We start from the raw sequence: 922,746 nt of genomic DNA on the forward strand, positions 1-922,746 counted from the left end.
GCGAGATTCGCTGGGAGGGCGAAACGGTCGAGATCAGCAGTCCGGCGGCGGCAAGGAAGCTGGGCATCGGCATGGTGTTCCAGCACTTCTCGCTGTTCGAGACGCTGACGGTGGGCGAAAACATCGCGCTTGCTCTCGACGAAAAGTTCGACCTCAAGACGCTCGGCAAGCGGATTCGCGAGGTATCGGCGGAATACGGGCTCGATGTCGATCCGCAACGCCACGTGCACAGTCTCGCGGTGGGCGAACGCCAGCGCGTGGAGATCGTGCGGTGCCTGCTGCAAAACCCGCGGCTGCTGATCATGGACGAACCCACGTCCGTGCTCACACCGCAAGCGGTTAAAAAGCTCTTTACGGTGCTGAGGAGACTGGCATCGGAGGGATGCAGCATTCTCTATATCAGCCACAAGCTCGATGAAATCCAGGCGCTGTGCCAGACCGCGACCGTCATGCGCGGCGGCCGCGTGACCGGACACGTCGATCCGCGCAAGGAAAGCCACGCATCGCTCGCACAACTGATGGTCGGGCATTCGCTGCCCGATTACACACGCCGCGAACATACGCCAGGTGATGTGAAGCTCGCGGTGAAGAACTTGTCGGTGGCAAGCGCCGATCCGTTTGGTACATCGCTTCAGGACGTTTCGTTCTCGGTGCATGCAGGGGAAATTTTCGGCATCGCGGGGGTATCGGGGAACGGGCAGGCGGAGTTACTGGCTGCGCTATCTGGCGAGATCCGCGATAAACACGTTGCGCCCGATGCCATCACCATCGTCGGCCAGCCGGCCGCGCGCTACAGCGCTGGTGGAAGGCGCACGCTCGGCTTCGCCTTCGTGCCCGAGGAACGCCTCGGGCGCGGAGCAGTGCCGGCCATGTCGCTGGCGGAAAATGCGCTGCTGACCGGGCATCGCGAACGCATGGTGCGTGGCGGCTGGATCAGCACGAAAACCATGCGCGCGTTTGCCGATCGCTGCATCAGCGCATTCGATGTCCGCTGCGGCGGCAACGGCGCGCTCGCGCAAAGCTTGTCGGGCGGGAACTTGCAGAAGTTCATCGTGGGACGCGAGATCTTGCAGGAGCCGAAGGTGCTCGTCGTTGCGCAACCGACCTGGGGCGTCGATGTCGGCGCAGCGGGTTTCATCCGGCAACAACTGCTGGATCTGGCCGCGCGCGGCGTGGCGATCCTCGTGATATCGGAGGAGCTGGAAGAACTCTTCGATATCTGCGACCGCATCGCCGTTCTCGCTCGCGGCAAGCTTTCTCCGGTCCGTGAAACCGGTCTGACTAACGCAGAAGAAATCGGCCTCTTCATGGCCGGTCTCTTCGATGGCAATCGCGCGGACTCCGTCGCCCTCGACACCACGGCCCCCACACAATGAATTTTCCTTATCGACTCGAAGCGCGTCCGACGCCGTCCCGTGCCATGCAGCTTGCCGTGCCGCTGGTCGCGGCGGTGCTGACGCTGATCATCGGCTTCCTGATTTTTACGCTGGTCGGCCAAGATCCGCTGCGTGCGATGCATGGCTTTTTCATCGAACCGTTGTCGAACGTGAACGGCTGGTCCGAGCTCGTGCTGAAGGCCTCGCCGCTATGCCTGATCGCGCTGGGGTTGGCGGTGGGGTATCGGGCGAACGTGTGGAACATCGGCGCTGAAGGGCAGATGCTGCTGGGCGGGATCGTGGCGGGCGGCATAGCGATTCATGTCGGCGACGCCACCGGCTGGTGGATCCTGCCGTTAATGATGATTGGCGGCGTAATAGGCGGCATGGCATGGGCTGCGATTCCCGCGTTGCTCAAGAGCCGTTTCAACACGAACGAAATCCTGACGAGCCTGATGCTCACCTACGTTGCAACGCAGTTGCTGATCTATCTGGTGAGCGGTCCATGGCGTGACCCTGAGGGCATGAACTTCCCGATCTCGGCGATGTTCGGCGATTCGGCGCTATACCCCCGCCTCTACGGCGATTGGGGTTGGGGGTGGCTGAAGGGCACGCGGATCAATGCATCCGTGTTTCTCACCGTGATCGCGATTCCGCTTGTCTGGTTGTTCATGCGCAAGAGCTTCGCGGGGTATCGGATGAACGTGGGTGGCCTGGCGCCGCTGGCAGCCCGCTACGCCGGTTTCTCCGATAAAAAGGCCATCTGGACCTCCTTGCTTCTGAGCGGCGGCCTGGCCGGGCTGGCTGGCATGGGCGAGGTGGCCGGGCCGATCGGACAATTGCAGGCGAGCTGGTCACCCGGGTATGGCTTTACGGCGATCATCGTGGTGTTCGTCGGGCGCTTGCATCCGGTTGGCATCGTGCTCGCGAGCTTGTTGATGGCGTTGCTGTATCTGGGCGGCGAAGCGGTACAGACGTCGCTGCAATTGCCGCAGGCGCTCGCCGGCGTGTTCCAGGGGCTGCTGCTGTTTTGCCTTCTGGGCGCGGACCTGTTCGTCAACTATCGCGTGCGGCGCCGGGTCGCGACGCATGCGCATTCGTAATCAAAGCGGACTAGAAACCTATGGATATCAATCAGGCCAGTTCGCTTTCCTCGAGCGCCGTTGTCGCCGCCATTCCGTTGATGTTCGCCGGTGCGGGGGAGCTCGTCGCGGAGAAATCGGGGGTGTTGAACCTTGGCGTGGAAGGCATGATGCTGATGGGCGCCGTGACCGGTTACGCCGTCACCGCGATCACCGGAAATCCGTGGCTCGGCATTCTGGGCGCGATTGTCGCCGGCGTGCTGATGTCGCTTGTGTTCGCGTTCCTGACCATCACCATGCTTGCGAACCAGGTCGCCACGGGGTTGTCGCTGACTATTTTTGGCATCGGGTTTTCGGCGTATATCGGCAAGCCTTATACGTCGGCGGCGGTGCGTGCGACCATCGACGTGCTTCCCATTCCCGGTCTTACCTCCATTCCCGTGATCGGCCCGGCGTTTTTCACGCTGACGCCGCTCGGTTATCTCGCGTTCATCATGTTCGGCGTGATCAGCTGGTTTTTGTATCGAACTCGCGCGGGGCTGGTGTTGCGCTCGGTGGGCGAATCGCCTTCGGTCGCGCATTCCGTGGGTTTTCCGGTGGTCGGCGTGCGCTACGGCGCGACGCTTTTCGGCGGCGGGATGGCGGGCATTGCGGGCGGTTATTACTCGATCGTCTATCTGCATTTGTGGCAGGAACAGTTGACGTCGGGGCGCGGCTGGATCGCGCTGGCGCTGGTCGTGTTCGCGACGTGGCGGCCGGGGCGGCTGCTGATCGGCGCGCTGCTGTTCGGCGCGGTGATGGCGTTGCAGTTTTACGCGCAGGCCATTGGCGTGCCGATCCCGACGCAGTTCCTGGCGATGCTGCCGTACATCGCGACGATCGTCGTGCTGGTAATCATTTCGCGCAATCCGAACACGATCAAGCTGAACGCGCCTGCGTCGCTCGGCAAGCCGTTTTTTGCGGCGAGCTGATGGTTGGGGCGGGGTGCTCGCTGTGTGGCTTCTTAGCGCGTGGCTGATGCGAATTCCATGTGCTACTCGTCAGGCGTCACTCTTAGGACGCGCGAGCTCTTGCCAGCCTTGGTCATCAATACGATGCACGTTCGTGGCGCATGCTGACGCGCTCGAAAGGCTGACTGAGGTTCCGAACTACGGGCCGGATTTTGGCCAAAAACATTGCCACACGATTTTTACAAACATCATCGAACCATCGACAGGAGAAACACGATGAAGAAAAGCTGGCTGAACACTTTGGGCGCGGCCGGAGCCGTGGGCACGATGCTCGCGCTATCCGCCGCGATGGTTGCCGGACCCGCGCGGGCCGCTGATGCGCCGGGCGTCGCGTTCGTCTACCTCGGCAACCCCGGCGATGCAGGCTGGACCTTTGCCCACGATGCCGGCACGAAAGACGTGGAGGCCAAGTACGGCAGCAAGATCAAGATCACGCGGGTGGAAGACGTGCCCGAATCTGCGGATTCGGAGCGTGTCTTCCGCGATCTGGCTGCGAAAGGCAACAAGGTGATCGTGGGGACCAGTTTCGGTTACCAGGATTTCGAGTTGAAGGTGGCGCGTGACTTTCCGGACATCACGTTCCTGACCGCGACGGGTTACAAGAAGGCGAAAAACTTCGGCGTCTACGATAACCGCATGTACCAGGGCGCGTATCTTGCCGGTGTCGCGGCGGGGTACGTGACGAAAACGAACACGTTGGGGTTTGTTGCATCGGTGCCGATTCCTGAGGTGATCCGCAACATCAACGCGTACACGTTGGGCGCGCGGTCAGTGAATCCGAAGATCCATACGAAGGTGATCTGGATCAATAGCTGGTTCGATCCGGGCAAGGAAAAGCAGGCGGCGGAAACGCTGATCGGTCAGGGTGCGGATGTGTTGTTGCAGAACACCGATTCGAATGCGACGCTGGCGACGGCGGCTGAGAAGAAGGTGTATGCATTCGGATGGGATTCGAACATGCAGAAGTTTGGTCCGAGCGCGCATTTGGGTTCGGTGGTGCAGCATTGGGAGGTGTATTACAACTCGATGATCCAGCAGCTTCTGGATGGCAAGGTCAAGACGGATCCGGTCTGGCTGGGAATGCCGCAAAAGGCGGTGAACCTTGAGGACATCAACACGGCGGTCGTGCCGGCGAAGGCGGTGCAGGCAGTAGAAGCCAAGCGTGAGCAACTGCAGAGCGGCAAGTGGGATGTGTTCATGGGTCCGGTGAAGGACCAGTCGGGTGCGGTCAAGATTGCGGCTGGCCAGAACCTGACGGATCCGGAATTGCAACGGATCAACTGGTACGTGGAAGGCGTTGACGGGTCGTTACCGAAATAAATTAACGACGGCGCAATATGCGATGCCGCTGGAAGCAGTAAGCGGCTTCGCAAAACTTACCTGATGTTTGTCATCGTTTCCGTCATAAGAAAGGCCGCGCTTAGGATAGCGCGGCCTTTATTGTCTGCGTCGTGATTAATCTTAATCGTCGATTCGCAGGCCAACTTTAAGCGTGACTTGCCAGTGAGCGACTTTGCCGTCCTCGACTTGCCCGCGGGTGCCGATGACTTCGAACCAGTGGAGGTTGCGCAGTGTTTTTGAGGCTTTTTCGAGTGCGACGCGGATTGCGTCGTCGCTAGACTGGCTGGACGAGCCGGTGAGTTCGATTTGTTTGTAGACGTGATTGGTCATTGTGTTCTCCTTTGATGGCAGCCTGTTGACATAGCACGTTGGAGTGTTGTCCGTAGGACTGAGCAAATCATGCGCCAAGGGAAAACCGTTCGCACTCAGTTCTTTCACGGGGGCGGGAGACCAGATGCGGACTAACCAGCGCGCGGTTGTTCGCGGATAGCGCGGGGTGCACCTGTGGCAGGTTCAGTCACTGGTGGCGAAGCGTGTGGCTATCGGTGTTCGGAGAAGGAGGGTTTCAAACATCCGTGGCTCTGGCGAGCACCGTACTTTTGGGGTGCCAAAAACGTGGAAACTGCACGCTGGGTCAACTTACGAGCCCGCGTTTTGAAAGCGCTTTCTTTGCTTCGTTTCTTTGTCGCTTTGTGTTTAGACCGGGGACATAGCTGACAGGTGTGCGGGGACATGGTTGACACTTTCGGGCAGTCCAACTGCCTTGAGTGCCCCATGCCGTGGAACCCGCGAGACACCATGAAACTGCGCCAAGAGTTCGTCGAACTTGCCTTACATCAGAGCGTGCCGTTTGCCGAGCTCTGCCGGCGGTTTGGTATTAGCCGCCAGAGCGGCTACAAGTGGCTCAACCGATTCAAAGAACAAGGGCGGGCGGGTCTGGCCGATCAGTCGCGTCGGCCGTTGAGTCAGCCGTCGATTACCTCGCCCGTGATTGAGCAGCACGTGCTTGGGGTGCGTGCGCAAAACCCCGCCTGGGGCGCACGCAAGATCGGTCGATATCTGAGTGATCATGCCCAGGTGTCGCCGCCAGCGCCCAGTACGATTACGTCGATCCTGAATCGGCACGGCAAAATCACGCCTCAGGCATCGGCTGCTGCCACCGCCTGGCAGCGCTTTGAGCGCGAACAACCCAACGAGTTGTGGCAGATGGATTTCAAAGGACACTTTCCCACCGTGGGCGAGGGCCGCTGTCATCCGCTGACTGTGATTGACGACCATTCGCGCTTTAACGTGGCCCTGCAAGCCTGTGCTTTCCAGAATACGGCCACCGTGCAAGCCCACCTGCAACGCGCTTTCGCCACCTACGGACTGCCGCGTCAGATCAACACCGACAACGGTGCGCCGTGGGGAGCGTCCAAGCAACTCGGACAGTTGACGGAGCTGGCCATCTGGCTCATTCGATTGGGCATCCACGTGAGCTACAGCCGTCCCTACCACCCGCAGACCAATGGCAAGAATGAGCGATTTCACCGCTCACTGAAGGCTGAAGTGCTCGCCGGGAGGAGCTTTGTGACACACCGGGAGGTGCAGGCGGAGTTTGAGCGCTGGCGCGCGCTTTATAACAACCAACGACCGCACGAAGGCATCGGCATGAGCACGCCCGTCACGCGCTATCGAGCCAGTGACAGGGCTTTCCCCCAGAGCCTGCCCGAGCCGGAATACGGCCCCGACGACGAGATCGTGCGAGTCGGATGGCACGGCCGATTTACATTCCGGAGTCACCAACTCAAAGTGTCGCGCTCACTGGAGTTGACCGACGTGGCGGCGCGTCCGAATGCGGAAAAAGACGGTTTGATCGATTTTTATTTCTATCACCATCGCGTCATGGAACTTGACCTGAACCAGCCCGTTATTTCATTATGAAATGTGTCAGCTATGTCCTCGCACATGTGTCAACCATGTCCCCGGTCTAAACAGCTTTGGACAAAGAAATGACGCGCCGCCACGCGCAGTGGCTAATAGTGATAAAGAAATTAGCTCACTCATGCAGTCCGCTAAGGCCGAAAGCAGCAACCCGGCATTGACTCAGACCGCGCTAACCCCCAAACCGCCGGCCACCCAAAACCCCGTCCACCGGTGCGAACATCTACCGTAAGGGCCTTGAAGCCGCATCCCCCGCATCCTGCCGCCGCGCGCCGCGCCTGGACCTGGCACTTGCCGAAGCCCCAAACTCGTTCAAAATCTGCGTCCGAGCCCGGCTTGCAAACACAAGAACCCCAAACCCGTTGGCTTCATACCAGTAACCGCCATTCTCAAGCCCGTCGAGCGGTTGCTCCAGCGCGTTCGTAATGCATTCGATGCACCGGCGATGCAACTCCTCCACCGCCGGATACGGTGGTTGCGCGCCACGAACGCTGCAGAGAAGCACATCAAGCCCCGGCAGCACGTGCGCATACAACACCGGTTCATCTTGCGCGCGAGCCCGTGCAATCTTGGTATCCAACTGACCAAACGGCTTGAAATGCCGAAGCACGGCGAGAAAAGACTCGTCGCCCTCGACCTTGGCGCGTCTACGCTTTTTCGGGAAGGACATAAAAATTCGCCTGAAAAAGAATTGCAAAAAACGCAGCGTCCTCATGCGGCCACTCCCGTCTGGCGGGCCGCTCGTTTGTCTGGACACGTCGATCTTTTATAGCACATCGAAGTGGTGGATTCACGGCGATTCAGTTTAGGACACCGCACGCCGGTCATGCTCGGACCGACCTGATGGTGGCGCACGAATCATGCCGATAATCCTGCTGCGGCTCGCATGTTTCTGTCTCAATAATAGACCTACGAAACCTCGCTGCGATGAAAAATCGCCAGAAAATTCAAACGCGTGTCACGAAGGCAACCAACCTCGCGGTTGCGCCCGAAAACGAAAAAGCCCGCGACGGCCGTCACGGGCTTTCTGGATCGCCGCTGTCCCAGAGGCTTACCTCAGAGACTCACGTCAGACCCGCAGGTCAAATGCGCGGCGAAGTCTTCAGCGAATCGCGGATCTCGCGCAGTAACAACACGTCTTCCGGCGTTACAGCAGGCGGCGGTGCGGGCTCCTCCGCCTTGCGCAGCTTGTTGATGAACTTGACCATCAGGAAAATGATGAACGCCAGGATGATGAAGTTGATCAGCACCGTAATGAACGAACCGTAACCGAACACGGCGACACCTGCCGTCTGCAAGTCTTTGTACGAGTCGGGATTGCCCTTGAACGTGGGCGGGATATTACCGAGCTTGATGAACATGTTGGAAAAATCAAGCCCGCCCGTGACTAGCCCCACGATCGGCATGATCAAATCCTTGACGATCGAATTGACGATGGTCGAAAACGCGCCGCCGATAATCACACCGACCGCCAGATCCATCACGTTGCCCTTGAGGGCGAAGCTCTTGAACTCTTCAATCATGCTCATGCGTTGCTTCCTCCATTAAAGATCATAAGAATCGGCAGCAAGGTATGTGCCATTCGACGACGTGCCGCATATTCTCAGCTGCCGTCCCGGCTTTGCTTTCTGTTCAGGCTCTCACCGTTTTTAAACGGATAACGACAATGATAGCCAATCGGTCGCGTGTGCGTTCCGGCTTTTTGACGTCATCGGCGGATCGGATAGGGTTTGGCGGATGGATTCTGCTTGTTTGCCTTTCGTTCGCGCTCATCGCACTGCTATGCTTTTTCGGGCGCCGCCGCTATGACACGGCCCTGCGCGATTGCCTCGACGAACGTGGCGTGGTCAACGACGGTCTGCGCACCATAGCTTTCGGCCCAGCGTGCATAAGCGGCATCCAGACGGTCCGAGTTACCGCAATAACCGGCGATCAGCGCGGCATCGCCCGTGCGGGCATGAGCGCGCGCGAGCAGCAAGCCGAGGCACCAGGCGTAGAAATCGAAGGTCGCGCCGTGCAGCCAGTCGACCGGAATCGAGCCGCGGATGTTCTTCATCTGCCGCACGTAGAAGTCGCGGCCCGAAATGGTCGTCCAGCCGAGCAACGGGTCGGAAGAGCTTTGCAGCAGGCGCTGGCCATGCACCACGCGCCGCCCCTGATGGCTGAACGGTTCAGCGAGCGCCGGTACGAACGGCGCAGCCGCCGGCACAATGCCCTCCTTGACCTGCATGAATAGCGGATCGGCATGAGCCCGTCCGAGCAGCAATAACAAATACGCGCGCGTCCCGACGCTGCCCACGCCCACCACGCGATGCGCGACATCGACGACGTCGTAGCGTTCGAGCATCGTCCGCCACTCGCCCGCGATGGTTTGCAAATACCCGCGCAGCCCCTCGGTAACGTGGTTTTTTTCCGCGGCGTCCAGACGGGTCAGGATCGGCGGCTCGTCGCGAAAACGCCAGCTTTTGCCGCTAGGCTCGGCGACGCGAGCCAGCATCGTCGCGTGACTGCGTTTGGTCGCGCGCTCGACGGCCTTGGCAATGGTCGCTTTCTCGGCAGGATCGAGCGTGACCGGTGCTTCGATATGCAACACGCTCGCATACGAGCGCATTTGCCATAGCTCGTAAGTGGGCACCTGGGCCAGCGTCGACATGGTGGTCCGGTAAGCGGCGCAGGCGAAGCGCACGGCTTGCTCGCGGCCGGCGGCGTCAACGCCGTTTTCGCGCGCCGCCACGTTGATGCTGGCGGTGAGCCGCTTCAGATCCCATTCCCACGGGGCGACCAGCGTTTCATCGAAGTCGTTCAGGTCGAAAACCACGTCCTGCCGGGGCGTGCGGAACAGGCCAAAATTGTTCAGATGGGCATCGCCATCGATCATCACGTGATGGCCAATGGACGGCGTGTGCGCAAGATCCCAGGCCATCACGCTCGCCGCGCCGCGCAGGAACGCAAACGGCGACGCAGCCATGCGCGACATGCGCAGAGGGATCAACCGCTCTTGCCGGCCGGCGTTGTTGGCGAGTACACGCGCCACGGGGTCCGGGCGGCCGGCTTCAGGCTGCCAGGCTGCGTGCGCGTCGAAGGAGACCGAGTCGCGCAGCGAGCGCCCGAGAACACGGCTTTCCTCAGCGGTGCCGATGGACGTACCGGACAAGCTGGCGAGAGGATTTGCGGATAGTGAGGGCTGGGTGGGCAAGACTGCTTTCCTCAGGTTGGTCTATCGAACAAGGCGTGCGCGATTTTGTTGACTGCGCCGCTTTGCGCCGCGTCCGTTGCATGCGACGCAAGACAAGAACCGCGAGAGCACAATGCGCGCCAAGAGCGATTTCGTACAGTCCAGGGGTCCAGAGGCCAGGGCCGGCGGTTTCTTTGCCGCCTTGAAAGGCGAAGCCGTCCCGCCGTATGACTGAGGCAACATAGCACTTGTTGGAAGGTGTCCGAAAACGACGCCCCGCGATAGGCACGAAACCTGCTGTTCCTTCTGACCGTGGGCTCGGGATGAGGTTGCACGCATGGCGCTTAAATCCGCCGTCGCATCCCGGCTAACGACTCGCCATGCGCTCGCGGCGCGGCGGGTTGGAGCACCATCACATATCGATTGAAGCATCCAACACCTGGACACTCGCATACATGGCACACGATATCCGCATTGCCGAAGGCTCGCCGTTTCCCCTCGGCGCGACCTGGGACGGCGAGGGCGTCAACTTCGCCCTGTTCTCCGCGCACGCTACGAAGGTCGAACTGTGCCTCTTCGATCAACTCGGCGAGAAGGAACTCGAACGCATCGAATTGCCGGAATACACCGATGAAGTTTTCCACGTCTATCTGTTCGGTCTGAAACCGGGCGCTGTCTATGGGTATCGTGTACATGGTCCTTACGAGCCGGAGAACGGGCATCGTTTCAATCCGAACAAGCTGTTGCTCGACCCGTACGCGAAGGCGCACGTGGGTGAGCTGAAGTGGGACCCGGCGGTGTTCGGCTACACCCTGAACGCGGACGGCGACGACCTCACGTTCGATGAACGCGACAGCGCACCGTTCGTGCAAAAGTGCCAGGTGGTCGACCAGAGTTTTTCGTGGGTCCATCCGACACGCGTTCGCGTGCCTTGGGAACAGACCATCTTCTACGAGACCCATGTGCGCGGTTACACGAAACGCCACCCGGCCGTACCCGAGCATCTGCGCGGCACGTTCGAGGGATTGGGCACGAAGGAAGTCATCGAGCACATCAAGAGCCTGGGGGTGACATCGGTTGAATTGCTGCCCATTCATGCATTCGTGGACGATAGCCATCTCACCGACAAAGGTCTCACCAACTACTGGGGCTACAACACGATCGGCTTTTTCGCCGCCGATCCGCGCTTCTTTGCGCAAGGCCCGGGCGCGGTCGCGGAACTCAAGCAGATGATCGACCGCTTCCACGAAGCAGGCCTCGAGATCATTCTCGACGTGGTCTACAACCACACCGCCGAAGGCAACGAACGGGGCCCGACGCTGTCGTTCAAGGGTATCGACAACGCGTCGTACTATCGATTGCCAGAAGACAAGCGTTACTACATCAACGATACCGGCACGGGCAACACGCTCAACCTGTCGCATCCGCGCGTCCTGCAGATGGTTACCGACAGCCTGCGCTACTGGGTCACGGAAATGAACGTGGACGGTTTCCGCTTCGATCTCGCGACCATCCTCGGCCGCGAGACCTACGGCTTCGACGAAGGCGGCGGCTTCCTCGACAGCTGCCGCCAGGACCCGATTCTCTCCAGCGTGAAGCTGATCGCCGAGCCTTGGGATTGCGGTCCGGGCGGATATCAGGTCGGTGGTTTTCCGCCGGGCTGGGCGGAGTGGAACGACAAATTCCGCGATACCGTGCGCGAGTTCTGGAAGGGCGAAGAAGGCGTGGCGGCAGAGTTGGCCACGCGTATCACCGGTTCCGGCGATCATTTCAACCACCGCGGCCGCCGTCCGTGGGCGAGCGTGAACTTCATCACCGCGCACGATGGTTTTACGCTGAACGACCTGGTCTCGTACAACGAGAAGCACAACGAGGCAAACGGCGAGGACAACAACGACGGCAGCTCGGACAACCGCTCGTGGAATTGCGGCGCGGAAGGCCCGACCGACGACCCCGAGATCCGCGCGTTGCGTGAACGCCAGAAGCGCAACATGCTGGCCACGCTGCTGTTTTCGCAAGGTACGCCAATGATTTTGGCCGGCGACGAATTCGGCCGCACGCAACAAGGCAACAACAACGCGTATTGCCAGGACGACGACATCAGCTGGGTCAACTGGGACATCGACGACGACGGTCGCGCGCTGAACGATTTCGTGCGCAAGCTCACGACCTTGCGGCACACGCTGCCGGTGCTGCGCCGGGGACGTTTCCTGACGGGCGAATACCACGAAGACTTGCAGCTCTCCGACGTCAAATGGCTGAGCCCATCGGGCGAGGAACTGACGCCGGAACAATGGGACGATCCGTCGATGCGCTGCTTCGGGCTCGTGATTGACGGGCGCGCGCAAGCAACGGGCATTCGCCGTCCGGCATCGGATGCCACGCTGCTGATCGTGGTCAACGCGCATCACGACGTGGTGGACCTGACGCTGCCCGAGATCCCGGGCAGTGACCAGTGGAGTTGCCTGATCGACACGAACGCGCCGATCCGCGAAGAGCTGGAAGACTTCGATTCGGGCGCGATCTATCAGGTGACCGGACGGTCGTTGCTGCTCTTCGCGCTGCATGCGCGCGGCGCGACCAAGCGGATTTTCAAGCGCCTGGAAGAAGCGCTCACCGACGAAGTCGAACCGGAGGGCGGTAACGCGGCGTAAGGGAGCGCGAGGGGAGCGTGATCTACGGCAGTGGTTTGTAACCGCTATCATGCGGGTCATGAACCTTGACCCGCTGTTTCGCTTACCTTGCCGCCCGCCGTTTTCATCCGCATCGCAGCGTATCGTGCAGTGCACCCAGTCGATATGATCTTCGAGGCGCTCATGCGTGTCGCTAACTGGGATCAGCTGGAGCGCATCTGGGAATTTATAGTGGGATTCTTCAAATTCCTCTGGGCGTTGCTGCGTTTTCTCGGGGGCGGATGAAGGCGCGCTTTGCGACTAATTTGCTCTTCCAATAAAAAAGCTCCGGACAAATCGTTTTGGATTCGTCCGGAGCTTTTTTAACATCCAGCGCAGCGGCAGTTGGATCAGGAGTTGTCCCAGTTGCCGGAATCGTTGCTGCCGAGGTCGACGCCGCTGCCGCCGCCATTGTCGCTCCAGTCGTTCGAGCCGTTGCCGAAGTCGAGGCCACCGCCGTTGTTGTCGTTACCGCGACGGCGGCGCAATTCGTCGTCATCGACCGGCACTTCGCGTTCAATCACGCGCTCGCGGTTGCCGCCGGACAGCGCCTCGCCGAGCAACACGCCCGTCAGCAATCCGCCCATGCCGCCACCAAAACCACCGCCTTGCTGCACGATGACCGGCGGCTGCTGTTGCGGATAGGGCGAATAGGGCGGCTGGGGCTGACCTTGCGGATTGCGCCCGAAGCGCTCAGCTTCCTGCGCATAAACCGACTGGCCGTCGGCACTTGCCGGCGCCGCTGCTGCGGCACGCGGATCGGGCCGGCCTTCCGAACGGGCACGCACGCTCTCGATCTGGTTCGACAAATCCTCGATCGCGTAGGGCGGCACGGGATTTTTCGAATTGGACAGCGCTTCGACCATCTGGCGAAGTTGCGTTTCGATGCCTTCGACTTGTTGCAGCATCGCTTCGTGACCCGGTTGTGTCGATAAACGCACGTCCAGCTTCAGCGACCGGACATCGTTGAGCAATTCGGTCGCGCGCTTGAGTTGCGTGCGGCGATCGGCGTCGGCCTGGCCGTCGTCGTTAGAACGCGCGCGTTTCAGACCCCAGCGCAACACGAGCGCAATCCCGGCGAACAGGACCGCAAGCAATACCCACATTCCCATAGAAGGCCCATGTTTTTCAGGCGCAGCCACGGCGCCTTGATTGAACGGATTGCGCGTCACCGAGGCAGACGTCGAGTTAGACGTCGAGTTGGACGTATTAGTCGATGAATTCACCCGGTTCGCATCCGAGCGGATACGCGCTTCCATGGCGTTAAAGCGCGCCGGATCGGTAAATTTAATGGCGGGGTCAAGCGTGCGTGCTTGCTGAACCTGAGCAAGCGCGTCGGAGGAGCGGCCTTCGCGATCCAGCACCTGCGCGTACAAATAATGCGCCTTGGCGTTGTTCGGATGCGCCTGCAGAACTTCGTTCAACTGGGCGTCGGCCTGGCTCCAGTTGCCTTGCGTCATCGACTGCTCGATCTGGCTGGCGCTCGGCACGGCGGCGAAGGCCGTTGCCGAAACCAGCATCAGCGATGCAACTACAGCCATCACATATTTTTTCATCTGCGAACCGGGGCGTTCGCACCCGTCTCCATTCCATGCGACATTTCGATGCAATTGCCCAATGCTGCCCGCAGCGAACCGCGCTAGCGCGCCGTTCGCTGCGCCTTCGACGGCGCGCAGACTTGAGGTTGTCCTCATTACTGGTCCACGCTGTCAGGCGTTCGCCCCGAAGGGCGCAAGCCTTGGTCCCGCTCTTGATCCTGCTTATTCACCGGCCGGCGCAAAGCTTCCGCGCCGGCCTGGGAACCGGCACTTTACTGCGTCGGCGTATTGATCTGCTTCTTGAGGGCTTCCAGGCGGTCCTCGACAGACGGGCCACGCGTGAGCGCAGCAAGTTTGTCTTCAAGCGCCTTGCCGCTCTTCTGATCGGCCGAATTCAGCCGTGCGTCCGAGCGGGCATTCGATAGCTGCACCTTGTCTTCCAGTTTTTGAAAGTCTTCCGACAGGTTCTTGCCACCGATACCACCCAGCGCGGTTGCCGCAACATCTTTGGCCGTCGCGATCTGCTGCTTGGCTTGAAGAATGTTTGAGCGCGAGTTGAGCTCGTTGCGGCGCTGGCGCATGTCGTTGATCTGCTGCTTCAAATGATCCACCGACGGCACCAGCGTCACCAATTCAGCGGCCAGCGCATCGCGTTCTGTTTCTGCGTTTGCCTGCGCGCCCAGCGCTTCACGAGCCAGCGCTTCGTCGCCGCTTTGCAGCGCGCGCTTGGCGCCGTCTTCGTACTTCTTTGCCTTCTCGGCAGCAACGTCGCGCTTGCTTTGTTGCGTGGCGACCTGCGCTTCAATTTCGATCAGCGAGTTCTCGGCCTTTGCAATGCTGTCGTCGAGTTCGCGCACGATCTGGCGAGCGTCCCGCGACGGGTCCTGCACGGTATCGGCGGCGTCGTTCAACAGGCCCTTGACGGTGCGCGAGATGGAGTCCAAAAGCGACATGAGTTTCCCCCTGGAAATGAAGTCGGCTGCCAGGCAGCAACGTTAATGAACATTCTGTGAATATTCGTCAGCGTTTGATTAAGCGCGGCGCCCACGGCGTCGCGCGTCGGGTAAATCGGGTCGGGCGCACGGATTGCAAGCTCGCCGATACACTTTGTTGCGAAGCGGGAATCTGCGCATTGAGGACAGGTTGGGTCGGCAATGCATGGACCTTGTTCCTCAAGCTTACGTGCGCGCCGCGTCCAGATTTTGACCGGGGTATTAAACCATGCAACGGCTTAAACCGGGCTTAACCGTTTTATCTTAACGGTACACCATGCGTATGAATTAGCGAGTACCGCTGGGGAAATTCAAGTTTTTGAATGAATTGAGAACGGATCAGCCATGTCGAAGATGCTTATCGTTGCGTTTGCCGTTACAGCCGTCGTTTTCCTGACCCTCGACGCCATCTGGCTTGGCTTGATTTCTCGGAACTTGTATCAGCGGGAGATCGGCGAATTGTTATTGCCGAAACCCAACCTGGGCGCGGCGGCAGTCTTCTACGCGATCTACATAGTGGGGCTGGTGTATTTCTGTGTCGTGCCGGGCGTCACGGGGCAGAGTGCCTTGCGCGGACTGCTGAACGGAGCGATGTTCGGGATCGTCGCGTATGCCACGTACGACCTCACCAATCTGGCGACGCTGAAAGGCTGGAGCACGGAGCTCGTTTTCATCGATATTGCGTGGGGCGCGGTGGCAAGCGCAGTCGCATCGGCCGTTGCGGTCGCTATTACCACACGTGCGATCCTGTTCGACTGAGCCGGGCCGACTTGCCCGACGACCTTTCAGGCGCGCCCGGAAAACGATGCGTCTTCGTCAGACTCATCAGGCGTACCGAAATCCTCTCCAGAATCGCAGGTTTGCGGCAGGACGTCGTCCGTATCTGGTTCAGGCGCAGTCAATGGCTTCGGCCCTTCGGCGGCCAATGTGCGTTTGCTTGCCACCCTGGCGACCTGTGCCGCGTCCCGCGCCTCGCGTGCGGCTGCCCGTTCGGCGACTTGCCGCAGGGCAACATTCAACGGGTCGGGTGTTTTCGGCGCACGCAACCGGTCTACAAGACTTGCCGCCTTCACCTGTTCACTGGTCGCGTTGAAGCTCAATACGGCGCGTCGCATGAGTTCGCTGACGCTGACGCCAAGGCTGTCGGCAGTGCTGGTGATCGCAAGTTTCTGCGCAGGAGTGACGAAAACGACGATGCGTTCGCTGGGTTTGGTAGTCATAGCGCCTCGCAAGCAGGGCTGGGCAAGTCCGAACGGCCAATATCCGGCACGGGCAACGCCATTTGATGCAATTCGGGCGTTCTCGGCGGTACGGCAAACCACGCAACCAACGCTTCCATCATATCGGTTTGCCAACTTCTCGTGCGCTAAGGCACACTCCGCAAGCCGCGTTTCTGACGCCGCTCCATCGAGCACTTGCAATATTGAGATAGGGGTGCTAGGCCCGTTTCCGCGATAGCGACAGAACGGGCCGCCTCGATCGGCATACTTGCCGCGACGGCCCATTACACGGGATTTACTTACAAAAAAATCCTGTCGCTGCCGGTGCTCGGCACTCGAATTCTTTAAAATGCGCTGTTATTCTGCGCGGGGCCGCCAGTGTTGCAGTTTTTCTTACAATGCGATAACGGCCCATTCGCGGGAGCGCGCAGCCGGTCCGGGGGCAACGGCACGCGACGCAGCGGTCTGGAACAATTTTCATGGACGTGCTCGGTTTGAGCGCTTTCATGTATCGAGCAGGCAGCAGCGCTACACATCGGCTACATGGCGAAGCCCGCCACGGCTTTCGTTCACCCCAACATTTATCGTTACGCGGTTTCATGGCGTTGCGCACCGGGCGCCTCAGGGGCGCGCCGTTCAATCCAACTCATGCCAATCATCAAACGACCAAATTCGTCGAACGCTCCACGCGATGACCGGGATCAGGATGGTCCCAATCGTTACCGTCAACCCACCACCAAGTCTTCAGCCGGACCCTCGATCGCGCTGCGTATCGTGTTGTGGTTCATGGGGCTCTTCGCTGTTGCGGCAATCGTCGGCGCGCTGATCATTGGTTATGCGCTGGTCGTGATGGGGCCGAACCTGCCCTCGCTCGATGCAATCACGGACTATCAGCCGAAAGTGCCGTTGCGGATCTACACCGCGGATCACGTGCTGATCGGCGAGTTTGGCGAGGAGCGGCGGCGCATCGCGCGCTTCGACGAGATTCCCGACCAGATGAAGAAGGCCGTCCTCGCGATCGAGGATTACCGCTTCTACGAGCACGGCGGCGTCGATTTCATCGGTATTGCGCGGGCAGGGTTGAGCGACATCATGCACGGCGGCGCGTCGCAAGGCGCAAGCACGATCACCATGCAAGTCGCGCGCAACTTCTTCCTCTCCAGTGAAAAGACCTACACGCGCAAGATCTACGAAATGCTGCTCGCCTACAAGATCGAGCGTGCGCTGACCAAGGACCAGATTCTCGAGCTGTACATGAACCAGATTTATCTGGGCGAGCGCTCGTATGGGTTTGCATCGGCGGCGCGGGTGTATTTCGGCAAGGACCTCAAGGACCTGACGCTCGCCGAATGCGCGATGCTTGCGGGCTTGCCCAAGGCGCCGTCGGCGTATAACCCGGTCGTCAATCCGAAGCGCGCGAAGATTCGTCAGCAATACATCCTGAAGCGCATGCTCGACCTGAATTTCATCACGCAGGCGCAGTTCGACCAGGCCAGCTCTGAGGAAATACATGCGCGCGTGTCGGGCACGGAATACAGCGTGCACGCGGAGTATGTAGCGGAAATGGTGCGGCAGATGATGTACGCGCAATACCGCGACGACACGTACACGCGTGGTTTCTCAGTGACCACGACCATCGATTCCGCCGATCAGGAAGCGGCGTATAACGCCGTGCGCAAGGGCGTGATGGATTACGAGCGGCGCCATGGGTATCGCGGGCCGGAGGGCTTTGTCAATCTGCCGACGACGAACCAGGACGACCGCGACGAAGCGATCGACGACGCGCTCGCCGATCACCCCGACAACGGCGATCTGATCGCGGGCGTGGTGACGTCGGTGAATGCGAAGCAGGTGGTCGTGACGTTCGTCAATGCCGACCCGGCGACCATTACTGGTGACGGCTTGCGTTTTGCGGCTGCCGGCTTGCGCAGCAATGCATCGGCAGCGGTGCGGCTCAAGCCGGGTTCCATCGTGCGCGTGGTGCAGGACGCGAAGGGTAACTGGAGCATCACGCAGTTGCCGCAAGTCGAGGGTGCACTGGTCTCGCTCGTGCCGCAGGACGGGGCGATTCGCGCGTTGATCGGTGGCTTCGACTACAACAAGAACAAGTTCAACCACGTCACGCAGGCGTGGCGCCAACCGGGGTCGAGTTTCAAGCCGTTCATCTATTCGGCGTCGCTGGAAAAGGGTCTTGGACCGGCCACCATCATCAACGACGCGCCGCTGTATTTCCCGCCGACTACGCCTGGTGGCGATGCATGGGAGCCGAAGGATGACGACCAGCCTGATGGTCCCATGTCCATGCGCACGGCCTTGCAGAAGTCGAAGAACCTCGTGTCGATCCGTATCCTTTCTTACATCGGCACGAAGTACGCACAGGATTACGTCACGCAGAAGTTCGGTTTCGATGTCGACAAGACACCGCCGTACCTGCCGCTTGCGCTGGGCGCCGGTCTTGTCACGCCGCTGCAACTGGCCGGTGGATATTCGGTGTTCGCCAACGGCGGCTCGCGGATCAATCCGTACCTGATTGGCGAAGTCGCCGATGCACACGGTACGGTGATCTCGCGCGCCAATCCGCTGATTGCCGGCAGCAACGCGCCGCAAACGCTCGAACCGCGCAACGCGTACGTCATGAACAGCCTTCTGCATTCGGTCGCGACGGGCGGCACGGGCGCCGGCACCAACGTGCTCAAGCGCAACGACCTGCAGGGCAAGACGGGTACGACCAACGACGCGAAGGACGGCTGGTTCGCGGGTTATCAGCATCAACTCGTGGCTGTCGCGTGGATGGGCTATGACCAGCCGAAGTCGCTTGGCGGCCGTGAATTTGGTGCGCAACTTGCGTTGCCGATCTGGGTGGAGTTCATGCAACGGGCGCTTGCCAAGATCCCGCAGCAGCAAATGGCGATGCCCGATGGTTTGACGACCGTCGACGGCGAGTTGTTCTTCGCCGATAAAACCCCGGGCAATGGTTTTGTTGCCAGCATAGGCGTGGATTCAGCGAATCTGGCTGAAGGCGCAACCGATGCGGTGGGCGGTGTCGGTCCCGGCGGACTGACGCCTCCGAGCGTGCCGCCGCCCACCGTGAAACCGGCCGAGCGCCAGGAGATCATGGATCTCTTCAAAGGGCATTGATCGGGGTGGGTGATCATCGATGGGCTGTGGGGTTAGACGAGAGCCACTACGGACGTGACGCAGCCCGTGACGGCTCCTGCATTCTTGCTAGCGCCGGACTCGTACGACTGAACGTCGCCGCGTTCGAACATCGATCCTGCCGTGCTCCTGCACGCTCGCGTTCGACCGGACAGGCAGGGCGGCCGCAACGGGCTCCGGTTAAAATGCGAAACGCGCGTTCTCTACCCATCGGAGGATATGCACGCCATGACGAAGACGAGTGTCAAGTCCGTTGGCATCGCCGCGGATCACGACAAACCTAACCTGTACAAGGGACAGAAGGCGTTCAATACGCTGATCAAACAGATTGAAAAACGACGCGCCCAGCTGAGTGCGTGGGAAGCTGCCGTGCCCGCTTTCCATCAGAAATATGTCGATGAATTCGCGCCTCTCGAGCAGACCCTCGCTGACTTGCAGGTGAGGATGGTGCATCGTCTCGATCAGGCGTGCGACCAGAAGGGACTGACGAAAACAGAACGCCGCTTGGTGTCGGACCTGATCGCCGAACTGGCGGGTAACCTTGCTGCGCAACGCGACGATGCGCAATTAAAGGCGTTATACAACAAGCACAGCCAGTCCGATTACGACCTTGAGGCCGCCGCCGAACTGGACGACATGAAACTGATGATGGAAAGCATGCTCGGCGTCGAGCTGGGCGACGATTCGGACATGAACTCACCTGAAGACTTATTGCGTCGTGTGCAACAAGAGATGGAGCAGCGTGAGGCGCAGGATTTCGCTGAAAGCCAGGCTGAGGAAGAACGTCGCACCAAGCGGAAAAAGACGGCCAAGCAGATTGCCGCTCAGGCGCGCGAAGAAGCTGAGCAGGCAGAGATCAGCCTGTCTATCCGAGAGGTATTCCGCAAACTGGCAAGTGCCCTGCATCCCGATCGTGAGTCCGATCCGCAGGAGCGCGACCGGAAAACGGCGCTGATGCAGCGCGTGAATAAAGCCTACAGCAACAACAATCTGCTGCAGTTGCTGGAACTGCAGCTGGAACTTGAACACATCGATCAGCACGCGATCAATAACATCAGTGAAGACCGGTTAAAGCACTACAACAAGATTTTGAAGGAACAGATCGGCGAACTGGATCAGGAGATCGCGCACGTCGAAGGCAATTTCAAACATAGCTATGGAATCGAGCCATTCGCTACGGTCTCTCCGGGCACGATCATGCGCAATCTGGTGAGAGACTTGGCCGTTCTCCGGAACAGCGTGCGTACTCTGGAGCGGGATCTGTTTGCGTTTGAAGACATCAAACAGGTCAAGCTTTGGCTGAAGCAAGTGCAGCGTGAAGCGGCAATGAATCCTTTCGACGACATGCCGTATTGATCGTGTGCAAGAAGGCAACAGCCAAAAAAAGCGCGCCGCAATCTGATTGCGGCGCGCTTTTTTGCTGCTTCAAGATTACTTGACTACTTACCCAGCGTAGACGCCGGCTTTACCGCACATGTCGTCTCGATGCTCGACTGATCCGCGAATGTCAGCTTCAACGGGATCGTCGATCCGATCTTCAACGGCTTGGGCGCGTCCTCGAGCATCAGGTGGTAGCCGCTGGGCGCGAACGCGAGCGTGCCGTGCGCGGGGACCTCGGCGGATTCGACCATCGACATGGTCGATGTGCTGCCGTTACTCGTCGACTTATGCAGCATCGCCATGCCGAACGCGGGCGTTTCGGCGCCGATAAGCGTGGCGGGTTTGTCGCTGTTATTCGATACCACGAAGTAGCCCGACGACGGCAGGTTTGCCGGCATCGAACGGATCCAGCAATCGTGTGCTTCGAGCGTCGCGGCTTGCGCGCCGGACGCCGCGAGGGCGCATAAGGACAGCAAACCGGCGTGAATCAGTGTGTTGGTTTTCATGGTCAGCTCACTTTACGTTGAACAGGTAATGGCCTTGCGTACGATGGCCGTCGTCGGCCACGGCCGTCCATTCCACTTGATAGGTGCCCGCCTTGAGGTCGCCGAGCGCGACGCTCATATGTTTCTTGTTGTTCGCATCGACAGCCGATTTCGCGCTGTTGACCTGCTTGCCCGCTGAGTCGATTACGGTCAGCGTGCTGAATTTCGGTTCGAGACCCTCGGTGAAGTCGATGGCCACTTCATGCGGCGCTTCGACGGTTGCATCGGGTGCAGGCGTTTGCTGCGCGGGATGCGCATGTGCAAAAGCGAGTTGAGCTGTGGCGAGAAGCAGGGCGCTAAGACCGCCATGCCTGATTATGTTGATGAGAGACGAGTTCATGCTGATCCTGTTTGATCCCGCTTGATCGTGTTTGATCCGGGTGACGCAAATGATGAGTCCCGGCCATGCAGCCGGCGACAGTGCAACGAGGAATCAGACGAAGACTGGCGGCGCGCGAGGCTGTGCAGCGAAGACCGGCGCATAGGGCGGGAAGGGCTGGGCAAGGGTGTTGCTGGAGAGTGATTCCGGCAAGACACGCGCTTGATACGCGCTTGCGCAAGGTGGGACCGCAGGCGAATGCGCCGCGAGATTGCAGTAACCGCACGCATCCCAATGACCCGCCGCGGAATGCTGCGAAGAGATGGGTTTGTCACTGCGGGTCTGCGCCGCTTGCGATGCTGCCGAGCAGAACGTGCTCAGGAAAATATCGGGTCGCGAGTCTGAGGCCAACGCTTGGGACACCGCCGGTGCGAGCGCGGTCATCAGGATTGCAAGCAATCCGATAAGGCTGCCGAACTTGCGGGCGAGGCGACGGCGCATGAGGCTGACGTTGACTTGCAGAGCGTTGAAGCGATCGATTATGCCATGCGTGCAAGAGGGAATTCATGCGCTTGCGATGCAACGGCTGCGACCTATTGCGGCACCAGACGCAACGCTGTAGTTGCCTCGTAGTTACCCCATAACGCACGCTCAAAACCACTTGCGAGCCTCAAATGAAAAAAGCCCGGAGAACCGGGCTTTTGACTTTGAATCCTTGGTTGCGGGGGTAGGATTTGAACCTACGACCTTCGGGTTATGAGCCCGACGAGCTGCCAGACTGCTCCACCCCGCGAAAAAGATTATAGGGGAACGGTGATTGCAGTGCAACATGTTTGTCATGTTTCATCGCTTTGATGACTTGGTCGAGCACGGCATGGCCTGATGAGGAAGGCCTGCGCTGTTTATGCTAAAGCGCTTTGAGATGCTGTTGCCTAAGCGCACGACATTGCCTCACAAAGGACGAGCCGCTATAAAAACTCGGCCGCAAATCTCATTGGAGGGATTTGCGGCCGAGTGTTTTAACTACGCTTCCAAGCTGCTGAAACGTCGCTTAGAAGTTGCTTAGGGTTCGCTTAGAAGCCAAACGCGAAACCTGCACCGCCCGTGGTTTCTTCACCCGTGGTCGAACCGCCGATCGTCAGGACCATGTTGGTGCCGAAGCGCTTCTGGAAGCCGATCGCGATTGCAGCCTTGTCACGATACACACCCGTGCCTGCCGCGAAGCGGTTGTCCTTGTCGGCGATGGCTGCCGCGCTGCCTGCCATCATCGCCATCGCGCTGCTCATCGCACCGACGCTGTTGATGTGGTTGTTAGCCAGCGAGAGGCCGCTGTTCATGTCGGAGCGAAGCGCGTCCGTATAGCCCTTCGCCGACTTCACTCCCGTGTTCACCGACTGTTGCATCTGGTTCACGTTGACGGCGTCCGTGCCGTCCGTGCCCGCTGCGACGTTCGTGATCTGACGCTGACCGCCTGCCGATGTCGTACCCACCGATACCGCGTTGGCACGATCCGCCACCGAGCCTGCGCCCAATGCGACCGAGTTGTTCGCCGTAGCTGATGTGTTTGCACCAATCGCAACTGCATTCGCGCCGCTAGCCACTGAAGTCGCGCCGGACGCTACTGCGTTGACGCCAGATGCTACTGCGTTCGCACCCGATGCGACGGAATGTATCCCGCTTGACGTAGCGACTTCCGAGTTGCGATCGCCATCTGCTGTGAAGAGCGGGTTGTACGCGCCGTTCGCGAGGTTGGTGACCTGACCCATCATGTCGTTGATCTGGCCCAGGTTGACCGCATCCATCGCGTTCGTGCCCGCCGCGACGTTATGCAGCGCGGTGCCTGCAGCGTTGCCGTTGCCGAGCGTTGCGTTGGCATAGTCCGGCGTGCCGTCGGCGTTAGTGTCGTACTTGATGGCGCTTGCGCTAAGCGACGTGACGCTGCTCGATACCGCGTTGAGCTGACCGACGTTGGCTGCATCGGTTGCAGCCGTGCCTGCTGCCACGTTGGTGACCTGGCGTTCGCTGCCAACCGCGCCGACCGATACGCTGTTGTCCCGATCCGCCACCGAGTTCGATCCGAGTGCGACTGAGTTCTTGCCCGACGACAAAGCCGCGCCGCCGATAGCCACCGAATCCGTACCCGTCGCCGATGAATCGGCGAGCGTGGAATTCGAGTGGAAGTACTTGATGCCGCCACCGTTGTTGATGTTGTTCGTGAAGTCCTGAAGCGCAGCGACGTTCTGATTGGTTGCATACAACTGCGAGCCAGTTACGGCATCGGTGCTGCCGTCCTTCACGTTGCCGTCGAGCAGATTCGTCAGCAACGTGGGTTTCGTTGCTGTTGCACCGCCCAAAGTGATCTTCTCGTAGTTCGGCGTGCCGTCCGCGTTCGTGTCGTACTTGACGGCGAAGCTGTCGAGCGCGTTGAGGTTGTTCGACACGACGGTCAGTTGGCCGACATTGACCGCGTCGGTAGATGCCGTGCCTGCTGCCACATTGGTGACCTGGCGTTCCTTGCCTGCCGCGCCGACCGATACCGAGTTGTCACGGTCTGCGAACGAGTTCGAACCGAGCGCCACCGAGTTTTTCGCCGACGCGGTTGCGGCGCCGCCCACGGCGACGGAGTCCGCACCGGTTGCCGACGAATCAGCAAGTGTCGAGTTCGTGTGGAAGTACTTGATGCCGCCACCGTTGTTGATATTGCCTTCGAACGTTTCGAGCGAACCGACGCGCTGGTTGGTCGAGTAGAGCTGCGAGCCGTTGATTGCGTCGGTGCTTGCCGAGCTCAGGTCACCGATTTTCAGGTTCGTGAGTTTGGTCGGCTTCGTGGCGCCTGCACCGCCGAGCGTCACATTTTGATAGTCCGGCTGACCGGCCAACGTGTCGTACTTGACCGCGAAGCCGTCAAGCTTGGTCAGGGCCTGGGAGACCGATGTGAGCTGAGCGAGGTTGACTGCGTCGGTGGAAGTGGTGCCGGCTGCCACGTTGGTGACCTGGCGTTCCTTGCCTGCTGCGCCGACCGACACGGTGTTCGCGCGGGTTGCAGTCGAATTGGCGCCGATCGCGACCGAATTGTCCGCCGATGCTACCGCCGCGCCGCCGATCGCAACTGCGTCTGCGCCCGTCGCCGATGAATCGGCGAGTTGCGAGTTCGAATGGAAGAACTTGATGCCGCCGCCATTGTTGATGTTGGTGGCGAAGGTCTGCAGAGTCGAGACATTCTGGTTGGTCGAATTCAGTTGCGAACCGTTGACTGCGTCGGTGCTGGTAGACGTAAGCGCACCTGCGGCAACGTTCGAGAGGGTGACGAGTTTGGTCGTGCCCACGCCACCGAGCGTCACGTGTGACTTGTCGGTTGTGTCGTAGGCCACCTTGTTGGTGAGTTCGGAATCGATCTTGGTAATTGCGTCCCCTACGGTGCCAGACGCTACGCCGGCAACGGTGTACACAGGCGCCTGAACCGTGCCGTCGCCATTGATCTTCGCGCCGCCGCCAAGCAGGGTCGTCACGTTCTGGAGCTGGGTCACGTTGACGGCGTCGTTGGCCTGCGTGCCGGCTGCGACGTTGACGATCTGACGCTTGTTCGTGGCGCTGCCGACCGAGACCGTACCGGTACGATCGGCGACGGAGAGCGTACCCAGAGCGACCGAGTTCGAAGCGGATGCGGTCGCGCCTGGACCAACGGCGGTGGCTTTGGTGCCAGCGCGCGTATCCGAGCCAATTGCGAGTGCCGCATCCAGACCGCCTGTGCTGTCGGCAACGGCGTTCCCGCCGATTGCAATACTTCCAACGCCGATCGCCGTGGCGCCGTCTGCGCTATCTGCGGCGGCGTTAGCTGAGAGATATTTGCTGCTGTCCGAGGATGCGTTGCTGCTCAATGCCGTGAGTGCGTCTCCAACGTTGTTGAACGTTGTTCCTTTGACCGTGTACGTCGGTGCCGTGATAGAACCGTCCGCGTTGAATGCGGCCGTGCCGCCGAGCGCGGTCACGAGTGGCTTCAGTTGGCTGACGTTGACTGCATCATTCGCTTGTGTGCCACGTGCGAGTTGAACCAATTGACGCTGAGTGCTTGCATTGCCAATGGATACCGTGTTCGCGCGATCCGCCATAGCGTTCATGCCGATAGCGGTGGAGGCTGTAGCGGACGCCGACGCGTGCGAGCCCAACGCGGTCGACTGCAGGCCCGACGCGTCGGCCCGTGCACCAAACGCTGCAGCGCTGGTTGCAAGCGCGTGAGCGTTTGACCCCACGGCGACGCTGCCCAGCATGCCGCCGTCACCACTCAACGCGCCGCTGGCTACTTTTGCGTCTGCGCCGACTGCAAGATCACCAACTCCTGTCGCGCTGGCTCCAGGACCAGTCGCCACACCGTAATCGGCGTTTGCAACGCTTCCCGAGCCAATCGCAATACCGTTGTCTAGACCGCTTGGTGCGGGAGCGACGTTGCCACCGTCCAGCGAGACCTCGGCGGAAGCACCGCCAACGGCGCCCAATGTCACCGCCGACGCGAGCACGGCCTTCGCCAGCCGCCCGTTGCGCTTACCGCGCGCAGCAGCCGTTTCCGACACCGCGACCCAAGCGCCGATGGATTCATTCCAGACGGATTTATAAACCTTGTTCATTTGCATTCCTGCGTAGAGTTGACTTGGGATCCATGACGCGAACACGCGGTGGGGGAGGTGTGATCCGCGTGTCGAGTCCGCGCCGGTATCGAATCCGAAGGGACCCATCGATGGCTGCGTGGACAAGGCTCGAACTCTACTGAGCGAGGTGAAATGCCTTAATGAGAAAGCTCCTAATTGCTCGGGAAGTGCAATATAAACAACATATTAGTTACCCGAATCATTTGGATTTATAGAATCGGTTGGGACGGTTTAGGAATTATTAAGGCGACGGCTTACCGGTAGATAAATTGACCGAAAAACAGGCGAGTCGCCAAAGAGCATTTAAATGACGCAATGGCGCAAACCCTGCTTCCCCTGTCATGTCACAATTTGTGTTATCGCGTCGTGTGCCGAATAACTTACGATCGTGACGCTATTGTCAATCTTCAGGAAACCCATCGCTTATGAACATTGCCCAAGACCTTCAAACCATCGCGCTTCAGGAAAAGACCCTTGTCTTTCCGCAATTCGATTCAGACCGTGCGTGGCAAATCGGTTCCCAACTCCGTGAGATGGCCGTGGCGCGCGGTTCGGTGGTCGCCATAGAAGTACGCACCTTTGGCCAGCCACTGTTCTTCGCCGCGCTCGATGGCACCACTCCCGACAACGTCCGCTGGGTGCAACGCAAGGCGCGCACGGTCGAGCACTTTCGAGTGAGTTCTTACGCCATAGGCCTGGGGCTGCAGCAAGCAGGCGCCACACTCGCCGATAAATACAGTCTCCCCGCCGCCGAATTCGCCTCGCACGGTGGCGCCTTTCCGCTGACGGTCAAGGGAGCGGGTGTGATCGGCGTGGTGACGGTGTCAGGTTTGCCGCAACGCCGGGACCACGAACTGGTGGTCGAAGCGCTGTGCGCAATCCTTGGCCATGACGCAAGCGCGCTCGCGTTTGCATCGGACAAGGCATAAGCGATGCGTTCATCCGCTTACGTGCTGCTCGCGGTCGCTATCGTTGCCGAGGTCGTGGCGACATCGGCGTTGCGGGCATCGGATGGGTTCTCGCGACTCGTGCCCTCGGTGATCGTCGTGATCGGCTACGGCATCTCGTTCTACTTGCTCTCGCTGACGCTGAAATCCCTGCCCGTGGGCATTGTGTATGCCGTGTGGTCAGGCACTGGCATCGTGTTGATCACGGTGGTCGCAGCGCTTCTGTTCAAGCAGATTCCAGATTTGCCCGCCGTGCTCGGCATGGGCCTGATCGTGGCGGGCGTGGTCGTGCTGAACGTGTTCTCAAAGGTCAGCCCGCATTAGTTTTTTGCAGCGTTCTTCATGCGGCGCCACGGGTGGCAGAACGTCAGTTACAACGCACGACCATCGAACGATTTTTTACATTCGCCGATACCACGTTCGTGATGCTGCCGCCCGAGGGGCCGCCTTCCTCGTTATCCTTCGATACGATCGTATAGCCGCCCGCGCCGCACTTGTCGCCCGCCATGACGTAGCAGCTTGCCCACGTCGTGCTTGCGTCGGCGCCGCTGCAGTTGATGGCGTAGCCGCTCTGGCCGTCGGGGAGGTGGATCAGGGAGGCATCGGTCGACGACGCACATCCGCCGAGACTTAACGCGCCCGCGGCCATCATGCTCAGGCCGGTGGCTTGTAACACACGTACAAGGCGCACAGGGCGCGCGAGACGCAAAAGTGAGTCGATCGGCGAGCGCCGTGCAAATTGCTTCATTGTGTTCCTCTGGTGGCAACCGCCGGACAACGCCGGGCGCAACGCGAACCACGCGTTAAAACCTTCCCGAACGTGTTATCCAAACGCGTTTCGTGCCGTATTTTCCCACACGCAGGTAGGCGCGGTAAAAAGCCGCGCCGCCTGGAGTTGCGTGGCTGGCGCGCGGCTTGCAGCATGAACGTCAGCGCCCCACCTTTCTAACGCAACCGACGCTTCGCCGCCGGAAGAAAATGCAACGGGTTGCAACCGGCGAGAACTATTTGCCGGTCTGCCAACCTTACATAGGACGTACTGCATTCACGGACGTCCACGAAAACATATGAGGAAAACGGCATGGCAGAACGTGTTAGCGGCCCGTATCGCGGGTACTACATCAGTGCAGCGGCGCGTCTTACCCAGTCACCTGACCTGGCTGACAGGGCGCCGAAGCCGCCGATCTACGTGGGCTCCGTCAGCGTCGCGCAAGGCGGCCCGGACAACGTCCACCGGTTCGAAACACTCGTCGATCTCGGCGACCAGCGGCGCTTCGCGAGCGAGGACGAAGCGCTTGGCCAAGTGGAGCAAGCGGCCCGGGTCTATATCGACAGATTGTTGCAAAATAACTGATGCGGACCCTCAATATCCGCCACCCGGCGATGCGTTGCGTTGCCGAGGCGCTGCTCGATTTGTTCCCGAGCGGCGCGGATATCAGCGAGATCGGCACGGACCAGAAGCCGTGCCTGTTCGTGAGTTGGCGCACCAGCGGGATGTCGAGTCATCCGGGCAATATCGCGTGGGGCGTGCATTACAGGTTCGAGGACGGCGCGTTGAGCTTGTTCGACAGCGTGCCGGAGGCGGTGCAGCGCCATTTCTGCGAGCGAGTGAGGGACATGAGCCGGCATCTGAAATTCGACTACGCCGATCGGGACGCGGTGTCGCTGTTGATCGTCGATGTCCCCGCCGAACTTGTCCGGTTGAGCATGAGCGAAGCCGGGTAGACCGTATCCCGGTGCCGCGAGTAGCATCGTTGTTTTCGTTTAAGCGTCGGAGGTGACCATGAACATTCTTTTTCCAGCCGACGCACCCGCGTATCGCGACACGAATCTCACCGTAGTATTCGCTGCGCTGGTCGACGGCGAGCGGGTTCCATGCGCGATCTCGGTGGAAGCGCTGGAGGATCATTTCGGCGTGGAAAGCTATGACAGCACGGGTTGGATAAGAGCATTCGATGCCGCCCGCCCGGCCATTGAAGCGGTTGCCCGGGAACATCTGTTCGTAAGCAACGGCACGCCTGTGCTGTTGAGAAGCGGTCATTTTCCGCCGGGGACGGCGAATTAATCGGGACAATCAATTGGGCGGCTGCGCTAAACACCGTTCAGTTTTGAATTGACTTGACCGGCGTTATCGGGAAAATGCGCTGGATGGCCAGCTCAAAGCAACACCTTTCAAACCAGCCGTTATTGCGCATCCATATCCTCGATGCGGCGCGCGCGATAGTCGTGCGTGAAGGTTTCGACGCGTTGTCGATGCGCAAGCTCGCCGAGATCGTCGGTTATTCGCCGGCGTCGCTTTATCTGCATTTCGCGAGCCGTGATGGCATCGCCCGGGCGCTTTGCGTCGAGGGTCATGCGCAACTGCTCGCGCAGCTGCACGCGTTTGATGACGTGGCAGATCCCGTCGAACGCCTGAAGGCGATGGCGCATGCTTACGTTGGATTCGGACAGGCGCATCCGGAAATTTACCGGCTGATTTTCATGCAAAATCCGGCTTATACCGATGCGGCATTTAAAGACGCGGCATCGGCCGGCGAGACGGTGCTTTCAATGCTGACTCAGACGCTGGCGTTTCTGGACAAACCAGTGGCCATGGCCGAGACCTTGTGGGCCGTGTTGCACGGCATCGTGTCGCTGGGCTTGACGGCCGCGCCGGTTTTCAGCGCGTCGGCCGATACGTTGATCGATGCAACGCTCGGTCTTTATTCGGCCGGCGCCCCCAAGAAAAAACCTGCTCGTCGACGGCCTGCCGCAAGCGCTGTTTGACGTATTTGCCCGTTCCACTCACACGAATACAAACCTGCATTGCACATGACTGAAATCATCGACGAAATCCGTATTGAACAGGCCCAGGGGATCGGTTTTATCGCGCTGAACCGTCCGAAGGCGTTGAACGCGCTGTCCACGCCGATGCTGCATGCCATCCACCGTGCGCTCGACGCCTGGCGCGACGACCCTATGGTGCACGCCGTGGTGGTCTACAGCCCGCATCCGCGCGCGTTCTGCGCGGGCGGTGATATCCGGTTCCTGTATCAGTCGGCGAAGGCGGGGGAGCGCGCGGCTATCGACGAATTCTTCACCGATGAATACCGCCTGAATCACGCTATTTTCACGTATCCGAAGCCGTATATCGCGTTGCTGAACGGCGTGGTGATGGGCGGAGGCATGGGTATTTCGCAAGGCGCGCGGCATACGGGCGGCGTACGCGCGGTCGCCGGCTCGACGAAGATGGCGATGCCCGAGACGCGTATCGGTTTGTTTCCGGATGTGGGCGTGAGCTGGTTTCTCGCGCGTACGCCGGGCGCGATCGGGCGTTATCTCGCCGCGACTGGCGCGACGATCGATGCCGCCGATGCCCTCTACGCCGGTCTCGCCGATACCTGCATGGAAGACGAAGCGCTGGCCGGGTTGGCAGATACGTTGAAGGAAAAGACCTTCGCGACGGGTGCGGACGTCGTGCGGTTTGTCGAGGCGCAAGGTCGGCCGGATGCGGGCAAGGCGAGTGATCTCGAGCGCAATCGGCTGTTTATCGACAAGCATTTTGCTTCGGGCAACGGCGCGGCATGTTTGAAATCGCTCGAGAGCGTCGGGGGCGTGGAGAGCGGGCCGGAAGCCGAATGGGCCGCGCATACGGCCGCCGAGTTACGCGAGCGTTCGCCGTTGTCGATCGATATATCGCTGGAACTCGTCGACCGCGCGAAATCGTCGAGCATGGCGGAGACGTTGCGGCGCGACCTTGGCCTGACGCGCACGACGTTCGATCATGGCGATGTGATGGAAGGCATCCGGGCGCGCATCGTCGATAAAGACAATCAGCCTGTGTGGAAAGTGACGCGCGTGGAAGATGTGGCGCGTAACGAGGTGCTGCGGATGTTCGACAGCCCGTGGAGCGGGCCGGAGCATCCGCTGGCTGCGCTTGCAGATTAGTCCGCGTCGTTGCCGGCGGTGAAGGCGCGCAGGAAGACCAGCGCGCCCCAGCCCCACATCGCATTCGATGCAAATCCGAGCGCGAGGCGCGGCAGCATGTTGCCGCTCGGCCAGATGCCGCGCAGCGGGTCCACCACGAACACGCTCGCGGCCGTCAGCACGACGCCGCCGAAAACCAGCGCGCCGACCCACGGCGCCGCGCGCTCCGGCGAGACGCGCAACAGCCACGCCATCAGGATGCCGAAAATTGCGCTCCATAATGCGTTGACGATGAACTCGGGAATGCCCAGCGGCAGAAACGGAACGGTGGAATAGCCGGCCGGATCGACCACGCCGGCTGCATGCAACAACGCGATGGTCGCTTCACGGAAAAACAGCGCGGCGAGAAAGCCCGCGACGAACGGAAGAATGACTTTTTGCATTTAAAACCACCGCTTGGGCGCGAGCCGTGGCCGCGCCGATATTTTAAGGTGGCGTCATTATAGGGGTGGGCATGCCGCGTTATGGTGCAATCGGTCCGGGCTTTGCGGTAGATGCAACGGGGTGCTGGCCAATGCGCTGGTCAAGTTGCAGTTTCGCGGCTGATACACGCTGTTGAAGCCTGATTTGGCTCGACGGATGCCAATCGGATTGCGCAAATGCATCGCGCCCGCGCAATGCTATTTCGCGATTGCGTCGCTGGCCGGATTGTTGTGCAGCATGCGATTACTGTTGGGCGGCAAAGCGGGGCGCTTTGTCGGCATGTTGTCCGGGTTGTACGCATGCGGGCCGCTCGCGTCCGGTGCGGTGGGTGCGGCCGGGGGCTTGACCATCGACGCAGTATCGGCCGGCGCCACGCTCTGAGCGTGAGCGTTCGTTGCCGTTCCAATGCCGATCGCTCCACTCACGAAGGCAAAGGCGACGACAGCATCGCGGAGCTTTTTGATCGCACGGGAATTCATTGGTTTCTCCGGATCGGCGGCGCATGCATTTCGATGAAATCCGGCAAAGCGCGGCGCGTTAGGTTTTGTGACACCGGAGCGCACGGAAGATTCGTTTTTTTGAGGATCCTTCGCAAAAGAAGCGCCATGACTGGGCGCAAAAATCCAGCTGCGTGAGCGCAATTTCGTGTGCGGGTGCAATCGCGGCTGCAATCTTTTCTTCTCGGCCTTGCGCAGGCGCAATAGGCCGCTTTCCTGTTCCGAATAGGCTGGCAGGTTGATACCGAAATGGGTCGCCATGGCTGCTTGCGTTAGGTGCGAGTGCTCCCGCCATGCCGAACAGGCGATGCTTCGTCAACGTGTGAATCTCCAGAGAAACCGGCATCGACTCCAAGGGGGAGGAGCGCCGGCAGGGATTGCAGTCAAAGCGAGCGGTAATTCGCAAACATAGCAAAAAAGAGATAAACTGATGGTGTGGCATGTTGAGTTGATACCCGAGGCCGAAGCCGAATTGTTGGCGCTACCGCCCGATATGCGTGCCCGTTTCCTGCACATCGCCGAGATGCTGGAGGAGTTTGGTCCGCAGCGCGTCGGAATGCCCCACGTGCGAGCGTTGGACGGAAAGCTGTGGGAAATCCGCATGACCGGGCGGGACGGCATTGCGCGAGCCATATACGTCACACGGACGGGGCAACGCGTGGTTGTGCTGCATGTCTTTGTGAAGAAGACACAGAAGACGCCGTGGCGGGCTATCGAGATTGCTTATACCCGGATGAGGGAGAATTGAACGATGACTGAACTTGCGACGCTGAAGAAGCGCCTGCTGGCTGACCCGCAGACCCACGCCGAGTACGAAGCGCAGGCCCCGGAGTTTGCCATTGCGCACGAGCTTATCGCCGCGCGGGTGCGAGCTGGACTTACGCAGGAGCAGTTGGCCGAGAAGATGCACACGACGCAATCGACCATCGCACGCATGGAAAGCGGGCGCACCTTGCCGTCCATGCGGACGCTGTCCAGATACGCCGAGGCAACCGGAAGCCGTGCCGTGGTGCGTCTTGAGGCTGCATAGAGCATGACCGCTGACTGACGGTAGCAAAAGCACCGCAGACTTCAACTGCGAGCAAGTGGATGCGAAGAGTGAAGTGTCGCGCTGCTTTTCCAGGTACGACAACGTCAAGGAAAGGCCTGAAAAGTGGTTATTGCCACATGCCGTTACTTTGCGAAATCGAGTGCCTCGGTCGAGTGGCGCAACGTCCGAAGTTGATGATGCTTTCCGGTTCATCGACTCGGGTCGCTAGTGGGCGCACGTCATTCGCGGACTTCTACCGATAATATTGATTGGCGCGGATAAGTCCCATATCTCGCCGCTAATCCGTTTCCGGGCCTCCAGCAGTATCCCGCCGGGCGTTACGGTAAAATTACGTATTCGACGCCCAAAACATGCGTCTCATGCTTAAAAGTAGCAACTCCTCATGTCGACAGCTTTAAAACCAAGCCCGCGCCGCGTCAGCGTTGCTCCAATGATGGACTGGACTGACCGCCATTGCCGGTCGTTCCACCGCATCTTGACCAAACAGACGTGGCTCTATACCGAAATGGTCACGACCGGCGCGCTGCTGCACGGCGATGTCGAGCGCCATCTCGCGTTCACGCCGGGCGAAGCGCCCGTTGCATTGCAACTGGGCGGCAGCGAGCCGGCCGATCTTGCCCGCAGCGCGAAGCTGGGCGAGCAATGGGGCTACGACGAAATCAACCTGAATTGCGGCTGCCCGTCCGAGCGCGTGCAGCGCGGCGCTTTTGGCGCGTGCCTGATGAACGAACCGCAACTGGTTGCGGATGGCGTGAAGGCGATGCGCGATGCGGTATCCATTCCCGTCACGGTCAAACATCGGATCGGGGTGGACGCGGTCGAGGACTATGCGTTCGTGCGTGATTTCGTTGGCACTGTCGCCGATGCCGGATGTGAAGTGTTTATCGTCCACGCACGCAATGCGATCCTGAAGGGCTTGAGCCCGAAGGAGAATCGCGAGATTCCGCCGTTGAAGTATGAATATGCGTATCAGTTGAAGCGCGATTTTCCGCATCTGGAGATATCGATCAACGGTGGCATCAAGACGCTCGACGAAGTGGAGGAGCATTTGAAACACGTCGATGGCGTGATGCTTGGACGTGAGGCCTATCACAACCCTTATGTGCTCGCGGCTGTCGATTCACGGTTTTACGGTGCACAGACGCCTGTGCTGTCGCGCGAGGAGGCCGAGGCCGGCTTGATTGACTATGCGCGTGAGGAAGTGGCACGCGGGACCTTCCTCGGTGGCATTACGCGGCATGCGCTCGGTTTGTATCGCGGCGTGGCGGGTGCGCGTGGCTGGCGTCGCGTGCTCTCGGATAGCCGCCGTCTCGCCACGGGCGACATGGCCATTTTCGATGAAGCACGCACTCATCTGCGCGAAGCCGTCGAATTGATCGAATAAGGGACTAGGCAAAGCGAATCTTTGTTCGTATAATCTCGTTTCTCGATTCAGCAAGCCGGTTCTTGGTGAGCTTCGAGAGGCATCAAGAAGTAAGACAGTGGTGGCTGTAGCTCAGTTGGTAGAGTCCAGGATTGTGATTCCTGTTGTCGTGGGTTCGAGCCCCATCAGCCACCCCAAAAGATTTAATGACTTAGCGGGTTTTCAAGCCGCTTTGTTACGGATTTGGAAGATGATTTAAAAAAAGCCCACCTTAGACGTGGGCTTTTTTGTATTGGCCGAGCGATGCACCCCAAAAGTAATTCCACAAGGGGCCTCCTGAACAAAGCGAGTGAGCCGGTTGGCACTGCGCTGCATCCGACATCGACAACTCCTCATCAAGTCCCGAAAGCAGTGGTCATGGGATGTTTCGCTGCCCTCGAGCAACGCACATTTCCCGGGATTGCTTAAGAGAATCGGAAGTCCTCATGCGAGTACCCTCGGTGCGCCAGCGCTAATTCACAAGGCAGAAGACAAGAGGATATGGCAACGCTGCCATGAAAACTTGTTTGTGCTCAGGCGGCACGAGGTGTTACAGCGCTGCGTAGCCGCATTGCTCGATACCTCAAGCGGTTAAAAATCGAGAGGCTTGATTTTCATACGTTTGGCATTGCGACCTAGAACGTCATCGAGTGTTGCCATAGCTCTAACCTTGGCCTCCATGGCGGCAGCAAGGTGCAGCGCGTCGCCGGCACGCAACCCGTTAGCGGCGTCCAGGGTCAGCACGGCAGCGCGGTGAAACGTAGACGGTTCAACCGGCAGTAGTTGCAGATCGCTGGCGCAGAGACGTTCAAACGCCTGCCAGGCGGACGCCCCTTGCTCTGCGGATATTTGGGCCGTCCGTTGCTTGATGCCGAGGGCGCTAGCGAATTCAGTTACACACCATGCAGCGGAGGTCAGTTCTTCCGTACACGCGGCATACCACCGTGCAACAACGGTGCTCATGGGTTCATTTACGCAAAGTGCTACCAGCACAGACGTGTCTACGTAAATCGCCATCAGTAACGCGCTCCTCGCCGTAACTCTTCCATGACAGGCTGGGATATTGGCATCGTCTCACGTGTCATCTCAAGCTCCCGGGCAAAAGCGCCGCGGTCCCATTTAGAGGCGCGAATACTTAGGCCGCCGTCGATAGTCAAGTCAACCTGCACATGGTCGCCTTCCTTCACGCCAATGCGGCGCACGTACTCCGCAGGAATGCGCAACGCAAGGCTATTGCCCCATTTTGTAATTTGCAGATTCATTTTTCGACTCCAATTGATATACGTTGACGTATATACATCATAGCACCCAATCCGGTACGCGGCGGGACTCGATCCTCATCACCACTTTCTCCCATGCCCGCTCACCTGCGCGCCCGCATCGCGATGCAGGCTGAACAGATCCGCGACTCCCAGCAAACCCACCGCGCCCACGATCAGGAACGCGATGCTGAAATCCGCCGGGACAATTGTCTGCGCATCGTGACCATGCATCCACTCCGCCAGCCTCAACGCGATGGCCCCCAGCGCGACGCCGATTCCCATCGTCAACTGGAAGAGCGTACTGGAGAACGCCGACGCGCCGCTCATCTGCGCCTTCGGGACGTCGGCGAAACTGAGCGTGTTCAGCGCCGTGAACTGCAACGAGCGGGACAGCCCGCTCGCAAACAACACGGCGACGATGATCCAGGTCGGCGTCGTCGGCGATATCAAGCTCATTACCGCCAGCGACGCAGCGGCCAGAACCCCGTTCACGATCAGCACCGGACGAAAGCCGAAGCGCCGCATGACCGGCGTGGTGATGAGTTTCATCGATAAATTGCCGGCGAAGACCGACAAGGTCAGCAACCCGGACGCGAACGCATTCAGCCCGAAGCCGACCTGAAACATCAGCGGCAGCAGGAACGGCGCCGCGCTGATGGCGACGCGAAACAGCGAGCCGCCGCCCATCGCCACCCTGAAGGTTTTAATCCGCAATGCGTTGAGATCGAGCACCGGTTCGGCCGCGCGGCGCACATGCCACCACGCGCTTACGCCCGCGAGCACGCCGACCGCAATCAGCCCGTTTGCAAACACCCAGGGCGTGTCGTTGCGGCCGATGAGTTCCATCGCGTAGAGCAGGGTCGTGCACGCAAGCCCGCACAGCACGAAACCGAGAAAATCGAAGCGTCGGCTGGCGTGCTCGCGGGTGTTATCGAGGTAACGAAGCGCGACCATCAAGCCGATCACGCCGAGAGGCAGATTCAGATAGAAAATCCAGCGCCACGACGAATACGTGGTGATAAACCCGCCGAGCGGCGGCCCGATCACGGGCGCGACAAGACCAGGCCAGGTGATGATCGAAATAGCACGCATCAGCCCCTCTTTGGGCGTAGCGCGCAATACCGCAAGCCGTCCGACGGGCACCATCATCGCGCCGCCAATACCCTGCAGCACGCGCGCCGCCGTGAACGTGGGCAGCGTCGACGTCATGCCGCACAACACGGACGCAATCGTGAACACGGCGATCGCGCTGCCGAACACGGTGCGCAGGCCGAAGCGATCCGCGGCCCAGCCGCTGATGGGGATGAACACGGCAAGCGTCAGCAGGTACGACGTAATGCCCAGGCTCAGGTCGACGGGGTGCAGCCCGAACGAGCGCGCCATCTGCGGCAGCGCCGTGGCGATGATCGTACCGTCGAGGTTCTCCATGAAGAAGGTCGCCGCGACGAGCATCACGATGACAGAGGAACCGCGCGGATTCGCCGCGCCGGACGTGGTGCGGGTGAGGTCGGGGGCCTGCATGAAAGGCGTCTCTCTTATATGGATCTGAATGAGCGCAGCGAGATTGAAAAGCTAATGAAAGCCACGGCTCGCTGCATGCCGACAGCTTACCGGGCAAGGCGACGGCTGTGGCGATGCGCATCGCTGCAGCAAGGCCCGCGCTATGGTAGCTTCGGCATTCGGCTAGCGCCTTTAAAACCTGAACACGAACATTGGGGAAGCAAGCGATGGAGTTTCGGAAACTCGGTGGAACGGATGTCAATGTCAGCCTGATCGGACTGGGCACGATGACCTGGGGCGAACAGAACACGCAAGCCGATGCACACGCGCAACTCAACGCCGCGCTCGACGCCGGCATCAACCTGATCGACGCCGCCGAGATGTACCCGGTGCCGCCGCGCCCCGAGACTCAAGGGCGCACGGAGGCGTACATCGGCACGTGGCTGGCAGCGAACCCGGGCGCTCGTGAAAAGATCGTGCTCGCCACCAAGATCGCCGGACCCGCGCGCCAGCCGCACAATCCGCGGCACATTCGCGGTGCAGGTAACCAGTTCGACCGTCAAAACCTGACCGAAGCCGTCAATACCAGCCTCGAACGGCTGCAGACAGACTACGTCGATTTGTACCAGTTGCACTGGCCCGACCGCAGCACCATGACCTTCGGCCGCACGAACTATCCGTGGATCAAGGACGAATATACGGTGCCCATCGAAGAGACGCTGAGCGTGCTCGGCGATCTCGTGAAAGCGGGCAAGATTCGCTACGTCGGGGTATCGAACGAGACGCCCTGGGGTGTCGCGCAGTTCCTGCAAGCCGCCGATAAACTCGGCCTGCCGCGGATCGTGAGCATCCAGAATCCGTACAGCCTGGTGAATCGCACGTTCGAAACCGGGCTCTCAGAATTCACGCACAAGGAAGGCGTCGGCCTGCTGGCGTATTCGCCGCTGGCGTTCGGCTGGCTATCCGGCAAGTACGAGGGCGGCGCGCGTCCGGCAGGCGCCCGCATTACGCTCTTCGAGCGGTTTGCACGCTACAGCAAGCCGCACACGGTCAAGGCCATCAGCGGCTATGTGGAGCTCGCGCGGCGGCATGGACTGAGTCCGGCGCAACTCGCGCTCGCGTTCGTGAACAGCCGGCCGTTCACGACCAGCACGCTGATCGGCGCAACGTCGCTCGCGCAATTGCACGAGAACATCGGAAGCCTGGACGTAAAATTGTCCGATGAGATCCTGGCTGAAATCGATGCGCTTCACGAAGCGCAGCCGAATCCCGCGCCCTGATCGCGTCGGTGAAAACTGTCATACGCTTGCCGTACGCTGGTTCAAAAATAGCGACGATTTTTTACCCATTGCGTTCGTTTTTGCCTGGTTTCAAGCGTAAAGTTGTTGTCTCGTTGATGTCGTAATCGTCTGTCATAAGCCGCGCCGTGCTTGGTTGGCGCGCGCTTCGCTGTTCTTTGGTGACGCGCCAGTTGTCATGGCACTACACTTGCTCGAAGGTCCCGGTTGCCCGCTGTGGCGCCTCTCGTGCCTCAGCGCGCCCTACGCAAAGGAGTCGTCGCTCATGCCGCAAAGTCCCTCGAAGTCCTCTTCCGATCTCGACACCCTCGCCATCAACACCATCCGCACGCTGTCCATGGACGCCGTGCAAAAAGCCAATTCCGGGCATCCGGGTACGCCGATGGCGCTTGCACCGGTCGCTTTCCATCTATGGCAAAACCACCTGCGCTATGACCCGGCCGAGCCGCTGTGGCCGAATCGCGACCGCTTCGTGCTGTCGGTCGGCCATGCATCGATGCTGCTTTATTCCATGCTGCATCTGACCGGCGTGAAAGCCGTCGATCACGCGGGTAAGCCAACCGGTGCGCCGGCTGTGTCGCTCGATGACATCAAGCATTTCCGGCAACTGGATAGCAACACACCGGGCCATCCTGAGTACCGCATGACGACGGGCGTCGAAACCACCACAGGTCCGCTTGGGCAGGGGCTTGGAAACAGCGTGGGCATGGCGATGGCCGGGCGCTGGTACGAGTCGCATTTCAACAAGCCTGATGCGAAGATCTTCGACTATCACGTGTACACGCTGTGCGGCGACGGCGACATGATGGAAGGCATCTCGCATGAAGCCGCGTCCATCGCGGGACATCTGAAGCTGTCGAACCTGACCTGGATCTATGACAGCAACCGCGTGACCATTGAAGGCCACACGGATCTTGCGTACAGCGACGACGTGGAAACGCGTTTCAAGGGCTACCACTGGAACACGCTGCACGTTGACGACGCCAACGACGGCGCCGCGCTCGAAGCCGCGCTGAAGCAAGCCAAGGCCAACACCGACGGACCTACGCTGATCGTGGTGAGGAGCATTATCGGCTGGGGTGCGCCGCATAAGCAGGACAGCTCAGCCGCGCACGGCGAGCCGCTGGGCGTAGACGAAATCAAGCTCGCGAAGAAGTTTTACGGCTGGCCGGAGGACTCGAGTTTCCTCGTGCCGGACGGCGTGTACGAGCATTTCAACGAAGGCATCGGCGCGCACGGCAAGGCGGCGCGCGAAGCGTGGCTAAAGAGTTTGGATGACTACGCGACGAAGTATCCGGACCTGGCTAAGGAGTTTGCGCAGATCGAAGCGCATGGGTTGCCGACGGGTTGGGACGCGGACATTCCTACCTTCGACGCCGACGCAAAGGGCATGGCGTCGCGGGAATCGTCGGGCAAGGTGTTGAACGCCATCGCGAAGAATTTCCCGTGGATGATCGGCGGTTCGGCGGATTTGTCGCCATCCACCAAGACCGATATGAAGTTCGAAGGCGCGGGCAGTTTCGAGCACGACAACTACGCCGGCCGCAACCTGCACTTCGGCATTCGCGAGCACGTGATGGGCGCGATCTGCAACGGGCTTGCGGTGTCGAACCTGCGGCCCTACGGCTCCACGTTCCTGATTTTCAGCGACTACATGAAGCCGCCCATCCGGCTCTCAGCCGTCATGGAAGTGCCCGTGATCTACGTGTTCACGCACGATTCCATCGGCCTGGGCGAAGACGGTCCGACGCATCAGCCGATCGAACAAATGGTGTCGTTGCGTGGTGTTCCGGGTCTCAGCACTTATCGTCCCGGCGATGCGAACGAAGTCGCCGAAACGTGGCGTGCCGCGCTGGCCGAGCCGCAGCGTCCGGCGTGCATCGTGGTGTCGCGCCAGCCGATGCCGACTTTCGACCGATCGAAATATGCATCGGCGAAGGGCGTTCACAAGGGGGCGTATGTGCTCGCCGATGCCGAAGGCGGCAAGAAGCCGGAAGTCATCCTGATGGCGACGGGCACCGAAGTCTCGGTGTGCGTCGACACCTACGAGAAGCTCAAGAGCGAAGGCATCGCTGCGCGAGTCGTCTCCATGCCGTCATGGGACCTGTTCGAACGGCAGGACGACGCCTATAAGGATTCCGTGTTTCCGCCGGACGTCCATGCACGCGTGTGCGTGGAGCAGGCAGGCACGCTTGGCTGGGATCGTTATGTCGGCCGTCTCGGTTCGCAGATCGTGATGCATACGTTCGGGGCATCGGCTCCGATTGCAGACCTGAAGAAGAAATTTGGCTTCACGCCGGAACACGTCTACGCCGAAGCGAAAAAACAAATCGAACGCGTCAAAACCAGCCATAAGGAGTAAGCCATCATGCAGATTGGAATCGTGGGACTAGGCCGTATGGGCGCGAACATTGCACGCCGGCTGATGCGCGGCGGGCAGACGTGCGTGGTGTACGACCACGCGCCCGAAGCGACGCAGGCGGTCGTGGCTGACGGCGCGACCGGATCGAGCGACCTGGGCGATCTCGTGAAGAAGCTTGCCGCGCCGCGCTCGGTCTGGCTGATGTTGCCGGCAGGCAAGATCACCGAAGACACGCTGAACGATCTCTACGAGATCCTGGAAGCGGGCGACACGGTCATCGACGGCGGCAACAGCTTCTACAAGGACGACATCACCCACGCGGCGAAGCTGAAAGAAAAGGGCATCCATTTCGTCGATGTAGGCACGTCCGGCGGCGTGTGGGGATTGGAGCGCGGCTATTGCATGATGATCGGCGGGGAGAAGGACGTAGTGCAGCGGCACGATCCGATTCTGTCGGTGCTGGCGCCCGGACGCGGCGATATTCCCGCCACGCCGAATCGCGAAGGCCGCGACACACGCGTTGAAAACGGCTACATGCACGTGGGACCGGTCGGGGCGGGCCATTTCGTGAAGATGGTGCATAACGGCATCGAGTACGGCTTGATGCAGGCGTACGCGGAAGGGTTCGACATCCTGAAGCACAAGTCGTCCACGGAGTTGCCCGAGGCGCAACGCTACGATCTGGATATAGCCGATGTTGCCGAAGTGTGGCGGCGCGGCAGCGTGGTGTCGTCGTGGCTGCTGGATCTGACCGCGGGTGCGTTGGCCGGTAACAGCACGCTCGATAAATACTCCACTGAGGTTGCCGATAGCGGCGAAGGGCGCTGGACGATCGAGGCGGCGCTCGAGGAAGCGGTGCCGGCGCAAGTCTTGTCGGCGGCGCTGTATGCGCGGTTCCGGTCGCGCGAAGATAATTCGTTCGCGGACCGGATGCTATCGGCAATGCGGTTCGGGTTTGGCGGGCATAAGGAGTTTAGTCCGGGATTGAAGTGAGCTGATTTCGCCGCTGACTTTTCCGCAGCGGCGAACGGATTGGAGCACGTTAAAAAACCCGTTTCAACTCACGTTGAAACGGGTTTTTTTGAGTTCAACGGCGTCGAGTGGTCTTACATTCTCAGTCAACCGCTCAACGCATCATCCGTCGACGGAACAGCACCGCACATATAAAAAACGGCACGATGGCATACGCCGCGAGCACGGCCACATGCAGCACCACATGTTCCGCCGGCCGGTCGAGCATCGCGGGCCGGATCAGCGCGACGGCGTGCGACAACGGCAACAACAGCGAGACGTTTTGCGCCACCGCCGGTAACTGCGTCAGTGGGAAAAACACGCCGGAAAGCAGCAACATGGGCGTGAGCGCGAGCGTCTGATAGAACATAAAGAAGTCGTAACTCGGCGCCACGGCAGTCACGATCATCGCGGTGCTTGCGAACGCCAAACCGGTCAGGACAATCACGGGCAACGCATACAGCATGCTCGGGAAACTGGCGTAGCCGAGCACGCCGGCTACCAGCATGATCGCCACACCCGACAGCACCGATTTGCTCGCCGCCCACACAATTTCCGCGAGCACGATATCGCCCAACGTGAGCGGCGTATGCATGATCGCCTCCCACGTGCGCTGCACATGCATGCGCGAGAAGCCGGAGTACATGGACTCGAAACTCGCCGACATCATCACGCTCGACGCCACCGTCCCCGCCGCGAGAAACGCGATGTACGACACACCGTCCACGTGGCCGACCATCAGGCCGAGCCCAAGACCCAGGCCAAACAGATAGATCATTGGGTCGGCGAGGTTGCCGAACATCGACGCAATGGCAAGCTTTTTCCAGACGAGGTAATTGCGCCGCCAGACCGACATCCAGTTCGATGCGTTCGCCGGCATTGCGCTCAGGAGCGGTTCGCGTTGAGGCCTGCGCGCGGTGCGCATTGTTCGCGCAGCCGACGCAAGGGATTCAGCGGTATTCACATTCGGTTCGCTCGACATCGATCAGTCCACCATCTCGCGCCCGGTCAGGCGCAAAAACACATCTTCAAGATTCGCTGGCCGGTGCAGATAACGCACGCCAGGCCGTCCCTTGACTCGCTGATGCACGGGCGCGGGGTCATCGACGTAACAAAACAGCGTCTCACCGCTGATCTCCATGCGGCCGACGAACGGCAGGAGTTCTTCACGAAGGGCTTGCGGATCGGGACCATAGATCTCGATCACGTCGCAGCCGATGACCCGCTGGATCAGGTCGTCAGGCTTGCCTTCGGCCACCTTGCGTCCTTCCTCGATCACGCACAGCCGGTCGCAAAGCCGTTCGGCCTCCTCCATGAAATGCGTGGTGAGCAGGATTGTCTTGCCGCGCGCGAGCAGCGAGCGCAGCCGTTCCCAGATCAGATGCCGCGCTTGCGGATCGAGTCCGGTGGTGGGTTCGTCCATGACCAGCACGTCGGGATCGTTGACGAGCGCACGCGCCAATGTCAGCCGCCGCTTCATTCCGCCCGACAACTCGCCGACCCGCGCGTTCGCCTTGCTTTCCAGCCGCGCGAATTCGAGCAGCGACGGCACCACGGCTTCAATCTCGCTGCCGCTCATGCCGAAATACCGGCCGAACACGAGCAGGTTTTCGCGGACGGTGAAGTCGGGATCGAGGTTGTCGAATTGCGGCACGACACCGACTCGGCGACGGGCGTAGCGGGCGCGTGACGGAATAGGTTCGTCGACGAGACAGATCGTGCCCGCATCCGGCGCAGTCAGGCCAAGCAGCATTTTGAGCGTGGTCGTTTTACCGGCGCCGTTGGGGCCGAGCAGGCCGAAACACTCGCCGGGTTGGACGTGAAAAGACAGGCCGTTGACGACCGTCTTGTCACCGTAATGCTTTTCGACGTCGATAAATTCGATCGCCGGCTTCGGCCCGACGGCGCTCGTGCGGGTCGTATCGCCGGGTAACACTGCTGCATCTGACATGCGCAAACTCAGGGCTCAGGTATTGGGTCGGTAGCGGGTCTGGAGTCGGGTCTCAAGACAAGCTAACTAGTTTAATCGATTGCACCAACGAGGCGCGTCCCTCTGTTTGAAGTGCACTGCGGCCGCGCACGCGGGCTATTTCGCGGTCGCCGGACTCCTTCGAGAAGTTTGAATCAATGACCGGAAGGCCCGTCCAGCAAGGGATTCACGTACCTGGCACGGTGTCCGCTTGGCGTTTCGCGAGCAAGCCGGCCGCATTAGCGTTTTCCATCGTTGCCACCGTTTCAGCGACGCACCATCATGAAGGCAACGCGGCCCGGGTTTTGTCGCCCGCCCGGCTCACGGGGCAGAATCTGCAAGACTATGACGACCGTTTTTTTGATGCCCTTTGCTGCTTTTGTGCAGCGCGGAGAACCACCATGGCGAGCTATCGAAAAATCCTGTTGTGTTACGACGGCTCTCGCGAAGGGCGCAAGGCGTTACGTGACGGCGCGAATCTGGCGCTCGACCTGAAAGCCGAAACGCATGTGCTCGCCGTTGTCGACATGCGTTCCAGCATCGCCCAAAGCGCCGGGCTTCTCACCGATATGGCGTGCGGCCGTTTCGAAGACGCCGCCCGCGACATCCTGCGTGAAGGCGTGGAATGGCTGACGGAGCGGGGCGTTCCGGCGCAGGGACACTTTGCGTTCGGCCATCCTATCGATGAAATTGCCGGGCTCGCCCAGAGCTTGCAGGTGGATCTGGTGGTGGTGGGGCATCGGTGCCGCACGGGCTTGGCGCGCTGGTGGATGGGCTCGGGCAACACGCCGCTGATGGATCGGGTGTCCTGCAGCATTTTGGTGGCGGTGTCACCGACGGGCACATCGGCGGAGCAGGAAGACGCCGCGCATGCAGCGAAGCCTGTGAAAGCCGAGGCTAGTGTTTGATGCGTGAGGGCGCGCTGAGAGCAGCAGGCGGCCAAGCCGGTGCCGCTCTCAGCCCGCAACAACTCGGTGCACAGGCCCGTGTTGTTGCGGTAGAGCCGATCCCGATCGCCTAGTCGTTATTCAACTCCACTGCGACCAGTTTCCACGAGAACAACCCGTAGCGCCTGAGAATGGCTGAATAGCGCGCATCGCCGGTTCCATGCTGGTAATTCACCGCGAAAGTATCGAAGCTTCGATACCCCGCCGTGGTTTGGGGCGGCGGTTTCGGTGCGGACGGTGAAGCGACGGCAGGCGCAGGCGGCTGCGCCGGCGCGGTTCCGGGAACTGCCACCACAGCGCCGCTCGACTCGGGCGCAACCGGCGGTTTCTCGCCCGGATCACCCTTTGGCGGTATGCCATTGAGAATTGCCGCCACGCCGTCGGGCGTTGCATACGAATCGACCAGCGGGCCGATCAACGCCGCGCCAATCATGGCGCCGATCATTGCTAACGGATTGCCGCTCTTCTGTATATCGATCCTTCGGGTCAGCAACTGCCCGACCTGATCCTTCAGGCTTCCACGCAGCAGAGGAAAATCGACATACTGATTGACGGTTTGAGCGTCACGCGCGTCGGCGGCGCGTTTCAACCGATCGAGCGCGATATACGGCGACGCATAGATCACACCGAGTACCGCGACGATGACAACTACCAACAACGCAATGACAATGGATCTGCTGGTGCGGGACATACGCTAAGGCGCCTTTTAACTGAGAGGTTGATGCGGCTCGAATGCGAGCGTTGAGGTCAAAGACGACTCAACTCTCAGATGGACCGCTACGGCGTCAGAATTATCCCTGCGTTTATCGCTGTAAATCGTTTTTAAACTCAGGCGAGCAATCCGCTTTCTACACCTGCACGCTCGTCGTCGATGCAGCGGTCGATCATGCGCGACACCGCTTCGATATTACCGACCATGATGACCCGCGACTCTCCGCGATAAACCCGAACCGGCGCACGCTGCTCGGCCTGCGTATGCACCGATGCACTCAGCGATACCCGGGCGAACGCCGGCTGCCGCGAGGGCAGGACGGGCAGTTCGTCGAAGAGGTCCGGGGTGTCAGCCGGCTTTTGCGTCTTGCAGGAGATCAGCGAGCGCAGATGCCGCAAACGGCCGAACTCGCGGAATTGCCGAAACGAAAGGGGCGCGCGTGCTGTCGGCGCGAACGATGCAGATAAGAAAGAAGCAGAAAACAGCCGGGCGAATCGTTCCATGATGTTTCTCCGATAACCGATCACTGATGACAATAGGGCGCGCGCCGGTTCATCGCGGATGCGATGTCCGTCACGCTTTATAGGGCAGGAATTCAAGCGCAGCGCGGCTGGGGCGGAATGACAGAAAACTCCCGAAACACCCGCCGCCGCGCTACCAATCAGAAATCAAAACAGAAATCAAAGCTCGCCGGAACGAATCAACCCGACCGCAATACCTTCCAACGCAAAGTCTTCACTGCCTGACGCTACGAAGATGTTCTCGTAATCAGGATTTTCCGCAATCAGTTCAACGCCATCTGGATGACGTTTCCAGCGTTTGACCGTGACGTCGTCACCGAGTCGCGCCACCACGATCTGCCCGTCCTTCGCCTCGTTTTTTTTTTGCACGGCGAGCAAGTCACCGTCGAAGATGCCTGCGTCGCGCATGGAAAGCCCGCGCACTTTCAACAGATAGTCCGGTTTGCTGGAGAACAACGCCGGGTCGCAGGCGTAATGCTGGGAGATGTGTTCCTGCGCGAGGATCGGGCTACCGGCCGCCACGCGCCCGACCAGCGGCAAGGACAGTTGCATGATGCTGGCGTGTGGCAACGTGAACTGATGAGGCGCGTCTTCAAGGCCGCCATTGGTCAGCAGGCGAATGCCGCGCGATGAACCCGCGGCCAGTTCGATCACCCCTTTACGCGCCAGCGCCCGGAGATGCTCTTCGGCGGAGTTGGCGGAGCTAAAACCAAGTTCGGCCGCGATCTCGGCGCGCGTGGGCGGAAACCCCGTGCGTTCGATCGCGCGCTGGATCAGTTCGAAAACTTCTTGCTGCCGCGCAGTCAGTTTGCTCAATTTGGTCACGTGCGGTTGCCCCTTTTATGGCCGGTCGTCCACTGTATGGATGAACAGATGCCTGTAGTTTTATACAGTATTCGGCGCATTTCAAGCTTTACTTTAAGTTCGACGTCGTCAGAACCACACAGCACCCGAAAACAGGGTGCTCCAACGCCCGTTTGATGGCCGCAACGCCGCTTCCAGCCTTCATTAGCACTTTTTGATCTAAAAGAATGAATAACAATTATTTTTAATAATGAAAGCTCGTCGATAGACTCGGCTGCTCAAACACATAAGACGGGGAACGGGGCAATGCTGAGTCGGAATTCGGGGTGGGGCGCACGTGCACGGAAGCTGTTTGCCACGGCGGTGATCGGGGCAGCGTCGGCGACCGGGATGATTGCGGGAACGGTCTCGATGGCGCATGCCGACACGTCGTTCCTGAACGTGTCGTACGACCCGACGCGTGAGTTGTACCAAGACTTCAATCAGGCTTTCGGCAAGAAATGGAAGGCTGAAACGGGTGAAACCGTCACGTTCAAGCAATCGCATGGCGGCTCCGGCGGTCAGGCGCGCTCGGTTCTCGACGGCTTGCAGGCGGATGTGGTGACGCTGGCGCTCGCCTACGACATCGATGCGCTCGCAGCCAAGGGCCTCGTTGCCCAGGACTGGCAGAAGCGCTTGCCGGACAACGCGTCGCCGTACACATCGACGATCGTGTTCCTCGTGCGGAAAGGTAACCCGAAGCAGATCAAGGACTGGCCGGACCTGCTCAAGCCGGGTGTGTCCATCGTGACGCCTAATCCGAAGACGTCGGGCGGCGCGCGCTGGAACTACCTCGCGGCCTGGGCGTATGCAGAACATCTGCCGGGAGGCAACGAGACGACCGCCAAGGACTTCGTGACCAAGCTCTACAAAAACGCCGGCGTGCTGGATTCCGGCGCTCGGGGAGCCACCACCAGCTTTGTGCAGCGCGGGCAGGGCGACGTGCTGATCGCGTGGGAAAACGAGGCGTTCCTGTCGCTGAAGGAATTTGGCTCGGACAAGTTCGAAATCGTGGTGCCGTCGGTGAGCATTTTGGCTGAGCCGCCAGTGGCGGTTGTCGACAAGGTGGTTGATCGTCATGGCACGCGCAAGCTGGCTGAGGCGTACCTCAAGTATCTGTATAGCGAGGAAGGTCAGGAGATCGCGGCGCGTAACTTCTATCGGCCGCGTTCCACGGCAGTTCCCGCTGCGCTGACGAAGCAGTTTCCGAAGATCAAGCTTTACACCATCGATGACTCCTTTGGTGGCTGGACCAAGGCGCAAAAGACGCATTTCGCCGATGGAGGCGTGTTCGATTCGATCTATCAGCCGCAGTAAGCGTGGCGGCTTGAAGGGCAGCATCGCCGGCGCTCACGCGCTCGCGATGCTGTCGTCGTAAAGAAGCTGAAATAACACTACGGCCGCATAGACGGCCTTGAAACCAACCCGATGCTCGACCCCGAAGCGCCGTCCCCGCGGCGCGCCGGAACTGGATGATTCACGCATGACGACCTTCACTTTCCGCAAGCCCAGCGCACTGCCGGGCTTCGGCCTGACGCTCGGCATCACGGTGGCGTATTTGAGCCTCGTGGTGCTGATTCCGCTTGCCGCGACGTTTGCCAAGACGGCCACGCTCGACTGGGCGACGTTCGTGCGCGCGGTCACCTCGCCGCGCGTGATGGCGTCGTATCGGCTGACGTTTACCGCGGCTCTCGGTGGCGCGCTGATCAATGCCGTGTTCGGCTTCCTGGTCGCGTGGGTGCTCGTGCGCTACACCTTCCCGTTCAAGCGCGTGGTGGACGCCGTCGTCGATCTGCCGTTTGCATTGCCGACTTCTGTTGCCGGCATCGCGCTTGCCGCGGTGTATGCGCCCAATGGCTGGATCGGCCAGTTTCTCGCGCCGCTCGGCATCAAGGTGGCGTTCACGCCGTTGGGCGTGCTCGTGGCGCTGACGTTCATCGGCTTGCCGTTCGTGGTGCGTACCGTGCAGCCCGTGCTGGAAGATTTCGAGCGCGAGCAGGAAGAAGCGGCTGCGTGCCTTGGCGCCACGCGCTGGCTGACATTTCGCCGCGTGGTGCTGCCGTCGCTGTTTCCCGCGATCCTGACCGGTTTTGCGCTCGCGTTCGCGCGTGCGTTGGGCGAATACGGCTCCGTCATTTTCATCGCGGGCAATGTGCCGATGAAGTCCGAAATCACGTCGCTGCTGATCATCACGAAGCTCGAACAATACGACTACGCCGGGGCGACTGCGATCGCCGTGGTGATGCTGTGCGTGTCGTTCCTGATGCTGCTGCTGATCAACACGCTGCAGTGGTTCCTGCAACGGCGCACGAGCCGAAGCGGCGCCGGACCCGCGCCCGCTTCGGCCGGCGCACTGCATATTGATGGGGCGAAAGCATGAGCACCGTCAACCAGAAAACGGTAGATGACACCGCTGCCCGTGTGACCGAGCACAGGCTCGATCCGGTTACAGAACCCCGTGCCGTGCGCTGGGTGTTGACGACAATCGCGCTGATTTTCCTGGCGCTGTTTCTCGTCGTGCCGCTCGTTGCCGTGTTTGCGCAGGCGTTCGCCAAGGGCGTCGACTATTACTTCAATTCGCTGCAAGACCCCGACGCGTGGTCGGCCATCAAGCTCACGCTGATCGTCGCCGCCATCGCCGTGCCGTTGAACGTGGTGTTCGGGTTGACGGCGTCCTGGTCGATCGCGAAGTTCGAATTCCGCGGCAAAGCCTTCCTCACGACGCTCATCGATTTACCGTTTTCGGTTTCGCCGGTCGTCTCGGGCCTGATCTATGTGCTGATGTTCGGCGCGCAAGGCTGGTTCGGTCCCTGGCTTATCGACCACAACGTGCAGATCATCTTCGCGGTGCCCGGCATTGTGCTTGCCACCATCTTCGTCACGTTCCCGTTTGTCGCACGCGAACTGATCCCGCTGATGCAGGCGCAAGGCAACGACGAGGAAGAAGCCGCACACGTGCTCGGCGCGTCAGGCTGGCAGATCTTCCGCCGCGTGACCCTGCCGAACGTGAAGTGGGGTTTGCTGTACGGCGTGATTCTCTGCAACGCACGGGCGATGGGCGAGTTCGGTGCGGTATCGGTGGTATCGGGCCATATTCGCGGACAAACCGACACCATGCCGCTGCATGTGGAAATCCTCTACAACGAATACAACTTTTCGGCGGCGTTCGCGGTGGCGTCGCTGCTTGCACTGCTCGCACTCGTCACGCTCGGCCTGAAGCTGCTTGCGGAGCGCCGCATGTCGCAATCGATTGAAGCAGTGCAGGCAAGACCCGCCGATATGCCGGTCGCGTCAATCCAGAACTAGAAGGCGAAAATCACCATGAGCATCATCGTTCGCAATTTGCAGAAGCGCTTCGGCGATTTCGTCGCGCTGGATAACGTCTCGCTCGACTTCCCGTCGGGCGAACTGGTCGCGCTGCTCGGGCCGTCGGGTTGTGGCAAGACCACGCTGCTGCGCGTGATCGCGGGGCTGGAATACGCGGACGCCGGTTCGGTCGTGCTGAACGGCGAGGACGTGGCGGCTGTCGGCGCGCGCGAGCGGCAGGTCGGTTTCGTGTTCCAGCATTACGCGCTGTTCCGTCACATGACCGTGTTCGAGAACGTGGCGTTCGGCCTGCGCGTGAAACCGCGCAAGGAGCGGCCGTCCGAAGCGGTGATCCGGGAGAAAGTGCATGAATTGCTTAAGCTCGTGCAGCTTGACTGGTTGGCACAACGGTTTCCCTCGGAGTTGTCGGGTGGACAACGGCAGCGGATTGCGCTTGCCCGCGCGCTTGCGGTCGAACCCAAGGTGCTGTTGCTCGACGAGCCGTTCGGCGCGCTCGACGCCAAGGTTCGCAAGGAACTCCGTAGCTGGCTGCGGCGTCTGCACGACGATCTGCATATATCGACAATTTTCGTCACGCACGATCAGGAAGAGGCGCTTGAAGTCGCTGACCGGATCGTGGTGTTGAATCGTGGTCATGTGGAGCAGGTCGGCAGTCCGCAAGACGTCTACGACCATCCGCAGACATCGTTTGTGTATGAGTTCCTTGGCGCCGCGAACCGGCTCAAGGGCAGCGTGGATGCGAACGGTTTTGTGGCGCAAGGCGCTGCGCAGCCCATCGCGACCGAGGCGAATTTCGCGGGTCCGGCGTTCGCTTACGTTCGTCCGCACGACTTGACGCTGTTCCCGACGGCATCGGGTCATCGCGATGGCATCGTGGTCGATGTCCGCCGTGTCGTGACGCTGGGCGGTTCGGTGCGAGTGGATCTGGAAGGTGCTGAAGGCAACGTGCTGGAAGCGGAACTGGATCGCGAAACCTGGCGTGGATTGAATCTGAATATCGGCGACGGCGTGACCGCCGTGCCGCGTGTTCTGCGCGTGTTCCCGGCGCATTGAGCGTATTGAGCTTACTAAAAAAGAGAGGCTGACATGAACTTCCAGCAATTGCGTTTCGTACGCGAAGCCGTCCGGCAGAACATGAATCTGACGGAAGTCGCAAACGTGCTTTACACATCGCAGTCGGGTGTGTCGAAGCAGATCAAGGATCTCGAGGACGAACTCGGCGTCGATATCTTCATCCGGCGCGGCAAGCGTCTGACGGGCCTGACCGAGCCGGGCAAAGAGGTGCATCAGGTGATCGAGCGCATGCTGCTCGATGCCGAGAACCTGCGCCGCGTCGCGCGCCAGTTCGCCGATCAGGACAACGGCCACCTGGTGGTGGCGACCACGCACACGCAAGCGCGTTATGCGCTGCCCAAGGTGATCCGCCAGTTCACCGAGGTCTTCCCGAAGGTTCATCTCGCGCTGCGCCAGGGTAGCCCGCAACAGATCGCGCAGATGATCATCAATGGCGAGGCGGATATCGGCATCTCGACGGAAGCGCTCGACCGGTATCCGGATATCGTCACGTTCCCGTGCTACTCATGGCATCACACGGTGGTCGTACCGAAGGGGCATCCGCTGGTTGGCCGCCAGAACATCACGCTCGATGAAATCGCCGAATATCCGATCGTCACGTACGACCACGATTTCACCGGCCGCTCGCATGTTGACCAGGCGTTTGCAAAAGCGGGTGCGCTGCCGGACGTGGTGCTGACCGCTATCGATGCCGACGTCATCAAGACGTATGTGGAACTGGGCATGGGCATTGGGATTGTGGCGGCGATGGCCTTCGACGAAAAACGCGATACCGAACTCGTCGCGCTCGACACGCAGCATCTGTTCGAAGCCAGCACTACGCGCGTGGGTCTGAGGAAGGGTGCTTTCCTGCGGGCGTATGCGTACAGGTTGATCGAGATGTTCGCGCCGCAACTCGACGAAGCGCAGATCGCGGCGCAATTGCGGGAAGCTGCTTAAGTTCTGAAGAGAAGGCTTAAGAATCAGCCCGCCGCCGCTCCGCTACAATGGCGGCCATGAACTCCTCACACACTTCATTGCCGCGGATCACGGTGCTGGCCACCGGCGGGACTATCGCTGGCGAGGCCGGCGATGCCGCCAAAACCTCGGGTTACACGGCCGGCGTAGTCGGCGTCGATAAACTGCTCGGCGCCGTGCCTTCGCTCTCGCAAGTCGCGCAGATTCAGGCCGAGCAGGTTGCGAGCATCGACAGCAAAGACATGACACCGGCGCTGTGGGCCACGCTCTGCGCGAGAGTAAATGCGTTGCTGGCGCAGGATGATGTTGACGGCATCGTCATCACGCACGGAACGGACACGCTTGAGGAAACCGCCTACCTGCTGCATCTCACCGTTAAAAGCGAGAAGCCGGTCGTGCTCACGGCAGCCATGCGGCCGGCGACGGCTTTATCCGCCGATGGTCCGCTGAATCTTCTGAACGCGGTAACGGTCGCGGCAAGCCCGACGTCCTGGAAGCAGGGCGTTCTAGTGGCGTTCAACAACCAGATCCACTGCGCCCGCGACGTGACCAAGACAAGCACCTATGCCGTCGATGCCTTCCGCTCACCCGATAGCGGCGCGCTCGGCTGGGTGCAGGACGGGCAGGTGGAATTCCAGCGTTCAGTGGTGAGGCCGCACACGCTGCATAGCCCGTTTGAGATGTCCGCTGACTTGCCCGCGGTCGAGATCGTGACGAGTTATGCGGGCGCGTCGCGAACTGCTATTGATGCGTTCGTTGCCTCGGGAGTCAAAGGGCTCGTGATTGCAGGGACGGGCAACGGCTCGATTCATTCGACGCTGCAACACGCCCTTGCCGATGCCGTCGAACAAGGCGTAGCGGTGGTTCGGTCGTCGAGGGTGGGAGCGGGGCACGTGATGCGAAACGGCGCTGCGCCCGACGATGCGCTCGGTTTGATCACGGCAGATGCATTGAACCCGTACAAGGCGCGCGTGCTGCTGATGCTGGCGTTGGCGGCGGGCACTGCGTTGGCAGACTTGCAAAGCGTATTCGATACATACTGACGCCGGATCTCCGGCGCAAGCTTTCCATCACCCCAGCATCTTCCGATACTGCACAAATCCCGACCGGTCCGCGATGCGGTCATACAACTGCATCGCATCGGTATTGGTCTCATGAGTTAGCCACCAGACGCGCGAGCACTGCGCTTCAGCAGCCTTGGCATAGACATGCTCGATGAGCTTGCGTCCAATCCCGGCTCCGCGAATATCCGGTTCCACGTATAAATCCTGCAGATAACAATAGTCGCCGGCAGTCCAGCACGACCGATGCATGATCCAGTGGACTATCCCGACCACACGGCCATCCATGACCGCCAACGCGGCGAATACCGGTTCTGTCGGGTCAAGCATTCGCACCCATGTGCGCAGCGTGGTGTCCATGGGGATATCAGTCTTGTAGAACGCCTGATAACCGCGCCATAGCGCCAGCCACGCATCGAAGTCAGCAACGGCCGCCGATCTGATCTCAACAGGGGTTATGGATGCCATGGTCGTGCGTTTCCTGAATGTGATTGGAACATTGCGAAATAGTGTGGGAGATCATAGATCGCTTCAACTAAAGCAAAAAGATCCAGTGGTGCTTGTTTTCCAGGAGCCACGCGACGCAAGCGTCCGGGAGTGAAATTGAGGGGGAAGGCAAACTGTGGGTTCGCGCGTTTCAGATATCGATGCCGAAAGGACATCATGGGCGGTATGTCACACGAGGATTGATGGGTGTTTCAGGAAATGCAATCAAAAGCCGCAAGCGATGGCTTTTTGTTAGATATGCGAACAAATATTTAAGCTTCTGAATTCAATCAACTAAATCATTGCCACGACGACATCTCAATGCACCGACATGGTCGAGAAATTCCCTTTGAGAGTGCGGATTCATGCACTAGACTTGAGCCAGAATTTTCGGTGGTAATCGTTCTTGAGGTCACCCGGAACAGTGAGATGGTTGTCTGACGGAGACACGGATTATGGTTCGTCAGGATTTGATGTTTTTTCCTACTGCTCTTATTTGTTTCGGAATGCTATTTAAGTTTTAGAAATTAAAAAAAGATATCGCCGGTTCGCAACCCAGATGGACGGGATAGATGATGAAACATCCCATGGCTGTGTATTCGCTGCAGGACCTACATCGGTCGCTCGCTCAAGCAACGCCGGGAACGGACAGTCCCGACTCTTCCGCGGGCGGTACTCCACTCAGGCTATTCATCAGGCAACCGTTCACCGAGTCGGGTCAGACGCAGCAGCGCTTGATAGAACAGATACTGCAAATTATCGACACCGCTAATGACTCACGCTGTCCCTTCAACTATCTCACCGGCACCAGCGCTGAAAGTGCGGATACCTTCAGAGAATCGTTTGAGCGTGATCGTCAACTGCCTTTTACGCCGAAGAATTTTCGTGACTATCGGCTCAAACTGCTGGATCAAGCCGATGTCATGATCAATATCAGGGTTGGTATGAGCGAGAGCAGCGCCTTTGAGCTCAGCTATCACATCTTCAAGGGCAGATGCTCCCCGATCCTGTTTCTTGTCTGGAAGCATGCTCCGATCAAAACGACGCTTATTCGGGAGCTCGATGATTTATGTGAGGTCACTTACCTTGAGTTCGAACACGCGGACGAGTTGAGGGCTGGCATACACGCCTTTTTCCAGACGCTGTCTTTCAGGCGCTCGGTCCAGAACGCAACGCTTCGGCAAAGGATCATTCGATAAGGCCACGCGGCGGATCCAGGCCATTCGATCTTGCGGTACAAGTTGACCCGGAAACAATAAACGCGACCGTCGGGTCGCGTTTTTGTTCAAGCGTTCAACTCGTCTTCAAGCCAGCACGGGAATCCGCAGGACCTGTCCCGGGTAGATCTTGTCCGGGCTCTTGAGCATCGGTTTGTTGGCTTCGAAGATCACGTCGTTCTTCGCGCCGTTGCCGTAGTACTTGTCGGCGATCTTCCAGAGGTTGTCGCCGGAAGCCACCGTGTGAAATTGCGAAACGGGAGCCGGGGTCGGTACGGTGAGTTGATCGTCGACCTTGTCCACATGCTGCACATTCCCCGCTGCCACGAGGATCTTTTCCTTCGTCGCCTGATCGGCAGCCTGGCCGCTTACCGTGACGGTATGCGACGTGCCATCGAAACTGACTTGCAGGTTGTCGGCAGTCAAGCCTTGCGTGCGGATGTAGGCCGCGATTGCATCGCCGGCCGTCTTGTTGAGCGCGGCGACATCAACGGGAGGAGTGACGCCTGCGGGCGCTGCTTTAGCGGTGGTTGAAACAGCGCCGAATAACTTTTCGCCAGCGTCCTTGATGAAACTGAGAATGCCCATGTTGCAACTCCTGTAATAACCGGGTGGATCGGCTTGATACAGCCGAGCCATTTAGTCTCCAGAACTAAGCGTTAGTTCTTGGATTCCACCGATGGAGTTGTCATACTTTGTGGATGGGCATTTCTTGAGCACATAAACAAAGAAAGATCCGGCAACGCGGACACCCGGCAATGACGTCTGACCGACCAAGGCTTCCACGTCATCACCAGGCGCCGCTTGACGGACCCTGCTTTATTGCTCTTTCTGCAACCGGCACTGCGTATCGCAATACGTAGGAGTCAGCCGGTTTTCAAGCAGTTCATTCGGTAACCTGATGATTCGACATCAGTTCCAGCGCCTTCACCATTCCTGAGTGGTCCCATTCGCGTCCGCCATTCGCCACGCACACGCTGAACAACTGCTGCGCGCTCGCTGTATGCGGCAAAGCAAGACCGAGTTTCTTCGCACTTTCCAGCGCGAGGTTCAGATCCTTCTGATGCAATTCGATTCGAAAGCCCGGATTGAACGTACGCTTCGTCATGCGTTCACCATGAACTTCCAGGATCCGCGATGCGGCAAAACCGCCCATCAATGCACGCCGCACACGCTCGGGATCCGCGCCGGATTTGGACGCGAACAGCAACGCTTCGGCCACCGCTTCAATGTTCAGCGCCACGATAATCTGGTTCGCGACCTTGCATGTTTGCCCTGCGCCGTTATCGCCGATGAGCGTCACGTTCTTGCCCATGACATCGAAGAGCGGCTTTGCGCGTTCGAACGCCGCTTCCGGACCGCCGACCATGATCGTCAGCGAAGCCTCACGGGCGCCGACTTCGCCACCTGACACCGGCGCATCGAGATAATCGCAACCGAGCGCGTTGATCTTCTTCGCAAACGCTTGTGTTTCGAGCGGCGAGATGGAGCTCATGTCGATAACGAGCTGACCCTTTTCGAGACCTTGCGCCACACCATCGTCGGCGAAAAGGACGTTAGCAACGTCCGGCGTGTCCGGCACCATGACGATGACGATTTCGCTGGCTCGCGCAACGTCGGTCGAGCTGGCGACCACCTTGCCGAGCGAACGCAGGTCGTCCGGCACGGGGTACGCGCCGTTCAGCACCAGCGCATGGCCGGCTTTCTTCAAATTGCGCGCCATGTGCGCGCCCATGATGCCAAGACCGATAAATCCGATTGTTGCCATTACGTGTGTCTCCTCCAGTTATGCCGCTGCTCGCGCAGTCTTCCAGCCAGCGATTTCCTGCAACCAGCCAAGGCCGGCTTCAGTCGTGCCGCGCGGTTTGTATTCGCAACCGATCCAGCCGTCGTAGCCGATAGAGTCCAGCAGCGAGAACAGGAACGGATAGTTGATCTCGCCCGTGCCTGGTTCGTTGCGGCCGGGATTGTCTGCCAGTTGAATATGCGCAATCGACGGCAGGTTGCGTTTGATCGTGGCCGCCAGTTCGCCTTCCATGCGCTGCATGTGGTAGATGTCGTATTGCAGGAACAGGTTGTCCGAACCCACGTCGCGAATCACGTCCAGTCCTTCCTGTGACCGGTTCAGCGCGAAGCCGGGGATATCGAAGTGATTGCACGGCTCGACCAGCAGCCTGATGCCTTCTTTCTTCAACGCGGCCGCCGCGAACGTCAGATTTTCGACAATGGTCGCCCGCGCTTCCTCACGGCTCACCGAAGCCGAAGGAATACCGACGAGACAATTCAGTTGCGGCACGTTCAGCGCCTTCGCGTACTCGATCGCCCGTGTCACACCTTCACGAAATTCCTCCTTCCGGTCCGGCAGGCACGCGATGCCACGCTCGCCGCCTTCCCAATTTCCGGCCGGCAAGTTATGCAGCACGAGCTGGAGATTGTTGGCGTCCAGACGTTGACGCAAATCAGTCGCCGAATACGGATACGGGAACAGGAACTCGACCGCTTCGAAGCCCGCATCGGAGGCCGCCGCAAAGCGGTCGAGGAACGGCACTTCGTTGAACAGCATGGTCAGGTTTGCAGCAAATTTCGGCATGATTTCTGTTCTCTCTCAGGCGTTGTGCGCAATGGCTGTCGGTGCGTCCTGCTCGGTTTCGGCGAGCGGTTCGAATTCGTTGATCGCATCGATCTCCGTGCCCATCGCGATGTTCGTCACACGCTCGAGGATCACTTCAACGATGATCGGCACGCCGAACTCCGCGAGCATTCCCTGGGCCTTGCGAAGAGCGGGCGCGAGGTCTTCCGGATTGAAGACGCGCACTGCCTTGCAGCCCAGACCTTCGGCTACCGCGACGTGATCGACGCCATAACCGTTCAGATCGGGCGCGTTGATGTTCTCGAACGCGAGCTGGACGCAGTAGTCCATCTCGAAGCCGCGTTGCGCCTGACGGATCAGGCCGAGGTACGAGTTATTCACGACCACGTGGATATAAGGCAGCCGGAATTGCGCACCAACAGCGAGCTCTTCGATCATGAACTGGAAGTCGTAATCGCCCGAGAGCGCGACGATTGGCCGTTGCGGGTCCGCAGCACGTACACCGAGCGCCGCCGGAATGGTCCAGCCGAGCGGGCCGGCCTGACCGCAATTGATCCAGTTGCGCGCCTTGTACACATGCAGGAACTGCGCGCCGGCGATCTGCGAAAGACCGATCGTCGAGACGTAGCAGGTGTCGCGGCCGAAGACCTTGTTCATCTCTTCGTAGACGCGTTGCGGCTTCATCGGCACGTTGTCGAAGTGCGTCTTGCGATGCAGCGTGCGCTTGCGTTCTTGGCACTCGCCGACCCACGTGCCGCGATCCTTCAGCTTGCCCGCGGCCTTCCATTCACGCGCCACTTCGACAAACAATTCGAGCGCGAATTTGGCGTCGGAGACAATGCCGAGATCCGGGCCGAACACGCGGCCGATCTGCGTCGGTTCAATGTCGACGTGGACGAACGTGCGGCCCTTCGTATAAACCTCGACACTGCCTGTGTGACGGTTCGCCCAGCGATTGCCAATGCCCAAAACGAAGTCGGATGCGAGCATCGAAGCATTGCCGTAGCGATGCGCCGTTTGCAAACCGCACATGCCAGCCATCAGCGGATGATCGTCGGGGATCGCGCCCCAGCTCATCAGCGTGGGGATCACCGGCACGTTCAGGATTTCTGCGAACTCGACCAGCAGATCTTCAGCCGCCGCGTTCAGCACGCCGCCGCCGGAAACGATCAACGGCCGCTCGGATGCTGTCAGCATCGCCAGCGCTTTCTCGACTTGGCCGCGCGTTGCTTTCGGCTTGTAGACGGGCAGGGGTTCGTAGGTGTCGATATCGAATTCGATTTCCGCGAGTTGCACGTCGATAGGCAGATCCACCAGCACCGGACCCGGACGGCCCGAGCGCATCAGGTGGAACGCCTGCTGGAACACGCGCGGCACGAGCGCCGGTTCACGCACGGTTACCGCCCACTTGGTCACCGGCTTGGCGATCGATTCGATATCGACGGCCTGGAAGTCTTCTTTGTAAAGACGCGCGCGCGGCGCCTGGCCGGTGATCGCGAGAATGGGGATGGAATCGGCCTGAGCGGAATACAAGCCGGTGATCATGTCCGTTCCCGCCGGCCCCGACGTGCCGATGCACACGCCAATATTGCCCGGCGCGGCCCGCGTATAGCCTTCGGCCATATGCGACGCGCCTTCTACGTGGCGCGCCAGCACGTGGCCGATGCTGCCGGCCCGCTGCAAGGCGGAGTAGAACGGGTTGATCGCTGCGCCCGGAACGCCGAACGCCATTTCGATGCCTTCTTTTTCCAGCACCAGAACTGCCGCGTCGACTGCTCGCATTTTTGTCATGACTGTCTCCATCCACATTGTGTTTTGCTGCATCCCGCCATTGCGGAATGTCGTTAGGGGGACTTTATGCGTATGCCGGAGTGTTGATAAGATCAGCCAGAGTCGTTTGATCCGATACAAAAAGTATGGAACGGCCGGGTAAGGGAGGTAGGGAAATGGACCGCTACAGGCAGATTGAGACGTTCGTGAAAGTCGCCGAGGCCGGCAGCCTGGCGGCGGCGGCGCTGGAGGAGGGTGTGTCGCCGGTGATTCTGGGACGGCGTATTGACGCGTTGGAGAAGCGTCTGGGCGTCAAACTGATGTACCGTTCCACGCGCCGTCTAGTGGTAAGCGAGGAGGGCGCGGCGTTTCTGGAGCGCTGCCGCGGACTGCTGGCGGACTGGAATCAGGCCGAAGACGAGCTCGCCGATGGCCAACGCACCGTCGATGGACACCTGATCGTCTCGGCGCCGGCGGCGTTCGGCCGGATGCACGTGGCGCCGCACGCGCCGGCTTTCCTCGTCGATAAACCGGCGCTTCAAATGTCGTTTAACCTGAACGACCGCGTAGCCGACCTGATCCGCGAGGGTTACGACCTGTCGATCCGCATTGGCGGGGCGGTGGACCAGAACTTCGTTGCCGTGAAGCTCGCCGATAACCGCCGGGTGGTCTGCGGCACGCCCGCGTATTTCAAGAAGCACGGCAAACCAAAATCGCTCGATGACCTGCCCCGCCACAACTGTCTCGCGTTCAATTTGCAGGGCGGCCAGAATCGCGGCTGGTATTTCCGTCGCAACGGCAAACTCGCGACGGTGCGGGTCTCGGGCAACCTGGATTGCAACGATGGCGAATTGCTGCACCGGTGGGTATCGGAAGGGCATGGGCTCGGCTGGCGCTCGACCTGGGAAATCCAGCGGCAACTGGCCAATGGCGAACTGGAAACCGTCCTGGACGAGTTCGCGCTGCCCGATTACGACATCCTCGCGGTCTATCCACAGCAGCGCTACGTGCCGGCGAAAGTGCGCTACTTCATTGATTATTTGAAGAAAATCTACGCTCAGCCGGATTATTGGAGCCGGGAAAGGTGATTTTCCGGACCATCAACCACGTACAAACGCTAAGCCATTGAAAACACAGCGGAAGTAATACGCGAAATGCGTAAATCAGTTGTGTGGCCGGCCGTATCTCGCTATAATCGCTGGCTTCTCTCTTGCCGCACCGGTCCGACGCCCGGGTGGCTTTATATCCTCAAGGAGTAACAATGCGTCATTACGAAATCGTATTTATCGTGCATCCGGATCAGAGCGAGCAAGTGCCCGCCATGATCGAACGGTACAAGACCACGATCACAAGCCACGGTGGTTCGATCCATCGCATCGAAGACTGGGGCCGCCGTCAGCTGGCTTACATGATCGAGAAGCTTGCGAAGGCTCACTACGTGTGCATGAACATCGAATGCAGCCAGGAAACGCTCGAAGAACTGGAACACGCGTTCAAGTTCAACGACGCCGTGCTGCGTCACCTCATCGTCAAGCTGAAGAAGGCCGAAACCGGCCCGTCGCCGATGATGAAGGAAGTTCACCGCGAAGAAGCCAAGAAGGCGGCCAGCCAGCCGTCGACTGAAGCTCATGCAGCTCCGGCCGCAAGCTCGCAGGCAAACTAATCGAGTAGGCGACTTTTAAAGTCGTCGCGTCACCAGGAATCAAGTGAACCGGCTGCAACTGACAGCAAGCGTTGTGGAGCGAGAACCGGTGCGGTACACCCCCGCCGGCGTCCCCATAGCGAGTTGCACGTTGCATCACCGTACGGAAGTCGTCGAAGCGGGCATTGCCCGGCAAATCGAACTGACTCTCCCGGCGGTCGCGGCCGGTGCTGCGAGCGGCAAGCTGGAAGGCCTCGTCATGGGCGTAGAAACGCTCTTCACGGGCTTCATGGCGAAGAAAAGCCGCAACGCGCGAACCCTGGTGTTTCACATCACAGAATTGCAGGATATTGGAAAGGACTGAACATGCCCCGCCCGACTGGTAAGAAATTCGACAAACGTCGTCAGCAACAAAACCCGCTCTTCAAGCGCAAGAAGTTCTGCCGTTTCACCGCGGCTAATGTCGAGACCATCGACTACAAGGACACGGAAACGCTGAAGGACTTCGTTGGTGAGAACGGCAAGATCACGCCGGCTCGTCTGACAGGAACGAAGGCTCACTACCAACGTCAGCTCGATACGGCTATCAAGCGCGCTCGTTTTCTCGCGCTGCTGCCGTACACCGACCTGCACAAGGCCTAATCAGACGACGCAATAAGGAAAAAGCCAAATGCAAATCATTCTTTTGGAAAAAGTCGTCAACCTGGGCAACCTGGGCGACATCGTTCGTGTCAAGGACGGTTACGCACGTAACTTCCTGATCCCGGGCAAGAAGGCCCGCCGTGCAACGAAGGACGCAATCGCGGAATTCGAAGTGCGCCGCGCTGACCTGGAAAAGGTTGCTGCTGAAAAGCTGGCAGCCGCTACGGCTCAAGGCGAAAAGCTGAGCGGCGCGACCGTTCAAATCTCGCAAAAGGCTGGCGTCGACGGTCGTTTGTTCGGTTCGGTGACGAACGCGGACATCGCCGAAGCGCTGAAGAAGCAAGGCCTGGCAGAAGTCGAAAAGTCGCAAGTGCGTCTGGCCGACGGCCCGCTGAAGCTGGTTGGCGATCACGCCGTCCAGGTTGCACTGCACACCGACGTGGTTGTCGACGTGACGGTGTCGGTGCTCGGCGAACACGCTTAAGTGTTTCGTCCGCCGGGCTTAAGTCTGGCGTCGATGCAAAAGTAACGCGGTAAAAGAAGGGCGGGAACCCTCAACGGTTCCCGCCTTTTTTGTTTTTCCGTCTCCCTTCGCTCCATCATTTCGCCGATAATTCCTCCCCATGAACGCACCGTCGAAAGATTCCCAACTGGATGCGCTGAAGGTCCCGCCGCATTCCATCGAAGCCGAGCAGTCCGTCATTGGCGGCTTGCTGCTGGATAACGCCGCATGGGACCGCATTGCGGATGTGATGTCGCACGGCGATTTCTACCGCTACGACCATCGGATCATTTATGAGGCGATCGGCAAGCTGATTGCGACTACGCGCCCGGCCGACGTGATCACCGTCTATGAGGCGCTGACGAATACCGGCAAGGCCGAAGAAGTGGGCGGCCTGGCGTACCTGAACGCGCTCGCGCAGAACACGCCGAGCGCTGCGAATATTCGCCGGTATGCGGAAATCGTGCGGGATCGGGCAGTGTTGCGCCGCCTGGTGTCAGTCGCCGATGAAATTTCCGCCGATGCCTTTAATCCACAAGGCAAGGAAGTGCGCCAGTTGCTGGACGAGGCCGAGGCGAAGGTGTTCTCGATCGCGGAAAGCGGCGCGCGCGGCACGCAGGGTTTTCTTGAGATCGGGCCGTTGCTGACGCAGGTGGTTGAGCGTATCGACACGCTGTATCACACCGCGAATCCTAGCGATGTGACCGGCACGCCAACAGGTTTCGTCGATCTGGACCGGATGACGTCGGGCATGCACGGTGGTGAACTGATCATCGTGGCGGGCCGGCCTTCGATGGGTAAAACCGCGTTCTCGATGAATATCGGCGAATACGTGGCTGTGGAATATGGGCTGCCAGTGGCCGTGTTCTCCATGGAAATGCCCGGCACGCAGCTCACCATGCGTATGTTGGGCTCGGTGGGCCGTCTGGATCAGCACAGGATGCGTACCGGTCGTCTCACCGACGAAGACTGGCCAAAGCTCACGCACGCGGTGCAGAAAATGAGCGAGGCGCAAATCTTTATCGATGAAACGGGTGGTCTGAACCCGATGGAACTGCGCTCGCGCTCGCGTCGTTTGGCGCGGCAATGCGGCAAGCTGGGCCTGATCATCGTGGATTATTTGCAGTTGATGTCAGGCTCCGGTTCTGCCGGTGAAAACCGTGCGACGGAAATTTCGGAAATCTCACGCTCGCTCAAGAGTCTCGCCAAGGAACTCGATGTTCCGGTGATGGCGCTTTCGCAGTTGAATCGCGGGCTGGAGCAGCGTCCGAACAAACGCCCGATCATGTCCGATTTGCGTGAATCCGGCGCTATCGAACAGGACGCGGACGTGATTCTTTTCATTTACCGCGACGAAGTCTACAACCCGGACAGCCCGGACAAGGGCACGGCCGAAATCATTATCGGCAAGCAGCGTAATGGTCCTATCGGCCCCATTCGGCTCACGTTCCAAGGTCAATATACAAAGTTCGAGAATTTTGCCGGTGCGCAGAATTTCTACGGCGACTAGAAGCTGAGCGGGAGACTGATTCGCCACTTGTTCTGCGATTCGACCTCGGTGCGGGCGCCGAGAAGCGGGCCTGTCGGCCGAAGCCGCTTTCCCGAATCTCTTACGCGAGGCGAGGCGCGCGGTTCTCGCACTCGGCGACAGATACTATTCCTTCGGTTTCTCACCCGCGGCAACAAGCACCGGCGCCGCCGCCGTGCTCGCCAGCTCTTCGCTTGACCAGCCACCGCCCAGCGCCTTGATCAATTGCACGTTCGCGCTGAGCTGACGTGTCTGGATATCGAGCACGCCCCGCTGGGCGTCGAGCGCGGCCGTCTGCGCCTGCACGACATCCAGATACCCGACTGCGCCTTGCCGATAGCGGTGCAGCGCCAGATCGACGGAATACTGCGCCGAGTTGCTGGCATCGCGTTGTTGTTCGAGCGCCGTGCCAAGGTCCTGCAGCAGTGACAGGTTGTCCTCGATTTGCTGGAACGCCGACAACACGACACCGCGATAACGCGCGCCGGCTTCATCGGTGGCCGCTTTCGCCGAATCGAGTTGCGCGCGGCGCAAGCCGCCATCGAAGACGTATTGCACGAGTTGTGGACCGATAGCCCAGAACAAAGTCGGAGCACTAATCAGGTTCGAGTAAGCGCTGCTCTGAAATCCAGCCTGCGCGCTGAGCGTGATGGAAGGAAAGTAGGCCGCGCGGGCCACGCCAATCTTCGCATTGGCTTCTGCCACTCGGCGCTCGGCCGCGGCAATGTCGGGGCGCCGCTGCAACAGGGTGGAGGGCAAGCCGGCCGGAATCACGGGCAAGGTGATATCGGCCGTTTGCTCTTGCAAACTGAACTCGGACGCAGACGCGCCAACCAGTTCGGCGATGGCATGTTCGATCAACGCGCGTTGTGCGAGGTTCTGCGACAACTGCGATTTCGCCGATGACAACTGTGTCTGTGCACGCGATACATCGAGCCCTGAAACAAGTCCTCCTCCATGCAGCGTTTGCGTGAGTTGCAGCGCGCGCGCAAAGGCCGCGACCGTGTCGTTCAGCAACTTCGTCTGCTGATCAAGGCCGCGCAGGCGGATGAAGCTATCGGCGAGCTGGATCTGCAGGCTCAGTTGCACCGATGCAAGATCGGCTTTCGATGCCTGCGCTTCGTCCTTGCCCGCTACCACGGAGTCCCGCACGCGGCCCCACAGGTCGAGGTCGTAATCGATCTCGCCGCCGAGCGTGGCGGAGTTGTAATCATTAGGGCCACCTACACGCAATGGCCGCCTGTACGACTGCCGGTCGCGTTGCGGAACGGCGTTCGCACTGATCTTCGGAAACAGCCCGGCTGACACCTGATCCACGAACGCCTGCGCCTGCCGATAGTGCGCGAACGCCGCTTCAAGATCCGTGTTGTTCGCGAGCAGGCGCGTTTCGAGATCGTCGAGCTGCGCGTCGTTGTACATCTTCCACCAGCCCGCGCGATCCAGCTGATCGGCGGGCTGTGCGCTGATCCACGGCCCGACAGTGTGATATTGCGCGACGACAGGTGTTGCGGGCACCTTGTAGTCCGGCGCGAGCGAGCAGGCGGCGAGCGCGAAGGTGCCGGCGAGCAGCACCGGGACACGTAACCTAGCCATTGGCGGCCACCTTCTTGTCGGCGCTGGCGGCTTGCACGTGATCGCCGTCAACGAGACCATCCGGCGGGGTATCGATCACGTTATCGCTCGCGACGAGCCCCGAGCCGATCTCGACCGAGTCGCCAAAATCACGATTGATCGTCACCTTCTTGAACACGACCTGGCTGTTCGCACCCAGCGTGGCGACCGTCAGGCCGCGCGCATCGAATACGAGCGCGCTGGCGGGAACCCGGACCGCGTTTGCCTGCACCGGCAGCTTGAATTTCAGGCTGGCAAAACCGCCCGGCAAGAGCTTGCCGTCGGCGTTATCGACCAGCAATTGAACCAGCGTCGTCCCCGACGATGCGCTGACCGAATCCGCCGATGCAATCACGCGCGCCGCGAAACGCTGGCCGGGATATTCCGGCACGGAAAGCGTTGCTGTCGTGCCGCTGCGGACATCGGGGGCGTAGCTCTGCGGCACCTGCACATACACGCGCAACTGCTTCACGTCGGAGACGGTGAACAGTTCCTGTCCGACACCGCCGCTGCCCGCATTGATCAGCGCGCCAACATCCGTGTCACGCGCGGTCACCACGCCGTCAAACGGCGCCACGATGCGCTCGAAGCCCTTGGTGGCGAGCAAACGATCCACGTTGGCCTGCGCGGCCGCAACGGTGGCTTTCTTGGCCGTGTAGTCGCCGGTGCGTTCGTCGACTTCCTGCTGGGCGACGGAATCCGTGCCAAGCAGCGCCTGCCAGCGTTTCGCGGTCGTCCCCGCGAGCGCCGCATTGGCTTGCGCGCTGGCGAGGTCCGCACGGGCTTGCAACAGTTGCTGGTCGAGCTCGGGCGACTCGATCACCGCGAGCAGTTGCCCGGCCTTCACCGGTGCGCCGATATCCACATTCCACGACTTCAGGTAACCGCTAACGCGCGCGAAGATCGGCGCGCGCGAATACGCTTCGAGATGCGAAGGCAGGTCAAGCGTCGGACCATTTGTCGCGCTGACCGGATGGATCACGTTCACGGTTGGGACGACCTGCGCGTTGGTCCAGGTCTTGAGGTTGCGGGCATCGACGGCGCGCAGCGTGACGCCGGCAGCGACCACGAGCACGGCAACCGCGATACCCACCACGCCGATCACGACAAGCCGACGACGCGGCACGGGTTGATTGTTGATAACAGGTTCAGACGACATGAGCAGGACCTCCCGTCACGGGTGTCGGGGCAATCGCGCGGCCAGGGCGCGAGTGAATGATGCAGAAGATCACCGGGACCAGGAGCAGCGACGCGGTGGTAGCGAAAATCAGGCCGCCGATCACGGCGCGGCCAAGCGGTGCGTTCTGTTCGCCGCCTTCGCCCATGGCGAGGGCCATCGGCGCCATGCCGATGATCATCGACAGAGCCGTCATGAGCACCGGTCGGAAACGGGTGAAGCCGGCTTCGAGCGCCGCCTTGAACGGGTCGCCGTGAACGGCAAGGCGCTCGCGGCAGAAGCTGACCACGAGAATGGAGTTGGCGGTCGCCACGCCCATGCACATGATCGCCCCCGTCAGCGCGGGCACGGACAGCGTGGTATGGGTCGCGAACAACATCCAGACGATGCCTGCAAGCGCCGCCGGCAACGCCGTGACGATCACGAACGGATCGGCCCACGACTGGAAGTTGACCACCACGATCAGGTAGATCAACACGACCGCGCCGAGCAGGCCGAACAACATGCCGGCGAACGCGCTGTTCATGGTCTGCACCTGGCCGAGCAGCGCGACAGATGAACCCTTCGGCAGCGCACCGGCATTGTTTTTCACCACGCGCTGGATGTCGGAGGCGACCGCGCCGAGATCGCGATCCTGCGTGGTCGCGAAAATCTCGACCATCGGCTGGATGTTGTATTGGCTGACGACCGCGTTGGTGTTCGTGCGCTGAACCGTCGCGAGGCCGCCAAGAATCTGGCCGCTGCTCTGCAGGCTCGACGTGATCGGCAGGTTCTGCAGCGAGGCAAGTGAATCGAGCGTGTATTGCGGCGTCTGCATCACGATCGGATACGACACGCCGTTCACATTGTTCAGCCAGAACGTCGGCGCAACCTGACTCGAGCCCGCGAGGTTCACGACCAGGCTGTTCGTGACGTCGCGCTCATTGATGCCAAGCAGTTGCGCGCGAGTGCGATCGACATCGACGTTGAACGTTGGTGAGTTTTGCGCTTGCTGGATACGTGCATCGACTACGCCGGGAATCTGGCGGATTTCGCGCAGCAGCCGGTTGGCGTAAGCGAAGTTCGCGGGAAGGTTGTTGCCGCGAACCTGCAAGTCAACAGGCGCCGGCGAGCCGAAGTTCAGGATCTGGCTGATGATGTCCGCCGGCGGGAACGAGAACGTTACGCCCGGATAAAGGCGCGGCAATTTCTCGCGCATCTGCCGCACGTACTCGGCTGTCGGCCGGTGATCTTCGTTCAACGCGATCTGGATGTCGCCGTCCTGCGAGCCGATGGTCCCGGTGTTGTTGTAAGCGAGGTTGATCCCGCTGACCGGCAGGCCGATGTTATCGACCATCGTGGAGAGTTCCGCGGACGGAATGATCTGGTGAATCGATCCTTCAACGTCCGCGAAAATTTGCGCGGTTTTCTCGACCCGCACGCCGACCGGCGCACGTACGTGCAACAGGATTTGCCCGGCGTCGACATCGGGGAAAAAGTTGCGGCCGAGCAAAGGCACGAGCGCAAACGAGATCAGGACGAAGCCGAGAAAGCAACTGACGAACGGCGCACGATGGTTAAGCGCCAGTTCGAGCAAGCCATGATAGCCACTGCGGATCTTTTCGAAGCGTCGTTCGAAGCCTTGCTGAAAACGACCGAGCGGGCCGGGGCGCTTCTTTTCGTGCGCATCTTCATCGAGGTTGTGCGGATGCAGCAGGTATTTCGCCATCGTGGGAACGAGCGTTCGCGACAGGATGAACGATGCGACCATCGCGAATATCACGGCCTCGGCCATTGGCACGAAGAGGAAGCGCGCGACGCCATCGAGGAAAAACATCGGCACGAACACAATGCAGATACAGAGCAGCGCCACGAACGCCGGCGTGACGATCTGCGCGGCGCCATCGAGGATGGCTTCTTCCACCTGCTTGCCTTGCTCCAGATGCCAGTTGATATTTTCGATAGTGACGGTGGCGTCGTCGACCAGGATCCCCACCGCGAGCGCAAGGCCGCCGAGCGTCATGATATTGAGCGTCTCGCCGAGCGCGGACAGGGTCGCTATCGAACCGAGAATGGCGAGTGGAATCGAGGTCGCGATGATGACGGTCGAGCGCCAGCTGCCGAGGAACAAGAGGATCATCAGGCTGGTCAGCGCGGCCGCAATCACGCCTTCGCGGGCCACGCCGCTGATGGCGGCGCGCACGAACAGCGACTGGTCGCCGATGGGCGCAATCTGCAACGCGTCGGGCAATGAAGCCTTTGCGTCGAGCACATGCTGCTTGATGCCGGCGATGATGCCGAGCGTTGACACCGAGCCGTTCTTCAGCACCGACATCAGCACCGAACGCTTGCCGTCCACGTGCACGATATTCGTTTGCGGCGGGCTGCCGTCGCGGACGTTTGCGACATCGTGGATATAAACCGTGGTGCCGTTGACCGCCTTGATCGGCAGGTCGCCTAGCGCTTTAAGCGCGAAAGGCGCGTTGTTCAACTGCAGCGTGTATTCGTGATCGCCGATTTTTTCCGTACCGATTGGCGTCAGCAGGTTCTGCGCGGCGAGCGCATTGGCGACGTCTTGCGCCGACAGGCCGCGCGCCTGCAATGCGGTTGGGTCGATGTCGATCTGTATCTGACGCGACTTGCCGCCGAACGGATAGGGTATCGACGCACCGGCCACAGTCACCAGCGCCGGACGCAACTGGTTCAGTCCAAGGTCACCGAGGTTTTGTTCGGTGAGACCTTTGCCCGACAGGGCGAGCTGGATGATCGGCACCGTCGATGCGTTGTAGTTCAGGATCAGCGGCGGCGTGGTGCCCGGTGGCAATTGACGCAATTGCGTCTGCGAGACGGCGGTCACCTGGGCATTCGCGTTACTGATGTTCACGCCCGGCTGGAAGAAGATCTTGATGATGCCGAAGCCATTAACCGATTCAGCTTCTATGTGCTGGATGTCGTTCACCGTCGTGGTCAGTGAACGCTCGAACGGCGAGGTGATTCGTCCAACCATTTGATCCGGCGGCAAGCCCGTGTATTGCCATACGACGCTGATCACGGGAATGCGGATATCGGGAAAGATATCGGTCGGCGTTCTGATCGCGGAAAGCGGTCCGATGATCAGGATGAGGATCGCCAGGACGACAAACGTATATGGCCGTCTGAGAGCGATACGTACTAGGCCGAGCATGAGAGTTCCAGGACTTGGGGTTTAACTAAACGTTGCCTTGATGCTGCGAGTTTCTGATCCGGTCGGCGTTGCACTGCTGAGTCAAGCTCAAACCCATGAGATCTTTCGAATTACTTTCCAGATCGTCATTAAGAAGTCGACTTGAAATAAAGCATCGAGCCCGCGTGATTTTGTCTGCAACGAAGACAATGCGGCAATGTACACAAAGGAAAACAAAGCTGCAGCGCGCAGGAGCGGTTTGGAATGACGTTTTAGGCCGATGCTGCCAATTTTCAGTAAGACATCACGGACAGCGAATAAGCGCTCGCGCCATAACTTGTAACGGACTCAGGGTTTTCTGCAGGGCAAACACAAGCTTGTTTAGTAAAGGCGAGAGACGCGCGGAATGTTTTTATTACGGCCTTTTACTGTCATTTCTGCCATGTGTCGCGTGACGCCGTATTTGCTTGGGAAGCGTTGGTTGGGACTACGAGTTCGACGCCAACTTCCCTGGATCGCGCAACTCAGTCCTCGACTGTCAAACCGAGATCGAGCACTCGCTACGCCTGGAGGTTGTGGCGGCCTGACACGCCCCGGCGGTGAGCGGACGCTTTTCCGATAGAATCCCACCTGTCACGCGTTTGTCATATCGATGTGCGCCGCCCTTCATTGTGCGTGTTTCGGTAAATAGTTGATTCAACGCAGAAAAATTACTTTTCGGGATTTTCATGTTCGGTCGCTTCATGCCCACCGAGGGCAAATTTTTCGAAATCTTCAATGCGCACGCAAAGTGCATCGTTGACGCCAGTCACGAACTCGAACTGCTGATCGACAACATGGACCAGATGGAAGTCCATAAGCAGAACGTCCAGATGAACGAAAAACGTGCGGACAAGCTCACGCACGAAACCATCGACCTGCTGCACAAAACCTTCATTACGCCGCTGGACCGCGACGAAATCCACAAGCTCATCACGACGATGGACGACATCCTCGATCTGATGGAAGACGTCGCCACCGCCATCTCGCTTTACGACGTGCGCGAATCGACGGCGGAAATGAGCCAGCTCGCCCATATCAGCACGGCCACCTGCGAGCGCGTACAGCATGCCGTCAAGCTGCTCGCCGACATGAAACGCGCGAGCGAAATCCTCAAGATCTGCGAAGAAATCGACCGTCTGGAATCGGATGCCGACCGGGTGCTGCGCTCGGCCATGTCGAAACTCTTCCGCGAAGAAGACAACGTCAAGACGCTGATCAAGCTCAAGGCAATCTACGAGTTGCTCGAGACGATCACCGACAAATGCGAGGATGTTGCGAACATCATCGAAGGCATCGTGCTGGAAAACGCCTGATTTCAGCCGCGCCACTCACTCGATAAACGATGCATTCGATTCAACTCGCCCTCTGGGCTGTCATTACGCTCGTCGTGGTCGCACTCGTGTTCGACTTCATGAACGGCTTCCACGACGCCGCCAACTCCATTGCAACCGTTGTGTCCACGGGCGTGCTGAAACCTCAGCAAGCCGTGGCGTTCGCTGCCGCGTTCAACGTCATTGCGTATTTCGTGTTCCATTTGAAGGTTGCCGCCACGGTCGGCAGAGGGACGATCGATCCGGCTATCGTCGATCAATATGTGATCTTCGGTGCGCTGGTTGGGGCGATCGGCTGGAACATCATCACGTGGCACTACGGCATTCCGTCCAGTTCTTCGCACGCGCTCATCGGCGGGCTGGTCGGCTCGGCGTGGGCGAAGTCGGGCTGGGGCTCGCTGAATATGGACGGCTTGCTCAAGACGGTCTCGTTCATCTTCATTTCGCCGCTGCTCGGTTTCGTGCTCGGGTCGCTGTTCATGCTGATCGTGTCGTGGATGTATTTCCGCACGCCGCCATCCAAGGTGGACCGGCGGTTCAGACGCTGGCAGCTGATATCGGCGGGGTTGTATAGCCTTGGTCACGGCGGTAACGACGCGCAGAAGACCATCGGCATTATCTGGATGCTGCTGATTGCGGCGGGGTATTGGTCAGCAGTTGCCGACGCGCCGCCTATCTGGGTGATCGGCGGATGTTATCTGTCGATGGGGCTCGGTACGCTGTTCGGCGGCTGGCGCATCGTGCGTACCATGGGCCAGAAGATCACGAAGCTCAAGCCGGTCGGCGGGTTTTGCGCGGAGTCGGGTGGGGCGATTACGCTGTTCGTCGCGTCCTTCCTCGGTATTCCCGTATCGACCACGCACACGATCACCGGCGCGATTGTCGGCGTTGGTGCGACCCAGAAGTTCAGCGCAGTGCGTTGGGGCGTGGCGGGGAACATCGTGTGGGCGTGGATATTAACCATACCGGCGTCTGCCGTGATGGCCGCCGCCGCTTGGTGGCTCGGACACCGCTTTCTTCCTTGAACGCAGCGAGCGACTTGCGGGTGACCTGGCCATAAGTCACCCGTGCTTTGTGCTTCGTGCCTTAAATCAACGGCGCACCGACACCGTCCATCGGAATGATCGCGCCCGATACATAACTCGCCCGGCGGCTTGCAAGGAACAGCGCGACGTCTGCAATTTCCTCGGGTTTCGCGTATCGGCCGAGCGGCACTTTTGCCTGGCTTTGCGCCAACGCTTCATCTCGCGTCACCCCCAGTCTTTGCGCTTCGAGCGCCAGCGCTTCCTCAACCCGTTCCGTCAACGTCGCACCCGGATTGATCGCGTTGATACGAATGCCGAGCTTCGCGTAATGATGCGCGAGCCCGACGGTTGCTAGCATCAGCGCCGCATTCGCCGCGCCGCCCGCGATGTGGATATCGCTCGCGATCTTCCCTCCCATCCCGATGATGTTCACCACCGCGCCGGGCTCGGCCTTGGGGTTCGCCTTCAGCCGTTCGGCCATTTGCTTGAGCACGGCTTGCTGAGGGTAGATGCAGGGAAAATATTTCGCTTCCATCGCGGCCTTGTAGGCGGCGGCATCGAGGAGATCGGGATCGTAGCGTTTAGCGGCGCCCGCGCAATTAACGAGAATATCGATCGGGCCGAGCGCGCCCGTCGCTTCTTCGACCACATCTTGCGCGCTGTGCGCTTCGTGAAGATCGGCACGCGCGAGATGCACGTGGAAGCCATCTTTCGCGAGTTCTTCGCGAGCGCGGGCGAGATTGGCCGGGTCGCGTGAAACAATCGCGACGCGCGCGCCTTCCGCTGCAAATGCCCGCGCGCACGCGAAGCCGATACCCTTGCTGCCGCCCGTGATGAGCACGATCTTGCCGGCGAGTCCCAAGTCCATGAGGTTCACTCCTTTCGAGGCCGATGGTCGATGATCGATACGGCGGTCAACTCGACACGCATCGAATCGTTATCGAGACACGATAGCAGACGCTGGGAAGTGTGTGCGGTTCGGAAAACGCGCTGAACCTGGCGGGCGGGTGATGGCTCAGTAGCTGCCGTTGGCGAACTTCGCGATGGGGTCGTCGGCGCCAGCGGGGCGCGTGGGCGTGCGTGGATTCGTGAGTGGATTCGTGGACGCGCGCATCACGTGGGCGGATGGGTCGGCGGCGGGAATTCGGCCGACTGAAGAAGGTTGTTGCTCTTGCACGGAACGCACTTGCTGCGCCGCCAGCCGGGCGGTGGGTGGCGGCGGTTCGAACGCGTCGGCGGCAGTTGCAATGGGGTCGGGTGTATTCGATGCCGCCGCGACCGCATTCGATTCAGCCTGCGGCGCGCGTGGCGGAGGCGTTGCGTTTGCGGCTTGCGATTGACGTTGTGCGGCGGAAAGCGAGGACGGCGGCGGTTCGAACGGATCAGCGCTGGAGCGGGCCGTGGCGATTGCCGGCGGCACAGCGCCCGCCGATTGCGCCTGCTGTCGTGCGGCTGATAACGCGGGCGGCGGTTCGAACTGATCGGCAGCGGTACGATACGAGCCTGTTGGCGGTGCCGTTGTTGCCGTTGTTGCCGTCGTTGGCGCGGCGGCCGGCGGTTCATACCGATCGGCAACAACGGCTGCGTTGACCGTCGCGGCAACTTGCGTCGGCGGACGGCCCGATGACGCGCCGTCTGCCGGAGCAGGCACCGGAACCGGGGAAGCCAGATAGGTCGGGGTATCGAACGGGGCTGGCGCGGCTTTCGGCGGCGCGACGCGCCGGATGCCATCGAAACGCTTCGCCCAATACGGATTGGTGAGGTAATCGAGCCGCACGGTGCCGCCAGTCGACGGCGCGTTCACGAAGCGCAGTTTTCCCACGTAGATGCCGACATGCGAATGCGGCCGGCCCGTCGTGTTGAAGAAAATCAGGTCGCCGGGAGCCACTTCGTCGGGCTCAATCGATTCACCGCGCACGCTCATATCCGCTGTCGTTCGCGGCAGGTTCACCGACGCCGCCCGATCCACCACATAGCGCACCAGCCCGCTGCAATCGAAACCTGCCTCCGGCGTATTCCCTCCCCAGCGATACGGCACGCCCACGAGCGACATCGCCTGGATGGAAATTTCCTCGCGTCCGACGCTGTGATCGACGAAATTCGGGAAGCCGGAGGGTGTGGCGAAGGTGCGATTGGAAGCGGTAGCGTTCGATGCAGCCGGTGCACGCGACACCCGCGTCGGCGCACTCGAGCACGCGGCAACGAGGAGGGTGACGAGGGTGAGAAGCAGCAGTGACCAGAGTCGACGCATTCGTAAGGGCGAGCCGAGGGTGAACATGAGCGCTCGCCGTGATGGCGGTCTCGCGATACTAGCCCGTCAGACGAGGCGCGGGCAAGTTATCTTGATAAGTCACTTGAGGTTTACGCTGTAAGTGTTGCTTCTTGCGCACGCGTTTTCAGGTCCAAAACACGCAGCAAAGACACAAAAAAGCCCGGCAAGCGATGCTTGCCGGGCTTTCAAAGCGTGTCGAAAATCTAAAGAATTTAAAGAATCTCGGACGCGTAATCCGCCAGACGTGAGCGTTCGCCGCGCGCGAGCGTGACGTGACCGCTATGCGTCCAGCCCTTGAAGCGGTCAACTACGTACGTCAGGCCCGAACTGCCTTCCGTCAGATACGGCGTGTCGATCTGCGCGATATTGCCCAGACACACGATCTTCGTGCCCGGACCGGCGCGCGTGACGAGCGTTTTCATCTGCTTCGGCGTCAAATTCTGCGCCTCGTCGATGATCACGTATTTGTCCACGAAGGTCCGGCCGCGCATGAAGTTCATGCTCTTCACCTTCAGGCGCGATCGGATCAGTTCCTGCGTGGCGGCGCGGCCCCATTCGCCGGCGGCGTCGTCGGTCTTTTGCAGGACTTCGAGGTTGTCGTCGAATGCGCCCATCCACGGCTGCATCTTTTCCTCTTCCGTACCCGGCAAGAAGCCGATGTCTTCACCAACCGGCACCGTCGCACGCGTCACGATGATCTCGTTATAGCGCTTGTCGTCGAGCACCTGCGCGAGGCCCGCGGCCAATGCCATCAAGGTCTTGCCGGTACCGGCCTGACCCAGCAGCGTGACGAAATCCACATCCGGGTTCATCAGCAGGTTCAAAGCAAAATTCTGCTCGCGATTGCGCGATGTAATGCCCCACACGTTGTTCTTGTGATGGCTGTAATCGCGCAGCGTTTGCAGCAGCGCAGTCTTGCCGTTCAACTCCCGCACGATGCCGTAGAACGACGGTTCGCCGTTCTGCGGTTCGAAATACACGAACTCGTTGACCAGCATGGACGCGCATTGCGGACCGGTCACGCGGTAATACGTCGTGCCCGTCTTGGTTTCCTGCCAGCTTTCCATGCCCTTCGCGTGCTTAGTCCAGAAGTCGGACGGCAACGCGCGCACGCCGGAATAGAGCAGGTCCTTGTCTTCCAGCACCTGGTCGTTGAAATAATCTTCAGCGGGCAGGCCGAGCGCGTGAGCCTTGATGCGCATGTTGATGTCTTTCGACACCAGCACGACCTGGCGATCCGTGCGCTCCTTCTGCAACGCGCGCACGACGCCGAGAATCTGGTTATCGGCCTTGCCAACCGGCAGGCCTTCGACCGGCTCGATATCGGTCAGCGTGGTCTGGAAGTACAGGCGGCCGGTTGCATCGCGATTGCCCAGCGCGGACAACGGCAAACCCGCCGACATCTCGCCGACGTGCGCCACCAGCGCATCCAGCGTGCGGCTCACCTGACGCGCATTGCGCGCCACTTCCGACATGCCCTTCTTGTGGTTATCGAGTTCCTCGAGCGTCATCATGGGCAGATAGACGTCGTGTTCCTCGAATCGGAACAGCGATGACGGATCGTGCATCAGCACGTTTGTATCGAGCACGAACAGCTTGCCGATCTCGTTTTCCGGCTGGCCGCGCTGACGGCGCTTTTGCTGACCACGCGGCTGCGATGCCGCAGCCACGGGCGCGGCCGGTGCTTCGGCGCGCACCGGCGTACGCGCTTCGACCGGCGTACGAGCAACAACTGGCGTGGTTTCGACCTGTTCGGCCGGCGCAGCAGCAGGTTGCAGCAACGCCGCCGTTTGTTTCGCGCGACGCGTGCGCGCGGCGGGCGCGGCTTCAGAGGCCTCGACAGCTGAGCCTTTGGCTGCGTTTGCCAACGTCTCGCTTGCTATGGCGCGCAACGTATTGGCGGTGTTCGCGGCCGCAGGCCGCGAAGCGCCGACGCTCGCGCCGAAATCGGCTTCGGTTTCAACTGGATCGCCGTCGCTTGCCTGCTTTTTCGATGTTCGGGCAGGCCGGACTTTGGCTTTGTATTCTTCAGACGGCAGGAGGTTGCCGAGCTTGACGGGTGCGGTAGGCAAAGGCATGGTTTTCCTCGATAGGATTCGGATCGTATGTCGTGCGTCGCCTGTCGCATCCTGCGTGAGCCGACGTTCGGTCTTCAGGCCAGAAGTCCTGACGTCGATGCAGTTTGCGCCCGGAGACGCGCTTCGGTTTCGAAAACGCCGGTTCGCCTAGATTTCGATCGGCTCCTTGGAAGTTGCGTCCTGAAGAAAACGGGGATGAAACGCACGGACGGCGCGGGGCGCCCAGGGCGCACACGCTGCGGGTGAGGGAACGTCCGCAAACAAAAAAGCCGCCGTCCCGGACGATGGGACCAGCGGCTCGACAGCGCCTGCTTCAAAGCGCCTTTCAACTTCCGCCACGTCCCTGAATTGCAGACGTGGCGTGTAGCGGAACCCCGTGCCGGTCGCGGGGAAAACCGCGAAACACCGGACGCTACGCAAAGAGAAATGGAGGGAAGGGCACGCGCTCATTGCGAATCAATATAACGTGCCTCAAAGCGCTTGTACAGCTTCCACAATCTGCTCGACGTGGCCTGGAACCTTTACGCCACGGAACTCCTGGCGAAGCACGCCTTTCGCGTCCAGCAGGAAGGTCGAACGCTCGATTCCGCGTACTTCCTTGCCATACATTTTCTTCATTTTGATGACACCGAAGAGCGTGCAAATAGCTTCGTCGGAGTCGGACACCAGCGTGTAGGGCAGTTCCAGCTTCGCCTTGAAGTTGTCGTGCGATTTCACGCTATCACGCGAGATGCCGATCACTTCAGCGCCTGCCTTCTTGAATTGCGCATAGAGATCACGGAACTGCAGGCTTTCCGTGGTACAGCCCGGAGTGTTGTCTTTCGGATAAAAAAACAGCACGACTTTCTTGCCTCGCAGACTGGACAGCGAAAAGTCGCCGCCGGTTGCGGGCGCGGTGAAATCGGGAACGAGTTGATCGACTGCGATCGGCACGAAGTTTCTCCTTTGTTGGCCGGAGTTGGCGTGTCGACCAGAGTTGGCACTTCAGTGCCTTACTCTGGTCCCATGCGCTTACTCCGGTCTCATGAAAGATGTTGCTTTTATAAGTAGACGTGCGGTTTCTGGAGAGCGAGCACGTTGGAACGGTAGTGCGCATTCGGGAAGGACTGGGCACCGTCCGACCGGGCCTGCGACAGATGCCAGTTGCGGAAACGGCCGTAAAAAAGGCCGCCAACCTAGCCCCAAGAACAGGCCCAACCAGCGTCAATCCGGTTGGAGTATCAGCTCGCCCGCGCGACCTGGAATCTCGCCCCACGCGACAGGGTACGTGGGCAACGTCGTACGGTCCAGCGTCGCATGATAGTCGCCCATCGTGCAGAAGCTGTGACCTTGCGCGCTCCAGCCGGCCAGCAGTTGCTCGAACACCGCGGCGAGCTTTTGTCCTTCCAGCTCGGCGTGCAGCGTGAAGACCTGGTCGTGCGCCTGCTTCGACGTGAGACCCAGCAAATGCGCGGCAACATTGCTCACGTCCACGCCATCTACACCGAGGATTTCGTCCAGCGTAGGCAGCGTGGTGGGCATCTGGACGTGATTGAGCGTTCGGCCGTCGAGCACCGGGATGTAGGGTGTGTGACCCCGCCCGTCGGACGCGTATTTCATGCCCCACGCGTCGATCTGTTCGAACGCATAGCCGTTCATCTGCCAGCCCGCCGCGCCGTGCGTAACGGGTGGCGTGCCGAAGATTTCGACGAAACGCGCGTGGCTGCGCTGCATTTGTTTGGCCGTCCACTCACGGTTTCCCGCGCGGACATTGTCCTGCCAGTACACGTGGTCCCACGTGTGGATGCCGCACTCGAAGCCCGCTTCATGAATGGCGCGCATTTCGGCTACTGCACGGCGGCCGATATCCGGTCCCGGCAGAAGCACGCCGTACATGAGCGTCTTGATGCCGTAATGCTCGACCACCGACGTCCGCGACACCTTCTTGAGAAACCCGGGGCGGAATACGCGACGCAACGCCCAGCCGGTGTGATCGGGTCCGAGGCTAAACAGGAACGTGGCGCGGGCGTGATATTTGTCGAGCAGGCGCGCGAGATTCGGCACGCCTTCGCGCGTGCCGCGCAGGGTATCGACGTCGATTTTCAGAACGATGCGAGCCACGCGCCGTCCTTAAGACTGATCTTCGACAAGGCGCCGCGCCGTGCCTACATCGCCGCGATAGGCTTCGAAAATCTTCCGCAACGCGTCGTCCATGGTCGCGACCGGCTTCCAGTCGAGTTCCTGGATCGTGTTGTCGATCTTCGGCACCCGGTTTTGCACGTCCTGATAACCCGCACCGTAGTAGTCGCCAGACGACGTTTCCACAAGCTGAACCGCCTTCGCGCTTTCAGCGTATTCGCTGATCTCGTTGGCGAGCTTCAACATCTTGTGCGCGAGTTCGCGCACCGAGAAGTTGTTGCTCGGATTGCCGATGTTATAGATCTTGCCCGTCGCCACGCCGTTCTTGTTTTCGATGATCTTCATCAACGCGCCGATGCCGTCGTCAATATCCGTGAACGCACGCTTTTGCGCGCCGCCATCGACCAGGCTGATGTTTTCACCGCGCACGATGTGACCGAGGAACTGCGTGACCACGCGCGAGCTGCCTTCCTTCGGCGTATAGATGGAGTCGAGGCCCGGGCCGATCCAGTTGAATGGGCGGAACAGCGTGAAGTTCAGGCCTTCCATGCCGTAGCCCCAGATCACGCGGTCCATCAACTGCTTCGAGCACGCGTAGATCCAGCGCGGCTTGTTGATCGGGCCGTAGCTGAGTTGCGATTCTTCGGGGTCGAATTGCTCGTCGGTGCACATGCCGTACACCTCGGACGTAGACGGAAACACGAGATGCTTGCCGTACTTCACAGCCGAACGCACGATGGGCAGGTTCGCTTCGAAGTCGAGTTCGAACACGCGCAGCGGCTGCTTCACGTAGGTCGCCGGCGTGGCAATGGCCACCAGCGGCAGAATCACATCGCACTTCTTGATGTGATATTCGACCCACTCCTTGTTGATCGTGATGTCGCCTTCGAAGAAGTGCATGCGCTCGTGATTGGCGAGGTCGCCGAGACGGTCGCGTTGCATGTCCATGCCGAAGACTTCCCAGTCGGTCGTCTCGAGAATGCGCTTGGAGAGGTGGTGGCCAATGAAGCCGTTGACACCCAGGATCAGGACTTTTTTCATGAATGAGGAAGTGATTGAGTGAGTCGGCCGAATTCGGCGGGACTGACGACGCGTTCGCCGCCGGCTGGAGTCTGGCTTTCGTCCACGAATGGTTGCCGTAATTCACGGATGGCGACGACGCGGCTGTCGCCGCATACGCCAAACAGCGCATTATCCTTCACGTGCAGCCCAGGGGGCAAATTCGAAACCTCACGCAGGGTCTCGGCGTCGATTCCCGGCAGGCCGTTTTCGGGCACGAGACGAGCCCGCGCGACGATAAACCGCGCCTGCCCGATGTCCGTAAAAGCCCCCGGATACGGCGGCGCAACGGCGCGAATCAAGTTGTAGACCTGCTGCGCAGTATGCGACCAGTCGATGCGGCCATCCTCCGGCTTCCTGCCGCCAAAGTAGCTGCCTTTCGTGAGATCGTTCGGCAAATGCGGCGCCTCGCCCGCGATCAACGCCGGCAAGACACGCCACAAGGTTTGTTCGGCGGCGACAGTGGTTTTGTCGAAGACTTGCGCGGCGGTGTCGTCGGGGAGAATGGGCACGGGCGTCTGGGCAAGGATCGCCCCGGCATCCGGTTTGGCGGCCATCTCGTGCAGCGTCGCGCCCGTTTCCGTTTCTCCGTTCAGCACGGCCCAATTGGTGGGCACGCGGCCTCGATACTTCGGCAACAACGAACCGTGCATGTTGTACGCACCGCGGGCGGCGAGCGCGAGCAGGCCGACCGGCAGCATGTGCCGGTAGTAGAACGAGAAAATGAAGTCCGGCGCGAGTTCGCTGATCGCATCATGCAATTCGGGCGACTTGGGATCGGCGGGCGTGATGACCGTGACGCCATGATCCGCTGCCACCGACTTCACGCTGCCGAACCAGATGTTCTCGTCAGGATTGTCTTCGTGCGTGACAACCAGCGCCACCTCCACGCCGCGTGCTAGCAGGACCTGCAGGCAGCGCACGCCCACGTTGTGATACGCGAACACGACCGCACGAGGCTTCACGCGCGGAGCGGTTGTAGCATTTGCATTGACCGGCGCCGGATTCATAGTGACCTCATAGCGGATCGACTTCCCGGCTGATTGCTGCGACCGCTTCCTGGCGTGGCATGGTTCGCGCAAGCTTGCCGTCGCGCTCTTCCAGGATGGTCTGCACCAGGTAACGGGGCCGCGCGCGCACTTGCTGATAGATCCGGCCGATGTACTCGCCAAGCAGCCCAAGCGCGAAGATGATCACACCGAGCATGAAGAACGTGATAGCGAACAGGGTGAACACACCCTGGACTTCCGCGCCGAACATGAAGCGTCGAACCAACAGCAGCAGGAACAGGCCCGCGGACCCCACGGACAGGATCACGCCAATAAAGGACAACCACTGCAGCGGCACGACCGAAAATCCGGTCACCAGGTCGAAATTGAGGCGGATCAGGCTGTACAACGAATACTTCGATTCCCCGGCGAAGCGCTCTTCATGCGCGACATCGATTTCGATCGGGTTCTGCGCGAACGTATAGGCCAGCGCGGGAATGAAGGTGTTGATTTCGCCGCAGCGGTTGATGGTGTCAATGATGTGCCGGCTGTAACCGCGCAGCATGCAGCCCTGGTCGGTCATCCTGATGCGCGTGATGCGCTCGCGCAGCCGGTTCATCAGGCGCGACGCTTTCTTGCGCCAGAAGCTGTCCTGGCGTTGCTGGCGAATCGTGCCGACGTAGTCGTAACCGTCGCGCATCTTCTCGAGCAGCTTGGCAATTTCCTCGGGGGGATTCTGCAAGTCGGCGTCGAGCGTAATTACACTGTCTCCGCGCGATTGTTCGAAGCCCGCAAGAATGGCCATGTGCTGGCCATAGTTGCCGTTCAGCAGGATCACGCGGGTGGTGTCCGGCCGCGCGCGAAATTGCTGGGCGAGCAATGCCGCCGACTTGTCGCGGCTGCCGTCGTTGATGAAGATCACTTCATACGTTGCGCCGAGCGCGTCAAGCGCGGGATACAGCCGGGAGAAGAGGGCTGCGAGGCCTTCTTCCTCGTTGTACACCGGGACCACGACCGTTAATTCCGGGCCGGTCGGCAGAAAATCCGTTTGACTCATGTTGACGATGGTTCCGCTAGGTATCCGTGGTGAAAAATGTCGTTCTTGTTTTGCTGTGTCAACTGCGTGGCGTGCTGGCCTGCCTGCAGGCGTTACGTCGGTTACTTAGTACCTTAAATGGCGTGCGCCGCGCAGATTTCGTTGACTGCATGCACTACGCGCGTCACGTCGTCCTGGGTCATCTGCGTGAACAGCGGCAGCGTGACCGTTGATGCGCCATATTTTTCCGCGTGCGGGAACATGCCCTCGTGAAATCCGCGGCCGCGATACAGCGTGAACAGGTGCAGCGCCGGGTAGTGCACGCCGGTGCCAATGCCGCGTTCCTTCATCAGGCCCATGAACGCCGAGCGCGTAAGCGACAGTCGTTCGAGCGGCAGCGCGATCTGGAACATGTGCCAGTTGCTGTCAGTGAAATTCGGCACCGGCAGTTGCACGCCCATGCGCACGGCCGCGCCGTTCGCGAAACTTTCAAAGTATGCGCGCGCCAGCTCGCGGCGCTGTTCCGTGAAACGCTCCACATGCTTGAGCTGTCCGAGGCCGACGCGGGCGGCGACATCGGTGAGATTGTATTTGCCGCCGAGGAGATCGCAGTCCATGCCGTCAAAGCCGGTGCGCGTGATGCCTTGCAGCCGGTATTTTTGTGCGAGTACGGCTTCTTCCTCGTTATTCAGGACGAGCGCGCCGCCTTCGATCGACGTGACGTTCTTGTTCGCGTGAAAGCTGAATGAAATAATGTCGCCGAAAGCGCCGATCTTCTGGCCGCGCCAGGACGATCCAAACGCCTGGGCCGCGTCTTCGATCACGCGCAGGCCATGTTCGCGCGCAATGCCGTAGAGCCGGTCCATATCGACGGGAAGGCCAGACAGATACACCGGCAAAATTGCCTTGGTACGCGGCGTAATGGCCTTTTCGAGCTGGTCCAGGTCGATGTTGCGCGTCACCGGGTCAATATCCGCGAACACCGGTGTAGCGCCTGTTTCAATGATCACATTGCTGGTCGAGACCCAGGTCATGGGTGTGGTGATGACTTCGTCGCCTTCGCCCACGCCCGCGATGCGCAAGCCAATCTCCATGGTCGCCGTGCCGGAATTGAACGTGCGCACCGGACGGCCGCCGCAATAGGCGGACAGTTCGGCTTCGAACTGCTGGTTTTGCGGACCGGTCGTGATCCAGCCTGAACGCAGAACGTCGGCGACGCCCTGAATTGTCTCTTCGTCGATCTCGGAGCGTACGAAAGGCAGAAAGGGGAGCGTATTGGAAGGCGCGTTCTGGGTCATGGAAGCTCTGCGAAGGAAAGGAACGGTGAGATCTTTAATGCACATTCTTTTGATGCACAGTCTTTGATAGACAGGTTCAGCCGGGTTCAGGTTCGCTCATGCGCACGCAGGTACGCCCGAGTCCCTCAACCGCGCGTCAATACCACGACGCCGATCAGGATAATGCCGATACCTACCAGTCGCTGCAACGTCAGGACTTCGCCAAATAAATACCATGCTGCGAACGCGTTCACCACGTAGCCGAGCGAGAGCATGGGATAAGCGATGGAAACGTCGACCCGCGACAATCCCACTATCCACACGCCTACGCTGATCACGTAGCATGCCAGCCCGCCGATGATCGGCCACTGCGTCGCGATCTTGAAACCGATCGGTACGATGTTTGCCGGGGTGAATTCGAAATGGCCTACGGCGTTCACGCCCGCTTTCAGCAGCAACTGGGCGCCGGCGTTCAGCATGACGCCGGTGATGATGCAAATGAAGGATATCGGGTTCATCGTTGGCCGTAATAGGGTTTTTTTAGCGGAGCAGCGAAGCGGTAAGGCTTGGCGGCGTCTCTGGCTTTTTGTATCCGCTGGCGGACGGTGCCCGGTTCAAGCCCGGGTCAACACGCGGCGCCATTGTTTCAAGGCTGAGGTTTCTCGACAATCACCCTTCGGTCATCCCGCGCAATGACCTGCATGGGCACGTGCTTCGCCAGCAGCTCGTCATACCGGCCGGGCGGCATCAGCGCCAGACCGTAGCGTTGTGCGTCCCAGCGCTGGATCCACTCGTCGATAGTCGGCACCCACTTCTGCGGTTCCGTCGTGACCCCGAACTTCAGTTCGTCGGGTTCCTGAACCATGATCATGGTGTGGCCGAGATAGAACGGCATGGTGTGATCGAGCTTGGCGACCGAGTAGAACGGCGTGTCGGCAGGCAGTCGGGCCATGGCGGCTTTCACCGCGGGCACGAGTTGCACGCCCGAGCTTTCGCGGCCGAACACATCGTGGCCAGTGCCGGCGATCGTCCCCATTAGCAGCCAGGCCGTTCCCAGCAGCACCACGCCGCCGATCGAACTGCGCCGGTTCAGCCAGATGGCAGCCAGCGTGACCACGAAGGCGACGGCAAGCGCGGCGTACACCCAGACCTGGAAATCCTTGTACAGCACATTGGGCGTGTGGCCACCGCCCATGCGGCCCAGAAAGATCGCGCCAAAAGCCGCCACGACGAGAAACACCGCGTACCCGGTCAAGTGCTTGTGCCATTGGGCGCGCGTGAGCAGCGGCAGATAGATAGCGATCAGCAGCGCAATGGAAGGCGCGATCGGCAGCGTGTACGACAGCAGTTTCGAATGCGACGCGCTGAAGAACAAGAAGATGAACGCCGACCAGACGAGGAGCAGCGTGACCGGCGCGAAGCCGTTCGGCTGGCGCGGCACCTTCAGCGCATGCCGGACGCTCTGGAACACGACCGAGAGCCAGGGCAGGAATCCGACAATCAGCACCGGCACGAAGTAATAAAACGCACCCGGACGGTTCTGTTCGGGGGTCAGGTATCGCTCGAACTGCTGGACGATGAAAAAGAAATTCAGGAACTCGGGGTTCTTGATCTGGACCAGAACGAACCATGGCGCGGCGATGATCAGGAACAGGATCAGCCCGCTGCCAATATAAAGCCGGCGCCACAGCGCCCAATCACGCGCGATCAATGTGTAGAGCACCAGCACCGCACCCGGCAGGATCAGGCCGATCAGCCCCTTCGACAACAGCGCGAGCGCCATCCCTGCCCAGCAAAGCCACATCCAGAGGCGGACCTGGGGTACCGGCAGGTTTGGACGTTGCGCCAGCAGCAAGCTGCAGAGCGTGAGTTGCATCCAGAACGACAGGCCCATGTCGAGGGTGTCGAAATGGCCCATCAGGTTCCAGTACGGCGAAGTCGCGAGCACGACGGCCGCGCAAAACCCCGTCACGCCGTTGAACACCCGCGCGCCCGTGTAGCCGAGCAACAGCACGCCGGCAAAGCCCGTCAACGCCGTATAAAGGCGCGCCTGCCACTCGCCGATGCCGAACCAGGCGAACGTCAGCGCGTTCGCCCAGGTTTGCAGCGGGGGCTTCTCGAAATACTTGTAGCCGTTGTAACGCGGCGTGATCCAGTCGCCGGTCACGAACATTTCGCGTGCCATTTCGGCGTAACGGCCTTCGTCGCTTGGGATGAGATGGCGCAGGCCCAGCGGCGCGAACCAGATCACGGCGAGTGCTGCGATCAGCAGTAAAAGCGAGAGGCGGGTGAGCGGTAGCCGGTAAGGCGTATCGTTCATGGGAGTCGACCTGTCCGATGCCGCTTTAGCGGCGCTAGCAAAATTCATGGGGGCCCGAGTTTGGCGCATTGGGGCTTAAGGCCGGCTTAACGGGCACGTTTTGGGCAGGCTTCGCCGCGTATCAGCACGTATTCAGCGCCCGGCCAGCCCATGCAGGTTCCGCTGCTTTGACGAAGCGCACAAGCCAGCCAAACGGCCAGTCCTTGTACGGTTCCCCGTGCTGCGGGCGGCCGCGGGCCGGTCCTTTATCCTTAGCTGCTCAGAAAACAGGCGTTACCGGTGCCCCGATAGCCGAATCAGCCGTACCGATATCGACGCCGGGCGGCAGTTTATCGCACTGGCGCGTGGAAACCGCGCCGAAGCGTTGCTGCGGCGTTAATGCCGGCGTCCACCGGTGAGCCTGGCTCACGCTTCGATCAGCAGCGCAGCCGCCACCCGGCGGCCTTCCGACATGAGAATGTTGTAAGTACGGCATGCGGCGCCGAAATCCATTGTCTCCACGCCAATGCGCTGCTGGGAGAGCTTGGCGATCAGCCGCGGATGCGGAAAACGCAGGCGCTTGCCGCTGCCGAACACGACGACTTCAGGTGCGATCGCGATGAGCGCGTCGAAATCTTCCTGCGTCAGCGCTTCGAATGACGACACGGGCCACGCGATCACCGGCGTTTCCGGCATCACGATGATGCTGCCTTCATGGCGCTCCAGGTTGATCGCGACGTAATCGGCGCCGTAACTCGTGATGGTATTGAGCGCGCCGCTGGCTTCCTGATGTAATTTCAAATCGGTATTCCGACAGGCAAGTTGATGGCGAAAGGTGACTGCGCAAGAGGCCTGTGACAACGGGACAGCCTGGCGCGCAATGCAGCTTGCAAAGGCTCGCGTGGCGCCGGGATGAGGCCAGATGTGCACGCGTTTTGCCGGTGGCGCATTGCGAAAGTCACGGATAATCCGCTAAATTATAACTTTTCAGCCGTCTGCGGGTTGCGAGCCCGGGCGGCGCGATGCATCGCGTGCCGCCACAAGCTGCTTGCCGACACGCAATAGGGCGTTTTGCCTTGGCCTGATGGCCATAAGCTCACACGATTCCGCCCAAACCTGCCTCTATCCGGCGCATTTTCGCTAGACTGCCTGTTCCGCGTCGATACTTAGGGTTTCTGCGCGGTGTCCGGTCCGTTTTGACGGTTTTCACGCTCCGCGCCTGAAGCGCCGGGCGAGATCGACGGCGTGGCCGGCGCTGCGCCGAGTCCGCGGACCTGACTTTCAACTTTATTTGCCGATTTTCCTGATCCAGAGCCTGATTTCCAGTAACCCAGTGAGCTTTCCCGCCGTGAAACCGATTCTCAAATCCAATAAATTACAGAACGTTTGCTATGACATTCGCGGTCCCGTGCTGGAGCACGCGAAGCGGCTGGAGGACGAGGGCCACCGGATCATCAAGCTCAATATCGGCAATCTGGCGTCGTTCGGTTTCGACGCGCCGGACGAGATCATCCAGGACATGATCCGCAACTTGCCCACATCGTCGGGATATTCGGACTCGAAAGGCGTGTTCGCCGCGCGCAAGGCGATCATGCATTACAGCCAGCAGAAGGGCGTGGCAGGCGTGGAACTGGACGACATTTACATTGGCAATGGTGCGTCCGAGCTGATCGTGATGGCCATGCAGGGGTTGCTGAATGACGGCGACGAAGTGCTGCTGCCGGCGCCGGACTACCCGTTGTGGACGGCTGCGGTGAGCTTGTCGGCCGGTACGCCGGTGCATTATCTCTGTGACGAATCCGCGGACTGGATGCCTGATCTCGACGACCTGCGCTCGAAGATCACGTCGAACACGAAAGCGCTCGTCATCATCAACCCGAACAATCCGACCGGCGCGCTGTACTCCGACGACCTGCTAAAGGACATGATCGAGATCGCGCGCAAGCACGGGCTGATCATTTTTGCGGACGAGGTCTACGACAAGATCGTCTATGACGGCCGCAAGCACACGGCGGTAGCGGCGTTGTCCGATGACGTGCTGACGGTCACGTTCAATAGCTTGTCGAAGAGCTACCGGGCATGTGGGTATCGCGCGGGCTGGATGTTCATCTCCGGCCTGACGGGTGAAAACCGCCGCATCGCCCAGGACTATATGGAAGGGCTCGGCATCCTGGCCTCCATGCGCCTGTGCGCGAACGTGCCGGGGCAGTACGCCATCCAGACGGCGCTTGGCGGTTACCAGAGCATCAACGACCTGATCGTGCCGGGCGGACGGCTTTTCAAGCAGCGCGAACTCGCCTACGACATGCTCACCGCCATTCCCGGCGTGAGCTGCGTGAAGCCGCAGGCGGCGCTGTACATGTTCCCGAAGCTCGACCCGAAGATGTATCCGATCGTCGATGACCAGCAGTTCATCACCGACCTGCTGCTCGAAGAACGCACGCTGCTGGTCCAGGGCACCGGCTTCAACTGGCCGGCGCCGGATCATTTCCGCGTGGTGTTCCTGCCGAACGTGGACGATCTTGCTGACTCCATCAACCGTATCGCGCGCTTTCTCGATGGTTATCGAAAGCGTCATGCTGTCTAAAACCTCTCTTATAAGACTCACGCTGCAATGGAACCGATCAAAGTTGGCCTGCTGGGCTTCGGCACCGTCGGCAGCGGCACCTTCACGGTGCTGCGCCGGAATCAGGAAGAAATCAAACGGCGCGCCGGACGGGGCATCGAAATTACGCGCATCGCCGTGCGCACGCCGTCGAAGGTGCAGGGCGCCGAAGGTATCGACATCACGACCGACTTCAATACGGTCGTCGACGATCCTTCCATCGACATCGTCGCCGAGATGATCGGCGGTACGGGCGTCGCGCGCGAACTGGTGCTGCGCGCCATCGCCAACGGCAAGCACGTGGTGACGGCGAACAAGGCGCTCCTCGCCGTGCATGGCAGCGAGATTTTCGAAGCGGCGAGCAAGAAGGGCGTGATGGTGGCGTTCGAAGCGGCGGTCGCGGGCGGCATTCCAATCATCAAGGCGCTGCGCGAAGGGCTGACGGCCAACCGGATCCAGTACATCGCGGGCATCATCAACGGCACGACGAACTACATTCTCTCGGAGATGCGCGACCGCGGGCTCGACTTCGCGACCGCGCTGAAGGCGGCGCAGGAACTGGGTTATGCAGAAGCCGATCCGACCTTCGATATTGAAGGCGTGGACGCAGCTCACAAGGTCACGATCATGAGCGCGATCGCGTTCGGCGTGCCCGTGCAATTCGACCGGGCTTACGTGGAAGGGATCAGCAAGCTCAACGCCATCGATATCCGCTACGCCGAGGCGCTGGGTTACCGGATCAAGCTGCTGGGTATCGCGCGGCGCACGGACAAGGGCATCGAGTTGCGCACGCATCCCACGCTGATTCCGGCAAAACGCTTGCTGGCGAACGTGGAAGGCGCGATGAACGCGGTGGTCGTGCATGGCGACGCGGTCGGCACCACGCTTTATTACGGCAAGGGTGCGGGCGCTGAGCCGACCGCGTCGGCGGTGGTGGCAGACCTTGTGGATGTCACGCGCCTGCATACGGCCGACCCGGAACATCGCGTGCCGCACCTGGCGTTCCAGCCGGACAAACTGGCCAACACGCCGATCCTGCCGATCGAGGATGTGACGAGCAGTTACTACCTGCGCCTGCGCGTGGCGGATGTCACCGGTGTGCTCGCCAACATCACGCGGATTCTCGCCGACAAGGTCATTTCCATCGACGCGTTGCTGCAGAAGGAATCCGAGCACGTCGACGGCGAGGACAAGGGCGAAACCGACATCATCCTGCTGACGCACGAAACGGTCGAACGGGAAATCAACGCGGCGATCACGCAGATCGAGGCGCTCTCGACCGTGGTCTCGAAGGTGACGAAGCTGCGCATGGAAGGATTGAACTAGGGCCTTGAAATGAACTACATCTCCACGCGCGGCGCCGGTATCGGCGAGCGCCATACTTTCTCCGACATCCTTCTCGGCGGCCTCGCCAAGGACGGCGGCCTGTATTTGCCCGCTGAATATCCGCGCGTCACGGCTCAAGAACTCACTGCGTGGCGCTCGCTTTCGTATGCAGACCTCGCCTACGAAGTCCTGCGCAAATTCAGCGACGACATTCCCGACGAAGATCTGCGCTCGCTCACGCGCCGGACTTACACGGCGAACACATACAGCAACGTCCGTCATCACGAGAGCGCGTCGCAGATCACGCCTCTGAAAACACTGGGCGAGGAAGGCGGCACCACGGTGTCGCTGCTGGAATTGTCGAACGGCCCTACGCTCGCGTTCAAGGACATGGCCATGCAGTTGCTTGGCAACCTGTTCGAGTACACGCTCGCCAAAGAGGGGCAGACGCTGAACATTCTTGGCGCGACATCAGGCGACACCGGCAGCGCGGCGGAATACGCGATGCGCGGCAAGCAGGGCGTACGTGTTTTCATGCTGTCGCCGCATCAGAAGATGAGTGCGTTTCAGACGGCGCAGATGTTTTCGCTTCAAGACCCGAACATCTTCAACCTGGCTGTGGTCGGCAATTTCGATAACTGCCAGGACATCGTCAAGGCGGTCTCCAACGATCACGCGTTCAAAGCGGCCAACAAGATCGGCACGGTCAATTCGATCAACTGGGCACGCGTGGTGGCGCAAGTTGTCTATTATTTCAAGGGCTACTTCGCCGCGACGAAGTCGAACGCCGAGCGGGTGTCGTTCACGGTGCCATCGGGCAATTTTGGCAATGTCTGCGCCGGCCATATCGCGCGCATGATGGGTTTGCCAATCGAGCAACTGGTTGTTGCCACGAACGAAAACGACGTGCTCGATGAATTTTTCCGCACCGGGATTTATCGCGTGCGCACAGCCGCCGAGACGTATCACACGACCAGCCCGAGCATGGATATCTCGAAAGCGTCGAATTTCGAGCGTTTCGTGTTCGATCTGCTCGGCCGCGATCCCGCGCGCGTGCTGCAGTTGTTCCGCGACGTGGAGGAAAAGGGCGGATTTGACCTCGCGGCCAGCGGCGACTTTACGCGCGTGGAGGAATTCGGTTTTGTGTCGGGAAGCAGCAGCCATGCGGACCGGGTGGACACCATTCGCGACGTGTTCGAGCGTTACGGAACGATGATCGACACCCACACGGCTGACGGCCTGAAGGTTGCGCGCGAAAACCTGAAGCCGGGGGTTCCGATGATCGTGCTGGAAACCGCCCAGCCGATCAAATTCGGCGAAACCATCCGCGAAGCGCTCGAGCGTGAGCCGGAGCGGCCGGCGGCGTTTATCGGTATCGAAGAATTGCCACAGAAATTCGATATCTTGGCGGCCGAGGCGGGACTCGTGAAGGCGTATATCGCGGAGCGCATTTAGGCTCGGGACGGGCGGCATCGGCGGATTTGGGTAGATTCGGCCAACCCGGAACGCCCGGCGCGGCGGCATTTGTGACGTCACTCGCGACGCCATTTGCGGACCGCCGGGAGCGAGTCGTACGCGCCCGTGCGTGCAGCTTTGCGCTGCAATGCCGCAATTCGTCCCAAAAACTGCTAAAATTGCAGGTTTTTCGCCGTACACCATTCAAAAGGACGCGCTGTGCTGTCTACTGCCAACATCACCATGCAATTCGGGCCGAAGCCCCTCTTCGAGAACATTTCGGTCAAGTTCGGGGAAGGAAATCGCTACGGCCTGATCGGGGCGAACGGCTGCGGCAAATCCACGCTCATGAAAATCCTGGGCAGCGACCTGGAACCGAGCTCCGGCAACGTGATGCTCGAGCCGAACGTGCGTCTGGGCAAGCTGCGTCAGGATCAGTTCGCGTATGAAGACATGCGCGTGATCGACGTCGTGATGATGGGTCACACGGAAATGTGGAACGCAATGTCCGAGCGCGACGCCATTTACGCGAACCCCGACGCTACTGACGACGACTACATGCATGCCGCCGAGCTCGAAGCGAAGTTCGCCGAATACGACGGCTACACGGCTGAAGCACGCGCTGGCGAATTGCTGCTCGGCATTGGCATTGCGATTGAAGACCATAACGGCCCCATGAGCAACGTCGCCCCGGGCTGGAAGCTGCGCGTGTTGCTCGCCCAGGCGCTGTTTTCGAAGCCCGACGTGCTGCTGCTCGACGAACCGACCAACAACCTGGACATCACCTCCATTCGCTGGCTCGAGGACGTACTGAACCAGTACAACTCGACCATGGTGATCATTTCCCATGATCGACACTTCCTGAACCAGGTCTGCACGCACATGGCGGACATGGATTTCGGCACGTTGAAGGTTTATCCGGGTAATTACGACGACTACATGCTGGCGTCGGCTCAGGCGCGCGAGCGTCAGGCGAATGCAAATCAGAAGGCGAAAGACAAGGTGGCCGACCTGCAGGACTTCGTGCGCCGGTTCTCGGCCAACAAGTCGAAGGCACGCCAGGCGACCAGCCGCGCGAAGCAGATCGAAAAGATCAAGATCGAGGAATTCAAGCCGTCGTCGCGGCAAAACCCGTTTATTCGCTTCGACTTCGAGAAAAAGCTGCACAACATCGCGGTGGTGGCGACCAACATCACGAAGAAATACGACCGCACCATCTTCAACCACTTCAGCCTGAGCGTTCAGCCGGGCGAGCGGATTGCGATCATCGGCGAGAACGGCGCGGGCAAGACCACGTTGCTGCGTGCGCTGAAGGGCGCGATCGAGCTGGACGGCGGCACGGTCAAGTGGGCGGAAAACGCACTGGTCGGTTACATGCCGCAGGACACGTACGAAGAGTTTCCGAAGGACGAGACGCTTACCGATTGGGTCGATCAGTATCGTCAGGACGGTGACGACGACCAGATGGTCCGTGGCACATTGGGCCGTTTGCTGTTCAACGCCGACGACATCAAGAAATCGGTCAAGGTGCTCTCGGGCGGTGAGAAGGGCCGCATGATCTGGGGCAAGCTGATGCTCGGGCGCCCGAACGTGCTGTTGATGGACGAGCCGACCAACCACATGGACATGGAATCGATCGAGTCCTTGCAGATCGCGTTGGAGAAATACGAAGGCACGCTTATCTTCGTGTCGCATGACCGGGAGTTCGTGAACGGTCTGGCGAACCGGGTCATTGAAGTGAAGAGCGACGGTACATTGCGCGACTTCGGCGGCACGTACGAGGAGTTGCTCGCAAGCCAGGGCGTTCAGTAACTGGCGCGCGCGTAACATCCCGCGGAACACAGCAGTCAGGCAATAGAAACAAGCAAAAACAAGCAGAAACACAAACGGCCCGCTTCGTATAGAAGCGGGCCGTTTGTGTTTCTGGAGTCGCAGCACGTTCGGCAAACTGAAATACAGCACAGTCGAACTTGCTTGATAAAACGCAACGTGTGTTTGTCTAACCTCCTGCAAGCTCAAAACTTTGACTCTGGAGATGATCCTTTCATGACCCCTCTTACCCCCCTCACCATTCGTGGCCGCACCTTGCTTCCTGTTGTGCAGGGGGGCATGGGTGTGGGTGTGTCCGCGCACCGGCTGGCTGGCGCCGTAGCCCGGGAGGGTGCAATGGGAACAATCTCGAGCATCGACTTGCGGCATCACCATCCCGACTTGCTTGAGATGTGCAAACAGAATCCGGATCAGGCAACGCTGGAAGCCGCCAACCAGACAGCGTTGCGGCGCGAGATCATTGCAGCGAAGGCCATTAGCGAAGGCCGCGGCATGATCGCCGTCAATGTCATGCGCGCGGTCTCGTCGTATGCGGCAGCGGTACAGACGGCGTGCGAGAGCGGCGCCGACGCTATCGTCATGGGGGCCGGGCTGCCGCTGGACCTGCCGGACCTGACGCAAGGCGTCGATATAGCGCTGATCCCGATCTTGTCTGATAGCCGTGGCATCGCGCTGGTACTGAAGAAGTGGCTCAAGAAGAATCGTTTGCCCGATGCCATCGTGATCGAACATCCGGCGCATGCGGGCGGCCATCTCGGCGTGGCAAGCGTCGCGGACATTCCCAGCGAGCGTTTTGATTTCGCCCGCGTGATCGAGGAAACGATGCTGACTTTCGATAGCCTCGGCATCGGCCGCACTCAGATTCCGCTGATCGTGGCGGGTGGCATCGACGGGCATGCGGCTGTGCGTCGCTGGCTGGCGGCAGGCGCGTCCGGCGTGCAACTTGGCACGGCGTTCGCGGTGACCGAAGAGGGGGACGCGCATCCCGAATTCAAGCGCATTCTCGCTGATGCAACGCCGGAAGACATCGTCGAATTCGTGAGTGTGACCGGCCTGCCGGCTCGTGCGGTGAAAACGCCATGGCTGGATCGCTACATGCGCAACGAGCAACGGATTCGCGACAAGATCGGTTCGCGCGTGCAAAAGTGTCCCACGGGCTTGAATTGCCTGGTGGCGTGTGGCTTGCGCGATGGCATCGAAAAGTTCGGGCACTTTTGTATTGATACCCGTCTCGCCGCGGCCCTGCGTGGAGATCGCGCGAACGGGCTGTTTTTCCGGGGGCGCGAGGCGCTGCCGTTCGGATCGGCCATTCGCAGCGTGCGTGAATTGCTCGACTTGCTGGTCGCAGATATCCGGCCCACGGCGGCAGTTTGAACGGCGCAAGTTCTGCAGATCAGGCCGGAATCCAGGCTACGAGTGTTGACTTGCGACTCGTAGTCAGCCACAAACCGGTCGCGAGTCAGGCGCGACGTGGTAGAGAAACCATGCGTTTCCGGGGGCTTCCCGCGGAGTCAAAAGACTGTCCGCACCTGACCTCACGCGCGACTCACCCGCCGATCAAACCTTGTCGCGCGTGAAGCGCATGGCGGTGCCTTCGCGGGTAATACGTTCCCAGATCGCGAGTTTCTCGGCGTCGCTGAGAAAGACCCAGTTGGAGACTTCTCCGGCCATGCGGCCACAGCCTTTGCAGACGTCGTCGAAGAGGGTCGAGCAGACGCCGATGCACGGGCTGTCGGGCAAATCATGAAGGTTCGATGCCATAAAACGCCTATAGTCGGGCGCGGCATGCAGTGAGCACTGCAGCGCCCGCGCAAAAGACCTAAGTTTAACGCGCGATGCTGTATCCGATCCGCGCGATCCAGTGGTTGCGCTGGTTGTAATCGAGAATATCTTCGCCGTAGCCGTTGAAATACCCGACCCACAAATAGCCGCCCCACGCGCTGCTGATCAGCTTGGCGAGCGGATAGGTGAATTGGGCGTCCACGCTGCCGTAGCCCCCTTTGGTACCCTTGCGCAGCGTCGTGGCGAGTTGCCAGCCGTCGGGACTGCCGTACTTCACGAGCAGATCGACGTAACCCCGATAGTCCTGGATGTCCTCGTTACCGCTCTTCGTGATGTAGTAGTAAATTTTCGGCGAGATCGTCAGGTGGTTCGAATCGATATCGCCGAAATCCCAGCTCGGACGCACGAAAGCGATGTTGATCCCGCGTGAATCCGCGCCTGCCTTGCCGTTCGACTCATGCCCAATACCGGCAGTCACCCCCATGCGCGAAAACAGCGAGCTTTTCCAACCCGTGTTCTCCAGGTAGTAGAACAGTTGCGGCTCGTAACTCGTATCGCGGAAGGGCGCTGACTCAGCCGACAGGTCCCATATCGACGTTTGCGTGTAGGCGAAGTACAGGTTGTCGAGGAAGCTGCGCGAGCGGGGATCGTCGGGCAACAGCAGGCGGTACTTGAAGCTGAACTGGAATTTCGCGAGGTTATCGCCGTTCTGGCCGTCGGCGAAATACATAGGCTCAAAGGTCGACAAACGGCCGCTCAACATACGGTCGCTCGTCGTCGTAGGCACGGCCGATGTGTTCGCCGCAGCCTCTGCGCTCGCCAGTTGCTGCGGTGTCGTGGCCTTTGTCTCAGCCGTCTCCGCCGCCACCACTTGCGTCTGCGATTTACCGCGGTTCAGCGTGATCAGCATGGGCGACGAATCGAAGCCTACCGGATCGACCTTCATCACACCACGGGCCGCGTCGGGCCATGGAGCGGCATATCGAATTTTTCGATATTGGCCGGGGCGCAGCGTCAGCTTGTCGGGAACGTTGGGTTCGCGCTGAAGCGCCAGCGGCCGTGGCGGCAGATCTCCGTTGGTCAGCGTAACGCTGAGCGCTTTGGGGACATCGATGGTGAGCGGCTGCTCGTCGTCGTCGCTATAGAGCAGCGTCAGTTCGAGTGGTTGTTCTGCGGCAGCTTCGCGCACGGGCTGGAGCACTGAAACCGTGGCGTGGGCGACGTTGCTCCATCCGAGGCTGATAGCACACACGAGCATGGCCAGGCGGGAAGCCGTCGCGACATCGCGTTGCCGGAACAGCGTGGGGGAACGGGTGAGAAACGGCAAAAAGCCTCTGGCCATGAATCGATAGTCCTTGTTGCTTGAGTAGCATCGGGCGTGGGTCCGCATCGCAGGAACACTGTCCCTTGCCGTCCCGATTGCGTTGTGCGCGACCGTTTGTTTAGCGACTGACCGAGCGAATAACATCCCGCCCACCCGCGAGCGATATACGCGAAATGCGAAATTGTAAGCGTGCGAGAGAATCACCCTCGAAAAGCTGAGTCGAACGGGCAGGCATAGCAAAAATCGATCCCGGCCAGCATCGATTCACTCATTGCTTGATGAGCGAGGCGGCGGGAGCGAGGGGTTTGTTTGTTCGTTTCGTCAGGCGCGCAATGCGTCGAAACGCACTGGATGCGTGCGCGTGGAGATAGCATCGGGACAGTTTGGAGAGCGGGCGGGGCACAAGCCAGGGTGAGCAAGTTCCCCGGCGCAAGCGGAGATCAGCGGCAGTCCTTCCCGCGCCTGATACCGTCAACTATCGGTGAGCAACTGCCACAACAATGCGCCATTCAATAGCACGATCAGCGCTGCGCACAACCACGCCAGCGAGAGCGGAATGCGCCTGACGCGCTATTGGCCCATGCGCCTGGCATCGGTCGAACGCGCCCTTGTACACTTCACGCGACAAAACTCGCCGATTGTTTTTTGCGAAGCACCCTTTTGATGATAGTTTTCGTTTTTTTAAAGATCGTCTCGATCATGCAGGGGAGTAAAGGGCGAATCGAGACAGGGATACCAACGGTCGGCAAGTCGAAAGGACGGAGAAACTGAAATGACAGAAAAAATGGCGGACCGGTTGTCGAAGCGTTCGGGTGCATCGGGCGCGGCTGCACGGATACCGGCGTGCGTGGTTTCGATAACCATGGCTATCGCGGGCGTGGTGGTTTTATCGGCGCCGCTGGCGGCATCGGCGAAAGACACTCAGCTCAACGTATACAACTGGTCGGACTACATCGCGAAAGACACGATTCCGAACTTCGAGAAGCAGACCGGCGTCAAGGTCAAGTACGACAACTACGACAGCGACGACACCCTGCAAGCCAAGCTGCTCACCGGCAATTCGGGCTATGACATCGTGGTGCCGACGAGCAACTACGCCGGCAAGCAGATCACGGCAGGGATCTTCGCCCCGCTCGACAAATCCAAACTCCCCAACCTCAAATACCTCGACCCTGACCTGATGAAGCTGGTCGCGGGCGCCGATCCGGGCAACCAGTACACGGTGCCGTGGGCGTACGGCACGACCGGCCTTGGCTACAACGTCACGAAGGTCCAGCAGATCCTCGGCAAGAATGTGCCGCTGGATAACTGGGACATCCTGTTCAAGCCGGAAAACATCTCGAAGCTCAAGGCCTGCGGTGTCTCGGTACTCGATGCCCCCGACCAGATGTTCGCCGCCGCGCTGCATTACATCGGTAAGGATCCGATGAGCACGAACCCGGCCGACTACCGCGCCGCGTTGGCGATGCTCAAGAAGATCCGCCCGTACATTACCCAGTTCAACTCGTCGGGGTATATCAACGATCTGGTCGGCGGCGACGTCTGCTTCGCCTACGGCTGGTCGGGCGACGTGGTGATCGCCAAGCATCGCGCGCAAGAGGCGAAGAAGCCGTACAAGGTCGAGTACTACATCCCCAAGGGCGGTGCGCCGGTGTGGTTTGACGTGATGGCGATTCCGAAGGACGCGAAGAACAAGGAAGCCGCGCTCGAGTGGATCAACTACATCGAGACGCCGCAGGTTCACGCCGCGATCACGAACGAGGTGTATTACCCGAGTGCGAACCTGGAAGCGCGGAAATACGTATCGAAGGATGTTGCCGACGATCCGGCCGTGTACCCGCCGCAAGACGTGATCAAGACGCTGTTCCTGCTCAAGCCGTTGCCGCCGGAAATCCAGCGCTTGCAAACGCGGCTCTGGACGGAACTGAAGTCCGGACGCTGATCCTGATTCCGGTAAGCTTGCCAATGTTGCCAACATTGGATTAGGAAGTTGACACACGCGAAGCCCCTGGTTCTCCGGGGGCTTTGTTCGTGGCCGGCGATTTTGCTGGCGTTGTCGTCGAAAGAAGAAAGTTGGAAAAAGCAGCACGAACGCGCTTAGCGCAGGAGCCGGGCAGCAGATCATGAGTGAGCAGCAGTCGAGCGCAGTGCCCGCCGGACCAGGCAATCAAGGTAGTCCGGGCGGTCCCAATGGCCGCAGGCCGGAACCGGGTTTGCGGGCCCCGGACTGGACGGCGGAGAATTTCGTGCGGATCGTCGATGTCGTCAAGAAATTCGACGAAACCGTTGCAGTGAAAGGCGTGAACCTGTCGGTGAAAAAAGGCGAGTTGTTCGCGCTGCTCGGCAGTTCCGGCTGCGGCAAGTCCACCTTGCTGCGCATGCTCGCGGGGCTGGAGTCGGTCACGTCGGGGCAAATCGTGATCGATGGCGAGGATCTCGCGAGCATGCCGCCGTATCGCCGGCCGGTGAACATGATGTTCCAGTCGTATGCGCTGTTTCCGCATATGACGGTGGAATCGAACGTGGCGTTCGGGCTCAAGCAGGAGGGCGTGCGTGGCGCGGAACTCAAGGAGCGCGTGCACGCGACGCTCGAGCTCGTGCAGATGGCGAAGTATGCGCAGCGCAAGCCTCATCAGTTGTCGGGCGGCCAGCAGCAGCGCGTGGCGCTGGCCCGCAGCCTGGTCAAGCGTCCGAAGCTGTTGTTGCTCGATGAACCCATGTCCGCGCTCGACAAACAGATTCGCCAGCGCACGCAGATCGAATTGGTGAATATCCTCGACAAGGTCGGTGTGACCTGCATGATGGTTACGCACGATCAGGAGGAAGCGATGACCATGGCCGGCAGGATCGCGGTCATGAGCGAAGGCGAGATCGTGCAGATCGGCACGCCGCACGAGGTCTACGAATATCCGAACAGCCGCTTCACCGCTGAATTCATCGGTTCGACGAATCTGTTCGACGGCATCGTGGTGGAAGACGAACCAGATCACGTGTTCGTGGAAACGGCGGAGCTGCCGTCGCGGTTGTACGTGAACCACGGCATCACGGGACCGCTCGGCATGCCGGTCACCATCTCGGTCAGGCCCGAGCGGATTGCGTTGACGCGCAAGCCGCCCGACGGTGCGTACAACTGGGGCCACGGCACCATCGCGAACATTGCCTACATGGGCGGCTACACGCTGTATCACGTGAAGCTGGATAGCGGCAAGGTGGTCGTGGCGAACCTGTCGAGCCTCGCGATTGGCCAGATCGATTCGCCCACCTGGGACGACGAAGTCTTCGTGCGCTGGACAGCGTCGGCAGGCGTGGTGCTCACGGCATGAAGACGCTGCCTTTACTCAGTTTTCTCAAGCAACGCTTCGGCCTGTCGGGCAGGACGGCGGTTATCTTCGGGCCGTATTTGTGGCTCGTGTTGCTGTTCCTCGTGCCGTTCCTGCTGGTCGTCAAAATCAGTTTCTCCGATTCGCGTCTCGGCATTCCGCCTTATACGGAATTGACGGCGATGAAAGACGGCGTGCTGAGTATCGCGCTCGATTTCTCGCATTACGCGTTTCTGCTGACCGACAGCCTGTACTTCGCCACCTACATGAATTCGCTGCTGGTGGCGGGCGTGTCCACGCTGCTATGCCTCTTGATCGGTTATCCGATGGCGTATTACATCGCGCGTTCGAATCCGGCGACCCGCAATCTGCTGATGATGGCCGTCATGCTGCCGTTCTGGACGTCGTTCCTGATTCGTGTGTATGCGTGGATCGGGATTCTGAAGAACAACGGTTTGCTGAATAACTTCCTGATGTGGACGGGGATGATTCATTCGCCCATTGAGCTGTATCACACGAATATCGCGGTTTATATCGGCATGGTGTATTCGTATCTGCCGTTTCTCGTGATGCCGCTTTACGCCCATCTGGTGAAGATGGATCTCACGCTGCTCGAAGCTGCCTACGATCTTGGCGCGAAACCGTGGAAGGCGTTTTTGCAGATCACGCTGCCGTTGTCGAAGAACGGGATTATCGCGGGCTGCCTGCTGGTGTTTATTCCAGCGGTGGGCGAATACGTGATCCCGGAATTGCTGGGCGGCGCGGACACCCTGATGATCGGCCGCGTGATGTGGAATGAGTTCTTCGATAACGCCGACTGGCCTATGGCTTCCGCCGTCACCTGTGCAATGGTGTTGTTGCTGCTGGTTCCGATGGCGTTGTTCCAGTACTACCAGGCAAAGCAACTGGAGGAAAAGCGATGATTGAACCCAGTCGCTCGCTCCGGTTCACGTTTCTCGGTCTCGGATTCCTGTTTCTCTATATTCCGATCGTGAGTCTGGTGGTGTATTCGTTCAACGAGTCGCAGCTCGTGACCGTATGGACGCAATTTTCACTGAAGTGGTATGCGGCGTTATTGCACGACGAAGAACTGATCAATGCCGCGTGGTTATCGATTCGAGTTGCCGTGTTCACGGCATGCGCGTCGGTGGTGATCGGGACGTGGGCGGGCTACGTGCTGGCGCGAATGGGGCGGTTTCGCGGCTTCACGCTCTATGCCGGCATGATCAACGCGCCGCTCGTGATACCCGAAGTGATCCAGGGGATTTCGCTGTTGCTGCTGTTTGTGGAAATGGCGAAAGTATTTGGCTGGCCGGCAGGGCGTGGGATTTTCACGATCTGGATCGGCCACGTAATGCTATGTATTTCCTACGTCGCGATCATCGTGGAATCGCGGGTCAGGGAATTGAACCCGTCGCTTGAAGAGGCCGCGCTCGATTTGGGCGCGACGCCATTGCGCGTGTTTTTCGCCATTACGTTGCCGCTGATATCGCAGGCGCTGGTGGCCGGGTGGCTGCTGTCGTTCACGCTGTCGATCGATGATCTCGTGTTATCCGCGTTCTTGTCGGGACCGGGATCGACTACGCTGCCGCTCATCGTGTTTTCGCGCGTCCGGCTCGGCTTGAATCCCGAGATGAACGCGCTCGCGACGTTGTTCATCGCGTTCGTGACGGTGGGTGTGATCGCCGCGAACTACTTCATGCAACGCAGCGAGCGCAAGCGGTTGACGAATGTTTTATAGACCCGGCCAAACTCAGTCGTCTTGAGCCGCCATCGCGAGATGTTTGCCGAGCGTTGTTGCGTCGGTGTTCGTGCCACACAGCAAGACCCCGACGCGTTTTCCCTGCAAGGTCTCGCGTAACGGTCCGAGCAATGCGGCGGTTGCCGCGGCGCACGCCGGTTCGACTGCCAGCTTCAGCTCGTTGAACAAATGCAGCATCGCGTGGCGCAGCTCGGTGTCAGATACGGTCACGAGACGGTCGATATGCCGTCTGCACAGTTCGTAGCTGTAGTCTTCGGTGTGCGGCGCCATCAGGGAATCCGCAATGCTATGCATCGCGCCCATTTTCACGGTGTGATTGGCGGCGAAGCTTTGGCCCATGGCGTCGGCGCCCTCGGGTTCAACGCCATACACGTGGATCGATGGATTCGCGAGCCTGAACGCCAGCGACACTCCCGCCGCCAGTCCACCGCCGCCGATCGGCAGGATCACCGCGTCCAGATCGGGCGCCTGCGAGGTCCATTCGTATCCGAGTGTCGAGGTGCCCACGATCGTCCGATAGCTGTTGAACGGATGCACGAAATAGCGGCCTTCCTCGGCTTCGATGCGGCGCACGATCTCGAACGCTTCCGCGCCGTTTTCCGCCATCACAATCTCCGCGCCGAAACGACGGGCAAGCGCCAGGCGAGCTGAACTGGCAGTCTTGAGCATCACGACTTTTGCGCTGATCCGAAGCCGCATCGCGGCATACGCGACCGCCACCGCGTGATTGCCCGCCGATACGCACGTCACCCCCGCGTCGCGTTCGCTTTCGGTGAGCGCGAGCAGATGCGAAAAGGCGCCGCGCGTCTTGAACGTGCCGCCGACTTGCAGCAGTTCGAACTTGAAGTTGACCGGGGTGCCTTCCAGCGTGGGGAAGTCGTGACGCTCGAAGGTGGGCGTACGCGCGACCCACGGCGAGAGCGTCATGTGCTGGGCGGCGATATCGTCGAGTGTGGGAATCGGCGTGCCGTCGATGGTGTTATCGGAGTGATGGGCGGTGGACATGGGTAGTGGTTGACGGCGTAACGATTGATGACGCGGAGCAACAAATTCGATTCTTATGCAACTGAAGGCGCACACGAGCGCCTTCACTCATACCGGCGCCGCTTCGGCTAGCACGCGCTCCCGAAACCTCGAAGGCAAATCGCCCGGCGTGAGCAAATCGACCGCTACGCCAAGCATGTCTTCCAGTTCCATCTGCAAGCCGCCCAAGTCAAATAGTGTTGCACCGGGCAACGCATCGACCAGCAAGTCCAGGTCGCTGCCGTCCTGATCGGTGCCATGCAAAACCGAGCCGAACACGCGCGGGTTCGCCGCGCGGAAGCGGCCTACCGTTGCGCGAACCGTGTCACGTTTGAGATCAAGAGCGGCTGAAGGTTTCACTCAGTTTTCCTTAAATCAACGCACCTGCGCTTCAACCGACATGCTGTGAATGAACTTGCCCAAAAACGCTTCGCACGCCGCAAGCTGTTCCAGCGACACGTATTCATTCGCCTTATGCGCCTGCTCGATATTCCCCGGCCCGCACACAATACTCGGCACGCCTGCAAGCTGGAACAAACCCGCTTCCGTCCCGTAAGCCACCTTGCGCTTTTCCTGATTAGCGGTCAGCGCGCGCACAAGCTGCGTGATCGCGGCTTGCTCAGACGCATCGAGTCCAGGCGCCGCAGCAATCTTCGAGATCTCGATTGCTGCGTTTGCATGTTCCTTCTGCATCCTCGGCAACAACTCTTCCCGAGCGTATTTCTCAATACGCTGATAAATCGGCTCAGGATCGAGCGTCGGCAAATTGCGGAATTCGAACGCGAAATTGCATTCCGCTGGCACCGTGTTGATCGCGTTGCCGCCACTGATCGTGCTGGTCTGCGCGGTCGTGAAGGGAACGTCGTACTGTTCGTCGAACGGGCCTTGCGCGCGGAATTCATCGGCGACGTCGCGGATGTAGCAGATCAGCCGCGCGGCATATTCGATCGCGTTCAAGCCCTTCGGCGTCAGCGATGAGTGCGCGGCGAACCCGCGCACGCAGCAGTTGTACGCGTTGATGCCCTTATGCGCGATGATCGGCCGCATGCTGGTCGGCTCGCCCACAATGCAGCCATCGGGACGCAGGCCGCGCTTTTGCAGGTCGGTGATCATCAGCGGTGCGCCGGCGCAGCCGACTTCTTCATCGAAGGAAAGCGCAAAGTGGATCGGCCGTGCGAGTTTCGTGGCCTGCATCTTCGGCAGCAAGCTCAGCGATGCGCCGATAAACCCCTTCATGTCGCACGTCCCGCGACCGTACAAAAGGCCATCGCGAATCTCTGGCTTGAACGGATCGCTGTCCCATTTCTGGCCATCGACCGGCACCACGTCCGTATGTCCCGACAGCACAATGCCGCCGTTCGTCGCGCCATCGTGCGCGGGCACGGTCGCGAACAGGTTGGCCCATTTGCCGGAGGGATCGGTGGTAAGCGTGCTTTCCAGCCCGGCGGCGCGCAATTCATCGCGCACGGTTTCGATCAGGCCCATGTTCGGGTTGCGGCTGACGGTATCGAAGGAGACGAGCTTCTTGATCCACGGCAACGACGCCGGCCCCGAATCGGAAGAGGGTGTTTGCGCGACGGAAGCCGTTGATTCAGCGATCTGGGACATGACGCTCTCCTTGGAATTATTACTTTCGATAATACCGAAAAAACCGGCCGCGCACCGCCGGATAAGGCAGTGCGCGGGTTTGTGTATCGACTATCGGGAAGGCACGGGCGCGATGGCAGGTTTCTGCTGCCGCACTGGTGCGCCGAGCGCGCGCAGCGTGTCCTTGACCGTTGAAATCCGCACGGCCAGATCCGGACTGCGCACTTCTATGCGCAGCTTGTCCTGTCCCGCGAGCTTGATGTGCTTGTTCTTCTGCACCATCTCTATGATCTTCATCGCATCGACGGGCGGATTCGGAATGAACTGCAACGCGATTGCATGCTCGGCCGCGTCGATCTTGATGATGCCCAGCGGCTTGGCCGCGAGACGCAGCTTGTGCGTCTCGACCAGCGCGCTCGCCTGGGGCGGCAACTTGCCGAAACGGTCGATCAGCTCTTCGAGAATGCTGTCGATCGCATCGCTCGTTTCGCAGTTCGCCATACGCTTGTACAGCGATAATCGTTCCTGCACGTCGCCGCAATAATCGGCGGGAAGGATGGCCGGCGCGTGCAGGTTGATCTCGGTCGTCGCGGCGAGCGGCGAATTCAGGTCGGGCTCGCGGCCTTCCTTGAGCGCTCGCACCGCGTCGTTGAGCATGTCGGTGTAAAGCTGGAAACCGATCTCGTGGATTTCACCCGATTGCTTGTCGCCGAGCACTTCTCCCGTGCCGCGAATCTCGAGATCGTGCATCGCGAGATAAAAGCCAGAGCCGAGTTCTTCCATCTGCTGGATGGCTTCCAGCCGACGCTGCGCCTGCTTCGTCAACGCGGCCGGATCGTGAACCAGCAAATACGCGTAAGCCTGATGGTGCGAACGCCCGACGCGTCCACGCAACTGATGCAACTGCGCGAGGCCGAATTTATCGGCGCGGTGAATCAGGATCGTGTTGGCGCTCGGCACGTCGATCCCCGTTTCGATAATCGTCGTACACAGCAGCACGTTTGCGCGCTGGCCGACGAAATCGCGCATCACGCGTTCGAGTTCGCGCTCGTGCATCTGCCCGTGCGCGACCGCGATACGCGCTTCAGGCACCAGCGCTTCGAGCATGGCGCGCCGGTTGTCGATCGTCTCGACTTCGTTGTGCAGGAAATAAACCTGGCCGCCGCGCTTGAGTTCGCGCAGCATCGCCTCGCGGATCACGCCGTCTTCTTCGCGTCGAACGAAGGTCTTGATCGCGAGCCGCTTTTGCGGCGCGGTGGCGATGATCGAAAAGTCGCGCAAGCCTTCCAGCGCCATGCCGAGCGTGCGTGGAATTGGCGTGGCGGTGAGCGTCAGCACATCGACTTCCGCGCGCAGCGCTTTCAACGCCTCCTTCTGACGCACGCCGAACCGATGCTCCTCGTCGATGATCACCAGTCCCAGCCGCTTGAACACGACATCGGTGGAGAGCAGCTTGTGCGTGCCGATGACGATATCGATCGTGCCTTCGTTGATTGCCTGTATCGATGCAGACACTTCCTTGGTGCTCTTGAAGCGCGACAGCTCGGCAATCTTCACCGGCCAGTCGGAGAACCGGTCGCTGAACGTGTTCGTGTGCTGTTCGGCGAGCAGCGTGGTCGGTGAAAGAATCGCGACCTGCTTGCCGCCCATCACCGCGATAAACGCCGCCCGCAGCGCCACTTCCGTCTTGCCGAAACCGACGTCGCCGCAAACAAGGCGGTCCATCGGCTTGCCGCTGGTCATGTCGCCGATCACAGCGGTGATCGCCGCCGCCTGATCGGGCGTTTCCTCGAAGCCGAAACTCTCCGCGAACTTCGCGTAATCGCGCGCTTCGAGCGGGAACGAGTGGCCCTCGCGCAGCGCACGGCGCGCGTAAAGATTGAGCAGTTCGGCGGCGGTATCGCGGATCTGCTGCGCGGCTTTGCGCTTCGCTTTATCCCACTGGCCGGAACCCAGCGCGTGCAACGGCGCGCTTTCCGGGTCGGCGCCGCTGTAGCGCGAGATCACGTGCAACTGGGCGACCGGCACGTACAGCTTGCTTTCGTTCTGGTATTCGAGATGCAGGAACTCGGTTTCGCCTTCGCCCAGATCCATGGATACCAGGCCCATATAGCGCCCGATACCATGCTGTGTATGCACGACCGGATCGCCTATTTTCAGCTCGGAGAGGTCGCGGACCATCGAATCGACGTTGCTCGCCTGTTCCTGGCGACGTCGTCCCGCGCGGCGCGTGAGCTGGCCGTACAGCTCGGTCTCCGTGATGATCGAGATGCCTTCGCCGGGCAACGCAAAGCCGTTCGCGAGCGGTGCTACGCCGAGCGAGAATTTGTTGTCGCCGGTGAGCCAATCCTGGAAGGTATCGTCGAGCGTTGCGCGCAGGCCGTTATCGGAGAGAAGTTGCTGGATCGTCTCGCGGCGTCCGGCGGATTCGGTTGCGAACAACACGCGATTCGGCGTCTGCTCCAGATAATGACGCAGCGCGAGCAGCGGCTCTTCGGCATGGCGATCGATGGCCAGACCCGGCAACGGCACCGCCCAGCCACCCTCAGGCGTGGCCGGGAACTTGATCTGCGCGAACGGTTTGGCGAACGAGAAAAAATCGTCGTCGCTGAGAAACAGGCGCTGCGGTTCAAGCAGCGGCCGCTCGCGGTCATGCGACAAAAAGTTGTAGCGCTGCCGCGTGTCGTTCGTGAAGCGCTTGATGGCCGCGTCCATGTCGCCGACGAACGCCAGTTGCGCGTCTTGCGGCAAATAATGGAACAGCGTGGCGGTTTCATCGAAGAAAAGCGGCAGGTAATACTCGATCCCCGCTGCCGGCACGCCATTGCCGATGTCCTTGTAGATAGACGAGCGGCTTGGATCGCCCTCGAACACCTCGCGCCAGCGGCTGCGGAAAGCGGTGCGCGCGGGTTCATCGAAGGGAAATTCGCGGCCGGGGAGCAGGCGCACATCGCGCACCGGGTACAGGCTGCGCTGCGTGTCGGGATCGAAGGCGCGGATTGAATCGACCTGATCGTCGAATAAATCGATCCGGTACGGCAGCGGCGAGCCCATCGGATACAGGTCGAGGAGCGAGCCGCGCACGCAATACTCGCCGGGACGTACAACCTGGCTCACGTGCTCGTAGCCGGCCAGCGTCAACTGGCTCTTCAGTTTCGCCTCGTTCAGCCGCTCGCCCTGCGTGAACGAGAACGTATACGCAGCCAGAAACGATGCCGGCGGCATGCGATACAGCGCGGTCGTCGCGGGCACGAGCAAGATGTCGCAACGGCCTTCGCCCAAGTCGTGCAGCGTGGCCAACCGTGCCGAAACCAAGTCCTGGTGCGGCGAAAACGTGTCATACGGCAGCGTTTCCCAGTCGGGCAAAAGCCTTACCCGCGCGTCCGGCGCGAAGAACGGAATTTCGGCCGCGAGACGTTGCGAATCCACCGCGCTCGCGCACATGACGACCAATAACGGGACTTTTTCGCGAAAAGCCAGGTGGTAGCGTGCCAGGGCGAGGGCGTCGGAGGAACCGGTGGCGCCATCGAAGGCAAAGCGCTGACCGGCTTTGACGAGTGCGATAGGGGACGTTGACTGCAAACTGACGGCTTTTGAAGGCATAAAGTGTGCGGGGAACCGTTCGCGTGCGAAAGTGCACGCGGGACCGGCATGGTCGCGATGGACCTATTATAAAATCCGGGCTTCACTTTTGACTTGGGCGTTTTCAACTCGTGACTTCCCGCCTGTTCGCCCTCATTCCGTGCGCCGGTTCCGGCAGCCGTTCTGGCGCACCGATGCCCAAGCAATACCAGACTATCGGCCGCCATCCGATGCTGCGTTATTCGCTTGCCGCTTTCGACGCCTGTTCCGAATTCGCCCAGACGCTGGTCGTGCTCGCGCCGGGCGATCATCATTTCGATGACCGCCGTTTCGCCGGCTTGCGCTTCGCTGTGCAACGCTGTGGCGGCACAACGCGGCAAGCGTCGGTGTTCAACGGTTTGGCCGCGCTGACCGGTTTCGGGGCGCGCGACGACGACTGGGTACTCGTGCACGACGCCGCGCGCCCCGGACTCACGCCGGAGATGGTCCGCAGGCTGGTGGGCGAGTTGAAGAACGATCCGGTCGGCGGAATTCTCGCGCTGCCGGTGGCTGACACGCTCAAGCGGATCGAGGCTGAAGGCGTGGCACACACGGAAGGGCGCATTGCCCGCACGGAGTCGCGCAACGGCTTGTGGCAGGCACAGACGCCGCAGATGTTCCGCCTGGGCATGTTGCGCGATGCGATCACGCGCGCGCAGCAGGACGGCCACGATCTCACCGACGAAGCCAGCGCCATCGAATGGCTCGGGCATGCGCCGCGGCTGATTCAGGGAAGCCTGCGCAATTTCAAGGTGACGTATCCGGAAGATTTCGCGCTGGCGTCGGCTATGCTCGGCGGGGTTTGAATCAGCGATTTGATTCAGTGGTTTGATGCAGTTGCTCTTTACTTTCCAGGACTATCGATGGACTTCAGAATCGGACAAGGCTACGACGTTCACCAACTGGTCGAAGGCCGGCCGCTCATCATCGGTGGGGTCACTATTCCCTACGAGCGCGGGCTGCTCGGTCATTCAGATGCCGATGTACTGCTGCACGCGATTACGGACGCGCTGTTCGGCGCGGCGGCGATGGGCGATATCGGCAGGCATTTTCCGGATACAGATGCGGACTTCGCCGGTGCGGACAGCAGAGTGTTGCTGCGCGAGGCTTTTTCGAGAGTCTCCGAAGCCGGCTTCGCGATCATGAATGTCGATACGACGGTGATTGCGCAGGCGCCAAAGCTTGCGCCGTTTATCGACGCGATCCGGGCGAATATTGCTGAAGATCTCGAGTTACCGCTGACCCGCGTGAACGTGAAAGCCAAGACGAATGAGAAGCTGGGGTATCTCGGGCGCAAGGAAGGGATTGAGGCGCAGGCTGCCGTGCTGCTGATGCGCACAGGTATCGACGCCTGAACGCCCGGCGCCTGAAACGCAAAACGCCACGTTTGGCTAAACGTGGCGTCGAGTTCATCGCAAGCTTGAACCTGAACCGGCTTAGTTGCCTTCAGCGGTAATCGCCAGTTGAGCGGCGTTGATCACGGCGGCAATTCGCCCGACATCCCGCAATTGCGTCGTGCTCATTCCCTCGCCAACGAGATTCTCGTAGTGCGACTTCACGCAAAAGTGGCACTTTCCAACAATCGATGCGGCGAGCGCATACATCTCGAAGCGCCGCTTATCGACTCCACCGTGCGTTGCGTACGCATTCATCCGCAACGCGGCGGGCTGCGTCTTCAGGTCGGCGTTATCGGCCATTTCCAGGTACGGATACCAGACGTTGTTCATGCCCATCAACGCGGCTGCGGTCAACGCGCCATTCGTTTCCTCGGCCGACAACACGCCCGCCGCGCGAATCAACGCGACAATCTTCGTAGCCTTCGCGGCGTAGGCGGCAGCCAGCGCAACGCCCACCGCGTCATTGCCTTCCAGCGATGAACGCGCGATCGTGCCATCCACGTTCAGGCGAATATCCTTGGCATAATCGGGAATCAGTTCTTTAATCGATGCGAGGAATTCCATAAATTTCTCCTATCTGATCAGCGATAAAAAAGCCCGCCGGCCCGAGCTTGACTCGGAACGCTGACGGGCTAGCGCGAAAGCCATTGGCCCTCGCCAATACAACTTACAGCGTCGAACCGCCGACAGCGCGATTGCACGGGCACAGTTCGTCCGTTTGCAGGCCGTCGAGAATACGCAGGATTTCTTCCGGATTGCGGCCCACGTTCAGGTTGTTCACCGACACGTGCTGGATCACATTGTCCGGATCGATCACGAACGTTGCGCGCAGCGCCACACCCGCTTCCTTGTCACGAATGCCAAGCTGATCGATCAACTCGCCCTTCACGTCGCCGAACGAGTAGTGGTTCAGCTTGCTCAGGTCCTTGTGCTCCCGGCGCCAGGCCAGTTTCACGAATTCGTTGTCTACGCTGCCGCCGAGCAACACTGCATCGCGATCGGCGAAATCGCTGTTCAGCTTGCCGAATTCGACGATTTCCGTCGGGCAAACGAACGTGAAATCCTTCGGGTAGAAGTACAGGATCTTCCACTTGCCAGGGAACGACTGTTCCGTGATGTCTTCGAACGCCGACACGCCATTTTCTTCGTGATGATTGAAACCCGGCTTTGCAGCAGCAACGGTAAACGCTTCAAGCTTATCGCCCACGGTCTTCATATGAATACTCCTGTGTTCGTTGGAAGAGGAAATCAAGACTAGCAAATCGCTGTAACGCTCACATGACGCAGGATCAAACTTGCATGAGAAGCTGATGACTACGTTGAGCGATCTTCACTATAACTCTATTAAATATTTATTTCAATAGTTTTTGACTAATGATGTGGATAGCTTTTTACGAATAGACCGATAGCATTTTTATGAAACGATCGCTTTAGCGGAAAGTGCGTTTTTCCATCGCCGGGAAGTCGATGGTCACCTCGAATCCCGCATGCGGATGGCGGTTGCGCAAGCGCAGCGTGCCGCGCTGCCGGGTGACGAGCCGCTGCACGATCGCCATGCCAAGTCCGGTGCCGTTGGCCTGCGTGCGCGCCGTGTCCACGCGGTAAAATGGCCGCGTAATCAGCGCAACCTGATCTTCGGGAATGCCGCGCCCTTCATCCAGTACCGACAACTCCACGCGGCCGTGATTGACCCGCGTTTGCAGCGTGATCCTGGCGATATCGTCCACCGCGCTGCGCCCGTATTTGCGCGCGTTCTCCAGCAAATTGCCGATCACGCGCCGAACGTCGGTGGGGTCGCCTTCAATGTTCGCGCCCTGGGCCAGGTCGGTCCTCATCAGCACGCCGTCTTCCGCGTAGAAACGCGCGGCCATTTCACCGCCGATCAGAGAGAGATCGACGGTTTCGGCCATGCGCTGCATTGGCCGGGCGTAGTCGAGGAAGCGCCCGATGATCATGTCCATCTGTTCGATGTCGTCGACCATCGCAAGTTTCGTCGCTTCGTCCGACGGGCTCATTTCGGTTTCGAGCCGCAAGCGTGCAAGCGGCGTGCGCAAGTCATGCGAGATGCCGGCGAGCATCAGCGCGCGGTCGGCGTCGAGCTGCTCCAGGTCCTGCACCATCTGGTTGAAACTGCGATTGGTTTCGGCGGCCACGCCCATGCCGCGCTCGGGCAATGGTTCGGGCGATTGCCCCGATCCCACCCTGCGCGCCGCCAGCGCAAGCCGCGCGAACGGCCGGTTCACAAGACTGGTGATGAACGCCGCGCCGAATAGCGACAGCGCGAGCGCAAAGACGCCCCAGCCGGCCCATTGCAGGCCGGTGACGTTATCGAGCTGATCGCGGTCGAGCGCTACCCAGTAATCATCGTCGTCGATCTTGAAGCTGATCCAGACACCCGGGATATCGTTGACCGATTGCGCGATCACCGTGTCGTTGCCGAGCCGGCCGCGCACGTCGCGCTCGATCAGCCGGTTCAACGACTCGTCGGGCTGCAGGCGATATTTATCGCTGGTTTCGCGCGGGTACACGCGCACGCCTTCATTGCTCTCCAGATCCTGCAGCAACGCGCGGCGCAGGTCGGGATCGGAATAAAGGAGGGCGGTACGCGTGAGCTTGACGACCGCGACGAGTTGAAGCGCCACGCGCTGTGCACGCGGTTCGCGTTCGATCACGCGGAAGCTCTGGAACCATGCGGCAATGCTGACCGCGATCAGCAACGCGATCAAGGCGAAGGTCCGCCAGAACAGGCCGCCGAACGCGAGCGTCAGTAGCCGCCTGTCAATCCGCATGGTTCGTTGATGCTTTTCGCTTGTGGCGCGCACACGGCGCGTTTGCCAGTATTCGATCAGAACTCAATCAGGCTGCGCCATCGGGGATGAAGACGTAACCGAGGCCCCACACCGTCTGGATAAAACGCGGGCTGCTCGGGTCCGGCTCGATCAGCTTGCGCAACCTTGAGATCTGCACATCGAGACTGCGGTCGAAGACTTCGTATTCACGGCCGCGCGCCAGTTCCATCAGCTTTTCACGCGACAGCGGCGCACGCGGATGCCGTGCGAATACTTTAAGCACCGAGAATTCGCCGGTCGTCAGCGGAATTTCCTGGCCGTTCTTGGTCAGCGTCCGCGTGGCAAGATTCAAAGCGAACTCGCCGAATTCGAAGACTTCGGTCGTTTCAGACGGCGCACCCGGCAGTTCCGACGGCGACTGGCGACGCAGCACCGCGTGAATCCGCGCGACGAGCTCGCGCGGGTTGAACGGCTTCGGCAAATAATCGTCCGCGCCCATTTCCAGGCCCACGATGCGGTCGACGTCTTCGCCTTTCGCGGTGAGCATGATGATGGGCGTACGGTCGTTGCTGCCTCGCAGACGGCGGCAGATCGAAAGTCCGTCTTCCCCCGGCAACATCAGGTCGAGCACGAGCAGGTCGAAACGTTCTCGAACCCAGAGCTTGTTCATTGACGGCGCATTTTCAGCGACATAGACATTAAAGCCCTGTTCGCCGAGATAACGTCGCAAAAGATCGCGCAAACGGGGATCGTCGTCGACTACGAGTATTTTTGAGGGATTTTTGGTTTCCATGCCCGCATCTTAGCGCGATTAGAAAGAGCTGCTAGTTTGCTCCATTTATAAGGTAACAGATAGTTACAAAATTTACGGCGACTGTGGCACGACATAAAGGTTCTATGCGTACACTCCTTTACCTAAGCCCGTCATTCGGTGGATACTCCATTAGTACAACGATTGCGCGTCAGTATCATGGCGGCATTAACCGTCCATCCTGGCATGACACGCAACCACGCCAAAGAGCCTGAGACTGTCCGGTTGTCGAGCAACGAAGGGAACAACATGAGGGGAGCGCGGCGGCGCATACCTGTGCGCACCAAGCGCATCATCCGACTAACGCTAATCGCTAGCGCGTTTTACGCCGTGTTTGCCGCACGCACCGCTCTTGCGCAAGCATCGCAATCCTCCACTCGCAATTCATCGGCGTTCGATCGCCCTGATTCGTCGTTGTCTTCGTCTTCGTCCTCTTCATCTTCCGCGTCCCGGTATTCGAATCCCGAAGGCGACAGCTCTGATTTCAATTCACAACAGCCCAGAAAACGCTTCGATGGCCGTTTCATGCGCGCTCAACATCGCATGCAGAAGCCGCTCGCCGGTAATCGCGACCAGCAAGCGATGCAGCCCATACCGCCGCCGCCCGATCCGCAACCTCCGGAACGGGTTCCGCGGCACGCTGTGATGACGGCGGATGAACGGCGGCTGCTGCGCCAGCATATCGAGGAAGCAGTCAGGGATCTTTATAAGCGTTGAGACTCGGCGTGGTCGCATGGTTTGCGGCGCGTTTGCGCGGCCTGACGCCTTGGCGTGCTGACGCTAACGGATGGCGAAGTGATATAGGCGGTCAACGGGCGCCGGCAGCGCGCCGTTGATTGACATAGCACGGCCACCGGACTCGCTCCTCGATGCAACCCTCCAGGTTTCATGACGTACGCATTGCTCGCGGTTCGCTGGATCGGCGCGAGCGTGGCGTGAATATCGTTACGCTTGTCATGGCGTTATGTTTGATGCTGACCAGCGCACTGACGGCTCAGGCAGCGCAAAACAACACGCCGCGCCGGATGCGCAGTGTGCATCGAACGGAAGCGGCGGCGGTCGATGCCGATCCGCTCGATGCCACCGATGCCCGCTTCCTGCTGACCCGCACAGGCTTCGAAGCGAACGCGAGGGAGTTTTCGCCGTACATTGGGATGACCCGCGAGCAGGCCGTCGATGCGTTGCTTGCCGGCGCCCGCACTGAAGCCGATGAAGCCAGCACGCCCCCGCCCGCATGGGTCATGGAGCCGATCCCGTCGGTTGAGGTTCGCCGCGCGTGGACGCAGGACGAACGCCGCGACGACCAGCGCGAACAAAGCCGTCGTTACGATGAGTTGCGCGGCTGGTGGGTGCGCGAAATGGTGACCACGCGCTCGCCGCTCACCGAGCGCATGACGCTCTTCTGGCACGATCATTTTCCGTCCGGTGAAGACAAGGTTCACTATCCGCAGTTGATGTTCCGGCAGAACGCGCTATTGCGGCGCGATGCGCTCGGCAATTTCGGCGACTTGCTGCACGCGGTCTCGAAAGATCCGGCGATGCTTCAATACCTCGATGGCGCCGGCAGCCGCAAAGGCCGGCCAAACGAAAATTTTGCGCGCGAGGTCATGGAGCTGTTCACGTTAGGCGAGGGACATTACTCGCAGCGTGACGTGACCGAAGCCGCACGCGCCTACACCGGCTGGACGCTCGATCCGAATACGCTCGCCTATCAATTCAATCCAAAAATCCATGACGACGGCGACAAGACCGTTCTCGGACAGATGGGCGCTTTCGATGGCGATCAGGTGCTCGACATCCTCCTGGCTCAACCGGAAACCGCGACCTTCATCACGACCGAACTGTGGCGGGAGTTCATCTCCGAGACACCGGACCCGGCTCAGGTTGCACCGATCGCCGAGCGTTTTCGGGCGTCGCATTACGACATCAAGACGGCGTTGCGTGGACTGTTTTTATCGGAGGCGTTCTGGGATGAGCGCAACCGGGGAGTGCTGGTCAAGTCGCCCGCGGAATTCGTGGTCGGCGCTGTGCGCCAGTTCGATATCGGTTATGCCGATCAGGATGTAACGCCGCTCGCGGCTCAAGTGCGCAACTTCGGCGAAAATCTTTTTTATCCCCCGAACGTGAAGGGCTGGCCGGGCGGTGAAAACTGGATCAACAGCACGACGCTGCTGGCGCGCAAACAGTTCATCGAACAGTTGTTCCGGGCGACCGAAGCGCATGGCATGCGCCCGGCGGCGAGCAATGCGAAGGCAAGCGCGATGTCAGGTCCAACGCCGATCATGATGACCACCGCCGCCATGAAACCTGCACCGACGCAAAAGCCGCATCCCGGCTTGCGCTTCGATCTCGATGCATGGCTCGCCCGATACAACACGGCGCCTGACGCACGCCCGGACCTGTCGACGCAATTGCAATTGCAGCGCGCCGTGCTGGCGGTCTCTCCCGCCGATGCCATCGAACCCGACGTCACCAGCAGCGCTTATCTGCGGGTCTTGCTGATGGACCCTGCGTACCAGTTGAAATAGGCGGCCCCATGAACCGACGCGACTTCCTTTCGATGACCGGCGCAGCCGGCGCCTTCGCGCTAGCTCCCTCGGCATTTGCCGCGGCAAACCCGCTTCCGGTCGAGATGCGTTCGAGCGGCTACGGTAACGTGCTGATTCTGGTCGAACTGAAGGGCGGCAATGACGGCCTGAACACCGTGATCCCGTTCGCCGACCCGGCTTACGCGGCATTGCGCCCGGGGATTGGCATCAAGCGCGAACAGGTCATCCAGCTTGATGAGCGCACGGGCCTGCATCCCGCCATGCAGCCATTGATGCCGCTCTGGAAAGACCGGCAACTCGCGATAGTGCAGGGCGTCAGTTACCCGCAGCCGAATCTGTCGCATTTTCGATCGATCGAGATCTGGGACACCGGCTCGCGCTCGGATCAATACCTGCATGAAGGCTGGCTCACGCGCACGTTTCGCGCTCAGCCCGTGCCGGCGGGATTTGCGGCTGACGCCGTGGTGATCGGCAGCGCGGAAATGGGACCGCTCGCGAACGGCGCACGCGCCGTCGCGCTCGTGAATCCCGCGCAGTTCGAAAAACAGGCACGGCTTGCGACGCCGGTATCGCTGAAGGAACGCAACCCTGCGCTCGCGCATATCCTGGATGTCGAAAACGAGATCGTGAAGGCGGCCGACCGGCTGCGTCCACGGGCCGGACAGTTCGCGCTCAAGACGCAATTTCCGGGCGGCGCGTTCGGGACATCGATCAAGACGGCCATGCAAGTGCTGGCCGCGACAGATACCCCAGCCGGCGTGCCGCAGACGGGGCAGGGCGTCGCGGTGATCCGCCTGACGCTCAATGGTTTCGATACCCATCAGAACCAGCCGGGTCAGCAGGCGGCGTTGCTCAAGCAGTTATCGGAGGGAATGGTTGCGATGCGCTCGGCGCTGCTCGAATTGGGCCGATGGAACGAGACGCTCATCATGACCTACGCCGAGTTCGGCCGGCGGCCGCGTGAGAACCAGAGCAATGGCACGGATCACGGCACGGTCGCGCCGCATTTCGTGATGGGAGGCCGGGTGAATGGCGGGCTTCATGGCGTGGCGCCGGAATTGGTAAGGCTGGACGGGAACGGCAATCTGCCGGTCGGCGTGGATTTCAGGCAGATGTACGCGACCGTCCTTGGGTCCTGGTGGGGCATGAACTCCACCGCGGTGCTCGGGCAGAAGTTCGAGACGCTGCCTTTGCTTCGCGCCTGAGGCAGGGCGCGTCAAGAAGCCAGACGGCTTTATCGGACGCGCCAACTGATCCACAGTTTGCGTATAGGCGTCAGCGCAATCCGCTGATGCAGCAGCTGGAAGTTTTCGCGTTCTATTTCGTCGAGCAAAGCCAGCGATAAAGCCGCTTGCGCACGCAGCACGCGCTGCGTCGCAAGCTCGTCCGAGGGGATCGCGGCCAGTGACTGCTTGAGCGCTTCGCGTGCGCGTCCGGTCTGGAAGCGCATGAGCTCGGTGAACGCATCGCTGTATTTGCGGTTGATGAGATCGGCGGCGGTGACATTGAAGCGCTGCATCTCGTCGATGGGAATATAGATGCGGCCGTGGCGCGCATCGTCGCCTATGTCCGCGATGCGCTCCGCCAGCGTGAGCGCCGTGCCAAGGGAGTTGGCCCAGCCCGGTGCATCGGCAGGACGGCGTGCGCTCGCGCGGGCGACGATCAACGCAAACGCGCCGCCGACGTTGTCCAGATATCGCCGCAGACCCGGCCAGTCGAGATACCGCGCCTGATCGAGATCCATGCTGAAACCATCGACCAGGTTATTGATTGACTCTTGTCCTTGCTCATCGAGCACCGGGGTGTTCGCCTGATGCGCGGCGATCGCTTTCGTCACGGGATGCGCGGGTTCGCCGCCGAACAGGCTGGCCAGTTCCTTTTGCCACCAGGCGTGTTTGGTGCGGCCGATGGTGGGATCGCTCGTTTCCTTGACGGTGTCTTCCAGCTCGCGGCGTAACGCGTAAAACGCTGTCAGGAGCGGCTGTCTCGCCGTGGGCGCACGGCGCAGGGCGTAGTACGTGCTGGAGCCATCGGGCGCGGCTTTTTGCTGGCAGTAGTCGTCGAAGTTCACGGCAATGGAAGGTTGTGACGGCGTAAGCCGATCGGTCCGGACCAGAAAAAAAGCCATTGAAACTCAATGGCTCGCGCGTGCTCTGGAGACTGGACAGGTAAGGGAGGATGCAGCCTTGTCTTTTTCGGTGCAGGTTGATTCTGGGCCACTGCGCCTGATTCACTGCACGCGATATTCAGGCGGAATTATATCCTCCGGATGAGAATGTGCTGTAAGCCGGGGCGGAACAGGCGCCGCCACGCGGTGGTGCGAGCCTGCTTCGCGCGGCGTGATTTCAGTTAGATATCCGAAGTGAAGGCGCCTATTATTGCCGTTCGCAAACGACATCGAATTTGAGCAGCTTGGTAGGGCCGAAGGTATTGCTGATCGCGACATCGGCGGCGTCGCGGCCTCGCGCCATCAACACGCGGCCCATGCGCGGCACGTTGTTGCGTGCATCGAAGGTCTGCCAGCTTCCGCCGATGAACGCTTCGAACCACGCCGCAAAATCCATGGAGCTGTAGGGCGGCGGCATACCGGCGTCGCTGATATAGCCCGTGCAATAGCGCGCCGGAATGTTCATCGCGCGACACAGCGTGACGGCCAGGTGCGCGAAATCGCGGCATACGCCCTGACGCTCGTTGTACGCTTCCCAGGCGGTCTTGGTCGGCCGTGCGTGGGCGTAATTGAACACAATATGGTTATGCACGAAGTCACAGATTGCCTGTACGCGCGGGCGCCCCAGCGGCGTATTGCCGAACGTTTTCCACGCGAAGTCGGAGAGCAGGTCCGTTTCGCAATAACGGCTGCCGAGCAAAAATACCAGGCATTCGTTGGGAAGGTTTTCAACGGGATGTTGCTCGCCTTGCGCCCCGGGCTGTTCGAATTCATCCGATACCTCGAGCAACGCCGACGTCGACAGCGCTATCTGGCCTTCAGGCGCGACAATCCGGCTGCATAGATTGCCGAAAGCATCGCGATACTGCGAGATCGGCACCGGCGGATTCACGACCAGCAGATCGGCGAGCAAGACCTGGGGAGCGAACGAGAAGTGCGTGTTCAGCATGAGAAGCATGGGTGTCGGCTGCAGACACTCGTAGACCAGCTCGTAACCAACGCGGAGTTTCATGGGAGTGGCCTTTCTATGGAAGAGGATATCAGCGGTTCTCGGTCACCCTGACCTCGACATCGAGGCTGCGAAACGAGCCGGGTTCGCCGTTCCAGGTACCCCATAGCGGGAGGGCCTGATGGTGGTCCCATGCAACCGCGACGCGGATGAGATGCCGGTTGCCGATAATGCTGTTGGTCGGGTCGAAATCGACCCAGCCGGCGCCGGGAAGATAAATTTGCAGCCACGCGTGCGTGGCGCCCCCGCCTCGGGTGGTGGCGGGCTCGGGTTCGGGCCTGGATTCCAGTTTGGGCTCAACCGGGGGCTCAACCGGGGGCTCGACCGCGGGCTCCACCGGGGGCTCCACATCAGGTACGAAGATGTAGCCGCTGACGAACCGCGCGGCCAAACCCAGCGAGCGCACTACGTCCATCATGAACACGGCGAAGTCCCGGCAACTGCCGGTGCGCAGGCGCAAGGTATCGGCGGGACGATTCACGCCTTTTTCCGTGCGGCGGACGTACTTGAAGTCGTCGTTGATCGTCTGGTTGATCTTGCGCAGCAGCGCCATCGTGCCCATGGGCTCACCGGGCGTGACGAAACGTTTTGCCCACGCATCGACATCGCCGTCCGGCTCCGGCCGGTTGCGCGCATTGACCAGGTCCGACGCTTCCTCGTTCGTGTACGCAAACGGAAACGTGGCAGCGTAGCGCTCGAGCGCGTAGTCCGGATGCGGCGTTTCGAAGTGCTCGAGCGTGACTTCGCTTTCGAACGTCAGCTCCGCTGCCTGGCTATCGAACGTGGCGACGGCCACCGAGTTGTCGAAGATATCGTGCAGCCAGCGCAAGCGCGCCGGTTCCGGTGTGATCTTCAACTGCATGGTGACGAGGCGCAGATCGTGGCTGGACTTCGGCCGGAACATCATTCGATGTTCGCCAAAATCCACCGGTTCCGAATACCGGTAGATGCTCGTGTGGCGGACGGTAAAGCGTTGCGGCTCGTTCACTTGACTGCCCCGTGCAAGCGAAAACCAACAGGCAGGAGGCCGCTGGTAAAAATGCTCCGCGACCCTACCGCGTGTGTCGCGGCCTGATTGTTGAAAGCCATGGTGGATCCTTGATCGAGGCGTCTGAACCCTCAGACACCCAGTTTTCAGGATACACGAGACGGTCCGAGCGAAAGAATTCGTTTGCAGCTTGACAGGCGGCCTCGTGCGGGGTTCGCCTGCTGGTGAGCCGTGGCGGCCTTAGGCTGCCACGAGGGAGGATGCGCGTTCGCCGGCGACGGATGCCGGCAAATCGATGCGGCCGATCCGCAGTCGCGCGATCAGCGCGTGCGTCAGCAGCGCTGCTTGCCGTTCGGCAATTGCCGTCGTCGTCGTCATCGTCATCGTCGCCATCGTCATCGCGGAGACCGGAGCGGCCGGTGCAAACTCCGGCAACGGGACCGGTGCAGTGGCAAGCGTCAGCGCGACCAGTGCGCTGACATCCTGACGCGCGATGGCATCGAGTAATGGCTCGATTGCGTCTTCGCCATGCGCTGTATCGGTTGCGTCATTGTTTTTCCGATCGTCACGCACCCGGTCTTTCGCGCGATGCACCATCTGCCGGCAGTGAGCCGCGCTCCGGTTAAGGATCTTCGCGATGCTCGCGTAGTCCGCTTCGAACGCTTCGCGCAGCAGGAACGCCGCGCGTTCTTCCGCCGACAGCCGGTCGAGCACGAGGCGCATTCCGTACGATAAATCCGATGTCTGTTCGGCCAGCGCCTGGGCCGACGGAGCGTGATCGATGGCATCGAAACCATCGAGATTGTCGATACCGCCCGGCATCGGTGCTTCATGTTTCAGGCGCCGCAAGCGGTCGATGGCGGTGCGTTTTGCCACCGTCGCGAGCCACGCGGCGGGCGTGTCCAGCGCATCGCCTCCCGCGATACCTGCGGTCCGGTGATGCAGATGCCATTTCACGAACGTGTCCTGGACGACGTCCTCGGCATCCGCGCGCACGCCGAGGATCCGGTAAGCCAGCGAAAACAGCCGCGCGCGCGACGCCTCGAAGAGAGCGATTAGCGCTGTGTCGCGATCGATATCCGTATCACCAGTCATGCAGGTTCCCCTCAATTGCGTGCTTTTGCCATGTATCCGCCTGACGGCCTGCGCCAAGCGAATGTGACAGCCCCAGGCAAAAATATATCGCGTGAACGGGCGTCACGCATGGACGACCTTGTGCGTCATATCGGCTGAAGGCTTTCACACCGAGCAAAAACAAGGAATCGCAACGAAATGAATCCGCAGAACCTTGGCCTTGTGCCGACCGTCATCGAACACTCCGGGCGCGGCGAGCGTGCTTATGATGTCTATTCGCGGCTGCTGCGCGAACGCATCATCTTCCTGGTCGGACCGGTGACGGACCAGACCGCGAGCTTGATCGTCGCGCAGTTGCTGTTTCTGGAAGCGGACAACCCCGAGAAGGACATCGCGCTGTACATCAATTCGCCGGGCGGTTCGGTCTACGACGGCATGGCGATCTTCGACACCATGCAATTCATCCGGCCAGACGTGTCCACGCTTTGCACCGGATTCGCCGCGAGCATGGGGACGTTCCTGCTGACCGCGGGCGCGAAGGGCAAGCGTTTCGCGCTACCCAACGCGCGCATCATGATCCACCAGCCTTCGGGCGGCTCGCAGGGCACAGCGGCTGACATCGCCATCCAGGCCAAAGAGGTGCTGTATTCGCGCGGACGCCTGAACGAGATCATGGCGCAGCGCACGGGGAAGAGCGTCGAGCAGATTGCAGTTGATACCGACCGCGATAATTTCATGTCGGCGGATCAGGCGCGGGAGTATGGGTTGATCGATGAAGTGCTGACTCAGCGCGCTGCCTGAGAGGGCTTTGGGGGCAGCTTCAGCCCCAGAAACCCGCGGCACAAATGACGAAGCCTCGCAGTTTTCGCTGCGAGGCTTCGTTTTCAGCTTGGTGCGTGAGGTCGGACTCGAACCGACACGACATTGCTGCCGTCAGGACCTAAACCTGGTGCGTCTACCAATTTCGCCACTCACGCGCGTTTGTGCGGCTAGTTTAAAGCGGGTTCGGGAGGCAGGGGAGCGTGTCATCCGTGTCCAACTACCTCGTACTACCTACCGCGCTTATCGACCTCAGGAAAGGAAGCTTCCCGGCGACGCAGGTGCCCGCGTCGCGCCAAGCCCGGCATTCTAACCGAATCGATGCCCAATGTCTCCATGCGCAATATGCACGCGGAGATACCTCCGCGACCGGCGGATAGAACTCGAATCCGCAAGGGGCGTGAGGCCACGCGCATGTGCATTCCGCGAAACCCGCGATGGCGATGAACATGGCCGATCCATCGACGGCCGGCATGAGGATGGACGATCTGCCGTCGCCGCAGAGTGGGCGCTACGCATGTTCCACAGCAGCGCTGATTCGGTCGACGCAACTATTGCGCACGACAAGGTCGTCGCACTCGGGGTGCCAAGCGGGTGTCAAGGATGGCTACGACATCGCGTTGCCGACCACTGCCAAAGGCGTGTACATCGTGTCGCGCTTTCCCGCTGATCCTGAAGCCGAACGTACGTTGCACATCGATCGATACAGCGGCCGGATTCACTCGGGTAGCACGTATCGCGATTACGGGCGTGTTGCGAAGTGGATTACGTACGGCATATCGCTGCACAAGGGCCGCTATTTCGGCGTGGCGAACCAGATTCTCGCGTCGCTGATCTCGCTTGGCCCGGCGGCACCTTGCCAACCTATCTCGAACCGAACTTCAACCGCGTGAGTTGTTCGGCTTCGTTCGCCAGCAGCGTGGCGGCGTCGCGGATCGCGACTTCCAGCGTGATCGGCCCGGGCGCGGGCGAAAAACAGCCGCTGAAATGCTCGGATAAACGCGGCAACGCAGCCGGATCGATAGCGCCTGACAGCAGCGACGCTTCCACGCCATGCGCACGAGCGTGCTGACACGCGATGAACGGCGCCTTGCCGTGCAGTGTCTGGACGTCCGAGCGTCCTTCGCCCGTGATCAGCCAGTTCGCGCCATCGAGAGCCGCATCCAGCCCCACTTCCCGCGCGACCACTTCCGCGCCGGCCTCGAAACTCGCGCCCAGCATATGCAGCGCAAAGCCGAGGCCGCCTGCAGCACCTGCGCCCGGTTTATTCCGCCCGCTAAGTTGCAGCGCCGGTTCGAGCAGATCGGCGAAGTGGCCGAGCGCTGCATCGATTGTGGCGATCTGGTCGGGCGTCACGCCTTTTTGCGGCCCGAAAATCGCCGTCGCGCCGTGCTCGCCGGTGAGCGGATTGTCCACGTCGGACATGCCCGTGAATTCGGCGTCGCGCACGCGTGGATCGAGCCCTGTCGCGTCGATGCGCGCAATTCGCGCGAGCTGCGAAGGCACCGGGTCGAGCGGTTTGCCGTCCGCATCGAAAAGTTTCAGGCCCAGGCCGACCAGAAGCCCCGCACCACCGTCGTTCGTGCTGCTGCCGCCCAGCGCCACATAAAACTTGCGCACTCCGAGATCGAGCAGCGCGCGGATCGCTTCGCCCATGCCGAGCGTGCTGCGCTCGGCGACCGGCACGGCCATGCCGTCCGGGTCCGTGATTCCCACGACCTCCGCCGTTTCCAGGATCGCGCTGCCGTCCGCCAGCAAACCCGTCACGGCGTCGCGGCGCTTCGCGGCCGCGCCGCGCACGTCGATCAGGCGCCGCTCGCCACCCGCCGCGAGCATGGCGTCGAGCGTGCCTTCACCGCCGTCGGCCATTGGCACGATGCGGATGACCGCGTCGCCGCGCGCGCGCCGGATGCCGCTCGCAATGGCCTGCGCGACCTGTTCCGCGCTGAGCGAACCCTTGAACGAATCCGGCGCGATGACTACAACAGGGAGAGGGGGAGAGGCAGAAAAACCGGCAGGCTGGGTGTTCGGCATGATGTCTCGAGTTATGAATTTGCTTGAAATCTAGCGACACGGCCCGAAATAATCAAACCTTATGCGCGTACGGCATGCTTTCGATGCGCACAGGCAATGCAATCCGCGCCGTAACGGAGTGGGAGTGCAGCGGACTGCAACGGAGCGCACGCGCGTTCGGAAATGCGCAGGCCGGGATGGAGCCGCAGCGGCATCACGGTGACAAAGGACCCTGAAACTCGCACCAAAACCGCGAAAATAAGCCGGATTTGCCGGTGAATTTGCCAGTATTTGGCAGGGCAGACCCTGATCCGCCACGACCCTTGCAAATAGTTTGGTAAAATGTTTGGCTCGGTTGACTCAAACCGGCGCGTACGGCTTCCTGTCACGGCTTGGCGGATCTACGGTATTGAGCTTTGGCCGCTTGGCGAAGGCTCAATCAGGCTGCTTGCATTGCTCAGGAACCGTGAGGCGCCGTGCGCCTACCGTGGCGCGAGATCGAACCAGAACTGACCAGACACACGAACCCGAATACTCGATTTACTTTAGGACGATAGAAGCCATGGCTAACGTTGTTGAAAACCTCGGCAAGCTCGAACGCCGTGTGACGATTTCCCTGCCGAAAGATACGGTGCAAAAGGAAGTGGATTCGCGTATCCGTCAGCTGGCGAAAAACGTGCGCATGCCGGGTTTCCGCCCGGGCAAGGTGCCGCTCAAGATGGTGACGCAGCAGTACCAGGGCCAGGTTGAAGCCGAAGTGCTGAGCGACAAGGTAGGCAAGGAATTCTTCGACGTCACGCGCACCGAAAACCTGCGTGTGGCCGGCCAGCCGAGCTTCGCGCCCAAGGGCGGCGAAGTCGCGGACGACTACGCGTTCGACGCAACTTTCGAGGTGTATCCGGAAGTGAAGGTCGGCGACGTGGCGACGGCTGAAATCGAACGTACGGTCACGACCATCTCGGAAGCGGAAATCGACCGCACGCTGGAAATCCTGCGCAAGCAGCGCGTGCATTACCACGCACGCGGCGAAGGCGGCGAGCATGGCGACGGTGGCGCTGATACGGCAGCCAAGGACGGCGACCGCGTGACGATGGACTTCGTCGGCAAGCTCGACGGCGTGCTGTTTGAAGGCGGCAGCGCTGAAGACTTCACGTTCGTGCTGGGCGAAGGCCGCATGTTGCCGGAATTCGAAACGGCGGCGCTTGGCCTGAAGGTTGGCGAGTCGAAGGAATTCGACCTCAAGTTCCCGGACGATTACCACGGCAAGGACGTGGCCGGCAAGACGGCCCAGTTCACCATCACGATGAAGAAGATCGAATGGGCGCACCTGCCGGAAATCGATACCGAATTCGCGAAGTCGCTGGGTGTGGAAGACGGCGACACGACCAAGATGCGCGGTGAGATCAAGGAGAATCTGGAGCGTGAAGCCAAGCGCCGCACGCAACAGATCGTGAAGAACCAGGTCATGGACGCGCTGCTGAAGATCTCCGAACTCGACGTGCCGAAGGCGCTGATCGAACAGGATCAGCAACGTCTGGTCGAAATGGCACGCCAGGATCTGCAACAACGCGGTGTGCCGAACGCAGCGGACGCGCCCATCCCCGCCGAAATGTTCTCGGAACAAGCTGAACGCCGCGTCAAGCTGGGCCTGGTTCTGGCCGAACTGGTCAAGTCCAACGACCTGCAGGCGAAGCCGGAACAGATCCGCGCGGAAGTCGACGAATTCGCGAAAAGCTACGAGGACCCGAAGGAAGTCGTCCGCTGGTATTATTCGAATCAGCAGCGCCTCGCCGAAATGGAAGCGTATGTTGTGGAAAGCAACGTCGTGGACTTCGTGCTCGGCAAGGCCCGAGTGAGCGACAAGGAAGTAAGCTTCGAAGAATTGGCCAGCGCGACGGCGCAAGCGTAAGCAGCGTCGACAAGGCGTGCAGGGCCGTCGAGGTGACGGGCCGGCACGCCTTTTTTGCATTCCGGTTGTGGTGGTCCTGGTTGCCCAGTTGTGCCGTTTTTCGGATGTTCCTTTGTCGTTCAGTATCCCTATTCCGAACAAGGAAATTGCATGACCTTTCGCGCTCAATTGCTGGACACGCTCGCGTCGAACGCACCGCATGACTTCGAAACCAAGGCGCTCGGTCTGGTGCCCATGGTGGTTGAAACGAGCGGCCGCGGCGAACGTGCCTATGACATCTATTCGCGGCTGCTGAAAGAGCGCCTGGTGTTCCTGGTCGGTGAAGTGAACGACCAGTCGGCCAATCTGGTGGTCGCGCAGTTGCTGTTTCTCGAAAGCGAAAACCCCGACAAGGACATCAGCCTGTACATCAACAGCCCGGGTGGCTCGGTGTCTGCTGGCATGGCTATTTACGACACCATGCAGTTCGTGAAGCCGGATGTCGCCACGCTGTGCATGGGACTGGCCGCAAGCATGGGCGCTTTCCTGCTGGCGGCAGGCGCCAAGGGCAAACGCGTTGCATTGCCCAACTCGCGCGTGATGATTCACCAGCCGCTCGGCGGCGCGCGCGGACAGGCGTCGGACATCGAAATTCAGGCTCGGGAAATCCTGTACCTGAAGGAACGTCTGAACCAGTTGCTCGCGCACCATACGGGCCAGCCGGCGGAACGTCTCGCACGTGACACCGACCGCGACAATTTCATGTCCGGCGATGACGCGCAGGCATACGGTATCGTCGATCAGGTTCTTCACAAGCGTCCCTGACCGGCGCGGTGCCGGCCGTTGGGAATAACGGGCCGGCTGTTCCGTTTTTGTCCATACGGGCGTTGCGGTTTCGGGCCAGATCGCCAACGGCGGCGCGGCAAAACCGAGCCGCGCGCCAGGCTGGAGCCAACGCGGAAAACGGCGTCAAAGCACACGCCACACGCGCTTTCAACCTGAGCACAGGCCATTTCTGCGCAGGTGAATTGAGCGGCGTATTATGTAATCGAGTGTCCGGAGGCTCGCACATCCATGGCGGACAAAAAAGGTTCTAACAGCGAAAAGCTGTTGTATTGCTCGTTCTGCGGTAAAAGCCAGCACGAGGTCAAGAAGCTGATTGCAGGTCCTTCCGTGTTCATCTGTGATGAATGCATCGACTTGTGCAATGAAATTATCCGCGACGAAGCTGCCGGCGCGGCGGAAGAGGCTGGCCTGACGAAGTCGGATCTGCCCAGCCCGCAAGAGATCAGCGAGATCCTGAACCAGTACGTGATAGGTCAGGAACGCGCGAAGCGGATTCTTGCAGTGGCGGTATATAACCACTACAAGCGTCTCAAGCATCTCGAGAAGAAAGACGATATCGAGTTGTCGAAGAGCAACATCCTGCTGATCGGACCCACGGGTTCGGGCAAGACCTTGCTTGCGCAAACACTCGCGCGCATGTTGAACGTCCCGTTCGTGATTGCAGACGCAACCACGCTGACGGAAGCCGGTTATGTTGGCGAAGACGTTGAAAACATTATTCAGAAGCTGCTGCAGAACTGTAACTACGAAGTCGATAAAGCCCAGCGCGGCATTGTCTACATCGATGAAATCGACAAGATCAGCCGCAAGTCGGATAACCCGTCCATCACGCGCGACGTGTCGGGCGAGGGTGTCCAGCAAGCACTGCTGAAGCTGGTCGAAGGCACGATGGCTTCGGTGCCCCCGCAAGGCGGCCGCAAGCACCCGAACCAGGACTTCATCCAGGTCGACACCACCAACATCCTGTTCATCTGCGGCGGCGCGTTCGACGGCCTTGAAAAGGTCATCATCGATCGTACGGAAAAGACCGGCATCGGTTTTGGCGCAAGCGTGAAGAGCAAGGTGGATCGCGACGCGGGCGAAGTGCTGCGCGAAGTGGAACCGGAAGATCTGATCAAGTTCGGCCTGATTCCGGAGTTGATCGGCCGTTTGCCCGTTGTGGCGACGCTCGGCAAGCTGGACGAAGACGCGCTGATCAAGATCCTGACCGAGCCGAAGAATGCGCTGGTGAAGCAGTATCACAAGCTGTTCAACATGGAACGCGTTGACCTGGAGATTCGTCCGGGCGCGTTGAAGGCTATTGCGCTGAAGGCAATCCGTCGCAAGACGGGTGCGCGTGGTCTGCGGTCCATTCTCGAACAAGCGTTGCTGGACGTGATGTACGAATTGCCGGCAATGAAGGGTGTAAGCAAGGTTATCGTGGATGACAATACAATCGATGGCGACGGCAAGCCGCTTTTGATCTACGAAGACACGCCGAAGGTAGCAGGTTCTAACTGAGTTGGGCTGTGTGTCGGCGAAAAGCCGTTCATGGCAACGTGAACGGCTTTTTGTTTATTTTTCGGATATCTTGTGGACGTTACTGACACGTTACTGAGGCGAATTTTTTCGATTCACTGATCTTTTCCCACACGCTTAAGGCTTGCAATCCATTTTGACGGCCTTATTTACGACTGAACTGATTCCACTACTGGGGAAATGAAAATGTCAGGAACCCAACTCCTCCCGCAGGAACGTATTACTCTCCCGCTGCTTCCGCTGCGTGACGTAGTCGTTTTCCCGCACATGGTGATTCCGCTTTTTGTCGGACGACCCAAATCGATCAAGGCACTCGAAGCCGCGATGGAAGGTGGCAAGCACATCATGCTTGTCGCCCAGAAGACCGCTGCGAAAGACGAGCCGACCGAAAAAGACATGTACGAAGTGGGATGTATCGCAAACATCCTGCAAATGCTGAAGCTGCCGGACGGTACCGTGAAGGTGCTGGTCGAAGGCTTGCAGCGTGCCAAGACGCTCACGATCGAAGAACAGGAAACGCAGTTCTCCTGCGACGTGATGCCGCTCGAACCCGACCACGCCGACAGCGCTGAAACTGAAGCGTTGCGCCGCGCGATCGTGTCGCAGTTCGATCAGTACGTGAAACTCAACAAGAAGATCCCTCCTGAGATCCTGACGTCGCTGTCGGGTATCGATGAAGCGGGTCGTCTGGCTGACACCATCGCCGCGCATCTGCCGCTGAAGCTCGACCAGAAGCAACACATTCTCGAGATGCTCCCGGTTGTGGAACGTCTTGAGCATCTGCTTGCCCAGCTCGAAGCTGAGATCGACATTCTTCAGGTCGAAAAGCGCATTCGCGGACGCGTAAAGCGTCAGATGGAAAAGAGCCAGCGCGAGTACTACCTGAACGAACAGGTCAAGGCGATCCAGAAGGAATTGGGCGAAGGCGAGGAAGGTGCGGATCTCGAAGAACTCGAGAAGCGCATCACCAACGCACGCATGCCCAAGGAAGCCAAGAAGAAGGCTGATGCCGAGCTGAAGAAGCTCAAGCTGATGTCGCCAATGTCGGCTGAAGCCACCGTCGTGCGTAATTACATCGACACGCTGATCGGCTTGCCGTGGCGCAAGAAGAGCAAGGTCAACAATGACCTCTCGAATGCAGAACGCGTGCTCGATGAAGATCACTTTGGCCTTGAGAAGGTCAAGGAACGGATTCTCGAGTATCTTGCGGTCCAACAACGGGTTGAGAAGGTCAAGGCGCCCATCTTGTGCCTAGTCGGGCCTCCGGGCGTCGGCAAGACCTCGCTGGGCCAGTCGATCGCTCGCGCAACGAACCGCAAGTTCGTGCGTATGGCGCTTGGCGGCGTGCATGACGAGTCCGAGATTCGCGGACACCGTCGCACGTACATTGGGTCGATGCCCGGCAAGATCCTGCAGAGCTTGTCGAAGATCGGTGTTCGCAATCCACTTTTCCTGCTCGACGAAGTCGACAAGATGGGCATGGATTTTCGCGGCGACCCGGCGTCCGCTTTGCTTGAAGTGCTCGATCCGGAACAGAACCATACGTTCGCCGATCACTACATCGAAGTGGACTTCGATCTGTCGGACGTGATGTTCGTGGCGACGTCGAACTCGCTGAACATTCCGCCGCCGTTGCTCGACCGGATGGAAGTGATTCGCCTCTCGGGTTACACCGAGGACGAGAAGATCAACATCGCGCAAAAGTATTTGTTGCCCAAGCAAATCCGCAACAACGGCCTGAAGGCCGGCGAGATGGATCTCACGGAAGAAGCGATCCGCGACATCATTCGCTACTACACGCGTGAAGCTGGCGTGCGGTCGCTTGAGCGCGAAATGTCGAAGATCTGCCGCAAGGTCGTCAAGATGCTTCTGCTGAAGAAGGCGGAAGGCGCGGTCCGGATCGACGGCAGCAACATCGACTCGTTCCTCGGCGTGCGCAAGACCGACTTCGGTCTGGCCGCGAAGGAGAATCAGGTCGGCCAGGTGACGGGTCTCGCGTGGACGGAAGTGGGCGGCGACTTGCTGACCATCGAAGCCGCGGTCATGCCGGGCAAGGGCAGCATCATCCGCACGGGTTCGCTCGGCGACGTGATGAAGGAATCGGTCGAGGCAGCGCGTTCAGTGGTGCGGTCGCGTTCGCGTCGTCTGGGGGTATCGGATGAGGCGTTCGAGAAAAAGGACATCCACATCCACGTGCCTGAAGGCGCGACGCCGAAGGACGGTCCGTCTGCCGGTATCGCCATGACGACAGCGCTCGTGTCTGTTCTGACCGGCATTCCGGTTCGCGCAGACGTGGCAATGACGGGCGAAATCACGTTGCGCGGTGAAGTGTTGCCTATCGGCGGATTGAAGGAGAAGTTGCTGGCGGCGCATCGCGGCGGCATCAAGCTCGTGCTGATCCCGGAAGAGAACACGAAGGATTTGGCCGAAATTCCGGACAACGTGAAGAACTCGATCGAAATCGTTCCGGTTCGCTGGATCGACAAGGTGCTCGAGCTCGCGCTTGAACGTGTTCCAGCAGCACTGCCGGAAGAAGAAGCCAAGCCGGCAACGCCTGCTGTTGCGGAAAAGAAGGACACCCCGGCAGCGGGTGAATTCGTGAAGCATTAATGAGTAAGCAGTAAGCGTCCGGCGAGGCGCGGCCCGAAGCGGTCGCGCCGGAATCGAGCGAACAAAAAACCCGCGTGGTCAGTGTGAACTGACCACGCGGGTTTTTTATTGGTGCGTCCGACGTGCACGTTAGCGCCCCGGAAATCAAGCTGAGGCTCGCGGGTTAGGCTCAATCCGGGTTGACACCGGTCTTTCGGCTACTTCTAATGACCGCCGCACTTGGCGGCTTCCGGGGCCCGTGCTCAAGCAACCTGTCGTGAAACTACTCTTTGCAGCATCGCCCATCCACTAACCATTATTCGGGGGATCACAATGAACAAGACGGACCTGATCGACCATATTGCGCAACAAGCTGATATCTCCAAAGCGGCGGCCAGCCGTGCACTCGAAGCCTTGATCGGCGGGGTCAAGACGACCCTGAAGAAGGGCGGCTCGGTGACGCTCGTCGGCTTCGGCACCTTCGCCGTGGGCAAGCGGACGGCGCGTATCGGACGTAATCCCCGTACCGGCGATGAGATCAAGATCGCAGCCGCGAAGGTTCCGAAATTCCGCCCTGGCAAAGCACTAAAAGATGCGCTAAACTAGCGGACTCGCTGGATAGGGACCGGTTTGAAACGGTTTCAAGTCTGGTAAAGCGGATCACACGCTTTCGTTTAGTCGGTGTGAAGATCGCTTGAAAAGATTGTGAAGCGGGGTGATTAGCTCAGTTGGTAGAGCGGCGCCCTTACAAGGCGTAGGTCGGCGGTTCGAGCCCGTCATCACCCACCACCGTTTCGCAAGCAAGGTCCGAAGTTTTGTGTAAAGAAGTTCGGAACAGCAAAAGGAAACCCGCATAGCTATTGGCTCTGCGGGTTTTTTATTGTCTGCGAAGGATTTAAACAAGGGCGCTTGGCGGTGGCTTTGCCGCGCCGCTTCTGCGCCAGGATGTCGAGTCCGGTGCCATGCTCGCCGACTGCTCGCCATAGCAGATAGGATTTGCGTCACAGAGTGATAATCAGCTAACCGATGGCGTCGGCTGGCAACCGATGACCGTGGCAGAGCGACTCAGACAGTCTCATCACGCTTGCTTCTGCTTGATGGCGTCAAATTCCTTGTCATGCATCACATCGGCGACCGAGCGACCGGCACGCACCGCTTGCACCATGGCATCTTGCCGGCGGGCTATACGCTCGCCAAGCTCGATGACTTCTTCAATCCGTTCGCTTGGGACGAACACTGTTCCGCATCGGTCGGCAATGACGAAATCATCTTGCCGCACGACGACACCGGCAAAGCGGATCGGCCCGGCCGCCGACAGTTGTGCCAACCGGTTGCGCGCGCTGATCATCGTGATCCCACGTCCATAAACCGGATAGCCGATTGACTCGCTGCCTTCGATATCCCGGCTTACGCCATCGATCACCGTGCCACGCACGCGCTTGAACTGCGCAGCGTTAGCGATGATGTCACCCCAGCAGGAGATTCCCTGCGTCCCGCCGGCAATAACCAGCACGCGATCATCGGTGTCAATTCCCGCAATCACCGGCGTGATGATGTGCGCCTTTTGCTGACCGTCAGCCTTGGGTCCCAACTGGATGGTGCTGGCGCGGCCAACGATTTTCGGGCAGTCCCATAGTGGCTGAATGCCGAATGTCGCTCCGGCCAGACCGAGGAAATCCAGCGCGTCTGACACTGTGTTGGTGTCGAGCGCCGCGAGGCGGTCGAGTAACGAACGCTCTGCCATGGCAAGCCTCATGGTGTGGTGAGGAGGCCAGTCTCACATTGACAGTTCGATATGTATATTTCGAATTTCGGAATGGATTGATACGTGGAGGCTATGAGGAAATGGCGCCGCTCATAGTCGATCCTGGACTGAGAGTGACTGTGAATTGCTTGATCAAACAGGCCGTTTTCCAGCCTTTAACAGGGTGACTACCGCGTCCACTAGCGGGTTTTCCCGCGCCGTGCTCCAGGCCATTGCCGTTGTCACCACACTCACTTTCTCCCTCAGCGGCCGGAACACGACGTTCTCAGGTGCGAGCTTCTTAAGTGACGCCGGCACCAGTGCGATGCCCTGGCCGCAGCCTACGAACGCGACCTGAGACGCGACAGAGCGCACCTCGTGAACTATCCGCGGTGAAAACCCATTTGCGCGGCACGACGCCACCAGACTGTCGAAGTACACGGGACTTACCTTGCGCGGAAACATCACGAAATCTTCACCCGCAAGGGAGGCGAGCCGGATGCGTGTAGCAGAGGCCATCGGATGTTCACGTGGCATGGCCACCGCGAGGCGATCCTGCGCCAACGCGAGCGACTGGATCGTCCCTCCCAGGTCGCCCTCCAGCCTGACAAAGGCCAGGTCGATGTCGCCGGTTTCAAGCGCTGGAATGGCTTCGGCGCTGTCGATCTCTTTGACCGATACGGTGAGCTGCGGGTAGTCGGCCTTCAGCCGCTCGATCAGCGGCGGCAGGATATCGAGCATGGCTGACGATATCGCACCGATGGTCAGCACTCCGCTGCGCCCGGCAACGGCCTCGTGAACCGCGAGCTCGAGACGCTCGAGCTGCTCCGCAAACTTGCGTACGGCCGGCAGGATGGCCGCGCCCACCGGGGTGAGGTACGTGCCGCGCCGGGAGCGCTCGAAGAGTTTTACCTTCAATGCCTGTTCCAGCGCCTGGATCTGCTCGGTCAACGGGGGCTGGGACATGTCCAGGCGCTTTGCCGCGCGCCCGAAGTGCTGTTCCTCGGCGACCGCCAGGAAGAGCCACAAATGACGGATAAGCCGGAAATTGATCATGATCGTTTGATAGGTTTGGCGTATCAGATGCTTCAATTATTCGGAATTTACATATCGGACTGTATGCGCGAACTTACGTCATCGCAACCACATCACCGCACTGCCGTGACGCGCGACAAGAAATTCGAAGCCATCCGGGAAGGAATCAAACGATGAATCAAGAAGATCAAGAGTTGGTCGCCCTGTTCGACGGACTGGATACACCCGGCGTCTCGGATGCGATGGACAAGCTGGGTTTGCCTGGCCAGTGCCTCGGCATCGCGCCGCTGGACAACTACCCCGGCGTTATCGTAGGACCTGCATTCACGGCCAAATATGTAACGGCCAGCACACCCGCTGGATCGGTTGGTGATTTCATTGATGACGTCGGCGAAGGCGACGTGCTGGTGATCGACAACAACGGGCGCACCGATTGCACCGTGTGGGGGGACATCATGACCCAGTATGCGGGCGCCCGGAAGATTGCTGGCACGGTCATCGACGGCGTATGCCGCGACGTCGGGAAGGCCTTGAGCGACCGTTACCCCCTGTTCACCAGGGGCCGATTCATGCGCACCGGAAAAGACCGGGTTCAGGTCGAGGGCGTCAATGTACCGGTGTCGATTGGCACGGCCCGTGTTTGCGCGCGCGACATTGTCGTCGCTGACGCCAACGGTGTCGTGGTCGTGCCGCGCGATCGCGTACGCGAAGTGGCGGCGATCGCGCGCCAGATCGAGACGGTCGAGGCGGACATCCGCACACAGATATCCCAGGGCAAGACACTGAAGGAAGCACGCGAAGCGCTGGGCTACCACACACTGCAGCGGAAGGCGTCATGAGCCACGCAACTGCACCCTTGCCATTGCCTGCGGACTTCGAGGCCCGAGCGCGAGCGCTCGGCAGCTCCACGCTCTACGAAGCATCTGGCTTGCCATGCGCTGTCGACCCGCTCGTGCGTGGCATCTGGAACGGCGCATTCATTGCCGCCCCTGCGTATCCACTGGTGTGCTCGCCGGGTGACAACCTGGCCATCCACATCGCCCTGGAGCGGGTGCCGCGCGGCTGCGTACTCGTGGTCGGCACCGGCAACTTCGTGGCCGGCTATTGGGGCGAGGTGCTCACGGTCGCTGCTGAAGCAGCCGGTGTGGTGGGACTCGTCATCGATGGCGGCGTGCGGGATGTAGCGGCCGTGACGGCGCGGCATTTTCCGGTGTTCGCACGCGGCATCTCGGTTCGCGGCACCGTGAAGGCCAGCGCCCCCTCGGTTGGCGAACCTATGATGTTCACCGGCGTGCCGGTCGCCGCAGGCGACCTGGTGGTAGCCGATGACGACGGCGTCATCATCATCCCGGCGGCTGATGCGCAACGCACGCTCGTCGATGGTGAAGCACGTGCGTCGAAGGAAGCCACGATGATGCGGCAACTCACGCAAGGAGCGAGCACGCTTGAATTGCTCGGCCTGACACGCTGGAGAAACGCATGAATAGGGATCATCAAACCCTGAACATCCACCTGGCTCAGGCACAACCTTCTGCCACTTATCGCATGATGGATCGCGTCGCAGCACGCCGTGCTTGCGGCGCCAAGGTCATCTCGCTGAGCGCCGGCGAACCGGATTTCGACACGCCCGTGCACATACGCGAGGCCGCCATCGAGGCGATTCGTGCAGGACACACACGCTATACGCAGGTCGCCGGTATGCGACCGCTTCGCGAAGCGGTCGCGGCGAAGTTCCGCAACGAGAATGGCCTTGAGCTCACCTGGCAGGACACTATCGTCTGCAGCGGCGGCAAACAGGTGATATACAACGCGCTGGCCGTTACCCTCAACGAGGGGGATGAGGTAATCGTGCCGGCACCTTACTGGGTGAGCTATCCGGAGATGGTCCAGCTGTGTGGCGCGCGCGCGGTGATCGTGACCTGCGGGAACGAGAGCGGATTCAAACTCACTCCACGGGCGTTAGCCGATGCAATCGGACCCCGCACGCGCTGGTTGATTCTTAACTCGCCGTCCAACCCTACAGGCGCGGTCTACACACGGGACGAGCTTGCGGCGCTCGCCGAAGTACTGCTTGCCCACCCGCATGTCCTGGTGCTCTCCGATGATATCTACGAGCACCTGATCTTCGACGGCGCCGCCTTCCACACGATCGCCCAGGTCGAGCCGCGTCTGATGTCTCGCACGTTGACGATGAACGGTGTGTCCAAGGCATATGCAATGACGGGCTGGCGCATCGGCTTCGGGACCGGACCGCGTTGGCTGCTCGATGCCATGGAGAAGCTGCAAGGACAGCAGACCTCGGGCGCCAGTTCGATCTCACAACATGCAGCACTCGCGGCGCTCACGGGTCCGCAGCAATTCATCGGCGAAACGTGTTCCGTGTTTGAGCAGCGCCGCGACCTCATGGTGCGATTGCTCAACGAGACGCCAGGATTGTCCTGTCCTACTCCAGGTGGCGCGTTCTACGCGTTTGTGTCGTGCGAGGGCCTGATCGGACGCACGACGGTTGCGGGCACAAAATTAATGACCGACGAGGACGTGGCGAGCGCGCTGCTGGATGAGGCCAACGTGGCCGTCGTGCAGGGCAGTGCGTTTGGGCTTGCTCCGTATATCCGCATTGCGTACGCGCTGGACGACGACGCGTTGATCGAAGCATGCCGGGCGATCAAGCGCTTCTGTCAGTCGTTGTAAGCGGTTTTGTGAACGACCCACCTGGAGCATTCATGCCATCCCCGAACGTTTGTGCCGCGCCCCAGTCGACTAGCGCTCTAATGATGTCATCAAATACAGAACTCACGAAGACAAGCATTGAGCTAGACGTGCTGGGCGTCAGGCTGAAGCTTGCTGTCATGTATCGACCCGGGGAAGGGGCGCCAGTTTTATTTCTGCACGGCTTCGGGTCAACCAAGGAAGACTACGCGGATGTCGTTCTAAATCAGGCGTTTGACGGGCGTCCTATCATCGCTTATGACGCTCCCGGCTGTGGTGAAACCGAATGCGCCGATTTGAACGCAGTGTCTATTTCCTTCCTCGTTGAAACGGCGCGCCATCTGCTCGCGCACTTCGCCGTGGCCGACTTCCATGTGGTCGGACACTCGATGGGTGGACTGACCGCGTTGATGTTGGCAGATGCAGAACCAACCCGCGTTCTAAGCTTTATCAACATTGAAGGTAACGTCGCTCCGGAAGATTGCTTCCTGAGTCGCCAGATCGCGGATTTTCCTACCGAAAACGCAGAGCTATTTTTCGAGAACTTCATTGAAAGGACGTGGCGTTCGCGCTATCACTCCTCAGCGCTTTACGCTGCGAGCCTTCGGCATAAGGTACGGGCAGCAGTTGTGAGGGGCATCTTCACGTCGATGGTCGAGCTATCTGACCACGGAGACCTGATGAGGCGATTCCTGTCGCTCCCGTGTCCGCGAATGTTCATGCATGGAGAGCAAAACGATGGCTTGTCCTACCTGTCCAGCCTCCAGGAGAACGGTGTCCGGGTCGCGAGGGTTCGTTCCTGCGGACACTTCCCGATGTACTCGAATCCGGTTGAGATGTGGAGCCTGATCGCGGATTTCTTCAGGTTTCCTGATGAATAGTATAGGAGGTGAATTTACCACCCTGCTATGGCGGTCAGCGCTGTTTTTTGCTGGCAACTCCTTGAACGAGTCAGGGTGTTGCACTTCATATCCTGGAACTCGGACCGCAACTGGAGAATCGCATGAATATCAACATTCAAAGACTATTGCCGATGAGCGCTGCGGCGATTCTTTTGGGAACGGTCGGAACGGCCGCGGTAGCAGACGAGATCGTCAAGATCGGCCACGTTGCGCCGTTGACCGGCGGCATTGCCCACCTGGGCAAGGACAACGAAAACGGTGCACGCCTCGCAGTTGAGGAAATCAATGCCAAGGGTCTGACGATCGGCGGCCAGAAGATCATTCTTGAACTCGACGCGCAAGACGACGCTGCTGATCCGCGCACGGCGACGCAAGTGGCGCAAAGGCTCGTCGACGATAATATTGTCGCCGTGGTCGGGCACCTGACCTCGGGCACTTCAATACCGGCCTCAAAGATCTATAGCGATGCAGGGATCGTGCAGATCTCACCATCGTCGACCAACCCGGGTTACACGCAGCAAGGCTTCAAGACGACATTCCGTGTGGTGGCGACCGATGCGCAACAAGGTCCGGCGCTCGCCAAATACGCTTCCGAGGACCTGAAGCTGAAGAGCGTCGCGATCGTCGATGACTCGACCGCTTACGGCCAGGGTCTCGCGAACGAATTCGAAAAGACTGCGAAGTCGCTGGGCATGAACGTCATGTCACACGACGCGACCAACGACAGGGCTGTCGACTTCCGCGCTATCCTGACGAAGATCAAGGGAGAAAATCCCGATGCGATCATGTACGGCGGCTCGGATGCCACTGGAGGTCCGTTCGCGAAGCAGGCAAGGCAGCTCGGCCTGCGTGCGAGAGTGCTGGCGGGAGACGGTTTGTGTACTGACAAGCTGTCGGACCTCGCTGGCGATGCTACCGACAACGTGGTCTGTTCGGAAGCAGGGTTGGCGCTAGAGAAGATGGTGGACGGCAAGGCGTTCGAAGCGAAGTACGAGAAACGTTTTGGCCAGCCGATCCAGATTGATGCTCCGTTTGCTTATGACGCCGTGTACATCATCGTTGATGCAATGAAGCGTGCACAATCGGTCAATCCGGCGAAGATCCTCGCGGCCATGCCGAGCACGGATTACAAGGGTGTGATCGGTGAGACGACTTTCGACTCGAAGGGCGACCTGAAGCACGGCGTGATCTCTCTCTATACCTTTAAGGCGGGCAAGAAGACGCTGCTCGACGTGGTGAAGATGTAATTATCGATGGGGTGACGGATGGTAATCTTTCATGCCATCCGATTAGCATTGCGAATCATGGGAGTTCGGTGAGACGCATGATGCGCGCTGCGCGTGCGTTGATTGCGTCGCTTGAGTGAGCGTCTTTGACCCGAATTTGTCGCCGTCGCAAGCTATCACGATCTCACTAATTTCAACTGTGCATATCTGGTTGCATGAACTCGGTCATGTGTATTGCGTTCACGCGACAATATGCATCCGGCCGCATCGAAATCTCATGCGGCACGGTGATTGCTAAATTTCTGGTCAAGCAGGCGGCAACCGTCTGCGTCTACATTCCATTGCTATCAAGGAGGGACGGATCATGAACAAGGCAATCAGCACATTAGTTGCGGCCGTCGCCGCACTTACGTTGTCGGGGGGCGCCTATGCACAGGCGGCCGGAGGTTCGGGCGGCAACGGTTCGGCGGGCAGCACGGCAAGCCCCGCGAACCAGATGAACGGCACGACGCAGATGAACGGCGCCACGAGCGGATACGGCACGCCAGGCATCACGAATTCGGATAGCGGCATGGCCGCCAGGGCGCCAAATTCGGGCCTGCCCAGTAGTACGAACGGCACGCCACCTGCCACCAGTGCTCCAAAGACCAACAACACGCTGGCGACCCCGAGCGTAGTGTCCCCGGGCGCGGGCCAATAACGGCAGTCGAGGATGAAAGCCGGCGTGAGCAGGCGTAAGCGCATCGCCTGCGCATATGGTAGTGGGGCCTAAGTAAGCTTGCCCCCGGGTCGGGTTCGGCCTGCATCAATGGACTAATCCCACGCAGTCTGCAATTCGAAACTTGGGGCCATCAATCGTTATGTGTCGTTTGGAAGACCGCTGCGCGCCTGCACAGCGGTCTTTTGCTTGTCTTGAAGCCTTTTTAACGGCAGCTCGAGTTCGCCAATCCATTGTGTATTCGTTCTTCATTCCCTAATTGAAAATCTTGTCTGCCTTTGGCGTTTTTACAGGGACTAAATCGGGAACATGGGTGCTATATTTTCGCGAGCTTCTTAGCCTCAACGCGGGTTCGAAAATAGCGCTCAAAGCCGTCCAGGAAGTTCGGAGAAGCAAACTGAAACTTGCATTGCTATCTGGCACTGCAGGATTTTTATCGCCCGCGATTTTGTTTGGACAACTGCTTGAGTCCGTTGCAACATAGTGTTTGCACGGCGCCCTGAGTGGCGTGCAGACATCGCATATAGGAGATAAAAAAATGCAGGTCAGCCGCACGATCAGTACCGTCGAAGTCCATACCGCCGGCGAGCCGTTCCGGATCGTCACGTCGGGACTTCCCCGCTTGCAGGGTGACTCGATCGTGGAGCGCCGTGCCTGGGTGCGCGAACATGCGGACAACATTCGCCAGGCCCTGATGTTCGAACCACGCGGACACGCGGACATGTACGGCGGTTATCTCACGTCGCCCGTTTCACCCACGGCGGATTTCGGTGTGATCTTCCTGCACAACGAAGGATATAGCGACCACTGCGGACATGGTGTGATCGCACTGGCAACGGCGGCGGTGGAGCTCGGCTGGGTGCAGCGCGAATCGCCCGAAACGCGTGTCGGCATCGACGCACCGTGCGGCTTTATCGAAGCATTCGTCAAGTGGGACGGCATGCACGCGAATGGTGTGCGATTCATCAACGTGCCATCGTTCATCTACAGGCGCGACGTGAGTGTCGAGACACCGGCCTACGGGACGGTGAGGGGAGATATCGCATTCGGGGGTGCGTTCTATTTCTACACCGACGGCACATCGCATGGCCTCACCATTCGTGAGTCGTCGGTCGACGCCCTCAAGCAATTCGGCGCGCAAGTGAAGATCGCCGCCAATCGGGCGTTTCCGCTCGTGCACCCGCACATCCCGGAAATCAATCATATCTACGGCACGATCATTCACGGCGCGCCAAGACTTCCCGACTCGACACAGGCGAACTGCTGCATTTTCGCAGACCGGGAAGTAGACCGTTCTCCGACGGGTTCGGGCACCGCAGGCCGCGTGGCGCAACTCTATTTGCGTGGCGAGATCGGGCAAGACGATGTACTCGTGAATGAATCGATCATCGGCACGGTGTTTCGTGCGCGTGTTGTCGGTGAAACGCAACTCGGCGAGTTCCCCGCCGTGATCCCCGAGATCGAAGGCTCAGCCCATGTTTGTGGATTCGCGAACTGGATCATCGACGAGCGGGATCCGCTCAAATATGGATTCCTTGTACGTTGAGCGGTGTTCGCTTCGAATGACAATTGCCCGTCGTGATCCGGTCCGGCGCTCCGGTTTCCTGTCATGACGCAGCGTTACCTTGGTCCCGGATCCCCCCGGGAATTGTGAGCATGTCGGCGCTGACAATCTCCCGTCATCGACAGCAGTCCTATTGCTTTGGTCTTGATAGACTTGCGCTTTCAGAAAGAAACCGGGGGAAACGGGTGAGCCTCGACGAATATTACAGGCGACTGGAGCTACCAGAGAGCGCGTCGCCGGCAGACGTCACACGCGCATACCGGCGGCTGAGGGCAAAGTACCACCCGGACCGCAACAAGGGCAGCGAGTCACTAGTCGAGCCGGTGTTCAAGCGCGTGCAGGAAGCGTTCGAGATTCTGATCGGCAAGCGTGAGCCCCGGGTGGCCCGCCCGACGTCGAGATCGACATCGACGTCGGCGCCGGCAGGGAGCCGTGGCAAAGCTTCCCCGTCACGCGAACACCGGGGGCCGCCGGCGCGCGGCGCGAGCTGCCTGATCAGACTCTTTGTGCCGCTCGAAGCCGCGATCCATGGTGGCGAAGTTGATGTGAGCTACCCGGTAAGCGGACCGTGTCAGCAATGTCAGGACAGAGTCTCGCAGTGCACGCGCTGTTACGGCAGCGGCCAGTCGGTCTCGGGTACGCGCTGCGCCGCCTGTGTGGGGACGGGACGCCCGCTGGCGAGTCACTTGTGTCCAGCGTGTCTCGGCGCTGCCGCCATGACCTACCGGAAGTCCGAGACAGTCAAGGTCCCCCCGGGTGCGTGGGACGGTCAGCGTCTCGTCGTCGAAGGCGCGGGCCACCCTGGGCCCAACGGCGGTCCGCCGGGCGACGCCACCTTTTCAGTCGTGATCGCGTGCGGCTCGGCCTTTCGGCGCGACGGGCTGAATCTCGCTTGCGATGTTCAGGTTGATTTCGTCACGGCCACGCTCGGCGGCTGCTTCGAAGCGCACATCCTGGGCCACGCGCTGCGGCTGACGATTTCGCCGAACGCGCATCCGGGCAGCACCATCCGTCTGCTCAGGCACGGGCTTACGGACAGCATTGGTACGCGCGGCGACCTGACACTGCAACTGGTGCTCACCATGCCGGCCGCGGTTTCACATTTGACCGACAACGAGCGACAAGCGTTACACGAGATGTTTGCGAACGCGCAGCGTCGGGCCACGCAGGCAATTCCGCCACGCTCTTGAGACTATTATTTTCGCGGGGTTGACTGCAAGCTTCCGTGCGTTCGCCGTTGCCTGCAGCATCCGATTCGCCCTTATGTTACGGAGCCCTACAGACCCCCCTCAAATTGCGCGAATTCTATCCAGTTCGGGTTCTTGCCGACCGGGTACTGTCTGATCGCCTTGAGCGCACCGGTTTGCTTGTCGATGTGATACACGCTCATCTGCGTCGACAATTGTCCTACCGCCAGCAGATAGTTTCCCGACGGATCGATATTGAATCCACGCGGCTGCTTCTCGGTCGGCCATGTGCCAATTCGCGTGAGCGTGCCCGATTTCTTATCGACGCGAAACGACGCAAGCGTGCTCGATGTGCGTTCCGATGCAAACAGGAAGCGGCCGTCCGGCGTCAGATGAACGTCAGCACCCCAAGGCTTGTCGCCAGAAAAATCCGGCGGCACGATCGAGACGGTTTGCACGGGCTTGGCAGTGTCATTCGCGGCATCGAAAGCAAGCACATGCAGCTTGCCGTCGAGCTCATCGATCAGATAGGCAAACCGATGATCCGGCGAGAAGACGAAGTGACGTGGGCCGGATTTCGGCGGGAGTGTATAGGCGGGCGCCGCATCGGGCGTAAGTTGCCCCGTGAGCGCATCGAACTTCAGCCGCAGCCATGCATCGGAGCCGAGGACAGAGGCGAATACATAGCGGTTATCGGGGGCGTTCCGGATTGCATGGGCCATCGGCCCCGTTGGCACGGACTGCTGCGGATCGCCCGCCAAACCGTTCGCGTCAATGCGATTCACGGCAAGCAGATTGCCGCCGTACGAAGCCGAGAACAAATAGCGGCCCGTGGCGTCGGTGGAGAGGTAGGCCATGCTCTCGGCCAACGGCGAGGTCTTGAGCAGGATCAGGCGGCCGTTGAGCGGGTTGATCGCAAAACTGAGCACGCGATACGGCTTGGAGCGCAACCCGGCATAGAGATGATGGTGGTCGGGCGAAAGAGCCAGCGGCATGACGGTTCCGCCGACCGCAAGCGTCTCGACCTGCGATAGCGCGCCATTCGATTGATCGAGCCGGAGCACTGAGATATCTTCGCTGTCGGCATTCGAAACATAGACGTAGGTTGCTGCTTGCGCCGAGTTCATAAGGATGCCGAAAGTGAGTGCACCAGCAATGACGCGCCAGGTCGTTTTTATTTTCATCGACGAATTAATTGGGTGAGTGGGTTTGTCTAAGCGCGGACGTTGGACAAATCGAAGAACGGACCGCACGTGTGTGAACCTGTTTGATAGCGAGCTCAATTCCAGGCTGCTTACTCGCTCAATTGAAAAGCCGCTACCGCGTCGGCCATTTGCTTCGCTTGCTGCTCGAGCGAACTGGCGGCGGCCGCCGCTTGTTCCACCAACGCTGCATTCTGCTGGGTCACCTGATCCATCTGGCTTACCGCCTTCCCCACTTGAGCGATCCCTTCGCTTTGCTCAAGGCTCGCCGCTGTAATTTCGTTCATCAGGCTGGCGACCTTTTGAACCGCGTCGACAATCTCGGTCATGGTGTTGCCTGCTTGCGCGACCAGGCCATTTCCCAGCTGCACGTCATGCACCGAAGTCCCGATCAGCGTCTTGATCTCTTTAGCCGCGTTCGCGCTGCGTTGCGCGAGGGTGCGTACTTCCGTTGCCACCACGGCAAAACCGCGTCCATGTTCTCCCGCCCGTGCCGACTCCACCGCAGCGTTGAGTGCCAGGATGTTCGTCTGAAACGCGATGCCATCGATCATGCCGGTAATCTCGGCGATCCTGTTGGAGTTCGTGCTGATCGCATTCATCGTGGCAACTGCTCGCCCGACTACTTCGCCTCCGCGTTGCGCCACGTCCGCGGCCGTTGCGGCCAGCGTGCTCGCCTGTTGAGCGTTGTCGGCGTTTTGCTTGACTGTCGAGGTCAGTTCTTCCATGCTCGCAGCCGTTTCTTCGAGTGATGCCGATTGCTCTTCCGTCCGGCTCGATAAATCGATATTCCCCGCGGCGATCTCTCTCGCGCCGGTATTGATCGCGTCGCAATTCGAGCGCACATTCATCACGGTATCTGTCAAGCCGTGCTGCATTCGGCGCATGGCGTCGAACAATTGGCCGATTTCATTCTGACCGCCTTGTGGAATCGCGATCGTGAGGTTGTTCGCAGCAATTTGATCGAGCGAGGCAACGGCGCGTTTCAACGGGTCGATCACGATGCGTCGAAGCGCGAGATGAGTGACCGCGATCAGGCAAAGCGCTCCGATCACACCGATGACCACCAGGGTGATTACCCATCCATGTTCGCGTTCACCCTGCGCCAGCGTGTCTTTCATCAACGAGTTCGAGAGATTCTGAAAGGCCTCCACGTTCGATGAATACTTTGCCCCCGCGCCCGTAATGTCCTTGTCATTGATCGCTGCATAGGCGGTTGTGTCGTCACCGCGCAAGGCGTCGCTGGCTTTCGTTAGCAGTGCCGCCAGGGCGTTCGACGACTCGACAAGCGATCGCTGCAATGCTTCATCCCGTCCGGCGAAGCTTGGCGCGTCGCGAAACGCGGCCGTTTCCGTAGCGGCTCGATCGAGGGTAACCTGCGCGCTTTTCAGGGCTGAGTCGCGCGTGGCGGTGTCGTTACGCTCCTTGAGGGCGGAATAGGCTCGCGTGAGCGCCGAGCGCGTACGCGTCGTGTCCTTATAACCGTCGTTGACCAGGATTTCTTGCTGGGCGATTTGTTGCAAGCGACGGGCGTTGTCATTTGCGCGGCCGAGCATAAGCACACCCAAAATCGCGCCCATGACGATCATTGAGGCGAATACGAAAAGCACCAGTAGCAGGTTGGAGCGGATTGTCACGTTTCGCATGTTTTCAGTTTGGATGGTCGACCTAGCCAGGTTAACGGCGCGCCGTGGTTGAACTTGACCCATGCGCAGCCTTTTCACCTTGATGCAAAGCCGTAAGGGCTGGTAAGACGGTGAAGGGCGGATGGCATTGCGTCAGACGTTGGTTCCGGCCGCTAACGGAGCACGCAGTTGAACGCGCTCGATCTTCCTGACGATGACGAGGTAGCTGGACACGGTGAGAAGCGCGTTGATACCGACGAACACCAATGCGCCGTTGAAGGATCCGGTCGTGGCCACGAGATAGCCGATCACGATCGGCGTCACGATGCCCGCTATATTGCCGAACATGTTGAAGATCGAACCGGACAGGCCAATCGCTTCCTTGGGCGAGGTGTCCGCGACCACCGCCCAGCCGAGCGCGCCAATACCTTTTCCAAAGAAAGCCAGCGACATGAGCGCGACAACCAGCCAGTCCGCCGTGACGTAGTTGCAGCCAATGATGCACACGGATAACAGCATGCCGCCAACGATCGGAACCTTCCGTGCAATCGTCAGGGAATGGCCGCGCCGGATCAGCGCGTCGGAAAAGACCCCGCCGAGCACGCCTCCCGCAAAGCCGCAGATCGCAGGCAACGAGGCAGTGAGTCCGGCTTGCAGGATAGTCATGCCACGGGCCTGGACGAGGTAGATCGGAAACCACGTCAGGAAGAAATAGGTCAGGACGTTGATGCAATACTGGGCCAGGTACACGCCAAGGAGCATGCGGTTCGACATCAGCTGACGCACATAAAACCAGGTTCCGGGGTTGGCTGCATCGGCATAGGCAGTCTTTCTTTGCGTATGAACCAGGCCACCACCGCTCTCTATATGCTCAAGTTCGGCCTTGTTGACGCGCGGATGGTCGCTCGGGCTCTTCATGACTTTGAGCCACGTCAGCGCAAGCGCTATCCCTGCGACACCCATTACCAGGTAAACGTTTTGCCATCCGAACGAGTGGGTGATCCATGCCATGAGCGGCGTGAAGATAACCGCGGCGAAATACTGGGCCGAGTTGAAGATGGCCGAGGCGGTGCCGCGTTCGGCGGTCGGAAACCAGCTTGCCACCACTTTCGCGTTGGCAGGGAAGGCGGGGGCTTCGGCCATGCCCATCGCAAAGCGCAACACGAACAATGCAATGACGGCAGCGCCCGCGCTGCCCGCGAGACCGATCGAACTTTGCAGCAGGGTGAAAAGTGACCATAGGAAAATGCTTGCGGCATACATGCGGCGAGCGCCGAACCGGTCGAGCAACCAGCCGGCCGGAAGCTGCGACAACACATAAGCCCAACTGAATGCGGAGAAGATGTAGCCCATGCGAATCGCGTCGAAACCAAATTCGCTGCGCATGGCTGAGCCGGTGATCGACAGTGTCGCGCGGTCGGCGTAGTTGAGCGTGGTGATGATAAAGATCATCAGCAAGATCAGGTAGCGGACGTTCGTGCGCTTGGCGATGCCGGCAATGCTTGCAGAGCGGCTTGGTTGCATGGTGTGTCTCCGATCGTTCTAGCTGGATAGCACTTGAAATATCGATGCGCGGGACGCTCAGGGACGGCAAGGGTCAAGGGCTGTCCTGCCTGGCGAGCGTGCGGGTCGTTTTGCCCGGATGCCGGAATCGATACATCAGTGCTTCGTTGCTTTTGGGAAAGGTGTCCGGGAGCGAATGCGGTCCCGGCACTTTTCGTTTTTCACTGCATGTCCGCATGGCACACGCAATTGCACTGTTTTGCTGCATTCTTGTTAGTCATCGTACAACATAAACGATATGCCACAGCCGTTCTAGCTGTACATTTTCGCGCTAGCGTAGCATGAACGCTTTGCAAGTCAAAATGGTTGCGATAAGTTGTAGGATGACAGATGTTTTGATGGGCTTGAAGTGATGCACGATTTCGTCCCTTGGCGAGGGAAGCCCTCGCCAAGGGACTCGGGCGACTTCAGGAGGGCGACAGCCGGCTTTAGCTCGCTGGACCGGCTTGAGATACCTTGCGGCTTGCCCTGACGTTCAATGATGTTTTAATCCTTCACGCTTGAATTTCGAAGACGATCGGTCTAATATCCGTTCAATGGATACCCCAATTGTTCCGCGCCGCCGAGGGCGCCCTCCCAAAGAACTCGCTGGCCACAGCGAAACGCGAGATACGCTTCTGCGTGCTGGCGTAGCAGCGCTCACGGAGAAGGGCTTTTCGGCGACCGGCATCGACGAGATTCTTCAGTCCGTAAGCGTTCCGAAGGGCTCGTTCTATCACTATTTCGGTAGCAAGGAGTCGTTCGGAGCGGAGTTGATCGACCTTTACGCCGCCTACTTTGCCAATAAGCTTGATCGAATTCTGACGGATCCAACGCGTACTCCGTTGGATCGTCTGCGGGATTTCGTGGCGGATGCTGAAGCCGGCATGAGGCGCTACCGGTTTCGGCGTGGATGCCTTGTCGGCAATCTGGGTCAGGAAATGAATGCTCTTCCGGAGACCTACAGGAAGAAACTGCGCGGCGTGTTCGACGACTGGCAGGCGCGGACAGAACGGTGTCTGCTGGAGGGACGCGAGAGCGGGCAGATTTCTGCGGCCAAGGACTGCAAGGCGCTAGCCGAATTTTTCTGGATTGGCTGGGAGGGAGCGGTGTTGAGGGCAAAGCTTGACCAGGGTCCCGGTCCGCTTCATGTGTTTGCCGATGGTTTTTTCGCCATGCTCAATAGCTAGTGTTTTTTTACGTTTTAATAGACGATCGGTCTAATTAATCGGAGAACGGATAGGCGCCGCGGTCGCATGGTGCATGCTGACCGGATCTTCACGGGTTGCATCGAATAGAGGATCCGGGGAATACAAGCCCCCGAACAATGTGATGCATTGCTTGCCGTACCCTTCGGATGCAACGTAGTAGTGGTTTAAATCAAGTAATTTGTATAACTAATTAAGTGATCGGATTGAAAGTGCAGCGCGCTGCTGTCCGCGACGATTTCTATCGAAATATGGTTAAGGAGTAGGCATGGTTTGTCATTTCATACGCAACTCTCTGGGCGAACCACCCAATGGTAGTGAACGCCATTCCGGATGGCGCGCAAGCAATTCCGTGTTCAACGTGGGCGGGTGAAAAATGCGCATGCCCACATTTGACTACATCATCATTGGCGCCGGTTCTGCGGGCAGTCTTCTCGCGAATCGTCTTAGTGCCGACAAAAGTAAAAACGTCCTTCTCGTTGAGGCCGGCGGTCCGGATAACTATATTTGGATTCATGTTCCCGTCGGTTACCTCTATTGCATCGACAATCCACGCACAGACTGGAGATTTCGTACCGAGCCTGATAAAGGGCTCAACGGGCGGCAGCTGATCTACCCAAGAGGGAAGACGCTTGGAGGATCTTCGAGCATCAACGGAATGATCTATATGCGCGGGCAAGCGCGTGACTATGATCATTGGGCATCAATGTCGGATGACCCTGAGTGGGCGTGGGAGAGTTCGCTGAAGGACTTCATGGCGCATGAGAGCTACTACAAGCTCGACCCTGAAGTTCGCGAGGCGCTGCGCGGCAAAGCCGATTCGATATCTGCATTGCATGCCAATGGAGGCGAATGGCGGGTCGAAAAGCAGCGCTTGCGATGGGACATTCTTGACGCGTTCGCTCTCGCGGCCCAGCAAACCGGTATCCCGCTTATCGATGATTTCAACACGGGCGACAACCATGGCGTCAGCTATTTTGATGTCAATCAGAAGTCGGGCTGGAGGTGGAATGCGTCGAAGGCGTTCTTGAGACCGATCAAGGATGTTCGATCAAACCTGACGATCTGGACTAACTCGCAGGTGCAGCGCCTGACCATTGCGCGCAATGCCGATGGATCGCACCGCTGCACCGGAGCTGACATTGTGCGCAATGGTGAGCTTGTTTGCGTCGAGGCCACTCGAGAGGTGGTGCTAAGCGCAGGGGCGATCGGGTCTCCCCAGATTCTTCAGCTTTCCGGGATTGGACCTTCATCGCTTCTCCAGAAGGTTGGCGTTGGTGTGGTCCAGCACACGCCTGGCGTAGGGGCCAATCTTCAGGATCATCTGCAGATACGGGCGGTGTACAAAGTATCGGGCGCGCAGACCCTGAATACGCTCGCTTCCAGCGCAATCGGGAAGGCAAGGATTGGGATCGAATACGCGCTGCGCCGGTCCGGGCCAATGAGCATGGCGCCTTCACAGCTTGGCGCGTTCGCGCGAAGCGATCCATCCCGCGCGCACCCGAATCTTCAATACCACGTTCAGCCCTTAAGTCTCGAAGCGTTTGGCCAGCCCTTGCATACGTTCCCGGCGTTCACTGCAAGCGTGGCCAACTTGAACCCGACCAGTCGCGGCACCGTTCAGATAAAGACGTCCAATTTTGAAGATGCTCCGGCCATTTCCCCGAACTACTTAAGCACGCCCGAGGACCAGCGCGTCGCGGTCGACTCGCTCAGGCTCACCAGGAAAATTGTGCAGCAGCCAGCGCTCAGCCCCTATCAACCACAGGAATTCAAGCCCGGTCTGCAATTCGAAAGCGATGAAGAACTCACGAAGCTCGCAGGTGACATTGGAACGACAATTTTCCACCCGGTGGGCACTGTGCAAATGGGCAGCCTCGCCGATCCCATGGTTGTGCTGGATAGTCATCTTCGAGTTCGTGGAGTCGCGGGTTTGCGCGTCGTCGACGCGAGTGTCATGCCCACCATCACCAGCGGAAACACCAGCGCTCCCACCATGATGATCGCCGAGAAAGCCGCGCGATGGATTCGTGCCGGTCTTTGATTTTTCGTTTCGTTGCAAGGAAACAAAAATGAGTGACAGCAAGACAAGCATGCCTAAACGATTGCCTCTGGCGGGCGTTACCGTGCTGGATTTCTCACGCGTACTTTCCGGCCCGTATTGCACGATGATTCTTGCGGATCTCGGAGCCCGGGTCATCAAGGTCGAACGCGTCGGGAGCGGCGACGACACGCGTGCGTTCGGTCCGTTTATTGACAAGGAATCGGCGTATTTCATGTGTTTCAATCGTGGCAAAGAGAGCATCGCGCTCGACTTCAAGATTCCGCGCGACCGGGAAATACTGGATCGTTTGCTCGACAAGGCCGACGTCGTGGTCGAAAACTTCAGGCCGGGAGTCATGGAGCGCCTGGGATATGGTGCGGAGCAACTCGCGCGGTCCCATCCGCATATTGTCTATGCATCCATCTCGGGCTTTGGTCACTCCGGTCCGTTTAGCGATCTGCCGGGATATGACGCTGTCGTTCAAGCGATGGGCGGCGTAATGAGCCTGACGGGGTATCCCGACGGGCCGCCGGCACGGGTGGGCACCAGCATTGGGGACCTCGGGGCTGCGCTATTCGCGACGATCGGGATTCTCGCCGGATTACATAAGCGATCACGCGACGCGCAAGGCACCCATGTCGACATCGGCATGCTGGACTGCCAGGCAGCCTTATTGGAAACAGCGCTGGCCCGATTTGATGTCGAAGGGAAGGTGCCGGAACGCACGGGTGACGCACACCCGTCTCTCGCGCCGTTCGAAACATTCCTGGCTCAAGATGGCCGTTTCGTCATTGCAGCGGGAAACGATACGCTCTTCTTGTTGATGGCCGATGCGCTCGGTGAAGCTCAGCTTGCGTCGGATCCGCGCTTCGTGACCAACGATCTGAGAGTGCGGAACAGGCCCGCGCTTAGGGGCGCGATCGAGGACGTGACGCTCGCGCAGCCGATCAAGCACTGGATAGACAAGTTGAACGAGGTCGGCGTTCCCTGCGCGCCCATTAACTCCATCGACGCGCTCTTCGAGCATCCGCAATTGCTCGCACGAGACATGATCATTCAGGTCGAAGGCGTGGCCGGTCGAAAGATCAGGACTGCTGGTAATCCGATCAAGATGAGCACATCGCCCGATGAGGACGTTTCCGTCGCCCGGAAGTCGCCATCGGTCAGCGAGCATCGCGCTTTAATCCTCGCGGAAGTGATGTCGTCGACAGGGGCCTATTCGTCCCAATCGCCGAGCGTCGATGACTTTAGACCGAATTCGGAAATCGATCCGATCCTGAGCGTGTAAGCCTGGTCAATCTTGAATCGAAGGAACTACCATGACAACCGATGCGAACGCCGTGCGCAATATTGCGGAAAAACAGTCCAAAGCTCCGGCCGCCGAAAGCGATACGAACCAGCCTGCCGCCAAACCGGTTGGCGCTGATGTTCAAGCCAACCCAGCCGGGCCGGGACAATATCAAACAATCAAGGTTGACCGCCGCGAGCGTGTTGGCCTGATAACTTTGTATCGGCCGAAGATGTTGAACGCGATCAGCACGAAGCTGTCACAAGAGGTGCTCGCGGCACTTCAGGAGTTTGACCGGGACGACCGGATCGGCGCTATCGTGATCACCGGCAACGCGCGCGCTTTCGCTGCGGGCGCCGACATCGAAGAGATGGCGGAGAAGACCTTCAACGACTTATATTCGGCCGATATCTTCGCCGAATGGGACAAGGTTCGCACGATCAGCAAGCCGATTGTGGCCGCTGTCGGTGGGTATGCGTTGGGCGGCGGGTGCGAGCTCGCCATGATGTGCGACTTCATCATCGCTTCGGATGACGCACAATTCGGCCAGCCCGAAATCAAGCTTGGCATCCTGCCCGGAATCGGCGGATCGCAGCGGCTGACGCGAGCCGTAGGCAAATCGTTGGCGATGGACCTGATTCTGACCGGCCGTAACCTCAATGCAACCGAGGCCCTGGCGGCAGGGCTGGTAGCGCGCGTTGTGCCAGCAGCGGATCTGCTGCAGGTCGCACTGGAAACAGCCCATACGATCGCCGGCTACAACGCGCCTGCTGTTCGCATGGCTAAAGAGGCTGTCAATCGGGCCTTTGAAGCGACGTTAAGCGAAGGCATCCTGCACGAACGACGGCTTTTCCAGGCGAGCTTCTCAACGGAGGGTCAGAAAGAAGGAATGGTCGCGTTCCTCGCCAAGCGGGCGCCGGTTTTCCGTCACCGCTAGCCGATAGAAAAGGCTGCGCCCCGGACATAGGCGGCTTCCAGGGCGTCACAAAGAAGCGCAGATAGAACGAAATTGACATGCATTCGGAATGCAGCAGAACCGTGTATGGCCGTTGCGATTTTCTGCCGCTCGCTACCAAACCACGATTACGACAAAGCACCACGATAAGCAAATAACGAAGGCGTACCTCCGCTCATGACAAACAGGACATTCTCTCCCTGCCTGAAGCCGCCGCTTCTGATTTCCTGAATCAATCCGGCAAAAGCCTTGCCGCTGTAGACCGGATCAAGAAGCAAGCCCTCGAGAGACGCCATCAGGCCAAGCGCTTCCCTCATGGCCGCTGTCGGCAGCCCATAGCCAGTCCCGAGTTGTTCTCCGTGCAATGTGATGGCATCGTCGGGGACAACGAGACCCAGGTCCAGGAGATCGGTCGTCCTTAGTATCTTTTCAGCAGTCGTTGCACGGGCTTTTTCCAATGGCGCCAGGACGGTGTATCCAACTATAGTGCGAGGGTCCCGGCCCATTGCAATCGCCCCCGAAACGAGGCCGGCATGCATGCCGCTACTTCCATTCGCCACAACGATGTGATCGAAGGCAGTGCCGCGTTCCTCAGCCTGTCCGAATATCTCCGCCGCGCACGCGACGTAGCCCAGACACCCGGTGGGACTTGAACCGCCGAGAGGGCATACGTAGACGTTATGTCCTTCGCGCCGAAGCGCCGCAGCCCTGTCTTCCGCAAAATCGAGTGCGCTCACATTCCCGGGGATATCGTGAATGACCGCGCCGAACAGACCGTCAAGCAGAACATTGCCATTGTCGATGTAGTCGCGGTCCTCGATCGGCACGAGACGCGCAAGCACCAGTTCGCATTTCATGCCCATGCGCGCGGCTGCGGCGGCGGTAAGGCGGGCATGATTGGACTGTCGGCCGCCGACGGTGATGATTGTGTCGGCGCCGGCCGCTTGAGCCTCTCCGAAGAGAAACTCCAGCTTCCTGAGCTTGTTGCCACCGCCGCCCAGACCGTCAAGGTCTTCGCGCTTGACGTAGATATCGGCGCCGCCGAGCTCACGGCTTAGTCTTGGAAGATGCTGGATGGGTGACGGTCCATCACGTAGTGACGTTTGAGGGAATCGGGAAAGGTCCAGCTTTGACTGCGTCATCGGTTTTGTTCCTGTTTCTGGTTTCACACTGCGGCATTCGAGGAAGGCGCTTCAACTGATCCAGCGCTGCTTGAGGAGATCTAGTTGAACTCGCGTCCATTGGGTGTAAGCCGGATTCCCTGCCGCAAGTATTTCCACGGCAAGTCTGCCGGGTCGGCAGCCATCGGTCCCGGCGCCTTTGCGACCAGGATACGCTCGGCTATCGGGCCGAAATCCGCCCGGAAATGGACCGAGCTTTTGTTGACGAGAATCTTCATCTCTTCGGGAATAACGCCTGCCATCCTGAACAGGTTGCGATCGTTCATGGGCGCTTTCGATGTGCTGACAATGACCCGGACGTCGCCAATTCTCAGGCAAGCGGTCGGCCCGACGTCTATTTGCGTTCCCGTCATCATGGGACCTTCAAGAATGCAGCGGCCGTCGGAGAGACATTCCACTTTGAACGTAGCATGAAAGGGGGAATCTCCTGGCACACCCGACTGCCCGCCAAGCGATACGGTCATCTCATTGCCTTGTCCGGCTTCATGCGCCATACGCGCGACTTCGGGGTCCCATATGAGGCCAAGCGCCGCGCCTTCAGCTTCGTTCCTGACGAGCGCACGCAACATGCCCGTGGTGTTCGAATCAGCCCCGCCGTGAGGGTTGTCCTGCGTATCCGCAATCACAACGGGACGGGTGGCGGACCGGGAGATGCGTTTGGCCTCGAGCACCGCATCATCCGGCGTCAGGAATTCCACCGCCCATTCGCTTTCCCTACTGACGATTTGCTCATAGAGCGTCGCGACGGCGGTCTCCGCAGATTGGCGGTTTGTGCCGTAGCACCAAACCTTCGGTCCGCACTCCGGGAAGTCTGCGGCGGGAAAGCCGGGAGTGAAAGACAGCGAAAAGACCTCGTCGCCTTCCAGTGCCGATAACCGGTCATATATACCTCGCGCGGGTTCGAGGAGCGTGCACATGGCATTGACTGGAATCAGGAACGGAATGCTTCGATGCGCAATGGCTACGTCGCCGTGTCTGCCGATCAGCGTCGTAAGCAGCTTGGCGGCTGACCTGCCGGTATCGGCCATGTCGATATGCGGATAAGTGCGATAGGCGACGAGGCCGCTGGCGTTGCGAAGCATTTTTTCCGTCACGTTCGCGTGCAGGTCGAGTGACGCCACCACCGGAAAGGCGGGGCCCACCAGAGCGCGAATACGCGCCAGCAGTTCTCCTTCGCCATCGTCAAGGTGTTCAGCGACCATTGCGCCGTGCAGGTCCAGATAAATCGCGTCGCTGTCTGCCTGCCGGATACCGTCGAGAATCTCGCCGGCAATTCGCTCGAACGCGGATTGAGTGACGTGCGCCGATGGACTCGCTGCCGCCCAGATCACCGGAATGAGGCTGTGGCCTCGTGACTCCATCTCGCTGATAAAGCCGCCTATGGGGATGTTGACATGCCGCAGGCTTAGGACGTCGGCGCCGCGCACCATCGGCGGAAATCCCTCGCCTCGCACAAAGTTTTCATAGTCTGCTTTGGACGGAGCGAAGGTGTTTGTCTCATGCTGGAAGCCAGCGATCAATATTTTCATGGCTTGAGGCGTTAGAGCTTTTGTTGGGGCTTGTTGAGACTCAGGGCTTGGATGGAAAGCGGTTCGCCACAAGCGCAAGCGCTCCGAGCAGAAGTAAGACGACGGTCGGGATAAGCGCGATCTGCATGCTGCCCGTGGCGCTTTTGACCAGACCTATCACGGTCGGACTGATAAAACCTCCGAGCAGCCCAAGGGTGTTAATGAGCGCGATGCCCCCCGCTGCGACGTTCCCTTTGAGGTACTGCGATGGCATTGCCCAGAAGACCGTGTACGCGGCCCACATCATGGCTGTTGCAAGAGTGATACTGATCACGGACGTCCAGAGATGTCCAATCGTGAAAGCCGAAACAGCCAGCGCGCATCCGCCCAAGGCCGCAGGAATAGAGCTATGCCAGCGGCGTTCCTGCCGAAGGTCTGAGCTTCGGCCTACGATGAACATGGCACATATAGCAACAACATAAGGGACGCTGGAAAGCAGCCCGATTGTCATCAAATCCGAAACGCCGCCGGACTTCACAATAGTGGGCAGCCAGAAGCTCACCGCATAAATGCCGCAAATGAGGCAGAAGTAGCCGAACGCCATTGCATACACCCGAGGATCGGCGGCCACGTGCCGGAACCCTCGATGGCTTCCCTCGTGGCCGCCCAATTCTGCTGCGAGCATCGACTTTTCATCGTTCGTGAGCCATCGCGCGGTCTCGATACGATCGTCTAGAAAGAGAAAAACGATCGCGCCAAGCAGTACGCAAGGCAAACCTTCGACCAGGAACATCCATTGCCAACCGGCGAGTCCGGATGATCCGGCCAACGCGGTCATCACCCACGTCGACAAAGGCGCGCCGATGACACCGCCTAGCGGCGCGGCGGCCATGACGATCGCCATCACTCGCGCCATGCGGGCTTGCGGGTACCAGCAAGTCAAATAAAAGACCATGCCGGGGGCAAAGCCAGCCTCGAATACGCCGAGCAGGAAACGCAAGGCATAGAAAATTTTCACGTCGTGCACGAACAGCATCGCGACCGACGTCAAACCCCACAAAACCATGATGCGGCTAAGCGTTTTTCGAGCACCGAGCTTCGGTAATAGCAGGTTGCTCGGGATCTCAAAGAGCATGTAGCCGAGAAAGAAAATGCCGGCGCCAAAGCCGAACGCGGCATCGGACAGTCCAATATCCGTCTGCATTTGCAGCTTGGCAAAGCCGATGTTGATCCGGTCCAGATAGGCGAACAGATAGCAGAGCATCAGCAGCGGCAGGATCCGCCAGCTAATCCTCGTATATATCGCCTCTCTGACGGGCAGGCTTGAGGCCGGCGTTATTGCGGACATACGGGCGCGCTCCTTTTGACGTTTGCCTGACTGCTGCGTGTTTAGTCGATACTTGCCTGAGAAAAATAGTGTTGCAAGCGCAACTGAAGCCCATTAGTGTTGCCCAACGGGCAACGCTTCAGGGACACTAATTGAGAGAAATCAACCAGCGCAGGCTTCGCTATTTCCATGAGGTCCTGTCTCATGGATCGATCCGTGGCGCGGCCGATAGCATCAACACGGCGCCTTCAGTCATCACGCGCCAATTACGGCTGCTCGAGAGTGAGGTGGGAAGCGTCCTGTTCGAGCGCGTGGCAAAAGGCGTGATTCCCACCGAGGCCGCCCATCATCTGCTGGACTACTGGCGAGGCTGTCAGGCTCAGCACGACCATCTCGAGGAAAGGCTCGACGAGCTTCGCGGTCTGCAACGCGGACACCTCCGTGTCGCGGTCAGCGAGGGTTTTGTGGACTGTCTGATGGACGAGGTACTCACTGAGTTCGCCGATCAATATCCAAAGCTGGAGATTGTGGTCAGTGTCGTGTCAGTCAATGACGTGGTGGCGGAAGTCGAGGAAGATCTTGCACACATCGGTATTGCCTATAACCCTCCGCCGACGTCACGCGTCCGTTATCTGGCCAGTGCCGCGCAACCGGTGATATTGCTGACCGGGCCTGATCATCCATTGGCCGCAGATAAAAGGCCGGTTTCAATCGCCGATGCAGTGTCTTATCCTCTGGGTCTGATGCCCGTGTCGTTCGGTCTTGGACAACTGGTGCAGGCGGTGGCATTTGCCGAGAACTTGCAACTGAGCCCTAGCCTGGTCGCAAACTCGCTAGCGGTACTAAAGAAATTCGTGAAATCAGGAAAGGGCGTTACCTTTGGTGCTGCATTCGCAGCACAGGACGAGATCGAAGCCGGCGAACTGGTCGCGAGACCCGTCAAGCATCCCATGTTCGCATCGGTGCAGGCGCGCGTCCTGGTGCGCAATGGGCGCCCACGTTCCAAGGCATCCGATGAATTACTGAAACGCATCCTGGGCAAGTTGACAGTGTTTCAGGGGAGAGCGCCCGTTTCCCGATAGCAGGGCGCAACTACGGCCTGGATGTACTGCGAGAAATCCATCCAGGGTTCACCCTTGTCGGGCCCGTAGCGGCCGATCAGAAACGAGCGACGTCTATGACCGCATCGGCGAACGCTTTCGGCGCTTCCTGCGGCAGGTTATGCCCGATACCACCGCCGATGTTCCGATGCGCATATTTACCCGAGAACTTCTTCGCGTAGGCGGCCGGATCGGGATGCGGCGCACCGTTGGCATCGCCTTCCATGGTGATGGTCGGAACCGAGATCAGCGGCGCCGTCGCCAGACGCTTTTCCAGGTCGTCGTATTGCGGCTCGCCCTTGGCCAGCCCCAGACGCCAGCGGTAGTTGTGGATCACGACCGCAACGTGATCGGGATTATTGAACGACTCGGCGGAGCGCTCGAAGGTGGCATCGTCGAAATTCCATTTCGGTGATGCGGTATGCCAGATCAGCTTGTTGAAGTCGTGGCGATTCGCTTCATAACCTGCATAGCCGCGCTCGGTCGCGAAATAGAACTGATACCACCACGCGAACTCGGCTTTCGGCGGTAGCGGCGCACGGTTGGCTTCCGGACTGCCGATCAGGTAGCCGCTGACGGAGACCATGGCCTTGCATCGTTCGGGCCACAACGCAGCGATGATATTCGCCGTTCGCGCACCCCAGTCGAAGCCGCCGAAGACTGCCTTGTCGATTTTCAACGAGTCCATCAACGCAATGATATCGAGGGCGACGACCGACTGCTGGCCGTTGCGCACGGTATCGGCGGAAAGGAATCGCGTTGAACCATAGCCACGCAGATACGGCACGATGACCCGATAACCCGCCGATACAAGCAATGGTGTCACATCTGCGAAGCTGTAGATATCGTAGGGCCATCCGTGCAGGAGGATCACGACCGGTCCATTCTGCGGGCCCGCTTCCGCGTAGCCGATGTTGAGCGTACCGGCGTTGACCTGGCGAATGTCGTCGAACGAAGCGGGACGTGTCGTTGGCCTGGCGTCGTTCGACTGCGCGTTGGCGGATACGCTCAAGCCAAGTTCCAGCAAACTGATACCGGCAATGGTCGTTCCAAGCAGGCGACGGCGTCGAGTATTGATCGGGTCTGACATGGCTGATTCTCCTTGAAGATGGGCCACGTGCGAGCGGTGCCGGATTCGGCATGCTCCTGATGAATAAAAAAAGCGATAACGCTGCTGCGCTCAGCGGGAAGCGTGCAGAAACGATTTGAACGACTGACCCATCGGGCGCATGCGGATATCCGGAGCAAGATGCTTCCACGGCAGGTCGGCCGGGTCCGCGGCCATGGGACCGGGCGCTTTTGCTACGAGAATGGCCTCGGCAATGCCCTCGAAGTCCGCCCGGAAATGAACCGAACTCTTGTTCACGAGGATCTTCATTTGCTCGGGTTCAATGCCGGCCACGCGGAACAGGTTGCGATCGAACACCTGCATCTTGACGGAGCTCACGGCAATCCTGACGCCTTCGATGCGCAAACAGGCGACTGGTCCCAACTCACCTTGCATGCCGTTGAGCATTGGTCCGTCGAAGCGGAAGCGTCCGTCCGACAAATACTCGACTTCGAACTCGGCCGCGAGCGGCGAGTCGCCTGGCACGCTGGGGCTACCGCCCAGCGACAGCGAAATACGCGCACCCACGCCGGCGCGATGCGCCGCTTCTGCTGCCTGCGCATCCCAGATCACGCCCACGGCCGCACCGGTCGCGCCGTTGCGCAACAGGGCGCGCACCATGCCCATGGTGTTCGAGTCGCCGCCTACGCCCGGGTTGTCCTGCGTGTCCGCGATGATGACGGGCTTGTCAGAACCCGTGCTTAATCGGATCGCCTCGAGCACGGCTTCGTCCGGTGTCAGGAACGGCACTTCCCAACGCGATTCTTCGTTCACGATCTTCGAAAAGAGCGCGTTCGCCGCGTGCTCCGCGGCTTCTTCGCTGAACGAATACGCCCAGATGACCGGACCGCATTCGGGAAAATCGGCAGCCGGAAAACCCGGTGTAAACGATGCGGACACGACCGGCTTTTCTTCAAGGTCTTCCAGCAGCTGATACATCCCGCGTGCAGGTTCGACCAGCGTACACATGCCGTTCACGGGAATAAGGAACGGCACGCGACGAACCGCATAATGCAACGGGCGTCCTTGCGATACCAGTTCTTCGAGAATCAGCGCCGCGCGTTCGCCTGTGTCCGCCATATCGACGTGAGGATAGGTCCGGTATGCCACGAGCGCACTGGCATGCTTGAACATGCGCGCGGTGACGTTGGCATGAAGATCCAGCGAGATGACTACCGGCATGCGATCACCAACGATCCGGCGCACGCGTTCAAGAATCTCGCCTTCGCCGTCATTGTGTTCTTCGGTCACCATCGCGCCGTGCAGGTCGAGATAGATCGCGTCGAAGCCGCCTTCATTGATCGCGGCAATGATCTCACCGCCGATCCGTTCGAATGCGTCCGTGCTCACGTGCGCAGATGCACTGGCGCCGGCCCAGATCACGGGCAACAGCTCGTGCCCGCGCGCCTGTGCCGCCTTGATGAATCCACCGATCGGGACGTTGACATCGCGAAGCCCGAGCACATCGGCGCCTCGCACCATCGGAGGGAAGCCTTCTCCTTGAACGAAGCTCGGATAAGACGCCTTGGTCGGCGCGAAGGTATTGGTTTCATGCTGAAAACCAGCGATCAGTATTTTCATGGGTTTCACCTGTTACTTGAATTGCATTACGCTGCACGTGTAAATGATATGGATACCTACGTTTTATATATCCATGAATAAATCGGGGATACGGCCCTGCGTGAGCTAGTCTTTATCCAGCGTGAGCTTGCCCGTCAGTATCAGGACGCCGGCCACCGCGGCCGTGCAGGCCATGACAAAGAGGCCTGCATGCATGCTTCCCGTCCATGCTTTGGTCCAGCCGACCACCGCGGGTCCCCAGAATCCTCCCGATAACCCGACCGTATTGATCAGCGCAATGCCGCCCGCCGCCGCGGTTCCCTCGACAAGCTCGGAGGGAATGGCCCAGAAGACCGTATAGGCCATCCACAGGCAGGCGGTTCCCAGGGTTAGCGCCAGGAGGGTCATCGGCAGGTTGCCATCGGCGAGAATGACGGCGATCAGGCAGGCCGCCGCACCGAGCGCCGGAATCGCGCAGTGGTAGCGCCGTTCGCCCGTCCGGTCGGAGCGACGTCCGGCGAGGTACATACAGACCGCCGCGGCTACATAAGGAATCGAGGTGTACCAGCCGAGGCGCAGCGTATCGCTCACGCCTTGCTCCTTGAGCAGCGTCGGCAACCAGAAGCTGATGGCATAGATCGGAAAGATGATGCTGAAGTACGCAAACGCGAGCACATAGACCCTCGGGCTCTTCAGCAGCGCCTTGAACGAATCCGCCCGATGCTGGCTCGGCGCTGTTTCGTGCTTCAGCAACTGCTTTTCGTCGTCGTTCAACCAGCGCGCGTCCTCGGGGCGATCAGACAGCACACGCAGCGTGAGGAGGCCGAGCACGATGCATGGCAGGCCTTCGACAAGAAACATCCACTGCCAGCCCGCCAGGCCACCGACACCGGTAAGGCGCGTCATGAGCCATGCCGACAACGGTCCGCCTACTATCCCGCCGAGCGGCCCGGCCACGAACACGAGGGCGATGGCGCGCGCCATGCGCGCCGGGCCGTACCAGCACGAGAGGTAATAGATCATGCCCGGCGCGAAACCCGCCTCGAAGACGCCGAGGAGAAATCGCATCGCGTAAAAGGCGGGCACGTTACGCACGAACAGCATGCAAGCCGATGTGATGCCCCAGAGCACCAGGATGCGGCTGAACGTCCGCCGCGCGCCTACCCTTGGCAACATCAGGTTGCTCGGCAATTCGAACAGCACATACCCTATGAAGAAGATGCCCGCACCGACTCCGTATGCGGCGTCCGAGAAACCGAGGTCCGTCTGCATCTGGAGCTTGGCGAAGCCGACGTTCACGCGATCCAGATACGCAAACATGTAGCAGGTCACGAGAAACGGCAGGAGCCGCCAGTTGAGCTTGCTGTACAGCGCGGCGGCAGGGTCGCCCGAAGGGTCGCCCGCGGTCGAAGGGTGGATTGCTGACATGCGTGTCTCCCGGTTTCCGTTCACTGGACCAGTTGTAAGGGTCGAGTTCATGGTGGCAGGGAGAAAATAGACTAGCAAGAGCAACTAAGTTCACATATCGTTGCTCTACGAACAACACAAGCGGAGCGGTCAAATGCGCGAGATCAACCAGCAGCGTCTTCGGTATTTCCACGAGGTGCTCACTCACGGCACCATCCGCGGCGCCGCTGACCACATCAATACTTCACCGTCGGTCATCACGCGGCAGATCAAGCTGCTCGAGGACGAACTTGGCGCCGCGCTGTTCGAGCGTCAGGCTCGCGGTGTCAAGCCGACGGAAGCCGCATTTCATTTATTGGAGTTCTGGCAGGGCTACCGGTCGCAGCAAGAAAAACTCGAAGACCAGCTGCACGCGTTGAAGGGACTTCAGCAGGGCCGTATCCAGCTCGCCGTGAGCGAGGGGTTTGTCGATACGCTCGTTGACGACGTGCTGGCGCCGTTCTGCGCCCGCTATCCCCGTCTGGAAATCAGCATGACCATGCTGGCGGTGGACGCGCTGCTGGACGAGGTAGCGGAAAGCCGCGCGCATATCGGGCTGGCCTACAATCCGCCGCCGCATCCGCGCATTGAATATCGGGCGAGTTCCAGCCAGCCTGTCGTGCTGTTGCTGCGAAAGGATCACCCGCTCGTTAAACGCAAGGGTCCGGCAAGCATCGAGGATTTGCGCGCTTATCCGCTGGCCCTCATGCCATCCACGTTCGGGATCGGCCATGTCGTATCGATGCTGGAACTCGCGGAGAACATCACGATCCGCCCCACGATAACAACCAATTCCCTCAGCGCATTGAAGCGCTTCGTGACGGCTGAAAATTTCATGACGCTTATCGGCGAATTCGCTGCATACCGGGAGCTTGCGAGCGGTGAACTGACAACGGTGCCGATCGCGCATCCGTTGTTTGAAGGGGCGCAGGCGAGGGCGTTGGTCAAGATCGGCAGGCCGCTCGCCGCAGGTCCGCTCGAACTGCTCAACTGGATTCAGGAACGCATGCCGATGTTTGCCGCGCCTCGCGAGACAGACTCGCGAGGCCGAACGAGCCGCGGCCGGCGCAAGAGATAAGCGGTGGCAAGGCAGTAGCCAAAGACCGCCGATGTTCGCGACCGTGGTTGCGTGGGCGTGAACGATGTGGACAAGACGTCTACTGTCACGCCGCGTGCAATTAGCTACTAAGCAATGCGAACTTTATCGATAGAAGAGGAGAGGGTCTCTGCATTGCTGTCGACAGACGCGTGCTCGCCTGCAGCAATTGACATGGCGGCCAGATATCCGAACGTCAACGCTGGTCCAAGCGTAATCCCGGCGCCAATGTAGCGTCCGCCCACCGGCGAGTTCATATCGTTGCCGCAAGCGTAAAGTCCGGGAATTGGACGGTTATCACGATCAAGAACTTCGCCGTGACTTCCGGTCACAAGACCACGGCTTGTACCGAAATCGCCCGGCATCAGCTTGACTGCGTAAAAAGGCCCTCGCTCAATGGGCCCAAGGCAGGGGTTGGGTGAGTGGGCAGGGTCACCCTTGTAGATGTTGTAGGCGGACGATCCCTTCCCGAAATCCGCATCCACACCCGTGGCTGCAAACTGGTTGTTGCGGGCGACGCTGCGTTCCAGCCCGCTGCGGTCAACGCCGATCTTGCCAGCAAGTTCCGCCAGGGTCCGGCCGCTGAAAAGGTATCCGGACTTCTCATAGCGCCGCAGCGACAAACTGCCGGGAAGGATGACGCCAATGCCGTACTTTTTTACTGTCGCCGCGTCGGCAACAAGGTAGGCCGGAATGGCGCCGGCATTGAACATGCCGAGGGTGAAAGCGTGGTACGACGCCGCCTCGTTGGTGAAGCGGTTCCCGTCCTTGCCCACTGCAATGAAGCCGGGCTTGGGACGGTCAAGCATGAAGTGTCCCCACAACACTTTATCGCCCGTTTCGTTCGACAACACCGACATGGGCACATAGAAACCCGTGTCCTCGGAGTTGTGGTCAAGCCGCCCCCCGGCCGATACACCCAGATGAATACCTTCGCCAACGTTGCCAGGCAGCCCGAGTGTGAGATCGACGGTGGGCTTGCGCGAGTGTTCCTGGCGCATTTCCTGGCTGCCCGGGTATCCCCCGGTCGCAATGACCACACCCCGGCGAGCGCGGATTCGAAGTGTACGGCCGTCCTGAACGACTTCTGTGCCTATGACGGTACCGTTATCGATAATCAGTTTGGTGGCGGACGATCGCAGCCGGACTTCGATTTGCCGATCCAGTATGGTCTTGTACAGGCGCGCGATGAGCGCATTGCCGCCAACCAGCCGGGTGCCCCGGTGATAGCTCAAGCGATCCACGCCATAGCGCAAAAAGCGCTTCATCACGTGGATGAACGACCGGGCTGATTTCGTGAAGGAAAGGAAGTGGAGCAAGTCGACCAAGTCAAGCATCATTCCACCGAACGGCGCAAACGCCGGTAGCGGGGCACGTAGATTCTTGAAGTGGGCGCCAAGCTTGCGAGCGTCGAATTCCAGCGGAGCGTGAGCGCGGCCGAACATGCCTCCCTCCAACTCGGGGTGGTAGTCCGGGTAGTCGACTGCGACGACCTCCAGCGCGGAGTTGCGCAACATATAGTCGAGGGCGGTCCGGCCTTCGCGGATGTACGCTTCCTGCAATGAGCGGTCGACACTAGCACCGACAGTCTCGGCAAAGTATTTCCGCGCCTTTTCAAATGAATCCTTGAAGCCGGCCGCCTGCATTGGCGCGCTGTCAACGAACCACATCATGCCCACCGACCATGCGGACGTTCCGCCGACCTGATCGGTCTTCTCGAGAATGAGCGGTACAAGTCCCTCGTTCTTCGACACGATCGCGGCCGTCATGCCGGCAGCCCCTGCGCCCATGATGATGACGTCGACCTCACGGTCCCAATTCTCCGTCGTTGCGGTGCTCATGGCGTTTGTCCTGTTTTAAGTGTTTCTGACAGATCTGTCCGGAAATCGATGTGCATGTACGCCGCTGAAAAGCGGTCCCATCACAAGAGCGTAGTGCGTATCACGACGCAGTCAAATCATGCGATATAGCATCATGCTTTAAATAATAGATTTATATCGAATGATGCGTTTCGGGATAAAAAATGTCAAGAACTTCAGGAAATTCTCCTGGCGAGTCTTGTCCGGGTTCCGCTTGCTGCAGGTGCACATGTTTCCCCGCCGCAGAGCTCCCAAAATTTCTTGACATCAATCATTCCATGAAAGATGATTCGATATCAATCGAATATGTGTGATTACACGTCGAGATCGACGTCGCACGTTCGTCTGGAATTTCCGTGGGCACCACGCCAAGCCTCAACCTCGCAAAGGTTGCATTTTCAGCAAGAGGAGAAACAATGAGCAAGCTTCAGTTGTCCGTTGCCGTAGGCAACTACGATCGGATCAGGCCCTTGGTCGACGGTGAGATTCAGATCGAAGGCGTGGACCCGGTGTTCATGTTGCAGGATCCCGAGGAGATCTTCTTTCGCGCTTTCAGGCACGCGGACTTCGATATCTGCGAACTCTCGCTCAGCAGCTACTCGGTGAAGACTGCCGCGGGGACCTCGCCCTACATCGCCGTGCCGGTCTTTCCGTCGAGAGCGTTTCGACACACGTCGATTTACGTGCGCACGGACAGGGGCATCAACAGCCCGGAAGATTTGAAGGGCAAGCGCATTGGTGTGCCGGAATATCAGCTGACGGCAAACGTCTGGGTCCGTCTTTTTCTCGAGGAAGAGTACGGTGTGAAGCCTTCCGATGTGACCTGGGTGCGCGGTGGTTATGAAGATCCGGCCAGGGTAGAGAAAATCACGCTGAACTTGCCTCCTGATGTGAAACTGGAGAACGCGCCGGAAGGCAAGACGATCTCGAGCTTGCTTGCGGACGGCGAAATAGATGCCGTCATTGGGCCGCGAGCGCCTTCATGCTTTGACCGTGGGCATCCTCAGGTCAAGTACTTGTTCGACGATCCGCACAAAGCCGCAGCAGATTGGTACACGCGTACGAAGCTGTTTCCGATCATGCACACGCTTGGCGTCAGGAAGACGCTGGCAGAGAGTCATCCCTGGCTACCAGGCGCATTGATGAAGGCATTCGAGAAGTCTAAAGCGCTTGCGTTGGCGCGTCTGAGCGACACGGCGGCTACCAAGATGACCCTGCCGTTCGTCGAGGACCAGCTACGTGCCGCTCGCAAGCTGATGGGTACGGATTTCTGGTCATATGGCTTCGCGGACAATGAGCATCCTATTGACCGCTTTCTCGCGCGCCATTTTGCCGAGGGGCTCTCAGGTCGCCGCCTCGAACCGCGTGAGCTGTTCCATCCGGCAAGCCTCGAAAGCTTCGCAATTTGAAGGGGAGCAGCAGGGACGGGCCGCGACAAATGCCCGCTATCGAAGGGGACCCCGAAGCAAGAAGCGCATTTGACCGCGGCGACACTGGCGCGCCTTGTTTTGACGCGCCGGTGAATCAAACGCGATAAGCGGGTGCGCCCTGCGGGGCGCGGGATGCGCCGCCATCGATAACGATTTCCGCCGCCTGCATGCTGCTTGAGTGGTCCGACGCGAGAAAAAGCGCGGCTCGGGCCACCTCCTCGGCATCGTTGAGACGGCCAATCGGAATACTTCTGATCAGGCTTTTCTCAAGCTCCTGCAAGTCCTTCTCCGTATGGGCGAGGGTGTTCCAGATCGGGGTTCGGGTGGGACCAGGAACCAGCGTGTTGACACGAATGCCTCGAGGCGTAAGTTCGGAGGCCAGTGCACGCGCCATGCCCGATAGTCCGGCTTTGCTGGCAGCATATGCCCCGAATCCTGCGATTCCCATTGTTGCGACAATGGAGCCGATCAGGATAACTGACGATCCGGAGCGAAGGTAGGGGAGCGCGGCTTGCACCGTATAGAAGCTCCCGGCCACGTTGATCCTGAGCACGCGTTCAAAGAGCTCGCTGGACGCATTCTCCAAAGGGGTGGGAGATACCACGCCGGCACTTGCAAACAGGACATCGATACGACCAAACCGGCGATCCACTTCTGCGAAGGCGGCGCCGAGGGCTTCAGTATTCGTGACATCGGCCTCGATCGTCACGACGCTGGCGCCAAGCTGACTGCGAGCGACGCCGAGCGTTTCAGGATTGTTGCTCATGATGACGACATCCGCGCCCGCTTCGAGGAACAGCCGTGCCGAAGCGAATCCGATTCCGCTGTCTCCGCCCGTGATAACCGCCACTTTCTTGTTCAACTCCATGTGCGTGTCTCCTACGATTGTTAGAATGTGGATAACGTTTCAACGCACTTCACGATAACTCAACACAACAGCGTGCCGAGGTTGACGCTCCCAATGCGCTCTCTTGTTGCGATGATTTTTTCATTGCCGTCTTTGCGAACCCGCAGTTCCATTGTCGAGGTTTGCTCAGTCAGACCCGAGAAGCGGAAATCTCCGAAATGATCAGTCGTCGTGGTGCGCTCGGTGGGTTCGTCCCCGCCGGCGGAGTCGCACAGCACGACTTCAACACCCGCCAGGTTTCGCAGACGGCCGTCGCCAGTGGCTTCGCTGACGTTGCCCGCTACCAGGTAGCTTAGAGCGTCATCCAGATTGCGGTAGAAGACGCGAGGCCTGGTGCCGAACTCGGGGTGCATGACCGAGAGGTGCTCCTTCTGCACCATTTCTTCCAGTTCTTTGTCGGGCATGTTTAGCGCGCGAAGCGCCTTCGTCGGGCAGGCTTGTGCGCAACGCGGTTCTTTCCATCCGGCGTCAAGCAGGTGCGCATCAAAATTCCAGTTCTGCGGCACCTGTTCCTGTTCGTTCCATTCAATCATGCCGAAGGGGCAGGTCTTCACCAGATCCAGCCTGCCGCGTGACTTCTCCGGGTCAATGACCACGACGCCGTCCGGGCGTTTATAGATTGCTCCATCGGGCGCTGCCTTGATGCATGGAGCGTTATCGCAGTGATTGCACATCTTCGGAATATAAGTCACGTCCACCAGTGACCCCTCTCCCCGAACATGACGTTCGACACGAATCGTATCGAGCCCCTCGGGAGGGTGCGGTGCGGAATAACCGGGGAACTCGTTTCCGGTGTACTCGTCTTTTGTCGAGAGCACGCAGTTTCTGCAATTGATGCAGAGGGAAACGTCCACTACCATGGCCCAGCTCATGCTGCCTTCTCCAGTGTCGTGTCCCATTTCTCCACCTCCACCCAGCAACTGTTGGGAATAATTCCGTCTGCGGTTGCGCTCATCTTTCGCCCTGGCGTCAGGAGATTGAGACAACCTCCGCGATCGACCAACCCGACCGACGTCTGGACCAGATCGAGTTCACCGCATGATTCGTTTGCGCGCGCAACGCCATCCTTGATGAGTTGCGAAACGTCGATTGCGCAGATGACCGACGCCTGGGCGTTGTAGACACGCACCAGATCGCCCGCCTGCAGGCCGCGCCCCGAAGCATCTATGGGGCTCATGCGCAGGACCCAGTATCGGTAGCCTCCAACGTTCATCCGGTGCTCATTGATCGTGCTGATGTGGCTATTTTTTCCATCGGCCTGGGTGTGGAAGCTGTAGACCGGGTGATTGGTCACGAGTTGTAGCGGAAACTTTTGTTTCACACCGCTCTGACTGTTGATGTACCGGTTGACCGCCGGCCTCGCGGGATCGATCTGCTCGATACGGCGCAGGCTGGACGGAACAAACTCGAACTTGCCTGACTGCGTTGGCAGCCCCTGGCTGAACCCGGTCGAATACACGCCGGGAAGAGGGTTAGCTTCCGGCAAGTCTTTGGTGCGGCCCTCTGCGAACCAGCGCATGTCCACCGGTTGCTTGTCATCGTCCTTGGGAGGCGGCACGACGTGATAGCCTTTCTGCAGGAATTTCTTCCACGTGGTCTGCTTCGGAAGATCCGTGGAGTTGAATATCCGTTCGCACCAGGTCAGTTCCGATCCACCGCCTTCCGAGTACATGCCGCCATAGCCGAGCTTTGTCAGGATCTCCAGGAAGATCTCATAGTCCGACTTGGATTCGCCGAGAGGCTCGATGCATTTGTGCTGCATGATCATCATGCGATGATTGAGCTGGCTCTGCGCATGCTGGATGTAGCCGCCACAGTTTGCCCATTCGGAAATATCGTCACGCTCGAGCGCGGTACATGCTGGCAGGATGATGTCTGCAAACTGCGCTTCGTTTTCCATCCATATAGATTGATTGACGACGAACTCGAGGGATGAATCACGATACGCTTCGATCAGTCTGTTCGAGCCTGGAACCGTGCCGAAAGAAGACGAGCCGTAGCGGTACAGCATGTGAACCCGCGAATGGCCCAGCTTCGGATACGAGTATTGGCCAAATTGTCCTTCAGCCGAGAAGCCGTCCCAGAAGTAACCGTCCGCACGTCCCTGCGTGATGGCCTCGGCAAGCCGTTGACGAGGAATGGACTGCTTCACCGGATTGATCGTGATGATGTGAGGCATGCGGCAATAGTTGTTGGCTGCGCTCGCGGTGTAAGTCAGGTCGCCCGAAATTCCGCCCTCGGCGTAACCGGGAAAGTAGAAGTTCAGGTCCTGGGGAGCACCGATCTGAAGATTGCCGAAGTTGATCCCGGGTTTCCCCCATCCCTGCATGGCCATCATCATGACGAGGCTTCGCGTCCATTGAGCGCCGGCCTCTGTGCGGCATGCTCCGCCAAAGCCTGCGCCAAGGCCTCCTGCAGCGAGGTACGTCTTCCTTGACGCCCACAACGTCGCGAGACTGCGGACGTCTTTCGCGGGAATGCCGGTTTCAGCTTCCTGCCACTCAGGCGTCTTCGGCGTGCCATCCTCTTCACCGAGGACATAGGCACGCCATTCGTCGAAGCCAGTCGTCTTGGATGATACGTATTCCTTATCATAGCTGCCACTGATCATCCATTCATGCATGATGGCGATCGCGAGCGCTGAATCGGTGCCGGGCTTGATCGGTAGCCATTTTCCACCGAGGAACTGGGCTGATTGCGTCAGGTACGGGTCGATGTGAACGAACTGTATCCCGAGCTGTTTCGCCCACAAGCGGCGCTCGGTGCCCTCGAACCCGGCGTACACCCCGCTGGTCGACTCGGGATCGCTCGACCAGAAGACGATCACCTCCGCGTGTTCAAGACAGTCTACGGTGGTGCCATAAAAGCTCGGCGTGCCCAGGCGCAGGCTGTTGCCGTAGTGATGCATGGCGCCCCAATACCAGCCTTCCCAGCTGATCGGGCTCATTTCGATGCGGGTGTATCCAATCAGGTTACCGAAGCGCTGCATGGCGCTCAGGTAGTAGTTCACGTTTCCCCATTGATGGTGCGCACCGGTGGCCATCGCGATAGCACCAGGACCATGCTCCTGCTTCATGCGGCGGATTTCACCGGCGACTACGTTGAGCGCTTCGTCCCAACTGATGCGCTCGTAGCCGGAAATACCGCGGTTCTGAGGATTGCGTTCTCCGTTTGGGTCGAAATCGACCCGCTTCATTGGATAAAGAATTCGCTTGTCGGAATAGACGAGGGATTTGAGTGAGAGCGCGTGGGGGCTGACGGTTGCACGTCGTGCGGGCGAAAACCGGCGGCCCCGCGCGGTGATGGTCCAGCTTGGTCCGTCCTCCTCCGCGAGATCGATGGGAGTCGTCCGGATGATCTTGCCGTCCTTGACGAAGACAAAAACCGGTCCCCCATTTGTGAGCGTGACATAGCGGGTCGTTCCATCCTTCATCGGGGTACCCGTGCGCCAGGACGCCGTCTTCATGGTGTTCACCAGTTGCCCGAACCAGACGAGCGCCTGATCGCTGCCGCCTTGCGTGATCTTGAAGTTCTTGAGCGCATCGATCAGGAACGCATGATCGGTCGTGGGCGCCAGCATCTGGCGTGCTGTGGCGGCATCCATGAAGACAAGTTCGGCATCGGGCCGAGGAGCCACCCCCCAGCGCCCCGACACGGTGCCGTTTTTGAAATGAAGCTGCCTTGCGAGGCTGTTGTCCCGCAGCCGAAGCTGGATCACCCAGTCCCCCGCGACAAGATGTGCACGCACGGACGGAAACCTGCGTGCCGCTATTCTTAGAACAGTCGGCATCAGCCAGAGTATGAGTACGAGGATGTGTCTTTGCATACGAGCCTTCCCTGAGCTGAATGCGCCATCACAAGGCGCGATAACCAATCCCGAACGACGACGCAATGATGTTTGCCAACCAGTTGAACTACCCGTCCCGTCTCATGGTTGTTGTTTGCGGTACCGCACCATAAGAGGCTGCGCAGATTCAGACGAATGCGTCGGCACCTGTTGTATGATCTTCCTCGTGACGGATTATTTGCACAAAGACGATTCCATCTAAGATCGATTTATATCGAATGAGATTAATCGGGACGAATGAAGTCAAGGTTCTTAGGGAATCTCCCGACAACACATGTGTCATCGTCATCTTTTTTGCCGGTCGGCTCCGCGTCCGATTGGCCACCCTTACGTCAAGGAATGAGCGAATGCCCAAGTCAAACTCTGCTGCGGCCAAAGCAACCATGACCGTTGCTGTAGGACCGGGATCGGGAGCGAAAGAATCTTCGGATGTATTTGATGATCGCGGCAGGACTGTGCCGTGGATGGCGCGAACGGTGCACAGGCTCTACGACGCACAAGCGCAGAAGATCCTTGACCGGGAGAACTTGGCTATCGCGTACTGGTACTACCTTCGTGTACTGGCAGAGCGCGGTGAACTAAACCAGCTGGAGCTCAGCAAGCGCGTGGGCATTGCATCCACTACAGCGGTACCCGCCCTGGATAACCTGGAAAAGCGCGGCCTTGTGCAACGAACGCGAGACCCTAACGACAGACGAAAGTACTTTGTCAATCTGCAACCCGAGGGTAAGCGTCTGGTAGACGAAATGCTGCCCGAGTTGACCGACATGATTTCGTCGTCGCTCGATGGGATTACCCAGAGAGATATGCGTACTTTCTGGAAAGTGATGCATCAGATCGAAACAAACCTTATGCAGAAGGCGCAAGACGATACGATCGTGGATTGAACTGGCGATAGTGTCCGAGGCGTCAAGCGGAGGCGTCAAGCGGTGTGCCATTCATTCATGTGCGGGTCCGCGAAAGTGCGAAGGCTTTCCAGTGCCATGGCCACCGCCGCGCGATTGACGTTCTCGGCGTGCCAGTAGAGCGACACTGAGCCGAAGCCCTCGAGTTGAACGGGCAGAATAGAAAGTGCGTTCAATTGTTCGAAGCGAAGCGCGGCCCGATGCGAGGCGACGCCCACCAGTTCCGTGTTATTGAGCAGCGTCAGGTTGAGAATCGACGAATTGGATTCGACGCAATGGGCCGGCAGTGCGCGTCCCTCCGCCGCAAGCGCTGCCTCCAGTGCAGTTCGCACCGGCGTGCGTTGCGGCCAGACGATCCACGAATAGGCGAGGACGTCATCCCAGGTCAGCGATGAGTTCCCGGCGAGCGGGTGCTGCGGTCCCGCGACGAAGTTGATCGGCTCCGTATAGAGCGTCTCGGTCTGCAGCCGAGGATCGTCGTACTGCTGACCCGAGCGGCCGACGACAATATCCAGTTCCCCACGCGCCAGCTGCGGCATGAGCTGGTTCATCGTGCTTTCGACGAGCCGCACCTGGGCGCGCGGCATGCGTTCGAGAAGCCGCGACACGGCGAGCGGCACCGTGTCCGCGGCCGACACTCCCGATGTCCCAATACTAACGAGGCCGCTGCCGCCCGCGCGCAGCGCCTGCATATCATCACGCGCAATGTCGAGATGCGCTTCGATCCGGCGCGCGTGCTCGATCAGCGCCTCGCCGTACGACGTGGGCCTCAGACCCCGCGCATGTCTCTCGAAGAGGGGCAGGCCGACGTCCTCCTCAAGTTCCTTCAGCCATTTCGACAGTGCCGGCTGCGTTGTGTTGAGCGCCGTTGCCGATTGGCTGAGGTTGCCCGTGCTCGCAAGGCTCAGCAGTACCTGTAGATGCCTGAGACGCAGGCGATAGGTCCAGTCCATTGCCCAATCCTCCTTCCAGGCTCCCGCTAAGGCTTGCGAAGCTATATCCGAAAACATATGGATCAGATGTTTTCGCCATTTTACTGAGTATAGCTTTGTCGCATATAAATGATGCATGGGGACTGCGAGACTGACGCGCCCGAATCAAATGAGACTGAACGCAACCAGGTTGCATGGTGCTGGAGTAAGCGCTATGGGGCTGGAGTAAGCGCTAAAGCGCCAACTCCAGCCGACACGCCAACTCTGGTCGACTCGCACAGCATGGGACCAGAGTAAGGCGCTGAAGCGCCAACTCTGGTCGACTCGCACGGCATGGGACCAGAGTAGGGCGCTGAAGCGCCAACTCTGGTCGACATAGGAGACGCGAATGACAAATAACAACCCAGGCGCTTCGCGCGCCGCCTACTACGAGCAAATCGCACGGCAGCGCATGGCCCCGCTGTGGGAATCGCTGCACAACCTCGTGCCGAAAACGCCGCAACCGAAAGCGCAGCCCGCCATCTGGAAGTACGCGCAAGTGCGTGACCTGGTGATGCAGGCAGGGTCCGTGATAAGCGCCGAAGAAGCCGTGCGCCGCGTGCTGGTGCTCGAAAACCCGGGGCTGCCCGGCAAGTCGAGCATGACGCCAAACCTGTACGCCGGACTCCAGCTGATCCTGCCAGGCGAAATTGCGCCCAGCCACCGGCACACGCAGTCGGCGCTTCGGTTCATCGTCGAAGGCGAGGGCGCGTGGACAGCCGTGAATGGTGAGCGCACGACCATGCATCCGGGCGACTTCATCATTACGCCTTCGTGGACATGGCACGACCACGGCAACCCTTCCGTGGAAGAGGGCGGAGAGCCTGTCGTGTGGCTCGATGGCCTCGATATTCCGCTCGTCGCACAAATGGACGCCGGTTTCGCTGAGAACTACCCCGAGATGACGCAGCCGGTGTCGCGCGCCGAGGGCGATAGCTTCGCGCGTTTCGGCCACAACATGGTGCCCGTGCGACATCGCGTGTCCGATCCCACTTCACCAATATTCAGCTATCCATATGAACGTAGCCGGGAAGCGCTCGACGCGCTGTACCGCAACGGCGAACTCGACGAATGGGACGGCGTGAAACTGCGCTACGTGAATCCCGCTACGGGCGGCTGGCCGATGCCGACCATTGCGACCTTCATGCAATACCTGCCTGCGGGTTTCAAGGGCCGCACCTATCGCAGCACCGATGCAACCGTGTATTGCGTCGTCGAAGGCAGCGGCACGGTCAGGATCGGCAACGACGAATTCGCCTTCGAACCGCACGACGTGTTCATCGCGCCGTCGTGGGCGCCCGTGCAACTGGCGGCATCGTCGGAAAGCGTGTTGTTCAGCTATTCGGATCGTCCCGTGCTCGCCGCGCTGAACCTGCTGCGCGAAGAGCGCAGCTAGACGCATCCCCTTTCTTTCTGCGCGCAGTATTGGCGGCGCGTGATTAATCCTCTATCCAACGAGTCGAACTCATCATGGCATTTGTTTTCCCGCCCGAAGCGCCCGTCGCTGTTCCCGTCGCCGGCAGCGACGCTCAATTCGCAGTGCGCCGCGTCTATTGCGTGGGGCGCAACTACGCCGCGCATGCACGCGAAATGGGTTTCGATCCCGATCGCGAGCCGCCGTTCTTTTTTTGCAAGCCGGCCGATGCCGTGGTGCCCGTCGCCTACGGCGAAACGCTCGAACTGGCTTATCCGTCGCAGACGACGAACTACCATTACGAAGCGGAGCTGGTCGCCGTGATTGGCAAGGGCGGCTCGGATATCCCGCTCGAACGCTCGCTCGATCACGTGTGGGGCTACGCCGTCGGCCTCGACATGACGCGCCGCGACTTGCAGATGAAAATGCGTGAGATGGGCCGTCCCTGGGAAATCGGCAAGGCGTTTGACCACTCGGCGCCGATCGGGCCGATTCATCCGGCAAGCGAGGTCGGGCACTTCGATAGCGCCGCCCTGTGGCTGACCGTCAACGACGAGACCAAACAGAAGAGCGACGTGTCGCATCTGATCTGGTCGGTAGCAGAGACGGTTGCGTATCTGTCGAAGTTCTTCCGCCTTGAACCGGGCGACGTGATTTTCACGGGCACGCCCGAAGGCGTGGGAGCGGTGAAGAAGGGCGACACGATGAAGGTCGGCGTCGAGCGTCTTGGCGAAGTAACGGTGCGCGTGGGCTGACGTGAAATACGTGACCTGCATTGATCGGAGACCTACTCGTGCAACTCCATAGCTTCTTCAACAGCTCGACGTCATACCGCGTGCGCATTGCGCTCACGCTCAAGGGGCTCGCGTATGAGACGCTTCCCGTCAACATCCGCGTCGGCGAACATCGCGCCCCGGACTATGTCGCGAACGTGAATCCATCCGCGTCGGTGCCCGCATTGATCGACGGCGATTTCAATCTCGGCCAGTCGCTCGCGATCATCGATTACCTCGACCAGAAGTACCCGGATCCACGCCTGATTCCGGCCGAACCGGTAATGCGTGCGCGCGTGCTCGAATTTGCTTCGCTGATTTCTTGCGACATTCATCCGGTGAATAACCTGCGGGTGTTGCGATACCTGGAGACAGAACTCAAGGTCACGCCCCAGCAGAAGAGCGCCTGGTATCGGCACTGGATTGCGGAAGGCATGGCGGGTGTCGAGCGGATGCTTGTACGCAGCAACCCAGGTCCGTGGTGCTTTGGCGCGCAACCGACGCTCGCCGATGTGTGCCTTGTGCCGCAGATCGCCAACGCGCTGCGCATGGACTGCGACCTGAGCGCGTATCCGCGCAGCCTGGCCGTATATGAACACGCGTTGAAACACGCGGCATTCGACGCCTCGCAGCCGCAGCGGCAGCCCGATTACATCGGATGATTGCAGTATTCAAGTTTGGAGAAAGACATGAGTGAGACAAACAACAAAGGCCGGCGCGTACTCGTGATCGGCGGCGGCATTGGCGGCCTGGCCACCGCGCTGGCGCTCGCGCGTCAAGGCATCCGCGTGCAACTGCTCGAGCAGGCTCCCGAGATCCAGGAAATCGGCGCGGGAATCCAATTGGCCGCAAACGCGTTTAACGCACTCGATGCGCTGGGCGTGGGTGAGGCGGCACGCAGCCGCGCCGTATTCACGGACTACCTGAAGTTAATGGATGCGCTCGACGCAAGGGAAGTGATGCGGATCGACGTCGGCGCCCCATATCGTGCGCGCTTCGGCAATCCGTATGCGGTGATTCATCGGGCCGACATTCACCTGTGCATTCTCGAAGCAGTGAAAGATCATCCGTTGATCCAGTTTCGCACCAACACACAGGTCTGCGAACTGGACCAGAACGCCGACGGCGTGACTGTCGTTGATCAAAACGGCGAGCGGTACCACGCGGATGCCGTGATCGGCTGCGATGGCGTGAAGTCGGCAATACGTAAGGCGTTGATCGGCGACGAACATCGAGTGACGGGACATGTTGTGTATCGCGCCGTCGTCGACGTCGACAACATGCCGGAGGACCTGCAGATCAATGCGCCGGTGGTGTGGGCCGGCCCGCATTGCCACCTCGTGCACTATCCGCTGCGCGGCGGCCGCCAATACAACCTGGTCGTTACGTTCCACAGTCGCGAGAAGGAGGAGTGGGGTGTGCGGGAAGGCAGCAAGCAGGAAGTGCTGTCTTACTTCGAAGGCATTCATCCGCTGCCGCATCAGATGCTCGACCGGCCGACCTCATGGAAGCGCTGGGCCACGGCGGACCGGGACCCGGTCGAGCGATGGAGTTACGGACGCGCAACGGTGCTCGGTGACGCGGCGCATCCTATGACGCAATACCTGGCACAAGGCGCTTGCCAGGCGCTAGAAGATGCCGTCACGCTCGGCGCCGCCGTCGCTGCGACGGATGGCGATTTCGAAGCTGCGTTCAAACTGTACGAGAGCGCACGTATTCCGCGCACGGCGCGCGTGCTGTACTCGGCTCGTGAGATGGGCCGTATCTACCACGCAAAGGGCGTGGAGCGGCAAGTCCGGAATTCGCTTTGGGTCGGCCGCACGCAGGAGCAGTTCTACGACGCGCTGCAATGGCTGCACGGCTGGCGCGCGGAGGACTGCCTGAAGGGCGCATCTGAGGCGTGACGGGGCGGCTGGCAGGTGGTGTAGTCGGATCAAACTGACGCGTCCAATCCAGGCGTTGCGTTAGCCTGGCGGAGACTTGGATCATAGTCGTCGTCGAGACGATGCCGAGCTAAGTAGGCAGCCGATACGACATGAAGCGTTGCCCATCTTCTGTATGGATCTTGTCGATCCACTTTGGCTTGCCGGCGCCACGTCGTGTCGAGGGCGGGTTAGTCATGTCGGGCAAGTGGTACTTTTCATCGGGTTCGCTGCACGCTCAATGGGCGATTCTCGGTTGCGCAGAGCACGACGAGAACGGGGCGTGGGCATCGGCCGCGCGGCGTGAAGTACGTGATCGAGAAGGCGCCTCAACGAGCAATTGCGTACACCTCGTCTACCAAGCAAACCGATTCGACCGTGTTCCAGGTGCAAGTGGCGCAAGCTGCGCTGAAGATCGATAGCGCTCATTTGCGCGCATTCCATGCTGCGGATGAGATCGATGACCTGGCGCGCCGCAATGAAGCGCCGAGCTACATCACGCGGGCGCGGGTCCGGGCTGATACGGGTGTTGTAGCGTCTGATATCACCGATGCTTTGAACACGCTGATCTTTGCTCACGGCGCGGGAAGCTTCGCCGAAGCGAGTCCGATGCAACGCTGGTGGCGTGATTCGAACACGGCGGCCCGTCATGCGATTGTCCTCCCTGCTATTGGAGCCGAGCTCTACGGGAAGGCTCTGCTGGGTGTGGATAACACGGTTACGCCGTTGGTATAGTTCCGAACGACTTGTTGCGCGGCCTTGTCCGTCTACCCGATGTGATGCAAGGTCGCGCAGGACGGGCGGGCAGACATGTGTGTTTGCGTACTCGCGTCCAGCTGCCCAATAACAGCCCGGAATAACAGCCCGGCGACGCGAACCTTGCCAAGATTACGGAAAGGTGGTGTTTCAACGCGACTCTGGGTGATGGCGTACAGGTATCTGTACGCCATCACCCGCAGGTTAGAAGTAGTGCATGATGCCGAAGTAGCCGCCTTGCTGGTTGTGGCCCGGCAGCGGTTGAGAGTCGGCCGTCTCAACCGGGAACGAGGCGTTCTTGCCGTTGAACATCGCCCCGACGGTCAAGTAGAGGAAGGTCCGTTTGGACAGGTTGTAGGTGGTGCCGATAGCCCCGAGATTCCCCGTGCCGCCGCCATGATTCACATTACCGTGATACCAGGCGGCCTGGACGGCGAAAGCAGGGGTCGCCTGATACGAGGCGCCTATCCATTCCTGCTGGCTGCGCGTGGCGGCGAAAGGATTGAACGAAGTGGCGACCGTATCCTGTCCGGACGAGACCAGTTGCTGATAGCCGGTGTAGAACTTCAGCCCGCCCAATGTGTATGTGGCGCCCACCATGTATTCTCGTGACGCGGCATACAGGTCTGAATAATTCCCCTTGGCGTCGTGGACTTCCTCATAGACTCCGTACGCGGCGAAGCTGGCGAGGGTGTACTGGGCGCTTACACTGAACTGACGTCCACCGCGAAAGTTTCCAGCCTCGTTGCCGAATCCGTCCTGCACGCGGAAAGAGAAGCCGGACCATTTGGGTGAGTTGTAAGTGACGACGTTTGATCGCGGCCCCCATGCTCGCCCGTAGGCGAAGTTGCCAACGCCTATCCCTACCTGCTCCCCTAACGGGTCAATGTACCAGCCGGTTTCGTCGGTCAGGCTCATGGCCTCTCCGAACCAGATACTTCCAAATTTCTCGTCGGCCAAACCCACGTACGCGTCGCGGGTAAAGATCGTGTTAGGCGGAGTCTGACCATTTCCGGCGGTAAAAAGGCTTTCGAGTTTAAAGACCGCGTGCACGCCCGCGCCAAGGTCTTCATCGCCTGTCAGGCCGAACCAGCTGTACCCATACTGGTCGCTGCCGAACCTGTAGTTGTTCTTCGACTGCCCGTTTGGCGTTGCGACGTTCGTGACAAAATCCAGACCCGATGCAACGCGTCCGTACAGGGTCACAGTGCTCTGCGCATAAGCGTTGCAGGCGCCGAAAGCCAACAACGATGCGCAATAAATGATCTTTTTCATTTCGTCATCCTTATGATTAAAAAGAGTCTCGGGAAATTGCTTGACGACCTCTGTCGCGTCGGTGAAAGCGGCTTGCATAGTCAGGTTTGCAGCCGGAAATGCTTGTCTTTCGAGTCAATACAACACTTGCCCGGAAGAAATTGGCTCAGACCTCACAGCTACTACCATCCACTACGAGTTTTTACGAAACGCTCTTATTGCTGCGGGTAGATGGCGAATGGTGGTTGCCAGCAGAATTGCGCATGCCTGTACCAGCAGTTGAACTGCTGGCCCCGCGCCAAGTGCCAGCACGAGCTGGCTAAGCTGCGCCATGAACAGCGCCGCGACCGCGCTGGCTATAACGCTGCCTTTGCCGCCGGTGAAAGGCGTGCCGCCCACCACTACAGCCGCAATGGCAGGTAGCAGATAGTCGTTGCCCGACGTCTGCGACGCGCTGCCAATGAATCCGGCCAGGAGCATGCCGGCGGCAGAGAAGCAGACCGCAGATGCGACGTAAGCACCAATCTTGTATTGCAAGACCCTCACCCCGGCGGCTTCTGCCGCGCGCGGATTCACACCCACAGCGACAAACCGGCGTCCGATCGCGGTTTTGCGGGTGATGAACCACGCCGTCACCACGAACGCGAAAGCGAACAGTACGTTAGCGGGCAGACCAATGAACTGGGCGTGCGAGATGGTCTGCATGACGGTCGGGACGTTGACGGGGACCGCGCCGGTCAACGAGCGGACGGCGCCGATGAGCAGCGCGTTGACGGCCAACGTTGCAACCAAAGGTGTTATCGCAAACTGCGAGACCAGTGTTCCATTGATGATTCCGACAATCGCGCCCACGCACACGGTAAAGAGTACGGCGAGGACGATGGAATCCAGACCCAATCCGCTGCGAGCCATTACCACCCCGGCAAGCGAGACCATGCCAATTGCTGACATGTCGAGGCCGCGCTGCTGGATGACCAGGGTCTGTCCGGTTGCGACAATGGCGAGAATGCCTGCGAACGGAAGCATGGCCAGGATCGAACCCCGGGTCATGGTGCCGGGTGCGACCACGAGGCTGACGGCGAACAGAACTATTAATCCGACCCAGATCCACCAGAACTCACTGAATGCCGGAACCCGGACCAGCTTCGAACTCGCGGACGACGTCCGCAAGAGATCTGGCACCGCATCTGCGTGATTGCTCATGAGCTTTCTCATTTTGCCACCGCCATTTCGCGGCTCTTGGAATAAAGGGCGACCGACGCAAGGATCATCCCGCCCAACAGATAGGACTGCCATGAATCACCGATATCCAGAAAGGACGTGACCACATTGACCTGGATGATGAGAAGGGCGCCAAGCAGGGAGCCGACAAAAGACCCGCGTCCGCCAAACAGGCTTGCCCCGCCGATGACGACTGCTGCGATGCTGGCCAGCGTGTAGTTGATGCCTGCACTCGGGTCGCCTGACCCAACCTGCGCCATCATCGGCACGGCGGCTATGCCGGCGAGGAGCGAGCAGCCCACATACGCCGTAAGCAGCGTGAGATGCGAGCGCACGCCCGCCATGCGAGCAGCTTCGATGCGTGAGCCCACGCCACGAAACACGAGACCAAGGCGGGTCTTGAAGAGGGCAAACTCAAGCGTGACGGCGAGAACGACCGCAACAATGGCGATAACGGGTATAAATCCGGCCTGCGCACCAATTGTTTCAACCACCGAATCAGCGATCAGTCCACCTGGAACGGGGCGCAGCAGAAGGGAAACCGCCTGCAAAGCCATGTAGGTCGCCAGCGTTGCGACCATTGGATGCAGCCGGAAGGGGCCGACCAGCACCCAGTTCACCAGCCCGACTGCTATAGCGACCAGAAACACGATGACCCATCCCGACAGCTGATGCCCCGCGGTGGCCCCGTCGTTCAGGAAGAAGGACTGTATGACGACCATCAAGCCCATGAGAGGACCGACAGACAGGTCGATACCTCCGACCAGCATAAGCGCCTGCTGCCCATATGCGACGATGGCTAGCGTCGCCACCAGCGCCAGCATCCCACTCAGGTTTCGCGCGGACAGGTAGGTTTCGTTGACATGCGTTGCGTACAGTCCCAGAGCGCAGACTGCCAGCGCAAGCATCACAAGAGGAGCCCAGTCTCCGGAAGCCCACTTCCAGAGTCCCGCTATGCCGGCCGAAGCTCTCTCACGCTCGGTGGTCGCGGTAAGCACCGCAGACGTGATGTTGTTCTCGCTGACGGCCGCGTCGCGCAGTTCCTTGACGATGTGACCGCGAGAGAAAATCAACACCCGGTCGCACAGGCCCGCCACTTCCGTCGCGTCCGAGGAGACGACGATGACAGCGGTGCCGCCTGCAGCAGCCTGACGAAGCACTTTGTAGATTTCCATCCGGGCTCCAACGTCCACGCCTTGCGTCGGCTCATCGACGAGGAGCAGCTCGGGTTTGCTTGCGAGGACACTCGCCAGGACGAGCTTTTGCTGATTGCCTCCCGACAGGGAGCGGATGGGTGTCTCAACGGACGGCGTCTTGACGGCGAACCCTTCGATTGCCAGTCTGGTGCGCCTGGCTTCACTTCTCTGGCTGATCCAGCCTTTGACGGAGTCGAACGGAAGACTGCGGATCGAGAAGTTCTCGCGCACGGACAGGTCACCGAAGATGCCTTCCCTGTGCCGGTCGCCGGGGAGACACCGAATACCTGAAGCGGCGGCAGCCTGGGAATTGCGAAGTCTTGCCGGCTTCCCGTTCACGGTGACGCTACCGCGGCTTCGGGCCAGACCGGCAAGGGCGCGCATGAACTCGCGTTGTCCATTGCCGTCTATGCCGGCGAGGCCCACGATTTCACCCTCGCGGACCTGAAGCGATACATCGGTGAAGCCTGCACCGCGTAGCGACACGACATCGACGACCATGCCGGCGCGGCTATTTCCTGCCTTGGCGGGGAACTCCCGGTCGAGCGCCCCGCCGACGATGAGTTCGACAATCTGCTGCTCGCTGAGGCCAGCCGCGTCGTAGGTGCCTTGTCCTTGTCCATCGCGTAGCACGGTAAGACGATTGGCGATCTTCTGTACTTCGCGAATGCGGTGCGAGATATAGACGACTGCGCAGCCAGAAGCCGTGACATTACGGATGCGTTCAAAGAGACGATCGACGTCCTCGGTCAGCAGATGTTCGGTCGGCTCATCGAGGACCAGGACCTTGGGTTTGGCGGCAAGTGCCTTCACGATCTCGACAATGAAGCGTTGCTCAGGGTTCAAGCTGGACACGCGCTCGCTCGCGTCAATCGTGACGTCGTCATTCCATTGCCGCAGAAGTTGGTATGCCCATTCGCTCGTTCGCATGAGAGACGGACGTTGCGCCTCGGGTACACCGAGGTAAAGATTCTCGGCGACGCTCAGGTCGGGCATGAGGGCCGGTTCCTGTCGCACGATCGCCAAGCCCAGTCGCCGCGCCTCGTCGGTATCGCCCCTGGTTTCTACGCCATCGATCACGACGCGCCCGTTCTCGGGAACGAGCGCGCCTGACGCAACAGCCATGAGCGTGGACTTGCCGGCGCCGTTCTCGCCGACGAGACCGTGCACTTCTCCGGCGAGCACTGAGAACGTGACGTTATCGAGTGCGCGCACTCCGGGGAAGATCTTGGTGACGCCGTCGATCTGCAGCAGTGTGTTCTGGTCGGTCATGATTTATCTCGAGCTATTACTGCTCAAACACTGCCTTGAGCTTTTCGGAGGGGAGCGCTGAGGAAAGGTCGGCATCAGGCGGTGCGCCGGGGTCGCACTTGGGATCGAGGCCACGGGCGCTGTCGGCGTAGGCGAAAGGAAGGACTGCGGGCGACTCGTTGTCTTTCGTGCCCTGATAGGCCGCCACTCCTTGCCGCACCGCAAAGCGAACATAGGTCGTCGTGCCGTCGAGCGTGTAGTAGGGAAAGGCCGCTCCAGATTTCCTGGCGGACAGGTAATGGCAGTTCAGCTCGTTGTCGCTTGCGATTGTGACAATGGCGGGCACGGGAAGACGTGCCTGTTCGAACGCTTTCGCCGCTGCTAGCGCAGTCACTCCGTAGTCCGTAACAATGGCGTTAATCTGCGGGTACTGCGCAATGAGGCCTGCCGCCGCCTTTTGCGCATCCACCGGATTCCAGTTCGTCACCACAAACTGATCGTTCAGGAGCTTCAGATTAGGGTATTTCTGAAGCCCCGCCCGCAGGCCGTCCATGAAATTTTGCGACGGTGCCGCGCCAGGCGAGCCGCCCATGAACACCACATTGCCTTTCTTGACATTGGCTCCGAGCCAGTCAGCCCAAAGGATGCCGATCTGCTTCGAGTCTCCGACAACGTTGACCACATAGTCGCGGCCCGGAACGCCCGCTATCTGTGCCGAATACGGTACAACCTGCACGCCCGCTTTCATGGCCGATCGCATGGCCGGCAGTTGTACGGCGCCGAAATCCGGGAGCATGATGAGGACGTTGATCCCTTGCGCGACCATGCTGTTGATGTCCGAGTTGGCCTTCTGCGGATCCCCGTTGGCATTGCTGTAGATGACCCGCTTGACGTTCTTGCAACGGCTCAGCTCATCCTTGACCTCGGCCAACCCTGTCTTGCGCCAGGTATTGCCGCCGTATCCGTCGGACACGCCAACAATCATCGGCTTGGTGCCGCAGAGAGGGGTGATGTCCCCCTGGCGGTTCGTGAGGGAATCGTCGGCCGCCTGTGCTGCAGTGCAGATCAGACCGGCCGAAACCAGCAGGCCGATCTTGCGAAGAGAATCCTTGACCACTTTCTTGCACCGGTGGAATCCGCCAGCTCGCACAACGCCGAGTTCTTCGTACTTGTCCTGATCGGTAAGCAACCCGTCGCGCACTACAAACTGGTTCTGCATTTTTGGCGTTGCATCGTGCCAGACTCGGAACTTATCGAACATGACGATCCTCGAATTGAGTGATGGATTTGGAATCAATGCTGGTTGAGACGTAAAGTTGTTTGAAACGATCAACGAAGCGGAAGGAGCTTTTGAGCAGCACTTACGCAGCTGCACGAGCGATTTATTTTCCGTATTAAGTACGTATTCCTTAGTTATTTACGTGATCCGATGAAACATTTCGGAGCCGGCGATCGCAGGACCGGGAAGGTCTTCCGGTTTCATTCCCGCAATTAACTTCATATAAGATGATGCTGTAACAAATCGATTTATATCGAATAATGTGTTTCGGGATGATCAAAGTCAAGGACCCTAGGGAATCTCCCTAGCGATGGGACGCGCCGTGTTGGCGGCAGTCGTGGGAAGACGAAATGCGCAGTTGAACCGTTCCCGGGTGAGTCCCGGCGAGAACGCGTCCACACGATTTGGCACGCGCCTCGATGCAGAATTGGAGCAAACGGCGGTTAGCGCGTCAGAAGCAACTGTCCTGCGGACGGCCACGTTCCGCAAAAGAGGCAAGCCTTGTTGGCCGATTGTTGACGCACTTGCAACGCAGAGTTGGGAAAACTAGTACTTACCCTAGTGATCCATGTCCTTTAGACTTCGGTCGACCGTAGCCGAGAAGTTATTTGTAGCGCTACTAACGACAATCGTTGAGATACATCATCATGAAGTCATTCACCAGGACGGTTTTTATTGCGGGCCTTATTGCCGGCTCTTTTGCAGCACCCGCTGCGTCGTTCGCGCAGTCCAGTCAACCGGTGAGTCGCGCGCAGGTGCGCGCGGAACTGACGCAAGTCGAGAAAGCAGGTTATGACCCGCGCGACTATGTTCACTATCCCGAGAACATCCAGGCTGCTGAAGCAAAGGTCGAGGCACAGAACGCCACCGCCCAGGCTGCCACTTCAGGATACGGTGGTGCATCTAACGGGACGTCGCGTTCCGGTACGGCAAGCGGTCTGTAGTATTGGGTGCTCACGCGCCATTTGAGAAAATTGCGCAAGTTGCGGCTGAGTCTTTCCCACCTGTTCCGGTGGGAAGTCTCAGCCGTTTTGTCATATGCGCGTCCAGTGCAGTCGCAGGTTTCTAATCGACGACTGAGTCTTCACTGGACTTCTCCGAGAGGTTTTGCGCGATCTGATGCAAAACCTTCCAGAAGACGAGCATCTCTTCAGGGTCCACCCCATCGAAGGAGCCGGAGATCATGCGGATGATCTCCGGCATCATCTTGTCCACCAGACGTTTGCCTTCGTCAGTGAGGTTGACGTAGTACTTGCGCCGGTCCTTCGGATCGCGAGTCCTCTTCACCAGACCGCGCTTTTCCATGCTGTCCAGAGCGGGCACGGCGGTTGTCGAGGCGATTCCAACGCGCTTGCTCAATTCGAGTTGATTCAGCTCGCCGCGTTGAGCCAGTACCCGCAGGTAGTACCAATGCGAGATCGACACTTTTTCCTGGTCGAGGACCTTCTGCGCTTGCACGTCATAGAGGCGATTCAACGTTCGGGCCATCCACGGAACTGTCCGGCCCCGATCATCGAAGATCTCGGGCGCTTCCTTTCGCGATGAGCCGCAAGACGGCTCGATGACATCCAGGGTCGTATCGATTTCGGTGAAGTAGGGCTTAGCCATTAGCTCGTTCCTCGACGTGTAGATGGGCGTCCAGACAAGGGTCGCAGTCAAGGCGGCTTCCTAGGGAATTCCCTACTGCGCTTGACTTTATTCATTCCAAGGCAGATCATTCGATCTAAATCGATGTTGCTTGGAATCATCGTAGCACAAATGATCCGCTAGAGTAAACGATAGGCCGGTCTTGTGTTATGGCTCTGTTCCGAGGCCGGGGGCGGGAATCGTGTCGGTTTTGTATTGAAATAGGAATGCTAACTAATAGATGGCGCTGATAGCAGCATGCAAGTGACGACGCCACGCAATGGTCACACTTTTTGCAAGTCTGATTGCCGTTGGTTCGAAACAGTTCGAACCTTTACTTCACTACCTGCGTAGAGGATTATCATGATTGAAAAACTGCCACTTTGGGAAGCCGCCAAGCGTGAAATGGAGGAATACCAGTTCCTCGCCGGACCCGAACTGCAGCCTAAATGGGACGTGTCACCAAAGATCGCCATCAACGCAGCTGTGTCCGGCCGCTTTGAGACGACCACGTCACTCGAGGAATACGTGGACGCGGCGTCCAGCGTGATCGAAGCGGGCGCATGCGGCGTGCACATCGACTTTTCATGGATGACCGACAAACAGGGCCGGCGCCTCGACCGGGACATTCCGCCCGTCGAAGCCTACACCGCTGTCCTGGAACCGCTCAGGGCGCGCTTTGGCAACGACTTCGTCCCGAACCTGAACGTGCTCCACGGCACCACCTTCGATATGTGCATGAGCCCCGCGCGTGCGGGATTGACTGAGGTTGCGCCGTGCGCTCCGGGTCACCCGGAAGCCTTCATGGTGCCCGCGATCGAGGCGCTCGAGGCCACTGGCGTCAAGCCGGAACTCGCCGTGCATAGCTCCGGCGAGATTGAACTTGCCAAGCGAAAGCTCATTGATACGGGCATTCTCAAGAAGCCGTACAACTGGCTGCTTCTGTACGGGCTGCCGTTCAACGTGGGCCGCACCCTGGTGTCGGGCACGTGGGTCAGCGATGCGCAGGACATGGCCCAACATATGTTCCTGATGGTCGACCAGATTCGCAAGATTGATCCGACCTCAGTCATCAGTGTCTGTGCTGCGGGGCGCGCAACGCTGTACATGACGACGCTTGCGACCATGATGGGATTGCACATCCGGATCGGCACGGAAGACACGCCGTGGAAGCACCCGAACAGCGACGTGCATCTCAAGGACAACCTTGAAATGTTCAATATGGCGCGTGACATCGCCGGCCTGCTCGGACGCACTCCGGCAACCGCCAACGAGTATCGGGCGCTGGTTGGAAAGCCGGAACGCTAACGGCACTCAAGGGGGCGCCGCCACTTGCACACCCGGTTATTCGTCCGGCTTTTGCATAAGATAGATCGCAGGGTTGACGAGACTCGTTTGCAGGCAGCGGGTGAGCGGCGCCTCCAGCTTGGCATGAGTGAACGTGCACACGCTCCGGGGAGGCAAGCCTCTTGTGTGTGGTTGACGATTGAAGGAGATTGACAAATGAGTGATCAGACAAATGACGGCGCGCCTCCCGTGCAACTGTGGACCCGGGACGGATTCATGGGCGCGATTTCTGTCGTAACGCGCTCGACATACGGGCCGGACTACCTTTCCGTGGAGGGTCCGCACGCGCCACGGCGAGCCGTGCTTGATCGATTGATCCCTGACGATCACGACGATGCGCAAGCTCTTCCCACAACGGTGGCTACCTCCAAACAGGGCGTCAAGTTGCTTGTGTCCGGTCGGCGCGAGCCAATGCCTTATGTGGTCCGAAATGTCGAAGCGGACGAAATTCATTTCATCCAGTCGGGCAGTGTCAAATTCGAAACTGACGTGGGTTCTCTAACGGCTGAGGAAGGTGACTTCGTTTGTATCCCGCGGGCGATAGCGTACCGATACGCACCGACCGGCGACGCCATGCGCAGCATCATTGTCGAAAGCCCGTCGGCTTTGAAACTCTCGCCTCCGGCGCCGACAGGAATGCTCAACGTCGCGCGTGACCTGAAGCAGGCCAGGGTCGATCCGGAGATTCCCGCCGGCGGACCGACGAAACTGATATTGAAGGCTTCCGACGGCGAGAACACGGTGTTCACCATGCCGCATGACCCGCTGTCTCTTGGTCTGCAACTGTCGGAGTCGGTTCCCGTGTGGAAGCTGAATCTGAACAAGATTCAGGTTCTCACCTATTTGCCCGAAGGCGGGCCTCCAAGTCCGTTTCTATCGTCCGGTACGGGGGACGCGCTGATGTTCAACCTGAGTTCACGAGTGTCGAGCCGCCCCCCGGTTCATATCAACGCGGACTTCGATGAGGTGATCTGTTATGTGCGAGGACCTGGTGTCTGGGGAGGGTGCTCGGAGCCTGGCACGCTGACCTGGGTGCCGAAGGGCGTCATTCACCACGGGCCTGCCGAGAATGTTCCCGAGACCTATCAGGCGTGGTTGCTGGAAACGCGCGCGACGCTTCGCTGGACGCCCAAGGCGATTGCGGCCTCGCAGTTGATGGAGACAGGCGAATACGGACCGCATCCGAGCGCGGGCAAGTAACGCTGGCGTTTGGGCAGGTCCGCATCACCGTTCGCAAAACATACGCAAGTATCTTCCCGCTTTGCATGGGACCAGAGCAAACGCTATGGGACCAGAGTAAGGCGCTAAAGCGCCAACTCTGGTCGACACGTCAAATCTGGTCGACATTGGAGACAACCTTGGAATCGAGACTTCAACAGTTTCTCGACGAGGCAGAGATCAAGCGCGTTCATATCCGCTACTGCCGGGGTATCGACCGCATGGACTGGGATCTCGTGCGCTCGTGTTATCACCCGGATGCGATCGATCGTCACGGGGCTTATAACGGCGGAGTGGAAGGGTTCATTGATTGGGCCGCGCAATTGTTGCCGACCCTTGAATGCACACAGCACTTTACCGGCAACCAGTACGTGGTGGTTCATGGGGATGTGGCGTACGCGGAGCACTACGCGCAGGCATTCCACAGAACGAAGCCTGAGGGCGACAAGCCCGCCATGGACTGGGTCGTGAACATCCGCTACGTCGACCGGATGGAGCGGCGAAACGGTGAGTGGCGTATCGCCGATCGGGTCGTGGTGCTCGATTCTCAGCGGTCGGACCCCGTCCCCGCCGACTTGCCGCTACTCGAGAACTCCAACGTCGGCCGGCGTGATAAGGATGATCCGTCGTACAAATACGGGTTCGTCTGAAGTCCTTACGGTCGTAACGAAGTCACTTTTTGGTTCTGAGGAAGCAATGGAAAAACGTTTTCGTGTGGGCATTGTCGGGCTGAGCGCCGAGCGTGGTTGGGCTACTACAGCCCATATTCCAGCACTGCGCGCCCTGTCGGATGTATTTGAAATCGCGGGCGTGGCAAACACCAGCCTGGCGAGTGCGCAGGCTGCTGCCGCCGCTTTTGACATTCCACACGCCTTTGGGAGCGTCGCGGAACTCGTCGCCTCTCCGGACATTGATGCCGTGGTTGTAACGGTAAAGGTCCCCTACCATAAGGACGTGGTCGCGGCGGCGCTTGCGGCTGGGAAAAATGTCTACTGCGAATGGCCGCTTGGAAATGGGCTTGCCGAAGCCACCGAGCTCGCTGGCCTCGCGAATGAAACGAAGGCGCTGGCGGTCATTGGAACTCAGGCGATTGCGTCGCCCGAAGTGCAATTCGTTCGCAAGCTCGTGGCTGACGGGTACATCGGAGACGTGCTGTCATCGACATACATCAGTGCCGGGGTAAGCTGGGGCGAACAGGTGCCACGCGGTGACGCTTATGCCATGGACTCCAAGAACGGCGCGACGCTGCTGTCAGTTATCGGAGGGCATGCCATTGCGGCGGTGCAAAGCGTACTGGGGCCTATCCGCGAGATTGGCGCCGTATTGTCGCAGCGCCGGCAAACAGTGAGCATTGTTGGCACGGAGGAGAGCATCCCCTTGAAGACGCCCGATCACGTGATGATGAACGCAGTGCTTCAGTCCGGCGCGCCTCTGTCTTTGCAGATTCGGGGCGGTTTGCCGCGCGGAATAAAGTTGCTATGGGAGATCAATGGAACCGAGGGTGACCTGCGCATCACCGCCGCGATCGAACAGGCTCCTGTGGTGAACATCTCGCCGCTGCGTGTGGAAGCGGGTCGCAAAGGCCAGGACGGCTACGCCGAGCTTGAGATACCGAAATCGTACTACTTCGGTCTTGAGGATGCTGCAGCGGCCCGAAACGTAGCAGGAATATACCGGATGATGGCTGACGATCTGCGTCTCGGAACTCACGCGGCTCCCAACTTCGATGACGCGCTCGAGCTTCACAAGGTTCTATCCGCGATTGAGCGGTCCGATCAGACAGGTCGACGGGTGCAACTCGGCTGACCGGCTGGGCGGGCGGTTCTTTGGCGACGGCTTCCAGTAGATATGCTTGCCACGCGCTGAATCGGTTCGGATAACTATGAAATTCTCAGCAACGATGAAATTTCAAAATAGACTGAAACCATCTCGCATGGGACCAGAGTGAGGAGACAAACGATGAAACGGGCTTCGCTCGTTGACGTCCAGGGGTTCATCAATGAGCACCCGTTCGGCCGCTTTCAACGACTCATTTTCTTCATGTGCTTCGTGATTGTCCTGCTCGATGGTTTCGACACCGCGGCAATCGGTTTCATCGCGCCGTCGTTACTGACCGAGTGGCATCTGGCAAAGCCCGATCTCGCGCCCGTCCTGAGTGCCGCGCTGTTTGGCCTCGCGTTTGGTGCGCTCGTGTCCGGGCCTTTGTCCGACCGCGTCGGACGGCGCTCCCTGATGATCGGGTCCGTGTTCCTCTTCGGTGTTGCCTGCGTCGTGTCCGCGTTCTCAACGAGCATCGGTCAACTGACCGTGCTGCGCTTCATGACGGGCATCGGCCTCGGTGCAGCAATGGCTAACGCGGTGACGATGATGGACGAGTTTTGCTCGACCCGGCGCCGGGCCACCGTGACGAGCCTCATGTGCTGCGGATTCCCGCTCGGCGCGGCGCTGGGCGGATTGCTTGCGGCATGGCTGGTTCCCCATGCCGGCTGGCGAAGTGTCCTGATGCTGGGCGGCGTCACGCCGATACTTCACGGTCTCCTGCTGTTGCTCAGGATGCCGGAATCGGTACGCTTCATGGTGTCCAACGGCAAACCCGTGGAGCGCATTCGCGCGGTTCTGGCGCGCATCTCCGATGAAGCAATCAATGCCGGCGGCTTCGTACTGACCGAGAGCGCGCCGGCAACGGGCGGCAACGGCCTCGGCCTCGTGCTGTCGCGTTCATACATCGTCGGTACATTGATGTTGTGGCTCGCAGCCTTCATTGGACTCCTGATTATCTACGCGTTATTCAACTGGATGCCGATTCTGCTGAAGGATGCAGGCCTGAGCCTGAAGAGCGCGACGCTGATCTCCGCGCTGTTCCCGCTTGGTGGTGTGGGCGCGGTGCTGTGCGGCGCGCTGATGGATCGCTTCAATGCAAATCTCGTGATTGCCGCGTGCTACGCGCTCGCCGCGATCAGCCTCTTTTGTATTGGAGCGAGCGCGGGAAACGTAGCCTTGCTCGTGCCGATCGTACTCGTGTCCGGTGTGCTGATGAACACCGCACAGGCCTCGATGAATGCGCTTGCGGCGGGGTTTTATCCGACTGAAGGGCGCGGCACCGGTGTCGCCTGGATGCTCGGCATGGGCCGCTTTGGCGGTATTGCAGGCTCGTTTCTCGTGGCTGAACTCGTACGCTGGCATGTCACGTTCGTCGGTGTCTTTGCGACGATCGCCGTTGCCGGAGGGATATCGTGCATCGCTTTGCTCGTCAAGCAGATCGCACCGCCGCGGGTCTTGAACTCTGCGCCCGACGCAAACCTGATCGCCGAGTCATTGACCGGCCGCTAGGGCCTCTTCAACGTTGCAATCAATCACCATTCGAGGAGGAAACTCGACATGTTCACCGAGGCGCCCACAGCAGCATTCGACTACGCATCGGAAGTGTACGAAGCAGTCGATTCGAAGGACGAGCGGCGCTTGGCGCGCTTCTTGACGGAAAACTGCACGTTTGTTTATGCCAATAGCGAGCCCGTCGTCGGACGCGAAAATATCGCCGAGTCGTCGAAGAACTTCCTGGCGTTGATCGCCGGCATCAAGCACCAACTGCTTGATGTCTGGGCGTTCGACGATGTCATTGTCTCGCGGCTCGAAGTGACCTACACGCGCAAGGACGGATCGACACTGACCGTGCCGGCCGTGACGATCTGGCGGATGCGCAATAAGCAAATCGACGACTACCGTATCTACATCGACGTTGCGCCGCTGTTCGCGCATTGATTGCGGAGAGGCATAGACGCATGGACCGGGTTCTTGAAGGCAAGACGATCATCGTCACGGGCGGTGGTTCAGGTATCGGGCGGGCGGCGGCCATTGCGTGCGCTGCAGCAGGAGCGCGCGTGGTGGTAGCGGACATCGCCGTGGCGCTGGGGGAGGACACCGTATCGGCGATTCAACAGCAGGACGGCGAGGCGATCTTCGTGGCGACCAATGTTGCCGATGAAGCACAAGTCGAAGCGCTCGTGGCGGCAGCGGTAGACAAATTCGGACGGCTCGACGGCGCGTTCAACAACGCCGGCCTCGCCCAGACGAACGTCTTGCTGCACGACCTGAGCGCTACGCAATGGCGCCGTATTCAAAGCGTCAACTATGACGGCGTATTCTTCTGCATGAAACACGAGATACGCGCGATGCTGCAAAGCGGCGGGGGCGCCATCGTCAACACATCGTCCACGCTTGGCCGGGTGGCGGTGCCACTTTCGGCCGACTACTGCGGGTCGAAGGGCGGGGTATTGGGATTGACCAAAGGCGCGGCGCTCGACTATGGCCGCCAGCATATCCGCGTCAACGCCATTCTCCCCGGCGCGGTGGATACGCCGATGGTCCATGCGCTTACGTCGGATCCGCAATTTGCGGACTTGCTCGAGAAGCTCCGGGCATCTCACCCGGTCGGGCGTATCGGCTCACCCGAGGAAATCGCTGCCGCTGCGGTGTGGCTCCTGTCGGATAAGTCGTCCTTCGTGACGGGCGCTGAACTGGCCGTGGACGGCGGCTTTCTCGCTACATGACAAGTCTGGAGGTTTTTTTTGACGCCTACGGAATAGCGGACATGGATTTACATGTAAATTGACAGGCCAAGGCAACACGATCATGTCCGGCCCGTTAATGCGGGCTGGTCAGCCAGTTACCACAAGACTGGCTAATTTCCCCCCGCGGTACCACCGCAGATATAGGAAGGAGGTCGAGAATGTCCAAAGTTCTGGTTCTGTACTATTCCTCGTATGGCCATATCGAAACGATGGCGGAAGCCGTCGCCGAGGGCGCGCGCTCCACGGGTGCCACCGTCGATATCAAGCGAATCCCGGAAACAGCGCCAAAAGAGGTCGCCGAGGCCGCTCACTTCAAGCTGGACCAGAAGGCGCCGGTCGCCGCGATCGCCGAACTCGCCGATTACGACGCCATCATTGTCGGCACGCCGACCCGGTTCGGGCGCATCGCGTCGCAGACGGCTTCATTCCTGGATCAGGGCGGCGGCTTGTGGATGAAGGGCGCGCTGGTCGGCAAAGTGGGCGGCGCCTTCACTTCGACCGGGACCCAGCATGGCGGACAAGAAGTGACGTTGTTCTCGGTGATCACCAACCTTCTGCACTTCGGCATGGTCATTGTCGGCCTGCCGTACAGTTTCGCGGGGCAGATGACCTTGGACGAAGTGGTCGGCGGTTCTCCGTACGGCGCTACGACGATCGCCGGTACACAAGGTCAGCGCCAGCCGAGCGCAATCGATCTCGACGGCGCCCGCTTCCAGGGCGAACTGGTCGCCCGGACGGCAAACAAGCTGTTTGGCTGATCGTCAGCCAGATTCGCACTGTCGACGCGCGAACGAATCGGCCAGGCGGATGCCGCCTGGCCGACATCGGCATCACCATACCGGCCGCCGTTCTAGCGCTGCCGGTTCAGATCCTCGAATCCTGCAACGAGCGCATCGAGCAGGTGACGCACAGCCGGAACCATGCCTCGGCGCGTGGGGAAGATCGCATGGACGAGACCCGGCGTGCTGGCCAGACCTGGCAGCAGATGCTGCAGGCGGCCGGCCTGGATATCGGCCTCAACGAGTTCCCTGGGCAGCATTGCCACGCCGACGCCAGATAGCGCCGCAACCCGAAGGCTGGCGAGGTCGTCGGTCGCGAGACGCGGTTGGTGTGCCCACGACGTCACACGTCCTTCAGTATCGACGAGGTCCCAGACAAATCGCTCGCTGTTGCTGGCCATGGAAAGCGTGGGCCATTCCTTCACCGATTCGATCGAACTGGGCACAACATGGCGCGCGGCCAATGCGGGACTGGCAACCAGAATGCGGACCGACAAGCCCAACTGGCGCACGGCAAGATCGGTGTTCTCCAGTGGCGGAAGTCTGACCCGGATCGCAAAGTCCAGGCCTTCCTCGACCACATCCACGCGGCGATTGGTTGCATCCAGCAGGACCTGGACATCGGGGTTCTCTTGTATGTACCGCGCGATCATCGTGGAGATGCCGGACTCCAGCAAGGCCACGGCGCAGGCGATGCGAACGGTGCCCTGCGGCTTTGAGCGCGTGCGGTCCACGATATCCTTGGCAGCCTTGGCCTCCGCCACCAGCGCGAGGCAATGCTGGTGGAACTGCCGCCCGGTTTCCGTCAAAGACAGGCTTCTGCTGGTGCGATTGAGCAGGCGCACGCCCAGTTCTTCTTCCAGAGCGCGAATGCGCCGGCTGAGTTTCGACGTCTGCAGTCCGAGGCTGCGCGCGGCCGCCGTGTAGCTTCCATGCTCGACCACCTCCGAGAAGAGCCGAAGATCATTGAGGTCAGTGATTGCGTTCATAGGCAGCCTTTGACTCGTTCTTATCGTTCTATCAGCAGCAACGATGCGTTCCAGTTCAGTATCTATACGCCGGTTCATTGCGAATATAGCATTCGTCTCAGCGCTTGTACCAGCATCGAGTTCGGTGGCCGGCACAAGTGAGAAGCGTCGCATTTGCGAAAAGCGGGGAACGGGAAACGGAGACGGACATGCTCACACACAGGCGTTGGGAATCATTGGACAGGGCGGATCTCGGCTGGCTGCGTGCGAAACACCATTTCGTGGTCAGCGCCGATGGAAACCCCGCGCACGCTGCGCTAGGTCCCCTGATCGTCTGGAACGACGACGAGATCGCCAGTGGCAGCGGTTTCCCCATGCACGGGCACCGCGACATGGAGATCATCACCTATGTGCGCCAGGGCCTGCTCGGGCATCGGGACACCCTGGGATCCGAGGGAACCATCCACGCGGGTGACGTGCAGGTCATGAGCGCCGGCACGGGCATACGTCATACCGAGTTCAACCGGGGCGAGGCGCCGCTCAAGCTCTACCAGATCTGGCTTTTACCTCGTGAAGCCGGTGGCAAACCCGCGTGGGGCACCAAGCCTTTCCCCAAAGGGGACCGCTCAGGACGATTCGTAGTCCTTGCCAGCGGGTTTGCCGAGGACGAAGGTGCGCTGCCTGTTCGCGCCGATGCGCGTGTGCTTGGCGCGATGCTGAAGGCAGGTGAAAGCGTTCGACACGAGTTGAGTCCGGCGCGCCGTGCCTATCTGGTCGTGGCCTCGGGACGCATCGAAGTGAACGGCGAGCCCGTCGGGCCGCTGGATGGCGTGGCGATCACGAAGGTCGCTGCAGCGCAGATTTCCGCTCTTGAAGATTCCGAGCTGGTGATGGTGGACGCCGGCTGATTCCCTTTTTCGTTATCCACCTCCGCAAATTTATGTCAGGAGATTGTCATGGAACGTTTTAAATTTCTTCCGCTGTTAGGTCGTATCTTGATCGGTGGGCCGTTTGTCATGAGCGGACTGGGCAAACTCGCAGCGTACAGTGCGACCGTTGGCTATATCGCGGCAATGGGTCTGCCCGTGCCGCCACTCGCGTTTCTTGTGTCCGTGCTGATCGAGCTGGGCGGTGGACTGCTGCTGTTGTCGGGCTACCGGGCTCGCTTTGTGTCGCTGGCGATGGCGGTGTTCTGTGTGGTCACTGCGCTGTTCTTTCACCACAACTTCGCGGATCAAAACCAGATGATTCACTTCCTCAAGAACGTGATGATGGCCGGTGGTCTCCTGCAAATCACCTGGTTCGGCGCCGGCGCGTTCAGCCTGGACGCGCGCTCGGGCCGGATCGTCTTGCGTGCTACGCCTCTGAACGCGGGCTGATCAGACGAATCCGTCGAGGTGTTTCGCTTGCCTGATCCGAGTGAAATCGCCTCGTTCTCTGAAGAAGATGGAGCATTGTCAGCTATGCAAACTATTTCACATACGTCCGATTCATCGCTTCGCGGCGACGCCATAGTCACGCGAACCACTGGGCGGCAACACGGTCCTGTCAATCGGCTGGTCAGCCCGTCCGACCTTGGAGAGTTGCTGAAACCCTTCGTCTTTCTCGACTATTTCGATAGCTCGATGGGACCCGAAATGCGCTTCTCCATGCATCCTCATTCCGGGCTCGCCACGACGACCGTGCTGCTGGAAGGTGAAGTCGACTACGAAGACACGACAGGCGCATCAGGGATCATGCCGGCCGGCGGCGTCGAGTGGATGAATGCGGGCAGGGGCGTGTGGCATGACGGCCGTGCCAGAGGCAACGGACCCGTGCGCGGCTATCAGTTGTGGGTCGCGTTGCCCCCCGAGCTCGAACTGGGCGAGCCTTATAGCCAGTATTTATCTGCGAGCGAAGTGCCTCGCATCGGGCCGGCCCGCGTGATCCTGGGTCGGTATGGAGACGCCGAAAGCCCGATACCCGCACCGCGTGGCATCAACTACCTGCTCGTGCAGCTTTCTGCTGGAGAACAGTGGCAGTACACGCTGCCGGCCGGCTACGACGTCGCCTGGCTAAGTGTTCAACGTGGCGCGCTACACATTGCTGATGAACCGGTCTCGGGTGAGCTCGTCGTGTTGGGCGAATCCGAGGGCGTCTTGACATTCACCGCCGACGAAGATTCGGAGTTCGTCCTGGGCTCCGCGGTCCCGCATCCGCACGATCTCGTGCTTGGCTATTACTCGGTTCATACCTCATCAGAGGCGTTGCGCGTGGGGGAGGCCAAAATCGGCGAGATCGGGACGCAACTGCGTCACCGTGGCCGCATCGGGTAATCCGCCAAAAGCGATATCGGCAGGACGCGAATACGCGAATACTCTACCGGGAACACCTCATGCAAAACGTACATGCTGGTAACGCGGCCATTCCGGCCATCGGCTTCGGCACTTATGGAATGAGTGCCGCCGACGTCTATCGATTGATTCCCGCGGCCCTTGGCGCCGGCTTTCGTCATATCGACACCGCGCAAATCTATCGTAACGAGGGCGAAATAGGCGAGTGCGTGGCCGCGTCCGGCATTCCAAGAAGCGAAATTTTTCTGACGACCAAAGTCTGGGTCAGCAACTACTCGGAGCGGTTGTTCGAAGCATCGGTCAATGAGAGCCTCCGAAAGCTCAAGACCGACTATATCGATCTGCTCTTGCTGCACTGGCCTGGTTCGGACGTGCCGCTGGCCGAGCAGATCGCGGGACTCAATGCGGTCGTACGCGCCGGCAAGGTAAAGCACATTGGCGTCAGCAATTTCAACCGCGCGCTGATGACGGAATCTATCGGCCTCTCTGCTGCTCCTCTCGTGACGAATCAGTTCGAATACCATCCGTATCTGAACCAGTCCCGGCTCATCGAGAGCACGCTACAGGCGGGGCTTACCGTGACAGGATATTGCGGCATGGCGATTGGCCGCGTTTTCTCGGATCCGACGCTCAAGGAGATCGCGGCCCGTTATGACAAAACCATCGCCCAGATCGTCTTGCGGTGGCTTGTTCAACAGCGCGGCGTTGTGGCGCTTTCGAGAACCACCCGGATCGATCGACTGGCGCAGAACCTGGCGGTATTCGACTTTGAACTGGATGGTGCGGACATGGCGGCAATACACTCATTGGCGACGGAGGATAGCCGCATTGTCGATCCGCCCGGACTCGCCCCGCAGTGGGACAGCACGAGTGTTTGACTACGAGTGCCCGGTGGCTAGTGGTGACCAGTGGAGAGCCGATTCCGTTAGTTCATCGACTCTCCGTCGCGTCCGCCCGGACGCCTCTTCCTTCAGGTCCGCAAGCCGAGTATGTCCGTAGGCTCAGGCATTCATTCCGCCATCCACGGTAAGGTTCGTTCCGGTTATGTACGAGGACTCCGGGCCGGCAATGAACGCCACCATGGCGGCGATCTCCTCAACGCGCCCGTACCGGTCGAGCGCCGTGGCGGCCTTCTGCGGCACCGCCCAATCGCCGGAGGCGGGGTTCAGGTCTGTATCAATCGGACCAGGCTGGACATTGTTGACCGTGATGCCCCGGCCTCCTACCTCTCTGGAGAGCGCCTGAGTGAACATTCTGACCGCTGCCTTCGTGGCTGCGTAGGGCACCAGCCCGGGCGCAATGGCACGCTCGCCCACCGCCGAACCGATCATGATGATGCGGCCGCCATCACCCAGGTGCTTCAGCGCAGCCTTCGTCGTGGCAAATACGCCGCGGATGTTGATGTCGATCACTCGATCCATCTCCTCCAGCGTCGTGTCTTCGAATGTTTTCGGAATGGCCGTGCCGGCATTGTTCACCAGCACATCCAGCCGGCCGAATGTCGCGACGGTTTTTTCGACCGCGGCTTCGACGGCTTTGACGTCGGCAGCGTCCGCCTGGATCGCAATCGCCTTTCCGCCATTCAGTTCAATCTCTTTGACCACGCCTGAGGCCGCGCTGGCGTCCTTCGCGTATGTAATAGCCACGCTCGCTCCGTCCGCGGCCAAACGTTTCGCGATTGCTGCGCCGATCCCCCGCGAACCACCGGTAACGAGCGCCACTTTCTGGGTCAACTTGGACATGTGATTTCCTTGAATTTTCGGTGAGTGAATCAATGCGTCACCGATTTAGTTGATGAATCATTGGTTAGTGAACGTCAATTAATCAGGATCGCTAATATTCCGATATGAAGGAAAGCCGCGGGGAGCCAGGAATCTCTGCATATCGTCAAGCCAGACCCGATCTATTCCGTCGACGTCTGCGGGCGGCACAAACTCGTCAGGCCCTACGTATCTCAAGCGCGATTGAACGTAGCGCTTAACTTAACGCTCCACATCGGGCAGGCTCGCTATCGACCGCCTTGTTGATGTAGTGACTATAGGTTTGCGCGGAGCTTGCCGCAAAGACTTTGTAAGCAGGGGGCCATGCCTTTCAGGCATGAAGACGAAGCTGAGGCAGCTTCCAGATAACGCGGGCGGGATGGCGGGAAAGACAACACAAAGCACTGTGCATCGGGGTATTCGCACTTGCCCCGATGCACAGTGCTCCTTCGACACTACGCAGTCTTAGAACGCGTGTTTGACGCCGACAGTGATGGCGACCTGACTGTTGGTCGACGAAGGCGAAAGCGTGTTGATGGTGGCGTTGTTAAGCGCCGAGCCGTCGGCACCGCCACTGACGTGCTGATAGACACCTTCCGCATACAAGTCCGTGCGCTTGCTGAGCGAGTAATCCGTCTGCAGCGTCACTTCATGCCACCTCGGCGATGACGACGTGCCCCCCGTGCTATAGGCGCCGTCGGTGAAGGTGTAGGCGCCTGCCAGGCTCAACGCGGAGGTCAATGCATAACGCGCATTGACCTCGTAGTTGTTCAACCGCAAGCCACCATTCAACGCGACATTTCCTGCACTGCCGGCAAACACGCTAGCCATATTGTCGATCTGCGAATGCGTCCACAACAAACCGACAGTCGCCGGGCCAAACACATAGTTGCCGCCCACGCCCCAGATACGCTGACGCGCTGCGACGAAATCCGCGCTGCCATCGGCTAGTGACACCGCGCCATTGGGATTGGTGTGCCCAACACACCTCCGCCCGCATTGTTCATCTGCAGATAGGCTGCTGCCACGTTGAACGGACCGTGCGCATAGGTCGCGCCAAAACCGTAGGCACGATTGTTCGAGAAACTGTTCGCGTTGTTGCTGAACGAATACGCACCGCCGAACGTGACGCCCGCATAGGACGTGCTCACGTACTTCACCGTGTTGTTCAGGCTCAACGAGTCAGCCGCGAGATTATCGTTGTTGAACGGATGCGCGGAAAGATTGCCGCCATAACCGCTGCCAGCCGCCGATAACGGGCCGAGATAGTCATTCACCGAATCGAACTGCCGCCCGAGCAGCACGGTGCCAAACTGACTGCTTTGCAGGCCCACGTACGCTTGTTCACCGAAGGCGTCGCCGCTGTTGAACTGCGTACCGTTGTTCAGGTTGAAACCGTTCTCGAGCTTGAATACAGCTTGCAGGCCGCCGCCCAGGTCTTCTGCGCCTTTGAGTCCGAAGACGGTGTTTTCGGTTGCCGCACTCGTTTCCTGCCAGGCGCTGTGGCCGCCCTGGTTGTTCGTGTATATAAGGCCGGCATCGATTACCCCATACAGCGTCACACTGCTTTGAGCATGCGCTGAGACAACACAGCCTGCGGATAGGGCGGCTGCCAGGAAAGACGTGTTCAAGGATTTATTCATATTCACAACTCCATGGTGTTACGGCGCTGAGCGCGCTTTGAAACCGCTTGCCGCGGGGTCGAAGTGTCGACCCCGCGCAAACAGACATCGGATACGTGGGAAAGGGGATAGGCCGTGTTCAGGCCATGACGGCGATCTGCCGGGAGCAGGCGTCCAGCGCAATCCGGAGCTGCTCCTTGAGCGTGACCGACGCTTCCATGACGGGTAAGCGCGTCTCGCTTCTGATCACGCTGTCTATCGCCAGTGCCGCCTTTACGCCGGCAGGATTGGGCGCGGCGAACAGGAGCTTGATCACCGGCTTGAGCGCCTCGAAAAACGCAACGGCGTCTTCCGTTCTCGCCGATAAAACCCGTTCGTGGATCTCGGCAAGAATATCGGCGAAAAGATGGGCGCTCGTCAGGATGCCACCCGAGCCGCCTGCGATCAGGCAGTCGACATAGGCATCGTCGTTGCCGCACAGTACGCTGATCGGCAGTTGGCAGAGCTTTTGGAAAGTCGCCGGCACGCACGCCTTGATGGCGACAATATTGGCGCGTTCGACGAGACGCTCGACGGTGCTCGTCTCGATGCAAACGCCGGTGCGATGCGGCACGTCGTACAAAATGATGGGCCGCTCGGTGACGCTCGCCACCTGCTCGAAGTGCCAGCGAATGCCGTTCTGATCGGGGCAGATGTAGGCCGGCGCCGAGACCAGGTATCCGCCGATATCCCAGCGATCCAGTTCGCGGATTTCCTGCACCATGTCGCGTGTATTGATACCACCGACACCCACTACCACCGTCAGGCGTGTCCCGATCACCTCGAACAAGGATCGCAGGACCTTAAGCCGTTCGCTGTGATCGAGCAGCGCCGCTTCGCCTGTCGTTCCTAGCGCGACGAAACCGCTGATCTCCTGGCTCAGATAACGCTCGGCCAGGCGCTGGAGTGCATCGACGTCGACTTGTCCGTCCTTGAACGGCGTGACGATAGGCAACCATATTCCTGACACCATGCTCAACTCCGCTGCGCGCGGCGACCGGCTGCACGCGAAGGATTCAGGTGATTCACAGCGTTTGAAACTGCTGCCGGGCGCGATGCGTGGCCCGCGTGAATGCTCGTTGAGACATCTTCGATCTTCATGATGATTCGCTTCGAATTCCATTCAATTGGATCAAACGAAGCCTATCGGATCGAGCGTAAATGTCCTGTTAAAAAACGCATTTCGTGCGTATAGATTGCGGAGTAGCCTCGTTGACGAACCGATGGATTCGGGCCGTCAGGCGCGTTCCTCCGCAGGGATATCCGCCATGATGGTGGCCAGAATCATCGCTTCAATGTTTCGTGGTGCAGGTTTGACAAGCCTGGGTCGAAAGACGATATCGCCTGTAGCGATGGCCTGGCCACTCAGGGCGCAAATCCCGGCTTTCCTCGCGATACAGCGCCGCCATAACTGTTCACCGTAGCAGCAGGAGGTCGCGTCGCTCCATGCAACCGTTACCGAGGTCTGTCCCTTGCGCTCCAGAACCCGGATGGCGCATTTCCGAAAGTGGACTTCGCCGTATGTCGGGCGGACCTGACTGGACGCAGTGGGCCGGCATACTTCGCCTTCGCCTGAGAGGAGGGCGATCGTCGACAGCCACGTTCTGTCTGCTTCAAAGGGAGCTTGCATGATGTGATTCCTCTCAGCCTCAAAGCTTCATAGCCTCACGCGTTCACGCACCCGTGCGGTCTCGCGCATGAACATCGCAGGCACGATGCCACCGGGCACTACAGACCGGATGCAATCACCAGGCCGTAGTATTCGAATCGAACGGTTCGTCATGCCATGTCATTGATGGTAGGTAGCAGGGCAAAGTACGGCAATTACATGAATCTGGAATCGGCGAGGCCAGGCGCCAGGACGACAGGCCCGCAACGGCCAGCAGGCGGTGGCCGGCCGACCGGACAAAGTCGCATGGGCCAATTACTTGGCGGCCACCTCCTGTTGGGAAACCTGGACGTGCAGGACTGGCAGGACGACGCTGAAGGTTGCTCCATGGCCTTCATTATTGGAGGCGGTAAGGCGGCCCTCATGAGCTTCGATGATGGAGCGCGACACCGCAAGCCCGATGCCCATTCCCTTGCTCTTGGTCGTGACGAATGCGTCGAATATGCTGTCGCCACCAACAATGCCCGAACCGTTATCGATCACCTCGAGCAGCACCGACCAGTCGTCAAGGGGCCTTGCGGTAATGCGAATCTTGGATGTGCGTCCCGAGTTTTCCGTGGCCTCGAGCCCGTTCGAAACAAGGTTGAGAAGGACCTGCTGAATCTGTATCTGGTCGACGAACACCGGAGGCAGGCCATCGGGCAAGTCGAACTCGATGTCGGCGGTACGTTTGGTTTCGTCTTCCCGTAGCAGTCGTACTGATTCGAGCACCATGTCCTTCACATTCCATTCCCTCTTCTGGAATGTTTGCCGCTTGAACAGTGCACGGATGCTCTGCATTGTCTCGTCAGCGGAACGGGCATCCCGAACCACGCTTTCGACCGAAGCCCTGGCCTCCATCAAGTTGGGCGGGGATGCTGCGAGCCACCGTTTGCAAGCCTGTGCATTGGCAATAACGGACGTGAGAGGCTGGTTGAGTTCATGTGCGATGGACGCAGAGAGTTCTGCAACCGTGGCAATCTGGGTTGCCCGGGCGAGTTCGGCCTGAGTCTGTCTGAGCCGGTCCTCTGCACGCTTCGGCTCGTCAATATCAAGGCTGAGTCCGTACCATTGGACAATGTTGCCATCGGAGTCTCTCAGTGCTTCAGCGGTGTGCTGGTACCAACGATAAACCCCGTCCCTGCGACGAAGCCGGGCAACGTGGCAGTACGGTTCGCCAGTCTCGATCGAATGGGCCCACGCTCGACCCACGCTGTCCAGGTCGTCAGGATGGAAAGTCTTCTGATAACCGAGGTCCGCGAGTTGCGACATATCCAAGCCGACAAATTCGGAGGTTTTCCGATTGATGTAGGTGAGCCGCCCTTGCGGGTCATTGCACCAGAGCATGCCCGGGATGGTCTCTATAAGCTCGCGCAGCTGATACTCCCGCTGCTCCAGTACCGCTTGCGTTTGCTTCAGATCGTTGATGTCCGTGCATACGCAGTACCAGTGCAGGATCTGCCCGCTTTCGTCGCGAAACGGTTCACCGCGAGCGAGATACCAGTGCGGTTTCCCATCGGCGCCGGTAACCCGGTACGTGTCCTGGTAGGACACCCCTTCCTGGACAGCTCGCATCCAGCGCGAACGCACACGCGGGCGATCAGCTTCCGGGATGAGGCGAAGTAACATTTCCTTGTCGAATTCTTCTCCGCTCTTTCCCATGAACTTCAGCATTTGCGGATTCCATCTGTCGACATCGCCTTGCGGTGTGGCCCTCCAGATCATCGCGGGCAATGCGTCCACCAGTCTTCGGAGATTAAGCTCTTCCGTGCGAAGGGCCTCCTGGGCTAACTGCCGCTCGTGGATATCCGTTGAAAGACCGTACCAATTCACAATATCGCCGTGAGCATCCCGCGTGGACGTCCCTTTACATTGAAACCAGCGATACGTGTTGTCGGACGCGCGCAGCCGATGAACCCGGTCGTAAGGTCTCCCGCTGTCGAGTGAATCTTGCCAGGCTATAGTGGTGGACGCGGAGTCGTCCGGGTGCACGAGGTGAAGCCATCCGCTCGCTGTCAGCTCCTCGAGCCGTAGTCCGGTGTAGTCTTCGGTGCGCTTGTTCACATATTCAAGGCGCCCACGGGAGTCCATACGCCAGAGCAAACTGGGAAGCGTCTCCGCCAGCCAATTCAGTTGAACTTCACGTTCACGGACGACCTCCTCGGACCTGTAAAGATCATCGATGTCCATGTTCACCGCATACCACTTGTAGACACTTCCGTCCTCGTTGAAATAGGGAACGGAGCGTGAGTGACGCCATCGATAATCGCTGTCACGGTCGGCCCATCGGTAGGTCGTATCGTATGCGCTCTTTTCCCGGACAGAGCGCAGATAACCCGCCTGCACTCTGTCGCGGTCATCGGGGTGAATGAAGCGCAAAAAGCCGAGATTCTGCATGCCGTCGAGCGTCGTTCCGGCTTCCTCAAGAATCTGCCGGTTGACGAAGTCGAAATCGTCCGCGGTCCGTGTAGCGAAGCGGCCCGGCAATCGGTCGAGAAGCTCCCTGGCTTCTCGCTCGCTCGCCGCTAACGCCTGCTGAGCCCTGATGGTTTCTTCAATTTCGATTCCAATGAGATACCAGTTGATGACATCCCCTTTTGAGCAGCGCGATGGCTCGGCCAGAAGATGTTGCCAGCGGTATACGCCATCGTGCTGCAGCATCCTCACGGCAATGTCGACCGGTTTGCGCGCGGCAATGCACGCTTTCCACTGTTGCCGTGCGGCCTGCACGTCATCGGGGTGGATACAGGCCATCCATCGGTCGCCGAGTAGTGCATCCACTGGTCTTCCCAGCGCGGCGACACCGACTCTATTCACGTAGAGAAGCTCGCCGGCGGGATCGCCAACACATATGCATGCGGGCACGCTGTCCACAATGCGCCGATAGGTTTGCTCTTCGGTTCGAAGAAGAAATTCTGCAGTCTTCCGGTCGTGTATGTCCCAGCTCACGACGACCCATCGCAGCAGCCGGCCACTGTCGTTTCTTATGGCCTTGACGCGGCAGAGGAACCATCGGTAGATGCCGTCCGAGCGCCTGAGTCGAAACTCGAGCTCTCCCTGGTCGTTTCCGGACACGACAGCGTCCCAATATCGGTCGTTTGCCTGATGGTCATCCGGGTGGATTGCAGCTCGAAATATGTCGTAGCGATCTACTTCTTTTATGCCCGTGTATTCGCACAGGCTGGGACTGAGGTATTCGATGGAGCCATTGGGCAGTGCAGTCCATGCATGGCCGGGGAAAAGATTGCTGACGCTTTGAAGCGCCTGGTTCCGTTCGCGGAGTTGCTCTTCATCTGTTTTTTGTTTGTGGATGTTCCAGTGCATGCCGTACACGTGCGAGACTTCATTGTTCCGGTCACGTTGCGTATGAAGCACTGCTGCAAACCATTCGTAGGTCCCGGCCCTTGACCTGTAGCGGCACTGGAATTCCTGGGCGTCTCCCGTTTCTTTTGCGCGTTCGAATGCTTGCGCCAGGACCCCTGCGTCGTCCGGATGCGTGAGCGTATTAGGCCAGCGCAGCGCTTCAAACGTTTGGCCCGAATAATCCAGGATTGATTGACTCACATATTCAAGTTCGCCCTCTCCGGTCCGGGACCAGATATTCGGGCTGAGCTGGTCGATCGGCAACTCAAAGGGGTCATCCTTTAATCTGACCGTCGAGCCTCGCTGCCGGGACGGCCGGGACACCAGCTCGGCACAAAGCCATGCCGCGGCGATCGCGATGGCGCAGCGAATGATGGCGTCAGGGGCTGCACGAGGGTGACTGAAAACGAAACTCGAAGCGAACAGTGTTCCGGCGATTCCAAGCGAGGTGAAACCCGCGGCGAGACGCCCGAAGTTGCGGCCGAGAAAGTGCGAGAACAGGACAACCAGAACGAAGCTGAGGCAACCCGTAACAGGTTCGAGTAACCCTGCCGCTCCTGCCACACTTGACACGCCGGCTATGGCAACGCCGAGGGCGGCAACCCGAGGCGAGCGTGGTATCAACACAGTAAGCATGGCAATTTCGGAGGTCGTCGGCGCATTGGCTACTGGTACTCGGCATTCGCCCGCGAATGGCGGGATTTTCAAGCGCAACGTTTCCCTTGCGTGTCAATCGGGCGAGGAGTGTCGACGGTTATTTTGTGTCGTACTTGCGAGGTTTGCCGGCACACACCGCGCTGGCACAAATCGAATACAGGAGCAATGGAGACAGGCCATACCATTGCGGGCAGCTACCTGCGTCCCGGGGAAATTGAAGCCTTTTCGCAGACGCAGTTTTGAAGAAGCGTGTCGAACTATCAAGGAGCACACTGCCGCCGGACTGCCCGTTCGTTTGCAATCCGCGTTGACTGTAACAAGGTCGGTTTGATAGCAATATCACCCGTTCGGGGGATACCGAAAAGGGAACCACTCTCAGGCCGACGAGGAGAAAATCTGAACTTACGCCGCCATATCCGGGTGTGCCATTACATGATCATGTAATGCAAAACACGGCCGCCGGTGGTTCCAGGTGACGATTCCGGCGGCTATAATTTTTTGTCTGCGCGAGCGCTTGAGAAGGACATTCAGCGAGATTGTCGTGGACGAGGGCTTTCACCAGCAATGGAGAGGTGCATGGAACGGCCAAGCGGACTGGTGTATGTGGTCGACGACGACAGACGGGTGCAGGAAGCACTCTCTGCGCTGTTGCGCGCAAACGGAAGAGACGTCCGCGCATTCAACTCGGGCGCGGAATTTCTGGACACGCCGCGTCAGGATGTCGTTGCGTGTCTGATCCTGGATTTGAGAATGCCGGGCATGAGTGGGCTCGAGGTCCAGAAGCTTGTCAGCACGGACTCGCAGATTCCCGTCATTTTCATTACCGGAAGGGGAGATGTGCCATCCACAGTCCTTGCCATGAAGGGCGGGGCTGTTGACTTCCTCACCAAGCCCCTCGATGAAGGTGTGTTGATGCGTGCAATTGACTCGGCCCTCGCACGCGCGCACGTTCTTCGCAAGGAAGCGGAGGATACAGCGGCGCTCCTGGCGCTTTATCAATCGCTGACGCCTCGTGAGCAGGAGCTGTTGCCGTTACTTGCAAGCGGCCTGCTCAACAAGCAGGCTGCGTCGGTACTGGGCATCACCGAATACACGGTGCAGGTACATCGCGGCCACATCATGAGAAAAATGCAAGCCGATTCATTTGCCACGCTGGTCAGGCTGGCGAGCAAATTGCAGCTCGAAACATCGGTGACGACCACGTTCGATGCATGACGCCCGCGCTATTTCTGTGTTGGACTTGATGACCCGGGGAAAAAAATGCCCACGCCTGCGGCGCGAACGGTTGCCGTGATTGATGATGATCGACGCGTTCTGACGTCTCTGGCGAACCTGTTGGCCTCGGGCGGTTACGAAACACGGGCCTACGAATCTGCACAGGATTTTTTTTCCGACGGCGACAAGGGTCTGGTATGTATTATCACTGACCTGGGCATGCGCCCCATTGACGGCATCCAGGTGCTCGACAGAACGGTTCATTCGGACGCAGCCACGCCTGTCATCATTATCACGGGCAAGCCGAGCGAACATACGGAAGACTACTATCTGCAGAAAGGCGCATTAGGCTTCTTCCGAAAGCCTGTCGACGGAGACGCGTTGCTGGACCTGCTGGATAGCATCGCCTGAATGGGTCAATGTTTAAAGTAAGTAAGCCGGCGTTATAAATGCATCGGGGTAGCTGCAAGGTGTGACATTGATTCCAACCGCAGGGACGACTTTGAAACGACAATTCCCCCTCGCAAGAGGCAGATGGCCAAAGAGATGGCCGCAGCGTGCAGTCGAGATAGCCATCGCCATGATGGCCGCCACGGGTCTCGTGTCAGGGTGCACGAATTCGCCTTCCATTGGCGTGCTCGGCGCGTACTTTCCGGACTGGCTGTTCTGTATCATCGCGGGCGTTGTGCTCACGGTCGTCATCTATCTGATCGTCAAGCGTTTGCAAGCCGACCATTTGATGAGACCTTCGGCCGTGGTGTATCCCACGCTGGTCGCTTTGCTGTCACTCGCTGTGTGGTTAGTGCTGTTCCAACATTGAATCTCTACAGGTAAATGAATGGCGACGACAGCCGGCAAGACATCGAAGAGAACATGGCCGGCCATTGTCCTGGTCCTGGTGACGCTGGTGCTGCTCGTCTTCGTCATCCGGCTGTGGGACCGCACGCCTCGCACCGATGACGCCTACGTCTATGCGGATACGATCGATGTCGTGCCCGAGGTCAGCGGGCGCATCGTGGAACTGCCCGTGCGCGACAATCAGGCGGTGAAGCAGGGCGATCTGCTGTTTCGTATCGATCCGCGTCCGTATCAGGATGCGCTGGCGCGAGGCAAGGCGTCCCTCGTCGCGCTCGATCGCCAGATCGAACTGACCCAGCGCTCGGTCAATGCACAGCAATACAACGCGGAGTCGGTGCGTGCGGCCGTCGAGCGCGCGCGAGCTGCAGCCAGCCAGGCGTCCGATACGCTGCATCGCATGGAGCCACTTTTGTCGCACGGTTATGTGGCGGCGGATGATGTCGACCGTGCGCGCACCGCACAACGCGCCACACAGGCGGAATTCAACGCCGCGCAACTGCAGGCGCAGCAGGCGGCAGCGGCGGTGAGCGGCGTCGATGCGCTGGTCGCCCAACGCGCTGTCGTCATTGCGGAGATCGCGACCGCCGAGCTGAACCTCGAATATGCGACCGTGCGCGCTCCGTTCGATGGCCGCATCGTGTCGTTGAAAACATCGACGGGGCAGTTCGCGTCGGCGTTGAAACCCGTCTTCACGCTGATCGACACGCGGCACTGGTACGTGGTCGCGAACTTTCGCGAGACGGAACTCGAGGGTGTCCGCACGGGCACGCCCGCCACGGTGTACCTGATGAGCGATACAGGCCAGCGTTTCCAGGCCGCCGTCGATTCGATCAGCTTCGGCGTCGCGCCCGATGAAGGCGGCCTTGCATTGCCCGGAGGGTTGCCGCGCATTCAACGCACGCTCAACTGGGTCCATGTATCGCAGCGCTTCCCGGTGAAGATCCGGGTCGATAATCCGAATCCGGAGCTGTTCCGCGTCGGCACATCGGCGGTGGCCGTGCTGTACCCCGGACGCGGCAATGATGGCGAGCGGCATTGAGGCGCCCATGACCATCGCCGACTACCTGCCGGTCACGCTATGTGATGCGGGTGCCTTCCTGAAGCGCGAGCTTGCGCCATTTCCCGGGCGGCTCAACGTGATGTTGCGCTGCATGTTGACGAGCGCCATCGTGATCGTTATCTCGATGACGCTTGAAGTGCCGGAGCTCGCGCTGTCGCTGCTGGTGGTGTTTTATGTCACGCAGTCGAACGTCGTGGTCACGCGGCTGGTCGGCTTGATGTTCATGGTCGGGTCGACGCTCGCCATCGGCCTGTCGATCCTGCTGCTGAAGTTTACGTTTGACTATCCGTTGCTACGCATCGTGATTGCGAGCCTGATGTTCTTCTGCAGCGTGTACCTGCTTCGCGTGCTCAAGATCGGCATTGTATTTTTCATCGTGGCGATCGTCGTGATCTACGTGCAGAGTTTCGTGGACCAGACTGACCAGGCCGAACTGCTGATTCGCGCGGTGTTGTGGGTGTGGGTCGCCGTCAACTATCCGATCGCGCTGACGCTCGTGGTGAACATGTTGCTGTTGCCTGCCGAACCTCAATTGCAACTCAAGGCGGAAATCCATCGGCAACTTGCGGCGCTGGAAACGCGCCTGACGCAACTGATCGATGGCGCGACGAGCGTTGCGCCAATCACGCTGGCGGCCGTCCAGCAAGGTGCACTCTCGCTGCAAAAGCTGCTGCGGTTCACAACCATGCGCGATGCCCGCTATCGCGAGCATCAGGCGGCGCAACTGGCGTGCATTGCGACCGTGTCGCGTTTGTATCGCGGTGCGAGTGAACTGCAGCTCAGTTGGCCGGGCGCGTCGGCGGTGCGGCTTGCGATGTTGCGGGAGCTGCGCGCGAACGTCCTGGCGCTCGACGAAGCGGTGATGTCGGACGAGCCGTATCGTTACGTGAACACGGCGACAGCTGATGAGCGCAAAGCCGCCGACACCATTCCCGCTGCCGGCGAATTGCAGAGGGCGCTGCATGCGTACGCGGATCTCGTCGCAAGCGGTGAGGAACCTGGCAAGCCGCCCGCGAGCGAGCCGATGGTCGCGCACGACGCATGGACCAATCCCGCCTATATGCGTTTTTCGCTGAAGACGCTGCTTGCCGTTCTCGTCTGCTACGTGTTCTACAACGCCGCGGATTGGCAAGGCGTGCATACGATCATGCTGACGTGTCTGGTCGTCGCGCTGCCGAGTCTCGGGGCATCGGCGCAACGCGCGTTGCTGCGGTTCTCGGGAGCCGCCATCGGCAGCGCGCTGGCGCTGTTCATGGTCGTGTTCATCATTCCGCATTTCGACGACATCGCCGGCCTGCTGCTGATCGTGTTGCCAGTCGTCGCGTTAGGGGCGTGGATACTGGCGGGTTCGGAGAGGATCGGTTATGCCGGTCTCCAGATAATGTTCACCTTCTCGCTTGCTGTGCTCGGAGAGTTCGGACCCTCCGCGAATTTGACTGAGATCCGCGACCGGCTGGTGGGCATTGGGCTGGGTATCTGCGTGGCGACCTTCGTGCAGATGTCGTTCTGGCGCGAGAGCGAGTGCGACGTGCTGCGGCAGAAACTCGCTACCCTGTTGCGCGCGATTGCCACGCAGTTGGGTGCTCCACGGGCCGGCGTCGACCAACAGGACGAGTTGTCCTCTGTGCAGCGGCAGTTGCAGGCGTGGGCCGTGTTGTCCGAGTGCGAAGCGACGTTGTCGCGCGTCGCGCTCGAGCCCAGTTGGCAGGAAGGGGAGCAGGAGCAACTGACAGTGCACGCGCAAACGGTTCTCGCGCAGGGGCGCGAAATCATGCTTGCCGGCGATGCGTTGCGCAAAGCGGTCGCGGCGCAAGCGGGATCGGTGAGCTCAAGAACGGTCGATGCAGTGCGCGCGGCGCAGGAACGGGCCTGTGCCGAACTCATGCGATACGCCGATGAGCTTGCGGCCAACCCGCCCGATGCGCACGCGCCGCGGCGCAGTGAGATCGCTACGCAGGTTGTTGAACCGAAGTTGGCCGACGGACCGCTCATTGTTGCAGCGGACGAACTGTCGCGGCAGGTCGCAGGGCTGCCGGATTGGCGCGTCGACGCAGCAGTTGCGGTGCCTGTTTCAGAGGCGGTACAGACATGAACGCACGATCGGGAGTGCGCAATTGGCGCTGGCGTGGATGCTTTTTATGCGTCGCATGGATATCGTCCGTGCTGCCGGGCTGCGCGCTGATCCACCACAACGGCACACCCTATACCGAGATCGCGCCTGCGCAGATCAATCTCGCCGACGACATCCATCTTGCGCGCGATGGCTGGCCCGCCGCCCGCTGGTGGACGCGTTATGACGATGCGCAACTCGATGCGCTGATCGATCAGGCGCTCGCCAATGCACCAACGATGGTAATCGCGCGCACGCGGGTCGCGCAGGCAAAGTCGGATGTCGAGCTGGTCACCGCGGGATCGAGCCTTCAGGTGTCCGCGCTGGCGTCGCTGGATCGCGAGCACATCTCGGCGAACGGTTTTCTCGGGCCGTTCGCGCAGAACGTACCGGCTGAGGGGCTGACGGGTCCGTGGTACACCGAAGGCATCGTCGGGCTGGGTGCAAGCCTGAACGTCGACATCTGGGGCAAGCAGCGCGCGCAGATTGCCGCGTCGCTCGGCGTGAGCAATGCGCGGCTTGCCGAAACGTCCGCGGTCGAACTCGAACTCTCGACGGACGTCGCGCAGCTTTACTACGGCATCCAGACGACTTACGCGCTCATCGATCTGCTGAACAAATTGCATGAGATAGCGGTGTTCGCGGTGCAAGCCCACGAAGCGCGAGCGGCACGCGGCCTCGAGGCGCGCACGCTGCTCGAAGAAGCCCGGGCGCAGCAACTGGGCATCGAACAACAGATCGTGTCGGCGCAAGCGCAGATCAGGCAGTATCGCGAATCGATGCGCGCGCTGGTCGGTGCAGGCCCCAACGGCCTGGCCGCGATCGCGCCGGTGGCGCTGCCGCGCTCGCAGGCGGCCTTGCCGGCGACGCTTTCGTACGAACTGCTCGCACGCCGTCCAGATCTTCAGGCGATGCGGTGGTATGTGGAGGCGTCGTTCGACAAGATCGATGCGGCGAAGGCGGCGTTCTATCCGAGCTTCGACATCAAGGCGTTCTTCGGTCTGGACGCATTGCACCTCGCCGACCTCTTCAAGCATGCAAGCCAGCAGATCAACTTCATTCCGGGGCTGTACTTGCCCATCTTCGACGGCGGCAGTCTCAATGCGAACCTGAGCGGAGCACGCGAGGGAAGCAACCTGTTGATCGAGCAGTACAACGAGGCCGTCCTCAACGCGGTGCGAGATGTCGCGCAGACGGGCAGCCGTCTGCAGGCCCTCGATGCCCAGACCGGGTTGCAGAAGCAACGGATCGAATCGGTTGCATTCGCGAGGGACAGTAGTGAAGCATCTTATCAACGGGGACTGACGAGCCAGCTCGCGGCGCTCGAAGCGCGCAAGCCCGTGATCGCGGAACAGGTTGCGCTACTTACGCTCAATGGTCAGACGCTCAGTCAGGAGATTGCATTGACGAAGGCGCTCGGCGGCGGTTATCGCGCCGATCCGCCCGTCGAACTGAAGCCGCGGTGACTGGCGCCGATGGGGTTCAGGACAGGATGCGCGTGAGGCGAGCGAAGAGCCTTGCCACCTTATTTCGCTCGCGCCGAATCCAACCTGATCCGTGAATGACGTGACCCACGGCAATTGGTATTTCCGATTTTCCGAGTTGGCGGCGATCAGTACGCTTTCGGGGGCCTGCCGCCAAACAGTTTGGACTGCAAATCCAAAGAGCGAACGGCGACCTGGTTTTCGGAACCTCCGGATATCAACTACGTGCGAAGGGAGCGCAAACCCGCACGGACCTCCTCGGCGAAAATTTGCGGTTGTTCCCACGCCGCAAAATGCCCGCCTTTTTCAGGCCTGTTGAAATAGATGAGGTTGTGATACGCCCGCTCTGTCCAGCTCCGCGGCGCCTGATAATTTTCACCAGGAAACGCACTCACGGCAGCCGGCACGGAGACGTCGGCGGCGGCGTAAAAGTTGAAGTGCGACTCCCAATAGAAGCGCGCTGCGGAGACCCCGGTGTTCGTGAGCCAGTAGAGCGTGATGTCGTCGAGAACATCGTCTCGTGTCAGCTCGCCCGAGGAGAATCCGTTGACCGTTCGCCCGTACACAGCCGACGTCATCGCCGCCGCCGGCTGGCCGTTGCCGTCGGGGTGATCGAGAAGCCAGCTTGCCAGCGCAATCGGTGAGTCCGACAGACCGTAGAGCGTCTGCGGGCGCGTTCCCTGTTCCAGCGCGTAGGCGCGCCGCTTCGACAAGCCGAGCAGTTGCTCGTATGCGTGCCTTTCTTCGTCCGTGAGGTTGGCCGGAGGCGGACTATTGTCTTGAAGCGCTTTCACGATCTCGGGCGGAAGCGTTGCCGGGAGATTGACGTGGATGCCCAGCAATTCCGGGGGAGCCTGCTTGGCCATCACGTTCGAAACAATCGCACCCAGGTCGCCACCCTGCGACGCAAATTTCTCGTATCCAAGGCGCTTCATCAGCGATACCCAGGCACGCGCGGTGCGTTCGGGACCCCAGCCGGCCGTGGTCGGTTTGCCGGAGAATCCGTAGCCCGGCAAGGACGGAATCACCAGATGAAAAGCGTCCGACGCGCTCGCGCCATATGCCGTGGGGTTGGTCAGCGGACCGATGATCTTGAACTGCTCGATGACCGAGCCGGGCCAGCCGTGCGTGACGATCAGCGGCATCGCGTTTTCATGCTTCGAGCGAACGTGGATGAAGTGAATATCCAGCCCGTCGATCTCGGTCAGGAAATTCGGCAGCGAATTCAGCTTCGCCTCGCACTTGCGCCAGTCGTAGTCGGTCGACCAATGGCGCGCGAGTTCCTGAATCATGGCGAGCGGGACACCTTGCGTGTCATCCGTGACCGTTTCGCGCTCAGGCCATCTCGTCGCCTTGATGCGGCGGCGTAGATCGATGAGTTGCGTTTCAGGCACGTGTACGCGAAGCGCACGAATGGCGCTCTTGTCGCCGCTCGTCGCCGGAGCGGCCTCGGTGATGGCCTGGTTCGTGTCTGCGAAAGCGAGCTGACTCAAAGAGCCCGCGGCAACGGCGGCTGCCGCAGCGCCAATGAAGCGGCGCCGCGACGGAGCCTGGGGAGTGGTGCTGTCTGACATAAGATATCCTGGTTAGCGGTAAAGCAAGCTTTTGTATTCAATGGCCACGTGAGGTGATGAACCATCGATGGCGGTTTTCAATTCGATGTGTGCCTGGCGTTGGCGGATTTGAATGCGAGGAGGTTCATGGTCCGTCGCCTCAAGCCGGGGCGGCAAAAATATCAACCTCCCTGCGTGAACTCCGCGGCATGCCGTTTCACGAATTCGAGCATGGTGACCGGCGTCTTGCCCGTGAGTCTGGACACGTCGTCTGTCATGCGGTCGTATCGGCCCTGCGCGTGAAGTTCGGCCATCACGGCGAGGTGATGGACAATATGTTCTGGCACCCCCAGTTCCCGAAGCTTGCTCGTCCACGCCGATAGCGGCACATTGCGATAGCGGATCGTGCGCCCGAGCGCCTCGGAAAAGACCTGCGCGTAGTGTTCGAGGTCGGCCGACTCGAAGCCGGTAAGGTTGTACACATTGCCGATGTGCGGCGCCGGATTGTCGAGAATCGCAGATACGGTTTGCGCTACATCGACTGCCGAGATGGGCGAAGTCCTGCTGCTGCCCAGCGGCAAAGCCAGTTCGTCGTTTTCACGTACGCCTGCAGCGGCGAGACGCAAAAAGAAACCTTCTAGAAAGACCGTAGGCCGCACCGTGACAACCGGCAGCCCCGACCATGCCAATGCCTGCTCCGCGAGCCAATGCAGCTTGTGCTGGGGGCTCTCGGTACTCTTCGTGATGCTCATCTCCGTCACGGTCATCTGCGACATGTTCACGAAAGCTTCGACGCCATGATGGCGCGCAACCGCGGCGGTGTTGACGGTGGCTTCGAGGTAGCTCGAGGAGATGGACATTCCAAAGTAGACCCGCGAGCAGCCTTCGATTGCCCTATGCATCGAGGTGAGGTCGGTGAGGTCGCCCTGGACGACCTCGGCGCCGAGCCCACGCAGATCTTCTGCGCGTTGATCTTCGCGGCGGACCAATGCGCGCACCTTATGCCCCTTGGCAATCAGCATTGCGCTCACGTTGCGGCCGATAGCACCGATATCGCCGGCCGCCCCGGTGACGAGAATCGGGCGTTCGTTCACTGTGTTAGTGGTCATGTCGTTTCCTTTTTCAATGTGTTCAAAAAGGCGGGAAGATGGATGCCTGCGAGGCCATGTTGGCCTCGCACTCTGACGGCGTATTCGTCTTCATGTACAAGTGCATACATCGATGTCAGTAAGGTCCTCTCAGTCATCACGGGTTATCCCCTTGCAGGAAGTCGTCCATCGTCCTGGTGACGAACCCGGGTTGTTCTTCCTGTATGAAGTGGCCGCTGTTTTCTACCTTCACTGCGGTGAGGTTCGCCGCCTTCTGCGAGACAACCTTCTTCATCCATCCATAGGCCGGGCCACCCATCATGAGTACCGGCATCTCCAGCGTGCCGTAGCTTTTGTTGTCGCTCACGTCCTGCGTGAGGGTCTGATACCAGCCATTGCTTGCGCGAATCGCGTCGGCGCTGTTGTATGCGCGTTCATACACCGCGCGGTCTCGTGCATCCACTGCGTGCTCGTCCACCAGGAAGTATTTGAAAAGCCAGTCCTGCTCCACCCGGATGTGGCCGGCCAGAAGCGCCTCGGGCAGCCCGTTGACCTGGTTGAACGCGAACCACCACAGGTAGGGACGCGACGAGCCCAGCTTGTCGCCGAAGGCGCCTTGCGCGGGCAGTAGCGGGAACGTCAGCAGGCTGTCGTCCGGGTGCGGCAGCTCCATCATCACCAGCTTGCCGGTAGCCTGCGGATAGTTCTCCGCGTACGCGAACGCCACTGCCGAGCCGATGTCGTGCCCTGCGATGGTGGCCTTTTCATAGCCCAGCGACTCGACCAGCGCGTGGATGTCCGCGGCCATGGATTTCTTGTCGTAACCGCTCGCGGGTCGGGACGAGGTGCCCATGCCGCGCAGGTCCACCGCAATGACGGTGTGTTTTTCGGCGAGCGCCGGCATGATCTTGTGGAAGGTCCACCACGTTTCGGGCCAGCCCGGCAGCAACACGAGCGGGTCCCCCTTGCCGCCAACCACGTAGTGCAGGCGTACGCCATTGACCTCGGCGTAGCCGTTCCTGAATCCTGGCAACGACTTCACCAGCGCCGCATCCGATACGTCGGCGGATTTCGCGTTCGCGGTCCTGTGCACGCTGATCGCATCAGCGCGCGATGGAACGCTTGCCTGCGCGTCATTCACGAAAGGTGTCATCAGGAATGTGGCAAAGACGGCTGCAACGGCGGCCCTCACCGCGCCTGTCTTGACGAGCGATTTCAAGATTTATCTCCACAAATATAGATGTTCAACGAAAGGGTTTCAACTCGATCCAAGTGCATTGGAATCAAGCGGACATTCTCATGTAGTTAGGTAACCGTAATGAAAAAATCGTCAGGATATTGCTGGTCGTTCGACTTAGGGTGCTTGGCGTGTATAGCGCGCTCGTGAAAGTTCGCGGCGGGTGTACGGTCGATCATCAAGCTGAGGAGTTCGGGCCGGTTGTAGTGGCCCGCTGAATCCATCAAGAGCTTGCGCCGGTCGATCAGGCTGAAATCGAGGTCGGCGATAACCTCGCCTTCACCCGAGCGCAGCGGTTCGCCGATCAACATGCCGTCCGGGGTCACAATGGTGGTGAAGCAACCGCCCGAGATCGGACCTATTGCGCAGCCTGTGTCCTTCATGATCTGCGCCTGCTGGTCGGCGTCCAGCCAGGCCGTTGCGTTCACGACGAAACAACCGGACTCGAGGGCATGCTGGCGGATATTGATTTCCATGCGTTGGGCAAACCCCTCCCCGAACGCAGAACCTGGATACATGGCCGAGTGGATCTGCTCGCCGTCGGCAATCATCGCGTAGCGCACGAGCGGGTTGTTGTGCTCGAAGCAGGCCAACTGACCAATGCGGCCAACCTTGCTGTCGACGGCGCGCAGGCCGGACCCGTCGCCTTGGCCCCAGACCATGCGCTCGAAATGCGTAGGTGTGACCTTGCGCCGGCGCTGGATCAGGCTGCCGTCCGCATCAAACAGCAACTGCGTGTTGTAGATGGTTCCACCGTCACGCTCGTTCACGCCGATGGACACCACCATCCCCGCTTTGCGGGCGGCCTCGCCAATCGCGTCCGTAGCGGGGGACGGCACCGTCACCGACTGTTCCAGCAGCCTCAGATGCTCGGTTCCCGACAGAAGCTCGATGCCCGTCTGGACTGCGGAGAAGTACGGATAGTAGGGCACCACGGTCTCCGGGAACGTGGCGAACTGCACACCTTTCTGGCCGAGCTCATGGATCTTCTGCACAACCTTTTCGACGGTTGCCTCGCGGCTGTAGAGCACAGGGCTGATCTGGACTGCGGCGGCTTTGACGACTTTCATTGCAAACTCCTTGAATGGTAAGGGCGCGCACGACGCGCCTTTGTTTTGTTGCATTTGCAACATCGATTGAAAAAATCAGGACATACGGTGGGGCAACGCGCCGGCGATATCCATGAGCGCATTGGCGCCGGCCTCACCCAGGAGGGCTTCGGCTTTTGTTTGTGCGACCGACCATCCTGACGCTGCGCTGTGAAGCAATTCCTTGCCTTGCTCGGTAAGCGAGAGGGGACGACTGCGGCCATCATTTCCAACGAAGCCTTCGCCAACCCAGCCCTGCGAAATGAGAGGTTGCAAGTTCCTCGTCAATGTCGACCGGTCATGATGATTTCTGCGCCCAAGATCCGAGCGGCTCAGCGGTCCAAGTTCCATGATGAGTACGAGCAATGTGAACTGGGGGGAGTTGATGCCGAACGGCCGCAACTCTTCATCGTAGATCGCGGTCAAGACTCTGGAGATCTGTCGCGTGCGCGTCAGCAGACAGTTCCGCGCGATCTCGTTGCTCACTCCACGATCGCGGTGCGTTGAACATCCGCGCTCGTACTCGTTCATATGTTGCATATGCAATATCGGCTGGCAGATTTGGGCCATGTCGGCTCACTCCAGTTGATGCGTTGCCGGTTAAATGAATAGGTGCTTAAGCGCAGGCCACCCGCTTTGCTATTTGCCGGGAAACCGCTGCGGCCTGCGCTCAACATCCGATGGACGTATTGGAGCGCCCGCCTGTATCTGGTTTGTGTCCGGACGGAGTGGTTTGTGTAAGCGCCGGTATCAACGCAGCAAGCAGATACATAGCGATACAAAAGAGAACCGCGACCGTGCAAGGGTCCGGCGAAAGTGCCGGCACAGAGGGCGGCAACATGAAGCCACAGCCCGATTGGTCTTACGTAAACATGTGCCTGAACGCTTTGATGTAAATCCTTCGTTCGTCGACTATCCGTGACGATCAGGCAAAAACGAACGGCACGCTTGCAAGCCATGCGCTTCGTGTAAGTTGAAAATGAACTGCCGACGCTATACGCTTTTGAGATGTCGCAGACATGCCTCAATGAATGCCATGCAGCGGGCTACCTTCGCTGTAGATCATGTGGTTCGACGTGCCCTTGTCTGATCATTCAATGGAGAGGAACCTGACATGAACGCCACACAGACGCACGCAGAAGCCGCAACGGCCGGGAAAGGAGCTCAGCCTCTCGACATGAAACTCGAGGTGCTTGTCATCCCCGTTTCGGACGTCGACCGCGCGAAGCAGTTTTATGCGAATTTAGGTTGGAGGCTCGACGTTGATATCGCGAAGGATGAGCAGTTTCGCGTGGTGCATTTCACGCCCCCGGGCTCGCATTGCTCGGTCCTCTTTGGCAAAGGTGTCACGACGCAAGAGCCAGGGTCGGGGCAAGGGTTTCATCTCATCGTGTCTGATCTGAACGCAGTGCGCGCATCGCTGGTCGGTAAGGGCGTTGAAGTGAGTGAAATTTTCCACGACATCGGTGGTCTATTTCATCATGCAGGTACAGAAGGACGCGTGAGTGGCCCGCATCCGGAGGGTCAAAGCTATGGTTCGTTCGCCGCGTTCAGCGATCCGGACGGAAACGGCTGGATCTTCCAGGAAGTCACGACAAGACGTCCCGGAAGAATTAGCGAGAGCGATACTTCGTTTAGCTCATCTTCCGAACTAGCGGGTGCGCTGCGCCGCGCTGCGGCCGCGCACGGCGAGCACGAGAAGCGGATCGGCCACCGCGACGAAAACTGGCCGGACTGGTACGCCGACTATATCGTTCGCGAGCCGAAGGGTGGGCTGCAGTCGACATAGTTAAATGAAAAGCCGCCCCGTTGTCTCGCATACTCGCTTGCAACGGGTCGTAGCCCCGCCGTCGCGATCGAATGCAGGTCCAACCCGACAGTGCATCGAAACGGGTGAGCGGAATGTTCAGTCGAGAGTGTTCTTCGGTGCGCGTGCAAATCGCGTTTGATATTCGCCCGGCGAAAACCCTGTCTTGCGCTTGAACAGCTGCCGAAACGTGCTGATGTCTGAATAGCCGACGCGCTGGCTGACCATATCGAGGTCAATAGGCCTTGATTCCAGCAACTGCCTGGCCACTTCAATACGCAGGTTCTGGAGATACGCCAGGGGCGCCAGGCCGGTTGCCTGCTTGAAATGCCGGTTGAGCGTCCGTTCGCTGACCGCAAGCGAGGCGGCGAGTTCATCGAGCCGGAACCCCTCCTCAAGTGCGGCTTCCATGCGCTGCTGAGCGCGCGCGACGAGCGGATCGGAATGGCCGTGTTCGTCGAGAAGTGTCGCGTAGGATGCCTGGGAAACCCGGTTCATATCGATGAGCAGCGACTTGGCGGTTTTTACAGCAAGCTGCTCGCCTGCGAACATGTCGACGAGCCGCACGGCGATGTTGAGATACGAAGTCACCGAACCGCCGGAAAGAATGCCGTCTCCCCCGGTCAGGATTTCACGCGCCCGTAGCTCGACGAGCGGATACCTCCGCGCGAAGTCGTTGGCCTTGGCCCAGTGCGTCGTCGCGGCCCGGCCATCGAGCAGGCCCGCCTCGGCGAGCAGGTAATTGCCGGTGCAGTAGGTCGCGAGCACTGCCCCGGCCTTGCGTTGGCGCCGTAGCGCAGACGACAGCGCGATCAACTGCGCCCGGCGGCCAATGAACTCGTCCATGTCGGCGAAAAAAGGGGCGGTGAGCAGAATGGCATGCGCGCGTTTGCGCGAATCGATTTTTCCGTCCACCGAAATACTCTGACCCGATGACGCCGTCACAGCTTGCCCGTCCAGCGATTCCACGCGCCATGTGAACAGCGGCGCAGGGACGCGCGAAGGCGGGGACTCGCGCGCAGCCAGATGGTTGGCGGCATTGAAGACGTCGATGGGTCCCGCGACACCGGATGCCATGATGCCGTCGTAGACCCAGATGCGGATAGTGATCATGGTTGGATCGCGTGCGCGATTGTCTGATATTCCTCGAATAATGGCGATACTGCCACTTCCCGGCATCCCCGTAAAGTCCGATCATCGTTGCAACCAAACACCCGATGAAGGAGCAACACCATGCCAATGATCGACGCACTGTGGCCGGAAAACGCCTTGACCCCCGAGGCCGAGGCACGTCTGGTCAAAGAACTGACTGACATCCTGATCGAAGCGGAAGGGTACGATCCGCGCAATCCGGTTGCGCAGGCCGTGACCGTGTTCCATCTCCATCGCCCGGCAGCAATATTCGTCGGCGGCGAACGCGTGAACGTCATGCGCTATCGCATCATTCCTTCGGTGCCAGAGGGGCAATACACCGGCGAGTCGCGCAAAGCCTTGGTCAAGGCAGTCACGCAAGCGGTGGCGCGGGCAGAGAACCGGCCCTTCGAAGAGGTCTCGACGCGCGTCTGGGTGTTCCCAACCGAAATTCCTGATGGCGCCTGGGGAACTCGCGGCGCCATTTGGACGCTCCCCGACATTCATGCACTTCTGGCCGGTGAGCCCGAACGGAGCGTAGGCGTGGAGCGGCTCGCACGCAGACGGCGCGAAAAGGCACGCATCACGCTTGAAGCAGCGCTTGATATCTCGGGCGCTGGGGCCACAAGGTCGTAGCAGAAGTACACCTATCCCACGCCGCGGGGTTCGTGAGATCGCCGCGCGCGTGCTGACAACGGTTAATACAACCGATGGAGAATTCAACATGAAGTTCAACGATACGGCGCCCGTCCTGGCTCCCGCGGGCAGTCCGCCACGCTGGCTGACCACGCTAGCCGACAATGCAACGCTTGAAGCAACCGTCCTGAAGCGTCCGGTCGAGGGGCGCGCCGACATCCTGTCCGTGATCAGGCATGCGGTTTCACTCTACGAGTTCCAGCATCACAGCTACAAGGGCGAGACGGGCAACGGACTCTACATGGAGTCCTATCGTGCGCAGATCCAGGGTGTGCCAATCGAAACCCTGCTTGTGGCTCACTTGAACGAAGCGGGTGAAACGGATTCCGTGGTGATCAACCATCGTCCTCTGAATGCGGCGATGCTGTTTTCCAAACTGATGTGGGAACACGTTGACGAGCGGTTCCGCGAGCTCTATCTGAGCGGACCGGAAGCCGCTGCCATCAACGCAGCTTCTGGCTCGAGTTGATTGTTTGGCCGCCGGCCGTCGATGGTCGAAAACCAAAACAAAGGAGCGGTGACGAATCAACAAGCCAATATCGGCGTCGAGCGAACGGCTTGCCCCCAATTCCAACAGTTCGAGCGGCCGGTGTTCGTTGAAAAGCCGCAATCGGCTACTGGCTAGTTTGCTGCGCTGCCTGTTCGATCAGCGCCGCGACTTCCCGCGGATGGGATTCAAACACCGCATGGCTCGCACCGGCGACCTCGACCGTAGTTGCGTGTGCGCGAGCTGCATACATGCGCTCGAGATCCGGATTGATGATCTTGTCGGCCTTCGCGACCATGTACCAGCTCGGCTTGTTCTTCCATGCCGGATCGGACACCTGGGCGGAGAACTCGGATGCCGCAAGCGGTATCTGTGCATGGGCTTCGAACTCGGCCTGAGCCCGGGGCAGGTCGGGTGCGAACTGCGACGGATAGTCGGCCGGTTTCAGGTAGACAAAATTATCCGGAGTCCCGACGATGGAGATGGGCCCGCCCGGGAACTTCTTGCCGTTGTCCGCCATGGTTTCACCGGCGTCGAGCGCATGCGCGGCGATATAGACGAGCGACTTCACGTGATTGTCGTTCCCGGCTTCACTGATGATCGCGCCGGCGTAGCTGTGGCCGACGAGTACGCAGGGACCATCGAGGCTCGCGAGCACGCGTTTCGTGGCGGTCACGTCATCGTTAAACGATGTCAGCGGTTGTTGCACCAGTGTCACGTGGTAGCCATCTTTCGTCAGGATGTTGTAGACAGGACGCCAGCCTGCGGCATCGGCGAATGCACCGTGAACCACCACGATGTTCTTCACGGGCGCGGCAAAAGCAGGCGCGGCAGCAGAGCTCAGCAGGCACAGTGCAGCGGCGGCTTGCGCCGCGGCAGACCGTAACGCGGGAAAACGCATGGTCAATCCTTGAATAGAGAAAACGGAAAAAATCGATGAGGATTATTGAATGAATGGAAAAGAAGATCGCAATGTCAACGGCGCGAAGCGGCTTGTGGCCGCTGCCCCGGTCATCCGCGATCCTATGCGAGCGGGCAGATCACCGCCATGAGCGGCCACAGTGGACCGGCTCCATGCGTTAGAACTGCGGCGCCAAACCGTCCTTTTCGACAAACAGCACGTGTGCGTCATAAACGCCGCTCGCACCCGGCGTCACCACGATGAACACTTTCTTGCCTGCCGTCAGATCCGCCTTGCTGGCCGGAACCGGCGTCACGACAGGCACGTTTTCCGGTACCGTCACCGTGCTGGTGCCCCCCTTGTACGACAGATTCAGTTCGCGGCCAGTCGTGCCGGTGACAACCGACACCACGTTTGCATTCGTCATCGTGCTCTGGGGACCGAAGTCATAAGCGAAATGCCCTTCGGCCGTACCGCGCGCCGCTTCAGGAAAAACGATCATCGAAGTGGCCGTCAATTTCCCGTCGCTGCCCGTGATCGCCGGCGTGCCCACGTACGAACCGACCTTGGCGTCGGTGAGCTTGGCGGGCTTGAAAGCCGACACTCCGACGTCAGGCTTGACATCGACAGACACGGTGTCGCCGCTGTTGCGGTGCACGGTCAGCACTTCGCCTTTGAACGACACGATATCGCCACGGATCCGTTCCGGTTTGACGTCAGGCGTTTGCGCGAAAGACACGCTGGACAACGCAAGGGCAGCGAACAAAACACCTACTTTGAAATGAATCGACACGAGTTGCTCCATCTACATGAATGCGATTGAATCGGGACGCCAGATGCCGGCGGATGTCACAGTTGCCTGAGATAGTCCTTCGGCGCCAAGCGTTGTGCGCTGCCGGGGCGCGAACCATTCAGGCCAGTTGGTTCTTCATGGCCAGGACGTCGATCGGCTCGATCGACGGGGGGCTTGCCAGCATCTCCTCGGCGCGCGCCATCAGTGCGTTGGCCATGCTGCCGGCCAGGTGTGCCTGGCGATCTTCTTCACTCTTGAAGGCGTCGAAGACGCCGAAGGTCGTCGGAGACAACTTGAGGGCGAACCAGATCGGCGTGGTCGCTTCCCGATTGGTCATCTCAAGGCCGTCAGTAAGAAAGTCTGCTAACGCCTGCTCCTTTCCCGGTTTGGCTTCGAGTCGGACAAAAAAGGCGTGCGTGATCATCTTTGTTCTCCAGTGTCTGCGTGAGGGGTTCACGCGGTGAGCCACACTGTACAAACAGAGTGCATTGACGAATACTGTCTCAATCGACAATCTTGGTATCAATCCAGCCATGCGAATTTTTGTCCTCGCGCTCGAGGGAGTGTTCGACACGGGTCTCACCACCGTGCTCGATAGTTTGACGATGGCCAACAGCCTTGGGCGCGCGACGGGTGTGGCCACAACGGGCTTCGATATCACCGTGGTCGGCATGCGGCCCGAGGTGCATACCGAGCTTGGGCTGCGGGTGCCCGTGCGCGATATGAGCGGCGCTGCCGCGCCGGATTGGGTGGTGATGCCGGCGATCAACCGCATGTCGGGCGAGGCGCTTGTGCCTGCGCTGGGACGCGAAGACGTGGTCGATGCGCTAGGTGCGCTGCGCTCGTGGCGAAGTGGCGGCGCCCGCGTGGCAGCCGCTTGCACGGGTACGTTCGTGCTGGCTGAAAGCGGCTTGCTCGACGGTGGCGAAGCCACGACCACCTGGTGGCTCTCGCCGCTGTTCCGGCAGCGTTACCCGCACGTCCACCTGGATGCGCATCGGATTGTCGTTCCCAGCGGCGGTGCGGTAACGGCAGGGGCGGCGCTGAGCCACCTCGACCTTGCGCTCTGGTTGATCCGCAACAATAGCCCTGAGCTTGCGGCGCTGGTCGCGAAGTACCTCGTATTCGATACGCGGCTGTCGCAATCCGCCTATGCGATCTCCGATCATCTTTCCCATTCGGACCCGCTCGTCGAGCGCTTCGACCGCTGGGTGCGTGAACATCTCGACGCGGCAATCTCGCTCGACGTGGTCGCCGATGCGTTGGCGACCACCACCAGGACATTGACGCGCCGTCTTAACGCGGTGCTTGGCAAGACACCCGTCGAATACATCCAGGATTTGCGGATCGAGCGCGCCGTCCATCTGCTCAAGACGACCAAGCTCACCGTCGACCGCATTGCCGAGCAGGTCGGGTATGCGGACGGCCACACGTTGCGAACGTTGCTGCGGCGGCGCATAGGTAAGGGAGTGCGCGAGTTGCGGGCGCCATGAGGCGTTGTCTGTGGAAACAGCGCGCTAGTAAAGTGAGCGCATTTACTGCTCACATTGCACGTCCTGCTTTCGTACCACGATAATCACCGGGTAAGTCCCGTGCTCGAGTTCCACGCGCGCGACCACGGCCATGGTCGTGCTGTCGATATCGTCATATACGCTGACTTTTTCATGGCTAAGGTTGGTGACGCCAATACAGCCGGACGTGCGGCCTTCGTCAGACACCTTGCATTGAAGCGGGTTGTCCGTCACGTAGCGATATTTGTCTCTGTCAGGGGTCGCAAGGTATTCACTAAAGCTCTGTGCCGACCCGCCGACGCCGGTGACATTCCCAATGGCGCACTCCTGTTTGGGCGTGTCGCTGCCCGCGGATGTCTGGGCTGTCGCGGCCGTGCTTGCGGCCACCATGAACGTCGCGAGTGTCAATGCAAGGAGGTATTTCATGGCCTGAATCACGGTTATCGGATGGAAGTGCTGGATTGTAATGGCACTCGGCCCATGGAGTCTTAAGGCGCAGAACCGTTGCTCTTGCCAGGTCCGGAGCGTGGTTCAGCGGCGGCGACGGAAATCCGGCGCTGCGAAAGGTACAGGCGGCACCTTCTTCGCATCACGGGCACACGGTTTGCGTGGGGCTGGAGAGGAGTGGTAACTAAAAAGAATCTTCATACCATGGAGAATCGGCCACTCAACCTTCTCCCCGATGCGGAAGGGGTTCATATGAAAGCGCAACGTGTTCCGGTTGAAATGGCGCCTCGATGGGTGGCGCACAAGTCTGGCGTTCAACAGCGTATGTGGCCCGGTCAGTGGTCCGGTCGGCGATGCAAGCTTCGAAGGCTTCTGTTCCTGGTCCTGTCATGTTGCCTGAGTTGCTGCCTGAGCACGGCGCTTCTGGCGCAACCGTCGGAATCCGTCGATACCAGCCACGCGAACGCGAAGGCAGCCAACCACGGCCATCTCGACCGCTCCGGCAAAACACGCAAAGGCAAGGCCTCGTACTACGGCCGGAACTTTTACTCGAAGAAGATGGCTGACGGTACGCACATGGATCCGCAATCCAATGTCGCCGCGAGCAAGACTCTGCCGCTTGGCACCAAGGCGAAGGTCACGAATCTGGAAAACGGCAAAACCGCAGAGGTCGAAATCAAGGATCGCGGTCCCTACGTGCAGGGTCGAATTGTCGACGTATCGCCCAAGACCGCCGATAAGCTCGGTTTGAAAGAAAACGGCACCGCTCCCGTGGAAGTGAAGCCGGTGGAAGTTCCGCAGTCCGACGGCAGCGTGAAGCAGGGCACCGGCGCCACGGAAACCTCGCGGTAAAGCGTATTCAGATCTTCAACTCTGCGACGATAAATAGCCGCAAAAGCAGCGCCCACTGCCGGGCGCTGCGCAGTCTTAACGTTGACGTTACTCGGCGAAGTCCGTCGCCTCCGATGAACCTTTCCACGCGTTGATATCGTGTTGGACCGCTGCGGCTTTTTGCGCCGCCAGTTCATTGGCGATCTTGCCGGCGAACAAATGCAACGGCGGTTCGGCAACGTCCACGACTTGCATGATCAGCAAGGCCAGCTTGTCCGGATCGCCGGCCTGATGACCGTGCAACGTGCCCAGGTGCAGATCGAGCGACGCCCGGGCTTCGGTGTAGTCATCGATCTGTCGTTTGGCGACCGCCAGCGCGCCGCTCGACAGAAACTCCGTGCGCACCGGTCCGGGGTACACCACTGTCGCCTTGATGCCGAACTCGGCCACCTCGGCCGCGAGCGACTCGGTCAGGCCCGCGAGCGCAAACTTGCTCGACACATAGCTGCCCCAGCCGGCGTAGCCGCCCTGATAACCGACGATCGAAGCGATGTTGATCACGTGCCCGCCGCGTTGCTCGCGCAGATGCGGGAGTGCGTGCCGAAGTACCGTCAGCGGCGCGAACAGGTTGACTTCGAAGTTTTGCCGGAGCTCCTCGTCCGAGAGGGCTTCGACAGTTCCCTGCTGGGCGTAGCCGGCGTTGTTGGCGATCACATCGATTTTGCCGAAGGTTTCGATGGTTTGCGCGATGGAGGACCGCACGCTCTGGTCGTTGGTGAGGTCCACTTGCAAAGGGAGAAACTGTGCCGAGGCGGGGCCGATCGCTTCGGTTAGCGACGCCACGGTTCGCGATGTCGCGGCGACGCGATCACCACGCGCAAGGAGTTGCCGCACGAGTCGTTGGCCGACGCCTTTGGATGCGCCGGTGATGAACCAGATTTTTGAAGAGCTGTTCATGATAATTTCCTTAGTAATAAGTAATGCGAATTTAAATAGGAAAAGCAATTGAGAGAAATCGGTCGAGGCGCTTACTTGAGCGCCACGCTCATGCCACCGTCAGCCATCACAACCGCACCGACGATATAACTGGCTTTCTCGGACGCCAGGAAAGCGATGACTTCAGCGATTTCCCGTGGATCAGCCGCGCGCTTGATCGGCGCGTTCTTGCCGTGCTCGGCGAGGAAGGCCGGGCCACCCTCGTGGAGGTGGTTCGTGATGTTCGTCACCGCGTCGCCGGACCCGACCGCGTTGACACGAATGCCGTGATCGATCGCCTCCAGCGACATGGCGCGCGTCAACTGGGCGAGAGCGCCTTTCGACGCGGCATAGGCGGCAATCAGCGGAAACGCCTGATAACACGCGTATGAACCCACGTTGACGATTGCGCCGGTCTTCGCCGGCATCATCGCGCGCATGGCCTCGCGCGAAAACAGGAATGCACCGGTGGAATTGACCGCCTGAATGCCGTTCCAATCGTCCAGCGTCATCTCGACGACCGGCTTGTTGATGATGATCGCGGCATTGTTGACCAGGATGTCCAGCTTGCCGAAGCGTTCCATCGCGGTGGACACCGCGCGCACTGCGCTTTGCTCATGCGCGACGTCGGCGATGAGCGGAACGATCCCCGGACGGGCCAACGCTTCGACGTTGGCGCCTCGCCCGACGGCGATCACGCTGGCGCCTTGCGCGTGCAGCAGTTCGGTGGTGGCGAGTCCGATGCCGCTTGCCGCACCGGTGACGATGGCGACCTTGCCGGCGAACGGCTGGTGGGTGGATGCTTGTGAAGCCATGGCGAATCTCCGTAAAGACGAGGATGGTTAGAAAGGGCTTGCAGTCGGGCGCACGACGATTTCGCTGACATCGACATCCGCCGGCTGCTCGATCGCATACGCGACCGCGCGTGCAATGGCGTCGGAGGTCAACGCGATGCGACGGAAATCGCGCATCGTTGCCCGCGCGGTCTCATCCGAGATCGAATCGGCCAGCTCCGACTCCACGACGCCCGGACAGATCACGGTCACGCGAATCCTGTCGGTTTCCTGCCGCAGGCCGTCCGAGATCGCGCGCACGGCGAATTTGGTAGCGCAGTACACAGCGGCCGTCGGCGAGACGGACAGGCCGCCGATCGAGGACATGTTGATGACCTGGCCGAACCCCTGGCGCTCCATGGCCGGCAGGACCGCAGCGATGCCGTGCAGTACGCCGCGGATGTTCACGTCTATCATGCGATTCCACTCGTCGACTTTTATCGCGCTCAAGGGCGACAAAGGCATCACGCCGGCGTTGTTGACGATCACGTCGATGCGGCCGAAGGCGTCCAGTGCGAACTGGGCGAAAGCGTTGACGTCGGTGGCGCAAGTGACGTCGAGTGCCCGGTAACGAATCGCGCCGCCGCTTGCCTCGATTTCTTCGGCCAGCGCTGCGAGCCGTTCCGTGCGCCGCGCGCCGATCACGAGCCGGTGCCCCTGGGTGGCGAGCAGCCGGAGCGTTGCTTCGCCGATACCGCTGCTTGCCCCGGTGATGAGGATGACTTTGGGATGATGGTTTTGCGTTGCCATGTCGCGTTCTCCGTTCCAATAGACTGTGCAGGTTTGCCTTGAGGCAGAGGCCGCGAAGCCTGCGCATGAAGGGGCAAGGCAATCGCGGCGCGCTCTCCCGGGCGCTTCGGTTGCACCGTGCAGCCGATGACCCATCTTATGAGCGGGGCGCCCGCACGCGAATACACGGGACGATCGCGGTGTTGCCTATTCCTATTGAAGTGGATGTTGCCCGTCGATCGTATCCAGTAGAATTCCTGCATCTGATCCGGAGAAAGAGGAGCCCTGGTGACAGTTACCGACAAACCGGTTTCCGCAAGGATGGTGAGCCTGCTTCAGCGTCTGGCGCCCAATGAGGGGTACACCCGGTCCGCTCTGGACGGCGTGCGGTTCATGCGCTCGAACCGGCCGCTTGGGCGCACGCCCGTGCTGTACGAGCCAAGCATCGTGATCGTCTGTCAGGGGCGCAAGCTGGGGTTTCTGGGCGAAGAGGTGTATGTCTACGACGCCCAGCATTATCTGATCTTGTCCGTGCCATTGCCGTTCTCGACTGAAACCGAAGCGAGCGAGTCCGAGCCTATGCTGGCCGTGTCGTTGCGCCTCGACCTGATCGAGCTCGCCGACCTGATACTGGCGATCGATCGCGCCGGAAGTCATCAGCCAGGCATGCCGTTAGGAATCCTTTCAACACCGCTCGAAGGCGATCTCGCCGAAGCGACCTTGCGCCTGCTGCAAGCGCTGAGCTCTCCATTGGACGCGGAGATCCTGGGTCCTGCAATCGTGCGGGAAATCTGCTACCGGGTATTGATCGGGGAACGAGGCGCGGCGATGAGGGCCGCGCTCGCGCATCAGGGCCGCTTCGGCAGGGTGGCGAAAGCGCTGCAGCGCATTCACACCGACTATGCGGAGTCATTGGATGTCAGCCGGCTCGCCGAGGAGGCGGGCATGAGCGTTCCCGCGTTTCATGTCAACTTCAGAACCGTCACGCTGACCTCGCCGATCCAGTACATCAAGTCGACGCGCCTGCATCAGGCGCGCTTGCTGATGATTCGCGATGGCTTGACAGCCGCCAGCGCGTCGGCGCGCGTCGGTTACGAAAGTCCCTCGCAGTTCAGCCGTGAGTTCAAGCGTTTTTTTGGACGCTCACCGGTCGATGAGACGCGAGATATGCGGGCGTCGTTCGCACTCTCTCCCGCTGAGAAGCTCGACGATTTCGCCGCGTCTCATTGACGCGTGGTCTGTACGTCATCGCTGCTTCTCTCCGTATCCCTATTTGCAGCCGCAGGAATTCCTGATCGCGAAAGTCGGCTGCAGCCGGATGGTCTCGGTTTCCTCCGCTGCGAAATCGATTCTTCGCTTGAGCAATGTTGCCGCCATCCGGCCGATCTCATGGCAGGGTTGAACCATGGCGGTGAGGCGAGGCTCGAAGGCATCGGCCCAATCGAAATCGTCGAAACCCGCAACCGCGATATCAGCGGGCACCCGCATGCCGCAATCCTGAGCCGCCAGCATGATGCCGATGGTCGTCAGGTTATTGCCGCCGATCAGGGCCGTGACCGGTTCGGCCGCGGTGAGAAGGCGCGTGGCGGCGTCCCTGGCCGTCGCCAGATCAGTGTGACCGATGGAAATGCGCGCTTCGTCGACGGGAAGTCCGTGGCCGCGCAGTCCGTCGCGAAAGCCGTCTGCGCGCTCCATCGCCGTGGTGAAATTGGACTGGCCGGCGAGGAAGCCGATTCGCGTGTGCCCGTGGCCGATCATGTGAGCCACCATGGTCGCTACCGACTGCCGGTTCTCGACGCCGACACCGTCGAGCGCGACATCGGGAAGACGGTCGACCATCACCGAAGGAATACGCTGCTCGCGCAGGTAGATGAGCGCGCTGTTGTTCGGACCGCAAGAGGGCGCGATGATGATTCCATCGACGCGTCTTTGGTGCAGGGCCGCCACCATGTCTAATTCGCACTCCGGATCGTCCCGGGTATTCGCAAGCAGCACCATCATTCCGAGCTTCGAACATTCTTCCTCGATGGCGTTGATCACATCGGAAAAGTAGCGGTTTTTCGTCGACGATATGGCAAGGCCAATCGTGTTCGTGGTCGAGCGCGCCAAGGCTCGCGCCACCGTGTTGGGCGCATAACCCAGCGCGCGAACGGCCTCCCGAACCGCGCTGGTGGTTTCCGGGCTCACGAACCGCGTGCCATTGAGAACGTGGGAAACGGTTGACGTCGCGACCCCCGCGAGCCGTGCGACATCGGCAATGGTTGCCATCTCGTCCTCCCCAGGTCTGTGAATACGGAATTGCCGCAGAACGTCGCGAAAGGACGATTTGCGGCCCGATATTAAGCGTTCTCTGAATGGCGCGCCATGAGCTTACCTTTGCAGCGATATTCCAGAATATGAGGGTAAACATCGAAAGGCAAGCGCTTGCGCAAGCGCTTGCCTTTGAATAAGCTTGGATCCGAACTAGAACAAGAGAAGTGGAAATCCATCGAGACAGGAGAAGAGATGGTCGTCTTCATTCGGCAAACCGGGTCCGGCGCGTTATGACTGCGCCCCTCCTCGAATTGCGAGGGATCCAGAAACGTTTCGGCGGTGTGCATGCGCTGCGGGGCGTGGATTTTGACCTCGAAGCCGGTGAGGTGCATGTCCTGCTGGGCGAAAACGGCGCAGGGAAATCGACCTTGATGGGTGTGCTTTCGGGCGCAGTGGTGCCTGACGAAGGCGTCATCAGGCTCGACGGCAGCCCGGTGCGTTTTGCCACCCCCCGCGACGCCCATAACGCGGGGATCGCGATGATCCCGCAGGAACTCGACCTGGTTCCGGGCCTCGATATCGCGGCCAATCTGTTTCTCGGCAATGAGATCACCAACAAGGGCGTGCTGGCGGGCGCCGCAATGCGCAGCCAAGCACAGGATCTGCTGGCGCGCGCTGGCGTGTCGCTTGATGCAAGCCTTCCTGTCGCCAGCCTGAGGATGGGCGAGCGGCAGCTCGTGGCCATCGCCAAGGCATTGTCGGCCAAGGCACGCATCCTGATCATGGACGAGCCGACCGCGGCCTTGTCAGCCGTCGAGGCGGACCATCTCTTTACCGTGGTGAAAGAGCTCTCCGCGCGTGGCGTCGGAATCGTCTATATCTCTCACAGGCTCGAGGAAGTGACGCGCATCGCGGATCGCGTGACGGTAATGCGTGATGGCGCCGTGGTCGGAACTACGTCGCCCGATGCACCGCAAGCGACGCTCGTCCAGCTTCTTGTCGGCCGGCCGTTTTCCGATTTGTTTCCGGCACGCTCCGAGAAGATTGGTGCGCCCATCCTGCGGCTCGATCATGCTGCATTCGATCCCGACATCCCGCGCGCCGGCTGGCAGGCTCCCCGCGATGTTTCACTGACCGTGCATGTCGGTGAGATCGTGGGTCTTGCAGGGTTGATGGGGGTTGGCCGGACGGAATTGCTCTCGGCGCTGCATGGCTTCGGCGCAAACGGGCGCTGGCGGGGTCTTGTCGAAATGCATGGCAAACCGGCGGCGCTCGGCACTATTCGCGCGGCGAGGCGTGCAGGCATCGCTTATGTGACGGACGACCGGCGCGGCACGGGGCTGATCCTCAATCACACGGTCGGTCAGAACGCGGTCATGTCGACGCTCAAGCGGGTCACGCCGTTTGGTCTCGTGTCGCGAGCACTCGAGCGACGCCACGTGAAGCGCGCCCTCGAAGACTACGACGTGCGCCCGCGACGTCCCGAAGCCAAGGTCGTCAACCTCTCGGGCGGCAATCAGCAGAAGGTCGTCTTCGCCAAGGAACTCATGAGCGAACCAGGTTTGCTGTTGCTCGACGAGCCGACTCGCGGGGTCGACGTTGGCGCCAAGGCGGAAATCTACCGGCGCTTGCGCGGCCTCGCAAACAAGGGCCTCGGCGTGTTGGTGGCGTCCTCCGAACTGCCGGAACTGATCGGCTTGTGCGACCGGATCATCGTCATGCGTGCCGGCTGCACGATTCACGAATTTGGCGCGGCTCCCAGCGAGGATGCTGTCCGGCGGATCAGCGAGGGTGAGGGCCTGGCAGCATGAGCACAACTCCAACCTCCTCAGCCACGGCGCCGGTTCGCCCGCGTCGCAGCTTGCTTGCATATCTGGTGCGTTTTCAGAGCTTGCTCGGGCTCATTCTGGTGGTGAGCGCCGGCATCCTGTTTTCACCGCGCCGGCATGGGCATATCCTGTTCCTCGCGCCGGACAACATCGCCAATATCATCCGGTCGATTTCCGAAACCGGCATTCTGTCGCTCGGCATGACCTTCGTGATCATCGCAGCCGGCATCGATCTCTCGGTCGGGGCCGTGCTTGGTCTTTGCTCCGTGCTGACCGCAACCCTGTTGGTCAACGAAGGTTGGGGCCTGTGGAGCACGTTGTCGCTGGTGGTGGTGACGGGCGTGGTATTCGGCGCCATCCAGGGTGTGATCTCCACCAAGTTCCGGATTCAGGCTTTCATCGTCACGCTCGCAGGACTTCAGGTGGCGCGCGGACTGTCATTGATCGCGTCCAACAATTCGTTCATCAACATCAACTATGGCGCCGGGCCCGGAAACGCACCGCCGGCCTTCGGGATTCTGGGCGAGCGGATCGGCGGCGTCTTCCCGGTCGCGACCCTGGTGTTCCTCGTGCTCGCGGTGGTGGCAGCCTTCCTGCTCAATAACACGCGCTATGGGCGCTATGTGGTGGCCGTCGGCGGAAACGAAAAGGCGGCCCGGCTTTCCGGCATTCCGGTGAGCGCGATCAAGATTTCGGTCTACGCATTAACCGGCTTTGTGGCTGCGATTGCCGGCATCGTTCACGCCGGACAGTTCTCGTTCGGCAGCCCTAACGATGGCGCCGGATATGAACTTACCGCTATTGCGGCGGTTGTGATCGGCGGCACGGACTTGTTCGGAGGAGCCGGGTCCATGATCGGTACGATCGCGGGCGCCGTCATGCTCGGTGCGCTGGCGAATATTCTGCAGCTCAACGACGTCAGCGCCGCCATGCAACTGCTGGCGACGGGCGCGATCATCGTGATAGCCGCCGCATTGCAAACCTATGTTGTCGGGCGTGGCAGCTCGGCCCGATGAATCGTTGGACGTGGTTTCAAGAGGTAGTGGACGTCGCATTAGGTCAGTCGCATAAAAAACTTTCGACCGGAGACGAAAAAAATGAAAGTAGTTCTAAGGACCACTTTGCTGGTTGCTGGCGCCGCTCTTGCGTCGAGCGCGTGGGCGGCGGGCGGCAAGCCGCTTGCCAAGGAATGCGGGCCGGACAAGGATTACGTCATCGGCTTTAGCCAGGCGAACTTCAAGGAGCCGTACCGCGAGCACGTCAACCACGAGCTCGAGCGCCTCGTGAAGAATTACCCGAAATTCAAGCTCGTTATCGCCGACGGACAGGCGACCGTGAACACCCAGGTGTCGCAGGTCGAAAACTTCATGACGCAACGTGTCGACCTGCTGATGATTTCACCGTTCGAAGCCGCTCCCTTGACACCGTCTGTATCGGCGGTCTACAAGGCGGGCGTGCCGGTGATCGAGCTCGACCGCAAGACGAGTGGTGACAACTACACCGCGTTCGTGGGCGGGGACAACCGGGCGATCGCGAAGGAAGCGGGCGAGTGGGCCGCCAAGACGCTGCTGCCCGATGGAGGCGAGGCGGCCATTCTCGAAGGCTTGCCGAGTTCGTCGCCCGCTATCGAACGTCTTGAGGGATTCAAGGCCGGCATTGCGAGCAATCCCAAGATCAAGCTCGTGGCTGTGCAGCCGGTCGACTGGATGGAAGACCAGGCGGTGACCGTATTTTCGGCCATGCTGCAGTCGCATCCGGACATCAAGCTCGTTTATACGAGCAATGACCTTGCTGCCGCCGGTGCGTACATCGCGGCCAAGCAGGCGGGCAAGGCGGACCAGGTGAAGATCATTGGCACCGATGGTCTGCCAGGTCCGTCCGGTGGCATCCGTGCGGTCGCGGACGGCCAATGGGCTGCAACCTTCACCTACCCGACCGGCGCCGCCCAGGCACTTGAACTCGCCAAGAAGATCCTGATCGACTGCGCGACCGAGGTTCCCCGCAATATCCTGGTGCCCACCCAACGCATCGACCAGGCCAATGCCAAGTCGCTCTACGGCAAAGAGAAGTTCTAGGCTTTCCATGTCCGCATGAAGCGCAATGCCAGGAGAACGCCGCGAGCGGATCTCCTGGCGACATTGGCACAAAAGGCACCCGCGATGAACAAGCCCATTGAGGCAACAATCAACACGAAGCGCCGCGCGGGTCTCGGTACCCGTCTCCTGCGGTCCCGGGAGACGGGCATCATTGGCGCGCTCCTGATCATGATCGTGGCGCTGTCGATCTTCGCGCCCAACTTTGCGAGCGTCGACAATCTCCTCAACGACACGCGCAACCTCTCGTTCGTCGGAATCGTCGTCCTGGGGCAGGCCGCGGTGATGATCACCGGTGGTATCGACCTGTCGGTCGGCAGTGTCTGGGGTTTGTCCGCCGTCGCCTCCGCCGCGATGATGCAAGCGGGCATGGGCGTCGTTCCGGCGTGCGTGCTCACGCTCCTGATCGCGGCGTCAGTGGGCCTGTTCAACGGCTTGTGCGTGACCAAGCTGCGCATGCTGCCCTTCGTGCCGACGCTCGCGACCATGAGCATTGCGCGCGCACTCGCCCTCATCATCACGCGCGGCAAGGCCATCGACGGCTTCCGGCCGGACGGCGATGCGTTCTTCGCGCTCGGTGGCGGCGACATGCTTGGCCTGCCCACGCCGTTCCTGATCTTCGTGGTCTTGTCGATCATTGCCGGCGTGGTGCTCAAGCGCAGCGTCTATGGGCGTCAGTTGTACGCGGTCGGCGGCAACGAGCGTGCCGCCATGCTGACCGGCCTCGATGTGGACCGCCTGAAGATCAGCGTCTATGTGATGTCGTCCGTGCTGGCGGGTCTCGCCGGAATTATTGAGGTTAGCTACCTATCCTCGGCGATCTCCAACCAGGGCTTGGGCAAGGAGCTCAGCGTCATTGCGGCAGCCGTCATCGGCGGCACCGCGCTCAGCGGCGGCGAGGGCACCGTGATCGGCGTCTTCGTCGGCACCGTGATCCTCGAGGTGCTTCGCAACGGCCTCATCCTGCTTGGAACCGATGCCTATTGGCAGGGGGTCTTCGTCGGTTCCGTCATCGTCTTTGCAGTGTTTATCGACCAGCTCAGGAAGGGCGTCTGGCGACGCCGGTGAGTGTTTTACCCATAACAATCTCTTGGAGGAAACAATGACACGCTTATTGCTCGGAGCCGTAGCCGCCGCTGTTCTAGGGCTTGGGATCGCAGGACAAGCCCACGCCGCCGATAAGAAAGTATTCGCCGTGGTGCCTAAAGCGCTCGGCGTACCGTTTTACGCCGATGCCGAAAAAGGCTGCAAGGAAGAGGCCGCGAAGATTGGGGCGGAGTGCCTTTTCACGGGACCGGCTCAACTGGATGACGCTGAGCAGGCTCGCATTGTCCGCGACCTGATCACCAAGAAGGTGGCGGGGATCGCGATTGCGCCGAACAATCCCGATTCGATCAGCAGTGTGATCAGTGCGGCATTGGCCAAGAACATCCCGGTCGTTACCTTCGACTCCGACGCACCGAAGTCCAAGCGCATTGCCTTCATTGGCACCAACAATGAGGCGGGCGGCGTGTCGGCAGGCGAAGCGTTCGCCAAGGCACTGCCCAACGGCGGCAACTACGCGGTGATCACCGGCGGGTTGTCGGCGGCGAACTTGAACGACCGCATCAAGGGCTTCAAGTCGAAGCTTGGCGGCAGCTTCAAGGAGGTATCCGGTTCACCTTTTCCTTGCAACGACGACTCCAGCACGGCTGTGCAGTTGATCCAGGACATCCTTGCCAAGAACCCGAATATCGACGGTATTTTCTTCGCCGGAGGCTGGCCGATGTTCGCACCGGAAGCCTATACGCGAGCGCTGAAAAACAAGGCGGCCGATCTCAAGTCGGGCAAGTTCGTGATCGTGTCGTTCGATACCTTGCCTTCGCAGATCAAGCTCCTGAAGGAAGGGTATGCGACCACGCTGGTCGGTCAGCGGCCGACAAGCATGGGCACGGACTCGATCGATCAACTGGATAAACTGACCAAGGGCGAAAAGGTGCCGCCGGTCACGGACACAGGTGTGGACATTGTCGATTCATCGAACGTCGACAAATTTACGGCCGGTAAGTAAGCGGCTCTGAAGCAATCGTGCGGGACGGCCTTTGCGCGCCGGCCGTCCCGTCTCTCTCAGCGCTAGTGAGTGCCGCCATGACCGTGCTGTTGAGCGTTGAACATATTGCAAAGACTTATCCCGGCGTCAAGGCATTGCAGGATGTGTCCTTTACGGTGGAGGCGGGGACCGTGCACGCGGTCATGGGCGAGAACGGCGCGGGCAAGTCGACCCTGATGCAGATCATTGCCGGCGCCCATCCTCCGACGTCGGGCAAATTGGTGTTCGACGGGCAGGAACTGCAGCTCTCCGGCACGAAGGATGCCGCCGGCAAGGGCATTTCGATCGTTTTCCAGGAGCTGATGCTCGTGCCGAACATGACCGTTGCCGAGAATATTTTTCTCGGCGCGGAGCCCCGCATGGCGCGCGTGCTGGTAGACCGAAGTACTTTGATCGCACAGGCCAGCGCCGCCATGCAACGCCTGGGCATCACACTCGATCCCGACACCCGGCTCGGAGACCTGACGATCGCGCAGCAACAGCTCATCGAGATCTGCAAGGCGCTGATCCACGAACCGCGTCTGCTCATCCTGGACGAGCCTACATCCAGCCTCTCGGAGGCCGACTCCCTGACGCTGTTCAAGGTGGTGCATGACCTGCGTGCCCGAGGCGTGACGATCCTCTACATCTCGCATCGCATGCGCGAGGTGTTCGACAACTGTGACGCCGTTACCGTCTTGCGCGACGGCAAACATGTCCGCACGACGCGGCTCACCGATACGTCTCCGGAAGAGGTGGTGCGTCTGATGGTGGGCCGCGATCTCGCGGAAGTGCGGCGCATCCGGCCCGAGAACGCAGAGAGGCCGATTGTTCTATCGGTGCAGGGTCTCGGCGACGGCAAGCGCTACCAGGATGTTTCCTTCGACTTGCGACGAGGCGAGATAGTTGGCCTGGCAGGGCTGGTTGGCGCCGGCCGCTCGGAGGTGGCGCTGGGCATCTTCGGTGCGCCGCCGCCGACCGCGGGAACCATCACGATCGAGGGTAAGCCCGTCAGCGTCGCGAAGCCGCGCGACGCCATGAAGCTTGGGATCGGACTGGTCCCTGAAGACCGCAAGGACCAGGGTCTCGTACTCGGAATGGGGGTCGGCAGCAACCTGTCCCTTGCGGCCCTGGGTCTCGGCCGGATTTCTAGCGGGGGCTTCATCAAGCCGGGGGAAGAATCCCGAATGATTGGAGGCTATGTAGAGCGGTTCCAGATCAAGACACCGACAGTCGAGCAACTGGTCGGCCTGCTGAGCGGCGGCAACCAGCAGAAGGTGGTCCTGGCGAAATGGCTTGCCTCGAAGCCGCGCGTGCTTATCGTCGATGAACCGACGCGTGGCGTGGACGTGGGGACGAAGGCCGAGATCTATGCGCTCATGCGGGAACTGGCTCGCGATGGCTTGGCCATTCTGGTGATATCGAGCGACTTGCCTGAGGTGCTGACGATCTCGGACCGCATTCTTGTCATGCGGGCGGGCCGTCTGGCGGGAGAAATCAGCTTCGATGACGCCTCCGAGGAGCGCATCATGTCTCTCGCCGCGCTTGAACATGCCGATCCGGCTCATCCCGAAGTCAAGCCAACGGGGTTTGTGTCTTAGGCGTTTGCGGGCGGAGTGCAAGCACCGCGTCACACAACGTCTAGCGCGCAATGACAGACGCAAGCTCCGGCTTCGAACCTCGAAACCGGTCGCGCCGCAGCCTTTTTCATGGATGCCGATGTGCTCGCCAGCGACCGCGCACCGGCCAGACGACTACGTGATCGCCGGGGAGCCGCAAACGCATGAAGCGATCGCGTGCATGCTTCCCAAGGGTGATGCCCCGTTCGAGGCGGTAGTCGATCGAACCATCGCACGGCTCGAAACAAGTGGCCGCGGCCAGTCGCTTTACAACACGTGGTTCATGTCGCCAATTGCTCCCCAGGGCATCACGCTCGGGTTGCCGATGAGCGATTCTCTCAAGGCCATCTTTTTGCATCCGAACGATCACCCGATGGACGATTGAACGACGTCTCGCGCGCTATGCGGGACTGTAATCTGACGCTGCTAGGATTTCGATTCCCCTCCACTTTATATAGTCATATGAAAAAGACCATTCTCGCCGTCATCACCGCCGCGCTCACGCTTGGCGCGTTTTCATCCGCTTTCGCAGAGGATCACCATCACCGCGTATGCCACAAGGTGAAGGTGCATGGCCACTGGCATAACCGCTGTCACTAACTGATGTCATGGGCGGTGACGCCAGCAGCCGCCCAAGACAGCATCCATCCACATCGAATCGCGACGCGTGCTTCAGCTACTCGATCTCCTCAGGTCGAACGACGTAGCGCAGCGCCCCGCCAGTCGCCCCGCTAGTCGCGAAAATCGGCTTTCCACTTCACATCCGCCAAGCGAAGCCGTTCGGATTCGTACGCGAATAATCGCAATACCTACAGCAGCATCCCGATAGCGAGACGATTGAACGCATTCATCAACGCGATGGCCAATGTCAGATCCGAGATTTCCGCATCGGAGAAGAGCGCCTTCAGCGGGGCGTAGCGTTCATCGGGAGCACCTTGTTCGGCGACGTGCGTCAACGTCTCGGCCCACGCGAGCGCGGCGCGTTCCCGTGCATCGAACAGCTCGCTGACACGCCAACCCGCGAGTTGGTCGAGCTTGCGTTGCGCGACACCGGACTCGCGCAGTGACGACGAATGTTTGCTTAAGCAGAATGAGCAACCATTGATCTGCGAGATACGCAGATAGATCAATTCAACCATGGGTTGGCCAAGGCTGCTTTCGGAAAGTGCTTTGCTGGTCGCCACAAGACCTTGGTAAGCGGCGGGAGAGAGTGTCGTAAAAGGAAGGCGAAGTTGGCTCATGATCAGACTCTGAAGGTGTAGAAAAAGGCGGTAGAAAAAGACGGAACGAGGTGAAGCGACAAGTTCATGCTGACTGCATCGACGTGGTCGACTCGGATTTAACGCCGGCAAAGAGTGGCGTTTGTGATAACTGCTGTCGCGCGCTCGAAAATGCGGCGCTCACCGCGTCTTCACTTCCGACCAGTCCCTGCAGATAGATAAAGTGACTATTAGTAATGCCAATCGTCCGCAATGCATGTCGCAAATAGTCAGACAGGAAATCAGGCTGTCGCGCTTGTGGCCCTTGGTGAAAACCACCAGAACTCACGATGATGTAAGTCGGGCGATCGGCCAGGAGACCGACTTTGCCTTCGGGACCTGCCGAAAAAGAGCGTCCAATCCGCAGCACGTGATCGATCCACAACTTAAGCGTTGCCGGCACGGTGAAGTTGTGCATCGGCGTGGCGATCAACAGGTGGCGGCTGCGCTCCAGCTCATTGATCAACAGCTCCGATTGCCGAAACGCGGGGTCATCGAAGGGAGTGCGCTTTGTCAGCGCCGCGCCGTACGCGGTGCTCAGCGGCGGCAGCGGATTCGCCGAGAGGTCGCGTCGATTCACGCTCATTCCAGGATGTCTTTCGCCAAGCGTTTCGAGCAGCGCGTCGGCAAACCGGTAGGCGTGCGAAGCCTGTTGATTCGGGCTCGCGCTCAAGAATAAAAAGTCGTTCATGCCACATCCTGCTGGTGTTGATTCAAAGGCAACGGCTGGACAAAATGCATGCCGCGCGCCAACAAGCCCTGACGGAAGTAGAAGCGCTGCGCCAATGCCATATGAAGGCCGGTATCCAGGACAAGGTGATGACATCCCAGGCGCGCCGCCTCGTTGCGCACCGCTGTGATCAGGAATGCACCGAGACCCTGCTGACGCTCGGCTGCGTCGATGACCAGATCGTCGACATAGACGAAGCGGCCATATATGAGGTTTTCCGTTGCGCGATAACCGATCAGGCCCACGATCCGCTCATCCATATAGGCGCCAAGCAGCCGATATCCGTGCGCGTACTGACGCGCGATCTGTTCGCTGAACGCGGCCTCGTCGCTCAGGTGTGGGCGCAGTTCGCGCATCAGCGCGAAGCCTGCCCGCTGCAGCATGGGGTTGTTCAATTCCTGGAGTTTCATGACCGGCGCCATCGCTCTACCTCTTTGTTTGTCATCGTTGGCGTACTTTATTCGATCGATGTCATACTCTATAGAGCCAAGAAACGAGAATTTGAGTAGGACATGACGAGCAGGACATGACGCTTCCATTCAGCCCCATCAACGCCGCAACAGACGGTCCGATCTACCGCCAGATCTATCTGCGTATTCGCCAATCCATCGCGGACGGGGTGTTGCGTCCGGGAGACCGCGTGCCGTCGGTGCGGGGACTGGCGTCGGAATTGAATCTGGCACGCGGTACTGTTGAATCGGCTTATCAAATCTTGATCAGCGAGGGCTATCTGATCGCCCGTGGGCCGGCCGGTACGGTGGTCTCGCCACAAATCAGATTGCCCGGGTTGGCTGGGCAGGCCGGCGTCGTGCAGGAGACTGCGCCGTGGTCGGAACATACCGGCACCATGCCGCTGCCTCTGCAGATGGGCCTTCCCGCGCTGGATCTTTTCCCAGGCAAGGTCTGGAACCGCCTGGCGGCGCGCGAGATGCGCCAAAGCGGGCTCCAGGATCTGATTTATCCCGATCCGCAGGGGCATGCGCCGCTGCGTGCGGCCATTGCCGGGTATCTGGGCGTATCGCGCGGCGTTGCCTGCTCGCCGGATCAGGTTTTCATATGTGCCGGATATCGCGCCAGCCTGGATCTGATCTGTCGCGCTGTATTGCGCAGTGGCGACGCATGCTGGTTTGAAGACCCCGGCTATCTCATGGCGCGGCGTTTCCTCACCAATGCGGGAATGAAGCTGCTGGCGGTTCCAGTGGATGACGACGGTCTGGATGTCGAGGCCGGTATCAAGATGGACGCGAACGCACGTTTTGCGTTGGTCACCCCCAGTCACCAAAGTCCGCTGGGCGTGTCGTTATCTCTTTCACGCCGATACGCGTTGCTGGATTGGGCAAGAGCGGGCGAGCGCTGGATCATTGAAGACGATTACGACAGTGAATACCGGTATCGAGGGCGGCCGCTTCCCGCGTTGAAGAGTCTCGATACAGGCAGCGCGGGCAGAGTGCTGTACACGGGCACCTTCAGCAAGGTGCTCGCGCCGGGCTTGCGTTTGTCGTATCTGGTGGTGCCGCAAGAGCAGGTGGCGCGGTTCGTTGAAACCGCTGATCGAATGCAGAATCAGTGTCCGCGTTTGCTTCAGGCGACCCTGGCAAGGTTCATCGAAGAGGGCTATTTCGCGCGGCATATCACTAAAATGCGCAGCGTCTACGCGGATCGCCGCGCGATGCTTGGCGGTGCGCTGGGCGCCGCATTGGGTACGCGCGCGCAAATTCGTCTGCAAGCCGGCGGCATGCATCTCCTTGCGATGCTCGAAAGCGGATCCGACGATGCTGCGATTGCGTTGCGTGCAAGAAGCCTTGGATTGTCGGTGCAGGCGCTGTCGACCTGGTATGCCGGCGGGACATCGAACCGGGGGCTGATGACAGGATTCACCAATGTCCGGTCCGCTGAAGAGGCGAGCGCATTGTCTCGAACGCTCGTTAGCGCTTTCTGACCGGAAGCGCAGAGTGCGGCCGGAGCAGACACTGAAAAGCCAGTGCAGCGTTGCGCCGCAATATGTCCACCTATTGTCGGTCAGCACACGGGCAGCAGGCTGATCGTCAGTGTCATTCCTTTCTCGCCCTCGGTTGTTGGGGTTGCTGCTGCCGGTCAGATCCGCGTTGCGTCGGCGACCTCGTACATGCGTCCGGGGGCGTTACATAGGGCGCGACTTCGCAGCAGCATGCGTACACGGGAAACCCGTACGCGTTCGTGCTGATGACGGTCGTTGGCCCGTGCAGCGGGCACACCGCTTTCATGGCGCTCCTCGAACTCATTGGATGACTGCTCCTATCGTACACGCGGCTCGCCAGTTCGGCATGGCCGTGTCCGGACAGTACCTGTAGAGCAAGCCGCCAAGCCCTCTTCTTGGAATACTCGGTAAGGTGGGTTGAGCCATTCGCGGATCGGCCATCGAATTCTTTGTCCCGTAAAATGCTGCCGAGCAACTTGCCCACGGAGAGACCCTTGCCGACAGTCTTCAGCGACGCCGCCCCTAGCAGTGAGACGCTTCTCGCGATCGTGAGGGCGCAGACAGAAATCGCCAAACTGGGACTGGATCTTGGTGGCGTCATGAACTTCGTCACCGAGCGAGTCCAGCAACTGACGCAGGCCGATGGTGCGGTCGTCGAGCTTGCCGAGGGCGATGAAATGGTCTACCGCGCAAGTTCGGGCATTGCCGCCACGTTGCTGGGTTTGCGGCTCAAGCGCACCGGCAGCCTGTCGGGCCTGTGCGTGGAGACTAACGACATCCTTCGATGCGAGGACTCGGAAACCGATCCGCGCGTCGACCGGGAGGCTTGTCGGCGCGTTGGGCTGCGCTCGATGATCGTGACCCCGCTCAGACATGTTGATACAACGGTCGGCGTACTGAAGGTCGTGGGGAGAACGGCCAACGCGTTCACTGACGACAATATTCGCGCGCTGGAACTGATGTCTGAACTGATCGCTGCGGCCATGTTTCACGCTGCCAGGTACGAAACCGGCGAGCTTTATCTTCTGGCTACGCGTGATTCACTAACGGGTTTGCCAAACCGCGCGCTGTTTTACGACCGTCTGCGGCAGGCGATTCACCTGGCCCAGCGGTCTTCGGGAACGCTTGGGATTCTTAATCTTGACCTTAACGACCTGAAACCCATCAATGACCGCTACGGCCACCGTGCGGGCGATGCGGCGATCAGGGAGGCGGCCTTACGTATGAACAGAACGGCACGGTGCTCGGATACGGTGGCGCGCGTGGGGGGCGACGAGTTCGGCGTCATCCTGCCGAGTATCAACTCAAGGGCCGATGCCGAGAGCCTCGGCTTGCGCATTGTGGAGCAAATTCGTCAGCCGTTCGAGTTCGAGGGCCGCTCGCTCGACCTCGATATCAGTGTCGGCGCCGCCGTTCTCCCTGACGATGGCATCGAGATGACAGCCCTCATCGACCGGGCCGATCAGGCCATGTACGAAGCCAAGCGGATGCGAAAGGGGGCGCGTACGGGGGAGCGCACGTGAGGGGAACGGAGCTGGTCGTCGCCGGGCTCAACCCGCGTAAGCGTTGCCTTCACCAGGCGCAGTGATCTCTTGCAGTGCCGAAGCAATGAGCCCACCGCGAGGAATTGAGGGGCGCTGTTCCAAAGAGAAAAAGGGACTTGATATTGTTCCCCAAAAAGAATTTAATTCAACCTACGTTCACCTTACCCTGATTTCCTTCGACAACGAGCACTGCGAACCAACTCCATCTCGTGCGTGGTGGTGATTGCTTGTGCGGCGTGGAAAACGCCAAGGTCGCGGCCAAACACCTGAATCAACCAACTGAGTAGCAGGATTGAGGATTGAGGATTGGCTGTTGAATGGTGTTGGTACGAATTCGAAGGACCAGCCTCCCGGCGGCAAAAGCACCGGTGAGGCCAGACGGGGGACGGGGAAATGTCGAATGTTGCAGGCAAGGCCTATGCAATGAACGTGGTTACGCCCATGCCCCCGCATCGGACATGGATAAACCGCTTCCTGTTCATGATCGCGCGGGCGCTTCCGTCATCGCTGAGTGGACTTCTCGGCCTGTCGATCATCCATTTCGCACGCTGGGTGTTTATTCGGCAGCAGGACTGGCCCGATCTGGGGCAACCCAAGTCCGGCCTCGCCAATGATTACATGCTGTTCGTCAGTAATTTCAATGGGACGTGGGACCAATATATCGATGCCTTTGCGGACGGTATTCCCAGTGGCCTCGACCTGTTCTGGTATGCCAGCACGAAGTATCCGCATTCGATTCCGATCACGCCGTTCAAGGATTACATTCGCGCAAACCAGATCGATACGGACTACTACTATAACGCGACCCCCGGCGCCGCCCAGCGCGACATCAAGGCAGCGCTACGCGTGCGGGCAAAACTGCTCGAATTGACTGGGCAACATGCGCAACTTTCTCCCGCGGCTTTTGCACAAACGTATCGAACCGCACTGGTGACGGTGCAGAACGATCTCGGCACGCACGGGCTGGCGCCCGTGGCATCGAATGACACGGCCAATGCGGACATCAACCGGCAAGCTTTCATCGATCGTGCCTGGCCCTAGCAAGAGGTAGCCTGTCTTGAACCTTGACGGTGGTCACTATTTCCTTACTGTGATGTCGCCGGTGCAGGTCGATCCCTGGAAGGATGCGGCCGGCAGGGTGACGTCCCCCACTTCCTCGCTGCGGGAAGTGCTCGCGACGCTGCCTACTGCAGCGCAAAGCGCCGCGTGCGTTGCCGGGGGGCGTGAAAGCCCCTTCTCGCGCTGCCAGCACACGCACTTCGCCCGCTTCGTGGTGATTGACCAGCCTGCGTTCAATGGCCGCGTTCCGGTCGACTCAATCGTTGATGCAATCAGGAAGACTGACCTTCTCGCGGATCAGCATGTCGATAATGTGTCGACTGCGTGGCTGCTTTGGGCAGTAGATTTCGATCCCGGCACCGATCGGGCCAACGACGCGGATGGCAGCCTGCATGATTACCTCGTCAACCTGTGGAACGTGATGGGCGCCGAGCTGGCCGCGATTTATCGCCATTGCTATGGCTTCGAGGCAGTGAAGAATGGCGAGGATTTTGCGCGATACATCAGGCGCTGCCAGGTCGAGACGACGATGCCTTTCAACGATTATTGGATCACGCCGCCGCCATTGCCGACGATTTCGCTGGCGCGGATCGGGATAGCGATCGGGGTTTTCACGGCTGCAATGACACTTCTTGTCGCGTGCGAGGCGGGGTGGTGGGGTTTGGTTGCTCTTGCGCTATCGCTTGCCCTCTCGGGCTATGTCGCGTATCGCTACATTTTGGCGCGCGGCGCCAGGCCGTTTGCCACCGCCCCCAATTCCGATCTGCGCACGGTACTGAAGTCTCTCTATCTCCAGCAGCAATTTGCGCGCTTCGCCATTGCGCAGCAAGGCGTCGATCCGGCCGACCTTCACGCGGCCTTCGGCCGGTTCGTCGACGAGCACCAGCCCTCTAACGTCGCACAACCGAGCCAGGCGCCAGGAGTGATCCAGTCATGATCGGGAGAAAGCACGCTGTCGCAGATCTCGAGCTTGCCGATATCCAGGGCAACATCCTCACTGCCTATGGCCGTTTAGGTTTTCCGAAGGGGCGCTTCCTGCTGGTCAATGTGCGTGATCCGGCCCGCGGACGCGCCTTTATCGAGTTTCTGCGCCCGCGCGTGACCACGGCGCTGCGATGGCCTTCCCGCAAACGCAGCAGGCCTACCGGCCGGGTGGTCGTGCCGAGGCCCGACGTGACGATCAACGTCGCCTTCACGTTCCGGGGCCTGTTAGCCTTGGGCGTGCCTACGCGCACGCTGCGCGGCTTGCCCGATGAATTCATCGACGGTATGAAGGCCCGGGCATCAATCCTGAGCGACAACGCGAACGGCGCTTCGCATGCGGACTGGGACCCGGTATGGACACGGACAGACCCGGCTGCGTATCCGCATATTCTCGTCATGCTCAATGCCCAGATGCAGCAGGACGGCAGCCCTGTTCTGGCATTGGGCACGGTCGCGCAGGAGATCGTCGAGTGGTGCGAAGCTCCTGGCGCCGGTGTGGTGCTGTGCCGTGGCCATCGCGGCGCGGACGATCGCTGGCAGGATCTTTCCGCCATCACGCAGAAAATCGGTGACACGGTCGTTCCGACGCCCAAGGAGCATTTTGGCTTTACCGACGCGATCAGCGATCCGGCCTTCGACGGGCAGGTGCCGAACGCCCAGGTGGCAGCGAGTGCCATCGGCCAGGGCAAATCCGACGGCTTCGGCAATTGGTCGTTGCTGGCACGCGGGGAATTCCTGTTGGGCTGGCCGGATGAAGCGCAGGAGATTCCGGGTGCCGCCATGCCTCTCGATTTCAGCCGCAATGGAACCTTCTTCGCCTATCGAAAGCTGCATCAGGATGTGGAAGGCTTCCGCAAGTGGATCGATGTCACGGCGACCCAACTGGCCAGCCTGTGGCGCATGGGTACGCACGAGGAGGCGTCTCAGACCTTGATGGCGAAACTGGCGGGCCGGTGGCCGGACGGGGTGCCGCTGATGGCAGCGTCCACCCATACCGCCTGGCAGGCCTTCAACCACGAATATCCGGAGCCTCTCGATGGCTCGATCAACGCGGAGCGGGCACGTCGTCTGGTCGATTTCGGCTATCGCGAAGATCCGGCCGGTGTGGGCTGTCCGGTTGGGGCTCATGCGCGGCGCATGAACACGCGTGACATGCTCGACCCCCATGCCGGCGATGACAACCCGAAGCTTCGTTCCGGCTCCGCGCTCAACAACCGCAGGCGTATCCTGCGCCGCGGTCTTCCGTATGGCGGCGCGAACGACGCCAATGGTGAACATGGCATTGTCATGCTCGCCGTCTGCACCGACTTGTCGCGCCAGTTCGAGTTCGTTCAGCAACAATGGCTGAACTATGGTCTCGATTTCAGCCTCGGCAACGATACCTGCCCGTTGGTCGGAAGTCATGCGAAGGATGCGCGCTTCGTGATCGCGGCCGATCCCGCGCAGGGCAATCCCCCGTTCATCGCCAGCGGCATCCCGCCGTTCGTGACGACGCGCGGCGGCGATTATTTCTTCATGCCCAGCATGACGGCGCTGCGCCTGATCGGCATGGGCGTGACCGATCCTACTTGAAACAGGGTGCACTCATGTCCTTTGCCTTGAACCTGTTCCATGCCACCGAGCTCGAGGCTCACACGCTGGGCGAGGGCGCGTTGCGCGGAGCCGAGCTCGCTTCGATGCTGGCGAGCGGCACGGGTGACATCAAGGAGCGGCTGAAACGCGTGCTGGCCGATCCGGCGGGCCAGCGTGCGCTGTTCGCGTCGCTGCGCGCGTTCGCACCCAATCTGGCCACCGACAAGACGCTGATCACGGCTTATCCTTGCAACGGGACGGTGATTGTCTCGCGCGCTGACGACGTGCGCGAGGTGCTGGATCGGCAAGACGACTTCGAGGTCGTCTACGAGCCCAAGATGCGCAAGATCACGGGCGGTCCCAATTTCTTTCTCGGGATGCAGGATGATGCCGATTACCAGCGTGATACGTCGATCATGCGGCTTGCCGCGCAACGCGGCGATGTGGCTGATATCGTCGTGCCGCAGGCACGCGAAGCGGCTCGGCAGATTATTGCCAATCATGCGAACACTATCGATCTGCCCCAGGTGTTGACGACGGTCGTGCCAGCGCTGATGGTGCAGCGCTATTTCGGAATCGATACCGCCTCGGTTGAAGATCTTCGCGAATGGTCAACCGCCATGTTCTGGTATTTGTTCGTCGACCTGCAGGGTGATCCGGACATCGAGAAGAAAGCGCTGGACTGCGCAGCCAGGTGTCTGGCTGCCATCGACGCGGCCATTGCCAAGGCCGAAGCTAACCCCGGTGGCCCCGTCACCGTGCTCAAACGTGCCATTGCGCTGCGCGATGCCGGTGCCGGGGGATTCGAGGGGTCCGGCATCCGCAACAACATGATCGGACTCGTCATCGGCGCGATCCCGACCATTTCGAAGGCATGCGTGCAGGCGCTGGACGGATTGCTCGATCGCCCGGATGTGCTGGCTCGGACACAAGCGGCTGCGGCGTCTGGCGATGAGCAAGCAGTCGGCTGCGCCGTTTTCGAGGCGTTGCGGTTCAATCCGGTCAATCCGGTGATCTACCGCCGTGCCGCGCGCGACTGCGAAATTGCTTCGGGCACCCCGCGTGCGTGCCGGGTGAAGCAGGACACGATGGTGCTGGCCTCGAACCTGTCGGCGATGTTCGATCCGGCAGTGGTGGACGATCCCGACGCGTTTCGCATCGACCGGCCCTGGAGTGTCTACATGCTTTGGGGTTATGGCCTGCATCGCTGCTTTGGCGATGTGATCAATCGCGCGATTATCCCGGCATTGCTTACGCCGCTTCTTGCCGGCGCGCCACTGGCTCGTGCCGGCGGCGATGCCGGTTACCCGGATAAAGCAACGCCATTCCCGCAGCATTTCACGGTGACGCACTGAACCAGTTTTGCTGCGTTCCGCCGGCCTTTGCATGTCGATACTCTATCCATGCCAACGGTGCAAGAAGTGCTTCGGATTACTGGCGATTTGCCGGAAACCATGAACCGTCAGGATTTGCCAGAATTAAGCTTAGGATAACGATTAATATGATCAGATTGGACATCGCCTGGCCGACCGCTACATGCTGGCGTTTTCAACAGCGCGGCCCTCCGCACGCCAGCGGAGCATACCGCCGGCAAGGTTGGCGACCCGCTCGAAGCCGGCCTGCCGCAGCATGAGCGTGGCCTGTGCCGAGCGTCCGCCGGCCCGGCAGACAGTCACAATCGCGCGTTCCTTCGTGAGTTCAGCGGCGCGCTCGGCAAGCTCACCCAGGGGAATAAGTGTAGCTGAGGGGATGCGCCCCAGCGGCCCGTTGAACTCGCCGGGTTCGCGCACGTCGACGATCTCGACCGCACGCAGATTTTCCTCGAGCCACTGGGCATTGATTTCCCAGATGCCCGCAAAGCTGCATGTCAGCGGCGCCCACTCGGGCTCGGTCATCTGCGCGGGATTGCTGGCCGCCAGGCCGCATTTCAGGTTTGCAGGCACCGCTACGTCGATCTGCTTCGGATGCGGCAGGCGCAGGTTCGTCATGTATCCGGTGAAATCGTCTTCACACAGCTCACCGCCAAGGCGCGGATTGAAGCGCCGCTCCTCGCCCACACTGGTGACCGTCAAACCGCGATAGTCGTGGGCCGGATAAAGCAGGCACGCGGCGGGCAGCGTGAAAATGTGGTTATGGACCGCGCGAAACAGGGCGTGCGCATCACCGCGCTGGAAATCCGTGCGGCCGGTGCCCCTGATCAACAGGCAATCGCCGGTAAATGCCATGGTCTCGTTGTCGAGTACGAGGGTGATGCATCCATCGGTATGGCCCGGTGTCGCGCGAATGGTCAGGTACCTCGCGCCGAACTCGACCTTGTCTCCATGACCCAGATAGCGGTCCGCGCCTTCGGCGCCGCTCGCAGCCGATATCGCAATCCTGCTGCCTGTGCGGCGATTCAGCATCCATGCGCCGGTCACGTGATCGGCGTGAACGTGGGTGTCTATTGTGTAACGCAGATGCAATCCAAGCTCTTCGATCAGCGCAGCGTCCCGGCGCACCTGCTCAAAAACCGGATCGATCAGCACAGCTTCGCGTGTCGTGCTATCCGCCAAAAGATACGTATAGGTAGACGATTGCTGGTCGAATAGCTGGCGGAAGGTCAACACGTTTTTCGCTCCGCGGCCCGCTTTTGCGCGCGCTTCAGGGTGGTGCCCGCGGGGCGTTGACAAGCTGTCCCGCGGGCAATCGAACTTGGGTGCGGTCCGGTCAGAGTGCCGGACACACGAATGCGCCCGGACTCACATCGGGCGCCGGACTTTGCACCGTCTGGCGCTTGCTGCTTCAATCAAGGGGCGCTTACTTCGGTTGCGCAACGTACCGCAGGTAAGGCTTCACGGTTTTGAAACCCTGCGGATATTTTTGCATTGCGGCATCGTTGGAAACGGAGGTTGGAATGATCACGTCTTCACCTGGCTTCCAGTTCACCGGCGTCGCCACCGTGTGTTTGGCGTTGAGCTGCAGCGCGTCGAGCAGGCGCAGCACCTCGTCGAAATTGCGGCCTGCACTCATCGGGTAGACGAGCATCGCCTTGACCTTCTTGTCCGGCCCGATGAGAAACACCGAGCGTACGGTCGCGTTGTCGACAGCCGTGCGCGGGCCGCCTCCGCTCGCCTCGGGATGAATCATGTCGTAGAGCTTCGCGACCTTCAGGTCCGAGTCGCCGATCAGCGGGTAGGCGACCTCGTGGCCCTGCGTCTCCGCGATATCCTTGACCCACTTCTCGTGGTCACTGACGGGATCGACGCTGAGCCCGATAATTTTCGTGTTGCGCTTCTCGAATTCCGGCTTGAGGCCTGCCAGGTATCCGAGTTCCGTGGTGCAAACGGGGGTGAAATCCTTCGGATGCGAAAACAGGATCGCCCACTGGTCGCCGATCCATTCGTGAAAACGGATCGCCCCTTCAGTGGTTTCGGCGGTGAAATCGGGAGCGTCTTCTCCTAGTCGAATTGACATCATCAGTCTCCATTGGACGGTGCATCGAGTTGCCATTGCCGCGCTCGGAGCGACGTCCCCGAGGCTGCATGGGATTTGGTCAGGCGATTGGCCTCATTCGAGATTACCCTCCGGCTGCTGCACCGTGTTGTGCCGGAGGACGATTTGCGGCCGGGGCAGATTCAGAGGCTTCCGCCCCCTGAGCCATGGTGCGGGACGGGCATCGGAACGTGCTGCAAGTCGCACATATAGGGTAGGACAAAAAAGGCATTTTTTGCCGAAAAAATGTAGGGCTGATCCGCCGTTGTGGCGACAAGCTCGTTTGCACACACGAATGCCAGCAGCAAAGGCACCATTTATTCGCTGGTGACGTATCAGCTCGCGGCCCGGTGCGTGCCACGTCGACAGCGCGTCATCTCGGGGAGCAGCCCGGGCGACGTGATCGGCGATGCTCTGCTTCGCATTCTTATCAGCGACGCGCGCTCGACGGATCGCAACATTCGCGTCGGTTATGATAGCTGCCGACGAAATTCCGAGTAAGACGGTATGCCCAAACAACCCATCACCGAAAAAACGTCGGCTCTTGACGGGCAGAACGACGCCGCCGAGAGCACGGAGGATGCCGCCGCCGGCGCGTCCTATCTGGTCCCGGGCCTCGAGCGCGGCCTGCGGATCCTTGCGGAGTTCTCCGCTCGCGAGCCGATCCTCGGTGCGCCTGAATTGTCCAAGCGTATCGGCATCCCGCGCACGACGACGTTCCGATTGCTGCAGACGCTCGAATCGCTGGGTTTCCTGGAGCGCGTCAATGACGATCGGAATTTCAGGCTGGGCGTCGCGGTGCTGCGGCTTGGATTCGAATACCTGAGTTCGCTCGAGCTTACTGACTTCGCGGCGCCGATCCTCGAACGTCTTCGGGACGCTACCGGCCTGAATGCCCACTTGCTTATCCGCGATCAACGCGATGTGGTGTTCGTCGCCAAGGCGCAGAGTCACGACGCCATGTTCAGTTCTGTGAGGGTGCATGTCGGCACGCGGTTTCCCGCGCATGCAACCACGCACGGACACGTGCTCATGAGCGACCTTGGTTTGCCGCAACTGCGCGTGCTTTATCCGGAAAAACGACTCGAGCAGTTCACGGACCGGACGCCGGGCACGGTAAGCGAACTGGAGGAACGGGTGCGTGCGTGTGCATCGCAGGGATACGGCTCGAGCGAAGGGGCGTTCGAGCGCGGAATCTCGGTGGTGACGGCGCCGGTGCGTGAACGCTCGGGCAGCATAGTCGCTGCAGTGACGGTCACGGTGCCGCGTTCGGAATTCGGAACGGCGCGCGAGAAGGACGACCTCGTTACCGCCGTGTGCGGCGCGGCGATCGAACTATCGATGCGAATGGGGTACCGGCCCTATGACGGCGACCCTACCGCTCAACTGGCTGCACGCGGAACCGAAAAAGCGGAGTGAAAGCGCCGCGTCGCGTAGATGCGCGACGCCTGCTGGCAGCTCGCTTTAGAACGCGTGATGAATCCCGGCGAGCACCGCCACCTGATTGCGATTACTCGATACACCCGCCGTGAACAGCGCTGCATTCGCCCCTGAGCTGGCACGCTCGTACAACGCATTCACATACACCTGCGTCATCTTCGACAGCAGATAGATGTCACCCATCTCGAACTGCGTATAGCGCGCGCCGGCGAATGTGGTCGTGGCTGCTCCACCCGCGATCCAGTTGTCCGGCACCATCTTCCACGTCGCGCCCGCATCGTAGCTCTGGAACAGATTGGACACGCCATTCGATTGCAGCTTCACGCGCGTGTACAACGCGTGCGTTACCACGTTGCCGATCGTGTAGGAAACACCCGCGCCGATGTTCTCGACTTTGTCGGCGGTATAGGTGGCGGCCGGCTGGTTCTGAAAAGTCACATAGCCCAGCGTCGAGACGGAGACCGTGCGGTTATGTTCGTTCGAATACGTCGCGGCCGCGGTAAAGGGACCGTTCGCGTAACTCACACCGAAACCATCCGACTTGCCCGTGGAGAAGTTGGTCGTGTTACCCAGCCCCATCATCGCGCCGAAGGTAAGCCCGTGATAATTCGCCGAGGTGAACTTCACTGAGTTGTCGTAGGGAACCACGCCGGTGTCCGCGAGTTCGTCGATATTGCCGGGATGGAACGCGTACCAGCTAGCCGCCTGATACCCCGTGGACAGCGGCCCGAGGTAGTCAAACGAAAACGGCGTTTGATGCCCTAAGGTGACCTTGCCGAACTGGTCGGAGCTGAGGCCCACATAAGCCTGCCGGTTAAACTCGACGCCGCTCTTCGCAAAGGCGCCGGTGTTCGTATAGAAGCCATTCTCCAGCACCACGATCGACTGCAGTCCGCCGCCCAGATCCTCGACCGCGCGAATGCCCCAGCGGTCCGGCTGCATGTTGCCTTGCTCTTCCATCCATTTGGCGTGGCCTCCGCTATTGCTGATGTACGCAATGCCGGCGTCCAGGCTGCCGTACAACGTCACGGAACTTTGCGCCCACGCGCCCGATGCAACGCCGGCTCCGATCAACCCCGCCGCGATGATGTGTTTCACCTTACGTTCTCCTAATTGTTCGATTGATTCGCGGGCCTTGATTTCCCCCGCCACGCATTCCCGTTCCCTCAAGTCGTGTGATCGATTGGTTTGTTCCACCTATGGATCAACGTCTTGCCTATGGAAAGTATATTCAGTTTTCAAGCTGGGAAAAAAATAAATTCGTGCGGTTGGAGATTGTGCGCAACAGATCTGGTGTGCACCAAAAATGGTCTGTAAATGACTGTTTTGAAAGAAAAAGGTCAGGAGGCACGGCAGTCCCGTCAAAGCGATAAATCCGCCAATCTTCAGTCCACTAAGTGTTTTCACTGAGAGCGTCATTTTTCTTTTTGATCAGCGAGAAACCGCTTCTATAATGACCACATGTAAATCAACGTTCCGCATATGGAACAAACAAACCCCGGAGGAAGTGAGCAATGGCTGAGCAATGGCGTTGCGCCGGACATGCCGGTGATCTGTCGGAGGACTCTCCGATCGAATACAAGATCGAGGACGGCGCGGAGGTCGGTATTTATCGCGTGGGCGACGAGTTGTACGCGCTTGAGAACGTGTGTCCGCATGCGTTTGCGCTGCTGACGCAAGGTTTTATCGATGGCGACACGGTCGAATGTCCGTTGCACGAAGCCGTTTTTCATATTCCGACGGGCAAGTGCCTGAAAGAGCCCGGTGGCCGCGACTTGAAGACCTACTCGGTTCGACTCGCCGGCGAAGAAATCCAGATCAAGGTGGAATGACATGGCAACGAATGACGCTCCTCGCGAAGTAACCGTCAATTTCAATCCCTCGCTCAAGCCGTGGCTTGCGCCCCAGCCGAACAACGTGGCCGGCAAGGGCGTGATCGAAAAGCCGGGCGAGACGGAAAACTTCATCTGGCAAACGCGCAAGGCCGAGCCGACGCAATACGAAAACGACTTCGGCGATGCGCTCGAACGCGTGTTCGATGCCGGCGCGGTCGAGCTCGATCAGGTCGTGAACGGCTTGAACGGTATTGGCTTTCGTACGCCCGAGGGCGCTGCGTGGACCGAAGAGCGGCTCGCCGCCGAGTTCCGCACGCTGGCCGATTGAGCGCCGCATCAACCGATATCAGGAGTAGAGCTAAATGACGTCTCCCAATACAGATAACGTGACCGTTGGAATTGAACCGGTTCAGGCGTACCTCGATCGAGGCTTGCGCAATTATTGGTACCCCGTTGCGCCGAGCTGGCAAGTGGCGAATGCGCCCATCGGCCTGACACGGCTGGGCGACCAGATCGTGTTGTGGCGCGACAAGGACGGCCAGATTCATGCGCTTGAAGATCGTTGCCCGCATCGCGGCGCGCGTCTGTCACTCGGATGGAATCTCGGCGGCAGCGTGGCATGTTGGTATCACGGCATCGAGGTGGATGGCAGCGGCACCGTGCAGAAGGTGCCGGCCGTGTCCGCGTGTCCGCTCGAAGGGCAGAAGTGCGTGAAGTCGTATCCGGCACAAGAACATGCGGGCGCAATCTTTCTCTGGTTCGGCGATGACGCGAACAAGGAACCCGCACCGCTGCAATTGCCGGAAGAGCTGGTCGGCGAGGAGTACGCGAGCTTCCTGTGCATGTCGCACTGGAAGTGCAATTACCAGTACGCCATCGACAACGTCATGGACCCGATGCACGGTGCGTACCTGCACGCCACGTCCCATTCCATGGCCGATGGCGACAAGCAGGCCGACATGCGCGTGCGCAAGACGGACACCGGCCTGATGTTCGAAAAGGTCGGCCAGCGCGACGTGAATTTCGACTGGGTCGAGATCGGTGAAACGGGTTGCCTGTGGATGCGCCTGGCGATTCCGTATAAGACGAAGTTCGGTCCGGGCGGCAACTTTGGAATCATCGGATTCGCTGTTCCTGTCGATGAAAACCATTGCCAGGTCTATTTCTGGCGCACCCGAAAGGTCTCGGGCTGGCAGCGTGATGCATGGAAATTCATGTATCGCAACCGTCTCGAAGGATTGCACTGGGCGGTGCTGGAACAGGATCGATACGTACTCGAAAGCATGGCACCGAACGCGCGCGACCACGAGTTTCTATATCAGCACGATGTCGGCATGACGCGTGTGCGGCGCATGTTCAAGCAACGCGCGCAACAGCATCTTGCCGCGCTCGATGCGCTGAAGGCCGAACAGCCGGAGCACGGTCATGCATGACGCGCTCGCGGGACGCCGCATTCTTGTCACCGGTGGTGCGCGCGGATTGGGTGCGGCGTTCGTGACGTCGCTGGCGCAAGCGGGTGCGCGCGTGGCGTTTGGCGACGTGCTGGAAGACGAAGGCCGGGCGCTTGCGAAGACGTTGAACGAAGCGGGTCATCGCGTGGACTTCGTGCCGCTCGATCTGAACGATACGTCGAGCGTTCAGGCGTGCATGGCGACGAGCGCCGAGTTGATGGGCGGTATCGACGGGCTGATCAATAACGCGGCGATCACGAATTCGGGCGGCAAGGCCGCCGACGAACTGAGCACCGCGACATGGGACGCCGTCATGAACGTCAACGTTCGGGGAACCTGGCTCATGAGCATTGCGGCCATGCCACATCTTCGTGATTCAGGGCGAGGCAGTATCGTGAATATTGCCTCCGATACTGCCCTGTGGGGTGCACCAAAACTTCTCGCGTATGTGGCGAGCAAGGGCGCCGTCATTGCGATGACGCGCTCGCTTGCCCGCGAGTTCGGCGCGCATGGCATCACGGTGAACGCCATCGCGCCCGGCCTGACCGAAGTCGAGGCGACCGCGTACGTGCCGGCTGAACGTCACGAGTATTACCTGAAGGGACGCGCACTCAATCGTGCGCAAGTGCCCGATGACGTGAACGGTCCCGTCCTGTTTCTCTTGTCCGATGCAGCGCGCTTCGTCACCGGCCAGTTATTGCCGGTGAACGGCGGCTTCGTCATGAACTGATTCTGCGAATCAAGCAGCAACAAACTCAACGTGTTGAAGGAGCAATCAATGGCCGATACGGATATCGAACGCAAGTCGTGGGAACAGCCGGAAGAAGCGAGCTTTGCCCAATGGATGGACTCGCGCGTCGCGCGTCTTGAAACGCGCAAGTATGACTGGGACGCACTGAAGTTCCAGGCGGATTACGACCCGAAGTATCGCCGGGCGCAGATGCGTTATGTGGGCACGGGCGGCACGGGCGTGGCGAAGGATGTGAACACGGTTCCGGCCGGCGGCTTCACGTTCTCCACCATGGTCATTCCGGCCGGCAACATTGGTCCGAGCCATATTCATATGGACGTCGAAGAAATTTTCTTCGTGATTCGCGGCAAGATGAAAGTAGTGTGCGAGAAGGACGGCGAGTCGTGGGAAACGGTTGTCGGCGAACGCGACCTGATCTCGATTCCACCGGGCGTGTACCGCACGGAGATCAATATTGGCGACGAGGACGCGCTCATGTGCGTGATGCTCGGCGCGGCCAAGCCGATCACGCCGACGTACCCACCCGATTCCCCGCTGGCCCGGCTTAAGCGCTAAGCCAATGACATCGCCCGCTTTCTCACTCACTCACGCTGATGCGCTCGCTCGTTTCCCCGAGCAATGCGTTGATACCGCACGGCGCACGATCGGTTATCGCAAGGCAGGGGGCAAGCACCCGCACACCATGCCGATCGTGATGCTGCATGGTATTGGCTCGGGCGCGGCGTCCTGGGTGCGCCAGATGGAAACACTCGGAGACGCACATCAGGTGCTTGCGTGGGACGCACCGGGGTATGGGAAATCGACGCACGTTGAGCCTGCATCCCCGGTGGCATCGGACTATGCGGACGCGCTGAGCGACTGGCTCGATGCGCTCGGGATCGAACGCTGCGTGCTCGTGGGCCATTCGCTCGGCGCAATCATGGCGGCCTCGTTTGCGAGGCGTCAGGCTGCACGGGTAGCGGGACTGCTGTTGTTGTCGCCAGCGGGCGGATACGGCGCGGCACCGGCGCAGATGCGTGAAGAGAAGCGTGATGCGCGTCTTGCGATGCTCGCTGAACTCGGGCCGCAGGGCCTGGCTGAAAAGCGCAGCGCGAACATGGTGTCGGCCGATGCCGGTGAAGACGCGAGGGAGTGGGTGCGCTGGAACATGGCTCGCATCAACCCGGCCGGGTACGCGCAGGCGACGCATCTTCTCGCCAACGCGGATCTGGCGTCGGACCTGACGCACTTCAAAGGCCGCGTAGCGGTTGCAGTTGGCGCCGAAGACACCATCACGCCGCCCGCTGCGTGCGAACAGATCGCGAGAGCCGCCAACGTCAGCCTGCAAGTGATTCCCGGTGCGGGCCATGCGGGTTACATCGAAGCGCCGCTGCGCTACAGCGCCTTGATCGAGGCGTTCAGCGCGCAGTGCAAGCAGAGTAAGGGAGTGATGCAATGACACCAGGAACCCTCGCCAGGGTGGCCGACGACGCAGACAAGGACGATGGCAATTACATCGTCCCTGGACTCGAACGCGGCTTGAAGATCCTGGCCGAATTCTCTCCGCGCGAGCCGGTGCTCGGTGCGCCGGAATTATCGAAACGCCTGAAGATTCCGCGCACCACTGTGTTCCGGCTATTGCAGACGCTCGAATCGCTCGGCTTCCTGGAGCGTGCCGACAAGGATCGAAACTACAGGCTGGGCGTTGCTGTGTTGCGGCTGGGTTTCGAGTATCTCAGCTCGCTGGAGTTGACTGATCTTGGCTTGCCGATCATCGAAGCCTTGCGCACATCGACCGGGCTCACGAGTCACATCCTGATTCGCGATGGCCGCGACGTCGTGTTCGTCGCGAAGGCCCAGAGCCAGGAGCCGATCTTCAGCTCGGTGAAGGTCAATGTCGGCACGCGGTTGCCTGCCCACGCGACCACCCACGGTCACGTGCTGATGGGAGACCTTTCCCTCGATGAACTGCGCGCGCTGTATCCCGAGCGCGAGCTCGCGCGTTTTACGCGGCTCACGCCGGAGACGGTCGAGGCGCTGTACGAGATGGTTCGCGCCGATGCCGAGCGCGGCTATGCGATCAGCCAGTCATCGTTCGAGCGTGGCATATCGGTTGTCACCGCGCCCGTGCGCAACGATACGGGGCGCATTGTCGCGGTGATCACGACAACGATTCCGCGGCCGGAAATCGATGCAACCCTGCTGGACACCGGCCTGGTCGACAAGGTGCGTCATGCGGCCGCCGAGTTGTCTTCGCGCCTGAACTACCGGCCGGGTGCACAAAGCCAATATCTGAAATCGCTAGGACTGAAATCATGATCCAGATCGACCTCACCGGCCAGGTGGCCGTGATCACGGGCGGATCGTCGGGCATCGGCCTGGCGACAGCGGAACTGTTCCTGCGCGCCGGGGCATCGGTCGCCATTTGCGGACGTGACGCCACGCGGCTCGAAGCCGCAGAAGCGAAATTGAGCAGCCAGTTTGCCGATGCACAATTGCTCGCCGTGCAATGTGATGTATTAAATGCAGAGGATATCGAATCATTCGCGACAAAGGTATCCGAGCGTTTCGGCCGCGCCGACATGTTGCTGAACAACGCGGGTCAAGGCCGTATATCCACTTTCGCCGATACCACCGACGAAGCCTGGCGCGATGAACTCGACCTCAAGTATTTCAGCATCATTCGTCCGACCCGCGCGTTCCTGCCGATGCTGCGCGACGCACCGGCCCCGTCGATCGTCTGCGTGAATTCGCTGCTCGCGCTGCAGCCCGAGGCGCATATGGTCGCGACATCGTCGGCCCGCGCCGGGGTGCTGAGCCTCGTCAAGTCGCTTGCCACCGAACTCGCGCCGCAACGCATTCGCGTCAATTCGATCCTGATCGGCATCGTGGAGTCGGGTCAATGGCGGCGCCGGCATGCGGCACAGGCGCAGGACGGCCAGAGCTGGGAAGCATGGACCGCAGAACTGGCGCGCAAGAAAAACATTCCGCTTGGCCGCTTCGGACGTCCCGAAGAGGCGGCGCAGGCACTCTTTTATCTGGCCACGAACCTGTCGTCCTATACGACGGGAAGCCATATCGATGTTTCCGGAGGATTTGCACGTCATGTCTAACACCACCACCGTTGGCGAAGTGATCGCCGCCTTTCTCGAACAATGCGACGTTCGCACGGCCTTTGGCGTGATCTCGATCCACAACATGCCGATCCTCGACGCCATTGGTACGCGCGGCAAGATCCGCTACGTGGGCGCACGCGGCGAAGCGGGCGCGCTGAACATGGCCGATGGCCTCGCGCGTGTCTCCGGCGGCCTCGGCGTCGCGTTTACATCGACGGGAACAGCCGCCGGCAATGCGGCTGGCGCGATGGTCGAAGCGCTGACAGCGGGCACGGCGCTGCTGCATATCACCGGCCAGATCGAGACGCAGTTTCTCGATCAGGACCTGGCTTACATTCACGAAGCGCCGGACCAGCTTTCCATGCTGGCATCCATTTCCAAGGCGGCATACCGCGTGCGTTCGGTCGACACCGCGCTCGCAATCGTGCGTGAGGCCGTGCGCGTTGCGTTCACCGCGCCAACGGGGCCGGTGAGCGTCGAGATCCCCATCGATATTCAGGCTGCTGAAATTGAATGGCCGGCGGATCTTGCCGCTCCGCACGTGAGCACGCTTACGCATGACGGCGCGCGGGTCGAACAACTGGCGCAGGCGCTGCTGCGCGCGAAGCGTCCGTTGCTGTGGCTCGGCGGCGGCACGCGGCACGCAGGTCCTGCCGTGGACCGGCTCGTGGCGCTGGGGTTTGGCGTGGTGACAAGCGTGCAGGGACGCGGCGTGGTGCCCGAAGATCATCCGGCCACGCTCGGCGCGTTCAACGTTCACCCGGCCGTGGAAAGCTTCTACAAAACCTGCGATGCAATGCTTGTGGTCGGTTCGCGTCTGCGCGGCAATGAGACGCTCAAGTACAAGCTGGCGTTGCCGAGGCCTTTGTATCGGATCGACGCCGATGCATGCGCCGACAACCGCGGCTACAAGAACGACATGTTCGTGCATGGCGATTCGCTGTCCATCCTCGATGAACTCGCAACGCGCCTTGAGGGTCACCTGAAGATCGATCCGTCATTCGCCGGCGATCTCGCTGCCGCACGCGAAACCGCGACTGCGGATGTGGCTAAAGGCCTGGGCCCGTACAAGCGTCTCGTGGAATCGTTGCAACGCGTGATCGGCCGCGACTACAACTGGGTGCGCGACGTCACGATTTCCAATAGCACGTGGGGCAATCGCCTCCTGAAGGTTTTCGAACCGCGCTCAGGCGTGCATGCGCTTGGCGGCGGCATTGGTCAGGGCATGCAGATGGCGATCGGCGCGGCGTTGGCGCATCCGCCGAAGAAGACTGTGTGTCTTGTCGGTGACGGCGGCTTGATGGTGAACGTCGGCGAACTCGTGACGGCCGTGCAGGAAGACGCGAACGTGATGATCGTGCTGATGAACGACCAGTGCTACGGCGTGATCCGCAACATCCAGGACGCGCAATACGGCGGCCGTCGCATGTTCGTGGATCTGCATCAACCCGATTTCGCACAGTTCTGCGCGAGCTTCGGCATGACGCATCACCGCATCAGCTCGCTGGATCGCGCTGAAGAAATCATCCGCCAAGGCTACGAAAAAACCGGCCCGGTGATGATCGAAGTGGACATGGTGTCGGTAGGCTCGTTTGCGACGGCATTCGCAGGTCCGCCGGTCAAGAAGGAAGAGCCGAAGGAGCCCGAATATGCGTGACGCCAACGGCCACACCGTCCCCGTCGATGTCGCGATGATCGGCTTCGGCGCAGTCGGATCGACGGTGTATCGCGCGATGGCGTCCGATCCAATGGTGCGCGTGTCGCATGTGATCGTGCCGTCGCGCTATGCGGACGAGGTGCGTGCGCAAGTGGGCCGGGATGTCGATGTCGTGTCGTCCGTCGATGCGCTCAGCCGCCGGCCGCACTTCGCGCTGGAATGCGCGGGACACGGAGCACTGCTCGATCACGTGGTGCCGCTGCTCAAGGCTGGGACGGATTGCGCGGTGGCGTCGATTGGTGCTTTATCGGACGGACAGTTACTCGATGCATTGTCGAGCGCCGCCGAAGAAGGCGAGTCCGTGTTGACGCTGTTGTCCGGTGCGATAGGTGGCGTTGACGCGCTGGCTGCGGCGCGTGAGGGCGGCCTCGATGAAGTGCTGTACACGGGCCGCAAGCCCCCATCGGGCTGGCTTGGCACGCCGGCAGAGGACTTGTTCGATTTGCTGAGCATGACGGAAGAGCGCGTGATTTTCGAAGGCAGTGCGCGTGATGCGGCGCGTCTCTATCCGAAGAACGCGAATGTTGCCGCGACCATTGCGCTGGCCGGTCTCGGTCTTGACCAGACCAACGTGCGGCTGATTGCCGACCCGAAGGCGGAGCGCAATGTGCATCGAATCGTGGCGCGGGGCGCGTTCGGCGAGATGTCGCTCGAAATGTGCGGCAAGCCGCTTCCCGATAATCCCAAGACGTCCGCCTTGACGGCGTTCAGCGCGATCCGCGCTTTGCGCAACCGTGCAGCGCGCTGCGTGATCTGAATGTTCTGAAGGAAACCTAAATGAACTATCCCGAATCCAGTCTTCTTGTATCGAGCGACATCCTGATCGGCGGCGAATGGCGCCCGGGTCGCGGCGAGGTTTATGCAAGCCTGTACCCGGCTGACCAGTCGATCAACGCCGAGATCAGCGCCGCCAACGCGGACGACGCCCGCGAGGCCGTCGAAGCGGCCGATGCGGCGTGGCGCAAGTCGAACTGGGCGGGGCTGAAACCGCATCAGCGCGCGGCCGTGCTGCATCGCATAGCGGACCTGATCACCGCGCGCCACGAAGCGCTCGCGCAACTGCAACGCCGCGACAATGGCAAGCCGATCACCGAGACGCGTGGACTGGTCACGAGCGCGGCCAACACGTTCCGCTACTTCGCTGCGTGCGTGGAGACGCTTGAAGAGTCGCTCACGCCTTCGCGTGGTGACTTCATGACGATGAGCGTGCATGAACCGCTCGGCGTGGTGGCGGCGATCACGCCATGGAATTCCCCCATCGCGTCCGATGCGCAAAAGCTTGCACCGGCCTTGGCTGCCGGCAACGCAGTCGTTTTGAAGCCCGCTGAGGTGACGCCACTGGCTTCGCTGGCTCTAGCGCGTATCTGTGAAGAAGCGGGCGTGCCGAAGGGCGTGCTGAGCGTTCTGCCGGGCAAGGGATCGATTGTCGGCGACGCTCTGGTACGTCATCCGCTGGTTAAAAAGATCTCGTTCACCGGCGGTACCGAAGTGGGGCGAGGGATCGCGCGACTGGCAGCGGACAAGCTGATGCCGGTATCGCTGGAGTTGGGCGGCAAGTCGCCGACCATTGTTTTCGCCGACGCCGATATCGACCATGCCGTGAATGGCGTGCTGTACGGCATCTTCAGTTCATCGGGCGAGTCGTGCATCGCGGGTTCGCGTCTGTTCGTGCAGCGCTCGATCTACGACACGTTCGTCGCGCGACTGGTGCAAGGCGCGAAACGCCTGCGCGTGGGCGACCCGTCACGCGAGGATACGCAGATGGGACCGCTCATCACGGGGCAGCATCGTGACTCGGTTGAGCGCTACGTGGCGCTCGGACTGGAAGAGGGCGGCAAGCTGTTGTGCGGCGGAGAACGTCCTGCAGGCGACAACCGCGAACAAGGCTTCTTCTACTCGCCCACGATCCTCGACGGTCTGACCAACGAGGCGCGTATCTGCCAGGAAGAGATCTTCGGGCCGGTGCTCGTCGTGTTGCCTTTCGACGATGAAGCGTCGCTCATGCGCGAAGCTAACGACAGCGTCTTCGGACTCGCTGCCGGCATCTGGACGAACGACTACAAGCGCGCCTGGCGAGTGGGCCGTGCGCTGGAAACCGGCACCGTCTGGATCAACACGTACAAGCAATTTTCGATTTCGACGCCATTCGGTGGCTGGAAGGACAGCGGCATGGGACGCGAAAAAGGCCATCTCGGCATTCGTGAATACATGCAGCAGAAGAGCCTTTACTGGGGCATGAATGAAGCTCCGCTGCCGTGGGCCAACTAGGAAACGAGTCATGACTATTCTCGGCATTGAACAGGTCACCTACGGCGTGACCGACCTCGCAACCTGCAGGACCTTCTTCAGCGACTGGGGGCTGAAAGAAGTCGCGCACGACGAAACCCATGCGCGTTTCGAAGCGCAGAACGGCTGCACGATCATGGTCGTCGATGCAAACGATCCAGCGCTTCCGCCCGCTTTCGAAGCGGGTCCGACACTGCGCGAAGTGACATGGGGTGTCGCGACCAGCGCAGAACTCGACGCTTTGCGCGGGAAGTTCGCCGGTCAGCCGGGTCACTTTGAAACCAGCGACGCGGTGGGTTGCATCGACCCGAACGGCATGGCGATTCGCGTTGAAGTCACGCGCAAGCGCACGCTCGATATCAAGGGCTCTCCCTCGAATGTGTGGGGTCAGGATCTGCGCATCAACACGCCGAGTCCGGTGTATGAACGCGCGGAGCCCATCGAAGTGGGTCACGTCGTGTTCTTCACGAATTGCGTGGTTGAACAGGAAAAGTTCTATCACGACCTGCTTGGCTTCGAGACGTCGGATCGCTATCCGGGGCGCGGCGCGTTCATGCGTTGTGCGCCGCATGGCGGTCATCACGACCTGTTCCTGCTGCAACTCCCCGACGGCAAACGCGGCCTGAATCACGTCGCGTTCACCGTGCGCGATATCCATGAAGTTTTCGGCGGCGGCCTGCATATCAGCCGCTGCGGCTGGACAACCCAACTCGGACCCGGCAGGCATCCGGTTTCATCGGCGTACTTCTGGTACTTCCAGAATCCGGCGGGTGGCTTGATCGAGTATTACGCCGACGAAGACGTGCTTACGCCCGAGTGGCAACCGCGCGATTTCGAACCCGGTCCGACCGTGTTCGCGGAATGGGCCGTCGATGGCGGTCTCGACGGCAACACGCGCCGGCAAAAGAACGCGAAGGCGCCGGAAGGGAAGTTCATGACGGAGCGCAAAAATGGCTGACGATCTGGCATTGGGCGAGCCGCATACCCTCGTGGTGATTGGCGGCGGGCAGGCGGCGGGATGGATAGTCAAGACGCTGCGCAAGGACGGTTTCACTGGGCGCCTGGTGATGATCGCGGACGAGATTCACCTGCCGTACGAGCGGCCGCCGCTTTCGAAGGCAGTGCTTTCAGGTGATGCCGATATCGACACGGTCCGACTGGTTTCATCGGATGACTTCGCCGCGCTGAACGTGGAAGCATGGCAGCCGGATCGCGCCGTGGCGATCGATCGCGAACAGCGGATTGTGCGTACATCGCAGGGCCGTGAGGTGCGGTATGACCGGCTGGTGATTGCGACCGGCGGCGCCGCGCGGCGCTTGCCCGAATCGCTCGTGAAGACATCGCACATTGCCTATCTGCGCACGCTCGACGACGCCGTGTCGCTCGGCGCGAGACTGCGCAAGAGTGCACGCGTGCTCGTAATCGGCGGCGGCTGGATTGGCCTCGAGGTAGCGGCGACGGCGCGCAAACTCGGCGTGGAAGCAACGGTCATTGAAGGCGCACCGCGCTTGTGTGGCCGTTCGTTGCCGCAGAGGGTATCGGATTTTCTGCTGGAGTTGCATCGCTCGAATGGGGTCGATGTAAGGCTCGACGCATCGCTTATCTCGTTGGACGATCACGGGCAAGGCGTGCGCGCCACGTTCGCGGACGGCAGCACGCTCGATGCGGATTTCGCCGTCGCAGGGATTGGCCTGACGCCGCACACGTCACTCGCACAGGAGGCAGGACTCGATGTGAACGACGGCATCGTGGTCGATGAATTCGGCGCGACGTCCGACCCGTTCATCTTCGCTTGCGGCGACGTCTCGAATCATCCGAACGCGTGGCTCAAGCGGCGCGTGAGGCTCGAATCATGGGCCAACGCGCAAAACCAGGCTATAGCAACGGCACGTGCGCTGATGGGCACGCGCGAGCCCTACGCGGAAATTCCGTGGTTCTGGTCCGATCAATACGACGTGAACCTGCAGATCCTCGGCGACATTCCCGCCGGCATCGAACCGGTCATACGTGGCGACCTGAATGCACGCCGCGCGAGTCTTTTCTTTCTGGAAGCGGGCGTCATTCGCGGCGTGATTTCGATCAACATGCCGCGCGACCTGAAGCTCGCGCGCAAGTGGATGAGCCAGGGTCGAACGGTCGACGTCGCGACCCTGGCAGATACGGCCAAAGCGCTCGCTTAAACCATGGACGCCATACGAGGACGAGGTACAGACATGAGAACGTTTGGCAATACGCTTGACAGCACGCTTGACGGTACTTCAGGCAATACGATTGCAGCGCCGGGCGGTGCGAGTGCCTCGGGCGCGCTTACCGCGGGTTCGATCATCGCGCGGATCGAGCGTCTGCCGACCAACCCGATGCAGGTGCGCGCGCGTTTCCTGATCGGTGCGGCGACGTTCTTCGATGGCTTCGACGTCATCACCATAGCGACCACGCTGCCGCTGCTGATCCAGAAGTGGGGCCTCACGCCGGGACAGATCGGATTCCTGATTGCTTCGGGTTCGATCGGTCAGTTGATCGGCGCATTCCTCTTTCCGGCGCTCGCCGAACGTTTCGGTCGCGTGCGCTCGATTGCGTGGAGTTCCGGGATCATCGGCGTCACGAGCATTGCCTGCGGATTCGCGCCGACGTTCGCCGTTTTCGTCGCATTGCGGATTGCGCAAGGACTGGGGCTGGGCGGCGAACTGCCGGTCGCGGCAACCTATATCAACGAGATCACGCGGGCTCACGGCCGGGGACGTTTCGTTTTGCTCTATGAAATAGTGTTCCCGATCGGGTTGCTGGCATCGAACGCGCTGGGTGCCTGGATCGTGCCGCGTTTTGGCTGGGAGGCGATGTATATCATTGGCGGTGTGCCTCTGCTGCTGTTCTTCGCGCTGCGCAAGATCGTTCCCGAATCGCCGCGCTGGCTGGCATCGAAAGACCGTATGCACGACGCCGACCACGCGCTGAAGGCGTTCGAAGCCACGGTCAAGGGAACGTTGCCGCCGCTGTCGGCGACGACCGAGTTTGACGCAATGGCGCATCGTCACCCCAAGCGTCGTGCAAGGGACGTTTTCGGGGCGGCTTATATCAAGCGGACGATCGCGGTTGCGCTGCTGTGGATGACCTGCGGCGTCATCCAGTACGGTCTCTCGACCTGGCTGCCGACGATTTACAAGACCGTCTATCACTCGCCGCTGCAACTGGCGTTGAATCTGGCCGTGGCGGCGTCGCTCCTTGGTGTGGTGGGATCTGTGATCTGTGCGCTGATTGTAGACAGGGTGGGCCGCAAGCCGGTCATCAACGTGTCGTTCTTGTTGTGCGCGGTTTCACTGGTGTTGGCTGCTGTGTTTCACAACGAGTCGGTGTACGTGGTTGCGACCTGCTGCGCGTTCGCGATCGGGTTCATGTCGTGCGGATTCATCACCGCATACGTCTATACGCCCGAACTGTATCCGACTAGCATCCGTGCATTCGGTTGCGGCGTAGCCGGCGCATGGTTGAAGCTGGCGGCCATTTTCGCCCCCGCGATGGTTGGCAAAACGCTGGTTGGCGGTCATCTCGACACGGCTTTGTACCTGCTCGCCATCGTGCCGATGCTGGCAGCGGTGGCCGTTCATTTCCTGGGCGTGGAGACGAAAGGGCGAGTGCTCGAACAGCTTGAAGTCTGAGCGATCGACATTTACGATAACCGGTACGATTTGTACCCATTGATGATGTGCTTCCAGGTCACGGCGCGGGCTGAGCATGCAAAAAGACGACAGGCGGTTAAAATGTCGTCTTGCGCCGAAGACCTTGGCTAGACGTGAACGCCTCGCAGCCGGCGAATCACACACTATCGACTCTTCGTGCAGCCTTTGACCGCTCCACATCGATACTGGACACTCATCTCATGAATCAAGCCGCGCTCGTCAAACCAGCCGTTTCCGAAACGGGCGACCCCTTTCTCCTGACCCCTGGACCGTTGACCACCTCGCAGTCAGTCAAGGCATCGATGGTGCACGACTGGGGCTCGCGCGACGCCAGTTTTGTTGCGATCAACAAGGCAGTGCTCGCGCGACTTGCCGAGATCGTGGACGGCAAGGGCGAGGGCGACTATGTAACAGTGCCCATGCAAGGTTCCGGCACCTTTGCCGTCGAAGCCATGCTGACCAGTTTCGTGCCGCCCACGGGCAAGGTCTTGATGCTCATCAACGGTGCTTATGGTCATCGCGCGAAACGCATTCTCGACATCGCCCGGCGCAAGACCGTCACGCATGAAACGGCCGAAGATGCGCCGCCCGACCTGAAAAAGGTCGAGGCAATACTGAAGCGCACACCCTCCATTACGCATATCTTCGTGGTCCATTGCGAGACGACCTCGGGCATTCTCAATCCGATCGCCGAGATCGGCGCGCTCGCGGCCAAGTACAAAAAAGGCTATCTCGTCGATTCAATGAGCGCGTTCGGCGCATTGCCGATCGATGCGCCCGCAATCCACGCAGACGCGGTGTCGGCGTCTTCGAACAAGTGCATCGAGGGCGTGCCGGGGCTTGGATTCGTCGTGTGCCGGCGCGATGCGTTGGTGGCAACCAAGGGCAACGCCACCACGCTGGTTCTGGACCTCTTCGACCAGTGGACGAATTTCGAAAAAACTGGGCAGTACCGGTTCACGCCACCTACGCATGTGATCGTGGCGTTTCACCAGGCGCTCAAGGAATTCGATGCGGAAGGGGGCGTGGTTGGGCGAGGGGGACGGTATAGAAACAACTGTCGCGTGCTGATCGACGGCATGAAGGCGCTCGGCTTCGAGCTCCTGTTGAAGGCTGATTTGCAGGCGCCGATCATCGTGACCTTCAGGATGCCCACGCATCCGGGCTTTGTCTTCGAACGTTTCTACGATGGCCTGAAAACACGCGGTTACGTGATCTATCCCGGCAAGCTGACGATCGCGGAATCGTTTCGTATCGGCTGCATCGGCCGGCTTTACGAAACGCAGATGCACGGTTTGATCGCCGCGGTGCGCGACGTGCTGGATGAAATGGGTGTGAATAGCTTGACCGCCACGGCTGCCGCGTAGAGACGGGGCTTGGCAGCGTGGAGGACGGCTTGATGCGCTTCGCCGGGTGACATGCCCGGGGTAAGCGCATTTGAATTCGATCCTGCGCTTACCTCGGATTGAACCGGGCGGACTCCGCACCACCATCCACCGGTCATTCGATCTTTTCAGCCGCCTGGGAGATCCGCTCCCGCACGACACCAATCGCCTGCTTGAGGGCATAGACGTCCTGGAAATAACGCTGAGGCATCCTGATCTGGCTGGCATTCGCATCGATGCTCTCGATTTCTTCGCGCCATTGCGCAATCTGGTTCGGGGTGGGTTGCGGGCTTCTCCATATCTCGTCTTCCAGCGATTTAATCTCCCGATACCAGACCACGAGCCGGTTTTTAATCCGCGTCTGCGCCATGCGCGGTAAAGCCTGCAGCAAACCTATCAGCAAGGCCATGAAGGGCACCAGAATCAACAAACGCCTTTCGATAAAACTGGCCAGCCAGAACGGAAGGTATCTCTGCAGAAAAGGACGGCCGGATTTGAAGTAGCGCGTGCTTTCATCGGAGATGGGAAATTCATCGGTGTTCAGGTTGGGAAATTCGCCACGCTGCGTGAAGTAATCTTCACCGCCGTGCACGGTTTTGGCGGCCTCCAGCAGCAGGTAAGCGAGCGCGGGGTGCAGGGTGTCCTTGGATACGAGCAAAGCCGTTGCGGCGAGCAAGGTGACATCGGCCTGCGGAAGATCATTGACGATGCTGGTGGACGCACGTGGAAAAATGATCTTGGAGAGCGACGGGAATTTTTGCATCAGCGCATCGGCCTGGGCGAAGCTCATCAGCTTCAGATTGCTGTTCAATAACGTCTGCTGCATTGAGGCGTCGGGCCTGCCGATGAAGAAAGCCGCATCCAGCGTGCCATTTTCGAGGTCTTGATACGCCTTGGCTGCATCCATTTCCAGCAGCGCGGTGTTGTCGCCGGTGACGCCGCTATACGAGAGCAATACCTGGGCTACGTTCAGCAAGCCGCTGCCGGGAATGCCGATAGCAATCCTTTTGCCACGTAGTTGCGCGAGCCGGTTGACGATTGCATCGCCACGATAAAACACCCAGATAGGTTCATATGAAACGGCCGCGATCGTCTGCAGGTCATCCGTCTCTTTCGGGCGGGTGGTGCCTGACTGGATAAAGCCCACTTCGTATTCGCTGTCAGGGTCCTGCAGCCGCTGATAGTTTTCGACAGAGCCTGAAGAACTGCGGATATCAAGCGTAATGCCGTCGCGTTTCAGGAGCGGGGCATACCGATCTGCAAAGCCGCGATAGATCCCATTGTCCGCCCCGGTCGTAATGACGATGGTGCGCTGGATGGCGGGCTTCAGTACGGCGGCCAATGCCCAGCCCAGCGCCGCGATCAGGAGGATTGCGCCGATGATGAGAAGCCGCTTGCGCCCCGGTGTCATGGGGGCTTTCTGACTACGATGAAGCGCTGGGTTGTGCCTGGGCATTGCTTGGCCTTTTCGTCAGGTCTCACGCGCGGGCAGGGCCAAAAGTGCGCGGTTATGCGGCCGCGTTGCGGATAGGCGATGGTGACATTACAAGTCCCGTCACCCGGAGCGTCCGGTTCTTGCCCCTCCAGCGGCGGAAAAACTCGGATAATGCGGCCGTTTGAGCACCTTGTCCAGACTTCGCAATAAAGCTGTCAGGAGCAAATGAAATGTCCGGTGTACATTACAGCACTGCCCGCGACGTCAGGCACGATTCGTACCGGAGCGAGAACAGCACGTATGCCTGTGAAATATCATCAGGACTTCTACGAGAATATTCACCAGCGCCTCCGCCGTGGTGAGCGAGCACGAATTGCTCTCATGCCGCCTGACCCGGAGGCATTGCCCCAACACAGGAAAATATGAAGCGCTCTATTGTCTGATGTATTGGCTTGGCGCAATAAGCACCACGGAGATGGCGAGTGTCATGGTTCCATCGGTTGGTCGGTTATTGATGCGCTGCGACGGTGTACCTTCAGTTTCGCGCAAATCGACCGATAAGCAGTAGTCCAACCGCACGCTCCCGTGGCGGCTTGCAGAATCCGAGAACCATCAATGAAGCTCAGCCTCAAAATCCCCCTTGCCTTTACCGTCGCGCTGCTACTGATGTTCGCCGGTGCGCTGTATGGCATCTTCGCCCTCAACCAGTCGATCAACGCCTACGGAACCACGGTCCAGGACAACGTCGCGAACGAACGGATGGTGTCCGCCACCCTCGTCGCGTTCAAGCTGCAAGTCCAGGAATGGAAAGACACGTTGTTGCGCGGCAAGGACCCGGCCAATCTCGACAAATACTGGTCCGCTTTCCAGACCCGCGAAAAGACCGTCGACGCACTCGCGACGGAACTCAGGACGAAGCTGCCGGAAGGTGAGAGCCGTACGCTGATCGACCGCTTCGCGATCGCGCATGCTTCGATGGGCGAGGGCTATCGCAAGGGCTTCGAGGCGTTCAAATCGGCTGGCTTCGAGCCCTCCGCCGGTGATGGCGCAGTGGCGGGCGTGGACCGCGAACCATCGGCGCTGCTTGAACAGGCCGTCCAGAAAATCGCCGCTGACAGTGCGCAAGTGTCCGCGAAGGCCGCTATCGATGCGCGGCATGCAACCGAGATCAGCGTCACGCTGATGCTGGCGGTGCTCGCACTCGCGATGATTGGCGGCGTCATGTTCAGCCGTACAGTCTCGCTGCCTCTTGGTCATGCGCTGCGTTGCGCACAGGCGGTGGCGACCGGCAACCTGTCGATGGATTTCGACTCCAGCGGCAAGGACGAGATCGCGCAGTTGCTCGCGGCGCTGAAGGACATGCAGTCGAGTTTGTCCCTTGTGGTCGCAAAAGTCCGCCAGAACGCCGAAGGCGTGGCCACCGCCAGCGCCGAGATCGCATCAGGCAACCTGAATCTCTCGTCGCGTACGGAAGAGCAGGCGGCATCGCTTGAAGAGACGGCTGCGAGCATGGAAGAGCTCACCGGCACGGTCCGCCAGAACGCAGAGAACGCGCTACAGGCGTCCACGCTTGCCGATGCTGCATCACACACGGCATCGCGCGGCGGCATGATGATGGGTCAGGTCGTTGAGACCATGCACGGAATTGCCGATAGTTCGGGCAAGGTCGCGGAGATCATCGCCGTGATCGACGCAATCGCGTTCCAGACCAATATTCTTGCGCTCAACGCGGCCGTGGAAGCGGCGCGCGCCGGCGAGGAAGGTCGCGGTTTCGCAGTGGTCGCCTCCGAGGTGCGCACGCTCGCGCAGCGCAGCGCGACGGCGGCGAAGGAAATCAAGGCATTGATTGCCCAGTCTACCGAGCGTGTGAATGCGGGCTCGGTACTCGTCGGCGACGCGGGGCAGATCATCGCGGAGATCGTGGGGTCGGTGCAGCGTGTGACGGATATCGTCGGCGAAATTTCATCGGCGTCACAGGAACAGAGCACGGGTATCGAACAGGTCAATACCGCTGTCACGCAGATGGACGAGGTCACGCAGCAGAACGCCGCGCTTGTTGAGGAAGCGTCCGCGGCGGCGCACGCGCTCGCCGAGCAGGCTAATTCGTTGCGTGATGCGGTGGCGGTGTTCACGTTGCGCGGCGATGCGTCACGGGCTGGTGAAGCGTCCATGCGTTCGCGGGCGCATCGGGCCGGCGAGCGGGTCAAAGTGATGAGTCCGGTTTCGCGCCGCGAGCCGGAGCTTGCTTAAGAGGTGCTGCAAAGGGGCGCGCCGAACTCAAGCCATCGCGCGCGTCGGCAAGCGTCTGCCGAATAAAGTGGATTCGGGCTGAGACGGGAGGGCGGCCGCTGATCGAGACGTTAAGGAGCCACGCCGCAGAGGAGTACCGCAACCGCCCTGAGACACGCGACCAAATTAGGTTCGCCATCAAATTCGGCGTGGCGGAAGTGTTCGTCCTCTTCGCGTTGTCTAATATTTTTGGTTGATGAAGTCAGAAGCGGCCGGCTGGATTCGATGAGTCGGCAACACGCCAAGAATCCGGAAGGAAACGTTGCGCGATAGTTGCCTGTCTTGTTGAGTAATGTATCAATCTTTCAGATGACTAAACTTGTCTTTTGAGATCACGTCTCGACGGCTATACGCCCAAACACCGTTCTCGCGCTTGAGCCAATCGTCATAGACGCAAATGTAGCCATCAATAGTATCGTCTTTTTTCGTGAAGAACTGCAGATAGCACTTTTGGCGAGCACTTTCACCGTCGACCGAAATAATTTCGTTGGTTGTGAGGTGATACATAGTCCCGAACGCTGCGACACCCTTAGCAACAAAAGCCTTCAATTGCTCTGCGCCCTTTGGCTTTTCGCCGTCGATAACACCATTGAAAACTCCGTCGGCTGTGAAGCAACTCGCCCATGCTTCAGCATTGCCTTCGTCCATCGCGAAGTTGTATTTTGCGTTTAATGCCTTGATTTCCTGAATATCGCCAGATGCCATTTTGGTCACCTCTATAAAAGGTATTGAATTCCCATGCTGCAAACAGCTCACATTTATCGCGTCATGTTTGCCTGAATCGAATAGTGATTCATTTGCTTGGAAAGCGGTAGGGAGGGTGGATGACTTTCAGTTATTCTCGCTGCAAATGAATGGCAAGCTCTCGACCCGGCAGTTGTTCGTGCGGGTTGCCCACAGGTCGAGTTTCACCAAAGCCGGCCGCGATTGGGCTTAAGCCAACCGTCGGCATCCAGACGCATTGCGGAGCTGGAGGAGGCTTTGCACGTTGACTTGCGAATGGTTGACGACCGACAGAACCTGATTGTTGAAGGCGTCGATGTGGCGTTCTGGATTGTCATCCGCCACAGCAAAGGGGCGCGGATCAATCTTTGCATCCTCGCGCTATGTGACGGTACCGTAGAGAGGTACTGACACTCATCGTTGAAAAGTTTATTAAGGAGTCTTATTGGTTTGCGCTGTCACCACTGCTACATGAGCGACCCCTGCATGGCCGATCCTGCCCAACACATTCGCGACCGCGCCGAACGTTACCCTCTTATCCGAGTGCAGATTGACCGTGGTCTGCATGTCATGCAACGCGATGTGTCTGAGCACGGGTTCGAGTTGCTCCAACTGAATTTCACTACCGTTGACAAAGATTCTCCCGTTCGCGTCGAGGGTGACCGCCACTGCGTGTGTGTGCGATTCGGACGCGCCCGCCGCCACCGTGGGTAGATCAACGCGGATCGTCCGCGTCAGCAAGGGCGCTATGACCAGAAGGATCACAACCAGTACGAGCATGACGTCGACGAGCGGCGTGACGTTGATTTCGGCAAGCGGCTCATCGTTGTCTGCGCTACCCGAACGGGAAATCATGCCAGCACCTCGCCGACGCGAGATGGCAGGCTGGTCTGCACGCGTGCGTCTGCCGCGAGGGTGATCCGGAATTCGTGGCTCCTGATCAGGTTGGCAACGCCGCAAGCGGCAGTCCAAGTTGAAATTGCGCACTGCGATTAGCTGACAGAAAGCGTCCGTCACAGGTAAATGCGGCAATGCCCTCCATCAACGTACCGAGAAACTCTGCGCGACCATGAAAGCTGACCTGCAAGGTGTCGCGAAAGGTATTGGTAAACAGATGGTTCTCGATCATCTGCGCTGACATCTTCGCGAGTGCCATCGTGTGCTGATGGTAGCTGCGATGATCGCCCGTCACGTCGAGCACGCCGATCAGGTCGCCATAGGGACCGAGGATGGGCACGCTGGAACAGGTCAGAAAACGGTTTGCGGCCAGGTAGTGCTGCGCACCGTGGACGACGGTCGGGCAAAGTTCAGCGATGGCAGTGCCGATCGCATTGGTTCCTTGCCGCTGTTCAGGCCAGTTCGCACCCGGACGTAACGCAACTTTCTCGGCACGCCGAAGAAAATCATCGTCTCCGATCGAATGAAGAATGAGCCCCTCGGCATCGGTCAATACGATCACATTTGATTCACGTTGAATCAATGGCGTAGCGGCGTGATCGATATCATCGCGCATTTGTCTCCTCCTGCTCGTTGGGTTCCAGTCGTCTCGCCGGAACATCGTAGGCACAACTTAAAGAAAATCCTGCGCCAATACGCGAACATTAGAGTTGCCTTGGACAATCCCTGGTCATAGCCGCGAGTTGACCAGGACCAGGACCAGGACCAGGACCAGGACCAGGCACGGCGATTACCTCACCGCGTAGCGTTCAAGCCAATGCGCATACGGTGCGGGCAGCGTCCACGAAGGACGTGCAATGCCGAGCTTCTTCGCGGCGTAGTAGGCCCAATGAGGATCAGCCAGATTTGCGCGGCCGACCATCACGAGATCGAGCTGGCCTTCGCGGATTGCGTTATCCGCGAGCTCCGGTGTATCGATTCCCCAAGCCGATGCAACGGGCAGTTGCGCCTCACGACGCACCCGGTGCGCAATCGGTGCGAGGAACGCGGGCGCCCACGGAATCTTGGCCGTCGGCGTGGAGAAACCCACGCTGACGCTGAGCATGTCCAGTCCCCCGCGCTTGAAATTTTTCGCCAGCTCGATGGACTCCGCGAGCGTTTCCTCATCGCGGCCGTCGTATTCGATCACGCCAAACCGAGCCGTCAGCGGCAGATGTTCGGGCCATACTTCGCGTACCGCGGCCAGCGTCTCAAGCATGAAGCGGCTGCGGTTCTCGAGGCTTCCGCCATAGGGATCGTCGCGTTGATTCGAGTGCGTCGAGAAAAAGCTCTGACCGAGATAGCCGTGAGCGAAGTGCAGTTCCAGCCATTCAAAACCCGCATCGCGCGCCCGTTTTGCGGCATCGACGAAATCCTGGCGCACGCGGGCGATATCGTCGAGGGTCATCGCTTTGGGCACCTTGGGCAGGTTGGCCCCGAAGGCGATAGCCGAGGGCGCGATGGTTGCCCAGCCGCGCGGATCGTCTTCGCCGATATGGTCGTCGCCTTCCCACGGCCGGTTGGCGCTGGCCTTGCGACCCGCGTGGGCGATCTGGATGCCCGGCACCGAGCCTGCTGCCTTGATCGATGCTACGACGGGCACGAACGCCTGCGCTTGCTCATCATTCCAGATGCCAGTGCAGCCCGGAGTAATGCGGCCTTCAGGCGACACGGCCGTCGCCTCGACGATCACCAGAGCGGCGCCACCGCGCGCGAGACCCGCCAGATGCACCCGGTGCCAGTCGTTGATCAGGCCATCGATAGCGGAGTACTGGCACATCGGCGGGATCGCGATGCGGTTGCGCAAAGTAATGTCTTTGAGTTTGAAGGGTTCGAATAATGCGGGCATCGTGCGGGCTCCGTGGAATAATGCAGAATCGGTAGTTCGATAAAAATCGAACTACCGATTATCACAGAAGCCGGTACCATCTGCAGTATGCGCATATTTAACCATCCTGATCCTGAGGGTTTCACCCTCACGCGGCTCTTCAACGCCTTGAGCGATCCGGTGCGTCTCGACATCGTGCGGCATTTGTCGTGCGTCACGGAGGCCACCTGCGGGGAGCTCGACGGCGGCCGCCCGAAATCAAGCATGTCCCATCATTTCCGCATCTTGCGCGAGGCGGGTCTCGTCCAGACCCGCGTGGCCGGCACGGTTCATCAGAACACGTTGCGCCGTGCCGAACTCGACAGCCGGTTTCCAGGCCTCATGGACGCCATCCTCAACCAGACTCCCTGAAGACCTTGCCGGTCACGTGCAGTTTTCGCGCTGGCGGAAGAGGAAAGTTGCTCGCAGCGGCAGCGGCAGCGGCACGGGTCGCGGCCGCGCTTGCGGATTGAAACCCATCACCTAAGAGGAATGATCGATGTCCCGACTGCTTCCCGACGCGCTGAGCGCACTTGCCGTCGACTCGCTGCTCGCCGCGGGCGCATTGCCCGCGACCGCGCAATCGACGGCCCGTGCGCTTGTTTATGCCGACCTGCGCGGGTTGTCGTCACATGGCGTGGCGCGTCTGCCGATGTATTGCGCGCAACTCAGGAACGGCCGCGTCGATCCGTTGGCGCAGCCGGTCATCGTCTCGGATCGTGGTGCGGCAGTGCTGATCGACGGCGCCGATGGACTCGCGTATCCCGCCTGCGATCTCGCGATCAACGCGTTGATCGAACGTGCACGGCAGTTCGGCAGCGCGGTGGCGGGCGTGAGGCGCAGTCATCACTTCGGCGTCGGCGCGGCGCATCTGCAGGCGCTTGGTGCGGCGGGCATGGTCGGCCTCGCGTTCAGCAACTCGCCCGCGGCCATGCCCGCGTGGGGCGGCCGGCGCGCGCTCTTCGGCACCAACCCGATTGCCGCCGTCTTCCCGCGCCGTCAAGGGGAGCCGCTGGTGATCGACCTCGCGCTCTCGGAGATCGCACGCGGCAAGATTGCCATTGCCGCGCGTGACGGCAAGCCGATTCCGCAAGGCTGGGCGACCACCCGTGACGGCCTGCCAACCACCGATGCCCGTGCCGCCCTCGACGGCATGATGCTGCCGTTCGGCGGGGCGAAGGGCGCAATGCTGGCGTTGGTCGTCGAGTTATTGGCGGCGGCGCTGACCGGTGCGAACTTCGGCTATGAAGCCGGTTCGTTCCTGACGGAGGAGGGCGAGCGTTCTCGTATCGGCCATTTATTCTGGGCGATCGATCCGGGCGCACTGGCCGGCGACGAGACCTATCTCTCGCGTGTGGAAATGCTGATTGAAATGATGCTCATGGACGACGATGTCCGGCTTCCAGGCTACCGGAGAGAACGCATTGCCGAAGCTTCAGAACAGGAGGGGATTGATATTCCCGACACGTTGATCGGGCAATTGAAGGGAAGTTGAAATCATCAGCGTGGCGGATAGTTCCTCTCGCAAATAGCGATTTCCCTTGGCGACCCGCGAGGATTAGGATGGTCCGGACCGGATCGGTGCCGTCTGGACATACCGGAAGCCGCGAGGGAGACCCAGCATGGAACATCACGCCCGCACGCAGGACGAGCGGCTCGAGATCAAGACGACCACGTGTTACATGTGCGCTTGTCGCTGCGGTATTCGCGTGCATTTGCGCGAAGGCGAAGTGAGATACATCGATGGCAACCCGGAGCACCCGCTCAACCAGGGCGTGATCTGCGCGAAGGGCGCGTCCGGCATCATGAAGCAATATTCGCCCGCCCGGCTCACTCAGCCATTGATGCGCAAGGCCGGCGCCGAGCGAGGCAGCGCGCAGTTCGAACCGGTGTCGTGGGAAGTCGCCTTCGATACCCTGGAAAAGCGCCTTGCCGGCATCCGCGCCACGGACCCCAAGAAGTTCGCGCTCTTCACAGGCCGCGATCAGATGCAGGCGCTGACGGGTCTCTTCGCCAAACAGTTCGGTACGCCTAACTATGCGGCGCATGGCGGATTTTGTTCGGCGAACATGGCGGCCGGCATGATCTATACGATCGGCGGTTCGTTCTGGGAATTCGGCGGTCCCGATCTCGACCGAGCCAGGCTGTTCTTCATGATCGGCACGGCCGAAGATCATCATTCGAATCCGCTGAAGATTGCGATCTCGAAGTTCAAGCGTGCGGGCGGACGCTTTATCGCGATCAATCCCATCCGCACCGGTTACGCCGCCATTGCCGACGAATGGGTGCCGATCAAACCGGGCACCGACGGCGCGCTGTTCATGGCGTTTCTCCACGAGCTGATAACAGCCGATGCCTGGGACCACGAGTTCGTGCAGCGCTATACGAACGCGGCTGATCTGGTCGATCTCGATGAGCAAAGCGAGAACTTCGGCCTGTTCGTGAGCGACCCGGATACGCCCGCGGGCAATCCGATGTTTCCGCAAAATCACGCGTGGTGGGATGCCGAAGCGGCACGCGCCGTGCCGCATCATTCCCCCGGCGTGACACCCGCGCTCGAGGGCCGCTACACGCTCGCGGACGGCACGCCCGTTGCGCCGTCGTTCACCTTGCTGCGCGAGCGCGTCGCGGCTTGCACGCCCGAGTGGGCGGCGGAAATAACAGGCATTCCCGCTGCCACCATTCGCCGTCTCGCGCAGGAGATGATCCAGACGAGCCGCGATCACCGCATCACGCTGCCTATTCCCTGGACGGACGCGTGGGGCGAGAAGCACGATACCGTCACCGGCAACCCCGTCGCATTTCACGCCATGCGCGGGCTCGCTGCGCATTCCAACGGCTTCCAGTCGATCCGTGCGCTCGCGGTGCTGATGTCGCTGCTGGGCACGATCGACCGCCCCGGCGGCTTTCGGCATAAGTCGCCGTTTCCGCGTGCCGTGCCGCCATCGGCGAAACCGCCGAACAGTCCCGACGCCGTCAAGCCGAACACGCCGCTTGCAACCGGGCCGCTGGGCTGGCCCGCGGCGCCGGAAGATCTGTTCATCGATGAAAACGGCGGCCCCGTTCGCATTGATAAAGCGTTCTCGTGGGAGTACCCGCTTGCCGTGCATGGCTTGATGCACAGCGTGATCACCAACGCGTGGCGAGGCGACCCGTACCCAATCGATACGTTGATGATCTTCATGGCCAACATGGCCTGGAACTCGTCGATGAATACGATGAAAGTGCGCGAGATGCTCGTTGATAAACACGCGAACGGTGACTACAAGATTCCGTTTCTCGTGGTGTGCGACGCGTTCCAGTCGGAGATGACGGCGTTCGCCGATCTCATCCTGCCGGACACGACGTACCTTGAGCGCCACGACGCGATGTCGATGCTTGATCGCCCGATCTCCGAGTTCGACGGTCCAGCCGATTCCGTACGCGTGCCCGTTGTGCCCCCTTCAGGCGAGTGCAAGCCATTCCAGGAAGTGCTGATTGAACTTGCGTCGCGCCTGAAGTTTCCGGCATTCACCACGGCCGAAGGGACGCGGCGCTATCGTGACTATCCGGACTTCGTGGTCAATTTCACTACGACGCCCACTTCCGGGGTGGGATTCCTGATCGGATGGCGCGGCAAGGACGGAGACAAAACGCTGGTCGGCGAGCCGAATCCGAAGCAGTGGGAGCAGTACGCGAAGAACAACTGCGTGTTCCATCACGTGATACCGGAACACTTGCAGTACATGCGCAACTGCAACGGGCCGTATCTGGACTGGGCGGTGAAAAGCGGTTTTCGCAAGTTCCGGGAACCCATCGTCATCCAGCTTTATTCCGATGTCATGCAGAAGTTTCGTCTCGCCGCGCAAGGGCGAACGAAAGGCAGGCAGCCTCCCGATCACCTGCGCGAGCGCGTCGAAAAATACTTCGATCCGCTGCCGTTCTGGTACGCACCGCTTGAAAGCGATTCAACCGATCTCGTGCGCTTTCCGCTCGCCGCCGTCACGCAACGGCCGATGGCGATGTATCACTCATGGGACTCGCAGAATGCGTGGTTGCGTCAGATCCATGGCGAGAATTATCTCTACATGAATCCGTTGATGGCAGCCGAGAACGGCATTGCGGACGGCGGCTGGATTTACGTTGAATCGCAGTGGGGCCGCGTGCGTTGCATGGCGCGCTTCAGTGAAACGGTTGAGCCGGGGACGGTATGGACCTGGAATGCGATCGGCAAGGCGTCGGGCGCATGGAACCTTGGCGCGCACGCCAACGAATCGCAGCGTGGCTTCCTGCTCAATCACCTGATCACCGACGAACTGCCCGGTACGGACCACGCGGCCGATGCCGCCGGACGTGTCTCGAACTCGGACCCGGTGACAGGACAGGCTGCGTGGTACGACGTGCGCGTGCGGGTCTATCCGGCAGAGGCCGACGCGCGGCACACGCTGCCCCAGTTCGATGCCATGAATCCGCTGCCGGGTTCGAACGGTGTGATATCGCGGATCGTGCAGACCTACTTCGCGGGGCAAGGCGAATTCGCGGCACGTTTGCGCGGTGCGGCAGGGCGCAAGTAGCGACTCCAGGAAGCAAGGGGACATGCAATGACTCAGATGGCGCTGGTGATCGACCTGAACGTGTGCGTGGGATGCCACGCTTGCGTAACGAGTTGCAAGGAGTGGAATACATCGGGCGAGTCGGGCAGCCTTGCCGACCTCAATCCCTACGACGCCGATCCGTCCGGCACATTCTTCAATCGGGTCCAGAGCTTCGAGGCGGGCAGTTATCCGAACGCGGAGACTATCCATTTCCCGAAGTCGTGCCTGCACTGCGAGGACCCGCCGTGCGTGCCGGTGTGTCCAACCGGTGCGAGCTATAAGCGCAAGGAAGACGGGCTCGTGCTGGTGGACTTCGATAAATGCATCGGCTGCAAGTACTGTTCGTGGGCGTGTCCCTACGGCGCGCGCGAACTGGACGAAGAGCGCAAGGAGATGACGAAGTGCACGTTGTGCGTGGATCGTATCCATGACGAAAACCTCTCCGATCGCGATCGACAACCGGCGTGTGTGCTCGCCTGTCCGACCTCTGCACGATTGTTCGGGGACATTCACGATCCGGAATCCGTGGTGTCGAAAGCGATCAGGGAGCGAGGGGGTTATCAGTTGATGCCTGAATGGGACACGAAGCCCGCGAACCATTATTTGCCGCGCAAGATGACGCCGGCGTCCGGCTGCGGGGAGGGCGCGTGCTCGTGCAAGCCGGCCTCGGCCGAGGCCATTGCGCAAACCGTGGACGCGCAACTCGAGCGTGGGCAATTGAATCTTGCGTCGGCTGCAAAACGCATCTAAAGGACTCCGCAATGAACCCCGCTTTCTCAGTCGTCTTCCTCACCACGCTAAGCGGTGCCGCGCAGGGGCTTTTGATCGCGCTTGTCGGCGTAGAAATGGCCTCTTATCTGGGCCTTCTCGCAGCACCGCCGAGCGCGTTCTATGTCGCGGGCGCGGCGTTGTCCGTGGTGCTTGGCGGGCTCGGACTCATCGCCTCGTTCTTCCATCTCGGGCATCCTGAACGCGCGTGGCGGGCGGTCGCGATGTGGCGAACCTCGTGGTTATCGCGTGAATGCCTCTGCTTGCCGGCGTTTCTCGCGTGCGCCTTTTTCTACGGCCTGGCGCACTGGTTCGACTCGCCATGGTCGCTCGCGGTGGGGACGCTCGGCCTGATCGCGAGCGCTGCGCTCTTCGTCTGCTCGGCGATGATCTATGCATGCCTGCGTTTTCTCCAGGAGTGGGCCACGCCGCTCACGCTGGCCAACTTCGTCCTGCTTGGCTGCGCGTCCGGATTTACGCTGGTCACCGCATTGAGCGCGTGCTTCGCGCCTGCGCTGACTGCGGGGCTTGCCGCGTGCGCGTGCGCGTTGACGCTTGCTGGTTGCGCGAGCCGGTCGGCATCGCTCGTGCGCAATGCGCGACTGCGGCCCAAGTCCACCGTGCAGAGCGCGACGGGAATCAAGAATGCCAAGGTCGTGCAGGTATCGCGCGGTTTCACGGCCGGCGCATTCAATTTGCGCGAGTTCTTTCACGGCAAATCGGCAGGCACGCTGCGCGGGGTCAAATGGGGCTTCCTTGCTACGGCGTTTGCGGTGCCTGTCGTACTGCTGGCGCTGGGCGCAGGCGTGCATTCGATCGGCATCTCCGTCGTCCTGCTGGTCGCAGCGTGTCTCGTGCAATACGCGGGCCTGGTGGCGGAGCGATGGTTCTTCTTCGCCGAGGCAAAGCATCCGCAAAACCTTTATTACGCGCGAGTGGGATGACGCTTGGGCGGGGAGGTTCGATACAAGACGAAATGCAGCAACATGCACGCGTAAAAAATAACGATTCATGGTCGACCCATACAGCGGAACAGGCCGCTCCCGGAGCAGCAAGTATTCAGTTGCTCCCTTCAAAATCACGCATGCGAAACACCCGGCGCGATGTTGAACCGCCGGGTCATTCTGCGCACTCGCTACACGCGTGAAATATTGCGTAAGGCCTTGAGAAGGTCGCCTCCTTTTCGCACGCTTCATTCGCTCGAAAACTAGGATCATTCCCTTAACGACTCAGCCTTCAGGCATGCGCCCGAGGAACGCTCTCACATAGACGATGGCGAACCGCGCGTGGGCCGCGAGGTATCGGAAACGTTGGCGATGAAACGTGAGTATTTACGTGTCATCAGGCGCGTTTCCAGGAGTCGGCGTGCGGCCGTTCGTTTCAAAGCTACTGCTTGAAAAGCTTAGCGGGGTGAATGGCAGGCATCGTGTTCGATCAGCGCAACTTCAACGATGGATTAACGGGGGCAGGTATGACAAGGTCAGGAAAATTGGAATCGAAGTTGTTCAGCGTGAGGCGTGCTGCCGGGACGGCGACGCTGGCATTATTGTTGTTGGGCGGTGGCTTTTCCGGAACTGCACAGGCGGCGAGCTTCCATTGCGGCAAGAAGGTCTCAAGCTCGGAGAAGCTCGTTTGCAACGATCCCGAATTGTCGTCTCTCGACGACAAGCTGGCGATCGCCTACAAGCGCGCGAAAGACGTTACGCCCGACACAGAGGCTTTTGAGGACGATCGGGTCAAGCAGTGGCAATGGCGTCAGCACAATTGCAAGGACAAGATCTGCGTGGTCAACTGGTACAACCGTCGCATCAGTGAACTCGATGCGGACTTCGACCAGGGTAGCGAGAATCAGGTTACCGTGCTTAAGGCCAGCCTTGCTGAGCAAAAAATAGTGCCGCCGGCTCAAGCGGCCGTGTTGAGGATGAAAGGCGACGCGGGTTCGCTGTCGATGCAATAGCGTGTGGGCGCTGCTTGTCTGACGGGGAAGCTTGGGCAGAGGGCTTCTCAAGATGGCAGCAATCATCCTGGGCGCGATTGCGCTACGACTTGCCGCAGGATGTCGCCAGGCAAGCGACATCCTGATTAGCAGCCTGTCGTTGGTTCATTTGGTCCGTGGCTGCTCAAACGGCGACCGCGGCAAGGGCTCGCCATCTACGAACGCCGTGGCGCTGCGCACAGCAAACTCGAACGCACAGTCACGATTGGCGAACTGTCCGAGATTGCCAAGAGAGGTCGCTTCGCCATCCTCTTCCAGGATGGAAACGCGTGCCAGGAACGTGTTGCCTAGTCTTGTTACCGACGGTTGAATAGCAGCACCATGGTGATAAAAGACCATCGCATCTCCTTTCATTTGATTGTCGATCTCCGATAACTTTAGCCCCGCCATTCACCGATCAAAAATATTATTTTCCACGCCGGAACATAATTAAAAGCAGAAGCCCTGCACCTGGACGATGGGCGGGTACGGCCCTGATCCGCAGCATGCGATCGGGCTGGAGGTGGCGTCGGTGTGGTGAAGTGAGTACATAAAAATGTTCGAATGGGCCGCCTTATGAAAGTACGCGGGTCTGGCGACCATTCTGTGACGCGAATGTTTTTTGCGTTAACGTAAGGATGAAGACCGCCTCGAGGAGAGACGCTGTTGGCTCGGTCGAAGCGCATCGCAGTGTGTTTGACATTATCGTGCGGCAGAATGGGGGTGCGACCGCAACGGGTGAGCGGTTATGCCGAGTGCGAATTTGCCTTGAGTCGCCCCTGCACAGCTATTGGCGATGGCGTAATGACACTGCTTTGAGGATCGTCCAATCGAATGCGTATTTTTCGGCCTTTCATGCTTCAATTCGTGACCGACCACGCGATCGTGCGCTCGGCGCGATCTGATGCCTTCCAATCGAATCTCAATGCCTGGCGGCAAGTTTTCAGGCGGTCCTGGTGACCGGCGCTCACACTCGTAATGTCGCGATCCTGCTCGCCATGCTTGGGGTCGGTCTCTCGATAAGCGTGCCATTTATATTGGGCTCCCACGCGTTGTTTGCGGGCCTTCGAACTGTCCCGGCAGAAGTATTCGCAGTGCTGGCTGCAAGCGCCGCCGTGAGTGCGCTAGCGAAGGCCGGGAAGCTGCAGTTGATGCAAACTACACTTGGCTTGCGCCTTTCTTTCACGCGTACGTTTGCGATCACCCTTGTGACGGACTTAGCCTTTCTCGTGTCGCCGATGGGTGCAGCCGGGTACGGAGTCAATATTGGTCTGCTGCAGCGCGCGGGGGCGTCGTGGGCGACAGCCACTACCGTCGTGGGCGCCGATCAGGCACTTGACCTGACGTTCTTCGGCATCGCAGTTCCGATCGCGCTTTTGTTCTCTATTGGCCCGCTGGCTCATTTGCTTCCGAGCGTAAGTTTATCCACGGTTGCCGCAACGCTCGCAGGCCTCGCAATCTTGATGGGCGTACTTTGGGTGTGCCGCGGCTACGTCGCGCGTGCATTCGACGCAGCGGGCCGTCTTGTTCCATGGCTCAGGGCCCGACGGTCTCGCTGGGACAAGTTCCTCCACAGCGTGCGTCAGCAGTGGCAGCTACTCATCAGCGGGCCTCACGATCGCTTCGTCGCACTGTTGCTGCTGACCACGCTGCAGTGGCTGCTTCGCTATAGCGCCCTATGGTTCATCTTGCTGGAACTCGGGTACCGGTTGCCGCTAGGCTTCGTCCTCGCGGTGCAGGCAGTGGTGTTGCACGCAGCACTTTGGACTGGCGTACCGGCAGGTGGCGGCGGGGGCGACCTGGCGCTTGCAGCGACGTTCGCGGCATGGGTCCCGCGCGCTGCCATGGCGACGGCCCTGGTTCTTTGGCGCTTCGCAACGCTCTATTGCCCACTGTTGCTGGGCGCTATCGGCTTTCTTGCGCTTGCGTGGCGACGCCGTGCGGCCACACCCGCGCCCACTATTGACCAATGACGCATCGACTCAACCTCAAGCCACGTTGTCGCGCGGGTTCCTGATGCGTACGAAAAACGGCGCATGCCCGGCATGATCGACTCGTAACGAAAAGAGATGACATGTCTGTGACAGGAGCGCGAGCGGATAGCTGACTTTCAGCACGTCGGCAATCATGCGCCATTCCGCACGAACGCCGGCCCAGTAGCCCAGCTTTTCAGTCTTGCGCGCCTGCGTTACCTTCGGCCAGTGAGTGACCGCAATCGAGAGCCGACGCTCGATGATCAGGTCATTCATGAATACCTCGATACCAAAGCGCGGCAAGCGATGAATTTCCTTGAGCGCTTCGCTCAACAGTTCTTTCCTGACCACGCGCTCACCCGACACGAAATCCAGGCCGATGGCCCGAAACAGCAGCAGGCTGTTCTGCCGCAGGCTCATGCTGACGTCCGCGGCGCCGCTCAGAACGGGGGCGGCAAGTGCGGTGATGTGTTCGCTCGCGAGCCCCTTGAGGTCTGCATCGAGAAGCATGAGCAGCGCGTTGTGCGCCGCGGCGATACCGACGGCCATCGCCGCGCTCTTACCGCGGTTCACCGGGCATGTAATCAACCTGACAGATGGGAAGCGCCTGACGATATCGGCGGTCCCGTCGGTCGAGCCGTCATCGACCACGATCACTTCGTCCAGCAGCGGATGCACCGTTGCAACGGCCAGCACAGCGCCGATGCGCGGGGCTTCGTTAAATGCGCAAATGATGCATGAAACACGGTGTCGATTGGACGATACGGAAAGGGCGTTCATGCGGGGCGGCAGATGAGCAATGGGAGAGAAGCGGCGCCAGGGTTGCGCGATTGCGTACGGTTTGCGACTGGCATCCTACCGTACGGAGACGCAACGCGCTCTACGCTCCTGGGAAATCGTGGTGAGATGCACGCCTTGTATGCTCCTCAAGCCGCCACTCTCAGCATTACCCTCGATAGAGCGAGCGTTTGTCGAGCCGCAGTCGTGAACCGCCTCACGGCATCTCCCGCAACATATCGACGAAGGCTTTCAACCCTGACGGCACATGGCGGTGCCCCGGGTAATAAAGGAACAATCCGGGGATGGACGGGCACCAGTCGTCCAGAACCGTCACCAGCTTTCCGCTATCGATAAACGGCTGCGCAGTCCGGTCCGGCACGTAGGCAATCCCCATTCCATCCGCGGCCGCCTCGGCCATCATCCCCGGATGATCGAGCGTTAGCGGACCGGGCACATCGACGGTCAACTGCTGGCCGTGCTTCTCGAACTCCCATCGATAAAGCTTGCCGCTTGGCAGGCGCACGCGAATGCAAGCGTGGTCCTTGAGATCGTCCGGTGCGAGCGGCGCGTTGTGCCCGGCGAGATAAGCAGGTGACGCGACCGCAAGAAAGCGCACCTCGCCGCCGAAGCGCACGGCGATCATGTCCTGCGGCAGTGCTTCGCCGAGTCTGACACCGGCATCGAAACCGGCAGCGACAATATCGACCAGCCGGCCCTCCGTGACCAGGTCGACCGACATGTCCGAATATCGCGCAAGGAAGGCAGGGACAACCGATTGCATGAGCAGCCGCGCCGCCGGCTCACTCGCGTTGATACGAAGCGAGCCGCTGGGACGGCTACGCACCGCATCGACTTCTTCCAGCGCAAGGTCGAGCTCCCTCAGGACCGGTTGCAAGCGGGCGACGAGACGTTCGCCGGCCTCCGTCGGGGAGACGCTGCGGGTCGTGCGGTTCAGCAGACGCACGCCCATCTTCAGCTCGAGCGTTCGCATCATGTGACTGAGCGTGGAGGGTGAGACCCCCAGTTCGTCCGCCGCTTTGCGGAAACTGCGATGCGTGACGATCGCGGCCAGTGCCATCAGGTCGCCAAGCGCGGGCCGGTCATTCATGGCTGATTTTCACCAAGGCATCCAATATCGTGCGGATAGTATCAGGAATGGACGAGAGCTAGCATGGTCTTCAAGGTACGCCGCACACCCGTGGCGCGGCTCTTTTTTGAGGACGATTCACATGGCTCAAACATGGTTTATCACCGGCAGTTCTTCCGGATTCGGGCGCGTGCTGGCTGAAAAATTACTGGCGCGCGGCGACCGCGTGGCGGCGACATTGCGCAAGGTGCACGCGCTCGACGACTTAAAGGAGCAATTCGGCGAACGCCTTTGGGTGGCGTCGCTGGATGTGACGGATACAGCGGCCATTCGGCAGGTAACCAGCCGGGCTTTTGCGGAGTTGGGGCGTATCGACGTGGTCGTCAGCAACGCCGGCTACGGACTGGTCGGTGCAGCGGAGGAGCTGAGCGACGAGCAGATCCGGCTGCAGGTCGACACCAACCTGATCGGCTCGATCCAGGTCATACGTGCCGTGTTGCCGTTCTTGCGAAGCCAAGGCGGCGGGCGAATCTTGCAAGTGTCGTCGGAGGGTGGACAGATCACATATCCGGACTTCAGCCTGTATCACGCGACCAAGTGGGGAATTGAAGGCTTCGTCGAAGCGGTCGCCACGGAAGTCGCGTCGTTTGGAATCGAATTTACGATCGTGGAGCCGGGTCCCGCAAAGACGAGCTTCGGCGGGGGCATCGTCAAATCGACGCCCATGGCAATCTACGACAACACCCCGGCCGGCGATGTCCGGCGTGCAATTGAATCCGGTTCGTTCGTGCTGAAAGGCGATCCGGTCAAGATGGTGCAGGCGATGATCGATAGCGTCGAGCGCACGCCCGCGCCGCTGCGGCTGACTCTCGGCAGCGACGCGTTTGACCGGGTTCGCGCCGGGCTGTCGAAACGGCTTGCCGAGCTCGATGCACAGGAAGACATCGCCCGGTCGACCGAGCTTGACCACGCGTGATTCAGTGTTTCCCGTAGACGACGTTGTTGCTCGCCACTATCTGCCGTTCGCGTCGGATCCTGCGTTTTTCCGATACTCGCCGATGCACCACATTTGAAGTATCGACCGGTTCGTCGACCTTCACGGCTGCAGTCTGGTTTGCGCTTGACTGCGTGACGGCACGCAAAAGCATTCCGCGCGCTTCGGAATCGGAGACGTCGCTCGCCAATGCGTCGCCTGCCGATCGCAAGACGCACGGCACGTCGCCTGCCTTCTCGCAGGCACGGGCCAGGCCCAGGGCCCAATCTCTTGCGTGTTCGTGCTGGACCAGTTCGTCGGAGATTCGCCGGACATCTGCCCGTTGAGCCTCACCTGGCGGAAGCATCGCCAGTTGCTGCCGAGCGGTGTTCAGCTCGCCTCGCACCATGGCCGAACGCACCGCATCGATGGTTCCCGTCACACCGATGGAGGCGGGTTTTGCGGTGACCGGGGCGTCGATGCTGCCCGATTGAGCGGCCACAGCCACGGTGTTTTCCGCGAGGGGCACGGTCCCGGGCTTAGCTTCGTGGTTGTCCTGGTTGCTATGACCGGACCCGTTATACAGATACGAAGCGCCCGCGATCAGCGCAATCAGGGCTACAAGGGCGGCCGCGGTAAGTTTGATGCGCCGGCCCGGCCGGCTTTGCGAAGAGAAGGTAGAAGTGGCCGGTTCAGACACACCCGGATAGGGCGAATCCTCATGCGACAGGTCGGACAACACCTCTTCCGGCATTGCTTCGGGCGCAGGTGACGCAGCTACGGGTGTCGATTTGCATCGCGGACACGCCATGTCAGACGGTGCCAGTACGTTGCCGCATACGCGGCAGTCGCTGACGGTTTCTAGGGTACGCACGTTAAGTCGATCATCAAAAGGCTTGGGAAAGCATTATGCACGTCACGATGTCTTCTTACTGTACAGAAGCAGACCGAAACCGAAGCTTTCGCTGCGGGTTCAGCCGGCCTCGCAGCGACTAGCGCCGCAGCGGACTAGCGCTGTTGCCGTCGGGAGGTGGCGCGATCCAGCTCGCAGAATTCACGGTCGGACAAGGTGATTGCGCCAGCCGCCACGTTCTCTTCCAGATGCGTGACCCTGGAGGTCCCCGGTATCGGCAGGATCACCGGGCTGCGCTGCAACAGCCACGCGAGGGCGATCTGCGCGACGCTCGCCTGATGGTTGCGCGCGATGGTGTCGAGTAGCGAACCGGGACGCGTCAGCTCGCCGGCGGCCAGTGGAAACCACGGGATAAAGCCAATCCCATGGGCGGTGCAGTAGTCGAGCACGTCTTCGCTGCCGCGCTCACCCAGGTTGAAGCGGTTTTGCACTGTCGCCACGTTGAAGTATTTCGATGCAGCCTTGATGTCGGCCACCGAGACTTCGCTCAGGCCGGCGTGGCGGACCACGCCGCTGTCGATCAGGTGGCGCACGGCGCCGAACTGCTCATCCCGCGGCACCGAGGGGTCGATGCGATGCAGTTGCCACAAGCCGATCTGTTCGATGCCAAGCCGCTCCATGCTGCTGTGGGCCTGCTGGATCAGGTACTCCGGCCGGCCCCGCGGTATCCACTGGTCGGGGCCTGTGCGTGCCAGTCCCGCCTTGGTCGCGACCAGCATGTCGGCCCCATAGGGATGCAGCGCTTCGCGGATCAACTCTTCGGAAACGTTCGGCCCATACGAGTCTGCCGTGTCGATGAAATTCACATCGAGTCCGGGAAGGCGCCGCAGGACGCGAATGGCTTCGTCACGGTCCGTGGGCGCGCCCCAGATACCCGGGCCGGTGATGCGCATCGCGCCAAATCCGAGCCGTCTGATTTCCGTGTCTCCGCCGATTTTGAAAGTACGGTGTGCGATATTCATGTTCACCCTTACTGCTTATGTGAGGCCGGCGAAGGTAGCTGGGCGCTACCGCCGGGCCAGGGGAAGTGCGTGATGGCTTATGCGGCAGTGACCGCTCCTTTTTGCGCTCGCACCAGGTGCTTGCCGATGCTCGCTGTCAGGATCAGCGCGGCGACTTCGCACGCGGCGGCGGTCCAGCCGAGGTCGATCACCGAGGTAAAACTCAAGGTAAGCGAACCGAGCGCGGCACCGAGCGAAAAGCCGAGATACATGAACGATGCGTTCAGCGAGAGGGCGATGGGCGTGCCGCGCAGGCCGGCGAGATTGATCAGCCCGGCTTGTTGCGCGGGGTAGAAGGACCAGTGCGCCACACCCCAGGCCACCACGCCGATCAGCACCGGGACCAGTGCCCAGGTCTTCGGCAGCCAGTGCGCACTCGCCGACATGAGCGAGAAAGCCAGGATCGATACAGCAAGGCACGGGATGATCACGCGTGCGGGGCCGAGGCGGTCCACTGCCTTGCCGCCCATGAACACACCGACCGCTGCCGCAACGCCCCACGTGAACAGCACATAGCCGATTTGCGCGCCATGCAACAGCGTGGCCCTCGCGACGAACAATGCCAGGTACGTATAGATCGTATAGGCGCCCATGGCCCACAGCGTAGTGACGAGCAAGGTCATCAGGATGACCGGCTGGCGTGCTACCTGAATGCGCTCGCGCAGCGTGGCAACCGGCAATCCTGCGCCTATGTTGCGCGGCAGCCCGAGCAGCAGGCCGACCGTCGCCGCAGCGGACAGCGCGGCTACGCCCGCGAAGGTCATGCGCCAGCCGAGCCTGTCACCAATCAGTGCGCCAAGCGGCACGCCGAAGGCAACCGCAATCGTGATACCGCCATTGACAATGGCAAGCGCGGTGCCGCGCCGCTCTGGACCGGCAATGGCGCCGGCCAGCGCATTGGCGCCGGGAACATAGAGACCGGCGGCCGCGGCAAGCAGGATGCGGGCCGCCATCAATTCCCAATAGTTCTGGGCGGCCCACGCGATGATGTTCGCCGCCGTGAAGGCCGAGAGCGACAGGATCATCAGCCTGCGCCGATGCAGCGAGCCGGTCAGGGCCGTCAGGACCGGCGAACTGAGTGCGTAGGCCAAAGCAAACACCGTGACAAGCTGGCCTGTGGCGACGATGCTGGTATGCAAATCCGTGGCCATGTCGGGCAGCAGGCCGGCGATCATGAAGCTCTCGGTGCCGACTGCGAATGTCCCTAGCGCCAGCCAGTACAACGGCGCGAGGGAAGTAGGCTGGGTAGGGGAATTCATTGTGTGCTCCCGCTTACGCAGCTGCCGTTTCGGTGCTCAGGAACGGATAGTCCGTGTAACCGACATCCGTACCGCCAAAGAAGCTCGGACGGTCATACGGATTCAAGGGCAACTGGAGGCGCAGGCGTTCAGGCAGATCCGGATTGGCGATGAAATCGCGGCCAAATGCGACCAGATCGGCGTCGCCCGCCTGCACGATGGCTTCGGCCGTGTCGCGCTTGAAGCCGCCAGCGGCAATAATCACGCCCTTGTAGTGCTTGCGAATCAATTGCGCAGCAACCGGGTTCTGATCCTTGCTGTCGTCGTCCACATTGCCGAGCACACGCGGCTCGATCAAGTGCAGATACGCCAGATTCAGCTTGGCCAGTTCCCCCGCTACATAAGCGAAGAGGCCTTCCGGATTGCTGTCGGACATATCGCCCCAGGTGCCGCTGGGCCCAAGGCGCACAGCCACGCGTTCGCTGCCCCAGACCGAGATGACGGCTTGCGTCGCTTCGATCAGGAAGCGGGCACGATTTTCGAACGAGCCGCCGTAGATATCGGTGCGCTTGTTGCTGCCGTCCTGCAGGAATTGATCGAACAAGTAGCCGTTGGCGGCGTGCAGTTCAACGCCATCGAAGCCGGCCTGCTTGCCACGAATGGCTGCTGTGCGGAAGCTCTCGGCCAGATCAGCAATCTCGGGGATGGTCAGCGCGCGGCTCGGCGTGTTCGGGACCCATCCTGCTTCTGTGTAGGCGACGCCGCCATGCGGCACGGCGGAAGGCGCTACCGGCTGAGCGCCACCCGGCTGCAATTGACTATTGGACTGGCGGCCTGCGTGATAGAGCTGCAGGAAGATGCGGCCGCCTTTGGCGTGCACAGCTTCGGTCACCTGCTTCCAGCCGGCAATCTGACTGTCGTCGTACAGGCCTGGCGCACCCAGGTAGCCGTTGCCGTTGGGCGCAGCGATGGTCGCTTCACCGATCAGGAAGCCGCCTTCTGAAGCGCGCTGCGCGTAGTACTCGGCCATCAACGGACCGGGCTTCGCGCCCTCTTCGGCACGCATGCGGGTAAGCGGGGCGAGCACCACGCGATGGGCAAATTCATAAGGACCGACTTTGATGCTGGAGTGAAGTTTGGACATGATTTCCTCAAGATTCAGTGGCTGATGAAGTTCGATCAACAGCGGGTTTTTAACCTTGAGGAGAGTGTATGGACCGACCAGCAAAAGAAAAATGGGCTAAGGTTCCGAATATATCGGACACAAATGTCTTTAATTGATCCTGAGATCCGGCAATGGACAGGCTCAGTGGTATTTCGGTTTTTGTGCAGGCGCCCCTGAACGACGAGAGCAGGCAAATCGTTCTCTTCCGACTATCCGGTCGAAGAGATGGACTAGGCCAGTCGATGGTTCAACGCGGCGGAGATCGAACGTGAGAACGCGAAGAGGCTGTTTAAACTCGAAGCATTTGGGTAGCGTGCGCTGATGTTTGGCCGGCGAGCTTCCCGGCGAATGGCTGCAGGAAATGCCGTGGCAGGCCAGCGCTTACTCCGAGTCCCCATGGCGGCCGGCACCGGCGGCGAAGCGGCCCGCACCTGCAAGCCCCTCGGCAAACACCGCAGCATAACCACCGGCGCCTTCGCGGCGCAGTGCATCGGTCAGATTGTCGGCGAGAGCGTTGTCATGGACCGAGCGCCGGTCGGCACGCAGCGCCGCCTGGGGCAGGGCGGCAAGTTCACAGGCAAGCTTTTCAGCCGCCGCACGCGCGCCGCCACGCTCGACCAGCCGGTTGGCAAGTCCGATCGCCAGCGCCTCGCGGGCGTCGACAGCGCGCCCAGTCAGAATCAGGTCCATCGCGCGCGACATCCCGATCAGGCGAGGCAAGCGCAGCGTCCCGCCATCGATTAGCGGCACACCGAAACGCCGGCAGAAAACGCCCAGCACCGCATCTTCTTCGACGACCCGCAAATCGCACCACGCCGCGAGTTCCAGGCCGCCCGCCACCGCGTGCCCCGCGATGGCCGCGATCACAGGTTTGCCGAGCATCAGCCGCGTGGGTCCCATCGGCCCGGGGCCGGTGCCGTCGGCACGAATCTCGTTGCGACGCTCGTCATCGTTCAGCGCAGTGAGGTCCGCTCCCGCGCAGAACGTCCCGCCCGCACCCCACAGCACGGCGACCGACAGCGAGTGGTCGGCATCGAACGTTTCGAAGGCTGCGCGCAGCGCATCGGCGACTGGCCGGTCGACCGCGTTTCGACGCTCCGGCCGGTCGAGTACCACCGTCGCCACACGCGAATCCATCGGATGCAATTCGAGCCGGACGTGATCGCCGAAACGGGTGACTGGCGGCATGGTTTTTCTCCTGGGCAAACGGTATGCGGACAAGCATACGCCGCAGGATTCAGGGGCACGACCGTCAACGATGTTTCAGCGAATAATGGGTGAGCCGTGTCGATTCCCCAACGCGCCGCACGTCATGTGAATAGGGCGGCCGTCTGGCGCTGTGATGCGACCCGATCCTAAACATGTCGCCTCGTACCCCCTATTTATTCGCCACGGAACAACGAAACATGGAAAGGAGAGCGTTCATGACTTACGTAGATGGATTTGTCGTCGCGGTGCCGACGACGGATCGCGAGGCATACAGGACGTTTGCTGAACTGGCGGCAGCCGTCTTCAAGGAGAACGGCGCGTTGAGAGTAGTCGAGTGCTGGGGCGATGACGTGCCGGAAGGGAAATTGACGTCGTTCCCAATGGCGGTCAAACGCAAGGACGACGAGACCGTGGTGTTCTCGTGGGTCGTCTGGCCGTCGCGTCAGGTAAGGGACAAAGGAATGGAAGCGGTGATGGCCGACCCTCGGGTGCAGCCCGACATGAACCCGATGCCTTTCGACGGCAAGCGCATGATCTACGGTGGTTTCGAGGTGATCGTGGACATGTGAGTAGCCGCGGGGCGATGCGATTGCACCGCCCACAACCCCGCGCCCACGCTCACGCTACTTCACAGGCGCATCGCGTCGCGCGGCCATGCCCGGGAGCCGCTTGATGACACCCGTAGCCAACGCCGTCCCGACAAGAATAGTGGCGCACGCCTTGATCATTCCGGGTGAGACGTGCTCCGAGAGAAACAGTGCGCCCCACAAAATGCCGAAGATCGGAATGACGAACGTGACGCTGATCGTCCGCGCGGGGCCGGTGGACGCAATGAGGCTGAAGAACAGCATATAAGCGATGCCGGTACACGCGACGCCCAGCGCGACCGCCGATTCCCAGGACTGCGCGGAGATGGGCGTAGCCGGCCACCAGAACAGGGCGAAGGGCAGCAGCACGACGGTGGCTGCCGTCATCGTGCCGGTGGCCACAACGAGCGAATCGACACCGGTGAGATTGCGCTTGGTGTAACTCGCCGAGATCCCATACAGCAGCGTTGCGCCGAGCGCAGCGGCCGCGGCGAGCGCGGTAGCCGCGGGCGTCACAGGCACCCCTGTGCTCGTTCCTCCGTCCATCTGATTCCAGACCAACGCGACCACGCCGACAAAACCAATCGCGAGCCCGGCGACGCGCAACCCGGTCAGTCGATCCTTCAGCCAGAAGAATGCGACGATCGCGCCCCACAGCGGCGTAGTGGCGTTGATCACCGATGTCACGCCCGCCGACAGCGTGATTTCCGCGTAGGCAAACAGGCAGAACGGCGCGGCCGAGTTCAGGATGCCAACCACGAAAAGCGGCCATGCATGCTTGCGCATGGTCTGCAATGAGCCGCGAGCGGACCCGCGCATGAAGAGTACGGCCAGCAGAAACAATGCGCCGATGCCAACCCGCAGCGCCATCAACGGCGCGACGCCAAAGTCGCTGACGCCGACGCGGATAAAAAGGAACGACCCTCCCCATAAAGCGGCGAGGATGAGCAACTGGACGATATTGACTGGATTCATTTTTTTAGCGTCGAGCGCAGTGGAGTCAGGACGCGGAGCCATCGTAACGGCGCGGTAGCGCGAGATGCTTCAGGCTGGCGTGAAACGACAAAAGACACGTCGTCGCGGTTCGCTGGGTTTGCTGTTTTGGCTGCCATCGTAGGCGCGAGAGGCGAACTAGCCAAACGATCAATTCTCACGCTTATGTGAGAAAAATTACGATCGAGTTGCATAGTCGTCAGGGTTATCTCTAGTATTTCGATAACTTGGAAAATTTGTATGATGACCACATCACCCAACAAATCTGAGGATGCATGTTCGACAAGATTCCTGCGCAAGCCTTAAGCGATACGGTGGCGCAGCAGCTTCAGGTGCAGATCGAAAAGGGCAGCTTCGTCAAAAGCGGCAAGCTGCCGACCGAAGCTGTGCTCGCGCAAGAGTTCGGGGTGAGCCGCACGGTCATCCGCGAGGCGATATCGCGGCTGAAAAACGAAGGCATGGTCGAGCCGCGCCAGGGCAGCGGCGTGTTTATCGTCGAGCGCAAGGGCATCCGGCCGCTGCGGATCGATTACGCGCAAGCGGTCGAGCCGGGCGCGGTCGTGCAGATTCTCGCGCTGCGCCGGGCGATCGAAGCGGAAGTGGCGTCGGAGGCGGCCATGCGCCGGACTGACGCGCAGATGGACGTGATCGAAGCGAAGCTGGCGCAGATCGATGTCGCCGTTGCGCAAGGCGAGGACGGCGTGACTGAAGACGTCGAGTTTCATCGGGCGATTGCCAGCGCCACCGGCAACCCTTATTTCCTGACCACGCTGGCCTTCCTGAACCAGTATCTCGAGGCCGGCACGCTGGTGACGCGCCGCAACGAAGCGCTTCGAGAAGACTTTTCGCGGCAGGTCCGCGAGGAACATGCGCGGATTGCGGCTGCCATTCGCGCAGGCGACCCCATGGCTGCGCGCAACGCCGCGCAGACCCACCTTTACAACGCCGCTCGCCGCCTCGCGGAAGCCGGTATTTGCTGATCAGTTGATTCAAAGGATAACGAAATGTCCAGAAGTGTGGGAGTGATCGGCTTGGGCGCGATGGGCCTGGGCGTTGCGCGTTCGTTGTTGCGCGCGGGCTTCAAGGTTCATGCTTGCGACGTGCGTACGCAGGTGCTCGACGCGTTCGCGGGCGAGGGCGGCATCGCGTGTGCCACGCCGGCCGAGTTGGGCAGCCAGTGCGAGGTCGTGGTGACCGTGGTCGTCAATGCGGCGCAAACGGAGACGGTGCTGTTCGGCTCGGAGACTCAGCCTGGGGCTGTCTCCACGATGAAACCCGGCGGTGTCGTTCTGGCCTGCGCAACGGTGTCTCCCGCATTTGCCATCGCGCTTGGCAAGCGTGTGGAAGCGGCCGGCCTGCATATGCTCGATGCACCGCTGTCCGGTGGCGCGGCACGCGCCGCATCCGGCGAAATGACGATGATGACATCAGGTCCCGAGGCTGCCTTCGAGGCTTGCGAGGACGTGCTCGAAGCGATTGCGGGCAAGGTGTACCGGATGGGCGATGAGCATGGCGCGGGCTCGAAGGTGAAGATCATCAACCAGCTTCTGGCGGGCGTGCACATTGCCGCGGCGGCCGAGGCCATGGCGCTTGGGCTTCGCGAAGGCGTGGACCCGGACGCGCTCTACGACGTCATCACGCATAGCGCAGGCAACTCGTGGATGTTCGAGAACCGCGTCCCGCACATTCTTGCGGGCGACTACACGCCGCTGTCAGCCGTCGATATCTTCGTGAAGGATCTCGGCCTCGTACTCGATACGGCGCGTACGTCGAAGTTTCCGTTGCCGTTGTCGGCCGCGGCGCACCAGATGTTCATGATGGCGTCGACGGCGGGACACGGCGGCGAAGACGACTCGGCGGTGATCAAGATTTTCCCGGGCATCGACATACCCAAGGGGGCGAAATAATGAGCAAAGCGCTGCTAGGCTGCATTGCTGACGACTTCACCGGCGCCACCGATCTCGCCAACATGCTCGTGCGCGGCGGCATGCGCGCGGTGCAGACCATTGGCGTGCCGGCATCGGACGCGAACGCGGAAGCGGACGCGCTGATCGTCGCGTTGAAATCGCGCACCCTTCCCGCGGATGAAGCGGTTGCGCAATCGCTCGCGGCGCTCGAATGGCTGCGCGCGCAAGGCTGCCGGCAGTTCCTGTTCAAGTACTGTTCGACCTTCGATTCCACCGATAACGGCAACATCGGCCCGGTCGCCGATGCACTGCTCGACGCGCTCGGCGAGGACTTTGCCATCGCGTGTCCCGCGTTCCCGGAGAACGGCCGCACGATCTTTCGCGGCAACCTGTTCGTGGGCGATATGCTGCTGAACGAGTCAGGCATGCAGAACCATCCGCTTACGCCGATGAACGATCCGAACCTCGTGCGCGTGCTGCAACGGCAGACGAAATCGAAGGTCGGGTTGATCGCTTATGACGTGATCGCAAAGGGCTCGCAAGCGGTGCGCGACAGGATCGCTTTGTTACGCAACGATGGCGTGCGCCTGGCTATTGCAGACGCAATCTCCGATGCCGATCTTTACGTGCTGGGTGAAGCATGCGGCGATCTCAAGCTGATCACGGGCGGCTCGGGCATCGCGCTCGGCTTGCCGAATAACTTCCGCGCGGCGAACGTGCTGACTGAAGCAGGTCATGCATCAGACCTGCCCAGGATAGAAGGTAAATCGGTCGTGCTGGCGGGTAGCGCGTCGAAGGCGACCAACGAGCAGGTCGCGCAGTGGCGCGCGACGAAACCGAGCTTTCGCATCGATCCGCTCGCGCTTTCGCGCGGCGAACCAGTGGTCGAGCAAGCTCTTCAATTCGCGACGAAACACGCCGATGAAACCGTGTTGATCTACGCCACATCCACGCCCGACGAAGTGAAGGCCGTGCAAAAGGAACTGGGTGTGGAGAAAGCAGGGCATCTGGTCGAACAGGCGTTGGCATCGATTGCAAGCGGGCTCCGCGACGCGGGCGTGCGCAAATTTGTTGTTGCAGGCGGCGAGACTTCCGGCGCGGTCGTGCAGGCGCTTCGCGTGAAGTCGCTGCGCATTGGCGCCCAGATCGATCCGGGCGTGCCGGCAACGCAGTCTATCGGCGAAGAACCGCTGGCGCTTGCATTGAAGTCGGGTAATTTCGGCACGAAGGATTTCTTCGTGAAGGCGTTGAAGTCGCTCGATGGAGCCGCGTGATCATGGCGACTAACGAGAGCCGCATTCGCGAGGAAATCTGCGAGACTGGCGTGAGTCTTTATGAGCGTCGTTATACGGTTGGCACGGCCGGGAACATCAGCGCGCGGCTCGACGACGGCTGGTTGATCACGCCGACCGACGCCTGTCTGGGTCGCCTCGATCCTGCCGATATCGCCAAGGTCGATGCGGCGGGTAATCACGTGTCCGGCGGTAAGCCATCGAAGACGCTGGCGCTGCATCGCAAGATCTACGAGAACAATAGCGACACGCAGGGTGTCGTCCACACGCACTCCACGCATCTGGTCGCTTTGACGCTTGCGGGCATTTGGCGCCGCGACGACGTCTTGCCGCCCATCACGCCGTACTACGTGATGAAGGTTGGACACGTGCCGTTGATTGCTTATCGGCGTCCGGGCGACCCCGTTGTCGCGGAACAAGTTGCGGCGCTGGCGTCGAAGGTGCGCGCCGTGCTGCTGGAAAGACTGGGTCCGGTTGTCTGGGAAAAATCGGTCAGCCATGCGTCGTATGCGCTGGAAGAGCTCGAGGAAACCGCACGGCTCTGGATCCTCGCGCGCTCGACGAATGCGCCGCTTCCTGAACCGCTCGACGAGGCGGCTATAGAGGACTTGCGCAAGACCTTCAACGTGCGCTGGTAAATCTCACCTTTCAAACTACTGAACAAACGATTCAACGAAGACAAAACCACTTCCCGGAGACCACGCATGACCCCTGACCAAGCGGTGCCTGGCGGCCCGCGCACGCCTGCAGCATCTGTGTACGACGACAAAGAACTCACCCGCACCTATTCGAAGGTGTTCTGGCGCATCGTGCCGTTCCTCATGCTGTGCTATGTGGTGGCCTATCTGGATCGCGTGAATGTGGGGTTTGCGAAACTGCAGATGTCGCAGGATCTCGGTTTCAGCGAGACCGTATTCGGTCTTGGGGCAGGCGTATTTTTCCTCGGCTATTTTCTGTTCGAACTGCCAAGCAATATTCTGATGCACAGGATTGGCGCTCGCATCTGGATCGCGCGGATCATGATCACGTGGGGCATTCTCTCTGCGCTCTTCGTGTTCGTGAAGACCCCCACGCAGTTTTATATCCTGCGTTTCCTGCTCGGGCTGGCCGAGGCCGGTTTTTATCCCGGCGTGATTCTTTACCTGACCTACTGGTTCCCATCGCACCGGCGCGCGAAGATTGTGGCTGTATTCATGTCGGCTATTCCTGTGGCGGGCATCTTCGGCAATCCGTTGTCGGGCTGGATCATGCAGACGTTCTCGGACAGCCGGCACTTCGAAGGCTGGCAGTGGATGTTCCTGATCGAAGCGGTCCCGGCGCTGTTGATCGGTATCGCGACCATCCTTTATCTGGACAACAATATCCGCAGCGCAAAATGGCTCAGTGAACGCGAAAAGCGCTTGCTGGAAGATGAAATCAGCGCGCAGCCCCAGCATGCCGGAGACAGCACGAAACATTCGCTGCGCGCGTTGTTCGCCGATAGCCGCATGTGGTGGATGTCGCTGATCTACTTCGCGTTCGTCACCGGCCAATACGGCCTGACGTTCTGGATGCCGACCTTTATCAAGTCGACAGGCGTGAGCGGGGCATTCAATATCGGCTTGCTGAGCGCCATTCCGTTTCTGGTGGCTATCGTGGTGATGAACGTGCTCGGCCACAGCGCGGACAAGCGGCGCGAGCGACGCTGGCACCTGATCGTACCGGCGCTTGCCGCGGCAGTGGGGTTTTCAGTGGCGGCATCGTTCGCGGGCAACACGGTTGTGTCGATCGTCGCGCTTTCGGTTGCCGCTGCCGGCGTGCTGACCTGCGCGCCATTGTTCTGGTCACTGCCGACAGCCTTCATGTCCGGCGCCGCAGCGGCAGCCGGGATCGCGGTGATCAATTCGATCGGCAACCTGGCGGGCTTTGCGAGCCCTTATATGATTGGTTACCTGAAGGACCTGACACACAGCACTGCGACCGGCATGTACGTGCTCGCCGGCATGCTGGTGATCGGCGCCGTTGCCACATGGCTCGTGCCCGCCAAGCTCGTGAATCGCTGAACTCATTCAAGGAGTCGATGTTATGCCCCGTTTTGCCGCCAACCTCACGATGATGTACACCGAACACGCGTTCCTCGACCGTTTCGCCGCTGCGGCGAAGGATGGTTTCAAGGCCGTGGAATTCCTGTTCCCCTATGATTTTGCCGCAGCCGACATCAAAGCACGGCTGGACGAACATGGCCTTACACAAGCCCTGTTCAACGCGCCACCGGGCGACTGGGCGGCGGGCGAACGCGGGATCGCTTCGCTGCCGGGACGCGAGGAAGAATTCGCGCGCGCACTCGATAAGGCGTTGCAATACACCGCCGTGCTCGGCAACAAGACGCTGCATGTGATGGCCGGTCTGATCACGCCGGAACAGTCGCGTGAAAAACATCGCGCGGTGTATCTGAAGAACCTGGAGCTTGCGGCAAACGCCGCTCATGCAGCCGGCATTACGGTCGTTATCGAACCGATCAATACGCGTGACATCCCCGGCTTTTTCCTGAACCGCCAGGACGACGCGCAGGCGATCTGCGAAGAGATCGGCGCACCGAACCTCAAGGTGCAGTTTGATTGTTACCACTGCCAGATCGTGGAGGGCGACCTTGCGATCAAACTCCGGCGCGACATGAAACGCCCGAATGCGGGCATCGGCCACATCCAGATCGCGGGCGTGCCGGAGCGGCATGAACCGGACATCGGCGAGCTGAATTATCCGTACCTGTTCGACCTGATCGATTCGCTTGGCTACGACGGCTGGATCGGCTGCGAATACCGGCCGAAAGCCGCGACGTCCGACGGGCTCGGCTGGATCAAACCTTATCTGCAACGTGCGTGAGGGCGACATGAACATTCTCATTACCGGCGGCGCCGGTTTTCTCGGACAACGGCTCGCGCGCCGTCTTCTCGAACGCGGCACGCTGCTGGGCCAGCCGATTACCGGACTCACGCTGCTGGACGTCGTGCGTGCGCCGGATCTTGGCGACAAGCGCGTGCGAGCCAAAACCGGCGATATTGCGGATCGCAGCGTGCTGGAGCAATTCATCACTGCTGACACTCACGCGATCTTCCATCTGGCGGCAATCGTGAGCGGTCAGGCGGAAGCGGATTTCGACCTGGGCATGCGTATCAACCTGGACGCATCGCGTCTGCTGCTCGATGTGTGCCGTTCGCTCGGCCACGCGCCGCGCGTGTTGTTCACCAGTTCGGTCGCGGTGTACGGCGGTACGCTGCCGGAGGTCGTACGCGACGATACCGCGCTGAATCCGAAGTCATCCTACGGAACGCAAAAGGCGATCGCGGAGTTGCTGCTGTGCGATTACTCGCGACGCGGTTTCGTCGATGGCCGCGTGCTGCGCCTGCCGACCATCAGCGTGCGTCCGGGGCGGCCGAATGCGGCGGCATCGTCGTTTGCCAGCGGCATCATTCGCGAGCCGCTGAATGGCGAACGCGCGGTGTGTCCGGTGGGTGGCGACGTGCGTTTGTGGCTGCTGTCGCCGAAGCAGGCAATTGAATCGCTGATCGCGGGTTGCGAGCTTGAACAGGCCGAGCTCGGCACATGGCCGGTCGTCAACATGCCGGGACTCTCAGTCAGCGTGACGGAAATGGTCGATGCACTGAAGGAAGTGGCTGGGGAAGACGTGGCTGCGCTGATCGATTGGCAACCGGAGCCGAAGATCGAAAAGATTGTCGGGAGCTGGCCGGGCGCCTGGGAGACGAAGCGAGGCGAAAAGTTGGGGCTGGCGGCCGATCGCAACTTCAGCGACGTCATTCGCGCGTTCATTGAAGAGAGCAAGTCCGCAAACGCTTGAACGATCATGATGCGTCCGCTGCACGGCGTCCGCTAAAGTTCCAGCCGATAGCCCACGCCGTAGACCGAAACAATCGGTTCGCTATCCGGACGCACGACCTGCAGTTTGCGGCGCAAGTTCTTGATGTGACTGTCGATGGTGCGGTCGGTCACGACCCGATGATCGTCATAAAGCTGGTTGAGCAAGTAGTCGCGCGGGAAGATCCTGCCGGGCGACTTCATCAGCAATGCCAGCATGCGCAACTCGACCGGCGTGAGCTTCAGCTCTTCGCCGTCGAGCCGAGCGCTATGAAATTGCTGGTCCACCTCAAGGCCCGTTGCAACGGGCGCTGCAGCCGTTGCAGGCGGCGCCGCGCGTCGAAGGATTGCTTTCACCCGAGCGACCACCTCGCGTGGGCTGAAGGGCTTGCAGACGTAGTCATCGGCGCCAATTTCGAGGCCGCGCAGACGATCGGCTTCATCCACGCGCGCGGTCAGGATGATCACCGGGAGCGTCGAGAACTGCCGTAGCTCACGGCATATATCCATGCCGTTGCGCCCGGGCAGCATCAGGTCGAGCAGCATCAGCGAGGGCGGGGTGGTGCGAATGAACGGGATCACTTCGGCGCCGTCGCTGATCGACGTCGTCTCGAATCCTTCGATATGCAGATAGTCCGCCATGACTGCCGCCAGCTTCGGTTCATCCTCGACGATCAGGATTCGAACGCCGCGTCGCTCGGTACTCATGCCACGCCTCCTTCCGGTTCAAAATGTGCGGTTATCCAGACGCCGCCTAGCGGTGACGGCCGGGCTTCGATGGTGCCGCCGTGGGCGGTCACAATCGCCCGGCACAGTGCAAGGCCGAGGCCTGCACCACCGCTCTGGCGGCTGCGCGATTCGTCGACCCGATACAAGCGTTCGAACAAATGCGGCAACGCTTCGACGGGCACGCCCGGCAGGGAATCCTGAATATCGAGTTGCCAGCCGCGCGGGCCGACGCTCACCGAGACGCATACGCTTCCGCCCGGATCGGTATAACGCAACGAGTTGAGCAGCAGGTTTTTAAGCAACTGCACAAAGCGCGCGGGATCGACCTGGAAGATCATGCCGGCGACGCCATTGGCCGACTCTTGCAGCGACGGCCCCGGCTCCGGCAGCGTCAGGCTCAATGCGATTGTCTTTGCCCTGAATGATTCCCGCATCGCCTCGACCGATGCGCGCACCAGCTGTCCGATGTCGGCCGGCACCTTCCGGTAGCTCAACGCGCCGACATCGCTCAACGATAACTCGTACAGGTCTTCGATCAATTTGTTCAGCATCGCGACTTCGTTTTGCAGCGAGGCGAGCGAATGGCGATCGAACGCGTGGACGCCGTCCTCGATCGCTTCCAGTTCGCCGCGCAACACCGCCAGGGGCGTGCGTAGCTCGTGCGAGATATCGGCGATGAAGTCCCGGCGCGAGCGTTCCGCGCGCTGCAGGGAGTCCGCGAGCACATTGAAGTCGCCCGCGAGCCGGTCCAGTTCATCCCGCCGTCCGGCTGCTACCCGCGTGGTGTAGTCGCCACCCGCCAGCCGGTGCGTGGCGATCATCAGGCGCTTGACCGGCGCCAGCACGATCCGCGCGAGCAGCATGGCGACCAGGGCGGCCACGATCACGGCCACGCCGGCGATCTCCCAGGTCGCACGGGCTTGCTGGGCCTGGAACGCGATATCGGCGGCGTCGGAGAGCGTATTGGGCGCGTTGGCCGCGATCCAGCCGACTATCTTGCCGTTGTAGACCACTGGCTTGAGGGCGACGTCGGGCGGCGGCTCGGAGTCGGTCGTGGCGACCAGGTCATGGTTGGCGTCGTAGAGCGTGGCCGGCTGGGGCGCGTCGCGTCCTCCGCGTCCTGTCGGTGGTCGCGGCGGACGCTCGTAGGGTGCTTCGTCGAATGGCCCGTCTCGTCCAACGATGCGGTCGCGGTTTGCCGCCACCCCGGAGTCGGCGAACGGCGGGGCGGGCAGGCGCATGCCCCAGTGCGAACGCTCTTCGTTGCCCGAGAGGGGGCCGAGCATCTGCTGCACGCTGGCGCTGCCGGGGAAGGTGCGCCAGCTTGGCAGCTTGTTCGTCTGCGCTTCGACCATCTCTTGCCTGAGGGCCTGATCATGCGCGGCGTCGAGCAGCGTTATCCATTCTTCGGGATGCTGGCGCAGGAAATTCCAGCTGCCGTGAGCGGCGTATTCGGCCGTCACTTTCGCCATGACGGCGTTCATGCGGCCGGCGTCGCGCGCGCGGACGTAATGCAGGAAGCCGTTCTCGAAACTCAGGCGCAGCGCGTATCCCATGGTGAGGGAAATGGTCAGGCATGCGATCAGCACTGCGAGGAACATCTTCCACGTAATGCCGAAGCGAATCTTGCCCGCCCGCGCGCGGGAGCGGGTTCCAAGTGCTTTCAAAATATTACGCGAGCGGTGCTGCGGCGACTGGCCGGACGGTGGGCCGGCGTTTGCGCCGAGTGGTTCGCTGTGTGTTTCGCTGTGCATCCGCGGATTCTAGTGGAAACGGGGGGGCCGTCTCACGTTTGCGCGACGTTCCTGCGCAACCTCCACGATTTCTCCTTCTTTTGTTCATTGTCAGTGCGTGATGCCTGACTAGTATTCGATCCTGTCAAAGGGGGCATTCAACCCGATCCACTCAACGCTGATTCGTTGTCAATTCTGGAGAGAACACATGCAAACCGCTTCGAGCGTTCAGCACGCTCCGTCGAAGGTCTTCGGGCGCATCGCGTCGCCTTCTCGTGATGGCGGTAGCCGGTCTGCGGGCAGGGCCGTCGAGGTTGCTTCTGCCAGTGCTGCGGAACGGGTCATCAAGCTGCGCGGTGCACGGGTGTCGGAGACGCTGCCGCGGGCGTGGGGCGAGTGCTGCAGGATCGTGGAATGGGTTAATCGCGAAGGGCAATATTCGTGTCTTGCTGTGCCGGGCGATGCCTCGGAAGATGAAATTCGTCATCGGATGCGTTCGCATAGGAATGGTCCGCAGTATCTCGTGACGGATGATCGCGAGTTGCCCGCGAAGGTGGTTTTGCCGAGGGCTTAGGGAGGGGTTTTTGGGGGGGCTAGGTTCTTGCGTTAGCGGTCGGGGTTGTTGCCGGGGTGCCAGGTTCTTGCGTTAGCAGTCTTAGTCATTGCCGGGTTGCTGCTTTTGGGGTTAGTGGTCTGCGTGAGTGAGCTATTTTCTTTATCACTATTAGCCACTGCGCGTGGCGGCGCGTCATTTCTTTGTCCAAAGCGACAAAGAAACGAAGCAAAGAAAGCGCTTTCAAAACGCGGGCTCGTAAGTTGACCCAGCGTGCAGTTTCCATGTTTTTGGCACCCCAAAAGCACGGTGCTCGCAAGAGCGACGGATGTTTGAACCCCTCCTTCTCGCGAATTCTTACACGCACACGCTTCGCCCCGTACGCTCTCGGGCAAGCACACTTGCCAAGACAACCCGCACGGCATCACGCGCTGTTAGTGCCTCATTATTTGATGGGTTAGTTGCTTGATTTGCGCAGCTATTTTTGTGGGTATGGCCTTAAGTACTCTGCGGCTTCATTTCCTGGTGGGTTGGCGACGTGGTTCGGCATGCGTACAAATTCGGTGGATGGTTTTTCGCGGATAGCGCGGGGTGCCCCTTGGGCAGGTTCAGTCACTGGTGGCGAAGCGTGTGGGTATCGGTGTTCGGAGAAAGAGGGTTTCACACATCCGTCGCTCTGGCGAGCACCGTGCTTTTGGGGTGCCAAAAACGCACAAAGTGCACGCTAGGTCAACTTATGAGCCCGCGTTTTGAAAGCGCTTTCTTTGCTTCGTTTCTTTGTCGCTTTGGACAAAGAAATGACGCGCCGCCACGCGCAGTGGCTAATAGTGATGAAGAAATGAGCAAACCTAAGCAGACCACTAACCCTGAAAGCAGCAACCCGGCAACAACTCCGACCGCTACCGCAAGAACCTGGCACCCCGGCATAGACCCCGCCCGCTAACGCAGAAACCTGGCATAGCCCCCGCCCGCCAACCAAAACCCCCAAAAAAACACAACGACCAACCCTCAGGAAACCCAGATGAAAACACGCATCTTTTTTGTCGAGGCCAATCCAACGGTCCACGGAAATCTCCGCGATGTCCTGGAAAGCCGCTACATGGACGTCCATACGCTAAGCAGCGGCCGCGCGTTGATCGGGCGCATGGAGCACGACGTCCCGGCGTTGATCGTGCTACGCGACGGCTTACCCGACATGAGAGCATCAGCCGTCCTGCGCACGCTCCAACTAGCCGGCCATGACACGCCGGTAATCGTGATCGGAGATACCCTCGACTCGGTGGAACTGATCGTATGCCTCGAACTGGGCGCCGATGACTACATCAGGATGCCTTGCAATCCACGAGAGTTGCTCTCGCGGGTCGAGAACGTGCTGCGCCGCGCCCCCCACAAATCCCACGCGTCAGCCAGTGCGACGGGACGATGCGACATCGGCGATTTTGTCCTCGATTTCCGCACCCGCATGCTGACTCGCCAAGGCGTACCCGTGGCGCTCCATTCGAGCACGTTCGCGTTGCTGCGCCTCTTCGCGGAACATCCGCTCGAAGTGCTGTCCCGACGCATCATCGCCGACAAATTGCGCGGCGCCGGCGAAGGGCATTGCGACCGTTCGCTGGACGTGCTGGTCTGCCGGTTGCGGCGGATTGTCGAACCCGACCCGTCAACGCCGCGCCTGATCCAGACCATTCGCGGACGCGGTTATGTCTTCACCCCGGCCGGGACGAGCGCCGCTCGCATGGACTATGAGGAGCTCGATGTCATGCCGCCGGAACCGGCGTGGCAGCGAGCCGCGGTGGTGAACAGCTACGCGTAGCCGTTGCGCTCGTTATTCCTCTAACCACTTCCTCTAACCGTGCGTGCGGGCTGCCTGCCGGGTCAGCCGTGCGAATGCCGCAAGCACGCGGTTGCAGGTCAACGTTTGCCGCCACAGTTTCTCTTTCAGATACGCGGTCGGCACCCACTGCCACGGCAACACCACATCGACAACGCCCCACGCGGGCCGCCAGCGCTCAGCCACCCGGCGACGCCGGAACAGGCTCAGGCTCGGAATGCCGAGATTCGACGCAAGATGCCCAATGCCCGAGTCGTTGCCGATAAACCAGCCCGACTCGTACACGCAGCAGGCAAGCTCGTGCAGGTCCGCAAAATGGGGTGCCGGAATATCCAGCGTCTCGAGATCGCGCCAGCGTTCGCGCTCATGCGGCGCAATCACGAACTGCACGTCGTAACCGCGCTTGCGCAAGCGCTGGGCGAGCCTCACGAAGCGGTGCGAGAACCAGCGCTTGTCCTCAGTGCTGGCTTCGGGATGAATCATTACGCGCTTGCTGTTCCTGCGATGCACGAGGCCCGCAGGCGCTGCTATGCCGTTATCCAGCACCGGCGCACTCAACGCCAGATCGTCCCGGCAGAAGTCTGCGAAGCGCTGCGCCATGCAGCCCGGGCGGTCGCCGAATTCGACGTCATGCAGCGTGACCACGTGAGGATGGACATCGACAAGATCGCGCAGCGGCTGGTTCCATTGCATCTGGAAGACCGTGTCGTACTGAGCGAACCCAGTGGCGAGGTCGTGCTGCGGCAGCGCATGGATAGTGACGCCGGGAAACCATCGCCGCAGCGCATGGGCGGGCGTGCCGTACACGGTGACGTCGATGCCGTTATCGATCAGGTTCCTGACGATCACCATGGACACAAGCGTGTCGCCTATGGCGTTGGACGTGACGAACGCGACCCGGCCGAAGGAGCCGGTCGGAAGTGACGAGGGGCTGGTGCGGTTAGTCATGCGTTCATGCGTTGGCAGTGAGTGCGCGCAGCCGGTCGAATGCCTGAGACACCTTGTTCACCGACAGCATGTATTTCCAGTAGCGCTCTTTGAGCCGCCCGGTCGGCAGATAGGCGCTGCCGATCAGCACCTGGCCCACACCCCAGCCGGGACGCCATGTGCGGGCGGTGCCGCGGCGCATGAAGAGCGATAGCGTGGGGATCTGGAGGCTCGACGCAAGGTGGCCCACACCCGAATCGTTGCCGATGAACCAGCCTGACTCGTAGAGCCATGCGGCGACCTGATCGAGCGGTCCGAGATCGGCGAGCGTGAGCCCGAATTGTTCGATATGCGTCCAGTGCGCGCGCTCCTCGGGCGCCACGACGAATTGCGGATCAAAGCCGCTGTCCCGCAGCTTGATCGCAAGCCCGATGAAGCGCGACGCCAGCCAGCATTTGTCGGTGGTGCTCGCCATGGGGTGGATCGCGACGCGCAGCGAGCGCTGGCGATGCGTCAGGCCGGGCAGCGGCGTGATGCCGTTGCCTTTGTCGACGAGGGCGAGGCGCAGTTCGTCGCGGCAAAAGCGGGTCAGGCGTTCTGCCATCGACTCCGTTGAATTGGCGCTGCACAGGTGAGCCAGAACGATGACTTTGGGATGCAGCCGTTCGAGGTTTACAAACGGCTTGTTGGCGTGGAGCTGGATCACCGTGTCGAAACGGGCGAGCTTCGCCGCGCAGTCGTCCGGTTTCAGTTCGGGTTCAATATCGATGCCGGGAAACCAGCTCCGCATGTTATTGATTTGCTGGCCGAACACAGTGACCGACACACCGTTCAACCTGAGATTGCGTGCAACGGTCATCATCAGCAGCGAGTCGCCGAGCGCCGACGAGAGGATCAGGGCCACATTCGACAGTGGCTGAATTGCGTGCGGCATACATGCTTCCGGCGAGGCACTCCGCTGTCGGGGGAGCGTTTTCCGCTCAGGATGGATCCCCGAGCCGGAGGCAGTCTAAGATCACCCTCCATTACGTGGGTTACAGCATAACTTACCAATGCTTAGGAGGGGAATTCTTCGCGACGAGAACACCCCGTGCCGCGCGGATTTCCCGGATCGATGGCGAGTCGGATCATGCGATATCCACGTGACCGCCGTGTGTCGGATGTGCGTCTGATCGTCGTTTCAGGCGTGGCCGCTGGCGCTTGCAGGGCGGCGCGCGGCCCGACGGCACGCACGCTCGCCGTGTCGGGACCACCAGGAGCAGGCGACCTGAGAGGCCCGCGAAATAGCCTTTCCCCGGGCGAAACCTGGCGGGGACCCGCTCGAAGACTTCCTTGGCACGGGAGCTTGCTGCATCGGGCGGCTATCAAACGACGCCTTTTTTCCTTAGCTCATCGAGTTCATCCCTGTCGATCCCACACAGGGAAACCAGCACATCGTCGGTATGCTGCCCGAGCGTCGGAGGCGCACTTCGATACTCGATTGGCGACGCCGACATCCGGATCGGATTCGCTACGGTGGGCACGCTACCCGAGAGCGGATGAGGCAAATCCACCCGCATACCGCGGTGTTGGACCTGAGGGTGCGCGAACGTTTGCGCGATGTCGTTGATCGGTCCGCAGGGTACGCCGGCGGCCGCGAGCGGCGTCACCCATTGATCAATCGTGCGCGTGACCAGGATTTCCTGAATCATCGGGACGAGCGTTTCGCGGTTCACCACGCGTGCCGCATTCGTCGCAAAACGCAGATCGGTCGCCAGATGGGTGCAATCCGCGACCTCGCAGAATTTGCGGAACTGTCCGTCGTTGCCGACCGCCAGCACCATTTGCCCATCTTTGGCCTTGAACACCTGGTACGGCACGATGTTCGCGTGCGCATTGCCCTCGCGCCTGGGCGTCTTTCCCGATACCAGGTAGTTGAGGTTCATATTCGCCATTGCCGCGACTTGTACATCGAGCAATGCCATGTCGATGTATTGGCCTTCGCCCGTCTCGGTGCGATGCGCCAGTGCGGCCAGGATGCCGACGGTTGCATACATGCCCGTCATCAGGTCGGCGAACGCCACCCCGACCTTTTGTGGACCCCCGCCCGATAGGTCGTCCCGCTCACCCGTGATGCTCATCAATCCGCCCATGGCCTGAACGATGAAGTCGTAACCGGCCAGCTTCGAGAGCGGACCATCTTGCCCGAAGCCGGTTATCGAGCAGTAGATGAGGCGCGGATTGATGGCGCGAAGATCGGCGTACGCCAGCCCGTAGCGCGCCATGTCGCCGACCTTGTAGTTCTCGATGAACACGTCGCTCTGTTGCGCCAGCTTCCGGATGATGGCTTGCCCTTCACGCGTCGCAATGTCCAGCGTGACGGATTTCTTACCGCGGTTGGCAGACAGGAAATAGGCAGACTCGCCGGTGGCATTGCCGTCATGGTCGTGCAGGTAGGGCGGCCCCCAGCCGCGGGTGTCGTCGCCTGTGCCGGGACGTTCGATCTTGATTACTTCAGCGCCCAGATCCGCGAGCGTCTGGCTCGCCCAAGGACCCGCCAGCACGCGGGACAGATCGAGAACGCGAAGGTGTGAAAGTGCGCTGGACACGGAAGTCATCCTGAAGTCAAAGGTGGGCCAAGGGTGTTTCTCTGTCGGTCCGCTATGCGGACCGATGAGATAAAATACAAATCGATACACACAGTAATGGACCCGGTAAAAAATGTAAATATCGGGGAAGTTCGAGTTGAATATGATTTCAATCAGCTGATTAAACGCGATTCAACCGGTGCTTGCACCGCATCGTTCGGCTTGATACGCATCACTGTACGAATACTCAATCGGTCCGCTATGCGGACCGATTTCATAAAATGTTTGACACGGAGTTTTTCACCATGACAGGATTCGGCAAAAGAAAGGATTCGGAAGAGGAGAAACGGAGTGCAGCAATGCCGAAGATGAAGAGCGCAGCGGGGTCCTCGGTCCCGCCTTATGAGCAGCGTGACATTGCGCGTTTCGACGAAGAGGCCGGCACGGATCGGCAGTTCGTGACTGCGTTGGCGAGGGGGCTTGAGGTGCTGCGGTGCTTCGGTCCGGGCGAGCGCTATCTGGGGTTGTCGGAGCTTGCTCGCCGCACGAGCCTGCCGAAAGCAACGGTGGCGCGATTGGCAGGCACGCTTGCGAAGCTGGGTTACCTGCGCTACTCGGAGTCGCTCGGGAAATATAGCCTTGGGACCGGCGTTCTCTCGCTTGGTTATTCGATGCTGTCGAACCTGGACATCCGGGATGTCGCCCGTCCGTTCATGCAGGAACTTGCCGAGTATGCACGCGCATCGGTGGCCGTCGGGGTTCGTGACCGCCTTTCGATCGTCTACATCGAGTGGGTGCGCAGCAGCGCGCCGATTACGGTCATGCGTGGCGTCGGCGTCCGATTGCCCCTCGCGACAACATCGATTGGACGGGCGTACCTTGCTGCGGCGTCCGAGGATGAGCGCAACGAGGTGCTCGAGCAAGTGCGTCTCCAGGACGAATCGGACTGGCCGCGCATCAAGCGCGGCATCGATCAGGCGGTGAAGGACTATGAGGAACACGGCTTTTGCCGCTCGATCGGCGAGTGGGACAAAGATATCGCAAGCGTCGGCGCGCCGTTCACGGCGCCTGATGGCACGCGCATGGCTTTCAACTGCGGCGGCCCCGCATTCGTGATGAGCCGGGATACGCTGGAAAACGACATCGGTCCACGCCTCGTGGGCCTTGTGCAACGCTTGGGCGCCGCCATAGGGCGGCGATGAGGGACAGGGAGCGCTCGAGCAAAGCGTTCCTTTTAAATCAGGAATACAGATGATCCGTGACCAGGAAACGATAAACCTCCTTCTCGACGCAGTCTCGCGCTTTGTGCGCGAGCGGCTCGTCCCTGCTGAGAATGAAGTGGCTGAAACAGACGAAATTCCCGCTGACATAGTTGCCGAGATGCGCGAGCTCGGGCTTTTCGGCCTTTCCATCCCCGAGGAATACGGTGGTCTTGGGCTCACGATGGAAGAGGAAGTGCTTGTGGCGTTCGAAATAGGGAAAACGTCGCCATGCTTTCGCTCGTTATTTGGCACGAATGTGGGTATCGGATCGCAGGGGATCATCATCGACGGAACGGCCGGACAGAAGCAACACTACCTGCCCAAGCTCGCGTCGGGAGAACTCATTGCCTCATTCGCCCTGACCGAGCCGGGTTCCGGTTCGGATGCCGCTTCGCTATCTACGCGGGCCGTGCGCGATGGTGACCACTACGTCATCGACGGCACCAAGCGCTTCATCACGAACGCACCCGAGGCCGGAATCTATACCGTCATGGCCCGCACCAACCCCGATGTCAGGGGCGCGGGCGGCATCTCCGCATTTATCGTCGAAAGAGGCATCCCTGGTGTATCGCTCGGGAAACTCGACAAAAAAATGGGGCAGAAGGGAGCGCACACGTGTGACGTCATCTTCGAAAATTGCCGTGTGCCTGCGCAAAACCTCATCGGCGGGTTGGAGGGAATTGGCTTCAAGACCGCGATGAGAGTGCTGGACAAAGGGCGGCTGCATATTGCGGCTATTTGCGTTGGCGCAGCTGAGCGCATGCTTGACGATGCGCTTCGCTACGCAATGGAACGGCAGCAGTTCGGCAAGGCGATCGGCGAATTCCAGCTTGTCCAGGCCATGCTCGCCGATAGCCGAACGGAGATCTACGCCGCCCGTTCGATGGTTCTCGACGCGGCTCGCCGTCGCGACAATAAGGAGGACGCATCGACGGAGGCATCGTGCTGCAAGCTGTTCGCCTCCGAGATGTGCGGCCGTGTAGCCGATCGCGCTGTGCAGATCCACGGCGGCGCGGGCTATGTCGCGGAATATGCGATCGAACGCTTTTATCGCGATGTGCGCCTGTTCCGAATCTACGAAGGCACGAGCCAGATTCAGCAACTTGTGATCGCGCGAAACATGATGCGCAACGCGAGTATCTAGATAGACGCCGCCGCTGTGTCGAAAGAGCGGAGCGAGCGGTGACGGTCACCGAAAATTGTTTGCCCTAAAAACGCCAGAGAGCGCTTGCCGGCATGTTTGCAGCATGGAGGAGAGACGATGGAAATCAATTCGTTAAGCCAGCAAGGCTTGATCGCGCGCGATCGTGTATGGATCGCGGCGTTTGTGTTTGCTTTTCTCGGCCTGATGGTCGACGGAGCAGACCTGATGTTCCTTTCTTATAGCCTGTCGAGTCTCAAGCACGAATTCGGGCTCTCGAATTTTGAAGCAGGGGCGCTCGGCAGCATCACGCTCGCGGGCATGGCGATCGGCGGCATCTACGGCGGGTGGGCATGTGACCGCTTCGGCCGCGTGCGTACGATGGTCTGGACTATCGCGGTGTTTTCGATTGGTACAGCAGCGCTCGGCTTCACGCACAACTTCTCGCAGTTCGCCGCATTTCGCTTCATTTCGGCGCTTGGGCTCGGCGCACAGTATGTCGCATGCAATACCTTGATGTCCGAATATGCGCCTACCAGGATTCGCACGACGATCCTCGGCACGCTACAGGCAGGATGGTCGGTCGGCTATGTGGTGGCGACCGTTCTGGCCGGCTGGATCCTGCCGGCGTTCGGCTGGCGTTATCTTTTCTTCATCTCGATCGTTCCTGTGGTCCTTGCATTGGTGATGCAACGCATGGTTCCCGAACCGGACAGTTACGTGGCTTCCCGGAACGCACACCCTGGCCGCGACGCCGTCGGAAAAGAACGAGGCCCGAGCGCGATGAAACTCGTCTTTGGCGATCCGGCTCGCTGCCGCATGTTCATGTTGTGGTCGCTGACGGCGGGCCTGCTGCAGTTCGGCTACTACGGCGTCAGCAACTGGATGCCGACGTATCTGGAGAAGGAACTGCATCTGAAGTTTTCGTCGATGACGAGCTATATGGTCGGCACCTATGTCGCCATGATCCTCGGGAAGATCATGGCAGGCTGGCTCGCGGACAAGTTTGGCCGGCGAGCGGTGTTCGCATTCGGCGCATTTGGCGCCGCGGTGTTCTTGCCGGCTATCGTGTTGTGGCACACGCCAGGGAACATTGCGTGGCTGATGACCGTTTTTGGCTTCCTCTACGGGATGCCGTATGGCGTGAACGCGACGTACATGACCGAAAGTTTCGAGGCCCGCATTCGCGGCTCGGCCGTAGGCGGCGCATACAACCTCGGACGAGCGGGTGCGGCGATCGCTCCTGCCGCGATTGGATTTCTCGCCACCAACGGAACGATCGGCCTCGGTTTTCTCGTCATGGGCGCGGCCTACTTTCTTTGCGGTCTCGTGCCCGCGCTTTTCATCAGGGAGAAGCTCTATGATCCGCAGAAAGCGTGACCGTAACAATTGACCGCGAACGGACCGCGGGGAAGCAGTGGCAAATAATGCCGCTGCATCGCAAACGCTGAAAGCCATCGAATGCAATAGTTGCTGAGACAGGCCATTAAACCAGGACTTTGATCGCATGTTTAAACGGCCGGCGCCGCCGTCAGCGCAGCGTTCCGGCAACACGATGAGGGAAAACCTTCGCAGAATCCTGTTGATTGACCTGCGTTCCGAACTATATTTAAAAGAATAAAAAACACGGTCAGGCAGGCGATAAGGTTAAGCAAGGTCTAACTATCGCCCCAACGCGCACCGGAGAGATGGACGAACAGCGAGGCCATGGCGACAATTCATTGATCGCCGTGGCCGCTTGTTCGCCAAAGGCGGTTCCCCGCCACGGCCGGCAACAGACACGTTGCAAATCCGCGGGGACGTCGCACATTCGCCAGTAGGCGAGGAGGTTCCGCCATGGACCCGGTAAGCGCCATTCCCTATGGCCGCAAGACTCAACACGCCCCTGCACTGAAAGAAGTACACATCTTATGGATTACCGCGGGTCTCGGTTGCGACGGCGATTCCGTATCGATTACCGCCGCTACGCAACCCAGCATTGAAGACGTGCTGCTCGGCGCCATTCCCGGACTGCCAAAGGTTCATCTGCACAATCCGGTGCTGGCTTACGAAAACGGTGCGGAATTCATGGCGCCGTTTCATGCTGCAGCGCGGGGTGAGATGGATAACTTCGTGCTGGTCATGGAAGGCTCGATCCCGAACGAGAAGATCAATCGAGAGGGCTACTGGGCTGCCATGGGAACGGATCCCGACACGCATGAGCCCATCACGATTCCGCAATGGCTCGATCGCCTGACGCCCAAAGCGCTGGCCGTCGTCGGCGCGGGCACGTGCGCGACCTACGGCGGCATTCATGCGATGGAAGGCAACCCCACGGGTTGCATGGGCCTCGCGGACTATCTTGGCTGGGACTGGAAATCGAAGGCCGGCCTGCCCATTGTGAACGTCCCGGGTTGCCCGGTTCAACCGGACAACTTCATGGAGACGCTGCTCTACCTGCTATATCAACTGGCGGGCCTCGCACCCATGATTCCGCTCGATGCGGCGCTTCGTCCCAAGTGGCTGTTCCAGCGCACCGTGCACGATGGTTGCGACCGCGCGGGCTCCTACGAACAGGCACTGTTCGCGAAGGAATACGGGAGTCCGAACTGTATCGTCAAGCTTGGATGCTGGGGGCCGGTGGTCAACTGCAACGTCCCCAAGCGCGGCTGGATCAACGGCGTGGGAGGGTGCCCGAACGTCGGCGGAATCTGTATCGGCTGCACGATGCCGGGGTTCCCTGACAAGTTCATGCCGTTCATGGAAGAGCCCCCGGGTGCGGTCCTCTCGTCGAATCTCATCAAGTCTTACGGCGGACTGATCCGCAGCCTGCGCAAGCTGACCAATTCGACCGTCAACCAGGAACCGAAATGGCGGCATAACCGTCCCACGCTGACGACGGGCTATCGTCGCTGAACGGTTGCGCGGAACACATTTGGAAACCGCCGCTGATCGTTGGCATCACCGCGGCTTCCACGAAAGACAGAAGCATCCAGGAGGGGGTCATGGCGGATATTGCGGCACCTGAATTGAAGTCGGGCCAGGCGTCACAGCCTGCCAAACTGGTGGAGATGAACTGGGACCCGATCACGCGGATCGTCGGCAGTCTCGGCATTTATACAAAGATCGATTTCGAGCAGCGCAAGGTTGCGGAGTGCTACAGCACGTCGTCCATTTTTCGCGGCTACAGCATCTTCATGAAGGGCAAGGACCCGCGCGACTCGCACTTCATTACCAGCCGTATCTGCGGTATTTGCGGCGACAACCACGCGACCTGCTCGGTGTATGCGCAGAACATGGCCTATGGCGTGAAACCGCCGAACATCGCGGAATGGATCGTCAATTTGGGCGAAGCGGCCGAGTACATGTTCGATCACAACATCTTCCAGGATAATCTGGTGGGCGTGGATTTCTGCGAGCAGATGGTCAAGGAAACCAACCCCGGGGTGTGGGCCAAAGCGCAGAAAACCGCGGCGCCGCATGCCGAGATTCACGGCTACAAGACGATCGCGGACATCATGACCGCGCTGAACCCGTTCACCGGCGAGTTCTATCGCGAGACGCTGCATGTGAGCCGTTATACGCGGGAGATGTTCTGCCTGATGGAAGGGCGGCACGTGCATCCGTCAACGCTGTATCCCGGTGGCGTGGGGACGGTGCCGACCGTGCAGCTTTTCACCGACTACATCACGCGGCTGATGAAGTATGTGGAGTTCATGAAGAAGGTCGTGCCGCTGCATGACGACCTGTTCGACTTCTTCTATGAAGCGCTGCCGGGTTACGAGGACGTCGGCCGCCGGCGCATCCTGCTGGGCTGCTGGGGCTCGTTCCAGGACCCGGACGTATGCGACTACGACTACAAGACCATGACCGACTGGGGCCGCAGCATGTTCGTCACACCCGGTGTGGTCGTGGACGGCGAGCTGGTCACTACGGATCTGGTCGAGATCAACCTGAACATTCGCATTTTGCTCGGCAGTTCGTTCTACGATGACTGGGATCATGAGGAAACCTTTGTCCGGCAGGACCCGCTTGGCAATCCGATCGATCGCAAGCATCCGTGGAACCAGACCACCTTGCCGCGGCCGCAGAAACGCAAATTCGACGGCAACTATACGTGGGTCATGTCGCCGCGCTGGTACGACAAGCGCACGGGCGATTACCTCGCGCTCGATACCGGCGGCGGTCCGATCGCACGGCTGTGGACGACCGCGCTCGCGGGCCTGGTGGATATCGGCTATGTGAAGTCGACCGGTCACAGCGTGAAGATCTATTTGCCGAAGACGGCGCTTAAACCCGAAGTCGAGTTCGAATGGAAGATCCCGAAGTGGAGCAACGCGATTGAGCGCGACCGCGCGCGCACTTATTTCCAGGCCTATGCGGCCGCGTGTGCGCTGCATTTCGCGGAGAAGGCGCTGGCCGAATTGCATGCTGGCCATACGCGCACGTTCACGCCGTTCGAGGTCCCGGACGAAGCCATCGGCTGCGGTTTTCATGAAGCGGTACGCGGGGTGTTATCGCATCACCTGGTGATCAAGGGCGGCAAGATTGCGAACTACCATCCGTATCCGCCGACCCCGTGGAATGCGAATCCGCGCGATATCTACGGCACGCCCGGGCCCTATGAAGATGCGGTGCAAAACACGCCCATCTTCGAGGAGAACGGACCGGACAAGTTCAAGGGCATCGACATCATGCGGGCCGTGCGCAGCTTCGATCCGTGCCTGCCGTGCGGCGTCCATATGTATGTCGGGGATGGCAAGACCGTCGATGTCGCGCATTCACCGACCTTCGGCGTTGTGCCGGGCATGAAACCGGGAGGGCACTCATGAGCGGCGCGCGCGTGCTTGAGGAACAACAACGGCGCATCGACGAACTGATTGCAGCACTGGCGGCACTGGATGACACGCGTGCGCGCGATATCGCGCAGGCCTTGTTGCAGGTGGTGCTCGAACTGCATGCAAGCGGTCTTGCGCGGCTGGCCGAGATCGTGACCGAGGCGGATGGCGCCGATGGTCCGATCGTCGCCCGGCTGATGCAGGACAAACAGGTCAGCGCATTGTTGTTGCTGCATGGATTGCATCCGCAAGACCTGGCTGGCCGTGTCGAGCATGCGGTCGAAGGACTGCGGGCGCCGCTTGGTGCGCAAGGCGTAAGGATCGAACTGCTCGATGCACGGGAGGACCTGGTACGCGTTCGTCTGGCGGGCGTGCTGACTGGCAAGCACGTCACCCCTGCCGATGTGCAGAACGATATCGAGCGGGCGATTTTTGAACAGGCGCCGGACGTGGCGCGCATTGAAATAGACGGGATGCCGGACGTCAATGTCCACGAGCTGCGGTTTGTCGCAACGCTGCCAACATCATGAACGCACGCGGGGGGGAACAACCCGGGCAACGCGGCTGGGTGGCCGCGCTGCGCACGTTCGCCCGCCCGCCGGTGATGACGCTCTGTGAACTGTGCGGTGAACCGCTTGACGGCACTCATCCTCATCTGCTCGAACTGGAGCAGCACGCGTTACGTTGCTGCTGCCGTGCGTGCGCGTTGCTGTTCGGAAACCAGCAAAACGCGCGCTATAAGCGGGTACCGGGAAGCGTCCGCTGGTTGAGCGAGTTTCGTCTGAGCGACGAACAATGGGACGCATTGGCGATCCCGATCGGCATTGCGTTCTTCTATAGAGACTCGAGCGCGCAGCGCGTGATCGCGATGTACCCGGGCGCTGCCGGCGCGCTGCAGTCGTCGCTCGATCTGAGTGCGTGGGATCGCCTGGTTGCCGACAACCCGATCCTCGATACCCTCGAACCCGATGTCGAAGCGCTATTGGTGAATCGCGTGGAAGGCGCGCGTGAGTATTACCGCGTGCCTATCGACCAGTGTTATGCACTGACCGGCGTGATCCGGGCGCGCTGGCGCGGATTGTCGGGCGGCGTGGACGCATGGCGCGCAATTCACGCTTGTTTTGCGGCGCTGAAAGCAGGCGAGCGTTTGCCGGAGGGAGTGCCGAATGCCTGATCTTGACTTCGTCGTCGAGGGCGCGGAGATTGCGCTGCACTCGGTGTCACCGCTGCTGGTGTTCAAGCTGCGCGTGACGAATAAGAGCGCGGCCAACGGGTCACCTGCCCGGGAGGAAATTGCGAGCCTCGCGCTGCATTGCCAGATCCAGATAGAGGCGACCCGGCGGACCTATGAGCCGGTCGATCAGGCACGGCTTAGCGATTTGTTCGGCGTACCGCAGCGCTGGTCGCAGACGTTGCGGACCCTGCTGTGGACCCACGCGAATGCGGCTGTTCCTGCGTTCACGGATACCTGCGCGATCGATCTTCCGGTGCCATGCACGTTCGACTTCAATGTCGCGGCGGCGAAGTATTTCGATGCGCTCGGAGACGGAGAAATCCCGTTGATGCTGCAATTCAGCGGCACGATTTTTTATCGTGAGAGCGACGGTACGCTGCAGGTCGCGCGTGTTCCGTGGCACAAGGAAACCGCGTTTCGCTTGCCGGTCGCGACGTGGCGCGCAATGCGGGACTACTACTACCCGAACACCGCATGGATGTGCGTGCAGCGCGGCGTGTTCGAGCGGCTGGAGCGGTATCGGGTCGAGCGAGGCTTGACCGGCTCGGACGAAGCACTCACGTCCTTGCTGGATGAGACCCGTAGCGAACAGGCGTGGCCTGCGCAGGGAGGGTTGCAATGAACCCCGTCGACGGGATCGTTCAGGCCGTGCTGTACGAGGGATACATGCTTTACCCGTACAGACCGTCGTCGGTAAAGAACCGGCAGCGCTGGACCTTTGGCAGCGTGTATCCGCGAGCGTGGGCCGATTGGTCCGGCAGCGATGCATCGATGATGCAGACCGAATGCCTGATCGAAGGCGGCGACGAAACGCGTGTAACGGTGCGTCCATGTTTCCTGCACCTGATCGAGCGGGACGTGCGTGAGTTGAACGAGGCTGCGGCTGCATGGACGGGGCTTGATGCGTTGTCTACGCGGTCGGTGGCTTCGCTGGAAGTGGGCGGCCGCCGTTTCGACGCGTGGCAGGAAGCCGGTGAGCAGCACGTCGAGATCCCGGTATTGACGCTTGGCGAACTGTGTATCGAAGGGCTGCGCCTGCCGTTTTCACTGGCGGGCAGCCGCTCTATAGAGCCATTAATGGAAGCGGACGGCCGCGTGCGCGGTGCGCTCGTGCGCACGCGGGCGGCCATAGAAGGCCGTGTGGAATGCTGCGCAACGCGGGTCGATGCACGCACGGTCAGGCTCACCGTGCGCATCGTCAACGTGACGCCGGTTGACGAACCGCAGCGTTTGAATCGCGATGCCGCTTCGTCGTTTGCGCTGTTGTCATGCCATGCGGTGCTGGCTGTGGAGGGCGCGGCGTTCGTCTCCTCGATCGAGCCGCCGGACGAACTCGCTGAGGCGGTCGCGGCTTGCACGAATATCGGTTTATGGCCGGTGCTGGTCGGCTCCGGTGAACGCCACGACACCATGCTCGCGGCGCCGATCATCCTCTACGACTACCCGCAGGTCGCGCCAGAAAGCGCAGGTGATCTCTTCGACGCCACCGAGATCGACGAGATCCTGACGCTGCGCATCCTCACCATGACCGACGCCGAAAAGCGCGAGATGGCCGCAGGCGATGAACGCTCACGCGCGCTGCTCGAACGCACGGAAAGCCTCACCGCCAGCGACTTGCAGCGGCTGCATGGAACCTTGCGCGAAGTGCGCGCCGGTGCGGGCAGTTGGCGGGATGTCTCGGAAGAAACGGGAGAGGCTCCCGAAGATACGGCGCCCTGGGCCGAGCTTGACGCCATGCCTCCTCTTGCCTGCGTCAACGTCGATGGCGTGGCGTTGCAGGTCGGCTCGCGCGTCGTGCTGCATCCCCATGCACGCGCCGATATCTTCGACCTGGCTTTGCGCGATCAGATAGCGACCATCGAGTCGATCGAGCGCGATTTCGAGAATCACGTTCACGTTGCGGTAACGATCGACTGTGATCCCGGACGTGACTTCGGACTTGCGCGCATGCCGGGTCATCGCTTCTTTTTCGCGCCCGACGAGATTGAGCCGCTGCGCGAGGAGCGGCCATCATGACTTCGATGCTGGTAGCGGGAGTGGGCAACATCTTCCTGGGCGACGATGGTTTTGGCGTCGAGGTTGTGCGCCGTCTGCACGAAAGACGGTCCGGCCCATGGCCGCCAGATGTGCGTGTGATCGACTATGGAATCCGGGGGATCGATCTGTATTACGCGCTGCTCGACGGTGTGGATCTGGCTGTCCTTGTCGACGCAACGCATCGCGACGGACCGCCTGGCACGCTGTATGTGATAGAGCCTTCCATACCGAACGCCAATGAAGATTTCACAGGCGATGCCTCGCCGGTCCTGTTGTCTGCGCACGACCTCGATCCGGCGAAAGTCCTTCAGGCCGTGCAGGCGATGGGCGGTGAAGTGGGGCGCATTGTCCTGGTCGGTTGTGAGCCGGAAAGTCTTGGCACGGAGGACGGGCAGGAGGGCCGCATGGGACTGAGCGCACCCGTCGCGGCGGCAGTGGAGGAAGCAGCAGACACCATTGAAACGATGATCGACAGCATGCAGGCGCAGACCAACGTGGCCGACGCCGGGAGCGTGTCGCAGGATCACTGGAGAGCATGATGAAGTTTTTGCTGAAGTACTTGTTATTGTCCGGGCTGATCGTTGGCGTTGCGGCAAACCTGAAGGATATCCGCCGCTATATCCGTATCCGCAACATGTGACGGGCACGGCCATGAGCCTGTGTCCGCCTCCGGTTCGGGACGAACCGCCCGTGATTTCCCGGGCCGGTGAGGTGATTCGTGTGCGCGGACTGGTGCAGGGTGTGGGTTTCAGGCCGGCAGTATGGCGTCTTGCGCACGCTTGCGGTGTAAGCGGCGATGTAAGCAACGACAGCGAAGGCGTGCTGATCCACGCATGGGCTGACATCAGTACGCTCGATGATTTTGTCGAGCGCTTGCGCAGCGAGTGTCCGCCACTTGGGGCGATCGATTCCATCGAACGCCATGCGTTCCACGGGACACCACCTTCTGGCAGCTTCCGGATCGTCGCGAGTGAAAAGGGACGCGCGCACACCGGCGTGGTACCGGACGCGGTCACGTGCTGTGCGTGTATCGATGAAACGTTGGACCCGTCGACCCGTCGATATGGTTATGCGTTCACGAACTGTACGCATTGCGGGCCGCGCTTGTCGATCATTCAGGCAATCCCGTACGACCGCCCGAACACCACGATGGCGGCGTTTCCGTTATGTGAGACCTGTGCGAGTGAATATGACGATCCGAACGACCGGCGCTTCCACGCGCAGCCGATTGCGTGTCCGGCTTGCGGGCCGCGCCTGTGGCTGGAGTTGGCCGACGGTTCAGTGGCGGAAGGCGATGCGCTGGATGCCACGCGCCGCTTGATCGAGCGCGGCAAGATAGTCGCCATCAAAGGACTGGGCGGTTTTCAGCTTGCATGCGCCGCGTCAGATCATTCTGCCATTGCGAAATTACGCGTGCTGAAACATCGCGAGTGCAAGCCGTTTGCGCTGCTGGCGCGCGACGTGGCCATGATCGAACGCTATTGCGTGGTGAGCGGAGCAGACGAGGGCCTGCTTGAAAGCGCCGCAGGACCCATCGTCATCATACCGATGATCGATCGCGGCACGCTTGATCCGTTTCCCGGTGTCGCACCGAGTATCGCGACGCTGGGTTTCATGCTTCCTTCAACCCCGCTGCATCATCTGCTGATGCAATCGCTTGACGGTCCGGTCGTGCTGACCAGCGGCAATCTCGCCGACGAACCTCAATGCATCGATAACGACGAGGCCCGCCAACGCCTCGCCGGCATGGCCGACGCCTGGCTCATGCACGACCGCGACATCGCGCGTCGCGTGGACGATTCCGTCGCGCGGATCATGGGCGGCGTACCGCGCTTGCTACGGCGCTCGCGCGGTTATGCCCCTGCACCGCTGCGATTGCCGCGTGATTTTGGTGCTGCACCACCGGTCCTCGCGATGGGCGCTCAGCAGAAAAACACGTTCTGCTTGCTGCGCGATGGCGAAGCGGTTTTGTCGCATCACATCGGCGAACTGGAGAACGGCGAGACGTATCGCGACTACACGGTGTCGCTCGCGCGTTATCAACATCTGTTCGAGCACGACGCGGGTTTCGTCGCGGTCGACCTGCACCCCGAGTATCTGTCGCGCAAGCTCGGTATCGATATCGCACAGCAGCGGCATTTGCCGCTTGCCGAGATCCAGCACCATCACGCACATCTCGCGGCGTGCCTTGCGGAAAATGATGTCGGCTTGGGTACTGACGTTCTTGGTATCGTGCTTGACGGCCTTGGCATGGGCCTGGACAACGCGCTGTGGGGCGGTGAATTTTTGCTCGGCGGCTACGTCAATTTCAAGCGTCTTGCGAGCTTCACACCGGTCGCGCTGCCGGGAGGCGCGTACGCGGTTTGTGAGCCGTGGCGCAACACGTACGCGCATCTGTCCGCAAGCCTCGGATGGCCGCGTTTCGCTAAGCAATACGCGAAGCTGGACCTCCATCATTTTCTCGCCAATCGTCCGCTGACACTGCTCGATCAGATGATCGACGCAGGCATCAATAGTCCCGTTGCCAGCTCGGCCGGGCGTCTGTTCGATGCAGTCGCCGGAGCGCTGGGCGTGTGCCGCGAACGCGTCCAATACGAAGGGCAGGCCGCGATCGAACTCGAAGCGATGATCGATGCCCGTACGCTCAACGATGAAGACGACGCACGGGCGTATCCGTTCGACATCATGGAAGCCGATAGATCGCTGTTGATCAACCCGAAGCCAATGTGGATCGCGCTGCTCGACGACTTGCTGCGTGCCACGCCCGTGCCGGTCATGGCTACGCGCTTTCACAAGGGGCTTGCGATAGCGATCGTTCAGATGACGGTTCGTTTGTGTGCATCCACGCAGGTCAGCACCGTCGCGCTCTCCGGCGGGGTCATGCAGAACCGCGTGCTGTTCGAACAACTCACCGCACGCCTTGGCGCAGGCGGTTTTAACGTACTGACCCATCGCCAGGTACCGTCCAACGACGGTGGCATTGCGCTGGGGCAAGCTGCCATCACTGCCGCGCGTGCCCTGGCGTCCGCGTTTGTTGAACCACGGAGTACGTCATGTGCTTAGGCATCCCGGGACAGATCGTCGAGATCAGCGATGCGGACAATAATCTCGCATTAGTCGATGTAGGCGGAGTGCGACGGATCATCAACATCGCGTTCATCGTCGATGACGACCGGCCGCCGGCTGCGTGTATCGGCAACTGGGTGCTGGTGCATGTTGGCTTCGCGATGAGCCGTCTCGACGAAGCGGAAGCCTCGCGCACGCTTGCCCTGTTGCGTGAGCTTGGCGAAGCGCAGGCGGAGATGGCCGCGATGATGGAAGGCGGCGGGGGACCTTCGCCTCCTGACCCGTTCAATCACCACGATGGAGCGCGACATGACTGAACATCGTGCGCTGCATGGCCTGTATCCGTTTCTTCACGGCGAGCATCAGGACGCGGCGAAACTCGATGCTGCACTGCTGGAATCGGTCGCGCAGAAGGCGCAGGCCAGCATCGACGCGAAGCGCGCGTTCTTCGCGGTCCATGCCACCGCCGTGGTCGCGGTTGCACATGCGATCGCGGATGTTTATCGCCGTGACGGCAGGCTCTTTTCGATGGGCAACGGCGGCTCGAGTTGCGACGCCGCGCACATCGCAGTGGAGTTCCTGCATCCGGTTACGGCCGGGCGTCCGGCGCTCGCCGCGGTCAACCTAGTCGCCGATACCGCGATGATGACGGCCGTGGGCAACGACGTGGGCTTCGCGCATATCTATGTGCGGCAACTGGTGGCGCAGGCGCGTCGCGGCGACGGCCTGATCGGGGTATCGACAAGCGGCAACTCCGAGAACCTGCTCGCCGCATTTGCGAAAGCGCGCGAGATGGGCGTGGTGACCATCGGCCTCGCCGGGCACGACGGCGGCAAGATGGCAGCTCCCGGTGCGCTCGATCATTGCCTCGTGGTGCCGAGCGACAGCATTCATCGGATCCAGGAAACTCACGTCGCGATTTACCACATCCTGTGGGACCTGGTCCACACGCTGCTCGCCGATGAACGCGGCAGCCTGAATGTGCCCGACACAGCGGCAGCGGAGCGCGCGTCATGAAATACGTCGACGAATTCCGCGATCCCGAGAAGGCCCGTACTCTTACGCTCGCGATCAGCCGGCTGGTCGAGCGGATCGCGCGCGAGCGTGGCGGCCTCAATCGTCCGTTGCAGATCATGGAGGTATGCGGCGGCCATACGCATTCCATCTTCCGGTACGGCATTCACCAGATGCTGCCGCCCGAGGTCGAATTCGTCCACGGCCCGGGTTGCCCCGTTTGCGTATTGCCGATGGGCCGCGTGGACGACTGCGTGGCGCTCGCCGAACGCTCCGAAGTGATCTTCACGACCTTCGGCGACGCGATGCGGGTACCCGGCTCGCGCAAGAGCCTGCTGAAAGCGAAGGCCGATGGAGCCGATGTACGCATGGTCTATTCGCCGCTCGACGCGCTTGCTGTTGCGCGTGCGAATCCGCATCGCGAGGTGATCTTCTTCGGGCTGGGTTTTGAAACCACGATGCCGAGCACCGCGATGACCGTGCTGGAAGCGCACGCCCAACGCATCAATAACTTCTCGCTGTTTTGCAACCACATCACCATCATCCCGACGATCAAGGCCATTCTTGATTCCCCCGACCTGCATCTCGATGGTTTCCTTGGACCCGGACATGTGAGCATGGTGATCGGCACGCGGCCCTATCGTTTCATTGCTGAGCATTACCGGCGGCCGATCACCGTCGCTGGATTCGAACCGCTCGACGTGCTGCAATCGGTGTGGATGGTGCTGCGTCAAATCGCCGAAGGCCGCTGCGAAGTGGAGAACCAGTACGGAAGGATCGTGCCGAAAGATGGCAATGCGCAGGCGCTATCGGCGATCGAGCAAGTGTTCGAGTTGCGCGAATTCTTCGAATGGCGCGGGCTTGGATCGATCGATCACTCGGGCGTGCGGATACGCGAACGCTTCGCCGCTTACGATGCCGAGCGCAAGTTCCCCGTCGCGAACCTGAAGATCGCGGATCCGAAATCCTGCCAGTGCGGGGAAGTGCTCAAGGGGGTGATCAAGCCACAGCAGTGCAAGGTATTCGGCACCGCGTGCACGCCGGAAACGCCGCTCGGATCGTTGATGGTATCGAGCGAAGGCGCGTGCGCGGCGCATTATCGTTATGCCCGCGTAGATACATCGGCGTTGTATAGGCATGACGCTGCGACGGACACGCTCAAGCAGGGAGCGCAGGCATGAACGACCGGACCGGCAGGCTACGCGATGCCACGATCAATCTCGCGCACGGTGGCGGAGGCCGGGCGATGCGCGATCTGATCGAGGACGTATTTGTGCCGGCCTTCGACAACCCCGCGCTCGCCGCGCTCGAAGACCAGGCGGTGTTTCCGCTCGCGAACCTCGCGAGTCTTGGCGACCGGCTCGCGTTCACTACCGATAGCTACGTCGTCGACCCCTTGTTTTTCCCGGGCGGCGACATCGGCACGCTGGCGGTATCGGGCACGGTCAACGACCTCGCCATGTCGGGCGCGAAACCGCTGTTTCTATCGTGCGGGATGGTGATTGAAGAGGGTCTGGCAGTCGATGTCCTGCGTCGCGTGGCGGCAAGCATGCAGCGTGTCGCGATCGAAGCGGGCGTGTCTATTGTTACCGGCGACACCAAGGTGGTCGAGCGCGGTTGCGCCGATAAGTTGTTCATCAACACCGCGGGCGTGGGGGTCGTGCCGCCCGGCGTGAACCTATCGGCGCGACGGGCGCAGCCGGGTGACGCGGTGATCGTGAACGGCTTTCTCGGAGACCACGGCGCGGCGATCCTGGTCGCACGAAAACAGCTTGCATTGCAGTCCGATATAGCAAGCGACTGCGCGCCGCTCGCGTCACTGGTCGATGCAATGCTGAGCGCATGCAAGGACATCCACTGCATGCGCGACGCAACGCGCGGTGGGGTGGCCACGGTGCTGAACGAGTTTGCGGTGTCATCCGGTGTGGCGATCCGCATCCGGGAAAACGCGCTGCCGATCCGCGAGGAAGTGAAGGGCGCTTGCGAGATCCTCGGCCTCGATCCTCTGTATCTGGCGAACGAAGGCAAGCTGGTTGCGATTGTTCCCGCATACGCCGCGTCAAGCGTGCTCGCGGCGATGCATGCGCACCCGGCCGGCACGCGGGCGGCTGTGATCGGCGAGGTAGTTGAAGAACCCGCGGGCATCGTGGTGCTGAATACGGTGTTCGGTGGACAGCGGATCGTGGACATGCTGACGGGCGAGCAACTGCCCCGTATCTGTTAGCGAGGCGTCAGACACAAGGGCAGAGGGGCACGGCGTCATGCATGAACTGAGCATCGCGAATAGTGTCGTCGAGCTGTGCGCCGAACGGGCGATGGGCGCACGCGTGTTGCGCGTGACGCTGGAGATCGGCCGGTTGTCGGCTGTGATGCCGGATGCCATCCGCTTTTGCTTCGATGTCTGCGCGAAAGACACCGTGCTCGAAGGTGCGGCGCTGGAGATTGTAGAGACTCCGGGCCTCGCCCGCTGCCTGGACTGCGGCGGCCGCGTGGACATGACCGACCTGCTCGAACACTGCGCGTGTGGAAGCGTCAATCTCGAGCTGCTGGCCGGCAGCGAGCTGAAGATCAGACAAATGGAGGTGGTTTGATGTGTACCACATGCGGTTGCTCAAAAGGTGCCGGCACGGTGATCACCGACCCTGAGACTGGCGAGCGGATTGAGACGCCGGCAGAAGGGGAAGGCGGCGCGGTGCGCAAACCGGGTTCGTGGCGGCAACTTGCGACTGGGCCGGCTGGCGCGAGTGTGGCCGCGCATCTGCATGCGCGCGCGCATCGGCACGCTCATGAAGCTCACGTTCTTGAACACGACGGGCACGTGCACCCGGGCACCAAACACTCGCCCGTACCTCCGTCCGAAGTGGCGCTTGCCGCCACAACCCACGGCACCACGATCGCGCTCGAACAGGATGTCCTGGCGAAGAACCAGCTGCTTGCCGAACACAACCGTGGCTGGCTGGCGAGCCGCCATATCACCGCACTGAACCTTGTCAGTTCACCGGGAGCGGGCAAGACCACGCTGCTCGAGCGTACTATCCGCGATCTCCAGGCGTTACGCAGCACCCAGTCGATCGAGGTAATCGAAGGCGATCAAGCGACGCTCAACGACGCCGAACGAATTCGCGCGACCGGTTGCCACGTGGTCCAGATCAACACGGGCACGGGTTGTCATCTCGATGCCGGCATGGTGTCGCGTGCCCTGGCGCAACTCGATCCGCCAGCCCGGTCGTGGCTGATGATCGAGAACGTCGGCAATCTTGTATGCCCCGCGCTGTTCGATCTCGGCGAACACGCGAAGGTGGTGATCCTCTCGGTGACCGAAGGCGAAGACAAGCCGCTCAAGTATCCGCACATGTTCCGTGCAAGCCGCCTGATGCTGCTGAACAAGATTGATCTGCTGCCGCACTTGCGCTTCGATGTCGAACGCTGCCTGGCGTATGCGCGGCAGGTTAATCCTGCAATTGAAGTGCTGCAGGTATCGGCGCAAACGGGGGCGGGGATGAAGGCGTGGTACGCGTGGCTGGAAGCGGCGGCGTTGGTGGAAGTTGCGGAGACAGTGCGCTAAGGCACGAGCAACGCAGCGGTCGGATCGAGTTGAAGCTGACGGTACGGGCAAGAATGCGAGGCTCATGATGCTAAAACAAATGTCGCAGCTCTTTAACGACCGTCCAACAGGTCTGCGCCATAAAATCATCGGCATCTACGCGCTCCTCCTCGTCTTCAATGTGCTCGCGTGGGCATGGGCGCTGACTGCCTTCCGCGGGCAGCCGGCACTGCTGGGTACGGCGCTTTTAGCGTACACGTTCGGGCTGCGCCACGCGGTGGATGCGGACCACATTGCCGCTATCGATAACGTCACCCGCAAGCTGCTCCAGGTCGGCCGCAGTCCGCTTGGCGCCGGCTTGTTCTTCTCGCTCGGCCACTCGACGGTGGTCGTCGCGCTCACCGTTGGCGTCGCGTTCGCGGCAACCGCGCTGACAACGCACTTCGATGACCTGAGAGGGTTCGGCGGTCTTATCGGCACCAGTGTTTCGGCGCTGTTCCTGTTCGTCCTGGCCATCGCGAACCTGGTCGTGCTGGCGTCGGTCATCAGGACGTTTCGCGCCGTGCGTCGAGGGGAACCGCTGGTCGAAACCGATCTCGACCTCCTGCTGAACAATCGCGGATTGCTCTCGCGAATGCTCAGGCCATTGTTGAGACTGGTATCGCGCAGCTGGCATCTTTATCCGGTGGGGTTCCTGTTCGGGCTCGGATTCGATACCGCCACCGAGGTGGCGTTGTTCGGCATATCGGCGGCCCAGGCGTCGCATGGACTGTCATTCTGGTCGGTGCTCGTGTTGCCGATCCTGTTCACGGCAGGCATGTCGCTGGTCGATACCACCGACGGCATCCTGATGCTCGGCGCGTATCGATGGGCCTTTGTCCGGCCCATGCGCAAGCTCTACTACAACATCACGATCACGTTCGTTTCGGTGGTGGTCGCTGTGCTGATCGGTGGGATCGAGGTGCTGGGTCTGCTCCAGGACAACTTCGCGCTCAAGGGCGCGTTCTGGGATTCTATCGGCAGTCTCAACGAGCACTTCGGGCTGTTGGGCTACATTGTCATAGGCATATTCATTGTGAGCTGGATCGTGTCCATAGCGATCTACAAGCTCAGGCGTTACGACGATATCACCGTGAAAACGCTGTGACGGTAGTGCCAGACGCTAAAATTCAGGTGCGCGCGACAAGTGCTTACGCGTCCGAATTCCTTACACCGGAAACAGGTAAGCCTGGCTTTGTTCAACCCGGCCCGCCTTGGGAATTTTTTACCGGCGTATAAACAGATACAACATTATCGGAATCAAAGAAGGAACACGCATGCTCAAACTTCATCCGCGACTGCAACTCGATCCGGATGCGGCGTCCGAGCGTCGCTGGCCTGTGACAGGCTACCCCGTCGCACTGAAGCTCACGGCGGCCTGGCATGCGGTGGCGCTGGCGGGCTGCGTCACCGCGCCGGAGATGTGGCCATGGTGGCTGGCAGGCACCGCGATCAACCACGCGAGCGTCACGGCAGCGGGATTGTGGCCGCGCTCAACGCTGCTCGGCGCCAACTGGACTCGCTTGCCCGCCATCCCGCGCAATGCGAACGCCATTGCGCTTACGCTTGACGACGGTCCTGATCCGCTCGTCACGCCCCAGGTTCTGGACCTGCTCGACGCACACAGGGTCCGCGCCACGTTCTTCCTGATCGGCGAACGCGCACGCCGGTATCCCGCGTTGACCCGTGAGATCGTCGCGCGAGGGCATGGCGTGGAGAACCACTCGCAGAGGCATGTGCACACTTTTTCGGTGACGGGCATGGGGGCGCTAAGCCGGGAAATCGATGCGGCGCAACGCACGCTGACGGAACTGACGGGGGAGCGGCCAGCTTTTTTTCGTGCACCGGCGGGCTTGCGCAATGTCCTGCTGGAGCCCGTCCTGCAAAAGCTCGATCTAAGGCTGGCCGCCTGGACGCGTCGCGGCTTCGATACCCGCGAGCGCGATCCGGAAATCGTCACGCGGCGGCTGCTGCGCGATCTGGCGCCGCGAGACATCCTGCTGCTCCACGATGGCGGCGCCGCTATTACCGATGACGGTCAACCTGTTTTGCTCTCGGTCTTACCGCAGATTTTCGATGCTGCAAAAAAGCAAGGGCTGCACTTCGTTACCTTACGGGAAGCCTTCTAATCCTGCTGCCGGACAGATTCGAAGCATGTCCTGTCGCGTCATCGAGTAAGAGACGTTACGCATTGTACGAACCCGCGCGAAGTGTCGATCAAGTCACAGTTACCTGACTTATATTCGGCAGGGACATTTTGAGTGAAATAACGCTCCCGCACTCTTTGCAGAACTCGGGGAAAGCGTTGTTCTCGTTGGGTCTAACGACCATCGCGCGCGTGATCAGAGGCGAGGAAGACGGTAAGACTTAGCCAGTCCCCCCGCCAGAACATACATTCCGTAACTTTTTCGATTAGGACGACGGGGGAACGGTGCCTGGATTTCCGTTATTGTCGTGTGGAGTCCGGTTGAGTTTGTTTGAACATCCATGAGGTTTCGTCGTTTCCGTCGTATATGTGAGACTTATCCATGCGCGAACCGTTTTCTGGCTGATTTAGCAGGAAACTTTCAGTATGATTCGCCCCTCAATGCAGAGCCGATCAAGGTCCAGATAATTCATTTACCCGCTGCACGTACCCTCACGTACTCCATATGGCATTAAACAATCGGCACAAACTGCCGTTAAGTCGGTACAGGCATTGGACTATCCAACTGTCATCTCTTGACAGCCGGTTGAAGATCGTCCGGTTGGAGTGGGCTCATTCATGCGCTGCCCGCACAGGCGAATCCTGGTGAGGTGCTGGTGCCTTTCAAATCGTAAATATCGTATGCACGATCTGCGCTGGACCATGCCCGTTTCCCGATGGTCCGCCACCGCTGCCGCAGCGACCGCCGATATCAGCTTCATCGAGCCGATGGTCCGCCGCCGTCTGAGCAGCCTGTCCCGAAGCGCCCTGAAGGTCGCCCACGACTGCGTGGCCGAACTCGACCGGGTGCGCGTGGTGTTCGCGTCGCGGCATGGTGAACTGCGGCGCACGACCGAGATCCTGCGCGCCATCAGCACGGGCGAGCCGGTTTCTCCCACTGCTTTCAGCCTGTCGGTGCTCAACGCGATGACCGGCATATTCGGCATCGCCCGCGGCGACCGTTCCCCCGCCAACGCGATTTCCGCCGGGGCGGAAACGCTTGGGTTTGCCTTGCTTGAAGCACATGCGCAGTTCGAGGCGGACCCGTCGTCGCCCGTGCTGGTGGTCTATGCTGACGAGCCAGCCGATGCCGCCTACGGCACCATTGAAGACGAGGTGCAAGGCGGTGCGCTCGCGATCCTGCTCGACACCCGTGCGGCTGGGCAGCTCACATGCACGATATCGGGGACTCTTTCGGGGACTCTTTCGGGTGCACCAGAGCCGGCATTGCAAAGTCCCGCCGTGCCTGACTTTTTCCTTACGCAGAGCGAAGCGGTCAGGCGCTGTCTCGACACGCGCTCGCGTGCCACATGGCAAAACGCCGGTAATACCTGGCATTGGAGCTGGCATGAAGGCGCGGCTTAGTCACGGCTGGCGGCTGGCCGCCACAGGCATGAGCTTCGTCGTGTTCGGCGTCTGCGGACTGCTGTTCTCGGTGCTGGTGTTTCCGCTCGCGTGGCTGTGGCCGCATCGCGCGTCGCGTCAGCGTATGGTCACGACCATCATTCACTGGTTTTTCCGGGCGCTGGTGGCCTTCTTGCAGTGGGTCGGCGTGATGGAGCTGGACGTCGCTGGCGCGGCCGCGTTGCGCGACAGCGGCCCCGTCGTGGTCGTGGCCAACCATCCAACCTACCTTGACGTCGTAGTGCTGCTCGCGCTCACGCCTCGTGCATGTTGCGTCGTCAAGAACGCGCACTGGGGTAATCCCTGTTTCTGGGGCATCGTGCGGGCGGCCGAATACGTGAGCAACGCCGACCCGGTCGAACTCGTTGAAGCCAGCGCCCGCCAGATCGCCGCGGGCTATACCATGATCATTTTTCCGGAAGGCACGCGCAGTCCGGCGCCAAACCGGTTGCACGCATTCTCACGCGGTTTTGCGCACATCGCCCTCAAGGCGGCCACGCCGATCCTGCCCGTGCTGATCGATTGCGACCCGCCGGCCTTCACCAAGCAGATGCGCTGGTATGACGTGCCGTCGCGGGCGTTCCGCATCCGCGTGAGCGTGCTCGAGCCCGTCGCGGCCGACCAGCTCATGGGGCACGATGGTTCCCCGGACGCCTCGCATGAAACTCCTTCTCCGGCCCTGGCCGCGCGCACTTTGACCAGCGCTATTGAGGCGCACATTAACCAGCGGCTGTTCGACTATGGATTCTTTGAAACTGGAAATTAAGCAGCTTCTGATCGACGCTCTCGATCTGGAAGACCTGACGCCTGCGGACATCGATGACGATGCGCCGCTGTTCGAAACCGATGGCATCGGCCTCGATTCGATCGACGCACTCGAGATCGGCATTGTGTTGCGCAAACACTATCAATTGACGATTGCGGCGAACGACGAGCGCACGCGAGAGCACTTCCGTTCGATCAGCACGCTCGCAGCGCTGGTCGCCAGCCAGCAGGACGGACTGAGCGCTACGAACGACATCGGCGAAAAGGGGAGTAAATCGTGACCGAGACAGAGATCCTTGAGCGCATCCGCGCCATCTTCAAAGAGAACTTCGCGATCGAGCCCGATCGCGTGACGCCACAAGCGCATCTTTACGAGGACCTCGACCTGGATAGCATCGACGCTGTCGATCTCGCCATCAAGCTGCAGGAAATGACCGGTCGGCGCATCAAGCCCGAAGAGTTCAAGTCGGTTCGCACGGTCGGCGATGTGATCGGTGCAGTGGAATCGCTGCTGGCGGAACAGGGGTGATGCAAGCGGAGCATCCAGGTTCCGGCGGGCAGGGCGCCACGGCGCCCGAAGGCCTGCGAGACAGGCCTCTTGGCTGGCTGCGAGCGGTTCTGCGAGTGGTCCTGCAAATTGCGCTGAAGCTCGCTTACCCGTTGATGATCTTGTGTGCATGGCGCTGGGATGAGCCGCGATACATCGGCGCCGCATTGTTCGCTCTGCTATGGCTGCAACGTTGGGCCGGCACCGGTACGTTCGCGACTTCGCTGCGCCAACTGAGCGCGACCGACTGGTGCGTCGCCGGCCTTCTAAGCTGCGCATCGGCAGCAATCGTGTTGTCCGGCAGTGAATTGCTGCTGCATTTGTATCCCTCGTTTGTGAACCTCGGACTGCTGGTCGCGTTCGGCGCGACGCTTGCGCGCGGTCCATCGATGGTCGAGAAATTCGCGCGCATGGGCAATCCGGCGCTTGGCGCGCATGCGGTGCGGTACACACGCCGGGTCACGCAAATGTGGTGCGTGTTCTTCACGCTGAACGGTGCGTTTTCCGCCTATACCGCGTTGTTCTGGACGCGTGCCGCGTGGTCGCTCTATAACGGCGCGATCGCATATGGATTGATAGGGGTGCTGCTGGTTGGTGAGATCGTATGGCGCTACGTGGCCGTGCTGCCGCGAGCCGCGCGCTCGGAGGCGGCATGATCGCGTTGCACGATCTGTTGCAGGGCCGCCGTGATGCCGCCACGCCCGTTTGCCGCGACGGCGCCGATGTGCTCGATTTCGCCACGTTCGCGGCGCGAGTGCGGGCCATCGCCGCGCGTTTAAGCGAGCAGCCGGCGCGGCGCTATGCATTGTGTATTGATGATCCGTTCAACTTCGCCTGCGCGCTGTTTGCGCTATTCGCGTGCGGCAAGGAACCGGTCATTCCAGCTCATGCAGCGCCCGGTTATCTGGCCGATCTCTCGAATGCCTACGATGCCGTTTTAAGCGATGCCGACATGCCTGCGCTGGTTACGCAGACAGAGTACGCCGGATCTTCATTGCTGATCGACCCGCTCGCGCCGCTCACGCTGTACACCTCCGGCAGCAGCGGCGCGCCGAAGCCGATCCGCAAGACACTCGCGCAATTCAACGCCGAAGTTCATACGCTCGAGACGCAGTGGGGCGCGCTTGCCGGCGATGCAACCGTGCTCGGCAGCGTCCCGCATCATCATATCTACGGGCTGCTGTTTCGCGTGTTCTGGCCGCTTGCGGCCGGGCGTGCATTCGACCGCGCGCTCAGCATGGAGCCGCAACATTTGCAGGCGCGGATTGCGCAATGCGGGTCGGGCGGCTCGGTCGTCGTGTCGACGCCGGCGCAACTGTCGCGCTGGCCTGAACTCGATGGTTTCGCAAGTTTGAGCCCTGCGCCGCGCGTGTTTTTTTCATCGGGCGGGCCGCTTGCGGCAGACGCGGCAAGCAACTATGCCTCGGCCTTCGGCGCGGCGCCGGTCGAGATCTACGGCAGCACGGAGACGGGCGGCATTGCATGGCGCCGGCAGGATCAGACCGATGCGTGGCAAGCATTGAAGGGCATCGAGATCGGTCGCGGTGACGACGGTGCGCTCAACCTGCGTTCACCGCACCTGGGCCACGATGACTGGCATCGTACCGACGACACCATCGCATTTGATCCGGACGGACGCTTTCGCCTGCAAGGCCGCTTGGACCGCGTGATCAAGCTCGATGGCAAGCGCGTGTCGCTGCCCGAACTGGAAGCACGCCTTGGACAGCATCCGTACGTGGCGCAAGCGGCGGCGGTGTCGCTTGAAGGGATGTCGCGCGAGCGTGTCGGCGCGGTGGTGGCGCTGACCGAAGCGGGTAGTGGAGCGCTGCTCGAACGAGGACGTGTCGCGCTCGCCAAGGTCCTGCGCCGCCACCTTGCGGCGTATTTCGATATCGTCGTGCTGCCGCGTTTCTGGCGTTTCCGTTTGGCACTTCCGTTCGATGCCCGGGGGAAGTTGCCGGCCGCGGCTGTTGCAGCGGCGTTCGATGCACGCGCTGACGGCGTCGAAGTGCTCTCCGAAGCGCGCAGGGAGACCGCGTTGCACTACGAACTTCGCGTGCCGTCGACGCTTGTGCATTTCGCCGGCCACTTCCCCGGCTTGCCGATCCTGCCGGGCGTCGTGCAGATCGACTGGGCGATGCGACTGGCGGCCGAGCAAGTGCCGGGCGTGCGCACGCTGGCATCGATCGAGCAGTTGAAGTTCAAGGCCCCAGTGCCGCCGGGCGCGCTGCTCGATCTCACGTTGACGCATGACGTGTCGCGCCACCGCGTGCAATTTGCGTATCGGCTGCGTGGGCGGGATTGCACGTCGGGCGTCATTGTTTATCGGGGTATCGCATGAGCGTCGTCCCGTGCATCGTGATTCCGATCTACAACCACAAGGACGCAATCAGCGCGACCGTCGCGAATCTGAGCGTGCATGGGTTGCCGATTTTTGTCGTCGATGACGGTAGCGATCAGGCGACGCAGGATGTTCTCGCCACGCTTCAGCAACGCTATTCGGACACGCTCACGCTGATCCGCCTGCCGATAAACGGGGGCAAAGGCGCGGCGGTGATGGCGGGCCTGCGGGCCGCGCGCAAGGCGGGTTTCACGCATGGCTTGCAGATTGACGCGGACGGACAGCATGACAGCGCCGATGTCCCGCGCTTCATCGAAGCTGCGCGCGCCGCGCCTCACGCGGTGATTCTCGGGCGCCCCGTCTACGATGAATCCGTGCCGAAGTCGCGTCTCTACGGCCGATACCTCACCCATGTGTGGGTGTGGATCGAAACGCTCTCGTTCACGATCCGCGATTCGATGTGCGGCTTTCGCCTGTATCCGCTTGTCCCGGTGTGCGCGCTGATCGATGACGTGAAGTTGCCGACGCGCATGGATTTCGACATCGAGATACTCGTGCGGCTGTACTGGCGCCGGGCAGCGTTCCGTTCGATCCCGACACGTGTCACTTACGCAAGCGATGGCGTTTCGCACTTCGACGTGCTGTGGGACAACGTGCGCATCAGCCGTACCCACACGCGGCTCGTCATGGGCATGCTGGCGCGGCTGCCCGTGCTGCTCGCACACAAGCTGATGCCGCGCGCGCCGGATGAAGACGAGAAGCACTGGTGGCATATTGCGGAGCGCGGCAGTCATCTCGGCATGTCCTTGCTCGCGCTGAGTTGCCGTCTCTTTGGCACGCGCTTCACTGCGTTGTGGCTGCATCCAATCGTTGCCTATTTCCTGCTGACCGGGAGCCGTGCACGCGCTGCGTCGAGCAGCTACTTCACGCATCTGCAACAAGCCGCGCCGCAGGATGGAACGCCTCGCCCGGGATGGTGGTCCGCGTATAAACACATGCTGGCCTTCGCGCGATCCGGGTTCGATAAACTCGCTGCATGGTCGGGTCGCGTCAATATGGACGACGTGAAGTTCGATGACCCAGCCGCGTTCGAAGCGCTGAGCGCCAGCGGCCGTGGCGCACTCGTGATCGGCGCGCATCTCGGCAATCTCGAGATGACCCGGGCGCTTGCCACGCGCGGCGCGCATGCGAAGGTCACCGCCGTGGTCTATACGGAGCACGCGCGCCGATTCAACAGCGTGCTGGCATCGGCGAATAGCGAGTTCGCGCAACGGCTCGTCGAGGTCAACGACTTCGGCCCCGAAACGGCAATGATGATGCAGGATCGGGTGGACGCCGGCGAACTGCTGGTGATTGTTGGTGACCGTGTGCCCGCGCACGATTCCGGCCGCACGACCGAGGCGCAGTTTCTTGGTTCGACGGCGCCTTTCGCACAAGGCCCTTACGTGCTGGCCCACGCGCTCGGTTGCCCCGTGTACCTGTTTTTCTGCCTGAAGGAAGAGCAGGGGTACAGGCTTTATTTCGAGCCGTTCGCGGAGCGCATCGAGTTGCCGCGCCGGGAACGTACGCAGCATATCGCGGCGTGGGCGCAGCGCTATGCATCGCGTCTCGAACACTATTGCCGCAAGGCGCCTTATCAATGGTTCAATTTCTTCGATTTCTGGGCGCGTCCCAATGGCAATCGTAATGGCACTGGAGGCGCGAGTGGCTGAACATGATGCGAGCGATGAGTTAGTCGAGTTGGCCGGGTTTGCTCATACAACCGAAGAAGCGATCGTTATCGGCGGCAGGCGGCTGACGATTGAAGAGGTGGTATCGATTGCTCATGGGCGAACGCCTGTTGCCTTGAGCGCCGATCCGGCGTGGCGCTCGCGTATTGAACGCGGCGCTGAATTCCTGCGCCGGCATCTGGCCCAGGGCGCCACCGTCTATGGGGTCAACACCGGTTACGGCGACTCGTGCGTGGTCGATGTACCCATGGAACTCGTTGAAGTCCTGCCCCTGCAATTGCTGCGTTATCACGGCTGTGGCATGGGCCAGCATCTCGACGACGCGCAGACGCTCGCCGTCATCGCCGCGCGTCTGAATTCACTGGCATACGGGTTCTCCGGTGTACGTCACGTGCTGCTTGAACGGCTCGCCGACCTGATCAATCATCGCGTGCTGCCGCGCATACCATCGGAGGGATCGGTGGGGGCGAGCGGTGACCTGACGCCGCTGTCCTACGTGGCGGCCGCGCTGGTGGGCGAGCGCGACGTGCGCTTTCGCGACGAGCTATGCGATGCCCGCAGCGCCTGGGCCAAACTTGGCCACACACCGCTCACGCTCGCACCGAAAGAAGGGCTCGCGCTGATGAACGGCACGGCGGTCATGACGGGCCTCGCGTGCCTCGCGTTCGCCCGTGCCGCTCACCTGACGCGGCTCGCGGCACGCCTGACCGCGTTGTCCACGGTCGCGCTCGATGGCCGCGCCGCGCACTTCGACCCGATGCTGTTCGAAGTCAAACCACACGCAGGGCAGGCCGAAGCAGCGGCATGGATACGCGAGGATCTCGCCGGCCGTGAGGACACGCCGGGGCATCGTCTGCAAGATCGCTACTCCATCCGCTGTGCGCCGCACGTGATCGGCGTTGCGCGCGATGCGCTGTCATGGGTGCGTCGCGATATAGAGAACGAGCTGAACAGTGCGAACGACAATCCGCTGATCGATCCCGACGGTGAGCGCGTGCTGCACGGCGGCAACTTCTACGGCGGCCACATCGCGTTCGCGATGGATGCGCTGAAGGTAGCCGTCGCGAATCTCGCCGATTTGATGGACCGCCAAATGGCGCTGCTGGTCGACGATAAATTCAACAACGGCCTGCCGCGCAGCTTGTCGGGCGCGGCGCCTGAGCGGGCATCGATCAATCACGGCTTCAAGGCGGTGCAGATATCGTCGTCGGCATGGACCGCGGAAGCGCTGAAGCTCACCATGCCCGCGAGCGTGTTCTCGCGCTCGACCGAAGCGCATAACCAGGACAAGGTGAGCATGGGCACGATCGCCGCGCGTGATTGCCTGCGGATCCTGGAGCTCACCGAGCAGGTCGCCGCGGCACATACGCTCGCTACGGTGCAAGCTGCGCGCTTGCGTCTGCGCATCAACAATACGACACCCATCCCCCCGCCGTTGCGCAAATTCATGGAGAGCGTGACGGCGCAATCGCCGTTCGTCGATGAAGACCGCGCGCTTGAAAGCGACCTGCGTGCGTTGACTGCAAGGATCGCGGCGTGTGAACTGGTCGCGGGTTATGGCAGCGAGGATCAGCATGAGTGAAGCTGCGGCCCCCAAGGTCCTGACCGCGAGCGCGGCAGTCGAAATACCTTTCCACGACGTCGACGCCATGAACGTCTGCTGGCATGGCCACTACTTGAAGTACTTCGAGATCGGCCGCGCTGCGCTGCTGCGCGTGTTCGACTACGACTATCGCGAGATGCAAGCATCAGGCTATCTCTGGCCCATCGTCGAAGTGCATCTCAAGTACGTTCGCCCGGCTACCTACGGGCAGCAGATCGAGGTACGCACGCAATTGCTGGAATATGAAAACCGCTTGAAGATTGGCTACGAAATTGTCGATGCTGCTTCAGGCGAACGGTTGACCAAGGGCCATACGATCCAGGTTGCTATCGAAGCCGCGACGCAGGAGCTGCAGTTCGTGTCGCCGCCCGTAGTGTTCGAGAAACTGGAGCGCGCATGGGCACGTTGAGTTGGCGTGGAGCCGTTGCGGCTTTGTCGATTGCCTTAGCGCCTCCCGTGTTCGCTGCGCAGCCAGCGCCAGCGAGCGATACGAGTCTCGTCTCGCAAATAGCAGGGCATCTCGCTCAAGCCAAGGGCGTTCGCGCGCAGTTCACGCAAACCCAAACGCTGTCCGCGATGAAACAGCCGCTTGTCAGCACGGGCTCGCTGGTGTTTTTCCGCGAACGCGGCGTGATCTGGCAGATCGATACACCGTACAAAGCGACCTACGTCATCACCGATACCGGCGTGAGCGAAGTGAACGCCAACGGCCAGCGTTTGAGCACGAATAGCGGCAGCGGCGTGCGCGGCGTGGCGCAGGTTTCGCGGATGATGCGCGCGATGCTGGGCGGCGATCTCTCAGCGCTCTACGCACAATTCGATGTACACGCCGACGGCACGCCGGCGCAATGGCGTATGCAGCTGACGCCGAATCAACCGCAACTTGCGCAGTCGATCAAGGGCCTGGAGATGAGCGGTGGGGACTATTTGCAGGCGCTGCGCATTACGCTCGCGAATGGCGACGTCACGCGCATCGACTTTGCGAATAGCGCTGCGTTGAGTGAATTGCCACCGGCCGATCGCACGCTGTTCGGAGCGCCGTAATGCAGGTGCCGCAATCACAAGTCGCAAAACCGGCGTGGGGCATGCGCTTCGCCTGGCTGCTGCTTGCGCTTGCGGCTACGCTCTATTGCGGGTGGCGCTTTGCCGGACCGTCGCCGCTGCAGACGAACCTGCTTGCGTTGTTACCCGCAACGGAAGTGGATCCGGTCGCTGAGCAAGCCGTCGATACCTTGGCAACCGCGCTCGGGGACCGCACGGTTTTCCTCGTGACCAGCAAGGACGCCGCGCATGCCAAGGCCGCGGCAAAACAGCTTGGTGCAAGCTTGTCGGCAAGCAAAGCGTTCGGCTCGGTGACGGCAGAGCTGCCGCCCTTTGATTTATCGACGATTGGCACGCTGTACATGCCGTATCGATTCGGCTTGCTTGCACCGGCCGATCGCACCGCGCTAGCTGACGGTACGTTCTCTTTGCAGGACACGCTCGCGCGACGCCTCTACAGTCCGCTGCACAGCGGCCTCGCGACGCAACTCGCCGACGATCCTTTCGGCTGGCTCGAACACTGGCTTTCAGGGTTGCCGCTGGCGACTTCGAACCTCGAACTGGAAGACGGTTTACTGGTGGCGCATCAAGGCAATGCGACCAGTGTTCTTGTGATGGCAACGTTGCCGGGTTCGGCATACGAATCGAAGGTCCAGCACGCTGTCCACGAAGCTATGGCTCACAGTGAAGGCGCTCTCAAGCAAAGTTTCCCCGACGTCACCCTGGCCCGCACCGGCGCCGTTTTCTACGCGGAGGCGGCGCGCGCTGCTTCCGAACGCGAGGTGCATCTGATCGGTATCGCGTCGCTCTGCGGGATTGCGTTGCTGATGTTGTGGGTGTTCCGTTCGCCGCGGCTGATCCTGCTTGGCTTCGTCTCGACGGCGCTCGGCATCGTGTGTGCGCTCGCCGCCACCATGCTGATATTCGGCAAGCTGCATCTGCTGACGCTCGTGTTCGGCGCGAGCCTGATCGGCGAGGCAGTCGATTATTCGATCCAGTACTTCGTCGTCTATCTCGGCGCAGGACGTGACTGGGATGCACATCGCGGCGTGCGTGCCGTGCGGCCGGCGCTGACGGTCGCATTGACGACAAGCTTGCTCGGCTACGGCATCCTCACGTGGGTGCCGTTTCCTGCGCTCAAGCAGATTGCTTGTTTTGCGATCGTGGGGATCTGTACCGCGTTTGCATCGGTATTGTGGCTGTTGCCGGCGTTGCTGGTCCGTGCGCCCAAGCGCAGCCCGCAACGTGTATTCGCCGCGGCGGCACGTCTGCTTGGCGCGTGGCGTGCAGTGATCGGCGGACGGCGGGCATGGGGAGTAGCCGCTCTTCTGCTGATTGTGGCCGTGCCGGGCTGGCTGCGGCTCACGAGCGACGACGACATCCATCTGCTGATCCAGCGTGACCCTGTGCTCATGGCGCAGGAGCAGAAGGTCCGCGACGCAGTCGGTTTCGATAACAGCACGCAATTCTTCGTCGTGCGTGGCGAGACGCCGGAGATAGTGCTGGAGCGCGCCGAGGCGCTGGGCGCGAAGCTCGACGGTTTGACGGGCGTTGCCAAGCTGAGCAGTTGGCAATCGATAACGTCGTTCGTCCCGTCGGCGAAGCGGCAGGGCGAGGACCGTGCGTTGCTTGGTCAACGCGTATTCAACGATCCGTCCGCGTTACGCGCGACGCTCGTTCAAGCCGGTTTCCGCGATGAAGTCGCCGACGCGTGGCTTGCGGCCTACGCGAAGTCGGACCATGCGGTACTGAGCATCGATAGCTGGCTTGCAGCACCGTGGTCGCAGCCGTTCCGTCATCTGTGGCTCGGCAGAGTCGACCCGGAGTCGGCATCGGGCGGATATGCCGCCGTCGTGATTCCGCAGGGCGTTACGCCGGCTAACCAGCCTGTGTTGATCTCCACCGCACATGCATTGCCGGGTGTCACCTTCGTCGATAAAGCCGCGAGCGTGTCCACGCTGTTCGGTGCTTACCGAGTCGACAGCGGCATCTGGCTCGCGGGCGCGCTGCTGTGCATACTCTTGCTGATGATGGCGCGTTACCGGCCGCTCGGCGGCATCGTCGTGACGCTGCCGGTGTTGCTGGCGGTGGGCGTGACGCTCGCCGTATTTGGTTACGCAGGCGTGCCGCTGAATCTGTTCAACTGGCTGGCGTTGATGCTCGTACTCGGCGTGGGCGCAAACTATGCGGTGTTCCTGCGCGAAGGCGCCGCGCGCGCGAACGCCGATCTTGGCGCGGTGTGGACAGGCGTGCTGCTGTCGGCGGCAACGACCTTGCTTTCCTTCGGCCTGCTTGCCATGAGCGCCATGCCTGCGCTGAGGAGTTTCGGCGCGACGCTTGCGCTTGGTATCGCGGTATCGGTCTTGCTTGCGCCCATCGGCATGCCATCGGAACGAAGGAGGGCCGCATGAACGCGCCACAGGTTTATCTGCATGCGCTGGGGATGATCAATGCGCTCGGCGATAGCATCGACGTAATCGTGCCTGCGCTCGCGGCCGGCGTGTCACCCGGCATGGGAACGATTCATACAGGCATCGGCGATGCGTTCGCCGGCAGCGTGAACGTGCCGCTCGATCTCGCGCCTCCGGACGCCCTCGCGCGTTACGACTGCCGCAACAACCGGCTGCTGCTTGCGGCTCTCGCGCAGATCTCGCCGGCAGTGGAAGCCGCGCGCGAACGTTATGGCGCGCATCGGATTGGCGTGGTGCTTGGCACCAGCACATCGGGCATTGAAGCGGCCGAGGCTGCGTTCGTGTATCAAGCGCAAGCAGGCAAGTTGCCGGTGAACTTCGACTATCGGCAAGTGGAAATTGGTACCGTGGCTCCGTTCGCCGCCGCAGCGCTCGACCTGCATGGGCCCGCATACACGATCTCGACCGCGTGCACATCGAGCGCGAAGGCATTCGTCTCCGCGCGCCGGTTACTCCAGTTGCACCTGTGCGATGCGGTCGTGGTCGGTGGCGTGGATTCACTCTGCGAATTGACCGTGCAGGGCTTCGCGTCGCTCGAATCGACCAGTGCGGTCCGCTCGAATCCGATGAGCCGCAACCGCTGCGGGATCAACGTGGGTGAGGGCGCGGCTGTATTCCTGATGAGCCGTGACGAAGGCCCGGTCGTGCTTGCGGGCGCGGGCGAATCGAGCGATGCGCATCACATTTCCGCGCCCGATCCACACGGCGCGGGCGGCGAAATCGCATTGCGTGCGGCACTGGCGGACGCCGGCCTTGCTCCGGCCGATATTGCCTATGTGAATCTCCATGCAACGGCCACGCGCAAGAACGACGACATGGAAGCGCATCTGATGGCGCGCGTGTTCAAGGACGGCGTCGCGGCCAGCGGCACCAAGCCGTTGACCGGGCATCAGCTTGGCGCAGCGGGCGCGACCGAGCTGGGGTTCGCGTGGCTCACGCTCGCACGCGACAACGTCGCGTTGCCGCGTCATCTGTGGGACGGCGAGGCCGATCCGGCGTTGCCGCTGCTCGATCTGGTCGAAAGCGAGCGCTACCTGCCGCACACGGCAGGCGCGCAGTACGTGATGAGCAATTCGTTTGCGTTCGGCGGCAGCAATGTCAGCCTGATCCTCGGCCGATGATGACCTCCATGAATAACAACAGCTTTGGCTCCATCGAAACAATCTTGCCGCACCGGGGCACGATGCTGCTGCTCGACAGCGTCAGCGACTGCACGGACGAAACCGTGACGGCTTACGCAAGCGTGCATGCGGATGCCTGGTACGCCGATGCCGACGGTGCGATGCCGGCGTGGATCGGCATCGAACTGATGGCGCAGACCATTGCGGCGCATGTCGCTTTGCTCGCGATGCGCGCAGGCGGTCAGGCACGTCCCGGCGTCCTGCTCGGATCGCGCCGCTATGAGGCGCATCTGCCGGCGTTTGCGTGCGGCGCCCGCTTGCGCATCGATGCAAAAGAACTGCTGCGCGGCGAAGAAGGTCACGGTGCGTACGAATGCACGATCCATCATGACAGCGTGTGCTGCGCCGAAGCCGTCATCAAGGTGTATCAACCGGCTGATTTTCAGTCGTTTATTGTTGGGAGTTTGGGATCATGAGCCGGCGTGTTCTTGTAACGGGCGCAAGCCGCGGCATTGGCCGCGCGATAGCGTATCAACTCGCGGCAGACGGCTTCACGGTGTCGGTGCATTGCCGCAGTGGGCGCACTGAGGCCGAAGCGGTCGCGACGGGTATTGCTGCGCAGGGTGGCAGCGCGCGCGTGCTGCAATTCGATGTGCGCGACCGCACCGCATGCCGCGAAGTGCTCGAAGCTGATGTCGCCAGCCATGGCGCGTATTACGGCATCGTTTGTTGCGCGGGCGTGACCCGTGACGCGGCGTTCCCGGCGCTCACCGAAGAGGACTGGGACGTGGTTATCGAAACCGGTCTCGACTCTTTCTATAACGTCGTGCATCCGTTGACCATGCCGCTCGTGCGCGCCAAACAGGGCGGGCGCATCGTGACGATCGCTTCTGTCTCCGGGGTCATGGGCAATCGCGGCCAGGTGAACTACAGCGCGGCGAAGGCCGGCCTTATCGGCGCCACGAAGGCGCTCGCCGTCGAACTGGCGACAAGAAACATTACCGTCAACTGCGTGGCGCCTGGGTTGATCGACACCGGCATGCTCGAGGGTGTTCCGCTTGACCAGGCACTAAAGACGGTGCCGATGAACCGCGTCGGGCAACCGGCCGAAGTCGCGTCCGTGGTGAGCTTCCTGATGTCGGATGCGGCCTCGTACATCACGCGGCAGGTGATTGGCGTCAATGGCGGGATGATCTGATGAAGCGCGTCGTCATTACCGGCATGGGTGGCGTCACGGCGTTCGGCAACGCCTGGGACGAGATCGAAGCCAACTTGAGAAGCGGCCGCAACGCGGTGCGCCGGATGCCCGAATGGGACTACTTCGAACTGCTGCATACGCGGCTCGCGTGTCCCTTGCCTGACTTCACCCCGCCCGCTCATTACCCGCGCAAGAAAACCCGTTCGATGGGACCCGTGTCCCTGTATTCGGTGCGTGCGAGTGAACTGGCGCTGGCCGATGCGGGTCTCGCCGATGACCTCACGATCAAGGACGGCCGCATGGGCGTGGCCTACGGATCATCGTCCGGATCGGTCCAGCCGATTCGCGCATTCGGCAAGATGATCGAAACCGGATCGATGAGCGATGTGACCTCGAACAGCTACGTGCAGATGATGCCGCATACCACGGCCGTCAACGTGAGCCTGTTCTGGGACCTGAAGGGCCGCATTGTGCCAACGTCGTGTGCTTGTGCATCGGGCAGCCAGGCGATCGGTTACGCGTACGAGATGATCGCAGCCGGCAAGCAGACGCTGATGCTCGCAGGCGGCGCGGAAGAATTGTCCGGGCCGGCCGTTGCTGTATTCGACACGCTCTATGCCACCAGCACGCGCAACGACGAGCCGCATCTCACGCCGCGTCCCTTCGATGTCGCCCGTGACGGCCTTGTGGTCGGTGAAGGTGCGGCGACCCTGGTGCTTGAAGAGTATGAACACGCGCTTGCACGCGGGGCGCGCATTCATGCGGAGATCGTAGGCTTCGGATGTAACTCGGACGGCGCGCACATGACGCAGCCATCGGCCGAGACCATGGCCTTCGCCATGCAGCTTGCGCTGCGCGATGCACGGCTTCCGGCCGAAGCCATTGCTTACGTCAACGCGCATGGCACATCGACCGATCGCGGCGATGTAGCGGAAAGCCATGCGACAGCACAGACCTTCGGCGAGCGTTTGCCGATCAGCTCGCTGAAGAGTTACGTCGGCCACACGCTGGGCGCGTGCGGCGCGCTGGAGGCGTGGTGGACCATCGAGATGATGAAGCGCAACTGGTATGCACCGACGCTGAACCTGACGCAGGTCGATCCGGCTTGCGCGCCGCTTGACTACATCATGGATAGCGGACGTACGATCGATGCAGAATATGTGATGAGCAACAACTTCGCGTTCGGCGGTATCAACACGTCGCTGATTTTCAGGCGCGTGACATGAGCGAAGTTATGCCGACGCCTCGTGGCCTGTCACGCGTGGTCGTGACGGGCATGGGCATTGTGTCGTGCCTGGGCAATACGCTCGACGAAGTGTCCGCTGCCTTGCGCACAAGTCGATGCGGCATTACGCGCGTCGATGCGTGGCGTGAACGCGGTCTGGCAAGTCAGGTCGCGGGCGTAGCATCGATTGCAGGTGAGCCGCGGTTCGATCGCAAGCTCGAGCGTTTCATGGGCGACACGGCGCGTTTCGCATGCCATTCAGCGCGCAAGGCAATACACGACGCCGACCTCGATCCCGCCCTGTTGCGTTCGCCGCATGCGGGCGCTGTGATCGGCTCGGGCACCGGTACGATCTCGGCGTACGACGTGGCGATGGCGATCGCCCACGCGAGCGGTATCGAGAAAGTGCCGCCGTATGTGGTCCCTCAGGTGATGGGCAGCACCACATCGGCGAACGTGGCCCAGGTGTTCGGGCTGGAGGGCATGACCTATTCGCCGTCGTCGGCCTGCACGACATCGGCGCTCGCGATCGGACAGGCGATGCAACTGATCCAGACCGGTCGCCAGCAAGTCGTACTCGCGGGCGGCAGCGAAGGTTTGCACGACAACATGACGCTGATGTTCGACGCAATGGGTGCATTGTCGCGTCGTTTTAACGACGCGCCGGAACGGGCCTCGCGCCCCTATGACAGCACGCGTGATGGCTTCGTGATTGCATCGGGCGGTGGCGTGCTGGTGCTCGAGTCGCTGGACCATGCGTTGTCGCGAGGCGCACGCATTCATGCCGAACTGACGGGCTTTGGCCATTGCACGGACGGTGCGGGCATGGTGAGTCCGCATGCGTCGGGCATTGCGCGCGCCATGCGTGGCGCACTCGACGAAGCAGGCACACGTCCGTCGTATATCAACACGCACGCACCTTCCACGCCGCTTGGGGACGTCGAAGAACTGGATGCGCTACGGGATGTATTCGGCGATGACATGCCGTTGTTTTCATCGACGAAGGGATTGTCCGGCCATCCGCTGGGCGCCTGTGGCGTGCACGAAGCAATCTACGCGTTGCTGATGATGCGCGATGGTTTTATCGCCGGGACCGGGCAGATCGAAACGCCCGATCCGCGCGCGAACGGCATGCCACTCGTGCGCACGTCGCGGCCGATGACGATAGACACCGCCATGTCGATTTCATTCGGGTTCGGCGGCAGTTGCGCCAGCCTGGTCTTCGATGCGTGGAAGGGCGCCTGAAATTTTCTGATGACCATGACAAGAACTAACCGGGGAAACAAGATGAAGAGCAAGTATGCGTTTGGCGGGCTGATGGTGGTTGTAGCAGCGTTGTCCGGGTGTGCAACGCAGGTCAAATCGTTACCGCTTGCACCGGTGGTTGCTCAGTCCGCTCAGTCAGTCCCGGGCGCGCAGGTTGCGTTGTATTTCGGTTCGCAGGATCATCCGGCCGTGCAGAGTCAGGTTGGGCAAACTACTGCGTCGGTGCGTATCGCGCGTGAGACCGATGGGCAGGATGCTGCATGCAACCGTGCGCTCGCCGCTGCGCTGGAGAAGTTGCGCACGTACGCCCGGGACCATCACGCGAACGCCGTCATCAACGTTGGGACGAGTTTTCATAGCACCGAATCGGCGTCGGCCACCGAGTTCACCTGTGGCGTGAGCCCAAGCGCGGCGGCCTTGCGGGTGCATGGGGATGTTGTCGTGCTTGGCGCGCAGTAAATCGGGGAGCAGCGCTGAACTTTGAAGCGCAAGCTTCGATCAAGAACGGATTCAACCGCCCTTGATCGCAGCCACATTGACAAGCGTTTCACGACGCTTGCCCGGCAGCGGCCGATGCAACCCAAGCCGTTCAAGGAGTCCGAAGTCTGCGGCACGGCTCCACCACAGGTAAGGCATGGAAATGTTTTTCGAACCGAATGTGAAGCCGGCATGGCGGATCATGTCGAGGTAGGCATCGGCGCTTTTCTGCACGTGCATGGGATGGCGAAACAGCAAGCGGATCACCCAGGACTTGATATATGCATCGGTGGATTCAGCGAACAGCAACACTCCGCCGGGTTTCAGTACGCGGCGAAATTCAGCGAGGGAGCGGCCTTGATCCACGAGATGGTGGAAGGTCTGATGGCAGAACACGATGTCGGTGCTCGCATCGGGCAAGGGCAGTCGCGCGCAGTCGCCTTGCAGCAGTTCGATCGCGGTCTCCCAGCCATCGTCTCGCGAGCAAGCGCGCGCGGCACTCTGTGCTTCCACGAGCGAAGGCTCATGAAAATCGACCCCGATAATCCGGCCAGGTTTGAACGCGTTGCCGAGCAGCCGGAACGATTGACCTTGCCCGCAGCCCACATCGACAATCACAGGAGCTGCGGGCAGGGGAGTAGTGACCAGGCGCTTGAGATCGTTGATGGCGACCCGAAGAACGTGATGCTCCCACGTGGCAGTACGGAGGAACCATAGCCCGAAGGCCGTCTCCGGCACGAAGGCAACGCTGGATATTTCGGATGACGACACGAATCTCTCTCCGGCAACAAAGGATGCGAACAGGGCGCACGTCATTGTACTGGCAAGCATGGCACGCGTAGAAGCACGAGCACGAAAGACGATCAATGTAACGTGGACCGCACCACATTCCACAGACAGCCCCAGGGCCTAAACGAGGCACGCTTGAATATTAATTCTCCGAAACAAGATACGACTGTCGATGTCGCCATCATCGGCGCGGGCCCATCAGGGGCGGTCGCGGCCGCGCTGCTGCGAAAAGCGGGCCGTTCGGTGCTCGTGCTCGAGCGCCAGCATTTCCCGCGCTTTTCAATCGGCGAGAGCCTGTTGCCGCAAAGCATGGCGTACCTGGAAGAAGCCGGCATGCTGCAGGCCGTCGTCGAGGCGGGGTTCCAGTACAAGAACGGCGCGCATTTCATTTACCGGGACCAGTCGTCGTCCTTCGATTTCCGCGATAAACACACGCCGGGATGGGGCACGACGTACCAAGTCGAACGCGCGGTATTCGACGACCTGCTGATCCAATGCGCCGCTAACCAGGGCGCCGAAGTGCGTTTCGGCCACACCGTGCAGGCGATACAAACCGGCACTGCGCCCGTGCTGGACGTGATCGATGAAGCGGGCAGTGCATACCGCGTGCAAGCGCGTTTTGTACTCGATGCAAGCGGCTTTGGCCGCGTATTGCCGCGACTCCTGGATCTCGAAACGCCCACGCGCATGCCCACGCGTGCGGCAATCTTTACGCATGTGCGCGATGGCATTCCTGCCGGCGCCACGGACCGCAACAAGATCTGCGTTGCGACGCATCCGGAGCATCGCAACGTCTGGTTCTGGATGATCCCGCTGGCGGGCGGACGCTCGTCGGTCGGATGCGTAGCCGAAGCGAGTTTTCTGGAGGGACCCGAAAGCGAACGCGATGCAAAGCTGCGCGCGCTGATCCGGCAGGAGCCGACGCTCAACGGGCTTATCGGAGAGGCGCCGTTCCTGATGCCGGTGCGGCATATCGGCGGGTATTCGGCGAACGTCGAGCGGCTGCATGGTCCGGGTTACGCGTTGCTCGGTAACGCGGGCGAGTTCCTCGACCCGGTGTTTTCTTCGGGCGTGACGATCGCGCTGCGCTCCGCGCATCTGGCCGTACAAACGCTTGAGCGGCAGTTCGATGGAGAGGAGCCGGACTGGCAGGCAGAGTACGATGTGCCGCTACGAAAAGGAATTGATGCGTTCCGTGCATTCGTCGAGCGGTGGTACACGGGCGAGTTGCAGGACATCATCTTTTATCCGCATAAAACACCGCAGATCGCGCGTTTTATCAGCGCCGTGCTGGCGGGTTATGCGTGGGATGAATCGAATCCGTATGTGGCTGATCCTGTGCGAAGGCTCAACGCCCTTCATGAGATATGCAAGGGTGCTTGAGGGGGCGTGATCTAGTTGAAAGCTGGACCGCTCCGTGCATTGCGCTTGTTGGATTGGATCGATGCGTCCAGCGAGCGCAATGCGGTAAATAAGGCTCCGACGTTGAACTGGCGGGAGGGCGCCATCGACCGGTTCGCGTCGGGCAGAAGTCGGGTCAGGGCTTACGCGCTACGCCACCTTGCCGTTGCGGCACACGGTTGCGTCGGGGCGGAGTTGCGCCAGATGCCGCAGCAGTTTCGTCACCATCCAGACGACACCGAACGCGAGGATCACGAAGAACACCGCGAGCGGCGTCAGGACCTGCACCGACAGGAAGCCGGCGAGCCCCATCGTCGCTGACGACACGAGCAGCAGTGCACACCCGAGGATCGCGCTTGTCAGGCCCGCGATGTGCGGGAACAGAGAGTTGCCCTTGGCCATCAACGTCGGATACATCGCGCCGGCGCAGAAGCCCATCACGAGCACGGGTGTCGCAAGCGTCCATACGCGCAGGCCGACCGTGAGCGCAAGCAACAGCATCACGATCGATGCGGCCGCCATCACGCGCGCGCCGATATACAGCCGCCGTTCCGGGCTCGGCAGACGCGGACTGTGCACGCGGTTCGACAGGCCGCCCAGGAAATACATCATGCCGATGCCGAGCGCGAGGAAGCCGAAATAGGTCGGCGGCTTGTGCAGCGTGTTCTGCACCATGAACGGTCCGATGATGTTGAATACGAGCAAGATGCTGTAGCACAGGCCCTGAGCGAGGAAGCAGCTCTGGAACACCGGGCTCGAGAGCACCTTGCCCGCGTTTGTCACCAGCGTGCGTGGTTCAAGGCGCACCGGGCGCTGCAACGTTTCGCGGTATCGCCAGATCACCGCCCACATCACAAGCGAATAGACGAGCAGGAAGACGAGGCAGGCTTGCCAGCCAAACCACGTCTGCAGGTGTGCGCCGATCACGGGCGCTACGATCGGCGCGAGCCCCCACGCGATCGCCATGTAGGTGAACGCATGCATCAGCGCCTGCCCGGAGAACGAGTCTGTGATGATCGCCTTCGCGAGCAGGTTAGTGGCGGCGATGCCAAAGCCCTGCAGGCAGCGGGCGAAGAGGAACGTCTCCAGGTTCGGCGCGGCGAGCGACAGCAGGCAGCCGATCGTGAAAACGACGAGGCCGAAAGCGAGCACGGGCTTGCGTCCGTATGCATCGGCTACGGGGCCGAAGATGAGTTGGCCGAGCGCGTAGGCCACCATGTAGCCGGAAACGCTCGACTGGATTGCCTGGGGTGAAGTCGCGAAGAAACGCGCCATCGCGGGGAGCGCCGGCACGTAGATGTCGATCGCGAGCTGCCCGGCGGAAGCGAACAGGCAGATCACGAACAGCAGGAAGCGCGGCGAGTTCGGTATCGGGGCGGGAGGGGCAGAGCGGTCGAGGGTAGTGGGGTTCATGAAGGCATTGGAGAGGCGAATTCGGTGGGGCGGTGCCGGCGCGTTCGCAGATCGAACATGGCGCAGTACGGTGGCGTAGCCGGGTATTGTGCCTGTCGTCTTGAAATTCGACACGATGCCCATTTTCTGTGCATGGTTTGCGAGCTGCGTTGTGCGTCGTTTTGTGGGCGGCTAACGTTCCGCGCGGTTGGGCGTAGTCGGCCTGCAAGAGCCATTTGACCGTCTAATTAGCGGACAGTAACGACCGCGTAACGGTGAGTAATATTCACAACATAAGAATCCCGGCTCGATCGTCAAGGAAGGGGACAGAGCAGCCGTTATAAAGACGGGCATGGTTAAAAAATAACAACCGGGGAAATATTTGAAAACTGGACTGAGAGTTTCCTTCGCATCGATCGCGTGCGCGATGTTCCTTAACGGGTGTGCGACCAACGAGCAAGGCCAGCTCGTGATCGATCCGAACAAGGTGAACGAAGTATTGGCGGGCGCACTGAGTCCGCCGCCGTCCCCACCGCCTGTGGTCGTCGAGGAGGTTTATCAGCCGATGCCCACTGACATCTACGTCTCGAACGTTGTCGACCGCGATGTGGTGTTCGTCGGCGGCAATACGTATATCTGGGTAGTCGGTCCGGACGGCGCGCGGCATCGGCAGTTCTACACGCATGGTGATCATCGGGAAGACGTTTTCCACCGAAGAGACGAACTTCACAGGGTCATGATGAATCACGGCGGCCACCTGCCCGATCACGCCATTGCCGCGCACGGGCCGATGGAACATCCTGGTGGGCCAGGCCATCCGGGCGCGGCTGCACAGAACCATCCGATGCCGGGCGCCGCGCAGGTTCATGCCGCTGTTCAAAACAAGCCTGCTCCTGCGGCCAAGCCGGTGGAGAAGGATCCGAAGAAGTCGTAGATTTGCTTCTTGATAATGGAGGGGGAAGGGCTGAAGAATGGGCTCTTTGCCCTTCGCTGGTGTTCGAACTCATGCGAATGGCTCAACGTGGCCGAGGCCGGGTCGAGGTTGGATCGCGGGAGTATGCCGCTGTTGGTCGGTCTGTGGCGGGCAGCGGTCGAGCCGGAGCCGTCACTTGAATTTCTCGAAAGCGGTCACACGCAAGCGCTCTTCTAAGCAATCACATCGTATAAATCTGTGCACGCCGACACTTGCAGTTTGATCGCTGAAGAGGTCTTCCGCCTAGATTGAATGCCATTTTCCCGATTGATTGAACTCAATGCAGCCTCCCAGATCCCGAATTCGCGGTTTCGCCTGACACGATAGCCCGTGATCACCTCAACTCGTTCACGGGCTATGTGAGCGCCGTTGGGGGGTACCTCGCTTACGTGTTTTGAATCGACCTTGCACGGTGAGGCGTTTCCAACTCGCGTTTCTGGATATTTACTTACGATTCCATCCCAGGTATCAGACCCTAGGCTGCGCCTTGAGCAGCGGCGAGGTAATCTAGGGCTTCCGGTGCCGACATGATTCGAGGAAACGTCGGCATATCCGTCCACAAATATCTGTCCAAGCTCCAGATCCACTCCGTGTAGGGTGAAACAACCGCCCCGTAAATCTCCTTCGCCCAAGAAAAATCGTAATTTTCGCCAAGTCTATTTATCTTGATAAAATCGACCAGCGTGTGAACCTGATCTAACTTCGATTTCAAATCATTGATTCTTGCTTTTATAGTCTTGGGTTTCCCGATCGCAAAGTCAAGGGGGCGCTCAAATGCTCTGCACTCGAAGACATAGAGTGAGTCTTTAATTCTAATAGCCACATCGATTTCTCGTTCACCTCCGCTTGCAGTGATTTTGCGAGACTGCATTATGACATTGAATGACTTTGACTTTGCGTATTCTCCGAATGCGTATTCAAATTCACCCCCTTTTTTGCTATTTGGGTCATAATTTCTAAGGCCAAAAAAAAGATTCTTGAAAATTATGAACCATGATGAATAATCGCAGAAGTAGCTGTCACCAAATTTAATTATTACGTATCTCGGACCATGCGACCAAAGCCCAACCAGAGGCTGCTTTTCCTCGTCGAGTGTTAAAAAATCGACGATGAAGTCGATTTGTTGCTCTGCGTTTGATTCCCGAAGATTGCCTTCAGCTCTCTCTTTTATGATGCTATCTAAAATAGTTTGCTTCAACTCGGTCAAGGTTGCATCATACAGCTTGTACGCGCGTTGAAATCTGGCGTAGTAGAAGACCCCAGGATTTTTAATCGTCGAGCGATCATCAGCGCGAGAAATTAAAATTTTGGAAAGAATGCTGGAAATTTGGCAAAATTCAAGTAGCCCGAAACCGGTTTTCTTTTTGAAGTAATGCGAGAGATAGGCGTGCGCATCATAAAAATCCTCAGCATTGAATCCGAAAGGAAGATAGTTTGGCGAAAAATTTAGGTCTACGCCCGTTATCTTAAGTTGTTCTGCTGTGTATCCGCCGGCATTTAAGGCGGCAGTAAAAATCATTCCACGGAGCTCGATTTTTTTAGAGCGAACAAAAGTTCCTACATTTGTCTCAAATCCTTCTCTTACCGACCTGCGTTCGCTACGCTCGTCAAATGAGCATATGAGCGCATTTTGTTCATTACCGCGTTGCTCCAATAAATCCCCATTTTCTGAAAGTTCTATTTTTACTCCTTTCCCGCACGATCGGAGTCTAGCCGTAACATACCAATATTGATAGGCGAGCCCGTGAACATGGTACATATCCGCGATGTCTATCTCACTGAAATCAGTCAATACAAGTTGACGAGACTTCTTTAAATTATCCTTATACCAAGAAAGTTTTTTATCGCCAAGAAACCTAGAGTAGAGTGCACTGAGCATACCGCCAAGGATTTCGTCGAACTCTACCGTGTTCGAACGCGCAACGCCATCCGTCCTCGTAAGCGATCCAAATTTGAATATGGCTTGCTCGACGTGAGACCGGACTTCTACAAGCGTTGTCGCATCTGTTCTTGCCCCAAGATTGGGGTTTAGCCCGGGTGCGATTCTGCGACAGATGTGAAACCAATAGAATGCGGGACGTCGCGATATGGTTAGCCTCATTTTCTCTTCAAGTTCTGCTAACAAGTCAAGAAGCGAATCGTACTGCTCTTTACCTTCTATCTTCGCTCTCGACTCCTTGGCAAGACGTCGCCGGATCTCAATCGGCTCGGTTACGTATTTTTTAAAAATTAGCTCATGATACAAGTGGTGTATTTGATTAAATGCAGCCTGATAATATTCAGGCATGGTAATCATTTTGCTTTTTTTGCCCGATGAGGTTTCTTTCTTTTTTCTGCTTTTCTTTGATTTTATTTTCATGGAATTCATTTCTATGGGGCAAGATATCACGATGATTTAGAGAATTCGCTAAACCTATTACCTAAATTGGCATCATGCACTGACAGTTGCTAATTCACCAGCCCCTCTCGCAGCGCGACTGATTTGTACGCAACGAGGGGAGCACCGTGGTGCTCGGCGACTCCTGCGAGTTGGGCGTCGCACACAAGCATGGGGTTTCCTCAAACCCTTCGTACCCGTATCAATTGTCAACAATCTAGCGGTCATTTTCCGATGATCGTTTCTGGCCGACTGCTGTCCATCGCAGTCGGCCGGCATTGACCCCACTATGTGCTTCACTGCACCGCCGAATCTTAGGCCACTCGTAAGCTGGAAGGAAACGAGGGGTTACTACTGGTGCATTTGGAGAACCGTGTGCGGAGACGCTCCTCCGAGGACTGCTGCTGCGTGATCGAGGGAGGATGGCCAACCCTGCTATGCTGAAGGCCTTTGTCTGGCAGCTCAACTGCATTCTGCGTAATCGCAAGCGAAAAATGACTAGGCAACGATATGCCCCACTTCTGATTCCCGCGGGCGGAGCGCAGGCGATTCGATTGAGTCGGGTTAGCGGGGATGGCACCGGAGGCGACGCGAGTGAGGCCGATATACAGCGTTACGTTCACGCCCATGCATCATGTCTGCCGATCGCGGAGATTGATCCGATTTTTACCGATCCTATAGCGATCTGTACGGAGCTACCCACTCCGGCCGGACCCATCGATAACTTCATGGTTACGGCCTCAGGGTTACCCGTGCTCGTAGAATGCAAGCTATGGCGCAACCCGGAGGCCCGCCGAGAAGTCGTGGGGCAAATTCTTGACTACGCTAAGGAACTGAGCCGCTGGTCGTCGTCCGACCTGCAACGGGCGGTGCGGCAACGTCTGAAGTGCGGGGGTGACCCTGTATTGGAGAAAGTGCGAGCGGTCGCAGCCGGGACGGACGAAATTCACTTCAACGATTCGCTGACTAGCAACCTCCGGCGCGGCCGCTTCCTGCTTCTGATCGTCGGCGACGGGATTCGCGAGGGCGTGGAGGCCATTGGCGAATATCTGCAAGCCCATGCAGGACTTCACTTTTCGCTCGGCTTGGTTGAAATGCCGATCTTTGCGATGCCTGATGGCGGCCACCTGATCGTGCCGCGGATCCTCGCGCGCACTACAGTAATAACGCGCACTGTGGTCGTCGTCCCAGATGGGTACACTCTCGGTTCGGTAGAAGACGATACTGCGGGTGCCGAGCTCGATCCCGACCGCGTCGCCTTGGCAGATGAGCAGCAGAAGTTCTGGAAGGTGTTTCTTGAAAGGCTTGAACTCGACGATCCAGAGCAACGGGTGCCGAAGCCGGCTCGCCAAGGTTACCTCAACTTTATGCTGCCTGCCCCTGGCGGCAGCTCGTGGCTGAATGTCTACCGGGATCAGCGCCGCAACGAAGTGGGAGTGGCGTTGTCCTCGACCCGGAACAGCGCGGGCGAACACGCGATGCTAGCAATCGCGGACGACTGGAATGACGTGAGTGGCCAACTGGGAGGGACTACAGAAATTTCCGTGAAGGATGGCCGTTCCCGTATCAGTGACAGTCGCACCTTTGAGGGATTGGCAAACTCGGAGGAAGTTCGCGAGCAAGCGTACGCGTGGCTCGCCGAGCGCGTGAACGCCTTCGTGAACACGTTGCGCCCGAGGGTCCGATCTGCGGTTGCGGATTACCAAAATCGCGACGAATAGGGGGTAGCGCCGAAGAGCCCGAACCGACACCTGTCGAACGAATGACAGTTCACGGCGGATACTGGAAGCTAATCTAACGCAATGGCTACGAGCTAATCCGTGGACCAGAACTTCTGCGTGCGACCCGCCTCGGCCATTTCCCCTTAAAGCTCCTCAACGGCAACTTTCACTTTCGAGTTGATCGGCGATCGATATGGGGCGCTGCAATCATATTCTGAGTTCTTCGGCGTTTTCCGCTGTGCGCAGCTGACACAGCGAAAATTGTTCATGTGTGACTGCTTTGCCCACAGTATTGGGTTCAAGGTAAGCGGCTCGTCCCCACCGTCATAGGCGGTTACTGCAATACACTGCAAAGTGATGTCCATCATTTTCGATTTGATGGACACCACTTTGTCAGAGCCTCCAGAGAAGAAGCATGGTAGTCGGGCAGGCCGTCCGAATTACCCACGGGAGCTCCGGGACCGGCTTGCGGTAGCAGCGTGCGAGCCGGGCGTTTCGGTCGCGAGACTGGCCCGTGAGAATGGCATCAACGCGAACATGCTGTACACCTGGCGGCGGCAATATCTTGCCGAGCAGCAAGCTCCGTCTACCAGACTCCTCCCGGTCGTACTGCTGAGTGACACCCCGACGCAGGTCGTTGCGTCATTGTCGGGTGATCCGCAAGCGCCAGATATGAAGCCGGCATCTCGTGGGGGCACGATCGAGATCCGTATCGGCCGTGCGGTGGTTAAGGTAGACGGCCTGGTCGACGCTGACATGCTGCGTACCGTGCTGGGCAGTCTGCGATCATGATCTCTCTGCCGGTTGGTATGCGTATCTGGATTGCTGCGGGCGTGACCGACATGCGATGTGGGTTCCAGGGGCTGGCCGCAAAGGTACAAACGGCGCTTGAAGAGAATCCTCTGGGTGGCAACGTCTACATCTTCCGGGGCCGCCGAGGCGACCTCGTAAAAATCCTCTGGGCAACGGAGGACGGAATCTGGCTGCTCGCGAAGCGGCTTGAGCGGGGCCGATTTATCTGGCCCCAGGCCGACGGCGGGAAGGTCCATTTGAGTTCAGCACAACTGTCGATGCTTCTTGAGGGCATCGATTGGCGACAGCCCCGTCGCACCGCCGCGTTATCGATGTTGTAAACCGCGCGGCAGACTCGTAAACTACGACGTATGTCGAACGGCGCCGATCTTCCTGACGATGTCGAATTGTTGAAGGCCTTGCTGGTCGAGGCCCGTAGTCTGCTTGCTGAACGCGATGTCGAGATCGAGCAGCTTAAGGCGCAGATCGACAAACTTCGGCGCATGCAGTTCGGCCGCAAGTCCGAACAGTTGCAACGGCAGATCGAGACCCTCGAGACCCAACTCGAGGATCTGGCGGCCAGACGGGGCGTTGCAGACGTAGAGCGTGCGCAAGCTCGAGGCGCAAACGCCTCCTCCTCCAATGCAACGACGGACGGAGCGGCTTCGAGGCAAGCGCTACCTGCGCACCTCTCGCGCGAGGATCACGTGCTCGATCCCGAATCGAGTTGCCCGCACTGCGGTCAACAGATGCAGCTGCTCGGCGAGGACTTGTCCGAGCAACTCGCCCGGGTCGCAGCAGCGTTCAAAGTCGTTCGCACGATCCGGCGCAAATTCGTTTGCCCATGCTGCAGCACCATCAGACAGCCGCCGATGCCCGGCCTTCCGATCGAGCGGAGCATTGCCCATCCAAGCTTGCTGGCGGATATCCTCGTTTCGAAATACGCAGACCACCAGCCGTTATATCGGCAATCGGCGATCGCGGCGCGCGACGGCGTGACGCTCGACCGGGCCAGCATGGGTCGCTGGGTCGGCCAATGCGAAGCGTTGTGCGCGCCGCTGATTGAGGCGCTGCGCCGCTATACGGTGTCGGCCGCCAAGCTGCATGCGGACGACACGCCAATCCCGGTGCTCTCGCCGGGCAACAGGAAGACCCGTACCGGTCGGCTATGGGTCTATGTGCGCGACGATCGTCGCTCGGGGTCCGCGCAACCCGCTGCGGTATGGTTCGCATACTCGCCGAACAGGCAAGGCATCCACCCTCAGACTCATCTCGCCGGGTTCAGGGGGACCCTGCAAGCGGACGCTTACGCGGGCTTCGATGAGCTGTTCCTGGGTGGCTCCGTACTGGAAGCGGCATGTCATGCTCACGCGAGGAGAAAGTTCTACGACATCCACGTGCGCACGCCTTCCGACACGACGCAAAAGGCACTTGAATACATCGGCGCGCTATACGACATCGAGGCCTCCATTCGCGGCAAGCCTGCGGCCGAACGGCTACGAATACGGCAGGAGAAAGCCAGGCCACTGCTTGAAATCTATGGAGCGTGGCTTAAGGCCAAGCTCGAAACGTTGTCGTCGAAGTCCGACACTGCCAAGGCTATCAACTACTCCCTTAACCAGTGGCGCGCCCTGACGCTATATTGCGAAGACGGTACGCTCGAGATTGACAACAACATCGCGGAAAACGCGCTGCGTTGTGTAAGCCTGGGCCGGAAAAACTTTTTATTCGCCGGCTCCGACAGCGGTGGTGAACGTGCCGCTGCGATGTACTCATTGATTGGCACTTGTGCCCTCAACGACATTGATCCGCGCGCTTACCTAAACTATGTGTTGACCCGAATCGCTGACCACAAAATCTCTGGCATCGACGAGCTCTTGCCATGGCGTGTGGCTGACAAGTTGCACGCACTAGCCAGCCCACCACATCAAGCTACCTAGCAGTTCCTCGAGGCCATCATGCCGCAGGCACGCGCGCTTGTACTAACGGCCCAGGTGAGCCGCTTACGGTTCAAGCGTCACGCGGTTTTCTTTTGAAGAGCCTGCGTAAAAGCATTGGTGGGATAAAGAGAAGCAGGTTCAGAGGAATCACATAAAACACTAGTCGTAGCCATTCACCCCATGACGAAGGCGGCAGACTAGGCACCACGTCGTTGCCGTTGACCAAGAGATAGAGGGGAACGCCGGTTCGCTGCCAATATTCGGCGAAATCCGACCCCCCGACTTTCGGTGAGCAGAATGTAAACACCGAATGCACGGGTGTCCCTCGGTTATGCAGGATCGCCGCAAGCAGCATTGCCAGCGCGCCACCACGGCTGTGACCGCAGATCACGATTGGTTTATTGACGATCGATAACGTCCAAATGTATGGAAGCACCTCGTGTTGGATGTCACGAAGCGAGCGCATAAAACCAGAGTGGACACCTCCGAAAGGCGTGCGCACCTTCCGCATGTCAAGGTTCGACAGCCAGTCCTTCCAAGTCTGCGAACCGCTGAACGCGATGACAAGGACGCTCGGGCTATCTAAAACTAGCCCGCGTACGATACCGAATTTGAAATGCGATAGCTCACCGCCTCCGAAGCGCTTACCGCTGTGTTCTTCGAGGCTGTAAGCCATCTGCGACATGACCGCCGTGAAGTAGAGATTGTTCCTGTTAGGCGCGTCCCCCAGTGGCGGATGTTCGAGGGAAAGCTGCGGGTCTGCCTTTGTCGCGTTCATGAAGGCGTCCTTTTCTGCGACTGTGCGCGGTCCCGCAAGTTTACTCAAGAAGTTGGGCGCGGCGGGTTCGGGCGTTGCCACAAATTGATGGGACGCGGCGCCAGTCTCTGCATACCAACGGCGCGAGCTTGTCTACCAATTTTCCAGAAACCTGAGGTGTGGAGCAGCGTATTGATGCCGTTCCGCGTCCCCGACGGCTGCAAGCTTTTTGGCCGCCATTTGAGTGTCCGCAGAACGCCGGAAATGCAGCGCCAGAAACGGCGGGACCTGCCAAGAGATGCCCGAAGTCTGCCGAGTCGGCGTGGTCCGAATGGCCCTTGTCAAGGGCCATTTGAACGTCCAGGTGAAGGCGTGGGCAAGCTTCCGTAGTTGGCCGAAGCCCCAAATACCACGCCGAGAAGTTTATTGTTTTTGATCCAATTTTTTGAGGGTTGCTTTGTCGTCAGAGTGAAGCACGTAGGTCCTTTGCTTCGATCCACAATATCCGTTCAGCTTAGTGATGTAGGTCGCAAATGTAACTGCGACCGCGAAATCCGGTCGCACCTCCGAGAAGTGAGCTGTGCGCACATCGACAGCACATCCGTCGCCAATCTCTGTAATCGCTGAAAGGGCAAAGTACGGCCAGCCCGGCGCAGTACCGCGGTCATCGGGAGGCCCGAAAATGGCCAGATATTGGTGTACGTTGTTGCCGCCCGCGAACCCCTCGATGACAAACGTTGCCAGACCAAGCGTACCGAGACCTGGCACGTCTACAAATCGAATCGCTCGCCCGTGCGGAGCCTCGTTAGCGTATTCATCTTTAATAGCACCGGCCAGACGGTCAACCTGAGAGGTTACTTGGCGCGTCGGGTTCGCCTTCGAATTGGAATCAGTGTTAGGAACTTGCGCAAAGCTAACGCGAGAAACTAAGAGGATCAAGAGAATCGAAAGACCAACTGCCTTCATCGATTTGGATTCCAGTGCAATAGAGAAACCATTGTCAGCGATCCGAGCGGCTGCGTCGAACGTCCGTATGCGGCCGGCCCCAGTCCGATACCGAAATACCGCGCTAGACCCATCGCTACATCTACAAAGCCGTGAAACATAAGCTTACTCATGGCTTCGCGTCTTGTCGGGCATGGAGGACTTCAGGAATTCTTTGGCCTGCGAGGGCCGGGTAATCTCCGTCCATTGCAGATGAGCGTAGCGTGGGTCTTCCCGGAGTTTGGCGAACTTGATGCGGTTCTTCGCGAACGTCTTGTATGACCACAGAAGTATCGAGTCGCGGGATAAAAATGCCATACTCAACGACTCACGATTTCCGTGTGAAAGGCGGGTGCGCAGGATTGTGCGACTAACGGTACGGCAGAGCAAACGGGGGAACACGGTGGTGCGACCAAAATTCAGCCAGACGACGTGCGTGGCACGAGACCAGAGCAGATCGCGTACGGCGCTATAGTTGCCGTCTGCCACCCAGCACTCTCCGGCAGTGGATTCCCGGACCGCGTTTTCGAAGCTTGAATGTGGAACGGGCTGCCATTCAGGGCCCCAATAAAGCTGGTCGAGTTCGATGTAAGGACAGGCCATGATCCTTGCCAATGCTTGAGCCAAGGTGGACTTTCCCGCTCCGCTTGTTCCGACAATGACAAAACGCATGGACATCGGGCCTCGCTTTGGGCGGATTATTTAATATCGTGACCTTATTTGATATGCCGCTATTGTTGACGATCTAGCAGCTACCGTCGACGGTCTCTGTGTGGCCGGTTACCGTCCAATACAATCGGCAGACATATCTCGAAACCTGCGCGCCAGCGATCCGCGGATCGCTACCCAATTCACCCGGCCAGCTTTCTACAAACCGGCTATTCGTTCGTCGTGATATGGCGAAAGCCTACCGCCCCAGCGAGAACGAACCCAAGCGGCAAATCGCAATTCCTACGCCAATCGCAGATCCCACAGCACATCGAGTACGTGTTGCGTGGAACGCTCGACGTGCCCCGCACGATGCGCAATGCCGAGCCGACGCCACAACGCCGGGCGCAGCGGACGCATGACAATGCGCCTGTCGGGTAATGGTGTCGTGGCCTCATGGGGCAACAGCGCTGCGCCGTAACCTGCCGCTACCAGACTCTTGATCGCGTCGTTGTAGTTGAGTTGAATGCGCGGCGCGGGATGGTGCCCTCCGGCCGCGAACCACTCCGCAGTCAGTCGCGAGAGACGCGTGGTCGCATCGTTGAGAATGAGAGGTTGTGCGGCGAGCCACGCAGGCGTGATGCGAGCCGGACACCGCCAATGCGCCGGCACAAAGGCCATCACCGGGTCGCGGCGCCACGGCTTTATCACGAGTCCGGCCACCGGAGGCTGAGGCAGTGCGACCAGCCCAACATCCAGCGTTCCATCCGCCAGTCGGGACAGCGTTTCCTGCGACGTGAGTACTGCAATCTGAATGTCGATAGCGGGATGGCGCTGGCGCAGCACCTCGAGCGCTTGCGGCAACAGGTGCGCAATCGCACCAGTCGACGCACCCAGCCGCGCGCGGCCTTCGAGTCCCTGCACCTGACGTTGAATATCGTCTAACGCCTGCTCCGCATCGGTTAGCAGTCGCCGCGCGCGCTCCACCAGCACCTCTCCTATTACCGATGGCCTTACATGCCCGCGCTTGCGTGACAGGAGCGGAGCCCCAACACGGTCTTCGAGTTCGGCAATGTGGAGACTGACCGTTGGCGGCGCCAGGTGCAACGCACGGGCCGCATCGGCAAATGAGCCACGGTCGGCAATGGCGACCAGCGTGCGCAAGCGGTCCAGGCTGATCTCTCGCATGTCGGTGTCCAGATTCAGAAAAACTGAATGTTCACGTTATGAAATTCAACTTTCTCCATTCTAGTGGTACGCGGAAGATAGCGGCTCGTTCTACTTGTCATTACCCAGTCACCGGAGTATTCCGCGCATGAGCTCTCCCCTTGTTTTCATCGATGGCGACCAAGGCACCACCGGGCTGCAAATTCACGAACGCCTTCGCGAGCGGACCGATCTGAAGCTGGTCACGCTTCCCGCGGCGGAACGCAAAGATCCGCGGCGGCGTGCCGAAGCCATCAACGCCTGCGACATCGCCATCCTCTGTCTGCCGGATGCCGCCGCGCGCGAGGCAGTGGACGCCATCGTCAATCCTGCCGTCAGGGTAATCGACGCAAGTTCCGCCCACCGCACACAGCCGGACTGGACATACGGCTTTCCGGAAATGACTCCGGGACAGGCTGAGCGTATTGCAAACGCTCGTCGCGTCACCAATCCGGGTTGCTATCCGACCGGTGCAATTGGCTTGCTGCGTCCCTTGCTGCACGCGGGGCTCATACCAAGCGACTACCCGGTCAGCATTTACGCGGTGTCCGGCTACTCCGGACGCGGTCGTGCCGGCGTGGAGGAACACGAGGGGCAGGGTGCCGTCAACGCGCCTTCATACCAGGTATATGGTCTGGAACTCGCGCACAAGCACACCCCGGAGATCCAGCAGCACGCCGGGCTCGGGCAGCGTCCCATCTTTGTCCCCGCGTATGGTGCGTTCCGCCAGGGCATCGTGCTGACGGTACCCCTGGAGTTGCGGCTGCTGGCGCCCAACGTGGACGGCGCCACGTTACACGCATGCCTCGCACGCCACTATGCCGAGGCGGCCCACGTACATGTCTTGCCGCTGCACGAATCGTGCGTCTTGAAGCACCTGGATCCGCAGGTGCTGAACGGTACGAACGATATGCGCCTGAGCGTATTTGCCAACCTGGAACACGGACACGTCCTGCTATCCGCGGTTTTCGATAATCTCGGCAAAGGCGCATCCGGCGCTGCTGTTCAGAACCTGAACCTGATGCTCACGCAGCAATAGTGACCGATGAATCAAGCTGGCGTTCGACGGCACACCCGTTGCCATCCTGGTCGCGGTCATCGAACGTCTGAAGCCGGTCGCACCGGGTTCCATGACGAACTGCCGTAGTCGACCCGCTTCCGCCGTTCGGACCAGCGTTACCGCAAGGACCGCGTCCAAGACGGTCACTCGTCCTTTCGAGTCGCAAGGCAGCAGCCTCGAACCCGTACTGGAAAACATGTTCACCCATCCCTGAACAAGATCACCACCGGGGCGTGCCCGACGCGGCCACGGTGCAGTCGCCCCACAATCAATGCGACGGCGCTCGCCATGCGCACCCGTCGCGCTGCAATGCGGCCATCGACTCGCGTGCCGCGGTCGAGCATGGAAGAGATGCTGGCTGCGATCGGCAATTCAACGAAAAGAGGCCAGAAAGAAGGCCTGTTCGTGATGCAAACGCACGCACATTAGCCATAGAATTTCGTTACGCACTGTCTCCCGTCCGCTACCTGTCGGATCGCTTTCTTACACACGGATTTCCGGTTAATTCAGCATGACACCGCTTGCAAGGCACTACGTCCCAGAACAACCGCAGCACGTTATCTTGCAGGGGCTCACGGGGCCCGCATTCCTGGACGAAGGAGACTACCTGTACTTCCTCGCTTGCCTGGCAGACGCTGCGCGCGTCGCCGATCTGGCAGTCCACGCGTGGGTGCTCATGCCTGATGCGGTACAGTTCCTCGTCACACCTTCATACGCGTCGAGCGTGGCCATGGCGATGCAGGCGGTCGGCCGTCGCTACGTCGAGACCTTCAATCGCCGCCATGGACGCCGCGGTTCGGTGTGGCGTGGCGCTTACTGGGCAACCGTGATTGAGCCTGAGCGGTATTTCCTGCTCGCGAGCCAGGTCATCGATCATGCGCCGGTGCGCAACCGCCTCGTGGCAGAGCCGGGAAACTACCAGTGGTCGAGCTTCACGCATCACATCGGGCTGCGTGTCGATAGCTTCATCAAGGATCATCCACTCTACCGGACGCTCGGCAATACGCCGTTCGAGCGCCACCAGGCTTATCGCGATTTGGGCGCACAACCTCTTGACGAACTTGAGGTCAATAACCTGATGCAGTCGACGCTCAAGGGCCGGGTGCTCGGCAGCGCCGCGTATTGCGAGTGGGCGGCGCAGACAGCCAACCGGCGCTTGATGCCCCTGCTGCTGCGCGACCGGCCGTCCAAGGTTCGCACGACAGGCGCGTCCGCACACATGGGCTAATCAAAAGAAAACCAGGCAAGGAAACCTTTCTTGTTTCGAGATGCTACGCCAGGTCAAAGCGTTTCAATCCGCTCGACCGGTGTCGCGAACCCTGCCTGCCCATCGCGTTCATCCTCGAACGCGGTGGCCGCACTTCCTGTTTTTTCATTTTCCGTACTACGTTAAGACAAGCTACCGGGCCATCGAACATCGAACTACCGCAGCCGACATAAACCGGCCATTCGAGTGACCACTCCCTCATTCGACCCGATGTCCGGACATGGCCGGGTCCTTCCTAACGCCATTCGGCACCACGCTACTCTCACCAGACCTTCGTCTCACGGACCAACCGGAATCACCGCCTGCTCCAGCGCGATCGCCCGCACAGCAAACGCGAACAGCTCAACTTTCCGCTCCTCCCGCCGATATACCGCCTGAAGACAGCATCGGATTGAACAGGCTCGACACTTGTGGGAGTGGCGAGTCGATCGGGTCAATTTCCGCAGAACGCTGCCCGCCGGGCACGTCTTCATAAAGACCTTTCCAGCTCAAAAAATCTTCGCGGCCCACTAGCCGTGAATGCCAGCACGATAACGAAAGCGACAACGAAAGCGAAGGCCGCCACGGGAGCACACACGAGCTTACCCAGCTATCGACGCCGCGATCGAGGGCGACGCCACCATCCCCAATTCAGTTGCCTTAAAAGGGCGCCTTGAAAATCATGAAACGAATCCATGCCACGTTCTTCGCCGCAGTTCTGAGCGCTACGATTGCGCCCGCGTGCCAGGCGCAGTACACCACCGACTGGCTAGCAAACACCTATGGGACCAACGCCACCCGCGTGGGCAGCGTCGCGCGCTCCATGTGGGTAGCACCCGAGGGCGTCATCTACACGGCTTCACTGTGGGACGAAAACGAGGGAGGAGTCGCGATCTACCAGAACGGCCAGAGCACGGGGTCCATAGGAGGTCACGGCGACTTTCAGGGCGGGGCCATCACGGGTAATGCAACTTCTATCTTCGCTGCATTGGCATTCACTACCGCTTACGGAAGCGGCACAGTGGGGCGGTACAACAGGACCACCCAGACCCGCGATTTGCTTCTCTCCGTCAGCGCGGCAACGACGACGCAGTTGACCGACGTCATCACCGGACTGACGACGTCGGGCTCGCTCCTCTATGCGAGCGACTTCCCGGGAAATCGCGTGCGGGTCTACACGACCGATGGCACCTGGCGACAGGACATCAACGTCCCATGCCCTGGCGCGCTCGCCGTGGACGGCGCAGGAAACATCTGGGTTGCGCAGAAAAGCGGTGCCGCGATCGTCGAATTCAGTCCTGCTGGCGTGCAGCTGAACACCATCCAGTTGCCTGCGGCCGCTCGACCGTCCGCGCTGTATTTCGATTCGTCGACGGGGTATCTCATGATCGGGGACGAGGGTCCCGACATGAACATCAAGATCTACAACATCTCGAGCACGCCATCTCTGGTCAGTACGTTTGGCATCCTGGGCGGATACCTGGACACGACTGCCGGAACAAAAGGCCAGGTCGGCGATAAGCGCTTCACACGCATCACCGGCATCGGCAAGGACGCGGGCGGCAACCTGTACGTCCTCAACAATCCATGGGGCGGAAGCTGGGACCTCGGCCGCGACGGCGGCACCGATATCCACTCCTACAGCAGCACCGGCACCCTGCAATGGAAGCTTCAGTCCCTGAACTTCGAGGGCGTCGCAGCTCCCGACCCGGGTACCGACAGCGCCTACTTCTATAGCGGCACCAACCTCTACCGCGGCACCGCTGGAGGAACCTTCGTCGCAAACACGGTCGATCCGATCGACTATCCTTCTGATCCACGGATCAACCTCAACGATGCCTCACGCGATGAACACTTCGGTCAAGTCGCGGCCGTTGGCGGCAACCGTATCCTTGTAGCGTCCGGCCAGAATCCCGATACCTTCTACTTCTTCCACTTCAACAACGCGAATGGCTACATCGCCATACCGGATGGCTCGATTCCAGGGACATTGTTCAATGCGACCGCACCGGTCAGGGACGGATTCTGCCTTGCCAGCAACGGCGACGTCTGGGCGGGTCTAGACAAGACGAATGCCATCTGGCACTACCCGCTGACCGGCTTCGATAGCACCGGCAAGCCGACATGGGGAGCAGGAATCGCAACGCCCATTCCAGGCACGATCACGCCTTTGTCACGGATCATCTACCTGCCCGAGAGCGACACCATGATCCTGGCCCAGGGTCTGACCGGAGGTTCAGGCTGGACATCGATTGGAACGAGGGTCGAGGTGTATCACGGCTGGCTTGCAGGCAACACTACCGCGCCCAATCCCGTGATCAGCCTCACCAGCGTCAACCCCAAGTCGATCACGGCAACCGGCAACTATCTCTTCGTCGGATATGTGCACACCGTGCCCAACATCGATGCCTTCAACCTGACCACCGGGAACCTGGATACCACGCTCATCAACAGCAGCCCCAGCACGGTGTACGTGGGCAATGACGTGGACTCGATGTACGGCCTCAGATCCTACCTTAGCTCGACCGGACAGTACGTCGTCACGAAGGACAACTACAACGGTAGCAGCGTCGTTGTTTATCGCTGGACGCCTTGATTAACCGGCTCATCGCGGCTCATCGCGGCTCGTCGTGGCTCACGCCCGCGGCGAGCGGCAGCATCGGATGAGCCGCGACCGTCCGGTCTGGCTGCGACCGGTCAGCGAACTTATCTGCCTATCCACGCCAGCGAGGTCTGGCGGACTTCGCTCACGCCATGAATGGCCGCACCCGACATCGGCCGTGCAGACACTCCCATTAAACGAGTAGCATGTCACGACCCGGCAAGAACACATACCTTGTTTGACCGGGCCGATCCTGCGCTTGCTCGCGGCATCGCCAGAGCCTTTAGCCCCGAGCATCGCAGATAAAAAAACGTGCCGTAATGGAGGAGACAAAGCATGCGCAAGATGCGCTGGATGGTGATATTTCTATGTTTCCTGGCGATCGCGATCAACTATGTCGATCGCGCGAACCTTGCAGTCGCAGCCCCACAGATACAGAAGGCGCTCAACATCGGCCCGGCGCAAATGGGCCTGGTAATGAGCGGCTTCTTCTGGACCTATGCGCTGATGCAAATGCCGTTCGGCTGGTTCATCGATAAAGTCGGCGCACGCATTGCGTTGCCGCTTGCAGTCGGCTGGTGGTCCCTGTTCACCGCGCTCACGGCCGCGACCACGAGCGTGGCGGGCATGTTCGGCTGCCGCCTGATGCTCGGCGTGGGCGAGGCGGGCGCTTATCCGGCGTGCGCCAAGCTCGTCTCGCAATGGTTCAAACCGGCGCAGCGCGCGTTCGCCACCAGTATCTTCGATAGCGGCTCGCGGGTCGGCTCCGCACTGTCGATCCCGATTGTCGCGCTGATCATCAGCGGCTTCGGCTGGGAAGCGTCCTTCGTCGCGACAGGCGCGGTGGGTTTGTTATGGGTGCTTGGCTGGTTCCTGATCTACCGCAATCCGTCACGTGGCGATCTGACCGGCGATGAAAACGCAACGCCCGCGCCGCGCGAAAAAGCAGCGGGCCAGAACGTCACGTGGGCCTCGCTCTTCAGGCATCGCACGCTGTGGGGCATGATGCTCGGCTTCTTCTGCCTGAACTTCGTGATCTATTTTTTCATCACGTGGTTTCCGAGCTATCTCGTGCAGACGCGCGGCTTTTCGCTCAAATCGCTCGGCACGCTCGGCATGATCCCCGCGCTCATTTCGATTCCCGGCGGCTGGCTGGGCGGCATCGTGTCGGACGCGCTCTACAAGCGCGGCTGGAGCCTCACGAAGTCGCGCAAGACGTGCATGGTCGGTGGCATGCTGCTTTCATCGATCATCACATTGTCGGCGTTCACGACCAGCATCTATGTGATGCTCGCATCGTTTGGAATCGCCTATGGCAGCCTCGCGTTCGCCGCGGCAAGCATCTGGTCGCTGCCCGGCGACGTGGCGCCGACACCGGATTACGTGGCATCGATCAGCGGCATCCAGAACTTTGCATCGAATCTCGCGGGCATCGTGATCACCACGTTCACCGGCCTTATGCTCGCACTCACCAAAGGGTCGTTCACCATTCCGCTGGTCGTCGCGGGCGGTTTTTGTTTTCTCGGCGCGTTCAGTTACCTGGTGATCGTGGGCAAGATCGAGCCGCTTCATATTCCGGGCGCCCAACCGCTGGACGTAGTTGCGTCGCAGGGAGTGGGGGGACGTTAGCGCGGTGGAGTGTGTGGATTAGCGTCACGGCCCGGGGCAATCCCGCCGGAACGGTCCGGGCTTAAACCCTCCTTTGCTGCGTCGCATGAGAAAATTTCGCATCGTATGATTTTTCGTTGTATACTTCGTCCCCGATTGAGCAAACGGTTGTGGAGCAAGGCTGGCAGGGTGTTGAACAAACCTTCCCGCGCGCCGCTTTCCGGTTCTGCCGGCCGATGGGTTGCTTGCCAGCAACTGAATAAATCGGCTGCGCTGAACGCGTCTGGATCGTTGCAAAAGATGCAAAAATGGAGTGGTAGTTCAGTTGGTTAGAATACCGGCCTGTCACGCCGGGGGTCGCGGGTTCGAGTCCCGTCCACTCCGCCAGCATTCACGAGAAAGGCGAACTCCGGTTCGCCTTTTTTATTGCCCGCTGCTGTAACATCGGGCGTTTCGTATTAGGCAGAATCGTCACGCATGCTCGACTTTTTCCGTAATCACCAACGCCTGATGATGGCCCTGTTGATCCTGATCGTCGTGCCAGGATTGGGAATTGTGGGTATCCAGGGCTTCAGCAGTTTCTTCGACGAAAACGCCAACGTCGCCAGCGTCAACGGCCGCAAGATCACGCGTGTCGAGTTCGATGGCGCAATGCGTCAGCAAGTCGATCGCGCACGTCAAATGCTCGGCGCCCAGTTCGACCCGAAGATGTTCGAAACGCCGGAAATGCGCGCATCGCTGATCGACAGCCTCGTGCAACAGCGCGTACTCGCCGATGAAACCCAGCGTCTCCACCTGACCGCCTCGGACGCCGCCGTGCGTCGTGCATTGCTGGCCGATCCGACTATCGCTTCGCTGCGCAAGCCCGACGGTTCCATCGACGTCGAACAGTACAAGCAATTGCTCGCGATGCAGGGCATGACGCCCGAGCAGTACGACGAGCGCGTACGTTATGGCTTGTCCTCGGACCAGATTCCGGCGAGCATCCAGTCCACGGCGTTCACGTCGAAGACCCTGGCGCAATCGCTGACCGAGATCGCCGAGCAGCGCCGCGACGTTCAAGGCCTGGCGTTCCGCACCGTCGATTACACCGCGAAAATCCAGCCCACCGACGCGCAAGTGAAGTCTTACTACGACGCGCACAGCGCCGAGTTCGCCACGCCCGAGTCCGCGACCATCCAGTACCTGGTGATGTCGCCGGCCACGTTGTCGGCAGCGGTCAAGCCGACCGACGCGGACCTCAAGAAGTACTACGACGACAACATCGCGCGCTTCAAGACGCAGGCACAAGTGCGCGCGAGCCACATCCTGATCACGGCGCCGAAAGACGCAAGCGCTGCTGACAAAGCGAAGGCCAAGCAACAAGCCGAAGCGCTGCTCGCGCAGGTCAAGGCGCATCCGGACCAGTTCGCTGAAATTGCACAGAAGAATTCGCAGGACCCGGGGTCCGCTTCAAAAGGCGGTGACCTTGGCTATTTCAGCCGCGGCATGATCGCTGGCGGTTCGTCATTCGACGACGCTGCGTTCGGACTGAAGAAGGGCGAAATCAGCGGGATCGTGCAGACGGATTTCGGTTATCACATCCTGCAAGCGACTGACGTGAAGCCGTCCGTCACGCAGCCGTTCGACGAAGTGAAGGACGCGATCACGAAGGAAGTTATCGCGCAGCAAGCGGCCAAGAGTCTGGCCGACGATGCGGAAGGTTTCACCTCGACGGTCTACGAAAAATCGAAGTCGCTGCAACCTGCCGCCGACAAATACAAGCTGCAAATCCAGACGGCCACGGTGGGATCGAAACCCGATCCGAAGCTCCCGCCTGACAGCCCGCTGAACAACCCGAAGTTCCTCGCAGCCATATTCGCGGCGGACGCCGTCAAGCAGCACAACAACACGCAGGCTATCGATATCGGCAACAGCACGCTGATCGCGGGCCGTGTGACGGACTACAAGCCTGCAGCCGTGCCCGCACTCGATACCATCAAGGACGCGGTGCGCGCGAAGGTCGTGGCGGAACAAGCAGCCGAGGCCGCACGCAAGGAAGGCGCCGCCAAACTGGCCGAGTTGCTGAAGTCGAACTCGACGACAGGTTTTTCATCGGTATCGAAGGTGTCGCGTAACGACGCGCAGGGCATGCCGCCCGCCGCGCTCGCCGCTATCTTCAAGGCGGATTCGTCGAAGCTGCCGACCTACGTGGGCGTTGATCTTGGTGCGGACGGATACGCTATCTATCGCGTGGACGGTGTCGAAAAGCCTGATCCTGTGACCGCGGACCGTCTGGCCGGCGCGCAACAGCAAGTCGCTCAGGTCTATGCGCAAGCCGAGATGGAGTCGTACCTCGATTCATTGAAGGCGCGCTCGAAGGTGAAGATCACGAACGTGCCCACCACGTCCGATCAGTCGCAATGAACCTGGCGGCCTGATCCGCACGATAAAAAGCCCCGCCGGCAAAAACCAGCGGGGCTTTTTCATATCGGGTTTCTCGCTTCTTCTGAGCGTCTAAGGAGCAGGAGAAAGCGCCCGATGGACGCGTTACAAGACCTGCATCGAGGTTAGAGGCATGCCTGGATGTCGCCCGTGGCATCGCTGCCGGCCGAGCCCGCAGCGCGGAAACCGACCCATGTACCCGGGCCCGAATAGTTGGGACGTACGATAGCCTTCGCGCCGTCCGGCGGTTGCTGACCCGGAACGTAGACGTCGGCGGCCATATCGTTCGCGAGCGTGTCTTGCGAAACTACTTGTTGCTGTGATTTATCGGCCCATTTCTGCGCGATACATTGTGCGACGGCTTTCGGCGGTTGCTGGCTCGTGCCGACCTGGCTGACGCCAGGGGACATGGGAGCGGCGCAAGCCGAAATCGCGACGGTCATGGCGAGAATTGGTAAATATTTCACGTTACCTCCTTTCAATGCGCTCACAGCGGAGCCGGGGTTTTTCAGGGTTACGCGAAAGTCTTGATTACTGAATCGTGGCCGTATTCCGCGCATGGCTAAATGCCAACCAGGCGACGCGCTGACAGGGTTCAAGCGGGTTATATCGATAAATGACTTCACTCAGCCATAACCTCCGGTCATTTCAATGGCGCGCCCAGCAAAGGTCTTAAAACTGGCCAGACGTTGTTTAATAGCAATGGCTGGGCCTGAGGGGTCGGATGAATCTGATCCGCCTGAAACATTTCGGGCTTGTTTTCAATGCCAGCCAATAAGAACGGGACTAGCGGCACGTGTTTTTCTTTGGACAATTGTTCGTAGACGCCGTGAAACTTTTGCGAATAGTCGGGGCCATAGTTAGGCGGAACATACATCCCCACGAGTAAAACTTTCGCGTTGGCGGCCTGTGATTTCTCGATGATGGCCCGCAAGTTCGCCTCCGTGGTCGCGAGCGGCACGCCGCGCAGCGCGTCGTTGGCGCCGAGTTCCACAATCACAATGCTTGGCTTGATGCGGTTGAGCGCAGCGGGCAGGCGGGCGAGGCCTCCGCTGGTGGTGTCGCCGCTGATGCTTGAATTGGCGACGCTATAATCGAAGTGCTCCTGCGGTAGTTTCGTCCGCAATAATGCAACCCACCCTGTATCGCGCGGCAGGCCGTATTCCGCGGAAATGCTGTCGCCAAGGACCACGATCGACGGTTTGGCCGCTGCGGACGACGCAGTGGCCACAACCGCAGTCGCGTCTTGCGCCGCATAAGCGGACGCCGTGTAAGCGGCTGCCGCGCCCATGCATGCGATCAAAGCAACCCATGCCAGCGTGGCGCGCGTTGTCCAGTTCACCTTAAGTCTCTCCATGCAAAACAATATCGAACCAGTCATTGAAGTACGGGGTTTAAGCAAGCGGGTGAAGGACGCGACGGGTGAATTGATCATCCTCGATCAGATCGACCTGTCGATCGAAAAGGGCAGCAGCGTCGCCATTGTGGGTGCATCGGGATCGGGCAAATCCACCTTGCTCGGCCTGCTTGCCGGATTGGACAGCGCGACAGCCGGCTCGGTTCGATTGCTCGGGCGCGACCTGGGCACGCTGAACGAGGACGAACGCGCGGCGTTGCGCAGCGGCTCGGTGGGATTCGTGTTCCAGTCGTTCCAGTTGATGCCGCACCTGACCGCTCTCGAGAACGTGATGTTGCCACTGGAATTGCGCGGCGACGTGCCGCACAAGGAGATTGCGACCCGTGCACGAGACCTGCTCGAACAGGTCGGCCTCGGTCAGCGAACCGCGCATTATCCCAAGCTGTTGTCCGGTGGCGAGCAACAACGGGTCGCGCTTGCGCGCGCGTTTGTCACGCATCCGGCCGTGCTGTTCGCCGATGAACCCACCGGCAGTCTTGATGCGGCAACGGGTTACGCGATCATCGACCTGATGTTCGAGATGAACCGGCGTAATGGCGCAACGTTGATCCTCGTTACGCACGACACCGAACTGGCCGGGCGATGCGATGCCACGGTGACGATAGAAGCTGGGCGCCTGGTGAACGGCTTGAGTGTGTAGGGTTGGGGTCGTTCGCACTCGGGGTTTGGGGGGCTGGGGTTAGCGGTCGGGTTCTTTGCCGGGTTGCTGCTTTCGGCCTTAGCGGCGTGCCTGAGTTGGCTATTTTCTTTACCACTATTAGCCACTGCGCGTGGCGGCGCGTCATTTCTTTGTCCAAAGCGACAAAGAAACGAAGCAAAGAAAGCGCTTTTAAAACGCGGGCCCATAAGTTGACCTAGCGTGCAGTTCCTGCGTTTTTGGCACCCCAAAAGCACGGTGCTCGCTAGAACCGCCGGTGTGTGAAACCCTCCTTCTCCGAACACGGATACCCACACGCTTCGCCACCAGTGACTGAACCTGCCAAAGGGGCACCCCGCGCTATCCGCGAACAACCATCTTCCGAATTTGTACGCACGCCGAACCACGTCGCCAACCCACCACGAAACAAGTTGCTCGGATAGATGAGGCCTTACCAGCAAAAAAAGCCGGGGCCGATCATGCCGACCAAGCAGCTAAACTGCGAAGAGCCGCGGCACCAAACAGACGTAAGGCCGTGCGGATTTTCTTGGCAAGCGTGCTTGCCCGAGAGCGTACGGGGCGAAGCGTGTTCGTGTCAGGATTCGCGAGAAGGAGGGGTTCAAACATCCGTCGCTCTTGCGAGCACCGTGCTTTTGGGGTGCCAAAAACGCACAAACTGCACGCTAGGTCAACTTACGAGCCCTCGTTTTGAAAGCGCTTTCTTTGCTTCGTTTCTTTGTCGCTTTGGACAAAGAAATGACGCGCCGCCACGCGCAGTGGCTAATAGTGCTAAAGAAAATAGCCAACTCAGGCAGGCCGCTAAGGCCGAAAGCAGCAACCCGGCATAGACCCCGACCGCTACCGCAGGAACCTGGCATTGCCCCCGACCACTAACGCAGAAACCCGGCCCCAACCCCAAACCCCAACCCCGAGTGCGAACGAATACCCTTCCGGGTGTCTCGCGTCTTCATCAAAGAAAAACGCGAGACGCCGTTCAAACCAACTCGCTTAAAGCCCCTTCAACGCAGCCTGCGCACGCGCGATCAACGCCGATGTCGACGAATCGTGCTTCGTGGGATCGGCCTTGTCGCTGACGATATCGGCTTCCACCACCTTGCCGAGGATCTTACCCAGCTCCACGCCCCACTGATCGAACGAGTTGATATCCCAGATCGCGCCTTGCACTAGCACCTTGTGCTCGTACAGCGCAATGACCGCACCCAGTGTCTCAGGCGTGAGGGCATCGAGGATGATCGTCGTGGTCGGGCGATTGCCGGGGAAGCTCAGGTGCGTAGCAAGTTCTTCCTTGCCCGGTCCCGCCACCTTTTTCGCTTCTTCCAGCGTGCGCCCGAGCATCAGCGCTTCGCTTTGCGCGAAGCAGTTCGCGAGCAGCTTGGCGTGATGATCGACAAGAGGATGTTCCGGCGTCAGCACCGCGATGAAGTCGATCGGGATCAGCGTGGGACCCTGATGCAGCATCTGGTAGAACGCGTGCTGGCCGTTCGTGCCGGGTTCGCCCCAGATCACGGCGGCGGTCGGGTAATCGACCATGGTGCCGTCAAGCCGCGCTGACTTGCCGTTGCTTTCCATCTCGAGCTGCTGGAGATACGAAGACAGGTAACGCATGGCTTGCGAGTATGGCGCGACCATCACGCTTTGCGACTTGAAGAAGTCGCGATACCAGACGCCGATCGTGCCCATCAGCACGGGCAGGTTGCGTTCGAACGGCGCGGTACGGAAATGCTCGTCCATGGCATGCGCGCCGGCGAGCAGCTTTTCGAAGTTCTCCGGTCCGACCGAGATCACGATCGACAACCCGACGGTCGACCATAGCGAATAACGGCCGCCGACCCAGTCCCACATTTCGAAGACGTTTTCCTTCGCAATGCCGAACTTGACCACTTCCTCAGGATTCGCCGATACCCCCACGAAGTGCTTCGACAGCGCGTCTTCCGGGCAGCCGCTCTTCACGAACCACTCGCGCATGGAGCGCGCATTGGTCATGGTTTCGAGCGTGGTAAACGTCTTCGATACAACGATAGCCAGCGTCTCTTCAGCGTCAATGCCCTTGAGCACGTTGTAGATATCGGCGCCATCGACGTTCGAGACAAAATGCGTGTCCAGACCCGGCTGTGCGAGGTGCTGCAACGCATGCACGACCATCTTCGGCCCGAGATCCGAGCCGCCGATCCCGATGTTCACCACATGGCGAATCCGCTTGCCTGTATAGCCGGTCCACGAGCCGTCGCGAACCTTGTTCGCGAACGCGGCCATCTTGGCTTTTTCAGCGCGGATTTCTTTCTGGAACGGGGAGTTGTCGTCGGTGGAACGCAGGGCCGTATGCAGCACCGCGCGATGTTCCGTGACGTTGACGATATCGCCGGCAAACACGGCGTCGCGCTTGTCAGCGACCTTGGCCTGCTGCGCGAGTTCGACCAGCAGCTTGAGCGTGGCTTCGGTGACACGGTTCTTCGAGAAATCGACGGAGATGCCGCCGCCATCAAAAGTCAGGCGTTCGGCACGGGACGGCGTTGTATCGTTTTGCGGCGCGAACCAGTCGCGCAGGCGTTCGTCACGGATGGCATCGTAATGCGTCTGGAGCGCCGGCCAGGCAGGGAGCGAATTGAGCGTCATAACGGTCCGTTTATCAGAGGGTGACGGGGGAAGTACGGGTCATCGCGCGCAGTCTGATGATGGTCTGCCTCGACGGGCTTTTCGACCACCTCATCGACCACCTTGCGCGCGAGTCAACAAGTATAGCCACGATGGATGAATGATTGCTTGCATGAAACTTAGGGCGCGTCGTGCGCTTCGTGTTTCGTTCGTCAGGGGTAAACGCCGTTTGGCGAACGGCGAGGTCGGTCACGCGGGTGACACATGCGGCGTGACTTAAGCAGCGTAAAACAGCCGGTTGAGCAAACTGCGCACCTTTGGCGCCAGTTCGCCAGCGGTCAGTCCTGCTGGACCTTCGCCTTCGCCGGTCAATTCTTCCGCGGCAAGCCCGTGCAGATACACACCGGCCAGCGCGGCTTCATAAGCCGGCAATCGCTGTGCGAGAAACGCCCCGATCAACCCGCCCAGCACGTCACCAGTCCCACCGCTGGCGAGCGCGGCATTGCCGGTGGGGTTCACGGAAACGCGCCCGTCCGGCGAAGCGACGATCGTGCCCGTGCCTTTCAACACAACCACCGCAGCGAAGCGCGCAGCCAGTTGCCGAGCGGCAGCAAGACGATCCGCTTGCACTTTTTTCACATCCGATCCGAGCAAGCGCGCCGCTTCGAGCGGATGCGGCGTCAACACGCACGGGTCGCCGCGAGCACCCCGTTCGGCGACCTTGGCAGCCAGTTTTTCATCCGATGAAATCAGGTTGAGCGCGTCGGCATCGAAGAGCTTCGCGACATCGAGCGCGAGGACATCGACGAGCACCTTCTTCGCGCGCTCGCTCTGGCCCATGCCGCAGCCGACGGCGAGTGCGTTCATCTTGTCGAGTGAGATCTGGTCGACGTGATGCAGCATCAGTTCCGGATGCGGCGGATCGTAAGGCGGGGAATCGGTGCCGATGAACGCCACGTTGACCTTGCCCGCGCCTGCGTACAACGCCATGCGCGCGGCCAGGATCGGCGCGCCGCACATGCCGGTGTCACCGCCGAGCACGGCCAGCGTGCCGAATGTGCCCTTGTTGGTCGCGTTGTCCCGGGGCGGGAAGTGCGAGCCGAACAGCGATGGCGCGTTCAGCACGACAGAAGGTTCAAGAGGCGGCTTGACGCCCAGATCGGCGATATAAAGCTTGCCCGTCAGGTCGCGGCCATCGCCGGTGAAATGGCCCGGCTTCGCGCCAATGAACGTGATGGTGTGCGTGGCGCGCACGGCCTGCGCACGGCCATCGGCGCTGCGGCTGACCGGTTCGCCGGTGTCGCTCGATAGCCCGCTCGCGATATCCAGCGCGAGCACGCCGCCGCCCGCCTTCGAGCGCCGCGACAAGCGCGCGGCGAGCTCAGCGAACACACCGTCCAGCGGCCGTCCGAGACCGATGCCGAACATGCCGTCGACGAGCCAGCCGAAGTTATCGAAGGAGGGAGGAGGTTCGGCGGTGATTTTCACGCCCGCTTGCCGGGCTTCGGCGAGCGCCCAGCGGGCGTCGTCGGGTTTGACTTCCACCGGCATGCAGACTTCTACGTCTATACCGGCTTGCCGCAAGCGGGTGGCCATCACGAGCGCATCGCCGCCATTGTTGCCCGGTCCAGCCACGATCCAGACCGGCAGCGCGGCAAGCTGCGGCATATGCCCGTTCTGGTTCTGATCGATGACAAATTGCGCCGCGGCAGCTCCGGCGCGTCCCATCAGCGTATTCGCGGGCAGAGACGCCGCTGCGCGGCTTTCAAGGGTGCGGAGTTCGCCAACTGTCAGGAGTGCCAGTGCAGAATCGCGTGGCTCGACGTACGGCGGTGGAGGGGTGTTTGAGACGGAGGAGTCGGTCATGGCGTGAGCGTTGGGGGAATGCGTGAACTCATCGCAATTATTGCGCCCAAATGGGCGCAAACGCCGGCCTGAGATTCGTAAAGTGCATTACGTTCGCGAAAGACGTTTCGTAAGTCCGCTTCGCTGCTCGTCTTTGCTGCTCGCCTTCGCCAACTCTTTTGCCGCCCCCCGGACTCGATCCGGAAACGCACAAACCTTCTTAAAACCGGTTCATCCGCAGCGCGCGCACTGTTTCGATAGGCACGTCGGGCGTGATTCCGGAGACCATTGCAGCCACCACCTTGGCCGCGCCGCAAGCGATACCCCAGCCGGCTGGCCCGTGCGCCGCGTTGATAAACAAACGGGCATGATCGGTCGGGCTAACAACAGGCAACCCATCGGGCGACACCAGCCGGATGCCGTCCCACGCCCGCGCCGCCGATACCTTCGCCGCCCCCGGAATCCAGTCGTGGGTCGCCTGGCCCAACAGCGCCAGGGCGCGCCGCGTCATGCTTTCGGTCATCGGCTTGTGCGCTTTCGCCACGCTCTCCAGCACCGCGCCACCGGTCACCCGCATGCGCTGGTTGATCCGCGTCATCGTGATGCGTTTCACCGAATCGACCACCGTAATGTGCGGCGCGCGCTCCTCGTAAGCAATCGGTGCGGTCAAGGTGTGCAGGCGCAGCGGATGCAACGGCAGCGTGATTCCGAGCGTGGCCAGCAACGCCGGCGTGCCGGTGCCGGCTGCGACCACGATGGCGTCGGCGCCGATCAGTTCCACGTCGCGAGACTTACGGCCCTTGGCGTCCACTTCGCCCGCGCGCGGACCAAGCTCCACGGCGGCACGCTGGGCGTCGGCGCGAATGGCCGTCACTTCGCGACCAAGCTGAAACTGCACGCCGTCGTCTTCCAGCATTTGCTTCAGCAGCTTGGTGAACAGCGGGCAATTGGCGGTGCGGGCGTCGCCCAGCAACACGCCACCGGCAAGCGGCGGATCGTCGGGAATGGAGGGCTCCGCCGCCACGCACTCCGCGGGGGTCAGCATGCGGTGCGGTATCTCGAAGCGTTGCAGCAGGGCGATCGCGGACTGCGTCAGTTCGAGATCGCGTTCATGGCGGAACACGTGCAGCACGCCGGTGCGCTGTTCGTAATCGAGCGAGTAGCGGGCGTCGATATCGGCGATCACGTCGCGCGACAGATCCACCAGCGGGCGCAAAGCAACGTATTGGCCCTTGAAGAGCGCCGGGTCCTGGAATCGCGCGAGTTCCTTCGCGAACTCGCGGGTGTCGGAATTGAAGCCGGGTTTGAACACAATGCCGGTTTTGGCCGCGCGGCGGGTTTGCATGAACGTCGGTCCGAACCAGACGTCGAGCGGCGAGGGCAGCACGGAGCCGCCATGACCGTACGTTGCGCCCTGCGCAACGGTGGCATGGCGCTCGACCACGCAGACGCGGTGGCCGTTTGCACGCAATTGATACGCGGTGGCGATGCCGGCGATTCCGCCGCCGATGACGATGACATCCATGATTCATTCTCGCCCGAAGGCGCAAGACCAGACTGGTTCACGAGCCGGCGCCCGATGCGTCAGGGCGTCCGGGATTCGCCGGGATTCTCGTGAGAGAGGCGAACCGGCGTTTGTGCGACTAAACGCCGGTCGGGGAAAGCGCGCAATGATAGCGTTAAACGCGCGCCGCCGGGACGCCGCGAGCCGCGGCACAGAGGCGCCGGTGAGCGCCCCCGCGGTTGAAAATCCAGGCGCAGCAAGGCTCTTGAAGCGCCCCGCCCGACGTGCCCAAAAACGTTCACGGCATATTTCAGAGATTGAGCCGGCGCCGTCAGGCCGTTTCACGACGTGGCCCGGGGTCCGTTTTCGAGACACTTCCGGGTTATAATCCGGGTCTTCTCACCGCCAATTGCGGCACTGCCGCAATTGACTCCGACGTCTCTCGTCTCGACGTCTGCCTTGGCGTTTTCGACGTCCTTTAAGCATCGCGACAATGGCCCACTTCTCGTGTTTCCCCGGCGCTTCGGCCCTCTCCGATTTCCGTCAAACCCGCCTGCTCGAAACATTGACGCGCATCGACCCGGCAATTGTCGGCGTGCGCGGCCAGTATCTGCATTTCGTGAACTCCGCCGATCCGCTCTCCGATGAAGACAGCAATCGCATCCACGCGCTGATGCACTACGGCACGCCGTTCGAGGCGAGCACCGAGCGCGGCGCGCACGAAACCTTCATGGTCGTGCCGCGTTTTGGCACCGTGTCGCCGTGGGCGAGCAAGGCAACAGATATCGCGCATCACTGCGGCCTGACGCAGGTGCGCCGGATCGAACGGGGGATCGAATATACGGTGATCCTGAAGGGCGGCTTGCTCGGCAGCGGCATTGGCGGCAAGAAGGCGCTCGGCGAGCAGGAGCGCGCGGCGGTCGCCGCTGCGCTGCACGACCGGATGACCGAAAGCGTGGCGCCATCGCGCGATCATGCACTGCATCTCTTCGATGAACTGCCGGCCCAGCCGCTGCAAGCCGTCGATATCCTGGGTCATGGCCGCAGCGCGCTGGAAACGGCGAACGCGGAACTGGGCCTCGCGCTGGCGGACGATGAAATCGACTATCTGGTTGATTCCTTCAAGCAGTTGGAGCGCAATCCGACCGACGTCGAACTGATGATGTTCGCGCAAGCCAACAGCGAACATTGCCGCCACAAGATTTTCAACGGGCAGTGGACCATCGACGGCGAGCCGCAAGACATCTCGCTCTTCAACATGATCCGCAACACCGAGAAGCTGAACCACGCGGGCACGATCGTCGCGTATTCGGACAACTCGGCGATCATGGAAGGCGGCACCGCCGAGCGCTGGTTCCCGCGTGGATCGAATGAGCATTACGGCCGTCACACCGAGTTGACGCACACGTTGATGAAGGTCGAGACGCATAACCACCCGACCGCCATTTCGCCATTCGCAGGCGCGGCAACGGGTTCGGGCGGCGAGATCCGCGATGAAGGTGCGACCGGTCGCGGCGCGCGTCCGAAAGCAGGCTTGGCCGGCTTTACGGTATCGAACCTGGACTTGCCCGATGCACGCCAGCCGTGGGAAAACGCCCGCGACAGCGCCGTGCCGGTGCCGCAGCGCAATCCATCGGATGCGCACGAGCCGTATGGCAAGCCGGAGCGCATTGCTTCGTCGCTGCAGATCATGATCGATGGCCCGATCGGCGCGGCCGCGTTCAACAACGAATTCGGCCGCCCCAATCTGGGCGGCTATTTCCGCGCGTATGAGCAGAACGCTGCCGGACGCGTGCGCGGCTATCACAAGCCGATCATGATCGCGGGCGGGATCGGCAATATCTCGGACCAGCACACGCACAAGATGGATCTGCCGGCGGGGTCGTTGCTGATCCAGATCGGCGGTCCGGGGATGCGGATCGGCATGGGCGGCGGTGCGGCGAGCTCCATGGCGACCGGTGCGAACACCGCGCAACTCGACTTCGATTCCGTCCAGCGTGGCAACCCCGAAATCCAGCGGCGCGCGCAGGAAGTGATCAATGCGTGCTGGCAGTTGGGCGCAGAGAACCCGATCCTGAGCATCCATGACGTGGGCGCGGGCGGGTTGTCGAATGCGTTCCCTGAGCTGGTCGATGGCGCGGACAAGGGCGCGCGTTTCGAACTGCGTCGCGTACAGCTCGAGGAATCGGGTTTGTCGCCGCGGGAAATCTGGTCGAACGAAGCGCAGGAGCGTTACGTCCTCGCGATCGCGCCGGAAAGTTTGCCGGCCTTCGAAGCCATCTGCACGCGTGAACGTTGCCCGGTAGCCGTAGTGGGCGTGGCGACGGAAGAACGCCAGTTGCAGTTGATCGACGACGTGAAGAGCGCGGACCAAGCGCTCGAACCCGTCGATATGCCCATGGAAGTCCTGCTCGGCAAAACGCCGAAGATGCATCGCGATGTGAAGCGCGAGGTCCTGAAGTTCGAACCTGTCGATGTAACCGGCATGGTGTTGTCCGAGATCGCGGTGAACGTGCTCAAGCACCCGACGGTCGCGAGCAAGTCGTTCCTGATTACCATCGGCGACCGCTCGGTGGGCGGCACGACGGCGCGCGACCAGATGGTCGGCCCGTGGCAAGTGCCGGTCGCCGATTGCGCGATCACGACCATGGATTACGCGGGATATCGCGGCGAGGCGATGACCATTGCCGAGCGCACGCCGCTTGCCGTTATCGATGCGCCCGCATCCGGCCGCATGGCGGTGGGCGAAGCGGTGACCAACATTGCGTCTGCGCCGATCGAATCGCTGAACAAGCTGAAGCTGTCCGCTAACTGGATGGCCGCGTGCGGCAGTCCCGGCGAAGACGCGGCGCTGTTCGACACCGTGAAGGCGATTGGCATGGAGTTGTGCCCGGCGCTGGGCATCAGCATTCCTGTGGGCAAGGATTCGCTGTCGATGCGCACAAAATGGCAGGACGTGACGGGTGCGGCGAAGGAAGTCGTGTCGCCGGTGTCGCTGATCATTTCGGCGTTTGCGCCAGTTGAAGATGTGCGCCGCCAGCTTACGCCGCAGTTGCAGCCGGGCACGGACACGGTGCTGATCTCGATCGACCTGGGCCGCGGCAAGAACCGGCTTGGCGGCAGCATCCTGGCGCAGGTGACGCAGCAGATCGGCGATACGGTTCCTGACGTCGACGACGCCGAGGACCTGAAGCGTTTCTTCAACGCGATCCAGTCGCTGAACGCTGCGGGCAAGCTGCTCGCGTACCACGATCGTTCCGATGGCGGCCTTTGGGCGACTGTCTGCGAAATGGCGTTTGCGGGGCACGTGGGTGTGTCGTTGAATGTGGACATGCTGATCCTCGATCCTAACCACGAATCCGATTACGGCGATGCCAAGGACTGGGCGAAGCAGACCAGTGGCCGTCGTGAAGACCGGACCATTCGCGCGTTGTTCACCGAGGAATTGGGCGGCGTGATCCAGGTGCCTCTGGCGGAGCGCGATGCCGTGCTGGCTGTGTTGCGCGAACACGGGCTGTTTGGTTGCAGTGAGGTGATCGGCAAGCCGAACGAGCGTGACGCAATCGAAATTTATCGCGATGCGAAGAAGATCTACGATGCGCCGCGCCATGAATTGCAGCGTGCGTGGAGCGAAGTGAGCTGGCGGATTGCGCGGTTACGCGATAACCCCGCTTGCGCCGATGCCGAATACGACGCGTTGCTCGATCCCGCAGATCCGGGCATTTCGCCGGTTTTGACTTTTGATCCGACGCAGGATGTGTCGGCTCCGTTCATCAACACAGGTGCGCGTCCGCGTGTGGCAATCCTGCGCGAGCAGGGCGTCAATTCGCATCTGGAAACGGCTTACGCGTTCGACCGTTCGAGCTTCGACACGCACGACGTCCACATGAGCGATTTGCTGGAAGGCCGGGTCACGCTGGCGGACTTCGCGGGCGCGGTGGCGTGCGGCGGTTTCTCTTACGGCGACGTGCTCGGCGCGGGCGAGGGCTGGGCGAAGACGATTCGTTTCAATCCGCGTCTGGCCGATATGTTCGAGGCGTTTTTTGGCCGCACGGACACTTTTGCGCTGGGCATTTGCAATGGTTGCCAAATGATGAGCAGTCTCGCTTCGATGATCCCTGGCGCCGATGCGTGGCCGAAGTTCACGCGCAACAAGTCGGAGCAATTCGAAGCCCGGTTTGCATCGGTTGAGATTCAAAGCTCACCGTCGATATTCTTTGCCGGGATGGAAGGTTCGCGGATTCCGGTGGCGGTTGCGCATGGCGAAGGGTTTGCGGATTTCTCGCAGCAGGGCGATTCTGCGAACGCTTTGGTGGCCATGCGTTTTGTCGATAACCAGGGGGTTGCGACTGAGCGTTATCCGTTGAACCCGAATGGCTCGCCGGAAGGGATTACGTCGGTGACGACGCCTGATGGGCGATTTACTGTGCTGATGCCGCACATGGAGCGGGTCCACAGGAACGTGCAGATGAGCTGGACGCCTGCTGACTGGACGGCAGACGCGAGTCCGTGGTTGCGCGTGTTCCAGAACGCACGGCGCTGGTTGGGCTGAGGTTGCGCGGCGCCCCTTTTCACTCAGGAAAAGGGGCGCCGCAACGTCAATCAGAGCCCAATAAAAATGCCCCGCTTGGCGCCAAGCCAAGCGGGGCATTTTCACATCAGCAGAAATCCGTCAATTACTTGATCACAGCCTTCTTCTGCAAACCTTCTTCAAACGCTTGCAGCTTTTCCTGCTGAATTTGCTTCGCAATCTGATCCTTCACTTGCTCGAGCGGCGGCGGGGCGACATCGCGGATATCGTCCAGGCGGATGATGTGCCAGCCGAACTGCGTCTTCACCGGCTCGTCGGTCATCTCACCCTTCTTCAGCTTCTCAGCAGCAGCGCCAAACTCCGGCACATACGCCTGCGGGCTTGACCAGTCCAAGTCGCCGCCATTCTTGCCCGATCCCGGATCCTTCGAAAACTGTTTCGCCAGATCTTCGAAACTAGCACCTGCCTTGATCTTCGCAATCAAGTCCTTAGCCTGGGCTTCGTTGTCGACGAGAATATGGTGCAGGTGATATTCCTTGCCGCCACCGACCTGCTTCACCATGTCGTCGTAACGTGCCTTGATCTCGGCATCGGTCGGCGCATTGTTCTTCACGAAATCTTCAATCAACGCGCGCAAGACCACGGTCTGCTGGGCAACGGCAATTTGCGCCTTCACGTCGGGACGCGTGGCAATACCGCGCCGCATGGCTTCCTGCATCAGGATCTCGCGATTCACCAGCTCTTGACGCACGGCCGCCTGCAATTGCGGCGTGTCCTGCTGACCTTGCTGGACGAGTTGAGCGACAAGCGCATCGACACGAGACTTCGGAATCGGCGTGCCGTTCACCACGGCAATGTTCTGAGCAAACACGGGCGCCGCCGCGAACGCGGCCAGCAACACCCAGATACGGGGATTTTTTAAAATCATCAATGGTTCCTGATCAGAACGAGGGCTGAGATTCTTGGGCGAAACTCTTGGCTGAAAGCAAAGCTGAAATGACGGACAGATCTAAAGGACTGTTATTCGGTCACTCGAACTGGTTCGCAAACTCTTCGGGTGTAAAAGCCTTGATGGCAAGCGCATGAATACCCTGCCGCAGCTCGTCGGCCAGCGCATCATACACCAGCCGGTGCCGCGCCACGCGTGGCTTCCCGGCGAATCGGGCCGCCACAATGGTGACCGTATAGTGACTTCCCGCCGAGGCGCCGGCATGGCCGGCATGCGCCGCGCTGTCATCGTCGATATGCACTGACGACGCTTCCAGTGCCGCATTCAGCCGCGCTTCGAGATAAGCAATCTTGCCCTCGGCGGACGCGTTGACGAAGTTCTCTATAAAACCGGGATCGCTCATTTCCCTTCGTCCTCTTTCATGTACTTCGCGAGCCACAAGCTTTGCGCCACGATAAACACCAGCAAACATCCGGTCGCGCCGAACAGCTTGAAGTTGACCCATTGATTGGTGGTGTAGTTGAACGCGACGAACAGGTTGACCACGCCGAGAATCGCGAAAAACACGGCCCAGGCGAGATTCAACTGGCCCCACACGCGATGCGGCAACACGATCTGCTTGCCCATCATCGCTTCGATGAGGTTCTTGCCGAAGGCGAATTGCGACACGATCAGCGCACCCGCAAAGAGCCAGTAGAGCGCGGTGGGTTTCCACTTGATGAACGTATCGTTGTGCAGCACGAGCGTCGCGCCACCGAATACGACCACCACACCCAGACTCACCCACAGCATGGGATCGACCTTGCGATGCCGGAATGCCACCCAGGCGATCTGCACGAGCGTCGCGACAATGGCCACAGCGGTCGCGGTGTAGATGCCCCAGATCTTGAATGCGACGAAGAAGAGGAGGATCGGAAATAGATCGAACAGAAATTTCATGTTGTAGGGGCGGTAGGGGCGGTAGGGGCGGTAGGGGGCAAAGAGGGCATCGATTTGAAAGCGGACAGCACGCTCGCGCCGCGGTTCGTCGGTTTCGCTACTGGCGGACTATGACGCCTGGCGAGCGAATAGCCGCGGTCAGCCGCATTTGGCGAGATTTGGACTTAAGTCAGCCGTGTTTGAACACACGCGGCGAGACATCTCGCCGGGCCAACGCCGGCTCGCTGGAGCATTGATTTATCGGCCGGCGCCGCCCGACGCGCTTACTTGGGTTCGAATTGTAGCGCAGCCGAGTTGATGCAGTAGCGCAGACCGGTCGGCGCGGGACCGTCCTCGAAAACGTGGCCCAGATGCGCGCCGCAGTTCTTGCACTGCACTTCGATGCGCAGCATGCCGTGCGCATGATCCGTCTTTTCCTTGATGACTTCGCCGTTGATCGGCTTGAAGTAACTCGGCCAGCCGCAACCGGCATCGAATTTCGTAGCCGACTCGAACAGCGGCGTGCCGCAGCACACGCAGTCATAGATGCCGCGCTCCGTGTGATCCCAGTATTCGCCGGCGAAGGGCCGTTCCGTGGCGGCGTGGCGCGTCACCTGGTACTGGATATCGGTCAATTCCTTGCGGTACTCGGCGTCGTCCTTCTGCAGCGGAGCAACGGGGTCGATGCTTGCTTTAGTGATGTCGTCTCGATTCATGGTTCTTTATCTCCAGATCTTTGGCGGAGCCTGACAAGGGATGCGGCTCGCTCGGCTCATCTATTTGGGGGCTGTTTCAGGAAGAGCAACTGACTTCCAGGTCGCTCGCCCAGTCGGGCGGCAAACCGGCATACGCTTCAAACTCGGGTTGTTCATCGAAGGGATGGCGCAGCACTTTCGCCAGCCTCTCAACTTCGGAAAAATCCTTCTCTTTCGCCAGCCGGATGGCATTTTCGGCCAGATGGTTGCGCAAGACGTATTTTGGATTCACGGCGTTCATTGCGCTTGCCCGCGCTTCGTCGCCCTGTGTTTCCTCCGACAAGCGCAGCCGGTAGTCGTTCGCCCAGGCATCGAAAGCGGCGCGATCGAGGAACAGGTCACGCACCGGCGCGTCGCCGGAAGCGTCGGCCTTGCGCATTTTGGCCAGGTTTCGGAAGGTCAGCGTGAAATCGGCGCGATTGGCGTTCATCACTTCGAAGAGGCGGTTCGTGAGTTTGTCGTCGCCTTCGCGAATCTCAAGCAGACCGAGTTTTGCACGCATGCGGCGCTCGAGCGCGGGCGCAAACCGGTCCTTGAAACCCTCCAGCACCCGCTGCGCGTCTTCAATCACCTTGGTGTTGCGAGTGTCGTTGCCGTATTGCGGACCGAACAGCGGCACTAGCGCTTGCGCGAGGCAAAACAGATTCCAGTAGCCAATCTGCGGCTGCATTTTATAAGCGTATCGACCCTGCGAATCAGAGTGATTGCAGATGTGATTCGCGTTGAATCCATCGATGAACCCAAACGGGCCGTAATCGATCGTCAGCCCCAGAATCGACATGTTGTCCGTATTCATCACGCCATGGCAAAACCCGACGGCTTGCCAGTCCGCCATCAGGTCGGCGGTGCGGTCCAGGACTTCTTGCAGGAGCGCCAAAGCGGGATCTTCGGCTTCGCGGCACTGCGGGTAAAACCGGTCGATCACGTGATCGGCGAGCTTTTTCAGTTCATCGACGCGATCATTCGTGTAGAAGTGCTCGAAGTGGCCAAAACGAACGAAACTGGGTGCGACGCGCGTCACGACGGCAGCCGTCTCCATCGTTTCGCGGCGCACTGGCTGATCCGAACCGATGACGCACAACGCCCGCGTGGTCGGAATGCCGAGATGGTGCATCGCTTCGGAGCACAAATATTCGCGTATCGATGACCGCAACACAGCCCGCCCGTCGCCCATGCGCGAATACGGCGTGCGTCCCGCGCCTTTTAGCTGCAACTCGAGGCGCTGGCCGCCGTGTTCGATTTCGCCCAGGCCGATCGCGCGGCCGTCGCCGAGCTGGCCGGCCCACACGCCAAACTGGTGCCCCGAATACACCGACGCATACGGCAACTTCTCCGCCGGCCATTCCCGCGTGGGATTGCCCGCAAAGAGGTCTGCAAACGGCTCTGCAACCGCGGGATCTTGCGCGTCGGCGGCGTTGAAACCGAGTTGCGTGGCGACATCGGCGGAAATGCCCACCAGATAAGGCTCAGGCAACGGGGCGCCGGGAAGGCGGGTGAGAAAGGCGGAACCGAGTGAAACGAATGCATCGGGCCTGTCGGTTTCTATCGATGCGAGCAGCGAATCCACGGGCGCAGGGCTTGCCGGTTCGGCAACCGCTGCGGTGCTGCTTGGGGAAAACGACATATTGAGCACCTCATGATTAACCGATATTGTAAATCCGCCCCCGCGCCGCTGCACGAGCACGCGTCAACCCGCCCCGGCATTGGATCGGGGATCAACTCAGTGTCGAATTGAGGTACTGTCTCAGGTAGTAGACCGGCATCAAAACCCGTGCATCCGGACTTGTGAGGAACTCGCCCATGACGTCGCCGCTTTTCGGCCAGATGATGGATGTACCGCTGCTCGCTTCATCGTTGTTATCCCACGCTGCACGTCATTTCGGCGATACCGAAATTGTCTCGCGCCGCATTGAAGGCGACATCCATCGCTATACCTGGCGCGATTGCGAAAAGCGGGCGAAACAACTCGCGCAAGCGTTGATCGGGTTGGGTGTGAACCCCGGTGAACGTATTGGCACATTGGCGTGGAACGGGTATCGCCATCTGGAGTGTTATTACGGCGTGAGCGGCATGGGCGCCGTCTGCCACACGATCAATCCGCGGCTCTTTCCCGACCAGGTGGCGTTCATCGTCAATCACGCGGACGACGAATACGTCGCGTTCGACATGACGTTCGCCACGCTCGTCGACATCATCGCACCGCAGTGTCCGAACGTAAAAGCCTGGATCGCGCTCGGCGACGAGACCTGCATCGGCACTCATCTCGCCGATATGGCCACGCCCGTCCTCAGCTACGAAACGCTGATTGGACAATGCGACGGCGACTATGCGTGGCCGGTGCTCGACGAACGCACGGCATCGTTTCTTTGCTACACCTCGGGTACGACCGGCAATCCGAAGGGCGCGCTCTATTCACACCGGTCCACCGTGCTGCATGCATACGGCGCGTCGCTGCCGGACGCCATGGGCTGTTCCGCCCGCGATGCCATCCTGCCCGTCGTGCCCATGTTCCACGTCAACGCGTGGGGCATTCCGCACGCGACGCCGCTGGTCGGCGCGAAGCTCGTGCTGCCAGGCAATTGTCTCGATGGCAAATCGCTCTACGAACTCATGGAAGCCGAAGGCGTGACGTTTTCGGCAGGCGTGCCGACGGTCTGGCTCGGCTTGCTGAACTATGTGAAGCAGGCGGGCGTGCGCTTCAACACGCTCAAGCGCACGGTGATTGGCGGCTCGGCGTGTCCGCCGGCCATGCTTCGCAGCTTCGAGGACGACTACGGCGTGGAGGTGATTCACGCGTGGGGCATGACGGAGATGTCGCCGCTCGGCACGCTCGCCAAGCTCACATGGAAGCAGCAGCAGCGCTCACCGGAAGAGCGGCGGCATCTGCGCGAAAAGCAGGGTCACGTGATGTTCGGCGTGGACATGAAGGTCGTCGGCGATGACGGCCAGGAACTTCCATGGGACGGCACGTCGTTTGGTGACCTGCATGTGCGCGGGCCGTGGGTGATCAGCCGGTATTTCCGCAAGGACGATTCGCCGCTGATCGACGGCTGGTTTCCGACCGGCGATGTCGCGACTATCGACGCCGATGGCTTCATGCACATCACCGATCGTAGCAAGGACGTGATCAAGTCGGGCGGCGAATGGATCAGTTCGATCGACGTGGAGAACGTGATGATGTCGCATCCGCAGGTGGCGGAAGCGGCGTGTATTGCGTGTTCGCATCCGAAGTGGACGGAGCGCCCGCTGGTGGTGGTCGTGCGGCGTCCGGGCGCGACGGTTACGCGGGAGGAACTGCTCGCGTTCTACGACGGCAAGGTGGCGAAGTGGTGGAAGCCGGACGATGTGGTTTTCGCCGATGAACTTCCGCATACGGCTACGGGGAAGCTGCAGAAACTGAGGCTGCGCGAGTTGTATCGCGAGTATGTGCTGCCGACGGTTGATGAGAAGGTGGTGTGAGTTTTTGGCTTTCTTGTTTCTCTGACTAAGCCGGGCTGCATGCGTGCGGCCCCGGTTTTATCCAAAGCGCGTTTCTTCCTGTCGCGCAGAAATACAGTCGTCGAAGAAAGCAATGTGCAAGATTTGCACATTACCGGGCCTGAGCCGTACAAGCCCGTTGATCGACGCCTCTCTCCCGCGGCATTCCCTCTCCATCTTCATCCCAAAAACAACGAAATTGAACGATCGTTCTTTTCCGTGTATTCTTCTCGGGTGACTCACAATCCCAGCGACACGGTAATCAGCGCTTTCCGGGAATTCCCCGGAGAATCTGGCTATCGCAGGCATCGAACGGAGGTAGACAAATGGCAGTGGACTACACGACTCGCGACGGCATCGCCGTTATCACGCTGAACAATCCGCCGGTGAACGGCCTTGGGTTTTCCACGCGGCTTGGCATTGTCGAAGGCGTTGAAAAAGCGCAGGCGGACGCGTCCGTCAGCGCGATTGTGATCATCGGCGCGGGCAAGGCGTTTTCCGGCGGCGCCGATATCACCGAATTCAACACGCCCAAGGCAACCCAGGAACCCACGCTGCACACGGTCATCAAGGCCGTAGAAGGCAGCACAAAGCCTGTTGTGGCCGCAATTCACAGCGTGGCCATGGGCGGCGGCCTCGAATTGGCGCTTGGCGCGCATTATCGGGTGGCGTCGGCGGGAGCGCAGATCGCATTGCCCGAAGTCAAGCTCGGCATCCTGCCGGGCGCAGGCGGCACGCAGCGCTTGCCGCGCGCGGTCGGCCTTGAAGCGGCGCTGAACATGATCGTGTCGGGTGCGCCGGTGATGTCGGAGAAACTGGCCGGCACAGGCTTGTTCGATCAAATGGCGCAAGGCGATCTGCTCGACGATGCCGTCAAATTCGCGCAGAAAGTGGGCGCGCAAAGCGGCCCGCATCCGAAGGTTCGCGATCGCAAGATCGAGCACCCGAACGCCGAAGGGTTTATCCAGTTCGCACGCAACGGCGTCACGCCGCTGGCAAAGAACTTCCCCGCGCCGCTCAAGTGTATCGATGCAGTGGAAGCCGGCGTGAAGCTCGGTTTCGATAAAGGCCTCGCCTTCGAACGCGAATGTTTCATGGCGCTGGTGCAAACGCCCGAGAGCCGCGCGCTACGGCACGCGTTCTTCGGCGAACGCGCGGCGAGCAAGATTCCCGATGTGCCTTCGAGCACGCCGGTGCGCAAGATCGAGCGCGTTGGCGTGATCGGTGCAGGGACGATGGGCGGCGGCATCGCGATGAATTTCGTCAACGCGGGCCTGCCGGTGACTCTGCTGGAGACGAAGCAGGAAGCGCTCGATCGCGGCATCGCCACCATTCGCAAGAACTACGAAGGCGCCCTGAAAAAAGGCCGTTTGACGACTGAGAAACTGGAAGAACGCATGGCGCTGATCACGCCTACGCTTGTGTACGAGGACCTCAAGGACGCCGACCTGATCGTCGAAGCGGTGTTCGAAGAACTCGGTGTGAAAGAGCAGGTGTTTTCGAAACTCGATCAGGTCGCGAAGAAGGGTGCGATCCTGGCATCGAATACGTCCACGCTCGATGTCGACAAGATTGCAGCGTTCACCAAGCGTCCCGAAGACGTGGTCGGCATGCACTTCTTCAGTCCGGCCAACGTCATGAAGTTGCTGGAAGTCGTGCGCGGCGCGAAGACGTCGAAGGACGTGCTCGCCACCGTCATGCAACTCGCCAAGAAGATCAAGAAGACGGCCGTGGTGTCGGGCGTTTGCGATGGTTTTATCGGCAACCGGATGATCGAGCAGTATCTGCGCCAGGCGCTTTTCATGCTTGAAGAAGGTGCGTTGCCGGCGCAAGTGGATCGCGCGATCGAAAAATTCGGCTTCGCGATGGGACCGTTCCGCATGAGCGACCTCGCGGGCAATGACATCGGCTGGGCGATTCGCAAACGCCGTTATCAGGAGAAGCCGGATCTGAAGTATTCGAAGATCGCCGACCGTTTGTGCGAGACCGGGCGCTTCGGACAAAAGACCGGCGCGGGCTGGTACGACTACAAGGCAGGGGATCGCACGGCGCATCCGTCGAAGATCGTCGACGAGATGATCGTTGCGTATTCGAACGAGCAAGGCGTCACGCGCCGCAAGATCTCCGATGACGAGATCGTCGAACGGCTGGTGTTCGCGCTCGTCAATGAAGGCGCGCTGATCCTTGAAGAAGGGATTGCGTCGAAGGCGTCGGACATCGACATGGTCTACCTGACCGGTTACGGTTTCCCGCTGTATCGCGGCGGACCGATGTTGTTTGCCGATACGGTCGGCCTGTACAACGTCGAGCGCGCGATGCGCAAGTACGCAGCCCAAGCCAACGGCGAAGCATGGAAGCCTGCGGTGCGCGTGACCGAACTGGCCGCAGAAGGGCGCGGCTTCAATAGTTAAGACACCGGTGAGATTCGCGATGAAAGGCGCTGACGAAGTCCTGCTTGTGGTCGATGTCCAGAATGACTTCATGCCACGCGGCGCGTTGGGGGTCGCTCACGGCGACGAAGTCGTGCCCGTGATCAACCGCTTGGCGCGTGCGTTTTCGCATGTCGTGCTGACGCAGGACTGGCATCCGGCGAAGCACATTTCCTTCGCCGAAAACCACGCTGGGCGCACGCCTTTCGACATGACCACGCTCAGCTACGGCGAGCAGGTCTTATGGCCAACGCATTGCGTCCAGAACACGGACGGCGCGGCGCTGCATCGTGATCTGGACGTGCCCCACGCGCGGCTGGTGATCCGCAAGGGTCATCAGCTGGATGTCGATAGTTATTCGGCGTTCATGGAGGCTGATCGCATCACGCCGACGGGCCTCACGGGTTATCTCCGCGATGTCGGCGTGAAGCGCGTCTATTGCTGCGGGCTGGCGACGGATTATTGCGTCGCGTGGTCGGCGCTCGATGCGCGCAGCGCGGGATTCGAAGTGGTCGTTATCGACGATGCCTGTCGCGCGATCGACCTCGATGGTTCGCTTGCGCGCGCGTGGGAGCAGATGACGGCAGCGGGTGTATCGCGGATCGGATCGACGGACTTGCTGCGCTGAACGGCGGGCTGGACTCGCGAGTTCGGCCCAATGAACCAACCCTATTCGTATTCGAAGTGGAGACAAGCATGACTGACGCGGTAATCGTATCGACGGCACGCACGGGCCTCGCCAAATCCTGGCGCGGCGCATTCAACATGACCCACGGCGCGACGCTCGGCGGGCATGCCACGCAAGCGGCCGTGGCGCGCGCGGGCATCGACCCGGCGCGTGTGGAAGACGTGATCATGGGGTGCGCGAATCCGGAAGGCGCGACCGGCATGAACATCGCGCGGCAGATTGCGCTGCGTGCAGGTCTGCCGGTGAGCGTGCCGGGCATGACGGTGAATCGCTTCTGCTCGTCGGGGTTGCAGACTATCGCGCTGGCGGCGCAACGCGTGATCGCCGGCGAAGGCGATGTCTATGTGGCCGGCGGCGTGGAGTCCATCTCGTGCGTGCAGAACGAGATGAACCAGCACATGCTGCTGGATGGCTGGTTGAAAGAGCACAGGCCCGCCATCTACTGGTCGATGTTGCAGACGGCCGAGAACGTCGCCAAGCGCTACGAGATCTCGAAAGAACGGCAGGACGAGTACGGCGTGCAGTCGCAATTGCGCGCGGCTGCGGCTCAGGCTGCGGGCAAGTTCAATGACGAAATCGTGCCGATTACGGTGCTTGCCGGTGTCGCCGATAAAGCCACGGGCCGCATGTTCACGAAGGAAGTCACGCTGGCCGCCGATGAAGGCATTCGCGCCGATACCACGCTCGAAGGGGTATCGAAGATTCGCACCGCGATGCCCGGCGGCGTGGTCACGGCGGGCAATGCGAGCCAGTTCTCCGATGGCGCGTCGGCGTGTGTTGTGATGAACGCATCGCTTGCGGAGAAGGAAGGGCTCAAGCCGCTAGGGATTTTCCGGGGATTTGCGGTCGCAGGTTGCGAGCCGGATGAAATGGGTATTGGACCGGTGTTCGCCGTGCCTAAGCTGTTGAAGAAAGCCGGCCTTAAAGTCAGCGATATCGACCTGTGGGAACTGAACGAAGCGTTCGCCGTGCAGGTGCTCTATTGCCGCGATACGTTGGGCATTCCGGCCGATCGCCTGAACGTGAACGGCGGCGCGATTGCGGTGGGGCATCCGTATGGGGTGTCGGGCGCGCGGCTCACGGGGCATGCGTTGATCGAAGGCAAACGGCGCGGCGCGAAGTTTGTCGTGGTGACCATGTGCATTGGCGGCGGGCAGGGCGCGGCGGGGTTGTTTGAAGTAGTGTGATTTTTTCGGTCGCCCGAGGTTTTGGATACGCTTGGGCGATCGATGTATCCGGTCGCAAACCTTCTATCTGATAAATCGATTAGAAAGATTCCCTTGGAGAGAAGCGGATCTATTTACAACACCATGAAACGCGTACAGCTCAAGTGGTTGCTGTGATCTGTTCTACGAAGTAAATTCTGAAGATCGCCGCAACTGCGGTTTGCGTCTTTCCAGGAAGCCTTCTTAGAATATGGATTTTTGTCGCCCAAGCTGGTTTTCCCCGGCTCCCAGAATTAAAGAACGATCATGGTTGTAGACGACGCCAGTGCTAGGGCGATCTGCATCGAGGCGTCGAAAAAAACGGCGCTCGAATATGTGATGGTCTATGACATGCGGACAGGCTTGGTGATAGGGCAGCATGCCGGAGAGCCGGACGGCGCCGGCTTTACTCCTGCGATCCGGACTGTCGCGCTTGATTCGCAGTACAAGCTAAAAGTCACGCATACCCATCCGCTGGACGGGGCGTTTTCGCTTAGCCCTGTTGATTTGCTGGTGCTCTGGGACTACGCGGGCATCTACGAAATCGAGGCGGTGACGCTGGATGGCAGTTGGTTTCGCGCACGAGCTATTTCCCAGTCGAGCGCGATGGCCAAGGCGTACATTAACCGGGTGTTTATCGACCTTTACAAGATCTGTTTAACTGTACCCCAGCATGACCCGCTTTCCGTTGAAGAGGTCCGGTACCTGCATGAGGCAAGTACCGATGTTTGCTGTAGGGCGCTTGCCAAACGTGAGATAATAGAGTATGAATCGAACGAGAGCGACCAAGTAGCCAACGGCTGGAAACCGCATGGTGCGTTGCGCGATGAGCTGGTGCGATTGACGGTCGCGCGTTCCAGAATGCCACAACGGTATTGAGGTGCAACATGGCAATCAATGTCCCGAGCGCTCCCTCGATGTTCGAGAGCATACGAGAGTGGGAGCGCTATGTTTCACGGCTTGAAGCGCTGAGCCCGTCGAATGAACAGGCGCGTGCGGCAGTCAATTTCTCGCTCGATATGGCTCGGGAGCTGATCGAAACGAAGAAGCATGAGGCACGCAGCTCGCGATCGCAGCTTGATGATGTTGAAAACGCGAGCGTCCGGAGCGGAAGTTGGACGGCAACTCATCGTATGGGCTGAGCCGGTTTCAATGCATAGACGGGGCCACCAAATCGGTGGCCTTTTTTGTTGGACGCGACAGGGCGTGAATCAGGCTCATCGACGCGCAGTAACCATGGGTTTAACCTCCAGGTAGAAACTGCGGGAATCTGGTAATTTGACGGGTTAATCCGCTGCGCTTAGTTCGCCGATCGCCAGACCGGATCGACGACAACGACGTGTGCGTCAGGTGAAGCGCCGGCGAACACTAACAAACCAAGGTGAGCAAGTTGCTAAGACACATCGTCATGTGGAAGTTGAAGGAAAGCGCCGAAGGCGGCACGCGCGCGGAAAACATTCTCAAGCTGAAGGCCAAACTCGAATCTTGCCGCAGCATTGTTTCAGGCCAGGGCCACTTCGAAGTGGGCGTGGCGCAACCCGGCTTCGAAGCCACGTATGACGTGGTCCTCGTGTCCGATTTCGACAATCCGCAAGCCCTCCAGGCCTATCAGGTCCACCCCAAGCACCTGGCGATCAAGGACTTCGTTGCGGCGGTACGTGAATCGCGTCAATGCATCGATTACGAAGTCTGAAGCCATGACCGACTTTTCCACGCTCCCTGAAAGCCCGTTCATCGATTCACTCGGCGTGCAGCTCGTCACCGCCGAAGACGGCGCAAGCGAAGTGTTGCTGCCGCTGACCAGCACCCATATGAACACCTGGGGCATCGCACACGGCGGCGTGACCATGACGCTCGCCGACTGCGCCCTCGCGATGGCCGCACGCAGTCTCGCCGACGACGGCATTGGCGTGGTCACCGTCGAAATGAAAGTCAACTTCATGCAGCCGGGCCGCGGCGAACTCCGCGCATTTGCCCGCGTGTTGCACCGCTCGACCACCATGGCCTATTGCGAAGGCGAAATTCGCGACAGCGAGGGCCATTTCGTCGCCAAAGCGCTCGGCACCTTCAAATACATGCGGAGACTCGCTGTCGGCCGCGATATTGCGAAGCAACGCCTGCGTTCAGATCCGTCCGCCACACCCGGTCCCAGCGACGCCTGAGGCCGCTGCCAGCGCGCGCCTCGCGCCCTGGCTGATTCCAAGACCGCACAGGAGTATCACGATGTCAGAACACACTTCAATCAATCGCCAGATCCTCCTCGTTTCGCGCCCGCAAGGCGCGGCAAGCGTCGATAACTTCAAGCTCGTCGAAACACCGCTTGAGGCTCTGCCCGACGGGCAAGTGCGCGTACGCAATCACTTTCTCTCGCTCGATCCCTACATGCGCGGCCGCATGGACGAATCGAAGTCGTACGCCGCATCGCAGCCGCTCAACGAGGTGATGATCGGCGGGACCGTGGGTGAAGTCGTGGAATCGAAGAACCCGAAGTTTGCGATCGGCGACAAGGTGGTCGGGACGTACGGCTGGCAGGAATTCGGCACGTCGGATGGCAAGGGCCTGCGTAAAGTCGACGACACCCATATCCCGCTTTCTACGTATCTCGGCCCGGTCGGCATGCCCGGCGTGACGGCATGGCTTGGGCTCAACAAGATCATCGAGCCGAAAGCGGGCGAAACGGTTGTGGTCAGCGCGGCGAGCGGCGCGGTGGGAAGCGTGGTCGGCCAGTTGGCGAAAGCAGCGGGCTGCCGCGCGGTGGGCATCGCGGGCGGGACGGACAAATGCCGCTACGTCACCGAGACCCTCGGTTTCGACGCATGCATCGACTACAAAGCGGGCAACCTCCATGACGACCTCAAGGCCGCATTGCCGAATGGGGCCGACGGTTACTTCGAAAACGTCGGCGGCGAGATACTGGACGCGGTGTTGTCACGCATGAACGCGTTCGGCCGCATTGCGTTGTGCGGGATGATCGCCAGTTACGACGGTTCACCGATGCCGCTCAAAAAGCCCGCTTTGCTCCTCACGCAGCGCCTGAAGGTGCAGGGTTTTATCGTCAGCGAATCGCCGGAAGTGTGGCCCGAGGCGCTCACGCAGCTCGGTGGGTTGGTTGCACAGAAGAAGCTGCAATATCGCGAGACGATTGCGCAGGGCCTGGAAAATGCCCCGGAGGCTTTTCTCGGATTGCTCAAAGGCAAGAACTTCGGCAAGCAGCTCGTCAAGCTGATCTGAATGTTCGGATCTGCAAGAGCGCACAAATAGAAAGGAGACAGCGTGGATCAGTTCGACGGCAAAGTGGCCGTAATCACGGGCGCGGGCAGTGGCTTCGGCCGCGAATTTGCCTTGAAGGGCGCGGCGCTGGGCATGAAGCTCGTGCTGGCCGATGTCGATGCGAAAGGTCTCGCGGAAACGGTCGAGATGGCGCGCGCTTCGGGCGCTGAAGCGCTCGGCGTGCCCACTGACGTTTCCGATGCCGCGCAGGTCGACGCGCTTGCGCGTACGACGATCGATACCTACGGCGCCGTGCATCTGCTCTTCAATAACGCGGGTGTCGGCACGGGCGGTTTCGTCTGGGAAAGCAGCGCGAACGACTGGGCCTGGGTGTTCGGCGTCAACGTGATGGGTGTCGCGAACGGCGTGCGCGCGTTCACGCCGTTGATGCTCGCGCAGCAAGAGCCGGCGCATATTGTCAACACGGCATCGGTGGCGGGCTTGCTGTCGGCGCCGGGCATGGGCGTATATAACGCATCGAAACACGCGGTCGTCGCGTTGACGGAGACGCTGTATCACGACTTGAAAATCATCGGCGGCCAGGTGGATTGTTCGCTGCTGTGTCCGGCGTTCGTGCCGACAGGCATTGCAAACGCCGAGCGGGTGCGGCCCGAGGGCTTGCGCAACGATGAACCACTGACGGCATCGCAGCGCATGGCCGGCAAGCAGCTCACGAAGGCGGTGGAGAGCGGGAAGCTGAGCGCGGCACAGGTGGCGGAACTGACCTTCGACGCGGTGCGCGAACGGCGGTTTTATGTGCTGACGCACCCGAACATTTTGGCATCGGTGCAACTGCGTTTCGATGATGTCACGCAGCGGCGCAATCCGACCGATCCGTTGTCGTTGAAGCCGGAGGTGAAGGGCTAGGGTGCCGACCAAAGCAGCGAATCGCATCGGATTAGCGGTGCTATGTCATCATCCCGAGCTTCCAGGACCCGCCAATTTCCCGCTCCCATGCCGCTGAATCCTGCCGTTGCACAGGTCGTTGAACTCATCGCGAAGGCCAAGCGGCCGCCGATTCACACGCTCTCGGCGTCGGCCGCGCGCGCGTCCTACGAGCGCAGCGCGCTGATTCTCGACATCGCGCCGGCCGCTATGTTCGAGGTCCACGAGCTCACCATCCCCACGCGCGATCACGCGTCCATCCGTGCGCGCCTTTATCACCCGGTCGAGCCGAACTGGGCGGCCCCCACACCCACGCTGGTTTATTTTCATGGCGGTGGTTTTGTGATCGGCAGTATCGATACCCACGATTCGCTCTGTCGACGCCTCGCCGCCGATTCGGGTTGCGCGGTGGCATCGATCGATTACAGGCTTGCGCCCGAGCACAAGTTTCCGACCGCGGTGCACGATGCCTTCGATGCCCTCACGTGGCTTCACACGCAAGCGGAATCGCTGGGGCTCGACAGCACGCGATTCGCGATCGGTGGCGATAGCGCAGGCGGCACACTCGCGACGGTGTGCGCATTGCTCGCTCGCGATGCCGGTATCCCGCTAAGTCTCCAATTGCTGATTTATCCGGGCTTGAGCGCGCGGCAGGACACGCAATCGCATGCGCAATTTGCCGAGGGTTTCGTGTTATCGGCGAAGACGATTCAGTGGTTTTTCGCGCAGTATCTTCGCGACGACAAAGACCGTGACGACTGGCGTTTCGCCCCGCTGGACGCGCGCGGACCGGTACCGGATTTCACGGGTATTGCGCCTGCGTGGATCGCCGCGGCCGATCACGATCCGCTCTTCGACGAAGACGTGGCGTATGCCGCCAAGCTCGAAAGGGCGCATGTGCCGGTTGAACTGGTCCGCTACGAAGGCATGACGCACGAGTTCTTCAAGATGGGCGGTTTTGTGCCTGAGGTAGCGAAAGCGCATGCGGACGCAGCGAATGCGTTGCGTCGATACATGAACGTTACCGAGACGTAAAAGCCAGCGGCAAGAGCATTTCAAAGTGCAACGCGCCTAAGCCGCCCGCACGATGCTGAACGCGTCGCTTCGTTCGAACGCGCCGGGACGCTGGATGGTATGTGAACCATCGTCGTCGCTGAGTTCCTTGATTTGCAGCGTCAAGTCGCCGTCAACTGCCACTACCCGCAACGCCGTAGTGCTGCGCGTGCCATAACCCTCCGACTCGATAAACGCCGCCGACAACACCCGCTCGCGCTCGAGCGAAAGCCCGGTGGACGGCAGCAGATGGTCATCGGCGAGTTGGGGGTTGCGCATGGTCTCGATCAGGCTGTCCAGCGACGGCCGTTCATCGACGTGAAGCAGATCCCGCAGCGCGTCGCGTTGCGCGACGAGCTTGGGCCAGGGTGTGTCGAGCAGACTATTCGATAACCCGTGAATGCCGGGGTCAAGCAGTGAAGGCGGGGCATCGGCACGATTGCCATACCAGGCCAGTTCGCCCCGCGTGAAATCACCGACAACCAGATTGAAGCCGTTGTACCGATGACCGTCGCGGGCCACTGCGTCCAGGTAGGCCATCGGCGCGATCGGTGCGCCGGATAAAAAGTCGCTGACCAGCGTACCGCGAGTCGGCGCATTGGGCCGCACTTCCGCCGGCGCCCGATAGTTCGTCAACGCGGCAAAACGGCCGTCGCGCGTGACGCCGAGCCAGGTTCCGCCGCCCGTCAGATCGCGTCCGGCGAGCACCTGCGGCTCGCTTTCCGAGCTTTCCAGATTTTCCCACCAGTGCAGCGGCTCGGTTTCACGATGGAAAAACTCGTCGCGATTGGCCGCGAGCGTGAGTAGCGGGAACGGGACGGGGCGATCAGCGTCAGACGCTGCCGCGTCCGGTTGCCAATCGAAGACGATCAGGCACATGAGCAAACCGTCCGCAATAAGTCAGACTTCACTTGGCAGCGCATAGGGCAGCGGCGAGAACTTCAACGCAGGACCCTCCGCAGCACCGACGTGCACCGAACCCTGCTCAAGCGCCGCAAGCTTGATTTCCACGAGCGCATCCACGCCGCCGCCCGGCGCGGGCGCCACATTGACCACCAGGCCGCAAGGCTGGCCAGGGTCATCGGAGTGGAACAGTTCGTCGCCGGCCTTGGCGGTATCGGCATGCGCCAGCGATGTGCGGCGCTTGATCGTGCCGCGATACTGACTGCGCGCGACCACTTCCTGCCCCGGATAACAGCCCTTCTTGAAGTTGACGCCGCCGAGCACGTCGAAATTGACCATCTGCGGGACGAATTGCTCGGAAGTCGGCTGCGTGATGCGCGGTTCGCCGGCGTGGATGTCGAGCCAGTCCCATAGCTCGGCTGGCGCGCGCACCAGCTGTTTTTCCATCTCGGCGAGGCGCGCTTCCACTTCAGCCTTCGGGCCGACCCACAGGAAGCGCGGCCGGCCGGCGGCATCGGGGACGCGGATCAGCGAGCCGAGCGGACCGTCCACTTTCACATGCACGCCGTCGGGCATGGCATCGAAGAGATGGGAGAGCGTCTTGCGGACATCGCCGGCAAAACCCACGGCGGCCAGCGCCGGCGTGGCATCGGCGAGCTTCGCTTTCGCGCGCATCACGAACATCGACAAGCGTTTTTGCACCGATGCCTGGATGTCGGCGGAAAGCATCAGGCGCACCGCTTCGCCGCAACGCCACATCAAAAACGACGCCAGCAAGCGGCCCTTCGGCGAGCAATAACCCGCCAGCCGCGCGTTTGACGCGTCGAGATGCTGGACGTCACTCGTCAATTGCGTGTGAAGAAATGCAGCGGCGTCGTCGCCGGTGGTATCGATAATGCCGAACTGCGTCAGCGGCACGAAAACGCCGGCGTGAAGGGCGGCGTCGAAGGAAGATGAAAGCGGTGAGACGGTCGGGGAATTCATGAACTGACTTTGACGGATGCGAACGAAGTTATTATATGGGTCTTACCTAGAGCGTGTTTCGCATGTCCCTTTTGAAGAAATGTTTGATCGCGGCTGTCGTCGTGGTCGCGGTTGGCGGTGCGCTTGGCGGGGGCGTGTTCAAGTGGGCGAACAGCCCGGTCGACCTGGCCTCACCCGAACTCGATATCACCATCAAATCCCACAGCACGTTACGCAGCGTGGCCCTCCAGCTGGACCGCGGCGGTGCGCACGTCCAGCAGCAGCTGTTCGTGCTGATGACGCGCGCGCTCGGTCTTTCTTCGCAGCTCAAGTCCGGCAACTACGCGTTCAAGGAGGGCATCACGCCCTACGAGATGTTGCAGAAAATCGCTCGCGGCGACGTCAACGAGTACGTGGCGACCGTGATCGAAGGCTGGACGTTCCAGAAAATGCGCAATGAACTGGACGGCAATCCGGCGCTTCAGCACGATACGGCCGGCATGACCGATACCGATTTGCTGAAGGCCATCGGCGCGCCGGACGACGTTATTGCGCGGGCGAGCGCGGAAGGGCTGTTTTTCCCCGACACCTATCTCTTCGACAAAGGCACGAGCGACATCGCCGTCTATAAGCGCGCGTACAAGCTGATGCAGCAGCGCCTCGACGAAGCCTGGGCTACCCGCGCGCAGAATCTGCCGTTCAAGACGCCTTACGAGGCGCTGATCATGGCGTCGATCGTCGAAAAGGAAACGGGGCGAGCCGCCGACCGGCCGCTGGTCGCGGCGGTGTTCGCGAACCGGCTGCGTATCGGCATGCCGCTGCAAACCGACCCTTCGGTGATCTATGGCCTGGGATCGGGCTACAGCGGCCGGCTGCGTAAAAAGGACCTGCAAACCGACACTCCGTACAATACCTACATGCGCATGGGCCTTCCGCCCGGACCGATCGCGCTTCCGGGCGTGGCGGCGCTCGCGGCGACGGTCAATCCTGCATCCAGCGCGGCACTGTATTTCGTCTCGCGCGGCGATGGCAGCAGCTTCTTTTCAGACAATCTCGGCGACCACAATCGGGCCGTCGACAAGTACATCCGGGGACAATGATGGTGCGCGGCAGATTCATCACGTTTGAAGGCATCGACGGCGCGGGCAAGACGACGCACCTCGCGTGGTTTCGTCAGCGCCTGGAAGACAAGATCGCAGCCACGGGCCGTTCGGTCGTGATCACGCGGGAACCCGGCGGCACGTCGTTGGGCGAAAGCCTGCGGGACCTGCTGCTCAACCAGCCGATGGACCTCGAAACCGAGGCGCTGCTGATGTTCGCGGCACGCCGGGAACATCTGGCGCAGATTATTGAGCCGGCCCTCGCGCGGGGCGACTGGGTGTTGTCGGATCGTTTCTCCGACGCCACCTTTGCGTATCAGGGCGGCGGCCGCGGTTTGCCGCGTGACAAGCTGGAAGCGCTCGAGCGCTGGGTGCAGGGCGGTTTCCAGCCGGATCTGACCGTGCTCTTCGATGTACCGACGAGCGTGGCCAGCGAACGACGCGGCGCGGTCCGCTCGCCGGATAAGTTCGAGAGCGAATCCGATTCGTTTTTTGGACGCACGCGGGCCGAGTATTTGCGCCGGGCGGAGGAATCGCCGGAACGATTTGTGATAATCGACGCTACCCAGTCAATAGTGGACATCCAGAAACAACTTGAGGTAGTGATCGCAAGCATCTGATTTTTAATGAAAATCAGCAAATAGAATTTACTTTAAAGTCGTGATCCCGGACGGTTTTATCGCTGACTTGACATCCGGTCAAAAGCTCGAAAAAACTTCAATTACTGTCAACAAACGATTGAATCGATTGAATTTTACCGGCAAGCTAAAGTAAATTCGGATTCACAAGATTGCACCGCAAACATTTGATCCAAAAGACTTTTCATGATCTATCCGTGGCAAACCGATGACTGGACCCGCCTTGAGCAACTGCGTGCAAGCTGGCCGCACGCGCTGCTCTTGCATGGTCGCGCGGGCATCGGCAAATTGCAGTTTGCGCAGCATCTTGCTCAAAGCCTGCTCTGCGAAACCCCGACCGACTCGCGCGAACCGTGCGGAAAGTGCGTTGCCTGCTTGTGGTTCAGCCAGGGCAACCATCCCGACTATCGCGCGGTGCTGCCGGAAGCGCTCGCCGGTGAATTGGTCAACGACGACAAGGTCGAAAAGACCGAGAAGGCAGACGCCGAGGACGGCAAGAAAACGAAGGTCCTGAGCAAGGAGATCAAGATCGATCAGGTGCTCGGGCTGATGAATTTTTTCAGCCTCGGCTCGCACCGGGGGGGCTTGCGGGTCGTGTTGCTGTATCCGGCTGAATCGATCAACGTATTCGCCGCAAACGCATTGCTCAAGACGCTGGAAGAGCCGCCCGCGGGCGTGGTGTTCATTCTGGTCACGGCGCGCGTGGACCGATTGCTGCCGACGATCATCAGCCGCTGCCGCCAATGGCCGATGACCCTCCCGGCCACCGAGCCCGCCGTTGCATGGCTGGTGCAGCAGGGCGTGGAGCGTCCCGCAGCCGTGCTGGCGGAAGCCGGGGGGGCTCCGCTGACCGCGCTGGCGCTCGCCTCCGATGAAAACCGTGCGCTGCGTGATTTCGCTCTGGCGCAACTGGCCGCCGGCCCAGCTTGCGACGCATTCGCGTGCGGAGAAAGCCTGCAGAAGCTGCCGATGCCCATGGTGCTCGGCTGGCTGCAGCGCTGGCTTTACGACCTGCTCGCGCAGAAAACGGCGGGGCGTCCGCGCTACTTCCCGGGGGCATCGAAGGCGCTCGAACGCTGCGCCGCGCAGATCGACACCGAGCGTTTCGCCCGCTTTCAAAAAACGGTGACACGGCAGCGTGCGGTGGAAAATCATCCGCTGAACGCGCGGCTGGTGTTCGAAGAACTGTTCCTTGCGTATCGCGACGTGTTCGTTGCCGCCTGAGCGCGTTTGATGACATTCGATTCACTCCATTTGCACACGACCGCACCATGAACCTCGACTTCCGCGACGCCACGCTCGACGATCTTCCCGGCATTGTGGCTATCTATAATTCCACGGTGCCGTCGCGCCTTGTGACCGCCGACCTGGAACCCGTGACGCTCGAAAGCCGGCTCCAGTGGTTTCATGCCCATGGCCCGAAGGCACGCCCGCTTTGGGTGGTCGAAGAAAATGGCGAGGTCATCGCGTGGCTGAGTTTCTCCGATTTTTACGGCCGTCCGGCCTATCTGCGCACGGCGGAAGTCAGCATCTATCTGGCCGAAAGCGCGCGTGGCAAAGGGCTTGGGAAGCAGTTGCTGCAAGTGGCGCTGGAACGTGCGCCGGCGTTGGGTATCGACACACTGCTGGGCTTCATCTTCGGCCACAACGAAGCAAGCCTGCGTCTGTTCCAGCGCTTCGAATTCCAGACATGGGGCACACTGCCGCGCGTCGCGGTGCTGGACGGCGTTGAACGCGACCTCGTGATTCTCGGCCGGCGGCTCGGCTGAGCGGCCAGATGAGCCATCACTTGAGCGCCAACCCCATCCCGCTTTAACGGAATCCCCATGTTCGTCGATTCGCATTGCCACATCAATTTCGAAGGCCTGGCCGATCGTCTGCCCGAAGTGCTCGACAAAATGCGCGAGCTGAAGGTGACGCATGCGCTGTGCGTCTCGGTTGATCTGGAGACGCTGCCTTCGGTGTTGAAGATCGCCGAAGAAAACGAGCATATCTACGCATCGGTCGGTGTGCATCCGGATCACGAGGACGCGCGTGAGCCGAGCGTCGCGGAGCTCGTGGAGCTGGCGCGGCATCCGAAAGTAGTGGCCATTGGCGAAACGGGGCTGGATTATTACCGTCTGGAAGGCCGCAGCATCGCCGATATGGAATGGCAGCGCGAACGCTTTCGCACGCATATCCGCGCGGCGCACGTGACGGCGAAACCGCTGATCATCCATACGCGGTCGTCGTGGGAAGACACGCTGCGGATCATGGCGGAGGAGCGCGCAAGCGTGCCGGGCGGCGTGATGCATTGCTTCACGGAACCGTGGCATGTCGCCGAGGCGGCGCTTGCCCAGGATTTTTACATTTCGCTGTCGGGCATTGTCACGTTCAAGAGCGCGAAAGACGTGCAGGACGTCGCGGGGCGTGTGCCGCTCGAGCGTTTGCTGATTGAAACGGACTCGCCGTACCTGGCGCCGGTGCCGTATCGCGGGAAATCGAATGAACCTGCGTACGTAAGTTATGTCGGACGCTTCATCGCGCAATTGCGCGAGATGCCGGATGAAGCGCTGGCGGCAGCCACCACGCGCAATTTTTTCACGCTGTTCAAGATCCCGCAGGCGTAGCCAGTTGAGCAATGAAGCCCGGTACGGCCACGGTAAGGTCGTTTCGCCGCCGCTCGCCTGAAAGATCCGGTATTTCGTAATTAGAACGTTAAGTAATCCCCAAGGAACACATGCTTACATCTTCGACGGTTTCTTCTTCGCCCCTTCGGCAAGCCTTTCGGCCGGCCCATTCAACACGTAAAACGTGGCGAGCTCTCACGACGGGCGTGCTCCTGATGGCCGCCGCCATTGCGCAACCCGCTTTCGCGACGCCTGCCGACTCCATGATCAAGGCAGTAAAGTTCGACGACGTATCTGCCGTTAAAAAGCTGTTGTCACAGGGCGTGGACCCGAATCTGGTAGATAACACCGGCACGCCGTTGCTCGTGATCGCGGCGAGGGAAAAGTCTGACAAGGTAGGCGCGCTGCTCGCCGATAACCCGAATATCGACCTTGAAAAGCTCGATCCCGCCGGTGAAAACGCAATGATGCTCGCCGCGCTCAACGACGACCTCAACTTCGTGAACATGTTGATCGCGAAGGACGCGGAAGTGAACAAGAAGGGCTGGACGCCGTTGCACTACGCCGCCACCAACGGGCATGACGACGTGGTGAAGGTGCTGCTCGACCATTCGGCTTACATCGACTCGGGGTCGCCCAACGGCACGACGCCGCTGATGATGGCCGCGCGTGGCGGCCATTTGTCGACGGTCAAGCTGCTGCTCGATGAAGGCGCCGATTTGCGCGTGAAGAACCAGATTGGCCTGACGGCGGTGGACTTCGCTAAGCAGTATCACGAGAAAGACGTGGCGGAAGGGCTGGCGGCACGGCTGGCAGCGATGCAAAACCAGGGCGCTGCGGGCGCGTCCGGAGCCCCGCAAAGCGGCGCAAACAGTGCAAAATGACGCTCGCATGGCGAGGAACCTGACCCGGGTTTGACCGGCAACAGGTCCCGACCGCGCGCAACGAGCGACATACGAGAAGCAGCGGGTGGACCCGGAAATGATGAGCCGAGTAAAGGCGCGTCCGGGTGTGTCCGCTGGATAAGACGGGTTTGGGCCTTCAGGACAGGTTGTTTTCACCTGAGCATCCAGGCCGGCCCGCAACTTACAACATAAGAAAGGACCATCATGCAGCGGGTTTTTGTCATGGCCAGTGTGCTCGCGTTTCCGCTTAGCGCGGCCGCGTTCACAGGCAACGATCTGAACATGCTTTGTACCAAGACGGACACCGCCTCGCGCAGCGCATGCGCGGCTTACATAGAAGGCGCCGCTGACGGCATCTACAACACCATCGAAGCGATTGGCGGCACGTCGGGACCGCAGATCGGCCAGTATTTTTGCCTGCCGGTCGATGTCAAACCGCAGGAGCTGACGGACGCGGTACGCAAGTTCATCGCCGACAATCCCACGCGCGGCAACTTCAACGCCACGACCATGGTGTCCCTCGGGCTCGGCAAGGCGTTCCCCTGCAAAGCTGAAAAGTAAGCTGTCATTCGGCGTGATGCGGGCGTCGCGCGGTTCATCCATGCCCCCGGTGGACGCAGCGCATGCTGCCGTGCAATAGAATAGTCACCTCATCACGCGGCTGGCAGGCCAGTCCGGCCGGCCGCTGACGTCACCGACGCCACTGGCGTCACCGCGCTCCATGCGCACTCAGAGACACAATCGGGCTTTGCACAATCCCGTCGTATCCCCCGATATCACCTTCCAAGGCTGATCCCACGACGACGATGACCTCTCTCGACTCCATCAATTTCAGCTCGTTCGATCTCGACTCCTTCGAGCGCATCGCCGCCGCTCCGCTCAATACCTGGCCCGGCACGCTTGTCGTGGCGGCGCTTTCGGTGCTGTTCGCCATTGGCGTGCATCGCGTGGGCGCTCGCATCCTCGCGCGCATTGCGCGGCCGTATCCGTTGATGAGCGTGGTATTGCGCTTTATCAACAAGCCCGCGCTTACGCTGCTGATCATTCTCGGCCTGGGTTTCGTGCTGGTTGAAACCCCCGATGCGCTGCCGTTCGCCGCCGCGCTGCGCGACCTGCTCACCGTGATGCTGATTGTCGCGCTGACGTGGCTCGCCGTGCGCTCGGTGGGCGCGGTGGCCGAGGCGCTGGTGCAGGCCCATCCGCTCGACAGCCAGGACAACCTGCAAGCGCGGCGGATTCACACGCAGGCGCGCGTGCTGGCGCGCTCGGTGATGGTGGTGATCGTGATCATCGGCTTCGGCGGCGCGTTGATGACGTTTCCCGCCGTGCGTCAGGTCGGCGCGAGTTTGCTGGCGTCGGCGGGCGTGGCCGGGCTGGTGGCCGGTATCGCCGCACGGCCGGTGCTGGGCAACCTGATCGCCGGATTGCAGATCGCGTTGTCGCAACCCATCCGGCTCGACGATGTGGTGGTGATCCAGGGCGAATGGGGACGGGTGGAGGAGATCACCGGCACTTATGTGTCGATTCGTATCTGGGACCAGCGGCGCCTGATCGTGCCGCTGCAATGGTTTATCGAGAATCCGTTCACCAACTGGACGCGCAACAGTTCGCAGATCATTGGCACGGTGTTTTTCTTCGTCGATTACCGCATGCCGCTCGCGCCGCTGCGCGAAGAGCTCGAGCGGATTTTGCAGAACGCGCCGGAGTGGGATCAGCGTGTGCAGGTGCTGCAGGTCACCGACGCCACCGAAAAGTCCATGCAGCTTCGCGTGCTCGTCAGCTCCTTCGATTCCGGCTTGAACTGGGATCTTCGATGCCGGGTGCGCGAAGGCCTGCTGGACTTCATGCAGTCGTCGTATCCGCAGTTCCTGCCGCGCACGCGGGCCGATATATCGCCGGAGGGGGAACATGTCGATTTTGTCGCGCCGCTCGGGCGCAGCATGGCGGACGGCACTGATGGCGCTGATGGCGCTGACGCTGCCAAAGTTGCAGCCCGCACGATCAGGCCGCCGGTATCTCGCGGGACTGCCAATACGGAAGCCGATCCGGTAGCGAGCCGGGGAGAGCGGCACGGCCCGGACGCGTCGGCGAACTCGGCGGCGAGCACCGCCCCGAGTGCACCCGGCGGCGGCGCGCCGAAACCCGCTGAGCGGCGCTGAGCAGGCTTGGTGGCATTGAGATTGCGGACAATGTCACCAGGTCACGCGGTCACCCGGTCACACTGCGCAACGGTGAGGGCACCGGCGGCGAGACCAGGAGACCATAGACCACGAAGCACGCCCGGGCATCGAAGAACGCGGCAATGAAATTGAACTGAGGCCCTTGTCCGGAGCCGAACAACGATCATCGACGAAAAATAAACGGCCGCGACCCTGGAACGTCTCTCGCGCATGCGACCGTGAAAAAAATACACACACCCTGAACAGAATCGCAAAAAAGGAAGCCAGTAATGACCCGCTTAGTCGTTGTATCGAACCGAGTAGCCTCTCCGACAGAAACCAAAGGCTCGGCCGGCGGCCTTGCCGTGGGCGTCTTCGGCGCGCTGAAGGACAGCGGCGGCGTCTGGTTCGGCTGGAGCGGCGACGTAGTCAGCGACAGCGTGGCGAACCAGGGACCGAAACTCGAACAGGACGGCGCGGTCACGTTCGCCACCGTCGGCTTGCCGAAGAAGGACTACGACCAGTATTACCGCGGCTTTTCGAACGCGACCTTGTGGCCGGTTTTCCACTATCGCAACGACCTGGCCGTCTACGACCGCGATGAATACGCCGGATACCGTCGCGTCAATTCCTGGCTTGCGCATCGCGCAATCAAGCTGCTGCAACCGGACGACGTCATCTGGGTGCACGACTATCACCTGATCCCGTTTGGCGAAGCGCTGCGTTCCGAGGGCGTGAATAACCGGATGGGCTTCTTCCTGCATATCCCGTTTCCCTCGCCGCAAATCCTGCTCAACATTCCGCCGCATGAGGAACTGGTCAAGTCGCTGTGCTGCTATGACGTAGTGGGTTTCCAGACGCCCGGCGACCAGGCTGCTTTCCACGATTACATCGTGCGTCACGCGCATGGAACAGCCACCGCCGACGGCGAAGTGGAGGCGTTCGGACGCAAGCTAAAAACGGGCGTGTACCGCATCGGCATCTTCCCGGATGAAATCGCCGAGCAAGCCACCCGCGGCGAAGCGCGTCAGGACGTGATGGACCTGAAGCAGAGCCTGGAAGGGCGCAAGCTCATCATGAGCGTGGACCGGCTGGACTATTCAAAGGGCCTGGTCGAACGCTTCAAGGCATTCGAGCATTTCCTCGAAAAATCGCCGGAATGGCGGGGCAATGTCACGCTGGTGCAGATCGCGCCGCCCACGCGCTCGGACGTGGATACGTACCAGCAGATCCGCCATAACCTGGAATACGAAGCAGGACGTATCAATGGCCGTTACTCGGGCCTCGACTACACGCCGATCCGCTACATGAACCAGCGTTATGACCGGTGGAAGCTGATGTCGCTGTTCCGCGAGTCGCAGATCGGTTTGGTCACACCGTTACGAGACGGCATGAACCTGGTCGCAAAGGAGTATGTCGCGGCGCAAAATCCCGACGATCCCGGCGTGCTCGTGCTGTCCCAGTTCGCCGGCGCCGCTGACGAGATGAAGGGCGCGCTGATGGTGAACCCGCACGACATAGTCGGCATGAGCGAGGCCATTGGACGCGCGCTTTCCATGCCGCTCGCCGAACGCCGCGAGCGCTACGAAACCAACATGGTGATGCTGCGCAAATACGACCTGGGCGTCTGGCGCGATTCGTTTCTCGCGGACCTGCGCGGTGTAAAATTGAATAAACAGCCGAATAAACGCCCGGCGAGCAACAAATAACAACACATGAAGCGCTGATTAAAACGAGCCGCGTCAGCGCTTTTTCGCCCTGAAAACCGCAAAAAATCGACGATATTCGAGTGTTTCGCGACTGTAACAGGGTCGTGAAAGTGAAAGTATTGCCAACTTTTGGGCTTCCACGGCCAATAATACGGTGTCGTGCTCGCGCGCTCTCATTAACGTCGCGCGAGGGCGTCCGGCGCTCGTGCCGATCACTATCACCGACTAAACATCACGGCGACGTAAGACCGAGTGGAGACAGCAACAATGAGAATTGCCCAAATAGCCCCGTTGACCGAATCGGTGCCGCCGAAGCTTTATGGCGGCACTGAGCGGGTGGTTTCGTATATCACCGAGGCGCTGGTGGAACTCGGGCACGACGTGACCTTGTTCGCGTCAGGAGATTCGCAAACCAAGGCGAAGCTGGAAGCCGTGTGGCCGCGTGCCTTGCGCCTGGACCCGGCGATCCGCGACCGGATCGCCCCGCATATGCTGCTGATGGAAATGGTGCGGCGCCGCGCCGATGACTTCGACGTGCTGCATTTCCACCTCGATTACTACTCGTTCTCGCTGTTCAAGCGCCAGGACACGCCGTTCGTGACCACGCTGCATGGCCGGCTGGATTTGCCGGAACAACAACCGGTCTTCAATACGTTCAACACCGCGCCGGTCATCTCCATTTCGGACGCGCAGCGTCATCCGTTGCCGCAGGCCAAATGGCTGACGACCGTCTATCACGGGTTGCCGGAAACGCGCTACATGCCGCAGCCGGTCGAGCAGACGTACCTCGCGTTCCTTGGGCGTATATCGCCGGAAAAACGCGTCGATACCGCCATCCGCATTGCCGGCCGGTGCGGCATGAAAATCAAGATCGCGGCGAAGGTGGACTCAGCGGATCGTGAGTACTTTGAACGCGAGATTGCGCCGCTGATGGAGTTGCCGTATGTAGAATTCATCGGTGAGATTGCCGATGACCAGAAGGCCAATTTCCTCTCCGGCGCCCACGCGCTGCTGTTTCCGATCGATTGGCCGGAGCCGTTCGGGCTGGTCATGATCGAGTCGATGGCATGTGGCACACCGGTGATCGCGTTCAATCGCGGTTCGGTACCGGAAGTGCTGGATGAGGGGGTGACGGGGCTTATCGTCGAGGACGAGATTGGCGCCGTGGCGGCCGTGAACCGGCTGCATACGGTGTCGCGAGAGGGCGTGCGCAAGCGCTTTGAAGAGCGCTTCACGTCGCATCGCATGGCGCAGCAATACGTCGATGCTTATCAGGCGGTCATGCGCGCGCAGAAACGTTCGCGCTTCAAGCTCATTGATAGCGCGACCAGCTAAACGGCGCTTCTGCTTCTGAAACGCGCTTCGTCAGCGCGTCAGAGGCCACAAGAAAAGACGCCAAAAGAAAACCGCCGCGCAGCACGACCTTCCGGTCATGCTGCGCGGCGGTTTTAACTTGCGCGCTTGATTCAGGGTTCAAGCCGGCTCAAGCATGGCTCATACCGGCCGAAGGCGCTGATCAGATCTTCAGACGCGATACCTTCGTGCCTTCCAGCGAAAGGTTCGCCATCAGGCCGGCGTTCGTCAGCACGAACACTTCGACCGGCGCCGTGGCGGTATCCGAATCGATATTGCCGTTCGCGCCCATCTTGACCAGTGCGACCGATGCGTCACCGCCGACCGACCAGCCATCCGTATTGCGGAATTTATCGAGCGAGTCCTGCGTCATGAACAGGAAGACGATCGCTTTTGATTGCGCGCCGGCCTGCAGGCCGATCGACGCCGACGTCGTGCTGTAATAGCCGACCGAGCTGCCGCCAACGCGCAACGCGCCCTTGCCGTACTGCGCCCCGACGATGAAACCTGCCGCCAGCACCGACGGGAATACGAGCACGCCGCGCGCCTTGCCGACCAGCTCACGCGAGCCGCGAGCAGTGACGTAGAGGCGTTGCATGGTCGCGTCGATGTCCGCGTCGATCGAACGGCGCGCATCAGCGTCGCCGGCGGTCTGTTGTGCGCCCTGGTTCGAGGTCGTCGTGCAACCGGCTAGCGCCAAGCCACCCATTGCAAGCGCGGCGGTCGATTTGATCATGAAGTTTCGTCTTTGCATCGTTTTCTCCATCGTGGTTTTTGGGAAACCCCATCTACGAGTGTTGCAGCATGGCGTTTTATAACACAGCACGTCCGTGAGCAACATGTCAGGAAATCTCGCGGAGCCTTACCCCGCTTGGCTTACGCCGTGTCAGGCAAATGCAATGTGGTAATTTTGACCTGCCCGATCGAGATACCGTCCACATGAGAAAGCGCTTGTTTGCGCGAAACATTCGTCTCTCAAAATAGACAAAAACCAGAGTCGCAAACGGCGGGCCAGCCCCGTCCGATCGATCGAATTCCGGTCAAAGTTACCCGTCAAAATAAAATGAAAAACTGCGTCAGATAGTGCGAAAACACCTGCAAAAGTGTTGTCCCCGCGCGGCAACGCGATGTTCTTATGGCTTGGCAATCCGGGTGGATTCGTTGGCTTGCTTCGGTTTGTCGTTTTTTGCGGGCGGGCGCCGCAGCGAGCGTCGAATCACGCCGATCACCGCGCCGAGCAAAAACAGCGCGACTCCCGGGACGACCCAGTAACCGACAAACGCGTGCCAAAGATAACCGAACAGCACGCTGCGGCGCGTCGAATACTCCGCCAGGGCGTCCTGGTTCTTGGCAGCATTGGCTGCGATTACGTCAGGCGGACAGCCGGCGGCACGCGCTTCGTCGAGGGAACCGTGACAGCGCGAAACGGCGGGAGAGCCACGTTGCGCGTCGGTGAACGTCCAGGTGGAGAGGGAGTGGTCAAGATCCTGGGCATCGTACGCGAGTTGCTCGCGAAGCTCGTTTGCCGCCACGATCATGACCGGAACCGCCCAAAAAATGATCAAGACCAGCCACCGCCTGAACCAGCGGTTTTTATATCGCCAAACCATCCTTGGGGCCTCCGTCCGTTGCAGTGCTGCAAGCCGGCTAGACTGTGGCGGACCGATGGCACATTCGTTGTTCTAATGGGCCCGCCTGAGCGTCATCTTATGAGATAAAACGCGCGCCGCGTAGCAAGACCGTAGCTGCACTGCAATAAGACGGGAGGGGGTTTTCCCGCGTTCGGGACTTCACCTACGAGCAATCTGTGCGCGGCTTATGTTCAGCCTTTGCACGGCTTTTGCCCTATTCATGCTCGAGAAAACCATGAAAAAAGCCGCGTGTTAAAAGCCACGCGGCTTCACCAGCAATTGAACGTTACCTCGCTGCGCTTCAGCTCTTGTTGCTCAGGCAGTCCTTCATGAAGGCCTTCCGATCGTCGCCTTTCTTGCCCGTCGCCGATTTGTTGCACGCCGTCATTTTCTGCTGCTGGGTCATCGGCGGTGCGGCCGCGGGCGTCGACGAGAGGCAATCTTTCATGAAAGCCTTGCGGTCATCGCCTTTCTTGCCCGTTGCCTGCGCATTGCAGGTGGTCATCTTCGATTGCTGGCTGTTATCGGCAAACGCCGGTGTTGCAGCGAAGCTCACGCTTAAAGCGACGCCCAGTGCGAGCGCTGCCATGGTTGCCCGGATCTTCATGCGTATTCTCCCTTTAAATGGATGACGTGAAACGAGGTGAAGTGCTGCAAGGTCAGGCACGTAAAAATACCGCTGCGGCGTTTGCCTTCGTTTTTGCCGTCATTGCCACCATCAGGCAGCTTGATCAGGCAAAACCGGGCAAGCCATTATGGCAAAAAGCCATACAAATGCCGTACGGTTTCGAACCTAGGAAATCGAAAAGAAAAGTACATGACGTCCGCGCCATTCAAAAAGCGCACGCATCAATCGATGTACACCGATCAAAATCAATTCGACCCGTGCCGGGTTCATCGGTACACGCTTTGTAAGCTTTCTTTGATCGACGGCAACGGTTTTGCGCGGGAGCGCTTACAATTTTCATTTCGCTCGCGCAATTGAACAGCGAATGTCGCCCGATGATTTCGCAGCCAAGAACAACGGGCGCCCAGAGGGCTCCACAGGGAAAAGCCTCCGTTGTAGCATCGCAACATTCGCCTGAACGGTGTCATCGCGTCGACAAAGCGCCTTCACAGTCTCTCCCTACACTTGTGCGTGCGCTGCGTTGCAAAGCCGTGCGATCCTGTCGTTCTAATGCTGAAAGGAGTCGCGTATGTCCCGTCCTTTATCCGATCACTACAAAGGTTTCGAAATCACCGTCCAGGCATTGCGTCGCGGGAAAGAACGCGACGAGGCGGACGACGGCCCCCGTCATTTCGATATCGTCGTCAACATTTCGCGCAGCGCCAGCGGCGAGGGCAGCAGATCGGAAATGTTCGGCGTGCCGGAGCAGGAACCGTTCGAGAGTCCCATTGAAGCCACACGTGCGGGTATTGAGTATGCGCGGGCGATCATCGACAAGAAGGTGGAAGGCGAGTCCGTCGATGAGCTGTGAAAGCGTGTGGACATGGCGGGCGCCGGACAGAACTTGACGTCATGTCGCACACGGAAGTTGATTGGCGGCTTGGGCGCGCGTAGTCGCGGTGCATCGTGGTGCATCGCGATGCGCAAAGATCAGGGCCAACAGCACTTGCGGCGGCCAGCGGAAACGTCCACGCTCATTGGGCTGTGCGAAGCGCGCTCGTCACTCGAGCCGAAGGCACGCAAGCGCGCACGGAGATCTCGCGCGATGTTGAATCCCCTGTCTGACGAATCGTGTCTTGATGTCGGACACGCCCCCGAATTCCGACGGGGGGTAGCCGGAGGCACTCGGCTCGTCCCGAACAGAATTTGCCCGAACCGACATTGCGACATTCCGACGCTTCGACATCCATCCGGTTTCATCCAATAACCAAACATCCGACAACTCAAAACGAACCGAGGAGATTGGCCGCATGAACTCTGATCACAAATCTCTCAAACCCGCGCTGCGCCGCCGTTTCTTGTCTGTCGTGCTGTCGCTGAGCGCGTGCGCCGCATTACCGTTGTCGCTGTATTCCACGGGCGCCGCCGCGCAAGCCGCGCACAAGCCGAAGGTCGCGCTCGTGATGAAATCGCTGGCGAACGAGTTTTTCCTCACCATGGAAACCGGTGCCAAGGACTATCAGAAACATAACGCGAGCCAGTTCGACCTGATCACGAACGGCATCAAGGACGAAACCGATACCGCCAACCAGATCCGCATCGTCGAGCAGATGATCGTCTCGAAGGTCGATGCGCTCGTGATCGCCCCCGCTGATTCCAAAGCGCTCGTTCCGGTCGTCAAGAAGGCCGTGGATGCAGGGATCATCGTGGTGAATATCGATAACCGGCTGGACCCGGATGTGCTCAAGTCGAAAGACCTGAACGTGCCGTTCGTCGGACCGGACAACGCGAAAGGCGCGAAACTGGTGGGGGATTATCTGGCGCAGCGGCTCAAGGCCGGCGATGAAGTCGGCATTATCGAAGGCGTGTCGACCACGACCAACGCGCAGCAGCGCACGGCGGGCTTTAAAGAAGCAATGCAGGCTGGTGGCATGAAGATCGTTGCGCTGCAATCCGGCGACTGGGAAATCGACAAGGGCAACGCGGTGGCCTCGCAGATACTGACCGCGAACCCGAACATCAAGGCGCTGCTGTGCGGCAACGACAACATGGCGCTCGGCGCAGTTGCTGCAGTGCGGGCGGCCGGCAAGGCAGGAAAAGTGTATGTGGTCGGTTACGACAACATCAACGCCATCAAGCCGATGCTCGCCGACGGCCGGGTCTTGGCGACCGCCGATCAATACGCCGCGAAGCAGGCGGTATTTGGTATCGATACGGCTTTGAAGGCGATTTCCGAGCATAAGAAGCAATCGGAATTGTCGGGTGTGGTGGAAACGCCGGTCGTCCTGATCACCAAGAAATAGGTATTACACGCATAGAAAACTGCATTCGTCTGCTTAAAATCTTAAGAAACGGGCGCCGGTGCCGATAAACCAAAGAGTGGGATAACTAACTCGTTTTTTGGTGAACGGCCAGACGGAGCCCGAAATCTTGTATCTGAACTTGGTCGACCGCACAGTAGGCCGGATGAACCTGGATCAGGCTAGTCGAAGCTTCGCGAACCGGCCCGGCTGCAAACGATTGCGCTCGAGCCTGTTCAGGAACTGAAGCTTCGCGACATTCAGGTGCGCAAGATTTGCGAAGTCCGTGACGTCCGGTATTTAGCCGGGCACAGCGAGACAGACGCGCGTTCGAAGAACGCAGCGGCTTTTCGCCGGAGAAGAGGATGGACGACAGAGTGGCAACCGCTCCCGTTCTCACGGTAAGCGGGATAGGCAAGACCTACGTGGAGCCGGTTTTATCCGCTGTCACGCTGGATCTGCACGCGGGCGAAGTGCTCGCGTTGACCGGGGAAAACGGCGCCGGGAAAAGCACGCTGTCCAAGATCGTCGGCGGCCTGGTGAATCCGACCACCGGCACCATGACCCTGGGTGGCGCGCCTTACGCGCCGGCCAGCCGCAAGGAGGCGGAAGCGCTCGGCGTGCGCATGGTGATGCAGGAATTAAATCTCCTGCCGACGTTATCGGTGGCGGAAAACCTGTTCCTGAACCGCTTGCCGCAGCATGAGGGATTCAAATTCGGATTCAAATTCGGCTGGATCGACCGGACGGCGCTGCGCGAGGACGCCCGGCACGCCATGCAGCAAGTTGGGCTTGACGCAATTGACCCGGATACGCTCGTGGGCGAACTGGGGATCGGGCATCAGCAGATGGTGGAAATCGCGCGGAACCTGATTGGCGATTGCCGCGTGCTGATTCTCGACGAACCGACCGCCATGCTGACGGCGCGTGAAGTGGACCTGCTGTTCGAGCAAGTCGAGCGCCTGAAGGAGCGGGGCGTGGCGCTGGTGTATATCTCGCACCGGCTGGAAGAATTAAGGCGGATTGCCGGGCGCGCAGCGGTGCTGCGCGATGGCAAGCTGGTTCATATCGACGCCATGCAGAACCTGACCAGCGATCGGCTCGTCACCCTCATGGTGGGGCGTGATATCGGCGAGCGGATCGATCTGGGCGAGCGGAAGATTCGCGATGTCGCGCTGAAAGTTGCCGGCATGAGCCGCGGCCGCGTGGTCCACGATGTGTCGTTCGAAGTGAAGGCGGGCGAGATCTTCGGCATCAGCGGGTTGATTGGCGCGGGCCGCACGGAACTGATGCGGCTGATCTACGGCGCGGATCGCGCCGATAGCGGCGTGGTTTCGGTAGCACACAACGGCGCGGCGCTCATGCCGGTGAAGATTACGTCGCCGGCCGACGCGGTGAGGAACGGCATTGCGCTGATCACCGAGGATCGCAAGGGCGAGGGTTTGCTGCTGCCGCAGCCGATTGCCGCGAACATTTCGCTGGGCAATATCGGCGCGGTGTCGAGCAACGGTTTTGTCGATGCACGGCGCGAAGAGGCGCTGGCGCAACAGCAGATCGACGCAATGCACATTCGCGCCGCGGGTCCGTTGCAGCCGGTGTCGGAGTTGTCGGGCGGCAACCAGCAAAAGGTGGTGATCGGCCGCTGGCTCGCGCGCGATTCAACGGTGCTGTTGTTCGATGAACCCACGCGCGGCATCGATGTCGGCGCAAAGTTCGATATTTATGCGTTGATGGGCGCGTTGGCGCTGGAAGGGCGGGCGCTGGTGGTGGTGTCGAGCGATCTGCGCGAACTGATGCTGATTTGCGACCGGATCGGGGTGATGTCGGCGGGACGGATGACTGGGGTGTTCGCGCGAGACACATGGTCGCAAGACGCGCTGTTGGCGGCGGCTTTTGCCGGCTACGCGAAACGCGATGAAATCCTCCAGGAACCCACTGTGCCGGACGCCAAGGCGCCGCCGCAGGCACGCAGCGGCGAGTCCGCGGTAAAGCGTTGAACCTGTGCACTGAAAGTATTCACAGCCGTTGAATCACAGCAAAGGGTAACGAAAAACAGTTAAAAGCGGGCGTAAAGCAGCAAGAAAGCTGCGGCGCCCGCCAGGCGGGAAGCCGGCGCGGGGAAAACGCCGGCGGGCGGTCCCGAATTGCGGCAAGCACTGCTGCAAGCAAGGCAACACAGGGTCGCACACAGGCAGGTGCAGTACGGCACGACCAAGCTGGCAACCAGTAGCGCAACGCTAGCGGGCAGCGCAGCAGCAAGCACGCTGGGGGGCCAATCAAGAAGAGCTAGAAGCAAGACCAAGTCAGAGAGAAGGACCAAGTATGGCGACGATCAAAGATGTTGCAGCCATTGCGGGCGTATCGTTCACGACGGTGTCTCATGTCGTGAACAACTCGCGGCCCGTGTCGGCTGAAGTACGGCTGAAGGTGGAGCGCGCGATCCTGGAACTGGATTACGTGCCCTCGGCAGTGGCGCGTTCTCTCAAGGCGCGCAACACGCTCACCATCGGCTTGCTGGTGCCGAACGCAACCAATCCGTACTTCGCGGAACTGGCGCGCGGGGTGGAAGACGGCTGCGCGAAGAACGGCTACTGCATGTTCTTCTGCAATTCGGACGACGACCCTGCCAAGCAGCGCAGCTACTTGCGTGTATTGCAGGAAAAACGCATCGACGGGCTCGTGATTGCGTCGGCGGGTGAAGATGCGGTACTGGCGCAAAGCCTGGCCGGTTCGCGCGAACCGCTGGTGATCCTGGACCGTAATATTGAAGGCGTATCGGCGGACCTGGTGCAGATCGACCACGAGAAGGGCGGCTATCTGGCGACCCGCCACTTGCTGCAGCTCGGCCACTCGCGGGTAGGCTGTATCACGGGCCCGATCGGCACGGCGGTCAGCGCAATGCGCGTCCACGGATTTATCCGTGCAATGGCGGAGCGTGGCATCGAGATCGAGCCGAACGCCATTCAGCAGAGCGCATTTTCGGCCACCGGCGGTTACGAAGCGGCGTCCCAGCTCTTCGATACCCTCAAGCCCACCGGAATTTTTGCGTGCAACGACATGATGGGCGTCGGTGCATTGCGGGCGGCGGCGGAGCGGGGCATCAACGTGCCGCGTGACTGTTCGATCATCGGTTTCGACGATATCGAATTGAGCCGATACACCTATCCGGCGTTGTCGACAGTCGGGCAATCGGTACGCGAACTCGGCGAGCTGGCCGCGCAGACGTTGATTGACCGGATCGCGGGCAAGGTGCCGGCGAGCACGCGGCGGCGCGTCGTGACGCCGCGCATGATCTTGCGTGAATCGACGGCGGTCGTGCCGGAGGTGATGCCGCTGGCGTATCGGAAAGATGCGGCGGCCGGCTCGAATGCCGCAGCAAATGCCGCAGCGAATGCCGTCGCGCTGGGTCAGGGCGATACCGAGAAAGCCTGAAGCCAGGCAACGGGGCGTTTGCATTGGGGGTTTGCCGGCGTGGCGTCGGCAAACCCCGTTTGTTTGTCAGCGCCAGACAACCCGTTCCACCCGAGTTCATGAAGTTGGTGGCGATTTCAACGTGAAGCGTTTACAACAATCGCATTAATGCATTCTTTTGCTGAATAACTCGCATCTAAAGTTCTCAGGGTAAATCATTAGACGAAATAACATTTCATGAATTTCCTCAAGTGCACCGCGCGCACGCCGTAAAAGATGTCCAAGCACGCCAATTTGATCTTGCTCCGAATCGCGATTTCAGAACCCCGCCGTGCCGACATTTTTATACGCAGCTCCAAGGAAAATAATGAACATGAGTTTAACGATCAAGGCACGTCTCGGTCTGACGATGGCCTTTCTGGGGCTGCTGCTGCTCGCGATCGGCGGATTAGGGCTCTACGGGATGACGCAGTCGAACCATTCCTATCGCGACACGTTTGAAAACCAGATGCCGAGCGCCAACGCCGTCAGCAACGCGGAGCTTTATACGGCACGTGAACGGCTCATATTCGATCGGGCGGCGTTTCTGGCCGGTACGCCGGAAGTCGCGGCGACCATTGAGCGCGGAGGCATGATGCGCGGCCTTGCCAACGATTTCTGGAAAAAGTACTCCGATCTGCCGCAAGACGCGAACGAAAAGCAACTCGCCGATACCTCCAACGCCAAACGCCTCGCGCTGCAAAAGGTGATCGACAGCGGCTATGAGGCTGTCAAGGCCAACGACCAGGCGCGCATTGTCGGGGCAGCCAAAGCCATGCAGGTCGCCTACGGCGAACTTTCGACGGCCAACGACGCGCTGCGCAAATTCCAGTTCGATGGCGCGAGGCAAGGCTACGACGCCGCTCAATCGGCGGCGGCGACTTTTCGCACGTTGAGCGTGATCGCGATCGTCGCCGGACTGGCCGCCGCGGTGTTTTCGTGGATTGCGCTGCGCCGCGCGATCGGCCGCCCGCTGGACACCGCGCTCGAGCATTTCGAAGCGATCGCAGCCGGTGATCTGCGCGGCAAGGTCGTCGCCACTTCACGCGACGAAATGGGCCTCTTGATGCAAGGTCTGGCGCGGATGCAGGCAAGCCTTGTGGGGACGGTTCGCAGCGTGCGTTCGGGCACCGAATCCATCGCGACGGCGACCAAGGAGATTGCAGCGGGCAATATCGACTTGTCGTCGCGCACGGAAGAACAGGCGTCCGCGCTGCAGGAAACCGCGTCGAGCATGGACGAACTGACCGGCACCGTGAAGCAGAACGCCGATAACGCGCGGCAAGCCAGTTCGCTGGCGGCGAACGCTTCCGAGATCGCCAACAAGGGCAGCCGCGTGGTGGCTCAGGTGGTCGACACCATGGGCGATATCAACCAGAGCTCGGCGAAAATCGCGGACATTATTACGATCATCGAAGGAATTGCGTTCCAGACCAATATCCTCGCGCTGAATGCAGCCGTGGAAGCCGCGCGGGCGGGTGAGGAAGGGCGCGGTTTCGCGGTCGTCGCGGGCGAAGTGCGCAACCTCGCTCAACGTTCGTCGGCGGCGGCGAAGGAGATCAAGGGTCTTATCGAGACTTCGGTCGAGCGGGTCCAATCGGGGACCTCGCTGGTCGACGAAGCCGGCCGCACGATGAGCGAGATCATCGGCGCGGTGCAACGTGTCACCGACATCATGGGCGAGATCGCGGCAGCATCGCAGGAGCAGAGCAGCGGCATTGAACAGGTGGCGCGCGCGGTCACGCAGATGGACGAAGTGACACAGCAGAACGCTGCGCTGGTTGAGGAAGCAGCGGCGGCTGCGCAATCGCTGGAAGATCAGGCAGCGAAACTGCGCCAGGCCGTGGCCGTATTTCAACTCGACGACGACGGCACAGGTGAAGCGGGTTTCAGCCGCGCTGCTGTGAGGCCCGGATCATCCACGGCCGCGAAGCCGCGCCCGGCCGTACCGGCGAAGCCGCGGCGCACGGCGCCGGCGCCGGCAGTGGCATTGGTTAAAGCGCCGGTTGCAGCACGGCCCGTTGCGGCGGCAGCGACTGGCGATTGGCAAACCTTCTGATCGACTGAGCAGGTCGATTCTTCAGTCAAACGCGCTCCGCGAACCTGGTTTGCGGAGCGTTTTTTATTGACTGCGGGCAGTTTGCTTGCCCCTGCTGCTGAGACCCGAACTCGCGATCCATGTCGACTTCCCCGTACACTGAGCGGAATTCGTTCAACCTTCACGGGATTAGAACGCGTTTCGATCACCACCACAGGACGCTTGCCATGACCGGATCCACCCTTGCCGCGCAACTCGTTCAGGCCCGCCGCCAGCGCACGCTGATAGAAGACCTCGAGTCAGTCGATATCCCCGCCGACGCCGAAGCGGCTTACGCCATCCAGCACGAAGTTCTGACCCTTTCCGGCGCGCGAATCGGCGCATGGAAGGTCGGTGCGCGTGCGCCGGGCGCGCTGGCGAACACGGCGCCCATTGACGCGGAACTTGTCCACACATCGCCGGCGCGCATTGCGCACGCTTCGTTTTTTCGCGCGCTGATTGAACTTGAGATCGCGTTTCGTTTTTCGTACGCACTGCCGCCCCGTGGCGAACCTTACAGCCGCAGCGAAGTGTTCGCGGCACTGGGCAGCATGGCCGTGGCGCTTGAGGTGGTCGATAGCCGCTTCGCTCAATGGCCGAACCTGGCGACACTGGCTCAACTTGCCGACTCGCAGAACAACGGAGCACTGGTCGTCGGCAAGATGGAGCCGTATGACGTGATCGCTCCCGGCTTCGATTTCCTTTCACCGCTGCTCGAACTGTCTGTCGACGGCGTCTCGATCGTGCCGCCGAGCACCGGCAATCCGGCCGGTGATCCGCGGGAACTGCTGGTGTGGTTCGTCAATCACTGCAGCACTCACGGACACACGGTCCAGCCCTTCTGGACCATCACCACAGGCTCGTACACGGGTGCGCGGCGGGTCGACGGGCCAGGGTTGGTAAGCGGCCGGGTAGACCGGATCGGCGACATCGAACTGACGCTGGAATGACATTTTTGCAGCATTCGACGACGTGGTGACAGGGTGTGCGGAAAACATTCATGCGCCCGGGTTACATCAAAAAAGGCACTCACTTGAGTGCTTTTTTTACTTCTAAATCCCTTTCCATCAAGCGGGTATAACGGGGGATTGGGTGGGGTTCAAGCGGGGTTTAAGCGGTCAACGGATGCGGGGGCCTATCGTTTAGTAAGAGAGGCGCACAGCATTTGAGAGCCTGCTATCGAATGACATTGGAGAGACGATGGTCAAAAAGACGCACCATGCGTTGCATCGTTCCGGTGCTATGACGCGTATATGGGATAACCGGTGGATAACCGGTGGATGAGCGGGGGACAACAGAGGGACAACTCCGCATAGGCGCAGCATAGGGACGGGGTAGAAGCAGGATAGGAACAGGATTGAAGCGGGACAGGAGCGGCATATGCGCGACATACATGCTCAATGCATAAATGCGGGCAACGCCGGACCACCGGCAGCAGCAGCCAGGGTGTTCGGCTGCCAGCATGTCGCATGGGTCCGGGGCTTGTACAGCAAGGCTATGCAGCCAATACGGAAAACGTTTCGCGAGTCGGGATGATGATTGTAGGTGAACGAAAATATTCCACCAAGCTAGGAATACTTCGAAGCAAATCAACAACGCATTTGCATGAAAAAAAATTCGAATAGGTTTAGGATGAACTGAAGCGATGTTGTTCTGATTAGGCGCGCCGCGCACACATTGCTTTCTGACTTCGGCGAGGAGGTAGCATGGATATCTACAGCAGTTTCGCGACCCGCTTCGAAAAAACCCGCGAGGAGGAATTCTCGCTCGAAGAGTATCTCGCGCTCTGCAAAGATGATCCTGCAACGTATGCAACAGCGGGCGAACGGATGTTGTCGGCAATCGGGGAACCGGAGTCCGTCGACACACGTACCGACCCGCGCTTATCGCGTGTGTTTGCAAACAAGGTCATCAAGGTGTATCCGGCGTTCCGTGAGTTCTACGGAATGGAGGAAGTGATCGAGCAAGTGGTGTCGTACTTCAGGCACGCTGCTCAGGGTCTTGAAGAGAAGAAACAGATTCTGTATTTGCTCGGGCCGGTAGGCGGTGGCAAGTCATCCATTGCCGAACGTCTGAAGCAACTCGCCGAGCGTGTTCCGTTCTATGCAATCAAGGGTTCGCCCGTCAATGAGTCGCCGCTCGGGCTGTTCGACTACGATGAAGACGGTCCTATCCTCGAAGAGCAATACGGCATCCCGCGCCGCTATCTCAAGAACATCCTGAGTCCGTGGGCAGTGAAGCGGCTTCACGAATTCAATGGCGACATCCGCAAGTTCCGCATCGTTCGCCGTTATCCCTCCATCCTGCGTCAGATCGGTATAGCCAAGACCGAACCGGGCGATGAGAACAATCAGGACATCTCGTCACTCGTCGGCAAGGTCGACATCCGCAAGCTCGAAACCTTTTCGCAAGACGACGCTGACGCGTACAGCTACTCCGGTGGACTGTGTCTCGCGAACCAGGGCTTGCTTGAGTTCGTCGAAATGTTCAAGGCGCCGATCAAGGTGTTGCACCCGCTGCTGACCGCTACCCAGGAAGGCAACTTCAAGGGCACGGAAGGTTTCGGTGCAATCCCGTTCGACGGCGTGGTTCTCGCTCACTCGAACGAGTCGGAATGGAAGACGTTCCGTAATAACAAGAACAACGAAGCACTGCTCGATCGTATCTTCGTGGTCAAGGTGCCGTACTGCCTGCGCTACAGCGAAGAGATGAAGATCTACGAGAAGCTGCTGCGCAATTCTTCGTTGACTAACGCTGTTTGCGCACCAGGCACGTTGAAGATGATGGCGCAAATGGCGGTGCTCACGCGTTTGCATGAGCCGGAAAATTCCAGCCTCTTTTCGAAGATGCAGGTCTACGACGGTGACAACCTCAAGGACACGGACCCGAAGGCGAAATCGTTCCAGGAGTACCGCGATTTTGCGGGCGTCGATGAAGGCATGAACGGCGTCTCAACGCGGTTCGCATTCAAGATTCTCTCCCGGGTATTCAACTTCGATTCCACCGAAGTCGCAGCCAATCCGGTGCACCTGATGTACGTGCTCGAACAGCAGATCGAACGCGAGCAGTTCCCGCCGGAAACGGAGCAGAAGTACCTGTCGTTCATCAAGGACGTGCTGGCGTCGCGGTATGCCGAGTTCATTGGCAAGGAGATTCAGACCGCGTACCTGGAGTCGTATTCGGAGTATGGACAAAACATCTTCGATCGCTACGTCACGTACGCCGATTTCTGGATCCAGGACCAGGAATTCCGCGATCACGATACGGGCGAAAGTTTCGACCGTGCTTCGTTGAATGCGGAACTGGAGAAGATCGAGAAGCCGGCTGGCATCAGCAACCCGAAGGACTTCCGCAACGAGATCGTGAACTTCGTGCTGCGGGCTCGGGCTGCGAATGGCGGCAAGAATCCGGCGTGGATCAGCTACGAGAAGTTGCGCGTGGTGATCGAGAAGAAGATGTTCTCGAACACCGAAGAACTGTTGCCGGTGATCTCGTTCAATGCCAAAGGATCGGCGGAAGAACAGCGCAAGCATGAAGACTTCGTCAACCGCATGGTCGCGAAGGGCTACACGCCGAAGCAAGTGCGGCTGCTCTGCGACTGGTATCTGCGGGTGCGGAAGTCGTCGTGAAGCGGTCGTCCTGATGCTGACTTCGAAAGTGTGTTTTTTGATGGTGTGCGACAGGGAGGCGAATGAGTTCTCAGCGAAGCCCGGTAAAACGTGATTGAATCGTGGTTGTGTTGCAAGTTTTAAGTCTGTCAGTTTTTGAGTCATAGGTTCGCGTGATGCTGGCCCCCGTGCCAGCGGAAACGCGAACATCTTGGCGAGTGCCTTACGGTCTTGCGCCGCCGCGCGCGGTTCAGACCGCGAGCGCTTCGCTTCCTCGCCAATTACGCGGGAGACTGGATGTGCTGCATCAAATCATCGACCGCAGGTTAGCCGGTAAGAACAAGAGCATTGCCAACCGCGAACGCTTTTTGCGTCGTGTCAAAAACTATATTCGCCGCGCGGTGTCGGATGCCGTTCGGGACCGAAGCATCAAAGACATCCAGAGTACGCAAAGCATCACGATTCCGAAGAAGGACATCGCCGAACCGTCGTTCCGGCATGGCCCTGGCGGAAAGCGCGAGCTCGTGCATCCGGGTAACGCCGAATACATTCGTGGCGACAAGATTGCACGCCCGAATGGCGGTGGCGGTGGTGGCGGCAAGACCGCCAGTAACGAGGGCGAAGGGCAGGATGACTTCGTGTTCGAGTTGTCACGCGAAGAGTTCATGCAGTATTTCTTCGACGACCTCGAGCTTCCGCGCCTCGTCAAAACTCAACTAGCCGCCGTGCCAACGTGGAAAAACGTCCGGGCAGGGTTTTCGGCTGAAGGAACGCCGAACAATATCGATGTCGTCCGTTCGCTGCGCAGCGCGCTCGGGCGGCGCATCGCGCTAGGGTCGCCGTTATCGCGTCAGTTGCATGAGATGGAGCGGCAGCTGGAAGTGCTCCTCGACGAGAAAGGCGATCCCGAGGAAATCGCGCGGCTGGAAGCCGATATCGTGATCATCAAAGGACGCATCACGCGAATTCCTTTTATCGACCCATTCGACTTGCGCTATGTCAATCGGACCAAACAGCCCACGCCCTCGAGCAAGGCCGTGATGTTTTGTCTGATGGACGTGTCCGGGTCCATGGACGAGCAGCGCAAGGATCTGTCGAAACGGTTCTTCATTCTTCTGTACCTGTTCCTGAACCGGAATTACGAAAAGATCGAAGTCGTGTTCATCCGGCATCACACGCGGGCCGAAGAAGTGGACGAAGAAACGTTCTTCCATTCGACCGAAAGCGGCGGGACGGTCGTGTCCAGCGCGCTCGAGTTGATGAAGAAGATCATGGATGAACGGTATTCTCCCTCCGAGTGGAATATCTACGGCGCGCAAGCATCAGACGGCGACAACTGGACGGACGATTCGCCCAAGTGCCGGAAGCTTCTCGCCGAGGACATTTTGCAGAAGGTGCGCTATTTTGCTTATATTCAAGTCGCGCCCGAGGAGCAGAATCTCTGGGTGGAATATGCTCATCTGGCGCAAAACGCGCCTGAACTCGCGATGAAGAAGGTCGAATCGGCCGCGGATATTTATCCTGTCTTTCGCGAATTGTTTGAGAAACAACAGGCGGCTGCATGACGACACGGCATTTGGACAACGAAGCACGTGGGTATCACCTCAAACCTGGCGAAGAACTGAAAGCACAAGACAGCGCGCCACAAAAGGCCAGGAAGCCTCGCAAAAGCCCGGCGTCGGAAGGAGACACCATGAACGTGGCGGAAAAAAGGCCGTTGCCGTGTCCATCGGACTGGACCTTCGAGCTGATCGAGGAATACGACACCGAGATCGCCCGTGTCGCGCAGCGCTATGGGCTCGACGTCTACCCGATCCAGCTCGAACTCATCAGCGCCGAGCAGATGATGGACGCGTACGCATCGGTCGGCATGCCGGTGAACTATCGGCACTGGTCGTTCGGCAAGCACTTCCTGTCCACCGAGAAGAGTTACCGGCGCGGCCAAATGGGCCTGGCCTACGAGATCGTCATCAACTCGAATCCGTGCATTGCGTACCTGATGGAAGAAAACACGATGACGATGCAGGCGCTCGTCATCGCGCACGCGGCGTACGGACACAACTCGTTTTTCAAGGGCAACTACCTGTTCAGGTTGTGGACAGACGCACATGCGATTGTCGACTACCTCGTTTATGCGAAGAATTACATCGCGGAATGCGAGGAGCGGCATGGCATTGACCGGGTTGAGGAACTCCTCGACTCATGTCACGCGCTGATGAACTATGGCGTGGACCGGTATAAGCGGCCGCAGAAATTGTCGCTGGCGAAGGAAATGGCCGCGCGGCGCGAGCGCGAAGCGTATTTGCAGTCGCAGGTGAATGAACTCTGGCGTACGCTGCCGAATAAAAAAGCGACTACGACTGAGGAAATTGAAAGCCGTTATCCGCCGGAACCGCAGGAAAACCTGCTGTATTTCGCGGAGAAAAATGCGCCGCTGCTCGAGCCGTGGGAGCGCGAAGTCATTCGCATTGTTCGTAAGGTCGGCCAGTATTTTTATCCGCAACGGCAAACGCAGGTCATGAACGAAGGGTGGGCCACGTTCTGGCATTACACGCTGCTCAATACGCTTTATGCGGAAGGCCGTCTGGAAGACGGTTTCATGATGGAGTTCCTGCATTCGCACAGCAACGTGGTGTATCAACCGCCTGTGACCAAGCAGTATTACAGCGGTATCAATCCGTATGCGCTGGGCTTTTCCATGATGAGCGATATTCGCCGCATCTGCGAACACCCAACGGATGAGGATCGCGAATGGTTTCCGGAGCTTGCCGGCAGCGACTGGCTTGAAGCGCTGCACTACGCCATGCGCAATTTCAAGGACGAGAGTTTTATTGCGCAGTATTTATCGCCGCATCTGATTCGCGAAATGCGCCTGTTCTCCATTCTCGACGACGATATGCGCGACTCGCTGGAAGTCTCCGCTATTCACGACGAAAGCGGATACCGGTATGTCCGCCAGGCGTTGTCGCGGCAGTACGACATGCATCATCGTGAGCCGAATATCCAGGTGTATTCAGTCAATACACGTGGCGATCGCAGCCTGACGCTGCGCCATTTCATGACCGACAACCGTCATTTGACCAATGACAGCGAAGAGGTCCTGAAGCACATGGCGCGGTTGTGGCAATTCGACGTATATCTTGAAAGCGTCGACGAAAACGGCACAGTGAGAAAGCGCTTCGATTGTAAATACACCGGGGCGGAGAAACGCTGAGTCATTTGCCATCGTGCGTTGAGGCATAAAAAAACCGGCTCGCTGAGTTAATCAGCGAGCCGGTTTTTTATTGAGCCGAACCGGGGCCCTAGAGTTTATCGATTCTCCTGGCTTCTTCGTCTTGCGTGAACAAATCCCAGCTCGCCATGAACAGCGCCGCGATCAGCGGTCCAATCACGAAGCCGTTGATCCCGAACAATCCCATGCCACCCAGCGTGGAAATCAGCACCACCCAGTCAGGCATTTTTGTGTCCTTGCCGACCAGGATAGGGCGCAGCACGTTGTCCACCAGACCGATGACCACCACGCAAAACAGAATCAGGATCACGCCGCGCCAGATGTCACCGGTGAGCAGGAAATAGGCGGCGGCCGGCGCCCAGACCAGCGCGGCGCCAATAGCCGGCAGCAGCGACAGGAACGCCATCAGCACGCCCCACAGCAGCGAGCCCTGGATACCCAGGAACATGAAGATCATGCCGCCGAGGAACCCCTGGACGGCTGCGACCGCGATATTGCCCTTCACGGTTGCCCGGACGACGGTCGTGAACTTGGCGATCAGGTGCCGCTTGGGCTCGTCGTCAAGGGGCAGGGCGCGACGGATGCGCCGGCCGATTTCACCGCCGTCGCGCAGCAGGAAAAACACCAAGTACAGCATCACGCCGAAGCTGATCACAAACTGGAAGGTGTTCTGACCAATGCTCAACGCTTGCGATGCCACGAACTGGCTGATCGCGGCGGCGCCACTGGTCAGCCGTTGCTGAATGCTCGGGATATCGGTGAGTCCAAAGCGGCCCAGCAGCGTCTGCATCGAATTCGGCAGCGCATGAATGGCCTGCTGGAAGTAGGTCGTGAAATTGGGCTGGCCAGCCTTCACCTGGGCGTATGCGATGCCAATTTCCTGGACGAGCGTGGCCGCGACGAAGCTGAGCGGCAGGATCACGATCACGATCGTCAAGCCCAGGGTGGCGAACGCCGCCAGATTGCGCCGCTTGCCGAATTTGGCGGCGAGATAACGCTGCAACGGCTGGAACAGGATTGCGAGAATCGTGCCCCAGAAGATCGCGCCAAAGAACGGCACCAAGATCCAGCAGAGCGCAACTGTGACGACGAACAGCAAGAGGTGGAAGAAGTTCTGGTGAACCGTGCGGATATTCATGAGATCCCTGAAGTGATGCGAGTCCTGGCATGACGAGCGCGAGATTCGGCGCGTGACTACCCTTACCGTGCGATTGCGGGATGCTAGCACGCGCAAGTTTTGGTCCACGCGACAGCCTTTGTAAGGTTTTTTTGACAGATAAGTTCCGACGTTCCACTCGCCGTCTTGCCGCCATCTCGAAAATAAGTATAATTGAGTATCCACTCATTAATAAATCGATTCGATCACGCACGATGGCCCGACCCAAAAGCGACGAGAAATACAACGCGCTGCTCCTCGCCGCAGAACAGGTTTTTGCTCAACGAGGACTTGCGGCTGCGCCGACGTCGGCTATATCGAAGCAGGCGGGCGTGGCGGAAGGGACGCTGTTCACGTACTTCCGCACGAAGGACGAACTGGTGAACGCGCTATACCGGTCCATCAAGCTCGATCTGGCCGATGCGCTGATGACACGGTTTCCCCGGACGGGATCCATCCGCGATCGGCTCGAGTATTTGTGGAACGCATTCGTCGATTGGGGTGTGGCGAATCCACAGCGGCTGAATGTGCTGGACCAGTTATCGGTGGCGGATGTGGTCAGCGAAGAATCGAAGGCAGTCGGTTATGAACCATTTGCCGAGATCGAAGCGCTCGCACAAAACAGTATCGACACGGGCGTTCTGGATGCTTATCCGGTCGCGTTCATTGCCGCCAGCATGAAGTCGATGGCGGAAACCACCATGGCCTTCATGACCGCGTGTCCGGCAGAGGGCAGTCACTATCGGGCGATTGGGTTCAAGGTGTTCTGGAACGGCATCGCCCGCAATGCAAATAGTTGAATGCCCGGTTGATCAAGCAGGTGCATGACGTCGCTCGCTTTTTTTGAAGCTTTAATGACTGATTACTCACGCAAAAAATACTGGAGGACTAGCACATGAGTACATGGAGCACGGCCAACATTCCCTCGCAATCGGGCAAACGCGCGTTGGTGACAGGCGCGACTGGCGGACTGGGTTACGAAACGTCGCTTGAACTGGCCCGGGCAGGCGCCGACGTGATTCTCACCGGGCGCAGCGACGCAAAAGGGCGAACCGCGCTTGAACGTATTCGCCGTGAAGTGCCCAATGCCCAGATCCGTTTCGAAGCCATCGACCTCGCGAGCCTCGCGTCGATCTCGAGCGCCACGCAGCGGTTGCTTGAAGTAGGCGAGCCGATTGATCTGCTCGTGAACAATGCCGGCGTGATGATGTTGCCAAGGCATGAAACAACCGCCGATGGCTTCGAGCGCCAGTTCGGCACCAACTATCTCGGTCACTTCGCGCTGACTGCGCAGTTGCTGCCGTTGTTGCAAAAGAGCGCCGCGCCGCGTGTGGTGAACTTGAGCAGCATTGCGCATCGGCGGGGAAAGATTGCTTTCGATAATCTGCAAGGCGAGCGTGCTTATAAAGCGTGGCCGGCGTACGAACAGTCGAAGCTCGCCATGCTGGTGTTCGCCCTGGAACTGCAGCGCCGCAGCGACGCAAACGGCTGGGGCCTCATGAGCAACGCCGCGCATCCGGGATTTGCACGGACGGATCTCATTGCAAACGGGCCGGGCAATTCGGGCTTGATGGGAATGCTTGGCGGTGCAATGATGCCGTTTCTGAGCCATAGCGCTGCTGAGGGCGCGTTGCCGACACTGTTGGCCGCCACGTCTCCCGATGCACGCCCCGCAGCTTATTATGGTCCGAAGGGTTTCCAGGAGATGAAGGGTGCGCCCGCCGAGGCACGCATCTACCCTCAAGCGAAGGACGCCGCGGTTGCCGCTAAACTGTGGGATGTATCGGTGAAACTGACAGGCGTGTCCTGGCCGGGGAAATCATGAAAGTGCTTATTTTTGGCGCGACGGGAATGGTCGGGCAGGGCGTATTACGCGAATGCCTGCTTGATCAGGATATCGAACGAGTGGTCACGGTGGGGCGCAACGCGACGGGGGAGAAGTCCCCAAAGCTCACCGAGGTCGTGCATAAAGATCTCTTCGACCTCACGCCGATTGAAACCGAACTCACCGGTTTCGATGCCTGTTTTTTCTGCCTCGGCGTGTCGTCGTTCAGGATGAGCGAGGCCGACTATACGCACCTTACTTACGATCTGACGTTCGGGGTTGGCCAGACCTTGTCGCGTCTTAATCCGGGCATGACCTTCTCTTACGTGACGGGTGCGGGAACCGATACAAGCGAGCGCGGACGCAGCATGTGGGCGCGCGTAAAAGGCCGCACGGAAAACGCGCTGCTGCGCATGCCGTTCAAGGCAGCGTATATGTATCGCCCCGGAATGATCCAGCCGATGGACGGCATTCGCTCGAAGACAGCCGTGTATCAGATGGCGATTTCGCTGCTGCGGCCCGTGTTCCCCTTGATGCGGCGCGCATTCCCGAACGCGATCACGACGACCAGCCAGTTGGGACGGGCGATGATCGCGGTGGCGAGAGAAGGCGCTCCGTCGCGCGTGCTGGAGACGCGCGACATTGCACGATATTAGACAAGGCGGTCGTTCGAACCCGGGCATTCGCGCCAAGGGTTCAAACGACCGAATCAGTTACCTTGCGGCATCGCCCCAGCGGTACTCCACCGTGGCATCGTCAAGTTGCGCCTTGAGCTCGTCGTTCAATGTGAGATCAATTGCAGCAAGCGTATCGGTGAGCTGGTCGGGCCGGCTCGCCCCAATAATGGCCGACGTAATCACCGGATTCGCCAGCACCCAAGCCACCGATGTCTTCGTCAACGACTCGCCGGTTGCGCTCACGATCTTCTTCAATTTTTCGATGGTTTCAAACTCGCGCTCATGCCAGTAGCGCTGCTGATACGTCGCGCCCGCCTTACCGACGGTCGCTGTGAACCGGCCTTCCGACGGCGTTGCATCGTGTTTATGCTTGCCCGTCAGCAAGCCGCCCGCGAGCGGGTTATAAGGGATCACGGCCAGATGCTCGTCGGTGGAAAGCGGCAACAGTTCGCGCTCGATCTGCCTGAATAGCAGGTTGTATCGCGGCTGGACGGAAACGAAGCGCGCCACGCGCAAGAAATCAGAACGGCCTAGCGCAGTGGCCAACCGGTAAGCCAGGAAATTCGATACCCCGACGTAACGCGCCTTGCCATGACGCACGATGGTATCGAGTGCTTCCAGGGTTTCATCGAGGGGCGTGTTGAGATCGTCGGAATGCAGTTGGTACAGGTCGACGTAATCGGTGTTCAGACGCTTGAGCGATGCATCGATAGCGTCCAGCAAATGCTTGCGCGATGCACCCTGATCCCACGCTGCAGGTCCCATCTTGCCGACCGCTTTCGTCGCCAGGATGAACTGGCTGCGGCGCGTGGGCGTGTCCTTCAACCAGCGGCCGACGATCTCCTCCGTGCGTCCGGCCCGCTCTTCGGTGCTGCCGAGCGGATAGACGTCGGCGGTATCGATGAAATTGACACCGGCTTCAGCCGCCCGATCCATGATGCTGCGCGATACATCCTCTTCAGTCTGCAAACCGAAGGTCATCGTGCCGAGGCACAAACGCGAGACGTTCAGGCCGGTACGGCCGAATCGACGATACTGCATGGCGAACTCCTTGGGTGTGGTGCGTGTTGAAGATCCAGCCAGCTTAAACGTTCAGGCCGGAGCCTGCATGCGCCCGGCCAGATCGCATGAGATCCACTATGAAGTCGCTGCGGCCTGCGCCGCCGTGCGCGAGGGCTCGGCGTCGAGGAAACGAAACACGATGGCCGATGCCAGCGTCACGAGGCCCACGCATACAAACGCAATCCGGAACGCAAGCGCCGCCGAGCCAAGGTTCGCCGAGAACACCGACACCAGGCCGCCGCCAATCGACACACCGAGGCCAATGGCCAGCATCTGCACCATCGAAAAGAGGCTGTTGCCGCTGCCGGCGTCCTTGATCGACAGGCCCTTGAGCGTGACGCTGTTCATCGCGGCGAACTGCATGGAATTGCAGGCGCCGAATACAGCGAGGATCGCGATCTCGATCACGAGCGGCGTGCCCACCGAGAACGAAGCGAAGCCGACTATCGACGCACCGACAAGGATGGTGTTCCACAGCAGGAAATTGTCGTAGCCATAACGCTTGACGAGCGGCGAGATCCAGCCCTTCGCAACGGTGCCGGCGAACGCGGCGGGCAACATCATCAGGCCCGAGTGCAGCGGCGTATAACCGAGTTGCAATTGCATCAGGAGCGGCAGGAGAAAGGGCACCGCGCTCGAGCCGACCCGGCACAGCAGATTACCGATCAAACCCACGCTGAAATTCGGCTCGCTGAACAAGGACAGCTTGAAAAGCGGATTGCGCCGGCGTCTGGCATACGGGATGTAAGCAAGCGCGGCAATACCCGAGAGCACGAACAACCCGCCCGACACCAGAAGTTTGTGCGTTTGCGCGGGGCTGTCGAGCGCCATCGAAAACGCGACCATACAAAGCGACAGCAACGCGCAGCCCTTGAAGTCGAATGGCGTGGCTTCGGCAATGGCATCGTTGGGAAGAAAACGATGCACGGCGAACAAACCCACTGCGCCAATAGGCACGTTGATCAGGAAAATCCAGTGCCATGTAAACGATTCGACGAACCAGCCGCCGAGCGTCGGTCCGAGAATCGGGCCGACCTGGCCGGCGATCGAAATGACTGCCAGCGCGGAGACATAGGCTTCGCCCGTCACGCTGCGCAGCACGGCCAGCCGGCCGATAGGCAGCAGCATGGAGCCGCCGATCCCCTGGATCACGCGCGCCACGATGAGCTGATGCAACGATTGCGCCTGTGCGCAGCATAGCGAGCCGATGACGAACAACAGGATGGCGACGAAGTAGACGCGGCGGGTGCCGAAGCGGTCGGCAAGCCAGCCGGACGCGGGCGTGAGAAGCGCCATGGTCAGCGTGTAGGCGACGACGATAGGCTGCATCGCGAGCGGCTGCGCGTGCAGGCTGCGCGCAATGGAGGGCAGGGCCGTGTTGACGATGGTCGTGTCGAGGGCTTGCATGAAAAAGCCGACAGCCACGATCCACAAAAGCGCCGTGTGGGAGTTTTTTGAAGTCATCGTTTTACAGCGGGAACAATATCGCGCGGATTAGGGTGGAACTTGCGCGATGTGTCGATTTTAAGACGCCAACTGGCAATCGGGAACCCCGCTGGCCGCGTTGACTATCATCGATTAATTCGATCACAATGAATCATGCTCAATCCAGTCTGGCTGAACACGTTCGCGACAGTGGCCGCGTCGCACAGTTTCACCGATGCCGGCCGCCAGCTCCGGCTCACGCAATCGAGCGTGAGTGAGCATATCCGGCGGCTGGAGGAACACGTCGGGCGCCGCTTGCTCATCCGCGATACCCATTCGCTCTCGCTCACCGCCGACGGCGAAGCCATGCTGGTCCACGCCCGCATGATCCTCGACGCGATGACCCACGCCGAATTGCAGTTCCGATCGCCGCGCCTCCGGGGCCGCGTGCGCCTGGGTTCCTCCGATGACGTCGCCCTCGGACCCTTGCCCAGCGTGCTCGCGGCATTTCGCCGGACTCATCCTGATGTCGAGCTGGAAATTACCATTGGCATGACGGGGCGGCTTTACGAGCACCTGGACGCGGGATCGATCGACTTGTTGATCGGCAAACGGCGCATCGGGGACCCGCGCGGCATCCCGCTGTTTTCCGGACAGCTCGAATGGCTTGGTCTGACGGGCACCGAGGTGGACCTCGACCAGCCACTGCCGTTGATCCTGGTCGCGGAGCCGAGTGTGACGCGCGCCGTGGTGCTCGACTCGCTCGCGGCAGTCGGCGCGCGCTGGCAGGTGGTCTGCACGAGCAGTTCGTATGCGGGGTGCATAGCTGCTGCGCGCGGTGGGCTGGGGCTCACCGTGCGCTCTCATTTCCTCGCGGGCAGGGGACTTTCGCCGCCGGTGAATCGCGCGGCGCTGCCTGAATTGCCGAAGGTCGAGTTCATTGCGTTGGGGGCGAAGCATTTGAGCCGACCTGCGGAAACGCTGCTGGAGATCTTGCAAAACAGCGATCTGCGCGGCGAATGGGCCGGCGAATGAGCGGCGGCTGGCTTAGTCCAGGCATGACGCGTGCGCGAGGGGCTGACGCGGGTGCGGCGGCATTCATCGGATTAAATCGCAGAGCAGCGCAGAGTATCCAAACCGGTTGTGCAAACGCAACGAAATCAGGCAATCGGATTTCTGCCAGTAAGACGCTTCTTATATATTGTGCGGCAAAAAAGCGCTGTCGGCTTTCCGCTTCAACCCTGGCGCATCAACTGATTTCCGTCAGGCACTGCAGCATTCACCCATTAGTCGATGCCCGAAGCTACTCCTTCTTTTCTGCGTGCGCTGCTGCTCTTCATTGCCTTGTGTGCGTGCAGCGCTCGCGCGGGCGCCGCGTCGTACGTCGTCAAGCATTGCGCCGAACTGGAAGGCCAGTCGGTGCCGGCATCGGTGATCGGCCTGCCTACTCGGGGCGCGATCATAGAGAGTGCGTCAGTTGTAGCCGCCGCCGCGCCGAAAAACCGCAACGGGGAATATTGCCGGCTTGTCGGCGTTATCAAGGCGCAACTGGACACCACGCCCGACATCCGCTTCGAGGTCAACTTGCCCGCGCGCTGGAACGGGCGTGCATTGCAGATGGGCGGTGGCGGCTACAACGGCGTGATCGTAAGCGGCACTGAGCCTACGGCTTTCGCTCCCTACGGCTCGCCGCTAGCCAACGGCTACGCGACCTTCGGCTCCGATTCAGGTCACGTAGGCAACTCCGGCCGCGCCGATTTCGCGATGAACGACGAAGCGGTGATCAACTTCGGCTACGGTCATCTCAAGAAAACCCATGACGTGGCGCTCGCGCTGATCATCATGGGCTATGGGCGCAAGCCCGAACAGACCTACTTCGCCGGCGGCTCGACCGGCGGTCGTGAAGCGTTCACGGTGATCGAGCGATATCCCGGCGATTACGAAGGCGTGATCGCCAACGCACCAGCCATCAACTTTTCGGGCGTGCGCCTGATGGGCGTGAAAGTAGGGCAGGCGGCATATGGGACGCCAGGCGGTTTCGTCGGGCCGGTCCAGCAAAAGCGCGTGGTCGAGACCGTGCTGCATGAATGTGACGGACTGGATGGCGTGGTCGACGGCATTGTCTCGGACGTGGAGGCGTGTCGCGAACACGAACCGCAGATCATCGCGCAACTGCAATGCGCGAGCGGGCAACGGCCCTCATTGCGGGACAGTTGCCTGTCGCAGGCGCAACTTGCGACGCTGGAAGTTCTGCGCGATGGTTTTACATTGCCGTACGCACTTGCCTACGGGGTCACGAAGTATTACGGCTACAACGTGTTCCAGGGCGTGGATTTTTCCAGTGGACTGGGGCTCGGAAATTCACCGGTGCTTACGCAGCCCTTGCGCTTCGATGTCACCGGTTATCTGTTCACGCAAGGCGACAGCTTCATGAAGTACTTCATCACGCATGACCTGCGTTTCAATACGCTTGGCTTCGACATAGACCACCCGGGAACCTATTTACCACGCCTGTACGATGTGTCATCGACGGTCGGCGCGATGAACCCGGACATGTCGGCGTTCATTGCCCACGGCGGCAAACTGATCACCATGCACGGTCTCGCCGATGAAGTCATCAGCCCGAATCAGACCATCGCGTTTTATCACGCGCTGGTCGAGAAGTACGGGCAAACGGTTGTCGACTCGTTCATGCGGCTTTACATGGTGCCGGGATTCCAGCACGGCAACGGCGTGTTCATTCCCGCATGGGATGAACTGGGCGCGCTCGACCGGTGGGTCACGATGAACATCGCACCGGAGACGCTGGTCGGGACGGACATAGCGAGCGCGACCAATGGCCGGACCCGGCCGCTGTGCCGCTATCCGGGCTACCCCAAGTATCTGGGCAAGGGTAACGTGAACAACGCATCGAGTTTTCGATGCGAGAACCCTTGAGCGGTCCGCTTTTTTCCAGTGTGCTGCCTTGTGTGCTGGCTACGACTGGCTGAGCGTCCTATGCGGCACCAACTCCGACGCGATGATCATCGCGCCTGCATTGCCGGGCGGCGGCTCGCTGGTCGCCGGCCGATAGATGAAGTCACCGCGCTTGATGGACTTGCCGCTCAGCACGCACTCGCCGCCTTGTTTGGCCAGTGCCACGCGCCACGTCTGATGTCCGTAATAGCCCGAGAGCGGGTCGCACCATGAGACCGTCGCCGTGCGTGGAGTGGGGAGTTCGATCACGCTGACCATCAAGGCTGCGTGATCGGTCCAGATGGTTTTTGCCGGACGCCGCCGCGCGATTCGTGTTGCTTCGTCGGCGGCTTGCTGGGCGCGTGCGTCATCGAGCAACGCAACGGTTCGGGACCATGCACTGGCAGGTTTCTCGAGCATCTCACCTTTCCTTTACAAGAAATTCCGGGCAGCCGGCTCTACCGGTGCCGGTAAGCGTGGCGCGACTCAACTGCGTGAAGCGTCCGCTGCGAAATAATATTCAACGAGTGATGAATTAATGAGATAGTAGGGCATACCCGCAGTCGATGTCAAACGCCGATGCGAGAGTAGGGTTTTGCGTCGGTTAAACTTTGGGCTCGCCTGAGAGCATTGGAATTTGGATTAGATCATGACAGTTTCAACCGCACGCCCGGCGCAAGCCGCCAAGGAGAAACGCACGCGCGGACGGCCCGCCTGCAGCGCCATAGCCGGCTCCGACGCGTTGCTCAAAAGCGCGCGGCGGGCATTCGCCAAGCGCGGCTTCGAGTCGACCAGCGTGCGTGAAATCGCGCGGGATTCAGGCGTGGATCCGGCGCTCATTTCGCATCACTTTGGTTCGAAAGAGGCGCTGTGGATCGCGGTTGTCGAACAGATAGCGCAGCACGCAGCACCCATGATCGATGCAACGCGAAAGCTTCGTACCGCCGATCTGACGAAGCGTCAGCGAGTGGAGCGGGCGCTGGCCATTTTTATCGACAAGGTGTTCAGCGACCCGGATGTCGGGATGTTTTTCTCGACCACGGCGACCGAGCAGGGGGAGCGCCTGGATGTACTGATGGAACGCCTCCTGCGCCCTTATCACGATGTGTTTGTCCCGCTTCTCGCCGATGCAATCGATTCAGGTGAACTCGCGCCCAACGACCCCGAGGTATTGTTCGCCATGCTAAATAATGGTGTGAGCAAGACAGTGTCGTACAGCCACGTGTTGTCAGTATTTTCTCCGCTTCCGAAAGATCCGGTGAAGTTCAAAGAGAGCGTACTTGCCACCGCGCTCAGCATGCTCTAAAGGCGTGCAGACATTTGCGCGCGCGATACCTGCTCACGCAGCTCAATCTACCAGGCTGTACACGCTCGGCGGCGCCGGCACGCTGCTCGCCGCGAACGAATACGCGGCTTGAATTTCACCCACCGCGCTGCGTGCGGACTCCATGTCGCGGGCATGCACAACGGCGAGGGGGTGGCCTGAATCAACATGCTGACCAAGTTCGACGAACTCCGTCAAACCAACCTGATAGTCGATCTTGTCTTCGGGCCGGCGCCGGCCGCCGCCCAGGCCGACGACTGCCAGACCGATCGCCCGGCAATCGATGCGCGCAACAAAACCCGCACGCGGCGCGGCAACTGGCAAGACGACCGGTGCCCGGCCCAGATGACGCTCTGGCGCGTCCAGCAGATCGCCGGGACCACCCAGTGCGCTCACCATGCGCGCGAAACGTTCGGCGGCCGCGCCCGAGTCGAGTACCGCATTCAGCTTTACCCGAGCCTCGGCGAGGTCACGGGCGAGACCGCCGAGCACGAGCATCTGTGACGCCAACCCCATGGTGACGTCATGCAGCCGCGTCGGCCGGACACGCCCCGTCAAGTAGTCGATGGCGCACCGGATCTCGAGCCCGTTACCCGCGCAGCGCGCCAACGGCTGGTTCATGTCGGTCAGCACGGCAGTCGTCTTCAACCCGGCACCGTTACCCACATCGACGATACTTCTAGCCAGTTCCACCGACTTCTCGTAGGTCGGCATGAACGCGCCCGAACCCACCTTGATGTCCATCGACAGTCCATCGAGGCCCGCCGCGAGCTTCTTCGAGAGGATCGATGCAGTGATCATGGCGACCGATTCCACCGTCGCGGTGGTGTCGCGGATGGCATAGATGCGCTGGTCCGCAGGCGCCAGTTGCGCGGTTTGACCGATGATCGCAACGCCAGTGTCACGCACGATGCGCTGGAATGTGCCGGCGTCGGGCGCGATGGTGTAGCCGGGGATCGAGGCGAGCTTGTCGAGTGTGCCGCCGGTGTGGCCGAGGCCGCGGCCGGAGATCATCGGGACGAAGCCGCCGCAGGCTGCGACCATGGGACCGAGCAGCAGCGACGTCAGGTCGCCGACGCCACCCGTCGAATGTTTGTCGAGCACGGGACCCGGCAGGTCGAATGAATGCCATTGCAGCACGTGGCCCGAGTCGCGCTGCGCGAGCGTGAACGCCACGCGTTCGTCGACGCTCATGTCGTTGAAATACACGGCCATTGCGAAGGCAGCGACTTGCCCTTCGGTCACGCTGCCCTCGGCGATGCCACGCACGAAACCGGCGATCTCCTCCTTCGAGAGCACTTGTCCGTCGCGTTTTTTTCGAACGATTTCCTGTGGCAAGAACATCAATGGTTTCTCGGTCCGGGTGGAGGTTCATATCGCCCGATGGCTGCGTCTTGTGTCTTGGGTCTGTTGTCTTGAGTGCCTTGCGTTGCTTCACGAGGCGGATTTTTTCGTGCTCTCAGGTGGAGCAATTCTAGTTTGATTGGTGATTGCCGTTGGATCGGCTGCTTCCGCGACAATCCAGTGACGGAACAATTCCGTGGCAGGCGACATGTGCCGCGATTTCAACCACGTCAGCCAGTAGCTGCCGGTTCTGACTTCCGTATCGAACGGGCGACAGAGCAGTTCTGCTTGCAGTTCCCGGGCGAACATCGCAGGCGGAGCCAGGGCGATCCCCGCGCCTTGTACGGCCGCTTCCACCATCAGGCGTGACGAGTCAAAGACCGGACCATTTACCGGCCATGGATCGAGTCCGGCGGCGCTGAACCAGCCGGTCCATTCGTCCGTACGATACGAGCGCAGCAGGGTCTCCTTTGCAAGATCACACGGTGTGGCAAGCCTTCTCGCAATGTCCGGTGCGCAAAGCACGGTCAGTGGCGCGTCGAGCAACATGACATTGTGTGTCGTGGGCCAGGCTCCTTCGCCAAAGCGGATTGCAAAATCCAGTCCCTCCGCGGCCAGATCGACCAGATTGTTATGGGTCAGCAGCCGCAACTCTACAAAGGGATGTGCCTCCCGAAACGATTTGAGGCGTGGCAGCAACCAGCCAACGGCGAAAGTCCCGACAACGCCGATCGTCAGCACTTCGTGAAAGTGGCCGCCTTCGAATTGCTTGAGCACGCCCTCGATACGACCGAATGCATCGGTCAAGACGGGCAGCAGCGCGCGGCTTTCATCGGTCATGCCAAGTCCGCGCGGCAACCGTTTGAAGAGGGTGGTTCCAAGGCGTTCTTCAAGCATGCGAACCTGCTGGCTGACGGCGGCCTGGGTCACGTTGAGTTCGAGTGCCGCGCGCGTGAAGCTGAGGTGTCGCGCCGCCGATTCGAATGCGCGCAGGGCGTTCAACGGGAGATGAGGACGGATGGAGGCCATGACATAAGTTTTTCTTTACCCAAACAGAAATTATGCTCGCTTGTAGGCGACTCGCAAAGGGACGATATTCTGCTCCGCGCGGGACGTTTTCGATTGTCACGCGGGACGTTTTCGATTGTCAATTTGCGCGGGCCACAGGATGGCAAGTCACCAATTCCTGGATCGGCTGTAGTTGACACACTGGGTTGCGGGTTTGATTTTTTTAGCTGAAGGAAGATTGTGAAATTACGCCTTTCTGTCCCCGCGATTCTTGGCGCCTTGATTGCGATGCAATCAGCCATCGCCGCCGATGCGATAACCGTGGCAAAGGAGACGCAGGTACTGGAAAGAGTCAATGTGAACGGGACGAATCGCGAAATGGGTATGGGGGTGTCCGAGTTCCCGCCCAACGCCGAAAAACCTCGTCATAGGGCGACCGGACCAGAGGTCTGTTACGTCATGAGGGGAGAGATAATCTTGCAGGTAGAGGGTCGACCGGTGAAAGTCGTTCGCGAGGGAGAGAGCTTCCAGATCGCTGCGAATGCAATTCATGTCACCAAAGCCGGGCCCGCAGGCGCGACAGTCATCGCAACCTGGGTGTCCACGCCCGGAAAACGGTTCAACGTGAGTGTTCCGCAGTAATCGGTATTTATTCATGCTATTAGCCCAAGGAGAATGCATGCGTTGCGGTATTTTTAAGAGCCTCTTGTTTTCCATTTTGATGTCTTCCTGTTTGATCGCTTCCAGCACATATGGGGAAAGCAACGACAAGCAGGCGGATATCTCCCGCGTGATGGACAGCGTCATACTTCCGCTAATGCAGGAATATCGAATTCCGGGCATGGCGGTCGCAGTCATCGTCGACGGAAAGAGCTACATTTATAACTACGGTGTGGCATCGCTCAAAACCCGGCAACCCATCACAGATAAAACTCTTTTTGAGATTGGGTCAGCCAGCAAGACATTTACCGCGACGTTAGCTTCTTACGCTCAGGTCAAGGGCAAGCTTGCGTTGTCCGATAGCGCCAGCAAGTATTTGCCATCGCTCAGCGGCAGCAGCTTTGACAACGTCAGTCTGCTGAATCTGGGTACACACACCGCCGGCGGCCTGCCGTTGCAGGTGCCTGATGCTATTCACAACGACGAACAACTAACGGATTATTTCCGGCAGTGGCAACCGTCTTATGCTGCCGGCACATACCGGGTCTACTCGAATCCCAGTATTGGCATGCTCGGCATGATTGCCGCGCGGAGCATGAATGAGCCTTTCGATGATGCGATTGAAAAGAAGTTATTCCCCATGCTTGGAATCACGCACAGCTATATCAATGTGCCGTCGGATCAGATGAAGGACTACGCGCAAGGCTACACGAAGCAGGGCGCTCCGATCAGGCTGAACGCGGGGGTTTTGTCTTCGGAAGCCTACGGTATCAAAGCGAGCGCGCCCGACATGATCCGGTTTGTCGAGTTGAACATGGAGATGGGCAAGATTGACGGCGACTTGCAACGCGCGATCAACGAGACTCACACCGGATACTTCAAGGCGGGTGAAATCACGCAAGACCTTATATGGGAACAATATCCGTACCCAGTGGAACTGAAAACGCTATTGGCGGGTAATTCGGACGCGATGGCTTACCAGCCGACGAAAGCGATCACGTTGAACCCTGCGCTGCGGCCACAAGCGAATGCGTTTATCAACAAAACCGGATCAACTAATGGATTTGCGACTTACGTCGCTTTTGTTCCGGCTCAGAAATTGGGTATTGTCATGCTTGCAAATAAAAATTATCCGATTGCTCAGCGGGTCACGGCTGCGTATCAGATTTTGACCGAGCTTGAAGGGCGGGTCGTTCCGCAGAACTGATTGTTTTCGGCGTAGCTTGGTCGAACAATGTTTCACCGGCGCGCGAATAGATGGAAGGGGATCGAGGTAGCCGCGTTGATCGACAACGATCCGGCTACATGCTTTCATGGCTCGGAGCGGGAGACGTGGTTATAAGCCTGCTGATCGGGGAGGACTCGCCCCTCATCGCTCGACTACCTCTTCCCGGCGGGATGGCAATTTCACCAACTGCCAGGCGGACCGTCCATCTTCGTATTCCCGTGCGGCACCGCGGTACGCCCTTGTTCCAATCCACCAGACGTGGCCGCAGGTATCGAAGAGGACTGGTTCGCTGCGACAGGCTTTGGCTCGAAAAAAGGAACGTTAGAGCTGGCGCATCCCGCCAGAACGAGCAATGAAGCCAGCAGCATATTTTTTATCATTGTTCTCTCTAGAAAAATCAGAACGCATGTCGATGACACTCGCAGCGAGTCAGGCGCGCGTGCCAGACGGAAACCCGATGCTGACCTCGACGCCACTCCGTGCTGAATCCGGACTTGATAAGCTCGGACGTGTAGCGACGTGTCCGTTAATCCTACGTTGTAGACGATCACGGAGACCACGCCCAGAATCAGCGCGCTGCTCTCTCATATTTCCCAGCTTGGATAAGCGCGCCGCCATTTCAACAAAAGGTTCGTCGGTGGGTGACGTCAAGCTCAACCATCGACCAATATTTTCAGGGATAGCGGGTTAGTTGCCGCTGTTTTCAACGAGCCGATCGCCACCGCCGTGTAGTTATTCCCCGCGGCGGCCGTGACGCTTGTGTGAATGGCCGTAACCGCCGTACCGGTTACGTTGACTTTCACATCGTAGGTCCCTGCGCTGACGGTCAAATAGCTGCCGATCGTCCCAAACGGCACATTCGACAACACTACTTGGTCGTTGATGAGAATGTCCACGGGGCCCGCATCGGGGGCGGCATGAATCACGCGCAAGCGGATCTGTCCGGAGGGTGGGGCGGATGTGTCGTCAGTCGCTAGCAGCGGTTGAATGCTTGCCAAAAAGTTGGCCGCAATGGCGGTGTAGGCGCCATCCTTGGCGAGATTTGGAGAGACGTTGATGACCGTGGTCTGAGTGCCGGCAGCGTTGATCTTGATCGCATGAGTACCAGCCGAAATAGTTAGGTAACCTGATGCAGTCGGATACGCCACGTTGGCCAGCACGAGGCCGTTATCGACATAGACATCAACATTGGGCGCATCAGGGGAAGCATGCAGAATTCTTAGACGGGTGTTACTTGGGCCATCGTCACCGCCGCATCCGGCAAAAAACACAATCATGAAAGTCATTGAAACGGTGAACAGCAATTTTAGCGTCTTCATCATGTCATCCTCCAAGCTCTCTTGATTTGCTTAAGCAAAGGCGAAAAATTCCCGCCGAGCGTGCGGCAACAAGCTGCTTATGCGATTCGCCGCCGTAAATACAAGTATATGGAGAGAAGTGAAGTTCGGAGATATTTTTCTATAATTAGTAATCCTCTGCGCTAAACAATTGTTCGACATTACTTCGAAATTCAGATTAACCAGCGGCTGTATATTGCGATGCATTAAGAGTTGAGTTTTTGTTCAACTCTTCAAAACTTAAACGTTAGGGAATCAGGGATAATTGCAGGCGCGGCGGTATTTTGAGACGCTATTGGCGATGTCGAATTGGCTTGTACAAAGCTTGTGCATCAATTCGATTCGGGGGATCGTATGGCCGATACAAGTCGACTGACCTCACTACCCAAGGCCGCCTCATAACATTCTGGCGGTTGAGGAGGGTGCTCCGGGCGCAGTAATTAAATACGCGTGTCCACGTATCAATGATGTCGCTAACCCACCTCTTAAAGTCTCAGGTCTGCTGCGAGGCACCCTACGGGGGTGGCTGCCATTCCGACAAGCGCCCAGGCTTTGTCGATGCCACCCCGGCTGCCAACGTTTATTTCGCCAGCATTGCAAATACTGTGAGACCGGGATGCAGGAAATTAATGCGGATGTTTTGCTCGGTATACTTCGGAGCGGCCACTTTTACTCTCGCGATGGCTTCGTGGATGGCAAATCCGAATCTCGTTGCCACTGTGTCGACAACGACCCGACTCGCATGTTCGCGATGTTTCAATTGCGCGATGACGAACGCACACACAACATGCCAACGGGCCGGGTATGCGTTTCCCTGCATGCGGTGACGACCCGCATGCGCCGGCGCTGACCCATTGCCCTTGATCAGGTGCGGGATAAAGCGCGACTAACTTCGCAGCGATTACGGACGGTGCGCAGACGTACCGCAATCAAGGTTTGTCCGGCGCCGTGAGAGCCGCGCAGGCATACAGGTGCTCGTACGTTTGTGGTGACCTTCGCAGTTAGATTAATTTGACATAACATAAATTATCACCTTTTCTGCATCTTGTAGCAGCTAAGTAGTAATGTCCGGTTCTAGCTAAATAGATGGAATGGTCGCCTCCCGCCTCAGCGGTCGTTTAAGCGTCGTAGTTCAGCGTCTCCGGCAAATGTGCCAAAGTCTTGTTTCCGTTGCCACCCTCGGTAAGGAGAAATCAGATGGAACCCACGACCATTGCGATTGACCTGGCCACACGCGTTTTCCAGGTGCACTTCGTCGATCCAGAAACTGGTGCAATCCATAGCAAAGTTCTCAAGCGTGCTCAACTCGTGCCGTTCTTTGCTAATCGTTCACGATGCCGGATTGTGATGGAAGCCTGCGGAAGCGCTCATCACTGGGCTCGCCAACTTGCTAAGCTCGGTCACGATGTCAGGCTGATAGCAGCGCAGTTTGTTCGCCCATTCGTCAAGTCAAACAAGAACGACGCTGCAGATGCTGCGGCGATCTGGGAAGCATCTCAGCGGCCCGGCATGCGCTTCGTCGCTGTCAAGACGGAGGATCAGCAAGCCATGCTTGCTCTGCACCGCATGCGCCAACAACTCGTCAGGTTCCGCGTGATGCAGGTGAACCAGTTGCGCGGGCTGCTGTATGAGTTCGGCGTGGTCTTGCCACAAGGTCGGCGTGCATCGATTGAGGCTGCGAAAGGTGCAATGGCGCCGTTGGCTGACCAACTGCCCACGATGCTGACAGACAGTCTGCAGGACCAGATATCGAGGCTATCGGCACTCGACGAGCAAATCCAACGTATCGAACAACGCATAACAGAATGGCGTCGAGGTGACGAAGCCTGCTGCCGCATCTCGGAGATCCCGGGCGTGGGTCTGCTCACCGCCACGGCCGCGGTGGCGGTTATCGGCAACGCACAGGCATTCAGATCAGGACGGGAATTTGCGGCTTATCTGGGACTGGTGCCGCGACAGAACAGCTCGGGTGGCCGAGTCAAGCTAGGAGGCATTAGCAAACGCGGCGATGTGTACTTGCGCACGCTGCTCGTTCACGGAGCTCGAGCGGTCATATCGAGTTCGAAACATTTGCCTGAGCGGCTAAGAAACATGCTCGTCCGACGCCCTATCAATGTCGTGGCCGTTGCATTGGCTAACAAGCTCGCACGAACTATTTGGGCGTTGCTCGCGTACGGTCGACGCTATCAAACTCCAGCGCCCTTACCAGCTTGACACTTCGTTGTATCACGTACAAATCCACTCACGGTTGCATAGGTGATATTGAGCGATGGCAAGACAGGTTGGACCGCGCAAGGACGAACCTGGGACATTTCTCGGACTTCGAGTCCGTTAAGATAGATTAGGATCCTTGCGGCGAAATCCATCGGGGCCGGCGGGTATGTTCCGCGATCGAGTCCGGATATAAGTCCGCAACCACCCTCCTCGCCAAACACAATATCTCCTTGCAAATGGGAGGCGACCATATAAGAAATGTCGTGTTTGGGCGTAGGTTCATGGCCTGGCAAGCAGGTGCGGAGCGTGGGCGATGAACACCAATGGGACGATCACGATGTCGATGCGTGAGCTGGATCGGTTAAAGGTCATTGAAGCAGTTGCCGAGGCGCGACTGAAGCCCGGTCGTGCCGCGAAACGGCTCGACCTGAGCGTGCGCCAGGTCGAGCGCCTGACATCCAGCCAGGCACGACTTCGATCCAGGAATGAGCGTCTAACGCTTGCCGCCTGGCCGACCTGAAATCGAAAATCGCAGTCGTCAGCGATTCCGCGGTTCCAAATAGATCTTGCTGCATGGGTAATCCCATGATCTGGCCTCGTTGAGTTGTGTGTGAGCGAAGTCGCTGCACGTCTGGTCGCGTTTGCACCTGCAGGTTAGTTAAATTTCACTACCTGAGACGTTATCCGGGCGCTCGCCGGGAGAAAGCCGTTTTATGTGTCCAATCGTCCGAACCTGACGTCTTCCGGGACGTCCCGCCGGAAAAACTCCTCGAGGCGTTCAGGCCCCTGGCGTTTTGGAACGAGCACTCGGGCCACCGCCGAATTCAACGTCTTCATCGAGCTTTCAGTTGTTCATGTCGTTCCGCACATCATAGCGTAACCCCTTACTGTGACAGAGCCGTAGAAAACACTCCTAAGCTTTTGGCGAGTGCGTTGCCGTTTGTCCTGCTCGCGCCAATCGAAAAGCTTTCACGAGGTCTATTTAACGGTCAGCAGGGTCATTGAGCTTCGCCGGATCGGGAAAATAATACGTACTACTTTTCAAACTCCGCCAGAGGCGAACGTCTATCTGACTGAATTCATGCGCTCTGAAACTACCAGCGTCGCTCATTGCATGGCCCTGTTGGGAGATATTGCTCGTACCAATGACTGGCGAGCAGGTTGGTTTTTGATAATCTGCTCTGTTTCGCGGAAAGCAGCCCCGAACATTGCAGTCAGTATCGCGGAGCATTGCAGTGCTACTTCCTCGCGACGCATCCGGGTCAACCGCGGTATCCAAACGCTCTCGAGGATCTTCTTCGCGACCCGGGGTACTCCTGAGTTATAGGCCGTGTAAGCCCGATGTCGCAGGAGATTCGACCGTCGCGCCGCTTTCCGCTTCTGCGCCAGGCACCCTACTTCGGGACCCTGCGTAAGTAGGGCTGTAAAAAACGCCGTACGCATCTAATCTGAAGTCACGCCGTTTAGTTTCGTTCAGGGCGTGCGCCGTCACTCTTCACGACTCGGCATAAATTGTTCATCGACTCTGTGGGTGCGGCGCGTTCGTCGCTGTCAGCAGGCGCGTGCAACCCCAAATTCCCCGGAGAAAACCATGAGGTATGTCACCACGTGGCTGGCATCCATACTGATAGCGATACTGGCCGTTTTCTTCATTTCCGTCACGTTGCCGAATTCAGCCTCGGATGAGCTGACCCGCGTTTCGGCGGCTCAGAGCGTATTCACCGGCCTCGGCGCGAGCATACCGTCGAACCACGGGTTACCGAAGGTTGTGTCGCGCTAAGGCTGCAGGAGTAAAATCCAGACGGACATTTTCCCGACCAGGCAGGTTGGCAGCGTTGAAGACCTCTCGGACCGTACTCTATCGCGATGGACGCACACTACGTGATCAATGACAGCGAGGTCCCGGGGGCCGTCGTCACGATCCATAGCAAGCGCAACTAGTTCGTGACGATCAAGCTGAGAACTGTCGCCCTTCCGGTATCGCAAGGTGAGGATCGTCGGACACGATATCGGGCTGATGGTGGCCTATGCGTATGCTGCCCAGTATCCGGACGAGGTCGAAAGCATCACACTGATGGATGCTTTCCTGCCCGGCGTAGGCGACTGGCAGAAGGTATGGCTATTGCGCGACAAGTGGCACTACAACTTTAACCGCGAGACGCCGTTGAAGCTGGTTGAAGGACGTGAGCGGATTTACTTCGAACACTTCTGGAACGACTTCGCAGCAGATCCCAAGCACTCCATGCCGGAGGCCGATCGTGAACTGTATGCCGCGACTTACGCGCAGCCAGGGCGGATGCGCGCGGGGTTCGAGTACTTCCGTGCGTTCCCGCAAGGCACCGGCTACAACCCGACTGGCCTCGTCGCCGCGCTCGCCTACTGGTCAAGTATCAGCGCGTCGAGGGACGCGATACCTACCCGGCAAATGCTCAACCCGACACGCTCACGCTCCTCGACGCCAGCCGCTTTCCCCCTCAGGTCAAGGTTCAGGTAGAGGTGGAGAACGGTATCCAGGGACCGCCACAGGCGGTCGCGGTCACGCCGGATGCCGCTGTGGCGCTGGTTGGCGCGCCCACCCGCTATGACCACGCTGCCAACAAGCTGCTGATGGATAGCTTTGTCCAGGTCGTCGATCTGCAAGCGTCACCGCCCGCCGTTAGCCGACTAGAGGTCGGCAGCCATCCGCAGGGCATCGCCATCGACCGCAGCGGAAAACTTGCGCTCGTCGCGTGCGTCGACGGCAGCCTGGTGGTGCTCGGCATCGACGGTAACCGCGTGACGCTGGTGGAGACGCTGAAGATCGGCCAGAAGCGTCTGGCGGGCGTAAGCTTCACGCACGACGCAAAGCATGCACTGGTTGCGCTGCGCGACGAGCAAGGTGTCGCCGTGCTGAACATCGCGGACGGCCATGTCACCGATAGCGGCGTGCGCCTGTCGAGTGGCGTGGCGCCCTACTCCGTCGACGTATCGAGCGACGGCAAATGGGTCGTCGTGAGCGACGTCGGCGTTGCCCGAGGGCGTGGCGATCTCGCCCGACGGCAAGTGGATCGGCGTACAGGCCATGGACGGCTCGAACCTCACGCCGGAGAACCCCGGACGCCATGCGCGCGGCAAGGTTCTTCTGTTCGCGATCCGCAACGGCCAGGCCGTGAAAATGTCCGAGGCACCGGGTGGAGAAGCCGCGCAGGGCATCGTCTTTACCGCCGACAACAAGCATCTGATCGTGCAGTTCAACGTCGAGAAGCAGCTCGCCATGTTTGCGGTGAACGGCGGCCATCTGCAGGACACCGGGCAGCGCATTGCGCTGACGGGCGGCCCTTCGTCGCTTCGTACGGCCCCGCGCTGACCACCGTCTCATGAAGTAGGTGTAAAGGCTCCTCTGAATTTGAACGAAGCAAAGGCTTCCGTCGAAAGCGTCGTTCGAGATGCCCGTTCCGCCAACGAGACCATGCAAAGCATCCGCGCGCTGTTCAATCGGCAAACATTCCAGAAGCGGGAGCGGAATGTGAAGAACATGGTCCTCGAATCCGTAAGACTACTACGCGAAGACGAGACCAGGCGTGCCGCCGATATCAAGTTCGACTTGCCTGATAACCTGCCCCCGGTGTTCGTCGACCAGATACAGATTCAGCAGGTTCTTGTGAACCTTGTCACGAACTGGATAGAAGCCACGGAGAACTCGGGACGTACACCCAGGATTGTCATCACCGCGAAATCCCTTGACGACCGGTCCGTGCTGCTCGAGGTCATCGGCAACGGTTCAGGCATCGTTGGCAGCGACAACATATTCTCGACGCATTTGTCACGACCAAGCGCAAGGGAATGGGCATTGGGCTTGCCGTGTGTCGTTCCGTTGTCGAAGCTCATGAGGGTCGACTTACTGCCTCCAATAACGAGGGTCATGGAGCAACCTTCAGCGTCATCCTCCCGGTCCTGCCTGCCCGGCCTTAATTCTCGTCGACAAGTACGGAATCGACTCCCGTTTTAAGCAATAGCGCTCGGCCATCGCCGTCGCACTGGGTGACGATCCGGTCGATAACCTTTCGTCGGCTCCGGTTGCAGCACCCGGCACTGTGGCGTTCCTCGTCTCGCCCCCGTGTGAACGATAGCCGGGTCAGCGCGCCGATTCAAACTCAGCGGCGAGTTCCTTTGCAACTCCATCGATGTTCATGTCAACGAGCATCTGAAGCGGATAGTTCGGGTATCGCTGAAGTACCTTTCCAGCGACCATGCGCTTTTCCTCGGGCGTAGGGTGCTTGAGGTCGGCGATTGCGTCGCGCACCCAGTTACGGAACGTGTTGAGGTACTCCGCCTGCTGCGTCAGGGCGTTCGGCCCGGCGGCTTCGCCGTGTCCCGCGAAGATCCCGGTCGCGGTCGAATATCGCTCACGCACAATTTCAAGCTGGCTTAGCCACTGCTTTGTCCGACCTTCGGCGAGCCAGGGGTGGACGCGGTGATACAGCAGATCCGAGGCGATCAGTTGATCGCTCTGCGGCAAGTGGATAACGGTAATATCGGCGGATTCTCCCTCGCCAAGATCGTCTACGCGCAGCTCAAGACCGTCCACAAAGATAGACTGACCGGGCACCACCACAGTATTGGGCAGCACCGTTTCCTGAGGATAATCGTCGCCGTAGACTGGAGTCCATGCGGCACGCTTCTCGGCTTGCGTCGTGCGGATGACGTCGATCGTTGCCTGGGTTGCGTAGATCGGCACTCCCGGCCACCCATGCACAATCTCGGCCGTGCCGTTGAAGTGATCGGGATGCGGGTGAGTGATGAAGACTGCGAGAAGCGGCTTGTCGTGGGCCCGGATCGCCTCGCACAACTGCCGCGCGGAGGATGTCAGGAACTGGGTGTCAACGAGCACGAGGCCGCGCTCAGTTTCGATCACAAATGAGTTGACGAAAAATGCAGATTCGGCAGACCTGAAAACGTGAACATTGAACATGGCCATTCCTTGAACGGGTTGGAAGAGAACGCCGTTGAATTGTTGACGACTGACCGGCATGAGAGAAGGTGCATAGGACGCATATAATTCATACGGAAACTACATGGGTGAGGCCATGACGAAGGATGCATCCCTGTCACAGTTGAGAACGTTTTTGCGGATCGTCGAGCGTGGCAGCCTATCGGCGGCGGCAAGGGACCTCGGCACGACGCAGCCGACAGTGTCGCGACAACTGCAGGATCTCGAGACGGCCTACGGCACCGCGCTCGTCATCAGAACCACCCGCACCCTGCGCGTGACCGATTCCGGAAGGATGGTCTACGAGCAGGCGCGGTCCATCGTGCAATCGGACGACATTTTGCGAGAACGATTGACGGGCGATAACGCGGAGGTTGAAGGGCGTATCCGCATTGCCGCCCCGTCAGGATTTGGCGCTTTCGTGATTGCGCCGTTTTGTGGTCGGTTCGTCGAACGGCATCCGAAGGTGAGCCTGGAGCTTTGCCTGTCCGACAGCCAGAGCGATCTGGTCAGCGAAGGAATCGACGTTGCCATCCGCATTGGCAAACTTGCCGATTCGTCCCTGTTTGCAAGACCACTGGCCGTGCTGGAAGAGGTTCTGGTCAGTCATCCTCGGTGTTTGATTGGACCGGTTGCACGGCCAACTGACTTGCAGTCGTTGCCGTGGGTTGCATTCTCGGGACTGCTTGACGGCGATGACGTTTGCCTCGAACGTAGAGGTCGCAAGCAGAAAGTCAGGGTTACGCCCCGCCTCAGGATCGACCAGATCGTTGGGCACCGCGAGGCGCTGCTGGCAGGTGCGGGCGTCGGGTTGATCCATCGCTACGCCGTTGATGCCGACATCCGCGACGGGCGACTCGTCCAGTTGCTCGCCGACTGGCATCTGCCCGAGTGGCCAGTGCATGCGGTGTTTCCGGTCAAGACACAGACGTATCGCCTGCAGACGTGGCGTGCTGAACTCAAGCAGGAACTGGCGACGATTCCCGGAGTAAGGAACGAGGTGATGCGTAGTCTCACATGAGATGCGGCATGCGATGATGTCCTGCCAATACTCACCACGTGACCGGCACGTGTATCGAATGGAGCATACAAATTGAAAACAACTGCCTGTTTGGCTTTCGCAGCCGTCGCTTTTGGCTCGGCTTTTTGCCTACCTTGTGCCGCACAAGAGTCTGGAACCGTCAAACCTCAAATACTTCTTCAACAAGTTGTCGAGGGCATGCCGAGAGGCGAAAAACAGGAACTTCGCGTTTTAACAGCGAGTTTCAAACCCGGCGATAAAACCGTTTTTCATACGCACAGGTTTCCGGTGACTGTCTATGTGCTCGAGGGTGCCTTCACTTTGGAGATGGAAGACAGAGCACCCGTCACCGTCGCTCAAGGTCAGGCAATGGTGGAGCCGCCGCACGTGAAGATGACCGGCTATAACCGCAGCAATAGCGATTCGCTCCGTGTCGTTGTCTTTTACACCAGCGACCCGGACACGCCTTTTCTCGATCCATTGCATTGAGCTCGTCGACCAGCACAACGACATGTGCGAACCACGCTCACTTGGCTTCGAATTTCTCCTGTGGCCGATCACTCGCCGGTAAGGGGATAACACCGCGAGACATCGCCAATGGACGCGATGCTTTTTCTCCGTCCCGGTATGCCGCTGGTCATCGTCGGCATAAATCGTCGGCATAAAGATAGATGCTCGTTGTGTTGCTCCCCTCACGCAGAGTGAAAAGCGGACACCCGAACCAACTACCGTTGCGATGCAAGATCCATGGCACCACTCCATGTTGGCGCTCACCATTGCATGGTTTCCTGACGCAGGCCACTTCAGTTCATATTGCCGCCGTGTCGAGGCCCCGGAACATCGCAGCGGTCAGTCTGGACCACGGGCACGTGAAGTTGTATCGTTTGAAGGCGCCGACTGGCAGCGATGGAGGCTTCGAACCAAAGCGGCCGCGACAGTGATGTGGCTCGGCCACGATCCGCCAGGCATATGGTGGGCGCTACTACAGATCAAATGTGTCGATCGCTTTCCCGAAGCCCACGCCGATAGCGAGCCGATCGTCGACGTCGCCGATGCATGCCTCGGTCAGCCGCACTGATTGGCGCAGTGTTCAGCGGTTGCTTCAGCGGTTGCGCGAGGGACGGCGCGTGGGTTGGGCGATGACGCCGGCCGACACCGTGAGCAGGCCCTGCCACGCAAGCGGCAAAAGGAGAGCAGCGAACATGAGCATCACGCTTAATCACACTATCGTGTACGCGCGAAACAGGGATGCATCGGCGGCATTTCTCACAGAAATACTCGGACTTCCCGAGCCGAAACCATTCGGGCCGTTCCTTGCCGTGCAACTGGATAACGGCGTCACGCTGGACTTCTACAGCGATGATCATCAAACGCGGCCGGAACACTATGCGTTTCTGGTGAGCGAGACGGAGTTCGATTGCATTCTTGCGCGAATACAGAGCCGCGGACTGCCCTACTGGGCGGATCCCTTTCACCGCCGGCAGGGCGAGATCAATACGAACGATGGCGGTCGAGGCGCGTATTTCGAAGACCCGAGCGGCCATAATCTCGAGATCATCACGCAGCCGTACGGCAGCGGCGCATAAGGAACCCAGTCGGCTTCCTTTCCGGACCGGGAAAGCGTGTTCGGCAGGATTGGCCTGCGGAGAAGCCGAGGGATTTCTCGGCATTCGCGCACTGGTCGCCGATCGCACATTGATCGAGCGCTACTGGTGTTCCCGCGACGGTCGGCACGCGACCCGAAAGCGACGTACGTTCAGACTGACCGAGCGGCCGGATTTCGCGTGACTACAGCCGCTCAAATAATCTGATCTCCCGTCTCATCGATCTGCACAGGCCTGCGTAACGAAATCATTTCGACAATACTTGAAATATCGAATCGAATGCTCTATCGTTCCGTGTATGGACTCTAATCTCGTTGTACGCGCCCTGAGCGCGCTCGCCCACGAATCGCGCCTCGCGATCTTTCGCATGCTGGTCGTCGCCGGGCCGGACGGCATGGCCGCTGGCGATATCGCGAAGCAGCTCGGGCTTTCCCCTTCCAGTCTGTCGTTTCACCTTAAGGATCTGTCACATGCAGACCTGGTGAAACCTCGTCAAGAAAGCCGTTTCATCATCTACACGGCGAACTTTGACGCGATGACGGGCCTGATCGGCTTCCTAACGGAGAACTGCTGCGCGGGCGCAACCTGTGCCGCGAGCGATCTTCCCAACTGCTGCGGAGATACACCATGAAGCGCATGCACATCCATGTAGCGGTCGAAGACCTCAACGACAGCATTCGGTTCTACAGCGCCATGTTCGGCAACAAGGAACCCACAGTTCTCAAGAGCGATTACTGCAAATGGGAGCTGACCGATCCGGCCGTCAACTTCGCGATTTCGCAGCGCGGCGCGAAGCCGGGTGTCGATCACATCGGCATCCAGGTTGAAACCGACGCGGAGTTGGAAGAGATGAATGCCCGCTTCACTGCCGCAAAGCTGCCGGTACAGGAACAGACGGAGACAACCTGCTGCTACGCCAAGTCGGACAAGGCGTGGACGATCGACCCGCAGGGCGTCGCTTGGGAGACGTTCAGAACCCTCGAAGCCGCACCGGTCTACGGTGAGTCTCACGATGGAACGCAAGCACAAGCGCAAACAGCGGCCGCATGCTGCTCGCCTTCTGAATCCATTTTGACCATCCGGAGCCGCACATGACCGATAAACCTTACTCGATTCTCATTCTCTGCACGGGCAATAGCTCGCGCAGCATCATGGCCGAGGCGCTGTTCAACGTCTTGGGCAAAGGGAAGTTCCGGGCGTACAGCGCCGGTAGCCATCCTTCGGGCGCGGTCAACCCATTCGCGATCGAGCAATGCGAGGCGCTCGGCTACGACACGTCGGAGCTGCGTAGCAAGAGCTGGGATGAGTTCGCAACGCCTGATGCTCCCCACATGGATTTTGTGATCACGGTCTGCGATCAAGCGGCGGGCGAAGACTGCCCGAACTGGCCAGGCAAACCGATGACGGCGCATTGGGGTTTCGAAGATCCGGCCGCGTTCGAGGGCAGCGATGAAGACAAGCGCAAGGTATTCACCAAGGTATATCGGCAAATCATGAGTCAGGTGAGCCAGTTCGTGAACCTGCCCCTCCTTGTGCTTGACTGCAACGCAATTCAGCATGAAATGCGCGCTATCGGCGAAAGGCTTGCCGAAGAATCAAATGAGCAGCACTGATACGGCGGTTGGTGATGCAAGACCCGCGATCGGATTTTTCGAGCGCTACCTGACAGTATGGGTTGCCCTTTGCATTGTGGGTGGCATTCTGCTCGGGCAGGTGCTTCCCCAGGTCGTTCAGTCGATCGGCCGTATGGAAGTGGCACAGGTCAATCTCCCGGTCGGCGTGCTCATCTGGGTGATGATCATTCCGATGCTGGTCAAGATTGATTTTGCCGCGATGACTCAGGTCAAAAGTCAGTGGCGTGGTATTGGCGTCACGCTGTTTGTGAACTGGTTCGTCAAACCGTTTTCGATGGCGTTGCTCGGCTGGATCTTCATCCACCATGTGTTCGCGCCGTGGCTTCCCGCCGATCAGCTCGACAGCTACATCGCCGGCTTGATCCTGCTGGCTGCAGCCCCTTGCACAGCAATGGTGTTCGTCTGGTCGCAGCTCTGCAAGGGCGATCCGTATTTCACGTTATCGCAAGTGGCGCTGAACGACTCCATCATGATCGTGGCCTTCGCGCCGCTCGTCGCCTTGTTGCTTGGTTTGTCGGCCATTACGGTGCCATGGGATACGCTGATTATTTCGGTCGGTCTCTACATCATCATCCCGGTCATCCTCGCTCAACTGCTGCGCCGGATGCTGATGACGAAGGGTGAGGCGCATTTTCGGAAGACCATCGCACACCTCGGCCCCTATTCGATCTGCGCGCTGCTCGCGACCTTGGTGCTGCTCTTCGCCTTCCAAGGGCAGGCGATCATCAAGGAACCACTCGTTATTGCGATGCTGGCGGTGCCGATCCTCATTCAGGTGTTCTTCAATTCCGGTCTCGCCTACTTGTTGAATCGCCGCCTCGGTGTCGCCCATTGCGTTGCAGGGCCATCCAGTCTGATCGGCGCGAGCAATTTCTTCGAGCTGGCAGTGGCCACGGCAATCAGCTTGTTCGGCTTTCACTCCGGTGCGGCGCTGGCCACGGTGGTCGGCGTGCTGATCGAGGTGCCGGTGATGTTGCTGGTTGTCGGTGTCGTCAATCGATCGCAGCATTGGTATGAAGCAAAATGACGAGCAATTGCTCGACGCGATGCTGGAACATCCGATCCTCATCAATCGCCCGCTTGTCGTCACACCGCTTGGCGTACGCCTGTGCCGGCCCTCCGAAGTCGTTCTCGACATTCTGCCCGCAACACAAAAAGGTGCTTTTGCCAAAGAGGACAGCGACACGTTGACGATAGTCGCATCAAGCTGTGCAAGCAGCGAGCCGAGTACGGCGACGGTCGTAATTTTCCAGACCAGCGGATCCAGCCGATCGCGTTACGCCCCGCTCAAAACAGCCCTTCGCGACGCACACGGCCGAAATGAACCGATGAGAAAACACCCATGACAAGCACGCCGACGAGCATCGCCGCGCTATCGACGTTCACGCCGGGCGCGAACGGATGGTGAACAAGCAGAGCCAGACCGATCAATGCGTTCAGCATGCCCCACAGAAAATTGACCAGCGGCGACGACGGCCCTTTGCCATGCGGTTTCGAGAAAGGGGATGGGAACAACTCACCGCGCAGACCCGCGGTGAGATGCGGCATCGCGTTACATACAAAGGCACCCGCGAAGAAGATCGCAACGAAACTCATGGTTCATCCTTTCGAGGAAGCTGGAGAAGCCGCAAAGGCTATGGAAGACTGGAATCGCCGAGCCGCTTGATGAGCGGAATGGCCGCAGCAAGCGTCGCGACGTCCTGCGGATCGAACTGTTCGAGCTTCGCCAGCAGCCAGTCGCGTTTGGTCGCCGTGCGCCGCTTGCGTTCATGTAGCCCCTTGCGCGTGATCGCGAACAGGATCTGACGGCCGTCTTTGGGATGCGGTTCGCGCTCGACGCACGCCTCTTCTTCGAGGCCCGCGAGGATGGTTTTCATTGACTGCGGCTTCATCAGTTCGGCGCGCGCAAGATCCGCAGTGGTCATCGGACCTTCTCGCTCCAGCCGCGCGAGAACGCTGGACTGCGACAGGTTCAGGTCGCCGGGATTAGCGCTGCGCAGCTGGCGCAAAAGCTGGCCAACTGCCAGCGTCAGGTCGGAGACGACACATTCGAGCGGCGGAGTGGATTTACGAGAGCGGGCCATGTGCGAATCCTAAATCAAGACAGTTTAACTTGCAAGTTAAACTGTCGATTTTGCTACGACTACCGCGCGGGGTCGTTCAAACGTATTCAGACGACCCCCGTCCTTCTCCAGTCGCCTTACCAGACTGGGTCTCCGTCGGGCGCGATCGTCCCAATCTCCCCCGTCGCGAGCGCGAGGGAGGCAGCGGCAGACAGCGCGGCGCTGTAGCTGTCCGCATACGCGTTCTGCGCGGCGATCAGCTGGTTCTGCGAAAGCAGCGCATCGGTAATCGGGCCGACGCCTGCGAAGGATTTTCTCCACGCGCAAAGCGGTTGTATCGAAAGCGTATTCGAGTTGTAAGCGATCAAAAACCAATAACCACTATGGTGTATCTGACGAGAGGCGATACGCAGATCGACAGTCCTCTATCGAATTGTGCGACGCGTATTCCTCCGATTATTACCATTAGGAGTCCTCCATGGAAATCAAGCATGCGGGCATGCCTCACCCAACGAATGGCAAGACCGAGCCGTACAACGACATCGCCAACTGGGCCTATGCTGAGCTGCCGAAAGTGCTCCATCCCGGCGCCTCCGCAAGATCATTTGTCGTCAAGACCTGCGGTGATCTGCAAAACGCGCTCGGTGCGCCGAACGACAGGCTGCTTTTTGTCGAGTCGATCATGGACCCGTGCGACGCGCCCGCCGCAATCACCCGAAGCAGCAACCTTGGGGCCGAGCTCGACTACGGGCCTCGCGGACCGCAGCGCCGGGACAATCTGCAGCTCCGTTCCGGCACAGTGTAGATAAAGATGGGGCGGTCGAGTGCCGAGCAAGGCTCGCACGCTGACACGCACTCGACTATCACCGCGCGGCTTCGCGTGGATGAGTACAACTGCCGTTCGACAAAGTCTTTGAGCCACTGTGCGGCGGCAATGACTTCAGTTCCCAAAGTACGGCGTGCAGAAGCCGACCGGGCCCACGCAACTGGACTCTTCTTGCGCATGCGGGCGCGAACCGGCCGACGAATTGCCCTCCAGCGGTGCACCACCGACATCCTTGTATGTCGAATTTTTTTGGTCTTCTACCGTGACCTTGGCTTCGGCAGCCAACCGCTTCGCTTCAACCATGTTCAACGCCGCGTCCTCATTAAGCGCGACTGTAAGCGGTCCGACCATCGGCCCCAGCCTGGTGATGACCGGGACAGCAGCATCGTAGTTGCCGGATAACCCAATTGAAGGACGGTCGCTGTAAGACGCTTTCCAAGTCTTATGTAGAGCTGAACCGCTCGAATACGGTCTTCGCACGAATGCATGAACTACCTCCGAGTAGTCCAAGATACCCGCCGCCCCCCTTCTAGCTAATTACAAATGTCCGATCCCGGCCTCCTGGCGCGCACTGGCAAAAAATGTCGTCCGGGGATGATCATGACTTGCTCTACTCAAGCGCCACTGACTTGCCGATCTTCCGCGCTATCGCACGCTTCGAAGTCGAACAACCGGGACGGCGTCGTCCACAAGACACATCGGCGTACGTCGGGATCGGGGATCAGGCGCTGCACGAGCGTCAGCAGCGGCGCGTAATCCATGCGTGCCGACGCGCGCAGGAAAGGCCAATCCGAACCCCATACACAGCGGTCCGGTCCGAATGCGCGAAGGATCTCTCTCGCGAAAATCTGGGCATCCTCGTAGGGATACTCGACCTGCGAAAATTTTTGCAGCCCCGAAACCTTGACGACGGTGCGGCCGATGTCCGCAAGACGCAGCAGCGCCTGAAACCCCGGCTGTTCAATGCCAGCCACAACCTCGGGTCGCCCGCAGTGATCGATGAGGATTCGCGTGGCCGTACGGGCGATCAGCGGCTGGAGCGCGACCAGTTGATCCCCGGTGACCTGGATCTGCGCGAACATGTCGAACTCCGCCAATGTGTTGAAGAGCGCATCGGCGCCGTTCATCACGTCGACGCCTTCCATCGCCGGGTTGAAGGCGACGCCCACCACCCCCGCGCCCTTCATCCCGGCCAGTTCCGCACGGCTCACGTCGTTCCCCACCACCGCGATACCTTTGAACCGGCCACCGCCTCGTGCGATCGCGTCAAGCATGCACCGATTATCGGTGCGGTAGCCGCTTGTCGGTCCGACGAGCAGCGCATGTCGCACGCCACAAGCGTCCATCACGTGGGCGAACTGCGCAGCCGTGCCGATCTCCTGCATCGATGGCCGGTACGCGGTGTCGGACCGAAACGGAAAGCGCGCAGGATCGAAAATATGGTTGTGACAGTCGATCTTCTCTTCGTCGAAGATATTCATTGACGGTGCTCTCCGAGAGGTTCACCGCTACGGCTTGCGGCATCAAGAAGAACACGCGTACTTCGGTACGCGAGTTCGAATCGGGCCTGCGCGGGCAACGATGGTAACGGCATTTCCACGGTCAATGTTGTACCAGCAAATCGCCTAGCGGCAACACCCGGAACCCGGCGGCCACCGTCCGGTCCGCGCTTCGAGAAGCGTCGCATCATTGCCGATCGGTTCGTCCTGCGAAGCATCGCAAAGCTGCACCGCACGCATCATGCCAAAGGTCGTTCTCTTCGACCTTGCACAGGTGGACGCCTCCACCCTCCTCCCTTCAACCGAACTTGCATTGGTCGCACTCACCACTCCCCCGGTTTGCTCATCTCAGCGCTTCTGCTCCATGTGCCTTGGGCGGAAGCATGGCCCGCTTCGCGCATGTGTCATGGCACTTCCCTCTTCACCAGATATCGCTCCACAAAGCTGAGGATTGCCTTGGACCGGTAATCCCTTGCAAGCCCGCAAAGATGATCGGCGAAAGGACGGTAGCGCTCATCGAGTTCGGGCAGGTGGGCGGCATGCCGTGCAATGGCTTTCATGTCGCCGAGCCGCGCCAGATGATGCAGCGCTTCGATTTGCTCCGGCGGCGGCGCGATCAAGGTCTCGATGGGAGGATCGGCAACGGGCTCTGCCGCTTCACCTGGTCGGGCGGCTTCCGCCGCGGGAATTTCGTCGCTCCATTCGATATTCAGGAGTGCCGCGATCTTTGACAACAGCCCATTGAAGTCAATCGGTTTAGTCAAAAAGGCATTTGCACCGGCCGCCAGGCTTTGCGCCGCATCGGCCCCGGAGGCGCCGGCGGAGACTGCGACGACGGGCAAATCCCCGAACTCCGGCATCTGGCGCAGGCGGCGTGTGGTCTCGAGCCCGTCCATGCCAGGCATCACAATGTCCATCAGGACGAGCGCCGGCCGCAGGGACCTGACTTTCTCGAGCGCTTCCAGTCCGTTGCCGGCCTCCGCCATGTCAAAGCCGAGCTGGCTGAGCATATCGACCGCGACGGCGCGGTTTTCCGCCACGTCATCCACGACCAGGACGGTCTTGCGCGCTCCCTTGTAGCCGCCTATCGTCCGCTCCAGTGGGGCAGCATCCGCATGAGGCGCCACCACCGGCGCGTTCAGCTCGAACGAGAAGGCGCTGCCGGCGCCGCTGCGGCTCGTGACATGGATTTCGCCGCCCATCAGGCGCGAAAGCTGTTGGCTGATGGCGAGGCCCAGCCCCGTGCCTCCCAGCCGGTGGCGAGCGTCGCTCACCTGTTCGAAAGGCTGGAAGATTGCCTTCAGATGCACATCGTCTATGCCGATGCCTGTGTCCTCTACCTCGAAAAGCAGTCGCGCTGGCGGCAGGAAATTGACACGCAGACGCACGCTCCCTTCTTCGGTAAATGTAATCGCATTGGAGAGCAGATTGAGCAGTACCTGGCGCAGCCGTTTTTCGTCGACGCGCACGCCCGCGGGCAGATCCGGCGCCATCTCGCAGGTGAAGGCAAGCCCCTTTTCCGTTGCCTTCACCCGGATCGTCTCGGCAATGAAATGGATGAACCGGTCGAGCGGAATGTCGCAGAGGTTGAGCTCCATCTTCCCGGCCTCGATCTTGGCCATATCCAGGATGTCGTTGATGAGCGTAAGCAGGTGTTCGCCGCTGCGCTGGATCACCCGGATCCCGTCGATCTGTCGCTGGTCGAGGCTCTTGTCGCGGCCAAGGATCTGCGCGTAACCCAGGACCCCGTTCAACGGCGTGCGCAGCTCGTGGCTCATGTGCGCGAGAAAGTCGCTCTTGGCCTGGTTGGCCGCATCGGCGTGCTCCTTTGCGACCGCCAGTTCAGCAGTGCGTTCGAGGACCATCTCTTCGAGCCGCTCGCGATAGCGCCGCAGTTCCTCGTCGGCACGCTTGTGCTCCGTAATGTCGCGCGAGATGCCGAGCAGGAACTGCGGCTCGCCGAGCGCATCCGGGATCGGGATCTTCATCGTGTGCACGAAGCGCACCCCGTAGCGCGTATGGACCTGCTCCTCCGGCACGTCGACCATTTCCCGCGAATTCAGCACGGTTCGATCGTCCAGCGCGAAGAAATCGGCTTCATGCGCGGGAAACAGCTCATGGACGGATCTGCCGATGAGTTCCTCGCGCTTGTAGCCGAGCAGTTGTTCCGCCGCCTTGTTAAAGCGCACGAAGTTCAGGCTCGCCGCCTCCTTGACGAAGATCATATCCGGGATGTTTTCGATGATGCTGCTCAGGAAGCGCTCGCTTGCACGTGCGGCATCTTCGGCGTGCTTGCGTTCGACGATCTCCGCCGTCCGGCCCGCAAGCGCGCTGCTCAGTTCGGCTGTCCGCTGCGCGACGCGGGACTCCAGTTCAGCGTTGAGCTGCTTCAACTCCTCCTCGGCTTTCCCGCGCTGGCGCCGGTCTTCCAGGAACTGCTCGACTGCGCGCGCCATGTCGGCGATCTCGTCGTCGCCCTGCACCGGGAGACCGTTCTGCGCGCTCTCCACGTCACCGTGACGCAGGGTGTGGCTTACCCGGCGCAGCCGTGCGACGACATGACGACCGAGAAATACGCGGGTGATCAGCCAAGTGAGCAACAGGCTCAGCCCGACTTCTGCGCCCACCCATGCGCGCGTGCGGTCCGAGCTTTCGGCGAGATCCTGAACCGCCTGGCGATAGTCGCGCGTCAAATAGTCCGACTGTTGGCGCGCCGCGGCCGCCAGGGCGCCGGCCTGGCTGAGCAAATCATTGTCGAGGCTGGCGAGTGACCCCTCGGGCCGGGGCGTGGGCGAGGTGACGGCCACGGCACGCTCGCGCAGCGCGGTCTCGCGCACCTGCGCCTCGACGTTGACCGTGTTGCGAAAGCGCTGGCTCGATCGATGCAGCGTCAGCGTGTCGCCACCGGGGTCGTCGCGCGCGGTCGCCGAGGTGAGACGCCCCACCAGACGGTCGAAGGACGCCAACTGTTCGAGGACGTGCCGATGCGTCTCGCGCACGGCGTCGACCGTATCGTCGCTGGACAACTGCAACGCCAGGCGCTCGATCATCAGGGTGTGCTGCGCCAGATCCTGTGCATCCTCCATCCGCGCCAGCCGATCGTCGGCCAACAGGCGAAGCGCGTGCGCCGAACCGTCCAATGAATAAACGGTAGTGGCGCCGACCGCGACTACCAGGGCGGCGAGGCAGGAGACCACGAGCGCGCACTGGGCTGTAAGCGAGTGTGGAAAGGTGAGTTTCAAGGGCGTTCCCAAATGCGGCGATAGATCTCGCGGTAGCCGTTGGCGGGGTCGTAAAGCAGACGATCACCGCCGTCCGCGGCGATGTTGTCCGCCGTTACGAGATGCACCGGAAACACGTAACCCGTGACGCTTTCCCCGGCGAGGAGCCGGTTCATCTCATCGACCATTTGCCAGCCGTGCAAATTCAGCGGCTCAGCGACTGTGCCCGTCTGGAATGTGCGCGTCCGGATGCGCAGGAAGGCGGACTCGCTCCCGTCGCCGGCCGACAGCATCGCCAGGGCGTTGTTCGGCAATCCGGCCTGGGTCAGTACAGGGGCGGCGTAGTCAAAGTAGATGTCGTTGATTGCCAACGCATACGTCCAGCTTCTGCCATAACGCGCGAGCAAGCTGCGCGTTACGCCGGGCATCAGTTCCTGGTTGCGCGAGATGGGTACGTCGCGCATTTCGAGCAAGGTGCAGCCGCTGCACGCACGCACGACGGCGGCCATTGCGTCCGCCTTCGATTGTGGGAGCCGGTAACTGCTGTCGGTGAAGATGACGACTCCCGCACGTCCGCCGGACTGCACGATGGCCGCCAGCGCGGTCACGCGCGCGACCTCAAGCGGATCCGTCGAGACGTTCATCGCCACAGGCGTACCAGGAACCGCACCAGCCTGGGCCGCGACGTGCCAGCCGACTATCGGAATGTTTCGCTCAGAAAAAGGTTGCAGCCCAGACAGCACGGCACGCGCGTCGCCACCGACGATAACCAGACCGTCCGGACGGCTCTCCAGCGCATTCGCCAGCATCTTCAGCCGCAGTTCCGGCACGCCGCCGGTGTCGAATATCTTCACGGTCCAGCCGACGACTTTGGCGGCCTCCAGCATGCCGTCGATCACACCGAGGATGCCGCCGTTGCGCAGATCCTCGGCGACCACGGCGATGCGTTTCCCACGTTGCGCGCGTGGCCCGTCACGTGGTCCGTTCCAAGGTGTAGCCGGTTGCGCCGCAGCGTCGACGACGCGCTTCGCCTGGTCCAGATAGTTCCTCGTAGCAACCGTGCCCTCGGGCACGGGGGCAGACGACAACCCCTGCGCCGCAGCAACCGACTGCATACACGCGCATGCCCACGCCAGAAGCAAGCCCCTCATGCTGTTCCCCACGGGTCCCGTCAATTGTGCGCCACCGAAGACATAGCAAAATGCCCCGCAGGGGACCCTGCAAACACGATACTACACTCCGCTGGCCGCATGTCAGCGCTCATGCGCCGGGGCAGCGGATGCTGGTCTGGCGGTGAGTGAAAAGCCGATTGAGATTCGTCTGCGGGATCACCGGAATCGACGGGCTCCGACGGCCGGACACCGGGTTGAGAGATCCATGGCCCTGCTCGACGAGGCCGTCCGGTTGTTTCCGGCTGGAGCGATCGCCAGGCGGGACTTTGCACACCCGCTGGAAAACGCCATCTCTTCACGACGCACACCCTTTCCTGCCGTTCGTCGCAAACCTGACGATGTTCAAGAAATAATATTTAGGAATGCTTTAGTTACCATGCCTGTTCAATCACTCTGACGGACGAGCGCTCGATGAGCGATCTATCGCTTTATTACACTTTGCATTAGCAATAATATTAGCGATTCGCACGCATTCGTGCTCCAATCACTCTACTAGCGGGCTACGGTCGTTCAATTTCTTCGCTCAGACATGAGGGAATATACCGAGATGGCGAAGTAATACTATGTATTAATATTATTACCTAACGAGGCTGCCGTACCGCCTGGCGGCACCGCCTGCTGTTCGCGTTGGGCAGACAATCGATGCAACGACAATGGAGACGAGGATGCCAAGTCGCAGAGCGCTGCAACGGGTGGTGGTGATGCTGGTGGCCGCCGGCCTCGTGTACTAGCCATCGCCGCCAGCTCACGCCATGCCACCATTTTTTCGCAAGCCGCCGGTAAGATCCTGCTTGGCGGCCCGCCAGTGCGGCTCGACAGCCCGCCCGCCGCGCAGCTTGCCGGCATCTGCGCTGTCTACCAGACGATCACCCTCAACTCCGCGCTTAGCGTGTCTGAGAGCATCTTATCCGGCCACGAGTCACGCCTGTGCGGGATCGCGATCGAATGGCGTGCGATAAACGCGCAGCATGGACCAGAGGTGATCTGCATCATTCAGTAGTGCATTCCATAACCCTCCAAGAAGAAGTGATAGTTCCGAAGAGTACCTGCTTGATCAGTGATGGTTATAAGTAAATAGTTTCGTATAACTAATTTCTCCAATCCAATCAAAATGCATGGTTCATACGAGGAGTTCATGATGTCCAGAGGAGTTGGATTAATTTCTGTCTTGTTGGCGATGACCGTTGCGCTCGCTGCATGTAACGGAGATAGCAGCGGCACGTCTGCGTCCCAAGCCACAGGCGTGGCGAACACGAGTGCATCACTCACTGCTGCAGCCCAGTCAAACGACAGTACATCAACGGACGCGGCAACGGACGCGGCAAGGACGTCCCCTCTACCCTGCGACGCTGCCGCAACAGCCAACACGCCGTGTTCTGCGGCTCACAGCGTGACACGCCTGCTGACAAAGAACTACAGGGGACCGCTATTCCAGGTTCAACGAGCGTCCGATAATACGACGTTGGACGTCTATCCCTATACGTCGGCTAACTTGCCGAACGGCGCCGACCACGCGCTGATCGGCTCGGCCAATGTCAAAAGCGCAGACTCGTTCTGCAACAATACAACCTGTTCCGTCACCTACCTATACGATCAGATCGACCTGGTAGCCCCTCTCAAGGGCGGCGCGTTTGGCAATGTGCCGGCGACCCTCACGCTCAACGCGAATGGAACGCAGTCGTTGACCGTTCCGAGCACCAGCACGGCGGCTCAAAAGGCGACGACCGTCCCGGTCCTCAACGGCTTCGCGACGATCACGCTTCCAGGAACCAGTGGGACGCTGACCGTTCAACTGCTCCAGCCTCCCACTGCGCTGACCACCCAGTCGCCGACGCTGCAGGTATCGATCGGAAATGACTTGCCGGCGCTGCCCGGTACGCCCGCAAAGCTCGGCTTCGTGCCCCTGCAAGGCGCGCAGATCCCTGCCTTGGGTACTTTGGCGGGACAGGCGTACCGCAACAGGTTCGGCACGGTGAACCAGTCGATCGGAGACACCGACATCGCCGAATACATGGTGGCGGGCGCGCACTATAGCCAGTCCTCCACTTGCTGCGGGACGTACGGAAATATGGAAAGCAGTGCCAATCCCAGCACCTATGCACATGGAGAGGTCGAAGGCGAAATGTTCGCGCTGGCCTTCTCAAACGGCAACGCAGCGGTGTTCGGATACTGTGATGGCAATTCGAGCCAGGCGCCCAACGTCAAGGACCCCGTATGCAACGCACTCGATATCAACTGGCCGGGCGTCGACGCAGAAGCGGGCGTGTATCTTTACGGGCCGCAGCAGCCTCCGAAGGAAAGGTTCGTGACGGTGCTCTCCAAATACTCGCCGGTGGCCGCGTCAAACATCTTCGTTGTCAAAGGCGGCTCTGCCTCGCAGAATGTACTCACGGCACTCTATGACCAGGCGCCTCCGGAAGCCCTTAATTTTGGCAACGATGCGGGCCATGCATTCAACGGGCAATGGCAAGGCGGCCTGTCGCTTGGAGAAGGCGGCGACGCTAGCGGTGCGCCTGTCCAGTTCTTCGAAGGAGCGATAATCACCAAGGCGACATCCGATCTGACCGATAACGCGATCCAGGCGAGCATTGCAAGCTTTTATGGGCCGCTGGCCGATAAGGCCATGGCAGCCTGCTATGCAAACAATCTGATCAATTCACCACTGAGTCTCGCAACGCCGGATGCATGGGCGCAACAAAATGGCGGTACCGCCGTGCCGGCGACCGACGTCTCGGGAGTGAACAAGGGAGCGGCAACGGTGACCAGTACGAATGGCTCGTCAGTGTCGAATATCCGCGAAATCATCAGGGTTCAGGGTGGGCAATCGTATAGTTTTACTGACTATGTTCTGGCTACCACGAACGCGACGGTCTTTCCTGGCGGATCAATCCAGACCGATGACCCGAACGGCTCCGAATTTGCGTGGGTTCTCAACACGAACACGGGCGCTATAGTGCGAGGGACATGGGGCAGCGGACAGGCGAGCTCGCTCACCGCGGTGAAATCGGGCAACTGGTGGAAAGTCACGATGACGCTTACCGCTCCCGCGGGATCGAACAACGCGCAAGTGTTTATCGATCCGCCGACGTCCAGCGCTGCCGGAGTCCGCTCGCAGCAAACGGCGTACTTGAGCGCAACGCATTATTGCCCAAGTCTCGCAATCGTGACCGGCTTGGGGACGTAGGCGTCAAACGGTGCCGTTTTTCCGGAGACTCCTGCTCTTGAGAGCGTGGAGTCCCGGAAACACCAGCAGGAAGTCAGCAAGGGACTTGCCACGGTTTTTTCGCATTGAGGCGTTGATAGCGCCAGGCTACGCTTGTACGCGCTGCATGGCGCCCGCGACCGCTCGAACGGCGAGCAGGTATCCCTCGACACCTAAGCCACATATCACACCGCGTGCCGCCAGCGAGATCAGCGAATGTCGATACTGCTCGTCCCGCTGATGGATGTTGGTGATATGCACCTCGATCACCGGCTGGCGAATCAGCTTGACGGCATCCAGCACCGGTATCGATGCAAACGAAAACCCGGCCGGGTTAATGACGACCGCCGCCTCCTTTTCGAAGGCTTCCTGCAGCCAGTCGACCATCACCCCTTCGTGGTTTGTCTGGCGGAAGTCGCAGTCGAGGCCAAGCTCGGCCGCAAGGGCTTCAGTACGTTCTTTCACCTGCGCCAGGGTCGTCGTACCGTACAAGTGCGGTTCACGCTTGCCGAGCATGTTCAGGTTCGAACCGTTCAGGACATAGACAAGTGGTTTCATTTGCATTGCCTGCTTTTCAGTCATTCAGTGAGAGTGGGATTGCGTCGACGGGTGCACCGATGAGCCCATGACTTCTCCGGCGGAATCGACACGGTTCATGTCGATACCCAGCGTTTCGGGCGCGCTCAGAATTGCAACCAGGGAAATGACGTTGAACGTGACGCACACCGCGACCACACCCCACGGCGAGCCATTGCAAAGGGCGAAGAGCCAGACTGCAAGAACAGGCATGGGACCGCCCGCGATCAGATTGGCGCCGGTGTAAGCCAGCGCGGAGCCTGAGTAGCGCACATTGGTCGGAAACGCTTCGGCAAAAGCAACGGGTTGAATGCCACTCTGGAATTGAGTGAAGCCGAGAAAGAAGCCCATTGCCGCCAGCATGGGGACGAAGCTCTTTGTATCGAGAATCTGGAAGTACACGAACAACATGAGCAAGGTGGCGATCGAGCCGATCGCAAGCGCTTTCCTGCGGCCGATTCGGTCGCTCAGCATGCCGCCCGCCAGCGCGCCGACGATCGCGCACACGTTCGCGCCCATCAACAGCAGGAAGCCCGTCTGTTTCGGCACGCCCAGCGTCTTCGTTACATAACTCAAGGAGAACACAACAATCAGATAAAAGATCGCTGCGGGGCCGCAGAAGAACAGCATCCATCTGAGCACCGTTCGCCAGTGAAGGCGCAGTGCATCGCGCAGAGGACTGCCCACGCGGACCACTTCGGTTTTACGGAGCGCGACGAACGCGGGTGTCTCACTGACTCGCAACCGGATGTAGATACCGACGATCACGAGAATGAAGCTCAGGATGAACGGAATGCGCCAGCCATACGCGTCGAACGCCTGCGTGGACATCGCCGATGAAAGTGCCAGCAGCACGCCGTTGGCCATGATCTGGCTGAGCGGTGAACACAATCCGAGAAGGCCGGAGTATTTGCCGCGACGATCGGGGCTTGCGTGCTCGATCGCCATCAACTGCGCCCCCGTCGATTCGCCACCCAGCGCGAAGCCCTGCAAGATACGAAGGATAACCAGCAATATCGGCGCCCATACGCCGATGCTCGCATAGGTCGGCAGCAAGCCCATCAACATCGAGCAGACACCCATGATGGTGACGGTACCGAGCATCAGGTTACGCCGCCCCAGCTTGTCGCCAAGGTAACCGCAAATGATGGCGCCCAGCGGTCTCGCCGCGAGGCCGACACCGAACGTGGCAAGCGAAGCCAGCAACGCGGAAGTCGAATCCATCGACGGGAAAAAAAGCTTGGGCAGCACGGTAGCGGCCAGTGCGCCGTATAACGTGAAATCAAACCATTCGAGTGCGGTCCCGATGGCCGCCGCGGTCACTGCGCGCGTGCGCATCGCCTGCTGCGCGGGAAGGTGCGATTGCTGATCCATGTTGTCTCCGTATTGTCTTCGTGCGCAAACCTGTGTCGGCGTCGCGTCGCGGCCAATCCTGGGATATCCACCCGCGTGCGGTCCGTCTTTTGTCATGCGTCTCCCGCGACGCGATTACGCTTGCGGCGAGACGGCTTGCAGGGCAGATTAACAGCGCTGCCGGGACGGTGTTCCAGGCTGGAATCTCATCCCATATCGTGCAATCATGGATGCTTGATCGAACGGAAAGGACTCTCCATGCCGGGCGTGACCGAAAGAACACTGGCTGTGCTGGAATTTCTTGCGACACAAATGGAGGGAACGCCGCTCGCGTTAATCTCGGATCAACTTGATATCCCTCGCAGTGCCTGCCATCGCCTGCTGGTCGATCTCAAGCAGTGCGGCTATGTACGCCAGTTACGCGAGCACGGCGACTATGTGCTGACCACGAAACTCGCGGGGCTGGGTCTCAGTTATCTGGCGACCTCCGGCATCATCGATATTGCGCAAACCCTGCTCGACCGTCTGGCGGAAACATCCGGAGAACTGGTACGGCTCGCGATTGTGGACGGAGACAGGTTGACGTGGGTTGCCAAGGCGCAGGGCGCGCTAAAGGGCTTGCGATACGACCCGGACATGGGGATGGATACCATTCTGTCTTGCAGTGCGACTGGCCACGCCTGGATGATGACAATGACCGATGAGCGCGCGCTGGAGTTGGTGACGCGCCAGGGCTTCGGGCAGCCGAAGCAGTACGGACCCAACGCGCCGACTACCGTGAAGGCGCTGCTGGAATTCGTCGATGCCGCGCGCGCCCGTGGCTATGCAACGATCTACGAAGTGTTCGCGCCGGGGATGACGGCGATGGCCGCTCCGGTTCAACGACGGGGTTACCCTGCGATAGGGGTCATCAGCATTGCCGGGCCAGCCGTTAGATTGACGGAAAAGCGCATGGCCACACTCGGCCCTGCGCTTGTGGCGGCGGCAAACGAACTCGCGGCTGCAAGCCTGGCATCTCCGCTATTTAGCCGGATGCGCTAGTGTTGTGATGTTGAAAAGCCGGGCTTCAGACAACTGGTCGAGATGCTGCACGTGCCTTGAAGGCCACGATCGGGCGCGCGTTAAATGTGCTTGTCGTCGAGCCTTTTATGGAGGTAGCGGCGGTCATGTTCGCCGCTGAATTCCGAAAGCATCATCCAGCTCATTGCCCGCGTTGGTGACTTCGATCTTCATGGTCGTCTGGTCGAAACCGACTGGCCGGTTTTTCGTACAGCGACCAGACATAGCCGTCGGGTTCTGGCTCCGGGTACAGTCCTACCCGGATAAAACCAAGCGACTCGTAGTAGTCGCATAGCCTCGCGTTGTGGACGGCGCAGTCGAGTCGAACGAATCGCCGGTTCAAGCCGCTCACCTTGTTAGCGCACCAATCGAGCATGAAGCTCCCGAGTCCACGTCCGTTAAAGCCTTTCCGCACAGAAAGCCCATGCACATAACCGGCGATCGGTTCTTGAGGTTCCCAGTGATTGTCCTCGTTCAGATCGAGCGAAAACGTTGCGACCGGAGTGCCTTCCAGCTCAACCACATATACTTCTTTTTCAGAGACGTTGTTTCGTACCCACCTCTCGGAAAATCCGTCTCCTTCCTTGCCCCACGCATAGTCGCCGCGCGCCACCTTCATTGCGTGTGCATCATTGCGGATTTGCGTGAGAACCGGCACATCCAATTCGCCAGTCCTACGGACGAACATGCTTGTCATCGCTAGTCTCTCCACCGGTTGCGGGAGAGCGAAGGTTAGCAATGTATCGTTACATTCCACCAGGGGAACGCCAGCCACGATCTGGAGATCACCGATTGGCGGCAGAACGACCGCGTTGTCGCACGCGATATCGGCTTAGCCAAGAATGCGATCATCCATGACGCGAGCAACAGGCTGCTCGTGTCATGGATCCGCAGTCGCCGCCTCAGTTGCCGCGAAGCGAGCCTTATCCGTGCCCTGTCACGAATTTTTTCGTCGCGTGATAGCCGTGCCTTGTTGCATCGGCTACGGCATGGCCGGCCTTCTTCGTACCGTGGCCGACAGCGTGCACGGCATCGCGCGCAGCGTGCCCAGTCTTTTTTCCTGCCGTCTTGACATCGTTCTTGAACTCGTGGGCACCTGTAGCCAGGGTCGCATGCGCCAGCGGGCTGAGCACGGCCAGCACGAACAGAATGATCGAAATTCTTGTCTTCTTCATCACCTTGATTTTCCCATCCACATGAGATTGATGCGCAGGAGAGCCGGCCGGACAGCTTGAGAACGCCGCTCGCATGCAGTATGACGGCGCCCTCCCCGCTGGTCAGCAGACTCGGAGAAACCGCCCATGCCGGCACTTGGACCCTTGATGACTGGCAGCATCTGAGCGCCTGCGCCTTGCGGCGGGCTCCCGCTCACGAACCTGTATAGCGACTTTCAGCTTCACCCAAAACGGACGTTCGTGGTTATAAATGTTGGCAGCGCCCGTTGCCGTCCAGCTAACACAGACCGCTTAGAACCCAACTGGCGGCGAAGCTCAAACAGCCTCTACATGCGGCTGCCGCGATTATCATCCCGCCATGTCCAGCAATTTTGCAAGTACGACTGCTTCATTCTCCAGCCGCAAAAGCCTGCTGGAACTTCGACCAGAAGATCTCCGCCCATCCCTTCAGTTTCTCGACATAAGCAAGCTTGTCAGGAAACCGATCTATGTTTGTGACATGCCAGTCAGAGTCACCGAAAGACAGCGCAGTCGTTGATGACAATCCTTCCAGTTCAGGATCGAACAAATAGGTCGCTTCGAGATACGCCGATTTCTCCGATCGTGTAAATCGTATTGCGACAAAATCTTGCGGGTATGTGATCCCCTTGGCGGCCATGTCGCCCGCCGCTGCCCGATCGAGACTTTCAATGCGGGTAGCACGATCGGCCCATTGTTGCCAGGGCGGGGTGAAATAATTGGACACTGTCCAGCAGGCTTGGTGATCAAAGGGTGTTATCGATTCGACGAAAACGTAATTCAACCCCGGATTACCGGCGACGCATCCCCTGATAGCAGGAAACCCATCGCCCGCTTTGTCCGGTGTTTTCAACGCCAGCACTTTCAACCCACCCACAAGGCGCTTGCGCTCGATCCGTCCCAGGAAATAAAACATACCCGATGCGTTTCGCACGCGAACGCTGCTGTTCGCGAGCATCGCCCATTGACCCGGAGGAAGCGGTACTGCAAAGCCGTCGACCACAATCGATCGACTATAAGTACGGCCCGTCAACCCGGTGTCCAGGCCTGAAGGATCCTTGCCAGCCGGACTGCCAGGAACCGACAGGGAGATCTGCGCGTTTGCCGGCGCAACGCTGGCAGTTTGTGGGTGCGGCACATCAACACGGGCTCGCCGCGCGGACGAATTCTCGGGCTGCTTTGGAACGGCGGAAGCAGCGGCTATCACCGCGGGCTGAGCGACCGTGGGCTGAGCGACTACGGATTGCGGCGCGACCGCTTCGGGAGGCAGTTGATATGCCACCTGCTCGGAGACAGGCAGCGCAGGCAGCTGTGCTTTTCGCATCGTCGGCGGGTATAGCAAAGCGACCGTCGTAGACAAAAAAGCCATGACCAGGCATGCGCGCCACAATGGGGCTCGCATCCACAAGGAACTGAACGCGCCCCTTGTACGAGCAGATTCCGCCGACGTCATAATTCAGGCTTCGCAACGACACAGCCGTCAACGGAGACTAGCGCTACCTTTGAGTGACCGTGCTGCTTCGCGTCGATCAAGGTATCGGCAAGCGACTCTTCAACAGCGCGCACCAGGTCTCGTGAGGATGCGCCAGTGCCAAGCTTCTGCTGGCGGCGCATCATGTCGACGAGAATGTCCGGGTCGATCCCGCCCGCAGTCACGTCGAGTCCGTAGCTCTTGATCATCGCCTCGATTTCAAGCGCAGTAACCCGGGCAATGTCGAGTCCTGAAAGCGCACGGAACACAAATATCCGGTCGATACGATTCAGGACTTCAGGGGCAAATCCTTCTTCACGTAGCGCGTTGGTCGAAGCGCGGCGCAGTTCGTCAGCTTCGTTGGCATAGGTCGCGCTGAGCGACTGAAGCGCATCAGTCGCGGCATTGGTGGTAAGGATAAAAATTGCCCCGGTCGTCGAGATTTGCTTGCCGTCGGATGCCTCGGTGACAAATCCATCATTCCACGCCGTGAGGAAATTCTTGTGAATTTCCGGGTGTGCCTTTTCGATTTCATCCAGCAGGACCACCGCATCGGGAGTGTCGCGCAGCGCGGCGGTCAGCTTGCCGTAGCTGTTCGAACCGACGTACCCTTTAGACGTTCCAAACAACTGAGTGGCCGCGTGGGCGCCGCTTGAGAACTGGGTCATGTCAAAATGAAGCAGCGTGCGTTGCAGTTCAGCCGCGAGGCATTTGGCAAGGTAGGTCTTCCCGGTTCCAGGGGGGCCTGCCAGGATGAATACGCCCACCGGCTTGCCGCGCTGCTTTAGCGCAAGCCGCCGCCGTATCTGCGCCGCGATGTCATCGCACACTGTATCCTGGCCTATGACTTTGCTCTTGAGGGCATTCGCCAGCTTCTCGGCATCTATGATTCTAGGCTCGGGTTCTTGTGCCAGTTTCGACTCAAGCACGGATCGATTCGTAAGTCTGTCAAGTGCATCCATCAGCCAGCCTCGCTTGGTAATATCGCGGCTTTCATTCCGCTGTTTTTCATGGAAGAGTCCCGCGAACGTGAGCAGCCAGAAGACACCGGCAATGCTTAGAACGCTCCATCCGTGAACATGTAAAAAGTCAGTACAGCGACCCACCATGGGGCCGAACTGGCTGCTATCAGGATGATGCTGCAACCAAAACTGCATCGCCGCGATCAGCGCCAACACCAGGAAAGCAATCGGCGCCAGCCGCGTTGCCATTGAATTCAGCCAGCGCATCAATTTACCTTGAGGTTCAAGTTCAGCACCTGTCCGACGCTCATGATGGGAAGAATGGCCTTGGTCGGACCTGATGCAACGCCAACCGTAATACCCCCGCCGTCGCCATCGCGGATACCTGTCAGGCTGATCTTGCCGCTCGAGGGGACTGGAATCGCAAACGTTACGCCGCGGTTCGCCAGCACGACGGTCCTCGAATACCCTTCGCTATCGATTCGGACCGCATCGCCATCTTCGACATCCGAATCCCAGAGCGTAATCCAGGCGAGGCGAATTGTTGTGGCTTTGCTTCCGGCACTTGCGTACGCCGGTGAAGTCTGAGGCGCTGGAGACGACTCTGCCTGCGCATCCGGCGCTGCATCCCTGACCTGCAATGCGGGTTTGGCCGACGAACCCGGGGAGGACGCAATGGGCACGCTTGGCGCTGAATGAGCACCGAGTCTGATCAGCAACGCATCTCTTGCGGGCGGCGCCAGATGCATGCTCTCTACCGCCGCTGAGATATCGGCCGGAGAAACGATGGCAACGGGAAAGTCCTTAAGCGAATCGAAAGCTTTGATCCGGGCGAGCTGCTCGGCATCACTAACATTATCTGCATGGGATTGCGCCAGCAGGGTTGTACTCGAAGTAAAGTACATTCCGCCCGCGATCAAACCAACCACCAATATAGAAAGGACAGCCGCTTTTAAAAGAGTCACCCTCAGTTTGTAAGGTTTCTGGGTCTGAGGCGCAAGTTGAGAATAGGGTTCAGGAGAAACCATTCGTAGTTTTTGTTCGTTAAGTTTTCTGATGCAGCTTATGGGTTTCCCAAGCATCCAATTTAGCTAAGCGATCGCAGCATATCGTACAACCTCATAAAAAAGGTAGCTCCTTGCACTGCGTATCAGAAAATTGCGGCACCGTTGTACAACTGCCGGAAGCTTCAACGAACTTTCCGGCGCGATGTTTTTCTGTAACGACGACCTATCGCGGTCACGAACCGAAGGCAATGCGGTTAGCCGCCGCTTGGTCAAGGCCAGGCAATTGTCAAAGGTTTAATGGGCCGTGTCGAACGCCACGTGATGCGCGAACGGAACACAAAACAGCAAAGATAAGATTGCTGGCAATCTTCGAAAATGCGGGGAACGCAATGTTAGCTGGAGCAGTTGTCGGTCTGCTTACGGTTGCCTTATTGGCCGGCTGCATCAAGGGGGAGACAACGGAGGAGAGGGAATCGGGTCGCAAGGGGCGAATGGAGTGCAGCGATCCTGAGGTCATACCGGGGCCAACCAACGCCACGTCCGCATCCAATCCAAATCCACCTTGCGTCGAGTGATCGGCCCGTGATCATCAACACCTCGACGCGTGTGTAGCGCTCGCTACGACCGCTCGGAACAATCCCGGTAGAGATCACGTGTCATGCCGGCTTGAGCACCATAAGAAAATAAACCGCGACCATGGCGATAAACGCCGGGTATCCGAGCCATTCCCAAAGCTTGGCATACTGCCAGTATTGCTGCGGCAAGCTGCTTGAGCCGTCGCGAAACGCCCTCTCCGCCATCTTGGCCAGTCGTAGTTGCAGCCACACCACTGGCAGCCAGCACGCCCCGGCGAGCACGTAGAGCGAGAGCGCCCCCGCCAGCCACGGGGTGCGCCACGGCCAGCCTGCCATATGCGCGAGCCATACGCCCGAGACTGGCTGAAACACCGCCGCCGGCGTCGTGAACCACCAGTCGGCGCGAACGACGAGCCGCGTGACGGTCGATATCACCGGGATCGACTGCGTCCGGTTGGCGAAGTACATGTAGAAAGCCGAACCGAATCCCGTGCCAACCAGGAGCACTGATGAGATCACGTGCAACGCCTTGACCGCAAGATAGATATTCATGATTGCAGCTCCTCGCCATGAAGCGAGATCAGGAGCGCGACGATGGGGAGATTCTTCAGGATCGGGCCGAGCGGATCCAGCAGCGTGGCAGGCGAAGTCGCAGCGACGATAATCGTGTACGAGGTGACGATGAGCGCCTGCATCGCCCAAAGCCGGCGGCTCGGCCAGACGAGCGTGGCGACGCCCATGCCAAGATCGAGCGCCGACGCCAGATACAGCACAACGATGGCGAGCAGGCCATGCAGGTGGACATGATCGAGAAGCGCCAGGCTGGCCTCTTTCGGATAGATCAAAGCGCTGACCAAGGCCGTCCAGATCCACACAATGGACAGCGCGCCCCGGAAAATTGCGGGCCGCCACGACGCAAGCGCTTCGTGCCGCAGCGCTGTCGCGTCCGCTCCGATAAACTCGCCGATGCCCAACGGTGGCCGCTCGAGCAACGACGCGACTGCCACGTCCGACTCGATGTTTCCACGATTGAGCATGGCCCATGTGTCGCGCGTGAGCATCGAGCCGGGCAAGCAACTGCCCATGGCTGCGGCCGCGCGGACAAGCGGCACAGGGATCTTGATGCTCATCGCGGGCGCAAGCTTCATGGCCCCGCGATACGTCGCGAGCATGTCGCGATAGTCGACCTGTGTTGCGCCCACGACATCGATGCATCGCCGATCGCTCGATGGTTGCCTGAGCAAACGCGCGACGACCTCGGTCAGATCATTGATATGAACGGGACGAAACTCCTGCTGTCCATCGCCGGGCAGCACGTGCACAGGCAAACTCGCGAGCGTCCGGAACAACCGCGCAGATGTGCCGGACGCGCCATACACGAGCGCCGGCCGCACGACATCGAAGCCGATCGGCAAACTCATCAGAAATATATCGGCTTCCCGCTTGCTCCGAAAATAGGCGGTGTCGCCGTCTTCGCTACCCAGCGCAGAGATCTGCACGACGCGCGTGACACCCGATAAACGGCACGCCTCGAACAGAGCGATGGGTGCGTCCCGATGAACCGCATCGAATGTCTGACTGCCTCGCTCTATGAGAATGCCGACCGCATTGATGACCGCGTCAACTCCATGCAACCGCGCGAGCCACTGCTCGGCGCGCAGGTCGCTCGCATAGTCGATACGGATCTCATTCGCCGCGGCATGCCGCACGCCTCTCAATACGCGATGACCCTCGCGTTCAAGCCGCGTGCACAGCGCACGACCTACAAAACCATTCGCCCCGCAGACCAGGATGTTCATTCGCGTGCTCACTGGATGACGGGAATATGCGGCTCGCGCGCAACGTAGCGTCCGACCACGCGCGCCACGATGCCGACCGAGATGAGAATGCCGACCAGCGAAAAAATGATCGTCTGGCGCAGGACATTCAGTGCGCAGGCGGTATCGCCGGGCGTGCATCGCAGCGGGCTCTGCGCCGCCAGCAGGACCAGCGCGAGCGGAGCGGTGGCCATCAGGACGCTGGTGACGCGCACCCAGAAGTCCGCGCGATCGACGGTTCCACACAGGTCCACCAGCAAGCGCTGTATCACGCTTCGCAGATACACCATGACCATCACGCCAATCACAACCGGGCTCACAAACTGAAAAATCGACAATAGGATCAGGTTCATTTTATTCTCTCAATTACTGTTGTTTCTGTATCAACAGAAACAACAGACCCCAAAAAAGCGGACATCTCGTCCGCGCCCTTGCTTTCCGCTCAGGTTCCCTTCTTGCCTCTTACGGTTCGGCTGATTCTGGCGCCTAGTCCGAGCGTCTTCATCAGCGTTTCGGGTTTCATCCGCAACATCTCATCGGACCAGGTCGTGAGCGTTTCGAGAAATCGCAGCGTGTCGCGAATTCGGTCGGTGGTTTCGTTGCTCTCGTTGGCGATTTCCGGGCTCATGAGGCTATCCCGCAGCATGGTGAGCGTCGGGTCGATCTCGCGTTGACGCCGGCCTTCGACGATCAGCTTGAACAGCTCCCATATGTCCGTCGATGTTTCGAAATGGTCGCGCCGGTCCCCCATCACGTGAACGACGCGTGCAAGCCGCCACGATTGCAACTCCTTCAGACTGTTGCTGACATTGGATCGCGCGACGCCAAGCGTGTCCGCGATTTCATCGGCTGCCACCGGCCGGCCGAGCAGATACAACAGTGCATGAATCTGGGCAACTGTGCGGTTGACGCCCCATCGGGAACCCATTTCGCCCCAATGAAGAATGAATCGTTCGGCTATCGGTGTGAGTTTCATGAATCGGACTCTAGTTATTTCCGTTATTTCTGTCAAGAGAGAAATTCAGCTTGACCGCGTCTTCCTGACGAGTATATTTCTGTATAGACAGAAATTACTGACAGAAAAGGTGCAGAGAATGATCACGATGACCGAATCGCTGACGCTGTACTTCGATGGCGCCTGCTACTTCTGCGCGGCCGAAATGCGGCGCCTGGAAAGCTGGGACCGGCTGGGCAAACTGAAGTTTATCGATATCGCAGAAGAGGGTTTCGATCCCGCGCCGCTCGGCAAGGACCTGGCAGCCCTCAACCGGGAACTGCATGGCTGGACCTCCTCGGGCGAATGTCTGGTTGGAATCGACAGCATGATCGCGGCATATTCACTGGTAGACCGAGGCTGGATGGTTGCGCCGTTGCGCGTGCGAATGTTGCGGCCGGTGTTTCGGGTGCTCTACCGGAAGTTCGCCGATAATCGCCAACGAATCTCATCGATGCTCGGACTCAAACCTGTCGTGACATGCAGTAGCGGGACGTGTTCTGTGGATCGAAATCCATTCTGGAAATAAATAGGTCTTTGGTCGGTGATCGCGCTCGGCGAGCATGTGCGATCCTGATCGAAGGGGTCGCCGGATTAATCGCATTTGCAATCAACGATAGTCGCCACGACCCCGTGATGGAGCTAGCGCTGGTTATCATCCTGGTTCCGGTGTTGATCGTCTCCGGGGCCGGTTCGGGTTGGATCTATCGGCGCTACGCGGTGGAGTTGGTCGCACGGCGCCAGGGCACGTAGAGGGAAACAGAAGACGCCTTCACAAGGTACATCCGCTCCCTGCTCCACTATCGCTTAAGCAACCGGAACGCTCACCCCGGCACCCGCCTCGTACGCTTTCAGCTCACGAATCATTTCCAGGCGGGCGCACCTGTTTCATCGGCACCAGCGGAGCAAGGAATTGCTCGAAGTGTGGCAACCAGATAGGAATTGAATCGCTGACGGCGAACATGCCATGACCGTTCCTTCCAAAGGGCGGTTCGACGATCAATTGTCCTTGACCGCCCGCCGCCTGAAACGCCGCGAACCAGGTCGCTACGACTTCGGGCGCAAAGAACATATCGTTTTGAACGTAGTGCCACAGGACTGGAACTCGTGTTGTCGACGCGAATTGCCCGATCGTGTTCGCCATCTGCTGCGCGTCACACGGCATGCCCGGATGTTTCGACGGGTTCCCACCGCGACCGCCCGAAAAGTTAATGACCGCGACTACGCCCTTCGGTGCATAGCTTGCTGCTGCCAGAGACGCGAATCCGCCTGCTGATTGCCCTACCAAAACAATGTGGTCCCGATCCACCTGCGGCAATGTCTGCGCGTACGCGACGGCTGCGAGCACATCCAGCGCCGCCTCCTTGCCTGCGGCTGTGTAATCAGGATGCTGACAAGAGCCGGCGTCCTCCTCGTCAGTGCCGCCCGTTGCTCCATAGCCCCGGCGGATCGGCACGATGACTGCGAAGCCGAGTTGAACAAATGTCCGGATCTGCGGCACCTCGCGATAGCGGCCGACCTTCGGTCGGTCTCGAGGATCGGCCGGACTACCGTGACTCAAAACAATCAACGGAAACGGCCCGGGGCCGTCAGGCATATAGGTGGTCGCGACTAGGTCACGTTCGTGATCACCAAAGAATCCGTGCTCGGTCATGGGCACTTTGACGACTGTCTCGTGCAGGTCAGTTGCGATAGGTTCGGACTCGTCGGCAGCCCGTGCGAGGCTTGCGACAGAAGCGATCAATGCGCCCGAGATCATTAATTTGATCAGGCGGACGAGAATCTGATTTCGGCAAGTGAGCAGTTTCATGCGTGATTTTTGATTGACCTTGCGTCGTGATTTTTGTTGTCGCGGCGTGGGAGCGAATGGCGGCTTGCGCATCACCAATTCCAATCGGACCTCTGCGATCTCGAGAGTAACGTACGCGCTGGATTGTCGATTCAGGCAAACATTGTCATCGATCCCGCCAACGATGTCGATTGGCGGCTAAGTCCAGTGGGTCGAGCGTTCAAACCCGAGCTATCGTTTGACTTACTATCGAGCAAAGCTAAGCCATCGCAATTTTGCATTGTCATTGATCTGCCTCACTATTTAATAAGTTGAAAAACGCACTCCATAGACTAGACTGCTCAATAACTTCTATCTCTAGACATTTGCTAATTTCCGACACGGGAGGCGGATAGTGGTCGAGCTCGCCATTGACCACGATGATCCCTGGTGGATCAGTTCCAATGCCCGAGTAGTACCGATCAGCAATCCGAACTAAGCACATGCGCTTTCTGATACAAGCCAGCGCAATTTATCGCTATGCAGATGCAAAAAGCATATATACCGGATTTTATTATTTGCAGAAAACTCAACTTTCTATCGATCTCCTCCTGGATCGAGACGCAAGGTGTACCCCGTTGTGGCGCATATAAATCGAAGTCGTTCCAACGTCCATGTTGATGTTGAAGCATATTCCCGTGACTGTTCGGTGGTGAGTTCCCGGTCTCTTTGCTTGTGAGAGCCCGCTTTGGTTGCGACGGCAATAGGCCATTCTCCAGGATGGTTGAAATCGCTTTGCCTGGTCATCCAGCAATGCATGCCACAAGGCTCCTTGTCCTCGATTCTCATGGACTCCGAAATGGTGCTGTAAATCCGCAGAACGCACTTGGATCCAAACAAACGCTTGCTGCCTCTCCGCTTCACCGACACCTAATACTCTTTCAGCTAACTGGAGCCGTCAACATGATTGCACGCCCACTCTTGGCTTCTCGCCGTTGCTTGCCCAAGGTCGCAGGTAGGACCGTGTGGATTGCCTCCTTCGCATTGGCTGCGTCTTTGTTAAAAAGCATTCGGCGCGCTTACGGCCAGGTGGCCGATCGCGATCCAGCGTATATCCCGGGAAAGGGGATTAGCAGTGTGCGCTATGTCCCCCGCGCCCTGATTGCTTTCACCCTGCTCGCGGCCGCCGCATTCCAGCCTGCCGCAGGCCAAAGTCTCGTCATCAAGGATCTCGGCGCGCTTCCCGGCGGCAACTACAGCAATGCTCTCGGGATCAACGAGCGCGACCAGGTGGTCGGCTACTCGATCACCGCGAGCGGGGACACGCACGCTACCCTGTTTGAAAACGGCGTGGTGACCGACCTGGGCATGCTCCCCGGTGGCGGCTTCAGCACAGCTGTCGCGATCAACAATCGCGCCCAGGTGGTCGGTTCCTCGACCACCGCACGCGGCAACGAGCACGCCTTTCTGTTCGAACACGGGGTGATGACCGACCTGGGCACGCTTTCCGATGGCGGCCTTAGCCATGCTCAGGCGATCAACGATCGCGGCCAGATAGTCGGCGTGTCGTCTACCGCAGGCGGGTACGTGCATGCCTTTCTGTTTGAAAACGGCGTGATGACTGACCTGGGCACACTCCCCGGTCGCAACTACAGTAACGCTTTTGGCATCAACAATCGCGGCCAGGTGGTCGGCGAGTCGGATGCAGGAACCAGCCCGTACTCCCCGCATGCGTTTCTGTTTGAACACGGGGCGATGACCGACCTTGGTACGCTTCCCGGGGACAACTTCAGCGAAGCTGTCGGGATCAACGAGCGCGGTGCAATAGCGGGTAACTCCTCGACGCACGCTATCCTTTGGACGCGAGGAAGATGACTGCCGATCTCTAGTGGTCCACAAAAACTGTTGGAACTGCGGGACCAGCATAGCGCGTGGTCTCGCAGCGCTTTTCGCCCTGACGTGACGTGTACGGTGCGGTTGCTGGCCCCCACTTGCTGCCCGGCATGCAGAACCGACACCGTATGTGCAAGCTTGCGTACCCTACCCAGATCGTGCGCCGTTGTGGCAAAAGCTCCTCACATTGCGCTGACCACCACTCGATCACTTACTATGTAATCCCTAACATATTGTCTTTGATCGTCCCTCTCGTCCTGCTGCAACACAACGGCGGCAAAGGCGCCGCGTCAATCGCTCGCTCGAGCCCGGTGTGCCGGATATAATTTATTCGCCCACGGACCTTGGTTATGGCTATCGCCACCAGCAAGGCTAGTCATCTTGTTGCGACAGCCCGTAAGGAAATCCCGACAGAAAAATCAGTCAAGCCGTATAGCAATATCGGGGTTTGCCGATCGAAAGAATGGCTTGGCCTGCGTACGATAAAAATTGACGGCATTGCTGAAACAGCCTGGGACTCCATTTCGTCAATGGTCCGCGTGTAGACGGTACCCGTGATCTTTCAATGATTTTGCCGCGAGCCCTGCATCGTACGATCGCTGTACGGGCATGGGCGCGTCGCGCAAGCACGACGTCATCACCGCCCACTGCCGCATCACTAAAACTTCCTCTCAGGAAGCGGCTGGCGCACGCAAAGCTATCTGCCTGGTCAGAACCGGATTGGCAGGTGCCCGTTTAGGTGCAGTCAAAGGGAGCTTCGGCTCTGTCGCAACGGGGCGCCAGGACTCGCCCCGTGAATCGGGAAACCGATGGACGGTCTGAATCCAACTCCGCCCGGAGTCGGCATGTACTTGCAGTCTCCGATCGATGCAGCATCGATCGGTGTAGAGCGCGACAGGGCCTGTTGGCCGCGTCTTCGTTATATGTTTCATGTGCAGATTCTTCCTCGCACCGGTGAGCTCACGTTTCTTGCCTCGACCTGGTGGATGTGTTCAGTCGTCACGTGCGATGTTCTTCAAGTTGTCGAGAAGGACAAGCACAGGCGCAATTGAGAATATCGCGAGGATCGGACGTCACGATCGTGGTTGTGCAAAGGGTGAAGCCTGGCCACGCTGTGTGGAGGGAACGATGTATTTTGATGAGCTAAGCAATGAAGAATGGGAACTCCTCGAGCCCATGCTTGCCGATAAGCCTGCCAGCCGCCTGACTCGACGCGGCAGGCCGCGCGCGGACCCGCGCATCGTGGCAAATGCAATCCTGTGGATTCTGTCAACCGGCGAGCCGTGGTCGAGCCTGCCAGGCCGTTACCCGTCCGGGCCCACGTGCCGGTGCCGGTTCGAAGACTGGCAGTTGAACGGCACGCTCGCGAAGATCATTCAGTTGTTGACGCAAAAGGGCCGCACGTTCGCCTGTCACCCGAGCTCTTCTTCTGCGGTGACCAGACCTGCGCTACGACGTGATGGGCGCGGCCAGTGCAACGATGGCCTGCGTAGCGTGCTCTGGAAGAGTCCCGAGTCCTGGCAGGCGCCGCCCCACAAGACCGACGGCCGGCATTTGATCGATCCATTCGACGAAATCACGCGGCAACTTTCCGGTCGGGCGGCCGGTGCACCCATGCGGACGCAGTCGAGCGCAGTAATGTCCACAAGCTCGCCCCGGCAATTGGACCGCTGGTGCGGGTCGCCGTGGACGGCCGCTCAGGTTGCCACCCACGACGGTTACGCCATCCGTGCATCTGCGGATCCGGTGTCGAACGAATGGTTTCGCGCGCGGGCGGAGATCATGAGGCACGGAAAACGCGTTGAGCGGTCCGGTCTTATCGGGCCGCGTTTCAAAGACTTCGAAGCGGCGCAGAAGTATGCGCTGGACTGGGCGCGCAAATGGATCGATCAGCAAAGCACCGGGCAGATTGTCTCGCAGACAGCGTCGGCAATTGACCTGGCGATGCGCAGGATTCCTGAGCCCGTCATGGAAGAGGCGTATGACGAAACGGCTTACGAAGATGACTCATTCGGCTCGTCATTGAGTGCGGCAATGGTCAAGTGACCTGGATCTGCGCAGGTCATGGGAGTTCGTGCCAGATCCGCGGACGTTGCTATTCACGCCGCATCTCCATGACAGGTGCAGCCTCCAGTTCCGCCACCGTGCATTCGCGCGCCAGAAAGTGACCGTATGCCATTCGCCGCTCGACTTTCTCGATGTAGTCATCGCCGACCACCATGGGCACGTAAAGCAGATTGGGCGCCAGCTTGTCAGGCCATCCGCCGGCCAACGCCCCGAGGCGCTCCGGCTCGTTCCACGCAACGGCCAACGTGGACCATAAGGTTACATCCAGGATTTCCCCCGTCGGCAGCGTCCACCATGCATGCATGTTGATACCCGATCTGTCTTCGATATTCCGTGCGTCGAGACCATGGAAATACCATCGTTCCAGATCGTCGAAGCTTGGGTCGAAGAACGTGCGCGTTGGCGAGCGAACCTGTCCGATCGTCAGCGGGACCTGCACACCCAGAACCTCTTGCACAACAGGTCGAAGCGCATGACTCCACTTGATGCATTGCCCTGCGGCTTTGCTGAATGATCGAATACCGAGATCCTGCAGCGCAACGTATATCTCCTCGCCAAGTTCCGGTGTAAAGAGACTGCCATGACGCACTGGCAGCCGGTCAAACGACGCGTCGAGTTCTGTGGTGAAAGCGTATGCAGAGTCTAGTTCTTGCAGATAGTTTTTCTTCATTGCGTTCGAGCGAGTCGTATGGGCGTTTATCTTGTGCGAAGCGCTACGTGCCCAAGCGGCATAACGGCAGATATTTTGGCTTTCTTTAGCGTGTCCTGAGACCGGCATTCAGGCGATGTCTATTTGAAAAACTATAGGCGTCGTGGTGATTGGCATCGAGCGGATGCGTTTGGTCGAGGGTGACCGGATGACATCCCGAGCGAAGGCTACGCCCCTTGCCGCCCAATGGTTTTATTTGTCCGTTTAGGCGTAGTCTTTCTTGCATCACGGATGGTATTGACCGATTGCCGAGGTGATGGCCTCGGGCCACCGCAAACGAGTCGAAGAAAGCCACCCCGAAGCAGACGGGCGCTGGACATGGGCAGAGACGATCAAGGCGCCGGTTCACCATCCAGCGGAATGTGAATTGAAACCGCCGTACCCGTGCCGAGTGCACTGTCTATCAACAGCGATCCGCCGATTAGCCGGGCGCGTTCGGTCATGCCGAGCAAACCGTAGGACTCGCCTTTGAGCGCCGCTTCCTGATCGAAACCGCAACCGTCGTCGCTAACGTGGAGCTCGAGTGCGCTCGCGGAGCGTGTCAGCGTCACGTCGGCCCTCGTTGCGCCCGCATGGCGGGTCACGTTGGTCAGCGAGGCCTGCACGATACGGAACACGGCGGTGGCATGCGCGTCTGAGAGCACCGGCTCGCTGCCATTGATCCGGAACTGGCAGGGAATGCCGTTACGCCGCCCGAAATCTTCGGCCAGCCATTCCAGTGCCGACACAATCCCGAAGTTGAGCGCGGCAGGCCTCAGATGGCTTACGACATTGCGTACCATCCAGATGGTCTTTTCGACCAGATCGCGCATGTCGTCGGTTTTTCTGGCAGCGTTCGAGTCGTTGGCGAGGTGCATCTTGAGCAACGACACGTCCATCTTCAATGCAGTCAGCAACTGGCCCAGTTCATCGTGAATCTCCATCGCGATGCGCTTTCTTTCCTCTTCGCGAATCGCTTCCATGTAGGCCGATAACTCGCGCAGCTGCTCGCGCGACTCGAACAGTTCCTGCTCGATGCGCTTGCGTTCCGTAATGTCATTAAGGCCGGCATAGACGGCAGGCTCATCGCGGTAGGTGGCGACCCGGGCAGTCGCGATTGCCCAGAATACGGTGCCATCCGAGCGCCTGAACTGGACTTCGGTATTGCGGAAGTTCCCCTCTGCGCACAGGTGCTCGACGAGCTGGTCCTGCTCCGCCGGATTCATATAGAAATCTTTGATATTGGCGGACGCCTCTTCACGCGCGTCAAGGCCGAACAGCTGGCGCAATGGCTCATTCGCATAGAGAAGTTGTCCGCCGTTCAACGAAGCAATGCACAGCGGCACCGGACTCGTCTCGACGATGGTGCGAAAGCGCGCTTCGCTCGATAACAGTTTGGCCTCGACGCGCCTGCGTTCATCGATCTCCGATGTGAGGTTCGCATTCGTGCGCGCCAGTTCTTCAGTACGTTGCGCGACGCGTACTTCGAGTTCGTCGCGCGCGTGAGACAGGGCCGCCTCCGCCTTCTGACGAATGGCCACTTCGTCCAGCAACTGGCGGTTCTGCGCCACGAGTTGCTTGTGCATTGCACCCAGTGCCAGATGGGTGCCCACGCGCGCCATCATTTCGTCGATGCGCACCGGTTTGGTGATGTAATCGACCCCGCCCGCGGAAAATCCCTCAACCATGTCCTCGCTGCCGGCGAGCGAAGTCATGAAGATCACCGCAATTTCGCGCGTGCGCTCGTCCATCTTCAGGCGCCGGCAGGTCTCGAAACCGTCGATGCCAGGCATTTTCACATCGAGCAGGATCAGATCCGGTTTTGAGAATTGCGCACGCTCGATGGCCTCAATGCCGTCGAGGGCCACGAGTACACGAAAGCCCCGGTTCGTAAAACTCTCGACCACCACGCCGAGGTTGGCGGGCGTGTCGTCCGCGATGAGGATGACGGGCGCTTCGCGGGCGTCGGCCGCTGCATGATTCATGGTGACGACCTCCGTGATGGACAGTAATCGACCCGTTGGGTTTGCTGCCAGGCAATGTCCTGATTATCTGCCTTACCACGGCGGTAGTGAGGACGCAATCACGTCTCGACAAATTCAACCCGGCCTAAGGATTAACCTACATTCAACGTAGGAAAATCCTTAATAGCCGTTAAGATTTCAATAGATTCGTAGTCCAAATTCAAAAAAAATTCGCCATCCCTTCAGAAGAATTCGCAGTGGCCGTATACACACATAACCACACGTAACACCCGTAATGATCATTCCGGCAAATACATCCTGATCCGGACAGATTCGATAATACGCGGTTACTGAATAGCACGGAGCTTGTCGGAATTCTTATGTTTGTGCACAACGGCAACGGCCTGCCGGAAGTCATCGCGACGGCTCCAGGAAAAAGCAGCCCGGATTATTGACCGGCCGAGTTCCGGGAGGTCTTGTTTTACCCGGCGTCCACGCCGTGAATCGCTGGCCAACATATGCAGAAGCCGCTCTGCCGCCGGGAGTGGAGCGGGCCAAACCAAGGACTCCCCTCAAGGATGTAACGTAGTCATGGCCGACCAAATTCACCGCATGGGGCTTCCTCGCTGGCGAGGCGCCTTGAGCGCATGTATATCGATGTTCCGCGTGTCAGGGGAAAACGCCGCGCTGGCACGCTCGCAGTTCATCGCGCTTTCCCGCCAGATCCCGTTGTTGTACTTCATCCTGGTCACGAACACTGCAGGACTGGCAATCAGCCACATCCACTCGACTCCGGCCCCTCTTTCCATATGGGTGCCGGCCCTCCTCTGCCTGGTTTGCGCTGGCCGCTTCGCCTGGTGGCTGCGCACTCGCCACCATGACGTCGATGCCGCTACGGCTGCAAAACGCTTGCGCCGGACGGTTCGTCTCGCAGCGGTACTCGCCGTGTTTTTTACTGCGTGGGGTCTCAGCCTATATCCGTACGGAGACGAGTACCAACAAAGTCACGTCGCTTTTTACATGGCGATTACTGTCATCGGGTGCATTTTTTGTCTGATGCATCTGCGTGCGGCGGCGCTATCGCTGACTGTGATCGTGATCATCCCGTTCGTGATTTTCTTTTCGTTGACCGGGAAACTCGTATTCGTCTCGATCGCGGTTAACCTGTTTCTCGTATCGGTTGCGATGGTCGTGATCTTGCTGACCTACTACCGGGACTTTGCCCGATTGATAGAATCGCGGGAGGAGTTGCGTTTGAGGCAGATTGAGACCCAGCGTCTCAGTGACGACAACTTCCGGCTCGCCAATCTCGACTCGTTGACGGGACTGCCGAATCGACGCGCATTCTTTGCCTGTCTGGATGGCGCCGGTCCATCCATGTTTCAGGACGGCCACGGTGCGGTGATCGGTCTGGTGGATCTTGACGGCTTCAAGCTGGTGAACGACGCCTATGGTCATGCCATGGGCGATTGGGTGCTGGCGGAAGTGGGACGCCGGTTGCAGCAATTCGAGGATTCGTCCGCCTTTCTGGCGCGCCTCGGAGGCGATGAGTTCGGTGTGTTGCTCCGCGGGGACCTTTCCAACGAGGACATCACCCATCGCGGAACTGAGATTTGCCGTGTACTGCGGCTGCCATACCATTTGCCCGATATGACCGCGCGGCTGTCCGCCTCGATCGGATTCGCCGTATCGCGAGACAGCATCGAACGCTTCGACGTGCTGTTTGAACGAGCCGACTACGCGTTATATAACGCCAAGCAGAATTCAAGGGGCAAGCCGGTCATATTCTCGACGGATCACGAAATCGAGTGGCGCAGATCGGGGCTGATTGAGCAAGCGCTGGCGCAAGCCGATCTCGAGAGCGAATTATCGCTGGATTTTCAGCCTATTGTTGAGCTGCCTGGTAAGCATATTTCGGGCTTCGAGGCGCTGGCGCGTTGGACTAACAGTACGCTCGGCATGGTGCCGCCCGCGGAGTTCATAAGGCGCGCGGAGCGATCGAATCGCATCCTGTTGATCAGCGATATTTTGCTGGAAAGAGCGCTTGAAAGTGCGAAGCGCTGGCCGGATCACGTGCGAATTTCGTTCAATCTGTCAACTCGCGATATCGCGTCCCTTGAAGCGACCAGGAGGATCGTCGAAATCATCTTGGCGAGCCACGTGCCTGCGCACCGAATCGAACTGGAAATTACAGAAACAGCGCTGGTGAGTGATTTCGACGTGGCGAGCGACTCACTTCGACTCCTCAAGCAACTCGGCGTCCATATTTCGCTTGACGACTTCGGCACAGGATTTTCGAGTCTGAGCTATGTGCACAGGCTCCCACTGGACAAGATCAAGATTGACAGAAGTTTCGTCGCCGATATTGCGACGAACATCACGAGTCAGAAAGTGGTGAAATCGGTCGTTGATCTATGTCGAAACCTGAATCTGGATTGCGTTGTCGAGGGTGTCGAGACAGAAGATCAGGTCCGTATCCTGAGTGACCTGGGTTGCCGGAAGATGCAAGGCTACTTGTTTGGCAGGCCCATGTCAGCCGATGAAGCAGTGTCGCTCCTTACCGAGGAATCGGAAACCTCAACGCTATTGTCCGCTTCAAGGGGCAACGCGATCTGCGTCGAGCAGTCACGGTGATGTGATGCAGAAGCGTCACGGCTCATCCCGCCAATCGCTCATCGGAATTTTACGGATAAAACAGCTCAAAGAGTGCGGACGGATTCCGGGTGAGTTCAGTGAATCGATGCCGCCCATGCCACGAAGGAAGTCTTCTTGGGGAACGTGGCGCTCGCGTTCGCACTAGACGCTTTCTGATAAGCGTCAAAGGGCGGAACAAACCCGAATCCCGTCCGTGTTATCGAGCGAGATGTGATCGCCAGGCTCGCAGGCGAAAACAGCCGCTCGTTGAGCAATGTGCAGAAACTGAAAAGCAAAGCATAAAAAACTGTTTGTCATCGTGGCACAAGACAGCCTCTAATAACAGGCTCGCTGCCAGGGTACCGGCATTACCGAAACGCGCCCGATGCCTGGTATTGCCCGAGCGGCATTCGCTTTATCAGGGCCTCATGGTTCGCCCGCGCCAAACAGCTCCATCCCGGAGCAGTTTTTTCATGCTTAATTTGGAACCGACATGGCTGACGTACCTTCTTCTCGCAACAGCTATGTCTCGTCGGGACAGATGCGCCCAAATATTTCGAAAGGCGCGCTCTACCGGTGGCTTTCCTGGCTCGTTCCCGCTCTGGCGCTGGTGCTTTGGGAGCTTGCCGCGCGCATCGGACTGATCTCCCCGCAGGTGCTCCCGGCCCCCAGCAACGTCGCTGAAACCGCGTTGGACCTGGCCAGGAACGGCGATCTTTTCGTTCATCTTGGCGTGTCGCTACTGCGTGCCTGCGCGGGCTTCGTCATCGGCGGCGCGATCGGCCTCGTGCTTGGCATCGCGGTCGGGTTCTCGCCGCTGGCACAAGCGCTTTTCGACCGTTCGATCCAGATGGTGCGCGCGGTTCCTTTCCTCGCGATGCTGCCGCTCGTCATCGTCTGGTTCGGCGTGGGCGAGGTTGCGAAAATTTTCCTGGTGGCGCTCGCTGTCCTGTTCCCCATCTATATCAACACCATGCTTGGCATCCGGCAGATCGATCCCAAGCTGATGGAGCTTGCCAAGGTAGTCGGGCTGGGCTGGAGCGCGATCGTACGGCGAATCATCCTGCCGGGAGCGATGCCGTCAATCCTCACGGGCGTACGTTATGCACTCGCTCACGCGTGGCTCGCGCTGGTCATCGCCGAGACGCTCGCCACCACGAAGGGGATCGGTTTCCTCGCCATGGACGCGCGCGAATTCCTGCAGACGAATGTCATTCTGCTGACCATGATCATCTACGCGATCATCGGCGTCGCGGCAGACGCGCTGGTGCGCTTCCTTGAGTCTCATCTCCTCTCATGGCACGCGAACTACGCCAAAGGAGAGCAAAAGTGACATCAAGCACTGTACTGTCCCGGGATTCCGATATTTCCGCACTTATCGAGGGCCATGCCGGCCAGTCTCCGCTGGCTGTATCGGTACGTGGCCTGCAGCGCCGCTATGGCTCGCGTGTTGTTATCGACGCGCTGGATCTCGACATTCACGAAGGCGAATTCGTCGCGCTCCTGGGTGAAAGCGGGTGTGGAAAGACTACGTTGCTGCGCGCGCTGGCCGGGCTCGATCTGCCTGATTCTGGGCGGATCCGTGCGCCCGCGCGCCCTTCCGTCGTGTTCCAGGAGCCTCGCCTGCTGCCCTGGGCGACGTTATCAGAGAACGTTGCACTCGGTCATGAAAGCACGGTTGGCCGGACCGGTGCGGCTCGAGCGCTCGCCGAAGTCGGGCTGTCCGGTCGCGAGGAGGACTGGCCGCGCAATCTCTCGGGCGGTCAAGCGCAACGCGTTGCGTTGGCGCGAGCCCTCGTTCCCGAACCCGCGCTTCTCCTGCTGGACGAACCGTTCGCGGCGCTCGACGCGCTCACGCGAATCAAGATGCACGGACTCGTCAAGGAACTCGTGGCGCGCCATCATCCTGGCGTGCTGCTTGTGACGCACGATGTGGACGAGGCGCTCACCCTCGCCGACAGGATTCTCGTCATGCGCTCGGGACGCATTGCCGCCTCCTTCCAACCCAAGAACCATACGCCGCAGGAACTGCGGTCAACACTGCTCGAAGAGCTCGGCGTTCAGTCTCACTGAGCGCTTTTCTGCATGACTCCAAGGACCTGACAAGGATGAACGATTCCTCACTGAGCCGCCGCCAACTGTTGCGCGCGGCGGGTGGACTGCTGGCCGGCGCAGCCGCAAGCAGCCTGTTTCCAGCCCAAGCAGCCGAACCGCGCAAGCTGACGCGCAACGCCGATACGGTTCGCATCGGCTGGGGCTACGGCAGCCTTCCGGACATTGCCAAGCAACGCGGCGTGTTCGAAAAGACACTCGCCGCGAAAGGCATCAAGGTCGAATGGGTCGGACCGTTTCCGAATCACGCGCCGTCGATTCAGGCAGTGGTGGGCGGCAGCGCGGATTTCGGTTTCTGGGGATCGACGACACCCGCATTGGCCGCGATGCTGGCCGGCTCACCGATCGTCTTCAATGCATTCGACGTCTATTCGCCTCGCTCGACCGCCATCATCGTGAAGAAATCGAGCGGCATCAATTCGGTCGCCGATCTGGCGGGGCGCAAGGTCGCCGTCAACCGGTCGGGGCTTGGCGAATTCCTGTTGATCGCCGCACTGGAAAAGAACCATGTGGACCGCAGCAAGGTCGAGTTCGTCTACCTCAATCCTCCCGATGCGGCGCCTGCCTTTGCGCAAGGCATAGTCGATGCATGGTCGATGTGGTCCCCCGCGGTCGACATCTCGCGCTATTCGAACGACGCAAAGGACATCTTCAACGAGGGACGCGACCTCGATTTCCTGATCGACTACAGCTCGCTCGTGACACGCCGGAAATTCACCGAAGAGAATTCCGAGCTGATTCGCGCGGTGATCGACGCGTACACCGTCGAAGGCGCGTGGCAATCGGCACACTCCGCCGAATCCGAGCTGCTCGCACAGAAGGAAGCCAAATATCCGGATCAGGTACGCGACTATCTGACTAGTCTCAAGCGCGTGAATCAATTCCACGAACCCGACGACGCCGCTTTCATCGCACAGTTCCAACGCGCCGCCGACTGGCTCGCGGAACGCAAGATCATCCACTCGCGCATCAACGTCGCGGATTACAGCATCAAGGTTTGACGGGCAATGAACAATCCCACTCACTTCCAGAGGCGGCATGAGCATGTCTGAGACGACGATTGACCACGGCGGTCCCAGGCTCGTCTCGCCATTGTCCGCATCGCTTGGTTTCTCCGGGACCATCACGGATATCGCGTCGACCGCGGCCGCGCGGGAGCGGGAACATCGCCTGCCGCACGAAGAGATCGCGCGACTCAAGGCGCTCGGGTTCGGCGCGCTGCGCCTGCCATCCGATGCGGGCGGCCAGGGTCTCTCGTTGAGCGAACTTCTCGTCGTAGCGCGCGATATCGCCGCGGCGGACTCAAACATCGCCCATGCTTTTCGCAATCATCTATGGCAGGTCGAAGCGTCTCTCAGACGGCGCGATCATCCCTTCCATGCGCACGTCCTCGATCTGACGAGGCAGAAGAAAACGGTCGGACTCAGTTTTGTCGAAACCGATGCAGTGGCGGCCGGCGCGCGTCCAAGCCAGGTGCTGAGCAGGCTCGAATGGGACGAAAACCGGCATGTCTACGTCGGATCAGGTGTGAAGGTTTATGCGACCGGCAACCTCTATAACGATGCATTCGTTGGTGTCGCTGTAGAAAGCCGCGAGGGCCGTACCGTGCAATATGTGCTCGATCGCGGCGAAGGCGTCGGCAACGATGACGACTGGCAAGGATTCGGCCAGCGCCTGACAGGCTCAGGTACGGCGAAATTTAATGCGGTGAGCGTGCCCGCCGCGCAGATCTATCCGGCTGACCCACCGAGGACCGACGAGGCGGCGCCTTGGGGATTCACCTTTCATCAGGTCTACCTGAGCAACTGCATCGCAGGCATCGCACGGCGTGTGACATTGGACGCGGTAGAGGTCTTACGTTCACGCGGGCGCAATTTCTATCATGGCGAAGCCGCGCATCCCACCGAAGAGCCCGTGTTACAGGCGTTGCTTGGCCGAATCCGCGCTTACGCGGCGAGCGTCGAAGCGACGGTGGATCGTGCGATCGAAGCGCTGCAACGTGCGTGGGACAGCTATGGAACGCGCGATGAGTACGAGACCACGCTTGCCGCCACGCTCTCGGCGTCGGAAGCGAAGGTCGTGATCGACGACCTCGCTCCGCAGATCGCCACCTGGCTGATCGATCTGGGATCAGGCTCGGTCGTCTCGCGCGTGGGCGCGCTGGACCGGCACTGGCGCAACATCAAGGTGATTGCTTCGCACAACCCACGCCTCTACAAGGAGCGCCTGCTTGGGCAGAACCTGCTGAGCGGACAGCTTCCGCCGACAGGCGCGTTCTTCTGATCGAGGCCCGCTTGAGCGCGTTGCATGAAGTGGCGCCCGCCTTCGCTTGCGTAGTTTCAGGTCAGAGATTCAGGTCAGACGCAGATCACAATGCAGTTGTCACCCGTTCCGAACCAAAAGCGTCAGTCCGCCTGGGCGGCGTCAGAAAAACCGTTTGAAACCCATGCAAGATCATGGGTAACAACGTGTTATTTTGAGCCCCATGAAATCATCAGACCGGCACGCGCCCGACGGGTCACATTCGAAAGCAACCCAGGCTGTCGAAAGTACATCGACGGGTAACGTCTGGGTATTGATCGCCGCGATCCTTGGCTCCAGCCTGGCATTCATTGACGGCACGGTCGTCAACATCGCGCTGCCGGCAATACAGAGTGGACTTCACGCGAGCTCGAAAGACCTCCAGTGGGTGGTCGAGGCGTATGCGTTGTCGCTGGCATCGCTGCTGCTCGTCGGAGGTTCGTTCGGCGATAGCTACGGCAGGAAAATGGTCTTCCTGTTCGGTACGGTTTTATTCGCGATCGGATCGGCGTGGTGCGCGTTCGCTGGATCCATCGAAGGACTGATCGCTGCCCGGACGGTCCAGGGAATCGGCGCCGCCTTCCTCGTGCCCGGCAGCCTGTCGCTCATCAGCTCGGCCTATCCGCCCAGCACGCGCGGGCGCGCGATCGGCACCTGGTCGGGATCCACCGCGATGATGGGCGCAGGAGGCCCCGTGCTTGGCGGCTGGATGGTCGAACACTTTTCGTGGCGATCGGTATTCGTGCTCAACCTGCCGTTGGCGGTGGTCGTTGTGGGCATCACGCTATGGCGGGTCGACGAGAGCAAAAACGAAAAACTCGATGCAGCGCTGGACTGGCCAGGGGCGTTATTTGCATCGATAGGACTCGGCGGGATCACGTACGCACTCATCGAGGCTTCTGACAAAGCGTCGGGCATTCTGGTGGCTGCGACGGTCGGCGTGATGGCACTCGTTGCCTTCCTGATTCGCGAAGCTAGATGCCCCGCTCCGATGGTGCCATTGGCACTCTTCAGGTCGCACACATTTGCGGGTGCAAACCTGATTACGTTCTTTCTCTACTCCGGACTTGGGGGAATACTTTATTTCCTGCCGTTCACGCTTATTCAGATCCATCATTATTCAGCGGCTGAGGCCGGAGCCGCGCTATTGCCGTTGATCCTGATTATCTTCGTGCTTTCACGATGGACGGGCGGACTGGTCGCAACCTATGGCGCGAGAGCGCCGCTCACCGTGGGCTCCATCATCGTCGCGGCGGGATTTGCGCTTCTGGCATGGCCCGGAGTGAGCGGTTCGTACTTAAAGACCTTCTTCGCGCCAGTCGTCGTGCTGGGCCTGGGCATGGCGATTTGCGTCGCCCCGCTCACCACATCAGTCATGAACGCCGTTCCGGAGAATCAGTCGGGAGTCGCATCCGGTGTGAACAACGCAATATCTCGCGTCGCCGGACTTCTCGCCGTAGCGGTCTTCGGCCTGGTTCTATCGGTGCTATTTAATAAATCGCTCGATGCGCGCCTGTTGCCACTCGGCCTCTCTCAAGCCATGCAACTGCAGGTGAACGAGCAGCGCGCGCTTCTCGGTGCAGCGGTCAATCCCGACGCCCGCGTCATGGAGGCCACGCGCGAGTCATTTGTCTTCGGGTTCCGCGTGATCGTGCTAATTGCATCGGGTCTTGCGCTTGCGAGCGCCATCAGCGCATGGTTTCTGCTTGACCATGACACGAAGCATCGCAAGGCTTGAAAACTTGACGGCCGTGGGTCTCGAAAGGCTGTCCAATCTCGCCAGCGTTGCGCACGATCGTGCCGAGGCAAGCAAGCACCCTCTGCGATATAGCGGTGAGCTATCAGTGGCATTGCACGAATCTAATTCTGCTGATCGTCACACGCGCCTATATTCAACTGGAGTAGGCTTGCCAACGCAAGCAGCGCTCGTTCAATGTACGCTACGAGAGTGTTTGCCAGAGTAATAGGATGGCGCTTCCGGTGATCAACAGTAAAAGTCCACCACGGCATTTCCTGGCAGACCACCGGGCACGGCGTCATCAATTTCGTGCAGGATGAAGGCTAGACGCCCTTAAAACAAGTAGTGGGTCCGTCCTCTCAAGGAGACAACGCATGTCAAATGACGCAAAGTGCCCGTTCAATCATGCCGCCGGCGGCGGCACGACGAACCGAGACTGGTGGCCGAAACAACTGCGGGTGGACCTGCTCAGCCAGCACTCCGGTAAATCCAACCCCCTGGGCAACAGCTTCAATTATGCCGAGGCTTTCAAGAGCCTTGACCTGGCTGCAGTCAAGAAGGACCTCGCGGCGCTGATGACCGATTCGCAAGACTGGTGGCCGGCGGACTTCGGCCACTACGGCCCGCTCTTTATCCGCATGGCCTGGCACAGTGCGGGCACGTACCGCATCGGCGACGGCCGCGGCGGCGCCGGGCGCGGCCAGCAGCGTTTCGCGCCGCTCAACAGCTGGCCGGACAATGTCAGCCTGGATAAAGCCCGCCGCCTGCTCTGGCCGATCAAGCAGAAGTATGGCCAGAAGATTTCCTGGGCTGACCTGTTGATCCTCACCGGCAATGTCGCGCTGGAAACTATGGGCTTCAAGACCTTCGGGTTCGCCGGTGGCCGCGAGGACACATGGGAGCCGGATCAGGACGTCTACTGGGGCAACGAAAAGACCTGGCTGGGCGGCGACGTCCGTTACGGCAAGGGTGCCGCCGGCAAGGACAACGACGGTGGCGTGATCGTCGCCGATGAAGAAAAGCACGGCGAAGAAGCCAGCCGCACCGATGCCGGACGCAACCTGGAAAATCCGCTGGGCGCTGTGCAGATGGGCCTGATCTACGTAAATCCGGAAGGCCCCGACGGCAATCCGGACCCGGTTGCTGCGGCGCACGATATCCGCGAAACGTTCGCGCGCATGGCCATGAACGACGAGGAAACCGTTGCGCTGATCGCCGGTGGCCACACCTTTGGCAAGACGCACGGAGCCGGTCCTGCTGACAATGTGGGTCCCGAGCCCGAATCGGCCGATGTCGAGAATCAGGGACTGGGCTGGAAGAACAGTTTCGGCAGCGGCAAGGGCAGCGACACGATCACGAGCGGCCTGGAAGTCACCTGGACCAGCACGCCGACGCAATGGAGCAACGGTTTCTTCGAGAACCTCTTCGGCCACGAATGGGAACTGACGAAGAGCCCCGCCGGCGCCAACCAGTGGGTCGCCAAGGACAGCGCCGAAACGATCCCGCACGCTTACGATGCGTCGAAGAAGCAGCGGCCGACAATGCTCACCACCGATCTCTCGCTGCGCCTCGACCCTGCCTACGAGAAGATCTCGCGGCGCTTCTGGGAACATCCTGATCAGTTGGCCGACGCCTTCGCCCGCGCCTGGTTCAAGCTGACGCACCGCGACATGGGACCGCGCGTGCGCTACCTCGGCGCGGAAGTGCCGGCCGAAGAGCTGCTGTGGCAGGACCCCATTCCGGCGGTGGACCATCCTCTGGTCGCAGAAGCGGATGTCGCTTCGCTCAAGGAGAAGGTCCTGGCGTCAGGGCTGTCCGTCTCGGAGCTGGTGTCGACCGCCTGGGCGTCGGCGTCTACCTTCCGTGGCTCCGACAAGCGCGGCGGCGCCAATGGCGCACGCATTCGTCTCGCGCCGCAAAAGGATTGGGAGGTCAACCAGCCTGCGCAACTGTCGAAGGTGCTGAAGGCTCTCGAAGGCATCCAGGGCGAGTTCAACGGCGCACAGTCCGGCGGCAAGAAGATTTCGCTGGCCGACCTGATTGTGCTGGCTGGGAGCGCCGGTATCGAGCTGGCGGCGAAAAACGCCGGCCATCAGGTCACCGTGCCGTTCACGCCCGGTCGCGCGGACGCCTTGCAGGAACAGACCGACGTGGAATCCGTCGCGGCGCTCGAACCGGTTGCCGATGGCTTCCGCAATTACCTGTCGGGCAAGGTCAAGGCTCGGCCGGAGGCTTTGCTGATCGATAAGGCGCAGTTGCTGACCTTGACCGCCCCGGAGCTGACGGTGCTGATCGGCGGCTTGCGTGCCTTGAACGTCAACGCGGGGAAAAGTCCGCATGGCGTATTCACTCACCAACCGGAAACGCTGACTAACGACTTTTTCCGCAACCTGCTCGACATGGACACGGAATGGCTGCCGGTTTCATCGGCTCGGGACGCGTTCGAGGGGCGTAACCGCAAGACCGGCGAGAGGAAGTGGACCGGCACCGCGGTCGATCTGATCTTCGGTGCGCATTCCCAGCTCCGGGCCCTGAGTGAAGTCTATGCAACCGAGGACGCGCAGGAAAAATTCGTCAACGACTTCGTCGCAGCCTGGGTGAAGGTGATGAATCTCGACAGGTTCGACCTCGCCTAAGGGGTCGCATCACCCCCGTCAGGGCTCTTGTCCTGACGGGGATTCATTGCATTGAAGCCACGACTTCGTCGGTATTGACCACGCCGTGCGCGAGAAACGCGTAGTTGATCATCGCCGCCTTGTACCCGTCGCCCCAGACCGGATGACGCGGTCCTGCAGTGGCATCGCTGACAACAAAAACCTCGAATCCCTGTTCGAGCAAATCACGCAGATGTGACTCCACGCACATGTTCGCAAGCATGCCTCCCAGTACCACCCTCCTCACTCCGCGCTTGCGCAGTTGCAGGACGAGATCGTTGGTCTGCGGTCCGAACACCTTGTGCGGACTGACAACGATTGTCTCGCCGTCGTTGATGTAGGGCTTGAAGACGTCGAGCCAGTCAGCGCCGGAGCCTTCGAAGCCGTCCAGACTCAACCCGCCGCTGCGCGCAAACGTACCGGTGGCGAATTCATCCGTCTCCAACGGTCCATTGAATTTCCAGGCGCGATCCGTAGGAAAAAAGTAGTGCGGCGATATAAAGACCGCGAGCCTCGCGGACTTTGCCGCCTTGAAGATTCGCAGCATGTTTTCTACCGTCTTATTCTCTGTCACGCTTGCTCCGACCGCGCCCCAGTTCTTGCCTTCCTTACTTAAGACATCGACTTGCGGGTCGATGAAAACCACGGCTGTCTCGGTTCGATCAAAGATCATTCGGACCTCCAATAAAGTACCTGAAGGCTCACCGGCTTTCCTTGACCCGAGCCTCTTCGATCAGATTAGGAGATGGAGGCCCCGAAAGCAACGACGGACCGAGGGTTCTCGATGCCGCATGACGGCAACCCATACGATGTTCGATTTTATTAACAAGCCAATGATTAAAAGCCGACTCGACCGATGGGATCAGACTGCAAATCGAGTCGCGCGCGAAACGTTCTATGAGAGCGCCGTTCGTCAGTGCGCAATTCAATCGGCAGAGTCTCGTTTAGCTACCATTAGTTATCCTTGCGAGTTGTGTTCCTTCGCATCAGATAGCTATCCATGATCCAGCCGTTCGCCTTTCGCGCTTCCGCGCGAATCCGTTCGATATCTCCGACTACATCCTTGAGTTTTCCGGACACCAGAATCTCGTCCGGCGTGCCGATATAAGCACCCCAGTAGATATCGATATCCTGATCGGCGAAACGTTTGTAGGCGCCTTCAGCATCCAGCATCACCACCACGCTGTCGACGTTGTCCGGAAAACCCTCCGCTATGCGCCTCCCCGTTGTTATCCCGATCGACTCTCCAATGCGGTTCAACGGTATCTTGTGCTGTGCGGCCAAAGCCTGGATGCTGCTTATTCCCGGGATCACTTCAAACACGAGATCGTGACCGCCCTCCCTGATGATCGAGTCGACGATCCGGATGGTGCTGTCGTAAAGCGCGGGGTCGCCCCATGTCAGGAACGCCCCGCATTCTCCATCGGACAACTCTTCGGAGATAAGTCGTTCGAAGACGGCCTGCTTGTCGTCATTGAGATCCTCGACGCTCGCCCGATAATTCACGGCGTCTCGTACTCGCTCGGGACTGGTTGCTTCGGCGAAGCGATAGTCACTGCCCTTAATGAAGCGGCGGCAAATTTCCTTGCGCAACGCAATCAGCTTTTCCTTGGCGATGCCCTTGTCCATCACGAAGAAAACATCGACTTCGTTAAGCGCGTTGACGGCCTGAATCGTCACATAGTCGGGGTTGCCGGCGCCGATACCAATGATCAGGATTCGCTTCATAAATGGACTCGCAGGGTCATGGCGACACGTAATCAGAAAGTGTAAGCGACCTTGCCGAATGCCGTCCGGCCCAACGTGTTGTAACCGTATGCGGTGACGTACTGCCGGTTAAAGAGGTTCGACAGATTGACGGACACGGTGAGATGCGAATTGACCTTGTACGCGGCGCGCAGCGCAACGGTTGTGTACGACGGCAGGTACGTCGCGTTGAACTGGTCGTCATAGGTCGATCCGCCGTAAAGCAGCGAGAGACCCGTGCTCAGCGCATGCAGGTGGAACTCGTCCCACGTGTGATCGATGTTCAGGCTGACGGTCTGGCGCGGACGGCGGTTGAGCCACGTCTGATCAGTCACGTCCTGCGGGTTCAAGATGCCGATCGCGAGACTGACCGGTGTCGAGTTGCCAAGCGTGCCCTTGTACGACAGGTCGATACCCTGAATATGCGCGTGACCTACGTTCACAGGGAGAGAGGTCACCGAGTCGTAAGTGACGAGGTCATGCACGCGGGTGTCATAGACAGCGGCCGTAAAGGTGCCGAAGGAGGTGGTGGCATCGAGTGCTGCCTCGACCGTATCGCTGCGCTCAGGCTGCAGGTTCGGGTTCGCGTAACCCGGATAGTACAGGTCGTTGAAAGTCGGCAGGCGGAAGGCGTTGCCATACGAAATTCGCGCCGTATAAACCGGCGTAATTGCATAAGCGACGGCGACATTACCCGTATTCACCGACTGGCCCTGGATGATCTCGTGGCGCCCTGCAAGAAACACCGTCAACGCGCCCAGCGTGACCGACTGATGGAGCGATACGGCTGAATCGTTGCGCGTCGGCACGCCCATGGGGATGTCGACCGGCAGGAAGGCTTGCTCGCGGGTGAAGTCGTAAGCAAGCTTGGTCTCACCCGACAGTGGCAGACTGAAGAGCGAGCGTCCGCGTTCCTGATGGGTCAGCGAGGTCGACGTGCTGAAGCGCGTGGAGTCGATTTCGTCGGTCGGAATGGCCGGGTTGTTGGCATAGAGGAACTGCCGGTCCGTCGCGTAGCCGACAGACTGGTCAAACTGCGTGAACGGCGTGATGTCCAGATGAAACGCTACGCCCGTCGTCAACTGATGATCGAGCTGCCGGTCATCGCCGCCGGCATTATCGTAGGACAGGTCGGACCGGTGATATAGAGCGAATGTTGAGATCGACCAGTTGTCATGCGCATAGCCTAGACGCGCATCCACGTCCTGAGCATGGTACGGATTGCGGCCATCCTCGTGCCCGTAAGCCCAGGGCTGGGTCGCATCGATTCCCGCGGTATTGTAGTCGTGCAGACCCAGCGAATAGGTCAGCCCGGCCAGAGCCGAGAGCGGACCCGTGGACGAAATGCTGCCTGACGTGCGGACCTGCGTATCGAAGGTTTTGTTCGAACCGCCGCCTGTTGAGATCGTGGTTTGGTTAGGCTGATTTGCCGCACGGTTCGTGAAGAGCTGCACGACGCCACCCACTGCATCCGCGCCGAACGAGGCAGCCGCCGGTCCTGAGATAACCTCGACGCGGTCGAAGGCCGAGGTCGGCAGATCGGCCCACGCGGCTTGGCCCGTGGTCGCAGAACCCACGCGGATACCGTCGATGAACACCGCGACCTGACTGCCCGATGAACCGCGGATGCTGACGGAGGCTAAAGAGCCAGGGCCGCCGTTTTGTGAAATGGTGACGCCCGGCAGCGTTGCGAGGGCTTGCGTGATGCTCGGGTCGATAGGCGACAGACGATCGAGATCCGCGCGGGTGAGGACTTGTGTGGACGCGTAGCGTTGATCGAACGACTGCGGCAGATGCTGCGTATCGCCGGTGACAAGAATATTCGGCAGCGTGGCGGCCGACGGAAGCTGCTCCGGCTGCGGCAACGATGAGTCATCCGCGGCCTGTGCAACCTGCCATGCCGAAACCGTCAACGCAGAGGTGAGGATGAAATGACGGAACTTCATACGGGGAACGCCTTGTTATTGGAAGATTGGATGACAGGCCGCGAGCGCAAACGCAGCGTGTCGATGTTGGATTTTGTGGAAACGCCACCGCCCTGAGGCTCGTTCCGACAGGCAAGATCAACCCGCGAACGCACGCAGCGGCCAAGCCGCTTTTTACTTACGATGAGTTCTGTCGCCAAGCAGATGCACCCCACATCGCGGATGCTGGTCCAGGCAAAAGGCGGACGTCCCGCCTCCCCTGCGCAATCAATCACGCCGCAAGGGGCGGCCGAATTCACTTATGCGGGGTCTTGTACACCGACGCCGGCCAAGCCGTCCACTCGAGGGGATGCGGCTCCGGCAGTGAGCCAGGATGGCGGGCAGTATCGGCTATCGGTCATGTGGATGTCTCCCGGGGAGTGCGCGCCCCAAAGTCAGAAAAGGGATATACGACGCCGAGGTCTGACTTCCGGTTCGTGCTGAACCGATCACAGTGGCGCGACCGTGCTGGATTTGCACCAGCTTCCACGAGTCGTATGCGCGCATTTTACTTCCGAATCCCCGTCCGACACTATCAAGCCAGTGCTTCCGATGATCTGCCGGCACGCTGCGGCAGCGCGAGAGCATGTGCGTTGCATAGCGTGCACTTGCGCAGCGCCCGCCTTCATTTCGCTTACCGTTCCCGACATTGGAGAACGCAGTATCGGCTTCCCCAGATCAGCCGGAAACGATCCGGGGAAGAGCGATCGAAGCGACCTTACCGTCCTGAGCGCAGGCAGGGAGAAGATAATTTCATAAGAACATGTTTGAACATGTTTCGTACAGGTCAAGCCGAAATGAAATTAGAATTTATGGAACATGCCAATCGAGACGCCGTGCGGATTCGCGCCCGGGTAAGCCAGCGGCAAGCCCGAATTCGCGGAACCCGCCAGCGTATACGACGCCTGATTATGATTGGTCAGATAAGAAACAGTGCCGTACACGCTGGTATTTTTAGAAAGATCATACTGGGCCATGGCGGCAATCTGATTTGCATTATCGGCAGCGGCGGTTTTATCGTGCAATGCGGTATAGCCTAACGCGACAAACACGGCAGGCGTGAATTGATATTTTCCGGAAATACCATAAACGTTGACATTCAAATTAATGTCGGGCCATCTGCTGGCGGCCCAGCCGGCATAAATCGTGGCCTTCTGGATGGTGTAGGAGGCGCCGGCCTCAACGGCGGTATCGGTTGAAGAATTGGTGGCGTTCTTCACGGCCTGCCATGCCACGGTGGCGGCGATCGGCCCGCTGTTGTATTGGAGATCCGCCTGATAGCTCGAACCCGCCGAGCGCAATCCGCCGGCATCGCCAAACCCGGCATAGACGCCCGCCTGCAAGCCTGCTATGACCGGCGACTGGTACGACACGGTATTGCTCGTGCGCACAACGTAGGTCATCAAGTTGCTGAACCCGGACGCCTGGGTCGCGGCTCCGAATGCATCCAGATAACCCTGGTCGTAAAAGACTGGCGAGTTCTGGCGGCCCAATCTCACTTCGCCCCAGTTACCCGATAAACCCAACCACGCTTGCCGGTTGAACATCTGGCCAGTGGAAGCGAATGTGCCATCGTTTGGATTAAAACCGTTCTCGAGTTGAAAATTGACTTTATTGCCATCGCCAATATCCTCGGAGCCTTTTAATCCAAAACGACTAGCCCATTCGGAACTTGATCCGATGGCCGCCGTGTAGTGATTGCCAGTATTAACATACTGAAAGAACTCATCCACGATACCGTAAAGCGTCACACCAGAATCCGCGTGAGCATAACTACACGACAACAACGCCGCACATGCAGCGTATCGACCCAGCTTCATAGACCCCCCGGTAATAAAAATAACGGACGTGCTACGGCAATGAACAAGCCGCCCTACCTATCCGTTATAAAAAGTACATGTATGAACAGGCTCGAAATGTAGATTGCCATTTTTTCGCAGTCAAGCAATTTGCACCTAGGGGAAAATGCTTAGATGACGGCGAGGCTCAGCGCGTGCAGCGCCTTCGGGATTGCAAACCGAGCCCGTCAATCGGCATGCTTTGGAGATCCGGCAAAGGCGATTCGCCGCCACGCGCCCGAGCCGGTCCTCTGGTAACGTATCCAGCCGAAGCGCCTCCGCTGATGAGCCCACCGCATGAAGACGATTCCCCTGTCGGCCGCCCGTACCCTGCATCTGATAGCCCAAGGCTTGCTTGCGCCGCCGCGCCGCAAGGCGACAAAAGCAGACGTGCTTGGCGCAATTCGCCGCATGGCGCAGTTGCAGATCGATACCATCCACGTGGTCGCTCGCAGTCCTTATCTTGTGTTATTCAGCCGCCTTGGCGACTATCAGCCGCAATGGCTCGACGAGCATCTGGCCGAGGGCTCCCTGTTCGAATACTGGTCGCATGAGGCCTGCCTCGTGCCCATAGAAGACTACGGACTGTTGCGTCACCGGATGCTTGATCCTGTCGGGATGGGCTGGAAATACGCGGCAGACTGGCATGCAAAGTATCGCGACGACATCGAGCAGCTGCTCGAGCGCATTCGTGCGACCGGTCCGATTCGTTCAGCGGACTTCGCTCGCGAAGGCGGTAATGGCGCCGGCTGGTGGGATTGGAAACCAGAGAAACGTCACCTGGAAGTGCTGTTCGCGACCGGCGAACTGATGGTCGCGGAACGACGCAATTTTCATCGGATCTACGATGTGACCGAGCGCGTGCTGCCGCACTGGAATGACGCGCGTGACCTGCCACCCGCCGAAGCGGTCCCGCAGGAACTGCTCAAGCGCGCCTGCCGCGCGCTCGGCATCGTCCGTGCCGACTGGGTAGCGGACTACTACCGCATGCCGCGCCGTCCGTACACCTCGGCGCTACATGAACTGGCCGATGCCGGCGAGTTGATACCCGTGCAAGTCGATGACTGGAAGGCAGATGCGTTCGTGCACCGTGACCTCGCGGACAAGCTCGACGATGTAGCCGCCGGCCGCCTTGCTTCCACGGTGACCACGGTGCTGTCGCCGTTTGATCCGGTTGTATGGGACCGCAAGCGCGCGAGCACGTTGTTCGGCTTCGACTACGTGATCGAGTGTTATACGCCCGCCGTAAAACGCAAGTACGGTTACTTCGTACTCCCCATCTTGCATCGTGGGCGCCTGATCGGACGGGTCGATGCGAAAGCGCATCGTACGCAAGGTATTTTCGAACTCAAGTCGCTGCATATCGAGCCGGGCGTACGGGTTGGCACAGGCTTGACGGCTGACCTGCGCAAGGCTTTGCAGCGTTGTGCGGGCTGGCATAAAACGCCGCAGCTGGCGGCCGGCGCAGGCGTTCCCGCAGCGCTCGCCGCCGCATTGACCGGCGGGTCGTGACCGGCGCGGCAACGTATTTTCAAGCGTCCGTTCTATGAAGACTAGATCGCGTCCAGCGGGCGATTCGCATCGGCATCGACGCAACATACCAGCACTTCCGCGTCGTCCTTGCTGGTGGTCACATACACGTGTCCGACCGCACTATCGAAGTAAAGACTGTCGCCGGGTTCAAGCGTGAACGCCTTGCCATCCTCGAAACGCAACTCCACCGAGCCGCCGAGCACAAACACAAACTCTTCGCCCGCATGGCGGATATATTCCGGAAAATCCGCTACATCCCTCGCACGGATATGCGCGCGCATCGGCACCATGCGCTTGCCGGTCAGGTCGCTCGCCAGCATGCCGTACTCGTAGTTCGGCGTGTCGTAGATCACCTGCTTGCCCGACGCCGTGAAAGAAGGTGTCATCGGTCGTACGGTCACCTTGGGCAACGGCCGCGTGCGCCCGAAAATGGCGTCGAACTCAAGCTGCAGGGAATGTGCGAGCGCGGCGAACTTGTCGTAGGTCAGCGCAATGTCCCCGCGTTCGGCCTTCGAAATGGTCGACACGGCGATCCCCGATCGCTGCGATAACTCCATCAGCGTCAACCCTTTCGCCTTGCGAGCTTCACGGATGCACGCTCCGACCGTCTTGTGATCCAGGGCCGGCGGCGCATCGCGTTTCACTGTTCTTGCCCTTGCAACACCCGCTTTCGCCATCGGTTTGCCTTTGTAGCTGCGCTCGAAATTTTTGTCGATTTTTATCGGATACGAGAATTTCAGAGGATTTTATTTTTTCTCGTATATGATAACTCACGTCGCTTTCGCCAATATTGAAGGACGCTGATCGTGTCAACACTCGCACTGAGCAGGGCCGGTTTGTCGAAGACGCATGTCATTGCCGCGACGACGCTCGGCACGGCGCTCGAGTTCTACGACTTCACCATCTACAGCTTTTTTGCGATCCAGATCGGCCAGCTTTTCTTCCCGGGCGCGTCGCCGGTCAACCAGTTCCTGTTATCGATCGGCGTGTTCGGCGTCGGTTTTGTCGTGCGGCCGCTGGGCGGCATCGTGATTGGCGCGTATGCGGATCGCGTGGGCCGCAAGAAGGCGATGGTCCTCACCATCATGATGATGGCGCTGAGCTGCGCGATGATCGCTTGCGCCCCGCCCTACGCCGTCGCGGGCATGGCGGCGCCGTTGATCGTGCTGGCTGCACGGCTGATCCAGGGCTTCGCGGCGGGCGGTGAGTTCGGACCGGGCACGACGTTGCTGGTCGAGTATGCAACCGACCAGACGCGCGCCTTCTTCGCGAGCTGGAACTTTGCGGCAACGGCGCTTGGCCTCGCACTCGGCGCGCTGGTCGCCACGCTCGTGAACGTTGCGTTGCCGAAGCAGGCCGTGCTCGAGTGGGGCTGGCGCCTGCCGTTCCTGCTCGGGATTATCGCGGCGCCTGCCGGCATGCTGATACGCCGGCGCCTGGAAGAAACGCTGGTCCACAGCACACCTGGCGCCCCTGGTGCGCCTCGTCCTCAAGGCGCGTTGAAAGCTGCGCTGACCACGCACCTGAAGCTGACGATACTCGGCACCTTCGCCGAGCTCGGCGGGTCCGTGTCGGTGTACATCACGGCGTTTTTCCTGCCGAGCCATGCGGTTCGTGCGCTGCATCTTTCGCAGACGGCGGCGGTGACATCGGGCGTCGTCAGTTCGCTGGTTCTCTTCGTGGCCGCGCCGCTGGCCGGCAAGCTCGCCGACCGCTTCACCCGCAAGCGCGTGCTCGTGATCTCGCGTGTCATCATGTTGCTGGCCGTCTACCCCGCGTTTGCGTTCCTCGGCAACAACCCTTCGATGACCGCTCTATGCATCGTGTCGGGCTTGCTCGCGGTGTTCGTCGCCGGCCAGATCGTGCCGGTCCTCGTGATGATCCCCGAGCTGTTTCCGAAGCATGTGAGGGCAACGGGTATTGCGTTGACCTACGTGGTGAGCGCATCGTTTTTCGGCGGCTTCTCGCCGTTCATCGCGAGCTGGCTGGTCGCGCGAACCGGCAACCCGCTCGCACCGGCATGGTATGTCGCCGCGGCCTGCGCGATCTCGCTCGTGCCGGTAATCTGGCTCAAGGACCGCACCGGCCAGACACTTGCGTGAATCTGGAAGCGCCATGCTTCCATGGTTAAGGAGACTTCATGAGTCACAACACTGAACTGATCACCCGATCCGCCGTTGAACTGCGCCGCATGATCGGCTCGAAAGAGATATCGCCGGTCGAGTTGCTCGAAGCCTGCATCGAACGGATCGAGGCCATCAATCCGGCGGTGAACGCGGTCACGGCAACCTGCTACCCCGAAGCGCGCATCGCGGCTAAAGCCGCCGAGCGCCAGGTCTTGAACGGAGAACCACTCGGCTTGCTGCACGGTTTGCCGCTTGGCGTGAAGGACCTGGAAGATACAGCAGGGCTTCTCACGACCTACGGCTCGCCGATGTCCCGCGGCAATGTCCCGGCACGCGATGTCCTGCTCGTCGAACGCCTGCGCGCAGCGGGCGCGATCCTCGTCGCCAAGACCAACGTACCGGAACTCGGCGCGGGCGCGAACACACGCAACCCGGTGTGGGGCGCGACCGGCAACCCGTTCAATCCCGAGCTCAATGCAGGCGGTTCGTCGGGTGGCGCAGCGGCCGCGCTGGCCTGCGACATGCTGCCGGTCTGCACCGGTTCCGACACCGGCGGCTCGCTTCGCATACCCGCATCGAAATGCGGCGTGGTCGGCTTCCGGCCATCGCCCGGACTCGTGCCGAACTCACGCAAGCTGCTGGGCTGGACACCTATATCAGTGGTCGGTCCCATGGGCAGGACCGTTGCCGAAGCCTGTCTGCAACTCGCTGCGACCGCGGGCATGTCGGCGACCGATCCGCTTGGCTACGAGTCCGACAGCTTGAGTTTCGCCGTGCCGCAAGCGCTTGACCTGAGCACGTTGCGCATCGGCTGGACGGAGGATTTCGACAGTTGCGACGTCGATGAAAACATCCGCCAGATCTTTCGCGAGCGCATTGCAGCGCTCAAGCCAATGGTCCATACCTGCGAGCCGTTAAGCTTCGATCTCGGCGATGTCCACCGTTGCTTCGACGTGATCCGTGCGGAGAGTTTCGTTGCGGGCTTACGTGACGCTTATGCGCGCGACCCGAACTCGCTCGGACCCAACACCCGGGCGAATTACGAACTGGGTGCAAGCATGACGCTTGCCGACAGCGCCTGGGCGCAAGCCGAGCAGACCCGCATCTTCAAGCGTTTCCAATCTGCATTCGCCGAGTACGACGTGATCCTCTCGCCGACCACGCCGGTCTCGCCGTTCCCGTGGCAGGAGTTGTATGCAGCGCAGATCGGCGGACGGGCGCAGGAGAATTATTATCGATGGCTGGCGCTCACCTACGTGGTCACGCTGACCACGCATCCTGCCATCTCCATACCATGCGGCGTCGATCACGCCGGCATGCCGTTCGGATTGCAGATCGTCGGGCCGTTTCATGGCGATCACAAGACGCTCGCCGTCGCTCACGCGCTTGAACAAGCCTTCGAAACTTCGCCGGTTCTACGCCGTCCGCGGCCCGATTTATCGAAGCTGACGCAGCCGACGGTATCGCTGAAATCGATCGTCACTGCGCCGCCCATTTTCAATACCACCGGTGATAACACCACCGGCACATCGGCCGTCTAAATCATGTCAAACGAAATCAAACGTCTTCAAACCAACGCACGCATGAGTCAGGTAGTGATCGCGAATGGTTATGTCCATCTTGCGGGCCAGGTCCCGGACAACGCCAACGAATCGATCACTGAGCAAGCGAGCAATATCCTCACGCGAATCGACACGTTGCTGGCGTCTGCCGGCGTCGACAAGACCCGGCTGATATCGGCCAGTATCTGGCTGAGCGACCCGAAGCACTTTGCCGAATTCAATGCCGTGTGGGACGCATGGATTCCCGAAGGTCATGCCCCCACGCGCGCCTGCGTCCAGGCATTGCTGATGAAGCCCGGCTGCGACGTCGAAGTCGCCGTGACCGCGCTTGCCTGAACTCACCAGGAAACGCGTATGAAGTTCGATACTGTCGTGCTCGGCGGCGGCATAGTCGGTGTGTCCATCGCGGTGCATCTGCAAAAGCGCGGCCGCTCGGTCGCGCTCGTGGACCGCAAGCCCCCGGGCAACGAGACCTCGTTTGGCAACGCGGGACTGATCCAGCGCGAAGGGGTTTATCCGTACGCGTTTCCGCGTGCGTTGAGCGCTCTCCTGAAGTATTCGCGCAACACTGCGCTCGATGTCCGTTATCACCCCAACGCCATCCTCAAGCTCGCGCCGTTTCTATGGCGATACTGGCGCAATTCACATCCGTCGCGGCACGCCGTGATTGCGCGCTGGTACGCGACCCTGATCGAGCATTGCGTGACGGAACATCGGATGCTCGCGGCCGAAGCGGGTGCGAGCGCGTTGCTGCGGCCGAGCGGCTGGATCAAGGTGTTCAGGACGAATGCAAAACAAGATTCGGAAATGGACGTCGTGCAGCGTTGGCAGCGCGAGTACGGCGTGAGCTTCGACGCCCTCGATCCAGCGCGTCTGCGTCAGGCTGAACCTGATCTCGACGCGTCGTTGAAAGGCGGGCTGCGCTACACCGCGGCCGATTCCGTCAGCGACCCGAACGCGCTGGTCACCGCTTACGCGCAGTATTTCGATCGGCTGGGCGGCCGGTTTTTCATCGGCGATGCAACCACGCTCAGGGACCACTGGACCGTCGATACGCAGGCGGGTTTGGTGAGCGCGAGAACGGCTGTGCTCGCGATGGGACCCTGGTCGGGCGATCTCACCAGGCGGCTCGGCTACAACCTGCCGCTCGCGGTCAAGCGCGGTTACCACATGCACTACGCGGCGAGGTCAGACGCGCACCTGAACCATCCGGTACTCGATGTTGAAAACGGTTACCTGATCGCGCCAATGTCACGCGGCATCCGCCTGACGACGGGCGCGGAACTCGCACTTCGCGACGCACCCAGGACGCCCGTGCAACTGGATGCGGTTGAACCGATCGCACGCGCTTTGTTCCCGCTGGAACGCCGCCTCGACGATGCACCCTGGATGGGCCACCGTCCTTGCACGCCTGACATGATGCCGATCATTGGCGCCGCGCCCAGGCATGACGACCTGTGGTTTGCATTTGGGCACGCGCATCATGGGCTGACGCTCGGTGCGATTACGGGGCGGCTTATCGCGGAATTGGTGACGGGCGAAAAACCCCTCGTCGATTTGCACCCCTTCAGGGCCGACCGATTCTGAACGCGCCGCTTCGACGCGCTTAGACTAACGAACTTGTCGGTCCCAATCGCGAACGCGCCAGTGGTCGGCGCTGCGCCCCTTCCCCGCAATCACGCCACGCGCCGGCCTTCAAGGTACGTCGCGCGGGGCACCGGCAAGCGACCTGCCATTGCGACGCGCACGAAATCAGCCCTGAGTCCCAGGCCGATCGCGCCGCGATCCGTCAGCCCGGCTGCCTTGGCCGGAGCCGACGATATCGTGCGCATGGCCTGGGGCAGCGACCAGCCGGCTTTATCGACGAGATCGAACGTGGCGGTCAGCAAGCTCGATGGCACATAGTCCGACGACAGGATGTCGAGCAATCCCGCGCGCGCCATCTCCAGCGCCGATACGTTGCCCGAATGCGAGCCGCCGCGCACGACGTTCGGCGCCCCCATGATCGTCGCAATGCCATGATCCCTTGCCGCTTGCGCCGCGATCAGCGTGGTCGGAAATTCGGCGAGCGCGACGCCGTCTTCCACCGCTTCCAGCACGTGCTCGACCGATGTGTCGTCATGGCTTGCGAGCGGCAGACCCAGTGTCTTGCAGCGCGCAACGATCTCGCTGCGATGAACCCGCGCGTACCGATGCTGGTCGTCAGTCAGTTCATTGAGCACCGTGCTCGCGTGTTCGTCGGTCCATTTGCCGTGACGCTCCTGGTACTTGCGCCACTGCACCGGATCGTGCCATTGACGCTGGCCGGGCGTATGGTCCATCACGGAGACGAGGCGCAATAAAGGATGCGATACCAGCCCCTCGAATACCTCGATCACGTCCGCTGCAGCCACTTCGCATCGCAGATGCAGGAAGTGATCGACGCGCAGCATGCCGCTCGCCGTGAGCCGCTCGATCGAGCGCGCGCAGTTGGTCTGTATCTCCTTGCCGCGTACACCCACGCCACCACGCGAGCCAATCCCGAGTGCATCGAAGACGGTAGTGATGCCCGCCGTTGCAACCTGGGCATCGTGCACGAGGATGGCTGCGTCGTGATTCCACAACACGCCGGGGCGCGGCGCAATATGCTTTTCGATGTTGTCGGTATGCAACTCGACAAGTCCGGGCAACAGATATTCGCCGCCCCAGTCCTCGGCTTCGGCCACCGATGTTGTGCCGGGCGCTATCTCGGTGATGCGGCCATCGGCTACTCGAACTACGCCTGTGAACTCTTCATCGCGAGTGACGATGCGCGCGTTTTTGATCAGCATGTCTGCAAGGTTTCCGTAATCGTTGACGTCGTTGGCGCCGTTGCCGCCTGCCCGGCGGGAGCGTTGAGTTGGATCAGTCGAGTCGCGACACGTTCACGCGTGTCCTCGTCATGAAAAATACCGACGATTGCCGCGCCCCGCTCGCGTGCCTCCACGATCAGATCCGCCACCACCTGCCGGTTCTCGGCATCGAGCGACGCGGTAGGTTCGTCGAGCAGCAGGAGCGGCTGTTCAGCGATCAGCCCGCGCGCGATATTGATGCGTTGTTGTTCACCGCCGGAGAACGTAGCCGGTGCGAGCGTCCAGAGACGCCGCGCCACGTTGAGGCGTTCAAGCAGCGCACCGGCGCGTGCCCTTGCTTGTTCTTCATCCATGCCGCGCGAGATCAGCGGCTCGCTGACGAGATCGAGCGACGACACCCGCGGGATAGCGCGCAAGAACTGGCTGACATAACCCATGGTAGTACGGCGCAAGCGAATCACATCATGCGGCAGCGCGTCCGACAGCGACAGGTATTGCGATGTCCGGCTGTCATCACCGCTGTCATCACGAATGGCAACCGTGCCGCGCGTGAGCAGGTAGTTGCCGTACATGCAGCGCAGCAGCGTGCTCTTGCCGGCACCCGAAGGTCCCGACAACACGACACACTCGCCTCGTTCTACATCGAGTGACACACCGGCAAGCGCAGCAATACGCACGCCACCCTGCTGGTGCAGCGTAAAGGTCTTCTCGACCCTTCTTGCACGCAGCATCAGCGCCGCGCGCTCAGCAAACGCAAGCTCATTGGAAAGATCGGCATTGGCATTCATTCTCGTACCTCAAACTGGCAGCACGGACGCAACCAACGTCTGTGTATAGGGATGTTGCGGGTCATCGAGCACCTGGTCGGTCAGTCCGCTCTCCACCACTCGCCCGTCCTTCATCACCATCAAACGATGCGCAAGCAAACGCGCAACGCCAATATCATGCGTGACGATCAGGGCAGCGAGATGAAGCTTGGCGGTCAGCGTACGCAGCAGGTCCAGCAGCCGCGCCTGCACTGAAACGTCCAGCCCCGCTGTAGGCTCGTCCATGAACACGAGGCGTGGCTTCGTCACAAGATTGCGCGCAATCTGAAGCCGCTGCTGCATGCCGCCTGAAAACGCGGCAGGCAACTCGTCGATACGCGCGGCATCCAGTTCGACCTGGTTCATCCAGTCCGACGCGGTCTCACGCAGACGTCCGTAATGGCGCGCCCCGTTCGCCATCAACGGCTCACCGATATTCGCGCCGGCCGACACGCCGTGACGCAGTCCGTCACGTGCATTCTGATGCACGAAACCCCAGTCGGTACGCGCGAGCATTCTGCGGCGCGGCATGGGCAACGTGAACAGATCGAGCAGTTCATGCTCCACGGTCCGGTAGTGCAACGCGCCATCATTCACAGGCGTACGCAGCGCAAGCCCGTTGAGCAACGTGGACTTCCCTGAGCCGGATTCACCGACGATGCAAAGCACTTCGCCCGGGTAGATATCGATGTCCACGTCGACACAGCCGCCGCGGCCGTCATAGCGCTTCGTCAGTCCGCGGCCGGTGAGCAGAGGGAGTGCGGGTGTCGAGAGATTCATGCGTCCTCCTGTTCCTGTTTCAGTTCCTGACCCGCGCGGCGTTCCTGGCAGTAGTCGCTGTCCGAACACACGAACATGCGCGCGCCCGCGTCGTCCACGATCATTTCGTCGAGGAAACTCTCACGCGAACCGCACAACGCGCACTCATGGTCCCACTGCTGGATGGTGAACGGATGATCTTCGAAGTCGAGACTCCGTACCTTCGTATAAGGCGGGATCGCGTAGATGCGGCGTTCGCGGCCCGCACCGAAAAGCTGCAGCGCAGGGTTCATGTGCATCTTCGGGTTATCGAACTTGGGGATAGGCGACGGTGAAGTGAGATAGCGGTCGTTGACGAGCACCGGGTAATCGTAGGTCGTCGCAATGCTGCCGTGCTGCACGATGTCCTCGTAATACTTCACGTTGATCAGCCCGTAGTCCGCCAGCGCATGAAGCTTGCGAGTCTCGGTCACGCGGGGTTCGAGACGGAACAGCGGCTCGGGCATCGGCACCTGGTACACAAGGATCTGCGCTTCGGTCAGCGGCGTTTCGGGAATCCGGTGGCGGGTCTGGACAATGGACGCTTCCACCGTGCGCGTGGTGGTCGCGACACCCGCCGTGCGCGCAAAGAAGCGGCGGATATTCACGGCGTTGGTGGTTTCGTCCGACCCCTGGTCGATCACCTTCAGCGTGTCGCTGCGTCCGATGATCGCGGACGTCACCTGCAAGCCGCCCGTTCCCCAGCCATACGGCAAGGGCATTTCCCGCGATGCAAACGGCACTTGATGACCCGGCACGGCCACGGCTTTCAAGAGCGCGCGACGGATCATGCGTTTGGTTTGTTCATCGAGGTAGGCGAAGTTATAGCCTTCAGCCATGGCAGTTTCTTCGATACGCGCATTCATGCGGCGTTCTCCTCGCTGGGCTCGGGTTGCGCTTCAAGATCTTCTGGCGCTTCCTGTTCGCGTTGCGCTTCTTTGTCGATGCCCGCACGCAGGCGTCGCAGCAACTCGAGCTCGGACTGGAAGTCCACGTAGTGCGGCAATTTCAGATGCTGCACGAAGCCCGATGCTTCCACGTTGTCGCTGTGATACAGCACGAATTCCGGGTCTTGCGTTGGCGACGAAACTGCCTCGCCCAGTTCTTGCGCGCGCAACGCACGGTCGACCAGCGCCATCGCCATGGCCTTGCGTTCAGAGTGGCCAAACGCGAGGCCGTATCCTTGCGTGAACGTGGGCGGCACGTCGCCGCTGCCCGCAAACTGGTTGATCATCTGGCACTCGGTGATGTCGATATCGCCGATCTCCACCGCGAACCCCAGCTCTTCGAGCTCCAGCTCGACGGCAACTTCGCCGTAACGGATCTCGCCGGCGAATGGATGCGAGTTTGCATAACCGCGCTGCGTGGCGTAGCCAATTGCCAGCAGGAAGCCCTCATCGGCACGGGCGAGATTCTGCAAACGGACCGGGCGCTGGACCGGGAACATCAGCGGCTCACGCGAGAGATCACCGGGTTCGGGCGCGTCCGCGTGCATCTTCTCCTGCTCGATCAAACCTTCCTTGTCGAGCAGGGCGAGCACGCGCGGCATCGATTCTTGCTGCGGGGCGATCGTGCTTGCGGCGCCGACGTTGGACGTGCGCGGGCCGCCTTCCGCGAGCAAGCCGAAATCAAGGAGACGCTGGGTGTAGTCGTACGTGCCGCCGAGCATCTGCCCGCCCGGAATATCTTTGAACGCAGCAGAAATGCGTCGTTCCGCGAGCATCGCCTCGGTATTGAGCGGCACGGTATAACCGAATCGAGGTAACGTCGTGCGATACGCCCGAAGCAGGAAAATTGCTTCCACGAGATCGCCCGCTGCCTGCTTGATCGCCAGCGCAGCAAGTTCTTCGTCGTAGACCGAACCTTCGGTCATCACCCGTGCGACCGCCAGCCCAAGCTGCTCGCGAATCTGGTCCACGCTGAGTTCCGCGAATGCTTCATCGCCGCGCCGGTTGGCCGCCAGAAGGTCCCATGAACGTTCGATCGCGCGTTCTCCGCCTTTGACTGCAACGTACATCAATCCACCTCCACGCGAGTGGTACGCGGCAGGCCAATCACCGATCCGCCGTGCACGAAATAACAGTCGATACCGCAAGGAAACTCGCTCGCCAGCAACGCGCGCTCATGCCAGAACGAAGCCGGTACGCCGGTGATATGGACCGCGTGCGAATCGCGAATACCGGGGCCGCGCCAGGTCATCGGCGTGCCATCGTTAAGAGAGTCCACGCGGATGAACAGCATGGCGGCGTTCTCAGGCGTCTCAGGGTCACCGAGCGAGAAAGCATCGAGCGGCGGCATCGATCCAGCATCGTGCAGGTAGGCGAAAACCGCTTGCGCGTGATCGTGCGTCAGCGGCGCGCCGGTGTGAAAACGCAGCGCGTCGCTCAAGCCGCGATGCTCATGTTGCAGCAGCACGGGCGTCGAGTAGTCGGCGAGTGCGAGCAGTGCGGCGAACGCGGCCATGGGCACGTGGGTTTCAGCTGTACTGCCCTCCTGGTCCAGGCCAGGTAACACGGCATCGATCGAGACGATCTTGCCGGGCCGCGAAAGCGCGTCGAGCAGTGCACGGAACACGCCCTGCGAATCATGGACGGTGTCGTTGAAACCGGGGGTCAGGGTGGCGAGGTCGATGCCCGCGACGTCCGCGACATCCACACCGCGCAAGTTGTTTGAAAGCTTGTCAGGTAACATCAGTCGCCCCTTACCATCGTAAAGAATTCCACCTTGGTGCCCGCGGCGCGGGCCTGTTTTTGCGCCCGGTTTTCAGCGATGCGGGCCGCGAGCGGCGCCAGCAAGTGCTCCTGCATCCGGGCTTCGAAAGCAGGTGTCTGCAGCAGCGCGTCGGCGAGCGCGGCAAGCGTCACCCGCTCCTTGTCCCGCCCCATGTGAACCGCGATACCCACCGCGGCGCGCCCCTCGCGAACCCGCAAGCGCAGCGTCGCACGCGTCACAGTCACTTCGCCCAGGTTGAACGCATCCCCGCTGCCGCCAACGCGTCCGCGCACCATGGCGAGACCAATATCGGGGGCACGCAGCCAGTCGAACTCAGGCGCCGGCGCGCCGTCCAGTGCGGTATCAAGCGCGTCCTTCATGCAGGCCCGCGGCGTGCGCGCCAGGATGGCCAGCCACTCCCGCCGCGTCGCGGGACCGGACGGTGCGGGTGGCGCGGGCGTCTGCGCAGATGTACTCATGGTCATACCTCGGGTCATGTCTCGTTCGTAACGGGTAAAGGGGGGTAAAGGGGCTAAAGGGGGTAGAGGGCGCACTTGAAGCCCCAGGCCGCGTCCGTGGCTTCATCGTCCTGTCGAGCCTGAACGGTACTAGAATAGTCATCCGGTCGTCTAGACGTTTGTGCAACCGGATGAAAATTCCTTCTTGGTGCCCTGCTTTCACATTTTCGCCATCGGCGGCGCACTACAATGCCGAAAACGATATTCAAACCGACAGGAATGACAGCGACATGACATCTAACGAAACTGGCGCAACTGGCACCCCGGGCCTGGCGGTGGAGCGCGGCGCGGGCGTTGCGGTATGGCGTCAGATCGAACAGATTCTTTCGGCGGAGATCACGGCTAAAAGCTTTGGCGTCGATGGCCGCCTGCCCAGCGAGGCTGAACTCGCCCGGCGTTTCGACGTCAACCGGCACACTGTCCGCCGGGCGATGTTGCGGCTCGCCGCCACGGGGCTAGTGAGCGTCGAACAAGGCCGCGGCACGTTTGTGCAACCGGGCGCGATCGACTATCAGATCGGGCGTCGTACGCGCTTTACGGAAAACCTGCGGCGCAACAACCAGGCATCCGTGGGCGTGGTTCTTTCGAGCGCGAAAGTGAAGGCCGATCCGGTCACCGCGAAAGCACTTTCCCTCCGTGCAGGGACGTTCGTGTACGAGATCGAGACGCGGCATGATTCTGACGATGTGCCCCTGACCTATGCGCGTAGCTGGTTCCCTGCCATGCGCTTCACCGACCTGCCGGGCGTGCTTGCCGGCGTGGAAGGAGTCAGCGCGGCGCTGGTGCAATTCGGCGTGGTTGACTACACGCGTAAATGGAGCCGTATCGGCTGCATCCTGCCTAGTTCGGACGTCGCGCGGCGCTTGCAGATCAATCGTGCGCAACCGGTGATGTGGGTTGAAAGCGTCGACGTAGACGAAGCCGGCGTCCCCATCAAATACGGCATCACCCACTTCGCCGCGGACCGGGTGCAATTGCTGGTCGAGGACGGCATATGAGCGGCGCTGAGAACGACAGCGTCTTGAACACCTGGACGCCTGCTTCGCGTATCGCGCTCTACTACGCCCCCCCTGCGTCTTGCGCGTGGTGGCGCGCGGGCTGCGAATGGCTTGGCCGCGATGCCGAGACCGGACGCTCGATCGAGACGCCCGAGGAAAGCGCCCTTACCGCACTCGGGCAGACCGTTGCCGCGCTTACCGGTTCACCGCGCCGCTATGGTTGGCACGGAACACTCGTCGCACCGTTCCATACTGCCGACGGTGTTACGCCCCAGCAGGTTTTGTCGGAGGCTCGCGAGTGGGCCAGCCGCATCACCCCGTTCGATGCCGCCCTGTCCGCCGTCGAGATGGGCCGCTTTGTCGCGTTGAAGGCGGCGCGTCCCGATGACGACGCATCCATCCGCCAGGTTGCTGCCGGCGCGTTGCACGCGCTCGCCTCATTGCGCGCGCGGCCCTCGGCAGAAGACGCCCAACGGCGCCTGGCGTCAGGCTTGAGCGCGCGGCAGCAAACCTTGTTGCACGAATGGGGCTACCCGTACGTGCTTGATGAATTCCGCTTTCATATGACCCTCTCCGATGCACTCGATTCGGCTTCGGTGCGTGCGGCAATTGTCTCGCTGTGGCAAACGCGAGCTGAAACGCTCGGACCATTGCCCTTCCACGGGGCAGCGCTTTTTGTTCAACCGCGGCCGGATGCGCCTTTCATTCTATGGCAGCGCCTGCCCTTCGCGCATGAACGCTCGGAGGCCCTCGAATGACCCCGGAATCCGGTCGGCTGATCTACGTGATGGGGCCCTCGGGCGCCGGCAAGGACTCCTTGCTTGGTTTCGTTCGTGAACGCATTGGCGCGCAGGTGATGTTTGCGCATCGCTACATCACGCGCCCCGTTTCCGATGGCGAGAACCATGTCGCATTGAGCCACGAGGAATTCCTCGCGCGTCTGACCAATGGCGTTTTCTCGATGCATTGGGAAAGTCTCGGACTGCACTATGGCATCGGCGTCGAAATCGATGCGTGGCTCACGCGCGGGTTGCCGGTCGTGGTCAACGGTTCGCGCCAACATGCACCGGCGGCGCTCGAACGCTATCCGTTCACGCAGTTCGTCCACATTCACGCAAGCCCCACGGTCCTGGCAGCGCGGCTTGAGCGCCGCGGCCGGGAAGATTCCCGGCAGATGGAAGCGCGGCTTGCGCGTCGTCCCGCACTGGCGCTTCCCGACGAGGCGCGGCTCATCACCATCGACAATTCGGGTCTGCTTTCCGAAGCAGGCCAGCAACTTCTGGCCGCAATCACTCAGCAGCAGCTTTGATAAACCATGGGCCGGCTGGAGCCGGCCCATGGTTCAGATCACGCGTTCAGATCACGCGTTCAGATCACGCGTTCACGAAGCCACGCGGATGCCAGGTCGATCAGTGTCACGATCACGATCACCATCAGCAGCACGGCTGAGGTTTGAGCATAGTTGAACGAGCGGATCGCTTCGTACAACACAACACCAATACCTCCGGCCCCGACCATGCCGACCACCATCGCCGAACGTACGTTCGACTCGAACCGGTACAACGCATACGAGATCCACAACGGCAGGACCTGCGGCAGCACGCCGTAAAGCACTTCGTCGAGACTGCTTGCGCCCGTTGCGCGCACGCCTTCTGCCGGCCGTGCATCGATCGCTTCAACCGCTTCGGCGAACAGCTTCGCCAGCACGCCGGTGGTATGCACCCAAAGCGCGAGCACGCCCGAGAACGGCCCGAGGCCCACCGCGACAATAAACAGCATCGCAAAGACCATCTCGTTGATCGCGCGGCATGAGTCCATCAGGCGGCGCACGGGCTGCGCAATCCACATCGGCGCAATGTTGGAGGCCGACAGCAGCCCGCACGGCACGGCGCACACCAGCGCGAGCGCCGTGCCCCATACCGCCACCGCCAGCGTAACGATCATCTCGTGAACGTAGGTGCGCCAGTCGGAGAAGTCCGGCGGGAAGAAGTCCCGCCCGAACTGCAGCATGTTGCCGGAATCGCTGAAGAGATCGAGTGGGCGCATGTCTGCGCTGTGCCAGGACAACCCGAGCACAGCTACTACGACCAACCATCCGAACATGGACAACCAGCTTCGCTTGGGCTGTCCCAGTTCGAGCTTCAGGGGCAGCGAACCGCCCCGTGCGCTGTCGAGGGAATAAGCGTCGGCGTTATGCTTCACTTCGCGGCCACGCTATCCAGTTGGGCGAGCTTCTGATCAAGCGCCGCGATTTGCGTTTTCTTGTCCGAGTCGGACATATGCGCGTCGTTCTGGACTTGCTGCTTCTTCTGGAACAAGGCCATTTGACGGATCGGTACGAGCTGGGCGTCGCTGGAATCCGTGAAACCCGACAAGCCCGTGATCCCCGCCATGATCGCCTGCTCGCGCGGATCGCTCTGCGCGTAGTGATCGAAGAAGTTGCGCAGCTTGTCCTTCGTCGCCTGCGGCAGGTCGCGGCGCCATACCAGCGGGTCCGACGGAATCAGCGGCGACTTCCACAACACGCGAACCTGCTTGAGCATATCGGGGTGATTTTGCCTCAGCGTTTCGACCATGTCGGTGTTGTTGGTCGCCACGTCCACACGGTTGTTCACCACAGCCAGCATGTTCGCTTCATGGCTCGACGGAAGCACGCTCTTGAAGTCACTGCGCACCGAGATGCCGTTCTTCGCAAACAGGTAATACGACGGCACCAGTGTGCCCGAGGTCGAGTTCGGATCGCCGAAACCGAGGTTGATGTCGTGCGTGTTCTTCAGCACCTGATCGACGCTCTTCCACTTGCTGTTCACGTTCGTGATCAGCAGCGAGTAGTAGCCCGCTTCGCCGCTCTTGTACTTCACCTTCGCAAACACTTCGCCATTGCCGCGGTCGACGGCTTCGATCGCGGACGCATTGCCGAAGTAGCCGATCTGCACCTTGTTAAAGCGCATCGCTTCGATAATGCCGGCATAGTCGGTCGCGAAGAACGGCTGGACGTCGAGACCGGTCTGCTTGTTGAGGTCGTCGATCAGCGGCTGCCAGCGCTGCTTGAGCGCCGACGAGTTGTCGGTCGAGATAATGCCGAAGCTGAGCGTTTCGGCGCGCGCCATCTGCGTGACGAAACAGGCGGCAAGCGCTACACCGGCCAGAAGAAGACGGGCTGATTTCATCGAATAAGTCCAGGTTTGAGAGAGGTCAAGGCAGGGGTTCAAAGCGGGATGTACGAAACACAATGAGCGCACACGTTCAGGAGCTGGCGGCGGACGCAGACGCGAATGCCGCGGAGCGTGCCGACGCTCCTTCGGGCCTCGCAGCGGCACGGTCCACAGCACGTTCGGCTTGCTTCTCCACGTCGCGCAGTGCGCTCTCCGTGTCGGTCAGCAGCTCTTCGGCTGCAGCACCATAGAGGTCACGCAGCAGGGCCGGCGTGAGGCTGGCGGACAGCCCGTCGTAGACCACGCGACCGTCGCGCAAAGCGACGGTGCGCGCGCAGTATTTCATCGCTACGTCGATCTGATGCAAGGACACCACCACGGTCAGGCCGTGATCCTCATTGAGCGACTGAAGCAGTTCCATGACACGCCGCGACGACTCGGGGTCGAGCGATGCAATGGGTTCGTCGGCGAGGACAATACGGGCGCGCTGCACAAGCGCACGTGCCAGCGCAGCACGCTGTTGCTGACCGCCGGACAGCGTGCTGGCGCGCTCGTTGATGTGATCTCCAATGCCCATTGCGCTCAGCGACGCCATCGCAAGCTCATGCTCCACCCGCGGAAACCGCCCGATAAGACGCCGCCACAACGGCACGCGCGACAATGCGCCGAGCAGCACATTAGTGCGCACGGTGAGACGCCCGACGAGATTGAACTGCTGAAAGACAAACGCGACATCGCGGCGGATTCGGCGAACCTCGCGCGCGACCTTGCCGTTTTGCTGGATGGGCCGCCCGAGCAGCGTGACATGCGAAGGCGCGGGGTCGGATGCGGTAAAGCCTGCAATGTGCCGCAACAGCGTGGACTTTCCTGAACCCGATGCACCAATCAGCGCGATCATTTCTCCTTCACCCACTTTCAGGTCGATGGAGTCGAGCGCCTTGCGGCCGTTATTGAATGTCTTGCAGAGACGTTCAATATGAATTGCATCCATGGTGTCCTCACAATCGCGTGTCAAAGCTTTGCAGCGTCGAGACGGATTCTAGGAAGCCAACATGACGTCGCGGTGACGCTTGCAAGACGTCTAGATGAATACACGAATTTGAACCGTGCGCAACGGTAACAATGCTGCGGTGAATGTGAATGATCGTGCACCTGCCAAAGATGCTGAACACGTACGCCAAGACGGGTGAAAATTAAGGGTGCGAACCTCTCGAAGCTGGCGCCCATGCATATGAAGAAACGCAGACAGCGTTCGGTCATTTAAATGTCGACAGCCAAGCGTCGCGGATGTCATGACAGGAATCCCTACAATTGGGTCAGCCGCCCCCTTCCCCGCGAAAGCAAATCGAAATTTTCCTCCCGCATTCTGTCCGTATAGCGCGATAAATTCATTTGATTCCTCGATTCAGTGCACGATATATTTACGGGCGACAGCGTCTACCACCTCCACCACTGGCACTCACGCTGGCACCCATCTAGGCTCGAACATCGACCGAAGAGGGACGTGATCCTCGAGTGAAACAACTCGGGCCCCTATCCCGCTAACCGGCGTGTCTCGTTGAGCGAGACAGGCCACCGATAGATGCAGGGGAACCGCATGACCTGGACGCCGCTACCCGTTACCGAATGGATGCTGATTGGTCTGTGCTGCCTCTCCTCCGTCTACATAACGGTCGCAGCGCTCATGCGTCACGGCTCACGTCCCTGGGGCAAGACGCGCGCCGGCAGCCATGCAACGGGGCCGGCCACCATCAGCGTGCTCAAGCCCTTGTGCGGCCTTGAGCCGCGTCTTTACGCCAACCTCGAAACCTTCTGCCGGCAGACGCATCCGCGCTTTCAACTGCTCTTTGGCGTGTCGTCGGCCACCGACCCCGCCGTCGGGGTCGTGAACCGGCTGCGTGAAGCGTATCCCGACCTGGACATCACGCTGGTCGTCAACGACGCCGTGCACGGCGTCAATCTCAAGGTCAGCAACCTGATCAATCTTGCGCAGCACGCGCGCCATGAAATCATCGTGATTGCGGACAGCGACATCGCGGTCCCGCCGGATTACCTGCATACCGTGTCTGCCCCGCTTGGCTCCGGTCAGGTCGGCGTGGTCACCTGCCTCTATCGCGCGCGGCGAGTGGGCGAAGTGTGGGCGCGGCTCGGCGCGCTTTTCATCGACGAATGGTTCGTGCCGTCGGTGCATGTCGCGCGAGCGGCCGGCGCGCGCCGTTTCGGTTTCGGCGCAACGCTCGCGCTGCGCCGCGAGACGCTTGACGCAATCGGCGGTTTTCACGAACTGAAGGATTGCGTAGCGGATGATTTCTGGCTGGCCGAATATGTGCGTGAGCTTGGGCTTCGCACGCATGTCTCCGAGCTCACTGTCATCACCGATGTGACCGAACGCGACCTGGCGTCGCTCTGGCTGCGCGAGACCCGTTGGCTGCGCACTATCCGCTCGATCAACCCGCTGGGCTTCACGTTTCTCTTCATCACGTTCACGTCGCCGTGGCTGATGGCGAGCTGGTTGCTGGGCCTCGGTTTCGACTGGAGCGGCGGCGCGATCGCCGACTCTACCGCCGACATGATTGTCGACCTGAGCACCTCGTTCGGCCTCAGCGCGCGGCTGCTGCTGCACTGGAGAACGACGCGTGACTGGCGCTCGTTCTGGCGCGACCTGCCGCTGATTCCGCTGCGCGACCTGCTGTTGTCCGCCGAATGGATCGTGGCGGCGTTCGGCTCGCACGTGATCTGGCGGGGCGCGCGCATCCGGATCGTGCCGCGGGCCGTCACGCCGGCGGTCAATCTGACGGACATGTCCGACGAGCGCTACGACGCTGCATCGGGACCCGCGCGCGTCACGAATCACGAAGCCAATCCATGAAGCCATTCCACACGGCAAGTTCCGAGTCTCAGGAGCCATCCATGAAAACGCTGTTCTTGCAGGCCCCATCGTTTGACGGCTTCGACGGCGGCGCGGGTTCGCGCTACCAGGCGAAGCGCGAGATCCGTTCGTTCTGGTACCCGACCTGGCTCGCCCAGCCCGCGGCGCTCGTCCCGGGCAGCCGGGTGCTCGATGCCCCCGCCGACGGCTTGTCAGTCGAAGCGACTCTCCAGATTGCCGAGGCGTACGAACTCGTGATCATTCATACGAGCACGCCTTCGTTCCCAAGCGATGCGTTGTTCGCCGAGAAGCTGAAGGCGCGCAAGCCGTCGCTGCTGATCGGCATGGTGGGAGCAAAGGTCGCGGTGGATCCGCACAACTCCCTGGCCGCAAGCGATGCAATCGATTTCGTCTGCCGCGAAGAATTCGACTTCACTTGCCTGGAAGTGTCCGAGGGCAAACCCTTCGCGCGGATCAAGGGCCTGAGCTACCGGCTTGCCGATGGCTCGATTGAACATAACGAAGCGCGTCCCATTCTCGAGGACATGGATGCGTTGCCCTTTGTCGCACCGGTCTACAAGCGCGACCTGAAGATCGACAATTATTTCATCGGCTACCTGTCACACCCTTATGTGTCGATCTATACGGGCCGCGGTTGCCGCTCACGCTGCACCTTCTGCCTGTGGCCCCAGACCGTAGGAGGTCACCGGTATCGCACCCGTTCCGTGGAAAACGTGCTGGAAGAAGTGAAGTGGATTCGCGACAACATGCCTGAAGTCAAGGAGATCATGTTCGATGACGACACCTTCACCGACTTCAAGCCGCGTGTGGAAGAGATTGCACGGGGACTGGGCAAGCTTGGCGTCACGTGGTCCTGCAATGCAAAGGCCAACGTGCCGTATGCGACGCTCAAGATCATGAAGGAGAACGGCCTGCGGCTGCTGCTGGTAGGCTACGAATCGGGCGACGACCAGATCCTGCTGAACATCAAGAAAGGGCTGCGCACGGACATGGCGCGGCGCTTCAGCGTTGATTGCCGCAAGCTCGGCATCAAGGTTCACGGCACCTTTATCCTGGGCCTGCCCGGTGAAACACGCGAGACAATCGAAAATACCATTCGGTATGCGAAGGAAATCAATCCGCATACCATCCAGGTGTCGCTCGCCGCGCCCTATCCGGGCACCACGCTCTACAAGCAAGCGGTCGACAACGGCTGGCTGGAAGAAAACAAGGTCATCAACCTGGTCAGTGCGGAAGGTGTGCAACTGGCGGCGATCGGTTATCCGCATTTGTCGCGTGAAGAGATCTATCACGGGCTGGAGAGGTTCTACAAGCAGTTCTATTTCCGGCCGTCCAAGATCTGGGAGATCGTGCGCGAAATGCTGATGAGCTGGGAAATGATGAAGCGGCGCTTGCGCGAAGGCGTCGAGTTTTTCCGCTTCCTGCGCACGCACTCAGCATGATCCGGCCGCAAGCCGCGGCCCGTCCGGCACGGCGCGCCTTGATTGTGAACGCAGACGATTTCGGGCTGCACGCACGCGTGAACGAAGCGGTCGAGCGTGCCCATCGCAACGGCGTGCTGACTTCAGCCAGCCTGATGGTCGCGGGCGACGCCGCTGCGGATGCCGTCGAGCGCGCGCGGCGCTTGCCGACTCTGCGCGTGGGTTTGCATATCGTCCTGGCGGACGGCCGGGCGACGTTGCCAAGTAGCGACATTCCACAGCTAGTCGATGACCAGGGCCGTTTCGGCAACGCGATGGTGCGCGACGGCGTGCGCTTTTTCTTTCTTCCCCGCGTACGGGCTCAGCTCGCCCACGAAATTCGCGCGCAGTTCGAGGCTTTTGCCGCGACCGGTCTGCCGCTCGATCACGTCAATACGCACAAGCATTTCCATCTTCACCCAACGGTGTTGTCGCTCCTGATCGGGATAGGAAGCGAGTACGGCATGCGGGCGATGCGCCTGCCGTGCGAAGCGCCCGGCACGCTTTCGTTGCGTCCGTGGATTGCGTTGGTGCGAGCGCGGCTGGACCGGTGCGGGATCGCGCATAACGATTACGTCGCGGGTCTCACGCAGAGCGGGCGGATGGATGAAGCAGCGTTCATCAAGGCGCTCGCCACCCTCCCCGATGGCGTGAGCGAAATCTACTGTCACCCCGCCATGCCGGGCGACAGTCCGATCACGCCGTCCATGACGGACTACCGTCACGCCGATGAACTCGCGGCACTGCTGTCCCCGCGCGTGGCGGCGGCGATGGATGCCACCGGCTTCCCTCGCGGCGGCTTCAGCGACGTCTTCCCGGCCGCTGTGTCAGCCGTCGAACCGGCGTTGCGCTCTCTATGACCGCAGTACTGCGCTGGCTTGCCTGGGCGCGCTGGCCGGCGGCGATCGGCTTGCTGACGATCTTCGCCGTGCACGAGGGTCTCGCCGACGTGCTGCGCGGGTTTCCGCAAGCCGGTGTCACCATGCTCTGGCTCGTCCCGTTCCACGCGCTGCCCTTGTTGCTCGATGCATGCGGATGGCGAGTCCTCCTTGGGCGCTTGGCGCCTCTGCACGTCTTGTGGTGGATAGCAATCGTTCGCGAGTCGGTCAGCCGGCTGCTGCCGGCGGCGGGCGTAGGTGGCGAGCTGGTCGGGATCAGGCTCGCGCACTGGTATATCGCCGATATCAATCGCGTCAGCGCATCGGTCATCGTGGAAGTGCTGGTGACGGTAGTCGTCCAATATGCGTTCTCAGCGCTCGGCTTGTTGTTGATGGTGAGCACCTCTCAGGCGTTCGCGGGCGTGCGGCTGATCGGTCTTGCGTTGCTGCTGTCATTGCCCGTTCCCGTTGTGTTTTTTATTCTGGTCAGGCGCGGCGGCTTGTTTCAGGCGCTCGAAAAGCTGGCGGCCCGCTGGCTCGGATCGTCGCACCGGTTGCTGTCGAAGCTGGACGGTGTCCGGCTCGACCGGGAAATAGACACGCTGATGCGGCGCCCGGGCTTGCTCGCCTCCGCGTTCGCGTGGCAGCTAAGCGGTTACATGCTCGGTGCGCTCGAAGTGTACTGGGCGCTCGCGTTCTTCGGTCATCCGGTGTCGATTGCCGGCGCAGTTGCCGTGGAAGCGCTCACCCAGGCAGTCCGGCATGCGGCGTTTTTCTTGCCGGCGGGGTTGGGCGTGCAGGAGGCCGCGATCATGGTGCTGGCGCACATGGCCGGCGCGGACCGGCAAACGGGTATTGCGCTCGCGCTGGTCAAGCGGATGCGTGAAGTGCTGTTTGGCTGCATCGCGCTTGCCGGTTGGCAACTCGCTGAAATGCGCCGCAACTCCCGCTCGCGGCTGACGCGCGGCTGAATTTATCGAAGGTGCCGCGAGCCTCTGCAAGTGAACAGAGGCGCCAACGCCCTGGCGCAAATAACTGCATTGCGCTCGAATCGCCCGTTCTCCCTCCCGCGCAATCCGGCGGCGCTCAAAAGCACGCCCGGCCTTATTTACTAAACGATACGGCCGGGCAAACATTCACTTGAGCCGGATCGCGCCTAGTAAGACAATCCATTTCATCCGACGATATTCGGATCATGTGAATTCAGAACCTGCGGTAATTCAAACAATTCGGCCCGGCACAGCCGACAGTCATCATGAATGAATGAGGCTGCTAAAACTTACCCGAAAACATGCTCAGCTCCTTGCTCCCGCCAACGATCACACCCGCGCTTCGACTCCGTTTCCACCGCCGCTCGATGGATCAGCAACGGCCGCTGTCAACCTTCACCATGGCTTTTACCGTGGTGGCATTCCTGATGTTCGTCATCGCCCGATCCCACGTAACGGGCATTGACCTGCCGCTCTGGCCGCGCCTGCTATGCGCTATCGCCATGTTGTTGCTGGTCGCGGCCATTCCCAAGGCGCCATCCACGTTCATATTCGGCCTGATCGGCGTGCTGTATGTCGTGGTTCTGCAGATCGGGATCGGGATCAATGTCGAGGGCGTGGAAAAACCGCTCTTCTGGATGCTGCCCGCCGGCATGGTCATCCCTATCTGTGCTGCGCCGCTGTGGCTGACGCCACGGCATTTCATCCTGGGAACGATTGCGTTCTACCTGGCCGGGCTGCCCTTTTTGATAGCCGTGCCCTTCACGCACGACGACTACGTCTTATGCGCAATGTGGGTATCTATTGGCATCCCGACCGCGACCACGTTTCACTTCGCCTTCTATTGGTTCCGGCTCAATCACTTCATGCTCGAAGAGAAACTACGGGCGCTCGCCGCAACCGATCCGTTGACCCAGCTCCTGAACCGGCGCGCTTTTCTCGAGCAGGCGGAACAGATGCTGAGCGAGACGAAAGCTCACGACGAAGTCGTCAGTGCGATCTTCCTGGACATCGATCGCTTCAAGTCCCTGAACGACCAGTACGGCCACGCGCGCGGCGACGAAGCGCTGATCGATGTCACCAAGGTCCTGAACGACGCCGTGCCCGCGCACGCGGTGGTCGGACGGCTGGGAGGCGAGGAGTTCGCGGTCCTTATCAATTTGCCCGATCCTGATCGCGCGATCAGCCTTGCCGACACACTGCGCATCCTCGTAGCATCGATACTCCGGCCCGACGGCTTTCTCACCGCCAGCTTTGGCGTTGCGCATCGCAGGCCTAACGAGACCGCCATTGAATTGCTCGACCGTGCCGACGAAGCGCTATTGCGCGCGAAACACGCGGGCCATAACCGGGTGTTCGTCGAGCAGGCACGCCGGGTCGAGCGTGTGCGCGCCACGGCTCTTGATGAAGACAATGACACGCGAGTCGACGATGAGCCGGTCATCGTCACCCGCTGGGGTGCGTTCGACCTGTTCACTCACTACCAGCCGGTCTACAGCCTGTCGCATCAGAAGCAGGTTGGTTTCGAAGCCCTGCTTCGCGGCTTCGACCAGCATGGCGCGCCGGTGCGGCCTGACAGGCTGTTCGCCCCGCAGTCGAATCCCGGCATCAACGACCTGGATTCACTGACTCACAACCTCCATCTCGCGAACGCCCGCAAGCGCCTGCCGCTCGACTCCTGGCTCTTCCTGAACGTCGCGCCGTCCACCTTCATCCAGCCGGGTTACGAGCAGACGCTGGCGGCCATCGTCTTCGAAGCGGGACTCGATCCTCGCAGCGTCGTGCTGGAGATTCTCGAGTCCGAGGGGGTGGACGTCGAGGAGCTTGCGCTGGCCGCGTGGCGCTATCGCGGCTGCGGTTTCCTGATTGCAGTCGATGACTTCGGCACCGGCCACTCCAACCTCGACCGCCTGCTGCGCATCCAGCCCGATTTCGTCAAGCTCGATGGCGCGTTGATCCGCGCGAAGAGCCGTGCCTCGGATCAGCCTCTCCTTCCGACCATTGTGTCGCTGCTGCACCGGGCGGACATGATGGTGGTGGTGGAAGGGATCGAGACGACTGAGGAGCTCATCCTGGCGGTGGAATCGAACGTCGATTTCGCGCAAGGGTTCTTGCTGGGCAGGCCGAGCGCCACGCTGCCCTCGCCGGCGGCCGTGACGCGACGCATCGATCACGCCTTCGATGTCATTGCCGAAGGCCGTGCCGTGCGCACCGCGCGCTTCGAAGCGCAGTTGGCGCCGTATCTCGCCATGCTCGACACAGCGGCGGCAGCGTTGACGAACGGTGTCAGTGTGGAAGAGGCCATCGCGCCCATGGCGACGCTGGAGCTATGCAAACGCTGCTTCGTTCTCGACGAAACCGGGCGCGTCCTGGGGCAGGAAATTACCGGCCGCGCGCGCTCGGGCGCGGACTTCCGGCTCGGGCCATTGTTCGCTGCGCAATCGGGGCGATGGGATCATCGGCCGTATTACTGGAAGGCGGTGGCGAACATGGGAACGGCGGTGTTCTGCCAACCGTATTTATCGCTGACCAGCGGGTGCGCGTCGGTCGGCGTGACCATGGCGTTCACGAGCGACGACCGGGTGATGGTGGTCGGCAGTGAGCTGGACTGGACGTCGCCGCATCTGGCATGGCCCACGGTGGAGTGATGGCAATGAGCGACGCATGAAAGCAGTCGTTCACAGACGACGATTTCAGACGGACGCCTCGGTCGGTTCCGACATCGTCACCCGGTTCTGAACGCTGGGACGCTCCTGCGTCCTTGCGTACCAGGCTTGAAGCGCCTCGCAGTCCGCCGGCACCGGCAGCTCCACTAGCCCCGCAAAGATCAAACCGCCTATGACCGTGATGTCGGCCATCGAGAAGACCTCGCCGGCGATGCAAGGCTGGCTTTTGAGAACGGTGTCGAAGTAGTGCATACCCCTTAGGGCTTTGTCGCGCTGACGGAAACCCCATTCGGCGTTCTGATAAATCTCGACGTCGGGTCCAAGCCCCGGTGTGGCGTGATGGAAATAAACGCTAACGGCGTCGAGCAACTCCAATTCGGCACGCTTGCTCATCATGTGGATCACGCCCTTTTCGCGCGGTGTCCTGCCGGTGAGTGTTGGAGCGCCATCAAGCGCGTCGAGGTATTCCGTAATGGCCGTGCACTCGGCAATGAAGGTCCCGTCGTCGAGTTCAAGCACCGGCAGCGTGCCCGAGTAATTCTTGGCGAGGAACGCGGCCTTCTTGTGCTCGCCTTTCCAAAGATCGACCGACACAAACTGCACACGCGATTGAAGGTTCTTCTCGGCCAAAGCGATACGGACGCGAGCTGGATAAGGGCCGGTGTGCCAATCGTAAATCGTCATCATGGCCGGTTTAGCTGCGTCGAAATTGATGGTGTGGGAACTCATTGCCTACCTCTCTGCGGTCGGGTTGCGTCGGAACAGATGGATATTGGAACTCAGTGAGTTTTGTCTACCTAACGTTTGGTAGGTAGACTATAGAGGTCGCACTGTTCTTCGTCAATGCCCAATTTTTTCCGTTGGTCGCTGTTACCCCTTGGTGAAGAACTGAAGGGGCGAGCCGGGACTTATATCTCTTCGAGAGGCCAGTGCAAATCGTGCATCGGGCGAATGAGTGAGCTTCGCCTGCCCGGATTGTTCTTCACTCCGGACGATTCCATCATTGCGCTTGTCTCACTTCTCTCCTCAAAGACGTGAGTCTCGCGGTTCGAGCTGAAGTGTGTCGACGGCGAGCACTTTCCGCCAATGCGCGGTGGTAACGCGCCCACTATGTACTCGTGCACGAGGCGACCTGCTCGCACAAGCACAGCAACGGGTTAGTGACACAGATAACCGGCGACGGCCGATGACTTTAGCGCCTCGCGTTCGCGCGTTCATCGCTTACGCCGGTATGAGACCAGCCGCCCGGTAACTCTCGATCAACGCGTCAAAGAGCGAAAGATCGGAGCGGCTCCGCGCCACAAGCTGAGCGCCTGCGACTGCGGCGAAGATCGCGCGAGCTCGCCGTTCGGACTCCTCGGTAGTGACAACTGCAGCAGCCGACAGGACTTTGCCAAGCCATGCCACATTGACATCGGCGAAGGTCTGGACCTCTTTCTTGACCGCTTCGGGCAAGTCATCGAACTCGGCGGCCATGAAGCTGCAGAGACACATGCGGTTGTCACTCTCAAGCGACTTGCGAAACGTATTGGGATATTGGCGTAGGCAGTGGAGCGGATCAGACGATTCCGTCCACAGTCCCTCCAGGACTGCCGCCGAGTCCTGCCAATAACGCTTTGCTACCGCTTCAGCGAGGTCGGCCTTGCTTGGAAAGTGGTGGTAAATGCTTGCAGCCTTGATGCCGACGTCAGCAGCGAGGTTACGAATATTCAGACCGCCGTAGCCATGCGCCTGTGCGATCTTCGTGGCCGCCGCCAGTATCTTGTCACTGGAGTTTGTGCCTGCCTGGTTCTTCACTGGTCCCGCCTTCGACGAAAAATGGTGTTGAGGGACTGAATTATAGGACTTATAGTTAAACCTAACAAACGTTAGGTAGATAGCCGGGCGTGAGTTTCACCTTCCATCCTGCGATCCTGCTTGAGAAGACTGACCTTCCGGAATTCTCGACCTCGACCGAAACCGGCAACCTGCCGACCGGGGCATGATTTCCGGTATTCCCGAGAACTCGCGCGGACGTAATTTGCGCACCTGGCGCGAGCGGACATCGAAACAGAGTGAGCCACCGGCCACGCGGGCCGGCCAGCACTAGATCGTGCCGAACAACGCACGCGGCCTGTCGCGCAGTGTTTGCGCAACGATCTGCAGTGCGCCGGCGAGCTGGTCACGCGACGTTGCGCACGCAAGGTTGATCCGCACGCCATGCTCGATCATCGAGCGGTCCACGGCAAACGCCGACGCGGGCATGACACTGACGCCGCGAGCGAGCGCGTTCGCCGCGAAATCGTCGGAGCGCCACGGCGCCGGCACGCGCATCCAGACGAACATGCATGCCGGATCGCTATTCAGGTGCTCTTTCGGCAACAGGTCGCGTGCGAGTTCCTGCCGTGCGGCCAGTTCAGCGCGCTGCGCATCCAGAATGATCCTGGCGGTGCCGTCCTCGATCCACCGTGTGGTGATGAGCGTCGACAGCGGCGCGGGCATCCATGCGGTGGTGCGCACAGCCTCGGCGGCGAGCGCAGCCCCATTGGGTGGCGTGAGTACATAGCCCACCCGCAGTCCCGGCGCCAGGATCTTCGACGTTGAAGCAACATGGAACGTCAGCTCCGGACAGAGACTCGCGATGGTAGGCAAACGCGTACTCACCAAAGGGCCATAGACGTCATCTTCGATAATGGCGATGTGATGCCGGCGCGCGATATCGACGAGCGCTGTGCGCCGCGCGAGGCTCATCGTGACCACGGTCGGGTTCTGCAGATTCGGCACGGTGAAGATCGCTTTCACGCGCATGCGCCGGCATGCGTCTTCGAGCTGGTCCGGCAGCAAGCCGTCGTGATCGCTAGGAATGCCGACGAGTTCAAACTGGAAGACCGGCGCAAGCGCCTTCAGCCCGTAGTAAGTCAACTGGTCCGAGAGGATCACGCCGTCGTGTCCCATCAGGCTGCTCAAGACCGCATAGAGACCGTGTTGCGCACCGCTTGTCACGACCACGTTGTCCGGTGTTGGTGTAAATCCGGGCGCAGCCATCCATCGCGCCCCTGCTGCACGTGCCCAGTCAGGCCCTTGCGGCGGCTGATATTCCTGCGTCTCCGGAAAACGCGAATCGCGCGCGACGTTCGCCATCGTGCGCGCGAGCTGCGTCAGGAATTCGCCCGTGGCGGGACGGTTGACGGTCAGGTCTATCACGGCATTCGACGCGGCTTCGCCGTTCTTGCCGCGTGCCGACGTGGCATGGACTGACGGCATCGCGCCGCCAGTGACGATCGAGCCGCGCCGCTTGCTCGCCACAATCAGTCCGCGCGCCTGCAATTCCTTGTAAGCCCGCGAAACGGTCGACACGTTGATGCCAAGTTCCACTGCCAGGTCGCGTTGCGGCGGCAACCGGCTGCCCGGCTGGTACAGCCCGTTGCGCACCTTTTCTTCCAACGTCCGCGAGACCTCGAGATAGGTGGCCTCGCGTCGCTTTGTCTGAACGTTATCGACAGCTTTTGTGTGGCCTTTTTCGATCTTCATTCAACCAATGTCTCCATACAAAAACTCATTGAATCGTTGCTTCATGCGCTTCTTGCATCTCGATCAGCGCGCTTTGACACGAGGTTTGACACAAGATAAGCCTTTTAAGCATTCATAGCGTACAGGCATTCCAGCATCACCAGCGTAAAAATCCACGCAGATTCAGGGAAATCACCTAAGTCCACACAAAGACAAAACAATTGCACACAAAAAAACTTTGTGTGAGCATGTCTGCATCGTTTGTGTGTCGGCGGACTGCCGGCACGATCCCGAACTGTATTACAGGATGAGACACGCATGGCACATCAACCGGCATCGATGCATTCGGTTCACTTCCCCGACACCCACGGGAAGGAATAATGGCTGAAGTCGCTGTCCTGGGCGCGGGTTTCATTGGCTTGTCCTGCGCCTACTGGCTGATCCGCGACGGGCATCGCGTGACGCTCTTCGACCCGCAAGGCCCGGGCGAAGCGACGTCGTACGGCAACGCCGGCACGTTCGCGAATTACGGATGCATCCCGGTCAACAACCCGGACGTGTTTCGCAATCTGCCGCGCTTTTTGTTTTCGTCGACGAGTCCGCTGCGGATTCGCTGGGGCTACATGCCGCAACTCGCTCCCTGGCTCGTGCGGTTCCTGCTGAGCGCGACGCAGAGCCGCTACGAACACAGCGCCCGCGCGCTGGCGAGCATCCTGTCGCGGGCGTTCGAAGGTTATCGCGAGATGCTGGCCACCAGCACGCTTGCGAGCTTCGTGCGCGAGCGCGAGTGCCTGTACCTTTACTCGAACCCGGGATCGTTCAAGGCGGCACAACCTTCGCTCGACTTGCGCCGCTCGCTCGGCGTGGAATTCGAACCATTCGATCGCGACGGCATCCGTCAGCTCGAACCTAATCTCGCGCCCATCTTCGAGCACGGCACGATGTTCAGCGGCAGCTGGTTTCTCAGTGATCCACGCGGGTTTCTACAGGCGCTGCATGCGTCGATGGCGACGCAGGGTCTTCAGCACGAGCGCGTCGCAATCAACGCTATCGAGCCGCAACACAATGGCGTGCGTCTGATCGATGAAACCGGCCGCGCGCATGGCGCCGAACACGTGATCGTCTGCACCGGCGCGCTGTCGAAACGCTTTGCCCGGCAATGCGGCGATCGCGTTCCGCTCGACACGGAGCGCGGTTATCACGTGCGCTTTCCCTTCACGTCGCACCTGCTTTCCCGTCCTTGCGGCTGGGCGGAGCGCGGCTTCTACATGACGCCGATGACTGGCGGCATCCGGGCCGCCGGCACCGTTGAACTTGGCGGCTACGGATCGCGGAAAAATCCTGCACTCCTGAGCTTGCTGACCACTTCCGCTCAACAAGCGCTGCCCGGCCTGCCTCAGCCCGATAGCACCTGGCTCGGCTTCCGGCCAAGCCTGCCGGACGGCTTGCCGGTGATCGGGCGATCAAGCGCTTCGCAACGGGTGGTCTATGCATTCGGGCACCAGCATCTCGGCGTCACGTTGGGCGGCGTGACGGGCAGCGTGGTGGCCGACCTCGTGGTCGGCCGCACTCCTCCGCTCGACTTGAACCCCTATAGCCCAAGTCGTTTTTAACCACCGCAGCAGTCTCCATGAAACAAGGGATAAGGACTGACATCATGAAACGTCGAAACCTGGTTGTCGCAATTGCACTTGGGATCATGGGCGCGCACGTGCCTTCATACGCAGCCGAACCGGAGGTGGTCAAGATCGGTTTTGCCGCTCCGCTAACCGGGCCGGTCGCGCGCGTCGGCAAGGACTTGCAATACGGCGCGCAACTCGCGCTCGACGAGGAGAACGCAAAGAATCCGAGCGTCGACGGCAAGCCGGTGAAGTTCGTCCTGGACGTGCAGGACGATCAGGCCGATCCCCGCTTTGCGATCCAGGCCGCCCAGAAGCTGGTCGACGATGGTGTCGTAGGCGTGATTGGTCACTACAACTCGGGATGCAGCATTCCGGCATCGGCGGTCTACCATCAGGCCAACGTCGCCATGATCACGCCCGGCTCAACCAATCCGCAACTGACGAAGCAAGGCTTCAAGAACGTGTTCCGCACGATGGGCCACGACGGTATTGGCGGGGTGGTCGCGGGTCACTTCGTGGTCGAGCAGATCAAGGCGAAACGAATTGGCATCATCGACGATCGCACGGCGTTCGGGCAAGGCTTGGCCGACGCGTTCGAGAAAGGCGTAAAGGAAGCGAACGGCAATATTGTCGATCGCGAATTCACGAACGATAAAGCCGTCGACTTTCGCGCGGTCCTGACTACGCTGAAGAGCAAGAACGTCGATGTGATCTTCTTCGGCGGCCTGGACGAGCAAGGCGCGATGCTTGTTAAACAGATGCGTTCGCTCGGCATGCAGACGCAGCTCTTTGGCGCGGGTGCGCTCAAGAGCAACGCGTTCCTGCAGATCGCCGGGCCCTCTGGCGAAGGCACGCAGGACCTCGAACCGGGTCCTGCGCTCGACAAGTTGCCGGCAGCCCAGGACTTCGGCAAGCGGTACAAGGCCCGCTTCAACCAGGACGTTGAACTCTACGCGCCGTTTGCGTATGACGCCGCGCTCGTGATGATCAAGGCCATCGAGAACGCCAATTCGCTTGATCGGCAGAAGATTGCGGAGAGCCTGGCAAAGGCCACGGTCACAGGCATCACCGGCAAGATTGCGTTCGATCCCTACGGCGACTTGATCAAACCGCCCTATACGTTGTTCCAGGTGCAGCAGGGGCAATGGAAGAGCCTCAGGACCGTGGGCGGGAGCGGAGCTTAGGTCTTGAACCAACGGCGCGGCTACCGTGACGCGCAGACGCCGGGGCGCCGGGGCATCATTGACCGGACCCTGCTTGTCACGGTCGAGCCGCTGCCCCGGGCGTCGCCGTTTCGGATTTCACTCAGTGACCGGTAATGCAATGACTTTTCACGAAACCATCGGTTTGCATACCTATCGATTTAATGATCTGAAAATGCTGTTGGCGAAGGCCAGCCCGCGGCGCTCGGGAGATCAGCTTGCGGGCGTTGGCTCCGCTACCGAGGAAGAGCGGGTGGCCGCGCAAATGGCCCCGGCAGTAGTACCGCTGCGAACGTTTCTAAACGAAGCCGTCATCCCCTACGAAGATGACGCTGGCGGACGCATTGCCCAAGCGAGTGCCGGCTACCCGTCCTACACTCAGGCTCATCGAGCTCATGCTTGAGGAGGCGGAAAAGTCACTTCAATCGAAGGCGCACCACCGGCAGCGCGCGTCGCCGTTCTCGTATGGGATAGTCTGGAACAAGTCCAGGCGCATCGTGATACGGAGGCGTTCAAGGCAGCCCGAAAGATTCGGGAAAAATACGCGATATTCCGCTCGTTCACTGTTGAAGGCTCGCCGAAACAGGTCGGCGACAATTGAAGCTAAACTGGGAGACAATCGCTCGCTGCTTCCACAGGCAGCGTTATCAGAATGGCCCAGATGAATCACCCTCCTCAACAGCATCCGGTACGAGACCTCCTCACCTCCTATTTCTGGAGTGGCGACGTCATCCGCAGCCGGCACGTGAGCGACATCGTGCTGACAGGCACAGTCGATGCGCCGCCGCCCTCCGCACGTCTGCTTGCGGATTGGGAACGCGAGACGACAACGCGCATGGTCCTTGAGCCCGGAGACGTCGAGGTCATGCCTTTGGCGCGAGCGAGAATGCGCTGGCCCGACTACAAGCGCTGCGTGCAAGCGATGTCCGATTGGACCCGCACGCTTGGACTGCCTGACGTACTGGCCTCCAGTGACGTAGCGCTCATGGCCTGCCGTGGCGCGAAGTACCATCATGACGGCTCGCAATATGGCGGCGCCGCGTTTTGCAATCTCTTCATGAGCGAGGACAAGGGTCTGGATTTGCATTTCCCCTCCATGGATTATCGAATCCCCCTGACCCGGGGTACGGCCGTGATATTCGATACCGGCCAGCCTCATGGCGTCATACGACGCGGCAGCCGCGGTTTTAATGTGGCTGACTTCGCACCCGGCCAGGATTGCACCCAGATATTCCTGACCTGGGAGCTTCCCATCGAAGATGCCCATGTTGGAGACGCGCTTCGCGTCAGCTTCGACGTCGACACTTCGACCTCGCTGCAACTCGATGAAGAGCAAGTCCGGCTGAACGGCGCACGGGTCACTGTGTGCCCGGATTCTGGCCGGTGGTGTCAGGCCGACTAATCGTCAGAGCCACACCGCGGTGTTGGTGTCATCAGGCAGCAAATCAGGCAGCGAATCACGCAGCAACCCAGGCGGCTGCATCGCATTTCGACTCGCAACAATTCATGTCGAAATATGTCACGGTGCGCTTCGCACGCTCGCAAACCCCCGTCTGGCGGGCCTCTGGCGCGGTGACACCGGGTGACATATCTTCGCTAATGATTAAATTCGCGCGCACTCCTATAGTCCGCTCATCGCCACGCCGCAGTGCGCTGGAAGTGGCCCAGGACTACCAAGGAGATAGTGTGAATACCCGCTCGTTCGCCCCCTCGATTACCACCGCTTTCGCCACGACCACGGCATCCGTACGTGGCGCCCTGCGCAAGTTCGTGCTCACAGCAACCATCGCCATGCTTGCCCTCAGCAGCGCTTCCGCGTTCGCCTGGTCGCAACACGGCACCGCATATACATCACGCGGCACGTATAACGGTGCTCGATACGGCTCGTGCGGCGGCGGCAGCTGTTCGCATGCAGGCGGCGTCGCCGGCCCTTACGGCGGCTTCGCGACCAACACGGGAACGGTGACCCGCAACGCGCCGGGAGAGTTTTCGAATTCAGGCACCGCGACCGGACGCTACGGCAATTCGGTGCAGCATGCCGGCGACACCAACTGCGCAGGCGGCACGTGTTCACACACCGGCACCCTCACCGGACCGGACGGCAAGACGGCCTCCACCTCAGGCGACGTGACCAGAACCGCACCGGGCCAGTATTCATCGTCGGGATCGATCACTGGCTCGAACGGCAACACGGTCGATCATTCGGCATCGACGAATTGTGCAGGGGCTTCGTGCTCCCGTTCGGGCACGGTGACCGGTTCGGACGGCGGGACCGTCTATCACTCGGGAACCGCGACGCGCGTCGCACCGGGTGTTGTCACGACCTCGACCAGCGCGACAGGTACGTATGGGCACACCGTGTCGACAAGCGGCGTGGTCACGACCAGTGGCGTTGTCACGACGGGCGGCACGACGGTCGTCGTTGCGCCGAAGCCGGTGGTCGTTGCTGCGCCTGTGGCCTACGTTCCGCCGCCTCCGGTGGTGTATGTGCCGCCTCCCCCGGTTGCGTATGTCCCGCCGCCTCCGGTTGTCTATGCACCGCCCCCGCCGCCGGCCGTGTATGTTGCTCCGCGCGTCGTCTACATGACGCCTGTGCCGCGCCCCGTAGTGTGGGTGCCGGGCCACTGGGTCGGGAACGTCTGGGTAGCGGCGCACTGGTCATGAACGATGACTTGCCGCGCATAACCAGCGGCATGGTCATGCGAATTAGCCGGAAAATGATGAAGGGAAGGACGGCGTGACGCTCGTATATCCAGCTCTTAAATCGCAGTACAAACTATTATGCAAAATGGGCGTATCGGCAACGCTGGTTGTTGCGACGATAGTGGCACTGGGCGTCGGCAGCCGCATGATGAACGTCGAAACTGCTGCGATGCATCGACAGGCCGGAGCATCGCAGCAGTGTGCAAGGAAATATGGGGAGTTGCTCGATATCGCCCGCCTGGCGAGACGCGATGGCAAATCGTCCGGCGTCATGGTCCGCGAGCTCACCGTGATGTCCGGGCGCCTCGATGCGTGTCGATTGACGGCTCCTGATCACACCGCGTTTCTTCCCCTATGACCGCGGCACCATGTGGCGGTGCATTCGGCTCTGATCCAGGACATCCCTGTATCACCGCTTGGCGGGAAGATCCGACGCTACTTTGCTGAAGATGCCGGCTGCGCAGGCAGAATCAAATGCGCGGGCGCAACATGCGCCTTGTGGCGGGCTGCAAAGTAATAGAGTAGCGACGGCACGGCAAGCCCGACGATCCACGAAATGTCGGCTCCGTCGAGCTTGTCCACCAGTGGGCCGGTATAGAACGCGCTCGAAATGAAGGGGAATTGCACGAGTACCCCGATCGCATACACCGCGATACCGGTCACGTTCCAGCGACCATATCGGCCATCCGGATCGTAAAGTGCAGGGACGTCGTAACGATCCTTGGTAATGAAGTAATAGTCGACCAGGTTGATCGCGCTCCACGGCGTAAAGAACGCGAGCAGGAACAGGATGAACGACGAGAACTCTTTCAGGAACGCGTGACGGCCGGCGAGCGCGAGGCCCATCGCAAGTCCGACCATCGCGACAATGTAGACCGCGCGATTGCGCGTCGACAAACGCTGCTCACCGCGAAAACCGCTGACCACCGTCGCGATCGACATCACGCTGCCGTATGCGTTGAGCGTCGTGATCGTGATCTTGCCGAACGCAATGGCGAAGTAAAGCAGCGCGGCAATCGCACCGCTGCCGCCCAGGCTGACGACGAACGACACCTCGTGATGCGAGAACTGCTTGCCGGCGAGCGCGGCGGCGAACACGCCGAACACCATCGCCACCTGCGCGCCGATCACCGAGCCAAGTCCGATGGCCCAGAACGTCTTGCGCGGCGACGTGGAGGAAGGCAAATAGCGGGAATAGTCGGCAACGTAGGGCCCAAATGCAATCTGCCACGATGCGGATAGCGACATCGACAGCAGGAAGCTGCTCAACGTGAAGTGACGGTTCGCGAGCAGGGAGCCGATATCATGCCCCGTCAGCAGCCGCGCAAACATGTACACGAACGCAAGCACGCCGATCACGCTGGCGACGCGGCCGATCGCGTGAATCACGCGATATCCGAACACCGTAAAGCCGACGATCACCGCCGTGAACACGACAATGCCGACAGCATCGTCCACGTGCAGGAGCTGCGCGACCGCCTGCCCCGCGAGCACCGAACCGCTCGCCGAGAAACCGACGTACATCAGGCACACCAGCGCTATGGGGATCACCGCACCGTACACACCAAACTGCACGCGGCTCGATATCATTTGCGGCAGCCCGAGTTGCGGCCCCTGGGCTCCGTGCAACGCCATCACACCACCACCCAACAGCTGACCGACCATCAGGCCGATCAAGGACCAGAACACGTCGCCGCCGAGCACGACCGCAAGCGCGCCCGTGACAATGGCGGTGATCTGCAGGTTCGCGGCGAGCCAAAGCGTGAACTGGCTGGCAAGGCCGCCATGACGTTCGGCTTCGGGGATGTAGTCGATGGTGCGGCGTTCGGCTATGACGCCGCTCTGTGCGCCGGTCTGTGCGCCAGTCTGTGAAGCGGACATGGATACCCTCGAGTCAGTGGCGTCGCGTGAAGCGCGTATCGCCAGCTTCTTTCAATACGTCGTCACGCAAATGCGCCTGCGCGACGGCCCGAAACGCGATCGCCTCAAGCGAAAATTCGCGATTCAGTGCGACTGTATGTGAACCGATATGTATATACAAGTCCGCTATTGTCGATGTTTACCCCTAACCGATATCTACGGAAATTCTGGTGATATCGGCTTAAACGTCTTTAAATCAATGTGTTGATCTTAATTTTTGTGGCTAAGCATCTGTTTCGTATCAGTGATCATTTTTCATATATGTATAGACAAGACGCAAAGCGACAATTCGACTGGCTGCCGCTTCCTCATCGCTTCTCGCGGACGCTGAAAACCGGATAATCACGCAATAGCTTTCAGCCGGAACAGTGCTACTGCATCGTTCAACTGCCGGCTCTGTTCTTCCAGCGACACTGCAGCAGCCGAAGCTTCTTCCACCAGCGCCGAGTTCTGCTGCGTCATCTCTTCCATTTGCGCCACCGTCACGTTGACCTGCTCGATACCTGTGGTCTGCTCGCCGGAAGCCAGGCTGATCTCCGCCATGATCGCGCTCACACGCCTGACCGCTTCCACGACTTCCACCATGGTCGCGCCCGCATGAGCCACGAGCTGGCTGCCGTCCTTCACGCTCAACGTCGACGCACCGATCAATTCCTTGATCTCCTTCGCCGCCGATGCCGAGCGTTGCGCCAGGCTTCGCACTTCGCTTGCGACGACCGCGAAACCCCGGCCCTGCTCGCCCGCCCTGGCCGCTTCCACGGCCGCATTCAGCGCGAGGATGTTGGTCTGGAACGCAATCCCTTCAATCACGCTGACGATGCCCACGATCTTGTCGGAGCTGCCAGAAATTGCGTCCATGGTCGCGACCACGCGGTTCACCACGTCCCCGCCGCGCAACGCGATGTCGGATGCGCCGGCCGCGAGTTCGCTGGCGTTGCGCGCATTGTCGGCGTTATGCCTGACGGTGGCGGTCAACTGCTCCATGCTCGAAGCAGCTTCCTGAAGCGACGCCGCTTGCTGCTCGGTGCGCGCCGACAGATCGAGATTGCCGCCCGAGATCGCGTGCGCGTCACGCACGATTGTCTCCGCGCTCGAACGCACTTTGCGCACTGTCTGCGCGAGCCCTTCCTGCATGCCCTTCAACGCATTGAGCATGTAGCCCATTTCGTTGTTGCGCTGGACCGTCACGGTGCTGGTCAGGTCACCGGCCGAGATCCGGCCGAAATAATCGACGGCCATATCGATCGGCCGCACGATCGCCCGGGTCAAGATCCTCTGCGCGAAGAAGCCGATGATGAGAGCGCATACCGCAGCGGCGCCGAGCGTCCAGAGCATGGCTTCGAAACGTGCATCGGTGGTATCGAAGCGGGCTTTCTGGCGTTCGACCTGGAAGTTTTCCAGCGCGCTCAGCGCGCTTTGATACTCGGAGAACAGCGCGGGGGGCGCTTCTCGTTGGGTGGTGAGGAAATCGACCAGATTGTCCTGATCGAGCTCGCTCAGCGCCTTCCGGAACACCTGGGCCAGCAGTTGCTCGCGCCGTGACTGCATTGCATCGATAAGCGCCTTCTCCGCCGGCGCCGGCTCGTGAAGCTTCCGAAAAGCTTCCAGTTCCTTGTTGCTCTCGTCAAGAAGCGCATGCTGCCGGGCGATTTCGGGCTGGGCGGGTTTGCCGGCGCTGATCAGCTGCTCGACTTCACCGAACCCGGCACGCAGCAACAGCAAGCGCTCCGAGCTGGTTTTAAGGTGCAGCACGGAGGCGGTATCGTCGCGATACATCTCCCTGAGCGCCGAATTGCTGCCGTACAGACCCAGGATGCCCACCGCAATGACCGCGATGAGCAGGACGGTGTATAGGGCGATTGTCGCGACCAGGCCGCCGCGAATAGTCATGTGTTTGCGCATAAGGGCTAGTCCCCACTGCGTCGCTGTAGTATGCGGCGCAACAGGTCTGTATCCTCCGGATATCTGGGGCGAACCGTGAAGGGAACCACTGGAATCGAGCGTCGATTGCTCAGATAACGGCAGCACGCGGTGCGGAGATTTATCGGAAGGCGACGCGGATGTGGCGTATAGCGACATTCGGGTGGGGTTTTCGTTCGCACTCGGGTTTGGGTTGGGGTTTGGGTTGCCGGTATGGATGGGGGTCAGGGTGGGGTTTGGTCGTTGGGGGAGTGGTGGTTCTGCGGTAGTGGTCGGGGTCAGTGCCGGGTTGCTGCTTTCGGGGTTTGTGGTCTGCGTGAGTGAGCTATTTTCTTTATCGCTATTAGCCACTGCGCGTGGCGGCGCGTCATTTCTTTGTCCAAAGCGACAAAGAAACGAAGCAAAGAAAGCGCTTTCAAAACGCGGGCTCGTAAGTTGACCCAGCGTGCAGTTCCTGCGTTTTTGGCACCCCAAAAGCACGGTGCTCGCCAGAGCCACGGATGTTTGAACCCCTCCTTCTCGCGAATTCTTACACGCACACGCTTCGCCCCGTACGCTCTCGGGCAAGCACCATTGCCAAGGAACCGTACGGCTTCACGCGTCTTTACTGCTTCATTCTTGATGGGTTAACTTCTTGATCTGCGCTGTTATTTTTTGGGTTACGGCCTCACCCCTCTCGCGGCCTCGCTTCGAGGTGGGTTGGCGACGTGGTTCGGCATCCGTACAAATTCGATGGGTGGTTCACGCGGATAGCGCGGGGTGCCCCATGGGCAGGTTCAGTCACTGGTGGCGAAGCGTGTGGGTATCGGTGTTCGGAGAAGGAGGGTTTCACACATCCGTCGCTCTCGCGAGCACCGTGCTTTTGGGGTGCCAAAAACGTGGAAACTGCACGCTGGGTCAACTTATGAGCCCGCGTTTTGAAAGCGCTTTCTTTGCTTCGTTTCTTTGTCGCTAAGGACCAAGAAATGACGCGCCGCCACGCGCAGTGGCTAATAGTGATAAAGAAATTAGGCAACCTAAGCAGACCACTAAGCTAAGCAGCAGCAACCAAGCAATGACTCAGACCGCTAACGCAAAAACCTTGCAACCTGCCCCCCCGACCACCCCCGCACCATGACTCACTCGACCCTCAAGCGTTTTTCCGAACCGGAGATTGCCGCTGTCTACCGCGCGATCCACGAACGCCGCGACATGCGGCATTTCACCAACGCCCCCGTTGCCGAGGATCAAATGGCGCGGTTGATCGACGCCGCGCACCATGCACCGAGCGTCGGCTTCATGCAGCCCTGGCGCTTCGTGCGCGTCACGGACCGGACCCTGCGCGTCGCACTGCACGACATCGTGGAAACCGAGCGGCGCGCCACCGCCGAGGCGCTCAACGAGCGCAGCGACGAATTCATGCGGCTCAAAGTCCAGGGCATCCTGGACTGCGGCGAAGTCGTGGTCGTCGGCTTGATGGAAAATCGCGAGCGACACATCTTCGGTCGCCGAACACTGCCCGAAATGGACCTGGCGTCGGTTGCCTGCGCTATCCAGAACCTCTGGCTGGCCGCCCGCGCAGAAGGACTCGGGATGGGATGGGTGTCGCTGTTCGACGTGGGCGCGGTTCAACGGCTCCTGCATATGCCCGCCGACGCGAAGCCGGTCGCCATTCTGTGCATCGGGCATGTCGAGCATTTCTACGACGAACCAATGCTGCAGGCAGAGGGATGGGCCAAGCGCGTCCCCACATCGAATTGCGTGGAAGAGAACCGTTGGCCTGAAACGCTTCCTCTTCCCGATGCCTGAGCCGCAGGCGTCTCGCTAAACGTCCGCAGGCGTACCGCTAAACTTCAGCCAACTTGAAAAGCGCGACGGCCGCGTTCATCTGCGCCGCCTGCGTTTCCAGCGACGCCGCCGCCGCCGCGGCCTCCTCGACCAGCGCCGCGTTTTGCTGCGTCACCTGGTCCATCTGCGCGATGGCCACATTGACCTGTTCGATACCGGTGGTCTGCTCCTCGGACGCCACCGTGATCTCCCGCATGATGTCCGTAACGCGCCCCACCGCGACAATGATGTCGCTCATCGCGCTGCCCGCGTTCCTGACCAGCACCGAACCGTTGCCAACGCGCGCAACCGACGTGGTGATCAATTCGCGAATCTCCTTCGCCGCCCCGGCGGAACGTTGCGCCAACGCGCGCACTTCGCTTGCGACGACAGCGAATCCGCGCCCCTGTTCGCCCGCGCGCGCCGCTTCAACCGCAGCGTTCAACGCAAGGATATTGGTCTGGAACGCAATCCCTTCGATCACCCCGATGATCTCCGAAATTTGTTTCGAACTACTATTGATGCCGTCCATGGTCGACACCACATCGGCTACGACCTGACCGCCGAGACCGGCTGTTGCCGATGCAGTTTGCGCGAGCTCGCTTGCCTGGCGAGCGCTGTCGGCGTTCTGGCGCACCGTGCTTGTCAGTTGGCCGATGCTCGCTGACGTTTCCTGCAGCGAAGCCGCTTGTTCCTCGGTCCGCTGAGATAAGTCAATGTTCCCCGATGCTATCTCGCGTGTCCCCACGGCCATCTGTTCCGTGCCGTCGCGCACGCCGCCGACTATCGTGCTCAAGCCCTGCTGCATCGTCGATAACCCGTGAATCAGGCGGCCGATTTCGTCATCCCGGCGCGCAGTGAGCCGAGTCGCGAGGTTGCCTCCCGCGATCTCTGTGCAAGCCTGCACGGCTGCGCGCAACGGCACGATCACGATCCGCTGCAAGGCGACTCTCGAGAAAAACGCGAGCACGAGCCCGGCCGCCAGCAGTGTCGAAGCGATCCAGATAACAGTGCTGGTGCGTTGCTGCGAGGCCTCAAATCGCGCCTTGCCATGCTCGAATTCCATGGCGACCAGCGGTTGCAGCGCGGCATCGTAGGCGTTGAAAGCGTCCTTGATCTGGTTCTCGTTGAACTCGCGGATATCGCTCGCGCGCTTCGATTCCAGCGCTTCAACTGCCGGCAGCAAGGTCTGTTGGACGAGTTGCTTGCGTGCGGTGTCCGCGCTCTGCATGAGCGCTTGCTCTTCGTGGCCGCTTGCTAATACCGTGAACGCTTTCCATGCTGCATCCGCGCCATCGATTGCGCCCTGAGCGTCACGCAACAATGCCGCCGACTCCGCGCTGCCCGCGCGTGGGTCGTAGTCCTGCAACGCCGTGCGGGCGATCAGCAAGCGGATCGTATCCTTGGCGAGCAAGTCCAGGCCACCGGTGTCCTGCACGTAGAGGGCGCGCATGGAAGCGTCGGCCGTTCGTGCCGCATAGATGCTGTAGCCGCCTGTCGCGGCCAACATGACGGCGAACACCGCCACCAGGATACTGAGCCATGCCTTGATGCTTACCGCTGTTTTCATCGAATCTCCATACGATGCGCCGTTTCGCGCGAGGACATCGGCCCGTGCCGACCCCCTCCTTACGGCGTACGGACGAACAAGTTTAGGCAGGCAGGCGGGTGGAGCAGATTGGAGCGGAGTGGCGTGAAGCCTTGTTGTATAAGGCTCTGGAGGAAGCTACGCAGTGCCGGACGGCGATTCGGCAAATACCGGTTATACGCGTGGCAACACGCTTTGGCCCCAGGTGGCGCAAGACTTGCCGCTTCGATGTGCAGGCACAGCCCCGTTGCCTCATCCGGGTCTCCGGAAGAACCGCGCGTATCGTGGCGTAACGCGCCTTGCATGCTTTTTCACCGCCAACCCACTTGCAGTTCGGAAAAGTCTCGATGTAATATGACGTCTGATAACGTATGAGATTGCCGAGATAACGTCGGCGTTCAACTCAAGGCGTCAAGCCAGAGGAAGCCTAGCCATGACATCGTCTTCGCCTTACCAGCCCTTGCCTAACACGTTTCGCCAGTCGGTCCTGAAAAGCGAAACCCAGATCGGATGCTGGGCCTCGCTCGGCAGCCCGATCACGACCGAACTGCTCGGCATGCTGGGCTTCGACTGGATCCTGCTCGACGCCGAGCACGCCCCCAACGACGTCCTCACCCTCATCCCCCAGCTCATGGCGCTCAAGGACAGCCGCAGCGCCCCTGTCGTCCGGCCGCCGGCCAACGACAGCGTAGTAATCAAGCGGCTGCTCGACAGCGGCTTCTTCAACTTCCTGATCCCTTTCGTCGACAGCGCCGCCGATGCCGCTCGCGCCGTCGCCGCCACGCGTTATCCGCCGCAGGGGATTCGCGGGGTGTCGGTGGGCCATCGCGGCAATCGCTACGGCACCGTAAGCGACTACTTAAGCACCGCGAACGACAACATTTGCGTCGTGGTGCAGATCGAAAGCCGGACGGCGGTTGAAGCGATCGATGCGATCCTTGCCGTCGAAGGCGTTGACGCCGTGTTCCTCGGCCCGTCGGATCTGGCGGCATCGTATGGACATATCGGCAATCCGAATCATCCGGACGTGCAGCAGGCCATCGCACACGTCTTCGAGCGCGCCCGCGCTGCAGGCAAAGCAAGCGGCACGCTCGCGCCCGTGCAAGCCGATGCGGAACGGTATTTGTCGATGGGCTGCCAGGTGATCGCGGTCTGTGCCGACATGGGCCTTCTCAGGAATGCGGCGCAAGCCGTGCAAAAACATTTCATGGTGAAGTAGCAAGACTAAACCCAGACAATTTGTGGAGAGTGACATGCAAAAAGCAGGCTTCATCGGTCTTGGCATCATGGGCAAACCCATGGCCGAGAACCTCATCAAGAACGGCGTGGCGCTGGCCGCGTTCACCCGCAGCGGCGTGCCGGACACGCTGACGCAGGCCGGCGCGATTGCGTGCGACAGCCCGGCGGCCGTCGTGCGCCAAGCCGACGTAATCTTCGTCATGGTGCCGGATACGCCGGACGTGGAGCGTGTGCTGTTCGGCGAGAATGGCGTGGTCGCCGCGCTGCGCGAAGGTCAGGTCGTGGTGGACATGAGCTCGATCTCGCCCATCGCGACCCGCGAGTTCGCAGCAAAGGTGCGCGAACGTGGGGCAGACTATCTGGACGCGCCCGTCTCGGGTGGCGAAGTCGGCGCCAAAGCCGCGTCGCTCACGATCATGGCCGGTGGTTCGCAAGCGACTTTCGACAGCGTGAAACCCCTCTTCGACATGATGGGAAAAAACGTCTCGCTGATCGGCGAAGTGGGCGCGGGACAGGTCTGCAAGCTGGCGAACCAGGTGATCGTTGCGGCGACCATTGAAGCGGTCGGCGAAGCGTTGTTGCTGGCGTCCAAAGCGGGTGTCGATGCCGAGAAAGTACGCACCGCGTTGATGGGCGGTTTCGCGTCGTCGCGCATTCTGGAAGTGCACGGCGAACGCATGACCAAACGCACGTTCAATCCGGGTTTTCGCATTGAATTGCATCAGAAGGATTTGAACCTCGCGCTCTCGACGGCGCAGTCGCTTGGGGTCTCGCTACCCAACACCGCGACGTGTCAGGCGCTGTTCAACGCTTGCGCGGCGCATGGCGGCAAGGCATGGGATCACTCGGGAATGGTCCGCGCGCTGGAGTATCTGGCCAACCACGAGATCGGTCAGACGCCCGCGGCCTGATTCTTCGGCCTGCCAAATAAATAGGGCATCGCGAGGTTGATCGCGATGCCCTTTCTTACGTCATTTAGGCTTAACCCTTCGTCACGCTCGCCGGCAAATCGCGGCCGTGATATTTCTTGTAGATCGTGTTGAGCGTGCCATTCTTCTGGTTCGTGCTCACCCAGTTGTTCACCCACTCCTTGAGCTTCGGCTCGTCCTTGTTCATCGCAATGCCCAGGTCGAAATCCTTCTGCGGGAACTTCAGTTCCAGATTGCGATTCGGCGCGCGCTTGACCATCTCGGCCAGGTTCGACGGCGTGCTCGAGAAGATATCGACCTGCCCTGTCACTACGGACGTGATCAGCGTGGCATCGTCTTCGTAGCGTTGAATCTGCGCGCCCTTCGCCAGTTGCGTCGTGATGCTGTCGTTGACGGTGGCGCGCGTGAGGCCGATCGTCTTGCCGTTCAAATCATCGTAATTCTTGACGCTCTCATTTTTCGTGCCGCCCACGATGATCGTGATGACCGCATAGGGAATCGAGAAGTCGACGACCTTCGCTCGCTCGGGCGTGATCGACAGATCGGCTATCACGAGATCCGCGCGCTTGGCCTGCAAGGTCGGCACGCGCGCGGCATTCGTGATCTGCACGAGCTCGAGTTTGACGCCAAGGTCCTTGGCGAGCGCCGTGGCCGTGTCCACGTCGGAACCCGCGGGCTGAAGGTTGGCATCGGCGTAGCTGAAGAGCGGCGTGCCCATCGCGATCGCGACGCGGATCTTGCCTGCTTTCTTGATGTCGTCGAGCTGGTCGGCCATCGCGCTGTGCGCAACGCCCGCGAGCAACAAAGCGGCCACGCAGCCGCGCATGATGAATCGATTGGTCTTCAAATCAGTCTCCATTTTTATGGTCGTTTCGAAAAATCTTTCTTCGCTTGCCTGCAGGCTAAAAGCTATAAGCCGTTGTTCAGGAACGTACGCAATTCGGGCGTCTGCGGCGCGTCGAGCATGTCGCCGCTGCCAACCTCCCACACCTTCCCCTGATGCATGTAAATGATCCGGTCCGCCATGCGCTTGGCAAACGCCATCTCGTGCGTGACCAGCAACATCGTCATGCCGTCCTTCGCCAGATCCTCCATCACGCGCAGCACTTCGCCGGTCAGTTGCGGATCGAGCGCGGACGTCACTTCGTCGAACAGCATGACCTTCGGCGACATCGCGAGCGACCGCGCAATCGCCACACGCTGTTGCTGCCCACCTGAAAGCTGTTCCGGGTAGGCATCGGCTTTCTGAGCGAGGCCGACCTGATCGAGCACGCCCATCGCTACGCGGCGCGCTTCATCACGCCCGAGTTTTTTCACGTGGCGCAGCGCCAGCATGATGTTTTCTTCCACCGTCAGATGCGCGAACAGGTTGTAGCTTTGGAACACGATGCCGACTTCGCGGCGCAACTGATGCAGGTCCACCTTCGGATCATCGACACGAATGCCGCATACCTCGATCGTGCCGCGGTCGATGGTTTCCAGACGATCGATACAACGAAGCGCCGTGCTTTTTCCTGAACCGCTCGCGCCGATCACGGCGATCATTTCGCCCTTCGCCACTTCGAGTGACACGCCCTTGAGCACCTGGTTCGAGCCGAAGCTCTTATAGACGTCGCCGAGCTTAACGATTGCCGACATTGAGCTTTTTCTCCATCGATTGGCTCCAGCGCGAGAGCGGATAACACAGTACGAAATAGAAGACCCCGACCAGCCCGAACACGAGGAACGGCTGAAAAATTGAGTTGTTGATGATCTGGCCGGCGCGGGTCAATTCGACGAAACCAATCACGGAAGCCAACGACGTCATCTTGATGACCTGCACGAGGAAGCCTACCGTTGGCGGCAGCGCGAGACGCAGCGCCTGCGGAATGATCACGAGGCGCAAGGTCTGCCAGCGCGTCAATGACAGGCACTCAGCGGCTTCCCACTGAGGCTTCGGCATGGCGTCTATGCAGCCGCGCCAGATGTCGCCGAGGTACGCGCTGGTGTAGACCATCAGCGCGAGGCCGGCCGCGACCAGCGCCGGCACCTGGAAGCCATACACGGACAAACCGAAGTAGACGATGAACAGCAGGATCAGCAGCGGAATGCCCTGAATCGCTTCGATATAAACCATCGTCGGACGGCTCAGCCAGCGGCGCGGCGAGATGCGCGCGAGCATCACGCCGAAGCCGCCGATGCTGCCCAGCACAAAGGCGAGCGCCGAGAGCACGAGCGTCCACCAGATCGAGTGCACGAGATAAAACAGATGTGCCGTGGTGAAGCCGCCGGTCATGCCGCACCTCCGGGAATCACGGTATCAATTCGTCCTTGATCGGGCACCGGCTTGCCGGCCCGCTCCGCGGCCTGGCGCATGACCCGCCGCCGCTTGAACGCGACCTCGCCCACGCCCCACGCAATCAGCTTGATCAGCAGCGACAACGCGAGATACAACAGCGCCACGACAATGTACGTTTCGAGCGAGCGGAAGGTATCGGACTGCACGGTGTTGGCCGTTGCCGTGAGCTCTTCGGCCGAGATCTGCGACGCAATGGCCGAGGCCTGCATCATCAGCAGGAACTGGCTCGTCAACGCCGGATAAACCTTTTCGATGGATGGCTGCAGCATCACATGCCAGCCGATCCTCCAGCGCGACAACCCCAGGCATTCGGCCGCCTCGATCTGCCCGCGCGGCACCGATTCAAGACCTGCTCGAATGATCTCGGCCGCGTAAGCGCCGATGTTGATCACCATCGCGAGCGCGGCAGCGGTGAACGTCGGCATGCGCACGCCAAAGCTGGCCAACCCGAAGTAAAGCAGGAAGATCTGCACGAGAAACGGCGTGTTGCGAACGGCCTCGATATAGATCGAGCAGAGCCGCGCTAAAAGCCGGTTCTTGCCGCGTTTCGCGAATGCGACCAGCGTACCCAGGATCACACCGAAAAACACCGCCACGCTCGTCATCTTCAACGTCAGCCAGGCGCCTTTCAGGAAGACGGGCCAATACGGAAGCAGCGGGCTGAAATCGAGAGAGAAAGTCATCGCAGCAATGTCTTGGTTAGTACGTGCACGGCGCCGGTCTTTGGTCGTCACCCCGGGGCGCGCGGCGCCGGCCCTCGCCGGACCGGCGGCCTTGATCCAGCCTTGTTCGAACGCTATCGGAACGTTATTCGAACGGTCCGGTTGTGGTGAACGCCCCGCCCTGCAATACCGCTACGGCACTGCCGGGTTCGGGCGCCGGCTGCGCGTCGATCTTCGCCCGGAAGGGCTCCGACGAATCACGCGGCACGAATGCGAGCTTCGATGCAAACCGGTTGTCCCACCATGTGACCTTGTTGTCTGACATACCGTAGACCACGGTATGGCCGACGTCCGGTGTGAGCAGGCTGCGTTGCAGGAGTTCGAGCAGGTCGTCGTAGCTCAGCCAGCTCGCCATCATCCGGCGATCCTTCGGTTCCGGAAACGCGGAGCCAATACGAATGCTCACGGTCTCGACGCCGTAGCGATCGAAGTAGAACTGAGCCACGTCCTCGCCGAACGATTTCGACAGGCCGTAATACCCGTCGGGACGACGCTGTGCATGCGTATCGATCTTCTCGTCCTGCCGATAAAACCCGGTCACATGATTCGAGCTGGCGAAGATGATGCGCTTGACGCCGTGCCGGCGAGCGCCTTCATAGAGGTTGTAGACCCCTTTGATATTGGCTTCCAGCACCTCTTCGAAGGGCCGTTCCACCGATACCCCGCCGAGATGGATGACCGCGTCGCACCCGGCGACGAGCGCGTCGACCGCCTGCTTGTCAGAGAGATCGCAAGGGACGACTTCTTCGTGCGGCGCCCCGTCCGCGGGCAATGTGGCCGCCAGATCCGACACCCTGATCTTGTCCGCGAATGCGGCCACGCGTGAACGAATGGCCTTGCCTACGCCGCCGGCGGCGCCGGTCAGCAACAGCCGTTTAAACGGGACCGTCTGTTCTTGATTGGCCATGTAAGCCTGTCTCCAATAAGCGCGGCTACCGGGAGCCTGCACGCTCCTTTCGATTGGATCACCGCTTGATATTGCTTTTATTGTACGTTGTCATATGACTATAGCGTGCATATAATCATTCGCACATTCGTTTGTCAACTTTGGCGAAACATTATCCCAACCGAGGTAGCCGTGCACAGACCGACTCGTGCTGTCTTCGAAACGCCGGCCTACCCCCATGTACGGCGAAGCCTGACGGCCGAACTCGTCGATGCGCTGCGTCAGCAGATCGAAACTGCTGAACTCAGGGCGGGTGCCCGGCTCGCGACCGAAGCCGAAATGGTCCAGCGCTTCAGCGTAAGCCGCACGGTTGTACGCGAGGCGTTGTCGAAGCTGCAGGCCGCGGGGCTCGTGGAGACGCGGCATGGCATTGGCACCTTCGTCTGCGAGGCACCGGGCAGAGGTTTTCTCCAACTCGATCCTGCGGACGTGGCGGGTTCCATCGACGCCCTCGCCGTGCTCGAGCTGCGCATCAGCCTCGAAACAGAGAGCGCGGGCCTGGCCGCGGCGCGATGCGATAAAACGCAGATTGCTGCCATGCGGCGCGCGCTGAATGACTTCGAGCGCCACCTGGGCGAGGCGAACGGGACCATCTCGCCCGATATCCGCTTTCACCTGGAAATCGCGAATGCCACGGGCAACCGCTATTTCGTGGACATCATGACCCACCTCGGCACTCACATGATCCCCCGCACCCGCCTCACCGCGACGCAGATTCCGCCCGCCCGGTACGCGGACTATCTGACACGCGTGAATCGCGAGCATGAACAGATCTGCGATGCCATCGAGCGAGGCGACGCCGACTCGGCGCGTACCGCCATGCGGCTCCATCTGATCAACAGCCGCGAACGTCTGCGGCGGGCGCAAGAAGGCGTTTGAGCCGCCGGCCGGCGTCACGTCACGTTACTTTAAGTGCGCGATCGTTTCGCCGGAGCAGCGACCGAGGCACGGTTCGTGACCGTCACCGGAAACTCGCGATAGATCGTGTAGTCGGTGCCATAACATGCGTTGAGCAACCATCGAACGGCGTTGCGCGTGAGATCGGCAGTCGGGATGTGGACCGAGGTCAGTCCCGGTGCGGAAAACGCGGCCGAATAATCATCGTCGTAACCCACTACCGACATCTCATCCGGCACCGAGATGCCTGCTTGCTGCAGGCACGATAACGCGCCGATTGCCATGGTGTCGTTGGCGCAGAACAGCCCGGTAAACTTTTTCTTCGATGCAAGCAGCTGCCGCGCCGAGTCATATCCGCCGTCCGGCGAAAAGTCCGATTCGATCAACTGGACATCGGCCCGGTCAATGCCGTTGCGCGCGAGCTCTTCGAAGAATCCCGCGATCCGTGCATGATTGTCGGAAGCCTGGAAAGGCCCTGAGATCACGGCTATTTTCTTGTGTCTGTGCGCCAGCAGCGTTTGCGCCGCCAGCGCCCCGCCCCGATGATGATCCGCGCAAAACGACGCCTCCGGCATCTGCGCGAAGTCGCGATTGAGGAACACTATTTTTGGATGCATGCGATGCATCTTGACGAGGTCGTCGTCATGCAAGTCGTGGCTCGTCACCACTACGCCATCGCAATCGCGGCCGATCAGGAACTGCACCGCTTCGATTGCCTGGTCACGCGGCGGGTCGTCGCCGCAGCCCGTTGCCACCACCACGTGGCGATGCACCTTGCGCAACTCCATATCGGTCTGCTGGAGGATAGTGCCGTAGTACGGGCCGAAGAACGTCGGCACGAAGATGCCGATCATGCCGAGCGATTGCGTTGACAGCGCCCGTCCGATCGATGACGGCCGGAAATTCAATTCGGCGATTGCGGCCTGCACGCGCGCGAGCGCATCGGGAGAAACGGGTCCGCGGCCGGAGATGGCGCGTGATGCCGTGGACATGCCTACGCCGGCGAGAACGGCGACGTCCTTCAGGGTTGCCACTGTTTTTTTTGCTCCGTGGGGGTGGGGTTCGTGGTCCGCTGGCGCTCGGTGGTTGGGCGGTCATTGGCGTGGTTGGCGGGGTCTTGCGGTTGGGGTTGGGGTCGGTTCGGGTTGCTAGGTTCCTGCGTTAGCGGTCTGATTCATTGCCGGGTTGCTGCTGCTTGGCTTGGCGGTCTGCGTGAGTGAGCTCATTTCTTTATCACTATTAGCCACTGCGCGTGGCGGCGCGTCATTTCTTTGTCCAAAGCGACAAAGAAACGAAGCAAAGAAAGCGCTTTCAAAACGAGGGCCCATAAGTTGACCCAGCGTGCAGTTTCCACGTTTTTGGCACCCCAAAAGCACGGTGCTCGCCAGAACCACCGATGTTTGAACCCCTCCTTCTCGCGAATTCCTACACGCACACGCTTCGCCCCGTACGCTCTCGGGCAAGCACACTTGCCAAAGAACTCGCGTGGCCTCACGCATCCTTGCGGCCTCGTTTCTTGGTGGGTTGGCGAAGTGGTTCGGCATGCCTATAAATTCGGTGGTTGGTTGTCCGCGGATAGCGCGGGGTGCCCCTTGGCAGGTTCAGTCACTGGTGGCGAAGCGTGTGGGTATCCGTGTTCGGAGAAGGAGGGGTTCACACATCCGTCGCTCTTGCGAGCACCGTGCTTTTGGGGTGCCAAAAACGCACAAACTGCACGCTAGGTCAACTTACGAGCCCCCGTTTTGAAAGCGCTTTCTTTGCTTCGTTTCTTTGTCGCTTTGGACAAAGAAATGACGCGCCGCCACGCGCAGTGGCTAATAGTGATAAAGAAATGAGCTCACTCACGCAGACCACTAACCCCGAAAGCAGCAACCCGGCATTGACCCAGACCGCTACCCCCAAAACCTGCCGCCCCCACACCGACCGCCCCCCATCACCAGCAAACCCCCAACAGAACCCCGAGTGCGAACGAAACCCTAAAGCCGATTCCCACCTGCCTCATCAAAGAGCGAAATGCGCTTCCCATCAATAGAAAAACCGGTGATCTCATCAACCTCCACCGTCGCCGTATCCTGCGCAATCGACGCAATTTGCGCCCCATGATAATCGAGCCAAATTACCCGATGATTTCCCATCGGCTCAACCAGCGACACCGTGCCGCGATGTCCGAACGCCGGATCGATCGCTACATCCTCCGGGCGCACACCAAGCACACATTGCTGATTCTCCGGCGGCACACGAAGAAATGGATAGTCAGAGACATCGATGTCAATATGCTCGTTGCGAAACCTCACTCCACCATCCTCGCGGCGCAACGCGCCCTTCAGCAAATTCATACCCGGCGAGCCAAGAAACGTAGCGACAAACAGATTATTCGGACGCGCATACACCTGCGCAGGCGTACCAATCTGCTGGATCACCCCACCGCGCATGACCGCCATGCGGGTCGCCAGCGTCATCGCTTCCACCTGGTCGTGGGTCACGTAGATCATGGTGGCGCCCAGGCGTTTGTGCAGTTGCTTCAACTCACGCCTGAGCTCCGTGCGCAGTTTCGCATCGAGATTGGAGAGCGGTTCATCGAACAAAAACACATCCGCTTCGCGCACGATCGCCCGGCCAATCGCCACGCGTTGACGTTGCCCGCCCGACAACTGCGCAGGTCTGCGTTTGAGCAAGGGCCCAAGCTGCAACATCTCGGCCGCACGCGTCACGCGCCGCTCGATCTCGGCTTTGGGCGTGCCGGCAATACGCAAACCGAACGAAAGATTGCGCTCGACATTCATGGTCGGATAGAGCGCGTAGGACTGGAACACAAGCGCAATGCCGCGATCCTTCGGATCGGCCCACGTCATATCCTGGCCACCAATTTCGATGCTGCCGCCGCTCACATCGATCAACCCCGCAATGCTATGCAGCAAGGTGGATTTACCGCACCCCGAGGGGCCAAGCAATACAAGGAACTCACCCGGTTCGACCTCGAGATCAAGCGATTCTATGATCTTGTTGGACCCCAGCTGGATCTCCAGGTCGCGGATTGAAACGTTCGACATGACTGTAGACATAGGAGCCCTGGACTAACCCTTGACCGCACCGGAAGCAATGCCGCGCACGAACCAGCGACCCGAAACGAAATAGATGGCAAGCGGCACCATGGACGTAAGAATGGTCGCCGCCATGTTGACGTTGTAGAGGCGCTCGCCCGTCGTCGTGTTGATGATATTGTTCAGTTGTACTGTCATCGGCAGGTTCTTCGTGCCCGCGAAAACAAGACCCAGGATGAAGTCGTTCCAGATGCCGGTAACCTGCATGATGATCGCGACCACGATGATCGGCGTGGACATGGGCACCATCAGTTGCAGGAAGATCCGCCAGAACCCGCCGCCATCCACGCGCGCCGCCTGGAAAAGCTCATGCGGCAACGCTGAATAATAATTGCGGAACAGCAGCGTCATCACGGGCATGCCGAAGATGGTGTGGATCAGCACAATGCCGGGCAACGAGCTGAACAGATGCACCGTTGCAAGTACCCGCACAAGCGGATAGACCATCACCTGCACCGGGATGAATGCGCCCACCAACAGGATTGCAAACAGCGTGGTGGCGCCGCGCGGTTTCCAGAACGACAACGCGTACCCATTCACCGCACCAACGAGAATGGACAGAACGGTACTCGGCACAACGATACGCACCGAATTCCAGAAGCCGACCCGAATGCCCTGGCAATCCAGTCCCGTACACGCCGACTGCCAAGCGACACGCCACGCGTCGGTTGTGAAATGCACCGGCAGCGACAGGATATTGCCGAGACGAATTTCCGCCATCGGCTTGACCGACGTGACGAGCATCACATACAGCGGCAGCAGGAAAAACAAGGCCGACGTCAGCAGAAACGCATACACGCCCAGGCGCGCGGGCGTGAAGCGCGACCTGCGTTTCAAGGGGTGGCGTGGCGCGTTCATCGGGAATCCCTGAGCCGTAATGCGCGGCTGCGAATATACAAGACCGGCGCGAGGATCGCGAGTACGGTCACGAGAAGAACGATCGATGCCGCCGACGCCAGCCCGAGGTTCGCGCGTCCGAACAGGTACTCCATGATGAACTTCGCCGGCACTTCGCTTGCCGTACCTGGGCCGCCTTGCGTCATGGCAACGACGGCGTCGTAGAGTTTGATGACCATCACGAACAGCAGGATGAAAGCCGTTGAAATGGACGCGCCGAGCATCGGGATGACTATGCTGACATAGACACGCCAGCGCGGAATGCCATCTATGCGCGCCGCCTTCCAGATCTCTTCATCAATACCGCGCAGCCCCGCGAGCAACAGCGCCATCACGAGTCCCGACGCCTGCCAGACCGTTGCGATCACGAGCGTATAGATCACGCGGTCCTGATCGACGATCCAGTCGAAGCGCGCATGCGTGAAACCGATCCGGTGCAGCACTTCCTGAATGCCCAGTTCCGGATTCAGGATCCACTGCCACACGAGACCCGTTGCGACGAAGGACATCGCGTACGGATACAGGAACACCGTGCGCAGCGCACCCTCAGCCATCACCTTCTGGTCGATGAACACCGCCAGCAGCAACCCGATCGCGAGGCATATGACGATGAACAAAACCCCGTAGATCACGATGTTTTGCAGCGACAGCATCCACCGGTCGTTATTGAAAAGCCTCACGTATTGCGACACGCCCGCAAAACTATTCGACGCAAACGTGCGCGAGTTCGTGAAGGACGTACGCAGGCTCCATAACATCGTGCCGAGATAGGCGAACACAACGGTGAGCGCCATCGGCAACAATGCAATATAGGCTGCCAGCGCAAACCGCTTCCTCAGCGGTTTGCGCTTCGCGTGGCCCGCTGGCGCGCGCACGGTCTTGCCGGCAGGCATCGATGCCATCAGCTCTTCAACCCGCTGGCGAAGGCCTTTTGCGCATCCTCAACCGACTGGTTCTTGTTCCAGAAGTTGGTGATGACGTCCTGCAACGCGCCATTGATATCCGGCGGCGTCAGCATTTCCGGATTCGGCAACTGCCGCGACTTGTCCTTCATGATCGCGATGCCTTCCTTCGCGCACATGTCGAGACTCGAATCGTCGATGTCCGAGCGAATCGGAATCGAACCCTTCTTCGCGCTGAACGCAACCTGCGCAGCGGGCGATGTCATGACCGTCGCCAACAACTTCTGCGCCTTGACCGCGTTGGCGTCATCGGTCTTCGGGAAGACGAACACGTCGCCGGCGACCTGGTACGGCGAGTGCGGACCGAAGCCCGGGAAGCAGCCGAAGTCCTTGCCCGCCGTTTGATTGGCTGCGGAGAATTCGCCCTTCGCCCAGTCGCCCATGATCTGCACGCCGGCCTTGCCGGAGATCACCAGCGCGGTGGCGTCGTTCCAGTTGCGGCCCGGTGAGCCCGGATCAATATAGTTATGCAGGCGCTTGAACTGCGTCAGCACCTTCTTGAACGCGTCGGACTTGACGGCGTTCACATCGCGATCGCGGTACACCTTCAAATAAAGGTCCGGGCCGCCGACATCGGCGAACACGGCGTCGAAGGTGATCTTCTCCTGCCATGCCTGACCACCGAGCGCGAGCGGAATCACGCCGGCCGCTTTCAGCTTGTCCAGGTCCGCGATGAATTCATCGTAAGTGGCCGGCTCTTTCGTGATGCCGGCCTTCTGGAACGCCGGCTTCGAATAGAAGAACCACGCCGGCATGTGGATGTCCACGGGCGCCGCGTAGTAATGCCCGTTCGATTTGATGCTGTCTATGATCGACTGCGGGAAAATCTTGTCCCAGTTCTCCTTGGCCGCCACATCGTCCACATTGTTAAGCAAGCCCTGGTCGATGATGTCGTGGAATTGCTTCGACGTATTGAATTGCGCGGCGGTCGGCGGATCACCGCCCACGATGCGGTTGATGGCTGTTGAGCGCGCCTGGTCCGCACCGGCCACGGCCTGGTCGACCCACAATCCCCCCGCCTTGTTATAGGCATCGGCGAACTGCTTGATGGCCGCTGACTCGCCACCCGATGTCCACCAGTGGATCACGGTCGCCTTCACCGGATCCGCATGCGCAGCGCTTCCAGCCGAAATACCGGCAACAGCGGCAATGACACTGACCACCAGTTTCTTCATGCTGTTCATTGAGTCTCCTCCAGGCTATATCTTCCATTTGGCCCCGTCGTTCACGGGGTCAAACGGCGTCGGCATTGAAATCGAACTGCGGGTCAGGCGTTGGCTATCGCGTTGCGCTCTTTAAGGAACTTCGCAACCAGTTCGGCGCTGTGTTTCATGGTGCGTTTCTGCGTTTTGTAGTCGACATGAAACACGCCGAAGCGGCGTTCATAACCGAAGGCCCATTCGAAGTTGTCCATCAGCGACCAGATGAAATAGCCACGTATGTCGACGCCGGCTTTGATCGCACTATCGACGGCAGCAAGATGGCGCTTGAGGAACGAGATGCGCTGGGCATCATCGACGCGTCCATCGACTACCTTGTCATCCGACGCCATGCCGTTCTCAGTGATATAGATCGGCGGCAATGACGGATACGTCTTGTTGAATCCGATCAGCAGGTCGCGCAGGCCATCGGGATGAATCTCCCAGCCCATCTGCGTGCGCTCGACATCCGGCAACGGCACTTCAGTGAAACCATGCGCGCCGTCGCTCTTCACGTTGGTACGGAAGTAATAGTTGATGCCAAGGAAATCGATTGGTGTGCCAATGATGTCCATATCGCCGTCGAGCACCAGCGGTTCAGTGCCCGGCCAAAGTTCGAAAAGGTCCTTCGGGTAGGCCTTTTTCAACAGCGGGTCCAGGATCCACGCGTTGTGCTGGACTTCGAAAAGATGGGCGGCGCGTGCATCGGCTTCGCTGTTGGTATCGGCGGTTCCGCGGCCCACGTTCGCGACAATGCCCTTGAGCGACGCTGGATCGTTTGCCCGCAGGACCGGCACGGCGGTTCCGTGTGCAAGCAGCAGATGATGCATGGCCTGGGTCGCATAGCGGCCGTTCGCCAGACCCGGCGCATGATGGCCGTTGCCGTAGCCGAGATACGCGGAGCACCACGGTTCGTTGAGCGTGGCCCAGGCATCGACCTGACCGCTGAGTTCGCGGCTCATCAGGTCTGCGTAATCGGCGAAGCGATACGCAGTGTCGCGATTCAGCCAGCCGCCGCGATCTTCAAGATATTGCGGCAAGTCCCAGTGATAAAGCGTGACGAAGGTCTTGAGGCCTTTCTCTTTCAGCCGCCCGATCAGGCGCTTGTAAAAGTCGATTCCCTTCGGGTTCGGGCGTCCCGCTTCATCCATCACCCGCGGCCATGCAATGGATAAGCGATAGCCATCGACATTCAGCGCGGAAAGCAGCTCAAGGTCCGATTCCCATCGATGATAGTGATCGCAAGCGACCTCGCCGGTGTCGCCGGCCAGCACTTTGCCGGGCGTGGCCGAGAACGTGTCCCAGATCGACGGGAGACGGCCGTCTTCGTTGATGGCGCCTTCGATCTGGTAAGAGGCGGTGGCTGCGCCGAGCAGGAAATCTCGTCGCCAGAGGGCTGAATCGGATGGTAGGGAAAACGGATCGCTGGAGACAACGGATGCGTCGAGTGCCACGAGGACTCCTGTTTGAGCGTTGGAGTGGAAGCGCTTCCACAAGTGCCTGCGAACGATAGCAGCGCCGAATTGGCGCGGACAATACGGGTTTGTATGGAGAGGGTTTGGGGGACTGAGAGGCGTGTCTGTCGCGAGGGCGGTGGCGACGAATCGGCTGCGATGGCAGATGTTTATCCTGGCCGCTGTTGCTCAGACCACCGCGTCACCCACACGGAATCCGCGCCACAAAACACGTCCCCGTCTGCGCCGATGAACTCACGCTCAACGTCCCGCCATGCGCCTTGACGATCTGCGAGCAGATATAGAGCCCCAACCCCAGCCCGCCGCCCGGCTGACTGGTCACCGGCCGCCAATACGGTTCGAAGACTTTCTCCAGGTCTTGCGGCGCGATCGGCGCTCCGGCGTTGGAGACGGAAACCTCAAGCTCGCCCGCATCCGCCGATACCACCACGCGCACCGGTTGATCCGGCGCTCCATGCGTCAACGCATTGGCAAGCAGGTTGGACAGCAGTTGCTGGACGCGCCCCCGGTCGCAGTGCACGCAGCCGTCCACCGCGATCTGTTCCAGCACCACGCGTCCCGGATTCGCGTCACGCAGTTCAGCGACCACGTGCTGCAACGAATCAGCGAGATCATCAGCCGGAGCAAGCGACACGCCAATACCCGCGCCAAGCCGGCCACGGGCGAAATCGAGCACGTCGTCTATCAGCCGCGACATGCGCCGGGTCGTCGCCCGCAGCCGCGTGCCGATGCTCACCAGTTCCGGCTCGCTGCTGCGTCGCGCCAGCCATTCCGCGGTTGCGCCCACGGCGGCAAGCGGATTACGCAGATCGTGGCCGAGCACGGCGATGAATTGCTCGCGCAACTCGGCGGTCGTCCGCTCGTCAAGGAGCGCGGCTTCGGTCGCCGAGCGCTCGTTCTCGCTCTCCAGCTGCAACGCGATCAGTTCTGCGAAGAGCGTGAACATGGTGATCGTTCGTGCATCCGATACCAGCGCAGGACGCGGATCGATCGCGCAAAGATTGCCGAAATAGTCGCCGTTCGGCAGGATGATCGGCACCGAGATATAACTCTCGATGTTGTAGATGCGCGGCGTATGGTGTTCGCGATAGACCGGATCGATGCTCGCGTGGTCGATAACAACCGGCCGGCGCATGGCGCGGGCCTCGCTGCACAGAGTGGTGTGCACGTTGAGCTGGCCGCCAGGCAAGAGCCCGAAGTGAATGTCGTCCTGCACGGCGCAGGCGGTCCAGGTTCCCTCTGTGACGCGCGCCACCGCCGCGAAGCCGAGGCCGGTGTTCTCGCAGATCACGCGCAGCATGGATGGAACGGCGCCGATCCGGCCAATCATGGCCACATCGCGAGCAATCGCGTCTTCGCTGTCGTCCATGGCGGCCCGTGAAACTCCGGAAACTGGGTTCAAAAAATGCTACCTCTCGGTGCTCGATATCGTCTGTTCGGCGCTGCACTCAATTGTACGGGTCGGGGCACGCGCGCCAAGGGTGGAAAAAATAGACGCCTGTCCGGGCACCGGTGACCGTGACCTTGCGGATTGCATAGTGTGTACCGTGATGCCAAGATGCGCTGTCGCCATCGACCAGCTGGCGCAGATATCGAGCCAGACCCGGAGCCTGAACACGAACCTGGGCCGGCCGATGCCTTCCTGATAAACCTTCTAAAGAAAAACAATGACCGGAGCAGTGCTTTCAAAAACGCCGACAGGCATTTCAGGCTTCGACGACGTGACCCTCGGCGGGTTGCCGGCAGGCCGCCCCACCCTGATGTGCGGCGCGGCGGGATGCGGCAAGACCCTGTTCGCCATGACCTTTCTCGTCGAAGGCATCCTGAAGCATGGTGAACCCGGCGTGCTGGTGAGCTTCGAGGAATCGGCCGAGGACCTGGCCGCGAACGTGGCTTCGCTGGGCTACGACGTGATGTCGCTGATCGAGCAGAAGAAACTGGCTATCGATCACGTCAAGATCGACCCGGCCGGAATCGAGGACACCGGTGAATACGACCTCGAAGGCCTGTTCGTGCGGCTCGACTACGCCATTAAAAGCGTGAACGCGAAGCGTGTCGTGCTCGACACGCTCGAAGCGCTGTTCGCGAGTTTCGCCGATGCCGTCTTGCTGCGCGCCGAGTTGCGGCGCCTGTTCGACTGGCTGAAGGACCGTGGCGTCACCGCCATCGTGACGGCAGAACGTGGAATTGGCGACCCGAACCAGTTGACGCGGCACGGCATCGAAGAATATGTGTCCGACTGCGTGATCCTGCTCGACAACCGGGTCGAAAACCAGGTCACCACGCGGCGCCTGAGGATCGTCAAATATCGCGGCTCGGCGCATGGGACCAACGAATACCCGTTTCTTATCGATACCACCGGCATCAGCGTCCTTCCGGTTACATCCGCCGGCCTGGCGCATCTGACGTCGAGCAACGTGATCTCCACGGGCATCGCGGATCTCGACTCCATGCTGGGCGTTGGCGGTTATTTTGTCGGCTCCAGCGTGCTGGTGTCGGGACTGGCGGGAACGGGCAAGACCACTTTCGCGGCCAAGTTCGTGGAGGCCCGTTGCAAACTCGGCGAACGCACGCTGTGGTTCGCCTTTGAAGAGTCGCCCGAACAGATCGTGCGCAACATGCGCTCAGTGGGCGTGGATCTTGCGCAATACGTAGGAAATTCGCTCAAGATCGAATCGGCGCGGCCCAGCTTTTTCGGCTTGGAAATGCATTTGGCGCGGATGTATCGCGACATCGACCTGTTCAAGCCGTCGGCCGTGGTGATCGACCCGATTTCGTCGCTGCGTGGCGTGGAGTCCGAAGTGCACGCGACGTTGTTGCGGCTCGTCGATCTCCTTAAATCCCGCGGCATTACGGCAGTTTTTACAAGTCTCAGCAGCACCGACCAGGCGTCCAGCATAAATGACCGCAGCATCTCGTCGCTGATGGATACCTGGATTTCGCTATCGCATATTGAAACGAACGGCGAGCGCAACCGGCTTGTCTACGTGTTGAAATCGCGCGGCATGGATCACTCGAACCAGGTCCGCGAATATCAGATCAGCCATGAAGGAATCGCGATGGTGCCGGCATATGTAGGCGCAGGCGGTGTGTTGACAGGTTCTGCTCGGCTCGCTCAGGAAGCGCAGGAACGCGACGAATCCGCCGCGCGCGACGAGCTTGTGATGCAAAAGAAGCGCGAACTCGCGCGGCGCCGCAAAGCGGTCGAACAACAGGTTGCCGAACTGCAGTCGGCGCTCGAGGCTGAAACGCTGGAACTCGATGCGCTCATCGGGCAAAGCGACGAACACAAGCGCCTGCGGGAAGCCGACCGTAACCGGATGGCGCAACGGCGGGGATCGAAAGAATGACTGAACAGGATTCGTCCACGCAAGCGAAACACGAACCGGACGCCACACAGCCGCCGGTTGAAGCTGCGTATTCTTTGCGCTTATATGTAGCGGGGGAAACACCGAAGTCGATGGCCGCCATTCGCAACCTGCGCGCGCTCTGCGCCACGCATCTGGCCGGTGAGTACTCGATCGAGGTCATCGACCTGCGCGTCAACCCGCAACTTGCAGCCGCCGACCAGATTCTCGCGATACCGACCGTCGTGCGGCATCTGCCCGCGCCGCTCAGGAAAGTGATCGGCGATTTATCGGATACCGAGCGCGTGCTGGTAGGCCTCGACATCCGGCCGAGGATTCCCTCGTGAGTGCCCTGCCGGTCGTTGCCGACGGCGGCGGCGGTGGAGGCCGCGGATATGGCGAGCGGGTCTCGCCGCCAGGGGACGCGCCCGAACGGGCTCCGCAGGCGTCGGACATGCTCGTGCTGCGGCTGTACGTGACCGGCAACACACTGCGTTCCACGCGCGCCGTGGACAATGCGCGGCGCTTGCTGGAGAGTCACGCGCCGGGCCGCTTCGAGCTTGAAGTGATCGACATCTACCTGCATCCGGAAGCCGCGATTGCAGCCCAGATCATTGCCGCCCCGACGCTGGTCAAGCTGCGCCCCGGGCCGTTGCGACGGGTGATCGGTGACCTGTCGGATTCGAACAAGGTGCTGGCGGTGCTCGGCATCATGGTGTCGAACGTTGCCACTGGAGTTGGAGTGTCCTCGGTTGCATCTGCGGTCGCGAACTCAGACGCGTCGATCAAACCTTGACCCGTATGTCCGATCCATCCCACTCCGCTTCACTGGAAACTGCCTCCATCGAGGAGCTGCGCGAGCGGCTTCGCGAGGCGGAAGATACCCTCGACGCCATCCGCAGCGGCGCGGTGGACGCCGTCGTGGTCGGCAGCGACGACGACCGCCGCATCTATACGCTCGAAAGCGCGGACCGGCCGTACCGGGTGCTCGTGGAGCAGATGCAGGAAGGCGCGGTGATGCTCTCCGCCGACGGCACCATTCTCTATGCCAACGAACGTGCCGGGCAGTTGCTCGGCGCCCAGGTGGAGCACATGGTCGGGTCCGCGTTCAGCACTTTTGTGCTCGATGGGCAGCACGCGCGCCTGCAGGAGTTGCTCCACGAAAGCGCTACGGGCACTGCCCGCGATGAACTGACGGTGCTCTCGGCCAACGGGGAAACACCTGTCTATTGCAGCTTCAAGGCGCTCGAAGCCGAGCGCGACCAGGATCGCCTGATCTGCGGCGTCATCTCCGATCTTTCGCAGCAACGTCAGATGGAAGCGCGCCTGCATCAGGCGCAGAAAATGGAAGCGGTCGGTCAGTTGACCGGCGGCCTGGCTCACGATTTCAACAACCTGCTGCAGGCCATTCACGGCAACCTGGAACTTGTGAAGCGCGCGCCGTCAGACCCCGAGCGCGTGCTGCGCTGGACCGGCAACGCAATGCGGGCCGTGAGCCGCGGCGCCAAGCTCACCGCGCAATTGCTGGCATTTTCGCGCTCCCAGAAACTTGAATTGAAATCGGTTGGTCTGGCGCAGCTTGTACACGGCATGGCCGATCTGTTCGACCGCACCCTGGGCGCGGGGATCGACCTGCGGCTGGAACTCGGCGACGACGACGCGCAGGTCGTGGCGGACGCGACCCAGCTCGAACTCGCCTTGCTCAACCTCGCCATCAACGCACGTGACGCGATGCCCACGGGCGGCGTGCTGCGCATCAGCACGCTGGCGTGGACGATCACGGACGACGCCGATCTCGCCGACGGCGACTACGTGGAATTGAGTGTCGCCGACACAGGCGCCGGCATGCCCGCCGATGTCGCGGCCCGGGCGTTCGAGCCGTTCTTTACCACCAAGGAAGTGGGTGCGGGAACCGGTCTGGGTCTCGCCCAGGTGTACGGTATCTGCCAGCAGGCGGGCGGCCACGCGCAGATCGAGAGCAGTCCGCGCGGCACCCGGGTGTCGTTGTTTCTGCGGCGTTCGCCCGCTGCGGCCGCCGCGCCGGACCCGTCGGCATCGACTGTGGTCAATGCGAGCGACCGGAGTGCGCCGCGGATCCTGGTCGTCGACGACGATCCGGATGTTCGTACGTTCATGGTCGAAACGCTGGTCTCGCTGGGGTATCGCGTGGACTCGGCGACGGGCGGGCGCGCAGCGCTCCACATGATGGCAAGCGATCCACCGGACTTGCTGGTGCTGGACTTCGCGATGCCGCATCTGGACGGCGCTACGGTGGCGAAACTGGCGCGGTCCCAGGGCCTGCAAATGCCCATTGTTTTCGCGAGCGGTTACGCGGACACCTCTGCCCTTGATGCCGCGATGGGCAACAATATCTCGCTGCTTCGAAAACCATTTTCGATCGGGAATTTATCCGCGGTCGTGGCGGCGGCGCTGGCGTGAGGGGTGGATGGAAAATCGCAGGTAGTCAGGCAGATTTGCCAGCAAGTCAGCAGTTGCAGCTTGCTCGATATCAGACTTCCATCCGCTTGTGATCTTTCTCATACTTTACGGTTCGGCGTCCGACCTGGATCTTGCGGCGGATGCGGCGCTTTCCCGTGTTAACGATGCCTTCCATCGGGATTTGCGTCGACCGCCCACTGTTATATTCGCGGACCAGCCATCCTGGGATGACTTCAACGCCGAGCTTGCGGAAAGTTTCTGCAGCAATGACTTCGAATGTTGCCGCCGGAGTTGGCGTGCCGGTAAATTTGTTGATTCGAGTTTTCGCAAACACCCCTTTGCTGACGCGGACAAGCCTGCCGTCAGCAATGAGCTTTGAGAGCACGCGCCCAACCTGTGCCGGGCTGCCCAAAGGGGCGACCTCCGAGCGAAGTATGACGCTCCCCTTCCGTTGTGAAATCGAACGAACGATTCGGTCTTCAAGTTTCATTTGCTCCCTCCAACGTGTCGGTAGCGTTCTAGAGTCACTCTAGCACAAAAAACCAGCCAGATCGTTTCTGAACGGGGCTTTTGGACTACACGAAGTGATCATTTAAGAGTAGTTTGCGCACTTACCGGTCGCCCTATCGAAAGCTCTGTCGACAGGGGTGCCGCGACCAAGTGGGTTGATCGGCTGAAGAGCGAAGCGCCGCTGCTGACAAAAACTGACAGCGCCCACGCTTACGATGATTTCGACTTCAGCACCGGCCGTGGCAGTCAATCACCGGATCGTTGCTGGATTCCCGGGCGCATACCCCGGCTACTTCCATCGACCCAACGTGAGCGAACCCATGACCGATCCCAACTTCGTCATCCTGTACGTGGACAACCCTTCCGTCAGCGCCGATTTTTATGCGGGCCTGCTCGGCAAGGCACCCGTCGAATCTTCTCCGACGTTCGCCATGTTCATCCTGGAGTCGGGTCTCAAGCTGGGATTGTGGTCAAGGCATACGGTCGAACCCGCGTCGCCCGGGGCGGCCGGTGGCGGCGGCGAACTCGGCTTCCCGGTGAACAACAGCGACACCGTGCACAGTCTCTTCGCCGACTGGGTCAAGCGCGGCCTGCAGATCATCCAGCGGCCGACGGAAATGGATTTCGGCTTTACCTTCGTCGCGCTGGACCCCGACGGTCATCGTCTGCGCGTCTTTGCGCCTTCCGCGGAATAAGACGACAGCATTTCAAGCGCTCGGACGGCGGCTACCACCTGTTCAACGGCATGATGGCTTTGGCTGCCTTGGCTACAACCCGCAGGTGGGGATCGGTTTCGTCGAAGGCGCTCTCCCCTCTGCCTCGCGCGTGATCGCTTTCTTCTGCCAGCCGTTTCGCTTCCCAGTCGCGTTGCCACGCCTCCGCCTGATGACGATGCTCGATCGCGCGCCGTGCTTTGTCCTCTTGATCGATCCATTCGGCGAAGATCGAAAACGCGCGGTCCAGTGCTTCATATTTTCCGCCCGGACCGGCCACCGAAAACAACAGGCGCTCCCCCTCGCCCGGCTGCTTCCAGTACACGTCGATTTCACGTTCTCCGGCCAGCTCGATGCTCACGCCGGTGTCTGGCGCCGACATCGCTCCCTCGCTCGCCCAGCGTGCAGTTGACGCTCTGGAGACTGCGCCGACGGTCCCGGCATTCGATTCGCGATTGGGTTCAGGCTCAGGTTCAGGCTCAACCGCCAGCGCACGGAACGGCCATTCGAAGCGGCCTGAGCGCAAGCGTTGAAATTCGCCGGGGGCATCGGTCGAGACAAATCGCTTTGCCACCTTGTTGACCGTGAGCGTTCGCGAGACGAGATGCAACGTGAGATCGACACCGCCGCCGGCTACCCGAATCCGGCCTTCGTCCTCGCGAATCTCAGCTTCACATTGCGCCGACGCATACGACGATCGTCTGCCTTCCCGATACCCATGCAGCCAAAGCGCTGCGATTGCAGCCAGCGACAGTGCGATCTGGGTAGCCGATGGCGGTGTCGAGGTGAGCCCCGCATAAAGCGCGACGGCCGCCGCGCCGCACAACCCTGTCTTGAGAATAAGACCGGACAAGGTTCTAGCCTGGAACAAAGCAAACAGCCACATGTGTTTCCCCGGTATCATTTTTTTCTTGGTTTAAGGTCGAACACGCGGCGGCTCGATGTCCATGACATCTCCCCGCGAGGCGTGTTCGCCTTGAAGCGTCTTGATGACGCTTTCTCTCTCAGGTCGGCAATCCTGTGCGTTTCAGTCTTCAGGCGCGCTCGGGCCTGAACTCGGCGCAACGTGCATCGCGGCGCTTGCCGTGAACACCCGACGGTCAAGGAACCCGGGTTTGCGTTCAATGCGGAAGGCGCCCGCAACGCGCACAGAAAGCGCGAAGTCATCAGCGATAAGCGGCTAATAAGTCACCGTGCATTCCGCGACCGGGAAATAAGCAGCCTGCTTTCCCCCTTCAGCGTCCGATAAATACCGTCCGCGATGCCTGCGTGCACACCTGACAATGATGCCTTCGATGCACACCGCCGCCCTCTCATTCCGTCCGCTCTTTTCGCCCATTGCGTTCAGCGCATCGACGATGGGTCTTCTCGCGCTTACATCCGCTTTACACGCTCAGGCGCCGAGACTGCGGATCGTCGCGGCGGTCCTGACGCCGACGCCGCGCGCGTCGCGGGCGCGGCTGCTGTCGGCTGACATGGCGCCAGCCGTGACGGCGGCTGCGCATCGCCTGCGGGCTTCTGTCGGCGTGCAGCCGAAACGCTCCTTGAACGCGCGATTGAACGTCGATTCGCTCATGAAGCCCACCGCACAAGCAATGGCGCCAATGAGATCGCGCGCATGCAGCGGGGACTCGAGCCGGCGCATGGCTTCGTCGAGCCGGCGAGCGCGGACATATTCCGCTACGCCGCCCATCGGTTCGAAGAGTTCATAGAGCGCAGTTCGCGACACCTTCAGGATTTCGCGCAATCTCGCCGGACCGAGGCTCATGTCCGCCAGATTGCCTTCGATAAAACTCAGCGCCTGCGCGCGGATCACCGGCGTCAGGCGCGGATCGCCGGATTGCTCCCAGCGCTCGGCGCGCCGCAGCACGCAGGCCGCGACGAAGTCCAGCGTGGCTTCGCCCGCCACGCGCGCCTGCTCGTCGTCCATCGAACTCGCGACGCTGACCAGGCTGCGCATATGCGAAGCGAGCAGCACGCCAATAGGGTCGGCGGCCTCCCACGACAATCCGTGCAAACGCAACGCGCCGCCCGTGCGCCGGTCGATGGCCTGGCGCGGAATGGTGAGCGTCAGCATGGGCGCGTCGCGGGTGAAGCCGATGTTTTCGACGACGAGATCGCGCACGACGACCGACCCGAGCGGCACTTTCTGGATGTCGCGGCCAAAGGTGGACATCAGCGCGCCGTCGAGCAGGCAATGCACCAGGTAATGGTCGACGCCGGAGGTCGCAATCCTGCGGCGGGTGCGTTGAAATTCGACGTCTCCGCCCACTTCATGCGACATGAGCAGCATTGGCCCTAAAGGCCAGCTTTCCATCTTCGCGCGAAACGGCGCGAAGGCAACTTTCGGGCGCTTGATTTCAAATACGGCGTCGATTCCTTCGCGCCAGATTTCCTCCGCGTCATTCTCGGGGAAATCGCCACTATCGAATCTGATGGGCGTGGACATGGCGTTACTCAACCTCCATGACAGCAGGGTTCCACATGATTTTTCAAAGCTGCCGGGTTCGGGTTGTGGCATTACCCGGCATCGCAAAGAGATTAACGGCGTTTTATCGATAAAACTTTAGCATGTGTTTAAAACGATCTGAATCAGCGTTTTATCGACGATTTTTATCGGAAACCCAAAATGGTTCCTTTCAACGACCTGCTATTAACGGGGAAGCGGGCATTCGATCGAGGCTGCGCCGGACAAGATGCCAGCGCACGCGCTCTTGTAATTGCGCATCGAGTTCCACCAGGAAACGCGTTTTCCCCGCGATAACCGCCCCCACCGGCAAACCATCGCAATACAGCACGCGATTGCCCGGCACAGCCGGCACTTTCTCCCCGGGCAGCAAAGTGCCCGCGAGATTCAGCGGATCGACCGCGCTTATCGCGATGAAGCTGCCGTCGGCGGCCCGGTTGCGCATCGTGCGTAAAAGCGGCACGGCTTCGGGCAACGCGAACTGCTCGCCCGAAAGGCCTGCCACGAATCGACCGCCGCGAATTTCACCGCGTGCTTCCAGCCGATGAAAGACCCGCAGCAAGTCCCGCCACGGCGGCAGCCAGTCAGCCTCACGTTCGAGCAAGCGCCAAAAGATCACGCCGTATCGGCGCAACAGGGTCATCGCGACGTGCTCGAGCGAATCGGCGCCGGGCGCGGTGTTGCTTTCAGAGCGGCGCAGTAATGCCCAACGTCCGGCGTCGTCCATGCCGCCAATGAAATGGCCCCGCCCGCCGCGCCGTGGCCGCCGGCCGAAACTGTTGCGGCGCGCGGCCGGCGCGAGCAACGCACGCAGGCCGGCGAAACTATCGGCGTTCACCAGTCCAAGCGACACAAGTTCGCCCAACGCAGTTTCGAGTTCGGTATCCAGCAGGCGAACGTCCGAACGCAGTTCGTCGAAGAACATCGCGCCGTGTTCCGTGAGCGCGTCGAACACGAGCTGGGCGCGCGATGACGGCTCAGGCGACTGCACCGATTGCATCAACGGATTCCACGCCGCCAGGTGCCGGCGCGGCAGCAACACGATCGGCGTGGTGCGCACCGGGCCGCCCGAACTGCGCGACCGTACGCCCGGACGGCTCCAGACAACCTTGCCGGAACGGCATAAATCGTCGAGCCAGGTCATGGAATACGCGCTCAGGCGGGCGGGCAGGATCTCGTCTTCCCACGCGACCGCCGGCGCCTCGTAGCCTTCGAGTTGTTCGATGGCGAGCATCAGCGCGTCGTGGCCGTCGCCGTGCGGATCGGCTTTGGAGTCGGCGCTGACGTGTTGCCAGTCGAACAGGAAACGCATGAAATCCTGCAACTCGACCGGCTCGATTTCGCGCCGCAAACGCCGCACGGTGTATCGATGAATACGCGCCAGCAGATGCCGTTCGCACCACTCTTCGTCTTTCGCGTCTGTCGCGTCTGTCGCGCCCGGCGTGAAGCGGCCGCGCATGACGTAACCTTCAGCTTCGAGGCGCGTCAGCGCGAGCGCGACCGACGAAACCGGCACCGCCAAAGCCCGGGCAATAACAGGGGCCGGCAACGGACCAAAACCGCTCAGGCGGGCGCGCACGATGTCGACAAGCGCATCGTCTTCGGTCCACGCTTCGTCGAAACCGGGGAGCGGCGCAAGCGGCGGCTGCATGAGCGCAACCGGATGAATCGCGCGCAAGCATGTCAGGCGTTCGACCGGTACCCATAACCCATCCGCCGATGTCACCTGCAAACGCGTCGCACGCCCTGACGCGGCGAGCTGGTCCAGCCACGCCGGCCAGCCGTCATTCGCGTGGCGTTCGGCTTCGGTGATACACGCAAGCCCCGATAGCGCCTCGTGCATTTCATCGGCGTTACGCACCGTCGGCCACGCTTCTTCGCGCACGCCCGCGATTGCCTCGGCGTCGAGCGCACCCAGGTCGTCGCTCGATTGCGGATCGGTCCAGCCTCGCGCCAGCACGGCCTGGGTGCGGCGTTCCTCGATGGGGGCATCGTCGAGAAAAGCGTAAGGGCGCGCCGATAAAACCTCCGCCGCCAACGGCGACGGCGCGGGCAAATCGCGTGCGACGAGCCGTACGTCACCGCTTTCCATACGCCTTAGAAGCGCGAGCCACGCGTCGCAGTCCATGGCGTCGTGCAGACAGTCGTCGATCGTCTGATCGACCAGCGGATGACGCGGCACGTCACGCTCGCCCACCACGTTTTCGATGCACGCTACCTGATCGGGGAACACGGTCGCCAGCAGATCCTCGCTCTTCATGCGCTGCAATTGCGGCGCGACCCGACGGCCGCCCGCGTAACGTGGCAGCGCGAGCGCGTTGGTCGCGTTCCAGCGCCAGCGCACGCCGAACAGCGGCGCGTCGAGCAGCGCCTGGATCAGCACGTGTTCCGCTGTGTTCGAACGCAGATAACGCCAGACTTCATCGAGCGGGAAACTGTGGCTGCCGGAGAGCGACAGCACGATTGCATCTTCGGTCGCCGCGGCCTGCAATTCGAAGTTGAACGTGCGGCAAAACCGCTTGCGCAGCGCGAGGCCCCACGCACGGTTCACGCGGCTGCCGAACGGCGCGTGGATGACGAGTTGCGTGCCGCCGGAGGCATCGAAGAAACGCTCCATGACCAGCACGTCCTGCGTGGGCAGAACGGAGAGCGCGGCGCGCGAGCGCGCCAGATAGTCCACGATCTGCCGCGCCGCTTCCTCACCGATACCAGTTTGGTTAGCCAGCCTGGTGATGGCAATGTCGAGCGAGGATTCCGCAAGCCAGGCGTCCACGTGCGCATGCAAACGCGCGATCGCCGACGACAGTTCATTGCTGCGTCCCGGCGCTTCGCCGAGCCAGAAGGGAATGTTCGGCGGCTGTCCGTGCGCGTCTTCCACGCGCACTCGTCCACCTTCCACACGCAGGATCTTGTACGACGCGTTGCCGAGCTGGAACACGTCGCCGGCCAGGCTTTCGACCGCGAAGTCTTCGTTGACCGTGCCAATCTGCAAGCCTTGTGGTTCCAGCAATACCGCGAAATCCGCGTTGTCCGGGATCGCTCCGCCCGAGGTCACCGCCGTCAGCCGGCCGCCTCGCCGGCCGCGCAAACTGCGAGTGACTGCATCCCGATGCACGTAAGCCCCACGCACGCCGCGCCGGCTCGTATAACCCTCGGCGAGCATACGAATAACTGCGTCGTACTGCGTACGATCAAGCGATGCATACGGCATTGCATTGCGCACAAGTTCGAACAGCGCATCCTCGCTCCACTCGCGGCACGCCACTTCAGCCGCAATCTGCTGCGCGAGGACATCGAGCGGCGCCTCGGGGATATGCAGGACATCGAGTTCGCCGCGCGCGACACAATCGAGCAGCGCTGCACATTCGATGAGATCGTCGCGCGACTCAGGAAAGAGCCGCCCTTTCGGCGTGCCGCTTACCTGATGCCCCGAACGCCCGACGCGCTGCAGGAAACCCCCGATCGATCCCGGTGAACCGAGTTGACAGACGAGCTCCACATCGCCGATATCAATCCCCAGTTCTAGCGACGCCGTCGCAATCAGTACTTGCAGCTCGCCGCGTTTGAGCCGCTGCTCGGCATCCAGCCGCTGCTCTTTCGCGAGACTGCCGTGGTGCGCCGCGACCGCGGGTTTGCCAAGGCGCTCGGTGAGATGGCGCGCGACACGCTCGGCCATCCGGCGCGTGTTCACGAACACGAGCGTGGTACGGTGCTGCGCGATGAGATCGGCGAGACGATCGTAGACACGCTCGCGCACATCGTTCGACATGATCGCGTCAAGCGGGATAGGCGGCAGTTCGAGCGCGAGATCGCGCTTGCGCACATGGCCGACATCGACGATTGAACACGGTCGTTTGCCGGTCAGAAATTGCGCGACCAGTTCGATCGGTTTTTGCGTTGCCGATAACCCGATCCGCACCGGCGCTACATTTCCATGTTCAACGCACAACGCGTCCAGCCGCTCGAGACTGAGCGCGAGATGGGCGCCGCGTTTATTGCCGGCAACGGCATGGATTTCATCGACGATTACCGTCCGCACCGTGGACAACATCGCGCGGCCGGAATCGGAACCGAGTAAGACGTAGAGCGATTCCGGCGTGGTGACGAGGATATGCGGCGGACGCTTTTTGACCGCGTTGCGCTCCTGGGGCGTGGCGTCGCCGGTGCGTACTGCCGCGCGAATCTCGATGGACGGCAGGCCGATGCGCTGCAGTTCCTCGGAGATACCGGCAAGCGGTTCCTGCAGGTTCACGCGGATATCGTTGGACAGTGCCTTGAGCGGCGATATGTAGACGACGGTCGTTTCGTTAGGCAGCGGGTTGTTGCTCGCCACGCCTTCGCGGACCAGTTCATCGATAGCCGCAAGGAACGCTGTCAGCGTCTTACCCGACCCGGTCGGCGCCGCCACGAGCGTCGATCGACGCGCCTTGAGTAACGGCCAGGCGCGCGCCTGCGCCTCCGTGGGCTCGGGGAAATGCCGACTGAACCAAGCCGCGACGGCGGGATGGAAGGCGTCGAGCGGGTTGGAAGTCGATGGTTTTGCAGCGGTCATACCGCTAGTTTATTAGCGAGCGGAAAAGCGTGTTTGAGAACGAGTCGTGGCGGAGCTTGGGCGCATGGGGACGGGACAGGTTTTGCAGGGCCGCTGGGGGTTCTGCTGTTCCCGCTTAGCCACGGTGAGCTTGCCACCGTGTAAGCCGGATTCACCCCTTCATCTCCACCGCCCTCTCAAGCAACATCTCCTTCTCCCGCACATTGCGTGTCATTGCTGCGGCCTTTTCGAATTCCACCCGTGCCTCTTCACGACGCCCCAGCTTCGCCAGCAAATCACCCCGCACGCTCGGCAGCCAGTGGTAGTTCTTCAGCACTGCGTTCGACGCCAACTCGTCGACTATCTCCAGCCCCGCCGCCGGACCAAACGCCATCCCCACTGCCACCGCCCGATTAAGCTCCACCACGGGCGACGGCGCCACCATCGCCAACGCGTCGTAGAGCGCGACAATCTGCGCCCAGTCCGTGTCTTCCGCCCGCCGCGCGCGGGCATGGCAAGCCGCCAGCGCACCCTGCAACGCATAAGGCCCGCGCGCGCCGTTCAGCACCTCCGAGCGCTCCAGCGCCGCGAGGCCGCGACGGATCAGTAACAGGTCCCATCGGCTGCGGTCCTGATCCATCAACAAGACCGGCCGCCCGTTTGCATCGGTTCGTGCATGAATGCGGGAGGCCTGTATCTCCATCAACGCAACCAGGCCGAATACCTCGCTCTCGTCAGGCGTCAACCCCGCCAAAATCCGCCCGAGACGCAACGCATCGTCGCAGAGCGATGGGCGCATCCAGTCGTCCCCTGCAGTGGCCGAATACCCCTCGTTAAAAATCAGGTAAATGACTTCCAGCACCGACGCCAGCCGACCCGCCCGTGCATCGGCTTTCGGCACTTCGAACGGCACGCGAGCCGCCGACAAAGTCCGTTTCGCCCGCACAATACGTTGCGCGATGGTCGGCTCAGGCTGCAGGAACGCCCGCGCGATTTCATCAGTGGTCAAGCCGCCCAGCAGCCGCAACGTCAGCGCAACCCGGGCATCGACGGACAGCACCGGATGACATGCGGTGAACACGAGCCGCAGCAAGTCGTCGCCAATATCGTCCTCCCGCGCGGAGTCCAGCGCATCCACGAAATCCGGCGTGACGTGCTCCTCGCGCGCATCCATGTCGAGTCCCAGTTCCTCGTGCTTGCGGGCGTGCAATGCATCCTGCCTCAAACGATCAAGCGCGCGATGCTTGGCCGTGGTCATGAGCCACGCGCCCGGATTGTCCGGCACGCCATCCACACGCCAATGCTCCAATGCGGCGATCAGCGCGTCCTGCGCAAACTCCTCGGCGAGCGACACGTCGCGCACCAGGCGCGCCACGACCGCGATCACCTTCGCCGATTCCATCCGCCACACCGCCTCTATCGCGCGATGCGTGGCCAGTTCCTGGCCGCCGGACTCGCCGGAAGATCCACTCACGCTGCGCCCGCCGCGTGCGGATCCGCATTCGCTTCCATGTACACAAACTCCCATGAGTGGCCGTCGAGGTCGTCGAAACCGTGGCCATACATGAATCCAAGATCCTGCACCGGCCGTGGCGTCGTGCCGCCCGCGCGCACGGCCTTGGCGACGATTTCATCGACCTCGGCGCGGCTCTCGCACGACAGGCACGTGAGCGCTTCGACCTGCTGCTTCGGGTCGATGATCGTCTTCGTCGTGAAGGTCTGGAAGAACGGCTTGACCAGCAACATGGCGTAGAGGTTCTCGCCGAGGATCAGGCACGCTGCCTGATCGTTGCTGAACGTTGGGTTGAAGCTGAAGCCGAGCTCGTTGAAGAAGACGCGCGCTTTCGGCAGGTCCGCCACAGCCAGGTTTAAGAAGATTTGCTTATGCATTTTTATCGCCCTTCAAGAGAAGTAGAGTGCTCGCGTCAGCCCGCTTCCACGCGCGCATTAAGTTTGTTCAAGCCGCTTTCAAACCCGTCGCGACGCTTCAAGTTCGCGGAAACGCTCTATCGATCCACCCGAGCCGAAGTCGTCCAGCTCAAACAACTGCCGCACTTCGATTTCGCCGCTTTCGTGCTCGCCCATCGGCGAAGGAAACCTGCGCGCCCACTCGATCGCTTCTTCCCGTGAACGCACTTGGATCAGCGTGTACCCGGCAACAAGCTCCCTGGTCTCCGCGAACGGACCCTCGACTACGCTGCGCCGGCCACCCTCATAACGCACGCGCCAACCCTTGGCGCTCGGCTGGAGACCATTCGCATCGAGCAGCACGCCCGCCTTCGCCAGTTCTTCGTGGTAGGTCGCCATCGCGCCGATCAGCGCGTCCTCGGGGAGTACGCCCGCTTCGCTTTTTTCGGTCGCCTTGACCAGGATGATGAATCGCATTGTTGTTCTCCTCGCGGTGTCAATCGTTGTGCAAGCGAGAACGCCAATCGCGCTCTCATCCTCACGACGAACCACGCCAGAAGAAATCGACAACTTTTACTTATTCAAGGGTTAACGCGTACAACAACGCCGCAAAAAATCTCACTCCCAGCACGGACCGATCTTGCGCACTTCGACCTCGCACCATTCGGCCGCCGGACACGCCGATGCAATCTCGATGGCCTCTTCCTTCGTCGCGCAATCGAGCATGTAGAACCCGCCGATCATCTCCTTCGCCTCCGCGAACGGTCCGTCAATCAGGCTCGCTTGGCCATCGCGTTTCTTGACACGTACACCTCCCGTTGCCAGCGATTCACTCGCGATCAGCAAACCGCGTTCTTTCAGTCCCGCACCGAACTCGACCATGCTCTCGTAGAGGAGCTTGCCTTCGGCTTGCGAGCGCTCGGCCCGCTGTCCAACCGGTTCGGCGATGAGCAGCATATAAGACATGACATCTCCTGGATTGAGGTTTCAACCGCCCTTCAAGGTATCAACTGTGGGAGAAGCTTTCAATCCCCCAATGCCACGATGCCCTCAATCGGGGCATGGCCGAAAAACGGCTAAGCTGTCGCCCTCGTTCACGCTTGCCCGCACTTTCCCTCATGGTCGATTTTTCCGTATACGGCGGGTTGTTCGCAGTTGCGCTGGTCGCGGCGACACTTTTCCCCCTTCAGTCCGAGGCTTTGCTGGCGGGTTTGCTGATCGCCGGCAAACAGCCGGTCTGGATGCTCGTCGCAGTCGCGAGCGTCGGGAACGTGGTGGGCTCGACCATCAACTGGGCAATGGGACGATCGATCGAAAAGCTGCGCGAGCGCCGCTGGTTTCCAATCAAACCTCGCGCGCTCGAACGCGCGGAACAGTGGTACCGGCACTTCGGACGCTGGACGCTGCTCTTGAGCTGGACGCCGGTGATCGGCGATCCCTTGACCATGATCGCGGGCGTTCTGCGTGAACCGTTGTGGTCGTTCCTCGCGATCGTCGCGATTGCGAAAACAGCGCGCTATGCAGTGATTGCCGCATTGCTCACCCTGTAATGCCCTTGGCTGCAGCAATGTGGCGCGCACTACTTTGCTTCAGCGCGGCTTAACCGGTGCAAATGCGCCTGAGGATGCCTCGCGCTCGCCCACACGCCGGACGGCAACTCGATAATTTCATTTCATCAGAGGAAATATTTTGCACGAGGCGCGTTTCAATCAATACGCCATCCTGAACAAACAGCCATCGCATCACGCATCCGGCCATACGCTTGCCGTTCTACTGTCTTTCTTCAACCATCTTCGCTGGCCGGCTGCCGAACTCGGTGCCGTTGAATCAGTCAGGTGGCAAATGCGGCAAGAATTGCTCACTGATTGCTCATTGGCAGTCGCGCCGTGAAGATCGGATTGCTGACAAGCGTGAGGATTACCCGGGAACGCGACCAGCATTATTCCGCCACGCTCAAAACGTTTTTGGCGGATATCGGCAAGCTCGGGTCCTGGCATCTGCGCATTGACCGGCAAGTCAAACGCAGCGAATGAGCGCGTCCAGCAGTCGCGGCTGCTCGCAGGAAACTCATTGGCAAGCCGAGGACCCGCCGGCAACACCTTATGAAATATCAACGCGCAGTTCGACTCACACAAACTTCGTGACACAAGGGCAAGCAGCAAGATTAAACTGACGAATGAATTGCGTGATTAAACGTTTGCGCTAATCGTCCGGGTACTACATAACCTGGACATAACGATTTTTTTGCCCTCTGTTTGCGGCTTTAACCACAGAACTATTTGCTAATGTGCGTTATGTGGCAAAAACAAATCGCCTTCAAGTAGACTCCGGCTTAAAAGGTGAGTCGCATCACTATTACCGTCTATCGAAGGACGGCACAGTGTAAATACTACTGATTAAGCCGTATCGTTTTTTTGCGCTCATTTAGCTGGAAGCTTTCCTCTCTAACCCTATGGCCATGACCCTCGACTACCTGCTTGACCGGCAAATCTCTTCGCAATGGCGTGGCGTGCTGGTCGCCCTGGCGGAAGAATTCGATACCCAGATCGGCCGCGACGAGTTACGTCAGTTGATGCAACGGGTAGGACGGCGTTTTGCCGCCGCCCATCCATTGCCGCCCTGCGCCACCACGCCCGAACTCGGCGCCGCGTTGAACGCGATCTGGAATGACGTCGACTGGGGCTTTGTCGAGGTCGGCGACGAGCCGGATTATCTGCGCATCGTTCATTGCTGTCCGCCGCTGCTCGCGTTCGGCGCGAATGCACTTCCGTGGAGCCCGGCGTTTCTCGAAGGCGCGTATCAGGAGTGGTTAAGCGCACTCGGCGCACAAGGCTTGTCGGTGGTGCAAGCGGGCGAGTTTGACGAAAGCGCTACAGTCGAATTCAGGTTGGGCCGTTATAGCAATTGAGGCCGGCTGAGGGCGCGTCTGATCTCGCTTGGCGGAGCTTGCCCTGAGTTGGACCGAGATTGGACCGGGGTTGGACCGGGAAGTCCCCCTCGGCTTTACGAACGCAGTACGGGTCTTACACCGGATCAGGCAGTCAACCGTGTAGACAAGCAGGCATTGCCCGCAGCAGCGCTCAACAGCGCGCGCGACGATCACTGGCCAGTGATCGTCGAGGCAGGGCTCAAGGTACAACCGAGAGTACAAGGACGCAGCACATGAACCCATCGCGCGATATTGAAAAGCTGTTCGACAAATTTGGCGGCGATGCCGGCAACTACCAGGAAATCGGCCGCGAAAACGAAGCGATCCATGCCCGTACGCGCTGGCCGTTGCTCGCGACCCTCGACCTCTCGCAGCCATCGATTCCGAGCATCATGCCTCGCCGCGAAGCTCATTTGCCGCACACGCATGATCGCTCCGGCGAACATTGCGCCGTGCCGGACAGCCTGACGCAGCCGGAGGGCGCAGCGCCGATCAACCGCGGCAAACCACCGCTCTTCGCACGCGCTCATCGCAAGACGGTTCCGCCGGTCGCCAATGTCACCTTGCCGGCAGCGCCGGTCGGCGCAGAGCGTTTCTCTGCCCTCGTCGAAGCGGTCGAAGGAACGTCGAACGCCGGGGAAACCGAGGCCGTACCGGCAGTCGATACGCAGCCGCAACAGCCGGCACGTCTGCCACAACCGCTGTTCCGGCCATTCCACACGCAGCAAGAGCAACACCTCCCGCAGCAGGCTCAACAGCAGCATCCGCAACCGCGCACGCAACCGCTCGCCACGCCCGCGAGCGCGCCCGGCAAACCCACGGGTTTCGCCGCCGCGCTGCAGCGTTCGAACACTGCGACGAGATCCCCGTCGTTGCCACGCGTGCAGGCAGTTCAAGCACCCCAAGCACCGGCGCCCGCGCCTGAAGCAAAAAGCCCATCGATCCTCGGCAAGCTGTTCCGTGCTCAGCCGCACGTTCAGCCTGCGCATCAGCCGAGCGCACCGCCGGATTCGCTGGAGTCGATGTTCCAGCGTCTGCGCGGACCTGCTGGTTCAGCGCCGGCAACCACGCCGGCACCCGTCAACTCGCCGCTGAACGCACCGGTCACGGGCGCAGGTTCGTGGCTCGCCAAACGCCACTCATCGTCATGAAAGTCATCACCGTTGTCTCTGCCAAGGGCGGGGTCGGTAAAACCACGCTCGCGGCGAACCTGGCCTCGGTGCTCGCCGCTCGCGGGCGGCGCGTGATCGCGCTCGATCTCGATCCACAGAACGCGCTGCGCCTGCATTTCGGCATTCCGCTCGACAGCATCGACGGACTGTCGCGCGCCACCCTCGCCGGTGACGGGTGGCAAACCGTGATGTTCGACGGTGTCGACGGCGTCACGGTGCTGCCCTACGGCGCGGTGGTGGAAGACGATCGCCGCCGCTTCGAATCGCACATCGACCGCGACCCGCAGTGGCTCGCGCAATCGCTGCAAAGGCTGGGACTCGATGCCGGGGATATCGTGATAGTCGATACCCCGCCGGGTTCGTCGGTCTATACGCGCACGGCGCTGTGCGCATCGAATTTCGCGTTGAATGTCGTGCTGGCCGACGCCGCTTCGTACGCCGCCATTCCGCAGATGGAACGCATGATCGAGGCCTACGCCATGCCGCGGGCGGATTTCGTCGGCACGGGTTACGTGGTGAACCAGGTCGACCAGTCGCGGCAATTGACGAAGGACGTGCTCAAGGTGCTGCGCAACCTGCTCGGCGACAAGCTGTTCCCGGGCGTCATCCACCTTGACGAAGGTGTGAGCGAGTCGCTTGCCTGCGACACCACGCTGATCCATTACGACCCATTGAGCCAGGCCGCCGCCGATCTGCGCACGTGCGGCGAATGGCTCACCAATGCGGTCGATTCCAGGCAGCTCTCGCCGAGGAGCGTCGCATGAGCAAGCCACGCGCCGCAGCAGCCGTACGCCCCGTATCCGAAGCCGATGAAGTCGCGTCCCGGCTGGAACGTTTTGTGGATTCGAAGATCTGGAGCAACCGGATCTTTACGACGATCCTCACGCTGTTCGCCCTCTCGACAATGTACTTCGTCTGGACGGTGCCGCTCGAATTCGCGCAGCAACTGGGGTTCGCGTGCTGCTGTTTCGCCTTGGCGCTGGCGTTCCGGCGCCTGCGCGGCCAGTACGCGACGCTCGTGATGATCATGCTGTCCGTCGCGGTCACCGGCCGCTACATGTACTGGCGGCTGACCGAGACAACTTACTGGGAACGTCCGCTCGACGCCGCCTGGGGTTTGCTGCTGGTCTCAGCCGAGGTGTACTCGGCGATCGTGCTGATGCTCGGTTATTTCCAGACCGCGTGGCCGCTGCAGAGAAAGCCGCTGCCGCTGCCGGCAAACCGCGATGAATGGCCGACCGTCGATGTCTTCATCCCGACTTACAACGAGCCGCTCGGCGTGGTGAAGCCGACTATCTACGCGGCGCTTGCGATCGACTATCCGGCGGACAAGATCTCGATTCATGTTCTCGATGACGGCCGCCGTCCCGAGTTCAAGGCGTTCTGCGAAGAGGTCGGCGTCACCTGGACGATCCGCACGCACAACCGGCATGCGAAGGCCGGCAATATCAATGAAGCGCTGAAGATCACGAAGGGCGAATACCTCGCGATTTTCGATTGCGATCACATTCCCACGCGCTCGTTCCTGCAGATCGGCCTGGGCTGGTTCCTGCGCGACAAGAAGCTGTCGATGCTGCAAACGCCGCACCACTTCTTCTCGCCCGATCCGTTCGAACGCAATCTCGGCACGTTCCGCAAGGTGCCCAACGAAGGCGAGTTGTTCTACGGCCTCGTGCAGGACGGCAACGACCTCTGGAACGCGACCTTCTTCTGCGGCTCGTGCGCGCTGCTGCGCCGCACGATGGTGGAAGAGATTGGCGGCATCGCGGTCGAGACGGTGACGGAAGACGCGCATACGGCGCTCAAGCTGCATCGGCTTGGATACACCACCGCGTATCTTGCGATCCCGCAGGCGGCAGGTCTCGCGACCGAAAGTTTGTCCGGCCACATCGGCCAGCGGATTCGCTGGGCGCGCGGCATGACGCAGATTTTCCGGATCGATAACCCGCTCACGGGCAAGGGCCTGAAGATCGGTCAGCGGCTCTGTTACCTGAACGGGATGATGCACTTCTTCTACGGCATCCCGCGCCTCGTGTTCCTTACCGCGCCGCTGTCGTACCTGTTCTTCGGCGCGCACGTGATCCACGCGGCGGCCGGCACGATCGCCATCTTCGCGTTGCCGCACATGATGCACGCGAGCATCACGAACTCGCGCATGCAGCGCGCGTTCCGGCATTCGTTCTGGGCCGAAGTGTATGAGTCCGTGCTGGCGTCGTACATCACCGCGCCTACCCTGCTCGCGCTGATCAACCCGAAGCTCGGCAAGTTCAACGTGACGGCGAAGGGCGGCCAGATCTCGAAGGATTATTTCGACTACGCGATCTCGCGCCCCTATCTGTTCCTGCTGGTGCTGAACCTGCTCGGGTTCATCGCGGGAATCGTGAACATCTACCTGCACTGGGACGTCAGCAGCGAAGTGAACACGGTCTTGCTGAACCTCGCGTGGACCACCTACAACATGCTGATCCTCGGCGCGAGCGTCGCGGCTGCAAGCGAGCGCCGGCAAGTGCGCACGACGCATCGGGTAGAAATGAAGATGCCCGTGATGCTCAAGTTCTCGACCGGCCGCACCCTCGCCTGCGAAACCATGGACTACTCGGAAGGCGGCGTGGGCGTGAAGCTGCCGGGCAACCTGGAAGTGCCGCTGCACGAGAAAGTCACCGTCTCGCTGTTTCGCGGCGATGAGGAATATGCGTTTCCCGCGACCGTCGGATTTACCGCTGCCGGACGCGTTGGATTGCGCTTTTCCGCGCTCACGCGCGAGCAGGAATTCGAGTTCGTCAAGACCACCTTCGCCCGCGCCGACGCCTGGACGAACTGGTCTGAAGGACGCACGCCGGACGCGCCGTTGCGCGGCTTGCGGCACGTGCTGGTGGTGGGCATGGGCGGTATCGGCGCGTTGTTCGAGCATCTTTTCACCGACGCGAAGAACTGGCTGACAACCCGTTCCCCCGACGTTAAAAAACTGAAGACCAAAGACTGACATGGGTAAGGGAATTTCGATGCTGCGCCCGGGCAATAGACAAGGCGAACCGGACACGACGGCTTTTACTCCGTTCAGCTCCCGCCCCATTCCCCGCGCCCTGATGCGCAGCCTCGCTTGCTGGCTTGCGTTGCAAACGGCGCTGGCCGTGCCGTTGGCATCGCTGGCGAGCGCCGCGGCGGCTGGTAACTCGGCTGGTAACTCGGCTAATACCTCAACCAATACCTCGACTAACGCCTCGACCAGCGCGCCGGCGTCCGGGAGCTTTGCCGGAGTCGCTACCGGCGTGGGCGCCGTGCCGCCCCCCGGCCCCGCCACGCCGTTCAACCGCGCGACTATCGAGCAACCGCAGCTCGCGGTGCCGGTGCCGGCGTTCGCACAGGCGGCCTCGGGAGCGTTGGGAGGGTCGGCGGTGCCATCGGTGCGCACGCTTGCGTCAAAGACGCCCACCACGGCCGAGCCCGGCACGCTGGTGCCTGGCGGGCGCCGCCAAACGCTGACGTTTTCCGACCTCGGCGCGCTCGATCCGCTGCAACTGCGTGGCACGGATGGCCAGAACGGCGTGCCGTTCTCGGTGCGCAGCGACGAAGTCGTGACCGGCGCGGTGCTGCACCTGATCTACAGCTATTCCCCTTCGCTGCTGCCGTCGATCTCGCAACTCAAGGTGCTGGCGAACGGCGAAGTCGCCGCCACGCTGCCCGTGCCGCGCGAGCAGGCCGGCATCCTGGTGGCGCGCGATGTCTCCATCGACCCGCGCTTCATCACCGAATTCAATCACCTCAACGTCCAGTTGATCGGCCACTACACGCAGCAATGCGAGGATCCGTCGAACTCCACGTTGTGGGCGACCGTCAGCAACGCAAGCTCGCTCGACCTCACGTATGCATCGCTTGAAAGCAAGCCTGACCTGGCCGCGTTGCCTGTGCCCTTCTTCGATCGCCGCGACGTTCGCCGCCTCGAGCTGCCGTTCGTGTTCGCGCAGAAACCGAACTCGGCCACGCTCGAAGCAGCGGGCGCGGTAGCGTCGTGGTTCGGATCGCTCGCCGGGTATCGTGGCGCCGTGTTTCCGGCGCAGATCGACAACGTGCCCCTGTCCGGCAATGCCGTGGTGTTCGCCACCAGCGACCAGCACCCGGCCGGCCTGAAGATCCCCGATATCAACGGCCCGACCATCACGGTGCTGGATCGCGCAAATGATCCGAATTCACCCTCGCGCGGCCGCTTGCTGCTCGTGATGGGCCGCAACGACACCGAATTGAAGACTGCCGCGAAGGCGCTCGGCATCGGCCAGAACACGTTGTCCGGTACGAGTGCCACGATCACGCAACTCAACGACTTCGCGCCGCGCAAGCCGTATGACGCGCCGAACTGGCTGCCGACCGACCGGCCCGTGCGTTTCGGCGAACTGGCGGAAGCGCGCGACCTGTCGGTGTCGGGTTATAACGCCGACGCCGTGCGCGTGAACATGCGCGTGCCGCCCGACCTTTTCATGTGGCAAACGAAGGGCGTGCCGATCGATCTGGGTTATCGCTACACGGTGCGCCCCGCGCTCGACCGGTCTACGCTCAACATCAACGTGAACGATGGTTTCGTGCAGTCGCTGCGGATTCCGGCGGTCGCAACATCGACCTTCGATCTCGGCCGCTATTTCAACCAGGTGATGCCCGACAAGACGGCCGCCGCGCGTCATGAGATCTTCCTGCCGCCGCTGCTGCTCACGCCGCGCTCGCAGTTGCGCCTGCACTTCTACTACGACTACCCGAAGACCGGTGAATGCCAGGGCCGCGTGCTGGATAACGTGGTGGGCTCCATCGATCCGAATTCGACCATCGATCTCTCGGGCTTCCCGCACTACATGGCGCTGCCCGACCTCGCGGCATTCGCCAATGGCGGCTTCCCGTTCACGCGCATGGCCGACCTGTCCGAGACAGCGGTCATCATGCCTAACGAGCCCAACTCCGCCGACTTCAGCCTGTACCTGCTGGAGATGGGACGCATGGGGGCATCGACGGGTTATCCGGTGACCGGCGTGACCGTCGCCCAGGCCGATCAGGTCGACAATCTCAAAGATAAAGACCTGCTGATCCTCGGCTCCCCCGGTCGCCAGCCGCTGCTGCAAACCTGGGCGAAGCAGATGCCGTTCTCCGGTGACGGCGATTCGCGCAGCTTCCAACTCTCCGACGTGGCGTTCAAGGTGGTCGACTGGTGGCACGGCCCGCACGGCGTGGAGCGCCTGCCGGCGCGCGCCGACCTGTCGCTTGTCAGCTCCAGCGGCGACGCGCTCATCACCGGCTTCGAGTCGCCCCTGAAAAGCAATCGCAGCGCGGTGGCGCTGATCAGCGCGGCCGGCCAGTCCGATGCGGACCTGTCCGCCGCCTTGCTCGACAACGACATCCTGCCCGAGATCCAGGGCGCGATGGCGGTGATCCATGGACGCGACGTGACGGTGACATCGAATGGCGAGGCGTATTACGTCGGCCGGCTGTCGCCGCTGGAATACATGCGCTGGGCGTTGTCGTCGCATCCGCTCTTGCTGGTGCTTGGCAGTTTGCTTGCCGCCATTATCATCGCGGCACTGTTCTACCGGTCGCTGCGCGCCATTGCCGCGCGCCGTTTGAGGGATTGATATGGAGGCTGGTTTCAGACGTGGATCGAAGACTGCAATTCTGGCGCTGGCGCTGATCGGCATGGGGACCACTCTCAGCGCGCATGCGTCGTCAACGCCCACGCCGCAATGTACCGACTGGAGCGCCTACCGCACGTTCACGGCGCACTTCGTGCAGGCTGATGGCCGCGTGATCGATTACTCCACGCCGACGCAGCAGACAACCTCCGAAGGCCAGTCGTACGCGATGTTCTTCGCACTGGTCGCGAACGACCGCGCGACCTTCGACCGGCTGCTCGCCTGGACCCGCATCAACCTCGCGGCGAACCAGTTCGAGCCGGGTAATGTGCAACTGCCTTCATGGCAATGGGGCAGGAAACCGGATGGTTCGTTCGGCGTGCTCGATCCCAATTCCGCCTCCGATTCCGACCTGTGGATCGCCTACGACCTGCTGCAAGCGGGACGTCTGTGGAACGAGAAGACTTACACGCAACTGGGCATGGCGCTCGCCACTCAGATCGTGCGCCACGAAGTGACGAACCTCGCGGGCCTCGGGCCCATGCTGCTGCCCGGTCCGCAAGGCTTCAAAACCGGCGATGTGACGCGCCTGAATCCGAGCTATTCGCCCTTGCCGGTGTTGCGCGGCCTCGCTCGCGAGATGCCGGACGGCCCGTGGAACCAGCTTGCCGAGAACAGCTACAAGCTCGTCACCACTACCGCGCCGCGCGGCTTTTCTCCTGACTGGGCGGCGTACAAGTCGGGGCAGTTCGTCGTGGATCCGCAGAGCGCGGACACCGGCAGCTACGACGCCATCCGCGTGTATCTGTGGGCCGGGCTGACATCGAGCGCCGATCCGCTTGGCAAGCCGTGGCTCGCCAAGCTCGGCGGCATGCGCCAGGCCGTCGCGCAAAACGGCTATCCGCCGGAACGCGTGAGCGTGTCGACAGGTGCGACCAGCGGCGAAGGCCCGCTCAGCTACTGGGCCGCGCTCGCACCGTACTTCAAGGCGCTCGGCGATGATCGCGGCCTGGGCCTGGCCCGTGCGCATCTCGCGGCGCTCGACGCACCCGTGGCGAACTCGCCGGCCACAGCGCCTGCAAATCCTAACCGTGAACCGGTTTATTACGACCGGGTGCTGGGCTTGTTCGGCGCCGGATTTATAGAAGGCCGATACCGCTTCGACGAAGCCGGCCGACTCGTGCCGAGCTGGAGAAGCGCATGTTGAAACGGCCCCTGTTCCCCCTCAAGCCGCACGCCGGCGCACGGGTGATTGCGCTGAGCCTCGCGGCGGGCTGCGTCGCCAATGTGCCGCTGACCGTGTTCGCGCAAGCCGCCAGCAGCGCAGCTACTGCGGGCGCCGGGGGCGCCGTTGGCGCTGCCGCCGCCAATTCACCGCTCGCCGTGCTGATCGATCAGGGCCGCTACTGGCAAGCGCATCGCCGCGGCGATCTGGCCGAGCAGGCGTGGCAGAAGGTGCTGCGTATCGACCCGAAGCAGCCCGACGCGCTCTATGGCATGGGCATCATCCTGTCGGACCGCAAGGACGGCAGCGGCGCGCAGCAGTATCTGCAGCGCTTGCGGGAAGCTGCGCCGCAGTATCCGAATATCGATGAACTCGGCCGGCGGCTCGGCGAAACCAGCCCGCGCGACCAGACCGTGAACGACGCCCGGCGGCTCGCGCAAAGCGGGCAGACCGCGTCCGCGGTGCAGGAATACCAGCGGGCGATCGACGGCAAGCCCGCCACGCCCGAACTGACGCTCGAGTACTACCAGGCGCTTGCCGCCACGCCGCAAGGCTGGGATCAGGCGCGTCAGGGCCTGACGCAGCTTGCGCGCCAGAATCCCAGCGACCCGCGCTACGCGCTGGCGCTCGCGCAGCATCTCACCTACCGCGACACAACACGGCGTGACGGCATCGCCCGTTTGCAGCAGTTGAGCACCGACAGCACCGTCGGCGAGGAAGCGAAGAAAAGCTGGCGCCAGGCGCTGCTGTGGCTCGGCGCGCGCGCGTCCGATGCGCCGCTGTATCAAGCGTATTTGCAGGCGTCGCCGGATGATCCTGCGGTCAAGGCGCGTTTCGATTCGATGGTGCAGCAAGACAAGCAGGCCCGCGATCGCGCGCAAGCAGATGCCACTATCGATGCCCGGGGACGCGAGGTCGCCGATGGTTTCGCCTCGCTGGATCGTGGCGATATCGTTGCGGCGCGCGCCCGCTTTTCGGCGGTGCTGGCGAGCAGCCCGGACGACGCCGATGCGCTCGGCGGCATGGGTATCGCCGCATTGAAGCAAGAAAAATTCGACGAAGCGCGCACGTATCTGGAGCGGGCATCGCGTGCCGGCAATCCGGCGCGCTGGAAGGATGCGCTCACGAGCGCGACCTACTGGAGTTATACGAGCGAGGGTATCGGCGCGCGCAGCAATGGCGAGATCGCGAAGGCAAGGTCGATGTTCGAGCGCGCGATCGCGCTGAATCCGTCGGACACCACCGCGCAGACCATGCTCGGTGAAACGCTGCTCAACAGCGGCGACCCGCGCGGCGCTGAACAGGCGTACCGGATGGCGTTGCGCCGCCAGGCCGACAACCCCGACGCCATCCGCGGACTGGTCGGCGCGTTGGCCGCGCAAGGCCGCGGCGACGAGGCGCTCAGCTTCGCGAACCAGTTGAACGCGGAGCAGCAGGCGAAGGCTGGCGGCATCAACAAGCTGCGCGGCGAAGCGCAGGCGGCGCAAGCGCGCGTGGCGGAAGCACGCGGCGACCTGGGCACCGCGCGCAGTCTCTTCGAAGATGCGCTGCTGAACAATCCCGACGATGTCTGGATGCGCCTCGACCTTGCCCGCATCTATGTGCGCCAGGGTGCGGTCGGCAATGCGCGCAGCATGATGGACGGCTTGCTCGCCACGCACCCCGACATGACCGATGCGCTTTATGCAAGCGCGCTGCTCTCGGCCGAGACGCAGGACTGGGCGACGGGGTTATCGCAGCTGGAACGCATTCCGGTCAGCCAGCGCACGACAGCCATGACCGTGCTGCAACATCGCTTATGGGTGCATACGCAGGCAGATCTCGCGAACCGGATGTCGCGTGCCGGACAGACGCAACAAGCCGAAGCCATTCTGCAAGCCGCTACGCCGACTGCCCAGGGCAGCCCGGAACTGATCGGTGTGGTGGCGTCGTCGTACCTGCAGGCGGGCGACACCATGCGTGCGTTATCGCTGGTGCGCGGCGCAATGGCCGCCGCCCCCGACAACACCGGCCTGCTGCTGCAATACGCAGGTATCCTGACGGCCGTTCCCGTGACTGCAGGGCGAACGGATCCGCAGCAGCAAGCCGAACTGAGTTCGGTCATGCGGCGGCTGGCGGCTTCCCAGCTCACGCCGCAGCAACGCATCGACTTCAATAACCTGAACATCGGCATCGTGGTGAAACAGGCCGATACCGTGCGCCAGCGCGGGGAGCTGGCCGCCGCCTACGATGTGATCGCGCCCTGGCTTTCCGCCATGCCCGATAACCCCGATCTGCAAGGCGCGCTGGCCCGTCTGTACACCTCCGCCGGAGACGACCGCAGCGCGCTCGCGAGTTATCGCGCAGCGCTGGCCCGACGTCCCGATGACATCGATTTGCAGGTCGCAGCAATTGGCGCCGCGACCGGCGCGAGAGAATTTTCGTTTGCCGAGGCAACGGCGAATCAGGCGCTGCGCGCAGCGCCTGAGGATCCCCGCGTGCTCGCCGCGACCGGCCGCATGTATCACGCCGAGGGCAAGCTTTCGCTGGCATCGCGTTATTTGCAGCAGGCGTTGATCGCGGCGAATACGCCTGTGGGTCAAACGGCGCGTGTCGCCGGCCAGGGCGCGCAACCTAACGTGCCGCGCGGCTGGGAATCAGCGATGCAGCGCATCGGCTCGATGCCCCTGCCCGGCACCAATCCATTTGAAGGCAAGACCGCCGTCGATACGTCATCAGGCGCAGCGGGTGCGGCGACCGGTCCGTTGAGCGGACTGTTCTCGCGCTCGACCACACCGATGCCCGGACTGCCCAATGGCTCGACCAACGGGTCTGGGTCGTACAACGGGTCGACCAACTATCTCCAGCCTTCTTCACCGACGCAGAACGTGCCGAACTATTTGCCACCGCCTCAACCCGCGCCATATTCGACACCGTATGTTGCACCCTATTCGACGCCGGGCAATGTTGAACGCCCGGTCGCGGCAAGCGGCGGATATGGTCCGGATACGTCCGGTTCGAGCCAGTCTGGCGGGCCGGCTGCGGCGCCGCTGCAGCCTTATCCGGGGCAAGGGCCGGCTCAGGATTCGGGACAGTATCAGGGGCAATACCAGGCTCAGGGACAGGCTCAATATCAGCAGCCGAATCAACAGCAGCCTTATCAACAGCAGCAGCCGTATCCGGCTCAGTACCAGCAAGCTCAGCAGCCGTACGACGCGGCGATGAGTTCGCCGTGGCCCATGTCGCCCGCTGCGCGCGAGGCACAAGCGAACGCTCAGCAGCCGCAACCCCGCACGTATTCGAGCGCGTCGGCAGCGAAGTCGAAACATACGGCAACGCGCAAGCAGGCCACGTCGCGTAATAGCCGCCCAGCCGATGAAACGGACTACAGGCAGCAGCCTTACCCTCAGCAGCAACAGCAGTATGCGCAGCAGGGGTACGGGTATCCGCCGCAGCAACAACAGCAACCGTACGCGAACCAGGGCTACGGGCAGCCCTATATTCCGCAACCGCCCGCGGGTTACGGCTACCCACCCGCGCAAACGGGACAAGCGTACAGCGGCATGGCGGGCAACAATCCGACGACCGTAGCAAACGCGCAAACGCTGGGCGTCGCCGATGAGCTCGCGCAAATCAACCGCGCCCGGTCGAGCACGGTGACGGGCGGCATCATCTTTCGCCAACGCACGGGCGAGGACGGGCTGTCGAACCTGACGGATATCGAAGCGCCGGTGCAGGGGCGTATCGCAGCGGGGAACGGGCATATTGTCGTGACGGCTACGCCGGTCACCTTGGACGCGGGCGATGCACAGACGACCGCCGACACCCTCAAGCGCTTCGGCTCGGGACAGGCCGCGTCGACGCTTGTCAATAATTACGGCAATCAAACGGCGAGCGGCGTGGGCTTGTCCGTGGGATACGAAACGAATAGCATCAAGCTCGATGTCGGCACCACACCGCTCGGTTTTCTCGAAGAAAACGTGGTCGGCGGCGCACAGTACAACGGCAACATAACGGACAAAGTTTCCTACTCGATCGCCGTCGCACGCCGGGCGGTGACTGACAGCTTGCTCTCATACGCAGGCACGCGCGATCAGGGTCAAAGCTTGAAATGGGGCGGTGTCACATCGAACGGCGGACGCCTGGATCTCGGCTGGGACGACGGAACGAGCGGCGTGTACGTGAACTACGCGTTCCAGTACTACAGCGGCACCAATGTCGCGAGCAACACGGCTGACAAAGGCGGCGGCGGTGTCTATACACGCCTGTTCCAGGACGGGAACACCACGCTGACGGCAGGCGTGAACACCACGCTCATGCACTACAACAAGAACCTGTCCTACTTCACCTATGGCCAGGGCGGCTACTTCAGCCCGCAGCAGTACATGATCCTGAACCTGCCGGTGGAGTTCATGGGCCGCAATGGTCCGTTCACCTACGACCTCAAGGGTTCGATCGGCGTGCAGCACTACCGGCAGGATGCTTCGGATTATTTCCCGACCACCGGCAACATCCAGCCGGGAAGTTCCGGGACCACCGGCAGCGTGTACCCCAGCAGCAGCAAGACAGGCATCTCTTATTCGTTCAGCGCAACGGCCGAATATCAACTTGCGCCGCAACTCACAGTTGGCGCGACAGCGTCTCTTGGCAATGCGTATCAGTATCGCGAATATCTGGCCGCCGTGTACGTGCGGTACAGCTTCACGAAACAAGCCGGCCCGCTGTCCTTCCCGCCGACGGCGCTGGCGTCGCCGTATCTGTCGCTAACGAACTGATGGGGTAATCGGTCAGTCGTGAAAAAAGTGGTTTGGGCGGGTTCGCCCAAACCACCTTTTTTGTGGCATCAAGGCTGTGGGTTCTTGATGCGCTTGATGCCCTACAGTGCTCGGCTAAACCAGCACCGCCCCGCCATCCACCACATACGTCTGTCCCGTCGCGAATCCACTTTCCATCAGGAACAGATACGCCGCCGCGACATCGCGTGCGTCCCCCACTCGTCCGACGGGCAAATGCTTGCCGGCTTGTTCGTACATCGCTTGCCGGTCCGCTGCGGACATGTTCTGCCATAGGTTCGTCGCGATCAATCCTGGCGAAACCGCATTCACGCGCAACGGCGCCAGTTCGACGGCAAGCGCACGCGTGAGTGCTTCCATCGCCCCACATACGCTCGCGCCGAATGCCCAGCCGCTGCGCGGACGCAACGCCGCCACGCCCGTTGTCAGCACGATCGAACCGCCCGTCGAGATATGCCGCGCGCCGTATTTGACCGCGGCGAGTGCGCCCCAGTAGCGGATATCGAACGCGCGCCTTGCCAGCGATAAATCCGTCGCAGCGATCTCGCCAAGCCGCAGCGAATCGCCCGCGGTGAACACAAGATGATCGAAGCTGCCGGTCGCGTTGAAAAACGCTTCGATGGCTTGTTCATCGGTGAGATCGAGCGCGTGGCCTTCGGCATTCGTGCCTAGCGCCGTGACTGCAGTTTCAACCCGTCCCGCATTGCTCGATCCAATCACGACGTTTGCGCCTTCGGCCAGCGCATACTCCGCCACCGCATAGCCGATACCCGATGAACCGCCGAGCACGATCACTTTCTTGCCATCGAGCCGGCCTTCAAACGCTGTGTTTTTCTCCGCCCGAGTCATTGGTTGTACTCCTGATTAAAAGTAAATGCCCGCAAGTTGAATCCTGACGATCGGTGCCCTTCTACGCCCTTTCCAACAGCGATTGCAGCACCGTATCGAGCGGCACACGGCCTTTGCGTACTTCGTTTTCAGCGCCTTCGAAGCAGATCCATTCTTCATTGAATCCATCGATCATCTGCATGCGCGGCGTCGGGTTTTTCATCCCTTGCGAGCGGAACAAGTCTTCCCACGTGTCGCGCGGCACGACGCTCATGCTGACATCGCGACCGAGCAAACGCGCAAAACTCTCGGCAATCATGTCGGGCGAAATACGCTGCGGTCCTTCGAGTTCGACAACGCGGCGTCCCGTCCACGATTCGCGCAGCAGTTCCGCTGCGACGCGGCCGATATCGGCGGTGGCGACCATGGGCACGCGTTTATCGAGCGGCTGCAAGAAGCTGGGCACGATGCCCGATTCGCGTGCAGGCGCCACATCCCATGCTGCATTTTCGATGAACCATGCAGCGCGCAGGAAAGCCACGGGCATTGGCAGCGTACCCAGTTCCTGTTCGAGGATTTGAAGCTGGTTCAACAGGTTCGGCTCCGTGGCTTGTGCGCCGATGGTCGATAGCACGACGACTCTGGACGGTTTGGCGACTGCGAGTGCGGCCCGCAACGTGGCAATGGTCTTGCGTGCCTCGGGGAAGCCCGGCGTGGGGTCGAACGTCGGCGGCAACAGGACAAACACGCCTTCCGTGCCTTCAAATGCATGCTGCAGTGCCTGTTGGTCGTTGACGTCGGCGAGTGCGACTTCGCAGCCCTGCTTCGCCCAAACCTCGCCCTTCACTGCGTCGCGAACGACGGCGCGCACCTCGTGGCCGGCGGCCAACAACAAACGCGCGACAACGCCCCCAACCTGCCCTGTGATCCCGGTCACTGCAAACATGGTTTCTCTCCAGAAAATTTGGCAGCAAGCGCTGCGTTGGAGAGGATTGTGTTGGACGAGGCCTTGATTGACGATAGCCCGGAGGTCATTTCATTCATGACATGAGGGCATTGATCGTGGGTGCAGCGATGACCTCGAGGCTGCGGGGAGTCAGTTCCGACATGTGGTGCGCGAAGCTGAGCGCGGGGCAACGAGGCTTGAAGAGAGCGATAAAGTCCCGGTCAGCGTTGCCCCAATCGTGGGGCGGGCTCACCGCTCAGATCCCGATAGAAATTCTCGTGTCGGCCGATCGCGTCGAGGTGCACCAGTCGCGGTTCGTCATCGACGGTGTAGCCGAGCAAGAACAATTGTCCCTGGCTTCGAAACTTGTACACAAGAATCAGCTAGGCCCCTCTCTTTCGCTCTCCGAAAGCTAGGTCAGCCGCGACCCACTACTGCGGCGTCCACGTCGGCGGCGCCGTTGTCATTGAGTTTCTTGTACCGACTGGCAAAACGTCTCGTCTGGCGCACCGTAAAGCTCACGTGCGGCAGACACGTGGCACGAACGCTGTAGAGTGTTCGCGCGGCTCGGCCATCGAGATCAACGACTCGGCAATGAACAACGCCGGCAGATCCGGATTGTCCAGCGCCGCACGTCCGACATTTGCCCAAAATTCAGTCTGGCTGGCGATTGATCGGTGTTCTGCCGACGCATCAGCCTTCGCCTGTTCATACAACTCGTCATCAATTCGGACCGGCATGCTCATCGTAATTTCCATTGCTACAGATACGGCAATGGAGGTTATAGCAGAGGCACGGCGCATTGGGGGCCAGGCGTGCGCGACATGTGGAGCAGACCGTTTTTGCACATCAGCCCACTCGCTTTCTCGGAGGCGCTCACCTTCGAGATTGCGCCCATGCTGGGCGCACTAACAAAAACGCCGCTCCAACTTACGTTGGAACGGCGTTCTTCGATTGAAGAGCCAGCATCGCAACACGCATGCCGGCAATTTCAACAGACTTACTGCTTCACGCCTTCGGCTTGAATATGCAACACCGTCTTCATCTTGAAGCCGTATGCCTTGCCGTAGTCCACGCCGAAGTCGCCGCGATCGAACGTACCCGTCGATTCCGTGCCGCACACTTCCTTCTTCAGCATCGGATGCATGATGCATTTGAACGATTCGATCTTCAGGTTCACCGGCTTCGTCACGCCGTGCAGCGTCAGCTCGCCGATCACTTCAACCGGCACATCGCCCTTGAACTTCATCGACGTGCCCTTGTAGGTCGCCGTCGGGAACTTGTCGGTGTCGAAGAATTGCGCGCTCTTCAGTTCACCATTCAACTTTTCATTGCCGATATCGACCGACGTCATGTCGATGGTCGCTTCCAGCGTACCCTTCTGGGTCGCGCGATCGAGCGTCACCGTGCCGCTGCTCTTCGTGAACTTGCCGCGCCAGACCGAGAGGCCGCCAAAGTGGTCGGCTTCGAAGCTCGGGGACGTGTGGCTCGGATCGAGCTGATACGTGGCTTCTTCAGCCATCGCGTTGAACGAAAGGGCCGCGAAAAGCGCGCCGGCGGCTGCAATCAGAAGGTTCTTTTTCATGAGTTTTCCTGGATAAATGTGGTGATCGATGAACGATTATTTCTTGGCTTACCGCGTGGCTTATTTCTTGGCCGCGACGAGATGAAACTTGATGACGACTTCGTCGGCGACAACCGATGTGTCCTTCCATTCGCCTGACCCGACATCGAACTGCGTGCGTTTGATGGGCAATGAGCCATCGAAGGTTTGCGTCGCGCCCTGGCTCGTGACGGTGACCGGCACGGTGACGTTCTGCGATTTACCCTTGATGGTCAGCTTGCCGCTGACGTTGAACTTCGTGCCGCCGGCCGGCGCGATGGCCGTTGAAACAAACGTAGCCGTCGGGAAATGGGCCGTATCGAACCAGTCCTTGTCGGTCGCTTGCTTGTTGTAGCTGTCATCGCCGAGATCGTAGCTGCTCGTATCGATGGTCAGATTCGCGCTGCCGGCCGCCGGCTTGGCCGGATCGAAGTCGAGTTGCGCGGTGAACTTCTTGAACTTGCCTTCAACCGGCACGTTCATTTGCTTCGATGTCGCCGTGACCGTGCTCTTGGTCGTATCGACCTGGGCTTGAGCGGCGCTGGCGAATAAAGCGGTGGCGGCGGAAGCCGCCAATAACCATCGGTACAAGGGTGTTTGCATATCAGGCTTAGGGTCGTAATCGATACGGCATGGTATTCGACCCGATATGCGGCGGATAGCCACAGGGAAAGAACAGATTGTTCTATCGGTGAAGGTAATGGAGAAACTGACAACAAAACCCGATCAGCGTCGGGCAAAACTAAACCGCAAAAGCCAACAAAAAAGCGCAGCGCGAAAGGATCATCCAGCAACCCCTTCGCACTGCGCATCACCTGCCTGGCCCGTAGCAACGGGCCAGCAATCACCAACCCTCAATACAACACGTTCTTCGCCACCGGCTGATCGATATTCCCCTTGTCGACCATGACGACACCCGTATCGACGAACTTCGGCGGCGCCTTCTTCTCGATCACGCCAATCACCGTCTGAATGCCCTTGTAGCCCATCTGATACGAGCCTTGCACGGCGATCGCCTGGATCGTGCCGTCCTTCACGAAGTTCTGCAGATCGGAATTACCATCGAATCCAACGGCAATCACCTTGCCCGCCTTGCCCGACTGCGCCAGCGCGCGGCCCATCCCCACCGCCGTCGGCTCGTTCGCCCCGAAAATACCCTTCAGGTCGGGATTGGCGGCAAGCACGTCGGTCGTCTGATTCAACGCGTTAGCCATTTGCGACTGCGAGTAATACGGACCGACCACCTGCAACTTCGAATGCGCCGCCAGATACTTACGGAACCCGCCCACGCGCCCCACTTCGGACCCGGCGCCGGCCACATACGACATCAACGCAATCTTGCCCGTCTGCCCCACCCGCGCGATCAATGCCTGAGCACACATCTCGCCGGCCTTTTCATTGTCGGTGGACAGGAAAGCCTGGTAATACGGCTTGCCCGAATCGGACAAGGCCGAGTCGATGATCACCACCGGAATATGCGCTTCCCATGCCTTCTTCACGGCCGGCACCAGCGCATCCGGATCCGACGCCGCCAACACGATCCCCGCGACCTTCCGGTTCACCGCGTTCTCGACCATGTTCACTTCGGCGGCTATATCGGATTCGGCAGCCGGGCCCTGGAAGGTCATCGTGTAACCCTTCTCGGTCGCCAAGGCCGCAGTCGCGCCCTTGTTGACGTTTTGCCAGTAGTTCGAATCGGCGCTCTTCACGATCACCGCAATCTCGCCGCCCGCCGCAAACGCGCTGCTTGCAGCGACGGCAAGCATAGCGGTGAACATCGCCTTCGTAGTCAGTTTCATGTCTCGCTCCTGTTGATTTTGTAACACCCCGTGGGACCCCGCTTTCTTCTACGTCGTCTCTTCTACATCGCGAACGCTCAAGACGCGTCCGATGAAACTCATCTCCGGTTCCGGATCTGGTCAATCCACACCGTCCCCAAGATAACCAGGCCGATGATGATCTGCTGGATGAAACTCGACACCCCGTTCATGTTCAGCCCGTTACGCAAGATGCCGATCACGAACGCGCCGATCGCCGTGCCGGAGATCGTGCCGACGCCGCCCATCAGCGACGTGCCGCCGATCACCGCGCTTGCGATGGCATCGAGTTCGTACATCACGCCTTCGTTCGGCTGCGCCGTCACCAGCCGCGACATCAGCACGCACCCGGTCAAGCCCGCAAGCGCGCCGGACAATACATAGGTGAACAGCTTCACGCGGTTCACGTTCACGCCCGACAGCCGCGCCGCTTCCGCATTCGATCCGACCGCGTAGATGTGCCGCCCGAGCGAGGTGCGGCTAAGCATGATGGCGACCAGCACCGCCAGCACGACCATGATGATCACGGGGTACGGAATGCCGGGAAACACGATGTCGGGGAACCCGTCCGAGCCCATGCGAACCACGCGAAACAGCGAACCGTTACCCAGTTCGGCAAAGGAATCGCCGAGCCCCGAGACCGGCCGCGCGCCGGTAATCTGCAGCGCCACGCCTCGCGCCACAAGCATCATGCCCAGCGTGGCGATAAACGGCGGCAAGCCCATGCGCGTCACGAACAACCCATTGAACGCGCCGCAGATCGCACCCACGACCACGCCGCCGAGCATGCCTATCGGCACGGGCACGCCGGCTTTCACGAGCATCGCGGCGACCACGCCGGAGAGCGCGAGCACCGACCCGACCGACAAGTCGATACCGCCAGTAATGATCACGCACGTCGCGCCAAGCCCGAGATACGCGATGGACGTCACCTGCAACGCCACGGTCATGCCATTGCCGAGCGACATGAATGCGTTGCTGGTCGCCGAGAACACGACCACGAGCATCACGAGGCTCCCCAGCGCCGCGAACTTCTGGATCAGGTCCTTGCGGCGTTCACGGGCGCGGGCACGGTCGGCGTGCGCCGGGTCGGTAGTCATCTCAAGCATGGGCGGTCCGTCCTGATGCGTAGTGCATGATTTCTTCCTGATTGGTTTTGCGGGTCTCGAGCACGCCCGCTATCTGGCCTTCATGAAACACGGCCACGCGGTCCGTCATGCCCATGATTTCGGGCAGTTCCGAGCTGATCAATACAACGCCGATGCCCTGCGCCGCGAGCCGGTCCATGAGTTCATAGATCGCGTATTTCGCGCCGACGTCGATGCCGCGCGTGGGTTCATCGAAGAACAGGATCTTCGATTCGCGGAAGAGCCATTTGCTGATCACGACTTTTTGCTGATTACCGCCCGAGAGATTGCGCGTGATCTGGTTCACGCTCGGGGTACGAATGCCGAGCGCATCGACATATTTGCGCGCGACCTTCGCCTCCTCTTCGAAGCGGATAAACCCGCCCGCGCCCGAGACGGCTTCCACGTTCGCGAGCGTGATGTTCTTCGCGACCGTCATCTGCAGCGCGAGACCATTGCCCTTGCGGTCCTCCGAGAGATACGCAATGCCGTTGCGGATCGCATCGATGGGCGAATGGATCGAGAGACGCTTGCCTTGCAACTGGACTTCGCCCGCCTCCACCGCATCGGCGCCGAACACTGCGCGCGCCACTTCAGTGCGCCCCGAGCCCATCAGTCCCGCAAAGCCGAGGATTTCCCCGCGACGCAATTCAAAGCTCACCGGCCCGAACACATCGCGGCGCTTGAGTCCGCTTACGCTCAGCAACACCTCACTCGTCGGCTTCGATTTGCGTTCGGGAAAGACATCGTCGAGATCGCGGCCGACCATATGCGAGACCACTTGCTCGATCGTGGTCGCGGCGAAGTCATCGGTGGAAATGGTGCGGCCGTCGCGCAGTACGGTGACGCGATCGGCGATCTCGGCCAGCTCATCCAGCCGATGCGAGATATAGACAATGCCCACGCCCGCCGCACGCAACTCCTTGATGATCCGGAACAAATGCACAGTCTCGGATTCAGTCAGCGACGACGTGGGTTCATCCATGATCAACAGGCGCGCGTTGAGCGACAGCGCCTTGGCGATCTCGATCATCTGCTGCTGCGCGACCGACAACGAGCCCACCAGCGTGCGAGGCTTGAGCGGCAAGCCGATACGATCGAGCGCAGTTTGGGAATCGGCGGCCAGACGCGCCCGGTCGATGAAAATTCCGCGCTTGGGCTCGCGCGCCAGAAAGATATTCTCCGCGATGGACAAGTGCGGGATCAGGTTCAGTTCCTGGTGAATGATCGCGATGCCCGCCGCCTGCGCCTCGAGCGTGGACGCGAAGTGGTGCTCGCGGCCGTCGATGTAGATCTCACCCTCGTCCGGCCGATATTGGCCGCTGACGATCTTCATGAGCGTCGACTTGCCCGCGCCGTTTTCGCCGCAAATGGCATGCACTTCGCCTGCGCGGACGTCGAAGCTGACGTTTTGCAGCGCGATCACGCCGGGGAAGCGCTTGCCAACGCTGTTCAGGCGCAGCAAGGGCCCGTCCGGCATGGCGTACCGGCCGGTTGCATGTGACGCCGCATGTGACGCAATATGCGCCGCGCCCTGTTGGGCTGCCGCGTTCATCGCGGGGCCTCGTCGACTCGTATGAGCATGTGCACGGGCGTTCTCTCCTCGGCGGGGTCTCTCAGATTCTGGGGATGACGCCGATCATCGTTCCGGCGCCAAAGTGGTCAAGCCAATTTTTGTCTTTCAGCAAGTGGCCTTACCTGTTGTGAATGATAATGGCGTTAGGCCTACTCTGGAATCGCGGTATTTACCCTTATATCTAATGGGATACCGGTCAAGCGATGCTGAAGCCAATTGGTCAAGCCACCTTACACTTCGATCCCTGCCTGACGCCCATGACGACATCTGTAAAACCGGTTGAAACGCGACGGCTGTATCAAACCATTGCCGACCAGATCAACACGCTGATCCGCCTCGGCAGCTTCCAGGCGGGTTCGCGCCTGCCGCCGGAACGTGAGCTTGCGCAGCAGTTGGGGGTGTCGCGGCCGTCGTTGCGCGAAGCGTTGATCGCGCTCGAAATTCGCGGTCAAGTCGAGATACGGATGGGCTCGGGCGTGTATGTGTGCGAAGGCAGTACCGAAGAGCCGCCGCTGACGTCCATGGGCGAAAGCCCCACCGAGTTGATGCAGGCGCGCGCGGCGATCGAAGGAAGCGTGATCGTGCTGGCTTGCACGCGGCTCACGCCGGACGGAATGGCACGCCTGCAAAAGAGCGTGGAGTCGATGCGCGAGCTGATCGCGCAAGGACGTTCGCCGCTGGAACCGGACCGGCTGTTCCATATAACCCTGGCTGAAATCGCGGGGAATTCAGTGCTGACCCGGTTGGTCGGCGAGTTATTCGATGGCCGTAACGACCCAATCGCGGCCAAGGTGAGCGGGCTTGCGGAAAACATCACGACCTGGGGCGTCGCGCTGTCCGAGCACGAACGGATCCTGAGGTCGCTGGAAGCGCGCGACCCGATTGCCGCACAGGCCGCCATCCGGTCGCATTTGAAGGCGTCGGAAGAGCGCTGGGTGGGCGGCGTTTAAGCGTCCGGTCCGCTACACCGCTCGCACAAGCCACGCTACGCATCGATCGGCCATACGCGGCGTCGGCCCCCATTTTTCAGCCTTTCCCAGTCAGCCTCCTCTCCCACGCAGCATCGCTATCAATACTGAAACTGCGAATGATAACGATTCGCATTCGTGTATAATCTGTCAGCCAATTTCCATCTCCCCGTAATTTGTTGATCGGCAACAAGACCAAGACATCGCTCGCGGCGCCAATGCCTGCCTGATTGCGCCACGAGCACGCGGTCACGATCGTCCGCTGCGCTCGTCAATGGCTTTCGTCCGCTACTTACCTGCTCGCAGTCACCCAGCGACCACTTCGCGTGCCAACTCACTAATCGCCATGTCCATTTTTACCGGTTCATCGTCTGTCCGACCGTTATCCAACGCTGTCCGCCTCGCGTTCCTTTACGCGGCGCTCCCCCTGACAATCGGCGCAACGTCCACCGCCCGCGCGCAGAGCGCTTCTCCCGACGCGACGGAAAACGTATTGCCGGCGGTGAAAGTCCAGGCAGCCAAAGATCCCCTGCCCGGCGATTTCGCCCCTGCCTATGACGGCGGCCAGATCGCTCGCGGTGCAAAGTTCGGAGTGCTCGGCAATCAGGAAATGATCAACGTGCCCTTCAGCATGACGAGCTACACGTCGAAGGCGATCGAAGATCAACAGGCGCACTCGGTCGGCGAACTCTTGTCCCACGATCCCGGCGTTCGCCCGGCTTTCGGCTTTGGCAACTTCTCGGAAGTGTTCGTCATTCGCGGCTTCCAATTGACCGGCGATGACATCTCCTTGAACGGCCTGTACGGCATCACGCCGCGCCAGTTGGTGGCGACGGAAGTGCTTGAACGCGTTGACGTGTTCAAGGGCGCCAATGCATTCCTGAACGGCGCGTCACCCACCGGTTCGGCGGTAGGCGGCGGCATTAACCTGGAACTGAAACGCGCGGACGACAAACCCCTCACGCGCGTGACCGTGGAAGGCAGCGGCTCGGGTCAACTGGGGACGCACGTCGATGTCGGCCGCCGCTTCGGCAGCGACGGACAGTTCGGCATTCGCGTGAACAGCGCGATCCTCGGCGGCGAAACGAGCATCGACGATGAATTCCGCCACAACACTTCAACCGCCGTCTCGCTTGATTATCGCGGCGACAAAGTGCGGTTGTATGGCGATTTTCTCTACCAGCGCAGGAACATCGATCAAGGGCGCTCGACGGTTTCCGTATCCGGCGACCAGGTGCCGAGCGTCCCGTCCGCCGCCAGCAACTTTGCCCAACCCTGGACGCAAAGCACGCTTGAAGACACCGTCGGTATCGCGCGGGCCGAATACGACATCGCGCCCGCGTGGACGGCGTATGTGAGCGGCGGCATCCATCGCTTGCATGAGGACGGCACGTACTCGTCGCCGGCCTTCAATGCTGAAACCGGCACGACCGCGACGCGCGGCGACATCCTGCGCACCACCGACGCGTTGTCCGCCGAAGCCGGCGTTCGCGGGCACTTCGCTACCGGCCCGGTCAGCCATCTGGTCAGCGCGGGTTTTGCGATCACGACGCTCGAGGATCGTGAAGCGTTCGCCTTCAGCAGTTCGTTCCCGACGAGCCTGTACGGCGGCGGCATCGTGCCCGAGCCTGCGGCCAACGGTTTTGTCGCGGGAAGTTTCGCTGATCCGGGTCTTGCCGACCAGATCCTGACGCGCAGCGTGGCCCTCTCCGACACGCTCGGTTTCCTGAACGACCGCGTCCTGTTCACGATCGGCGCGCGTCACCAGCAATTGCACCAGAACAACTACACGGTCGGCACCGACACCGTCTCGTCCTCGTACGACCAGTCGATCACGACGCCCATCTTCGGCCTCGTCGTGAAGCCGACGAACAATGTCGCGCTGTTCGCGAACCGCAGCGAATCGCTGAGCGCCGGGCAGACTGCGCCATTCGGCGCGGCCAACGTGGGCCAAACGCTGTCGCCGAGCCGCACGAAGCAGTACGAAGTGGGCGCGAAGTACGATTCCAATCACTTCGGCGCGACGCTCTCGGCGTTCCAGATCGAACAACCGTCCGCCTACACGGACAGCACGACCAACGTGTTCGCCGCCAACGGCACGCAGCGTCATCGCGGTCTCGAGTTCTCGGTGTATGGCGAGCCGCTGCACGGCGTGCGCGTGCTCGCAGGCGCGACCATGCTCAACGCCAAGCAACTCGACACGAATGGCGGCGCCACCGACGGCCTGCGCCCGGTCGGCGTGCCGAGCTACCTGTTCAACATCGGCGCGGAATACGATGTTCCGATGCTGCCCGGCGTCACGGTCAATGCCGCGTGGATCCACACCAGCAACCAGTATCTCGACGCGCAGAACAAGCTGTCGATCCCGGCGTGGGACCGTTTCGATCTCGGCGCGCGCTACACGACGAGCATCCTGAAGCACGTCACCACGTTCCGCGCGACCGTGGAGAACGTGACGAACAAGGCGTATTGGGCCTCGACGACCGGTGCGTACCTGACTGAAGGGAAACCGCGGACGCTGCTGCTCTCGATGACCACGGACTTCTGAAAACAGGCTTTCTAGCAAACCGGTTGTTGTAACGATGGCCGGTTGCAACGCATGTGTTCGGCGGCCGGAAGGAAATCGTAGTCGGCTGATAAGTAAATGCGGGGCATCGTGACGTAGTTCACGATGCCCCGCATTGCGTTCAGTAAGGCATGTCGCCGCAACAAGGTTGATCGATGGAATTGCGCGTTTGCAGCGCATTGCGATAGTCGTCCGTGCAGACGCAACGCTCGATTACGCCCATGTTTGAAGAGGCCGCATCGATGGATGCGTCAGCCCCAAATTCCACGCGCGTCAAGCTCATACAGGGCGGCAATCTGCGATCGACTCCGTCCAGTATCCGACGCAGCTCCGCTCAACCTCCGTCAGCGGGTGCGAGCGGAATATCGCCATACGCTATCCTGCCGGCCTGTCGCGACCCGCTTCGCGGTTGCCCGCAACATCCAGGCAAAGCATCCTGCGCCTATCAGCGCGCACACATCCACCCCGAGCGCCGCCGGGTTAAACCACAGGCCAGTGGAAGGGAACAACCACCCGACGGCCGAAGCCAGCGGCACCAGCAAAGTCGCACCCGTTGCCAGCGCCAACAGCTCGACCGATCCGCGTGCTCCGCCCCGTACGAACGCCCATGCGATGCTCGCCAGGAACATCGTGTAATAAATTCGCGCATGCCACGCCGATAGATCCGCCACACGGCCATTGAGCAATTTCCCCGCTGCGAGCGTCGCGGAAATACCGGCCACGCAACCCAGCGTTACGCCAACAGTCAGCGCCGCCATGAAGTAGGTCGCAGGCCGTTGCCTGGGCGCATCTCCCCCACGTTCAAGCTTCCGGCGGCTCTCGATCCACAGCAGATTGCCCGAATAGAACAAGAACGCGCCGGCCAGGCCGAGAATGAAATAACCCCATTGGATCGGCTCGCCGCCATAACTGCCAAAGTGCAACGCGAAAAATGCGCTGGTGGCGGCAGACCACGCGTTGCCATCGGCGGCGCCGGGCAGGAATTGAGCATTCAGGAAGCGTCCGGTCACCGGATCCAGCAACGCAAATCCTCCACTGCGCGCCAGATAACGCGGATCGTCGCCACTCACAAATACGGTCGCACCCGGCGCTCCCGCTCCGCGATAAACCAGTTCCATCGGCTCGAATTCCGGCGCGTGCTGCTTCACCGCGGCCACGATCTGAAGCGGTGAAACAAGCGTCGTGGGGCTGCCCGGTACTACAGGCGCTTTCGAGTAATACGGGTTCTGCGCCTGCTCGGTGGCGCTGAGCGTGCCGCCATAGATCACGCGATCCTGCACAGCGAAGATATAGTCGCTCAAGCCAAACGCGACAACCGATAACGCCATCACCACATGGAACGGCAAGCTAAGAATGCCGACCACGTTATGTGCATCGAGCCACATCCGCTTGAGGTTCTTGCCCACGCGCAACGCAAACAGATCCTTGATCAGGCTCGGCAGCAGCACGATCACACCGGACACCAGCGCGAGCCCGTAAAGCAGCGACACCACGGCCATCACACCCATGCCGACATCGAAACCGCCCGGAATGCCGGCAGTCATATGCAGGATATCGATGAAACTCGCTGCGTTCGACGAACCCCGCGCATGCGTTTCGAGCTTGCCGGCGGCATCGAGCGTGGCGGTGAAACGCTGCGGCTTGCCGCGCTCTCGCCACGAAAGACTCGCCGCGCCCGCAGGTTCGATCCGCAAGGTGAACTGGCGCCTTGCATCCGGATGCGCGGCCAGCGTCTGTTCGATAACCGCAGCCGCCTGAGCCAGCGGGAAAACCTCGGCATGCGCGGCCGGCGGCGTGACCCACTCGTTCAGCGTGTTCTTGAACATGGTCACCGCGCCGGCGTAGAACGCGATAAAAAGCGCAAGACCGGCAACAATGCCGGTCCACGTATGAACCGTCTTATAGACGCGGATGACGTCGCTGCGCATGGGGTTATCGAATGAAAAAATGACGGGCTAGCGCGAGCATCACGAAACCGAGCGCGTTCGCGCTGCCCAGCCAGACCCACGCCCGCAGCCCGGTTCGGAACATGAAGTTGGCGCTCATCACGCCGATCCATACGGGCGGCACGAGCCACATGGCGACCTGGAACTTGTTTTGTTCATCGAGGGCGCCGGGCGTCAGGCAGGCAAGCAGTCCGCTCGCGGCAATCGCAAGCCCGAACCCTCCGATCACACCCGCCAGTGTCTTCGACAACCAGTCCCGCGACAGCGTGTTGCGCTCTTTCGCAGGCGGCACGGTCTTCACGGTCAACGCGCCACCCGCGAAGCGCCACCCACCCGGACCCGATCAAGCAACACGCCGATAAACGGACACGCAGTCAGGCTCGCCATGGCCGCCGTGAACACGATGGCAAGCGAGGTGGCCGGATGCAGCCTGCTCGCGCCGATAGCGAACGCCAGAATGCCTGACAGTGCCGCGAGTGATCTGAACAGCCGAGGCGCCAGCGGTGCGCTCAGCCAGCGCTGGCCCGGTGCGGCCAGATAAAACGCGAGTGCACCGGCGATCGCGAACAGCACCGATGCCGGCATGAAGAAATCTTGCATGGAGAGCGTGCAGAGTGCCGTCCCAATCTGTAAAAACGGATCGAGACAAGTTATTGAGAATCATTATCATACAGAAATTTGCGAGGGCCGGGGCATCTGCGTCTGAACAGGCGGCCAAACGCATTGCGCGGAGGCCGTATAAAAAATGACCGGGACAGCTCGAACACCCACATTTACACATGACCTACGCCCAAACAAACGGCCCGCTGAAAGCGGGCCGTTTGTTTGATAAAAACCGTGCTGTCAGAAACTGGAGATCTAAAAGCTGAAGCTCGAAAAGATCAGACGGGCGGACGTTTGAACGCGCCCGTTTGCTGCTCTTGCGTCACTTTCAAACCACCACTCCCGTTACTGCCTTACTGCCGCTTGGTCGCCTCCTTTTTCACTTTCTTCGCTTCCTTCTTTTCTTTCGGCGATTTGAGAGCGACCTTCTTCTCGGTTTTCTTCGCGTCCTGGCTCTTGCTCATGATGTGCTCCGTGGTTGACCTGACATTATTGCCCGAGCCGTTGCTGTTTGGGAACGTAGGGGGCATAAAAACGCGCCCTTGTGACCCGCTGCACGACTCCGGGCTGAAACGAAAAACAAGGCGAACACGCCTAGTCGATCTTCGAGCGCAGTTCCTGCGCGCTCACTCTCAACGCCTGATAGCCGGAGCGTGCATGCTCCGGCAAATCCGGGTCGCCGATAAGCGTGCCCAGCGTCTCGATCACGCTGTAGAGAATGCCCTTGGCCGCGCCTGCAGCCATCACACCCGAGGCATAGGAATGATCGACGTGGCTGATGGCGGCATCGAAGTGATCCTGTTCCGGGGGCGCGTCCGCCGCCGGCTTGACCGGGTTCTCTGTCGAGTTGGGTTCCATGATGGTCGACCTCTTCTGGTTAAAACTTCATGACTGCGACGTCTTGATCAAGACGTTGGTACTGCGGCAATTTGTCGTGCGCACAAGTCAGGCCGCGACTAATCACTGATCGGCTGGATCATATGCACACGACGCTCCGTCGTGCTTTCCCGAACCGGCGCGCCGCATTCAGTGAGCAGCGAACGCAGTTCGAGGATGACCGGGAAAACCTCATGGTTATGGTCGGCGCCCTGCCGGTCATGCGCTTCCTGCTCGCGCTCCACGATCCACCGGTCTTCCTTGAAGATACGCTCGGTGAACCACACCAGCAATGGCCACGCGGCATCGAGAATGCCAGGGAGTTTCGGCCGGCGGATGGACAGCAGGCCGAACGTGCGGTTGGTGCGCTGCTCGGCGTCGAGCGGCACGTACGCGATCCACAGGTCCATCACCATCGTCTGGTCCTTGGTGCGGATCCTGAGCGTCTGGTATGGATACTCCGTGCGGATCGTCATCACGTCTTTGTTGTTTTCATCGGGCTTGGTGCCGCGCTTCTGGCTGAACACCAGCGCCTCGCCGATCGGCTGCTTGCCCTCCTCGCGCGCGAACGTGTAATTCACTTCCACCCAGTCATCGCCACGGCTGCGCCCGACAGAACGCGCCTTCATCTGGCCCATCTGTTTCCGATGCAGGAACTGATGGTTCATGTCCATCAGGTTCTCGTGCATGAAGCTGTAATGGCACTTCACTTCGCGGCCGAAGCGGCGCGTTTTGTAGGCTTTATCGCCAACTGATCCAAGCGCCGGAAACGGCGTGGTCTCGGCGAGCAGCGGGTCGCCGGGGAAAATGAAAATCAGGCCGGCTTCTTCCCGGCACGGATACGAGCGCACGCCGTTCGGCAGGCGTTCACGCCCGAGATACGGAACATCTATACAGCGGCCGGTGCAGTCGTAGGTCCAGCCGTGATAACAACAACGGATGGATTCACCGTCGACCACGCCCGCATGCAACGGCACCTGCCGATGCGCGCAGCGGTCTTCCAGCGCAAACACCTTGTCGCTTTCCGTGCGAACCAGCACGACGGGGTCACCCGCGAAACGAACGCCATGGGCCTTGCCGCGTTTTACTTCCCGCGACCAGGCGACGGGATACCAGTGATCAGGGTGAATATCGACGCGGCGCAGATCACGCGCCGCGGGTTGAGACTGTTGGGACGGAAGTTCGCTCTGAGCGACGTCCTGTTGCAGCGCTACATGCATGTACGATGCCTCCGCTTGAGGGTATCGGCAAGAAAACAGACGAAAAATGTGCTTTGAGGAGACGTTGCAACCAAAGGCCTATCGCAGTCTACACGCCAGACGCCAATTGATGCGCGACCGGGCACGGCTGCGGCCGCCGGACGCGGGCTGGATGGGCGTGCGCAGGCGCAGCGTCGGTATTTTTGCGGCGCTTCGCGGCTGCGCCGGGCAACATTTTAACGACGTCTTTTACGCTGTGCTTATTACGCCCCTGGAACGTCCGACCTGCCGATACGGAACCATTCGGGAGTGTCCCGGGCCTCGGACCGACCCGCTCTGCGTCGGACCCGGGTGCTTGGGCCGGTCCGCCTGTCCGCCTGCTGCGTTGGATCTGGCTGCCTCGGTCCGGCCGCCGCACGCCCGCTACCCCGCATTCGTCAGATGCCGGTGCGCCTGAATATCAGGCAGAAGTTGTTGGCGGGCATGGGCACGGCTTCCTCCATCCACAAGTCTGCCGCACGCCCGAGCTTCACCACGTCTTCCATATTTCGCACGCCCCAGGCGGGATTCGTGGCGCGAAGCTGGTCGTCGAAGGCTTCGTTGCTCGGGGCGGTATGGGCGCCGTCGCGCTTGTAAGGTCCGTATAAGAAGAGCACGCCGTCGTGTGCCAAATGCTCGCCAGCTCCCTTGAAAAGCGCTTCGGCCGCCGACCACGGCGCGATGTGGATCATGTTGATGCAGACGATTGCCGCAAGGGAATCCGGCACGGGCCACGGGGACGACCGGACATCCAGCGCAAGCGGCGCGTTGAGATTGGCCAGTGAAGCGTGCTTGCGCCAGGCGTCGATGGACGCTCGCGACGCGGCATCGGGATCGCTCGGCTGCCAGGTGACGGTGGGCAACGCTGCGGCGAAGTGGACGGCATGCTGTCCCGTTCCGCTCGCGATTTCGAGGACCACGCCGGACTTGGGCAGCACACGGCTCAGCACGTCGAGAATGGGTCCGCGATTACGTTCAGCGGCGGGCGCCACGCGGCGGAGAGTGTCGGGGTTATCGGGGTTCACGGTGCATTTCCGGATGAAGTGCTGGCGAGCGTAAGCGTGCGATAGGCACAGGTCAAGCAAAGCGCGTCCGATAGCCGTTCGCGGGCGCATATGACGAAAAATGCCAATGGCGGGAGCCTGGAGAGAGGTGGAAAGCGACCGCGATGAGAACCGGGCAATGCCACTTTGGAACCCGCTAAACCGCCGCTCAAACCGGTCACTCGCAATCGGCGTCACGGAACAAACGACGGCCGATGAACACGCACCCTTTAGAATGACGCTCCGAGCGCGTTATCAGGACGCTCAGCAAGATCGACCGGACCAAGGCGCGATTCCTGCTATCCCGGTGCGGCCTGCCGCCAAACCTGTGTATCCTGACGCACTGATAGAAACTGCAAGGACTGCGGAAGCTGCGGAAGCTGCATAAACCGCGACTGGCCGCAGGGTCGCCGCCGGATACGGCTGAGCGCGGTATCAACCGGACATCGCCCGACCCGGCGCCCGCCTGCACCCCGGCATCGGGCAGCGGCCGCGCCGTACCCGTCCATGCAATCCAAATGGAGCCTCCCATGCAACCCGATTCATCCGCAGGCGTTCCCGGTCAAAGCCCGGAACCCTTGAGCGACGAACTCATCGATTTCGCGAGCGAGGTCTTCGACGTAGCCCGCCGCGGTGACGCCGCCATGCTCGACACCTTGCTGCATAAAGGCCTGCCGCCGAACCTGCGCAACGACAAGGGCGACACGCTGGTGATGCTCGCGAGCTATCACGGCCATGCCGACGCGGTGCGCGTGCTGCTCGAACACAAGGCGGACCCGAACCTGCGCAATGACAACGGACAGACGCCGATTGCAGGCGCGGCGTTCAAGGGTTACAAGCCGGTCATCGAGGCTTTGCTGGAACACGGCGCGGACGTGGAAGGGGCATCGCCGGACGGCCGCACGGCATTGATGATCGCGGCCATGTTCAATCGCGTGGAGATGGTCGAGTTCCTGATCGCGAAAGGCGCGAACCCCGATGCGAAGGACGCAAACGGCTTCACCGCACGCGACGCCGCCGCGAAGATGGGCGCCCCCGACACCGCCGCGCGGCTCGCGCAGGCGACCGAGGCGAAGGCGCGTCCGCCGGGCGTTTGAGCGAAGCCGGACGAAACGGGACGAAGCGAGCGCTGCCTCTTTTCGCACCTCTCGTCCGGTTCGGATTGAAGCTCACCCCGGCTCTTACCCCTTAAACCCCGCGCCATCGATACCCCCTGCGATGGCGCACGACTTTCGTGAAGGCAGCCCTGCAACATGGAGCTCTTGTGATGAGTGGCGGTTTCCCGCTTCGAGCGTACGAATGGCACTGGCGAACAGTAGCCCGGACGCTTGCATTCCTCCTTGTCCTGGCGGTCATGTCGGGATGCAGCCTGTTCCCGCATCAAGCGGCGGCGCCGATCGTGGACCTGTCGACGCCGCAACCGCCCGTCGAGCCGGAAGTCGTGGAGCCCGAGCCGGCATCGGCGCCGGTCGCGACGCTTCCCCCGGCCGAACCGAAAGCCCCGCGCCCCGCGCCCAAACGGCGTGTGATCGTGCCGAAAAAACCGCCGCCGCCCCCGCCGCCGCCCGTCGAAGAAAAAGCGCCGCCTGCGCCGCCGCCGCTGCTCACCACGCGCATCATGCAGCACGAACAAATCCGCGGTCTGCTCGACAGCGAGATCCAGCGCCCGGACGGCAAGGTGATCGGCCGCGCGGTCGACATGTACGCCGATGCCGCCGGCAAACCAAAGATCATGGTCGTGAACCTGGCAGGTTTCCTGGGTGTGGGAGACCGCAAGGTGACCTTCCCGTGGACCGCGTTCCGGTTCACGCCCGCCACGAAAAAAGCGCCCATCACCTTCGCGATACCGACGCCCGGCAGCAATCCCGCATCGAATGCGGCGAAGGCGAAGGCTCAGGAGGCATCGGCGAGACCGGGTTCGGTCAACGACATTCCACCGACGCTCGCTCAACTCATCGACTCAAATGTCTCGCAGAAAAGCGGCGCACGGATGGGTCGCGTAGTCGACGTGCTGATCGATTCGGAAGCGCAGCCTCAGGCGCTCGTGATCGATCTCTCCGATTCCCTCGCCGCCGACAAGCGGCAGGTCGCCGCCAACTGGCCCGACCTGCACGTCGTCTCGCGCAACAAGGTCATGCAATTGCAACTGGATTTCACCGACGCCCAGATCAAAGCCGCTCCGACGTATTCGCCCGATCAGCCGATCAAGATCATTTCGCCCGTCGTCCCCCCACCGGAACCTGCCGAGTCGCCGGAGCCCGCTTCGGCTCCCGGTGCGGCTTCCGGTACGACTGCGTCCGCGGCTGCGGTTGCGGCCCCGACTGCGGCTGCGGCCACCGGCTCCGGGTCCGGCGCGAAAGCCGGAACGGCCGCCGTTGCGCGTCCCTCGAAACAATGAGGACGATCTGAAATATGGGAATTGCACGAAGTCTGCGCGCGCTCGATTGGCTGAACTTCTTTGTCGCGAATGTGCAGACCGGCTTTGGGCCGTTCATCGCCTCCTATCTCGCCGCGAACAAATGGACGCAAGGCGAGATCGGGCTGATGCTGAGCGTCGGCACGATCAGCGCGATGGCGAGCCAGTTGCCGGCCGGCGCGCTCGTCGATGCGTTGCGCAACAAGAAAGGCGCGGCGGCAGCCGCCATCATCGCGATCATCGTGGCCGCGCTGCTGCTCGGCGCGAGCCCGACGTTCGTCTCCGTGTTCGCGGCCGAAGTGTTGCACGGCTTCGCGAGCTGCATGCTCGTGCCGGCCATGGCCGCGATCTCGCTCGCGCTCGTCTCGCGCGCCGATCTCGGCAACCGCCTGGGGCGTAATGCGCGCTGGGCGTCCATCGGCAGCGCGCTCACGGCGGCGTTGATGGGCGTATTCGGCGAGTACCTGTCGCTGCGCTCGGTGTTCTTTTTGACGGCTGCGCTGGCGTTGCCTGCGCTCGTCGCGCTGAACATGATTCATCACGAGATGGCGCCCGTCGTGCCGCGCATGAAACAGGCGGCGGCGAAAGCGGGCGCGAGCATTGCGCAAGCGGTGAGCGCCGAGCGCCCTGAAAGCCTGCGTGATCTGCTTCGTGATCCGAGGCTCCTGACCTTCGCGGCGTGCGTGGTGCTGTTCCACTTGTCGAACGCGGCCATGCTGAACCTCGCCGCCGGTGAAGTTACCGCGCACATGGGCGACAACGTTCAACTCGTGATCGCGGCGTGCATTATCGTGCCGCAGTTCATCGTGGCGGGGCTGTCGCCGTGGGTCGGGCGGCAGGCGCAAAGCTGGGGACGGCGGCCGGTGCTGATCATCGGCTTCTCGGCGCTGCCGTTACGTGCGCTATTGTTCGCGGCCGCGAGCAGCGCGGCCAGCCCTTACCTGCTGGTGCCGGTGCAGATGCTCGACGGTATCAGCGCTGCCGTGTTCGGCGTGATGCTGCCGCTGATTGCCGCCGATGTGGCCGGCGGCAAGGGCCGGTACAACTTGTGTATCGGATTCTTTGGGCTGGCGGCCGGTGTTGGGGCAACGCTGAGCACGGCGATTGCCGGGTTCGTAGCGGACAAGTTCGGCGTGAACACGAGCTTCTTTGGACTTGCCGCAGCCGGTGCGCTGGCCGTGGCGCTGGTATGGCTCGCGATGCCGGAAACCCGCGATGCCGCCGCCAACGACCAAGCCGTCAAGGAGAAGGAAGCGACCCCGGCGGGGTGACGAAGTTAAAAGAGCACGCGCCTGATTCAGCCCAGAGCGTGCTCATGCTGCAATACAACCTGCGATGTCAGCCACGCATCGATCTGCGCACCTGAAAAACCGTACTCACTCAGCACATCGATCGTGTGTTCGCCCAGCATGGGCGGTGGCATGCGAACCGAACCTTCGGTCATCTCGCTCATCCTGATCGCGCTCGCCACCTGCTTCAACTGACCTATCGTGCCGTGCGCCACTTCTTCGACCAGTCCGCAATGCGCTACCTGCGGATCGGCGAACACGTCCGCGAGGTTATTGATGGGCCCAGCCGGAATACCGAGCCGTCTCAGATCAGTGGTCCAGTCGGCACGCGTGCGCGTGCGCAGTTTTGTATCGATGATCTCTTTCAGCGCCTGCCGATGCTGCATCCGCTGCTCGTTGGTGACGAAGCGCGGGTCCGCCATGATGGGCTCGAGCCCAAGCAGTTCGCAGAGCTTGACCCACATGTCTGGCGTGCCCGGCGCCAGGTTCAGCGCGCCGTCCTGCGCCTCGAAGACCCCATACGGCGCAATCACCGGATGATGATTGCCGGTCGGCTCAGGAATTTCGCCCGCGCTCAAATAACGCTGGCCCTGCACGCCCAGCATGGCGACCAGTCCCGACAGCAGCGAACTCTCGACGCGCTGGCCACGTCCCGTTTGCTGCCTCGATAGCAACGCGGCGAGGACGCCCATTGCGGTCCACATGCCGGCAGTCATGTCGCCGATCGCGATGCCCACGCGGGTGGGGCCAGCGTCAGGCATGCCCGTGAGACTCATGATGCCTGCGTACCCTTGCGCGACCTGATCGAAACCTGGCCACGATGCGGCCGGACCCGTGCGGCCATAGCCTGTAATGTTGCCGTAGACGAGCCTTGGATTAAGCGCCGATAACGCCTCGTACCCTAGCCCCATGCTTTCCATCGTACCGGTCTTGAAGTTTTCGAGGACCACATCGGCGGCACTGGCCATGTTGCGCAGCAGGTCGAGCGCGGCGGGCTTGCGAAAATCCACCGCCATGCCGCGCTTGTTCCGGTTGCACGACAGGTAATAAGCGCTGATGCCGCCGGCGAACGGTCCCCAGGTCCTGACCATGTCGCCGCTCGGCGAGGGCTCCACCTTGATCACGTCCGCCCCGAGATCGCCGAGGATCATCGAACAAAAAGGACCCGCGAGCGCGCGAGTCAGATCCAGCACCTTGATTCCCTGCAACGGCAATGCCATGTCCCCTCCGGATACCTGCTTGTGACGGTGCTGGTTTCGTCGATGTTTTTATCGACCAGCACACGAATGAAGCGCACAAGGTAGACGGGCGCCGCGCAGATGAAAAATACAGATTGACGATGGATCGATCACATTGCGATATGGAGCCGGAGGCTGGATAGCGCTGAAGCGATGCCTCAGCCCTCGTCCAGCGCCGCAAGACTGCGAGCCCCCAGCCATGCGCCCGGCGCGAGACGGCGTTGCACGTCCTGGATGATCAGCCCCTGAACAATCTCGCCCGCCGGCGTGAGCGGCAACGATTCCGCGTGACACAGCCACAGATCGCGTTGCCATTCGTCGCCGTCGAGCGGCGTGGCTATCAGCCGGCCGGACGTGACTTGTTCATGCACGGCGGACCACGGCAGCACGGTCGCCCCCACACCTCGTTCGACCCATGAAACCAGCATGGACGTGGAGTTGACGACCGCAACGAGGTTGTAATCGAGCTGCGCCGCCGCGAAGGCCCGATCCAGTTTCGTCCTGACAATATTCGGCGGGCTGATCAGCACCAGCGGCAATCGCGCCAACTCTGCAAGGCTGCACGTCGCGCCTATGTCGGTCGCCATGTCCGGATGACGGATGAGGAACAATTGTTCGTTGAGCAACGGCGTGCGCGTAAGCCCGCGAACCGGCTGGTCGAGGACAACAACGGCAAGGTCCACCCGGCCGAGCAAGACCAGTCCGTATAGTTCCGACGATGAACTCTCGGTCAGCTCCAGGATGATGCCCGGGTAATGAGCGCGAAGCTCCTGGACAACATCGATTGCAATCAGGTGCGCGGTGCTGTGAGGCATCCCGACCACGACCGTCCCGTTCGGCTGGCGCGCGTGCTGCGACAGCAGCAGTTTCGTGTTGTCGGCCTGGCGCACAAGGCCCTTCGCATGGCGGTAGAGCAGCTCTCCGGAGGGCGTCACCTTCACGCCCTGCACGCTGCGGCTGAACAGGCGCACGCCCAGTTCCTCTTCCAGATTCTTGATATGCAGGCTCAATGCCGGCTGCGCGATACACAAGGTCTCGGCCGCACGCGTAATGCTCCCCGACTCCACGATCGACAGGAAATACCGCAACTGCTTCAGGTCCATCGATCACTCCTTCAACTTCATCGTCCATAACAAAAACACTATGGATGGATCGTAATTCAATATTTCCACGATGTCGCGCCCGCCGCTTATATTGCCCCTGGGCCGATGCAAGGGGCGTCTCTGCACCGCCGCACGGACCCGATAAAAACATCCAAGGAGACAGGAGTGAACTCACCGAGTCGCGCCATCGGCGAAGCGCTGCCGCATAAAACAAGGCTCAATCGCGAGCAGATCATCGGGTTCTGGGCGGCATGGTCGGGGTGGACGCTCGATGGCATGGACTCCGTGATTTTTGCGCTCGTGCTCGTGCCCGCGTTGAAAGAGTTGCTGCCGTTGTCGGGCTATGCGGCGACGCCAGGTGTTATCGGTCTGGCCGGGTCGCTGATGTTTGCGCTGTTCCTGGTGGGCTGGGGATTCTCGTACATCTGGGGCCCGCTTGCGGACCGCTTCGGCCGAGTGCGGGTACTCGCGGCCACTACGCTGTTCTATGCGGTTTTTACCGGACTCGCGGCGATCTCGCACAACGTCTGGGAGCTCGCGATCTTTCGTTTTCTCGCGGGCGTCGGCGTGGGCGGCGAGTGGGCGCTGGCGGGTACGTATGTGGCGGAAGCATGGCCTGAAGACCGGCGCCGAGCTGGGGCGGGATATCTTCAAACCGGCTATTACGCGGGTTTTTTCCTCGCTTCGGCGCTCAACTACACCATCGGCACGCACTATGGCTGGCGTGTGATGTTCCTGTGCGGCTTGCTGCCCGTCGTGGTCGCGCTGTACACCCTGCTCAAGGTCCGCGAACCGCGCAAATGGAAACGCACGCATTCAGACGCGCCTGTTTCGGCACCCAGCAAACGTCCGTTACGCGACATCTTTTCGAAGCCTTACCGGCAGCGAACCATCGTTAATTCGGTGCTGGTCACTGTCGCCATTCTTGGGCTCTGGGGCGGCTCGATCTATCTGCCCTCAGCGGTCATCCAGTTGGCGGAGCGGCAGGGAATCGACGCCATCACCGCTATCAAACTGGCCTCCGCAACCACGGCCATTTTTTCGATCGGTACGATCATCGGCTGTCTGATACTGCCTTTTCTCGCCGATCGCTACGGCCGCCGCCCCACGCTCGCCGCCTATTACGCCACCGCCGCACTGTTCCTGGTTGCAGGGTTCGGCTGGGCGTTCTACCTTCAGTCAGGGCTGGTTCCGTTCATGGCGCTGTCGCTTTTCATCGGCCTGGGCGGAGGTAACGCGGCCATGTATGCGCTCTGGTTGCCCGAGCAGTATCCAACTTCGATCCGCGCTACCGCGTTCGCTTTTTCGACATCGATCGGACGGTTTTTCGCGGCGGGCGTCAGTCTTTGCCTGGGTGTCGCGGTGAGCCATTTTGGAACGCTCGGCATACCGATTGCGCTGACGGCATCCCTATTCATTGTGGGAATCATCACGCTGCGATGGGCGATTGAAACACGCGGCAAGCCGTTGCCCGACTGAACCTTGAATTAACGATAACTGGCAAGAGACATGACGAATACCAGCACCACCCCCGGTTTTTCCTGCTCGCGGCACGATGGCGTTGTCACGATCCAGCTCACGCGTGTGGAGCAGCACAACCGTATCGATCCTGCCGATCTGGCCGGGCTCCGGGAAACGATCGCAGCGGCGGGGAAAGATGAAACAGCCATAGCGCTGGTCGTCACAGGAACCGGCGCGACCACGTTCAGTTCAGGTTATACGTTGTCGGCGCTGGCCGAGGGGAATATCGACGATTCATTCGAAAGCTTCCTGAACGAACTGGAAGCCTGCCCCCTGCCCACTGTCTGCGCGCTCAACGGCAGCGTCTATGGCGGGGCAACGGATCTTGCGCTGTGTTGCGACGTGCGTATCGGCGTAGAGGGCACGCGCATGTTCATGCCGGCTGCGCGTATCGGTTTGCATTATTACCCCGACGGCATGCGTCGATACGTTCGCGAGTTGGGACTCGCTCAGGCGAAACGCCTCTTCCTCACCGGCATGACGCTGGAGGCGCCCGAGATGCTGCGCATCGGCTTCCTGACCGAGCTCGTCAAACCCGAACAACTGAGCTCGCGCACGGCGGAATACATCGATGCGTTTCGCGCGTGTGTACCCGATACGGTGCGGTCGATGAAGCGTCAGTTGACTGCTATCGCCAACGGCGACTCCACGCTCAGCGCCGACAGAACCGCTTATGAAGGTTCGCTTCAAGGTCCGGTCATCGCTGAACGCATCAGGCAACGCCGCGCCTGAATCATTTCATCGGTTCAAGCATGCCGAGCAACGTGGGAATCAATTCGCTGACGGTCGGATGAATATGCATCGCGCGTTGCAGCGTGGTGTAAGGCGCATCGGCATTCATGATGTCGATGAACGTATGAATGGCTTCATCGGCCTCGATACCGAACATGGCCGCGCCAAGAATCTTCTTCGATTCGGCATCCACCAGCACCTTCATGAAGCCGTCCGTCTCGCCGCGTTCGCGCGCCCGGCCGACGCGCGACATCGGCATGGTGGCAATCAATGCACGCCGGCCGTCCTTGCGCACTTCCGTCTCGCTCATCCCCACGCGTGCAAACGGCGGATCGACGAAAACCGCGTAGCACATGATGCGTGAATCGACGCTGCGCGCCTCACCGTCCACCACATTCGACGCGATGACTTCATAGTCGTTGTACGACGTATGCGTGAATGCGCCCCGTCCATTGACGTCACCGAGCGCCCAGACGCCTGCGGACCGGGTACGAAGCTCTCCGTCCACATCGATCAAACCGTGCTTGTTCAATTCGATTCCAGCCTGATCCAGCCCGAGATCATCCGTGTTCGGCGTACGTCCCGTTGCGAAAAGCAAATGCGACGCTTCGATGCTTTTCTGATCCTGCGTTTGATCCTTGAGCGTGATCCGAATCCCCTTGCCTGCCGGTTCGAGCTTCGACGCCTCCGTGTTGAATAAAAATTCCACACCCTCCCGCGTCATGACCTTCTGGACCTGCACAGCAAAGTCCTTGTCCTCACGCGCCAACACGCGGTCCCCCCTGACGAGGACAGTGACGCGGCTGCCGAAACGCCGGAACATCTGCGCGAATTCCAGCGCGATATAACTTCCGCCGACAATCGCCAGATGCGCCGGCAACTCGGTCAATTCGAGGATGGCGGAATTCGTCAGATATGAAACGCTGGCGAGCCCGTCGACCTCGGGCACCGTCGCACGCGTGCCGGTATTGATGAAAATCGCGTCCGCGTCGAGGCCCTGTTGCTGGCCGTCAGCACCGATGACGCTGACCGAATGCGCTCCCGTAAACCGGCCATGACCATTGAACACGGCCAAACCCGGCGTGCTGCGCAACCACTTCTCCACGCTGTTGCGTGACCCCGCAATCACATCGTCCTTGCGTGCCTTGACGCCCGCCAGATCGACTCGCACCTCGCCTTCCACGATCACCCCGTAGTCGCCTGCATGACGCGCGACGTGCGCCGCGCGTGCGCTTGCCACGTACGTCTTGGTCGGCGTGCAGCCCACGTTCACGCAGGTGCCGCCGAACAGATGCCGTTCGATCACGGCGGTCCGCCGGCCGCTTTCGGCCAGCTTCACAGCGAGCGGGCCGCCGCCTTGGCCGGTGCCGATCACGATAGCGTCGAAGTGCTGTGACATGCGAGTCTCCCCAGTGAATGGCCGGGCCGGATCAGCGCGGATCAGTGAACAAACGTGATGTTTTTGCATGTTAGCTCGCCATCGGCGATCTCGCTGCATGAAACCACGCTCCTACCACGCACCTACCGCGCGCCTTTCAGTGCGTTTTCCGCATGGGCGGGTCGAGTTTTAATCGCTTGTGGCCGAGTGTCGCGCCGATAAAACTACGCCATTCACGCTGCGGACGCCCGCGGCGCTTCACCCCTCCTGGCAATCACGATGCGCACCTACCGTAATTTCATCGATGGCCGTTTTGTCGAGCCGCAATCAGACTCTTTCTCCGAAGTCATCAATCCCGCCACGTCGGCCGTCATCGCGCGTGTCTCGCTCGCGTCGCAGGACGACGCGCTGAGCGCGGTCGAAGCTGCTTCGCGTGCGCAAAAGAAGTGGCGCGCACTGACGGCGATTGAGCGTGGAGAACATCTGCGCCGTTTCGCCGATGCCATCGTCGAGCGCGCTCCGCAGATCGGTGCGGCGCTCGCGCTTGAGTCCGGCAAGAGCGTGGCCGATTCGGAAAACGAAGCCCGCTACGCCGCCGACATCACGCGGTATCACGCGGAATGGGCGCGCCGGATTGAAGGCGAAGTCATTCCCAGCGATACCCCGAACGAAAACCTCGTGCTGCATCGCGAACCGATTGGCGTGGTGGCCTGCCTGATTCCGTTCAACTACCCCGTGTATACCCTGCTGCGCAAGATCGCGCCCGCGTTGATCACGGGCAATGCGGTCGTCGTGCGGCCGAGCAATAACACGCCGGCATCCGCCTTCGAAATCGCCGAAGCGGCGCTTCAGGCAGGTCTGCCCGCGGGTATTTTCAACGTGCTCGCGATGGACCACGCCACCGCCGGCACGGTCTGCACGCATCCGGCAGTGGGCATGATTACGCTGACCGGCAGCGTGAGCGCCGGGCGCATCGTGCTCGATTATTGCAAGGCGAACATAGCGAAGCCATCGCTGGAACTCGGCGGCAAGGCGCCCGCGATCATCGAACCCGATGCCGATCTTGAAGCGGCGGCGAGCGCTATCGTGGCATCGAAGACAACGCATTGCGGACAGTTGTGTACGGCAATGGAACGCGTTTATGTCCACGCCAGCGTGCATGACCGTTTCGTCGAATTGCTGCGCACGAAGATGCATGCGGTGCGTTGCGGTGATCGCTCGGAAGATGCATCGAAGATGGGGCCGCTCGTCAGCCGTTCGGCGCAGCGCAACACTCACGCGATGGTCGAGCGCGCGGTTGCCGAAGGCGCGACGATCGCCACCGGCGGCGTGCTGCCCGACGGCCCCGGCAATTTCTATCCGGCCACGCTGCTGATCAATTGCCGCCACGACATGGAAATTGTCCGCGAAGAAATCTTCGGACCGGTGCTGCCGGTGATCTCGTACGACACGCTTGACGACGCGCTCGCGATGGCCAACGACCATCAATACGGTTTGTCTTCCGTGCTGTACACCGAGAACTACCGCACCGCGATGCGCGTGGCCAACGAGATCGAAGCTGGTGAACTGTACGTGAACCGCACGCCCGCCGATCCGTATCAAGGCTTTCATGCCGGCTGGAAACGCTCGGGCCTCGGCGGCGACGATGGCAAGCACGGCATGCTCGAATTCACGCAGACGCGTCTCGTCGTCATGAAGTACTGATACCTAACCAATCCAACGCACCCGAACATTTATAAAAACGGCGCTCATCGCGAGCAGCCGAAGGAGACTTCTTATGGAAAAGACCCTGGCCGGCATCACGCCGTCAATCGCCGATACAACCCGCGCGCAGCGATACATGCAGCTCCTGCTGCTGGTCATTGCCGCGGGCGCGATCTACCCGCTTCTGTATTTGCGTCAGGTCTACCAGACGCCGATGCTCGAGTTTTTTCACATCGACAATAGCCAGCTCGGTTATCTGTATTCGATACTCGGCACCGTTTTCCTGATCAGCTATTTGCCGAGCGGCTGGCTTGCCGACCGCATCGCACCGCGTTTCCTGATCTGCTTTTCGTTGATTGCGACCGGCGGCCTCGGACTGGTTTATTCAACCGCTCCCAGCTTCCCCGTTTTGCTCGCTGTGTTCTGCTGCTGGGGACTGACCACGGGCCTGACCTTCTGGGCTTCCATCCTGAAGCGGGTCAAGACCATCGCCGCGCACGACGAGCAAGGCCGGTTCTTCGGCTTGCTCGACGGCGGACGCGGTTTGATCGAGGCATTGCTTGCAACCGTTGCGCTGGTGATCTTCGCGACCGCTACCGAGAAGCACGGCCTGCCGACCGATGTAGGCTTCAAATACGTCGTCTACCTGTATTCGGGTGTTTGCATTGCGCTGGGATTGTTGATGGCGCTGGTGAAAGAACCGCCCGCAACAGCGCAGGAGAAACAGCAAGCGGCAGACAATCTCAAGCATGACCATTCGTTGTGGCGCGATCTCCTCACGCTGATGCGCATTCCGCAACTCTGGCTGATGGCGGCCATTGTGTTCTGCGGTTACCAGATCTTCTGGGCTACTTATAGCTTCTCCGCTTATCTGCAAGTCGGGGACCTGAAGATGACCGTGGTCATGGCCGGCACGCTCACCACGCTCAAGCTCTGGATGCGCCCGATTGGCGGGATTGGCGGCGGTTATCTTGGTGATCGTTTCTCCACGCTTGGCGTGTTGACCAGCGCGCTGTTTCTCGCCGCGCTCGGACTGGTCGCATTGGTTGTGCTGCCTACGCTCGGTCATATCGATCCGCATGCGGGCGTTGCAATCATCGCCGTCGTGGTGCTGCTGATCGGCATCCTGACGTACGCCATTCGCGGGCTCTACTGGTCGCTGCTCGATCAATGCGGCATTCCGCTGCGGATCACCGGCCTGGCGATCGGCCTTGTTTCACTGATCGGTTATTCACCCGATGTGTTCCTGCCGCTCGTGAACGGCTGGACTACCGAGCATTTTCCCGGCCTTCTCGGCTACCAGTTCTACTTCTCTTACATCGCCGCGATCAGCGTGATTGGCGGCATTGCCGCACTCGCACTGAAGCGCATGCGCACGACCGTTGCAAAGGACGCCCTCCAATGAAAATCGTCTCTCTCGAAACGCATTTCGTCGCTGTACCACCGCCGCATTTGGGCGGCATGTACTGGATCTTCGTGAAGCTGAAAACGGCTTGCGGGATCGAAGGTGTGGGCGAGATTTATTCGGCGACGTTCCATCCGAAAGCGATGGCGCACATTATCGACGACGTGTTCGGACGGTATCTGCAAGACCACGATCCGCACCACGTGGAGCGTTTTTTCCGCGAAGCGTATTCGAGCGGCTTCACGCAACGCCCCGACCTCACGATGATGGGCGTAGTCAGCGGGCTGGAGATGGCGTGCTGGGACATCATCGGCAAGGCGGCGGACAAGCCGGTGTACGAGCTGCTCGGCGGTTTGGTCAATGAACGGTTGCGCTCGTACACGTATCTCTATCCGAAGAATGCTGCAGGCGAATACGACTACGACGATGTCGATCTCGCCGCCGAATGCGCCGTGCAGAACGCGGATCGCGGCTTCACCGCGGTCAAGTTCGATCCCGCCGGTCCGTACACCGCGTACTCGGGCCATCAGCTTTCGCTCGACGTGCTGGAACGCTGCGAGACCTTCTGCAAGCGCATTCGCGAGGCAGTTGGCAATCGATGCGACCTGCTGTTCGGCACGCACGGGCAGATGGTTCCATCATCCGCTATCCGGCTCGCGCAACGCCTGGAAAAGTACGACCCGTTGTGGTTCGAAGAGCCCGTGCCGCCCGGTCAGGAAGACGCCATGGCGCAAGTCTCGCGCCATACCAGCATCCCGATCGCGGCAGGTGAGCGGCTGACGACCAAGTATGAGTTCTTCAAGCTGCTGCAAGCGGGCGCGGCGTCCATTTTGCAATTGAACGTGGCGCGCTGCGGCGGCTTGCTCGAAGGCAAGAAGATCGCCGCCCTCGCCGAAGTTTATTACGCACAGATCGCACCGCATTTGTACAACGGGCCCATTGGCGCCGCCGCCAGCATCCAGCTCGCCGCCTGCACGCCCAATTTCCTGATCCAGGAAAGCATCGGCACGTGGGACGGTTTTCACGCCGAGATTCTCAAGACGCCGATTCAATGGGAAGACGGTTATATCGTGCCGTCGAAGGCGCCGGGACTGGGCGTGGAACTGAACATGGACGTGGTGCGCGCGCACTCCCCTTACACCGGCGAACGTCTGCATCTGCAGATGGCGTCCAAGCCTGCCGATGTCCGGGATTCTTCTCCGGCCAAAGGCTGAGGCCGAGTACATAACATCATGACTTACGACTACATCATCGTCGGCGCGGGATCGGCCGGTTGCATTCTCGCCGAGCGGCTGTCCGCGTCGGGACAATACTCCGTGCTCGTGCTCGAAGCGGGTGGCAAGGCTGACTCGTTCTGGTTCAAGATTCCAGTCGGGTTTGCGAAGACCTACTACGATCCGGGCTGCAACTGGATGTATTACACCGAGCCGGAAGCCGAGTTGGCGGACCGGAAAATCTATGCGCCGCGCGGCAAGGTGCAAGGCGGCTCCGGCTCCATCAACGCGATGATCTACGTGCGCGGCGCGCCCCGTGATTTCGACGACTGGGCCGCTGCGGGCAACGCAGGCTGGTCGTATAAGGACGTGCTGCCGTATTTCCGCAAGCTGGAGACCCACGAAGCGGGCGACACCGCCGTGCATGGCGCAAGCGGCCCGATCCACGTGACATCGATGAAACGCGGCATCCACGCCATCACGCGTCACTTCCTCGATGCCTGCGATGAACTCAAGGTTCCACGCAACGACGACTTCAATGGATCGAAGATCGAAGGCGCCGGCGTCTACGATGTAAACACGCACAAGGGTCAACGTGCGTCGAGCAACGTGGCCTATCTGGAGCCGGCGTTGAAGCGCTCGAACGTGCATATCGAACATCACGCGCTGACGTCGCGCGTGCTGTTCGATGGACGGCGCGCGACAGGGGTCGAGGTATCGCAGAACGGCATCAAGCGGACCTTCCACGCCGGGCGCGAAGTGCTCTTGTGCGCGGGTGCGGTCGATACGCCCAAGCTGCTGCAACTCTCCGGCATCGGCCCGAAGGAACTGCTCGCGCGCCACGGGATTCCCGTCGTGCATGCGCTGCCTGCTGTCGGCCAGAACCTGCAGGATCATCTCTGCGCGAGCTACTACTATCGCGCGAACATGCCTACGCTGAACGGTGATTTCGGTTCGCTTCTGGGCAAGCTGAAGCTCGGCCTGCAATACCTGCTGACACGCAAGGGACCGCTTGCGATGAGCGTGAATCAGGCCGGTGGATTCTTCAGCACCGATCCGGCCAGCCCGCTCGCGAACTTGCAGTTGTACTTCAATCCGTTGTCGTACCGGATTCCGAAATCAAACCGCTCACAGCTCACACCCGAGCCGTATCCCGGTTTCCTGCTTGCATTCAATCCGTGCCGTCCGACGAGCCGCGGCTCGATCGAGATTGCATCGACGAACGTGAACGATGCCGCGCTGATTCACGCGAACTACCTGACGACGCAAAAGGATATCGATGAAGTGATCCAGGGCAGCCGGCTGATCCGCTCGATCATGCAGGCCCCGGCGTTGCGCGCGGTGACCGTGGAAGAAACGCTGCCGGGCGCGTCAGTCGTGCCCGATGACGACGACGCCGCCATGCTGCAGTACTTCCGCGAGAACAGCGGCTCGATCTATCACCTGTGCGGATCGTGCGCGATGGGCCCGGACCCGCAGACCGCGGTAGTCGATGAGCGTCTGCGCGTGCATGGCATCGAGTCATTGCGTATTGTCGATGCGTCGATTTTCCCGAACGTCACGTCCGGCAATATCAATGCACCGGTGATGATGGTGGCGGAAAAAGGCGCGCAAATGATTCTCGACGATGCCGCTACGCCGACCTTCGTTCAACGCGAAGCGCTGGCCGCCGCTTCGGCCTGAAGCCACTGCTGGAACTGCCGCTGCGTCCCGCTTGCACGCTGCTCGGGACGCAGCACGAACCAGTATGACTGGCGCCCTTCTATCTCCACATCCAGCACCTGCCGCAATTGCCCGGACGCCAGTTCGGCCGCGATCATGTGGCGATCGGCAATGGTAATGCCCATGCCGTCGATGGCCGCTCGTATCGATAAATCAAGCAGGTCGAATTCGTGTCCGTTGTCCGTGTCGACACCTTCTATGCGCGCAGCGTCCAGCCAGTGCTGCCAGGTCAGGTAGCGCTGATCCTCTCCCGATAGAACATGCAGCAGGGTGAAACGGTTCAGGTCCACCGGTGCATCCACGCCCTCGCGATCCAGCAGAGCGGGCGACGCCACCGCAATATGCCGCTCGTGCATCAGCAAGGTACTTTCGAGGTTATTCCATTCGCCATCGCCGAAACGCACCGCGCAATCGAGGCGGTTCGAATCCGTGATGCCGTCCTCCACGCGCGTCGTGATGCTCAGGTCGAGCTGCGGAAACGCCTGGCGCAAGCGCCCGAGACGCGGCACCAGCCAGCGCGCCGCGAAGGTTGGCGGGACGTTGATGCGCAAGCGGTTGACGTCGTTTTTCTGGCTGATCGCGCGCACCGTCAATTCGATCTTGTCGAAGGATTGCTGCAACGCGCGCAGCAGCACGCGACCGCTCGGCGTGAGGACCAGATGCTGATGACGGCGGGAAAACAGCGTCTCGCCGAGTTGCTCCTCCAGTTGCCGGACCTGCCGGCTGACCGCGCTTTGCGTGACGTTCAGCAGTTCGGCTGCACGGGTGAAGCTGCCTGTGGTACCGGCCGCCTCGAAGGCTTTGAGCGCGTTGAGCGCGGGCATTTTACGTTTCACGATGGATCGGAAAGGTCGTTGTTTCGTTGACACTTGAGCCGTTGAGCCGCGGGCGTCAGTTGAGCGGATATCCGCGTGATCTTACTCAGCCATCCGCTTGAATTGTCGCGATTTGACATCTTCGCGCCGGATCGATGGATGCAGGTGCGCCATTATCCGTTCATTGCACGCCCGTGCCTTGTGCAGCGCTACCCCTATCCGGCGATGAGATCCCCGGATCGAAATCATTTCGGCCAGCGGTCTTGGGCGCGATACCGGTTAACCTTGAATCAATCCGTAGCGGTAAAGCCTGTGGCATGACCCTTGCTCGCAAAAGAACACGCATACACATAAGCTGCATTCACCTCAGGCTCTCATGACCGAAACGATATGGTTTCTCGTCGTCGGCGGTGTTCTCATCTTCATGGGGCTTGCCAGTTCGACGTTCAAACAATTGCCGATCAGCAGCGCCATGGTGTATCTCGCCATTGGTTTCGGGCTGGGTCCGTTCGGCGTCGGCCTGCTGAAAATCGATCTGCTGGGCGAAGCCACCCTGCTGCGCCGGATTACCGAAGTCGCCATGCTCGTGTCTCTGTTCGCGATCGGACTGCGCCTGCGCGTACCGCCTACCGACCGCATCTGGTTATTGCCCGTGCGCCTTGGCCTCGTCGCGATGGTGGCGACGATCGCCATCATGACGCTCGCAGGCGTCTATCTGCTGCACATGAACTGGGGACCCGCGTTGCTGATTGCCGCGATGCTCGCCCCGACCGATCCCGTACTTGCCCACGACGTACAAGTGCAGGTTCCAGGCGATGTCGACCTGCTGCGCTTTTCGCTCACCGGCGAAGGCGGTTTGAACGATGGAATCGCGCTGCCGTTTGCACTGCTGGGGATTGCGGTGTGCAACTACGAGGCATCGCCCAAGCAGGCGCTGAGCTGGCATTTCGCCAGCGATGCCGTCTGGGGTGTTGCCGGTGCGTTGGCAGTCGGCTGGCTGCTGGGCGACCTTGCGGTGCGTTTGATTGCGTGGCTGCGCACTCGCCATAGCCTGGCTCTTGGACCCGAGGGGTTTTATGCGCTGGGCTTGATCGCGCTCGCGTATGGCGTCGCCGAATTGATCCACACGTATGCGTTCCTGGCCGTGTTTGCTGCGGGACTTGCGATGCGGCGCGTCGAGCAAAAGGCGAGCGGCGACAAGTCTGCGCATGAAGCGGTTGGCGTCATCGATACTGAAGATGTGAGCGCAACCGCCTCAGATCCAGACCGAGCGCATGCGTTTGTCGCGGAACGGGTGCTGGGCTTCACGATAGAACTAGAAAGAATCGCGGAAGTAGCGGTCATGCTGATGGTGGGCAGCGCGCTCGCCAACGTATGGGACCGGCTGTTTACGTGGCAAGGCGCTGCGGTGGTCGGGCTATTGTTTTTCGTGGCGCGGCCTGTGTCGGTGCAAGCTTCGTTGCTGGGGTCATCGGCGACGGGATCGCAACGGCTGCTCACCAGTTGGTTCGGGATTCGCGGCGTCGGGTCGTTTTATTACCTGATGTACGCACTGGAGCGCGCGCCTCGTAGTGCGGTTGAACCGCTTGCGCCGCTGGTGCTGGGCGTAATCGCGGCGTCGGTAATCCTGCATGGCATTACGTCGACGCCGCTGATGAACCGGTATAGCAGGTAGGTTGTCGCTCAGGAGCAAAAACCACCCGCGCGGATCAGGCCGCGTGCAGTTGCCGGACAACGCCCAGCGTGCTTGCGCCCTCATACAACTGCCCGAACCGGTTCGCCAGGAACGCTTCCAGCGGCACCTGTTCCTGACGGATAAAACCGCTCTGCGGCAACACGCCTTCGCGGAACAGATCCAGCTCCGCGCAGATCGCCCCGGCGGTCGTGATTTGAATGGCGCTCATCGGCACGCCGCATACGTTCTTCGCGAAGATCTTGCGCGTGAATACATCCTGCACGAGACGGCCGTCGCGCATGCCGGTTGCCGTGACGAATACCAGCACCACGTCCTGCGCTGTCGCCGGCACCGCACGCCGCAGCATCGCCTTCAATCCGTCGCGATCACTCGACATACGCAAGTCGTCGAGCAGGAACTTCATCAGCTCACGATGCCCCGGATAACGCACCGACTTGTAATCCAGCGTCTCCACCTTGCCGGCCAGCGTTTCGCAGAGCGTGCCCAGTCCGCCCGATGTATTGAACGCCTCATACTCCGTGCCATCGAGCGAAAAATGCTCCAGCCCTTCCAGCGGCTGCACCCATTGCGTACTGCCGTCACGAATAGCTTCGCACGGCTGGCAATATTCATTGATCAACCCGTCGATGCTCCAGGTCAGGTTGTATTTCAACGCATTGGTCGGAAACTCAGGCAACGCGCCGACCCGCATCTTGACCTCGCGCACCTCGGCGAAGCGCTTCGCCAGGTCGTGCGCCACGATGCCGATGAACCCCGGAGCCAGACCGCATTGCGGCATGAAAGCATGGCTGGAATCGTCGGCGATAGCGCGAATCGCATGGGTCGCCCGCACGTCTTCGGTCAGGTCGAAGTAATGCACGCCGGCAGCCTTCGCCGCCGTCGCCACGGTGACGGCGAGGTAATACGGCATCGCGTTGAGGAGCGCGTCGAAGCCTTGAAGCGCGAGACGCAGCGCGTTGGCATCGGCGGAATCGACACGGCGGGTGGGAATACCCTGCGCTTCAAGCAGTTCGAGCGCGTGGGTATCGCGGTCGAAAACGACGACGTCGTAGTCGCCGGTTTCACGCAGCAGATGAGCAATGCTTTGGCCAATCAGGCCGGCGCCGATGAGGGCTATTTTCATGTTTATCTCCTTGATGGGCGGTCGAGAGGCAATCTCCGACCACCAGTTTAGGAGCGCATGAATATTGATAAAAGACACAAAATGATGCGAATCGACTATCAGTTTCGACGTTTTGACGATCTATCGCGACAAATTGTATGAAATCACTCTGCAAACCCTTCGAACAGCCTCCTAACCCAAGCCGCCGCGGTCCACTTTGCGAGCAAGGATGATCGACGTCGTCGTGCGTTCGACGCCTTCCAGGCCGCCGATTTCATCGAGGAGATCGTTCAGACGGTCCGGAGAGTCCGCACGCAGCCACGCGACATAATCGAACTCACCGCTCACCGCGCAAAGCAGCTGCATCTCGGGCATCCTGGCGAAGCGCTTCTGCACATCGCGACCGTACTTCGGCGCCAGCTTGATGCCCACATAGGCCTGGATGCTGGCATCGAGCACGTCCTGTCCCAGCCGCACGCCATAGCCTGCGATCACACCGGTCTTCTCGAGCCGCGCGAGCCGGGCGATCACCGTCGTGCGCGCAATGCCGAGTTGACGCGCGAGTTCGGACACGCTTTCACGGGCGTTCACCTGCAAAGACGCAACAAGGTTCCGGTCGATGTCGTCGAGCTGATCGAGGCGCGGCGGTCGCATGGGGCGTGATCCTTTGTTTGATTTTGTTTGAGCGTGACAAAAGCGTGAACAGCAGAGCCATTAAAACACGAGCGCATCAAACTGCGGCCGCCCCTGCTTCTTGGTTAAACTCCTACCGCTGTGAACCCGGCTTGATGCCGGATTGCTCCCGGTTTGCGCCTTCAACGCGTTTTTTTCGCAGTCGTATCGGTTGTAAGCAGTTGTGGCAACTCAAGCAACCTCGCGCGCTAACGTGATATTAATAGCGCCGTCGGCCAACCATCACACGTTATCTTTTCGTGTATTGCTTGCCCCTTCTCAATGGACCCAAGGTGTCACCCATGAAAAAAACATTCGTTGCACTGGCTGCCTCGCTGGCCCTTTCCACGGCTTTCGCCCAATCGTCCGCACCGGCCGCGCCGGCTGCACCCGCAGGCGCATCGGCGCCGGATTCGGCACGCGGCCAGGCACGTGAAGCACGCGTCGAGCAACGTATTTCGGAACTGCATGCCAAGCTCAAGATCACTCCTGCCCAGGACGAGCAATGGAACAAGTTCGCCGACGTCATGCGCGACAACGGCCACACGATGGGTGACCTGTACCGTCAACGCATGGCGCTGGGCGGCAACACGAGCGCGCTCGACGACATGAAGCAGTACGAGCAGATCACGCAAGCACACGCGGACGGCACGAAGCGTCTGGTCGATGCCTTCGAGCCGCTGTACGCAAGCCTTTCACCCGAGCAGAAGAAAATCGCCGACGCAAGCTTCCACCAGTCGGGCAAACCGGGCGAGCACAAGGGCCGCGCGCCGCATCGCAAGGCGCCGGCAGCCGCAGCGGCTGATGGTGCTTCGACCACCAAGCCCTGATTATTCCGGTAACAACGTGATCTGAAGACCGGACTTCTTGCAGTTGATGTGCGTGAGCACGTGGAAAAGCGCCCGCATCGTAGTGTCGATGCGGGCGCTTTCACATTGCGGTATGCATAAGCGGGTGCTTGGCGTTACGATCGCGGATTATTATCGATTCAGCGTTTCCAGTTTCCAGTTCCCAGTTCCCATTACGTCCGCATGACACAAATCACCCTTACCCGCCTCGACCTCATCGCTGATCCCGCCGCGCATCGCGTGGTGAAAGACGAAACCGTCGCGGTCCGGTTTGCCGAAGAACCCGGCTCGCTGATGAGCCTGGAAGGCCCGAACCGCTATGCTCCAGGCGATGCATTGATCACGGGCGCCACCGGCGAGCGCTGGGTGGTATCGCGGGATCGGTTCGATGCAAAGTACGTCGCGCACAACGGCGTCACGCATGGTCATGCCGGGGCATACCGCAACGTGCCGGTCGCGGTCCTGGCGAAGCAAATGCACGAAGCGTTTTCAATCGCGCGTTCGGAAGCCGGCGATGTGCTTCACGGCGAAGCGGGCGACTGGGTCATGCAATACGCGCCGGGCGACTACGGGGTGGTCAAAGCGGCCCGTTTCGCGAAGGTTTACAAGCGCGCTTTATAGACACGCAAAGCGGCGCTGCTCGACGCTCACGCGAAATCCTCGCCTATATCGATCTCCACCGTGCGCGGCACGGTTTCCCCGCCGGCGTACATCTCCTCGAGCGAGCCGAGCGTCGCTTCCACATAAGCGCGCAGCACCGCATAACTGCGCGCGTGCATACGTGGCGGCATCGCCCTGTAACGCGCGAGTGCGGCGGGGTCAAATCGGATATCGATGGCAATACGGCGCGCCGTTGCGCCGAAGCGCATCGCTACGTAATGAATCACGAGGGAAAGCTGGCCGTCGTCGCCCGGGCGCTCAGAGAATTGCGTCTGCTCCGGAAACAGGTCGCTGACCACGCGCGCCAGCAATTCGATGTCGGCGCTCGCGCAGTCGTATTGATATTCGTCGTCCATCTCAGTCTCCGGCCTTTCCACTCGACACGTCCGTCACACCCGCCACGCGCGCCGCTCGATTCGCGGCAGCCGACACGCCCAGGAAATAGCGCCGCAGCGCACGCATCACGATCAACCCGAACACGAGATACACGGCGTCGGCGGCGAGCAGCGGTATCAAGCGTGCCTGATAGAGCGCAACCGGCAGCGCGATCAGCGCGTGCGCCACGATCATGAACGGCAGCGTGAAGCGGAAACGCTCACGCAACATGTGCCACATCGCCACCGACAACCCCACCTGGAACACGAACGCCGCCGCCCGCTCAACCAGGAACAACGCGGCCGTTTCCGGCGCGAGACTGCCAAGCACGGCGTGCATCCGCAGCAGCGCCTCAGCCGGGACGCTCGTGAAATATTGGTCGAGCGTGCCGCGATCGGCAAGCAGCGCGTAGAGGATCCACTGCAATTGCACCAGCACGCCGACGAGCCACGCTTCCGCCCCGCCGTGGCCGATTCCATAACCCAGCGCCGTGCCCGGGCGCTGCAATGAGGCAGGATCGCGCCTGATCAGCCATTTCATGCCGGCGTAGCGCCCGACTTCTTCGCAAATACCCGTCGCAAGCGCACCGTAGATCACGAAAATGGCCGGGTTCAGCAGCAGGCCGACCGTGGTCGCGTTGCTCAGGACGAGTCCGTGCAGGCCGCGTTCGATCACCATCGAAAACAGGGCAACGACCGCGATCCCGACAATCACGTCGCGCCGCTCAAAACCAAAGCGGGGTTTTGTCTTGCGATACAACCAGATAGGCAACGCGGCAATCAGCAGCGTCGCAAGGGTGATACAGACCAGCGTCAAGGCACTTACCATTAATTGAATTCCTTAGAACTATGTACTGCCGCGTGGTGTTGAAGCTGAGGTGGATGCCCGCACAACCAGTTCGCCTGGCAGCAGGCATTCTCGCGGCGCCACGACCGCGCCCTCTATGCGCTCGTGCAGAAATTCGACCGCGCGCTCGCCTATGGTATAGGTCGGCTGACGCACGGTCGTCATGCCGGCAAGCTCGGCCCACTCGGAGTCATCGATACTCATCAGCGCCACTTGTCGCTGCCAGTCGGCGCCATGACGCTCCTTCAGGTGCAGCGCGAGCCGCAATGCTACCGGCGCGTTCGCCGCAAACAGCGCTACACGGCGGTTCAGCCGTTGAGCGGCGTCAATGCGCGCATCGATTTCGGCGAGGGTTTCGTCATTATCCAGATCGAGCACGATCGTGGCTCCGCAAACGCCGAGCGCGCCGATAGTGTCACGAAATGCCGCTTCGCGCACGCGTCGCGAGCTGACCTGCGCATACGGCTGGACGATAAAGAGCAGTTCATCGAAACCGTGGCTCACCAGATGCCGGACCGCCATCCGCACCGCTTCGATGTTGTCCAGCCCGACCATGTCGGTGACGACGCCTTCAACCGAGCGATCCACCAGCACGACCGGCACGCCGCCGCGAGTGAGCGTTTCCAGCGTCTCCTCCTTCACGCCGAGCGCGTTCACGATCACGCCTTCCACGCGGTACGTGGTCAGCAGTTGCAGGTATCGCCGTTCGAGATCGACCTCGTTTGCAGCGTGGCAGATCAGCGGCATATAACCGTACGCGTGACAGGCCGCCTCCACGCCCTGGAGCACTTCAACCGAGTAAGGATTCGTGAGGTCCGCGACCAGCATGCCGACCAGCCGGTTACGGCCTCGTTTGAGACCACGCGCCATCTGGTTCGGGCGGTAATCGAGCTTCGCGATCGCCTCTTCTATGCGCTCGCGCAATTCCGTCGACAACACGCCCGTCTCGCCGTTCAGGTAACGCGAGATGCTGGTCTTGCCGGTGCCGGCTTCGCGCGCGACGTCGGTGATGGTCGCGCGCCGGTCATTCGAAAAGTTGTCTCGTGCCATGTTCTCGTTCGACATCCGATAAAAACAAAGCGCGCCAAGGCGCGCTTTGTCTAATGCAGCGGGCTTGGCGATCAAGCCGCTCAGCGCTTCAATGCTTCCGGATTCACCATGTTATTCGTCAGCGTACCGTTCAACGCACCGATCAGGTTCTCAGCGGCGTTCCTGTTCATCGCGTGGCGCGTTTCGTGCGTGGCCGAGCCGATATGCGGCAGCGCCACCACGTTCTTCATCTTGAGCAACGGCGAGTCGGCGGGCAGCGGTTCTTTCACAAACACATCGAGGCCTGCACCGAGGATCGTACCGTCCAGCAGTGCTTGAATCAGCGCATCTTCATCCACCGTCGGTCCGCGCGATGCGTTGATCAGGATCGCGCTGCGTTTCATTTTCTTCAGTTGCTCCGCGCCGATCAGGTTGCGCGTTTCAGCCGTCAACGGTACCTGCAGCAGCACGAAGTCCGAGGTGGTCAGCAGCTCGTCCAGCTCGACTTTCTTCGCGCCGTAATCGCGTTCGGCCTGCGCATTCGGGCTGCGGTTCGTGTACAGCACGTTCATGCGAAAACCGAGCGACGCACGCCTCGCCACCGCACCGCCAATGCGCCCCAGCCCGATGATACCGAGCGTCTTGCCCTGCACATCGACACCGAAACAGTCTTCGCCAATGCTCTTCGTCCACTTGCCTGCCTTCACCCACTCCGCGAGTTCCACAACGCGGCGCGCGCTCGCGAGGATCAGCGCGAAGACCGTATCCGCCGTCGATTCCGTCAGCACGTCCGGCGTGTTCGTGAGCAGGATGCCGCGGCGGTTCAGGTCGGCGATATCGAAGGCGTCGAAGCCAACGGAAACCGTTGCCAGCGCCTTCAGCTTCGTCGCCCCTTCGAGCATCGCCGGTGTGATCTGCACACTCGCGCCGATCGCGCCATCGGCGTCTTTCAATGCGGCCACGAAGACGTCGTGCTGCTTCGGGTCAACGGTCGTGACATCCGCGTGTTCCTGCAGATACGCGAGCACGTCCGCAGGCAACGGCTTATACGCGACGATTTTCTTTTTCATCGAAACAAGTCCTGTGGAATCAAGAATGTTGGGGCTTTGTAATGTCTCTGCCGTCTCAGGCACGTGTGGCCAGTTTAGCGGCGGCTGCGACCGGCTGCGGTTTCACGATCAGCGTCAGTATCACGGCTGCCACCAGCGCCGCGCTCATGAACACATACGACGCTGCCGGCGACCCCGTCGCGCCGTTCAGGTAGCCAACCACATACGAACCGACAAACGATCCAAGCGCGCCCATGCTGTTGATCAGCGCCATTGCGCCGCCCGCCACGTTCTTCGGCAACAGCTCGGGCACGATCGCGAAGAACGGACCGTAAGGCGCGTACATGGCGGCACCGGCGATCACGAGCAGCGTATAGGAGCCCCAGAAACTCGTCGATCCAAGCAAGTACGATCCCGCGAAAGCAAATGCGCCGATCAGCAGGAACGGCCATACGAACAACTTGCGGCGCTCGAGTTTATCCGACGCCCACGACGCTGCGATCATCGCAATAGTCGCAGCAAGATACGGCACCGCCGACAGCCAGCCGGTCTCCACCATGCCGAACGTCGAAGCGTTCTTGAGGATCGACGGCAGCCACAACACGAAACCGTACACGCCGATGCTCCAGCAGAAATACTGCGCCGATAGCTTGATCACCGCCGCCGACTTGAACGCCTCGCCATAGTTCTTGACCGGCTTGATCGCCGCTTGTTCCGCGCGCAGCGTGTTGTCCAGATCGCGTTTTTCCTGCTCGGACAGCCACTTAACCTGCGCCGGCTTGTCCTGCACGATGAACCACCAGATCACCGCCCAGATGATCGCCGGTGCGCCCTCCACCACGAACATGTGACGCCAGCCGAATGAGTTGATCAGGTAACCCGATACCACCGACATCCACAGCACCGTCACCGGATTGCCCAGGATCAGGAAGGTGTTGGCGCGCGAGCGCTCGGATTTCGTGAACCAGTTGGAGATGAAGATCAGCATCGCGGGCATCACGGCCGCTTCCACGACGCCGAGCATGAAACGCAGCACCATCAGCGAAGGGATGTTGCTGACCACGCCGGTCAGCGCGGCGCAGCCGCCCCAGAGGATCAGGCTCACGAACACGAGCTTCTTCACGCTGCGACGCTCGGCGTAGATCGCGCCGGGAATCTGGAAGAAGAAATAGCCGAGGAAGAACAATGCGCCGATCAGCGACGCCAACCCCTTGCTGATGCCGAGATCGTGATTGATACCGGCCGCCGAGGCGAAGCCGAAGTTCGCACGGTCGAGATACGCGAGGCTGTACGTGATGAACACGATCGGCATGATCGTCCACCAACGGCGCACCGCGAGCGCGGGCTTACTGGTGTTGACACTGGCTGATTGCATGATTGTCTCCGTCCTTGGCTTTTTGCTCTGTGTGCTCTGTGACTGCGGGGGGCAATGAAACGCCCTTATAAGGCGATGTTGACTGGCGCGCCTTTGGCTTGTTCCAGCGCATCGAGTTCGCTGCGGGTCGGCAGGCCTTCGCTATCGCCGATCACCTGGATCGCCAGCGCACCGATGCGGTTGCCGCGTGTCAGCGCGTGCCGCACGTCGCGCCCTTCGAGCATGGCGCTCACTACGCCGACGGCGAAACCATCGCCGGCGCCGACTGTATCGACGACATTTTTCACGGGGATCGCCGGCACCGTGCCTTCGTCGTTATCCGCGGTCCGGAAGTACGCGCCTTGCGCACCGAGCTTGACCACCACGCCCTTCGCTCCCTGATCCAGATAGAAGCGCGCGATGTCCTCAGGCTTCGTGAAACCCGTCAGGATCTTGCCTTCGCTGACGCCCGGCATGACCCAGTCCGCCAGCGCGGCCAGCGCGTTCAGCGACTCGGCCATCGCTTCGCGTGACGGCCAGAGCGTGGGACGCAGGTTCGGATCGAAGGAGATGGTCTTGCCGGCCTTGCGCATCTCGCGCGCCATGTGAAATCCGAGTTCTCGCGAGCTTGCCGAAATGGCCGGTGCGACCCCCGTCAGATGCAAATGGCGTGCGCCCAGCACGTAGTCCGCCACGTAGTCGTCAAGCGACATATGGCTCGCCGCCGAGCCTTTGCGAAAATATTCGATCGCCGGATCGCTACCGTCGTCATTCTTCGATTTGAGCTGGAAAGCGGTCGGATAACGGTCGTCGATGGTGACGCAACCCGCGTCGATGCCTTCCTGCGCGAGCACGTCGAGCACGTATCGGCCGAACGAATCCTTTCCCACGCGGCTCATCCAGCCGACCTTGAAGCCGAGCCGCGACAAACCGATCGCAACGTTCAGGTCGGCGCCGGCCACGCGCTTGGTGAACTGGCCGACCTTCGCGAGATCGCCGGTCTCGGCGGCGACGAACATCGTCATGGCTTCGCCGTAGGTCACGACATCGAGAGAGCTTGTCATAAGCGGTCCTTCGTTATTCATTGATGGGGTGATCGAGCCGATTTTCAGGCCGATGCGAGTTGTTCAACGTAGCGAGCAGCATCGGCGGCGAGATTGTCCTGATCGAACGGAAACTCGATACCGCGCACAGCGCCGGTGGGCAGATGCGCCAGCAGCTCGGCGAATTGCGCGTCGTCGGTGGCGGGCGCCGTCGCGAAACGCCGTGCGCCTTCGCCCTGCACCGCCTTGCAATGCACGTAACCGACGTATTTGGCCAGGCGCCTCGCCGCTTCGAGCGGGTCTTGCTGCGCCCAGCGCCAGTTGCCAGTGTCAAAGGTCATGGAGAGGGTGTGCGAGCGAGTGTCCAGCGCCTCGAACAACGTGGAGAACGCATCGATCGTGCCGCCCGCTTTCATCTGGCCGTTTTCGACGACAACCCGCGCGGCGGAATTTCGGATGCCGGCGATCAGGCGATCGAGCGTCGAGGAATCCGTCGCCATGCCGGCGCTTTCCGACCCGCCGAGCTGGAATTTGACAATACGCGCATCCAGTGCAGCGGCCTCGTCCAGGGTCTGCTCCATCGCGGATTCATCGAGGGCGCCGGTATCGTCGAAAAGGGCCGCGGGAGTGGAATAGACGGGCCAGATGCCGGCCGTCCTGATCCGCTGACCGAGTTCGTAGAGGGACGCGGGCTGGGATTGAGTCTTATAGGAGAACAATTCGCGGCGGACTTCGAAGCCGGCCGCGCCGGCTTTTGCTGCGACTTCCGCCCAGGCTGCATGGCCGTCGCGGCGGATCGACTCCGCGCCAAATGCGCTCGCCACGATAACGACAGGGACGGTCGCATTGGCCCGGGTATTTTTGATCAGATTTCCAAAATTGCCGTGTTCCACAGTGGAATTTGCCTTTAACCGGCTAATGGAACCGGTTCCAAGAACGAATTTCAAAAAAGACGCGTGACGCGTCCGGATAATTTCGGATGATGCGCCGGGGGGTCGAGAGGCGCTATTCTGGAAATCCCTAGGGCGCATTCTTTCCTGCGCAGTATGAAATCGGGCCAGAACCTACTTTGCAGTGCCCTTCTTCGCCGGTCAGAACACTTCCGGGCATTCATGTCGCCCGCCACTACATTCAACTGGACACGCAAATTGCCCCACGCCCTAGGAAAACTCCTATTTTGATGGCGGAAGCTTACTGCCGTTGTTGCCCAAAGTAAGCTGGTGGACGTTATCGTAAGCGCGAAATCTAAACCGGTAACGCTCACCGTTACTCACACGTAATGAGCCAAGGGCGCCGAAACAATGCTCCCGTGTCGCAGATACGGTCTTAGGGTCTATATCCGGCACCATCCAAGAACAGAAAATCATGCTTGAGCAGGATAGCCTCCAAGAAGACCTTGATCTTATCGCCGCTCTATCGAAGGGCAATCTCATCAGCCAGTTTGAAGAAGCTGTCACGGACTTGAGAACGCGATTCGCCGATAATGCCAACGCGCTCAAGTCACTGGCATTCGTCTTGAACTCAAACGATAGATTCGCGCAAGCGTGTAGCGTCGCAAGACAGGGACTAGCCGTTAATCCAACACATCCTTTGCTACATCACAATGCGGCGCGCTCGTTGGGCATGCGTGGAAAAACCATCGAAAGTCGGCCGCACGGTATGGAAGCCGCCCGGCTTTTGCCCGACAACCCGTATATGCAATTTCACTTCGCAGGGGTGCAGCTCGCCCTTGGCGAATATGACGAAGGCTGGAAGCGTTATCGATGGTTCTACGAAATTCCCGGCGCCGCGCACCAACCGATTAGCCCCACATTTTTTGAGTGGAACGGTGAGCCTGTTACCGGTTGCCAGTTCCTGCTTGTCGGCGAACAAGGATGTGGCGATCAAATACAGTTCCTGAGATTCGCCAATTGGTTAAATCGGCAAGGAGCAACGGTTGATGTGCTGGTGAGCGAGCCGATAGCTGGCTTGGCGGCCAGCATGGATAGCATAAGGGCCGTATTCACCACGCTCCCGCCTGGCCCGTATACCTACTGCTACTGGTGCCACATGCTAAGAATGCCGGAGCATGTGAAGCTTGATTTGCAGATGCTGCCCGTTGCAATGCCTTATCTCTCAGCAACACGAGATAACCAGCGTCATTGGAAAACTCGCATTGATGCGATGTCGCAGCCCGGAAGGGGTGTGAGAAATAAACGCATCGGCTTGGTATGGGCGGGTAATCCCGCTCACCCGCTTGACCGTTTTCGCTCTATGCGGCTTGATACATTGAGGCCGCTATTCGCACTCACCGATATAACCTGGTTTGCTTTACAAAAAGGCGAACGAGAATATGAAAGCGAATCGCTGTCGAATGAATTCGACGTCCAGATCTTGGGCCCGGCTATCGACGACTTCACCGATACGCTCGCCATACTCCATTCGCTTGATTTACTCATTACAGTAGACACGTCAGTGGCTCATCTTGCCGGCGCCGCTGCGCTACGCGTGTGGACGCTCATCGCCGCTAACACTGAATGGCGATGGTTAGCCGGTAGAACAGATAGCCCGTGGTATCCGTCGATGCGACTCTTCCGTCAGCGCGAACTGGGCGATTGGAATAGCGTTATCGAGGAAGTACGGTGTGCATTGCAGGATTGGTTGAGCGTGCACGACGCCGAGACTTGATTTTTTGCATGAAGCCTTTTTTCAAATTTTGCAAAACAAAGGGCTCGTTACAAAGTCACTTCCCCGCCCCCTCCTCCACGCACAGCGCATAAAACCTCGCCGCCGCCCGCGACGCCGCCGCACCATGCGGCATCAGGATCGAAAACCGCCGCGTCAGCGGCTCCGGCGCGATTCGCAAACGCTGCAGCGCGCCGTCCTCGTGGCGCATCGACATCGCCGACACAAAACCAATCCCCATCCCCGCCCGCACCGCTTCCTTCACGCCCTCCACGCCCGTGATTTCCAGCGCAACGCGCATTTGCACACCCGCCCGGGCGCATGCGCGCTCGACCAACTGGCGCACGCCCGATCCGCCCTCGCGCAAGACCAGCGAATGAGCGCACAGCGCTTCCAGCGTCACCCCGCCCGAAACAGCCGCCAGCGGATGTCCGCTCGGCGCAATTGCCACGATTTCGTCCTCGCGCCACGCCGTGACTTCCGTTCCCGGCGGCAGATCCGCGCTCACCGGCCCCTCGATCATCGCGATATCCAGCGAACCCAGCGCAGCAACGATTTCCGTCGTATTCCCGTTGATCGTGTGAACCGTCACATCCGGGTGCTGCCGATGAAACTCCGCAATCAGATAAGGCAACAGGTAACTCGCCGGCGTCGTGCTCGCGCCAATCCTCAGCGTGCCGCGCTCGAGCCCGCGCAGCGCATTGCGGTAAGCGCGCGCTTGGCCCACTGTCTCCCGGATTCGCGTGGCATAAACCGCGAGCTGTTCGCCAGCGGAGGTCAGCCGAATGCCGCGGCCTTCGCGCTGATACAGCGGCTCGCCGAATTCGTCCTGTAACTGGCGCAATTGCCCCGACACAGCCGGCTGCGACAAATGCAGCGCGAGTGCTGCCCGGCTGATGTTGGAGTGCTCAGCGACGGTGGCGAAAGTTATAAGCTGGTCTGCGGTCATTGGGACTTAACTATCGGCTAAGCGGATAGTTTACATCCTAAATGACGATTTTTCATATCGATATATCAATAATAGGATTAGAACATCGAACCCAAACGGAAAAGACCGTGAATTCCCTCGCCACCCCCGCCGCATCTCGTTCCACTCCCACCGCTCCAATCGGTCAGGCGCGCGGTCAACTGAACGGCATCTTGTTTGTCGCGCTATTCGCCGCCGCCGTCACGCAGTTGGCGGCGCTGCCCTTCATCTCGAATCTGGGGCTCAGTCCGCTGATCGTCGGCATTGTCGCGGGAGCAATCTATGGCAATGCACTGCGTGACGGCATGCCGGAAAGCTGGGCGTCGGGCGTGAACTTCTCCGCTCGCAAGCTGCTGCGTATTGCGGTCGGCTTCTTCGGACTGCGCGTCAGCCTGCAGGAAATAGCGCAGGTCGGGCTGCCGGGGCTGACGGTTTCGGTACTAGTGGTGGTGAGCACGCTGGCCATCGGCACATGGGCGGGAATGAAGCTGATGAAGCTCGACCGCGATACGGCCTTGCTGACAGCGGCCGGCAGCGCAATCTGCGGTGCCGCAGCAGTGCTTGCGTTCGAATCCACCCTGCAGTCCGAGCCGCATAAAAGCGCGATGGCGGTCGGAAGTGTGGTGCTGTTCGGCACGCTTTCCATGTTCCTCTATCCGCTCGCGTTGCACCTCGGATGGCTGCATCTCGATACGCTGGGCGTCGGCCTGTTTTTCGGCGGCACGATTCACGAAGTGGCGCAGGTGGTCGGCGCGGCTAGCAATGTGAGCCCGGAAGCGACGCATATCGCGACCATCGTGAAAATGACGCGCGTGATGCTGCTCGTGCCGGTGCTGCTCGTGATCGGCATGTGGGTGAACCGCTCGCGCGCAGCCGCCGATGGCGCGAAGCGCAAGCTTGCGATTCCCTGGTTCGCGCTCGGCTTTCTCGCGCTCGTGATCGTCAATTCCTTGCACGTTTTGCCTGATACCGCCACGCACACGCTGAACACACTCGACACCTTCGCGTTGACCATGGCGATGACCGCACTGGGCATTGAAACGCGGATCGCGCAGATTCGCCAGGCCGGACCCCGTGCGTTGGTGACGGGCGCGATCCTTTATGCATGGCTGATCGGGGGAGGACTCGCGATAACCATGGGCGTCGAGCGCCTGCTCGGGTAAGGTTCGTAGAGGCACCGCTTGCAGGAACACAGAAGCCCCGCAGAAGCCCCGCCGCTCGCGCGGGCTTTTGCTTTTCACCGACATTACAGGCGCAACGTCCAGGCGCAATCCAAGCGCAACGGCACGCGTGTTGCTACCCTCTTGTCTTTGGGTTTCCAGCGATCACACCGCGAGGATATGGCCGATGGCCTACGAACTGTATTACTGGGATGGTCTTCAAGGCCGCGGTGAATTCGTCCGGCTCGCGCTGGAAGATGCCGGCGCGGACTACGTGGACGTTGCACGCGGCGCGAAGAAGGATGGACAAGGCACCGGCGCCATGATGAAGATCATGAACAGCAAGACCGAGCCCTACATTCCGTTCGCCCCGCCATTCCTGAAGGATGGCGAACTGATCGTGCCGCACGTGGCGAACATCCTGCAATACCTTGCGCCGAAGCTCGGTCTCGCGCCGAAGGACGAGGGCCTGCGCTATGTCGCGCACGGCTTGCAGCTGACAATCGCGGACATGGTGACCGAAGTCCACGACACGCACCATCCGCTTGCGAGCGGCCTGTATTACGAAGACCAGAAGGACGCAGCGAAGCAGCGCTCGAAGGATTTCATCGAAAACAGGGTGCCGAAGTTCATCGGTTATTTCGAACGGGTGCTCGCGCAGAACCCTCACGGCGATACGCAGATAATCGGCAACACGACCACGTACGTGGATCTGTCGATATTTCAACTTGTCGACGGCCTGCACTACGCCTTTCCCCGCGCAATGAAAAAGTTCGGCAGCTTGTATCCGCGCGTCGCGGCGTTGCACGATGCCGTGCTTGAACGGCCGAATATCGCAGCTTATGTGGATTCGGAACGCCGGATTTCATTCAATGAATCCGGCATCTTCCGCCATTACCCGGAACTGGATCAGGACGCCTAGCATTGCTGACTCAGCCGGCCTGTATCGGATAAACGTAATCAAAAGGAGTAGCAGATGATCGACACCATTCCTTCCTTCGGACTCGGCACCTTTCGCGTAGACGCGGAGAAAACCGCCAAGTCTGTCACGAGCGCGCTGCAGCTTGGATATCACCATATCGATACCGCGCAGCTCTACAAGAACGAAGAAGCCGTCGGTAAAGGCGTGCGCGACTCGGGCGTGCCGCGCGAAGATATCTGGATCACCACCAAGGTTTGGCATGACCGGCTGCGTCGTGAAGACGTGGTTAAAAGCCTGGTAGAAAGCCACAAGAAACTGAACATCGGCACGATCGATCTCGCGCTGGTTCATTGGCCGTCGCCCGATAGCGTGGTTTCCATCGCCGAATCCATCGCAGGCTTTCAGGACGCGCAGAAGCAGCAGTTGATCCGCCATTTCGGCGTCTCGAATTTCACCGCGCCGTTGCTCGAGGAAGCGTTGAACGCGCCCGGCGGCGAAGGCATTGTGACGAACCAGTTCGAAATCAGCCCCTTCCTCGCGAATCGCAAGCTGGTCGAGGCGACGCAAAAGCTCGGCGTGAAGGTGACCGCGTATATGCCGCTCGGTGAAGGCCGCGCGCATAAAGATCCCACATTGATTGCGATCGCGAAGAAGCATGGCGTGACGCCCGCTCAGGTGACGTTCGCGTGGCTGCTGTCGCGCGATATCGTGGTGCTGTCGGCATCGACGAACCCGGAACACCAGGAACTGAACTGGGACTCGCAAAAAGTGAGGCTGGACGCCGACGATATTGCGAAGATCGATGCGCTGGACGAAGGGCAACGCAACGCGAAGCCGCCGTTTTCGCCAAAGTGGTGATTGGTAGTTTGGCGTGAAGGACATCCCGGCTTCGATGTGTCGAGGCCGGGTTTTTCAGGACCCGCCCCACTTCGCCGTTCAGCCCAAATGGGTCCGCTTCTCGCGTGCGGGCGCAACATCGTTCGTGGAAAGCGCCTGGACGATACCGCAGTCCGTCGCTGATTCTTCCGTCGTGCATTGCCCCCTCAACGCCACCAGTTGCGCCTTGAGCCGCGTCAGTTCCTCGATTCGCCTGTCCACATGAAGAATGTGTTCATCGACGAGCGAATTGATCGAGCCGCACGGTTCGCCGGGCGCATCGGTTGCGCTGAGCAGATGGCGAATTTCCTCGTGTGTCATATCCAGTGCGCGGCAATTGCGGATGAACCGCAACCGTTCCGCGTGCGCCTCCGTGTAATTCCGGTAATTGGAATCCGTCCGGCTGGCTTCCGGCATCAAGCCTTCCTTCTCGTAAAAGCGGATGGTTTCAGTCGTGCACTGAGCCATTTTCGCCAGTTCGCCGATTTTCATCGCATGTGCTCCCCGCCAACGCTTGACCTTGAAGTGACTTCAGGGCGTCTACTACATCATAGATCCCCTCAGGAAGCCATGATGTCCCTACCCAACGAAGCGAACAACGCGGTCGATGAAACCCCGGCCAGCTCATCGTGCTGCCATGGCCATTCTTCGGACCGCACGCATCCACATTCGCACGCCGATGTCAAAGCCGCTGCTCCCGCTCCTCAAAAGTCTTTGGACGGCGCCGAACGCACCGTGTATCTCATCGCGCAGATGGATTGCCCGACAGAAGAGGCGTTGATACGCAAGAAGCTCTCGTCCATGTCATCCGTGCGAAACGTGCAGTTCAACCTGATGCAGCGCTTGCTCACCGTCGACCACTCGCCGCTTCAGCGCGAGGCGATTGCGCAAGCCATTCGATCGCTGGGTTTCACCGCTGAATTGCCCGCAACACTCGCGCAAAGTGCAACCCCGGCCGTCGCAAGGAAAAGCGCCCACTGGCCGCTTGCAGTGGCTTGCGCAGCGGCGGTTGCGTCGGAGATAGCAAGCTTTGCGGCGTTCCCCGGCTGGATCGCGGCATCGCTTGCCGTACTCGCCGTCATTGCCGGCGGCCTTGGAACCTACAAAAAGGGCTGGGTCGCGATCCGCAACGGCAATCTCAACATCAACGCGCTCATGAGCATCGCCGTCACCGGTGCGCTATTCCTTGGCCAATGGCCCGAAGCGGCCATGGTCATGGTCCTCTTCAGCGTGGCTGAGCTGATCGAAGCGAAGTCGCTCGACCGCGCGCGCAACGCCGTCCAGAAGCTGATGCAACTGGCGCCCGAGCGCGCGACCGTCCGGCAACCCAACGGCACGTGGCATGACGTGGAGGCGAAATCGGTATCGATAAACTCGATCGTGCGCCTCAAACCTGGTGAACGGATCGGACTCGACGGCAAAGTGAGCGCCGGGCGCACCACGGTGAACCAGGCGCCCATCACGGGCGAAAGCCTGCCGGTCGACAAAGCACCGGGCGACGCCGTGTTCGCGGGCACCATCAACGGATCCGGTTCGATCGAATATCGCGTGACGGCAATCGCCGGCGATACAACGCTCGCGCGCATCATTCACGCGGTGTCGGAGGCGCAAGGTTCGAAAGCGCCGACGCAACGCTTCGTCGACCAGTTCGCGCGTGTTTATACGCCGGTTGTATTTGCGCTCGCGGTGCTCGTCGCGATCTTGCCGCCGCTCCTGGCCGGCGGCGTCTGGCACGACTGGATCTACAAGGCGCTGGTGCTGCTGGTGATTGCCTGCCCGTGCGCGCTCGTGATCTCGACGCCCGTGACGATCGTCAGCGGCCTGACGGCGGCGGCGCGAAAAGGCATTCTGATCAAAGGGGGTTCCTATCTCGAACTGGGTCGCAAGCTGACATGGCTCGCGCTCGACAAGACCGGCACGATCACGCACGGAACGCCGGCTCAAACCCACGTAGAAGCCGTGGCGGATATTGACATCAACCGCTGCCGGCAGCTTGCAGCCAGCCTCGCCGGCCGTTCTGATCATCCAGTGTCCCAAGCGCTGGCACGTGCGGCCACTACGGACAACGTCGCCTATCTACCCGTTCATGAATTCGAGGCGTTGCCCGGACGCGGCGTGCAGGGAACAATCGGCGGCAAACCCTACTCGCTTGGCAATCATCGCCTGGTCGAAGAGCTCGGGCGTTGTTCCGCAACCCTTGAAGCCCGGCTCGACACCCTGGAACGCGAGGGTCAAACCGTCGTCATGTTGATCGGCGAAACCGGGGTGCTCGCGTTGTTCGCCGTCGCGGACACGGTCAAGGAAACGAGCCGCGCCGCGATCGCCGACCTGCATGCGCTCGGCGTTCGCACCGTGATGCTGAGCGGCGACAATTCGCATACGGCGGCGGCCATAGCGGCAACCGTGGGTATCGATGAAGCCCGTGGCGATCAGCTGCCCGAGGACAAGCTCGCGGCTGTAGCGGAACTGGCGGCGAACGGCGCGGTAGTAGGCATGGTCGGCGATGGGATCAACGACGCCCCGGCCCTCGCCCGTGCCGACATCGGCTTCGCGATGGGCGCAATGGGCGCGGACACCGCCATTGAAACCGCTGACGTCGCGTTGATGGACGACGACCTTCGCAAGATCCCGGCTTTCATCCGGCTCTCGAAGGCGACGCATGCGGTGTTGATACAAAACATCGTGCTGGCGCTCGCGATCAAGGCGATATTTTTCGTGCTTGCGCTGACGGGCGCGGGGACCTTGTGGATGGCCGTTCTCGCCGATGTAGGGGCAAGCTTGCTGGTGGTGGCCAACGGACTTCGCCTGTTGCGCCGATAACCAACGATAACCACCGATAACCACCGATACCCCGCGGGCGCCCAGGCGAATCCGCTTGCATGCGCCCGTCGGAGCACTGCCCCCCGGCCCCTCGCGGGTGATATCCTTGCCCCGCGCCATTGGCCTCGACCCGCTCCGACATTCAAGCTCACGTGCTTTCATTCCTCCTCAAACTACGCACCCGGGCACAGATCCGGTTCCGCTTCTCCGAATCCAGCTCCATGCTCGTGTGGGCCGTGGTTGTCGGCGTGGCCGGCGCATTCGCGACTGCGGCGTTTCGCATTGGTATCGACGAAATGCAGCGGCTTTTTGGCGGGGACCACGGCAATTTTGTCGAAATGGCCACGCGCCTGCCGTGGCCCGTGCGCGTCGCGCTGCCAACAGCAGGCGGGTTGGTCGCCGGCCTGTGCCTGCTGATCGCCCGGCGTCACAACTCCGGTCACGCGAATGCCGACTACATGGAAGCCGTGACCATAGGCGACGGCGTCGTGCCGGTCAGGCAAAGCCTGTGGCGCAGCATCTCGTCGCTCTTCACCATCGCCAGCGGCGGCTCCATCGGACGTGAAGGCTCGATGGTGCAGCTCGCCGCACTGTGTGCGTCAGCGATCGGCCGCTGGGTTCACTTCAGTCCGTCGCGGCTGCGCCTGCTCGTCGCCTGCGGTGCGGCGGCCGGAATCACCTCGGCGTACAACGCGCCTATCGCGGGCGCCTTCTTCGTGACTGAACTCGTGCTCGGTTCCATGGCCATGGAAAGCTTCGGGCCGATCGTGGTGTCGTCGGTGGTCGCGAACATTACGATGCGCGAATTCGCCGGCTACCGGCCGCCTTACGAAATGCCGGAGTTTCCAACGGTCACCGGCGTCGAAGTGCTGCTGTTCGTCGTGCTTGGATTGCTCTGCGGCGTGCTGGCGCCGTATTTCCTGCGCCTGCTGGCTGCATCGAAACAACGCTTCGCCAAGCTGCCCATGCCGTTGCCAATCCGGCTCGGATTCGGCGGCCTGATTGTCGGCGTGATCTCGATCTGGTTCCCCGAGGTCTGGGGCAACGGGTATGAAGTCGTCAACTCGATCCTGCATCATTCCTGGACCTGGGAAGCGCTGGCAGCCGTGCTGTTCTTCAAGATCGTCGCGACCGCGGCGACCGCCGGTTCCGGCGCGGTCGGCGGGATTTTCACACCGACGCTCTTCGTCGGCGCGGTGGTCGGCTGCCTGTTCGGGCTGGCGGCACACACGATCTGGCCGGACTCCACGTCCGCGCCGTTTGCCTACGCGATGGTCGGCATGGGCGCGTTCCTCGCGGCCGCCACGCACGCGCCATTGATGGCGATCCTGATGATCTTCGAAATGACGCTGAGCTATCAGGTCATGCTGCCGCTGATGCTGTCGTGCGTGGTGGCGTTTTTCATTGCACGGGCATCGGCCCAGACGTCGATGTACGAGGTCACGCTGCGGCGCAACCGTGACGAAAAAGAACGCTCGCGGCTCGCCGCGACGCAGATGCGCGAGCTGGTGAAACCGGCTGACACGGTGGTCCCGTTGGATGCCGACGTGAAGACCATGACGCGGGTGTTCCTCGAATATCCGGTGAAATACCTTTACGTCGTTGATGCGGACGGCCAGTTTCGCGGCGTGGTGGCGCTCAAGGACATCACGTCCGACCTGCTCGACGAGCGCGACACCGCCGTCAAAACCGCCGAAGATTATCTGCAGCCTCATTTCGATGTCCTCACACCGAACATGTCGCTGGGTGAAGCGTTGCAGCATTTCCTGGCGTTCCAGGGCGAGCGTTTGCCGGTCATCGACTGCCCGACGCGGCCGGTGCTGCTCGGCGTTGTCTACAAAACCTCACTTCTCGATGCTTACTTCCGCTTAAACCCGGCATCGCGCTGAAATTGCTCGAAATGTGCAAATTTGCGGCAGTGATGGAGCAACCTCTGAAGCACTCGCTTACGACCCTATTCTAGAATTCGCTCGAAGAACGGGCCTCGACGCCGCTTGAAACAAGGCTCGGCGGACGACCACTTTTCATCGGATGAAGCGCTGAAAAACCGCTCTCTTCGATTGGCATGGCGTTTGCTGAATTCCTCGCTAATATTCTCCGTACGGCCTCGTGTTTGTGCTGCTTGTGTACCGCTTGCGTCAGCTTGTGTGCAAAGTATCTGGAGGGTTGAGCGATGAAAACCTCAACGGCTTTATTGATGGTCCTGGTTTCCGTGTCGTGTTATGCCGCGCCAATCCACACGGACGACGCGGCGATCTACGCTGCTCGCCAGGCTGAGGGCATGCGAGCAGCGCTTGCCATTCGCGCCAACGCCCCACCGGTTTCGCCCCCTGCGCCGGAGGTGCGTGCACAGGTACTCGATCACGCGCACTGGTCTCATGTGGAATTGCCGAAGTCTCGCTCACCCAACCACGGCATGGCGAGTCAGGTAATCGAAGTGCAGACGTGAGGCGGCACCCTGAGCATGGCGCCGCGGATTGATCACTGATGGACCACCAGCAACAACCAAGGACACCAATGACCGATACGCACGCGAATGCCAACCTGAATGACGAACCGATCGATGATGAAATCGCAGAGGTCTTGCGTGATCTGACGTTTCCGACCAACAAGGATGGCATTGTCGATGCGGCGCGCGCTGCAGGCGCAAGCAACGACGTGATTGCCGTGTTCGATGGATTGCCCGAGCAGGACTATGCCAACGCCGATGCCGTTGAACAGTTGCTAGGCAGTAACGGCGGTTCGGGTATCTCCATCTGAGAGGTCTTCAGACCAGGTTGGATCCAAACACCACGCGGCTAAAAAATTTCGCCAGTACGGCTTCGGATATTTCATTGCCGCAGGCCTGTGGATCCGACGTATAGAAAAACTGCATTCCATCGATCAACGCCGTCAGCCCGAGCGCCAGCTGCTCAGCCGGCATGGGTAACGGCGTCCCCGCCCTCTCCGAAAACGCGACAATATAGGCGGTCGTCGTCTGCAACAATTCCCGGATGAACGCATTGAATTGCGCGCGGAATTTCGCATCGCGGCTTGACTGCAATTTCGCTTCGACCCACAGCAAAAAACACTTGTTGTCGCGATAGCACTCGCTGTAATACTGCAGTAGGCGGGCTTCCATGTCGGCGCGGCTCGCTTCGCCATCGAAGATGGAATGCAGCCGGCTCATGATCGCATCGTGATCGCGCTTGAGCAGCTCCAGAAACAAAGCGGACTTGCTGCCGAAGTTCGAATAGAACGCACCGCGCGTATAACCCGCCGCCGCCGCAATGTCTTCCACGCTGGCGGCAACAAATCCCTTCTTCATGAACACTGTTTGTGCAGCGTTCAGCAAACGCTCACGCGTTTGGTCACGGCTCTGCTCCCGGGTGAGGCGAATTCGTTTCATCGGCTGAGTTTAGCATCTCAAAATTGGATTATGATACGACTTTGATTTCAGATTCACAGTTGTATTAGAATTCATCGCGTTTTTGCGACGAGGTACCGAAAAGCCTGGTGGCCGTGGCATGCCGCCGGTTCGGCTATCACGCCCCGAATAGCGCCGTATCTTGAAAACGCGCAGCGACACGCCGTGTCGACGCTGCGCGCCAGCCATGTCCGCAAGCCCTTGCGCGCATGGAAGGCCTTTGCGTCGAGGTCATTCGTGATTCTGCAAGTCTGTCGCCGCACGTTGTCATTTTCATCGCTCGGATCGCGATTGATGTCGTTCAGCTTAGTGTCGTTCAAGTTGCCCGGGTCGGGATCTTTGCGTGCTCGCCGCACTCTTGCCTGGTCATTGGGCGTCGCGGCTGTCGTCGCGCTCAGCGCTTGTGGCAAGAAAGAAGCGGCACCCGTGGCGCTGCGTCCGGTGGTCGCCATGGCAGCCGTCGCCGACACGCACACGGCGCTGTCGTCGCTGCCCGCGACTATCGAGGCGCGCTACCAGACCCCGCTGTCGTTTCGCGTGGGCGGGAAGATCATCGAACGCCGTGTGCGTCTGGGCGACAGCGTGAAACCCGGCGAGATCGTGGCCAAACTCGATCCCGCCGATAACGCCAAAAGCGCCGCGAGCGCCGCCGCGCAACTGTCAGCCGCACAGCATCAGCTCACCTTTGCCGAGCAGCAACTCACCCGCGACCGAGCCCAGGCCCAGGAAAACCTGATCGCCCGCGCACAGCTCGAACAAACCGAAAACGGCTACGCCGCAGCGCTCGCGCAGCGCAACCAGGCACAGGCACAGGCGGCGTTGTCGGCCGATCAGCTGAAATACACCACGCTTGTGGCCGACCGCGCCGGGGTCATCACGACTGAACAGGCTGACACCGGACAGAATGTATCGGCGGGACAAGCCGTCTATAACCTCGCGTGGAGCGGCGATATCGACGTGGTGGCGGACGTGCCGGAAACCACGCTCGGGTCTCTCGCGGTCGGCCAGAAAGCCACCGTGAAGCTCGCCGCGCTGGGAGGCAAACCGTTCGCGGCGCGCGTGCGCGAAGTGTCGCCCGCCGCCGATCCGCAAAGCCGTACCTATCGCGTGAGGATGACGCTTGAAGCGCCCACGCCGGAAGTCCGGCTTGGCATGACCGCCGACGTGGCGTTCGCGCAAGTGGCTGCATCGGAGGCATCCGCGGCGTCGAGCCAGGCGTTCACGCTGCCCTCCACCGCGCTGTTTCACGCCGGTAAGCTGCCCGCGGTCTGGATCGTGAAAGCGGATGGCTCGCTTGAATTGCGGCGCGTGGACGTGTCCCGATACGGTGAGCGCACGGTAACGGTATCCAACGGCATCACGCCCGGGGACCGCGTGGTTTGGCAGGGGGTCCATACCGTCTCCGCCGGCGAGAAAGTGCGTGTGGTCGCGCCCTTGCATCCGGAAGACTTCGCGTCATGAGCGACAACGAACGGGATTCAGCGGCAGCCGCTTCGGAAAAAGCCGCTGCCAACGCTGCAGCCGCCGCGGCGGGCGATTATCGTCACGAGGAAGGCAGTTTCAATCTCTCGGCGTGGGCCTTGCGGCATCAGGCGTTGGTCGTCTTCCTGATCGCGATGGCGACCATTTTCGGCGTGCTTGCGTACACCCGGCTCGCGCAATCGGAGGACCCTCCGTTCACGTTCCGCGTGATGGTCATCCAGACCTTCTGGCCTGGAGCGACCGCGCAGCAGATGCAGGAACAGGTCACCGACAAGATCGCGAAGAAGCTGCAGGAAACGCCCGCCACCGACTTCCTGCGCAGCTACTCCCGCCCGGGCGAGTCGCTGCTGTTCTTCACGATGAAGGACGGCGCGCCCGCGAAGGACGTTCCCGAAGAGTGGTACCAGGTGCGCAAGAAAGTCGGGGACATTGCCTACACGTTGCCAAGAGGCGTGCAAGGTCCCTACTTCAACGACGAGTTCGGCGATGTCTTCACGAACATCTACACGCTTGAAGGCGATGGTTTTTCACCGGTCCAGCTCCACGATTACGCCGACTCGCTGCGCACCGTCCTGTTGCGCGTGCCCGGCGTGGCGAAGGTCAATTATTTCGGCGACCAGGACGAGCGCGTTTATATCGAAATAACGAATACGCAACTCACGCGGCTCGGCATTTCGCCGCAGCAGATTGCACAGGCTATCGATGGTCAGAATGCGGTCGCGCCCTCCGGCACGCTGAATACGCCCGATGACCGCGTGTTCGTGCGCCCGAGCGGCCAGATCACCGACATGGCCGCGCTCGCCAATACGCTGATCCGTGTCAACGGGCGCTCGTTCCGTCTAGGTGACATCGCGACCATCAAGCGCGGTTATCTCGATCCGCCAGCCACGCAGATGCGTGCCGGCGAGAAGCCGGTGCTGGGTATCGGCATCACGATGCAGCCGGGTCAGGACGTCGTTCAATTAGGCAAGGCGCTGGACGCGAAGGTGGCCGAGTTGCGTGGGCAACTGCCTGCCGGCCTCGTGCTCAACGAAGTGTCGAGCATGCCGCATGCGGTATCGAAGTCAGTCGATGACTTTCTTGAAGCGGTCGCAGAAGCCGTCATCATCGTGCTGATCGTGAGCCTCGTGTCGCTTGGCGTGCGTACCGGCATGGTGGTCGTGATCTCGATTCCGGTCGTGCTCGCGGTCACGGCCCTCTTCATGTATCTCTTCGATATCGGCCTGCACAAGGTCTCGCTCGGAACGCTGATCCTCGCGCTGGGCCTCCTGGTCGATGACGCGATCATCGCCGTCGAAATGATGGCGGTGAAACTCGAACAGGGCTGGATCCGCTCGCGCGCTGCGGCGTACGCCTACACCAGCACCGCGTTCCCGATGCTCACGGGCACGCTTGTCACGGTCGGCGGTTTTCTGCCGATCGCGCTGGCTAAATCCAGCACCGGCGAATACACGCGTTCGATCTTCGAGGTGTCGGCGATTGCGTTGATCGCGTCGTGGTTCGCGGCGGTCGTGCTGATTCCGCTGCTCGGCTACAAGCTGCTGCCCGAGCGTAAGCGCGAGGCGCATCACGCCCACGACCATGAACACGATATCTACGACACGAAGTTCTACACCCGTCTGCGCGGCTGGCTGACATGGTGTATCGAGCGGCGTTTCGTGGTGCTGGGCATCACGCTCGTGCTGTTCGTGATTGCGCTGGCAGGCTTCACGCTGGTGCCGCAACAATTCTTCCCGAGCTCGGACCGCTCTGAACTGCTCGTCGATGTCCGCCTGCAGGAAGGCGCCTCGTTCGAAGCTTCGCTGCGCGAGACCAAACGTCTTGAGAAAGTGCTGGAAGGACGGCCTGAGGTCGACCACCTGGTGAGTTTCGTCGGCACAGGGGCGCCGCGATTTTATTTGCCGCTCGACCAGCAACTGCCGCAACCGAACTTCTCGCAATTCGTGATTACGGCAAAGTCCGTGGAGGATCGCGAGAAGCTCGCACGCTGGCTCGAACCTGTCTTGCGCGAGAAGTTTTCGGCCGTGCGCACGCGTTTGTCGCGACTTGAAAACGGTCCGCCGGTCGGCTATCCGGTGCAGTTCCGCGTGAGCGGCGACGATCTGCCGACGGTGCGCGGCATCGCCGAAAAGGTCTTTGCCGAAATGAGCGCGGACGCCGGCACCGCGAATGTCCAGTACGACTGGGACGAACCCTCGGAGCGCTCGGTGCGCTTCGATATCGACCAGAAGAAGGCACGCGAACTCGGGATCAGTTCGCAGGACGTATCGGATTTCCTCGCGATGCAACTGACCGGTTATACCGTCACGCAATATCGTGAACGCGACAAGCTGATCAGCGTCGACTTGCGGGCGCCGAAAAGCGAACGGGTCGATCCGGCGAAGCTCGCCACGCTGGCCATGCCGACGCCGAACGGCCCCGTGCCGCTCGGTACGATCGGGCATGTGGTGAACGATCTGGAATACGGCGTGATCTGGGAACGCGACCGGCAGCCGACCATCACCGTGCAGTCCGATGTGAAGGCGGGCGCGCAAGGTATCGACGTGACGCGTGCGATCGAAAAGAAACTCACCACGTTGCGCGCAGGCTTGCCGGTGGGGTATCGAATAGAAGTGGGCGGACCGGTTGAGGAAAGCGAGAAAGGCCAGTCGTCCATCAACGCGCAAATGCCGATCATGGCCATTGTCGTGCTGACGCTCCTGATGATCCAGTTGCAGAGCTTCGCACGCGTGATGATGGTGGTGCTGACCGCGCCGCTCGGGCTGATCGGTGTGGTGCTCGCACTGCTGCTGTTCCACAAGCCGTTCGGGTTCGTCGCCATGCTTGGCGTGATCGCCATGTTCGGGATCATCATGCGCAACTCGGTAATTCTCGTCGATCAGATCGAGCAGGACATCGCCGCGGGGCATCCTCGCTTTGACGCCATCGTCGGCGCGACCGTGCGGCGTTTCCGGCCGATCACGCTGACCGCCGCCGCTGCCGTGCTCGCGCTGATCCCGCTGTTGCGCAGCAACTTCTTCGGCCCGATGGCGACCGCGCTGATGGGCGGGATCACGAGCGCGACCGTGCTGACGCTGTTTTACTTGCCGGCGTTGTACGCGGCTTCGTTCAGAGTGCGGCGTAATGAGCGCGCGGGGTTTGAAGATTCGGGCGCACCCGATGCCCGCCATGGAGGTCAGTCATGACACGCCCTGTCCTCACTGCTCTTGTTGTTGCAGCCGCCCTTTCCGCCTGCTCTTTTGGTCCGGATGGGAAGCCGCCCATTTTGCCTCCGGTGCCGCATTACGGTGTGACTGAACAACCGGCGCGCACCGTGACGGCCGAAGGGGTATCGCAGAATTTCGACGCCGGTGCGAAACCCGTGCCCGAGTGGTGGAAGCTTTATCGTTCGGACCCGTTGAACGCACTCGTCGATGAAGGCCTGCGCAACAGCCCGAGTCTCGCCGCGACGGACAAAACCCTCGCTGCGGCGCGCGAGCAATTGCGGGCGCAAGTCGGATCGTCGATGCTGCCTAGCGTCGATCTCGGCGGCCAGGCGGACCGGGAGCGTGCGATCGGCGTGCCGAATTTCGGGCCGCCCACGGTGCTTTACAACCTCTTTGTCGGCCAGGTCCGGGCCCAATACACGTTCGACTTGTTCGGCGCCGCGCGGCTTGCGGACCGGGCGCTGGCCGCGCAGGTGGACAGCCAGTCCTGGCAATTCGATGCCGCCCGCCGCGCGCTTGCCGCGAACATCGTCACGGGCGCGATCGGTGCGGCGGCGTTGCGTGCGCAAATCGATACGACCGAACGGCTGATCGTCCTCGCCAATGAAGACGCACGAGAGACGCAGCGTCGCTACGAACTCGGTTCGGCGTCGAACGTGGACGCGCTCAACGCGCAATCGAACGCCGCCGCGCTCGCCGCTTCGCTGCCGGGGCTGCGGGCCCAGTGGCTTGCAACTCGCCACGCGCTTGCCGTGATGCTGGGCCGCACGCCGGATCAGGCGCCGCCGGATCTCGACCTCGCGTCGCTTACCGTACCGGGTAATGTGCCCGTGGTCGTACCGTCGGAGCTGCTTGCCAGCCGCCCGGATATCCAGGCCGCGGACGCGCTGCTCAAAGCGGCCGCGGCGCAAGTCGGCGTCGCGACGGCGCAGATGTTCCCGAGCCTGACGCTGTCGGCATCGATGGGACAAGCGGGTTTCAGTTGGCCCGCCGCCCTGTCCGGCGCGGGCACGATCTGGGGCATAGGCGCGTCGCTGTCGCAGCCGCTGTTTCATGGCGGCGCATTGCTCGCCCAGAAGCGCGCAGCGCAAGCGAGCTATGAAGCGGCCGTGGCGCAATACAAGCAGACCGTGCTGAGCGCGTTCCGCAACGTGGCGGATTCGCTTGCGGCGCTTGAGCAGGACAACGAGGCGCTCAGTTTCGCCGATACCGCCAGCCGCACCTCGATGAGCGCGTTCACGGATTCGGCAGCTCGCGAACGGCTCGGGGCGATTCCGCCTTCGGCATCGCGTGCGAGCGAGCGCCAGTATCGCAATGCGCGGCTGGATGCTATCCGCTATGAAAGCGCACGTCTCAGCGATACCGCGTTGCTGTTCCAGGCAATGGGTTCTCCGGCCGGCGGGTCGGCGAATCTTGCGGCCGCGTCGAAAACGACGGAGGCAGCGAAATAAGCTTTGCTGCCGGGCCGCGTTCGGCTTTGTCACCCGGTAGTTTAGAAACCGAAGCAAGCGCCGCATGCAAAGGGCCGTTCCGACGCGAGTCGGAATGGCCCTTTGCACTTCATCAGGACAACCGGACAATCCGTGCTGGGTCGTGAGAAAGCCTCAGATCGAACACATCAAATGTCACAGTTCACAGTGGTCAAACATCGCACTGCCATTCAAATGCTTCCGTAACCTTCCGCCAACTCAACTTCTTCACCGAAACCTTTCACTATTCAGATAAATCGCGTTATTTCGGGCATCAATTTCCCATAGGCTTGCCAGCTTTCGTGTATTCAAGGGAAATGCCATGTCTCGCTCACCGCTCCGTGACCTGTTTCAGCTCGTTCATTCAGGACTGGAAAAAGTCGTGCTGGCGTGCGCTGCCTTTGGTTTGATGCACGCGACGGCCCGCGCGGGAGAGTCCGCCCCGGCCGGCGTGCCCGCGGGTGAGCAATGGAGCGGTCACGTCGCGCCGCAACCCACGGCCGACGACCCATGGAGCAACCCCTCGGCGCCCACTCCTGCAATTGACGATGCCTGGAGTGCACCGGCCGCCGATCGATTCATATCGCCGGGACAAAGCCGCGCGGCGTCATCAGTGTCGCCCCCGTCTGCATCGGCGCAAGTGCCGCGACCGGCCGTCACGAAGAGTACGCCAAGCCCTGTAGCAACCACCGGCCAGGAAACGCCCCGCGCCCTCGCAATGGACCGCTCCGACTGGAATGAAACACCGCGCGGACGTTCGCCCGGTCTGATCGCATCTCATGACGCGTGGCTCAAGCGCAGCACGCCCGTCGCTGAACCAAGCGAACCGGCGAAAGCGCCGGTGTACAGCGCTCCTCCTCCGGCGGCCGATCCGTGGAGCGCTCGCTGGATCGGGCTGGTTGCATCGAACGATGTTTTGACGCCTGCCCCAGCGCTTTCTTCTCCCGCCTTCGACGCCGGCTCGCGCCCCGGGATCGTGGTCTCGCCCCACGCCGGGTTGCCACGCGTCGGTGAAGTTCGAGGCGCTTTACTTGCCGAGGCATCGCCGACGGTTTTGGCAACCGGCCGGCCGATGCATCGACGGTCGCGGCCGATTCTTCACAGCACCGCAAACGCGCCGCGATCTTCGGGAATGAAGCGCGCAAGAGCGACTAAAGCGGCCAAAGCGCCCTCGCGGGCATGGTGCCGTTCAGTGTCGGCAAGCGCGCGGTATCGGTGAACGGCGCCACGGGCACGGCAACCGCAACCGCTGCTCGCGACCCGGTTCAATTGGCGATGTCCACCCGATTGCGCCCGTCACGCTTGGCCCGATACAGCGCCAGGTCGGCGGCTTCAATCAACTGCTTCATGTCTCCGGCCGGCTGCGGCACCTGCATGACGCCGCCTACGCTGATCGTCAACCGCCCGCTGGCTGAACCCGTATGCGGTACGGCAAGCGCCTCCACCGCCATGCGGATCTTTTCACCGAGCAGGCGCAAGCCGCCGGTCGACGTGGACGGCAGCACCACCGCGAATTCCTCGCCGCCAAAACGCGCGGCAAGATCGGCGGGACGGTTGAGGCTCGACTCAATCGCGCGCGCGACGAGCTTCAGCACATCGTCACCCGCTACGTGGCCGTAGGTGTCGTTGTACGACTTGAAGTTGTCCACATCGATCATCAGGAAGCCGAGCGGGGACTGTTCACGCGCCGCGCGTTTCCACTCGGCGTTCATGTAGTCGTCCAGGCAGCGCCGGTTCGATAAACCCGTCAACCCGTCCGAATTGGTCAGGCGCTGCAGTTCCAGGTTGGTTTCGAGCAGTTTTTGCTGTGACTGCCGCAACGCGCGGTACGCCTCGTCACGCTGCAGCAAATTCAGGTACGAGCGCGAGTGATAGCGAATCCGCGCAATCAATTCGATGGTGTCCGGCAACTTCACCAGATAATCGTTGGCGCCTGCGGCAAAAGCGGCGCTCTTGATGCGCGGCTCTTCCTTCGTCGACAACACAATGATCGGGATATCGCGGGTCGCCTCGTTCTCGCGGTATTGACGCACCAGCGTCAGCCCGTCCACGCCCGGCATGACCAGGTCCTGCAGGATCACGGTCGGCCGCGTGGCCTGTGCGACGCGCAACGCCTCCTCGGCGTTGGCGCAGTAGTGAAAATCCAGCCGCGGCTGATCCATCAGCGCGCGGCGCACCGCTTCCGCGACAATGGTCTGGTCGTCGACCAGCAGCACCATGACCGCGCTGTCGGCGGCGCTGGGCGCATTCAGCGCATCGGCAAGCAGATCCGCGGCTGAGCGCTCACCGGCAGTTGCATCGAGGGGGGCCGCCGGGCTTTCCGGACGGGATTCCGGGCCGGCCTGCTCGCGCCGTGCGCGCTCTGCGAGCGGATCTGGGTTTCGATGTTCCATGACTGAAAATCCTGTTCTGAGTCGAGTTCGAGCGCGTCACGAACGCGTCACGAACGTGTTTTTACGCGACGATGTGAGCGCCCTTTGCACGGCATTCGCGATGTCCGGGAGCGGCAGGATGGCGACCGCGGCGTTCAGCGCGGCGGCGGCTTTCGGCATGCCGTACACAGCCGATGTCGCTTCGTCCTGCGCGATCGTGTGATAGCCCTTGGCACGCATGGCGGCAAGACCCGCTGCGCCATCGCGGCCCATGCCGGTCAGCAGCACGCCGACCGCGTTGCCGCTCCAGCGCGCCACCACGCTTTGAAAAAACACATCGATGGACGGACGGTACGGCGTCGCCTCCGGCTCCTTCGTATAGCCGAGCCGATTACCGCCGCCACAAAAATGCAGGTGGTCGTTGGTCGCCGCGAGCAGCACGCAACCCGGCTCCGGCCGGTCGCCCTCGCGTGCGACGCGCACCGGCAGCGTCGACTGTTCGTTGAGCCAATCAGCCATGCCGATCGCAAAGGCCTGGTCCACATGCTGCACAATCACCGTCGCCGGCGCGAAGTTGGCCGGCAGTGCGGCGAGCAGCGTCGCCAGCGCGCTCGGACCGCCCGCCGACGCGCCGATCGCGAGCAGGTCGGTGCCCGAGGTAATACGTGGCGCGGCGGCAATCGGATTCGCGGCGGCTTTCGTGGCCTGCTGCGCGGCAATCTGGTCGATCTTGGCGGTCAGCGCGGCGATCCCGCGTTTTGCGTCCGGGCCTGCGAGCACCGGGGTATCGACGGCATCCAGCGCGCCCGCGCCCATCGCCTCGTAGACCCGCCACGAATTCGCGCCCACATCCACCGTCACGATCAGGATCGCGCACGGCGTCGCGCGCATGATGCGCCGCGTGGCTTCCGTGCCGTCCATGTGCGGCATGACGAGGTCCATCAGCACGACGTCCGGCTTCTGCGCCGTGCAGTAGTCGACCGCCTGCGCGCCGTCGCTGGCGACCCAGATCACTTCGAAGTCTCGCCGCGTTGCAAGCGCCCCGCGCAACGCGTCCACCGCCAACGGCATGTCGTTCACGATCCCGATCTTCATCGTTCGCCTCTCTTTTTTAATGTTCTCTCACGACTGCGCTTCGCCGATCAGATCGCGCACTGCATCGAGCAAGGTCTGGTCGTGGAAGCTGCCTTTCGCCAGATAGTAGTCCGCGCCGGCATCCAGTCCCCGCTGGCGGTCTTCCGCGCGATCCTTGTACGACACGATCATCACCGGCGTCTCGTGCAAGTGCGGATCGCGGCGGATGAGCGTCACCAGTTCGATGCCATCGAGGCGCGGCATGTCGATATCGGTGATTACCAGGTCGAAGCGCTCACTGCGCACGGCGTTCCAGCCATCCATCCCGTCAACGGCGATGGTGACTTCGTAGCCGCGTCCGGCCAGCAGCTTGCGTTCGAGTTCACGCACGGTCAGCGAGTCGTCCACCACCAGCACGCGTTTTCTCGCGGCGGCAACCTGGCGCGCCGTGCCCGGCGAGACGCGCCCGAGCTCGCCGTCGACGACCAGTTTTTCAACCGCGCGCAGCCAGTCGTCGAGATCGGCAATCAGGAGCGGATCGCCGTTTTCCATCAACGCGCCCGCCGCGATGGTCGGTACCTTTCCCAGGCGTTTGTCGAGTGTTTGCACGACCAGCATGCGCTCGCCGAGAAAGCGGTCGACGACCACGCCGTAGCACGTCGCGCCCTGCCCGATCACGACCACATTGAGGGTGTCGCTGGCGGTCTCGAAGGTCCCTGCACGCAGGATCTGGTGAGCCGTGACAATGCCGAGCCGCCGGCCTTCGAACGCGAAATGCTGATGCCCTTCGAGCAGGTCGATGGATGCCCGTGGCAAAACAAGCGTGCGTGTGACGTGCGCGAGCGGCAGCCCGTACGGTTCGCCATCCACTTCAACAATCAGGCTGCGGATCACGGACAGCGTGAGCGGTAACTGCATCACGAAACGCGTGCCGGCGAGTGCATCCTGCGTCACGCGCAAGTTGCCGCGCACCTGGCGCACGACGTCCTGCACGGCGTCCAGGCCAACGCCGCGGCCGGAGACGTCAGTGACGGTATCGCGCATGGAGAAGCCGGGCAGGAACAGGAATTCAAGCAGTTCGGCGTCCGAAAGACGGGCCGCCGTGGTCTCGTTGGCCAGGCGTTTGCGGACGATGGCGCGGCGCAGCGCGTCGAGGTCCACGCCGCCGCCGTCGTCGCTGACGCTGATGAAAAGCGAACCGGCGCTATGGCGGGCTTCCAGCGTGATCGTGCCTTCGGGTGGTTTGCCGAGAGCCCGTCGCATCGATGGCGCTTCAATGCCGTGATCGACCGCGTTGCGCAGCAGATGGCCCAACGGCGCTTCGAGCAGGTCCAGGATGTCGCGATCCACTTCGGTCGCTTCACCAGCCATCACGAAGCGCACTTGTTTATCGAGCGAACGGGCGACGTCGCGGACCATGCGCGCAAAACCGCCGGTGGCATCAACGAACGGACGCATCCGGCATTCGAGCGCTTCGTCGTAGAGTTGCTGCGACAGGTGCGTCGAGCGCCGGTCGTAGTTTTCCAGCTCGGCCAGGCGCTCACCGAGTTGACGATGCGCTTCTGCGTTGAGACGGCGGACTTCATCCAGCGCATCAAGCGTGCGCGCGTCGAGCGCTACGGTCGGGGCTGCAGAAGAACTCGAGGCCGACGTCGCCGCCTCGGACAGCGATTCGTGCAGGAGATCGAGCGCCCGGCTTGCGTCGCGCTGGATCCGCTTCACACGCAACATGGATTGAGCGAAGGGTTTGAGCCAGCGTGACTCAACCAGCGATTCACCCGAATGGCTCAACAAGCGGTCGAGGGTATCGGCACGAACGCGCAGCATGCGAGCCGGGTCGCGCAGGTCGGCGGAACGTGCCGGCTGCAAAGGCAAGGCTTCCACGGTTTCCTGCGTTTGCTCCGTCACCTCTTCCACCGGCGCTGGGAGCGTCAGTTCATTCGATAAATCGAAGTCAGCGTCAGACTGCAGTGTTTCAACAACCGATGGCGCCGCCGCAGGAACTCCGTTCATCCGTGCATTCAAAGCATCGACGAATGCGTCCACGTCCGCCTGAGATAAGGTTTCGTCGCCCGACCCCTGGCCGATCCGCAAGATCAGGTCGACCCCGCTCAGCAACAAGTCGATCATGCCGGCATCGACGCTCACGCGCCCTTGTTGCGCCCCGACGAAGCAATCCTCCATCACATGCGCGAGGCTCACGCCGTCCGGTACGCCGACAATCCTCGCCGCGCCTTTCAGCGAGTGCGCCGCCCGCATGCAGGCTTCGAGCGTCACGGGGTCGCGCGGGGCACGTTCCAGCGCGAGCAAACCGTCGCTCAGGATCTGCGCCTGCGTTCGCGCTTCCTCGCGAAACAAGTCGATGAGCGAAGGCTGGCCGCGGCTTGGCCCCTGACCGTGGCCCTGGCCCTGGCCCGTTTCAGCGCCGCTCATGTGAGGCTCCGGTTCAATGTCTCGAAAAGCTTGGCTGCGTCGAGCAGGCCCACCGTCACGCCCTTCCACGCAATCACGGCCACCGCGTGGGACGCCGACATGCTGGCGACCGTCGCCGGCACCGCCTGGAAATCGGCGCGCGCAAAACGATGCACACCATCGACTGCGTCAACGGGAAATACGATCGGGTTGCCGGGATCGCCGCGCTCGCCCGCGTCGGCGCCCGGCTCGATGACCAGCAAGCGAGCAAGATCCCGGGCATCGATACCGTGCTGGCCGGTCTGCTGCTCCGGCCTGCGCCCATCCTGCCCGAGCGCCGACGCGATCCCGAACAGGCGCGCGAGCGACGCGCATACGAGCAGCGTTCCGCGCACGTTCACCACGCCGAGTACCGCGCGATGACGCCGGTGCGGCAACGAGTGAATGGGGCGCAACTGGGCGACCTGCTGGAAGATCGCGGTGGGCAAACCCAGCCATTCATCGCCGATACGAAATACGAGCCACGACGTGGCATCCACCTCGCGGGCCGCGTAGTCGCTCAGCGACTGCGCCGTTTCGCGATGCAGGACATCTTGTCCGAACACGGCATCGGCGGATTGTTTACGGTCCAGCACGCGCGCGGCGGCGGCGTCGTGGACAGGACAATTGCGGCAATGAATGTATCCGGCCAGACGCGGACACGAACCGTCGCCACGAACGCCGATGCGGTTCCAGCAGTCGTCGATCGGGACGTCCATATCGGCAAGCAATGACGATGGGGCGTCCGGGGATGAAGCCGGTTCAAGATGCCCGGCGGTTTTATCCGCGTCAAACATTACGTCATACCGGTCGCGCGGATCACTCACGACGGCCTCCCGATGCCCGTTCAGCGCGCGCCAACAACAACTGCGAGCCCGCATGATCGCCTTCCAGCCCGAGCACGGCGGCAAGATGCGTCAGCGCCTCGCCATGTCCGGGGTCAAGATAAAGCGCACGTTTGTAAAAACCTCTCGCCTCGCTTCGCTCGCCTCGCGCGTCCGCGATCACGCCGAGCAAGTAGTAGGCGGCGGCGCTGGCCGGATGCGCCTTGAGATAGGTCCGCGCGATGTCAGCGGCTTCGGGCAAGGCGCCGGCATCGGCGAGTGCCTGTGCTTGTTTGAGCGTGCCCGGTTTGGCGGCAGCCTGTGCGTTGGCCGCCACATCGGGCGCCGCGAACGGCGCGCCGGCACCAGGCAAGCCGAATAAAAATGAGCGTCCGGGAGCATCGTTCAGAGTCGTAGCCGATACGGCCCGATCGCCAAACGTTTTTATCGGCATGGACGCCGCAACCGGCGCCTTTGGCGCCGCTGCCCGCGCGGCCAGTTCCATTGCCCGCTCTGCGCTGGCGATGGCAGCGTAGAGCGCGCGTGGCCGCACTCCCAAATCTTGTTCGCCCGAGCTCAAGCCGCGCTCACCGCCAGGCGTCGGCCAGGCGCCGCCCGCCAGCTTGTCCCCTGGTTCACCTTCCGGCCGCCGGAACGCGAAAGCCAGCACCAGCTTCGCCGATGCCATGCCTTCTCGCATCATCAGCCCCGTTTCCGCGGGCCCGACAAACAGCGTCCCGCCTGGTGCGAGCAGGCCGTCCAGCACCCGCATGGCCATGTGCTGCGTCTGCCGGCCAAAATAGATCAGCACGTTGCGGCAGAAGACGAAATCGAAGGGTTCGAACGTCTGCGGGTCGAGCGTCAGCAGATTCGCCTGGCAAAAGCGAACCCGCTCCGTCACTTCCGGCAAGAGCTGCCATTGATCGCCCGCCCTGGCGAAAAAACGCTCGCGAAATCCGAGTGCGCGGCTGCGGAACGCATTACTCCCATAGTGCGCATGACGGGCCACGTCGAGGGCGCGGCCGCTGATATCGATGGCATCGATGGAAAAACGCTCGGGCGCAATCCCCGCGTCGAGCATGGCCATGGCGGCGGTATAGGCCTCCTCGCCCGTCGAGCACGGCATGCTCAGGATCCGCACGGGCTTGAACGGCTGGTCGAGAAGGCGCACCCGCGCGAGCTTCGCCAGTGCGTTGAACGCCTCGGCATCGCGGAAAAACCATGTCTCCGGCACGACCGCCGCCTCGATCAAGCCCTGCAATTGCGCAGGCACGCCGTTCACCACGAGCCAGAACGCCTCGATAGTCGCCTGCGATTCGTCCAGGCCATCGGCGCCTGACGCGCGCCACGCCGCAAACCGGTCCGAGACGGCGCGTTCGATCGCATTTTCTCCGATAGACGCAGGGTCCAGACCGATCGTCCGTTGCAAGAGCCCGGCGAACTGCATGACCTGCGCGTGCGCAAGCGCCTCGCGACGGCTCTCATGCATCGCGTGGGTCTTGTGAAACGCCTCGGTCGCGCGCCGGGCCTGATCTGAAACAGGGACGTGCTTCATGCTTGGCTCTGCGTGAAGAGTTGTGCCTGCACGTGCTCCGGCAACAGGTGCTCGATGCGAACCCATTGAACAAGGCCTTGGGCGTCGCGTGCAAGCGGCCCGAGATAACGCGCGTCAGTCGCCTCGACACCGGCGTGCTGGAACGTGGCGGCGTCGAGCGTCAGCGTGCGCGTGGCGCGCTCGAGCAGGATGCCGAGGCGCTTGTGTTCGAGGCCTGACGGGCTTTCCTGCGGGTAATAGACTAGCGCCAGGCGTGTGGATAAACGTTCGTGCGAACGCCGGCCAAGTGCAAGCGCAGCCAGGTCGATAACCGGCACCGGCATATTTTCATAATCCAGCACGCCCGCGACCCAATCCGGCACGCCGGGCATCGCTTTGAGCGGCACGAGCGACAGCATGCGCTCGACTTGCGAACTGTCGATCACGTAGCGGTCGTTATCGAGCGTGAACTGGATGAAGAGCATGGTCTCAGCGGCCGAACGAATAATCGGAAAGCGCGCGAGTCATGATGTCGCTACCTTGAAGCGCGATACGCCGGTGCGCAGGCCGTTGGCGGTGTGCGTGAGGTCGTCGATCGCTTGCGTCGACTGGCGCAGCGACTCGGCCGTCTGCTGAGCGGCTTCGGACAGTTGGGCGAGCGCCTGCGTGATCTGGTCGGCGCCGGTCGCCTGCGTCTGCATGCCTTCATTGACCATCACGAAGCGCGGCGCGAGCGTCTGCACCTGCTGGATGATCTGCGACAGTTGCCCGCCGACCTGCTGCACGTCAGTCATGCCGCGCCGGACTTCCTCGGAGAACTTGTCCATGCCCATCACGCCCGCCGCGACCGCCGACTGGATCTCCTTCACCATCTGTTCGATATCGAAAGTCGCGACCGCCGTCTGGTCCGCGAGACGGCGGATCTCGGTCGCCACGACCGCAAAACCGCGCCCATATTCCCCGGCCTTCTCCGCTTCGATCGCCGCGTTCAGCGACAGCAAATTCGTCTGGTCGGCGACCTTTGTAATGGTGGCCACCACCTGGTTGATGTTGCTCGCGCGCTCGTTGAGGATCGCGAGCTTGCCGTTCACCGATCCCGCGGCTTCCATCACGAGCCGCATGGTGTCTTCCATGCGCGTCAGGCCCACCTGCCCCGTGCCCGCCAGCAGCGCCGACTGTTCGGCCACGCCGGACACTTCGTTCATCGTGCGCACGAGATCGCGCGACGTGGCGAAAATCTCCCTCGACGTGGCGCCGATCTCGGTCGTCGTGGCGGCGGTCTCGCTTGCGGTGGCCTGTTGTTCGCGGGCAGTCGCGGCGATTTCAGCCACCGATGTCGTGACCTGCACCGCCGATTTCTGCGCCTGACCAACCAAACCGGTCAGTTCGTCGGTCATGCGATTGAAGCCCGCTCCAAGCGCGCCGAATTCATCCCCGCGCTCAAGCTGCAGGCGCTGCGACAAGTCGCCGGTGCGCATCGCATCGACGACCTCTACGAGCCGCTGCATCGGCACGGCGATCGCCCGGAGCAGCAGGAAACCGGCCCATGCCGCTACCAGGAAGGTCGCGAGCACCACCACCAGCAACGTGATCTCAGCCTTGCTGACCGACTCGCGAATGCTCTTCGACGAACTCACCTGCTGCTCGTTGTTGTGCTCGACGAGCGCCCGCACCACGGTCCGGCCCGCTTCCCAGACCGGCGTGAGCTGGGTGTTGAAGGCCGCGGCGGCTGTGGCCTTCGACGTGGGCACATCGGCCAGGATCTGCGCCTGGATGGGCGCGTAGAGGGCGCGTTGCTGCTTGAAATCAGTGAAGATACGGCGGTCGGTGTCTTCAAAAACCGTGGGCGCGTACTGGTCGAGCAGCTTGTCGAGCGAGTCGCGGGTTTCCGCGATGCGCTGCGTGTCGCGGCGGATCTGGTCAGGCTCGGTATCGATAAAAATAAGGCGCTGCGTCACCGTGTAGTTTTCGAACCACGCCGAACGGATCGTCGTCGCGAGATAGACGCCCGGCGTTGAATCCTCTTCCTGGCTGCGCGCCTCCCGGTCGATCTCGCCAAGCAGGATGTACGAACAGACCGCCATTAACAGCATCAGCGCGAGGATCACGCCAAAGCTCACAAGAATTCGTTTTCGAATGGTTAACTGCTTCACGCATGAACCTTTTCAGTAGGGTTGTGCTTCAGCGCCGGCAGCGGGCGCACGGCACCCGGATCAAAAAGGGTGCGGCGCAATTTTAAGATGGAAAACGAAATGCTTTGCGGATAAATGCAGGCTTTTGTCCGTCAGCTACTAGCCGGACGCCGACACCGGCCAAAGTTGTGCACAGAAATTGGGGACCACCCTGTTGACAACCTGCTGACAAAGCCCGGAACGCGTTGAACGGAAACGATTTTCAGGCGCCGCTTCAAAGTGCGCCTGGCATACGGATTCGATGGTTTCAGCCAGCAAAGTTGTACACACAATCTGTTGAAGGACCTGTGGACAAGCGTGAGGTTATCTTCTTAAGTCGTTGATAAATAAGCACCGTTTGGAATCGATCCGATTTGCGCCACGCGTTGCGTGTAATTTCGGCGCGCTGCCAAACCCGCAACGACTCGCGAGTTATCCCCAGTAATTGTGGGCAGGCTTGTTGATAAGCAAGGGGCTCAACGCTTAAGTCGCTGATGCAGAACGGTTTAAACCCTGTGACTCGAAAGCGTCTTATGCGCGCTGACGTTTCAGGGAAGACGAAACGCCGGACGTTTCGCCCGAGCGACAGGAATCGCGCCGGTGCGACGGATCACGTCCCTGATCCGTGTAAGCAGGTCATCGGCTTTATAGCGGTCGTCCTGGCTGAGGCGCTCGGCCACGGTGTCGAACGCCTGGTCGATGCGCAGCAGGATCGCTTCTGCCTCGGCGCGTTTCAGACCCAGACGCTCGCCATACGCAATCAATTGCTCGGGAACGGGGAAAACCTTTGATTTATTCAGGTTCAACGCCATCCGGCCGTCGAGCAACGGATAGATGCCCGTGCAGACGACATCGTAGATGGGCGAGAGCCGGCGCGGCCCGGTGGGATCGGTATAGATAATGCCGATGTTCTTCATGTGCGCGTCGCCATCGCGCAGAAAACACGACAGCGCGACTCGCTCGAACAGCCGCAGCGATTGCGCGCGGAAATCATCACCGGTGTAGACCTCTACCGCCCGCCCGATCATCTCGTAACTGCCGCGGTATTTATCGTTGCCAGTCAGCACGCTCATGTCTTCGAAGCCGAGCGGCGTACCATCCGGCGCACGATCGAAACGCGCCATCACGAACAGCAGGCCATCGTTGGAGAGCCAGAAATCCGGCACGTCGAAACCCGCCTCGCGCGCCACCGACATGCACAGGAATTCGTTGCGCGCGATCCCCGCATAGTCGTCGCCTTCGGCCTTCACGATCACCGTGGTCAGCGGCAAGGTCGCGTGTGCGTCGAGCGTGGCGATGCCGGGCGTATCCACGCCGGGCCTATCCACGCCAAGCGTCGCTACGCCGGGTAGACTGCCGGGAACCTCGGGCGCGAGCGGCACCACCGTCTTCGGCTGCACGCCCGAAATACCCGAGCCGAGCGCATATTTGCTCACCAGCCGCTCGAACAATTGTCCCGATGGCGACGACAGCAGCTCGTCAAGCCGCTCGCCTTCGCCCTCAGGCACCGTCTGGCCGTGCAGCGCATAAGTGAGCCTGCCGATCTGGTTTCGCCCGGCGAGGAACAGCAGGAACATGTCGCTGGGAGTGCCGAAGCGCGCCAGCCGTTCTTCGATGATGTATCGCAAATAACCTTCCGGGCGATTCATCGCGAACACGTTCATGAGCGCGCCGCTGCTGTAGCTCTTGCGGCGCACCGGCATGGTCAGTGACACGGCCGCGTCCGGTTCGACTTCCCCATAGTTGAAGACGAAGGTGCTCTCCTTCGCCAGCAGGCCGGCCATGCCCTGCGGCGTGTGGACGTCGAGCCGGCGGATTTTGTCGAAGAGTTGTTCCAGGTCGAATGGCGGCGCAGGCTTGAGCGGCGACGGCGTGCTCATTCGTCCTCCCTGAAGAAGAAGTCCAGATCTTCGAAGACCACAGTATCTTTCGGACGCAATGTGAGGTCGTAGCCGAGCGCATTGGCGATCCGGCAAAACTCGTGAAGGCCGACGTTCTGTGCGCCTTCGGCATTGGTGATTGTGCGCCGTGCCACGCCCGCGCGATCAGCCAGCGTCTGCTGACTCATGCGTCGCTCGCGGCGAAGGGAGCGGAGTTCCGCTGCCACACGCTCGAAGTTGCTGATGGGATCAGTGTATTTGCGCGTCATGATGCGCAATTATAGGTTATTTTTATATTTTGCGCATTATTACGCGCATTTATATAGTTGATTTTTTGCTGATCGATTTCGTTGAATTGCGCATTATTATGCGCAAACTACACAGAATATAGGTAAATGCGCGTCAAGACGCGCATTTCCAACCGAAACCGGCAACGCAGAGATCCATCGCACGAATCGGCCAATCCCGTTGCCGGTTATCAGCTTCCGCGATAAAGCGCCGCACTGGCCGGCGTGGACGCCCCCGGCCGGGTCGGGCCACCGGTTGCCCCTTTGGCGCCGTTAGCACCCTTCGCATTGTCGGGCGATGAAGACGGAGGCGGAGATGACGCAGCCGCGGGATTCGCCACGCCTGGCTCCATATACTCCGGTGCGCCCTTCGCTTTTTGCTTCTGCCCCGGCGGGGGCGCAGACGGCAGGGCGCGCATGTCGGCAAGCATTTGCGTGCATGGCAACGGCTTGTTGTTGCTCGGCGCGATCAACGGGATCAGCGCAGCAAACGGGTTAAGCAGGCCGAGCCCGACCGCCGCCGCACCACGCACCGCGAGCGCGCCGGCGTTCACGCCCACATGCGGGTCCTTGAACGTCCCTTTCACGTACAGCGGCGAGCGCAGCGAGAACACCCGGAAACCCTTCGTATGCGGATGAATGTTCAGGTCCATCTCCTCGGTCTTGAGATTGACGGTGCCGTCCATGTTGATCACGGCGTCGTCGGTATCGAGGGCAAACACGCGCGACTCCAGCACGCCATCGGTCGCGACAAAGTCCGCCGCCGCGCAGTTGATCTTCACGTCGTGTTTGCCGAAGAGCTTTTCGTAGACCGCATTCGCCACATTCAGTCCCGCCGCTTCCATATACAGCCGGCTCACCGTGCCGTCGGTGATCAGCGTCTTGATTTCGCCATTCGCGGTTCCGGCGAGTGCGGCAGGCGAATTGCCTGTCGCCGATAACGCCGCGTCCCCGTTCACTTCACCGAGCGCCGACTGCATCGTCTTGACGGTCGGCAGCAACTCCTTGAGCTTCAGATGCCGCGCCGAGGTCGAGAAACGGCCCTCGAGCGGCTCCTTGCTGCCGTCGAGGTGAATATTCGACGACAGCGTCCCGCCCGCCACCCCGAAAGACAGCGGTTCGAACGACAGCACGCCGTCGTTCATCACCACATGCGTATAGAGGTCCGTGATCGGCAGCGCCGGGTCCTTGATGATCTTGCGGCCGGTGAACTTCACGTCGGCATCGATCGCTTTCCATCGATCCGTCTTGAATTCCTCGGTCGGCAACGCCTTGGAAGACGGTTGCTTCGCCGAGTCGCCGCGCTTCGCCTTGCTCGCGTTCGAATCGGCGCCGATGACAGGAGCGAGATCAGAGAACTGCAGCAGGTTCGACACCAGTTCGCCCGACAGCAAGGGCCGCGGCTTGCGTCCCACGAACGTGAGCGAGCCGTTCACATCGCTGCCGCCCACGCGCCCGGTGAAGTTCTCGTACCTGAAGACATTGCCGTCAGCCTTGAACTGGCCGACGAGCCGTCCTTCCGTTGCATACGGCGGTGTTGCCGGCAGCGTCACCCCAACGATCGGATACAAATGCTCGAGGCTCACGCCCTGCAGCCACAGCCGCAAATCGAGCGCGGCAAGATGCGCCGGGTCCGTCACGGTCCCGACAAAAGCAATATGCGTGTCGCCGATACGAACATCCGCCTGCACGGGGAACGGGCGCATGGCGTCCTGCAGCGCGAGCACGCCGCCGACCTTGCCGTCGCCGGACACCGCCACGCTGTTGTATTTCCCCTTCACCGACCAGCCGATGCCATAAGGCGGCACGGGCGGCTTCGGCCCTTCCTTCGTGGTGATGCTGGTGTTCGCCGAAACGCTCGCCGGGTTCGGCGCGCTCGCCGCATCAGCGGCAGCGGCTGACGCCTCGGATGCAGCGGCGGCCTCAGAAGCCGCCGCTTTATCGACTTGCTGGTTCAGCTTGGCCGCCCCGCTCTTACCGACCACCTGGGTTGACGATTTCTGCGATGCCGCTTCCTGCTGCTTCATGACATCGCCGATGGGAATCATCTGGCCAAGCGTATTCACGACAACCTGCATGTCCGCTTTCGTGATCTCGTCCGCGTACGCGATGTTGCCCTGGTTCAACGCGATGTCATGCAATTGAAGGTTCCATTCCGACGGTTCGGTCGACTGCTTGAACTTGAATGTCCAGTTATCGCGGTTGTCCTTGAGGCGTTCGAGATCAACTGAAGGATTCACCAGGTTGATCGATGGAATCACAATGTTGTGCGCGAGCAGCGGCAGGATCTCGACCTGGAAATCGATCTCGTCCAGGGTCGCGAAAAACTTCTGCTTGGTCCAGTCGGGATTGGCGACCGTGATTTTTTGCGCCGAGAATCGCGGCCACGGGACCCAGCGGCGCCAGCCGGTTTCCCCGGGCGGCCGTTGCCAGCCGACCTTCAGGTCGCCCGTAATCTCGAACTGCCGGCCGATGGCCTGCGAGACTTTATCGTCGACCCAGGGACGGGCCCGGTTCCAGTCGAAGGTCAGGAACACAATCACCAGCACCGCGATCAAGATGATCAGAATCGCTACGATCCAGGCGACTGTTTTTCCGATTTTCCGGCCAAGCGCCATAGTGGCTCCCTCTGTATTTCTTGAAAACCGCACAGCACGTCGCGTGCCCGGCGATGATACCGGCCAGTTCCCCATGCCGGGCAAGACCGGCGGCCCCGCGAACCTAAGAACCACCTAAGCAGCGTTGATTTATGATTGCGCTCCGAGATCATTCCGCGAGCTTGTCTCCGCCATGTCCATGCCAGCCGACACGCCCTTGATTCGCGCGACAGGGCTCACCCGCTACGACCCGGTGCGCCACGCTGTCTTGCTGCACCCCACCACGTTCAGCTTGTCCGGAGGCCAGCGCGCAGTGATCACCGGGCCGTCGGGCTCAGGCAAGAGTGTGTTCCTGCGTGCGCTTGCGCTGCTCGATCCTGTCGATGACGGTGTGATCCAGTGGCGCGACAAGACCATCGCGCGCGCAGCTATTCCGGCATACCGGCGGCGCGTGGCTTACATCGCACAACGCCCGGCCATGCTCGATGGCAGCGTGGAAGACAACCTGCGTTATCCGTTTTCGCTGAAGGTGTATCGCGATGCGCGTTTCGATCGTGAGCGGGTGGTCAAGCTGGCCGGGCGAGCGGGCCGTGAAGCCGATTTCCTCGATAAACGCGCGAGCGAGCTATCCGGTGGTGAAGCGCAGGTTGCCGCGCTGATACGCGTATTGCAAGTTGCCCCCGACGTGCTGCTGCTCGACGAACCGACGGCGTCGCTCGATCCCGCTTCCGCGCTGGAAATAGAAGCGCTCGTCAGCGCCTGGTTCGACGAGCGCCCGGGCGAACGCGCGAGCATCTGGGTGTCGCACGATCCGGCGCAGGCGCAACGCGTCGGCGAACGACAGTTAGTCATGACCGCGGGGACATTGTCATGAGCGGCTATCAGAACCTCAGCCTGCTCGACATCGGGATCGCGGCGGCGCTGATCGTGGTGAACGGGGCGTTATCGGTTGCGCTGAAGCTCGACCTGGAGCGCAAGCTGGCGTGGGCGGCGGTGCGCACTGTCGTGCAACTGCTCGCGATCGGGTACGTGCTCGGCTGGGTATTCCAGTTTTCACGCTGGTACGTCGTATTGCCGCTGATGGCGCTGATGACGCTGATAGCGGGACTGTCGGCATCGAATCGCGGCAGGCGCACTTACGCTGGGCAGCGGGCGGATAGCGTCGTGTCGATCTGGGTGAGTTCGTGGCTGGTGGCCGCGGTGGGACTGTTCGTCGTGATCCGGATTCATCCGTGGTACGAGCCGCAATACGCCATACCGATCCTCGGCATGATCCTCGGCAACACGTTGACAGGTGTGTCGCTTGGCATCGAACGAATGACAGAGGAACTGACCGCGGGACGAGGGACGGTGGAGATGTCGCTCGCGCTCGGTGCAACGCGATGGGAAGCCGCGCAAGGTCCGGCGCGCCAGGCCGTGCGGGCGGGCATGATCCCGACGTTGAACCAGATGACGGTAGTAGGACTGGTCAGTCTGCCAGGCATGATGACGGGCCAGGTGCTGGCGGGCCAGTCGCCATTGCAGGCGGTCCGTTATCAGATCGTCATCATGTTTTTCATCGCGGCTTCATCGGCACTCGGCACGGTGGGCGCGGTGTTATTGACCTACCAGCGGCTGTTCTCGCCGGAACACCGGTTCATGGCGTCGAAGCTCGTGGAGAGGAAAAAGCCGAAGCGCGGATAAAAGAGCCGCAGACGATGCGGACAGAGCGATGTCCCGTGCAAGCCGGTGCGCTCGCGCACTAAGCGCCGCCCGGCCGCCGCGCCAACGCATGAATCAGAGACTCAAGCCGGGCGAAGTCGACCGGCTTTGTCAGGTGGTCCTGAAACCCGGCATTGCGGCATCGGCGGATATCTTCGTCCATGCCATAGCCGGTGATGGCGACCGACGGTTTTCCAGGCTGCAACTCGGTCCACGCGCGGGCGACCTCGAGTCCGCTGCCATCCGGCAAACCGATATCGCTGACCAGCAGATCGAACACTTCGCCCCGGGCTAAAGCAAGCGCCTCGGCGACCGTCGTGGCCACTCCGACCTGATGCCCGAGCACCTCCAGCACCTGCGCCATCGCAGACGACGTGTATTCGTTGTCCTCGACGAGCAGCACCTTCAGCGACCGCACGATCTCATCGGTGTCCTGCGCCGCGAGCGGCGACGTTTCATCTTCCGTCCCGGCCTTGACGAGCGGCAGGGTCAGCGTGAAGCGAGCGCCCTTGTCGCGCCCGTCGCTCTGCGCCGTCAGCGTTCCGCCGTGCTTCAACGCCAGCGTGCTGGCAATAGCTAAGCCAAGACCCAGGCCGCCGAACGCCCGGGTGATGGAATCATCGGCTTGTTCGAAGGCCGAGAAGATCCGCGGCAACGCTTCGGCGCTGATCCCGATACCGTTGTCAGAGACCGAAATCGCGATGGTCGACGCATCCGGATTCCACATCCGCACCGCAATACGCCCGCCCGCCGGAGTGAACTTCACTGCGTTTTTCATCAGGTTCCACACGATCTGCTGCAAGCGCGCGGCATCGCCGAAAACCAGCGTGGAGGTGGCGCCCAAGGTCGTTTCAAGCGTCAGGCACTTGCCACGCAGATCGGACTCCGACATATCGATCGCGCTCGACATCAGCGTCTCCAGCTCCACATTCGTAAAGTTCAGTGAAAGCTTGCCGCGCGCGATGCTGGTCAGGTCGAGCAGATCGTCGATCAAGCGCGCTTCCAGCTCCACATTGCGCCGGATCAGTTCGAGCGTTGCCTGGGCGTCGGCGGGGAGCGTGTGGCGTATCTCCAGCAAACGCACGGCGGCGACGATCGGCGTCAGCGGCGTGCGCAATTCGTGCGACAGCACCGCCAGGAAGTGATCTTTCGCGCGGTTCGCGGTCTCGGCCTGCTCCTTCGCCACGCGCAAGGCATCGGCGGCCATGTGCTCTTCGGTGACGTCGCGGATGATCTTCGAATAACCGATCAGTTCGCCGTTATCGGCACGAATAGCGGTGGTCACGCCCGACGCAAAGAACGAGCGCCCGTCGCGGCGCCAGAGCCAGCGGTCGTCGCTCGCACTGCCATCGAGTTGCGCCGTCTCCAGTTCCTGCGCAAACACATGGGTGTCGCGATCTTCCTGGCCGTAGAAAACTTCGGCGGACTGGCCGACAACATCCAGCGCGGCGAACCCGAGAATTCGCTGCGATGCCGCGTTCCACGTCCGGATCCTGCCCTTCTGATCGAGCGTGATGACCGCGTAATCCTTCAGCGCGTCGACCAGCAGGCGGAAGTGCGTTTCCGTTTCCCGCAGCGCGCGTTCGACTGCAATACGCTGCTGGCGCTCGGCGCTTTCCGTCAGGGCGCGCCGCACGACGGCCGGCAGCCGTTGCATGCGTTGCTTGAGCACATAGTCGGTGGCGCCGCGCTTGAGCATGTCGACGGCATGCTCCTCGCCGAGCACGCCGGAGACGAAGATGAACGGCGTATGCGGCACGCGCTCCCGGGCGATTGTCAACGCTTCGACGCCGGAGAACACCGGCATCACGAAGTCCGCGAGGATCACATCGAAGTCGGACGTTTCGAGCGCCGCTATGAAACCCTGTTCCGTATAGACGATTTGCACGTCGACCTTATAGTCGGCGCGTTCCAACTGGGTCAGGGTCAGTTCCGCGTCGAGCGCGTTGTCTTCTACGAGAAGCAGGTGCAAAGGCTGCATGGTCAGGGCACTCAGGCGAACCGGCGCACGCGATACTGCCGGGCAGGTCGCATCGGGCAAAACAACGAAAGGACCAGCGGGCCCGGGCCGCTACGCCGGGCACTGTGCAGGAGGAAGACGCCAGTGTGCACCAGATTCATTCCGGCGCGAACTGACGGCGAAGCCGCGTTGACCCGGGGGGCGGCTCGTTGAGCACGGCCCAGAACACGCCGAGATCGGCAATTGCCTGCACAAACTCGTTGAACTCGACCGGCTTCACCACGTAAGCATTCGCGCCGAGCGCGTAGCTGCGCACGAGATCCGGCTCCTCGCGCGACGACGTCAGCATGACCACGGGAATCGCTTTCAGCGCAGCATTGGAACGGATAGTCTCCAGCACTTCGAGGCCGTCGATTTTCGGCAGCTTCAAGTCGAGCAGGATGACGGCGGGGTTTCCTGGATTGCGTGCGCTCCATTCGCCTTCGCAACGCAGGTAATCGATAGCTTCCTGGCCGTCGCGCGCCACGATCACTTCGTTGGCAAGCTGGCTTTTGCCAAGCGCCACGAGGGTCAGTTCTAGATCGCTGGGATTGTCTTCGACAAGCAAAATGGGTTTCAGCATGGTCCGGTATGACGGGGTGAAATAAAGGTCGCGAGATCAGTCACTCGACAGCCAGTTGGTGAAACGCGGCGTCATCAGTCAGGCATGGCGCATTCAGTTCCGAGGCGACGGCGTACCCCGCTAACGCAGTTTGCCGGCGCCGGTCTCGGAGGCTGCGGACTCGGTCCTGAACACCTTGGGCAGGGAAAAGTGGAACGCGGCGCCCTCGCCTTCGCGGCCTTCGGCCCAGGTCCTGCCGTCGTGCCGCTCGATAATGCGACGCACGTTCGCGAGACCAATGCCGGTGCCGTCGAACTCCTCCGCGCGATGCAGCCGCTGGAACACGCCGAACAACTTGTTCACGTACTTCATGTTGAAACCGACACCATTATCCCGCACGCTGATTATGTATTCATCGGCTGTCGAATTCACCAATAACTCGATTTTCGCCGTTTCTCGTGTACGCGTATATTTCACCGCGTTCGAGAACAGGTTACGCAACGCGATCTGCAGGAACGCCGGATCGCCGGTCACCGTCGGCAGATCCGGAATAATCCATTCCACCGATCGGTTCGCCGTCTCGGCGCTGAATTCCTGCGCGACCGATCGTACCAACTCGTTCAAGTCGACGCTCACCGGGCGCAATGCGGCACGGCCCATTTGCGAAAATGTGAGCAGGTCGTCGACAAGAACGCCGGCGAACCGCGCCGACTCGAGCATGTTGTTCAGGAACCGCTTGCTGCGCTCGGAGAGCGTCTCACCTTCGCTTTCCCGCAGCAAGTCCCCATACCCGGCGATATGACGCAGCGGCGCGCGCAAGTCGTGCGAGACGGAATACGAAAACGCCTCCAACTCCTTGTTAGCACGACGCAATTCATCCGCGAGTTCCGCCAGTTCTTCAGCACGGCGCAGCACGATGTTGAGCATGCCCAAGCGGAATTCACCCGCAATTTCGAGCTCCACCGGATGCCAGCGCAGCGACCGGTTGCGCACGGTTTCGAGCCACGGCGCAAAGTCCTTTCGAGGCGCAATGCTGCCGCCGTGATCCGACACGCGTTTGACCGGCTCGCCCGCCCACGTGATCGTGCGCGTGGTTTCCGGACGGAACCAGATCACGTAGTTGCGAAAAATCTGCGAGATAGGCACGGTCAGGATGCCGCTCGCGGTGTCCGTGTGACGAGACGCCCGCGGCCACGCTTGCGACAGTGAATCGGTGGCGTAGACACCCGACGTGCTTGACGCGAGCCATTGCGCGAGCGCGAGCACGGTTTCCGGGTCCGGCGTTGAACCCACGAGCGTAGCCTTGCCATCCACCACGATCGCGGCGCCGGTCGAGCCGGCGAAACACAACAGATCGTCCGGCGCCGATTTAAGAACCGACAGATAGTCGTCTTGCTCCGCGAGCGCGGCCATGAGCTGCGACATCGTACGCCGGAGGTTGAGCAGATAAGCCGTCTCCGCGCGCTCTTCCTTCGCCTCGATCTGCAGCGACAGGAGCTGCCCAAGATGCTCGATCGCGACGCGCACCTCGAACGGCACGAGGCGTGCGTCGTGGTCGTGGCAGGAAATCAGGCCCCAGAGCCGCCCGCGCACGACCAGCGACACCGACATCGATGCATGCGTACCCATGTTGCGCATGTACTCGAGATGGATCGGCGAGAAGCTGCGCAGCGCCGCATAAGTGAGGTCGGTCGCGCGGCCAGTCGCGGGGATCACAGGCGGCACGAGCCGCGCGGCTTTCGCGTCCACGTTCGCCACGAGCCGCACCCGCTGTTTCACATATAACGCGCGAGCCTGACGCGGAATGTCCGAGGCGGGAAACAGCTGGTTCAGGAACGAGGTGTAGCCGTCCTCGATGTGCTCCGCCAGCACGTGGCTGCGGCCCTCGTCGTCGAATTTGTAGATCATCACGCGGCCGAAACCTGTCATCGCGCGCACTTCGCGCACAGCAAGGTCCACGAGTTCGGTCAAGGTCGCCACGTCCTGCAAGCTTCGCGTGAAGGTGCGCACCAGCGGATACATCGATGCAAACACGTCTGCGCTCGGATGCCGCGCCACTTCGAGTTCGACGATCAGGTTGCCGTCGTGCCGGTGCATCGTGATGTCGAGTTCAGGACCGTCCGTTGCGGTGGACAGGTGCTCCTGTGCCGCATCGCGCGGACTGAAGAGCGGGTTGTCGATCACGCCGAGATAGAGCGGCGCTTCGTCGAGCATCGCGGTGGCGGCAGCATGGGCGACCCGCGCCGCAGCAGCCGCGCCAATGACCACGGCCAGCGGCTCGCCCAGCAGTTGCTCCACCGGCCTGCCCACGAGCACCGCGACATTCTCGCTAACCTGCACGATCGCAAGCGCGCTGGAGAGGCACAGCAGATAACCGTGCGGCTGGATGCCACCGGGAATGTGGATGGGTTCGGCGTCGCACTGCGCGTTCGTCGCGCCCTTGTCGTGCGTGTCGTGCGTGTCGTGCGTGTCGTGCGTGTCGTGCGTGTCGTGCGTGTCGTGCGTGTCGTGCGTGTCGTGCGTGTCGTGCGTGTCGTGCGTGTCGTGCGTGTCGGCCGCCGTCAGTGTCTGGCGGGCCGGCTGCGCGGCGGATATCGCTTCCCGATCCGCGGGCGTGGTTCCGTCCAAACCCGCTTTCGACACGTCGCGATCATCCTGCACGCGCATGGCCGGCGTATCCGGCGACACTGGCTCTGGCCCACTGCTCATGCAGTTGCTCCCCATTGCGTGCGGACCTCGCCGAGCCAGCCGTGCAACCCGTCAAACGTGGCGATCGCGGCATTCACCGCCTCGTCGTACTGCTCAGGCGGTACGTTCGCGCTCGCAGTTTCGCGAAACGCATTCCACATGCTGCCCGTACGCAATCCGTAACCTTCGAAATAAGCGTTGCCGAAGCCGCTTTGCAGACCGAACAAAGTCGCGACGTGTGGCGCGATGAACCGCCCTCCAAGCGTGGAGCCTTCCATCACGTACATGGAGCCGAACACGCGGCCGATGCTCTCCATCGAAGGCAGCCATTCAATTTTCGTCACCCGGTTTGCGCGATTGTTATCGCCGGTCAGAAGCGTCAGGTCCGACGCAAGCAGCGACGCCTTGCAACGCCCTTCGAAAAAGTCACGCAGATGCGCAGGCATGAAGGCCGCCACCGCATCCTCCCACGGTGCGACATATCCGTAGAAGCCTTCGAGCAAGGCCACGTAGTCCTCTCGTGGCCAGTCGGGGCGCATCAGGTCCAGTGCGTTTTCCAGCCTCGCATGACACTCGGCAGTTTCGTTTTTCAAACGGGACAGGAGATCGTATTGCATGATCCATTCAATAGGTTTGGTGCAGGCTTGCCGCGATGTTGACTCGTACTACGGGTAATCATTACGGACCCGGCGAACGGCGTTGCGGCAGTTTAGTGGCTGCGGCGTGGACCGGAATATAACCGGGGCGGGCGCGAGAGCAACTCTCCGAGGCCCATTGCCTCGAACCGGCATCGATTACCGAAACAACAGTCGGCAAGCACGCAAAAATGGTAGAAACAACTGCAGCAGATAGGGGTGAAAGCCAATCTCAGCTTGGCTCGCACGAGATCGTGCACGTTCTGCAATACTGCGCGCCCATTCTACGCAAGCGGCGCTTTGTTGACCACGGGCAGCAACCAGCGGTTCCACATCACCGCTTGCGCTTGCTGCCCTGCCCCGTGTGCGCACCCGTTTGCGTGCGCTCCTGATACTCCGCGCCGCCGCGGCGGTCCGTGTCCTGCAAGCCGCGCTCCAGATCCTCGTGCGCCTGCTCGCCAACCTCACGCGGTTCATCTTCCTGTTGCGACGCAGGACTCTGATCGGTCTCGTGCGGCAGCGGCGCGGCCACGCCGTCGTCGCGTTTTTGCTGTACTGGATGTTTGCTTTCCAGTTCGCGGCCATCCTGCGCCGGACCTTCTCGCGTGGCGTTGGCGGCGTTGTCGTGCGATGTCTTGTCCTGCTTAGTCATTGCAACCTCGTCTTGGTGATCCTTACTTTCGTTCACTTGATATCGAGCCGCTTCTTCATGGAAGCGGTGATGCGTTGCCGTGTTTTCGCGTACTGGCTCCACGGGTCGGTTTTAAGCGCGTCCAGGCGCTCATGCAGGTTGCCGATATTCCATTGATCGCCGCTCGTGGTGGCATCGAGTTCATCCCAGCCGATAGGAACCGACGCCCCCATGCCCGGCCGCGCGCGCAGCGAGAACGCGGCGACCGTGCTCGACCCCCGGTTGTTGCGCAAGTAGTCGACGAATATCTTGTCCCGGCGATTCTGCTTGCCCATCTTCGCGGAAAAATACTTGGGCAGCGTGCTGGCCATATGCTGCGCAACCGCTTGTGAGAACTCCTTCACTTCGTCCCATCCGGCCTGTGGCGTAAGCGGCGCGACCACATGCAGGCCCTTGCCGCCGCTCGTCTTGCAGAACGATTCAAGACCGAGTTCCGTCAGCAACTCACGCGTGAGGCGCGCGGCCTCCTGCATCCTGTCCCAGCCAAGGCCTTCGCCCGGATCAAGATCGAAGACCATCCGATCGGGCTTCTCAAGCCGGGCCGCGAGCGCGTTCCAGGTGTGCATCTCGATCGTGCCCATTTGCGCCGCGCCGACCAGCGCCCCGACGTTCTCTATCGTGATGAGCGCCGGATGACCTGGATCGATGCCCGGATGCTGCTTCACGTTCGGGATGGTCAGCTTCTCGCTGTGCTTCTGAAAGAACAGCTCGCCGCCGATATCCTCAGGCGCACGCACCAGCGACACCGGCCGGTCCTTGAGATGCGGCAGCATCCAGGGCGCAACGGACTCGTAGTAGAGGGCGAGATCGAGCTTGCGGGTCCCCGTCGATGGATCGATCACCCGATCGGGATGACTGATCTTCACGCCAGCAACCAGCTCGGTACCGGCGGGAGCACGCGTGGTTTTTTTAGCGGCTGTTTTCGTTGTGGGCTTGGTTGAAGCCGGCGTGGATTTGCTGGTCGGCTTCTCTTCATTGCTGGTCTTCGCCGGAGATTTTTTCGTCGCCGCTTTTACCGCACGAGTCGCTTTGGTTACGCTCTTGGCCGCTGTTTTCTTTGCTGGCTTTTTTCCCTCATCGTTGTCATCGTCCAACACGACCTCCTTCGTCGATTTCGGCACTTCCTTGACGATCTCACGCGCCGGCTTGTCGTCCCTCAAGCTGACAAACGATGCTTGCCGCACAATCCGCTCCGACGTCCATTCAGCAAAATTGCATTCGGCGACCAGTTCCGGCTTGACCCAATGCACCGGCGTGCGGCTACGCTCTTTCGGCGCGCTGGCGAACGGCATGGTCTTGACCTCGCGCGCATCGAGTTGCTTCTTGACGGCACGCAGAGTCGATGCGTCAAAGCCGCTGCCCACCCGCCCCGCGTATTGCAGCTTGCCGTTCGTGTCATGAACGCCGAGCAATAACGCGCCGAACTGCCCGCGGCTTCCTGTCGGCTCCGAATACCCGCCGATCACGAACTCCTGCCGGCGCCGGCATTTGAGCTTGATCCATGCGTTGCTTCGCCCCGGCGTATATGTGCTGTCGCGCCGCTTGCCGATAATCCCCTCCAGCGCCATATCGCAAGCACTCTTTAGCAGATCATCGACGCTGAATTCGAAGTCGGCGGAGAAGCGCAGCGCGTCGTCATCGACTGGTTCCAGCAGCGCTTTCAGGATCACTCTTCGCTGCACCAGCGGCACGCCGCGCAGGTCGTAACCGTTCAGGTAGGGGATATCGAAGAAATAGACGGCGATATCTTGCGGACGATTGGCATCGAAGGCGTTCTGCAGTTTCTGGAAGCTGGGCAGGCCGTTGTCGTCGAGCACGACCGCTTCGCCATCGAGCCACGCGCTGTCCACATCGAGCTGGCCAAGCGCCTTGACCTGACGGCTGAACTTGTCGGTCCAGTCGTGACCGTTGCGCGTGAAGACCCGCGTGGATTTCGCTTTCGATGCAGCTTCGCGATCGATGCGCACGAGGACGCGATAACCATCGAATTTGATTTCATAGGACCAGTCATCGCTCGATGGTGCGGTGTCCACGAGGGTCGCGAGTTGCGGCTTCATGGTTGCAGGGAGCTTCGCGAGTATTGCGTCCTGGATCGCGGGGTTGCCGGCGAGGGTGCGCAGCGATTCCCCACTCCGGTTGGCGACGATATCCGGCCGCGGCCGCTCCGGGCTCTTACCCTGATCTTTAACTGCAGGCCGCTTCGGCGATGGTGCGGCCTTCGCCGTCCTGCTTGTCCTGGCAGCGGTCTTACGCTCGGTCCGTTCGCGCACTTCACCGCTTTTGGAACGTGCGCCGAGCGAGTCGCTCATCACGCTGCCGGGCTGTTTGAGCAGCACGTCGTAGTCGGCCTCGTTGCGGGCTTCGTCGTCGCGTTCCTTGATCAGCAGCCATTGCTCTTTGTCGCTATTGCCGCGCATGTTACTGCGTACGAGCGTCCAGCCGCCGTGCAGCTTTTCGCCGTGCAGGATGAACTTAAGCTTGCCCTTCGCGTACGTTTCACGCGCTTCCTCGATGCTCCCGGCCTGCGGCTCCCACGTCCCGCGATCCCACACGATCACGCTGCCCGCGCCGTAATTTCCCTCGGGGATCTCGCCTTCGAACGAACCGTAATCGATCGGATGATCTTCCACATGCACGGCGAGGCGTTTCACCGATGGATCGAGACTCGGTCCTTTCGGCACCGCCCAGGACTTCAGCGTGCCGTCGAGTTCGAGACGAAAATCGTAATGAAGCCGCCGGGCATCGTGCTCCTGGATAACGAACGAAAGCGCACTCGCCTGGGCCTTTTTCGACACACGCCTGGCCTTGGCCTTCTCAGCGGGCAGGCCGGATGGCTCAGGCGTCTGGTTGAAACGCCTCATGCGCTGGTAGGTGTCGAGTTTTGTGGCAGGTTTTCCGGCCATGGTCGGATCGCTTCTCGTGGTGCGTACGGATGCAAGGACTCAACGCTTAACTTCACGCATGCGCGAACGCGTAATACGGGTTTAAGCGCGCTTGCGGCGCATTGTTGTCTTGCGTGCGGGTTTAGCTGCCGGTTCCGCTGCTTCAGCGTCAGCGGTATCGTCCTCGGTGCTGCCTGCGCTTTTAGCGCCGCGTCGCGCCGGCTTCTCCTTCTTCAAACTGCGCTTCAACAATTCGGACAAGTCGAGGATCTCCGCCGACGCCTTGCTCGGCCCACCCTCTTCAGCCTCCGACACCTCCTCCGTCTTCCCTTCCTTAACCTTCTTGTTGACGAGCGCCATGATGTCTTCGCGGAACGTGTCGTGATAATCCTGCGGGTTCCACATATCGCTCATGTCATCGATCAATCGCTGCGCCATCTCAAGTTCTTTCGGCGATACCCCCGCCTTCTTCGAGTTTTCGTCCGGAAACTTGAAGTCATCGAATTCGCGCACTTCATCCGCCCAGCGCAACGTGTTGAGCGCCAGCGCAGGGCCCACGGGAATCAGCGCGGCCAGATGCTGTTTGTTGTGCAGCACCACGTTCGCTATCCCGACTTTTCCCGATGCCTTCAACGCGTCGCGCAGCAACGCATACACCTTCTCGCCCTTGCGATCGGGCGCGAGGTAATAAGGGGTATCGAGCGAGAGAAACGAGATTTCGGGTGCTTCTACGAACGCGAGGATATCCACGGTCTGCGTCGATTCCGGATTGGCCGAGCGAATCTCGGCGTCGCTCATCACGACGTATTTGCCCTTCTCGTACTCGAAGCCACGCACGACGTTGTCACGCGTAACGTCTTTACCCGTGTTCTTGTTGAATTGCTTGTAGCCGATGGGGTCCATCGAACGCTTGTCGAGCAGGTTGAATCCCACCTTCTCCGACTGCGTCGCCGGATAGAGCTGCACGGGGACGTGGACCAGCCCGAAGCTGATCGCGCCTTTCCAGATCATGTGTGGCATCGCGAATGGCCTTTCCGCAAACCGCTCTGACGGCGTGACGGGATGAACGCGCTCGAGAACGCTAACGACGATTAACACGCGTCGACAGACGCGTGGCCGTTATTACGGCGCAGAAAACGTGCCAGATGGGATACAGATGGGATCAGCGCGCGCCGGCCTGGGCGCGCGCTCAATCAACTCAGGCAGCGCGGCGTCGGCCGTCAGGTACGAAACGCCTGGCCCGCGCGGCGAGACGCTACTTGCGGCTCGCGCTGATCGTGAGTTTGGTACCGTCGCTAAGCGTGATGTTCTTCTCGGTGCCGCCGGTGGGCATCTGGAAATGCACTAGCTGGCTGAAGAAGTTATCGGTGGGACATTGAAGCTTCTTGCCGCCCACGGTAACGGCGGCGGCCGGTCGCGGCGCATGGCCCTGGAAGCCCAACTGGACGTCGGCGTCGCCGCTATTCGCGACCACCGCGGCGAAACGGATCTTCACCTGACGCACCGTCGTACCGCTTGCGTTGCGGATGGAGTCCACGTCCGGACATGCATCCGGAATGTTCTGCGAACCGCCGGCAGGCTTGCTTTGCCAGGTAAAGTCATCGGTCTGGCCCGAACGGATCGTGCGCGTTTCCTGCGCGCTGCCCCAGTTCTTCGACGCCATCTTCACCGTATATTTGATCGGTCCGTCGTAAGCGACTTCCGACAGCACCTTGATGCTGGGCGTCGCATGAGCTGCCGGTTCAAGCACGCAAGCGAGCATCGCCATCACGGCGCCTGCAATCACACGACCTTGCGAAGACCCGCCAAGCTGAATAAAACCCGAACGATCGATCATGCGAAAACCCCTCCGTGTGCAGCCGTCACGCCGGGCATACAGCAACGGCGCCGGGGTGGCCGCGCCGCGCGTGTGGCGCGATCAGTCTAGCGCGACGCGCGCCACGGGCTTCTCATGGGAAACCCGGGGCACGCGCGCAGCGTGCAACGAATTGGCTGATGGAAACACTGGGGGAATCAGAAGCCCGTCAACACCAGTTTGCCGATCGCGCGCCCTTCTTCCAGCAGGCGGTGCGCTTCGCGCAGATTCGTCGCGTTGATCTTGCCGAGGTCACCCCCAAGCGTCGTCTTGATCGTGCCTGCGTCGATCAGTCGCGCCACTTCGGTCAGCAACTTGTGTTGTTCGAGCATGTCCGGCGTGCCGAACATCGAACGCGTGAACATGAACTCCCAATGAAACGCGGCGCTTTTCACCTTGAGCAATTCGACGGCAATCGGTTTGTCGTTTTCGACGATTGTGCAGATGCCCCCTTGCGGTGCAATGACGGCGGCAACGGCCGGGAAATGTTTGTCCGTGTCATTGAAGATCAGCACGTAGTCGACTTGCTCGAAACCCGCGTCCTTCAGTTGTTTCGGCATATCGCCGAAATGATCGACGATATGATCCGCGCCCAGTTTCGTCGCCCATTTCGCCGATTCCGGGCGCGACGCCGTTGCGATTACCTGCAGCTTCGCCACTTTCTTGGCGAGCTGGATGCCGATCGACCCCACGCCGCCGGCGCCGCCCACGATCAACACGGATTTGCCGGCATCGTGTCCTTCTGCCGATACCCCCAGCCGGTCGAACAGGGCTTCCCATGCGGTAATCGTCGTGAGCGGCAATGCCGCCGCGTGCGAGAAATCGAGCGAGGCGGGCTTCACGCCAACAATGCGTTCATCGACCAGATGAAACTCGCTGTTCGTACCGGGCCGGGTAATGCTGCCGGCATAGAACACGGGATCTCCCACCTTGAACAGCGTCACGTCCGGGCCGACCGCCTCGACCACGCCCGATGCGTCCCAACCGAGGACGCGCGGCGTTTCTTCGATCTTGTCCTTCGGCGCGCGCACTTTCGTATCGACGGGATTCACGCCGATCGCTTCAACCTTCACCAGCAGGTCACGGCCGGACGGCGCGGGTTTGTCGATCTCCACGTCCATCAACGATTCCGGGTTGGAGATCGGCAGGTAACGGGTCAGGGCAATGGCTTTCATGAAAGAACTCCTTAAGGGGTTTCAAGCGTCGGATGTGCAATGCATGGACCCGATGTTAAGGGCTTTCAGCTTCGTGTGAAACCGTCATAATCGCTGAAACATTTTATTGATAATCAAGAAGATGACGAAGATCAACATGCAGGGCGAATTACCGCAGAAGGCGCAGCTCGACTTGCTGGACGTCGCGCTGTTTGTGCGGGCGGCGGCTTTATCAAATTTGTCGGCGGCGGGACGGGAATTCGGGTTGTCGGCCGCGGTCGCGAGCGCCCGCCTCGGCCAGCTCGAACGCCAGCTTGGCACGCGGCTTTTACATCGGACGACGCGGCGCATCAGCGTCACGCAGGAAGGCGAAATTTTTGCCGAGCGCGCCCGCGCCTTGCTCGACGCCGCCGATGCCGCGCGCGCCTCGGTCGGGCGCGCGTTCGAACAGCCGCAAGGGCGTTTGCGCGTGACCATGCCGTCCTCGCTCGGGCGTCAGCATGTGTCACCGGTCATTCCTGAATTCCTGCGCCGCTATCCCGGCGTGAGCCTCGACTTGCGCCTGACCGACCAGATAGTCGATCTCGTCGATAAAGGCATTGATCTGGCTGTGCGTATCGGCGCGTTAAAGGATTCGACGCTCGTCGCGAGAAAACTCGCCAGCAATCGCCGCGTGCTGTGTGCATCGCCGGCGTACCTCGCTGAGCACGGCACGCCGCGCCACCCGGCCGATCTCGCGCAGCACGAGTGCGCGATCCTGTCAGGCCAACGAGACTGGGGGTTCGTCACGCCGAGCGGGACCATCGACGTGCGCGTGTCCGGCCGGCTCGAGACGGACAACGGGGAAGTCATTCGCGACGCATTGCTAGCCGGGTTTGGCATCGGCTTGAAATCGACGTGGAGCGTGGCGCCGTTTCTGCACAGCGGCGAGTTGGTGACCGTGCTCGATAGCTATCCGCTCGCGGAAACGGTGGCCATCTGGGCCGTGTACCCGAGCCGCGCATTCGTACCGCCGAAAACGACGGCATTCATTGATTTCCTGACCGGGCATTTCGGCGATCCGCCTTACTGGGATGTGGATCCGCAAAGAGTGATGCAGTAGTCGTCATCCCGTAAATGGAAATAGGAATATGCGTATTCTTAAATTTTCGATGCGGCGGGAGTATCGAAATGCAATGACGAATTCGAGTCGGCGCGCTCGGTCATATGCATCCTTCGGCAAATCATCTTGCTGTCTCTGAGTTGGTCATATTCCAGCCAACAACGGTTATAAATTTTGGGTGTACAAATAATTCTTGTACTTACCTTTTTTTGGGGGTACATTATTCATGGGCATTTCATATAACGCTCAAAAGAGTGAAGCAAATATCCAGGAACGGGGCCTGTCGTTCGAGGCGGCTCGCGACTTTGTCATGTCGAGTGCATTGATCGTCGAAGATTGTCGAAACATATATCTCGAACGCAGGTTTCAAGCCCTCGGTTTCATAGCCGATCGGCTACACATGCTGGTATTCACACCACGTGGCGACAAGATTCACGTTATCAGTTTACGGAAGGCGAACCTTCGCGAGGTAAAGCGGTATGAGCAAGCAGAACATGGAAGAAATGCTGGACGAGAACCCCGAATGGGGTGAGGCGGAATTCGCGCGTGCGCGACCTGCAGCAGAAGTTTTGCCCGAGCTCTACGGGCAAGAGCGAGCAACGGAAATCCTGCGCCCGCGCGGACGGCCGAAGCTCGAAAACCCGAAGTTGCCGATCAAATTGCGCATCGACCCGGACGTGGTCGACGCTTATAAAGCGCAAGGCGACGGCTGGCAAACGCGAATGAATGCCGCTTTGCGCGATTACGCAAAATCGCACGGATTGATGCGTTGAATCACGGGAATGGGTGAGCAAAGGCAGGGCGTGCCATTCAGGGCGCCCTTACCCTACCCTCACCGGCGCCTTCACAAATCCCCGAAACCTCGCCCGAAACGCGCGCACCGGCTCCCCCGCGAGTCCGTAATCCGGGAACCGCGCAATAAACCGCCCAATCGCAATACGCGCCTCCAGCCGCGCCAGCGATAACCCCGAGCACTGGTGAATTCCGAACCCAAAAGCAAGATGCCGATTCGGCTCGCGAGCGATATCGAACTGATCAGCCGCCTCGAACTGCTCCGGGTCCCGATTCGCCGCCCCAATGCAGAGCGTCACCGGCGTCCGACTTGCCACCGGTATCCCGGCAATATGCGTATCCGCCGTCGCGATCCGATTGCCCAACTGATTCGAGCTTTCGTAGCGCAAACACTCCTCGATTGCACTGTCGATCAACGCCGGATCGGCCAATAACCGCGCGCGCTGCTGCGGCCATTGCGCCAGCAGCACGATGCCGTTGCCGATCAGATTCGTAGTCGTCTCGTGCCCCGCGTTCAGGATGAAAATGCAGTTGTGCAGCAGTTCAGCCTCGTCCAGCCGCTCCCCGTCAGACTCGCTTTGAATCAGCCGCGTCAGCACGTCATGCTGCGGATCGCCGGGATGCGCCCGACGGCGTGCAACGAGCGTCACCAGATAATCGATGAAATCCGCGACCGCCCGATTACCCCGCGCTTCCTGCTCCGGGCTGAGCGCAGGTTCCAGTGCGCCAAGAATCGCAAGCGACCAGTCACGCAAGGGTGCGCGTTCATCGTGCGGCACATCGAGCAGATTGCCGATCACTTCAACCGGGATCGCCGAAGCGAAGTCGTCGATTAAATCGATCTCACCGCGTGTTGCGGCCTGATCGAGGAGATCGTCGATGAGATGCACCAGACCGGGTTCCATCGCCGCGATCGCGCGAGCCGTCAGCGCCCCCGCGATCAGTTTGCGCACGCGCGTGTGGCGTGGCGGATCGTTGAAGACGAGGCTCGTCGTGTGATGCGCGAACAACGGGGTATGAGCGCCATACTTCGGGCCGAATTCAACCGTCTTGTCGGAACTGAAGGTTTTCGGATCGCGATACACGGCCTGCACGTCCCTGTATCGAGTGAGAAACAGCGAGCGATCGGGCATTGCCTTGACCGGCTGCGTGGTGCGCAGCGCATCGTAGACCGGATACGGATCGGCGTAAAACGCGGCGTCGAGCTTGCGCAGATCGAAGGCAAGCGCGCGTTCGGTCGGGGTCATGCGGGTCTCCGTCGTTTTATCGGCAGTCATCATAGCGGCGCGGCGCGCACGTCCGCCATCGGTCTGGACCATTACAATGGCGGATCTCGATTGTTCCCACCGCCATTTTTCTCGCACATCGTCCGTCATGAATCTTGTCATCCAAAGCCTCGAGCCAATCGTCGATACTCATCTGAAACCGCTCACCGCCCTCGCCCGCTCGCACCATGTCGAACGCGCGGACGCCGGCCGGGTGTTGCGGCTGCGCGGCGCCGATCCTCTGCAGCGCCCGGATATCGATGCGTATTGCGGCGCGCATCGGCTGGATTACGCGTTCATCGAGCCCGCCCTGCGGCTGAGCAATTTCGGCCTGGTTGCGATGGACATGGATTCGACGCTGATCACGATCGAGTGCATTGACGAGATCGCCGATTTTTGCGGGTTGAAGGCAGAGGTTGCAGCAATCACCGAAGCGTCGATGCGCGGCGAGATCAAGGACTTCAATGAGAGCCTGACGCGGCGTGTCGCGCTGCTGAAGGGCCTCGACGCAAGCGCGCTGGAGCTGGTCTATGAGGAACGGCTGCGCTTGTCGCCGGGCGCGGAAATCATGCTCGCGGGGGCGAAGGCAGCGGGACTTAAGACCTTGCTGGTATCGGGCGGTTTCACATTCTTCACCGAGAAGCTGAAGGCACGGTTGGGGCTTGATTTCACGCGCGCAAATACGCTTGAAATAGTCGATGGCAAGCTGACCGGGAAGGTCATCGGCGAGATCGTCAATGCCGATGTCAAAGCGCGCACGTTGCGTGAAACCTGCGTGCAACTGGGAATCGATCCGCAGCGCTCGATCGCCATGGGCGACGGTTCGAACGACCTGAAGATGATGGCGGAAGCGGGGTTATCGGTGGCGTTCCGCGCGAAGCCGGTGGTGCGCGAAGCAGCCGGACTGGCGTTGAACTTCGTGGGACTGGACGGGTTGCTGCGGCTGTTTTGAACGGTGGCGGGCAAGCCGCTAACCGTCTTGCCCAAGATCAGCAAGAACAATCTGAAGCATCATCGGGTCAAGAGGCGAGGGTTCGAAACCCATCTGCTCATAAAAGCCTTTTGCCTCTGCCGAAAGCGCATGGACGATAAGCCCACGCACACCAATCAAATCGGCGGCTCGGACAGCACGCATTGCGACATCGCGAATCAATGCACGGCCCCAACCTTTGCCGTGTCTGGAATGATCCACGGCAAGCCGCGCGAGGACAATGACCGGAATAGGATCGGGCATGTTGCGACGAAATTTACCTGTCACTCCGTCGGCCACGACGGCACCCGACGCCAGCGCGTAATACGCCAGAACCCGGCGCTCCTCGCAGACAACGAAGGTACGCGATGCGCCGGTAATTTGATTTTTCAGCGCTCGTCGCTTAAGCCACTGGTTGAGACTATCGACGCCGCAGTCAAAAGCCTCAGTCTCGTGATGTTCGGTCAGCGGCGCGGGTGCTGAAAAAGTCACGCGTCGTCCCACGGTGGCGGGGTACTCATCGTCTTTTGCAGACGATCATTGCTTAGCGATGGCTTGTCCAGGCGCGCCAGAAACTCCGCGTAGGCTTCAGGGCTCGCCACAATCAGAACCTGGTCAAGCAACGCCTCTTCAGCCGCCGAGCGGGCCGCCTCGAGGATGAAATCTGTCCTGTTCTTACCGCGTGCTTTGGCCGCACGGTCTATCAGGCTCCGTTCCTCAGGCCTGATCCTGATGTTGAGCGTGTCGCGCTTGGCTGAGCCCGTGCGTGGCGTTGGCATTTTGGTTCTCCAGAGAGAAACCATTATAGCCCCGCAATGACATTGTCATTACAAAATGGTCCGTACGAAACATGGGCACAGAAAAGAGTCGGCGGTGAAACTCAGCACCGCCGACCTGCGCCAAGGAGTAAAAGGCGCCCTTACCCTTCCAACCCCGCCAGCGCCCGCTCCAGATCCGCCCGCAGATCCGCCTCATCTTCCAGCCCGATATAAAACCGCACCAGCACGCCCTCATGCGGCCACTCAGAGGCGGTGCGCATCGACTTGATGTCATACGGCATGGCGAGACTATTCGCACCGCCCCAGCTCCAGCCGATCGCGAAGTTTTCCAGCGCCTCGACGAAGGTATCGATTTGCGCCGGGCTGTAGCGTTTGTCGAAGACGACGGAGAACAGTCCACCCGCCCCCGTGAAATCGCGTTTGAAGAATTCATGGCCCGGGCAATCCGCCAACGCCGGATGAAGCACTGACGAAATTTGCGGGCGCGTCTTCAGCCAGTGAGCCAGAGACAGCGCCGTCCGGTCATGCGCGTCGAATCGGACTTGCATGGTGGGCAAACTGCGCAGCACGAGCGAACAGTCGTCCGAAGACACGCCAAGTCCCATGCGCATCCGCGCGCTCTTCAAGCGCATGTGGATGGCTTTGTCGGCGGTAATCGTCGCGCCCATCAGGATATCGCTCGCGCCGGACTGGTACTTCGTCAGCGCCTGCACCGAGATATCGACGCCGTGGTCGAACGGCTTGAATGCGAGACCGGCCGAATACGTATTGTCGATAGCCGACAGGATCTTGTGCGCCCGCGCGACCTTCGTGATCGCGGGCACGTCCTGCACTTCCATGGTCACCGAACCCGGCGCTTCGAGCCAGATCAGCCTGGTGTTCGGCCGGATCAGCGCTTCAATGCCCGCGCCGATCAGCGGATCGTAGTACGTCACTTCCAGACCGAAATCCGCCACGAGCCAGTCGGCATGGTCGCGATTGGGCGAATACGCGTTGTCGGGAATCATCACGTGATCGCCGGTTTTCATCAAGCCGAAGTACACGTTCGATATGGCCGATAAACCCGAAGGCTGCAGCAACGCATGCTTGCCGCCCTCGATCACCGCGAGCCGCTGCGCCAACGCAAGCGACGTAGGCGTGGCGTGAAGGCCGTATCGCCACTGGCTGTCGTCGCTCCAGACGAGCGCGCGCATGGTGGCGAGATTCGGAAATACCACGGTCGACGCCCGCGTAACCGGCATCGAGAACGATTCAAAACCGGGGGTGAGCTGATCCTCCGGATGAACGATGCGGGTCTGCAAGCTGCGCGCGCTGGACGAGTTGCTGGAATCGGTCATGAATGTCCTGCTTGTTCGAGGCTATAAGAAAGAAAGCGTCATCGCTTAAAGCCGATGACGCCGTGTTACATCGGACGGCGCGATCGCGTGAAATCGCGTGGGTCGCGTGGGTCGGGTTTCACTCGCCGATAGTCACGTTGCTGGTCCCGCCCAACGCGTGGCCCGCGGTCGGAGGCGCGGGTTCCAGCGAAGGCGCGGCCGATTGTGGCGCTTTCGGCGCAACCGTCCCTGCGGCAGGCGCAGGGGCCGCACCCGATACGGCCCCAACCGGCTTGAGGTCAAAGGGCACCGGATTGGAATCGTCGGCATTCATGCGTTCACCCGACACGCTGCCATCGGCTGCAAACTTGCCGACCCAGTTCCCGGTGATATGCGTGCCGTCATTCGACTCTTCAATCTCGAGCGTATCGCCGTCACGGTCGCCCGCAACCAGAATCACCGTCGATGCCCCCGCGACCCGGTATTCGCCGTGCACGCCAGTGCGCTCATCCGTTTTTGCGCCAAGCTTCATTTCGATCTGCTTATCGCCGAGCGTTCCGACATAAGTAGGGAAACGCGCATACGCCGGATTCGGCGTCAGCGGTTTGGCCGGCGGAAGCGCCAGCGTTTCAATTGCCTCGGCGGTACCCGGCGCTTGCAGGCCCAGATCGCCTGGCGTGGCCGCTGCGCGTGCCGCCGACACGGCCCGTGAGCCGTCAGGCGGCATGGCCGAATTACAACCGGCAAACAACAGCGCTACCGCCACCGCCGCCACTTTCATTTGCGTCATCGAATAGCTTCCTGTCCTTGCGCGGCTCACACGCGTTCAAAAATTGCCGCGATGCCCTGCCCGCCGCCAATGCACATTGTCACCAGCGCATAACGTCCGCCCACGCGCTGCAGTTCGTACAACGCCTTCACGGTGATCAGCGCGCCGGTTGCGCCAATCGGGTGACCAAGCGAAATGCCCGAGCCGTTCGGATTGACCTTCGCGGGGTCCAGCTCCAGTTCCTTCGATACCGCGCACGCCTGCGCCGCAAACGCTTCATTGGCTTCGATCACATCAAGATCGCCAACGCTTAAGCCCGCGCGCTCCAACGCCTTTCGCGTGGCTGGAACCGGACCAATGCCCATGTATTTTGGATCGACGCCCGCGTGCGCATACGAGACCAGCCGCGCGAGCGGTTTCAGGCCGCGCGCTTCGGCTGCGCCGCGTTCCATCAGCACGACGGCGGCGGCCGCGTCGTTGATGCCCGACGCATTGCCCGCGGTAACCGTGCCGTTTTCCTTGGCGAACACCGGCTTGAGCTTCGAGAAATCCTGGAGCGTCGCGTTCAGACGGACGTGCTCGTCGGTATCGAAGACGATGTCGCCTTTCTTCGACGCCTGCGTGAGCGCAAGAATCTGTTCCTTGAAATATCCCGCTTCGATAGCCCGCGCCGCGCGCCGATGCGATTCGAGCGCAAGTTCGTCCTGCATCTCGCGCGAAATGCCGTATTTGGCGGCGACGTTTTCCGCCGTGACGCCCATGTGGATGGCATCGAAAGGATCGTGCAGCGCGCCGAGCATCATGTCGACAAGGCGCGCGTCGCCCATGCGCTGTCCGAAGCGCGCAGAAGGCGCGAGATACGGCGCGCGGCTCATGCTTTCCGCGCCCCCGCCGATGGCGACGTCCGTGTCACCAAGCAGAATGGCTTGAGCGGCCGAGATGATTGCCTGCAAGCCCGAACCGCACAGGCGGTTGACGCTCAGCGCCGGCGCGTGCTGCGCGACGCCGCCGTTCAACGCGGCGACGCGCGCCAGATACATGTCCTTGGGCTCGGTCTGGATCACGTTGCCGAACACCACGTGGCCGACGTCCTCGCCCGACACGTTCGCTCTCGACAAAACCTCGCGCACCACCCGTGCACCGAGGTCCGTCGGGCTAAAGTCCTTCAGCGCACCGCCGAAATCGCCAATTGCAGTCCGCACGCCGCTGACCACCACCACTTCACGTTGTGTCATGAAAGCTCCTTCGTCTCGAGTTGTATTGTGCTTGGTGCTTAGCGTCGCGCCGAGAGTGAAATCACAACCAGACGCTCAGACTTCGCCCCACAGGTCATGGCCATCGGCGCCGGTGATCTTCACCGACACGAAATCGCCCGCCTTGTAACGCTTCGACGCCTTCTTTGCCGGCTCGATATACACCACGCCGTCGATCTCCGGCGCATCCGCTGCGGTCCGGCCGACACCGCCTTCGTTGCTCAGTTCATCGACGAGCACTTTCAGCGTCTTGCCGACCTTGCGTTTCATGCGTTCCGCCGACAGTTCTTCGGCCAGTTCCATGAAACGCGCGCGACGCTCCTCGCGCACTTCGTCGGGCAGCGCGCCGTCGAGTTCGTTCGCCGTTGCGCCTTCGACTGGCGAATAAGCGAAACATCCGACCCGATCCAGATCGGCAATACGAAGGAAGTCGAGCAGCGTCTGGAACTGCTCTTCCGTTTCACCCGGGAAACCTGCGATGAACGTGCTGCGAATCGTCAGGTCCGGGCACATTGCGCGCCATTTCTGCACGCGTTCGAGCACTTTCTCGGCGTTCGCCGGGCGCTTCATGCGCTTGAGCACTTCCGGATGCGCGTGCTGGAACGGCACGTCCAGATACGGCAGCACGTGGCCCTTCAGCGGACCTTCGGCCATCATCGGAATGACTTCGTCCACGCTCGGGTAGGGGTAGACGTAATGCAGGCGGACCCACGCGCCGTATTGCACGGCGAGCTCGCCCAAAGCGCCGACGAGATCCGTCATGCGCGTCTTCACCGGCTTGCCGTTCCAGAAACCGGTGCGATATTTCACATCGACGCCATACGCGCTCGTGTCCTGCGAAATCACGAGCAGTTCCTTGACGCCGGATTTGAACAGGTTCTCGGCTTCCAGCATCACGTCTGCGATCGGGCGCGACACCAGGTCGCCACGCATGGACGGGATGATGCAGAACGTGCACCGGTGATTACAGCCCTCCGATATCTTCAGATACGCGTAATGCCGGGGCGTCAGCTTGATGCCGGCAGGCGGCACGAGATCGATGAACGGATCGTGCGGTTTGGGCAAATGCAGATGCACGTGGCTCATGACTTCAGCGGTCGCATGCGGCCCGGTCACGGCCAGTACCTTCGGATGTACCTCCTCGATCAGCCCCGTTCCGCTCGCGCTTTTCTTCGCACCGAGACAACCGGTCACGATCACCTTGCCGTTCTCGTGGAGCGCCTCGCCGATGGCGTCGAGACTTTCCTGCACGGCTTCATCGATGAAACCGCAGGTGTTGACCACGACGAGATCGGCGCCGTCGTAGGAGCCGGAGATCTCGTAACCTTCCGCGCGCAGTTGGGTGATGATCTGCTCGGAGTCGACGAGAGCTTTCGGGCACCCGAGGCTTACGAATCCGACTTTGGGGGCCGAAGGGGCCGGCACGGCGGGGGAAATGGTCTGCGACATAGGGTGAGTCCGGCGTATAGCGGTGACGATGGCGACAAATGGGGACGGTGCGGCAAGGCCATGGGATCCGATGTCCATAAGGACCACGGCCCGGACAGCGCCCCGCGCACGCAACCGCTTATTGTACCGCGCCGGCGACAGTGCAGCCGGGCAAGCGGCGAGGCGCTACCGGGACGAGCGGGACGAGGGTCGCGCGTTGGCGTTCCGGCATCAGGTTATTGAATGCCAGGGCGCACTCGATCACTTCAAGAATCTCGCGCGCATCATGCAGGCGACGGATGGCTGCATGAAGCTTGGTAGCCTGCGGCCAGGTCCGCTTGAGGTAGCTGAGCCACATTTTGACGCGGCCGTGCTCGTGTCGCGACGCGACACGGAGTTGCAGCTTTCTCAGGTAACCGGCGAGTTGACCCAGCACGGCCGGCCATTCCTCGCCGGAAGGCGTCGGGGCCATCAGTCCGCGGATGCGCAAAGCCAGGAACGGGTCCGAGACGGCGCCGCGCCCGATCATCAAGTCGGCGCAGCCGCTGACCTCCCGGCAGCGCGCCCAGTCGGCCACTGTCCAGACTTCTCCGTTCGCCACGACCGGCACGTCCACTGCAGCGTCGATATGCGCGATCCACTCCCAGTGGGCCGGCGGCCGGTAGCCATGGTCACGCGTTCTGGCATGCACGACGAGGGAGGCCACGCCACCTTCCGCCAGCGCCGTGGCACAGTCGATCGCGAGCGAAGTATCGGACACGCCAAGCCGCATTTTTGCAGTCACAGCGATGGCGGCAGGCACCGCTGCGCGCACGGACGAAACGATCCGGTTCAGCTGTTCAGGGTGCGCCAGGAGCATCGCGCCGCCGCCGTGACGGTTGACGATCTTGGCCGGACAGCCGAAATTCAGATCGATGCCATGTGGTGACAGGCTGGCCGCCTGGGCTGCGTTGAGCGCCATCCATTCGGGATCGCTGCCGAGCAATTGGATCACCATGGGCGTGCCAGCGGGCGTACGACCTCCGTGGAGGATTTCGGGCGTCTCTCTTTCGTAGGCACTTCGGGGAAGCACCGAACCCGTCACCCGGACGAATTCCGACACGCAGCCGTCGAATCCGCCTGTGCTGGTCAGCACGTCACGCAGCACGTAGTCTGCGAGCCCTTCCATGGGCGCGAGAAACAGCCGGCTCATGCGAGAACGTCGCCTAAGCTGTTTTTGCGGATTCTATGGCTATCGGAGGGAAACAAAGCAAACTCTCGGTGATGCGGGCGTGGTGATGTGGGACATGCTGTGGTCTGGCGACGTAAGTGGCGGGTGGCGGCTGACCACCGAACAGGCATGACGCTAGCTAGCTAGCGCGGCGCGCGTTCTCTGATCAGAGTCGCTGCACGGAAGCCGAACAACGACGCTCTGAGCTCACGAGAATCGATTGGCACGGCATCCCTGATGCAGCGAGGTAATCGCCTTGAACGCTGCGTCGCGCCGCAAAGCTACATTGTACCGGGGGAAAATGCCTCCCCCCGAGATCCCACGCTCGGTAGCTATTGAACCTTCTGATCCAAATAATTCCCTGGTTCCGGACATCGCGGAGGCAATCTTGCAAATTATACGGCAATGCCGTATAATTTGATCCGATGTATACGATCATCGAAACTGAAATTTTTCAGCGCTATGCTGCGGACATCTGGCGCGACGTAGAGCGAGAGGCATTCATCGCTTGGCTTGCCAATAATCCCCTGTCCGGAGATGTTGTTCCGGGTACTGGCGGCTTACGCAAAGTGCGGTGGTCAAGGCCCGGAATGGGAAAACGAGGCGGCGCACGGGTGATCTACTACAACCTGCTCGATGACGGCTGTATCTGGTTGCTGATCGCGTATACGAAGGCGAAGTTCGACAATCTGCCAGCGTCGTTTCTAAACCAGTTACGTGAAGAGGTGAAGAATGGATAAGGAAATGGAGCAATTCCAAGCGGACTTGTTGAAGTCTGTCCGCGATATGAAAGCGGGACGTGCTGGGCGCACCACCAAAGTTGCACCTACGACGGCGTCATTAGCCCGCGCCAAGGTAGGACTTTCGCAGAGCGCATTTGCCGCTCTGCTCGGTGTATCGATGCGTACATTGCAAGATTGGGAGCAAGGTCGACGGGAACCTACCGGGGCCGCACAAACCCTGCTGCGTGTCGCCGCTCTCCATCCGGACGCACTGCGAGACCTGCAAATGATGTGATCAGGAAATACGGAGCGAGCTAGGGCGGCTTCAAATGCCAAGGCGCCGACATATCAGCGCTTCGGACATTCAAACGAAACGAAGCGGACTCTGCGCCCGCTCGAATATCGAGCGCCCCACCTTGACCCACGCGGCTTGGCAGATCGTCGTATGTCCTCTGCAAACCTATCGCCCCTCTCAAGACGCCGCGCGGCCCAGCTTACTTCTTCTCCGTCGTGCCGCCCGGCGGAGTCGTAGCCGTAGTAGCAGTCGGCGTTCCGGTCGCAGCCACAGCCCCACCCGCCCCCGGTGTCGGAAACGGGAACGTATTAAACATCGACTTCGCCTGGGTCTGCATCTGCTCCTGCATCTGCACGAACATGTTCTTCGATTGCTCGATATAGCTCGTCATCATCCCCTGCATCATGGGCGCCTGCATGTTCATGAACTGCGACCAGACTTCAGGATTGAGCGGCACCGCATTACCGTCGATCAGCCCCTTCGACTGGTCGGTGAGCTTGTGCTGGATGTCGATGAACGCCTGGATATTTTTCTCCAGATACGTGCCCATCATGCCCTGCATCGCGTTGCCGTAGAAGCGGATGATCTGCGAAAGCATGACCGATGAAAACATCGGCAGGCCGCCACTCTCTTCTTCCAGAATGATCTGCAGCAAGATACTGCGCGTCAGGTCCTCAGCGGACTTGGCGTCCATCACCTTGAACTCTTCCTGGTCGAGCACGAGCTGTTTGACGTCGGAAAGCGTGATGTAGGTGCTGGTTTCAGTATCGTAGAGCCGGCGATTCGGATATTTTTTTATGAGTCGTTCGGCGGATTTCTTTGTAGTGGTCATGTAACGCCTTTAAACGCAAAACTCAAACTGTGCCGACGGACTCCGCGTAATTGAAAGCGACGCAAGCCGCCGGTTCGTAGTCGGTGCCGGCGAACCGGCATCCAGTTGAAACGCCCCGCTCCGACGCGAGACGCGCGGCGCGCACAACCTGCTGGCGCGCCGCCTGAAACACCCTCACCCCATGTGCAAGCCGCCATTCAGCGAGAAATCGGCGCCCGTGGAAAAACCCGATTCCTCCGATGCCAGCCACGCCACGATCGAACCAATTTCCTCCGGCCGTCCAAGCCGGCGAACCGGAATGGTCGCGACAATCTTCTCGAGCACGTCCGGACGAATCGACTTCACCATGTCCGTCCCGATATACCCCGGCGAAATGGTATTGACCGTCACGCCCTTGGTCGCCACTTCCTGCGCAAGCGCCATCGTGAAGCCGTGAATGCCGGCCTTCGCGGTGGAATAGTTGGTCTGGCCGAACTGCCCTTTCTGACCATTCACCGACGAGATATTGATCACGCGTCCGAAACCACGCTCGACCATGCCGTCGATCACCTGCTTCGTCACGTTGAACAGACTCGTGAGGTTGGTATCGATGACCGCGGTCCAGTCTTCATGCGTCATTTTCCGGAACACGACGTCGCGCGTGATGCCCGCATTGTTCACGAGGATATCGATCTCGCCGACTTCGGCCTTGACCTTGTCGAAGGCGTTCTTGGTCGACTCCCAGTCGCCCACATTACCTTCGGAGGCGATGAAGTCATACCCCAGCGCCTTTTGCTCCTCGATCCATTTGACCCGGCGCGGCGAATTCGGTCCACAGCCCGCGACGACCGTGTAGCCGTCCTTATGCAGCCGCTGGCAGATACTCGTACCAATGCCGCCCATGCCGCCCGTCACATACGCTACTCGTTTCGTCATTGCTCGCTCCGTTTATCGTTATGCGCGCTCGCGGCGTGCCGGGCTTACTGCCGGCCCGAACCGTGGCGCGCGGTGCTTGTCGCACACTGTCTCCCTACGGCCGCTCGACCGCGAGCGCCACGCCCATACCGCCGCCGATACACAGCGACGCCAGTCCCTTCTTCGCATCGCGTTTCTGCATTTCATGCAGCAGCGTGACCAGAATCCGGCAACCGGACGCACCAATCGGATGACCGATCGCGATCGCCCCACCGTTCACGTTGACCTTCGACGTGTCCCAGCCCATCTGTTGATGCACGGCCAGCGCCTGCGCTGCAAATGCTTCGTTGATTTCCATCAGGTCGAGATCCGACGCAGACCAGCCTGCGCGTTCCAGACAGCGCTTCGATGCCGGCACCGGACCCATGCCCATCACTTTCGGATCGACGCCCGCGTTTGCGTACGCCTTGATGCGCGCGATCGGCGTGAGACCCAGCGCCTCGGCTTTTTTCGCCGACATCACGATCACGCCCGCGGCGCCATCGTTAAGACCGGAGGCGTTTGCCGCGGTCACGGTGCCTTCCTTCGAAAACGCCGGCTTGAGGCCCGACAGCGACTCGGCGGTTACGCCATGACGCACGAATTCGTCGGTGGCAAAACGCAGCGGCTCGCCTTTGCGCTGGGGAATTTCAACGGGCACTATTTCATCGTCGAAACGGCCCGACTTCTGCGCCGCTTCCGCCTTGTTTTGCGACAGCGCTGCGAATTCATCCTGCGCGGCGCGCGTGATGCCGTATTCCTTCGCGACGTTTTCCGCCGTGATGCCCATGTGGATCGAGTTGAACGCGTCCCACAAGCCGTCCACGATCATCGAATCGATCAGCTTTGCGTCGCCCATGCGGAAACCGTCGCGTGAGCCCGGCAGCACGTGCGGCGCCGCGCTCATGTTTTCCTGACCGCCCGCGATCACGATGTCAGCGTCGCCCGCGATAATCGCGTTCGCCGCCAGCATCACGGCCTTCAGGCCCGATCCGCACACCTTGTTGATGGTCATGCCCGGCACCGAGCTGGGCAAGCCTGCCTTGATCAGCGACTGGCGTGCCGGATTCTGTCCCGAACCCGCCGTCAGAACCTGGCCGAGGATCACTTCGCTGATCTGCTCGGGCTTGAGGTTCGAGCGCTCGAGCAGCGCGCGAATCACGATTGCGCCCAGGTCGGGCGCGGCAATCTTCGCCAGCGACCCGCCGAATTTGCCGACGGCCGTGCGTGCGGCCGATACGATCACTACGTCTGTCATTTCAGTTTCCTTTGAGAATCGAAAGTGGTAGCCCGGTTTTAGCCGGCTGACTGCATGGCCGGCCGGATGCGTATTCGCGCTTGCCCCTTGTTAGCCTGCGCCGTTTTTTAAGGTGCAGGTGACGCTCTCAACAGCGCTGGCTCACGGTTACAACAGCGGGTGCCAACAGCGGGTTACAACAGCGGTACGTCAGGTTTCTTCAGTTTTTTTGGGTTTTGGCAGCTGCAATAAAAAGCTAAGTAAACGATACGTCGGTTACTGTCGACCGGTCACGCGTGAAATGCAATCGGGTCCGTTCCGCATGACCCGCACTGGCCGTCACTCAAAAGTCATTCGGCCATGCGGATCACGCAGAATATATTACTGGTCCCGCTGCAGGACATAACGTCCCGGCGCCGGCTCGATCACCGGAAAATCCTCAGACCCGAGACTTGCCTTTGGCTTCACTTTCTTGCCGGCGTGACCATCGAGCCAATCCGTCCACGTCGGCCACCAGCTCCCCGGATGTTCGGTCGCGCCTTCAAACCATGCATCGGGATTCTCGGGCAAGGTTTTATCGGCGTTATCGAGAAGCCAGAAACTGCGCTTGTTCTTTGATGGCGGATTGATCACGCCCGCGATGTGCCCCGATGCCCCGAGCACGAACGTCTGCGGACCGGTCAGCAACGGTGCGGAGGCATACGCCGCCGTCCACGGCACGATGTGATCCTCGCGCGATCCATACAAAAACGTCGGCACATCGATCTTCGACAGATCCACCTTCTCACCACACGCAGTCAGTTCGCCCGGATTGCGCAGGCGATTTTCCAGATAGGTGTTACGCAGATACCAGACGAACATCGGGCCCGGCAGATTGGTCGAATCGCTGTTCCAGTACAGCAGGTCGAACGCCTGCGGCGTGCGGCCCTTCAGGTAGTTGTCGACCACGTAGTTCCACACCAGATCGTTCGGGCGCAAATACGAAAACGTGTTGGCGAACTCGACGCCGCGCATCAGCGCAGGCGCTTTGCCGCCCTTCCCGCCAATCGCCTGCTCGCGCATCTGCACGTGCTGCTCATCGATAAACACATCGAGCACGCCCGTGTCGGAAAAGTCGAGCATGGCGGTCAGCAACGTCATGGATGCAACGGGATGTTCACCACGCGCGGCCAAGACAGCCAAAGCCGTTGCCAGCATCGTGCCGCCGACGCAAAAACCGAGCGTGTTGATCTGCTCGCGCCCGCTGATCTGCTTGACTATATCGATGGGCGTAAGCACGCCTTCATCGATGTAATTGTCCCAGGTCTTGTGCGCGATCGACGCATCCGCATTACGCCACGAAATCATGAAAACCTGATGGCCGGCGTCAAGCGCATGAGCGACCAGCGAGCCTTCGGGCTGCAGGTCAAGGATGTAGAACTTGTTGATGCACGGCGGCACTATCAACAGCGGCCGCTCTCTCACGGTCGCCGTGCGCGGCGTGTATTGAATCAGTTGCAGCAGGTCGTTCTCGAACACGACCGAGCCTTGCGTGGTCGCAATGTTCTTGCCGACCACGAAACCCGATTCATCGCTTTGCTGGATCTTGCCGCGCTGCATGTCGGCGAGCAGGTTCAGCATGCCTTTTTGCAGACTCTCGCCGCGGCTTTCAATCAGCGCCTTCTGGGCATCCGGATTCAACGCAATGTAATTGCTCGGCGATGCCGCTGCCGCCCACTGCTGTACGGCGAACCTGATTCGCTCACGTGTCTTGTGATCGGCTTCGACAGATTCTGCAAGCTCCTGCAGATAACGCGCGTTCAGCACGTACCAGGCAGCGGCGAATGCGAAACCGGGCGCGGATTGCCACGCGGCGCCGCTGAACCGGCGGTCTTTCAGTGTCGCCAGGTCGATGCTTTGCTCACCGGCCTGCTTGATGAGTTCCATCGCGTCGCGCGAGAAACTGGACTGCAGCTCCTGCAAGCGCTGGGGCGCGATAGCGGCGGTCGGAATATTCGGCATTGCGGGCATCGCAAACGGCAACTGGGCGCTAGCGCCGTTGCCACCACCCATCCCCGGAAAGCCAGGAAACCCCGGGAAACCGCCCAGCGCCGCAAAAGGATTAGCCGATGCTGATCCTGCCGATTCCGCCTGTGCCGAATTTGCCTGGGCGGCAAGCTTTTGCCACTCGGCCGGGTCGGCTACCGCACGCCATGTGTTGAGCCACTGCTCGAACAGCTTTTGCACTGCCGCTGGATCTGCGGCGGGTAAACCGGCGGGGATACCAAAAGGCGCGCCCGGTGCGCCAGGCGTTGCCTTGGCATCGGATGAACGTGATGAACCCGGTGACGATGAAGATGAAGATCTGGAGGCAGCCATATCCGCGTTTGACCTAAGCGTCCCGAGAGACTGAGTTGCTGATGCAGGCGTGACGTGGGCCGCGTCGTCGTGATCGTCGCGCCGGGCTGCAAGACGCCCGACCGCGATGATGTGACCTTGCCACGCCGTGCGCTTTTGTGAAACATTCTTGCTCCACGGTGCAAGGCGTGTCAATGCGTCGCCATGATTTTGACGCAGTGCGATATTTTTTTCATCATCGTTTTCCCGATGTGACGCGGTGATGAATGTCAGAAATTGTTGCGCAACATAAACGGCGATCGGCGCGGCCGGCCACGTTCCAGTCACGCAGCAAAAAGCGTGCGCCTGCAGCGTAGGGGCACATCAGGTCATGCGTGGTTTGAGTGGTGTCCCGGTCTGCGCCGGCCTGGTCCGGGTTTAGTCCGCTAGCCAGATCATCGCGGCCATGCGCCCTGTTGTCCGGTCCCGTCGATACGAATAGAACCGGTCGGCGTCAGTCACCGTGCAAGACGTTCCGCCGTGGACATTGCCGGGTGGCACGCCAGCCCGTTCCAGGCGCAAACGCGCGAGCGCATAGAGATTGGCGAGGTATTTGTGTTTCTCTTCACGCTTGGCGAAAGCGGCGACGGTCACATCGCGAAGCGCGGGATCAGCCGCCGCGACGAACGCGTCGAGCACATCCTCACCCACTTCGAACGCAGCCGGACCAATCGCCGGACCAAGCCACGCGTGCAACTTGCCAGCCGGAGCGCCAGCGAGATGCGCGACCCGCTCCGCCGTCTTTTCCACGATTCCGGCCGCCAGTCCACGCCAGCCTGCGTGCGCTGCGCCGACGGCCCGCCCGGCCGCATCGCAGAAAAGTACCGGCAAGCAGTCCGCAATCATCACGACGCACACGGCTCCCGCGCGATCCGTCACCGCCGCGTCTGCCTTGGTCACTGATTCGGGAGCGGCAGCGCAGCGGTCGATCACGCCGCCAGCATCCTCGATCTCGGCCCCATGCACCTGTTCGAGCCAGGCGATTGGAGCGCCAGTCAGTTCAACCACTCGCCGGCGGTTTTCCATCACTGCGTCGGGCACATCACCTGTATGCAGGCCAAGGTTGAGGCCGCCACGGCCGTTCGCACCGCCATACGGCGCGGCGCTGATGCCCCCATTGCGCGTGGTCGCGAACGCCTTCACGCGTGGCGAAACCGCATTGGGACCGCTGGCCCAGCCGGGCCACAAGCAATCATCGCTGCGAAGCGGCGGATAGGCTTCAAATCCTGCGGCGAGTTCAGCCCCGGATGGCGTCACCATTGGCGTCATTCCTCGTCGTCATCATCGTCGTCGTATTCGATTGGCTGCGACTCGTCCCAGCCGCCACGCACCTGAGCGCCGCCATCGTCTTCATCGATGAAATCCGCATCTTCGGGATCGAGATCCGTCGCTTCGTCGCGACCCAGTCCCAGTTCTGCCGCGAGCGCTTCGATATCCTCCGGCACATCCGCGCGCCAGCTGATCTCGCGGCCCGTGGTCGGATGAATCAGCCCGAGCCGCCAGGCATGCAGCGCCTGTCGATTGAACCCATCGGGCAGCGGCTGCACCGAACGCTTGCCGCGTGCGTGGCCATAAATGGGATCGCCCAGCAACGGATGGCGGATATGCGCGCAATGAACGCGGATCTGGTGTGTGCGGCCGGTATCGAGATCGCAGTGAACCGCGGACACCGGCTGGTTGTTCCACATCGCGCGGTCGATGGTGCGGTAGTGCGTACGGGCATATTTCCCCGATGCGCTCTCCACCACAGCCATGCGCGTGCGGTCGCGCGGATCGCGGCCGATCGGTGCGTCAATAGTGCCTTCGTCCGGCATCGTCCCCCACACCAGCGCGACATAGCGGCGCTTCACCGTGCGCGCCTGCAACTGGCGCGTGAGGACCGTCTGCGCTTCGAGCGTGCGTGCAACCACCATCAGCCCCGACGTCTCCTTGTCCAGCCGATGCACGATACCCGCACGCGGCAAACCGGCGGCGGCGTCACCGTAGCGGTACAGCAAGCCGTTGAGCAGCGTGCCGCTCCAGTTGCCCGCGGCCGGATGCACGACCATGCCTGCGGGCTTGTTGATGACGACGAGCGCATCGTCTTCATAGACGATATCGAGCGGCACCGGCTCCGGCGTGAACGCAAGCTGTTCGGGCAGCAGGTCGGGAATCAGCGTGATGGTGGCGCCAAGCGGCACCGGTTGCCGGATCTTCGCGGGCGCACCGTCCACCACGACGCGTTGCGCATCGATCCAGGTCTGCAGGCGGCTGCGCGAAAACTCGGGAAACAAGCGCGCCATGACCTTGTCGAGGCGCTCGCCGGCGTACTCGTCGGGGACGACAATCGTGCGTGGCGTTTCGGCGTCGGCGCGGCGCTCGTGCAGGTTAGTGGGCACGGGTTTGCCGTGAATCTCGCCTGCCGCGTCCGGCGCAGCGGCCGGTTCGGTCAAATCGTCCGGACGTGCGTCGTCGGCCGATGCGCTTGGGCTATAATCTTTGCTGCGATCTTTGGTACGACTTGTACTTGAGCGGGTCATTTAGACTGAAAAGCTGGGAATTAGCCAGAAAGGCATGAGCTAGAAAATGCAAGCACTGATGCGAGCCGTGAATCAAGCTTTGAGAACCGTTTTTAACCCTGTCCGTCAACTGGTCCGACTATCGTCGAACACGTCTGTCAAGGTCATGGCGCTGGCTGCGAGTGCCGTCATTGTTGCGGGCTGTCATGGTTTGCCCGAGAAAACCGACGAAACGGCAACGTGGAATAACGGCAAATTATACTCGGAGGCGCAGGATGCGCTGACCGGCGGTGACTTCGGTAAATGCGCGAAGTATTTCGAGAACCTTGAAGGCCGCGACCCGTTCGGTCATTTTGCGCAACAAGCGCAGATCAATGTGGCTTACTGCAACTGGAAGGACGGTGAAACCGCTTCCGCAGATTCAGCCATCGACCGCTTCATCAAGCTGCATCCGGATCACCCGGACATTCCTTACGCGTACTACCTGAAAGGCATGATCCACTTCAACGACGACCTTGGTCTGTTCGGCCGTTTCTCCGGCCAGGACATGAGCGAGCGTGATCCCGTGTCGCTGCGCGAATCGTACGACGCATTCAAGGTCGTGGTCGACAAATATCCGCAAAGCAAGTATGCGCCCGATGCCGCGCAACGCATGCGCTACATCGTGAACGCACTGGCTTCGCATGAAGTGCACGCGGCGGATTATTACTATCGGCGTGGTGCTTATGTGGCCGCCATCAACCGTGCGCAGCTCGCGATCCGTGAATACCGGAATGCGCCTGCAACGGAAGACGCGTTGCATATCATGATGCTGTCGTACGGCAAGCTTGATCAGCCGCAACTGGAAGGTGATACGAAGCGCGTGCTGGCCGCTACGTTCCCTGACAGCCCGTATGTCACCGGCAAGTCGCGCCCGGGTAAGGAAAATAAATCGTGGTGGCAAATCTGGTAAGCGGTTTTTCACGCTGACCATGGCGACGAAACACACGGCGAAAGCCGTCAGGCAATTCGGTTAAGCCTGATAAAAATGCCGCGCTCCAATGAGCGCGGCATTTTTTTTGGACACCATTTTCGCAGGCTAAACCAGGTTCCAGCCTCGCCAATTCCCGCCTCCAACGGATGCCGCATCGAGCTTCCTGACGTGAAGTGAAAGTATGCGCGACGGGCAATTACCCTCGGGTGAGCGCAGGACCTTACACTCTGTTTCCCGGTGCGGCCGGAACCCCTGTCATGTCCCGTTACACAAAGAAGGAAAAATGGCCGTGGAATTCATACACTTATGAATAGCCGGTCCTGATTCGGGACAGCCTGCCCTGTGCATGATCCGGCTCGGCGAATCAAATCTGAAATAGCATGGACAGTCGAGGTGATCATCATGAACGGGCGTAGAGCGTGCCAGCTATTGCTGGTGTTGGCTGCCCTGGGTGCAAGCGGCGCAGCCACGGCCGGAGGCTACTATCACGGCGGCGGTGGCTGGGGGGGCGGCTATCATGGCGGAGGCTATTACCATGGTGGCGGCTACTATCACGGTGGTTGCTGCGGCGGCGGATCAGTCGGGATCTATTTCGGCCCGGGGTTTGTCGGCGGCTATCCGTATCCGTACCCGTACTACTCCGGATATTACCCAGGTTACTATCCCGGCTACTACCCTTATGGGCCTGTGGCGGTCGCTGACCCCTCTTTGCCCACGCAGTATGTCGAGCAGGGGCAAACGAACACGGCCGGCGCCACCGCACCGCAAACGGCTTACTGGTATTACTGCGGCAGGCCTGAAGGTTATTACCCGTACGTCAAGAACTGCCCCGCAGGTTGGCAGAAGGTGCCGGCCCAACCGCCTGGCGGTTGATCGCGCGGCGCGGCCCGTTCATTCGCCTTCCTGATCCACCGTCGTTTCCGGGTCGGAGAAGAAAGCGCGCACCACTTCGAGTTCACGCGTGCGCTTGAACGGCGGCAGGCTTTGCCAGATGCGCCGGCCGTAGGGTTTATCGACGAGACGGGTATCGCAAATCATCAGCACGCCACGATCCGTTTCCGCGCGTATCAACCGGCCCGCGCCCTGCTTGAGCGTAATCACCGCCTGCGGCAACTGATGCACGGCGAACGGACTCAAGCCCTTCTTGGTCAACGCATCCAGTCTCGCCGACAACACCGGGTCATCGGGCGGCGCAAACGGCAGCTTGTCGATCACCACCAGCGACAGTGCGTCGCCACGCACGTCCACGCCTTCCCAGAAGCTCTGGCTGCCCACGAGTATCGCGTTGCCATGGGAACGGAAGCGGTCGAGCAACTCGGTGCGGCTGGCATCGCCTTGCACCAGTAGCGGATAGTCCCAGCCGCGCTGCTCGATCGTGTCACGCAGTCGCATCGCAATGCGATCGACCGCGCGCAACGTCGTGCAAAGGAAAAAGACGCCGCCCTTCGATGCTTCGATCACAGGCAGCGCGCCATCGAACACGGCGTCGGTGAAATTCGGCGACGATGGTTGCGGCAAGTTACGCGGCACGTACAACAAGCCTTGCGTCGGGTAATCGAAGGGACTGGGCAGCGTCATTGAACGACGCGCGTTCAGGCCCATTTGCGCCGCGTAATGCGTGAAATCCCCCCGCACCGACAAGGTTGCCGACGTGAAGATCCACGCCCGCGGCACGCCGGCGCGCTGCTTCGAGAAAATCGGCGCGACGGAAAGCGGTGTCTCGTGCAACTGCACCGTATGCGAGAACACTTCGATCCATCGCACCATCTCGTTTGGATCGGCTTTCGCCGCCGCTTCCGCTTCCTGCGCTACCGCTTTTTCGACAGAAGTCGGCGGCGCGGTCCAGCCACCCAGCAAGCCCTGCAATTCGCGCGCACGGCGCAAGAGCGCGCCTAGTGACTCGGCTCGCTCAGCGTGCTCGCCAAGCGCCTTGGTGAGTGCATCAAGATGCTCTTCAAGCGTATCGAGCGCGTCGAACAGCGGATGGTCGTCGGCAAGCTGGCCAAGCGACATACGCACCGAATCTTCCTTGAATGCCAGCCGCACGTCGCGCGCCGCACGTTCCAGCGCAGCGCCGAGTTTCGTCCAGTCGGAGAAATCGCGGGCGTGGCTCAAGCCTTCTGCTACCGCATCGCGGGCCAGTTCGAGAAACTGCGTGGTGGATACCGTTTCGCCGAAAAACAGCGTCGCGGTTTCGGGCAACTGATGCGCTTCGTCGAAGATGACGGTGTTCGCGGTCGGCAGCAACTCGGCCATGCCGGTATCGCGCAGCATGACATCGGCGAAAAACAGGTGGTGATTCACTACCACGATATCCGCCTGCTGCGCCTCGCGCCGCGCCTGCATCACGAAACACTCTTTGTACTGCGGGCATTCCTGGCCGAGGCAGTTGTCACGCGTGGATGTGACCATCGGCCAGACGGGCGAGTTCTCCGGCACGCTCGCGAGTTCGGCTTTGTCGCCGGTGCGCGTGATCTTGGCGAAGCGGATGATTTCCTGCAGATGCGACGTGTCCTGGCGCGTTGGCAAACGGCCGCTGTCGGCGGTGCGCTGCAGGTAGTAGTGACACAGGTAATTCGCGCGCCCTTTGAGCATGGCGACCGACACCGGCACGGCGAGCGCGTCGCGCACGGTGGGAATGTCGCGCTGGAATAGCTGGTCCTGCAAGTGCTTCGTGCCGGTCGAGACGATCACCTTGCCGCCCCACAGCATGGCCGGCACGAGATACGCGAAGGTCTTGCCCGTGCCCGTCCCCGCTTCCACGATCAGCGTGTTCTCGCCGCCGTCGATTCCCGTCGATACCATCGCCACACCCAGCTCGTCCGCACCTTCGTCGTGAACGACGGGCGCATCCGATGGCCCGAGCTTGCGCGCGGGACGGCGTTGTGTATCGAACATCGCGGGTTCCGGCATGGCACGCCCGGACGCTTCCATGGCTGCCGCGACGGCGCGCGCCATGTCGACCTGGGAAGCACGCGAACGATAACCATCGATTTGCCGCGCCAGCAGACCCTCGGCGGCAAAAATCGCGTCGAGTTCAGTGCGGCGCTTGGGCGCCAGCGTGAGCGAAAGCGTGGTGTCGGCGACACCCGCCTTCGCGGCCGGCTTCAGCACGGCTTCCGCGTTTTCTGTGGGGGCATTGTCGGGCGAATTCAAAGGGACGTTCCTGCTTGTGTTCCGGCTTGTGTTCCGGCTTGTGTTCCGGCTTATGTTCCGGCTTATGTTCCGGCTTATGTTCCGGCTTGTGGCCCGATCCATGACTCGGGTCATGACTTGGGTCGATAAGCGAGACTTGTTCTACCCTTGCCGACGAGGCGTCAAGAGCGGCTGGCGTAAAGTTTTTCCGGGCCGCGCGTGCATCGAATGTGCATCATGTGCACGTCAAGGATTCAGGCGCATGTCCGGTTCCAACTGCAATTGCAGCAGGATGATTGTGTCCTTGACCTTGAGCTTGCGCTTCTTGAGGCGCCTGATCTCGAGGTCGTTGATGCCGGGAACCTCAGCCATCTTGCCGATAAGACAATCCAGGCCGTGATGCTCCGCTTCCAGTTGCCCGATCCGTTCGCGGATCGTGCCTGTGTCGACTGCTGCTGCAGGATATGCATGCATATTCGCCTCCCCTGGTCGCGGCGGGCCGCATCAATTGCTGGCGGCATCGCCCGAGGTTGCTGTACGGCCCCGGCTTACTTGGATTGCTGTTGCTGCTGCTGCTGTTGCTGTTGCTTGAGTTGTGCCTGATGCGCCTGATCTGCCGCGTCCTGTTGTGCACGCTGTTGCTGCTTGGCGGCAGCTTCCTTTTGCCGGGCCGCGACTTCCGTCTGATGCTCGGCAGCGTCACGTTGCTTGGCCGCAAAGCGTTCCGCCTTGTCCTCGCGGTCTTTTGCGTCCTGAACGCCGCGCGCGGCGGCATCGGCCAGTTTCTTCTGGTAATCCGCCTGCTTGCGGTCGTAATCGGCCTGGTTCGCCGCACGCTGCGGCGCTTCCGCATTTCGCTGCGCCGCCGACAACTCGTTCTGACGCTGCTTCTCTGCAAATGATTCTTCGCTCGCCTTCTCGCTCGCCGCGCGTTGCGGCGCCTCGGATACGTACTGGGCGCGTTTGATCGCCGTTTGCTGGTCACGCTGCTGCGCGTGCTGCAGACGCTGTTCGTCGTCGAGCGCCAGTTGTTCCTTGCGAATTTGCTGAGCTACCGCACGTTTGGCGTCACGCGCTTTGTCCAGGCAGTGGTTGACGAAGAAATCGCTGTAGCAATCGTGCTGCTTGACCCCGTAGCGATAGTTGTTCTCCGCGCTGCGAACGTCCAACGCCTTTTGCCTGGCGGAGAAACCGTTTGGATCGGGAGTGTCTTGGGCCGCGCCGGCATCGATTGCACCACTTGCGCCGAACTGACCCGCCGCCCGGCTTCCCGAACCGCCCGATGCCGCTTGCGCAGCAGTGCCTTGCGCGCCGCTTTCATCGAGCGGCGTTTGCGTGACCGAGGTACCCGGGTTGATGGGCTTAGGCGTCTGCGCCATTGCGGCCGTGCCGACACCCGCGCAAGCCAGGGCGAACAATAATGCCGCAACGGGCCGGGCGAACAGCGAGGCCTGCCGCGACAATCCAGCCGGCAGCACAGCTGGTCGCGCGATGGCAACACCGCCACCCGATGCGGCCTGACCGGTCGAGGCGAACGAATCGACTGGAGCAGTCGGCAAAGCGGGCGAAAGGCGGAAAGTCGGCAACGTGATAGCCAGCGTGGTAGGCAATGAAACGGACAAGAAAACGGACAATGGTCTGAAAAAGCAGCTTCTACGATGGCGAAATTCTATCACCGCGCGCCGGAGCCCTCCGGCATTTATGGCAAAATGCCCCGCTTCACCAACCCGGCAAACGTGTTCGCGCGGCTTACAGTGAAATGCGAGAGAAATTCGAGTGAAGCGCGCGGTACGAAAAGCCCTTGATGAGCCAGCAGGCTGACGCAGACCCCCATGACGGAAACCGTAGCACTCAAGATTGTCCAGCGCATCGCCTCCGAGTTGAATGTGCAGCCGCGGCAGGTCGCCGCGACCGTGCAGCTCCTCGATGAAGGCGCAACCGTTCCGTTCATCGCCCGATATAGAAAGGAAATCACGGGCAATCTCGACGACACGCAATTGCGCAATCTCGAGGAACGGCTCATCTATATTCGCGAGCTGGAAGACCGGCGCGCGACGATCGTCCAGAGCATAGAAGAACAGGGCAAGCTCACGCCAGAGCTGCGCGCAGCCGTTGAAGGCGCCGACAGCAAGCAGGTGCTTGAAGATCTGTATCTGCCCTACAAGCCGAAGCGCCGCACGCGGGCGCAGATCGCGCGTGAAGCCGGCCTGCAGCCGCTCGCGGACGCCCTCCTCGCCGACCCGGCGCTCGATCCGCAAACGGAAGCCGCGCGCTACGTGGACGCCGAAAAAGGGGTCGCCGATATCAAGGCCGCGCTCGATGGCGCACGTGACATCCTCTCGGAGCAGTTCGGCGAAACGGCGGAAATTCTCGGTAAGGTACGCGATTACCTGTTCAAGCAAGGCAGCGTGATTTCGACCGTCGTTGAAGGGAAGGAAACCGAGGAAGGCGAGAAATTCCGCGACTACTACGACTACTCGGAAACCATCCGCACGGTCCCGTCGCATCGGGCGTTAGCTCTTTTTCGCGGCCGCAACGCCGGCGTATTGATGGTCAAGCTGGGACTGGGCGAAGAGCTCGACGCGCAAGTGCCGCATCCGGGCGAAGCGCTGATCGCTCGCCACGTGGGTATCGCGAATCAGGGCCGCCCGGCCGATAAATGGCTCTCGGACGTGTGCCGCTGGTGCTGGCGCGTGAAGGTGCAGCCGAACATCGAAAATGACTTGCTGACGAATTTGCGCGAAGAAGCTGAAGCCGAAGCCATTCGCGTGTTTGCGCGCAACCTGAAGGACCTTTTGCTCGCCGCTCCTGCAGGTCCGAAAGCCGTGATCGGTCTCGATCCCGGCATGCGTACCGGCGTCAAAGTGGCCGTCGTCGATCGCACCGGCAAGCTGCTCGCCACCGATGTGATCTATCCGCACGAACCGCGTCGCGACTGGGACGGTTCGCTCGCCAAGCTCGCGCGGATCGCCGCGCAGACCCAGGCTGAGCTGATCAGTATCGGCAACGGCACGGCGTCGCGCGAGACCGACAAGCTCGCGAGCGAATTGATCGCGAAACATCCGGAACTGAAGCTGCAGAAGATCGTAGTGTCCGAAGCAGGAGCATCGATTTATTCGGCGTCCGAACTGGCATCGAAGGAATTTCCTGACCTCGATGTCACGCTGCGCGGCGCAGTATCCATCGCGCGGCGACTGCAGGATCCGCTCGCGGAACTCGTCAAGATCGATCCGAAAGCGATCGGCGTCGGCCAGTATCAGCACGACGTCAACCAACGCGACCTCGCCCGTTCGCTCGACGCGGTGGTCGAGGATTGCGTGAACGCGGTCGGTGTAGATGCCAATACCGCATCGGTTGCGCTGCTTGCGCGCGTGTCGGGATTGAACGCTACATTGGCGCGCAATATCGTCGATTTCCGCGATGCCAACGGTCCGTTTGCATCGCGTGATCAATTGAAGAAAGTGCCCCGTCTCGGCGATAAAACCTTCGAGCAAGCCGCCGGATTTTTACGCATCAACAATGGCGTAAATCCGCTGGACCGCTCGTCGGTGCACCCGGAAGCGTATCCGGTCGTCGAACGTATCCTGGCCAAGATCAAGAAGCACGCCGCCGATGTCATGGGCAAGCGCGAAGCCTTGGCAGGCTTGTCGCCGGCTGAATTCGTCGATGAACGGTTCGGTCTGCCGACGGTGCGCGACATCCTCGCGGAACTCGAAAAACCGGGCCGTGATCCGCGTCCGGAGTTCAAGACAGCTACGTTCCGCGATGGCGTCGAAAAGCTCTCCGATCTCACGCCGGGTATGATCCTGGAAGGCGTGGTCACGAACGTCGCGGCGTTTGGCGCGTTCGTGGATATCGGCGTGCATCAGGATGGGTTGGTGCACGTATCGGCGATGTCGACGAAGTTCATCAAGGACCCGCACGAGGTCGTGAAGGCCGGGCAAGTGGTGAAGGTGAAAGTGCTGGAGACGGACGTGAAGCGCCAGCGGATTGCGTTGACCATGCGTCTGGACGATGACTTCGCCGCTGACGGCGGCCAGCCGCAACAACAGCAACGCGGTGCGCAAGACCGTCGTGGTGGTTCGGGTGGTGGCGGCAGTGCGCGCGATGTCCGAGGCAATAGCGGCGGCAAGCGTGAACCGGAAGCGGCCAGCGCGATGGCGGCGGCGTTTGCCAAGCTGAAAAAATAAACGAGCGATATGGCTCGATAGAAATGAGAACGGCCCGTCGTAATTGAACGGGCCGTTTTTCTTTTTCGCTGCTTTAACGTGTCAAGTCGGGCAGCGTGTATGTCATCGTCTCAGACACCCACGAACGCGCTCAAATCTCGATCTTCGTCCCCAACTCGACCACCCGGTTCGCGGGAATACTAAAGAAGTCGGTCGGTTTGGCGGCATTCTGATGCATCCACGCAAACACCCGTTCGCGCCATACCGACATGCCCGGCAACTGCGTCGGCACAACCGTTTCCCGTGCCATGAAGAACGACGTATCCATGAGTTCGAACGTCATGTCGTGGGTGCGGCCGATCTCGTTCAGCACCGCCTTCACGTCGGGCGTTTCGTTAAAACCATACTGTGCTTTCGCGAGAAAGAGCCCGCCGCCCGCGTCCTTCACTTCCACGCGCTTATCGTCATCGACATAAGGCACATCGCGCGTGACGAAATTCAGGAAGATGGTCCGTTCATGCAGCACCTTGTTGTGCTTCAGGTTGTGCAGCAAGCTAACAGGCACGAGCGTGTCATTACCGGTCAGATAGATTGCGGTGCCCGACACCCGATGCGGCGGATGCGCGAGCAATCCCTGAAGAAATGGCATCAATGGAATACCGTCGGCGGCGGTCCGGTCCTTCACGATCATGCGGCCCTTGAACCACGTCATCAGCAGGAAAAACAGCACGCCGCCAATACCCAGCGGCAGCCAGCCGCCCTGCTCGATCTTGAGCAAGCTGGCGCCGAAGAACCCGACATCGACGATAAAAAACACGCTGATGATCGCGCCCACCAGAAACTTGTTCCAGCCCCACAGCTTGGTCATCACGACCGACGCGAGAATGGTCGTGACAAGCATGGTCGCGGTGACGGCAAGCCCGTATGCGGCCGCGAGATTTTCTGAGCTCTTGAAGCCGATCACGATGCACAGGATGACGAACAGCAACAGCCAGTTCACGACCGGAATATAGATCTGCCCGATCGCCAGATCCGACGTATGCAGGATCTTCATGCGTGGCACGTAGCCAAGCTGGATTGCCTGGCTCGTCAGCGAATACGCGCCTGAAATGACGGCCTGGGACGCGATCACCGTCGCGACCGTCGACAGGATCACGAGAGGCAAGAGCGCCCATTGCGGCGCCAGCAGAAAGAACGGACTTTCGGCGGCTTCCGGCGAGTGCATCAGCAACGCGCCCTGGCCGAAATAATTGAGCACCAGCGATGGCATGACAAGCCCATACCACGCGCAGCGGATGGGCTTGGCGCCGAAGTGCCCCATATCGGCGTACAGCGCTTCTGCGCCGGTCAGCACCAGCACGACCGAACCGAGCACGATATACGCCTGCAGCACGTGAGCCGCCATGAACGAGAACGCGTAATACGGATTCAACGCGATCAGCACGCGCGGCATTTGCACGATGTGATAGAGCCCAAGCACGGCCAGCGTCACGAACCACAGCACCATGATCGGGCCGAAGAGCTTGCCGACCACCGACGTCCCGCGGCGCTGGATCCAGAACAGCAACACGAGAATGACGATGGTGATGGGGATCACCCCTTCAGCCAGCGCCGGCGAGACGATTTCCAGCCCTTCCACCGCGGATATCACCGACATGGCCGGTGTAATGACCGCATCGCCGTAAAACATGCATGCGCCGAAAATACCGAGCATCATCAGCACGCCGGTTGCACGCCCAGACCCCTTGAACGTGCGCAACGCAAGTGTCATCAGCGCGAGAACGCCGCCTTCGCCGTTGTTGTCGGCGCGCATCACGAAGAGCACGTATTTGATGGAGACCACGATCATGATCGCCCAGAACAACAGCGAGATGACCCCGAGGATGGAGGCTTCGCTCAGTTCAATACCGTGCGATTTGCTGAAAGCCTCTTTCAACGCGTACAGCGGGCTGGTGCCGATATCGCCGAACACTACGCCGATTGCGGCGAGCGCCAGGGCAGGTAGCGGCTGTTTGCGCTCGTGCGCGTGAGTCATTGTGTTCATAAACGCGGGAAGCCGTCCGAAGCGGAAAAAACGAACGCCATTCTAACGTTGCGTGCGGCGCCCGACCGGCCTGTTGTGATACTGCTACGACCGGAGCGAAGCGGCAGTTTAGCATTGCGGCAAGACCGCGAAGGTGCTTGTAAGGTGCTTTCCGGATTTAACCGGCGATCAACAAAAAAACGCCGTTCAATCGCACCGGATAGGCGAATTGAACGGCGTTTCGTTTCGGTTTGGTTCTGTTGCTGAAACTTGCTTAAACCCGATTGAGCACTAAGCGCTCACGCACACGACTTGAACACGCTCAGGATTTGAATCAGCTGCGCTCGTTCTGGACGCCGCGCTTGATCCACGCACCGAGGTTATGCGGGCGGACGGTGTCCCATTCTTCGAACGGTTGATGAATCCACGGGTTCGTTTCGAGAAACTGCACATGGTAGTCGGGCTTCACCTTGGAGCAGCCCTTGTACCAAAGCACGGCGGAACGCACCGACGTGACCGCAGGATAACGGTCCTTCAAGTGCTGCTGCACGCGCGAAAGCGTCACGCCGGAGTCGACAAGGTCATCCACGAGCAGCACATTGCCCGACAACTCGCCGCGCGTCATGGTGATGTACTGGCCGATATCGAGCGTACCCTGCTCCGTGCCGGCCGCCTCGCGATACGAACTCGTCGCCAGGATCGCAAGCGGCAGGTCATAGATGCGCGAAAGCTGGTCACCGACCCGCAGGCCGCCGCGTGCGAGGCACAGGATATTGTCGAACTTCCAGCCCGAGTCGTGCACGGCGAGCGCAAGCAGCTCGATCAGCCGGTGATACTCGTCCCAGCCGACCCACAGGTTCCGGTCGTCGTTGCGCGGATCTTTCATCGCGATCATGGTGAAACTCTTTTCAATATGTACAGCTATGTACGTCTGTTGAATATACAAAAGTGGCCGCTGATTCGCGGCCACTCTGGTCGATGCTACCCGTTCAGGCTTTCCGTCTTGCTACTTAAACCTTGAACGGATGACGCAGCAGGATGGTTTCATCGCGATCGGGACCGGTCGACACCATGTCGATAGGCACGCCCGCCACTTCCTGGATACGCGAGAGATAGTCACGTGCGTTGGCCGGCAAGCTGTCCCATTGCGTGATGCCGATGGTGCTTTCCTTCCAGCCGCCGAACGTCTCGTACACCGGCTCGCAACGCGCGACTTCCGACGCACCGCGCGGCAGGATATCGACATCCTTGCCATCGAGCTTGTAGCCCACGCACAGCTTCACTTCGTCCAGTCCGTCGAGCACGTCGAGCTTCGTCATGCACAAGCCCGAGATGCCGTTGATCTGGATCGAGCGGCGCAGCGCGGCGGCGTCAAGCCAGCCGGTGCGGCGCGGACGGCCGGTCACCGAGCCGAATTCCTTGCCGACGGTCGCGAGCGTGAGGCCAACCTGCTCCTGGCGACTGGCGTTGTCAGCATCATACAACTCGCTCGGGAACGGACCCGCGCCCACGCGCGTGCAATACGCTTTCGTGATGCCGAGGATGTAGTTGAGCTTTTGCGGACCCACGCCCGCACCAGCCGTTGCCGCGCCCGCCACGCAATTGCTCGACGTGACGTACGGGTAGGTGCCGTGATCGACGTCCAGCAGCGTGCCTTGCGCACCTTCGAACAGCAGGTTGCGGCCAGCGTGGTTTTCATCGTAGAGACGGCGCGAGACGTCGGTCACCATGGGCGCGAGGCGCTCGGCGTAGCCGAACATGGTGTCGAGCGTTTCCTGATAGTCCACCGCAGCGGCGCCCAGATAACCGGTCAGCACGAAGTTGTGGAAATCGAGGGTTTCGCGCAGGCGCTCAGCGAACACTTCGCGATCGTACAGGTCCTGTACGCGCAAGCCGCGTCGGCCGACCTTGTCTTCATACGCCGGGCCGATGCCGCGTCCGGTCGTACCGATCTTCGCCGCGCCGCGCCGCGCTTCGCGGGCCTGGTCGATAGCGATGTGATACGGAAGAATCAGGTTGGCGGCTTCGGAGATGAACAGACGCTTCTGGACGTCCACACCCGCCGATTCCAGTTCGCCGATTTCCTTGAACAGCGCTTCCGGCGACAACACGACGCCATTGCCAATGTAGCAAGCGGTGCCGGCGCGCATGATGCCCGACGGAATCAGTCGAAGGATGGTTTTCTTGCCGCCGATAATCAGCGTGTGGCCGGCGTTGTGGCCGCCCTGGAAGCGCACGACGCCCTGGGCGTGGTCCGTCAACCAGTCGACGATCTTGCCCTTGCCCTCATCACCCCACTGGGTGCCGACCACGACGACGTTGCGCCCCGGGTTCACATTCACTGCGCTGGCAGACATGTCAATTTGATAGCTGGTTAAAAAAGCATTTTACCTATGTTCGCGAAAGGTTCCGAGTTTTTCCCGGTATTTGCGAACGCGTATCGATTTTGCGTCAATCGGATCTGGCGGAAATTTTCCGCAAAACCCCTACGAACGGGCCTCTACAACCCACGTTCCATCCCGCTCCACCAGCACGCGGTCGAACGCGAACTCGTCGAGATCATGGTCGTGGCCGGGCAACGCCTGGATCACCACTTCGCCCGCATCGCGCAATTGCGCGACTGCCGTGAGCAGCGGTTCATCATGCTTCCACGGGGCGAGGACCGCGCTGCCGCGGGCATCGATGGGAGAAATACGGGCGACTTCACGCAAGTCGAGCGAAAAACCTGTCGCCGGGCGCGCACGGCCGTAGGCCAGGCCGACATCGTCGTAACGACCGCCTCGCGCCACCGCGTTCGGCACGCCGTCAACGTACGCCGAGAACATCACGCCGCTGTGGTACGCATAACCGCGCAGATCGGCGAGATCGATCATCAACTCGGCGCCGTTGGCTTGCGCCGCCAGGAAGGCGAGGTCGTCCAGCGCGCGGCCGATCACCGGAAGATTCGGCAGCCGGGCGCGCGCTTCGTCGAGCACGGAAGCGTCGCCATACAGCGATGGCAACGCGCGCAACGCGTCCCGCGCTACATCGCCGAGCTTGGCCGTGAGTTCGTTCAGGCGCGGCACATCCTTCGCGCCGAGCGCGTCGAACAGCGCTTCACCGAGCGCCGCAGCGGCCGGTTCCAGGTCCAGCAGCGCCGACAAAACTCCGGCGTGACACAGGTCGAGGCGCACTTTATCGAGGCCACTCAGACGCAGCGAGTCCAGCATCAATTGCTGGATCTCGAGATCCGCTTCCAGTCCCGCGTGGCCGTAGATTTCCGCGCCGATCTGGATCTGCTCGCGCGTCGCGTGCAGACCGCGCGGGCGCGTATGCAACACATTGCCCGCGTAACAAAGGCGCGTCACGCCCTGCCGATTCAGCAAATGCGCGTCGATACGCGAGACCTGCGGCGTAATGTCAGCGCGCAGGCCAAGCGTGCGGCCGGATAATTGATCGACGAGCTTGAACGTGCGCAGGTTCAGGTCGCTGCCGCCGCTGGTGAGCAACGACTCGATGTACTCGAGCATGGGCGGCATGACAAGTTCGTAGCCGTACGAACGAAAACGGTCGAGCAGCCGACGGCGCAATTCTTCAATCTTGCGAGCCTCGGACGGCAAGACGTCGGCAATATTCTCGGGAAGTAACCAGGTGGACATCAGTGCGTTCCTACGGAGCGTTCGAGCGCGGCGGGGATGAATGCCGCGGGTGAGCGCAAGCTTTGAGTCTATGGGTGACTGGAGACTACTCGTCGACCCGCTTTGAATTTTGGGGTTGCAAGCGTCACGTAGCGATAATCAGCAGGATAACGCCAAGCACCATGGCGATCAGCCCGCCAATGCGAATCTGGTGCGGCGGCCGTTGTGCTATCCGGCGGAACGTGTCGCGCCAGGAGTTTGGGAAGACGAACGGAAACATCCCCTCGATAATCAGCATCAACGCAATCGCGAGCAGTAACGATGCAGCCATATCCATTCGATAGAAGGCGTCGCGGCTCGCACCGCGACGCTTGGGGCTCAGCGCTTGCGCACGAGCGCCGGGGTGGTCGCATCGGTTCCGCTCGGCGCAGCAGCACCATTCGGGCTACGCATGAAGCGGAAGAAATCGCTGCTCGGATCGACAACCATCACGTCGCCGGCATTGAACGTCTTTTTATACGTTTCGAGGCTCTGATAGAACTGGTAGAACTGCGGATCGACGCCGTATGCATCGGCGGCAATGGACGCGGCCCGGCCATCGCCCTCACCCTTGATGGTCTGCGCTTCCTTGTAGGCATCGGCGAGAATGGATTCCTGCTGGCGCTCCGCGGCTGCTTTCAGCGCATCGGCGTCCGCCGTCCCCTTCGCGCGCTCCTCGGCCGCCGCTTGCTGGCGCGCCGCGATCATGCGTTTGTAGACCGAATCGGCCACCGACGGCGGAAAGTCGATGCGTGTCAGTTGCAGGTCGACGAGTTCCACGCCGAACGCCGCTGCCGGCTGCTCGATCGCCTTCTGCGCTTCGGTCGCAATAGCCTGCTGCTCACCGAGCACATCCGTCAGCGAACGTTTGGTGAACGACGACGTCAACGCCGTGCGCGTCAGCGCGGCGAGCCGGTCCTGCGCCGTCTGCATGTTCTTCTCGTCGCTTTCGAACAGCTTGAGCGGATCGGCCACACGATACTTGATGACCGTATTCACGATCACCTCATTCTTGTCCGACGTATTGAAGCGGTCCGAGCCTGCTTCGTCGAGCGTCAGCGTGCGGGTGTCGATCAGCGTCAGGGTCTGGAACGGCGGCGGCAGTTTGAAATGAAGTCCGGGCGTGACCAGCGTAGGCGTGCCGCCGCCATGCGCGGACACGACGCCCGCATGGCGTTCGTCAACCACGAACATCATGGACGAGCCGACGAACAACACGACAACCACGGCAACGACGAGCGCAATAATTCGATTCATGATCGCGCCCCTCATTGCGTGTCGTCTTCGCGCGAACGCGAACGGAACGCATCGCGCGAGCGCGATGGGTCACTCGACGACTGCGAAGCTGTGCCCGAAGCAGCGGCAGAAGCTGCAGCGCTGGCGGGAGCGGCGGACTGCGCGGTCACGGCCGAAGCCGCCGATGCGCTTTCGGCGCGCGCGTCCTGCGTGATCGACCCGCCGATGACGCCGGCAGGCGCGGCGCCGACCGGCTGATTCGCGCCCGCAGGCGCCGTCCCTGCAGCAACACCCGACGCGCCCGACGCCGCGGCGTTCGCGTTCTGGCGGTTTGCTTCAACGAGTTTATCGAGCGGCAGGTACACCACGTTGTTCGAACTCTTGCTGTCGACGAACACCTTCGTCGCACGCGAATAGATCTGCTGCATTGTGTCCAGATACATGCGTTGACGAATCACTGCCGGCGCCTTCGAATATTCTGCGTAGACCTGCTTGAAGCGCTCGGCATTGCCTTGCGCCTGTGAAACGACCCGGTTGCTATAGCCCTTCGCGTCGTCGATCATGCGCGCCGCGTCGGTCTTCGCGCGCGGCAACAGTTGATCTGCGTAGGCTTTCGCGGTGTCGACCGCGCGCTCGTTATCCTGGCGCACCTTCGCGGCATCTTCGAACGCCGGCTGAACTTGCGTCGGCACCTGCACGCTCTCGATCGTCACGCCGGTCACCTGCAAGCCCGTCTTGTACAAATCGAGCGATGCCTGGATGGTGTCGAGAAGCTTCGCGCGCAATGCTTCGCGATCCTTGAAAAGCAGGTCGTCGGTGCTGTGCGTGCCAGCGATCTCGCGAATCGCGGCTTGCGCCGATTCCGTCACGTTCTGATCAGGATCGACGTTGCGGAACAGATAGTCGGTCGCAGACTTGATCTGATACTGCACGGCAAAGCGCACGTCGACGATATCCGCATCGTGCGTCAGCAGCGATGCGTCGCGAACATTGGCCTGCGTCACGGTGTTGTTACGCCCGATTTCGACCGAACGAATCTGCGATGTATTGACGATCTCGTGCGACTCGAACGGATACGGAAGACGCCAGTGAATGCCCGCGTCGGCCGACTCTTCATACTTTCCGAAGCGCGACACGACACCCACATTGCCGTCCTGCACGACGAATACGCCGCTGCCCAGATAGATCGCGATCAACACGCCGATCACAATGCCCATGCCGATCCTGGCGCCGCGGCCGTTGTCGGCACGCGGACCACCGCCGGCCGGCTTTTTCCCGAACAAGCCCGCGAGTTTCTTGTTGAAGTCGCGCCACATTTCGTCGAGATCCGGCGGGCCCTCACCATCCTTGTCCTTCGATGGGCGCTTCTGCTCCTGCGGACGCTTCTGCTCCTGGCTTTTACCGTCGCCATTGCCGTCGCCCCGCCCCCAGCGCGGATCGTTGATCGAAAAGACGGCATGCGAAAGCTGCCGGTTACTCCGCTCGTTGTAGTCGTTCACTCGGTGATTCACCATTAGACAGCCGGGTCAATGCAAATCGGAACAGATCAGTGCCCGTGCTCGGGGACCTTGCGGTCATCACTTTCGTCGGCTGACCGGTGGTCTTCCGGTAGCGCGGTTCCGTCGTCGGATGTGCTATCCATGGACTCCGGCACGATTGTGCCGTCCGGAAGTTCCGTGTACTCGTTGTTATCTTTGGGTTCGGAAGCCGCGAATTCGGCGATTGCCGCGCGCAGCGCGTCGAGTCCCTGACCCGTTCGCGCGCTTAAAAAGACGCGCAAAATATTACCATACTCGTCCCTTTCGACTGGATCGTTACGGGCCGCGAGTTCAGGCACCGCGTCGATCTTGTTGAAAACGAGGATCTGCGGAATGCCGTCGGCGCCAATGCTGCTCAGCACCTTATTGACCTCTTCGATCTGGTCGAGCCGCACCATGCTCGACGCATCGACCACGTGCAACAGCAGGTCGGCCTGAACGGTTTCTTCAAGCGTCGCACGAAAAGCCGCGACCAGCTGGTGAGGCAGGTCGCGAATGAAGCCGACCGTATCCGACACCACCGCCTGCCCCGCTTCCTCGCTGAGATAAACCCGGCGGGACGTGGTGTCCAGCGTGGCGAACAACTGGTCCGCTGCGTAGGCCTGCGCCTTCGTCAACGCGTTGAACAATGTCGACTTGCCCGCATTCGTATAACCGACGAGCGACACCGACGTAGTCCGGTTGCGCTCACGCTGACGCCGCTGCGTGCCGTGCTGACGCTGCAACTTCTTCAGCCGCGCCTTCAGCGCCTTGATTCGCTCGCCAATCAGCCGGCGGTCAGTTTCAAGCTGCGTTTCACCCGGTCCGCGCAAACCAATACCGCCCTTCTGCCGTTCAAGGTGGGTCCATGCGCGAATCAAGCGCGTGGACAGGTATTGGAGCTGGGCGAGTTCGACCTGCAGCTTGCCTTCATGACTGCGGGCACGCTGCGCGAAAATATCGAGGATGAGACTGGTCCGGTCAATCACACGCCGATCCAGCGCCGTTTCCAGATTGCGCTGCTGCGCGGGCGCGAGGGCGTGATTAAAAATGACAAGTTCGACGTCGTTGGCTTCGCACGCGAGGCGCAGCTCTTCGACTTTGCCGCTGCCGACGAACATCTTGGCATCGGGGCTGGAACGGCGACCGGTCAGGGTGACGGCGGGATGAGCACCCGCACTTTGTGCGAGCAGACTGAGTTCTTCGAGACTGGCATCGAAATCGATCTTTCCGAAGTCGACACCGACAAGCGCTGCGTTGATCAAATTAATGTTTTCATTTTGAAGCGACCGGTGAATTAGCATGTTCATTCATGCCGTGACACCGGACGCAACGAGGTTTAGGGCGTTTCTGCATCCGGGTGGAAATTCACCGGACGCGCCGGCACGACCGTGGAAATGGCGTGCTTGTAGACCATCTGAGTAACCGTATTCCGGAGCAACACGACGTACTGATCGAACGATTCAATATTGCCTTGCAGCTTGATGCCGTTGACCAGATAGATCGATACAGGCACATGCTCTTTTCGCAGTGCGTTCAAAAACGGGTCTTGTAACAATTGCCCTTTGTTGCTCATAGCAAACTCCGTATTATTTTTGCAGGTTGACGTGATTGCGACGAAGAAAAAGAGATCCGCCGTCAATCGCTACACTATAGCCGATTTTCATTTTCGCACCAGCGCGCCACGGCTGTGTAAAACCCGCCGAAACGCTTGATGCACGCGGGATTCAGCCTTTGTCCGCGTAAGGGTTCGCGCTTGAACGGAACTCTATGCGCAATGGAGTCCCAACCAGCCCGAAAGTTTCCCTGAAGCGGCCTTCGAGGTAACGTTTATAAGTGTCGGTGATCGCGTCGAGGGCATTTCCGTGCACAACGATGATCGGCGGATTCTGCCCACCCTGGTGCGCATAACGAAGCTTCGGACGAATCGGTCCGCGACGGCGCGGCTGCTGGAATTCAACCGCGTCGATCAGCGCACGCGTGAGCTTCGGCGTAGGCAACTTGGCCATGGCGGCGGCGTAGGCGTCATCCACCGATTTCATCAGTTGGCTGATACCCGTCTTTTCCAGCGCCGACACGTAATGGAATTTAGCAAAGTCCAAAAACTTGAGCTTGCGCGTGAGGTCCGCCTTGGTGCGCTCGCGCACATGCGAGTCCAGTCCGTCCCACTTGTTGACCCCTACCACCAGCGCCCGTCCCTGCTCGACCACGAAGCCCGCGATATGCGCGTCCTGGTCCGAGATGTCCTGCTGCGCATCGAGCAGCAGAATCACCACGTTAGCGTCGGAAATGGACTGTAACGTCTTCACCACCGAAAACTTTTCCACCGCCTCGAATACCTTTCCGCGACGACGCAAACCGGCCGTATCGATCAGGGTGTATTTGCGGCCGCTTCGCTCGAAATCAACGTAGATGGAATCGCGCGTGGTGCCGGGCATGTCGAACGCGATCACCCGTTCCTCACCGACCAACGCATTGATCAGCGTCGACTTGCCGACGTTCGGGCGCCCCACAATGGCGATTTTCACGCCGCGAGCCGCCTTTTCCTCAGGGTCCTCTTCCGGCTGTCCGGCATACGCTATCTCGAGCGCATCACCGATCATTTCCGTGACGCCGTCGCCGTGCGCGGCAGAGATTGCACGCGGGTCGCCGAGACCCAGTTCGTAGAAGTCGGCGGCGACCGCGCTGTACTTCATGCCCTCGGCCTTGTTGACCACGAGGAAGAGCGGCCTGCCGGTCTTGCGCAGGTAGTCCGCAATCGCCTTGTCTTGCGGCGCCAGTCCGTTGCGGCCGTCGGTGATGAAGACGACTACGTCGGCCTCTTCCACCGCCTGGCGCGTCTGGCGAGCCATTTCGTGCAGGATGCCGTCCTTCGCGACCGGTTCGAAACCGCCGGTGTCGACCACCAGGTACGGGCGGTCGCCGACCCGACCTTCGCCATAGTGGCGGTCACGGGTGAGGCCGGGCAAGTCGGCGACGAGAGCGTCGCGCGAACGGGTCAGGCGGTTGAAAAGCGTCGATTTCCCCACATTGGGGCGCCCCACGAGGGCAATTACGGGTTTCATCAGATGGTGTTCTTAGTTGAACGCAAGGCGGATGATTCCGGCCCGGCGCGCGCCGGATAAAAGTCCGGAAACGGCGAGCCGCGAGTGTGCGTGGCCCGGCGATGTGTCGAAAATTAGCACGGTTTCCGCGGAGACCGCAGCGTGCAGCGATGTTCCACGTTCATGGCGTCTGAAGCGCATGTGGAACGCGCCGAGCGCTCCGCCAAACGACATGATCGATCGGGCAACGTCACCCGAAGGTGTGGACCCGCTTGCACAATCCTGCTGCCGGAATCCCGATGCCTGGTGTTGCTTGAAGTTGCTTGTACCGTTGCCGTTACTGCCCAGATGCTGCTTGTGCGCTTATTTGCCGCACGATGATCCTTCACGCGCGGCCTTGATGAATCGATTCTATTCGCACGGCGCGGACTCAAAAAACAAAAAAGTCCGAAAAAACGCGAACGGCCGGCAAAGCCGGCACGTTCGTCAGAACGTCAGATCCATTCAAACCAAACCAATCAGCGCGGACGGAAACCGTACAGGCCGCCGTCGTGCGTCTGGATAACGAGGGTATCGCCCGCCAGTACCGGTGCAGCCGTGATTGCGCTGCCATCGGTCTTGGCCCGGCCGACGAATTGTCCATTTGCCGTCGAAAGGAAATGCACGTAGCCCTCGAAGTCGCCAAGCACGACCGCGCGGCCCAGGATAAACGGCACGCTGACCATGCGATTCTTCAGCTTGTCGTTCTTCCAGAGCGGTGCGCCGTCGATCCCGCTGAACGCGTTGACGATCGACCAGTCGTCGCCGGCCGCGACCATTTCATTGTCCTGCGCCAGGCCGCTATCGCTCGAGAACGATTTTTCCCATTGCGGACGGCCCGAATTCGCGTCGAAACATCCAATGCGGCCCTGGAACGTCACCGCGCACGTTTCCGATCCCACCAGAGTAGGCGCACCGGTAACGTCGTTGATACGCTCGACTTCAGTCACGCCCTTCGGGAACGACACCGGCGTCTGCCAGTAGGCGTCGCCGGTTTGCAGATTGATTGCGGCGAAGGTACCGCCCGGGAAGCCCGCGAGGACTGCCTGGGAAGCGGCGAACGTCATGCCCGCAGCCACACGCAGATTGAGCGGCACGGCGCGCGCCTGGAATACCCACTTTTGTTCGCCGGTCTGCGCGTTGTACGCGATGACCTTGCCATCGATCGTACGGACGATGACCACGTCATTGCCGACCAGTGGCGGCGAGATGATTTCGCCCGGTGCGGTTGCCGTCCAGAGTTGCTTGCCGTCCGGTCCGAGCACGTAGACGTTGCCTTTCAGGCCACCGACCGCGCTCAGGTTGCCGTCGCTGCCCACGCCCGCCGACAGATCGTCCTTGAGCTTGATGCGCCATACGTCCTGACCGGTCTTGGCATCGATCTTCGCCACCGTGCCGTTGGCGCCCGCCGCGTAGACGAAGTCACCGATTGCCACCGGCGAGAACAGGTAACGCCCGGCCTTGCCGACACTCGCCTTCCAGGCCTGCTCCACGGTCAGAACCGGCTTGATGTCCACAAGCGGAGTCGGAATGCGCCGCTCGTCCTTGGTCGCGCAGGCGGTGAGCATAACCGTCATCGCGCAAGCGAGCGGGAGAGCGTAGCGTTTCAGAAAGGTCATCGGTGGACGCAACATGAATAAGTGAAATCGGTTGATCGGTGTGCGGCGTGGTGCTCGCTAAGGTTGCAATCACCGCTGCAAACCGGTGACTTTAACCTAGTGAGCGACGCGCCTGCATAAGGACGAGGTCGGCTGACAGGCCTCAAGGTCAAGGCGGCCGTCGGCGCTAGCCGCCGAGTGCGTCCAGCTTGAACTGGACCAGTTGACGGGCGGACGTATCGGATTTCGGCAGCGTGTCGAGCGCAACCTTGTAAGCTGCGCGCGCATCATCGCGCTTGCCTTCGACCGCCAGCAGGTCACCGCGACGGTCCGACACCACGCCCTTGAACGCGTCGAGCGGCGCGTCACCGAGCACCTTCAGGCCCGCGTCATAGGCTTTTTCGTCGAGCAGCAACAAAGACAGCCGCAGTTTCGCGATCTGTTTGTATTCGTCGTCTTTCGCGTGGTCGGCAGCCCATTGCAGTTGCGTCTTGGCCCCTGCACTGTCCCCTGCGGTGTACAGCGATTTGGCGGCGGCCAGCGCCGTCATCTGCGCGTACGCGGTGCCGCCGAACTTGTCTTCCATGTCCGTTGCCGCCCGCGTGACCATTGCCTTGTCACTCGACGCCACCGCTTGCTGCACCTGGTCGTAGAGCACGGCAGCTTCAGCCGCCTGCCTGCGCTGCCAGAAATTCCAGCCGTTCCAGCCCGCCGCGACGACGAGCACAGCAAGGACGATCCAGGTCGTGGAGTTGCCCCATTTCGCCCACCAGGCTTTCAGGTTTTCAAGTGACTCTTGTTCTTCGTGATAGCTCATGCCCTGCGTATTCCTTGACTGCTTTTGTATTCGCGCGCAACGCTGCACGCCGTTGTTTCGACCCGCTGCACGGCTTTGCCCGCGCGGCGCCGCCCGACAAATCAGTCGGCGCTATCGTCGGCGGTTGCCACCATCGCATTGATTAGAAATTCGGTCAAGTCTTCCACCGGCACCGTGGCTTGCTCGTTCTTTTGACCCGTCGATTCAACCGATGCACTGCGCAGCGGCTTCACGCCGACCATGCCCTGCGCCAGTTCGTTTTCGCCCAGCACCACGGCAAAAGCCGCACCGCTGGCATCGGCCTTTTTCATCTGCGACTTGAAGCTGGCCGCCAAGCCGTCCGGGCTGCAATGCAGGATCACGTCGAGGCCAGTGTCGCGCAGCCGCTCGGCGATGATGAACGCCTGCTCCGCCGCCGCTTCGCCCTGATGAACCACGTAGATGTCGGTTCCTTCCGGCGCCGGCACCAGGTCTTCTTCCTTCAGCAACTCAAGAATGCGCTCGACGCCCATCGCCCAGCCGCACGCCGCCGTCGGCTTGCCGCCCAGTTGCTCGATCAGCGGATCGTAGCGGCCACCGCCCGCCACCGTTCCCTGCGCGCCGAGCTTGTCGGTCACCCATTCGAACACGGTGAGGTTGTAGTAATCGAGGCCGCGAACGAGACGCGGATTGATCTTGAACGGGATGTTGTTCGCCTTCAGCAGACGCTGAACACCGTCGAAGTGCGCGAGCGATTCGGCCCCAAGGAAATCGACGAGCTTCGGCGCGTTCTGCGCAATCTCCTGCATGGCGGGATTCTTCGTATCCAGCACTCGCAACGGATTGGTGTACAGACGGCGCTTCGATTCCTCATCGAGCGCGTCGACATGCTGCTCGAGATACGCGATCAATTCCTTGCGATGCGCCGCCCGCTCTTCCGGCTGGCCAAGCGAGTTAAGCTCAAGCCGAATGCCGGACAGTCCGAGATCGTCCCACAGGCGCTGGCACATCATGATGATTTCAGCGTCGGTGTCCGGTCCGGCGAAGCCGAGCGCTTCCACGCCGACTTGATAAAACTGCCGGTAACGCCCGCGCTGCGGACGCTCGTGACGGAACATGGGACCGATGTACCACAACCGCTTCGGGCCGTCGTAGAGCAGATTGTGTTCGATCGACGCACGCACCACAGCCGCGGTATTCTCCGGGCGCATTGTGAGCTGCTCGCCGTTGAGCGCGTCGGTGAAGCTGTACATTTCCTTCTCGACGATATCCGTCACCTCGCCAATGCCGCGCGTGAACAACTGCGTGGGCTCGACGATCGGCGTGCGGATCTGCTGATAGCCGTATGCGCGCAGCATCGACTTGACGGTGCTTTCGAAAAATTCCCACAGCGCGGCATCCTGCGGGAGGATGTCGTTCATGCCCTTCACGCCGCTCAGTTTCTCGAGCTTTTTCTTCTGTTCAGTCATCTGTCTTTAAAGTGTTTCTGCCTGCGCGGTTTCGCGCTTGCCGTAGGTCCGCGTCACGTACTCGCTGACGATTTGCTGGAAATCCTGGGCGATATGATCGCCGCGCAGCGTCTTGACCTTCACGCCATCGATAAACACCGGCGCCGCCGGATTTTCGCCCGAGCCCGGCAAGCTGATGCCGATATTCGCCTGCTTCGACTCACCCGGGCCATTCACGATGCAACCCATGACCGCGACGTGCATTTTCTCGACGCCGGGGAACTGATCGCGCCATTCGGGCATTGCGTTGCGCAGATACGTCTGGATCTGCGACGCCAGTTCCTGGAACAACGTGCTGGTGGTGCGTCCGCAACCCGGGCATGCGATCACCATCGGGGTGAACGAACGCAGGCCCATGGTCTGCAAGATTTCCTGGCCGACGATCACTTCACCGGTCCGCGCACCGCCCGGTTCCGGCGTGAGCGAGATGCGGATGGTGTCGCCGATTCCTTCCTGCAGCAGCACCGACAACGCCGCCGTCGACGCCACGATGCCCTTCGATCCCATGCCCGCTTCGGTCAGGCCGAGGTGCAACGCGAAGCTGCAGCGCTTGGCCAGTTCGCGATACACCGCGATCAGATCCTGCACGCCGCTGACCTTGCACGAGAGGATGATCTTGTCGCGCCCGAGGCCGAGTTCGACCGCGCGTTCCGCCGAGCCGATGGCCGATTGAATCAGCGCTTCATACATCACGCTTTGCGCTTCCCACGGTGTGGAGCGGGCCGCGTTTTCGTCCATCATCCGCGCGAGCAGATCCTGGTCGAGGCTGCCCCAGTTCACGCCGATCCGAACCGGCTTGTCGTAGCGCGCAGCCGCTTCGATCATCTGGGCGAATTGCGTGTCGCGCTTGGCGCCCGCGCCCACGTTGCCCGGATTGATCCGGTATTTCGACAATGCTTCGGCGCAAGCCGGATAGTCGCGCAACAGCGTATGACCGTTGTAATGGAAGTCACCGACGAGCGGCACGGTCACGCCCATCCGGTCGAGCTGTTCGCGTACCGCGGGCACCGCTGCGGCGGCTTCGGGCGTGTTCACCGTGATCCGGACCAGTTCCGACCCGGCTTGCGCCAGTTCCTTGACCTGGATCGCCGTGCCGATGGCGTCGGCGGTATCGGTATTCGTCATCGACTGGACGCGCACGGGCGCATCGCCGCCGATTGTCACCAGCTGGCCGCCCCAGCGGACGTCGACGGCATGCGATGAGCGCCGTTTCCACGATCCGCCGAAGACAGGCTCCGTCGAACAAATCTTGCTTTCAATAAGGGGGTGTTGAGCTTCGGATTGCATCGAAAGACCCTTTGCGCCGCCGGCTATCACACGGTGACGCGTATCTGGACATGAATGAGATAGAGGACATAAAAACGGCACCGCCACCTTTGCGACGCCTTGATGAAATCTTCGCACATCTCCGTGTCAAGGCTGAGAACTGGCCTCAAAGCCCCTCACGACGTGTGGCGTAATTCTTTCAAGTCCGCGTTGGGTAACAACGCGGACTCAACCTCACGCGAGTGCGCGCGCGGCCGAACTCAAGGCAGCGAGAAGCGCGCGACGTTGCCCTTCGCAGGACCGAATTTAGCTGGTTCGACCGGTTGTCCGTCGAACGTCAGCGATTCGAGGCCCGCCCGATTTCCGACCGTGATCTTGAACGGCGCGTCGCCTGCCACCTGTTGCACGCTGCCAGCTTTGACCAGGCCCGAAAACACTTCCTTGCCGTCCTTCTGACGCACGCTGAACCAGCTATCGCTCGCCACCTTCAATTCAAGTTGGTTCGCGCCAGTGCCGACCGAAGCAACCGCCGATGCCGAAACAGCCGCACCCGGCGATGATGCAGGCTTCGCTGCATTCGCCAATGCTGCGGTCACCGGAGCGCTCGCGCTTTGTGCACGCGCTGCCGCGCCCTGAACGGCCGTGATGGTGGATGAAGACGCGGGAAGCGCGTTCGTACCTAGCGGGCTCGGCATAGGCTGGGCGCCTGCCTGCGCGGCAGCCTGGGTTCCCGCCTGAGCCTCGGCTCCGTTCGCCTGCGCTTCAGTAGCGGCGTCACCTGAGGCGACCGAACCCGTATTGGCCGTCGCTTCGTCGGTAGCCGTCACCGATGAACTCGCACTGGTTTCGCTGTTCGTTGCCTGGGTTGCACCGTTGGCGCTGGCCTTCAGCCTTGCAAACCATGCGGCGGAATCCCCGCCCGTGTGCCACATTGCGAGCGCAATCACGGCCACGATCACAGCAGCAACGCCCCACAACCAGGACCGGCGTCGCGGCGAACTGCCCAGCGGGACCGACACGCGGCCACGCGGCAAACCTGCACCGGACGATGCCGGCAACGACAAATTCTGCTCAAGCGGACCGTTAGCGTGACGCAGCGCGGCCGTGAACGGAGCCGGGTCGGCGCCCATGATTTTCGCGTAGCTGCGCACAATGCCCGTCGCGAAATTCCGGTCGGGGAAAAGGCTGAGATCGCCGCTCTCGAGCGCACGCAGTTTCTGCGGCGACACCTTCAGCCGCGCGGATACATCGTCGAGGGACCAGTTCTTCGCTTCGCGAAGTTGCGTAAGTCGCACACCCACCGCGGCGACCGAATCAAGACTCGCTGCCTGCTGAATGCCGCCCGGCGCGGTATTGGCAGCGCTCGCGGCGTTCTCGGGCTGACTTCCGGGCAAAGCACCGGACCGACTGCCTGATTGGCCAGCTTTATGAGCGCCGAAAGGCGTCGGGTGCTGCGGCTCACTCATCCCAAATTCCTCGCATTGATTCTTTTTTGTCGCTGTTCAGCTTCTTTGCTGACCTTGGCGCCACCGCGCGACACAGCCTAGTCGGCGTTGCAGACGGCTTTATAACAAAATGCACGGCATTGTGTGCCGTCTTCTGGCATTTATTGCCGGATTTTCCAGTTTTTCCGCCGAATGAGGCGCCGCACCCCGGCAGCGCAACAATCCCGCCGCGAACTCAAACAGCACGAACCTCGATGACCTTCCCAGGCTTGCCCATGCGCTGCGCCAGCCGCGTACGATCCTGAACCGCGCCGGCCAACTGCCCGCATGCCGCGTCGATGTCGTCGCCGCGCGTCTTGCGCACCGTGGTCACGACGCCTGCGTCCATCAGCACCTGCGCGAACCGCTTGATCTGTTCATTGCTCGAGCGCGTCAGACCGGACTCGGGGAACGGATTGAACGGGATCAGGTTGAATTTGCACGGCACGTCACGCGTGAGCGCAACCAGCTCGCGCGCGTGCGCTTCGGTGTCGTTCACGCCGTCCAGCATGCAATATTCGAATGTGACGAAATCACGCGGCGCGACCTTCAGGTAACGCTGGCACGCGGCCATCAATTCCCGCAACGGATATTTCTTGTTCAGCGGCACGAGCATGTCGCGAAGCGAATCGATGGGCGCATGCAGCGACACGGCAAGCGCGACCGGCAGATCCGCGCCGAGGCGATCCATCATGGGCACGACGCCCGACGTGGACAACGTCACGCGGCGACGCGACAGTCCGTACGCGTTGTCGTCAAGCATCAGCCGCATGGCCGGCACGACTGCGTCGTAGTTGAGCAGGGGCTCGCCCATGCCCATCATCACGACGTTGGTCACGACGCGATCCGCCTTGCCGTTATTCGGCGCACCGTCACTACCGCCTTTCGAAGCGCGCAGCGCAAACTCCGCCATGCGCAACTGGCCGATGATCTCGCCCGTGCTCAAGTTGCGCGAAAAGCCCTGCTTGCCGGTGGAGCAAAACCGGCAATTCACGGCGCAGCCCGCTTGCGACGAAACGCAGAGCGTGCCGCGATTTTCTTCCGGGATATAGACTGTTTCGACCGCGTTGCTGTTACCCACGTCGATCAGCCACTTGCGTGTGCCGTCGGTGGATACGTGATCGCGGACGATGGCGGGCATATCCAGGCTTGCCCGCCCTTTCAGTTTTTCACGCAGCGATTTCGCCAGGTCCGTCATGCCGTCGAAGTCGTCGACACCGAACTGGTGAATCCAGCGTTGCAATTGCTTGGCGCGAAACGGCTTTTCGCCCAGGCTGTCGCAATAAGCGACGAGCCCGGCGGCATCGAGGTCCAGAAGGTTGACTGTTGCAGCTGTCATTTCGATTCTGCCATTTCCTTGCTGAGCGAAAAATGGAACGCGTTCTGAGCCGCGTTCCAGCTATTTCGCGCCAATTCCAGCGGTAAATCTACTCCCGAATCAACGCGAATAGACGTTCACTTCGGGGAAGAAGAAAGCGATTTCCTGACGTGCGGTTTCAGCAGCGTCCGAACCGTGCACGGCGTTAGCGTCGATGCTGTCGGCGAAATCCGCGCGGATCGTGCCCTTGTCAGCCTTTTTCGGGTCGGTTGCGCCCATCAGGTCACGATTCGTCAGGATGGCGTTCTCGCCTTCCAGCGCCTGGATCATCACGGGGCCGGAAATCATGAATTCGACCAGGTCCTTGAAGAACGGGCGTGCAGCGTGAACCGCGTAGAACTTTTCCGCGTCAGCGCGCGACAGATGGACCATGCGAGCTGCGATGACCTTGAGGCCAGCTTGCTCAAAACGGCTGTAGATCTGGCCGATCACATTCTTTGCCACTGCATCCGGTTTAATAATCGACAGGGTGCGCTCGATCGCCATGAAAAACTCCAAAAAATGAACGGGTTACGAATATAAATGAATCGACAATTGTAGCACGAAGCGTTGTATGATTGCGATGGAAACCTTACGGCTTCGTAAGCATCAAAGCATAGGTAAAACGTAGTACGGAATTGCACTGCGGATCGCAACGCGGGTATGAAACGCGCGGTAATTTTAGCGGTCTTGCTGTTGCGCAGCAGCATCGTTGATTTCGGCGCAAGATGAGCCCATATTTTGTATCGAAACGGCCTTCGAGCCCGCAGCGTACAATGCAGCCAAAGGGTTTTCGCGGCAAATCGTCCAACGAGGCCGCCCGACCGACAAAAGCCGTGTAGTCGCACGGCACAGCGTCGGCGTTTTACGGCAAAACAAGCCGGTGTTTTTGAACCAGATGGCTTTACACAAGTTTAGGCAAGGAGAAACCATGAACGAATCCCCTTACGGTTTTGGCCGCAGCGGTAGCGTCACGTCGTCCGAAACCCGCAACCGCGTACTACGGAACACCTACTGGCTGCTCGCGCTGTCCATGATCCCGACTGTGTTGGGCGCTTGGGTCGGCGTAGCAACGGGGTTCTCCCTGTTCGCGGCAACCAGCCCCGCCATGAGCTTCATCGCCTTCATGGCAATCGCGTTCGGCTTCATGTTCGCCATCGAGCGCACCAAGAACAGCAGCATCGGCGTATTCGTGCTGCTCGGCTTCACGTTCTTCATGGGCCTGATGCTGTCGCGTTTGCTGAGCTTCATTCTGGGCTACACGAACGGCCCGCAGCTGATCATGATGGCGTTTGGTGGCACTGGTGTGATCTTCGCCGCCATGGCGACTATCGCGACGGTTAGCAAGCGCGACTTTTCCGGTCTCGGCAAGTGGCTCTTCATGGGCGTACTGGTGTTGCTGCTCGCCGCGTTCGCGAACGTGTTCCTGCACCTGCCGGCCTTGATGCTGACGGTATCGGTGCTCGCTATCGTGATCTTCTCGGCGTACATGCTGTTCGACGTCCAGCGCGTGGTGAACGGCGGCGAAACGAATTACATCAGCGCCGCGCTCGCGATCTACCTGGACTTGTATAACGTATTCACGAACCTGTTGATGCTGCTCGGTATCTTCGGCGGCAACCGGAACTGATTGCGCATTGTTTCTGCTTCGCTCGTAAAAAACCGGCCTTTTCGAAGGCCGGTTTTTTTATGCTCGCAAGACTGCCGGAGACTCGACCCATGGATTCAGTCGCGCTCGAACAGCGCAATCGATTCGACGTGCGATGTATGCGGAAACATGTTCACCACACCCGCGCCCTTCATGCGGTAACCGGCATCGCGCACGAGCACGCCCGCGTCGCGGGCCAGGGTTGCGGGATTGCAGGAGACGTACACAATCCGCTTGGGCAACACGCCCTCGCCGCTGTGCGCAATCTCCGCCAGCGCCTTCGATACCGCGAGCGCACCCTCACGCGGTGGATCGATGAGAATCTTGTCGAAAGGACCTAGCGCGCGAAAGTCCTCCGCTGTGATTTCGAAGAGGTTTCGGCATGCGAACGACGTATGCTCATGGACGCCATTTGTCCTGGCGTTTTCCACCGCACGTTCCGTGAGGCCCGCGCTGCCCTCGATTCCCACCACCTCACGTGCCACCCGTGCGAGCGGCAGCGTGAAATTGCCGATTCCGCAAAACAAATCCAGCACCCGATCCGTGCGCTGCGCGCCCAGCAGCCGCAACGCGCGGCTGACGAGCACCCGGTTGATCTGATGATTGACCTGGGTGAAGTCGGTTGGCTTGAACGGCATGCGGATACCGAACTCTGGCAGCGTGTAAGCCAGTTCCTGCTCAAGAGGATAAAACGGATAAGCCGTTTCCGGTCCCTTTGGCTGCAGCCAGAACTGGACGCCATGGGTATCGGCGAAAGTACGCAGCAGCACTTCATCCGCCGGCGTCAATTCCTCGAGTACGCGCAGCACCAGCGCGGTTGTCTCAGCGCCAACGGCCACTTCGATCTGCGGCAAGCGGTCGCGAATGGACAAATCCCGGACGAGCACGCGCAGCGGCATCAACAGCGCCGACACATTCGGGTGCAGGACGTCGCACGTTTCAATATCGGCGACGAAACTGCTCTTTTTCTCGTGGAATCCCACCAGCGCGCCGCCCTTCCCCGCGATCAGCCGCACAGCCAGCCGAGCCCGGTACCGGTATCCCCACGACGGCCCGTGAATAGGCCGGTAGATCGTCTCCGCGTGGAGCTTGCCGATGTGCTGGAGGTTGTCCTCGAGGACGCGTTGCTTGACGGCAATCTGCGCCCGCACATCGAGGTGCTGCATGGAGCAGCCGCCGCATTTACTGAAATAGGGGCATTTCGGCCGCGTGCGCATGACGCTTTCACGCAGGATTTTTATCAGCAGCGCCTGCTCGAACGCGGCCTTCCTCCGAAAGCTCGCATACAACACACGCTCACCTGGCAGCGCGCCCTCCACGAAAATAACCTTGCCTTCCGAGCCATCCTCGGCCGTCGCGCGGCCGACACCTTGGGCATCCATATCGAGCGATTTGATGTCGATCTCGAGCGGCGCGGCCGAAGGGTCCAGGGGAACGATCCGCGTCGGCGGATTCCAGCGATTACGCGATTTTTTTCGAGCGTGAGACACCTGCGGACTTCCTGGCTAAAGAGCAAATAAAGTGAAAAGAACGAACAATCGGGAAGTGGAAGACGAAACGAAAAGCGGGGCGAAGACCCCGAAAAAGAAGAGCAGCAAAAGCGAGATTGTAGACGATGGCGGGAGAGCCCCGGCACGGCGCTCAGTCGTCGAACGCCGCCAGATATTCAGCCCAATGAGACGCCTGCTCAAGCGCGAGCGCATTCTTTACGAAGCTGATCTCGTCGGCATACTCCTCAGGGGAAAACCCGCCGCGCATCAGTTGAAAACGGCAGTACATCAGGTACGTGTTGACCACGTCCGTCTCGCAATAATTGCGGATTTCTTCTATGCGTCCTTCTGAGTACGCCTGCCAGACCATGCCGCCGTCCATGCCCAGCTTGCCGGGAAAACCGCACAGCTTGGCGAGCGCATCGAGCGGCGCGTTCGCGCGCGCCTGGTACATCGCGAGCACGTCCATCAGGTCGGTGTGGCGCGCGTGATAACGGCTGAGGTAGTTGTTGTAGCGAAACTCGCGATCGTCGTTGCCCTGGTCCCAGTAGCGGGACGCCGCCACGCCATGCACCATCGCCCGGTAGTGCAGCACGGGCAGATCGAAACCGCCGCCATTCCATGAAACGAGCTGCGGCGTATATTTTTCGATCACGCGAAAAAACGACTGGATCAACGATGCCTCGGAATCGGTCGTCGTGCCGAGCGAACGCACGCGAAAACCCGTGTTATCTCGAAACACGCACGAAATGGCGGCAATGCGCTGCAGATGATGCGGCAGAAAATCGTTACCTGCCTTTTCGCGGCGCGCAGCGAACGCATGCTCCGCTACTTCGATGTCGGTCAGCGTGGCGGGAAGGTTGTCGAGACGGCGAATACCGTCGACATCGGGAATCGTCTCGATGTCGAATACGAGAATTGGAGTCATTACTTTTTTAAGGACAGCATTGCAAGGACGACACCGCGCCTAAAGCACGGCGTCTTTTCGCACACCGTTCGATGCAAAGAAACGCTTGAGCCGGACCAGCGCTTCCTGCTGGATCTGGCGCACGCGTTCGCGCGTCAGTCCCATCTCGTCGGCGAGCTCTTCGAGCGTGGCCGGCTCAATATGGTTCAGGCCGAAACGGCGCTCGATCACGTGCCGGTGTTTGTCGGAGAGACGGGAAAGCCACAGCTTCGTGAGCGTTTCCAGTTCACGATGTTGAACTTCCGAATCCGGAGACTGGCTTGCGTCGTCGGACAGCAAATCGAGCAGGCTGCTCGCCGGATCGAGATCGAGCGGCGCATCGAGCGACGCCGTGTGTTCATTGAGTGCGAGGATGTCGGTGACTTCCTCGGGCGTTTTTCCCGTGAGATGCGCGATGTCATCAATACTCGCGTCGCGTCGGTCCGGCGCAATGGCCGCCGTCGAATTCGCCGAGCTTTTTTCGAGATGGCGTTTCGCGCGCAGCACCTGATTGAGTTCGCGAATCACGTGCACGGGTAATCGGACGGTGCGCGCCTGATTCATGATCGCGCGCTCGATGCTCTGCCGGATCCACCACGTGGCGTAGGTTGAAAACCGGAAGCCACGCGTGGGATCGAATTTTTCGATAGCGTGCATCAAGCCGAGATTGCCCTCCTCGATCAGATCGAGCAGCGGCACGCCACGGTTCAAATAGCCCTTCGCGATACTGACCACCAGCCGCAGATTGCGCTCGATCATGACCTGGCGCGCTTCGAATTCGCCGGCTTTCGCCAACCGCGAATAGCGCTGCTCTTCCTCGACAGTCAGCAGCGGTTTCACGCTGATGCGATTCAGGTAATGCTGGATTGTGTCGGCCGTGAGTTCGGCCTGCAAAATAGACTTGAAGTCGTCGACGTCGGGTACGGAATCGGCCGCACCCTCAACGGCATCCTTGCCGCTCACGCCACCTTCTTCGTCTGGATCGAGCTCGGCGTCGGCCGTTTCGTTTTCAGATTCGTCTGCCTGGCTCGAAGCGCCGTCTTCCACCGTTGTCTGCGTGGGTCGGCTGATTGTCTCAGTCTCGGCTGGCGGCGGGCGGCGCTTCGATTTAGGCATGATGATTTCGCTTATTGCGGCGGCAAATACTTCAGAGGGTCGACAGGTTTTCCCTGCCGGCGAACTTCGAAATGCAACATCACACGGTCCGAATCACTGTTGCCCATCTCGGCGATTTTCTGCCCTTTTGTCACCGCGTCTCCTTCTTTTACCATCAAAGCACTGTTATGTGCGTACGCGGTAAGAAAAGTTGCGTCATGCTTGATAATGACCAGATTTCCATAGCCGCGCAGACCGTTGCCGGAGTAGACAACCCGTCCATCCGCCGCTGCGTTCACCGGATCTCCGCTTGCACCGCCAATGTTCAAACCTTTGTTCTTCGCTTCGTCGAACGTGCCGAGAATCGGTCCGCGCGCCGGCCAGATGAACGCCGGCTGAGCAGCCGGAACGGCGGCCGCGCCATTGTCGACACCCGTTCCCGGCGGCTGCGTCATGGCCAGACCCGGCGCCGCTGTGCCCGGCATTGCTCCCATTCCAGACGACGTACCGTAGTTCGGCGCCGGCGGCGTACCGCCATTTGCGTATCCATTCGTACCCGGCGCCGTTCCGGGAGCTGCCGACGTATTCGCACCATACGTATTGTTGAGCGGCTGGGCCTGCACCCCACCGCCAACAATCGGAGCGGTAGAAACGCCCGGTGTCGCCGCCGCGAGGTTGGCGCCCGGAGGCGCCACGCGCAGCAACTGGTCGACTTCAATCTGGTTCGGGTTCGTCATGTTGTTCCACGACGCGATATCCCGATAATTCTGGCCGTTTTCCAGTGCGATCCGGTATAGGGTGTCACCCGGCTTCACGCGGTAGTAACCCGGCGGCGGCGGACCCGGCGGCAACGCGGCTCCATCCTGGGCGGTCTGCGTGCCGATAGCGGATCCAGTCCGGTCGACGACGGGCGCCTGATCCATCCGGGTCGCGCAGGCGGCCAGTGCGGACAACGCCACGACGCATACACCGCGCTGAACCGCCGACAGACCGGGGCTCGCGCTCACTTCTCGTTTAGCACGCAACATACTCATCGGTGTCAAATCACTCCGGATTTTAAGGGTACAAAGAAAACCCGATCGAGCTGCGATTCGCGCCATTGAGTGGGCGAAACGCGCTCGACGAGTGTCAGTATCTGCGCTTGCGCCGTCTGGGAGCCTACGGGCGCAACAAGTCTGCCGCCTACAGCGAGTTGATCGAGCAACGCCTGCGGAACGTCGAGGCCGGCACAGGCAATCACAATGGCGTCGAACGGCGCGACCGCCGGCAGTCCGAGGCGCCCATCGCCGTAATGCAGACGGATGTTCGGCACACGCAATGGCCGCAGGTTCAGCTTCGCACGCTCGGATAACGGCCGGATCCGCTCAATGGAATACACGTCGGTTGCGACCTGCGACAGTACGGCCGCCTGATACCCGCAGCCCGTGCCGATTTCCAGCACATTCCTGAGCGTACGTCCCGCCGCGACCAGCTCGATCATCCGCGCGACCACCGATGGCTTCGAGATAGTCTGATGATGACCGATCGGCAGCGCCGCATCTTCATAGGCCTGCGTGGCAAGTCCGGGATCGACGAACATATGGCGCGGAACGGCGGCCATGGCGGCGAGCACGCGCGCGTCCGTTATTCCGTTGGCGCGCAGCCGTTCGACCATGCGCTCACGCACTCGTTCCGATGTCAGCGCGTGCGTGCCTTGCTGCCCAGCCTGTGACGCAGCTTTTCGGACAGCGTTCGATTTGACCTCGGGCTGCGGCGCTGGTTGTCCGTTCGATTTTGCATCCGGCTTCAGATGCGTCCTGGACTTTGGCTGAGCGTCGCGTGTGTCGTTCGGACGGGCACCTGAACGCAACGCGCCAGGCTGATGATGCGCGACGACTGCGGAAGGTTTCGACGCAGGATGCACTCTTGCTGCCGATCGATGTCCCTCTCCTGTCGATGCAGCCGGACTCCTCGCCACGCCTCGCGCTGCCGTGTTGCCGGCAAGCGCCTTCGATTCAGGTTTCGCCGCCGCACTCGCCTTCATGCCGGGATGCGCGCCAGCAGACGGTTTTACCACCCTTGCGCCCGCCAGTTTTGGAGCGGCCGCAGAGGATTTGTGCGTGGCGGCAGCGGATTTCAAAACACCGCCGCCACCCGAAACCGCTTTCAGTACCGGCTTGCTGCGCGCATCGGGACGCGCAGTCGCCTTGCGCGGCTCGCGCACCAGATCGGCGAGCGCGAGCGGAAAGCGTTTCGCGCGTTCGTCCGTCATGAACGGCGGCTCCGTGCCTCGGCCCACTCGCGCGTAGCCGGCAGCAGCTTGGTGTGCGTGAGATCGAGTTGCAGCGGCGTAATCGATACATGGCCGTTCGCGACCGCATGGAAGTCCGTGCCCTCGCTTGCATCGAGCGCGTCGCCGGACGGCCCGATCCACCAGATCGGGTTACCGCGCGGATCGATTTGCCGGACGACCGGCTGCGACGGATGGCGCTTGCCCAGCCGCGTCACGCGCCACTCGCCCATCTCGTCATACGGCAGACTCGGAATGTTCACGTTGAGCAGCGGATGGCCAGGCATGGGGTGCGCAAGATAGTGCGCGACGATCTCCGCCGCCACGCGCGCCGCGTCCTCCAGATGCAGCCAATCGCGCCCGACCAGCGAGAAAGCGATGGCCGGCACGCCGAACATGAACCCTTCGGTGGCTGCGGCGACCGTGCCGGAATACAGCGTGTCCTCGCCCATGTTCTGGCCGTTGTTGATGCCTGACACGACCAGATCCGGCTGCTCGGCCAACATGCCCGTCAGCGCGATGTGAACCGAATCCGTTGGCGTGCCGTTCACGTAGTTGAAACCGTTCGCAGCGGTGTGAATGATGAGCGGGCGCGACAGCGTCAGTGAGTTCGAAGCGCCGCTGCAGTTTTGCTCGGGCGCCATCACGGTGACTTCGCCAAGCGGCTGCATGGCCTCGTGCAGCACGTTGAGGCCGCGGGCCAGATAACCGTCGTCGTTGCTGAGTAGGATTCGCATCCGACGATTGTAACCGAGGAAGGAAGGCCCGCGGATCGACGTCGGGACCCTCGGCCAAACGGTCTGCTACAGCGCTTTACGGTGAGCAAATTGCACGTGTTTTATAGACCGTTCGGCCAACGCGGCAGCGGCGGGAGCACGCTCACCCAGCCCTGATCTACACTGCCAGATCACGATAATTTCACCCGGAGACACCATGCGCGCCATTCGATGCAACCAGTACGGACCACCGGAGTCCCTCGTCCTGGAAACACTACCCGATCTTCTGCCCGGGCCGAGTCAGGTCGTGATCGACGTACGTGCCGCCAGCGTGAACTTTCCTGACGTCCTCGTGATCCAGAACAAGTACCAGATGAAACCCGAACTGCCGTTCACGCCGGGCTCCGAATTCGCGGGCGTCGTGCGGGCCGTGGGTCCGGACGTCAAGCGGTTGAAGGCCGGCATGCGGGTCGCCGCCTACACGGCGCAAGGCGCGTTCGCCGAGCAGGCGCTGGCAAGCGAGGCGGCGTGCATGCCATTGCCCGACGACATCGACTTCGCCAGCGCTGCAGCCATTACGCTCGCGTACGGCACCTCGCACCACGCCGTGGTCGACCGGGGCGCACTGAAGGCCGGTGAAACCATGCTCGTGCTGGGCGCGGCGGGCGGCGTCGGGCTGGCAGCGGTGGAAATTGGCAAGGCGCTCGGTGCGCGCGTGATTGCGGCGGCGTCGGGTCCGGAGAAGCTCGCGTTGTGCGTGGAACATGGTGCGGACGCCACCATCGACTACACGAGTGAAAACCTGCGCGAACGGATCAAGTCGCTGACAGACGGGAACGGGCCCGATGTCATCTACGATCCGGTCGGCGGCGAGTACGCTGAGCCGGCGTTTCGCAGTATCGGGTGGCGCGGCCGGTATCTCGTGGTCGGGTTTGCGAACGGAGAGATTCCGAAGCTGCCGCTCAACCTCGCGCTGCTCAAGGGAGCGAGCATTGTCGGCGTGTTCTGGGGCCAGCATATCCAGCGCGAGCCCGACCTGGCGAGCGCCGCGTTGCAGCAGATTTTCGGCTGGATCAAGGACGGCCGGGTACGGCCACACGTCACGAAGCGCTACGCCCTTGAAGAGACCGCCGCGGCTTTGAACGACATGGCTAGCCGGCGCGTGTCAGGGAAGATCGTGATCGAACCTTGAGGGATCGCGAGGAGGGCGAATGACGGTTGCGTGCGCTCACAGCGTTGAACAAGCTGCGCGCCACGCCTCACATTTGTTCGATGTCGCAGGTGCTCGGCTGCCGTTTGATCAAATGTCGCGCCCACGCCGGCGTTGCACGGGGTCCCCTCAAGCACGAGCGCTCATGCCGTCCGTACCTGGTGCCGGCAAGCACGGCGTTGATGTCGAAGCTACCTTCAGCTTGCAGGATCAGCTAGCCGACCCCGCGTGCCGAGTTCTGAACTTGGCGGACTGCTGACGTGGAAAGACTTAAATCGCCTTGCTCGCCCGCAGCCGAGCAATCTCGTCAGGCTCATACCCGAGGGATTGCAGTACTTCATCGGTGTGTTCGCCGAGTTGCGGACCAAGCCACCGTGTCTCGCCCGGCGTCTCCGACAGTTTCGGCGTGACATTCGGCAGCGCGATCTCCCGGCCATCCTGCCAGGGGAAATGCTGGATCATCTGGCGCGCGATGTATTGCGGATCGGTGAACATATCGGCCACGCTGTAGATCCGGCCGGCAGGAACGTCTGCCGCGTTCAGCACGGCGAGCGCCTCATCTATGGAACGGGTGCAAAGCCATACGCGGATGGCGTCGTCAATTTCCCGCGTGCGCGGTACGCGCCCGTCATTCGATGCCAGCGTGGGATCGTTGCCCAGGTCCTCGCGGCCGATGGCGAGCATCAGCCTTTTGAAGATTGGATCACTGTTGCCGCCAATCACAATACTGCCGTCGCGGCATGGATACGTGTTGGACGGCACAATGCCCGGCAGCGACGCGCCCGTGCGCTCGCGGATCATGCCGTACACGCCGTATTCCGGTACAACGCTTTCCATCATGTTGAAGACGGCTTCGTACAGCGCGACATCGACCACTTGTCCTTTGCCACCATTCGCTTGCCGGTGATGCAGCGCCATCAGCGCACCGATTACGCCATGCAGCGCTGCAATGGAGTCTCCAATGGAAATGCCGATGCGCGGCGGCGGCAGGTCCGGGTAACCGGTGATGTGGCGCAATCCGCCCATCGATTCGGCGATGGCGCCAAATCCCGGCCGGTCGCGATACGGTCCGGTCTGCCCGTAGCCCGACAAGCGCACCATCACGAGGCCACGGTTCTCGGCCGACAACACCTCGTAGCCCAGCCCGAGTTTCTCGAGCAAGCCGGGCCGGAAATTCTCGACGACGATATCGGCTTCCTTCGCGAGCCGCCGGACGATTTCCTTGCCTTCGGGGGATTTGAGGTTGACCGTTACCGATTTTTTATTGCGTGCCTGGACGGCCCACCATAGCGATGTCCCGCCCACTTCCGGATACAGCTTGCGCCATTTTCGCAGCGGATCGCCGCCGTTCGGATCTTCGATCTTGATCACGTCGGCGCCGAACTCGCCCATGAAGCGCGCGGCGAACGGCCCGGCGATCAGCGTACCGAGTTCGAGCACCTTGACGCCGGCGAGCGGTCCCGTGGAAGCGCTCATGGTGTCTCCTTCGTTGTCAGTTTCGAAGCGGTTTATCTGGGCCGGAAAGGCCTTCAGTGCCGCACAGCATTTACAGCGGAATGTCGAGCGCCTTGAATCGCGGCGAACCGTCGGCGAGTGTGCCGTTGAACAATTCCGCCGGGCGCACCCACAGGCCATGATCGTGCGGCCAGAGATGCTCATAGACGATCATCGACTCTTCCGTCTCTGAATGCCGCGCCACGCCTATCACGCGATATAAACCACCCTTGTAGTGCCGGTGCGTGGCGAGCGCCAATGCTTCTGCTTCGGTCATATCGTTGCCTTGTTGCGGTGTGACTAACGTCTACAAACTGCTGTCTAAACTGAGCGCCGGTCAAGCATGGCACGCGCGATCGTACCCGCGTCAACGTATTCGAGCTCACCGCCTACCGGCACTCCGCGCGCTAAGCGCGTCACCTTCAGGCCCTTCGACTTGAGCGTCTGTGCAAGGTAATGCGCAGTCGCCTCGCCTTCGTTCGTGAAGTTCGTGGCGAGCACGATTTCCTTCACGAGGCCGTCGGTGGCGCGCTGAATCAGGCGATCGAAATGGATTTCTTTCGGCCCGATGCCATCGAGCGGACTCAGCCGTCCCATCAGCACGAAATACAGTCCGCGATACGTCAGCGTCTGTTCGAGCATGATCTGGTCGGCGGGTGTTTCGACCACGCAAAGCAGCTCAGGATCGCGTTCGGGGTCGATGCAGACTTCGCAAATCGCCGCCTCGGTGAACGTATTGCACTTCTCGCAATGCTGCAGATGCTCGGTGGCGAACATCAGAGAGCGGCCGAGCTTTTCAGCGCCCGGCCGATCGTGCTGCATCAGGTGATAGGCCATGCGCTGCGCCGACTTGGGACCCACGCCCGGCAACGCGCGCAGCGCTTCGACGAGCGCCGACAAGGCGGAAGGTTGTTTCATGCGCTTGGCGACCCTATGCTCTGAGGGTTGAGGTGTTTAGAACGGCAGCTTGAAACCCGGCGGCATCGGCATGCCGGCCGTCATGCCGCTCATCTTTTCCTGCGTGGTGGCTTCGGCTTTGCGCACGGCGTCGTTGAACGCAGCGGCAACGAGGTCCTCCAGCATGTCCTTGTCGTCGGCGAGCAGGCTCGGGTCGATCGATACGCGGCGCACATCGTTCTTGCATGTCATGGTCACCTTCACAAGACCGGCGCCGGACTGTCCTTCCACTTCGACCAGGGCGAGTTCGTCCTGCATCTTCTTCATGTTGTCCTGCATCTGCTGAGCTTGCTTCATCAAGCCGGCGAGTTGGTTCTTCATCATGGTCGGGCTCCTTGCTGGAAACGGGGTAAAGAGAATGGGTGCATGCCGCGCGGTTCGGGATCGGCTCGGGTGCGCGCTGGCTGTGAATGGGTGATAGTGCTGCCTTGTGTGCTTTGCATGCTCTACAGCGGGTGTTTCGATGTTCGTTCAAACCGTCCGGCATGAAGGGGTTCCTCGCCTTCTTGCTTGTCCGGCTCTCTCGGGCTGACTGTCCGACGTCCAGACGCTCTGACTCGTTCGCTCCGCGGGGGTTCTGGCTTTATCGCTTTCCAGCGTTCTCACGGGCTGCGTAGCTTAACGGCTTCGGCGCTTGAACGCTGAGTGCTTGCCGGCAATGCGGCGCGCCACGATGTTCCGCTCCGCACCGCGCTACTCCTTCTTTGCTCACAGAAAAAATCAGTTCGCCGATGCCGCGTTCTGGCCGCCATCCTGCGCGTTACCCAATGCCAGCGGCTTGATCGAACCTTGCACGATACTCGCGCCAAAATCGCGGATCAGCGACTGCACGAACGGGTTCTGCGTAATCTCCCGCTCCGCCTCCTGCTGGCGCTGCGCGCGAACGGCGGCATCGACTGCGGCGGCCGTGCGACGCGCCGGACCGACACTCACGTTCACGTCGATCGGCCGGCCGAGCTTATCGGTTAATGCAGCCTTCAGCTTCGCGACCTGTGCGCTTTCGGCGTATTGCGGCACCGGCACGGCAAGCGTGATGGACGCATCGTCGCACGCGGTCAGTTCGCTATTGAAGGCGAGTTGGTAAGCGATCCCCTTCAGCGGCAAATCGACCGCAAGCGTCGGCCAGTCGCCGCTCACGCCAATCGCGTCGAGCGGGACGGCGGGTGGCAGCGGACGTGCATCGACTTTGGGTGCGGGCTTGGCGGCGGGCGCATCGTTAAAGCGCAGATCATCCGGGCCGCTATCAAACGCCGGCATGAAACCGTCGTCGGGCGGCATGAAGTAGCCGTCTTCCGACGACACCGGCTGATAGTCGTCCAGCGGCATTTCCTCCCACGGAGGTGTTGCACCACTGCTGTTCTTGCCGGCGATGGCGCCAGTACCGTTAGCGCCGCGCGGCGCTCCGGCATTTGTGTCATTGCCGTTCGCTTTCGGCTGCGCGCCGCCGAAGCTGGAATCGCCCGCGGCGGGTGCTGCGCTTCGATCGCCCGAAGCTCCAGACCGGCGCGGCACAGGAACCTGCACGATAGGCGCCGCTTTGGGGGCTGCGGGTTTGCGCACGGGTTCGGGCGCACGCGCTCCGCGATCCGACGACACCCGCATGCCCGCGCTGCGCAACACATCGAGCGCGGCGCTGGCACCGCCCGCCGGACGTGGCGACGCGTTTTTTTCAGTTGACGGCACTGCCCGGTTCTCGACGCGATTCTCGGCCCGATCGGCAGCGGCGTGATCGATGAGTTCCTGAGCGGCGGCTGCCAGCGTCGCCGGACTGGAATCGGGTTCGGCCGCCGGAGTCGCTACGTCGTCCGGCGATGCATCGGGGCCGATAGGTGACGAAGGCGTGACGTCGGAAGACTGCAAATTCAAAGAATCTGAGGATAGCGCGGTCACTTCGGGCGATCCGGGTGCAGCAGGAATGGCCGCTGACGCGCTTTGCGCATCCGACGCGCCCGCCTCCTCTGCATCAACTTCATGCCCGGCCACAAGCGTGTCCATCGGCGCTTCGGTCTTCCCGTCCGTCGTATCGTTTCGAGCCTTTTCGGGGACCAAGGAAACGGCAGGAGTATCGACAACTCCATCCGTTTGATCAGGCTCCGCGACCGCCCGCACCTTCGCAACCGGCTCAGGCTCAACGGCAAGGCTTTGCACTGTTTCGCCGCTAGCCGCTGCACGATTTTCGCTCGGGACGGACGCTGAGCCAGCCACCGACGCCGGAGCCGAATCGCGCCCATCCGCGGCAGCACTACGCCCGGTCAACGCTGCTTGACCCGCATCCTGCGACACTTGCGCTTTTTCGCGTTCCGAACCCGACGCGGCCGTTCCTTTCGAAGCCACGTCAGCCGCGCGACTCACCACGGGCTTTGCAGCCCCCGCTACCGACAAACCCGTTCCACCGGCTGCAACACCGCTCGTCGCCGATTCACGCGCCCCCGCAGCAGGCGAACCTACAACCGCCTGCCTGACCCGCGCGCCTCCGCCACCGCCACCGCCACCGCCCGGACCACCAGCGGGTTCGAACGCAAGCATGCGCAGCAGGGTCATGGTGAAACCGGCATATTCATCGGGTGCCAGACCCAACTCGCCGCGCCCGATCGTTGCAATCTGATAGAACAGCTGGACGTGCTCGGCGCTGAGCAAGTCGGCGAAACGGCGGATATCCGTTGCCTCCGGCCATTCGTCCAGCACCGAAGCCGGCGCGAATTGCGCCCACGCGATCCGGTGCAACAACCCGGCCAAATCCTGCAGCGCGGTGGAAAACGACAAACTGCGCAACGCCATCTCGTCGGCGATGCCAAGCACACCCTGCCCGTCGCCGGCGGCGAGGGTGTCGAGCAAGCGGATCAGATAACTCTGGTCGAGCGCGCCGAGCATGCCGCGCACGGCCTCCTCGGTGACCTGATTGGCGGAATACGCAATGGCCTGGTCAGTGAGCGAAAGCGCGTCGCGCATGCTGCCATCGGCGGCACGCGACAAGAGCCGCAACGCTTGGCTCTCGAACGGGATCTGCTCTTCACCGAGCACATGTTCCAGATGCCCCACGATCTGCCCTGCCGGCATCTGCTTCAGATTGAACTGCAGGCAGCGCGACAGCACGGTGACCGGAATCTTCTGGGGATCGGTGGTGGCCAGGATGAACTTGACGTGTGCGGGCGGCTCTTCCAGCGTCTTCAACATGGCGTTGAACGCATGGTTCGTGAGCATGTGCACTTCGTCGATCATGTAGACCTTGAAACGCGCGTCGACCGGGGCGTACACCGCGCGCTCGAGCAGCGCGGCCATTTCGTCCACGCCGCGATTACTGGCCGCGTCCATCTCCACATAATCGACAAACCGCCCCTCATCGATCTCCTTGCACGCCCGGCATACGCCGCACGGCGTGGATGTCACGCCGGTCTCGCAATTGAGCGCCTTGGCAAAGATCCGCGACAGCGTCGTCTTGCCGACTCCGCGGGTGCCGGTGAACAGATAGGCGTGGTGCAGCCGTCCGCCGTCGAGCGCGTGCGTCAGCGCGCGCACCACGTGCTCCTGGCCAACGAGCGAAGCGAAAGATTTGGGCCGCCACTTGCGTGCGAGAACTTGATAGGTCATGCCGAAATTGTATCAGCAACGTCAAGCGGCAAAAGCGTTTCACCGACGGGCACACGCCTGTGTAAGCGACGAGTCAAAACCTCCCCTCATACCGGCGGAATTACTTCTTCAATGGCGAAAACGTGAGCAGCAGACGTGGGAAGTAAGCGTACGTAAACGCAAACCTTAACAAGACGCAAGAAACCTGGAAGACAGGAGATTCGAAACGAGGGACAAAACGATGGAAACTGAGGAAATGCTCGGGAAACTACGGGGGTACGACGAAGAATTGTGAACAGCGAAGGAGAAGACAAAACAAAGGCAAAGACAAAAAGCGAAGGTGACGAGCCCGACCCTCGGCACTGGTAGAAAACGGCTGTGGCTGCTTCGTTCCCGACCTGACCAGGTTGACCGCGCCACCATGCGAGGAGGCCCGTCACGGAGAATCATATCAGAGAAGGATCGCCACGCCCACCATGCTATTGCAATTCAGGCGCGCAATCGCATTCAGGCGCGCAATCGCAATATGCACGACCTGGGCGAGCGGCTTTGCCGCATGTGTTCGCTGTATGCAAACCGTCGCTGAATAGGCCGCGATTTTGCTCACCGGAGGTTCGCCCAGACGGGACCTATCGGTACCCGGCAACAGATAGCAAAGTAAGCTAAGATGACATTTTAAAGCACTGGTTAATCACCGTGTCACGGGCAAAAGGCGGCTTTCCGGCAACGGAATGCGCCCATCCAAGCGAGCGGCTCTACACCCCGCAGCGCGGCGAACTATTTCCTGTTTTGGTGTATCGTGGCGAGCATTCAAACGCGGGCCTCGAATTCATAGAGGTATTCACATAATGAGCGAATCGATCAAACATATCAGCGACGCATCCTTTGACCAGGACGTCACGAAATCGGATAAACCTGTCTTGCTCGACTTCTGGGCGGAATGGTGCGGTCCTTGCAAGATGATTGCTCCGATCCTCGACGAAGTGGCCAAGGATTACGGCGACCGCCTGCAGATCGCGAAGATCAATGTGGACGAGCATCAATCGACACCGGTGAAGTTCGGAGTGCGCGGCATCCCCACGCTCATCCTGTTCAAGAATGGTGCAGTCGCCGCGCAGAAGGTCGGCGCATTGTCCAAGTCGCAACTGACCGCGTTCCTGGACAGCAATCTGTGATTTAAAGCTGGGCCCGAAGTTGTGACTCGAAGCCGGAAAGCCTGCAAGGGTATTTCCGGCTTTCGCGCAACAGGGTTGGCTTCCAGTGGCACGATGCTGCGTCCAAGCCGGGTCTTATCCGGGCAGCATCGGTGATACAAGTAAAGACGACAAAAGCAGTTAGCTGCACGCGAGATTCCTGCAGATTGTTGTGATGCCACAACATGAGCGAATCACACTGTCGCCACGGCCACCCGAGGCCCTGTCGGCATGTGCTATGCTAGAATCCTAAGACTGCAAGACGTTTCTTAAGACGGCAAGACGTTTAGGTCCTTGAGCGTTCAGCTCACTTCTCCTCCCAAATTCTCTGTTGTACCTCTTCTCCCTGGCGGGAAATCCGTATGCATTTATCCGAGCTCAAGTCTCAGCACGTCTCCGCATTGATCGAAATGGCCAATGGCCTGGAGATCGAAAACGCCAATCGACTGCGCAAGCAGGAATTGATGTTCGCGATTCTTAAAAAGCGCGCCAAGACCGGCGACACGATCTTCGGCGACGGCACGCTCGAAGTTTTACCTGACGGCTTCGGCTTCCTTCGGTCGCCCGAGACTTCGTATCTCGCCAGCACAGACGACATCTACATCAGCCCGTCGCAAATCCGGCGCTTTAATCTGCATACCGGCGACACCATCGAAGGTGAAGTGCGTACGCCGAAAGACGGCGAGCGCTATTTTGCACTGGTCAAGGTGGACAAGGTCAACGGCCAGGCGCCGGAAGCCTCGAAGCACAAGATCATGTTCGAGAACCTGACACCGCTGCATCCGAACAAACCGATGCCGCTCGAGCGCGAAATGCGCGGTGAAGAGAACGTGACGGGCCGGATCATCGACATGATCTCACCTATCGGCAAGGGTCAGCGCGGGTTGCTGGTGGCATCGCCGAAATCGGGCAAGACCGTGATGCTGCAGCACATCGCGCATGCCATCAAGTCGAACCATCCGGATATCGTGCTGTTCGTGCTGCTGATCGACGAACGGCCGGAAGAAGTGACGGAAATGCAGCGCTCGGTGGTCGGCGAAGTAATCGCTTCCACCTTCGACGAACCCGCCGCGCGCCACGTGCAAGTCGCGGAAATGGTGATCGAAAAAGCCAAGCGCCTGGTCGAAATGAAGCACGACGTCGTGATTCTGCTCGACTCCATCACCCGTCTCGCACGCGCCTACAACACGGTCGTGCCGGCATCGGGCAAGGTGCTCACCGGCGGTGTGGACGCGAATGCGCTGCAACGCCCGAAGCGCTTCTTCGGTGCGGCTCGTAACATTGAGGAAGGCGGATCGCTGACCATCATCGGCACGGCGCTGATTGAAACCGGCAGCCGGATGGACGACGTGATCTACGAAGAGTTCAAGGGCACCGGCAACATGGAAGTGCATCTGGAACGCCGCCTCGCAGAAAAACGCGTCTATCCGTCGATCAACCTGAACAAGTCGGGCACGCGCCGCGAAGAATTGCTGATCAAGCCGGACCTGCTGCAAAAGGTTTGGGTGCTGCGCAAGTTCATTCACGACATGGACGAAGTCGAATCGATGGAATTCCTGCTCGACAAGATCCGTCAAACCAAGAACAACGCTGAATTCTTTGACCTGATGCGCCGCGGCGGTAGCTGAAGCCGTAGCTAATCCAACGCGCTGGTTCGAAACATGAAAGCCGCCCGCCTTTGCGGGCGGCTTTTTTCGTCTGTCGAAACGAGTGGCGCGATTGACAACGTGCACGTTCACGTTCATGTTGATCTATAATTTCGGGACATCATCATCCGCCGATACAACCATCGGCCAGCACCATGTCCAGCGAACTGCTCACCGTACGCGACGCCGCCGAACGCCTCGGCGTCACCCCGCGTACGCTGAAATACTACGAAGAACGCGGTCTCGTTACGCCCAGCCGTAGCGAGGGGCGGTATCGGCTATATGACGAAAATGATCTGGAGCGCTTCGGGCGAATCCTGAGGCTGCGATCGCTGGGATTTTCGCTGCACGGCATTGTGGAAATGCTCAAGCGGCCGCTCGAGAAAACGGAAGCCGGCCAGAACCGCTATTCGCCGGATTCGCTGGCGGAGATCCGCCAGGGTCTGCAGCAGCAACTTGATGCGATCGATACCCGCATTGAATCCGTTCGCCGCGAGCTGAAAGAAGCGCAAGCGGTGCGCGCCGAGCTGCGTCTCGACCTGGACTACGTGGAAGCACGGCTCGCCGGCCAGCCCGCCGATGCGCTGCTCGCACAAAGATCGAAGGCGAGCGCGAAGGCCGGGAGCAAGAAGTAATGAGTGCGCGGGCGCCGGTGTTCGCCGTCGAGCGGTTGCGCGGCGATTTTTTCCCGTGGGTGCTCGCGCTCGTGACCGGGCTGGACTACTTCGACAACGTCATCTTCTCGTTTTTCGCCAGCTACATTGCGGGTGGCGTCAATGCATCGCCGGATGAACTCGTGTGGTCATCGAGCGCGTACGCGGTCGCCGCCGTGCTCGGAATTTTGCAGCAGCAATGGTGGGTGGATCGCCTCGGGCATCGGCGTTATGTGGCCGGCTGCATGCTGCTGTACGCGTGCGGCGCGGTGATGTCGGCGCTCACCGAAACCTCGCTGCAACTGATGTTCACGCGCGGTTTGCAAGGCTATTTCATCGGTCCGATGATGGGCGCCTGCCGCATCCTGATCCAGGTGAGCTTTACGCCGCAAAAGCGCGCCGGCGCAACGCGGGCGTTCATGATCCTGATTGTGGGTAGCAGCGCGGTTGCGCCCTTGCTTGGCGGCTGGCTGGTCTCGCACTTCGACTGGCGCGCGTTGTTCGCCTGCACCGCGCCCGCAGGGTTCGCATTCGCCATCCTGGCCATGCTCGCACTGCCTGATTCGGGCAACGTAGTGCGGGAAGAACGCGGCGCGACGAGTTTCTGGCCGTATCTATTGTTTGCCTTTGCGCAAGGCGCGCTGCAGATCGTGATGCAGCAAGTGCGCTTCGTGCATTTCAGCACGTCGCCCGCGCTCGTGCTGCTGACGGTCGCGGGTATTGGCGCCCTCACCTGGTTTGCGTGGCATCAATGGCATCACCCTGCACCGCTCGTGCGCCTTCACGCGCTACGCGAGCGCTCCTTTCGGATCGGTCTCCTGCTGTACATGTTCTATTACTTCGAGTCGACGGGGTTCAGCTACCTGATCTCGCGATTCCTCGAACAGGGACTCGGTTATCCGGTCGAGAACACGGGCCGGCTAGTCGGCATTACATCGCTAATATCGGGTTCTGCGCTGTTCCTATACTTCAGATATACGAAGTACGTGAAGCGCAAGAAATGGATCATCGTGCCGGGTTTCGCGATTGCGGCGCTGGTCGGGTGGCTGATGACGCGAATGTCGCCGGGCGTCGCCCAAAGTGACCTGATCCTGCCGATGCTGCTACGTGGCTTATTGCTGCTGTTCATTGTGTTGCCGGTCGCGAACCTGACGTTCAAAATTTTCGAGATCGAGGAGTTTACGCACGGGTACCGGCTGAAGAATATCGTTCGGCAGTTGACGCTCTCGTTTGCGACGGCGGCCGTGATTATTGTCGAGCAACATCGGGAAGCGCTGCATCAGTCCCGGCTCGCCGAAGCCGTGAATCCGTACAATCCGGAATTTCAGAACGCGGCGAATGCGCTAACGAATGGCTTCGCGGCAGCGGGCCACTCAGCCGTCGATGCCCACGCGCTCGCCATTGCAACCATCGCGCGGACGGTCGCGCAGCAGGCGAGTTTCCTCGCTTCGCTCGACGGCTTTTATTTCATGATGGCAGTCGCGATTTGTGGCGGCGTGTTCGCCCTCTGGCAAAAGCAAATCGATTGAATTTGCGCGAGAACATCGAGAGAACTCTACAGACCTCATGGCCAATTTCCTGACCCGGTTGATCAGCGGGAATCGACGTGAAAAAGCGCTGCGCAAACACGCTATCGACGACGCGCTCTGGCAAAACACGCTCGATCGCCTGCCGTTTTTCGGCCATCTCGATGACACCGAACGCGTCCGCCTGCGCGAATGCACGACGCTTTTTATCGCTGGAAAGGAGTTTTCGACCGCCCACGATCTGGCGCTCACCGACGCGATGATCGTCGCCATCGCGGCGCAAGCCTGTCTGCCCGTGCTGAACCTGAGCCTGGAGTTGTACCGCGGCTGGGTCGGCGTGATCGTGTATCCGGGCGAGTTCGTGATCCGCAAGACGGTCGAGGACGAGGCCGGCGTGGTGCACGAGATCGAGCACGATGCGAGCGGCGAGGCGTGGGAAGGCGGGCCGGTCGTGCTGTCGTGGGAAGACGCGCAGATGACCGACGGCGAGGACGCCTACAACGTGGTGATCCACGAGTTCGCGCACAAGATCGACATGCTCAATGGCGAGGCGGACGGCCATCCGCCGCTTTTTCGACGCTGGCACGCGCCGCTCGATTCCAATGCCTGGAACGACGTCTTCGATCACGCCTACGACCATTTCTGCGCTCAGGTCGATGCCGTCCCGGCGCGCCGATGGGGCCGCTTTGAACGCGAATCGCTGATCGATCCGTATGCTGCCGACCATCCGTCGGAGTTTTTCGCGGTCTGCAGCGAGGCTTTGTTCGTCCAGCCCGTGGCGTTCGAGCGGGAATATCCGGAGTTGTATCGCTTGCTCGCGCGGTATTACCGGCAAGACCCGGCGGGGGTGGGCGCGCTGAAGCAGGAATGAACGCGGCGCCTCGGTCCGGAAGCCCTGAAAACATGCCAAACGGCTGATTTTCTGGCATAATCGCCGTTTTTCGACCTCAGGCAAGTGGCTCGCGCTTGAAAGACCGGTTTGCAGGATTAGCTTGCAGACACGCGCAAAACCCGTAACCCGGGTGGGCTGGCTACCAACAGATACCAAGGAAAGACCATGAAAGAAGGCATTCACCCGAATTACCGCGAAGTGCTGTTCGTCGACATGTCGAATGACTTCAAGTTCATCACACGTTCGACCATCAACACGCGCGAAACAGGCGAGTTCGAAGGCAAGACGTACCCGCTGGCCAAGATCGAAGTGTCGTCGGAATCGCATCCGTTCTACACCGGTAACCAGAAGATCATGGACACGGCCGGCCGCGTCGAGAAGTTCAACAAGAAGTTCGCAGCATTTTCGGCAAAGAAGTAATCAGTCGGGAAAGCCGCCAAGGCTGGATTCGAAGAAAGGCAGCGAAAGCTGCCTTTTTTTCGTCTGTGCCCCGTGTTTCGGAGCAATTTTGAGCCAATCGGGCGAACTCATCCCGCCAAACCCGGACGCCGACAATCACCGGAATGACGCGCGCAACGGCGCCCGTCTACAATGCCGGATTCGGTAAAAATCGCACGACCCGTCAAGGCACGAGATTCGCGTGCCTCGTACGACTTAAGCACGACCCAAGCACGATTTAAGCACCACCCAAGCGCCGCCGCATTGCTCCATCAGCGCTCCATCAGTTTTGTTCCGTCGCCCCAAAACGCATGCGAAATGTCGTCCGCCTGACCGCCTCCGCCACCAACGCCCTGCCGCGCTGGCTGCTGCTCGCTATTTGTATCGTTTACGCGTCGTTTGGACTGTTCGGCCGCGACCCGTGGAAAAACGAGGACGCAGCGGGCTTCGGCGTGATGTGGACGATGGCCAACGGCAGCGTGAAAGACTGGCTGCTGCCGAACCTGCTAGGCAAGGCGTTGACCGGCGACGGCCCGTTCATGTACTGGTTCGGCGCGGGTTTTATCCGCCTGCTGAGCCCGTGGGTCGATGCAAGCAATGCATCGCGCGTGGTCACCGGATTGCTGTTCTGTATGGCCTGCGCGTTCGTCTGGTACACGGCGTATCTGCTTGGCCGGCGCGACGAGGCACAACCGTTCAAATACGCCTTTGGCGGCGAGCCTGAGCCGCGCGACTACGGCCGCACGCTCGCCGACGGCGCGCTGCTGATCCTGCTCGCATGCTTCGGCCTGGCCGAACGCGGCCACGAAACCACGCCTCAGTTGGCTCAGTTTGCCGGTACCGCCATGCTCGTCTACGGGCTCGTGCGCAGTTGCGACAAACCGATCCAGGGCGCGCTGATCTGGGGCGCGGCTATCGGCTTCGTGGGTTTGTCGAGCAGCCCGGTGCTGGTGCTCGCGCTGCTGATCTGTACGTTAGCCATGACCGTGATCGTGCGCGAAGTGCGGCCGTTCTATCTGCTCGTGCTCGGCGTGCCGGTGGCCGTGATCCTGATCGGCGCATGGGTGTGGCCGGTGCTGCACTTCTACCCCGACGACGGCGAATGGTGGCTGCGCCAATGGTGGCGTAACAGTTTCGACGCGTTTTCCGGTTCGCCGATCCAGGCGCTCTCCTACGCCTTGAAGAATTTGCCGCTCTTCACGTGGCCGGCGTGGCCGCTCGCCATCTGGACCTTTGTGAGCTGGAGCGGGCTGCGGCGCTCGCCGCATGTGGCTGTGCCGTTATCGGTGATCGGGCCGCTGCTGGTGCTGGTGATCCTGCAAAGCCATCAGTCGAACCGCCTGTTCATGCTGTTGCTGCCGCCGTTGTCCGTGCTGGCCACGTTCGCGCTGCCCACGCTCAAGCGCGGAGCGATCAACGCCATCGACTGGTTCGCGATGTTGAGTTTCACGCTGCTCGCCACCTTCGTCTGGCTGGTCTGGACCGCGGGCCTGTTTGGTTTCCCCGCGCCGCTCGCACGCAATCTCGCGCGTCTCGCGCCTGGTTTCCAGCCCGAATTCAAGATCCTGTCGTTCGTATGCGCGGTCGCCGTGACGGTGTGCTGGTTTTCGCTCGCGCGCTGGCGTCTCGCCCGTCATCCGAAGGTGTTGTGGCGCAGCGTCGTCTTGTCGAGCGCCGGCACCACGCTGATGTGGGTGCTGCTGATGACGCTGTGGCTGCCGGTGGTGAACTACAGCCGGACGTATCGCGACGTGGCTGAACAGATCGCTGATCATCTGCCGCCTGACTACACCTGCATCTCCCCGGTGCGTCTGGGCGATGCGCAGATTGCAACTTTCGCGTACTTCGGCGGCATGCATTTCGCCTTCGATGAAGACTGCGACGTGATCCTGCGCCAGGACACGCAGGATTACGGCGAACCGTCGTCGATCTCGGCGTTCGAGTGGAAGCTCGTGTGGGAAGGCCGCCGCGTAGCCGACCGCGACGAGCGGTTCCGGCTGTATGTGCGCATCGAGCGGCCGGTGCCGCCGGTCAAGCGGCCGCGACCGAAGTCGCTGCATCGCGGAAGCGACTGACCATGTGGCCGGATGTCCGCAAGATCGTGGCCCTGGCGTGGCCGGTGCTGATCGGGCAGTTGGCGATCATTGCGTTCGGCGTGATCGATACGGCCATGGTCGGCCGATATTCCGCTACTGATCTCGCCGCGCTCGGCCTCGGTTCGTCGATCTACATCTCTGTTTATATTGGGTTGACGGGCATCCTGACGGCGTTGCAGCCCATCGCCGGGCAATTGTTCGGCGCGCTGCGCGAAGCCGAGATTGGCGAGGAAGTCCGGCAGGCGTTATGGCTGGCGGCGGTGTTGTCGGTGATTGGCTTCGTTTGCCTGTATTTTCCCCAGCCTCTGCTGAGCATCGCCGATGCTCCCCCCGCCCTGCACGAGCGCACCCTCGCCTATTTGCGCATCCTGTCGCTTGGACTGCCCGCGAGTCTCGCATTTCGCGTCTATAGCTCGCTCACGAACGCGGTGGGCAAACCGCGCCTGGTCATGTTCCTGCAGGTCGGCGCGCTGATGCTGAAGATCCCGCTCAACCTGTGGTTCATCTTCGGCGGTTTCGGCGTGCCGGCGCTCGGTGGTCCGGGCTGCGCCATCGCCAGCACAATGATCAACTGGCTGATCGCCATCGTGGGAATGACGGTGCTTGTGCGGGTCGAGTTCTTCCGGCCGTTCGGCGTGTTTTCGCGATTTTGCTGGCCCGTCTGGCATCGACAGAAGGCGCTGCTCAAACTCGGCATTCCGATGGGGCTGTCCTACCTGATTGAAGTGACGTCGTACACGTTCATGGCGCTGTTCATCTCGCACTTCGGTACGACTACGCTGGCTGGGCATCAGATCACCGGCAACATTGGCGCGGTGCTTTATATGACGCCGCTGTCCATTGGCGTGGCGTCCGCGACCCTCGTCTCGCAAGCCCTCGGCGCTCAACGTTTCGATGCCGCCCGTTCTCTCGCCCGCCACGGCATTGCGTTGTCGTGCGGTATCGCATGCGTGTACGGCGCGGCGCTGTTTGCGCTCCGGCCGTACTTGCTCGAAGCCTACACGCCCGACAGCCAGGTGATCGCGGCGGCCATGCCGTTGCTGGCCATCGTCGTGTTTTATCACTTCTTCGACGCCCTCCAGATCACCACGGCTTTCGTGCTGCGCGCCTACAAGGTGGCGGTGGTGCCCACGGTGATCTACGCGGTCGCGTTGTGGGGCATCGGGCTGGGCGGCGGGTACTTGCTCGGATTCGACGTGGGCGGTTACGCACCCACCTGGCTGCAAGGCGCACGCGGGTTCTGGGTGGCGAACTCGGCGAGCCTGGGCGTGGCGGGGGTCGGACTGTTCCTCTACTGGCGGCGGATCAGCACGCGGCATATTCCGGACGATCGCGTGCGCGCAGGGGCGGAGCCGGTTTAGCTTCAATCGAAACAACCGCGCACTCGATGCAATCAATTCACACGTCTTGTCATAAATTGAAAACAATTGGCAAGGATGACGTAACACTCCGGTAGAATCGCCTGCGTTTTGGCCACCCTGGAACGAGTGCGATGATCCGCGACATAAAAAAACAACGCTGGCCGCTGGCGGTGCTTGCCGCCGCTTCCGTGTTCGCCCTTGGTTTGCTGGGCACCACGCATCGCGCCGACGCCGCCCGCACAATCAGCGTATCGCCACAGGGTAAGGTCACGCAGGTACGCCAGGTGATCGTCAAGTTCGACGAAGCCATGATCGCGTTCGGAGACCCCGCAGCCAAGGCGCCGGCTCAGGTCCATTGCAGCGGGGGATCATCGGCGGGTTCCGCTCATTGGATCGACGATAAAACCTGGGCCTTCGATTTCGCCCAGGACCTCACGCCCGGCATGCGCTGCTCGGTCGCGCTGGAAGACGGGCTCAAGTCCACCGCGGGCAACGCGCTCACCGGTCCACGCCAGTTCCGCTTCGAAACCGGCGGCCCGTTTGTCACCCAGGTCATGCCCGGCGGCGGCGAGATAGAAGAAAACCAGATCTTCGTGCTTCGCCTGAACGGCCCCGCGACGGAGGCGTCCGCACTGCAAGACATCTGGTGCGAATCGAATGGATTGGGGAACCGGATTCCGGTCAAGACCGTCGACGCCGCCTCGCGCGCCGCCCTCCTCAAACATTTCCGCCTCGAAAAAGACAGCGCCCGCGTGCTCACGCTCGCCTGCCAGCAAACCCTGCCGTCCGCGACGAAGATGCAACTCGTGTACGGCGCGGGCGTAGCCGGCCCGAGCGGTCTCGCGAACGACGTGGAGAAACGTTTCGACTTCGATGTCCGCGAACCCTTCACCGCGAGTTTTTCGTGCGAACGTGAAAACGCGAAGGCACCCTGCACGCCGTTGCGCCCGCTGCGCATCCGCTTCAGCTCGCCCGTGCCGCGTGCCGATGCCGAGAAGATCACCCTGCACGGCCCGGGCGGCAAGACTTCGCCTCAGTTCGATCCCGATGAAAAAGACAACGACATCACCAGCGTCCAGTTCGCGGCGCCGTTACCTGAACACGCGGATTTATCGATAGAGCTGCCGTCCGGGCTCAAGGATTCCAGCGGCCGCGCGCTGTCGAACGCGGACCTCTTCCCGCTGAAGACATCGACGGCGCCCATGCCGCCGCTCGCCAAGTTTTCATCGTCGACATTTGGGATCATCGAGCGTTTCGCCGAGCCGAATATGCCCGCCATGTTGCCGGTCACGCTGCGCCACGTGGAGGCCGACCTGAAGGTGAACGGGCTCAACGCGGGCTCATCGAGCGTGACGAAACTGCGCGTGGATGCCGACACCGAGATTCGTAAATGGATGAAAACCGTCGATCGTTTCGATGGCTTTTCAATGTCCGTCGCGCAGATTAAAGAGGAGATGCCGCAGGCGCTGAGCAACGGCATCAAGCCCGTCTACGCACAGGGCAGCACGGCGAAAGATCCGCAAATCGATATCCGCTCGCTGTCGTTGCTGGCGAAACAGCCCGGCGTTGAAACCCTGAGCGTGCCGCAGGCCGATCCCAAGTCGCTGCGGCCTTTTGAAGTGGTCGGCATTCCGTTGCCTAAACCCGGTTTTTATGTGGTCGAACTGGCATCGCCGGCACTGGGCGCATCGTTGCTCGGCAAACCGCAAGCCATGTATGTGCGCACCTCCGTGCTCGTCACCAACCTGGGCGTCCACTTCAAGCAGGGCCGCGAAAACAGCATCGTGTGGGTGACCGCGCTCGATAGCGGCAAACCCGTGCCGAACGCGCAAGTGCGCGTCACGGATTGCAACGGCGATCAGGTCGCCGCCGCGAAAACCGATGCGCAGGGCATCGCGACGATCGGCAAGCCGCTGGCATCGGCACGTACTTGCGATGAAAAGAGCCTCGACGATTCCGGCTTTTTCGTCTCGGCGCGTGTCGATGATCCGAAGACCGGACCGGACATGGCGTTCGTGCGCTCAGACTGGAATCGCGGGATCGAATCGTGGCGCTTCAACGTGCCCACCGATATGAGCCGTGATCAAACCACGCGCGCCACGACCGTGTTCGACCGGACGCTGCTGCGCGCGGGCGAAACGGTATCGATGAAACATTTGATGCGCGAAGAAACGCTGAGCGGTTTTGCGTTTCCCGGGCATATGCCCTCGCGCGTGACGATCCGGCATGAGGGTAGCGGGCAGACCTATCATCTGCCGCTCAAATGGGCCGCCGACCACAGCGCGGATTCCACCTTCCCGATTCCCGCCGCCGCGAAGCTCGGCGAATACAGCGTGACGCTGGATGACGGCTCGACAAACTCGGACGACGACAGCGATAACAGCAGCGCCGACCAGGGTTCCGCAAGGCATATGAGCATCGAAACCGGCAATTTCCGCGTGGAGGAATTCCGCCTGCCGGTGTTCAAGGGATCGATCGGCATTCGCGATCAGAAGACCGGCGCGCTCGTGGCCGCGACCACGGCGCCGCTTGCGGTGCAGATTGAATATGTGTCGGGCGGACCGGCATCGAACCTGCCGGTGCAAGTGTCGGCGCTGATGAAGGACACATCGCCGTCATTTGCTTCGCAGTTCGAATCGTTCAGCTTTGCGCCGTACAAGAAACCCGCCGATGATGGCGCCAGCGCGCCCGCAACCGAAGGTGACGACGACAACAGCAACGCGCAGGAAGATACGTCGACAGCCAAGCTCATCGCCGATAAAACCGCGCTGACACTCGACCGCAACGGCACGGGAACTATCACCCTCAAATCGCTGCCGGTCGTGGAAGCGCCGAAGCAGCTTGCGCTGGAAGCGACCTTCGCGGACCCGAACGGTGAGATCCAGACGCTGCGCGGCAGCGCGACGCTCTGGCCCGCGGCGGTTGCGGCGGGCATCAAGGCAGGCGACTGGGTATCGGTCGGCAATGCGGTGCCGGTGCAGGCGCTTGCAGTCGACTTGCAAGGCAAGCCGCGAGCAGGCGTTGCACTCGAAATTCGTGGCGTTGCACGGACCATGACGAGCTCTCGCAAGCGCATGGTCGGCGGTTTCTACGCGTACGACAACCATACGGAAACCAAGGACCTCGGCACGCTCTGCAGCGGCAAGAGCGACGACCACGGCCTGCTTTCCTGCGAGGCAAAACTGAAGGAAGCCGGCAACGTCGATTTGATCGTTACGGCCAAAGACGGCGATGGCCGCGTGGCGAACGCGACCACATCGGTCTGGGTCACACGCGAAGATCAACTCTGGTTCGGCGGCGAAAACACGGACCGCATCGACGTTCTGCCTGAAAAAACCACCTACGAGCCCGGCGAAACGGCCCGCTTCCAGGTACGCATGCCGTTCCGCTTCGCGACCGCGCTGGTCGCGGTGGAGCGCGAGGGGATCGTGGAAACGAAGGTTGTGCAACTCGATGGCAAGAATCCGACCGTCGAGCTGAAAGTGCAGGACTCGTGGGGGCCGAACGTCTATGTGTCCGTGCTCGCGATCCGCGGACGGATTCACGAAGTGCCGTGGTATTCGTTCTTCACGTGGGGCTGGAAAGCGCCGCTCGATTGGGTGCACGCGTTCTGGTACGAAGGGCGGCAGTATGAAGCGCCTACGCCGCTGGTCGATTTGTCAAAACCCGCGTTCCGTTACGGGCTCGGCGAGATCAAGGTGGGGACAGCCTCGCACAAGCTCGGCGTGACGGTCACGACAGATGCGAAGTCGTACGCCGTGCGTTCGAAGGCACATGTCAAGGTCCACGTCACGCTGCCGGATGGCAAGCCCGCGCCGGCCGGCACGCAGATCGCGCTCGCCGCCGTCGACGAAGCCCTGCTCGAACTGATGCCGAATCAAAGCTGGAACGTACTCGACGCCATGCTGCAACGGCGCGCGTATGGCGTGGAGACATCGACGGCGCAAATGGAGATCATCGGACGCCGTCACTTCGGGCGCAAAGCCGTGCCAGCCGGTGGTGGCGGCGGACATAGCTCGACACGCGAACTGTTCGATACGCTCTTGCTCTGGAACCCGCGCGTGACGCTCGATGCGAACGGTGAAGCATCGGTCGATGTTCCGCTCAACGACGCGCTGACGAGTTTCCGCATTGTCGCGATCGGCGCCGTGGGTGCGGGGCAATTCGGTACCGGCAGTACATCGATACGCAGCACGCAGGATCTGCAATTGATCTCGGGCCTGCCGCCGCTCGTGCGCGTGGGCGACCAGTTCCGCGCACTGTTCACGCTGCGCAATACGACCCCACGGACGATGCAAGTCGTCGTCACGCCGCATGTTCCAACGCTCGATCTTCCCGCGCAAAACGTGACGCTGGCGCCGGATTCATCGAAGGAAATCATGTGGGACGTGAAGACGCCGGACGCTATCGGCATGGCTGCAACGGGCGCGTTGAACTGGCAAGTGAACGCGGCTGAACAAGGCGGTCCGAAAGCCGCCGATGCCGTCAAACTCACGCAACGCGTAGTGCCCGCGATTCCCGTGACCGTGCAGCAAGCGACGATCACGCAGGTCGACGGTACGTTCGCGTTGCCCGTGGCGCCGCCTGAGACTGCGGTGGCATCGGCAGATGGACAGATTCGCGGCGGCATTGTCGTGACGATGCAGCCCAAACTCGCCGATGGCCTGCCGGGCGTGCGCCGCTGGTTCGAACGTTATCCGTATAACTGCCTCGAGCAGCAAACGTCACGCGCGCTGGGTCTCGATGACCTCACGCAATGGCAGACGGTGATCGCGCGCATGCCGTCGTATCTGGACAGCGACGGGCTCGCCAACTATTTTCCGCCATCCGACGATTCACGCCCTTACGGCAGTCCGGCGTTGTCGGCCTACTTGCTCGCGGTCAGCGATGAAGCATCAAAAGCGGACTCCCGCTACGCGCTACCAGACGACTTGCGCGACAAACTCGCGGGTGCGTTGACCAACTTCGTTGAAGGCAAGATCGAGCGCAAGTTCTGGTCGCCGCGACAGGACCTGGACTTCGTGAAACTCTCGGCAATCGAAGCGTTGTCGCGCTACGGGCTGGCCGCGCCGCGCATGCTCGGCTCGATCACCATCGCGCCGAATCAATGGCCGACGTCCGCGCTGCTCGACTACTACTCGATCCTTTCGCGCGTCGATGGCATCGCGCAACGCGACGACCAGCGCGCGCAAGTCGAGCAGATCCTGCGGGCTCGCCTGACGTACTCGGGCACGCGCCTCGTCTTCTCGACCGCCGCCGATGACGACCTTTACTGGCTCATGACCGGCCCGGAAACGAACGCGGCGCGCACGGCGTTGATCTTCGCCGATAACCCCGCGTGGAAAGATGAAATGCCGCGCCTGATTGGCGGATTGCTCGCGTTGCAGACGAACGGCGCGTGGCAAACCACGACGTCGAACCTGTGGGGCAAGCTCGCCGTGCAGCGCTTCTCGCGCGTGTTCGAAAACACGCCAGTCAGCGGACAAACGCACATTGCGCTGGGTGCGGTGGAAAAGGCGATCGCGTGGAATGCGCCGGTCTCGCCCGCGAATCCTCGCAACGTGACGCTGCCCTGGGCATCCGGCACGCTGAACCTGACGCAAGACGGCACGGGCAAACCTTGGGCGACCATCGAGAGCCTCGCGGCCGTCGCGTTGAAAGCGCCGTTCGCGGCGGGATATCGGATCACGAAAACCATCACGCCGGTCGATCCCGTGGTCAAGGGCACGCTCTCGCGGGGTGACATCGTGCGTGTGCATCTGGACATCGATGCCCAAAGCGATATGACATGGGTCGTCGTCAATGATCCGATTCCAGCCGGTGCAACGATCCTCGGCTCGGGCCTCGGCCGTGACTCCGAAGCGGCGACCGAAGGTGAAAAGAGCCCGAAAGGCGCTTGGCCGGCGTTTGTCGAGCGCGGTTTCGATGGATATCGCGCGTATTACGACTATCTGCCGAAGGGGACATTGCAAGTGGAATACACGGTCCGGCTGAACAACGCGGGTACGTTCGGCTTGCCGCCTACGCGCGTGGAGGCGCTCTACGCACCGTCCGTATTTGGCGCGATTCCCAATGCGACGATGGTCGTCGCGCCATTGGCCGCCGCCAAATAACGCGATGAAACGCGCCGCCTTCGCCCTGATCGGTTGCATGCTTGCCAGCTCGGCGAAGGCGCTGCCGAGCTTCGACGAAGTGCGTGCGGGCTGGCGCAGTTCCGACTGGGTGCTGCTCGCCCGCGATGGTCAACCGCTGCAGCGTACGCGTATCGATACAACCGAGCGGCGCGGCGATTGGGTCGCGTTGCAGGACGTATCGCCGGCGTTGCGCGAGGCGATCGTCGTGTCGGAGGACAAGCGCTTCTACGAGCACAGCGGCGTGGATTGGCGCGGCGCCGCTGCTGCCGCCTGGGCGAACCTGTGGAACACGCGTACGCGCGGCGCGTCGACGGTGACCATGCAACTGACCGGTCTGATCGATGAAGATCGCCGGCCGGGTCGCCGCTCGATAGGCGAGAAAGCGACGCAGACGGTCGGCGCGCTATGGCTCGATCACGCCTGGCGCAAAGACCAGATTCTCGAGGCTTATCTCAATCTCGTGCCGTTTCGCGGTGAGATCGTGGGTTTATCGGCGCTGTCGCAGACTTTGTTCGGCAAATTTCCGTCCGGGCTGAATGAACGTGAAGCGGCGCTCACGGCCGCGCTGGTGCGGGCGCCGAATGCGAATTACGCGAAGGTATCGGCGCGGGCCTGCGGCATTTTGCGCGACATGAACCGGGCGCGGCCATCGGCAACGGACCCGTGCGCGAATCTCGACAGCTACGTGCAATTGACGCTCACGCGCACTGCGTCCGCCTCGCCGCGCCCCTCGGGTGACGACGCGCTCGCACCGCATTTCGCGCGCCGTGTGGCCGCCGAAGTGCATCCGGCAGCGGGCGCACGCGTCCGGTCCACGCTCGACGCCTCGCTGCAGCGCTTCGCCCGTGACTCGCTCGCGCGCACCTTGCTTGAACTCAACTCGCGCACGCATCAGCGCAACGTGCACGACGGCGCGGCAATTGTCATCGATAACCGCAGCGGCGAGATTCTTGCGTGGGTCGGCTCGGCTGGGGGGTTGTCGAACGCACCGGAGGTCGATGCGGTCGTCGCGCTGCGACAGGCCGGCTCGACGCTCAAGCCGTTCCTGTACGCTCAGGCTATCGACGAAAAACGCCTCACGCCCGCCTCTCTGCTCGATGACGCCCCGCTCGATCTCGCCACCGGCGGCGGCCTGTATATCCCGCAAAACTACGATCACGACTTCAAGGGCTGGGTCAGTATGCGCACGGCGCTGGGGTCGTCGCTGAATGTGCCGGCCGTGCGCACGCTGGTGATGGTCACGCCGCACCGGTTCGCGAAAACACTGGTGTCGCTCGGCCTGCCGCTCACGCAAGCCGGCGACTACTACGGCTTTAGCCTCGCGCTGGGTAGCGCCGACGTGACGCTCGCAACGCTTGCGAACGCGTATCGGACACTTGCGAACGGCGGTGTCACCGGGCCAATTTCGGATGTGCCGGCGCGCGCCCCGACGCCTCCCGGCAGCCAGGTATTCAGCCCGCAAGCGAGCTTTATCGTAACGAACATCCTCGCCGATAACAACGCGCGCACCCGCACCTTCGGCTTCGACAGCGTCCTCGCCACGCGCTTTTTCAGCGCTGTGAAAACGGGTACGAGCAAGGACATGCGCGACAACTGGGCGGTCGGCTACACGTCGCGTTATACGGTCGGCGTGTGGGTCGGCAACGCGGACGGTGCGCCCATGTGGGACGTCTCCGGCGTCACGGGCGCCGCGCCCGTATGGGCCGCGCTCGTGAACTACCTGCACCGGCGCACGCCAAGCCATGCGCCAGCCGCGCCGCCGGGCGTGGTGCGCGCGAGCATCGTTTATCAAAACGATATCGAACCGGCGCGCGAGGACTGGTTCCTGAGCGGGACGCAAATGTCGCGGATTGCGCTGTCGGCGAATGCAGAAGGCGCGGCCGTTCGCAACGGCACGGCACGAATCGCTTCGCCCACCGACGGCACCATTTTCGCGCTCGATCCCGATATTCCCGCCGCGCGCCAGCGGGTCTGGTTCGAGAGCGCGCAAAGCGCGCCTGCGGGCAGCGTGTGGCGGCTGGACGGCAAATCGGCCGGGCCTTCCGCTCAAATGGCACGAATGGCGTGGCTGCCGTGGCCGGGGCATCACACGCTGGAACTGGTCGACCGCCAGGGCGTGGTCGTCGATACCGTGAAATTCGAAGTACGCGGCGCGTTTGCGAAAATCAAGACAAAAGGTTGATAGGGATCAAAAGCGAACGATCAATCCGGAAGAATCAAATCGCGATAGCATCGATTTCGACAAGCTTATATCCGGAAAATGTTAAATATGGAGCGAGCCGCCCGCATCCGCCATGAGTCTGGTGATAATCGCTAAACAAAATTGAAACCGAACAGCGGAGTACGTACAACCGGCAGAATAATAGTCAGTCATGTTGTAAAAAATAATCCCACCCGCACCGGACGGAGGGCGTTGCCATTATCCTGACCCGCATTTTGTCCTATGCTTGTTGGACTTCTGGCCAGGCATCCAGTAAGGCCGGCATCGATTCCACTTTTTATTTTTCAACCTGGAGTACTTGTCATGCTTAAAAAGCTGTTGATGCTTTGTCTGGCCCTTGCATTGTCCATAGGCGCCGCGTTCGCGGCAGTCGACGTCAATACGGCGGATCAAACTTCGCTTGAAGCGGTAAAGGGGCTTGGGCCGGTGAAGTCGAAGGCGATCATCGATGAACGGACGAAGAACGGTCCGTTCAAGGACGCCGACGATCTCGCGAGCCGCGTGAAAGGACTCGGCACGAAGTCCGTGACGAACCTGGAGCAGGCGGGGCTGACGATTGGCGGTTCATCCGCGCCGCCGACCGGAACAAAGGCCAGCAAGACGCCGGCTGCGACCAATGCAGGCGCAGCGGCGCCCGCCAAATCGACGGTGAAATCGTCAACGGCCGCAACGGCTGCGACCTCACCCGCCGCGACCACGGCTACGACGCCCGCAGTGACGCCGGCGGCAACGGCAGACGCTGCGTCAACCACCAAGGGCAAGAAGGGTAAAAAAGCCAAGGCCGACGCGGCAGCGAGCACGCCGGCTGCAGCAACGACGGCCGACGCGGCGTCGGGTGCGAGCGGCGCGAAAGCGTCGAAGAAGTCCAAGAAAAAGAAAGCCGCGAGCGACGCGGCAGCAACCTGAGGACGGCGACGCAATTCGGCGCTGAATCCCGAGCATGGAACAGCCGCGTGGAACTGCCATCTGTGCGCGTCTCTCGAATTCAAGCTCGAATTCAAGCAGCCCATGTCGCCTTGCAGCAGCGTCACAATTTGGCCGCTCCGTATCCGTAATGGACGGCATGTTTTCCGTCCGGCAGAAGCAAACCCGCATCACGCCGGACGGCATCTAACCAGCATCGTTTCAAGTGAGACAGCCATGAGCCTATTCGATACCCTCGCCTCCTCCTTCGGCAATTCGTCTGAGGGCGGCGGCTCGCAGTCCGGACTGATCGCCATTGCGACGGAGTTCGTCAATAACCAGCCAGGCGGCCTGAACGGCTTGATTCAGCGTTTCCATGAAAACGGCGCGGGCGACATCGTCTCGTCGTGGGTCGGTAACGGCGAAAACAAACCCATCAGCTCGGACGCCGTGACCAACGTGCTCGGTTCGGACGCGGTCGGCCAATTGGCGCAGAAAGCCGGCCTGTCCGGCGACCAGGTGTCCGGCATATTGGCTGCGGTGCTGCCGCATCTCGTGAACCACGCGACGCCGGACGGCCAGGTGCCGGCGGACGGCAAGCTGGACGTTGGCAGTTTGCTGGGGTCTCTCGGTGGACTTGGCGGTCTGGCAGGCTTGTTCGGCAAGAGCGAAGAACCGAAGGCTTAAGGGGCTAAAGGGCTAAGGGGCTTTCGGCCGGGTTTTTGGGCCATAGTAAAAAGGGGCAACGGATCACTCCGTTGCCCCTTTTTGTTGTGACGAACGACGCCCAACCTACATCGCCGGGCGCCTTCACCACACGTCTTAATGCACGACGCGGTCGAACACCAGCTCGCCATCCCGCATATCGACGGGGATCACGTCCTTCGGTCCAAACTTGCCGGCCAGGATCAGCTTCGCGACCGGGTTCTCGATCTGCTGCTGGATCGCGCGCTTCAACGGCCGTGCGCCAAACACCGGGTCGTAACCCACCTTGCCGATGTGTTCCAGCGCGGCATCCGACACGTCGAGTTGCATTTCCAGCTTCGCGAGCCGCTCATGCAAACGCTGCAACTGGATCTTCGCGATCATCTGGATGTTCTCGCGGTCGAGCGAATGGAACACCACGACGTCATCGATACGATTCAGGAATTCCGGCCGGAAGTGCAGCTTGACCTCTTCCCAGACCGCTTCCTTCACCGCTTCGTGCGGCTCACCGACCATCGCCTGGATCACGTGCGAGCCGAGATTCGACGTCATCACGATGACAGTGTTCTTGAAGTCCACGGTGCGCCCTTGCCCATCGGTCATGCGGCCGTCGTCGAGCACTTGCAGCAGCACGTTGAACACGTCCGGATGCGCCTTCTCGATTTCATCGAGCAGGATCACGCTGTAGGGCTTGCGACGCACGAGTTCGGTCAGGTAACCGCCTTCCTCATAGCCGACATAACCCGGCGGCGCGCCAATCAAGCGCGCGACGCTGTGCTTCTCCATGAACTCGCTCATGTCGATACGGATCATGTGATCTTCCGAATCGAACAGGAACGACGCGAGCGCCTTGCACAACTCGGTCTTGCCCACGCCTGTCGGCCCGAGAAACAGGAACGAACCATACGGACGATTCGGGTCCGACAACCCGGCGCGCGAACGGCGGATCGCATCGGCGACCGCGCCGATTGCTTCATCCTGACCCACCACGCGGTCGTGCAGCTTGCCTTCGATCTGCAGCAGTTTCTCGCGCTCGCCCTGCATCATCCGCGACACGGGAATGCCCGTGGAACGCGACACCACTTCCGCGATTTCCTCGGCGCCCACTTGCGTGCGCAACAGACGCGGCCGCGTGGGATTGGTCTGCTCCGCGGTCTCGGACTGCGTCACCTGCTTCAGTTGCGCTTCAAGCCCGGGCAGCTTGCCGTACTGCAATTCGGCAACCTTCTCCAACTTGCCTTCACGCTGCAACCGCACGATATCTGCCCGCACTTTCTCGATCTCTTCCTTCAGCGTCGCGCTGCCTTGCACGGCGGCTTTCTCCGCCATCCAGATTTCCTCGAGATCGGAGTACTCCCGACCCAGCCGCTCGATTTCAGCTTCGATCAACTGCAGGCGTTTCTGCGATGCATCGTCCTTTTCCTTCTTGACGGCTTCGCGCTCGATCTTCAACTGGATCAACCGGCGATCGAGCCGATCCATCTCTTCGGGCTTCGAATCGATTTCCATCTTGACCCTGGACGCAGCTTCATCGATCAGGTCGATGGCCTTGTCGGGGAGAAAACGGTCCGTGATGTAGCGATGCGACAACTCCGCCGCCGCGACGATCGCCGGATCGGTGATTTCAACACCGTGATGCAGCTCATACCGTTCCTTCAAACCGCGCAGGATCGCGATGGTCGCTTCCACCGACGGTTCATCGACCAGCACCTTTTGGAACCGGCGCTCGAGCGCGGCGTCCTTTTCGATGTACTTGCGATATTCATCAAGCGTCGTCGCGCCGATGCAATGCAGCTCGCCGCGCGACAGCGCCGGCTTGAGCATGTTGCCCGCGTCCATGGCGCCTTCGGCTTTACCGGCCCCCACCATGGTATGGATTTCATCGATGAAAACGATGGTCTGGCCCTCGTCCTTGGCAATGTCGCTAAGCACGGATTTGAGCCGCTCTTCGAATTCGCCACGATACTTGGCGCCGGCCAGCAACGCGGCCATGTCGAGCGACAGCACGCGCTTGCTCTTGAGCGATTCCGGCACTTCGCCGTTCACGATCCGCTGCGCGAGACCTTCCACAATCGCCGTCTTGCCCACGCCCGGCTCACCAATCAGCACCGGATTGTTCTTCGTCCGGCGTTGCAGGATCTGGATTGAGCGGCGAATTTCATCGTCACGGCCGATCACCGGGTCGAGCTTGCCGGCGCGTGCGCGCTCGGTCAGATCGACGGTGTATTTCTTCAGCGCGCCGCGCTGGCTCTCGGCGTCCTGGCTATTCACCTGGCCGCCGCCGCGAACCGAATTGATCGCAGCTTCCAGCGCCTTGCGCGTGAGGCCGTGCTGCTTGGCGATACGGCCCGCTTCGCCCTTGTCATCGGCGATGGCGAGCAGGTACATCTCGCTCGCGATAAACGTATCGTTGAGCTTTTGCGCTTCTTTGTCGGCGCTGTTCAGCAAACCGGCGAGATCGCGGCTGACTTGCACATTACCGTCCGTGCCCTGGACTTGCGGCAGACGCGTCATGGCGTCCTTGAGCGCGGTTTGCAGCGCCTGAACCTGCACGCCCGCCTGCGACAGCAGCGAGCGCGCCGAGCCGTCCTGCTGCGCGATCAGCGCGGAAAGCAGGTGAACCGGTTCGATATATTGATTGTCATTGCCGACGGCGAGACTCTGCGCGTCAGCCAGTGCTTCCTGGAACTTCGTGGTTAGCTTGTCGATTCTCATATTGAGACCTCCAAATCGGGATGTGTTCAAAATGAGGCGTGATCCGGCACTTTCAAGCGTTCCACTGCCCAAAAGCCGCATTTTTCTGCGAAATGCCGATTGACGCGCTTGGGTGGTGGCGGACGGTTAATAGCGGTTGGTTGCGGTCATGGTGCGCAAAAATGTCGAGTCGGGAACGGCAACGTACGCTGGCTTCCGTCGAACGCGGGCGTCATGGGAGAATTGTGATCGGATCGCGACGGCCGCGGACTGATCCAGGTCGAACAACCAGCACGGGCTGCGCTCGGAATCGGCGCGTGTCGGGAAGCTCAGTCAGCTATGTCCGGCGATACGATCCATGCCCGCCGCTGCCGGCATGAACCGCACAATGCCGAGCACGACCGCGAGCTCATCAGCCGGCGACGCCAGATCGCCGACCGTATGCTGATCGAGTTCCGCGAGGAACGCATCGCGCGCGGCGGCGAACACCCCCCGCAGACGGCAATGTGACTGGATCACGCAATGCCGGTGGGCCTCGCTTTCATCGGCGAAACAGCCGACTATCGAAAAATCGTTCTCCGTTTTGCGCACGACCTCGCCGATACTCAGCGTCAGTGTACGAGGATTGAGCCTCAGGCCGCCGTTACGGCCGCGTACGGTTTCCACCCAGCCCAGCTCCCCCAGCCGCTGCACCACCTTCATGAGATGGTTCTTGGAGATCCCGTAGGCGCCGGAGATCTCCTGGATCGTCGACAGCCCCTCGGGCCGGATGGCCAGATAGAGCATGACGCGCAACGAATAGTCGGTGTAATCGGTCAGTCGCATGGGTGTTCGCGTTGTTCGCGTAATCAGTCGCGTAATCGTCGCATGGCCGATCGCCCGCTTTCTGGCCTGTTCGGCGATACATTGCTAGTTTATTCTGTTTCCGTGAAATACCTGCTGCGCGTGGAATGTTACTGATTTACTAGTCCCGAGGGTCGAAATTGGGTCCACCGATTCAAGAGCCGCTATCAGCGTTGCGCCAGCCAGATTAAATCCCCACTGAATCCTGTCATCGAATCTTATGAGCAAGCCCGTGATTGAGTCCTCCAGCGAGCCGAACCCCGAGTCGAACCCAGTACCGGCGCCATTCGTCCGCGCCGCAGAACCGGATGAAACCAATATCCGCGAACTGGTCCACGCGTTCTACCGGCGCGTGGACGATGACCCGCTGCTCGGCCCAATCTTCGCCCGTGAGCTCGCCGGGCGCTGGGATGAGCATCTGGCGAAAATGACGACGTTCTGGTCAAGCCTCGTGCTTGGAACGAAGGGGTACAGGGGTAACGTTCAAGAGGCGCACCGCCCTCTCGGCGATATCGAACCCCAGCACTTCGCCCGTTGGCTCACGCTTTTCCTCGATCCCGTCAACATCCGCTACGAGAGCGCCGCAGCCGTGCAGTTCATGGAGCCTGCCCTGCGTATTGCGCAAAGCCTGCAACTGAGCAAGTTCGGCTGGGACTACGCCATTCCGGACGCGCAAGTCGCTTTGCTGGCGTCGCTCAAGCGCCTGCGCACAGGCGGCAGCGAAAACGAGCCTGCGACGGAGATGCCCGACCGGAGCCACGGCAAGCCATTTCCAGTTGGGCTGTCGGGCGTTGAAAACGACAAACTACGCGACAAATCAAGCGACTCGTAAACGGCACGCAGGGGGCCAGAAGCGCGAATTCCCGGGCCGCGCCTGGGACACAGCCGAACGGGGCGCCGGTCGCAGCTGATTGTTGCAACTCGTTGCCGCTTATTCACAGCCCCGTCCTATTGGGCGCCCCCAGATTCCATCTGGTCGCCGCGGCGTCGTCGGATTCACGGGCATCGACCCATTTCTCGCCGTGTTCTGTCGTTTCCTTCTTCCAGAACGGCGCCTGCGTTTTCAGATAGTCCATCACGAACGCACATGATTCGAACGCTTGCGCCCGGTGCATGGCGGTTGTCACAACCAGCACGATCTGGTCGAGCGGCAGGAGTTTGCCCACGCGATGCACGATCAGCACGTCCGAACCCGGCCAGCGTTCCCGCGCCTGTTCCGCGATTCCCTCCAACGCCTTTTCGGTCATGCCGGGATAGTGCTCCAACTCCATTGCCTGAACGGTTTGGCCCTCGTTCAAATCCCGTACCGTGCCGACGAAACACGCCACCGCGCCCACCTTGGGGTTGTCCGCGCGCAACGCGGCGACTTCCGTGCTGAGATCGAAATCGGCTTCCTGCACGCGTACCCGGGTCATCTCAGCCTCCCGTGACTGGCGGGAAGAACGCGACTTCGCAGCCTTCCGTGATGCGGCGCGACGGATCCGTCATTTCGTGGTTGCACGCCATGCGCAACGAGCGGCCCTCGGCGAGCGTTTCCGCCCATGCACCGCCGCGCGTGCGCAACCAGGCGCGCACATCGCCGACGCTGGACACGCTGTCCGGCACATCCACGCTCTCGTTCGCCACGCCTAGCGCTTCGCGCACGCCCGCAAAAAACCTTAATTCGACTTTCATGATTGCCTTCGACGCAAATTCAACACAAATTCAACGCAAATTCGACGCAAATTCAGCGCATCAATTCTGAAAACGGGATAAACCGCACGCTCTCTCCGGCCTGGATAGCGTGATTCGGCGGGTTATCGATCAGACCGTCGCCCCAGACTGTGGATGTCAACACAGCCGAGCTTTGATTCCCGAACACCTCCAGGCCACCGGTTTCGTTCACGCGGGCACGCAGGAATTCGTTGCGCCGGTCGCCCTTCTTCTGCGTGAAATCGGCGCGCATGGAGTAGACGCGCGGCTCAACCGCTTCGGCGCCCGCCAGCCGCAGGATGAACGGCCGCACGAACAGCAGGAACGTGCAGAAACTGGAAACCGGGTTCCCGGGCAATCCGATGAAAAACGCCTCACCGCTGTTTTCCAAGGCCGATTGATCCACCGTCCCGCGCCGCACCGCACCGAACGCGAGCGGCTTGCCGGGTTTCATCGCGATCTGCCACATGGAAATGCGCCCCTCAGCCTCCACCGCCGGTTTCACATGATCCTCCTCGCCAACCGAGACTCCTCCGCACGTGAGGATCAGGTCATGATCGCGCGCCGCGTGCCGCAAGGTTTCGCGGGTTGCGTCCAGACAATCAGGCACGATTCCGAGGTCGGTTACGTCGCAACCCAGCTTCGCGAGCAGCGCGCGCAGCGTGAAACGATTCGAGTTGTAGATCGCACCGGGGCGCAACGGCTCGCCGGGCATGGTGAGTTCGTCGCCGGTAAAAAACACCGCCACGCGTACTTTGCGCACCACGTCGAGCGCAGCGCTTCCCACCGATGCCGCGAGCCCCAGCGCCTGCGGCGTAAGCCGCGTGCCGGCAGGCAGAATCACGGAGCCGCGACGGATATCGGCGCCTTGCTGGGTGATCCATTCCCCCTCCGGCGGCACGTTCGAGAACGTCGCGCCGGACGTGTCGGCACGAACCATTTCCTGCATCACGATGGTGTCCGCACCCGGCGGCACGGTGGCCCCGGTAAAGATGCGCGCGGCCGTGCCTGCAGCCAGCGGCTCGGCCGTCTGGCCAGCCGGCACACGCTGCGACACGGGCAGCGTCACGGCGTGCGCATCGGACGCGCCGGAAAGATCCGCGGCACGCACCGCGTAGCCGTCCATGGAGCTGGTGCGCATGGGCGGGACGTCGAGCGGCGACACGACCGCCGTGGCCAGCACGCGCCCGAGCGCTTCGAAGGTATCGACGGTTTGCGTGCCATCCACGCGGCGCGCGGCCGCCAGCAAGGTAGCGAGCGCGTCGGCGGTGGACAGCATGGGCGGGCGTGGAGCGGCGGGCGTGGTGGACATCGTCGGGGGAGTTGTCTAAGCCGTGAAACGGTGAAATGGGCAGCGCTAGAAGCGTTGCGTCCGAAGCACTTATTGTAGCGAGAAGCCGGCTGCACGCGTCCGCCCGGTTATGCCAAATCCGGGCTCATCGGTCATCCGGACAAGTGCACGACAATCGCACACCCCGGCCTTTCTTCGACTGGCGCCCGCGCTGCCGCCAGCCCCAAGCTCGGTGATACACTCGCACGACACTTTCAGACTTCTCCTCTATGAAATTCTGTTCCGTCTGCGGCCACGAGGTCAGCCTGAGCATTCCGCCTGGCGACAACCGCCAGCGCTACGTCTGCGCTAATTGCGGCACGGTGCATTATCAGAATCCGCGCAACGTGGTCGGAACCGTGCCGGTCTGGGACGACAAGGTGCTGCTGTGCCGGCGCGCGATCGAACCGCGCTACGGCTACTGGACCTTGCCGGCGGGTTTCATGGAGATGGACGAAACCACGAGCGAAGGCGCCGCGCGCGAAACACTCGAGGAAGCCGGCGCACGCGTCGAAATCCAGAGCCTCTTCACGCTGCTGAACGTGCCTCATGTGCATCAGGTGCACCTCTTCTACCTGGCACGGCTGCTGGATCTGGACATCGACGCCGGTGAAGAAAGTCTCGAAGTGAAGCTCTTCGACGAGAGCGACATCCCCTGGGACGAAATCGCCTTCCCGACAGTCGGGCAGACGCTGCGCTTCTTCTTCGCCGACCGCGCTGCCGGCAACTACGCGCTGCATACCGGCGACATATTCCGCTCGCTGCGCGAAGGCTGAGCGCCCCCGAGAATCATGGTTCCATGGCTCGCTTCCGACGATCCGTTCCCTCCCGTCGAGCGCGCGCTCGGCGAGGCAAGCGGCGCGCCCGGATTACTCGCGGCCAGCGCTGAATTGCAGAGCAGCCGTCTGGTGGATGCGTATCAGCGCGGCATTTTCCCGTGGTATTCCGACGGCCAGCCGGTGCTCTGGTGGAGTCCCGATCCGCGCATGGTGCTGATTCCCGACGAATTCAAAGTCTCCGATTCGCTGCGTAAAACCTTGCGGCGCGTGTTACGCGAGGCGTCGTGGGAAATTCGCGTGGACGATGATTTCGCCGGCGTGATGCGTGCGTGCGCCCAGACGCCGCGCGAAGGCCAGCGCGGCACGTGGATCACGGCGGATATCGTGGAAGCGTATTCCTCGCTGCATCGCGAAGGACGGGCGCACAGCATTGAAACGTGGTTTGAAGGCAAGCGCGTGGGCGGTCTTTATGGCGTGTCGTTCGGGCGCATGTTTTTCGGCGAATCGATGTTCGCGCATCGCACCGATGCGTCGAAAATCGCGCTCGCGGCACTCATCGGACACTTGCGCCACCATAAAATAGAGATGATAGACTGCCAGCAGAATACGTCGCATCTGGCGTCGCTGGGCGGCCGGGAGATCTCCCGCAAGGCATTTGTGAGACATCTGCGCGGGGCGGTCGGCGAGCCGCCGGTCCCGTGGGGCTTCGACAAAACCGCGCTGATCGAGACGCTTCGGCCACCCGTGTTGCCGCCTGAATGAACATGGCCGGTTTTGAAAGCGGCGGTTTTGAACGAGGTCCGGAACACCAGCCGATGCACACTTTGGTATTCGCGAACGAATCCAGACTTGTCGAACGTGATGGTCAGACGTGATGCAAAGCACGCAAGACAAAGATAGTGACACAGATAGCGACACGACCGAGGTTTTCCGCCCTGCATCGAAGCGCTGCGGCACGGTTGGGGCGGTCAACGAGATAGACGCGAAGATAGACGCTTAGAACGAGAGCTGCCAACGTGACTCACCCCAATGAGCTGCCGCTTTCTCCGCTTTCGGCGTTGCAATTCTATGCAACGGCGCCGTACCCCTGCAGCTACCTGGATGGACGCATTGCGCGCTCCCAGGTGGCAACGCCCAGTCACCTGATCAACTCCGACGTCTACACCGAGCTCGTCAAGGCGGGTTTCCGGCGCTCCGGTGTGTTTACCTATCGGCCGTATTGCGACGGCTGCCGCGCCTGCGTGCCGGTGCGCGTGGCCATCGACCAGTTCAAGCCGAACCGCACCCAGCGGCGCATCTGGAAGCAGCATGGCGCTCTGGTGGCGAGCGTCGCGCCGCTTCACTACGACGAAGAACATTACGCGCTCTATATGCGCTATCAGTCGGCGCGGCACGCGGGCGGCGGCATGGATCGCGACAGCCGCGACCAGTACGAGCAATTTTTGCTGCAAAGCCGGATCAACTCGCGCCTGGTGGAATTCCGCGAACCTGTGCGCACCGGCAATCCCGATGACCCCGATACCAGCCTGTCCGGCAGTCTCGTCGACGATCCGCCCGAGCCCGGCACGCTGCGCATGATCAGCATGATCGACATTCTCGGCGACGGGCTTTCATCGGTTTATACATTTTTCGAGCCCGGCCTGCCGCACACCAGCTTCGGCACCTACAACATCCTGTGGCAAATCGAGCAGGCGCGCAGCCTGGATCTGCCCCACGTCTATCTCGGATACTGGATCCGCGAGAGCGACAAAATGGCGTACAAGGCCAATTTCCGGCCGCTGGAGGGCTTGATCGACGGCCGCTGGGACTTGCTCGATCCCACTACCATGCACTCCGCCGGAACGCCGCCCATGCCCGGCAAGATGCCTTTGGACAGGGCGCGGCGCTAAAGGCGAAAGCCGGCCCCACCGATAACCTTTTCATCCACTTGTCATCGCTTTTCGGCGCGCCTGCTCAAAGCCGTTAAAATGGCGCGTCTCAATTTACGCCGCTCCGGCCTTTCCTCGTGTTCAGCTCCCTCTACCCGCTCGCCCGCGCGCAACTTTTTCGCATGGATGCGGAAGACGCCCATCACCTGACGCTGCGCATGCTGGGCGCCGCCGGCCGCACCGGCCTGGCCGGCATGCTCGCCGAGCGCGCCGCCGATTCGCCGCGTACCGTCATGGGCCTGAGCTTTCGCAACCCGGTCGGGCTGGCGGCAGGGCTGGACAAAGATGGAGCGTGTATCGATGGATTGGCGTCGCTCGGGTTTGGATTCATCGAAGTGGGAACGGTCACGCCGCGCGCGCAGCCCGGCAACCCGCGCCCGCGCATGTTTCGCCTGCCCGATGCGCAGGCGCTGATCAACCGGCTCGGGTTCAACAACCGCGGTGTCGAGCAGTTCGTCGAGAACGTCAAGGCTGCGCGATATCGCGGCGTGCTGGGGCTGAATATCGGCAAGAATGCCGATACCCCGATCGAACGCGCCGCCGAGGATTATTTGTATTGCCTCGAGCGTGTCTACCCGTTCGCGAGCTACGTGACGATCAACATCTCATCGCCGAATACGAAAAACCTGCGCCAGTTGCAAGGCGCGGGCGAACTCGACGCGCTGCTCGGCGCGCTGAAGGACAAACAGCAGCGTCTGTCCGACATGCACGGCAAGCTCGTGCCCCTCGCGCTGAAGATCGCCCCCGATCTCGACGACGAACAGGTCAAGGAGATTGCCGCCACCTTGCTGCGTCATAAGATTGATGGCGTGATCGCGACCAACACCACGCTGTCGCGCACCGCGGTGACGAACATGAAACACGGCGATGAAGCCGGTGGTTTGTCGGGCAAGCCGGTTTTCGAAGCATCGAATGCGGTGATCCGCAAGTTGCGCGCGGAGCTGGGCAGCGAGGTGCCGATCATTGGCGTGGGCGGCATCATGTCGGGCGACGACGCGCGCGAGAAACTCGCAGCGGGCGCGTCGCTCGTGCAGATCTACACCGGCCTGATTTATCGCGGCCCGGCGCTCGTGACGGAATGCGTCGAAGCGCTGGCCCGCACGAGCGCCGCTGCGTGATGCGGCTTTCCCTGCGTGATGCAGCTTTCCCTGCGTGACGCGGCTTTCCTTTTCACCATGCTTGGCTCATATCCACATGAGCAAACGATCTGAAAGAGGGCATTGCGTTTTGGCTATCATCGCCGCACTTCAGATCACTGATAAAAACCAGGACAAAGGCAAACACTCATGAAACTCTCCCTCCTCAAGAAAGTGCTCGTGGCAGGCTTGATCGGCGCATCGCTGTCGGCCGTCGCCCACGCGGAAGACCTGCTGGATTCGGTGAAGCAACGCGGTACGTTGCGCATTGGCCTGGAAGGTACCTTCCCCCCGTTCAACTCGAAGACGCCGCAAGGTGAACTGGTCGGTTTCGACGTGGACATCGCGAAGGCGGTTGCAGCAAAGCTCGGCGTGAAGCCTGAGTTCGTGACGACTGAATGGAGCGGCATCATTGCGGGCTTGCAGGCTGACAAGTTCGATGTGATCGTGAACCAGGTCGGCATTACCGATGCCCGCAAGCAGACGCTCGATTTCTCGCCGGCCTATACGTATTCGAATGCGCAACTGATCCAGCGCAAGGACGATACGCGCGACTTCAAGTCGCTTGAAGACCTCAAGGGCAAGAAGCTTGGCGTGGGTCTGGGCACGAACTACATGGACATGGCGAAGGCCGTGCCGGGTATCGATGTAAAGACGTATCCGGGCGCACCCGAGTACTTGCGCGATCTCGCGTCGAACCGTCTGGACGCTGCGTTGAACGACCGCCTGATGCTGGCGTACCTGATGAAGAATTCGCAGTTGCCGCTGCGTACGGGTGCGAATGTGGGCCCGGGCAATCCGTCGGGCATTCCGTTCAAGAAGGGCAATCCTAAGTTCGAGAAAGCCATTGATGACGCGATGACCCAGCTTGAAGCCGATGGGACGTTTACGAAGATCTCGGACAAGTGGTTCGGTATCGACGTGACGAAGCCGGCGAAATAAACCCCGGACCCTCAAGCGTTCGGCATCGGGGCGGCTTCTTGAGAGATGCCGCCCTTTGCATTTGATACCCGCCTCCGACGTTACGCCTACTCAATTGCCCCATGTCCACGACATCCCTGCTCGTTCAATCCATACCGGCCCTCGCACAAGGCGCCGTCCTGACGATCAAGTTCGCGGTCTATTCGATGTTCTTCGGCCTGATCGCAGGCACGATACTCGCGACGATGGGCATCAGCCGAAGCCGCACGCTGGTCGGCATGGCGCGCGTTTATGTGAGTGTGATGCGCGGGACGCCGCTGCTGGTGCAGATCTTCGTGATCTATTACGGACTGCCGAGCCTGGGTATTTCGCTTGATCCCACGCCGGCGGGGGTCATCGCGTTGTCGGCGAATGCGGCGGCTTATCTTTCCGAAAGCATGCGCGGCGCCATTCTCGGGATCCAGAGTGGCCAGTGGCTCGCGGCTTATAGTCTGGGTTTGTCGAGGATGCAGACGCTGCGCTATGTGATTGGTCCGCAGGCACTGCGCATTGCCGTACCCAGTCTCTCCAACAGCCTGATCAGCTTGATCAAGGATACGTCGCTGGTTTCCGTGATTACGGTTACCGAGTTACTGCGGAGCGCGCAGGAGGTCATTGCCGCGACGTATCAGCCATTGCCGTTGTATCTTGCTGCCGCCTTGGTGTATTGGGTGCTGTGCAGCGTGCTGGAAGTCGTGCAGCGGCTGTTTGAACGCAGGTTGGCGTTGCCGGGAAGGCATTGATTCAAGTTGTTCGCTGTTGGGGCTATACCCGACTTTATACAAACAACTCCCAGACAAAATACATTTTTTAGCTTTCATACAAATGACGAAAATGATCTTGACCAATCATTTCGTTAGCTCTCCCTTCTTTTAAGAGTTTTCCAGTATTTCCAAACGGTCAACCGGTTCATTTTAAAGACACACTTAATTCGGCATCTTAAACGATGTCAAACCCGAGAGCGTCTGATGGACCGGAGAATAAGCGGTGACGGTCGCAAGCCCTGCATCGGCACAACGCTCGTTGCAGCCTTGTTCATGGCAAGCTGCTGGATGCAAGCGCAAGCAGCATCCTTGCCCGACCTGTTGAGCGAAGCGCTTGCAAACGACGCCAAGCTGGCAAGCGCACAAGCACAATGGCGTGCTGGCTTGCAAAAGGAACCCGAAGCGCGCGCCGCCCTGCTGCCACATTTCAGCCTGAGCCAATCTGAGTTTAGAAATGCCATTCACGTTCCGGGGCAGCGCGCAGCGCCGTACTCAACGCTCGGCTCAACGGTGTCGTTCAACCAAACGCTATTCAAATGGGATGATTGGCAAAGCTATCAGGAAAGCCGGTTAAGCGTGGTCGGAGCTGGTTTCGCGCTTGCAAGCGCTCGACAAGATCTGATCCTGCGGGTAACTCAAGCTTATCTGGATGCATTGACCGCCAGCGATGGAGAACAGCTCGCTCGCGAACACCTCAAGTCGGTCGGTGAGCAGCTCGGACTCAGCAAACGCAGCTTTGCCCTTGGTGCAGCCACCGTCGTTGACCTGAACGAAGCACAAGCCGGTTACGACGCCGCGCAGTTCCAACTCGCGAAGGCGAATAGCGCGCTCGATACCGCGTACGCCGCGCTTCAAAAAATTGTCGGCCACCCGGTGGATACCGTCGAAACCATTGCCGCTGTCAACGCAATCCCGCGTTTGCCGGCAGCCGTCCTCGATCGTTGGGTGTCGGCAGCGCAAACGTCCGGATTCGATGTCCGCCAGCAAGAAATCGCGCTCGAAGTCGCGAAGCGCGAGATCAAACGAGTCGACAGTGAATACATGCCCAGCGTGTCGGTTATCGGCAATGTCAGCCACGGCAACGCGGCTTTCATCAACGGGCAAACAAACTTCTACACCGGGGCAAACCGTGCAACCTCAGGCGAGATTGGCATTCAAATCACGATCCCACTATTCGATGGACTTTCCACGACAAGCAAGAAGCGCGAAGCCCTCGCGCTGAAAGACAAGGCAGAGGCCGATCTCGACGACGCCCGTCGTTCCGCCTCCATGGATGCGCGGCAGGCGTTCATCGGCGTGCGTGACGGTCTTGCGCAAATTGCCGCGCTCGACGTTGCACAGCAATCGGCTGAAACCGCTCTACGATCGAATCAGAAGGGTTTTCGCGTTGGAGTGCGAATCAATGCCGACGTACTCGATGCCGAGGACAAGCTGTTTAGCACTCGCCGCGATCTGGCCAAGGCACGTTACGACGCCTACATGCAATTCCTCCATCTCAAAGCGAGCGCCGCGCAACTCGACGAATATTCGCTGATGCAAGCGGATAGCGATCCCACCTTGCCCGACGTTCGGCAAGAAGACTGAGGAACGCCATGTTCAACGCCATCCGCCGCCACTTGTTACTAGCCACACTTTTCGGGATTGCGAGCAACCTGCTCGTACTCGCACCAACGTTATATCTGTTGCAGGTCTATGACCGCGTGCTGCCAAGCCGTAGCGTTGAAACCCTGGCAATGCTGGTGGTCTTCATGCTGATCGCTTTGTCGATGATGCTGGCCGTCGAAGTCGTGCGCACTCGCCTGCTGGGCGACCTTGGACGACAACTCTCCGACCGGCTGGACCGACTTGCGCTCGCTGCTCGCATCGACATGCAGGCAAGGCGGATCATACGCAACGATCTCGCGAGCCAGCAGGACGTTGCTACCTTACGGGCATTCGTCTCGGGGCCAGGCGTGATTGCCTTTCTTGATGCTCCCTGGCTGCTTGTTTATCTAGGCTTGATATTCCTGTTTCATTGGTCGCTCGGCGTAATCGCAGTTGCCAGCGCGGTCGTGCTTGTGTCGCTCACCCTGCTCAACGACCAGATGACAAAGCGCGGCATTGCTGCTTATACCGCGCGACAGCGCGAAACCGATATCGTGCAGGCGCAAATAACACGTAATGCCGAGGTCATCACCGTACTTGGTATGAGCACGACCTTGCTCGACGCATGGTCGAACCGGCGCCGTGTAGATCTTGATGCACAGGCTAAAGCGGGCGACACCTCTTCCCTCAACAAAAGCATTGTCAAGACAGCTCGACAGGGAATTCAGGTTGTCATGATGGCCGCTGGCGCGTGGCTTGTGATCAACCAGTTCGCCACTGGAGGTGTGATGCTCGCGACCACGATCTTGCTAGGCAAAGCGCTCGCGCCTATTGAACAGATGCTTGGCAGTTGGAAACAGTTTTCCGAACTGCGACAAAGCTGGGGCCGGCTAACTGCACTGTACGAACGACGCATGGCTGTGCATCCCGTCGAATTGCCTGCTCCGCGTGGACAGTTGACGGTCGACGCTCTCTCGTTTGGCGGTCATCAAAAAAGCCCAGCACGTGGACAGATGTTGCTCAGGGGAATCCACTTCTCGTTGAGTCCGGGCGAATTACTGGTTGTCGCAGGCCCAAGTGCATCCGGGAAATCGACGCTCCTGCGCCTGCTCGCCGGTTTATGGACACCGCATGGAGGTACGGTTCGACTCGATGGCGCGGACATATCCAAATGGCCCCGTGACGCGCTCGGGCACTTTCTCGGCTACGTGCCACAGGATGTCGAACTGTTCTCCGGCAGTGTTGCCGGAAACATAGCGCGTAACCCACTTCTGAGAGAAGTCGATGCGGAGGCGATCATTCGAGCGGCACAGCGTGCACGGGTGCATGAACTGATCCTGTCGCTGCCGAACGGTTACGAGACCGACATCGGTGAATCAGGAGATGCACTTTCGGGAGGACAACGGCAGTGCATCGCCCTCGCCCGTGCCCTTTTCGGCGATCCGAAGCTGGTCTTGCTCGATGAACCGAATGCGAATCTCGATCAGGACGGTGAACGCATGCTCAATAGCGTTTTGACACAACTAAAGAGCGAGCGTGTGACGGTGGTCGTTGTAACCCATCGGCCGAGCGTCGTGTCTATTGCCGATCGCGTGCTCCTCTTGCGCGACGGCCAGATGGAATGTTTTGGATCGCGTGAACAGGTTGAGGCTTGGGCGCGCTCCCGAACACCGGTTGCTCAAAGACGCTCGAGCGCTGCCTCCAAACCTGTGACGGTGGCGCCATGAAGCCGCGTTATTTCTTTCAGGCGAACACGCGCTCAAGCGGAGTGTTGGACGATCGACTGTCTTTGCCTTGCGGCGCGCTTGTCTTTGGCGTCTCTGCTCTGGTCATGGGAACAGCGGCATTGACGCTTTGGACTGCTCTCGCACCGCTGTCCGGTGCCGTGGTTGCCGAAGGAACCGTGCGGGACGACGGGGAGCGCAAGACGATTCAGCATCAGGAAGGAGGTATCGTCAAAGCGATCAATGTGAAAGACGGTGACCGCGTAAAGGCTGGGCAAGTGCTGATCACGCTCGACAATGTGCGGCCAGACGCGGAGGTGGCAAGCCTTCAGTCCCAACTCGACGACAACGAAGCAAAAGCCGCCCGGCTGACGGCTGAGCGAGAAATGCGCAGCACCATTTCCTTCCCTCCAACGGTTACCGGACGGGCATCGGATACCTACATTGCCGCCTTGATGCAGCGAGAACAGACCCTGTTCGAATCGGAACGAAACGTTCTTGTCGATCAACTGCGCTTGCTACAGGCACAACAAGCTCAGACGCGGCAGGAAATTGCGACACAAAGCGATCTGGTGCGCACCAGTGACCAGGGCGTCGGTCTGGCGAAGCAGGAGTCGCAGATCAACGAACAACTGAGAAGCGAAGGATATGTGACCGAAACCCGGATGATGGAATTGCGGCGCGCGGAGACCGATTCCCGTTCACGTCAACAATCGAGTTCAGCTGAACTCATTCGTGCTCGCGAAAAGCAAACCGATCTCGATCTCAAGATCGCGACGCTAAAGAACGACTATGTAAAGGCTGCGGATAGTCAATTGAAGGAGGCATCAGCCAAGCTTGCGCAACTCCGCGAACAACTGCTGCCTGCACAAGACGTTGATGCCAGAACGCGGATTGTCGCTCCGGTTGATGGCGAGGTAGTGGGATTGCGGCTGCATACGATTGGCGCAGCACTTGGACCACGCGAGCCCGTTCTTGATCTGGTGCCCGCGGGAACACCACTCGTTGTTGAAGCGAAGATCAAACCGGATAACATCCGCGAGATCGTATTGGGAGGGAAAGCGGATGTCCGCTTGACGGCCTACAACCCGCGCACTTCTCCTGTGCTTGAAGGTACGGTGGCCTATTTGTCCGCCGACGCGCTCGCTGATAAAGAAGCCCGGCAGCAGTTTTACCTGGCTCGGATCGAGATATCGCCCGATGCGATTGCTCGCGCCAACAAGATCGCTCGTGAACCCATCGTGCTCGGGCCCGGGCTTCGCGCTGAAGTGTTTATAAATACGCTCTCGCGAAGTGCATTCGACTATCTGTTCGAGCCGGTGTGGGATGGAATTCAAAAGTCGATGCGGGATTAGCATATTTCCGCTGACATCACTTTATTCAACACATCTAATTCATTCAAATTTTCAGCTCCTGACAATATTAAATGCGAAGATTAACATTAATCACGGCGGCGTTGATCGCTGCCGTCACTTTCGGCTGTGCTGCCCAGCCCAACTCAGGCATTGCGCGTACACCCGATCAGTTTCTGAGTGCAATCAAGGACATTGCTGAGCATAACGACATAACCGATACTCTTTATGTCGAACGAAAATTGAGGTTATCGTTTGTCAACCGTTTTCGGGGTCCAACGATCGATGACGTATTTCACAATTTTCCGCCTCTCAATCTACTGCTGGACATTTCTGTTGCATCGATAGAAACACGCGATTACAAAGATGGAAAGCCTATGGTTAGATATGGTCAGCTAAAAAATGACTATCAAGACCGAACACCGGCCATGCTTTCTGAAACGCTCAACACTGAAGCACTGTGTGCCAGTGAAAAAGACGTGATCAAACACTTCGCAAATGCAATACAAGCCGTGGATCGTCCCAGCGCATCGACGTTGGCATTCCATTTTGAAGGTAAGAATTCGATTCGTCTGTACGTCAATTTTGAGTCAGGCTGCGCCTCAAGTGTTTCTTTCTATCAAAACCAATCCTATGGACTCCTCTAACCATGATTTCTGGTAAAGGCTTTTCGGTTGCGCTCGCCGTTATGTTGTGTGGCGGCTGCGCACTCGCGCAGCCGCAAGAGCCATCCAATGCAACCCGCACTCCACTGCAATTTCTGAACGACATCCACGCAATTCTGGTTGCAGATGATCTAAATAATATCGAATTCTCGTCGAAAAAATTACGGATAGATTTTATCGCCCGAGATCCTGTACCGGTCCGGGATAAAAACAATTTTTTAACCGGAAAGATCGACCAGCAGTACTTCGCTCGTACCGTTCCACCAGAGCTTGAAATGGTACAGGAGCAAAACATAAGCTATCCCCTGTACGACATTCATTTAAGAAATTCAAAACCTATCGCATCTTCGGTTCATCTCAAGATAAATTCAAAAAGAATATGCCTGAAAAAAGAGCTCACACAAGACGTATTTAAATCTGACAAAGCGGGCTTCGGTTTTGCATTTTCCTCATCACTTTACTCATACGACTTCAATGGAGAAAATAATATACGAATAATTTTCCTTTTTTCAAATACCGATTGTGTGCAAAAAATATATATTTTACAGAATGCAGAAAAGGATGAATGATGACAAATTCGAATGAGAAAATAACCGGTCAAGAGGCATTTTTTGGCGCTTTGCGGGGACAGCTTTCTACTGATCAAATCACCACGATAAATCAAAGCCCTCTTCTTGTTTCTGAATTACTTGCCTATGGGGCAGCTGTTGCGCAAGGTGACGGTAAGATCAATGCTTTCAGTATTGACCTGGGTTCAATGAATACCTTGGAGTTTAAGCCCAATGGAATAGTATTTGGCCAGAACTGGCTTACTTGGTCTACGCAGCAATTTGTAGGCAATCTTAGCCACGAAATAGGGCATTTTATCAATCAAGCGACTGACGCAAGCTTCGCGTCTAGCCATCAGATTGACGCCGATGATCCCGACTCCGCTGGACTTTATGTCGCTATCGGAACTCATTTTGAGGGCGAAGCGGCATACAACAACTATCTGGTCCAGCAACAAATTGTCGGCAATGGCGGCCAAAAAATCGATCTGAACGGAAGCAGCGGTAACGCCCTTCAAGCAACGCTGGACAGCTTACATAGCTCCGACGTCGCCAAGGGGGTTGCCGATTCACAAGATCGCAACGCGTTAATCGATGCAAGTGCGAAGATATTTGCCGGAAATCACCCGAGTGGCACACCAGCGGGGACCACATACGCAGACTATTTCATGGAGCATGGCGCCGAAATGTTCGGCCCGCTCGGCAGCGTAACTAGCGCGGCACCTGGCTCAGTGACCAGTATCGACTTCTTCGATCCCAAACTTGATGGAAACTTTTCGTCCGTGACCGAGCAATTCTCAACGGGAGAAAAACAGACCCAGTATTTCCAGAGTTCTGGGATAACTTCAACCGTAGCTATAGACCAGTTTGGCCACCTTTTAACAACTACCAACTACAACCACGCCAGTGACGGCAGTCTAATTGCGACAGTCTTCGACGGTCAAAACCACATGACCGACCAGGATCAGTTCTACGGCAACGGTTCCGAAGTTGCAACTCACTACAACAGCGATAACACTCGGGTTGCGATTACCTATGATGCATCTGGAAACGAAATCGAGTCTGCGCAAATTGGCACGACCGGACAAAAAACCCTGGATAATTTCTACGACGCCACGTCCGGACGACAGACTGAAGAAGATGTTTACGCGTCCGACCACAGTCACGTCAATCACTACTTCAATGCCGACGGCAGCCAGTCCGCCGCAGTCTTCAACAACGTGAATGAGCAGACGGAATCCGTCTATTTCAACCAGGCAGGAGTAAAGACACAAGACGTCTTCTACGATGGATTCTCTGGCCGCGAAACACAAGAGAACGACATCAACACCGACGGCAGCCAGATCGACCACGTCTTCAATCAGAACGGCACTCAGACAGCGGCAGTTTTCAATGCCGCCGGGCACGAAACAGAACTTGCCACCTTCGCCTCAGGCGGCTCGAAGACGCAAGACATTTTCTACGATGCGTCATCGGGTCGGGAAACGCAAGAAAATGACTTCAGGGCCGACGGCAGCCAAACGGACTACCTCTTCAATGCCGATGGCACTCAAAACGCATACGTCTTCGGTACCAACGGCCATGAAACCGAAGCAGCAACTTTCGGAACCAACGGAGTAAAAACCCAGGATATTTTCTACGATGCCTCATCTGGTCGGGAGACCCAGGAAAACGATATCCACAGCGACGGCAGTCAAACCGATTACGCATTCGCTGCTAACGGCACCCAAACCGCTACAGTCTTCAATGCAGGTGGCCACGAGACAGAACAAGCCAGCTTCGACACCTCCGGCAAGCTGACCAAGGATTTACTGTTCAGTGCAAACGGAACCGAACTGCAGGAAACCGACTACACCGCTACCGGCGGCGTCGCGCACATTTTCAACCCGGACGGAACGCAAAACTCCGCCGTGTTCGATACGTCCGGTCACATTTCCGAATACGCAACTTACGCGAAAAACGGGACCATCGTGAGCGACGCGTACTACGATAAAACCGGTCACGAAACGGAGGAAGACGACTACACAAGCAACCAGATCACCGTGCATCAATTCAACGCCGACAATTCTCAAACTGCGACGGTCTACACCGCATCTGGGCATGAAACCGAGTATGCGTCGTTTGATAAAAACGGCAAAAAGGTCGACGACTATTTTTTCGATGCTTCGAGCGGCCGTAACACCGAGCACGATTCCTACGGCAATGACGGCAGCATGGTCGCTCGCTTGTTCGCCAGCGATAGTTCGCAGAGCGCGATCTACTACAACGCGGGTGGCCAGGAAACTGAATACGACGCATACAACAGCCAGGGCAAACTGACCGGCTTCACGCAATTCACCTATATGGTCGGCGGGGGCTACGACGCGATCGCATACGGTCCGACAGGTTACGAAACCGGCTGGGCGGACTACAACAATAACAACACGATGATCTCGTCGAGCGGTGGAGCATACAACTTTACGTTGGACGGCGACTACGGCGGCGGCGCCGACGACTGGGACTTCGGCTGGGATTCCGACGATTCGTCGTTCGGTGGTGACTTCGGCTACTTCTAACTCATCCGATTTGCAGTCCAGTAAATCATCCTTGATATTTAGGATAGCTTTTTATTTTTGTAGCGAAGTCGGCGCGGCAATCCTGCGTCGACTTCATTTATTTTTGATTTCCACTGGTTACATATAAGAAAACTAATGAGCAATACCGCTTGCCGGCGCGCCGTCCAGCTTCGCCCCGAACCTGTCCATTCGCGGCATATGATGCCGATCCGGGTCCAGCGAATACGCCACCCGTCGTGCCCTTCCCATCAATTCATTGCGCGGGAAAAACCCGAAATACCGCGAGTCCGCGCTGTCGTCGCGGTTATCCCCCAGCATCAGATACTCGCCCTTAGGCACCGTCACCGGCCCAAACGAACGCCGTGGACTCGGCGCCAGCACCGACAACCTCACCACGTGCGAAACATGCCCCAGCTTCTCGTCGAGATACTCACCCGGCGAAGAAGCATCGCCCTCCACGCCCGTGATATCGACCGGCTGATAGCCTGCTCGCTTGCCATCGATATAGAGCACGTTGTCGCGCATCGCAACCACATCGCCGGGCACGCCGATCAGCCGCTTCACGATCAATTCATGTGCCGCCGATGAATCCACGGTCACAATGTCGCCGCGTTGAGGATCATGCAGGTGCGCAATTGCAACGTGCGTGAACGGAATCCGCAGGTCGTACGCCATTTTGTCGACGACAATGCGGTCGCCCTCGCGAATGGTCGGCAGCATGGAGCCGCTCGGCACCACATTCCAGTCGGCGATGGCGCTGCGAAACAGCGCCATCAGCACGAGGAACGCAATCAAGTTCCGATATTCGCGCCAGAGTCGAGGTAACAGTCGCATGGTGAGAAATGCCGGCGGTTGAGGACGACGCAGCTTAACGTTCAAAGCTGAAACGACGCTTAAATTAAATCGGCTGGTCAGCCCGAGCCTATTCAGTTTCGAAGGGAAACCGAACGCCAAGGTCGCGGCGAGCGGCATCGGTGATGGAAATCATCTGCATGGAAATGGCATGGCGCATGATCGGGCTCTCCGTCGCGCCAGCGCGCAGCAGCTCGCAAAAATGCGCCGTCTCGTAGTTCAGGCCGCCGCCCTCAAAGGGCGCATCCAGCTCGACAGTGCGGCCATCCACATAGCGGATCGTCGCGCGCGCCGGGTTCCACCAGTTCTCGTGGATGGTGACCGTACCGCCGGTCGCAGCCAGCAGCGCATCGCCCTTGCCTTGCAGATCCAGCCCGCAGAACAACTGCGCAACGCCGCGTTCATGCCGCACATTCAAGCTCGCAAAAGTATCCACGCCGGTCTGCCCGAGGCGCCCGAAAGTCTGCACTTCGAGCGGCTCACCGAGCCAGTCCACCGCGAGAAACGCTTCGTAAATACCAATATCGAGCAATGCGCCGCCGCCCATTTCCATCGAGTACGAGGGGTGCGATAGCGGCACGTTCGCGATCGAACAACCGGCCCGGACCAGACCGATTTCACCAACAGGGTCGGCCGCAAGATGCTCGCGCAACTGCCTGTAGAGCGGATAGAAAGGCGGTTTCATCGCCTCCATGAACAGCAGCTTCGATGAGCGCGCCACGTCGATCATCTCCTGCAACGCTCGCGCGTTGACCGCCGCCGGCTTCTCGCAAAGCACGGCGCGTCCCGCCTGGAAAGCACGCAGCGCGTACTGGGGATGGCTGTCCTGCATCGTCGCAATGTATAACGCATCGATGTTGTCGAGCAGTGCATCGAAGCTCTCATACGCCTTGGTATCAAACTTCTCGGCAAACGCGGTTGCCGTCTCGGGCCGCCGCGACCAGACGCCGCCAAGTGTCGTTCCCGGCACAAAGGCCAGCCCCTCGGCGAACCTGCGCGCAATGTGTCCCGCGCCAACGATGCCCCAACGGATCGTGCTCTGTGCGTTCATCTGTCATGCTCCCTGCATGCGTGGTGAATGGTCGGCCAAGGCCGGCGATGCGCACATTGTCCCATTGTCCGCCACGCAGGTGCTCTGCTTGAAGATGGCTGCTTGAAAATTGCTGGATGAAGCCTGGATCGGGCCGGCACAACGCATCGCGTTCCGGTCACAAGAAAAGCTCAAGGGAATACGCCGGGAGAGTGTGGGTCGACGCGCAAGCCATCAGGCGCCGATGTCAGGCAGGAAGATCAAGTGAAACGTTTGCGTACTTGAAAACCCGAAAAGGGCGCTGCGCGCCCGGCCACGATGAACGTGACCAGAAACCTCGGGCCAGCTTCGTCACGCCGGAACCATCCCGGACGCGAAGATTCGAGCGTGTGTCAGGCGCCGGCCGATTCGGATCACCGGCCGGTGGAGGCGCGGGCCGATTCGGATTCACCGACCGGTGGTGACGAACTGTCCTCGCGGCGTTCAAGCGAAAAAGCCCGCCCGACTTCCTCCGCGGTGACATCGATCAGCGTGCTCATCGCGCGCTCGGCCACACTGGCATCATGTGCCTCGATCGCTTCCACCACGTGGCGCTGCGCTTCCAGCGTAGCGTCACGCATGGTCACAATGCCCGCCACGATCGGATAGACCGTCACCAGCGCGCCCCGCACGATAGCCGTCATCTGCTGGAAGAACTGGTTACCGCTCGCGGCCACAATGCGCGTATGCAGCGCGACGTCGGCGGCCTGGTACTCGGGCTCGCTGCCGCTGAGCGACGCAAGCGAGTCGAACGCATCGCGAATCCCGCTCACTTCCTCCGGGGTTGCACGCGCCGCCGCCAACGCGGCCGCACGCGGCTCGATCAGCATTCGAAACTCGATCACGTCGCGCAGGAAGGCCTGATCAGGCGTCGCCCGGAAGCGCCAGCTCACTACGTCCTCATCGATCAGTCGCCAGTCGCTCATCGGCCGGATCCGCGTGCCCGTCTTGGGGCGCACATCCAGCATGTGACGCGCGAGCAGCATGCTCAAGGCCTCGCGCATCACGGTCCGACTCACGTCGAACTCCTTCGACAAGACGTCCTGCGGAGGCAGGATCGCGCCGTACTTCTGTTCGACGATGCCCGATACGAGCCCGTCCATCACCTTAGCCACCAATGATCGCTCTTTGTTTTCGTCCATCACCCCTCTCCCCTAGCCCTACATTGTGTCCCTACGCATCCGGCGCATCCCCAAACTCGCCGAAAGGCCCGGTGGGTTTTGCTGATTCATCAGATCAATAAAATTGATCTGATGAATCAGCAGGCCTGCACCGTGCACGATAAATTGCGTGTTCAGCAGCGCTAGCGCCAGTCGGAATGTCCCTCTCAAGGGTTATCCCTTTGCCTCTGCGTCCTTGCGTCTCGCGATACTGCTTCGGCAACCGCTGTATTAAGTACTTCTTGATATTTTTGATTTAAATACTTCGTTTAAATGCTTCCCCATGTCCACTCTTCATGCTCATTGCCCGGCAAATCGCCATGCCTTCCCCCGTGTTCAGCCTGCTGTCTTCTTCTCGGTTACGCGTCCGTACTGATCGTCGAAACGCACAATGTCGTCCTCGCCCAGATACGCCCCCGATTGCACCTCGATCATTTCGAGCGGCGTCTTGCCGGGGTTTTCGAGCCTGTGTTTTGTACCGAGGGGAATGAAGGTGGACTGGTTTTCGCTCACCAGGAAGCTCTCTTCCCCGCGGGTGACGAGCGCCGTGCCGCGCACGACGATCCAGTGCTCCGCACGATGATGGTGCATCTGCAGCGAGAGCCGCGCACCCGGTTTCACCACAATACGCTTTACCTGAAACCGCTCGCCATGATCTATAGAGTCATAGAAACCCCAGGGCCGCTGAACCTTGCGATGATCCTGCGCCTCGGCGCCTTTGGCGGCTTTCAGGCGCCCGACCATCTCCTTCACTTCCTGCACGCGGTCCTTCGATGCCACCAGGATCGCATCCGCGGTTTCCACGACAACCACGCCCGTCACTCCCACGCACGCCACCAGCCGGCCGTCGGAATGCGCGAAACTGTCTGCTGACCCTTCGAAGATCACACGGCCGCGAGCAACGTTACCGTCGGCGTCCTTGTTCGACATGTCCCATACGGAGTCCCACGCGCCGACATCGGACCAGCCGGCGGCGAGCGGCACCACGACGCCCGGAAACGCCGGCTCGTGCGCAATCCGCTCCATCACGGCGCAATCGATTGAATCGGAGGGGCATGCGTCGAACGCGTCGACATCGAGCTGTGTGAAGCCGTCCTGATGCAGGCCACGTTCAAACGCGATCACGCACGCGGCGTGAATAGCAGGCTGGAAGTGCTCGATGGCGGCAAGCCAGACCGAGGCCCGGCACACGAAAATGCCGCTGTTCCACCAGTACTCGCCGGACGCCAGATACTGTTCGGCAATTTCCCGCCGCGGCTTTTCGACGAACCGTTCGAGCACGCGCGCTTGAGGGGCGCCATCATCTGCGGTTCCCAGGTCCGCGCCGGCCTTGATATAGCCGTAGCCTGTTTCGATCTTGTCGGGCACGACACCAAGCGTAACGAGCGCACCACTTGCGGCATGTTCGATCGCCTTGGCGATCGTGCGACGGAACGCATCAAGATCGGACACCGCGTGATCGGCGGGCATGGCCACCATGACCGGGTCGTCGCCGGAGCCGGCCGCCACCGCCGCCAATGCAGCGAGCGTAAGTGCGGGTGCAGTATTGCGGGCGCAGGGCTCGAGCACAATGCGCGCTCGACGGCCATTGCGCTCGATCTGCTGGGCGGTCGGCAACTTGTGCTCCTTGCCGCAGACCACGATCAGTTCATCGGCGCTTGCGAAGTGCACCGTGTCGTGGCCATGCGTTGCCACATCAAGTCCGTCAAGACTGTCAAGTCCGTCAAGACGGCGCAGCGTGGCTTCGAGCAGCGATTCCGCGCCCATGAGTTCGATGAGTTGCTTGGGGAACTGCTGCCGCGATAACGGCCACAGACGCGTGCCGGACCCACCGGCGAGAATGACCATTTGTATGCGAACACTCGCCGCGCCCGTCTTGGGGGTGCTGGTAAGCGGATGGTGGGACACGTCCACGGTGACTCCTGAAGCCTGAACCTGATTGAGGGCCGAACGCGTCTTGTAGGTGCGGGCGCGTGAAAAGCACGCATCGATTGATGCGCTATTTAAGCAGGCAAATCTTTTCCGTTGTGTGCGCGTGCGAACGCCCGCACGCTATTCGGTCGATATGCCGTTCAAGCCATTCGGCCGAGCGGCGCGACCGCCCGCATTGCACAATGCGCACCCTGATATTTCCGCCATCGCAAGCACTTCTCCGCCACCGTTACTCCCCCGGTTATGTATGCAAACGCAGCCACGTTCCCCGGTTTCAAAGCGCAGCCCTGCCACACCAGCGACAAATACGACACCGTGGCCATCAACCGCATGGTCTTCGTTGCGCGACCCTTCAGGCTGATCCCCGGGCTGATTGAATCGCGCGATCTGTCGTGTACAGCATTCGTAGAAAAAGACGATCAGGATGAGCTGATCGTCCCTTTCCATCTTCCGCAACACAAACTACGAATGCGCAATCAAGCGCACCGGAACCTGCGGCCGCCCGGTGTCCCGTCACGCCACCGGCGCACGCCGTGTCGACGAACGGTTCTGTCTGCGTTCACACTGGGAAATTGCTTGCTCATAGACCCCCAGATGTTCCGTGCACACGCGCTGCACCGAAAAGCGCTCCGGATCCCGCTTCGCACGCGCGGCATATTGCGCACGTATCGGCGAATCCATCAGCAACCATCCCAGCTTGGCTGCCAGTTGCATCGGTTCCCGGGGCGCCACGAGCACCCCCGCACCGCCGTTCTCCAGCATCTCCGGAACGCCACCCACCTTCGTTGCGACGATCGCACAACCCGCCTCCCGCGCTTCGCTGATCACCAGCGGCCCGGGTGCCTGATGCGCGGCGAACGCGAAGACATCGGCTTCGGCCAGATACGCGCGGGGATCCGCGACGAACCCTGTGAACGTAACATGGTTCGCAATGCCAAGTTGTTCGGCAAGACTTTCCATCAAGCCTCGATCAGACCCCTCTCCCACCAGATAAAGCTGCACGTCTTGCGTCTGCCGCACATGCGCAAACGCTTGCAGCAGGTCGGCAATGCCGTTGCGCTCGAACATCGCTGCCACGCACACCACGTTCGGATGCTGCAACTGCACTGGCCGCGGCGGCTGTTGCCCGGTAAAACGCGGGGAACCGATGGTGCCGCTTGTCACTACACTCAACCTGTCGGCCGGCACGCCGCATTCCAGCATGGCGTCGCCTACCGCGTGACTCACCACGATCACGCGATCACCAAAGCGCACCAGCGAAGCGTTTTTCTGGATATCGTGATGGACGGTGGTCACCAGCGCGAAGCGGCGGCGCATGCTGCCGAAGCGCGAGATCAGCGCGCCGGTCATCATGTGCGCGTGCACAATATCGGGATTGAAGCGTTCGATCAGCCGGCTGAAGCCTGCAATCATGGCCGGCACGCGCCAGGGCTGGCGCGACTGGTGCAGCAGCGAATGCGTGACGCCATGGCGCCGCAGCAACGACTCGAAGCCGCCGCCCGCTGAAGCGACCACGACGTCGTGTCCGGCACGCGCCTGCATGCACGCGAGATCGACCATTGCGTTGACGGTGCCGTTGCCGATGCATTGCGCATGCGTGGCCAGGTGAACGATTTTCATGACTTGATCGGGTTCGAGGTTGAGCGGCGCCTGGGGCGCCGGGGCCCTTCTTTCTTCCTGCTTTTGACTAGCGACTACTGCTGGTTACTTCTCTTTTATTCAGTACGAGTCGATAGCTTCGCGATACCGTGGCGGTCTGCGCCGCGATCGCTGGAAGATCGAAGTGCGAGCGAGCGGGCAGCGACTAGATCAGCGCGCTGAGCATGCGCTCGACACCACCGGGACGTTCATCGAACCAACTCTCGACATCGATGCATTCTGTGAAGGCGAGCTCGGCATCGTGTTCGTGCAATGCACGGCACTCGTGTCCTCGGTGTCATCTGAGTCATCTGAGTCATCTGGAAACGTCCGATGCCGCAATCAGGCGCTTGCGGATACGTTTTTCAGGAACTTCATGTTCTTCTTGCGCGACTGCGTTCCGAACAACTTCACACTTCTTCGACCATATCGACGAAATCCGCTTCACCGGCACGCTGGGTCATCCGGCCGTTATGACGGCTCTTGCGTATCAGCCCGATCAAGCGAACCCCGCGCTCGACGAACGGCCCCTCATCCTTGCGAAATCCGAATGCTTCGTAAAATCCGCGCAGGCTCACCGGCGCCACCAAGCGCACAGCACGTCCGGGCCACCGTTCGCCCGCTGCCGCAAGGACACGCGCGATCAGCGCCGCAGCCGTGCCGTCGCCGCGCCGTAGCGGGCTCGTGAGGATCTTGTCCACCACAACCACGTTCGACGCCTGCGGCCCCATGCTGCCTTCGTGCAAGCGCGCATAGGCCATGACGGGCATCGGCCGCGAGATGTCATCGACTGCAAATACATGGAGGGACGTTTCATCGCGCCCGTCCGGGTCCAGATGCACATTGGACTGTTCGACGACGAATACGGCGCTACGCGCCCGCAGGATCAAATACAGCTCCCGTGCGGTGATTTGCTCGAAGTCGAGTGTTTTCCAGTTCATGTGCCGGGCCTGTTCCAGATAAAGCCGGCAGCACCGGCTTGTTCAATGTTCATACCTTAAGTCTCCGATCGCATAATTTCCGTGCGCTATCGCACCGACCCAACCCCTTGCCAATTCGTTAAATACGGTCAATGGAGCCGCACTCGGCGAATGACGAACCGCGGTGAGAAAAAGCCTTAAGCCAGCCAAACGGTATGAGCCTCCAGGCTTCAAAACAAACGTACGGCAGGTTGCATGGAAACACGCTGAAGCTCGGCATCTCGTCGACTGTGCTGCAGGTCGTACAGGAGAGGCTGATCATCTGCGGCATGGCGGGGGCACAAGAACCACACCGATTACAGCGTCAGGCGTCATCTGCGCGATCTTTTTCAGCACCGCTGATGATCAGCAACGACCGCATCCAATTGAACACGGCGAACCAGCTGCTTGCGCAGCGCACGCCGGCTACGGGGAAATTCCAGGACATGAATGCGCTAACGGAACACGCGGCCTTTGCAGCCGCCGATGCCCAACAAGTGTCGACCTGCAATGCGTCGGACATCACGTTGCGCGATCGTTTGATTGAAGCGGGAATCCTGATCGACACCGGCGAAGACAGCATGTACGGCCGCGGCCAGGGATTTCACTTCGGCGAGATCCGGAAAATCGCCCAGGGTGACAGTAAAGCGGCGCATGCCGCGTGCGTCGGTTTCGGCATGGAACGCACGACGCTTGCCCTGTTCCGCCATCATGGCCCCGATGCCAAAGCCCGGCCAGAAAACGTGCGTGAGTTCCTCCGAAGCGATACGCAGTCGCATATCAGCGCCGGTCTCGAGGTGCTGTCATGACAGCCGTCCATAGCGACAGCGCGATGGATTCCGGCCGCGAGCGCGCGCGGGTCGTGCAACTGCACCCGTCTCCCCTGCGCCTGCGCAAACACCAGTCGCACTCGCTGCATCAGGGCGAACGGGTCTGGGCGGAAACAAACTGCTACGTGGATTTGTGGATCGAGCTGCTGCACGGCTATGGGCTTGATCCGCGCGCAGCGCTTGCCTTTACGGTGACGCAAGACTTCGAAGGCGACCAGTTCACGTTCTTCAAGTTTCCGCTGGAAGACCTCGACAAGCTCTACGGTTTGCAGGTGCAGGAGCTGGCCATCTACGATTCACTGGAAGACCGCGTGCGCACGCAGACCCAGCGCGGCCATACGGTGCTGGCTGAAGTCGATGCGTTTTACCTTCCCGATACGCGCGCCACGACATACCGGCGCGGTCACACGAAGACGACCATCGGCGTGGATTACATCGATCCGCGCTCGCGCCGGCTTGGTTATTTCCACAACACGGGTTACTTCGTGCTGGACGGCGAGGACTATGAAGGCGTGTTTCGGCGGCTGCCGGAACTCGATGGCCGTCCCGAGCTGCTGTTTCCCTACGTGGAGTTCTGCAAGCGCGCCCGGGCGCCGCTGAGCGGCACGGCGCTGGCGGAAGCATCGGCGGATCTCCTGGTTGCGCATTTGCAGCGGCGTCCGGCGCGCAATCCGATTACGCAATGGCGTTCGGTTTTTCCCGAGCATCTCGAGATGCTGTTCGAACGCGGCCCGGACCACTTCCACCTGTACACCTTCAACGTCATGCGGCAACTCGGCTCGAACTTCGAGTTCATGTCGAGATACCTCGTCTGGATGCGCGAGCGTGGTTTCGCTATCCCTGACGCGATGCCGACAGCCGCGCAACGCATCGCGACCGAGTCGATGGTCATGCAGTACCGCCTCGTGCGGGCCATTGCTCGTGGCCGGAAGGACCCCTGTCACGAGTGTTTCGACGAGCTGGAAGAGTCCTACGACAAGATCGTGGAACCGCTCGCCGCGCTGATCAGCTAGCAGGTAGCCGCTCATCGCCGGCGCCTGTGCGACACCCGCTGCGGTGAGTGCTCGCGCACGGCTCGGCGGGTGGCTTGCTGCCCGTGCCGGGCTTGGTTGCATCGGTGTGGCGAGAGGCAGTGGAGACCGGTGGAACTGCTCCGTGTGTCAGCCACGTCGATTGATCGCGTGGACCTGCATTCGAGCCTCGATGGCAACGACGGCCTGATCCCCCTGCCCCTCCGGTTTGTCCATCCGCAACACGAACGGACAGCTCGACTTGTTTGCAACGATGCATCGATAGCGCTGCAATGGCGCGATACGCAAACGTTTTCCGGCTTGCTCGCGACGCCGGCATGCGCCTCTTGCGAGTGGGCGGCACGATGCTCCATGAGTCCGATGCCATCGATGGATTGGCGGATGAATACGGATGTTTGGTCTGGCAAGCTTTCGCATTTGCGAGTTTTGACTATCCGACGGATACGGCCTTCACGGCCAGTGTCCAGCGCGAAGCCGAACAAGTCCCGTCGCACACACGGCGCTTCGCTTGGCGTTCAATGCTGTGGCAGTGACGCCGACCAGCAAGGGGCCATGCTTGACCTGCCGCTCGAAGACATTCGAAGACGCTCGCCGTGCACGGCGGGATCCTCTGGCAGTTGCAGGACCTGCGGCGGGGTGCGGGCCTGGGTGCAATTGATGCGCTGGGAGCGCCCAAAAGCGCTTGGCACGGCCTCGCGCAGGTTTTGCCTCCAATGGCAGCACTCATCACCGACGAGGGCCTTGGCGGCCTCGCCGTGCATTCGATCAACGAGACCGCCGCACCCATCGACACCCGTCTCGAACTCGCATGCCTTCACGCAGCGCCACGAACCCGGACTCGAGGTTCGTGTGAAGCCAACCGGCAGCGAGAACCGGACGCTGGTCGTGGGCGCCAAACGTTTGACACGCTGGGTTCATATTGTCGATCCGCGCCATCGCGCGACGCTCGACGGGTTCCATCTTTCACCGGGCCACGAGTGCCGTATTCCGCTCGCTGGTCGCCAGCGCAACACTTCTCATCCGCCAGAAAGCGAGGTTCGTGCACTGAACGCAACGTTTTCATTTCATCGCCTGCGTGATCAGAAGGCGATGCGAACCAAGGCGAGACGCGTTCCATCAGGCCGTACAAGCGTGTCAAGCGGTGCTGCAAAGCAAATGCGTTCGCTAGCGCACCAAGTTGATGGAACAGTTCTGAATCAATTTTAAAACAACCGACGAATGGTGCCTGCCCCCTCAACACGCAAGCTCGCGGGACCACTTTGCACGTCTGAAAAAAAATTGAATGGGCCACCAGCAAGGCATTGCGCAGACGAAAGCATGCGCTGCATCAATCGCATCAATAGCGTCTGTCTAATGACGTCATGTTCAAGAGTGAAACAAAAATATCCATCTGCTGATTCGCGTTCATCGCCCTTGGAGCACGACGCCATGATGGCATTGAGATATCGCATCGCTGGCACGGTCCTCGCTAAATGAGTCTCGCAGCACCGGCACCGTCGAAACACGAATTTAACTAATCGACGCTGCCGAGTTGCTTACGGGGCTGGTCGCGACACGTTTCGATGGATGCCGTCAGATGCACCCACGAAACGAATCGCCGACCGGTAAATAACAAGTAAGGCGCAATGCGCAAAGTTACGAGAGAAGAACATCATGCTGACCCTTCAGTCCGACCTGCACGGTAATCATTTGTTGGGTGCGCTTCCCGCACACGAATGGCAAGCCCTCACGCCGCATCTTGAACTGGTTCAACTTCGCACCGACCAATTGCTGTGCGATTCCGGACAACGTATTCATCACGTGTATTTCCCCACCACCGCCATCATCTCCCTGCTGCATACGATGGAAGACGGCGGTTCAGTCGAGATCGCAGCAGTGGGCCGTGAAGGCATGACCGGCGTGCCGGTGCTGACTGGCGGTGAAACCATGCCGACGCGCGTCCAGGTGCAATGCCCGGGCTTCGCTTATCGCATGAGCGCATCCGCACTGCGTGAACAGTTTGGCCGCTCCGACTTCCTGCGCCGCCTGATGCTGCTGTACATGCAAGCCCTCCTCACGCAAGTTGCGCAAACGGCAGCATGCAATCGCCACCACTCGCTCAACAAGCAACTGTGCCGCTGGCTTCTCATCGAAATCGATCGCACCTCGTCGAACCAGTTGCAAGTCACGCAGCAGTTGATTGCGGACATGCTCGGCGTGCGTCGCGAAGGCGTGACAGAAGCTGCAGGCAAGCTTCACAATGCCGGACTGATCCATCACAGCCGTGGTTGCATCAAGGTCCTGGATCGCGAAGGCCTCGAGTCGCGTGCATGTGAATGCTACGGCATAGTCAAGCGTGAATTCGACCGGCTGCTGCCGCGTCTGCATCAGGCTGAAGCGGTTCACTGAACACGGGACTTGGTGCAGAAGTGAAGGTACGAGGCCACGGCCTCAAGTGTTGGGCGCTTCTATATCGATGCGACCCTTGGGCGCTATTGGCGAATCAGGCTGTTAAGCTGCAACGGGAAACCGAGGCAACTCCGAAATCTATGTCGCACTGCTGAGCAAGATTCAGGAGTTGTCGATCAGCCATGCGGCGACAGGAGGCAATGTGCATATCATCGATATGGCACTTGTATCCTCGCAGTCCGCTCAAAACCAAGACCAAGACCACGTTGCTCATTGCCGCTGGAGGGTTGCTCGGGGTGAGCGCGGGCGGTGCCACGCTGCCTTTGCTTTCAACAACGCATCCGTTCGATACATCCATCGAACGGCTTCGCGCACTCGCCCATATATGAAAACCGCGTGCTGTGGACACTGACGAACTCGCGTTTTGAAAACGTTTTCTTTGCTTCGTGTCTGAGTCGCTTTAGACAAATCGAATGAACTGCGCGGATCAAAGACCGCCGAGTAATTCGGCTGTTTTGAGCCGCGTTTCGAGCCGCGATCGATGGCCGAAAGCATCAACCGGGCACTGACCTCGACCGCTACGTCCGAAACCGCCGGCGCCCAAACCCGCCGACCGGTGCGAACGCATAACCACCGCTCTATGTGACCTTCACATACGACGGCGGCATAACACTCGTCAGCTCGCTTTCCCGGCTAGGACCGGCCTTGGCCATCGCGTTCAGCACCTCGACCACAAACCGGCGACGGAAATCAGCAGCACCAAAGCGCTCGGCATTCTTGCGGCACGCAGCAATCGTAAAGGCATCCGAGCAATCCTCGAACCGCTCCACGGCATCGCGCAACGACGACGGTGTCTGGCTCATGAAATGCAAACCCGTAGCCCCTGGAGATCCGAGCGGAACCACGGACTCCAGCGCCCCACCCTTGCCATAAGCAATCACCGGCGTGCCACATGCCTGCGCTTCCACTATGGCAATGCCAAAATCCTCTTCCGCGGCATACACAAATGCCTTGGCGCGTTGCATATGATCCTTCAAGACCTCGAACGACTGATACCCCAAAATACTCACATTGGGTGTAGCCTTCGAGCGCACCAGATCCATCTGCGGACCATCGCCAATCACCACCAGCTTGCGATCGGGCATGGAAGCAAACGCTTCCACGATCATATCGATACGCTTGTAGGGCACCATCCGCGAGGCCGTCAAATAGAAGTCGTCCTTCTTGTCACCGACCTCGAACGCCTGGACATCAACCGGCGGTGCAATGACCGCCGCGTCGCGCCTGTAGCTCTTCATGATCCGGCGCGCCACGAACTGCGAATTCGCGATGATGCGGTCCACGCCGTTAGCCGAGCGCGAATCCCAGTTACGCAGGTAATGCAGCAACATGCGGGCAGCCCATGACCGCGGTCCGCGCTCAAGACGCGCCTCACGCAAATACTGATGTTGCAAATCCCACGCATAACGAATGGGTGAATGCACATAGCTCACGTGGGTCTGGTCAGGCCCAACCAGCACGCCCTTCGCCACCGCATGCGAACTCGAGAGCACAAGGTCATAGCCGGATAGGTCGAACTGTTCGATAGCAAGCGGCATCAGCGGCAAATACCCGCGATACTTTTTCTTCGCGTAGGGAAGCCTCTGAATGAAGGAGGTTTTCACCGGCTTGTTATGAACGATGGAGCGGTCTTCGAGGAAGTCCACCAGACTGAAGATATCTGCCTGCGGAAAGCACGCAATCATCTGCTCCAGCACCTTCTCCGCACCGCCCGACGTCACCAGCCAGTCGTGAACAATAGCCACTTTCATGATTAAACCCGTCTGCCGCAGCTTTTGCTGCCGATGAAACGAGTTTAAAGATAGTCACTCGACGCTTTCGTGCGCATGCCCACACACTTTGACCATCGCACGCGAATAATGAAAGCTGTGTCCGCTTGCCCACGGTCGGCACCTCCGCCGGTGCAGGATTTGCCCATCCGGCATTCGACTATTCGTACCGCCCTGTCATCGATGCCCACGAAATCCGCAGCCGGCTTATCAATTCCGTCGACCACGCTGTGCGCGATTATGGTGCGGCAACGGCCGCGAATCTGTGCCGCAACGTGCGCGGATACCGATGTCGATGTCGATGTAACCCTGGCGCAATGAAAAATTGAATGAATCGATTAAGGATTGAAAAGTCCGGATACATGCAATGCCGGGCTTTTCGATAACCTGCTTGCCTGACTGCTTCAACGCTTGCTTAAATTGCGCGGCATGGCAAGCTGGATCTCGTACAGGGCGGCAAGCATAGCCAGGTAAGCGCGTTCACTTTCTGCTTCCTGCGCCGACATCCCCTTGCAGGTCTGGCCGCCCATGATCATGCCGAGGCACAACGCGTAGTTGCCGGCGAACGCCGTGGGTGATGGCTCTACGTGCTTGAGCCGTGTGTAAGACGCGTCGAGCGTCTTGCGAAGATTGGTTTGCATCGCCGAACTCCCTTATTGTTAAGACCTTTGACGTCACACCCACGCATCAGCGGCTATACGAACTAATACGCTTTCTAACGCGGACAAAATGTTCGCGCTCGCGCAATGAGATGGGTTTAGAGCGCGTTGCTCTTGGGACTGGCTTATTTTGACCGAGCGCCCGTTCTTCTCGATCGGAGATATCTTACTAATCACGTACTAAATAGGAACGCTCTGTTCATGGAATCTGCGCGTGGAGCCACGATCGAAACAGACTTGTTGGGCACAGCAAATTGCGCACAATAAAAAAGCGCGGCCGGCTTGAAAGCCTCCGCGCTTTTCCAAACTCACTGCAAGCCTTTAGCGCTGCACGTAATCGATCCGCTCCACACCACCCGGCGTTCCAAGCAAACATACATTCGCCCCGCGTGCCGCGAACAAGCCCACCGTCACTACGCCCGGCCATGCGTTGAGTTGTGCTTCAAGCGCGAGCGGATCGGAGATCTTCAGCGTCTTCACGTCGATGATCTCGTTGCCGTTGTCGGTGATAAACGGCGAGCCGTCCTGCTTCACGCGCAGCACCGGGACACCGCCCAATGCCGTGATGCGCCGCCCGATCGCCGTGCGCGCCATCGGCACCACTTCAATGGGTAAGGGGAACGTCCCAAGCACTTCGACGCGCTTGCTTGCGTCCACGATACAGACAAACACATCCGCCACCGACGCCACGATCTTCTCGCGCGTAAGCGCGCCGCCGCCGCCCTTGATCATCGCGCCGCGCGGATCGATTTCGTCGGCGCCGTCCACGTACACAGGCAAGGATTCGATCTCGTTCAACTCCAGCACCTTGAAACCATGCGCTTCGAGCCGCGCGGTACTAGCCAGCGAACTCGATACCGCCCCGCGGTACCGCGATTTCGTGCTGGCGATGGCATCGATAAAAAAATTCGCCGTCGAGCCCGTGCCGACGCCGATCACCGCGCCCTCGGGTACGTTGGCGTGGACATAGGCGGCCGCTTCGGCGGCGACCAGTTGCTTCAGTTCGTCTTGGGTCATGGCGAGGGTGGCAGCGTAGAGGGGAAACCTCAATTCTAGCTGAGCGCGGCAGGCAAGCGTTTTCAAGGCGGAGGCCGCGTGATCCGCTTAGACGTGCATGAAAAACCCGAGCGGATTGTGCGTGCGCGCCACCGACGCAATAAACGCGAACACGAAGATTGCGAGCAGACCGAACACGGCTCGCGTGCCCTTCGTGCGACCGCGTTTGAGAGCAAGCGTACCCAGCACGATATACACGATCAGCCCGGCAACTTTCGCCGACAGCCAAGCCGCGTTCGGTCCAAAGCCAACAATTGCCACCAACCCGATCGCGCTCAACAGCAGCAACGTATCCACGATATGCGGCACGATCTTCACCACCCGGTTTTGCAGCAGCGCTGATTCACGCAACATCCAGATATAGCGAATGACAAAGCAAAGGATGCTGAGCGCCGCGCAGGTCATATGCGCGAAGCGCAGCGGCAGGTAAAGATCGGACATGGGCGCTGAAATCCTGGAAAGCCTTCAAGGGAAGTATTTATCGAGCAGCGCAGCCGCGATTGCATCTGTTTCTGCGTCGGGATTCCCGGCGTAATCGGCGGCTCGAAAGTGCATCTGGAATGCGGCGATCACGCGGCGCGTCTTGTCGTCGAGCACGCCGCCGGTCGCGACGTCATAGCCGTATCGCTGGAGTTTTTGCTGCAAGGCGGCCACGTCGACGAGCGACTTGGGGTCACGTCCACCGAGATGTTGCGCCACCGTGGCGTCATCCGGCCACGCGCCAATACCGTTGTCGTAGAGCGTACGCCAGGGGAATGCGGGCCCCGGATCGGTCTTGCGTTGCGGCGCGATATCGCTGTGACCCACCACGCGCGTGGGTGGAATCTTGTAGCGCGTGACTATGTCCTTTGCGAGCTTCACGAGCGCATCGACCTGCGCCGGCGGATACGGTTGCCAGGTGCGTCCCTGCGGAGTGTCGACAGGACCCACGTTGACGTTTTCAATGCCGATGGACGCGGCGTTCAGCTCCGTCGTTCCCTGCCACTCGCTTTGGCCCGCATGCCACGCGCGCTCTGATTCCGGCACGAGTTGATAGACCACCGGCTCGCCGTTCTCGATGGGCGGCTTATCGGGCACGACGTAATGCACGCTGACGTCATCACCCGTCAGGACTGCGAGTGATCGCGCTTCGTCGCCTTGCGTGTAATGCATGACGAGAAAGCGCACGCGAGAGTCAACACCGGGTGAGTGATACCGCGTGTCGGCAATATAGGCGCCGCGATTGATCTCGGTGCTGGAGCACGCTGCGAGCAGCGCGCAGAAGACACCGCAAAGGACAGCGGAGGCGAATCGCATGGCGTGCGCTTACTTCTTCACCGACCGTTGCCGCACCGCTTCGAACAAACAGATCCCGCTTGCCACCGACACATTCAGACTCTCGACGCTGCCCGCCATCGGGATCTTCATGATCTCGTCGCAGGTCTCGCCGGTGAGGCGCCGCATGCCCTCGCCTTCCGCGCCGACAACAATCGCCACCGGACCATCAAGCTTCGTCTCATAGACGCTCGCCGTGGCATCGCCCGATGTACCGATCACCCACACGCCCGCGTCCTTCAACTCGCGCAACGCACGCGCCAGATTCGTCACCGTGATGTACGGCACGGTTTCGGCGGCGCCGCTCGCGACCTTCGCCGCGGTTGCGTTTAGTCCCGCCGAGCGATCGCGCGGGGCGATCACCGCATGCGCGCCGGCGGCATCGGCTACACGCAAACACGCGCCAAGGTTATGCGGGTCGGTCACGCCGTCCAGCACCAACAGCAAGGGCGTACCGCTGACGCCATCGAGCAGTTCCGCGAGATTCTGCGCGAGCGGCATGTCGGTCGCGCGCGCGACCACGCCTTGATGGCCGACGTTGCCCGACAGGCCCCACAAGCGCGCTTCGTCGGCTGCGATCAGGCGAATGCCTGCTTCCTTCGCCGTGCGCAGGAAATCGGTCATGCGCCGGTCCTTGCGGGTCGGATCGTAGAGAATTTCTTCGATCGTCGATGCGTCGGCGCGAACCCGTGCGGTCACCGCGTGAAAACCATACAAAACTTTGAGACGTGACATGACTGGTCCAGACCGTATTCAAACAAAACAAAATGGAAACGCGGCCCGGTGCGTGATGCATCGGGCCGCGCATTTCAAACCGAGGCGCGTCGCCTTCGTCGCCTTTGTATCGCGACCGCGCGCCTCAGCGCTTCTTGCGTGGCGGGTGACTCTTGGCCGCCGCCTTCGGGGCCGCGCCGCGCTTCTTCGCCACCGCTACGTCCTTGGCAATAGTGGGCGGCAGTGCTGCCGCGGCCGCCTTGCCCGCAGCCTGGGCTGCCGCCTTCTTGCCGCCGCGATCGCGCCGCCGGCTGTTCACGCTACTGCCTTCGTCCGACGGGAACGGCCGCACACGCGGTCCGGCGCCCGCACCAACGCCATTCATGGCGGAGTGCTCGACGGCAGGCGCCGAGGTCCGTCCTGGCGGCTTGATGGGCGTATCGCGGACCAGCCGGAAGTCGATCTTGCGTGAATCCAGATCGACACGGCTGACCTGCACGCGCACCCGGTCCGACATCCGGTACCGAATACCCGTGCGTTCGCCGCGCAATTCGTTCTTGATCTCGTCGTACTGGAAGTAGTCGGCGCCGAGCTCAGTGATATGCACCAGCCCTTCGATAAACAGCGAATCCAGTTGCACGAAGATGCCGAACGTTGTCACGCCGTTCACCATGCCGCCGTATTCCTCGCCGAGCTTGTCGCGCATGAAATAGCACTTGAGCCAGGCTTCAACATCGCGTGACGCTTCGTCTGCACGGCGTTCATTCGACGAACAATGCAGTCCAAGCTCTTCCCAGATCGCGACATTGTTGCGCTGCCGGCTGCGCGATTCGTCGTCCGATTTCTGCATGGCCCGCGCTGCCTTCGTCAGGCCCGTGCTGAGCGTGATGTCGTGGCCTACTTCGGGCTGATACTTCTTGCCCTGCAAGATTGCGTAGATCGCGCGATGCGTGAGCAAGTCGGGGTATCGGCGAATCGGGCTGGTGAAGTGCGCATACGCTTCATACGCGAGCCCGAAGTGACCGATGTTGTCCGGACTGTAGACAGCTTGCTGCATGGAGCGCAGCACCATGCTCTGCAGCATCTGCGCATCCGGCCGGTCGCGGACCATGGCCATGAGCGCGGCGTAATCGCTTGCATGCGGCTTCTCGCCGCCGCCCAACGACAAGCCCACGCCACGCAGGAACGCCCGCAGGTTTTCGAGCTTTTCGGGCGTCGGCCCGGCGTGCACGCGATACAGCCCCGGATGTTTGTGGCGCTTCAGGAAGTCAGCGGCGCACACGTTCGCCGCCAGCATGCATTCCTCGATCAAACGATGCGCGTCGTTGCGATGCCGCGGCACGATCTGCTCGATCTTGCCCTGCGCATTGCAGACGATGTACGTCTCGGTCGTATCGAAATCGATCGCGCCGCGCTTCTGGCGCGCTGCATGAAGCGACTTGTAAACACCGTACAGGTTCTGCAATTGCGGCAACAGGTCGGCGCGCTTCGCGGCTTCCGGTCCCTTCGTGTTGGTCAGGACCGACGCGACTTCCGTATAAGTCAGCCGCGCCGCCGAATGCATGACCGCCGGATAGAACTGGTACGCCTTGATCTCGCCACGCGCGGTAATCACCATGTCGCAGACGAGCACACAACGGTCCACTTGCGGATTCAGCGAACACAGCCCGTTCGACAACTTCTCGGGCAACATGGGGATCACACGGCGCGGAAAATACACCGACGTGCTGCGATCGAGCGCATCGACATCCAGCGCCTCGTTCGGCCGTACGTAATGCGAGACGTCGGCAATCGCGACCAGCAAACGGAAGCCCGTGCCACGGCCGACCGTCATGGGCTCGCAAAACACGGCGTCGTCGAAGTCGCGGGCATCTTCGCCGTCGATGGTGACCAGCGGCACATCGCGCAAATCCACGCGGTGCCGGATATCGATGGGGCGCACTTCGTCCGGCAGCTTCGAGGCCTGCTCGAGCGCGCGGTCGCTGAACTCGTGCGGCACGCCGTATTTGCGCACCGCGATCTCGATCTCCATGCCCGGATCGTCAATGTCGCCGATCACTTCCGCCACGCGTCCGAGCGGCTGCGAATGGCGGCTCGGGAAGTCGGTGAGATCCACCGAGACCACCTGCCCCACTTTCGCCTTCTTCGGATTTTGCGTGATCAGGATGTCGTGGCCGATGCGCTTGTCTTCGGGCACGAGGATCAGCGCGCCGTTCTCGCTGATCAGCCGGCCGATGATGCGTTTGTTCGCCCGGTCCGTGACTTCCACGATATGGCCTTCAGGCCGCCCGCGCCGGTCATACCCGACAATGCGCGCAAGCACGCGGTCGTTATGCATGACCTTCTGCATTTCGCCGTTGGGCAGGAACAGGTCGTCCTGGCCGTCGTCGCGGATCAGGAAGCCGAAGCCGTCGCGATGGCCTTGAACGCGGCCGGCAACGAAGTTCGAGGGATGCGTGAGTTGGTAATAGCCGCGTTTGTCGAGACGGACCTGGCCGTCGCGCTCCATGGCTCCCAATCGCTTGAAAAATCCTTCGCGCTCCTGGCGCTTGATCGACAGAGCTTCGGCGATGTCGTTCGCGGCGAGCGGTGCCTCGCTCGTGCGCAACACGCCGAGAATTTCTTCGCGGCTCGGAATCGGATACGGATATTTGTTCAAGGGCTTATCGATGATCTCTTCTCGTCTAACTGAATGCGGCGGTTAATCGATTAACGGGGGATCACCTGTCGGCAGTCCCATCCCGGCTTTACTTTCCGGCCCGCGAAGGGCCGGATCGGCGCGTTGCCGGGACGTTGCACTTAACGTTGTTCCGGTTCGTTCACGAATAGTTTGCGAACCATTCTAACACCCGCCAACCGGGCCACATCGGCTCAAAAGCCATATGGGCAATGGCTCGGAGCCGCGTTTCAGTTTCGGTCTCAAAATGCTTGACAGCGCGATACGCCCGGCTATAATTGCGTTCTTTGCTGCAAACGCACCTGCCCAGGTGGCGGAATTGGTAGACGCACATGGTTCAGGTCCATGCGCCGCAAGGCGTGGAGGTTCGAGTCCTCTCTTGGGCACCAAGATTCAGGTTCGGAGCAATCCGATGAAGTCCGGAAACCCCGTAAATCCTTGTGATTGCGGGGTTTTTTGATTTTTGGGCGGTCCGATATGGTCCGGTCACATCCGGCGTTTTCATGAATACCGGTTTCGGCGGCAATGCCCTGCGCAGAGTCGTCGAACCGAACTCGGAAATGGAATTGGCGTTTCTCAACGCCGAAACGAGGCCGAAGGAAGCTCTACCTCCTACCGGACAGCAGTTTCTTCGCGCACGAGGTGTTTGCGGGCTGCGCCTCGGGTGCGATCACCCGCAGGAACCGACCTGCCTCATCCGCCGACCCCAGTCTACTGTGCAGCCACATCGAGCGGCCGCGGGCCATTTAGTTTGGGGCTGTTTCACAACTTCATTTCGCCGTCACTCATGTCTTCGCTACGCCGGTCGCCCTACGCCTGAAAAATCGCCCGGCATGGCCATCTAATCTGAACCGAAACCTTCTGTTCTTGGCGCCATTTGTTTTCGGATGAACCAAGCGTCGACGCAATCACTACTGCCTCTACTTTTTAGCAATGCTAATGAATAAAATCAAAATCGGTAGCTATAGGTCTTTCCTATCCAGCCAGCCCCAAGTTTGCGAAGTACTCTTCAGGTGCGATTTTGTTTACCATCAATTTGCTCCGCAACAGCGTATGAGGCTTTGCTTCGCTCAAAAAGTGGCAAGCTGTCCGAAGTCGTTTGGATAGAATTTGTTTGATTTTTCAATTATTATTTCGACGGAGTATAATTGATTTTTCAATCATACCTGCCCATGTAAACCCTCAACGCACCAATCACCATGAAGACACGCAAGCGACCGGAAGAACTCGAACAGGCGATTCCCTTCCTGTTGACACGAGCCGGAGGCCGAATGGGAAACGCGTTCGCTAAGGCACTGAAACCGTTTGGCCTGAACCTCAGTGAGTGGCGAGTCTGTGCCTCGCTGCTGTATGTTCCGCACCAGACCTTGTCTGAATTGTCGGTGCACGCGACGTCGGATATTTCCGCGCTGTCCAGGATCATTGACCGTCTTGAGAGTCAGGAACTGGTCAAGCGCGAGAAGAGCACAACGGATGGACGGTCAATCAGGATTGCCCTGACAGGCAAGGGAGACGAACTGGCGCGGAGCATACTCCCGGTCGCGAAGCAACATGAGTCGGTGATCCTTACCGCTTTCACGACAAGCGAGGTTCAGGTGCTTCGCGCCATGCTGCTCAAGTTGTACGAGAACGCCGGTGCGCTTGACGACCTTTTTTGATCGATCCCGAGCGCCGCCGCGCTCACCCGGAAATCGGTGTACTGCGGGGCGTCGAAGTACACGACACTCTCCGCATCGCCCACCTGGGAAAAGCCATTCACCATGAAGCCATGGAATCCGAGTTCCTTTACGCTCCGCTCGACTTCACGTGCCTAGCTTCGGGGTCCTGCATCGGCAGCGCGGCAAATCCACCCAAACGAGACAGATGGCGGGCAACATGTTCTCCGTGACTGCTTACCGCGCCAGATCCTTCAGAAGCGCATCGACGAGCTCGGCGGAAACATAATGCGGGCCGTCGAATAAATACACGCGATATCCCTTGTAAGCCATGAGCTGCGGCAACAGCTCCGCCGACGTAGCGGCTCGAAAACCGCCGCCGGCCTGCGGGCGAAACGCTTCGGCGATGATCCGCACGCGGCTCTTGCCCAGTGTCTCCGAGAGGGCGTTCGCGTATTCCCGTGCCACCGTCGGCCCTCGTGCATAAACGCCGCAGCCGTCCTGCAAGAATACGCCGATATCCTTCGGCAGCCAGGTATCGAGCCACTTCGCAAGGGTCCTGCCACCGACATTGGCGCGGTCATAAACACTGACCCACAGCGGCCGTGGCAACGCAGCGAGCAATGGCCCGAGTTGGGCGGCATCGACCCACGTGGGATCGATTTCAACCGGAAAGTACCAGCCGGCCACATGCACCGGCGGCCGCACTGCAGCGAGCCGCACCGACTGCGCAACCAGGTCCGCGATCTGCGCCCGCGCGGTGGTCTCGTCGAAACGGCCCGCCAGCCCAACGATCACATTGCGCGCCCAGCGCTCATCGGCGATGCGGGTCCAGTCGGGGAGCCGTCCTGCCACGGCCAAGCCGGCGCCGGGCAGGAAAGACACACCGTCAACGGCCGTCCACTGCACGAGCAAATCGCGCACACCAAGCTTGTCCCAGTCGCCATGCGGATCGATATGATCCTCGTCGATCTGCCACACCACGCCCTGGGCCAACGATGCCGCTTCATCCGATTCAAGCGCACAGCCCGGCGTGAGCGACGTGAGCATGGCGAGCAAAGTCGCGCCCATCAGGCGCCGCCGCGTGCCGTCCGGTTCATCGGGCTCTTTGCCGGCCACGCCATGCGCCGTGTAACGTTCATCAGGCATAAGGGTGCGGTTCTGAAGTGGGTAACTGGGTATCACGCAGTCGTTCTTGAAGTCCATCGGAGCGGTAACACACTGCCTCCGAACGACTCCGATTGAATCATATAAGACGATAGACAACGCGAGCGCTCCGCCAGGAGCGTTCGCGTACGAATACCGGCAACGTCAATCAGTAGGAATAGATGGCGCCGAAGAACAAGCCGCGTGAGCGGTCGTCGCCGGTAATATGCCAGCGATATTGCACCGACAGATCAACGAACGAACGCGGCGTGTCGTAGGCGCTGTCGCGCATCCAATAGCGCGTCGACACGCCCACGCCCGCGCCGGCCGGAACGCGATGATCGATTGACGAGTCGTAGTCCGCGCCGAACACCGCGTACGGAAACACGGTCAGCTTCGGGCTGATCGAATCGATACGGAAAGACCGTCCGCCTTCAATGTTGGTCGTCGCGTAACACGTCGCCGCGTTCAGGTAGCAGCCGCCTTCCGCGTACATCTGCACGGTCCACCACGACGGCGTGTCTATGCGGCGCTCGGTGCCGACACCACCCGAATACGCGAGCCGCGCGAGCCAGTCGTTGTTCACGTGCGAGCCGATCGGGAAGATATGCTCGAACGCAAAGATCGTGTTGATGCTGGTGAAGGGCTTGACGCGCGCACCGACCACGTTTTCCAGCGTCGATACGCCGCTCGGGCCGCCGTCCCTAACGCCAAAGTTTTCGTAACCGCGCGTATAGACTTCGAACATCCGGTCCCCGAGGCTGCCGAACGGCCGCCAGTATGCCTCCACGCCAGCCTGCCAGTTGTTCGCAATGCCTGGCGACGGCGTAGACGCGAAGCCGGGCTGCAAGCCCGCGCTGCGATAGTTCGTGGATACGTTGAACCCCCAGTCGCGCGTCACGTTGGCGTGCGCGCTACGCATGTCGAGCAGTTGCTGCGGCGTCGCGGCCGTGTCGCCCTCGGCGGGCGTGATGCCTGCGTCGATCGCGCGTTCGAAATACATCGCGGCGTCCTTGTTCTCGTGCGCCTTGGCTGCGGCATAGGCCGCATCGGCATTCGCCCTGGACGGCAGCTCGCCCGCTGCGTCCGCCCGGGCGAAACGCCGGTACGCGTCGCCGTTTTCACCGGCACGCTGCGCAATGTAGGCAGCGCTCAGGCCGGGCATGCCGTCCAGCAAGCCGGCGCGCACGGCCGCCTTGGCTTCACGCGTGGCGGCCGCACTCTGGCGATCGTTCGTCAGCGCGTTGATCAGTTCGATTCGATGTTGTGGATCATCTGGCGCCGCGGCGACAGCCTCGCGCGCAAATTCGACGGCGGCCTTTGTGTCGCCTCGCTTGGCCGCCGCGACAGCATTTCGCGCAGCCGCAAAACCGGGATCGGCGGGATAGACGTAGCACAACGCGCCAAACTCGGTGGCATTGCAGGCGATATCCGGACGCAGTGCGGGGTCGATGGGCGCGCTCGTCGCGGATACGTTCAACGCGCCCGCCGCGAGCAACTGCTTCGCTTTGTAGCGACGTGCAGCGAGCGGTGGATCGGTGTCGTCGTTGACGAACTTGAGGGGCGCGAGCAGATCGAGCGCGCGTTGCGGCTGGCCTTCCTTATTCCACACATCGGCGATGATCGTATGCGCCACTCGCTGGTCGCGCTGCGTCGCGCCTGTTTCCTGCAACGCCTTCGCGAAGTCCGCGTCGGCCAGTTCAAGCTTGCCTTGCGCCGCAAGCGCATAACCGCGCAGCGTCCACAGCATGATGTGGTCGCCCGCGTCTGCAGTGCCGTACGCAATGCCATAAGCAATGCCGTCCGACGCCGCAGCCTCCACGCCGGGCAGATCGTTCGCGGCGAATAGCGCGTCGATCAACTGGATCCGGTAGCCTGTCCTGTCGGGCGCATAGGTAATCGCCCGGCGTATCAGCTCGATCGCCTGCGGAACGTCTCCCTGACATCGCGCGGCGAACGCGTCGCTGGAAAATTTTGGCGCGAGCCGATTGCCGATATAAGAACGACGCAAACGCAATGCGTCCGTATCGCCGAACCGCTTGACCGCGTCCTCGTCGACAGCAAACGCGGCGGCGTCCTGTCCCGCGTTGCTCGCTGCATCGATCTGAAGCAGGCGCAACCGCAGCAGATCCGGACGCAGCGCGATGGCTTCGCTTGCAGCCTTCGCCGAGCCGGTGAAATCCTTGCCGGCGTAAAGCGCATACGCACGTTGCGCGGCAGCGAAGGCGGCGCCCGTGAGCGGCTTCTCGTCCCCTCCTCCGGCGGCGGATGCCGCAGATGCATCAGCCGCCTTGCGTTTTCCGAGCGCGCTTCGGGTGTGCGCGGCGGCACTCGCCGATCTGCTCAACGCTTCGATCTGCGTGCGCCGCGCAACCAGCGCCCGATCCGGGCCGATCTCGACAATCGCACGGCTCAGCGAAACGGCTGCCGCCTCGTAGTGGTGCCCCGCCGCCAGCGAGTTGGCGAGGAGCAGGCGCAACGACACTACATCAGGACGCTGACGGATCGCTTCGCGCGCCTGCGCTGCACTCGTTTCGTAATCGTGACGCGCGAACGAAGCGTAGCCCTCTTGTGCAACACGATACGCGGCGCCGGAGAGCGGCAGCGGTAACGCGCCGGATGCGCCGGATGCGCCAGATGCGGCCTGCGCCGCCGTGCCCAAGCACAGCGCAGCCGCAACGATCGCTCCGGCCACATGAGCGCCGGACGCGAAAGCCGCAGACCTGCAACAGTGGGGTATCACATCGAGCTTCATTGGCGATTCGCCTCATCGCCGCGCAAACGATGTTGTTCCTGAATCACGTTTTCGAGTGCGGCGCGCGAGATAACCTCGCGCGCCACCATGTAGTCGCCAATCAGGCCATGCAGATCCGGGCGATAGCTCTGCAGCGCTCCTTCGAAACTGGCGCGCGTCACGTGTCCGAGTTCGATCAGCAGATCGCCGATCAACGGCACGCCGCGCCGAGGCGCCGGCACAGCGTTCGCCTCGGCATCCCCCGGCAACCTGCGCTCTCGCAGGTCCTTCGCGGTGTCCGTTGCAATGGGCGCCGGCCCGGTAATGTCCACGCCGCGCAGCAGCCGGATTCCAGACGCGATATCGCCTTCACGCACGATCCGCTGTGTGACGGGACGCCCAAGCTGGCTTACCAGATACGCGAGCGGCGCCTCGCTGATCGGGTTGGCCGTCAGCAGGATCGCGCGGCCTTGAGCATCCTCGCCTTGCGGAATCACGCGATGCCGGACGATATCGGCAAGCGGCAATTGTTCGGCGTCCTGAGGCAGCCGTTCAGGATCGAGCGACCCACGCTCCAGGTCCGACTGGAACGCAATCGCTTCGGCGAGCGTTTCCTCGTCCAGCCAGCCTTTTGCCATCAGCACGCGGCCGAGCGGCGCTTCGCGCGCATGGCCTTCGTTCAACGCGAGTTCGAGCTTGGTCGCATCAATTGCCTGCCACGAAACCAGCAGTTCCCCAAGCCGCTGACGCGCGTTGCCGAGTCCGTCTTCCGACGGAAAGTCATGCATCGTCTTGTCCCACGCGAGCCGCTTGCCGGTCATGAGATGCCCGATAAACAGCTTCCACGCGCGCGACACGGCCATGAAATTGATGAAGTTGCCAACAACCATCCGCGGCACCGACAGCAGGCCGTGTTCCCATCCATACAAGCGGGTGACGAAAAAAATCCGTTGAGCGACGCGCAACAGCAGCGCGCAGGCGTTCGCCCACAATACGAAATCCAGCCACTTTGAATCGGAAAACGGCGAAGCGAACAAGCGCGGCAACACACCGGACATACTGGCGAGGGCGAACAGCAAGAATTGGAGCACCAGCCCATAAGCGAGTATCCCGACAAACGCCGTGACAATGCCCTTGCGATCGCGCAACAGCAAATAACGATTCGCAGGCGAGCCGCTCCAGCCGGTCTGCTTCCAGCCCTGCAGGCCAATGCCGAGGGTCCAGCGCGCCCGCTGTCGATACGCAGTACGGAACGTATCGGGGAAAAATTCGCGCACGCACAGCGGCATGGTCAGCATGAATTCGCGCTCAGGCCCCAAGCCGAACCAGGACTTTCGGCGCGTGGCGAACTGCACCGGAAAGCGCGCGAAAATCGAAAGCATGCCCATTTTTCCAAGCCGCTCGCCGACGTCGTAATCCTCGGTCAGGCTTTCGGTATTGAACGGCTGGTGGTTCGTTTCTTCAAGCAACGCGAGCAATGCGCGGCGTGAAAAGCACGTTCCCACGCCGGCCGACGGCACCGTGCCGGACAGGCTTTCCCGCACCACAAGGTCCTTCGCGTGCCATTCGGCGAACTCGTCCATATACGTGCCCGCGACGAGTTCGAACCAGTTGCGTTCCAGCGACGCCACCGGCAACTGGATCATGTCCTTGCGCGGCAACAGATAGTTGAAAAAGCGCAGCTCAACCGGATGCAGCACGTCCTCGCTGTCGTGCAGCACCACGCCCGCGAATTCGATGTCCGCCTCTTTTTCGTACCGGAAAATGGCGGCGATCACCCAGTTCAGGCAATCCGCCTTGCACGTCGGACCGTCGTGCGGTACCTCGACGCGCCGCAATTGCTTGTAGCGGCGACGCATCCGCTCCACTTCGGCGATGGTCTGCGCATCGTTCTGATAGGTGCCGACGAACACCACATAGTTGCGGTAATCGAGCACCCGCACCATGTCCTCGATCATCGATGCAATCACGTCGTACTCATGCCAGGCCGGCACCATGATCGCAATCGGCTGCTGGTCGTGCGCATACAACTGCGCGGTGGTCAGCGGCTTGTGCACGCGCTGCACCGTGAAGCGCCGCAGGATCTCGCGACACCAGTACCACGCGTCGATGAAAAGGTCATCGAGACTGGACAGCAGGATGATCGTCGCGACCACCGCGGCCACGTACTCGAGTCCCTGGTAGTAATGCGCGACCTCGAAGCCTGCGTCCCAATTCAACGGCGCGACAGTCACGTCTTGTCCCGATGCCTGCGGCGAGCGATCGACGCGACCAGCAGCAGCACGAGGAACAGCGCGATCAGCGCCGCCGGAATGCCCCAGCGCCACGCGTTCTGCGTGAACCACGAAGTCCCGGTATCGGGTTGAATGACTTCACCCGGATGCAGCGTGTCGAAGCGTTTGGCCACGCCGCCCGCATCGACGAGCGCCACGTCGCCCGGCGTCAGTTGCAGCGAGGCCGTCAGCACCGGCGCGGTGTCGCCGGTCGCACGATAAACAATGCCGGGCTCGCCATCCGCCCTCACCGCGCCGATCAACGCGAGATTCTTCAGGCCCGAGACATCGGCGAGCATCTTGCCCGACGCATCCGTCAACGTCAGGCGGTCTTGCGACAGCATCGCGTGTGAGGATTCGCCTTTCAGCGCGATATCGGCGGCAAGGAACGGCCCCTTCGGCGCAAAAGCTTCGCCGTTCGGCGCGACCGACAACGCCGTGCGCGCCGGCACGATGCCGGCTGCATTCGCCAGCCGGGCGACGCGTGCGAGCGACAGCGTGGTGTCGTCGAGATACGCAGCCGGCACGATCAGCGTGGCGCTGGTCGCAAAGCGCGCGGCCATGCCGGCGAAGTTGTCGTCGAGATCGGCCTTGTCGAGTTGCAGGTTGCTCGTCGGCAGCACGGCGATGGGCTGGCCTTCCGAGCGCGCCTGGCAACCGCCTTCCGGCTGGCGTTCAAACACCACGTGCAGCAGGTTGCCCGGCGCCAGCGCGTAGTGCGGTACGTGCGCCGTGATCCGCTGCGGCTTGCCGGTGGTGTTCAGTAACTGCGCGCCGATCAGCACGTCGTTGAAATAGATCGCGGCGGTTTGCGCAGCGCCGTTGAGCGTGGGCATCGCCGATACATCGAGCACGACCGCAGACGGGACTTTACCGTTGCCCGACACCGCGCCGAGGTCGAAATTCGCGTCCCACGTGGCGCGGCCGAGCACATTGAGCGTGCGCGGCTGGCCGCCGAGCGCCGACAGCGAGATCGCATCGACATCCGCATTCTGCGCGCGGTCGATCTGATGCACGACCAGGCGATCCGACACATCGATTGCGCGCCAGGCACGTGCTAGCACCGCAACGCCGTCGTTATCGCCAACGACGATGGCGACCTGACCGGCCAGATGCGCGATGCGCACTTCGCCGGCTGCAAGGGGCCCGGCGATCGGGCTAATGGAACGGGTGCGCCATGCGTCGAACTCGGTGAGTGCGGTGGCGTCGACTTGCGTGCGCAGTGCGTCAAGTTCGGTCTTGAGCGAGCCACGCAAACGGTCGTCGGCGATGATCACATCGGGCGCGAAGCCGGCGCGAGGTGCGAGCGCCACCAATGCGCCAGCTTCTGCCGGGTTCGCCAGTTTGTGCACGCCGCCCGCGGCAAGCGCGGCGAATGCGGGAATGGCCCGCAGCGCGTCCGGCACGGTGACGCCGCTCAGGTCGACGGTGTCACCTGCGACTGGCCATGCGCGCGTGACCGGCGTCTTGCCTTCGCGCTGCAACTGCGCTTCGGCGCGCCAGCCTGCATCGAACGCCGGCGCCGCGACGCCGCGCGCGCCGGTCATCACCACGGGCGCCGGCGGCATCGCGCTCCACGCGGTGCGCAAGTCGTTGATCGCGGCGGGATCGAAGCTGTATGTCAGGCGGGAATTGGGTCCGATCCGCAGCACATTGCCGATCGCCGTCTGGTCGGCACAGACGTTATCGTTAATCACCGACAACCAGCCGAGACCAACACGAACGAAGCCGCTCGGCCGCGCCGCACCGTCAACGCCGATCGTGGCTGCGGCGTCGCCTTGCTGCTGTGTCAGCGCGCGGGCGAGAACAGGCGCGCCGTCCAGCGACAGCAGCATGGTCGTGCGGCCGCCGTCGGCGTGCAGATACGTGCCGTCGAATTGAAAGGTCGCATTGGAGATCGGCACATTGACCGGCACCGGCAGATAAAGCTCCTGGCGCGCATCCGGCGCGTGCAGGACGACCGGGTCGTGCATCCCGAGATCAGCCAGCGACACGTTGCGTGTCGCCATGCGGCCGTTGCCGAGTTGCGCGAAAGCAGCGGCGACACCGGCGGGCGCGGCGGTGGGCGCGGCGGCGGTGGCAACGGCCGGAGCACCCGGCGATACGGGCGCGGCAGAGGCTGTCAGGTGCAGCGCACAAAAGACGGGCCACGCTGCGAAGGCGGCTAATCGACGGGCTGCATGACGGCGAGAAAACGGTTTGATGGTCAAGAGTGTTATCTCAGGATTAGCATGCGGCGCGTTCAAAATATCGGCAATGCACGGCCGGCAGACGCAGCGGCCGCGCGCTGGTTCCATGCGGTATTGCGAGGGTGTTATTGCTAAAACGGCGTACAGCACCGGTTGCGCACCTCCGCGCAAGGCACGGCGACAGCCGGCGCGCAGGGGTATTACACGAATTGCTTCGAGCGGGTCTTGCTCCCGGCGTTGAGCGGCAAGCTCTGCGCTCCCTGCGTGAACTCCTCGAAGGGCCGGCCGGCCAGCGCGGCGACGATGCGCCCCGCTGCATGACCGTCGCCGTACGGGTTGATCCTGCAAGCGAACTGGTCGCGTGCGCCCTGATCGTCGAGCAGCGCACTGACCGCATCGACAATCGACGCGCGCCGTGTACCGACCAGTTTCACGGTGCCGGCCGCAACCGCTTCCGGCCGTTCGGTGACATCGCGCATCACCAGCACCGGCTTGCCGAGTGCCGGGGCTTCTTCCTGCACGCCGCCCGAGTCGGTCAGGATGATCGACGCGCGCTGCATCAGCCGGACAAAGCCCACATAGTCGAGCGGCTCGATCAGGTGAACGTTGGGCAGCTTGCCGAGGTTCTCCTGGACCGGGCCGCGCACGTTCGGGTTCAGGTGCACCGGATAGACGATCTGCACGTCGTCGCGGCCGGCCAGTTCGGCCAGCGCCGAGCAGATGCGTTCGAAGCCCGTGCCGAAACTTTCGCGGCGATGGCCGGTGACGAGCAGCACCGGTTTTGTGTCGTCGATAAAGAGCAGCCGCGCGTCGAGCTCGGCGCGCAGCGCGGCGTCCGCGTCGATGCGGGCAACCGTCATGAACAGCGCATCGATGACCGTGTTGCCCGTCACGATGACCCGCCCCGACAGCGACTCGGCATGCAGATTGGCTTTCGAGCCGGCGGTGGGCGCGAACATCAGGTCACTGATGACATCGACGAGACGGCGGTTCATCTCTTCCGGCCACGGCTGCATCAGGTTGCCGGTGCGCAGGCCCGCTTCGACGTGGCCGACCGGGATCTGCCGATGGAACGCGGCGAGCGTGGAGGCCGACGCCGTTGTCGTGTCGCCGTGAACCAGTACACGATCGGGTTTTTCTGCGGCAAGCACGTCGTCGAGCGACGCGATCAAACGCGACGCGAGGCCATTAAGCGTCTGATTACCTGTCATCAGCGCGAGGTCATGATGCGGAGTTATGTCGAACAGCTCGAGCACCTGGTTGAGCATTTCGCGATGCTGACCGGTTACGCAGACAATCGATTCAATAGAAGGGTCAGCCTCGAGCTGCTTCACGAGCGGCGCCATTTTGATGGCTTCCGGGCGTGTGCCGAAAATAGAAAGAATTCGCGCTGACATGATTTTCGGTCGTTTCCAAGTTTGATCCTGGTCCGTAGCGCGTGCTGTGTTGGACCCGAGTTCATGCGAGCGCTAACCGGGTGGATCTGACTGGCGCCTGGTCTCTATATAAAACCTGCGGACATACGCGGTGAATCCCATTTTCCGGACTCGCAGGATTTCAAACGTCCTACGATTTGAACTGCTGGCGCGCATTTTACCCTGCCAGATATCATCTGATAGTGATTTTCAGGCCTGTTAATCGTCAGGCATTGTCAACTCGCCGAGAGCGGGCTTTTCGTAAAAGCGCCGGGGCAGAGTTTGCCTCGCGCACTGGCTTGATTCACAGGAAGCGAGGAGTGAAACAGAAGCGAACCGGCGGCGATTATCGAACGATCGGACGTAAATCCGTGCCGCGCGGGTGTCGACTAATTAAAAGCTTGGGATGGGTCGATCGACGCAACGTTCGACGAGTACTGGCTCGCCAATGACGAGTTGCACACGCAATAACGCCGGGATTTCGGCCTGTGCGGCTGATTATCTCGAACGTCGCGGATCAGGCGCAAAGGAACGAGAAAGCCTCACTGACTGCGAAACAAAGACGGCTGGATCAGGAAATCGTCACGGTTCTTGTCTGCGATCCACTGGGGCGCCCGTCCCCGCCCGCTCCACGTCGCCCCGGTTGCCGGGTCGCGGTACTTCGCGTTGGCGACTGGCGGGACCAGACGGGCATGAGCCCGGGTTCCTATCAGTTCCTGCAGGGAGATTTTATATTCCCTCATTTTCGCGACGATCTCCCGCAGCGCGCGATCTGCTTCCTGCTGGCGTGCTTGCTCCAATTCGTGTTGAAGCGCTTCGCGCTGCGCCAGTAGTTCTTTCAAACCAGGCATTACCGTTTCCATATTTTCCGAAATCAATTGGGTCGAGTTGACGCGGCCAAGGGCCGCTCGTCCACCGAATATTAACCGCTATGCCGGGACTCTTGATAACGGATATTAAGGAGACGCTTATCAGGCCCGAAACAAGTGCCGCCTCCTTTGGGTTGCGGCATTCATTCCCCTAGGAGCGCTTTAGCTGCGAATTGTTCCTTCTATTAGCAATCGCCTAAACGACTCTAGGCCGCCAGGCCGCGAAACACCGCGCCGCGCTAAACGACGTTCTTTTCCACGATCGGACGTCCCTCGATCACGCGTTCCCAGCTCAGCGACGACAGGTCGAGCGAAGTGTACTTCCCTGAGAGAATCAGTTCGCTGACGCCACGTCCGGTCGCGGGACCCTGCTGAAGCCCATGACCGCTGAAGCCATTTGCGAACACACAATTTTCGATGTCCGGGTGATAGCCGATAATTGCGTTCTGGTCGAGCACGTTGTACTCATAGTAGCCCGACCAGCAGTTTTCAACGCGCAGGGCTTCGAACTCGGGAACACGGTGAGCAAGCGTCGGCCAGATGACGTCGTCGAAGATGGCGTGATCGACTTCATCCAGCGGCAAGTCATCCGGATCGTTGTCTGGACTCGGCGACGTGCCGCAAATATACGTCTTCCCCTCAGGCCGGAAATAAACACCGGTCGGGTCGATCAGCAAGGGACAGTGCTCCAACCGCGCAGGCGACGACACATTGAAAATGCTCCGGCGCCGCGCGAAAACCGGAATATCGATGCCCATCATCTGCGCTGTCTTGCGCGCCCACGCACCCGCCGCATTGACCACCGTGTCGCATGCATGGCGCTCGCCGTCGCTCGTCACAGCATGCGTGACCCGCCGGCCCTCCCGCACCAGTCCGGTCACATCCGCCGCGACGTATCGCGCACCCAGCGACTGCGCCTTCTTGCGAAGCGCCTGCACGAGACCATAGCCGTCGAACCACCCTTCCCCGCTTTCACCAAACGTGCCGGAAACGAGATCCTCAACGTTCAGCCAGGGAAACTTCGCGTGCAGTGCGTCCTGCGCCATGAGCGTGATGTCGGCGCCAAGCTTCCTTTGCAACGCGTGGTTTTCACGAAGCGTGGCTTCCCCGGCTTGCGTGGCGAGGAACAGATAACCGCCTTCGTGCAACTCGATCGCCGGCTTGAAACCATCGACTTCAAGAAGGTCGCCGATACCCCGAAGAAACTCGATCCCGTACAACGACATTTGAATGCAAAGCGGCGTCGAGAACTGCTGCCGGATCGATGCGGCCGACAGCGCCGACGATGACTTCGCGTAGCTCGGGTCGCGCTCGATCACGGTCACCTCGACCGTCGGGTCTGAAGCACGCAGAAAATAGGCGATCGAACTACCGATTACCCCGCCGCCCACAATAACAACCTTAGAACTCACGACTCACTCCAAATGGTTGTAGCCTGACGCCTCGCGTTCGCGAGCGCGTTCCCTAAAGCAGCTTTTTACACCAACTACGCCTGCTGCCGGATATTCCGGTAGATCAGCATGACCATGCATCCGTTTTCCGACGCCGCCGTATGAAGCGTTCCCGGCGAACGCACGCAGTACTGTCCGCGCAGGTAGGTGCGCTCCTCGTCCGAAAAATCGCCGTGGAGGACGTAGATCTCCTCGAATAACTCATGACTGTGCGAACCCATACTCGCACCGGGATCGACTTTCATCAAGACAGTCGATTCGCCGTTAAATGGATTCTCGAACAGCGTCACAACATCGAACCCCGGGGCGTCTGTCGGCTGCCATTGAAGGGTTGCCGCATCGAGAAAATGCGAGCCCGTCACATCAGGACCCAACGCGACGCCCCTGGCCAAACTGATCATTGCCTCTCCTCCTTGCGAGCGGGTCATTCGTTACTGCACCAGTCGCGGTGCGCCGACGTCGGCGGCGGTGGGCGCGAGACCGTGAGCCTTCAGGATCCGCGCGATATCGCCGGACTTGTGCAGATCCGCGATGTCCGCGCTAAGGGCATCGCCGAGAGCCTGGTTCGACTTCGTATAGGGAAACGCGGTCTGGCCCGGCTGAACCGATGCCGGCACCCTCGGGTCCGGCTTCACGGCCATGATCTTGATCGCGGAATAACCGCCCTTCATCTGGTCGTATTGCGCAACGGCGAAGCTGTCCGTGCCCACGTCAATCCGGCCGGCCGCCAGATCCTGAGCCATGGCGACCGGGTTGGGATAGAGCGTCACCGAACTGCCGAGCACTTTCTGCAAGTCACCCGTCCAGAGATAACCCTGAACCGAGCCGACCCGCTTGCCCTGCAAACCGGCGATCGTGTCGATACCCTCCTTGGAGATGACACCCATCTGATCGAGATACATGGGCCCGCTGAGCCCCAGGACCTTCGCGCGGTCAGCCGTCCGGTACCAGTCCCCCATCCCGATGTCCGCTTTTCCGGACACCACCGACTGGATGACGGCCGCCGGGTCCACCGTGCTGATCGAGAGCTTCAGGCATTCCTTGGCCGCAATCAACTTGACGATATCGCCGTCAACGCCGCCGATGTCGGTGCTGCCCGCCGGAATCGAATAGGGAGGAAACACCCACGCCGCAACCGATAAGGTACCCGAAGTAATAGTCGGAAAAGTGTGAGCAGGCTTGCACTGATCCGCGAAGGCAGAATAGGTGACGCAAGATAGCAGGAAGCCCGCACACAGCTCCCCCAAAAATTTCGCTGACGTTTTCATGCCGTTTTCCTTGTGGTGGCTTCAGTGGAGGGATATTCACGAACAGCTAAGCAGTAAACTAAGCAGCAAACATGGAGCGCATTGGGCTATCGAACCGCGTGACGTCCCAATCTTCGTTCGAGCACGGAGACAAGCAATGTTGCGGGAATACAGATGACAGCGAACATCAAGCCGGCGAGGATCAGAACCGGCATATATTCAAAGGTCGTGGAGCCGATATTCGACGCCCGGCTGACCAGCTCGGGAAGCGCGATCGTGAAACAGAGAGACGTCGCCTGAAGCATCATGATCGAAAATCCGAGCAGCGCGGGCAACGCAACTCGCAGGCCTTGAGGAACAATCACGAAGCGCAAGGCATCGACGCCATTGAGCCCGATGACTAACGCCGCCTCCTTTTGTCCATAGGGGACGGCCTCAAATCCTGCCCGGATGATCTCGCTCGTATAAGCGCCGGTGCAGCACGCCAATGCAACCACTGCCGACGCGAACGACGACAACGTAAGACCTGCCGTCGGCAACCCAAAATAAACAAACTGAAGCAGGATCAGAACGGGCGCTCCCCTGCCGATTTCAACGAACGTCAGCGCGATGATCCGGATTGCCCTGGACTTTGCGGGCACCGCAAGCGCCAGCACGAGCCCTAGCGGAATGCCTATTGCGAGGCTCAGGGCGGTGACCTCGAGCGAAAGGCCATATCCGTCGATGAGCTCGGGAAGCCAACCCTTCCAGAGGTTCAGAAGCGCCATCATCTCGATACCCTCGAACGCAATTGAACATCGGCCCAGCGCGACAGCCACGCGATCGGCAAGCTCAGGAGTATGTAGAGAAGTGCCGCGGCCGCGTAGACGCTCAGTCCCCGGAACGTCTGCTGGGAAACGTGATACGACTGGTAGGCGAGGTCACTTACGCCGATCGTCGAAGCAACGGCGGAGTCCTTGAGCAAGCCAATAAGATACGTAGCCCCGGACGGCAATGCGATCCTCGTCAACTGCGGCAGAACGACGTCGCGAAACTGCTGGCTCCTGGTCAGGTTCAGCACCTTCGCTGCTTCAAACTGCCCCGGGTGAATAGCGGTCAATGCGCCTCGATAGATTTCAGACATATTGGCTGCCGTTACCAGGCCGAGGCCCACCACGGCCGCTGTAAACGGGCTCATCGCGATGAGGCCGTTACCAATGCCAAAGAACACGAAGAAGAGCCAGACAATCGGCGGAATGGATCGGCACGAAACAACAATTGCCGTCGATGTGAGCCGCAACACGCCATTCGTCGAGAGACGCATCGCGCAAAGCGGCAATCCAAGCGCCCCACCCAGAACAAACGAAACCAGCGTGAGTGCGATTGTCCACGGGACGCCTGTTAGGATCGCAGTGAGATCCATGATCATTAGCGGTCCCTCACGGCGCTAAGGAACTTTGCTGCGCGTTCCGTCTTCGGTGCACGCATGATGTCGGCGCTGGGCCCTTCCTCGAGTATGTGACCTTCCGCCATCAGGATCACGCGGTCCGAAACGTTCTCCGCAAAATGCATCTCGTGGGTTACCACGATCATCGTCATGCCTGATAACGCGAGTTCCTTCATGACCGCCAGCACTTCGAGGCCCAACTCCGGATCCAGTGCGGAGGTAGGTTCGTCGAACAACATGATCTCCGGTTCGAGGGCCAACGCGCGGGCAATCGCGATTCGTTGCTGCTGCCCGCCTGAACAACGGGCGGGATACTGGCTCGCCTTGTCTGCAAGGCCAACGCGCGCCAGAAGTTCTATCGATTTAGCATCGGCGTCCTTCCTGGAGCGTCCCATGGTGCGCTCCTGCGCAAGACTGACGTTGCGCAACACGGAAAGATGGGGAAACAGATTGAATGACTGGAACACCATGCCGATCTTCCGGCGCAATGCGACAAGGTCGCGCCGGGCAGGCGGGCGTCCCGCATCGATCGTTACGCCGCCGATGGTCACCCTGCCTTCGTTGGGCGGCTCGAGTTGATTGATACACCGGAGCAACGTGCTTTTTCCTGAGCCGCTGGGACCAATGATCGCGATGACCTCGCCCACTTGCATCTGGAAGGTGATGTTCTCGAGCACCCGATGCGCGCCATATGTCTTGCTTACCGATTCAACGCAAAGTATCGGCTCGCAAGCAGGCCCCGAACGCTGCGATGCGGCGGGCCCAGACTCCAGGAAAGAGGAAGCGATACTATTCATGGAACTCACTCCGTGAACTTCTTGCCAGGCTGGTTTCGGCACGCCCGTCGCGCACCCGCGCCTGCCAAGGTTGCCTCGGACCGCCGCTCGTTCAGTTGATTTGACTAAGCCAAAAAGCGGGCCTCAAGTGATGCTTTCTAATCATGTAGTGAGGAAACCGAATCAACTTCCTGCGGCCCACATTTACCTCAATCGCTTCACCATTCATGGCGAAACTGCATTAACTTGTTCAGGACCTGATCGAGAAGCGCACGCTCTGACGAACTCAATCCGCTCAGCATCGTGGATTGCCGGTCAATAGCAATGGGAAGCACGCGTTCATAAAGCTTCCGGCCACTTTCGGTCAGGATGAGCCAGCTCTCTCGCCGATCCAGCGGGTTGGTCTTGCGCCGGATCATCTTCCTTCCGCTCAGTCGCGTGACCGCACGGCTGATGCTGTTTTTCGGACGGCCGGTTACCTCGCAAATTGTCTTGGCGGCCATTGGACCGTGTGAACTCAGGCAACTCAGCACGTTAAACTCGTCGCGGCCGACATCGAAGTCACGACTCATCGCTGAAAAGCACGGCTCGGTGTAGTAGTTCGACCAGAGCGTGAAGCGCCATGCGTCGCTGATCGGTCCGTTCGTGACAACCGAAGCGAACACGTCGTGTGCGTAAGCGGCGCCATCCGATGCCTTTGGCTCTGCCTGCGGATCTGTTACCTGTGCGTCCTCAACCGTACTAGCCATATCTGTTCACCCTCGAATTCGACACTATCGATGTGGAAATTCGGACAGCCATTCCGCCACCATCAAATCCAGATGCCCCCCGCCACCGTTCTTGAAGAGCGTAATTTCCTGCGGGTTGCGTCGCCCAGGAACCTTCTTCCTGCACAGGTCGAACAAGTCTCCCCGGATAGCCGACATATCCAGGATTCCGCTCTTTAGCGGTTCGAATATGTCCCCGCAGTGCTCAGCCGTGAGCTTCCTATGGTCGACAAACACACTTGATCGAAGAATCGCGGCGTCGTTGGTCTCGCGCATGTCGGGCCTGAAGCCGCCGACCAGATCGACATGGCAGCCTTGTTTCAGCCACTTCCCGTCAAGCACCGGCGTGGACGACGACGTCACGCACACCACGATATCCGCGTCCGCAACACTCGCCTCGATATCATTAGACACATGAAAATTGACGGGCAGAAACCGCTCTTCCACCAACTGCTCCGCCCTGCTGCGATTGCGGTTCCACACGTCAATCCGTTCGATGCTCGGGCAAACCGCATGCAGGTATGCCAGATGCGTGCGCGCCTGAGCACCCGCGCCGAGCACGACCAGTTTCGTCGGCTTGAGCGGAGCGAGATAGCGGGCCGCAAGCGCAGAATCAGCCGCGGTCTTGCACCGGGTAAAACTCTCGCCCACGATAAAGGACCTGAAGTGCCCATCTAACGGGTCGACCAGTGCAAACGCGGAATGAACCGTGGGTGCAGGCGCGCTCAATTGACCGTTGTCCGGAGAGATCGAAACGATTTTCGCGCCCATCGATCCGTCCGCCCGCGAGGCCGCCCAAACGAGCATCTCAGCGCTGGGCCGCTCAGTTCTCGATACCGCCGTATAAAGCCGGCCTATAGTTTCGTAGTCTTCCAGATGCTTCTTTTCCAATGCATCGATCAATGCAACAGGCGAAAGCCGTTCCAGCATCGCGTCGGAATCAATCACGCGAGGAAGGACTTGTGTCGTGGTGGCGTCGCTTCGCATATCGGTTAGACGCCGCTATGAGTATGCGTGGATCAGGAGCGGACTCCGAGACAGAACGATCGCACCGTCCGCGGTAATCAGGACCTGCTCCTCAAGCTTGACGCCCTCCTTGCCGCACTGCTCGCCAATGTAGCTCTCCACCGACACGACCATGTTCTCCTGGAAGATTCCGTCGTACCCCCAGGCGTCGAAGTCGACGGCATAGGCGACACTCGGATATTCATCCACCAGCCCGACACCGTGAAGCATCATCATGTAGCGGTTATGCACGTAGCGCTCGGGAACCGGCCAGCATTGTTCTGCAAATTCACGGAACGACAGCCCCGCGCGAAGCAAACCCACGTTGTGCATGATCTGGTCCTCGGCGAAGCCGAGGAGATTTCCCTGACTTGCGGACATCGCGCGGCCTGGACACACAAAACTTCGGGAAATATCGGACAGGTAGCCGCCGGGTCCGACCATATCGGTGTCGAAGCACACCATGTCTCCTGCTTCGATCACCCTGTTCGTTGCATCCTGAAACCACGGATTGGTGCGTGGACCGGAAGTCAGCAAACGGCTTTCAGCCCACTCGCCTCCATGCGCAATGTTCGTCTCGTGCAGGATGCTCCATAACTGGTTTTCGGTCACACCGGCATGAAGCGAATCGACCATGCGCGATATGCCCAGATCGCACACGGCCATCGACACCTCGTGCTGCGCGATTTCCTCCGGCGACTTGATCAGCCGCGCTTGTTCGGTGAGCGGCTGCGCGTCGAACAATTCAATGCCATGCGCCTTCAAGCGCTCGGCTCCCCAGGGCTCGCAGCGATCGACCGCGAGCCGGCGGTTACCCGCGCCGTAGGTTGCTACCAGGTCGGCAATTTCCCTCGCCCATAACGTGGCCTTTTCTTCGACTCTCGGGCCGGCAAGAAAGTACAGCCACGGAATGGCCGGACGTATCTCGTCGATGGTCTCAATGCCTTCGCTGTTGTGCCGGCTGCTAACGAAGTCAAACAGGATGACCGGCCCGTCTGTCGCGATATAGACATAACGACTCGGGGAATGCATGACCCAGAGCCCGAGATTGTTCGTGTCAGTGGCATAGCGGATGTTCAGCGGATCCGCCAGCAGAATTCCGCCGTAGTCATGCAAGCGCAATTGCGCTCGAATTCTCTCAAGACGATATGCACGCAGCGAGCGCCGGTCGATGCTCTCGACTCTTTCAATCAGCGACCGGTCGACGGGCGCGATCTGGTGACCCTTGACCGCCTGATCTTCCCGATACGCGCGGTCATCGCGAGTTCGTTGCGGGGTCAGTCCGGAAAGGCGCGCGTCACGATCCATGATTACGTCCATTCATTTTTGAAGGTCCGCAGCGTGTATGAATTCGTCGAATACCCAAGGCTCGCAAAGGAATCACCACCCTTCTCAATTTGCTATGCGATCACCGACAATTTCAGATTAGTCCCACGTGGAACCAACTGTCAAGGTATCAAAAACGGTGTTTTTGCGTCAATTTCATGGCCACATTTTGAAGCGTTTGCCTAAGAAATAAACTCGCCCGCAGGCTTTCTGGCGGCACCGTAATATGCATGATTATTAGTTATCCAAATCGCTGACCAGGGCAATGGCAGCTTTGATGAAGCTGCCATTGCCCCTACAGATCCTTGACCAGACGAAGCGCATCGTAAATTGCCGCGTGCGTGTTGCGCGCCGACACCGCATCGCCTATGCGAAATAGCTGGAACCTGCCTTCCGGATTGGGCTTGCGTGACTGTTTCGTCCCGCCAATCAGATCGTCGTAGTCCAGCGCGCCGAGGTTGCTCGACATGGGCTTCAGTTCGAAATACAGGTCGTCCATTGGAATGGTTCCGTGATTCACCACGACCTGGTCATGACGCTGCTCGTTGCGGATACCGCCGTAGTCACTGCCCACGACCGCGACAAGCCCGTTATCGTCCCGATGCACCGAAGCGAGCCGATAGGTCACCGTGAACTTCACGTCCAGCTTCTGCAGCGATCGCATATAGGGCACGAGGTTCATGCTCATCACTTCGGGCGAGAACGAGCGGTCCGGCGTCATGATCTCGACCTTCCCGCCGGCTTGCGCGATGATCTCGGCTGCTTGCAATGCAGCGTGGTCGCCGGCGTCGTCGAAGATCAGGACGTTTGAACCCGGCTTGACGTCGCCGGAGATGATGTCCCATGTCGATACAACCAGCTCGTTGCCTTCACGCAAGACGTCGGTGCGAGGCATCCCCCCTGTTGCCACGATCACCACGTCCGGGTCCTCGGCTTGCACGGTCGCCAGTTCGGCCCATGTATTGAACTTGAACTTCACACCGAGCCGCTCGCATTGAGACATCCGCCAATCGATGATGCCAATCATCTCCTTGCGCCGCACGTTCTGCGCGGTCAGGCGGATCTGGCCGCCGGGGTGGTTCGTGGCTTCGAACACGACGACCTCGTGTCCTCGCTCACCGGCCACACGCGCTGCCTCCAGTCCTGCCGGACCCGCGCCCACAATCACAACCTTGCGCCTGGTTGGCGCACGCGCAATGTCGTGCGGCATGGTGATTTCGCGGCCCGTAGCCGCATTGTGAATACAGTACGCCGCGCCACCTTGATAGATACGGTCGAGACAATAGTTCGCGCCCACGCACGGCCGGATATCGTCTTCCCGGCGCTCGATGATCTTGCGAACGATGTGCGGGTCCGTCATGTGCGCGCGCGTCATGCCGACCATGTCGATCTTGCCTGACTCGATAGCGTGCCGCGCCGTCGGCACGTCCTGGATTCGCGCCGCGTGAAAGGTAGGGAACCCGGTCACTTTGCGAATTTCCCCGGCGAAGTCCAGATGCGGAGCGCTTTTCATGCCCTGGATCGGGATGATGTCGGTCAATCCGGCATCGGTTTCCAGATGACCGCGGATCACGTTGAGAAAATCGACGAGGCCGCTATCTTTCAGCTTCTTCGATATGTACAGCCCATCCTCTTTCGTGAGGCCGCCTTCAATGATCTCGTCGGCGGTGTATCGGATACCGAGCAGGAAGTCCGGACCGACGCGTTTGCGCATCGCGGTCAGGACGTCGAACGTGAACTTCATCCGGTTGTCGAGCGAACCGCCGTAAGGCGCATCGAGCGTATTCGTGAGCGGCGACCAGAACTGGTCCATCAAGTGTCCGTAGGCTTCCAGCTCGAGCCCGTCAAGACCCGCCGCCTTCATCCGCTCCGCGGCGTCCGCATAGTCCTTGATGATGCGTTCGATATCCCAATCCTCCAGCTTCTTCGGAAAGGAGCGATGCGCAGGCTCCCGGTTATGCGAGGGAGACACCGCCGGAAGCCAGTCGCCCTTGTCCCAACGCGTCCGCCGCCCGAGGTGCGTCAACTGGATCATCACCGCCGCGCCGTGCTCGTGGCACTCGTCGGCGAGATCCTTCATCCAGTGCACGACCTCATCCTTGTAAGCCAGGACGTTGTTGAACACCGGCGGGCTGTCCTTCGATACCGCAGCCGACCCCGCCGTCATCGTGAGCGCAATGCCCGCCTTGGCGCGCTCGACGTGATACGCGCGGTACTGCTCCTTCGGCATGCCGTCCTCCGCGTACGCCGGCTCGTGCGACGTCGTCATGATGCGGTTGCGGAACGTCAGGTGCTTGATGGTGTAAGGCTGAAGGAGCGGGTCGCTTGACGACATGGCGTGGCCTTTGGCGATTTCGTTGGGGGACGCAATGAAGATTATTCACTCTGTACACCTGTGTCAAGTATCTCGACTACAATGAACATTGAGATGCTGAAGCTATCAGCGGCGCGAGGTCACGCTGCGGGATAAAGGCGAAATACGGAGGAAAGCACTTACAGAGGAAAGCACTTTGACCGATGCCGGTCCGGACGCCAGAATATCGTCGCCTTCCCGATGGACTGCCGCGCTTCAAACCGGCGCTTACGCTTGCTTTAAGGAATCTTTTACCTATGGATCAACCGACTGCGGATGCGGGACGAGGGTCATCGGAAGCGTGGCTCGAGGTCGCTTACGAAAGCCTGCGCGATGCCGGCGTCGAGTCCGTGCGCATCCTTCCGCTGGCCAAGAAGCTGAATCTGTCGAGAACCAGCTTCTACTGGTTTTTCAAGGACCGTGAGGAGCTGTTGGCCGCGCTGCTTGAGCGCTGGCGCGCCAAAAACACCGGCAACTGGGTCAAGCAGACCGAGGCCTACGCCGAAACAATCTGCGAGGCGGTTCTGAACGTGTTTGATTGCTGGCTCGATGACCGGATCTTCGATTCACGCTTTGAAGCCGCTATCCGGAGCTGGGCGCTGCAGTCGCCTGAGATTACTGCCGAGATCCAGGTCGCGGACCAACTTCGCATAGCTGCGCTCACGCAATTGTTCGAGCGTTACGAATATGAACCCATCTCCGCCGATGTGCGCGCGCGAGCAATCTACCTGACGCAGATGGGTTACATTTCGATGAAAAGCGAAGAGGAGCTATCGGTGCGCATGATGCGTATCGCCGAGTACGTCGAGGTCTTTACGGGTCAACGGCCAGAGGAGCGTGAACTCGATCGTTTTTTCGTGCGGCATCACTATCAGGCGGATTGATCTCCCCTGTTTTCCCGCTCCTTTTGATCGATTTCTTGCACGGCCATTGACAGCTTCGAATCGTTCGCTAAAATAGCAGTCTTGGTTGTAGCGGTTGGCCCAGGTGGCGGAATTGGTAGACGCACATGGTTCAGGTCCATGCGCCGCAAGGTGTGGAGGTTCGAGTCCTCTCTTGGGCACCAACAGATAGTCGGAAGAAGTACGAGAAACCCCGTAAAGCCTTGGGCCTGCGGGGTTTTTTGTTTTTGGGCCGATCAGATGTCGTCCAGTAACATCCGGCGTTATTGCGTAAGTACGCGAGGCGTGGCACGGATTCAAGCGTAAGGAATGGGCGGATGAAACCTGCCGCGAAACCGGATTTGTCCTGCGTGAGTATCTGATGCCGGCGTTACGTAACAAATCGATCTCGACGATGTCCACTGCACAGGTCAAGCCCGTTCTCGGAACGATCGCGGTGAAAGCTCTCAACCTCGCATAGAAGGCGTGTCAGTATGTTGGCGGCATCGTCAGTTATCCGAACAGATTGGCGACCCGATATCGTTGTCTCAAAGGCATGGAATCTGATGCCGAGATGTGCACACTCGACTCGCCCTGCTCGGAAGCTCTCAGACGTTCACGCCATTGACGACTGTGAGTTCTAGGCAAGGACGTCTGTCTCCCGCCCATCCAACTCATTTGCCGATCTGCGCAGCACTTAGCAGACTTCCTCGGTCTGGCGCACGCGCGGCAGCATCCGGTCGAACTCACGCTTGACAATGCCATAGCATTCGCACGCACGCGCTTCCAGACCGGCGCGATCGAGCACCTTGATGCAACCACGGCTGTGATGGATCAGACCGGCGTCATGGAGCTTTCCAGCCGCTTCCGTGACCCCTTCGCGACGCACGCCCAGCATGTCGGCGATCATCTGCTGCGTCGCGTGGAATTCGTTGGACGGCGTACGGTCAATCTCGATCAGCAACCAGCGGCACAACTGCTTGCTCAGGGAGTGGTGACGGTTGCACGCAGCGGTCTGCGCGATTTGCGTCAGCAGCGCTTGCATGTACAGCAGCATCAGGCGGCGCAGGAAATCCGAGCGGTTGAACTGTTCGCGCAAGGCGCTGGCGCTCATGCGATACGCGAAGCCCGGGCATTGAACCTGGACGCGTGTCGGCATGGTATCGCCGCCGGTCAGGATAGGAACACCGGTCATGCCTTCACGTCCGATGGCTGCAATTTCCGCCGAGCTGCCGTCTTCCATCGAGTGAAGCAAGGAGATGATGGCCGTCGTCGGGAAATACACGTGATGAATACGCTGCCCCGAATCGCAAAGCAGTTGGCCCGTACGAAGCTGGACGAGTTCGAGATGCGGCGTAAGCGCTTGCCATTCGTGCGCCGGAAGCGCGCCCAACAGATGATTGCCGTGCAGGTCTGATTGAAGATTCAGCATGATGTTTTTCCCTCGATTGCGCTGTGCGCCTTGCTTTTTTATTCCGGTCCGCTGCGCGCCTCGTGATGCATCTGATGGCATCTATCTAAGACATGTAGCGACCGGCCCCGTAGCAGCCCTGTCAATGTCGTTTGTTCGTTTTCAAGTTTCGACATTGGCTAGTGCTGCACCACACATTTAGCGAGGACCGTGCCAGCACGCGCAAACCCAGTACCAGCATAGTGCCCCCCGGAATATGCAGCAGCGCACAGTGGGGCTGGAAACGTTTTTGATTCACTCTTGAACGGTGCACGCTCAAACCGGAGCGATCCGTCCGATTAATCGCGCAAACGCTTTCGTGCGCTCAATCCCTTACTGGAGGCACATCCGGGTTTTGCAACGTCATTTGAAATCGCGCCTTTGCGACCTTCAAACCGCGATCGCATAAGCATTTGTCGGCCGTTTTAAAAGTGATACAGAAATGGTTGTCCGATTTGGCGTGACCCGGACAATGTTCGCTTCTTGAAGGGTCCGGAATCAGCGAACAATCGTGGGCGCGGTCGTAAGGGCGGCGTTCTTACGGCGATGGCAGAGAGGAGATATCAAGACTTGATGGTGATCAAAACCGATGCGTGAAACGCGCGACTTCCACCGTCCTCTGTAAAGGACTCGGTAGCGATCCATGACACGCTAATGTCGCAACACAGCCGGAACGGATGTTTCGCATCGCCCGAGCGGTGTCGAAGGCCGGCGTCCTTTCGGACGGCCGGGACCTTCCCTTGGCGCAGACATCCGGACGGCGCAAGGACCTGGTTACTTCGACAACGGTGATCCGTCGTCCTTTGATCGAGTGACGGGGTTGTCGCTGACCAGGCAATCAGGCCACTACCCGATCCTTGTCGTGGAACTGCTGCATCCAGTAAGGATAGGGCAGCTGCGGCTGCGAAACCTGATTCAGACGTTCGGTCTGCGCTGCGTTCAACGCAATTTGCTGAGCGTCGAGGTTGGCGCTCAGTTGGTCAGGCGTGCGTGCGCCGACTATGACGGAACAGACTTCACGGCGCTGCAGGGTCCAGGCCAATGCCACCTGAGCCGGCGACGCGTTCAACTCCGTTGCAACGTCGCGCAATACATGCACGACAGGATCCGCCTTTGCGGGATCGATCGGCGGAAAATTCAGCCTGGTCCGACGCCCCATTTCGCCGCTGCTTCCCTGCGTGTATTTACCGCTCAGGTACCCGCCCGCGAGCGGACTCCACACCAGAAGCGCAACATCATTCGCCTTTGCCACGGGCGCAATCTCATACTCGACGTCGCGGCTCGTCAGCGCATAGTGAACCTGATTGCTGACAACGCGAACCCGGTGCGTGCGGGCGGTAATGCCCTGCGCGCGCTCCAGATCGCCCGCGCTGAAATTGCACACGCCGATGTGCCTCACCTTTCCCTGCGTGACAAGATCATCCAGCGCGCGAAGCGTTTCTTCGAGCGGCACGAGTTCATCACGGTCGTGCAACTGAAACAGGTCGATATGATCCCGGCCGATACGCCGAAGACTCGTTTCCACTGATCGCATGATGTGCGAACGGCCGAGCCCGACGTCGTTGTGGCCGACGCCTGTGCGCAGCCGGACTTTTGTCGCGACCAGCATGCGCGATTCGTCGAGTCCCAGGTCGGCCAACACCTGACCGACGACCGCTTCGGAGTGCCCTTGCGAATAGGCGTCAGCCGTATCGATCAGGTTGATGCCGCGCTCGACGGCCATCGAGACAAGCCGGGTGGCCTGGGCTCGGTCAAGGCCGGCAATGTCGCCCCAGATTCCAGTACCCGCGCCAAAGGTCATGGCGCCAAGACTAAGACGTGAAATGCGCAGCCCTGAGCTGCCGAGTGTGCTGTATTCCATAACGAACCCCTTGATGAGTAGTAAGCAAATAGCGCCCGTGTTATTCCGCCTGCAAGACGAGGCCTCGCAGAACGGTTTCCAGTTCCACTTCGCCCTTGACGATGTCGGCTTCCTCGCCTTCGAAGGCAATCCAGCCTTCATTGAAGCCGTCGAGCATGCGCATACGCGGCATCGGTTCCTTCATACCTTGGGACCGGAACAGCGACTCCCACGTGTCACGCCGAACGACTTGCGCGACTACTGCGTGGCCAAGAATTCTGGCGAACGTGTCCGCGATGTCGATCGGAGTGACACGCTGCGGCCCCTCCAGCTCGACGACACGCACACCACGCCCTCTCTCCTGAAGCAGCTGTGCGGCGACGCGGCCGACATCTGCCGTGGCGACCATCGGTACAGGCTTGTCGAGCGGTTGCAAAAAGCTGGGAATGGTTCCCGTATCGCGGGCCGGCGCCACATCCCACGCTGCGTTCTCCATGAACCAGCCGGGTCGCAGAAACGTGACGGGCATGGGCAGCGTGCCCAGTGCCTGTTCCATCAGCGTGCGTTGCGTGAGCAGATTGGTCTCGGTGGCCTGCGCGCCAATCGTCGACAGGCAAACGACCTTGGCTGGCGCCGCCGACTGAAGCGCGGCGCGCACGGCCTCGATGACGACACGTGCCTTGGGAAACCCCGGCGACGGATCAAAGTCGGACGGTGGCAGAATGAAGACGCCTTGCGCGCCCTCGAAGGCGGCCGTGAGGGACGCCACGTCGTCCATGTCGGCTGTCACCACTTCACAGCCGCGCTCAGCCCATGAACGTGCCCGGGCGGCATCGCGTACCACCGCGCGTACCGGCTGGCCCGCTGCGAGCAACGTGCGAGCCACCGCGCCGCCGACCTTCCCTGTTATTCCTGTGATTGCATACATTGTCGCTTCTCCCTGGCGTAAATAGTGACGTGCCGATCAGTGACGCGAATAGAGCGAGTCGAACGCTACATGCGTGGTGATGCGGCTGCCCGATGCGGACGAACCGCTGCGTACACCGCCCATGCTGCTGTCAACGTTCGACCCGGCCCCCTTCTGCGAGGCCACAGCCGCTTCGGCTGCCTGAATGTCGGCGGGGTAATGTGGATCATTGGCGCGGCCGGGCCGGTAGCCCACGCCTTCCAGTTGTACGAGCTCTGCGCGCACCTGCGCACGAGTGACAGTCGAGCTGGATTCCTGAGCGTGTGCGGCGACAGGGACGGCGATGGCGGCCGCGATGGCCAGTGCGAAATGACGGGTATTCATGGCAATGCTCCTTGGGATCGTTGAGGTTGAAACGGACCGTTGGGATGCATTGTGGGCAAACGCGAGAAGAAACTAAATGACACGAATGGCACTTATAAAATGACTACGAGTCACTAATGCGTCATAGTGCAGTTTTTGTTCCGACCGATAAATGATCAGGAGGGGCGCCAATGAGAACGTCCAGCGAGAATCTCTCCAGCGGTATCAGCGTCTTTGCGGCCGTCGTCGATGCGGGGACGTTCGCCGCCGCTTCCGAATTGATGGCTATGTCGCCGCCCGGGGTGAGCCGGGCCATCGCCCGACTCGAAAGGCGGCTGAAAATACGGCTCTTCAACCGGACGACCCGCGCCGTTTCCCTGACTGAAGAGGGCCGGCGGTTCTACGAACAGGTCATGCCGCACTTGAGGGGAATGGAGGAAGCGGCTGCAGCCGCGGCAGGCGGCGCCGCGACAGTACGCGGGAAGCTGCGCATCAATCTTGATCCGGCTTTTTTGCGAATCGCCTTGAGCCCGAAGCTCGACGAATTCATGGATGCGCATCCTGAACTTGAACTCGAGTTCATCGCGAGAGATCAGCTCGGCGACCTCATCATGGACGGTTTCGATCTGGCCTTGCGATTTGGCGAACCGCGCTCATCCAGCCTGATTGCGCGAAAGCTCCTGGACACAGCGGTTGTCACAGTCGCAGCACCCTCGTACCTCGCTCGCCGGGGACGGCCGGCGGAGCCTCAAGAACTGGGTCGCGGGCTACACAGGTGTCTCGAGTTCCGGAACCCGGAAACCGGAAAGCCGTATGCGTGGGAGTTTCTTCGCAAGCGCAAGAAGCTTGTTGTCGAGACCAATGGAAGGCTTACGGTGAATGATCCGAGCGCACTGCTCAACGCTTGCCTGGCCGGCTCCGGCGTCGCGCAGATGCTTCTGCTCGGAGCCGAGCCTTTGATCCGGGAGGGTCGGCTTGTCAACCTGTTCCCGGACTGGCCGGATGAGCGCTTCCCGCTCTATGCATACCATCCATCGCGGCACCACACGCCGGCCAAGACGAGGGTATTTCTTGACTTCATCGTTTCTTTGACGAGCACAACTTAGCAAGTTGAGAAGGGACAATGGTCCGGCTTCCATGAGAACCTGGAACGATGCTGACGTCGACCGTCACGAGCCGAATGCAACCTTCTGTCTGGCACGCGGCGGTTCTTCAATCAGCGCCACCCGGGGTCTGCAGTTCGTCAAGCGTCACATCATGCCGCCGGTGGTGCCGCTCGTGCTGCCGGTGCCGGTGCCGGACGAAGGTGTGGCCGTCGCTGCGAGAGGATGAGCGAAACCCGCTGCCGTCAGCAGCGAGACAGCGGCCTGATCGGGCATGCCATTGGTATCGATAGCGCCCGCTCGCGCCAGCGTGTCGAGATCGCCGTCGACGCCTGCTTGCCCAACGTTAAACGGCGTTGTCAGAAACGCCGGCGCCGTCAGCGTAAGCGCGTAGCGCTGTTGCAGATTGGTGACGACCGCCGATTGTGCAGCCAGCACATCGGCCTGGTTTGCGAGCACTTGCTGGAACTGCGCGTTACTCGGGAAGCCGGCGATCAGGCTGGTTTCGTTGGTGCCGAGCTGGGAAGCGAGATAGACAAGCAGCAACTCGGTTTCGGGCGTCGTATTGAAGGTGCCGCCGCCAAACGCCAGCGAATGCAGGCTCGTGGCGCCAGAGGTCACGGTGATGGCGCAAGGAAGCGTGGCGTTGAACGTGATCGCATAGTGGCCGCCACCGTCCGACAAGGCGGAGCCCGAACCCTGCGCACAACTGAAGCTGACCGTCGCGCTGGCGAGCGCAGTGCCGGTAGCCGCCGTGCCGGATATGGAGACACTTGGCACTTCGTTCGGCACCCCATTTCCGCCGCCACAGCCGTTCAGGCCGATACAGGAGTTTCCGCCGCACGCCACGAGCGTGGCGAGCGAAGCGACGCAAATCGCAGCCAGCGCAGGGCGAACGAAACACGCATGGCGAGTGTTCATGGTTGCCTGCCGTTGATAAATCGAGCCAGGGTTATCGGTTCCACATCAAAAGGACCGGCGCCACGTTCAATTCTAGCCCCCGATGCGCCGAGATAAATAGTTGCCGCCTCAGGCACATCGGCGGATCGCCCAATATCTCCATTCCTCAATCTTACGGAATGCGGTCGTCCATTTTTCAATTAACTTCAGTTTAGCGAACCCGTGAACGAATCGCATCTGAGCAACCACAGTAATCGCCCTAAATACAGCCGCTTTGTGGCATTCGATTTTGACACTTAACCAACCGACCGCCCTATATTAGAATGCGGCAAGACTCCCTATTCGCGGCGCGTCAAGATTCGATTTAAGGTCCAATACCACCGCATTTCCCCCGATCAAGCTGCACCCGAATGCCGCATCATGGCGACGTACATTAAAAATCCTGAGGAAGAATCGAATGTCAGCAAACAGTGCGCGACTTCTTTTAGTAGACGACGATCCGTTGACCATTCGAATCATGAGTCAAATGCTCGCCGCGTACCCTGATCAACGGTTCGCCACCTCAGGTGAAGCTGCCATTGAGCTTGCAAAAGATTCCCCTCCCGACCTTATTCTGCTGGATGCGGATATGCCGGGCATGACCGGATTCGATGCATGCGAAGTCCTTAAGGCCGACGCAAATCTGGCGCACATCCCGATTATTTTCGTGACGAGCCATGACGCGCCTGCGCTGGAAGTCGATGCACTGAGACTGGGTGCAGCCGATTACGTCGCGAAACCGCTCGTTGCTGCGCAACTCAAGGCTCGCGTGCGCGCACAACTCCGCGTGAAGCAGATCGTGAAAGATATCGATCGTGACTGCCGGGCGGGCAAGATACGAACCTGGGCGCAGACGCCGGAAAAGCCTGAGCTGCTGATCATCGAAGATGATCTTTCCACTATTCAACTGATGCGGCGAACGCTGGAAAATACAGGCACCCTACATTTTTCGGCCTCCCGCGAAGATGCATTGCGGCAAGCGCACAGCCACCCGCCGACCCTCATTCTTCTCGACACCCATACCGCGCAGAACGACGGGTTTGAAATTTTCGCGGCACTGAAAGCCGAGGCGGTGCTCGAGTATGTGCCTATCGTTTATATCGCGCCGGCGGCCGACATCGACGCTGAACAGCGCGCCCTCGATCTCGGCGCAGCGGATGTCATCGCCAAGCCGTTCAAGGCTGCCATCCTGCAAGCCCGTATCGAAAGCATCATCAATACCGTGCGGCGCATCGAAGCTGAAATTCACGCCACTATTCAATACTGGCAGTCGGCGGACGATGAATCGCGGCAGGCAGTGGCGAACGACCGCAAGCATCCGTTATAAACGGAAGGCTGAATCAGGGCAGTGCCATTGACCGGCGGACTCGTCGTCCGCCATAAAGACTGCGGATCAGCATGCGTGCGCGAGTGGCGCCGCGCAATTCATACCCGGCTCACGCCGTCGTCAACGTACAGACACGCGCACGGCCCGTGCGCTTCGCTTCATAGAGCTGCTGGTCCGAGGCCTTCAACAATAATTCAGGGGTGACAGAGGGCGTCGGCACCATGGACGCAACGCCCAGGGAGATGGTCACCACCTGAGCAACATCGGAGCCCAGATGCTCCACATTCAATTCGCTCACGCGCGTTCGCATTCTTTCCGCCATCGCGCTCGCCCCCGCGAGTTCGGTCTTCGGCAAAAGACAGGCGAACTCCTCACCCCCATATCTGGCCAGCTTGTCATAGGGCCGCCGAAGCGTTTCAACTAGCGCCCTTGCGACAAGTTTCAGGCAAGTGTCACCTGCCTGATGACCATAGCGATCGTTATACAGCTTGAAATAATCGATATCGATCAAAATCAATGAGAGGGGTGCGGTCTCCCTCAGGCACTGACGCCAGTCGGTCTGCAGATCCTCGTCAAATTTGCGGCGGTTCGCAACACCCGTCAAGCCATCGAGCAATGCGCTTGCGCGCAGCAGATCACCCTGCAGCTTCAGGGTCAGGTGGGTGCGCACACGCGCGCGCACGATGACCGGGTTGATAGGTTTCGTGATGAAGTCGACAGCACCCAACCCCAAGGCGATGACTTCATCCGCCTCCTGATTCTGCGAGGTCACGAAGATGATCGGGATGGCGCTGGTCCGCGAGTCGGCCTTGAGACGGCGGCATACCTCATGACCGTCGATATCATCCATCACCACGTCAAGCAGGATGAGATCGGGCAACTCAGCGCGGCAGATCTGTATGGTTTGCGCACCGCTCGTTGCCATGAACACGTCGCACTGGTCGCGAAACAGCTCGTACAGAACACGAATGTTCGTGGGCTGATCGTCGGCAATCAGGATCTTGGGACGGCGATTCGTATGAAGTAACCAGCTTTCCAGAATATGCTCCATATGTCACGACCGCTTCAGCATGTCGCGTGCGCTGAGCGCCGCGACCGCGAAATCCAGTTCCCTTACCTGCGTCAGGAACTGATTGAACTGGACCCGCTGTTCCGGCCCTGTGTGCGCAACCAATGCCTCGGCGAGCGCCACGGCCTGCAAATTCGATGACTCAAGAAATGCCACGATCTCGTTCAGGCGCAGCTTCCATTCTGCTAACGGCCAGGTAACGTCGATGGCGGGCGCCTCGATTGTGTCACCGCCAAATTCGTCCGCCAATGCAGCAACGCTGTCCTGCAGCAGGCTTCTCAGGTCGGCAACGCCCTCTTCAGTGATGACAACGTTCGTTGCCGACACATCGGCGTGGCGCAAGTCATATTCAAGCTGGCCGGCCCGCGCCGCAAGCGCGCGAGCGCCCACCGTTCCCGCGGTCCCTTTGATTGCATGCAGCACCGAGGCTGCACCCAGCGGTTCGCCCTGCGCGATTTGCCGGCTAAGCAACATGAGTTGCTTTTCCGTCTGGGACCCGAAGTTATCCAGGACGCTGTTGATCAGCGCAATATTGCCACCGAAACGCGCAACAATCGATGTTTTCGTTTCAACCAGCGGTTCGGCAAACTCTTCCGCTGCGGATGGGTCTTGATCAGGTGCTTGATTGGCCTCGATCACGAGCGGGAATTTTTTCCCATCAATTTGAGCGTGCAGGACCGACACCAGCCGCTCGACATCGATCGGTTTGCCCACGTGATCGTTCATGCCGGCATCGAGACACGCTTGCCGATCGGCGTTCGATGCATTCGCCGTCATCGCGACAATGGGTAGCGCGGCGCAGCGTGGATTCTTGCGAATGCGCCGTGTCGCTTCGAAGCCGTCGATGTCCGGCATCTGGATATCCATCAGGACTGCATCGAACGGAATGCCTGCCGTCGTCGCCCTTCTCACGCCTTCGATTCCACCCTCGGCCAGTTGCACCTGAGCGCCCTCCGCTCTCAGCACCCCTTCGGCGACCTGACGGTTCACGGCGTTGTCTTCAACCACGAGCAGATTGAGCCCGGCCAGGCGGGCAGCAGGTTTGGAAGCCGGCTCCTGAAGCTCGGGTTGAGGTTTACCCGCAGCGCTCATCGCGCGCAGTACAACGTCGCTCAGTTGCCTCGGCGTGATCGGTTTGGTCAGGAAGCCCGCGAACGGCGCCTCGCCGGCATCGCGAGCCTCAGCCAGCACTTCGCGCCCATAAGCGGTGACCATGACGACCACCGGAAGAGGCTGGCCGTCTTTCGCCCCGCGAATGAGCTTTGCCGCGTTCAGTCCATCGAGGTCCGGCATGCGCCAATCCATCAGCACCACGTCGTAAGGCTGCTCCGCGTGCACCGATTCGCTGATCTTCCTGACTGCGTCGATACCACCGCAAACAAAGTCCGCGTGCCATCCGAGCGTCGCCACCGTCCGCACCAGCAGCTCTCCCGCCATCTGATTGTCGTCGGCCACCAGCAACCGCAAAGGCCGGTCGATGACAGGCGCAGTGACGGCAGGGTTCGCGGCATCGACGCCCAGCGTGATGTCGAACCAGAACCGGCTGCCTACACCCACTTCGCTTTCGACCTGAAGGTCGCCGCCCATTAATCCGACCAGGCGCTTGCAGATGACCAATCCGAGGCCCGACCCGCCGAAACGGCGTGTTGTCGACGTCTCGGCCTGCGTGAAGCCCTCGAAAATACGTGCGGTCTGCTCGCGGCTGATGCCGATGCCGCTATCCGATACCGCAATCCGTACGCGCACCGCTGCATCCTCGCGTTGCAGCAACTCGACGCTGACGATGACTTGTCCGCTCAGCGTGAATTTGAGTGCGTTGCCGGCCAGATTGATCAGGACCTGCTGCAGCCGAAGGCTATCTCCGATCAACGAATTGGGCAGCGCGGAATCCAGGTCGAACAAAACTTCGACGTTCTTGTCGCCCTGGTTGCCGGACAGGACCACGCCCAGGTCCTGCATCAACGGCTCCAGCTCGAACGGATGCACATCGAGTTGCAGCTTGCCTGCGTCGATCTTCGAGTAGTCGAGAATGTCGTTAAGCAGGCTAAGCAGCGACTTCGCCGCTGTCTGCGCCTTGCCGACGTAGTCGCGCTGACGCAGATTGAGATTGCTTAGCTGTACGAGATGCAGCATGCCCAATACTGCATTCATCGGGGTGCGAATCTCGTGGCTCATGTTCGCGAGGAACGAAGACTTCGCAGCGCTCGCCGCGTCAGCCTGCTCCTTCGCCTCACGCAAGCGCAGTTCCAGTTGATGCTGGTCGGTAATGTCGCGGTTGATCCCGGTCATGACGGCCGGCGCGCCGCTCGCGTCCCGTTCGAGCCGGATGCGCGACTGAATGTAACGGATCTGCCCACCTGGAAGCACGATTCGAAAGAGCGGAAGCTCGCTGCCGTTCCCATCGATCGCCGCGGTAAGCGAATGCATGGTGGCGTCGATGTCCTCAGGATGCACGCGCATGCGCCAGTGATCGAAATTCAACCCGCTGCCGAGCAGCGACTTCGGTTGTTCGTAGATATCGAACATGCGCGCGTTCCAGTGAAGCGCGTTGTCCGCCAGGTCCCAGGACCAGATGCCAAGCTCTGCCGTTTGGGCTGCCAGTAACAACTGGTCCCGCGTGGCGGCCAGCGCCGTGCGTTGTCCGTGCTGTTCAGTGAGATCCGTGATGACGCAGACGAAACAAACCTCGCCCGCGACGACCATCGGGGCAGTGGAAACGTGCGCCGGGAAGACCGAGCCGTCCTTGCGCAATCCCGCCAATTCCCGGCCGCTGCCGGCGCCCGTCCTGCCTTGTTGTGCAAACTGGGCGACGTAATCGTCATAGGCATCGACGAAGCTATCTGGAACGAGCGTCCTGATGTTCTGCCCGACCAGCTCATGCGATGCGTAGCCGAAGGCTTTTTCACCGGCCGGATTGAGCGAGCGCACGACACCGCCGCCATCGATGGTGATGATCGGGTTGATCGCCGTATCAAGAATGGCACGCGTCATATCGAGGCTTGCCGCGAGCCGCTCTTCCGCCGCAGTCCTCAACCCGATGAGCCGGATGAGGCGAAAACCGAAAAACGCCAGCGCGATAACCAGCACGCCTACACCAACCGAATGCCAAAGCGTGTCGGACCACCACCCCGCCAATATTTCTTGCTGCGACAAAGCTGCGGCGACGAACAGCGGGTAGTCCTGCAAGCTTCGAAAGCTATTGAGCCGTACCACGCCATCCTGCGATGACTTCGTCAGGAACGTTCCCGACCTGGCCAGTTCGTGGGCGTGGAAAAGAACGGTCTCCGATACGTCTGCCCCCAGAAAGCGGCTTTCGAACGGCCTGCGCACGACCATTCGCCCGTTATCGAGTATCAGCGCCGCGGCGCCGCCGTGCCCGATATCCAGGCTGCTGTAAAACCGCAAGAAGAAGTCGATGTCGATTGTCGCCACGACGACGCCGGCGAAATTACCGTGGGCGTCGTCAATTCGCCGCGACACGGGCACGGTCCACTTTCCGGTCGTACGGCTGAGCAAGGGCACGCCAACGCGTACACCGCGATCCGGGTGGCTCTGATGAAAGACAAAATAATCCCTGTCCGCGTTGTTATAGCTGCGCAATTTCCCGGGCTCTGCGCTTACGATCAGCTGACCGGTCCGGTCAAAAACAAACAAGCCGTTGAGTTGCGGCAGTTGGGCGAGGCGGGACGAAAATAATTGGCGGAGCCGTTCAAGGGCAGCCGGGCTGGTGCCGTCGTGTTCAACCCGCTCGACGGTACCCATGATGGCGGTGTCGGACTCTTTGATCGTGTCGTTCGCGTGCTGCGCCATCGCGCGGGCGAGATTCGTCGTGGCCGACGTCATTTCCTTCAACTGCACTTGACGGGCTGCAAGACTGCGCCAGATATCCGTGCCTACGAGCAACGCGCAGACCACGACGATAAACGCAGTCATCCGGAACGTGAGCGAATGCTGTTTTGCCACTGTACGACCTCAAAGAATGCAAGCTGTTGCAAGACTGGTATAGGACTTTACGGCAAGAGCGGATAGCACTTGAGGAAATAGCCGAATCTCCTGGAGCGGATAAACCGCGATGACGCCCTGCTCATCGCTGCTGAACGTTCGTCCGGGCCGGCGTTGTAAGCGCCGGAGCGGTTCTCGCGACTGCCTGGCCCGCTCCCTCGCACGGCCCCTTGTCATATCTTCGCCACGTAGGGGGGTTACGGTGCTGTACCCACACTAATAATCCCCTCCACGATGTCGTCGACGTCCGAGCACGGCCGCGAGAAGCAGGATGCCGCCTTCAAGGCGGCCAAGGTAAGCGTGCTGCTGAACGCGGCCTTGATGACGATGCAGATTGTGATCGGCTGGCTGGCTTACTCGGACGGATTGCTCGCCGACGGCGTGCATACGCTGGCGGACCTGGCCGCGGACGGAATGGTGCTCGCGGTCTTGCGCCTGAGCGCTACCGCGGTGCACCGAAGCGCCAGAGAGCAATGCGATCGATACGAAACCATCGGGTCGCTGCTGATCTCCTTTCTGCTGATCGCGACGGGAATGGAGACGCTGTGGAGCAGTCTCGGGCACGTGGCCGGCGAGGCTACTGCTTCAGGCGTTCACGCAAGTGCACTGGTCGTGGCGGTGTTCGTGATCGTCGCCAAGGAAGCGCTGTTTCGCTACATCATGTCCGTGGCGAAACGGACCCGCTCCAGCATTCTCGTGGCGAGCGCCTGGCACGCGCGCTCGGACGCCATCTCGGCGCTGATCGCCGCAGTGGGGATTCTGGGCAGCATGGCGGGGCTCGCGATATCGGATCGTCTGGCCGCTGCGGTCATCGGCATCATGATCGCGCGGATGGGCTTCAACCTCGGCCGGAAAGCCTTCAAGGACTCGTTCGATCGCCCCGCGAGCGAAACCGCCGGGCAATGACCCGGCTGAGTGCCCAGGATGTCAGCGTACCCGCTTCAGTCCTCAGTACCGCGTCACCCTTGCCTCGTCCGGGATCTTGAACACGGATACCGCAGCCTTCAGGTGGCGCGTCTGCTCGTGCAGCGAAGCCGCCGCCGACGCCGCCTGCTCCACCAGCGCCGCGTTCTGTTGCGTCATTTCATCCATCTGCACGACCGCCTGATTGACCTGTTCGATGCCCGTGCTTTGCTCGAGCGACGAGGCGCTGATTTCCGCCATCATCTGCGTGAGGCGCGAGATTGACGTCGATACCTCGCGCATCGACTCACCCGCACGGCCCGCGAGCGCCGAACCATCGTTCACCTGCGAGACCGATTCGCCGATCAGCTCCTTGATCTCCTTCGCCGATTGCGCGCTGCGTTGCGCAAGGCCGCGCACCTCGCTCGCCACGACCGCGAATCCACGACCCTGCTCACCCGCGCGCGCCGCCTCGACGGCCGCGTTCAACGCAAGAATGTTGGTCTGGAACGCAATGCCGTCGATCACCGAGATGATCTGCGCAATCTTGTCCGAGCTCCTCGCGATGCTGGTCATCTTCTCGACCACCTGATCGACCACGCCCGTGCCGCGTGATGTCGCCGTCAGCGCGTCGCCTGCAAGGCTGTTCGCATCGCGGGCATGCTCGGCGTTCTGGCGCACTGTTGCGGTCAGCTCCTCCATGCTCGATGCAGTCTCTTCCAGCGACGCGGCCTGGTTCTCCGTGCGAGCCGACAGGTCCGCGTTACCGGTGGCGATTTCATCGGCGCCCAGATTGATCGAGTCCGACGACTCGCGCACGGTCTTCACCGTGTGCGCGACGCTTGCCTGCATCGACGCGAGACCGGCGAACAAGCGGCCAATTTCGTTGGTGCCGCGATCGGCAATGTGCTCGTCGAGCTTGCCCTCGGCAATCCGTTCGAAGTGTCGGCCGGCTTCCTCGAGCGGGGCGACCACGGCGCGGCGCAACGCGACGTGTACGAACGCGACGCCCGCCACGAGCAGCACGAAAATCGCCAGGCCAACGCCGCGGAAAAGGCCAAGCCGGGCATCGATGGAATTCAGGTACGACTGGCTCGCGGCGTCGCCGAAGCGGGCGAAGTTTTGTTGCTCGGCGAGATAGCGGTCCTGGAAGCCTTGAGTTGGCTGATCGAGGAACGCCTGGAGATTGTTGGCGTCGAGGTACTGGGTCAGTTCACTCAGCGCACCGTGATACGCCTGGAATTTTTCCTGCAACGCAGCCGTGCGCGCCGTGTTTTCATCGCCGGTTTTTGGCGCGTTGACGAAGGCTGCAAATGACTTGTCAGCTTGCGCCAACTGCTCGCGCGCATGCTGGACGATGTCGGCCGGTTCCGTGCCGCCACGCGCCATGCGCGTGCCTGCGCGCGACAGGTTGATGCGCGCGTCCATCAGGCGCTGGGTGGTTTCATTGACCTCGTTGACTTGCTTGAGCGCGATGTTCGACAGGTTGCCGACATCGTCGTGAGTGGCGGTAAGCGACCAGAAACCAAGCCCTTCCGTTACGACCTGGAAAAGACAGAACACGACCAGGACGAGCAGCAGGCCGGTAGAAACACTCGCTTTTTTAAGCATATTTTGACGACTCTTCGTAACGTTGAATTCGATATGGCCCTTCAACTTGTCTTAGCGCGTCAAACAATAAATATCTATGCAGCACCCATCCACCGGACTCGTTCGCGGCAGCACGAACGGAGCAGGAGAGTCATAGGGCGCGGGTCGAAAATGCTATTGCAGGATGGTCGTCGAGTGATCTAATCGAGTGGACTAAGACAGCGTTGAAACCTGACAGGCCGGCCTCTTGTTAACGGCGGCATCAGCGGATACTTAAGCTTGGGAAATGGCTCGACAGGATTTGAATTGCTGGTGAACCGGCCCTTGAAACGCTGCTCCTGACAAGATCTGACAGAGGCAGCAGATACACTCCCTTTCCGGCGTTGCGAGAGGCACCCCCATCACCAGCCGCCTGCAGCTCCATGCCAATTCCAACAAGAAAACGATAACGATGCCGGACACCGAAAACACTGCACTGAAAGAGATTTTCAACGAGCGCCGATTCCGCGACATGGCGCTCGACGTCAAAGCGGTTTATCCCCCATTCGACACCCGGCGCTTCCTCAAGATCTCGCTAGCCGGGCTCGACGACCTGACGCTGATGCAGCGCCTGCGCCGCATGACCCAGGCGCTCCATGCAACGCTGCCTGCCAACTACGCCCAAGCGCTCGAGGTTCTTCGTGCGCTGGCACAGCGTATCGAGAAGGGCTTCGCCACGCTGGTCCTTCCCGACTACGTCGGGCAATACGGCCTGGACGACTTCGACGAATCGATGGACGCGCTCAAGTCTTTCACGGCCCTGGGTTCATCCGAGTTCGCGGTGCGCGAATTCCTGCGCAAGGACCTGAAGCGAGCGCTGGCCATCATGAAAGTCTGGTCACGCGATGCCAGCGAGGACGTGCGGCGCCTCGCGAGTGAAGGCAGCCGTCCGCGCTTGCCATGGTCTTTCCGTCTCGACGCAATCCTGATCGATCCTTCGCTGGCTGCGCCGATCCTGGAGAACCTGCGCTCGGACTCGAGCCTTTATGTCCGCAAGTCGGTCGCCAATCATCTGAACGATGTGACCAAATCGCATCCCGAGTGGGTGCTCGACCGGCTGGCGACGTGGCCGATCGAAAACGCTCACACGGCCTGGATCGCAAAACGCGCGCTGCGCTCCCTGATCAAGGCCGGCAACGGCCGGGCGTTGGCCGTGATCGGCGCGGGCGGCGTGCCTGACGTGAAGCTCAGCAAGTTCGCGGTGACGCCACGCCAGGTTGCATTGGGCGAGCGTGTGACGTTGTCGTTCGACCTTGCGTCCAGGTCTCCGGAAAGCCAGCGGCTTGTGATCGACTACAGGATGCATTACGTGAAGAAGTCGGGCGTGACGGCCGCGAAGGTATTCAAGCTCAAGGAGTTCACACTCGACGGCGGGCAAAAGGTAGCGATAGAACGCACGCAGGACATCCGTGACTTCACTACGCGCGTCCATTACGCCGGGCGGCACGATGTCGAAATCCTGGTGAACGGGGTATGCCTTGCGAAGGGATATTTCGATCTGAGCTGCTGACGTTCATGCATCAGGCGCCGTTACAAGCGCCTCGACCAGCGCGCGCTCCGGCCGTTGCAACGCCTCCAGATTGCGCACGCAGATCAGGAGTTCGCGCGTGGCCCATCGGTCGGTCAACTCCACCGTGTGCACCCCAGGCGTCCCACGATACCGCCTGGCGGCCGTCGCCGGCACGATCCCCAGTCCGGCCCCTTGCTCGACCATGCTGCAGATGTTGTCGAAGGTCCGCACCCGCGCGCGAAAGTAGAAAGGCTGCCCGGCAAACAGCGCCTGCTCGCCCAGATACTCCTGCAGTGCACTCCCGGCGCTCAACCCGATGAAATCTTCCTCGACCACGTCTCTTAGCGCGACACGACGACGCCCGCTGAGCGCGGAATCGCGCCCGGCGATCAGGACCAGCTTGTCGGTGGCGAATGGAAACGTCTGCAGCATCCCGTGCTCGACCGCATCGGAAACAATGCCTATCTCCGCGGAACCGTTAAGGACTGCCTTGACCGTCTCGGAACTCTGGCGCTCCTTCAAATCGATGTGCACGCCGGGATTGTTCCGAAGAAATCCGCCCAGGGGACGAGGCAGGAATTCCGTCACGGCCGCGGTATTCGCCCACACCCGCACACGCGTTCTGCGAGCCTCCGAGTGCTCCCCCAACTCACCCTGCATTCGTGCGATCTGACCGAGGACCAGGCGCGCGTGGTGCGCCAGCGTCTCCCCTGCCGGCGTGGACTCGACGCCACGGCGGCCTCGCTCCAGCAGCGGCAGCCCCAGCGCCTCCTCCATGCCGCGCAAACGGGCGCTGGCGGACGGCAAGGACATGTTCGCCTGAGCCGCGCCATGCGTGATGCTGCCTGTTTCGAGGATGGACAGGAATAGCCGCAGGTCTATCAGGTCGAAGCGCATGGCCGGGCAAACTTGGTTGGTCAGCCTTAGTTATACCCTAAGGCACAGTACAGATCTTCCGCATTGTGGCCGTTGCGAATCTGGGGAGAATGAAGGCAGATCATTTTCCTGCGAACCTTCAATGACCTCTGCTGACACCGCGCGCGTCGCTGCCATTGCGCTGACCTTCCTGATGGCCGGCACCGTAAAGGGCGTCACAGGCATGGGCCTGCCGACCGTGGCAATGGGTGTGCTCGGAACGCTCATGCTGCCCGCCGAGGCGGCCTGCCTGCTGATCCTGCCGTCGTTCATCACCAACGTGTGGCAGCTTCTTGCAGGCCCCCGCCTGGGTGTGCTTGTCAGGCGCCTGTGGTTGATGATGGCGGGAATCGTGATCGGTACCGTGGTTGCGGCTTCGTTCATTGCCGGCAGCGGCGGCGGGTGGGCTGTCACCGGGCTTGGCGCCGCACTGACGCTTTACGCGGCCTCCGGACTGCTGTCCTGGCGCTTGCGCGTACCGGCACGGCATGAGCCGCGCCTGTCGCCCGTCATTGGCGTGGTGACGGGTCTGGTCACGGGAGGAACAGGTGTTTTCGTCATACCGGCGGTCCCGTATCTTCAAGCGCTTGATCTAAAAAAAGAAGATCTCGTCCAGGCCCTCGGACTATCATTTACCGTATCGACCGTGGCCTTGGCAATCGGGCTTGCCCGAGCAAGCGCGTTCACAACAGCCGATCTCACGAGCTCGCTGCTCGCCGTCTTCCCTGCCCTGTGCGGCATGTGGATCGGCCAACACATACGTGGCCATATCAGCCCCGCGACCTTCCGCCGATGGTTCTTTATCTGCATGCTGGCGCTCGGTCTTCAATTGCTGTTACGGCATTTGATTTAAGCGTTGAGTCGGAAGCATGTAATCGGCTCGGCTCTCTGGGAGATCTGTCGCGATGCTCTCGCCGTTACTCGAAACATTGGGCGCGCTGGCCGTATTGGCGAGCCTCGTGATCAACCTTCGTGCGCTGCTCAAACGTCACCGCTAGCCTGGGCAAATCGCGCCGGATAGTGCGATGACTGCCGCCTTGGTTAGTGTGACTTAGCAATCCCCGTCAACAATTGAACGAGCGCGTCCGCTTCATGTTCGGTTGTCCGCCAGGACGACACGCTGATCCGGAATGCCGGCCGCCCCTGCCAGACGGTCGCACCAAACCAGGCCTCGCCGGATGCCTGAACGGCTTCACGGGCGGCGACCGTGAGTTCATCGGTATGCGCCCGAACGAGGATCTGGTTGAGCGTGACGCGGTTCAGTATGTCGAATCCCGCTTGCTCAAGACCCTGCGCAATGCGGCGCGCCAGCGCACAATGCTTGTTCACCATCGAGGCCACGCCTTCACGCCCTAACGAGCGCAACGCGGCCCACACCGGTATGCCGCGAGCCCTTCGCGAGAACTCGAGCGTCAGGTTTTTCTGGGCGTCTCTCGCCCCGCTTAAATAGACCGCATCGCTGTTCATGGCCGCGGCGAGCGCTTCGCTATCGCGGCAGATTGCCATCGCGCAGTCGTAGGGTGTGTTCAGCCATTTATGGGCATCGGTCGTCCAGCTATCGGCGCCTTCGATCCCTTTCGTCAATTCCGCGTGGGAGGACGCACGTGCCCACATGCCGAACGCAGCGTCAACATGAACCCAGGCGCCGGCGGCGTTGGCCCGGGGAATGAGTTCGTCGAACGGATCGAATTCGCCCGTGTTGACCTCACCCGCCTGCAAACACAGGATGGTCATGTCATCGAGCGGCGGCAAACGTTCCGGGTCCACCTGCCCATGTTGATTGACCGGCGCGAACACTATCCTGTTCATGCCGAAACCAAGCAAACGGAGCGCTTTTTTCACGGTGATATGCACAAGCTCGGACACCACGACCCTGACCTCGGGAGAACCTGTCAGGCCGTCGTTGTCGAAGTCCCAGCCCTTGCGTGCAAGCAGCACGCGACGCGCTGCGGCAAGGCAACTGAGCGTGCACGCCGTCGCGCTGGTTCCGAACCCCACGGCGCTTTCGCGTGGTAAATCCAGCACCTCCAGCACCCAGCCCGCCGCAACGCGTTCAAGCGTGGCCGCAACCGGGGAGTTGTCGAACGACGATGCGCATTGGTCCCATGCCAGCATCAGCCGTTCTGCGGCGGCAGCGGCAGGTAATGCAGCGCCGATCACGAAGCCGAAGTAATTTGGCCCGTTCGATACCACCGTGCCAGGCGAACCGATATCGTCCAGCATCCGCAGCACGTCTTCTGGCGCATACCCGCGTGCCGGCAGCGGCTCGTTGAATGCGGCAAGCGCCTGAAGCGCCGCTTGATCGGGGAACACGCGGCGTTCCGGGATGGACTCGGTATAGCGCCGGGCGCGGTCATCGGCTTCGGTCAGCAGGGTTAGCTCGTTCATGGACGTTGTCTTTGAGGTATTCAGCGGTGCATACCGGCTTGCGGTATTCGCCAAGCATGTATCGCAATGTCAACCGTCAGAATACCAGTGCCTGCAGGCTCGTGCCGGCGCCGGGCAAGCGAACTCTCCAACCCACACTCTCATCGCAGCGACCCACGTCAAGAACACGACGGTCGATGCCCGATTGCTCCCCCGGCGTCCGGCCGTTAAACGAAATACTGAAATGAAAACGGCGGCTAACAAGCCGCCGTTTTAACGCCATTATCTCTGCCAGGGCGCGCCCGACTCCGACGCCACCTTGCCATACTGTTGCGACGCTTTGCGTACGATTGCCATATCGATCTCACCGTCATCGGCCAGCGCTTTCAGCGCAGCGATCACAATGGATGCGCGATCCACTTCAAAGAACTCGCGCAATGCCTGACGGGTGTCGCTGCGACCGAAGCCATCCGTGCCAAGCGTCACATAGCGACGCGGCACATACGCGCGGATCAGTTCGGGCACCGCACGAACATAGTCCGTTGCCGCGATCACCGGGCCGCGCGATGCAGCAAGCATTGTGCTTACATACGGCGCGGGCACCGTCTCGCCGAGCCGTGCAAGCCGTTCAGACGCCATGCCGTCGCGCTGCAACTCAGTGAAGCTCGTCACGCTCCATACCGCCGCTTCAATGCCCCACTCGTCGCGCAACATCCGCTGAGCCGCGATGACCTCGCCGAGAATCGCGCCGGCGCCGAGCAACTGCACCTGCGCCGCCGTATCCGGTTCCGTGGCAAGCGGATACATGCCTTTGAGAATGCCCTCGCGCAATGTCTCGAGATCGCCGCCGGGCACCGATGGCTGCGCGTAATTCTCGTTCATCACCGTGACGTAATAGAACACGTCACGCTGGCGCTCGACCATCTCGCGCATGCCTTCATCGACGATAGCCGCGACCTCATACGCAAACGCGGGATCGTACGCACGGCAGTTCGGTATCGTCGATGCCACCAGATGGCTGCTGCCATCCTGATGCTGCAGCCCTTCGCCGCCAAGCGTCGTCTTGCCCGCGGTCGCGCCGATCAGGAAGCCGCGGGCGCGCTGGTCCGCCGCCGCCCAGATGATGTCGCCAATGCGCTGGAAGCCGAACATCGAGTAATAGATGTAGAACGGCAGCATGGGCAAGTCGTGCACGCTGTACGACGTCGCAGCGGCGATCCATGACGACATCGCGCCCGCTTCCGAAATGCCCTCTTCGAGAATCTGCCCCTTGGTGTCCTCGCGGTAATACAGCATGGAGCCAAGATCCTCCGGTTCGTACAACTGCCCGAGCGGAGAATAGATGCCGACTTGCCGGAACATGTTCGCCATGCCGAACGTACGCGCCTCGTCGGCCACCACCGGCACCACGCGCGGACCGAGCGTTGCGTCTTTCATGAGCGTGCCGAACATGCGCACGATCGCCATGGTGGTGGACATCTCCTTGCCTGCAGCATCAATTGCAAACTGGCCCCAGCTTGTCATCGGAGGGACGATCAGCCCCTTCGACGCCGCTCTCCGCCTTCTGGGCAGATAGCCTCCAAGGCCTGCGCGTCGTGCGTGCAGGTACTGCATCTCCGGACTGTCTTCCGCAGGTTTGTAGAACTTGACCGCTTCGACATCCGCGTCCGACAACGGCAGGCGAAAGCGATCGCGAAACGCCTTGAGGTCGTCGAAGCCAAGTTTCTTTTGCTGGTGCGTGGTCATCCTGCCCTGGCCCGACGTGCCCATGCCGAAGCCCTTCATCGTCTTGGCAAGGATCACCGTCGGCTGACCCCGATGACCCAGCGCCTTCGCATAAGCCGCGTGGAGTTTGCGCACATCGTGACCACCGCGGCGCAAGCTGTTTATATCTTCATCGCTGAGATGCGAAGCCAGAGCGGCGAGCTCGGGATTCTGGCCGAAGAAACGCTCGCGGTTATAACCGCCATCGTTCGCCGAGAAGGTCTGGAACTGGCCGTCGACCGTGTGCGCGAATGCGCGCAGCAACGCATTCGTCTGGTCGCGTGCAAAGAGCGCGTCCCAATCCGAACCCCACAAGACCTTGATCACGTTCCAGCCCGCGCCGATGAACTGCGCTTCGAGTTCATCGATAATGCGGCCGTTGCTGCGCACCGGACCGTCGAGCCGCTGCAGGTTGCAGTTGATCACGAACACCAGGTTGTCGAGCTGTTCGCGCGCAGCCAGGGACAACGCGCCGATCGACTCCGGCTCGTCCATTTCGCCGTCGCCGAAGAAGCCCCACACCTTGCGGTCCTGCGTTTTTGCGAGGCCGCGGTTTTGCAGGTAGCGCATGAAGCGCGCCTGGTAGATCGAGTTGATCGGACCGATGCCCATCGAGCCCGTGGGGAACTGCCAGAAGTCTGGCATGAGCCACGGATGCGGATACGAACACAGCCCCGGTCCCGCGATCTCCTGACGATAGTGCTGCAAGTGCTCTTCGCTGAGAAAGCCTTCGAGGAACGCGCGGGCATACACACCCGGCGATGAATGCGGCTGGAAATACACGAGATCGCCGCCCGTACCTTCGCCTGCGTCCGGCGCTGCCGCGCGGAAGAAATGGTTGAAACCCACTTCGAAGAGATCGGCCGCGGACGCATAGCTCGCAATATGGCCGCCCAGTTCGCCGTAAGCCTTGTTGGCACGCACGACCATGGCAAGCGCATTCCAGCGCAACGCGGCAGCGAGCTTTTCCTCTATCTCCAGGTTGCCCGGATAACGCGGCTGCTCGGCCACGGGAATGGTGTTGATATAAGGCGTAACCCGCGCCCGCGATGACTCAATACCCAACGACAGCGCGTGCTCCGCGAGGCGGTCATAGAGGTATTGCGCGCGGTCCCGGCCGACGTGTTCCGTGACTGCGTTGAGCGCCTCCAGCCATTCGGCAGTTTCCTCGGGATCGCTGTCTTCGCGACCTCGCGATATCGACAGAATCTGGTCGCTTCCGCTGGATAAATCAGTCATGGCACGGCTCCGCGTTCAATGGGGGAATAGCGCTGCTTATGAATACAGCTTAACTATTTCGCCGCAGAATGTGCCTCTCATTTGCTTTTAATCGGGCTCCGGGATAGTGTATTTATTCCGTGTACGCCCACTTCTCCAGAATATTCGAGCTATGACCACATTGCCTAAGCGCCTGGACCGTATCGACATCGGCATCCTGAACCAGTTGCAGCAGAATGCGCGCATCACCAATTCGGAACTGGCGCGGGCGGTAAACCTGTCGCAGACGCCTTGTTTTAACCGCGTGCGAGCGCTCGAAAAGCTGGGACTGTTCAAACAGCAGGTCACGCTGCTGAACCCGGAACCGCTGGGCTTGCGGATCAATGTGTTCATTCATGTCAGCCTGACGAAACAGGATGAAGACGCGCTGCGGCGTTTCGAAGAAGCGATCGGCGAGCGGCCCGAGGTCATGGAGTGTTACCTGATGACCGGCGACGCCGATTATCTCCTGCGCGTGATGATGCCGGACATCCAGTCGCTGCAGCGCTTCATCATTGAACGGCTGACGAAGATCCCCGGCATCTCGAACATACGTTCAAGCTTCGCGCTCAAGCAAGTCCGGTATAAGACGGCGTTGCCGCTGCCCCTGGCGGGGTTGACCTTGCACGAGCCTGACGAGAATGCGGATACGGAGTGGAGTTAGCAAACCCGTTGATTAATCGCGTCGGCGTGAAAAACGTATCGAATGGCGCGCACTAGCTCATCGAACGCGCTAAGGCCCCACCATCGCCATGCCGGAAGTCCCGCGGCGACATTCCGAAAGCCGCGCGAAAACGCCGGCTGAAATGGGCGGCATCGTTAAAGCCATTTCGGTAAGCTATCCTTTCTATCGATAGCGACGCCCAGGTCGGGCTAGCCAGATCGTCACGGCTGCGCGCGAGGCGTTCCTGCAATACATAGCTTCCGTATTGCAGGTCCATGCCTTCAAAGATCATGTGGATGTAACGCTTCGAGACGCCAAGCGCGCTCGCACACGACGCGACATCCAGCTCCGGATCACGCAGGTTCGCGGCAATGTATGCCGTGAGTTGCGACCAGCGCAGTGGATTGAAACAAGCTGCCGTGTCCTCACCGAACCCTGCATGAGTACGATCCCCTGCCTCGAGATACGAAGCCGCTATCAGCGCCACCAGCGACTCTTCGGAAGCCGCCACCGTCGCGGGACTCATGTGTTCGAAGGCAGGCAGGACCGACTCGATGAACCGATGAATCGTGCCGACAATACCCGAGGCGGCATCCGCGCGGTACGGTGTAAATGACGTATGACGCGAAGCCGAATGACCGAGGAAACGCGTGATCGGCAAACGCAGCATGACAAGGCTGGCGGGTTCGTCGATTCGTGCAACCGATGGCACCCGCGCACGGCGAAACGTGATGTCGCCTTTGCTGAAAGGCAGCACGCGACCCTGTTGCGTCACCGTGCCCTTGCCGTCCAGCGCGACCAGTACGATGACGTCGTCACCCGTCAGCTCACGAAGGTGACTACTCTCGTGGCGAACCTCCTGACGTCCGAGCCGCACGGTCGCGAGCACACCGCCGCCCGTCAGACGGCACGCACGCAGCGCGCCCGCCGATGCGTGTACCGATGCGTCCGCCGTTGGTTGAATGTCGCCGGGTGTCACGATGTCATCCAGCGAGCGCTTCAATTCGTCCGCTCCCCGCGCGGGCATTTCTCGCAGTGCAGGAGCATACGGCAGGTCGAATCGGGCGATAGTGCGCATGGCAGCCCCTCGTGGGACGTCACTGGAAAGACTGAAGGCCGCCTGATCGTCAAGCTTGATCCTCTGCGCGGCAATGCAGTCGCGGCCATTATGTCGCGAACAAAATGAACACGCAAAACGCGCTAATACCGATGCCGTGTGAGTCGGGCTAGTCAGCGCACCGGGCTCAGAACAACACCTCCGGCTCGCGCTTGATCACGCGCCGGCCGAATAACGCAAAGCTCGCCTTGACAATACTCGGCAGCAGCAGGAAATCATGCGACTCGCGCGCCCGCTCAGCGTCGATGCGCTGAATCTCCCCCACCGACTGCGCGAGAATCTGGCTTCGCGCCGCCCGCTCGATCAGCATTGACAGGTACGCGGACTCCTCGAGCGACCGGGTCGCCGCGAGGAAGCCGTGGTTCGCCAGCAGGATCGTGCGCCTGGACCCCAGCGCCGCTGAAATGATTTCTCCTTCGCTATCGCCGATCGGCAAGCCCGGCCATTCCCGCAAGAACGCGCAGTCGTCGAAGAATGGCGTGGCGTCCATGTGCGCGACCGCAAGCGGCGTGCCGGTCATCGACAGCGCATTGATATACGGCGGATGCGTATGCACGATGCAATTCACGTCGGGCCGCTGCCGGTAAATCCAGAGATGAAAACGGATCGCCGGATTCGCCATGCCTTTTCCCTCGATCACCTGCATCGCATCGTTGATACGAATCACGTTGCTGCGCGTGATTTCGTCGAAGCCGATGGCCATGGCCGTCGTCAGGAACGACCCGTCTGTCTGCCGCACGGTGATCTGACCCGCCAGCGTTTCGGAGTGTCCCTCATGGGCGAGCATCCGGCACGCGAGCGCGATTTTCTGCCGGCTGTCCCATGCGCCCTGCTCCAGCTTTTCGTCCATCTGAGCCGTGATTTTCTGGCTCAGGTCGTGGTGATTGTCTTCACTCATCACACTCTCCATTGAAAAATTAATATCGGCAATCACGCGCACTCACGACTGCCTTGAATGCGAAACCGCTGCCACATCGCCGGCTGTTTCCGTACTCGCCGGCGTACCGGCGGGCAACGCGTGCCGCGCCACTGCACCGCGCGGAGCCAACGCAACAAAACACGCGGCGATCAACGCACTGATCGTGATGTACAGCGCAACCCCCGAGGGATCTCCCGCGCGATGTGCAAGCAGCGACGAACAGATAACCGGGTTGATGCCGCCGCCGACCACCGCACCGATAGCGCCAATGGAAACACCCGAGAACCTCACCCGGACGTCGAACATGTCGGCAAAGAAACCTCCCTGGGGTCCATACATCAGCGGATGCACAAAGCCTAGCGCAACCACGATAGCAAGCGTGATGAGCTTCGGATCACGCGTGTTCAAGAGGCTGAAGTACGGCCATACATACACCGCGCACACGATCAAGCCGAACAGGTAGAGGGGTTTGCGCCCGATACGATCCGAGAGCGCCGCGAACAACGGCACGGTGAATACCGCCAAGGCGGCGCCGGCCATGATCGCGCCCAGGACCACCGACCTTGGCAACTTGAGCTGCACCGTCACGTAAGCGACCGAGAACAACAGCACAAATACTGACCAGGTGATCTCGCCAAGCCTTGCCATGAAGACGATCGCGACCTCACGGCGCTTGTCGCGCAGCAGGTCACGCAACGGAAACCGCGCGACAGACTCGGTCGCCTGCAACTGCCTGAACTCGCGTGTCTCGGGCAATCGGGCGCGTCCCGCGAGACCAATGACAACCAGCACGGCGCTGAAGAGAAACGGTACACGCCATCCCCACGACAGGAAATCATGCTCAGGCAACAACGATGTCAACAGAAGCGCTCCGGTAGAGAGCAGCGCGCCGCCATAGCTTCCTGAATTGCTCCAGCTTCCATAGAGACCGCGGCGATTCGCGGGCGCGCTTTCGACCCCGAGCACGATTGCCCCGCTCTGTTCACCGCCGATGGCGAACCCCTGCAGTACCCGCAGCGTGGTGAGGAGAATCGGCGCCCAGAGTCCGATGGCCGCATACGTCGGCAGACAACCGACCAGCGTGGAGGCTACGCCCATGACAAGAAGGGTCGTCAGCAACAACGTCTTGCGTCCGATCCTGTCGCCAAAGTGCCCGCAGATCAGCGCCCCGGCGCCGCGTGCGAAGTACCCCGCCGCGTAGGTGCCCAGCGCCGCGATGGTGCCCGCCAGCGGATCGAGATTCGGGAAAAAAATCTTGTTGAATACGAGCGCGGAAGCCGTGCCGTAGAGCAGGAAATCGTACTGTTCGATTGCGGTGCCGAGGAAAGCCGAGATAAAGACATAGGGCCATCGGGCACGAGAAGGAGCGGACATGGGGGGCTCGGCTGGTCTTGTTTGAATGAGGCCAGTATCAATTTTGTCCAGTGCGCACACTTGTCCGGAGGTGAACCAATGTCTTGCCCTCGAGTGAAGTCCGCCAACCCCGCTTCCTCAATTTCATTTAATACAAAAATAATTCAATCAACTTACATTTTCTTTAATTCATCGATTTATTCGAAAGCTATCCGATCGATGCATTGCACAGAAAACATCAAACCATACCGGGGTTAATACCAGTTTGGCGGATCACGGCGAGCATCCAATTAAACAGCGGCGTACACTCCACCCTGCCGACAGCGGCCGAGCGCCTTATCCGGCGCGGCGCAGAGAAAGCTTCAGGCAGAAGGCGCGGTCACGTCGTCATGATTAATCAATTACGCGAATGGGGAGATTACGGCAATGAGCTGGACGCGAGAACAAAGAAACGTGACGATTGCGGCCTATTTAGGCTGGACACTCGATGCCTTCGATTTCTTTCTAATGGTTTTCGTATTGAAAGATATCGCCGCGGAATTCAATACGAAGATCCCGGAGGTCGCATTAGGTATTACCCTGACGCTGGCGATGCGCCCTATTGGAGCGCTGATCTTCGGCCGTCTCGCCGACAAGTTCGGCCGGAGGCCGACGCTGATGGTCAATATCGCCATCTATTCGCTGCTGGAAATGCTGTCGGGTTTCTCACCGAATCTCTTCACGCTGCTCGTATTGCGCTCGCTGTTCGGCATTGCAATGGGCGGTGAATGGGGCGTGGGCTCGGCCCTGACCATGGAAACCGTGCCGACCAAGGCGCGCGGTTTTGTTTCAGGCCTTTTGCAAGCGGGTTATCCGAGCGGGTACCTGCTGGCTTCCATCGTGTTCGGTCTCTTGTATCAATATGTTGGCTGGCGCGGGATGTTCTTTATCGGCGTGGCGCCTGCGCTGCTGGTTTTATATGTGCGTGCACACGTGCCTGAATCGCCGGCGTGGAAGGCCATGGAGAAGCGGCCACGGCCCGGCTTACTGAAGACGCTCAAGCAGAATTGGCAGTTGTCCATCTATGCCATTGTCCTGATGACCGCGTTTAACTTTTTCTCGCACGGCACCCAGGATCTTTATCCGACCTTCCTGCGCGAACAGCATCACTTCGATCCCCACACGGTTGCGCTCATTACCATTGTCCTGAATATCGGGGCGATTTGCGGTGGGCTGTTCTTCGGGTCCATGTCGGAGAAAATCGGGCGGCGCTGGGCCATTTTTATTGCCGCCTTGATCGCGTTGCCGGTATTGCCGCTTTGGGCATTTTCGACTGGCCCGGTTGCGCTGGCCGCCGGTGCGTTCCTGATGCAGATATCCGTTCAGGGCGCCTGGGGCGTTATCCCGGTTCACTTGAATGAGATTTCACCCGATGAGATCCGCGCCACGTTTCCCGGACTTATTTATCAGTTGGGGAATTTGCTGGCATCGGTCAATGCGACCATGCAAGCGTCCATCGCCATCAAGAACGGCAATAACTACGGACTCGCCATGGCGCTCGTCGGCGGCACGGTCGCCGTGGTGATCGCGGGGCTTATTTTCTTTAGCCGCGAACGCCGTGGCATCGACATGACCGAGTCCGCGAAGCATGTCGGCGTGACGAGTTAGCCTTACGCATTTTTAGTCAATGGGGGCGCACTCGCGTCCCCATTTTTTATTCCCGATTCTCATTTGTCCGCCTTATCATCCCGCACGATCGTTCTCTTTTTAGAGAACACACTCCATAAAATGGCTTGTCGATATCGCCAAAGCTTTTTATCTTGATTAGAACGCCCGTTTTAATTAAAGGCTTTACTCGACCATCGACCATTCCCAGAATGTGGACCGCTGCAAAGGTTCCGCAGCGGTCCCGGAGACGCCAGTGCCCACCCGTTCCACCTCCATCGCATCCGGCCGCACATCATCCCGCGCGTCCGGCGATACCAAGACCCGCCTCCTCGACGCCGCCGAAGCGCTCTTCATCGACGCCGGTTACGAAGGCATGTCGATGCGGCTCATCACCGCTCGCGCCGATGCCAATCTGGCCGCCGTGAACTATCACTTCGGCGGCAAGGACGCGCTGATCCACGCGATGCTCACCCGTCGCCTCGACGGTCTCAACCAGAACCGCCTCGCCTTACTTGAGCGCTTCGAGTCAACGCTCGGTTCGCAACTCACGTGCGAGCACATCCTCGGCGCGATGTTCATTCCGGCGCTCGAGCAATCCCGCTGCCTCGAGAAAAGCGGCCCTGCGTTGCTGCGCCTCCTCGGCCGCGCTTACACCGATCCATCACCGTTCATTCGCAACTTCCTGCGCGGAATTTATGCGGATGTCGCCGAGCGTTTCTTCTGCGCGTTTCAAACTGTGCTGCCGCATTTGCCTCGCGAAGAACTGGGCTGGCGGCTGCACTTTTGCATCGGCTCGTTGAGCGGCATCCTCGCCGGGGCCGATACCAATAGCCTCATCGCCGATTTCACGCAGGGCCGGCGTCTGGAGGACTCGCAATTGATCGGCCGTCTAGCACTCGTCATGGTGGCCGCGCTCAAAGCGCCCCTGTCTCGCCCAAGCGGCGCTTGCCCATTCGCCTCCATGTTCGCCGGGCGCGAACCGGCTTCGAACAGCGCAGCGAGCTTGGCGGCGGATCCTGAGAGCGCAGATCAGTTGGCGCACGACAGCGCGTCCCAACATGCCATTGCCTGAATTGAGAACGCACGCGCCGGGTATGTAATGTGCTGAACATTAAGCTGCCGATGCACACCGCCTCCATGCCGTTCCAGCGCACACTATCGAACAACATCAGGAGAGGTCGTCATGACAGCCAGCTTCGTGGTCGCACTGTTTATCGTGAGCGGCGCCTTGCTGTATATGCAAGCGCCCGCCGTTGCGTGGCTCGCGTGGACGGTGATATGGGTGGCCATAGGATGGTTCGCGGGGATGACCGGACCGGTCGTCACGGCGCTGCTTGCGATCGTCTTCGTGCTGCCCGCGCTCGTGCTTGCCATCAAGCCACTGCGCCGTGCGCTGCTGACCAAGCCCGTCTTCGACCTGTTCCGCAAGATCCTGCCGGAGATGTCTCCGACCGAACGCGATGCGATCGAAGCCGGCACGGTCTGGTGGGACGCCGAGTTGTTCTCAGGCCGTCCGAAATGGGACACGCTGCTCGCACTCGGCGCACCGGTGCTCACGGCCGAAGAGCGCGCGTTTATCGACACGGAATGCACGCAGCTTTGCGACCTCGCGAACGACTGGGAAACAACGGCGGTGTGGCAAGACCTGTCGCCGCAAACGTGGGAGTTCATCAAGTCGAAGGGCTTCCTCGGTATGATCATTCCGAAGCAGTACGGCGGCAAGCAATTCTCCGCCTATGCGCATTCGCAAGTCATCATGAAACTCGCCACGCGCTGCTCTGCCGCGGCGGTGTCGGTGATGGTGCCCAACTCGCTCGGCCCCGCCGAATTGCTGATGCACTACGGCACCGAAGCGCAGAAGAATTACTATCTGCCGCGCCTCGCTCGTGGCGATGAAATCCCCTGCTTCGCGCTGACCAGTCCCTACGCCGGATCGGATGCGGCGGCCATTCCCGACGTAGGCATCGTGTGCAAGGGCTTGCATGAGGGCCGCGACACGCTCGGCTTTCGCGTGACGTGGGACAAGCGCTACATCACGCTCGGGCCGATCGCGACCGTGCTCGGCCTTGCGTTTCGCGCGCTCGATCCCGACCATCTGCTAGGCGCCGATGACGAAGCGGGCATCACTTGCGCGTTGATCCCGACCACGCATCCCGGCGTGAATATCGGCCGCCGTCACTGGCCGCTGAACGCGGTGTTCCAGAACGGTCCGAACTGGGGCAAGGATGTGTTTATCCCGCTCGACTGGGTGATCGGCGGACGCGCACAGGTCGGCAACGGCTGGCGCATGCTGATGGAATGTCTCGCAGCGGGACGCGCCATTTCGTTGCCATCGTCGAACGTGGGCATGGCGAAGCTGGCCGTGCGCGGCACCGGTGCGTATTCGGCCGTGCGGCGGCAGTTCCGCACCGCCATCGGCAAGTTCGAAGGCGTGCAGGAAGCGCTCGGGCGCATGGGCGGCAACCTGTATGTGATGGATGCGGCACGGCGTTTGTCGGCGCAAGCCGTTGATCTTGGCGAGAAGCCGTCGGTGATTTCCGCGATCGCGAAATATCACATCACCGAACGCGCGCGCAAAGTGATCAACGACGGCATGGACATTGTCGCGGGCAAGGGCATCTGCATGGGGCCGTCGAATTTTCTAGCGCGCGCTTACCAGCAGGTGCCCATCTCGATCACGGTGGAAGGCGCGAACATCCTCACGCGCAGCCTGATCATCTTTGGTCAGGGCGCCATCCGCTGTCATCCGTATGTGCTGAAAGAAATGATGGCTACCCGCGATGCCGACCGCGCCAAAGGCCTGCGTGATTTCGACAGCGCTTTCTTCGGTCACGCGAATTTCACTGCATCGAATATGGTGCGCAGCTTCGTGTTCGCGCTGGGCGGCAGCGCGCTGATCCCCAAGCCCACCCGTGCCGACACGCGTCTTGTGCCCTGCTATCGCGCGGCCACGCGCTTCGCCACGGCATTCGCGCTGCTCGCCGATGTTTCCATGTTCGCGCTCGGAGGGGAACTTAAGCGACGCGAACGCCTGTCGGCAAGACTCGGCGATATCCTCTCGCAGCTCTACCTGATCTCGGCCACGCTCAAGCGTTTTGAAGACGATGGCCGCCCCGAAGCCGATCTGCCGCTCGTACGCTGGGGTGTCGAAGATGCGCTGCATCAAGCGCAAACGGCCTTCGAAGGCGTACTCTCCAATTATCCGAAACCGTTCGCGGCAGGCTTCGTACGCGCGTTGGCGTTTCCGTTCGGAATGCCGCATCGCGTGCCGGGGGATCGCTTGGGGACGGCCATCGCCGAGTTGATGACAACGCCCGGTGACGCCCGCGAACGATTGATTGCGGACTCGTACGCACCAACCGTGCATATCGATCCGCTCGGTTACGGCGAGTTGATGTTCGCGCTGAGTCCGCGTTACGCCGAGATCGAGAGCAAGTTGCGCGACGCGGTCAAGACCAGGCAAATCCCGCCGATGCCGCAAAGCCTGCCCGAACTCGACGCCTGGGCCGCGGCCTGCGAAACGCGCGGTTTGATCGATACGGCCGAACGTCAGATACTCTCCGACTACGCGCGTTACGGCGTGGAAGTCGTCAAGGTCGATGACTTCGGCGCGGATTTCGGTATGCTCGATGCATTGAAGAAACGCCAGGAAGCCTTGGCGAACGAGCCCGAGGAAATCCATGCGTGACGCTTCACATAAGCGCTAAACCGTTCGCTAAACCGTTTTCAGGCAGGCATGAAAGATCGCTATCTCGACTTCGTCAATTCCCCTTTCGGCGCGAGGGTCGCGCGTTCCATCGGCTTGCCTCAGCCGGAAGTATTGCGCCGGCATGCGCAAGGGCGCGCGGAATTCGGCGGTATAGCAGCGATCGGAGCGGGGCCGTCGCCCACACTGTTCGAGCCGCTGATCACGCTGCTGACTACCCTCGGCATGACGAGCGTGGCCCACGAAAGTGCGCTCGGCTGGTTGTCCGTCGCAGCGCAACACGGGGCCATGAGCGGACGCTTCGAACCGCGTGCGCCGGGCGCGCCGCCGAACGACCGGGTACAGGCGCTGATCTTCGATGCCACGGGTATCTCCGACAGCACGCAACTGCATGCGCTTTACGCCTTCTTCCACGATGCCATCCGGTCAGTGGCGAAGAGCGGCCGTATCGTCGTGCTTGGGTTGCCGCCTCAATCGTGTGCGTCACCGCGTGCGTGGACCGCGCAACGGGCGCTGGAAGGCATGACGCGTTCGCTTGGCAAGGAAGCGCGTGGTGGCATTTCCGCGAATCTGGTTCAGGTGGAACCGGGTGCGGATTTTGAAGGGACGCTGCGTTTTCTGCTCTCGCCGCGCTCGGCGTATGTATCGGGACAAGTAGTACGTATTGACGCCACCCCGGTCACGCCGCCCGTCGACTGGAACCAGCCGCTCGCGGGCAAACGTGCGCTCGTCACGGGCGCGGCACGCGGCATTGGCGCAGCCATCGCGCAGGTGCTGGCGGATCGCGGCGCACACGTGATCGGGCTGGATGTGCAGCAAGCACAGGACGCGCTCGACCAGACCATGCTCGCGCTGGAAGATGCGTGGCCGTCGCAAGGAGCGCACACGGCGCTCGTCGCGGATATCGCCGCGCCCGACGCGCCCGCTACGATCGCGGCCGCGCTCTTGGCCCTGGGTGGTGTCGATATCGTCGTGCACAACGCCGGCATCACGCGCGACAAGACCATCGCGAAGATGACGGAGGCCGCGTGGGACAGCGTGATCGATGTCAACCTCTCGGCGCAGGAGCGCATAGACGACTTGCTGCTCGACCAGAATGTGCTGCATGCAGGAGGCAGGATCATAGGGGTGTCGTCGATCAGCGGCATCGCCGGTAATCTTGGCCAGACCAACTACGCGACCTCGAAGGCCGGCGTGATCGGCCGCGTGCAAAGCATGGCGGAGCCGCTGCGTACACGCGGCATCACGATCAACGCGGTGGCGCCCGGGTTCATCGAAACGCAGATGACCGCCCGCATTCCGCTGGGACTTCGCGAAGCCGGACGGCGCATGAATTCGATGAGCCAGGGCGGCACGCCCGTGGACGTTGCAGAGACAATCGCGTGGCTTGCCAGTCCCGGTAGCGCCGGCATCACCGGCAACGTGGTGCGCGTGTGCGGACAAAGCCTGATCGGAGCATAACCATGGGCATGCTGCTTCCGTCGGGTTCGCCGTCAGGTTCCTCGCGCATGCGCACGGTGATCCTTGAGGCCCTGCCGCCGCCCGTGAAACTCTATGGCCGAGCGCTGCAGGGCATTTTCAAGCGCCCGGAGGGGGTCACCGAACTACCGCCGCTGCGCCTCGTGCGTCCAAGCGTGGTGCTCGATCCCGAACAGATCGGCCGCTATGCGCGCGTATGCGGTTTCATTCCCGAGCAAGGCGTGCCTGTCACCTTCCCCCACGTGATGGCGTTCCCGCTGCACCTGATGCTGCTCACCGATCCGGCGTTCCCATGGCCCGCGATGGGGCTCGTGCACGTATCGAACAGCGTGCAGTTGCGGCGCACGCTGCACGCGGGACAAGCATTGCGCATTGAAGTCGAAAGCGGCGCGCTGGTGGCCCACGACAAGGGCCAGGCGTTCACGCTGCATACGCGCATCTATCGCGGTGGCGAGGCGGTGTGGGATGCGGACAGCGTGTATCTGAAGCGGAGTGTCGCGGGTCAAGGTCAGGCTTCAGTGCTTCAGGCCGACACCACCCCGCCCGCGCTGGTCCGTGAAGCACGCTGGCAGCTTCCTGCACAACTCGGCCGCGACTATGCAAAGGCGTCCGGCGATTTCAACCCTATTCATCTGCACGCTCTTTCGGCGAAAGCGTTCGGCTTTCCGCGCGCCATCGCGCATGGCATGTGGACGCTCGGTCGCACGCTCGCCGCGCTGCAACCGTCGAAGCAACTCGGCGCCGCCAGTGTGCAGGGTGAGTTCAAGTCACCCATTCTTTTACCCGCCGAAACCACGTTGTGGACCGCGGCTTCATCGGCGACGGGACGCGACTTCGAAGTACGCGATCTGGCGGGTGAACGACTGCATCTGCGCGGCCGCTTCGAGTGGGAATTGCCATGATCCGGGTTCAGGTCATGGACAAACGCTGCGATGTAGCCCCCGTCTTATACAAAATCATACGGCGTTCTAAACAACCTGCGCCGGCCGAAACCGATCTTGAAGCGCCCACCGTTTCCTTCGACGAGATCTCATCATGACTGTGAGCGTCCTTCCCGCTATACGTCGCGTAGCGATCCTCGGCAGCAACCGGATTCCGTTTGCCCGCTCCAACACGGCGTATGCGACGGCATCGAATCAGGACATGCTGAGCTCTACGCTGCAAGGCGTGATCGACCGCTACGACCTGCACGGCCTGCGACTCGGCGAAGTCGCGGCAGGCGCCGTCATCAAGCATTCACGCGACTTCAACCTCACGCGCGAGGCGTTGCTCTCCACCACGCTCGCCCGGGAAACGCCCGCCTACGACGTAAGCCAGGCGTGCGGAACCGGCCTTGAAACCGCTATCCTGGTCGCGAACAAGATCGCTCTCGGACAGATCGAGGTGGGCATTGCAGGCGGCGTGGATACGACTTCCGACGCGCCTATCGGCGTGAACGAGCGGATGCGCAAGATCCTGCTGGAAGCGAACCGCGGCAAGTCCACGGCACAGCGCATGAGCGCGCTGGCGAAGCTGCGGCCCGGCATGTTGCTCAAGCCCGCGCTGCCGCGTAACGTCGAACCTCGCACCGGCCTTTCCATGGGCGAACATTGCGAGCTGATGGCCAAGCGCTGGAAGATTTCGCGCGAGGCGCAGGACGAGCTTGCGCTCGACAGTCACCGCAAGTTGGCGGCCGCGTACGAGCGCGGTTTTTTCAACGACCTGATGACGCCGTACAAAGGCCTTTCACGCGACAACATCCTGCGGCCTGATCTCACGCCGGAACGGCTTGCGGCGCTCAAGCCCGTCTTCGACCGCGACGCCGGCACGCTGACAGCCGGTAATTCCACGCCGCTCACCGATGGCGCCTCGGCAGTGTTGCTCGCGTCTGAAGAATGGGCGGCCTCGCGCAACCTGCCGGTGCTCGCTTATCTCACGCTCTCGGCGACCGCCGCCGTCGATTTCTTCGACAAGAAAGAAGGCCTCCTGATGGCGCCCGCCTACGCCGTGCCGCGATTGCTCGAACGCGCGGGGCTCGAGCTCGCCGATTTCGATTTCTTCGAGATCCATGAAGCATTCGCGGCGCAGGTGCTGTGCACGCTCGCGGCGTGGGAAGACGAGGAGTACTGCCGCACGCAACTCGGCCTGGACGGCGCGTTCGGCTCGATCGAGCGCAGTCGCATGAACCTCAATGGCGGGTCGCTCGCAACCGGTCACCCGTTCGCGGCGACGGGCGGACGGATCGTCGGGACGCTCGCCAAGATGCTGGCTCAGGCGCCCGGCGACACACGAACGCGCCGCGGTCTCATCTCCATCTGCGCGGCGGGCGGACAAGGGGTGGTGGCCATTCTGGAGCGCTGACGCGGGCGGCCGAGCCGCTCAAGTGCTGGTCGCCAGCGGCAACCCAAAGATAAAGCGCGATGGCCCGGAATTTCCGGTCTCCCGGAACCGTTCTAAAACAAGGAAAAGATGCGGAAAGATTTTCGCTGTGAACTGCGCGACGTATATGCAGCCAAAGTGAAAACGCAGCCAAAGCCAAATGAACGGACCACGGAGAACTTCATGCATCGAGGACGACAGCGCGGCCAGAATCGTCAGCTGATCCGCGCAAGCGGCCGGGTTCGGCGCCTGTTCGCCGCGATCGCCGCGATCGCCCTCGCGGTCATCGCCATGCCGGCGGGCGCACAGGACGCGGCCAGCACGGCCACGGCCTCGTTGCCGACGTCCGCTGCCACCTCCGCAGCCGGTCCGGCGCTCACGGCCGGCGCAACGACTGCACCGCCGAAGACGCCCGCGGCGCAAGTCGGCAAACTCCCGCTCGATGCCCAGGTCCGCTGGCTGAGCCACGCCGCACTGAGCGGCATGCTCGCCGCCATGAGCGATCCGGCGCTTGTCGCGCTGTTCAAATCGCTTGATCCGCTTGCGCTGCCGCGCTATCTGAAGAACGGCCCGAACGGTTATCCATCGTATGAGTTCACCATGCTGCGGCGTGAGCGCATCCACGGCATGTGGCCCGGTCAGGCCGACCACATGCTGGTGCGTGTGACACGCGACCCGCTGCGGGTCTATGCAAAATGGCTGCCCGACGGCGCACATGCGGGTCAGGAGCTGCTCTACGACGAAAGCGCGCGTCCCAATGAAATGTACGGTCATCTCGGCGGTTTGCTGAAGGTGATTGCGCTCTGGACGTCGCTCAACGGCTCGCTCGCGCGCTCGCAATCGCGTCATTCCGTCCGCGATCTCGGCACCGAATTCATCACGCAGCAGTTCCTGGCCGAAGGCAAGAAGTTCGCTGACGCCGGGGTCACGCGCGCGAGCGACATCGAAGTGAAAACGATGGATGGCGCCCGCGTGGTCGCGTTCACTTACGAAACCCCTTCCGGACAGCCGGACTTCTATGCCAAGAAAGAAATCCTCGGCCTGGACCTGAGGCGGCCGTATTTCCGGACGGCGGAATCCTTCGACAACGACGGCAAGATTTTCGAAAGCATCGTGTTCCAGAACATCGCCCCGAAGACATTCGACGACGCCACGTTCAGCCCCAAGAACCCCGCTTACAATTTTTAACTTCATCGATCACAATTTTTTGCCTCGTCAATCGTCTTCACAGCAGACGCATGCGCGGCATTTCATCTGTTTTAAGTTTCGCCTAAGACTGGGTCGATACCCTTGCCCAACTTTATCGAAACCTTTATTGAAACCGTTTTCGACACATCAAGCGCCGCTGTCTGGTGCGATCGACGCGCTGCACGATACACAAAGACAAAGCATTAACGAAAGGAGTTCGTCATGAACCTCCGCAACGCATCGGCTCCGGTACGGGCCATCAAACGATTACTCAGTCACCACGAAATCGCCACGCTGCTGCTGTTGCTGCACGCGCCGATCGACGCAATGGCCGCGCCTCCCGACGTAGCCTCGCTGAGCGAATACGGCTACGTGGAAATGGTGTCGCCCACGCCGGGTGAATCCAAGTTCCGCCTCACCGACGATGGCAACGCGCTACTCCGCGGGCTCGGTATCAAGTAAATCCGGGCTTCTACCCCGCATCGCGATCTCTGGAATAATCGATTGAGTGACGCTTTCCCTCAATCGACAGGAGATTGGCAATGCCAGCTGCGACATCCGCTGCGACACCCGCTTCATTACCCTCTGCGCTGCCCAGACTTGCACGCGTCCTGCTGACCAACGACGATGGTATCGACGCACCCGGCCTCGCCGTGCTCGAAGCGGTAGCCGCCGAACTTGCGGACGAAGTGTGGATCGTCGCTCCGGAGCACGACCAAAGCGGCACGTCGCACTCCATCAGCCTCCACTCGCCGCTGCGCGTGAGCGAGCATGGCAAGCGCCGCTTCGGCGTACTCGGTACACCGGGTGATTGCGTGGTGATGGCCGTGCGGCATCTGATGAAAGATGCGCCGCCCACGCTTGTGCTGTCGGGCATCAACCGGGGCGCCAACCTGGGTGTGGAAACCATGTTTTCCGGCACGGTCGGCGCAGCCATGACGGCCTTACTTCTCGGCTTGCCGTCCATTGCAATGAGCCAGACCTTCAGTGACCGCGACAACGTCCGCTGGGATACCGCGCGCGAACTTGCACCCGGCGTGATCCGCTCGCTGCTCGCGATCGAGCACGATGCGCCGACCTGCTTCAATGTGAATTTCCCGGATATAGACACAGCTCTCGCCGGCCCGCTCACTCCCACTCGCCAGGGTGTGGGGCTGGTCGAAGGTATCGATGTCCTGCCGCAAACCGATCCGCGTGGCCTGCAATATCACTGGCTGCGTTTCCAGCGCGGTCCGCGTGAAAACTCGGCCGATAGCGAAACGGCTGTGGTCGCATCGGGACGTGTATCAGTGACGCCGCTGCACTTCGAACGCACCGACGAGCGCACGTTCGCCACGTTGAAGGCTGCGCTGGCGTAGAAGTCAAAGCAGGCAAAGCAGGCAGGCAGGCAGCGGCGGGAAAATCAGCTTGAACACCGCCGCTTGCGAAGCCTCTCACCCAACGATGCGCGTTTCCGGTTCTTCGTCGAAGATCTGGAACTTGCGCATTTTTTCCCACAGCACCTTGCGGCTGATGCCCAGGTGACTCGCGGTATCCTGGCGCCGCCAGCCGTTCGCTTCCAGCGCGGCCAGCACGCGGTTGCGCTCGTTCATGTCCCACTTGCTGCGGTCGGTCAGCACTTCAGCGTTCAGTTCCGGCGGGACCGGCTGCGAGGTGCGGGCAAGCGCGAGCAGGCGCTGCAGCCGTGCCGTATCCCACGATCCCACCTGCCGCACGGTCACCCCTATGCGCTCCGCCAGGTTGCGCAGCTCGCGCACGTTGCCGGGGAAATAACTATCGGCGACAGCATCGGCCAGCCAGTACGGCAGCTCGGGCAGGCTCGCGAGTTTTTCCGGCCCCACCACCTGCGCAATGAACGACTTGAACAGCGCAATCTTGTCGAGCGCCCCGCGTTCCTCCAGCGACGGAATCTTCAACTCGATCACCGCCAGCCGATAGTAAAGATCCGCGCGGAACTCACCGGCCTTCACCAGCTGCGGCAAGCTCTTGTGAGTCGCGGCGACCAGCCGGAAATCCACCTTGACGGGAGCTGCCGAACCAATCCGCGTGACCGCGCTGTCCTCCAGCACGCGCAATAACTTGACCTGCTGATAGAGCGGCATGTCGCCTATTTCATCGAGGAACAGCGTGCCGCCGTCGGCCTGCTCGAAGTAGCCTTTGTGCGCGACCACGGCGCCCGTGAACGAGCCTTTCGCGTGACCGAAGAACAGCGACTCGAACAAGCCGTCAGGGATCGCGCCGCAATTGACCGGCACGAACGGCCCCTCGGAATAACGCGTGTGCTGTTCATGCAGCATCTGTGCGATGCGTTCCTTGCCCACACCGGTTTCGCCATGCACAAGCACGCTGGTGTCGCAATCGGCGAAGGTCTGCACTTCGTGCAGCAATGCCTGCATGCACTCGGCATTCGCTATCAGGGCACTCGATTCCTGCACTTGCTCCCCATGCGCACGCAGTTGCTGCGCAAGCTTCGCCAACATCCGGCGCAACTCGGCGCCGGTGAAATCAAGCGGCAGGATATGCGAGTAGTCGGTCGGAAACACGCTCGTGTCACGCTCACGCGGCGCCGCGCCCACCCAGATCACCGGCATGCCGCGATGCGCTTCCCAATCGCGCAACGCGAACGCGCCCGTGTCGATCACGCTGACGCTCACGATCGCGATTGCCTGGCGCTGGGCGTCCTGGCCCGCGGCAATCGACATGCCGTCGGCGCGGATCACATCGACTTCAAAGCCCGACATGCAGCGCACCACCTGCTCGACAATATCCGCCTTGCCTTCCCACACGTAGATATCGAGGTCATCGATTTGTGTCGCTGGTCTCATTGCTCAAGTCTCATGGCTTGCATCTGTTGGCTTCGCGCCCCGTTGCGTTCGTTCATCGATTGGCTTCTCAATACTGAAGCTGCGACTGACCGCATGTCAGGGATAAATCGTGGATCGTGCTTACGCCGATCTGCACACCCAGGAGTTGCAGCACCGGAACAAGGACCGAATCGAGCGCACCCAGTATGGGAGTCAGCAAATTCACGAGCGTGCTCAGCGTCGCGCTCACCAGGCCAGGGATCAGCAACTGGATTACCACGTTAAGAATCGGCACAGGTGTGTTCACTACCAACCCGCCTTGCGAGATCGCCGTGGAAAGATTGGCCAACGCGTAGCTGATCACGTGGCCCGCACGGTTCGAGTTCACCGTTTGATAATCGTCAGCATTCCCTACGATGCCATCGAACGTCAGCGTGGAGCTGCTGTCCGGCGGAACTACGGCCGTGATCGGCGCTTTCACCGAGATGGTGAGAAGGGGAACTCCCGGAGTCAGGATGTTGGGTACGGAAACCAGCGTTGCGGGTTGCGAACAACTGAACGCCGCCGACGCGGACATGTTCGAAGGCGGATTGCCCACGCACACGTTGGCAAGCCCCGGCTGGACGCCGACCACGCTGTTGCTCGCCGCTGCCGTCGTGGCGCATTGCGTGGACTGGAGCCAGGCGGTTCCGGGCGTGACCTCGAGTGATATCGGCAAAGTCAGCAGGGGCGTCGACCCCAGGCCGAGAAACGAACCGGGCACGGCTCCCAGGCTCAAGCCGAGATAAGCGCGTACCTGCGCTGACGTCGCCGTGGTCCGCCACGCTCCGGCCGGCGTCTGCCCGGCCTCGCCTATCGCCAGCACCGGCGGCTGGATCACCTGGACTTGCAACGAGGCGGTCGCGATACCGAGATTCAGCCCGGTACTGACACTCACCGCTGACTTCCCCGCCTGTGCGATATCGGCTGCCACGAACAGCGCGTCCAGCGGGCTGATGGTGGCAGTGAGCGCCGACTGGGTATCGGCGAGTCCGACTTGCAGCAGGCCCGGCGTGCCATTCACCGCGCCCAAGGGGAACGTCTGCGAGCCGGGAATATTCGCGTTCACGACGGCCTGCAACGCACCAACCGCCGCCGATAAATTCGCGTTCGCAACCTGAGTGGTCTGCAACGCGGTGAGCATCAGATTGGCAAGTTGCGCGGCGGTGACGTTCATCGCAAGCAACTGGTTCACCGTGCCCACACCGGCTGCCGTGACGAGGTCACCAATCTGGATACGCGCTTGCGCGAGACCTGCGTAACCCGCCGCCGATATCTGCAGCGTGTTGATATTCGTCCCGAGCATCGCGTTCAGCAATCCGGTAATGACAGCCGGATTGACGAGTGCGGTCGTCGTGCCGATGGTGAAGGCCCCCACGTTGACCGCTTGCGCCAGCCCCGTCGCGCTAACCACCCGCCCTGCTCCCAGGAAGAAATAAGGCACTTGCTTGGACACCGTCACCTGCACCGCGTTACTCGGCGTGGCGTTCGCCGCGTAGTAGCCGGGACCCGCATAGAGCGTCGGGTCCCAGCGCCCGCAGGTCGTGGTGATCGAGCTGCCCGACGCCGACGCGTTGAAGCCATTCGCACCCGCAATGCCGAGAGCGGTGGCCGGCGCACGCGAGCAAGCGTTATCGACGACCTGGGCGCCGGCATTTGCCGCCATGTCCGCCACGCTCTGCATCACTCGCCGCTGATAAAACACGTTACCCACATCGATAGCGGCAAGCGCCGCGACCGCCACCAACAGCCAGAACGCGGCCAACACGCTCGCCACACCACGCTGGCGTTTGCGTCCACGCGGTATCGATCTGCTCGGTGACGTCGGAAAGCGTTTCATGTCAGTTCGACGTTGCGCCGCCTGCCGCACCGCCGACCGTGCCCACCGATGAATCCAAATGTTCCGGAATCGGATGGTCGAAGGACTTCAGGTAACGCGCGTATGCGGCGCTCGCTTCGGCACCCAGCATCGGCAGTGGCGGCGCCGCCAACTCGCCGCTTCGCTGCAACGCGAGCATCGACAGCGTGGCGTCGCCGATCAGCGTGACATGACGAACCGCGGCTACCGTTTTCAACGGCGCCGCAGGTTGCGCCAGTGCTTGCTGCTGACTCTCGAGCCCTGCGGACGTTTCCTGCGACGTCAACGGTGTCTGCGTCTGCGCCGCGGCACCGGTAGCAATCGCCATCGAGCACAACACGGCGAGCCGTCCCGCTGTCCGGACAGTCGTCCTGCCCAGCCCTCGCTTCGTCCGATATTCATTCATGGTTCTTCCCCTCACCGTGCGACCAGTTGCGGTTGTTTGCCCGGCATCGCGCCGGATGGATCGAACGTCTGGGTCAGCGGCAACTGCGCGTTGAGCAGCGAATCGACCGTCTCCGGCGCATGGATCGCGGGAGCGGGAACGCGTGCGCGCCCGGACGTCGCGGCCGCAACCTTCACGACCTGCGCTTGCGACGCCTGCGCAGTCGCCGCCGCGATGCGCTGCGCATCCGCGCGGATCGCCTGCTGCACTTCCGGCGCAAACTTCTGCTGCGCGATCAGCCCTTGCGCCGCAGCGGGCTGCCCATCGGCCAGCAAGAACAGCGCGACATTGCTCAGGATCTTCGGGTTGTCCTGCGCCAGTTCCGCGGCCTTCATCAGCGGTACGCGAGCGCCCGCCACATCGCCGAGACGCAAGCGCGCGTAACCCAGATCCGATAGTGTGAGCGCGTCGGTCGGCTGCAGGCGCGTGGCTGCATCGAACTCTTCGGATGCCTTGGCAAATTCTCCTGCCGCCCCGGCCAGCAAACCGAGGCCGCGATACCCCCGCGCCGCCAGCGGCGTGTTCAATAATTTGGTGTATGCGTCGGCGCCGGCCTGGGCCTGGCCGGTCTGACGCAACGCGTCGGCGCGCAGCAGGATTGTGTCGGGCGTCGAGTCATACTGCTTCTCGTAGGCGTCAATGTGCGCGAGCGACGCATAGAACAAACCTTGCGACTGCATCCGGTCGATCAGCGCGAGATACATGCCGGGTGTGTCAGGCGCGTCCTGTTTCTGCTGCGACTGCTGAAGCGCAGCTTCGCGCTCCGCTTGTATGCCGAGCCCATACCCGCTTTCCATCTTCGACGCACAGCCGCCCAGGCCCACGCCAACGCTGCATGCAAGCATCAGGACAACAGCGGGCAGGCGGCTCCCGATAACGATCGATTTCATGGTGTCACTCTCTTGAACGTCTATCTGTGCATCGTGGATAACGAGTGGTATATGGCGATGAACCCCGGACCCGCTGTCATGATCAACAGTGCGGGCAGCAAGGTCAGCACCATCACGCCGGTCATCTTCACGGTCAATGCGCCGATCCGTTCACGCAATGTCGCGCGGCGCGACTCGCGCAAGCGGTCGCCAAACTGGCGCAGCGGCTCCTGTACCGCGCCACCGTGTTTGTCGACCTGGACGACCAGCCGCATCACGGCATTCAGGTCGTCGTTTTCATAGCTCGTCGCGAGCCGGCTCAGCGACTGCTCACGCGTGCGCCCCGTGGTGAATTGCCGGTGGGCCAGCGCGAGTTCCTGCGAGAGAACCGGCAGCACGGTCGCGAAGTCGTTGATCATCACTTGCAGGCACTGATCCAGCGACAGGCCGACACCCTGCAGCAAACGCAGCAAGTCGACGAACATGGGTAACTCGCTCGCGACCGAGCGTTGACGCGTTTTCGCGCGACGCCGCACGAACCACTTCGGCAACATGAACCCGAGCACGAGCGCGGCGATCATCGAAAGAGCGAGACGAGGGTCCCCCTTGAACCAGGCCAGCGCTAAGAGCGGCAGCAGCACAGCGCAGCCAATGCGCGCCGCGAAGAAACGCGCGCGCGCGCCGGCATCGAGGAAACCGCATTGATCCAGCAATCGCCGGTCTTCAGCCGCCACGACGATTGCACCGAACGGCGTGTCCAGCCAACCCACCGCCACGCGGCTGACCGCATTGGCCAGGCGCGAGCGGCGGGCGTCTTTGGTCCGGGCCCTCCCGGCCTCGCTCGCGTTCTTCGCATCGGTTGACTGCCGGGTCTCCTTGCCCGCTGCAATCGCACGCGCAGCCGCGCTGGCCGCGCGTTGATCGAGCGCATGGTCGAGCGTGCGCGCGCCGCGCTGCATGCGCGCGAGGCCCGTGAATGCGAGCACGCCCAACAACGCGCATCCCAGTGCGGCGGCGAGCAAGGCAAGAGCGAACACGGTGTGAGCGGTCATGATCAATCCTTCAGGCGCACCAGCCGATACAACATGAAAGCGCCGAGCGCTTGCAGTCCCAGCGCCACATACACAAGGCGCTGACCAAATGGATCGGACCACATCTCGCGGAAGTACGACGGACTGGAGATCATCACAAAACCGCCCAGGAGCGCCGGCATCAGGCCAAGCACCCAGGCTGACAAACGCGTCTCGGAGGACAACGCAATCAGTTCACGCCCGGCCTGTTCAAGGTCGCGCATCATCGCAGCCATGCGGTCCAGCATTACGTCGGAACGGCCGCCGTACTTCACTGAAATGCGCAGCACCGAGCCGACCAGCTCCAGCTCGCGCACGTGATACATCGAGGCCACATGTTTCAGCGCCACATCTATTTCCACGCCTGAGCGCAACATTCGTGAGACCTGGTCGAGACAGTCGCGCAACGGCGCGTCGGTGGTGGTCACGGCAGCCTGGAACGCGGCCGGCACGCTGTTGCCGATCGTGATGAGCCGCACGATGCCATCGAGGAATACGGGCAACTGGCGCGAGATGCGCTGATGGCGTTTCTGTGCGCGCCATGAGAGAAATGCAAACACGCAAAGCACGCCGAAGACGAGACAACCCAGCCCGAGGATCCAATGTGCATGCAGACCGATCAGGCACGCGCCCGGCAGGATAATCGCGCAAGCGGTCCACAGCAGCTTGGCGCGACTCGCGATACCCGCTCGGTTCATCAGGTTGTCGAAGGCGCAGAGGAAACGGGCCTGCAGATGACGCAGATGTTCGTGGCCATCGTGCGCGGCATTCGGTGATATCGCGGCGGCAGTTGCAGAACGAGTGCGCTGGCTGTTCCGGGCAGGCGCTGCGCCCGGCGTTGCAACCGGTGCTGTGCCCGGTGTTGCTCCCTGCAGCGACGCCACGCGCCGGTCAACAAAACGGTCCGTCAGCGCGCGTTCGCGGTTGTCCTTCGCGCGTTGCCAAAGCAGCAGGCCGCCGGCCGCGCACAGCAGCGCCACGACCAGGACGAGACCGATACCGCTAGACATTGAAGCCCCCACCGGAGCGGCCGAAACCGCCGATACCGCCGCCTCGTCCGAAGCCGTCGCTGAAGCTGTCCGCGCCCCTGTCATTGCCGAGCGACTGGCGGTACTTGGCAAGCTTCGGTGAGCTGGGATGAATGCCGAGCGAAACCCAGTTGTCCTGCTCCTCGCCGCCTTCCATGATCGGCTCGTAGCGGTACAACTCCTGTGTCGCAACGATGTTGTCGGAAAGCCCCGTCACTTCCGTCACCGACAAGATCCGCCGCCGTCCATTGGACAAGCGCCCAATCTGGACGATGAAGTCGATGGCGTTCGCAATCTGCCGCCGCAGGCTGGACTCCGTGCCCTGGAAGCCTGCAAACCCTGCCAGCATCTCGAGCCGGTAAAGACATTCGCGCGCCGAGCTTGCGTGGACGGTGCCCATCGAACCGTCGTGGCCGGTGTTCATGGCCTGCAGCATCTCCAGCACTTCGCCGCCGCGCACCTCGCCCACGATGATCCTGTCCGGACGCATCCGCAGCGTGTTTCGCAACAGGTCACGAATGGACACCACGCCCGCGCCGTCAAACCCGCCCGGACGGCTTTCCAGCCGCACCACGTGCGGGTGATTGAGTGAAAGCTCGGCGGTGTCCTCGATCGTCACCACGCGCTCGTGCTTGGGAATAAAGAACGCGAGCGCATTGAGCAGCGAGGTCTTGCCCGAACTCGTCCCGCCCGACACCAGCACGTTGCAGCGCGCAGCGACCGCCGCGTCGAGCAACCCGCAGATCTCCTGATCGAAGGTACCGTTCGCGAGCAGGTCGTCGGGGCGCAGCGGGTCGCGACGGAACTTCCGAATCGACACCACCGGACCGTCGAGCGACAGCGGCTCGATCACCACGTTCACCCGGCCGCCGTCGTGCAGACGGGCATCGACCATCGGATTGGATTCGTCCAGCCGCCGCCCGATAGGCGCGAGGATGCGCCGCACGATCCGCAGCAAATGCGCGTTGTCTGCGAAGCGCACCGGGATCTTCACGAGCATGCCGTGGCGCGAGACGTAGACGTCGTCGAAGCCGTTGATGAGGATGTCCTCCACGGCAGGATCGGCGAGCAGGTCCTCGATCGGACCGAAGCCGGCCAGCTCCTTCGTCAGGGCCTGCGCGATCAGCCGCACTTCGCTCTCGTTCAGGGGAATGCGCCGCATCCGGACGAAGCCGTCGATCTCCAGGTCGACGAACTGCTGGATCGCCTGGCGTGACCAGCGTCCGAACTCGGCGCCAAGCTCCTCGATTCGCGTAAGCAGATGCTCGTGCGCCGCATTCTTGATGTCCTGGAACTGCTGCGTATGCGCGAACGAAGTGGCGTCGTCAGCGAACTCGATGTCTTTTGCCATCGTCTAGGACCGCCTGGTGAAAGTGGGAAGGAGCCGCTTGAGGAATTGTCTTGAGCCGCCATGCGTGCCGGCGGAATCTGCCGTCTTCTGCTTCAGTGCATCGGTGTCCATGCCATCGGGCAAGGGCCCGGATGCGGCCGTGACGCTGTGACCGCCTAGCCGCGCAAGCAGCGGCTCCAGCGCGCGCACATAAGCATCGCGTTCAGCGATATCCGCCAGCAGGCGCCCCTGGTTCACCGCGCGTCCAAGCGCCTGTGCGCGTGCAGGGAGTACCGCGAGCAACGGCAAACGCAGCCGCTCCGCGATTTGCTCAGCGCCAAACTGCAGCGTCGGGTCGAACTTGTTCACGACCAGATGCAGCTTCTGCAGCGCATCGGCAGCCTCGCGGTCCTTGGGCAAACGTGACTCGGCATCGCAGGCACGCAGGCCTTCCAGCAACTCCATGGCGGACACCACTGACGCCACATTCGGATCGCAGACCAGCCACACGTTATCCGCGGCGTGCACCATCTGGGCGATGAATTCAAGGTTCGTAAAGCCGCCGAGATCGACGATCTGGTGATCGAAGAAAGTCCGCAACCGGTTCACCAGATTGACTGCCGACGCATACGACACCTCGCGCATCGCCGCAAGATCCGCTGGCAACGTGGTCACTGCAAGACCGCTGGCGTGGCGTCCGAAGGCCGTATGAACAAAGGTCTGGTCGAAGCGGCGCAGGTTGCGCACGGCATCGACGAAATTGAATTCGCCTTGTGTATCGAGCAGCACCGAACTGTCCGCGGCCGGGATGCCCAGGTCGAGCAGCGCGGAGGTCTTCTGTGCCGGCGCGCCTCGTTTCTGCAACCTCACCGCCAGGTTCGCCGCCAGCGTGCTCACGCCCATGCCGACGCGCGCACCCAGCAACACCGTCATGTGGCCGTGGCGGTTGGCAATGGGCTCCGTCCTCGCGGACTGACTGGCTTGGTCAATCAATTGCTTCGCTATCCGAATTGCTTCATCGGGCTCGCCTTCAACATCGATAAAATCACGCACACCGGCGCGCAATGCGGCAATCGCGCTGGCCGATTGCTGCAGCGAACCGAGTGCAACGATGGCCAGGCCCGGGAACGCATCGTGCACTGCGCTCGCCATCGCCGTCGCGGCGGCAATGCTGGCTTCGGGCGCTTCAAGCGGCGCGCAGGCGAAATCGATGAACACCATCGTGGCGCCGAGCGACGAGATCTTCGGTATCAATGCGACAGCGTCGAACGGCATGTGCTCGAGCACGCCGAGCGTGCCCAGCGCACGCGCGAGCCACGCCCGGCGTCCCGCATCCGAGCAGACGCACAGGAACCGGACGCCTGGAGGGCGCGCTTCCACGTCAGTCAAAGAGTGAACTCTTGCGTTCATTACCGCTTTCTCCTGCCACATCGGCGCGTGACATGCTGCCGGCACGCCTCGCCGTTCCATACGGACTTGGGCGCGTATTCGCCACCTGCCCGCAGCGTTCCTTGTCAGACAGGACGACCATCATTTAGAGAATCCCGGCACCGCTTCACGCGATGCAAAACCACCAATGAACGAACGCCACACAGGTCCGTCGCGCCGTTCGGACTGCTCGCCAGGCGTGGCCGGAAGGACCGCCCCCTTCGCAATCGGCGAGACCAGGTGCGGCGTCACGATGATCACCAGCTCACGATCGTTTTGCGTGTACTGCAGGGTCTTGAAGAACGCACCGATGACCGGCAGATCACCCAGCATGGGCACCTTGTCGACGTTCGATGACGTCTCGCGATCGATCAAGCCGCCAATCACGAAACTTTCACCATCACCGAGTTCGACGGTCGTATCCGCTCGCCGCGTAGTGATCGCCGGCACGGAAATGCCGTTGATGGTCAGCGCGTGCTGGAAGTCGAGCTGGCTTGCTTCCGGTGCGACCTTCAGCGCGATCCGGTTGGCGCCGAGCACGGTCGGGGTCACCGTCAGCCCGATACCGTAGGGCTTGTAGACAATGCTGATCGTGCCAAGCGACTGCGGCACCGGTACCGGAATTTCGCCGCCGGCGAGGAAGCTCGCGCTTTGTCCCGACAACGCGACGAGCGTCGGTTCGGCCAGCACGCGCGCCAGGTTGTTTGATTCGAGCAGGCTGAGGTTCGCGAAGATACCGCGAGAACCCAGGTTCACGATCAGGTTGAAGGCGCTGCTGATGGGCGACGCCGAGGCGACCTGCAAATTCGTGGTCGCGCCGCCTGTATAAGATGTCATCGATGACGGCGCAAAGGTGCCGAACGCAAACGCGTTGTTCTGCTTGAAGAGATTGAAGCCCGCTTCCTTCAGCACGCTCTTGCTGAACTCGACCACCTTCACGTCGACCTGGACGACGGGACTGGTTGCTATCGTCGATACATCGAGGACGGCGCCCTTGTCTCCCGCGGTTGCAAGCGGGCCGGATGAGCTATCGCTTTGCGGCCCTGAGTCCTTGCCGGCTGAACCCGGCTGCGTATCCGGCGAGCCTGCGGTTTTCGCGACCGACTCTTTCGCCACCGCCACTGCAAGTTGATGCGATTGCATGCTCGCGGCGGACCCGGTGATTACCGCCGTGCGGCCGAGCACGTTCACGTCGGGAGTATCGTGGCCGAGCAACTCGCGGGCGGCAAGCGTGGTGACATTGATCGTATAAGTGCGCGGCGCGGCTTGAGCGCGTTCCCACACCATCAGCTCCGTGCGTCCCGCGCTTTTTCCGACCAGCAGCAAACCGCCGTTCGCGCCGCCATTGCTCTTGAGCCAAAGCACATCGGCGACCGCGGGGTCTCCCACGGCTACGCGCTGCAACGTGCGGCCCGTCGCGATCTGCTTCTGGCTACCGACGACGATGTCGATGACCCGTGACCCCGCGGGGCCGGTCACGCTTGCTGCAGTCCCCGTAACCTTCGCACCGGCGAGCGGAGCCGTGGCGCACGTGCATACCAGCGCGGCGAGCAATAATCGACGTGCGCCAGAGACGCTGCGTCCTCGATGGAAACCCATGGCTTTCATGATTTTTATATATCGACTGCGTACCGCAATGTCGCCATACGGCGGCATGGCCCCGACCTTCCCTTTGATGCTGGCTGCTACGCGTCCTTCTACATTTGTTTACGGCACGGTCATCATTTTCAGTAAGTCACTTTTTCCCTGCGGGCGCCGCGAATGAGCTCAAGATCATTCGACGCCGCCTGGACGCGCGGCGTGCGTACCGCAGGCATCGAAGGCATCGACGGCACGCCAGGTAAAGGCGGCATGACCGGCGTGCGCGCCGGCCGCTCGCCGCCGGCACCCGCCAGCGCCTCCAGCGACAGGCCCGCCGCGGCACGCGACGCATCATTCTTCGGCATCCTTATCGATGCCAGAAGCGGCGCCATGGCAAGCGGTTCGGCTGTGTCCGTATCGGCGGGATTGCGCAGCGCCAGCACCAGGCGGCCCGCGCCTTCGGCAAGCGTGAGCGCGTCGATATCCGCCACACGCACGGCCAGCACCGCCGTACGCGCACCCCCGCTGCGCGGGGCATTGGCCGCGTTAGCCGCGGCGTCGGCGTCCGACGTGCCGGGAAGGCTCGCATCGCCGAAACTGAGCACACGGACTCTCGATAACAACAGCCGCGCTTGCGTCGCGTCCACTTCCGCATTCGTGCCCGGGCCGGCGGACATGTCGCGCTTGAGCATGAAGAAAACATCGACGAAATTGCCGGGCCGCACCCGGTTACCCACCGCGTTACCTTCGTCGACCCGCACCGCTATCGCTCGTTCGCCGGGCGCGATGGCGTCGGCGAGTCCGGTGGTGAGCTCTGCCTCGGAGAGCGGCGTATTGGCGGCAATCGCGACGAGCGGCACGCGCCCGGCGAGCCCGGCGGCATCGGCAAACTCGCCGGCACCACGCGATGGCGCCATCCGCAAGCTCAGTGCATTGGTGTCGATCGGCTTGCCCGCTGGCAGGTCACGTGTGGCGACGACCACCGGAAAGCTCGCCTGGCCCTGGACGATTTGCGGTGCCGGCACTGCGGGACGACGCGAGAGCGACCACGCGAAAACGCCAAGCACCACGGCCAGCACGATCAGCGAAACAGCAAGGATGCGGGTAATGTTAGCCATGCTCGTCCTGGTTGTTTCAAGCGGGAACACAGCCTAAAACAGGTTCTCCGGGTTCAGTTGCACCATTGCACTTGCAGTGAGACTCGCTGGCACCGGCAGCCCGATCAAAGGCAGCGCGGGCACAAGCGGGCGCTTCGCGTAGTTGTAGTTGAGCGCGACGTTCACGCATTGCATCGTGGCGTCGAAACTGCAGCCTGCATACGTCGCGGTGCACGGAGCGCTGCCCGCGAGCCAGTTCACGAGACCCGTCGCCGTTGCGCAAGCCGCACTCGCGCGCAGCGCGAGTGCGGCGGATGCGCTCGTTGCGCCTGGCTGGTAGCGCAGCGCCGCCCGTGCTCCCTCTGACGCCGCCAACGTAAGCGATTGCTGCGCGACGAAGATCATGCTGTAGGTGACGATCGCGTAGAACACCAGGAAGAACACCGGAAACACCATGGCGAATTCCACCGCCATGGTGCCGCGCTGCGCCCGGCGCCGGGCGTTGAGCGGTTTGATAGGGGTGACGGCATCGGCGACGGAATGCGGGCGATCACGCCGATAGGCGGCCGGAGCGGACCGCGCAGATTTGAAAGGAGTCATCGGGCGGCCTCCAGGACGTGCAGCGTCAGCTTTCCTATTGCGGACACCGCGAGCAACGCAGCGTACGGTGCTCCCCGGCGGCCTCCGACAATAAAGGTGTACCGGGATGATCGTTTGGCTCCGCTTCCGAATCGGTCGACGTCGTGAGGACCGTTCAGTTGACCATCGGAATTTGGTGAGGATTCCAATGAATATGCGGCGCTCTTGCGCCTCCCTGCCATTACCGCCGACGCGAGCAGATATAGCGCATGCATGCCGGCGGCAAGACTGGCCACGATCCACAGCGCGGGTAACGCGTGAAAACCGCACCAGGCGCCGAGCGTGGCGAACACCTTGACGTCGGCGGCGCCCATCAGGCCAATCAGATAGAACGGCAAGAGCGCAAGCAGCCCGACCGTGAGACCGAGCGCGGCATCGGACAGGTCGATGTGAAATGGTGAATGGCGGCTGGCCGCAAGCACGCAAGCCACCGCCAGCCCCGCAATGACGAGCCAGTTGGGTATGCGGCGCGACCGGCAATCGAATAAAACGACCGTGAGTGCCCAGCCGATGAATAACGCGGCGTTAATCATGAGATGGATTCGCTTCGGCCAGGCAAACTAATCCCGTCGGCCGCTCTTTAAAGCAGTCGATTAGAAAAGCCCGGCGTCACAACTGCGCGCAGCAGTTCTCCTGCATGTGATTCGCATCAATGCAAACAACACGCAGGAAACCTGCTATACCGGCGAATAAGCCGGCATAGTCAATTAATTGCTGGCGAGAAGAATGTGATGCCAGATGCCCGTCGCCGCGAAGCCCGTTGCGCTAGAGCGCAGCCACGATATCGGCAAACACGGTGGTCAACTTGGTCACGAGGCCGCCCACGGATATCAGGAGACCCGCCGTGATAAGGCCTGCAATAAGTGCGTATTCAACAGCGGTGACGCCGCGTTCGTCTTTGACGAAGCCCTTGATGAAATTAGACATGATGCTGTTCCTCGGATATTTTTAATGGCTATGTGGCAAATGATCCGGCATTTTTTTCTGGGTCGCCGCCAACGGGTTCTCTCTTCCCCGCCGGCGTAGCGCCGCTTGCCTGGATGCGCGTCATGGCGCGCGATTTCACTTGCCGTTTCTCTCAGGTTCTAGATGGGTAGTCGATGAAACCTCCAATCGGTCAGGATGTTAAATGATGCATCCCTGAAACGATTTATAGCCGAACGCTATCTTGAAATCAACAGGGAACGCGCAATAACCTCGTCAGTTGTTACCCTTGATCGATAGACTTTGTGCCACAACAACACTTTGTACTCAAACACTTGCCGCGATCCGTCATTTTTTGTCGAAATCAATCAAACGGCTCGACGGTTAAGTGCCTGGTTAACGGGACTCTTCCTCATTAACTTTATGTATTTTTATCTAGCGTGTACTCTCTAGTTTCATGAGCGTTATTTGGATTACTCAGTGACTTCCGAAATTGGCAATCGTTCGCACTACCGCTGAATGAATGCCTCGCAGTGCCGTAAAAGACAGATGTTTGATTTGTGCCTGACTAGTCAAACGTTAAATATCGAGTGCGCAGTCGAGCGCACAGCCGCACAGGTAACGCACCTGATCCACGTTACGCACGTTACGGCTTCAGGCGTAACGGCCTCAGCCGCACGTTACGTTACGTGACACCTCAAAGCGGCGCCGCTCCATTTCTCCGGTCACTTCAGACCACGGGCAAAGCCAGGCCAGGCTTTATACCGTCTGGTTAACCCGCCGTGCAAACCACGTTGTTCATCTTTCTTCATTCAAATGGCACGCGTCCTGCAATAAGACGATGGCAGTTCCAAAAGCAAAAAACAAAATACCATTCGAGGGCGTTATGAAGACCAATCAAATCCACAGCGGCGCATTGCGCGTCACCATTCTCACTGCGGCTATCGCGACCATGCTGAGCCTTGGCGCCTGCGGCGGCTCGGGCTCAACCAGCAAACAATTGGGCAGTTCGGCATCCGGAGCGATACCGACCGTCGGCGGTACCGGCGGTGCTACAGGTAGCGGATCAGGCGGCGCCGGTGACGGCAGCGGCGGCGCAAGCATCACGGCCGGCGGCGGAGCAAGCACCGATGGCAGCGGCTCCGGCACGGGTTCAGGTAGCGGCGTGGGAATTGGCGGCGCAGGTACAGGCTCTGGCGGAGGAACAGTGGCTGGCGGCGGCACGGGTGGAGGAACGGGTGGCAACGGCGGCGGCACCGGCGGCGGTACGGGTGGTGGAACAGGCGGCGGAACGTCGGTCACGACCCCGGTAGCGGCCGTAGCCGGCGGAGCGGGCAATGTTGTATCGGCAGCAGGCAATGCAGTGACGGGCGTAGGCACGATAGTCGGCAACGCAAACATCCCCGGCGTCAACTCCGGCACGACACAGGCGGCAGGCGGCGTGGTCTCGCATCTCGGCGATGCAGTCGATGCGCTAGGTAACGGCGTCTCGCAAGGGCTGGGCCAGATTGGTTCGAGCGCTAACCCCGTGGGCACGACGCTCGCGAGCACCGGCAACGTGGTTCAACAAGCGGGTGCTGCCGTTAGCAGTGCCGGCGATCTCGTCACCAGCGTCGGCAGTGGCGCGCTCTCCCCGCTTGCTCCCGTGACAACGCCGGTGGGCAGCGTGGTAGGCACCCTGGGCAACGCGGTCACGCAAGCCGGCGGTGCGCTCGGCACGACGCTTTCTACAGGCGCAGTCAGCCAGGTCACGCAGCAGGTCAGCACGGCAATCACGCCGATCACGGCGTTGGCCGGCTCGCTCACGCAGACCGTCGGCTCCGCAACCGGTCTCGGTGCACCCGCCGACAACTTGCTCACCATGCTCGGTGGCGTATTGAAGTCGACGGGCGGCACGGTCGCATCGACGGGTGAGAATCCCCTCGCGACCGGTCTTGGCGGGGTTGTTTCGGCCACGGGCAGCACGCTTGCCTCAGCCGGCGGTCTTGTGAACGGCACACCGGGCGCCAGTCCCCTCTCCCCGGTCACAGGCATTCTCTCAGGCCTGACCGGCGGCTCGGCTGGGGCAAGCGGATCGGGTGGTCCTCTCGCATCCGTCACGGGCCTGGTGAGCGGCTTGCCGGGTGGTTTGACAGGCATCGGCGGCACGGGCGGAACGGGCGGTGCGCTGGCTCCTGTCACGGGTCTTGTCGGAGGTGTGGCGAGCACGGTTGGCGGCCTTGGCGCAGCACCTGGCGCAGCCGGTTCGCTGGCGCCCGTCACAGGCCTGGTCAGCAGCTTGACGGGGGCCGTGGGCGGCGCGGGTGCGGCATCGGGTTCAGGCCCGGCCGCGCCTCTCGCAAGCCTGCTCGGCGGCTTGACGAACACCGTGGGCGCTGTCGCTACCGGCGTGACGACACCCATCGCCGGCGTAGTCGGCGCTACCACGGGTGCGCTGAGCGGCGCAACATCGGGTAGCTCGGCAGGTTCCGCCGGCAACCCGCTGGCATCGGTGACGGGCCTCGTGGGCGGCTTGACAGGTGGCTTGACGGGCGCGGCGTCGGGTACCGGTGCGGGCGTAGGTGCAGGCGTAGGCGCGGGGACCACGACGACGAAATCGCCGTCGAGCGGCGCAACGACCACCACCACTGGCGTAGGCGTTGGGGTGGGCCTATCGAGCACCACGGGCGGCAGCGCGGGCAGCAGCTCGGCGGGCAACCCGCTGGGCGGCGTGAACTCGCTGCTGGGCGGCCTGCTCGGCACCCATAACAAGTGAAATAGACGCCGCCGCAACGCTTGGGCCTCGGGATTTCTCGCCTGGAGCGATGTCCTGAGGCTCACCTGGTCCGTGAACCGGACCGCCCCAGGTTCGGCTCACGGTTTGAAGCATCCTGTAGTCACGTCCCAGCGACAAGGAGGTCGGGTACCTAAATCCCTCATTGATCCTTTCAGTGTCCGGCAAGACCTCGTTTTCCCCGGCGCCGTTCCCGGCGCCGGCTTCTTATCCGGACGGATCTCATTTTGATACCGACAAAGTGAAGGCAAGCGCAAAAAGAGAGGAGAACCGATAAACTAGCTATGAAAAGCGTGAGTGAAATTAGGTTGAGAGAGTAACGAATAAAGCCAAAGGTTATAGCCGCAAGGAGCCGTAATACAGAGGCATGCAGCAGAAGCAGGACCCAGCATCAAACGATGACGAACGCAGCAGGACCTCGGGTCATGTCGACCCAAGCTCCTCAGCAGTTCGCACGAAAAAAGCCAACGAGGGCCGTACCGTGAATACCAAAGAATGGAAATGGACGCTGCTGCTCGCGGCGGTGGCGACGCATGCCGCTCAGGCACAGACCAGCGCACAGGTTGCGCGTCCCGCTCTGGCGGGCAATCCGCTCGACGCGTTGCCGCAAGTGAACGCGCCGCAAAAACCACCGGCGGTTACCGTCGATGTCCAGCCGCAAACCCCGCACATCCAGGAATTGCTTGCACGTCATCTGACGCCGCAAAAGATCGAGGTGGAAGGTGTAAAAGCCATTCCCTTCGATGAAGTCTCGCAACGCTTCACCCCGCTCGTCGGCAAGGACGTCACCATCGGCGAACTAATGGAGACGGCAAACGGTGTGACCGCGCTTTACAAGGAACGGGGTTACGCGCTCTCCTTCGCGTTCGTGCCCGCGCAGACCTTTGAAAATGGTGTGGTGCGCATCACGGTAGTGGAAGGTTACGTAGCCGATATCAAGATCAAGGGCGATCCCGGCACCGCCGAAAAACGCATTCGCGCGATCGCTGACCGAATCCGTGCCGACCGTCCGTTGCGGCAGGAAACCTTCGAGCGTTACGTCAATGTGCTCGGCCTCACGCCCGGTGTGAAGATCGCGGCGACCGTCGCGCCGCCACAGACCACCGACGGCGCGACCACGCTCGAACTGGACGTCGAGCGCAAGCCGTTCAACATCGCGACCGGCATCGACATGAATCATCCGGGCGTGCAGGGCATTGTGACCGCGACGGAGAATGGCCTGCTTGGCCAGGGCGAGACGCTCGGCGCCTCCGCACTGCTGCCGAAGGGCCGCAATGATCAAACCTATTTCGATGTCAACGGTTCATTGCCCATAGGCACCGACGGCTTCACCGTCAAGGCCGATGCTTCGCATTACTATGGACATCCAGTCGATAACCCCGGCCTGCCCTCCTACGTCGAGCGCACCGTCGTCAACGACAAGGTCGGGTTGTCCGCGTCGTATCCGTTCGTGTTGAGCAATACGCGCAGCCTGATCGGCACGGTGGGCGCCTACGCATCGCACGACGAGGACCGCTACAAGAACACCATCACGGGCGCACAATTGGGCCAGCGCTCGCAAGTGCGCGTGACGACGTTGCAACTCGACTACACCGGCGTGGATACAGGCACGGTCCGGCGTGCGAGCCTGAACGTCGCGAAAGCGTTCGATGTGCTTGGCGCCTCGAAGTCAGCGGACACCAACATTCCCGGTGTTGTCACGACCAACCCGGCATCGCTCACCTTCGTGCGCACGGGCGCCACGGTTTCGCAGACCAATGAATGGCCGTTCAAGATCGGCACGTCGATTGCGGCGACCGGGCAGTACAGCGCGGACTCCCTGCCCACGTCCGAGCAGATCGCGTTTGGCGGGCAGCGCTTCGCGCTCGGTTACCAGCCGGGAGAAGCATCGGGCGATTCGGGCTGGGCCGCGTCGGCGGAAATCAACCGGCCGTTTGCAATCGGGCTGGCGTTCATGAAGACCTTCACGCCCTATGTTTCCGTCGATACCGCCCACACGTATCTTCACGCCGCCGGTTCGAAACCGAGCCGCCTGGCGTCAGTAGGCGTGGGCTTCCGGATCTCCGACGCCAGGTACTACAGCCTGGATCTATCGCTGGCGAAACCGGTTGGCGACGCCCCGGTGGAAGGCAACGGATCGCGGAGCCCGCGCGTCAACGCGACCTTTTCCTACCAATTCAATTGACATGGGAAGACTCTGACGAACAACCTGCCCGACTAGAGGGTTTGTACAAAACGCTCCCCATGCTTTGTCGTATTCTGTGCGGCACGCTGCGCCCTGCGCGGCCGGCAATAATGACAACATGGTCAACATATCAAGAGACGTTTTACCTCAAGGAGGCAGCATGAGAGGACTTACCCAGCGCGCGCATCGGCATATCGGACGCATCCTGCTTGCCGGTGCACTGCTCGCCTCGGCCGCAACGAGCATGGCGCAGGCCGCATCGCCCACGGGACTCTGGCAAACCATCGACGACAAGACCGGTCAGCCCAAGGCGCTTGTGCAGATCGTCCAGGACAGTGACGGCACGCTCACCGGCAAGATCCTCACCGGACTCGGCAGCAACGACGATCCGAACCGCCGCTGCACCGCCTGCACGGATTCACGCAAGGACCAGTTGATGAAAGGCATGACCATCATCGACGGCATGAAAGCCGATGGCGACACGTGGGACGGCGGCCAGATCCTCGACCCCGAGAACGGCAAGCTGTACAAATGCAAGATGCATCTGGACGACGGCGGCCAGAAACTCGTGGTGCGCGGATATATAGGCGTGTCGCTGCTCGGACGCTCGCAAACCTGGATTCGGCAACAGTAAAAACGCCTTGGCTGACTGAACGACTGAACGCATGACTGAACGCGTGACTGAACGCATGAAGCGAAAGAAAACCCGGCTGGAGACTCAAGGTTTCCAGCCGGGTTTTTTGTACACGAGCGAGCGTTTCTCGAATTTTCTCCCGAGTCGTCTTTCCCTCATCAAGCCGCGTGACGCACACCGCCTCGCACGTATTCGACCGGCCCGGCCGGGGTAACCGCAGGCTGCGGTACGAGCACTGGCCGCGCGTCGCCGTGCACTTCATCGGTCGCAACCGCACGAGCGCCGAATCCCTCAGGCAACTCGGTCGGCACCCGCATGCGCGAGGTCATCAACGAGTACAAACCTTCACTCGCCAAACCGAACAACTGCTGCATCACACGTGCGAGCACGCCGGAGTCATGCCATGCCTTGAAGCGCCGGTGACACGTCTGATACGAAGGATATTTGCGCGGCAACGTTGACCATGAAGCCCCGCTGTACATCACCCAGAGCACGCCATTGAGCACGGCGCGGGTGTTGGCAAGCGGACGTCCGCGCAGTTCGGAACGGGGACGCAACTCAGGCAGCAGCGGCGCCACCATTTGCCATTCTTCGTCGGACATATCACGGTAAGGCTTCATGGTTTTCTCCAGTCACAAGTAAGTGATTAGAAGATACCGATCCGCCCGAAACCCCGGAATAAGACATGTCCGAATCTTGAAATACGGCCCGAAGCCTTACAGCAGTAAGCTGACCTCGAAATTATGAGTCTCGCATTGTCAACTCGTCCGTTCGGCCGACGTTGCTTCAGGTCAGCGATGTATCCACCAGCCGCCGCTCCGACTCCAGATACTCCTTCGACTGCATCTCGGTGATCCGCGACACCGTGCGGGCGAATTCGTTGGCCATCGGCCCTTCCACGTACAGTTCTTCCGCTGGCACCGCGGCCGACATCAACAGCTTCACCTTGTGGTCGTAGAACACATCGATCAGCCACGTAAAACGCCGTGCCTCCGATGCGTTGCGTGGCGACATCTTCGGTACCTCGGAGAGAATCACCGCATGGAAGCGGCTCGCCAGCTCAAGGTAATCGTTCTGCGAACGCGGGCCGCCGCAGAGCGTGGCGAAGTCGAACCAGACGACGCCATCGGCTTTGCGCAGCGCCTTGAGTTCGCGCTTCTCGATGCGCAGGAGCGGGCTCTCGTCCGGCACCGCAGCAAGCTTCGCGAAGTCGGCACGCAGCGCCTTGTCGGCGGCCGCGCCCAGCGGCGTGTGATACGCGGTCACTTGCGACAAGGTCCGCTTACGATAATCCGTGCCGGCATCAACATTGATCACGTCCAGCTTCGACTTGATCAGCTCAATGGCAGGCAGCAGCCGGTCGCGATGCAACCCATCGGGATACAACAAGTCGGGGTCGTAGTTCGACGTCATCACGAACTGCACGCCGGCGCCAAACAAGCGGTCGAGCAGCCGATAGAGAATCATGGCGTCGGCAATATCCGAGATATGGAACTCGTCGAAGCAGATCAAGCGATAGCGCTTCGCGACGCGTCGCGCGAGTTCATCGAGCGGATCGGCCGTGCCTTTCAGCTCCTCCAGCTCGCGATGCACCTCGCGCATGAACTCGTGGAAATGCAGGCGGGTCTTGCGCTGCACCGGCACGACCGCGAAGAAGCTGTCCATCAGGAAGCTCTTGCCGCGCCCTACACCGCCCCACATGTAGACGCCACGCGGCAACTCCGGGTGCACGAGCAGCTTCTTGAACGCATTCGAGCGGCGCGCCTTGTAGCCGACCCACTCGTCGTAGCAACGCTGCAAGCGTTCGACCGCCGCGAGCTGGGCTGCGTCCGACTGGTAACCCCGCGTCTGCAGTTCGTTTTCGTAGTATTCGTTGACGTTCATGGTGCGAGGGACCGGGTGCCCTAAAGTGGGCCAAATGAGCCGAGGGAGCAAAGGCCGTGGATAAAACAAAGGCGAGCGGGAAAACTCCCGCCCGCCTTCGTCCTGCTGCTCAAACTATGCCGCGTGTTGCTACGTTCACATATTGAGCGCGCGTTTGTCGACGGCGAGCGCGGCTTCGCGCATCACTTCGGACAACGACGGGTGCGGATGGCAGATCCGGCCGATATCTTCCGATGCCGCCTTGAACTCCATCGCCACCACGGCTTCAGCGATCAGGTCCGACGCGTTCGCCGCAATGATGTGGCAACCGAGCAGCTCGTCGGTCTTCGCGTCCGCGATCATCTTCACGAACCCATCCGCCTTGCCGATACCCAGCGCGCGGCCATTGGCCATCATCGGGAACTGGCCGGTCTTGATCTCGCGGCCTTCGGCCTTCAACTGCTGTTCCGTCTTGCCGACCCACGCAATTTCCGGTTCGGTGTAGATCACCCAGGGAATGCAGTTGTAGTCGATATGCGGCTTCTGACCGTCGATAATCTCGGCCACCAGCACGCCTTCGTCTTCGGCCTTGTGCGCGAGCATCGGTCCACGCACCACGTCGCCGATTGCGTACACGTTCGCCACGCTCGTCGCGCAATGGTCATCGACAGGAACAAAACCCCGTTCGTCCGTCTTCAGGCCGATGGCTTCCAGACCGAGGTTGTCCGTGTTCGGCACGCGGCCGATCGACACGATCAGGCGGTCAGCGTCGAGCGTCTGCGCGTTGCCGTCCTTGTCGGTGTACGCGACCGAGACGCTCGAATCCGTCGTCTTCACTTCGCCGATCTTCACGCCGAGATGAATGTCCAGACCTTGCTTCTTGAATTGCTTCGCGGCTTCTTTCGCGAGCGACTCATCGCATGCGCCGAGGAACGCCGGCAACGCTTCGAGCACGGTTACGTCCGCACCCAGACGGCGCCACACCGAACCCAGTTCCAGCCCGATCACGCCCGCGCCAATCACGGCCAGCTTCTTCGGCACGGCGTCGAACGTCAGCGCGCCTTCGTTGTCGGCAACGATCTTGTTGTCGACCGGAATGCCCGGCAAATGACGCGCCTTCGATCCCGTCGCGATGATCACGTTCTTCGCCGTCACGGTTTCGGTTTCCGCTTCGCCGCTCACTTCGATCTGCACGCCGGCGTCCGTCTTGCCGGTGAACTTGCCGTGACCCTTCAGCCACGTGATCTTGTTCTTGCGGAACAGGAACTCGATCCCCTTCGTCATCTTCTCGACAATGCCGTCCTTGCGGGCGAGCATCTTCGAGATATCCAGCTTCACGTCGCCCACGTTGATACCGTGATCGGCCAGGTGATGGGAAACGTTTTCAAACTCTTCCGACGATGCCAGCAACGCCTTCGACGGAATGCAGCCCACGTTCAGGCACGTGCCGCCGAGCTTCAGGGTACCGGCCGGGTTTTTCCAGCTTTCAATACACGCAACCGACTTGCCGAGTTGCGCTGCGCGAATCGCCGCGATGTACCCGCCAGGGCCTGCACCAATCACGACGACATCAAATTCCTTGGACATGACTATCCTTCTCTTGTTGGATACGCGACGCGTCCGGGCCTACCGAACGCGCCATGAGTCCCAAATAAGGTTCTACTGCCAGATTTAAAGGGCCAGCGCGGGATTTACAGGTCCAGCAGCAGGCGCGCCGGATCTTCCAGCGCATCCTTCATCGCGACCAGCGACAGCACGGCTTCACGGCCATCGATGATCCGGTGGTCGTAGGACAGCGCCAGGTAGTTCATCGGACGGATCACGATCTGGCCGTTCTCGACCACTGCGCGTTCCTTCGTTGCATGCACGCCCAAAATGGCCGACTGCGGCGGGTTGATAATCGGCGTGGACAACATGGAACCGAATACACCACCGTTCGAGATCGAGAACGTACCGCCAGTCATTTCTTCGATCGACAGCTTGCCGTCGCGCGCTTTCAAGCCGTATTCGGCAATCTTCTTCTCGATGTCAGCCAGGCTCAGTTGATCCGCATTGCGAACGATCGGCACCACGAGACCACGCGGCGAACCGACAGCGATACCGATATCGAAGTAACCGTGATAGACGATGTCGTTACCGTCGATCGATGCATTCACCAGCGGATACTTCTTCAGCGCGTGGACGGCAGCCTTCACGAAGAACGACATGAAGCCGAGCTTCACGCCATGTTCCTTCTCGAACTTGTCCTTGTACTTGTTGCGCAGGTCCATCACCGGCGCCATGTTCACTTCGTTGAACGTGGTCAGGATGGCGTTGGTTTGCTGCGACTCGAGCAGACGCTCGGCGATACGTGCGCGCAGGCGCGACATCGGCACGCGTTGTTCCGGACGATCCTTCAGCCATTGATCGGCGCCCGGCGCCTTCACGTCCGGCAGGGACGGCTTGGCAGCCTTGGCGGGAGCAGCGGCCTTGGCAGCAGGCGCCGCCACAGCAGCGGAAACAGCCGGCGCGCCTTGCGGGGCAGCCAGTGCGTCGCCCTTCGTGATGCGGCCATCGCGGCCCGAACCCGAAACCTGGTCGCTCGAGACGTTCTTCTCGGCCAGGATCTTCGCAGCGGAAGGCGAAGCGGACGTGTTCGAAGCGCTTGCCGTTGCGCTGGCCGAAGCCGTTGCAGCTTCCGGTTGCGGTTGCGCGGCCGGTGCCGGCTGCACTTCAGCTGCGCCTGCGGCGGCAGCCACTGGCGCTGCGCCCGCTTTCGCTTCCGTATCGATCGTCGCGATCAATTCTTCGGCCGTCACTATGTCGCCGTCATGCTTGATCACTTGTCCCAACACGCCGGCAGCCGGTGCCGGCACTTCCAGCACCACCTTATCCGTTTCGACTTCGACGAGAATCTCGTCAATGGCAACTGCTTCACCCGGCTTTTTCTTCCACGTCAGCAAAGTGCCTTCAGACACGGACTCAGAGAGCTGGGGAACCTTGACTTCTACGATAGACATTATGTTTTTTCCTGAATGTATCTGGGTACAACGTCAATTCTTGAGGAGTTCGACGCCGTCAATTCTTGGGTGACCGAAACGTGCAAATGCCACGCGCGCCTAACTAACGTCGAGCGCTGCGTCTGCATTTCACGTTCAAAATCGAAACTCGAATCACAGGACAGCGCATGAAAAACCGGGGAGCCGCCAACAGCGACACCCCGGTTACAGCCGTTTATTTCGAGATCGTCTGCGCGCCCTTCAACCGGCCAAACGCGCCTTCGATCAGCGCCTTCAGCTGCTCGTAGTGCTTCGCGTAGTAGCCGACCGCCGGGGATGCCGATGCCGGACGGCCGCTGTACGCCAGCTTCTGTCCTTCACGCATGCCTTCACGCAGATGGTGCTCGATGTAGAACCAGGCGCCCTGGTTCTGCGGCTCGTCCTGTGCCCAGACCACTTCGTTCGCGTTTTCGTATTTCTTGATTTCCGCGTCGAATTGCTTGTGAGCGAACGGATACAACTGTTCGATACGGATGATCGCGACGTCGTTCGCCTTCGCTTCGCGACGATGCGCCACGAGGTCGTAATACACGCGACCCGAGCACACGATCACGCGCTTGACCTTCTTCGGCTCGATCACGGCATCCACTTCGCCGATGATCGGCTGGAACGAGCCCTTCGCCAGTTCCGACAGATCCGACACCGCTTCCTTGTGGCGCAGCAGCGACTTTGGCGTAGCGACGATCAGCGGCTTCCTGAACAAGCGGATCATCTGACGGCGCAGCAGATGGAAAATCTGCGCCGGCGTGGTCGGCTGGACCACTTGCATGTTGTGGTCCGCGCACAGCTGCAGGAACCGTTCGATACGCGCCGACGAATGCTCCGGACCTTGCCCTTCATAACCGTGCGGCAGCAGCATGGTGAGACCGGAAACACGGCCCCACTTCACTTCGCCCGACGAGATGAATTGGTCGATCACGACTTGCGCGCCGTTCACGAAGTCGCCGAATTGTGCTTCCCATGCGACGAGCGTGTTCGGTTCAGCGGTCGAATAACCGTACTCGAAACCGAGCACCGCTTCTTCCGACAGCACCGAGTCGATCACCGTGAACTTCGCCTGACCTTCAGCAATGTTCTGCAGCGGAATGTACGTGCCGTCGTTCCAGCGTTCGCGATTCTGATCGTGCAGCACGGCGTGACGGTGCGTGAACGTGCCACGGCCCGAGTCCTGGCCCGTGAGACGCACGGCATAACCCGACGCCACCAGCGACGCGTAAGCCAGATGCTCGCCCATGCCCCAGTCGAGCTTCGCTTCGCCACGGCCCATCGCGCGGCGATCGTTGATCACGCGCTCGACCAGCGGATGCACCTTGAAGTTATCGGGAACGGTGGTGATCCGTTCAGCCAGACGCTTCAGTTCGGCCAGCGGCACGGCGGTGTCGGCGGCATCGGTCCACTTGCGGTTCAGGAACGGCACCCAGTCCACCGCGTACTTGCTCTTGTAGTTCGAGAGCACCGGATCGACCGTGTGATGACCGTCGTCCATTGCCTGGCGATACGCCTTCACGTAACCGTCAGCGTCTTCCGCCGTCATCACGCCCTGCTGCACGAGCTTTTCAGCGTACAGCGCGCGCGTACCCGGATGCTTTGCAATCGTCTTGTACATCAGCGGCTGCGTGACCGCCGGCGTGTCCTGCTCGTTGTGACCCAACTTGCGGAAACAGATGATGTCGACAACCACGTCCTTGTGGAACTGCATGCGGAAATCGATAGCCAGCTGCGTGCACAGCACGACCGCTTCCGGATCGTCGCCGTTCACGTGCAGCACCGGCGCTTCGATCATCTTCGCCACGTCCGAGCAATACAGCGTCGAGCGCGCATCGCGCGGGTCGGACGTCGTGAAGCCGATCTGGTTATTGATGACGATATGCAGCGTGCCATGCGTGCCGTAACCGCGCGTTTGCGCGAGGTTCAGCGTTTCCATCACCACGCCCTGACCGGCAAACGCCGCGTCGCCGTGAATCTGGACCGGCAGCACTTGCAGGCCGTCGATGTCGCCGCGACGGTCCATACGCGCCTTCGCCGACCCTTCGACCACCGGGTTCACGATTTCAAGGTGCGACGGGTTGAACGCGAGCGACAAGTGCACCGGGCCGCCATCGGTTGAAACGTCCGACGAGAAACCCTTGTGATACTTCACGTCACCGGCCGGCAGGTCATCGACGTGCTTGCCTTCGAATTCGGCGAAGAGATCAGCCGGCATCTTGCCCAGCGTGTTCACGAGAACGTTCAGACGTCCGCGGTGAGCCATGCCGATGATGATTTCCTGCACGCCGGCAGCGCCCGCGTGGCGCACGACTTCGTCCATCGACGCGATGAAGCTTTCGCCGCCTTCCAGCGAGAAACGCTTCTGGCCGACATATTTCGTATGCAAGAAACGCTCGAGCCCTTCGGACGCCGTCAGGCGCTGAAGAATGTGCTTTTTCTTGTCAGGGGAGAAATTCGGGGTGGAGCGGATTGATTCGAGCTTCTCTTTCCACCAGCGCTTCTGTTCCGGATCGCTGATGTACATGAACTCGGCGCCGATCGTGCCGCAGTACGTGTCACGCAATGCCTTCACAATCTCGCGCAGCGATGCCTGTTCGAAGCCGAAATACAGGTTCTGTGCATGGAACGCCTGGTCCATGTCGGCTTCGGTGAAGTCGTAGAACGCGGGTTCGAGCTCAGGAATGGCCGGGCGCTCGCGGCGCTTCAGCGGATCGAGGTTGGCCCATTGGGAGCCGAGGAAACGGTAGGCGCCAATCAGCGACTGGACGTAGACCTGCTTGCGCGCGGTCGCCAGATCACCGGTGCTCTCGCGCGGCACGAAGCCGTTCGATTTCGCGCGTTGCGCGAATGATTCGACGATCGGGCCGTGGGCCACGTCGTTGTGATTCGTCCCATCCGATGCAGGCACGTTCTGCAGCGCATCGAAATAGGTACGCCAGGTCTCGGGCACTGACGCGGGATTATCGAGATATGCCTCGTACTGTTCTTCGACATACGGGGCATTACCGCCGAACAAATAAGAGTTCAGCTGGGGATTCTTCATCATTTTTACGCTCACCTTTCTTCGAGTTTCTCGAGAAATAGCGGGTTACTCAACCTTCCGCAACACGGCCTGACCGTTTAGCGGATTGCGCGAATCAAGTCTGCTTGGAAGGACCTAAAACTGGCATCGCGGATAGCATAGCACATAACAGATACTCCAGATAGCAGGCATGGCGCCGCGGAAGCCCGTCCCATGAGGCTTTCGGACATATTCTCATGACGCGCGGCACTGCTCTCCCACCCTGGACCGAGTTTTTGCTGCGCCCTGGGCGCGGCATCCGAGAAGTTGCCGGAAGCAATCGCAATCGGCGCAGGACGGCTACTGAGTACACGCTCGCTCTTGGATCCTGAACGGCCGTGCACATCGCCGTGCATAACTATTCAACACCTCGCTCACACGATTTTCCACACACTGAAGGCACGCAATACGGTTGCGGCGTTGGCGCCCAGCAGCGCAGATCGCCGATGCCGCTGTGTACCGGCGCGCTTGTCCGACCTCACGCCGTTCGCCACTGCCACAATGGAGCAGCAAAATGGAAGTCACGACTCAATACTCGAGTACATCCGCACGGACCATGGCGCCAGACACGCTCGCAGACGAAGCGCCAGCCGCGAACGGACCGCGCGCCCAACCAAAGGTATTTCCGGAGGCCCATGCTTCAGCTCAATTCGCAGTGAAGCCGAATGACGGGTTGTCCAAGCGAGATCCCGAACCGATCGGTCGCACCCCGCCTTATGTTGGCGCAGGCTTGTCACACCCCAACGACACCCTCCCTATGGAAGAGCACGGTGGCGCGCCGGACGCATGCGCGAAATCGGCCTTTCGTGAATGTCGCGGCGGCGAAGCTCTCGAAGCGAACTCCTCCTCGTACGTGCAATTCGATCAATTCGACCACAAAGAGACGGCAGGCAATGACGGACGTGGAACTTGCGATGGCATTCTCCGCGAAGCACTGCGTCGTGTTGACCGCAATTACGGAGGCGAAACATCAAATTTACGATCGGTTGTCATCGACATGAGGGGCGAGATGAGCAGCGGCCGCTCAGACCGAACCAACATTTACGGCCGAATTCAGGCATTTCAGAGCAAGCCTGGCTCCTTGGCACTGAGCAACTACCGCGAGTCCTCGAACGCGGATCTGAATCCGCACGGCAGGACGTCACACGTGGATGCCGTAGACGGCCTGGTCGACAGCGTTTCCTTTATGCGCAGGGGCGGCCTCGCATACATTAACGCAGGCATTCGAAGCGCTGATGCAACAGGCCCAGAGACTAGCGGCCACGCTCTGCTCTTGCAGCACCTTCCTGCAGCGGACGCACGGACCGGTTCGGATCAGTACACGATCTTCGACCCGAATAACGGTGCATTCACCTACGACAGTCTGGACAAGATGCAAGGCGCCTTGCGAGACTACATGAACTCGGCATATACGGAGGACGATAACGTTGCAACGCCAAACAAGATCCAGTTCTTTAGTCCACCTAATGCACCGAACTGGGGCTCGCTGCCCCCAACGACAAGCGTGCCAGGCAGTGTCGACGCAAATAGTCTCGAGCCTACAGAATTGGAGCATCACCGGTATCTCGGATCTGATCGCTCCCAGGCTAACGCCGACAATAAGTACCCAAGCGTTGACGAGACAGCAGCAGCCATGCGGGAAAAGCGCGGCGGCGTGTTGGGCTCGTGCGCGAACTCGATGTTTCGGGAATGCCGGGGCGGTGAAGCCCTCAAAGACGGTGCGGGGAGAATGGTGTTGTTCGATCAAAACAACCGCAGAGAGACCAGAGGTGATGATGGAAGAGGAACCTGCGAAGGTATCGTTCGCGAAGCAATGCGTCGCATTGACCGCAGTTATGTTGCCAGATCCGCGATAGATTTGACGGACGCAGTCTTCAGCATGCGGAGTGATATGCGCACCAGCAGCACGGCGAGAGAATCTGGCATCTTCCACTATATCGACACATACCAGCACAACCGAAATGTCCTTGCACTACGGATTTACGGGCAATCTAGGGACGTGAATTTCAGTGCACACGGCCCATCGTCGCCAGAGGATCGCCGAAATAGCCTCATTGACCGCCTGAACTCGATGCCTCCGGGGGCGCTTGCATTCGTAGGCCTACGCATTCAAACTCCCGGCGCGACGAGCCAGGAGGATAACGGCCATGCGATCCTGATCCAGCGGAATCACGACGTGCCGCACCCCGACGGAGCCCCACCTGATCATCGTTATATTATCTTCGACCCGAACAACGGTACGTTCGAGTACGACACGCAAGCCGCCATGAACGCCGCATTGCGAAACTATATGGACACAGCCTATACAGAAATTCACGCCACAGTTACGCCGGATCGCGCCATATTCTATAACCCGCGCAGATTGGTGCGTGAGAACCCTGTATTGCCCGAACCAACCCTCGTCCCTCCGTCCCTCCAATTGCCCGAGCCACCAACATTGATGCAGCCATCTCCACAGGGCAATGATGGAGCAAGGGATCCCGAAGATCCCCATTCCGGTCTGTAGCGAAGCCCGCCACTGACAAGTTCGGGGCGCTGACCCGGCGACGAATCGGGCAACAATTTCGGATAGCATACCACCGGGAAGCGGAAAGCTCACGGAGCTATCCACCTGCTCAATGACTGGCGAGAGGCCGTGCTCGCTGATGCCTCCTGATCGGCAGCGCGGCACCGTCATATCTATTCAGCACCTCGCCCGTGAAATTTTCCACACACTGGATGTACGCAAAACGGTTCCGACAGCGTCGCCTTGAAGTGGGGATAGCCCGGACCGCTGCGTATCAGCATGCTGTGCACCTTATATTTTCTTAGGATTCCAAGCGGAGCAGAAAATGGAAGTTTCCACCCAGTACACGAGTGCATCTACGTCAGCGATATCCCCTGGACCATTCGCAGAACAATCGTCGTCCGCGACAGCACCGTCCGCTCAGACAAAGATGTTCCCCGAACACAGCTTCGCAAATCGATCCTCCATTGCGACACCTGACCAGTCAGCCATCGCCCATCGCAGCGCAACTGGCAGCTCCCAGACTGGAGCCGGAAAAGTTGACGCGAAGGCAGATCAGCCACTCAGCCGCGAGAAGCGCGGCGCCGTCCTAGGCGCGTGCGCAAAGTCGGACTTTCGCGAATGCCGGGGTGGCAGTGCCCTCGAAGGCAATGCGTCATCACACGTGCTATTCGACCAATTCGATCGTAAAGAGACAAGGGGTGAGGAGGGGCGGGGAACATGTGAGGGCATCGCTCGCGAAGCAATGCGTCGCGTTGACCGCGCCTACGGCACAGCAACACAAGGCTTGAGCTCGGCAGTCAGCAGCATGGTCACCGATATGGACGGCAAAACAACCGCTCGAGACGATACCTATGGAAGGATTGAGAGATACCAGCACAACCCGGGCACGCTCGGACTGAGCAACTACCGCCAATCATCGACCGTGAATCTCAACCCGGACGGCACATCGTCGCGTGAAAATCGTATAAACGGGCTTATCGACAGCACATCCGACATGCCGTTGGGCGGCCTCGCTTACATTCGTGTGGGCATTCAAAGGGCTGACCAGATGGGGCCGGAGCCTAGTGGTCATGTACTGCTCGTGCAGCGCCTCCCCCAGGACACACAGGGTGACGGCTACGCCTCGCCGGATCGATATCAGGTATTCGACCCGAACAACGGTGTTTTTACGTACGACAGCCTGGATCAGATGCAAACATCCCTGAGAAGCTATATGGATTCAGCATATAACGAAGATGGTGACATCGCCGCGCCTAACATCGTCCTTAACTTTGCGCCCGCCAATAGCGGCGACTATGGTTCACTGCCTCCGACAACCACCGTTCCCGCCCCGCCCATTAATCAACTTGAGCCTCCAGAGTTGCTACAACACTTTGGTCATTTCGCAGCCGGCGGCTCGGGAATGTAATCGCACCGCAGATAAAATTAAACCGGTAACCAAACAAAGTGTTGCAGCATAGGATACACAACGAAAAAGCCGTTCCGGGCATGCCCGGAACGGCTTTTTGTCATGCCTGCCGCGTTGATCTCAGGAACCGTGGTCCCTCAACGCGCCGGCATTCGATCAGTCCACTGCGCCCTTACGGCTGGCGCTGCGGCGCTCGTGTTCCTTCAGGTAACGCTTACGCAGGCGGATGGATTGCGGCGTAACTTCGACCAGTTCGTCGTCGTCGATAAATTCAACCGCATATTCCAGCGACATCTGGATCGGCGGCACGAGGCGCACCGCTTCGTCCGTTCCCGACGAACGCACGTTGGTCAACTGCTTGCCCTTGATCGGGTTCACGACCAGGTCGTTGTCGCGGCTATGAATGCCGATGATCATGCCTTCGTACAGCGCATCACCCGGCGACACGAACATGCGGCCGCGATCCTGCAGCTTCCACAGAGCGTAGGCAACAGCCGCGCCGTCGTCCTGCGAAATCAGCACGCCGTTACGACGTTCACCAACACCGCCTTCCTTCACCGGCTGATACGAGTCAAACGTGTGGCTCATCAAACCCGTGCCGCGCGTGAGCGTCAGGAACTCCGACTGGAAGCCGATCAGGCCACGAGCCGAAATACGATACTCGAGACGCGTACGGCCACGGCCGTCCGACGCCATGTCGAGCATTTCGCCCTTGCGGCGGCCCAGCTCTTCCATCACGCCGCCCTGGTTTGCATCTTCCATGTCGACGGTCAGGTTTTCGTACGGCTCGTGCTTCACGCCGTCAACTTCCGTCATCACCACGCGCGGACGCGACACGGCGAGTTCGTAGCCTTCACGACGCATGTTTTCCACAAGAATGGTCAGGTGCAATTCGCCACGGCCCATGACTTCGAACGTGGTTTCGTCGCCGGTTTCATTCACGCGCAACGCCACGTTGTGGTTCAGTTCCTTGAACAGGCGGTCGCGGATCTGACGGCTTGTCACGAACTTGCCTTCGCGGCCAGCCAGCGGCGACGAGTTCACCAAAAAGTTCATGGTCAGCGTGGGTTCGTCCACGGTGATCATGGGCAGCGCTTCCGGGGTATCCACGGCGCAAATGGTCACGCCAATGCCAATTTCCTCGATACCGTTGATCAGCACGATGTCGCCGGCTTCGGCTTCTTCCACCTGCACGCGCTCGAGACCCTTGAACGACAGGACCTGGTTGATCTTGCGGTTCAGGATCGCGCCGTCAGGACCTGTGCGCACGGCGACAGCCATGCCCGGCTTGATACGGCCGCGCGTGATCCGGCCAATGCCGATACGGCCAACGTACGACGAAAAGTCGAGCGAGGTGATCTGCAACTGCAACGGTGCATCCGGATCAGCCGGGCGAACCGGAACGTGTTCCAGCACGGCGTCGAACAGCGGACGCATGTCGCCTGAGCGCACGTCCGGGTTCAGTCCGGCATAACCGTTCAGGCCCGATGCGTAGACGATCGGGAAATCGAGTTGTTCTTCAGAAGCGCCCAGCTTGTCGAACAGGTCGAACGTCTGGTTGATCACCCAGTCGATACGCGCGCCCGGCCGGTCGACCTTGTTGATCACCACAATCGGCTTGAGTCCCAGCGCCAGCGCCTTCTTCGTCACGAAGCGCGTTTGCGGCATGGGACCTTCAACGGCGTCCACCAGCAGCAGCACGGAGTCGACCATCGACAGCACACGCTCCACTTCGCCGCCGAAGTCGGCGTGTCCGGGGGTGTCCACGATGTTGATGTGCGTGCCTTCGTACTCGACCGCGCAGTTCTTCGACAGGATCGTGATGCCGCGTTCCTTTTCGATGTCGTTCGAGTCCATCACGCGCTCGACGACGGCCTGGTTCTCTCGGAACGTGGCCGTCTGGCGGAGCAATTGGTCGACGAGCGTAGTCTTGCCGTGGTCGACGTGGGCGATGATGGCGATATTGCGGAGGGCGCGAGTCATAGGAGGCTGAGGAGCTTGTACTTACAGTTGAGCGCCGTGGGTGGGTGCAAGCAGCAGGCCGCGGGGTCAAATCAAAGAATCGGCTTGTTATAAGCCGACTCAGAAAAAACCTCCACGCCCCCCGCACTCGGCGCGATGGGAACCCGAGAGTGTAACACGCCGCCGTGTCCTCTTCCTCCCCATCGTGCAATAGGACATAACCCGGAAGCGCTTTCCTATTTCAGGACAGTCGAAAACCGGCGTCAATGGCTTGCGACGGGCCTCGGCAGGCTTCGCGCGAATCTCAAAATAACAACACCGTCGTCAAGAAACTGTAATTTAAGAAGATTCTTAACATGTCTACCGAGGTGCTTGCCGCGTCAACTATGTGATTCTATAATGTTGCATAGTCAATTATTGCAAGCGCACGAGAATCCATGAGCGACACCCCCCAGCCGATTCCCGAGATTGCGAGCTACGAACTCAGCGAAAGCGTGGGTTACCTGCTTAGCCGTGTCCGTTCTACTTTGTGGAACAACGTCACGCAACTCACGATGGCCGATCTCGGCATCACCAGCACGCAAGCCAGCATCATGTTCATGCTGGCAAGCGGCCGGAGCCTCGCCGCTGCCGATCTCGCCCGCGAATACGGGATCGACGCGAGCGCCGTGACGCGCCTGATCGACCGCCTGGAAAAGCGCGGACTCATTACCCGCTTGCGCAGCGAGGAGGACCGGCGGGTTGTCCGACTGGCGCTGACTGAGGAAGGCCGCACGCTTGCCGCGCAGATTCCCGCCATTTTCACGAAGGTGCTCGACAAGCTGCTGAGCGGATTTACGCCAGAGGAAGTAGGCTTCCTGAAAAGTATGCTGCGTCGCATGCTGTTGAATTCAGGCGACCCCGCGTCTGCAGCAATGCTCGGTATGCAGGAAAAATCCGCTACCAAATCCTCCTTTTGATGACACATCGCGCAACGCTAAATGATGCCTGTGCAATGACAGCACTTCCCGTTGCGCGAACGGCATCGTAATAAAAATGAAAGAAATTAGTTGCAGCGTCCATCTTTACACTTCCTATCAAAGAGCCGAGCGATGAAACTCTTTTATTCATCCGCGCCCGTCGCTGCGCGCAGCGCCCTCGCTGCCGCCGTGGCAGCCGCGGTGGTAGCGGCAACCCTTGGCGGTTGCGCGAACTACGCCGGCATCAAGAGCGACAAGCAAATCGCCCAGCCGCAAAGCGACGCGCTTCAAGCTGCGCAAAGCCTGCCGTCGCAGGGCGGCCAGTGGCCGTCGCTCGACTGGGCCAAGCAGTTCGGGGACCCCCAACTTCCGCAATTGATCGACGAAGCGCTGGCCGGCAGTCCGACGATTGCGCAGGCTCAGGCGCGCATTGCGAAGGCGTCGTCCTATATCGAGTCGTCGCGCTCCGCGCTTTATCCCAAGGTGAACGGCTCGTATTCCTGGTCGCGCGAACTGTACTCCAGCAATGCGCTCTACCCGCCTCCGTACGGCGGCTCGTGGTATAGCGAAAACAATGCGCTCGTGAGCGCGTCATGGGATCTCGACCTGTGGGGCAAAAATCGCTCACGGCTGGATCAGGCGGTCTCGCAGCAGAAGGCCGCCGAAGCCGACATGCAGCAGGCGCGTGTGACGCTGGCCACGTCTGTTGCGCAGACCTATAACCAGCTCGCCCTGCTCTACGCACTGCGCGACGTGGCCCAGCGCGAGATCGCGAACCGGACGGACATCGGACGGATCACGAACGGCCGCGTGCTGGCGGGGCTCGACACCAACGTGGAAAGCCGCACGGCCGAAGGCAATATCGCGACGAGCCAGACGAATCTCTCCGAACTCGACGGCCAGATCACGACCACGCGTTATCAGTTGGGCGCATTGCTCGGCCAGGGTCCGGATCGTGGCCTGAAGATCGCGACGCCGGTGCTCAATACGAAGATCGAAGTCACGCTGCCTGACAACGTGCCCGCGGACCTGATTTCGCGCCGTCCGGATATTGTCGCGGCCCGCTGGCAAGTGGAAGCGGCGACATCGAACGTCAAGGAAGCGAAGGCCGAGTTTTTCCCCGATATCAATTTGTCGGCGGCGGCAGGTTTCGATGCATTCGGCTGGAGCCGCTTCCTGAACTTCAGCAGCCGTCAGTTCCAGGCGGGACCGGCCATCCACCTGCCGATCTTCGATGCCGGCGCATTGCGCTCGCAATTGAAAGGCCGTTACGCGGATTTTGACCTGGATGTAGCCAACTACAACCAGACCCTGATCAACGCGCTCAACGACGTCGCCACGCAAATCGCATCGATCCGTTCGGTGGATCAGCAAGCAAGCGATGCCGCGCGCGCCCTCGATGCCTCGACGCATGCGTACCAGCTCGCCGTGATTCGCTATAAAGCGGGTTTGTCGCAGCAACTGCAGGTGCTCACCGCCGACCAGAACCGCCTGGCGAACGAGCAGACCGTGACGAATCTGCGCATGAAGCGCCGTGACCTGCAACTGGGTCTCATCAAGGCGCTGGGCGGAGGCTTCGACGCCGCGAATACGAACCTCGCCATCGACGGCGCATCCAAGAGCGCACCGTCGCAGACCGCGTCGGCGGCGACCAAGACAGCCAACTGAATCGACTAGCAGCAACCCAAGACAGAGCATACGGAGCCATTCATGAGCGACCCTCAACAAAACGCCGCAGCCGCGCCGGCGCCCAAGACCAACAACACCAAGCGCCGGGTGCTGATGAGCCTGATCGTGCTGGTCGTGATCATCGCGGCTATCGCTTACGGGCTGTACTACTTCCTGATCGCGCGTTTCCACGAAAGCACGGACGACGCGTACGTGAACGGCAATATCGTGCAGATCACGCCGCAAGTGGTCGGCACGGTGATCTCGGTGAACGCCGACGACACGCAAACCGTGAAGATGGGCGATCCCCTCGTCGTGCTCGATCCCGCCGACTCCAAGGTCGCGCTCGATTCTGCCGAAGCGAATCTCGCGCAGACGGTGCGTCAGGTCCGCACGCTGTTCGTCAACGACAACCAGTACGCAGCACAAGTCGCGCTGCGTCAGTCGGATCTCTCACGTGCTCAGGACGACTTGCGCCGCCGCATGACGATTGCGCAGACGGGTGCCGTTTCGGGCGAAGAAATCTCGCACGCCAAGGACGCTGTGCGCGGGGCGCAGGCATCGCTCAACGCGGCCCAGCAGGAATTGCAGTCGAACCGTTCGTTGACGTCGAACACGACCATCGCGAGCCATCCGAACGTGCTTGCCGCAGCCGCGAAGGTCCGCGATTCGTACATCAACTACGCCCGCAACACCATGCCGGCGCCCGTGACGGGTTATGTCGCGAAGCGTTCGGTGCAGGTCGGCCAGCGCGTCTCGCCGGGCAATCCGCTGATGGCGATCGTGCCGCTGAACGGCGTCTGGATCGATGCCAACTTCAAGGAAGTGCAGCTCACGCATATGCGCATTGGCCAGCCGGTTGAACTTACCGCCGACGTGTACGGCTCCGGCGTCGTGTTCCACGGCAAGGTGATCGGCTTCTCGGCGGGCACAGGCTCGGCGTTCTCGCTGTTGCCGGCGCAAAACGCAACCGGCAACTGGATCAAGGTCGTGCAGCGTCTGCCGGTGCGGATTGCGCTCGATCCGCAGGAACTCGAGAAACATCCCCTTCGCATCGGTTTGTCGATGAACGTGGACGTGACGATCAAGGACGAGAACGGCGGCCAACTCGGCGCCGCGCCGAACACCGTGTACCAGACTGACGTGTTCGCCAAGTACGGCGACCAGGCCGACGCCGAAATCGCCCGCATTATCGAAGCGAATGAAGGCGCGTCAGGTCCGGGTACGGGTGGCTCGCAAAAGACATCGAAGGACAGCGTGCAGCCGGCGACGAAGCAAGACCTCGCCAAGCTGATGTAAGCGCTGGAACACCGGAACCGTCCTATGTCTCAACCAACCGCCGCTCATGCGCCGCTAGAGGGCGCGAAACTCGTGATCGGTACGATCGCGGTGTCGCTCGCGGTGTTCATGAACGTGCTCGATACGTCGATTGCCAACGTGTCCATTCCATCGATCTCCGGTGACCTCGGGGTATCGTCGGATCAGGGCACGTGGGTGATCACGTCGTTCGCCGTCGCCAACGCAATCTCGGTGCCGCTGACCGGCTGGCTCACGCAACGCTTCGGACAGGTGCGCCTGTTCATGACGTCGATCGTGCTGTTCGTGATCGCTTCGTGGCTGTGCGGACTCGCGCCGACCCTGCCCTTCCTGCTCGCCGCGCGCGTGTTGCAGGGCGCGGTTGCCGGGCCGATGATCCCGCTGTCGCAAACCTTGCTGCTCGCGTCTTATCCCAGAGCGAAGGCGCCCATGGCGCTCTCCATGTGGTCGATGACCACGCTGATCGCACCGGTCGCCGGGCCAATCCTCGGCGGTTGGATCTCGGACAACATCTCCTGGCCGTGGATTTTCTACGTCAACATTCCGGTGGGTTTCGTCGCGGCCATTGCTACGTTCGTGATCTTTCGTGACCGGGATTCGGTGATACGCAAGGCGCCTATCGATACGGTGGGTCTTGGGCTGCTCGTGATCTGGGTCGGCTCGCTGCAGATCATGCTCGACAAGGGTAAGGATCTCGACTGGTTCAGTTCCACCACCATCGTGGTGCTGACGCTGATCGCCGTGATCGCGCTGGCGTTTTTTATCGTGTGGGAGCTGACGGCGGAACATCCGGTCGTCGACCTTTCACTCTTCAAGCTGCGCAATTTCACGGGCGGGACGGTCGCGCTTGCAATCGGCTATGGGTTGTACTTCGGCAATCTCGTGCTGCTGCCGCTGTGGCTGCAGACGGATATCGGCTACACCGCGACCAACGCCGGCCTCGTGCTCGCGCCGGTTGGATTGTTCGCGGTCCTGCTGTCGCCGGTGGTCGGCAAGTTCCTGCCGCGTATCGATCCACGCAAGATCGCAACCGTCGCGTTCCTCGTCTTCGCGCTCGTATTCTGGATGCGCTCGCGCTATACCACCGGCGTCGATACCTTCTCGCTCATGCTTCCTACCGTGATCCAGGGCATCGGCATGGCTGGATTCTTCATTCCGCTCGTGTCCATCACGCTGTCGGGATTGCCGGGAAGCCGGATTCCAGCGGCATCGGGGTTGTCGAACTTCGTGCGGATCATGTGCGGTGGCATCGGCACATCGATCTTTTCGACGGCTTGGGACCATCGGTCGAATATTCATCACGCGCAACTCATGGAGCAAGCCAATGCGTATAACCCGAACTTCACTGCTTCCATGCAGCAGTTCGGCGCGGCCGGGTTCAACCAGTCGCAGGGTTATGGGCTCTTCAACAGCATGGCCACGCAGCAAGCCGCGCAGTTGGGCGTGAATGATTTGTTTTATATCTCGGCGGGGATATTCGTCGCGCTGATCGCGCTCATCTGGATCACGAAACCGGAGAGATCCGGCGGTGGAGATTCAGCGGCCGCGGCTTCGGCGGCGCATTGAAGCTTCGTTGATCGCTGATTCGCAATAAAAAACGCCACGAAATTTCGTGGCGTTTTTTTCTTCATCGGCTCATCTTTAAACCGCCGATACCACTAGCCGCTCCGGCGCCAACACCCCTTCCTCCGCTCGCGCGACACCGAGCAAACGCTGGTCTTCGATTGAATAGACACGCACCCGATCCGCCACAGTTGGCGGATCCGCAATCTCGGACAGTTTCAGCCGCTGCCCTTGTGTGAAACGACGCGTGGCATCGGCGTCGAGATGAACGGCCGGAAACGTGGACAGCAACGCATCGACGGGTTGCAGCCAGCTATCGCGTGTGTCCGGCGTGACGTCTGCGAGTTCGTCGAGCGTGACCGCGTGTTCGAGCGTCAACGCGCCGACGCCCGTACGGCGCAGCGCCACCAGATGCGCGCCACATCCCAGCGTCTCGCCGATATCCTCGGCAAGCGTTCGCACATACGTACCCTTGCTGCACGTCACGCGGAAGGTCACGTCCGGCAACGCGCACGCGATCAACTCGAGAACGTGAATGGTCACGTTGCGCGCTTCGCGCTCGACCGTCTGCCCGGCGCGCGCGTACTCGTATAGCGGCTTGCCGTCGCGCTTGAGCGCGGAATACATCGGCGGAACTTGTGCGATGTCACCGCGAAACTGAGCCATGGCAGCGTGAATGGCCGCTTCGTCGCAGGTTACGTCGCGAGTTTGCAGCGCTTCACCTTCCGCATCCCCCGTGGTCGTGCGCACGCCGAGACGCATGGTCGCTTCGTAGGTTTTATCGGCTTCGAGCAAATCCTGCGAAAACTTCGTTGCTTCGCCGAAACACAACGGCAGCAACCCCGTCGCGAGCGGATCAAGCGTGCCGGTATGCCCGGCTTTCTTCGCCAGATAAATTCTCTTGGCGTGAATCAGCGCGTCGTTGCTCGACAATCCAAGCGGTTTATCAAGCAGCAACACGCCATCCAGCACACGACGAGGAATCTTCGGGCGGGTAGAACCGTTCATCGATCAGGCGCCTTTCTCGTCGTCTTTGCTTTCTTCCTCGCCACCGGCTTCCGGTTCTTCGTCATCCAGCGCGCGCGTGGAATTCGCTTCATCGATCAGCTTCGACATTTCCACTGCCCGCACCACGGTCTGGTCGTAGTGAAAATGCAGCGTCGGCACGGTATGGATATGCAAGCGCTTGAACAGCAGGTTATGCAAATGCCCTGCCGCGTGGTTCAACCCGGCTTCCGTGTCCTTCGGATCGCCGGTCAGCGTCGTGAAATACACCTTCGCGTGAGCGTAATCGGGCGTCAGCTCGACGCTCTGAAACGTCACCATGCCGATGCGCGGATCTTTGACATCGCGCACCAGCTCGGAGAGATCGCGCTGGATCTGATCCGCGATCTGCACGTTGCGGTTAGGGGAAGTACGTTTCTTGGCCATGATGTTTCCGTTAATTTGTATGCGCCGGACTCAATGGAGAGCACTCAACAACGCCCGCTCCGGCAAATAAAAAGGGCGGAGCGGGCGTGAAGCCCCCTCCGCCCTCGAGTCCAGCGGTCAATCTTTTATAGCGTACGCGCGACTTCCGTCACTTCGAAGATTTCGAACTGGTCGCCTTCGACCATGTCGTTGTAGTTCTTCAGCGAAATACCGCATTCGAAGCCCTGACGCACTTCCTTCGCATCGTCCTTGAAGCGCTTGAGCGAATCGATTTCGCCCGTGTGGACGACCACGTTGTTGCGCAACACGCGAACCATGGAGCTGCGCTTGACCACGCCTTCGGTGACCATACAACCCGCGATCGCGCCAATCTTCGGTACACGAATGATCTGCCGAACTTCCATCATGCCGGTGACCACTTCGCGCTTTTCCGGAGCCAGCATGCCCGACATGGCCGCCTTAACTTCATCTACAGCGTCATAGATGATGTTGTAGTAGCGAATGTCGATACCGTTCGACTCCGCCACCTTGCGCGCCTGAGCATCTGCACGCGTGTTGAAGCCGATGATGACCGCCTTCGATGCCGTTGCCAGGTTGACGTCCGACTCGCTGATCGCACCCACCGCGCTGTGCACGATCTGCACGCGCACTTCGTTGGTCGACAGCTTGATAAGCGACTGCACCAGCGCTTCCTGCGAGCCTTGCACGTCGGCCTTGACGATCAACGGCAGGTTCTGCACGTTGCCTTCCGTCATGGACTCGAGCATGTTTTCGAGCTTCGCTGCCTGCTGCTTGGCCAGCTTGACGTCGCGGAACTTGCCTTGACGGAACAGGGCGATTTCACGCGCCTTGCGTTCGTCCGGCAGGACCATGACTTCTTCACCCGCGCCCGGCACTTCCGACAAACCTTGAATCTCGACCGGAATCGACGGACCCGCCGACTTGATCGGCTTGCCGGTTTCGTCGAGCATGGCTCGAACGCGACCAAAGGCCGAACCCGCCAGCACGATGTCGCCGCGATTCAACGTACCCGACGTCACCAGGATGGTCGCAACCGGACCCTTGCCCTTGTCGAGCTTCGCTTCGATCACGAGACCCTTGGCAGGTGCATCGACCGGCGCCTTCAGCTCCATCACTTCAGCTTGCAGCAACAGGTTTTCCAGCAAGCTTTCGATGCCAACACCGGTCTTCGCCGACACTTCGATGAACGGCGAATCACCACCGTACTCTTCCGGCACGACGCCTTCAGCGACCAGTTCCTGCTTCACGCGCTCAGGAGCGGCACCCGGCTTGTCGATCTTGTTGATCGCCACGACGATAGGCACGCCACCCGCCTTCGCGTGAGCGATGGCTTCCTTCGTTTGCGGCATCACGCCGTCATCCGCTGCGACCACCAGGATCACGATGTCCGTTGCCTTTGCACCGCGAGCACGCATGGCCGTGAAGGCCTCGTGACCCGGCGTGTCCAGGAACGTAATCACGCCGCGAGGCGTTTCCACGTGGTATGCACCAATGTGCTGCGTAATCCCGCCCGCTTCGCCCGACGCGACCTTCGCGCGGCGAATGTAATCGAGCAGCGAGGTCTTGCCGTGGTCGACGTGACCCATGACCGTGACCACCGGCGGACGCGGCAGGCGTTCGCCCACTTCTTCCTGCGTTTCGCCTTCGGAGAGCAGCGCTTCCGGATCGTCCAGCTTGGCTGCAACCGCGCTGTGACCCAGTTCTTCGACGACGATCATCGCCGTTTCCTGGTCCAGCACCTGGTTGATCGTGACCATCTGGCCCAGCTTCATCATCACCTTGATGACTTCCGAAGCCTTCACCGACATCTTGTGCGCCAGATCCGCCACCGACACGGTTTCCGGCACATGCACTTCCCGCACCACCGGTTCCGTCGGCGCCTGGAAGTTCGTCTGGTCCTGATGCTTGCCACGACCCTTCGGGCCGCCGCGCCAGCTGCGATCCACACCACCGCTGGTGTCGCCACGCGTCTTGATCCCACGACGCTTGGCTGCATCGTCCTGCCAGCTGCTCTTGCCACCGGCCTTCTTCTTGTCCGGTCCCAACGACGGCGTGGTCGCCGCCGGTGCGCCTGCAGCCGGCTTCTTCGCGGCTGCCGGACGTGCCGGGGCCGAACCTTCCGGCCGTGCCGGCTTGTGCAACGTACCCTTGGCTTCCGCAGCCTTCGCGCCTTCCGCGACCTTGGCAGCAGCGACAACCGCTGCCGCGGCAGCAGCCACGGCGGCAGGCGATGGCTCAGGCGGTTTCGCCTGTTGAGCCTTGCGCGGCGTATTCATCATTTCGCGGATAGCACGCGCTTCGGCTTCGGCCGCTGCACGGCGTTTCGCGATCTGGTCGTGCTCGGCACGCGCCTTTTCGGTCGCGGCGCGCGCGGCGTCTTCCGCCTTCTTCGCAGCTTCGCGTTTAGCGGCACGCTCGGCTGCTGCCTTTTCGTCGACTTGCGGTGCGGCAACTTCGGCCTTCACCGGAGCGCTTGCGACCTGTTCGGTCTTCGACTCCGGGCGCGATTCCTGACGGGCAGCCGACGCAGCACGCGAGATTTCCGCGGCTTCCGCCTGGGCGGCAGCACGCTTCGCCTCTTCTTCCTCGGCACGGCGACGCTCGGCTTCAGCAGCCGCTTCCAGCGCGACCCGCTCTGCCTCTTCGCGCTCGAAGCGTTCCTGGCGTTCCTTCAACTCCAGCGCTTCTTTCTCGAGCAATTCGGCCGCATGACGCGCCTCTTCGTCGCGACGCTGCAATTCGGCTTCGTCGACCTCGTCTTCTTCGACGTGGTTCGCACCTTCAACGACCTGTTCAACACCGCTCTGATCGCGCTGCACGAACACGCGCTTCTTGCGGACCTCGACCTGAATGGTGCGAGCTTTACCCGTAGAGTCGGACTGTTTGATTTCCGACGTATGCCGGCGGGTCAAAGTGATCTTGCGCTTGTCGGCGTCGGCGGAACCGTGCGACTTGCGCAAGTGTTCGAGCAGGCGCGATTTGTCCGTCTCGGACAAATCGTCATCCTCGCTCGCTTTCGTGACGCCAGCCGCCTGCAACTGCTCGAGCAGGACGCCCGCAGGCATTTTGAGTTCCGCGGCAAATTGGGCTACGTTGTTACTCGCCATTCATTCCTCTTGATGCAAGGACAAATTCCCTGCTGTTTGATCGGGTCATGCGGCCTAACGGCCGCGATATGTCAGTGCGCCATGGTCATTTCTCACTGGAACCAGTGTTCACGTGCTTTCATGATCAACGCCTTAGCGGCATCCTCTTCAATACTGGTCATCTCGACCAGTTCATCCACAGCCAGCTCGGCGAGGTCGTCGCGCGTGCGGACCTGGTGTTCTTCGAGCTTCGCGTACAACTCGTCGGTCATACCTTCGAGGCTCTTCAGGTCGAGCGCCACGCCCTCGACCTTTTCTTCATTCGCGATTGCCTGCGTCAGGAGCGCGTCACGGGAGCGGTTACGCAACTCGTGAACAGTGTCTTCGTCGAAGGCTTCGATTTCGAGCATTTCGTTGAGCGGCACATACGCGATCTCTTCGAGGCTGGTAAAGCCTTCGTCGATGAGAATGTCGGCCACTTCTTCATCAACGTCGAGGCGCGCCATGAACAGGCTGCGTAACGTGCCACGCTCTTCGTTTTGCTTCAGCGCGGACTCGTCCGGCGTCATGATGTTGATTTGCCAGCCGGTCAATTCGCTGGCAAGACGCACGTTCTGGCCGCTGCGGCCAATAGCAACCGCAAGTTCGTTCTCGTCAACGACGACGTCCATGGAGTGTTTCTCTTCATCCACGACGATCGACTGTACGGCAGCCGGCGCGAGCGCGCCGATCACGAACTGAGCGGGGTCCTCTGACCATAGCACGATGTCGACGTTCTCGCCACCGAGCTCATTTCTCACCGCCTGGACCCGCGAACCGCGGATCCCGACGCAAGTGCCAATAGGGTCGATGCGCTTGTCGTAAGCAATCACCCCGATTTTCGCACGCACGCCAGGATCGCGCGCGGCCGCCTTGATTTCGAGCAGGCCCTGCTCGATTTCCGGCACTTCCATTTCGAACAGCTTCATCAGGAACTCGGGCGCCGTGCGCGAGAGTTCGATCTGCGGACCACGTGCGGTGCGGTCAACCTTCCCAATGTAGGCGCGAACCCGGTCGCCGACCCGCAGGTTCTCCTTCGGAATCAGCTGGTCGCGGCGCAACAGCGCTTCCACACGACCCGATTCAACGATGAAATTGCCCTTGTCCAGGCGCTTCACCGCGCCGGTCATGATCTTTTCGCCGCGTTCCAGGAAGTCGTTCAGGATCTGCTCGCGCTCAGCGTCGCGAACCTTCTGAAGAATGACCTGCTTGGCAGCCTGCGCGCCGATCCGGCCGAACTCGATGGACGGAATGGGCTGCTCGATGTATTCATCGATTTGCGCGTCGGGCTTCTCTTCCTTCGCTTCGAACAGCAGGATTTCCTGGTCGGGTTCCTGCAGGCCGGCTTCGTCCGGCACCACTTTCCAGCGACGGAAGGTTTCGTGCTCACCGCTTTCACGGTCGATCGCCACGCGGATATCCACGTCTTCCTCGAACAGCTTCTTCGTTGCCGAAGCAAGCGCTGCTTCGAGCGCTGCGTACACCACGTCCTTGTTGACGTTCTTCTCGCGCGCCAGCGCATCCGCCAGCATCAAAACTTCGCGACTCATTGTTTGCGGCTCCTAAAGTCAACTTTGGGGACGAGACGTGCTTTATCGAGGTCTGCGAGCGTGAAATCGAGCATCGCAGCGCCGCCGTCCTTCCCTTCGAATTCCAAACCAATCGACTCGCCATCCGGGGCATGCAGGATGCCACGGTACGACTTGCGCCCGTCCAGCGGCTTCTTTAACGTGATAGTGACTTCGCTGCCTGCGAAGCGTTCGAAATCCGCCATTTTCTTGAGCGGACGATCGAGACCCGGCGACCCGACTTCGAGCCGTGAGTAATCGATATTCTCCACTTCGAACAGATACTGAAGCTGACGTGTGACTTTCTCACAGTCTTCAATCGCGATGCCGGCGGGCTGGTCGATGGAGATACGCAGCAAACCGCCCCCCGCGCGCTCGATATCGACAAGTTCGTAGCCCAGGCCCGAGACCGTGGTCTCGATGATTTCCGTCAGTTGCACAGTGAAAGACTCCAAGATGTTCGCGCGCTCCACGCCGAACACCTGCGGACCGCGCCTTGAGCTGGCGCACTTTCGTTGCCCCAAGATGCTGAACCGAACGGCCAAAAAAAAATGGGCGCAACGCCCATCCTTCTGTACCGAGATCACATCCGGGCGGCGAAACAAAACACCATGCCCAGCGACTTCGTGATTTTAGCCATTTTTCGGGATAAACGCAACCAATGCGCCCTGTGTATAGCCATTTGAGGGCCATTTAGAAGGCAAATCGAAGGCATTCGTCACGCTTTGCCGGATTTCTCCGAAAGGCCAAAGTCATCGTGCTGAATTCAACGAACTACAGAGCGGGCGATCTGCTTGCCCGCCTTGTCGTCCAAGTCACATGCCGCGCCACACAGACCCGGGAGTCGGGCGCGGCGATTGACTCTTAGCGTCCGCGCGTCCGGTTGCGCGGTGCCGGGCGAGCGCCGCCGCGGCCGGCGCCGCCCGCGTTGCCGCCATTACCTTGCGCGCCGGCGCCAGCCGGACCTTGACGGCCGCCTTGCCCGGGGCGCTTGCCGCCGCCGTTGGCCGAGCGTCCGCCTGCGCCATTGCCGCCGCCCATGGCCGGTGAACCGGGCGGACGGCTGCCGCGCGGGCCGCCTGCGGAGCCGCCCGGACGCGGGATCGCGCGGTTGCCGTTCGCTTCGCCGCCCGCACGATTGCCGTTTGCTTCCCGGTCGCCATTGCTGCCACGCGCGCCATAACCGCCCCCGCTGCGGTTGCCCGCATAACCGCCGCCGGAACTGGAACCGCCGCCGAAACCACCGGGCGCTCCACGCCGTCCGCCCGGGCCGCCAGGGCCGCCGCGTGTGGGCGTCGTCTGCGCGAATCGGCCATGCGAACTGAGCACCGGCTCACGCGTGATGATGCCCATTGACGTTTGCAGGGGATCAGGCTGGATACGCGGTGCAGCGCTGCGCGCGCCCCGCTCTTCGGCCGGCGCTTTCAGTCCGACCGATGCCAGGAGGCCACGCACTTCGTTGTCTTCAAGTTCTTCCCAACGGCCGCGCTTGAGCCCCTTGGGCAACGCGATCGGGCCGTGACGGGTACGGATCAGCCGGCTCACCATCAGGCCGGCCGCTTCGAACATACGGCGCACTTCACGGTTCCGGCCTTCAGCCAGCGCCACGTGATACCAATGATTCGTGCCTTCGCCGCCGCCGTCGCGGATACGAAGGAAGTTCGCCGGGCCATCTTCCAGTTCCACGCCGCTCAGCAACTTTTGACGCATACCTTCCGCCAGTTCGCCGACCACCCGTACCGCATATTCACGCTCGACGCTATAGCGCGGATGCATGAACCGGTTGGCCAGATCGCCGGACGTGGTGAGAAGCAGCAATCCTTCGGTGTTGAAGTCGAGCCGTCCAACCGCCAGCCATTTGGCCGTTTTCATTGGCGGGAGGTTATCGAAGACCGAAGGACGGCCTTCCGGATCGGCGTGACTGACGATCTCGCCCGTCGGTTTGTGATACAGCAGGATGCGCGGCGGTTTGCTCGCGAGCTTGCGCTTGACCGGCTTGCCATTGATGCGGACCTGGTCGGTCGGCATGATGCGCTGGCCGATATGCGCCGGCTCGCCATTCACCGATACCCGTCCGGCCACGATCAGTTCTTCCATGTCGCGGCGCGAGCCCATGCCCGCCTCGGCGAGCACCTTGTGCAGCTTCGGCGTGTCGTCGTCCGCTTCGAGCACGCGTTTTTGCGGGGCTGGGCGGCCGCGTCGCAGCATGGGAGCACGCAAGTCGCCCGAGGTGTTGTCGGCGTCGAATGCAGGCGATGTCACATACGCGAAAACGTCGTCCTCGGACCCTGCCGCAGCGGCTGTTGCCGGCATTGCCGGTGTTGCCGCGCCATCGCGGCGACCGCGCTTTTGAGCTTGTCCGGGTTGTTGAGCCTGCCGCGGCGAGCGCCGGCCGCCTTCTCGTGGCTCGCGTGCCTCACGCGGCGCCTGGCCTTCGCGAGCGCCGTCGGCTGACCCTTCGCGGGGAACGCGCGGCTTGGCCGCCGACCCGCTGCGTGCGCCATCTCCACCACCCGCACCGGTGCGCGGCCCACGTGAGCCTGCATCCTTGCGCGGCATGCGCACCTGCGCTGCGACTACGCCATCCGGGGGGGCTTCAGCGATCACGCCAGCCGGCGCCGCTGACGGCGCACCGTCGGCGCCCTTCGTCTTGGCGACGGCGCGACGGCGGGCGATCAGGCTGCGAGGCCCGCGCCGCAAGCCGCGACGCGGACGGTCTTCGCCCTCGGCGGGTTCGTCGTTGCGTGTGCGTTCGCCTGCATCGGCCTGGCCATGTGCTTCATCGGCACGAACGGGGCGCTCGGATTCGGGCGAATCGCTGTCGTGGGAATGTGTCAAAACAACCTCAATTGTGTCGGGTCGCGCGCCCGTCGCGGGCGCGTCAAAAAATCCGGCCGATGGTGATTAGCAGCCGAATGAAGGTTCGGGCAAACAGGCCTCAGGCGCGGCGCGCAGTCTGGTCGTCCGGTGCGTTGAATGCGTCGGTTTCGTTTGATTCGTCCGACGCGTTCGGTGCATTCGATGCGTCGAATAACTTCGATGCATCCGGTGTATTCGCGTTGTCAGCGCCATCGGATTCATCAGCGGCGTGCGGTAATGCGTGTCGCGCAGCGTCGCTTGTCAATGCGCCGGCGCTAACGTCCGGCGCCGCCTCGCGACGGTTGACCGCGTCGCCGGGCGTTGCTTGTGTTGCTTGCAATGGGTCCCGGCTGACGCCCGCAATCGCTTCGAGCGATTCCGCGCCGGTCAGGGACACAGCTTGCTGCGGTTCGAATGGCACCTGCGCGAGCGTTTGCGCATCGGCGCTTTCTTCATTTACAGGCTCGTCAGCGCCGGCTTGTGAATGCGAAAGCGGTTCGCCTTCCGGGTGTACTGCTTCGGCCGCCTCCGGTTCCTGCAAATGCAGCGCCTGAGTCGCTACCTGAGTTGCTTCATAAGTCCCAACCTGAGTTGCTTCATGCGTGGTCGCGCTCGAAGCGTTCGGCAACAATGCAGGTTCGCCCGTCGATTCCAGCCCTTGCACCAGCGCAGCGCCGATTGCGGCGGCGTCGTCGCCGGGGAAATCGATCGCATGCTGCGCGAGCAACGACGCTTCCAGTTGCGCCGATGGGTTATCGAGTGCGGGCAGTTCGTCCAGCGCGCTCAAGCCCAGGTCATCCAGGAACTGCTTGGTGGTGGCATAGAGCGCGGGCCGGCCCGGCACGTCGCGATGACCGATCACCTCGATCCAGCCGCGGTCTTCCAGTTGTTTCACGACCTGCGTGTTCACCGTGACACCGCGAATTTCTTCGATGTCGCCACGCGTCACCGGCTGCCGGTAACCAATGATCGCGAGCGTTTCAAGTACGGCTCGCGAATATTTGGGCGGCTTTTCCGGGTGTAGCCGATCGAGATAGGCCCGCATTGCAGGTTTGCTCTGAAACCGCCATCCGGACGCCAGCGCCACGAGTTCCACGCCGCGTCCTGACCAATCCTGCTTCAGGGCGTCGAGCAAGGTACGAACCGTGTCTGCCGAGATATCGTCGGCAAAAAGCTTGCGCAACTCGGCGAGTTTCAGCGGCTCCTGCGCGCAGATCAAGGCAGTCTCGAGGACGATCTTCGCCTCTTGGGTATTCATGCAGCTAGATAGGACCCTGTATGGTCTATGAACCGGTCAAGTCAGGCCGAATCGAATGACGCCGACTACTCGAACCATTCGCAACGCTCAGACTGGAAAATCGTGGACGAGGATACTGACGACGCGCTCGCCCGATTTCTGATCGGTCATATTGATTGGGAGCACGCACCGGGGGGAGCCAAAACACGGGATCAGATCCTGATCGCCGAATTTTTCCCAGCCGGACGAAGTAGCGCTTTCCAAGGCGGAAGCGCGTGACTGGACGCATATTACGCAAAAACAAACGATGCGTAAAGGTGAAACATTGGGTCGCCGCCGAACTCACGTCTGGCGGCCTTCTGAAGCCGAAGCCCTGCCCCCTGTCCCTTTCTGTTACTCGCTTGCGCCCTGCCCCAACCTGCAGACCCTTAGTCTCCACTCAGTCGCCACTTACCCACTCACCCGGCCGGATGCGCTTGCATGAACGCTCGCAGACGTGCGACCCCGGCGTCCAGGCGAGCGGTGTCGCACGCATAGCACCAGCGCACAAACCCTTCTCCTTCGGGACCGAACGCGCTGCCAGGCGCAAGCCCGAGCGCGCTCTCGCGCACGAGCGCCTTGCACAGCTCGAGGCTGCGGTTCGCGCCCGGCAGCCTGAAGAACAAATACATGGAACCGGCTGGCGCCCGCACGTCGATACCCGGAATCTGCTGCAATGCCGTCACGAGGTAATCGCGGCTGGCGCGCAGGTCAGCGACCAGCGACCGCGTAAATTGCTCGCCGTCCTTCACCGCGGCGATCCCGGCCATCTGGACGAACGACGGCGCGCAAGAGGTGTTGTACTCGACCAGCTTGCCGAGATCCTCCATCAGCCGCTCGGGCGCCACGATCCAGCCAAGCCGCCAGCCTGTCATCAGCCAGGCCTTCGAGAACGAATTCACCGCTATTACCCGTTCGTCACGTGTAGCCAGATCGAGGAACGAAGGGGCGAGCGCGGCGTCATCGCCGTAATAGAGGCGCTCGTAGACTTCGTCGGCGACCAGCCAGATGCCGAGCTGCCGGCATCGGTCGAGCACCGCCTGCTGTTGCTCGCGCGTCATGACCCAGCCGGTGGGATTGTTCGGCGAGTTGATCATCAGCATGCGCGTGCCGGGCGTGAGAGCGTCGAGCAGCCGGTCGAGATCGAGCGTCCAGCCGGTGACGCCATAGGTCAACGCCACCGTTTCAACGCTAGCGCCGAGAATCTTGGGAATTTCGACGAGATTCGGCCACAGCGGCGTCACCGCCACCACCCGGTCGCCGGCGCCTGCGATCAGCTGCGTCGCCAGCATAAGTGCGTTGACGCCGGCGCTCGTCACTGCAACTTCCTCAGGGCGGGTGGCGCCGTGCAGCTTGCCGACATAACCAGCAAGCGCTTCGCGCAGCGGCGCGATGCCCAGGTTGTGCGTATAGAAGGTTGCACCGTCGGCGAGCGCACGGCTGGCGGCGTCGCGGATGAATTGCGGCGTCACCTGATCAGATTCGCCGAACCAGAACGGCAGCACATCCGGGACACCGAAACCCGCATTGGCGACCTCACGGATCTGCGATGGGCGCAGCGCACGGACTGCGTCACGGGCATTCGGGGCACGTTCGCCTTCCGCCTGCACGTTCTGCGCACGTGCCAGCGCACCAAGTTCCGAGATAACCGCCCCTTCTGACTCGCTCATTGCCGCCTCCACCGATGGAAAGGGAAAGTCTAACGCGACGCCCTCGGAAAAGCGCTGTACGGCGCGCGCGTTAGCCATCAGGCCAGTTCTTGCGCCTTTTCGCGGGCTCGGCGGGCTTGGCGGGCTTGGCGGGCTCCCACGGGTCTTGCAATAGCGCAAAACCGCAGAGATCGCGCACGAGCGGCCCGCACGCTTGGCGATCAATGCGATCGAGCAATCGGCTAAGCCAGTTCTTCAACGCGTTTCGGCAATCCAGCGACCAGCGCCCACACTGACTCCGCGGCAGGCGACAACGACCGGTCGCGCCGCCGCACCAGTTCGACAGTGCGCTCGACCCGCGGCACCAGCGGCAACGCCACCAGCGACGAGTTCGCCGGCAACGGCAGCGCCAGCCATGGCAGCACGCTTATACCGACGCCCGCCTCCACCAGCCCGAACACCGTAGCGGAATGACCTAGCTCCTGCACCACATCGGCGATAACGTGATGTTCACGCAGTACGGCATCGATAATCGGACGGCTTCCGGAAGCGTGGTCCAGCATGACCAGGCGTTCGCCGGACAACGCGGCCCACGGCACCTCCCGCGCCCCCGCAAGCGAATGGTCCCGCCTCACGACCGCGCAAAACGAGTCGGTCGTCACGACCTCCCCGTACAGGTCGTCATTGGCGTATGGACCGATCGCCACCCCGAAATCGACCTCGCCGGATTTGACCTTGCGAATCACGTCGCTCTGGAGGTCGTCGCGCAAACCGAGTGAAATCAGCGGAAATTCCCGGGCACAGGCCGAAATGACGAGCGGCATCAGACGGCACGCCACGGTCGGACTGGCCGCGACGATGACCCGTCCACGGCGTTGCTGGCCGAGATCCCGGATTTCGCGGAGCGCTTCATCGAGGTCTGACAGCAGCCGTGACACGCTGCCCACGAGATTCGCGCCGACATCGGTGAGTTGCACCTCGCGGGTCGTCCGATCGACCAGCTTCAGCCCGATCTCCCCCTCGAGCTCACGCACGCAGCGGCTCACCGCGGACTGGGTCAGGCCGATTTCATCGCCGGCCCGGCTAAAGCTTTGCAGCCTGGCGACTTCAATAAACACGCGCAGCTGACGCAACGTCACATTGAGCGCTCGACTCATACCTTCCTCTCATCAATCGATCTTATCGATGCAAAGTGTAGATCAAAGGTAGCGAAGAAATGGGGTCATCCGACAGCGCGCTGCGGCGCAGCAAAAATGCATTCGCGCACGCAGGATGGGCTTATTGCACTTGATTGGTGATTGTCCCGATTTCATTAACCGCACTTATAGCGTCTCATACGGGCCATGCTGGCCTCGCGCCAGCCTACTGCCGCGAGGCTTTCGGACCGATTGATACACGCATGGCACGGTTCTCGCATTTACTTGCGCAGAGGTCGGCGCCATTGCAGTTTTTAAACGCAAATCGTCCGTCGCAATGCTTGCTCCGACCTTACCTGGGTTCGATCTTCGAATTCCGACCAGAGTGCGCGGCGCGGGGCAGCGCACCGGGGTTAGCTTCGCTGAGGTGAAACATCATGATGTTCGACGATTTAAGAGATAACGAGTGGGCGCTGGTTGAGGCCTTGTTTTGCGCAGAACCGGCACGCAGCGAACGGCGCGGCCGTCCGCGCGTGGAAGCACGCGCTGTCGTCAATGCCGTATTGTGGGTCTTGTCCACGGGCGAAGGCTGGTCGAAGTTGCCGGGCCGCTATCCGTCGCCGCCGACTTGCCGTCGACGGTTCGACGAATGGCAAGCCGACGGTACGCTCGCCGAAATCGTGAAGCGGCTGGGCAACAACGGCCGTGAGGTG

787 protein-coding genes, 7 tRNA genes, 1 other RNA gene, 12 pseudogenes and 1 riboswitch (2 of these 808 running past the window's edge) are annotated in these 922,746 nt (G+C 60.6%); of the genes and pseudogenes, 414 read left to right on the top strand and 393 right to left on the bottom strand.

The window, feature by feature from the left end; translation table 11 throughout:
* From ACSOSP_RS01965 to ACSOSP_RS01980, 4 genes are all read left to right on the top strand, one after another.
* Positions 1–1,376, top strand: the 3' portion of a protein-coding gene (locus tag ACSOSP_RS01965) for an ABC transporter ATP-binding protein (protein WP_455309270.1). 217 nt of this gene lie to the left of the window's left edge; only the last 1,376 of its 1,593 coding nucleotides appear in the window; its start codon lies beyond the left edge, outside the window; its stop codon occupies positions 1,374–1,376.
* Positions 1,373–2,479: an ABC transporter permease gene (locus tag ACSOSP_RS01970; protein WP_455309271.1), complete on the top strand. Its 1,107-nt coding sequence runs from the start codon at positions 1,373–1,375 to the stop codon at positions 2,477–2,479. Before ACSOSP_RS01965 ends, ACSOSP_RS01970 begins: the two co-directional genes overlap by 4 nt.
* Positions 2,480–2,499: 20 nt before the next feature.
* A complete protein-coding gene (locus ACSOSP_RS01975; protein ID WP_455309272.1) occupies positions 2,500–3,429 on the top strand; it encodes an ABC transporter permease in 930 nt (309 codons plus the stop codon).
* Positions 3,430–3,684: 255 nt separating this feature from the next.
* The gene (locus ACSOSP_RS01980; RefSeq protein WP_455309273.1) at positions 3,685–4,788 is read left to right on the top strand and encodes a BMP family ABC transporter substrate-binding protein; all 1,104 of its coding nucleotides are present in this window, start codon (positions 3,685–3,687) and stop codon (positions 4,786–4,788) included.
* A gap of 141 nt (positions 4,789–4,929) precedes the next feature.
* On the opposite strand, the gene ACSOSP_RS01985 is transcribed toward ACSOSP_RS01980, so the two are convergent.
* Positions 4,930–5,139, bottom strand: coding sequence for a dodecin (locus ACSOSP_RS01985; RefSeq protein WP_455309274.1), 210 nt, complete (start codon positions 5,137–5,139; stop codon positions 4,930–4,932).
* Positions 5,140–5,583: 444 nt separating this feature from the next.
* Here ACSOSP_RS01985 and ACSOSP_RS01990 point away from each other — a divergent pair, with 444 nt between their 5' ends.
* Positions 5,584–6,732, top strand: a complete 1,149-nt coding sequence (locus tag ACSOSP_RS01990; protein WP_455309275.1) for an IS481 family transposase — start codon at positions 5,584–5,586, stop codon at positions 6,730–6,732.
* Positions 6,733–6,955: 223 nt separating this feature from the next.
* On the opposite strand, the gene ACSOSP_RS01995 is transcribed toward ACSOSP_RS01990, so the two are convergent.
* From ACSOSP_RS01995 to ACSOSP_RS02005, 3 genes are all read right to left on the bottom strand, one after another.
* On the bottom strand, positions 6,956–7,447 hold the full coding sequence (locus tag ACSOSP_RS01995; RefSeq protein ID WP_455309276.1) for a hypothetical protein: 492 nt from the start codon (positions 7,445–7,447) through the stop codon (positions 6,956–6,958).
* 367 nt (positions 7,448–7,814) lie between these two features.
* The gene (gene mscL, locus ACSOSP_RS02000) at positions 7,815–8,261 is read right to left on the bottom strand and encodes a large conductance mechanosensitive channel protein MscL (RefSeq protein ID WP_455309277.1); all 447 of its coding nucleotides are present in this window, start codon (positions 8,259–8,261) and stop codon (positions 7,815–7,817) included.
* 251 nt (positions 8,262–8,512) lie between these two features.
* Positions 8,513–9,928: a DUF2252 domain-containing protein gene (locus ACSOSP_RS02005; protein WP_455309278.1), complete on the bottom strand. Its 1,416-nt coding sequence runs from the start codon at positions 9,926–9,928 to the stop codon at positions 8,513–8,515.
* A 434-nt stretch (positions 9,929–10,362) separates the two neighbouring features.
* Between ACSOSP_RS02005 and glgX the strand changes: the two genes are divergently transcribed.
* Positions 10,363–12,561 carry a glycogen debranching protein GlgX gene (glgX, locus tag ACSOSP_RS02010; protein ID WP_455309279.1) on the top strand — a complete coding sequence of 733 codons (2,199 nt, stop codon included), beginning with the start codon at positions 10,363–10,365 and terminating at the stop codon, positions 12,559–12,561.
* Positions 12,562–12,929: 368 nt separating this feature from the next.
* Here the strand turns inward: glgX and ACSOSP_RS02015 are convergent, their stop codons facing one another.
* Both ACSOSP_RS02015 and ACSOSP_RS02020 read right to left on the bottom strand, forming a co-directional pair.
* Positions 12,930–14,135, bottom strand: a complete 1,206-nt coding sequence (locus ACSOSP_RS02015; protein WP_455310809.1) for a tetratricopeptide repeat protein — start codon at positions 14,133–14,135, stop codon at positions 12,930–12,932.
* Between the two features lie 254 nt (positions 14,136–14,389).
* On the bottom strand, positions 14,390–15,070 hold the full coding sequence (locus tag ACSOSP_RS02020; RefSeq protein ID WP_455309280.1) for a PspA/IM30 family protein: 681 nt from the start codon (positions 15,068–15,070) through the stop codon (positions 14,390–14,392).
* Positions 15,071–15,454: 384 nt separating this feature from the next.
* Between ACSOSP_RS02020 and ACSOSP_RS02025 the strand changes: the two genes are divergently transcribed.
* Positions 15,455–15,868: a DUF2177 family protein gene (locus ACSOSP_RS02025; protein ID WP_455309281.1), complete on the top strand. Its 414-nt coding sequence runs from the start codon at positions 15,455–15,457 to the stop codon at positions 15,866–15,868.
* A gap of 196 nt (positions 15,869–16,064) precedes the next feature.
* Here the strand turns inward: ACSOSP_RS02025 and ACSOSP_RS02030 are convergent.
* Positions 16,065–16,329 (bottom strand): annotated as a pseudogene (locus ACSOSP_RS02030) (plasmid mobilization protein); the annotation flags it as partial.
* 648 nt (positions 16,330–16,977) lie between these two features.
* On the opposite strand from ACSOSP_RS02030, the gene ACSOSP_RS02035 reads away from it, so the two are divergent.
* Positions 16,978–19,467 (top strand): penicillin-binding protein 1A, encoded by a 2,490-nt coding sequence (locus ACSOSP_RS02035; RefSeq protein WP_455309282.1) that lies wholly within the window; start codon positions 16,978–16,980, stop codon positions 19,465–19,467.
* Positions 19,468–19,713: 246 nt separating this feature from the next.
* A complete protein-coding gene (locus ACSOSP_RS02040) occupies positions 19,714–20,841 on the top strand; it encodes a J domain-containing protein (RefSeq protein WP_455309283.1) in 1,128 nt (375 codons plus the stop codon).
* Positions 20,842–20,924: 83 nt separating this feature from the next.
* Here the strand turns inward: ACSOSP_RS02040 and ACSOSP_RS02045 are convergent, their stop codons facing one another.
* The 5 genes from ACSOSP_RS02045 to ACSOSP_RS02065 all read right to left on the bottom strand — a co-directional run bounded on the left by ACSOSP_RS02045 (position 20,925) and on the right by ACSOSP_RS02065 (position 26,351).
* On the bottom strand, positions 20,925–21,371 hold the full coding sequence (locus tag ACSOSP_RS02045; protein WP_455309284.1) for a copper chaperone PCu(A)C: 447 nt from the start codon (positions 21,369–21,371) through the stop codon (positions 20,925–20,927).
* Positions 21,372–21,378: 7 nt separating this feature from the next.
* Positions 21,379–21,750 (bottom strand): copper homeostasis periplasmic binding protein CopC, encoded by a 372-nt coding sequence (gene copC / locus ACSOSP_RS02050; protein WP_455309286.1) that lies wholly within the window; start codon positions 21,748–21,750, stop codon positions 21,379–21,381.
* 93 nt (positions 21,751–21,843) lie between these two features.
* Positions 21,844–22,230 carry a DUF2946 domain-containing protein gene (locus ACSOSP_RS02055; RefSeq protein WP_455309287.1) on the bottom strand — a complete coding sequence of 129 codons (387 nt, stop codon included), beginning with the start codon at positions 22,228–22,230 and terminating at the stop codon, positions 21,844–21,846.
* A gap of 215 nt (positions 22,231–22,445) precedes the next feature.
* Positions 22,446–22,522 (bottom strand) — tRNA-Met (locus ACSOSP_RS02060).
* 280 nt (positions 22,523–22,802) lie between these two features.
* Complete coding sequence (locus ACSOSP_RS02065) at positions 22,803–26,351, bottom strand: YadA family autotransporter adhesin (RefSeq protein WP_455309289.1); 3,549 nt, start codon at positions 26,349–26,351, stop codon at positions 22,803–22,805.
* 446 nt (positions 26,352–26,797) lie between these two features.
* Between ACSOSP_RS02065 and ACSOSP_RS02070 the strand changes: the two genes are divergently transcribed.
* Both ACSOSP_RS02070 and ACSOSP_RS02075 read left to right on the top strand, forming a co-directional pair.
* Entirely contained in the window at positions 26,798–27,301 is a 504-nt protein-coding gene (locus ACSOSP_RS02070) for a heme-degrading domain-containing protein (RefSeq protein WP_455309290.1), read from the top strand.
* A gap of 3 nt (positions 27,302–27,304) precedes the next feature.
* On the top strand, positions 27,305–27,643 hold the full coding sequence (locus tag ACSOSP_RS02075) for a DMT family transporter (RefSeq protein ID WP_455309291.1): 339 nt from the start codon (positions 27,305–27,307) through the stop codon (positions 27,641–27,643).
* A 43-nt stretch (positions 27,644–27,686) separates the two neighbouring features.
* Here ACSOSP_RS02075 and ACSOSP_RS02080 read toward each other — a convergent pair whose 3' ends face one another.
* Complete coding sequence (locus ACSOSP_RS02080; RefSeq protein ID WP_455310810.1) at positions 27,687–27,971, bottom strand: hypothetical protein; 285 nt, start codon at positions 27,969–27,971, stop codon at positions 27,687–27,689.
* Between the two features lie 429 nt (positions 27,972–28,400).
* On the opposite strand from ACSOSP_RS02080, the gene ACSOSP_RS02085 reads away from it, so the two are divergent.
* The 5 genes from ACSOSP_RS02085 to ACSOSP_RS02105 all read left to right on the top strand — a co-directional run bounded on the left by ACSOSP_RS02085 (position 28,401) and on the right by ACSOSP_RS02105 (position 31,246).
* Entirely contained in the window at positions 28,401–28,673 is a 273-nt protein-coding gene (locus tag ACSOSP_RS02085; RefSeq protein ID WP_455309292.1) for a hypothetical protein, read from the top strand.
* A complete protein-coding gene (locus ACSOSP_RS02090; RefSeq protein ID WP_455309294.1) occupies positions 28,673–29,044 on the top strand; it encodes a hypothetical protein in 372 nt (123 codons plus the stop codon). The genes ACSOSP_RS02085 and ACSOSP_RS02090 overlap by 1 nt, the downstream gene beginning before the upstream one ends.
* 58 nt (positions 29,045–29,102) lie before the next feature.
* The gene (locus ACSOSP_RS02095) at positions 29,103–29,384 is read left to right on the top strand and encodes a DUF1488 domain-containing protein (RefSeq protein WP_455309295.1); all 282 of its coding nucleotides are present in this window, start codon (positions 29,103–29,105) and stop codon (positions 29,382–29,384) included.
* 83 nt (positions 29,385–29,467) lie between these two features.
* Positions 29,468–30,085, top strand: coding sequence for a TetR/AcrR family transcriptional regulator (locus ACSOSP_RS02100; RefSeq protein ID WP_455309296.1), 618 nt, complete (start codon positions 29,468–29,470; stop codon positions 30,083–30,085).
* Between the two features lie 45 nt (positions 30,086–30,130).
* On the top strand, positions 30,131–31,246 hold the full coding sequence (locus tag ACSOSP_RS02105) for an enoyl-CoA hydratase/isomerase family protein (RefSeq protein WP_455309297.1): 1,116 nt from the start codon (positions 30,131–30,133) through the stop codon (positions 31,244–31,246).
* Here ACSOSP_RS02105 and ACSOSP_RS02110 read toward each other — a convergent pair.
* Positions 31,243–31,668 carry a hypothetical protein gene (locus ACSOSP_RS02110; protein WP_455309298.1) on the bottom strand — a complete coding sequence of 142 codons (426 nt, stop codon included), beginning with the start codon at positions 31,666–31,668 and terminating at the stop codon, positions 31,243–31,245. The two genes, ACSOSP_RS02105 and ACSOSP_RS02110, sit on opposite strands and share 4 nt — an antisense overlap.
* A 237-nt stretch (positions 31,669–31,905) precedes the next feature.
* Complete coding sequence (locus tag ACSOSP_RS02115; protein ID WP_455309299.1) at positions 31,906–32,466, bottom strand: hypothetical protein; 561 nt, start codon at positions 32,464–32,466, stop codon at positions 31,906–31,908.
* 169 nt (positions 32,467–32,635) lie between these two features.
* Here ACSOSP_RS02115 and ACSOSP_RS02120 point away from each other — a divergent pair, with 169 nt between their 5' ends.
* The 4 genes from ACSOSP_RS02120 to ACSOSP_RS02135 all read left to right on the top strand — a co-directional run bounded on the left by ACSOSP_RS02120 (position 32,636) and on the right by ACSOSP_RS02135 (position 34,816).
* On the top strand, positions 32,636–32,953 hold the full coding sequence (locus ACSOSP_RS02120; RefSeq protein WP_455309300.1) for a type II toxin-antitoxin system RelE/ParE family toxin: 318 nt from the start codon (positions 32,636–32,638) through the stop codon (positions 32,951–32,953).
* A 3-nt stretch (positions 32,954–32,956) separates the two neighbouring features.
* A complete protein-coding gene (locus tag ACSOSP_RS02125) occupies positions 32,957–33,235 on the top strand; it encodes a helix-turn-helix transcriptional regulator (RefSeq protein ID WP_455309302.1) in 279 nt (92 codons plus the stop codon).
* Positions 33,236–33,638: 403 nt separating this feature from the next.
* Positions 33,639–34,640 (top strand): tRNA dihydrouridine(20/20a) synthase DusA, encoded by a 1,002-nt coding sequence (gene dusA / locus ACSOSP_RS02130; protein ID WP_455309303.1) that lies wholly within the window; start codon positions 33,639–33,641, stop codon positions 34,638–34,640.
* Positions 34,641–34,740: 100 nt separating this feature from the next.
* Positions 34,741–34,816, top strand: a tRNA-His gene (locus ACSOSP_RS02135).
* Positions 34,817–35,249: 433 nt separating this feature from the next.
* On the opposite strand, the gene ACSOSP_RS02140 is transcribed toward ACSOSP_RS02135, so the two are convergent.
* The 3 genes from ACSOSP_RS02140 to ACSOSP_RS02150 form a co-directional block, all read right to left on the bottom strand.
* A complete protein-coding gene (locus tag ACSOSP_RS02140; protein WP_455309304.1) occupies positions 35,250–35,675 on the bottom strand; it encodes a type II toxin-antitoxin system VapC family toxin in 426 nt (141 codons plus the stop codon).
* Positions 35,675–35,920, bottom strand: coding sequence for an AbrB/MazE/SpoVT family DNA-binding domain-containing protein (locus tag ACSOSP_RS02145; RefSeq protein ID WP_455309305.1), 246 nt, complete (start codon positions 35,918–35,920; stop codon positions 35,675–35,677). The genes ACSOSP_RS02140 and ACSOSP_RS02145 overlap by 1 nt, the downstream gene beginning before the upstream one ends.
* Positions 35,921–35,998: 78 nt before the next feature.
* Positions 35,999–37,441, bottom strand: a complete 1,443-nt coding sequence (locus ACSOSP_RS02150) for an MFS transporter (protein ID WP_455309306.1) — start codon at positions 37,439–37,441, stop codon at positions 35,999–36,001.
* A gap of 206 nt (positions 37,442–37,647) precedes the next feature.
* On the opposite strand from ACSOSP_RS02150, the gene ACSOSP_RS02155 reads away from it, so the two are divergent.
* From ACSOSP_RS02155 to gnd, 3 genes are all read left to right on the top strand, one after another.
* Entirely contained in the window at positions 37,648–38,700 is a 1,053-nt protein-coding gene (locus tag ACSOSP_RS02155; RefSeq protein WP_455309308.1) for an NADP(H)-dependent aldo-keto reductase, read from the top strand.
* 283 nt (positions 38,701–38,983) lie between these two features.
* Positions 38,984–41,080 (top strand): transketolase, encoded by a 2,097-nt coding sequence (tkt, locus tag ACSOSP_RS02160; protein ID WP_455309310.1) that lies wholly within the window; start codon positions 38,984–38,986, stop codon positions 41,078–41,080.
* Positions 41,081–41,086: 6 nt separating this feature from the next.
* Entirely contained in the window at positions 41,087–42,073 is a 987-nt protein-coding gene (gnd, locus tag ACSOSP_RS02165) for a phosphogluconate dehydrogenase (NAD(+)-dependent, decarboxylating) (protein ID WP_455309311.1), read from the top strand.
* 133 nt (positions 42,074–42,206) lie between these two features.
* Here gnd and ACSOSP_RS02170 read toward each other — a convergent pair whose 3' ends face one another.
* A complete protein-coding gene (locus ACSOSP_RS02170) occupies positions 42,207–43,016 on the bottom strand; it encodes an ABC transporter permease (RefSeq protein WP_455310811.1) in 810 nt (269 codons plus the stop codon).
* 60 nt (positions 43,017–43,076) lie between these two features.
* Complete coding sequence (gene nodI / locus ACSOSP_RS02175) at positions 43,077–44,042, bottom strand: nodulation factor ABC transporter ATP-binding protein NodI (protein ID WP_455309313.1); 966 nt, start codon at positions 44,040–44,042, stop codon at positions 43,077–43,079.
* A 419-nt stretch (positions 44,043–44,461) separates the two neighbouring features.
* Here nodI and ACSOSP_RS02180 point away from each other — a divergent pair, with 419 nt between their 5' ends.
* Positions 44,462–44,968 carry a universal stress protein gene (locus ACSOSP_RS02180; protein WP_455309315.1) on the top strand — a complete coding sequence of 169 codons (507 nt, stop codon included), beginning with the start codon at positions 44,462–44,464 and terminating at the stop codon, positions 44,966–44,968.
* 109 nt (positions 44,969–45,077) lie between these two features.
* Here ACSOSP_RS02180 and ACSOSP_RS02185 read toward each other — a convergent pair whose 3' ends face one another.
* The 3 genes from ACSOSP_RS02185 to lexA all read right to left on the bottom strand — a co-directional run bounded on the left by ACSOSP_RS02185 (position 45,078) and on the right by lexA (position 47,056).
* Positions 45,078–45,698, bottom strand: coding sequence for a DUF2939 domain-containing protein (locus tag ACSOSP_RS02185; RefSeq protein ID WP_455309316.1), 621 nt, complete (start codon positions 45,696–45,698; stop codon positions 45,078–45,080).
* Between the two features lie 137 nt (positions 45,699–45,835).
* Positions 45,836–46,222: a hypothetical protein gene (locus ACSOSP_RS02190; protein WP_455309317.1), complete on the bottom strand. Its 387-nt coding sequence runs from the start codon at positions 46,220–46,222 to the stop codon at positions 45,836–45,838.
* Between the two features lie 177 nt (positions 46,223–46,399).
* On the bottom strand, positions 46,400–47,056 hold the full coding sequence (lexA, locus tag ACSOSP_RS02195; RefSeq protein WP_455309318.1) for a transcriptional repressor LexA: 657 nt from the start codon (positions 47,054–47,056) through the stop codon (positions 46,400–46,402).
* A gap of 294 nt (positions 47,057–47,350) precedes the next feature.
* On the opposite strand from lexA, the gene ACSOSP_RS02200 reads away from it, so the two are divergent.
* Entirely contained in the window at positions 47,351–48,400 is a 1,050-nt protein-coding gene (locus ACSOSP_RS02200; protein ID WP_455309319.1) for a sulfate ABC transporter substrate-binding protein, read from the top strand.
* A gap of 33 nt (positions 48,401–48,433) precedes the next feature.
* On the opposite strand, the gene ACSOSP_RS02205 is transcribed toward ACSOSP_RS02200, so the two are convergent.
* Positions 48,434–48,568, bottom strand: coding sequence for a hypothetical protein (locus ACSOSP_RS02205; RefSeq protein ID WP_455309320.1), 135 nt, complete (start codon positions 48,566–48,568; stop codon positions 48,434–48,436).
* Between ACSOSP_RS02205 and cysT the strand changes: the two genes are divergently transcribed.
* From cysT to ACSOSP_RS02230, 5 genes are read left to right on the top strand one after another with little or no spacing between them, the layout of a single operon-like run.
* Positions 48,567–49,463: a sulfate ABC transporter permease subunit CysT gene (gene cysT, locus ACSOSP_RS02210; RefSeq protein WP_455309321.1), complete on the top strand. Its 897-nt coding sequence runs from the start codon at positions 48,567–48,569 to the stop codon at positions 49,461–49,463. The genes ACSOSP_RS02205 and cysT overlap by 2 nt on opposite strands.
* Positions 49,460–50,389: a sulfate ABC transporter permease subunit CysW gene (gene cysW, locus ACSOSP_RS02215; protein WP_455309323.1), complete on the top strand. Its 930-nt coding sequence runs from the start codon at positions 49,460–49,462 to the stop codon at positions 50,387–50,389. Before cysT ends, cysW begins: the two co-directional genes overlap by 4 nt.
* A gap of 15 nt (positions 50,390–50,404) precedes the next feature.
* Complete coding sequence (locus tag ACSOSP_RS02220; protein ID WP_031359800.1) at positions 50,405–51,463, top strand: sulfate/molybdate ABC transporter ATP-binding protein; 1,059 nt, start codon at positions 50,405–50,407, stop codon at positions 51,461–51,463.
* A gap of 33 nt (positions 51,464–51,496) precedes the next feature.
* The gene (locus tag ACSOSP_RS02225; RefSeq protein ID WP_165089637.1) at positions 51,497–52,423 is read left to right on the top strand and encodes a CysB family HTH-type transcriptional regulator; all 927 of its coding nucleotides are present in this window, start codon (positions 51,497–51,499) and stop codon (positions 52,421–52,423) included.
* Positions 52,424–52,479: 56 nt separating this feature from the next.
* The gene (locus ACSOSP_RS02230; protein WP_455309325.1) at positions 52,480–53,484 is read left to right on the top strand and encodes an asparaginase; all 1,005 of its coding nucleotides are present in this window, start codon (positions 52,480–52,482) and stop codon (positions 53,482–53,484) included.
* Between the two features lie 27 nt (positions 53,485–53,511).
* On the opposite strand, the gene ACSOSP_RS02235 is transcribed toward ACSOSP_RS02230, so the two are convergent.
* Positions 53,512–53,961: an N-acetyltransferase family protein gene (locus ACSOSP_RS02235; protein ID WP_455310812.1), complete on the bottom strand. Its 450-nt coding sequence runs from the start codon at positions 53,959–53,961 to the stop codon at positions 53,512–53,514.
* 599 nt (positions 53,962–54,560) lie between these two features.
* On the opposite strand from ACSOSP_RS02235, the gene ACSOSP_RS02240 reads away from it, so the two are divergent.
* Positions 54,561–55,187, top strand: coding sequence for a hypothetical protein (locus ACSOSP_RS02240; RefSeq protein WP_455309326.1), 627 nt, complete (start codon positions 54,561–54,563; stop codon positions 55,185–55,187).
* A 105-nt stretch (positions 55,188–55,292) separates the two neighbouring features.
* Here the strand turns inward: ACSOSP_RS02240 and lysM are convergent, their stop codons facing one another.
* From lysM to gcl, 4 genes are all read right to left on the bottom strand, one after another.
* Entirely contained in the window at positions 55,293–55,793 is a 501-nt protein-coding gene (gene lysM, locus ACSOSP_RS02245; RefSeq protein WP_455310814.1) for a peptidoglycan-binding protein LysM, read from the bottom strand.
* Positions 55,794–56,091: 298 nt separating this feature from the next.
* Entirely contained in the window at positions 56,092–56,973 is an 882-nt protein-coding gene (gene glxR, locus ACSOSP_RS02250; protein ID WP_455309327.1) for a 2-hydroxy-3-oxopropionate reductase, read from the bottom strand.
* An 18-nt stretch (positions 56,974–56,991) separates the two neighbouring features.
* Positions 56,992–57,795 (bottom strand): hydroxypyruvate isomerase, encoded by an 804-nt coding sequence (gene hyi / locus ACSOSP_RS02255; RefSeq protein ID WP_455309328.1) that lies wholly within the window; start codon positions 57,793–57,795, stop codon positions 56,992–56,994.
* 15 nt (positions 57,796–57,810) lie between these two features.
* Complete coding sequence (gcl, locus tag ACSOSP_RS02260) at positions 57,811–59,586, bottom strand: glyoxylate carboligase (RefSeq protein ID WP_455309330.1); 1,776 nt, start codon at positions 59,584–59,586, stop codon at positions 57,811–57,813.
* A 155-nt stretch (positions 59,587–59,741) separates the two neighbouring features.
* On the opposite strand from gcl, the gene ACSOSP_RS02265 reads away from it, so the two are divergent.
* From ACSOSP_RS02265 to ACSOSP_RS02290, 6 genes are all read left to right on the top strand, one after another.
* On the top strand, positions 59,742–60,653 hold the full coding sequence (locus ACSOSP_RS02265; RefSeq protein WP_455309331.1) for a LysR family transcriptional regulator: 912 nt from the start codon (positions 59,742–59,744) through the stop codon (positions 60,651–60,653).
* A gap of 173 nt (positions 60,654–60,826) precedes the next feature.
* Entirely contained in the window at positions 60,827–61,228 is a 402-nt protein-coding gene (gene rpsF / locus ACSOSP_RS02270) for a 30S ribosomal protein S6 (RefSeq protein ID WP_165089673.1), read from the top strand.
* Positions 61,229–61,271: 43 nt separating this feature from the next.
* Positions 61,272–61,571 carry a primosomal replication protein N gene (priB, locus tag ACSOSP_RS02275; protein WP_031359788.1) on the top strand — a complete coding sequence of 100 codons (300 nt, stop codon included), beginning with the start codon at positions 61,272–61,274 and terminating at the stop codon, positions 61,569–61,571.
* 2 nt (positions 61,572–61,573) lie between these two features.
* The gene (rpsR, locus tag ACSOSP_RS02280; RefSeq protein WP_031359787.1) at positions 61,574–61,849 is read left to right on the top strand and encodes a 30S ribosomal protein S18; all 276 of its coding nucleotides are present in this window, start codon (positions 61,574–61,576) and stop codon (positions 61,847–61,849) included.
* A gap of 28 nt (positions 61,850–61,877) precedes the next feature.
* Positions 61,878–62,333, top strand: a complete 456-nt coding sequence (gene rplI / locus ACSOSP_RS02285) for a 50S ribosomal protein L9 (protein ID WP_455309332.1) — start codon at positions 61,878–61,880, stop codon at positions 62,331–62,333.
* Between the two features lie 139 nt (positions 62,334–62,472).
* On the top strand, positions 62,473–63,861 hold the full coding sequence (locus tag ACSOSP_RS02290) for a replicative DNA helicase (RefSeq protein ID WP_455309334.1): 1,389 nt from the start codon (positions 62,473–62,475) through the stop codon (positions 63,859–63,861).
* A 144-nt stretch (positions 63,862–64,005) separates the two neighbouring features.
* Here the strand turns inward: ACSOSP_RS02290 and ACSOSP_RS02295 are convergent, their stop codons facing one another.
* The 3 genes from ACSOSP_RS02295 to ACSOSP_RS02305 are packed head-to-tail and all read right to left on the bottom strand — an operon-like array spanning position 64,006 to position 69,830.
* A complete protein-coding gene (locus ACSOSP_RS02295; protein ID WP_455309335.1) occupies positions 64,006–65,472 on the bottom strand; it encodes an efflux transporter outer membrane subunit in 1,467 nt (488 codons plus the stop codon).
* Positions 65,465–66,649 (bottom strand): efflux RND transporter periplasmic adaptor subunit, encoded by a 1,185-nt coding sequence (locus ACSOSP_RS02300; RefSeq protein ID WP_455309337.1) that lies wholly within the window; start codon positions 66,647–66,649, stop codon positions 65,465–65,467. The genes ACSOSP_RS02295 and ACSOSP_RS02300 overlap by 8 nt, the downstream gene beginning before the upstream one ends.
* Positions 66,639–69,830, bottom strand: a complete 3,192-nt coding sequence (locus tag ACSOSP_RS02305; RefSeq protein WP_455309338.1) for an efflux RND transporter permease subunit — start codon at positions 69,828–69,830, stop codon at positions 66,639–66,641. Before ACSOSP_RS02305 ends, ACSOSP_RS02300 begins: the two co-directional genes overlap by 11 nt.
* A 707-nt stretch (positions 69,831–70,537) precedes the next feature.
* On the opposite strand from ACSOSP_RS02305, the gene ACSOSP_RS02310 reads away from it, so the two are divergent.
* Together ACSOSP_RS02310 and ACSOSP_RS02315 are read left to right on the top strand one after the other, a co-directional pair.
* Positions 70,538–71,164, top strand: coding sequence for a DUF47 domain-containing protein (locus ACSOSP_RS02310; RefSeq protein ID WP_455309340.1), 627 nt, complete (start codon positions 70,538–70,540; stop codon positions 71,162–71,164).
* 29 nt (positions 71,165–71,193) lie between these two features.
* Positions 71,194–72,207: an anion permease gene (locus tag ACSOSP_RS02315; RefSeq protein ID WP_455309341.1), complete on the top strand. Its 1,014-nt coding sequence runs from the start codon at positions 71,194–71,196 to the stop codon at positions 72,205–72,207.
* Between the two features lie 61 nt (positions 72,208–72,268).
* Here ACSOSP_RS02315 and ACSOSP_RS02320 read toward each other — a convergent pair whose 3' ends face one another.
* The 12 genes from ACSOSP_RS02320 to ACSOSP_RS02375 form a co-directional block, all read right to left on the bottom strand.
* Entirely contained in the window at positions 72,269–73,075 is an 807-nt protein-coding gene (locus ACSOSP_RS02320) for an SDR family oxidoreductase (protein ID WP_455309342.1), read from the bottom strand.
* A gap of 147 nt (positions 73,076–73,222) precedes the next feature.
* Positions 73,223–74,458 (bottom strand): NlpC/P60 family protein, encoded by a 1,236-nt coding sequence (locus ACSOSP_RS02325; RefSeq protein ID WP_455310815.1) that lies wholly within the window; start codon positions 74,456–74,458, stop codon positions 73,223–73,225.
* Between the two features lie 233 nt (positions 74,459–74,691).
* On the bottom strand, positions 74,692–76,557 hold the full coding sequence (locus ACSOSP_RS02330; RefSeq protein ID WP_455309343.1) for a PhoH family protein: 1,866 nt from the start codon (positions 76,555–76,557) through the stop codon (positions 74,692–74,694).
* A 471-nt stretch (positions 76,558–77,028) separates the two neighbouring features.
* Positions 77,029–77,490 carry a peroxiredoxin gene (locus ACSOSP_RS02335; protein ID WP_455309345.1) on the bottom strand — a complete coding sequence of 154 codons (462 nt, stop codon included), beginning with the start codon at positions 77,488–77,490 and terminating at the stop codon, positions 77,029–77,031.
* Positions 77,491–77,760: 270 nt separating this feature from the next.
* Positions 77,761–78,657, bottom strand: a complete 897-nt coding sequence (locus tag ACSOSP_RS02340; protein ID WP_455309346.1) for a polysaccharide deacetylase family protein — start codon at positions 78,655–78,657, stop codon at positions 77,761–77,763.
* A gap of 9 nt (positions 78,658–78,666) precedes the next feature.
* Complete coding sequence (locus tag ACSOSP_RS02345; protein WP_455309347.1) at positions 78,667–79,716, bottom strand: bifunctional UDP-4-keto-pentose/UDP-xylose synthase; 1,050 nt, start codon at positions 79,714–79,716, stop codon at positions 78,667–78,669.
* A complete protein-coding gene (locus ACSOSP_RS02350) occupies positions 79,713–80,699 on the bottom strand; it encodes a formyltransferase (protein ID WP_455310816.1) in 987 nt (328 codons plus the stop codon). The genes ACSOSP_RS02345 and ACSOSP_RS02350 overlap by 4 nt, the downstream gene beginning before the upstream one ends.
* 52 nt (positions 80,700–80,751) lie before the next feature.
* Entirely contained in the window at positions 80,752–81,780 is a 1,029-nt protein-coding gene (locus ACSOSP_RS02355) for a glycosyltransferase (RefSeq protein ID WP_455309348.1), read from the bottom strand.
* 113 nt (positions 81,781–81,893) lie between these two features.
* Entirely contained in the window at positions 81,894–83,057 is a 1,164-nt protein-coding gene (locus ACSOSP_RS02360) for a DegT/DnrJ/EryC1/StrS family aminotransferase (protein WP_455309349.1), read from the bottom strand.
* Between the two features lie 125 nt (positions 83,058–83,182).
* On the bottom strand, positions 83,183–83,554 hold the full coding sequence (locus ACSOSP_RS02365) for a DMT family transporter (protein WP_031359770.1): 372 nt from the start codon (positions 83,552–83,554) through the stop codon (positions 83,183–83,185).
* Between the two features lie 128 nt (positions 83,555–83,682).
* A complete protein-coding gene (locus ACSOSP_RS02370; RefSeq protein ID WP_455309350.1) occupies positions 83,683–85,356 on the bottom strand; it encodes a phospholipid carrier-dependent glycosyltransferase in 1,674 nt (557 codons plus the stop codon).
* A 405-nt stretch (positions 85,357–85,761) separates the two neighbouring features.
* Positions 85,762–86,136: an Mth938-like domain-containing protein gene (locus tag ACSOSP_RS02375; RefSeq protein WP_455309351.1), complete on the bottom strand. Its 375-nt coding sequence runs from the start codon at positions 86,134–86,136 to the stop codon at positions 85,762–85,764.
* 547 nt (positions 86,137–86,683) lie between these two features.
* Between ACSOSP_RS02375 and ACSOSP_RS02380 the strand changes: the two genes are divergently transcribed.
* From ACSOSP_RS02380 to ACSOSP_RS02400, 5 genes are all read left to right on the top strand, one after another.
* Entirely contained in the window at positions 86,684–87,922 is a 1,239-nt protein-coding gene (locus tag ACSOSP_RS02380) for a pyridoxal phosphate-dependent aminotransferase (protein ID WP_455309352.1), read from the top strand.
* A 27-nt stretch (positions 87,923–87,949) separates the two neighbouring features.
* Positions 87,950–89,266 carry a homoserine dehydrogenase gene (locus tag ACSOSP_RS02385; protein WP_455309353.1) on the top strand — a complete coding sequence of 439 codons (1,317 nt, stop codon included), beginning with the start codon at positions 87,950–87,952 and terminating at the stop codon, positions 89,264–89,266.
* Positions 89,267–89,275: 9 nt separating this feature from the next.
* Positions 89,276–90,721, top strand: a complete 1,446-nt coding sequence (gene thrC / locus ACSOSP_RS02390; RefSeq protein ID WP_455309354.1) for a threonine synthase — start codon at positions 89,276–89,278, stop codon at positions 90,719–90,721.
* 219 nt (positions 90,722–90,940) lie between these two features.
* Positions 90,941–92,533: an ABC-F family ATPase gene (locus tag ACSOSP_RS02395; protein WP_455309356.1), complete on the top strand. Its 1,593-nt coding sequence runs from the start codon at positions 90,941–90,943 to the stop codon at positions 92,531–92,533.
* Positions 92,534–92,767: 234 nt separating this feature from the next.
* Positions 92,768–93,925, top strand: coding sequence for an NAD(P)H-dependent flavin oxidoreductase (locus ACSOSP_RS02400; RefSeq protein ID WP_455309357.1), 1,158 nt, complete (start codon positions 92,768–92,770; stop codon positions 93,923–93,925).
* A gap of 183 nt (positions 93,926–94,108) precedes the next feature.
* Here the strand turns inward: ACSOSP_RS02400 and ACSOSP_RS02405 are convergent, their stop codons facing one another.
* Both ACSOSP_RS02405 and ACSOSP_RS02410 read right to left on the bottom strand, forming a co-directional pair.
* On the bottom strand, positions 94,109–94,312 hold the full coding sequence (locus ACSOSP_RS02405; protein WP_097262484.1) for a DUF1289 domain-containing protein: 204 nt from the start codon (positions 94,310–94,312) through the stop codon (positions 94,109–94,111).
* A 64-nt stretch (positions 94,313–94,376) separates the two neighbouring features.
* Complete coding sequence (locus ACSOSP_RS02410; RefSeq protein ID WP_455310817.1) at positions 94,377–95,591, bottom strand: phospholipase A; 1,215 nt, start codon at positions 95,589–95,591, stop codon at positions 94,377–94,379.
* Positions 95,592–96,519: 928 nt separating this feature from the next.
* On the opposite strand from ACSOSP_RS02410, the gene ACSOSP_RS02415 reads away from it, so the two are divergent.
* The 4 genes from ACSOSP_RS02415 to ACSOSP_RS02430 all read left to right on the top strand — a co-directional run bounded on the left by ACSOSP_RS02415 (position 96,520) and on the right by ACSOSP_RS02430 (position 100,718).
* Positions 96,520–97,599 (top strand): polyamine ABC transporter substrate-binding protein, encoded by a 1,080-nt coding sequence (locus ACSOSP_RS02415; RefSeq protein ID WP_455310818.1) that lies wholly within the window; start codon positions 96,520–96,522, stop codon positions 97,597–97,599.
* A 181-nt stretch (positions 97,600–97,780) separates the two neighbouring features.
* Complete coding sequence (locus tag ACSOSP_RS02420) at positions 97,781–98,980, top strand: ABC transporter ATP-binding protein (RefSeq protein WP_455309359.1); 1,200 nt, start codon at positions 97,781–97,783, stop codon at positions 98,978–98,980.
* On the top strand, positions 98,977–99,900 hold the full coding sequence (locus tag ACSOSP_RS02425) for an ABC transporter permease subunit (RefSeq protein ID WP_455309360.1): 924 nt from the start codon (positions 98,977–98,979) through the stop codon (positions 99,898–99,900). The genes ACSOSP_RS02420 and ACSOSP_RS02425 overlap by 4 nt, the downstream gene beginning before the upstream one ends.
* Entirely contained in the window at positions 99,900–100,718 is an 819-nt protein-coding gene (locus ACSOSP_RS02430) for an ABC transporter permease subunit (RefSeq protein WP_455310819.1), read from the top strand. The genes ACSOSP_RS02425 and ACSOSP_RS02430 overlap by 1 nt, the downstream gene beginning before the upstream one ends.
* A 12-nt stretch (positions 100,719–100,730) precedes the next feature.
* Here the strand turns inward: ACSOSP_RS02430 and ACSOSP_RS02435 are convergent, their stop codons facing one another.
* The 4 genes from ACSOSP_RS02435 to mfd all read right to left on the bottom strand — a co-directional run bounded on the left by ACSOSP_RS02435 (position 100,731) and on the right by mfd (position 106,952).
* Complete coding sequence (locus ACSOSP_RS02435) at positions 100,731–101,744, bottom strand: threonine/serine dehydratase (protein ID WP_455309361.1); 1,014 nt, start codon at positions 101,742–101,744, stop codon at positions 100,731–100,733.
* 87 nt (positions 101,745–101,831) lie between these two features.
* The gene (locus ACSOSP_RS02440) at positions 101,832–102,122 is read right to left on the bottom strand and encodes a nucleotidyltransferase family protein (RefSeq protein ID WP_455309362.1); all 291 of its coding nucleotides are present in this window, start codon (positions 102,120–102,122) and stop codon (positions 101,832–101,834) included.
* A 15-nt stretch (positions 102,123–102,137) separates the two neighbouring features.
* The gene (argE, locus tag ACSOSP_RS02445) at positions 102,138–103,370 is read right to left on the bottom strand and encodes an acetylornithine deacetylase (protein ID WP_455309363.1); all 1,233 of its coding nucleotides are present in this window, start codon (positions 103,368–103,370) and stop codon (positions 102,138–102,140) included.
* A gap of 90 nt (positions 103,371–103,460) precedes the next feature.
* A complete protein-coding gene (gene mfd / locus ACSOSP_RS02450; protein ID WP_455309364.1) occupies positions 103,461–106,952 on the bottom strand; it encodes a transcription-repair coupling factor in 3,492 nt (1,163 codons plus the stop codon).
* Positions 106,953–107,062: 110 nt separating this feature from the next.
* Here mfd and ispD point away from each other — a divergent pair, with 110 nt between their 5' ends.
* Both ispD and ispF read left to right on the top strand, forming a co-directional pair.
* Positions 107,063–107,776, top strand: a complete 714-nt coding sequence (ispD, locus tag ACSOSP_RS02455) for a 2-C-methyl-D-erythritol 4-phosphate cytidylyltransferase (RefSeq protein ID WP_455309366.1) — start codon at positions 107,063–107,065, stop codon at positions 107,774–107,776.
* A gap of 57 nt (positions 107,777–107,833) precedes the next feature.
* On the top strand, positions 107,834–108,325 hold the full coding sequence (gene ispF / locus ACSOSP_RS02460) for a 2-C-methyl-D-erythritol 2,4-cyclodiphosphate synthase (protein ID WP_455309367.1): 492 nt from the start codon (positions 107,834–107,836) through the stop codon (positions 108,323–108,325).
* An 81-nt stretch (positions 108,326–108,406) separates the two neighbouring features.
* Here ispF and ACSOSP_RS02465 read toward each other — a convergent pair whose 3' ends face one another.
* The 5 genes from ACSOSP_RS02465 to ACSOSP_RS02485 form a co-directional block, all read right to left on the bottom strand.
* A complete protein-coding gene (locus ACSOSP_RS02465; protein ID WP_062091570.1) occupies positions 108,407–108,931 on the bottom strand; it encodes a carboxymuconolactone decarboxylase family protein in 525 nt (174 codons plus the stop codon).
* A gap of 103 nt (positions 108,932–109,034) precedes the next feature.
* Positions 109,035–109,583, bottom strand: a complete 549-nt coding sequence (locus tag ACSOSP_RS02470) for a peroxiredoxin (protein WP_089159564.1) — start codon at positions 109,581–109,583, stop codon at positions 109,035–109,037.
* A gap of 214 nt (positions 109,584–109,797) precedes the next feature.
* Positions 109,798–111,156 (bottom strand): ATP-binding protein, encoded by a 1,359-nt coding sequence (locus tag ACSOSP_RS02475; RefSeq protein WP_455309369.1) that lies wholly within the window; start codon positions 111,154–111,156, stop codon positions 109,798–109,800.
* Between the two features lie 67 nt (positions 111,157–111,223).
* Positions 111,224–111,949 carry an osmolarity response regulator transcription factor OmpR gene (ompR, locus tag ACSOSP_RS02480; protein ID WP_031359745.1) on the bottom strand — a complete coding sequence of 242 codons (726 nt, stop codon included), beginning with the start codon at positions 111,947–111,949 and terminating at the stop codon, positions 111,224–111,226.
* A 341-nt stretch (positions 111,950–112,290) separates the two neighbouring features.
* Positions 112,291–112,494: a hypothetical protein gene (locus tag ACSOSP_RS02485; RefSeq protein ID WP_455309370.1), complete on the bottom strand. Its 204-nt coding sequence runs from the start codon at positions 112,492–112,494 to the stop codon at positions 112,291–112,293.
* Between ACSOSP_RS02485 and ACSOSP_RS02490 the strand changes: the two genes are divergently transcribed.
* The 3 genes from ACSOSP_RS02490 to ACSOSP_RS02500 all read left to right on the top strand — a co-directional run bounded on the left by ACSOSP_RS02490 (position 112,493) and on the right by ACSOSP_RS02500 (position 115,721).
* On the top strand, positions 112,493–112,684 hold the full coding sequence (locus ACSOSP_RS02490; protein ID WP_455309372.1) for a hypothetical protein: 192 nt from the start codon (positions 112,493–112,495) through the stop codon (positions 112,682–112,684). The two genes, ACSOSP_RS02485 and ACSOSP_RS02490, sit on opposite strands and share 2 nt — an antisense overlap.
* A 308-nt stretch (positions 112,685–112,992) precedes the next feature.
* Positions 112,993–114,495, top strand: coding sequence for a DUF1800 domain-containing protein (locus ACSOSP_RS02495; protein ID WP_455310820.1), 1,503 nt, complete (start codon positions 112,993–112,995; stop codon positions 114,493–114,495).
* 8 nt (positions 114,496–114,503) lie between these two features.
* On the top strand, positions 114,504–115,721 hold the full coding sequence (locus ACSOSP_RS02500; RefSeq protein WP_455309373.1) for a DUF1501 domain-containing protein: 1,218 nt from the start codon (positions 114,504–114,506) through the stop codon (positions 115,719–115,721).
* Positions 115,722–115,750: 29 nt separating this feature from the next.
* Here the strand turns inward: ACSOSP_RS02500 and ACSOSP_RS02505 are convergent, their stop codons facing one another.
* The 4 genes from ACSOSP_RS02505 to ACSOSP_RS02520 form a co-directional block, all read right to left on the bottom strand.
* The gene (locus tag ACSOSP_RS02505) at positions 115,751–116,587 is read right to left on the bottom strand and encodes a squalene/phytoene synthase family protein (protein WP_455310821.1); all 837 of its coding nucleotides are present in this window, start codon (positions 116,585–116,587) and stop codon (positions 115,751–115,753) included.
* 304 nt (positions 116,588–116,891) lie between these two features.
* Entirely contained in the window at positions 116,892–117,695 is an 804-nt protein-coding gene (locus tag ACSOSP_RS02510; RefSeq protein WP_455309374.1) for a transglutaminase-like domain-containing protein, read from the bottom strand.
* A gap of 28 nt (positions 117,696–117,723) precedes the next feature.
* Positions 117,724–118,680, bottom strand: a complete 957-nt coding sequence (locus ACSOSP_RS02515; protein ID WP_455309375.1) for a transglutaminase family protein — start codon at positions 118,678–118,680, stop codon at positions 117,724–117,726.
* 240 nt (positions 118,681–118,920) lie between these two features.
* Complete coding sequence (locus ACSOSP_RS02520; RefSeq protein ID WP_455309376.1) at positions 118,921–119,775, bottom strand: sigma-70 family RNA polymerase sigma factor; 855 nt, start codon at positions 119,773–119,775, stop codon at positions 118,921–118,923.
* A gap of 177 nt (positions 119,776–119,952) precedes the next feature.
* Here ACSOSP_RS02520 and clpP (ACSOSP_RS02525) point away from each other — a divergent pair, with 177 nt between their 5' ends.
* Positions 119,953–120,555, top strand: coding sequence for an ATP-dependent Clp endopeptidase proteolytic subunit ClpP (gene clpP, locus ACSOSP_RS02525; protein WP_455309377.1), 603 nt, complete (start codon positions 119,953–119,955; stop codon positions 120,553–120,555).
* Positions 120,556–120,644: 89 nt separating this feature from the next.
* On the opposite strand, the gene ACSOSP_RS02530 is transcribed toward clpP (ACSOSP_RS02525), so the two are convergent.
* Positions 120,645–120,731 (bottom strand) — tRNA-Leu (locus ACSOSP_RS02530).
* Between the two features lie 291 nt (positions 120,732–121,022).
* Here ACSOSP_RS02530 and ACSOSP_RS02535 point away from each other — a divergent pair.
* Positions 121,023–121,466: a hypothetical protein gene (locus tag ACSOSP_RS02535; RefSeq protein WP_455309378.1), complete on the top strand. Its 444-nt coding sequence runs from the start codon at positions 121,023–121,025 to the stop codon at positions 121,464–121,466.
* Here the strand turns inward: ACSOSP_RS02535 and ACSOSP_RS02540 are convergent.
* Positions 121,438–122,607: a glycerate kinase gene (locus tag ACSOSP_RS02540; protein WP_455309380.1), complete on the bottom strand. Its 1,170-nt coding sequence runs from the start codon at positions 122,605–122,607 to the stop codon at positions 121,438–121,440. The genes ACSOSP_RS02535 and ACSOSP_RS02540 overlap by 29 nt on opposite strands.
* A 541-nt stretch (positions 122,608–123,148) precedes the next feature.
* On the opposite strand from ACSOSP_RS02540, the gene tig reads away from it, so the two are divergent.
* The 6 genes from tig (at position 123,149) to ACSOSP_RS02570 (ending at position 130,216) form a co-directional block, all read left to right on the top strand.
* Complete coding sequence (gene tig, locus ACSOSP_RS02545; protein WP_455309381.1) at positions 123,149–124,495, top strand: trigger factor; 1,347 nt, start codon at positions 123,149–123,151, stop codon at positions 124,493–124,495.
* A gap of 150 nt (positions 124,496–124,645) precedes the next feature.
* Positions 124,646–125,299 (top strand): ATP-dependent Clp endopeptidase proteolytic subunit ClpP, encoded by a 654-nt coding sequence (clpP, locus tag ACSOSP_RS02550; RefSeq protein ID WP_031359733.1) that lies wholly within the window; start codon positions 124,646–124,648, stop codon positions 125,297–125,299.
* A 249-nt stretch (positions 125,300–125,548) separates the two neighbouring features.
* Positions 125,549–126,820, top strand: a complete 1,272-nt coding sequence (gene clpX, locus ACSOSP_RS02555) for an ATP-dependent Clp protease ATP-binding subunit ClpX (RefSeq protein WP_031359732.1) — start codon at positions 125,549–125,551, stop codon at positions 126,818–126,820.
* A gap of 204 nt (positions 126,821–127,024) precedes the next feature.
* Positions 127,025–129,448, top strand: coding sequence for an endopeptidase La (gene lon / locus ACSOSP_RS02560; RefSeq protein ID WP_455309382.1), 2,424 nt, complete (start codon positions 127,025–127,027; stop codon positions 129,446–129,448).
* Between the two features lie 312 nt (positions 129,449–129,760).
* On the top strand, positions 129,761–130,033 hold the full coding sequence (locus ACSOSP_RS02565) for an HU family DNA-binding protein (protein WP_455309383.1): 273 nt from the start codon (positions 129,761–129,763) through the stop codon (positions 130,031–130,033).
* Positions 130,034–130,140: 107 nt separating this feature from the next.
* A tRNA-Val gene (locus ACSOSP_RS02570) sits at positions 130,141–130,216 on the top strand.
* Positions 130,217–130,505: 289 nt separating this feature from the next.
* On the opposite strand, the gene ACSOSP_RS02575 is transcribed toward ACSOSP_RS02570, so the two are convergent.
* Positions 130,506–131,171, bottom strand: coding sequence for an RraA family protein (locus tag ACSOSP_RS02575; RefSeq protein ID WP_455309384.1), 666 nt, complete (start codon positions 131,169–131,171; stop codon positions 130,506–130,508).
* Between the two features lie 153 nt (positions 131,172–131,324).
* Positions 131,325–132,227: a LysR family transcriptional regulator gene (locus ACSOSP_RS02580; protein ID WP_455309385.1), complete on the bottom strand. Its 903-nt coding sequence runs from the start codon at positions 132,225–132,227 to the stop codon at positions 131,325–131,327.
* 152 nt (positions 132,228–132,379) lie between these two features.
* Between ACSOSP_RS02580 and ACSOSP_RS02585 the strand changes: the two genes are divergently transcribed.
* The 8 genes from ACSOSP_RS02585 (at position 132,380) to ACSOSP_RS02620 (ending at position 140,515) form a co-directional block, all read left to right on the top strand.
* The gene (locus ACSOSP_RS02585; RefSeq protein ID WP_455309387.1) at positions 132,380–133,045 is read left to right on the top strand and encodes an RraA family protein; all 666 of its coding nucleotides are present in this window, start codon (positions 132,380–132,382) and stop codon (positions 133,043–133,045) included.
* The gene (locus ACSOSP_RS02590) at positions 133,042–133,689 is read left to right on the top strand and encodes an RraA family protein (protein ID WP_455309388.1); all 648 of its coding nucleotides are present in this window, start codon (positions 133,042–133,044) and stop codon (positions 133,687–133,689) included. Before ACSOSP_RS02585 ends, ACSOSP_RS02590 begins: the two co-directional genes overlap by 4 nt.
* On the top strand, positions 133,686–134,897 hold the full coding sequence (locus ACSOSP_RS02595) for a pyridoxal phosphate-dependent aminotransferase (protein WP_455309389.1): 1,212 nt from the start codon (positions 133,686–133,688) through the stop codon (positions 134,895–134,897). Before ACSOSP_RS02590 ends, ACSOSP_RS02595 begins: the two co-directional genes overlap by 4 nt.
* A gap of 83 nt (positions 134,898–134,980) precedes the next feature.
* A complete protein-coding gene (locus ACSOSP_RS02600; protein ID WP_455310822.1) occupies positions 134,981–135,796 on the top strand; it encodes an alpha/beta fold hydrolase in 816 nt (271 codons plus the stop codon).
* A gap of 122 nt (positions 135,797–135,918) precedes the next feature.
* Complete coding sequence (locus ACSOSP_RS02605; RefSeq protein ID WP_455309391.1) at positions 135,919–137,064, top strand: branched-chain amino acid ABC transporter substrate-binding protein; 1,146 nt, start codon at positions 135,919–135,921, stop codon at positions 137,062–137,064.
* Positions 137,065–137,407: 343 nt separating this feature from the next.
* Positions 137,408–137,743: a hypothetical protein gene (locus ACSOSP_RS02610; RefSeq protein ID WP_455309393.1), complete on the top strand. Its 336-nt coding sequence runs from the start codon at positions 137,408–137,410 to the stop codon at positions 137,741–137,743.
* Positions 137,744–138,299: 556 nt separating this feature from the next.
* Positions 138,300–139,307 (top strand): trans-3-hydroxy-L-proline dehydratase, encoded by a 1,008-nt coding sequence (lhpH, locus tag ACSOSP_RS02615; protein ID WP_455309394.1) that lies wholly within the window; start codon positions 138,300–138,302, stop codon positions 139,305–139,307.
* 203 nt (positions 139,308–139,510) lie between these two features.
* Positions 139,511–140,515 carry a DnaJ C-terminal domain-containing protein gene (locus tag ACSOSP_RS02620; RefSeq protein ID WP_455309395.1) on the top strand — a complete coding sequence of 335 codons (1,005 nt, stop codon included), beginning with the start codon at positions 139,511–139,513 and terminating at the stop codon, positions 140,513–140,515.
* An 86-nt stretch (positions 140,516–140,601) separates the two neighbouring features.
* Here ACSOSP_RS02620 and ACSOSP_RS02625 read toward each other — a convergent pair whose 3' ends face one another.
* The 3 genes from ACSOSP_RS02625 to ACSOSP_RS02635 form a co-directional block, all read right to left on the bottom strand.
* Positions 140,602–141,639, bottom strand: a complete 1,038-nt coding sequence (locus ACSOSP_RS02625) for a lactonase family protein (RefSeq protein ID WP_455309396.1) — start codon at positions 141,637–141,639, stop codon at positions 140,602–140,604.
* Positions 141,640–141,806: 167 nt separating this feature from the next.
* Complete coding sequence (locus ACSOSP_RS02630) at positions 141,807–143,360, bottom strand: methyl-accepting chemotaxis protein (protein ID WP_455309397.1); 1,554 nt, start codon at positions 143,358–143,360, stop codon at positions 141,807–141,809.
* A 132-nt stretch (positions 143,361–143,492) separates the two neighbouring features.
* On the bottom strand, positions 143,493–144,863 hold the full coding sequence (locus ACSOSP_RS02635) for an MFS transporter (protein WP_455309398.1): 1,371 nt from the start codon (positions 144,861–144,863) through the stop codon (positions 143,493–143,495).
* 575 nt (positions 144,864–145,438) lie between these two features.
* Here ACSOSP_RS02635 and acuR point away from each other — a divergent pair.
* The 4 genes from acuR (at position 145,439) to ACSOSP_RS02655 (ending at position 150,358) form a co-directional block, all read left to right on the top strand.
* Positions 145,439–146,071, top strand: a complete 633-nt coding sequence (gene acuR, locus ACSOSP_RS02640; RefSeq protein ID WP_455310824.1) for an acrylate utilization transcriptional regulator AcuR — start codon at positions 145,439–145,441, stop codon at positions 146,069–146,071.
* 394 nt (positions 146,072–146,465) lie between these two features.
* Positions 146,466–148,133: a GMC family oxidoreductase gene (locus ACSOSP_RS02645; protein WP_455309399.1), complete on the top strand. Its 1,668-nt coding sequence runs from the start codon at positions 146,466–146,468 to the stop codon at positions 148,131–148,133.
* A 28-nt stretch (positions 148,134–148,161) separates the two neighbouring features.
* Positions 148,162–149,421, top strand: coding sequence for a CaiB/BaiF CoA transferase family protein (locus ACSOSP_RS02650; RefSeq protein WP_455309400.1), 1,260 nt, complete (start codon positions 148,162–148,164; stop codon positions 149,419–149,421).
* A gap of 31 nt (positions 149,422–149,452) precedes the next feature.
* Positions 149,453–150,358 (top strand): enoyl-CoA hydratase, encoded by a 906-nt coding sequence (locus tag ACSOSP_RS02655; protein ID WP_455309401.1) that lies wholly within the window; start codon positions 149,453–149,455, stop codon positions 150,356–150,358.
* A 146-nt stretch (positions 150,359–150,504) separates the two neighbouring features.
* Here ACSOSP_RS02655 and ACSOSP_RS02660 read toward each other — a convergent pair whose 3' ends face one another.
* The 3 genes from ACSOSP_RS02660 to ACSOSP_RS02670 all read right to left on the bottom strand — a co-directional run bounded on the left by ACSOSP_RS02660 (position 150,505) and on the right by ACSOSP_RS02670 (position 154,413).
* Positions 150,505–151,518 carry a D-cysteine desulfhydrase family protein gene (locus ACSOSP_RS02660; protein ID WP_455309402.1) on the bottom strand — a complete coding sequence of 338 codons (1,014 nt, stop codon included), beginning with the start codon at positions 151,516–151,518 and terminating at the stop codon, positions 150,505–150,507.
* Between the two features lie 80 nt (positions 151,519–151,598).
* On the bottom strand, positions 151,599–153,086 hold the full coding sequence (locus tag ACSOSP_RS02665) for a M81 family metallopeptidase (RefSeq protein ID WP_455309403.1): 1,488 nt from the start codon (positions 153,084–153,086) through the stop codon (positions 151,599–151,601).
* A gap of 40 nt (positions 153,087–153,126) precedes the next feature.
* Positions 153,127–154,413 carry an MFS transporter gene (locus ACSOSP_RS02670; RefSeq protein ID WP_455309404.1) on the bottom strand — a complete coding sequence of 429 codons (1,287 nt, stop codon included), beginning with the start codon at positions 154,411–154,413 and terminating at the stop codon, positions 153,127–153,129.
* 131 nt (positions 154,414–154,544) lie between these two features.
* On the opposite strand from ACSOSP_RS02670, the gene ACSOSP_RS02675 reads away from it, so the two are divergent.
* Entirely contained in the window at positions 154,545–155,474 is a 930-nt protein-coding gene (locus tag ACSOSP_RS02675; RefSeq protein WP_455309405.1) for a LysR family transcriptional regulator, read from the top strand.
* 76 nt (positions 155,475–155,550) lie between these two features.
* Here ACSOSP_RS02675 and ACSOSP_RS02680 read toward each other — a convergent pair whose 3' ends face one another.
* From ACSOSP_RS02680 to ACSOSP_RS02690, 3 genes are all read right to left on the bottom strand, one after another.
* Positions 155,551–156,582 (bottom strand): alpha/beta fold hydrolase, encoded by a 1,032-nt coding sequence (locus ACSOSP_RS02680; RefSeq protein ID WP_455309406.1) that lies wholly within the window; start codon positions 156,580–156,582, stop codon positions 155,551–155,553.
* A gap of 90 nt (positions 156,583–156,672) precedes the next feature.
* Positions 156,673–158,181 (bottom strand): M81 family metallopeptidase, encoded by a 1,509-nt coding sequence (locus ACSOSP_RS02685; RefSeq protein ID WP_455309407.1) that lies wholly within the window; start codon positions 158,179–158,181, stop codon positions 156,673–156,675.
* Between the two features lie 105 nt (positions 158,182–158,286).
* Positions 158,287–159,588, bottom strand: coding sequence for an MFS transporter (locus tag ACSOSP_RS02690; RefSeq protein WP_455309408.1), 1,302 nt, complete (start codon positions 159,586–159,588; stop codon positions 158,287–158,289).
* Positions 159,589–159,721: 133 nt separating this feature from the next.
* Here ACSOSP_RS02690 and ACSOSP_RS02695 point away from each other — a divergent pair, with 133 nt between their 5' ends.
* The gene (locus ACSOSP_RS02695) at positions 159,722–160,684 is read left to right on the top strand and encodes a LysR family transcriptional regulator (RefSeq protein ID WP_455309409.1); all 963 of its coding nucleotides are present in this window, start codon (positions 159,722–159,724) and stop codon (positions 160,682–160,684) included.
* A 107-nt stretch (positions 160,685–160,791) separates the two neighbouring features.
* Here the strand turns inward: ACSOSP_RS02695 and ACSOSP_RS02700 are convergent, their stop codons facing one another.
* A complete protein-coding gene (locus ACSOSP_RS02700) occupies positions 160,792–162,543 on the bottom strand; it encodes an FAD-binding protein (RefSeq protein ID WP_455309411.1) in 1,752 nt (583 codons plus the stop codon).
* Between the two features lie 434 nt (positions 162,544–162,977).
* Here ACSOSP_RS02700 and ACSOSP_RS02705 point away from each other — a divergent pair, with 434 nt between their 5' ends.
* Positions 162,978–163,970: an ABC transporter substrate-binding protein gene (locus ACSOSP_RS02705; RefSeq protein ID WP_455309412.1), complete on the top strand. Its 993-nt coding sequence runs from the start codon at positions 162,978–162,980 to the stop codon at positions 163,968–163,970.
* A gap of 115 nt (positions 163,971–164,085) precedes the next feature.
* On the opposite strand, the gene ACSOSP_RS02710 is transcribed toward ACSOSP_RS02705, so the two are convergent.
* Genes ACSOSP_RS02710 through ACSOSP_RS02720 form a run of 3 tightly spaced genes read right to left on the bottom strand, consistent with a single transcriptional unit; the run spans position 164,086 to position 168,724 of the window.
* Positions 164,086–164,859: an SDR family NAD(P)-dependent oxidoreductase gene (locus ACSOSP_RS02710; protein WP_455309413.1), complete on the bottom strand. Its 774-nt coding sequence runs from the start codon at positions 164,857–164,859 to the stop codon at positions 164,086–164,088.
* A 59-nt stretch (positions 164,860–164,918) separates the two neighbouring features.
* A complete protein-coding gene (locus tag ACSOSP_RS02715; protein ID WP_455309415.1) occupies positions 164,919–165,770 on the bottom strand; it encodes a 4Fe-4S dicluster domain-containing protein in 852 nt (283 codons plus the stop codon).
* Complete coding sequence (locus ACSOSP_RS02720; protein ID WP_455309417.1) at positions 165,767–168,724, bottom strand: molybdopterin-dependent oxidoreductase; 2,958 nt, start codon at positions 168,722–168,724, stop codon at positions 165,767–165,769. Before ACSOSP_RS02720 ends, ACSOSP_RS02715 begins: the two co-directional genes overlap by 4 nt.
* Positions 168,725–169,092: 368 nt before the next feature.
* Between ACSOSP_RS02720 and ACSOSP_RS02725 the strand changes: the two genes are divergently transcribed.
* Positions 169,093–169,632: a MarR family winged helix-turn-helix transcriptional regulator gene (locus tag ACSOSP_RS02725; protein WP_455309418.1), complete on the top strand. Its 540-nt coding sequence runs from the start codon at positions 169,093–169,095 to the stop codon at positions 169,630–169,632.
* A gap of 35 nt (positions 169,633–169,667) precedes the next feature.
* Here ACSOSP_RS02725 and ACSOSP_RS02730 read toward each other — a convergent pair whose 3' ends face one another.
* Entirely contained in the window at positions 169,668–170,603 is a 936-nt protein-coding gene (locus ACSOSP_RS02730; protein WP_455309419.1) for a LysR family transcriptional regulator, read from the bottom strand.
* 367 nt (positions 170,604–170,970) lie between these two features.
* Between ACSOSP_RS02730 and gtdA the strand changes: the two genes are divergently transcribed.
* The 5 genes from gtdA (at position 170,971) to ACSOSP_RS02755 (ending at position 175,465) form a co-directional block, all read left to right on the top strand.
* Complete coding sequence (gene gtdA, locus ACSOSP_RS02735; RefSeq protein ID WP_455309421.1) at positions 170,971–172,017, top strand: gentisate 1,2-dioxygenase; 1,047 nt, start codon at positions 170,971–170,973, stop codon at positions 172,015–172,017.
* 74 nt (positions 172,018–172,091) lie between these two features.
* Positions 172,092–172,790, top strand: coding sequence for a fumarylacetoacetate hydrolase family protein (locus ACSOSP_RS02740; RefSeq protein WP_455309422.1), 699 nt, complete (start codon positions 172,092–172,094; stop codon positions 172,788–172,790).
* 38 nt (positions 172,791–172,828) lie between these two features.
* Positions 172,829–173,470, top strand: coding sequence for a maleylacetoacetate isomerase (gene maiA / locus ACSOSP_RS02745; RefSeq protein WP_455309424.1), 642 nt, complete (start codon positions 172,829–172,831; stop codon positions 173,468–173,470).
* Positions 173,471–173,497: 27 nt separating this feature from the next.
* The gene (locus ACSOSP_RS02750) at positions 173,498–174,712 is read left to right on the top strand and encodes a 3-hydroxybenzoate 6-monooxygenase (protein ID WP_455309425.1); all 1,215 of its coding nucleotides are present in this window, start codon (positions 173,498–173,500) and stop codon (positions 174,710–174,712) included.
* 321 nt (positions 174,713–175,033) lie between these two features.
* Positions 175,034–175,465, top strand: coding sequence for a hypothetical protein (locus tag ACSOSP_RS02755; protein WP_455309426.1), 432 nt, complete (start codon positions 175,034–175,036; stop codon positions 175,463–175,465).
* A gap of 225 nt (positions 175,466–175,690) precedes the next feature.
* Here the strand turns inward: ACSOSP_RS02755 and ACSOSP_RS02760 are convergent, their stop codons facing one another.
* The 4 genes from ACSOSP_RS02760 to ACSOSP_RS02775 form a co-directional block, all read right to left on the bottom strand.
* Positions 175,691–176,839 carry a porin gene (locus ACSOSP_RS02760; RefSeq protein WP_455309428.1) on the bottom strand — a complete coding sequence of 383 codons (1,149 nt, stop codon included), beginning with the start codon at positions 176,837–176,839 and terminating at the stop codon, positions 175,691–175,693.
* A 93-nt stretch (positions 176,840–176,932) separates the two neighbouring features.
* Positions 176,933–177,943 (bottom strand): ABC transporter permease, encoded by a 1,011-nt coding sequence (locus tag ACSOSP_RS02765; RefSeq protein ID WP_455309430.1) that lies wholly within the window; start codon positions 177,941–177,943, stop codon positions 176,933–176,935.
* A gap of 8 nt (positions 177,944–177,951) precedes the next feature.
* Positions 177,952–180,429 (bottom strand): ATP-binding cassette domain-containing protein, encoded by a 2,478-nt coding sequence (locus ACSOSP_RS02770; protein WP_455309432.1) that lies wholly within the window; start codon positions 180,427–180,429, stop codon positions 177,952–177,954.
* 16 nt (positions 180,430–180,445) lie between these two features.
* Positions 180,446–181,783, bottom strand: coding sequence for a substrate-binding domain-containing protein (locus ACSOSP_RS02775; protein WP_455309433.1), 1,338 nt, complete (start codon positions 181,781–181,783; stop codon positions 180,446–180,448).
* A 551-nt stretch (positions 181,784–182,334) separates the two neighbouring features.
* Between ACSOSP_RS02775 and ACSOSP_RS02780 the strand changes: the two genes are divergently transcribed.
* Complete coding sequence (locus ACSOSP_RS02780) at positions 182,335–182,631, top strand: DUF4148 domain-containing protein (RefSeq protein WP_455309434.1); 297 nt, start codon at positions 182,335–182,337, stop codon at positions 182,629–182,631.
* A gap of 121 nt (positions 182,632–182,752) precedes the next feature.
* On the opposite strand, the gene ACSOSP_RS02785 is transcribed toward ACSOSP_RS02780, so the two are convergent.
* Positions 182,753–183,295, bottom strand: coding sequence for a MarR family winged helix-turn-helix transcriptional regulator (locus ACSOSP_RS02785; RefSeq protein WP_455309435.1), 543 nt, complete (start codon positions 183,293–183,295; stop codon positions 182,753–182,755).
* A gap of 381 nt (positions 183,296–183,676) precedes the next feature.
* Between ACSOSP_RS02785 and ACSOSP_RS02790 the strand changes: the two genes are divergently transcribed.
* The 8 genes from ACSOSP_RS02790 (at position 183,677) to wrbA (ending at position 191,204) form a co-directional block, all read left to right on the top strand.
* Positions 183,677–184,621, top strand: coding sequence for a 3-keto-5-aminohexanoate cleavage protein (locus tag ACSOSP_RS02790; RefSeq protein WP_455309436.1), 945 nt, complete (start codon positions 183,677–183,679; stop codon positions 184,619–184,621).
* A 195-nt stretch (positions 184,622–184,816) separates the two neighbouring features.
* Positions 184,817–185,860 carry a homogentisate 1,2-dioxygenase gene (locus ACSOSP_RS02795; protein WP_455309438.1) on the top strand — a complete coding sequence of 348 codons (1,044 nt, stop codon included), beginning with the start codon at positions 184,817–184,819 and terminating at the stop codon, positions 185,858–185,860.
* 158 nt (positions 185,861–186,018) lie between these two features.
* Entirely contained in the window at positions 186,019–186,528 is a 510-nt protein-coding gene (locus ACSOSP_RS02800) for a nuclear transport factor 2 family protein (RefSeq protein ID WP_455309439.1), read from the top strand.
* A gap of 46 nt (positions 186,529–186,574) precedes the next feature.
* Positions 186,575–187,684, top strand: coding sequence for a Gfo/Idh/MocA family protein (locus ACSOSP_RS02805; RefSeq protein WP_455309440.1), 1,110 nt, complete (start codon positions 186,575–186,577; stop codon positions 187,682–187,684).
* Positions 187,685–187,837: 153 nt separating this feature from the next.
* Positions 187,838–189,208, top strand: coding sequence for an MFS transporter (locus tag ACSOSP_RS02810; protein ID WP_455309441.1), 1,371 nt, complete (start codon positions 187,838–187,840; stop codon positions 189,206–189,208).
* Between the two features lie 48 nt (positions 189,209–189,256).
* Positions 189,257–189,637 carry a nuclear transport factor 2 family protein gene (locus ACSOSP_RS02815; protein WP_455309442.1) on the top strand — a complete coding sequence of 127 codons (381 nt, stop codon included), beginning with the start codon at positions 189,257–189,259 and terminating at the stop codon, positions 189,635–189,637.
* Positions 189,638–189,657: 20 nt separating this feature from the next.
* Positions 189,658–190,425 carry a glucose 1-dehydrogenase gene (locus ACSOSP_RS02820; RefSeq protein ID WP_455309444.1) on the top strand — a complete coding sequence of 256 codons (768 nt, stop codon included), beginning with the start codon at positions 189,658–189,660 and terminating at the stop codon, positions 190,423–190,425.
* A 179-nt stretch (positions 190,426–190,604) separates the two neighbouring features.
* Positions 190,605–191,204 (top strand): NAD(P)H:quinone oxidoreductase, encoded by a 600-nt coding sequence (gene wrbA, locus ACSOSP_RS02825; RefSeq protein WP_455309446.1) that lies wholly within the window; start codon positions 190,605–190,607, stop codon positions 191,202–191,204.
* 92 nt (positions 191,205–191,296) lie between these two features.
* Here the strand turns inward: wrbA and ACSOSP_RS02830 are convergent, their stop codons facing one another.
* On the bottom strand, positions 191,297–192,214 hold the full coding sequence (locus ACSOSP_RS02830; RefSeq protein WP_455309448.1) for a LysR substrate-binding domain-containing protein: 918 nt from the start codon (positions 192,212–192,214) through the stop codon (positions 191,297–191,299).
* Positions 192,215–192,402: 188 nt separating this feature from the next.
* Here ACSOSP_RS02830 and ACSOSP_RS02835 point away from each other — a divergent pair, with 188 nt between their 5' ends.
* The 4 genes from ACSOSP_RS02835 to ACSOSP_RS02850 all read left to right on the top strand — a co-directional run bounded on the left by ACSOSP_RS02835 (position 192,403) and on the right by ACSOSP_RS02850 (position 195,404).
* Positions 192,403–193,101: a pirin family protein gene (locus ACSOSP_RS02835; protein WP_455309449.1), complete on the top strand. Its 699-nt coding sequence runs from the start codon at positions 192,403–192,405 to the stop codon at positions 193,099–193,101.
* A 48-nt stretch (positions 193,102–193,149) separates the two neighbouring features.
* Positions 193,150–193,572 (top strand): DoxX family protein, encoded by a 423-nt coding sequence (locus ACSOSP_RS02840; protein ID WP_455309451.1) that lies wholly within the window; start codon positions 193,150–193,152, stop codon positions 193,570–193,572.
* 84 nt (positions 193,573–193,656) lie between these two features.
* Positions 193,657–194,508: a pirin family protein gene (locus ACSOSP_RS02845; protein ID WP_455309452.1), complete on the top strand. Its 852-nt coding sequence runs from the start codon at positions 193,657–193,659 to the stop codon at positions 194,506–194,508.
* 59 nt (positions 194,509–194,567) lie between these two features.
* Complete coding sequence (locus ACSOSP_RS02850) at positions 194,568–195,404, top strand: aldo/keto reductase (RefSeq protein ID WP_455309453.1); 837 nt, start codon at positions 194,568–194,570, stop codon at positions 195,402–195,404.
* Positions 195,405–195,527: 123 nt separating this feature from the next.
* Here the strand turns inward: ACSOSP_RS02850 and ACSOSP_RS02855 are convergent, their stop codons facing one another.
* The 5 genes and pseudogenes from ACSOSP_RS02855 to ACSOSP_RS02875 all read right to left on the bottom strand — a co-directional run bounded on the left by ACSOSP_RS02855 (position 195,528) and on the right by ACSOSP_RS02875 (position 203,666).
* Entirely contained in the window at positions 195,528–196,268 is a 741-nt protein-coding gene (locus tag ACSOSP_RS02855) for an SDR family NAD(P)-dependent oxidoreductase (protein WP_455309454.1), read from the bottom strand.
* A 483-nt stretch (positions 196,269–196,751) separates the two neighbouring features.
* Positions 196,752–197,917 (bottom strand): annotated as a pseudogene (locus ACSOSP_RS02860) (porin).
* A gap of 130 nt (positions 197,918–198,047) precedes the next feature.
* Positions 198,048–198,920 carry a 4-hydroxy-tetrahydrodipicolinate synthase gene (gene dapA, locus ACSOSP_RS02865; RefSeq protein WP_455309455.1) on the bottom strand — a complete coding sequence of 291 codons (873 nt, stop codon included), beginning with the start codon at positions 198,918–198,920 and terminating at the stop codon, positions 198,048–198,050.
* A 264-nt stretch (positions 198,921–199,184) separates the two neighbouring features.
* Positions 199,185–199,577 carry a DUF3331 domain-containing protein gene (locus ACSOSP_RS02870; protein WP_455309456.1) on the bottom strand — a complete coding sequence of 131 codons (393 nt, stop codon included), beginning with the start codon at positions 199,575–199,577 and terminating at the stop codon, positions 199,185–199,187.
* 294 nt (positions 199,578–199,871) lie between these two features.
* Positions 199,872–203,666 carry a PAS domain-containing protein gene (locus tag ACSOSP_RS02875; protein ID WP_455309457.1) on the bottom strand — a complete coding sequence of 1,265 codons (3,795 nt, stop codon included), beginning with the start codon at positions 203,664–203,666 and terminating at the stop codon, positions 199,872–199,874.
* 525 nt (positions 203,667–204,191) lie between these two features.
* Here ACSOSP_RS02875 and ACSOSP_RS02880 point away from each other — a divergent pair.
* From ACSOSP_RS02880 to ACSOSP_RS02905, 6 genes are all read left to right on the top strand, one after another.
* Positions 204,192–204,830 carry a response regulator transcription factor gene (locus ACSOSP_RS02880; protein ID WP_455309458.1) on the top strand — a complete coding sequence of 213 codons (639 nt, stop codon included), beginning with the start codon at positions 204,192–204,194 and terminating at the stop codon, positions 204,828–204,830.
* Positions 204,831–204,875: 45 nt separating this feature from the next.
* Positions 204,876–205,241, top strand: a complete 366-nt coding sequence (locus ACSOSP_RS02885) for a response regulator (protein WP_455309460.1) — start codon at positions 204,876–204,878, stop codon at positions 205,239–205,241.
* 169 nt (positions 205,242–205,410) lie between these two features.
* Positions 205,411–205,650 carry a YtcA family lipoprotein gene (locus ACSOSP_RS02890; protein ID WP_031359667.1) on the top strand — a complete coding sequence of 80 codons (240 nt, stop codon included), beginning with the start codon at positions 205,411–205,413 and terminating at the stop codon, positions 205,648–205,650.
* Positions 205,651–205,668: 18 nt separating this feature from the next.
* Positions 205,669–206,727, top strand: a complete 1,059-nt coding sequence (gene mdtN / locus ACSOSP_RS02895) for a multidrug transporter subunit MdtN (protein WP_455309461.1) — start codon at positions 205,669–205,671, stop codon at positions 206,725–206,727.
* A gap of 7 nt (positions 206,728–206,734) precedes the next feature.
* The gene (locus ACSOSP_RS02900; protein WP_455309462.1) at positions 206,735–208,840 is read left to right on the top strand and encodes an FUSC family protein; all 2,106 of its coding nucleotides are present in this window, start codon (positions 206,735–206,737) and stop codon (positions 208,838–208,840) included.
* On the top strand, positions 208,837–210,324 hold the full coding sequence (locus ACSOSP_RS02905; RefSeq protein ID WP_455309463.1) for an MdtP family multidrug efflux transporter outer membrane subunit: 1,488 nt from the start codon (positions 208,837–208,839) through the stop codon (positions 210,322–210,324). Before ACSOSP_RS02900 ends, ACSOSP_RS02905 begins: the two co-directional genes overlap by 4 nt.
* A gap of 239 nt (positions 210,325–210,563) precedes the next feature.
* Here ACSOSP_RS02905 and ACSOSP_RS02910 read toward each other — a convergent pair whose 3' ends face one another.
* The 5 genes from ACSOSP_RS02910 to ACSOSP_RS02930 all read right to left on the bottom strand — a co-directional run bounded on the left by ACSOSP_RS02910 (position 210,564) and on the right by ACSOSP_RS02930 (position 215,878).
* Positions 210,564–211,916 (bottom strand): epoxide hydrolase family protein, encoded by a 1,353-nt coding sequence (locus tag ACSOSP_RS02910; RefSeq protein ID WP_455309464.1) that lies wholly within the window; start codon positions 211,914–211,916, stop codon positions 210,564–210,566.
* Positions 211,917–212,077: 161 nt separating this feature from the next.
* Entirely contained in the window at positions 212,078–213,004 is a 927-nt protein-coding gene (locus ACSOSP_RS02915; protein ID WP_455309465.1) for an NmrA family NAD(P)-binding protein, read from the bottom strand.
* 136 nt (positions 213,005–213,140) lie between these two features.
* Positions 213,141–214,202 (bottom strand): alpha/beta fold hydrolase, encoded by a 1,062-nt coding sequence (locus ACSOSP_RS02920; protein WP_455309466.1) that lies wholly within the window; start codon positions 214,200–214,202, stop codon positions 213,141–213,143.
* Positions 214,203–214,288: 86 nt separating this feature from the next.
* Positions 214,289–215,290 (bottom strand): carbon-nitrogen hydrolase family protein, encoded by a 1,002-nt coding sequence (locus ACSOSP_RS02925; RefSeq protein ID WP_455309468.1) that lies wholly within the window; start codon positions 215,288–215,290, stop codon positions 214,289–214,291.
* A 75-nt stretch (positions 215,291–215,365) separates the two neighbouring features.
* The gene (locus tag ACSOSP_RS02930) at positions 215,366–215,878 is read right to left on the bottom strand and encodes a MarR family winged helix-turn-helix transcriptional regulator (protein WP_455309469.1); all 513 of its coding nucleotides are present in this window, start codon (positions 215,876–215,878) and stop codon (positions 215,366–215,368) included.
* Positions 215,879–216,485: 607 nt separating this feature from the next.
* Between ACSOSP_RS02930 and ACSOSP_RS02935 the strand changes: the two genes are divergently transcribed.
* Positions 216,486–217,097 carry a VOC family protein gene (locus tag ACSOSP_RS02935; RefSeq protein ID WP_455309470.1) on the top strand — a complete coding sequence of 204 codons (612 nt, stop codon included), beginning with the start codon at positions 216,486–216,488 and terminating at the stop codon, positions 217,095–217,097.
* A gap of 117 nt (positions 217,098–217,214) precedes the next feature.
* On the opposite strand, the gene ACSOSP_RS02940 is transcribed toward ACSOSP_RS02935, so the two are convergent.
* On the bottom strand, positions 217,215–218,228 hold the full coding sequence (locus ACSOSP_RS02940) for a GlxA family transcriptional regulator (protein ID WP_455309472.1): 1,014 nt from the start codon (positions 218,226–218,228) through the stop codon (positions 217,215–217,217).
* Positions 218,229–218,348: 120 nt separating this feature from the next.
* Between ACSOSP_RS02940 and ACSOSP_RS02945 the strand changes: the two genes are divergently transcribed.
* Both ACSOSP_RS02945 and ACSOSP_RS02950 read left to right on the top strand, forming a co-directional pair.
* Entirely contained in the window at positions 218,349–218,882 is a 534-nt protein-coding gene (locus ACSOSP_RS02945; protein WP_455309473.1) for a tautomerase family protein, read from the top strand.
* 88 nt (positions 218,883–218,970) lie between these two features.
* Positions 218,971–219,411: a hypothetical protein gene (locus ACSOSP_RS02950; RefSeq protein WP_455309474.1), complete on the top strand. Its 441-nt coding sequence runs from the start codon at positions 218,971–218,973 to the stop codon at positions 219,409–219,411.
* 145 nt (positions 219,412–219,556) lie between these two features.
* Here the strand turns inward: ACSOSP_RS02950 and ACSOSP_RS02955 are convergent, their stop codons facing one another.
* From ACSOSP_RS02955 to ACSOSP_RS02965, 3 genes are all read right to left on the bottom strand, one after another.
* Positions 219,557–220,330 carry an alpha/beta fold hydrolase gene (locus tag ACSOSP_RS02955; protein WP_455309475.1) on the bottom strand — a complete coding sequence of 258 codons (774 nt, stop codon included), beginning with the start codon at positions 220,328–220,330 and terminating at the stop codon, positions 219,557–219,559.
* A 178-nt stretch (positions 220,331–220,508) separates the two neighbouring features.
* Positions 220,509–221,123 (bottom strand): hypothetical protein, encoded by a 615-nt coding sequence (locus tag ACSOSP_RS02960; protein WP_455309476.1) that lies wholly within the window; start codon positions 221,121–221,123, stop codon positions 220,509–220,511.
* A gap of 118 nt (positions 221,124–221,241) precedes the next feature.
* A complete protein-coding gene (locus ACSOSP_RS02965) occupies positions 221,242–221,547 on the bottom strand; it encodes a putative quinol monooxygenase (protein WP_455309478.1) in 306 nt (101 codons plus the stop codon).
* A gap of 109 nt (positions 221,548–221,656) precedes the next feature.
* On the opposite strand from ACSOSP_RS02965, the gene ACSOSP_RS02970 reads away from it, so the two are divergent.
* Positions 221,657–222,616, top strand: coding sequence for a GlxA family transcriptional regulator (locus tag ACSOSP_RS02970; RefSeq protein WP_455309479.1), 960 nt, complete (start codon positions 221,657–221,659; stop codon positions 222,614–222,616).
* Between the two features lie 42 nt (positions 222,617–222,658).
* Here ACSOSP_RS02970 and ACSOSP_RS02975 read toward each other — a convergent pair whose 3' ends face one another.
* Complete coding sequence (locus ACSOSP_RS02975) at positions 222,659–223,060, bottom strand: hypothetical protein (protein WP_455309480.1); 402 nt, start codon at positions 223,058–223,060, stop codon at positions 222,659–222,661.
* Positions 223,061–223,333: 273 nt separating this feature from the next.
* Between ACSOSP_RS02975 and ACSOSP_RS02980 the strand changes: the two genes are divergently transcribed.
* Entirely contained in the window at positions 223,334–223,933 is a 600-nt protein-coding gene (locus ACSOSP_RS02980) for a septal ring lytic transglycosylase RlpA family protein (RefSeq protein WP_455309481.1), read from the top strand.
* A gap of 87 nt (positions 223,934–224,020) precedes the next feature.
* Here the strand turns inward: ACSOSP_RS02980 and ACSOSP_RS02985 are convergent, their stop codons facing one another.
* From ACSOSP_RS02985 to ACSOSP_RS02995, 3 genes are all read right to left on the bottom strand, one after another.
* On the bottom strand, positions 224,021–224,869 hold the full coding sequence (locus tag ACSOSP_RS02985) for an SDR family oxidoreductase (RefSeq protein ID WP_455309482.1): 849 nt from the start codon (positions 224,867–224,869) through the stop codon (positions 224,021–224,023).
* Positions 224,870–224,940: 71 nt separating this feature from the next.
* Positions 224,941–225,702 (bottom strand): SDR family NAD(P)-dependent oxidoreductase, encoded by a 762-nt coding sequence (locus ACSOSP_RS02990; RefSeq protein WP_455309483.1) that lies wholly within the window; start codon positions 225,700–225,702, stop codon positions 224,941–224,943.
* 27 nt (positions 225,703–225,729) lie between these two features.
* Positions 225,730–226,470, bottom strand: a complete 741-nt coding sequence (locus tag ACSOSP_RS02995; protein WP_455309485.1) for an SDR family oxidoreductase — start codon at positions 226,468–226,470, stop codon at positions 225,730–225,732.
* 300 nt (positions 226,471–226,770) lie between these two features.
* Here ACSOSP_RS02995 and ACSOSP_RS03000 point away from each other — a divergent pair, with 300 nt between their 5' ends.
* On the top strand, positions 226,771–227,679 hold the full coding sequence (locus ACSOSP_RS03000; protein WP_455310825.1) for an AraC family transcriptional regulator N-terminal domain-containing protein: 909 nt from the start codon (positions 226,771–226,773) through the stop codon (positions 227,677–227,679).
* Between the two features lie 39 nt (positions 227,680–227,718).
* Here ACSOSP_RS03000 and ACSOSP_RS03005 read toward each other — a convergent pair whose 3' ends face one another.
* On the bottom strand, positions 227,719–228,717 hold the full coding sequence (locus ACSOSP_RS03005; RefSeq protein ID WP_455309486.1) for a LacI family DNA-binding transcriptional regulator: 999 nt from the start codon (positions 228,715–228,717) through the stop codon (positions 227,719–227,721).
* A gap of 275 nt (positions 228,718–228,992) precedes the next feature.
* Between ACSOSP_RS03005 and ACSOSP_RS03010 the strand changes: the two genes are divergently transcribed.
* From ACSOSP_RS03010 to ACSOSP_RS03045, 8 genes are all read left to right on the top strand, one after another.
* A complete protein-coding gene (locus ACSOSP_RS03010) occupies positions 228,993–230,513 on the top strand; it encodes a sugar ABC transporter ATP-binding protein (RefSeq protein WP_455309487.1) in 1,521 nt (506 codons plus the stop codon).
* Positions 230,510–231,547, top strand: coding sequence for an ABC transporter permease (locus ACSOSP_RS03015; protein ID WP_455309488.1), 1,038 nt, complete (start codon positions 230,510–230,512; stop codon positions 231,545–231,547). The genes ACSOSP_RS03010 and ACSOSP_RS03015 overlap by 4 nt, the downstream gene beginning before the upstream one ends.
* An 81-nt stretch (positions 231,548–231,628) precedes the next feature.
* Positions 231,629–232,606, top strand: a complete 978-nt coding sequence (locus ACSOSP_RS03020) for a substrate-binding domain-containing protein (protein ID WP_455309489.1) — start codon at positions 231,629–231,631, stop codon at positions 232,604–232,606.
* A 15-nt stretch (positions 232,607–232,621) separates the two neighbouring features.
* On the top strand, positions 232,622–233,692 hold the full coding sequence (locus tag ACSOSP_RS03025) for an ABC transporter permease (RefSeq protein ID WP_455309490.1): 1,071 nt from the start codon (positions 232,622–232,624) through the stop codon (positions 233,690–233,692).
* Between the two features lie 34 nt (positions 233,693–233,726).
* Positions 233,727–234,674, top strand: a complete 948-nt coding sequence (locus tag ACSOSP_RS03030) for a sugar-binding protein (protein WP_455309491.1) — start codon at positions 233,727–233,729, stop codon at positions 234,672–234,674.
* 77 nt (positions 234,675–234,751) lie between these two features.
* On the top strand, positions 234,752–236,293 hold the full coding sequence (locus tag ACSOSP_RS03035; protein ID WP_455309492.1) for a sugar ABC transporter ATP-binding protein: 1,542 nt from the start codon (positions 234,752–234,754) through the stop codon (positions 236,291–236,293).
* Positions 236,294–236,411: 118 nt separating this feature from the next.
* Positions 236,412–236,696: a hypothetical protein gene (locus tag ACSOSP_RS03040; protein WP_455309493.1), complete on the top strand. Its 285-nt coding sequence runs from the start codon at positions 236,412–236,414 to the stop codon at positions 236,694–236,696.
* Positions 236,697–236,773: 77 nt separating this feature from the next.
* On the top strand, positions 236,774–236,911 hold the full coding sequence (locus ACSOSP_RS03045) for a hypothetical protein (protein ID WP_455309494.1): 138 nt from the start codon (positions 236,774–236,776) through the stop codon (positions 236,909–236,911).
* 209 nt (positions 236,912–237,120) lie between these two features.
* Here the strand turns inward: ACSOSP_RS03045 and ACSOSP_RS03050 are convergent, their stop codons facing one another.
* The 3 genes from ACSOSP_RS03050 to ACSOSP_RS03060 all read right to left on the bottom strand — a co-directional run bounded on the left by ACSOSP_RS03050 (position 237,121) and on the right by ACSOSP_RS03060 (position 238,722).
* Positions 237,121–237,552 (bottom strand): carboxymuconolactone decarboxylase family protein, encoded by a 432-nt coding sequence (locus ACSOSP_RS03050; protein ID WP_455309495.1) that lies wholly within the window; start codon positions 237,550–237,552, stop codon positions 237,121–237,123.
* A gap of 64 nt (positions 237,553–237,616) precedes the next feature.
* Positions 237,617–238,261: an FMN-dependent NADH-azoreductase gene (locus tag ACSOSP_RS03055; RefSeq protein ID WP_455309496.1), complete on the bottom strand. Its 645-nt coding sequence runs from the start codon at positions 238,259–238,261 to the stop codon at positions 237,617–237,619.
* Positions 238,258–238,722, bottom strand: coding sequence for a GNAT family N-acetyltransferase (locus ACSOSP_RS03060; protein ID WP_455310827.1), 465 nt, complete (start codon positions 238,720–238,722; stop codon positions 238,258–238,260). Before ACSOSP_RS03060 ends, ACSOSP_RS03055 begins: the two co-directional genes overlap by 4 nt.
* 104 nt (positions 238,723–238,826) lie before the next feature.
* On the opposite strand from ACSOSP_RS03060, the gene pdxR reads away from it, so the two are divergent.
* From pdxR to ACSOSP_RS03090, 6 genes are all read left to right on the top strand, one after another.
* Positions 238,827–240,239 carry a MocR-like pyridoxine biosynthesis transcription factor PdxR gene (gene pdxR, locus ACSOSP_RS03065; protein ID WP_455309498.1) on the top strand — a complete coding sequence of 471 codons (1,413 nt, stop codon included), beginning with the start codon at positions 238,827–238,829 and terminating at the stop codon, positions 240,237–240,239.
* A gap of 617 nt (positions 240,240–240,856) precedes the next feature.
* Positions 240,857–241,780 carry a diguanylate cyclase domain-containing protein gene (locus ACSOSP_RS03070; protein WP_455309499.1) on the top strand — a complete coding sequence of 308 codons (924 nt, stop codon included), beginning with the start codon at positions 240,857–240,859 and terminating at the stop codon, positions 241,778–241,780.
* 414 nt (positions 241,781–242,194) lie between these two features.
* Positions 242,195–242,842, top strand: a complete 648-nt coding sequence (locus tag ACSOSP_RS03075; protein ID WP_455309500.1) for a hypothetical protein — start codon at positions 242,195–242,197, stop codon at positions 242,840–242,842.
* Positions 242,843–242,858: 16 nt separating this feature from the next.
* Positions 242,859–243,797 carry a hypothetical protein gene (locus ACSOSP_RS03080; RefSeq protein ID WP_455309501.1) on the top strand — a complete coding sequence of 313 codons (939 nt, stop codon included), beginning with the start codon at positions 242,859–242,861 and terminating at the stop codon, positions 243,795–243,797.
* On the top strand, positions 243,794–245,416 hold the full coding sequence (locus ACSOSP_RS03085) for a Dyp-type peroxidase (protein ID WP_455309502.1): 1,623 nt from the start codon (positions 243,794–243,796) through the stop codon (positions 245,414–245,416). Before ACSOSP_RS03080 ends, ACSOSP_RS03085 begins: the two co-directional genes overlap by 4 nt.
* Before the next feature lie 14 nt (positions 245,417–245,430).
* Positions 245,431–246,771: a cytochrome P450 gene (locus tag ACSOSP_RS03090; RefSeq protein WP_455309503.1), complete on the top strand. Its 1,341-nt coding sequence runs from the start codon at positions 245,431–245,433 to the stop codon at positions 246,769–246,771.
* 177 nt (positions 246,772–246,948) lie between these two features.
* On the opposite strand, the gene ACSOSP_RS03095 is transcribed toward ACSOSP_RS03090, so the two are convergent.
* Together ACSOSP_RS03095 and ACSOSP_RS03100 are read right to left on the bottom strand one after the other, a co-directional pair.
* On the bottom strand, positions 246,949–248,019 hold the full coding sequence (locus ACSOSP_RS03095) for a rhodanese-like domain-containing protein (RefSeq protein ID WP_455310829.1): 1,071 nt from the start codon (positions 248,017–248,019) through the stop codon (positions 246,949–246,951).
* Positions 248,020–248,212: 193 nt separating this feature from the next.
* Positions 248,213–248,869: a peroxiredoxin gene (locus tag ACSOSP_RS03100; protein ID WP_455310830.1), complete on the bottom strand. Its 657-nt coding sequence runs from the start codon at positions 248,867–248,869 to the stop codon at positions 248,213–248,215.
* Between the two features lie 525 nt (positions 248,870–249,394).
* On the opposite strand from ACSOSP_RS03100, the gene ACSOSP_RS03105 reads away from it, so the two are divergent.
* The gene (locus tag ACSOSP_RS03105) at positions 249,395–250,306 is read left to right on the top strand and encodes an IclR family transcriptional regulator (RefSeq protein WP_455309504.1); all 912 of its coding nucleotides are present in this window, start codon (positions 249,395–249,397) and stop codon (positions 250,304–250,306) included.
* Between the two features lie 45 nt (positions 250,307–250,351).
* On the opposite strand, the gene ACSOSP_RS03110 is transcribed toward ACSOSP_RS03105, so the two are convergent.
* Entirely contained in the window at positions 250,352–251,425 is a 1,074-nt protein-coding gene (locus tag ACSOSP_RS03110; RefSeq protein ID WP_455309506.1) for a porin, read from the bottom strand.
* Positions 251,426–251,841: 416 nt separating this feature from the next.
* Between ACSOSP_RS03110 and ACSOSP_RS03115 the strand changes: the two genes are divergently transcribed.
* The 15 genes from ACSOSP_RS03115 (at position 251,842) to ACSOSP_RS03185 (ending at position 266,503) form a co-directional block, all read left to right on the top strand.
* Positions 251,842–252,159, top strand: a complete 318-nt coding sequence (locus ACSOSP_RS03115; RefSeq protein WP_455309507.1) for a non-heme iron oxygenase ferredoxin subunit — start codon at positions 251,842–251,844, stop codon at positions 252,157–252,159.
* Position 252,160: 1 nt separating this feature from the next.
* Positions 252,161–252,490 carry a recombinase-like helix-turn-helix domain-containing protein gene (locus ACSOSP_RS03120; RefSeq protein WP_455309508.1) on the top strand — a complete coding sequence of 110 codons (330 nt, stop codon included), beginning with the start codon at positions 252,161–252,163 and terminating at the stop codon, positions 252,488–252,490.
* Positions 252,491–252,524: 34 nt separating this feature from the next.
* Positions 252,525–253,595, top strand: a complete 1,071-nt coding sequence (locus tag ACSOSP_RS03125) for an aromatic ring-hydroxylating dioxygenase subunit alpha (RefSeq protein WP_455309509.1) — start codon at positions 252,525–252,527, stop codon at positions 253,593–253,595.
* Complete coding sequence (locus ACSOSP_RS03130) at positions 253,588–254,343, top strand: SDR family oxidoreductase (RefSeq protein WP_455309511.1); 756 nt, start codon at positions 253,588–253,590, stop codon at positions 254,341–254,343. The genes ACSOSP_RS03125 and ACSOSP_RS03130 overlap by 8 nt, the downstream gene beginning before the upstream one ends.
* Positions 254,344–254,391: 48 nt before the next feature.
* On the top strand, positions 254,392–254,919 hold the full coding sequence (locus ACSOSP_RS03135; RefSeq protein ID WP_455309512.1) for a cupin domain-containing protein: 528 nt from the start codon (positions 254,392–254,394) through the stop codon (positions 254,917–254,919).
* Between the two features lie 4 nt (positions 254,920–254,923).
* Positions 254,924–255,802 (top strand): alpha/beta fold hydrolase, encoded by an 879-nt coding sequence (locus ACSOSP_RS03140; RefSeq protein WP_455309514.1) that lies wholly within the window; start codon positions 254,924–254,926, stop codon positions 255,800–255,802.
* The gene (locus ACSOSP_RS03145) at positions 255,799–256,662 is read left to right on the top strand and encodes an IclR family transcriptional regulator (protein WP_455309516.1); all 864 of its coding nucleotides are present in this window, start codon (positions 255,799–255,801) and stop codon (positions 256,660–256,662) included. Before ACSOSP_RS03140 ends, ACSOSP_RS03145 begins: the two co-directional genes overlap by 4 nt.
* Positions 256,659–257,456 carry an SDR family oxidoreductase gene (locus ACSOSP_RS03150; RefSeq protein ID WP_455309518.1) on the top strand — a complete coding sequence of 266 codons (798 nt, stop codon included), beginning with the start codon at positions 256,659–256,661 and terminating at the stop codon, positions 257,454–257,456. Before ACSOSP_RS03145 ends, ACSOSP_RS03150 begins: the two co-directional genes overlap by 4 nt.
* Complete coding sequence (locus ACSOSP_RS03155; protein ID WP_455309519.1) at positions 257,449–259,116, top strand: thiamine pyrophosphate-binding protein; 1,668 nt, start codon at positions 257,449–257,451, stop codon at positions 259,114–259,116. Before ACSOSP_RS03150 ends, ACSOSP_RS03155 begins: the two co-directional genes overlap by 8 nt.
* Entirely contained in the window at positions 259,109–259,933 is an 825-nt protein-coding gene (locus ACSOSP_RS03160; protein ID WP_455309521.1) for an aspartate dehydrogenase, read from the top strand. The genes ACSOSP_RS03155 and ACSOSP_RS03160 overlap by 8 nt, the downstream gene beginning before the upstream one ends.
* Positions 259,934–259,953: 20 nt before the next feature.
* Positions 259,954–261,444: an aldehyde dehydrogenase gene (locus tag ACSOSP_RS03165; protein ID WP_455309522.1), complete on the top strand. Its 1,491-nt coding sequence runs from the start codon at positions 259,954–259,956 to the stop codon at positions 261,442–261,444.
* A 10-nt stretch (positions 261,445–261,454) separates the two neighbouring features.
* Positions 261,455–262,420 carry a VOC family protein gene (locus ACSOSP_RS03170; RefSeq protein ID WP_455309523.1) on the top strand — a complete coding sequence of 322 codons (966 nt, stop codon included), beginning with the start codon at positions 261,455–261,457 and terminating at the stop codon, positions 262,418–262,420.
* A complete protein-coding gene (locus tag ACSOSP_RS03175; RefSeq protein ID WP_455309525.1) occupies positions 262,413–263,642 on the top strand; it encodes an NAD(P)/FAD-dependent oxidoreductase in 1,230 nt (409 codons plus the stop codon). The genes ACSOSP_RS03170 and ACSOSP_RS03175 overlap by 8 nt, the downstream gene beginning before the upstream one ends.
* A gap of 33 nt (positions 263,643–263,675) precedes the next feature.
* Positions 263,676–265,115, top strand: coding sequence for an MFS transporter (locus ACSOSP_RS03180; RefSeq protein WP_455309527.1), 1,440 nt, complete (start codon positions 263,676–263,678; stop codon positions 265,113–265,115).
* Positions 265,116–265,336: 221 nt separating this feature from the next.
* Positions 265,337–266,503, top strand: coding sequence for a 2-aminoethylphosphonate--pyruvate transaminase (locus ACSOSP_RS03185; RefSeq protein WP_455309528.1), 1,167 nt, complete (start codon positions 265,337–265,339; stop codon positions 266,501–266,503).
* A 133-nt stretch (positions 266,504–266,636) separates the two neighbouring features.
* Here ACSOSP_RS03185 and ACSOSP_RS03190 read toward each other — a convergent pair whose 3' ends face one another.
* On the bottom strand, positions 266,637–267,932 hold the full coding sequence (locus ACSOSP_RS03190) for a TAXI family TRAP transporter solute-binding subunit (RefSeq protein ID WP_455309529.1): 1,296 nt from the start codon (positions 267,930–267,932) through the stop codon (positions 266,637–266,639).
* A gap of 639 nt (positions 267,933–268,571) precedes the next feature.
* Here ACSOSP_RS03190 and ACSOSP_RS03195 point away from each other — a divergent pair.
* Positions 268,572–270,206, top strand: a complete 1,635-nt coding sequence (locus ACSOSP_RS03195; RefSeq protein WP_455309530.1) for a methyl-accepting chemotaxis protein — start codon at positions 268,572–268,574, stop codon at positions 270,204–270,206.
* Between the two features lie 336 nt (positions 270,207–270,542).
* Here the strand turns inward: ACSOSP_RS03195 and ACSOSP_RS03200 are convergent, their stop codons facing one another.
* Positions 270,543–270,950, bottom strand: a complete 408-nt coding sequence (locus ACSOSP_RS03200; RefSeq protein ID WP_455309531.1) for a nuclear transport factor 2 family protein — start codon at positions 270,948–270,950, stop codon at positions 270,543–270,545.
* Positions 270,951–271,244: 294 nt separating this feature from the next.
* Here ACSOSP_RS03200 and ACSOSP_RS03205 point away from each other — a divergent pair, with 294 nt between their 5' ends.
* Positions 271,245–271,379 (top strand): hypothetical protein, encoded by a 135-nt coding sequence (locus ACSOSP_RS03205; RefSeq protein ID WP_455309532.1) that lies wholly within the window; start codon positions 271,245–271,247, stop codon positions 271,377–271,379.
* A 21-nt stretch (positions 271,380–271,400) separates the two neighbouring features.
* On the opposite strand, the gene ACSOSP_RS03210 is transcribed toward ACSOSP_RS03205, so the two are convergent.
* The 3 genes and pseudogenes from ACSOSP_RS03210 to ACSOSP_RS03220 form a co-directional block, all read right to left on the bottom strand.
* On the bottom strand, positions 271,401–271,823 hold the full coding sequence (locus ACSOSP_RS03210; RefSeq protein WP_455309534.1) for an ExbD/TolR family protein: 423 nt from the start codon (positions 271,821–271,823) through the stop codon (positions 271,401–271,403).
* Positions 271,824–271,917: 94 nt separating this feature from the next.
* Positions 271,918–272,427, bottom strand: a pseudogene (locus ACSOSP_RS03215) (sigma-54-dependent Fis family transcriptional regulator); the annotation flags it as partial.
* A gap of 228 nt (positions 272,428–272,655) precedes the next feature.
* Positions 272,656–273,753 (bottom strand): NADH:flavin oxidoreductase/NADH oxidase, encoded by a 1,098-nt coding sequence (locus ACSOSP_RS03220; RefSeq protein ID WP_455309536.1) that lies wholly within the window; start codon positions 273,751–273,753, stop codon positions 272,656–272,658.
* A gap of 87 nt (positions 273,754–273,840) precedes the next feature.
* On the opposite strand from ACSOSP_RS03220, the gene ACSOSP_RS03225 reads away from it, so the two are divergent.
* From ACSOSP_RS03225 to ACSOSP_RS03250, 6 genes are all read left to right on the top strand, one after another.
* Entirely contained in the window at positions 273,841–274,143 is a 303-nt protein-coding gene (locus ACSOSP_RS03225) for an ArsR/SmtB family transcription factor (protein ID WP_455309537.1), read from the top strand.
* Between the two features lie 127 nt (positions 274,144–274,270).
* Positions 274,271–275,266, top strand: coding sequence for an Ldh family oxidoreductase (locus ACSOSP_RS03230; RefSeq protein ID WP_455309538.1), 996 nt, complete (start codon positions 274,271–274,273; stop codon positions 275,264–275,266).
* A gap of 127 nt (positions 275,267–275,393) precedes the next feature.
* The gene (locus tag ACSOSP_RS03235; protein WP_455309539.1) at positions 275,394–278,324 is read left to right on the top strand and encodes a molybdopterin-dependent oxidoreductase; all 2,931 of its coding nucleotides are present in this window, start codon (positions 275,394–275,396) and stop codon (positions 278,322–278,324) included.
* 27 nt (positions 278,325–278,351) lie between these two features.
* A complete protein-coding gene (locus ACSOSP_RS03240) occupies positions 278,352–279,095 on the top strand; it encodes a 4Fe-4S dicluster domain-containing protein (protein ID WP_455309540.1) in 744 nt (247 codons plus the stop codon).
* A gap of 11 nt (positions 279,096–279,106) precedes the next feature.
* A complete protein-coding gene (locus ACSOSP_RS03245; RefSeq protein WP_455309541.1) occupies positions 279,107–280,057 on the top strand; it encodes a dimethyl sulfoxide reductase anchor subunit family protein in 951 nt (316 codons plus the stop codon).
* A 470-nt stretch (positions 280,058–280,527) separates the two neighbouring features.
* Positions 280,528–281,070: a lysozyme inhibitor LprI family protein gene (locus ACSOSP_RS03250; RefSeq protein ID WP_455309542.1), complete on the top strand. Its 543-nt coding sequence runs from the start codon at positions 280,528–280,530 to the stop codon at positions 281,068–281,070.
* A gap of 144 nt (positions 281,071–281,214) precedes the next feature.
* Here ACSOSP_RS03250 and ACSOSP_RS03255 read toward each other — a convergent pair whose 3' ends face one another.
* Positions 281,215–281,448 carry a hypothetical protein gene (locus ACSOSP_RS03255; protein ID WP_455310831.1) on the bottom strand — a complete coding sequence of 78 codons (234 nt, stop codon included), beginning with the start codon at positions 281,446–281,448 and terminating at the stop codon, positions 281,215–281,217.
* Between the two features lie 596 nt (positions 281,449–282,044).
* Between ACSOSP_RS03255 and ACSOSP_RS03260 the strand changes: the two genes are divergently transcribed.
* Entirely contained in the window at positions 282,045–283,061 is a 1,017-nt protein-coding gene (locus ACSOSP_RS03260) for a lysylphosphatidylglycerol synthase transmembrane domain-containing protein (protein ID WP_455309544.1), read from the top strand.
* A gap of 15 nt (positions 283,062–283,076) precedes the next feature.
* Here the strand turns inward: ACSOSP_RS03260 and ACSOSP_RS03265 are convergent, their stop codons facing one another.
* On the bottom strand, positions 283,077–283,841 hold the full coding sequence (locus ACSOSP_RS03265; protein WP_455309545.1) for a glycosyltransferase family 2 protein: 765 nt from the start codon (positions 283,839–283,841) through the stop codon (positions 283,077–283,079).
* Positions 283,842–284,055: 214 nt separating this feature from the next.
* On the bottom strand, positions 284,056–284,949 hold the full coding sequence (locus ACSOSP_RS03270) for a LysR family transcriptional regulator (protein WP_455309546.1): 894 nt from the start codon (positions 284,947–284,949) through the stop codon (positions 284,056–284,058).
* 121 nt (positions 284,950–285,070) lie between these two features.
* Between ACSOSP_RS03270 and ACSOSP_RS03275 the strand changes: the two genes are divergently transcribed.
* The gene (locus ACSOSP_RS03275; RefSeq protein WP_455309548.1) at positions 285,071–285,904 is read left to right on the top strand and encodes an SDR family oxidoreductase; all 834 of its coding nucleotides are present in this window, start codon (positions 285,071–285,073) and stop codon (positions 285,902–285,904) included.
* A gap of 1 nt (position 285,905) precedes the next feature.
* Here the strand turns inward: ACSOSP_RS03275 and ACSOSP_RS03280 are convergent, their stop codons facing one another.
* The 5 genes from ACSOSP_RS03280 to ACSOSP_RS03300 all read right to left on the bottom strand — a co-directional run bounded on the left by ACSOSP_RS03280 (position 285,906) and on the right by ACSOSP_RS03300 (position 291,406).
* Entirely contained in the window at positions 285,906–286,775 is an 870-nt protein-coding gene (locus ACSOSP_RS03280; protein ID WP_455309550.1) for a hypothetical protein, read from the bottom strand.
* Between the two features lie 134 nt (positions 286,776–286,909).
* The gene (locus tag ACSOSP_RS03285) at positions 286,910–287,776 is read right to left on the bottom strand and encodes an aldo/keto reductase (RefSeq protein WP_455309552.1); all 867 of its coding nucleotides are present in this window, start codon (positions 287,774–287,776) and stop codon (positions 286,910–286,912) included.
* Positions 287,777–287,853: 77 nt separating this feature from the next.
* A complete protein-coding gene (locus tag ACSOSP_RS03290) occupies positions 287,854–289,074 on the bottom strand; it encodes an MFS transporter (protein ID WP_455309554.1) in 1,221 nt (406 codons plus the stop codon).
* Positions 289,075–289,087: 13 nt separating this feature from the next.
* Positions 289,088–290,197 carry an alkene reductase gene (locus ACSOSP_RS03295; protein WP_455309556.1) on the bottom strand — a complete coding sequence of 370 codons (1,110 nt, stop codon included), beginning with the start codon at positions 290,195–290,197 and terminating at the stop codon, positions 289,088–289,090.
* A 402-nt stretch (positions 290,198–290,599) separates the two neighbouring features.
* On the bottom strand, positions 290,600–291,406 hold the full coding sequence (locus ACSOSP_RS03300) for a crotonase/enoyl-CoA hydratase family protein (protein WP_455309557.1): 807 nt from the start codon (positions 291,404–291,406) through the stop codon (positions 290,600–290,602).
* A gap of 236 nt (positions 291,407–291,642) precedes the next feature.
* Here ACSOSP_RS03300 and ACSOSP_RS03305 point away from each other — a divergent pair, with 236 nt between their 5' ends.
* Positions 291,643–291,996, top strand: a complete 354-nt coding sequence (locus ACSOSP_RS03305) for a DUF1428 domain-containing protein (RefSeq protein WP_455309559.1) — start codon at positions 291,643–291,645, stop codon at positions 291,994–291,996.
* A 54-nt stretch (positions 291,997–292,050) separates the two neighbouring features.
* Here the strand turns inward: ACSOSP_RS03305 and ACSOSP_RS03310 are convergent, their stop codons facing one another.
* Positions 292,051–293,031, bottom strand: coding sequence for a DMT family transporter (locus ACSOSP_RS03310; RefSeq protein ID WP_455309560.1), 981 nt, complete (start codon positions 293,029–293,031; stop codon positions 292,051–292,053).
* Between the two features lie 251 nt (positions 293,032–293,282).
* On the opposite strand from ACSOSP_RS03310, the gene ACSOSP_RS03315 reads away from it, so the two are divergent.
* The 7 genes from ACSOSP_RS03315 (at position 293,283) to denD (ending at position 300,041) form a co-directional block, all read left to right on the top strand.
* Positions 293,283–293,987, top strand: a complete 705-nt coding sequence (locus ACSOSP_RS03315) for a FadR/GntR family transcriptional regulator (RefSeq protein ID WP_455309561.1) — start codon at positions 293,283–293,285, stop codon at positions 293,985–293,987.
* 24 nt (positions 293,988–294,011) lie between these two features.
* Positions 294,012–294,914, top strand: a complete 903-nt coding sequence (gene ltnD / locus ACSOSP_RS03320) for an L-threonate dehydrogenase (protein ID WP_455309562.1) — start codon at positions 294,012–294,014, stop codon at positions 294,912–294,914.
* On the top strand, positions 294,914–296,188 hold the full coding sequence (gene otnK, locus ACSOSP_RS03325; protein ID WP_455309563.1) for a 3-oxo-tetronate kinase: 1,275 nt from the start codon (positions 294,914–294,916) through the stop codon (positions 296,186–296,188). Before ltnD ends, otnK begins: the two co-directional genes overlap by 1 nt.
* Positions 296,189–296,190: 2 nt before the next feature.
* The gene (gene otnC, locus ACSOSP_RS03330; RefSeq protein ID WP_455309564.1) at positions 296,191–296,844 is read left to right on the top strand and encodes a 3-oxo-tetronate 4-phosphate decarboxylase; all 654 of its coding nucleotides are present in this window, start codon (positions 296,191–296,193) and stop codon (positions 296,842–296,844) included.
* A gap of 66 nt (positions 296,845–296,910) precedes the next feature.
* Positions 296,911–298,248, top strand: a complete 1,338-nt coding sequence (locus ACSOSP_RS03335; protein WP_455309565.1) for an MFS transporter — start codon at positions 296,911–296,913, stop codon at positions 298,246–298,248.
* A gap of 22 nt (positions 298,249–298,270) precedes the next feature.
* The gene (gene otnI / locus ACSOSP_RS03340) at positions 298,271–299,068 is read left to right on the top strand and encodes a 2-oxo-tetronate isomerase (protein WP_455309566.1); all 798 of its coding nucleotides are present in this window, start codon (positions 298,271–298,273) and stop codon (positions 299,066–299,068) included.
* A 7-nt stretch (positions 299,069–299,075) separates the two neighbouring features.
* Positions 299,076–300,041, top strand: coding sequence for a D-erythronate dehydrogenase (denD, locus tag ACSOSP_RS03345; protein WP_455309567.1), 966 nt, complete (start codon positions 299,076–299,078; stop codon positions 300,039–300,041).
* Positions 300,042–300,073: 32 nt separating this feature from the next.
* Here the strand turns inward: denD and ACSOSP_RS03350 are convergent, their stop codons facing one another.
* Both ACSOSP_RS03350 and ACSOSP_RS03355 read right to left on the bottom strand, forming a co-directional pair.
* Entirely contained in the window at positions 300,074–300,766 is a 693-nt protein-coding gene (locus ACSOSP_RS03350; protein WP_455309568.1) for a response regulator, read from the bottom strand.
* Positions 300,763–302,541: an ATP-binding protein gene (locus ACSOSP_RS03355; RefSeq protein ID WP_455309569.1), complete on the bottom strand. Its 1,779-nt coding sequence runs from the start codon at positions 302,539–302,541 to the stop codon at positions 300,763–300,765. The genes ACSOSP_RS03350 and ACSOSP_RS03355 overlap by 4 nt, the downstream gene beginning before the upstream one ends.
* A 187-nt stretch (positions 302,542–302,728) precedes the next feature.
* On the opposite strand from ACSOSP_RS03355, the gene ACSOSP_RS03360 reads away from it, so the two are divergent.
* Both ACSOSP_RS03360 and ACSOSP_RS03365 read left to right on the top strand, forming a co-directional pair.
* A complete protein-coding gene (locus ACSOSP_RS03360; RefSeq protein ID WP_455309570.1) occupies positions 302,729–303,094 on the top strand; it encodes a DUF2866 domain-containing protein in 366 nt (121 codons plus the stop codon).
* A 1,000-nt stretch (positions 303,095–304,094) separates the two neighbouring features.
* Positions 304,095–304,886 (top strand): winged helix-turn-helix domain-containing protein, encoded by a 792-nt coding sequence (locus ACSOSP_RS03365; RefSeq protein WP_455309571.1) that lies wholly within the window; start codon positions 304,095–304,097, stop codon positions 304,884–304,886.
* Between the two features lie 33 nt (positions 304,887–304,919).
* Here ACSOSP_RS03365 and ACSOSP_RS03370 read toward each other — a convergent pair whose 3' ends face one another.
* The 3 genes from ACSOSP_RS03370 to ACSOSP_RS03380 form a co-directional block, all read right to left on the bottom strand.
* Positions 304,920–305,852, bottom strand: coding sequence for a glycosyltransferase family 9 protein (locus ACSOSP_RS03370; RefSeq protein ID WP_455309572.1), 933 nt, complete (start codon positions 305,850–305,852; stop codon positions 304,920–304,922).
* 4 nt (positions 305,853–305,856) lie between these two features.
* On the bottom strand, positions 305,857–306,765 hold the full coding sequence (locus ACSOSP_RS03375; protein WP_455309573.1) for a glycosyltransferase family 9 protein: 909 nt from the start codon (positions 306,763–306,765) through the stop codon (positions 305,857–305,859).
* A gap of 430 nt (positions 306,766–307,195) precedes the next feature.
* The gene (locus ACSOSP_RS03380; RefSeq protein ID WP_455309574.1) at positions 307,196–308,428 is read right to left on the bottom strand and encodes a CaiB/BaiF CoA transferase family protein; all 1,233 of its coding nucleotides are present in this window, start codon (positions 308,426–308,428) and stop codon (positions 307,196–307,198) included.
* 338 nt (positions 308,429–308,766) lie between these two features.
* On the opposite strand from ACSOSP_RS03380, the gene ACSOSP_RS03385 reads away from it, so the two are divergent.
* The 37 genes from ACSOSP_RS03385 (at position 308,767) to ACSOSP_RS03565 (ending at position 345,908) form a co-directional block, all read left to right on the top strand.
* On the top strand, positions 308,767–309,600 hold the full coding sequence (locus ACSOSP_RS03385) for an IclR family transcriptional regulator (protein WP_455310832.1): 834 nt from the start codon (positions 308,767–308,769) through the stop codon (positions 309,598–309,600).
* A gap of 49 nt (positions 309,601–309,649) precedes the next feature.
* Positions 309,650–310,804, top strand: a complete 1,155-nt coding sequence (locus tag ACSOSP_RS03390) for an acyl-CoA dehydrogenase family protein (RefSeq protein ID WP_455309575.1) — start codon at positions 309,650–309,652, stop codon at positions 310,802–310,804.
* Positions 310,805–310,921: 117 nt separating this feature from the next.
* On the top strand, positions 310,922–312,181 hold the full coding sequence (locus ACSOSP_RS03395) for an MFS transporter (protein WP_455309576.1): 1,260 nt from the start codon (positions 310,922–310,924) through the stop codon (positions 312,179–312,181).
* A 456-nt stretch (positions 312,182–312,637) separates the two neighbouring features.
* Entirely contained in the window at positions 312,638–313,696 is a 1,059-nt protein-coding gene (locus ACSOSP_RS03400) for an NADH-quinone oxidoreductase subunit B family protein (protein ID WP_455309577.1), read from the top strand.
* An 89-nt stretch (positions 313,697–313,785) separates the two neighbouring features.
* A complete protein-coding gene (locus tag ACSOSP_RS03405) occupies positions 313,786–315,612 on the top strand; it encodes a nickel-dependent hydrogenase large subunit (RefSeq protein WP_455309578.1) in 1,827 nt (608 codons plus the stop codon).
* Positions 315,609–316,148 (top strand): NifU family protein, encoded by a 540-nt coding sequence (locus ACSOSP_RS03410; protein WP_455309579.1) that lies wholly within the window; start codon positions 315,609–315,611, stop codon positions 316,146–316,148. Before ACSOSP_RS03405 ends, ACSOSP_RS03410 begins: the two co-directional genes overlap by 4 nt.
* Positions 316,145–316,792: a DUF5947 family protein gene (locus tag ACSOSP_RS03415; protein WP_455309580.1), complete on the top strand. Its 648-nt coding sequence runs from the start codon at positions 316,145–316,147 to the stop codon at positions 316,790–316,792. Before ACSOSP_RS03410 ends, ACSOSP_RS03415 begins: the two co-directional genes overlap by 4 nt.
* Positions 316,785–317,474 carry a DUF6084 family protein gene (locus ACSOSP_RS03420; protein WP_455309581.1) on the top strand — a complete coding sequence of 230 codons (690 nt, stop codon included), beginning with the start codon at positions 316,785–316,787 and terminating at the stop codon, positions 317,472–317,474. The genes ACSOSP_RS03415 and ACSOSP_RS03420 overlap by 8 nt, the downstream gene beginning before the upstream one ends.
* Positions 317,471–318,868 (top strand): hypothetical protein, encoded by a 1,398-nt coding sequence (locus ACSOSP_RS03425; RefSeq protein WP_455309582.1) that lies wholly within the window; start codon positions 317,471–317,473, stop codon positions 318,866–318,868. The genes ACSOSP_RS03420 and ACSOSP_RS03425 overlap by 4 nt, the downstream gene beginning before the upstream one ends.
* Positions 318,865–319,428 (top strand): hydrogenase maturation protease, encoded by a 564-nt coding sequence (locus tag ACSOSP_RS03430; RefSeq protein WP_455309583.1) that lies wholly within the window; start codon positions 318,865–318,867, stop codon positions 319,426–319,428. The genes ACSOSP_RS03425 and ACSOSP_RS03430 overlap by 4 nt, the downstream gene beginning before the upstream one ends.
* A complete protein-coding gene (locus ACSOSP_RS03435) occupies positions 319,425–319,529 on the top strand; it encodes a DUF6893 family small protein (protein ID WP_404604890.1) in 105 nt (34 codons plus the stop codon). Before ACSOSP_RS03430 ends, ACSOSP_RS03435 begins: the two co-directional genes overlap by 4 nt.
* Positions 319,530–319,579: 50 nt before the next feature.
* Positions 319,580–321,952: a carbamoyltransferase HypF gene (hypF, locus tag ACSOSP_RS03440; protein WP_455309584.1), complete on the top strand. Its 2,373-nt coding sequence runs from the start codon at positions 319,580–319,582 to the stop codon at positions 321,950–321,952.
* Complete coding sequence (locus ACSOSP_RS03445) at positions 321,943–322,272, top strand: HypC/HybG/HupF family hydrogenase formation chaperone (protein ID WP_455309585.1); 330 nt, start codon at positions 321,943–321,945, stop codon at positions 322,270–322,272. Before hypF ends, ACSOSP_RS03445 begins: the two co-directional genes overlap by 10 nt.
* A complete protein-coding gene (locus ACSOSP_RS03450; protein WP_455309586.1) occupies positions 322,265–322,972 on the top strand; it encodes a D-sedoheptulose-7-phosphate isomerase in 708 nt (235 codons plus the stop codon). Before ACSOSP_RS03445 ends, ACSOSP_RS03450 begins: the two co-directional genes overlap by 8 nt.
* Positions 322,969–324,150: a hydrogenase formation protein HypD gene (hypD, locus tag ACSOSP_RS03455; RefSeq protein WP_455309587.1), complete on the top strand. Its 1,182-nt coding sequence runs from the start codon at positions 322,969–322,971 to the stop codon at positions 324,148–324,150. Before ACSOSP_RS03450 ends, hypD begins: the two co-directional genes overlap by 4 nt.
* Positions 324,147–325,193, top strand: coding sequence for a hydrogenase expression/formation protein HypE (gene hypE, locus ACSOSP_RS03460; protein ID WP_455309588.1), 1,047 nt, complete (start codon positions 324,147–324,149; stop codon positions 325,191–325,193). Before hypD ends, hypE begins: the two co-directional genes overlap by 4 nt.
* A 37-nt stretch (positions 325,194–325,230) precedes the next feature.
* A complete protein-coding gene (gene hypA / locus ACSOSP_RS03465) occupies positions 325,231–325,560 on the top strand; it encodes a hydrogenase maturation nickel metallochaperone HypA (protein WP_455309589.1) in 330 nt (109 codons plus the stop codon).
* Between the two features lie 38 nt (positions 325,561–325,598).
* Positions 325,599–326,534 carry a hydrogenase nickel incorporation protein HypB gene (hypB, locus tag ACSOSP_RS03470; RefSeq protein WP_455309590.1) on the top strand — a complete coding sequence of 312 codons (936 nt, stop codon included), beginning with the start codon at positions 325,599–325,601 and terminating at the stop codon, positions 326,532–326,534.
* A gap of 67 nt (positions 326,535–326,601) precedes the next feature.
* Positions 326,602–327,660 carry a HoxN/HupN/NixA family nickel/cobalt transporter gene (locus ACSOSP_RS03475; protein ID WP_455310834.1) on the top strand — a complete coding sequence of 353 codons (1,059 nt, stop codon included), beginning with the start codon at positions 326,602–326,604 and terminating at the stop codon, positions 327,658–327,660.
* A 169-nt stretch (positions 327,661–327,829) separates the two neighbouring features.
* Positions 327,830–328,681: a polysaccharide deacetylase family protein gene (locus tag ACSOSP_RS03480; RefSeq protein WP_455309591.1), complete on the top strand. Its 852-nt coding sequence runs from the start codon at positions 327,830–327,832 to the stop codon at positions 328,679–328,681.
* A 698-nt stretch (positions 328,682–329,379) separates the two neighbouring features.
* Positions 329,380–330,102, top strand: coding sequence for a beta-ketoacyl synthase chain length factor (locus ACSOSP_RS03485; RefSeq protein ID WP_455309592.1), 723 nt, complete (start codon positions 329,380–329,382; stop codon positions 330,100–330,102).
* Positions 330,086–330,907, top strand: coding sequence for a lysophospholipid acyltransferase family protein (locus tag ACSOSP_RS03490; RefSeq protein ID WP_455309593.1), 822 nt, complete (start codon positions 330,086–330,088; stop codon positions 330,905–330,907). Before ACSOSP_RS03485 ends, ACSOSP_RS03490 begins: the two co-directional genes overlap by 17 nt.
* Complete coding sequence (locus ACSOSP_RS03495) at positions 330,882–331,187, top strand: phosphopantetheine-binding protein (RefSeq protein WP_455309594.1); 306 nt, start codon at positions 330,882–330,884, stop codon at positions 331,185–331,187. Before ACSOSP_RS03490 ends, ACSOSP_RS03495 begins: the two co-directional genes overlap by 26 nt.
* The gene (locus tag ACSOSP_RS03500; RefSeq protein WP_031359256.1) at positions 331,184–331,435 is read left to right on the top strand and encodes an acyl carrier protein; all 252 of its coding nucleotides are present in this window, start codon (positions 331,184–331,186) and stop codon (positions 331,433–331,435) included. Before ACSOSP_RS03495 ends, ACSOSP_RS03500 begins: the two co-directional genes overlap by 4 nt.
* Positions 331,435–332,109, top strand: coding sequence for a hypothetical protein (locus tag ACSOSP_RS03505; RefSeq protein WP_455309595.1), 675 nt, complete (start codon positions 331,435–331,437; stop codon positions 332,107–332,109). The genes ACSOSP_RS03500 and ACSOSP_RS03505 overlap by 1 nt, the downstream gene beginning before the upstream one ends.
* The gene (locus tag ACSOSP_RS03510; protein ID WP_455310835.1) at positions 332,106–333,794 is read left to right on the top strand and encodes an AMP-binding protein; all 1,689 of its coding nucleotides are present in this window, start codon (positions 332,106–332,108) and stop codon (positions 333,792–333,794) included. The genes ACSOSP_RS03505 and ACSOSP_RS03510 overlap by 4 nt, the downstream gene beginning before the upstream one ends.
* Positions 333,791–335,506 carry a glycosyltransferase family 2 protein gene (locus ACSOSP_RS03515; protein ID WP_455309596.1) on the top strand — a complete coding sequence of 572 codons (1,716 nt, stop codon included), beginning with the start codon at positions 333,791–333,793 and terminating at the stop codon, positions 335,504–335,506. Before ACSOSP_RS03510 ends, ACSOSP_RS03515 begins: the two co-directional genes overlap by 4 nt.
* Positions 335,499–337,106, top strand: a complete 1,608-nt coding sequence (locus ACSOSP_RS03520; protein WP_455309597.1) for an HAL/PAL/TAL family ammonia-lyase — start codon at positions 335,499–335,501, stop codon at positions 337,104–337,106. Before ACSOSP_RS03515 ends, ACSOSP_RS03520 begins: the two co-directional genes overlap by 8 nt.
* A complete protein-coding gene (locus ACSOSP_RS03525; RefSeq protein WP_455309598.1) occupies positions 337,099–337,536 on the top strand; it encodes an acyl-CoA thioesterase in 438 nt (145 codons plus the stop codon). The genes ACSOSP_RS03520 and ACSOSP_RS03525 overlap by 8 nt, the downstream gene beginning before the upstream one ends.
* Positions 337,524–338,171 carry a LolA family protein gene (locus tag ACSOSP_RS03530; RefSeq protein WP_455309599.1) on the top strand — a complete coding sequence of 216 codons (648 nt, stop codon included), beginning with the start codon at positions 337,524–337,526 and terminating at the stop codon, positions 338,169–338,171. The genes ACSOSP_RS03525 and ACSOSP_RS03530 overlap by 13 nt, the downstream gene beginning before the upstream one ends.
* Positions 338,171–340,579: an MMPL family transporter gene (locus ACSOSP_RS03535; protein WP_455309600.1), complete on the top strand. Its 2,409-nt coding sequence runs from the start codon at positions 338,171–338,173 to the stop codon at positions 340,577–340,579. The genes ACSOSP_RS03530 and ACSOSP_RS03535 overlap by 1 nt, the downstream gene beginning before the upstream one ends.
* Positions 340,576–341,760 carry a beta-ketoacyl-[acyl-carrier-protein] synthase family protein gene (locus ACSOSP_RS03540; protein ID WP_455309601.1) on the top strand — a complete coding sequence of 395 codons (1,185 nt, stop codon included), beginning with the start codon at positions 340,576–340,578 and terminating at the stop codon, positions 341,758–341,760. The genes ACSOSP_RS03535 and ACSOSP_RS03540 overlap by 4 nt, the downstream gene beginning before the upstream one ends.
* 8 nt (positions 341,761–341,768) lie before the next feature.
* Positions 341,769–342,236 carry a hotdog family protein gene (locus ACSOSP_RS03545; protein WP_455309602.1) on the top strand — a complete coding sequence of 156 codons (468 nt, stop codon included), beginning with the start codon at positions 341,769–341,771 and terminating at the stop codon, positions 342,234–342,236.
* Positions 342,233–342,958: a 3-ketoacyl-ACP reductase FabG2 gene (locus ACSOSP_RS03550; RefSeq protein WP_455309603.1), complete on the top strand. Its 726-nt coding sequence runs from the start codon at positions 342,233–342,235 to the stop codon at positions 342,956–342,958. Before ACSOSP_RS03545 ends, ACSOSP_RS03550 begins: the two co-directional genes overlap by 4 nt.
* Positions 342,958–344,184 (top strand): beta-ketoacyl-ACP synthase, encoded by a 1,227-nt coding sequence (locus ACSOSP_RS03555; protein WP_455309604.1) that lies wholly within the window; start codon positions 342,958–342,960, stop codon positions 344,182–344,184. Before ACSOSP_RS03550 ends, ACSOSP_RS03555 begins: the two co-directional genes overlap by 1 nt.
* On the top strand, positions 344,181–345,428 hold the full coding sequence (locus ACSOSP_RS03560) for a beta-ketoacyl synthase N-terminal-like domain-containing protein (RefSeq protein ID WP_455309605.1): 1,248 nt from the start codon (positions 344,181–344,183) through the stop codon (positions 345,426–345,428). Before ACSOSP_RS03555 ends, ACSOSP_RS03560 begins: the two co-directional genes overlap by 4 nt.
* A 42-nt stretch (positions 345,429–345,470) precedes the next feature.
* Positions 345,471–345,908 (top strand): signal peptidase, encoded by a 438-nt coding sequence (locus ACSOSP_RS03565; protein WP_455309606.1) that lies wholly within the window; start codon positions 345,471–345,473, stop codon positions 345,906–345,908.
* Positions 345,909–345,959: 51 nt separating this feature from the next.
* Here ACSOSP_RS03565 and ACSOSP_RS03570 read toward each other — a convergent pair whose 3' ends face one another.
* Positions 345,960–346,697 carry a class I SAM-dependent methyltransferase gene (locus tag ACSOSP_RS03570; protein ID WP_455309607.1) on the bottom strand — a complete coding sequence of 246 codons (738 nt, stop codon included), beginning with the start codon at positions 346,695–346,697 and terminating at the stop codon, positions 345,960–345,962.
* A gap of 153 nt (positions 346,698–346,850) precedes the next feature.
* On the opposite strand from ACSOSP_RS03570, the gene ACSOSP_RS03575 reads away from it, so the two are divergent.
* Positions 346,851–348,098 carry an NAD(P)/FAD-dependent oxidoreductase gene (locus ACSOSP_RS03575; protein WP_455309608.1) on the top strand — a complete coding sequence of 416 codons (1,248 nt, stop codon included), beginning with the start codon at positions 346,851–346,853 and terminating at the stop codon, positions 348,096–348,098.
* Positions 348,099–348,266: 168 nt separating this feature from the next.
* Here the strand turns inward: ACSOSP_RS03575 and ACSOSP_RS03580 are convergent, their stop codons facing one another.
* Entirely contained in the window at positions 348,267–349,529 is a 1,263-nt protein-coding gene (locus ACSOSP_RS03580; protein WP_455309609.1) for a multidrug effflux MFS transporter, read from the bottom strand.
* Positions 349,530–349,890: 361 nt separating this feature from the next.
* On the opposite strand from ACSOSP_RS03580, the gene ACSOSP_RS03585 reads away from it, so the two are divergent.
* Positions 349,891–350,442, top strand: a complete 552-nt coding sequence (locus ACSOSP_RS03585; protein ID WP_455309610.1) for a hypothetical protein — start codon at positions 349,891–349,893, stop codon at positions 350,440–350,442.
* Between the two features lie 514 nt (positions 350,443–350,956).
* On the opposite strand, the gene ACSOSP_RS03590 is transcribed toward ACSOSP_RS03585, so the two are convergent.
* A complete protein-coding gene (locus tag ACSOSP_RS03590; protein WP_455309611.1) occupies positions 350,957–352,840 on the bottom strand; it encodes a hypothetical protein in 1,884 nt (627 codons plus the stop codon).
* A 440-nt stretch (positions 352,841–353,280) separates the two neighbouring features.
* Between ACSOSP_RS03590 and ACSOSP_RS03595 the strand changes: the two genes are divergently transcribed.
* The 4 genes from ACSOSP_RS03595 to tnpC all read left to right on the top strand — a co-directional run bounded on the left by ACSOSP_RS03595 (position 353,281) and on the right by tnpC (position 357,311).
* Positions 353,281–354,579, top strand: coding sequence for a hypothetical protein (locus ACSOSP_RS03595; protein ID WP_455309612.1), 1,299 nt, complete (start codon positions 353,281–353,283; stop codon positions 354,577–354,579).
* A gap of 390 nt (positions 354,580–354,969) precedes the next feature.
* Positions 354,970–355,371 (top strand): IS66-like element accessory protein TnpA, encoded by a 402-nt coding sequence (tnpA, locus tag ACSOSP_RS03600; protein ID WP_455309613.1) that lies wholly within the window; start codon positions 354,970–354,972, stop codon positions 355,369–355,371.
* Positions 355,368–355,712 carry an IS66 family insertion sequence element accessory protein TnpB gene (gene tnpB, locus ACSOSP_RS03605; RefSeq protein WP_455309614.1) on the top strand — a complete coding sequence of 115 codons (345 nt, stop codon included), beginning with the start codon at positions 355,368–355,370 and terminating at the stop codon, positions 355,710–355,712. The genes tnpA and tnpB overlap by 4 nt, the downstream gene beginning before the upstream one ends.
* Before the next feature lie 30 nt (positions 355,713–355,742).
* A complete protein-coding gene (tnpC, locus tag ACSOSP_RS03610; protein ID WP_455309615.1) occupies positions 355,743–357,311 on the top strand; it encodes an IS66 family transposase in 1,569 nt (522 codons plus the stop codon).
* 70 nt (positions 357,312–357,381) lie between these two features.
* Here tnpC and ACSOSP_RS03615 read toward each other — a convergent pair whose 3' ends face one another.
* The 4 genes from ACSOSP_RS03615 to ACSOSP_RS03630 form a co-directional block, all read right to left on the bottom strand.
* Positions 357,382–358,089: a lipase family protein gene (locus tag ACSOSP_RS03615; protein ID WP_455309616.1), complete on the bottom strand. Its 708-nt coding sequence runs from the start codon at positions 358,087–358,089 to the stop codon at positions 357,382–357,384.
* A gap of 402 nt (positions 358,090–358,491) precedes the next feature.
* Positions 358,492–359,034, bottom strand: coding sequence for a hypothetical protein (locus ACSOSP_RS03620; RefSeq protein ID WP_455309617.1), 543 nt, complete (start codon positions 359,032–359,034; stop codon positions 358,492–358,494).
* 144 nt (positions 359,035–359,178) lie between these two features.
* A complete protein-coding gene (locus ACSOSP_RS03625; protein ID WP_455309618.1) occupies positions 359,179–359,724 on the bottom strand; it encodes a toxin in 546 nt (181 codons plus the stop codon).
* 279 nt (positions 359,725–360,003) lie between these two features.
* Positions 360,004–360,888 (bottom strand): LysR family transcriptional regulator, encoded by an 885-nt coding sequence (locus ACSOSP_RS03630; RefSeq protein ID WP_455309619.1) that lies wholly within the window; start codon positions 360,886–360,888, stop codon positions 360,004–360,006.
* A 127-nt stretch (positions 360,889–361,015) separates the two neighbouring features.
* On the opposite strand from ACSOSP_RS03630, the gene argC reads away from it, so the two are divergent.
* From argC to ACSOSP_RS03660, 6 genes are all read left to right on the top strand, one after another.
* Entirely contained in the window at positions 361,016–361,945 is a 930-nt protein-coding gene (gene argC / locus ACSOSP_RS03635; RefSeq protein WP_455309620.1) for an N-acetyl-gamma-glutamyl-phosphate reductase, read from the top strand.
* A gap of 532 nt (positions 361,946–362,477) precedes the next feature.
* Positions 362,478–363,194 carry a transposase gene (locus tag ACSOSP_RS03640; RefSeq protein WP_455309621.1) on the top strand — a complete coding sequence of 239 codons (717 nt, stop codon included), beginning with the start codon at positions 362,478–362,480 and terminating at the stop codon, positions 363,192–363,194.
* Positions 363,195–363,894: 700 nt separating this feature from the next.
* The gene (locus ACSOSP_RS03645; protein WP_455309622.1) at positions 363,895–365,808 is read left to right on the top strand and encodes an SMP-30/gluconolactonase/LRE family protein; all 1,914 of its coding nucleotides are present in this window, start codon (positions 363,895–363,897) and stop codon (positions 365,806–365,808) included.
* A 342-nt stretch (positions 365,809–366,150) separates the two neighbouring features.
* The gene (locus ACSOSP_RS03650; RefSeq protein WP_455309623.1) at positions 366,151–367,443 is read left to right on the top strand and encodes an MFS transporter; all 1,293 of its coding nucleotides are present in this window, start codon (positions 366,151–366,153) and stop codon (positions 367,441–367,443) included.
* 289 nt (positions 367,444–367,732) lie between these two features.
* Positions 367,733–367,809, top strand: a tRNA-Asp gene (locus tag ACSOSP_RS03655).
* Between the two features lie 90 nt (positions 367,810–367,899).
* The gene (locus ACSOSP_RS03660) at positions 367,900–369,828 is read left to right on the top strand and encodes a SurA N-terminal domain-containing protein (RefSeq protein WP_455309624.1); all 1,929 of its coding nucleotides are present in this window, start codon (positions 367,900–367,902) and stop codon (positions 369,826–369,828) included.
* A gap of 143 nt (positions 369,829–369,971) precedes the next feature.
* Here the strand turns inward: ACSOSP_RS03660 and ACSOSP_RS03665 are convergent, their stop codons facing one another.
* Both ACSOSP_RS03665 and ACSOSP_RS03670 read right to left on the bottom strand, forming a co-directional pair.
* Entirely contained in the window at positions 369,972–370,313 is a 342-nt protein-coding gene (locus ACSOSP_RS03665; protein WP_455309625.1) for a hypothetical protein, read from the bottom strand.
* Between the two features lie 176 nt (positions 370,314–370,489).
* On the bottom strand, positions 370,490–371,203 hold the full coding sequence (locus ACSOSP_RS03670; protein WP_455310837.1) for an arylesterase: 714 nt from the start codon (positions 371,201–371,203) through the stop codon (positions 370,490–370,492).
* Between ACSOSP_RS03670 and ACSOSP_RS03675 the strand changes: the two genes are divergently transcribed.
* On the top strand, positions 371,202–371,903 hold the full coding sequence (locus ACSOSP_RS03675) for an ABC transporter ATP-binding protein (RefSeq protein WP_062091748.1): 702 nt from the start codon (positions 371,202–371,204) through the stop codon (positions 371,901–371,903). The genes ACSOSP_RS03670 and ACSOSP_RS03675 overlap by 2 nt on opposite strands.
* Positions 371,904–372,908: 1,005 nt before the next feature.
* Here ACSOSP_RS03675 and pgi read toward each other — a convergent pair.
* The 3 genes from pgi to ACSOSP_RS03690 all read right to left on the bottom strand — a co-directional run bounded on the left by pgi (position 372,909) and on the right by ACSOSP_RS03690 (position 377,883).
* On the bottom strand, positions 372,909–374,534 hold the full coding sequence (pgi, locus tag ACSOSP_RS03680) for a glucose-6-phosphate isomerase (RefSeq protein WP_455309626.1): 1,626 nt from the start codon (positions 374,532–374,534) through the stop codon (positions 372,909–372,911).
* Between the two features lie 255 nt (positions 374,535–374,789).
* A complete protein-coding gene (locus ACSOSP_RS03685; RefSeq protein ID WP_455309627.1) occupies positions 374,790–376,379 on the bottom strand; it encodes an NAD(P)H-hydrate dehydratase in 1,590 nt (529 codons plus the stop codon).
* A gap of 199 nt (positions 376,380–376,578) precedes the next feature.
* The gene (locus ACSOSP_RS03690; RefSeq protein WP_455309628.1) at positions 376,579–377,883 is read right to left on the bottom strand and encodes an FAD-dependent oxidoreductase; all 1,305 of its coding nucleotides are present in this window, start codon (positions 377,881–377,883) and stop codon (positions 376,579–376,581) included.
* A gap of 472 nt (positions 377,884–378,355) precedes the next feature.
* On the opposite strand from ACSOSP_RS03690, the gene purL reads away from it, so the two are divergent.
* Positions 378,356–382,414 (top strand): phosphoribosylformylglycinamidine synthase, encoded by a 4,059-nt coding sequence (gene purL / locus ACSOSP_RS03695; protein ID WP_455309629.1) that lies wholly within the window; start codon positions 378,356–378,358, stop codon positions 382,412–382,414.
* Positions 382,415–382,538: 124 nt separating this feature from the next.
* Here purL and ACSOSP_RS03700 read toward each other — a convergent pair whose 3' ends face one another.
* From ACSOSP_RS03700 to ACSOSP_RS03720, 5 genes are all read right to left on the bottom strand, one after another.
* On the bottom strand, positions 382,539–383,321 hold the full coding sequence (locus tag ACSOSP_RS03700; protein ID WP_031359284.1) for a peptidylprolyl isomerase: 783 nt from the start codon (positions 383,319–383,321) through the stop codon (positions 382,539–382,541).
* A gap of 100 nt (positions 383,322–383,421) precedes the next feature.
* Entirely contained in the window at positions 383,422–383,745 is a 324-nt protein-coding gene (locus ACSOSP_RS03705) for a BolA family protein (protein WP_455309630.1), read from the bottom strand.
* Positions 383,742–384,281, bottom strand: coding sequence for a septation protein A (locus tag ACSOSP_RS03710; RefSeq protein ID WP_031359306.1), 540 nt, complete (start codon positions 384,279–384,281; stop codon positions 383,742–383,744). The genes ACSOSP_RS03705 and ACSOSP_RS03710 overlap by 4 nt, the downstream gene beginning before the upstream one ends.
* A 263-nt stretch (positions 384,282–384,544) precedes the next feature.
* The gene (msrB, locus tag ACSOSP_RS03715) at positions 384,545–384,976 is read right to left on the bottom strand and encodes a peptide-methionine (R)-S-oxide reductase MsrB (protein WP_455309631.1); all 432 of its coding nucleotides are present in this window, start codon (positions 384,974–384,976) and stop codon (positions 384,545–384,547) included.
* Between the two features lie 76 nt (positions 384,977–385,052).
* Complete coding sequence (locus ACSOSP_RS03720; protein ID WP_455309632.1) at positions 385,053–386,639, bottom strand: protein adenylyltransferase SelO; 1,587 nt, start codon at positions 386,637–386,639, stop codon at positions 385,053–385,055.
* Between the two features lie 176 nt (positions 386,640–386,815).
* Here ACSOSP_RS03720 and ACSOSP_RS03725 point away from each other — a divergent pair, with 176 nt between their 5' ends.
* From ACSOSP_RS03725 to ACSOSP_RS03775, 11 genes are all read left to right on the top strand, one after another.
* A complete protein-coding gene (locus tag ACSOSP_RS03725) occupies positions 386,816–388,474 on the top strand; it encodes a 3-(methylthio)propionyl-CoA ligase (protein WP_455309633.1) in 1,659 nt (552 codons plus the stop codon).
* Positions 388,475–388,818: 344 nt separating this feature from the next.
* Positions 388,819–390,903, top strand: a complete 2,085-nt coding sequence (locus tag ACSOSP_RS03730; RefSeq protein WP_455309634.1) for a 3-hydroxyacyl-CoA dehydrogenase NAD-binding domain-containing protein — start codon at positions 388,819–388,821, stop codon at positions 390,901–390,903.
* Positions 390,904–390,922: 19 nt separating this feature from the next.
* The gene (pncA, locus tag ACSOSP_RS03735) at positions 390,923–391,549 is read left to right on the top strand and encodes a bifunctional nicotinamidase/pyrazinamidase (RefSeq protein WP_455309635.1); all 627 of its coding nucleotides are present in this window, start codon (positions 390,923–390,925) and stop codon (positions 391,547–391,549) included.
* Between the two features lie 68 nt (positions 391,550–391,617).
* A complete protein-coding gene (locus ACSOSP_RS03740; RefSeq protein ID WP_165090621.1) occupies positions 391,618–392,796 on the top strand; it encodes an acetyl-CoA C-acyltransferase in 1,179 nt (392 codons plus the stop codon).
* 285 nt (positions 392,797–393,081) lie between these two features.
* Positions 393,082–393,693: a hypothetical protein gene (locus ACSOSP_RS03745; RefSeq protein ID WP_455309636.1), complete on the top strand. Its 612-nt coding sequence runs from the start codon at positions 393,082–393,084 to the stop codon at positions 393,691–393,693.
* Between the two features lie 8 nt (positions 393,694–393,701).
* Entirely contained in the window at positions 393,702–393,956 is a 255-nt protein-coding gene (locus ACSOSP_RS03750; protein ID WP_455309637.1) for a hypothetical protein, read from the top strand.
* A 248-nt stretch (positions 393,957–394,204) separates the two neighbouring features.
* Positions 394,205–394,507 (top strand): Dabb family protein, encoded by a 303-nt coding sequence (locus ACSOSP_RS03755; RefSeq protein WP_455309638.1) that lies wholly within the window; start codon positions 394,205–394,207, stop codon positions 394,505–394,507.
* Positions 394,508–394,511: 4 nt separating this feature from the next.
* Positions 394,512–394,976 carry a PaaI family thioesterase gene (locus ACSOSP_RS03760; RefSeq protein WP_455309639.1) on the top strand — a complete coding sequence of 155 codons (465 nt, stop codon included), beginning with the start codon at positions 394,512–394,514 and terminating at the stop codon, positions 394,974–394,976.
* Between the two features lie 61 nt (positions 394,977–395,037).
* Positions 395,038–396,045, top strand: a complete 1,008-nt coding sequence (locus ACSOSP_RS03765) for an NADP-dependent oxidoreductase (protein WP_455309640.1) — start codon at positions 395,038–395,040, stop codon at positions 396,043–396,045.
* Between the two features lie 42 nt (positions 396,046–396,087).
* Entirely contained in the window at positions 396,088–396,951 is an 864-nt protein-coding gene (locus ACSOSP_RS03770; protein WP_455309641.1) for an SDR family oxidoreductase, read from the top strand.
* Positions 396,952–397,038: 87 nt separating this feature from the next.
* Positions 397,039–398,004 (top strand): alpha/beta hydrolase, encoded by a 966-nt coding sequence (locus ACSOSP_RS03775; protein WP_455310839.1) that lies wholly within the window; start codon positions 397,039–397,041, stop codon positions 398,002–398,004.
* 36 nt (positions 398,005–398,040) lie between these two features.
* Here the strand turns inward: ACSOSP_RS03775 and ACSOSP_RS03780 are convergent, their stop codons facing one another.
* On the bottom strand, positions 398,041–398,901 hold the full coding sequence (locus ACSOSP_RS03780; RefSeq protein WP_455309642.1) for an NRDE family protein: 861 nt from the start codon (positions 398,899–398,901) through the stop codon (positions 398,041–398,043).
* A gap of 21 nt (positions 398,902–398,922) precedes the next feature.
* Positions 398,923–399,909, bottom strand: coding sequence for a CAF17-like 4Fe-4S cluster assembly/insertion protein YgfZ (ygfZ, locus tag ACSOSP_RS03785; protein ID WP_455309643.1), 987 nt, complete (start codon positions 399,907–399,909; stop codon positions 398,923–398,925).
* A 62-nt stretch (positions 399,910–399,971) separates the two neighbouring features.
* Here ygfZ and mltG point away from each other — a divergent pair, with 62 nt between their 5' ends.
* The 10 genes from mltG (at position 399,972) to ACSOSP_RS03835 (ending at position 410,343) form a co-directional block, all read left to right on the top strand.
* Positions 399,972–400,988 (top strand): endolytic transglycosylase MltG, encoded by a 1,017-nt coding sequence (gene mltG / locus ACSOSP_RS03790; RefSeq protein WP_455309644.1) that lies wholly within the window; start codon positions 399,972–399,974, stop codon positions 400,986–400,988.
* Positions 400,988–401,608, top strand: coding sequence for a dTMP kinase (gene tmk, locus ACSOSP_RS03795; protein ID WP_455310840.1), 621 nt, complete (start codon positions 400,988–400,990; stop codon positions 401,606–401,608). The genes mltG and tmk overlap by 1 nt, the downstream gene beginning before the upstream one ends.
* 204 nt (positions 401,609–401,812) lie before the next feature.
* Positions 401,813–402,850 (top strand): DNA polymerase III subunit delta', encoded by a 1,038-nt coding sequence (locus ACSOSP_RS03800; protein WP_455309645.1) that lies wholly within the window; start codon positions 401,813–401,815, stop codon positions 402,848–402,850.
* A gap of 47 nt (positions 402,851–402,897) precedes the next feature.
* A complete protein-coding gene (locus tag ACSOSP_RS03805; RefSeq protein WP_455309646.1) occupies positions 402,898–403,395 on the top strand; it encodes an N-acetyltransferase family protein in 498 nt (165 codons plus the stop codon).
* Between the two features lie 57 nt (positions 403,396–403,452).
* Positions 403,453–404,235, top strand: coding sequence for a TatD family hydrolase (locus tag ACSOSP_RS03810; RefSeq protein ID WP_455309647.1), 783 nt, complete (start codon positions 403,453–403,455; stop codon positions 404,233–404,235).
* A gap of 110 nt (positions 404,236–404,345) precedes the next feature.
* Entirely contained in the window at positions 404,346–405,119 is a 774-nt protein-coding gene (locus tag ACSOSP_RS03815; RefSeq protein ID WP_455309648.1) for an ankyrin repeat domain-containing protein, read from the top strand.
* 225 nt (positions 405,120–405,344) lie between these two features.
* Positions 405,345–405,701 (top strand): Rap1a/Tai family immunity protein, encoded by a 357-nt coding sequence (locus tag ACSOSP_RS03820; RefSeq protein WP_031359334.1) that lies wholly within the window; start codon positions 405,345–405,347, stop codon positions 405,699–405,701.
* Between the two features lie 245 nt (positions 405,702–405,946).
* Entirely contained in the window at positions 405,947–407,299 is a 1,353-nt protein-coding gene (locus ACSOSP_RS03825) for a mechanosensitive ion channel family protein (RefSeq protein WP_455309649.1), read from the top strand.
* A gap of 290 nt (positions 407,300–407,589) precedes the next feature.
* On the top strand, positions 407,590–409,008 hold the full coding sequence (gene otsA, locus ACSOSP_RS03830) for an alpha,alpha-trehalose-phosphate synthase (UDP-forming) (RefSeq protein ID WP_455309650.1): 1,419 nt from the start codon (positions 407,590–407,592) through the stop codon (positions 409,006–409,008).
* A gap of 267 nt (positions 409,009–409,275) precedes the next feature.
* Complete coding sequence (locus tag ACSOSP_RS03835; RefSeq protein ID WP_455309651.1) at positions 409,276–410,343, top strand: glycosyltransferase family 4 protein; 1,068 nt, start codon at positions 409,276–409,278, stop codon at positions 410,341–410,343.
* 181 nt (positions 410,344–410,524) lie between these two features.
* On the opposite strand, the gene ACSOSP_RS03840 is transcribed toward ACSOSP_RS03835, so the two are convergent.
* The 3 genes from ACSOSP_RS03840 to ACSOSP_RS03850 form a co-directional block, all read right to left on the bottom strand.
* Positions 410,525–411,115 (bottom strand): BPSL1445 family SYLF domain-containing lipoprotein, encoded by a 591-nt coding sequence (locus tag ACSOSP_RS03840; RefSeq protein WP_455309652.1) that lies wholly within the window; start codon positions 411,113–411,115, stop codon positions 410,525–410,527.
* A gap of 379 nt (positions 411,116–411,494) precedes the next feature.
* Positions 411,495–411,971, bottom strand: a complete 477-nt coding sequence (locus ACSOSP_RS03845; protein ID WP_455309653.1) for a hypothetical protein — start codon at positions 411,969–411,971, stop codon at positions 411,495–411,497.
* 322 nt (positions 411,972–412,293) lie between these two features.
* Complete coding sequence (locus ACSOSP_RS03850; protein ID WP_455309654.1) at positions 412,294–412,599, bottom strand: PsiF family protein; 306 nt, start codon at positions 412,597–412,599, stop codon at positions 412,294–412,296.
* Between the two features lie 26 nt (positions 412,600–412,625).
* On the opposite strand from ACSOSP_RS03850, the gene ACSOSP_RS03855 reads away from it, so the two are divergent.
* The 10 genes and pseudogenes from ACSOSP_RS03855 to ACSOSP_RS03900 form a co-directional block, all read left to right on the top strand.
* Complete coding sequence (locus ACSOSP_RS03855) at positions 412,626–412,907, top strand: hypothetical protein (RefSeq protein ID WP_455309655.1); 282 nt, start codon at positions 412,626–412,628, stop codon at positions 412,905–412,907.
* Between the two features lie 281 nt (positions 412,908–413,188).
* A complete protein-coding gene (locus tag ACSOSP_RS03860) occupies positions 413,189–413,470 on the top strand; it encodes a hypothetical protein (protein ID WP_455309656.1) in 282 nt (93 codons plus the stop codon).
* Positions 413,471–413,909: 439 nt separating this feature from the next.
* Positions 413,910–414,902: a substrate-binding domain-containing protein gene (locus tag ACSOSP_RS03865; protein WP_455309657.1), complete on the top strand. Its 993-nt coding sequence runs from the start codon at positions 413,910–413,912 to the stop codon at positions 414,900–414,902.
* A 362-nt stretch (positions 414,903–415,264) separates the two neighbouring features.
* Entirely contained in the window at positions 415,265–416,896 is a 1,632-nt protein-coding gene (locus ACSOSP_RS03870; RefSeq protein WP_455309658.1) for a sugar ABC transporter ATP-binding protein, read from the top strand.
* Between the two features lie 325 nt (positions 416,897–417,221).
* On the top strand, positions 417,222–418,331 hold the full coding sequence (locus tag ACSOSP_RS03875; protein WP_455309659.1) for a LacI family DNA-binding transcriptional regulator: 1,110 nt from the start codon (positions 417,222–417,224) through the stop codon (positions 418,329–418,331).
* 346 nt (positions 418,332–418,677) lie between these two features.
* On the top strand, positions 418,678–420,408 hold the full coding sequence (locus ACSOSP_RS03880; RefSeq protein WP_455309660.1) for a methyl-accepting chemotaxis protein: 1,731 nt from the start codon (positions 418,678–418,680) through the stop codon (positions 420,406–420,408).
* Positions 420,409–420,614: 206 nt separating this feature from the next.
* A complete protein-coding gene (locus ACSOSP_RS03885) occupies positions 420,615–421,376 on the top strand; it encodes a 2-keto-4-pentenoate hydratase (RefSeq protein WP_455309661.1) in 762 nt (253 codons plus the stop codon).
* A 756-nt stretch (positions 421,377–422,132) separates the two neighbouring features.
* Positions 422,133–424,055 (top strand): PrkA family serine protein kinase, encoded by a 1,923-nt coding sequence (locus ACSOSP_RS03890; protein WP_031359347.1) that lies wholly within the window; start codon positions 422,133–422,135, stop codon positions 424,053–424,055.
* Positions 424,056–424,333: 278 nt separating this feature from the next.
* Positions 424,334–425,599 (top strand): YeaH/YhbH family protein, encoded by a 1,266-nt coding sequence (locus ACSOSP_RS03895; protein ID WP_455309662.1) that lies wholly within the window; start codon positions 424,334–424,336, stop codon positions 425,597–425,599.
* 125 nt (positions 425,600–425,724) lie between these two features.
* Positions 425,725–427,248: pseudogene (locus tag ACSOSP_RS03900) on the top strand (SpoVR family protein); the annotation flags it as partial.
* Positions 427,249–427,336: 88 nt separating this feature from the next.
* On the opposite strand, the gene ACSOSP_RS03905 reads toward ACSOSP_RS03900, so the two are convergent.
* A complete protein-coding gene (locus tag ACSOSP_RS03905) occupies positions 427,337–428,404 on the bottom strand; it encodes an AI-2E family transporter (RefSeq protein WP_455309663.1) in 1,068 nt (355 codons plus the stop codon).
* A gap of 233 nt (positions 428,405–428,637) precedes the next feature.
* Between ACSOSP_RS03905 and ACSOSP_RS03910 the strand changes: the two genes are divergently transcribed.
* The 3 genes from ACSOSP_RS03910 to ACSOSP_RS03920 all read left to right on the top strand — a co-directional run bounded on the left by ACSOSP_RS03910 (position 428,638) and on the right by ACSOSP_RS03920 (position 430,903).
* Positions 428,638–429,222: a TetR/AcrR family transcriptional regulator gene (locus tag ACSOSP_RS03910; protein WP_455309664.1), complete on the top strand. Its 585-nt coding sequence runs from the start codon at positions 428,638–428,640 to the stop codon at positions 429,220–429,222.
* 95 nt (positions 429,223–429,317) lie between these two features.
* On the top strand, positions 429,318–430,247 hold the full coding sequence (locus ACSOSP_RS03915) for an SDR family oxidoreductase (RefSeq protein WP_455309665.1): 930 nt from the start codon (positions 429,318–429,320) through the stop codon (positions 430,245–430,247).
* A complete protein-coding gene (locus ACSOSP_RS03920) occupies positions 430,244–430,903 on the top strand; it encodes an epimerase (protein ID WP_455309666.1) in 660 nt (219 codons plus the stop codon). The genes ACSOSP_RS03915 and ACSOSP_RS03920 overlap by 4 nt, the downstream gene beginning before the upstream one ends.
* A gap of 57 nt (positions 430,904–430,960) precedes the next feature.
* Here the strand turns inward: ACSOSP_RS03920 and ACSOSP_RS03925 are convergent, their stop codons facing one another.
* Positions 430,961–431,965 carry an aldo/keto reductase gene (locus ACSOSP_RS03925; protein ID WP_455309667.1) on the bottom strand — a complete coding sequence of 335 codons (1,005 nt, stop codon included), beginning with the start codon at positions 431,963–431,965 and terminating at the stop codon, positions 430,961–430,963.
* A gap of 96 nt (positions 431,966–432,061) precedes the next feature.
* Complete coding sequence (locus ACSOSP_RS03930; protein WP_455309668.1) at positions 432,062–433,450, bottom strand: DHA2 family efflux MFS transporter permease subunit; 1,389 nt, start codon at positions 433,448–433,450, stop codon at positions 432,062–432,064.
* A 135-nt stretch (positions 433,451–433,585) separates the two neighbouring features.
* On the opposite strand from ACSOSP_RS03930, the gene ACSOSP_RS03935 reads away from it, so the two are divergent.
* On the top strand, positions 433,586–434,446 hold the full coding sequence (locus ACSOSP_RS03935; protein ID WP_455309669.1) for a LysR family transcriptional regulator: 861 nt from the start codon (positions 433,586–433,588) through the stop codon (positions 434,444–434,446).
* Positions 434,447–434,704: 258 nt separating this feature from the next.
* Positions 434,705–436,348, top strand: a complete 1,644-nt coding sequence (locus ACSOSP_RS03940; RefSeq protein WP_455309670.1) for a tannase/feruloyl esterase family alpha/beta hydrolase — start codon at positions 434,705–434,707, stop codon at positions 436,346–436,348.
* A gap of 39 nt (positions 436,349–436,387) precedes the next feature.
* Here ACSOSP_RS03940 and ACSOSP_RS03945 read toward each other — a convergent pair whose 3' ends face one another.
* Positions 436,388–436,786, bottom strand: a complete 399-nt coding sequence (locus ACSOSP_RS03945) for a DUF3331 domain-containing protein (protein ID WP_455309671.1) — start codon at positions 436,784–436,786, stop codon at positions 436,388–436,390.
* A gap of 229 nt (positions 436,787–437,015) precedes the next feature.
* Between ACSOSP_RS03945 and ACSOSP_RS03950 the strand changes: the two genes are divergently transcribed.
* Complete coding sequence (locus ACSOSP_RS03950; protein WP_455309672.1) at positions 437,016–437,672, top strand: TetR/AcrR family transcriptional regulator; 657 nt, start codon at positions 437,016–437,018, stop codon at positions 437,670–437,672.
* Positions 437,673–437,714: 42 nt separating this feature from the next.
* On the opposite strand, the gene deoA is transcribed toward ACSOSP_RS03950, so the two are convergent.
* Positions 437,715–439,034, bottom strand: coding sequence for a thymidine phosphorylase (deoA, locus tag ACSOSP_RS03955; protein ID WP_455309673.1), 1,320 nt, complete (start codon positions 439,032–439,034; stop codon positions 437,715–437,717).
* 90 nt (positions 439,035–439,124) lie between these two features.
* Positions 439,125–440,063 carry a LysR substrate-binding domain-containing protein gene (locus tag ACSOSP_RS03960; protein ID WP_455309674.1) on the bottom strand — a complete coding sequence of 313 codons (939 nt, stop codon included), beginning with the start codon at positions 440,061–440,063 and terminating at the stop codon, positions 439,125–439,127.
* Between the two features lie 219 nt (positions 440,064–440,282).
* On the opposite strand from ACSOSP_RS03960, the gene ACSOSP_RS03965 reads away from it, so the two are divergent.
* Together ACSOSP_RS03965 and ampC are read left to right on the top strand one after the other, a co-directional pair.
* Complete coding sequence (locus ACSOSP_RS03965; RefSeq protein ID WP_455309675.1) at positions 440,283–440,684, top strand: cupin domain-containing protein; 402 nt, start codon at positions 440,283–440,285, stop codon at positions 440,682–440,684.
* Between the two features lie 79 nt (positions 440,685–440,763).
* Positions 440,764–441,909 (top strand): class C beta-lactamase, encoded by a 1,146-nt coding sequence (gene ampC / locus ACSOSP_RS03970; RefSeq protein ID WP_455310841.1) that lies wholly within the window; start codon positions 440,764–440,766, stop codon positions 441,907–441,909.
* A 674-nt stretch (positions 441,910–442,583) separates the two neighbouring features.
* On the opposite strand, the gene ACSOSP_RS03975 is transcribed toward ampC, so the two are convergent.
* Positions 442,584–443,252, bottom strand: a complete 669-nt coding sequence (locus ACSOSP_RS03975) for a DUF4397 domain-containing protein (RefSeq protein ID WP_455309676.1) — start codon at positions 443,250–443,252, stop codon at positions 442,584–442,586.
* A gap of 1,212 nt (positions 443,253–444,464) precedes the next feature.
* On the opposite strand from ACSOSP_RS03975, the gene ACSOSP_RS03980 reads away from it, so the two are divergent.
* From ACSOSP_RS03980 to ACSOSP_RS04005, 6 genes and pseudogenes are all read left to right on the top strand, one after another.
* A complete protein-coding gene (locus ACSOSP_RS03980; protein WP_455309677.1) occupies positions 444,465–445,481 on the top strand; it encodes an IS110 family transposase in 1,017 nt (338 codons plus the stop codon).
* A gap of 313 nt (positions 445,482–445,794) precedes the next feature.
* Positions 445,795–445,935: pseudogene (locus tag ACSOSP_RS03985) on the top strand (helix-turn-helix domain-containing protein); the annotation flags it as partial.
* Between the two features lie 1,137 nt (positions 445,936–447,072).
* Positions 447,073–447,261: a hypothetical protein gene (locus ACSOSP_RS03990; RefSeq protein WP_455309678.1), complete on the top strand. Its 189-nt coding sequence runs from the start codon at positions 447,073–447,075 to the stop codon at positions 447,259–447,261.
* A gap of 201 nt (positions 447,262–447,462) precedes the next feature.
* Positions 447,463–447,816, top strand: a pseudogene (locus ACSOSP_RS03995) (alpha/beta fold hydrolase); the annotation flags it as partial.
* Positions 447,817–447,866: 50 nt separating this feature from the next.
* A pseudogene (locus ACSOSP_RS04000) lies at positions 447,867–448,827 on the top strand (YncE family protein); the annotation flags it as partial.
* Between the two features lie 39 nt (positions 448,828–448,866).
* Positions 448,867–449,469 (top strand): ATP-binding protein, encoded by a 603-nt coding sequence (locus tag ACSOSP_RS04005; protein WP_455309679.1) that lies wholly within the window; start codon positions 448,867–448,869, stop codon positions 449,467–449,469.
* Between the two features lie 126 nt (positions 449,470–449,595).
* Here the strand turns inward: ACSOSP_RS04005 and ACSOSP_RS04010 are convergent, their stop codons facing one another.
* Complete coding sequence (locus ACSOSP_RS04010; protein ID WP_455309680.1) at positions 449,596–450,432, bottom strand: MBL fold metallo-hydrolase; 837 nt, start codon at positions 450,430–450,432, stop codon at positions 449,596–449,598.
* Between the two features lie 103 nt (positions 450,433–450,535).
* On the opposite strand from ACSOSP_RS04010, the gene ACSOSP_RS04015 reads away from it, so the two are divergent.
* From ACSOSP_RS04015 to ACSOSP_RS04050, 8 genes and pseudogenes are all read left to right on the top strand, one after another.
* The gene (locus ACSOSP_RS04015; protein ID WP_455309681.1) at positions 450,536–451,471 is read left to right on the top strand and encodes a LysR family transcriptional regulator; all 936 of its coding nucleotides are present in this window, start codon (positions 450,536–450,538) and stop codon (positions 451,469–451,471) included.
* Positions 451,472–451,543: 72 nt separating this feature from the next.
* Positions 451,544–451,960, top strand: a complete 417-nt coding sequence (locus ACSOSP_RS04020) for a cupin domain-containing protein (protein WP_455309682.1) — start codon at positions 451,544–451,546, stop codon at positions 451,958–451,960.
* A gap of 713 nt (positions 451,961–452,673) precedes the next feature.
* Entirely contained in the window at positions 452,674–453,057 is a 384-nt protein-coding gene (locus ACSOSP_RS04025) for a VOC family protein (RefSeq protein WP_455309683.1), read from the top strand.
* Positions 453,058–453,373: 316 nt separating this feature from the next.
* Positions 453,374–453,706: an ArsR/SmtB family transcription factor gene (locus ACSOSP_RS04030; RefSeq protein WP_455309684.1), complete on the top strand. Its 333-nt coding sequence runs from the start codon at positions 453,374–453,376 to the stop codon at positions 453,704–453,706.
* Positions 453,703–454,170 (top strand): ArsI/CadI family heavy metal resistance metalloenzyme, encoded by a 468-nt coding sequence (locus tag ACSOSP_RS04035; RefSeq protein ID WP_455309685.1) that lies wholly within the window; start codon positions 453,703–453,705, stop codon positions 454,168–454,170. Before ACSOSP_RS04030 ends, ACSOSP_RS04035 begins: the two co-directional genes overlap by 4 nt.
* Entirely contained in the window at positions 454,167–454,688 is a 522-nt protein-coding gene (locus ACSOSP_RS04040; protein ID WP_455309686.1) for an arsenate reductase ArsC, read from the top strand. Before ACSOSP_RS04035 ends, ACSOSP_RS04040 begins: the two co-directional genes overlap by 4 nt.
* Complete coding sequence (arsB, locus tag ACSOSP_RS04045; RefSeq protein WP_455309687.1) at positions 454,675–455,736, top strand: ACR3 family arsenite efflux transporter; 1,062 nt, start codon at positions 454,675–454,677, stop codon at positions 455,734–455,736. The genes ACSOSP_RS04040 and arsB overlap by 14 nt, the downstream gene beginning before the upstream one ends.
* Positions 455,726–455,899, top strand: a pseudogene (locus tag ACSOSP_RS04050) (ArsC/Spx/MgsR family protein); the annotation flags it as partial. The gene arsB and the pseudogene ACSOSP_RS04050, both read left to right, overlap by 11 nt.
* A 97-nt stretch (positions 455,900–455,996) precedes the next feature.
* Here the strand turns inward: ACSOSP_RS04050 and ACSOSP_RS04055 are convergent.
* From ACSOSP_RS04055 to ACSOSP_RS04065, 3 genes are all read right to left on the bottom strand, one after another.
* Positions 455,997–456,305 (bottom strand): hypothetical protein, encoded by a 309-nt coding sequence (locus tag ACSOSP_RS04055; RefSeq protein ID WP_455309688.1) that lies wholly within the window; start codon positions 456,303–456,305, stop codon positions 455,997–455,999.
* Between the two features lie 38 nt (positions 456,306–456,343).
* Positions 456,344–456,793, bottom strand: coding sequence for a MarR family winged helix-turn-helix transcriptional regulator (locus ACSOSP_RS04060; RefSeq protein ID WP_455309689.1), 450 nt, complete (start codon positions 456,791–456,793; stop codon positions 456,344–456,346).
* Positions 456,794–456,909: 116 nt separating this feature from the next.
* A complete protein-coding gene (locus tag ACSOSP_RS04065) occupies positions 456,910–457,140 on the bottom strand; it encodes a hypothetical protein (protein WP_455309690.1) in 231 nt (76 codons plus the stop codon).
* 110 nt (positions 457,141–457,250) lie between these two features.
* Here ACSOSP_RS04065 and ACSOSP_RS04070 point away from each other — a divergent pair, with 110 nt between their 5' ends.
* Entirely contained in the window at positions 457,251–457,577 is a 327-nt protein-coding gene (locus tag ACSOSP_RS04070; protein WP_455309691.1) for a hypothetical protein, read from the top strand.
* 135 nt (positions 457,578–457,712) lie between these two features.
* Here ACSOSP_RS04070 and ACSOSP_RS04075 read toward each other — a convergent pair whose 3' ends face one another.
* The 4 genes from ACSOSP_RS04075 to ACSOSP_RS04090 form a co-directional block, all read right to left on the bottom strand.
* A complete protein-coding gene (locus ACSOSP_RS04075) occupies positions 457,713–457,901 on the bottom strand; it encodes a hypothetical protein (RefSeq protein ID WP_455309692.1) in 189 nt (62 codons plus the stop codon).
* A 311-nt stretch (positions 457,902–458,212) separates the two neighbouring features.
* The gene (locus ACSOSP_RS04080) at positions 458,213–459,079 is read right to left on the bottom strand and encodes an amidohydrolase family protein (protein WP_455309693.1); all 867 of its coding nucleotides are present in this window, start codon (positions 459,077–459,079) and stop codon (positions 458,213–458,215) included.
* A gap of 422 nt (positions 459,080–459,501) precedes the next feature.
* The gene (locus tag ACSOSP_RS04085) at positions 459,502–462,339 is read right to left on the bottom strand and encodes an ATP-binding protein (protein ID WP_455309694.1); all 2,838 of its coding nucleotides are present in this window, start codon (positions 462,337–462,339) and stop codon (positions 459,502–459,504) included.
* Positions 462,336–463,469, bottom strand: coding sequence for a substrate-binding domain-containing protein (locus ACSOSP_RS04090; protein ID WP_455309695.1), 1,134 nt, complete (start codon positions 463,467–463,469; stop codon positions 462,336–462,338). Before ACSOSP_RS04090 ends, ACSOSP_RS04085 begins: the two co-directional genes overlap by 4 nt.
* Before the next feature lie 226 nt (positions 463,470–463,695).
* Here ACSOSP_RS04090 and ACSOSP_RS04095 point away from each other — a divergent pair, with 226 nt between their 5' ends.
* Positions 463,696–463,887 (top strand): hypothetical protein, encoded by a 192-nt coding sequence (locus ACSOSP_RS04095; protein WP_455309696.1) that lies wholly within the window; start codon positions 463,696–463,698, stop codon positions 463,885–463,887.
* A gap of 596 nt (positions 463,888–464,483) precedes the next feature.
* Here the strand turns inward: ACSOSP_RS04095 and ACSOSP_RS04100 are convergent.
* Positions 464,484–464,858, bottom strand: coding sequence for a hypothetical protein (locus ACSOSP_RS04100; protein ID WP_455309697.1), 375 nt, complete (start codon positions 464,856–464,858; stop codon positions 464,484–464,486).
* Between the two features lie 22 nt (positions 464,859–464,880).
* On the opposite strand from ACSOSP_RS04100, the gene ACSOSP_RS04105 reads away from it, so the two are divergent.
* The gene (locus ACSOSP_RS04105) at positions 464,881–466,674 is read left to right on the top strand and encodes an arabinofuranosidase catalytic domain-containing protein (RefSeq protein ID WP_455309698.1); all 1,794 of its coding nucleotides are present in this window, start codon (positions 464,881–464,883) and stop codon (positions 466,672–466,674) included.
* Between the two features lie 126 nt (positions 466,675–466,800).
* On the opposite strand, the gene ACSOSP_RS04110 is transcribed toward ACSOSP_RS04105, so the two are convergent.
* Both ACSOSP_RS04110 and ACSOSP_RS04115 read right to left on the bottom strand, forming a co-directional pair.
* Complete coding sequence (locus ACSOSP_RS04110; protein WP_455309699.1) at positions 466,801–467,250, bottom strand: type II 3-dehydroquinate dehydratase; 450 nt, start codon at positions 467,248–467,250, stop codon at positions 466,801–466,803.
* 24 nt (positions 467,251–467,274) lie between these two features.
* Positions 467,275–468,642 carry an MFS transporter gene (locus ACSOSP_RS04115; RefSeq protein WP_455309700.1) on the bottom strand — a complete coding sequence of 456 codons (1,368 nt, stop codon included), beginning with the start codon at positions 468,640–468,642 and terminating at the stop codon, positions 467,275–467,277.
* A gap of 237 nt (positions 468,643–468,879) precedes the next feature.
* Here ACSOSP_RS04115 and ACSOSP_RS04120 point away from each other — a divergent pair, with 237 nt between their 5' ends.
* On the top strand, positions 468,880–469,662 hold the full coding sequence (locus ACSOSP_RS04120; RefSeq protein ID WP_455309701.1) for an IclR family transcriptional regulator: 783 nt from the start codon (positions 468,880–468,882) through the stop codon (positions 469,660–469,662).
* A gap of 160 nt (positions 469,663–469,822) precedes the next feature.
* Here the strand turns inward: ACSOSP_RS04120 and ACSOSP_RS04125 are convergent, their stop codons facing one another.
* The 9 genes from ACSOSP_RS04125 to ACSOSP_RS04165 form a co-directional block, all read right to left on the bottom strand.
* Complete coding sequence (locus ACSOSP_RS04125; RefSeq protein WP_455309702.1) at positions 469,823–470,377, bottom strand: GNAT family N-acetyltransferase; 555 nt, start codon at positions 470,375–470,377, stop codon at positions 469,823–469,825.
* Between the two features lie 226 nt (positions 470,378–470,603).
* Positions 470,604–470,855 carry a hypothetical protein gene (locus ACSOSP_RS04130; RefSeq protein ID WP_455309703.1) on the bottom strand — a complete coding sequence of 84 codons (252 nt, stop codon included), beginning with the start codon at positions 470,853–470,855 and terminating at the stop codon, positions 470,604–470,606.
* A 388-nt stretch (positions 470,856–471,243) separates the two neighbouring features.
* Positions 471,244–472,263 (bottom strand): hypothetical protein, encoded by a 1,020-nt coding sequence (locus tag ACSOSP_RS04135; protein WP_455309704.1) that lies wholly within the window; start codon positions 472,261–472,263, stop codon positions 471,244–471,246.
* A 59-nt stretch (positions 472,264–472,322) separates the two neighbouring features.
* Complete coding sequence (locus ACSOSP_RS04140) at positions 472,323–473,573, bottom strand: AAA family ATPase (RefSeq protein WP_455309705.1); 1,251 nt, start codon at positions 473,571–473,573, stop codon at positions 472,323–472,325.
* Positions 473,573–474,388 (bottom strand): hypothetical protein, encoded by an 816-nt coding sequence (locus tag ACSOSP_RS04145; protein ID WP_455309706.1) that lies wholly within the window; start codon positions 474,386–474,388, stop codon positions 473,573–473,575. The genes ACSOSP_RS04140 and ACSOSP_RS04145 overlap by 1 nt, the downstream gene beginning before the upstream one ends.
* Before the next feature lie 581 nt (positions 474,389–474,969).
* Positions 474,970–475,440 (bottom strand): DUF2269 family protein, encoded by a 471-nt coding sequence (locus tag ACSOSP_RS04150; RefSeq protein WP_455309707.1) that lies wholly within the window; start codon positions 475,438–475,440, stop codon positions 474,970–474,972.
* Positions 475,437–476,687 carry an SDR family oxidoreductase gene (locus ACSOSP_RS04155; RefSeq protein WP_455309708.1) on the bottom strand — a complete coding sequence of 417 codons (1,251 nt, stop codon included), beginning with the start codon at positions 476,685–476,687 and terminating at the stop codon, positions 475,437–475,439. Before ACSOSP_RS04155 ends, ACSOSP_RS04150 begins: the two co-directional genes overlap by 4 nt.
* 8 nt (positions 476,688–476,695) lie before the next feature.
* Positions 476,696–477,058 (bottom strand): hypothetical protein, encoded by a 363-nt coding sequence (locus tag ACSOSP_RS04160; protein ID WP_455309709.1) that lies wholly within the window; start codon positions 477,056–477,058, stop codon positions 476,696–476,698.
* A gap of 89 nt (positions 477,059–477,147) precedes the next feature.
* Complete coding sequence (locus tag ACSOSP_RS04165) at positions 477,148–477,681, bottom strand: GbsR/MarR family transcriptional regulator (protein WP_455309710.1); 534 nt, start codon at positions 477,679–477,681, stop codon at positions 477,148–477,150.
* Positions 477,682–477,799: 118 nt separating this feature from the next.
* Here ACSOSP_RS04165 and ACSOSP_RS04170 point away from each other — a divergent pair, with 118 nt between their 5' ends.
* Complete coding sequence (locus ACSOSP_RS04170; RefSeq protein WP_455309711.1) at positions 477,800–478,228, top strand: thiol-disulfide oxidoreductase DCC family protein; 429 nt, start codon at positions 477,800–477,802, stop codon at positions 478,226–478,228.
* A gap of 327 nt (positions 478,229–478,555) precedes the next feature.
* On the opposite strand, the gene ACSOSP_RS04175 is transcribed toward ACSOSP_RS04170, so the two are convergent.
* The gene (locus ACSOSP_RS04175) at positions 478,556–479,581 is read right to left on the bottom strand and encodes an alpha/beta hydrolase family protein (protein ID WP_455309712.1); all 1,026 of its coding nucleotides are present in this window, start codon (positions 479,579–479,581) and stop codon (positions 478,556–478,558) included.
* 849 nt (positions 479,582–480,430) lie between these two features.
* On the opposite strand from ACSOSP_RS04175, the gene ACSOSP_RS04180 reads away from it, so the two are divergent.
* The 3 genes from ACSOSP_RS04180 (at position 480,431) to ACSOSP_RS04190 (ending at position 483,406) form a co-directional block, all read left to right on the top strand.
* Complete coding sequence (locus ACSOSP_RS04180) at positions 480,431–481,342, top strand: hypothetical protein (protein WP_455309713.1); 912 nt, start codon at positions 480,431–480,433, stop codon at positions 481,340–481,342.
* A gap of 368 nt (positions 481,343–481,710) precedes the next feature.
* On the top strand, positions 481,711–481,905 hold the full coding sequence (locus tag ACSOSP_RS04185) for a hypothetical protein (protein WP_455309714.1): 195 nt from the start codon (positions 481,711–481,713) through the stop codon (positions 481,903–481,905).
* A gap of 583 nt (positions 481,906–482,488) precedes the next feature.
* Positions 482,489–483,406 carry a transposase gene (locus ACSOSP_RS04190; protein WP_455309715.1) on the top strand — a complete coding sequence of 306 codons (918 nt, stop codon included), beginning with the start codon at positions 482,489–482,491 and terminating at the stop codon, positions 483,404–483,406.
* A gap of 49 nt (positions 483,407–483,455) precedes the next feature.
* Here the strand turns inward: ACSOSP_RS04190 and ACSOSP_RS04195 are convergent, their stop codons facing one another.
* Both ACSOSP_RS04195 and ACSOSP_RS04200 read right to left on the bottom strand, forming a co-directional pair.
* Complete coding sequence (locus ACSOSP_RS04195; RefSeq protein ID WP_455309716.1) at positions 483,456–484,097, bottom strand: hypothetical protein; 642 nt, start codon at positions 484,095–484,097, stop codon at positions 483,456–483,458.
* Positions 484,098–484,468: 371 nt separating this feature from the next.
* On the bottom strand, positions 484,469–486,100 hold the full coding sequence (locus tag ACSOSP_RS04200; protein ID WP_455309717.1) for a response regulator: 1,632 nt from the start codon (positions 486,098–486,100) through the stop codon (positions 484,469–484,471).
* Positions 486,101–487,270: 1,170 nt separating this feature from the next.
* Between ACSOSP_RS04200 and ACSOSP_RS04205 the strand changes: the two genes are divergently transcribed.
* The 7 genes from ACSOSP_RS04205 (at position 487,271) to katG (ending at position 497,500) form a co-directional block, all read left to right on the top strand.
* Positions 487,271–488,713 carry a putative bifunctional diguanylate cyclase/phosphodiesterase gene (locus ACSOSP_RS04205; protein WP_455309718.1) on the top strand — a complete coding sequence of 481 codons (1,443 nt, stop codon included), beginning with the start codon at positions 487,271–487,273 and terminating at the stop codon, positions 488,711–488,713.
* A gap of 493 nt (positions 488,714–489,206) precedes the next feature.
* Entirely contained in the window at positions 489,207–490,046 is an 840-nt protein-coding gene (locus ACSOSP_RS04210) for an ABC transporter permease (RefSeq protein WP_455309719.1), read from the top strand.
* A gap of 14 nt (positions 490,047–490,060) precedes the next feature.
* Complete coding sequence (locus ACSOSP_RS04215; protein WP_455310843.1) at positions 490,061–490,786, top strand: ABC transporter ATP-binding protein; 726 nt, start codon at positions 490,061–490,063, stop codon at positions 490,784–490,786.
* A gap of 35 nt (positions 490,787–490,821) precedes the next feature.
* Positions 490,822–491,826, top strand: a complete 1,005-nt coding sequence (locus tag ACSOSP_RS04220; RefSeq protein WP_455309720.1) for an NrtA/SsuA/CpmA family ABC transporter substrate-binding protein — start codon at positions 490,822–490,824, stop codon at positions 491,824–491,826.
* 43 nt (positions 491,827–491,869) lie between these two features.
* Positions 491,870–493,108 carry an acyl-CoA dehydrogenase family protein gene (locus ACSOSP_RS04225; RefSeq protein ID WP_455309721.1) on the top strand — a complete coding sequence of 413 codons (1,239 nt, stop codon included), beginning with the start codon at positions 491,870–491,872 and terminating at the stop codon, positions 493,106–493,108.
* A 202-nt stretch (positions 493,109–493,310) separates the two neighbouring features.
* Complete coding sequence (locus ACSOSP_RS04230) at positions 493,311–494,864, top strand: MFS transporter (protein ID WP_455309722.1); 1,554 nt, start codon at positions 493,311–493,313, stop codon at positions 494,862–494,864.
* Positions 494,865–495,238: 374 nt separating this feature from the next.
* Complete coding sequence (katG, locus tag ACSOSP_RS04235) at positions 495,239–497,500, top strand: catalase/peroxidase HPI (protein WP_455309723.1); 2,262 nt, start codon at positions 495,239–495,241, stop codon at positions 497,498–497,500.
* Between the two features lie 43 nt (positions 497,501–497,543).
* On the opposite strand, the gene ACSOSP_RS04240 is transcribed toward katG, so the two are convergent.
* From ACSOSP_RS04240 to ACSOSP_RS04255, 4 genes are all read right to left on the bottom strand, one after another.
* Positions 497,544–498,191: a cysteine hydrolase gene (locus ACSOSP_RS04240; RefSeq protein ID WP_031364306.1), complete on the bottom strand. Its 648-nt coding sequence runs from the start codon at positions 498,189–498,191 to the stop codon at positions 497,544–497,546.
* A 281-nt stretch (positions 498,192–498,472) separates the two neighbouring features.
* Positions 498,473–499,246: a precorrin-6A synthase (deacetylating) gene (gene cobF, locus ACSOSP_RS04245; protein WP_455309724.1), complete on the bottom strand. Its 774-nt coding sequence runs from the start codon at positions 499,244–499,246 to the stop codon at positions 498,473–498,475.
* A 32-nt stretch (positions 499,247–499,278) separates the two neighbouring features.
* The gene (locus tag ACSOSP_RS04250; protein WP_455309725.1) at positions 499,279–501,210 is read right to left on the bottom strand and encodes a TonB-dependent receptor domain-containing protein; all 1,932 of its coding nucleotides are present in this window, start codon (positions 501,208–501,210) and stop codon (positions 499,279–499,281) included.
* A 426-nt stretch (positions 501,211–501,636) separates the two neighbouring features.
* Positions 501,637–501,727: riboswitch (adenosylcobalamin (AdoCbl) riboswitch) on the bottom strand.
* Positions 501,728–502,031: 304 nt separating this feature from the next.
* Positions 502,032–503,048, bottom strand: a complete 1,017-nt coding sequence (locus tag ACSOSP_RS04255) for a porin (RefSeq protein WP_455309726.1) — start codon at positions 503,046–503,048, stop codon at positions 502,032–502,034.
* 315 nt (positions 503,049–503,363) lie between these two features.
* Between ACSOSP_RS04255 and ACSOSP_RS04260 the strand changes: the two genes are divergently transcribed.
* On the top strand, positions 503,364–504,578 hold the full coding sequence (locus ACSOSP_RS04260; protein ID WP_455309727.1) for a winged helix-turn-helix domain-containing protein: 1,215 nt from the start codon (positions 503,364–503,366) through the stop codon (positions 504,576–504,578).
* A gap of 41 nt (positions 504,579–504,619) precedes the next feature.
* On the opposite strand, the gene ACSOSP_RS04265 is transcribed toward ACSOSP_RS04260, so the two are convergent.
* Positions 504,620–505,276: a helix-turn-helix domain-containing protein gene (locus ACSOSP_RS04265; RefSeq protein WP_455309728.1), complete on the bottom strand. Its 657-nt coding sequence runs from the start codon at positions 505,274–505,276 to the stop codon at positions 504,620–504,622.
* Between the two features lie 129 nt (positions 505,277–505,405).
* Between ACSOSP_RS04265 and ACSOSP_RS04270 the strand changes: the two genes are divergently transcribed.
* From ACSOSP_RS04270 to ACSOSP_RS04285, 4 genes are read left to right on the top strand one after another with little or no spacing between them, the layout of a single operon-like run.
* Entirely contained in the window at positions 505,406–506,701 is a 1,296-nt protein-coding gene (locus ACSOSP_RS04270) for an MFS transporter (RefSeq protein WP_455309729.1), read from the top strand.
* Positions 506,702–506,739: 38 nt separating this feature from the next.
* The gene (locus tag ACSOSP_RS04275; RefSeq protein ID WP_455309730.1) at positions 506,740–508,266 is read left to right on the top strand and encodes an amidase; all 1,527 of its coding nucleotides are present in this window, start codon (positions 506,740–506,742) and stop codon (positions 508,264–508,266) included.
* 3 nt (positions 508,267–508,269) lie between these two features.
* The gene (locus ACSOSP_RS04280; protein WP_455309731.1) at positions 508,270–508,623 is read left to right on the top strand and encodes a RidA family protein; all 354 of its coding nucleotides are present in this window, start codon (positions 508,270–508,272) and stop codon (positions 508,621–508,623) included.
* A gap of 18 nt (positions 508,624–508,641) precedes the next feature.
* The gene (locus tag ACSOSP_RS04285; RefSeq protein ID WP_455309732.1) at positions 508,642–509,874 is read left to right on the top strand and encodes an NAD(P)/FAD-dependent oxidoreductase; all 1,233 of its coding nucleotides are present in this window, start codon (positions 508,642–508,644) and stop codon (positions 509,872–509,874) included.
* Between the two features lie 89 nt (positions 509,875–509,963).
* On the opposite strand, the gene ACSOSP_RS04290 is transcribed toward ACSOSP_RS04285, so the two are convergent.
* From ACSOSP_RS04290 to phnG, 7 genes are read right to left on the bottom strand one after another with little or no spacing between them, the layout of a single operon-like run.
* Positions 509,964–511,097, bottom strand: a complete 1,134-nt coding sequence (locus ACSOSP_RS04290; RefSeq protein ID WP_455309733.1) for an alpha-D-ribose 1-methylphosphonate 5-triphosphate diphosphatase — start codon at positions 511,095–511,097, stop codon at positions 509,964–509,966.
* The gene (gene phnL / locus ACSOSP_RS04295; protein WP_455309734.1) at positions 511,091–511,906 is read right to left on the bottom strand and encodes a phosphonate C-P lyase system protein PhnL; all 816 of its coding nucleotides are present in this window, start codon (positions 511,904–511,906) and stop codon (positions 511,091–511,093) included. The genes ACSOSP_RS04290 and phnL overlap by 7 nt, the downstream gene beginning before the upstream one ends.
* A 9-nt stretch (positions 511,907–511,915) precedes the next feature.
* Positions 511,916–512,704 (bottom strand): phosphonate C-P lyase system protein PhnK, encoded by a 789-nt coding sequence (gene phnK / locus ACSOSP_RS04300; RefSeq protein WP_455309735.1) that lies wholly within the window; start codon positions 512,702–512,704, stop codon positions 511,916–511,918.
* Positions 512,701–513,588 (bottom strand): alpha-D-ribose 1-methylphosphonate 5-phosphate C-P-lyase PhnJ, encoded by an 888-nt coding sequence (locus ACSOSP_RS04305; RefSeq protein WP_455309736.1) that lies wholly within the window; start codon positions 513,586–513,588, stop codon positions 512,701–512,703. Before ACSOSP_RS04305 ends, phnK begins: the two co-directional genes overlap by 4 nt.
* Positions 513,585–514,739, bottom strand: a complete 1,155-nt coding sequence (locus ACSOSP_RS04310; RefSeq protein ID WP_455309737.1) for a carbon-phosphorus lyase complex subunit PhnI — start codon at positions 514,737–514,739, stop codon at positions 513,585–513,587. Before ACSOSP_RS04310 ends, ACSOSP_RS04305 begins: the two co-directional genes overlap by 4 nt.
* The gene (gene phnH / locus ACSOSP_RS04315) at positions 514,739–515,413 is read right to left on the bottom strand and encodes a phosphonate C-P lyase system protein PhnH (RefSeq protein WP_455309738.1); all 675 of its coding nucleotides are present in this window, start codon (positions 515,411–515,413) and stop codon (positions 514,739–514,741) included. Before phnH ends, ACSOSP_RS04310 begins: the two co-directional genes overlap by 1 nt.
* Positions 515,413–515,913, bottom strand: coding sequence for a phosphonate C-P lyase system protein PhnG (phnG, locus tag ACSOSP_RS04320; RefSeq protein ID WP_455310845.1), 501 nt, complete (start codon positions 515,911–515,913; stop codon positions 515,413–515,415). Before phnG ends, phnH begins: the two co-directional genes overlap by 1 nt.
* Before the next feature lie 269 nt (positions 515,914–516,182).
* Here phnG and phnF point away from each other — a divergent pair, with 269 nt between their 5' ends.
* The 3 genes from phnF to phnN are packed head-to-tail and all read left to right on the top strand — an operon-like array spanning position 516,183 to position 518,259.
* Positions 516,183–516,950: a phosphonate metabolism transcriptional regulator PhnF gene (gene phnF / locus ACSOSP_RS04325; protein WP_455309739.1), complete on the top strand. Its 768-nt coding sequence runs from the start codon at positions 516,183–516,185 to the stop codon at positions 516,948–516,950.
* Positions 516,947–517,708, top strand: a complete 762-nt coding sequence (locus tag ACSOSP_RS04330) for a DUF1045 domain-containing protein (protein WP_455309740.1) — start codon at positions 516,947–516,949, stop codon at positions 517,706–517,708. Before phnF ends, ACSOSP_RS04330 begins: the two co-directional genes overlap by 4 nt.
* A complete protein-coding gene (gene phnN, locus ACSOSP_RS04335; protein WP_455309741.1) occupies positions 517,705–518,259 on the top strand; it encodes a phosphonate metabolism protein/1,5-bisphosphokinase (PRPP-forming) PhnN in 555 nt (184 codons plus the stop codon). The genes ACSOSP_RS04330 and phnN overlap by 4 nt, the downstream gene beginning before the upstream one ends.
* A gap of 59 nt (positions 518,260–518,318) precedes the next feature.
* On the opposite strand, the gene phnE is transcribed toward phnN, so the two are convergent.
* The 3 genes from phnE to phnC form a co-directional block, all read right to left on the bottom strand.
* Complete coding sequence (gene phnE / locus ACSOSP_RS04340) at positions 518,319–519,053, bottom strand: phosphonate ABC transporter, permease protein PhnE (RefSeq protein WP_081889781.1); 735 nt, start codon at positions 519,051–519,053, stop codon at positions 518,319–518,321.
* Between the two features lie 95 nt (positions 519,054–519,148).
* Positions 519,149–520,120 carry a phosphonate ABC transporter substrate-binding protein gene (gene phnD, locus ACSOSP_RS04345; RefSeq protein ID WP_455309742.1) on the bottom strand — a complete coding sequence of 324 codons (972 nt, stop codon included), beginning with the start codon at positions 520,118–520,120 and terminating at the stop codon, positions 519,149–519,151.
* A gap of 76 nt (positions 520,121–520,196) precedes the next feature.
* A complete protein-coding gene (gene phnC / locus ACSOSP_RS04350; protein WP_455309743.1) occupies positions 520,197–521,096 on the bottom strand; it encodes a phosphonate ABC transporter ATP-binding protein in 900 nt (299 codons plus the stop codon).
* Positions 521,097–521,702: 606 nt separating this feature from the next.
* Here phnC and hpnI point away from each other — a divergent pair.
* The 5 genes from hpnI to ACSOSP_RS04375 all read left to right on the top strand — a co-directional run bounded on the left by hpnI (position 521,703) and on the right by ACSOSP_RS04375 (position 528,970).
* Positions 521,703–522,974 (top strand): bacteriohopanetetrol glucosamine biosynthesis glycosyltransferase HpnI, encoded by a 1,272-nt coding sequence (gene hpnI, locus ACSOSP_RS04355; RefSeq protein ID WP_455309744.1) that lies wholly within the window; start codon positions 521,703–521,705, stop codon positions 522,972–522,974.
* Positions 522,975–523,015: 41 nt separating this feature from the next.
* The gene (gene hpnJ / locus ACSOSP_RS04360) at positions 523,016–524,437 is read left to right on the top strand and encodes a hopanoid biosynthesis associated radical SAM protein HpnJ (RefSeq protein ID WP_455309745.1); all 1,422 of its coding nucleotides are present in this window, start codon (positions 523,016–523,018) and stop codon (positions 524,435–524,437) included.
* Positions 524,434–525,315: a hopanoid biosynthesis-associated protein HpnK gene (hpnK, locus tag ACSOSP_RS04365; protein WP_455309746.1), complete on the top strand. Its 882-nt coding sequence runs from the start codon at positions 524,434–524,436 to the stop codon at positions 525,313–525,315. The genes hpnJ and hpnK overlap by 4 nt, the downstream gene beginning before the upstream one ends.
* A complete protein-coding gene (locus tag ACSOSP_RS04370) occupies positions 525,312–526,304 on the top strand; it encodes a lysylphosphatidylglycerol synthase domain-containing protein (RefSeq protein ID WP_455309747.1) in 993 nt (330 codons plus the stop codon). The genes hpnK and ACSOSP_RS04370 overlap by 4 nt, the downstream gene beginning before the upstream one ends.
* Before the next feature lie 320 nt (positions 526,305–526,624).
* The gene (locus ACSOSP_RS04375; RefSeq protein WP_455309748.1) at positions 526,625–528,970 is read left to right on the top strand and encodes an EAL domain-containing protein; all 2,346 of its coding nucleotides are present in this window, start codon (positions 526,625–526,627) and stop codon (positions 528,968–528,970) included.
* A gap of 45 nt (positions 528,971–529,015) precedes the next feature.
* On the opposite strand, the gene ACSOSP_RS04380 is transcribed toward ACSOSP_RS04375, so the two are convergent.
* From ACSOSP_RS04380 to ACSOSP_RS04390, 3 genes are all read right to left on the bottom strand, one after another.
* The gene (locus ACSOSP_RS04380; protein ID WP_455309749.1) at positions 529,016–529,717 is read right to left on the bottom strand and encodes a glutathione S-transferase; all 702 of its coding nucleotides are present in this window, start codon (positions 529,715–529,717) and stop codon (positions 529,016–529,018) included.
* A gap of 492 nt (positions 529,718–530,209) precedes the next feature.
* Entirely contained in the window at positions 530,210–530,785 is a 576-nt protein-coding gene (locus ACSOSP_RS04385; protein WP_455309750.1) for a TetR/AcrR family transcriptional regulator, read from the bottom strand.
* A gap of 288 nt (positions 530,786–531,073) precedes the next feature.
* Positions 531,074–532,498: an aminotransferase-like domain-containing protein gene (locus ACSOSP_RS04390; protein ID WP_455309751.1), complete on the bottom strand. Its 1,425-nt coding sequence runs from the start codon at positions 532,496–532,498 to the stop codon at positions 531,074–531,076.
* A gap of 359 nt (positions 532,499–532,857) precedes the next feature.
* On the opposite strand from ACSOSP_RS04390, the gene ACSOSP_RS04395 reads away from it, so the two are divergent.
* The 7 genes and pseudogenes from ACSOSP_RS04395 to ACSOSP_RS04425 all read left to right on the top strand — a co-directional run bounded on the left by ACSOSP_RS04395 (position 532,858) and on the right by ACSOSP_RS04425 (position 538,362).
* A complete protein-coding gene (locus tag ACSOSP_RS04395; RefSeq protein ID WP_455309752.1) occupies positions 532,858–534,090 on the top strand; it encodes an NAD(P)/FAD-dependent oxidoreductase in 1,233 nt (410 codons plus the stop codon).
* An 86-nt stretch (positions 534,091–534,176) separates the two neighbouring features.
* Entirely contained in the window at positions 534,177–535,283 is a 1,107-nt protein-coding gene (locus ACSOSP_RS04400; protein WP_455310846.1) for a branched-chain amino acid ABC transporter substrate-binding protein, read from the top strand.
* A gap of 139 nt (positions 535,284–535,422) precedes the next feature.
* Positions 535,423–535,704 carry an ethanolamine ammonia-lyase subunit EutB gene (gene eutB / locus ACSOSP_RS04405; protein WP_455309753.1) on the top strand — a complete coding sequence of 94 codons (282 nt, stop codon included), beginning with the start codon at positions 535,423–535,425 and terminating at the stop codon, positions 535,702–535,704.
* A gap of 15 nt (positions 535,705–535,719) precedes the next feature.
* Positions 535,720–535,902: pseudogene (locus ACSOSP_RS04410) on the top strand (DUF1330 domain-containing protein); the annotation flags it as partial.
* A gap of 60 nt (positions 535,903–535,962) precedes the next feature.
* Positions 535,963–536,703, top strand: a complete 741-nt coding sequence (locus ACSOSP_RS04415) for a hypothetical protein (RefSeq protein WP_455309754.1) — start codon at positions 535,963–535,965, stop codon at positions 536,701–536,703.
* Positions 536,704–536,987: 284 nt separating this feature from the next.
* Positions 536,988–537,965, top strand: coding sequence for a hypothetical protein (locus ACSOSP_RS04420; protein WP_455309755.1), 978 nt, complete (start codon positions 536,988–536,990; stop codon positions 537,963–537,965).
* Positions 537,966–538,038: 73 nt separating this feature from the next.
* Entirely contained in the window at positions 538,039–538,362 is a 324-nt protein-coding gene (locus ACSOSP_RS04425; protein ID WP_455309756.1) for a hypothetical protein, read from the top strand.
* Between the two features lie 77 nt (positions 538,363–538,439).
* On the opposite strand, the gene ACSOSP_RS04430 is transcribed toward ACSOSP_RS04425, so the two are convergent.
* Together ACSOSP_RS04430 and ACSOSP_RS04435 are read right to left on the bottom strand one after the other, a co-directional pair.
* Positions 538,440–539,885 carry a purine-cytosine permease family protein gene (locus ACSOSP_RS04430; protein ID WP_455309757.1) on the bottom strand — a complete coding sequence of 482 codons (1,446 nt, stop codon included), beginning with the start codon at positions 539,883–539,885 and terminating at the stop codon, positions 538,440–538,442.
* A 381-nt stretch (positions 539,886–540,266) separates the two neighbouring features.
* The gene (locus tag ACSOSP_RS04435) at positions 540,267–541,826 is read right to left on the bottom strand and encodes a methyl-accepting chemotaxis protein (RefSeq protein WP_455309758.1); all 1,560 of its coding nucleotides are present in this window, start codon (positions 541,824–541,826) and stop codon (positions 540,267–540,269) included.
* Positions 541,827–542,957: 1,131 nt separating this feature from the next.
* Between ACSOSP_RS04435 and bluB the strand changes: the two genes are divergently transcribed.
* The gene (bluB, locus tag ACSOSP_RS04440) at positions 542,958–543,632 is read left to right on the top strand and encodes a 5,6-dimethylbenzimidazole synthase (protein ID WP_455309759.1); all 675 of its coding nucleotides are present in this window, start codon (positions 542,958–542,960) and stop codon (positions 543,630–543,632) included.
* Positions 543,633–543,669: 37 nt separating this feature from the next.
* On the opposite strand, the gene ACSOSP_RS04445 is transcribed toward bluB, so the two are convergent.
* A complete protein-coding gene (locus tag ACSOSP_RS04445) occupies positions 543,670–545,220 on the bottom strand; it encodes a methyl-accepting chemotaxis protein (protein ID WP_455309760.1) in 1,551 nt (516 codons plus the stop codon).
* 451 nt (positions 545,221–545,671) lie between these two features.
* On the opposite strand from ACSOSP_RS04445, the gene garL reads away from it, so the two are divergent.
* Entirely contained in the window at positions 545,672–546,457 is a 786-nt protein-coding gene (gene garL, locus ACSOSP_RS04450; protein WP_455309761.1) for a 2-dehydro-3-deoxyglucarate aldolase, read from the top strand.
* A gap of 34 nt (positions 546,458–546,491) precedes the next feature.
* Positions 546,492–547,388, top strand: coding sequence for a 2-hydroxy-3-oxopropionate reductase (locus tag ACSOSP_RS04455; RefSeq protein ID WP_455309762.1), 897 nt, complete (start codon positions 546,492–546,494; stop codon positions 547,386–547,388).
* A gap of 70 nt (positions 547,389–547,458) precedes the next feature.
* Here ACSOSP_RS04455 and ACSOSP_RS04460 read toward each other — a convergent pair whose 3' ends face one another.
* The 5 genes from ACSOSP_RS04460 to ACSOSP_RS04480 all read right to left on the bottom strand — a co-directional run bounded on the left by ACSOSP_RS04460 (position 547,459) and on the right by ACSOSP_RS04480 (position 551,373).
* A complete protein-coding gene (locus ACSOSP_RS04460; protein WP_455310848.1) occupies positions 547,459–548,232 on the bottom strand; it encodes a transporter substrate-binding domain-containing protein in 774 nt (257 codons plus the stop codon).
* Positions 548,233–548,315: 83 nt separating this feature from the next.
* On the bottom strand, positions 548,316–549,044 hold the full coding sequence (locus ACSOSP_RS04465; protein WP_455309763.1) for an amino acid ABC transporter ATP-binding protein: 729 nt from the start codon (positions 549,042–549,044) through the stop codon (positions 548,316–548,318).
* A complete protein-coding gene (locus ACSOSP_RS04470; protein WP_031362476.1) occupies positions 549,028–549,681 on the bottom strand; it encodes an amino acid ABC transporter permease in 654 nt (217 codons plus the stop codon). The genes ACSOSP_RS04465 and ACSOSP_RS04470 overlap by 17 nt, the downstream gene beginning before the upstream one ends.
* Positions 549,678–550,427, bottom strand: coding sequence for an amino acid ABC transporter permease (locus ACSOSP_RS04475; RefSeq protein ID WP_455309764.1), 750 nt, complete (start codon positions 550,425–550,427; stop codon positions 549,678–549,680). The genes ACSOSP_RS04470 and ACSOSP_RS04475 overlap by 4 nt, the downstream gene beginning before the upstream one ends.
* 124 nt (positions 550,428–550,551) lie before the next feature.
* A complete protein-coding gene (locus ACSOSP_RS04480) occupies positions 550,552–551,373 on the bottom strand; it encodes an NAD-dependent epimerase/dehydratase family protein (protein ID WP_455309765.1) in 822 nt (273 codons plus the stop codon).
* A gap of 171 nt (positions 551,374–551,544) precedes the next feature.
* Between ACSOSP_RS04480 and ACSOSP_RS04485 the strand changes: the two genes are divergently transcribed.
* On the top strand, positions 551,545–552,291 hold the full coding sequence (locus tag ACSOSP_RS04485; protein ID WP_455309766.1) for a FadR/GntR family transcriptional regulator: 747 nt from the start codon (positions 551,545–551,547) through the stop codon (positions 552,289–552,291).
* Between the two features lie 29 nt (positions 552,292–552,320).
* On the opposite strand, the gene ACSOSP_RS04490 is transcribed toward ACSOSP_RS04485, so the two are convergent.
* The 7 genes from ACSOSP_RS04490 to ACSOSP_RS04520 form a co-directional block, all read right to left on the bottom strand.
* Positions 552,321–553,343, bottom strand: coding sequence for a LacI family DNA-binding transcriptional regulator (locus tag ACSOSP_RS04490; protein ID WP_455309767.1), 1,023 nt, complete (start codon positions 553,341–553,343; stop codon positions 552,321–552,323).
* A 942-nt stretch (positions 553,344–554,285) separates the two neighbouring features.
* Entirely contained in the window at positions 554,286–555,359 is a 1,074-nt protein-coding gene (locus ACSOSP_RS04495) for an ABC transporter ATP-binding protein (protein WP_455309768.1), read from the bottom strand.
* A 24-nt stretch (positions 555,360–555,383) separates the two neighbouring features.
* Positions 555,384–556,268: a carbohydrate ABC transporter permease gene (locus tag ACSOSP_RS04500; protein ID WP_455309769.1), complete on the bottom strand. Its 885-nt coding sequence runs from the start codon at positions 556,266–556,268 to the stop codon at positions 555,384–555,386.
* Positions 556,265–557,209 (bottom strand): carbohydrate ABC transporter permease, encoded by a 945-nt coding sequence (locus tag ACSOSP_RS04505; RefSeq protein ID WP_455309770.1) that lies wholly within the window; start codon positions 557,207–557,209, stop codon positions 556,265–556,267. Before ACSOSP_RS04505 ends, ACSOSP_RS04500 begins: the two co-directional genes overlap by 4 nt.
* The gene (locus ACSOSP_RS04510) at positions 557,209–558,453 is read right to left on the bottom strand and encodes an ABC transporter substrate-binding protein (protein ID WP_455309771.1); all 1,245 of its coding nucleotides are present in this window, start codon (positions 558,451–558,453) and stop codon (positions 557,209–557,211) included. Before ACSOSP_RS04510 ends, ACSOSP_RS04505 begins: the two co-directional genes overlap by 1 nt.
* An 83-nt stretch (positions 558,454–558,536) precedes the next feature.
* On the bottom strand, positions 558,537–559,922 hold the full coding sequence (locus tag ACSOSP_RS04515; RefSeq protein ID WP_455309772.1) for a GH1 family beta-glucosidase: 1,386 nt from the start codon (positions 559,920–559,922) through the stop codon (positions 558,537–558,539).
* Between the two features lie 202 nt (positions 559,923–560,124).
* Positions 560,125–561,312, bottom strand: coding sequence for a GAF domain-containing sensor histidine kinase (locus ACSOSP_RS04520; RefSeq protein WP_455309773.1), 1,188 nt, complete (start codon positions 561,310–561,312; stop codon positions 560,125–560,127).
* A 298-nt stretch (positions 561,313–561,610) separates the two neighbouring features.
* Between ACSOSP_RS04520 and kaiC the strand changes: the two genes are divergently transcribed.
* From kaiC to ACSOSP_RS04540, 4 genes are read left to right on the top strand one after another with little or no spacing between them, the layout of a single operon-like run.
* A complete protein-coding gene (gene kaiC / locus ACSOSP_RS04525; protein ID WP_455309774.1) occupies positions 561,611–563,293 on the top strand; it encodes a circadian clock protein KaiC in 1,683 nt (560 codons plus the stop codon).
* Positions 563,290–563,637 (top strand): circadian clock KaiB family protein, encoded by a 348-nt coding sequence (locus ACSOSP_RS04530; protein ID WP_455309775.1) that lies wholly within the window; start codon positions 563,290–563,292, stop codon positions 563,635–563,637. Before kaiC ends, ACSOSP_RS04530 begins: the two co-directional genes overlap by 4 nt.
* On the top strand, positions 563,634–564,086 hold the full coding sequence (locus ACSOSP_RS04535; protein ID WP_455309776.1) for a circadian clock KaiB family protein: 453 nt from the start codon (positions 563,634–563,636) through the stop codon (positions 564,084–564,086). The genes ACSOSP_RS04530 and ACSOSP_RS04535 overlap by 4 nt, the downstream gene beginning before the upstream one ends.
* 5 nt (positions 564,087–564,091) lie before the next feature.
* Positions 564,092–565,729: a response regulator gene (locus ACSOSP_RS04540; protein ID WP_455309777.1), complete on the top strand. Its 1,638-nt coding sequence runs from the start codon at positions 564,092–564,094 to the stop codon at positions 565,727–565,729.
* A gap of 70 nt (positions 565,730–565,799) precedes the next feature.
* Here the strand turns inward: ACSOSP_RS04540 and ACSOSP_RS04545 are convergent, their stop codons facing one another.
* Complete coding sequence (locus ACSOSP_RS04545; RefSeq protein ID WP_455309778.1) at positions 565,800–566,219, bottom strand: DUF6088 family protein; 420 nt, start codon at positions 566,217–566,219, stop codon at positions 565,800–565,802.
* A gap of 340 nt (positions 566,220–566,559) precedes the next feature.
* On the opposite strand from ACSOSP_RS04545, the gene ACSOSP_RS04550 reads away from it, so the two are divergent.
* A complete protein-coding gene (locus ACSOSP_RS04550; RefSeq protein ID WP_455309779.1) occupies positions 566,560–566,934 on the top strand; it encodes a VOC family protein in 375 nt (124 codons plus the stop codon).
* Between the two features lie 31 nt (positions 566,935–566,965).
* On the opposite strand, the gene ACSOSP_RS04555 is transcribed toward ACSOSP_RS04550, so the two are convergent.
* The 7 genes from ACSOSP_RS04555 to ACSOSP_RS04585 all read right to left on the bottom strand — a co-directional run bounded on the left by ACSOSP_RS04555 (position 566,966) and on the right by ACSOSP_RS04585 (position 576,824).
* Positions 566,966–567,838, bottom strand: coding sequence for a hypothetical protein (locus ACSOSP_RS04555; RefSeq protein ID WP_455309780.1), 873 nt, complete (start codon positions 567,836–567,838; stop codon positions 566,966–566,968).
* A 507-nt stretch (positions 567,839–568,345) separates the two neighbouring features.
* Positions 568,346–569,401 carry a helix-turn-helix domain-containing protein gene (locus ACSOSP_RS04560; RefSeq protein WP_455309781.1) on the bottom strand — a complete coding sequence of 352 codons (1,056 nt, stop codon included), beginning with the start codon at positions 569,399–569,401 and terminating at the stop codon, positions 568,346–568,348.
* Positions 569,402–569,591: 190 nt separating this feature from the next.
* Positions 569,592–573,971 carry a DEAD/DEAH box helicase gene (locus ACSOSP_RS04565; protein ID WP_455309782.1) on the bottom strand — a complete coding sequence of 1,460 codons (4,380 nt, stop codon included), beginning with the start codon at positions 573,969–573,971 and terminating at the stop codon, positions 569,592–569,594.
* 151 nt (positions 573,972–574,122) lie between these two features.
* Positions 574,123–575,424 carry an RNA polymerase sigma factor gene (locus ACSOSP_RS04570; RefSeq protein WP_455309783.1) on the bottom strand — a complete coding sequence of 434 codons (1,302 nt, stop codon included), beginning with the start codon at positions 575,422–575,424 and terminating at the stop codon, positions 574,123–574,125.
* The gene (locus tag ACSOSP_RS04575) at positions 575,421–575,840 is read right to left on the bottom strand and encodes a VOC family protein (RefSeq protein WP_455309784.1); all 420 of its coding nucleotides are present in this window, start codon (positions 575,838–575,840) and stop codon (positions 575,421–575,423) included. Before ACSOSP_RS04575 ends, ACSOSP_RS04570 begins: the two co-directional genes overlap by 4 nt.
* Before the next feature lie 78 nt (positions 575,841–575,918).
* Positions 575,919–576,335, bottom strand: a complete 417-nt coding sequence (locus ACSOSP_RS04580) for a YciI family protein (protein ID WP_455309785.1) — start codon at positions 576,333–576,335, stop codon at positions 575,919–575,921.
* A gap of 141 nt (positions 576,336–576,476) precedes the next feature.
* Positions 576,477–576,824 carry a YciI family protein gene (locus ACSOSP_RS04585; protein ID WP_213761428.1) on the bottom strand — a complete coding sequence of 116 codons (348 nt, stop codon included), beginning with the start codon at positions 576,822–576,824 and terminating at the stop codon, positions 576,477–576,479.
* A gap of 152 nt (positions 576,825–576,976) precedes the next feature.
* Here ACSOSP_RS04585 and ACSOSP_RS04590 point away from each other — a divergent pair, with 152 nt between their 5' ends.
* The 9 genes from ACSOSP_RS04590 (at position 576,977) to ACSOSP_RS04630 (ending at position 591,544) form a co-directional block, all read left to right on the top strand.
* Positions 576,977–577,408 (top strand): YqaA family protein, encoded by a 432-nt coding sequence (locus ACSOSP_RS04590; RefSeq protein WP_455309786.1) that lies wholly within the window; start codon positions 576,977–576,979, stop codon positions 577,406–577,408.
* A gap of 336 nt (positions 577,409–577,744) precedes the next feature.
* Positions 577,745–577,891 (top strand): hypothetical protein, encoded by a 147-nt coding sequence (locus tag ACSOSP_RS04595; protein ID WP_455309787.1) that lies wholly within the window; start codon positions 577,745–577,747, stop codon positions 577,889–577,891.
* A 419-nt stretch (positions 577,892–578,310) separates the two neighbouring features.
* Positions 578,311–578,766 carry a cellulose biosynthesis protein BcsD gene (gene bcsD, locus ACSOSP_RS04600; protein ID WP_455309788.1) on the top strand — a complete coding sequence of 152 codons (456 nt, stop codon included), beginning with the start codon at positions 578,311–578,313 and terminating at the stop codon, positions 578,764–578,766.
* 254 nt (positions 578,767–579,020) lie between these two features.
* Positions 579,021–579,938, top strand: a complete 918-nt coding sequence (bcsP, locus tag ACSOSP_RS04605; RefSeq protein ID WP_455309789.1) for a cellulose biosynthesis protein BcsP — start codon at positions 579,021–579,023, stop codon at positions 579,936–579,938.
* Entirely contained in the window at positions 579,935–580,723 is a 789-nt protein-coding gene (gene bcsQ, locus ACSOSP_RS04610; protein WP_455309790.1) for a cellulose biosynthesis protein BcsQ, read from the top strand. The genes bcsP and bcsQ overlap by 4 nt, the downstream gene beginning before the upstream one ends.
* A complete protein-coding gene (bcsA, locus tag ACSOSP_RS04615) occupies positions 580,720–582,942 on the top strand; it encodes a UDP-forming cellulose synthase catalytic subunit (RefSeq protein WP_455309791.1) in 2,223 nt (740 codons plus the stop codon). Before bcsQ ends, bcsA begins: the two co-directional genes overlap by 4 nt.
* 1 nt (position 582,943) lies before the next feature.
* A complete protein-coding gene (bcsB, locus tag ACSOSP_RS04620; RefSeq protein WP_455309792.1) occupies positions 582,944–585,568 on the top strand; it encodes a cellulose biosynthesis cyclic di-GMP-binding regulatory protein BcsB in 2,625 nt (874 codons plus the stop codon).
* A gap of 1 nt (position 585,569) precedes the next feature.
* Positions 585,570–586,772, top strand: coding sequence for a cellulose synthase complex periplasmic endoglucanase BcsZ (gene bcsZ, locus ACSOSP_RS04625; protein ID WP_455309793.1), 1,203 nt, complete (start codon positions 585,570–585,572; stop codon positions 586,770–586,772).
* A complete protein-coding gene (locus tag ACSOSP_RS04630) occupies positions 586,766–591,544 on the top strand; it encodes a cellulose synthase subunit BcsC-related outer membrane protein (RefSeq protein ID WP_455309794.1) in 4,779 nt (1,592 codons plus the stop codon). Before bcsZ ends, ACSOSP_RS04630 begins: the two co-directional genes overlap by 7 nt.
* Positions 591,545–591,658: 114 nt before the next feature.
* Here the strand turns inward: ACSOSP_RS04630 and ACSOSP_RS04635 are convergent, their stop codons facing one another.
* The 9 genes from ACSOSP_RS04635 to ACSOSP_RS04675 all read right to left on the bottom strand — a co-directional run bounded on the left by ACSOSP_RS04635 (position 591,659) and on the right by ACSOSP_RS04675 (position 599,363).
* Positions 591,659–592,411: an SDR family oxidoreductase gene (locus ACSOSP_RS04635; protein ID WP_455309795.1), complete on the bottom strand. Its 753-nt coding sequence runs from the start codon at positions 592,409–592,411 to the stop codon at positions 591,659–591,661.
* Positions 592,412–592,472: 61 nt separating this feature from the next.
* Positions 592,473–593,336 carry an NmrA family NAD(P)-binding protein gene (locus ACSOSP_RS04640; RefSeq protein ID WP_455309796.1) on the bottom strand — a complete coding sequence of 288 codons (864 nt, stop codon included), beginning with the start codon at positions 593,334–593,336 and terminating at the stop codon, positions 592,473–592,475.
* Between the two features lie 221 nt (positions 593,337–593,557).
* Complete coding sequence (locus ACSOSP_RS04645; protein ID WP_455309797.1) at positions 593,558–593,710, bottom strand: type II toxin-antitoxin system RelE/ParE family toxin; 153 nt, start codon at positions 593,708–593,710, stop codon at positions 593,558–593,560.
* A 144-nt stretch (positions 593,711–593,854) separates the two neighbouring features.
* Complete coding sequence (locus ACSOSP_RS04650; protein WP_455309798.1) at positions 593,855–594,082, bottom strand: ParD-like family protein; 228 nt, start codon at positions 594,080–594,082, stop codon at positions 593,855–593,857.
* A 254-nt stretch (positions 594,083–594,336) separates the two neighbouring features.
* On the bottom strand, positions 594,337–594,921 hold the full coding sequence (locus ACSOSP_RS04655) for a YceI family protein (protein WP_455309799.1): 585 nt from the start codon (positions 594,919–594,921) through the stop codon (positions 594,337–594,339).
* Positions 594,922–594,981: 60 nt separating this feature from the next.
* Positions 594,982–595,542, bottom strand: coding sequence for a YceI family protein (locus tag ACSOSP_RS04660; protein WP_455309800.1), 561 nt, complete (start codon positions 595,540–595,542; stop codon positions 594,982–594,984).
* A 251-nt stretch (positions 595,543–595,793) separates the two neighbouring features.
* Positions 595,794–596,738, bottom strand: a complete 945-nt coding sequence (locus tag ACSOSP_RS04665; protein ID WP_455309801.1) for a substrate-binding domain-containing protein — start codon at positions 596,736–596,738, stop codon at positions 595,794–595,796.
* A gap of 98 nt (positions 596,739–596,836) precedes the next feature.
* On the bottom strand, positions 596,837–597,865 hold the full coding sequence (locus tag ACSOSP_RS04670; RefSeq protein ID WP_031361871.1) for an ABC transporter permease: 1,029 nt from the start codon (positions 597,863–597,865) through the stop codon (positions 596,837–596,839).
* Positions 597,858–599,363 carry a sugar ABC transporter ATP-binding protein gene (locus ACSOSP_RS04675; protein ID WP_455310850.1) on the bottom strand — a complete coding sequence of 502 codons (1,506 nt, stop codon included), beginning with the start codon at positions 599,361–599,363 and terminating at the stop codon, positions 597,858–597,860. Before ACSOSP_RS04675 ends, ACSOSP_RS04670 begins: the two co-directional genes overlap by 8 nt.
* A 353-nt stretch (positions 599,364–599,716) precedes the next feature.
* Between ACSOSP_RS04675 and ACSOSP_RS04680 the strand changes: the two genes are divergently transcribed.
* Entirely contained in the window at positions 599,717–600,409 is a 693-nt protein-coding gene (locus ACSOSP_RS04680; RefSeq protein WP_455309802.1) for a FadR/GntR family transcriptional regulator, read from the top strand.
* A 364-nt stretch (positions 600,410–600,773) separates the two neighbouring features.
* Positions 600,774–602,975, top strand: a complete 2,202-nt coding sequence (locus tag ACSOSP_RS04685; protein WP_455309803.1) for a TonB-dependent receptor — start codon at positions 600,774–600,776, stop codon at positions 602,973–602,975.
* Positions 602,976–603,337: 362 nt separating this feature from the next.
* Here ACSOSP_RS04685 and ACSOSP_RS04690 read toward each other — a convergent pair whose 3' ends face one another.
* The 6 genes from ACSOSP_RS04690 to ACSOSP_RS04715 all read right to left on the bottom strand — a co-directional run bounded on the left by ACSOSP_RS04690 (position 603,338) and on the right by ACSOSP_RS04715 (position 608,681).
* Entirely contained in the window at positions 603,338–604,921 is a 1,584-nt protein-coding gene (locus ACSOSP_RS04690) for a PepSY-associated TM helix domain-containing protein (protein WP_455309804.1), read from the bottom strand.
* Positions 604,922–604,925: 4 nt separating this feature from the next.
* Positions 604,926–605,240: a hypothetical protein gene (locus ACSOSP_RS04695; RefSeq protein ID WP_455309805.1), complete on the bottom strand. Its 315-nt coding sequence runs from the start codon at positions 605,238–605,240 to the stop codon at positions 604,926–604,928.
* 2 nt (positions 605,241–605,242) lie between these two features.
* Positions 605,243–605,539: a hypothetical protein gene (locus ACSOSP_RS04700; RefSeq protein ID WP_455309806.1), complete on the bottom strand. Its 297-nt coding sequence runs from the start codon at positions 605,537–605,539 to the stop codon at positions 605,243–605,245.
* Positions 605,540–606,136: 597 nt separating this feature from the next.
* Entirely contained in the window at positions 606,137–606,400 is a 264-nt protein-coding gene (locus ACSOSP_RS04705) for a hypothetical protein (protein WP_455309807.1), read from the bottom strand.
* 98 nt (positions 606,401–606,498) lie between these two features.
* Positions 606,499–607,638 carry a Rieske 2Fe-2S domain-containing protein gene (locus ACSOSP_RS04710; protein WP_455309808.1) on the bottom strand — a complete coding sequence of 380 codons (1,140 nt, stop codon included), beginning with the start codon at positions 607,636–607,638 and terminating at the stop codon, positions 606,499–606,501.
* Positions 607,639–608,054: 416 nt separating this feature from the next.
* A complete protein-coding gene (locus tag ACSOSP_RS04715) occupies positions 608,055–608,681 on the bottom strand; it encodes a DUF938 domain-containing protein (RefSeq protein ID WP_455309809.1) in 627 nt (208 codons plus the stop codon).
* A gap of 548 nt (positions 608,682–609,229) precedes the next feature.
* Here ACSOSP_RS04715 and ACSOSP_RS04720 point away from each other — a divergent pair.
* The 3 genes from ACSOSP_RS04720 to ACSOSP_RS04730 all read left to right on the top strand — a co-directional run bounded on the left by ACSOSP_RS04720 (position 609,230) and on the right by ACSOSP_RS04730 (position 612,386).
* Positions 609,230–609,796, top strand: a complete 567-nt coding sequence (locus tag ACSOSP_RS04720) for an ankyrin repeat domain-containing protein (protein WP_455309810.1) — start codon at positions 609,230–609,232, stop codon at positions 609,794–609,796.
* Positions 609,797–609,966: 170 nt separating this feature from the next.
* Positions 609,967–611,097 (top strand): hypothetical protein, encoded by a 1,131-nt coding sequence (locus ACSOSP_RS04725; protein WP_455309811.1) that lies wholly within the window; start codon positions 609,967–609,969, stop codon positions 611,095–611,097.
* A gap of 14 nt (positions 611,098–611,111) precedes the next feature.
* The gene (locus ACSOSP_RS04730) at positions 611,112–612,386 is read left to right on the top strand and encodes an MFS transporter (RefSeq protein ID WP_455309812.1); all 1,275 of its coding nucleotides are present in this window, start codon (positions 611,112–611,114) and stop codon (positions 612,384–612,386) included.
* A 26-nt stretch (positions 612,387–612,412) separates the two neighbouring features.
* On the opposite strand, the gene ACSOSP_RS04735 is transcribed toward ACSOSP_RS04730, so the two are convergent.
* Both ACSOSP_RS04735 and ACSOSP_RS04740 read right to left on the bottom strand, forming a co-directional pair.
* Positions 612,413–613,624 (bottom strand): CaiB/BaiF CoA transferase family protein, encoded by a 1,212-nt coding sequence (locus ACSOSP_RS04735; protein WP_455309813.1) that lies wholly within the window; start codon positions 613,622–613,624, stop codon positions 612,413–612,415.
* 176 nt (positions 613,625–613,800) lie between these two features.
* Positions 613,801–614,745 (bottom strand): LysR family transcriptional regulator, encoded by a 945-nt coding sequence (locus ACSOSP_RS04740; RefSeq protein WP_455309814.1) that lies wholly within the window; start codon positions 614,743–614,745, stop codon positions 613,801–613,803.
* A gap of 165 nt (positions 614,746–614,910) precedes the next feature.
* Between ACSOSP_RS04740 and ACSOSP_RS04745 the strand changes: the two genes are divergently transcribed.
* Together ACSOSP_RS04745 and ACSOSP_RS04750 are read left to right on the top strand one after the other, a co-directional pair.
* Complete coding sequence (locus ACSOSP_RS04745; RefSeq protein ID WP_455309815.1) at positions 614,911–616,224, top strand: MFS transporter; 1,314 nt, start codon at positions 614,911–614,913, stop codon at positions 616,222–616,224.
* A 30-nt stretch (positions 616,225–616,254) separates the two neighbouring features.
* Complete coding sequence (locus ACSOSP_RS04750; RefSeq protein WP_455309817.1) at positions 616,255–616,998, top strand: enoyl-CoA hydratase/isomerase family protein; 744 nt, start codon at positions 616,255–616,257, stop codon at positions 616,996–616,998.
* 1 nt (position 616,999) lies between these two features.
* Here ACSOSP_RS04750 and ACSOSP_RS04755 read toward each other — a convergent pair whose 3' ends face one another.
* The gene (locus ACSOSP_RS04755; protein ID WP_455309818.1) at positions 617,000–618,397 is read right to left on the bottom strand and encodes an FAD-containing oxidoreductase; all 1,398 of its coding nucleotides are present in this window, start codon (positions 618,395–618,397) and stop codon (positions 617,000–617,002) included.
* A gap of 258 nt (positions 618,398–618,655) precedes the next feature.
* Between ACSOSP_RS04755 and aldA the strand changes: the two genes are divergently transcribed.
* The 4 genes from aldA (at position 618,656) to ACSOSP_RS04775 (ending at position 624,382) form a co-directional block, all read left to right on the top strand.
* The gene (gene aldA / locus ACSOSP_RS04760) at positions 618,656–620,080 is read left to right on the top strand and encodes an aldehyde dehydrogenase (RefSeq protein WP_455309820.1); all 1,425 of its coding nucleotides are present in this window, start codon (positions 618,656–618,658) and stop codon (positions 620,078–620,080) included.
* Between the two features lie 73 nt (positions 620,081–620,153).
* Positions 620,154–621,485 (top strand): MFS transporter, encoded by a 1,332-nt coding sequence (locus ACSOSP_RS04765; RefSeq protein WP_455309821.1) that lies wholly within the window; start codon positions 620,154–620,156, stop codon positions 621,483–621,485.
* On the top strand, positions 621,482–622,699 hold the full coding sequence (locus ACSOSP_RS04770) for a mandelate racemase/muconate lactonizing enzyme family protein (protein ID WP_455309823.1): 1,218 nt from the start codon (positions 621,482–621,484) through the stop codon (positions 622,697–622,699). Before ACSOSP_RS04765 ends, ACSOSP_RS04770 begins: the two co-directional genes overlap by 4 nt.
* Positions 622,700–622,717: 18 nt before the next feature.
* Positions 622,718–624,382 (top strand): GMC family oxidoreductase, encoded by a 1,665-nt coding sequence (locus tag ACSOSP_RS04775; protein ID WP_455309824.1) that lies wholly within the window; start codon positions 622,718–622,720, stop codon positions 624,380–624,382.
* Here ACSOSP_RS04775 and ACSOSP_RS04780 read toward each other — a convergent pair.
* On the bottom strand, positions 624,349–625,245 hold the full coding sequence (locus ACSOSP_RS04780; RefSeq protein WP_455310852.1) for a LysR substrate-binding domain-containing protein: 897 nt from the start codon (positions 625,243–625,245) through the stop codon (positions 624,349–624,351). The genes ACSOSP_RS04775 and ACSOSP_RS04780 overlap by 34 nt on opposite strands.
* A gap of 367 nt (positions 625,246–625,612) precedes the next feature.
* On the opposite strand from ACSOSP_RS04780, the gene ACSOSP_RS04785 reads away from it, so the two are divergent.
* Complete coding sequence (locus tag ACSOSP_RS04785) at positions 625,613–626,911, top strand: cation:proton antiporter (RefSeq protein ID WP_455309825.1); 1,299 nt, start codon at positions 625,613–625,615, stop codon at positions 626,909–626,911.
* Positions 626,912–626,945: 34 nt separating this feature from the next.
* Here the strand turns inward: ACSOSP_RS04785 and ACSOSP_RS04790 are convergent, their stop codons facing one another.
* Complete coding sequence (locus ACSOSP_RS04790; RefSeq protein ID WP_455309827.1) at positions 626,946–628,055, bottom strand: saccharopine dehydrogenase C-terminal domain-containing protein; 1,110 nt, start codon at positions 628,053–628,055, stop codon at positions 626,946–626,948.
* A gap of 171 nt (positions 628,056–628,226) precedes the next feature.
* The gene (locus tag ACSOSP_RS04795) at positions 628,227–628,688 is read right to left on the bottom strand and encodes an Lrp/AsnC family transcriptional regulator (RefSeq protein WP_031356349.1); all 462 of its coding nucleotides are present in this window, start codon (positions 628,686–628,688) and stop codon (positions 628,227–628,229) included.
* Between the two features lie 320 nt (positions 628,689–629,008).
* On the opposite strand from ACSOSP_RS04795, the gene ACSOSP_RS04800 reads away from it, so the two are divergent.
* Both ACSOSP_RS04800 and ACSOSP_RS04805 read left to right on the top strand, forming a co-directional pair.
* The gene (locus tag ACSOSP_RS04800; protein ID WP_455309829.1) at positions 629,009–629,536 is read left to right on the top strand and encodes a Spy/CpxP family protein refolding chaperone; all 528 of its coding nucleotides are present in this window, start codon (positions 629,009–629,011) and stop codon (positions 629,534–629,536) included.
* Positions 629,537–629,737: 201 nt separating this feature from the next.
* A complete protein-coding gene (locus ACSOSP_RS04805; RefSeq protein WP_455309831.1) occupies positions 629,738–630,175 on the top strand; it encodes a PGDYG domain-containing protein in 438 nt (145 codons plus the stop codon).
* Positions 630,176–630,201: 26 nt separating this feature from the next.
* On the opposite strand, the gene ACSOSP_RS04810 is transcribed toward ACSOSP_RS04805, so the two are convergent.
* From ACSOSP_RS04810 to ACSOSP_RS04840, 7 genes are all read right to left on the bottom strand, one after another.
* Positions 630,202–630,570, bottom strand: coding sequence for a DUF3022 domain-containing protein (locus ACSOSP_RS04810; RefSeq protein WP_031356352.1), 369 nt, complete (start codon positions 630,568–630,570; stop codon positions 630,202–630,204).
* A 1-nt stretch (position 630,571) separates the two neighbouring features.
* The gene (locus tag ACSOSP_RS04815) at positions 630,572–631,417 is read right to left on the bottom strand and encodes a YhfC family intramembrane metalloprotease (RefSeq protein ID WP_455309833.1); all 846 of its coding nucleotides are present in this window, start codon (positions 631,415–631,417) and stop codon (positions 630,572–630,574) included.
* Between the two features lie 18 nt (positions 631,418–631,435).
* Complete coding sequence (locus ACSOSP_RS04820; protein WP_455309834.1) at positions 631,436–632,485, bottom strand: LacI family DNA-binding transcriptional regulator; 1,050 nt, start codon at positions 632,483–632,485, stop codon at positions 631,436–631,438.
* A gap of 80 nt (positions 632,486–632,565) precedes the next feature.
* Positions 632,566–633,534: an NAD(P)-dependent oxidoreductase gene (locus ACSOSP_RS04825; protein ID WP_455309836.1), complete on the bottom strand. Its 969-nt coding sequence runs from the start codon at positions 633,532–633,534 to the stop codon at positions 632,566–632,568.
* Positions 633,535–633,589: 55 nt separating this feature from the next.
* Positions 633,590–634,888: an MFS transporter gene (locus tag ACSOSP_RS04830; protein WP_455309837.1), complete on the bottom strand. Its 1,299-nt coding sequence runs from the start codon at positions 634,886–634,888 to the stop codon at positions 633,590–633,592.
* Between the two features lie 65 nt (positions 634,889–634,953).
* Positions 634,954–635,931: a sugar kinase gene (locus ACSOSP_RS04835; RefSeq protein ID WP_455309838.1), complete on the bottom strand. Its 978-nt coding sequence runs from the start codon at positions 635,929–635,931 to the stop codon at positions 634,954–634,956.
* A gap of 44 nt (positions 635,932–635,975) precedes the next feature.
* Positions 635,976–636,803: a sugar phosphate isomerase/epimerase family protein gene (locus ACSOSP_RS04840; RefSeq protein ID WP_455309839.1), complete on the bottom strand. Its 828-nt coding sequence runs from the start codon at positions 636,801–636,803 to the stop codon at positions 635,976–635,978.
* 472 nt (positions 636,804–637,275) lie between these two features.
* On the opposite strand from ACSOSP_RS04840, the gene ACSOSP_RS04845 reads away from it, so the two are divergent.
* On the top strand, positions 637,276–638,577 hold the full coding sequence (locus tag ACSOSP_RS04845) for a hypothetical protein (RefSeq protein ID WP_455309840.1): 1,302 nt from the start codon (positions 637,276–637,278) through the stop codon (positions 638,575–638,577).
* Between the two features lie 55 nt (positions 638,578–638,632).
* Here ACSOSP_RS04845 and ACSOSP_RS04850 read toward each other — a convergent pair whose 3' ends face one another.
* Positions 638,633–639,523 (bottom strand): LysR substrate-binding domain-containing protein, encoded by an 891-nt coding sequence (locus ACSOSP_RS04850; RefSeq protein WP_455309841.1) that lies wholly within the window; start codon positions 639,521–639,523, stop codon positions 638,633–638,635.
* 107 nt (positions 639,524–639,630) lie between these two features.
* Between ACSOSP_RS04850 and ACSOSP_RS04855 the strand changes: the two genes are divergently transcribed.
* The 3 genes from ACSOSP_RS04855 (at position 639,631) to ACSOSP_RS04865 (ending at position 642,481) form a co-directional block, all read left to right on the top strand.
* Complete coding sequence (locus ACSOSP_RS04855) at positions 639,631–640,704, top strand: YeiH family protein (protein WP_455309842.1); 1,074 nt, start codon at positions 639,631–639,633, stop codon at positions 640,702–640,704.
* Positions 640,705–640,888: 184 nt separating this feature from the next.
* Positions 640,889–641,623, top strand: coding sequence for a glutathione S-transferase (locus tag ACSOSP_RS04860; protein WP_455309843.1), 735 nt, complete (start codon positions 640,889–640,891; stop codon positions 641,621–641,623).
* Between the two features lie 54 nt (positions 641,624–641,677).
* Complete coding sequence (locus ACSOSP_RS04865) at positions 641,678–642,481, top strand: aldo/keto reductase (RefSeq protein WP_455309844.1); 804 nt, start codon at positions 641,678–641,680, stop codon at positions 642,479–642,481.
* A 78-nt stretch (positions 642,482–642,559) separates the two neighbouring features.
* Here the strand turns inward: ACSOSP_RS04865 and cadR are convergent, their stop codons facing one another.
* Positions 642,560–642,991, bottom strand: coding sequence for a Cd(II)/Pb(II)-responsive transcriptional regulator (gene cadR, locus ACSOSP_RS04870; protein WP_455309846.1), 432 nt, complete (start codon positions 642,989–642,991; stop codon positions 642,560–642,562).
* A 78-nt stretch (positions 642,992–643,069) separates the two neighbouring features.
* Between cadR and ACSOSP_RS04875 the strand changes: the two genes are divergently transcribed.
* The 4 genes from ACSOSP_RS04875 to ACSOSP_RS04890 all read left to right on the top strand — a co-directional run bounded on the left by ACSOSP_RS04875 (position 643,070) and on the right by ACSOSP_RS04890 (position 648,079).
* Complete coding sequence (locus ACSOSP_RS04875; RefSeq protein WP_455309847.1) at positions 643,070–645,319, top strand: heavy metal translocating P-type ATPase; 2,250 nt, start codon at positions 643,070–643,072, stop codon at positions 645,317–645,319.
* Between the two features lie 152 nt (positions 645,320–645,471).
* On the top strand, positions 645,472–647,208 hold the full coding sequence (locus ACSOSP_RS04880; protein WP_455309849.1) for a ClcB-like voltage-gated chloride channel protein: 1,737 nt from the start codon (positions 645,472–645,474) through the stop codon (positions 647,206–647,208).
* 284 nt (positions 647,209–647,492) lie between these two features.
* Positions 647,493–647,768: a hypothetical protein gene (locus ACSOSP_RS04885; RefSeq protein ID WP_455309850.1), complete on the top strand. Its 276-nt coding sequence runs from the start codon at positions 647,493–647,495 to the stop codon at positions 647,766–647,768.
* 68 nt (positions 647,769–647,836) lie between these two features.
* Positions 647,837–648,079, top strand: coding sequence for a DUF2795 domain-containing protein (locus ACSOSP_RS04890; RefSeq protein ID WP_455309852.1), 243 nt, complete (start codon positions 647,837–647,839; stop codon positions 648,077–648,079).
* 7 nt (positions 648,080–648,086) lie between these two features.
* Here the strand turns inward: ACSOSP_RS04890 and ACSOSP_RS04895 are convergent, their stop codons facing one another.
* Positions 648,087–648,707 carry a TetR/AcrR family transcriptional regulator gene (locus ACSOSP_RS04895; RefSeq protein WP_455309853.1) on the bottom strand — a complete coding sequence of 207 codons (621 nt, stop codon included), beginning with the start codon at positions 648,705–648,707 and terminating at the stop codon, positions 648,087–648,089.
* Positions 648,708–649,019: 312 nt separating this feature from the next.
* On the opposite strand from ACSOSP_RS04895, the gene ACSOSP_RS04900 reads away from it, so the two are divergent.
* The 4 genes from ACSOSP_RS04900 (at position 649,020) to ACSOSP_RS04915 (ending at position 656,101) form a co-directional block, all read left to right on the top strand.
* Positions 649,020–650,186, top strand: a complete 1,167-nt coding sequence (locus tag ACSOSP_RS04900) for an efflux RND transporter periplasmic adaptor subunit (protein ID WP_455309854.1) — start codon at positions 649,020–649,022, stop codon at positions 650,184–650,186.
* Complete coding sequence (locus ACSOSP_RS04905) at positions 650,183–653,392, top strand: efflux RND transporter permease subunit (protein ID WP_455309855.1); 3,210 nt, start codon at positions 650,183–650,185, stop codon at positions 653,390–653,392. Before ACSOSP_RS04900 ends, ACSOSP_RS04905 begins: the two co-directional genes overlap by 4 nt.
* Positions 653,389–654,864: an efflux transporter outer membrane subunit gene (locus tag ACSOSP_RS04910; protein WP_455309857.1), complete on the top strand. Its 1,476-nt coding sequence runs from the start codon at positions 653,389–653,391 to the stop codon at positions 654,862–654,864. The genes ACSOSP_RS04905 and ACSOSP_RS04910 overlap by 4 nt, the downstream gene beginning before the upstream one ends.
* 340 nt (positions 654,865–655,204) lie before the next feature.
* Positions 655,205–656,101, top strand: a complete 897-nt coding sequence (locus ACSOSP_RS04915; RefSeq protein ID WP_455309858.1) for a hypothetical protein — start codon at positions 655,205–655,207, stop codon at positions 656,099–656,101.
* A 46-nt stretch (positions 656,102–656,147) separates the two neighbouring features.
* Here ACSOSP_RS04915 and ACSOSP_RS04920 read toward each other — a convergent pair whose 3' ends face one another.
* The 10 genes from ACSOSP_RS04920 to ACSOSP_RS04965 form a co-directional block, all read right to left on the bottom strand.
* Positions 656,148–657,275 carry a diguanylate cyclase gene (locus tag ACSOSP_RS04920; protein ID WP_455309860.1) on the bottom strand — a complete coding sequence of 376 codons (1,128 nt, stop codon included), beginning with the start codon at positions 657,273–657,275 and terminating at the stop codon, positions 656,148–656,150.
* 36 nt (positions 657,276–657,311) lie between these two features.
* Positions 657,312–658,349: a chemotaxis-specific protein-glutamate methyltransferase CheB gene (cheB, locus tag ACSOSP_RS04925; RefSeq protein WP_455309861.1), complete on the bottom strand. Its 1,038-nt coding sequence runs from the start codon at positions 658,347–658,349 to the stop codon at positions 657,312–657,314.
* Positions 658,350–658,376: 27 nt separating this feature from the next.
* Positions 658,377–660,761 carry a hybrid sensor histidine kinase/response regulator gene (locus ACSOSP_RS04930; RefSeq protein ID WP_455309862.1) on the bottom strand — a complete coding sequence of 795 codons (2,385 nt, stop codon included), beginning with the start codon at positions 660,759–660,761 and terminating at the stop codon, positions 658,377–658,379.
* A complete protein-coding gene (locus ACSOSP_RS04935) occupies positions 660,758–661,606 on the bottom strand; it encodes a chemotaxis protein CheW (RefSeq protein WP_455309864.1) in 849 nt (282 codons plus the stop codon). Before ACSOSP_RS04935 ends, ACSOSP_RS04930 begins: the two co-directional genes overlap by 4 nt.
* The gene (locus tag ACSOSP_RS04940; protein ID WP_455309866.1) at positions 661,599–663,158 is read right to left on the bottom strand and encodes a CheR family methyltransferase; all 1,560 of its coding nucleotides are present in this window, start codon (positions 663,156–663,158) and stop codon (positions 661,599–661,601) included. Before ACSOSP_RS04940 ends, ACSOSP_RS04935 begins: the two co-directional genes overlap by 8 nt.
* On the bottom strand, positions 663,155–663,622 hold the full coding sequence (locus ACSOSP_RS04945; RefSeq protein ID WP_455309867.1) for a chemotaxis protein CheW: 468 nt from the start codon (positions 663,620–663,622) through the stop codon (positions 663,155–663,157). Before ACSOSP_RS04945 ends, ACSOSP_RS04940 begins: the two co-directional genes overlap by 4 nt.
* Positions 663,623–663,661: 39 nt before the next feature.
* Entirely contained in the window at positions 663,662–665,290 is a 1,629-nt protein-coding gene (locus ACSOSP_RS04950) for a methyl-accepting chemotaxis protein (RefSeq protein ID WP_455309868.1), read from the bottom strand.
* A gap of 566 nt (positions 665,291–665,856) precedes the next feature.
* Entirely contained in the window at positions 665,857–667,188 is a 1,332-nt protein-coding gene (locus tag ACSOSP_RS04955; protein ID WP_455309869.1) for a type II toxin-antitoxin system HipA family toxin, read from the bottom strand.
* Positions 667,185–667,457: a helix-turn-helix domain-containing protein gene (locus ACSOSP_RS04960; RefSeq protein ID WP_035564930.1), complete on the bottom strand. Its 273-nt coding sequence runs from the start codon at positions 667,455–667,457 to the stop codon at positions 667,185–667,187. The genes ACSOSP_RS04955 and ACSOSP_RS04960 overlap by 4 nt, the downstream gene beginning before the upstream one ends.
* Positions 667,458–667,666: 209 nt before the next feature.
* On the bottom strand, positions 667,667–670,093 hold the full coding sequence (locus ACSOSP_RS04965; protein ID WP_455309870.1) for an AsmA family protein: 2,427 nt from the start codon (positions 670,091–670,093) through the stop codon (positions 667,667–667,669).
* 178 nt (positions 670,094–670,271) lie between these two features.
* Between ACSOSP_RS04965 and ACSOSP_RS04970 the strand changes: the two genes are divergently transcribed.
* Both ACSOSP_RS04970 and ACSOSP_RS04975 read left to right on the top strand, forming a co-directional pair.
* Positions 670,272–670,946, top strand: a complete 675-nt coding sequence (locus ACSOSP_RS04970) for an ABC transporter ATP-binding protein (RefSeq protein WP_455310854.1) — start codon at positions 670,272–670,274, stop codon at positions 670,944–670,946.
* A complete protein-coding gene (locus tag ACSOSP_RS04975; RefSeq protein WP_455309872.1) occupies positions 670,943–671,755 on the top strand; it encodes an ABC transporter permease in 813 nt (270 codons plus the stop codon). Before ACSOSP_RS04970 ends, ACSOSP_RS04975 begins: the two co-directional genes overlap by 4 nt.
* 58 nt (positions 671,756–671,813) lie before the next feature.
* On the opposite strand, the gene ACSOSP_RS04980 is transcribed toward ACSOSP_RS04975, so the two are convergent.
* From ACSOSP_RS04980 to ACSOSP_RS05020, 9 genes are all read right to left on the bottom strand, one after another.
* The gene (locus ACSOSP_RS04980) at positions 671,814–673,754 is read right to left on the bottom strand and encodes a response regulator (RefSeq protein ID WP_455309874.1); all 1,941 of its coding nucleotides are present in this window, start codon (positions 673,752–673,754) and stop codon (positions 671,814–671,816) included.
* A 136-nt stretch (positions 673,755–673,890) separates the two neighbouring features.
* The gene (locus tag ACSOSP_RS04985) at positions 673,891–674,355 is read right to left on the bottom strand and encodes a response regulator (protein ID WP_031356381.1); all 465 of its coding nucleotides are present in this window, start codon (positions 674,353–674,355) and stop codon (positions 673,891–673,893) included.
* Between the two features lie 120 nt (positions 674,356–674,475).
* On the bottom strand, positions 674,476–677,043 hold the full coding sequence (locus tag ACSOSP_RS04990) for an ATP-binding protein (RefSeq protein ID WP_455309875.1): 2,568 nt from the start codon (positions 677,041–677,043) through the stop codon (positions 674,476–674,478).
* Positions 677,040–677,639 (bottom strand): biliverdin-producing heme oxygenase, encoded by a 600-nt coding sequence (locus ACSOSP_RS04995; RefSeq protein WP_455309877.1) that lies wholly within the window; start codon positions 677,637–677,639, stop codon positions 677,040–677,042. Before ACSOSP_RS04995 ends, ACSOSP_RS04990 begins: the two co-directional genes overlap by 4 nt.
* Positions 677,640–677,991: 352 nt before the next feature.
* Positions 677,992–678,309 (bottom strand): hypothetical protein, encoded by a 318-nt coding sequence (locus ACSOSP_RS05000; protein ID WP_455309878.1) that lies wholly within the window; start codon positions 678,307–678,309, stop codon positions 677,992–677,994.
* Positions 678,310–678,341: 32 nt separating this feature from the next.
* The gene (gene ligD / locus ACSOSP_RS05005) at positions 678,342–681,251 is read right to left on the bottom strand and encodes a DNA ligase D (RefSeq protein ID WP_455309880.1); all 2,910 of its coding nucleotides are present in this window, start codon (positions 681,249–681,251) and stop codon (positions 678,342–678,344) included.
* An 81-nt stretch (positions 681,252–681,332) separates the two neighbouring features.
* Complete coding sequence (ku, locus tag ACSOSP_RS05010; protein WP_455309881.1) at positions 681,333–682,250, bottom strand: non-homologous end joining protein Ku; 918 nt, start codon at positions 682,248–682,250, stop codon at positions 681,333–681,335.
* Positions 682,251–682,485: 235 nt separating this feature from the next.
* Positions 682,486–683,067 carry a DUF6013 family protein gene (locus ACSOSP_RS05015; protein WP_455309882.1) on the bottom strand — a complete coding sequence of 194 codons (582 nt, stop codon included), beginning with the start codon at positions 683,065–683,067 and terminating at the stop codon, positions 682,486–682,488.
* 176 nt (positions 683,068–683,243) lie between these two features.
* Positions 683,244–684,260 carry a zinc-binding alcohol dehydrogenase family protein gene (locus tag ACSOSP_RS05020; protein WP_455309884.1) on the bottom strand — a complete coding sequence of 339 codons (1,017 nt, stop codon included), beginning with the start codon at positions 684,258–684,260 and terminating at the stop codon, positions 683,244–683,246.
* A 121-nt stretch (positions 684,261–684,381) separates the two neighbouring features.
* On the opposite strand from ACSOSP_RS05020, the gene ACSOSP_RS05025 reads away from it, so the two are divergent.
* From ACSOSP_RS05025 to ACSOSP_RS05035, 3 genes are all read left to right on the top strand, one after another.
* The gene (locus tag ACSOSP_RS05025) at positions 684,382–685,341 is read left to right on the top strand and encodes a LysR family transcriptional regulator (protein WP_455309885.1); all 960 of its coding nucleotides are present in this window, start codon (positions 684,382–684,384) and stop codon (positions 685,339–685,341) included.
* 226 nt (positions 685,342–685,567) lie between these two features.
* Entirely contained in the window at positions 685,568–685,873 is a 306-nt protein-coding gene (locus ACSOSP_RS05030) for a BrnT family toxin (RefSeq protein WP_455309886.1), read from the top strand.
* Positions 685,821–686,114: a BrnA antitoxin family protein gene (locus tag ACSOSP_RS05035; protein WP_455309887.1), complete on the top strand. Its 294-nt coding sequence runs from the start codon at positions 685,821–685,823 to the stop codon at positions 686,112–686,114. Before ACSOSP_RS05030 ends, ACSOSP_RS05035 begins: the two co-directional genes overlap by 53 nt.
* Positions 686,115–686,162: 48 nt before the next feature.
* Here ACSOSP_RS05035 and ACSOSP_RS05040 read toward each other — a convergent pair whose 3' ends face one another.
* A complete protein-coding gene (locus ACSOSP_RS05040; protein WP_455309888.1) occupies positions 686,163–687,380 on the bottom strand; it encodes a cytochrome P450 in 1,218 nt (405 codons plus the stop codon).
* 127 nt (positions 687,381–687,507) lie between these two features.
* Between ACSOSP_RS05040 and serB the strand changes: the two genes are divergently transcribed.
* Positions 687,508–688,350: a phosphoserine phosphatase SerB gene (serB, locus tag ACSOSP_RS05045; protein WP_455309889.1), complete on the top strand. Its 843-nt coding sequence runs from the start codon at positions 687,508–687,510 to the stop codon at positions 688,348–688,350.
* A gap of 18 nt (positions 688,351–688,368) precedes the next feature.
* Here the strand turns inward: serB and ACSOSP_RS05050 are convergent, their stop codons facing one another.
* The 7 genes from ACSOSP_RS05050 to ACSOSP_RS05080 form a co-directional block, all read right to left on the bottom strand.
* Entirely contained in the window at positions 688,369–688,860 is a 492-nt protein-coding gene (locus ACSOSP_RS05050; RefSeq protein ID WP_455309890.1) for a GNAT family N-acetyltransferase, read from the bottom strand.
* Positions 688,857–689,147 (bottom strand): type II toxin-antitoxin system TacA family antitoxin, encoded by a 291-nt coding sequence (locus tag ACSOSP_RS05055; protein WP_455309891.1) that lies wholly within the window; start codon positions 689,145–689,147, stop codon positions 688,857–688,859. The genes ACSOSP_RS05050 and ACSOSP_RS05055 overlap by 4 nt, the downstream gene beginning before the upstream one ends.
* A gap of 140 nt (positions 689,148–689,287) precedes the next feature.
* A complete protein-coding gene (locus tag ACSOSP_RS05060; protein ID WP_455309892.1) occupies positions 689,288–690,484 on the bottom strand; it encodes a cystathionine beta-lyase in 1,197 nt (398 codons plus the stop codon).
* Positions 690,485–690,602: 118 nt separating this feature from the next.
* Positions 690,603–691,253: a hypothetical protein gene (locus ACSOSP_RS05065; protein ID WP_455309893.1), complete on the bottom strand. Its 651-nt coding sequence runs from the start codon at positions 691,251–691,253 to the stop codon at positions 690,603–690,605.
* A gap of 26 nt (positions 691,254–691,279) precedes the next feature.
* On the bottom strand, positions 691,280–692,467 hold the full coding sequence (gene bktB / locus ACSOSP_RS05070) for a beta-ketothiolase BktB (protein WP_455309894.1): 1,188 nt from the start codon (positions 692,465–692,467) through the stop codon (positions 691,280–691,282).
* Positions 692,468–692,542: 75 nt separating this feature from the next.
* Positions 692,543–693,934 (bottom strand): 30S ribosomal protein S12 methylthiotransferase RimO, encoded by a 1,392-nt coding sequence (rimO, locus tag ACSOSP_RS05075; protein ID WP_455309895.1) that lies wholly within the window; start codon positions 693,932–693,934, stop codon positions 692,543–692,545.
* A gap of 118 nt (positions 693,935–694,052) precedes the next feature.
* Positions 694,053–695,105, bottom strand: coding sequence for a tRNA dihydrouridine synthase (locus tag ACSOSP_RS05080; protein WP_455309897.1), 1,053 nt, complete (start codon positions 695,103–695,105; stop codon positions 694,053–694,055).
* A 443-nt stretch (positions 695,106–695,548) separates the two neighbouring features.
* Between ACSOSP_RS05080 and ACSOSP_RS05085 the strand changes: the two genes are divergently transcribed.
* Entirely contained in the window at positions 695,549–695,863 is a 315-nt protein-coding gene (locus ACSOSP_RS05085) for a transcriptional regulator (RefSeq protein ID WP_455309899.1), read from the top strand.
* A complete protein-coding gene (locus ACSOSP_RS05090; protein ID WP_455309900.1) occupies positions 695,856–696,140 on the top strand; it encodes a helix-turn-helix domain-containing protein in 285 nt (94 codons plus the stop codon). The genes ACSOSP_RS05085 and ACSOSP_RS05090 overlap by 8 nt, the downstream gene beginning before the upstream one ends.
* A gap of 199 nt (positions 696,141–696,339) precedes the next feature.
* On the opposite strand, the gene phaR is transcribed toward ACSOSP_RS05090, so the two are convergent.
* The 6 genes from phaR to ACSOSP_RS05120 form a co-directional block, all read right to left on the bottom strand.
* The gene (phaR, locus tag ACSOSP_RS05095; protein ID WP_455309901.1) at positions 696,340–696,972 is read right to left on the bottom strand and encodes a polyhydroxyalkanoate synthesis repressor PhaR; all 633 of its coding nucleotides are present in this window, start codon (positions 696,970–696,972) and stop codon (positions 696,340–696,342) included.
* A 174-nt stretch (positions 696,973–697,146) separates the two neighbouring features.
* The gene (locus ACSOSP_RS05100) at positions 697,147–697,887 is read right to left on the bottom strand and encodes a 3-ketoacyl-ACP reductase (protein ID WP_165091426.1); all 741 of its coding nucleotides are present in this window, start codon (positions 697,885–697,887) and stop codon (positions 697,147–697,149) included.
* A 94-nt stretch (positions 697,888–697,981) separates the two neighbouring features.
* Positions 697,982–699,163: an acetyl-CoA C-acetyltransferase gene (locus ACSOSP_RS05105; protein ID WP_455309903.1), complete on the bottom strand. Its 1,182-nt coding sequence runs from the start codon at positions 699,161–699,163 to the stop codon at positions 697,982–697,984.
* A 360-nt stretch (positions 699,164–699,523) separates the two neighbouring features.
* Complete coding sequence (gene phaC / locus ACSOSP_RS05110; protein WP_455310855.1) at positions 699,524–701,500, bottom strand: class I poly(R)-hydroxyalkanoic acid synthase; 1,977 nt, start codon at positions 701,498–701,500, stop codon at positions 699,524–699,526.
* 396 nt (positions 701,501–701,896) lie between these two features.
* Positions 701,897–702,778: a peptidoglycan editing factor PgeF gene (gene pgeF, locus ACSOSP_RS05115; RefSeq protein WP_455309904.1), complete on the bottom strand. Its 882-nt coding sequence runs from the start codon at positions 702,776–702,778 to the stop codon at positions 701,897–701,899.
* A gap of 5 nt (positions 702,779–702,783) precedes the next feature.
* Positions 702,784–704,037 (bottom strand): RluA family pseudouridine synthase, encoded by a 1,254-nt coding sequence (locus ACSOSP_RS05120; protein WP_455309905.1) that lies wholly within the window; start codon positions 704,035–704,037, stop codon positions 702,784–702,786.
* A 145-nt stretch (positions 704,038–704,182) separates the two neighbouring features.
* Here ACSOSP_RS05120 and ACSOSP_RS05125 point away from each other — a divergent pair, with 145 nt between their 5' ends.
* Positions 704,183–704,968 (top strand): outer membrane protein assembly factor BamD, encoded by a 786-nt coding sequence (locus ACSOSP_RS05125; RefSeq protein ID WP_455310857.1) that lies wholly within the window; start codon positions 704,183–704,185, stop codon positions 704,966–704,968.
* Positions 704,969–705,391: 423 nt separating this feature from the next.
* Positions 705,392–705,862, top strand: coding sequence for a hypothetical protein (locus ACSOSP_RS05130; RefSeq protein ID WP_455309906.1), 471 nt, complete (start codon positions 705,392–705,394; stop codon positions 705,860–705,862).
* A gap of 18 nt (positions 705,863–705,880) precedes the next feature.
* Here ACSOSP_RS05130 and ACSOSP_RS05135 read toward each other — a convergent pair whose 3' ends face one another.
* From ACSOSP_RS05135 to ACSOSP_RS05145, 3 genes are all read right to left on the bottom strand, one after another.
* Positions 705,881–708,103: an ATP-dependent DNA helicase gene (locus tag ACSOSP_RS05135; protein ID WP_455310858.1), complete on the bottom strand. Its 2,223-nt coding sequence runs from the start codon at positions 708,101–708,103 to the stop codon at positions 705,881–705,883.
* A 267-nt stretch (positions 708,104–708,370) separates the two neighbouring features.
* The gene (locus ACSOSP_RS05140; protein WP_031356410.1) at positions 708,371–708,598 is read right to left on the bottom strand and encodes a DUF465 domain-containing protein; all 228 of its coding nucleotides are present in this window, start codon (positions 708,596–708,598) and stop codon (positions 708,371–708,373) included.
* 74 nt (positions 708,599–708,672) lie between these two features.
* Positions 708,673–709,710, bottom strand: coding sequence for a colicin transporter (locus ACSOSP_RS05145; RefSeq protein ID WP_455309908.1), 1,038 nt, complete (start codon positions 709,708–709,710; stop codon positions 708,673–708,675).
* Between the two features lie 246 nt (positions 709,711–709,956).
* Between ACSOSP_RS05145 and ACSOSP_RS05150 the strand changes: the two genes are divergently transcribed.
* A complete protein-coding gene (locus ACSOSP_RS05150; protein ID WP_455309910.1) occupies positions 709,957–712,314 on the top strand; it encodes a Tex family protein in 2,358 nt (785 codons plus the stop codon).
* A gap of 130 nt (positions 712,315–712,444) precedes the next feature.
* Here the strand turns inward: ACSOSP_RS05150 and ACSOSP_RS05155 are convergent, their stop codons facing one another.
* The 17 genes from ACSOSP_RS05155 to ndk all read right to left on the bottom strand — a co-directional run bounded on the left by ACSOSP_RS05155 (position 712,445) and on the right by ndk (position 732,324).
* A complete protein-coding gene (locus tag ACSOSP_RS05155; RefSeq protein ID WP_455309911.1) occupies positions 712,445–714,337 on the bottom strand; it encodes a potassium transporter Kup in 1,893 nt (630 codons plus the stop codon).
* Between the two features lie 313 nt (positions 714,338–714,650).
* Complete coding sequence (locus tag ACSOSP_RS05160) at positions 714,651–715,211, bottom strand: phosphoribosyltransferase (RefSeq protein WP_455309913.1); 561 nt, start codon at positions 715,209–715,211, stop codon at positions 714,651–714,653.
* Positions 715,212–715,326: 115 nt separating this feature from the next.
* Positions 715,327–716,673: an adenylosuccinate synthase gene (locus ACSOSP_RS05165; protein WP_455309914.1), complete on the bottom strand. Its 1,347-nt coding sequence runs from the start codon at positions 716,671–716,673 to the stop codon at positions 715,327–715,329.
* Positions 716,674–716,802: 129 nt separating this feature from the next.
* Positions 716,803–717,954 carry an ATP phosphoribosyltransferase regulatory subunit gene (locus ACSOSP_RS05170; protein WP_455309915.1) on the bottom strand — a complete coding sequence of 384 codons (1,152 nt, stop codon included), beginning with the start codon at positions 717,952–717,954 and terminating at the stop codon, positions 716,803–716,805.
* Between the two features lie 124 nt (positions 717,955–718,078).
* Complete coding sequence (locus tag ACSOSP_RS05175) at positions 718,079–718,270, bottom strand: DUF2065 domain-containing protein (protein ID WP_031356417.1); 192 nt, start codon at positions 718,268–718,270, stop codon at positions 718,079–718,081.
* A 41-nt stretch (positions 718,271–718,311) separates the two neighbouring features.
* On the bottom strand, positions 718,312–719,229 hold the full coding sequence (gene hflC / locus ACSOSP_RS05180; protein ID WP_455309916.1) for a protease modulator HflC: 918 nt from the start codon (positions 719,227–719,229) through the stop codon (positions 718,312–718,314).
* 11 nt (positions 719,230–719,240) lie between these two features.
* The gene (gene hflK / locus ACSOSP_RS05185; protein WP_455309917.1) at positions 719,241–720,707 is read right to left on the bottom strand and encodes an FtsH protease activity modulator HflK; all 1,467 of its coding nucleotides are present in this window, start codon (positions 720,705–720,707) and stop codon (positions 719,241–719,243) included.
* 47 nt (positions 720,708–720,754) lie between these two features.
* Positions 720,755–722,029 (bottom strand): GTPase HflX, encoded by a 1,275-nt coding sequence (gene hflX, locus ACSOSP_RS05190; RefSeq protein ID WP_455309919.1) that lies wholly within the window; start codon positions 722,027–722,029, stop codon positions 720,755–720,757.
* A 35-nt stretch (positions 722,030–722,064) separates the two neighbouring features.
* Positions 722,065–722,301, bottom strand: a complete 237-nt coding sequence (gene hfq / locus ACSOSP_RS05195; RefSeq protein ID WP_031356421.1) for an RNA chaperone Hfq — start codon at positions 722,299–722,301, stop codon at positions 722,065–722,067.
* A gap of 151 nt (positions 722,302–722,452) precedes the next feature.
* Positions 722,453–723,790: a ribosome biogenesis GTPase Der gene (gene der / locus ACSOSP_RS05200; RefSeq protein WP_031356422.1), complete on the bottom strand. Its 1,338-nt coding sequence runs from the start codon at positions 723,788–723,790 to the stop codon at positions 722,453–722,455.
* 497 nt (positions 723,791–724,287) lie between these two features.
* Entirely contained in the window at positions 724,288–725,427 is a 1,140-nt protein-coding gene (gene bamB, locus ACSOSP_RS05205) for an outer membrane protein assembly factor BamB (protein ID WP_455309920.1), read from the bottom strand.
* 166 nt (positions 725,428–725,593) lie between these two features.
* Positions 725,594–726,223: a YfgM family protein gene (locus ACSOSP_RS05210; RefSeq protein ID WP_455309921.1), complete on the bottom strand. Its 630-nt coding sequence runs from the start codon at positions 726,221–726,223 to the stop codon at positions 725,594–725,596.
* A gap of 101 nt (positions 726,224–726,324) precedes the next feature.
* A complete protein-coding gene (hisS, locus tag ACSOSP_RS05215) occupies positions 726,325–727,671 on the bottom strand; it encodes a histidine--tRNA ligase (RefSeq protein WP_455309922.1) in 1,347 nt (448 codons plus the stop codon).
* A gap of 6 nt (positions 727,672–727,677) precedes the next feature.
* Entirely contained in the window at positions 727,678–728,997 is a 1,320-nt protein-coding gene (gene ispG / locus ACSOSP_RS05220) for a flavodoxin-dependent (E)-4-hydroxy-3-methylbut-2-enyl-diphosphate synthase (protein WP_455309924.1), read from the bottom strand.
* A gap of 239 nt (positions 728,998–729,236) precedes the next feature.
* Positions 729,237–730,442: a helix-turn-helix domain-containing protein gene (locus ACSOSP_RS05225; RefSeq protein WP_455309925.1), complete on the bottom strand. Its 1,206-nt coding sequence runs from the start codon at positions 730,440–730,442 to the stop codon at positions 729,237–729,239.
* 214 nt (positions 730,443–730,656) lie between these two features.
* Positions 730,657–731,799 carry a 23S rRNA (adenine(2503)-C(2))-methyltransferase RlmN gene (rlmN, locus tag ACSOSP_RS05230; protein ID WP_455309926.1) on the bottom strand — a complete coding sequence of 381 codons (1,143 nt, stop codon included), beginning with the start codon at positions 731,797–731,799 and terminating at the stop codon, positions 730,657–730,659.
* A gap of 99 nt (positions 731,800–731,898) precedes the next feature.
* Positions 731,899–732,324, bottom strand: a complete 426-nt coding sequence (ndk, locus tag ACSOSP_RS05235) for a nucleoside-diphosphate kinase (protein WP_031356429.1) — start codon at positions 732,322–732,324, stop codon at positions 731,899–731,901.
* Positions 732,325–732,748: 424 nt separating this feature from the next.
* Between ndk and ACSOSP_RS05240 the strand changes: the two genes are divergently transcribed.
* Positions 732,749–733,447 carry a Bax inhibitor-1/YccA family protein gene (locus ACSOSP_RS05240; RefSeq protein WP_455309927.1) on the top strand — a complete coding sequence of 233 codons (699 nt, stop codon included), beginning with the start codon at positions 732,749–732,751 and terminating at the stop codon, positions 733,445–733,447.
* A 95-nt stretch (positions 733,448–733,542) separates the two neighbouring features.
* Here ACSOSP_RS05240 and rlmD read toward each other — a convergent pair whose 3' ends face one another.
* The 6 genes from rlmD to surE (ACSOSP_RS05270) form a co-directional block, all read right to left on the bottom strand.
* Entirely contained in the window at positions 733,543–734,904 is a 1,362-nt protein-coding gene (gene rlmD / locus ACSOSP_RS05245; protein ID WP_455310859.1) for a 23S rRNA (uracil(1939)-C(5))-methyltransferase RlmD, read from the bottom strand.
* Between the two features lie 202 nt (positions 734,905–735,106).
* Positions 735,107–735,883, bottom strand: a complete 777-nt coding sequence (locus ACSOSP_RS05250; RefSeq protein WP_455309928.1) for a 3'-5' exonuclease — start codon at positions 735,881–735,883, stop codon at positions 735,107–735,109.
* Between the two features lie 39 nt (positions 735,884–735,922).
* A complete protein-coding gene (gene rpoS / locus ACSOSP_RS05255) occupies positions 735,923–737,017 on the bottom strand; it encodes an RNA polymerase sigma factor RpoS (RefSeq protein WP_455309929.1) in 1,095 nt (364 codons plus the stop codon).
* A gap of 11 nt (positions 737,018–737,028) precedes the next feature.
* Complete coding sequence (locus ACSOSP_RS05260; RefSeq protein WP_455309931.1) at positions 737,029–738,030, bottom strand: peptidoglycan DD-metalloendopeptidase family protein; 1,002 nt, start codon at positions 738,028–738,030, stop codon at positions 737,029–737,031.
* A gap of 5 nt (positions 738,031–738,035) precedes the next feature.
* Complete coding sequence (locus ACSOSP_RS05265; RefSeq protein WP_455309932.1) at positions 738,036–739,247, bottom strand: protein-L-isoaspartate(D-aspartate) O-methyltransferase; 1,212 nt, start codon at positions 739,245–739,247, stop codon at positions 738,036–738,038.
* Complete coding sequence (surE, locus tag ACSOSP_RS05270) at positions 739,244–740,002, bottom strand: 5'/3'-nucleotidase SurE (RefSeq protein ID WP_455309933.1); 759 nt, start codon at positions 740,000–740,002, stop codon at positions 739,244–739,246. Before surE (ACSOSP_RS05270) ends, ACSOSP_RS05265 begins: the two co-directional genes overlap by 4 nt.
* 196 nt (positions 740,003–740,198) lie before the next feature.
* Between surE (ACSOSP_RS05270) and ACSOSP_RS05275 the strand changes: the two genes are divergently transcribed.
* Positions 740,199–741,173 (top strand): NADPH:quinone oxidoreductase family protein, encoded by a 975-nt coding sequence (locus tag ACSOSP_RS05275; RefSeq protein WP_455309934.1) that lies wholly within the window; start codon positions 740,199–740,201, stop codon positions 741,171–741,173.
* Between the two features lie 288 nt (positions 741,174–741,461).
* On the opposite strand, the gene ACSOSP_RS05280 is transcribed toward ACSOSP_RS05275, so the two are convergent.
* From ACSOSP_RS05280 to ACSOSP_RS05310, 7 genes are all read right to left on the bottom strand, one after another.
* Positions 741,462–742,667: a CaiB/BaiF CoA transferase family protein gene (locus tag ACSOSP_RS05280; protein ID WP_455309935.1), complete on the bottom strand. Its 1,206-nt coding sequence runs from the start codon at positions 742,665–742,667 to the stop codon at positions 741,462–741,464.
* A 70-nt stretch (positions 742,668–742,737) separates the two neighbouring features.
* A complete protein-coding gene (locus ACSOSP_RS05285; RefSeq protein WP_062083957.1) occupies positions 742,738–742,962 on the bottom strand; it encodes a DUF1653 domain-containing protein in 225 nt (74 codons plus the stop codon).
* 44 nt (positions 742,963–743,006) lie between these two features.
* Positions 743,007–743,603, bottom strand: coding sequence for a recombination mediator RecR (recR, locus tag ACSOSP_RS05290; protein WP_031356440.1), 597 nt, complete (start codon positions 743,601–743,603; stop codon positions 743,007–743,009).
* A 36-nt stretch (positions 743,604–743,639) separates the two neighbouring features.
* Complete coding sequence (locus ACSOSP_RS05295; protein WP_031356441.1) at positions 743,640–743,966, bottom strand: YbaB/EbfC family nucleoid-associated protein; 327 nt, start codon at positions 743,964–743,966, stop codon at positions 743,640–743,642.
* Between the two features lie 396 nt (positions 743,967–744,362).
* Complete coding sequence (gene dnaX, locus ACSOSP_RS05300; protein ID WP_455309936.1) at positions 744,363–747,230, bottom strand: DNA polymerase III subunit gamma/tau; 2,868 nt, start codon at positions 747,228–747,230, stop codon at positions 744,363–744,365.
* A gap of 318 nt (positions 747,231–747,548) precedes the next feature.
* An RNA gene (gene ffs / locus ACSOSP_RS05305) (signal recognition particle sRNA small type) lies at positions 747,549–747,647 on the bottom strand.
* 13 nt (positions 747,648–747,660) lie between these two features.
* Positions 747,661–747,816: a hypothetical protein gene (locus tag ACSOSP_RS05310; protein ID WP_455309937.1), complete on the bottom strand. Its 156-nt coding sequence runs from the start codon at positions 747,814–747,816 to the stop codon at positions 747,661–747,663.
* A gap of 241 nt (positions 747,817–748,057) precedes the next feature.
* Between ACSOSP_RS05310 and trxA the strand changes: the two genes are divergently transcribed.
* The 12 genes from trxA to ACSOSP_RS05370 all read left to right on the top strand — a co-directional run bounded on the left by trxA (position 748,058) and on the right by ACSOSP_RS05370 (position 766,959).
* On the top strand, positions 748,058–748,384 hold the full coding sequence (gene trxA, locus ACSOSP_RS05315; RefSeq protein ID WP_031356443.1) for a thioredoxin TrxA: 327 nt from the start codon (positions 748,058–748,060) through the stop codon (positions 748,382–748,384).
* Positions 748,385–748,764: 380 nt separating this feature from the next.
* A complete protein-coding gene (gene rho / locus ACSOSP_RS05320; protein WP_031356444.1) occupies positions 748,765–750,030 on the top strand; it encodes a transcription termination factor Rho in 1,266 nt (421 codons plus the stop codon).
* 173 nt (positions 750,031–750,203) lie between these two features.
* Positions 750,204–750,683 carry a MerR family transcriptional regulator gene (locus tag ACSOSP_RS05325; protein WP_455309938.1) on the top strand — a complete coding sequence of 160 codons (480 nt, stop codon included), beginning with the start codon at positions 750,204–750,206 and terminating at the stop codon, positions 750,681–750,683.
* A complete protein-coding gene (locus ACSOSP_RS05330; protein WP_455309940.1) occupies positions 750,683–752,230 on the top strand; it encodes an MFS transporter in 1,548 nt (515 codons plus the stop codon). The genes ACSOSP_RS05325 and ACSOSP_RS05330 overlap by 1 nt, the downstream gene beginning before the upstream one ends.
* 37 nt (positions 752,231–752,267) lie before the next feature.
* Complete coding sequence (locus tag ACSOSP_RS05335; RefSeq protein ID WP_455309941.1) at positions 752,268–753,098, top strand: M90 family metallopeptidase; 831 nt, start codon at positions 752,268–752,270, stop codon at positions 753,096–753,098.
* A gap of 186 nt (positions 753,099–753,284) precedes the next feature.
* On the top strand, positions 753,285–753,539 hold the full coding sequence (locus tag ACSOSP_RS05340) for a type B 50S ribosomal protein L31 (RefSeq protein WP_031356448.1): 255 nt from the start codon (positions 753,285–753,287) through the stop codon (positions 753,537–753,539).
* A gap of 329 nt (positions 753,540–753,868) precedes the next feature.
* Positions 753,869–755,632: an ArnT family glycosyltransferase gene (locus ACSOSP_RS05345; protein ID WP_455309942.1), complete on the top strand. Its 1,764-nt coding sequence runs from the start codon at positions 753,869–753,871 to the stop codon at positions 755,630–755,632.
* A gap of 2 nt (positions 755,633–755,634) precedes the next feature.
* Positions 755,635–757,014 carry an MATE family efflux transporter gene (locus ACSOSP_RS05350; protein ID WP_455309943.1) on the top strand — a complete coding sequence of 460 codons (1,380 nt, stop codon included), beginning with the start codon at positions 755,635–755,637 and terminating at the stop codon, positions 757,012–757,014.
* Between the two features lie 131 nt (positions 757,015–757,145).
* Positions 757,146–763,127: an alpha-2-macroglobulin family protein gene (locus ACSOSP_RS05355; protein ID WP_455309945.1), complete on the top strand. Its 5,982-nt coding sequence runs from the start codon at positions 757,146–757,148 to the stop codon at positions 763,125–763,127.
* A gap of 4 nt (positions 763,128–763,131) precedes the next feature.
* Positions 763,132–765,330 (top strand): penicillin-binding protein 1C, encoded by a 2,199-nt coding sequence (gene pbpC / locus ACSOSP_RS05360; RefSeq protein WP_455309946.1) that lies wholly within the window; start codon positions 763,132–763,134, stop codon positions 765,328–765,330.
* 342 nt (positions 765,331–765,672) lie between these two features.
* On the top strand, positions 765,673–766,275 hold the full coding sequence (locus tag ACSOSP_RS05365) for a ComEA family DNA-binding protein (protein ID WP_455309947.1): 603 nt from the start codon (positions 765,673–765,675) through the stop codon (positions 766,273–766,275).
* A 234-nt stretch (positions 766,276–766,509) separates the two neighbouring features.
* Positions 766,510–766,959 carry a YidB family protein gene (locus ACSOSP_RS05370; RefSeq protein ID WP_455309949.1) on the top strand — a complete coding sequence of 150 codons (450 nt, stop codon included), beginning with the start codon at positions 766,510–766,512 and terminating at the stop codon, positions 766,957–766,959.
* A gap of 135 nt (positions 766,960–767,094) precedes the next feature.
* On the opposite strand, the gene clpB is transcribed toward ACSOSP_RS05370, so the two are convergent.
* Both clpB and ACSOSP_RS05380 read right to left on the bottom strand, forming a co-directional pair.
* Positions 767,095–769,692: an ATP-dependent chaperone ClpB gene (clpB, locus tag ACSOSP_RS05375; RefSeq protein WP_455309950.1), complete on the bottom strand. Its 2,598-nt coding sequence runs from the start codon at positions 769,690–769,692 to the stop codon at positions 767,095–767,097.
* Positions 769,693–770,004: 312 nt separating this feature from the next.
* Positions 770,005–770,496, bottom strand: coding sequence for an Rrf2 family transcriptional regulator (locus ACSOSP_RS05380; protein WP_455309951.1), 492 nt, complete (start codon positions 770,494–770,496; stop codon positions 770,005–770,007).
* A 250-nt stretch (positions 770,497–770,746) separates the two neighbouring features.
* On the opposite strand from ACSOSP_RS05380, the gene ACSOSP_RS05385 reads away from it, so the two are divergent.
* Positions 770,747–771,346: a group III truncated hemoglobin gene (locus ACSOSP_RS05385; RefSeq protein ID WP_455309952.1), complete on the top strand. Its 600-nt coding sequence runs from the start codon at positions 770,747–770,749 to the stop codon at positions 771,344–771,346.
* A gap of 103 nt (positions 771,347–771,449) precedes the next feature.
* Here the strand turns inward: ACSOSP_RS05385 and moaE are convergent, their stop codons facing one another.
* Genes moaE through ACSOSP_RS05400 form a run of 3 tightly spaced genes read right to left on the bottom strand, consistent with a single transcriptional unit; the run spans position 771,450 to position 773,485 of the window.
* Positions 771,450–771,929 (bottom strand): molybdopterin synthase catalytic subunit MoaE, encoded by a 480-nt coding sequence (gene moaE, locus ACSOSP_RS05390; protein ID WP_455309953.1) that lies wholly within the window; start codon positions 771,927–771,929, stop codon positions 771,450–771,452.
* Between the two features lies 1 nt (position 771,930).
* Positions 771,931–772,188: a molybdopterin converting factor subunit 1 gene (moaD, locus tag ACSOSP_RS05395; RefSeq protein ID WP_031356459.1), complete on the bottom strand. Its 258-nt coding sequence runs from the start codon at positions 772,186–772,188 to the stop codon at positions 771,931–771,933.
* Positions 772,189–772,240: 52 nt separating this feature from the next.
* Positions 772,241–773,485, bottom strand: a complete 1,245-nt coding sequence (locus tag ACSOSP_RS05400) for a molybdopterin molybdotransferase MoeA (protein ID WP_455310860.1) — start codon at positions 773,483–773,485, stop codon at positions 772,241–772,243.
* 281 nt (positions 773,486–773,766) lie between these two features.
* Here ACSOSP_RS05400 and ACSOSP_RS05405 point away from each other — a divergent pair, with 281 nt between their 5' ends.
* The 12 genes from ACSOSP_RS05405 (at position 773,767) to ACSOSP_RS05460 (ending at position 787,531) form a co-directional block, all read left to right on the top strand.
* Complete coding sequence (locus ACSOSP_RS05405) at positions 773,767–774,312, top strand: NUDIX hydrolase (RefSeq protein WP_455309954.1); 546 nt, start codon at positions 773,767–773,769, stop codon at positions 774,310–774,312.
* 15 nt (positions 774,313–774,327) lie between these two features.
* On the top strand, positions 774,328–775,077 hold the full coding sequence (gene aat, locus ACSOSP_RS05410) for a leucyl/phenylalanyl-tRNA--protein transferase (protein WP_455309955.1): 750 nt from the start codon (positions 774,328–774,330) through the stop codon (positions 775,075–775,077).
* A gap of 254 nt (positions 775,078–775,331) precedes the next feature.
* On the top strand, positions 775,332–776,204 hold the full coding sequence (locus tag ACSOSP_RS05415) for an arginyltransferase (RefSeq protein WP_455309956.1): 873 nt from the start codon (positions 775,332–775,334) through the stop codon (positions 776,202–776,204).
* Positions 776,205–776,320: 116 nt separating this feature from the next.
* Entirely contained in the window at positions 776,321–777,361 is a 1,041-nt protein-coding gene (locus ACSOSP_RS05420; protein ID WP_455309958.1) for a quinone-dependent dihydroorotate dehydrogenase, read from the top strand.
* Between the two features lie 168 nt (positions 777,362–777,529).
* The gene (locus tag ACSOSP_RS05425; protein WP_455309960.1) at positions 777,530–778,321 is read left to right on the top strand and encodes a cystine ABC transporter substrate-binding protein; all 792 of its coding nucleotides are present in this window, start codon (positions 777,530–777,532) and stop codon (positions 778,319–778,321) included.
* 101 nt (positions 778,322–778,422) lie between these two features.
* Positions 778,423–779,082, top strand: coding sequence for an amino acid ABC transporter permease (locus ACSOSP_RS05430; RefSeq protein ID WP_455309961.1), 660 nt, complete (start codon positions 778,423–778,425; stop codon positions 779,080–779,082).
* A 225-nt stretch (positions 779,083–779,307) separates the two neighbouring features.
* On the top strand, positions 779,308–780,687 hold the full coding sequence (locus tag ACSOSP_RS05435) for a TolC family outer membrane protein (RefSeq protein ID WP_455309962.1): 1,380 nt from the start codon (positions 779,308–779,310) through the stop codon (positions 780,685–780,687).
* 8 nt (positions 780,688–780,695) lie between these two features.
* Positions 780,696–782,414, top strand: coding sequence for a type I secretion system permease/ATPase (locus tag ACSOSP_RS05440; RefSeq protein ID WP_455309963.1), 1,719 nt, complete (start codon positions 780,696–780,698; stop codon positions 782,412–782,414).
* Between the two features lie 44 nt (positions 782,415–782,458).
* Positions 782,459–783,766 carry an HlyD family type I secretion periplasmic adaptor subunit gene (locus ACSOSP_RS05445; RefSeq protein ID WP_455309964.1) on the top strand — a complete coding sequence of 436 codons (1,308 nt, stop codon included), beginning with the start codon at positions 782,459–782,461 and terminating at the stop codon, positions 783,764–783,766.
* A 71-nt stretch (positions 783,767–783,837) separates the two neighbouring features.
* A complete protein-coding gene (locus tag ACSOSP_RS05450) occupies positions 783,838–784,410 on the top strand; it encodes a hypothetical protein (RefSeq protein WP_455309965.1) in 573 nt (190 codons plus the stop codon).
* A gap of 2 nt (positions 784,411–784,412) precedes the next feature.
* Positions 784,413–784,997: a hypothetical protein gene (locus ACSOSP_RS05455; protein WP_455309966.1), complete on the top strand. Its 585-nt coding sequence runs from the start codon at positions 784,413–784,415 to the stop codon at positions 784,995–784,997.
* On the top strand, positions 784,994–787,531 hold the full coding sequence (locus tag ACSOSP_RS05460) for a hypothetical protein (RefSeq protein ID WP_455309967.1): 2,538 nt from the start codon (positions 784,994–784,996) through the stop codon (positions 787,529–787,531). Before ACSOSP_RS05455 ends, ACSOSP_RS05460 begins: the two co-directional genes overlap by 4 nt.
* A gap of 132 nt (positions 787,532–787,663) precedes the next feature.
* Here the strand turns inward: ACSOSP_RS05460 and lepB are convergent, their stop codons facing one another.
* The 6 genes from lepB to ACSOSP_RS05490 all read right to left on the bottom strand — a co-directional run bounded on the left by lepB (position 787,664) and on the right by ACSOSP_RS05490 (position 795,123).
* The gene (gene lepB / locus ACSOSP_RS05465; protein ID WP_455309968.1) at positions 787,664–788,365 is read right to left on the bottom strand and encodes a signal peptidase I; all 702 of its coding nucleotides are present in this window, start codon (positions 788,363–788,365) and stop codon (positions 787,664–787,666) included.
* A gap of 88 nt (positions 788,366–788,453) precedes the next feature.
* Positions 788,454–789,434: a Gfo/Idh/MocA family protein gene (locus ACSOSP_RS05470; protein ID WP_455309969.1), complete on the bottom strand. Its 981-nt coding sequence runs from the start codon at positions 789,432–789,434 to the stop codon at positions 788,454–788,456.
* Positions 789,435–789,826: 392 nt separating this feature from the next.
* Positions 789,827–790,594, bottom strand: a complete 768-nt coding sequence (locus ACSOSP_RS05475) for a FadR/GntR family transcriptional regulator (RefSeq protein WP_455309971.1) — start codon at positions 790,592–790,594, stop codon at positions 789,827–789,829.
* A 354-nt stretch (positions 790,595–790,948) separates the two neighbouring features.
* Entirely contained in the window at positions 790,949–792,526 is a 1,578-nt protein-coding gene (locus ACSOSP_RS05480; protein WP_455309973.1) for a mannose-1-phosphate guanylyltransferase/mannose-6-phosphate isomerase, read from the bottom strand.
* 531 nt (positions 792,527–793,057) lie between these two features.
* Entirely contained in the window at positions 793,058–794,164 is a 1,107-nt protein-coding gene (locus ACSOSP_RS05485; protein ID WP_455309974.1) for a glycosyltransferase family 4 protein, read from the bottom strand.
* 428 nt (positions 794,165–794,592) lie between these two features.
* A complete protein-coding gene (locus tag ACSOSP_RS05490) occupies positions 794,593–795,123 on the bottom strand; it encodes a GNAT family N-acetyltransferase (protein WP_455309975.1) in 531 nt (176 codons plus the stop codon).
* Positions 795,124–795,362: 239 nt separating this feature from the next.
* On the opposite strand from ACSOSP_RS05490, the pseudogene ACSOSP_RS05495 reads away from it, so the two are divergent.
* From ACSOSP_RS05495 to ACSOSP_RS05520, 6 genes and pseudogenes are all read left to right on the top strand, one after another.
* Positions 795,363–795,578 (top strand): annotated as a pseudogene (locus ACSOSP_RS05495) (acyl-CoA dehydrogenase family protein); the annotation flags it as partial.
* Positions 795,579–795,973: 395 nt separating this feature from the next.
* On the top strand, positions 795,974–796,984 hold the full coding sequence (locus ACSOSP_RS05500; protein WP_455310862.1) for a DUF1839 family protein: 1,011 nt from the start codon (positions 795,974–795,976) through the stop codon (positions 796,982–796,984).
* Positions 796,985–797,274: 290 nt separating this feature from the next.
* Entirely contained in the window at positions 797,275–797,535 is a 261-nt protein-coding gene (locus ACSOSP_RS05505; RefSeq protein ID WP_455309976.1) for a hypothetical protein, read from the top strand.
* Positions 797,536–797,851: 316 nt separating this feature from the next.
* Positions 797,852–798,208, top strand: a complete 357-nt coding sequence (locus tag ACSOSP_RS05510; protein WP_455309977.1) for a hypothetical protein — start codon at positions 797,852–797,854, stop codon at positions 798,206–798,208.
* Between the two features lie 447 nt (positions 798,209–798,655).
* The gene (locus ACSOSP_RS05515; protein ID WP_455309978.1) at positions 798,656–799,390 is read left to right on the top strand and encodes a Crp/Fnr family transcriptional regulator; all 735 of its coding nucleotides are present in this window, start codon (positions 798,656–798,658) and stop codon (positions 799,388–799,390) included.
* A 169-nt stretch (positions 799,391–799,559) separates the two neighbouring features.
* A complete protein-coding gene (locus ACSOSP_RS05520; RefSeq protein WP_455309979.1) occupies positions 799,560–799,802 on the top strand; it encodes a hypothetical protein in 243 nt (80 codons plus the stop codon).
* A gap of 226 nt (positions 799,803–800,028) precedes the next feature.
* Here the strand turns inward: ACSOSP_RS05520 and ACSOSP_RS05525 are convergent, their stop codons facing one another.
* From ACSOSP_RS05525 to rnr, 7 genes are all read right to left on the bottom strand, one after another.
* A complete protein-coding gene (locus ACSOSP_RS05525) occupies positions 800,029–801,201 on the bottom strand; it encodes a glycosyltransferase family 4 protein (RefSeq protein WP_455309980.1) in 1,173 nt (390 codons plus the stop codon).
* A gap of 422 nt (positions 801,202–801,623) precedes the next feature.
* Positions 801,624–801,860, bottom strand: a complete 237-nt coding sequence (locus ACSOSP_RS05530) for a hypothetical protein (protein WP_455309982.1) — start codon at positions 801,858–801,860, stop codon at positions 801,624–801,626.
* 339 nt (positions 801,861–802,199) lie between these two features.
* A complete protein-coding gene (gene rpiA / locus ACSOSP_RS05535; RefSeq protein WP_455309983.1) occupies positions 802,200–802,895 on the bottom strand; it encodes a ribose-5-phosphate isomerase RpiA in 696 nt (231 codons plus the stop codon).
* Between the two features lie 87 nt (positions 802,896–802,982).
* Positions 802,983–803,375 carry a SirB2 family protein gene (locus ACSOSP_RS05540; protein WP_455309985.1) on the bottom strand — a complete coding sequence of 131 codons (393 nt, stop codon included), beginning with the start codon at positions 803,373–803,375 and terminating at the stop codon, positions 802,983–802,985.
* Positions 803,376–803,399: 24 nt separating this feature from the next.
* A complete protein-coding gene (locus tag ACSOSP_RS05545) occupies positions 803,400–804,230 on the bottom strand; it encodes an N-acetylmuramoyl-L-alanine amidase (protein WP_455309987.1) in 831 nt (276 codons plus the stop codon).
* Positions 804,231–804,239: 9 nt separating this feature from the next.
* Positions 804,240–804,983: a 23S rRNA (guanosine(2251)-2'-O)-methyltransferase RlmB gene (gene rlmB / locus ACSOSP_RS05550; RefSeq protein WP_089159656.1), complete on the bottom strand. Its 744-nt coding sequence runs from the start codon at positions 804,981–804,983 to the stop codon at positions 804,240–804,242.
* A 124-nt stretch (positions 804,984–805,107) separates the two neighbouring features.
* The gene (rnr, locus tag ACSOSP_RS05555; protein ID WP_455309988.1) at positions 805,108–807,621 is read right to left on the bottom strand and encodes a ribonuclease R; all 2,514 of its coding nucleotides are present in this window, start codon (positions 807,619–807,621) and stop codon (positions 805,108–805,110) included.
* Between the two features lie 322 nt (positions 807,622–807,943).
* On the opposite strand from rnr, the gene ACSOSP_RS05560 reads away from it, so the two are divergent.
* Positions 807,944–808,028, top strand: a tRNA-Leu gene (locus ACSOSP_RS05560).
* Positions 808,029–808,910: 882 nt separating this feature from the next.
* A complete protein-coding gene (locus ACSOSP_RS05565; RefSeq protein ID WP_455309990.1) occupies positions 808,911–809,297 on the top strand; it encodes a MarR family winged helix-turn-helix transcriptional regulator in 387 nt (128 codons plus the stop codon).
* 234 nt (positions 809,298–809,531) lie between these two features.
* Here ACSOSP_RS05565 and ACSOSP_RS05570 read toward each other — a convergent pair whose 3' ends face one another.
* The 16 genes from ACSOSP_RS05570 to ACSOSP_RS05645 form a co-directional block, all read right to left on the bottom strand.
* The gene (locus ACSOSP_RS05570; RefSeq protein WP_455310863.1) at positions 809,532–810,344 is read right to left on the bottom strand and encodes a hypothetical protein; all 813 of its coding nucleotides are present in this window, start codon (positions 810,342–810,344) and stop codon (positions 809,532–809,534) included.
* A 265-nt stretch (positions 810,345–810,609) separates the two neighbouring features.
* Positions 810,610–813,195 carry an NfrA family protein gene (locus ACSOSP_RS05575; protein ID WP_455309992.1) on the bottom strand — a complete coding sequence of 862 codons (2,586 nt, stop codon included), beginning with the start codon at positions 813,193–813,195 and terminating at the stop codon, positions 810,610–810,612.
* Positions 813,192–815,408: a glycosyl transferase family protein gene (locus ACSOSP_RS05580; RefSeq protein ID WP_455309993.1), complete on the bottom strand. Its 2,217-nt coding sequence runs from the start codon at positions 815,406–815,408 to the stop codon at positions 813,192–813,194. Before ACSOSP_RS05580 ends, ACSOSP_RS05575 begins: the two co-directional genes overlap by 4 nt.
* The gene (locus tag ACSOSP_RS05585) at positions 815,405–817,657 is read right to left on the bottom strand and encodes a cellulose synthase (RefSeq protein ID WP_455309995.1); all 2,253 of its coding nucleotides are present in this window, start codon (positions 817,655–817,657) and stop codon (positions 815,405–815,407) included. The genes ACSOSP_RS05580 and ACSOSP_RS05585 overlap by 4 nt, the downstream gene beginning before the upstream one ends.
* A gap of 179 nt (positions 817,658–817,836) precedes the next feature.
* A complete protein-coding gene (wecB, locus tag ACSOSP_RS05590; RefSeq protein ID WP_455309996.1) occupies positions 817,837–819,033 on the bottom strand; it encodes a non-hydrolyzing UDP-N-acetylglucosamine 2-epimerase in 1,197 nt (398 codons plus the stop codon).
* Positions 819,034–819,593: 560 nt separating this feature from the next.
* The gene (locus ACSOSP_RS05595; protein ID WP_455309998.1) at positions 819,594–819,914 is read right to left on the bottom strand and encodes an H-NS histone family protein; all 321 of its coding nucleotides are present in this window, start codon (positions 819,912–819,914) and stop codon (positions 819,594–819,596) included.
* 245 nt (positions 819,915–820,159) lie between these two features.
* Complete coding sequence (locus tag ACSOSP_RS05600) at positions 820,160–821,332, bottom strand: NAD(P)/FAD-dependent oxidoreductase (RefSeq protein WP_455309999.1); 1,173 nt, start codon at positions 821,330–821,332, stop codon at positions 820,160–820,162.
* Between the two features lie 74 nt (positions 821,333–821,406).
* Positions 821,407–821,772, bottom strand: a complete 366-nt coding sequence (locus ACSOSP_RS05605) for a cupin domain-containing protein (protein WP_455310001.1) — start codon at positions 821,770–821,772, stop codon at positions 821,407–821,409.
* 30 nt (positions 821,773–821,802) lie between these two features.
* A complete protein-coding gene (locus ACSOSP_RS05610; RefSeq protein WP_455310002.1) occupies positions 821,803–822,639 on the bottom strand; it encodes a substrate-binding periplasmic protein in 837 nt (278 codons plus the stop codon).
* Positions 822,640–822,725: 86 nt separating this feature from the next.
* Complete coding sequence (locus ACSOSP_RS05615; protein WP_455310003.1) at positions 822,726–823,388, bottom strand: amino acid ABC transporter permease; 663 nt, start codon at positions 823,386–823,388, stop codon at positions 822,726–822,728.
* The gene (locus ACSOSP_RS05620) at positions 823,385–824,020 is read right to left on the bottom strand and encodes an amino acid ABC transporter permease (RefSeq protein ID WP_455310004.1); all 636 of its coding nucleotides are present in this window, start codon (positions 824,018–824,020) and stop codon (positions 823,385–823,387) included. Before ACSOSP_RS05620 ends, ACSOSP_RS05615 begins: the two co-directional genes overlap by 4 nt.
* A gap of 5 nt (positions 824,021–824,025) precedes the next feature.
* Complete coding sequence (locus ACSOSP_RS05625; RefSeq protein ID WP_455310005.1) at positions 824,026–824,841, bottom strand: amino acid ABC transporter ATP-binding protein; 816 nt, start codon at positions 824,839–824,841, stop codon at positions 824,026–824,028.
* 197 nt (positions 824,842–825,038) lie between these two features.
* Positions 825,039–825,569, bottom strand: coding sequence for a MarR family winged helix-turn-helix transcriptional regulator (locus ACSOSP_RS05630; protein WP_455310006.1), 531 nt, complete (start codon positions 825,567–825,569; stop codon positions 825,039–825,041).
* A gap of 24 nt (positions 825,570–825,593) precedes the next feature.
* On the bottom strand, positions 825,594–826,574 hold the full coding sequence (locus ACSOSP_RS05635) for an ornithine cyclodeaminase family protein (protein ID WP_455310007.1): 981 nt from the start codon (positions 826,572–826,574) through the stop codon (positions 825,594–825,596).
* A 15-nt stretch (positions 826,575–826,589) separates the two neighbouring features.
* Complete coding sequence (locus ACSOSP_RS05640) at positions 826,590–827,900, bottom strand: M24 family metallopeptidase (RefSeq protein WP_455310008.1); 1,311 nt, start codon at positions 827,898–827,900, stop codon at positions 826,590–826,592.
* Between the two features lie 313 nt (positions 827,901–828,213).
* Positions 828,214–830,253 (bottom strand): oxidoreductase, encoded by a 2,040-nt coding sequence (locus ACSOSP_RS05645; protein ID WP_455310009.1) that lies wholly within the window; start codon positions 830,251–830,253, stop codon positions 828,214–828,216.
* Between the two features lie 275 nt (positions 830,254–830,528).
* Here ACSOSP_RS05645 and ACSOSP_RS05650 point away from each other — a divergent pair, with 275 nt between their 5' ends.
* Both ACSOSP_RS05650 and ACSOSP_RS05655 read left to right on the top strand, forming a co-directional pair.
* Positions 830,529–831,155 (top strand): TetR/AcrR family transcriptional regulator, encoded by a 627-nt coding sequence (locus ACSOSP_RS05650; protein ID WP_455310010.1) that lies wholly within the window; start codon positions 830,529–830,531, stop codon positions 831,153–831,155.
* A gap of 97 nt (positions 831,156–831,252) precedes the next feature.
* Positions 831,253–831,337, top strand: a tRNA-Leu gene (locus ACSOSP_RS05655).
* A gap of 512 nt (positions 831,338–831,849) precedes the next feature.
* Here ACSOSP_RS05655 and ACSOSP_RS05660 read toward each other — a convergent pair.
* From ACSOSP_RS05660 to ACSOSP_RS05675, 4 genes are all read right to left on the bottom strand, one after another.
* On the bottom strand, positions 831,850–832,584 hold the full coding sequence (locus tag ACSOSP_RS05660; RefSeq protein WP_455310011.1) for a Crp/Fnr family transcriptional regulator: 735 nt from the start codon (positions 832,582–832,584) through the stop codon (positions 831,850–831,852).
* Positions 832,585–833,440: 856 nt separating this feature from the next.
* A complete protein-coding gene (locus tag ACSOSP_RS05665) occupies positions 833,441–834,463 on the bottom strand; it encodes an aldo/keto reductase (RefSeq protein WP_455310012.1) in 1,023 nt (340 codons plus the stop codon).
* Positions 834,464–834,503: 40 nt separating this feature from the next.
* Positions 834,504–835,370 (bottom strand): NmrA family NAD(P)-binding protein, encoded by an 867-nt coding sequence (locus ACSOSP_RS05670; protein WP_455310013.1) that lies wholly within the window; start codon positions 835,368–835,370, stop codon positions 834,504–834,506.
* A gap of 36 nt (positions 835,371–835,406) precedes the next feature.
* Positions 835,407–835,733, bottom strand: coding sequence for a DUF4148 domain-containing protein (locus ACSOSP_RS05675; RefSeq protein ID WP_455310015.1), 327 nt, complete (start codon positions 835,731–835,733; stop codon positions 835,407–835,409).
* Positions 835,734–835,903: 170 nt separating this feature from the next.
* Here ACSOSP_RS05675 and ACSOSP_RS05680 point away from each other — a divergent pair, with 170 nt between their 5' ends.
* Positions 835,904–836,818: a LysR family transcriptional regulator gene (locus tag ACSOSP_RS05680; protein ID WP_455310016.1), complete on the top strand. Its 915-nt coding sequence runs from the start codon at positions 835,904–835,906 to the stop codon at positions 836,816–836,818.
* 144 nt (positions 836,819–836,962) lie between these two features.
* On the opposite strand, the gene ACSOSP_RS05685 is transcribed toward ACSOSP_RS05680, so the two are convergent.
* On the bottom strand, positions 836,963–837,736 hold the full coding sequence (locus ACSOSP_RS05685; RefSeq protein ID WP_455310018.1) for a hypothetical protein: 774 nt from the start codon (positions 837,734–837,736) through the stop codon (positions 836,963–836,965).
* Between the two features lie 505 nt (positions 837,737–838,241).
* Between ACSOSP_RS05685 and ACSOSP_RS05690 the strand changes: the two are divergent.
* Both ACSOSP_RS05690 and ACSOSP_RS05695 read left to right on the top strand, forming a co-directional pair.
* Positions 838,242–838,469: pseudogene (locus ACSOSP_RS05690) on the top strand (response regulator); the annotation flags it as partial.
* Between the two features lie 84 nt (positions 838,470–838,553).
* Entirely contained in the window at positions 838,554–839,081 is a 528-nt protein-coding gene (locus ACSOSP_RS05695) for a response regulator (protein ID WP_455310864.1), read from the top strand.
* A gap of 109 nt (positions 839,082–839,190) precedes the next feature.
* On the opposite strand, the gene ACSOSP_RS05700 is transcribed toward ACSOSP_RS05695, so the two are convergent.
* The gene (locus tag ACSOSP_RS05700) at positions 839,191–840,132 is read right to left on the bottom strand and encodes a diguanylate cyclase domain-containing protein (protein WP_455310019.1); all 942 of its coding nucleotides are present in this window, start codon (positions 840,130–840,132) and stop codon (positions 839,191–839,193) included.
* Between the two features lie 3 nt (positions 840,133–840,135).
* A complete protein-coding gene (locus ACSOSP_RS05705) occupies positions 840,136–844,113 on the bottom strand; it encodes a response regulator (RefSeq protein ID WP_455310020.1) in 3,978 nt (1,325 codons plus the stop codon).
* 273 nt (positions 844,114–844,386) lie between these two features.
* Here ACSOSP_RS05705 and ACSOSP_RS05710 point away from each other — a divergent pair, with 273 nt between their 5' ends.
* Positions 844,387–845,058 (top strand): cation diffusion facilitator family transporter, encoded by a 672-nt coding sequence (locus ACSOSP_RS05710; RefSeq protein WP_455310022.1) that lies wholly within the window; start codon positions 844,387–844,389, stop codon positions 845,056–845,058.
* A 42-nt stretch (positions 845,059–845,100) separates the two neighbouring features.
* Here the strand turns inward: ACSOSP_RS05710 and ACSOSP_RS05715 are convergent, their stop codons facing one another.
* On the bottom strand, positions 845,101–846,666 hold the full coding sequence (locus tag ACSOSP_RS05715) for a methyl-accepting chemotaxis protein (RefSeq protein ID WP_455310023.1): 1,566 nt from the start codon (positions 846,664–846,666) through the stop codon (positions 845,101–845,103).
* A 430-nt stretch (positions 846,667–847,096) separates the two neighbouring features.
* Here ACSOSP_RS05715 and ACSOSP_RS05720 point away from each other — a divergent pair, with 430 nt between their 5' ends.
* Positions 847,097–848,194 (top strand): DNA alkylation repair protein, encoded by a 1,098-nt coding sequence (locus tag ACSOSP_RS05720; protein ID WP_455310024.1) that lies wholly within the window; start codon positions 847,097–847,099, stop codon positions 848,192–848,194.
* Between the two features lie 3 nt (positions 848,195–848,197).
* Here ACSOSP_RS05720 and ACSOSP_RS05725 read toward each other — a convergent pair whose 3' ends face one another.
* A complete protein-coding gene (locus ACSOSP_RS05725; protein WP_455310025.1) occupies positions 848,198–849,091 on the bottom strand; it encodes a LysR family transcriptional regulator in 894 nt (297 codons plus the stop codon).
* A gap of 121 nt (positions 849,092–849,212) precedes the next feature.
* Between ACSOSP_RS05725 and ACSOSP_RS05730 the strand changes: the two genes are divergently transcribed.
* A complete protein-coding gene (locus tag ACSOSP_RS05730) occupies positions 849,213–849,962 on the top strand; it encodes a sulfite exporter TauE/SafE family protein (protein WP_455310026.1) in 750 nt (249 codons plus the stop codon).
* Positions 849,963–850,150: 188 nt separating this feature from the next.
* On the opposite strand, the gene ACSOSP_RS05735 is transcribed toward ACSOSP_RS05730, so the two are convergent.
* Both ACSOSP_RS05735 and mdeB read right to left on the bottom strand, forming a co-directional pair.
* Complete coding sequence (locus ACSOSP_RS05735; protein ID WP_455310027.1) at positions 850,151–851,497, bottom strand: pyridoxal phosphate-dependent decarboxylase family protein; 1,347 nt, start codon at positions 851,495–851,497, stop codon at positions 850,151–850,153.
* A gap of 261 nt (positions 851,498–851,758) precedes the next feature.
* Positions 851,759–854,479 (bottom strand): alpha-ketoglutarate dehydrogenase, encoded by a 2,721-nt coding sequence (gene mdeB / locus ACSOSP_RS05740; protein ID WP_455310028.1) that lies wholly within the window; start codon positions 854,477–854,479, stop codon positions 851,759–851,761.
* Positions 854,480–854,630: 151 nt separating this feature from the next.
* Here mdeB and ACSOSP_RS05745 point away from each other — a divergent pair, with 151 nt between their 5' ends.
* Positions 854,631–855,161 carry an Lrp/AsnC family transcriptional regulator gene (locus tag ACSOSP_RS05745; protein ID WP_455310029.1) on the top strand — a complete coding sequence of 177 codons (531 nt, stop codon included), beginning with the start codon at positions 854,631–854,633 and terminating at the stop codon, positions 855,159–855,161.
* Positions 855,162–855,213: 52 nt separating this feature from the next.
* Here ACSOSP_RS05745 and ACSOSP_RS05750 read toward each other — a convergent pair whose 3' ends face one another.
* The 3 genes from ACSOSP_RS05750 to ACSOSP_RS05760 all read right to left on the bottom strand — a co-directional run bounded on the left by ACSOSP_RS05750 (position 855,214) and on the right by ACSOSP_RS05760 (position 858,571).
* On the bottom strand, positions 855,214–856,239 hold the full coding sequence (locus ACSOSP_RS05750; RefSeq protein WP_455310030.1) for a helix-turn-helix domain-containing protein: 1,026 nt from the start codon (positions 856,237–856,239) through the stop codon (positions 855,214–855,216).
* Between the two features lie 166 nt (positions 856,240–856,405).
* Entirely contained in the window at positions 856,406–857,176 is a 771-nt protein-coding gene (locus ACSOSP_RS05755) for an aldolase (RefSeq protein ID WP_455310031.1), read from the bottom strand.
* Positions 857,177–857,218: 42 nt separating this feature from the next.
* Positions 857,219–858,571 carry an MFS transporter gene (locus ACSOSP_RS05760; RefSeq protein ID WP_455310032.1) on the bottom strand — a complete coding sequence of 451 codons (1,353 nt, stop codon included), beginning with the start codon at positions 858,569–858,571 and terminating at the stop codon, positions 857,219–857,221.
* Positions 858,572–858,976: 405 nt separating this feature from the next.
* Between ACSOSP_RS05760 and ACSOSP_RS05765 the strand changes: the two genes are divergently transcribed.
* The 9 genes from ACSOSP_RS05765 (at position 858,977) to surE (ACSOSP_RS05805) (ending at position 870,286) form a co-directional block, all read left to right on the top strand.
* Positions 858,977–860,197 (top strand): MFS transporter, encoded by a 1,221-nt coding sequence (locus ACSOSP_RS05765; RefSeq protein ID WP_455310033.1) that lies wholly within the window; start codon positions 858,977–858,979, stop codon positions 860,195–860,197.
* A 253-nt stretch (positions 860,198–860,450) separates the two neighbouring features.
* Complete coding sequence (locus tag ACSOSP_RS05770) at positions 860,451–861,269, top strand: TetR/AcrR family transcriptional regulator (RefSeq protein WP_455310034.1); 819 nt, start codon at positions 860,451–860,453, stop codon at positions 861,267–861,269.
* Positions 861,270–861,380: 111 nt separating this feature from the next.
* Complete coding sequence (locus tag ACSOSP_RS05775) at positions 861,381–863,885, top strand: acyl-CoA dehydrogenase (protein ID WP_455310035.1); 2,505 nt, start codon at positions 861,381–861,383, stop codon at positions 863,883–863,885.
* Between the two features lie 48 nt (positions 863,886–863,933).
* On the top strand, positions 863,934–865,364 hold the full coding sequence (locus ACSOSP_RS05780) for a 3-oxoacyl-ACP reductase (protein WP_455310036.1): 1,431 nt from the start codon (positions 863,934–863,936) through the stop codon (positions 865,362–865,364).
* Positions 865,365–865,366: 2 nt separating this feature from the next.
* Positions 865,367–866,284 (top strand): MaoC family dehydratase, encoded by a 918-nt coding sequence (locus ACSOSP_RS05785; RefSeq protein WP_455310037.1) that lies wholly within the window; start codon positions 865,367–865,369, stop codon positions 866,282–866,284.
* Between the two features lie 133 nt (positions 866,285–866,417).
* Complete coding sequence (locus tag ACSOSP_RS05790) at positions 866,418–867,722, top strand: acetyl-CoA C-acetyltransferase (RefSeq protein ID WP_455310038.1); 1,305 nt, start codon at positions 866,418–866,420, stop codon at positions 867,720–867,722.
* A 201-nt stretch (positions 867,723–867,923) separates the two neighbouring features.
* Complete coding sequence (locus ACSOSP_RS05795) at positions 867,924–868,928, top strand: DUF1571 domain-containing protein (RefSeq protein ID WP_455310040.1); 1,005 nt, start codon at positions 867,924–867,926, stop codon at positions 868,926–868,928.
* Between the two features lie 222 nt (positions 868,929–869,150).
* Complete coding sequence (locus ACSOSP_RS05800; RefSeq protein WP_455310041.1) at positions 869,151–869,390, top strand: hypothetical protein; 240 nt, start codon at positions 869,151–869,153, stop codon at positions 869,388–869,390.
* Between the two features lie 80 nt (positions 869,391–869,470).
* Entirely contained in the window at positions 869,471–870,286 is an 816-nt protein-coding gene (surE, locus tag ACSOSP_RS05805; protein ID WP_455310043.1) for a 5'/3'-nucleotidase SurE, read from the top strand.
* A gap of 75 nt (positions 870,287–870,361) precedes the next feature.
* On the opposite strand, the gene ACSOSP_RS05810 is transcribed toward surE (ACSOSP_RS05805), so the two are convergent.
* The 13 genes from ACSOSP_RS05810 to ACSOSP_RS05870 form a co-directional block, all read right to left on the bottom strand.
* A complete protein-coding gene (locus tag ACSOSP_RS05810; RefSeq protein WP_455310044.1) occupies positions 870,362–871,753 on the bottom strand; it encodes a sigma 54-interacting transcriptional regulator in 1,392 nt (463 codons plus the stop codon).
* Positions 871,754–871,820: 67 nt separating this feature from the next.
* Positions 871,821–873,611, bottom strand: a complete 1,791-nt coding sequence (locus ACSOSP_RS05815; protein WP_455310045.1) for a TadG family pilus assembly protein — start codon at positions 873,609–873,611, stop codon at positions 871,821–871,823.
* A 1-nt stretch (position 873,612) separates the two neighbouring features.
* Positions 873,613–874,035, bottom strand: coding sequence for a DUF3613 domain-containing protein (locus tag ACSOSP_RS05820; RefSeq protein ID WP_455310046.1), 423 nt, complete (start codon positions 874,033–874,035; stop codon positions 873,613–873,615).
* Positions 874,036–874,046: 11 nt separating this feature from the next.
* Entirely contained in the window at positions 874,047–874,964 is a 918-nt protein-coding gene (locus ACSOSP_RS05825) for a pilus assembly protein (RefSeq protein ID WP_455310047.1), read from the bottom strand.
* A 20-nt stretch (positions 874,965–874,984) separates the two neighbouring features.
* The gene (locus ACSOSP_RS05830) at positions 874,985–875,995 is read right to left on the bottom strand and encodes a type II secretion system F family protein (protein WP_455310049.1); all 1,011 of its coding nucleotides are present in this window, start codon (positions 875,993–875,995) and stop codon (positions 874,985–874,987) included.
* A gap of 2 nt (positions 875,996–875,997) precedes the next feature.
* Positions 875,998–877,023, bottom strand: coding sequence for a type II secretion system F family protein (locus ACSOSP_RS05835; protein WP_455310050.1), 1,026 nt, complete (start codon positions 877,021–877,023; stop codon positions 875,998–876,000).
* Positions 877,016–878,392, bottom strand: a complete 1,377-nt coding sequence (locus ACSOSP_RS05840) for a CpaF family protein (RefSeq protein ID WP_455310051.1) — start codon at positions 878,390–878,392, stop codon at positions 877,016–877,018. The genes ACSOSP_RS05835 and ACSOSP_RS05840 overlap by 8 nt, the downstream gene beginning before the upstream one ends.
* Positions 878,393–878,395: 3 nt before the next feature.
* Entirely contained in the window at positions 878,396–879,781 is a 1,386-nt protein-coding gene (locus ACSOSP_RS05845) for a fimbrial protein (RefSeq protein ID WP_455310052.1), read from the bottom strand.
* Between the two features lie 120 nt (positions 879,782–879,901).
* Complete coding sequence (locus ACSOSP_RS05850; protein ID WP_455310053.1) at positions 879,902–881,398, bottom strand: type II and III secretion system protein family protein; 1,497 nt, start codon at positions 881,396–881,398, stop codon at positions 879,902–879,904.
* A 128-nt stretch (positions 881,399–881,526) separates the two neighbouring features.
* Entirely contained in the window at positions 881,527–882,498 is a 972-nt protein-coding gene (gene cpaB / locus ACSOSP_RS05855) for a Flp pilus assembly protein CpaB (protein ID WP_455310054.1), read from the bottom strand.
* Between the two features lie 33 nt (positions 882,499–882,531).
* Positions 882,532–883,077: a TadE/TadG family type IV pilus assembly protein gene (locus ACSOSP_RS05860; protein ID WP_455310055.1), complete on the bottom strand. Its 546-nt coding sequence runs from the start codon at positions 883,075–883,077 to the stop codon at positions 882,532–882,534.
* The gene (locus ACSOSP_RS05865; RefSeq protein ID WP_455310056.1) at positions 883,074–883,649 is read right to left on the bottom strand and encodes an A24 family peptidase; all 576 of its coding nucleotides are present in this window, start codon (positions 883,647–883,649) and stop codon (positions 883,074–883,076) included. The genes ACSOSP_RS05860 and ACSOSP_RS05865 overlap by 4 nt, the downstream gene beginning before the upstream one ends.
* 232 nt (positions 883,650–883,881) lie before the next feature.
* Complete coding sequence (locus ACSOSP_RS05870; RefSeq protein WP_455310058.1) at positions 883,882–884,043, bottom strand: Flp family type IVb pilin; 162 nt, start codon at positions 884,041–884,043, stop codon at positions 883,882–883,884.
* 883 nt (positions 884,044–884,926) lie between these two features.
* Between ACSOSP_RS05870 and ACSOSP_RS05875 the strand changes: the two genes are divergently transcribed.
* The 3 genes from ACSOSP_RS05875 to ACSOSP_RS05885 all read left to right on the top strand — a co-directional run bounded on the left by ACSOSP_RS05875 (position 884,927) and on the right by ACSOSP_RS05885 (position 889,632).
* Complete coding sequence (locus ACSOSP_RS05875; protein WP_455310059.1) at positions 884,927–886,795, top strand: collagen-like triple helix repeat-containing protein; 1,869 nt, start codon at positions 884,927–884,929, stop codon at positions 886,793–886,795.
* 499 nt (positions 886,796–887,294) lie between these two features.
* Positions 887,295–888,998 (top strand): ShlB/FhaC/HecB family hemolysin secretion/activation protein, encoded by a 1,704-nt coding sequence (locus tag ACSOSP_RS05880; RefSeq protein WP_455310060.1) that lies wholly within the window; start codon positions 887,295–887,297, stop codon positions 888,996–888,998.
* Between the two features lie 160 nt (positions 888,999–889,158).
* Positions 889,159–889,632: a DUF2147 domain-containing protein gene (locus tag ACSOSP_RS05885; protein WP_455310061.1), complete on the top strand. Its 474-nt coding sequence runs from the start codon at positions 889,159–889,161 to the stop codon at positions 889,630–889,632.
* 158 nt (positions 889,633–889,790) lie between these two features.
* On the opposite strand, the gene ACSOSP_RS05890 is transcribed toward ACSOSP_RS05885, so the two are convergent.
* The 5 genes from ACSOSP_RS05890 to ACSOSP_RS05910 form a co-directional block, all read right to left on the bottom strand.
* Positions 889,791–890,252 carry a transposase gene (locus tag ACSOSP_RS05890; protein WP_455310063.1) on the bottom strand — a complete coding sequence of 154 codons (462 nt, stop codon included), beginning with the start codon at positions 890,250–890,252 and terminating at the stop codon, positions 889,791–889,793.
* A gap of 166 nt (positions 890,253–890,418) precedes the next feature.
* Positions 890,419–891,516 carry a cell division protein ZapE gene (gene zapE / locus ACSOSP_RS05895; RefSeq protein ID WP_455310064.1) on the bottom strand — a complete coding sequence of 366 codons (1,098 nt, stop codon included), beginning with the start codon at positions 891,514–891,516 and terminating at the stop codon, positions 890,419–890,421.
* A gap of 135 nt (positions 891,517–891,651) precedes the next feature.
* Positions 891,652–893,082, bottom strand: coding sequence for a dihydrolipoyl dehydrogenase (lpdA, locus tag ACSOSP_RS05900; protein WP_455310065.1), 1,431 nt, complete (start codon positions 893,080–893,082; stop codon positions 891,652–891,654).
* Between the two features lie 104 nt (positions 893,083–893,186).
* Positions 893,187–894,494, bottom strand: a complete 1,308-nt coding sequence (gene odhB / locus ACSOSP_RS05905) for a 2-oxoglutarate dehydrogenase complex dihydrolipoyllysine-residue succinyltransferase (RefSeq protein ID WP_455310066.1) — start codon at positions 894,492–894,494, stop codon at positions 893,187–893,189.
* A gap of 214 nt (positions 894,495–894,708) precedes the next feature.
* The gene (locus ACSOSP_RS05910; RefSeq protein WP_455310067.1) at positions 894,709–897,567 is read right to left on the bottom strand and encodes a 2-oxoglutarate dehydrogenase E1 component; all 2,859 of its coding nucleotides are present in this window, start codon (positions 897,565–897,567) and stop codon (positions 894,709–894,711) included.
* A gap of 529 nt (positions 897,568–898,096) precedes the next feature.
* Here ACSOSP_RS05910 and ACSOSP_RS05915 point away from each other — a divergent pair.
* Positions 898,097–900,088 carry a hypothetical protein gene (locus ACSOSP_RS05915; protein ID WP_455310068.1) on the top strand — a complete coding sequence of 664 codons (1,992 nt, stop codon included), beginning with the start codon at positions 898,097–898,099 and terminating at the stop codon, positions 900,086–900,088.
* A gap of 325 nt (positions 900,089–900,413) precedes the next feature.
* The gene (locus ACSOSP_RS05920) at positions 900,414–901,499 is read left to right on the top strand and encodes a hypothetical protein (protein ID WP_455310069.1); all 1,086 of its coding nucleotides are present in this window, start codon (positions 900,414–900,416) and stop codon (positions 901,497–901,499) included.
* A 156-nt stretch (positions 901,500–901,655) separates the two neighbouring features.
* On the opposite strand, the gene typA is transcribed toward ACSOSP_RS05920, so the two are convergent.
* The gene (gene typA / locus ACSOSP_RS05925) at positions 901,656–903,482 is read right to left on the bottom strand and encodes a translational GTPase TypA (RefSeq protein ID WP_455310070.1); all 1,827 of its coding nucleotides are present in this window, start codon (positions 903,480–903,482) and stop codon (positions 901,656–901,658) included.
* Between the two features lie 416 nt (positions 903,483–903,898).
* Here typA and ACSOSP_RS05930 point away from each other — a divergent pair, with 416 nt between their 5' ends.
* The 4 genes from ACSOSP_RS05930 (at position 903,899) to ACSOSP_RS05945 (ending at position 908,971) form a co-directional block, all read left to right on the top strand.
* On the top strand, positions 903,899–904,420 hold the full coding sequence (locus ACSOSP_RS05930; protein WP_031358945.1) for a MarR family winged helix-turn-helix transcriptional regulator: 522 nt from the start codon (positions 903,899–903,901) through the stop codon (positions 904,418–904,420).
* Positions 904,421–904,552: 132 nt separating this feature from the next.
* Complete coding sequence (locus ACSOSP_RS05935) at positions 904,553–906,088, top strand: efflux transporter outer membrane subunit (protein ID WP_455310072.1); 1,536 nt, start codon at positions 904,553–904,555, stop codon at positions 906,086–906,088.
* A gap of 42 nt (positions 906,089–906,130) precedes the next feature.
* Positions 906,131–907,387 (top strand): HlyD family secretion protein, encoded by a 1,257-nt coding sequence (locus tag ACSOSP_RS05940; protein WP_455310073.1) that lies wholly within the window; start codon positions 906,131–906,133, stop codon positions 907,385–907,387.
* 24 nt (positions 907,388–907,411) lie between these two features.
* A complete protein-coding gene (locus ACSOSP_RS05945) occupies positions 907,412–908,971 on the top strand; it encodes a DHA2 family efflux MFS transporter permease subunit (protein WP_455310075.1) in 1,560 nt (519 codons plus the stop codon).
* A 75-nt stretch (positions 908,972–909,046) separates the two neighbouring features.
* Here the strand turns inward: ACSOSP_RS05945 and truB are convergent, their stop codons facing one another.
* The 9 genes from truB to ACSOSP_RS05990 form a co-directional block, all read right to left on the bottom strand.
* Positions 909,047–909,976, bottom strand: coding sequence for a tRNA pseudouridine(55) synthase TruB (gene truB, locus ACSOSP_RS05950; RefSeq protein WP_455310077.1), 930 nt, complete (start codon positions 909,974–909,976; stop codon positions 909,047–909,049).
* A 3-nt stretch (positions 909,977–909,979) separates the two neighbouring features.
* Positions 909,980–910,399 carry a 30S ribosome-binding factor RbfA gene (gene rbfA / locus ACSOSP_RS05955; RefSeq protein WP_455310078.1) on the bottom strand — a complete coding sequence of 140 codons (420 nt, stop codon included), beginning with the start codon at positions 910,397–910,399 and terminating at the stop codon, positions 909,980–909,982.
* Between the two features lie 125 nt (positions 910,400–910,524).
* Positions 910,525–913,527, bottom strand: coding sequence for a translation initiation factor IF-2 (infB, locus tag ACSOSP_RS05960; RefSeq protein WP_455310079.1), 3,003 nt, complete (start codon positions 913,525–913,527; stop codon positions 910,525–910,527).
* Positions 913,528–913,619: 92 nt separating this feature from the next.
* Positions 913,620–915,095, bottom strand: coding sequence for a transcription termination factor NusA (gene nusA, locus ACSOSP_RS05965; protein ID WP_455310081.1), 1,476 nt, complete (start codon positions 915,093–915,095; stop codon positions 913,620–913,622).
* Positions 915,092–915,553, bottom strand: coding sequence for a ribosome maturation factor RimP (gene rimP, locus ACSOSP_RS05970; RefSeq protein WP_031358953.1), 462 nt, complete (start codon positions 915,551–915,553; stop codon positions 915,092–915,094). Before rimP ends, nusA begins: the two co-directional genes overlap by 4 nt.
* Positions 915,554–915,977: 424 nt before the next feature.
* On the bottom strand, positions 915,978–917,951 hold the full coding sequence (locus tag ACSOSP_RS05975; RefSeq protein WP_455310082.1) for a pseudouridine synthase: 1,974 nt from the start codon (positions 917,949–917,951) through the stop codon (positions 915,978–915,980).
* Positions 917,952–918,051: 100 nt separating this feature from the next.
* Positions 918,052–919,230: an SMC-Scp complex subunit ScpB gene (gene scpB, locus ACSOSP_RS05980; protein WP_455310083.1), complete on the bottom strand. Its 1,179-nt coding sequence runs from the start codon at positions 919,228–919,230 to the stop codon at positions 918,052–918,054.
* Positions 919,231–919,667: 437 nt separating this feature from the next.
* Positions 919,668–920,918 carry a pyridoxal phosphate-dependent aminotransferase gene (locus tag ACSOSP_RS05985; protein WP_455310084.1) on the bottom strand — a complete coding sequence of 417 codons (1,251 nt, stop codon included), beginning with the start codon at positions 920,916–920,918 and terminating at the stop codon, positions 919,668–919,670.
* Positions 920,919–921,139: 221 nt separating this feature from the next.
* Positions 921,140–922,054: a LysR substrate-binding domain-containing protein gene (locus ACSOSP_RS05990; RefSeq protein ID WP_455310086.1), complete on the bottom strand. Its 915-nt coding sequence runs from the start codon at positions 922,052–922,054 to the stop codon at positions 921,140–921,142.
* Positions 922,055–922,470: 416 nt separating this feature from the next.
* Between ACSOSP_RS05990 and ACSOSP_RS05995 the strand changes: the two are divergent.
* Positions 922,471–922,746: pseudogene (locus ACSOSP_RS05995) on the top strand (transposase) (its annotated part continues 120 nt past the right edge of the window); the annotation flags it as partial.

The sequence above is a fragment of the Caballeronia sp. KNU42 genome (genome assembly GCF_053760385.1).

Excerpts from the sequence above, each read along its gene's own strand:
- ACSOSP_RS01970 (WP_455309271.1), top strand. The coding sequence starts at position 1,373 with ATGAATTTTCCTTATCGACTCGAAGCGCGTCCGACGCCGTCCCGTGCC.
- ACSOSP_RS01975 (WP_455309272.1), top strand. The coding sequence starts at position 2,500 with ATGGATATCAATCAGGCCAGTTCGCTTTCCTCGAGCGCCGTTGTCGCC.
- ACSOSP_RS01980 (WP_455309273.1), top strand. The coding sequence starts at position 3,685 with ATGAAGAAAAGCTGGCTGAACACTTTGGGCGCGGCCGGAGCCGTGGGC.
- ACSOSP_RS01985 (WP_455309274.1), bottom strand. The coding sequence starts at position 5,139 with ATGACCAATCACGTCTACAAACAAATCGAACTCACCGGCTCGTCCAGC.
- ACSOSP_RS01990 (WP_455309275.1), top strand. The coding sequence starts at position 5,584 with ATGCCGTGGAACCCGCGAGACACCATGAAACTGCGCCAAGAGTTCGTC.
- ACSOSP_RS01995 (WP_455309276.1), bottom strand. The coding sequence starts at position 7,447 with ATGAGGACGCTGCGTTTTTTGCAATTCTTTTTCAGGCGAATTTTTATG.
- mscL (WP_455309277.1), bottom strand. The coding sequence starts at position 8,261 with ATGAGCATGATTGAAGAGTTCAAGAGCTTCGCCCTCAAGGGCAACGTG.
- glgX (WP_455309279.1), top strand. The coding sequence starts at position 10,363 with ATGGCACACGATATCCGCATTGCCGAAGGCTCGCCGTTTCCCCTCGGC.
- ACSOSP_RS02015 (WP_455310809.1), bottom strand. The coding sequence starts at position 14,135 with ATGAAAAAATATGTGATGGCTGTAGTTGCATCGCTGATGCTGGTTTCG.
- ACSOSP_RS02020 (WP_455309280.1), bottom strand. The coding sequence starts at position 15,070 with ATGTCGCTTTTGGACTCCATCTCGCGCACCGTCAAGGGCCTGTTGAAC.
- ACSOSP_RS02025 (WP_455309281.1), top strand. The coding sequence starts at position 15,455 with ATGTCGAAGATGCTTATCGTTGCGTTTGCCGTTACAGCCGTCGTTTTC.
- ACSOSP_RS02035 (WP_455309282.1), top strand. The coding sequence starts at position 16,978 with ATGCCAATCATCAAACGACCAAATTCGTCGAACGCTCCACGCGATGAC.
- ACSOSP_RS02040 (WP_455309283.1), top strand. The coding sequence starts at position 19,714 with ATGACGAAGACGAGTGTCAAGTCCGTTGGCATCGCCGCGGATCACGAC.
- ACSOSP_RS02045 (WP_455309284.1), bottom strand. The coding sequence starts at position 21,371 with ATGAAAACCAACACACTGATTCACGCCGGTTTGCTGTCCTTATGCGCC.
- copC (WP_455309286.1), bottom strand. The coding sequence starts at position 21,750 with ATGAACTCGTCTCTCATCAACATAATCAGGCATGGCGGTCTTAGCGCC.
- ACSOSP_RS02055 (WP_455309287.1), bottom strand. The coding sequence starts at position 22,230 with ATGCGCCGTCGCCTCGCCCGCAAGTTCGGCAGCCTTATCGGATTGCTT.
- ACSOSP_RS02065 (WP_455309289.1), bottom strand. The coding sequence starts at position 26,351 with ATGAACAAGGTTTATAAATCCGTCTGGAATGAATCCATCGGCGCTTGG.
- ACSOSP_RS02070 (WP_455309290.1), top strand. The coding sequence starts at position 26,798 with ATGAACATTGCCCAAGACCTTCAAACCATCGCGCTTCAGGAAAAGACC.
- ACSOSP_RS02075 (WP_455309291.1), top strand. The coding sequence starts at position 27,305 with ATGCGTTCATCCGCTTACGTGCTGCTCGCGGTCGCTATCGTTGCCGAG.
- ACSOSP_RS02080 (WP_455310810.1), bottom strand. The coding sequence starts at position 27,971 with ATGATGGCCGCGGGCGCGTTAAGTCTCGGCGGATGTGCGTCGTCGACC.
- ACSOSP_RS02085 (WP_455309292.1), top strand. The coding sequence starts at position 28,401 with ATGGCAGAACGTGTTAGCGGCCCGTATCGCGGGTACTACATCAGTGCA.
- ACSOSP_RS02090 (WP_455309294.1), top strand. The coding sequence starts at position 28,673 with ATGCGGACCCTCAATATCCGCCACCCGGCGATGCGTTGCGTTGCCGAG.
- ACSOSP_RS02095 (WP_455309295.1), top strand. The coding sequence starts at position 29,103 with ATGAACATTCTTTTTCCAGCCGACGCACCCGCGTATCGCGACACGAAT.
- ACSOSP_RS02100 (WP_455309296.1), top strand. The coding sequence starts at position 29,468 with ATGGCCAGCTCAAAGCAACACCTTTCAAACCAGCCGTTATTGCGCATC.
- ACSOSP_RS02105 (WP_455309297.1), top strand. The coding sequence starts at position 30,131 with ATGACTGAAATCATCGACGAAATCCGTATTGAACAGGCCCAGGGGATC.
- ACSOSP_RS02110 (WP_455309298.1), bottom strand. The coding sequence starts at position 31,668 with ATGCAAAAAGTCATTCTTCCGTTCGTCGCGGGCTTTCTCGCCGCGCTG.
- ACSOSP_RS02115 (WP_455309299.1), bottom strand. The coding sequence starts at position 32,466 with ATGGCGACCCATTTCGGTATCAACCTGCCAGCCTATTCGGAACAGGAA.
- ACSOSP_RS02120 (WP_455309300.1), top strand. The coding sequence starts at position 32,636 with ATGGTGTGGCATGTTGAGTTGATACCCGAGGCCGAAGCCGAATTGTTG.
- ACSOSP_RS02125 (WP_455309302.1), top strand. The coding sequence starts at position 32,957 with ATGACTGAACTTGCGACGCTGAAGAAGCGCCTGCTGGCTGACCCGCAG.
- dusA (WP_455309303.1), top strand. The coding sequence starts at position 33,639 with ATGTCGACAGCTTTAAAACCAAGCCCGCGCCGCGTCAGCGTTGCTCCA.
- ACSOSP_RS02140 (WP_455309304.1), bottom strand. The coding sequence starts at position 35,675 with ATGGCGATTTACGTAGACACGTCTGTGCTGGTAGCACTTTGCGTAAAT.
- ACSOSP_RS02145 (WP_455309305.1), bottom strand. The coding sequence starts at position 35,920 with ATGAATCTGCAAATTACAAAATGGGGCAATAGCCTTGCGTTGCGCATT.
- ACSOSP_RS02150 (WP_455309306.1), bottom strand. The coding sequence starts at position 37,441 with ATGCAGGCCCCCGACCTCACCCGCACCACGTCCGGCGCGGCGAATCCG.
- ACSOSP_RS02155 (WP_455309308.1), top strand. The coding sequence starts at position 37,648 with ATGGAGTTTCGGAAACTCGGTGGAACGGATGTCAATGTCAGCCTGATC.
- tkt (WP_455309310.1), top strand. The coding sequence starts at position 38,984 with ATGCCGCAAAGTCCCTCGAAGTCCTCTTCCGATCTCGACACCCTCGCC.
- gnd (WP_455309311.1), top strand. The coding sequence starts at position 41,087 with ATGCAGATTGGAATCGTGGGACTAGGCCGTATGGGCGCGAACATTGCA.
- ACSOSP_RS02170 (WP_455310811.1), bottom strand. The coding sequence starts at position 43,016 with ATGCGCACCGCGCGCAGGCCTCAACGCGAACCGCTCCTGAGCGCAATG.
- nodI (WP_455309313.1), bottom strand. The coding sequence starts at position 44,042 with ATGTCAGATGCAGCAGTGTTACCCGGCGATACGACCCGCACGAGCGCC.
- ACSOSP_RS02180 (WP_455309315.1), top strand. The coding sequence starts at position 44,462 with ATGGCGAGCTATCGAAAAATCCTGTTGTGTTACGACGGCTCTCGCGAA.
- ACSOSP_RS02185 (WP_455309316.1), bottom strand. The coding sequence starts at position 45,698 with ATGTCCCGCACCAGCAGATCCATTGTCATTGCGTTGTTGGTAGTTGTC.
- ACSOSP_RS02190 (WP_455309317.1), bottom strand. The coding sequence starts at position 46,222 with ATGGAACGATTCGCCCGGCTGTTTTCTGCTTCTTTCTTATCTGCATCG.
- ACSOSP_RS02200 (WP_455309319.1), top strand. The coding sequence starts at position 47,351 with ATGCTGAGTCGGAATTCGGGGTGGGGCGCACGTGCACGGAAGCTGTTT.
- cysT (WP_455309321.1), top strand. The coding sequence starts at position 48,567 with ATGACGACCTTCACTTTCCGCAAGCCCAGCGCACTGCCGGGCTTCGGC.
- ACSOSP_RS02205 (WP_455309320.1), bottom strand. The coding sequence starts at position 48,568 with ATGCGTGAATCATCCAGTTCCGGCGCGCCGCGGGGACGGCGCTTCGGG.
- cysW (WP_455309323.1), top strand. The coding sequence starts at position 49,460 with ATGAGCACCGTCAACCAGAAAACGGTAGATGACACCGCTGCCCGTGTG.
- ACSOSP_RS02220 (WP_031359800.1), top strand. The coding sequence starts at position 50,405 with ATGAGCATCATCGTTCGCAATTTGCAGAAGCGCTTCGGCGATTTCGTC.
- ACSOSP_RS02225 (WP_165089637.1), top strand. The coding sequence starts at position 51,497 with ATGAACTTCCAGCAATTGCGTTTCGTACGCGAAGCCGTCCGGCAGAAC.
- ACSOSP_RS02230 (WP_455309325.1), top strand. The coding sequence starts at position 52,480 with ATGAACTCCTCACACACTTCATTGCCGCGGATCACGGTGCTGGCCACC.
- ACSOSP_RS02240 (WP_455309326.1), top strand. The coding sequence starts at position 54,561 with ATGATGAAACATCCCATGGCTGTGTATTCGCTGCAGGACCTACATCGG.
- lysM (WP_455310814.1), bottom strand. The coding sequence starts at position 55,793 with ATGGGCATTCTCAGTTTCATCAAGGACGCTGGCGAAAAGTTATTCGGC.
- glxR (WP_455309327.1), bottom strand. The coding sequence starts at position 56,973 with ATGGCAACAATCGGATTTATCGGTCTTGGCATCATGGGCGCGCACATG.
- hyi (WP_455309328.1), bottom strand. The coding sequence starts at position 57,795 with ATGCCGAAATTTGCTGCAAACCTGACCATGCTGTTCAACGAAGTGCCG.
- gcl (WP_455309330.1), bottom strand. The coding sequence starts at position 59,586 with ATGACAAAAATGCGAGCAGTCGACGCGGCAGTTCTGGTGCTGGAAAAA.
- ACSOSP_RS02265 (WP_455309331.1), top strand. The coding sequence starts at position 59,742 with ATGGACCGCTACAGGCAGATTGAGACGTTCGTGAAAGTCGCCGAGGCC.
- rpsF (WP_165089673.1), top strand. The coding sequence starts at position 60,827 with ATGCGTCATTACGAAATCGTATTTATCGTGCATCCGGATCAGAGCGAG.
- rpsR (WP_031359787.1), top strand. The coding sequence starts at position 61,574 with ATGCCCCGCCCGACTGGTAAGAAATTCGACAAACGTCGTCAGCAACAA.
- rplI (WP_455309332.1), top strand. The coding sequence starts at position 61,878 with ATGCAAATCATTCTTTTGGAAAAAGTCGTCAACCTGGGCAACCTGGGC.
- ACSOSP_RS02290 (WP_455309334.1), top strand. The coding sequence starts at position 62,473 with ATGAACGCACCGTCGAAAGATTCCCAACTGGATGCGCTGAAGGTCCCG.
- ACSOSP_RS02295 (WP_455309335.1), bottom strand. The coding sequence starts at position 65,472 with ATGGCTAGGTTACGTGTCCCGGTGCTGCTCGCCGGCACCTTCGCGCTC.
- ACSOSP_RS02300 (WP_455309337.1), bottom strand. The coding sequence starts at position 66,649 with ATGTCGTCTGAACCTGTTATCAACAATCAACCCGTGCCGCGTCGTCGG.
- ACSOSP_RS02305 (WP_455309338.1), bottom strand. The coding sequence starts at position 69,830 with ATGCTCGGCCTAGTACGTATCGCTCTCAGACGGCCATATACGTTTGTC.
- ACSOSP_RS02310 (WP_455309340.1), top strand. The coding sequence starts at position 70,538 with ATGTTCGGTCGCTTCATGCCCACCGAGGGCAAATTTTTCGAAATCTTC.
- ACSOSP_RS02315 (WP_455309341.1), top strand. The coding sequence starts at position 71,194 with ATGCATTCGATTCAACTCGCCCTCTGGGCTGTCATTACGCTCGTCGTG.
- ACSOSP_RS02320 (WP_455309342.1), bottom strand. The coding sequence starts at position 73,075 with ATGGACTTGGGACTCGCCGGCAAGATCGTGCTCATCACGGGCGGCAGC.
- ACSOSP_RS02325 (WP_455310815.1), bottom strand. The coding sequence starts at position 74,458 with ATGCGTCGACTCTGGTCACTGCTGCTTCTCACCCTCGTCACCCTCCTC.
- ACSOSP_RS02330 (WP_455309343.1), bottom strand. The coding sequence starts at position 76,557 with ATGCCTTTGCCTACCGCACCCGTCAAGCTCGGCAACCTCCTGCCGTCT.
- ACSOSP_RS02345 (WP_455309347.1), bottom strand. The coding sequence starts at position 79,716 with ATGAAAAAAGTCCTGATCCTGGGTGTCAACGGCTTCATTGGCCACCAC.
- ACSOSP_RS02355 (WP_455309348.1), bottom strand. The coding sequence starts at position 81,780 with ATGAGTCAAACGGATTTTCTGCCGACCGGCCCGGAATTAACGGTCGTG.
- ACSOSP_RS02360 (WP_455309349.1), bottom strand. The coding sequence starts at position 83,057 with ATGACCCAGAACGCGCCTTCCAATACGCTCCCCTTTCTGCCTTTCGTA.
- ACSOSP_RS02365 (WP_031359770.1), bottom strand. The coding sequence starts at position 83,554 with ATGAACCCGATATCCTTCATTTGCATCATCACCGGCGTCATGCTGAAC.
- ACSOSP_RS02370 (WP_455309350.1), bottom strand. The coding sequence starts at position 85,356 with ATGAACGATACGCCTTACCGGCTACCGCTCACCCGCCTCTCGCTTTTA.
- ACSOSP_RS02385 (WP_455309353.1), top strand. The coding sequence starts at position 87,950 with ATGGAACCGATCAAAGTTGGCCTGCTGGGCTTCGGCACCGTCGGCAGC.
- thrC (WP_455309354.1), top strand. The coding sequence starts at position 89,276 with ATGAACTACATCTCCACGCGCGGCGCCGGTATCGGCGAGCGCCATACT.
- ACSOSP_RS02400 (WP_455309357.1), top strand. The coding sequence starts at position 92,768 with ATGACCCCTCTTACCCCCCTCACCATTCGTGGCCGCACCTTGCTTCCT.
- ACSOSP_RS02405 (WP_097262484.1), bottom strand. The coding sequence starts at position 94,312 with ATGGCATCGAACCTTCATGATTTGCCCGACAGCCCGTGCATCGGCGTC.
- ACSOSP_RS02410 (WP_455310817.1), bottom strand. The coding sequence starts at position 95,591 with ATGCTCGTGTGTGCTATCAGCCTCGGATGGAGCAACGTCGCCCACGCC.
- ACSOSP_RS02415 (WP_455310818.1), top strand. The coding sequence starts at position 96,520 with ATGGCTATCGCGGGCGTGGTGGTTTTATCGGCGCCGCTGGCGGCATCG.
- ACSOSP_RS02420 (WP_455309359.1), top strand. The coding sequence starts at position 97,781 with ATGAGTGAGCAGCAGTCGAGCGCAGTGCCCGCCGGACCAGGCAATCAA.
- ACSOSP_RS02425 (WP_455309360.1), top strand. The coding sequence starts at position 98,977 with ATGAAGACGCTGCCTTTACTCAGTTTTCTCAAGCAACGCTTCGGCCTG.
- ACSOSP_RS02435 (WP_455309361.1), bottom strand. The coding sequence starts at position 101,744 with ATGTCCACCGCCCATCACTCCGATAACACCATCGACGGCACGCCGATT.
- argE (WP_455309363.1), bottom strand. The coding sequence starts at position 103,370 with ATGTCCCAGATCGCTGAATCAACGGCTTCCGTCGCGCAAACACCCTCT.
- mfd (WP_455309364.1), bottom strand. The coding sequence starts at position 106,952 with ATGCCTTCAAAAGCCGTCAGTTTGCAGTCAACGTCCCCTATCGCACTC.
- ispF (WP_455309367.1), top strand. The coding sequence starts at position 107,834 with ATGGACTTCAGAATCGGACAAGGCTACGACGTTCACCAACTGGTCGAA.
- ACSOSP_RS02465 (WP_062091570.1), bottom strand. The coding sequence starts at position 108,931 with ATGGAATTCCTCGCATCGATTAAAGAACTGATTCCCGATTATGCCAAG.
- ACSOSP_RS02470 (WP_089159564.1), bottom strand. The coding sequence starts at position 109,583 with ATGAAGACCGTGGGCGATAAGCTTGAAGCGTTTACCGTTGCTGCTGCA.
- ACSOSP_RS02475 (WP_455309369.1), bottom strand. The coding sequence starts at position 111,156 with ATGCGGATTGACAGGCGGCTACTGACGCTCGCGTTCGGCGGCCTGTTC.
- ompR (WP_031359745.1), bottom strand. The coding sequence starts at position 111,949 with ATGGAAACCAAAAATCCCTCAAAAATACTCGTAGTCGACGACGATCCC.
- ACSOSP_RS02490 (WP_455309372.1), top strand. The coding sequence starts at position 112,493 with ATGCGCGCTCAACATCGCATGCAGAAGCCGCTCGCCGGTAATCGCGAC.
- ACSOSP_RS02485 (WP_455309370.1), bottom strand. The coding sequence starts at position 112,494 with ATGAAACGGCCATCGAAGCGTTTTCTGGGCTGTTGTGAATTGAAATCA.
- ACSOSP_RS02495 (WP_455310820.1), top strand. The coding sequence starts at position 112,993 with ATGCGCAGTGTGCATCGAACGGAAGCGGCGGCGGTCGATGCCGATCCG.
- ACSOSP_RS02500 (WP_455309373.1), top strand. The coding sequence starts at position 114,504 with ATGAACCGACGCGACTTCCTTTCGATGACCGGCGCAGCCGGCGCCTTC.
- ACSOSP_RS02510 (WP_455309374.1), bottom strand. The coding sequence starts at position 117,695 with ATGAAACTCCGCGTTGGTTACGAGCTGGTCTACGAGTGTCTGCAGCCG.
- ACSOSP_RS02520 (WP_455309376.1), bottom strand. The coding sequence starts at position 119,775 with ATGACTGGTGATACGGATATCGATCGCGACACAGCGCTAATCGCTCTC.
- clpP (WP_455309377.1), top strand. The coding sequence starts at position 119,953 with ATGAATCCGCAGAACCTTGGCCTTGTGCCGACCGTCATCGAACACTCC.
- ACSOSP_RS02535 (WP_455309378.1), top strand. The coding sequence starts at position 121,023 with ATGGCCGATCCATCGACGGCCGGCATGAGGATGGACGATCTGCCGTCG.
- ACSOSP_RS02540 (WP_455309380.1), bottom strand. The coding sequence starts at position 122,607 with ATGCCGAACACCCAGCCTGCCGGTTTTTCTGCCTCTCCCCCTCTCCCT.
- tig (WP_455309381.1), top strand. The coding sequence starts at position 123,149 with ATGGCTAACGTTGTTGAAAACCTCGGCAAGCTCGAACGCCGTGTGACG.
- clpP (WP_031359733.1), top strand. The coding sequence starts at position 124,646 with ATGACCTTTCGCGCTCAATTGCTGGACACGCTCGCGTCGAACGCACCG.
- clpX (WP_031359732.1), top strand. The coding sequence starts at position 125,549 with ATGGCGGACAAAAAAGGTTCTAACAGCGAAAAGCTGTTGTATTGCTCG.
- lon (WP_455309382.1), top strand. The coding sequence starts at position 127,025 with ATGTCAGGAACCCAACTCCTCCCGCAGGAACGTATTACTCTCCCGCTG.
- ACSOSP_RS02565 (WP_455309383.1), top strand. The coding sequence starts at position 129,761 with ATGAACAAGACGGACCTGATCGACCATATTGCGCAACAAGCTGATATC.
- ACSOSP_RS02575 (WP_455309384.1), bottom strand. The coding sequence starts at position 131,171 with ATGGCAGAGCGTTCGTTACTCGACCGCCTCGCGGCGCTCGACACCAAC.
- ACSOSP_RS02580 (WP_455309385.1), bottom strand. The coding sequence starts at position 132,227 with ATGATCAATTTCCGGCTTATCCGTCATTTGTGGCTCTTCCTGGCGGTC.
- ACSOSP_RS02585 (WP_455309387.1), top strand. The coding sequence starts at position 132,380 with ATGAATCAAGAAGATCAAGAGTTGGTCGCCCTGTTCGACGGACTGGAT.
- ACSOSP_RS02590 (WP_455309388.1), top strand. The coding sequence starts at position 133,042 with ATGAGCCACGCAACTGCACCCTTGCCATTGCCTGCGGACTTCGAGGCC.
- ACSOSP_RS02595 (WP_455309389.1), top strand. The coding sequence starts at position 133,686 with ATGAATAGGGATCATCAAACCCTGAACATCCACCTGGCTCAGGCACAA.
- ACSOSP_RS02600 (WP_455310822.1), top strand. The coding sequence starts at position 134,981 with ATGTCATCAAATACAGAACTCACGAAGACAAGCATTGAGCTAGACGTG.
- ACSOSP_RS02605 (WP_455309391.1), top strand. The coding sequence starts at position 135,919 with ATGAATATCAACATTCAAAGACTATTGCCGATGAGCGCTGCGGCGATT.
- ACSOSP_RS02610 (WP_455309393.1), top strand. The coding sequence starts at position 137,408 with ATGAACAAGGCAATCAGCACATTAGTTGCGGCCGTCGCCGCACTTACG.
- lhpH (WP_455309394.1), top strand. The coding sequence starts at position 138,300 with ATGCAGGTCAGCCGCACGATCAGTACCGTCGAAGTCCATACCGCCGGC.
- ACSOSP_RS02625 (WP_455309396.1), bottom strand. The coding sequence starts at position 141,639 with ATGAACTCGGCGCAAGCAGCAACCTACGTCTATGTTTCGAATGCCGAC.
- ACSOSP_RS02630 (WP_455309397.1), bottom strand. The coding sequence starts at position 143,360 with ATGCGAAACGTGACAATCCGCTCCAACCTGCTACTGGTGCTTTTCGTA.
- ACSOSP_RS02635 (WP_455309398.1), bottom strand. The coding sequence starts at position 144,863 with ATGCAACCAAGCCGCTCTGCAAGCATTGCCGGCATCGCCAAGCGCACG.
- acuR (WP_455310824.1), top strand. The coding sequence starts at position 145,439 with ATGGATACCCCAATTGTTCCGCGCCGCCGAGGGCGCCCTCCCAAAGAA.
- ACSOSP_RS02645 (WP_455309399.1), top strand. The coding sequence starts at position 146,466 with ATGCGCATGCCCACATTTGACTACATCATCATTGGCGCCGGTTCTGCG.
- ACSOSP_RS02650 (WP_455309400.1), top strand. The coding sequence starts at position 148,162 with ATGAGTGACAGCAAGACAAGCATGCCTAAACGATTGCCTCTGGCGGGC.
- ACSOSP_RS02655 (WP_455309401.1), top strand. The coding sequence starts at position 149,453 with ATGACAACCGATGCGAACGCCGTGCGCAATATTGCGGAAAAACAGTCC.
- ACSOSP_RS02660 (WP_455309402.1), bottom strand. The coding sequence starts at position 151,518 with ATGACGCAGTCAAAGCTGGACCTTTCCCGATTCCCTCAAACGTCACTA.
- ACSOSP_RS02665 (WP_455309403.1), bottom strand. The coding sequence starts at position 153,086 with ATGAAAATATTGATCGCTGGCTTCCAGCATGAGACAAACACCTTCGCT.
- ACSOSP_RS02670 (WP_455309404.1), bottom strand. The coding sequence starts at position 154,413 with ATGTCCGCAATAACGCCGGCCTCAAGCCTGCCCGTCAGAGAGGCGATA.
- ACSOSP_RS02680 (WP_455309406.1), bottom strand. The coding sequence starts at position 156,582 with ATGTCAGACCCGATCAATACTCGACGCCGTCGCCTGCTTGGAACGACC.
- ACSOSP_RS02685 (WP_455309407.1), bottom strand. The coding sequence starts at position 158,181 with ATGAAAATACTGATCGCTGGTTTTCAGCATGAAACCAATACCTTCGCG.
- ACSOSP_RS02690 (WP_455309408.1), bottom strand. The coding sequence starts at position 159,588 with ATGTCAGCAATCCACCCTTCGACCGCGGGCGACCCTTCGGGCGACCCT.
- ACSOSP_RS02695 (WP_455309409.1), top strand. The coding sequence starts at position 159,722 with ATGCGCGAGATCAACCAGCAGCGTCTTCGGTATTTCCACGAGGTGCTC.
- ACSOSP_RS02700 (WP_455309411.1), bottom strand. The coding sequence starts at position 162,543 with ATGAGCACCGCAACGACGGAGAATTGGGACCGTGAGGTCGACGTCATC.
- ACSOSP_RS02705 (WP_455309412.1), top strand. The coding sequence starts at position 162,978 with ATGAGCAAGCTTCAGTTGTCCGTTGCCGTAGGCAACTACGATCGGATC.
- ACSOSP_RS02710 (WP_455309413.1), bottom strand. The coding sequence starts at position 164,859 with ATGGAGTTGAACAAGAAAGTGGCGGTTATCACGGGCGGAGACAGCGGA.
- ACSOSP_RS02715 (WP_455309415.1), bottom strand. The coding sequence starts at position 165,770 with ATGAGCTGGGCCATGGTAGTGGACGTTTCCCTCTGCATCAATTGCAGA.
- ACSOSP_RS02720 (WP_455309417.1), bottom strand. The coding sequence starts at position 168,724 with ATGCAAAGACACATCCTCGTACTCATACTCTGGCTGATGCCGACTGTT.
- ACSOSP_RS02725 (WP_455309418.1), top strand. The coding sequence starts at position 169,093 with ATGCCCAAGTCAAACTCTGCTGCGGCCAAAGCAACCATGACCGTTGCT.
- ACSOSP_RS02730 (WP_455309419.1), bottom strand. The coding sequence starts at position 170,603 with ATGGACTGGACCTATCGCCTGCGTCTCAGGCATCTACAGGTACTGCTG.
- gtdA (WP_455309421.1), top strand. The coding sequence starts at position 170,971 with ATGACAAATAACAACCCAGGCGCTTCGCGCGCCGCCTACTACGAGCAA.
- ACSOSP_RS02740 (WP_455309422.1), top strand. The coding sequence starts at position 172,092 with ATGGCATTTGTTTTCCCGCCCGAAGCGCCCGTCGCTGTTCCCGTCGCC.
- ACSOSP_RS02750 (WP_455309425.1), top strand. The coding sequence starts at position 173,498 with ATGAGTGAGACAAACAACAAAGGCCGGCGCGTACTCGTGATCGGCGGC.
- ACSOSP_RS02760 (WP_455309428.1), bottom strand. The coding sequence starts at position 176,839 with ATGCAAGCCGCTTTCACCGACGCGACAGAGGTCGTCAAGCAATTTCCC.
- ACSOSP_RS02765 (WP_455309430.1), bottom strand. The coding sequence starts at position 177,943 with ATGAGCAATCACGCAGATGCGGTGCCAGATCTCTTGCGGACGTCGTCC.
- ACSOSP_RS02770 (WP_455309432.1), bottom strand. The coding sequence starts at position 180,429 with ATGACCGACCAGAACACACTGCTGCAGATCGACGGCGTCACCAAGATC.
- ACSOSP_RS02780 (WP_455309434.1), top strand. The coding sequence starts at position 182,335 with ATGAAGTCATTCACCAGGACGGTTTTTATTGCGGGCCTTATTGCCGGC.
- ACSOSP_RS02785 (WP_455309435.1), bottom strand. The coding sequence starts at position 183,295 with ATGGCTAAGCCCTACTTCACCGAAATCGATACGACCCTGGATGTCATC.
- ACSOSP_RS02790 (WP_455309436.1), top strand. The coding sequence starts at position 183,677 with ATGATTGAAAAACTGCCACTTTGGGAAGCCGCCAAGCGTGAAATGGAG.
- ACSOSP_RS02795 (WP_455309438.1), top strand. The coding sequence starts at position 184,817 with ATGAGTGATCAGACAAATGACGGCGCGCCTCCCGTGCAACTGTGGACC.
- ACSOSP_RS02805 (WP_455309440.1), top strand. The coding sequence starts at position 186,575 with ATGGAAAAACGTTTTCGTGTGGGCATTGTCGGGCTGAGCGCCGAGCGT.
- ACSOSP_RS02810 (WP_455309441.1), top strand. The coding sequence starts at position 187,838 with ATGAAACGGGCTTCGCTCGTTGACGTCCAGGGGTTCATCAATGAGCAC.
- ACSOSP_RS02815 (WP_455309442.1), top strand. The coding sequence starts at position 189,257 with ATGTTCACCGAGGCGCCCACAGCAGCATTCGACTACGCATCGGAAGTG.
- ACSOSP_RS02820 (WP_455309444.1), top strand. The coding sequence starts at position 189,658 with ATGGACCGGGTTCTTGAAGGCAAGACGATCATCGTCACGGGCGGTGGT.
- wrbA (WP_455309446.1), top strand. The coding sequence starts at position 190,605 with ATGTCCAAAGTTCTGGTTCTGTACTATTCCTCGTATGGCCATATCGAA.
- ACSOSP_RS02830 (WP_455309448.1), bottom strand. The coding sequence starts at position 192,214 with ATGAACGCAATCACTGACCTCAATGATCTTCGGCTCTTCTCGGAGGTG.
- ACSOSP_RS02835 (WP_455309449.1), top strand. The coding sequence starts at position 192,403 with ATGCTCACACACAGGCGTTGGGAATCATTGGACAGGGCGGATCTCGGC.
- ACSOSP_RS02840 (WP_455309451.1), top strand. The coding sequence starts at position 193,150 with ATGGAACGTTTTAAATTTCTTCCGCTGTTAGGTCGTATCTTGATCGGT.
- ACSOSP_RS02845 (WP_455309452.1), top strand. The coding sequence starts at position 193,657 with ATGCAAACTATTTCACATACGTCCGATTCATCGCTTCGCGGCGACGCC.
- ACSOSP_RS02850 (WP_455309453.1), top strand. The coding sequence starts at position 194,568 with ATGCAAAACGTACATGCTGGTAACGCGGCCATTCCGGCCATCGGCTTC.
- ACSOSP_RS02855 (WP_455309454.1), bottom strand. The coding sequence starts at position 196,268 with ATGTCCAAGTTGACCCAGAAAGTGGCGCTCGTTACCGGTGGTTCGCGG.
- dapA (WP_455309455.1), bottom strand. The coding sequence starts at position 198,920 with ATGGTGTCAGGAATATGGTTGCCTATCGTCACGCCGTTCAAGGACGGA.
- ACSOSP_RS02870 (WP_455309456.1), bottom strand. The coding sequence starts at position 199,577 with ATGCAAGCTCCCTTTGAAGCAGACAGAACGTGGCTGTCGACGATCGCC.
- ACSOSP_RS02880 (WP_455309458.1), top strand. The coding sequence starts at position 204,192 with ATGGAACGGCCAAGCGGACTGGTGTATGTGGTCGACGACGACAGACGG.
- ACSOSP_RS02885 (WP_455309460.1), top strand. The coding sequence starts at position 204,876 with ATGCCCACGCCTGCGGCGCGAACGGTTGCCGTGATTGATGATGATCGA.
- ACSOSP_RS02890 (WP_031359667.1), top strand. The coding sequence starts at position 205,411 with ATGATGGCCGCCACGGGTCTCGTGTCAGGGTGCACGAATTCGCCTTCC.
- mdtN (WP_455309461.1), top strand. The coding sequence starts at position 205,669 with ATGGCGACGACAGCCGGCAAGACATCGAAGAGAACATGGCCGGCCATT.
- ACSOSP_RS02900 (WP_455309462.1), top strand. The coding sequence starts at position 206,735 with ATGACCATCGCCGACTACCTGCCGGTCACGCTATGTGATGCGGGTGCC.
- ACSOSP_RS02905 (WP_455309463.1), top strand. The coding sequence starts at position 208,837 with ATGAACGCACGATCGGGAGTGCGCAATTGGCGCTGGCGTGGATGCTTT.
- ACSOSP_RS02910 (WP_455309464.1), bottom strand. The coding sequence starts at position 211,916 with ATGTCAGACAGCACCACTCCCCAGGCTCCGTCGCGGCGCCGCTTCATT.
- ACSOSP_RS02915 (WP_455309465.1), bottom strand. The coding sequence starts at position 213,004 with ATGACCACTAACACAGTGAACGAACGCCCGATTCTCGTCACCGGGGCG.
- ACSOSP_RS02925 (WP_455309468.1), bottom strand. The coding sequence starts at position 215,290 with ATGAAAGTCGTCAAAGCCGCCGCAGTCCAGATCAGCCCTGTGCTCTAC.
- ACSOSP_RS02930 (WP_455309469.1), bottom strand. The coding sequence starts at position 215,878 with ATGGCCCAAATCTGCCAGCCGATATTGCATATGCAACATATGAACGAG.
- ACSOSP_RS02935 (WP_455309470.1), top strand. The coding sequence starts at position 216,486 with ATGAAACTCGAGGTGCTTGTCATCCCCGTTTCGGACGTCGACCGCGCG.
- ACSOSP_RS02940 (WP_455309472.1), bottom strand. The coding sequence starts at position 218,228 with ATGATCACTATCCGCATCTGGGTCTACGACGGCATCATGGCATCCGGT.
- ACSOSP_RS02945 (WP_455309473.1), top strand. The coding sequence starts at position 218,349 with ATGCCAATGATCGACGCACTGTGGCCGGAAAACGCCTTGACCCCCGAG.
- ACSOSP_RS02950 (WP_455309474.1), top strand. The coding sequence starts at position 218,971 with ATGAAGTTCAACGATACGGCGCCCGTCCTGGCTCCCGCGGGCAGTCCG.
- ACSOSP_RS02955 (WP_455309475.1), bottom strand. The coding sequence starts at position 220,330 with ATGCGTTTTCCCGCGTTACGGTCTGCCGCGGCGCAAGCCGCCGCTGCA.
- ACSOSP_RS02965 (WP_455309478.1), bottom strand. The coding sequence starts at position 221,547 with ATGATCACGCACGCCTTTTTTGTCCGACTCGAAGCCAAACCGGGAAAG.
- ACSOSP_RS02970 (WP_455309479.1), top strand. The coding sequence starts at position 221,657 with ATGCGAATTTTTGTCCTCGCGCTCGAGGGAGTGTTCGACACGGGTCTC.
- ACSOSP_RS02975 (WP_455309480.1), bottom strand. The coding sequence starts at position 223,060 with ATGAAATACCTCCTTGCATTGACACTCGCGACGTTCATGGTGGCCGCA.
- ACSOSP_RS02980 (WP_455309481.1), top strand. The coding sequence starts at position 223,334 with ATGAAAGCGCAACGTGTTCCGGTTGAAATGGCGCCTCGATGGGTGGCG.
- ACSOSP_RS02985 (WP_455309482.1), bottom strand. The coding sequence starts at position 224,869 with ATGAACAGCTCTTCAAAAATCTGGTTCATCACCGGCGCATCCAAAGGC.
- ACSOSP_RS02990 (WP_455309483.1), bottom strand. The coding sequence starts at position 225,702 with ATGGCTTCACAAGCATCCACCCACCAGCCGTTCGCCGGCAAGGTCGCC.
- ACSOSP_RS02995 (WP_455309485.1), bottom strand. The coding sequence starts at position 226,470 with ATGGCAACGCAAAACCATCATCCCAAAGTCATCCTCATCACCGGGGCA.
- ACSOSP_RS03000 (WP_455310825.1), top strand. The coding sequence starts at position 226,771 with ATGGTGAGCCTGCTTCAGCGTCTGGCGCCCAATGAGGGGTACACCCGG.
- ACSOSP_RS03005 (WP_455309486.1), bottom strand. The coding sequence starts at position 228,717 with ATGGCAACCATTGCCGATGTCGCACGGCTCGCGGGGGTCGCGACGTCA.
- ACSOSP_RS03010 (WP_455309487.1), top strand. The coding sequence starts at position 228,993 with ATGACTGCGCCCCTCCTCGAATTGCGAGGGATCCAGAAACGTTTCGGC.
- ACSOSP_RS03015 (WP_455309488.1), top strand. The coding sequence starts at position 230,510 with ATGAGCACAACTCCAACCTCCTCAGCCACGGCGCCGGTTCGCCCGCGT.
- ACSOSP_RS03020 (WP_455309489.1), top strand. The coding sequence starts at position 231,629 with ATGAAAGTAGTTCTAAGGACCACTTTGCTGGTTGCTGGCGCCGCTCTT.
- ACSOSP_RS03025 (WP_455309490.1), top strand. The coding sequence starts at position 232,622 with ATGAAGCGCAATGCCAGGAGAACGCCGCGAGCGGATCTCCTGGCGACA.
- ACSOSP_RS03030 (WP_455309491.1), top strand. The coding sequence starts at position 233,727 with ATGACACGCTTATTGCTCGGAGCCGTAGCCGCCGCTGTTCTAGGGCTT.
- ACSOSP_RS03035 (WP_455309492.1), top strand. The coding sequence starts at position 234,752 with ATGACCGTGCTGTTGAGCGTTGAACATATTGCAAAGACTTATCCCGGC.
- ACSOSP_RS03040 (WP_455309493.1), top strand. The coding sequence starts at position 236,412 with ATGTGCTCGCCAGCGACCGCGCACCGGCCAGACGACTACGTGATCGCC.
- ACSOSP_RS03045 (WP_455309494.1), top strand. The coding sequence starts at position 236,774 with ATGAAAAAGACCATTCTCGCCGTCATCACCGCCGCGCTCACGCTTGGC.
- ACSOSP_RS03050 (WP_455309495.1), bottom strand. The coding sequence starts at position 237,552 with ATGAGCCAACTTCGCCTTCCTTTTACGACACTCTCTCCCGCCGCTTAC.
- ACSOSP_RS03055 (WP_455309496.1), bottom strand. The coding sequence starts at position 238,261 with ATGAACGACTTTTTATTCTTGAGCGCGAGCCCGAATCAACAGGCTTCG.
- ACSOSP_RS03060 (WP_455310827.1), bottom strand. The coding sequence starts at position 238,722 with ATGGCGCCGGTCATGAAACTCCAGGAATTGAACAACCCCATGCTGCAG.
- pdxR (WP_455309498.1), top strand. The coding sequence starts at position 238,827 with ATGACGCTTCCATTCAGCCCCATCAACGCCGCAACAGACGGTCCGATC.
- ACSOSP_RS03070 (WP_455309499.1), top strand. The coding sequence starts at position 240,857 with ATGAACTTCGTCACCGAGCGAGTCCAGCAACTGACGCAGGCCGATGGT.
- ACSOSP_RS03075 (WP_455309500.1), top strand. The coding sequence starts at position 242,195 with ATGTCGAATGTTGCAGGCAAGGCCTATGCAATGAACGTGGTTACGCCC.
- ACSOSP_RS03085 (WP_455309502.1), top strand. The coding sequence starts at position 243,794 with ATGATCGGGAGAAAGCACGCTGTCGCAGATCTCGAGCTTGCCGATATC.
- ACSOSP_RS03090 (WP_455309503.1), top strand. The coding sequence starts at position 245,431 with ATGTCCTTTGCCTTGAACCTGTTCCATGCCACCGAGCTCGAGGCTCAC.
- ACSOSP_RS03100 (WP_455310830.1), bottom strand. The coding sequence starts at position 248,869 with ATGTCAATTCGACTAGGAGAAGACGCTCCCGATTTCACCGCCGAAACC.
- ACSOSP_RS03105 (WP_455309504.1), top strand. The coding sequence starts at position 249,395 with ATGCCCAAACAACCCATCACCGAAAAAACGTCGGCTCTTGACGGGCAG.
- ACSOSP_RS03115 (WP_455309507.1), top strand. The coding sequence starts at position 251,842 with ATGGCTGAGCAATGGCGTTGCGCCGGACATGCCGGTGATCTGTCGGAG.
- ACSOSP_RS03120 (WP_455309508.1), top strand. The coding sequence starts at position 252,161 with ATGGCAACGAATGACGCTCCTCGCGAAGTAACCGTCAATTTCAATCCC.
- ACSOSP_RS03125 (WP_455309509.1), top strand. The coding sequence starts at position 252,525 with ATGACGTCTCCCAATACAGATAACGTGACCGTTGGAATTGAACCGGTT.
- ACSOSP_RS03130 (WP_455309511.1), top strand. The coding sequence starts at position 253,588 with ATGCATGACGCGCTCGCGGGACGCCGCATTCTTGTCACCGGTGGTGCG.
- ACSOSP_RS03135 (WP_455309512.1), top strand. The coding sequence starts at position 254,392 with ATGGCCGATACGGATATCGAACGCAAGTCGTGGGAACAGCCGGAAGAA.
- ACSOSP_RS03140 (WP_455309514.1), top strand. The coding sequence starts at position 254,924 with ATGACATCGCCCGCTTTCTCACTCACTCACGCTGATGCGCTCGCTCGT.
- ACSOSP_RS03145 (WP_455309516.1), top strand. The coding sequence starts at position 255,799 with ATGACACCAGGAACCCTCGCCAGGGTGGCCGACGACGCAGACAAGGAC.
- ACSOSP_RS03150 (WP_455309518.1), top strand. The coding sequence starts at position 256,659 with ATGATCCAGATCGACCTCACCGGCCAGGTGGCCGTGATCACGGGCGGA.
- ACSOSP_RS03155 (WP_455309519.1), top strand. The coding sequence starts at position 257,449 with ATGTCTAACACCACCACCGTTGGCGAAGTGATCGCCGCCTTTCTCGAA.
- ACSOSP_RS03160 (WP_455309521.1), top strand. The coding sequence starts at position 259,109 with ATGCGTGACGCCAACGGCCACACCGTCCCCGTCGATGTCGCGATGATC.
- ACSOSP_RS03165 (WP_455309522.1), top strand. The coding sequence starts at position 259,954 with ATGAACTATCCCGAATCCAGTCTTCTTGTATCGAGCGACATCCTGATC.
- ACSOSP_RS03170 (WP_455309523.1), top strand. The coding sequence starts at position 261,455 with ATGACTATTCTCGGCATTGAACAGGTCACCTACGGCGTGACCGACCTC.
- ACSOSP_RS03175 (WP_455309525.1), top strand. The coding sequence starts at position 262,413 with ATGGCTGACGATCTGGCATTGGGCGAGCCGCATACCCTCGTGGTGATT.
- ACSOSP_RS03180 (WP_455309527.1), top strand. The coding sequence starts at position 263,676 with ATGAGAACGTTTGGCAATACGCTTGACAGCACGCTTGACGGTACTTCA.
- ACSOSP_RS03185 (WP_455309528.1), top strand. The coding sequence starts at position 265,337 with ATGAATCAAGCCGCGCTCGTCAAACCAGCCGTTTCCGAAACGGGCGAC.
- ACSOSP_RS03190 (WP_455309529.1), bottom strand. The coding sequence starts at position 267,932 with ATGACACCGGGGCGCAAGCGGCTTCTCATCATCGGCGCAATCCTCCTG.
- ACSOSP_RS03195 (WP_455309530.1), top strand. The coding sequence starts at position 268,572 with ATGAAGCTCAGCCTCAAAATCCCCCTTGCCTTTACCGTCGCGCTGCTA.
- ACSOSP_RS03200 (WP_455309531.1), bottom strand. The coding sequence starts at position 270,950 with ATGGCATCTGGCGATATTCAGGAAATCAAGGCATTAAACGCAAAATAC.
- ACSOSP_RS03205 (WP_455309532.1), top strand. The coding sequence starts at position 271,245 with ATGGTTGACGACCGACAGAACCTGATTGTTGAAGGCGTCGATGTGGCG.
- ACSOSP_RS03210 (WP_455309534.1), bottom strand. The coding sequence starts at position 271,823 with ATGATTTCCCGTTCGGGTAGCGCAGACAACGATGAGCCGCTTGCCGAA.
- ACSOSP_RS03220 (WP_455309536.1), bottom strand. The coding sequence starts at position 273,753 with ATGCCCGCATTATTCGAACCCTTCAAACTCAAAGACATTACTTTGCGC.
- ACSOSP_RS03225 (WP_455309537.1), top strand. The coding sequence starts at position 273,841 with ATGCGCATATTTAACCATCCTGATCCTGAGGGTTTCACCCTCACGCGG.
- ACSOSP_RS03230 (WP_455309538.1), top strand. The coding sequence starts at position 274,271 with ATGTCCCGACTGCTTCCCGACGCGCTGAGCGCACTTGCCGTCGACTCG.
- ACSOSP_RS03235 (WP_455309539.1), top strand. The coding sequence starts at position 275,394 with ATGGAACATCACGCCCGCACGCAGGACGAGCGGCTCGAGATCAAGACG.
- ACSOSP_RS03240 (WP_455309540.1), top strand. The coding sequence starts at position 278,352 with ATGACTCAGATGGCGCTGGTGATCGACCTGAACGTGTGCGTGGGATGC.
- ACSOSP_RS03245 (WP_455309541.1), top strand. The coding sequence starts at position 279,107 with ATGAACCCCGCTTTCTCAGTCGTCTTCCTCACCACGCTAAGCGGTGCC.
- ACSOSP_RS03250 (WP_455309542.1), top strand. The coding sequence starts at position 280,528 with ATGGCAGGCATCGTGTTCGATCAGCGCAACTTCAACGATGGATTAACG.
- ACSOSP_RS03255 (WP_455310831.1), bottom strand. The coding sequence starts at position 281,448 with ATGGTCTTTTATCACCATGGTGCTGCTATTCAACCGTCGGTAACAAGA.
- ACSOSP_RS03265 (WP_455309545.1), bottom strand. The coding sequence starts at position 283,841 with ATGAACGCCCTTTCCGTATCGTCCAATCGACACCGTGTTTCATGCATC.
- ACSOSP_RS03270 (WP_455309546.1), bottom strand. The coding sequence starts at position 284,949 with ATGAATGACCGGCCCGCGCTTGGCGACCTGATGGCACTGGCCGCGATC.
- ACSOSP_RS03275 (WP_455309548.1), top strand. The coding sequence starts at position 285,071 with ATGGCTCAAACATGGTTTATCACCGGCAGTTCTTCCGGATTCGGGCGC.
- ACSOSP_RS03285 (WP_455309552.1), bottom strand. The coding sequence starts at position 287,776 with ATGAATATCGCACACCGTACTTTCAAAATCGGCGGAGACACGGAAATC.
- ACSOSP_RS03290 (WP_455309554.1), bottom strand. The coding sequence starts at position 289,074 with ATGAATTCCCCTACCCAGCCTACTTCCCTCGCGCCGTTGTACTGGCTG.
- ACSOSP_RS03295 (WP_455309556.1), bottom strand. The coding sequence starts at position 290,197 with ATGTCCAAACTTCACTCCAGCATCAAAGTCGGTCCTTATGAATTTGCC.
- ACSOSP_RS03300 (WP_455309557.1), bottom strand. The coding sequence starts at position 291,406 with ATGCCGCCAGTCACCCGTTTCGGCGATCACGTCCGGCTCGAATTGCAT.
- ACSOSP_RS03305 (WP_455309559.1), top strand. The coding sequence starts at position 291,643 with ATGACTTACGTAGATGGATTTGTCGTCGCGGTGCCGACGACGGATCGC.
- ACSOSP_RS03310 (WP_455309560.1), bottom strand. The coding sequence starts at position 293,031 with ATGGCTCCGCGTCCTGACTCCACTGCGCTCGACGCTAAAAAAATGAAT.
- ACSOSP_RS03315 (WP_455309561.1), top strand. The coding sequence starts at position 293,283 with ATGTTCGACAAGATTCCTGCGCAAGCCTTAAGCGATACGGTGGCGCAG.
- ltnD (WP_455309562.1), top strand. The coding sequence starts at position 294,012 with ATGTCCAGAAGTGTGGGAGTGATCGGCTTGGGCGCGATGGGCCTGGGC.
- otnK (WP_455309563.1), top strand. The coding sequence starts at position 294,914 with ATGAGCAAAGCGCTGCTAGGCTGCATTGCTGACGACTTCACCGGCGCC.
- otnC (WP_455309564.1), top strand. The coding sequence starts at position 296,191 with ATGGCGACTAACGAGAGCCGCATTCGCGAGGAAATCTGCGAGACTGGC.
- ACSOSP_RS03335 (WP_455309565.1), top strand. The coding sequence starts at position 296,911 with ATGACCCCTGACCAAGCGGTGCCTGGCGGCCCGCGCACGCCTGCAGCA.
- otnI (WP_455309566.1), top strand. The coding sequence starts at position 298,271 with ATGCCCCGTTTTGCCGCCAACCTCACGATGATGTACACCGAACACGCG.
- denD (WP_455309567.1), top strand. The coding sequence starts at position 299,076 with ATGAACATTCTCATTACCGGCGGCGCCGGTTTTCTCGGACAACGGCTC.
- ACSOSP_RS03350 (WP_455309568.1), bottom strand. The coding sequence starts at position 300,766 with ATGAGTACCGAGCGACGCGGCGTTCGAATCCTGATCGTCGAGGATGAA.
- ACSOSP_RS03355 (WP_455309569.1), bottom strand. The coding sequence starts at position 302,541 with ATGCACAGCGAAACACACAGCGAACCACTCGGCGCAAACGCCGGCCCA.
- ACSOSP_RS03360 (WP_455309570.1), top strand. The coding sequence starts at position 302,729 with ATGCAAACCGCTTCGAGCGTTCAGCACGCTCCGTCGAAGGTCTTCGGG.
- ACSOSP_RS03365 (WP_455309571.1), top strand. The coding sequence starts at position 304,095 with ATGAAAACACGCATCTTTTTTGTCGAGGCCAATCCAACGGTCCACGGA.
- ACSOSP_RS03370 (WP_455309572.1), bottom strand. The coding sequence starts at position 305,852 with ATGACTAACCGCACCAGCCCCTCGTCACTTCCGACCGGCTCCTTCGGC.
- ACSOSP_RS03375 (WP_455309573.1), bottom strand. The coding sequence starts at position 306,765 with ATGCCGCACGCAATTCAGCCACTGTCGAATGTGGCCCTGATCCTCTCG.
- ACSOSP_RS03380 (WP_455309574.1), bottom strand. The coding sequence starts at position 308,428 with ATGACTTCCGTGTCCAGCGCACTTTCACACCTTCGCGTTCTCGATCTG.
- ACSOSP_RS03385 (WP_455310832.1), top strand. The coding sequence starts at position 308,767 with ATGAAGAGCGCAGCGGGGTCCTCGGTCCCGCCTTATGAGCAGCGTGAC.
- ACSOSP_RS03390 (WP_455309575.1), top strand. The coding sequence starts at position 309,650 with ATGATCCGTGACCAGGAAACGATAAACCTCCTTCTCGACGCAGTCTCG.
- ACSOSP_RS03395 (WP_455309576.1), top strand. The coding sequence starts at position 310,922 with ATGGAAATCAATTCGTTAAGCCAGCAAGGCTTGATCGCGCGCGATCGT.
- ACSOSP_RS03400 (WP_455309577.1), top strand. The coding sequence starts at position 312,638 with ATGGACCCGGTAAGCGCCATTCCCTATGGCCGCAAGACTCAACACGCC.
- ACSOSP_RS03405 (WP_455309578.1), top strand. The coding sequence starts at position 313,786 with ATGGCGGATATTGCGGCACCTGAATTGAAGTCGGGCCAGGCGTCACAG.
- ACSOSP_RS03410 (WP_455309579.1), top strand. The coding sequence starts at position 315,609 with ATGAGCGGCGCGCGCGTGCTTGAGGAACAACAACGGCGCATCGACGAA.
- ACSOSP_RS03415 (WP_455309580.1), top strand. The coding sequence starts at position 316,145 with ATGAACGCACGCGGGGGGGAACAACCCGGGCAACGCGGCTGGGTGGCC.
- ACSOSP_RS03420 (WP_455309581.1), top strand. The coding sequence starts at position 316,785 with ATGCCTGATCTTGACTTCGTCGTCGAGGGCGCGGAGATTGCGCTGCAC.
- ACSOSP_RS03425 (WP_455309582.1), top strand. The coding sequence starts at position 317,471 with ATGAACCCCGTCGACGGGATCGTTCAGGCCGTGCTGTACGAGGGATAC.
- ACSOSP_RS03430 (WP_455309583.1), top strand. The coding sequence starts at position 318,865 with ATGACTTCGATGCTGGTAGCGGGAGTGGGCAACATCTTCCTGGGCGAC.
- ACSOSP_RS03435 (WP_404604890.1), top strand. The coding sequence starts at position 319,425 with ATGATGAAGTTTTTGCTGAAGTACTTGTTATTGTCCGGGCTGATCGTT.
- ACSOSP_RS03445 (WP_455309585.1), top strand. The coding sequence starts at position 321,943 with ATGTGCTTAGGCATCCCGGGACAGATCGTCGAGATCAGCGATGCGGAC.
- ACSOSP_RS03450 (WP_455309586.1), top strand. The coding sequence starts at position 322,265 with ATGACTGAACATCGTGCGCTGCATGGCCTGTATCCGTTTCTTCACGGC.
- hypD (WP_455309587.1), top strand. The coding sequence starts at position 322,969 with ATGAAATACGTCGACGAATTCCGCGATCCCGAGAAGGCCCGTACTCTT.
- hypE (WP_455309588.1), top strand. The coding sequence starts at position 324,147 with ATGAACGACCGGACCGGCAGGCTACGCGATGCCACGATCAATCTCGCG.
- hypA (WP_455309589.1), top strand. The coding sequence starts at position 325,231 with ATGCATGAACTGAGCATCGCGAATAGTGTCGTCGAGCTGTGCGCCGAA.
- ACSOSP_RS03475 (WP_455310834.1), top strand. The coding sequence starts at position 326,602 with ATGCTAAAACAAATGTCGCAGCTCTTTAACGACCGTCCAACAGGTCTG.
- ACSOSP_RS03480 (WP_455309591.1), top strand. The coding sequence starts at position 327,830 with ATGCTCAAACTTCATCCGCGACTGCAACTCGATCCGGATGCGGCGTCC.
- ACSOSP_RS03485 (WP_455309592.1), top strand. The coding sequence starts at position 329,380 with ATGCACGATCTGCGCTGGACCATGCCCGTTTCCCGATGGTCCGCCACC.
- ACSOSP_RS03490 (WP_455309593.1), top strand. The coding sequence starts at position 330,086 with ATGAAGGCGCGGCTTAGTCACGGCTGGCGGCTGGCCGCCACAGGCATG.
- ACSOSP_RS03495 (WP_455309594.1), top strand. The coding sequence starts at position 330,882 with ATGGATTCTTTGAAACTGGAAATTAAGCAGCTTCTGATCGACGCTCTC.
- ACSOSP_RS03505 (WP_455309595.1), top strand. The coding sequence starts at position 331,435 with ATGCAAGCGGAGCATCCAGGTTCCGGCGGGCAGGGCGCCACGGCGCCC.
- ACSOSP_RS03510 (WP_455310835.1), top strand. The coding sequence starts at position 332,106 with ATGATCGCGTTGCACGATCTGTTGCAGGGCCGCCGTGATGCCGCCACG.
- ACSOSP_RS03515 (WP_455309596.1), top strand. The coding sequence starts at position 333,791 with ATGAGCGTCGTCCCGTGCATCGTGATTCCGATCTACAACCACAAGGAC.
- ACSOSP_RS03525 (WP_455309598.1), top strand. The coding sequence starts at position 337,099 with ATGAGTGAAGCTGCGGCCCCCAAGGTCCTGACCGCGAGCGCGGCAGTC.
- ACSOSP_RS03530 (WP_455309599.1), top strand. The coding sequence starts at position 337,524 with ATGGGCACGTTGAGTTGGCGTGGAGCCGTTGCGGCTTTGTCGATTGCC.
- ACSOSP_RS03535 (WP_455309600.1), top strand. The coding sequence starts at position 338,171 with ATGCAGGTGCCGCAATCACAAGTCGCAAAACCGGCGTGGGGCATGCGC.
- ACSOSP_RS03540 (WP_455309601.1), top strand. The coding sequence starts at position 340,576 with ATGAACGCGCCACAGGTTTATCTGCATGCGCTGGGGATGATCAATGCG.
- ACSOSP_RS03545 (WP_455309602.1), top strand. The coding sequence starts at position 341,769 with ATGAATAACAACAGCTTTGGCTCCATCGAAACAATCTTGCCGCACCGG.
- ACSOSP_RS03550 (WP_455309603.1), top strand. The coding sequence starts at position 342,233 with ATGAGCCGGCGTGTTCTTGTAACGGGCGCAAGCCGCGGCATTGGCCGC.
- ACSOSP_RS03555 (WP_455309604.1), top strand. The coding sequence starts at position 342,958 with ATGAAGCGCGTCGTCATTACCGGCATGGGTGGCGTCACGGCGTTCGGC.
- ACSOSP_RS03560 (WP_455309605.1), top strand. The coding sequence starts at position 344,181 with ATGAGCGAAGTTATGCCGACGCCTCGTGGCCTGTCACGCGTGGTCGTG.
- ACSOSP_RS03565 (WP_455309606.1), top strand. The coding sequence starts at position 345,471 with ATGAAGAGCAAGTATGCGTTTGGCGGGCTGATGGTGGTTGTAGCAGCG.
- ACSOSP_RS03580 (WP_455309609.1), bottom strand. The coding sequence starts at position 349,529 with ATGAACCCCACTACCCTCGACCGCTCTGCCCCTCCCGCCCCGATACCG.
- ACSOSP_RS03590 (WP_455309611.1), bottom strand. The coding sequence starts at position 352,840 with ATGAAAATAAAATCAAAGAAAAGCAGAAAAAAGAAAGAAACCTCATCG.
- ACSOSP_RS03595 (WP_455309612.1), top strand. The coding sequence starts at position 353,281 with ATGGCCAACCCTGCTATGCTGAAGGCCTTTGTCTGGCAGCTCAACTGC.
- tnpB (WP_455309614.1), top strand. The coding sequence starts at position 355,368 with ATGATCTCTCTGCCGGTTGGTATGCGTATCTGGATTGCTGCGGGCGTG.
- tnpC (WP_455309615.1), top strand. The coding sequence starts at position 355,743 with ATGTCGAACGGCGCCGATCTTCCTGACGATGTCGAATTGTTGAAGGCC.
- ACSOSP_RS03615 (WP_455309616.1), bottom strand. The coding sequence starts at position 358,089 with ATGAACGCGACAAAGGCAGACCCGCAGCTTTCCCTCGAACATCCGCCA.
- ACSOSP_RS03620 (WP_455309617.1), bottom strand. The coding sequence starts at position 359,034 with ATGAAGGCAGTTGGTCTTTCGATTCTCTTGATCCTCTTAGTTTCTCGC.
- ACSOSP_RS03625 (WP_455309618.1), bottom strand. The coding sequence starts at position 359,724 with ATGCGTTTTGTCATTGTCGGAACAAGCGGAGCGGGAAAGTCCACCTTG.
- ACSOSP_RS03630 (WP_455309619.1), bottom strand. The coding sequence starts at position 360,888 with ATGCGAGAGATCAGCCTGGACCGCTTGCGCACGCTGGTCGCCATTGCC.
- argC (WP_455309620.1), top strand. The coding sequence starts at position 361,016 with ATGAGCTCTCCCCTTGTTTTCATCGATGGCGACCAAGGCACCACCGGG.
- ACSOSP_RS03640 (WP_455309621.1), top strand. The coding sequence starts at position 362,478 with ATGACACCGCTTGCAAGGCACTACGTCCCAGAACAACCGCAGCACGTT.
- ACSOSP_RS03645 (WP_455309622.1), top strand. The coding sequence starts at position 363,895 with ATGAAACGAATCCATGCCACGTTCTTCGCCGCAGTTCTGAGCGCTACG.
- ACSOSP_RS03650 (WP_455309623.1), top strand. The coding sequence starts at position 366,151 with ATGCGCAAGATGCGCTGGATGGTGATATTTCTATGTTTCCTGGCGATC.
- ACSOSP_RS03660 (WP_455309624.1), top strand. The coding sequence starts at position 367,900 with ATGCTCGACTTTTTCCGTAATCACCAACGCCTGATGATGGCCCTGTTG.
- ACSOSP_RS03675 (WP_062091748.1), top strand. The coding sequence starts at position 371,202 with ATGCAAAACAATATCGAACCAGTCATTGAAGTACGGGGTTTAAGCAAG.
- ACSOSP_RS03670 (WP_455310837.1), bottom strand. The coding sequence starts at position 371,203 with ATGGAGAGACTTAAGGTGAACTGGACAACGCGCGCCACGCTGGCATGG.
- pgi (WP_455309626.1), bottom strand. The coding sequence starts at position 374,534 with ATGACGCTCAATTCGCTCCCTGCCTGGCCGGCGCTCCAGACGCATTAC.
- ACSOSP_RS03685 (WP_455309627.1), bottom strand. The coding sequence starts at position 376,379 with ATGACCGACTCCTCCGTCTCAAACACCCCTCCACCGCCGTACGTCGAG.
- ACSOSP_RS03690 (WP_455309628.1), bottom strand. The coding sequence starts at position 377,883 with ATGGATGTCATCGTCATCGGCGGCGGAATCGCCGGCATCGCCACCGCG.
- purL (WP_455309629.1), top strand. The coding sequence starts at position 378,356 with ATGGCCCACTTCTCGTGTTTCCCCGGCGCTTCGGCCCTCTCCGATTTC.
- ACSOSP_RS03700 (WP_031359284.1), bottom strand. The coding sequence starts at position 383,321 with ATGATTTTAAAAAATCCCCGTATCTGGGTGTTGCTGGCCGCGTTCGCG.
- ACSOSP_RS03705 (WP_455309630.1), bottom strand. The coding sequence starts at position 383,745 with ATGAGCGATCCCGGTTTTATAGAGAACTTCGTCAACGCGTCCGCCGAG.
- ACSOSP_RS03710 (WP_031359306.1), bottom strand. The coding sequence starts at position 384,281 with ATGAAATTTCTGTTCGATCTATTTCCGATCCTCCTCTTCTTCGTCGCA.
- msrB (WP_455309631.1), bottom strand. The coding sequence starts at position 384,976 with ATGAATCGAGACGACATCACTAAAGCAAGCATCGACCCCGTTGCTCCG.
- ACSOSP_RS03720 (WP_455309632.1), bottom strand. The coding sequence starts at position 386,639 with ATGTCGTTTTCCCCAAGCAGCACCGCAGCGGTTGCCGAACCGGCAAGC.
- ACSOSP_RS03725 (WP_455309633.1), top strand. The coding sequence starts at position 386,816 with ATGACGTCGCCGCTTTTCGGCCAGATGATGGATGTACCGCTGCTCGCT.
- ACSOSP_RS03730 (WP_455309634.1), top strand. The coding sequence starts at position 388,819 with ATGGCAGTGGACTACACGACTCGCGACGGCATCGCCGTTATCACGCTG.
- pncA (WP_455309635.1), top strand. The coding sequence starts at position 390,923 with ATGAAAGGCGCTGACGAAGTCCTGCTTGTGGTCGATGTCCAGAATGAC.
- ACSOSP_RS03740 (WP_165090621.1), top strand. The coding sequence starts at position 391,618 with ATGACTGACGCGGTAATCGTATCGACGGCACGCACGGGCCTCGCCAAA.
- ACSOSP_RS03745 (WP_455309636.1), top strand. The coding sequence starts at position 393,082 with ATGGTTGTAGACGACGCCAGTGCTAGGGCGATCTGCATCGAGGCGTCG.
- ACSOSP_RS03750 (WP_455309637.1), top strand. The coding sequence starts at position 393,702 with ATGGCAATCAATGTCCCGAGCGCTCCCTCGATGTTCGAGAGCATACGA.
- ACSOSP_RS03760 (WP_455309639.1), top strand. The coding sequence starts at position 394,512 with ATGACCGACTTTTCCACGCTCCCTGAAAGCCCGTTCATCGATTCACTC.
- ACSOSP_RS03765 (WP_455309640.1), top strand. The coding sequence starts at position 395,038 with ATGTCAGAACACACTTCAATCAATCGCCAGATCCTCCTCGTTTCGCGC.
- ACSOSP_RS03775 (WP_455310839.1), top strand. The coding sequence starts at position 397,039 with ATGCCGCTGAATCCTGCCGTTGCACAGGTCGTTGAACTCATCGCGAAG.
- ACSOSP_RS03780 (WP_455309642.1), bottom strand. The coding sequence starts at position 398,901 with ATGTGCCTGATCGTCTTCGATTGGCAACCGGACGCGGCAGCGTCTGAC.
- ygfZ (WP_455309643.1), bottom strand. The coding sequence starts at position 399,909 with ATGAATTCCCCGACCGTCTCACCGCTTTCATCTTCCTTCGACGCCGCC.
- mltG (WP_455309644.1), top strand. The coding sequence starts at position 399,972 with ATGTCCCTTTTGAAGAAATGTTTGATCGCGGCTGTCGTCGTGGTCGCG.
- tmk (WP_455310840.1), top strand. The coding sequence starts at position 400,988 with ATGGTGCGCGGCAGATTCATCACGTTTGAAGGCATCGACGGCGCGGGC.
- ACSOSP_RS03800 (WP_455309645.1), top strand. The coding sequence starts at position 401,813 with ATGATCTATCCGTGGCAAACCGATGACTGGACCCGCCTTGAGCAACTG.
- ACSOSP_RS03805 (WP_455309646.1), top strand. The coding sequence starts at position 402,898 with ATGAACCTCGACTTCCGCGACGCCACGCTCGACGATCTTCCCGGCATT.
- ACSOSP_RS03810 (WP_455309647.1), top strand. The coding sequence starts at position 403,453 with ATGTTCGTCGATTCGCATTGCCACATCAATTTCGAAGGCCTGGCCGAT.
- ACSOSP_RS03815 (WP_455309648.1), top strand. The coding sequence starts at position 404,346 with ATGCTTACATCTTCGACGGTTTCTTCTTCGCCCCTTCGGCAAGCCTTT.
- ACSOSP_RS03820 (WP_031359334.1), top strand. The coding sequence starts at position 405,345 with ATGCAGCGGGTTTTTGTCATGGCCAGTGTGCTCGCGTTTCCGCTTAGC.
- ACSOSP_RS03825 (WP_455309649.1), top strand. The coding sequence starts at position 405,947 with ATGACCTCTCTCGACTCCATCAATTTCAGCTCGTTCGATCTCGACTCC.
- otsA (WP_455309650.1), top strand. The coding sequence starts at position 407,590 with ATGACCCGCTTAGTCGTTGTATCGAACCGAGTAGCCTCTCCGACAGAA.
- ACSOSP_RS03835 (WP_455309651.1), top strand. The coding sequence starts at position 409,276 with ATGAGAATTGCCCAAATAGCCCCGTTGACCGAATCGGTGCCGCCGAAG.
- ACSOSP_RS03840 (WP_455309652.1), bottom strand. The coding sequence starts at position 411,115 with ATGCAAAGACGAAACTTCATGATCAAATCGACCGCCGCGCTTGCAATG.
- ACSOSP_RS03845 (WP_455309653.1), bottom strand. The coding sequence starts at position 411,971 with ATGGTTTGGCGATATAAAAACCGCTGGTTCAGGCGGTGGCTGGTCTTG.
- ACSOSP_RS03850 (WP_455309654.1), bottom strand. The coding sequence starts at position 412,599 with ATGAAGATCCGGGCAACCATGGCAGCGCTCGCACTGGGCGTCGCTTTA.
- ACSOSP_RS03860 (WP_455309656.1), top strand. The coding sequence starts at position 413,189 with ATGTCCCGTCCTTTATCCGATCACTACAAAGGTTTCGAAATCACCGTC.
- ACSOSP_RS03865 (WP_455309657.1), top strand. The coding sequence starts at position 413,910 with ATGAACTCTGATCACAAATCTCTCAAACCCGCGCTGCGCCGCCGTTTC.
- ACSOSP_RS03870 (WP_455309658.1), top strand. The coding sequence starts at position 415,265 with ATGGACGACAGAGTGGCAACCGCTCCCGTTCTCACGGTAAGCGGGATA.
- ACSOSP_RS03875 (WP_455309659.1), top strand. The coding sequence starts at position 417,222 with ATGGCGACGATCAAAGATGTTGCAGCCATTGCGGGCGTATCGTTCACG.
- ACSOSP_RS03880 (WP_455309660.1), top strand. The coding sequence starts at position 418,678 with ATGAACATGAGTTTAACGATCAAGGCACGTCTCGGTCTGACGATGGCC.
- ACSOSP_RS03885 (WP_455309661.1), top strand. The coding sequence starts at position 420,615 with ATGACCGGATCCACCCTTGCCGCGCAACTCGTTCAGGCCCGCCGCCAG.
- ACSOSP_RS03890 (WP_031359347.1), top strand. The coding sequence starts at position 422,133 with ATGGATATCTACAGCAGTTTCGCGACCCGCTTCGAAAAAACCCGCGAG.
- ACSOSP_RS03905 (WP_455309663.1), bottom strand. The coding sequence starts at position 428,404 with ATGAATATCCGCACGGTTCACCAGAACTTCTTCCACCTCTTGCTGTTC.
- ACSOSP_RS03910 (WP_455309664.1), top strand. The coding sequence starts at position 428,638 with ATGGCCCGACCCAAAAGCGACGAGAAATACAACGCGCTGCTCCTCGCC.
- ACSOSP_RS03915 (WP_455309665.1), top strand. The coding sequence starts at position 429,318 with ATGAGTACATGGAGCACGGCCAACATTCCCTCGCAATCGGGCAAACGC.
- ACSOSP_RS03920 (WP_455309666.1), top strand. The coding sequence starts at position 430,244 with ATGAAAGTGCTTATTTTTGGCGCGACGGGAATGGTCGGGCAGGGCGTA.
- ACSOSP_RS03925 (WP_455309667.1), bottom strand. The coding sequence starts at position 431,965 with ATGCAGTATCGTCGATTCGGCCGTACCGGCCTGAACGTCTCGCGTTTG.
- ACSOSP_RS03930 (WP_455309668.1), bottom strand. The coding sequence starts at position 433,450 with ATGACTTCAAAAAACTCCCACACGGCGCTTTTGTGGATCGTGGCTGTC.
- ACSOSP_RS03935 (WP_455309669.1), top strand. The coding sequence starts at position 433,586 with ATGCTCAATCCAGTCTGGCTGAACACGTTCGCGACAGTGGCCGCGTCG.
- ACSOSP_RS03940 (WP_455309670.1), top strand. The coding sequence starts at position 434,705 with ATGCCCGAAGCTACTCCTTCTTTTCTGCGTGCGCTGCTGCTCTTCATT.
- ACSOSP_RS03945 (WP_455309671.1), bottom strand. The coding sequence starts at position 436,786 with ATGCTCGAGAAACCTGCCAGTGCATGGTCCCGAACCGTTGCGTTGCTC.
- ACSOSP_RS03950 (WP_455309672.1), top strand. The coding sequence starts at position 437,016 with ATGACAGTTTCAACCGCACGCCCGGCGCAAGCCGCCAAGGAGAAACGC.
- deoA (WP_455309673.1), bottom strand. The coding sequence starts at position 439,034 with ATGTTCTTGCCACAGGAAATCGTTCGAAAAAAACGCGACGGACAAGTG.
- ACSOSP_RS03960 (WP_455309674.1), bottom strand. The coding sequence starts at position 440,063 with ATGGCCTCCATCCGTCCTCATCTCCCGTTGAACGCCCTGCGCGCATTC.
- ampC (WP_455310841.1), top strand. The coding sequence starts at position 440,764 with ATGTCTTCCTGTTTGATCGCTTCCAGCACATATGGGGAAAGCAACGAC.
- ACSOSP_RS03975 (WP_455309676.1), bottom strand. The coding sequence starts at position 443,252 with ATGATGAAGACGCTAAAATTGCTGTTCACCGTTTCAATGACTTTCATG.
- ACSOSP_RS03980 (WP_455309677.1), top strand. The coding sequence starts at position 444,465 with ATGGAACCCACGACCATTGCGATTGACCTGGCCACACGCGTTTTCCAG.
- ACSOSP_RS03990 (WP_455309678.1), top strand. The coding sequence starts at position 447,073 with ATGAGGTATGTCACCACGTGGCTGGCATCCATACTGATAGCGATACTG.
- ACSOSP_RS04010 (WP_455309680.1), bottom strand. The coding sequence starts at position 450,432 with ATGTTCAATGTTCACGTTTTCAGGTCTGCCGAATCTGCATTTTTCGTC.
- ACSOSP_RS04015 (WP_455309681.1), top strand. The coding sequence starts at position 450,536 with ATGGGTGAGGCCATGACGAAGGATGCATCCCTGTCACAGTTGAGAACG.
- ACSOSP_RS04025 (WP_455309683.1), top strand. The coding sequence starts at position 452,674 with ATGAGCATCACGCTTAATCACACTATCGTGTACGCGCGAAACAGGGAT.
- ACSOSP_RS04030 (WP_455309684.1), top strand. The coding sequence starts at position 453,374 with ATGGACTCTAATCTCGTTGTACGCGCCCTGAGCGCGCTCGCCCACGAA.
- ACSOSP_RS04035 (WP_455309685.1), top strand. The coding sequence starts at position 453,703 with ATGAAGCGCATGCACATCCATGTAGCGGTCGAAGACCTCAACGACAGC.
- ACSOSP_RS04040 (WP_455309686.1), top strand. The coding sequence starts at position 454,167 with ATGACCGATAAACCTTACTCGATTCTCATTCTCTGCACGGGCAATAGC.
- arsB (WP_455309687.1), top strand. The coding sequence starts at position 454,675 with ATGAGCAGCACTGATACGGCGGTTGGTGATGCAAGACCCGCGATCGGA.
- ACSOSP_RS04055 (WP_455309688.1), bottom strand. The coding sequence starts at position 456,305 with ATGAGTTTCGTTGCGATCTTCTTCGCGGGTGCCTTTGTATGTAACGCG.
- ACSOSP_RS04060 (WP_455309689.1), bottom strand. The coding sequence starts at position 456,793 with ATGGCCCGCTCTCGTAAATCCACTCCGCCGCTCGAATGTGTCGTCTCC.
- ACSOSP_RS04070 (WP_455309691.1), top strand. The coding sequence starts at position 457,251 with ATGGAAATCAAGCATGCGGGCATGCCTCACCCAACGAATGGCAAGACC.
- ACSOSP_RS04075 (WP_455309692.1), bottom strand. The coding sequence starts at position 457,901 with ATGGTTGAAGCGAAGCGGTTGGCTGCCGAAGCCAAGGTCACGGTAGAA.
- ACSOSP_RS04080 (WP_455309693.1), bottom strand. The coding sequence starts at position 459,079 with ATGAATATCTTCGACGAAGAGAAGATCGACTGTCACAACCATATTTTC.
- ACSOSP_RS04090 (WP_455309695.1), bottom strand. The coding sequence starts at position 463,469 with ATGAGGGGCTTGCTTCTGGCGTGGGCATGCGCGTGTATGCAGTCGGTT.
- ACSOSP_RS04095 (WP_455309696.1), top strand. The coding sequence starts at position 463,696 with ATGGCCCTGCTCGACGAGGCCGTCCGGTTGTTTCCGGCTGGAGCGATC.
- ACSOSP_RS04110 (WP_455309699.1), bottom strand. The coding sequence starts at position 467,250 with ATGAAACCACTTGTCTATGTCCTGAACGGTTCGAACCTGAACATGCTC.
- ACSOSP_RS04115 (WP_455309700.1), bottom strand. The coding sequence starts at position 468,642 with ATGGATCAGCAATCGCACCTTCCCGCGCAGCAGGCGATGCGCACGCGC.
- ACSOSP_RS04120 (WP_455309701.1), top strand. The coding sequence starts at position 468,880 with ATGCCGGGCGTGACCGAAAGAACACTGGCTGTGCTGGAATTTCTTGCG.
- ACSOSP_RS04125 (WP_455309702.1), bottom strand. The coding sequence starts at position 470,377 with ATGACAAGCATGTTCGTCCGTAGGACTGGCGAATTGGATGTGCCGGTT.
- ACSOSP_RS04130 (WP_455309703.1), bottom strand. The coding sequence starts at position 470,855 with ATGAAGAAGACAAGAATTTCGATCATTCTGTTCGTGCTGGCCGTGCTC.
- ACSOSP_RS04140 (WP_455309705.1), bottom strand. The coding sequence starts at position 473,573 with ATGCGCTGGCTGAATTCAATGGCAACGCGGCTGGCGCCGATTGCTTTC.
- ACSOSP_RS04145 (WP_455309706.1), bottom strand. The coding sequence starts at position 474,388 with ATGCTTGGGAAACCCATAAGCTGCATCAGAAAACTTAACGAACAAAAA.
- ACSOSP_RS04150 (WP_455309707.1), bottom strand. The coding sequence starts at position 475,440 with ATGAATATCTATCTTGCGGTCAAGGCGTTGCACGTGATCTCATCAGTG.
- ACSOSP_RS04155 (WP_455309708.1), bottom strand. The coding sequence starts at position 476,687 with ATGAACATCCTGGTCTGCGGGGCGAATGGTTTTGTAGGTCGTGCGCTG.
- ACSOSP_RS04160 (WP_455309709.1), bottom strand. The coding sequence starts at position 477,058 with ATGAACCTGATCCTATTGTCGATTTTTCAGTTTGTGAGCCCGGTTGTG.
- ACSOSP_RS04165 (WP_455309710.1), bottom strand. The coding sequence starts at position 477,681 with ATGAAACTCACACCGATAGCCGAACGATTCATTCTTCATTGGGGCGAA.
- ACSOSP_RS04170 (WP_455309711.1), top strand. The coding sequence starts at position 477,800 with ATGATCACGATGACCGAATCGCTGACGCTGTACTTCGATGGCGCCTGC.
- ACSOSP_RS04175 (WP_455309712.1), bottom strand. The coding sequence starts at position 479,581 with ATGCGCAAGCCGCCATTCGCTCCCACGCCGCGACAACAAAAATCACGA.
- ACSOSP_RS04180 (WP_455309713.1), top strand. The coding sequence starts at position 480,431 with ATGATTGCACGCCCACTCTTGGCTTCTCGCCGTTGCTTGCCCAAGGTC.
- ACSOSP_RS04185 (WP_455309714.1), top strand. The coding sequence starts at position 481,711 with ATGGCTATCGCCACCAGCAAGGCTAGTCATCTTGTTGCGACAGCCCGT.
- ACSOSP_RS04190 (WP_455309715.1), top strand. The coding sequence starts at position 482,489 with ATGTATTTTGATGAGCTAAGCAATGAAGAATGGGAACTCCTCGAGCCC.
- ACSOSP_RS04195 (WP_455309716.1), bottom strand. The coding sequence starts at position 484,097 with ATGAAGAAAAACTATCTGCAAGAACTAGACTCTGCATACGCTTTCACC.
- ACSOSP_RS04200 (WP_455309717.1), bottom strand. The coding sequence starts at position 486,100 with ATGAATCATGCAGCGGCCGACGCCCGCGAAGCGCCCGTCATCCTCATC.
- ACSOSP_RS04210 (WP_455309719.1), top strand. The coding sequence starts at position 489,207 with ATGGCTGACGTACCTTCTTCTCGCAACAGCTATGTCTCGTCGGGACAG.
- ACSOSP_RS04220 (WP_455309720.1), top strand. The coding sequence starts at position 490,822 with ATGAACGATTCCTCACTGAGCCGCCGCCAACTGTTGCGCGCGGCGGGT.
- ACSOSP_RS04225 (WP_455309721.1), top strand. The coding sequence starts at position 491,870 with ATGTCTGAGACGACGATTGACCACGGCGGTCCCAGGCTCGTCTCGCCA.
- ACSOSP_RS04230 (WP_455309722.1), top strand. The coding sequence starts at position 493,311 with ATGAAATCATCAGACCGGCACGCGCCCGACGGGTCACATTCGAAAGCA.
- katG (WP_455309723.1), top strand. The coding sequence starts at position 495,239 with ATGTCAAATGACGCAAAGTGCCCGTTCAATCATGCCGCCGGCGGCGGC.
- ACSOSP_RS04240 (WP_031364306.1), bottom strand. The coding sequence starts at position 498,191 with ATGATCTTTGATCGAACCGAGACAGCCGTGGTTTTCATCGACCCGCAA.
- cobF (WP_455309724.1), bottom strand. The coding sequence starts at position 499,246 with ATGAAGCGAATCCTGATCATTGGTATCGGCGCCGGCAACCCCGACTAT.
- ACSOSP_RS04250 (WP_455309725.1), bottom strand. The coding sequence starts at position 501,210 with ATGAAGTTCCGTCATTTCATCCTCACCTCTGCGTTGACGGTTTCGGCA.
- ACSOSP_RS04255 (WP_455309726.1), bottom strand. The coding sequence starts at position 503,048 with ATGAAGCTGGGTCGATACGCTGCATGTGCGGCGTTGTTGTCGTGTAGT.
- ACSOSP_RS04260 (WP_455309727.1), top strand. The coding sequence starts at position 503,364 with ATGAAGACGATTCCCCTGTCGGCCGCCCGTACCCTGCATCTGATAGCC.
- ACSOSP_RS04265 (WP_455309728.1), bottom strand. The coding sequence starts at position 505,276 with ATGGCGAAAGCGGGTGTTGCAAGGGCAAGAACAGTGAAACGCGATGCG.
- ACSOSP_RS04275 (WP_455309730.1), top strand. The coding sequence starts at position 506,740 with ATGAGTCACAACACTGAACTGATCACCCGATCCGCCGTTGAACTGCGC.
- ACSOSP_RS04280 (WP_455309731.1), top strand. The coding sequence starts at position 508,270 with ATGTCAAACGAAATCAAACGTCTTCAAACCAACGCACGCATGAGTCAG.
- ACSOSP_RS04285 (WP_455309732.1), top strand. The coding sequence starts at position 508,642 with ATGAAGTTCGATACTGTCGTGCTCGGCGGCGGCATAGTCGGTGTGTCC.
- ACSOSP_RS04290 (WP_455309733.1), bottom strand. The coding sequence starts at position 511,097 with ATGCTGATCAAAAACGCGCGCATCGTCACTCGCGATGAAGAGTTCACA.
- phnL (WP_455309734.1), bottom strand. The coding sequence starts at position 511,906 with ATGAATGCCAATGCCGATCTTTCCAATGAGCTTGCGTTTGCTGAGCGC.
- phnK (WP_455309735.1), bottom strand. The coding sequence starts at position 512,704 with ATGAATCTCTCGACACCCGCACTCCCTCTGCTCACCGGCCGCGGACTG.
- ACSOSP_RS04305 (WP_455309736.1), bottom strand. The coding sequence starts at position 513,588 with ATGAATGCGCGTATCGAAGAAACTGCCATGGCTGAAGGCTATAACTTC.
- ACSOSP_RS04310 (WP_455309737.1), bottom strand. The coding sequence starts at position 514,739 with ATGTACGTTGCAGTCAAAGGCGGAGAACGCGCGATCGAACGTTCATGG.
- phnH (WP_455309738.1), bottom strand. The coding sequence starts at position 515,413 with ATGTTACCTGACAAGCTTTCAAACAACTTGCGCGGTGTGGATGTCGCG.
- phnG (WP_455310845.1), bottom strand. The coding sequence starts at position 515,913 with ATGAGTACATCTGCGCAGACGCCCGCGCCACCCGCACCGTCCGGTCCC.
- phnF (WP_455309739.1), top strand. The coding sequence starts at position 516,183 with ATGACATCTAACGAAACTGGCGCAACTGGCACCCCGGGCCTGGCGGTG.
- ACSOSP_RS04330 (WP_455309740.1), top strand. The coding sequence starts at position 516,947 with ATGAGCGGCGCTGAGAACGACAGCGTCTTGAACACCTGGACGCCTGCT.
- phnN (WP_455309741.1), top strand. The coding sequence starts at position 517,705 with ATGACCCCGGAATCCGGTCGGCTGATCTACGTGATGGGGCCCTCGGGC.
- phnE (WP_081889781.1), bottom strand. The coding sequence starts at position 519,053 with ATGTTCGGATGGTTGGTCGTAGTAGCTGTGCTCGGGTTGTCCTGGCAC.
- phnD (WP_455309742.1), bottom strand. The coding sequence starts at position 520,120 with ATGAAATCAGCCCGTCTTCTTCTGGCCGGTGTAGCGCTTGCCGCCTGT.
- phnC (WP_455309743.1), bottom strand. The coding sequence starts at position 521,096 with ATGGATGCAATTCATATTGAACGTCTCTGCAAGACATTCAATAACGGC.
- hpnI (WP_455309744.1), top strand. The coding sequence starts at position 521,703 with ATGACCTGGACGCCGCTACCCGTTACCGAATGGATGCTGATTGGTCTG.
- hpnJ (WP_455309745.1), top strand. The coding sequence starts at position 523,016 with ATGAAAACGCTGTTCTTGCAGGCCCCATCGTTTGACGGCTTCGACGGC.
- hpnK (WP_455309746.1), top strand. The coding sequence starts at position 524,434 with ATGATCCGGCCGCAAGCCGCGGCCCGTCCGGCACGGCGCGCCTTGATT.
- ACSOSP_RS04370 (WP_455309747.1), top strand. The coding sequence starts at position 525,312 with ATGACCGCAGTACTGCGCTGGCTTGCCTGGGCGCGCTGGCCGGCGGCG.
- ACSOSP_RS04375 (WP_455309748.1), top strand. The coding sequence starts at position 526,625 with ATGCTCAGCTCCTTGCTCCCGCCAACGATCACACCCGCGCTTCGACTC.
- ACSOSP_RS04380 (WP_455309749.1), bottom strand. The coding sequence starts at position 529,717 with ATGAGTTCCCACACCATCAATTTCGACGCAGCTAAACCGGCCATGATG.
- ACSOSP_RS04390 (WP_455309751.1), bottom strand. The coding sequence starts at position 532,498 with ATGAAGATCGAAAAAGGCCACACAAAAGCTGTCGATAACGTTCAGACA.
- ACSOSP_RS04395 (WP_455309752.1), top strand. The coding sequence starts at position 532,858 with ATGGCTGAAGTCGCTGTCCTGGGCGCGGGTTTCATTGGCTTGTCCTGC.
- ACSOSP_RS04400 (WP_455310846.1), top strand. The coding sequence starts at position 534,177 with ATGGGCGCGCACGTGCCTTCATACGCAGCCGAACCGGAGGTGGTCAAG.
- eutB (WP_455309753.1), top strand. The coding sequence starts at position 535,423 with ATGACTTTTCACGAAACCATCGGTTTGCATACCTATCGATTTAATGAT.
- ACSOSP_RS04415 (WP_455309754.1), top strand. The coding sequence starts at position 535,963 with ATGAATCACCCTCCTCAACAGCATCCGGTACGAGACCTCCTCACCTCC.
- ACSOSP_RS04430 (WP_455309757.1), bottom strand. The coding sequence starts at position 539,885 with ATGTCCGCTTCACAGACTGGCGCACAGACCGGCGCACAGAGCGGCGTC.
- ACSOSP_RS04435 (WP_455309758.1), bottom strand. The coding sequence starts at position 541,826 with ATGCGCAAACACATGACTATTCGCGGCGGCCTGGTCGCGACAATCGCC.
- bluB (WP_455309759.1), top strand. The coding sequence starts at position 542,958 with ATGACTCACTCGACCCTCAAGCGTTTTTCCGAACCGGAGATTGCCGCT.
- ACSOSP_RS04445 (WP_455309760.1), bottom strand. The coding sequence starts at position 545,220 with ATGAAAACAGCGGTAAGCATCAAGGCATGGCTCAGTATCCTGGTGGCG.
- garL (WP_455309761.1), top strand. The coding sequence starts at position 545,672 with ATGACATCGTCTTCGCCTTACCAGCCCTTGCCTAACACGTTTCGCCAG.
- ACSOSP_RS04455 (WP_455309762.1), top strand. The coding sequence starts at position 546,492 with ATGCAAAAAGCAGGCTTCATCGGTCTTGGCATCATGGGCAAACCCATG.
- ACSOSP_RS04460 (WP_455310848.1), bottom strand. The coding sequence starts at position 548,232 with ATGCGCGGCTGCGTGGCCGCTTTGTTGCTCGCGGGCGTTGCGCACAGC.
- ACSOSP_RS04465 (WP_455309763.1), bottom strand. The coding sequence starts at position 549,044 with ATGTCGGCAATCGTTAAGCTCGGCGACGTCTATAAGAGCTTCGGCTCG.
- ACSOSP_RS04470 (WP_031362476.1), bottom strand. The coding sequence starts at position 549,681 with ATGACCGGCGGCTTCACCACGGCACATCTGTTTTATCTCGTGCACTCG.
- ACSOSP_RS04475 (WP_455309764.1), bottom strand. The coding sequence starts at position 550,427 with ATGACTTTCTCTCTCGATTTCAGCCCGCTGCTTCCGTATTGGCCCGTC.
- ACSOSP_RS04480 (WP_455309765.1), bottom strand. The coding sequence starts at position 551,373 with ATGGCCAATCAAGAACAGACGGTCCCGTTTAAACGGCTGTTGCTGACC.
- ACSOSP_RS04495 (WP_455309768.1), bottom strand. The coding sequence starts at position 555,359 with ATGTCGAACGTTTCAATCCGCGACCTGGAGATCCAGCTGGGGTCCAAC.
- ACSOSP_RS04500 (WP_455309769.1), bottom strand. The coding sequence starts at position 556,268 with ATGAACGCGCCACGCCACCCCTTGAAACGCAGGTCGCGCTTCACGCCC.
- ACSOSP_RS04505 (WP_455309770.1), bottom strand. The coding sequence starts at position 557,209 with ATGGCATCGATGCCTGCCGGCAAGACCGTGCGCGCGCCAGCGGGCCAC.
- ACSOSP_RS04510 (WP_455309771.1), bottom strand. The coding sequence starts at position 558,453 with ATGAACAGCATGAAGAAACTGGTGGTCAGTGTCATTGCCGCTGTTGCC.
- ACSOSP_RS04520 (WP_455309773.1), bottom strand. The coding sequence starts at position 561,312 with ATGGACGACAGCGAAGACGCGATTGCTCGCGATGTGGCCATGATTGGC.
- kaiC (WP_455309774.1), top strand. The coding sequence starts at position 561,611 with ATGACCGGAGCAGTGCTTTCAAAAACGCCGACAGGCATTTCAGGCTTC.
- ACSOSP_RS04530 (WP_455309775.1), top strand. The coding sequence starts at position 563,290 with ATGACTGAACAGGATTCGTCCACGCAAGCGAAACACGAACCGGACGCC.
- ACSOSP_RS04540 (WP_455309777.1), top strand. The coding sequence starts at position 564,092 with ATGTCCGATCCATCCCACTCCGCTTCACTGGAAACTGCCTCCATCGAG.
- ACSOSP_RS04545 (WP_455309778.1), bottom strand. The coding sequence starts at position 566,219 with ATGAAACTTGAAGACCGAATCGTTCGTTCGATTTCACAACGGAAGGGG.
- ACSOSP_RS04550 (WP_455309779.1), top strand. The coding sequence starts at position 566,560 with ATGACCGATCCCAACTTCGTCATCCTGTACGTGGACAACCCTTCCGTC.
- ACSOSP_RS04555 (WP_455309780.1), bottom strand. The coding sequence starts at position 567,838 with ATGTGGCTGTTTGCTTTGTTCCAGGCTAGAACCTTGTCCGGTCTTATT.
- ACSOSP_RS04560 (WP_455309781.1), bottom strand. The coding sequence starts at position 569,401 with ATGTCCACGCCCATCAGATTCGATAGTGGCGATTTCCCCGAGAATGAC.
- ACSOSP_RS04565 (WP_455309782.1), bottom strand. The coding sequence starts at position 573,971 with ATGACCGCTGCAAAACCATCGACTTCCAACCCGCTCGACGCCTTCCAT.
- ACSOSP_RS04575 (WP_455309784.1), bottom strand. The coding sequence starts at position 575,840 with ATGCATAAGCAAATCTTCTTAAACCTGGCTGTGGCGGACCTGCCGAAA.
- ACSOSP_RS04580 (WP_455309785.1), bottom strand. The coding sequence starts at position 576,335 with ATGCGATTCATCATCCTGGTCAAGGCGACCGAAAAAAGCGAAGCGGGC.
- ACSOSP_RS04585 (WP_213761428.1), bottom strand. The coding sequence starts at position 576,824 with ATGTCTTATATGCTGCTCATCGCCGAACCGGTTGGACAGCGGGCCGAG.
- ACSOSP_RS04590 (WP_455309786.1), top strand. The coding sequence starts at position 576,977 with ATGGTCGATTTTTCCGTATACGGCGGGTTGTTCGCAGTTGCGCTGGTC.
- bcsD (WP_455309788.1), top strand. The coding sequence starts at position 578,311 with ATGGCCATGACCCTCGACTACCTGCTTGACCGGCAAATCTCTTCGCAA.
- bcsP (WP_455309789.1), top strand. The coding sequence starts at position 579,021 with ATGAACCCATCGCGCGATATTGAAAAGCTGTTCGACAAATTTGGCGGC.
- bcsQ (WP_455309790.1), top strand. The coding sequence starts at position 579,935 with ATGAAAGTCATCACCGTTGTCTCTGCCAAGGGCGGGGTCGGTAAAACC.
- bcsA (WP_455309791.1), top strand. The coding sequence starts at position 580,720 with ATGAGCAAGCCACGCGCCGCAGCAGCCGTACGCCCCGTATCCGAAGCC.
- bcsB (WP_455309792.1), top strand. The coding sequence starts at position 582,944 with ATGGGTAAGGGAATTTCGATGCTGCGCCCGGGCAATAGACAAGGCGAA.
- bcsZ (WP_455309793.1), top strand. The coding sequence starts at position 585,570 with ATGGAGGCTGGTTTCAGACGTGGATCGAAGACTGCAATTCTGGCGCTG.
- ACSOSP_RS04630 (WP_455309794.1), top strand. The coding sequence starts at position 586,766 with ATGTTGAAACGGCCCCTGTTCCCCCTCAAGCCGCACGCCGGCGCACGG.
- ACSOSP_RS04635 (WP_455309795.1), bottom strand. The coding sequence starts at position 592,411 with ATGACTCGGGCGGAGAAAAACACAGCGTTTGAAGGCCGGCTCGATGGC.
- ACSOSP_RS04640 (WP_455309796.1), bottom strand. The coding sequence starts at position 593,336 with ATGTTTGCAGTGACCGGGATCACAGGGCAGGTTGGGGGCGTTGTCGCG.
- ACSOSP_RS04650 (WP_455309798.1), bottom strand. The coding sequence starts at position 594,082 with ATGAGCATGCCGGTCCGAATTGATGACGAGTTGTATGAACAGGCGAAG.
- ACSOSP_RS04655 (WP_455309799.1), bottom strand. The coding sequence starts at position 594,921 with ATGAAAAAGAACCTTCTGATTGCAGCCGCCGGCGCGCTTTTCGCGGCC.
- ACSOSP_RS04660 (WP_455309800.1), bottom strand. The coding sequence starts at position 595,542 with ATGCAAACACCCTTGTACCGATGGTTATTGGCGGCTTCCGCCGCCACC.
- ACSOSP_RS04665 (WP_455309801.1), bottom strand. The coding sequence starts at position 596,738 with ATGAAACTGACTACGAAGGCGATGTTCACCGCTATGCTTGCCGTCGCT.
- ACSOSP_RS04670 (WP_031361871.1), bottom strand. The coding sequence starts at position 597,865 with ATGCTTGAGATGACTACCGACCCGGCGCACGCCGACCGTGCCCGCGCC.
- ACSOSP_RS04675 (WP_455310850.1), bottom strand. The coding sequence starts at position 599,363 with ATGCCGGACGGGCCCTTGCTGCGCCTGAACAGCGTTGGCAAGCGCTTC.
- ACSOSP_RS04680 (WP_455309802.1), top strand. The coding sequence starts at position 599,717 with ATGACGACATCTGTAAAACCGGTTGAAACGCGACGGCTGTATCAAACC.
- ACSOSP_RS04685 (WP_455309803.1), top strand. The coding sequence starts at position 600,774 with ATGTCCATTTTTACCGGTTCATCGTCTGTCCGACCGTTATCCAACGCT.
- ACSOSP_RS04690 (WP_455309804.1), bottom strand. The coding sequence starts at position 604,921 with ATGCGCAGCGACGTCATCCGCGTCTATAAGACGGTTCATACGTGGACC.
- ACSOSP_RS04700 (WP_455309806.1), bottom strand. The coding sequence starts at position 605,539 with ATGCAAGATTTCTTCATGCCGGCATCGGTGCTGTTCGCGATCGCCGGT.
- ACSOSP_RS04705 (WP_455309807.1), bottom strand. The coding sequence starts at position 606,400 with ATGGAACCCAACTCGACAGAGAACCCGGTCAAGCCGGCGGCGGACGCG.
- ACSOSP_RS04710 (WP_455309808.1), bottom strand. The coding sequence starts at position 607,638 with ATGCATGTAGCGCTGCAACAGGACGTCGCTCAGAGCGAACTTCCGTCC.
- ACSOSP_RS04720 (WP_455309810.1), top strand. The coding sequence starts at position 609,230 with ATGCAACCCGATTCATCCGCAGGCGTTCCCGGTCAAAGCCCGGAACCC.
- ACSOSP_RS04725 (WP_455309811.1), top strand. The coding sequence starts at position 609,967 with ATGAGTGGCGGTTTCCCGCTTCGAGCGTACGAATGGCACTGGCGAACA.
- ACSOSP_RS04730 (WP_455309812.1), top strand. The coding sequence starts at position 611,112 with ATGGGAATTGCACGAAGTCTGCGCGCGCTCGATTGGCTGAACTTCTTT.
- ACSOSP_RS04735 (WP_455309813.1), bottom strand. The coding sequence starts at position 613,624 with ATGGCATTGCCGTTGCAGGGAATCAAGGTGCTGGATCTGACTCGCGCG.
- ACSOSP_RS04740 (WP_455309814.1), bottom strand. The coding sequence starts at position 614,745 with ATGGACCTGAAGCAGTTGCGGTATTTCCTGTCGATCGTGGAGTCGGGG.
- ACSOSP_RS04750 (WP_455309817.1), top strand. The coding sequence starts at position 616,255 with ATGACGAATACCAGCACCACCCCCGGTTTTTCCTGCTCGCGGCACGAT.
- ACSOSP_RS04755 (WP_455309818.1), bottom strand. The coding sequence starts at position 618,397 with ATGTCACAGCACTTCGACGCTATCGTGATCGGCACCGGCCAAGGCGGC.
- aldA (WP_455309820.1), top strand. The coding sequence starts at position 618,656 with ATGCGCACCTACCGTAATTTCATCGATGGCCGTTTTGTCGAGCCGCAA.
- ACSOSP_RS04765 (WP_455309821.1), top strand. The coding sequence starts at position 620,154 with ATGGAAAAGACCCTGGCCGGCATCACGCCGTCAATCGCCGATACAACC.
- ACSOSP_RS04770 (WP_455309823.1), top strand. The coding sequence starts at position 621,482 with ATGAAAATCGTCTCTCTCGAAACGCATTTCGTCGCTGTACCACCGCCG.
- ACSOSP_RS04775 (WP_455309824.1), top strand. The coding sequence starts at position 622,718 with ATGACTTACGACTACATCATCGTCGGCGCGGGATCGGCCGGTTGCATT.
- ACSOSP_RS04780 (WP_455310852.1), bottom strand. The coding sequence starts at position 625,245 with ATGCCCGCGCTCAACGCGCTCAAAGCCTTCGAGGCGGCCGGTACCACA.
- ACSOSP_RS04785 (WP_455309825.1), top strand. The coding sequence starts at position 625,613 with ATGACCGAAACGATATGGTTTCTCGTCGTCGGCGGTGTTCTCATCTTC.
- ACSOSP_RS04790 (WP_455309827.1), bottom strand. The coding sequence starts at position 628,055 with ATGAAAATAGCCCTCATCGGCGCCGGCCTGATTGGCCAAAGCATTGCT.
- ACSOSP_RS04795 (WP_031356349.1), bottom strand. The coding sequence starts at position 628,688 with ATGCGACCGCCGCGCCTCGATCAGCTCGACGACATCGACCGGAACCTT.
- ACSOSP_RS04800 (WP_455309829.1), top strand. The coding sequence starts at position 629,009 with ATGAAAAAAACATTCGTTGCACTGGCTGCCTCGCTGGCCCTTTCCACG.
- ACSOSP_RS04805 (WP_455309831.1), top strand. The coding sequence starts at position 629,738 with ATGACACAAATCACCCTTACCCGCCTCGACCTCATCGCTGATCCCGCC.
- ACSOSP_RS04810 (WP_031356352.1), bottom strand. The coding sequence starts at position 630,570 with ATGGACGACGAATATCAATACGACTGCGCGAGCGCCGACATCGAATTG.
- ACSOSP_RS04815 (WP_455309833.1), bottom strand. The coding sequence starts at position 631,417 with ATGGTAAGTGCCTTGACGCTGGTCTGTATCACCCTTGCGACGCTGCTG.
- ACSOSP_RS04820 (WP_455309834.1), bottom strand. The coding sequence starts at position 632,485 with ATGGCACGAGACAACTTTTCGAATGACCGGCGCGCGACCATCACCGAC.
- ACSOSP_RS04825 (WP_455309836.1), bottom strand. The coding sequence starts at position 633,534 with ATGAAAAAGAAAATCGTCGCGTATAAGCCGTTGCCTGCGGACGTGCTC.
- ACSOSP_RS04830 (WP_455309837.1), bottom strand. The coding sequence starts at position 634,888 with ATGCAATCAGCCAGTGTCAACACCAGTAAGCCCGCGCTCGCGGTGCGC.
- ACSOSP_RS04835 (WP_455309838.1), bottom strand. The coding sequence starts at position 635,931 with ATGACAAGCTCTCTCGATGTCGTGACCTACGGCGAAGCCATGACGATG.
- ACSOSP_RS04845 (WP_455309840.1), top strand. The coding sequence starts at position 637,276 with ATGCTTGAGCAGGATAGCCTCCAAGAAGACCTTGATCTTATCGCCGCT.
- ACSOSP_RS04850 (WP_455309841.1), bottom strand. The coding sequence starts at position 639,523 with ATGACCGCAGACCAGCTTATAACTTTCGCCACCGTCGCTGAGCACTCC.
- ACSOSP_RS04860 (WP_455309843.1), top strand. The coding sequence starts at position 640,889 with ATGGCCTACGAACTGTATTACTGGGATGGTCTTCAAGGCCGCGGTGAA.
- ACSOSP_RS04865 (WP_455309844.1), top strand. The coding sequence starts at position 641,678 with ATGATCGACACCATTCCTTCCTTCGGACTCGGCACCTTTCGCGTAGAC.
- cadR (WP_455309846.1), bottom strand. The coding sequence starts at position 642,991 with ATGAAAATCGGCGAACTGGCGAAAATGGCTCAGTGCACGACTGAAACC.
- ACSOSP_RS04875 (WP_455309847.1), top strand. The coding sequence starts at position 643,070 with ATGATGTCCCTACCCAACGAAGCGAACAACGCGGTCGATGAAACCCCG.
- ACSOSP_RS04885 (WP_455309850.1), top strand. The coding sequence starts at position 647,493 with ATGAAAACCTCAACGGCTTTATTGATGGTCCTGGTTTCCGTGTCGTGT.
- ACSOSP_RS04890 (WP_455309852.1), top strand. The coding sequence starts at position 647,837 with ATGACCGATACGCACGCGAATGCCAACCTGAATGACGAACCGATCGAT.
- ACSOSP_RS04895 (WP_455309853.1), bottom strand. The coding sequence starts at position 648,707 with ATGAAACGAATTCGCCTCACCCGGGAGCAGAGCCGTGACCAAACGCGT.
- ACSOSP_RS04900 (WP_455309854.1), top strand. The coding sequence starts at position 649,020 with ATGTCGTTCAGCTTAGTGTCGTTCAAGTTGCCCGGGTCGGGATCTTTG.
- ACSOSP_RS04905 (WP_455309855.1), top strand. The coding sequence starts at position 650,183 with ATGAGCGACAACGAACGGGATTCAGCGGCAGCCGCTTCGGAAAAAGCC.
- ACSOSP_RS04910 (WP_455309857.1), top strand. The coding sequence starts at position 653,389 with ATGACACGCCCTGTCCTCACTGCTCTTGTTGTTGCAGCCGCCCTTTCC.
- ACSOSP_RS04915 (WP_455309858.1), top strand. The coding sequence starts at position 655,205 with ATGTCTCGCTCACCGCTCCGTGACCTGTTTCAGCTCGTTCATTCAGGA.
- ACSOSP_RS04920 (WP_455309860.1), bottom strand. The coding sequence starts at position 657,275 with ATGGAACATCGAAACCCAGATCCGCTCGCAGAGCGCGCACGGCGCGAG.
- cheB (WP_455309861.1), bottom strand. The coding sequence starts at position 658,349 with ATGAAGATCGGGATCGTGAACGACATGCCGTTGGCGGTGGACGCGTTG.
- ACSOSP_RS04930 (WP_455309862.1), bottom strand. The coding sequence starts at position 660,761 with ATGAGCGGCGCTGAAACGGGCCAGGGCCAGGGCCACGGTCAGGGGCCA.
- ACSOSP_RS04940 (WP_455309866.1), bottom strand. The coding sequence starts at position 663,158 with ATGAAGCACGTCCCTGTTTCAGATCAGGCCCGGCGCGCGACCGAGGCG.
- ACSOSP_RS04945 (WP_455309867.1), bottom strand. The coding sequence starts at position 663,622 with ATGCTCTTCATCCAGTTCACGCTCGATAACGACCGCTACGTGATCGAC.
- ACSOSP_RS04955 (WP_455309869.1), bottom strand. The coding sequence starts at position 667,188 with ATGAGCACGCCGTCGCCGCTCAAGCCTGCGCCGCCATTCGACCTGGAA.
- ACSOSP_RS04960 (WP_035564930.1), bottom strand. The coding sequence starts at position 667,457 with ATGACGCGCAAATACACTGATCCCATCAGCAACTTCGAGCGTGTGGCA.
- ACSOSP_RS04965 (WP_455309870.1), bottom strand. The coding sequence starts at position 670,093 with ATGGCGCTTGGCCGGAAAATCGGAAAAACAGTCGCCTGGATCGTAGCG.
- ACSOSP_RS04970 (WP_455310854.1), top strand. The coding sequence starts at position 670,272 with ATGCCAGCCGACACGCCCTTGATTCGCGCGACAGGGCTCACCCGCTAC.
- ACSOSP_RS04975 (WP_455309872.1), top strand. The coding sequence starts at position 670,943 with ATGAGCGGCTATCAGAACCTCAGCCTGCTCGACATCGGGATCGCGGCG.
- ACSOSP_RS04980 (WP_455309874.1), bottom strand. The coding sequence starts at position 673,754 with ATGCAGCCTTTGCACCTGCTTCTCGTAGAAGACAACGCGCTCGACGCG.
- ACSOSP_RS04985 (WP_031356381.1), bottom strand. The coding sequence starts at position 674,355 with ATGCTGAAACCCATTTTGCTTGTCGAAGACAATCCCAGCGATCTAGAA.
- ACSOSP_RS04990 (WP_455309875.1), bottom strand. The coding sequence starts at position 677,043 with ATGAGCAGTGGGCCAGAGCCAGTGTCGCCGGATACGCCGGCCATGCGC.
- ACSOSP_RS04995 (WP_455309877.1), bottom strand. The coding sequence starts at position 677,639 with ATGCAATACGATCTCCTGTCCCGTTTGAAAAACGAAACTGCCGAGTGT.
- ACSOSP_RS05000 (WP_455309878.1), bottom strand. The coding sequence starts at position 678,309 with ATGACTAAGCAGGACAAGACATCGCACGACAACGCCGCCAACGCCACG.
- ligD (WP_455309880.1), bottom strand. The coding sequence starts at position 681,251 with ATGGCCGGAAAACCTGCCACAAAACTCGACACCTACCAGCGCATGAGG.
- ku (WP_455309881.1), bottom strand. The coding sequence starts at position 682,250 with ATGCCACACATGATCTGGAAAGGCGCGATCAGCTTCGGGCTGGTCCAC.
- ACSOSP_RS05015 (WP_455309882.1), bottom strand. The coding sequence starts at position 683,067 with ATGATCGATCGTTCGGGTTTTATTCAGCTTGGCGGGTCTTCGCAAGGT.
- ACSOSP_RS05020 (WP_455309884.1), bottom strand. The coding sequence starts at position 684,260 with ATGAAAGCCATTGCCCTGACCCGTTACCTGCCGATCTCCAACCCGGAA.
- ACSOSP_RS05025 (WP_455309885.1), top strand. The coding sequence starts at position 684,382 with ATGACGAAGATCAACATGCAGGGCGAATTACCGCAGAAGGCGCAGCTC.
- ACSOSP_RS05030 (WP_455309886.1), top strand. The coding sequence starts at position 685,568 with ATGGGCATTTCATATAACGCTCAAAAGAGTGAAGCAAATATCCAGGAA.
- ACSOSP_RS05035 (WP_455309887.1), top strand. The coding sequence starts at position 685,821 with ATGAGCAAGCAGAACATGGAAGAAATGCTGGACGAGAACCCCGAATGG.
- ACSOSP_RS05040 (WP_455309888.1), bottom strand. The coding sequence starts at position 687,380 with ATGACCCCGACCGAACGCGCGCTTGCCTTCGATCTGCGCAAGCTCGAC.
- serB (WP_455309889.1), top strand. The coding sequence starts at position 687,508 with ATGAATCTTGTCATCCAAAGCCTCGAGCCAATCGTCGATACTCATCTG.
- ACSOSP_RS05055 (WP_455309891.1), bottom strand. The coding sequence starts at position 689,147 with ATGCCAACGCCACGCACGGGCTCAGCCAAGCGCGACACGCTCAACATC.
- ACSOSP_RS05060 (WP_455309892.1), bottom strand. The coding sequence starts at position 690,484 with ATGACCGATTCCAGCAACTCGTCCAGCGCGCGCAGCTTGCAGACCCGC.
- ACSOSP_RS05065 (WP_455309893.1), bottom strand. The coding sequence starts at position 691,253 with ATGACGCAAATGAAAGTGGCGGCGGTGGCGGTAGCGCTGTTGTTTGCC.
- bktB (WP_455309894.1), bottom strand. The coding sequence starts at position 692,467 with ATGACACAACGTGAAGTGGTGGTGGTCAGCGGCGTGCGGACTGCAATT.
- rimO (WP_455309895.1), bottom strand. The coding sequence starts at position 693,934 with ATGTCGCAGACCATTTCCCCCGCCGTGCCGGCCCCTTCGGCCCCCAAA.
- ACSOSP_RS05080 (WP_455309897.1), bottom strand. The coding sequence starts at position 695,105 with ATGAGCCGGCTGTTTCTCGCGCCCATGGAAGGGCTCGCAGACTACGTG.
- ACSOSP_RS05085 (WP_455309899.1), top strand. The coding sequence starts at position 695,549 with ATGTATACGATCATCGAAACTGAAATTTTTCAGCGCTATGCTGCGGAC.
- ACSOSP_RS05090 (WP_455309900.1), top strand. The coding sequence starts at position 695,856 with ATGGATAAGGAAATGGAGCAATTCCAAGCGGACTTGTTGAAGTCTGTC.
- phaR (WP_455309901.1), bottom strand. The coding sequence starts at position 696,972 with ATGACCACTACAAAGAAATCCGCCGAACGACTCATAAAAAAATATCCG.
- ACSOSP_RS05100 (WP_165091426.1), bottom strand. The coding sequence starts at position 697,887 with ATGACGAAACGAGTAGCGTATGTGACGGGCGGCATGGGCGGCATTGGT.
- ACSOSP_RS05105 (WP_455309903.1), bottom strand. The coding sequence starts at position 699,163 with ATGACAGACGTAGTGATCGTATCGGCCGCACGCACGGCCGTCGGCAAA.
- phaC (WP_455310855.1), bottom strand. The coding sequence starts at position 701,500 with ATGGCTGCCTCCAGATCTTCATCTTCATCGTCACCGGGTTCATCACGT.
- pgeF (WP_455309904.1), bottom strand. The coding sequence starts at position 702,778 with ATGGTGACGCCATCCGGGGCTGAACTCGCCGCAGGATTTGAAGCCTAT.
- ACSOSP_RS05120 (WP_455309905.1), bottom strand. The coding sequence starts at position 704,037 with ATGACCCGCTCAAGTACAAGTCGTACCAAAGATCGCAGCAAAGATTAT.
- ACSOSP_RS05125 (WP_455310857.1), top strand. The coding sequence starts at position 704,183 with ATGGCGCTGGCTGCGAGTGCCGTCATTGTTGCGGGCTGTCATGGTTTG.
- ACSOSP_RS05130 (WP_455309906.1), top strand. The coding sequence starts at position 705,392 with ATGAACGGGCGTAGAGCGTGCCAGCTATTGCTGGTGTTGGCTGCCCTG.
- ACSOSP_RS05140 (WP_031356410.1), bottom strand. The coding sequence starts at position 708,598 with ATGCATGCATATCCTGCAGCAGCAGTCGACACAGGCACGATCCGCGAA.
- ACSOSP_RS05150 (WP_455309910.1), top strand. The coding sequence starts at position 709,957 with ATGACGGAAACCGTAGCACTCAAGATTGTCCAGCGCATCGCCTCCGAG.
- ACSOSP_RS05155 (WP_455309911.1), bottom strand. The coding sequence starts at position 714,337 with ATGAACACAATGACTCACGCGCACGAGCGCAAACAGCCGCTACCTGCC.
- ACSOSP_RS05160 (WP_455309913.1), bottom strand. The coding sequence starts at position 715,211 with ATGATCGCGATGAAAGATCCGCGCAACGACGACCGGAACCTGTGGGTC.
- ACSOSP_RS05165 (WP_455309914.1), bottom strand. The coding sequence starts at position 716,673 with ATGTCTGCCAGCGCAGTGAATGTGAACCCGGGGCGCAACGTCGTCGTG.
- ACSOSP_RS05170 (WP_455309915.1), bottom strand. The coding sequence starts at position 717,954 with ATGTCCACCTGGTTACTTCCCGAGAATATTGCCGACGTCTTGCCGTCC.
- ACSOSP_RS05175 (WP_031356417.1), bottom strand. The coding sequence starts at position 718,270 with ATGGATATGGCTGCATCGTTACTGCTCGCGATTGCGTTGATGCTGATT.
- hflC (WP_455309916.1), bottom strand. The coding sequence starts at position 719,229 with ATGAATCGAATTATTGCGCTCGTCGTTGCCGTGGTTGTCGTGTTGTTC.
- hflX (WP_455309919.1), bottom strand. The coding sequence starts at position 722,029 with ATGCTAATTCACCGGTCGCTTCAAAATGAAAACATTAATTTGATCAAC.
- hfq (WP_031356421.1), bottom strand. The coding sequence starts at position 722,301 with ATGAGCAACAAAGGGCAATTGTTACAAGACCCGTTTTTGAACGCACTG.
- der (WP_031356422.1), bottom strand. The coding sequence starts at position 723,790 with ATGAAACCCGTAATTGCCCTCGTGGGGCGCCCCAATGTGGGGAAATCG.
- bamB (WP_455309920.1), bottom strand. The coding sequence starts at position 725,427 with ATGACCTTTCTGAAACGCTACGCTCTCCCGCTCGCTTGCGCGATGACG.
- ACSOSP_RS05210 (WP_455309921.1), bottom strand. The coding sequence starts at position 726,223 with ATGAGCTATCACGAAGAACAAGAGTCACTTGAAAACCTGAAAGCCTGG.
- hisS (WP_455309922.1), bottom strand. The coding sequence starts at position 727,671 with ATGACTGAACAGAAGAAAAAGCTCGAGAAACTGAGCGGCGTGAAGGGC.
- ispG (WP_455309924.1), bottom strand. The coding sequence starts at position 728,997 with ATGCAATCCGAAGCTCAACACCCCCTTATTGAAAGCAAGATTTGTTCG.
- ACSOSP_RS05225 (WP_455309925.1), bottom strand. The coding sequence starts at position 730,442 with ATGAGTGAGCCGCAGCACCCGACGCCTTTCGGCGCTCATAAAGCTGGC.
- rlmN (WP_455309926.1), bottom strand. The coding sequence starts at position 731,799 with ATGACAGCTGCAACAGTCAACCTTCTGGACCTCGATGCCGCCGGGCTC.
- ndk (WP_031356429.1), bottom strand. The coding sequence starts at position 732,324 with ATGGCGATCGAGCGCACCCTGTCGATTATTAAACCGGATGCAGTGGCA.
- ACSOSP_RS05240 (WP_455309927.1), top strand. The coding sequence starts at position 732,749 with ATGAACGAATCCCCTTACGGTTTTGGCCGCAGCGGTAGCGTCACGTCG.
- ACSOSP_RS05250 (WP_455309928.1), bottom strand. The coding sequence starts at position 735,883 with ATGACTCCAATTCTCGTATTCGACATCGAGACGATTCCCGATGTCGAC.
- rpoS (WP_455309929.1), bottom strand. The coding sequence starts at position 737,017 with ATGCCTAAATCGAAGCGCCGCCCGCCGCCAGCCGAGACTGAGACAATC.
- ACSOSP_RS05260 (WP_455309931.1), bottom strand. The coding sequence starts at position 738,030 with ATGAGTATGTTGCGTGCTAAACGAGAAGTGAGCGCGAGCCCCGGTCTG.
- ACSOSP_RS05265 (WP_455309932.1), bottom strand. The coding sequence starts at position 739,247 with ATGACGGACGAACGCGCGAAACGCTTTCCGCTCGCGCTCGCCGATCTG.
- surE (WP_455309933.1), bottom strand. The coding sequence starts at position 740,002 with ATGCGAATCCTACTCAGCAACGACGACGGTTATCTGGCCCGCGGCCTC.
- ACSOSP_RS05275 (WP_455309934.1), top strand. The coding sequence starts at position 740,199 with ATGCGCGCCATTCGATGCAACCAGTACGGACCACCGGAGTCCCTCGTC.
- ACSOSP_RS05280 (WP_455309935.1), bottom strand. The coding sequence starts at position 742,667 with ATGAGCGCTTCCACGGGACCGCTCGCCGGCGTCAAGGTGCTCGAACTC.
- ACSOSP_RS05285 (WP_062083957.1), bottom strand. The coding sequence starts at position 742,962 with ATGACCGAAGCAGAAGCATTGGCGCTCGCCACGCACCGGCACTACAAG.
- recR (WP_031356440.1), bottom strand. The coding sequence starts at position 743,603 with ATGAAACAACCTTCCGCCTTGTCGGCGCTCGTCGAAGCGCTGCGCGCG.
- ACSOSP_RS05295 (WP_031356441.1), bottom strand. The coding sequence starts at position 743,966 with ATGATGAAGAACCAACTCGCCGGCTTGATGAAGCAAGCTCAGCAGATG.
- dnaX (WP_455309936.1), bottom strand. The coding sequence starts at position 747,230 with ATGACCTATCAAGTTCTCGCACGCAAGTGGCGGCCCAAATCTTTCGCT.
- trxA (WP_031356443.1), top strand. The coding sequence starts at position 748,058 with ATGAGCGAATCGATCAAACATATCAGCGACGCATCCTTTGACCAGGAC.
- rho (WP_031356444.1), top strand. The coding sequence starts at position 748,765 with ATGCATTTATCCGAGCTCAAGTCTCAGCACGTCTCCGCATTGATCGAA.
- ACSOSP_RS05325 (WP_455309938.1), top strand. The coding sequence starts at position 750,204 with ATGTCCAGCGAACTGCTCACCGTACGCGACGCCGCCGAACGCCTCGGC.
- ACSOSP_RS05330 (WP_455309940.1), top strand. The coding sequence starts at position 750,683 with ATGAGTGCGCGGGCGCCGGTGTTCGCCGTCGAGCGGTTGCGCGGCGAT.
- ACSOSP_RS05335 (WP_455309941.1), top strand. The coding sequence starts at position 752,268 with ATGGCCAATTTCCTGACCCGGTTGATCAGCGGGAATCGACGTGAAAAA.
- ACSOSP_RS05340 (WP_031356448.1), top strand. The coding sequence starts at position 753,285 with ATGAAAGAAGGCATTCACCCGAATTACCGCGAAGTGCTGTTCGTCGAC.
- ACSOSP_RS05345 (WP_455309942.1), top strand. The coding sequence starts at position 753,869 with ATGCGAAATGTCGTCCGCCTGACCGCCTCCGCCACCAACGCCCTGCCG.
- ACSOSP_RS05350 (WP_455309943.1), top strand. The coding sequence starts at position 755,635 with ATGTGGCCGGATGTCCGCAAGATCGTGGCCCTGGCGTGGCCGGTGCTG.
- ACSOSP_RS05355 (WP_455309945.1), top strand. The coding sequence starts at position 757,146 with ATGATCCGCGACATAAAAAAACAACGCTGGCCGCTGGCGGTGCTTGCC.
- pbpC (WP_455309946.1), top strand. The coding sequence starts at position 763,132 with ATGAAACGCGCCGCCTTCGCCCTGATCGGTTGCATGCTTGCCAGCTCG.
- ACSOSP_RS05365 (WP_455309947.1), top strand. The coding sequence starts at position 765,673 with ATGCTTAAAAAGCTGTTGATGCTTTGTCTGGCCCTTGCATTGTCCATA.
- ACSOSP_RS05370 (WP_455309949.1), top strand. The coding sequence starts at position 766,510 with ATGAGCCTATTCGATACCCTCGCCTCCTCCTTCGGCAATTCGTCTGAG.
- clpB (WP_455309950.1), bottom strand. The coding sequence starts at position 769,692 with ATGAGAATCGACAAGCTAACCACGAAGTTCCAGGAAGCACTGGCTGAC.
- ACSOSP_RS05380 (WP_455309951.1), bottom strand. The coding sequence starts at position 770,496 with ATGCGACTGACCGATTACACCGACTATTCGTTGCGCGTCATGCTCTAT.
- moaE (WP_455309953.1), bottom strand. The coding sequence starts at position 771,929 with ATGACCCGGGTACGCGTGCAGGAAGCCGATTTCGATCTCAGCACGGAA.
- moaD (WP_031356459.1), bottom strand. The coding sequence starts at position 772,188 with ATGAAAGTCGAATTAAGGTTTTTTGCGGGCGTGCGCGAAGCGCTAGGC.
- ACSOSP_RS05400 (WP_455310860.1), bottom strand. The coding sequence starts at position 773,485 with ATGCTGTCCACCGCCGACGCGCTCGCTACCTTGCTGGCGGCCGCGCGC.
- ACSOSP_RS05405 (WP_455309954.1), top strand. The coding sequence starts at position 773,767 with ATGAAATTCTGTTCCGTCTGCGGCCACGAGGTCAGCCTGAGCATTCCG.
- aat (WP_455309955.1), top strand. The coding sequence starts at position 774,328 with ATGGTTCCATGGCTCGCTTCCGACGATCCGTTCCCTCCCGTCGAGCGC.
- ACSOSP_RS05425 (WP_455309960.1), top strand. The coding sequence starts at position 777,530 with ATGAAACTCTCCCTCCTCAAGAAAGTGCTCGTGGCAGGCTTGATCGGC.
- ACSOSP_RS05430 (WP_455309961.1), top strand. The coding sequence starts at position 778,423 with ATGTCCACGACATCCCTGCTCGTTCAATCCATACCGGCCCTCGCACAA.
- ACSOSP_RS05435 (WP_455309962.1), top strand. The coding sequence starts at position 779,308 with ATGGACCGGAGAATAAGCGGTGACGGTCGCAAGCCCTGCATCGGCACA.
- ACSOSP_RS05440 (WP_455309963.1), top strand. The coding sequence starts at position 780,696 with ATGTTCAACGCCATCCGCCGCCACTTGTTACTAGCCACACTTTTCGGG.
- ACSOSP_RS05450 (WP_455309965.1), top strand. The coding sequence starts at position 783,838 with ATGCGAAGATTAACATTAATCACGGCGGCGTTGATCGCTGCCGTCACT.
- ACSOSP_RS05455 (WP_455309966.1), top strand. The coding sequence starts at position 784,413 with ATGATTTCTGGTAAAGGCTTTTCGGTTGCGCTCGCCGTTATGTTGTGT.
- ACSOSP_RS05460 (WP_455309967.1), top strand. The coding sequence starts at position 784,994 with ATGATGACAAATTCGAATGAGAAAATAACCGGTCAAGAGGCATTTTTT.
- lepB (WP_455309968.1), bottom strand. The coding sequence starts at position 788,365 with ATGCGACTGTTACCTCGACTCTGGCGCGAATATCGGAACTTGATTGCG.
- ACSOSP_RS05470 (WP_455309969.1), bottom strand. The coding sequence starts at position 789,434 with ATGAACGCACAGAGCACGATCCGTTGGGGCATCGTTGGCGCGGGACAC.
- ACSOSP_RS05475 (WP_455309971.1), bottom strand. The coding sequence starts at position 790,594 with ATGGACGAAAACAAAGAGCGATCATTGGTGGCTAAGGTGATGGACGGG.
- ACSOSP_RS05485 (WP_455309974.1), bottom strand. The coding sequence starts at position 794,164 with ATGAAAATCGTTCACCTGGCCACGCATGCGCAATGCATCGGCAACGGC.
- ACSOSP_RS05490 (WP_455309975.1), bottom strand. The coding sequence starts at position 795,123 with ATGAACTGGAAAACACTCGACTTCGAGCAAATCACCGCACGGGAGCTG.
- ACSOSP_RS05500 (WP_455310862.1), top strand. The coding sequence starts at position 795,974 with ATGGATTCCGGCCGCGAGCGCGCGCGGGTCGTGCAACTGCACCCGTCT.
- ACSOSP_RS05505 (WP_455309976.1), top strand. The coding sequence starts at position 797,275 with ATGGCGCGATACGCAAACGTTTTCCGGCTTGCTCGCGACGCCGGCATG.
- ACSOSP_RS05515 (WP_455309978.1), top strand. The coding sequence starts at position 798,656 with ATGCTGACCCTTCAGTCCGACCTGCACGGTAATCATTTGTTGGGTGCG.
- ACSOSP_RS05525 (WP_455309980.1), bottom strand. The coding sequence starts at position 801,201 with ATGAAAGTGGCTATTGTTCACGACTGGCTGGTGACGTCGGGCGGTGCG.
- ACSOSP_RS05530 (WP_455309982.1), bottom strand. The coding sequence starts at position 801,860 with ATGCAAACCAATCTTCGCAAGACGCTCGACGCGTCTTACACACGGCTC.
- rpiA (WP_455309983.1), bottom strand. The coding sequence starts at position 802,895 with ATGACCCAAGACGAACTGAAGCAACTGGTCGCCGCCGAAGCGGCCGCC.
- ACSOSP_RS05540 (WP_455309985.1), bottom strand. The coding sequence starts at position 803,375 with ATGTCCGATCTTTACCTGCCGCTGCGCTTCGCGCATATGACCTGCGCG.
- ACSOSP_RS05545 (WP_455309987.1), bottom strand. The coding sequence starts at position 804,230 with ATGCGATTCGCCTCCGCTGTCCTTTGCGGTGTCTTCTGCGCGCTGCTC.
- rlmB (WP_089159656.1), bottom strand. The coding sequence starts at position 804,983 with ATGTCACGTCTCAAAGTTTTGTATGGTTTTCACGCGGTGACCGCACGG.
- ACSOSP_RS05565 (WP_455309990.1), top strand. The coding sequence starts at position 808,911 with ATGGGAAACGCGTTCGCTAAGGCACTGAAACCGTTTGGCCTGAACCTC.
- ACSOSP_RS05570 (WP_455310863.1), bottom strand. The coding sequence starts at position 810,344 with ATGCTCACGTCGCTCACGCCGGGCTGTGCGCTTGAATCGGATGAAGCG.
- ACSOSP_RS05575 (WP_455309992.1), bottom strand. The coding sequence starts at position 813,195 with ATGAAGCTCGATGTGATACCCCACTGTTGCAGGTCTGCGGCTTTCGCG.
- wecB (WP_455309996.1), bottom strand. The coding sequence starts at position 819,033 with ATGTCAGCGCGAATTCTTTCTATTTTCGGCACACGCCCGGAAGCCATC.
- ACSOSP_RS05595 (WP_455309998.1), bottom strand. The coding sequence starts at position 819,914 with ATGGAAACGGTAATGCCTGGTTTGAAAGAACTACTGGCGCAGCGCGAA.
- ACSOSP_RS05605 (WP_455310001.1), bottom strand. The coding sequence starts at position 821,772 with ATGATCAGTTTGGCCAGGGGCGTCGCGTTGGGTCCTGATGTGACGGGC.
- ACSOSP_RS05610 (WP_455310002.1), bottom strand. The coding sequence starts at position 822,639 with ATGAAAACGTCAGCGAAATTTTTGGGGGAGCTGTGTGCGGGCTTCCTG.
- ACSOSP_RS05615 (WP_455310003.1), bottom strand. The coding sequence starts at position 823,388 with ATGATGGCGCTTCTGAACCTCTGGAAGGGTTGGCTTCCCGAGCTCATC.
- ACSOSP_RS05620 (WP_455310004.1), bottom strand. The coding sequence starts at position 824,020 with ATGGATCTCACTGCGATCCTAACAGGCGTCCCGTGGACAATCGCACTC.
- ACSOSP_RS05625 (WP_455310005.1), bottom strand. The coding sequence starts at position 824,841 with ATGAATAGTATCGCTTCCTCTTTCCTGGAGTCTGGGCCCGCCGCATCG.
- ACSOSP_RS05630 (WP_455310006.1), bottom strand. The coding sequence starts at position 825,569 with ATGGCTAGTACGGTTGAGGACGCACAGGTAACAGATCCGCAGGCAGAG.
- ACSOSP_RS05635 (WP_455310007.1), bottom strand. The coding sequence starts at position 826,574 with ATGCGAAGCGACGCCACCACGACACAAGTCCTTCCTCGCGTGATTGAT.
- ACSOSP_RS05640 (WP_455310008.1), bottom strand. The coding sequence starts at position 827,900 with ATGGATCGTGACGCGCGCCTTTCCGGACTGACCCCGCAACGAACTCGC.
- ACSOSP_RS05645 (WP_455310009.1), bottom strand. The coding sequence starts at position 830,253 with ATGTCGTCAAGCGACCCGCTCCTTCAGCCTTACACCATCAAGCACCTG.
- ACSOSP_RS05650 (WP_455310010.1), top strand. The coding sequence starts at position 830,529 with ATGGATCAACCGACTGCGGATGCGGGACGAGGGTCATCGGAAGCGTGG.
- ACSOSP_RS05660 (WP_455310011.1), bottom strand. The coding sequence starts at position 832,584 with ATGCTGAATCTTCAATCAGACCTGCACGGCAATCATCTGTTGGGCGCG.
- ACSOSP_RS05665 (WP_455310012.1), bottom strand. The coding sequence starts at position 834,463 with ATGGAATACAGCACACTCGGCAGCTCAGGGCTGCGCATTTCACGTCTT.
- ACSOSP_RS05670 (WP_455310013.1), bottom strand. The coding sequence starts at position 835,370 with ATGTATGCAATCACAGGAATAACAGGGAAGGTCGGCGGCGCGGTGGCT.
- ACSOSP_RS05675 (WP_455310015.1), bottom strand. The coding sequence starts at position 835,733 with ATGAATACCCGTCATTTCGCACTGGCCATCGCGGCCGCCATCGCCGTC.
- ACSOSP_RS05680 (WP_455310016.1), top strand. The coding sequence starts at position 835,904 with ATGAGAACGTCCAGCGAGAATCTCTCCAGCGGTATCAGCGTCTTTGCG.
- ACSOSP_RS05685 (WP_455310018.1), bottom strand. The coding sequence starts at position 837,736 with ATGAACACTCGCCATGCGTGTTTCGTTCGCCCTGCGCTGGCTGCGATT.
- ACSOSP_RS05700 (WP_455310019.1), bottom strand. The coding sequence starts at position 840,132 with ATGGAGCATATTCTGGAAAGCTGGTTACTTCATACGAATCGCCGTCCC.
- ACSOSP_RS05710 (WP_455310022.1), top strand. The coding sequence starts at position 844,387 with ATGTCGTCGACGTCCGAGCACGGCCGCGAGAAGCAGGATGCCGCCTTC.
- ACSOSP_RS05715 (WP_455310023.1), bottom strand. The coding sequence starts at position 846,666 with ATGCTTAAAAAAGCGAGTGTTTCTACCGGCCTGCTGCTCGTCCTGGTC.
- ACSOSP_RS05720 (WP_455310024.1), top strand. The coding sequence starts at position 847,097 with ATGCCGGACACCGAAAACACTGCACTGAAAGAGATTTTCAACGAGCGC.
- ACSOSP_RS05725 (WP_455310025.1), bottom strand. The coding sequence starts at position 849,091 with ATGCGCTTCGACCTGATAGACCTGCGGCTATTCCTGTCCATCCTCGAA.
- ACSOSP_RS05730 (WP_455310026.1), top strand. The coding sequence starts at position 849,213 with ATGACCTCTGCTGACACCGCGCGCGTCGCTGCCATTGCGCTGACCTTC.
- ACSOSP_RS05735 (WP_455310027.1), bottom strand. The coding sequence starts at position 851,497 with ATGAACGAGCTAACCCTGCTGACCGAAGCCGATGACCGCGCCCGGCGC.
- mdeB (WP_455310028.1), bottom strand. The coding sequence starts at position 854,479 with ATGACTGATTTATCCAGCGGAAGCGACCAGATTCTGTCGATATCGCGA.
- ACSOSP_RS05745 (WP_455310029.1), top strand. The coding sequence starts at position 854,631 with ATGACCACATTGCCTAAGCGCCTGGACCGTATCGACATCGGCATCCTG.
- ACSOSP_RS05750 (WP_455310030.1), bottom strand. The coding sequence starts at position 856,239 with ATGCGCACTATCGCCCGATTCGACCTGCCGTATGCTCCTGCACTGCGA.
- ACSOSP_RS05755 (WP_455310031.1), bottom strand. The coding sequence starts at position 857,176 with ATGAGTGAAGACAATCACCACGACCTGAGCCAGAAAATCACGGCTCAG.
- ACSOSP_RS05760 (WP_455310032.1), bottom strand. The coding sequence starts at position 858,571 with ATGTCCGCTCCTTCTCGTGCCCGATGGCCCTATGTCTTTATCTCGGCT.
- ACSOSP_RS05765 (WP_455310033.1), top strand. The coding sequence starts at position 858,977 with ATGAGCTGGACGCGAGAACAAAGAAACGTGACGATTGCGGCCTATTTA.
- ACSOSP_RS05775 (WP_455310035.1), top strand. The coding sequence starts at position 861,381 with ATGACAGCCAGCTTCGTGGTCGCACTGTTTATCGTGAGCGGCGCCTTG.
- ACSOSP_RS05780 (WP_455310036.1), top strand. The coding sequence starts at position 863,934 with ATGAAAGATCGCTATCTCGACTTCGTCAATTCCCCTTTCGGCGCGAGG.
- ACSOSP_RS05785 (WP_455310037.1), top strand. The coding sequence starts at position 865,367 with ATGGGCATGCTGCTTCCGTCGGGTTCGCCGTCAGGTTCCTCGCGCATG.
- ACSOSP_RS05790 (WP_455310038.1), top strand. The coding sequence starts at position 866,418 with ATGACTGTGAGCGTCCTTCCCGCTATACGTCGCGTAGCGATCCTCGGC.
- ACSOSP_RS05795 (WP_455310040.1), top strand. The coding sequence starts at position 867,924 with ATGCATCGAGGACGACAGCGCGGCCAGAATCGTCAGCTGATCCGCGCA.
- ACSOSP_RS05800 (WP_455310041.1), top strand. The coding sequence starts at position 869,151 with ATGAACCTCCGCAACGCATCGGCTCCGGTACGGGCCATCAAACGATTA.
- surE (WP_455310043.1), top strand. The coding sequence starts at position 869,471 with ATGCCAGCTGCGACATCCGCTGCGACACCCGCTTCATTACCCTCTGCG.
- ACSOSP_RS05810 (WP_455310044.1), bottom strand. The coding sequence starts at position 871,753 with ATGAGACCAGCGACACAAATCGATGACCTCGATATCTACGTGTGGGAA.
- ACSOSP_RS05815 (WP_455310045.1), bottom strand. The coding sequence starts at position 873,611 with ATGAAACGCTTTCCGACGTCACCGAGCAGATCGATACCGCGTGGACGC.
- ACSOSP_RS05820 (WP_455310046.1), bottom strand. The coding sequence starts at position 874,035 with ATGAATGAATATCGGACGAAGCGAGGGCTGGGCAGGACGACTGTCCGG.
- ACSOSP_RS05825 (WP_455310047.1), bottom strand. The coding sequence starts at position 874,964 with ATGAAATCGATCGTTATCGGGAGCCGCCTGCCCGCTGTTGTCCTGATG.
- ACSOSP_RS05830 (WP_455310049.1), bottom strand. The coding sequence starts at position 875,995 with ATGACCGCTCACACCGTGTTCGCTCTTGCCTTGCTCGCCGCCGCACTG.
- ACSOSP_RS05835 (WP_455310050.1), bottom strand. The coding sequence starts at position 877,023 with ATGTCTAGCGGTATCGGTCTCGTCCTGGTCGTGGCGCTGCTGTGCGCG.
- ACSOSP_RS05840 (WP_455310051.1), bottom strand. The coding sequence starts at position 878,392 with ATGGCAAAAGACATCGAGTTCGCTGACGACGCCACTTCGTTCGCGCAT.
- ACSOSP_RS05845 (WP_455310052.1), bottom strand. The coding sequence starts at position 879,781 with ATGAACGCAAGAGTTCACTCTTTGACTGACGTGGAAGCGCGCCCTCCA.
- ACSOSP_RS05850 (WP_455310053.1), bottom strand. The coding sequence starts at position 881,398 with ATGGGTTTCCATCGAGGACGCAGCGTCTCTGGCGCACGTCGATTATTG.
- cpaB (WP_455310054.1), bottom strand. The coding sequence starts at position 882,498 with ATGGCTAACATTACCCGCATCCTTGCTGTTTCGCTGATCGTGCTGGCC.
- ACSOSP_RS05860 (WP_455310055.1), bottom strand. The coding sequence starts at position 883,077 with ATGACTCCTTTCAAATCTGCGCGGTCCGCTCCGGCCGCCTATCGGCGT.
- ACSOSP_RS05865 (WP_455310056.1), bottom strand. The coding sequence starts at position 883,649 with ATGATTAACGCCGCGTTATTCATCGGCTGGGCACTCACGGTCGTTTTA.
- ACSOSP_RS05870 (WP_455310058.1), bottom strand. The coding sequence starts at position 884,043 with ATGTCTAATTTCATCAAGGGCTTCGTCAAAGACGAACGCGGCGTCACC.
- ACSOSP_RS05875 (WP_455310059.1), top strand. The coding sequence starts at position 884,927 with ATGAAGACCAATCAAATCCACAGCGGCGCATTGCGCGTCACCATTCTC.
- ACSOSP_RS05885 (WP_455310061.1), top strand. The coding sequence starts at position 889,159 with ATGAGAGGACTTACCCAGCGCGCGCATCGGCATATCGGACGCATCCTG.
- ACSOSP_RS05890 (WP_455310063.1), bottom strand. The coding sequence starts at position 890,252 with ATGAAGCCTTACCGTGATATGTCCGACGAAGAATGGCAAATGGTGGCG.
- zapE (WP_455310064.1), bottom strand. The coding sequence starts at position 891,516 with ATGAACGTCAACGAATACTACGAAAACGAACTGCAGACGCGGGGTTAC.
- lpdA (WP_455310065.1), bottom strand. The coding sequence starts at position 893,082 with ATGTCCAAGGAATTTGATGTCGTCGTGATTGGTGCAGGCCCTGGCGGG.
- odhB (WP_455310066.1), bottom strand. The coding sequence starts at position 894,494 with ATGTCTATCGTAGAAGTCAAGGTTCCCCAGCTCTCTGAGTCCGTGTCT.
- ACSOSP_RS05910 (WP_455310067.1), bottom strand. The coding sequence starts at position 897,567 with ATGATGAAGAATCCCCAGCTGAACTCTTATTTGTTCGGCGGTAATGCC.
- ACSOSP_RS05915 (WP_455310068.1), top strand. The coding sequence starts at position 898,097 with ATGGAAGTCACGACTCAATACTCGAGTACATCCGCACGGACCATGGCG.
- ACSOSP_RS05920 (WP_455310069.1), top strand. The coding sequence starts at position 900,414 with ATGGAAGTTTCCACCCAGTACACGAGTGCATCTACGTCAGCGATATCC.
- typA (WP_455310070.1), bottom strand. The coding sequence starts at position 903,482 with ATGACTCGCGCCCTCCGCAATATCGCCATCATCGCCCACGTCGACCAC.
- ACSOSP_RS05930 (WP_031358945.1), top strand. The coding sequence starts at position 903,899 with ATGAGCGACACCCCCCAGCCGATTCCCGAGATTGCGAGCTACGAACTC.
- ACSOSP_RS05935 (WP_455310072.1), top strand. The coding sequence starts at position 904,553 with ATGAAACTCTTTTATTCATCCGCGCCCGTCGCTGCGCGCAGCGCCCTC.
- ACSOSP_RS05940 (WP_455310073.1), top strand. The coding sequence starts at position 906,131 with ATGAGCGACCCTCAACAAAACGCCGCAGCCGCGCCGGCGCCCAAGACC.
- ACSOSP_RS05945 (WP_455310075.1), top strand. The coding sequence starts at position 907,412 with ATGTCTCAACCAACCGCCGCTCATGCGCCGCTAGAGGGCGCGAAACTC.
- truB (WP_455310077.1), bottom strand. The coding sequence starts at position 909,976 with ATGAACGGTTCTACCCGCCCGAAGATTCCTCGTCGTGTGCTGGATGGC.
- rbfA (WP_455310078.1), bottom strand. The coding sequence starts at position 910,399 with ATGGCCAAGAAACGTACTTCCCCTAACCGCAACGTGCAGATCGCGGAT.
- infB (WP_455310079.1), bottom strand. The coding sequence starts at position 913,527 with ATGGCGAGTAACAACGTAGCCCAATTTGCCGCGGAACTCAAAATGCCT.
- nusA (WP_455310081.1), bottom strand. The coding sequence starts at position 915,095 with ATGAGTCGCGAAGTTTTGATGCTGGCGGATGCGCTGGCGCGCGAGAAG.
- scpB (WP_455310083.1), bottom strand. The coding sequence starts at position 919,230 with ATGAATACCCAAGAGGCGAAGATCGTCCTCGAGACTGCCTTGATCTGC.
- ACSOSP_RS05985 (WP_455310084.1), bottom strand. The coding sequence starts at position 920,918 with ATGAGCGAGTCAGAAGGGGCGGTTATCTCGGAACTTGGTGCGCTGGCA.
- ACSOSP_RS05990 (WP_455310086.1), bottom strand. The coding sequence starts at position 922,054 with ATGAGTCGAGCGCTCAATGTGACGTTGCGTCAGCTGCGCGTGTTTATT.